Source organism: Sphingomonas sp. GW821-FHT04B01, from assembly GCF_059420425.1.
Window position 1 is genome coordinate 54,341 of the sequence record NZ_JBWKTR010000001.1, and the last position, 900,701, is coordinate 955,041.

The 900,701-nt window shown below is 68.5% G+C and carries 853 protein-coding genes, 10 tRNA genes, 1 pseudogene and 2 riboswitches (2 of these 866 running past the window's edge); of the genes and pseudogenes, 427 read left to right on the forward strand and 437 right to left on the reverse strand.

What is annotated here, in order from left to right; genetic code table 11:
- Positions 1–268, reverse strand: partial view of a metallopeptidase family protein gene (locus AC07UH_RS00300; protein WP_495179735.1) — the 5' portion only. Its footprint begins 143 nt before the window's first position; the window shows 268 of its 411 coding nt (coding positions 1–268); its start codon is at positions 266–268; the stop codon falls past the left edge of the window.
- Between the two features lie 49 nt (positions 269–317).
- On the opposite strand from AC07UH_RS00300, the gene AC07UH_RS00305 reads away from it, so the two are divergent.
- The gene (locus AC07UH_RS00305; RefSeq protein WP_038664984.1) at positions 318–611 is read left to right on the forward strand and encodes a 4a-hydroxytetrahydrobiopterin dehydratase; all 294 of its coding nucleotides are present in this window, start codon (positions 318–320) and stop codon (positions 609–611) included.
- Positions 612–710: 99 nt separating this feature from the next.
- Here the strand turns inward: AC07UH_RS00305 and AC07UH_RS00310 are convergent, their stop codons facing one another.
- A complete protein-coding gene (locus AC07UH_RS00310; protein WP_495179734.1) occupies positions 711–1,499 on the reverse strand; it encodes an SDR family oxidoreductase in 789 nt (262 codons plus the stop codon).
- Between the two features lie 61 nt (positions 1,500–1,560).
- Between AC07UH_RS00310 and AC07UH_RS00315 the strand changes: the two genes are divergently transcribed.
- Positions 1,561–2,325, forward strand: a complete 765-nt coding sequence (locus AC07UH_RS00315) for an ATP-binding cassette domain-containing protein (RefSeq protein WP_495179733.1) — start codon at positions 1,561–1,563, stop codon at positions 2,323–2,325.
- Positions 2,322–3,857: an ABC transporter permease/substrate-binding protein gene (locus AC07UH_RS00320; protein ID WP_495179732.1), complete on the forward strand. Its 1,536-nt coding sequence runs from the start codon at positions 2,322–2,324 to the stop codon at positions 3,855–3,857. The genes AC07UH_RS00315 and AC07UH_RS00320 overlap by 4 nt, the downstream gene beginning before the upstream one ends.
- Before the next feature lie 4 nt (positions 3,858–3,861).
- Here the strand turns inward: AC07UH_RS00320 and AC07UH_RS00325 are convergent, their stop codons facing one another.
- On the reverse strand, positions 3,862–6,495 hold the full coding sequence (locus tag AC07UH_RS00325) for a TonB-dependent receptor (protein WP_495179731.1): 2,634 nt from the start codon (positions 6,493–6,495) through the stop codon (positions 3,862–3,864).
- 81 nt (positions 6,496–6,576) lie between these two features.
- Positions 6,577–7,032: a MarR family winged helix-turn-helix transcriptional regulator gene (locus tag AC07UH_RS00330; protein ID WP_495179730.1), complete on the reverse strand. Its 456-nt coding sequence runs from the start codon at positions 7,030–7,032 to the stop codon at positions 6,577–6,579.
- Between the two features lie 80 nt (positions 7,033–7,112).
- On the opposite strand from AC07UH_RS00330, the gene hppD reads away from it, so the two are divergent.
- From hppD to AC07UH_RS00355, 5 genes are read left to right on the forward strand one after another with little or no spacing between them, the layout of a single operon-like run.
- Complete coding sequence (hppD, locus tag AC07UH_RS00335; protein WP_137899931.1) at positions 7,113–8,192, forward strand: 4-hydroxyphenylpyruvate dioxygenase; 1,080 nt, start codon at positions 7,113–7,115, stop codon at positions 8,190–8,192.
- Positions 8,193–8,234: 42 nt separating this feature from the next.
- The gene (hmgA, locus tag AC07UH_RS00340; RefSeq protein WP_495179729.1) at positions 8,235–9,551 is read left to right on the forward strand and encodes a homogentisate 1,2-dioxygenase; all 1,317 of its coding nucleotides are present in this window, start codon (positions 8,235–8,237) and stop codon (positions 9,549–9,551) included.
- Positions 9,548–10,177 (forward strand): maleylacetoacetate isomerase, encoded by a 630-nt coding sequence (gene maiA / locus AC07UH_RS00345; RefSeq protein WP_495179728.1) that lies wholly within the window; start codon positions 9,548–9,550, stop codon positions 10,175–10,177. Before hmgA ends, maiA begins: the two co-directional genes overlap by 4 nt.
- Positions 10,174–10,530, forward strand: coding sequence for a Rieske (2Fe-2S) protein (locus tag AC07UH_RS00350; RefSeq protein ID WP_495179727.1), 357 nt, complete (start codon positions 10,174–10,176; stop codon positions 10,528–10,530). Before maiA ends, AC07UH_RS00350 begins: the two co-directional genes overlap by 4 nt.
- Positions 10,531–10,588: 58 nt before the next feature.
- On the forward strand, positions 10,589–11,551 hold the full coding sequence (locus AC07UH_RS00355; protein WP_495179726.1) for an alpha/beta fold hydrolase: 963 nt from the start codon (positions 10,589–10,591) through the stop codon (positions 11,549–11,551).
- A gap of 398 nt (positions 11,552–11,949) precedes the next feature.
- Here AC07UH_RS00355 and AC07UH_RS00360 read toward each other — a convergent pair whose 3' ends face one another.
- Positions 11,950–12,471 (reverse strand): gamma carbonic anhydrase family protein, encoded by a 522-nt coding sequence (locus AC07UH_RS00360; RefSeq protein WP_495179725.1) that lies wholly within the window; start codon positions 12,469–12,471, stop codon positions 11,950–11,952.
- Positions 12,472–12,710: 239 nt separating this feature from the next.
- Between AC07UH_RS00360 and AC07UH_RS00365 the strand changes: the two genes are divergently transcribed.
- A complete protein-coding gene (locus AC07UH_RS00365) occupies positions 12,711–13,178 on the forward strand; it encodes a helix-turn-helix domain-containing protein (RefSeq protein ID WP_245640743.1) in 468 nt (155 codons plus the stop codon).
- Between the two features lie 219 nt (positions 13,179–13,397).
- On the opposite strand, the gene AC07UH_RS00370 is transcribed toward AC07UH_RS00365, so the two are convergent.
- The gene (locus AC07UH_RS00370) at positions 13,398–13,628 is read right to left on the reverse strand and encodes a hypothetical protein (protein ID WP_137899724.1); all 231 of its coding nucleotides are present in this window, start codon (positions 13,626–13,628) and stop codon (positions 13,398–13,400) included.
- Between the two features lie 116 nt (positions 13,629–13,744).
- Here AC07UH_RS00370 and rarD point away from each other — a divergent pair, with 116 nt between their 5' ends.
- A complete protein-coding gene (rarD, locus tag AC07UH_RS00375; RefSeq protein WP_495179724.1) occupies positions 13,745–14,632 on the forward strand; it encodes an EamA family transporter RarD in 888 nt (295 codons plus the stop codon).
- Here the strand turns inward: rarD and AC07UH_RS00380 are convergent.
- The 3 genes from AC07UH_RS00380 to AC07UH_RS00390 form a co-directional block, all read right to left on the reverse strand.
- Entirely contained in the window at positions 14,629–15,636 is a 1,008-nt protein-coding gene (locus AC07UH_RS00380) for a PfkB family carbohydrate kinase (RefSeq protein WP_495179723.1), read from the reverse strand. The two genes, rarD and AC07UH_RS00380, sit on opposite strands and share 4 nt — an antisense overlap.
- A gap of 10 nt (positions 15,637–15,646) precedes the next feature.
- A complete protein-coding gene (uxaC, locus tag AC07UH_RS00385; RefSeq protein ID WP_495179722.1) occupies positions 15,647–17,065 on the reverse strand; it encodes a glucuronate isomerase in 1,419 nt (472 codons plus the stop codon).
- A gap of 91 nt (positions 17,066–17,156) precedes the next feature.
- The gene (locus AC07UH_RS00390) at positions 17,157–18,206 is read right to left on the reverse strand and encodes a LacI family DNA-binding transcriptional regulator (RefSeq protein ID WP_495179721.1); all 1,050 of its coding nucleotides are present in this window, start codon (positions 18,204–18,206) and stop codon (positions 17,157–17,159) included.
- A 113-nt stretch (positions 18,207–18,319) separates the two neighbouring features.
- Here AC07UH_RS00390 and AC07UH_RS00395 point away from each other — a divergent pair, with 113 nt between their 5' ends.
- Positions 18,320–19,780 (forward strand): mannitol dehydrogenase family protein, encoded by a 1,461-nt coding sequence (locus AC07UH_RS00395; RefSeq protein ID WP_495179720.1) that lies wholly within the window; start codon positions 18,320–18,322, stop codon positions 19,778–19,780.
- A gap of 98 nt (positions 19,781–19,878) precedes the next feature.
- Positions 19,879–21,189, forward strand: a complete 1,311-nt coding sequence (locus tag AC07UH_RS00400; RefSeq protein WP_495179719.1) for a glycoside hydrolase family 130 protein — start codon at positions 19,879–19,881, stop codon at positions 21,187–21,189.
- A gap of 251 nt (positions 21,190–21,440) precedes the next feature.
- Here AC07UH_RS00400 and nudC read toward each other — a convergent pair whose 3' ends face one another.
- The 3 genes from nudC to AC07UH_RS00415 are packed head-to-tail and all read right to left on the reverse strand — an operon-like array spanning position 21,441 to position 24,681.
- Positions 21,441–22,310 carry an NAD(+) diphosphatase gene (gene nudC, locus AC07UH_RS00405; protein WP_495179718.1) on the reverse strand — a complete coding sequence of 290 codons (870 nt, stop codon included), beginning with the start codon at positions 22,308–22,310 and terminating at the stop codon, positions 21,441–21,443.
- Positions 22,307–23,632 (reverse strand): serine hydrolase domain-containing protein, encoded by a 1,326-nt coding sequence (locus AC07UH_RS00410; protein WP_495179717.1) that lies wholly within the window; start codon positions 23,630–23,632, stop codon positions 22,307–22,309. Before AC07UH_RS00410 ends, nudC begins: the two co-directional genes overlap by 4 nt.
- Complete coding sequence (locus tag AC07UH_RS00415; protein WP_495179716.1) at positions 23,629–24,681, reverse strand: A/G-specific adenine glycosylase; 1,053 nt, start codon at positions 24,679–24,681, stop codon at positions 23,629–23,631. Before AC07UH_RS00415 ends, AC07UH_RS00410 begins: the two co-directional genes overlap by 4 nt.
- A 14-nt stretch (positions 24,682–24,695) precedes the next feature.
- Here AC07UH_RS00415 and AC07UH_RS00420 point away from each other — a divergent pair, with 14 nt between their 5' ends.
- The 4 genes from AC07UH_RS00420 to AC07UH_RS00435 all read left to right on the forward strand — a co-directional run bounded on the left by AC07UH_RS00420 (position 24,696) and on the right by AC07UH_RS00435 (position 30,333).
- On the forward strand, positions 24,696–25,220 hold the full coding sequence (locus AC07UH_RS00420; RefSeq protein WP_038664925.1) for a DUF721 domain-containing protein: 525 nt from the start codon (positions 24,696–24,698) through the stop codon (positions 25,218–25,220).
- Positions 25,221–25,228: 8 nt separating this feature from the next.
- Entirely contained in the window at positions 25,229–25,894 is a 666-nt protein-coding gene (locus AC07UH_RS00425) for a DsbA family protein (protein ID WP_495179715.1), read from the forward strand.
- A gap of 27 nt (positions 25,895–25,921) precedes the next feature.
- Positions 25,922–26,650, forward strand: coding sequence for a thioredoxin domain-containing protein (locus tag AC07UH_RS00430; protein ID WP_495179714.1), 729 nt, complete (start codon positions 25,922–25,924; stop codon positions 26,648–26,650).
- A gap of 296 nt (positions 26,651–26,946) precedes the next feature.
- Positions 26,947–30,333: a chromosome segregation SMC family protein gene (locus AC07UH_RS00435; RefSeq protein ID WP_495179713.1), complete on the forward strand. Its 3,387-nt coding sequence runs from the start codon at positions 26,947–26,949 to the stop codon at positions 30,331–30,333.
- Positions 30,334–30,376: 43 nt separating this feature from the next.
- Here AC07UH_RS00435 and AC07UH_RS00440 read toward each other — a convergent pair whose 3' ends face one another.
- A complete protein-coding gene (locus tag AC07UH_RS00440) occupies positions 30,377–30,538 on the reverse strand; it encodes a hypothetical protein (RefSeq protein ID WP_156143851.1) in 162 nt (53 codons plus the stop codon).
- A gap of 130 nt (positions 30,539–30,668) precedes the next feature.
- Between AC07UH_RS00440 and AC07UH_RS00445 the strand changes: the two genes are divergently transcribed.
- The 3 genes from AC07UH_RS00445 (at position 30,669) to AC07UH_RS00455 (ending at position 33,870) form a co-directional block, all read left to right on the forward strand.
- A complete protein-coding gene (locus AC07UH_RS00445; RefSeq protein WP_038664909.1) occupies positions 30,669–31,916 on the forward strand; it encodes a putative DNA modification/repair radical SAM protein in 1,248 nt (415 codons plus the stop codon).
- Positions 31,917–31,980: 64 nt separating this feature from the next.
- Positions 31,981–32,466: a hemerythrin domain-containing protein gene (locus AC07UH_RS00450; RefSeq protein WP_495179712.1), complete on the forward strand. Its 486-nt coding sequence runs from the start codon at positions 31,981–31,983 to the stop codon at positions 32,464–32,466.
- A gap of 6 nt (positions 32,467–32,472) precedes the next feature.
- A complete protein-coding gene (locus AC07UH_RS00455) occupies positions 32,473–33,870 on the forward strand; it encodes a UdgX family uracil-DNA binding protein (RefSeq protein ID WP_495179711.1) in 1,398 nt (465 codons plus the stop codon).
- A 254-nt stretch (positions 33,871–34,124) separates the two neighbouring features.
- Here AC07UH_RS00455 and AC07UH_RS00460 read toward each other — a convergent pair whose 3' ends face one another.
- The gene (locus AC07UH_RS00460) at positions 34,125–34,919 is read right to left on the reverse strand and encodes an aldo/keto reductase (protein ID WP_495179710.1); all 795 of its coding nucleotides are present in this window, start codon (positions 34,917–34,919) and stop codon (positions 34,125–34,127) included.
- Positions 34,920–34,994: 75 nt separating this feature from the next.
- Here AC07UH_RS00460 and AC07UH_RS00465 point away from each other — a divergent pair, with 75 nt between their 5' ends.
- Complete coding sequence (locus tag AC07UH_RS00465; protein ID WP_495179709.1) at positions 34,995–35,627, forward strand: DedA family protein; 633 nt, start codon at positions 34,995–34,997, stop codon at positions 35,625–35,627.
- Here the strand turns inward: AC07UH_RS00465 and AC07UH_RS00470 are convergent.
- The 12 genes from AC07UH_RS00470 to AC07UH_RS00525 all read right to left on the reverse strand — a co-directional run bounded on the left by AC07UH_RS00470 (position 35,618) and on the right by AC07UH_RS00525 (position 44,571).
- Complete coding sequence (locus AC07UH_RS00470) at positions 35,618–37,021, reverse strand: hypothetical protein (protein WP_495179708.1); 1,404 nt, start codon at positions 37,019–37,021, stop codon at positions 35,618–35,620. The two genes, AC07UH_RS00465 and AC07UH_RS00470, sit on opposite strands and share 10 nt — an antisense overlap.
- 42 nt (positions 37,022–37,063) lie before the next feature.
- Complete coding sequence (locus AC07UH_RS00475; RefSeq protein ID WP_038664893.1) at positions 37,064–37,546, reverse strand: hypothetical protein; 483 nt, start codon at positions 37,544–37,546, stop codon at positions 37,064–37,066.
- Between the two features lie 11 nt (positions 37,547–37,557).
- Positions 37,558–38,118, reverse strand: coding sequence for a demethoxyubiquinone hydroxylase family protein (locus AC07UH_RS00480; RefSeq protein WP_038664890.1), 561 nt, complete (start codon positions 38,116–38,118; stop codon positions 37,558–37,560).
- A complete protein-coding gene (locus tag AC07UH_RS00485; RefSeq protein ID WP_137898153.1) occupies positions 38,115–38,597 on the reverse strand; it encodes a disulfide bond formation protein B in 483 nt (160 codons plus the stop codon). Before AC07UH_RS00485 ends, AC07UH_RS00480 begins: the two co-directional genes overlap by 4 nt.
- A 7-nt stretch (positions 38,598–38,604) precedes the next feature.
- A complete protein-coding gene (locus AC07UH_RS00490) occupies positions 38,605–39,969 on the reverse strand; it encodes a S41 family peptidase (RefSeq protein WP_495179707.1) in 1,365 nt (454 codons plus the stop codon).
- A gap of 99 nt (positions 39,970–40,068) precedes the next feature.
- Positions 40,069–41,286, reverse strand: coding sequence for a murein hydrolase activator EnvC family protein (locus tag AC07UH_RS00495; protein WP_495179706.1), 1,218 nt, complete (start codon positions 41,284–41,286; stop codon positions 40,069–40,071).
- The gene (locus tag AC07UH_RS00500) at positions 41,286–41,708 is read right to left on the reverse strand and encodes a 23S rRNA (pseudouridine(1915)-N(3))-methyltransferase RlmH (protein WP_495179812.1); all 423 of its coding nucleotides are present in this window, start codon (positions 41,706–41,708) and stop codon (positions 41,286–41,288) included. The genes AC07UH_RS00495 and AC07UH_RS00500 overlap by 1 nt, the downstream gene beginning before the upstream one ends.
- Position 41,709: 1 nt before the next feature.
- A complete protein-coding gene (gene rsfS, locus AC07UH_RS00505) occupies positions 41,710–42,135 on the reverse strand; it encodes a ribosome silencing factor (RefSeq protein ID WP_495189846.1) in 426 nt (141 codons plus the stop codon).
- Positions 42,125–42,745 (reverse strand): nicotinate-nucleotide adenylyltransferase, encoded by a 621-nt coding sequence (locus AC07UH_RS00510; RefSeq protein WP_038664877.1) that lies wholly within the window; start codon positions 42,743–42,745, stop codon positions 42,125–42,127. Before AC07UH_RS00510 ends, rsfS begins: the two co-directional genes overlap by 11 nt.
- Positions 42,742–43,026 (reverse strand): type II toxin-antitoxin system RelE/ParE family toxin, encoded by a 285-nt coding sequence (locus AC07UH_RS00515; RefSeq protein WP_495179705.1) that lies wholly within the window; start codon positions 43,024–43,026, stop codon positions 42,742–42,744. The genes AC07UH_RS00510 and AC07UH_RS00515 overlap by 4 nt, the downstream gene beginning before the upstream one ends.
- Positions 43,023–43,277: a hypothetical protein gene (locus AC07UH_RS00520; RefSeq protein ID WP_495179704.1), complete on the reverse strand. Its 255-nt coding sequence runs from the start codon at positions 43,275–43,277 to the stop codon at positions 43,023–43,025. The genes AC07UH_RS00515 and AC07UH_RS00520 overlap by 4 nt, the downstream gene beginning before the upstream one ends.
- A 31-nt stretch (positions 43,278–43,308) precedes the next feature.
- Positions 43,309–44,571: a glutamate-5-semialdehyde dehydrogenase gene (locus tag AC07UH_RS00525; protein WP_038664871.1), complete on the reverse strand. Its 1,263-nt coding sequence runs from the start codon at positions 44,569–44,571 to the stop codon at positions 43,309–43,311.
- 61 nt (positions 44,572–44,632) lie between these two features.
- Here AC07UH_RS00525 and AC07UH_RS00530 point away from each other — a divergent pair, with 61 nt between their 5' ends.
- Positions 44,633–45,706 (forward strand): DUF3667 domain-containing protein, encoded by a 1,074-nt coding sequence (locus AC07UH_RS00530; protein ID WP_495179703.1) that lies wholly within the window; start codon positions 44,633–44,635, stop codon positions 45,704–45,706.
- Positions 45,707–45,713: 7 nt separating this feature from the next.
- Here the strand turns inward: AC07UH_RS00530 and AC07UH_RS00535 are convergent, their stop codons facing one another.
- Positions 45,714–47,399: a class I adenylate-forming enzyme family protein gene (locus AC07UH_RS00535; protein WP_495179702.1), complete on the reverse strand. Its 1,686-nt coding sequence runs from the start codon at positions 47,397–47,399 to the stop codon at positions 45,714–45,716.
- A gap of 65 nt (positions 47,400–47,464) precedes the next feature.
- Here AC07UH_RS00535 and lgt point away from each other — a divergent pair, with 65 nt between their 5' ends.
- The 7 genes from lgt to AC07UH_RS00570 all read left to right on the forward strand — a co-directional run bounded on the left by lgt (position 47,465) and on the right by AC07UH_RS00570 (position 55,192).
- Positions 47,465–48,373, forward strand: a complete 909-nt coding sequence (gene lgt / locus AC07UH_RS00540; RefSeq protein ID WP_038664861.1) for a prolipoprotein diacylglyceryl transferase — start codon at positions 47,465–47,467, stop codon at positions 48,371–48,373.
- A gap of 246 nt (positions 48,374–48,619) precedes the next feature.
- Positions 48,620–49,606, forward strand: a complete 987-nt coding sequence (locus tag AC07UH_RS00545; protein WP_495179811.1) for a class I SAM-dependent methyltransferase — start codon at positions 48,620–48,622, stop codon at positions 49,604–49,606.
- Positions 49,603–50,112, forward strand: coding sequence for a GNAT family N-acetyltransferase (locus tag AC07UH_RS00550; protein WP_137898161.1), 510 nt, complete (start codon positions 49,603–49,605; stop codon positions 50,110–50,112). The genes AC07UH_RS00545 and AC07UH_RS00550 overlap by 4 nt, the downstream gene beginning before the upstream one ends.
- Positions 50,109–50,870, forward strand: a complete 762-nt coding sequence (gene pgeF, locus AC07UH_RS00555) for a peptidoglycan editing factor PgeF (RefSeq protein ID WP_495179701.1) — start codon at positions 50,109–50,111, stop codon at positions 50,868–50,870. Before AC07UH_RS00550 ends, pgeF begins: the two co-directional genes overlap by 4 nt.
- A 185-nt stretch (positions 50,871–51,055) precedes the next feature.
- Positions 51,056–52,381, forward strand: a complete 1,326-nt coding sequence (locus AC07UH_RS00560; RefSeq protein WP_038667588.1) for a cystathionine gamma-synthase family protein — start codon at positions 51,056–51,058, stop codon at positions 52,379–52,381.
- 343 nt (positions 52,382–52,724) lie between these two features.
- Positions 52,725–53,249 (forward strand): phosphoribosyltransferase, encoded by a 525-nt coding sequence (locus AC07UH_RS00565; RefSeq protein ID WP_495179700.1) that lies wholly within the window; start codon positions 52,725–52,727, stop codon positions 53,247–53,249.
- Positions 53,250–53,389: 140 nt separating this feature from the next.
- Positions 53,390–55,192: an aminopeptidase P family protein gene (locus tag AC07UH_RS00570; RefSeq protein ID WP_495179699.1), complete on the forward strand. Its 1,803-nt coding sequence runs from the start codon at positions 53,390–53,392 to the stop codon at positions 55,190–55,192.
- Positions 55,193–55,196: 4 nt separating this feature from the next.
- Here AC07UH_RS00570 and AC07UH_RS00575 read toward each other — a convergent pair whose 3' ends face one another.
- Entirely contained in the window at positions 55,197–55,340 is a 144-nt protein-coding gene (locus AC07UH_RS00575) for a hypothetical protein (RefSeq protein ID WP_169742554.1), read from the reverse strand.
- An 83-nt stretch (positions 55,341–55,423) separates the two neighbouring features.
- Between AC07UH_RS00575 and AC07UH_RS00580 the strand changes: the two genes are divergently transcribed.
- Positions 55,424–55,498, forward strand: a tRNA-Thr gene (locus tag AC07UH_RS00580).
- Here the strand turns inward: AC07UH_RS00580 and AC07UH_RS00585 are convergent.
- The 3 genes from AC07UH_RS00585 to AC07UH_RS00595 form a co-directional block, all read right to left on the reverse strand.
- Entirely contained in the window at positions 55,477–56,379 is a 903-nt protein-coding gene (locus AC07UH_RS00585; RefSeq protein ID WP_495179698.1) for a sigma-70 family RNA polymerase sigma factor, read from the reverse strand. The genes AC07UH_RS00580 and AC07UH_RS00585 overlap by 22 nt on opposite strands.
- Positions 56,372–56,824, reverse strand: coding sequence for a carboxymuconolactone decarboxylase family protein (locus AC07UH_RS00590; RefSeq protein ID WP_038664848.1), 453 nt, complete (start codon positions 56,822–56,824; stop codon positions 56,372–56,374). Before AC07UH_RS00590 ends, AC07UH_RS00585 begins: the two co-directional genes overlap by 8 nt.
- A 131-nt stretch (positions 56,825–56,955) precedes the next feature.
- The gene (locus AC07UH_RS00595) at positions 56,956–57,690 is read right to left on the reverse strand and encodes an SDR family NAD(P)-dependent oxidoreductase (RefSeq protein ID WP_038664844.1); all 735 of its coding nucleotides are present in this window, start codon (positions 57,688–57,690) and stop codon (positions 56,956–56,958) included.
- 83 nt (positions 57,691–57,773) lie between these two features.
- Here AC07UH_RS00595 and AC07UH_RS00600 point away from each other — a divergent pair, with 83 nt between their 5' ends.
- Both AC07UH_RS00600 and AC07UH_RS00605 read left to right on the forward strand, forming a co-directional pair.
- A complete protein-coding gene (locus AC07UH_RS00600; protein ID WP_038664841.1) occupies positions 57,774–58,148 on the forward strand; it encodes a winged helix-turn-helix transcriptional regulator in 375 nt (124 codons plus the stop codon).
- 96 nt (positions 58,149–58,244) lie between these two features.
- A pseudogene (locus AC07UH_RS00605) lies at positions 58,245–59,270 on the forward strand (glycoside hydrolase family 43 protein); the annotation flags it as partial.
- Positions 59,271–59,280: 10 nt separating this feature from the next.
- Here the strand turns inward: AC07UH_RS00605 and AC07UH_RS00610 are convergent.
- Together AC07UH_RS00610 and AC07UH_RS00615 are read right to left on the reverse strand one after the other, a co-directional pair.
- Positions 59,281–60,438: an acetyltransferase domain-containing protein gene (locus AC07UH_RS00610; protein ID WP_495179697.1), complete on the reverse strand. Its 1,158-nt coding sequence runs from the start codon at positions 60,436–60,438 to the stop codon at positions 59,281–59,283.
- A 621-nt stretch (positions 60,439–61,059) separates the two neighbouring features.
- A complete protein-coding gene (locus tag AC07UH_RS00615) occupies positions 61,060–61,866 on the reverse strand; it encodes a transglutaminase family protein (protein WP_495179696.1) in 807 nt (268 codons plus the stop codon).
- Positions 61,867–61,995: 129 nt separating this feature from the next.
- On the opposite strand from AC07UH_RS00615, the gene AC07UH_RS00620 reads away from it, so the two are divergent.
- Positions 61,996–63,384 (forward strand): glycoside hydrolase family 43 protein, encoded by a 1,389-nt coding sequence (locus AC07UH_RS00620; protein ID WP_495179695.1) that lies wholly within the window; start codon positions 61,996–61,998, stop codon positions 63,382–63,384.
- A 12-nt stretch (positions 63,385–63,396) separates the two neighbouring features.
- Here the strand turns inward: AC07UH_RS00620 and AC07UH_RS00625 are convergent, their stop codons facing one another.
- The 4 genes from AC07UH_RS00625 to AC07UH_RS00640 all read right to left on the reverse strand — a co-directional run bounded on the left by AC07UH_RS00625 (position 63,397) and on the right by AC07UH_RS00640 (position 67,608).
- Positions 63,397–63,786: a hypothetical protein gene (locus AC07UH_RS00625; protein ID WP_495179694.1), complete on the reverse strand. Its 390-nt coding sequence runs from the start codon at positions 63,784–63,786 to the stop codon at positions 63,397–63,399.
- Positions 63,787–63,790: 4 nt separating this feature from the next.
- Positions 63,791–64,321, reverse strand: a complete 531-nt coding sequence (locus AC07UH_RS00630) for a response regulator (RefSeq protein ID WP_137898218.1) — start codon at positions 64,319–64,321, stop codon at positions 63,791–63,793.
- A complete protein-coding gene (locus AC07UH_RS00635; protein ID WP_495179693.1) occupies positions 64,321–66,594 on the reverse strand; it encodes a PAS domain-containing sensor histidine kinase in 2,274 nt (757 codons plus the stop codon). Before AC07UH_RS00635 ends, AC07UH_RS00630 begins: the two co-directional genes overlap by 1 nt.
- Before the next feature lie 99 nt (positions 66,595–66,693).
- Positions 66,694–67,608 (reverse strand): LysR family transcriptional regulator, encoded by a 915-nt coding sequence (locus tag AC07UH_RS00640; RefSeq protein WP_495179692.1) that lies wholly within the window; start codon positions 67,606–67,608, stop codon positions 66,694–66,696.
- A gap of 90 nt (positions 67,609–67,698) precedes the next feature.
- On the opposite strand from AC07UH_RS00640, the gene AC07UH_RS00645 reads away from it, so the two are divergent.
- Positions 67,699–68,733, forward strand: coding sequence for an aldo/keto reductase (locus AC07UH_RS00645; RefSeq protein ID WP_495179810.1), 1,035 nt, complete (start codon positions 67,699–67,701; stop codon positions 68,731–68,733).
- Positions 68,734–68,747: 14 nt separating this feature from the next.
- Positions 68,748–69,908 carry an MFS transporter gene (locus tag AC07UH_RS00650; protein WP_495179691.1) on the forward strand — a complete coding sequence of 387 codons (1,161 nt, stop codon included), beginning with the start codon at positions 68,748–68,750 and terminating at the stop codon, positions 69,906–69,908.
- A gap of 55 nt (positions 69,909–69,963) precedes the next feature.
- Here AC07UH_RS00650 and AC07UH_RS00655 read toward each other — a convergent pair whose 3' ends face one another.
- Both AC07UH_RS00655 and AC07UH_RS00660 read right to left on the reverse strand, forming a co-directional pair.
- The gene (locus tag AC07UH_RS00655; protein ID WP_495179690.1) at positions 69,964–70,830 is read right to left on the reverse strand and encodes a tyrosine-protein phosphatase; all 867 of its coding nucleotides are present in this window, start codon (positions 70,828–70,830) and stop codon (positions 69,964–69,966) included.
- Complete coding sequence (locus AC07UH_RS00660; RefSeq protein ID WP_495179689.1) at positions 70,830–73,283, reverse strand: TonB-dependent receptor; 2,454 nt, start codon at positions 73,281–73,283, stop codon at positions 70,830–70,832. The genes AC07UH_RS00655 and AC07UH_RS00660 overlap by 1 nt, the downstream gene beginning before the upstream one ends.
- A gap of 379 nt (positions 73,284–73,662) precedes the next feature.
- Between AC07UH_RS00660 and AC07UH_RS00665 the strand changes: the two genes are divergently transcribed.
- The 6 genes from AC07UH_RS00665 (at position 73,663) to AC07UH_RS00690 (ending at position 77,739) form a co-directional block, all read left to right on the forward strand.
- On the forward strand, positions 73,663–74,031 hold the full coding sequence (locus AC07UH_RS00665; protein WP_495179688.1) for a CsbD family protein: 369 nt from the start codon (positions 73,663–73,665) through the stop codon (positions 74,029–74,031).
- A 16-nt stretch (positions 74,032–74,047) separates the two neighbouring features.
- Positions 74,048–75,577, forward strand: a complete 1,530-nt coding sequence (locus AC07UH_RS00670) for a PAS domain S-box protein (protein WP_495179687.1) — start codon at positions 74,048–74,050, stop codon at positions 75,575–75,577.
- Positions 75,574–75,738 carry a hypothetical protein gene (locus AC07UH_RS00675; RefSeq protein ID WP_495179686.1) on the forward strand — a complete coding sequence of 55 codons (165 nt, stop codon included), beginning with the start codon at positions 75,574–75,576 and terminating at the stop codon, positions 75,736–75,738. The genes AC07UH_RS00670 and AC07UH_RS00675 overlap by 4 nt, the downstream gene beginning before the upstream one ends.
- 24 nt (positions 75,739–75,762) lie before the next feature.
- Entirely contained in the window at positions 75,763–76,632 is an 870-nt protein-coding gene (locus tag AC07UH_RS00680; protein WP_495179685.1) for a hypothetical protein, read from the forward strand.
- Positions 76,633–76,855: 223 nt separating this feature from the next.
- Positions 76,856–77,098, forward strand: a complete 243-nt coding sequence (locus AC07UH_RS00685) for a hypothetical protein (RefSeq protein WP_038664807.1) — start codon at positions 76,856–76,858, stop codon at positions 77,096–77,098.
- Positions 77,095–77,739 (forward strand): hypothetical protein, encoded by a 645-nt coding sequence (locus AC07UH_RS00690; protein ID WP_038664805.1) that lies wholly within the window; start codon positions 77,095–77,097, stop codon positions 77,737–77,739. Before AC07UH_RS00685 ends, AC07UH_RS00690 begins: the two co-directional genes overlap by 4 nt.
- Here the strand turns inward: AC07UH_RS00690 and AC07UH_RS00695 are convergent.
- Positions 77,655–78,728, reverse strand: a complete 1,074-nt coding sequence (locus AC07UH_RS00695) for a PLP-dependent cysteine synthase family protein (RefSeq protein ID WP_495179684.1) — start codon at positions 78,726–78,728, stop codon at positions 77,655–77,657. The two genes, AC07UH_RS00690 and AC07UH_RS00695, sit on opposite strands and share 85 nt — an antisense overlap.
- A 318-nt stretch (positions 78,729–79,046) precedes the next feature.
- On the opposite strand from AC07UH_RS00695, the gene AC07UH_RS00700 reads away from it, so the two are divergent.
- Positions 79,047–80,315 carry a dicarboxylate/amino acid:cation symporter gene (locus AC07UH_RS00700; protein ID WP_495179683.1) on the forward strand — a complete coding sequence of 423 codons (1,269 nt, stop codon included), beginning with the start codon at positions 79,047–79,049 and terminating at the stop codon, positions 80,313–80,315.
- A gap of 18 nt (positions 80,316–80,333) precedes the next feature.
- Here AC07UH_RS00700 and AC07UH_RS00705 read toward each other — a convergent pair whose 3' ends face one another.
- Complete coding sequence (locus AC07UH_RS00705; protein WP_495179682.1) at positions 80,334–80,915, reverse strand: NADPH-dependent FMN reductase; 582 nt, start codon at positions 80,913–80,915, stop codon at positions 80,334–80,336.
- A gap of 112 nt (positions 80,916–81,027) precedes the next feature.
- Between AC07UH_RS00705 and AC07UH_RS00710 the strand changes: the two genes are divergently transcribed.
- The 5 genes from AC07UH_RS00710 (at position 81,028) to AC07UH_RS00730 (ending at position 87,012) form a co-directional block, all read left to right on the forward strand.
- Entirely contained in the window at positions 81,028–83,181 is a 2,154-nt protein-coding gene (locus AC07UH_RS00710; RefSeq protein WP_495179681.1) for a transglycosylase domain-containing protein, read from the forward strand.
- 626 nt (positions 83,182–83,807) lie between these two features.
- A complete protein-coding gene (locus AC07UH_RS00715; protein WP_495179680.1) occupies positions 83,808–84,470 on the forward strand; it encodes a cell wall hydrolase in 663 nt (220 codons plus the stop codon).
- Positions 84,471–84,529: 59 nt separating this feature from the next.
- On the forward strand, positions 84,530–84,820 hold the full coding sequence (locus AC07UH_RS00720; RefSeq protein ID WP_038664791.1) for a hypothetical protein: 291 nt from the start codon (positions 84,530–84,532) through the stop codon (positions 84,818–84,820).
- 276 nt (positions 84,821–85,096) lie between these two features.
- Positions 85,097–86,098, forward strand: coding sequence for a threonine aldolase family protein (locus AC07UH_RS00725; protein ID WP_495179679.1), 1,002 nt, complete (start codon positions 85,097–85,099; stop codon positions 86,096–86,098).
- Positions 86,095–87,012 (forward strand): DMT family transporter, encoded by a 918-nt coding sequence (locus AC07UH_RS00730; protein ID WP_495179678.1) that lies wholly within the window; start codon positions 86,095–86,097, stop codon positions 87,010–87,012. The genes AC07UH_RS00725 and AC07UH_RS00730 overlap by 4 nt, the downstream gene beginning before the upstream one ends.
- On the opposite strand, the gene AC07UH_RS00735 is transcribed toward AC07UH_RS00730, so the two are convergent.
- Together AC07UH_RS00735 and AC07UH_RS00740 are read right to left on the reverse strand one after the other, a co-directional pair.
- The gene (locus AC07UH_RS00735) at positions 86,922–87,740 is read right to left on the reverse strand and encodes a Rossmann-fold NAD(P)-binding domain-containing protein (RefSeq protein ID WP_495179677.1); all 819 of its coding nucleotides are present in this window, start codon (positions 87,738–87,740) and stop codon (positions 86,922–86,924) included. The genes AC07UH_RS00730 and AC07UH_RS00735 overlap by 91 nt on opposite strands.
- A gap of 74 nt (positions 87,741–87,814) precedes the next feature.
- On the reverse strand, positions 87,815–89,485 hold the full coding sequence (locus tag AC07UH_RS00740) for a M28 family peptidase (RefSeq protein WP_495179676.1): 1,671 nt from the start codon (positions 89,483–89,485) through the stop codon (positions 87,815–87,817).
- Between the two features lie 115 nt (positions 89,486–89,600).
- Between AC07UH_RS00740 and pepN the strand changes: the two genes are divergently transcribed.
- A complete protein-coding gene (gene pepN, locus AC07UH_RS00745) occupies positions 89,601–92,210 on the forward strand; it encodes an aminopeptidase N (RefSeq protein WP_495179675.1) in 2,610 nt (869 codons plus the stop codon).
- A 213-nt stretch (positions 92,211–92,423) separates the two neighbouring features.
- On the opposite strand, the gene AC07UH_RS00750 is transcribed toward pepN, so the two are convergent.
- Positions 92,424–92,939 (reverse strand): YciE/YciF ferroxidase family protein, encoded by a 516-nt coding sequence (locus AC07UH_RS00750; protein WP_038664778.1) that lies wholly within the window; start codon positions 92,937–92,939, stop codon positions 92,424–92,426.
- Positions 92,940–93,138: 199 nt separating this feature from the next.
- Between AC07UH_RS00750 and AC07UH_RS00755 the strand changes: the two genes are divergently transcribed.
- From AC07UH_RS00755 to AC07UH_RS00780, 6 genes are all read left to right on the forward strand, one after another.
- Positions 93,139–94,575 carry a S41 family peptidase gene (locus tag AC07UH_RS00755; protein WP_137898221.1) on the forward strand — a complete coding sequence of 479 codons (1,437 nt, stop codon included), beginning with the start codon at positions 93,139–93,141 and terminating at the stop codon, positions 94,573–94,575.
- A gap of 48 nt (positions 94,576–94,623) precedes the next feature.
- Complete coding sequence (locus AC07UH_RS00760) at positions 94,624–94,938, forward strand: alkylphosphonate utilization protein (RefSeq protein ID WP_495179674.1); 315 nt, start codon at positions 94,624–94,626, stop codon at positions 94,936–94,938.
- 1 nt (position 94,939) lies between these two features.
- Entirely contained in the window at positions 94,940–95,620 is a 681-nt protein-coding gene (gene ung, locus AC07UH_RS00765) for a uracil-DNA glycosylase (RefSeq protein ID WP_495179673.1), read from the forward strand.
- Positions 95,621–95,678: 58 nt separating this feature from the next.
- Complete coding sequence (locus AC07UH_RS00770) at positions 95,679–95,924, forward strand: type II toxin-antitoxin system Phd/YefM family antitoxin (protein WP_038664768.1); 246 nt, start codon at positions 95,679–95,681, stop codon at positions 95,922–95,924.
- The gene (locus AC07UH_RS00775; protein ID WP_038664765.1) at positions 95,921–96,187 is read left to right on the forward strand and encodes a Txe/YoeB family addiction module toxin; all 267 of its coding nucleotides are present in this window, start codon (positions 95,921–95,923) and stop codon (positions 96,185–96,187) included. The genes AC07UH_RS00770 and AC07UH_RS00775 overlap by 4 nt, the downstream gene beginning before the upstream one ends.
- 88 nt (positions 96,188–96,275) lie before the next feature.
- The gene (locus AC07UH_RS00780) at positions 96,276–96,557 is read left to right on the forward strand and encodes a DUF427 domain-containing protein (RefSeq protein WP_495179672.1); all 282 of its coding nucleotides are present in this window, start codon (positions 96,276–96,278) and stop codon (positions 96,555–96,557) included.
- Between the two features lie 3 nt (positions 96,558–96,560).
- On the opposite strand, the gene AC07UH_RS00785 is transcribed toward AC07UH_RS00780, so the two are convergent.
- From AC07UH_RS00785 to AC07UH_RS00810, 6 genes are all read right to left on the reverse strand, one after another.
- Positions 96,561–96,908 carry a hypothetical protein gene (locus AC07UH_RS00785; protein WP_495179671.1) on the reverse strand — a complete coding sequence of 116 codons (348 nt, stop codon included), beginning with the start codon at positions 96,906–96,908 and terminating at the stop codon, positions 96,561–96,563.
- A 105-nt stretch (positions 96,909–97,013) separates the two neighbouring features.
- Positions 97,014–98,861 carry a phosphomethylpyrimidine synthase ThiC gene (thiC, locus tag AC07UH_RS00790; protein WP_038664759.1) on the reverse strand — a complete coding sequence of 616 codons (1,848 nt, stop codon included), beginning with the start codon at positions 98,859–98,861 and terminating at the stop codon, positions 97,014–97,016.
- 38 nt (positions 98,862–98,899) lie between these two features.
- A riboswitch (TPP riboswitch) is annotated at positions 98,900–99,009 on the reverse strand.
- A gap of 303 nt (positions 99,010–99,312) precedes the next feature.
- On the reverse strand, positions 99,313–100,317 hold the full coding sequence (locus AC07UH_RS00795; protein WP_137898198.1) for a ferritin-like domain-containing protein: 1,005 nt from the start codon (positions 100,315–100,317) through the stop codon (positions 99,313–99,315).
- Between the two features lie 40 nt (positions 100,318–100,357).
- Positions 100,358–101,449, reverse strand: a complete 1,092-nt coding sequence (locus AC07UH_RS00800) for a ferritin-like domain-containing protein (protein WP_495179670.1) — start codon at positions 101,447–101,449, stop codon at positions 100,358–100,360.
- 226 nt (positions 101,450–101,675) lie between these two features.
- Positions 101,676–102,725: a ferritin-like domain-containing protein gene (locus AC07UH_RS00805; protein ID WP_038664750.1), complete on the reverse strand. Its 1,050-nt coding sequence runs from the start codon at positions 102,723–102,725 to the stop codon at positions 101,676–101,678.
- Between the two features lie 14 nt (positions 102,726–102,739).
- Positions 102,740–103,768, reverse strand: coding sequence for a ferritin-like domain-containing protein (locus AC07UH_RS00810; RefSeq protein WP_495179669.1), 1,029 nt, complete (start codon positions 103,766–103,768; stop codon positions 102,740–102,742).
- Between the two features lie 213 nt (positions 103,769–103,981).
- Here AC07UH_RS00810 and AC07UH_RS00815 point away from each other — a divergent pair, with 213 nt between their 5' ends.
- Complete coding sequence (locus AC07UH_RS00815; RefSeq protein WP_495179809.1) at positions 103,982–104,557, forward strand: sigma-70 family RNA polymerase sigma factor; 576 nt, start codon at positions 103,982–103,984, stop codon at positions 104,555–104,557.
- Positions 104,547–105,269 carry an anti-sigma factor gene (locus tag AC07UH_RS00820; protein ID WP_495179668.1) on the forward strand — a complete coding sequence of 241 codons (723 nt, stop codon included), beginning with the start codon at positions 104,547–104,549 and terminating at the stop codon, positions 105,267–105,269. Before AC07UH_RS00815 ends, AC07UH_RS00820 begins: the two co-directional genes overlap by 11 nt.
- A gap of 45 nt (positions 105,270–105,314) precedes the next feature.
- Here AC07UH_RS00820 and AC07UH_RS00825 read toward each other — a convergent pair whose 3' ends face one another.
- The 4 genes from AC07UH_RS00825 to AC07UH_RS00840 all read right to left on the reverse strand — a co-directional run bounded on the left by AC07UH_RS00825 (position 105,315) and on the right by AC07UH_RS00840 (position 108,231).
- Complete coding sequence (locus AC07UH_RS00825; protein ID WP_137898222.1) at positions 105,315–106,163, reverse strand: MipA/OmpV family protein; 849 nt, start codon at positions 106,161–106,163, stop codon at positions 105,315–105,317.
- An 87-nt stretch (positions 106,164–106,250) separates the two neighbouring features.
- Positions 106,251–106,637: a DUF2141 domain-containing protein gene (locus AC07UH_RS00830; protein WP_137898223.1), complete on the reverse strand. Its 387-nt coding sequence runs from the start codon at positions 106,635–106,637 to the stop codon at positions 106,251–106,253.
- Positions 106,606–107,430 carry a sterol desaturase family protein gene (locus AC07UH_RS00835; RefSeq protein ID WP_038664743.1) on the reverse strand — a complete coding sequence of 275 codons (825 nt, stop codon included), beginning with the start codon at positions 107,428–107,430 and terminating at the stop codon, positions 106,606–106,608. Before AC07UH_RS00835 ends, AC07UH_RS00830 begins: the two co-directional genes overlap by 32 nt.
- Positions 107,431–107,724: 294 nt before the next feature.
- Positions 107,725–108,231, reverse strand: a complete 507-nt coding sequence (locus AC07UH_RS00840; RefSeq protein WP_495179667.1) for a GNAT family N-acetyltransferase — start codon at positions 108,229–108,231, stop codon at positions 107,725–107,727.
- 74 nt (positions 108,232–108,305) lie between these two features.
- Between AC07UH_RS00840 and crtY the strand changes: the two genes are divergently transcribed.
- Together crtY and AC07UH_RS00850 are read left to right on the forward strand one after the other, a co-directional pair.
- The gene (gene crtY / locus AC07UH_RS00845; protein WP_495179666.1) at positions 108,306–109,472 is read left to right on the forward strand and encodes a lycopene beta-cyclase CrtY; all 1,167 of its coding nucleotides are present in this window, start codon (positions 108,306–108,308) and stop codon (positions 109,470–109,472) included.
- 25 nt (positions 109,473–109,497) lie between these two features.
- Positions 109,498–110,973, forward strand: coding sequence for a phytoene desaturase (locus AC07UH_RS00850; protein WP_495179665.1), 1,476 nt, complete (start codon positions 109,498–109,500; stop codon positions 110,971–110,973).
- A gap of 146 nt (positions 110,974–111,119) precedes the next feature.
- Here AC07UH_RS00850 and AC07UH_RS00855 read toward each other — a convergent pair whose 3' ends face one another.
- The 6 genes from AC07UH_RS00855 to ftsE are packed head-to-tail and all read right to left on the reverse strand — an operon-like array spanning position 111,120 to position 115,634.
- Positions 111,120–111,578 (reverse strand): acyl-CoA thioesterase, encoded by a 459-nt coding sequence (locus AC07UH_RS00855; protein ID WP_495179664.1) that lies wholly within the window; start codon positions 111,576–111,578, stop codon positions 111,120–111,122.
- Positions 111,578–112,786 (reverse strand): LL-diaminopimelate aminotransferase, encoded by a 1,209-nt coding sequence (locus AC07UH_RS00860; RefSeq protein ID WP_038664733.1) that lies wholly within the window; start codon positions 112,784–112,786, stop codon positions 111,578–111,580. Before AC07UH_RS00860 ends, AC07UH_RS00855 begins: the two co-directional genes overlap by 1 nt.
- A gap of 28 nt (positions 112,787–112,814) precedes the next feature.
- On the reverse strand, positions 112,815–113,528 hold the full coding sequence (locus AC07UH_RS00865; protein WP_495179663.1) for a lysophospholipid acyltransferase family protein: 714 nt from the start codon (positions 113,526–113,528) through the stop codon (positions 112,815–112,817).
- Entirely contained in the window at positions 113,525–114,061 is a 537-nt protein-coding gene (locus tag AC07UH_RS00870; RefSeq protein WP_495179662.1) for a YdcF family protein, read from the reverse strand. The genes AC07UH_RS00865 and AC07UH_RS00870 overlap by 4 nt, the downstream gene beginning before the upstream one ends.
- Positions 114,058–114,927, reverse strand: coding sequence for a cell division protein FtsX (locus tag AC07UH_RS00875; RefSeq protein WP_495179661.1), 870 nt, complete (start codon positions 114,925–114,927; stop codon positions 114,058–114,060). The genes AC07UH_RS00870 and AC07UH_RS00875 overlap by 4 nt, the downstream gene beginning before the upstream one ends.
- The gene (gene ftsE, locus AC07UH_RS00880) at positions 114,924–115,634 is read right to left on the reverse strand and encodes a cell division ATP-binding protein FtsE (RefSeq protein WP_495179660.1); all 711 of its coding nucleotides are present in this window, start codon (positions 115,632–115,634) and stop codon (positions 114,924–114,926) included. The genes AC07UH_RS00875 and ftsE overlap by 4 nt, the downstream gene beginning before the upstream one ends.
- 171 nt (positions 115,635–115,805) lie before the next feature.
- Between ftsE and AC07UH_RS00885 the strand changes: the two genes are divergently transcribed.
- On the forward strand, positions 115,806–116,561 hold the full coding sequence (locus AC07UH_RS00885; RefSeq protein ID WP_495179659.1) for an MJ0042-type zinc finger domain-containing protein: 756 nt from the start codon (positions 115,806–115,808) through the stop codon (positions 116,559–116,561).
- Here the strand turns inward: AC07UH_RS00885 and AC07UH_RS00890 are convergent.
- Positions 116,533–117,897 (reverse strand): MATE family efflux transporter, encoded by a 1,365-nt coding sequence (locus tag AC07UH_RS00890; RefSeq protein WP_495179658.1) that lies wholly within the window; start codon positions 117,895–117,897, stop codon positions 116,533–116,535. The two genes, AC07UH_RS00885 and AC07UH_RS00890, sit on opposite strands and share 29 nt — an antisense overlap.
- A gap of 130 nt (positions 117,898–118,027) precedes the next feature.
- Here AC07UH_RS00890 and AC07UH_RS00895 point away from each other — a divergent pair.
- The 3 genes from AC07UH_RS00895 (at position 118,028) to AC07UH_RS00905 (ending at position 119,512) form a co-directional block, all read left to right on the forward strand.
- A tRNA-Leu gene (locus AC07UH_RS00895) sits at positions 118,028–118,114 on the forward strand.
- Between the two features lie 110 nt (positions 118,115–118,224).
- A complete protein-coding gene (locus AC07UH_RS00900) occupies positions 118,225–119,112 on the forward strand; it encodes a DNA/RNA non-specific endonuclease (protein ID WP_495179657.1) in 888 nt (295 codons plus the stop codon).
- On the forward strand, positions 119,099–119,512 hold the full coding sequence (locus AC07UH_RS00905; protein WP_495179656.1) for a hypothetical protein: 414 nt from the start codon (positions 119,099–119,101) through the stop codon (positions 119,510–119,512). Before AC07UH_RS00900 ends, AC07UH_RS00905 begins: the two co-directional genes overlap by 14 nt.
- A 414-nt stretch (positions 119,513–119,926) precedes the next feature.
- On the opposite strand, the gene AC07UH_RS00910 is transcribed toward AC07UH_RS00905, so the two are convergent.
- A complete protein-coding gene (locus AC07UH_RS00910) occupies positions 119,927–120,400 on the reverse strand; it encodes a helix-turn-helix domain-containing protein (protein WP_038664716.1) in 474 nt (157 codons plus the stop codon).
- A gap of 208 nt (positions 120,401–120,608) precedes the next feature.
- Between AC07UH_RS00910 and AC07UH_RS00915 the strand changes: the two genes are divergently transcribed.
- The 5 genes from AC07UH_RS00915 to AC07UH_RS00935 all read left to right on the forward strand — a co-directional run bounded on the left by AC07UH_RS00915 (position 120,609) and on the right by AC07UH_RS00935 (position 126,341).
- On the forward strand, positions 120,609–121,673 hold the full coding sequence (locus tag AC07UH_RS00915; protein ID WP_495179655.1) for a type III polyketide synthase: 1,065 nt from the start codon (positions 120,609–120,611) through the stop codon (positions 121,671–121,673).
- Entirely contained in the window at positions 121,670–122,359 is a 690-nt protein-coding gene (locus tag AC07UH_RS00920) for a methyltransferase domain-containing protein (RefSeq protein ID WP_495179654.1), read from the forward strand. Before AC07UH_RS00915 ends, AC07UH_RS00920 begins: the two co-directional genes overlap by 4 nt.
- Positions 122,338–123,420, forward strand: a complete 1,083-nt coding sequence (locus AC07UH_RS00925; RefSeq protein WP_495179653.1) for an NAD(P)/FAD-dependent oxidoreductase — start codon at positions 122,338–122,340, stop codon at positions 123,418–123,420. The genes AC07UH_RS00920 and AC07UH_RS00925 overlap by 22 nt, the downstream gene beginning before the upstream one ends.
- A gap of 38 nt (positions 123,421–123,458) precedes the next feature.
- On the forward strand, positions 123,459–123,860 hold the full coding sequence (gene msrB, locus AC07UH_RS00930) for a peptide-methionine (R)-S-oxide reductase MsrB (protein WP_038664705.1): 402 nt from the start codon (positions 123,459–123,461) through the stop codon (positions 123,858–123,860).
- Between the two features lie 330 nt (positions 123,861–124,190).
- Positions 124,191–126,341, forward strand: coding sequence for a transglycosylase domain-containing protein (locus tag AC07UH_RS00935; RefSeq protein WP_495179652.1), 2,151 nt, complete (start codon positions 124,191–124,193; stop codon positions 126,339–126,341).
- On the opposite strand, the gene AC07UH_RS00940 is transcribed toward AC07UH_RS00935, so the two are convergent.
- Genes AC07UH_RS00940 through AC07UH_RS00950 form a run of 3 tightly spaced genes read right to left on the reverse strand, consistent with a single transcriptional unit; the run spans position 126,317 to position 127,994 of the window.
- Positions 126,317–126,991 (reverse strand): M48 family metallopeptidase, encoded by a 675-nt coding sequence (locus AC07UH_RS00940; RefSeq protein ID WP_495179651.1) that lies wholly within the window; start codon positions 126,989–126,991, stop codon positions 126,317–126,319. The two genes, AC07UH_RS00935 and AC07UH_RS00940, sit on opposite strands and share 25 nt — an antisense overlap.
- Positions 126,988–127,416: a YcgN family cysteine cluster protein gene (locus AC07UH_RS00945; RefSeq protein WP_038664698.1), complete on the reverse strand. Its 429-nt coding sequence runs from the start codon at positions 127,414–127,416 to the stop codon at positions 126,988–126,990. The genes AC07UH_RS00940 and AC07UH_RS00945 overlap by 4 nt, the downstream gene beginning before the upstream one ends.
- On the reverse strand, positions 127,413–127,994 hold the full coding sequence (locus AC07UH_RS00950) for an SCO family protein (RefSeq protein ID WP_495179650.1): 582 nt from the start codon (positions 127,992–127,994) through the stop codon (positions 127,413–127,415). The genes AC07UH_RS00945 and AC07UH_RS00950 overlap by 4 nt, the downstream gene beginning before the upstream one ends.
- A gap of 63 nt (positions 127,995–128,057) precedes the next feature.
- On the opposite strand from AC07UH_RS00950, the gene AC07UH_RS00955 reads away from it, so the two are divergent.
- Complete coding sequence (locus tag AC07UH_RS00955; protein WP_038664693.1) at positions 128,058–128,654, forward strand: ankyrin repeat domain-containing protein; 597 nt, start codon at positions 128,058–128,060, stop codon at positions 128,652–128,654.
- Between the two features lie 68 nt (positions 128,655–128,722).
- On the opposite strand, the gene AC07UH_RS00960 is transcribed toward AC07UH_RS00955, so the two are convergent.
- Positions 128,723–129,394 carry an HAD family hydrolase gene (locus AC07UH_RS00960; protein WP_495179649.1) on the reverse strand — a complete coding sequence of 224 codons (672 nt, stop codon included), beginning with the start codon at positions 129,392–129,394 and terminating at the stop codon, positions 128,723–128,725.
- Entirely contained in the window at positions 129,391–130,062 is a 672-nt protein-coding gene (locus tag AC07UH_RS00965; RefSeq protein WP_495179648.1) for a YggS family pyridoxal phosphate-dependent enzyme, read from the reverse strand. The genes AC07UH_RS00960 and AC07UH_RS00965 overlap by 4 nt, the downstream gene beginning before the upstream one ends.
- Positions 130,063–130,082: 20 nt before the next feature.
- On the opposite strand from AC07UH_RS00965, the gene AC07UH_RS00970 reads away from it, so the two are divergent.
- Complete coding sequence (locus tag AC07UH_RS00970; protein ID WP_495179647.1) at positions 130,083–130,601, forward strand: thiamine phosphate synthase; 519 nt, start codon at positions 130,083–130,085, stop codon at positions 130,599–130,601.
- Positions 130,602–130,651: 50 nt separating this feature from the next.
- On the opposite strand, the gene AC07UH_RS00975 is transcribed toward AC07UH_RS00970, so the two are convergent.
- The gene (locus AC07UH_RS00975; RefSeq protein WP_495189847.1) at positions 130,652–131,344 is read right to left on the reverse strand and encodes a hypothetical protein; all 693 of its coding nucleotides are present in this window, start codon (positions 131,342–131,344) and stop codon (positions 130,652–130,654) included.
- A 242-nt stretch (positions 131,345–131,586) separates the two neighbouring features.
- Between AC07UH_RS00975 and AC07UH_RS00980 the strand changes: the two genes are divergently transcribed.
- Genes AC07UH_RS00980 through holA form a run of 4 tightly spaced genes read left to right on the forward strand, consistent with a single transcriptional unit; the run spans position 131,587 to position 136,059 of the window.
- A complete protein-coding gene (locus AC07UH_RS00980; protein WP_322848239.1) occupies positions 131,587–132,030 on the forward strand; it encodes a DUF3576 domain-containing protein in 444 nt (147 codons plus the stop codon).
- Positions 132,031–132,038: 8 nt separating this feature from the next.
- Positions 132,039–134,540: a leucine--tRNA ligase gene (leuS, locus tag AC07UH_RS00985; protein ID WP_495179646.1), complete on the forward strand. Its 2,502-nt coding sequence runs from the start codon at positions 132,039–132,041 to the stop codon at positions 134,538–134,540.
- Entirely contained in the window at positions 134,537–135,043 is a 507-nt protein-coding gene (gene lptE, locus AC07UH_RS00990) for an LPS assembly lipoprotein LptE (RefSeq protein WP_495179645.1), read from the forward strand. The genes leuS and lptE overlap by 4 nt, the downstream gene beginning before the upstream one ends.
- Positions 135,040–136,059, forward strand: coding sequence for a DNA polymerase III subunit delta (gene holA / locus AC07UH_RS00995; protein ID WP_495179644.1), 1,020 nt, complete (start codon positions 135,040–135,042; stop codon positions 136,057–136,059). The genes lptE and holA overlap by 4 nt, the downstream gene beginning before the upstream one ends.
- A 13-nt stretch (positions 136,060–136,072) precedes the next feature.
- On the opposite strand, the gene AC07UH_RS01000 is transcribed toward holA, so the two are convergent.
- The 7 genes from AC07UH_RS01000 to AC07UH_RS01030 form a co-directional block, all read right to left on the reverse strand.
- Positions 136,073–136,816 carry a dienelactone hydrolase family protein gene (locus tag AC07UH_RS01000; protein WP_495179643.1) on the reverse strand — a complete coding sequence of 248 codons (744 nt, stop codon included), beginning with the start codon at positions 136,814–136,816 and terminating at the stop codon, positions 136,073–136,075.
- A complete protein-coding gene (locus AC07UH_RS01005; RefSeq protein WP_495179642.1) occupies positions 136,816–137,718 on the reverse strand; it encodes a ParB/RepB/Spo0J family partition protein in 903 nt (300 codons plus the stop codon). Before AC07UH_RS01005 ends, AC07UH_RS01000 begins: the two co-directional genes overlap by 1 nt.
- Positions 137,715–138,503: a ParA family protein gene (locus AC07UH_RS01010; protein WP_495179641.1), complete on the reverse strand. Its 789-nt coding sequence runs from the start codon at positions 138,501–138,503 to the stop codon at positions 137,715–137,717. The genes AC07UH_RS01005 and AC07UH_RS01010 overlap by 4 nt, the downstream gene beginning before the upstream one ends.
- On the reverse strand, positions 138,500–139,117 hold the full coding sequence (rsmG, locus tag AC07UH_RS01015) for a 16S rRNA (guanine(527)-N(7))-methyltransferase RsmG (RefSeq protein ID WP_495179640.1): 618 nt from the start codon (positions 139,115–139,117) through the stop codon (positions 138,500–138,502). Before rsmG ends, AC07UH_RS01010 begins: the two co-directional genes overlap by 4 nt.
- Complete coding sequence (gene mnmG / locus AC07UH_RS01020; RefSeq protein ID WP_495179639.1) at positions 139,114–140,949, reverse strand: tRNA uridine-5-carboxymethylaminomethyl(34) synthesis enzyme MnmG; 1,836 nt, start codon at positions 140,947–140,949, stop codon at positions 139,114–139,116. Before mnmG ends, rsmG begins: the two co-directional genes overlap by 4 nt.
- Before the next feature lie 163 nt (positions 140,950–141,112).
- Positions 141,113–142,384 (reverse strand): tRNA uridine-5-carboxymethylaminomethyl(34) synthesis GTPase MnmE, encoded by a 1,272-nt coding sequence (gene mnmE / locus AC07UH_RS01025; RefSeq protein ID WP_495179638.1) that lies wholly within the window; start codon positions 142,382–142,384, stop codon positions 141,113–141,115.
- Positions 142,381–142,623: a DUF6489 family protein gene (locus AC07UH_RS01030; protein ID WP_038664647.1), complete on the reverse strand. Its 243-nt coding sequence runs from the start codon at positions 142,621–142,623 to the stop codon at positions 142,381–142,383. The genes mnmE and AC07UH_RS01030 overlap by 4 nt, the downstream gene beginning before the upstream one ends.
- A gap of 72 nt (positions 142,624–142,695) precedes the next feature.
- Here AC07UH_RS01030 and AC07UH_RS01035 point away from each other — a divergent pair, with 72 nt between their 5' ends.
- Complete coding sequence (locus tag AC07UH_RS01035) at positions 142,696–143,418, forward strand: dienelactone hydrolase family protein (RefSeq protein ID WP_495179637.1); 723 nt, start codon at positions 142,696–142,698, stop codon at positions 143,416–143,418.
- A gap of 103 nt (positions 143,419–143,521) precedes the next feature.
- On the forward strand, positions 143,522–143,689 hold the full coding sequence (locus AC07UH_RS01040; RefSeq protein ID WP_137897647.1) for a YegP family protein: 168 nt from the start codon (positions 143,522–143,524) through the stop codon (positions 143,687–143,689).
- A gap of 37 nt (positions 143,690–143,726) precedes the next feature.
- Here AC07UH_RS01040 and AC07UH_RS01045 read toward each other — a convergent pair whose 3' ends face one another.
- From AC07UH_RS01045 to hemE, 4 genes are all read right to left on the reverse strand, one after another.
- Positions 143,727–144,428: a TerC family protein gene (locus AC07UH_RS01045; RefSeq protein WP_179944589.1), complete on the reverse strand. Its 702-nt coding sequence runs from the start codon at positions 144,426–144,428 to the stop codon at positions 143,727–143,729.
- Between the two features lie 147 nt (positions 144,429–144,575).
- Complete coding sequence (gene rho / locus AC07UH_RS01050) at positions 144,576–145,832, reverse strand: transcription termination factor Rho (RefSeq protein WP_038664639.1); 1,257 nt, start codon at positions 145,830–145,832, stop codon at positions 144,576–144,578.
- Between the two features lie 358 nt (positions 145,833–146,190).
- Complete coding sequence (locus tag AC07UH_RS01055) at positions 146,191–146,637, reverse strand: CopD family protein (protein WP_495179636.1); 447 nt, start codon at positions 146,635–146,637, stop codon at positions 146,191–146,193.
- The gene (hemE, locus tag AC07UH_RS01060; protein ID WP_495179635.1) at positions 146,637–147,656 is read right to left on the reverse strand and encodes a uroporphyrinogen decarboxylase; all 1,020 of its coding nucleotides are present in this window, start codon (positions 147,654–147,656) and stop codon (positions 146,637–146,639) included. Before hemE ends, AC07UH_RS01055 begins: the two co-directional genes overlap by 1 nt.
- Positions 147,657–147,969: 313 nt before the next feature.
- Between hemE and AC07UH_RS01065 the strand changes: the two genes are divergently transcribed.
- From AC07UH_RS01065 to AC07UH_RS01115, 11 genes are all read left to right on the forward strand, one after another.
- Positions 147,970–148,788 (forward strand): pyruvate, water dikinase regulatory protein, encoded by an 819-nt coding sequence (locus AC07UH_RS01065; protein WP_038664630.1) that lies wholly within the window; start codon positions 147,970–147,972, stop codon positions 148,786–148,788.
- Between the two features lie 340 nt (positions 148,789–149,128).
- The gene (locus AC07UH_RS01070; RefSeq protein WP_495179634.1) at positions 149,129–149,716 is read left to right on the forward strand and encodes a Maf family protein; all 588 of its coding nucleotides are present in this window, start codon (positions 149,129–149,131) and stop codon (positions 149,714–149,716) included.
- Positions 149,713–150,555, forward strand: coding sequence for a shikimate dehydrogenase (gene aroE / locus AC07UH_RS01075; RefSeq protein ID WP_495179633.1), 843 nt, complete (start codon positions 149,713–149,715; stop codon positions 150,553–150,555). Before AC07UH_RS01070 ends, aroE begins: the two co-directional genes overlap by 4 nt.
- Positions 150,552–151,142: a dephospho-CoA kinase gene (gene coaE, locus AC07UH_RS01080; RefSeq protein WP_495179632.1), complete on the forward strand. Its 591-nt coding sequence runs from the start codon at positions 150,552–150,554 to the stop codon at positions 151,140–151,142. The genes aroE and coaE overlap by 4 nt, the downstream gene beginning before the upstream one ends.
- Positions 151,143–151,152: 10 nt before the next feature.
- Positions 151,153–151,845, forward strand: a complete 693-nt coding sequence (gene dnaQ / locus AC07UH_RS01085) for a DNA polymerase III subunit epsilon (RefSeq protein WP_495179631.1) — start codon at positions 151,153–151,155, stop codon at positions 151,843–151,845.
- A 50-nt stretch (positions 151,846–151,895) separates the two neighbouring features.
- Positions 151,896–152,504 (forward strand): ribosome hibernation-promoting factor, HPF/YfiA family, encoded by a 609-nt coding sequence (gene hpf / locus AC07UH_RS01090; RefSeq protein WP_495179630.1) that lies wholly within the window; start codon positions 151,896–151,898, stop codon positions 152,502–152,504.
- Positions 152,505–152,568: 64 nt separating this feature from the next.
- Entirely contained in the window at positions 152,569–153,033 is a 465-nt protein-coding gene (locus AC07UH_RS01095) for a PTS sugar transporter subunit IIA (protein ID WP_495179629.1), read from the forward strand.
- Positions 153,023–153,478 carry a PaaI family thioesterase gene (locus AC07UH_RS01100; protein ID WP_495179628.1) on the forward strand — a complete coding sequence of 152 codons (456 nt, stop codon included), beginning with the start codon at positions 153,023–153,025 and terminating at the stop codon, positions 153,476–153,478. Before AC07UH_RS01095 ends, AC07UH_RS01100 begins: the two co-directional genes overlap by 11 nt.
- A complete protein-coding gene (locus AC07UH_RS01105; protein ID WP_495179627.1) occupies positions 153,475–153,801 on the forward strand; it encodes a DUF1491 family protein in 327 nt (108 codons plus the stop codon). Before AC07UH_RS01100 ends, AC07UH_RS01105 begins: the two co-directional genes overlap by 4 nt.
- Before the next feature lie 154 nt (positions 153,802–153,955).
- A complete protein-coding gene (locus AC07UH_RS01110) occupies positions 153,956–154,615 on the forward strand; it encodes a cell wall hydrolase (RefSeq protein WP_495179626.1) in 660 nt (219 codons plus the stop codon).
- Positions 154,616–154,665: 50 nt separating this feature from the next.
- A complete protein-coding gene (locus AC07UH_RS01115) occupies positions 154,666–155,157 on the forward strand; it encodes an MmcB family DNA repair protein (RefSeq protein ID WP_038664611.1) in 492 nt (163 codons plus the stop codon).
- Between the two features lie 15 nt (positions 155,158–155,172).
- Here AC07UH_RS01115 and ribA read toward each other — a convergent pair whose 3' ends face one another.
- The 4 genes from ribA to AC07UH_RS01135 all read right to left on the reverse strand — a co-directional run bounded on the left by ribA (position 155,173) and on the right by AC07UH_RS01135 (position 160,350).
- Positions 155,173–156,234: a GTP cyclohydrolase II gene (gene ribA / locus AC07UH_RS01120; RefSeq protein WP_495179625.1), complete on the reverse strand. Its 1,062-nt coding sequence runs from the start codon at positions 156,232–156,234 to the stop codon at positions 155,173–155,175.
- The gene (locus AC07UH_RS01125) at positions 156,231–157,022 is read right to left on the reverse strand and encodes an exodeoxyribonuclease III (RefSeq protein ID WP_495179624.1); all 792 of its coding nucleotides are present in this window, start codon (positions 157,020–157,022) and stop codon (positions 156,231–156,233) included. Before AC07UH_RS01125 ends, ribA begins: the two co-directional genes overlap by 4 nt.
- A 286-nt stretch (positions 157,023–157,308) precedes the next feature.
- A complete protein-coding gene (locus AC07UH_RS01130; RefSeq protein WP_495179623.1) occupies positions 157,309–157,914 on the reverse strand; it encodes a LolA family protein in 606 nt (201 codons plus the stop codon).
- A gap of 114 nt (positions 157,915–158,028) precedes the next feature.
- Complete coding sequence (locus tag AC07UH_RS01135) at positions 158,029–160,350, reverse strand: DNA translocase FtsK (RefSeq protein WP_495179622.1); 2,322 nt, start codon at positions 160,348–160,350, stop codon at positions 158,029–158,031.
- Positions 160,351–160,482: 132 nt separating this feature from the next.
- Between AC07UH_RS01135 and AC07UH_RS01140 the strand changes: the two genes are divergently transcribed.
- Together AC07UH_RS01140 and AC07UH_RS01145 are read left to right on the forward strand one after the other, a co-directional pair.
- Positions 160,483–161,697 carry a UbiH/UbiF/VisC/COQ6 family ubiquinone biosynthesis hydroxylase gene (locus AC07UH_RS01140; RefSeq protein ID WP_495179621.1) on the forward strand — a complete coding sequence of 405 codons (1,215 nt, stop codon included), beginning with the start codon at positions 160,483–160,485 and terminating at the stop codon, positions 161,695–161,697.
- Positions 161,694–162,218: an MAPEG family protein gene (locus tag AC07UH_RS01145; RefSeq protein WP_495179620.1), complete on the forward strand. Its 525-nt coding sequence runs from the start codon at positions 161,694–161,696 to the stop codon at positions 162,216–162,218. Before AC07UH_RS01140 ends, AC07UH_RS01145 begins: the two co-directional genes overlap by 4 nt.
- Before the next feature lie 10 nt (positions 162,219–162,228).
- Here the strand turns inward: AC07UH_RS01145 and AC07UH_RS01150 are convergent, their stop codons facing one another.
- Entirely contained in the window at positions 162,229–162,693 is a 465-nt protein-coding gene (locus AC07UH_RS01150; RefSeq protein ID WP_137897597.1) for a DUF4126 domain-containing protein, read from the reverse strand.
- Positions 162,694–162,816: 123 nt separating this feature from the next.
- The gene (locus AC07UH_RS01155; protein ID WP_137897598.1) at positions 162,817–163,242 is read right to left on the reverse strand and encodes an organic hydroperoxide resistance protein; all 426 of its coding nucleotides are present in this window, start codon (positions 163,240–163,242) and stop codon (positions 162,817–162,819) included.
- A 116-nt stretch (positions 163,243–163,358) separates the two neighbouring features.
- Here AC07UH_RS01155 and AC07UH_RS01160 point away from each other — a divergent pair, with 116 nt between their 5' ends.
- A complete protein-coding gene (locus AC07UH_RS01160; RefSeq protein WP_495179619.1) occupies positions 163,359–163,817 on the forward strand; it encodes a MarR family winged helix-turn-helix transcriptional regulator in 459 nt (152 codons plus the stop codon).
- Between the two features lie 10 nt (positions 163,818–163,827).
- Here the strand turns inward: AC07UH_RS01160 and AC07UH_RS01165 are convergent, their stop codons facing one another.
- A complete protein-coding gene (locus tag AC07UH_RS01165) occupies positions 163,828–164,058 on the reverse strand; it encodes a hypothetical protein (RefSeq protein ID WP_038664583.1) in 231 nt (76 codons plus the stop codon).
- A gap of 137 nt (positions 164,059–164,195) precedes the next feature.
- On the opposite strand from AC07UH_RS01165, the gene AC07UH_RS01170 reads away from it, so the two are divergent.
- Entirely contained in the window at positions 164,196–164,564 is a 369-nt protein-coding gene (locus AC07UH_RS01170; protein WP_495179618.1) for a DUF4440 domain-containing protein, read from the forward strand.
- A gap of 54 nt (positions 164,565–164,618) precedes the next feature.
- Here AC07UH_RS01170 and rpsU read toward each other — a convergent pair whose 3' ends face one another.
- Together rpsU and AC07UH_RS01180 are read right to left on the reverse strand one after the other, a co-directional pair.
- The gene (rpsU, locus tag AC07UH_RS01175) at positions 164,619–164,819 is read right to left on the reverse strand and encodes a 30S ribosomal protein S21 (protein WP_037535892.1); all 201 of its coding nucleotides are present in this window, start codon (positions 164,817–164,819) and stop codon (positions 164,619–164,621) included.
- Positions 164,820–164,853: 34 nt separating this feature from the next.
- Positions 164,854–165,759 carry an alpha/beta hydrolase gene (locus AC07UH_RS01180; protein WP_495179617.1) on the reverse strand — a complete coding sequence of 302 codons (906 nt, stop codon included), beginning with the start codon at positions 165,757–165,759 and terminating at the stop codon, positions 164,854–164,856.
- Between the two features lie 238 nt (positions 165,760–165,997).
- On the opposite strand from AC07UH_RS01180, the gene AC07UH_RS01185 reads away from it, so the two are divergent.
- Complete coding sequence (locus tag AC07UH_RS01185) at positions 165,998–169,252, forward strand: PAS domain S-box protein (protein ID WP_495179616.1); 3,255 nt, start codon at positions 165,998–166,000, stop codon at positions 169,250–169,252.
- Here AC07UH_RS01185 and AC07UH_RS01190 read toward each other — a convergent pair.
- Positions 169,249–170,109 carry an aldo/keto reductase family oxidoreductase gene (locus AC07UH_RS01190; protein ID WP_495179615.1) on the reverse strand — a complete coding sequence of 287 codons (861 nt, stop codon included), beginning with the start codon at positions 170,107–170,109 and terminating at the stop codon, positions 169,249–169,251. The genes AC07UH_RS01185 and AC07UH_RS01190 overlap by 4 nt on opposite strands.
- Positions 170,110–170,199: 90 nt before the next feature.
- Here AC07UH_RS01190 and AC07UH_RS01195 point away from each other — a divergent pair, with 90 nt between their 5' ends.
- Positions 170,200–171,093, forward strand: coding sequence for a LysR family transcriptional regulator (locus tag AC07UH_RS01195; RefSeq protein ID WP_495179614.1), 894 nt, complete (start codon positions 170,200–170,202; stop codon positions 171,091–171,093).
- A gap of 71 nt (positions 171,094–171,164) precedes the next feature.
- Here the strand turns inward: AC07UH_RS01195 and AC07UH_RS01200 are convergent, their stop codons facing one another.
- The 4 genes from AC07UH_RS01200 to AC07UH_RS01215 all read right to left on the reverse strand — a co-directional run bounded on the left by AC07UH_RS01200 (position 171,165) and on the right by AC07UH_RS01215 (position 177,466).
- Positions 171,165–171,674: a RidA family protein gene (locus AC07UH_RS01200; RefSeq protein WP_495179613.1), complete on the reverse strand. Its 510-nt coding sequence runs from the start codon at positions 171,672–171,674 to the stop codon at positions 171,165–171,167.
- Between the two features lie 18 nt (positions 171,675–171,692).
- Positions 171,693–174,272, reverse strand: coding sequence for a TonB-dependent receptor plug domain-containing protein (locus tag AC07UH_RS01205; RefSeq protein ID WP_495179612.1), 2,580 nt, complete (start codon positions 174,270–174,272; stop codon positions 171,693–171,695).
- Positions 174,273–174,638: 366 nt separating this feature from the next.
- Positions 174,639–176,225, reverse strand: coding sequence for a flavin monoamine oxidase family protein (locus AC07UH_RS01210; RefSeq protein ID WP_495179611.1), 1,587 nt, complete (start codon positions 176,223–176,225; stop codon positions 174,639–174,641).
- A gap of 422 nt (positions 176,226–176,647) precedes the next feature.
- Positions 176,648–177,466, reverse strand: a complete 819-nt coding sequence (locus tag AC07UH_RS01215) for an alpha/beta hydrolase (RefSeq protein ID WP_495179610.1) — start codon at positions 177,464–177,466, stop codon at positions 176,648–176,650.
- A 347-nt stretch (positions 177,467–177,813) separates the two neighbouring features.
- Here AC07UH_RS01215 and AC07UH_RS01220 point away from each other — a divergent pair, with 347 nt between their 5' ends.
- On the forward strand, positions 177,814–178,908 hold the full coding sequence (locus AC07UH_RS01220) for an SGNH/GDSL hydrolase family protein (RefSeq protein ID WP_495179609.1): 1,095 nt from the start codon (positions 177,814–177,816) through the stop codon (positions 178,906–178,908).
- Between the two features lie 240 nt (positions 178,909–179,148).
- Here AC07UH_RS01220 and AC07UH_RS01225 read toward each other — a convergent pair.
- A tRNA-Gly gene (locus AC07UH_RS01225) sits at positions 179,149–179,223 on the reverse strand.
- 153 nt (positions 179,224–179,376) lie between these two features.
- Between AC07UH_RS01225 and AC07UH_RS01230 the strand changes: the two genes are divergently transcribed.
- Genes AC07UH_RS01230 through AC07UH_RS01240 form a run of 3 tightly spaced genes read left to right on the forward strand, consistent with a single transcriptional unit; the run spans position 179,377 to position 184,964 of the window.
- Positions 179,377–180,150 carry a hypothetical protein gene (locus AC07UH_RS01230; RefSeq protein ID WP_495179608.1) on the forward strand — a complete coding sequence of 258 codons (774 nt, stop codon included), beginning with the start codon at positions 179,377–179,379 and terminating at the stop codon, positions 180,148–180,150.
- Positions 180,059–181,612, forward strand: a complete 1,554-nt coding sequence (locus tag AC07UH_RS01235) for a Y-family DNA polymerase (RefSeq protein WP_495179607.1) — start codon at positions 180,059–180,061, stop codon at positions 181,610–181,612. The genes AC07UH_RS01230 and AC07UH_RS01235 overlap by 92 nt, the downstream gene beginning before the upstream one ends.
- Before the next feature lie 22 nt (positions 181,613–181,634).
- Positions 181,635–184,964, forward strand: coding sequence for an error-prone DNA polymerase (locus AC07UH_RS01240; RefSeq protein WP_495179606.1), 3,330 nt, complete (start codon positions 181,635–181,637; stop codon positions 184,962–184,964).
- Positions 184,965–185,072: 108 nt separating this feature from the next.
- Here the strand turns inward: AC07UH_RS01240 and AC07UH_RS01245 are convergent, their stop codons facing one another.
- Both AC07UH_RS01245 and hisC read right to left on the reverse strand, forming a co-directional pair.
- Positions 185,073–185,978, reverse strand: a complete 906-nt coding sequence (locus AC07UH_RS01245) for a prephenate/arogenate dehydrogenase family protein (RefSeq protein ID WP_495179605.1) — start codon at positions 185,976–185,978, stop codon at positions 185,073–185,075.
- Positions 185,978–187,072, reverse strand: coding sequence for a histidinol-phosphate transaminase (hisC, locus tag AC07UH_RS01250; protein WP_495179604.1), 1,095 nt, complete (start codon positions 187,070–187,072; stop codon positions 185,978–185,980). Before hisC ends, AC07UH_RS01245 begins: the two co-directional genes overlap by 1 nt.
- 60 nt (positions 187,073–187,132) lie before the next feature.
- Between hisC and metX the strand changes: the two genes are divergently transcribed.
- The 3 genes from metX (at position 187,133) to AC07UH_RS01265 (ending at position 189,321) form a co-directional block, all read left to right on the forward strand.
- Positions 187,133–188,248 (forward strand): homoserine O-acetyltransferase MetX, encoded by a 1,116-nt coding sequence (metX, locus tag AC07UH_RS01255; RefSeq protein WP_495179603.1) that lies wholly within the window; start codon positions 187,133–187,135, stop codon positions 188,246–188,248.
- A complete protein-coding gene (gene metW, locus AC07UH_RS01260; protein WP_038664513.1) occupies positions 188,245–188,832 on the forward strand; it encodes a methionine biosynthesis protein MetW in 588 nt (195 codons plus the stop codon). The genes metX and metW overlap by 4 nt, the downstream gene beginning before the upstream one ends.
- An 87-nt stretch (positions 188,833–188,919) precedes the next feature.
- Complete coding sequence (locus AC07UH_RS01265; RefSeq protein WP_052075827.1) at positions 188,920–189,321, forward strand: response regulator; 402 nt, start codon at positions 188,920–188,922, stop codon at positions 189,319–189,321.
- Here the strand turns inward: AC07UH_RS01265 and AC07UH_RS01270 are convergent, their stop codons facing one another.
- The 6 genes from AC07UH_RS01270 to AC07UH_RS01295 all read right to left on the reverse strand — a co-directional run bounded on the left by AC07UH_RS01270 (position 189,322) and on the right by AC07UH_RS01295 (position 195,455).
- Positions 189,322–190,794, reverse strand: coding sequence for a sensor histidine kinase (locus AC07UH_RS01270; protein ID WP_495179808.1), 1,473 nt, complete (start codon positions 190,792–190,794; stop codon positions 189,322–189,324). It abuts the gene before it with no gap.
- Positions 190,795–190,910: 116 nt separating this feature from the next.
- On the reverse strand, positions 190,911–191,486 hold the full coding sequence (gene ssb / locus AC07UH_RS01275; RefSeq protein WP_495179602.1) for a single-stranded DNA-binding protein: 576 nt from the start codon (positions 191,484–191,486) through the stop codon (positions 190,911–190,913).
- An 18-nt stretch (positions 191,487–191,504) separates the two neighbouring features.
- On the reverse strand, positions 191,505–193,367 hold the full coding sequence (gene feoB / locus AC07UH_RS01280) for a ferrous iron transporter B (protein ID WP_495179601.1): 1,863 nt from the start codon (positions 193,365–193,367) through the stop codon (positions 191,505–191,507).
- 2 nt (positions 193,368–193,369) lie between these two features.
- The gene (locus AC07UH_RS01285; RefSeq protein WP_038664500.1) at positions 193,370–193,645 is read right to left on the reverse strand and encodes a FeoA family protein; all 276 of its coding nucleotides are present in this window, start codon (positions 193,643–193,645) and stop codon (positions 193,370–193,372) included.
- Positions 193,646–193,854: 209 nt separating this feature from the next.
- Positions 193,855–194,508, reverse strand: a complete 654-nt coding sequence (locus AC07UH_RS01290) for a COQ9 family protein (protein ID WP_495179600.1) — start codon at positions 194,506–194,508, stop codon at positions 193,855–193,857.
- On the reverse strand, positions 194,505–195,455 hold the full coding sequence (locus AC07UH_RS01295) for a DMT family transporter (protein WP_495179599.1): 951 nt from the start codon (positions 195,453–195,455) through the stop codon (positions 194,505–194,507). The genes AC07UH_RS01290 and AC07UH_RS01295 overlap by 4 nt, the downstream gene beginning before the upstream one ends.
- A 51-nt stretch (positions 195,456–195,506) precedes the next feature.
- Here AC07UH_RS01295 and AC07UH_RS01300 point away from each other — a divergent pair, with 51 nt between their 5' ends.
- Positions 195,507–196,580: an alkene reductase gene (locus tag AC07UH_RS01300; RefSeq protein ID WP_495179598.1), complete on the forward strand. Its 1,074-nt coding sequence runs from the start codon at positions 195,507–195,509 to the stop codon at positions 196,578–196,580.
- A gap of 153 nt (positions 196,581–196,733) precedes the next feature.
- Here AC07UH_RS01300 and AC07UH_RS01305 read toward each other — a convergent pair whose 3' ends face one another.
- The 4 genes from AC07UH_RS01305 to AC07UH_RS01320 form a co-directional block, all read right to left on the reverse strand.
- Positions 196,734–197,168, reverse strand: coding sequence for a hypothetical protein (locus AC07UH_RS01305; protein ID WP_495179597.1), 435 nt, complete (start codon positions 197,166–197,168; stop codon positions 196,734–196,736).
- A complete protein-coding gene (locus tag AC07UH_RS01310; protein ID WP_495179596.1) occupies positions 197,165–197,599 on the reverse strand; it encodes a protein tyrosine phosphatase family protein in 435 nt (144 codons plus the stop codon). The genes AC07UH_RS01305 and AC07UH_RS01310 overlap by 4 nt, the downstream gene beginning before the upstream one ends.
- A 90-nt stretch (positions 197,600–197,689) precedes the next feature.
- Entirely contained in the window at positions 197,690–199,462 is a 1,773-nt protein-coding gene (gene recQ / locus AC07UH_RS01315) for a DNA helicase RecQ (RefSeq protein ID WP_038664487.1), read from the reverse strand.
- Between the two features lie 49 nt (positions 199,463–199,511).
- Positions 199,512–201,356: an ABCB family ABC transporter ATP-binding protein/permease gene (locus AC07UH_RS01320; protein ID WP_495179595.1), complete on the reverse strand. Its 1,845-nt coding sequence runs from the start codon at positions 201,354–201,356 to the stop codon at positions 199,512–199,514.
- Positions 201,357–201,452: 96 nt separating this feature from the next.
- On the opposite strand from AC07UH_RS01320, the gene AC07UH_RS01325 reads away from it, so the two are divergent.
- Positions 201,453–201,683, forward strand: coding sequence for a hypothetical protein (locus AC07UH_RS01325; protein ID WP_495179594.1), 231 nt, complete (start codon positions 201,453–201,455; stop codon positions 201,681–201,683).
- Between the two features lie 115 nt (positions 201,684–201,798).
- Here the strand turns inward: AC07UH_RS01325 and AC07UH_RS01330 are convergent, their stop codons facing one another.
- The 3 genes from AC07UH_RS01330 to AC07UH_RS01340 are packed head-to-tail and all read right to left on the reverse strand — an operon-like array spanning position 201,799 to position 203,849.
- Entirely contained in the window at positions 201,799–202,749 is a 951-nt protein-coding gene (locus tag AC07UH_RS01330; protein WP_495179807.1) for a phytoene/squalene synthase family protein, read from the reverse strand.
- Positions 202,739–203,320 carry an LOG family protein gene (locus tag AC07UH_RS01335; protein WP_495179593.1) on the reverse strand — a complete coding sequence of 194 codons (582 nt, stop codon included), beginning with the start codon at positions 203,318–203,320 and terminating at the stop codon, positions 202,739–202,741. The genes AC07UH_RS01330 and AC07UH_RS01335 overlap by 11 nt, the downstream gene beginning before the upstream one ends.
- A gap of 43 nt (positions 203,321–203,363) precedes the next feature.
- Positions 203,364–203,849, reverse strand: coding sequence for a winged helix-turn-helix transcriptional regulator (locus tag AC07UH_RS01340; RefSeq protein ID WP_495179592.1), 486 nt, complete (start codon positions 203,847–203,849; stop codon positions 203,364–203,366).
- 153 nt (positions 203,850–204,002) lie between these two features.
- Between AC07UH_RS01340 and AC07UH_RS01345 the strand changes: the two genes are divergently transcribed.
- Positions 204,003–206,105 (forward strand): RelA/SpoT family protein, encoded by a 2,103-nt coding sequence (locus AC07UH_RS01345; RefSeq protein WP_038667481.1) that lies wholly within the window; start codon positions 204,003–204,005, stop codon positions 206,103–206,105.
- 34 nt (positions 206,106–206,139) lie between these two features.
- On the opposite strand, the gene AC07UH_RS01350 is transcribed toward AC07UH_RS01345, so the two are convergent.
- Together AC07UH_RS01350 and AC07UH_RS01355 are read right to left on the reverse strand one after the other, a co-directional pair.
- Positions 206,140–206,676, reverse strand: coding sequence for a hypothetical protein (locus AC07UH_RS01350; protein ID WP_495179591.1), 537 nt, complete (start codon positions 206,674–206,676; stop codon positions 206,140–206,142).
- Between the two features lie 23 nt (positions 206,677–206,699).
- The gene (locus tag AC07UH_RS01355) at positions 206,700–207,989 is read right to left on the reverse strand and encodes a pentapeptide repeat-containing protein (RefSeq protein WP_495179590.1); all 1,290 of its coding nucleotides are present in this window, start codon (positions 207,987–207,989) and stop codon (positions 206,700–206,702) included.
- A 381-nt stretch (positions 207,990–208,370) separates the two neighbouring features.
- Here AC07UH_RS01355 and AC07UH_RS01360 point away from each other — a divergent pair, with 381 nt between their 5' ends.
- Genes AC07UH_RS01360 through AC07UH_RS01370 form a run of 3 tightly spaced genes read left to right on the forward strand, consistent with a single transcriptional unit; the run spans position 208,371 to position 210,057 of the window.
- Positions 208,371–209,264, forward strand: coding sequence for a tetratricopeptide repeat protein (locus AC07UH_RS01360; protein ID WP_495179806.1), 894 nt, complete (start codon positions 208,371–208,373; stop codon positions 209,262–209,264).
- Positions 209,261–209,887: an LON peptidase substrate-binding domain-containing protein gene (locus AC07UH_RS01365; RefSeq protein ID WP_038664463.1), complete on the forward strand. Its 627-nt coding sequence runs from the start codon at positions 209,261–209,263 to the stop codon at positions 209,885–209,887. Before AC07UH_RS01360 ends, AC07UH_RS01365 begins: the two co-directional genes overlap by 4 nt.
- Positions 209,884–210,057, forward strand: coding sequence for a Trm112 family protein (locus AC07UH_RS01370; RefSeq protein WP_081974448.1), 174 nt, complete (start codon positions 209,884–209,886; stop codon positions 210,055–210,057). Before AC07UH_RS01365 ends, AC07UH_RS01370 begins: the two co-directional genes overlap by 4 nt.
- Positions 210,058–210,163: 106 nt before the next feature.
- Here AC07UH_RS01370 and AC07UH_RS01375 read toward each other — a convergent pair whose 3' ends face one another.
- From AC07UH_RS01375 to AC07UH_RS01405, 7 genes are all read right to left on the reverse strand, one after another.
- Positions 210,164–212,161, reverse strand: coding sequence for an ATP-binding protein (locus AC07UH_RS01375; protein WP_495179589.1), 1,998 nt, complete (start codon positions 212,159–212,161; stop codon positions 210,164–210,166).
- Positions 212,162–212,254: 93 nt separating this feature from the next.
- Entirely contained in the window at positions 212,255–213,244 is a 990-nt protein-coding gene (gene bioB / locus AC07UH_RS01380) for a biotin synthase BioB (protein WP_495179588.1), read from the reverse strand.
- Positions 213,241–215,472 carry a methylmalonyl-CoA mutase gene (scpA, locus tag AC07UH_RS01385; RefSeq protein WP_495179805.1) on the reverse strand — a complete coding sequence of 744 codons (2,232 nt, stop codon included), beginning with the start codon at positions 215,470–215,472 and terminating at the stop codon, positions 213,241–213,243. Before scpA ends, bioB begins: the two co-directional genes overlap by 4 nt.
- Positions 215,473–215,509: 37 nt before the next feature.
- The gene (gene mce / locus AC07UH_RS01390; protein ID WP_495179587.1) at positions 215,510–215,941 is read right to left on the reverse strand and encodes a methylmalonyl-CoA epimerase; all 432 of its coding nucleotides are present in this window, start codon (positions 215,939–215,941) and stop codon (positions 215,510–215,512) included.
- Positions 215,938–216,150: a hypothetical protein gene (locus tag AC07UH_RS01395; protein WP_038664452.1), complete on the reverse strand. Its 213-nt coding sequence runs from the start codon at positions 216,148–216,150 to the stop codon at positions 215,938–215,940. The genes mce and AC07UH_RS01395 overlap by 4 nt, the downstream gene beginning before the upstream one ends.
- A complete protein-coding gene (locus AC07UH_RS01400; protein WP_495179586.1) occupies positions 216,147–216,437 on the reverse strand; it encodes a hypothetical protein in 291 nt (96 codons plus the stop codon). The genes AC07UH_RS01395 and AC07UH_RS01400 overlap by 4 nt, the downstream gene beginning before the upstream one ends.
- A 44-nt stretch (positions 216,438–216,481) precedes the next feature.
- On the reverse strand, positions 216,482–218,008 hold the full coding sequence (locus AC07UH_RS01405; protein ID WP_038664446.1) for an acyl-CoA carboxylase subunit beta: 1,527 nt from the start codon (positions 218,006–218,008) through the stop codon (positions 216,482–216,484).
- Between the two features lie 95 nt (positions 218,009–218,103).
- On the opposite strand from AC07UH_RS01405, the gene AC07UH_RS01410 reads away from it, so the two are divergent.
- Positions 218,104–219,510 carry a helix-turn-helix domain-containing protein gene (locus tag AC07UH_RS01410; RefSeq protein ID WP_495179585.1) on the forward strand — a complete coding sequence of 469 codons (1,407 nt, stop codon included), beginning with the start codon at positions 218,104–218,106 and terminating at the stop codon, positions 219,508–219,510.
- A 165-nt stretch (positions 219,511–219,675) separates the two neighbouring features.
- Positions 219,676–220,929, forward strand: coding sequence for an NAD(P)/FAD-dependent oxidoreductase (locus tag AC07UH_RS01415; RefSeq protein ID WP_495179584.1), 1,254 nt, complete (start codon positions 219,676–219,678; stop codon positions 220,927–220,929).
- Here AC07UH_RS01415 and AC07UH_RS01420 read toward each other — a convergent pair.
- Positions 220,892–222,175, reverse strand: a complete 1,284-nt coding sequence (locus AC07UH_RS01420; RefSeq protein ID WP_495179583.1) for a glycosyltransferase — start codon at positions 222,173–222,175, stop codon at positions 220,892–220,894. The two genes, AC07UH_RS01415 and AC07UH_RS01420, sit on opposite strands and share 38 nt — an antisense overlap.
- 34 nt (positions 222,176–222,209) lie before the next feature.
- Between AC07UH_RS01420 and AC07UH_RS01425 the strand changes: the two genes are divergently transcribed.
- Positions 222,210–223,001, forward strand: coding sequence for a DUF72 domain-containing protein (locus tag AC07UH_RS01425; RefSeq protein WP_495179582.1), 792 nt, complete (start codon positions 222,210–222,212; stop codon positions 222,999–223,001).
- Between the two features lie 2 nt (positions 223,002–223,003).
- Here AC07UH_RS01425 and AC07UH_RS01430 read toward each other — a convergent pair whose 3' ends face one another.
- The 3 genes from AC07UH_RS01430 to hemC are packed head-to-tail and all read right to left on the reverse strand — an operon-like array spanning position 223,004 to position 225,563.
- The gene (locus AC07UH_RS01430; RefSeq protein ID WP_038664431.1) at positions 223,004–223,966 is read right to left on the reverse strand and encodes a hypothetical protein; all 963 of its coding nucleotides are present in this window, start codon (positions 223,964–223,966) and stop codon (positions 223,004–223,006) included.
- Positions 223,963–224,652 (reverse strand): uroporphyrinogen-III synthase, encoded by a 690-nt coding sequence (locus AC07UH_RS01435; protein WP_495179581.1) that lies wholly within the window; start codon positions 224,650–224,652, stop codon positions 223,963–223,965. The genes AC07UH_RS01430 and AC07UH_RS01435 overlap by 4 nt, the downstream gene beginning before the upstream one ends.
- On the reverse strand, positions 224,649–225,563 hold the full coding sequence (gene hemC, locus AC07UH_RS01440) for a hydroxymethylbilane synthase (protein WP_495179580.1): 915 nt from the start codon (positions 225,561–225,563) through the stop codon (positions 224,649–224,651). Before hemC ends, AC07UH_RS01435 begins: the two co-directional genes overlap by 4 nt.
- A 141-nt stretch (positions 225,564–225,704) precedes the next feature.
- Between hemC and tsaD the strand changes: the two genes are divergently transcribed.
- The 3 genes from tsaD to AC07UH_RS01455 all read left to right on the forward strand — a co-directional run bounded on the left by tsaD (position 225,705) and on the right by AC07UH_RS01455 (position 230,995).
- Positions 225,705–226,733 (forward strand): tRNA (adenosine(37)-N6)-threonylcarbamoyltransferase complex transferase subunit TsaD, encoded by a 1,029-nt coding sequence (gene tsaD, locus AC07UH_RS01445; protein WP_495179579.1) that lies wholly within the window; start codon positions 225,705–225,707, stop codon positions 226,731–226,733.
- A 29-nt stretch (positions 226,734–226,762) separates the two neighbouring features.
- Complete coding sequence (locus tag AC07UH_RS01450; protein WP_495179804.1) at positions 226,763–227,740, forward strand: NAD(P)H-dependent glycerol-3-phosphate dehydrogenase; 978 nt, start codon at positions 226,763–226,765, stop codon at positions 227,738–227,740.
- A gap of 171 nt (positions 227,741–227,911) precedes the next feature.
- The gene (locus AC07UH_RS01455) at positions 227,912–230,995 is read left to right on the forward strand and encodes a TonB-dependent receptor domain-containing protein (RefSeq protein WP_495179578.1); all 3,084 of its coding nucleotides are present in this window, start codon (positions 227,912–227,914) and stop codon (positions 230,993–230,995) included.
- A gap of 73 nt (positions 230,996–231,068) precedes the next feature.
- Here AC07UH_RS01455 and purD read toward each other — a convergent pair whose 3' ends face one another.
- Positions 231,069–232,328, reverse strand: a complete 1,260-nt coding sequence (gene purD / locus AC07UH_RS01460) for a phosphoribosylamine--glycine ligase (RefSeq protein ID WP_495179577.1) — start codon at positions 232,326–232,328, stop codon at positions 231,069–231,071.
- Here purD and xseA point away from each other — a divergent pair.
- From xseA to AC07UH_RS01480, 4 genes are all read left to right on the forward strand, one after another.
- The gene (gene xseA, locus AC07UH_RS01465) at positions 232,327–233,760 is read left to right on the forward strand and encodes an exodeoxyribonuclease VII large subunit (RefSeq protein WP_495179576.1); all 1,434 of its coding nucleotides are present in this window, start codon (positions 232,327–232,329) and stop codon (positions 233,758–233,760) included. The two genes, purD and xseA, sit on opposite strands and share 2 nt — an antisense overlap.
- 14 nt (positions 233,761–233,774) lie before the next feature.
- Positions 233,775–233,975, forward strand: coding sequence for a DUF2093 domain-containing protein (locus AC07UH_RS01470; RefSeq protein WP_038664415.1), 201 nt, complete (start codon positions 233,775–233,777; stop codon positions 233,973–233,975).
- Complete coding sequence (locus AC07UH_RS01475) at positions 233,972–234,811, forward strand: M23 family metallopeptidase (protein WP_495179575.1); 840 nt, start codon at positions 233,972–233,974, stop codon at positions 234,809–234,811. Before AC07UH_RS01470 ends, AC07UH_RS01475 begins: the two co-directional genes overlap by 4 nt.
- Before the next feature lie 282 nt (positions 234,812–235,093).
- A complete protein-coding gene (locus AC07UH_RS01480; protein WP_038664408.1) occupies positions 235,094–238,165 on the forward strand; it encodes a TonB-dependent receptor domain-containing protein in 3,072 nt (1,023 codons plus the stop codon).
- Positions 238,166–238,240: 75 nt separating this feature from the next.
- Here the strand turns inward: AC07UH_RS01480 and clpB are convergent, their stop codons facing one another.
- Positions 238,241–240,826, reverse strand: coding sequence for an ATP-dependent chaperone ClpB (gene clpB / locus AC07UH_RS01485; RefSeq protein ID WP_495179574.1), 2,586 nt, complete (start codon positions 240,824–240,826; stop codon positions 238,241–238,243).
- Positions 240,827–241,022: 196 nt separating this feature from the next.
- On the opposite strand from clpB, the gene AC07UH_RS01490 reads away from it, so the two are divergent.
- The 4 genes from AC07UH_RS01490 (at position 241,023) to AC07UH_RS01505 (ending at position 246,940) form a co-directional block, all read left to right on the forward strand.
- Positions 241,023–243,872, forward strand: coding sequence for a M16 family metallopeptidase (locus AC07UH_RS01490; RefSeq protein ID WP_495179573.1), 2,850 nt, complete (start codon positions 241,023–241,025; stop codon positions 243,870–243,872).
- A 10-nt stretch (positions 243,873–243,882) separates the two neighbouring features.
- Positions 243,883–244,182 carry a hypothetical protein gene (locus tag AC07UH_RS01495; protein ID WP_495179572.1) on the forward strand — a complete coding sequence of 100 codons (300 nt, stop codon included), beginning with the start codon at positions 243,883–243,885 and terminating at the stop codon, positions 244,180–244,182.
- Between the two features lie 78 nt (positions 244,183–244,260).
- Complete coding sequence (locus tag AC07UH_RS01500; protein ID WP_495179571.1) at positions 244,261–246,159, forward strand: CocE/NonD family hydrolase; 1,899 nt, start codon at positions 244,261–244,263, stop codon at positions 246,157–246,159.
- A gap of 10 nt (positions 246,160–246,169) precedes the next feature.
- Entirely contained in the window at positions 246,170–246,940 is a 771-nt protein-coding gene (locus AC07UH_RS01505; protein WP_495179570.1) for an energy transducer TonB, read from the forward strand.
- 6 nt (positions 246,941–246,946) lie between these two features.
- Here AC07UH_RS01505 and AC07UH_RS01510 read toward each other — a convergent pair whose 3' ends face one another.
- The 6 genes from AC07UH_RS01510 to AC07UH_RS01535 all read right to left on the reverse strand — a co-directional run bounded on the left by AC07UH_RS01510 (position 246,947) and on the right by AC07UH_RS01535 (position 251,936).
- A complete protein-coding gene (locus tag AC07UH_RS01510; protein ID WP_495179569.1) occupies positions 246,947–248,002 on the reverse strand; it encodes a 5-(carboxyamino)imidazole ribonucleotide synthase in 1,056 nt (351 codons plus the stop codon).
- The gene (purE, locus tag AC07UH_RS01515; RefSeq protein WP_495179568.1) at positions 248,002–248,478 is read right to left on the reverse strand and encodes a 5-(carboxyamino)imidazole ribonucleotide mutase; all 477 of its coding nucleotides are present in this window, start codon (positions 248,476–248,478) and stop codon (positions 248,002–248,004) included. Before purE ends, AC07UH_RS01510 begins: the two co-directional genes overlap by 1 nt.
- A 434-nt stretch (positions 248,479–248,912) precedes the next feature.
- Positions 248,913–249,599 carry a 2,3-diphosphoglycerate-dependent phosphoglycerate mutase gene (gene gpmA, locus AC07UH_RS01520; protein ID WP_038664381.1) on the reverse strand — a complete coding sequence of 229 codons (687 nt, stop codon included), beginning with the start codon at positions 249,597–249,599 and terminating at the stop codon, positions 248,913–248,915.
- A 12-nt stretch (positions 249,600–249,611) separates the two neighbouring features.
- Positions 249,612–250,076 carry a GNAT family N-acetyltransferase gene (locus tag AC07UH_RS01525; RefSeq protein ID WP_495179567.1) on the reverse strand — a complete coding sequence of 155 codons (465 nt, stop codon included), beginning with the start codon at positions 250,074–250,076 and terminating at the stop codon, positions 249,612–249,614.
- Positions 250,076–251,185 (reverse strand): M14 family metallopeptidase, encoded by a 1,110-nt coding sequence (locus AC07UH_RS01530; RefSeq protein ID WP_495179566.1) that lies wholly within the window; start codon positions 251,183–251,185, stop codon positions 250,076–250,078. Before AC07UH_RS01530 ends, AC07UH_RS01525 begins: the two co-directional genes overlap by 1 nt.
- Positions 251,186–251,324: 139 nt before the next feature.
- Positions 251,325–251,936: a DUF4136 domain-containing protein gene (locus tag AC07UH_RS01535; protein ID WP_137899266.1), complete on the reverse strand. Its 612-nt coding sequence runs from the start codon at positions 251,934–251,936 to the stop codon at positions 251,325–251,327.
- 137 nt (positions 251,937–252,073) lie between these two features.
- Between AC07UH_RS01535 and ykgO the strand changes: the two genes are divergently transcribed.
- From ykgO to AC07UH_RS01555, 4 genes are all read left to right on the forward strand, one after another.
- Positions 252,074–252,199, forward strand: coding sequence for a type B 50S ribosomal protein L36 (gene ykgO / locus AC07UH_RS01540; RefSeq protein WP_003046794.1), 126 nt, complete (start codon positions 252,074–252,076; stop codon positions 252,197–252,199).
- Positions 252,200–252,224: 25 nt separating this feature from the next.
- Positions 252,225–252,854, forward strand: a complete 630-nt coding sequence (locus AC07UH_RS01545; RefSeq protein WP_495179565.1) for an HAD family hydrolase — start codon at positions 252,225–252,227, stop codon at positions 252,852–252,854.
- Between the two features lie 233 nt (positions 252,855–253,087).
- Complete coding sequence (locus AC07UH_RS01550; RefSeq protein ID WP_038664365.1) at positions 253,088–254,419, forward strand: NupC/NupG family nucleoside CNT transporter; 1,332 nt, start codon at positions 253,088–253,090, stop codon at positions 254,417–254,419.
- Between the two features lie 10 nt (positions 254,420–254,429).
- Positions 254,430–255,788, forward strand: coding sequence for an amino acid permease (locus AC07UH_RS01555; protein ID WP_495179564.1), 1,359 nt, complete (start codon positions 254,430–254,432; stop codon positions 255,786–255,788).
- Positions 255,789–255,864: 76 nt separating this feature from the next.
- Here the strand turns inward: AC07UH_RS01555 and AC07UH_RS01560 are convergent, their stop codons facing one another.
- The 7 genes from AC07UH_RS01560 to gluQRS all read right to left on the reverse strand — a co-directional run bounded on the left by AC07UH_RS01560 (position 255,865) and on the right by gluQRS (position 261,179).
- Positions 255,865–256,011: a hypothetical protein gene (locus AC07UH_RS01560; protein WP_169742552.1), complete on the reverse strand. Its 147-nt coding sequence runs from the start codon at positions 256,009–256,011 to the stop codon at positions 255,865–255,867.
- Positions 256,008–256,877, reverse strand: a complete 870-nt coding sequence (locus tag AC07UH_RS01565; protein ID WP_495179563.1) for a 3-hydroxybutyryl-CoA dehydrogenase — start codon at positions 256,875–256,877, stop codon at positions 256,008–256,010. The genes AC07UH_RS01560 and AC07UH_RS01565 overlap by 4 nt, the downstream gene beginning before the upstream one ends.
- A gap of 56 nt (positions 256,878–256,933) precedes the next feature.
- Entirely contained in the window at positions 256,934–257,911 is a 978-nt protein-coding gene (egtD, locus tag AC07UH_RS01570; RefSeq protein ID WP_495179562.1) for an L-histidine N(alpha)-methyltransferase, read from the reverse strand.
- Positions 257,912–259,162, reverse strand: coding sequence for an ergothioneine biosynthesis protein EgtB (gene egtB / locus AC07UH_RS01575; RefSeq protein WP_495179561.1), 1,251 nt, complete (start codon positions 259,160–259,162; stop codon positions 257,912–257,914).
- 357 nt (positions 259,163–259,519) lie between these two features.
- Entirely contained in the window at positions 259,520–260,068 is a 549-nt protein-coding gene (locus AC07UH_RS01580) for a cob(I)yrinic acid a,c-diamide adenosyltransferase (RefSeq protein WP_495179560.1), read from the reverse strand.
- Positions 260,069–260,072: 4 nt separating this feature from the next.
- On the reverse strand, positions 260,073–260,303 hold the full coding sequence (locus AC07UH_RS01585) for a twin transmembrane helix small protein (RefSeq protein ID WP_038664354.1): 231 nt from the start codon (positions 260,301–260,303) through the stop codon (positions 260,073–260,075).
- Positions 260,304–260,306: 3 nt separating this feature from the next.
- Complete coding sequence (gene gluQRS / locus AC07UH_RS01590) at positions 260,307–261,179, reverse strand: tRNA glutamyl-Q(34) synthetase GluQRS (protein WP_495179559.1); 873 nt, start codon at positions 261,177–261,179, stop codon at positions 260,307–260,309.
- Between the two features lie 107 nt (positions 261,180–261,286).
- Between gluQRS and AC07UH_RS01595 the strand changes: the two genes are divergently transcribed.
- The 3 genes from AC07UH_RS01595 to ppc all read left to right on the forward strand — a co-directional run bounded on the left by AC07UH_RS01595 (position 261,287) and on the right by ppc (position 265,289).
- Positions 261,287–261,853: an HNH endonuclease gene (locus AC07UH_RS01595; RefSeq protein ID WP_038664347.1), complete on the forward strand. Its 567-nt coding sequence runs from the start codon at positions 261,287–261,289 to the stop codon at positions 261,851–261,853.
- 17 nt (positions 261,854–261,870) lie between these two features.
- Entirely contained in the window at positions 261,871–262,326 is a 456-nt protein-coding gene (locus tag AC07UH_RS01600) for an EF-hand domain-containing protein (protein ID WP_495179558.1), read from the forward strand.
- A gap of 278 nt (positions 262,327–262,604) precedes the next feature.
- Positions 262,605–265,289: a phosphoenolpyruvate carboxylase gene (gene ppc, locus AC07UH_RS01605; RefSeq protein ID WP_495179557.1), complete on the forward strand. Its 2,685-nt coding sequence runs from the start codon at positions 262,605–262,607 to the stop codon at positions 265,287–265,289.
- Here the strand turns inward: ppc and AC07UH_RS01610 are convergent.
- Positions 265,272–266,249 carry a phosphatase PAP2 family protein gene (locus tag AC07UH_RS01610; RefSeq protein WP_495179556.1) on the reverse strand — a complete coding sequence of 326 codons (978 nt, stop codon included), beginning with the start codon at positions 266,247–266,249 and terminating at the stop codon, positions 265,272–265,274. The genes ppc and AC07UH_RS01610 overlap by 18 nt on opposite strands.
- A gap of 332 nt (positions 266,250–266,581) precedes the next feature.
- Positions 266,582–267,883, reverse strand: coding sequence for a hemolysin family protein (locus tag AC07UH_RS01615; protein WP_038664338.1), 1,302 nt, complete (start codon positions 267,881–267,883; stop codon positions 266,582–266,584).
- Positions 267,884–268,034: 151 nt separating this feature from the next.
- Here AC07UH_RS01615 and AC07UH_RS01620 point away from each other — a divergent pair, with 151 nt between their 5' ends.
- Positions 268,035–268,706, forward strand: coding sequence for a YiaD family glycine zipper/OmpA-like lipoprotein (locus AC07UH_RS01620; protein WP_038664335.1), 672 nt, complete (start codon positions 268,035–268,037; stop codon positions 268,704–268,706).
- Positions 268,707–269,028: 322 nt separating this feature from the next.
- Here the strand turns inward: AC07UH_RS01620 and AC07UH_RS01625 are convergent, their stop codons facing one another.
- Both AC07UH_RS01625 and AC07UH_RS01630 read right to left on the reverse strand, forming a co-directional pair.
- Complete coding sequence (locus AC07UH_RS01625; RefSeq protein WP_137899272.1) at positions 269,029–269,457, reverse strand: nucleoside deaminase; 429 nt, start codon at positions 269,455–269,457, stop codon at positions 269,029–269,031.
- Between the two features lie 58 nt (positions 269,458–269,515).
- Positions 269,516–269,725, reverse strand: coding sequence for a hypothetical protein (locus AC07UH_RS01630; RefSeq protein WP_495179555.1), 210 nt, complete (start codon positions 269,723–269,725; stop codon positions 269,516–269,518).
- A gap of 155 nt (positions 269,726–269,880) precedes the next feature.
- Here AC07UH_RS01630 and rpmB point away from each other — a divergent pair, with 155 nt between their 5' ends.
- On the forward strand, positions 269,881–270,186 hold the full coding sequence (rpmB, locus tag AC07UH_RS01635) for a 50S ribosomal protein L28 (protein WP_038664329.1): 306 nt from the start codon (positions 269,881–269,883) through the stop codon (positions 270,184–270,186).
- Positions 270,187–270,263: 77 nt separating this feature from the next.
- On the opposite strand, the gene AC07UH_RS01640 is transcribed toward rpmB, so the two are convergent.
- Complete coding sequence (locus AC07UH_RS01640; RefSeq protein ID WP_495189849.1) at positions 270,264–271,334, reverse strand: esterase-like activity of phytase family protein; 1,071 nt, start codon at positions 271,332–271,334, stop codon at positions 270,264–270,266.
- 103 nt (positions 271,335–271,437) lie between these two features.
- On the opposite strand from AC07UH_RS01640, the gene AC07UH_RS01645 reads away from it, so the two are divergent.
- The gene (locus AC07UH_RS01645; RefSeq protein ID WP_495179553.1) at positions 271,438–271,833 is read left to right on the forward strand and encodes a glycine zipper 2TM domain-containing protein; all 396 of its coding nucleotides are present in this window, start codon (positions 271,438–271,440) and stop codon (positions 271,831–271,833) included.
- A 391-nt stretch (positions 271,834–272,224) separates the two neighbouring features.
- On the opposite strand, the gene phbB is transcribed toward AC07UH_RS01645, so the two are convergent.
- The 10 genes from phbB to murA form a co-directional block, all read right to left on the reverse strand.
- A complete protein-coding gene (gene phbB, locus AC07UH_RS01650) occupies positions 272,225–272,947 on the reverse strand; it encodes an acetoacetyl-CoA reductase (protein WP_137899255.1) in 723 nt (240 codons plus the stop codon).
- 71 nt (positions 272,948–273,018) lie between these two features.
- Positions 273,019–274,026: a ferrochelatase gene (gene hemH, locus AC07UH_RS01655; protein WP_495179552.1), complete on the reverse strand. Its 1,008-nt coding sequence runs from the start codon at positions 274,024–274,026 to the stop codon at positions 273,019–273,021.
- Position 274,027: 1 nt separating this feature from the next.
- A complete protein-coding gene (locus AC07UH_RS01660; protein ID WP_495179551.1) occupies positions 274,028–276,217 on the reverse strand; it encodes a xanthine dehydrogenase family protein molybdopterin-binding subunit in 2,190 nt (729 codons plus the stop codon).
- Between the two features lie 302 nt (positions 276,218–276,519).
- Complete coding sequence (locus tag AC07UH_RS01665; RefSeq protein ID WP_495179550.1) at positions 276,520–276,885, reverse strand: hypothetical protein; 366 nt, start codon at positions 276,883–276,885, stop codon at positions 276,520–276,522.
- A gap of 72 nt (positions 276,886–276,957) precedes the next feature.
- A complete protein-coding gene (gene ftsH / locus AC07UH_RS01670) occupies positions 276,958–278,931 on the reverse strand; it encodes an ATP-dependent zinc metalloprotease FtsH (RefSeq protein ID WP_137899252.1) in 1,974 nt (657 codons plus the stop codon).
- Positions 278,932–278,986: 55 nt separating this feature from the next.
- The gene (tilS, locus tag AC07UH_RS01675; RefSeq protein WP_495179549.1) at positions 278,987–280,018 is read right to left on the reverse strand and encodes a tRNA lysidine(34) synthetase TilS; all 1,032 of its coding nucleotides are present in this window, start codon (positions 280,016–280,018) and stop codon (positions 278,987–278,989) included.
- Positions 279,981–280,919 carry a tetratricopeptide repeat protein gene (locus tag AC07UH_RS01680; RefSeq protein ID WP_495179548.1) on the reverse strand — a complete coding sequence of 313 codons (939 nt, stop codon included), beginning with the start codon at positions 280,917–280,919 and terminating at the stop codon, positions 279,981–279,983. Before AC07UH_RS01680 ends, tilS begins: the two co-directional genes overlap by 38 nt.
- Positions 280,920–280,994: 75 nt before the next feature.
- Positions 280,995–281,951 carry a helix-turn-helix domain-containing protein gene (locus AC07UH_RS01685; protein WP_495179547.1) on the reverse strand — a complete coding sequence of 319 codons (957 nt, stop codon included), beginning with the start codon at positions 281,949–281,951 and terminating at the stop codon, positions 280,995–280,997.
- 98 nt (positions 281,952–282,049) lie between these two features.
- Positions 282,050–284,323: a phosphoenolpyruvate--protein phosphotransferase gene (gene ptsP / locus AC07UH_RS01690; protein ID WP_495179546.1), complete on the reverse strand. Its 2,274-nt coding sequence runs from the start codon at positions 284,321–284,323 to the stop codon at positions 282,050–282,052.
- Between the two features lie 455 nt (positions 284,324–284,778).
- Positions 284,779–286,062 carry a UDP-N-acetylglucosamine 1-carboxyvinyltransferase gene (murA, locus tag AC07UH_RS01695; RefSeq protein WP_495179545.1) on the reverse strand — a complete coding sequence of 428 codons (1,284 nt, stop codon included), beginning with the start codon at positions 286,060–286,062 and terminating at the stop codon, positions 284,779–284,781.
- A 160-nt stretch (positions 286,063–286,222) separates the two neighbouring features.
- Here murA and AC07UH_RS01700 point away from each other — a divergent pair, with 160 nt between their 5' ends.
- Entirely contained in the window at positions 286,223–286,969 is a 747-nt protein-coding gene (locus tag AC07UH_RS01700; protein ID WP_495179544.1) for a Crp/Fnr family transcriptional regulator, read from the forward strand.
- A gap of 24 nt (positions 286,970–286,993) precedes the next feature.
- On the opposite strand, the gene clpS is transcribed toward AC07UH_RS01700, so the two are convergent.
- From clpS to AC07UH_RS01715, 3 genes are all read right to left on the reverse strand, one after another.
- The gene (gene clpS, locus AC07UH_RS01705; RefSeq protein ID WP_038664297.1) at positions 286,994–287,317 is read right to left on the reverse strand and encodes an ATP-dependent Clp protease adapter ClpS; all 324 of its coding nucleotides are present in this window, start codon (positions 287,315–287,317) and stop codon (positions 286,994–286,996) included.
- A 129-nt stretch (positions 287,318–287,446) separates the two neighbouring features.
- Positions 287,447–288,115: a phasin family protein gene (locus tag AC07UH_RS01710; RefSeq protein WP_038664293.1), complete on the reverse strand. Its 669-nt coding sequence runs from the start codon at positions 288,113–288,115 to the stop codon at positions 287,447–287,449.
- Between the two features lie 90 nt (positions 288,116–288,205).
- Complete coding sequence (locus AC07UH_RS01715; protein ID WP_495179543.1) at positions 288,206–289,975, reverse strand: PHA/PHB synthase family protein; 1,770 nt, start codon at positions 289,973–289,975, stop codon at positions 288,206–288,208.
- Positions 289,976–290,093: 118 nt separating this feature from the next.
- On the opposite strand from AC07UH_RS01715, the gene AC07UH_RS01720 reads away from it, so the two are divergent.
- Positions 290,094–290,768: a queuosine precursor transporter gene (locus AC07UH_RS01720; RefSeq protein WP_137899488.1), complete on the forward strand. Its 675-nt coding sequence runs from the start codon at positions 290,094–290,096 to the stop codon at positions 290,766–290,768.
- A gap of 144 nt (positions 290,769–290,912) precedes the next feature.
- On the opposite strand, the gene AC07UH_RS01725 is transcribed toward AC07UH_RS01720, so the two are convergent.
- Both AC07UH_RS01725 and AC07UH_RS01730 read right to left on the reverse strand, forming a co-directional pair.
- Entirely contained in the window at positions 290,913–291,179 is a 267-nt protein-coding gene (locus tag AC07UH_RS01725; RefSeq protein ID WP_052075679.1) for a DUF2312 domain-containing protein, read from the reverse strand.
- A 104-nt stretch (positions 291,180–291,283) separates the two neighbouring features.
- Positions 291,284–291,673, reverse strand: coding sequence for a DUF1244 domain-containing protein (locus AC07UH_RS01730; protein WP_495179542.1), 390 nt, complete (start codon positions 291,671–291,673; stop codon positions 291,284–291,286).
- 75 nt (positions 291,674–291,748) lie between these two features.
- On the opposite strand from AC07UH_RS01730, the gene pyk reads away from it, so the two are divergent.
- Together pyk and AC07UH_RS01740 are read left to right on the forward strand one after the other, a co-directional pair.
- Positions 291,749–293,203 carry a pyruvate kinase gene (pyk, locus tag AC07UH_RS01735; RefSeq protein WP_038664282.1) on the forward strand — a complete coding sequence of 485 codons (1,455 nt, stop codon included), beginning with the start codon at positions 291,749–291,751 and terminating at the stop codon, positions 293,201–293,203.
- Positions 293,204–293,297: 94 nt separating this feature from the next.
- A complete protein-coding gene (locus AC07UH_RS01740) occupies positions 293,298–294,317 on the forward strand; it encodes a glycosyltransferase family 2 protein (protein ID WP_038664279.1) in 1,020 nt (339 codons plus the stop codon).
- A 12-nt stretch (positions 294,318–294,329) separates the two neighbouring features.
- On the opposite strand, the gene AC07UH_RS01745 is transcribed toward AC07UH_RS01740, so the two are convergent.
- Positions 294,330–295,058 carry a class I SAM-dependent methyltransferase gene (locus AC07UH_RS01745; protein ID WP_495179541.1) on the reverse strand — a complete coding sequence of 243 codons (729 nt, stop codon included), beginning with the start codon at positions 295,056–295,058 and terminating at the stop codon, positions 294,330–294,332.
- Positions 295,058–295,489 carry a GtrA family protein gene (locus tag AC07UH_RS01750; RefSeq protein ID WP_081974442.1) on the reverse strand — a complete coding sequence of 144 codons (432 nt, stop codon included), beginning with the start codon at positions 295,487–295,489 and terminating at the stop codon, positions 295,058–295,060. Before AC07UH_RS01750 ends, AC07UH_RS01745 begins: the two co-directional genes overlap by 1 nt.
- 59 nt (positions 295,490–295,548) lie before the next feature.
- On the opposite strand from AC07UH_RS01750, the gene AC07UH_RS01755 reads away from it, so the two are divergent.
- Positions 295,549–297,330, forward strand: a complete 1,782-nt coding sequence (locus AC07UH_RS01755) for an AcrB/AcrD/AcrF family protein (RefSeq protein ID WP_495179540.1) — start codon at positions 295,549–295,551, stop codon at positions 297,328–297,330.
- Between the two features lie 65 nt (positions 297,331–297,395).
- Here AC07UH_RS01755 and AC07UH_RS01760 read toward each other — a convergent pair whose 3' ends face one another.
- The 11 genes from AC07UH_RS01760 to AC07UH_RS01810 all read right to left on the reverse strand — a co-directional run bounded on the left by AC07UH_RS01760 (position 297,396) and on the right by AC07UH_RS01810 (position 304,346).
- Positions 297,396–298,016, reverse strand: coding sequence for a MarC family protein (locus tag AC07UH_RS01760; RefSeq protein WP_495179539.1), 621 nt, complete (start codon positions 298,014–298,016; stop codon positions 297,396–297,398).
- Entirely contained in the window at positions 298,013–298,879 is an 867-nt protein-coding gene (folD, locus tag AC07UH_RS01765; RefSeq protein ID WP_495179538.1) for a bifunctional methylenetetrahydrofolate dehydrogenase/methenyltetrahydrofolate cyclohydrolase FolD, read from the reverse strand. Before folD ends, AC07UH_RS01760 begins: the two co-directional genes overlap by 4 nt.
- Complete coding sequence (locus AC07UH_RS01770) at positions 298,876–299,178, reverse strand: DUF167 domain-containing protein (protein WP_495179537.1); 303 nt, start codon at positions 299,176–299,178, stop codon at positions 298,876–298,878. The genes folD and AC07UH_RS01770 overlap by 4 nt, the downstream gene beginning before the upstream one ends.
- A gap of 10 nt (positions 299,179–299,188) precedes the next feature.
- Complete coding sequence (locus tag AC07UH_RS01775) at positions 299,189–299,500, reverse strand: YggT family protein (RefSeq protein ID WP_038664261.1); 312 nt, start codon at positions 299,498–299,500, stop codon at positions 299,189–299,191.
- A gap of 328 nt (positions 299,501–299,828) precedes the next feature.
- Positions 299,829–300,854, reverse strand: coding sequence for a Holliday junction branch migration DNA helicase RuvB (gene ruvB / locus AC07UH_RS01780; protein WP_495179536.1), 1,026 nt, complete (start codon positions 300,852–300,854; stop codon positions 299,829–299,831).
- Positions 300,851–301,066 carry a type II toxin-antitoxin system HicA family toxin gene (locus AC07UH_RS01785; protein WP_038664256.1) on the reverse strand — a complete coding sequence of 72 codons (216 nt, stop codon included), beginning with the start codon at positions 301,064–301,066 and terminating at the stop codon, positions 300,851–300,853. The genes ruvB and AC07UH_RS01785 overlap by 4 nt, the downstream gene beginning before the upstream one ends.
- On the reverse strand, positions 301,059–301,265 hold the full coding sequence (locus tag AC07UH_RS01790) for a type II toxin-antitoxin system HicB family antitoxin (protein WP_495179535.1): 207 nt from the start codon (positions 301,263–301,265) through the stop codon (positions 301,059–301,061). The genes AC07UH_RS01785 and AC07UH_RS01790 overlap by 8 nt, the downstream gene beginning before the upstream one ends.
- A gap of 319 nt (positions 301,266–301,584) precedes the next feature.
- Positions 301,585–302,181: a Holliday junction branch migration protein RuvA gene (gene ruvA, locus AC07UH_RS01795; RefSeq protein ID WP_495179534.1), complete on the reverse strand. Its 597-nt coding sequence runs from the start codon at positions 302,179–302,181 to the stop codon at positions 301,585–301,587.
- The gene (ruvC, locus tag AC07UH_RS01800; RefSeq protein WP_038664248.1) at positions 302,178–302,684 is read right to left on the reverse strand and encodes a crossover junction endodeoxyribonuclease RuvC; all 507 of its coding nucleotides are present in this window, start codon (positions 302,682–302,684) and stop codon (positions 302,178–302,180) included. The genes ruvA and ruvC overlap by 4 nt, the downstream gene beginning before the upstream one ends.
- A 349-nt stretch (positions 302,685–303,033) precedes the next feature.
- Positions 303,034–303,777 (reverse strand): YebC/PmpR family DNA-binding transcriptional regulator, encoded by a 744-nt coding sequence (locus AC07UH_RS01805; protein WP_038664245.1) that lies wholly within the window; start codon positions 303,775–303,777, stop codon positions 303,034–303,036.
- 29 nt (positions 303,778–303,806) lie between these two features.
- Positions 303,807–304,346, reverse strand: a complete 540-nt coding sequence (locus tag AC07UH_RS01810; RefSeq protein ID WP_038664242.1) for a DUF1003 domain-containing protein — start codon at positions 304,344–304,346, stop codon at positions 303,807–303,809.
- Between the two features lie 114 nt (positions 304,347–304,460).
- Here AC07UH_RS01810 and AC07UH_RS01815 point away from each other — a divergent pair, with 114 nt between their 5' ends.
- Positions 304,461–305,930, forward strand: coding sequence for an ATP-binding protein (locus AC07UH_RS01815; protein ID WP_137899498.1), 1,470 nt, complete (start codon positions 304,461–304,463; stop codon positions 305,928–305,930).
- Positions 305,931–306,108: 178 nt separating this feature from the next.
- On the opposite strand, the gene AC07UH_RS01820 is transcribed toward AC07UH_RS01815, so the two are convergent.
- Positions 306,109–307,041 carry a DUF808 domain-containing protein gene (locus AC07UH_RS01820; protein WP_495179533.1) on the reverse strand — a complete coding sequence of 311 codons (933 nt, stop codon included), beginning with the start codon at positions 307,039–307,041 and terminating at the stop codon, positions 306,109–306,111.
- 148 nt (positions 307,042–307,189) lie between these two features.
- On the opposite strand from AC07UH_RS01820, the gene AC07UH_RS01825 reads away from it, so the two are divergent.
- From AC07UH_RS01825 to AC07UH_RS01835, 3 genes are read left to right on the forward strand one after another with little or no spacing between them, the layout of a single operon-like run.
- Complete coding sequence (locus AC07UH_RS01825) at positions 307,190–309,250, forward strand: S9 family peptidase (RefSeq protein WP_495179532.1); 2,061 nt, start codon at positions 307,190–307,192, stop codon at positions 309,248–309,250.
- Positions 309,247–309,816, forward strand: a complete 570-nt coding sequence (locus tag AC07UH_RS01830) for a DedA family protein (protein WP_495179803.1) — start codon at positions 309,247–309,249, stop codon at positions 309,814–309,816. Before AC07UH_RS01825 ends, AC07UH_RS01830 begins: the two co-directional genes overlap by 4 nt.
- A 10-nt stretch (positions 309,817–309,826) precedes the next feature.
- Entirely contained in the window at positions 309,827–310,225 is a 399-nt protein-coding gene (locus AC07UH_RS01835) for an acyl-CoA thioesterase (protein ID WP_495179531.1), read from the forward strand.
- Positions 310,226–310,231: 6 nt separating this feature from the next.
- On the opposite strand, the gene AC07UH_RS01840 is transcribed toward AC07UH_RS01835, so the two are convergent.
- The 3 genes from AC07UH_RS01840 to AC07UH_RS01850 form a co-directional block, all read right to left on the reverse strand.
- Positions 310,232–310,879, reverse strand: coding sequence for a helix-hairpin-helix domain-containing protein (locus AC07UH_RS01840; RefSeq protein WP_495179530.1), 648 nt, complete (start codon positions 310,877–310,879; stop codon positions 310,232–310,234).
- A gap of 70 nt (positions 310,880–310,949) precedes the next feature.
- Entirely contained in the window at positions 310,950–312,791 is a 1,842-nt protein-coding gene (locus tag AC07UH_RS01845) for an AsmA family protein (RefSeq protein ID WP_495179529.1), read from the reverse strand.
- Between the two features lie 93 nt (positions 312,792–312,884).
- The gene (locus AC07UH_RS01850; protein WP_495179528.1) at positions 312,885–313,046 is read right to left on the reverse strand and encodes a DUF1674 domain-containing protein; all 162 of its coding nucleotides are present in this window, start codon (positions 313,044–313,046) and stop codon (positions 312,885–312,887) included.
- 60 nt (positions 313,047–313,106) lie between these two features.
- On the opposite strand from AC07UH_RS01850, the gene AC07UH_RS01855 reads away from it, so the two are divergent.
- The 4 genes from AC07UH_RS01855 (at position 313,107) to purH (ending at position 318,993) form a co-directional block, all read left to right on the forward strand.
- On the forward strand, positions 313,107–314,396 hold the full coding sequence (locus tag AC07UH_RS01855; RefSeq protein ID WP_495179527.1) for an RsmB/NOP family class I SAM-dependent RNA methyltransferase: 1,290 nt from the start codon (positions 313,107–313,109) through the stop codon (positions 314,394–314,396).
- A 553-nt stretch (positions 314,397–314,949) separates the two neighbouring features.
- Complete coding sequence (gene rpe / locus AC07UH_RS01860) at positions 314,950–315,621, forward strand: ribulose-phosphate 3-epimerase (protein ID WP_495179526.1); 672 nt, start codon at positions 314,950–314,952, stop codon at positions 315,619–315,621.
- Positions 315,618–317,372, forward strand: a complete 1,755-nt coding sequence (locus tag AC07UH_RS01865) for a heparinase II/III family protein (RefSeq protein WP_495179525.1) — start codon at positions 315,618–315,620, stop codon at positions 317,370–317,372. Before rpe ends, AC07UH_RS01865 begins: the two co-directional genes overlap by 4 nt.
- 58 nt (positions 317,373–317,430) lie before the next feature.
- Positions 317,431–318,993: a bifunctional phosphoribosylaminoimidazolecarboxamide formyltransferase/IMP cyclohydrolase gene (purH, locus tag AC07UH_RS01870; RefSeq protein ID WP_495179524.1), complete on the forward strand. Its 1,563-nt coding sequence runs from the start codon at positions 317,431–317,433 to the stop codon at positions 318,991–318,993.
- A gap of 37 nt (positions 318,994–319,030) precedes the next feature.
- Here the strand turns inward: purH and AC07UH_RS01875 are convergent, their stop codons facing one another.
- The 3 genes from AC07UH_RS01875 to AC07UH_RS01885 form a co-directional block, all read right to left on the reverse strand.
- Positions 319,031–320,545 carry a lipopolysaccharide biosynthesis protein gene (locus AC07UH_RS01875; RefSeq protein ID WP_495179523.1) on the reverse strand — a complete coding sequence of 505 codons (1,515 nt, stop codon included), beginning with the start codon at positions 320,543–320,545 and terminating at the stop codon, positions 319,031–319,033.
- A gap of 133 nt (positions 320,546–320,678) precedes the next feature.
- Positions 320,679–323,435 carry a DNA polymerase I gene (gene polA, locus AC07UH_RS01880; RefSeq protein ID WP_495179522.1) on the reverse strand — a complete coding sequence of 919 codons (2,757 nt, stop codon included), beginning with the start codon at positions 323,433–323,435 and terminating at the stop codon, positions 320,679–320,681.
- A gap of 131 nt (positions 323,436–323,566) precedes the next feature.
- Entirely contained in the window at positions 323,567–324,646 is a 1,080-nt protein-coding gene (locus tag AC07UH_RS01885; protein ID WP_495179521.1) for a serine hydrolase, read from the reverse strand.
- Positions 324,647–324,855: 209 nt separating this feature from the next.
- On the opposite strand from AC07UH_RS01885, the gene AC07UH_RS01890 reads away from it, so the two are divergent.
- Positions 324,856–326,640, forward strand: coding sequence for a thiamine pyrophosphate-requiring protein (locus AC07UH_RS01890; RefSeq protein WP_495179520.1), 1,785 nt, complete (start codon positions 324,856–324,858; stop codon positions 326,638–326,640).
- Positions 326,641–326,658: 18 nt separating this feature from the next.
- Here the strand turns inward: AC07UH_RS01890 and nadB are convergent, their stop codons facing one another.
- Complete coding sequence (nadB, locus tag AC07UH_RS01895; RefSeq protein ID WP_495179519.1) at positions 326,659–328,251, reverse strand: L-aspartate oxidase; 1,593 nt, start codon at positions 328,249–328,251, stop codon at positions 326,659–326,661.
- Positions 328,248–329,171 (reverse strand): ABC transporter ATP-binding protein, encoded by a 924-nt coding sequence (locus tag AC07UH_RS01900; RefSeq protein WP_137898402.1) that lies wholly within the window; start codon positions 329,169–329,171, stop codon positions 328,248–328,250. Before AC07UH_RS01900 ends, nadB begins: the two co-directional genes overlap by 4 nt.
- Before the next feature lie 116 nt (positions 329,172–329,287).
- Between AC07UH_RS01900 and AC07UH_RS01905 the strand changes: the two genes are divergently transcribed.
- Together AC07UH_RS01905 and tldD are read left to right on the forward strand one after the other, a co-directional pair.
- On the forward strand, positions 329,288–329,521 hold the full coding sequence (locus AC07UH_RS01905; RefSeq protein WP_038664196.1) for a zinc-finger domain-containing protein: 234 nt from the start codon (positions 329,288–329,290) through the stop codon (positions 329,519–329,521).
- Positions 329,522–329,539: 18 nt separating this feature from the next.
- The gene (gene tldD, locus AC07UH_RS01910) at positions 329,540–330,967 is read left to right on the forward strand and encodes a metalloprotease TldD (RefSeq protein ID WP_495179518.1); all 1,428 of its coding nucleotides are present in this window, start codon (positions 329,540–329,542) and stop codon (positions 330,965–330,967) included.
- A 9-nt stretch (positions 330,968–330,976) separates the two neighbouring features.
- On the opposite strand, the gene AC07UH_RS01915 is transcribed toward tldD, so the two are convergent.
- The gene (locus AC07UH_RS01915; RefSeq protein WP_495179517.1) at positions 330,977–331,273 is read right to left on the reverse strand and encodes a CcdB family protein; all 297 of its coding nucleotides are present in this window, start codon (positions 331,271–331,273) and stop codon (positions 330,977–330,979) included.
- Positions 331,274–331,510, reverse strand: a complete 237-nt coding sequence (locus AC07UH_RS01920; protein WP_495179516.1) for a type II toxin-antitoxin system CcdA family antitoxin — start codon at positions 331,508–331,510, stop codon at positions 331,274–331,276.
- Between the two features lie 73 nt (positions 331,511–331,583).
- Between AC07UH_RS01920 and AC07UH_RS01925 the strand changes: the two genes are divergently transcribed.
- From AC07UH_RS01925 to AC07UH_RS01935, 3 genes are all read left to right on the forward strand, one after another.
- Entirely contained in the window at positions 331,584–331,790 is a 207-nt protein-coding gene (locus tag AC07UH_RS01925; RefSeq protein ID WP_495179515.1) for a putative signal transducing protein, read from the forward strand.
- A gap of 132 nt (positions 331,791–331,922) precedes the next feature.
- A complete protein-coding gene (locus tag AC07UH_RS01930; RefSeq protein WP_137898404.1) occupies positions 331,923–332,261 on the forward strand; it encodes a P-II family nitrogen regulator in 339 nt (112 codons plus the stop codon).
- A gap of 13 nt (positions 332,262–332,274) precedes the next feature.
- A complete protein-coding gene (locus AC07UH_RS01935; protein WP_495179514.1) occupies positions 332,275–333,636 on the forward strand; it encodes an ammonium transporter in 1,362 nt (453 codons plus the stop codon).
- A 362-nt stretch (positions 333,637–333,998) separates the two neighbouring features.
- On the opposite strand, the gene ribH is transcribed toward AC07UH_RS01935, so the two are convergent.
- The 7 genes from ribH to gltX form a co-directional block, all read right to left on the reverse strand.
- Positions 333,999–334,418: a 6,7-dimethyl-8-ribityllumazine synthase gene (gene ribH, locus AC07UH_RS01940; RefSeq protein WP_038664181.1), complete on the reverse strand. Its 420-nt coding sequence runs from the start codon at positions 334,416–334,418 to the stop codon at positions 333,999–334,001.
- A 1-nt stretch (position 334,419) separates the two neighbouring features.
- Entirely contained in the window at positions 334,420–335,559 is a 1,140-nt protein-coding gene (gene ribB, locus AC07UH_RS01945; protein ID WP_137898407.1) for a 3,4-dihydroxy-2-butanone-4-phosphate synthase, read from the reverse strand.
- Entirely contained in the window at positions 335,549–336,166 is a 618-nt protein-coding gene (locus AC07UH_RS01950) for a riboflavin synthase (protein ID WP_495179513.1), read from the reverse strand. Before AC07UH_RS01950 ends, ribB begins: the two co-directional genes overlap by 11 nt.
- The gene (ribD, locus tag AC07UH_RS01955) at positions 336,151–337,182 is read right to left on the reverse strand and encodes a bifunctional diaminohydroxyphosphoribosylaminopyrimidine deaminase/5-amino-6-(5-phosphoribosylamino)uracil reductase RibD (RefSeq protein ID WP_495179802.1); all 1,032 of its coding nucleotides are present in this window, start codon (positions 337,180–337,182) and stop codon (positions 336,151–336,153) included. Before ribD ends, AC07UH_RS01950 begins: the two co-directional genes overlap by 16 nt.
- Positions 337,183–337,205: 23 nt before the next feature.
- Positions 337,206–337,553: a hypothetical protein gene (locus AC07UH_RS01960; protein WP_038664169.1), complete on the reverse strand. Its 348-nt coding sequence runs from the start codon at positions 337,551–337,553 to the stop codon at positions 337,206–337,208.
- Positions 337,554–337,628: 75 nt separating this feature from the next.
- Positions 337,629–338,303: an energy transducer TonB gene (locus AC07UH_RS01965; RefSeq protein ID WP_495179512.1), complete on the reverse strand. Its 675-nt coding sequence runs from the start codon at positions 338,301–338,303 to the stop codon at positions 337,629–337,631.
- Between the two features lie 141 nt (positions 338,304–338,444).
- Complete coding sequence (gltX, locus tag AC07UH_RS01970; RefSeq protein ID WP_495179511.1) at positions 338,445–339,773, reverse strand: glutamate--tRNA ligase; 1,329 nt, start codon at positions 339,771–339,773, stop codon at positions 338,445–338,447.
- A 117-nt stretch (positions 339,774–339,890) separates the two neighbouring features.
- Between gltX and AC07UH_RS01975 the strand changes: the two genes are divergently transcribed.
- The gene (locus AC07UH_RS01975; protein WP_137898411.1) at positions 339,891–340,826 is read left to right on the forward strand and encodes a ribose-phosphate pyrophosphokinase; all 936 of its coding nucleotides are present in this window, start codon (positions 339,891–339,893) and stop codon (positions 340,824–340,826) included.
- A gap of 71 nt (positions 340,827–340,897) precedes the next feature.
- On the opposite strand, the gene AC07UH_RS01980 is transcribed toward AC07UH_RS01975, so the two are convergent.
- Both AC07UH_RS01980 and AC07UH_RS01985 read right to left on the reverse strand, forming a co-directional pair.
- Complete coding sequence (locus AC07UH_RS01980) at positions 340,898–341,233, reverse strand: PilZ domain-containing protein (RefSeq protein WP_038664156.1); 336 nt, start codon at positions 341,231–341,233, stop codon at positions 340,898–340,900.
- 24 nt (positions 341,234–341,257) lie between these two features.
- Entirely contained in the window at positions 341,258–341,776 is a 519-nt protein-coding gene (locus tag AC07UH_RS01985; protein WP_495179510.1) for a sterol desaturase family protein, read from the reverse strand.
- 131 nt (positions 341,777–341,907) lie between these two features.
- Here AC07UH_RS01985 and sucC point away from each other — a divergent pair, with 131 nt between their 5' ends.
- From sucC to AC07UH_RS02000, 3 genes are all read left to right on the forward strand, one after another.
- Positions 341,908–343,107: an ADP-forming succinate--CoA ligase subunit beta gene (gene sucC / locus AC07UH_RS01990; protein WP_137898414.1), complete on the forward strand. Its 1,200-nt coding sequence runs from the start codon at positions 341,908–341,910 to the stop codon at positions 343,105–343,107.
- 212 nt (positions 343,108–343,319) lie between these two features.
- Positions 343,320–344,066, forward strand: coding sequence for an electron transfer flavoprotein subunit beta/FixA family protein (locus AC07UH_RS01995; protein WP_495179509.1), 747 nt, complete (start codon positions 343,320–343,322; stop codon positions 344,064–344,066).
- On the forward strand, positions 344,063–344,992 hold the full coding sequence (locus AC07UH_RS02000; RefSeq protein ID WP_495179508.1) for an electron transfer flavoprotein subunit alpha/FixB family protein: 930 nt from the start codon (positions 344,063–344,065) through the stop codon (positions 344,990–344,992). The genes AC07UH_RS01995 and AC07UH_RS02000 overlap by 4 nt, the downstream gene beginning before the upstream one ends.
- A gap of 157 nt (positions 344,993–345,149) precedes the next feature.
- Here AC07UH_RS02000 and AC07UH_RS02005 read toward each other — a convergent pair whose 3' ends face one another.
- The 7 genes from AC07UH_RS02005 to AC07UH_RS02035 all read right to left on the reverse strand — a co-directional run bounded on the left by AC07UH_RS02005 (position 345,150) and on the right by AC07UH_RS02035 (position 351,848).
- Positions 345,150–345,386 (reverse strand): hypothetical protein, encoded by a 237-nt coding sequence (locus AC07UH_RS02005; RefSeq protein WP_038664143.1) that lies wholly within the window; start codon positions 345,384–345,386, stop codon positions 345,150–345,152.
- Positions 345,383–346,162 carry a gamma-glutamyl-gamma-aminobutyrate hydrolase family protein gene (locus AC07UH_RS02010; protein WP_495179507.1) on the reverse strand — a complete coding sequence of 260 codons (780 nt, stop codon included), beginning with the start codon at positions 346,160–346,162 and terminating at the stop codon, positions 345,383–345,385. Before AC07UH_RS02010 ends, AC07UH_RS02005 begins: the two co-directional genes overlap by 4 nt.
- Positions 346,162–347,130 carry a serine O-acetyltransferase EpsC gene (epsC, locus tag AC07UH_RS02015; protein WP_495179506.1) on the reverse strand — a complete coding sequence of 323 codons (969 nt, stop codon included), beginning with the start codon at positions 347,128–347,130 and terminating at the stop codon, positions 346,162–346,164. Before epsC (AC07UH_RS02015) ends, AC07UH_RS02010 begins: the two co-directional genes overlap by 1 nt.
- Before the next feature lie 133 nt (positions 347,131–347,263).
- Positions 347,264–348,493, reverse strand: a complete 1,230-nt coding sequence (locus AC07UH_RS02020) for an MFS transporter (protein ID WP_137898418.1) — start codon at positions 348,491–348,493, stop codon at positions 347,264–347,266.
- Positions 348,480–349,688 carry an MFS transporter gene (locus tag AC07UH_RS02025; protein ID WP_038664132.1) on the reverse strand — a complete coding sequence of 403 codons (1,209 nt, stop codon included), beginning with the start codon at positions 349,686–349,688 and terminating at the stop codon, positions 348,480–348,482. Before AC07UH_RS02025 ends, AC07UH_RS02020 begins: the two co-directional genes overlap by 14 nt.
- A 213-nt stretch (positions 349,689–349,901) precedes the next feature.
- Positions 349,902–351,482, reverse strand: coding sequence for a lysine--tRNA ligase (locus AC07UH_RS02030; protein WP_495179505.1), 1,581 nt, complete (start codon positions 351,480–351,482; stop codon positions 349,902–349,904).
- Between the two features lie 57 nt (positions 351,483–351,539).
- Complete coding sequence (locus tag AC07UH_RS02035) at positions 351,540–351,848, reverse strand: hypothetical protein (RefSeq protein ID WP_038664126.1); 309 nt, start codon at positions 351,846–351,848, stop codon at positions 351,540–351,542.
- A 96-nt stretch (positions 351,849–351,944) separates the two neighbouring features.
- Between AC07UH_RS02035 and AC07UH_RS02040 the strand changes: the two genes are divergently transcribed.
- The 3 genes from AC07UH_RS02040 to AC07UH_RS02050 all read left to right on the forward strand — a co-directional run bounded on the left by AC07UH_RS02040 (position 351,945) and on the right by AC07UH_RS02050 (position 356,699).
- Positions 351,945–354,674, forward strand: coding sequence for an ATP-dependent DNA helicase (locus AC07UH_RS02040; RefSeq protein ID WP_495179504.1), 2,730 nt, complete (start codon positions 351,945–351,947; stop codon positions 354,672–354,674).
- Complete coding sequence (locus AC07UH_RS02045) at positions 354,671–355,210, forward strand: SixA phosphatase family protein (RefSeq protein WP_495179503.1); 540 nt, start codon at positions 354,671–354,673, stop codon at positions 355,208–355,210. The genes AC07UH_RS02040 and AC07UH_RS02045 overlap by 4 nt, the downstream gene beginning before the upstream one ends.
- Before the next feature lie 415 nt (positions 355,211–355,625).
- Complete coding sequence (locus AC07UH_RS02050; protein ID WP_495179502.1) at positions 355,626–356,699, forward strand: AI-2E family transporter; 1,074 nt, start codon at positions 355,626–355,628, stop codon at positions 356,697–356,699.
- A 6-nt stretch (positions 356,700–356,705) separates the two neighbouring features.
- On the opposite strand, the gene AC07UH_RS02055 is transcribed toward AC07UH_RS02050, so the two are convergent.
- Both AC07UH_RS02055 and AC07UH_RS02060 read right to left on the reverse strand, forming a co-directional pair.
- Entirely contained in the window at positions 356,706–357,224 is a 519-nt protein-coding gene (locus AC07UH_RS02055) for a YceD family protein (RefSeq protein ID WP_495179501.1), read from the reverse strand.
- The gene (locus AC07UH_RS02060) at positions 357,221–357,727 is read right to left on the reverse strand and encodes a ubiquinol-cytochrome C chaperone family protein (RefSeq protein WP_495179500.1); all 507 of its coding nucleotides are present in this window, start codon (positions 357,725–357,727) and stop codon (positions 357,221–357,223) included. Before AC07UH_RS02060 ends, AC07UH_RS02055 begins: the two co-directional genes overlap by 4 nt.
- 123 nt (positions 357,728–357,850) lie before the next feature.
- On the opposite strand from AC07UH_RS02060, the gene AC07UH_RS02065 reads away from it, so the two are divergent.
- The 6 genes from AC07UH_RS02065 (at position 357,851) to AC07UH_RS02090 (ending at position 364,628) form a co-directional block, all read left to right on the forward strand.
- Positions 357,851–358,345 (forward strand): outer membrane protein assembly factor BamE, encoded by a 495-nt coding sequence (locus tag AC07UH_RS02065; protein ID WP_038667428.1) that lies wholly within the window; start codon positions 357,851–357,853, stop codon positions 358,343–358,345.
- Between the two features lie 396 nt (positions 358,346–358,741).
- Positions 358,742–360,103, forward strand: coding sequence for a glycosyl transferase family protein (locus AC07UH_RS02070; RefSeq protein WP_495179499.1), 1,362 nt, complete (start codon positions 358,742–358,744; stop codon positions 360,101–360,103).
- 251 nt (positions 360,104–360,354) lie between these two features.
- Complete coding sequence (locus AC07UH_RS02075; protein WP_495189850.1) at positions 360,355–361,155, forward strand: hypothetical protein; 801 nt, start codon at positions 360,355–360,357, stop codon at positions 361,153–361,155.
- Positions 361,156–361,195: 40 nt separating this feature from the next.
- Positions 361,196–362,110: a sulfite exporter TauE/SafE family protein gene (locus tag AC07UH_RS02080; RefSeq protein WP_038664111.1), complete on the forward strand. Its 915-nt coding sequence runs from the start codon at positions 361,196–361,198 to the stop codon at positions 362,108–362,110.
- On the forward strand, positions 362,107–362,877 hold the full coding sequence (locus AC07UH_RS02085; protein WP_179944540.1) for a TIGR02186 family protein: 771 nt from the start codon (positions 362,107–362,109) through the stop codon (positions 362,875–362,877). The genes AC07UH_RS02080 and AC07UH_RS02085 overlap by 4 nt, the downstream gene beginning before the upstream one ends.
- A gap of 68 nt (positions 362,878–362,945) precedes the next feature.
- A complete protein-coding gene (locus AC07UH_RS02090) occupies positions 362,946–364,628 on the forward strand; it encodes an ATP-binding protein (protein ID WP_495179497.1) in 1,683 nt (560 codons plus the stop codon).
- A 29-nt stretch (positions 364,629–364,657) separates the two neighbouring features.
- Here the strand turns inward: AC07UH_RS02090 and AC07UH_RS02095 are convergent, their stop codons facing one another.
- A complete protein-coding gene (locus AC07UH_RS02095) occupies positions 364,658–366,124 on the reverse strand; it encodes a M23 family metallopeptidase (RefSeq protein ID WP_495179496.1) in 1,467 nt (488 codons plus the stop codon).
- Positions 366,125–366,331: 207 nt separating this feature from the next.
- Between AC07UH_RS02095 and AC07UH_RS02100 the strand changes: the two genes are divergently transcribed.
- The 6 genes from AC07UH_RS02100 to AC07UH_RS02125 all read left to right on the forward strand — a co-directional run bounded on the left by AC07UH_RS02100 (position 366,332) and on the right by AC07UH_RS02125 (position 372,140).
- The gene (locus AC07UH_RS02100; RefSeq protein ID WP_495179495.1) at positions 366,332–368,812 is read left to right on the forward strand and encodes a helicase-related protein; all 2,481 of its coding nucleotides are present in this window, start codon (positions 366,332–366,334) and stop codon (positions 368,810–368,812) included.
- Positions 368,805–369,095, forward strand: a complete 291-nt coding sequence (locus tag AC07UH_RS02105) for an RNA-binding S4 domain-containing protein (RefSeq protein WP_038664100.1) — start codon at positions 368,805–368,807, stop codon at positions 369,093–369,095. Before AC07UH_RS02100 ends, AC07UH_RS02105 begins: the two co-directional genes overlap by 8 nt.
- Positions 369,096–369,191: 96 nt before the next feature.
- Entirely contained in the window at positions 369,192–369,533 is a 342-nt protein-coding gene (fdxA, locus tag AC07UH_RS02110) for a ferredoxin FdxA (RefSeq protein WP_038664097.1), read from the forward strand.
- Between the two features lie 216 nt (positions 369,534–369,749).
- Positions 369,750–370,283, forward strand: coding sequence for a CarD family transcriptional regulator (locus AC07UH_RS02115; protein WP_038664094.1), 534 nt, complete (start codon positions 369,750–369,752; stop codon positions 370,281–370,283).
- A gap of 385 nt (positions 370,284–370,668) precedes the next feature.
- The gene (locus AC07UH_RS02120; RefSeq protein WP_495179494.1) at positions 370,669–371,388 is read left to right on the forward strand and encodes a head GIN domain-containing protein; all 720 of its coding nucleotides are present in this window, start codon (positions 370,669–370,671) and stop codon (positions 371,386–371,388) included.
- Between the two features lie 56 nt (positions 371,389–371,444).
- Positions 371,445–372,140, forward strand: a complete 696-nt coding sequence (locus AC07UH_RS02125; protein WP_495179493.1) for a GIN domain-containing protein — start codon at positions 371,445–371,447, stop codon at positions 372,138–372,140.
- A gap of 28 nt (positions 372,141–372,168) precedes the next feature.
- Here the strand turns inward: AC07UH_RS02125 and AC07UH_RS02130 are convergent, their stop codons facing one another.
- Both AC07UH_RS02130 and mgtE read right to left on the reverse strand, forming a co-directional pair.
- On the reverse strand, positions 372,169–372,570 hold the full coding sequence (locus AC07UH_RS02130; protein WP_495179492.1) for a DUF1489 family protein: 402 nt from the start codon (positions 372,568–372,570) through the stop codon (positions 372,169–372,171).
- Positions 372,571–372,586: 16 nt separating this feature from the next.
- On the reverse strand, positions 372,587–373,990 hold the full coding sequence (gene mgtE / locus AC07UH_RS02135; RefSeq protein WP_038664086.1) for a magnesium transporter: 1,404 nt from the start codon (positions 373,988–373,990) through the stop codon (positions 372,587–372,589).
- A gap of 124 nt (positions 373,991–374,114) precedes the next feature.
- On the opposite strand from mgtE, the gene AC07UH_RS02140 reads away from it, so the two are divergent.
- Positions 374,115–374,570, forward strand: a complete 456-nt coding sequence (locus tag AC07UH_RS02140) for a peptidylprolyl isomerase (protein ID WP_038664083.1) — start codon at positions 374,115–374,117, stop codon at positions 374,568–374,570.
- Positions 374,571–374,689: 119 nt separating this feature from the next.
- Here the strand turns inward: AC07UH_RS02140 and AC07UH_RS02145 are convergent, their stop codons facing one another.
- Positions 374,690–375,577: a LysR substrate-binding domain-containing protein gene (locus AC07UH_RS02145; RefSeq protein WP_038664080.1), complete on the reverse strand. Its 888-nt coding sequence runs from the start codon at positions 375,575–375,577 to the stop codon at positions 374,690–374,692.
- A gap of 255 nt (positions 375,578–375,832) precedes the next feature.
- On the opposite strand from AC07UH_RS02145, the gene AC07UH_RS02150 reads away from it, so the two are divergent.
- Positions 375,833–378,124, forward strand: coding sequence for a CDC48 family AAA ATPase (locus AC07UH_RS02150; protein WP_038664079.1), 2,292 nt, complete (start codon positions 375,833–375,835; stop codon positions 378,122–378,124).
- Between the two features lie 99 nt (positions 378,125–378,223).
- Here AC07UH_RS02150 and AC07UH_RS02155 read toward each other — a convergent pair whose 3' ends face one another.
- Positions 378,224–379,462, reverse strand: a complete 1,239-nt coding sequence (locus AC07UH_RS02155) for an MFS transporter (RefSeq protein ID WP_137899721.1) — start codon at positions 379,460–379,462, stop codon at positions 378,224–378,226.
- Between the two features lie 64 nt (positions 379,463–379,526).
- Positions 379,527–379,850 carry an antibiotic biosynthesis monooxygenase family protein gene (locus AC07UH_RS02160; RefSeq protein WP_495179491.1) on the reverse strand — a complete coding sequence of 108 codons (324 nt, stop codon included), beginning with the start codon at positions 379,848–379,850 and terminating at the stop codon, positions 379,527–379,529.
- Between the two features lie 181 nt (positions 379,851–380,031).
- Here AC07UH_RS02160 and AC07UH_RS02165 point away from each other — a divergent pair, with 181 nt between their 5' ends.
- Together AC07UH_RS02165 and AC07UH_RS02170 are read left to right on the forward strand one after the other, a co-directional pair.
- Positions 380,032–380,643 carry a class I SAM-dependent methyltransferase gene (locus tag AC07UH_RS02165; protein ID WP_137899717.1) on the forward strand — a complete coding sequence of 204 codons (612 nt, stop codon included), beginning with the start codon at positions 380,032–380,034 and terminating at the stop codon, positions 380,641–380,643.
- An 89-nt stretch (positions 380,644–380,732) separates the two neighbouring features.
- On the forward strand, positions 380,733–381,218 hold the full coding sequence (locus AC07UH_RS02170; RefSeq protein ID WP_137899718.1) for a MarR family winged helix-turn-helix transcriptional regulator: 486 nt from the start codon (positions 380,733–380,735) through the stop codon (positions 381,216–381,218).
- 20 nt (positions 381,219–381,238) lie between these two features.
- Here the strand turns inward: AC07UH_RS02170 and AC07UH_RS02175 are convergent, their stop codons facing one another.
- A complete protein-coding gene (locus AC07UH_RS02175) occupies positions 381,239–382,408 on the reverse strand; it encodes a phospholipase D-like domain-containing protein (RefSeq protein ID WP_495179490.1) in 1,170 nt (389 codons plus the stop codon).
- A gap of 121 nt (positions 382,409–382,529) precedes the next feature.
- Between AC07UH_RS02175 and rpoZ the strand changes: the two genes are divergently transcribed.
- The gene (rpoZ, locus tag AC07UH_RS02180; RefSeq protein ID WP_038664062.1) at positions 382,530–382,874 is read left to right on the forward strand and encodes a DNA-directed RNA polymerase subunit omega; all 345 of its coding nucleotides are present in this window, start codon (positions 382,530–382,532) and stop codon (positions 382,872–382,874) included.
- Between the two features lie 331 nt (positions 382,875–383,205).
- Here rpoZ and AC07UH_RS02185 read toward each other — a convergent pair whose 3' ends face one another.
- Together AC07UH_RS02185 and AC07UH_RS02190 are read right to left on the reverse strand one after the other, a co-directional pair.
- Positions 383,206–383,877, reverse strand: a complete 672-nt coding sequence (locus AC07UH_RS02185) for an RlmE family RNA methyltransferase (protein WP_038664060.1) — start codon at positions 383,875–383,877, stop codon at positions 383,206–383,208.
- A 13-nt stretch (positions 383,878–383,890) separates the two neighbouring features.
- The gene (locus tag AC07UH_RS02190; RefSeq protein ID WP_495179489.1) at positions 383,891–384,913 is read right to left on the reverse strand and encodes a Ppx/GppA phosphatase family protein; all 1,023 of its coding nucleotides are present in this window, start codon (positions 384,911–384,913) and stop codon (positions 383,891–383,893) included.
- Between the two features lie 174 nt (positions 384,914–385,087).
- On the opposite strand from AC07UH_RS02190, the gene AC07UH_RS02195 reads away from it, so the two are divergent.
- The 3 genes from AC07UH_RS02195 (at position 385,088) to AC07UH_RS02205 (ending at position 386,586) form a co-directional block, all read left to right on the forward strand.
- A tRNA-Gln gene (locus AC07UH_RS02195) sits at positions 385,088–385,161 on the forward strand.
- 14 nt (positions 385,162–385,175) lie between these two features.
- Entirely contained in the window at positions 385,176–386,021 is an 846-nt protein-coding gene (locus tag AC07UH_RS02200) for a DUF429 domain-containing protein (protein WP_495179488.1), read from the forward strand.
- A gap of 7 nt (positions 386,022–386,028) precedes the next feature.
- Positions 386,029–386,586, forward strand: coding sequence for an isochorismatase family protein (locus tag AC07UH_RS02205; RefSeq protein WP_495179801.1), 558 nt, complete (start codon positions 386,029–386,031; stop codon positions 386,584–386,586).
- Positions 386,587–386,766: 180 nt separating this feature from the next.
- Here AC07UH_RS02205 and AC07UH_RS02210 read toward each other — a convergent pair whose 3' ends face one another.
- Positions 386,767–387,249, reverse strand: a complete 483-nt coding sequence (locus tag AC07UH_RS02210; protein WP_495179487.1) for a TlpA family protein disulfide reductase — start codon at positions 387,247–387,249, stop codon at positions 386,767–386,769.
- A 127-nt stretch (positions 387,250–387,376) separates the two neighbouring features.
- On the opposite strand from AC07UH_RS02210, the gene argH reads away from it, so the two are divergent.
- From argH to AC07UH_RS02235, 5 genes are read left to right on the forward strand one after another with little or no spacing between them, the layout of a single operon-like run.
- Positions 387,377–388,744 carry an argininosuccinate lyase gene (argH, locus tag AC07UH_RS02215; RefSeq protein WP_081974555.1) on the forward strand — a complete coding sequence of 456 codons (1,368 nt, stop codon included), beginning with the start codon at positions 387,377–387,379 and terminating at the stop codon, positions 388,742–388,744.
- The gene (locus tag AC07UH_RS02220) at positions 388,741–388,977 is read left to right on the forward strand and encodes a hypothetical protein (RefSeq protein ID WP_495179486.1); all 237 of its coding nucleotides are present in this window, start codon (positions 388,741–388,743) and stop codon (positions 388,975–388,977) included. Before argH ends, AC07UH_RS02220 begins: the two co-directional genes overlap by 4 nt.
- Positions 388,978–388,987: 10 nt before the next feature.
- Entirely contained in the window at positions 388,988–390,265 is a 1,278-nt protein-coding gene (gene lysA / locus AC07UH_RS02225) for a diaminopimelate decarboxylase (RefSeq protein WP_495179485.1), read from the forward strand.
- Complete coding sequence (locus AC07UH_RS02230; protein WP_495179800.1) at positions 390,262–391,023, forward strand: precorrin-2 dehydrogenase/sirohydrochlorin ferrochelatase family protein; 762 nt, start codon at positions 390,262–390,264, stop codon at positions 391,021–391,023. The genes lysA and AC07UH_RS02230 overlap by 4 nt, the downstream gene beginning before the upstream one ends.
- A complete protein-coding gene (locus tag AC07UH_RS02235) occupies positions 391,020–391,973 on the forward strand; it encodes a zinc transporter ZntB (RefSeq protein WP_495179484.1) in 954 nt (317 codons plus the stop codon). Before AC07UH_RS02230 ends, AC07UH_RS02235 begins: the two co-directional genes overlap by 4 nt.
- 107 nt (positions 391,974–392,080) lie before the next feature.
- Here the strand turns inward: AC07UH_RS02235 and fliS are convergent, their stop codons facing one another.
- The 18 genes from fliS to AC07UH_RS02325 are packed head-to-tail and all read right to left on the reverse strand — an operon-like array spanning position 392,081 to position 408,734.
- Positions 392,081–392,479, reverse strand: a complete 399-nt coding sequence (gene fliS / locus AC07UH_RS02240; RefSeq protein ID WP_038664041.1) for a flagellar export chaperone FliS — start codon at positions 392,477–392,479, stop codon at positions 392,081–392,083.
- On the reverse strand, positions 392,479–393,993 hold the full coding sequence (fliD, locus tag AC07UH_RS02245) for a flagellar filament capping protein FliD (protein ID WP_495179483.1): 1,515 nt from the start codon (positions 393,991–393,993) through the stop codon (positions 392,479–392,481). Before fliD ends, fliS begins: the two co-directional genes overlap by 1 nt.
- A 51-nt stretch (positions 393,994–394,044) precedes the next feature.
- Entirely contained in the window at positions 394,045–395,184 is a 1,140-nt protein-coding gene (flhB, locus tag AC07UH_RS02250) for a flagellar type III secretion system protein FlhB (RefSeq protein WP_137899287.1), read from the reverse strand.
- On the reverse strand, positions 395,184–395,954 hold the full coding sequence (fliR, locus tag AC07UH_RS02255; RefSeq protein ID WP_038664032.1) for a flagellar biosynthetic protein FliR: 771 nt from the start codon (positions 395,952–395,954) through the stop codon (positions 395,184–395,186). The genes flhB and fliR overlap by 1 nt, the downstream gene beginning before the upstream one ends.
- Before the next feature lie 4 nt (positions 395,955–395,958).
- Positions 395,959–396,228: a flagellar biosynthesis protein FliQ gene (gene fliQ, locus AC07UH_RS02260; RefSeq protein ID WP_038664029.1), complete on the reverse strand. Its 270-nt coding sequence runs from the start codon at positions 396,226–396,228 to the stop codon at positions 395,959–395,961.
- Between the two features lie 11 nt (positions 396,229–396,239).
- On the reverse strand, positions 396,240–397,124 hold the full coding sequence (gene fliP, locus AC07UH_RS02265; protein WP_137899285.1) for a flagellar type III secretion system pore protein FliP: 885 nt from the start codon (positions 397,122–397,124) through the stop codon (positions 396,240–396,242).
- A complete protein-coding gene (locus AC07UH_RS02270; RefSeq protein ID WP_038664023.1) occupies positions 397,121–397,375 on the reverse strand; it encodes a flagellar biosynthetic protein FliO in 255 nt (84 codons plus the stop codon). Before AC07UH_RS02270 ends, fliP begins: the two co-directional genes overlap by 4 nt.
- 10 nt (positions 397,376–397,385) lie before the next feature.
- Entirely contained in the window at positions 397,386–397,688 is a 303-nt protein-coding gene (gene fliN, locus AC07UH_RS02275) for a flagellar motor switch protein FliN (RefSeq protein ID WP_038664020.1), read from the reverse strand.
- Complete coding sequence (locus tag AC07UH_RS02280; protein ID WP_495179482.1) at positions 397,685–398,623, reverse strand: flagellar motor switch protein FliM; 939 nt, start codon at positions 398,621–398,623, stop codon at positions 397,685–397,687. Before AC07UH_RS02280 ends, fliN begins: the two co-directional genes overlap by 4 nt.
- Before the next feature lie 4 nt (positions 398,624–398,627).
- On the reverse strand, positions 398,628–399,245 hold the full coding sequence (locus AC07UH_RS02285) for a flagellar basal body-associated FliL family protein (RefSeq protein WP_495179481.1): 618 nt from the start codon (positions 399,243–399,245) through the stop codon (positions 398,628–398,630).
- A 20-nt stretch (positions 399,246–399,265) separates the two neighbouring features.
- On the reverse strand, positions 399,266–401,812 hold the full coding sequence (locus AC07UH_RS02290) for a flagellar hook-length control protein FliK (protein ID WP_495179480.1): 2,547 nt from the start codon (positions 401,810–401,812) through the stop codon (positions 399,266–399,268).
- Positions 401,813–401,847: 35 nt separating this feature from the next.
- Positions 401,848–402,279: a hypothetical protein gene (locus AC07UH_RS02295; RefSeq protein WP_137899281.1), complete on the reverse strand. Its 432-nt coding sequence runs from the start codon at positions 402,277–402,279 to the stop codon at positions 401,848–401,850.
- Positions 402,272–403,600, reverse strand: coding sequence for a FliI/YscN family ATPase (locus AC07UH_RS02300; RefSeq protein WP_038664005.1), 1,329 nt, complete (start codon positions 403,598–403,600; stop codon positions 402,272–402,274). Before AC07UH_RS02300 ends, AC07UH_RS02295 begins: the two co-directional genes overlap by 8 nt.
- A complete protein-coding gene (locus tag AC07UH_RS02305) occupies positions 403,594–404,355 on the reverse strand; it encodes a FliH/SctL family protein (RefSeq protein ID WP_038664002.1) in 762 nt (253 codons plus the stop codon). Before AC07UH_RS02305 ends, AC07UH_RS02300 begins: the two co-directional genes overlap by 7 nt.
- Positions 404,348–405,367 (reverse strand): flagellar motor switch protein FliG, encoded by a 1,020-nt coding sequence (gene fliG, locus AC07UH_RS02310; RefSeq protein WP_495179479.1) that lies wholly within the window; start codon positions 405,365–405,367, stop codon positions 404,348–404,350. Before fliG ends, AC07UH_RS02305 begins: the two co-directional genes overlap by 8 nt.
- Complete coding sequence (gene fliF / locus AC07UH_RS02315; protein ID WP_495179478.1) at positions 405,364–407,046, reverse strand: flagellar basal-body MS-ring/collar protein FliF; 1,683 nt, start codon at positions 407,044–407,046, stop codon at positions 405,364–405,366. Before fliF ends, fliG begins: the two co-directional genes overlap by 4 nt.
- 3 nt (positions 407,047–407,049) lie before the next feature.
- Positions 407,050–407,409: a flagellar hook-basal body complex protein FliE gene (fliE, locus tag AC07UH_RS02320; RefSeq protein ID WP_038663991.1), complete on the reverse strand. Its 360-nt coding sequence runs from the start codon at positions 407,407–407,409 to the stop codon at positions 407,050–407,052.
- On the reverse strand, positions 407,406–408,734 hold the full coding sequence (locus AC07UH_RS02325; RefSeq protein WP_495179477.1) for a sigma-54 interaction domain-containing protein: 1,329 nt from the start codon (positions 408,732–408,734) through the stop codon (positions 407,406–407,408). The genes fliE and AC07UH_RS02325 overlap by 4 nt, the downstream gene beginning before the upstream one ends.
- A gap of 270 nt (positions 408,735–409,004) precedes the next feature.
- On the opposite strand from AC07UH_RS02325, the gene AC07UH_RS02330 reads away from it, so the two are divergent.
- Positions 409,005–410,030 (forward strand): flagellin N-terminal helical domain-containing protein, encoded by a 1,026-nt coding sequence (locus AC07UH_RS02330; RefSeq protein ID WP_495179476.1) that lies wholly within the window; start codon positions 409,005–409,007, stop codon positions 410,028–410,030.
- Positions 410,031–410,167: 137 nt separating this feature from the next.
- Here AC07UH_RS02330 and AC07UH_RS02335 read toward each other — a convergent pair whose 3' ends face one another.
- Positions 410,168–411,091: an L-threonylcarbamoyladenylate synthase gene (locus AC07UH_RS02335; protein WP_495179475.1), complete on the reverse strand. Its 924-nt coding sequence runs from the start codon at positions 411,089–411,091 to the stop codon at positions 410,168–410,170.
- Between the two features lie 36 nt (positions 411,092–411,127).
- Here AC07UH_RS02335 and AC07UH_RS02340 point away from each other — a divergent pair, with 36 nt between their 5' ends.
- Together AC07UH_RS02340 and AC07UH_RS02345 are read left to right on the forward strand one after the other, a co-directional pair.
- Positions 411,128–412,846, forward strand: a complete 1,719-nt coding sequence (locus AC07UH_RS02340) for an acyl-CoA dehydrogenase family protein (protein WP_495179474.1) — start codon at positions 411,128–411,130, stop codon at positions 412,844–412,846.
- Positions 412,847–412,997: 151 nt separating this feature from the next.
- Positions 412,998–413,816: an arylamine N-acetyltransferase family protein gene (locus tag AC07UH_RS02345; RefSeq protein WP_495179473.1), complete on the forward strand. Its 819-nt coding sequence runs from the start codon at positions 412,998–413,000 to the stop codon at positions 413,814–413,816.
- 116 nt (positions 413,817–413,932) lie between these two features.
- Here AC07UH_RS02345 and AC07UH_RS02350 read toward each other — a convergent pair whose 3' ends face one another.
- The gene (locus AC07UH_RS02350) at positions 413,933–414,289 is read right to left on the reverse strand and encodes a GntR family transcriptional regulator (protein ID WP_038663973.1); all 357 of its coding nucleotides are present in this window, start codon (positions 414,287–414,289) and stop codon (positions 413,933–413,935) included.
- Between the two features lie 50 nt (positions 414,290–414,339).
- On the reverse strand, positions 414,340–414,918 hold the full coding sequence (locus AC07UH_RS02355; RefSeq protein WP_495179472.1) for a nitroreductase family protein: 579 nt from the start codon (positions 414,916–414,918) through the stop codon (positions 414,340–414,342).
- 117 nt (positions 414,919–415,035) lie between these two features.
- On the opposite strand from AC07UH_RS02355, the gene AC07UH_RS02360 reads away from it, so the two are divergent.
- Positions 415,036–416,628, forward strand: coding sequence for a peptide MFS transporter (locus AC07UH_RS02360; RefSeq protein ID WP_495179471.1), 1,593 nt, complete (start codon positions 415,036–415,038; stop codon positions 416,626–416,628).
- A gap of 127 nt (positions 416,629–416,755) precedes the next feature.
- Here AC07UH_RS02360 and AC07UH_RS02365 read toward each other — a convergent pair whose 3' ends face one another.
- Complete coding sequence (locus AC07UH_RS02365; RefSeq protein WP_495179470.1) at positions 416,756–417,976, reverse strand: dicarboxylate/amino acid:cation symporter; 1,221 nt, start codon at positions 417,974–417,976, stop codon at positions 416,756–416,758.
- A 59-nt stretch (positions 417,977–418,035) separates the two neighbouring features.
- On the opposite strand from AC07UH_RS02365, the gene glmM reads away from it, so the two are divergent.
- From glmM to AC07UH_RS02400, 7 genes are all read left to right on the forward strand, one after another.
- Positions 418,036–419,388, forward strand: a complete 1,353-nt coding sequence (gene glmM, locus AC07UH_RS02370) for a phosphoglucosamine mutase (RefSeq protein WP_038663962.1) — start codon at positions 418,036–418,038, stop codon at positions 419,386–419,388.
- Positions 419,388–419,612, forward strand: a complete 225-nt coding sequence (locus AC07UH_RS02375; RefSeq protein ID WP_495179469.1) for a DUF1272 domain-containing protein — start codon at positions 419,388–419,390, stop codon at positions 419,610–419,612. The genes glmM and AC07UH_RS02375 overlap by 1 nt, the downstream gene beginning before the upstream one ends.
- 611 nt (positions 419,613–420,223) lie before the next feature.
- Complete coding sequence (thiD, locus tag AC07UH_RS02380) at positions 420,224–421,024, forward strand: bifunctional hydroxymethylpyrimidine kinase/phosphomethylpyrimidine kinase (protein WP_495179799.1); 801 nt, start codon at positions 420,224–420,226, stop codon at positions 421,022–421,024.
- Positions 421,025–421,711, forward strand: a complete 687-nt coding sequence (gene rnhB, locus AC07UH_RS02385; protein ID WP_495179468.1) for a ribonuclease HII — start codon at positions 421,025–421,027, stop codon at positions 421,709–421,711.
- Positions 421,712–421,886: 175 nt separating this feature from the next.
- Positions 421,887–423,038 (forward strand): site-specific DNA-methyltransferase, encoded by a 1,152-nt coding sequence (locus tag AC07UH_RS02390; protein ID WP_038663953.1) that lies wholly within the window; start codon positions 421,887–421,889, stop codon positions 423,036–423,038.
- A gap of 299 nt (positions 423,039–423,337) precedes the next feature.
- A complete protein-coding gene (gene folP, locus AC07UH_RS02395) occupies positions 423,338–424,393 on the forward strand; it encodes a dihydropteroate synthase (protein ID WP_495179467.1) in 1,056 nt (351 codons plus the stop codon).
- 71 nt (positions 424,394–424,464) lie between these two features.
- Positions 424,465–425,349: a bestrophin family protein gene (locus tag AC07UH_RS02400; RefSeq protein ID WP_038663948.1), complete on the forward strand. Its 885-nt coding sequence runs from the start codon at positions 424,465–424,467 to the stop codon at positions 425,347–425,349.
- Here AC07UH_RS02400 and AC07UH_RS02405 read toward each other — a convergent pair whose 3' ends face one another.
- Both AC07UH_RS02405 and AC07UH_RS02410 read right to left on the reverse strand, forming a co-directional pair.
- Positions 425,350–426,090, reverse strand: coding sequence for an SDR family NAD(P)-dependent oxidoreductase (locus AC07UH_RS02405; protein ID WP_495179466.1), 741 nt, complete (start codon positions 426,088–426,090; stop codon positions 425,350–425,352).
- A gap of 36 nt (positions 426,091–426,126) precedes the next feature.
- On the reverse strand, positions 426,127–427,545 hold the full coding sequence (locus AC07UH_RS02410; RefSeq protein ID WP_038663941.1) for a sigma-54-dependent transcriptional regulator: 1,419 nt from the start codon (positions 427,543–427,545) through the stop codon (positions 426,127–426,129).
- A gap of 155 nt (positions 427,546–427,700) precedes the next feature.
- Here AC07UH_RS02410 and AC07UH_RS02415 point away from each other — a divergent pair, with 155 nt between their 5' ends.
- The 8 genes from AC07UH_RS02415 (at position 427,701) to AC07UH_RS02450 (ending at position 432,548) form a co-directional block, all read left to right on the forward strand.
- A complete protein-coding gene (locus AC07UH_RS02415) occupies positions 427,701–427,823 on the forward strand; it encodes an aa3-type cytochrome c oxidase subunit IV (protein ID WP_137898263.1) in 123 nt (40 codons plus the stop codon).
- Between the two features lie 11 nt (positions 427,824–427,834).
- Entirely contained in the window at positions 427,835–428,956 is a 1,122-nt protein-coding gene (locus tag AC07UH_RS02420) for an NAD(P) transhydrogenase subunit alpha (protein ID WP_495179465.1), read from the forward strand.
- Positions 428,957–428,985: 29 nt separating this feature from the next.
- On the forward strand, positions 428,986–429,204 hold the full coding sequence (locus AC07UH_RS02425) for a type II toxin-antitoxin system HicA family toxin (protein WP_495189851.1): 219 nt from the start codon (positions 428,986–428,988) through the stop codon (positions 429,202–429,204).
- On the forward strand, positions 429,201–429,416 hold the full coding sequence (locus AC07UH_RS02430) for a type II toxin-antitoxin system HicB family antitoxin (protein WP_038663933.1): 216 nt from the start codon (positions 429,201–429,203) through the stop codon (positions 429,414–429,416). The genes AC07UH_RS02425 and AC07UH_RS02430 overlap by 4 nt, the downstream gene beginning before the upstream one ends.
- A 12-nt stretch (positions 429,417–429,428) precedes the next feature.
- Positions 429,429–429,728, forward strand: coding sequence for an NAD(P) transhydrogenase subunit alpha part 2 (locus AC07UH_RS02435; protein WP_038667399.1), 300 nt, complete (start codon positions 429,429–429,431; stop codon positions 429,726–429,728).
- 45 nt (positions 429,729–429,773) lie between these two features.
- Entirely contained in the window at positions 429,774–431,285 is a 1,512-nt protein-coding gene (locus AC07UH_RS02440; protein ID WP_495179463.1) for an NAD(P)(+) transhydrogenase (Re/Si-specific) subunit beta, read from the forward strand.
- 193 nt (positions 431,286–431,478) lie between these two features.
- Positions 431,479–432,417 (forward strand): MarR family winged helix-turn-helix transcriptional regulator, encoded by a 939-nt coding sequence (locus AC07UH_RS02445; protein ID WP_495179462.1) that lies wholly within the window; start codon positions 431,479–431,481, stop codon positions 432,415–432,417.
- Positions 432,418–432,472: 55 nt separating this feature from the next.
- Positions 432,473–432,548: transfer RNA gene (locus AC07UH_RS02450), tRNA-Val, on the forward strand.
- On the opposite strand, the gene AC07UH_RS02455 is transcribed toward AC07UH_RS02450, so the two are convergent.
- Both AC07UH_RS02455 and AC07UH_RS02460 read right to left on the reverse strand, forming a co-directional pair.
- A complete protein-coding gene (locus AC07UH_RS02455; protein ID WP_495179461.1) occupies positions 432,549–433,277 on the reverse strand; it encodes a hypothetical protein in 729 nt (242 codons plus the stop codon). It lies immediately after the preceding tRNA gene.
- A gap of 4 nt (positions 433,278–433,281) precedes the next feature.
- Positions 433,282–434,490, reverse strand: a complete 1,209-nt coding sequence (locus tag AC07UH_RS02460) for a toxic anion resistance protein (RefSeq protein WP_495179460.1) — start codon at positions 434,488–434,490, stop codon at positions 433,282–433,284.
- A 197-nt stretch (positions 434,491–434,687) separates the two neighbouring features.
- Here AC07UH_RS02460 and typA point away from each other — a divergent pair, with 197 nt between their 5' ends.
- From typA to AC07UH_RS02475, 3 genes are all read left to right on the forward strand, one after another.
- Positions 434,688–436,532: a translational GTPase TypA gene (typA, locus tag AC07UH_RS02465; protein WP_038663919.1), complete on the forward strand. Its 1,845-nt coding sequence runs from the start codon at positions 434,688–434,690 to the stop codon at positions 436,530–436,532.
- A 79-nt stretch (positions 436,533–436,611) separates the two neighbouring features.
- Positions 436,612–437,130 (forward strand): DUF7002 family protein, encoded by a 519-nt coding sequence (locus AC07UH_RS02470; protein WP_495179459.1) that lies wholly within the window; start codon positions 436,612–436,614, stop codon positions 437,128–437,130.
- Positions 437,123–437,770: a DarT1-associated NADAR antitoxin family protein gene (locus tag AC07UH_RS02475; RefSeq protein ID WP_495179458.1), complete on the forward strand. Its 648-nt coding sequence runs from the start codon at positions 437,123–437,125 to the stop codon at positions 437,768–437,770. The genes AC07UH_RS02470 and AC07UH_RS02475 overlap by 8 nt, the downstream gene beginning before the upstream one ends.
- A 53-nt stretch (positions 437,771–437,823) precedes the next feature.
- On the opposite strand, the gene AC07UH_RS02480 is transcribed toward AC07UH_RS02475, so the two are convergent.
- From AC07UH_RS02480 to AC07UH_RS02500, 5 genes are all read right to left on the reverse strand, one after another.
- A complete protein-coding gene (locus tag AC07UH_RS02480; protein ID WP_495179798.1) occupies positions 437,824–440,130 on the reverse strand; it encodes a TonB-dependent receptor in 2,307 nt (768 codons plus the stop codon).
- Between the two features lie 219 nt (positions 440,131–440,349).
- On the reverse strand, positions 440,350–442,710 hold the full coding sequence (locus AC07UH_RS02485) for a glycoside hydrolase family 31 protein (protein WP_495179457.1): 2,361 nt from the start codon (positions 442,708–442,710) through the stop codon (positions 440,350–440,352).
- 114 nt (positions 442,711–442,824) lie between these two features.
- Complete coding sequence (locus tag AC07UH_RS02490; RefSeq protein WP_495179456.1) at positions 442,825–444,336, reverse strand: tryptophan halogenase family protein; 1,512 nt, start codon at positions 444,334–444,336, stop codon at positions 442,825–442,827.
- Complete coding sequence (locus tag AC07UH_RS02495) at positions 444,333–445,067, reverse strand: DUF6445 family protein (protein ID WP_495179455.1); 735 nt, start codon at positions 445,065–445,067, stop codon at positions 444,333–444,335. The genes AC07UH_RS02490 and AC07UH_RS02495 overlap by 4 nt, the downstream gene beginning before the upstream one ends.
- 5 nt (positions 445,068–445,072) lie before the next feature.
- The gene (locus tag AC07UH_RS02500; protein ID WP_495179454.1) at positions 445,073–445,618 is read right to left on the reverse strand and encodes a hypothetical protein; all 546 of its coding nucleotides are present in this window, start codon (positions 445,616–445,618) and stop codon (positions 445,073–445,075) included.
- A 215-nt stretch (positions 445,619–445,833) separates the two neighbouring features.
- Here AC07UH_RS02500 and AC07UH_RS02505 point away from each other — a divergent pair, with 215 nt between their 5' ends.
- The gene (locus tag AC07UH_RS02505) at positions 445,834–447,234 is read left to right on the forward strand and encodes a family 43 glycosylhydrolase (RefSeq protein ID WP_495189852.1); all 1,401 of its coding nucleotides are present in this window, start codon (positions 445,834–445,836) and stop codon (positions 447,232–447,234) included.
- A gap of 119 nt (positions 447,235–447,353) precedes the next feature.
- On the opposite strand, the gene AC07UH_RS02510 is transcribed toward AC07UH_RS02505, so the two are convergent.
- On the reverse strand, positions 447,354–450,143 hold the full coding sequence (locus AC07UH_RS02510) for a TonB-dependent receptor (protein ID WP_495179452.1): 2,790 nt from the start codon (positions 450,141–450,143) through the stop codon (positions 447,354–447,356).
- A 191-nt stretch (positions 450,144–450,334) separates the two neighbouring features.
- On the opposite strand from AC07UH_RS02510, the gene AC07UH_RS02515 reads away from it, so the two are divergent.
- The 4 genes from AC07UH_RS02515 (at position 450,335) to AC07UH_RS02530 (ending at position 455,085) form a co-directional block, all read left to right on the forward strand.
- Complete coding sequence (locus AC07UH_RS02515) at positions 450,335–451,012, forward strand: FadR/GntR family transcriptional regulator (protein ID WP_245640722.1); 678 nt, start codon at positions 450,335–450,337, stop codon at positions 451,010–451,012.
- Positions 451,013–451,083: 71 nt separating this feature from the next.
- Complete coding sequence (locus AC07UH_RS02520) at positions 451,084–452,703, forward strand: DUF5597 domain-containing protein (protein WP_495179451.1); 1,620 nt, start codon at positions 451,084–451,086, stop codon at positions 452,701–452,703.
- Complete coding sequence (locus AC07UH_RS02525) at positions 452,700–453,716, forward strand: glycoside hydrolase family 43 protein (RefSeq protein ID WP_495179450.1); 1,017 nt, start codon at positions 452,700–452,702, stop codon at positions 453,714–453,716. Before AC07UH_RS02520 ends, AC07UH_RS02525 begins: the two co-directional genes overlap by 4 nt.
- 4 nt (positions 453,717–453,720) lie before the next feature.
- Positions 453,721–455,085: a family 43 glycosylhydrolase gene (locus tag AC07UH_RS02530; protein ID WP_495179449.1), complete on the forward strand. Its 1,365-nt coding sequence runs from the start codon at positions 453,721–453,723 to the stop codon at positions 455,083–455,085.
- 61 nt (positions 455,086–455,146) lie between these two features.
- Here the strand turns inward: AC07UH_RS02530 and AC07UH_RS02535 are convergent, their stop codons facing one another.
- The 3 genes from AC07UH_RS02535 to AC07UH_RS02545 are packed head-to-tail and all read right to left on the reverse strand — an operon-like array spanning position 455,147 to position 459,667.
- Positions 455,147–455,695, reverse strand: coding sequence for a GNAT family N-acetyltransferase (locus AC07UH_RS02535; protein WP_495179448.1), 549 nt, complete (start codon positions 455,693–455,695; stop codon positions 455,147–455,149).
- A 1-nt stretch (position 455,696) separates the two neighbouring features.
- Complete coding sequence (locus AC07UH_RS02540; RefSeq protein ID WP_495179447.1) at positions 455,697–457,262, reverse strand: glycoside hydrolase family 30 protein; 1,566 nt, start codon at positions 457,260–457,262, stop codon at positions 455,697–455,699.
- Entirely contained in the window at positions 457,259–459,667 is a 2,409-nt protein-coding gene (locus AC07UH_RS02545; protein ID WP_495179446.1) for a beta-L-arabinofuranosidase domain-containing protein, read from the reverse strand. The genes AC07UH_RS02540 and AC07UH_RS02545 overlap by 4 nt, the downstream gene beginning before the upstream one ends.
- A 198-nt stretch (positions 459,668–459,865) precedes the next feature.
- Between AC07UH_RS02545 and AC07UH_RS02550 the strand changes: the two genes are divergently transcribed.
- Positions 459,866–463,093 carry a glycoside hydrolase family 2 TIM barrel-domain containing protein gene (locus AC07UH_RS02550; RefSeq protein WP_495179445.1) on the forward strand — a complete coding sequence of 1,076 codons (3,228 nt, stop codon included), beginning with the start codon at positions 459,866–459,868 and terminating at the stop codon, positions 463,091–463,093.
- Positions 463,094–463,390: 297 nt separating this feature from the next.
- Here AC07UH_RS02550 and AC07UH_RS02555 read toward each other — a convergent pair whose 3' ends face one another.
- The 4 genes from AC07UH_RS02555 to AC07UH_RS02570 form a co-directional block, all read right to left on the reverse strand.
- On the reverse strand, positions 463,391–465,808 hold the full coding sequence (locus tag AC07UH_RS02555) for a TonB-dependent receptor (RefSeq protein WP_495179444.1): 2,418 nt from the start codon (positions 465,806–465,808) through the stop codon (positions 463,391–463,393).
- 70 nt (positions 465,809–465,878) lie between these two features.
- Positions 465,879–467,456: an alkaline phosphatase D family protein gene (locus tag AC07UH_RS02560; protein WP_495179443.1), complete on the reverse strand. Its 1,578-nt coding sequence runs from the start codon at positions 467,454–467,456 to the stop codon at positions 465,879–465,881.
- A 77-nt stretch (positions 467,457–467,533) separates the two neighbouring features.
- Positions 467,534–468,274, reverse strand: a complete 741-nt coding sequence (locus tag AC07UH_RS02565) for a hypothetical protein (RefSeq protein WP_495179442.1) — start codon at positions 468,272–468,274, stop codon at positions 467,534–467,536.
- 37 nt (positions 468,275–468,311) lie between these two features.
- Positions 468,312–469,136, reverse strand: coding sequence for a glycoside hydrolase family 16 protein (locus AC07UH_RS02570; RefSeq protein ID WP_495179441.1), 825 nt, complete (start codon positions 469,134–469,136; stop codon positions 468,312–468,314).
- Between the two features lie 117 nt (positions 469,137–469,253).
- Here AC07UH_RS02570 and AC07UH_RS02575 point away from each other — a divergent pair, with 117 nt between their 5' ends.
- The 4 genes from AC07UH_RS02575 to AC07UH_RS02590 all read left to right on the forward strand — a co-directional run bounded on the left by AC07UH_RS02575 (position 469,254) and on the right by AC07UH_RS02590 (position 473,945).
- Positions 469,254–470,024 carry an AcvB/VirJ family lysyl-phosphatidylglycerol hydrolase gene (locus AC07UH_RS02575; RefSeq protein ID WP_495179440.1) on the forward strand — a complete coding sequence of 257 codons (771 nt, stop codon included), beginning with the start codon at positions 469,254–469,256 and terminating at the stop codon, positions 470,022–470,024.
- Positions 470,025–470,093: 69 nt separating this feature from the next.
- Positions 470,094–470,525 (forward strand): DUF2147 domain-containing protein, encoded by a 432-nt coding sequence (locus AC07UH_RS02580; protein ID WP_137898242.1) that lies wholly within the window; start codon positions 470,094–470,096, stop codon positions 470,523–470,525.
- On the forward strand, positions 470,492–473,080 hold the full coding sequence (gene mprF, locus AC07UH_RS02585) for a bifunctional lysylphosphatidylglycerol flippase/synthetase MprF (RefSeq protein ID WP_495179439.1): 2,589 nt from the start codon (positions 470,492–470,494) through the stop codon (positions 473,078–473,080). Before AC07UH_RS02580 ends, mprF begins: the two co-directional genes overlap by 34 nt.
- 22 nt (positions 473,081–473,102) lie before the next feature.
- Entirely contained in the window at positions 473,103–473,945 is an 843-nt protein-coding gene (locus tag AC07UH_RS02590; RefSeq protein WP_495179438.1) for an HpcH/HpaI aldolase/citrate lyase family protein, read from the forward strand.
- 16 nt (positions 473,946–473,961) lie between these two features.
- On the opposite strand, the gene AC07UH_RS02595 is transcribed toward AC07UH_RS02590, so the two are convergent.
- The 16 genes from AC07UH_RS02595 to AC07UH_RS02670 form a co-directional block, all read right to left on the reverse strand.
- Positions 473,962–476,124: a PAS domain-containing protein gene (locus AC07UH_RS02595; protein WP_495193937.1), complete on the reverse strand. Its 2,163-nt coding sequence runs from the start codon at positions 476,122–476,124 to the stop codon at positions 473,962–473,964.
- Between the two features lie 24 nt (positions 476,125–476,148).
- Positions 476,149–477,822, reverse strand: coding sequence for an efflux transporter outer membrane subunit (locus tag AC07UH_RS02600; RefSeq protein ID WP_495179436.1), 1,674 nt, complete (start codon positions 477,820–477,822; stop codon positions 476,149–476,151).
- A 2-nt stretch (positions 477,823–477,824) separates the two neighbouring features.
- Entirely contained in the window at positions 477,825–478,976 is a 1,152-nt protein-coding gene (locus AC07UH_RS02605) for an HlyD family secretion protein (RefSeq protein WP_495179435.1), read from the reverse strand.
- Positions 478,973–480,631, reverse strand: coding sequence for an efflux MFS transporter permease (locus AC07UH_RS02610; RefSeq protein WP_495179434.1), 1,659 nt, complete (start codon positions 480,629–480,631; stop codon positions 478,973–478,975). Before AC07UH_RS02610 ends, AC07UH_RS02605 begins: the two co-directional genes overlap by 4 nt.
- Before the next feature lie 180 nt (positions 480,632–480,811).
- Positions 480,812–481,819 (reverse strand): glycosyltransferase family 4 protein, encoded by a 1,008-nt coding sequence (locus AC07UH_RS02615; protein WP_495179433.1) that lies wholly within the window; start codon positions 481,817–481,819, stop codon positions 480,812–480,814.
- A gap of 9 nt (positions 481,820–481,828) precedes the next feature.
- A complete protein-coding gene (locus AC07UH_RS02620; protein ID WP_495179432.1) occupies positions 481,829–483,391 on the reverse strand; it encodes an alpha-amylase family glycosyl hydrolase in 1,563 nt (520 codons plus the stop codon).
- Entirely contained in the window at positions 483,388–484,500 is a 1,113-nt protein-coding gene (locus AC07UH_RS02625; protein ID WP_495179431.1) for a glycoside hydrolase family 130 protein, read from the reverse strand. The genes AC07UH_RS02620 and AC07UH_RS02625 overlap by 4 nt, the downstream gene beginning before the upstream one ends.
- A 199-nt stretch (positions 484,501–484,699) precedes the next feature.
- Positions 484,700–485,545 (reverse strand): TorF family putative porin, encoded by an 846-nt coding sequence (locus AC07UH_RS02630; RefSeq protein ID WP_495179430.1) that lies wholly within the window; start codon positions 485,543–485,545, stop codon positions 484,700–484,702.
- Positions 485,546–485,706: 161 nt separating this feature from the next.
- Entirely contained in the window at positions 485,707–487,224 is a 1,518-nt protein-coding gene (locus AC07UH_RS02635; RefSeq protein ID WP_038663865.1) for a SulP family inorganic anion transporter, read from the reverse strand.
- Positions 487,221–487,916 (reverse strand): carbonic anhydrase, encoded by a 696-nt coding sequence (locus AC07UH_RS02640; protein WP_038663861.1) that lies wholly within the window; start codon positions 487,914–487,916, stop codon positions 487,221–487,223. Before AC07UH_RS02640 ends, AC07UH_RS02635 begins: the two co-directional genes overlap by 4 nt.
- Before the next feature lie 155 nt (positions 487,917–488,071).
- Positions 488,072–489,382, reverse strand: coding sequence for an ATP-binding protein (locus AC07UH_RS02645; RefSeq protein WP_038663858.1), 1,311 nt, complete (start codon positions 489,380–489,382; stop codon positions 488,072–488,074).
- 145 nt (positions 489,383–489,527) lie between these two features.
- On the reverse strand, positions 489,528–490,238 hold the full coding sequence (locus AC07UH_RS02650; protein ID WP_038663855.1) for a response regulator: 711 nt from the start codon (positions 490,236–490,238) through the stop codon (positions 489,528–489,530).
- A gap of 51 nt (positions 490,239–490,289) precedes the next feature.
- Positions 490,290–491,837: a DHA2 family efflux MFS transporter permease subunit gene (locus tag AC07UH_RS02655; RefSeq protein WP_038663852.1), complete on the reverse strand. Its 1,548-nt coding sequence runs from the start codon at positions 491,835–491,837 to the stop codon at positions 490,290–490,292.
- Positions 491,838–491,911: 74 nt separating this feature from the next.
- Complete coding sequence (locus tag AC07UH_RS02660; RefSeq protein WP_495179429.1) at positions 491,912–493,078, reverse strand: HlyD family secretion protein; 1,167 nt, start codon at positions 493,076–493,078, stop codon at positions 491,912–491,914.
- Positions 493,075–494,475, reverse strand: a complete 1,401-nt coding sequence (locus tag AC07UH_RS02665) for an efflux transporter outer membrane subunit (RefSeq protein ID WP_495179797.1) — start codon at positions 494,473–494,475, stop codon at positions 493,075–493,077. Before AC07UH_RS02665 ends, AC07UH_RS02660 begins: the two co-directional genes overlap by 4 nt.
- Positions 494,476–494,477: 2 nt before the next feature.
- Positions 494,478–494,951 carry a MarR family winged helix-turn-helix transcriptional regulator gene (locus AC07UH_RS02670; RefSeq protein WP_495179428.1) on the reverse strand — a complete coding sequence of 158 codons (474 nt, stop codon included), beginning with the start codon at positions 494,949–494,951 and terminating at the stop codon, positions 494,478–494,480.
- Between the two features lie 173 nt (positions 494,952–495,124).
- Between AC07UH_RS02670 and AC07UH_RS02675 the strand changes: the two genes are divergently transcribed.
- Together AC07UH_RS02675 and AC07UH_RS02680 are read left to right on the forward strand one after the other, a co-directional pair.
- Positions 495,125–497,608: a DegT/DnrJ/EryC1/StrS family aminotransferase gene (locus AC07UH_RS02675; protein ID WP_495179427.1), complete on the forward strand. Its 2,484-nt coding sequence runs from the start codon at positions 495,125–495,127 to the stop codon at positions 497,606–497,608.
- On the forward strand, positions 497,605–498,666 hold the full coding sequence (locus AC07UH_RS02680) for a glycosyltransferase family 2 protein (protein WP_495179426.1): 1,062 nt from the start codon (positions 497,605–497,607) through the stop codon (positions 498,664–498,666). Before AC07UH_RS02675 ends, AC07UH_RS02680 begins: the two co-directional genes overlap by 4 nt.
- A gap of 290 nt (positions 498,667–498,956) precedes the next feature.
- Here AC07UH_RS02680 and mmsB read toward each other — a convergent pair whose 3' ends face one another.
- The 6 genes from mmsB to AC07UH_RS02710 form a co-directional block, all read right to left on the reverse strand.
- On the reverse strand, positions 498,957–499,829 hold the full coding sequence (gene mmsB, locus AC07UH_RS02685) for a 3-hydroxyisobutyrate dehydrogenase (protein ID WP_495179425.1): 873 nt from the start codon (positions 499,827–499,829) through the stop codon (positions 498,957–498,959).
- 9 nt (positions 499,830–499,838) lie between these two features.
- Positions 499,839–501,002, reverse strand: coding sequence for an acyl-CoA dehydrogenase family protein (locus tag AC07UH_RS02690; protein ID WP_495179424.1), 1,164 nt, complete (start codon positions 501,000–501,002; stop codon positions 499,839–499,841).
- 7 nt (positions 501,003–501,009) lie between these two features.
- A complete protein-coding gene (locus AC07UH_RS02695) occupies positions 501,010–501,504 on the reverse strand; it encodes a hypothetical protein (RefSeq protein ID WP_038663831.1) in 495 nt (164 codons plus the stop codon).
- A 5-nt stretch (positions 501,505–501,509) separates the two neighbouring features.
- Complete coding sequence (locus AC07UH_RS02700; protein WP_495179423.1) at positions 501,510–503,039, reverse strand: CoA-acylating methylmalonate-semialdehyde dehydrogenase; 1,530 nt, start codon at positions 503,037–503,039, stop codon at positions 501,510–501,512.
- Between the two features lie 111 nt (positions 503,040–503,150).
- Complete coding sequence (locus AC07UH_RS02705) at positions 503,151–503,576, reverse strand: type II toxin-antitoxin system VapC family toxin (RefSeq protein ID WP_495179422.1); 426 nt, start codon at positions 503,574–503,576, stop codon at positions 503,151–503,153.
- Positions 503,573–503,827 (reverse strand): FitA-like ribbon-helix-helix domain-containing protein, encoded by a 255-nt coding sequence (locus tag AC07UH_RS02710; RefSeq protein WP_495179421.1) that lies wholly within the window; start codon positions 503,825–503,827, stop codon positions 503,573–503,575. Before AC07UH_RS02710 ends, AC07UH_RS02705 begins: the two co-directional genes overlap by 4 nt.
- Before the next feature lie 296 nt (positions 503,828–504,123).
- Here AC07UH_RS02710 and AC07UH_RS02715 point away from each other — a divergent pair, with 296 nt between their 5' ends.
- A complete protein-coding gene (locus AC07UH_RS02715; RefSeq protein WP_495179420.1) occupies positions 504,124–506,247 on the forward strand; it encodes a TonB-dependent siderophore receptor in 2,124 nt (707 codons plus the stop codon).
- Positions 506,248–506,286: 39 nt separating this feature from the next.
- Here AC07UH_RS02715 and topA read toward each other — a convergent pair whose 3' ends face one another.
- The 3 genes from topA to plsY all read right to left on the reverse strand — a co-directional run bounded on the left by topA (position 506,287) and on the right by plsY (position 510,714).
- Positions 506,287–508,887, reverse strand: a complete 2,601-nt coding sequence (gene topA / locus AC07UH_RS02720; protein WP_495179419.1) for a type I DNA topoisomerase — start codon at positions 508,885–508,887, stop codon at positions 506,287–506,289.
- A gap of 119 nt (positions 508,888–509,006) precedes the next feature.
- Entirely contained in the window at positions 509,007–510,086 is a 1,080-nt protein-coding gene (gene dprA, locus AC07UH_RS02725; RefSeq protein WP_495179418.1) for a DNA-processing protein DprA, read from the reverse strand.
- Entirely contained in the window at positions 510,079–510,714 is a 636-nt protein-coding gene (gene plsY, locus AC07UH_RS02730; RefSeq protein WP_052075665.1) for a glycerol-3-phosphate 1-O-acyltransferase PlsY, read from the reverse strand. The genes dprA and plsY overlap by 8 nt, the downstream gene beginning before the upstream one ends.
- A gap of 116 nt (positions 510,715–510,830) precedes the next feature.
- Between plsY and murI the strand changes: the two genes are divergently transcribed.
- A complete protein-coding gene (gene murI, locus AC07UH_RS02735; RefSeq protein WP_495179417.1) occupies positions 510,831–511,625 on the forward strand; it encodes a glutamate racemase in 795 nt (264 codons plus the stop codon).
- A gap of 295 nt (positions 511,626–511,920) precedes the next feature.
- On the forward strand, positions 511,921–513,162 hold the full coding sequence (gene hemA / locus AC07UH_RS02740) for a 5-aminolevulinate synthase (RefSeq protein WP_038667350.1): 1,242 nt from the start codon (positions 511,921–511,923) through the stop codon (positions 513,160–513,162).
- 295 nt (positions 513,163–513,457) lie between these two features.
- On the opposite strand, the gene AC07UH_RS02745 is transcribed toward hemA, so the two are convergent.
- On the reverse strand, positions 513,458–513,934 hold the full coding sequence (locus AC07UH_RS02745; protein WP_495179416.1) for a DUF3429 domain-containing protein: 477 nt from the start codon (positions 513,932–513,934) through the stop codon (positions 513,458–513,460).
- Positions 513,935–514,098: 164 nt separating this feature from the next.
- Between AC07UH_RS02745 and rpiB the strand changes: the two genes are divergently transcribed.
- The 5 genes from rpiB to AC07UH_RS02770 are packed head-to-tail and all read left to right on the forward strand — an operon-like array spanning position 514,099 to position 517,257.
- Positions 514,099–514,533, forward strand: coding sequence for a ribose 5-phosphate isomerase B (gene rpiB / locus AC07UH_RS02750; protein ID WP_038663816.1), 435 nt, complete (start codon positions 514,099–514,101; stop codon positions 514,531–514,533).
- A 4-nt stretch (positions 514,534–514,537) separates the two neighbouring features.
- Positions 514,538–515,848 (forward strand): serine hydroxymethyltransferase, encoded by a 1,311-nt coding sequence (gene glyA / locus AC07UH_RS02755; RefSeq protein WP_495179415.1) that lies wholly within the window; start codon positions 514,538–514,540, stop codon positions 515,846–515,848.
- A 4-nt stretch (positions 515,849–515,852) separates the two neighbouring features.
- Entirely contained in the window at positions 515,853–516,026 is a 174-nt protein-coding gene (locus AC07UH_RS02760; RefSeq protein WP_166753199.1) for a small multi-drug export protein, read from the forward strand.
- An 8-nt stretch (positions 516,027–516,034) separates the two neighbouring features.
- Positions 516,035–516,511 carry a transcriptional regulator NrdR gene (nrdR, locus tag AC07UH_RS02765; RefSeq protein WP_038663810.1) on the forward strand — a complete coding sequence of 159 codons (477 nt, stop codon included), beginning with the start codon at positions 516,035–516,037 and terminating at the stop codon, positions 516,509–516,511.
- Positions 516,508–517,257: an RNA methyltransferase gene (locus tag AC07UH_RS02770; protein ID WP_495179414.1), complete on the forward strand. Its 750-nt coding sequence runs from the start codon at positions 516,508–516,510 to the stop codon at positions 517,255–517,257. The genes nrdR and AC07UH_RS02770 overlap by 4 nt, the downstream gene beginning before the upstream one ends.
- Here the strand turns inward: AC07UH_RS02770 and AC07UH_RS02775 are convergent.
- Positions 517,227–517,541: a chorismate mutase gene (locus AC07UH_RS02775; RefSeq protein WP_038663803.1), complete on the reverse strand. Its 315-nt coding sequence runs from the start codon at positions 517,539–517,541 to the stop codon at positions 517,227–517,229. The two genes, AC07UH_RS02770 and AC07UH_RS02775, sit on opposite strands and share 31 nt — an antisense overlap.
- Before the next feature lie 106 nt (positions 517,542–517,647).
- Between AC07UH_RS02775 and AC07UH_RS02780 the strand changes: the two genes are divergently transcribed.
- From AC07UH_RS02780 to aguB, 5 genes are all read left to right on the forward strand, one after another.
- Positions 517,648–517,914: a hypothetical protein gene (locus AC07UH_RS02780; protein ID WP_137897548.1), complete on the forward strand. Its 267-nt coding sequence runs from the start codon at positions 517,648–517,650 to the stop codon at positions 517,912–517,914.
- A gap of 168 nt (positions 517,915–518,082) precedes the next feature.
- Complete coding sequence (gene rpsD, locus AC07UH_RS02785; RefSeq protein WP_038663797.1) at positions 518,083–518,697, forward strand: 30S ribosomal protein S4; 615 nt, start codon at positions 518,083–518,085, stop codon at positions 518,695–518,697.
- A gap of 752 nt (positions 518,698–519,449) precedes the next feature.
- The gene (locus AC07UH_RS02790; RefSeq protein ID WP_495179413.1) at positions 519,450–521,090 is read left to right on the forward strand and encodes a M28 family metallopeptidase; all 1,641 of its coding nucleotides are present in this window, start codon (positions 519,450–519,452) and stop codon (positions 521,088–521,090) included.
- Positions 521,087–522,061 carry an agmatine deiminase family protein gene (locus tag AC07UH_RS02795; protein WP_495179412.1) on the forward strand — a complete coding sequence of 325 codons (975 nt, stop codon included), beginning with the start codon at positions 521,087–521,089 and terminating at the stop codon, positions 522,059–522,061. The genes AC07UH_RS02790 and AC07UH_RS02795 overlap by 4 nt, the downstream gene beginning before the upstream one ends.
- Before the next feature lie 73 nt (positions 522,062–522,134).
- Positions 522,135–522,995 carry an N-carbamoylputrescine amidase gene (gene aguB / locus AC07UH_RS02800; RefSeq protein ID WP_038663788.1) on the forward strand — a complete coding sequence of 287 codons (861 nt, stop codon included), beginning with the start codon at positions 522,135–522,137 and terminating at the stop codon, positions 522,993–522,995.
- Here aguB and AC07UH_RS02805 read toward each other — a convergent pair.
- Positions 522,983–523,681: a uracil-DNA glycosylase gene (locus tag AC07UH_RS02805; protein WP_052075663.1), complete on the reverse strand. Its 699-nt coding sequence runs from the start codon at positions 523,679–523,681 to the stop codon at positions 522,983–522,985. The genes aguB and AC07UH_RS02805 overlap by 13 nt on opposite strands.
- Positions 523,682–523,703: 22 nt before the next feature.
- On the opposite strand from AC07UH_RS02805, the gene folK reads away from it, so the two are divergent.
- Positions 523,704–524,180, forward strand: a complete 477-nt coding sequence (gene folK / locus AC07UH_RS02810) for a 2-amino-4-hydroxy-6-hydroxymethyldihydropteridine diphosphokinase (RefSeq protein WP_495179411.1) — start codon at positions 523,704–523,706, stop codon at positions 524,178–524,180.
- A 20-nt stretch (positions 524,181–524,200) separates the two neighbouring features.
- A tRNA-Lys gene (locus AC07UH_RS02815) sits at positions 524,201–524,276 on the forward strand.
- A gap of 26 nt (positions 524,277–524,302) precedes the next feature.
- On the opposite strand, the gene AC07UH_RS02820 is transcribed toward AC07UH_RS02815, so the two are convergent.
- From AC07UH_RS02820 to AC07UH_RS02845, 6 genes are all read right to left on the reverse strand, one after another.
- Positions 524,303–524,671, reverse strand: a complete 369-nt coding sequence (locus tag AC07UH_RS02820) for a VanZ family protein (protein WP_495179410.1) — start codon at positions 524,669–524,671, stop codon at positions 524,303–524,305.
- A 52-nt stretch (positions 524,672–524,723) separates the two neighbouring features.
- Positions 524,724–525,677, reverse strand: a complete 954-nt coding sequence (locus AC07UH_RS02825) for an alpha/beta hydrolase (RefSeq protein ID WP_495179409.1) — start codon at positions 525,675–525,677, stop codon at positions 524,724–524,726.
- A gap of 34 nt (positions 525,678–525,711) precedes the next feature.
- Entirely contained in the window at positions 525,712–526,599 is an 888-nt protein-coding gene (locus tag AC07UH_RS02830; RefSeq protein ID WP_495179408.1) for an alpha/beta hydrolase, read from the reverse strand.
- 100 nt (positions 526,600–526,699) lie between these two features.
- Positions 526,700–528,010: a xylose isomerase gene (gene xylA, locus AC07UH_RS02835; protein WP_495179796.1), complete on the reverse strand. Its 1,311-nt coding sequence runs from the start codon at positions 528,008–528,010 to the stop codon at positions 526,700–526,702.
- Positions 528,007–529,449, reverse strand: a complete 1,443-nt coding sequence (xylB, locus tag AC07UH_RS02840) for a xylulokinase (protein ID WP_495179407.1) — start codon at positions 529,447–529,449, stop codon at positions 528,007–528,009. Before xylB ends, xylA begins: the two co-directional genes overlap by 4 nt.
- An 8-nt stretch (positions 529,450–529,457) precedes the next feature.
- A complete protein-coding gene (locus AC07UH_RS02845) occupies positions 529,458–530,555 on the reverse strand; it encodes a glycoside hydrolase family 43 protein (RefSeq protein WP_495179406.1) in 1,098 nt (365 codons plus the stop codon).
- Positions 530,556–530,824: 269 nt separating this feature from the next.
- On the opposite strand from AC07UH_RS02845, the gene AC07UH_RS02850 reads away from it, so the two are divergent.
- Entirely contained in the window at positions 530,825–532,642 is a 1,818-nt protein-coding gene (locus AC07UH_RS02850; protein WP_425423971.1) for an IlvD/Edd family dehydratase, read from the forward strand.
- Positions 532,643–532,684: 42 nt separating this feature from the next.
- Positions 532,685–534,109 carry a sugar porter family MFS transporter gene (locus tag AC07UH_RS02855; protein ID WP_038663768.1) on the forward strand — a complete coding sequence of 475 codons (1,425 nt, stop codon included), beginning with the start codon at positions 532,685–532,687 and terminating at the stop codon, positions 534,107–534,109.
- A gap of 64 nt (positions 534,110–534,173) precedes the next feature.
- Here AC07UH_RS02855 and AC07UH_RS02860 read toward each other — a convergent pair whose 3' ends face one another.
- A complete protein-coding gene (locus tag AC07UH_RS02860; RefSeq protein ID WP_495179405.1) occupies positions 534,174–535,823 on the reverse strand; it encodes a glycoside hydrolase family 43 protein in 1,650 nt (549 codons plus the stop codon).
- Positions 535,824–536,079: 256 nt separating this feature from the next.
- On the opposite strand from AC07UH_RS02860, the gene AC07UH_RS02865 reads away from it, so the two are divergent.
- The 6 genes from AC07UH_RS02865 to AC07UH_RS02890 are packed head-to-tail and all read left to right on the forward strand — an operon-like array spanning position 536,080 to position 544,173.
- Positions 536,080–536,778: an acetylxylan esterase gene (locus AC07UH_RS02865; protein ID WP_495179404.1), complete on the forward strand. Its 699-nt coding sequence runs from the start codon at positions 536,080–536,082 to the stop codon at positions 536,776–536,778.
- Positions 536,779–536,792: 14 nt separating this feature from the next.
- Entirely contained in the window at positions 536,793–538,238 is a 1,446-nt protein-coding gene (locus AC07UH_RS02870; protein WP_495179403.1) for a family 43 glycosylhydrolase, read from the forward strand.
- A gap of 38 nt (positions 538,239–538,276) precedes the next feature.
- Positions 538,277–539,860, forward strand: coding sequence for an alpha-N-arabinofuranosidase (locus tag AC07UH_RS02875; RefSeq protein ID WP_495179402.1), 1,584 nt, complete (start codon positions 538,277–538,279; stop codon positions 539,858–539,860).
- A gap of 52 nt (positions 539,861–539,912) precedes the next feature.
- Complete coding sequence (locus AC07UH_RS02880) at positions 539,913–541,520, forward strand: GH39 family glycosyl hydrolase (protein ID WP_495193938.1); 1,608 nt, start codon at positions 539,913–539,915, stop codon at positions 541,518–541,520.
- A gap of 29 nt (positions 541,521–541,549) precedes the next feature.
- On the forward strand, positions 541,550–542,611 hold the full coding sequence (locus AC07UH_RS02885) for an alpha/beta hydrolase (RefSeq protein ID WP_495179400.1): 1,062 nt from the start codon (positions 541,550–541,552) through the stop codon (positions 542,609–542,611).
- Entirely contained in the window at positions 542,608–544,173 is a 1,566-nt protein-coding gene (locus AC07UH_RS02890) for a glycoside hydrolase family 43 protein (protein WP_495179399.1), read from the forward strand. Before AC07UH_RS02885 ends, AC07UH_RS02890 begins: the two co-directional genes overlap by 4 nt.
- A 300-nt stretch (positions 544,174–544,473) precedes the next feature.
- Here AC07UH_RS02890 and AC07UH_RS02895 read toward each other — a convergent pair whose 3' ends face one another.
- From AC07UH_RS02895 to AC07UH_RS02920, 6 genes are all read right to left on the reverse strand, one after another.
- Positions 544,474–545,241 carry a FadR/GntR family transcriptional regulator gene (locus tag AC07UH_RS02895; protein WP_052075657.1) on the reverse strand — a complete coding sequence of 256 codons (768 nt, stop codon included), beginning with the start codon at positions 545,239–545,241 and terminating at the stop codon, positions 544,474–544,476.
- An 81-nt stretch (positions 545,242–545,322) separates the two neighbouring features.
- Positions 545,323–547,215 carry an NPCBM/NEW2 domain-containing protein gene (locus AC07UH_RS02900; protein ID WP_495179398.1) on the reverse strand — a complete coding sequence of 631 codons (1,893 nt, stop codon included), beginning with the start codon at positions 547,213–547,215 and terminating at the stop codon, positions 545,323–545,325.
- A complete protein-coding gene (locus AC07UH_RS02905) occupies positions 547,212–549,878 on the reverse strand; it encodes a glycoside hydrolase family 3 C-terminal domain-containing protein (protein WP_495179397.1) in 2,667 nt (888 codons plus the stop codon). Before AC07UH_RS02905 ends, AC07UH_RS02900 begins: the two co-directional genes overlap by 4 nt.
- 31 nt (positions 549,879–549,909) lie before the next feature.
- Positions 549,910–551,853: a sialate O-acetylesterase gene (locus AC07UH_RS02910; protein ID WP_495179396.1), complete on the reverse strand. Its 1,944-nt coding sequence runs from the start codon at positions 551,851–551,853 to the stop codon at positions 549,910–549,912.
- Between the two features lie 17 nt (positions 551,854–551,870).
- A complete protein-coding gene (locus AC07UH_RS02915; protein WP_495179395.1) occupies positions 551,871–553,412 on the reverse strand; it encodes a tryptophan halogenase family protein in 1,542 nt (513 codons plus the stop codon).
- A gap of 64 nt (positions 553,413–553,476) precedes the next feature.
- On the reverse strand, positions 553,477–556,521 hold the full coding sequence (locus AC07UH_RS02920) for a TonB-dependent receptor (protein WP_495179394.1): 3,045 nt from the start codon (positions 556,519–556,521) through the stop codon (positions 553,477–553,479).
- Between the two features lie 235 nt (positions 556,522–556,756).
- Between AC07UH_RS02920 and AC07UH_RS02925 the strand changes: the two genes are divergently transcribed.
- Positions 556,757–557,443 carry a SapC family protein gene (locus AC07UH_RS02925; protein ID WP_495179393.1) on the forward strand — a complete coding sequence of 229 codons (687 nt, stop codon included), beginning with the start codon at positions 556,757–556,759 and terminating at the stop codon, positions 557,441–557,443.
- Entirely contained in the window at positions 557,440–558,435 is a 996-nt protein-coding gene (locus AC07UH_RS02930) for a cupin-like domain-containing protein (RefSeq protein ID WP_495179392.1), read from the forward strand. Before AC07UH_RS02925 ends, AC07UH_RS02930 begins: the two co-directional genes overlap by 4 nt.
- Positions 558,436–558,444: 9 nt before the next feature.
- Here the strand turns inward: AC07UH_RS02930 and AC07UH_RS02935 are convergent, their stop codons facing one another.
- Positions 558,445–561,138 (reverse strand): DUF5695 domain-containing protein, encoded by a 2,694-nt coding sequence (locus tag AC07UH_RS02935; protein WP_495179391.1) that lies wholly within the window; start codon positions 561,136–561,138, stop codon positions 558,445–558,447.
- A 148-nt stretch (positions 561,139–561,286) separates the two neighbouring features.
- On the opposite strand from AC07UH_RS02935, the gene AC07UH_RS02940 reads away from it, so the two are divergent.
- From AC07UH_RS02940 to AC07UH_RS02950, 3 genes are read left to right on the forward strand one after another with little or no spacing between them, the layout of a single operon-like run.
- A complete protein-coding gene (locus AC07UH_RS02940) occupies positions 561,287–563,644 on the forward strand; it encodes a beta-L-arabinofuranosidase domain-containing protein (RefSeq protein ID WP_495179390.1) in 2,358 nt (785 codons plus the stop codon).
- Complete coding sequence (locus tag AC07UH_RS02945; protein ID WP_495179389.1) at positions 563,641–564,666, forward strand: Ldh family oxidoreductase; 1,026 nt, start codon at positions 563,641–563,643, stop codon at positions 564,664–564,666. Before AC07UH_RS02940 ends, AC07UH_RS02945 begins: the two co-directional genes overlap by 4 nt.
- On the forward strand, positions 564,663–566,414 hold the full coding sequence (locus AC07UH_RS02950; RefSeq protein WP_495179388.1) for a DUF885 domain-containing protein: 1,752 nt from the start codon (positions 564,663–564,665) through the stop codon (positions 566,412–566,414). Before AC07UH_RS02945 ends, AC07UH_RS02950 begins: the two co-directional genes overlap by 4 nt.
- Positions 566,415–566,567: 153 nt before the next feature.
- Here the strand turns inward: AC07UH_RS02950 and AC07UH_RS02955 are convergent, their stop codons facing one another.
- Entirely contained in the window at positions 566,568–567,764 is a 1,197-nt protein-coding gene (locus tag AC07UH_RS02955) for a M24 family metallopeptidase (RefSeq protein WP_038663732.1), read from the reverse strand.
- Complete coding sequence (locus tag AC07UH_RS02960) at positions 567,761–568,993, reverse strand: NAD(P)/FAD-dependent oxidoreductase (RefSeq protein WP_495179387.1); 1,233 nt, start codon at positions 568,991–568,993, stop codon at positions 567,761–567,763. Before AC07UH_RS02960 ends, AC07UH_RS02955 begins: the two co-directional genes overlap by 4 nt.
- A gap of 70 nt (positions 568,994–569,063) precedes the next feature.
- Between AC07UH_RS02960 and AC07UH_RS02965 the strand changes: the two genes are divergently transcribed.
- From AC07UH_RS02965 to AC07UH_RS02985, 5 genes are all read left to right on the forward strand, one after another.
- A complete protein-coding gene (locus AC07UH_RS02965) occupies positions 569,064–569,963 on the forward strand; it encodes a dihydrodipicolinate synthase family protein (RefSeq protein ID WP_137897521.1) in 900 nt (299 codons plus the stop codon).
- Positions 569,964–569,974: 11 nt separating this feature from the next.
- Complete coding sequence (locus AC07UH_RS02970; RefSeq protein WP_495179386.1) at positions 569,975–570,973, forward strand: 4-hydroxyproline epimerase; 999 nt, start codon at positions 569,975–569,977, stop codon at positions 570,971–570,973.
- Positions 570,974–571,098: 125 nt separating this feature from the next.
- Positions 571,099–571,644 (forward strand): GntR family transcriptional regulator, encoded by a 546-nt coding sequence (locus AC07UH_RS02975; RefSeq protein ID WP_495179385.1) that lies wholly within the window; start codon positions 571,099–571,101, stop codon positions 571,642–571,644.
- A 32-nt stretch (positions 571,645–571,676) separates the two neighbouring features.
- Positions 571,677–573,080: an amino acid permease gene (locus AC07UH_RS02980; RefSeq protein ID WP_495179384.1), complete on the forward strand. Its 1,404-nt coding sequence runs from the start codon at positions 571,677–571,679 to the stop codon at positions 573,078–573,080.
- Between the two features lie 37 nt (positions 573,081–573,117).
- A complete protein-coding gene (locus AC07UH_RS02985) occupies positions 573,118–573,789 on the forward strand; it encodes a phosphatase PAP2 family protein (RefSeq protein ID WP_495179383.1) in 672 nt (223 codons plus the stop codon).
- 387 nt (positions 573,790–574,176) lie between these two features.
- Here the strand turns inward: AC07UH_RS02985 and galE are convergent, their stop codons facing one another.
- Positions 574,177–575,175, reverse strand: coding sequence for a UDP-glucose 4-epimerase GalE (gene galE / locus AC07UH_RS02990; RefSeq protein ID WP_137897517.1), 999 nt, complete (start codon positions 575,173–575,175; stop codon positions 574,177–574,179).
- 63 nt (positions 575,176–575,238) lie between these two features.
- Between galE and msrA the strand changes: the two genes are divergently transcribed.
- On the forward strand, positions 575,239–575,778 hold the full coding sequence (gene msrA / locus AC07UH_RS02995) for a peptide-methionine (S)-S-oxide reductase MsrA (RefSeq protein WP_038663719.1): 540 nt from the start codon (positions 575,239–575,241) through the stop codon (positions 575,776–575,778).
- Between the two features lie 137 nt (positions 575,779–575,915).
- On the opposite strand, the gene AC07UH_RS03000 is transcribed toward msrA, so the two are convergent.
- The 8 genes from AC07UH_RS03000 to AC07UH_RS03035 all read right to left on the reverse strand — a co-directional run bounded on the left by AC07UH_RS03000 (position 575,916) and on the right by AC07UH_RS03035 (position 582,102).
- Positions 575,916–576,710, reverse strand: coding sequence for a sigma-70 family RNA polymerase sigma factor (locus tag AC07UH_RS03000; RefSeq protein ID WP_495179382.1), 795 nt, complete (start codon positions 576,708–576,710; stop codon positions 575,916–575,918).
- Entirely contained in the window at positions 576,707–578,779 is a 2,073-nt protein-coding gene (gene flhA / locus AC07UH_RS03005; RefSeq protein WP_137897514.1) for a flagellar biosynthesis protein FlhA, read from the reverse strand. Before flhA ends, AC07UH_RS03000 begins: the two co-directional genes overlap by 4 nt.
- Before the next feature lies 1 nt (position 578,780).
- Positions 578,781–579,638, reverse strand: a complete 858-nt coding sequence (locus AC07UH_RS03010; RefSeq protein ID WP_038663710.1) for a flagellar protein FlgJ — start codon at positions 579,636–579,638, stop codon at positions 578,781–578,783.
- A gap of 90 nt (positions 579,639–579,728) precedes the next feature.
- Entirely contained in the window at positions 579,729–580,043 is a 315-nt protein-coding gene (locus tag AC07UH_RS03015; RefSeq protein ID WP_171009346.1) for a flagellar protein FlgN, read from the reverse strand.
- Positions 580,030–580,338: a flagellar biosynthesis anti-sigma factor FlgM gene (gene flgM, locus AC07UH_RS03020; protein WP_038667299.1), complete on the reverse strand. Its 309-nt coding sequence runs from the start codon at positions 580,336–580,338 to the stop codon at positions 580,030–580,032. The genes AC07UH_RS03015 and flgM overlap by 14 nt, the downstream gene beginning before the upstream one ends.
- Before the next feature lie 92 nt (positions 580,339–580,430).
- A complete protein-coding gene (locus AC07UH_RS03025; RefSeq protein WP_495179381.1) occupies positions 580,431–580,943 on the reverse strand; it encodes a flagella basal body P-ring formation protein FlgA in 513 nt (170 codons plus the stop codon).
- A complete protein-coding gene (locus tag AC07UH_RS03030) occupies positions 580,940–581,458 on the reverse strand; it encodes a flagellar motor protein MotB (protein ID WP_495179380.1) in 519 nt (172 codons plus the stop codon). The genes AC07UH_RS03025 and AC07UH_RS03030 overlap by 4 nt, the downstream gene beginning before the upstream one ends.
- The gene (locus AC07UH_RS03035) at positions 581,455–582,102 is read right to left on the reverse strand and encodes a motility protein A (protein WP_038663701.1); all 648 of its coding nucleotides are present in this window, start codon (positions 582,100–582,102) and stop codon (positions 581,455–581,457) included. The genes AC07UH_RS03030 and AC07UH_RS03035 overlap by 4 nt, the downstream gene beginning before the upstream one ends.
- A gap of 480 nt (positions 582,103–582,582) precedes the next feature.
- Between AC07UH_RS03035 and AC07UH_RS03040 the strand changes: the two genes are divergently transcribed.
- The 13 genes from AC07UH_RS03040 (at position 582,583) to AC07UH_RS03100 (ending at position 593,411) form a co-directional block, all read left to right on the forward strand.
- Entirely contained in the window at positions 582,583–582,927 is a 345-nt protein-coding gene (locus AC07UH_RS03040) for a flagellar basal body rod protein FlgB (protein WP_038663697.1), read from the forward strand.
- A 4-nt stretch (positions 582,928–582,931) separates the two neighbouring features.
- Positions 582,932–583,339, forward strand: a complete 408-nt coding sequence (gene flgC / locus AC07UH_RS03045) for a flagellar basal body rod protein FlgC (RefSeq protein ID WP_038663694.1) — start codon at positions 582,932–582,934, stop codon at positions 583,337–583,339.
- A gap of 2 nt (positions 583,340–583,341) precedes the next feature.
- Positions 583,342–584,070: a flagellar hook assembly protein FlgD gene (locus AC07UH_RS03050; protein ID WP_038663692.1), complete on the forward strand. Its 729-nt coding sequence runs from the start codon at positions 583,342–583,344 to the stop codon at positions 584,068–584,070.
- Between the two features lie 39 nt (positions 584,071–584,109).
- Positions 584,110–585,405, forward strand: a complete 1,296-nt coding sequence (locus AC07UH_RS03055) for a flagellar hook protein FlgE (RefSeq protein ID WP_038663689.1) — start codon at positions 584,110–584,112, stop codon at positions 585,403–585,405.
- A gap of 23 nt (positions 585,406–585,428) precedes the next feature.
- Positions 585,429–586,181 (forward strand): flagellar basal body rod protein FlgF, encoded by a 753-nt coding sequence (locus AC07UH_RS03060; protein WP_038663686.1) that lies wholly within the window; start codon positions 585,429–585,431, stop codon positions 586,179–586,181.
- A gap of 12 nt (positions 586,182–586,193) precedes the next feature.
- Complete coding sequence (gene flgG / locus AC07UH_RS03065; protein ID WP_495179379.1) at positions 586,194–586,982, forward strand: flagellar basal-body rod protein FlgG; 789 nt, start codon at positions 586,194–586,196, stop codon at positions 586,980–586,982.
- The gene (locus tag AC07UH_RS03070; protein ID WP_495179378.1) at positions 586,982–587,686 is read left to right on the forward strand and encodes a flagellar basal body L-ring protein FlgH; all 705 of its coding nucleotides are present in this window, start codon (positions 586,982–586,984) and stop codon (positions 587,684–587,686) included. Before flgG ends, AC07UH_RS03070 begins: the two co-directional genes overlap by 1 nt.
- Before the next feature lie 36 nt (positions 587,687–587,722).
- Positions 587,723–588,820 (forward strand): flagellar basal body P-ring protein FlgI, encoded by a 1,098-nt coding sequence (locus AC07UH_RS03075; RefSeq protein WP_081974435.1) that lies wholly within the window; start codon positions 587,723–587,725, stop codon positions 588,818–588,820.
- A complete protein-coding gene (locus tag AC07UH_RS03080) occupies positions 588,817–589,146 on the forward strand; it encodes a rod-binding protein (protein ID WP_038663675.1) in 330 nt (109 codons plus the stop codon). Before AC07UH_RS03075 ends, AC07UH_RS03080 begins: the two co-directional genes overlap by 4 nt.
- Positions 589,143–590,498 (forward strand): flagellar hook-associated protein FlgK, encoded by a 1,356-nt coding sequence (gene flgK / locus AC07UH_RS03085; protein ID WP_038663673.1) that lies wholly within the window; start codon positions 589,143–589,145, stop codon positions 590,496–590,498. The genes AC07UH_RS03080 and flgK overlap by 4 nt, the downstream gene beginning before the upstream one ends.
- An 8-nt stretch (positions 590,499–590,506) precedes the next feature.
- Positions 590,507–591,409, forward strand: coding sequence for a flagellar hook-associated protein FlgL (gene flgL, locus AC07UH_RS03090; RefSeq protein ID WP_137897510.1), 903 nt, complete (start codon positions 590,507–590,509; stop codon positions 591,407–591,409).
- Between the two features lie 229 nt (positions 591,410–591,638).
- Positions 591,639–592,502, forward strand: coding sequence for a flagellar motor stator protein MotA (gene motA / locus AC07UH_RS03095; protein ID WP_038663668.1), 864 nt, complete (start codon positions 591,639–591,641; stop codon positions 592,500–592,502).
- Between the two features lie 3 nt (positions 592,503–592,505).
- A complete protein-coding gene (locus AC07UH_RS03100; RefSeq protein ID WP_038663665.1) occupies positions 592,506–593,411 on the forward strand; it encodes a flagellar motor protein MotB in 906 nt (301 codons plus the stop codon).
- A gap of 68 nt (positions 593,412–593,479) precedes the next feature.
- Here the strand turns inward: AC07UH_RS03100 and AC07UH_RS03105 are convergent, their stop codons facing one another.
- Complete coding sequence (locus tag AC07UH_RS03105; protein WP_038663662.1) at positions 593,480–593,983, reverse strand: Ros/MucR family transcriptional regulator; 504 nt, start codon at positions 593,981–593,983, stop codon at positions 593,480–593,482.
- A 164-nt stretch (positions 593,984–594,147) separates the two neighbouring features.
- On the opposite strand from AC07UH_RS03105, the gene AC07UH_RS03110 reads away from it, so the two are divergent.
- Together AC07UH_RS03110 and AC07UH_RS03115 are read left to right on the forward strand one after the other, a co-directional pair.
- Positions 594,148–594,531, forward strand: a complete 384-nt coding sequence (locus tag AC07UH_RS03110) for a hypothetical protein (RefSeq protein WP_052075818.1) — start codon at positions 594,148–594,150, stop codon at positions 594,529–594,531.
- The gene (locus AC07UH_RS03115; RefSeq protein ID WP_495179377.1) at positions 594,528–595,676 is read left to right on the forward strand and encodes a glutathionylspermidine synthase family protein; all 1,149 of its coding nucleotides are present in this window, start codon (positions 594,528–594,530) and stop codon (positions 595,674–595,676) included. The genes AC07UH_RS03110 and AC07UH_RS03115 overlap by 4 nt, the downstream gene beginning before the upstream one ends.
- On the opposite strand, the gene AC07UH_RS03120 is transcribed toward AC07UH_RS03115, so the two are convergent.
- The 3 genes from AC07UH_RS03120 to AC07UH_RS03130 all read right to left on the reverse strand — a co-directional run bounded on the left by AC07UH_RS03120 (position 595,666) and on the right by AC07UH_RS03130 (position 598,669).
- Positions 595,666–596,832, reverse strand: a complete 1,167-nt coding sequence (locus AC07UH_RS03120) for an alpha-hydroxy-acid oxidizing protein (RefSeq protein WP_495179376.1) — start codon at positions 596,830–596,832, stop codon at positions 595,666–595,668. The genes AC07UH_RS03115 and AC07UH_RS03120 overlap by 11 nt on opposite strands.
- Before the next feature lie 161 nt (positions 596,833–596,993).
- Positions 596,994–597,788: a class II aldolase/adducin family protein gene (locus AC07UH_RS03125; RefSeq protein ID WP_495179375.1), complete on the reverse strand. Its 795-nt coding sequence runs from the start codon at positions 597,786–597,788 to the stop codon at positions 596,994–596,996.
- 167 nt (positions 597,789–597,955) lie between these two features.
- Complete coding sequence (locus AC07UH_RS03130; RefSeq protein ID WP_495179374.1) at positions 597,956–598,669, reverse strand: hypothetical protein; 714 nt, start codon at positions 598,667–598,669, stop codon at positions 597,956–597,958.
- Positions 598,670–598,803: 134 nt separating this feature from the next.
- Between AC07UH_RS03130 and AC07UH_RS03135 the strand changes: the two genes are divergently transcribed.
- Positions 598,804–599,076: a BrnT family toxin gene (locus AC07UH_RS03135; RefSeq protein ID WP_137897504.1), complete on the forward strand. Its 273-nt coding sequence runs from the start codon at positions 598,804–598,806 to the stop codon at positions 599,074–599,076.
- Positions 599,036–599,335, forward strand: a complete 300-nt coding sequence (locus AC07UH_RS03140) for a BrnA antitoxin family protein (protein WP_137897503.1) — start codon at positions 599,036–599,038, stop codon at positions 599,333–599,335. Before AC07UH_RS03135 ends, AC07UH_RS03140 begins: the two co-directional genes overlap by 41 nt.
- Here the strand turns inward: AC07UH_RS03140 and AC07UH_RS03145 are convergent.
- The 5 genes from AC07UH_RS03145 to uvrA all read right to left on the reverse strand — a co-directional run bounded on the left by AC07UH_RS03145 (position 599,332) and on the right by uvrA (position 604,244).
- Positions 599,332–599,610, reverse strand: a complete 279-nt coding sequence (locus AC07UH_RS03145) for a type II toxin-antitoxin system RelE/ParE family toxin (protein WP_137897502.1) — start codon at positions 599,608–599,610, stop codon at positions 599,332–599,334. The genes AC07UH_RS03140 and AC07UH_RS03145 overlap by 4 nt on opposite strands.
- Positions 599,607–599,783: a type II toxin-antitoxin system RelB family antitoxin gene (relB, locus tag AC07UH_RS03150; protein ID WP_137897501.1), complete on the reverse strand. Its 177-nt coding sequence runs from the start codon at positions 599,781–599,783 to the stop codon at positions 599,607–599,609. The genes AC07UH_RS03145 and relB overlap by 4 nt, the downstream gene beginning before the upstream one ends.
- 73 nt (positions 599,784–599,856) lie before the next feature.
- Positions 599,857–600,507 (reverse strand): hypothetical protein, encoded by a 651-nt coding sequence (locus AC07UH_RS03155; RefSeq protein WP_137897500.1) that lies wholly within the window; start codon positions 600,505–600,507, stop codon positions 599,857–599,859.
- A 39-nt stretch (positions 600,508–600,546) separates the two neighbouring features.
- Positions 600,547–601,167, reverse strand: coding sequence for a hypothetical protein (locus AC07UH_RS03160; RefSeq protein ID WP_495179373.1), 621 nt, complete (start codon positions 601,165–601,167; stop codon positions 600,547–600,549).
- Positions 601,168–601,337: 170 nt separating this feature from the next.
- Positions 601,338–604,244, reverse strand: coding sequence for an excinuclease ABC subunit UvrA (uvrA, locus tag AC07UH_RS03165; protein WP_495179372.1), 2,907 nt, complete (start codon positions 604,242–604,244; stop codon positions 601,338–601,340).
- Between the two features lie 134 nt (positions 604,245–604,378).
- Here uvrA and AC07UH_RS03170 point away from each other — a divergent pair, with 134 nt between their 5' ends.
- The gene (locus tag AC07UH_RS03170) at positions 604,379–604,750 is read left to right on the forward strand and encodes a hypothetical protein (protein ID WP_495179371.1); all 372 of its coding nucleotides are present in this window, start codon (positions 604,379–604,381) and stop codon (positions 604,748–604,750) included.
- Positions 604,751–605,139: 389 nt separating this feature from the next.
- On the opposite strand, the gene AC07UH_RS03175 is transcribed toward AC07UH_RS03170, so the two are convergent.
- On the reverse strand, positions 605,140–606,798 hold the full coding sequence (locus tag AC07UH_RS03175) for a methyl-accepting chemotaxis protein (protein ID WP_495179370.1): 1,659 nt from the start codon (positions 606,796–606,798) through the stop codon (positions 605,140–605,142).
- Positions 606,799–607,011: 213 nt separating this feature from the next.
- On the opposite strand from AC07UH_RS03175, the gene AC07UH_RS03180 reads away from it, so the two are divergent.
- The 5 genes from AC07UH_RS03180 to AC07UH_RS03200 all read left to right on the forward strand — a co-directional run bounded on the left by AC07UH_RS03180 (position 607,012) and on the right by AC07UH_RS03200 (position 614,190).
- Positions 607,012–608,877: a M61 family metallopeptidase gene (locus AC07UH_RS03180; RefSeq protein ID WP_495179369.1), complete on the forward strand. Its 1,866-nt coding sequence runs from the start codon at positions 607,012–607,014 to the stop codon at positions 608,875–608,877.
- Positions 608,878–609,382: 505 nt separating this feature from the next.
- The gene (locus tag AC07UH_RS03185) at positions 609,383–611,770 is read left to right on the forward strand and encodes a membrane-bound PQQ-dependent dehydrogenase, glucose/quinate/shikimate family (protein WP_495189854.1); all 2,388 of its coding nucleotides are present in this window, start codon (positions 609,383–609,385) and stop codon (positions 611,768–611,770) included.
- 134 nt (positions 611,771–611,904) lie between these two features.
- Positions 611,905–612,585 (forward strand): DUF1013 domain-containing protein, encoded by a 681-nt coding sequence (locus AC07UH_RS03190; protein ID WP_038663640.1) that lies wholly within the window; start codon positions 611,905–611,907, stop codon positions 612,583–612,585.
- A gap of 119 nt (positions 612,586–612,704) precedes the next feature.
- Positions 612,705–613,559 carry a dienelactone hydrolase family protein gene (locus tag AC07UH_RS03195; protein ID WP_495179367.1) on the forward strand — a complete coding sequence of 285 codons (855 nt, stop codon included), beginning with the start codon at positions 612,705–612,707 and terminating at the stop codon, positions 613,557–613,559.
- Between the two features lie 13 nt (positions 613,560–613,572).
- Positions 613,573–614,190: a glutathione S-transferase family protein gene (locus AC07UH_RS03200; protein ID WP_495179366.1), complete on the forward strand. Its 618-nt coding sequence runs from the start codon at positions 613,573–613,575 to the stop codon at positions 614,188–614,190.
- Positions 614,191–614,441: 251 nt separating this feature from the next.
- On the opposite strand, the gene AC07UH_RS03205 is transcribed toward AC07UH_RS03200, so the two are convergent.
- Together AC07UH_RS03205 and AC07UH_RS03210 are read right to left on the reverse strand one after the other, a co-directional pair.
- Positions 614,442–615,911, reverse strand: a complete 1,470-nt coding sequence (locus AC07UH_RS03205) for a DEAD/DEAH box helicase (RefSeq protein WP_495179365.1) — start codon at positions 615,909–615,911, stop codon at positions 614,442–614,444.
- Positions 615,912–616,401: 490 nt separating this feature from the next.
- A complete protein-coding gene (locus AC07UH_RS03210; protein WP_038663628.1) occupies positions 616,402–616,857 on the reverse strand; it encodes a hypothetical protein in 456 nt (151 codons plus the stop codon).
- 64 nt (positions 616,858–616,921) lie between these two features.
- Between AC07UH_RS03210 and AC07UH_RS03215 the strand changes: the two genes are divergently transcribed.
- From AC07UH_RS03215 to AC07UH_RS03225, 3 genes are all read left to right on the forward strand, one after another.
- A complete protein-coding gene (locus AC07UH_RS03215; RefSeq protein WP_495179364.1) occupies positions 616,922–618,355 on the forward strand; it encodes an FAD-binding oxidoreductase in 1,434 nt (477 codons plus the stop codon).
- Between the two features lie 55 nt (positions 618,356–618,410).
- A complete protein-coding gene (locus AC07UH_RS03220; protein WP_038663622.1) occupies positions 618,411–619,172 on the forward strand; it encodes a SapC family protein in 762 nt (253 codons plus the stop codon).
- Positions 619,173–619,311: 139 nt separating this feature from the next.
- Positions 619,312–619,863, forward strand: coding sequence for a cytochrome b (locus tag AC07UH_RS03225; protein ID WP_038663619.1), 552 nt, complete (start codon positions 619,312–619,314; stop codon positions 619,861–619,863).
- Between the two features lie 185 nt (positions 619,864–620,048).
- Here AC07UH_RS03225 and AC07UH_RS03230 read toward each other — a convergent pair whose 3' ends face one another.
- On the reverse strand, positions 620,049–620,903 hold the full coding sequence (locus tag AC07UH_RS03230) for an N-formylglutamate amidohydrolase (RefSeq protein ID WP_495179363.1): 855 nt from the start codon (positions 620,901–620,903) through the stop codon (positions 620,049–620,051).
- Between the two features lie 96 nt (positions 620,904–620,999).
- On the opposite strand from AC07UH_RS03230, the gene cpdR reads away from it, so the two are divergent.
- From cpdR to nhaA, 3 genes are all read left to right on the forward strand, one after another.
- The gene (cpdR, locus tag AC07UH_RS03235; protein ID WP_038667273.1) at positions 621,000–621,377 is read left to right on the forward strand and encodes a cell cycle two-component system response regulator CpdR; all 378 of its coding nucleotides are present in this window, start codon (positions 621,000–621,002) and stop codon (positions 621,375–621,377) included.
- Between the two features lie 45 nt (positions 621,378–621,422).
- Positions 621,423–621,497, forward strand: a tRNA-Val gene (locus AC07UH_RS03240).
- A 199-nt stretch (positions 621,498–621,696) separates the two neighbouring features.
- Entirely contained in the window at positions 621,697–622,860 is a 1,164-nt protein-coding gene (gene nhaA / locus AC07UH_RS03245) for a Na+/H+ antiporter NhaA (RefSeq protein ID WP_495179362.1), read from the forward strand.
- A gap of 17 nt (positions 622,861–622,877) precedes the next feature.
- Here the strand turns inward: nhaA and AC07UH_RS03250 are convergent, their stop codons facing one another.
- The gene (locus AC07UH_RS03250) at positions 622,878–623,084 is read right to left on the reverse strand and encodes a hypothetical protein (RefSeq protein ID WP_137897233.1); all 207 of its coding nucleotides are present in this window, start codon (positions 623,082–623,084) and stop codon (positions 622,878–622,880) included.
- A gap of 77 nt (positions 623,085–623,161) precedes the next feature.
- Entirely contained in the window at positions 623,162–625,318 is a 2,157-nt protein-coding gene (locus tag AC07UH_RS03255; RefSeq protein ID WP_495179361.1) for a TonB-dependent siderophore receptor, read from the reverse strand.
- A 239-nt stretch (positions 625,319–625,557) separates the two neighbouring features.
- Between AC07UH_RS03255 and AC07UH_RS03260 the strand changes: the two genes are divergently transcribed.
- From AC07UH_RS03260 to AC07UH_RS03285, 6 genes are all read left to right on the forward strand, one after another.
- Entirely contained in the window at positions 625,558–628,716 is a 3,159-nt protein-coding gene (locus tag AC07UH_RS03260) for a TonB-dependent receptor (RefSeq protein WP_495179360.1), read from the forward strand.
- 66 nt (positions 628,717–628,782) lie between these two features.
- A complete protein-coding gene (locus AC07UH_RS03265) occupies positions 628,783–630,363 on the forward strand; it encodes a GH39 family glycosyl hydrolase (protein ID WP_495179359.1) in 1,581 nt (526 codons plus the stop codon).
- Positions 630,364–630,476: 113 nt separating this feature from the next.
- Positions 630,477–632,639 carry a WD40/YVTN/BNR-like repeat-containing protein gene (locus AC07UH_RS03270; protein ID WP_495179358.1) on the forward strand — a complete coding sequence of 721 codons (2,163 nt, stop codon included), beginning with the start codon at positions 630,477–630,479 and terminating at the stop codon, positions 632,637–632,639.
- 61 nt (positions 632,640–632,700) lie between these two features.
- The gene (locus AC07UH_RS03275) at positions 632,701–633,501 is read left to right on the forward strand and encodes a glucose 1-dehydrogenase (protein ID WP_137897237.1); all 801 of its coding nucleotides are present in this window, start codon (positions 632,701–632,703) and stop codon (positions 633,499–633,501) included.
- Entirely contained in the window at positions 633,494–635,317 is a 1,824-nt protein-coding gene (locus tag AC07UH_RS03280; protein ID WP_495179357.1) for a glycoside hydrolase family 15 protein, read from the forward strand. The genes AC07UH_RS03275 and AC07UH_RS03280 overlap by 8 nt, the downstream gene beginning before the upstream one ends.
- Before the next feature lie 85 nt (positions 635,318–635,402).
- Positions 635,403–636,647, forward strand: a complete 1,245-nt coding sequence (locus AC07UH_RS03285) for a chymotrypsin family serine protease (RefSeq protein WP_495179356.1) — start codon at positions 635,403–635,405, stop codon at positions 636,645–636,647.
- Here the strand turns inward: AC07UH_RS03285 and AC07UH_RS03290 are convergent.
- Positions 636,637–636,795, reverse strand: coding sequence for a hypothetical protein (locus AC07UH_RS03290; RefSeq protein ID WP_171009311.1), 159 nt, complete (start codon positions 636,793–636,795; stop codon positions 636,637–636,639). The genes AC07UH_RS03285 and AC07UH_RS03290 overlap by 11 nt on opposite strands.
- Before the next feature lie 62 nt (positions 636,796–636,857).
- Here AC07UH_RS03290 and AC07UH_RS03295 point away from each other — a divergent pair, with 62 nt between their 5' ends.
- A complete protein-coding gene (locus AC07UH_RS03295) occupies positions 636,858–639,527 on the forward strand; it encodes a bifunctional [glutamine synthetase] adenylyltransferase/[glutamine synthetase]-adenylyl-L-tyrosine phosphorylase (protein WP_495179355.1) in 2,670 nt (889 codons plus the stop codon).
- Positions 639,520–639,975 carry a peroxiredoxin gene (locus tag AC07UH_RS03300; RefSeq protein ID WP_495179354.1) on the forward strand — a complete coding sequence of 152 codons (456 nt, stop codon included), beginning with the start codon at positions 639,520–639,522 and terminating at the stop codon, positions 639,973–639,975. The genes AC07UH_RS03295 and AC07UH_RS03300 overlap by 8 nt, the downstream gene beginning before the upstream one ends.
- 235 nt (positions 639,976–640,210) lie before the next feature.
- Here AC07UH_RS03300 and AC07UH_RS03305 read toward each other — a convergent pair whose 3' ends face one another.
- Entirely contained in the window at positions 640,211–640,696 is a 486-nt protein-coding gene (locus AC07UH_RS03305; RefSeq protein ID WP_495179353.1) for a hypothetical protein, read from the reverse strand.
- Positions 640,697–640,799: 103 nt separating this feature from the next.
- On the opposite strand from AC07UH_RS03305, the gene AC07UH_RS03310 reads away from it, so the two are divergent.
- From AC07UH_RS03310 to AC07UH_RS03330, 5 genes are all read left to right on the forward strand, one after another.
- The gene (locus AC07UH_RS03310; protein WP_495179352.1) at positions 640,800–642,080 is read left to right on the forward strand and encodes a multidrug effflux MFS transporter; all 1,281 of its coding nucleotides are present in this window, start codon (positions 640,800–640,802) and stop codon (positions 642,078–642,080) included.
- A 60-nt stretch (positions 642,081–642,140) separates the two neighbouring features.
- Positions 642,141–642,488 carry a hypothetical protein gene (locus AC07UH_RS03315; protein WP_038663589.1) on the forward strand — a complete coding sequence of 116 codons (348 nt, stop codon included), beginning with the start codon at positions 642,141–642,143 and terminating at the stop codon, positions 642,486–642,488.
- Between the two features lie 88 nt (positions 642,489–642,576).
- Positions 642,577–642,807 (forward strand): hypothetical protein, encoded by a 231-nt coding sequence (locus tag AC07UH_RS03320; protein ID WP_495179351.1) that lies wholly within the window; start codon positions 642,577–642,579, stop codon positions 642,805–642,807.
- Between the two features lie 255 nt (positions 642,808–643,062).
- Positions 643,063–643,716: an outer membrane protein gene (locus tag AC07UH_RS03325; protein WP_038663583.1), complete on the forward strand. Its 654-nt coding sequence runs from the start codon at positions 643,063–643,065 to the stop codon at positions 643,714–643,716.
- Between the two features lie 117 nt (positions 643,717–643,833).
- On the forward strand, positions 643,834–644,157 hold the full coding sequence (locus AC07UH_RS03330) for an HNH endonuclease family protein (RefSeq protein WP_495189855.1): 324 nt from the start codon (positions 643,834–643,836) through the stop codon (positions 644,155–644,157).
- A 296-nt stretch (positions 644,158–644,453) separates the two neighbouring features.
- Here AC07UH_RS03330 and AC07UH_RS03335 read toward each other — a convergent pair whose 3' ends face one another.
- From AC07UH_RS03335 to AC07UH_RS03350, 4 genes are all read right to left on the reverse strand, one after another.
- A complete protein-coding gene (locus AC07UH_RS03335) occupies positions 644,454–644,648 on the reverse strand; it encodes a hypothetical protein (protein WP_495179349.1) in 195 nt (64 codons plus the stop codon).
- Between the two features lie 129 nt (positions 644,649–644,777).
- Entirely contained in the window at positions 644,778–646,238 is a 1,461-nt protein-coding gene (locus AC07UH_RS03340; protein ID WP_495179348.1) for a DUF8370 family protein, read from the reverse strand.
- On the reverse strand, positions 646,235–647,293 hold the full coding sequence (locus AC07UH_RS03345) for a ribonucleotide-diphosphate reductase subunit beta (protein WP_038663577.1): 1,059 nt from the start codon (positions 647,291–647,293) through the stop codon (positions 646,235–646,237). The genes AC07UH_RS03340 and AC07UH_RS03345 overlap by 4 nt, the downstream gene beginning before the upstream one ends.
- A gap of 49 nt (positions 647,294–647,342) precedes the next feature.
- Positions 647,343–647,543, reverse strand: a complete 201-nt coding sequence (locus AC07UH_RS03350) for a hypothetical protein (RefSeq protein ID WP_038663575.1) — start codon at positions 647,541–647,543, stop codon at positions 647,343–647,345.
- Positions 647,544–647,629: 86 nt separating this feature from the next.
- Between AC07UH_RS03350 and AC07UH_RS03355 the strand changes: the two genes are divergently transcribed.
- Positions 647,630–647,881 carry a DUF2171 domain-containing protein gene (locus tag AC07UH_RS03355; RefSeq protein ID WP_037531986.1) on the forward strand — a complete coding sequence of 84 codons (252 nt, stop codon included), beginning with the start codon at positions 647,630–647,632 and terminating at the stop codon, positions 647,879–647,881.
- A 74-nt stretch (positions 647,882–647,955) separates the two neighbouring features.
- Here AC07UH_RS03355 and AC07UH_RS03360 read toward each other — a convergent pair whose 3' ends face one another.
- The 3 genes from AC07UH_RS03360 to AC07UH_RS03370 form a co-directional block, all read right to left on the reverse strand.
- Entirely contained in the window at positions 647,956–648,357 is a 402-nt protein-coding gene (locus AC07UH_RS03360; RefSeq protein ID WP_495189856.1) for an endonuclease domain-containing protein, read from the reverse strand.
- Between the two features lie 236 nt (positions 648,358–648,593).
- Complete coding sequence (locus AC07UH_RS03365) at positions 648,594–650,540, reverse strand: ribonucleoside-diphosphate reductase subunit alpha (RefSeq protein WP_038663568.1); 1,947 nt, start codon at positions 650,538–650,540, stop codon at positions 648,594–648,596.
- A 707-nt stretch (positions 650,541–651,247) separates the two neighbouring features.
- On the reverse strand, positions 651,248–653,899 hold the full coding sequence (locus AC07UH_RS03370) for an EAL domain-containing protein (protein ID WP_495179346.1): 2,652 nt from the start codon (positions 653,897–653,899) through the stop codon (positions 651,248–651,250).
- Positions 653,900–654,408: 509 nt separating this feature from the next.
- Here AC07UH_RS03370 and AC07UH_RS03375 point away from each other — a divergent pair.
- Together AC07UH_RS03375 and AC07UH_RS03380 are read left to right on the forward strand one after the other, a co-directional pair.
- Entirely contained in the window at positions 654,409–655,929 is a 1,521-nt protein-coding gene (locus AC07UH_RS03375) for a fumarate hydratase (RefSeq protein ID WP_495179345.1), read from the forward strand.
- 106 nt (positions 655,930–656,035) lie between these two features.
- Entirely contained in the window at positions 656,036–656,485 is a 450-nt protein-coding gene (locus tag AC07UH_RS03380; RefSeq protein ID WP_495179344.1) for a DUF2501 domain-containing protein, read from the forward strand.
- Here the strand turns inward: AC07UH_RS03380 and AC07UH_RS03385 are convergent.
- The 3 genes from AC07UH_RS03385 to AC07UH_RS03395 all read right to left on the reverse strand — a co-directional run bounded on the left by AC07UH_RS03385 (position 656,460) and on the right by AC07UH_RS03395 (position 658,637).
- Entirely contained in the window at positions 656,460–657,005 is a 546-nt protein-coding gene (locus AC07UH_RS03385; protein WP_495179343.1) for a GNAT family N-acetyltransferase, read from the reverse strand. The two genes, AC07UH_RS03380 and AC07UH_RS03385, sit on opposite strands and share 26 nt — an antisense overlap.
- Before the next feature lie 54 nt (positions 657,006–657,059).
- A complete protein-coding gene (locus AC07UH_RS03390) occupies positions 657,060–657,674 on the reverse strand; it encodes a hypothetical protein (protein ID WP_495179342.1) in 615 nt (204 codons plus the stop codon).
- Positions 657,675–658,112: 438 nt separating this feature from the next.
- On the reverse strand, positions 658,113–658,637 hold the full coding sequence (locus AC07UH_RS03395) for a hypothetical protein (RefSeq protein ID WP_495179341.1): 525 nt from the start codon (positions 658,635–658,637) through the stop codon (positions 658,113–658,115).
- A 101-nt stretch (positions 658,638–658,738) separates the two neighbouring features.
- Here AC07UH_RS03395 and AC07UH_RS03400 point away from each other — a divergent pair, with 101 nt between their 5' ends.
- Positions 658,739–659,119 (forward strand): PRC-barrel domain-containing protein, encoded by a 381-nt coding sequence (locus tag AC07UH_RS03400; RefSeq protein WP_038663553.1) that lies wholly within the window; start codon positions 658,739–658,741, stop codon positions 659,117–659,119.
- Here the strand turns inward: AC07UH_RS03400 and AC07UH_RS03405 are convergent.
- From AC07UH_RS03405 to uvrB, 3 genes are read right to left on the reverse strand one after another with little or no spacing between them, the layout of a single operon-like run.
- Entirely contained in the window at positions 659,116–659,436 is a 321-nt protein-coding gene (locus AC07UH_RS03405; RefSeq protein WP_495179340.1) for a HigA family addiction module antitoxin, read from the reverse strand. The genes AC07UH_RS03400 and AC07UH_RS03405 overlap by 4 nt on opposite strands.
- A complete protein-coding gene (locus AC07UH_RS03410) occupies positions 659,405–659,692 on the reverse strand; it encodes a type II toxin-antitoxin system RelE/ParE family toxin (protein WP_495179339.1) in 288 nt (95 codons plus the stop codon). Before AC07UH_RS03410 ends, AC07UH_RS03405 begins: the two co-directional genes overlap by 32 nt.
- 59 nt (positions 659,693–659,751) lie before the next feature.
- Positions 659,752–661,950: an excinuclease ABC subunit UvrB gene (uvrB, locus tag AC07UH_RS03415; protein WP_038663545.1), complete on the reverse strand. Its 2,199-nt coding sequence runs from the start codon at positions 661,948–661,950 to the stop codon at positions 659,752–659,754.
- A 136-nt stretch (positions 661,951–662,086) separates the two neighbouring features.
- On the opposite strand from uvrB, the gene AC07UH_RS03420 reads away from it, so the two are divergent.
- The gene (locus AC07UH_RS03420) at positions 662,087–662,908 is read left to right on the forward strand and encodes a ferredoxin--NADP reductase (protein WP_495179338.1); all 822 of its coding nucleotides are present in this window, start codon (positions 662,087–662,089) and stop codon (positions 662,906–662,908) included.
- A gap of 146 nt (positions 662,909–663,054) precedes the next feature.
- Here AC07UH_RS03420 and AC07UH_RS03425 read toward each other — a convergent pair whose 3' ends face one another.
- Positions 663,055–664,293: an MBL fold metallo-hydrolase gene (locus AC07UH_RS03425; RefSeq protein ID WP_495179337.1), complete on the reverse strand. Its 1,239-nt coding sequence runs from the start codon at positions 664,291–664,293 to the stop codon at positions 663,055–663,057.
- A 129-nt stretch (positions 664,294–664,422) separates the two neighbouring features.
- On the opposite strand from AC07UH_RS03425, the gene AC07UH_RS03430 reads away from it, so the two are divergent.
- Both AC07UH_RS03430 and argB read left to right on the forward strand, forming a co-directional pair.
- Positions 664,423–665,985, forward strand: coding sequence for an amidase (locus tag AC07UH_RS03430; protein ID WP_495179795.1), 1,563 nt, complete (start codon positions 664,423–664,425; stop codon positions 665,983–665,985).
- A gap of 166 nt (positions 665,986–666,151) precedes the next feature.
- Complete coding sequence (gene argB / locus AC07UH_RS03435; RefSeq protein ID WP_137899096.1) at positions 666,152–667,051, forward strand: acetylglutamate kinase; 900 nt, start codon at positions 666,152–666,154, stop codon at positions 667,049–667,051.
- Positions 667,052–667,067: 16 nt separating this feature from the next.
- Here the strand turns inward: argB and AC07UH_RS03440 are convergent, their stop codons facing one another.
- Positions 667,068–667,475 (reverse strand): DUF4345 domain-containing protein, encoded by a 408-nt coding sequence (locus AC07UH_RS03440; RefSeq protein WP_495179336.1) that lies wholly within the window; start codon positions 667,473–667,475, stop codon positions 667,068–667,070.
- On the reverse strand, positions 667,472–667,924 hold the full coding sequence (locus tag AC07UH_RS03445) for a DUF2721 domain-containing protein (protein ID WP_495179335.1): 453 nt from the start codon (positions 667,922–667,924) through the stop codon (positions 667,472–667,474). The genes AC07UH_RS03440 and AC07UH_RS03445 overlap by 4 nt, the downstream gene beginning before the upstream one ends.
- Before the next feature lie 95 nt (positions 667,925–668,019).
- Between AC07UH_RS03445 and AC07UH_RS03450 the strand changes: the two genes are divergently transcribed.
- The 3 genes from AC07UH_RS03450 to AC07UH_RS03460 all read left to right on the forward strand — a co-directional run bounded on the left by AC07UH_RS03450 (position 668,020) and on the right by AC07UH_RS03460 (position 670,033).
- Positions 668,020–669,108 carry a GNAT family N-acetyltransferase gene (locus AC07UH_RS03450; protein ID WP_495179334.1) on the forward strand — a complete coding sequence of 363 codons (1,089 nt, stop codon included), beginning with the start codon at positions 668,020–668,022 and terminating at the stop codon, positions 669,106–669,108.
- 36 nt (positions 669,109–669,144) lie between these two features.
- Entirely contained in the window at positions 669,145–669,690 is a 546-nt protein-coding gene (locus tag AC07UH_RS03455; protein WP_495179333.1) for a 3'-5' exonuclease, read from the forward strand.
- Between the two features lie 166 nt (positions 669,691–669,856).
- Positions 669,857–670,033, forward strand: coding sequence for a DUF4169 family protein (locus AC07UH_RS03460; protein ID WP_495179332.1), 177 nt, complete (start codon positions 669,857–669,859; stop codon positions 670,031–670,033).
- 6 nt (positions 670,034–670,039) lie between these two features.
- On the opposite strand, the gene AC07UH_RS03465 is transcribed toward AC07UH_RS03460, so the two are convergent.
- The 5 genes from AC07UH_RS03465 to cyoA are packed head-to-tail and all read right to left on the reverse strand — an operon-like array spanning position 670,040 to position 674,903.
- Positions 670,040–670,684 carry an SURF1 family protein gene (locus AC07UH_RS03465; protein WP_495179794.1) on the reverse strand — a complete coding sequence of 215 codons (645 nt, stop codon included), beginning with the start codon at positions 670,682–670,684 and terminating at the stop codon, positions 670,040–670,042.
- Between the two features lie 38 nt (positions 670,685–670,722).
- Positions 670,723–671,115, reverse strand: a complete 393-nt coding sequence (gene cyoD, locus AC07UH_RS03470; RefSeq protein ID WP_495179331.1) for a cytochrome o ubiquinol oxidase subunit IV — start codon at positions 671,113–671,115, stop codon at positions 670,723–670,725.
- Positions 671,112–671,741 carry a cytochrome o ubiquinol oxidase subunit III gene (gene cyoC, locus AC07UH_RS03475; RefSeq protein WP_038663515.1) on the reverse strand — a complete coding sequence of 210 codons (630 nt, stop codon included), beginning with the start codon at positions 671,739–671,741 and terminating at the stop codon, positions 671,112–671,114. The genes cyoD and cyoC overlap by 4 nt, the downstream gene beginning before the upstream one ends.
- A gap of 5 nt (positions 671,742–671,746) precedes the next feature.
- Positions 671,747–673,759: a cytochrome o ubiquinol oxidase subunit I gene (gene cyoB / locus AC07UH_RS03480; RefSeq protein WP_137899090.1), complete on the reverse strand. Its 2,013-nt coding sequence runs from the start codon at positions 673,757–673,759 to the stop codon at positions 671,747–671,749.
- 10 nt (positions 673,760–673,769) lie between these two features.
- Entirely contained in the window at positions 673,770–674,903 is a 1,134-nt protein-coding gene (cyoA, locus tag AC07UH_RS03485; protein ID WP_495179330.1) for a ubiquinol oxidase subunit II, read from the reverse strand.
- A gap of 216 nt (positions 674,904–675,119) precedes the next feature.
- Between cyoA and AC07UH_RS03490 the strand changes: the two genes are divergently transcribed.
- Positions 675,120–676,448: an MFS transporter gene (locus tag AC07UH_RS03490; RefSeq protein ID WP_495179329.1), complete on the forward strand. Its 1,329-nt coding sequence runs from the start codon at positions 675,120–675,122 to the stop codon at positions 676,446–676,448.
- A 195-nt stretch (positions 676,449–676,643) separates the two neighbouring features.
- On the opposite strand, the gene AC07UH_RS03495 is transcribed toward AC07UH_RS03490, so the two are convergent.
- Positions 676,644–677,384 (reverse strand): EF-hand domain-containing protein, encoded by a 741-nt coding sequence (locus AC07UH_RS03495; protein ID WP_495179328.1) that lies wholly within the window; start codon positions 677,382–677,384, stop codon positions 676,644–676,646.
- A gap of 125 nt (positions 677,385–677,509) precedes the next feature.
- Here AC07UH_RS03495 and AC07UH_RS03500 point away from each other — a divergent pair, with 125 nt between their 5' ends.
- Both AC07UH_RS03500 and AC07UH_RS03505 read left to right on the forward strand, forming a co-directional pair.
- Positions 677,510–678,241: a response regulator gene (locus AC07UH_RS03500; RefSeq protein WP_038667247.1), complete on the forward strand. Its 732-nt coding sequence runs from the start codon at positions 677,510–677,512 to the stop codon at positions 678,239–678,241.
- The gene (locus AC07UH_RS03505) at positions 678,238–679,584 is read left to right on the forward strand and encodes a sensor histidine kinase (protein ID WP_137899087.1); all 1,347 of its coding nucleotides are present in this window, start codon (positions 678,238–678,240) and stop codon (positions 679,582–679,584) included. The genes AC07UH_RS03500 and AC07UH_RS03505 overlap by 4 nt, the downstream gene beginning before the upstream one ends.
- A 25-nt stretch (positions 679,585–679,609) precedes the next feature.
- Here AC07UH_RS03505 and AC07UH_RS03510 read toward each other — a convergent pair whose 3' ends face one another.
- Positions 679,610–679,777, reverse strand: coding sequence for a hypothetical protein (locus AC07UH_RS03510; RefSeq protein ID WP_156143830.1), 168 nt, complete (start codon positions 679,775–679,777; stop codon positions 679,610–679,612).
- A gap of 208 nt (positions 679,778–679,985) precedes the next feature.
- The gene (locus AC07UH_RS03515; RefSeq protein ID WP_137899086.1) at positions 679,986–680,459 is read right to left on the reverse strand and encodes a GreA/GreB family elongation factor; all 474 of its coding nucleotides are present in this window, start codon (positions 680,457–680,459) and stop codon (positions 679,986–679,988) included.
- A gap of 99 nt (positions 680,460–680,558) precedes the next feature.
- Here AC07UH_RS03515 and AC07UH_RS03520 point away from each other — a divergent pair, with 99 nt between their 5' ends.
- Positions 680,559–680,726 (forward strand): hypothetical protein, encoded by a 168-nt coding sequence (locus AC07UH_RS03520; RefSeq protein ID WP_169742550.1) that lies wholly within the window; start codon positions 680,559–680,561, stop codon positions 680,724–680,726.
- Between the two features lie 7 nt (positions 680,727–680,733).
- On the opposite strand, the gene AC07UH_RS03525 is transcribed toward AC07UH_RS03520, so the two are convergent.
- Entirely contained in the window at positions 680,734–682,023 is a 1,290-nt protein-coding gene (locus AC07UH_RS03525; protein WP_495179327.1) for an MFS transporter, read from the reverse strand.
- A 353-nt stretch (positions 682,024–682,376) separates the two neighbouring features.
- Here AC07UH_RS03525 and pgsA point away from each other — a divergent pair, with 353 nt between their 5' ends.
- Genes pgsA through AC07UH_RS03540 form a run of 3 tightly spaced genes read left to right on the forward strand, consistent with a single transcriptional unit; the run spans position 682,377 to position 683,656 of the window.
- Positions 682,377–682,943, forward strand: coding sequence for a CDP-diacylglycerol--glycerol-3-phosphate 3-phosphatidyltransferase (gene pgsA, locus AC07UH_RS03530; RefSeq protein WP_038663498.1), 567 nt, complete (start codon positions 682,377–682,379; stop codon positions 682,941–682,943).
- A gap of 3 nt (positions 682,944–682,946) precedes the next feature.
- A complete protein-coding gene (gene moaD, locus AC07UH_RS03535) occupies positions 682,947–683,204 on the forward strand; it encodes a molybdopterin converting factor subunit 1 (protein ID WP_495179326.1) in 258 nt (85 codons plus the stop codon).
- A complete protein-coding gene (locus tag AC07UH_RS03540) occupies positions 683,201–683,656 on the forward strand; it encodes a molybdenum cofactor biosynthesis protein MoaE (protein ID WP_038663492.1) in 456 nt (151 codons plus the stop codon). The genes moaD and AC07UH_RS03540 overlap by 4 nt, the downstream gene beginning before the upstream one ends.
- Positions 683,657–683,776: 120 nt before the next feature.
- On the opposite strand, the gene AC07UH_RS03545 is transcribed toward AC07UH_RS03540, so the two are convergent.
- The 5 genes from AC07UH_RS03545 to AC07UH_RS03565 form a co-directional block, all read right to left on the reverse strand.
- Positions 683,777–684,388 (reverse strand): fasciclin domain-containing protein, encoded by a 612-nt coding sequence (locus AC07UH_RS03545; RefSeq protein ID WP_495179325.1) that lies wholly within the window; start codon positions 684,386–684,388, stop codon positions 683,777–683,779.
- Positions 684,389–684,403: 15 nt separating this feature from the next.
- Positions 684,404–685,306, reverse strand: coding sequence for a hydrogen peroxide-inducible genes activator (locus AC07UH_RS03550; protein WP_495179324.1), 903 nt, complete (start codon positions 685,304–685,306; stop codon positions 684,404–684,406).
- Positions 685,307–685,491: 185 nt separating this feature from the next.
- Positions 685,492–687,078, reverse strand: a complete 1,587-nt coding sequence (ahpF, locus tag AC07UH_RS03555) for an alkyl hydroperoxide reductase subunit F (protein WP_495179323.1) — start codon at positions 687,076–687,078, stop codon at positions 685,492–685,494.
- Positions 687,079–687,181: 103 nt separating this feature from the next.
- Positions 687,182–687,745: an alkyl hydroperoxide reductase subunit C gene (gene ahpC, locus AC07UH_RS03560; protein WP_038667238.1), complete on the reverse strand. Its 564-nt coding sequence runs from the start codon at positions 687,743–687,745 to the stop codon at positions 687,182–687,184.
- 152 nt (positions 687,746–687,897) lie between these two features.
- Entirely contained in the window at positions 687,898–688,671 is a 774-nt protein-coding gene (locus AC07UH_RS03565; protein WP_495179322.1) for a sulfite exporter TauE/SafE family protein, read from the reverse strand.
- 183 nt (positions 688,672–688,854) lie between these two features.
- Here AC07UH_RS03565 and epsC (AC07UH_RS03570) point away from each other — a divergent pair, with 183 nt between their 5' ends.
- The gene (gene epsC, locus AC07UH_RS03570) at positions 688,855–689,547 is read left to right on the forward strand and encodes a serine O-acetyltransferase EpsC (protein WP_495179321.1); all 693 of its coding nucleotides are present in this window, start codon (positions 688,855–688,857) and stop codon (positions 689,545–689,547) included.
- Positions 689,547–689,885 (forward strand): DUF2794 domain-containing protein, encoded by a 339-nt coding sequence (locus AC07UH_RS03575; RefSeq protein ID WP_038663478.1) that lies wholly within the window; start codon positions 689,547–689,549, stop codon positions 689,883–689,885. The genes epsC (AC07UH_RS03570) and AC07UH_RS03575 overlap by 1 nt, the downstream gene beginning before the upstream one ends.
- A gap of 90 nt (positions 689,886–689,975) precedes the next feature.
- On the opposite strand, the gene AC07UH_RS03580 is transcribed toward AC07UH_RS03575, so the two are convergent.
- From AC07UH_RS03580 to AC07UH_RS03620, 9 genes are all read right to left on the reverse strand, one after another.
- The gene (locus AC07UH_RS03580; RefSeq protein ID WP_495179320.1) at positions 689,976–690,878 is read right to left on the reverse strand and encodes an SDR family NAD(P)-dependent oxidoreductase; all 903 of its coding nucleotides are present in this window, start codon (positions 690,876–690,878) and stop codon (positions 689,976–689,978) included.
- 88 nt (positions 690,879–690,966) lie between these two features.
- Positions 690,967–691,395: a hypothetical protein gene (locus tag AC07UH_RS03585; protein ID WP_495179319.1), complete on the reverse strand. Its 429-nt coding sequence runs from the start codon at positions 691,393–691,395 to the stop codon at positions 690,967–690,969.
- Positions 691,396–691,744: 349 nt separating this feature from the next.
- A complete protein-coding gene (gene phoB, locus AC07UH_RS03590; RefSeq protein WP_038663469.1) occupies positions 691,745–692,437 on the reverse strand; it encodes a phosphate regulon transcriptional regulator PhoB in 693 nt (230 codons plus the stop codon).
- The gene (gene phoU, locus AC07UH_RS03595) at positions 692,437–693,147 is read right to left on the reverse strand and encodes a phosphate signaling complex protein PhoU (protein WP_038663466.1); all 711 of its coding nucleotides are present in this window, start codon (positions 693,145–693,147) and stop codon (positions 692,437–692,439) included. Before phoU ends, phoB begins: the two co-directional genes overlap by 1 nt.
- Positions 693,148–693,157: 10 nt before the next feature.
- Entirely contained in the window at positions 693,158–693,931 is a 774-nt protein-coding gene (pstB, locus tag AC07UH_RS03600; RefSeq protein ID WP_425424003.1) for a phosphate ABC transporter ATP-binding protein PstB, read from the reverse strand.
- The gene (gene pstA / locus AC07UH_RS03605; protein WP_495179318.1) at positions 693,913–695,169 is read right to left on the reverse strand and encodes a phosphate ABC transporter permease PstA; all 1,257 of its coding nucleotides are present in this window, start codon (positions 695,167–695,169) and stop codon (positions 693,913–693,915) included. The genes pstB and pstA overlap by 19 nt, the downstream gene beginning before the upstream one ends.
- A complete protein-coding gene (pstC, locus tag AC07UH_RS03610; protein ID WP_137898714.1) occupies positions 695,162–696,538 on the reverse strand; it encodes a phosphate ABC transporter permease subunit PstC in 1,377 nt (458 codons plus the stop codon). Before pstC ends, pstA begins: the two co-directional genes overlap by 8 nt.
- Positions 696,539–696,776: 238 nt before the next feature.
- Positions 696,777–697,844 (reverse strand): substrate-binding domain-containing protein, encoded by a 1,068-nt coding sequence (locus AC07UH_RS03615; protein ID WP_495189872.1) that lies wholly within the window; start codon positions 697,842–697,844, stop codon positions 696,777–696,779.
- A gap of 54 nt (positions 697,845–697,898) precedes the next feature.
- Entirely contained in the window at positions 697,899–699,125 is a 1,227-nt protein-coding gene (locus AC07UH_RS03620) for a sensor histidine kinase (RefSeq protein WP_038663453.1), read from the reverse strand.
- 505 nt (positions 699,126–699,630) lie between these two features.
- On the opposite strand from AC07UH_RS03620, the gene AC07UH_RS03625 reads away from it, so the two are divergent.
- Genes AC07UH_RS03625 through AC07UH_RS03640 form a run of 4 tightly spaced genes read left to right on the forward strand, consistent with a single transcriptional unit; the run spans position 699,631 to position 702,164 of the window.
- A complete protein-coding gene (locus tag AC07UH_RS03625; RefSeq protein ID WP_495179316.1) occupies positions 699,631–700,068 on the forward strand; it encodes a hypothetical protein in 438 nt (145 codons plus the stop codon).
- 4 nt (positions 700,069–700,072) lie between these two features.
- Positions 700,073–700,339 (forward strand): HPr-rel-A system PqqD family peptide chaperone, encoded by a 267-nt coding sequence (locus tag AC07UH_RS03630; RefSeq protein WP_038663447.1) that lies wholly within the window; start codon positions 700,073–700,075, stop codon positions 700,337–700,339.
- Positions 700,336–701,190: an HprK-related kinase A gene (locus AC07UH_RS03635; RefSeq protein WP_495179315.1), complete on the forward strand. Its 855-nt coding sequence runs from the start codon at positions 700,336–700,338 to the stop codon at positions 701,188–701,190. The genes AC07UH_RS03630 and AC07UH_RS03635 overlap by 4 nt, the downstream gene beginning before the upstream one ends.
- The gene (locus AC07UH_RS03640; protein WP_495179314.1) at positions 701,175–702,164 is read left to right on the forward strand and encodes a nucleotidyltransferase domain-containing protein; all 990 of its coding nucleotides are present in this window, start codon (positions 701,175–701,177) and stop codon (positions 702,162–702,164) included. Before AC07UH_RS03635 ends, AC07UH_RS03640 begins: the two co-directional genes overlap by 16 nt.
- 6 nt (positions 702,165–702,170) lie before the next feature.
- Here the strand turns inward: AC07UH_RS03640 and AC07UH_RS03645 are convergent, their stop codons facing one another.
- Positions 702,171–702,872 carry an HAD-IA family hydrolase gene (locus AC07UH_RS03645; RefSeq protein ID WP_495179313.1) on the reverse strand — a complete coding sequence of 234 codons (702 nt, stop codon included), beginning with the start codon at positions 702,870–702,872 and terminating at the stop codon, positions 702,171–702,173.
- Between the two features lie 61 nt (positions 702,873–702,933).
- Here AC07UH_RS03645 and glmU point away from each other — a divergent pair, with 61 nt between their 5' ends.
- The 12 genes from glmU to AC07UH_RS03705 all read left to right on the forward strand — a co-directional run bounded on the left by glmU (position 702,934) and on the right by AC07UH_RS03705 (position 716,643).
- Positions 702,934–704,286 carry a bifunctional UDP-N-acetylglucosamine diphosphorylase/glucosamine-1-phosphate N-acetyltransferase GlmU gene (gene glmU, locus AC07UH_RS03650; protein ID WP_495179312.1) on the forward strand — a complete coding sequence of 451 codons (1,353 nt, stop codon included), beginning with the start codon at positions 702,934–702,936 and terminating at the stop codon, positions 704,284–704,286.
- Positions 704,287–704,311: 25 nt separating this feature from the next.
- The gene (locus tag AC07UH_RS03655; RefSeq protein WP_495179311.1) at positions 704,312–704,662 is read left to right on the forward strand and encodes a ribbon-helix-helix domain-containing protein; all 351 of its coding nucleotides are present in this window, start codon (positions 704,312–704,314) and stop codon (positions 704,660–704,662) included.
- Positions 704,659–705,027 (forward strand): PIN domain-containing protein, encoded by a 369-nt coding sequence (locus AC07UH_RS03660; protein WP_322850168.1) that lies wholly within the window; start codon positions 704,659–704,661, stop codon positions 705,025–705,027. Before AC07UH_RS03655 ends, AC07UH_RS03660 begins: the two co-directional genes overlap by 4 nt.
- Before the next feature lie 15 nt (positions 705,028–705,042).
- Positions 705,043–706,866, forward strand: coding sequence for a glutamine--fructose-6-phosphate transaminase (isomerizing) (glmS, locus tag AC07UH_RS03665; RefSeq protein ID WP_038663427.1), 1,824 nt, complete (start codon positions 705,043–705,045; stop codon positions 706,864–706,866).
- A 50-nt stretch (positions 706,867–706,916) separates the two neighbouring features.
- Positions 706,917–707,183, forward strand: coding sequence for a BrnT family toxin (locus tag AC07UH_RS03670; RefSeq protein WP_495179310.1), 267 nt, complete (start codon positions 706,917–706,919; stop codon positions 707,181–707,183).
- Complete coding sequence (locus AC07UH_RS03675) at positions 707,167–707,502, forward strand: BrnA antitoxin family protein (protein ID WP_495179309.1); 336 nt, start codon at positions 707,167–707,169, stop codon at positions 707,500–707,502. The genes AC07UH_RS03670 and AC07UH_RS03675 overlap by 17 nt, the downstream gene beginning before the upstream one ends.
- 16 nt (positions 707,503–707,518) lie before the next feature.
- Positions 707,519–707,764 (forward strand): hypothetical protein, encoded by a 246-nt coding sequence (locus AC07UH_RS03680; RefSeq protein ID WP_495179308.1) that lies wholly within the window; start codon positions 707,519–707,521, stop codon positions 707,762–707,764.
- Positions 707,765–707,834: 70 nt separating this feature from the next.
- A complete protein-coding gene (locus tag AC07UH_RS03685; protein ID WP_495179307.1) occupies positions 707,835–708,749 on the forward strand; it encodes an ROK family protein in 915 nt (304 codons plus the stop codon).
- A gap of 48 nt (positions 708,750–708,797) precedes the next feature.
- A complete protein-coding gene (locus AC07UH_RS03690) occupies positions 708,798–710,708 on the forward strand; it encodes a putative bifunctional diguanylate cyclase/phosphodiesterase (protein ID WP_495179306.1) in 1,911 nt (636 codons plus the stop codon).
- Positions 710,708–712,585, forward strand: coding sequence for an ATP-binding protein (locus AC07UH_RS03695; RefSeq protein ID WP_495179305.1), 1,878 nt, complete (start codon positions 710,708–710,710; stop codon positions 712,583–712,585). The genes AC07UH_RS03690 and AC07UH_RS03695 overlap by 1 nt, the downstream gene beginning before the upstream one ends.
- A gap of 167 nt (positions 712,586–712,752) precedes the next feature.
- A complete protein-coding gene (locus tag AC07UH_RS03700) occupies positions 712,753–715,368 on the forward strand; it encodes a TonB-dependent receptor (protein WP_495179304.1) in 2,616 nt (871 codons plus the stop codon).
- A gap of 72 nt (positions 715,369–715,440) precedes the next feature.
- A complete protein-coding gene (locus AC07UH_RS03705; RefSeq protein ID WP_495179303.1) occupies positions 715,441–716,643 on the forward strand; it encodes a histidine-type phosphatase in 1,203 nt (400 codons plus the stop codon).
- Here the strand turns inward: AC07UH_RS03705 and AC07UH_RS03710 are convergent.
- Positions 716,640–716,957 (reverse strand): hypothetical protein, encoded by a 318-nt coding sequence (locus tag AC07UH_RS03710; protein WP_495179302.1) that lies wholly within the window; start codon positions 716,955–716,957, stop codon positions 716,640–716,642. The genes AC07UH_RS03705 and AC07UH_RS03710 overlap by 4 nt on opposite strands.
- A 60-nt stretch (positions 716,958–717,017) precedes the next feature.
- The gene (locus AC07UH_RS03715; RefSeq protein WP_495179301.1) at positions 717,018–718,982 is read right to left on the reverse strand and encodes a glycoside hydrolase family 84 protein; all 1,965 of its coding nucleotides are present in this window, start codon (positions 718,980–718,982) and stop codon (positions 717,018–717,020) included.
- A 138-nt stretch (positions 718,983–719,120) separates the two neighbouring features.
- Positions 719,121–719,230: riboswitch (SAM-I-IV-variant riboswitch) on the forward strand.
- Between the two features lie 50 nt (positions 719,231–719,280).
- On the opposite strand from AC07UH_RS03715, the gene AC07UH_RS03720 reads away from it, so the two are divergent.
- Positions 719,281–720,348, forward strand: a complete 1,068-nt coding sequence (locus tag AC07UH_RS03720; protein ID WP_249340641.1) for a threonine aldolase family protein — start codon at positions 719,281–719,283, stop codon at positions 720,346–720,348.
- A 64-nt stretch (positions 720,349–720,412) separates the two neighbouring features.
- Here AC07UH_RS03720 and nusG read toward each other — a convergent pair whose 3' ends face one another.
- The 4 genes from nusG to AC07UH_RS03740 all read right to left on the reverse strand — a co-directional run bounded on the left by nusG (position 720,413) and on the right by AC07UH_RS03740 (position 721,666).
- Positions 720,413–720,949, reverse strand: coding sequence for a transcription termination/antitermination protein NusG (gene nusG, locus AC07UH_RS03725; RefSeq protein WP_495179300.1), 537 nt, complete (start codon positions 720,947–720,949; stop codon positions 720,413–720,415).
- A 10-nt stretch (positions 720,950–720,959) separates the two neighbouring features.
- Complete coding sequence (secE, locus tag AC07UH_RS03730; RefSeq protein ID WP_017979500.1) at positions 720,960–721,157, reverse strand: preprotein translocase subunit SecE; 198 nt, start codon at positions 721,155–721,157, stop codon at positions 720,960–720,962.
- A gap of 191 nt (positions 721,158–721,348) precedes the next feature.
- The gene (locus AC07UH_RS03735; protein WP_495179299.1) at positions 721,349–721,492 is read right to left on the reverse strand and encodes an LPXTG cell wall anchor domain-containing protein; all 144 of its coding nucleotides are present in this window, start codon (positions 721,490–721,492) and stop codon (positions 721,349–721,351) included.
- A 98-nt stretch (positions 721,493–721,590) separates the two neighbouring features.
- Positions 721,591–721,666, reverse strand: a tRNA-Trp gene (locus tag AC07UH_RS03740).
- A gap of 130 nt (positions 721,667–721,796) precedes the next feature.
- Here AC07UH_RS03740 and AC07UH_RS03745 point away from each other — a divergent pair.
- From AC07UH_RS03745 to AC07UH_RS03890, 30 genes are all read left to right on the forward strand, one after another.
- Positions 721,797–722,816, forward strand: a complete 1,020-nt coding sequence (locus AC07UH_RS03745) for an alpha/beta fold hydrolase (protein WP_495179298.1) — start codon at positions 721,797–721,799, stop codon at positions 722,814–722,816.
- 218 nt (positions 722,817–723,034) lie between these two features.
- Positions 723,035–723,406 (forward strand): 30S ribosomal protein S12, encoded by a 372-nt coding sequence (rpsL, locus tag AC07UH_RS03750; RefSeq protein WP_010185487.1) that lies wholly within the window; start codon positions 723,035–723,037, stop codon positions 723,404–723,406.
- Positions 723,407–723,463: 57 nt separating this feature from the next.
- Positions 723,464–723,934, forward strand: coding sequence for a 30S ribosomal protein S7 (gene rpsG / locus AC07UH_RS03755; RefSeq protein ID WP_037534182.1), 471 nt, complete (start codon positions 723,464–723,466; stop codon positions 723,932–723,934).
- Positions 723,935–724,018: 84 nt separating this feature from the next.
- On the forward strand, positions 724,019–726,115 hold the full coding sequence (fusA, locus tag AC07UH_RS03760; RefSeq protein WP_495179297.1) for an elongation factor G: 2,097 nt from the start codon (positions 724,019–724,021) through the stop codon (positions 726,113–726,115).
- 179 nt (positions 726,116–726,294) lie between these two features.
- Positions 726,295–727,488 carry an elongation factor Tu gene (gene tuf, locus AC07UH_RS03765; protein ID WP_038663408.1) on the forward strand — a complete coding sequence of 398 codons (1,194 nt, stop codon included), beginning with the start codon at positions 726,295–726,297 and terminating at the stop codon, positions 727,486–727,488.
- Positions 727,489–727,759: 271 nt separating this feature from the next.
- Complete coding sequence (gene rpsJ, locus AC07UH_RS03770) at positions 727,760–728,068, forward strand: 30S ribosomal protein S10 (protein WP_007406109.1); 309 nt, start codon at positions 727,760–727,762, stop codon at positions 728,066–728,068.
- Positions 728,069–728,355: 287 nt separating this feature from the next.
- Positions 728,356–729,105 carry a 50S ribosomal protein L3 gene (gene rplC / locus AC07UH_RS03775; RefSeq protein WP_038663403.1) on the forward strand — a complete coding sequence of 250 codons (750 nt, stop codon included), beginning with the start codon at positions 728,356–728,358 and terminating at the stop codon, positions 729,103–729,105.
- Between the two features lie 2 nt (positions 729,106–729,107).
- Entirely contained in the window at positions 729,108–729,734 is a 627-nt protein-coding gene (gene rplD, locus AC07UH_RS03780) for a 50S ribosomal protein L4 (protein WP_038663400.1), read from the forward strand.
- Positions 729,727–730,038 (forward strand): 50S ribosomal protein L23, encoded by a 312-nt coding sequence (locus AC07UH_RS03785; protein ID WP_038663397.1) that lies wholly within the window; start codon positions 729,727–729,729, stop codon positions 730,036–730,038. The genes rplD and AC07UH_RS03785 overlap by 8 nt, the downstream gene beginning before the upstream one ends.
- Before the next feature lie 5 nt (positions 730,039–730,043).
- Positions 730,044–730,883, forward strand: coding sequence for a 50S ribosomal protein L2 (rplB, locus tag AC07UH_RS03790; RefSeq protein WP_037534170.1), 840 nt, complete (start codon positions 730,044–730,046; stop codon positions 730,881–730,883).
- Positions 730,884–730,885: 2 nt separating this feature from the next.
- On the forward strand, positions 730,886–731,161 hold the full coding sequence (gene rpsS, locus AC07UH_RS03795; RefSeq protein ID WP_017979490.1) for a 30S ribosomal protein S19: 276 nt from the start codon (positions 730,886–730,888) through the stop codon (positions 731,159–731,161).
- Positions 731,161–731,538, forward strand: coding sequence for a 50S ribosomal protein L22 (gene rplV, locus AC07UH_RS03800; RefSeq protein WP_038663392.1), 378 nt, complete (start codon positions 731,161–731,163; stop codon positions 731,536–731,538). The genes rpsS and rplV overlap by 1 nt, the downstream gene beginning before the upstream one ends.
- On the forward strand, positions 731,538–732,245 hold the full coding sequence (rpsC, locus tag AC07UH_RS03805; protein ID WP_495179296.1) for a 30S ribosomal protein S3: 708 nt from the start codon (positions 731,538–731,540) through the stop codon (positions 732,243–732,245). Before rplV ends, rpsC begins: the two co-directional genes overlap by 1 nt.
- Positions 732,246–732,258: 13 nt before the next feature.
- Positions 732,259–732,693 carry a 50S ribosomal protein L16 gene (gene rplP, locus AC07UH_RS03810; protein WP_037534163.1) on the forward strand — a complete coding sequence of 145 codons (435 nt, stop codon included), beginning with the start codon at positions 732,259–732,261 and terminating at the stop codon, positions 732,691–732,693.
- 2 nt (positions 732,694–732,695) lie between these two features.
- Entirely contained in the window at positions 732,696–732,899 is a 204-nt protein-coding gene (gene rpmC / locus AC07UH_RS03815; RefSeq protein ID WP_038663387.1) for a 50S ribosomal protein L29, read from the forward strand.
- Between the two features lie 10 nt (positions 732,900–732,909).
- Complete coding sequence (gene rpsQ / locus AC07UH_RS03820) at positions 732,910–733,182, forward strand: 30S ribosomal protein S17 (protein WP_037534161.1); 273 nt, start codon at positions 732,910–732,912, stop codon at positions 733,180–733,182.
- A 162-nt stretch (positions 733,183–733,344) separates the two neighbouring features.
- Positions 733,345–733,713 (forward strand): 50S ribosomal protein L14, encoded by a 369-nt coding sequence (gene rplN, locus AC07UH_RS03825; RefSeq protein ID WP_037534160.1) that lies wholly within the window; start codon positions 733,345–733,347, stop codon positions 733,711–733,713.
- Positions 733,713–734,030, forward strand: a complete 318-nt coding sequence (gene rplX / locus AC07UH_RS03830; RefSeq protein WP_038663384.1) for a 50S ribosomal protein L24 — start codon at positions 733,713–733,715, stop codon at positions 734,028–734,030. The genes rplN and rplX overlap by 1 nt, the downstream gene beginning before the upstream one ends.
- Positions 734,023–734,610 carry a 50S ribosomal protein L5 gene (gene rplE, locus AC07UH_RS03835; RefSeq protein WP_038663381.1) on the forward strand — a complete coding sequence of 196 codons (588 nt, stop codon included), beginning with the start codon at positions 734,023–734,025 and terminating at the stop codon, positions 734,608–734,610. The genes rplX and rplE overlap by 8 nt, the downstream gene beginning before the upstream one ends.
- A gap of 41 nt (positions 734,611–734,651) precedes the next feature.
- Entirely contained in the window at positions 734,652–734,957 is a 306-nt protein-coding gene (rpsN, locus tag AC07UH_RS03840; RefSeq protein ID WP_038663377.1) for a 30S ribosomal protein S14, read from the forward strand.
- A 9-nt stretch (positions 734,958–734,966) separates the two neighbouring features.
- Positions 734,967–735,362, forward strand: coding sequence for a 30S ribosomal protein S8 (rpsH, locus tag AC07UH_RS03845; protein WP_037534152.1), 396 nt, complete (start codon positions 734,967–734,969; stop codon positions 735,360–735,362).
- Positions 735,362–735,895 carry a 50S ribosomal protein L6 gene (rplF, locus tag AC07UH_RS03850; protein ID WP_038663374.1) on the forward strand — a complete coding sequence of 178 codons (534 nt, stop codon included), beginning with the start codon at positions 735,362–735,364 and terminating at the stop codon, positions 735,893–735,895. The genes rpsH and rplF overlap by 1 nt, the downstream gene beginning before the upstream one ends.
- Positions 735,895–736,251, forward strand: coding sequence for a 50S ribosomal protein L18 (rplR, locus tag AC07UH_RS03855; RefSeq protein WP_038663371.1), 357 nt, complete (start codon positions 735,895–735,897; stop codon positions 736,249–736,251). The genes rplF and rplR overlap by 1 nt, the downstream gene beginning before the upstream one ends.
- Position 736,252: 1 nt before the next feature.
- Complete coding sequence (gene rpsE, locus AC07UH_RS03860) at positions 736,253–737,032, forward strand: 30S ribosomal protein S5 (protein ID WP_038663369.1); 780 nt, start codon at positions 736,253–736,255, stop codon at positions 737,030–737,032.
- Between the two features lie 5 nt (positions 737,033–737,037).
- Positions 737,038–737,214 carry a 50S ribosomal protein L30 gene (gene rpmD / locus AC07UH_RS03865; RefSeq protein ID WP_038663366.1) on the forward strand — a complete coding sequence of 59 codons (177 nt, stop codon included), beginning with the start codon at positions 737,038–737,040 and terminating at the stop codon, positions 737,212–737,214.
- 195 nt (positions 737,215–737,409) lie between these two features.
- The gene (gene rplO, locus AC07UH_RS03870; protein WP_038663364.1) at positions 737,410–737,952 is read left to right on the forward strand and encodes a 50S ribosomal protein L15; all 543 of its coding nucleotides are present in this window, start codon (positions 737,410–737,412) and stop codon (positions 737,950–737,952) included.
- A 128-nt stretch (positions 737,953–738,080) separates the two neighbouring features.
- Positions 738,081–739,445: a preprotein translocase subunit SecY gene (secY, locus tag AC07UH_RS03875; RefSeq protein ID WP_038663362.1), complete on the forward strand. Its 1,365-nt coding sequence runs from the start codon at positions 738,081–738,083 to the stop codon at positions 739,443–739,445.
- Between the two features lie 37 nt (positions 739,446–739,482).
- A complete protein-coding gene (locus AC07UH_RS03880; protein ID WP_038663359.1) occupies positions 739,483–740,127 on the forward strand; it encodes an adenylate kinase in 645 nt (214 codons plus the stop codon).
- A 377-nt stretch (positions 740,128–740,504) separates the two neighbouring features.
- Entirely contained in the window at positions 740,505–741,200 is a 696-nt protein-coding gene (locus AC07UH_RS03885) for a winged helix-turn-helix domain-containing protein (protein WP_038663357.1), read from the forward strand.
- 40 nt (positions 741,201–741,240) lie between these two features.
- Positions 741,241–742,581 (forward strand): sensor histidine kinase, encoded by a 1,341-nt coding sequence (locus tag AC07UH_RS03890; RefSeq protein WP_495179295.1) that lies wholly within the window; start codon positions 741,241–741,243, stop codon positions 742,579–742,581.
- Positions 742,582–742,786: 205 nt separating this feature from the next.
- Here the strand turns inward: AC07UH_RS03890 and AC07UH_RS03895 are convergent, their stop codons facing one another.
- Positions 742,787–743,527 carry a queuosine precursor transporter gene (locus AC07UH_RS03895; RefSeq protein WP_495179294.1) on the reverse strand — a complete coding sequence of 247 codons (741 nt, stop codon included), beginning with the start codon at positions 743,525–743,527 and terminating at the stop codon, positions 742,787–742,789.
- Positions 743,528–743,587: 60 nt separating this feature from the next.
- On the opposite strand from AC07UH_RS03895, the gene AC07UH_RS03900 reads away from it, so the two are divergent.
- Positions 743,588–743,664: transfer RNA gene (locus tag AC07UH_RS03900), tRNA-Arg, on the forward strand.
- A gap of 267 nt (positions 743,665–743,931) precedes the next feature.
- Complete coding sequence (locus tag AC07UH_RS03905; RefSeq protein ID WP_495179793.1) at positions 743,932–746,406, forward strand: TonB-dependent receptor domain-containing protein; 2,475 nt, start codon at positions 743,932–743,934, stop codon at positions 746,404–746,406.
- 47 nt (positions 746,407–746,453) lie between these two features.
- Here AC07UH_RS03905 and guaA read toward each other — a convergent pair whose 3' ends face one another.
- The 9 genes from guaA to purC all read right to left on the reverse strand — a co-directional run bounded on the left by guaA (position 746,454) and on the right by purC (position 753,355).
- A complete protein-coding gene (gene guaA / locus AC07UH_RS03910; RefSeq protein ID WP_495179293.1) occupies positions 746,454–748,010 on the reverse strand; it encodes a glutamine-hydrolyzing GMP synthase in 1,557 nt (518 codons plus the stop codon).
- Positions 748,011–748,122: 112 nt separating this feature from the next.
- The gene (gene rplQ, locus AC07UH_RS03915; RefSeq protein ID WP_038663347.1) at positions 748,123–748,545 is read right to left on the reverse strand and encodes a 50S ribosomal protein L17; all 423 of its coding nucleotides are present in this window, start codon (positions 748,543–748,545) and stop codon (positions 748,123–748,125) included.
- A gap of 258 nt (positions 748,546–748,803) precedes the next feature.
- Positions 748,804–749,871: a DNA-directed RNA polymerase subunit alpha gene (locus tag AC07UH_RS03920; RefSeq protein WP_038663345.1), complete on the reverse strand. Its 1,068-nt coding sequence runs from the start codon at positions 749,869–749,871 to the stop codon at positions 748,804–748,806.
- Positions 749,872–749,954: 83 nt separating this feature from the next.
- On the reverse strand, positions 749,955–750,344 hold the full coding sequence (gene rpsK, locus AC07UH_RS03925; protein WP_037534130.1) for a 30S ribosomal protein S11: 390 nt from the start codon (positions 750,342–750,344) through the stop codon (positions 749,955–749,957).
- Between the two features lie 88 nt (positions 750,345–750,432).
- The gene (gene rpsM / locus AC07UH_RS03930; protein WP_038663341.1) at positions 750,433–750,801 is read right to left on the reverse strand and encodes a 30S ribosomal protein S13; all 369 of its coding nucleotides are present in this window, start codon (positions 750,799–750,801) and stop codon (positions 750,433–750,435) included.
- Between the two features lie 221 nt (positions 750,802–751,022).
- Positions 751,023–751,223, reverse strand: a complete 201-nt coding sequence (locus AC07UH_RS03935) for a hypothetical protein (RefSeq protein WP_038663336.1) — start codon at positions 751,221–751,223, stop codon at positions 751,023–751,025.
- Between the two features lie 450 nt (positions 751,224–751,673).
- On the reverse strand, positions 751,674–752,342 hold the full coding sequence (gene purQ, locus AC07UH_RS03940) for a phosphoribosylformylglycinamidine synthase subunit PurQ (RefSeq protein WP_038663335.1): 669 nt from the start codon (positions 752,340–752,342) through the stop codon (positions 751,674–751,676).
- 1 nt (position 752,343) lies between these two features.
- On the reverse strand, positions 752,344–752,574 hold the full coding sequence (gene purS, locus AC07UH_RS03945) for a phosphoribosylformylglycinamidine synthase subunit PurS (protein WP_038663334.1): 231 nt from the start codon (positions 752,572–752,574) through the stop codon (positions 752,344–752,346).
- A 1-nt stretch (position 752,575) separates the two neighbouring features.
- On the reverse strand, positions 752,576–753,355 hold the full coding sequence (gene purC, locus AC07UH_RS03950; protein WP_038663332.1) for a phosphoribosylaminoimidazolesuccinocarboxamide synthase: 780 nt from the start codon (positions 753,353–753,355) through the stop codon (positions 752,576–752,578).
- Between the two features lie 221 nt (positions 753,356–753,576).
- On the opposite strand from purC, the gene AC07UH_RS03955 reads away from it, so the two are divergent.
- Positions 753,577–754,254: a DUF2490 domain-containing protein gene (locus tag AC07UH_RS03955; RefSeq protein WP_495179292.1), complete on the forward strand. Its 678-nt coding sequence runs from the start codon at positions 753,577–753,579 to the stop codon at positions 754,252–754,254.
- A gap of 8 nt (positions 754,255–754,262) precedes the next feature.
- On the opposite strand, the gene kynU is transcribed toward AC07UH_RS03955, so the two are convergent.
- Together kynU and AC07UH_RS03965 are read right to left on the reverse strand one after the other, a co-directional pair.
- Entirely contained in the window at positions 754,263–755,477 is a 1,215-nt protein-coding gene (gene kynU, locus AC07UH_RS03960) for a kynureninase (protein ID WP_495179291.1), read from the reverse strand.
- The gene (locus AC07UH_RS03965) at positions 755,474–756,301 is read right to left on the reverse strand and encodes an alpha/beta hydrolase (RefSeq protein ID WP_495179290.1); all 828 of its coding nucleotides are present in this window, start codon (positions 756,299–756,301) and stop codon (positions 755,474–755,476) included. Before AC07UH_RS03965 ends, kynU begins: the two co-directional genes overlap by 4 nt.
- A 414-nt stretch (positions 756,302–756,715) precedes the next feature.
- Between AC07UH_RS03965 and AC07UH_RS03970 the strand changes: the two genes are divergently transcribed.
- From AC07UH_RS03970 to AC07UH_RS03980, 3 genes are all read left to right on the forward strand, one after another.
- Complete coding sequence (locus tag AC07UH_RS03970; RefSeq protein WP_495179289.1) at positions 756,716–757,888, forward strand: glycosyltransferase; 1,173 nt, start codon at positions 756,716–756,718, stop codon at positions 757,886–757,888.
- Between the two features lie 213 nt (positions 757,889–758,101).
- Positions 758,102–760,354, forward strand: a complete 2,253-nt coding sequence (parC, locus tag AC07UH_RS03975) for a DNA topoisomerase IV subunit A (protein ID WP_495179288.1) — start codon at positions 758,102–758,104, stop codon at positions 760,352–760,354.
- Between the two features lie 97 nt (positions 760,355–760,451).
- Positions 760,452–762,137, forward strand: coding sequence for a putative bifunctional diguanylate cyclase/phosphodiesterase (locus AC07UH_RS03980; RefSeq protein ID WP_495179287.1), 1,686 nt, complete (start codon positions 760,452–760,454; stop codon positions 762,135–762,137).
- Here the strand turns inward: AC07UH_RS03980 and AC07UH_RS03985 are convergent.
- From AC07UH_RS03985 to AC07UH_RS04000, 4 genes are read right to left on the reverse strand one after another with little or no spacing between them, the layout of a single operon-like run.
- A complete protein-coding gene (locus tag AC07UH_RS03985) occupies positions 762,062–763,276 on the reverse strand; it encodes a CCA tRNA nucleotidyltransferase (RefSeq protein ID WP_495179286.1) in 1,215 nt (404 codons plus the stop codon). The two genes, AC07UH_RS03980 and AC07UH_RS03985, sit on opposite strands and share 76 nt — an antisense overlap.
- Positions 763,270–763,863, reverse strand: coding sequence for a CoA pyrophosphatase (locus AC07UH_RS03990; RefSeq protein ID WP_495179285.1), 594 nt, complete (start codon positions 763,861–763,863; stop codon positions 763,270–763,272). The genes AC07UH_RS03985 and AC07UH_RS03990 overlap by 7 nt, the downstream gene beginning before the upstream one ends.
- Positions 763,860–764,426, reverse strand: coding sequence for a DUF1285 domain-containing protein (locus tag AC07UH_RS03995; protein ID WP_495179284.1), 567 nt, complete (start codon positions 764,424–764,426; stop codon positions 763,860–763,862). The genes AC07UH_RS03990 and AC07UH_RS03995 overlap by 4 nt, the downstream gene beginning before the upstream one ends.
- 40 nt (positions 764,427–764,466) lie before the next feature.
- A complete protein-coding gene (locus AC07UH_RS04000) occupies positions 764,467–764,988 on the reverse strand; it encodes a GNAT family N-acetyltransferase (RefSeq protein WP_495179283.1) in 522 nt (173 codons plus the stop codon).
- Between the two features lie 117 nt (positions 764,989–765,105).
- On the opposite strand from AC07UH_RS04000, the gene AC07UH_RS04005 reads away from it, so the two are divergent.
- Positions 765,106–765,477 carry a dihydroneopterin aldolase gene (locus AC07UH_RS04005; RefSeq protein WP_038663284.1) on the forward strand — a complete coding sequence of 124 codons (372 nt, stop codon included), beginning with the start codon at positions 765,106–765,108 and terminating at the stop codon, positions 765,475–765,477.
- 36 nt (positions 765,478–765,513) lie between these two features.
- On the opposite strand, the gene AC07UH_RS04010 is transcribed toward AC07UH_RS04005, so the two are convergent.
- Positions 765,514–766,386, reverse strand: coding sequence for a hypothetical protein (locus tag AC07UH_RS04010; RefSeq protein ID WP_495179282.1), 873 nt, complete (start codon positions 766,384–766,386; stop codon positions 765,514–765,516).
- Positions 766,387–766,603: 217 nt separating this feature from the next.
- On the opposite strand from AC07UH_RS04010, the gene AC07UH_RS04015 reads away from it, so the two are divergent.
- The 6 genes from AC07UH_RS04015 to AC07UH_RS04040 all read left to right on the forward strand — a co-directional run bounded on the left by AC07UH_RS04015 (position 766,604) and on the right by AC07UH_RS04040 (position 772,695).
- A complete protein-coding gene (locus AC07UH_RS04015; protein WP_038663279.1) occupies positions 766,604–767,278 on the forward strand; it encodes an energy transducer TonB in 675 nt (224 codons plus the stop codon).
- Between the two features lie 75 nt (positions 767,279–767,353).
- Entirely contained in the window at positions 767,354–768,148 is a 795-nt protein-coding gene (locus tag AC07UH_RS04020; protein WP_038663276.1) for a MotA/TolQ/ExbB proton channel family protein, read from the forward strand.
- A gap of 92 nt (positions 768,149–768,240) precedes the next feature.
- The gene (locus tag AC07UH_RS04025) at positions 768,241–768,720 is read left to right on the forward strand and encodes an ExbD/TolR family protein (protein ID WP_038663274.1); all 480 of its coding nucleotides are present in this window, start codon (positions 768,241–768,243) and stop codon (positions 768,718–768,720) included.
- A 30-nt stretch (positions 768,721–768,750) separates the two neighbouring features.
- The gene (locus tag AC07UH_RS04030; protein WP_038663270.1) at positions 768,751–769,179 is read left to right on the forward strand and encodes an ExbD/TolR family protein; all 429 of its coding nucleotides are present in this window, start codon (positions 768,751–768,753) and stop codon (positions 769,177–769,179) included.
- Between the two features lie 1,223 nt (positions 769,180–770,402).
- Positions 770,403–772,262 (forward strand): ABC transporter ATP-binding protein, encoded by a 1,860-nt coding sequence (locus AC07UH_RS04035; RefSeq protein ID WP_495179281.1) that lies wholly within the window; start codon positions 770,403–770,405, stop codon positions 772,260–772,262.
- An 88-nt stretch (positions 772,263–772,350) separates the two neighbouring features.
- Positions 772,351–772,695: a tetratricopeptide repeat protein gene (locus AC07UH_RS04040; protein ID WP_038663263.1), complete on the forward strand. Its 345-nt coding sequence runs from the start codon at positions 772,351–772,353 to the stop codon at positions 772,693–772,695.
- A gap of 252 nt (positions 772,696–772,947) precedes the next feature.
- Here the strand turns inward: AC07UH_RS04040 and dcd are convergent, their stop codons facing one another.
- Positions 772,948–773,502 carry a dCTP deaminase gene (gene dcd / locus AC07UH_RS04045; protein WP_137899137.1) on the reverse strand — a complete coding sequence of 185 codons (555 nt, stop codon included), beginning with the start codon at positions 773,500–773,502 and terminating at the stop codon, positions 772,948–772,950.
- 78 nt (positions 773,503–773,580) lie between these two features.
- On the opposite strand from dcd, the gene AC07UH_RS04050 reads away from it, so the two are divergent.
- From AC07UH_RS04050 to AC07UH_RS04075, 6 genes are all read left to right on the forward strand, one after another.
- Positions 773,581–774,042, forward strand: coding sequence for an NUDIX domain-containing protein (locus AC07UH_RS04050; protein ID WP_495179280.1), 462 nt, complete (start codon positions 773,581–773,583; stop codon positions 774,040–774,042).
- 59 nt (positions 774,043–774,101) lie between these two features.
- Entirely contained in the window at positions 774,102–774,401 is a 300-nt protein-coding gene (locus AC07UH_RS04055) for a putative quinol monooxygenase (protein ID WP_495179279.1), read from the forward strand.
- A gap of 52 nt (positions 774,402–774,453) precedes the next feature.
- Positions 774,454–776,103 carry an NAD(P)/FAD-dependent oxidoreductase gene (locus AC07UH_RS04060; RefSeq protein ID WP_495179278.1) on the forward strand — a complete coding sequence of 550 codons (1,650 nt, stop codon included), beginning with the start codon at positions 774,454–774,456 and terminating at the stop codon, positions 776,101–776,103.
- 295 nt (positions 776,104–776,398) lie between these two features.
- Complete coding sequence (locus AC07UH_RS04065) at positions 776,399–777,025, forward strand: TetR/AcrR family transcriptional regulator (protein WP_137899133.1); 627 nt, start codon at positions 776,399–776,401, stop codon at positions 777,023–777,025.
- Positions 777,026–777,030: 5 nt separating this feature from the next.
- Positions 777,031–778,791: a sensor histidine kinase gene (locus AC07UH_RS04070; protein ID WP_495179277.1), complete on the forward strand. Its 1,761-nt coding sequence runs from the start codon at positions 777,031–777,033 to the stop codon at positions 778,789–778,791.
- Complete coding sequence (locus AC07UH_RS04075) at positions 778,788–780,116, forward strand: sigma-54-dependent transcriptional regulator (protein WP_495179276.1); 1,329 nt, start codon at positions 778,788–778,790, stop codon at positions 780,114–780,116. Before AC07UH_RS04070 ends, AC07UH_RS04075 begins: the two co-directional genes overlap by 4 nt.
- 289 nt (positions 780,117–780,405) lie before the next feature.
- On the opposite strand, the gene AC07UH_RS04080 is transcribed toward AC07UH_RS04075, so the two are convergent.
- On the reverse strand, positions 780,406–781,113 hold the full coding sequence (locus AC07UH_RS04080; RefSeq protein WP_495179275.1) for a TetR/AcrR family transcriptional regulator: 708 nt from the start codon (positions 781,111–781,113) through the stop codon (positions 780,406–780,408).
- A gap of 27 nt (positions 781,114–781,140) precedes the next feature.
- Here AC07UH_RS04080 and AC07UH_RS04085 point away from each other — a divergent pair, with 27 nt between their 5' ends.
- The 3 genes from AC07UH_RS04085 to AC07UH_RS04095 are packed head-to-tail and all read left to right on the forward strand — an operon-like array spanning position 781,141 to position 787,134.
- A complete protein-coding gene (locus tag AC07UH_RS04085; RefSeq protein WP_495179274.1) occupies positions 781,141–782,328 on the forward strand; it encodes an efflux RND transporter periplasmic adaptor subunit in 1,188 nt (395 codons plus the stop codon).
- A 6-nt stretch (positions 782,329–782,334) separates the two neighbouring features.
- Positions 782,335–785,553, forward strand: a complete 3,219-nt coding sequence (locus AC07UH_RS04090; RefSeq protein ID WP_495179273.1) for an efflux RND transporter permease subunit — start codon at positions 782,335–782,337, stop codon at positions 785,551–785,553.
- A gap of 6 nt (positions 785,554–785,559) precedes the next feature.
- Entirely contained in the window at positions 785,560–787,134 is a 1,575-nt protein-coding gene (locus AC07UH_RS04095) for an efflux transporter outer membrane subunit (protein WP_495179272.1), read from the forward strand.
- A gap of 649 nt (positions 787,135–787,783) precedes the next feature.
- On the opposite strand, the gene AC07UH_RS04100 is transcribed toward AC07UH_RS04095, so the two are convergent.
- From AC07UH_RS04100 to AC07UH_RS04115, 4 genes are all read right to left on the reverse strand, one after another.
- Positions 787,784–788,809 (reverse strand): glycosyltransferase family 4 protein, encoded by a 1,026-nt coding sequence (locus AC07UH_RS04100; RefSeq protein WP_495179271.1) that lies wholly within the window; start codon positions 788,807–788,809, stop codon positions 787,784–787,786.
- Positions 788,809–789,684, reverse strand: a complete 876-nt coding sequence (locus tag AC07UH_RS04105) for a UDP-2,3-diacylglucosamine diphosphatase (protein WP_137899127.1) — start codon at positions 789,682–789,684, stop codon at positions 788,809–788,811. The genes AC07UH_RS04100 and AC07UH_RS04105 overlap by 1 nt, the downstream gene beginning before the upstream one ends.
- 145 nt (positions 789,685–789,829) lie before the next feature.
- A complete protein-coding gene (locus AC07UH_RS04110) occupies positions 789,830–791,476 on the reverse strand; it encodes an inorganic phosphate transporter (protein ID WP_137899126.1) in 1,647 nt (548 codons plus the stop codon).
- Between the two features lie 193 nt (positions 791,477–791,669).
- On the reverse strand, positions 791,670–792,644 hold the full coding sequence (locus AC07UH_RS04115) for a cation diffusion facilitator family transporter (protein WP_137899125.1): 975 nt from the start codon (positions 792,642–792,644) through the stop codon (positions 791,670–791,672).
- A 296-nt stretch (positions 792,645–792,940) separates the two neighbouring features.
- Here AC07UH_RS04115 and AC07UH_RS04120 point away from each other — a divergent pair, with 296 nt between their 5' ends.
- The 3 genes from AC07UH_RS04120 to AC07UH_RS04130 all read left to right on the forward strand — a co-directional run bounded on the left by AC07UH_RS04120 (position 792,941) and on the right by AC07UH_RS04130 (position 796,936).
- On the forward strand, positions 792,941–794,329 hold the full coding sequence (locus AC07UH_RS04120) for a helix-turn-helix domain-containing protein (protein WP_495179270.1): 1,389 nt from the start codon (positions 792,941–792,943) through the stop codon (positions 794,327–794,329).
- Positions 794,330–794,466: 137 nt separating this feature from the next.
- Complete coding sequence (locus tag AC07UH_RS04125; protein ID WP_495179269.1) at positions 794,467–796,059, forward strand: isocitrate lyase; 1,593 nt, start codon at positions 794,467–794,469, stop codon at positions 796,057–796,059.
- A gap of 490 nt (positions 796,060–796,549) precedes the next feature.
- Positions 796,550–796,936, forward strand: coding sequence for a DUF805 domain-containing protein (locus AC07UH_RS04130; protein WP_495179268.1), 387 nt, complete (start codon positions 796,550–796,552; stop codon positions 796,934–796,936).
- Positions 796,937–796,942: 6 nt separating this feature from the next.
- Here AC07UH_RS04130 and AC07UH_RS04135 read toward each other — a convergent pair whose 3' ends face one another.
- Genes AC07UH_RS04135 through AC07UH_RS04145 form a run of 3 tightly spaced genes read right to left on the reverse strand, consistent with a single transcriptional unit; the run spans position 796,943 to position 798,434 of the window.
- A complete protein-coding gene (locus tag AC07UH_RS04135) occupies positions 796,943–797,890 on the reverse strand; it encodes an aldo/keto reductase (protein ID WP_495179267.1) in 948 nt (315 codons plus the stop codon).
- Positions 797,887–798,096, reverse strand: coding sequence for a hypothetical protein (locus AC07UH_RS04140; protein WP_038663219.1), 210 nt, complete (start codon positions 798,094–798,096; stop codon positions 797,887–797,889). Before AC07UH_RS04140 ends, AC07UH_RS04135 begins: the two co-directional genes overlap by 4 nt.
- On the reverse strand, positions 798,096–798,434 hold the full coding sequence (locus AC07UH_RS04145) for a hypothetical protein (protein ID WP_038663217.1): 339 nt from the start codon (positions 798,432–798,434) through the stop codon (positions 798,096–798,098). The genes AC07UH_RS04140 and AC07UH_RS04145 overlap by 1 nt, the downstream gene beginning before the upstream one ends.
- 102 nt (positions 798,435–798,536) lie before the next feature.
- Here AC07UH_RS04145 and AC07UH_RS04150 point away from each other — a divergent pair, with 102 nt between their 5' ends.
- The 6 genes from AC07UH_RS04150 (at position 798,537) to AC07UH_RS04175 (ending at position 804,863) form a co-directional block, all read left to right on the forward strand.
- Complete coding sequence (locus AC07UH_RS04150; RefSeq protein WP_038663214.1) at positions 798,537–799,505, forward strand: ArsR/SmtB family transcription factor; 969 nt, start codon at positions 798,537–798,539, stop codon at positions 799,503–799,505.
- A complete protein-coding gene (gene metF / locus AC07UH_RS04155) occupies positions 799,502–800,443 on the forward strand; it encodes a methylenetetrahydrofolate reductase [NAD(P)H] (protein ID WP_495179266.1) in 942 nt (313 codons plus the stop codon). Before AC07UH_RS04150 ends, metF begins: the two co-directional genes overlap by 4 nt.
- 172 nt (positions 800,444–800,615) lie before the next feature.
- On the forward strand, positions 800,616–801,662 hold the full coding sequence (locus AC07UH_RS04160) for a homocysteine S-methyltransferase family protein (protein ID WP_038663207.1): 1,047 nt from the start codon (positions 800,616–800,618) through the stop codon (positions 801,660–801,662).
- A complete protein-coding gene (locus tag AC07UH_RS04165; RefSeq protein ID WP_495179265.1) occupies positions 801,659–801,889 on the forward strand; it encodes a hypothetical protein in 231 nt (76 codons plus the stop codon). The genes AC07UH_RS04160 and AC07UH_RS04165 overlap by 4 nt, the downstream gene beginning before the upstream one ends.
- Positions 801,886–804,558, forward strand: coding sequence for a methionine synthase (gene metH, locus AC07UH_RS04170; protein ID WP_495179264.1), 2,673 nt, complete (start codon positions 801,886–801,888; stop codon positions 804,556–804,558). The genes AC07UH_RS04165 and metH overlap by 4 nt, the downstream gene beginning before the upstream one ends.
- 119 nt (positions 804,559–804,677) lie before the next feature.
- The gene (locus AC07UH_RS04175) at positions 804,678–804,863 is read left to right on the forward strand and encodes a hypothetical protein (RefSeq protein ID WP_495179263.1); all 186 of its coding nucleotides are present in this window, start codon (positions 804,678–804,680) and stop codon (positions 804,861–804,863) included.
- Positions 804,864–805,006: 143 nt separating this feature from the next.
- Here AC07UH_RS04175 and AC07UH_RS04180 read toward each other — a convergent pair whose 3' ends face one another.
- Positions 805,007–806,215 carry a cation:proton antiporter gene (locus tag AC07UH_RS04180; protein WP_495179262.1) on the reverse strand — a complete coding sequence of 403 codons (1,209 nt, stop codon included), beginning with the start codon at positions 806,213–806,215 and terminating at the stop codon, positions 805,007–805,009.
- Between the two features lie 161 nt (positions 806,216–806,376).
- Between AC07UH_RS04180 and AC07UH_RS04185 the strand changes: the two genes are divergently transcribed.
- Positions 806,377–807,303, forward strand: coding sequence for a right-handed parallel beta-helix repeat-containing protein (locus AC07UH_RS04185; protein WP_495179261.1), 927 nt, complete (start codon positions 806,377–806,379; stop codon positions 807,301–807,303).
- 389 nt (positions 807,304–807,692) lie between these two features.
- Here the strand turns inward: AC07UH_RS04185 and AC07UH_RS04190 are convergent, their stop codons facing one another.
- The 4 genes from AC07UH_RS04190 to AC07UH_RS04205 form a co-directional block, all read right to left on the reverse strand.
- A complete protein-coding gene (locus AC07UH_RS04190; RefSeq protein WP_137899112.1) occupies positions 807,693–807,884 on the reverse strand; it encodes a hypothetical protein in 192 nt (63 codons plus the stop codon).
- 30 nt (positions 807,885–807,914) lie between these two features.
- Complete coding sequence (locus tag AC07UH_RS04195) at positions 807,915–808,967, reverse strand: sialidase family protein (protein WP_495179260.1); 1,053 nt, start codon at positions 808,965–808,967, stop codon at positions 807,915–807,917.
- Between the two features lie 246 nt (positions 808,968–809,213).
- On the reverse strand, positions 809,214–810,137 hold the full coding sequence (locus tag AC07UH_RS04200; RefSeq protein ID WP_495179259.1) for a ketopantoate reductase family protein: 924 nt from the start codon (positions 810,135–810,137) through the stop codon (positions 809,214–809,216).
- A gap of 60 nt (positions 810,138–810,197) precedes the next feature.
- Entirely contained in the window at positions 810,198–811,856 is a 1,659-nt protein-coding gene (locus AC07UH_RS04205) for an alkaline phosphatase family protein (RefSeq protein WP_495179258.1), read from the reverse strand.
- Between the two features lie 91 nt (positions 811,857–811,947).
- Here AC07UH_RS04205 and AC07UH_RS04210 point away from each other — a divergent pair, with 91 nt between their 5' ends.
- The 6 genes from AC07UH_RS04210 to AC07UH_RS04235 all read left to right on the forward strand — a co-directional run bounded on the left by AC07UH_RS04210 (position 811,948) and on the right by AC07UH_RS04235 (position 821,085).
- A complete protein-coding gene (locus tag AC07UH_RS04210) occupies positions 811,948–813,942 on the forward strand; it encodes a protein-disulfide reductase DsbD family protein (RefSeq protein WP_495179257.1) in 1,995 nt (664 codons plus the stop codon).
- A gap of 117 nt (positions 813,943–814,059) precedes the next feature.
- Positions 814,060–815,556, forward strand: a complete 1,497-nt coding sequence (locus AC07UH_RS04215) for a circularly permuted type 2 ATP-grasp protein (RefSeq protein WP_495179256.1) — start codon at positions 814,060–814,062, stop codon at positions 815,554–815,556.
- Between the two features lie 151 nt (positions 815,557–815,707).
- Positions 815,708–816,643, forward strand: a complete 936-nt coding sequence (locus tag AC07UH_RS04220; RefSeq protein ID WP_038667203.1) for an alpha-E domain-containing protein — start codon at positions 815,708–815,710, stop codon at positions 816,641–816,643.
- Positions 816,643–817,446 (forward strand): transglutaminase family protein, encoded by an 804-nt coding sequence (locus AC07UH_RS04225; protein WP_137899075.1) that lies wholly within the window; start codon positions 816,643–816,645, stop codon positions 817,444–817,446. The genes AC07UH_RS04220 and AC07UH_RS04225 overlap by 1 nt, the downstream gene beginning before the upstream one ends.
- A gap of 365 nt (positions 817,447–817,811) precedes the next feature.
- Positions 817,812–819,896: a catalase gene (locus AC07UH_RS04230; RefSeq protein WP_495179255.1), complete on the forward strand. Its 2,085-nt coding sequence runs from the start codon at positions 817,812–817,814 to the stop codon at positions 819,894–819,896.
- Between the two features lie 205 nt (positions 819,897–820,101).
- On the forward strand, positions 820,102–821,085 hold the full coding sequence (locus AC07UH_RS04235) for a cell wall hydrolase (protein ID WP_495179254.1): 984 nt from the start codon (positions 820,102–820,104) through the stop codon (positions 821,083–821,085).
- 9 nt (positions 821,086–821,094) lie between these two features.
- Here AC07UH_RS04235 and AC07UH_RS04240 read toward each other — a convergent pair whose 3' ends face one another.
- Positions 821,095–821,886: an arginyltransferase gene (locus tag AC07UH_RS04240; RefSeq protein ID WP_495179253.1), complete on the reverse strand. Its 792-nt coding sequence runs from the start codon at positions 821,884–821,886 to the stop codon at positions 821,095–821,097.
- Between the two features lie 221 nt (positions 821,887–822,107).
- On the opposite strand from AC07UH_RS04240, the gene AC07UH_RS04245 reads away from it, so the two are divergent.
- Positions 822,108–822,353 (forward strand): hypothetical protein, encoded by a 246-nt coding sequence (locus AC07UH_RS04245; protein ID WP_495179252.1) that lies wholly within the window; start codon positions 822,108–822,110, stop codon positions 822,351–822,353.
- 313 nt (positions 822,354–822,666) lie between these two features.
- On the opposite strand, the gene AC07UH_RS04250 is transcribed toward AC07UH_RS04245, so the two are convergent.
- Complete coding sequence (locus AC07UH_RS04250) at positions 822,667–823,905, reverse strand: threonine ammonia-lyase (RefSeq protein WP_495179251.1); 1,239 nt, start codon at positions 823,903–823,905, stop codon at positions 822,667–822,669.
- Between the two features lie 104 nt (positions 823,906–824,009).
- Here AC07UH_RS04250 and AC07UH_RS04255 point away from each other — a divergent pair, with 104 nt between their 5' ends.
- Positions 824,010–825,644, forward strand: coding sequence for an amidohydrolase (locus tag AC07UH_RS04255; protein WP_495179792.1), 1,635 nt, complete (start codon positions 824,010–824,012; stop codon positions 825,642–825,644).
- A gap of 15 nt (positions 825,645–825,659) precedes the next feature.
- Here AC07UH_RS04255 and AC07UH_RS04260 read toward each other — a convergent pair whose 3' ends face one another.
- The 3 genes from AC07UH_RS04260 to AC07UH_RS04270 form a co-directional block, all read right to left on the reverse strand.
- The gene (locus AC07UH_RS04260; RefSeq protein WP_495179250.1) at positions 825,660–825,830 is read right to left on the reverse strand and encodes a hypothetical protein; all 171 of its coding nucleotides are present in this window, start codon (positions 825,828–825,830) and stop codon (positions 825,660–825,662) included.
- Between the two features lie 215 nt (positions 825,831–826,045).
- Positions 826,046–826,741 carry a response regulator transcription factor CtrA gene (ctrA, locus tag AC07UH_RS04265; protein ID WP_038663154.1) on the reverse strand — a complete coding sequence of 232 codons (696 nt, stop codon included), beginning with the start codon at positions 826,739–826,741 and terminating at the stop codon, positions 826,046–826,048.
- Between the two features lie 129 nt (positions 826,742–826,870).
- Positions 826,871–827,971, reverse strand: a complete 1,101-nt coding sequence (locus AC07UH_RS04270; protein ID WP_137899070.1) for an AI-2E family transporter — start codon at positions 827,969–827,971, stop codon at positions 826,871–826,873.
- 243 nt (positions 827,972–828,214) lie between these two features.
- Between AC07UH_RS04270 and AC07UH_RS04275 the strand changes: the two genes are divergently transcribed.
- The gene (locus tag AC07UH_RS04275; protein WP_495179249.1) at positions 828,215–829,072 is read left to right on the forward strand and encodes a 2,4-didehydro-3-deoxy-L-rhamnonate hydrolase; all 858 of its coding nucleotides are present in this window, start codon (positions 828,215–828,217) and stop codon (positions 829,070–829,072) included.
- 220 nt (positions 829,073–829,292) lie between these two features.
- Here AC07UH_RS04275 and AC07UH_RS04280 read toward each other — a convergent pair whose 3' ends face one another.
- From AC07UH_RS04280 to AC07UH_RS04290, 3 genes are all read right to left on the reverse strand, one after another.
- A complete protein-coding gene (locus tag AC07UH_RS04280; RefSeq protein WP_495179248.1) occupies positions 829,293–829,466 on the reverse strand; it encodes a hypothetical protein in 174 nt (57 codons plus the stop codon).
- Positions 829,467–829,578: 112 nt separating this feature from the next.
- On the reverse strand, positions 829,579–830,562 hold the full coding sequence (locus AC07UH_RS04285; RefSeq protein ID WP_495179247.1) for a sensor histidine kinase: 984 nt from the start codon (positions 830,560–830,562) through the stop codon (positions 829,579–829,581).
- Positions 830,549–831,304 carry a Crp/Fnr family transcriptional regulator gene (locus tag AC07UH_RS04290; RefSeq protein ID WP_495179246.1) on the reverse strand — a complete coding sequence of 252 codons (756 nt, stop codon included), beginning with the start codon at positions 831,302–831,304 and terminating at the stop codon, positions 830,549–830,551. Before AC07UH_RS04290 ends, AC07UH_RS04285 begins: the two co-directional genes overlap by 14 nt.
- 97 nt (positions 831,305–831,401) lie before the next feature.
- On the opposite strand from AC07UH_RS04290, the gene AC07UH_RS04295 reads away from it, so the two are divergent.
- Positions 831,402–831,806 (forward strand): response regulator, encoded by a 405-nt coding sequence (locus AC07UH_RS04295; RefSeq protein ID WP_495179245.1) that lies wholly within the window; start codon positions 831,402–831,404, stop codon positions 831,804–831,806.
- Positions 831,807–832,208: 402 nt separating this feature from the next.
- On the opposite strand, the gene pnp is transcribed toward AC07UH_RS04295, so the two are convergent.
- The 8 genes from pnp to AC07UH_RS04335 form a co-directional block, all read right to left on the reverse strand.
- Positions 832,209–834,596, reverse strand: coding sequence for a polyribonucleotide nucleotidyltransferase (pnp, locus tag AC07UH_RS04300; RefSeq protein ID WP_495179244.1), 2,388 nt, complete (start codon positions 834,594–834,596; stop codon positions 832,209–832,211).
- 211 nt (positions 834,597–834,807) lie between these two features.
- The gene (gene rpsO / locus AC07UH_RS04305) at positions 834,808–835,077 is read right to left on the reverse strand and encodes a 30S ribosomal protein S15 (protein ID WP_038663138.1); all 270 of its coding nucleotides are present in this window, start codon (positions 835,075–835,077) and stop codon (positions 834,808–834,810) included.
- Positions 835,078–835,097: 20 nt separating this feature from the next.
- Positions 835,098–836,126 carry a tRNA pseudouridine(55) synthase TruB gene (truB, locus tag AC07UH_RS04310; RefSeq protein ID WP_495179243.1) on the reverse strand — a complete coding sequence of 343 codons (1,029 nt, stop codon included), beginning with the start codon at positions 836,124–836,126 and terminating at the stop codon, positions 835,098–835,100.
- 10 nt (positions 836,127–836,136) lie between these two features.
- Positions 836,137–836,826: a site-2 protease family protein gene (locus AC07UH_RS04315; RefSeq protein WP_495179242.1), complete on the reverse strand. Its 690-nt coding sequence runs from the start codon at positions 836,824–836,826 to the stop codon at positions 836,137–836,139.
- Positions 836,827–837,033: 207 nt separating this feature from the next.
- Positions 837,034–837,642, reverse strand: coding sequence for a thymidine kinase (locus tag AC07UH_RS04320; protein ID WP_495179241.1), 609 nt, complete (start codon positions 837,640–837,642; stop codon positions 837,034–837,036).
- 13 nt (positions 837,643–837,655) lie between these two features.
- Positions 837,656–838,042 (reverse strand): 30S ribosome-binding factor RbfA, encoded by a 387-nt coding sequence (rbfA, locus tag AC07UH_RS04325; RefSeq protein ID WP_495179240.1) that lies wholly within the window; start codon positions 838,040–838,042, stop codon positions 837,656–837,658.
- A 119-nt stretch (positions 838,043–838,161) separates the two neighbouring features.
- Complete coding sequence (gene infB / locus AC07UH_RS04330; RefSeq protein WP_495179239.1) at positions 838,162–841,011, reverse strand: translation initiation factor IF-2; 2,850 nt, start codon at positions 841,009–841,011, stop codon at positions 838,162–838,164.
- Positions 841,008–841,742, reverse strand: coding sequence for a DUF448 domain-containing protein (locus AC07UH_RS04335; protein WP_495179238.1), 735 nt, complete (start codon positions 841,740–841,742; stop codon positions 841,008–841,010). Before AC07UH_RS04335 ends, infB begins: the two co-directional genes overlap by 4 nt.
- A gap of 122 nt (positions 841,743–841,864) precedes the next feature.
- Between AC07UH_RS04335 and AC07UH_RS04340 the strand changes: the two genes are divergently transcribed.
- Positions 841,865–842,146 carry a GIY-YIG nuclease family protein gene (locus AC07UH_RS04340; protein WP_495179237.1) on the forward strand — a complete coding sequence of 94 codons (282 nt, stop codon included), beginning with the start codon at positions 841,865–841,867 and terminating at the stop codon, positions 842,144–842,146.
- A gap of 178 nt (positions 842,147–842,324) precedes the next feature.
- On the opposite strand, the gene AC07UH_RS04345 is transcribed toward AC07UH_RS04340, so the two are convergent.
- The 3 genes from AC07UH_RS04345 to rimP are packed head-to-tail and all read right to left on the reverse strand — an operon-like array spanning position 842,325 to position 844,793.
- Positions 842,325–842,564 (reverse strand): tautomerase family protein, encoded by a 240-nt coding sequence (locus tag AC07UH_RS04345; RefSeq protein WP_038663118.1) that lies wholly within the window; start codon positions 842,562–842,564, stop codon positions 842,325–842,327.
- Positions 842,564–844,204 carry a transcription termination factor NusA gene (nusA, locus tag AC07UH_RS04350; protein WP_495179236.1) on the reverse strand — a complete coding sequence of 547 codons (1,641 nt, stop codon included), beginning with the start codon at positions 844,202–844,204 and terminating at the stop codon, positions 842,564–842,566. The genes AC07UH_RS04345 and nusA overlap by 1 nt, the downstream gene beginning before the upstream one ends.
- Before the next feature lies 1 nt (position 844,205).
- Entirely contained in the window at positions 844,206–844,793 is a 588-nt protein-coding gene (gene rimP / locus AC07UH_RS04355) for a ribosome maturation protein RimP (protein ID WP_495179235.1), read from the reverse strand.
- Positions 844,794–844,956: 163 nt separating this feature from the next.
- Here rimP and AC07UH_RS04360 point away from each other — a divergent pair, with 163 nt between their 5' ends.
- Both AC07UH_RS04360 and AC07UH_RS04365 read left to right on the forward strand, forming a co-directional pair.
- A complete protein-coding gene (locus AC07UH_RS04360; RefSeq protein ID WP_495179234.1) occupies positions 844,957–846,084 on the forward strand; it encodes a PQQ-dependent sugar dehydrogenase in 1,128 nt (375 codons plus the stop codon).
- A gap of 342 nt (positions 846,085–846,426) precedes the next feature.
- Positions 846,427–847,245 carry a shikimate 5-dehydrogenase gene (locus tag AC07UH_RS04365; protein WP_495179233.1) on the forward strand — a complete coding sequence of 273 codons (819 nt, stop codon included), beginning with the start codon at positions 846,427–846,429 and terminating at the stop codon, positions 847,243–847,245.
- A gap of 6 nt (positions 847,246–847,251) precedes the next feature.
- On the opposite strand, the gene AC07UH_RS04370 is transcribed toward AC07UH_RS04365, so the two are convergent.
- Both AC07UH_RS04370 and AC07UH_RS04375 read right to left on the reverse strand, forming a co-directional pair.
- A complete protein-coding gene (locus AC07UH_RS04370) occupies positions 847,252–847,647 on the reverse strand; it encodes a PaaI family thioesterase (RefSeq protein ID WP_495179232.1) in 396 nt (131 codons plus the stop codon).
- The gene (locus AC07UH_RS04375; protein WP_052075633.1) at positions 847,644–848,069 is read right to left on the reverse strand and encodes a PaaI family thioesterase; all 426 of its coding nucleotides are present in this window, start codon (positions 848,067–848,069) and stop codon (positions 847,644–847,646) included. Before AC07UH_RS04375 ends, AC07UH_RS04370 begins: the two co-directional genes overlap by 4 nt.
- Positions 848,070–848,148: 79 nt before the next feature.
- On the opposite strand from AC07UH_RS04375, the gene AC07UH_RS04380 reads away from it, so the two are divergent.
- Entirely contained in the window at positions 848,149–848,928 is a 780-nt protein-coding gene (locus AC07UH_RS04380; RefSeq protein ID WP_495179231.1) for a crotonase/enoyl-CoA hydratase family protein, read from the forward strand.
- Positions 848,929–849,059: 131 nt separating this feature from the next.
- Here AC07UH_RS04380 and AC07UH_RS04385 read toward each other — a convergent pair whose 3' ends face one another.
- Both AC07UH_RS04385 and AC07UH_RS04390 read right to left on the reverse strand, forming a co-directional pair.
- Entirely contained in the window at positions 849,060–849,326 is a 267-nt protein-coding gene (locus AC07UH_RS04385) for a hypothetical protein (RefSeq protein WP_038663103.1), read from the reverse strand.
- A 207-nt stretch (positions 849,327–849,533) separates the two neighbouring features.
- Positions 849,534–850,910 carry a DEAD/DEAH box helicase gene (locus tag AC07UH_RS04390; protein ID WP_495179230.1) on the reverse strand — a complete coding sequence of 459 codons (1,377 nt, stop codon included), beginning with the start codon at positions 850,908–850,910 and terminating at the stop codon, positions 849,534–849,536.
- Positions 850,911–851,296: 386 nt separating this feature from the next.
- Between AC07UH_RS04390 and AC07UH_RS04395 the strand changes: the two genes are divergently transcribed.
- The 5 genes from AC07UH_RS04395 to AC07UH_RS04415 all read left to right on the forward strand — a co-directional run bounded on the left by AC07UH_RS04395 (position 851,297) and on the right by AC07UH_RS04415 (position 860,087).
- The gene (locus tag AC07UH_RS04395; protein ID WP_495179229.1) at positions 851,297–854,716 is read left to right on the forward strand and encodes an autotransporter domain-containing protein; all 3,420 of its coding nucleotides are present in this window, start codon (positions 851,297–851,299) and stop codon (positions 854,714–854,716) included.
- Positions 854,717–854,955: 239 nt separating this feature from the next.
- The gene (locus AC07UH_RS04400; RefSeq protein WP_495179228.1) at positions 854,956–855,957 is read left to right on the forward strand and encodes a fumarylacetoacetate hydrolase family protein; all 1,002 of its coding nucleotides are present in this window, start codon (positions 854,956–854,958) and stop codon (positions 855,955–855,957) included.
- A 278-nt stretch (positions 855,958–856,235) separates the two neighbouring features.
- Positions 856,236–857,543 (forward strand): thiamine pyrophosphate-dependent enzyme, encoded by a 1,308-nt coding sequence (locus AC07UH_RS04405; RefSeq protein ID WP_052075631.1) that lies wholly within the window; start codon positions 856,236–856,238, stop codon positions 857,541–857,543.
- 163 nt (positions 857,544–857,706) lie between these two features.
- Positions 857,707–858,714 carry a transketolase C-terminal domain-containing protein gene (locus AC07UH_RS04410; RefSeq protein ID WP_137899827.1) on the forward strand — a complete coding sequence of 336 codons (1,008 nt, stop codon included), beginning with the start codon at positions 857,707–857,709 and terminating at the stop codon, positions 858,712–858,714.
- A complete protein-coding gene (locus AC07UH_RS04415; protein ID WP_038663095.1) occupies positions 858,714–860,087 on the forward strand; it encodes a dihydrolipoamide acetyltransferase family protein in 1,374 nt (457 codons plus the stop codon). Before AC07UH_RS04410 ends, AC07UH_RS04415 begins: the two co-directional genes overlap by 1 nt.
- On the opposite strand, the gene AC07UH_RS04420 is transcribed toward AC07UH_RS04415, so the two are convergent.
- Entirely contained in the window at positions 860,070–860,483 is a 414-nt protein-coding gene (locus AC07UH_RS04420) for a hypothetical protein (RefSeq protein ID WP_137899824.1), read from the reverse strand. The two genes, AC07UH_RS04415 and AC07UH_RS04420, sit on opposite strands and share 18 nt — an antisense overlap.
- On the opposite strand from AC07UH_RS04420, the gene AC07UH_RS04425 reads away from it, so the two are divergent.
- Positions 860,475–860,957, forward strand: a complete 483-nt coding sequence (locus tag AC07UH_RS04425; protein ID WP_495179227.1) for a c-type cytochrome — start codon at positions 860,475–860,477, stop codon at positions 860,955–860,957. The genes AC07UH_RS04420 and AC07UH_RS04425 overlap by 9 nt on opposite strands.
- 218 nt (positions 860,958–861,175) lie before the next feature.
- Here AC07UH_RS04425 and gorA read toward each other — a convergent pair whose 3' ends face one another.
- From gorA to pgi, 5 genes are read right to left on the reverse strand one after another with little or no spacing between them, the layout of a single operon-like run.
- Positions 861,176–862,522 (reverse strand): glutathione-disulfide reductase, encoded by a 1,347-nt coding sequence (gene gorA, locus AC07UH_RS04430; RefSeq protein ID WP_495179226.1) that lies wholly within the window; start codon positions 862,520–862,522, stop codon positions 861,176–861,178.
- Positions 862,522–862,935, reverse strand: a complete 414-nt coding sequence (gene vapC / locus AC07UH_RS04435) for a type II toxin-antitoxin system VapC family toxin (RefSeq protein ID WP_495179225.1) — start codon at positions 862,933–862,935, stop codon at positions 862,522–862,524. The genes gorA and vapC overlap by 1 nt, the downstream gene beginning before the upstream one ends.
- On the reverse strand, positions 862,932–863,144 hold the full coding sequence (locus AC07UH_RS04440) for a type II toxin-antitoxin system VapB family antitoxin (protein ID WP_495179224.1): 213 nt from the start codon (positions 863,142–863,144) through the stop codon (positions 862,932–862,934). The genes vapC and AC07UH_RS04440 overlap by 4 nt, the downstream gene beginning before the upstream one ends.
- A gap of 54 nt (positions 863,145–863,198) precedes the next feature.
- Positions 863,199–863,585, reverse strand: a complete 387-nt coding sequence (locus AC07UH_RS04445; RefSeq protein ID WP_495179223.1) for a DUF4174 domain-containing protein — start codon at positions 863,583–863,585, stop codon at positions 863,199–863,201.
- Positions 863,586–863,620: 35 nt separating this feature from the next.
- Positions 863,621–865,111, reverse strand: a complete 1,491-nt coding sequence (gene pgi, locus AC07UH_RS04450) for a glucose-6-phosphate isomerase (protein ID WP_495179222.1) — start codon at positions 865,109–865,111, stop codon at positions 863,621–863,623.
- 123 nt (positions 865,112–865,234) lie between these two features.
- Here pgi and lepB point away from each other — a divergent pair, with 123 nt between their 5' ends.
- The 4 genes from lepB to era all read left to right on the forward strand — a co-directional run bounded on the left by lepB (position 865,235) and on the right by era (position 868,437).
- A complete protein-coding gene (gene lepB / locus AC07UH_RS04455; protein ID WP_495179221.1) occupies positions 865,235–866,074 on the forward strand; it encodes a signal peptidase I in 840 nt (279 codons plus the stop codon).
- On the forward strand, positions 866,071–866,739 hold the full coding sequence (gene rnc, locus AC07UH_RS04460; protein ID WP_137899826.1) for a ribonuclease III: 669 nt from the start codon (positions 866,071–866,073) through the stop codon (positions 866,737–866,739). The genes lepB and rnc overlap by 4 nt, the downstream gene beginning before the upstream one ends.
- Before the next feature lie 295 nt (positions 866,740–867,034).
- The gene (locus AC07UH_RS04465) at positions 867,035–867,541 is read left to right on the forward strand and encodes a GIY-YIG nuclease family protein (protein WP_495179220.1); all 507 of its coding nucleotides are present in this window, start codon (positions 867,035–867,037) and stop codon (positions 867,539–867,541) included.
- Positions 867,538–868,437, forward strand: coding sequence for a GTPase Era (gene era, locus AC07UH_RS04470; RefSeq protein WP_495179219.1), 900 nt, complete (start codon positions 867,538–867,540; stop codon positions 868,435–868,437). The genes AC07UH_RS04465 and era overlap by 4 nt, the downstream gene beginning before the upstream one ends.
- A 385-nt stretch (positions 868,438–868,822) precedes the next feature.
- On the opposite strand, the gene AC07UH_RS04475 is transcribed toward era, so the two are convergent.
- The gene (locus AC07UH_RS04475) at positions 868,823–869,527 is read right to left on the reverse strand and encodes an NAD-dependent deacylase (RefSeq protein ID WP_495179218.1); all 705 of its coding nucleotides are present in this window, start codon (positions 869,525–869,527) and stop codon (positions 868,823–868,825) included.
- Positions 869,528–869,728: 201 nt separating this feature from the next.
- On the opposite strand from AC07UH_RS04475, the gene dapB reads away from it, so the two are divergent.
- The 13 genes from dapB (at position 869,729) to AC07UH_RS04540 (ending at position 884,528) form a co-directional block, all read left to right on the forward strand.
- Entirely contained in the window at positions 869,729–870,457 is a 729-nt protein-coding gene (gene dapB / locus AC07UH_RS04480; RefSeq protein WP_495179217.1) for a 4-hydroxy-tetrahydrodipicolinate reductase, read from the forward strand.
- Positions 870,454–871,107, forward strand: coding sequence for an endonuclease III (gene nth, locus AC07UH_RS04485; protein WP_495179216.1), 654 nt, complete (start codon positions 870,454–870,456; stop codon positions 871,105–871,107). Before dapB ends, nth begins: the two co-directional genes overlap by 4 nt.
- A 45-nt stretch (positions 871,108–871,152) precedes the next feature.
- Positions 871,153–871,229 (forward strand) — tRNA-Arg (locus AC07UH_RS04490).
- A gap of 192 nt (positions 871,230–871,421) precedes the next feature.
- A complete protein-coding gene (locus AC07UH_RS04495) occupies positions 871,422–872,798 on the forward strand; it encodes an SWIM zinc finger family protein (RefSeq protein ID WP_495179215.1) in 1,377 nt (458 codons plus the stop codon).
- Positions 872,791–874,197 carry a DUF5691 domain-containing protein gene (locus AC07UH_RS04500; protein WP_495179214.1) on the forward strand — a complete coding sequence of 469 codons (1,407 nt, stop codon included), beginning with the start codon at positions 872,791–872,793 and terminating at the stop codon, positions 874,195–874,197. Before AC07UH_RS04495 ends, AC07UH_RS04500 begins: the two co-directional genes overlap by 8 nt.
- Positions 874,194–875,273, forward strand: coding sequence for an ATP-binding protein (locus tag AC07UH_RS04505; protein WP_495179213.1), 1,080 nt, complete (start codon positions 874,194–874,196; stop codon positions 875,271–875,273). The genes AC07UH_RS04500 and AC07UH_RS04505 overlap by 4 nt, the downstream gene beginning before the upstream one ends.
- A 4-nt stretch (positions 875,274–875,277) precedes the next feature.
- On the forward strand, positions 875,278–877,503 hold the full coding sequence (locus AC07UH_RS04510) for a DUF5682 family protein (protein ID WP_495179212.1): 2,226 nt from the start codon (positions 875,278–875,280) through the stop codon (positions 877,501–877,503).
- Positions 877,500–878,672 carry a VWA domain-containing protein gene (locus AC07UH_RS04515; RefSeq protein WP_495179211.1) on the forward strand — a complete coding sequence of 391 codons (1,173 nt, stop codon included), beginning with the start codon at positions 877,500–877,502 and terminating at the stop codon, positions 878,670–878,672. Before AC07UH_RS04510 ends, AC07UH_RS04515 begins: the two co-directional genes overlap by 4 nt.
- A 167-nt stretch (positions 878,673–878,839) precedes the next feature.
- Complete coding sequence (locus AC07UH_RS04520; RefSeq protein WP_495179210.1) at positions 878,840–879,622, forward strand: enoyl-CoA hydratase-related protein; 783 nt, start codon at positions 878,840–878,842, stop codon at positions 879,620–879,622.
- 93 nt (positions 879,623–879,715) lie between these two features.
- Positions 879,716–881,191 carry an efflux transporter outer membrane subunit gene (locus AC07UH_RS04525; RefSeq protein ID WP_495179209.1) on the forward strand — a complete coding sequence of 492 codons (1,476 nt, stop codon included), beginning with the start codon at positions 879,716–879,718 and terminating at the stop codon, positions 881,189–881,191.
- Positions 881,191–882,570 (forward strand): efflux RND transporter periplasmic adaptor subunit, encoded by a 1,380-nt coding sequence (locus tag AC07UH_RS04530; protein ID WP_137899446.1) that lies wholly within the window; start codon positions 881,191–881,193, stop codon positions 882,568–882,570. Before AC07UH_RS04525 ends, AC07UH_RS04530 begins: the two co-directional genes overlap by 1 nt.
- Positions 882,571–882,602: 32 nt before the next feature.
- Positions 882,603–883,322 (forward strand): ABC transporter ATP-binding protein, encoded by a 720-nt coding sequence (locus AC07UH_RS04535; protein ID WP_495179791.1) that lies wholly within the window; start codon positions 882,603–882,605, stop codon positions 883,320–883,322.
- Positions 883,323–884,528: an ABC transporter permease gene (locus tag AC07UH_RS04540; RefSeq protein ID WP_495179208.1), complete on the forward strand. Its 1,206-nt coding sequence runs from the start codon at positions 883,323–883,325 to the stop codon at positions 884,526–884,528.
- Positions 884,529–884,861: 333 nt separating this feature from the next.
- Here the strand turns inward: AC07UH_RS04540 and AC07UH_RS04545 are convergent, their stop codons facing one another.
- The 6 genes from AC07UH_RS04545 to AC07UH_RS04570 form a co-directional block, all read right to left on the reverse strand.
- Positions 884,862–885,485 carry a nucleotidyltransferase family protein gene (locus tag AC07UH_RS04545; RefSeq protein ID WP_137899444.1) on the reverse strand — a complete coding sequence of 208 codons (624 nt, stop codon included), beginning with the start codon at positions 885,483–885,485 and terminating at the stop codon, positions 884,862–884,864.
- Entirely contained in the window at positions 885,472–886,395 is a 924-nt protein-coding gene (locus AC07UH_RS04550; protein ID WP_495179207.1) for an XdhC family protein, read from the reverse strand. The genes AC07UH_RS04545 and AC07UH_RS04550 overlap by 14 nt, the downstream gene beginning before the upstream one ends.
- Positions 886,396–886,508: 113 nt before the next feature.
- Positions 886,509–888,701 carry a molybdopterin cofactor-binding domain-containing protein gene (locus AC07UH_RS04555; protein ID WP_495179206.1) on the reverse strand — a complete coding sequence of 731 codons (2,193 nt, stop codon included), beginning with the start codon at positions 888,699–888,701 and terminating at the stop codon, positions 886,509–886,511.
- Positions 888,702–888,813: 112 nt separating this feature from the next.
- The gene (locus tag AC07UH_RS04560; RefSeq protein WP_495179790.1) at positions 888,814–891,048 is read right to left on the reverse strand and encodes a xanthine dehydrogenase family protein molybdopterin-binding subunit; all 2,235 of its coding nucleotides are present in this window, start codon (positions 891,046–891,048) and stop codon (positions 888,814–888,816) included.
- Between the two features lie 2 nt (positions 891,049–891,050).
- Complete coding sequence (locus AC07UH_RS04565; RefSeq protein WP_495179205.1) at positions 891,051–892,031, reverse strand: FAD binding domain-containing protein; 981 nt, start codon at positions 892,029–892,031, stop codon at positions 891,051–891,053.
- Positions 892,028–892,567 (reverse strand): 2Fe-2S iron-sulfur cluster-binding protein, encoded by a 540-nt coding sequence (locus AC07UH_RS04570; protein WP_495179204.1) that lies wholly within the window; start codon positions 892,565–892,567, stop codon positions 892,028–892,030. Before AC07UH_RS04570 ends, AC07UH_RS04565 begins: the two co-directional genes overlap by 4 nt.
- Before the next feature lie 141 nt (positions 892,568–892,708).
- On the opposite strand from AC07UH_RS04570, the gene AC07UH_RS04575 reads away from it, so the two are divergent.
- Both AC07UH_RS04575 and AC07UH_RS04580 read left to right on the forward strand, forming a co-directional pair.
- On the forward strand, positions 892,709–893,701 hold the full coding sequence (locus AC07UH_RS04575) for a glycerophosphodiester phosphodiesterase (protein WP_495179203.1): 993 nt from the start codon (positions 892,709–892,711) through the stop codon (positions 893,699–893,701).
- A 1-nt stretch (position 893,702) separates the two neighbouring features.
- A complete protein-coding gene (locus tag AC07UH_RS04580; protein WP_038663026.1) occupies positions 893,703–893,981 on the forward strand; it encodes a hypothetical protein in 279 nt (92 codons plus the stop codon).
- Positions 893,982–894,307: 326 nt separating this feature from the next.
- On the opposite strand, the gene AC07UH_RS04585 is transcribed toward AC07UH_RS04580, so the two are convergent.
- Positions 894,308–895,096, reverse strand: coding sequence for an alpha/beta hydrolase (locus AC07UH_RS04585; protein ID WP_495179202.1), 789 nt, complete (start codon positions 895,094–895,096; stop codon positions 894,308–894,310).
- Complete coding sequence (locus AC07UH_RS04590) at positions 895,087–895,734, reverse strand: TIGR02117 family protein (protein ID WP_495179201.1); 648 nt, start codon at positions 895,732–895,734, stop codon at positions 895,087–895,089. The genes AC07UH_RS04585 and AC07UH_RS04590 overlap by 10 nt, the downstream gene beginning before the upstream one ends.
- A gap of 53 nt (positions 895,735–895,787) precedes the next feature.
- On the opposite strand from AC07UH_RS04590, the gene phhA reads away from it, so the two are divergent.
- Positions 895,788–896,660: a phenylalanine 4-monooxygenase gene (gene phhA / locus AC07UH_RS04595; protein ID WP_495179200.1), complete on the forward strand. Its 873-nt coding sequence runs from the start codon at positions 895,788–895,790 to the stop codon at positions 896,658–896,660.
- A gap of 66 nt (positions 896,661–896,726) precedes the next feature.
- Here phhA and AC07UH_RS04600 read toward each other — a convergent pair whose 3' ends face one another.
- The 4 genes from AC07UH_RS04600 to AC07UH_RS04615 all read right to left on the reverse strand — a co-directional run.
- On the reverse strand, positions 896,727–897,671 hold the full coding sequence (locus AC07UH_RS04600) for a 50S ribosomal protein L11 methyltransferase (protein WP_495179199.1): 945 nt from the start codon (positions 897,669–897,671) through the stop codon (positions 896,727–896,729).
- Entirely contained in the window at positions 897,661–898,356 is a 696-nt protein-coding gene (locus AC07UH_RS04605; protein ID WP_038663013.1) for an SDR family NAD(P)-dependent oxidoreductase, read from the reverse strand. The genes AC07UH_RS04600 and AC07UH_RS04605 overlap by 11 nt, the downstream gene beginning before the upstream one ends.
- A gap of 375 nt (positions 898,357–898,731) precedes the next feature.
- Complete coding sequence (locus AC07UH_RS04610) at positions 898,732–900,111, reverse strand: methyl-accepting chemotaxis protein (protein ID WP_052075628.1); 1,380 nt, start codon at positions 900,109–900,111, stop codon at positions 898,732–898,734.
- Position 900,112: 1 nt separating this feature from the next.
- Positions 900,113–900,701 carry the 3' portion of a methyl-accepting chemotaxis protein gene (locus tag AC07UH_RS04615; protein WP_137899517.1) on the reverse strand. 773 nt of this gene lie beyond the right edge of the window, so 589 of the gene's 1,362 nt are visible here — the last part of the coding sequence; the start codon falls outside the window, past its right edge; its stop codon occupies positions 900,113–900,115.

The following is a 900,701-nucleotide window of genomic DNA, read 5'->3' on the forward strand; positions in this document are numbered from 1 at the left end:
GGTACAGATGGATACGGTCGGGCAGCGTGCCCGATTCCATCGACGATTTCTCGCCCAACGGGCGGCCGTGATAGAGGCCGGTCAGGTCGAGCGGATGCTCGATTCCCAAAGCGGCGAGCGTCTCGGCGTCCGCCTCCTCCTCGACCAGCAGCACGACGTCGCCGAGGTGCGTGGCGAATGCCGCGGGCAGCCGCGCGATCGTGTCGCGGGCGATCCGCTCGATCGCATCGGCATCGGGTGCCGGTCCATTAGCATCTTGCCCGTTCATGCCTGTCGCCATACCGCGTCCCTTTCCCGTCCAGCAAGGAAGACCGCCGATGATCGAGGCCCTTAGCGAAGCCGAACGTGCCGATGCGCTCGATGGCCTGCCGGAATGGGATTATGACGAGGCGCGCGACGCGATCACCCGCAGCCTCGTCTTCGCCGATTTCGTCGAGGCGTTCGGCTTCATGACGCAGGTCGCGCTGATGGCGGAAAAGGCCAACCACCACCCGGAATGGCGCAACGTCTACAATCGCGTCGAAATCCTGCTGACCACGCACGATGCCGCCGGCCTGTCGGGCCGCGACATCGAGATGGCCGAGGCGATCGACGCGATCGTCGACGAATAGGCCGACACGCCCTGCCCGTTGGTGCTGAGCCCGTCGAAGCACCTTGAGACCCAGGCCCTTCGACAGGCTCAGGGCGAACGGAGGGATATTTCGCTCCGATCAGCGCAGCGACCGCCGCATCCGTTTGCGCAGCGCGCCGGGGAACCAGCGTGCGGCGAAGCGCAGCCGTTCGGCGGTCTTGCCGACATAGGTGTGCACCGCGTCGCCATGCACCGCCTTCCACGCCGCTTCCGCCACCGCGTCGACCGGGGTCAGTTCGAGCCCGGCACCGGTAACTGATTCGCGGATCGTCCGGTTGGTGCCGCCGGCGACGCCGTCGAGCAGCGGCGTCTCGATGAAGCTCGGCAACAGGCAGCGCACCTTGATCCCCTCGCGATGCCATTCGCCGTCCAGCGCCTCGCTCAGGCCGCGCACTGCGAACTTGGTCGCCGAATAGGTGGCGAGCCCCGACGAGCCGTAGATGCCCGACGCCGAGGAGGTGTTGAGCAGCACCGATCCCGGCGTGCGCGCCAGATAGGCATGGCCGACCCGCGCGCCGTTTACCACGCCGGTGAAGTTGATCGCGATCGTCCGGTCGATCTCCTCGAACCGCGCCTCGGCGAGCGGCCCGCCGGTGCCGATCCCGGCATTGTTGAACAGAACGTCGAGCCGCCCGCCGCTCGCCCGGGTGAAGGCGTCGAGGCTCGCGGTCCAGGCGTCGCGGTCGCGGACGTCCATGACATAGCGTTCGACCATGCCGCTGGCGATCAGCGCCGCGGTCTCGTCGAGCCCGGCGGTGTTGACGTCGGCGATGCCGACCCGCCAGCCGCGGCTCGCGAACAACCGCGCGACGGCGCGACCGATGCCCGATCCGCCGCCGGTGATGAAGATCGCGCGTACCTCGCTCATAAGCCTCTCCTGCCGTCCATTCATTGGACTTTGTAGCGGGCATCCCGCATCGTTCCGGACGATGCCAGCAGAATCGCTCCGTTTCGACGCCGTCAGCAAACGTTATGGCGAGACGCGGGCGGTCGACGGAGTCTCGCTGACGATCGCCGCGGGCAGCTTCGTCGCGCTGGTCGGCGCATCGGGATCGGGCAAGTCGACGCTGCTCCAGACGATCAACCGGTTGATCGAGCCGAGCGAGGGCCGCGTGCTGCTCGACGGCGAGGATGTCGCCGCCGGTCCCGCCCCGGCGCTGCGGCGGCGGATCGGATATGTCTTCCAGGGCATCGGCCTGTTCCCGCATATGACCGTCGCCGAAAATATCGGCATCGGCCCGCGCATTGCCGGCCTCCCCGCCACCGACGTCGACGCGCTGCTCGATCTCGTCGCGCTGCCCCGCGCCATCGCGGACCGGCTGCCCGAGGCGCTGTCGGGCGGCCAGCGCCAGCGCGTCGCCATCGCCCGCGCGCTCGCGCCCGGTGCCAAGCTGCTGCTGCTCGACGAGGCGTTCGGCGCGCTCGATCCGGTGACGCGCGACGCGCTCGGCAGCGAGATTCGCGCGCTGCACGACCGGCTAGGTCTCACCACGATCCTCGTCACGCACGACATGGCCGAGGCGCTGCTGCTCGCCGACCGCGTGCTGGTGATGCAGGCGGGGCGGATCGTCGCCGATGCGACGCCCGCCGACCTGCTCCATGGCGATGGCGGCGCAGCGGCGCAGGCGCTGGTCGCGGTGCCGCGCGATCAGGCCGAACGGCTGCGCGGGATCGCGCGGGAGCAAGCGGCATGAGCGCCTTCCTCGATGCGCTCGGCCGGGTGCCGCCACTGCTTGCGCAACATGTGCTGCTGTCGGCGGCGGCGCTGCTGCTCGGCATCGCGATCAGCCTGCCGCTCGCCATCATCGCCGCGCGCCGGCCGCGCACCGGCCGCGTCATCCTCGGCTTCGCCAGCCTCGTCCAGACCGTCCCCAGCCTCGCGCTGCTCGCGCTCTTCTATCCGCTGCTACTCTGGCTGTCGGCGCTGATCGGCGGCGGCATCCCGGCATTGGGCTTCCTGCCGTCGCTGATCGCGCTGACGCTCTATGCGCTGCTACCGATCATCCGCAACGGCGTCGCTGGGCTGACCGGAATCGATCCGGCCGTGCGACAGGCGGCCAAAGCGGTCGGCATGACGCCCGCGCAGACGCTGCGGCTGGTCGAGGCGCCTTTGGTCGCGCCGGTGCTGATCGCCGGCATCCGCACCGCCGCGGTGTGGACGATCGGCGCGGCGACGCTGTCGACCACCGTCGGCCAGCCGAGCCTTGGCGACATGATCTTCGCCGGCCTGCAGACGCAGAATTGGGCGCTGGTGCTTGCCGGCTGTTTCGCCGCGGCGGGACTGGCGCTTGCCGTCGACGCGCTGATCGGCCTGATCGAGCGCGGTATCGCGCATCGCCGCCGCGCCGTGTGGCTCGGCGCGACGCTCGTACTGGTGGCCGGCCTGCTCGCCGCGACCGCGCCGCTCTGGCAGCGCGGCGGCGACAAGGTGGTGACGGTCGGCGCGAAGAATTTTTCCGAACAATATATCCTCGCCCGGCTGATCGGCGACCGGCTGACCCGCGCCGGTTATACCGTCCGCTATCGCGACGGCCTCGGCTCGGCGGTGATCTATGGCGCGCTGACCAGCGGCGATATCGACGTCTATGTCGATTATGCCGGCACGCTGTGGACCGGTGCGATGCGGCGCAGCGACGTCCCCGACCCCAAGGCGATGGCCGCCGCGATCGGCCGCTGGACGCAGGCGAGCAGCGGTGTGCGGCTGGTCGGATCGCTCGGCTTCGAGAACGCCTATGCCTTCGCGATGCGCGGCGACGACGCACGGCGCCGCGGCATCGCCAGCCTGTCCGACCTCGTCGGTGCGGCGCCCGCCTTGCGCTTCGGCAGCGATCTCGAGTTCCTCGAACGTCCCGAATGGGCGGCGGTACGCCACGCCTATCCGCTGCGCTTCGCGGCGGCGACGCCCTATGCGCCGACCTTCATGTATCGCGCGCTGGCGAGCGGCGAGGCGGACGTGATCTCCGCTTTCTCGTCGGACGGGCGGATCGCGGCCGACCGGCTGACGGTGCTGACCGACCCGAAACACGCGATCCCGAGTTACGATGCCTTGCTGCTCGTCGCACCGGCACGCGCGGGGGACGCCGCCTTCACCGCCGCGCTGGCGCCGCTGGTCGGGCGTATCCCGGTCGCCGCGATGCGCGAGGCGAATTATCAGGTCGATCGCGACGCCGGCAAGCGCACCCCTGAGCAAGCGGCGGCGTGGCTGGCGCGGCGACTGGGGCTTTAGGTCCTCAGAAGAACAGTTTGCGGAGGCTCAGCCGCACCGTCCGGCCAAGCGGGTCGAGGTAATCGGACTGGTAGCTGATCGGCGTCACGCCCGCCGCATCGCGAACGGTCTGGCGGGTGTTGAGGATGTTGTCGACCGACAGCGTCACGCGCGCGCCGCGCACCCAGGGATGCGCCTTGACCAGCTTCAGTTGCTGGCCGAGGTCCGCGAACAGCCGCAGATTGGCGGTGGCAAGGCCGGAGAAGCGCAGCGTCTGCGGATTGGCCGACGTCCCGCCGTTGACGCGGGTGCCGGTGGCGTAATCGGCGGACAGGCGCACGCCGATGCCGTTGTTCGAATAGCCGGCCTGCGCCTCGAATTCGTGCCGCGGCTGGCCACCGCTCGATCCGGTCGCATCGCCGTTGAGCAGGTCGAGCAGCGGCCCGCCGTTCGCGACGGTGACGCGCTCGGTGAGATGCCACGTATGGTAAAGCGCGAACTGGATACGCCCGCCGCCCTGACCGCCGCGACCGCCGCCGAAGCCACGACCACCACCGCCACCGAAGCCGCGCCCGCCGCCGCCCGGCGGTGGACCATCGGCACCGGCCGGCGGCGGCGGGGGGGCGCCATCGGCACCCGGCGGTGGTGGCGGCGGCGCACCCTCCGCACCCGGTGACGGCGGACCGCCGTCGGCGCTGGCCCGCGCCCCGCCGAACCGCCCGCCCCCGCCGGGAAAGCGCATGCCGGCGAAGGGGTTGGGACCGGTACCCGCACGAAACGCTTCGAGCTCTTTCTGCACCTTCGACTTGATCGGCCTGGAGAAGTTGATCCCCCAGCGGAACTGCTCGCTCACCGCACGCGCGAAATTGATCGGGCGGGCGTCGAGCCGAGTGAGATCGCCCGCCGCGTCGCGGGTGAAGCGATCGGGAAATGCCGCCTCGATCGCCGCGGTCGGCGACGGGAAGGACTGGATCGGGTTGCGCGTGTCCTGCTTGGTGTACGTGCCGATCAGCGTCAGGTCCTTGTCGCTCCACGGCTTGAGCGTCACGCCGAGCCGGGTGACGCGGCGGCTGCTCGACCGCAGGTCGGGATTGCCGCCGCTGATCGTCGTCACCGTCACCGTCTGGCCGCTGACATAATCGAAGACGCGTGCGTTGGGCGTCTCCACCGTCGGGTTGCCGAGCTGCGTCGCGGTCGGCGCGACATCCTGCTGGTTGATCGATCCGATCACCCGCAGGCTGTCGATCGGTCCCCAGTTCACGCCATAACCATAAGCGGTCAGCGTGCCGAAATCGGAAAGCTGGTTGATCGCGGCATTGCCGTTGACCGACAGGTTGCCGAGCCAGCCGAGCACGGCGCGCGAGCGGCTGGCGATCGGCACGTCGATGTTGACGCGACCGTTGACCGCGTCGCGCGACACGCTGCCGCTGCTTATCCGCTCGCCGAAGGACGCGCTGGTGAAATCGCTGGTCTGCGCGCCGATCCGGATCGCGGTGGAGACGTCGCCCGCGGGCAGCGTGAACAGCGGACCGTTGGCGAGCGCTTCGAGGTCGCCGGTGTTCGACGTCGAACGCGCACGATTGTCGGGCGTGGTGACGCCGGTCTGCGTGTCGGTGCGGTTTTCCGCGCGGTCGTAGGCGCCGGTCACCGTCCAGAGCCAGCGCGGGCTCAGCCGGCCGTTGAGGCTGGTGCCGAGATGCGCGGTGATACCGTTGCTGCGCTGGGTCAGCGCGTCGCTGATCGGCTGGCCCGACGCGTCGAGCTGCCGCCCGAATTGGCCGACGGTCTGCGTCGCGGTCAGCTCGCCGTTTAAGGTGGCGCTGACGTCGCCGATCGGCCGCGCATAGGTGGCGTTGGTGCCGAAGCTGCGGCTGAACGGCTGGAGGGTGCGATACGGCCGCTGGTCGTAGCCGGGCGTCGCGCCTTCGGTCGTCGCGACGCTGATATCGCGTTCCGCTTCGGTCAGCGCCGAACTCTGCGTGTATTTGCTGTGGATGTTGAGCCGCGAGCCGTTGCGGATCGTCAGCAGGTCGAGGTCGCCCTGCGGACTGTTCGTGCCCCCCTCGGTCGGGGCCTTGTCGGCCAGTTCGACCGTGGTCGACCGGAAGCGGCGGCGCAGCACGAAATTCACCACCTTCTGGTCGGCGGTATAGCCGTATTTGAGCGCCACCTCCTCGGGCAGGATGTCGACGCGCAGGATCGCCTCGGTCGGGATGTCGCGGATTTCCTGGAAGCCCGAGATGCGCTTGCCGTCGAGCAGCACCACCGGCGCGCCGCCCGCGCCGCTGCGCGTCTGCGGCGCGAGCTCGGTGAGCAGGTCGGAGACGCTGCTGACGCCATAGCTGCGCACGTCGGCCGGGCTGAGCACCTGTTCGGCGGGAATGTCGCCGACCACCGAGCCGGGCGGCCGGCGGCCGGTGACGACGATGTCGCTATCCTCTTCTTCGGTCTCCGCCGCCGGCGTCGTCTGCGCGGCGGGCGTGGCCTCCGTTGCGGTCGGCGTGGTGGATTGCGCCGCCGGCGTGGCCGTCGCGGGGGCCTCCGCCGCGGTCGGCGCGGCCTGGGGCTGGGTTGGGGCGGCGGTCGGCGCAGGCGCCTGCTGCGCGGTCGCCAGCGCCGGCCAGCTCACCGCCATCATCATCACCACCGCGACACGCATACCGAATACCCTTTGAACACTCCGGCTGCTGCTAATCGGCAATTGTCGCATAATTGTGCCGGCGGGAGGATCGACCGTGGCTTATCTGCCGATATCCAGCGTCACGCTCTCGATCCGCCGCAGCATCGCGACGAATTGCGCGACCTCTTGCGGGTCGAAGACGTCGAAGATACGGCTTTCGAGGTCGAGCGCCTTGGGCGCCACCACGGCATAGAGGTCGCGGCCGGCATCGGTGAGTTCGAGCAGGTGCGAGCGCCGATCCTCCGGATTGTCGCGCCGCGCAAGCAGGCCGCGGCCGACCAATGCGATCGCGGCGCGGCTCACCGTCACCTTGTCCATCAGCGTCTTGGCGCCGATCGCCTGCTGGGTGATGCCGCCGGTCTCGGCGATGACCGCGACCAGCCGCCATTCGGGGATCGTCAGCCCGAACAGCGATTCATAGGCCCGTGCGATCGAGTCGCTGACCAGATTGGAGGTCACCGACAGTCGATAGGGAATGAAGTCGTCGAGGACGAGGCGGCGGACGGACGAGGCCATGCGGTTTCGTATCAGTTGACACCAGTTTGGCAATGCCGCAAAGATTTGGTAACAGACGATACCATTTCGGAGCTGCTGCCATGTCCGACCTTTCGGCCGACCAGATCGACGTCAACCCGATGGGGCTCGACGGCTTCGAATTCTGCGAATTCACTTCGCCCGATCCGGATGCGCTTGCCGCGCAGTTCGAGGCGCTGGGCTTCGTCGCCGCCGCGACGCACCCGACTAAGGCGTTGACCCGCTACAAGCAGGGCAGGATCAACCTGCTGCTCAACCGCGAACCGACCGGCCACGCCGCCGACTTCCGTGCAGCACACGGGCCGTCGGCGAGCGCGATGGCGTTCCGCGTCGCGGATGCGCAGGCCGCTTACGACGCGGCGATCGCGCGCGGTGCCAAGCCGGCGCCGGCCGGTGCGGCGCTGGAGGGTTTGCCCGCGCTGGAAGGGATCGGCGGGTCGCTGCTCTATCTCGTCGATCGCCATGGTGCGACGGGCAGCGTCTACGACGATTGGGATCAGGTTCCCGGCGCCGCCGAGGCGGAGGCGGCCAATTCCGTCGGACTCGACGTGCTCGACCACCTCACCCACAACGTCCGCCGCGGCCAGATGCGGACGTGGTCAGCCTTCTACGGCCAGATCTTCGGCTTCGAGGAGCAGAAGTATTTCGACATCAAGGGCAAGGCGACGGGTCTGTTCAGCCAGGCGATGATCGCGCCCGATCGCGCGATCCGCATCCCGCTCAACGAGAGCCAGGACGACAAGAGCCAGATCGAGGAATTCATCCGCGATTACAATGGCGAGGGCATCCAGCATCTCGCGCTGACCACCGACGATATCTACGCGACGGTCGAGAAGCTGCGCGCCCGCGGCGTCAAGCTGCAGGACACGATCGAGACCTATTACGAGCTGGTCGACAAGCGCGTGCCGAATCATGGCGAGGATCTGGAACGGCTGCGCGCCAACCGCATTCTGATCGACGGCAACGTCGGCGAGGAGGGATTGCTGTTGCAGATCTTCACCGAGACGATGGTCGGGCCGATCTTCTTCGAGATCATCCAGCGCAAGGGCAATGAGGGCTTCGGCAACGGCAATTTCCAGGCGCTGTACGAGTCGATCGAGCTGGACCAGATCCGTCGCGGGGTGATTACCGTCGACGCATGAGTTTGCGGACGGGGTGGTGGAGCAGGAGAGGACGCTAAAACAATGACAGTCCACCACCCCGGGAGCGAGGCCGACTTTATTCCCGGCTTCGGCAATCACGTTTCCACCGAAGCGGTCGCCGGCGCGCTGCCGATCGGTCGCAACGCGCCGCAGCGGCCCGCCTTCGGCCTGTATGCCGAGCAGCTCAGCGGCACCGCCTTCACCGCGCCGCGGCACGAGAACCGCCGTTCGTGGCTCTACCGGATGCGGCCGACCGCCGAGCATCCGCCTTACGTGCGCTATGAAAGCGCGCAGTGGTTCGCCCCCGGCACCACCAATGCGCCGCTCGCCCCCAACCGGCTGCGCTGGGACCCGTGCCCCGATGCACCGGCGGGCACCGACCTGATCGACGGCATGACGACGATGCTCGCCAACCGCGATCCCGCCGATCTCGAAGGCGTGGCGCTCCACGTCTATGCCGCCAATGCCGACATGACCGCGCGCGTCTTCACCGATGCCGACGGCGAGTTGCTGTTCGTGCCGCAGGAGGGGCGGCTCGAACTGTTGACCGAGCTTGGCCGGATGATGGTCGCGCCCGGCCAGATCGCGTTGATCCCGCGCGGCGTGCGCTTCCGCGCGCTGCTGCCCGACGGCAGCGCCAAAGGCTATGTCTGCGAGAATCACGGCAGCCTGTTCCGGCTGCCCGACCTCGGCCCGATCGGCGCCAACGGCCTCGGCAACCCGCGCGATTTCGAGACGCCGGTCGCCTGGTTCGAGGATCGCGACGAACCGACCGAGGTAATCCAGAAGTTCATGGGATCGCTGTGGACGACGACGCTCGATCACAGCCCGCTCGACGTGGTGGCGTGGCACGGCAATCTCGCGCCGTGGCGCTACGACCTCGCGCGGTTCAACACGATCAACACGGTGAGCTTCGACCATCCCGACCCCTCGATCTTCACGCTGCTGACCAGCCCGAGCGACGTGCCGGGCCGCGCCAATGCCGATTTCGTCATCTTCCCGCCGCGCTGGATGGTCGCCGAGGACACGTTCCGGCCGCCCTGGTTCCATCGCAACGTCATGTCCGAGGCGATGGGGCTGATCACCGGCGCCTATGACGCCAAGGCGCACGGCTTCGCGCCGGGCGGGATCAGCCTCCACAATCTGATGGCCGGCCACGGCCCCGATCTGGCGAGCTGGCAGGGCGCCTCCGCCGCCGAGCTCAAGCCGCACAAGATTGACGGCACGATGGCGTTCATGCTGGAAAGCTGCTGGCCCTACCGGCCGACCCGCCACGCGCTCGACCATGCCCAGCTCGATTACGACGCGGTGTGGGCGGACTTCCCCAAGGCGGTGCTGCCGCAAAGCCCGGCGGCGTGATCCTTCACGGCTATTGGCGCTCGGGCGCCGCCTATCGGGTGCGGATCGCGCTGGCGCTGAAGGGGCTGGCCTATGAGCAGGTCAACCACGACCTGCGCACCGGCGGACAGGCCGACCCGGCCTATGCCGCGCTCAACCCGCAGCGGCTGGTGCCGGCGCTGGAGGTCGACGGCCTCGTCCTGACGCAGAGCGTCGCGATCCTCGAATGGCTCGACGAGCGTTTCCCGTCGCCGCCGCTGCTGCCCGGCGATCCCGACGGCCGGGCGATCGTCCGCGCGATGGTGGCGACGCTCGCCACCGATGTCCACCCGCTCCACAATCTGCGCACGCTGAAGGCGCTGCGGCAGGATTTCGACGCGTCGGAACCGCAGGTCAACGCGTGGATGGCGCATTGGATGACCGATGGCTTCGCGGCGATCGAGGCGCTGATCGCGCGCCACGGCGGCGATTTCGCTTATGGCGACGCACCGACGCTCGCCGATTGCGTCACCGTGCCGGCGCTCTATTCGGCGGTCCGGTTCGGGGTGGATACCGGCCCCTACCCCCGCCTCGTCGCCACGGCCTCGCGGACCGCGGCGCGCGCCGAAGCCGCCCACCCCAGCCGCCAGCCCGACGCCGACGCGTGAGCGAACGCCTGTCCGCCACCCCCGCCGGCGTTGCGCTGGCGCCGCTCGCCGAGATCGCCGACGGCAAGGCGCGCAATTTCGTGCTCCAGATGCGCGCCGGGCGCTTCCACGGCTTCGTCGTCCGCCGCGGCGACGGCGTCGTCGGCTATGTCGACCGCTGCCCGCATGCCGGCGTGCCGCTGGCGCAGACGCTGGACGATTATCTGACCCCCGCCGGCGATCTGATCGCGTGCAGCTGGCACGGCGCGCTGTTCACGCTCGACGAGGGGCTGTGCGTGGGCGGTCCGTGCCTCGGCCAGCGGCTCGGCGCGTGGCCGGTCGCGGTGGTCGACGGTGTCGTCACGACCGCCTGACAAATCGCCCGCCGCTGCTACACTCCGCCGCTGGCGCGGGGGTTGAGGAGGCACGGAGATGATCGGCGGGACACGCTGGAGCCTGGCGGGTTTGATCGGGGCGTCCGCCCTCGGCGCGGGCGGGATCGGCCTGTCGCTCTATTCCGAGCGGGTGGCACGCGCGGCGGAGCGGCTGGTGCCGCAGGACGGCCGCCACCTTCAGGTCGAGGGCGCCCGGCTCCATTACGTCGACCGCGGCAGCGGGCCGGCGATCGTCATGGTCCACGGCCTCGGCGGGCAATTGCGCAACTTCAGCTACGGCATGCTCGCGCCGCTCGCCGCCGACCATCGCGTCATCCTCGTCGACCGGCCGGGTTCGGGCTATTCGGTCGCCGACGACGGGGGCGAGCCCGGCATCGCCGCGCAGGCGGCGATCCTCGGCCGGTTCATCGATCTACTCGGCATCGAGCGGCCGCTGGTCGTCGGCCATTCGCTGGGCGGTGCGCTGGCGCTGTCGCTCGCCATCCAGCGGCCCGAGCTGGTCCGCGGCCTCGCGCTGATCGCCCCGCTCACCCAGCCGCAGGACGACGTGCCCGAGGCGTTCAAGGGACTGGCGGCGATCCCGCCGGGGGTGCGCCGGCTGTTCGCGCAGACGATCGCGACGCCGCTCAGCCGGTTGACCGCCGAGCGCACGCTGGCGGCGGTGTTCGCGCCGGAGGCGCCGCCCGCCGACTTCGTCACCCGCGGCGGCGGCGCCTTGTCGCAGCGACCCGCCAATATCGCCGCCGCCGCCGCCGACCTCGCCGCCGCGGCGCAGGAGATCGAGGGGATTGTGGCGCACTATCCGTCGCTGACGGTACCGACCGCGATCCTGTTCGGCCGCGACGACGCGATCCTCGACCCGGTCCGCCATGGCGAGCGCACCGCGGCGATCATTCCGGGCGCGCGGATCGCGATCGTGCCGGGTGGCCATATGATCCCGATCACCGCGCCGGAGGCGACGGCCCGGTTCGTGCGCGAGGCCTCCGCCAATTGTGGCTGAATTGGGGCAACGTGGACAAGATGGACACCTGAACGGAAACGATCGTGGGTCATCGTTTCCGTTTTGGTGATGATGTGCGGGGCCGGGCTGAACGCCATCGTTCGTACTCCCGCCAAGGTGAGGCGCTTTGTCCGGTTCGCTCGGATGCTAATCCTTCCGTGTTCCTGCGGACGCAGGAACCCAGGGTCATGCCGAACAACGTCTGACGGCGTCCGGAACCCTGGGCTCCCGCCTTCGCGGGAGTACTGGAGGGGCTTGGGACGGTCGTGGGTTTGCAGGAGCCGGATGGGAAGCAGCCCCCCGGACGCACGCAGGCGACGCGACTCGGCGGTGAGAAAGAGCGGGCGAAGCCTAGCATGCGCCGTTTCGTGTAGGACAGCGCCGACGCCGCCGCGGCATCACACCGGGGTCAGTTCCGCGGCATAGCGGCGGGCGTTGGCGACATAAGTCGCGGCGGACAGGCGCAGGCCGGCGATCTCCGCCGCGGTCAGCGGGCGGACGAGGCGGGCGGGGGCGCCGACGATCAGCGATCCGTCGGGGAAGACCTTGCCCTCGGTGACCAGGGCGTTGGCACCGACGATCGAATCCGCGCCGATCGCCGCGCGGTTGAGCAAAGTCGCGCCCATGCCGATCAGGCTGCGGTCGCCGACGTTGGCGCCGTGAACGATGGCGTGGTGGCCGACGGTGACCTCGCGACCGATCGTCGTCGGTACGCCGGGGTCGGCATGGATCATCGCGCCGTCCTGGATATTGCTCTCGTCGCCGACGGTGATCGGGTCGTTGTCGCCGCGCAGCACCGCGCCGAACCACACCGAGGCGCGGGCGCCGAGCACGACCCGGCCGATCACCTGCGCGCCCGGCGCGACATAGGCTGCCTCGCCCAGCTGCGGTGCGACGTCACCCAATGCGTAACAGGCCATCGATCGCCTCCCCGCCGCGGTCGGTGCGACACGGCTTGTGCCCGATGCGATAATGGCACATCATCGCCCGCGTCCAGTCCAGCAAGGCCGTGACAGCGGCCTCTGGTAGCGTTAGCAGTACGAGTCGTACGGGACGGATCGCCAAGGGTGGCGGCCGCCGGGCCGGACAGCGACGTAGCGGCTTGATTTCGGAATTGCGCGGGTTATGCCCTGCTGCGTCTACGGGAGCGACGAACACGATGGGTGCCGGGTTACGCGACGATTTCACTTTTTCGGGTTCGGACGCCGCTAGCAAGACGTTCGCCGGCCTGCCGGTGCCGCCGGTGATCGACGGACAGGATCCCGAGGCCGCCGCGCTTGCGTCGCTGGCGTCGAGCATCGCCGCCGCGCGCCGCAAGCTCGGCACGCATCTGGAAGCCTCGCTGTTCGCCAATCCGGGGCTCGACATCATGCTGTTCCTGTTCGCCGAGGGGATCAACGGCGCGACGGTGACGACCAACGCCTGCTGCGCCGCCGCCGGCGTGCCGCGCACCACCGCGCTGCGCTGGATCAAGCTGTTGCAGGACCGCGGACTGGTCGACGGCAGCGACGACGTCAGCGACCGCCGCGTGACGATGCTGGCGCTGAGCCCGCAGGGTCGCACGACGATCCGCACCTGGCTCGGCGAGATCGCCGCGCTGCCGCTGCGCGGGATCGAACAGCGGTAACCAGCGCGTGTAGCTGTCTCCGCGGTGATATCGGAGCAGCACAGTGTTCCTGCGAACGCAGGAACCCAGGGCCAAGCAGAATAACGGCTGACGACGTGCGCGACTCCTGGGCTCCTGCGTTCGCAGGAGCACTGGTGGAGTGTCGCGGAACGTTCGCAGGAGCAGGGCGCCAGTTGGGGGACGCTCGCTCCGAATCACCGGGCGTTCGGGACCGCCCCCTTATCCCGCGATGACGATCGGGTAGCGGAGGCGGAGGTCGTCGGCGATGCGTTCGATCGTGTCGTTCTCGCCGGCCGCGCCGGTCGGCGTCACCGACCAGTTGCAATGCGGATGCGTCGCCGGGTCGTAGAGGCGGATCTCGCCGAGCACCAGGCGCCAGCGGCGACGGTTGCCGCCGGCCAGCTTCACCAGCGTCGAGAGGAAGAGGTCGTGGAGCATGGCGCTGGTCATGCCGCCCGCCCTAGCTTGCTGCGCCGGCGAGGAAAAGCGCCGGGGCAAGGCGCGGCAGCGCCACCACCAAGCACGGCTTTGTTGCGTTGCCGCAACGGGCGTCGCAGGGAGGGCATATGGCGCATTCCTCCGACGCGCGCGCGGGCCTGTTCTACGGCATCGGCGCCTATACCCTGTGGGGGCTGCTGCCCCTGTATCTGCATCTGTTGACCGCGGTGCCGCCGGCGCAGGTGCTGGCCAACCGCATCCTGTGGTCGCTGCTGCTGCTGCTCGCGATCGTCGCGGCGACGCGGCGGCTGCGGACGCTGGTCGCGGCGGCGCGCGGGCGGGTGCTGGCGATGCTGGTGGCGAGCGCGGCGCTGATCGGGATCAACTGGTTCGTCTATATCTGGTCGGTGACCAACGCGCATCTGGTGGAGGCGAGCCTCGGCTATTTCATCAACCCGCTGCTCAACGTCGCGCTCGGCATGCTGCTGCTCGGCGAGCGGCTCAACCGGTTGCAGGTGGCGGCAGTGGGCGTGGCGGCGCTGGGCGTCGCGATCTTCGCCGCGGGCGGCGGCGGGGCCTTGTGGGTGTCGCTGGTGCTGGCGCTGAGCTTCGGCTTCTACGGGCTGATCCGCAAGGTGGCGGCGATCGACGCGCTCGGCGGGCTGACGATGGAGACGCTGATCCTCGCGCCGTTCGCGCTGGTCGTACTGGTGCAGGCGAACCACAGCGGCACGGCGGCGTTCGGGCACGACCGGACGCTCGACCTGCTGCTGGTGCTCGCCGGGCCGGTGACCGCGGCGCCGCTGCTGCTGTTCGCCGCGGGCGCGCGGCGGCTGCGCTATACGACGGTCGGGCTGCTCCAGTTCATCGCGCCGACGTTGCAGTTCCTGCTGGCGGTGCTGGTCTATCGCGAGCCGGTCCGCGCGACGCAGCTCGCCACCTTCGCGCTGATCTGGCTCGGCTGCGGCCTCTATGCGTGGAGCAGCATCCGCGCGGCGCGGGCGCTGCCCGCCTAGCGGCGGACGTCGAGGCCGCCGGCGAGATAGGCGTCGATATCGGCCTGGCGGAACAGCGCGGCGTCGCCGGGCAGCGAATGTTTGAGCGCGGTGAGCGCGAGGCCGGTCGCCGCCGCGGCACCGATGTCGCCGCCACGGCGCAGCGCGTGCAGCACGCCGCTGGCGAAGGCGTCGCCGCCGCCGATCCGGTCGACGATGCCGGCCAGCGTCACCTCCCCGGTCTGGGCGTGGCCGTCGCGGGTGTCGACGCGCGCCGAGATGCGGTGGAGGTCGACGTTCTCGACATGGCGCGCGGTCGAGGCGATCGTCCGCAATTTGGGGAAAGCGGCGAAGGCGGCCTCGGCGGCGTCGCGGCGGCGATCCTCGCCGTCATGGCCCGCGAAGTCGCGGTCGAGCAGCAGCGCGATGTCGCGGTGGTTGCCGAAGAGGAGGTAGGCGTGCTCGACCAGTTGCGTCAGGATGGCGCGGGGATCGCCGTCCCAGCGCTCCCACAATTTGGCGCGGTAATTGCCGTCGAACGAGATCGGGATGCCGCGCGCGGCGGCGGCGCGGACGGCGGCGATCGCGCTCTCCGCCGGCACCGGGCCGAGCGCCGGGGTGATGCCGGAGAGGTGGAACCAGTCGACGCCGTCGAGCAGGGCGTCCCAGTTCCATGCCGACACCGGCGCCGCCGCGAAGCTGGAATAGGCGCGGTCGTAGATCACCTCGGTGGCGCGCAGGCCGGCGCCCGAGGTGACGAAATAAAGGCCCATCCGCTCGCCGGCGCGCGCGATCCGGCGGGTGTCGACGCCGTGGCCGCGCAGCGTCGCGATCGCCGAGCGGCCGAGGTCGTTGTCGGGGACGATGCTGGCGAGGGCGACGTCATGGTCGAGCCGGGCGAGCGCGGTGGCGACGTTCGCCTCGGCGCCGGCGACCCAGACGTCGAACTTCGGCGTCTGCAACAGCAATTCGCGGCCCGGGGGCGACAGGCGCAGCATGATCTCGCCGAATGCCAGGAATGTCATGCGCGCCTCCTCAGCGATCGATGCGATAGGCGCGGCGGACGAGGCCGCTGGTCAGCTCCTGCGCCAGCTCCGCCGCCTCCCACTCGGCGAGGCGATGCTCGGCGACGAGGCGGGCGAGGAAGCCGCAGTCGATCCGCCGCGCGACGTCGTGCCGCGCCGGGATCGACAGGAAGGCGCGGGTGTCGTCGTTGAAGCCGACGGTGTTGTAGAAGCCCGCGGTCTCGGTAGTCATCTCGCGGAAGCGGCGCATGCCTTCCGGACTGTCGTGGAACCACCAGGCGGGGCCGAGCTTGAGGCAGGGATAATGGCCGGCGAGCGGCGCCAGTTCGCGGGCGTAGACGCTCTCGTCGAGCGTGAAGAGGATGATCGATAGGTCGGTCGAGGTGCCGAACCGGTCGAGCAGCGGCTTGAGCGCATGGACGTAATCGGTGCGGCCGGGAATGTCGGCGCCCTTGTCGCGGCCGTGGCTGGCGAACAGGCCGGCATTGTGGTTGCGGACGCTGCCGGGATGGATCTGCATCACCATGCCGTCCTCGACGCTCATCCCCGCCATTTCGGTGAGCATCTGGGCGCGGAACAGCTCGGCATCGGCGGGGGTCCAGTCGCCGCCGGTGATGCGCGCGAACAGCGCCTCGCATTCCGCGGCGGAGAGGTTGGCGGTGGCGGCGGTGGGGTGGCCGTGGTCGGTGGCGGTGGCACCGGCGGCGCGGAAGTCGGCGCGGCGCTTGCGGTGCGCGGCGAGATAGCCCTGCCAGCTGTAGACGTCCTCGCCGGTCAGTTCGCCGAAGCGGCGCAGCGCACCGGCGAATTGCTCGTGCTCGACGTCGATGACGCCATCGGGGCGGTAGGTGGTGACGACGCGGCCGGTCCAGCCGCTCGCGCGAATGCGGTGGTGCGCATCGAGGCTGTCGTGTGCGCCCTCGGTGGTGGCGAGGAAGTCGATGCGGAACCGGTCGAACAGCGCGCGCGGGCGGAAGGCGTCGGTCGCCAGTCTCTCGGCGATCGCGTCGTAATAGAGATCGGCAGTGGCGGGCCCGAACGCGACGGTCATGCCGAACACGTCGGCGAAGACGTGGTCGAGCCACATCCGCGACGGCGTGCCGCGGAACAGATGGTAATGATCGGCGAGCAGCCGCCACGCGGCGCGGCGGTCGGCGGTCGCCGTGCCGTCGGCACGCGGGATCGCCAGCGCGTCGAGATCGATGCCCTGGCTGTAGAGCATGCGGAACAGATAATGGTCGGGGGCGAGCAGCAGCGTCGTCGCGTCGGTCCATGGCCGGTCGTCGGCGAACCAAATCGGGTCGGTATGGCCGTGCGGGCTGACGATCGGGAGATCGGCGATTTCCGCATAGAGCGTGCGCGCGATGCCGCGCGTCGTCGGGTCGGCGGGGAAGAGCCGGTCGGGGTGCAATTCCAGGCTGCGGGTCATGCGCTGTCCTCTCGCGTTGCGCGGGTGGTAACCGGTGTCAGGATGGGGTGCAACCGTGGTTCGGGTGAGGGCTCGGCCGTCCTCCCCTCCGTCAGCGCTGTGCGCTGCCACCTCCCCCTGGCGGGGGAGGAATGGCCGGCGGCGCGGCGACCGAGGCGCGGTGGATGAGTGTCGAGGGGAAATGCGCCGGCTGCTCGTCGTCCCCGGCGATCAGCTTGCGGGCGGCGGCGTGCGCCATTGCGGTGCTCGGCCAGCGGACCGTCGTCAGCGGCGGCCAGAGGTGGGCGGCGATCGGGGTGTCGTCGAAGCCGATGATCGACAGATCGTCGGGGATGACGAGGCCGCGGCGGCGCGCGGCGTGGAGGACGCCGGCGGCCATTTCGTCGTTGGCGGCGAAGATCGCGGTCGGGCGCGGGACCGCGTCGAGCAGGCGTTCGGCCGCCGCCAGCCCCGATTCGAACGTATAATGGCCCGCGGCGACGAGATCGTCGGGCAGATCGAGGCCCGCGGCGGCGAGCGCGGCGTCGAAGCCGGCGCGGCGTTCGTGCGCGGAGCGGAACCCCGCGGGGCCGCCGACGAAGCCGATGCGGCGGTGGCCGCGCGCGACCAGATGGGCGGCGGCCTCGTGCACCGCGGCGCGATCGTCGGAGGCGACCATCTGCGCGGGCGCGTCGAGCATCGCCGAGCCCATCCGCAGGTAGCGGCAGCCGATCGCCGCGCAGAGCCGCGCGACGCCGTCGTCCTCGCTGATCGGCGGCATCAACAGCACCCCGAACAGGCGCTGGCGTTCGAGGAAATGGCGCAGATCGTCGAGCATCGTCGGCGAGGCGCGATCGACCGGACGGACGACCAGTTCGAATTCGGTGCCGCGCAGCCCGGCGAGCAGGCCGTGCTGGACGTTCATCACCGTCTGCGCATTGGGATTGTCGTGGACGAGGCCGATCAGGAAGTTGCGGCGCAGCGCCAGCGCACGCGCCTGCGGATTTGGGATATAGCCGAGGTCGCCGATCACTTGCTCGACCCGCGCGCGGGTCTCGGCGTGGAGCAGCGGCGAGCGGTTGATGACGCGGCTCACCGTCTTCTTCGATACGCCGGCGATCCGGGCCACGTCGTTGATCGTCGGCTGGCCGGAGATGCGCATGACAGCGACGATAGCCGCCCGCCCGCGGCTCCGCCAGCGCGCCGATGACACCGGTAGACAACCACCGCGCGCAGCGGCAAGACACCGATCCGCACCACCGAGGGACGACGCTTGTGACCCGATTGACCCGCAACACGCTCGACCGGCTGCCCGCCGCCGTTTCCGGTCCGATCGGCCGGCCGCTGCGCGAGGTCGGCTCCGGGGTCGGTATCGTCCATTTCGGCCCCGGCGCCTTCCACCGCGCGCATCAGGCGGCCTATATCGACACAATACTGCAGCACGATCCGCGCTGGGGAATCGCGGCGGTGTCGATGCGCAGCCGCGGCACGGTCGAGGCGCTGGAGCAGCAGGACGGCCTGTACACGCTGGCGATCCGCGACGCCGAGCCGGCGATGCGGGTGATCGGCGCGCATCGCCGCTTCCTCGCCCCCGATGCGGCGACGCAGACGCATGCGCTGCTGGCCGATCCGGCGGTGACGCTGGTGACGACGACGGTGACCGAAAAGGGCTATTGCCTCGCCGGCGACGGCACGCTCGACCTCGGCCATGCCGATATCGTCCACGATCTCGCCGGCGCCGCGGTGCCGCGCAGCGTGATCGGCTGGATCGTCGCCGGGCTCGCCGCGCGGCGCGATGCGGGGCTGCGGCCGTTCGTGCCGATGCCGTGCGACAATCTCGCCAGCAACGGCGCCAAGCTGCATGCGGCGCTGGTCGCCTTCGCGCGGGTCGGCGATGCGGGCCTCGCCGACTGGATCGCGGGCGAGGTGCGGGTGCCGTCGACGATGGTCGATTCGATCACCCCCGCGTCGGACGAGGCGCTGTATGCGGCGGTCGCGACGGCGATCGGGCTGGAGGATCGCGCCGCCGTCCAGCGCGAGCGGTTCGCGCAATGGGTGATCGAGGATGTCGGTGTGCCGCTCGGCCCCGACCTCGCCGGCGCGGGCGCGACGCTGACCGGCGATGTCGCCGGTTACGAGAAAGCCAAGTTGCGCATCCTCAACGGCGCGCATTCGACGCTCGCCTATCTCGGGCTGCTGCGCGGCCATGCCAGCGTCGCCGAGGCGATGGCCGATGCCGCGCTCGCCGGCTTCGTCGATGCGATGATCCGGCGCGACATCGTGCCGATGCTGCCGGCGGTGGCGGGGCTCGACCTCGACGCCTATCGCCGCGCGGTGCTGGCGCGGTTCCGCAATCCGGCGATCGTCCACCGGCTCGACCAGATCGCCACCGACGGATCGCAGAAGCTGCCCTATCGCCTCGGCGACACGCTCGCCGCGCATCGCGCGGACGGACGGATGCCGGCGCATGTTGTCGCGGCGCTGGGCGGCTGGGTCGCCTTCCTGATCGCGCGTGCCGGAGCGGGGGTCGCCATCGCCGATCCCGCCAGCGCGCAGCTCGCCGCCGCGGCGCACGATGCCGATCCGGCGACGGTGGTGCGCCGCCTCGCCGAGGCGGGGCTCGGCCTGCCGCCGCAGGTCGCCGGCGATCCGCCGCTGCTCGCCGCGATCGCGGCGGCAGCGACCGCAGCGCATGCGCGGCGCTGGGACGCGCTGCTGACCGGCAATGATTCCTAACGCAAAGCCTTTAGTATGAATGGACCCGGGCTTCGGCTTCGCGCGTCTGATGCGCGAAGCCGGCAGCCGCCGGCGCAACTCCATCCGGAGGGTCCCCCTTGGCCGCTTCCTTCGTGCGTCATCTCGAACCGACGCTGCTCCCCGATCCCAAGCGCACCGTCATCCGCCCGTTCCTGCCCGAGGACCCCGATCCGTTCCGCGTCGAGGGGGCGCCGCGCGGCGACCGGATCGTCGAGCGGATGCTGGCGATGTCCGATGCGGAGATCGAGGAGCTGGTCGCGGTCGTCGTCGACGGGCTGGGATCGCGGCATCGCGAGATCCCCGGACTGTTGCTGCGCCGCTTCGACGAGGTCGCCGAGCCGCTGAAGCTCGATGCCGGACTGTCGGAATCGCGCAGGATGCTGGTCGGCGCCTATTTCAGCGCCGAATATTCGTTCGAGGCGGCGGCGCTGTTCAACCCGAGCATCGTGCCGCATCCCGACCAGAGCGGCTGCGCCGAGGGCGCGATCCGCTTCGTGCTGTCGCTGCGCGGCATCGGCGAGGGGCATCTGTCGTCGGTCACCTTCCGCACCGGCACCTGGGGTCCGGCGGACGACGACCTCGTCATCGACACGCCGAGCCGGCAGGGCGTGCCGCCGGTGATCGAGGAGCCGTCGATCGAACTGGTCCGCGAGATCGGCGCCAAGGCGCTCGTCCAGCTCAATTGCCGCGATGCGCGCGAGCCGTCGGAGACGGTGCTGTTCCCGGTCGTCGAGAGCCAGAACCGCGGCATCGAGGATCTGCGCCTCGCCCATTTCTGCGACGAGGACGGGCGCGAGACCTATATCGGCACCTATACCGCGGTCGGCGGCCAGGGCGCGCGGCAGGAGGTGTTGCAGACCGACGATTTCCGCCTGTTCCACATGCACCCCGTCGACGGCGCGGTGGCGAGCGGCAAGGGCATGGCGCTGTTCCCGCGCAAGATCGACGGCCAGTTCGCCGCGCTGTTCCGCCACGACAACGAGAATCTGTGGTTCGCCAAGAGCGACACGCCGCTCGCCTGGCCCGATCCGGTGCGGATCATGACGCCGGAATATCCGTGGGAGTTCATCCAGATCGGCAATTGCGGCTCGCCGATCGAGATCGAAGAGGGCTGGCTGGTGCTGACCCATGGCGTGGGCATGGTGCGCAGCTATTGCATCGGCGCCGCGCTGCTCGACCGCGACGATCCGACCAAGGTGCTGGGGCGGCTGCCCGAACCGCTGATCGCGCCGGACGGCGAGACGTGGGACGGCTATGTGCCCAACGTCGTCTATTCGTGCGGCGCGCTGGTGCGCGGGCGGACGCTGCTGCTGCCCTATGCGCTCGCCGACGACATGACGAGCTTCGCGATCGCCTCGCTCGACGAGCTGGTCGCGGCGATGCGGTGAGTCGCCGGCGCGCGGGGAACTTGCGCGCAGACGCGCGGGGAGCGCAGCCCCCTCACCACCGTTCGTGCTGAGCTTGTCGAAGCACGGCTGGCCCCGAGCGAAGGCGTCGCCCCGGGCACCGCCCTTCGACAGGCTCAGGGCTAACGGGTGAGAAGTGCACCGGGGGGGGCAGGCGTACCGCATCAACCCTCCCCTCTCTGCCTTCTCTACGCCTGTGCGCACCACCTCTTGTGCGCGTCTTCGGGTGAACCCTATTCCGCCCACACCGTCAGCAGCGTATGGGCGATCGCGTACGGCGGCGGCGGCAGGAACGGGCCGGGTTCGCCCGCCAGCACCGCGCGGACCATGTCGCGCGGGACCCACATCGCATCCTCCAGCTCGTTGGTGTCGAGCGTGATCGCATCGTCCTCCGCCTCGCCGATACAGGCGATCATCAGCGACGAGGGGAAGGGCCAGGGCTGGCTGGCGACGTAGCGGACGTTGCCGACGCGGACGCCGGCTTCCTCGTGGATCTCGCGGGCGACCGCCTCCTCGATCGATTCGGCGGGTTCGAGGAAACCGGCGAGCGCCGAATAGCGGCCCTCCGGCCAGCCCTTGCCGCGGCCGAGCAGGGCGCGGCCGTCATGTTCGGCGATCATGATGACGACGGGGTCGACGCGCGGGAAATGTTCGGTGCCGCAGGCGTCGCATTGCCGCCCCCAGCCGGCGCGGAACGGATGCGTGGTCGATCCGCAGCGCGCGCAAAAGCGGTGGCGGGCGTGCCAGTCGAGCAGGCTGCGCGCCGCGGCATAGGTCGCCGCCTCGCCGGGCTGCAACGCGGCGAGCACCGCCATCAACGCCGGCGAGCGCATCGCCGGCGCGGTCCCTTCGGTCCCCGCGGGCGGGACGACGACGACATGCGCGCGGCCGGCGCCGTCGAGACCGAGCAGGATCGTCTCCGCCCCCTCGGGCACCGCGGCGAGCGAGGTCCAGGCGAGCAGGCCGTCGGCGGTGACCTCCGGCATCAGCCCGTCGAGCGCGAGCACGCGGGCGTTGCCGTCGAGCTTGGCGGCGAGCGCGACGGGATCGTGGCGCAGCGCATCGGCACGGTCGAGCGTGCCGCCGGTGAAGCCGGGGGTCATCGGCGGAAGCGCGCCATGTCGGCGGCGAAGGCGGCGACCGCCTCCTGGCGCAGCGGCCAGCGATCGGCGGGGAAGTAATTGACCATGATCGTACCACGTACCTTCTTCACGGGATCGACGAAGGCGACCGTGCCCGCGGCACCGCCCCAGCCATAGGTGCCCTTCGACGGCATGCCGCCCGGCCCGTCGGCGAGATAGACCGAGCCGCCCGCGCCATAGCCCATCGGCGTCGCCCGCGCGGTGGCGCCACCGGTGGCGCCGCCGACCCCGCCGAAGGTCACGCCGGCGGGGAGCAGGTTGGACATGGCGAGCCGCACCGTCTCGGGCTTCATGATCCGCACGCCGTCGAGCGTGCCTTCGTCGGCGAGCATGTGGAGGAAACGATCATAGTCGCGCGCCGACATCACCAGCCCGGCGCCGCCATAGGGGAAGCTCGGCGGCTGGAGATAGACCGAGGTCGCGGCGGGATCGAGCGGCACCAGCGCATCGCCGGTGAAGGCGTAATTGGTCGCGAGCCGGCGCGCCTGCGACCGCGGTACGGTCCAGAAGCTCGACGTCATCCGCAGCGGCGCGAAGATGCGCGTGTCGACGAAGCGGTCGAACGGCATGCCGCCGGCGACCTCGATCACCCGGCCCATGACGTCGAGGCCGACCGAATAATTCCACGCCGTCCCCGGCTGCGCGATCAGCGGCGCCTGCGCGACCCGGTCGGCGAATGCGGCGAGCGTCGGCGCGCGGGTGCGGCGCATCGCCGGTTCGACGCTGGCGCTGACCTCGGCGGGGAGGATGCCGAGCCGTTCGTATTCCTTGAGCAGCGCGCCTTTGGCGATGATGTTGTAGGTGAGGCCCGAAGTGTGCGTCAGCAGCATGCGGATCGTGATCGGCCGTTCCGCGGGCACGCTGGCGAGGCTCGTCTCCGGGCTGGTCGCGACCCTCATCGTCGCGAAGGCGGGGATATATTTGGCGACGGGGTCGTCGAGGCCGATCTTGCCCTCCTCGATCAGGATCATCGCCGCCATCGCGGTGACCGGCTTGGTCATCGAATAGACGCGCCACAGGCTGTCCGGCGTCGCCGGCGCGGCCTCCGCCTCGGTCGACAGGCGGCCCGCCGAGACGAACCAGGTCGGCCGGTCGCCGATGCCGAACGCCGCGACGATGCCGGGCATCTTGCCGTCGCGGGCATAGCCGTCGAACAGCGCCTGCGTCTGCGGCAACGCGGCGGTCTGCGTCGTCGGGGCGGGCGGTTGCAGCGCCTGCCCGCCGATCGCCGCGGTGGCGGCGAGGGCGACGAGGGCCAGTCCGGCGATCATGTTGCGCTTCATCCGTCTCTCCTCAGCACCGCCGCCGCGGCCTTGGCGAACACCGTCGGCAGGCCGGCGCGGTCCAGTTCCGCGATCGGCCACCATTCGCCCGCCTGATGCGCGTCCGTCCGGGCGACGGCAAGCGCCAGTTGCAGGTCGAAATGGGTGAAGCCATGCGCCACCGTGACGTTGCGCATCTCCCAGTCGGCGGCGAGCGGCGCATCGGCGAGCTCCGGCGGCGCCTCGACCCAAGGCCCGGTCGGCAGCGCGCGCATCCCGCCGAGCAATCCCTTGTCCGGCCGGGTGACGAGCAGCACGCTGCTGTCGCGTTCGACCCAGAAGATCGTGCCGTAGCGTTGCGGCTTGGCCTTCTTCTTCGCCTTGACCGGCAGCGCCTCGGGCGCGCCCTCGCGCACGCCGAGACATTCCGGTTCGAGCGGGCAGAGCAGGCAGGATGGTGCCTTCGGCGTGCAGATGCCCGAGCCGAGGTCCATCATCGCCTGCGCGAAGTCGCCGGCGCGGTCGTCGGGGGTGATCCGGTCGGCGGCGGCGCGGATCGCGACGCGGGCGCCGGGCAAAGGCGTGCGGATTGCGAACAGCCGCGCGACGACGCGCTCGACATTGGCATCGACCACCACCGCGCGCTTGCCGAAGGCGATCGCCGCCACCGCCGCGGCGGTATAGGCGCCGAGTCCCGGCAGCGTGCGCAACACCGCCTCGTCCTGCGGGAAGACGCCGCCGTGATCGGCGACCACCGCCTTCGCCGCGGCGACCAGATTGCGCGCGCGGGCATAATAACCGAGCCCCGCCCAGGCGGCCATGACCTCGGCATCGTCGGCGGCGGCGAGGCTGGCGAAATCGGGCCAGCGCGCCACCCACGCCGCGAATCGCGGCCGCACCGCGGCGACCGTCGTCTGTTGCAGCATCACCTCCGACAGCCAGACGCGATAGGGATCGGGCGTTTCGCCGGGCAGCGCGCGCCATGGCAGCGCGCGACGATGGCGATCGTACCAGGCGAGCAGCGCCGGGGAAATCACCGCGGGGTCGGGATAAGAGCGAGTAGCGTCCACGACTTGGCTATGGCATGGGACCGCCGATGAGCAAGCGCGTCCGCGCCCCCGATGTCGAGCCCCCCCGCCAGAACCGCGCCCGCGCGGTCAGCGAATTGCTGCCCGCGATCCATGGCGCCGCCTTCAAGCGATTCGGCTTCGTGCAAAGCGCACTGGTGACACGCTGGCCGGAGATCGTCGGCACCCGCTGGGCCGCCGCCTCCGCACCCGAATCGCTGCGCTTCCCGCCGGGCAAGAAGGCCGAGGGCGTGCTGACGATCGTCGTGCGCGGTGCGCATGCGCCGATGATGCAGCATATCGCGCCCGAGATCGTCGAGCGGGTCAACCGCTTCTTCGGCTATGCCGCGGTGGCGCGGCTGACGATCCGCCAGGGCGAGGTCGCCAAGCCGATGCCGCGCAGCGCGCCGACGGCGCTCAAGCCCGCCCCCGCCGAGATCGGCGACGGGCTGAAGGCGATCGCCGATCCCGAATTGCGCGCGGTGCTCGAATCGCTCGCCGCCGGGGTCCACGCCACCCGCGGCATCCCCAAGATAGGATGAGCCCTGTCATGCCCCACCGCCTGCGCTTCGTTCCCGCCGTCGCCTTGCTGCTCGCCGCCGCGCCGGCGACCGAATGGAGCCAGGTCGCCCGGCCGACCGCCAAGGGCGCCTATGTCTTCGGCAACCCCGCCGCGCCGATCAAGCTGGTCGAATATGGCAGCTACACCTGTTCGCACTGCGCCGATTTCGCCAATGAGAGCGCGCCGGTGCTCAAGGGGCAGATGATCCGCTCGGGCAAGGTCAGCCTCGAATATCGCCATCTGATCCGCGATCCGGCCGATCTCGGCGCGGCGATCCTCGCGCGGTGCGCGGGGCCGCACGGCTTCGGCGCGGCGCATGCGATGATCTTCGCGACGCAGGCGACGTGGCTGCCCAAATTGGGCACGTACCAGCAGGCGCATCCTGACATCGACGCCAAGCCGCTGCTCGACCAGGCGCGCGCCTATATGGAGGCCGCCGGGCTGACCGCGGCGATGCGCGCGCGCGGGCTGACGCCGGCGAGGATCAACGCCTGTTTCGCCGACAAGGCCGAAGTGGCGCGGATCACCGCGATGACCGGCGATGCGCCGGTCGAGGTGCGCAGCACGCCGACCTTCTACCTCAACGGCGAACTCCAGCCGCCCGCCGGTTGGGACAAGCTCGAACCCGTCCTGCGCGCCAAGGGCGCGAAATAATTGGCCCGATATATGGAGCGTAACCCGATGAAAATGCTTGCGTCGCTTCTCGTCCTGCCGCTGGCGCTGGCCGGCTGCTCGAAGGAGGCGGGAACGCCGACCGCACCCGCCAGCCCCGCCGCCGCAGTCGCCGCGCCCGCCGGGCAGAGCTGGACCGAGACCGCGGCGCGCACCGCCGAGGGGACGATCGTCGGCAATCCCAATGCGCCGATCAAGCTGGTCGAATATGGCTCGCGCCTGTGCCCGACCTGCGGTGCGCTCGCGCGCGAAGGCTTCGCGCCGCTGCTCGACAAATATGTGAAGACCGGCAAGGTCAGCTTCGAATATCGCGAGTTCCTGGTCCACGGCGCGCCCGACCTGCCGCCGGCGCTGCTCGGCAATTGCACCGATCCGTCGACCTTCTTCCCGATCCTCGAGCAGATGTATCAGGCGCAGGAGGGCTTCAACACCAAGCTGCAGGCGATGCCGCAGCCGATGCAGCAGCAATTGCAGACCGCCAAGCCGGTCGACGCGATCCGCATCATGGCCGAGCAGATGGGGCTGGTCGACTTCGCCAAGCAACGCGGCATCCCCGAGGCCAAGGCGCGCGCCTGCCTCGCCGACATGACGCAGATCGACCGCTGGACCAAGCAGACGCAGGACAAGAGCGCCGACGGCACCGTCACCGGCACGCCGACACTGATCCTCAACGGCAAGAAGATCGACGCGCTGAGCTGGGGCCAGCTCGAGCCGTTGCTGAAGGCGGCGGGGGCTTAAATCTCGCGCGGCGGCGCGGAAAAGAAGAGTTTTCGCGCAGAGGCGCAGAGACGCAGAGGGGATGCTTGGTGGTCGGCCTTTGCGACCGCCACGCCCGTTTGCCCTGAGCTTGTCGAAGGGCTTGAGTCTCACCTGCCCTTCGACAGGCTCAGGGCGAACGGCGAGGGGGCTGCGAGGGGAGAGGGGCGGGCGTGCCCCCTCTGCGTCTCTGCGCCTCTGCGCGAACCCATCTTCTTCCCTTCGCGCCTTCGCGCGCCCCTCTTGCAACGCCGCGCCATAACCGGCACCCGGACAGCGTGCAGATCAAGCGGCTCCGCATCGCCGGGTTCAAGAGCTTCGTCGATCCGGCCGACCTCGCCATCGAGCGCGGGCTGACCGGAGTCGTCGGGCCGAACGGCTGCGGCAAATCCAATTTGCTCGAGGCGCTGCGCTGGACGATGGGCGAGAACAGCGCCAAATCGCTGCGCGGCGCGGGGATGGAGGACGTGATCTTCGCCGGCACCGCGACGCGGCCGCCGCGCGATTTCGCCGAGGTCGCGATCCTGCTCGACGGTGCCGACGGCGAGGAACGCGAGGTCGTCCGCCGCATCGAGCGCGGTGCGGGCAGCGCCTATCGCATCGACGGCCGCGACGTCCGTGCCAAGGACGTCGGTCTGCTGTTCGCCGATGCCGCGACCGGTGCGCACAGCCCCGCGCTGGTCAGCCAGAACCGGATCGGCGCGGTGATCGCCGCCAAGCCCGCCGAGCGCCGCGCGATGCTGGAGGAAGCGGCGGGGATCGCCGGGCTGCACGTCCGCCGCCGCGACGCCGAGCAGAAATTGCGCGCCACCGAGGCCAATCTGGTGCGGCTCGACGAACTGATCGCCGATCAGGACGCACGCGCCGCGGCGTTGCGCCGGCAGGCGCGCGCGGCGGAACGCTATCGCAATTTGTCCGAGCAGATCCGCATCGCCGAGGCGCGGACGATCTTCGCGCGCTGGCGCGAGGCGGTCGCGGCCGCGGAAGCGGCCAAGGCGGAGGCGGCAGCGGCCGAGGAGGCGGTCACCGCCGCCGCCGCCGCCGAACGGACCGTCGCCGCCGCGCAGCACGATGCCGCCGCCGCGGTCGTCGGCGCGCGTGCCGCGGCGCTCGCCGCGCGCGACCGGGCGAGCGAGGCGGGCCATGCGCTCGCCGCCCTGCACACCGAGCGGGAGGCGGCGGCGCGGCGGGTCGCCGAGCTGGCCGAGGCGCGCGCGCGGATCGCCGAGGATCGCGCGCGCGAGGGAACGCTCGCCGCCGATGCCGTGGCGGCGCTGGCGCGGCTCGCGGAGGAAGGCAAGGCGCTCGATCGCGCGATCGCCGCCGCTGCCGAAGAGGCGCCGATGCTCGCCGCGATGCTGGCCGACGCGGAGCGCGACGCGCGCGATGCCGAAGTCGCGCTGGCGCAGGGCATAGCGCGGCAGGCGAGCGAGGCGGCGGAGGCACGCGTGGCCGATGCCGCGCTCGCGGCGGCACGGTCGCGCGCGGATCGGGCGCAGCGCGACGCGGCGCAGGTCGCGCAGGCGATCGCCGCGCTCGGCGATGCCGCCCCCCTCGCCGCCGCGCGTGAGGAGGCCGCCGGCAAACGGCGGGATGCCGCACAGGCTGCCGACCGGGCGCGAACTGGGCTTGCCGAGGCCGAGGCGGCGGAACGCGCGGCGATCGCCGGACGCGACGGAGCGGAGACGACGCGCGCGGGCGCGCGCGCCGATCTCGCCGCGCTCGACAGCGAGGCGGCGGCGCTGACCAAGGCGACGCAGCGCAACGGGCGCGACCGGCTGCTCGACCATGTCGTCCCGGCAGCGGGCTTCGAGCGCGCGCTGGCGGCGGCGCTTGGCGACGATCTCGACGTCGGGCTCGACGCGTGGACGGGCGCGGCGGTGCGGCCGGAGGACCCGGCGGCGCCTGCCGGTTCCGAAGCGCTGGCGATGCGGGTCGAGGCACCGGCAGCGCTCGCGCGGCGGCTCGCGCAGACCTTCGTCGGCGCGGATACCGGTCAGGCGCTCGCGGTCGGGCAACGGCTGGTGACGCGCGACGGGCAGCTACGGCGCTGGGACGGGTTCGTCGCGAGCGGCAGCGGCGCGGCGGCGGCGGAACGGCTCGAACGGCTCAACCGGTTGAAGGCGCTGGCCGCCGCGCGGCCGGCCGCCGTCGCCGCGCTGGAGACGGCGGAGGCGGCGCGGGCGGCGGTCGATCGCGCGATCGCCGCGGCGCGGGCGACGGCACAGGCGACGCGGACGGAGCTGACGCAGGCGGAGACCACCGGCCGCGACGCCGAGCGCGCCGAGGACCGTGCCGCGAGTGCGCTCGAACGGCTCGCCGGCCAGCGTGCTGATCTTGACGCCCGCGCCGCACGGATCGCCGACGAACTGGCCGAGGCGGTCGCCGACCGCACGCGCGCGCAGGCGACGCGCGATGCGCTGCCGGATGGGCGGGAGAGTGAAGCGGCGGTCGCGGCGTTTGCCCGCACCGCCGACCAGCGGCGCGGCGCGGTGGCGCAGGCGCGCGAACGCCGTGCGACGCTCGACCGCGCGGTGCAGGCGAACCGCGAGCGGCTCGTCGCGGCGCAGGCGGACGGGCGGAGCTGGCGCGCGCGTGCCGGCGAGGCGGCCAAGCGGATCGCCGAGATGGACAAGCGCGATGCCACGCTCGCTGCCACCGCGGCCGAGGTGGCGGACCGGCCGGCGGCGCTCGACGCGGCGATCGATGCGCAGGAGGCGGACCATGGTGCCGCGCGCGCTGCCGCCGAAACCGCCGTCGCGGCCGAACGCGACGCCGAGACGGCGCTGCGCCGCGCCGAAGAGGCGCAACGTCGCGCGATCGAGACGCTCAGTCAGGCGCGCGAGGCGCGCGCCGGCACCGCGGCGCGGCTGGAGAATCATGCGCAGCGGCGGGTTGAGCTCGGCCGGCTGGCGGGCGAACGGTTCGAATGTCCGGCGCCGGTGTTGCCCGAACGGCTCGGCTTCGCGGTCGCCGAGGTGCGCGGCCCCGCCGAGGAAGCGGCGACGCACGACCGGCTCACCGCGGATCGCGAACGCATCGGGCCGGTCAACCTCGTCGCCGAGCGCGAACTCGCCGAGCTGGAAGGCGCGAGCCGGACCAATGCCGCCGAGCGCGACGAACTGGGGCAGGCGGTCAACCGGCTGCGCGGCTCGATCGGCACGCTCAACCGCGAGGGGCGGCAGCGGCTGCTCGCCGCCTTCGCGGCAATCGACGGGCATTTCCGGCGGCTGTTCAGCACCTTGTTCGACGGCGGCGCGGCGCATCTCGAACTGGTCGATTCGGACGATCCGCTCGAGGCGGGACTCGAGATCCTCGCGCAGCCGCCGGGCAAGCGACTGCAATCCTTGACGCTGTTGTCGGGGGGCGAACAGGCGCTGACCGCGGTGGCGCTGATCTTCGCTTTGTTCCTGACGAACCCTGCGCCGATCTGCGTGCTCGACGAGGTCGATGCGCCGCTCGACGACGCCAATATCGAGCGCTTCTGCGACCTGCTCGACCGCATGTCGCGCGAGACCGATACGCGCTATCTGATCGTCACGCACAATGCGGTGACGATGAGCCGGATGCACCGCCTGTTCGGCGTGACGATGGTCGAGCGCGGCGTCAGCCGGCTGGTGTCGGTCGACCTCGGCGGCGCGACGACGCTGCTGGCGGCGGAATAGCCGGCGTTCGTTCTACCCCGTTATTGGGGTTTGCGCGGCCCCATCACCCCCGCCGCCCGCGCAACAGGTCGGCGAGCACCCGGCCCGTGTAGAGCAGGCACATCTCCTGATGGACCGCGGCGGCGGCGGGATGATCCGCCTGGATCGCCCGGACGGCTTCGACGAACGAACGGTCGGACAGATAGGGCGTGTCGTTGCGGGTCATGGCGCGTTCCTCCTCCATCCCCCTGCCCGATCCTGTCTGCACGACGCGGATTGCGGCCGTGTTGCCGGCAATGAAAATCGTGTTTCCACCGCCCCTTGTTCCAAAGGGTCGCGGAACGTATATCGAACGGATGGCCCAGCTCGACACCCGTGAAAAGCTGGCGATCCTCGCCGATGCGGCGAAATACGATGCGTCCTGCGCCTCGTCCGGCACCGCCAAGCGCGACAGCCGCGACGGCAAGGGGCTGGGATCGACCGAAGGCATGGGCATCTGCCACGCTTATGCGCCCGACGGCCGCTGCATCAGCCTGCTCAAGATCCTGCTGACCAATAGCTGCATCTTCGACTGCCATTATTGCATCAACCGCAAGAGCAGCAACGTCCGCCGCGCGCGCTTCACCGCGCAGGAGGTCGTCAACCTCACCATCTCCTTCTACAAGCGCAATTACATCGAGGGGCTGTTCCTCTCCTCGGGCATCATCAAATCGTCCAACTATACGATGGAGCAGATGGTCGAGGTCGCGCGGTCGTTGCGCGAGGATCATCACTTCCGCGGCTATATCCACCTCAAGACGATCCCCGACGCCGACCCCGAACTGGTGCATCAGGCGGGGCTCTATGCCGATCGCGTCTCGATCAACGTCGAGCTGCCGACAGTCAGCGGGCTGAAGCGGCTCGCGCCCGAGAAGGATGGCGCGCGGATCGAGGGCGCGATGAAGGACGTCAAGACGTCGATCGCGGACAATGGCGATGCCCGCAAGAAGTACAAATCCGCACCGCGCTTTGCCCCCGCCGGCCAGTCGACGCAGATGATCGTCGGCGCCGATGCCGCGACCGACGGCGAGATCGTCACCCGCGCCTCGACGCTCTACGACCGGTTCGGCCTGCGCCGCGTTTATTACAGCGCGTTCAGCCCGATCCCCGATGCGAGCACGGTGCTGCCGCTGCAACGCCCGCCGCTGATGCGCGAGCATCGCCTGTATCAGTCCGACTGGCTGATGCGCTTCTACGATTACAGCCCGCACGAGGTGGTCGCCGCGGCGGACGATGCGACCGGCATGCTGCCGCTCGACATCGACCCCAAGCTCGCCTGGGCGCTCAAATTTCGCGAAAGTTTCCCGGTCGACGTCAACCGCGCGCCGCGCGAGATGCTGCTGCGCGTGCCGGGGCTGGGCGTGAAGGCGGTCGACCGGATCGTCGCCAGCCGGCGCTGGCGGCGGCTGCGGCTCGACGATGTCGCGCGGCTGACGGTGAGCGTCACGAAAGTGCGGCCGTTCATCGTCGCCGAGGACTGGCGGCCGGTACTGCTCACCGATCGTGCCGATCTCAAGCCGCTCGTCGCGCCCAGGCGCCAGCAGCTCGAACTGTTCGCGGCCTGAGAATGACTCACAGGTGAAACGCCCCGTGCCCTCGCCGGTTGGTTGCCGCGAAGGAGATACGATCATGGCGCTGGCGCAGATCTACGCGGACCTGAAACGCGATCACGACAAGCAACGCGATATGCTGAAGCAGCTCGCCGACCTGCAGGGCGCGAGCGACGAGCGGCAGCAGCTGTTCGAGGCGTTCCGCCTCGAAATCCAGAGCCATGCCGCCGCCGAGGAGGAATCGCTCTACGCGACGATGCTGCGCGATCCCGGGCTGCGCGACGACGCGCGCCATTCGGTGAGCGAGCATAAGGAGGTCGACGATCTGCTCGGCGAGATGGCCGACGAGGAGTTCGGTTCGGATGCGTGGAGCGAGAAATTCTTCCACATGCGCCGCCGCTACGAGCATCACATCACCGAGGAAGAGGAAGAGATGTTCCCCGCCGCCGCCGAGGAACTCGACGACAGCACCGAGGCGGAGCTCGCGACGATCTACGAGGAGCGCAAGCCCGAGGAGCTGGAGATCGCCAGGGACAATCCGCCCGGCGGCGACGAGCGGGACTGATCGCAGATGCGGCTGGCGACCCTCCCCGCGCCCGACGATTTTGACGCCTGGCGCGATACCGCGCGGGCGCTCGCGGCGGGGGACGTGCCGCCGGACGACGTGGTGTGGCAGGTCGGCGATACCCCCGCCGACCTGTTCGCCGCCGCCGCCGAGGAATCGGCTCCGCCGCCGCCGGTCGGGACGCTGTCGGTGCCGCGCGCGTTCATCGACCTCGCGCGCAGCGTGGTGATGGCGGCCGAGCCCGAGCGGTTCGCCTTGCTCTATACCGTGCTGCACCGGCTGCGCCGCGAACCCAAGCTGATGGAGGATCACGCCGATCCGCTCATCCGCAAGCTGGAGGTGATCGCCAAGAACGTCCGCCGCGACATCCACAAGATGCGCGCCTTCCTGCGCTTTCGCGAGGTCGCCGACGACGATGGCGCTAGCCGCTACGTCGCCTGGTTCGAGCCCGAACATCATATCGTCCGCGCCAACGCCGCCTTTTTCGTCAACCGCTTCGCCAGCATGCGCTGGTCGATCCTGACGCCCGAGGTGTCGCTGCACTGGGACGGCAAGGCGCTGTCGGAAGGGCCGGGCGCGAGCAAAGGCGACGCCCCCGACGGCGATCCCACCGAAGAGGTGTGGAAGACCTATTATGCCAGCATCTTCAACCCGGCACGCGTCAAGGTCGGCGCGATGCTCAAGGAGATGCCGCGCAAATATTGGAAGAACATGCCGGAGACGGCGCTGGTCGGGCAATTGATCGCCGGCGCGCAGGCACGGGAGAGCGGGATGATCACCCAGTCACGCGAGGCGCCGACGATCGGCGACAATGTGCAGGCGGCCTGGGCGGCGCTGCGCGACGAGGCCGCGGCGTGCACCCGCTGCCATCTCTACAAACATGCGACGCAGACGGTGTTCGGCGAGGGGCCGGTCGATGCGCAGATGATGTTCGTCGGCGAACAGCCGGGCGATCAGGAGGATCTCGCCGGTACGCCGTTCGTCGGCCCGGCGGGGCAGGTGTTCAACCGCGCGATCGCCGCGGCGGAGATCGACCGGTCGCGCGTCTACGTCACCAATGCGGTCAAGCATTTCAAGTTCGAACAGCGCGGCAAGCGCCGCATCCACGCCAAGCCCGATACCGGAGAGATCCAGGCGTGCCGCTGGTGGATCGAGCAGGAGCAGATGCTGGTCCGCCCGCAGGTGACGGTGGCACTCGGCGCGACCGCGGGACGGTCGCTGTTCGGGCGGGCGGTGACGATCGGGCGCGAGCGCGGGCAGGCGCTGCGGCTGCCGGAGGGTGGCGAGGCGTGGATCACCGTGCATCCGAGCTATCTCCTCCGCCTGCCCGACCCGGCGCAGAAGGAGGACGAATTCGCGCGGTTCGTCGAGGATCTGAAGAAGGCGAAGGCGGCGGCGGGGTAGTCCTCCCAGGCACGAGGCGGGCTATCGTATATGGACGCTCGTGCGAGCCGGTCGTCTTCCATGCTTGTTCCGTCACCCCGGACTTGTTCCGGGGTCCACCCTGCGGCGAGGAGAAAGGCTTGGCTCGATACCGTTCTCCTGCGGCCCCGTGGACCCCGGAACGAGTCCGGGGTGACGAATTTGATAATAGAACCGATCGAACCTCATCACCGCAATCATACGCGATAGCCCTGCCCCGCCGGGGAGGATTTGGGTCACATCTCGCGCGCGTCCTGGCCCATCCGTTCGCCGGTTTCGAGGGCGTCGATCGCCGCGATATCGTCCGCGTCCAGCGTCAGGTCGAGCGCGGCGAAATTGTCGGTCATGTGCTCGGCGTCCGCCGCCTTGGGGATCACCGACAGGCCGTGGGCGAGATGCCAGGCGATCACCACCTGCGCCGGCGAGCGGCCGTGCTTCTCTGCCACCCGCACGATCGCACTATCGCGCAGCAGGTCGCCGCCCTGCCCGAGCGGGCTCCACGCTTGCGTCACGATACCGTGCGCGTCGTGATAGGCGCGCTCCTCGCGGCGCTGGTGATAGGGATGCAGCTCGATCTGGTTGAGCACCGGCGTCACCCCGGTCGCATCGATGATCGCGTCGAGATGCTCGGGCAGGAAGTTGGACACGCCGATCGACCGCGTCTTGCCCGCATCGCGCAAGCCGACCAGCGCCTTCCACGCGTCGACATATTCCCCCTGCCCCGGCGCCGGCCAGTGGATCAGGTACAGATCGACCGCGTCGACCCCGAGCAAAGCGAGGCTTTCGTCGAGCGCCGCCTCGGGATCGCCCTGCCGGTCGTTCCACAATTTGGTGGTAAGGAACGCCGCGCTGCCGTGGACGCCCTCGCCGACGCCGCGCTCGTTGCCGTAGATCGCGGCGGTGTCGATCAGCCGATAGCCAAGATCGAGCGCGCGGCGCACCACCAGCGGCGCCTGCGGGTCGGGGAGCTTCCAGGTGCCGAGGCCGAGCCGCGGCATCGTGCGGCCGTCGTTGAAGGTGAGGTCATCCATAATGGCACGAGCGCATGGGGTCGCCGCCCGGTTCCCCCTTCCCTTGGCCGCCCCGATCCGCCAAGTCCCGGTCCCATGTTCGAAAAGATCCTGGGCGTTCTCGCCACCTTCACCATCTGGGTGATCTCCAGCGGCGGCTATGTCGGCATCGCGATCCTGATGGCGATCGAAAGCGCGTGCATCCCGCTCCCCTCCGAGATCATCATGCCGTTCGCCGGCTATCTCGTCTCGACCGGGCGGTTCGACCTGATCCTTGCCGCGACGGCGGGCGCGATCGGCTGCAACATCGGCTCGATCGTCGGCTATGAGGTCGGCAAGCGCGGCGGACGGCCGATGGCCGAGCGCTGGGGCCGCTACCTCCTGATCGGACCGGGCGAGCTCGACGCCGCCGACCGGTTCTTCGCGCGCTGGGGCAGTCTCGCGGTGCTGATCGGCCGGCTGCTGCCGGTGATCCGCAGCTTCATCGCCTTTCCCGCCGGCGTCGCGCGGATGCGGCTGGTGCCGTTCCACGTCTATACCTTCCTCGGCTCATGGCCGTGGTGCTTCGGCCTCGCCTGGGTCGGCATGAAGCTCGGCGACAAATGGAACAGCGACCCGCGCGTCAAGGCGGCCTTCCACCAGGCCGACCTGCTGATCGGCATCGTGCTGGTCGCGTTGGTCGCCTTCTACATCTGGCACCGGGTGCGCGGGCTCAAGCGTCACGGCTGAGCGCGACGCACCCGCCAGACCAGCCAGCCGAGCATCGGCAGCGCCAGCACCGCCCACACGCCAAAGCCCGCCCATGGCGTCCAGCCGAACCATTCGTTCGGCACGGTGCGCAGACCACCGCGCAGGAAGGCGGGGCGCACCCATTGCCAGATCGGGAAGGTGACGAGCGGCGGCGCGAAGATCTCGGCGGCGGCGATCATGGCGTTGATCGCAATCGACAGCGCCAGCAACAGACTCATCGCGATCCGCTCGCCGCGGCCGCCGGCGCGCATCCATTCCGCCGCCAGCCCGAGCGCGAGCGGCGCCACCGCCGGGATAAGGAAGCGCGGCCCGGTGGTATTGCCGCCGTCCCAATAGACGTAGGCGGCATTGACCAGCAGCACGATCAGCGCGCTCAGCGTGGCGGCGAGTGCCACCGGCCGCAGCGGCGGACGGCGCAGCCAGTACCATAGGCCGAGTGGCGCCAGCAGCAGCACCGGCGCGACCCAGATCAGCCCGAGCTGGAAGCTGAGCAGCACCGCGCGCATCGCATACAAGCGCGGCCAGCCGAGCCCGAACAGCCCCTGATGCATCCCCTCCCAGCCGACGACGCCGGAATAGCCGACGCGGAACGGCGTGCCGAAGGCGACGAAATTGTAGAGCGCGAGCGGCAGCAGCGCGACCACGCCCGCGGCGACCGCGACGCCGGCGAGGCGCAACCGGTCGGGCCGGTCGCGCAGCCGCCAGAGCGCCCAGCCGGCGATCGGCACCGCGGCGAGCACCGCCTGATGCTCCACCACCACCGCCCAGCCGAGCGCTGCGCCGGCGAGCGCCGCCGCGCCCGCGCCCTGCGCACCGGGGCGGCTGCCGCGCCAGATCGCCCAGAATGCGATGGCATAGCAATCGGCGACCACGGCATGGCCCAGCAATGTCGTCGACCAGCCCCAGACCGGCGTGCCCAATGCATAGCCCAGCGCGGCGAACAGCCCGGCCGCGACGCTGCCGGTCAGCCCGGCGGCGAGATCGAAGAGCAGCACGGCAGCGAGCGCAGTGAGCAGCGCCGGGCCGATCGCGGCGGCGATGCGGGTGCGCAGCCGGAGGTAGCGTTCGAATTCGGGGCCGGCGGGGGCGTTGCCGAATCGTGTCGCGCGCATCCCAGTCGCCGCGTCGGCGATCCACACCGCGGGGAGCGCCATCAGCGTCATGCCCGGCGCCTTGTCGAGATAGGCGTGACCGTCGAAGCTCGCCTTGTCGATCGTCAGGGGGGCGAATTCGTCGATCGTCGCATCGCCATCCTCGACCAAGCTGATCGCGGCGAACATCCGCGTCGCATTATTGGGGTTGAGCTCCCAAGAGCCGAACCAGGCGCAGCTGAACCAGACGAGCGCGAACAGCACGATGCGGAGATCACGCATGGGCGGCGTGATGCCGTCGTTACCGCTGCGACCGGCGGGTCATCACGGGACGCGCGCCTCTTCGGCCTTGCGTGCCTGATTCTCCTTGCGCGCGGCGCGGGCGTTCTGGAGGAAGCAGCCGGTCTGGCCGCTCGCGCCGACCGTCGAGCAGCTGCCCGTGCCGTTGACGCCGACGCCCGCGTCGAGCGTGCCCTGCGCGCGCGCCGCCCAGCTTTCGTTCTGCGGCGTCACCTGGAATTCGCGCAGCTCCTTGGGGACGCGATATTGCTCGCGCGCGCTGCGCCGTTCGCAGATCACGATCTCCTGCCCGTCGTTGTTGGTCGGGCAGCGTTCGTTGCCATAGAGAACGAGAACGCCGTTGACCGGTGCGCGCTTGGCGACCTCGCCCGGGGTGGCGATCACCACCGGCTTGGCGGCGGCGGGGCCGGCGGGGGTCGACGTCACCTGCGCCGCGCCGGGCGTCGCCTGCTGGGCCGGCGCCGCGGCGGCAGTCAGCAACAGGGCGGTGGCGATGATCCTACGCATGGGTCTTCCTCTCAAATCCGCTTCGCCGCGGCGATCACCGCCTGCGTGCCGAGCCGGATCAGCCCGCTCAGCACCGGATAGGCGATGGCATTCTCGGCGCCGGCGGCGAGCGCATGGTCGCGATGCTCCAGCTCTTCCGCCTGGAAGTCGCGGATCGCCTCGGTCAGCTCGGGCTCGCTCGCGCCGAGTTCGTCGAGCTGCTCCTGATAATGGGTGTCGATCACGGTTTCGACCGCCGCGGTGCAGGCCATCGCCGCATTGGGGCTGATCGCCGCGGTGATCGCGCCGAGCGCGAACCCCGCCTTGTCCCAGATCGGCTGGAGCAGCGTCGGGCGGACGCCGCGCTTGACGATCAGATCGTCGAAGAAAGCGCGGTGGCGTTCCTCCTGGCTCGCCATATGATGGATCGCGCGGCTCGCCGGATGGCGATCGCCGAACACCGCGAGCTGGCCCGCATAGATGCGGATCGCGCCAAATTCGCCGGCCTGATCAACGCGGATCATCGCCTCGGTCGGTTCGCGCCGGTCGCCGGGCTTCCACCGGCGGGCGGGCTGCGGGGTCTCTGCCGTCATCGCGCTTTCCTCATCAGCCACAAGATAAGACCGGCGCCGCCGAGCGAAAGGATCGCATTGAAGCCGGCGAGCGAAATCCCGCCGAGGCTCCATTGCGCGACGTCGCAGCGGATCACCGGCGCCCTCATCAGCGCCGCCAGCCGCGCGTCGGGTCCGAGGCCGCGCAGGTCGACCGTCTGGGTGCAGGCGGTGAAGCCGTTCCACCAATGATATTCGACCCCGGCATGCGCGACGCCGATCGCGCCCGACACCGCGATGAGCAGCGCGGCGACGATGACGAACGCCTTGGCGATGCTCCGCTGCGGCACGACGAAGGCGAGCAAAGCGAAGGGCAGCGCGGCATAATGCGGCCAGCGCTGCCAATGGCACATCTCGCACGGGTAGAGATGCCCGACGAGCTGCGAGCCCCATGCGCCGGCGAGCAGCGCCGCGGGCAGCAGCAGCGCGATCCAGCGGGCGAGGCGCTCGTTACGGGTCATTCCGACCTCACTTCGCCGGCGGGGCCGGCGTCGCCGCCGGGATCGGGCGGGGCTTGGTCGCGGCGGCGACCTGCGCCGGGCCGCCGAGCCGCGCCACGGTCTTCAGCGCATAATAGAGCTGGAAGTCGTCGATGCCCTGCTTCTTGAGCTGGTCGGCGGTCATCGCGAAGCGCGGATCGTCCTTGGTGTCCTCCTCGAGGATCTTGTTGTCCGCCTTGACCTCGTTGATCAGGTGGCGGCGCAAATCGGCCTCGCGGAACACCGGGCGCGACTTGAAATCGGGGTCGCTGATCTGCGGCACCTTGATGTCGGGCTCGATCCCGCCCTCCTGCACGCTGCGGCCCGACGGCGTATAATAGCGCGCGGTGGTGAGGCGCAGCGCGGTCTGCGGGCCGAGCGGCAGCAGCGTCTGCACCGAACCCTTGCCGAAGCTGCGCTCGCCCATCACCAGCGCGCGGTGATGGTCCTGCAACGCGCCGGCGACGATCTCCGAGGCGGAGGCAGTGCCGGGGTTGGTCAGCACGACGACCGGCAGGCCGTGCGCGTCGTCGCCGGGCTTGGCGAAATAGCGTTCGATGTCGCTCTTCTCGCGGCCGCGCTGCGAGACGATCTCGCCGTGATCGAGGAAGGCGTCGCTGACCGCGATCGCCTGCGTCAGCAGGCCGCCGCCATTGTCGCGCAGGTCGACGACATAGCCGAGCGGGCGGTGGCCGAGGCTCTTGTCGATCGCCATGATCGCGGCGCGGGTGTCGGCGCCGGTGCTTTCCGAGAAGGTGTTGATGTTGACGTAGCCGACGTCGCCGCGGACTTCCCATTTCACCGGCTTCTGGACGATCACCTCGCGGTTCATCGTCACCTCGACCGGCTTGGTCTGGCCGGGCCGCACCAGCGTCAGGCTGATCTTGGTGCCCGGCTTGCCGCGCATCAGCGCCACCGCCTCATCGAGCGTCTCGCCGTAGATCAGCTTGCCGTCGATATGGGTGATGTAATCGCCCGACTTGACGCCGGCGCGCTGCGCGGGCGCATCCTCCTGCGGTGCGACGACCTTGACCGCGCCGTCCTCCATCTGGACGGTGAGGCCGAGGCCGCCGTAATTGCCCTCAGTCTGGATGCGCAGATTGTCATAGTCGAGCGCGTCGACGTAGCTCGAATGCGGATCGAGGCTGGCGAGCATGCCCTGGATCGCGCCCTTGATGAGCTTCTGGTCGTCGACCTTGTCGACATAGTCCGACTTGATCCGGTTGAAGACGTCGAGGAACTGGTCGAATTCGCGATAGGTATCGGTGTCGACCGCGGCCATCGCCTGCGTCGCGAGCGGGATGAGGGACAGCGAGCCGAGGAGTGCAGTCGCGGTAAGTAGCGGACGGGCCATCGAACATCCTGAAGGCGGAGAGACTGGGCTCGTTTAGCCGCATTCTCGGGCCGGAGCAAAGCGCAGCGCGGCTGAATGCAGGCTGACTTTGCGGTTGGCTCAGCCGAGCAGCGCGGCAATGTCCATCGGTCGGCCGCGGCGGCGCAGCTCGACGGTGATCTGCGGCGCCTCACCGGCGGTGGCGCGGCCGAGCGGCACGCCCGCGGCGACGCGCTGGCCGGCCCGGACGCGGATCGTGCCGAGGCCGGTGACGAGGCTGGTCCAGCCGTCGCCATGATCGATGATGACGATGCCGCGATAGCCGCGGAAGGCGCGGGCATAACGGACGATGCCGCCGGCCGGCGCGACCACCGGCGCGTCGGCGGCGACGGCGAAGGTCAGGCCGCGCGCGCGGACGCCGGCGTCGGAAATCTCGTCGAGCCCGGTGACGAGCCGACCGCGCACCGGCAGCCGATAAACGCCGCGGACGGGTGCCGGCGCGATGCTGCCCGGGGCAAGCGGGCGCGGCAGCGGCCCCGGCAGCGCGGCGAGATCGGCGGCGCGGACGCGCGAGACATCGCCGGCGCCGAGCGAATCGACGAGATCGCGGGCGCGCTCGCCGAGCGCCAGCGCGCGGTCCGATTCGCTCATCGCGGTGCGGCCGAGCGTCTCGCTGCGCTGCCGGTGCGTCGCCTCGAGGCGGGCGAGCGCGGTGCGATCGGCTTCGAGCCGCACGCGCCCGTCGCGCAACGCCGTGGCGGCGAGCGCGGCGTCGGCCTGCAAGGCGCGGGTGCGCGCGATCGCCTGACGTACCGCGTCGGTACGCGCCCGGACCACGGGCAGCGCGCCGCCGAGCACCGCGCGGACGTGGACGAGATCGTCGACCGAGCCGGGCTGGGCGATCGCCACCAGCGCGGGGCGGCGGGCGAGCGCGGTCAGCGCGGCGAGCAGTCGCGCGACGGGTTGCTGCTGCGCGGCGAGGCGGCCCTGCTGGTCGGCGAGCAGCCGCGCGACGATCGCCTGCCGGGCACGAGCGGCGGCGAGGGTCGCTTCGGCGGCGGCGACGCGGGCGGTCAGCGCGGCCTCCTCGGCGCGTGCCTTGTCGGCGGCGTCGCGTTCGGCGGCGGCATCGCGGGCGAGATCGTCGGCGCGGCGTGCGGCGAGCGTGGCGTCGCGCCGGGCAGCGGCGAGGCGCTGGCGTTGGTCGGTGAGGGTCTGGCCCTGCGCGGGAAGCGCGAGCGCGAGCAGCGCGAGGCACCACAAAGCGATCCGCCTGCCCCCTTCCGGCGCTTTCGGCGCCCTCCCGTCGCGGCGGGATGACAGCGACGCGCCGGCCATCACCCCTCCCGGTGGTACGGATGCCCCGCGAGGATCGACGTCGCGCGGAACAATTGCTCCGCCAGCATCGCCCGCGCCAGCATATGCGGCCAGGTCGCACGCCCGAACGACAGCAACAGGTCCGCCTCGGCGCGCTCGGCATCGCCGAAGCCGTCCGCCGCGCCGATCAGGAAGCGCACCTCGCGCGTGCCGGTGTCGCGCCAGCGCTCCAGCCGGCGCGCGAAGTCGAGCGACCCCAGCACTTCGCCCTTTTCGTCGAGCAGCACGCGGACCGTCTGCGCCTCGAGCGCGGGCAGCTTGCCGCCGGTGTCGGGCAGCTCGGTGACGCGCGTTGGCCAGATGATCCGCTTGAGGTAGCGCGCGACCAGCTCGGCCTCGGGCGAACGTCCGATCCGTCCTCGCGCCACGACATGCAGAAGGATGTCAGGCCTCGGGCGTCGAAGCGGCGGGGGGAACGGGGAGCGGCTTCAGCGACGACGACACGGTATCGCCGAACTGCCACATCCGTTCCAGATTGTAGAAGGTGCGCACCTCGGGCCGGAACAGGTGGACGACGACGTCGTTCGCGTCGATCAGCACCCAGTCGGCGGTCTGCAGGCCTTCGATCCGTACGCTGCGCTTGAATTCGGCCTTGATCTTCTCGGCGAGCTTGTTCGCCATCGAGGCGACCTGACGCGTCGAACGGCCGCTGGCGATCACCATATGATCGGCGATCGTCGACTTGCCGGCGAGCGGGATGGTGATCACGTCCTCGGCCTGATCGTCTTCGAGAGACGCCATGATCAGCCGGTGCAGCGCGTCGACTTCGGCCGGGTCGGCCGGACGCACGGCTTGGGGGTTAGTCGCCAAGGGGACTCCTGGGTTGCTGGGCCGGGTGGCGCCGGTGCCAGTCGGGATCGGCCGCACGGGCCGCGGTAGCGGAGGTAGGGTCGGGGCGGAAGCGCAACAGCACGAGTGCCGGCAATCTCCACATCGTCCAATGCTTCGCGTGGCTTGCGGGCCGTTGGAAGCGTCGCAGCCAACCCATGGCGACGCTCGCCCGGGCAGCCCGCTCATACCCCGGACGCGCGATCACCGCAATCGGCATCGTACGCGCGATCTCGCGCCAGCCGCGCCAGCGATGGAATTGCGCCAGATTGTCCGCGCCCATCAGCCAGATGAACTGCCGACGCGGGTAGCGGCGCTGCAATTTGCGCAACGTGTCGAGCGTGTAGCGGGTGTGCAGCCGCGCCTCGATATCGGTCGCGCGGATCGGCGCGCGCCGCGCCTGCCGCTTCGCCGAGGCGAGCCGCATCGCGAGCGGCGCCATGTCGCCGACCCCGTCCTTCAGCGGATTGCCCGGCGACACCAGCCACCAGGCCTCGTCTAGATCGAGCGCGCGGATCGCGGCGAGCGTGATCGCGCGATGCCCGCGATGCGCGGGGTTGAACGACCCGCCGAGAATACCGGTGGGGGTCAAGGATCGGTGCGCCAGTTCTCATGGGCATGCCGCATTCTTACGATTTCGACGCCGCCGTCCGTCACTCGATAGATCAAAAGGTAATCCGTATGCTTGATCCGCCATTTGCGGGAAGGACCGCCAAGGACGCTGCCCGCATACGGATAGTCTGCGAGAAACCGCGCCGCGGCGATTGCCGCCTGACCGATGCGATAGGCATGACGCGGATCGATCGTCCTAAAGTAATCGTCCGCACGTGCCAGATCAGCCTTCGCACGGCGTGTCCAGGATGCCGCGCTCATTCGGCGGCGGCGGACCGGTATCGCGCCTCGAACCAGGCTTCCATTTCGTCTTGGCTGACGAGCTCGCCGCGATCCGCGGAGTCGATGCCCTCCTGCACGAACGCGGCAAGCTCGGTATCCATCCGCACTGCCGTGCCGATCACAACGCGCAGATAATCGTCGACGGACATATGCCGCCATGCCGCAGCGGCGTGCAACGCGGTTCGCAGCGACTCGTCCATATCAAGCGGGATGATCGACCGCGGGTCCATGATCACAAGCTATGCCCTGTGGGCGGTGAGATCAACCGCGCACCTGCCCCGTCCCCCGCCCGATCCATTTGTAGGTCGTCAGCCCCTCCAGCGCGACCGGCCCGCGGGCGTGGAGGCGGCCGGTGGCGATGCCGATCTCCGCGCCGAGGCCGAACTCGCCGCCGTCGGCGAATTGGGTCGAGGCGTTCCACAGCACGATCGCGCTGTCGACCTCGGCAAGGAAGCGTTCGGCGACCGCGGCATCCCCGGCGACGATCGCGTCGGTATGGTGCGAGCCGTGGCGGGCGATATGCGCCATCGCGCCCTCGACACCGTCGACCAGGGCAACCGAGGCGATCGCATCGAGATATTCGGTGTCCCAGTCCGCCGCATCCGCCGGTTTGACGATCTCGCCGATCGAGGCCTCGACCGGATCACCGCGCACCTCGCACCCCGCCTCCTGCAACGCCTCGACCAAGTCGACCGGCGCGGCGAAGTCCCGGTCGATCAGCAAAGTCTCCATCGCGCCGCAGATGCCGGTGCGGCGCATCTTGGCGTTGACGACGATCGTTCGCGCCATCGCCGGATCGGCGGAGCCGTCGACATAGACGTGGTTGATGCCGTCGAGATGCGCGAGCACCGGCACCCGCGCCTCCGCCTGGACGCGCGCGACGAGGCTCTTGCCGCCGCGCGGTACGACGAGGTCGATCGCGCCCTCCGCCGCCAGCATCGCGCCGACCGCGGCGCGATCGGTCACCGGCACCAGTTGCGCCGCATCCGCCGGCAGCCCCGCCGCGGCGAAGCCCGCCGCGAGCGCCGCATGGATCGCCCGGTTACTGTGCACCGCCTCCGATCCGCCGCGCAGGATCGCGGCATTGCCCGCCATCACGCACAGCGCCGCGGCGTCGGCGGTGACGTTGGGGCGCGATTCGTAGATGATACCGATCACCCCGATCGGCACCCGGACGCGGCTGAGTTGCAGGCCGTTAGGCCGCTCGCTGCGGTCGATCACCTGCCCGACCGGATCGGCGAGCCCCGCCACCGCCTCGACCCCCGCGGCCATGCCGGCGATCCGCCCCGCGTCGAGCTTCAGCCGGTCGAGCAGCGCCGCCGAAAGGCCGCGCGCCTCGCCCGCCGCCATGTCGCGCGCGTTGGCGGCGAGGATCGCCGTCTCCGCGGAACGCAGCGCCGCCGCGGCAGCGCGCAGCCCGGCGGCCTTGGCGGCGGTCGGCATCCCCGCCAGCGTGGCGGCGGCGATGCGGGCGCGCCGCCCCATCTCGGCGATCAATTCGGTCGGATTCTCTGCGTCGGCCATAAGGTTCGTTACCACGATCTCCCCTCTCGCGCCACGATCGCACTCTTGCTACGTCCATGCCATGTCGGGGGATATCACAGCAGCAGGCGACCTCATCACCGGGGCGCTCGGCGCACGGGCGGTCGAGCCCCATGCGGGCGAACACGCAAGCCATGGCCACGGCAGTGGCCTGTGCCTCAATTGCGGGACGCGGCTGATCGGCGCGCATTGCCATGCCTGCGGGCAGAGCGGCCACGTCCACCGCAGCGTCGGCGCGATCGGCCACGAGATCGCGCACGGCGTCTTCCACTTCGAAGGCAAGATCTGGCGGACGCTGCCGATGCTGCTGTGGCGGCCCGGCGACCTCACCCGCCGCTACGTCGCCGGCGAGCGTGCGCGCTTCGTCTCGCCGCTCGCGCTGTTCCTGTTCACCGTCTTCCTGATGTTCGCGACGATCAGCGCGCTCGGCGGCGACATCGCCGAGCTGGTCACGCCCGAGCGGATGAATAGCAACGTCGTCGGCCTGGCGCGCGGTGCCGAGAAGGCGCAGCAGGGGCTCGACAAAGCGGAGGCGCAGCGCGCGCAGCTGGTCGCCGCGGGCCAGCCGACGGAACAGGTCGACAAGGACATCGCCTCGCTACGCACCGCGATCGCCGCGCTCAAACGCGTCAACGGCGGTGAAACCGGCGACATCCCCTCCGCGATGACCAATGCGAAGACGGGATGGGGGAAACTCGACCATGGATTGCAGAAGGCAAGCAAGAACCCGGGTCTCGCGCTCTACAAGCTGCAATCAAGCGCCTACAAATATAGCTGGCTGCTGATCCCGATCTCGACGCCGTTCGTCGCCCTGCTCTTCCTGTGGCGGCGGCGCTTCGGGCTGTACGACCATGCGATCTTCGTCACCTACAGCCTCGCCTTCATGATGCTGATGGTGATCGCGCTGATGCTGCTCGGCGTGGCGGGGCTGGGCAGCGGCTGGATCGTGCTGGCGGTGTTCGCGCTGCCGCCGCTGCACATGTACCGCCAGCTGCGCGGCGCCTATACGCTGCGCAGGGTTTCGGCGCTGTGGCGGACCGCGGCGCTGCTCGTCTTCGCCTGGGCGGCGCTGCTGACCTTCGTCGCGCTGCTGCTGATGCACGGCCTGACCGACTAGCGGCCGCTCAGGCCGCGACCAGCGCCCGATACGTCTCGCGCAGCGCGACCTTGTCGATCTTCTCGGTCCCCAGCCGCGGCAGCGGCGCGTCGGCGATCCAGATGCGGGTCGGCACCTTGAAGGCGGCGATATGGTCGGACAGGAACGCCTGCAATTCGCCCTCGCTCAGCGTCTCGCCGTCGCGCGGCTGGACGACCGCGCCGGGCACCTCGTCGAAGCGCGCGTCGGGCAGGCCGAACACCGCCGCCTCGGCCACCGCGGGATGCGCGTAGAGTGCCGCCTCGACCTCCTGGCACGAGATATTCTCGCCGCCGCGGATGATGATGTCCTTCTTGCGGTCGACGATGAACAGATAGCCGTCCGCGTCGAGATAACCGATGTCGCCGGTGCGGAAATAGCCGTCGGCGGTCATGCAGGCCGCGGTCGCCTCGGGCCGGTTCCAATAGCCGAGGAAGTTGCAGATCGAGCGGATCGCAACCTCGCCGCGCGCACCCTGCGCCACCGGTGCGCCGGCATCGTCGAGGATGGCGAGATCGACCAGCGGCGGCGAGGCGCGGCCGGCGCTGTTCGGCTTGGCGAGATAGTTGGTCCGCCAGTTGCCGGTGCCGACCGCATTGGTCTCGGTCAGCCCGTAACCGATAAGCGGCGCGCCGCCGCCCATCTCGGCATCGATGCGGCGGACGTGCTCGACCGGGCGCGGCGCGCCGCCGGCGGCGAAGTCGGTGACGGTCGAGAGATCGTAATCGGCGCGATCGGGATGGGTCAGGATCTCGAAGCTCATCAGCGGCACCCCGACGAAATAGCTGATCCGCTCCTGCGCGATCAGCCGCATCGCCTCGCCCGCGTCCCATTTGGGCATCAGCACCAGCTTGCGGCCCATCGCGAAGCTCTGCAGCAGCACCGGCACCTCGGCGGTGACGTGGAACAGCGGCAGCGTCAGCAGCGTCGAGGGCTGTTCGGTCGGCGCGTTGCCGTCTTGCGCGGCGATGCCGAGCATGGTGAGCGCCTGCGCGAGATAGTTGAAGACGCCCTGGATCACGCTGCGATGGTCGCACAGCGCCCCCTTCGACTGGCCGGTCGAGCCCGAGGTGAACAGGATCGTCGCATGATCCTCCGCCCCGACGGCGGGCAGCGGCATGTCGGGCTGGCCGGCGGCGGTCACCGCGGCGAGCGCCTGCGCCAGCGGCAGCGTGTCGTCGATCGTGACCACCGGCGCGGGCACGCCGGCGAGCCGCCTCGCCCGCGGCGCGTCGGCGAAGACCAAGGCGCACTCCACCTCGCGAATCGCCGCCGCCAGTTCCTCGGCCTGCCACCAGCCGTTGAGCAGGGTCGCGACGCCGCCCGCCATCACCACGCCCATGTAGAGCACGATCCACGCCGGCGAGTTGCGCATCGCGATGCCGACGCGGTCGCCGCGCGCGATGCCGTGCGCGGCGACCAGCGCCTGGGCGACCCCGGTCGCGACCGCATACACTTGCGCGAAGGTCAGCCGCTCGTCACCCGAGACGAGGAAGGTCTTGTCCGCATGTTCCTGACAATAATGAGCAAAATAATAAGGGAGCGAGGGCGGCGCGGCGGCGATGACCGGATAGTCGCGGCCGTCGCGCTGCACCGTACCGAGCGGCAGCATGCCGCCGGGCGCGGTCAGCGCCGCCATGGTCGCGTCCATGCGCACGTCGAGCGTCGTCCTCATATCTCTCTCCGCTTGGTCTTGTGCCTTTGGCCCACTATGCAGACGCCAAACCCTGGGGGAAAGCCTTGATCCTGCCGTTGCTCGCCGCTGCCGCCCCCACCGCCGTCCCGGCGGGCGGCGGCCACATCCGTTTTGCCGATCTGGGGCTGCACCCGGACATCTTCTCGATCGGCTTCTTCACGCTGCGCTGGTACAGCCTCGCCTATATCGCCGGCATCCTCGTCGGCTGGTGGTATCTGCTCAAATTGCTCGCCCAGCCCGGCGCACCGATGGCGCGGCGCCATGCCGACGACCTCGTCTTCTACGCGACGCTCGGCATCATTCTCGGCGGGCGGATCGGCTATGTGCTGTTCTACGCGCCCGAGATGCTGCTCCACCCGATCCGCATCCTGCGATTGTGGGACGGCGGCATGAGCTTCCACGGCGGCGTGATCGGCACGTCGATCGGGATCATCCTGTTCGCGCGCAAGCACAAGCTCGACTGGCTGCGGGTCCACGATTACATCGCCTGCGTGGTGCCGTTCGGGCTGTTCTTCGGCCGGCTGGCCAATTTCGTGAACGGCGAATTGTGGGGCAAGCCCGCCGACGTGCCCTGGGCGATCGTGTTCGAGCGGACCGTGCCGTTCGACGTGCCCGAGCCGGCGCGCCACCCCAGCCAGCTCTACGAGGCGGGACTGGAGGGGATCGTGCTGTTCGCGATCCTGTGGTTCGCCTTCTGGCGGACCAAGGCGCGCTACCAGCCGGGCAAGCTCGTCGGGTTGTTCGTGCTCGGCTATGGCGTGGCGCGGTTCATCGTCGAATTCTTCCGCGAACCCGATGCGCAGTTCCGCGGTTCGTTTATCGAGGCGACCGGCATCCATATGGGCCAGTGGCTGTGCGTACCGATGATCGCCGGCGGCCTGTACCTCGTGCTGACTGCGCCGAAGCGCCGCACGCGGGTGGAGCCGATCGCGGGGACGCAAAGCGTGGCGTAAGGGGGGTATCTTCGGCCACCCCTCCCCCACACATCTGTCATCCCCGCGGAGGTGGGGATCCATAGACGCCGACGTAACGGCTCAAGCGGGATCCGCGCGTCTGGATCCCCGCCTTCGCGGGGATGACGAAGGAAGGCGGAGGGCGGCTAAACCCTTGCGCCGCCCACTCCACACCGTCATTTCGGGCGGGTGACCGAAGCCCCCCTCCCCGACCGTCTCGCGCGCGCGATCACCCTTGCCGGGCCGATGCCGGTGTCGCAGTTCATGGCCGCCGCCAACGCGCATTATTACGCGACGCGCGACCCGTTCGGCGCGCGCGGCGATTTCGTCACCGCGCCCGAGATCAGCCAGATGTTCGGCGAGCTGATCGGCCTGTGGTGCGCCGATCTGTGGGACCGCGCAGGCCGGCCGGCAGTCGCCTGGGTCGAGCTCGGTCCCGGCCGCGGTACGCTCGCCGCCGACGCGTCGCGCGCGATGGCCAAGGCGGGCCTCGTCCCCGCGGTGCATTTCGTCGAAACCAGCCCCGTCCTTCGCGCCGCGCAGGCCGAGCGCGTGCCGGGCGCGACGTGGCACGACGGCGTCGACTCCTTGCCCACCGACGTCGCGCTGCTCGTCGTCGCCAACGAATTCTTCGACGCCTTGCCGATCCGCCAACTCGTCCGCCGCGGGGAGGGCTGGCACGAACGGCTGGTCGCCTGTCAGGACACGTTGTTCCTGCCGATCGCGGGCAAGGCGGTACCGGTCGCGCTGCTCCCCGAACCCTTGCGCGACGCCCCCGCCGGATCGGTGCTGGAGATTTCGCCGGCGAGCGTCGCGGTGATGCAGGCGCTCGGCCGCCGCATCGCCGTACAAGGCGGCGCGCTGCTCGCAGTCGATTACGGCTACGAGGGGCCGGCGCTCGGCGAGACGTTGCAGGCGGTGCGCGGCCACGGCTTCGCCAATCCGTTCGAGACGCCGGGCGAGCTGGATCTCTCGGCGCATGTCGACTTCACCACGCTCGCCGCCGCGGCGCAGGCGGCGGGCGCGGTCGCCTGGGGGCCGGTGACGCAGCGCGACCTGCTCGGGCAGCTCGGCATCGACGGCCGTGCCACCGCGCTCGCCCGCCATGCGCCCGAGCGGACCGAGACGATCCTCGCCGACCGCGCGCGATTGATGGGAAACATGGGGATGCTGTTCAAGGCGCTGGCGGTGACGCACCACGATTGGCCCACTCCGGCGGCGTTCGGCGCATGACCGCGAGGCTGCGCAACCCGACGGTTGCCGATGCCGAGGCGATCGCCGCGCTGATGGCGGATTGCTTCACCGCAACCTTCGGTTCGCTCTACGACCCCGCCGATCTGGCGAGCTTCCTCGATGGGCTGACGGTGGAGCAATGGCGGGCGGAGCTGGCCGACCCCGCCTTCGCCTTCCTGCTCGCCGAGGACGACGGCGCGGCGGTGGGGTTCGCGAAGCTGGGGCCGCATTCGCTGCCGGTGACGCCCGCCGGCACGATGATCGAGCTGCGCCAATTGTACCTGCGCGGGTCGCAGCAGGGCAGCGGGCTGGCGGCGCGGATGATGGACTGGGTGATCGCCACCGCGCGGGCGCGCGGCGCGGGCGAGCTGTTCCTGTCGGTCTATGTCGACAACCATCGCGCGCGGCGCTTCTACGAACGCTATGGCTTCGAGGAGATCGGCATCTACACCTTCATGGTCGGCAATCATGCCGACGAGGACCATCTGATGCGGCTGGCGCTGTGAGCGTCGAGGTGATCCGGGCGCGCCGCCTCGGCGACGTGCCGCACGGCTTCCTCGGACGCCGCGGGGGCGTGTCGCAAGGTTTATTTGCAAGCTTGGACCTCGGACGGCGGTCTCAAGAGGTCGACGCGTGGATCGCGGAGAACCGCCGTCGGGTAATCGCTGCTGTGATGCCGGCAGGCAACCTCTGCACGCTATACCAGATACATTCCGCCGACGCTGCTGTGATCGCGGACGCGTATCCGCATGAATGTCGCCCCCACGCAGATGCTCTGGTCACCGACCGGCCGGGGCTGCTGCTGGGTATCCTCACCGCGGATTGCGCGCCGGTGCTGTTCGCCGATCGCGATGCGGGCGTCGTCGGTGCGGCGCATGCCGGCTGGAAGGGTGCGCTCGGCGGCGTCACCGATGCGACGCTCGCCGCGATGGAGACGCGCGGCGCGCGACGCGAGCGGATCGTCGCCGCGATCGGGCCGTGCATCGCGCGCGCCTCCTATGAGGTCGACGACGGCTTCCTGCGCACCTTCGTGGAAGCGGACGCGGCGAACGAGCGCTTCTTCGCCGATGGCCGCGCGGGCCATCACCAGTTCGATCTCGAAGCCTATGTCGCGCATCGCCTCGCCGCCGCGGGCGTGACGCGGATCGAGGCGCTCGGACTCGACACCTATGGCGACGAGGAGCGTTTCTACAGCTTCCGCCGCGCGACGCACCGCGGCGAAGCGGATTACGGGCGGCAGATCAGCGTGATCGGGGTAGCATAACGTCCCTTTGTCATCCCCGCGAAGGCGGGGATCCATACGCGCGGACCTCGCGGCCCATCGGGACGTCGGCGTCTATGGATCCCCGCCTTCGCGGGGATGACGAAGACGAGATAGCAATCGGCCAACCGCAAACTGGTGTCATCCGTTACGATCCCCGGCTATGCTTCCCCCACAAGGAGAAGACCATGCCCGACGAAGCAGAACTGACCGGCGCCGGCGGCACCCCGAGCCCTGCCGCCACCGACATCGGCGTCGAGAAGATCGGCGACCGCAAGCTGCGCCCCTCGACGATGATGATGGGCCACGGCTTCGACCCGGCGCTGTCGGAAGGCGCGCTGAAGCCGCCGATCTTCCTCACCTCGACCTTCGTCTTCCCCAATGCCGCCGCGGGCAAGCGCCATTTCGAGGGCGTCACCGGCAAGCGCCCGGGCGGCGCCGACGGCCTCGTCTATTCGCGCTTCAACGGCCCGAATCAGGAGATCCTCGAGGACCGGCTCGGCATCTGGGAAGAGGCCGAGGATGCGCTCGCCTTCTCCAGCGGCATGTCGGCGATCGCCACGCTGTTCCTCGCGATGACCAAGCCGGGCGACACGATCGTCCACTCCGGCCCGCTCTATGCGGCGACCGAGACGCTGATCGGTCGCATCCTCGGCAAGTTCGGGGTCAAGTGGCTCGACTTCCCCGCCGGCGCGACGCGCGAGGAGATCGACGCGGTGCTGACCGAAGCCAGGACCGGCCATGTCGCGCTGATCTATCTCGAAAGCCCAGCCAACCCGACCAACGCGCTGGTCGATATCGAGGCGGTGGCGGCAAGCCGCGACGCGATCTTCGCCGATGCTGACGAGAAGCCGCCGATCGCGATCGACAACACCTTTCTCGGGCCGTTGTGGCAGCAGCCGCTGCGCCACGGCGCCGATATCGTCGTCTACAGCCTCACCAAATATGCCGGCGGGCATAGCGATCTCGTCGCGGGCGGCGTGCTCGGCAGCAAGGCGCACATCAACACGATCCGCTCGATGCGCAACACGATCGGCACGATCTGCGATCCGCATACCGCGTGGATGCTGCTGCGCAGCCTCGAGACGCTGGAGCTGCGGATGAGCCGTGCCGGCGAGAATGCGGTCAAGGTCTGCGCCTTCCTGCGCGACCATCCCAAGGTGGAGCGCGTCGGCTATCTCGGCTTCCTGCCCGACACGCCGGGGATGGAGCGCCAGGCCGACATCTACCGCCGTCATTGCACCGGCGCGGGCTCAACCTTCTCGCTGATCGTCAAGGGCGGCGAGGCGGAGGCGTTCCGCTTCCTCGACGCACTGCGCATCGCCAAGCTCGCGGTATCGCTCGGCGGCACCGAGACGCTCGCCAGCCATCCGGCGGCGATGACGCATCTGTCGGTGCCCGAGGAGCGCAAGGCGGCGCTCGGCATCACCGACAATCTGGTCCGCATCTCGATCGGCGTCGAGGATGCCGACGATCTGATCGCCGACTTCGATCAGGCGCTGAACGCGATCTGATCGGGTCGCGCGGCGGCGCGGGGATGGGTTTTTTGCGCAGAGACGCGGAGGCGCAGAGGGGTTCCGCCCTTCTGCGCCGCAGGCGCTCCTCAAATAGGGCCGGGTCACGTGGCTCGCCTCGCACGCACCATCTCGGCGTCTTCGCGTCTCTGCGCGAAAATGAATCACGCGAAGGCGCGAAGGTGCGAAGGCGCGAAGAGGTCGCGTTACAGGCCGCCTCACCCGTCCCACGGACGCGGATAGCGGGCCGCGCCCGCGGCGGGCGGGACACCTTCGCGTCTTCGCGTCTTCGCGCGAACCACATTGCCTTGCCCCGATGCGGCAATGCCACGATTATAAGCGGATGCCCGCGCTTCCCACATTCACCCATATCGCGCACGACGATTTCGTTGCCGCGGTCCACACGCTCGCCGACGCGGTGCGCGACGACGGCTGGACGCCCGATTTCATCATCGGCATCGGCCGCGGCGGCCTCGCGCCGGCGGTCTATCTCAGCCACGCCACCGGCCTGCCGATGCTCTCGGTCGATTATTCCAGCCAGGTCGAGGATTTCGCCGAGGCGCCGCTGGTCCGCCTCGCCGAACGCACGCGCGCCGGCGAGAAACTGCTGTTCGTCGACGACATCAACGATTCGGGCCGGACGATCGGCCATATCCGCAAGACGCTGGCGCAGGCCGGCGCGACCGCGGCGGTGCTGCGCTTCGCGACGCTGATCGACAACGCCAGCTCAGCCGAGCGCGTCGATTACGCCGCGCGCACGATCGACCGGCGCGACACCAAGGACTGGTTCGTCTTCCCGTGGGAAGCGGTCGCGCCGCAACAATCGCTCGCCGACGATGCCGCCCAAGTCCCCGACCGGATCGCCTGAGCGGCGCTTTGCCGTACCGATCCGCCCTCCCCCGTTCGCCCTGAGCCTGTCGAAGGGCAGATGAGTCTCACCGTGCTTCGACAGGCTCAGCACGAACGGTAGTATCGGAGGGCCAGATGCCCCAACCTATGGACATTCCCATGACGCCCCACCACGCCCGCCTCGCCGCGCTCCGCGCCGAACTCGCCCGCACCGGGCTCGACGGCTTCGTCGTACCGCTCACCGACGAGCATATGAGCGAATATGTCGGCGCCTATGCGCAGCGGCTCGGCTGGCTGACAGGCTTCGGCGGGTCGGCGGGCAGCGCGGTGGTGCTCGCCGACCGCGCCGCGATCTTCACCGACGGCCGCTATACGTTGCAGGTGCGCGAACAGGTGTCGGGCGACGACTGGGCCTATGTGCCGGTGCCGCAGGAGAGCGTCACGGGCTGGCTCGCCGCCAACGTCGATGACGGCGCTCGCATCGGCTACGATCCGTGGCTGCACACCGGCGGCTGGGTGAAGGATACCGCCGCCGCGCTCGCCGATCGCGGCGCGACGCTCGTCCCGGTCGCGGCCAATCCAATCGACGCGGTGTGGCACGACCGCCCCGCCCCCTCGGCTGCGACGCTCGTGCCGCACGACGACGCTTATGCCGGCGAATCCTCCGCCGCCAAGCGCGCCGGCATCGCCGACTGGCTGGCCGACCAGCGCGCCGATGCCGTCGTGCTCACCGCGCTCGATTCGATCGCCTGGACGCTCAACGTCCGCGGCGGCGACGTCGCGCACACGCCGGTCGCTTTGTCCTATGCGATCGTTGGCAGCGACGGCACCACCGACCTGTTCGTCGCCCCCGAGAAGATCGACGACGCGGTGCGCCAGCATCTCGGCAACGCCGTCCGCCTGCACGACCGCAGCGCCTTCGCCGCGGCGCTCGGCGGCTATGGCGGCAAGCGCGTCGCTGCCGATCCCGAGCGCGCCGTCGCCGCGATCTTCGATGCGTTGGGCGCGGCGGGCGCCAGAGTGCTGCCGCTGCGCGACCCCGTCGTGCTCGCCAAGGCGCGCAAGAACCCCGTCGAGGTCGCCGGCCATCGCGCCGCGTCGCTGCGCGACGGCGCCGCGCTCACCCGCTTCCTGCGCTGGGTCGAGACCGAATGCCCCAGGGGCGGCGAGACCGAATTGTCCGCCGCCGCCCGCCTGCTCGCCTTCCGTGAGGAAACCGGGCTGCTGCTCGACACGTCGTTCGACACGATCTCGGCGACCGGCGCGCACGGCGCCAGCCCGCATTATCACGTCACCGAGGAATCGAACGCGCCGATCCGCCCCGGCGAGCTGTTCCTGATCGATTCGGGCGGGCAATATCGCGACGGCACCACCGACGTCACTCGCGTCATGCCGATCGGCGCGCCGACGCCCGAGATGCGCGATCGCTTCACCCGCGTGCTCAAGGGCCATATCGCCATCGCCACCGCGATCTTCCCCGACGGCACCAGCGGCGCACAGATCGACGGTTTCGCGCGCCGGCCGTTGTGGGAGGCGGGGCTCGACTTCGGCCATGGCACCGGCCACGGCATCGGCAGCTATCTCGCGGTCCACGAGGGACCGCAGCGGATCGCCGCGCCCAATTACCCCGGCGGCGCCTCGCTCGAACCGCTGCGTGCGGGCATGATGCTCTCGAACGAGCCGGGCTATTACAAGGCCGGCGAATACGGCATCCGCATCGAGAATCTGCTGCTCACCATCCCGGTGACGATCGCCGGCGGCGATCCCGATCGCGCGATGCTCGGCTTCGAGACGCTCACCTTCGCACCGATCGAGCGGACGCTGATCGATCCCGCGCTGCTCACCCGCGACGAGCGCGACTGGCTCGATGCCTATCATGCCGAGGTGCTCGCCCGCATCGGCCCGGAACTGGACGCGGACGACCGCGCCTGGCTTGCGGCGAAATGCGCGCCGCTCGGCTGAGCGGCTATTCGTCGGGCTGTGCAGGCTTTTCCGGAGCATCGGGGGCGGGCGCGGCTTGGGCCGCGGCACGCGCCTGCGCCTTGCGCCGGTGCAGGTTCGCCCGCAATTGCGCCGCCAGCCGCTGCGCCCGTTCGTCCTTGTCCGCCATGCGATCTGCCTAGCCGCGACGACAAGCGCTTGACAATGCGTCCCGGGTCGTCTCTAGGCGCACCTCGCCCGAACGGGTCGAGTGCTGCCGTAGCTCAGTGGTAGAGCGCATCCTTGGTAAGGCTGAGGTCGTGAGTTCAATCCTCACCGGCAGCACCATTTTCTCCTGATATTTTCGCCGGGTGGCGGACCAGCTCGGCGACATGGCGCAGCTTGTCGGGATTGCGGACGATGTAGATCGCGGTGATGCGCCCGTCGCGCACCGCCAGCGCCGTGGTCTGGAGCACGTCGCCGCGTTCGCGGCTGACATAGCCCGGCAGGCCATCGATCGATCCGACATGCAGCAGCTTGGCCGGCTCGCCGCGATATTTGCGGTGCAGGCCGGCGAACAGCCGCAGGACGCGGTCCATGCCGCGGATCGCATTGCGGAAGGCGAGGACGCGGCCGCCACCGTCGGCATGGATCACCACATCCTCGGCGAGCAATGCCGACAGCGCCGTCGCGTCGCCGTCGCGCGCCGCCGTGAAGAAGGCACCGGCGATCCGCGCCGCCTCGCTGCGCTCCACCGGATAGCGTTGCCGCGCCTCGCCGACGTGACGACGCGCCCGCGCCGCGAGTTGCCGCACCGCGGCCGGCGCACGGTCGAGCGCCGCCGCCACCTCGGGCAGCGCGACGTCGAACACGTCGTGGAGCAGGAAGGCGGCGCGCTCCAGCGGTGACAGGCGTTCGAGCGCCAGCATCAGCGTCAGCGTGAGATCGTCCGCCATCTCCTCCGCCCCGTCGACGGCGAGCAGGGGTTCGGGCAGCCACGCGCCGACATAGGTCTCGCGGCGTACCCGCGCCGATTTGAGATGATCGAGGCACAGGCGCGTGACGACCCGCGTCAGCCACGCCGCCGGCGACGCCACCGCATCCGCCCGCGCCCAGCGCAGCCAGGCGTCCTGCACCACGTCCTCCGCCTCGGCGAACGAACCGGTCATCCGATAGGCGAGGCGGAGCAGCCGTGGCCGCTCCGCCTCGAACGCCGCCGCGTCAGCCATCGTCCACCGGATGCGGCACGCGGAAGCCGACCTGTACGCGGTTCCAGATATTGATCGCCCCGATCGCCATCGTCAGCCAGACCTGCTCGCCGGGCGTGAATGCCGCCGCCAGCGCGTCATAGTCGACATCGGGCGCCTGCGTCTCGGGCAAGCGCGTCAACGCCTCCGCCCAGCCGAGCGCGGCGCGTTCGCGATCGGTGTAGAGCGTCGACTCCCGCCAGGCCGTCAGCATGTAGAGGCGCAATTCGGTTTCGCCGTGGCGGCGCAGATCGCCCGAATGCATGTGGAGGCAAAAGGCGCAGCCGTTGATCTGCGACACCCGGAATTTGACCAGTTCGAGCAGATTATGGTCGAGCCCGCTGTGCGTGAAACTCTGTTCCAGCGCGGCCATCGCCCTGACGGCTTCGGGGGCGAGCGCATGGGGGTTGCGGATACGTGGCGTCATCGTCGATCTCCCTCGGCGCAGGATCGCGCCCGGCGAGAAGACGAGACAGGCGCGGCAGGTGTGACATGCCGCCCGCCCATCGATCGCACGGCTGTCGCGGCCCGGACGCGGCGCCTCCGGGCCGCGTGCGGTCAGATCTGCGCCATGCCGCCGTCGACGAACAGCTCGCTGCCGGTCATGAAGCTGCTGTCGTCCGACGCCAGGAACGCCGCAGCACCCGCGGTCTCGGCGGGGTCGCCGAGCCGGCCGAGCGGGGTCGTCGCGCCCATCGCCTCGAACGCCTCCGTGCCGACGACCTCGAGCGCGAGGTCGGTGCGCGTCGGTCCCGGCGAGAGCACGTTGACGCGGATGCCGGTGCCGCGCAGGTCCTGCGCCCAGCTGCGGGCGAAATTACGCACCGCCGCCTTGGTGGCGCTGTAGACGCTGAACTGCGGCGTCCCCATCACCCCGGTGGTCGATCCGGTCAGGATGATCGACCCGCCGGCCCGCATCAGCGGCAGGCCCTTCTGCACGGTGAACAGCAGGCCCTTCACGTTGACGTCGAAAATCTGGTCGTAATGCTCCGGGGTGATGGCGCCGAGCGCGGCGAAGGCACCGGTGCCGGCATTGGCGAGCAGGATGTCGAGCTGGCCGCGCTCCGCCCGGACCGTGTCGTAGAGCGTGTCGAGATCGGCGAGGTCGTCGACCGACCCGCGCACCGCGCGCGCCTTGTCGCCGAGCGTCGCCAGTGCGGCATCGAGCGCCGCCTGCCGCCGCCCGAAGATATAGACGAACGCGCCTTCGTCGATGAACCGTTTGGCGGATGCCAGACCGATACCGCTGCCGCCACCGGTCACCACGGCCGTCCTGCCCTGCAATCTGTTCATAGCCTATCTCCATTCGAGGAGCGGCAGAGCTGGCGGCGCGCAAACCTATCGACAAGTATGCACCTTTTGGTAAGTACCGGATTATGGACGATATTGCTTCACCCCCGGTGTTTTCCTGCGGCCTCGACGCGACGCTGCGTATCATCGCCGGCAAGTGGAAGCCGCTGATCGTCTATTTCCTGTGCCAGTCGCCGAGCCGCTACGGCGAGTTGCGCCGCGCGGTTCGCGGGGTCAGCGACAAGATGCTGATCCAGCATCTCAAGGAGCTGGAGGCGGACGGCATCGTCGCTCGCCATGATCATCAGGAGGTGCCTCCGCGCGTCGATTATACGCTGACCCCGCTCGGCCACAGCCTGGCGGCGGCGCTGGCGCCCTTATGCGTCTGGGGTTCGGAGAATATGGCGGAGGTGGCGCGCGTCTTCGCCGAACGCGACGCCTGGACGCGCGCGGCGGAATGACCGGGTGCCCCGCCTTGACTTGGACGGAGCAGGTGCCGACGATCCGTCCGTAACGGACGTGGCCGTCAGGGCCGTCCGCCGTCAGGAGCGTCACCGATGACCGAACCGTCCCGCCGCCTGTTCCTCTCCGGTGCCGCACTGGCGGTCGCCGCGCCGGCGCTGGCGAAGACGGCGGCGGTGCCGATCGTCAACCCGCTCGTCCGCCAGCGTGCCGATGCGCAGGTCTTCCGGCACAGCGACGGCTGGTATTACATGACTGGCTCGGTACCCGAATACGACCGGCTGGTGCTGCGCCGGTCGCGCACGCTGGCGGGCCTGTCGACGGCGAGCGAAAAGGTGCTGTGGCGGCATCAGGCGAGCGGGGCGCTCTCCGGCTTCCTGTGGGCGCCCGAACTGCATCGGATCGGCGGGACGTGGATCATGTATTTCGCCGCCGGACCGAGCGGCGGCGGCGCCGACGTCTTCCATATCCGCACCTATGCGATCGTCTGCGACGGCGTCGATCCGATAACCGGCAGCTGGTCGGTGCTCGGCCAGCTCGAGACGCCGTGGGATACGTTCAATCTCGATTCGACCAGCTTCGTCCATCGCGGCACGCGCTATCTGGTATGGGCGCAGCAGGAGCCGGGGATCGCGACCAATTCCAACCTCTATTTGGCGCCGCTTGCCACGCCGCTGACGCTGGCGGCGAAGCCGGTGCGCCTGTCGGTGCCGGACCTCGACTGGGAAACGCGCGGCTACAAGGTCAATGAGGCACCGGCGGTGCTGGCGCGGCACGGGCGGCTGTTCATGACCTATTCGGCGAGCGCCACCGACGCGCGCTATTGCCTCGGCATGTTGACCGCCCGCGCCGACGCCGATCTGATGGACGCTAAGGCGTGGAGCAAGAGCCCGGTGCCGGTGATGACCTCGTCGCCCGAGCACAACGTCTACGGGCCGGGGCACAACAGCTTCACCGTCGACGAGCAGGGCCGCGACATGCTGGTGTTCCATGCGCGCGACTATGCGGCGATCAAGGGCGATCCCTTGTTCGACCCCAACCGCCACACCCGCATCCAGCCGATCACCTATCGCGGCGACGGCACGCCGGTGTTCGACCCGCCGGTGGCGAACGGGCCGCTGCGCTGAGCGGTCAAAGGTAGCGCAGCCACCAGGCGTCGCTCTCCCGCTTCGCCGCGGCGAAGCGGCGGCAGGCGAACCAGCAGGGCACGGCGACCGCGGCGGCGATCAACCACAGCCAGCCGACCGCGGGCACGCTGACCAGACCGTCCTTCCCGATCGCGGCCGCGACGACGCGGTTGCCGGCGTGGAGCAGGTAGAGGTGCAGCAGGTAGAAGAACAACGGCGCACCCCCGAAGACCGCCAAGATCGCGGCCGGCCGCCGCGGCAGCGCCTCCAGCCCGGCGAGCAGCCCCGCGCCGAGGCCGAGCGTGAGCAGCAGGAAGTCGGCCGACGGCGGATATTTGGTCAGATTGAGGAAGCCCAGCGCGGTGACGAGCGCGTCGTCGCCCGCCTGCCACGGCACCGGCTCGCCATAGCCGTTGACCAGCCGCAGCGCGACGAAGCCGGTCAGCATCGCCAGCCCCGTCGTCAGCAGGCGCCGCCGCCGCCACGCCGGCGCGACGTCGCGCGCGAACCACGGCCCGATCGCATAGCCGAGCGCGATCACCCCGATCCACGGCAGCACCGGATAGGAGGTTCGTGCCCGCCCGCCCCACGGCAGATCGATGAAGCCGCGATCGTGCAGGATCGCCCACAGGTCATGCCCCGGCTGGCCCGGCGCGATGGTGACCGGATCGAGCAGATTGTGGCCGAGCAGGATGACGAGGCCGACCGCGACCAGCGCCGCACGCGGCAGATGGACGAGCGCCGCGAGCGCGATCATCGACAGGCCGATCGCCCAGATCACCTGCAGGAAGACGGTCGCCGGGGTGACGTCGAAGGTCCAGGCGAAATTGACGACGGTCCATTCGAGCGCGACCAGGAACAGCCCGCGCTTGGCGAGGAAGGCGGATGCCGCCGCCCGGCCGCCGCGCGGTGCGGCATAGAGCCAGGCGGCAAGTCCGGTCAGCGCGACGAAGACCGGTGCGCACAGATGCGCGGCGAGCCGGGTCGCGACCAGCGCCGGCGCGGTCGTGCGCAGATCCATGGGATCGGCGACCTGCGCGTGCAGGAAGAAGAATTCGCGGCTGTGATCGACCAGCATCAGCAGGATCACCAGCCCACGCAGCGCGTCGATCGATCGGATGCGTGATGCGCGCGCCGGGGCATCGTCGGCGCGGCCTGACATGGGTCCGGACAGAATAAGGCTCCTTCCGGATCGCGCGATGTTACATCATCCCGGAAAACGCAAGCGTCGACTATGCCGCGGCGGACGAGGTCGCGAGGCCCCTTTCCCGTCTCAGGGCGGATCGACATCGATAGTTTCGTGAGTCCCCCCACTGGGGCGGGGCTATCAGATATGAAGGTTCATTTGAGCCCGCCGCCTTCCAACCCCATTCCGTCACCCCGGACTCGTTCCGGGGTCCACCAGGCCGCAAGAAAATGGTGCCTTCTCAGGCCGTTCCTCCCGCCGCAGGGTGGACCCCGGAACAAGTCCGGGGTGACGGATATGAAGAGCAAGCCGACTGAGCCTCGCCACCGCGGCCATAGGAGATAGCCCCCCCAGCAGGGCGGGGCTATCCTACATAAGCGTTTGAGGAATTAGCACGAGCTTCAAACTCCCTCCGTCACCCCGGCCTTGCGCCGGGGTCCCGCTTCTTCGGAACGGCGCGAAGAAGCGGGATGCCGGATCAGGTCCGGCATGATGGGGGATATGAGTACCGTCGCACCACCCCAATCGGTTATATTCAACTGCCGTGCCCCGCCAGAGGAAGGGCTTAACTCCAGAATTGAGAATGCCGACCCGGCTTCAGGCGGCCGCGGCCAGCGAGGAGAGCAGGCCGGAGATACGCGCGCGCAGACCCGGTTCGCGGGTGATCTCCAGCATCGCGGTGAGGCTGCGCCGCGCCGCCGCGACATCGCCGTCGACCAGTTCGAGCCGCGCCCGCTCCCACCAGCCATGGCCATAGGCGGGCGCCATCGCCGTCATCCGCTGGTAGAGCGTCAGCGCGCGCCGTCCGTGCCCCCCAGCCTCGGCACGCGTCGCCTGGTTGAGCAGCAGCCGCACCAGCACCGCGCGATTGGGCATCGCGGCGACGTGGCTGACCGCGGGGGTCTGCCCCGGCGTCATCGCCTGCACCATCGTCGCCAGTTCCTCGGCGCCGACCGGACGGCCGCCGCGGAACGGGTCGATCATCACCGGCGCGACGTCGTCGCCGATCAGCACCAGCACATGACCGGGCACGTCGAGGACATGCGCGGTCCAGCCGAGCCGCCGCGCCGCCGCCACGTAGAGGATCGACAGGCTGACCGGCAGGCCGCGGCGCCGCGCGATCACCCGGATGAGGTCGGCGTTGGCGGGATCGTCATAGGTCGCGGCATCGCCGACGAAGCCGAATTCGGCGCCGAACACCTGTGCGAGCCGCTCGGCCTGCGCGCGCGCACCGGTCGCGCCCGGCGCCACTTCGTCGAGCCGGTCGGCGATCGCGTCGATCAGCGCGCGGCCGGGTTCGTCGTCGCCCGCCTCGTGGTCGAGCAGGGCGAGCGCGAGCGCCGCCTGATCGAGGATGATGTCCTCGTCGTCGAGCAGGCCAAGGCGAATGAGATCATCTTCCATCCTGCCAAGATGGGCGCGCGGCGATGTTCCGCAACCGCGACCATCGGCCGGTTGCGACCCGGCCGCCTTGCGCTAAGCCGATACCACGACGAGCCGCGGCGAAGCGGCGCCAGCGAGAGGACCCGCGCCATGACGACGACCGCCGCCCTGCTCCGCATCATCGCCCCGCTCGCGCTGCTGGGCGCCGCCGCGCCCGATGCCGGCGTCGAACGGCCGATCGTGCAGACCCGCTTCACCGCCGATCCCGCGCCGCTGGTCCACGACGGCGTCGTCTATCTCTACACCAGCCATGACGAGGACGACGCCGACGGCTTCAAGATGCTCGACTGGCGACTCTACAGTTCCACCGACATGGCGAACTGGACCGACCGCGGCATCGTCGCCTCGCTCAAAACCTTTCCCTGGGCATCGCAGACCAACGACGCCTGGGCGCCGCAGGTGATCGCGCGCGGCGGCAAATTCTATCTCTATGCGCCGATCACCGTCGCCGGCTCACCGCGCAACGTCATCGCGGTGGCGGTCGCCGACACGCCGGCGGGGCCGTTCCGCGACGCGCTCGGCAAGCCGCTGATCGCACCCGGCGAAGGCTATTTCGATCCGACGGTGTGGATCGACCGCGACGGCCAGGCCTATCTCTACTGGGGCAACCCCGATTTGTGGTACGTCAAGCTCAACGAGGACATGGTGTCCTATAGCGGGCCGATCACCAAGCTGCCGCGGATCAGGGATTATCAGGAGGGGCCGTGGTTCTACGGGCGCAACGGCCGCTATTACATGGCGTTCGCCTCGACCTGCTGTTCCGAGGGGATCGGCTATGCGATGAGCGACCGGCCGACCGGCCCGTGGGTCTACAAGGGCGAGATCATGCGCCACGATGCGCGCTCGACCGGCAACCATCCCGGCATCATCGACTATAAGGGCGGCTCCTACGTTTTCGGCGTCCATTACGAACTGAACTTCGCGCTCACCCCGATCCATCACGAGCGGCGCTCGGTCGCGGTCGCCAAATTCACCTACAATCCGGACGGGACGATCCCGAACCTCGGCTGGTGGGACCGGACGCGCGCGCCACAGATCGGCACGCTCGATCCCTATGCGCGCGTCGAGGCGGAGACGATCGCCTGGACCGGGCGGATCAAGCGCCCGATCGATCGCGCTTATGACTGGGCGCCGGGCGTCACCACCGCGCAGGACGCGGCGCGCGTCTACGTCACCCGTGCGACGGATCGCAGCTACATCAAGGTCGCCGGGGTCGATTTTGGCATGCCGGGGGCGAAACGCTTCACCGCCGCGGTCGCCGGGGGCACGCCGGAGGCCCGGATCGAGCTGCATGCCGACGCCGTCGACGGTCCGCTGCTCGGCACGCTGCCGGTCGGGATGACCGGCGCGGCCGGACGATGGCAGCAGCGGACCACCGATGTCGCCGGCGCGCGCGGGGTCCACGATCTGTATCTGGTGTTCCGCGGCAGGAGCCCCGGCTCGCTGCTCGACATAGACTATTGGCGCTTCGCCCGCTGACCGCGACCGCGGTCACACGCCGAGCAGGTGCGCGGTCTGCAAGGTGGTATCGAGATAGGCTTCGAGCGCGGTGATCCCCGCCGGCGACAGGGTGAGCGGCGCGTCGGGATCGTCGCTGGTGTCGCCGACGACCAGCCCGGTGCGCGCCAGATGCTGCATCCAGCGCGCCATGGTCAGCGGCGTGCAGGCAAGCTCGGCGGTGATCGTCCGCCCGGTCAGCCGCCGCCCCTCGGCATCGGCGACGAACAAGACGAGCAGCACCTCCCACGGCCATTCGCCGAACAATTCGGCGGGCAGCAGATCGAGTCGCGACCGCCGGTTGACGAGGATCGCGCGCGCCGCCTCGCTCAGCCGGTCGCCATAGCCGGTCGTCGCCACGCCGTCCGCATCCCGCGCCGCCATCGACTCAGGCCTCCGATGCCACGTCGAGCGAATCGAGGGCGTCGAGCGCCTCGCACAATTTCGCCGCGAGCAACGTATGGCCGAGGTCGGAGGCGCGCTCGACGTGGTCGAGCAACTGGTAGCGCATCTGCCGCAACGCCGCCGGCCGGACGTCGGCGACCGGCGCGGGCCGCGCACCGCCGGCCAGCGCCGAGACGAGGCAGGCACCGTCGATCGGCTTCTCGCACCGGATCAGATGCGCATAGGCCGGCGGCACGTCGGCGCGATCGTTGCCGGTGGCGAAGACGCAGGGCGTGCCGCGCGCCAGCAGCAGATCGACGACCGGATAGACCTTCTGGTCGCCGAGATTGATGTCGAGCACCGCGCCGTCGATATCCCCTTCCAGCGCGAGCAGGTCCAGCGCCTGTGCGACCGAGGGAACCGGGCCGAGCACCACCGCGCCGGCGCGGCGCAGCTTCCGCTCCATCGCATCGGCGACCATATATTCGTCCTCGACGACCAGCACCCGGCGGTTTTGCAGCAGCGTCTCAGCCATCATCCAAACTCCCCACCCGCCCGATCCGACACCATCGCCACCGCGATGCGGCAGTGGACGCCATCATCGGTGAAGGCATAGCTCGTTTTCGCCCCCAATTGATAGGGCAAGGCGCGTTCGATCAACTGCCGGCCGTAGCCGCCCGATCGCGCCCTCGCGGTGACCGGCGGCAGCGTCACGCCGCTTTCGCGCCAGTCGACGTTCAGCCACAGGATCCCGTCGTCGGCGCGCTCGACGTCCCACAGCACGCTGAGCTTGCCGTCGCGTCCCTTCAGCGCGCCATATTTGACCGCGTTGGTGGCGAGTTCGTGCAGTGCCAATGCGAGGCTCTGCACCGCCCCCGACCGGAGCGGCACGTCGTGCGGACCGTCGAGGACCAGCGACCCGGCGACGCCTTCGCGATGGAAGGCGCCGAGCGCGGCCAGTTCCGAATCGAGCAGGTCGCCGAACGTCACCCGCTGGCCGGCGGCGGCGTGCGACAACAGGCTCTGCACCCGCGCGAGCGCATGCAGCCGGTCGTTGAAACGCTGTTCGAACGCCTCCAGCGAGCCCGCTCCCTCGAGCGTCTTCTCGGCGACCGACTGGACGATGGCGATGATGTTGCGGGTGCGATGCTGCAGCTCGGCGACCATCACCTCCTGCCGGTCCTGCGCCTGACGCAGCGCGTCGATGTCGTTGGAGGTGCCGAGCCATTCGACGATCCGCCCGCACCCGTCGCGGATCGGCAGCGCGCGGGTGCTGAACCAGCGGTACGCACCGTCCTGATGACGCAGGCGATGCTCGACGTCGAACCCGCCGCTGTCCTGCGCCAGCGCCCAGGCATCGGTGACCGCGGCGACGTCGTCGGGATGGACGAAGTCGAGCCAGCCGCTGCCATGGCCCTCGTGCTCCGGCCGCCCGGTGACCGCCGACCATTGCGGGCTCGCCCAGAACCAGTCGCCCGCCAGCCGCGCCCGCCACAACAATTGCGGCACGCCCTCGACCAGCACACGCATGCGGCGTTCGTTATCGAAGACCGCTTCTTCCAGATGCTTGCGGACGTCGATGTCGATGTTCATGCCGAGCCACTTCTGCACCGCGCCGGTCGCATCGCGCAGCGGGATCGCCCGCGCGTTCATCCAGCGATAGGCGCCGTCGCGCCCGCGCAGTCGATATTCGAGGTCGATCGGCTCGCACCGGCGCAGCGCCTCCAGCCAGACTTGCATCGTGGCGGCGCGATCGTCGGGATGCAGCACGTCGAGCCAGCCGAAGCCGCGATAGTCGGCGTAGCTCTGCCCGGTATAGGCGCGCCAGCTCGGACTGTCGGTGACGATCGCGCCGTCAGGCGGCGTTTCCCAGATCGTCGTCGCGATACCGTCGATCAATTGCTGCGCGCGCGCCTGCACCTCGCGGAACTCGGCGTCGCGCTGGCGGAAGCTGGCGGCGGTACGGGCGTGGTCGATCGCCACCCAGGCGCGTTCCGCTACGTCGTGCAGGACCGCCAGCTCGGCCGGCTGCCACGTCCGGGCGTGGTCGTCCTCGACGCCGAGCGTCGCGACCAGCCGGCCGCGGCGCATCACCGGCACGACGATCCGCGCACGCCCCCCGCCGCCATCGGGCGCGACGACCGTCCGGCCGGCGTGCAGCGCCGCCGCATCCCCGGGGTCGCGCCCGATGCCTTTCTCGTCGCTGGCGTCGGTCCAGCGGCAGCGGTCGACCGCCAGCCACGTCGCGACCATCGCGGTGACCCGGTCGCGGATGCCGGCGGCGTCGTCGATCGACTGGATCGCGTCGCTGAGGGTGAGCAGGAACGTCTGCCGCCGCTCGGCGTCGCGCAACGTTTCGGACGTCCGTTTGAGCGTGTCGATATCGCTGACCACGCTCGCCTGCCCGACGATCCGGCCCTCGGCATCGCGCAGCGGCGTCGTCGCCACCCGGACCCAGATGTCCTCGCCATCGTCGCTGGTGTACAGCAATTCCTGACCGGGAACGACGCTTTCGCCGCGCGCCGCGCGGGCACCGGGGAAATCCGTGGGGTCGAGCGGACGGCGATTCTTATCCCAGCCGCGCCAGCGCCAGAGCCGCTCCGGATCGTTGGACGGCATCGTCCCGGTCGGGCAGAACCGCTGATATTGCGCGTTGGAAACGAGGATCCGGCCCGCCGTGTCGAGCATCGCGACGCCGACGGGCACGCTATCGAGCGTGGCGGCCAAGCGGGCCTCGCTTTCGGCGAGCGCCGCCTCGGCGCGGGCGAGGCGCTGACGCAGATCGGCGATCGTTGCTGGGTCGTCCATCCGCCAACAACGCACGGATGGCGTTGCGATGCATCGATTGGCGTCAGATTTGGTATAATTAATTCATCGACTTAGCGCCAAACCACCCCGGAGCGGCGGTTACGCGGGCGAGGCGAGCCGCGCGGCGAGGAAGTCGACGAACACCCGTACCCGCGCGGGCAGATGCGCGCCGCCGACGAACACCGCGTGGATCAGCTCGACGTCACCGGGATTATACGCTTCCAGCAGCGGCACGAGGCGGCCATCGGCGATCTCGGCGGCGACGCTGAACCGGCCGACGCGGGTGACGCCGACGCCGGCGGTGGCGAGCTGCCCCAGCGTCTCGCCGTTGTTGGCGACGATGCCGCCTTCGACGCAGAGCGAGATATCCCGGCCATCGCGACGGAACGGCCAGGTCGGCTCGGCGCGGCGGAAGCTGAAGTTGAGGCAATTGTGCGCGTGCAGATCCTCCGGCACCGTCGGCGTGCCGTGGCGCGCGAGATAGTCGGGCGAGGCGACGATCACCCGGCCGCTCTCGCCCAGTTTGCGCGCGGTGAGCGCGCTGTCGGCGAGCGGGCCGAAGCGGATCGCGACATCCGCCTGCCCGCCCGCGACATCGATCAGCGTATCGGTCAGTGCGATATCGACGAGGATATGCGGATAGGCGGCCGCGAAATCGCCGAGCAGCGGCACGACGCACAGCCGGCCGTGGGCGAGCGCCGCGCTTACCCGCAACCGGCCACGCGGGCTGCCCTGATCGGCGATCTGCTGTTCGGCATCGTCGAGGTCGGCGAGGATGCGCCGGGCGGCGAGCAGATAGGCCTGCCCCTCCGCGGTTAGCGCGAGCCCGCGGGTGGAGCGCAGCAGCAACCGGACGCCGAGCCGCGCCTCGATCCGGTCGATCGCCCGCGCCACCGCCGACGGGGTCAGGTCCAAGCCCCTGGCGGCGGCGGAGAAACTGCCGCCGTCGATGACCGCGACGAAGAGGGCGAGCGAGCGTGCGCGATCGCCGTTGCCTGCTATCTTTGCTTCCATTGCACAGATCCTTCGCCTGATCGGGTGGTTCCGCCCTGACGATCCGCCCCGCATCTATGCACGCGACGCCGAACCGCGAAAGGGTTGATGATGGAATACCGGCAATTGGGTGGATCGGGATTGCGCGTGCCGGTGCTGGCGCTCGGCACCGGCACCTTCGGCGGCACGGGTCCGCTCTTCTCGGCCTGGGGCCAGACCGACACGGCCGAGGCGCGGCGGCTGATCGACATCTGCCTCGACGCCGGCGTCACCTTGTTCGACACCGCCGACGTCTATTCGGACGGTGCGTCGGAGGAGGTGCTCGGCGCGGCGATCGAGGGCCGTCGCGACGCGGTGCTGCTCTCGACCAAGACCGGCTTGCCAATGGGCGACGGGCCGCAGGACTGGGGCGTGTCGCGCGCGCGGCTGATCCGCGCGGTCGAGGCGTCGCTGCGGCGGCTCGGCACCGATCGCATCGATCTGCTCCAGCTCCACGCTTATGACGCCTCGACGCCGACCGAGGAGCTGATGGCGACGCTCGACGCGCTGATCGCGGCGGGCAAGGTGCGCTATGCCGGCGTCTCCAATTATCCGGGCTGGCAGCTGATGAAGGCGCAGGCAATCGCCGATCGCCACGGCTGGCCGCGGCTGGTCGCGCATCAGGTCTATTATTCGCTGATCGGCCGCGCCTATGAGGCCGATCTGATGCCGCTCGGCCGCGACCAGGGCGTCGGCGCGCTCGTCTGGAGCCCGCTCGGCTGGGGCCGCCTCACCGGCAGGATCGGCCGCGACCGCCCGATCCCCGCGGGCAGCCGCCTGCACGACACCGAGCACTTCGCGCCGCCGGTCGAGCCCGAGCATCTCTACCGCGTCGTCGACGCGCTGGAGGCGGTCGCCGCCGAGACCGGGCGCAGCGTGCCGCAGGTCGCGATCAACTGGCTGTTGCAGCGCCCGACCGTGTCCTCCGTCATCATCGGCGCGCGCAACGAGGCGCAGTTGCGCGACAATCTGGGTGCGGTCGGCTGGGCGCTGACCCCTGCGCAGATCGCCGCGCTCGATGCGGCGAGCGACGTGCTGCCGCCCTATCCGCACACCCCCTATCGCCAGCAGGAAGGATTCGCCCGCCTCAACCCGCCGCTCGTTTGACCGGGACACGATCCATGAAGCTTCACCCCTCTCTCCTTGCGCTCGCTTTGGGTGCATTCGGTATCGGCGTCACCGAATTCGCGCCGATGGGTATGCTGCCGATGATCGCGGACGATCTCGGCGTCACGATCCCCGCCGCGGGGTTGCTGGTCAGCGCCTATGCATTGGGCGTCTTGATCGGTGCGCCGCTGATGACACTGACCACCGGGCGGGTAAACCGGCGGACGCTGCTGATCGCGCTGATGGGCATCTTCACGCTCGGTAGCCTATTGTCGGCGCTCGCCAGCGGCTATTGGCTGCTCATGGTGGCGCGCGTCGTCACCTCGTTCAACCATGGCGCCTTTTTCGGCGTCGGCTCGGTCGTCGCGGCGAGCCTCGTTCCCCCCGAGCGCCGCGCCGGGGCGGTCGCAGCGATGTTCTCCGGCCTGACGATCGCGACGATCGGCGGTGTTCCGCTCGCCACTTGGGCGGGGGAGATGCTCGGCTGGCGCGCCGCCTTCGCGGGGATCGCCGGGGTCGGTGTCGTCGTGATGATCTCGCTGCGGCTCGCGCTCCCCTCGCTGCCTGCTCCGGCAGAGAACGACATGCGTGCCGAATTGCGCGTGCTGGCGCGCGGTCCGGTATTGCTGGCATTGGCGCTGACCACGATCGGCTTCAGCGGCGTCTTCACCGTCTTCACCTATATCGCGCCCATCCTCCACGACGTGACACACAGCTCGACCGGCTATGTCACCGCGATGCTGATGCTGTTCGGGATTGGCGCGACGATCGGCAATACGCTCGGCGGGCGGCTCGCCGATCACTCGGTGGAACGGGCACTGACGATCATGCTCGCGGTGCTGACGCTCACGCTCGTCGCCTTCGCCGGGCTGATGCACTGGCCGCTTCCCGCCGCCGTCGCGATCCTGATCTGGGGCGTGGCGAGCTTCGCGATCGTGCCGCCGTTGCAGATGCGCGTGATGCAGGCCGCCGCGGACGCGCCTAACCTTGCCTCGGCGATGAACATCGGGGCGTTCAACCTCGGCAATGCGATCGGCGCGGCGCTCGGCGGCGGCGTGATCGGCGCAGGGCTCGGCCTGCCCGCGGTGTCGCTCGCCGGCGCGGCGATGGCGGCTGCGGCGCTCGTGCTGCTGCTCGCCGCCCGCCGCCCGGCGCGCGCCGCCTGCCCCGTATAGGTGACGGGCAGCAACTGGCCTGCGTCTGCGGTTCCTTACGCCCTTGGCGCCCCGGTCAATCCAGATAGGCGGTGCGCAGCCGGGCGATATCCGCCGCCGACAATCCCATTTCGTCGCGCAACCAGCCGGTTGCGCTGTCGGGATGACGGTCGAGCACCGCCAGCGCCGCCTCGATATAGCGCCGGTCCGTCGCTGACAACGCCGCGGTGACGCCGGGCGGCAGATGCGCCCAGGGTGTGTCGGCCTGCGCCGGGCTGGCGAGGAGCTTGGCGGCATCGAGGTAGCGGTTGGTCAGCAGATAATCGTCGATCACCGTCGCGCGCGGCACGCCGAGCGCGGTGAGCAGCAAGGCGGCGGCGATGCCGGTACGATCCTTGCCCGCCGAGCAGTTGAACGCGAGCGGGGCATGGCCGGCGAGCAGCTCGGCGAACATCCGGCGATACTGACCGCGGAACTGGACGAGCATTTTGGGATAGCTCGCGGTCATCGCCGTTTGCGCGGCGGTGGCGGTCCAGTCCTTCATCGCACCGGCGGGCAGAAAGTCGCGGGTGTCGAGTAGATAGTCGTCGCTCAGCACCCGCGGCGCGCCCTGCGCGGGCCAATCGACCGGTTCGGCGGCACGCTCGCGCGTGTCGCGCAGGTCGCAGACGACGCGGAGGCCGCGCCGCTGCAATTCGGCATAATCGGCCGCGGTAAGCCCGTGCATCGAACCGGAGCGGTACAACAGCCCCCATTTGACGTGCCGGCCATCACCGGTGGCATAGCCGCCGAGATCGCGGAAGTTGCGTCCGCCCTGCAACGGCAGCAGCCGTTGGTGCGCGGACGCGGTTGCGGTCGCGATGGGCTGCGACCGGGCGACGACGGCGCTGCCCGGCAGCGAGGCGAGCAGCGCCAGCGCCACGGCGGAGGGGATGATGCGCATCAGAAGGTCACCTGCACCTGGCCGCCCAGCGTACGCGGCTCGTTGTAGAAGCCCTGCAGGCCGGTGGTGACGGACAAGGTCTTGTAGAAGACGTGCTGTTCGTCGAAAAGATTGCGTGCCCAGACCGACAGCGTCACCTTCGCGTCGCCCTGCCCCATCGCGATATCGGCGAGCGCCAGCGACGTGTTGACGATGAACGCGGCATCGCCCTTCGGCTGGTAGACGTTGCCCGGATTGTTCGCGCCGACATACACCGGGTCGTTGGAACTGGCGTAGAAGCCCGAATCGTAATTGCCGTCGATATGCGCACGCAGCGTCGCACCGGTCAGCGGCACCTCGAAATCGGCGGCGGCGCTGGCCGAGTCGCTCGGCGTGTAGGTCTGGTAGATCGGTACGGCGAGCGTGCTCAGATCGCCCTTGGCATTGGGATAGGGATTCACCGCCGGCGGGATGTGGACATAGGTATGCGCGTAGGAGCCGTGGAGCGTCACTCCGCGCACCGGCATCACCGTCAGCTCGGCCTCGACGCCGTGGATGCCGCCGGTGCCGGGCGCGTTGAGGGTCGAAATCGTCGTCCGCGTCGTCGCGCCGTTCTTGCCGTCGACATAGGGGCGCTGGAAGTCGATCTGGATGTCTTTGTACGTGCCGGCATAGGCCGCGATGTTGAAGCGGGCGTGGCGATCGAAGAATTCGGTCTTGGCGCCGACCTCGAACACCGAGACCGTTTCCGGATTGAACGCGTCATATTCCTGCGAGCGCGAATTGGCGCCGCCAGATTTATAGCCGGTGCTCCATTTGCCGTAGAGATGCACGTCGCGGGTGGCGTCGACGGCGAGATTGACCATCGGATCGACCCGCGACCAGCGCGCGTCGAGCGGCAGTTCGCGCGACACGCCGCGACGGTCGACCGGCAGCTTGCCGTTGACCGTCAGCAGCGTGCCCTGCTTGGCGTCGCGGCTCCAGCGCAGGCCACCGGTCAGGTGGAGGCGATCGTCGAGCGCGGCGGGCGTCCAGGTCGCCTGGCCGAAGGCGCCGACGCTGCTGGTCTTCACATAGCTGGCGCGGTCGATCCGCTGCGCGGTGTAATCGAGCGGCAGCGCCGCATAGTTCGCCACGTCGGTGCGGAAGTTGGGCGGCAGGATCGTATAGGCGGTGCAGGCCGCGGTGGTGCATTGGTTGGTGTAGAAGGCGCGGGCATTGTCCTCGACATGCTCCTGATAATAAAGCGCGCCGGCGACGAACTGCACCTCCGCCACGTCGCCGATCAGCTGCACCTCCTGGCTGAACTGGTTCTGGCGGAAATCGGCGAGACTGTAGCGCGCGAACGGCAGCGGGATGGTGTTGCCGGCGAAATCCTTGCTGACGAAAGTGGTGGTCGGCGCCGACAGGGAGTTGGCCGCCGAACCGTTGTCATATTGGGTCTGGGTCATCGCGCGATAGGCGGTGATCGACTTGACGGTGAGCGCGGACGCCGGGTGATAGGCGAGCGTCAGCTGGTTGCCGCGGACCTTGCCGACGCTGGGCTGCTGCGGAACGCCGACGTTGGCGTCGCGCGCGCGCTGCGGCTGCACGGTGCCGAGCGGCGCCTGCTTGTAGGTGCCGGGCGCGAGCAATTGCAGATAAAGCGGGGTCGAGGCGTCGTAGGAGGTGTCGAACGAATAATCGGCGCTGAAATCCGCGGTCGGCTTCCACAGCAATTCGTAATGCAGGCCACGCTTGTCATAGGCGTTGAAGCCGTCGGCACCGGTGAGCGGATTGCGCACCAGCGGGCCGCGGTGGCTGACGACCGCGTCGATCTTGACTGCGATATCCTGGATCGCGGGCAGGTCGAGATGCACTTCGCCCTTATAGGCGCCGTAATTGCCGATGCCGGCGATCGTGTTGAGATGGTATTCGCCGCTCGGCCGCTTGGTGACGATATTGACCGCGCCGCCTTCGGTGTTGCGGCCGAACAACGTGCCCTGCGGCCCCTTGAGCACCTCAATATTCTCGATGTCGAACAGCGCCGTGCCGAGCCCCTGCGCGCGGCCGAGATATACGCCGTCGATATAGACGCCGACGCCCTGGTCGCGTGCCGGCTGGTTGCTGTCGCTGAGCACGCCGACGCCGCGGATGTTGACGATCAGCGCCGAATTGCGTGAGTAGAAGGGCGCGACCTTGAGCGACGGGATCGACCCGTCGCCGAGATCGGCGAGCGACACGACATGGCGGTTGGCGAGATCGTCGCCGCTCAGCACGCTGATCGAGATCGGCGTCTTCTGCGCGCTCTGCGGCCGCTTCTCAGCGGTGACGACGATATCGGTGAGCTGGTCGGGCGCGTCCTCCGGGGTCTTTTCGGCGGTAACGACGCTCTTGGGATCGTCCGCGGCGAACGCCGGCGTCGCGATCAAGGTGGAGCAGACGGCGGTCGCGGCGAGCAGCCGCGCCGCAATGGCGGAAGTGGTGAATGACATGACGGAGCCCCCCGTTTCGTAACGAAACATGGCTGCGCGGTGCGATGCGTTCGTTTCGGATGCATGACAGATCGACCGCATTTATGTTGCGATGCGAAATATCTGCCGGGTGGCGCCACCTGCGCCGGCGTCGGTTGGCCGCCTGGATGCGGCCCGATCGGGGGTATAAGACGATCAGCAACCCCCCCACAAAGCTACCAGGAACCAACTGAGCTAACGTAGGTTTGTATGTCCAGAACGGTCGGACACCCGCGACCGTTCGCGAGACTTCCCCAACTCGCCCTGATCCGTTCGGCCGGTCCGATGCCCCTGGGCAGCGGATCGCGGTGGGCCGTCCGCCTTCCGCGCGGGTCGGGCATTGCTCTTCATGGAGACCGAGATGAACACGCACGAATGGCATGGCGGCGCCCGCTACGTCGGCGGCAAGGTCGAGACGGCCGTCGGCGATGCGGTCGACAGCCGCGACTGGCAGGTCGACGGGATCGTCGATCAGGTCGCCGGTGCGGCCGAGAACCTCTACGGCCGCGCCCAGTCGGTCGCCGAGGACGCGGTCGATGCCGCGCCGCATCTCGCCGCCAAGGGCCGCGACGCGGTGACCGACGCCGCCGATCGTGCCGCCGAGGCGGCGCGCCACGGCAAGCGGGTCGTCGCGCGCAGCCTGGACGAGCAGCCGGTGCTGTGGGCCGCCGTCGCCGCGGCCGCGGGCGGCTATGCGCTCGCCTGGCTGATCCACGGCCAGCGCGACTGATCGCCGGCGCGCGTCGATGTCCACGTCGCCCAAGAGCCTGCGCGAGACCAATGATCTGCGCCACCTGCGCCAGATCATCGCCGGTCTCGACGAAGGCGTGATTCTGATCGATCCCGACCAGAGCCTGCTCTGGGCGAACGATGCCGCGCTGGCGATGCACGGCGTCGAACGGCTCGATCAGCTCGGCGCGACGGTCGACGATTATCGCGCGCGTTTCCAGCTGCGCTATCGCATTAACCACCGGCTCGCGGCGGACGATTATCCGATCGAGCGGGTGGCGGCCGGCGATTCCTTCTCGGAAGTGGTGGTCGAGGTGACCGTCGCCGGCGAGGAAGACCCGCGCTGGGTGCATCAGGTGCGCAGCCTGGTGCTCAACGATGCCGACGAGGACGTGCCGACCTGCGTCGTGCTGATCGTCCAGGACGTCACCGCGCGCTACGAGGCGGAGGACCGGTTCGAACAGTCGTTCAACGCCAATCCGGCGCCGGCGGTGATCTGCCGCCTCGCCGACCTGCGCTTCGTCAAGGTCAACCAGGGCTTTCTGGAGATGACCGGGCAGGATCGCGACGCGGTGCTGGGGAAGACCGTTTACGACATCGACGTGCTGCACGGCGCCGACCAGCGCGATCTCGCCAAGCAGCGACTCGCCGAGGGACGGACGATCCCGCAGATGGAGGCCGAGCTGGTGCTGCCCGACGGCGGCACCAAATTGGTCATCGTCGCGGGGCAACCGATCGACTTCGACGAACGGCCCTGCATGCTGTTCACCTTCGCCGACCTCGAACCGCGGCGGCAGGCGGAATCGGCGCTGCGCCACAGCGAGGAGCGATTCACCCGCACCTTCCAGCTGGCGCCGGTGCCGATGGCGATCGGCGCGCGCGACGGCCATGTGCTGTGCGAGGTCAACGCCAGCTTCACCGCGCTGACCGGCTATGCCGCCGATGCGATCGTCGGCCGCTCGCTCGCCGACCTCGGTTTGTGGGCGGACGATACGGTGCGCGGCGACGTCGAGGCGGCGATCGCGGATGGCGGCGACCTGCGCAGCCACGAGGCGCGCATCGCGGTGCGCGACGGCGGCGCGGTCGACTGCGTCGTCTCGACCGAGACGATCACCATCGGCGACGCCAGCTGCCTGCTATGGGCGTTCCAGGACATCACCCAGCGCAAGGCGACCGAACTCGAACTGGTCGAGGCGATCGAGGCGGTGATGAAGGACACGAGCTGGTTCAGCCGCTCGATCATGGACAAGCTGGCGCGGCTGCGTGCGCCGCAGCCGGATGCCGACGGCCCCGGGCTCGATGCGCTCACCGCTCGCGAGCGCGAGGTGCTGGCGCTGATCTGCCGCGGGCTCGACGACAAGAGCATCGCGCGGGCGCTCGACGTCTCGGGCAACACCGTGCGCAACCATGTCGCGCGGATCTACGCCAAGATCGGCGTCAACCGCCGGACCGCGGCGGCCGCCTGGGCGCGCGCGCGCGGTTTCGACGACGGTGCGATCGCGCTGCGGTCGATCGCGCGCGGCACGGCGCAGCGAGGTGCCGCATGACCAACAAGATACCTGCCGATCCGGCGACGCGCGCGGCCAAGGGCGCCGCGCGGGAGACGATCGGCAAGTTGCTCGGCGACGACGCCGAGGTGCGCAAGGGGCGCGCAGAACGGAAAGCGGACGCGACCGGCCCGGCCGGCCGCCCATCCGACGACCGATAACGACAGACGACAACAGGAGTGACTATGGCGACGATAACGACGACCGGCATGACGCCGGCAGAAGAGAATGCGATCCTGCATGGGCCGAAGCGGCTGTCCTGGGGCGCGATCTTCGCCGGCGTGGCGATCCAGCTGGTGCTCGGCATCCTCGGCACCGGGATCGGGCTGACGATGGTCGATCCGGTCGAGGGGACGACGCCCGGCGCCGCCGGCTTCGGCATCGGTGCCGGCATCTATTGGCTGATCACCACGATCGTCGCGCTCGGTGCGGGCGGCTATGCCGCGGCGCGCGTCGGCGGCGCGACCGATCGCTTCGATGCGCTCGTCCACGGCATGGTGGTGTGGGGCGTGACGCTGATCCTGACGCTGTACCTGCTGACCTCGGCGGTCGGCGGGATCATCGGCGGCGCGTTCCGCACCGTCGGTGCGGTCGCCGGCGCCGCCGGTTCGAGCGTCGGTGCGGTCGCGCCGCGCGCCGCGGAGGTCGCCGGCGTCGACGAGGGCGACGTGCGTCAGGAGGCCGCCGCCTATCTGTCCGCCGCCCCCGCCGATCCGGCGCAGATGACGCCGGAACAGGCGCAGAAGGAAATCGCCAAGCAGCTGCCCGCGATGGCCCGTGGCGGCACCGGCGGCGCACAGGCCGAAGCCCGCGTCGTCGACATCGTCGCCGCGCAGCGCAAGATCAGCCGTCCCGAGGCGCAGGCCCAGGTGACGCGCGCCAAGGCGGACTTCGTAAAGACGAAGGACAAGGCCGTGGCGACCGCCAAGTCGGCGACCGACACCGCCGCCGGTGCCGCTGCCGGTACCTCGTTCATCATCGTGCTCGCGCTGCTGGTCGGCGCCGGTGCGGCCGGGTTCGGCGCGACGGCGGCCACCCGCCGCCGCCTGCGCTGAGTGTCTGCGGCAGGTCGGCGTTCTTCGACCTGCCGCTCCCCCTAATGGGGAAGACGCATCGCCGTCGCGGTCCGATCGGACCGCGACGGCGGCGTCACTTGCTTATCGCGCGGTTCGCGCCCATCTATGGTGTCCGTATAGTCGCATATCGACGTGACGCGCCGGTGCCGACCGCGCCGTTCGCCCTTCCCTGCCTCTCTTCCTACCGCTGACGAGGTGCCCGATGTCCAGCGACGCCACATTCTTCCGCAAGCAGGCCGATCAGGAGCGCAGCAACGCGTCCGAGGCCAATCTGGACAACGTCCGCGACCGCTGCGAGCGCGCCGCGCGTTCGTGGGAAGCGATGGCCGCGCGCGCCGAGCGGACCGAGGCGATGCGCGACCAGCGCGCCGCCGCTACCCGCGCCGCCAGCACCCTTGCCGCATCCGAGGATGCCGAGTCCGATCCGGTCCATAGCGAGGCGTGATCCACACTCGCGTCACGCCGCTGCGGGGGGCAGCGGCGGCGCACGACACCTTGACCCGCGGCGCGACCTTCCTCGCCGCGCTCGCCGAGCGTCCGGTGATCGCCGACGGCTGGCCGCAGGGCCCGCATGCGCGCACCCGCGCGCGCTTCGTCGCCAATTGCCTGCGCGAGCTCGACCGGTTCCTTCATGGCCTGCTCGATGAACTCGGTGCGTCGGCGGGCCATGTCGTGCGCGAGGAACAGCGCAATACCGCCAACAAATTGCGCGACTATGGCGTCCATCCGCTGGCTTCCGGTGCCGACCGGGCGCGGCTGCTCGCGCTCGGCCGTTCCAGCGCCTGCCTCATCCACTGCAACGGCGTCGTGCGCCGCCCCGACGTCGCTGGCGGCAGCATGATGACCGCCGGCTGGCGCGCCGACGTGGGCGACGAACTACGCCGTTACCCGCTGGGGACGCGGCTCGCGCCCGGTCGTACCGAGATCATCGACGTCTGCCGCTTCTACGACCGGCTCGGGCATCGGCTGATGCTCGCGCCGCCGGTGCTGCCGCCGCGTCGTCAGCCCGCGCCGAGGAAGCCGCGCATCGCCGCCGCCGCGTCGTTCCAGGCGACGCCGTGCGTCGCGCACCAGGCGTCGTCGTAATAGGTGCAGGCGTAACGGTCGCCGCCGTCGCAGAGCAGGGTGACGATGCTGCCCTGCTCGCCAGCCGCGGCCATCTCGGCGACAAGCTGCGCACAGGCGTGGAGATTGGTCCCGGTCGAGCCGCCGACCGATCGCCCGAGCGTTTCCGACAGCGCACGCATCGCGCCGAGGCTGGCGGCATCCTCGACCGCGATCATCCGGTCGATCACCGAGGGGATGAAGCTCGGCTCGAGCCGCGGCCGACCGATCCCCTCGACGCTCGACGCGCAGCCATCGGGTAGCGCGACGACGCCCGGATCGTCGAAATGGCGGTGGAACACCGAATGCACCGGATCGGCGACGCATAACCGGGTCGCATGGCGCTGATAGCGGATGAAGCGGCCGATGGTGGCCGAGGTGCCGCCGGTGCCGGCACCGCACACCACCCAGCGCGGCACCGGATATTCCTCCTCCGCCATCTGCGCAAAGATGCTCTCGGCGATATTGTTGTTGCCGCGCCAGTCGGTCGCGCGCTCGGCATAGGTGAACTGGTCCATATAATGGCCGCCGGTCTCCGCCGCGAGCCGCTGCGCGGCGGCATAGACGCTGCGCGGATCGTCGACCGCATGGATCTCACCGCCGTAGAAGCGGATCGCGTCGAGCTTGGGCGCGGCGGTCTGCGCCGGCACCACCGCGATGAAGCGCAGCCCGAGCATCCGCGCGAAATAGGCTTCCGAGACCGCGGTCGACCCCGACGACGCCTCGATCACCGTGGTGTGCGGCCCGATCCACGCGTTGCACAAAGCGTAGAGGAACAGCGAGCGCGCCAGCCGATGCTTGAGACTGCCCGTCGGATGCGAGCTTTCGTCCTTGAGATACAGCGTGATGCCGGGAAAGCGCGGCAGTTCGAGGCGGATCAGATGGGTATCCGCCGAGCGATTGTAATCCGCCTCGATCCGCCGCACCGCCTCGGTCAGCCAGCGCCGGTCGATGTCCATTCCATGGGTCATGCGCGGGGGCTTTATACAGGTGAGGCGGAAACGGACAGGGTGGCAACTCGGTGGCGCGCGCAATCGTGGGGCTCCCGCCCTTTCCTCCCCCTCCGTCAGCGCTGACGCGCTGCCACCTCCCCCTTGCGGGGGAGGAATAGGAAGTCCTCCCCCGCAAGGGGGAGGTGGCGCGCCGAAAGCGTCACGGAGGGGGAGGATGGGGCGGGAGCCATGAGGCGGACAAAACCGTACCCCACCTTTACCCACCTCCACCATTTCTATCGTCGCACCGGCACCCTTCACCCCCTACATCGCCGCGATGATCAGGACCTTCGCGCAATGACCCGCCCGCCCTTCGGCGTGCAGGTCTTCATCGGCATGGCGATCGGGCTCGCGCTCGGCTTCGTTGCGCGCAGCTATGCGCTGCCCGGTCTCGCCGAGGGGCTGAAGATCGTCGGCGACATCTTCGTGCAATTGCTCAAGGCATTGGTCGTGCCGCTCGTCTTCACCGCGATCGTCGCGTCGATCGCCGCGCTGCGCGACCTCAACAATGCCGCGCGGCTGGTCACCGGCACCTTCCTCTGGTTCGGGCTGTCGGCGCTGATCGCGGTGTCGATCGGCCTGACGCTCGGCACGTTGCTGCAACCCGGCGCGCATGCCGGGGTCAGCGCCGCCGCCGCGGTGCGCCCCGATACCGCAGGCTCGTGGCTCGACTTCCTGCGCGGGCTGGTGCCGGCCAATATCCTCGGCCTCGAAGCCTCGACCAGGCTCGCCGACGGCACTGCGAAGACCGGCCTGTCGTTCAACGTGCTCCAGCTCATCGTCGTCGCGATCGCGATCGGCGTCGCCGCGGTCCGCACCGGCGAGGCGGGCGCGCCGTTCCTCGCCTTCAACGCCTCGGCGCTGGCGATCTTCCGCCGCATCCTGCGCTGGGTCGTCCGCCTCACCCCGATCGGCACCGGCGCTTTGCTTGGCAGCGCGATCGTCCGCTACGGCTGGCAGTCGCTGTCGGCGCTCGGCACCTTCGCGATCGCCATCTATATCGGCCTCGGCCTCGTGCTGTTCGTCGTCTATCCGTTGCTGCTGCTCGCCAACGGCATGAGCCCGAAGCGCTTCTTCGCCACCGCCTGGCCGGCGATCCAATTGGGCTTCGTCTCGCGCTCGTCGATCGCGACGCTGCCCGTCACCGAACAGGTGGTCGAGCGGCTCGGCGTGTCGCGCAGCTATGCCGCCTTCGCGGTGCCGTTCGCGGCGACGACCAAGATGGACGGCTGCGCCGCCATCTATCCCGCGGTCGCGGCCCTGTTCGTCGCGCAATATTACAATATCCCGCTGCACGGCGTGGACTATCTGCTGATCGTCCTCGTCTCGGTGCTCGGCTCGGCGGCGACCGCGGGGCTGACCGGCGCGTTGGTGATGCTGACGCTCACCTTGTCGACGCTCGGCCTGCCACTGGAGGGCGCTGGGCTATTGCTCGCGATCGACCCGATCCTCGACATGGGCCGGACCGCGGTCAACGTCGCGGGGCAGGCGCTGATCCCGGCGATCGTCGCCAAGCGGCAGGGGCTGCTGGAGGAGACGGTGGCGGCCAAACCGGTCTTCGCCTGATCCCCGCCCCGCGGGGCGCTATGCGACCGCGAGCGGAGCGAAGCGCGCGACCTGCCGGCCGACGATGCCGAGCTGCTCGACCACCGCGGGGTCGCTCGCGCCGCCCTCGGCATCGAACTTGGTGATCTGCGTGTTGATCGCCGCGGCGAAGGGGGTCGGCCAGCCGCGCAGCGCGTGGACGATCGAGCGCAGCGCCGCGATCGTCGAGCCCGTCGCCTGCCAGCCATAGGCCGTCGCGATCAGCCCGACCGGCATGTCGGCGAGATAGGGGCGCGCGTCCTTCGCCGTCTCCTCGAGCAGGTCGAGCGCGTTCTTGACCACGCCCGAGATGCTGCCGTGATAGCCGGGGCTGGCGATGATCACCGCCGAGGCCTGGCGCACCGCGTCGACGAACGCCTCCTCGTCGGCGGTACGGCTGGTCGCGCGCGGGTCGTAGAGCGGCAGGCGGGCCATGTCGGCGCCGCCGAACATCCGCGTGCGGAAGCCCTCGCGCTCGGCGGCGTCGAGCGCGATGCGCAGCGCGCGCTCGGTCGACGAGATGCCGCCGATGGTGCCGCCGATGCCGACGACGAGAGGGGGAGAAGCGGGATCGACTGCCATGACGCCTGCGATAGCGCGGCTCGACGGACGGCGCCAGCCAAGGTAAACTTCGCTAACCTCACGCAGAGACGCGTGCCCTTGCCTCAGCTGTTTTAGGATTGTAATACACCTTATGGCTGACCGCTGGGACGAGCCGATGCGTCACGAACCCGTCGATACCAACCGCCGCAATACGATCGGCCGGCGTTACGAGCTGGACGACGAGACGCCGCGCGACCACCGCCTGGGCGGCCGCTTCGACGACTTCATCGACCGCGACGATCCGGCCGGCGGCGACCTGCCGCCGTCGCCGCGCAGCCCGCGCAACATCGGCCGCTGGATCGTGCGCGGCATCGGCGTGGGGATCATCCTGCTGGTGATCGCGATCGGCTGGCTCGCGGTCACCGCGCCGCTGAGCCGCTCGCTCAAGCCGCCGACGCCGCCGTCGATCACGCTGACCGCCGACGACGGCACGCCGATCGCCCGCCGCGGCGCGATCATCGGCGCGCCGGTCGACGCGGCCAAGCTGCCCGCGCACGTCACCAATGCGTTCCTGGCAATCGAGGATCGCCGCTTCCGCTCGCATTGGGGGATCGACCCGCGCGGCATCCTGCGCGCCTTCGTCCACAACGTCGGCTCGGGCGGGGTGCGCGAGGGCGGCAGCACGATCACGCAGCAGCTCGCCAAGAACGCCTTCCTCGATTCGGACCGTACCGCCGCACGCAAGATCCGCGAGGTGATGATCTCCTTCTGGCTCGAGGCATGGCTGAGCAAGGACGAGATCCTGTCGCGCTATCTGTCGAACGTCTATTTCGGCGACAACGTCTATGGCCTGCGCGCCGCGTCGAAACATTATTTCGGCCGCGAGCCCGAGAAGATGAACGTCGGCCAGGCGGCGATGCTCGCCGGGCTGGTCAAGGCGCCGTCGCGGCTGGCGCCGACCAGCAATCTGGAGGGCGCGCGCAAGCGCGAGATGCTGGTGGTGCGCGCGATGGCCGAGGCGGGCTTCATCACCAAGGCCGAGGCCGCCGAGGTCGAGCCGCAGCGCGTGCTGGCGAGCCGCCCGACGCAATTGCCGAGCGGCACCTATTTCGCCGACTGGGTGCTGCCCGACGCGCGCGACCAGGCGGGCGAGATCAAGACCGAGGCGACGGTGAAGACCACGCTCGACCGCCGGCTCCAGAATACCGCCGAGCGCGTCGTGCGGCAGGCGGGGCTGCGGCAGGCGCAGGTCGCGATCGTGGCGATGCGCCGCGACGGCCGCGTCGTCGCGATGGTCGGCGGCAAGGATTACGCCAAGAGCCCGTTCAACCGCGCCACCCAGGCACGCCGCCAGCCCGGCTCGACGTTCAAATTGTTCGTCTATCTCGCCGCGATGCGCGCCGGCATGACGCCGGACACGATGGCCGACGACAGCCGGGTCGAGATCGCCGGCTGGAAGCCGAAGAACGACGACAACCGCTATCTCGGGCCGATCACCTTGCGCCGCGCCTTCGCCCGGTCGAGCAACGTCGTCGCGGCGCGGCTGACGCAGGAGGTCGGCGTGCGCAACGTCATCAAGGCGGCGCGCGACCTCGGCATCTCGACGCCGATCCCCAACGAGGCGACGATCGGGCTCGGCACCGCGGAAGTGTCGCTGCTCGAACTGACCGCGGCCTATGCGGCGGTCGCCAACGGCAAATATCCGGTCCATCCGCGCGGGCTGGAGGACAGCGGCGCGAGCAAGAGCTGGTATCAGTCGCTGACCGGCGGGCCGCGCACGATGCCCGACGGGATCCGCGACCATATGCTCGACCTGCTCGGTTCGTCGCTGCGCGGGACGGGGCGCGCCGCGGTGCTGACGCTGCCCGCCTACGGCAAGACGGGGACGTCGCAGAACAGCCGCGATGCGTGGTTCATCGGCTTCGCCGGCGATCTGGTCGTCGGCGTCTGGGTCGGCAACGACGACAGTTCGCCCAATGCCGGGCTGCACGGCGGCGGCATCCCCGCGCAATTGTGGCGCCAGTTCATGGTCTCCGCGCTCAACATCGCACCGGTCGTCGCACCGGTGGTGGTCGAGGAGAATGCGATGGACCCCGAGGCGGTCGTCGGCCCCGAGGAGGCGCTCGACGATCCGATGGGCGATATCGCGGCGCCCGAGGGGACGATCGATGGTTTCGGCATGCAGATGAAGATGGGCCGCGACGGCAGCATCAGCATCGCGCCGGGCCGCGACCGCGCGCCGGTCCCGCCGGACGCGCCGCCGCCGCGCGATCGACGGGGCGGCGACGAAGGGGATGAGGAATAGGGCGGATCGGTATCCGGCCTCCTCTGGACGCGTAGCGATGAGGGATATGTTCGCGCCTTCTACGCGCATCGTCGCGATGCCGGATGTCGTTCCCGTCAGCGCCGGCCTATGCCCTTGCGAGGATCGGCATAGAAGATTTGTTCGCGCAGAGGCGCAGAGGCGCAGAGGCGCGGAGGCGCGGAGATGTATCGCGTGGGGCTGCGTGGTCCTGTCTTTGCAATCGCCTAAAGGAAAGGGCCGCGACCGCGGTGAGCGCAACATCTTCGCGTCTTCGCGTCTTCGCGCGATCCCGTTCTACTTCTTGGGATATCTGCGGGCGCTGGAGCAATCCAGTGTTCCCGCGAACGCGGGAACCCAGGGTCAAGCAGAGCAACGTCCGATCGCGTTCGGGACTCCTGGGCTCCCGCCTGCGCGGGAGCACTGGGGTCGAGGCGGGAACCCCTCTGCGCCTCTACGCCTCTGCGCCTCTGCGCCTCTGCGCGAACAAATCTTCTCTTCGCCCTCTCGGCAAGCCGTCCGATCCGGCCAGCGCCCGTGCGATGTCGCCGGAGTATGGGTGCGTGCGGCGCGGTTCCGGACCGCAGGCGGGCTGGCATCGGCCGCCGCCTCGGCTAGACGGTCGCGTCATGGCGCAGCGACGCACCTCTTCCCGGCCGCGCGGGCGGCGCAAGGCGCATGATCTCGCTTCCGAGCGGTGGTTGCTGCTGCTCGGCGTCGTCGCGGTGGTGATCGTGGTGGCGGGGTCGGTCGGGCCGTGGCGGTTCGCGCTGCCGCCGGCGGCGCAGGTCGCCAAACCGTTGACGATGGACGAGGCGCGCGCGTCGAACGCCGCGGTGCCGATCGAGACGAAGCGGCGGCTGCGCGCGCTGCCCTATCGCTTCCAGGGCGGCCCGGCGGCGCGCGAGCAGGCGGCGGAATGCCTCGCCACCGCCGCGCTCTACGAGGCCGGCGACGACCGCCGCGGGCAGCAGGCGGTGATCCAGGTGATCCTCAACCGGGTGCGCGCGCCGGGTTTTCCCAAGACGATCTGCGGCGTCGTCTATCAGGGATCGGACCGGACGACGGGCTGCCAATTCTCGTTCACCTGCGACGGATCGTTCGCCCGGCGGCCGGTGCATCTCGGCTGGGGCGCGGCACGGCGGGCGGCACGGCGGGCGCTCGGCGGCTATGTCTTCGCCGCGGTCGGGCGGGCGACGCATTACCATACCGACTGGATGGTGCCCTATTGGCGCGATACGCTGGTCAAGGTCGGGCGGGTACGCTCGCACCTGTTCTACGTGCGGCATTAGGGGCGAGCCTTTCGCCCGCCGATCTGGCAAGACCGCCCCCCGCAGCAAGGAAGCAGACGATGGCAAAACGATTCTGGGCGCAGATCATCGAGTTGGACGAAGAGGTCGAGGCGGCGAGCATCCCCGGCGTGACCGATCACGAAAGCGCCGCCGATGCGCTGGTCACCGATTTCGTCGGCGCGATGGGCGGCGAGATCACCAGCGGCGCGGTGCGCGTGTGGATCGAGGGCGGCGCGGCGAAGGTGTACGACTGGAGCGCGGAATTCGACATGCCCGAGGATGCCGATCTCGATGGCGACGAAGATATCGAGGTCGAGGGCGAGATCGTGCTGACCGAGCGGCTGGGGTGATTTTTTGGGGGCCGGCCCTCCCACTCCGTCACCCCGGACTGGTTCCGGGGTCCACTCCGCGGCGAGGAGAGCGGCTTGAGAAGACACCATTCTCTTGCGGCCCGGTGGACCCCGGAACGAGTCCGGGGTGACGAATCCGATGAGGAAGCTCATCGAGCCTCACCTCCGCAGTCCCTCTGCGATCGCGCTGCCTCCTCCGGTGAGACAGAATAGCGGCGGCCATTCGTCCGCCAACGCCGGTTGACGGTGCCCGCCGCGCGCCGCAAGGTTTTCGGCATGCGCTTCTTCTCAGACAATGCCGCGCCAGTGCATCCCAAGGTGATGGCCGCGCTGATGCAGGCCAATACGCTCGACACCGCGTATGACGGCGACGCGCGGTCGCAGGCGCTCGACGGGCGGCTGTCCGATCTGTTCGGCACCGGGGTGACCGCCTTGTGGGTGCCGACCGGGACCGCGGCGAACTGCCTCGCGCTCGCCGCCTTGTGTCCGCCGCACGGTGCGGTGGTGTGCCATCGCGACGCGCATATCCAGAACGACGAGGGCGGCGCGCCGGAATTCTACACCCATGGCGCCAAACTCTATCTCGCCGACGGCGAGGGCGCGAAGCTGACCCCCGGCACGATCGCCACGGTGATCGACGCGATCGCCAACGACGTGCATCGCGTCCAGCCGCATGCGATCTCGATCACCAACGCCACCGAATATGGCCGCGTCTACACGCCCGACGAGGTCGCCGCGATCGGGGCGCTGGCGCGGACGCGCGGGCTGGGGCTGCATATGGATGGCGCGCGCTTCGCCAATGCGGTGGCGACGCTGGGGTGTTCGCCCGCGGCGGTGACGTGGCAGGCGGGGGTCGACGCGCTGAGCTTCGGCTTCGTCAAGAACGGCGCGATGAGCGCCGAATTGCTCGTCTTCTTCAAGCCCGCGCTTGCCGGGGCGACGCTGTACCGGCGCAAGCGCGCCGGACTGCTGTTCTCCAAGGGCCGCTATCTCGCCGCGCAGGTGCTGGCGATGCTCGAGGACGATCTGTGGCTCGACAACGCCCGCGCCGCCAATGCGCGCGCGGCGGAGCTGGCGGCGGCGGCGGGGGCGCGGCTGGTCCACCCGGTCGAGGCGAACGAGGTCTTCCTGCAGGCGACGCCCGCAGAGGCGGCGGCATTGCGTGCGCAGGGTTTCGATTTCTATGACTGGGCGGCGGGCGAGATCCGGCTGGTGACGGCGTGGGACAGCCCGGCCGATCAGGTGGCGCGGCTCGCGGCGGCGATCGGGGAGTTGTGAGCGAGGCCGCCGCACCCCGGTCGACGCGGGCGGCGATCCTCGTCCCGTTCGCGCTGGTGACGCTGATCTGGGGATCGACCTGGCTGGTGATCCGCGACCAATTGGGCGTGGTGCCGCCGAGCTGGTCGGTGACCTATCGCTTCCTCGTCGCGGGTATCGCGATGACGATCGTCGCCCGGGTGAAGGGCGAGCGGTTCGCGCTCGACGGCCGCGGCTGGGCGTTCGCCGCGGCGGTCGGCGTGCTGCAATTCTGCCTCAACTTCAACTTCGTCTATCGCGCCGAACATCACATCACCTCGGGCCTCGTCGCGGTGGTGTTCGCGATCCTGCTGGTGCCGAACGCGCTGTTCGCTCGCATCCTGCTCGGCCAGCGGATGGGCGGGCAGCTGATCGCGGGATCGGCGGTGGCGATGGCGGGGATCGCCTTGCTGTTCCTGCACGAGGCGCGCAGCGGCCCGGCGGGGACCGCGGCGACGCTGGCCGGGATCGGCTTCACCGGGGTGGCGATCCTCGCCGCGTCGATGGCAAACGTGCTGCAGGCGACGCCGACCGCGAAACGCTATCCGATGATGGCGACGCTGGCGGTGTCGATGCTGATCGGGGCGGGCGTCGACGGGCTGGTCGCCTGGTGGCTGACCGGGCCGCCGGTGATCGAGACGCGCGCCGCTTACTGGGCGGGGATCGTCTATCTCGGGCTATTCGGCTCGGCAGTCGCCTTCCCGCTCTATTACCGGGTGCTGCGCGTGATCGGGCCGGCCAAGGCGGCCTATTCGAGCGTCATCGTGCCGGTGATCGCGATGCTGCTGTCGACGCTGTTCGAGGGCTATCGCTGGTCGCCGCTCGCCGCGGCGGGGGCGGCGCTGACCGGGGTCGGGCTGGTCATCGCGTTGAGGGCGCGCAGGCCGAACCGGTAATCGCGATAGGCGGGACGCCAGCCGAGGATGCGCTTCGCCTTGCCGTTGGCGACGCGGCGGTTCTCGGCATAGAAGCCGCGCGCCATCGGGCTCAGCGTCTCCAGCGCCACCACCGGCGGCGGCGGCAGGCCGAGCAGATGCGCGGCGAAGGCGACGACCTCGTCCTGCGAACAGGGCCGGTCGTCGGCGAGATTGTACGCGCCGGCGGGGGCGTCGCGCGCGGCGAGCACGCCGCCGACGATATCGTCGACATGGACGCGGCTGAACAGCTGATCGGGCAGGCCGATGCGATGCGCCTTGCCCGCGGCGACGCGGTCGAGCGGCGAGCGGCCGGGACCGTAGATGCCGGGCAGGCGGAAGACGCGCGCGCCGCGGGCCAGCCATGCGGCGTCGGCGGCGGCGCGGGCGGCGCGGCGGCCGGAGCCGGTCGGCGCGCTCTCGTCGACCCAGGCGCCACCGGCATCGCCATAGACGCCGGTCGAGGAGAGATAGAAGAGCCGGCGGCCGTCGAGCGCATCGCCGTAGCGGGCGAGCACCGGGTCGTCCTCGCCCTCCGGCGGCACCGAGGACAGGATGTGCGTCGCCGCCGCGATCGCCGGCCGCACCGCCGCCGCGTCGGCGAAGCGCAGACTGCCGTCGCGTCCGTCGCGCGTCGTGCCGAGCGTCGCGCCGGGCCAGGCGGCGGCGATGCGCGCGGCGGTGTAACCGAGGCCGAAGATCAGGAGCATGGCCTATCCTATCGTTCGGGCCGGGCCTGGCGAAGCCCCGTTTGCCGAAAGCCGTCCTTCGACCGGCCCGGACCCTACCGTGCCATCGGCCCCTTGTAGGTGGTGCCGAAATAATCGCCCTTGTTCCACACCGGCCGCGCGTCGCCGTCGGCGATCTCGCGGGCGATCGCGTAATTGGTCGCAACGAAGCGCACGCCCTGGTCCCACAGGATCGGCTGGGTCAGGTCGTCGCCGGGGCGGTGGTAGCGGTTGGCGAGGAAATCCTCGAACGGCGCCTTGCCCGCGCCCTTGATCCCCGGCCACAGGAAGACCGAGGGGATGCCCTTGCGGACGAAGTTGAAGTGGTCCGAACGCGTGAAGAAGCCCTGTTCGGGCATCGGATCGGGCGACAGGCCGACGCCGACCGCGCCCACCGCCCGCGCCACGATCGGGCCGAGCGTCGAGCGCTGCGCGCCGAAGGCGATCATGTCCTCGAACCGGTAGAGCAGCACCGGCATGTCGAGATTGACGTCGGCGACGATGTCGGCGAGCGGCACGGTCGGGTGATCGACGAAATAGCTCGACCCGATCAGCCCCTTCTCCTCGCCGGTCACCGCGAGGAACATCACGGTGCGGCGCGGCGGCTTGCCGCTGGCGGTGAAGCGTTTGGCTTCCTCGATCAGGCTGGCGATGCCGATCGCATTGTCGAGCGCACCGTTGTTGATCCGGTCGCCCTCCCCGCCCGCGCTGACGCCGATATGGTCGAGATGCGCGGAGAGGATCACCACCTCCTTCGCGAGCACCGGATCGGCGCCGGGCACGACGCCGACGACGTTGCTGCTCGCACCCGGGGTGAAGGCGGTGCGCGTCGTCGCCGACAGCGTGCCGGACAGCGACAGCGGCGTGTAAGCGGGTTTGTCCGCTTTCGCCTGCGCGACGATTTTGCTCCACGCAGCGCTGCCGAAGAGCTTCGTCGCGCCGGCCTGGCTCAGCGTGCCGAGCACCGGCGTGGTCGGTGCGGGGCTGGTGCCGGTGCCCGCCGGCGTCGCCCAGGTGGTGCGTGGATTGGCGTAGCCGCTCGCGGAGAACGGCCGCTGGCGCGCGGCGGGGCGCGGCGATTCGAGCATGACGATGCCGATGGCGCCATGCGCCGCGGCGATCTGCGCCTTGGTCGCGGCGGAGGCGAAATAGGCGCGTTCCTCGCCCGCGAACGTGCCCGGCGCGCCGGCGAAGATCGCGACGATCCGGCCGCGCGCGTCGATGCCGGCATAATCGTCGACGCCATATTGCGGCGCGACGATGCCGCGACCGGCGAAGACGACGGGCGCGGTCACCCGCGTCTCGGCACGCGCCGGATCGGCGGCGGGGATATAGTCCGTGCCGAAGACCAAAGGCTGCGCTTTGCCGCCGGATGCGGTCCACGCCATCGTCCCCTCGTCCGCCGCCTTGTAGACGACCAGCGGCACCGTCTGCAGATAGCCGCCCGCATCGCCGGCGGGACGCAGGCCGGCGGCATAGAATTGCGCGGCGACATATTGCGCGGCGATATCGAATTCGGGGCTGCCCGCCTCGCGCCCCTTCATCGCATCCGAGGCGAGGAACAGGACGTGCGCCTTCATCGCCGCCTGATCGGCGGGCAGCGCGCGGTTGAGCAGCGCATTGGCCTGCGCGGCGGCCGTGTTGGCCTGCGTGGCGGGCGTAGAGGTCTGCGCCGGTGCGGACGCGGCGAGGGTCAGCGCGGCGAGCGCGCCAAGAGTACGGATCATGCAGGGGTCCTGACGTGGGTGACGGGACAGCGTATCAGCGCCTCGGTCCAGCACAAGGCTGATCCCGGCCGGAGGAATAACTGGCAGCGGGCGTCGGCATTCTTATAAAGGGTGGATGCTCGACGCCCTCAACGCCATCGCCCAGCCCGCTCCCGCCGCGACCGGTGCGATCAGCCGCCACGATTATCGCCCGCCCGCCTGGCTGGTGCCGGAGACGCGGCTGGTGTTCGACCTCGATCCCGCCGCGACACGGGTCACCGCGACGCTGTCGGTGACGCGCAACGACGCCAGCGGCGATCCGTTGCGGCTCGACGGCGCCGGCCAGCGCCCGCTCGCGGTGCGCGTCGACGGCGTCGCTACCGACGATTGGCGGATCGAGGGCGAGCAGCTCGTCGTTCCGCTCGCCGGCGACGCGCACACGATCGAGACCGAGGTGGAGATCGCGCCCGAGCGCAACACGCAGCTGATGGGCCTCTATGCCAGCGGCGGCATCCTGTGCACGCAATGCGAGGCGGAGGGCTTCCGCCGCATCACCTATTTCCCCGACCGGCCCGACGTGCTGAGCCGCTATGCGGTACGGATGGTCGCCGATGCGGCGCGCTATCCGGTGCTGCTCGCCAATGGCGATCCGGTCGCGGCGGGGACGCTCGACGACGGCCGGCATTGGGCGGAATGGAACGACCCCTTCCCCAAGCCCTCCTATCTGTTCGCGCTGGTCGCCGGCGACCTCGCAGTCAATCGCGGCCAGTTCACCACGCAATCGGGCCGCAGCGTCGACCTCGGCATCTGGGTGCGCGCCGGCGACGTCGAGAAGACGCGGCACGCGCTCCACGCGCTCGAGCTGGCGATGGCGTGGGACGAGCGCGTCTACGGCCGCGAATACGACCTCGACGTGTTCAACATCGTCGCGGTCGACGATTTCAACTTCGGCGCGATGGAGAACAAGGGGCTGAACATCTTCAACAGCCGCTACATCCTCGCCGATCCCGACACCGCCACCGATTACGATTACGACGCGATCGCGGCGGTGGTGGCGCACGAATATTTCCACAATTGGTCGGGCAATCGCATCACCTGCCGCGACTGGTTCCAGCTCAGCCTCAAGGAAGGCTTCACCGTCTATCGCGACCAAGGCTTCTCCGCGGATCAGGGCTCGGCGGCGGTCAAGCGGATCGAGGACGTGCGCGGCCTGCGCGCCGCGCAATTCCCCGAGGATGCCGGCCCGCTCGCGCATCCGGTGCGCCCCGAGAGCTATATCGAGATCGGCAATTTCTACACGGCGACGATCTACAACAAGGGCGCCGAGCTGATCCGCATGATGGCGACGATCCTCGGCCCGCAGGCGTTCCGCGCCGCCACCGACCTCTATTTCACCCGCTTCGACGGCACCGCCGCGACCTGCGAGGATTTCGTCGCCTGCATGGAGGAGGCGAGCGGCCGCGATCTGACCCAGTTCCGCTTGTGGTACAGCCAGGCAGGTACGCCGCGCGTCGCCGCCAGCCTGTCGCATCAGGCGGGCGACGGCCGCGCGACCTTGCGCCTCGCGCAGCACGTGCCGGCGACGCCGGGCCAGCCCGACAAGCAGCCGATGGTGCTGCCGCTGCGCATCCGCGTGTTCGGGGCGGAGACCGGCCGCGCGCTCGGCGACGAGCAACTGGTGCTGCTCGACGAGGCGGCGAGCACGATCGTGTTCGACGGCATCACCGAACGGCCGGTGCTGTCGGTCAACCGCGGCTTCTCGGCACCGGTGATCATCGAGAGCGACCGGTCGGCGGCCGATCTCGCCTTCCTCAGCGCGCACGACGACGATCCCTTCGCGCGCTACGAGGCGATGCAGCAATTGATGCTCGACACGTTGGTGGCGACGACGATCGAGGGGCGGCCCGACAATGACGCGGTGATCACCGCGGTCGCCAACACGCTCGACGACCGCACGCTTGATCCCGCCTTCGTCGCGGAGGCGGTGCTGCTGCCGTCGGAGGGGTTCATCGGCGACCAGCTCGCGATGGTCGATCCCGAGGCGATCTTCCGCGCGCGCGAAGGGCTGCGCCGCGCGCTCGGGCTGCGCCTCGCCGACCGGTGGCGCGACGCCTACGAGCGCGCGCCGGACGGCCCCTATGTCTACAGCCCGGCGGCGAAGGGCCATCGCCGGCTGCGCAGCGTCGCGCTCGGCTATATCGCGGCGAGCGGCGCCGATGACGCCGCGACGATCGCCTTCCGCCAGTTCGAGCGTGCCGACAATATGACCGACCGGCAGGGTGCGCTCGGCACGCTCGCCAACGGCTATTCGGACGAGCGCGAGGCGGCGCTCGACATCTTCTACCATCGCTATGCCGGCAACTCGCTGGTGATCGACAAATGGTTCCAGACGCAGGCGCTGTCGTCGCGCGACGACACCGGGCGGCTGGTCGCCGACCTCGCCCGGCATCCCGATTTCACGCTCGCCAATCCCAATCGCGCCCGCGCGCTGGTCGGTGCGTTCGGGGCGAACCAGCGTGCGTTCAACGCGGCGGACGGTTCGGGCTATCGCTTCCTCGCCGACCAGCTCATCGCGCTCGACAAGCTCAATCCGCAAACCGCGGCGAAGCTGCTGCCGCCGCTGGCACGGTGGCGGCGTTTCGATTCGGATCGCGCGGCGCTGATGCGCGGCGCGCTGGAGCGGATCGTCGCGACGCCGGGCCTGTCGAAGGACGTGTTCGAACAGGCGTCGAAGAGCCTGGGGTAGAGCGATCGTCCCAACGTCCCGTCATTCCGAGTGCTGTTCAGCTGGAACAGAGCGGATCACGTACGCCGAAACGGCAAAGCCTCTGCGCAACATCTGATGCACCCCGGCGGAGGCCGGGGCCCAGTTGGGAAGGCCGTTGTAAGCATTACGACCCTTCGCCCAACTGGACCCCGGCTTTCGCCGGGGTACCCGCCTGCTGGATGAAGGGCCGCCTTACGCCTCGACCGCTTCGGCCCGCGCGTTGAGCTTGCTCGTCGCCAGTTGCGTGAGCTTCTCGTCGGTCGCCTTTTCCTCGTCGAGCGTCTGCTGGTACAGCGCGGCGCTCTCGGTGCGGCCGAGCTGCTTCGCCCAGGTGACCAGCGTGCCGTAGCGGCTGATCTCATAATGTTCGACCGCCTGCGCCGCGGCGGTCAGCGCGGCGTCGAGCACCGCCTTGTCGCTCACCTCGCCGGCGACCTCATTGGCTTCCTTGATGATGCCGTCGATCGCCGGGCAGGTCGCGCCCTTGGGCTGGCGGCCCTCGATCTCGAAGACGCGGCGCAGGCGCTCGATCTGCCCTTCGGTCTCGCGCAGATGCTGTTCGAAGCCCTGGCGCAATTGCACGTCGGTCGCCTTCTCGATCATCTTGGGCAGCGCCTTGGTGATCTGCTGCTCGGCGTAATAGATGTCCTCGAGCTGGTGGACGTAGAGATCCTCGAAGGTCGCGATGTCCTTGCTGAACAGGCCCATGGTCGTTCTCCGTCATGCTGTGGTGTCGGGGGGTGCAACGAGCCGGACGGCGGCACGGTTGCGTCGGCCGGCACTGATCCGGATCAATCCGCTTGCGGCTGCGATCGCGATTGCCGGCGCTCCGGCGCGGGCCTAGACTTGCGCGGATCGGGTGGGGAGACAATCGGTGACGATACGGCGTTCGGTGACACTGCTGGCGATGACCGCGATGCTGGCCGGCTGCGGCGGCGGCGGCGGGTCGTCCCTGACCGCCGGCAACGGCACCGGCAACGCCCCGACGACCGGCACGCCCGCGCCGACGCCCACCCCGACCGCGGTCGCCGGCTGCTCGCTGCGCGACCGGCAGGACTGGGTCGCGGCGCAGATGCGCGAATGGTATCTGTTCTACGACACCTTGCCCGCCAGCCTCGACCCGACGCCTTATGCCAGCGTCGATACCTATCTGGATGCGCTGACCGCGACCGCCCGGGCGCAGAACAAGGACCGCCACTTCACCTATCTCACCTCGATCAAGGAGGAGAATGCGTATTATTCCTCCGGATCGACCGCGGGCTTCGGCTGGCGCTTCGGGCTGACCGCCGACGGGCATCTCTACGTCACCGAGGCGTTCGAGGGCGCGCCGGGTCTCGCCGCGGGCGTCGACCGCGGTGCCGAGATCCTCGCGATCGGCACCAGCGCGAGCAACCTGCAGACGGTCGCCAGCCTGTTCCAGAGCGACGGCACCGGCGCCGCGCTCAACACCGCGCTCGGCCCCGATACGGCGGGGACGACGCGCTATTTCCAGGTCAAGGACGGCAGCGGCACGCGCACCGTCGCGGTGGCCAAGAGCGACTTCACGCTCGATCCGGTGTCGAGCCGCTATGGCGCGCAGATCATCACCGACGGCGGCCAGCGCTACGGCTATGTCAATCTGCGCACCTTCATCAGCACCGCCGATGCCGCGCTGCGCACCGCCTTCGCGCGGTTCAAGAGCGCGGGGGTCACCAACATCATCGTCGATATGCGCTACAATGGCGGCGGGCTGCTCTCGACCGCCGTATTGCTCACCAACCTGCTCGGCGCCAACCGCTCGACCGGCGACGTGATGAGCTATACCAGCTTCCGCCCCGAGAAGGCGTCGAACAACGAGACGACCTATTTCGCGCCGCAGACGGAGTCGGTCGCGGCGACCCGCATCGCGTTCATCGGCACGCGCGGCACCGCCTCGGCGAGCGAATATGTCATCAACGCCTATATCCCGTATCTCCACGCCAATGCCGGGCTGATCGGCACCAACACCTATGGCAAGCCGGTCGGCCAGATCCCGCTCGACAAGGCGGCGTGCGACGACCGGCTGCGCGTGATCGCCTTCGCGTTGCAGAATTCGGCGCGGCAGGGCGCCTATTACAACGGCCTCGCCGACACGGTCGAGGCGAGCTGCCGCGCGGCGGACGACATCGCCTATCCGATGGGCGATCCGCGCGAGGCGTCGACGCGCTCCGCGCTCGACTTCCTGCAGGGCAAGAGCTGCACCAGGCTGACCGCGGCGGCGGGGGCGGAGGCGCGGGCGCTGTCGGTGCCGATCGAGCGCGAGGCGCTGATGCCGACCAGCGGGCGCATCTCGACCGCACGGCGCGAGGTGCCGGGGCTGTTCTAACCCGCCCGCCAGGCTGTAAGGGCGTCGGCCTGGACAAGGGGGTTTGCGATGCAGAACGACGACGACAGCTTCGTGTACGACGAGGCGAGCGGCGAGTGGATCAGCGCGGCGGATGCCGCGGCGGCGGCGGGGGCGCCGGCCGACGGCGCGGTCGAGGTGCGCGATTCGGTGGGCAATCTGCTCGCCGACGGCGATCAGGTGACGCTGATCAAGGACCTCACCGTCAAGGGCGCGGGCCAGACGCTGAAGCGCGGCACGCTGATCAAGAGCATCCGGCTGACCGGCGACGCGCAGGAGATCGACTGCAAGTTCGACGGGATCAAGGGGCTGGTCCTGCGCGCCGAATTCGTCCGCAAACGCTAGGATGACGCCGCGGATCGATCCGAGCTGGGCGGCGCCGCTCGCCGAGGCGCTCGCCTGCCCCAGCCTGACGGCGCTCGACGCCTTCCTCGCCGCCGAGGCGACGGCGGGCAAGGCGATCTTCCCGCCGGCGGCGGACCGGTTCCGCGCCCTCGAACTGACGCCGCTCGACCGGGTGCGCGTCGTCATCCTCGGCCAGGATCCGTATCATGGGCCGGGGCAGGCGCATGGGCTGAGCTTCTCGGTACGGCCGGGGGTGCGGCCGCCGCCGAGCCTCGTCAACATCTACAAGGAAATGCACGCCGACCTCGGCATCGCACCGGCACGCCACGGCTTTCTCGAGGCGTGGGCGCGGCAGGGCGTGCTGCTGCTCAACACGGTGATGAGCGTCGAGAGCGGCCGCGCCGGATCGCACCGCAACCGCGGCTGGGAGCGATTCACCGATGCGGTGATCCGCACGGTCGCCGGCAAACCCAATCCGGTCGTCTTCCTGCTATGGGGCGCGCATGCCCAGCAGAAGGCGGGGTTCGTGACCCGGCCCGACCATCTGGTGCTGGCGGCGCCGCACCCTTCGCCATTGTCGGCGTACAAGGGCTGGTTCGGCAGCCGCCCGTTCAGCCAGGCCAACGCCTTTCTGGTCGCGCACGGCGCAGCGCCGATCGACTGGGCGCTGCCGGACGCCTGACGGGTAGCTCGACGTTGCCGGCGTTGACATTGGACAGATCGTTGTCCATCTTTGTGCCATGCAGGCCGTCAGCTATTCCGAAGCGCGCGAGAATCTGAAGTCGATGATCGACAAGGTCGTCGCCGATCGCGCGCCGCTCGCCATCACGCGCCAGCGCGGCGAAGGCGCGGTGCTGGTGTCGGCGAGCGAATGGGCGTCGATCGAGGAAACCCTCTACCTGCTGCGCTCGCCGAAGAATGCGGAGCGATTGCTCGAGGCGGTCCGCGGCTTCGAAGCGGGCGGCGAAGGCGTTCCGCTGCCGTGATCGTGGCGTTCTGGCCGACGGCGTGGGACGATTACCTTCATTGGCAGGCGCATGACGCCAAGCTCTTCGACAAAATCAACGCGCTGATCGAGGAATGCCGGCGCCATCCGTTCAAGGGGACGGGCAAGCCCGAGCCGCTCGGCGGCAATCTGTCGGGCTGGTGGTCGCGGCGGATCAGCCATGAGCATCGGCTGGTGTATCGCGTCGCCGGCAGCGGGGCGGAGCAGACGGTGCAAGTGGCGCAATGCCGCTATCATTATTGAGCCGGCCCCGTGCGGCGCGCGCATCACCGCCCGAGGCCGGGCGCATCCTTTCCCCCGCCGGTCGGTTGGTCCGGCAAGGAGACACGGCATGGCGGAAGCATATTGGAACGGCGTACGGATCGCGGCGAGCGACGACATCGTCACGGTCGAGGGCAATGCCTATTTCCCGCGCGCGGCGGTCGATCCGGCGGTGCTGGTCGATAGCGCGACGACGAGCGTGTGTCCGTGGAAAGGCACCGCACATTACCATACGCTGCGCGTCGACGGGGCCGAGAACCGCGATGCCGCCTGGTATTATCCCGAGCCCAAGGATGCCGCCAAGGAGATCACCGACCGGATCGCCTTCTGGAAGGGCGTCGAGGTGCGCTGACGCCTACCATACCGGGATCGTCACGCGGTTGGTGCCCGGATGGATGGTATAGGTGATGCTGGTCGGGACGATGCTGTCGCCGCGATAGGCGGGGCGGACGGTCATCGTCCGCCGTGTGTCGCCTTGCTGGGCGAGCAGCCGGAAGATCAGCGCCTCGATGCGGCGTGCGGCATCGGGCGGAACGAACAGCTCGTTGGCGCGATCGGGTGGGTCGCCGAAATCGCGCGGGAAGAGCCAGGTCTGCACGAGCTTGCCGCGCATCGCGAGCACGCGCGCTTTGGCGCGCGAGGTGACCGCGGCAAGGTCGATGGCGTCATTCGCAGCCTGCGTGAGGACGATCGGTACAATCATCTGGAGCCCCCCGGTCGCCAAGGGTAGGCGGTCGGCGGCGGCAGGCAAGACGCGACGGCCAAGTCGCTGACGGGCGTCGGGTTCCCGTCAGCGACTCGGCACCAATCACTCCGCCGCCGGCAGATATACCTCCCCGCCCTTCTCGCGGAACCGCTCGCTCATGTCGGCCATGCCCGCCTCGGCCTCTTCGGCGGCGACGAAAGTGGCGACCGGCGCATTCTGCTTGGCGGCGAATTCCCTAACCTCCTGCGTGATCTTCATCGAGCAGAATTTCGGGCCGCACATCGAGCAGAAATGCGCGGTCTTGGCGCCCTCGGCGGGCAAGGTCTGGTCGTGGAAGGACTCGGCGGTATCGGGGTCGAGCGACAGGTTGAACTGGTCGCGCCAGCGGAAGTCGAAGCGGGCGCGGCTCAGCGCATCGTCGCGCAGCTTGGCGGCGGGGTGGCCCTTGGCGAGATCGGCGGCGTGGGCGGCGAGCTTGTAGGTGACGACGCCGACCTTGACGTCGTCGCGGTCGGGCAGGCCGAGATGCTCCTTTGGGGTGACGTAGCAGAGCATCGCGCAGCCGAACCAGCCGATCATCGCCGCGCCGATGCCGCTGGTGATATGGTCGTAGCCCGGCGCGATATCGGTGGTGAGCGGCCCGAGCGTATAGAAAGGCGCCTCGCCGCAGACCTGGAGCTGCTTGGTCATATTCTCCTGGATCTTGTGCATCGGGACGTGGCCCGGGCCTTCGATCATCACCTGCACGTCCTGCGCCCAGGCGCGGTGGGTCAGCTCCCCGAGCGTGTAGAGCTCGCTGAACTGCGCCTCGTCATTGGCGTCGGCGATCGAGCCGGGGCGCAGCCCGTCGCCCAGCGAATAGGCGATGTCATAGGCCTTCATGATCTCGGTGATCTCGTCGAACCGTTCGTAGAGGAACGATTCCTTGTGATGCGCGAGGCACCATTTCGCCATGATGCTGCCGCCGCGGCTGACGATGCCGGTGACGCGCTTCGCCGTCATCGGGATGTAGGGCAGGCGGACGCCGGCGTGGATGGTGAAATAGTCGACGCCCTGTTCGGCCTGTTCGATCAGCGTGTCGCGGAAGATCTCCCAGGTCAGCTCCTCGGCGATGCCGCCGACCTTCTCCAGCGCCTGATAGATCGGCACGGTGCCGATCGGCACGGGGCTGTTGCGCAGGATCCATTCGCGCGTGTCGTGGATGTTGCGGCCGGTCGACAGGTCCATCACCGTGTCGGCACCCCAGCGGATCGACCAGACGAGCTTGTCGACCTCCGCCGCGACGTTGCTGGCGACCGCGGAATTGCCGATGTTGGCGTTGATCTTGACCAGGAAGTTGCGGCCGATCGCCATCGGTTCGGATTCGGGATGGTTGATGTTCGACGGGATGATCGCGCGGCCGCGCGCGACCTCGTCACGGACGAATTCGGGGGTGACGTAATCGGGGATCGACGCGCCGAAGCTCTCGCCGTCGCGGACATGGTCGCGCAGCATCGCGCGACCGAGATTCTCGCGCGTCGCGACATATTCCATTTCCGGGGTGACGATGCCGCGGCGGGCATAATGCATCTGGCTGACATTGGCACCGGCGCGCGCGCGCAGCGGGCGGCGGACGGCGTTGGGGAATTGCGGCACGCCGCCGGAGCGGTCGGGGCCGAGCTGGCCATTGTCTTCGGGACGCAGTTCGCGGCCATCGTAGCTTTCGACGTCGCCGCGGTTCTCGATCCATGCGCGACGCAGCTGCGGCAGGCCGGCCATGATATCGATACGCGCGGCCGGATCGGTATAGGGGCCGGAGGTGTCGTAGACGCGCAGCGGCGGCTCGCCCGAGGAGGGATCGAGATGGATTTCGCGCATCGCGACGCCCAGCGGGCCGACATGGATCTTCTTCGAGCCGCGGATCGGGCCGGTGGTGACGCCAATCTCGGTACGTGCGGGAATGTCGGCCATGAGTCTCTCTCCATGAACGGAGAGCGGACGCGGATTTTCGGATGAAACCGCTCCCTCCCTCCGCCGGTATCAACCGGATCAGGTTCAGCGGGTCGAAGACTGCGGCCTTCCTCTCAAGCGCTGCATCAGCGCTCCCCCGGGGATAATGACGATGGTGTACGCGGTTCGGCGGCAGGCGCCAAGGCAAATCCTCCCCCGCGACAGGGGGCTATGTCATATGACCATGCGAGTGGGTCCATCGCTTTCCAAGCGCACCTCCGTCACCCCGGACTGGTTCCGGGGTCCACTCTGCGGCGAGGAGAACGGCTTGAACAGGCACGATTCTCCTGCGGACCGGTGGACCCCGGAACGAGTCCGGGGTGACGAAGAGATTGTGGACGCGGCTCGAACCTCGTCCCCACAGCCATAGGCGATAGCCCTCCCGCCAAAGGGGAGGGAGGGCGTCGGAGCGTCAGCTGGCGGCGGAGGTGCGGATGTTGCCGTTGATGCCGTTGGGGAAGAAGCCGCCCGAGCCGACCGCGGTCTTGTTGAGATAGACGATGTTGAGCACCTGGCCGGTCGAGCGGCTGTAGGCGACGCCGTTGGTGTCGGTCGGCACGACGTTGGCGGTGGTGGTGTCGCCGATGCCCTGATCGATTTCGCTGCTGCCGTCGAGGCTGTCACGCGCGTCGGAGATCAGCCGCGCGTTGGTGAGGATCGACGAGGCGCCGGCGAGCGTCTCGGCGGGATCGACGCCCTTGCGGTAGAGCACCGAGCGGATCAGCCCGGCGTGATAGCCTTCGGTGGCGAGGATGCCGGCGGCAGCCTCGATGAACACCTTGTTGACGATCAGCGGCGAGGCGCCCTTATAGGCCGAGACGCCGACGTCCTCGAACAGATAGGCGCCGAGCAGGAAGTTGATGTCGCTGGCATAGGGATTGAAGACATCGCTCGCGCCGACCACGCCGGCGGCGCGCGCCGCGGCGGTGAAGGCGCCGGTGGCGTCGCCGCCGATGTTGATCGCCGGCATCGCCACCGCGAAGCTGCCGAGGATCGTGCGCAGGAAGGTGACGTGGGCGATCTCGTCATTGGCGATCTCGCGCGCATATTGCGCGACGATCGGGTCCTGGAAGTTCACCTGTGCGCCGCCGGTGACGGTGCCGAGCGTGCCGACGCCGCTCATGATGCCGGTCGACAGGCCCTGGCCGAAGGCCGCCCAGCTGTAGAAGCTCGCCTCGAGATATTCGAGGTTGAGCGCGAAGTTGAGCACGTCGGCATCGGTGCCGACGGTCGGCGTCGTCGCGGTCGGCGTCGGGCTGGGGCTGCTGCTGCTGTCGCCGTCGCCACCGCAGGCGGCGAGCAGCGACAGGGCCCCCGCCGAGGCGGCGGCGCCACCGGCGTAGCGCAGGAAGTTGCGGCGTTCGGCGCGGCGGTCGGCGATCGCGTCGAGGATCGTGTCGGTCGGAAGGTCGGTCATCGGGTCTATCCCCTGGAAGCTTTGAAAACGGACGGCGGGATCAGGAGGCGGTCGCCGCCTTGATGGTGCCGTTGAGGCCGGCGGGGAAGAAGCCGCCCGCGCTCGCCGCCGCGGCGTTGAGATAGACGATGTTGAGCACCTGATTGGGGGTGCGGCTGTAGACGATGCTGTTGGCGTCGGCCGGCACGATGTTGGACACCGGGAAGGTCGGCACCGGGGTGGGCGTCGCGGTCGGGGTCGGCGTGGGGGTCGGCGTCGGTGTCGCGGTGGCGGTCGCGGTGGGCGTCGGCGTCGGCACGGTCTGGCCCGGCGCGGCAGTGACGCCCGGCGTGATGCCCTGGTCGATGTCGGTGCCGCCGTCGAGGCTGTCGCGCGCGTCGGAGATCGCGCTGGCGCTGGTGATCAGTGCCGAGCCGGCGACCGAGCCGCGACGGAACAGCTCGCCGCGGATCGTCGCGGCATGATAGGCCTCGACCGCGAGGATACCGGCGGCGGCCTCGATATAGGTCTTGGTGAGCAGCGGCGCGGCGCCCTTGTAGGCGGTGACGCCGACGTCCTCGAACAGATAGGCGCCGAGCAGGAAATTCTCCTCGCTGCCATATTGGTTGAAGGTCTGGCCCGCGGCGATCAGCTTGGCGGCGACCGCGGCGGCGGAGAAGGCGCTGTTCGGGCCGACCGACAGGTCGAGCGCCGGCTGCGCGATCGCGCTGCTGCCCAGCGCGGTGCGCAGATAGGTGACGTGCGCGACCTCGTCGGCGGCGATCTCGCGCGCATAGCGGGCGAGGACCGGGTCGCTGAAGGTCACCGCGGCGCCGCCGCTGACGTTCGCCGCGCCCTGCGTGCCGGTGCCGGTGAGCAGATTGGCGGCGAGGCCGGCGCCACCGGTGGCGAAGGCGTAGAATTGCGCCTCGAGATATTCGAGGTTGAGCGCGAAATTGAGGATGTCCTGATCGGAATAGGTCGTCGTCTGCGCCTCGGCGGCGCCGGCGAGGCCCAGCGCCGACGCGCCCGCGGCGGTGACCGCCATCGCGCCCATCGCGGTGCGGAAGAAGTCGCGGCGTTCGGTGCGGCGCTGGACGCGGGCGTCGAGCGCCGCTGCGAGGGCGCTGTCGGTATCGGTTCGGGCGGTCATTACTCGGGTTCTCCCCACGCGCGGGCGGTCTTGCGGCGGCCCAGGATGGCCTTGCCGTTCCGCATCCGGCGGGAGGCGTCAAGCCCGGACGCGGCGGAAATCGGCGGCAGCGCGACGGAAGGGCGTGACCGCGCATAAAAAATCCTCCCCCGACGCGAAATCGAGGGAGGACCCTGTGCCGGCCGGCGTGGAAGGGAACGCCGGCCAACTCCTTGGAAGGTCGGGCTCAGCCGAGACCGACGGTGAAGGCCGGATTGGGATTGTTGGTGCCCGCCGGGAAGAAGCCGCCGCGGGTGCGGTTGGCGCCGGTCGCGTTGAGATAGGCGATGTTGTGCACCTGCTGGACGCTGCGGCTGTAGGCGATGCCGTTGCTGTCGGTCGGCACGATGTTCGACACGGCATTGGCCGCGCCGATGTTGGTGCCGGCGATGCCCTGGTCGTCGTCGCCGTTGGTGCCGCCGGTGGTGCCGTCGAGCAGATCGCGCGCGTCCGAGATCTTGGTGGTCGCGGTGATCAGATCGGCGTTGGTGACGCCGCGGGTGTAGAGGATCGTGCGGACGAGGCCGGCATGATAGGCCTCCGCCGCGAGGATGCCCGCCGCCGCTTCGAGATACATCGACGAGATGACCGGCGAGGCGCCCTTATAGGCGGTGACGCCGATATCCTCGAAGATATAGGCCCCAAGCAGGAAGTTGGTCGGGCTGGCATAGGGATCGAACAGGCCGTTCGAGGCGACGACGCCGGCGGCGCGCGCCGCCGCGGTGAACGCACCGGTCGCGGTCCCCGAGATGTCGATCGCCGGCTGGGCGACCGCGGCACTGCCGAGCGCGGCGCGCAGGAAGGTGACGTGGGCGATCTCATCCTGCGCGATCTCGCGCGCATATTGGCCGATCAGCGGGTCGGAGGTGAAATTGACCGCGCGCGGGAAGCCGTCGCCCGAGCCGGTGATGACCGACCCCTGCGTGCCCGTACCGGTGAGCAGCGACGCCGACAGGCCGGTGCCGAACGCGGCATAACTGTAGAATTGCGCCTCGAGATATTCGAGGTTGAGCGCGAAGTTGAGCACCGCGACGTCGGTGCTGACCGAGGTCGCAGTCGGCGTCGGCGTCGGAAACGGCACCGACATATTGTCGTCGTCGTCACCGCAGGCGGCGAGCAGCGACAGGCCGCCGACCGCGGCGACGCCGGTCGCGGCGGTCTTCATGAACGCGCGGCGGGCCTTGCGGCGCGCGGCGGTTGCCTCGACGATGGCGAGGACGGAGAGTTCCTTGGTCATATATCCACCCCTGCTCAGTTCGCGGCGCTGCTGCGCAGCCCGCTGTTCCCGTTGTTGATGCCGTTCGGGAAGAACCCGCCCGCGGTCACCGATCGGGGATTGAGATAGACGATGTTGAGCACCTGCGCCGGCGTCCGGCTGAACGCGAGGCCGTTGGGATCGAGCGGCACGATGTTCGAGGTCGTGCCCGCATTGGTGGTCGTCGCGGCGATGCCCTGGTCGAGATCGGTGCCGCCGTCGACCGAATCGCGCAGGTTGGAGATCGCCGTGGTCGCGGCGACGTTGTTCTGCGCGGTGGTGATCGTCGGGGTCGCGACGCCGCGCGCATAAAGCGCGGTGCGCACGATCGCGGCATGATAGGCCTCGACCGCGAGGATGCCGGCGGCCGCCTCGAGATAGGTCTTGTTGTTGAACAGCGCGCCCGCCGCGCCCTTGTAGGCGGTGACGCCGACGTCCTCGAAGATGAAGGCCGCCTGCAGGAAGCTGTCGTCGTTCGCATAGGGGTCGAAGCCGGTCAGGGCCGGGGTGGTGCTCGCGGCGGCGGCGGCGAAGGCACCGCCGGCGGCACCCGAGATGTCGATCTGCGGCTGGGCGGCGATCAGCGCGTCGCTGGTGCCGGTGCCGCGGATCGCGGCGCGCAGGAAGGTGACGTGCGCCACTTCGTCCGCGGCGATCTCGCGCGCATAAGCGGCGATCCCGCGGTCGCTGAACTGCACCTGGCGGGCCGAGCCGGTGCCGCTGCCGGTCACCACCGTGCCCTGCGTGCCGACGCCGCCGGTCAGCAGATTGGCGGGCAGGCCGGTGCCGAAGGCGGCATAGCTGTAGAATTGCGCTTCGAGATATTCGAGATTGAGCGCGAAGTTGAGCACGTCGACCTCGGTCACCGCGGTCTGCGCCGCCGCCTCGCCGGCAATCGACATCGCCGCCGCGCCGGCTGCGGTCACCGCCGCCATGCCCATCGCGTTCTTGAAGAATCCGCGCCGTTCCTCGCGTCGCCGCGCCCGGGCGTCGAACGCCTCGATGATCTGGTCCGTCTGGGTCATCGTCAGCAACCTCCCTCACCTTCATGCGGTCCTCCGTCATCGCCGCATGCTATCGACGGGCGACCGGTAGACCTGTGGCGAGCTACGTTGCCGGGTCGTGGAAAGATGCGCGGGGGCCGAAACAAAATGTCGGTTTTGCAAAATGATCCGACATGGTCGGAATGTTGGCCGCAGGATATTGCCGGGAGGCTTGCGTACGGTTAGCCCTTGGCCGTGCCTCCCGCCGCCCCCTCCAGCCCCCAGGCGGCCCGTACGATCCTGGTCGAGGCGCTGATCCGCACCGGCGAGGAGGATCGCGACGCCTTCCGCACCGTCTACCGTCTGACCTCGGCGAAGCTTTTCGGCATATGCCTGCGTATCTGCGAAGACAGGCAAGGCGCCGAGGACGTGCTGCACGACGTATATCTCACCATCTGGCACCGCGCGGGGGCCTATCAGCCGGGACGGGCGAGCCCGATCTCGTGGCTGGCGACGATCGCGCGCAACCGGGCGATCGACTGGCGCCGGCGCCACGGCCGGGCGCGCACCGCGCCGGTCGAGGCGGCCGACGCGATGCCCGATCCGGCGGCGGCGCAGGACGAGGCGCTGATCGCCGACGAGCAGCGCGCGCGATTGCACGACTGCCTGGAGACGATCGAGGTGCGCCAGCGCGGCGCGATCCGCAGCGCCTTCTTCGGCGGGCTGACCTATGCCGAGCTGGCGGCGGCGCAGGCGGTGCCGCTCGGCACGATGAAGAGCTGGGTACGGCGCGGGCTGCTCGCCCTGCGGGGGTGCCTCGATGGCGAGTGACGACCTCCCCGACATGACCGCCGCCGAACTGGCGCTGGGGCTGCTCGACGGCAGCGAGCGCGCCTCGGCGTTGCGCCGGCTGGCGAGCGAGCCGGGCTTCGCCGCCGAGGTGGAGCGCTGGCGCGACTGGCTGGGCGCGCTGTTCGCCGATTGGCCGGCGGTGGCCGCGCCCGATGCGGTGGCGGCGCGGGTCGAGGCGTCGCTCGATGGGCAGCGCGGCGTGCCGGCGGCGAACGACAATGCGGGGGGCGTCGCGCGCTGGCGCGGGCTGGCGGTGGCGGCGAGCATCGCTGCCTGCCTGTTGCTGGCGGTGACGACGCTGCTGATGCTGCGGCCGGCGCCCGCACCGATCCGCATCCCGGTGCGCGTGCCGGTGACCGCGCCGGCGCCTCTGCTCGCCGCGATCGTGCCGACCGGCAAGGGCGCGCCGATCGCCGCCGCCTACGATGCGGCGAGCGCGACGGTACGGATCGCCGGCGGTGTCGACGTACCGGCGGGGCATTCGGCGCAATTGTGGGCGATCCACGGCGCCGATGCGCCGCGTTCGCTGGGCGTGATCCCGGCGGGGCCGGCGCGGGTGGTCGTGCCGGCGGCGGTGCGCCCGGCGCTCGCGGCGGAGACGGTGCTGGCGATCTCAATCGAGCCGGCGGGCGGCTCGCCGACCGGGCTGCCGACCGGACCGGTGGTCGCGACGGGCAAGCTCAGCGGATAAGTCCTCCATCCGTCATGCCGGCACGACGGATGGAGGCATTCCGGCTCAGAACGTATAGGCGAGCCCGACCGCGCCGAGCCACTGGTTGCGCGAGCCGGCGATGCGGACCAGCGGGCTGTCGGCGAAGCCGTTGAGCATCCGGACGTAGGTGCCGCCGGCGACGATCTTGAAGCCCTTGAGCAGATTGCCGGTCAGCGAATAGGTGTAGAGACCGCCGAGCGAATAATTCTTCCAGCCGGCGCGGGCATTGTAGGTCGGCAGGCCGCTCGCCAGCGTCTGCGTCGGCGAGACCGAGAAATAGGTCGTCGCATAACCGCGGCCGGCACGCTCGGCCGAGGCGAAGATCGCCACCGCCATCTTCTCGCTCAGCGGAGTGATGTAATTGACGCTCGGCTGCCAGATGCCGCTGTCATGCGCATTGGCGACGTCGTGGCGATAGCTGACCGTCGCCGACAATTGGTCGTACGGGCTGGTGATCACCCCGGTCTTGCCGATGCCGACATAGCCGCCGAGCTCGATCGCGGTATCGACCTTGCCGAGCGCGCGGACGCGCGGATCGTCGATGCTCTTGAGGCTGCTGCGGTTGAAATTGACGACGCCGATCGGACCGGCCTGCAGGTCCCAGACGGGGCCGGGCTTGTCGCGGATCAGGTCGACGCTGATCCGGTTGCCGGCGAGGACGAAGCCATAGCCCTTGATCGAGCCGACCGCGCCCGGTGCGGCGGTGAAGCGATAGTCGTTCGAGCCTTCGTAATCGCTGAGATAGACGCCGGCGGCGCCGACGGTGATCGTATCGCGATTGAAGTCGAATTCGGTGGGCTGCACGGGCGCCGACGCCTCCTGCGCGGCGGCCGGGGTGACGAACACGGCAGCGGCGGCGAGCGCGAGCGGCATCAAGATCTTGGCGGACAAAGCTACGGCTCCAAACCTGTTACGACGCCGTAACGCGGCGGACGCCGGTTGCTATCCATTGCCGACCGATCAGAGGATGTAATGCATCCGTATCTGTTGCTGATTTGCATCACTGGTCACCGCGAAGCGTGCCGCGGCGAAGTGCGGCGCGCCGAAGCGGATCGGCGGGTTGCGCGAGAAGCCGAAGCCCTCGCGCGGAATGCCGGCGAAGGTGTCGAGCTTGGCGTTGCTGTTCTCGTCGTGGATCACCGCGACGGCATATTGGCCGTGCGGCAGCCCTTCGAAGCGCAGGCTGTGCGCATTGGCCGGCACCGAACGGGTGATCGCATCGGCATCGTCGACGCAGGCGGGGAAATTGTCGGGATCGGCGGTCAGGCAGACGCGCAGCAGCCCCTTGGCGGAGCGCATCTGGCTGACGGCGACGTCAAGCCGCGCGATCGGCGCCGCGCCGAGCACCAGCGCCGCCGCCGGCAGCAAGGCGGCGAGCGCCACCGGCCGGTTGCTGCGCCTGCGCCTTGGCACGCGCGTGGCTGCGCGCGAAATCGCCGACGCCGCGATCGGTGCCGCAAAGGCGGTCCCAGAACCGGAAGTAGAGCCCATAGTTACATCCATATTGCTCATGGTGCCGCTGATGATGGCTGGCGGTGATCAGCCAGCCGCCCAATGGCCCCCGCCACATGAACCGCGGGAAAACCTCCCAACCCATGTGATTGGTTACGCCCATAACCGTCATAGTCGCCAGCACGAAGCCCAGAGCGGCGACGTGGATCGGAATTGCCAGCACCAGTAACGGAATTGCCACAGCGCCGGTCAGCGCCTCGATCGGGTGGAAGGCCATCGCCGCCCAGGCGGTCGGCGGGCGGCTGGCGTGATGGACGGCATGCGCCGCCTTGAACACCGCCGGCCGGTGCATCCAGCGATGCGTCCAGTAGAACCAGGTGTCGTGGAGGACGAGGTAGAGCAGGATCGAGACCGGCCAATACCATAAGGGATAGGCGTGGACGTCGCGATAGACGCGCGTCCAGCCATGCGCCTGCCAGCCCCAGGCGAGCACGCCGGCGGGGATGCCGTAGATGGCGGCGGAGGCGAGGCTCCATGCGATCTCGCGCCGCATCTGCGCATCGAGCCCGCGGTAGAGGCCGGGATGACGCAACCGCGTCGCCGCGGCGAACGCGCCGGAGACGAGGAGATAGCGCACGCCGACGATCATCGTCATCGCCAGCGCGGACAGGGTGACGGCGAGCAGCATGCTACGGGACGTAGCGGATTTCCGGGGGCGGGGATATGGCGGATGCGACCGGCCGGCCTGATGCCGACGGCGCGGCGAGGATGCGACGAGCGTGGTCCGTCGCGGTGAGATACGCTGGGCCCGCCTTCTCCGAGTCGTCACCCCGGACTCGTTCCGGGGTCCACCGGGCCGCGCGCGAATGGCATCGCCTCCAGCCGTTCTCCTCGCCGCGGAGTGGACCCCGGAACGAGTCCGGGGTGACGGAGTGAGCTTGGCGGGAGCCGCGCCAGCATGAACGTCGATGAGGGTGAGGTGTCAGCGTTCGAGCACGTGTATCGTCCGGCCCTTGTAATCCGCGTCGCGCACCAGCCCATACCCCAGCCGCGCCGCCAGCCGCAGCGACGGCGCATTGCCCGGATCAATGATGCAGGTCGTCCGTGCGATGCCCTGCGCCTGCGTCCAGGCGAACACCGCCGCGAGCGCCTCGCCGGCGTAGCCGCGGCCGTGCGCCGCCGGGGCCAAGGCCCAACCCATTTCGGGCAGCGCCAGCGGCGGGTCGATCGCGCGGCGGGCCTCGATCAGGCCGACCTCGCCGACCAGGCCGCCGGCGCGGTCGCGGACCACCCAGCTGCCGTAATCGAACGCCTGCCACTGGCCGATCGACCGCAGCAGGCGGATCCACACCTCCTCGCGGCTGCGCGCGACGCCACCGATCCGTTCGAACACCGCGGGATGCGCCCACATCGCGGCGAGCGCGTCGAGATCGGCGGGGCGATGGACGGTGAGGATCAGGCGATCGGTGGTGAGCACGGGCGGCGTCATGCCGGCAGGCTAGCGCGGCGCGCGGCGACGTAAAAGCCGGTTCTCCCGCCCCGCGCTTTGCGGTAGGCGCAGACATGGGTTCGACCATCCCTTGCGACGTGGCGATCGTCGGCGGCGGCCTCGCCGGCGGCCTGATCGCGCTGGCGCTGCACGCGCGGCACCCCGGCCTCGACGTGCGGATCATCGAGGCGGCGCCGCATCTCGGCGGCGACCACGTCTGGTCGTTCTTCGGCAGCGACATCGCGCCGCAGGATCGCTGGCTGGTCGCGCCGCTGACGGTGCACGACTGGCAGGGCTATGACGTCGCCTTCCCGCACCTCGCGCGGCAGATCGACGCGACCTATCATTCGGTGACCAGCGAGCGATTGCATGCGGTGATCCGCGCGACGCTGCCGGCGCCGGCGGTGATGCTCGGGCGCAAGGTGCTCGCCGCCTCGGCGACCGCGGTGGTGCTCGCCGACGGCGACCGGATCGAAGCCGGCGGGGTGATCGACTGCCGCGGCCCCGGCGACCTGTCGGTGCTCGAACTCGGCTGGCAGAAGTTCGTCGGGCAGGAACTGCTGCTCCACGCGCCGCATAACACCACTGGGCCGCGGGTGATGGACGCGACGGTCGAGCAGATCGACGGCTATCGCTTCGTCTACTGCCTGCCCTTCGCCGCCGACCGCATGTTCGTCGAGGACACCTATTACAGCGACACGCCGCACGTCGACCGCGCCGCGCTGGGGCTGCGCATCGCCGCCTACGCCGCGGGCCGCGGCTGGCAGGTCGACAGCGTGCTGCGCACCGAGGCCGGCGTGCTGCCGATCACCCTGGGGGGCGATTTCGAGGCCTATTGGCGGTCGAGCGGCGCCAACGTCGCCAAGGCGGGAATGCGCGCCGGGCTGTTCCAGCCGACCACCGGCTATTCGCTGCCCGACGCGGTGCGGCTGGCGGTGCGGCTGGCCGAGCGGATCGATTTCTCTGGCAAGGCGCTCGCCGGTTTCACCCACGATTACGCCCGCGCGGCGTGGAAGCAGGGCGCTTTCTATCGGATGCTGAGCGCAATGATGTTCCGCGCCGGCGATCCGGCGGAACGTTGGCGCATCATCGAGCGCTTCTACCGTCTCGACCCGACGCTGATCACCCGTTTCTATGCGGGGCGATCCAGTCTCAAGGACAAGATACGGATTCTGACGGGCAAACCACCGGTGCCGGTGGGCAGCGCGATCAGGGTCCTGCGAACGACGGCATGGCGGTAACCCGCACAGAGGAATGGAAACGAACATGAAGTCGGCGATCGTCATCGGAGCGGGATTCGGCGGGCTGGCGCTCGCGATCCGCCTGCAATCGGCGGGAATAGCGACGATCATCGTCGAGTCGCGCGACAAACCGGGCGGCCGTGCCTATTATTGGGAGCGCGACGGCTTCACCTTCGACGCCGGTCCCACCGTCATCACCGATCCCGCCTGCCTGCAGGAATTGTGGGCGCTCACCGGCCGCGACATGGCCGAGGACGTGACGCTGGAGCCGGTGACGCCCTTCTATCGGCTTAACTGGGTCGACGGCACCAATTTCGATTACACCAACGACGAGGCGCTGCTCCAGCGCGAGATCGGCAAGCTCAACCCCGCCGACATCGCCGGCTATCACAAATTCCTCGAATATGCCGAGGGCGTCTATCGCGAGGGCTATGAGAAGCTCGGCCATGTCGCGTTCCTCGACTTCGCCTCGATGATCAAGGCGGCGCCGGCGCTCGCCAAATATCAGGCGTGGCGCTCGGTCTATTCGATCGTGTCGAAATACGTGCAGAACGAGAAGCTGCGCGAGGCGCTGAGCTTCCACACCCTGCTGGTCGGCGGCAATCCGATGACGACCAGCGCGATCTATGCGTTGATCCACAAATTGGAGCGCGACGGCGGCGTCTGGTTCGCGCGTGGCGGCACCAACCGGCTGATCGCCGGGCTGGTCGCGCATTTCCAGCGGATCGGCGGCACGCTGCGGCTGGGCGATCCCGTCGCCTCGATCGAGACGCTGGGCGACCGCGCCACCGGCGTCCGCTGCGCGAGCGGCTGGGAGGCGCAGGCCGATGCGGTCGCGGCGAACAGCGACATCATGCACACCTATCGCGACCTGCTCAGCGGATCGCACAGTGCGCAGCGCACCAAGGCGCGACTGGAGCGCAAGAGCTATTCGCCCTCGCTGTTCGTGGTGCATTTCGGCATCAAGGGGACGTGGCCGGGCATCCCGCACCATATGATCCTGTTCGGGCCGCGCTATAAGGAGCTGCTCGCCGACATCTACGATCACGGCGTGCTGGCGCAGGATTTCTCGCTGTACCTGCACCATCCCACCGTCACCGATCCGAGCCTCGCGCCGGAGGGGCATTCGACCTTCTACGCGCTGGCGCCGGTGCCGCACATGGGCAAGTTCCCGGTCGACTGGAACGAGGTCGGCCCGATCCTCGAAAAGCGCATCCTCGACGAGGTCGGGCGGCGACTGATCCCCGACATCCACGAGCGGATCGTCACCAAGTTCAGTTATGCGCCCAACGATTTCGCCACCGATCTGAAGGCGCATCTCGGCAGCGCGTTCAGCCTGGAACCGGTGCTGACGCAGAGCGCCTATTTCCGCGTCCACAACCGCGACGACCATATCCCCAATCTGTATTTCGTCGGCGCGGGCACGCATCCCGGCGCGGGGATCCCCGGCGTAGTCGGCAGCGCCAAGGCGACGGCGGCGCTGATGATGGCAGCGCGATAGGGCGGCGGCGGGGGCAAGATCCATCCGCCCTTCGACAGGCTCAGGGCTAACGGTTGGTGGGATGGGCGCTACCGTCCCCCTGCCCTCCGTTCGTGCTGAGCCTGTCGAAGCACCTGAGACTCGCTACCCCAGACTAACCCGCCGCCCTACAATTCCTCCAGAAACGCCCGCACCGCCTCCGGAATCGCGGCGGGCCGCCCCGTCGGCAGATGCACGTTGACCATCACCAGCGACACGGTCGCATGGAGGTCTCCGGTGGTGCCGTGCGCCAGATCCATCGCCATCGTAATGCTGGTGCCGCCGACCCGCGCGATGCGGACATGCGCGGCGACCGTATCGCCCCAGACGAACGGGCGGAGATAGTCGACCTCCGCCTTGCGGACGTGGAATTCGAGCTGCTCCCACATTGGCCCCAGCGCCGCGCCGATCCCGGTCCATGCCCAGAATTCGGTCGCGGCGACGTCGGCATATTCGAGATAACGCGAGTTGAAGACGACCTTCTGCCCGTCGATCTCGGCATAACGGACGCGGAAGCGCGTCGCGAAGGCGAACCCCTCGCGCGCGCCGCCGGTCGCCGCGCCATCGGCGGCATCGCGCAGCAGCATCAGCCCGCGGTCCGGCTCGGCGTGTTGACCCCCATCGATTGCAGATAGCGCTTCACGTTGCGCGCCGCCTGCCGCAGCCGTTGCTCGTTCTCGACCAGCGCGATGCGGACGAAACCCTCGCCATTCTCGCCATAACCGACGCCCGGCGCCACCGCGACCTGCGCATGGGTGAGCAATTGCTTGGAGAATTCGAGGCTGCCGAGATGCGCGACCGCCGGCGGCAGCGGCGCCCAGGCGAACATCGACGCGCGCGGCGCGGGAATGTCCCACCCCGCCCGGCCGAAGCTCTCGACCAGCACGTCGCGGCGCTTGTGATAGAGCTGGCGGTTCTTCTCGACGATATCCTGCGGGCCGTTGAGCGCGGCGCAGGCCGCCGCCTGGATCGGGGTGAAGGCGCCGTAATCGAGATACGACTTCACCCGCGTCATCGCCGCGATCAATTTGGCGTTGCCGACCGCGAAGCCGATCCGCCAGCCGGCCATGCTATAGGTCTTGGACAGCGAGGTGAATTCGACCGCGACGTCCTTCGCGCCCTTGACCTGCAGAATCGAGGGCGTCGGATTGCCGTCGTAATACAGTTCCGAATAGGCGAGGTCGGAGATGATCCAGACCTGATTCTCCTTCGCCCACGCGACCAGCCGTTCGTAGAAGGCGAGATCGACCGCCTCGGCGGTGGGGTTCGACGGATAGTTCACCACCAGCACCGACGGCCGCGGCACGGTGAACGCCATCGCGCGCTCGAGGCTCTCGAAATAGGCCTCGTCGGGGGTGGTCGGCACCGCGCGGATCGTCGCACCGGCGATGATGAAGCCGAAGGTGTGGATCGGATAGGAGGGATTGGGCGCGAGCACGACGTCGCCAGGCGCGGTGATCGCGGTGGCGAGGCTGGCCAGCCCCTCCTTCGACCCCATCGTCACCACCACCTCGGTCTCGGGATCGAGGTCGACGCCGAAGCGGCGGCCGTAATAATTGGCCTGGGCGCGGCGCAGACCGGGAATGCCCTTCGACTGCGAATAGCCGTGCGCATCGGGCTTGCGCGTCACCTCGATCAATTTGTCGAGCACGTGCGCGGGCGGCGGCAGATCGGGATTGCCCATGCCGAGGTCGATGATGTCCTCGCCCGCCGCGCGCGCCGCGGCCCGCATGCCGTTGACTTCGGCGATGACATAGGGCGGCAAACGCTTGATGCGGTAGAAATCGTCGGACATGGGTCACCTTGTAGTTGACCCGGCCACCCTACGCCGCGGGCGGCGCTTGCACCACTCGATATTCCTCGAGCGCATTGATCGCGGCATGGACGCGCGCCTCGATCGCGTCGCGCGGCAGGCCGGGCGGGATCGGCTCGCCGATCCGGATCGTCACCACGCCGGGGCGATTGGGGCCGTGCTTGGGCCAGGCCAGACCGCTATCGAGCGCGATCGGCACCACCGGCAGGCCGAGCGTGCGATAGAGGCCGGCGAAGCCCGATTGCAGCGGCGGCTGGTCGCCGGGGACGACGCGCGTGCCCTCCGGATAGATCAGGATCGAGCGCCCCTCCGCCTTGAGCGCCTTGGCGGCGCGCATCATCGAGCGCAGCGCGCCGGCCGAGGCTTCGCGATCGGCGATGATCCCGCCATAGCGCATCGCCGCCCAGCCCCAGAAGGGAATACGGCTGAGCTCGCGCTTGATGACCATCGCCGGGCCGCCGAGCAGCAATTGCAGCTCCAGCGTCTCGAACATCGCCTGATGCTTGGCGGCGAAGAAATAGGTGCCCTCGGGCCGCTGTCCCTCGACGCGGACGCGGACGCCCATGATGTACCGGTAGAGCAAGCGGTGCATCTGCGCCCAGACGTGCGCGTGGCGGATCACCGCGCGCCGGCCGAACAGCGCCGACACCGGCACGGTCACGACGATCGGGATCGACAACGCGAAGAAGAACGTCGTGAACAGGATCGTGCGCAACCGGTTCATGCCCCTACCCCCAGCCACAGCGCGACGCGCCGCAGGATCAGTTTGTTGTATTCGTTGACCAAGGTGCCGAGCCGCGGCGTGCTCGGCACGCCGTCGCCGAGCACCTGCACCCCCGGCCCCATCGCCGCGGCCAGCTCCATCCGCGCGCGCGGCACGTGCCAGTCGGAGGTGACGAGGCGGACGGTGCGATAGCCGTGCGTCTTGACCCAGGCGGCGGTTTCCTCGGCGTTCGAGCGGGTGTCGACCGCATCGGCGCCGAGATCGATGCAGCAGGAAAACAGCGTCACCGGCACCCTATATTCGCGCGCCAGGTCGATCGGCCGCACCCCCGGCGCGACGCCGGTGACGAGCATCCGCCGCGCCTGCCGCGCACGGAGCAGCGCGATGCCGCGATCGATCCGTCCCGCCCCGCCGGTCGGCACGACGATCGCATCGGTGGTATTGGGGGCGAGCGGCTCGGGCAGCATCAGCATGAATGCCGCGAAACCCAGGCACCAGGAGAGCGCCGCCAGACCGAACAGCCGGACGATCACAGCGACCGCCTCAGCGCGGCGACGACGGTGACCCGCGCCGCCAGCGTCGCCAGCACGACGAAGCCGAGCGGCAGCATCACGAGCAGCGCCCAGTCGCCCGCATCGAGCGTGATGCCGCCGAGCAGCTCCGATCCCAGCGCCGCCAGCCGCGTGCCGAGGAACAGCAGCACGGCGAGCGCCGCCGCGCCGCCGGCGACGCCGCCGAGCGCCGCGTCGAGCGCAATCCGCCGCTGGAACAGCCGCGCGACCTGCACGTCGGTCGAGCCGAGCATATGCATCACCTCGATCGTCGCGCGATGCGTCTCCAGGCCGGCGCGCGCGGCGAGCACCACCACCGCGCCGGTCGCGCCGAGCATCAGCAGCACCAGCGCGAAGGCGAGCCAAGTCAACGTGTCGAGAAAGCCGCCGACCGGCGACATCCAGCGCTGGTGACGGTCGACGCGGCTGGCGGCGCTGATCCGCCTGGCCGCGGCGATCACCGGCCCGGGTGTAGCGGCGGGGGCGAGATCGACGTCGATCATCGCCGGCACCGGCAAATCGGCATCGTCCCCGACGTCGCCGAGCCAGGGCGCGAGCGTGCGGGTCAGCTCGGCGCGATCGACCAGCGTCGCGCGACGCACCTGCGGCAGCGCGCGCAGCGCGGCGAGCGTATCCCGGGCAAGCGCATCGCGCGTCGCCGGGCTGCCCTCGACCACCTGCACGGTGAGCCGGCCGGCGAGCTGGCGTTCGAGCGCCTGCGCGGACTGGCGCGTGCCGAGCCCCAGCGCGGCGGCGAGCAGCGTGAGGAACAGCATGATCGCCATCACCCAGGTCATCGCACGCAGGCCGCCCGCCTCGTCGAGCACCCGCCGGTCCGCGCCGCTCATCCCTGCCCCCGCGGCGGCGGCGGGTAGCGCAGCATGCCGGTCGGATCGAGCAGCCGGCCCTTGTCGAGCCGCATCATCTGCGCGCCAGGCACGCGGCTGAGCAACTGATAGTCGTGCGTCGCGACGACCACGGTCGTGCCGAGCGTGTTGAGCGATTCGAACAGATGGATCAGCCGGTCGGCCATTTCGGGATCGACGTTGCCGGTCGGCTCGTCGGCGACCAGCACCTCGGGCCGGCCGATCACCGCGCGGGCGATGGCGACGCGCTGCTGCTCGCCGCCCGACAGCGTCGCGGGGCGTGCGTGCAGCCGGTCGCCGAGACCGACCCAGCCGAGCATCTCGCGCACCGGCTGTTCGATATCCTCCTCGGGCACGCCGGCGACGCGCAGCGGCAGCGCGATATTGTCCCACGCCGACAGATGCGGGACGAGGCGGAAATCCTGGAACACCACGCCGATACGGCGGCGGAATCCGGGCAGGCGGCTGCGCGGCATCGTCACCGCATCCTCGCCGAACAGGCGGATGACGCCGCGGCTCGGCCGCTGCGCGAGATAGAGCAATTTGAGCAGCGAGGTCTTGCCCGCGCCGCTGGCGCCGGTGAGGACATAGAAGGCGCCGCTGCCGAGCGTGAAGCTGATGTCGGACAGGGTTTCCTGCCCGGCGCCATAGCGCAGCCCAACATTTTCGAACTGCACGATATTTGCCATGCGCCTGGCCGCAACCGCTCCGTCTGAGGTATCCCGGGCCGTCCGCCGGCCGTCGCCGCAGCCTTCGCATGCGCGCGCCGCGGCTTCAAGCTTGCCACGCAGGCGGCTCACGTGCTTAGAATTATACGCAGTCCGGTCATCGTTCCGGCCCCCGACCGTAAAGCGTTGCGCATGATCCTCGAATGCCCCGAATGCAGCACCCGCTATCTGGTGCCCGACAGCGCGATCGGGGCCGAGGGGCGCACCGTGCGCTGCGCCAATTGCCGGCATAGCTGGTTCCAGGATCCGCCGCCGCCCGAGCCGGCGCCGCCGCCGCCCGCCGTCGACCCCGCACCTGTGTTCGACCCGGCGCAGCCGGTCGCCGCGGTCGAGCCCGAACGCCCCGCCTTCCTCGAACCCGCGGCGATTCCCCCGGTCCGGCCCGCGGCAGCAACCGAATCGGTGCTGCCCGCGCCCGATTACGATGCCTTCGCGCCGCGCCCGCCGTTCCGCCCGCGCCGCAACACGTCGAAGCGCTGGACGGTGATCGCGGTGCTCGCCGGGCTGCTGATGATCGCCGGCGTCGCCGCGATCGTCTTCCTCGGCGCACCGGGACTGCTCGCGCGCATCGGCCTGCCGATCGGCGCCCAGGAATCGCCGCTGCGGCTCAAGGACAATCCGATCGAACGGCGCGGGCTGGAGAATGGCTCGGAGCTGTTCGCGGTAAGCGGCCAGGTCAGCAATCCGTCGAGCGAGCGCCAGCGCGTCCCCGACATCCGCGCCGAACTGCGCGATGCGCAGGGCCGCATCGTCTACAGCTGGACGATCACGCCGCAGCAGCGCACGCTCAATCCCGGCGGCACGATCGACTTCAACTCGGCCAAGCTCGACGTGCCGGCGAATTCGAAGCGGCTCGAACTCAGCTTCGCCGGCGAAGCCGCGAACTGACCAATGCGAACCGGCCGCCGTGCAGCAGCGCGGCGGCGAGCATGCCGATCCCGGACGCCCAGACCAGCGACGACGCGCCGCCGTCGTGGTGGACCAGCCACCAGCCGATGCCACCGGTGACGACGAAATAGGCGAGGATGCTGTTGACCCCGGCGACGACCTGATCGCCGAGGCTGCGCAGCGCATAGACCAGCACGACCTGGATGCCGTCGAAGACGATGAACGGCGCCCAGAGCGGCAGCATCGCCGCGGCGATCCGATGCACCTCCATGGTGGCGGGGAACAGCGCGACCAGCGCCGGCGCCCCACCGGCGAGCAGCGTCGCGCCGAGGCCGAGCGCGAGCACCGACAGCCCGACCGCGATCAGCGTCCGCCGGACCGCCGCCACCGGGGCCCCCTCGCCGACCGCATTGCCGGCGCGCACCCCCGCCGCCGAGCCGAGCCCCAGCGCGACCGCGAAGGTGACGTTGTGCATCGCGAACACGATCTGGAAGGCATGCGCGGCGGCGTCGCCCAATTGCGTCGACAGCGCGATCAGGATCGAGAAGCCGGCCAGTTCGAGTCCCGAGGCGATCGCGGGCACCGTGCCGAACATCGCCAGCGCCCAGGCGCCGCGCGGCACCGCGCGCCAGGCAGCGGCGTCGAAGCGCAGCACGCCGCGCTCGCGTGCCCGCGGCAGGGTGAGCACGCTCGCCACCATGCCGATCGCGCCGAGCAGCGAGGCGATCGTCGTCGCCAGCGCCGCCCCGACCGCGCCCAGCGCCGGCAGGCCGAGATGCCCCGCCGACAGCGCCCAGGCGAGCAGCGCGTTGACCGGCAGCACCGCGAGGTTGACGACGGTGACGCGGCGCGGCCGGCTGACGCCTTCGAGGAAGAAGGCGGCGGCGACGTTCACCAGCTGGAACGGATAGGCGATGGCGAAGGCGCGGACGACGCGTGCGCTCTCGTCGATCCGGTCGGCGGCGACGCCGATCAGCGCGAGCAGCGGCTCGGCGGCGACGAGGAACAGCACGCCGATCGCCAGCCCGAGCAACAGGCCGAGCAGCAGCCCCTCGCGCAGCACCGCGCCGGTCCGCGGCAAGTCGCCGGCGCCGTCGGCGCGCGACGCCATCACCAGCACCCCAGACAGCCACGACAGGCCGGTGACGATGCCGACGAAGCCGAGCGCGCGGCTCGCGCCGAGCGCCGCCACCTCCTCGGTCGAGACGAGGCCGACGACCATCACGTCGGTGACCTGGAGCAAGGTCCAGTTGAGACTGGTCAGCACCACCGGCCAGGCGAGCGCGAGCAGCAGCCGCGTCTCGGCGCGGGTCGTGAGGGGGATCGGGCTGGCCATGGCGGGGGGCTACCGCGTCTGGATGACAGCGAAAAGCGCGGGATATGAAAAAGGGGCGTTGCGGAGCGGGAAAGCCTTTGCTAGGGGCCTGCGCCTGCCAGATGCCGGCTCAGCCCGGTGTTCTTCACGTGCGGCCGTGGCGGAATTGGTAGACGCGCAACGTTGAGGTCGTTGTGGGCGAAAGCCCGTGGAAGTTCGAGTCTTCTCGGCCGCACCACTCTTTGCAGACAGAGATATGGCCCGCGCCCCATGGGGTTGCGGGTTTTCTCTTGTCTTGTTGGAAAATGTTGCTGATCTGTTCTCGTCGCAATGGGACGGAGCGGCGATATGGATGTGTCGATCGAGGCGAAACGGCGGGCTTATGCGGTCTGGTTGCGGACCGGGCGATGGCCTGTGCCGCATGGTGCTGACGGCACCGAGCTGAAGTTCAACCCGTGGCACGATCCGAAGGACGGGCGGTTTACGTCAGCCGGTCCGGGCCAGCGTTCCGGCGGCTCGGCGCCCGGTAAGGCCGCCGACCGATCTGCGAAGGCTGATCGATATCGGCAGTATCAAAGATCCACGGTAGCACGCCCGGTACCGACACGACCAACCGCGTCAGGTGGATGGGGCGATGGCGGCTTCACCGGAGGCGGTGGCGGCCAGTTCGGAGGAGGCGGCGCGAGCGGCTATTGGGGGGATCCGGACCCTCGCCCCTCATCGCAAGCAGCGCCGACCGCCAAGCCCGCAGAGCAACCCCTCAAACGCAGTGTTGGCGCACTTGTAAATGGATCGCAGCACGTCCGATCGGTCGTCGCGAACGGCTACACTTTCATGATCGACGACAGACACGGGATGGTGACGGCAAAGGGCGACTTATCCCAGACCAATACGCCCGTCCGGTCTCGCAAGGCGCAAGCCGCTGCCGGCGGTGCGGATCGGCGACCGACCGATGACGGCGGTCACTATATCGCCGCGCGCTTCAACGGCCCTTCGGACGCGTTCAACCATTTCGCCCAAGACGCGAACTTCAATCGCGGCACATACCGCCGGCTCGAAGATCAGTGGGCTATAGCATTGCGCGCTCATAAGAAGGTCACGGTATCGATCGTTCCCCGTTATGAAAATTCATCCAAGCGACCCTATCAAATCGACGTGAGTTTTTCGGTCGACGGTCATAGACAAAGCCTGAAGTTTCCCAATGAGCGCGGAGACCATTCACATGGAAAATACTGATGCTATCGCAGCGATGCTGGACAGCATCGGCCATCTGATCGCAAAAGAAGCCGATGCAAAATTGGATCGCATTCTGCTCTACGCCCGTGTGGAGGAAGGCGCGTTAGCCCCGTCCCTATTCGAGGACCATGCGAATTTCATACAATATGTCAGCCCCTCACTTAGCAGGGATTATGACGTTCTTTTCGACTTATGGCGGCAGCAATCGGGCGTGCACTGGGGAGAGATCGAATACCTCCTGCACGGCGGCAGCTTCGACGTTCGCTTCGTCTATCCCTACGAGATCGATCCGGACGAGGATACATTCGTTCGCCGTGACCGGGTCGTGCAGCGCTATTTCGGAGACAAGCCGATCGTCTATCCGCCTTGGGATGACGAACTACCCAGCTTCGATCTGTAAGCAGGGCGATGATCGGAGGATCGATCGCTCCGAGCGATAAGCCAGAGGCCATCCAAACTGAAACTGGAAGGCAGAGCCGTGAATGGTGATGTAATCGCGTTGCAAGTTGCTCGGCTTGTAGCGAATTTGTTCCTATTTATCGAAGGATCGGACGAAGATGCCATCGAAAACGATACCGCCGTACATATTATAGAGCAGATTTCCGCCGATCTATAATCCCTAGACAAGTCATTTTTGAGAAAATTAATTACCGCCTTTGAAAACATATCACCCGAATACGACGATGGCGATGATAAGTTTGTAAGAGATATTCCAGTCGACCTATCGTTAGATCCCTCGCCACTTGATGATGATTAAAAACGTAAATAAATAATTCAGACGGTTATGCCAACGCGCAACACCAAAAGCCTGCCCTTACGCCGCGCCCATCCGCCGCAGATAGGCGGTGATCGCGGCATAGCCGGCGTCGCTCAGCGAGATTTCCATCCGCCGCCGGTCGACCGGGTCGATCACCCGGTCGATCAGCTTGAGCTTGTGGAGATGGTCGATCCAGCGCTGCGAGGTGGTCACCGGCGCGTGCGCGCTGCCGACCAAAGTCTTGACGTTCATCGTCCGGCGCTCCTCGTGCGCGACGAACAGCGCGAGCAGCATGTCCCAGGCGGGTTCGTGGAACAGTTCGGCGGGGAAATGGTCGAACCGCGCCTGGCGCTGCGCCAGCAATTGCTTGGCCAGTTCGCGCCCGTTGAGCGGGGTGACGACGGCCTGCGCCTCGCCGGTGCCGCCCGCCGCCCCGGCGAGACGATCGGCACGCGTCCCGAACTCCACCGCGATCGCGGAGAGTTGCGTCGTCAGGTCTTTGACCAGTCCGGCGATGGACTCATGTGGCACGTCGCATTCCCCAAGCGTCGTTTGTCGATCGTCTGCCTACCATTCAGACACAGAAAAAATACAACTATTTAGGGGACATGGCTAATATCGGGAGATCGACCCGAACGATGCGGCGACGCGATCGACGCACGCCGCCCTGCTGCATCCTTGTCGTTCCATCATGCGTTGCTGCTGTCCCGATCGTCGGACGCGGGTGTAAAGGAATTCGGTGGCCGCTTATCTGAATGCCGTCGGCACCGCCGTCCCGCCCCATGACGTCCACCATGCCTTCATCGACTGGGCCGGCGCACGGGTCGAGCCACGCGCACGGCCGCTGTTTGCCCGAATGGCGGCGCGCGCCGGCATCGCGCATCGCTGGTCGGTGCTGCCCGGCACGAACGGCGGCAGCGCCGTCGACGCCGGCGGCTTCTACGGTGCCGCGTCGCCCGGCACCGCGGCCCGGATGGCGCTCTATGCCGCGGAGGCACCGGCGCTGGCGCTCGCCGCGATCACCGCGCTGACCGGCGACGACGCTACCGCGCCGGCCGGCATCACCCATCTCGTCGTGGCGAGCTGCACCGGCTTCGTCGCGCCGGGGATCGACCAGATCATCGCCCGCCGGCTCGGCCTGGCGCCGTCGGTCGAGCGGCTGCTGATCGGCTTCATGGGCTGCTATGCGGCGGTCGTCGCGCTGCGCACCGCGCGTCATATCGTCCGCTCCGAACCGGCGGCACGCGTGCTGGTGGTGACGGTCGAGCTGTCGTCGCTGCATTTGCAGGAGGAAGATGCGATCGAGCCGCTGCTCGCGATGCTGCAGTTCGGCGACGGCGCCGCGGCGGGGATCGTCAGCGCCGAACCGACCGGGATCGAGCTCGGGCAGCCGTTCGCGGCGACGCTCGGCGACAGCGCGGAGCTGATCCGCTGGACGATCACCGATACCGGTTTCGCGATGCACCTCGACGGCGCGGTGCCGGGGCGGATCGGCGATGCGCTCGGCGATGCCGATTTCGTCGCGACGGTGACCGGCGACGCGGCGCCCGCCGGCCTGTTCTGGGCGGTTCATGCCGGTGGCCGCTCGATCCTCGACGCGGTTCAGACCGCGCTTGCCCTCCCCGCGACCGCACTGGCAGCGTCGCGCGGCGTGCTCGCCGATTACGGCAATATGTCGTCGGCGACGCTGATGTTCGTCCTCGCCCGGCTGCTCGCCGCGCCGCCGACGCAGCGCGAGGGCGTCGCGCTCGCCTTCGGGCCCGGGCTCGCCGCCGAGGGGCTGGCGCTGCGGGCGGCGCCATGAGCCTCGCCGTCCGCGCGCAGGCCGAGGAGCTGATGGACGCCGACGACCTGCCCGCGCCGGTCTATGCCGCAGTCGTCGCCGATCTCGCGCGGGTCAATACGGTGACGCTGGCGGCGCGGCCGACGCTCGCCTTTCTCGATCGCGCCTGCGCCGGCGCCAAGACGCTGAAAGTGCTCGATGTCGGTTTCGGCGACGGCGACATGCTGCGTCGCATCGCGCGCTGGGCGGACCAACGCGGCATCGCCGCCGAGCTGGTCGGCGTCGATCTCAATCCGCGCAGCGAGGCGGCGGCGCGCGCCCACACCCCCGCCGGGCTGCCGATCGCGTGGCGGACCGGCGATTACGCGGACTGTGCCGGCAAAGGCTGGGACGTGGTGATCTCCAGCCTCGTCGCGCATCATATGACGCAGGCGCAGCTCGTCGCCTTCCTGCGCTTCATGGAGGCCGAGGCGGCGCGCGGCTGGCTGGTCAACGATCTCCACCGCCATCGCTTCGCGCATGCCGGCTTCCCGCTGCTCGCGACGCTCGCCGGCTGGCATCCGATCGTGCGCCACGACGGCCGGCTGTCGATCGCGCGGTCGTACCGGCCGGACGAATGGCCACCGCTGCTCGCCGCGGCGGGTATCGCCGACGCGCGCGTGTTCCGCGCCTTCCCCTTCCGGTTATGCGTCGAACGGCGGCGCTGATCGTCGGCGGTGGGCCGGCGGGCGCGGCGGCGGCGATCCGTCTCGCCCGCGGCGGCATCCGCGCGCTGCTGGTCGAGCGGCAGGCGGCGGCGGATGCCTTGTGCGGCGGCTTCGTCAGCTGGCGGACGATCGACCGCATTGCCGCGCTCGGCGTCGATCCCGACACGCTCAACCGCGACCGGCTGACCCGCGTGACAATCGTCGCCGGCGGGTGCGAGCGCGAGGCGGCGCTGCCGCGCCCGGCGCTCGGCGTATCGCGGCGACGGCTCGACACCGTGCTGCGCGACACCGCGCGCGCGGCCGGCGCGGAGATCGAGACCGGCGTCACCGTCCGCAGCATCGACGGCCTCACTGCGCAACTCGCCGAGGGGCCGGACATCGCCGCCGACGCGCTGTTCCTCGCCAGCGGCAAGCATGACGTGCGCGGGCTGGCGCGGCCCGCCGCGGCGCGCGGGCGCGATCCGACGCTGGGCCTCCGCGTACGCCTCGCCGCCGATCCGGAGATGGCGCGCGCGCTCGCCGGCCGGATCGAGCTGCATCTGTTCGATCGCGGCTATGCCGGCATCGCCCTGCAGGAGGATGGCAGCGCCAACGTCTGCATGGCGGTCCACCGTTCGCGCCTCCAGGCGGCGGGCAGCCCCGCCGGTCTGCTCGACCAGCTCGGCCGCGAGTTGCCGCGGCTCGGCGAACGTCTGGCGCGACTTCCGCCGGGCGCGCCGGTCGATGCGATCGCCAACGTCCCTTATGGCTGGCGGCAGCAGGGCGGCAGCGCCGGCCTGTTCCGGCTCGGCGATCAGGCCGGCGTCATCCCCAGCCTCGCCGGCGAGGGCATGGGCATCGCGCTCGCCAGCGGCGTCGCCGCCGCCGAGGCCTATCTGCGCGGCGGACCCGACGCCGCCGCCGCGTGGCAGCGCGATTTCGTGGCCCGGCTGGCACGGCCGATGGCGGTCGCCGGGCTGGTCCGCCGCCTCGCCGAGGGTCGTTGGTCGGCCGGCGCGCTGCGCTGGCTGCCGCCGGGGTTGATTCAGGTCGTGGCGCTTGCGACCAGAATGACCCAATGATGGTTGACGCTGCTCCCCTCCGTCACGAGATTAACGCCATGGATCACCTGAATCTTTCGGAAGCCGAATGGCGCAAGCGCCTGACCCCGGCGCAATATCACGTGCTGCGCGAAGCGGGCACCGAACGCGCCTATGCGGGGGCGCTGACCGACAACAAGGCGGACGGCCTGTATCATTGCGCCGCCTGCCATCTCGACCTGTTCGACAGTGCCGACAAATACGACAGCGGCTCGGGCTGGCCGAGCTTCACCCAGCCGATCACGCCCGATCGCGTCGCCGACCATAGCGACACCAGCCACGGCATGACCCGCACCGAGACGCGCTGCGCCCGCTGCGACAGCCATTTGGGCCACGTCTTCCCCGACGGCCCGCCGCCGACCGGCCTGCGCTATTGCATGAATTCGATCGCGCTCGAATTCCGCGCCCGCAAGGCGGCTTAAGTTTAGATCCTCCCCCGCCAGCGGGAGGGCAATTGCATCTGGCTGGTTGGGCTGGTGCAACGGCATTCGCCTGTCCCGTCATGCCGGACCTGATCCGGCATCCCGCTTCTTCCCGCCGTCTGAAGAAGCGGGACCCCGGCGCAAGGCCGGGGTGACGGGGTGGGTTTGGGGCTCGGTCGAATACAAAGACGATGGTTCCGCCCGCCAGCGGGAGGATTTGCCGCATTCGGCTCCCGCCGCGTCCCCCCTCCCCGCGCCCCCATACCGGCGCGAAACATCGCCCCGCCCGCTTGTCGGCACCGCGGTCATCCGGTAATCGCGCAAGTCTTCATGGCCCGTGCGCGCACCCCCCGCTCCGCTCCTGCCCGCCGCTCGCCATGGCGCCGGCGGCTCGTCCTGTCCGCGCAGATCGCGGTGGCGCTCGTCGTACTGGCGTTCGGCGCGCTCGCCATCGCGGTCTATGTCGCGCGCTCGCAATTGCCGAGCTTCGAGGAGCTGAAATCCTCGCCCAACGGCCAGATGATCCGCGTCCATGCCGCCGACGGCAGCGTCATCGTCTCGATGGGGCCGAGCTACGGCGAATGGCTGTCCTATGACAGTATCCCGCGGGTGATGCGCGAGGCGACCGTCGCGGTCGAGGATCGCCGCTTCTACAGCCACCCCGGCGTTGATCCGCTCGGCATCGCACGGTCAGTGCTGATCCGCTACGAGCGCGGGCGCTGGATCCAGGGCGGCTCGACCATCACCCAGCAGCTCGCGCGCAACGTCTTCCTCAACAACCAGAAGAAGTTCGGCCGCAAGTTCCGTGAGTGGATCCTGGCGCTCGCGCTCGAACGCAAGTTCAGCAAGGACCAGGTGCTCGAACTGTATCTCAACAAGGTCTATTACGGCGGCGGCGCCTATGGCATCGACGCCGCGTCGCGCAAATTCTTCGGCCATGGCGCCAACACGCTCAACCTCGCCGAGGCGGCGGTGATCGCCGGGCTGGTCAAGGCACCGTCCAATTACTCGCCGACCGCCGATGCGCAGGCTGCGGTCGGCCGTGCCGGCGTCGTGCTCGACGCGATGGTCCGCCACGGTTCGATCACCCGCGAACAGGCGAGCGAAGCCGATCCGCAGGCGCTGCGCCTCGCCCCCGAACCCCGGCAGAACAGCGCGCGCTATTTCACCGACTGGGCGCTGCCGCAGCTCGACACGCTGATCGACGAGACGCAGGCGCCGCTCGACGTGTGGACGACGCTGGATCTCGGCATGCAGCGCGATGCCGATGCCGCGGTCCGCGCCAACGCGCCCGACGGTGCGCAGGGTGCCTTGGTCAGCCTCGACCGCGACGGCGCGGTGAAGGCGATGGTCGGCGGCAAGGATTACGTCTCGTCGATCTACAATCGCGCGACGCAGGCGCAGCGCCAGCCGGGATCGGCGTTCAAATTGTTCGTCTATCTCGCCGCGCTGGAAGCGGGTCACAAGCCCGAGGACTCGATCGTCGACGAACCCGTCACGATCAACGGCTGGAGCCCGCGCAACGATTCGCGTCGCAACTCCGGGCCGGTGACGTTGCGCACCGCCTTCGCCTTCTCGCTCAACACCGTCGCGGCGAAACTGGGTCAGGAGGTCGGCTTCACCACGATCGCCGACATGGCGCGCCGCTTCGGCATCACCACGCCGATCAACACGCATCCGGCGATGGTGCTCGGCACCTCCGACGTGCGGCTGATCGACATGACCCGCGCCTTCGCCAGCGTCGCCGCCAAGGGCGTCGCGGTGACGCCTTATGGCATCACCCGCGTCACCGCCAACGGCCAGACGATCTACACGCACGAGGTCGACCGCAGCCACGTGCTGGTCGCGCCCTATGTCGCGGCGGAGATGACCGACCTGTTGCAGACCGCGGTCAACACCGGCACCGGCCGCGCCGCGCAGATCGGTCGCCCGGTCGCGGGCAAGACCGGCACGACCACCTCGCTCAAGGACGGCTGGTTCCTCGGCTTCTCCAGCGGACTCACCACCGGCGTCTGGATGGGCCGCGACGATGCGCGGCCGATCGCCGGCCTGCACGGCGGCACCGCGCCGGCACGCGCCTTCGCCGCCTTCATGAAGCCGGCCACCGCCAATCGGCCGATCGAGCAGTTCGAGACGCAGGTGACGCTGCCCGAATGGCAGCTCGAACCCGACGAGGAGACCTATTTCGGCCAGCCCGACAATGGCGGGGCGATGGTCGACGAGGATGGCAATCCGGTCGCGCAGGCGCCGCGCGACGAGCAGCAGCAGGACGAGCAGAGCATCCGTCCGCAGGACAGCGCGCCGCAGCAGCTCGACGATCTCATCGACCGCGTCACCGGCCGCGATGCGCCGCAGCCGCGCGACGACCGCCGCGACCCCGCCGCACCGGTGCGCCAGCCGCTACGCGACGATCGCCGTGACGGGGCCCCAGCGAACCGCCAGCCGCCCCGCCCGCTTCAGGACGACCGCCCGACCCAGTGAAGCGCCGCGCCATGGTCGCGCAGCCACGCCCGCGCCGGGGTCGGGTCCTCGCCGTACAGGCGCGCGACGAGCGCGTGGAACACCGGCGCATGGTTCATATGGACGCGATGCGCGACCTCATGCGCCACCGTCGCGCGGCGCACCCAGCCGGGCGCGAGGATCAGCCGCCAGCTGTAGCGGATCGCACCATCGTGCGCGCAGCTGCCCCAGCGGCCGCGGGCATCGCCGATCGCGACGCGCGCGACGGTAACGCCCGCCTTCGCGGCATAGTCCGCGGTTTCGCGGGTGAGCAGGTCGAGCGCCTGCCGCTTGAGCCACGTCTCCACCCGCCGCGGCAGCGTGTCGAGCGGGCCGGAGAGCGACAGGGTGTCGCCGTCCACCTCGACGCGGCGGCGGCTGCCCGGTTGCCAGCCGATCGTCAGCACTTGGTCGGCGACGGTCAGCGCCATGCCGGGCACGAATGGGCGCGGCTGCGGCAAACGCGCGCGCTGCTGCGCGATCCATTCGGTCTTGCCCTGCGCCCAGGCGAGCGCCGGCTTCAACGCCGCGCGCTTGGGCACCACCAGCCGGGCCCGCCCGCTCGCCGGATCGAGCGACAGGCGGATACGCCGCGCGGTCGGGTGCCGCACGACCTCGAACGGCTCGCTCACAATTCGCGTTCGACGATATGGTTCTCCATATCGCCGACATCGTCCTCGCTCACCGTCCAGCCGCGCACCGAAATGCCGGCGGCATGCACCGATTCGCGATCTCCGCTGATGAGATAATGCCAGTCGCGCAGCGGCTCGCCCGCCGCGCGCAGCCGATAGGCGCAGGTCGACGGCAGCCAGTCGATGCCGCGGACGTTGCCCGCGGTCAGCCGCACGCATTCGGGGACATAGGCGTGGCGGTGCTTATAGTCCGAACAGAAGCCGCTGCGCCGGTCGAGCAGGCGGCAGGCAACGTTGGTCGGGACGATCTCGCCCGTCTCCTCGTCCTCCAGCTTGTGGATGCAGCATTTGCCGCAGCCGTCGCACAAGGCTTCCCATTGGCCGCGGTCGAGCTGCTCGATCGGCAGCTCCCAGAATTTGCTCATTTCGCCCAGCGCTTGATCTCGGCGGCCACGGCATGCGGCCCCTGCTCGGTCGGCAGCAGCGCAAGCGGCTTGCCGTCCGGGTCCATCAGATAGGTGGTGCGGCTGTGGTTCACCAGATAGCCGCCACCCGGCTGGGTTTCGCCCTCGCCGGCATAGACGCCATAGGCCTTCGAGACCGCCGCGATCTGCGCCGGCGTGCCGGTCAGCCCGACCATGCGCGGATGGAAGGCGGCGGTGAAGCTCTTGAGGACCTTGGGCGTGTCGCGCTCGGGATCGACGGTGACGAAGACCGGCACAATGCGGCGGGCGAGATCGGCGTCGCTGCCGTCGAGCTCCGCCACCGCCTTGCCGATCGCCGCCGCGTCGGTCGGGCAGACGTCGGGACAGAAGGTGTAGCCGAAATACATGATCCGGTATTTGCCCGCGAAATCGCGGTCGCTGACGGCCCGCCCGTCCTGGTCCACCAGCGTGAACGGGCCGCCGATCTTGGCGCCCGCCAGCGGCGGCGCCTCCTGCGGCGCGGCATGACAGGCGACCAGGGCGACGGCGGCGAGCGGGGCGAGGCGCAGAATGTTCATGACCACGCCAGCTCTGATCTGTTACCGGCAGGGCTGCAAGCTTTCGTCGTCAGGGACCCCGCCATGAACCGTTCGCGCCTTCTTCTCGCGCTCGCGCTCTCCACCATCGCCGTGCCGGCTGCGGCGCAGCAACAATCGGAGAGCTACAAATTCCTCTCCGCGATCGAGAAGGAGGACGGCAAAGAGGTCACGACGATGATCGAGACGCCGGGCAGCACGATCATCAACACCAAGGCGGTGACCACCGGCAAGGGCGCGCTGCACATCCTCGTCGGCCATTCCGGCAGTCTCTACATGCAATATCTGCTGCAGCATAAGGCGGACCCCAACATCCGCGACGCCAAGGGCAATACGCCGCTGGTCCTCGCGGCGCAGGCGGGGCGCGAGGATCTGGTCGATCTGCTGCTGACCTACAATGCCAACATCAATCTCGCCAACAGCTCGGGCCAGACGCCGCTGATCGTCGCGGTCAACGCGCGCAACGAGCCGATCGCGCGCAAGCTGCTCGCCAAGGGCGCCGATCCCGACCAGACCGACAATCTCGCCGGCATGTCGGCGCGCGCCTATGCGCTGCGCGACTCGCGCAACCCGACGATGATCGCGCTGTTCAAGGATGCGCCCAAGAAGGCACGCGCGCAGGTGGCCGGGCCGAAATTCTGATCGCTCCGGCAGGTTCGGTCGCGGGCGGCGATCTCACCGCCCGTGCCGGGCCGGTCGAAGCACCGCGCTCAGCCTTGCAGCCCCAGCAACCGCGCCACCTCGCCGAAGTCGGACGCCACCGCATCCACGCCGAGCGCGCGCAGCCGCGCGTCATGGCCGATGCCGCAATGCGTCCCCGCGCACAAACCGACGACATAGCCGCCCGACGCCACCGCACCGGTCGCGCCGACCGGCGAATCCTCGAGGATCGCGCAATCGGCGATGTCGACGCCGATCGCCCTCGCGCCATACCAATAGAGATCGGGCGCCGGCTTGCCCTTCGTGACATGCTCGCGGCCGCTGTAGATATGGTCGCCGAACGCGTCCGACAGGCCGATATGGTCGAGGTGACGGCGGATCCACGCGGTCGGGCTCGACGACACCACCGCGCGCGGCAGGTCGGCGGGCAGCGACCGGACGAACGCCACCGCCCCGGCGACCGCGTCGATCCCCTCGGCCATCGCGCGCGCATCCTCCGCCTGCCGCGCGGCAGTGAAGCTGTCGGGCAGCGGGCCGCCGATCCAGCCCTCGACCGCGGTGCGGAAGTCGGCGCCGGCCAGCCCCATGAAATTGGCCATCGATTGTTCCGGCGTGGTCGGATGCCCCGCCGCGCTCAGCCATTCGGCGATCTGGCGGTTACCGGCATATTCGCTCTCGATCAGCACCCCGTCGAAGTCGAACAACAAGCCCTTGAACGTCATGCCTTGTCTCCCCGTGCGCCGAACAAGGCGCTGCCCACCCGCACGTGGGTGGCGCCGAGCGTCACCGCGGTCTCGTAATCCGACGACATGCCCATGCTGAGCCCTTCGAGTCCCGCCTCGCGCGCAAGTCTGGCGAGCAACGCGAAATAGGGCGCCGGCTCGAGCTCCGCGGGGGGGATGCACATCAACCCGGCCACCGGCAACCCGGCGGCGCGCGCCTGATCGAGCAGCGCCGGCAGATCGGCGATCGCACAACCGCCCTTCTGCTCCTCTGCGCCGATATTGACCTGCAGGAAGCAATCGGGCCGCCGCCCGGCCTTCGCCATCGCCTTGCCGAGCGCCTCGACCAGCGACGGCCGGTCGACCGCATGAATCGCATCGAACAGCGCCACCGCCTCGTCCGCCTTGTTCGACTGGAGCTGGCCGATCAGGTGCAGCGCGACGCCGGGATACGCATCGCGCAGCGCGGGCCATTTGGCGGCGGCCTCCTGCACCCGATTCTCGCCGAACACGCGCTGGCCCGCGTCGAGCAGCGGCCGGATCGTCTCGGCGTCATGCGTCTTGGAAACGGCGATCAGCGTGACGGCGGCGGGTTCGCGGCCGGCGAGACGCGCGGCGTGCGCGATGCCGGCGGTGACGTGGTCGAGCGGGCTGGTGGCGGCGGTCATGAGCGCCCTATAGCGGCGCGGTGGCCAATCTGAACCGCAATATCGATCCCCGCCGCCACGCCTGGCTGATGACCGACCCGCGCATCGACGACGCGCTGTTCGCGACGCTGCGCGCGCTGCCGCCGGGCGCCGGCGTGGTGTTTCGCCATTACGGCCTGTCGCGAGGCGAACGGCACCGGCTGTTCCTGCGGGTACGGCGGCTGGCGCAGGCGCGTGGTCTGCGGATCAGCGCCGGTGGTGGGCTACCGGGTGCGCCGGCGCATGGCGGACCCTGTGCCGCGACCCATCCGGTCCACGATCGGCGACAGGCGGTCGCGGCGCGCCGCGCGGGGGCGACGTGGCTGTTCGTCTCGCCGGTCCATGGAACGCGGTCGCATCCGGGCGCAGCGCCGCTCGGCGTGCGCCGCGCCGTGGCAATGGCGCAGGGCGGCAGCGGCCGGAACGTCGCTTTGGGTGGAATGACGGCGGCGCGCTGGCTCAGACTGCGGCATTACGGATTCGACGGCTGGGCGGCGATCGACGGGCTGACGGCCCGCTGATCGCCCGCGCAAATCACGATCGGACCAGCCCGGCCCGATCATGCATCAGGTCAGAAGCGGAACGCCGTCCCGACGTAGACCGACTGGCTGTCGCGCCGATCGTCGTCGAGCCGCGCCAGCCGCTCGCGATCCGAGCGGTAGCGCATGCCGGCGGTCACATCGAGATTGCGCGTCAGCGAATAGGAGCTGCTGACGTCGACCGAATAGCTCGGCAGTTCCTGCGTCAGCTTGGGCGTATTCTCCAGCGGCCGGTCGGCTACGGCGACCAGACGGCTGCTCGCGCGACCCGCACGATAGCTGACCGCGACGTCGGTCGATTCGCGGCTGCCCGGGATCGGCCCCAGATCGATGCGGTTGACCGCACCCGACACCGCAAACCGCTTCCAGCCCACCGACACGCCGAGGTTATAGGCGATCGGCTGGATGCCCACCGTCGGTGCGGCCACGGCGCTGCTGCGACCGGCGTCGGCGAAGGCGGTGCGCGTCGAGCGGGCACGGACCGCGACGGTCACCGCGCGCTTGTCCTGCTGCGCCTCGGCGGGCGTGAAGCGGAAATCGGCCTCGTCGAGGCCTCCGCGCGCGATCGCCGCGGCGAGCCGCGGATCGGCGGCGGCGGGCGTGAACGAGCCGGCGAAGCGCGACACCATTGGCCGCTTGGCGGGGGCGGGGCGTTCGCTGGCGCCGAAAGCGGGCGCGACCATGATAGCGGTAACGCAGAGCGTCGCCGTCATCACTACAGTCACTGCACGCCCCATGGCACGCTTGGCAAACACTAGCAGTCCCCTCGACTCCCGCTGCAACGCGCCTAACACGATTCAGGCCCACACCAATATGGAACCTTGATCGTCCGATGCATCATTTCCCCCGACTGTTGCATTAGTCCCACAGATCGCGGTCCCATCGCGGTCACGACGCGTCGCTTGCGGGTCCCCCCCTGCATCTATAGAGCGAAAAGCGCCCTTTTTATCGCAGGACAGTTACGCCCATGATCCGCTCGTTGCGCACCGCCCTCATGGTCGCCGCCATTGCGCTGCCGCTCGCCGCTTGCGGCGGCCGCGGTGGCAACGCCGTCGCCAAGACCGACCTCGCCGCGTCGAAGGTGACGACGATCGGCGTCAACGCCTATCTGTGGCGCGCGAGCCTCGACACGCTGTCGTTCATGCCGCTGGTCCAGACCGATTCCAACGGCGGCGTCATCGTCACCGACTGGTACGTCAACCCGCAGGTGCCGACCGAGCGGATGAAGGTGACCGTCTCGATCCTCGACCAGGATCTGCGCGCCGATGCGGTCCGCGTCGCGGCGCTGCGCGAGGTCAACCGCAGCGGCCAGTGGGTTTCCGCCCCCGTCGCCGCCGCGACCACGCAGAAGCTGGAAGACGTCATCCTCACCCGGGCCCGCGATCTGCGCCGCGCGTCCATCGCGGGCTAATCCAGACCATGGTTACGCGTTTCAACGCGCTGCAAGCGGACTCGACCTGGCAGAAGGTCTGGGACGACCGCCAGACCTTTGCCGCCCGCGACGATAGCGGCAAGCCGCAGAGCTACGTGCTCGAGATGTTCCCCTATCCGTCGGGGCGCATCCACATGGGCCACGTGCGCAACTACACGATGGGCGACGTGCTCGCGCGCTTCCGCCGCATGCGCGGCTACGAAGTGCTCCATCCGATGGGCTGGGATGCGTTCGGCATGCCCGCCGAAAATGCGGCGATGGAAAAGCAGGTCCATCCCGGCAGCTGGACGCGCGAGAATATCGCGACGATGAAGGCGCAGCTGAAGCGGCTCGGCTTCGCGCTCGACTGGAGCCGCGAACTCGCCACCTGCGAACCCGATTATTACGGCCACGAACAGGCGCTGTTCCTCGACATGTTCGCCGCCGGGCTGGTCTATCGCAAGGAATCGGCGGTCAATTGGGACCCGGTCGACATGACCGTGCTCGCCAACGAACAGGTGATCGACGGGCGCGGCTGGCGTTCGGGCGCGCTGGTCGAGAAGCGCAAGCTCAACCAGTGGTTCCTCAAGATCACCGACTTCGCCGACGAGCTGATCGAGGGGCTCGGCAAGCTCGAACACTGGCCCGACAAGGTCAAGCTGATGCAGGAGAACTGGATCGGCAAGAGCCAGGGGCTGACCTTCGGCTTCGCGGTGTCGGACGGCGGCACGGTCGAGGTCTTCTCGACCCGCCCCGACACGATCTTCGGCGCGAGCTTCGTCGCGGTCGCCGCGGATCACCCGATCGCGCAATCGATCGCCGAGCGGCCCGAGGTCGCGGCATTCATCGAGCGCTGCAAGCAGGGCGGCACCACCGCCGCCGAGCTGGAAACGCAGGAGAAGCTCGGCTTCGACACCGGCCTCACTGCCGCGCATCCGTTCGACGCAACCCGCCGGTTGCCGATCTACATCGCCAATTTCGTGCTGATGGATTACGGCACCGGCGCGGTGATGGGCGTCCCCGCGCACGACCAGCGCGATCTCGACTTCGCGCGCAAATACGGCATCCCCGTGCAGCGCGTCGTCTCCGACGGCGACCAGACCGATCCCGTCTTCACCGGTGACGAGGCCTATACCGGCCCCGGCGCTCTGGTGAACTCGCACTTCCTCGATGGCATGGACGTCGAGGATGCCAAGCGCGAGGTGATCCGCCGCGCCGAGGCGGGCGGCTGGGGCAAGGGCTCGACCGTCTATCGCCTGCGCGACTGGGGCGTCAGCCGTCAGCGCTATTGGGGCACGCCGATCCCGATCATTCATTGCGAGGCATGCGGCGTGCAGCCGGTCCCCAAGGACCAGCTTCCCGTCGTGCTGCCCGAGGACGTGTCCTTCGCCGTCCCCGGCAACCCGCTCGATCGCCACCCGACGTGGAAGCACGTCGATTGCCCGGCATGCGGCAAGCCGGCGGTGCGCGAGACCGACACGCTCGATACCTTCGCGGATTCGTCGTGGTATTTCATCCGCTTCGCCAGCCAGCCCAAGGACCGGCCGTTCGATCGTGCGGTCGCAGAGAGCTGGCTGCCGGTCGGCCAGTATATCGGCGGGGTCGAGCATGCGATCCTCCACCTGCTCTACGCGCGCTTCTGGACGCGCGCGCTCAAGCATATGGGGCAGCTCGATATCGCCGAGCCGTTCACCGGCCTGTTCACGCAGGGCATGGTGACGCACGAGACGTACAAATCGGCGGACAACCGCTGGCTCTCTCCCGATGACGTCCGCGACGGGCTCGAGGTCGCCACCGGCCAGCCCGTCACCGTCGGCCGCGTCGAGAAGATGTCGAAGTCGAAGAAGAACACCGTCGATCCCGAGCCGATCGTCGATCGTTACGGTGCAGATGCGACGCGCTGGTTCATGCTGTCCGATTCGCCGCCCGAGCGCGACCTGCCGTGGAGCGAATCGGGGATCGAGGGCGCGTGGCGCTTCATCCAGCGGTTGTGGCGGCTGTTCGACGGCGACGACGGCGCGGCCCCCGGCGAGGGCGGCGACGTCGCGCTCGACCGCAAGCTGCACCAGACGATCCTCGGCATCGAACAGGATATCGAGGCGCTCGCGTTCAACAAGGCGGTCGCCAAGCTGTACGAACTCTGCACCGCGATCGAACGCGCGGAGCCGAGCCCGTCGCGCAACAATGCGATCTACACGCTGATGCTGCTGGTTGCGCCGATGGTGCCGCATGTCGCCGAGGAAGCCTGGGCCGCCAAGGGCTTCGATGGCCTGATCGCCGACGCCGCCTGGCCGGAGGTCGATCCCAAATTGCTCGTCGAGGACGAAGTGACGATCGCGGTGCAGGTCAACGGCAAGCTCCGCGACACGCTGACGTTGCCCAAGGACATGGCGCGCGAGGATATCGAGGCCGCCGCGCTCGCCGCCGACAAGATCGCGCGCCTGCTCGACGGCAAGCCCCCCAGGAAGGTGATCGTCGTGCCCGGACGCCTCGTGAACATCGTCGCATGACCAAGGCTCCGATCAGGAGCGTCCTGCTCCTCGCGCCGCTCGCGCTGCTCGTGTCGGGTTGCGGCCTGCGCCCGCTCTACAGCGGCGGGTCGGGCGGCGCCGTCGCCGGCACGCTCGCGCATATCGAGGTGACGCCGATCGACGGCAAATCGGGCTGGCTGATGAGCAACGCGCTGCGCGACCGGCTCGCCGCCGGCGGCACGCCGCAATATCGGCTCGACGTGCGGCTCGACGACAAGATCGCCGGCTTCGGCGTCCGCCGCGACGACAGCGTCACCCGCGAACGCCGCACCTTGCGCGCGCGCTTCCAGCTGGTGAACCTCGCCGACGGCAGCGTGCTGCTCGACGACACCGCCGGTTCGGACGCGGGCATCGACGTCGTCCAGTCCGAATATGCGACGATCGCGGCGGAGAATACCGCGCTCGAACGGCTCGCCGGCATCGTCGCCGACCAGATCGTCGCGCGCGTCGCCGTCTACGCGCGCAGCCGCCCGGCACGATGAAAGCCAATGCGCGCGACATAAGGTCCGCGCTCGAACACCCCTCGCCCGATATCCGCCTGTATCTGCTGCACGGGCCGGACGGCTCGGCGACCGCCGAACTCGCCGCCTTGCTCGCCAAGGCGATGGGGCCGGAGGCGGAACGCGTCGATCTCGACGGTGCGACGCTCCGCTCCGACCCGGCGCGCCTGTCGGACGAGGCGGCGTCGATGTCGCTGTTCGGCGGTGCGCGGCATATCCGCGTCTCACCGGCGGGCGAGGAATGCCTCGACGCATTCACCGCGCTGCTCGCGGCGGATCATGCCGGCAACCCGGTGGTTGCGCTTGCACCTACGGTCAAGTCGACCGCCAAGATCGTCAAACTGGCGATCGACTCCCGCCGCGCGATGGCCTTCGCCGCTTATGAACCGAGCGCCGCCGATCTCGAACGGCTCGCGGCGGCGATGGCGCGCGACCAGGGCCTGCGCCCGACCAACAGTGCGGCGACACGGCTCGCGGCGACCTGCGGCGGCGATCGCGCGGTGCTGTCACGCGAGATCGAGAAAGTGGCGCTGTTCCTCGACGCCGCCCCCGATCGCCCGCACGACCTCGACGATGCCGCGCTCGACGCGATCGGTGCCGATCTCGGCGAGGCGGAGATGACGCAGGTGGTCGAGGCGGTCGTCACCGGCCATACCGCCGCGCTCGGCGCCGAACTCGGCCGGTTGGGCGAGGCGGGCACCTCCCCCATCCCCTGGCTGCGCCTGCTTGCCCGGCGGCTGATGACGCTCGCCGAGATGAAGGCGGAGATCGATGCCGGCGCGACGCAGGACACCGTCTTCAAACGCCACCGCATCTTCTTCAAGGAGGAAGCCGCCACCGCACAGGCGCTGCGCCGCTGGACGCCGGCGATGCTCGCCACCGCGCTCACCCGCGTCCGCCATGCCGAACGCGCGATCATGGCGAGCGGCAATGCCGGCAGCGTGCTGGCGGATCACGCGCTGACCGAGTTGACGCGGGGCGTCGAACGCCGGGGTTAGCTCCCGCCAGATCCTAGCGCAGCACCCGCCCGAACAGCGCCAAGGCCCAGCCCGTCGCCGCGACGAACAACGCCGGATCGTAGCGCGGCCCCTCGTCGCGCAGGAAGGCATGCTGTCCGTTGACCTCATGCCATTCGTAGCTCGCGCCGACCGCCTCGAGCCGCGCCCGGATCGTCTCGCGCCCGGCGAAGGGCACATGCGGGTCCTGCCGCCCGAATACGAACAGCGTCTCGGCGCGCAACTCCGCCACCCGCGCGAGGCTGTCGTCCGACCGCCCCTCGCCCAACAGACCCGAATGGATATCGGTCGGATAGAAAAACGCCGCCGCGCTCACCCGCGGGTCGAGCGCCGCGCGATAGGCGAGATGCCCGCCGAGACACACGCCGACCGTCCCCAGCCGCCCCGAACAGGCCGGATGCCCGGCCAACGCATCCAGCACCAACACCGCATCGGCATCGAAGGCCGCGACCGGCTTGGTAACCTTGAGATCGTTGCCGCGCGCGGTGCCCTCGGCATCGTAGCGCAGCACCGTCCCCGGTGCCTCATACTCGTGATAAACCTCGGGCACCGCGACGACATAGCCATGGCCGGCGAAGAACGCCGCCAGCCGCCGGATCGGGTCGGTGACCTGATAGATCTCCGAATAGAGCACCAGCCCGGGGAACCGCCCCTCCCCCGCCGGCCGGAACCAATGCACCCGCATCGTCCCACCCGCCGCGGTCGGCAGATCGTCCTGTTCGTCGCTGCGCAGGATCATCAGATCGAATCCCCGGTCAGCCGCTGGCAGACCATGTCGAGCTGATCGAGCGTCGAATAGGTCAGCGTGATCGTCCCGCCCTTCTCGCTATGCGCGATGCGGACGTGCAGCCCGAGCAGATCGGACAATTGCCGTTCCAGCGCCGCGATGTCCGCGTCCGGTGCGGGTGCCGGCGAACGGTCGCGAATGCCCCCTGCCCGCTCCGGCTTGGCGCCCTTGGCGAGCTTTTCGGTCTCGCGCACCGACAGCCCGCGCGCCACCACCTGTTCGGCGAGCATCTCGACGTCGCGCGACCCGAGCAACGCGCGCGCATGCCCCATCGACAACGAGGCATCGGTCACCCGATCCTGCACCGCCTCGGGTAATTCCAACAATCTCAATAGGTTAGCGACGTGGCTGCGCGACTTGTGGACGATCTTGGCGAGCGCCTCCTGCGTATGGCCATATTCGCCGGCAAGCCGCTGATAGGCCTGCGCCTCTTCGATCGCATTGAGATCCTGGCGCTGGATGTTCTCGATCAGCGCGATCTCGAGCGTCTGCGCATCGTCGAAGTCGCGAACGACGACGGGCACCTCGTGCAGCCGCGCACGCTGCGCCGCCCGCCAGCGCCGCTCGCCCGCGACGATCTGATAATCGTGGCCATGCGGCCGCACGACGATCGGCTGGATCAGCCCGCGCGACGCGATCGATGCCGCCAGTTCGTCGAGCAGCGCATCGTCAAAATGGCGCCGCGGCTGGCCTGGATGCGGGGTCAGCGCGCTGACCGGCAACATGCGCACGCCCGACGGGACCTTGCCCTCGGCACCGGGGCTAACCGGGGCCTCGCTCGCCATCTCGCCGAGCAGCGCGCTCAGGCCACGGCCGAGCCCTGCGGGCCGGCTGCGCTTCGCCGCATCGCTCATGCCGCCGCCGCGGTTGCGGGAGGCTTCGGCAGACGCGCGATCAGCTCGCGCGCGAGATCGATATAGGCCTGCGACCCCGAACAGCGATAATCGTAGATCAGCGCCGGCAGCCCGTGGCTCGGCGCCTCCGACAGGCGGACGTTGCGCGGAATCACCGTATCGAACACCACCTGCCCCAGCACCGCGCGCACGTCGGCCGACACCTGCTCGGTCAGCCGGTTGCGGCGATCGTACATCGTCAGCGCGACGCCGAGGATCGCCAAACCGGGATTGAACCGCTCGCGGATGCGCTCGACGGTGGTCAACAATTGCGACAGCCCCTCCAGCGCGAAGAACTCGCATTGCAGCGGCACCAGCAATTTGTCCGCGGCGACCATCGCGTTGATCGTCAGCAGCCCCAGCGACGGCGGACAATCGATCAGCACGATGTCCCAGCGGTCCTTCGTCTGCGCGAGCGCGCGGTCGAGACGATGCGTCCGGTGTTCGAACTCGACCAGCTCGATCTCCGCGCCCGACAGATCCTGCGTCGCCGGCACCAGATCGAGCCGCGGCACCTTGGTGGTGATCACCGTGTCGCCGATCTCGGCCTCGCCGATCAGCACGTGATAGCTCGAGCGGCCACGCTGCGCTTGGCTGATCCCGAGCCCGGTCGAAGCATTGCCCTGCGGATCGAGGTCGATCAGCAATACGGTCTTGCCCGTCGCCGACAGAGCGGTGGCGAGGTTGATCGCACTGGTGGTCTTGCCCACGCCGCCCTTCTGGTTGGCCACCGCAATACAGGTCATCGCGCGCGTCCTTGGTTGCGATCCACGATCAGGATCGAGGATTGAGGATCGGTCAAACTATGTTCCACGTGAAACACTTTGGTTCGGTCACGCTGTAGGCGGGCCAATTCTTCGGCCTCGATCCGTCCGCGGGGGAGGATCCAGCGTGTTGCTGGTGTGGCGCAATGCTCCGACGCTTGCAAAAGCTTTTCGACCGACGCGACCGCGCGTGCCGAGATTATCGCGAACCGCCCTTCGATCCCCTCGACCTTGGCTGCCGAAACGGTGGCATGATGCAGCCCAAGCCGTTCGACGCACGCTTGCAGGAACGATGCCCGCTTCTTGCGCGGTTCGACCATCGTCACCGGATCGTCGCGCAGGATCGCGACGACCATACCGGGGAATCCACCGCCCGTCCCGATATCGAGCCAGGCCCCGGTGGACTGTTTCACGTGGAACAATAGCTGCGCCGAATCCACCCCGTGCCTTGCCCAGATGGACGCGACGCTCGCCGGCGAGATCAAATTCTGGAGTTCGTTCTCCTCGCGAACGAGGTCGAGAAAGGCCGCCACCTGTGCGGTCTTCGTCTCGCCGAACCGGTCGACGAACCACGTCCGTGCGTCATCCTCGATCATGCCGCCCGCCGCTGTGCATAGAGATAGATCGCCGACAGCGCTGCGGGCGTGACGCCGCGCACCCGCGCCGCCGCGCCGAGCGACGCCGGACGCGCCTTGCCGAGCCGGTCGATCATCTCGTTCGACAGTCCGGGGATCGCCGCATAATCCAGCTCCGCCGCGAGGGGCACCGCCTCGTCGCGTCGCATCCGCGCGACCTCCTCCGCCTGTCGCTCGATATAGGGGGCATAGCGCGCATCCTCGACGACCTCGTCGACGATCGCCGCCGGTGCCATCTGCCGCACCCCCGGCGCGACGCGGTCGAGATCGAGCTCGCCCATCCGCAGCCATTCGTACAGGCTGCGACGGCTGCCATCCTGCGCGACATGGACGCCCGCCGCCGCAATCCCCGCGGCGGTGACCGTCTGCGTCAGCGCGTCACGCACCGCCGCTTTTGCCTCCCCCCGGCGACGCTGCTGCGCCAGTCGCTCGTCACCGAGGCACCCGAGCATCTCGGCAATCGGACCAAGCCGCGTCTCGGCATTGTCGGCGCGCAACGACAGCCGGTATTCCGCGCGCGCGGTCAGCATCCGATACGGCTCGGTGACGCCTTGCAGGACAAGGTCGTCGATCATGACGCCGGTATAGCTCGACGCGCGGTCGAGCACGCACGGCGCCAGATCGCACGCCGTGGCCGCAGCATTGAGGCCGGCGACGAGCCCCTGCCCCGCCGCCTCCTCATAGCCCGTCGTGCCATTGAGCTGGCCCGCGCAATAGACGCCGGGGATCGCCGCCAGCGCCAGCGTTGCATCGAGCGCCCGCGGGTCGAGGTAGTCATATTCCACCGCATAGCCCGGCATGGTGATCCGCGCCCGCTCCAGTCCGGCGATGCTGCGGATCATCGCGGCCTGCACGTCGGTCGGCAGCGAGGTCGACAGGCCGTTGGGATAGACGGTGGCATCGTCCAGCCCCTCGGGTTCGAGGAACACCTGATGCCCGTCACGATCGCCGAAGCGATGCACCTTGTCCTCGATCGAGGGACAGTAGCGCGGCCCCTGCCCTTCGATCGCACCGCCGAACAGCGGCGACCGGTCGAGCCCGCCACGGATCAGGTCATGCGTCGCCGCGGTCGTCCGCGTCACCGCGCAGGCGATCTGCGGCAGCAGCCGGCGTTCGGTCATCGGCGACATCGTCCAGGGCTGGACGTCCGACCGCTGTTCCTCGAGCTGCGCCCAATCGATCGTCCGCCCGTCGAGCCGCGGCGGCGTCCCGGTCTTCAACCGGCTGAGCGGCAGCGCCAGCGCGCGCAATTGCTCGGCGAGCTTGCGCGCCGGCCGCTCGCCGATCCGGCCACCCTCGTGACGCTCGTCGCCACGGAACATGCGCCCGCCAAGGAACGTACCCGTGGCCAGTACCACCGTCCTGCCACCGATGCGGCTGCCGTCACCCAGCACGACACCATCGACGCGCGCGCCATTGAGACTAAGCGCCTCGACATCCCCCTCGGCGATCGTCAGCATCGGCAGCCCGGCAAGCATCCGCCGGATCGCCGCAGCATAGCGCCGGCGGTCGGCCTGCACCCGCGGCCCCTGCACCGCCGCGCCCTTGCTGCGATTGAGCATCCGATAATGGATCGCCGCGGCATCGGCGGCCCGCCCGATCAGCCCGTCGAAGGCATCGACCTCGCGGACGATATGCCCCTTGCCGAGGCCGCCAATCGCGGGATTGCACGACATCGCGCCGATCTGTCCGCGGTCATGACTGAGAAGAAGGGTCCGGGCGCCCCGCCGCGCGGCAGCCGCGGCGGCTTCGGTTCCGGCGTGGCCACCGCCAACGACGATCACGTCATACATGCCGTTCGCCTATGCGAGCAGAGACCGGAGGTCAAAAGTGTTCCACGTGGAACACGACATTTGGGCGCCAATTCTATGTTCCACGTGGAACATTCACCCACGAATGTCCCTCTTCGGCACCCGCCCTAACCCCGCTATCGATCGCGACGTTCCACGTGGAACATCATTTACCAATGCAGAAGCGCCCGAATAACGTGTCGAGCATCACCTCCGTCGCGTCGATCCCGAGTATCCCGCCAAGCGCCCGTATCGCCAGCCGCAGCTGCTCCGCGACGATCAAGGCATCCGCCTCGTCCCGCTCGATCGCCGCCAGCGCCGCCGCACAGGCCACCCGCTCGCTCTCCCGGAACGCGACCGCATCGCCCCGCGGCATCAACGCCTCCGCCCGTGCCGCGATCATCTCCCAGAGCCGCTCGACGCTCGCCACATCGGACTGCGCCACGGCAACGTCCGCTTCGACGATCGCCCCCCGCCCCGGCGCATCGCTCCGCGCCTGCACCCAGATCGCGTCCGGGCGCGGAGGCGCATCATCGCCAAGCCACAGCAACAGGTCAGCGCGCACGATCGCTCCTGCCGCGCGCTCCACCCCGATCCGCTCGATAGGATCGTCGCTCTCGGTCAGCCCCGCGGTATCGGTCAGCCCATAGACGAGGCCGGCCCGCGTCACCGTCGCCTCGATCCGGTCGCGCGTCGTCCCCGCGATTGCCGAGACGATCGCGACCTCGCGCTGACTGAGCAGATTGATCAGCGTCGACTTGCCGCTGTTCGGCGGTCCGGCGAGCACGACATGTACGCCATCGCGCAGACGCTCGACCGGCGGCACCGCCAGCACGCCGCGCAGATCCGCCGCAAGATTCGCCAGCCCTTCGCGCACCGTACCCATCTGATCGGTACCGACATCGTCCTCATCGGCGAAGTCGAGCTGCGCCTCGGTCACTGCGGCGAACATCGCCAACCGGTCGAGCCAGCCGCGCACCCGCTGGCTGACCATCCCTTCCGCCGCGGCGAGCGCCGCGACCCGCTGCCGCTCGGTATCCGCCGACAGCAGGTCGGCGAGGCCCGCCGCCTCCGCCAGATCGATCCGCCCGTTGGTCAGCGCCCGCCGGGTAAACTCACCGGCCAGCGCCGGCCGCAATCCGGGCTGCATCCCGAGCACGCGCAACACCGCCGCGATCACCGCCCGCCCGCCGTGACAATGCAGTTCGGCGAGGTCCTCGCCCGTCGCGCTCGCCGGCCCGGGAAACGCCAGCACCAATGCGCGGTCGAGCAGCGCACCCTCCGCATCGCGCAACGCACGCACGCGCGCAGTCCGCGCCGGTGGCACGCTGCCCGCGATCCGCGCCACTGCAGCGAACGCCTGCGCCCCGCTGACCCGGATCACGCCGATCCCCGCGGGCGCCGCACCGCTCGACAGCGCGAAGATCGTGTCGCTCAATTGCCCGTCTTCCCCCCGCCGGTCGCCTGGTCGAACATCTGCCGCCACATCGCCAGACCGGCATCGCCCATCGGCGCCCAGTTCTTCATCATCGTCTCGAGCAGCTCGGGCCGCACCTGTCCGTTCATCGCTTCGAGCAAAGACGCGACATAGCGGTCGTGCAGCGGCGTCAGATCGGGCAGTCCCATCGCCCGCCGCGCCTCCTCCGGGGTCAGATCCACGTTCACCGTCAGCTTCATACGCGTCGCCCCTTGAGCAGCCTTCAGCCCCGCTGCATAGCTCAGCGCGCTCTTACGCGCGAGAGGACCCCCATGACCAAGACCATCCAGATCGAGACACGCGACGACCGCGGCCGCTTCGACGTCTACGTCGCCGAACCCGTCGGTACGCCACGCGCGGCGATCGTCGTCATCCAGGAGATTTTCGGCGTCAACGCCGGCATTCGCGCCAAGGCGGACGCCTTCGCCGCCGACGGCTATCTCGCCCTCGCCCCCGACCTGTTCTGGCAGATCGCGCCGGGCATCCAGCTCGATCCCGACGTCCCCGCCGAGATGCAGCAGGCGCTCGAGCTGATGGGCCAATTCGATCAGGACGCCGGCGTCCGCGACATCGAGGCGACGATCCGCACCGCGCGGACGATGCTCAACGACGCCCAGACGGGCACCGGGCTCGCCGCCAAGGTTGGCGCGGTCGGCTATTGCCTCGGCGGCCGCCTCGCCTTCATGACCGCCGCCCGCACCGACGTCGATGCCTCGGTCGGCTATTACGGCGTCGGCATCGACGGGCTGCTCGGCGAGAAACATGCCATCGCCAATCCCGTCCTCCTCCACGTGCCGCAGGAGGATCATTTCGTCGACAAGGACGCGCAGGCCCGCATGCACGCCGGCCTCGACGACCACCCCAAGGTGACGCTCCACGATTACCCCGACGAGGACCACGGCTTCGCCGCGCAATTCGGCAAGCGCCGCTCCGAGGACGCCGCCCGCCTCGCCGACGAACGCACCGCCGCCTTCTTCGCGGAGCATCTCGGCTAAGCCCGCACGATAGCGCCGAATTGGATACGAAAGCCGCTGCGAAACATTGATCTTACTTCTTATTCTCTCCTGGCGGTCGATGAGCCGCCAGGAGAGGAAAAGCATGTATTTCGAAAAGTATCAGCAGGGCGCGCAATGGCGTTGGCGGTTGAAGGCCGCCAATCATGAGATCATCGCATCCGGCGAAGGCTACGTCTACGAATCGGGCTGCGACAACGCGATCAATCTTGTGAAGGGTACGAACGCGACGACGCCGGTCTACCGACGCTAGAACGAAAAAGGGGGGCTCGACGGCCCCCCTTTCTGCATCAGAACAAGGTCAGCACCCCGACCTGCGGGTCGACGACCCCTTCGTAGATCATCTTGCCCGCGACGTAGAGGATCACCAGCAGCCCGACATAGGCGATCCAGCGATAGCGCTCGATGTACTTGGCGATCAGGTTCGCCGCGATGCCCATCATCGCCACCGACAGCAGCAGGCCGATGATCAGGATGCCGGGATGCTCGCGCGCCGCACCGGCGACCGCCAGCACGTTGTCGAGGCTCATCGAGACATCGGCGACCGCCACCGCCCAGGCCGCCGCGGCGAAGCTCTTGGCAGGCTTCAGCCCCGACGTCTCGTCGCCGTCGACCTCGGGCGAGCCGGCGTTGCCGTGCTCGCGCAATTCGCGCCACATCTTCCACGCCACCCAGAGCAGCAGGATGCCGCCCGCGAAGATCAGCCCGATCACGCCGAGCAGCCAGCTCACCGCCAGCGCGAAGACGATGCGCAGCACCAGCGCCGCCATGATCCCGATCAGGATCACCTTCTTGCGCTGGTCGACCGGCAGGCCCGCGGCGAGCGCACCGACGACGATCGCATTGTCGCCGGCGAGCACCACGTCGATCATCAGCACCTGGATGAAGGCGGCGAGCGCGGCGGGGGAGCCGATATTGGAAAAATCGTTGAGGATATGCTGCCAGATCTCGGCCGGAGACCCCGGCCCGCTGGCGGCGGCGGCGCTCAGCATGGCGATGATGGACACGTTTCAAACTCCCGGTTGATCATAGGTCCATAACGCAGCGACGCGCGAAAGCCATGCTTCCGCGCGTCGCGCTATCGTGATGGCCCCCGCGCGCCGGCCGATGGATCGACCGGCACGGGGCGAACGCACGGGTTACTGGTTCATGCTGTCGAAGAAATCCTCGTTGGTCTTCGAATTCTTCATCTTGTCGAGCAGGAATTCCATCGCGTCGATCGTCCCCATCTGCATGAGGATGCGGCGCAGCACCCATTGTTTCGACAGCTTGTCCTTGTCGACCAGCAGCTCTTCCTTGCGGGTGCCCGACTTGCCGACATCGAGCGCCGGGAAGACGCGCTTGTCCGCAACCTTGCGGTCGAGCACGATCTCGGAATTGCCGGTGCCCTTGAACTCCTCGAAGATCACCTCGTCCATGCGGCTGCCGGTGTCGATCAGCGCAGTGGCGATGATCGAGAGCGAGCCGCCCTCCTCGATGTTGCGCGCCGCGCCGAAGAAGCGCTTGGGCCGCTGCAAGGCGTTGGCGTCGACGCCGCCGGTCAGCACCTTGCCCGACGACGGCACGACGGTGTTGTAGGCGCGGCCAAGGCGGGTGATGCTGTCGAGCAGGATCACGACGTCCTTCTTGTGCTCGACGAGGCGCTTGGCCTTTTCGATCACCATCTCGGCGACCTGAACGTGGCGCTGCGCCGGCTCGTCGAAAGTCGACGACACCACTTCGCCCTTCACGCTGCGCTGCATGTCGGTGACCTCTTCGGGCCGCTCGTCGATCAGCAGCACGATCAGGAACACCTCGGGGTGATTGTCCGAGATCGCGCGCGCGATGTTCTGGAGCATCACCGTCTTGCCGACGCGCGGCGGCGCGACGATCAGCGTGCGCTGGCCCTTGCCCTGCGGCGAGACGATGTCGATGACGCGCGCCGACTTGTCCTTCTGCGTCGGATCGGCCGGGTCGAGCGTCAGCTTCGATTCCGGATAGAGCGGCGTGAGGTTGTCGAAATTGACGCGATGGCGGACCGCCTCGGGATCGTCGAAATTGACGCTGGTCAGCTTGGTCAGCGCGAAATAGCGCTCGCCGTCCTTGGGGGCGCGGATCTCGCCCTCGACGGTGTCGCCGGTGCGCAGGCCGTGCTTGCGAACCTGGTTGGGCGAGACGTAGATGTCGTCCGGCCCGGCGAGGTAATTGGCCTCTGGGCTGCGCAGGAAGCCGAAGCCGTCCTGCAGGACCTCGATCGTGCCGAGGCCCATGATCTGGTCGCCATTCTCGGCCTGCACCTTCAGGATCGCGAACAGCAGATCCTGCTTGCGCAGCGTCGAGGCGCCCTCGACCCCCAGCTCTTCGGCCATGCTGACCAGCTCGGCGGGGGTCTTTTTCTTCAAGTCTCTAAGATGCATGGAATAATCCGAATGCGTAAGCGGGGGAGTGGCTCAAATCGGCGAAGGACTCGCAGCGACGATAGCCAGGGAGGAACGCGGAACCACCAAATGGCAGCTCTACGCGTGTTCAGGAGGTAAGAGCGTGGAGGGGGTTCGTCAAGCGGATTGCCAATCGCCGGACCATTCAACCCCTCATCGACGGGCCCCCGGTTGGGCCAGCCCACCCTTCGTCATCCCGGCGAAAGCCGGGACCCATGGTCAAGATGTCGGTAATGATGCGCGCAATCGCAAGTTCATCGCGTCCGTGGCTCCCGACTTTCGTCGGGATGACGAAGGGCGAGGCATTCGACGGCGCCACGCGTCACATCCACCGTGATCAAAAAGGCTTTACGAACACCAGTACGACGATCACCGCACCGGCCAGCGCCGGCACCTCGTTGATCATCCGCAACCGCCGGCCATCGAGCTTCATCACGCCCCGCGCCAGCGTCTTGGCATAGCCCACCGCCCAGCCGTGATAGCCCGACAGCACCAGCACGAAGAGCAATTTGGCGTGCAGCCACCCCTCGCCCCAATGCTGGCCGACGGTCGCAAGCGTCAGCCCGAGCACCCACACCACGATCATCGCCGGGGTCAGGATGATCGCGCGCAGCTTGCTCTCCCGCTCGACCCACAAGGCCGCCTCCTCGGTCCGCCCGGCGACCAGCGCCTCCTGATGATAGACCAGATAGCGCGGCAGCATGAACAGCCCCGCCATCCAGAAGATGACGAAGATCACATGCGCCGCGACGATCCACAGATAGGCGCCTGACAACAACTCCATCACGATCCCCTCACCCGTGCGACCAGATGCTCGACATGCGCGATCGGCGTGAACTGGCCGATGCCGTGCCCCAGGTTGAAGACGTGCGGCCGGTCGCGGAACGCCGCGAGCACCCGGTCGATCCCGTCGTCCAGCGCCGCCCCCCCGGCGAGCAGCGCCAGCGGATCGAGATTGCCCTGCACCGGCAGCCCCGCGGGCAGCATTGCATCCGCCCATAGCGGATCGACCGTCTCGTCGAGCCCGATCGCATCGACGCCGGTCTCGCGGGCATAGGCCGGCAGCTTGCCGCCCGCGCCCTTGGGAAAGCCGATGATGCACGCCTCCGGACAGCGCGCGCGCAGGCCGGCGACGATCGCCGCATTGGGCGCGATCACCCAGCGCTCGAACTGCGCCGGCGACAGCGACCCCGCCCAGCTGTCGAACAGCTGCACCGCCTCGACGCCCGCCGCGATCTGCCGCGCCAGATAGTCGATCGTCATCGTCACGATCGCAGCGATGATCGCATCGAACGCCGCCGGGTCGGCATAAGCGAAACCGCGCGTCTCGCCCTGGTCCTTCGATCCGGCGCCCGCGACCATATAGGTCGCCACCGTCCACGGTGACCCCGCAAAGCCCAGAAACGTCGTCTCGGGCGGCAAGGCGGCGGCCACCCGCTCGCACGTACCGTAGACCGGCTCGAGCCGCTCAGGCACCCGTTGCAGCGCCGCCAGCGCATGATCGACGAGCGGTGGCGTCAGCCGCGGTCCCTCGCCCGGCCCGAAGGTCAGATCCTGGCCCAGCGCCCAGGGCACCATCAGGATGTCGGAGAACAGGATGGCGCCATCGAAGCCGAAGCGCCGGATCGGTTGCACCGTCACTTCCGCCGCCGCCTCGGGATCGGTGGCGAGCGCCAGGAAGCCGCCCTTCTCCGCCCGCAGCGCGCGATACTCGGGAAGGTAGCGCCCCGCCTGACGCATGAGCCACATCGGCGGCACTGACGGTTTCGCACCCTTGAGGACGGCAAGGAGCGGCTTGTTCACAGGATCGGACAGGGCCTTCTTCCTATCTAAGAAGAATCTAGAAAAGATTGTTGCAGTGGTTGGCACGTGGAACGCGGGATAAAGCGTTTCGTCCCGTAATCACCCACAGGTTGACCGGCAAGGATCGGGGATTCACCGGGGATTCGGGGCAGGCCGTCAACACGATCCACAGCCTGTGGATAAAACCATGCCCTGTGTGCGCAATTGTGGATGGAATGCGGGTTGTCCACCGCCGCCGGGTCGCTTGGCGGGGGTGCCGACTTGCCCTATCCCTTATGCCCATGTTGTCCACAGGTCTGCCCCGGAGCGCGCGATGATGCGCCTCCACCTCCACCTCCTCTCGGACTCGACCGGCGAGACGCTGGAGAACATCGCCAAGGCGGCGCTCGCCCAATATGACGACGTCGAGACGGTCCGCCATTTCTGGCCGATGGTGCGGACCGAGGCGCACCTCGAACGCATCCTCCAGGAGATCGCGCAGAATCCGGGGCTGGTGGTCTTCACGCTGGTCAACGTCGCGACGCGCCGCATCCTCGAACAGCGCTGCCTCGCGCTTGGCCTGCCCGCGGTGGCGCCGCTCGATCCGGTCAACGACGCCTTGTCCGGTCTGCTCGGCCAGCAGGCCAAGGCGCGCCCCGGTCGCCAGCACGTGCTCGACGCCGCCTATTTCGCGCGCGTCGACGCGATCCAGTGGACGATCGCGCACGACGACGGCATCGCCTCGGAGGATTGGGAGGAAGCGGAGATCGTCCTCGCCGGCGTCTCGCGCTCGTCGAAGACGCCGACCTCGATCTATCTCGCCAATCGCGGCTGGAAGACCGCGAACATCCCGGTGGTGGTCGAGAGCCCGCCGCCGCGCATCCTGTTCACGCTGAAGAATCCGCTCGTCGTCGGCCTCACCACCAGCGCCGACCGGCTGATCCAGATCCGCCGCAACCGCCTGCTCTCGCTCAACCAGATGCCCGACACCCCCTATGTCGAGGAGGAAGCGGTGACGCGCGAGATCGCTTATGCGCGCCGCATGTTCGCCGACAACGGCTGGCCGGTGATCGACGTCACCCGCCGCTCGATCGAGGAAACCGCCGCCGCCATCATCGCGCTGGCCAACGACCGCAAGGCGACGCGGACGTGACAGCGACGCGTACGGCCCCCGCCCCTCCTCCGTCACCCCGGCCTTGCGCCGGGGTCCCGCTTCTTCGGACGGCGGGAAGAAGCGGGATGCCGGATCAAGTCCGGCATGACGGGAATGTCAATTCTGTCGCAACACGCCAAATGGTCATCTGCGAAAGCACCCGCCTCCGCAGGGATGACATCTGGGTCGTGAAGACCCCCCTCTCCGTCATCCCGGCGAAAGCCGGGACCCATGGACACGGGCGGCCGGCGTGGCGCGCCACCACCAGCCACACCATGGATCCCGGCCTGCGCCGGGATGACGAAGCGGGAACAAACACCGCAATGACGAAAGCCCCCGCATGATCCTCCTCGCCTCGCAAAGCGCCTCCCGCCGCGCGATGCTCACCGCCGCCGGCGTGCCGTTCGAGGCGACCGCCGCCGGCGTCGACGAGGATGCCGCCAAGGCCGCCCTCACCGGCAGCAAGCCGCGCGACCTCGCCGACGCGCTCGCCGAACTGAAGGCAGTCAAGGTCAGCCTCCGCCATCCCGGCCGGCTCGTGCTTGGCAGCGACAGCGTCGTCGCGCTCGCCGACGGCAGCCTGCTCGACAAGCCCGAAAGCCGCGACCAGGCCGCCGATCACCTGACCCGCATGTCGGGCGCGCGCCACGATCTCTGGAGCGCCGCGGTGATCGCCGAGAACGGCCGCCCGGTCTGGCGCCACGTCGAGGCGGCGAGGATGCACGTCCGCCCGCTCTCCCCCGGCTTCATCCGATCGTATCTCGACATGGAATGGCCGGCGATCGCCGGCTGCGTCGGCTGCTACCGGATCGAAGGCCCCGGCGCGCAGCTGTTCAGCCGGATCGAGGGCAGCCAGTTCACCGTGCTCGGCCTGCCGCTGCTCAACGTCCTCGACTATCTCCGGACCCGCGAAGTGATCCCCGCATGACCCGTTCCTATTCCCCCGCCGGCGAAGGCCGACCCTATGCAGAAGTGATCGGCGACCCCATCGCCCAGTCGAAATCGCCGATCATCCATCGCTTCTGGCTCGATCAGCTCGGCCTCGACGCGGACTATCGCAAGACGCTGGTGACGGCGGAGGACCTGCCCGCCTTCTTCGCCGCACGCCGCGACGATCCGGACTGGCGTGGCTGCAACGTCACCATGCCGCACAAGCTCGCCGCGCTCGACCATGTCGACGATCGCGGCGACGTGCGCGGCGGCATCGGCGCGATCAACACCGTCTTCCGCGCCGAGGATGGCGTCGCGGTCGGTACCAACACCGACGCCGGCGGCTTCTACGCACCGCTGGCCGGCTTCGATTTCACCGGCCGCGCGGTGACGGTGATCGGCGCCGGTGGCGCGGCGCGCGCGATCCTGTTCGCGCTCGCCCGGATGGCGGTCGGCCCGGTCACGCTGCTCAATCGTAACGTATTGAAAGCAGGCGTTTTGTTATCGGCCTTCGGGCTCAAGGGCCAGGCGCTGCCGCTGTCGGCCCCTTTGCCCCCGGACACCGGCCTGCTGGTCAACGCCAGCACGCTCGGCATGACCGGCCAGCCCCCGCTCGACCTCGATCTGCGTGAACTTGGTGAAGATAGCGTCGTCTACGACATCGTCTATTCGCCGCTCGAGACGCCCCTCCTCGCCGCCGCCCGCGCCCGCGGACTGGAGACGGTCGACGGACTGGAGATGCTGATCGGCCAGGCCGCCCTCGCCTTCGAACTGTTCTTCGGCGCCGAACCGCCGCGCGATCGCGACGACGACCTGCGCGAAGCACTGCTGGCGTGACGATATTGGGCCTCACCGGCTCGATCGGCATGGGCAAGTCGACGGTGGCGGCGATGTTCGCGGCCGAGGGCGTCCCCGTCTTCGACGCCGATGCCGCGGTCCATCGCCTGCAAGGCCCCGGCGGCCGGCTCGTCGCGGCGATCGCGGCGGCCTTTCCCGGCACCACCGGTGCGAACGGGGTCGACCGCCCTGCCCTCGCCGCCGCGGTCCTCGGTGACGATGCCGCGATGAAGCGGCTGGAGGCGATCGTCCATCCCGCCGTCGCCGGCGAGCGCGCCGCCTTCCTCGCCGCCCACGCCGATGCGCCGCTCGTCGTCTTCGACGTGCCGCTGCTCTTCGAGACGGGCGGCGACCGCCACGTCGACGCCGTCGCGGTCGTCTCCGCCGCGCCCGAGGTCCAGCGCGCGCGGACGCTCGCCCGCCCCGGCATGACCGCGGCCAAGTTCGACGCGATCCTCGCCCGCCAGCTCCCCGACGCCGACAAGCGCGCCCGCGCCAGCTATGTGATCGCCACCGACGTCCCGCTTGAGCGGACGCGTGCGGCGGTTCGCCACGTCATCGCTTGCATGGCGCCGCCGGCAGGCTGATAAAGGTGGGATGCGCGAGATCGTCTTCGACACCGAAACCACCGGCCTGAGCTTCGCCGGTGGTGACCGGCTGGTGGAGATCGGCTGCGTCGAGATGGTCAACCGCGTCGAGACCGGCCGCACCTTCCACGCTTATTACCACCCCGAACGCAACATGCCCGCCGAAGCGCAGGCGGTGCACGGCATCTCCGAAGCCTTCCTCAGCGACAAGCCGAAGTTCGCGGAAGGCGTGGACGACCTCATCGAATTCCTCGGCGACGCGCCGCTGGTCGCGCATAACGCCGGCTTCGACTTCTCCTTCCTCAACGGCGAGCTCCAGCGCTGCGGCCGGCCGATCGTCCACGTCAAGCGGATGGTCGACACGCTGCAGATCGCGCGCAGCCGCCATCCCGGCGCCAAGCATACGCTCGACGCTTTGTGTTCGCGCTTCGGCGTAGACCGCTCGCACCGCGTCCTCCACGGCGCGCTGCTCGACGCGCAACTGCTTGCGCAGGTCTATGTCGAACTGCTCGGCGGTCGCCAGATCGGGCTCGGCCTGGTCAGCGACCTGCCCATCGCCACCACGACGCAGGTCGCGGTACGCCGCCCCGTCACCGTCCGTCCGCCGCGCGTCTTCCGCCCGTCGGACGCGGAACTTGCAGCGCACGCAGCATTTGTTTCGAAGTTACAGGATCCGCTTTGGGGGGTCGGGGCGTTGGAATGACGTCAACCGGGTGAAGGCCAACAGGCCAGCCCACAATGATGGAGAATATAATGGATATCCGGATTTCTGGTCATCAGGTCGCGACCGGCGACGCGCTCAAGGATCACGTGAGCGACCGACTCCAGGGTATCGCCAGCAAGCATTTCGAACGTGCCATCTCCGCCGAGGTGACGTTCGGCAAGGGGCCGCACGACGTCGGCTTTAAATGCGATATCGTCGTCCACGTCATGAAGGGCCTGGTGCTCAAGGGTAGCCACCAGGCGCAGGAGGCGCATCCCGCGTTCGACGGGGCGGCCGCCAAGATCGAGACGCAGTTGCGCCGCTACATGCGCCGCCTCAAGGACCGTCACGCCGGCGAGGCTGCGGCGATCCAGGAGGACATGGGCTATGACAATGCCGGTTACACCCTGTTCCAGGAATCGGCCCCGAGCGAGGAGGATGTCGGCGACGCACCGCTGATCATCGCCGAGACGCGCGTCGACGTGCCCGATGCCAGCGTGTCCGATGCGGTGATGATGCTCGATCTGCGCAACACCGCGGCGCTGCTGTTCCGCAATGCGGGTACCGGCTCGTACAACATGGTCTATCGCCGCGGCGACGGCACGATCGGTTGGGTCGAGCCGCAGCGCGAGCAGGCGGTCCAGTCCGCCGCACGCTGACCTTCCCCCGCCCCGCCGGTTCCGATAGAGGCCCGGCGGGGCCTTTCGTTTATTCGAGTAACGCATGCACGACTTCAGCGATCTGCTGCGCCCCGAGGCGGTCTATAAGGGCGTGGCCGTCGCGCACAAGAAGGCGCTGTTCACCCAGCTCTGCACCGCCGCGGACGCGCTCGGTCTCGACGGCCGACTGGCCGCCGAGCGGCTGGCGGCACGCGAGAAGCTCGGCTCGACCGGCTTCGGTGGCGGCGTTGCCATTCCCCACGCCCGCCTGCCCGATCTGTCCGGCGTCACCGGCGTCTTCATGCGGCTCGCCCAGCCGATCGAGTTCGACGCGGTCGACGACCTGCCGGTCGATCTCGTCTTCATGCTGGTCTCGCCGGTCGACGCGGGGGCGGAGCATCTCAAGGCGCTCGCCCGCGTCTCGCGGCGGCTGCGCGACCGCACCTTCCTCGCCAAATTGCGCGGCGCGGGATCGCGCGATGCGCTTTATGCCCTGTTCACCGCCGACGCCGCGCGCGATGCCGCCTGACGCCGGCGCGCTGGCGCATTATCGCGCGCTCGAATCGCTCTATGCCGCGGCGCCGATCAACCGCTTGTTCGAATCCCGCCTGGAGATCGTCGAGGCGGGCGTCGCACGTATTCACTTCCGGCTGACCGAGGCGCATTATCACGCCGCCGGCGCGGTCCATGGCACCAGCTATTTCAAGATGCTCGACGACGCCGCTTTCTATGCGGCGAACAGCCTCGTCACCGATCGCTTCCTGCTCACCACCGCGTTCAACCTGCTGCTGACCCGGCCGCTGAAGGCCGGGCCGGTCGTCGCCGAGGGCCGCTGGATCAGCGGCAAGCGCCGCGTCTACGTCGCCGACGCGCGGCTGATCGACGCCGAGGGCGAGGAGGTCGCGCGCGGCACCGGCACCTTCATGCGCTCGCAGATCGCGCTGTCCGGCCTGCCCGGCTATCGCAGCGCATGACCGGCCGGCTGCCGACGCATCTGATCGTCGGCGCGCTGCTGAGGCGGGTCAACGACGCCGGCGGCATCGCGATGGTGCGTGCCAAGGGCGAGGCTCAGGGCGGCGCGATCCTGCTGCTGATCGAGGATCGCCACGGCCCGACGCGTGTGCTCGAACGCCGGATCGACTTCGACGGGCAAGTCACTCTGACCGATTCGGACCAGACCGAGGATGCCGAGGCCTATTGGCGGCGGCGGCGCCAATCCGATCCGGATTTGTGGGTAATCGAACTGGACATCCCGGAAGCCGAACGGTTCGCCGCTGAAACGATCGCGTCGAATTGACTCATGACAGCGGTGTGACGAAGGCCACGCGCACAGTGAATGCGCGTTGTGCTGTGCCTGGGTGCGATCCGGGTCGGTGACGCAGTCGGGGGGATGCCCGGACGATCGGCCTGGCCGATCGGGTCCGTGGTCCAACCGCATATCGAATACGTAGATGACGATCATGCAGCGCGCCGCGGCCATCGCGGCGATGACTTTCTCTCTGGCGGGCCTCATCAGCCACAGCTCGCCCGTCAAGGCCTCGGACATCGATCGGACGTCGATTCCCGCGCCGGCCTCGACCATTCAGATCATCAACACGGTCAGCCCCGTGTCGGTTCCCGTTCCCGCCGCCAGCGCCACGCCGCAGGCCGCCGCGATGGTCGAGCCGATCCCCACGGAGCAGCAGGCCGAAGACGACCGTTTCAACACCCTCGCCGAAGCCGTCGCTGCGCAGGACGCCGACCGGGTCGACGCGACGCAGCGCTGCCTCGCGGGCGCGATCTATTTCGAATCGAAGGGCGAGCCGCTTGCCGGCCAGCTCGCCGTAGCCAACGTGATCATCAACCGCTCGAAGTCGGGCCGTTTCCCGACCGACGTCTGCTCGGTGGTCAAGCAGCGCGGCCAGTTCAGCTTCGTGCGCGGCGGTGAGATCCCGTCGATCGACGAAGGCCGCGCCGCCTATCGCACCGCGCTCGCCGTCGCCAAGATCGCACTCGCCGCGGCTTGGGAAAGCCCCGCCCCCAAGGCGCTGTTCTTTAACACGCCCAACCGCCGCCCCGCCGGCAACGTCACCAAGATCGCGATGATCGGCAACCACGTCTTCTATCGCTGATCGATCCGGGCAGGCTTGTCCTGTTCGCATAATGTTCCTAAGCGGGGGTCATGTTGGACATGGCCCCCGCTTCGTGTTTGGACGGCGGCGATCCCGCGATCTGTGCTGCGGATGTCGCCCGCGGCGTAACGCGGATGCTGCTGCGCCACGATATCACCACCATCGCCGAGGTCCCGCTTGAGGGCGGCCGTCGCGCCGACCTGATGGCGATCGACGCACGCGGCCAGCTGATCGTCGTCGAGATCAAGGTGTCGCGCGCCGACCTGCTCGGCGACGGCAAGTGGCCGGACTATCTCGCGCATTGCGACCGTTATTATTGGGCGGTGCCGGCAGGGTTCGACACCGCGCCGCTCGACGGCGCAGCGTTCCTGCCCGAACGCACCGGGGTGATCGTCGCCGATCGCTATGACGCCGCGATCATCCGCGAGGCGCATACGGTGCCGCTTCCTGCACATGTGCGCAAACGCGGCACCCTGGCCTTCGCGCGCCGCGCGGCGCGCCGACTGACCGGACTCGTCGATCCCGAGGCGTTCAGCGCGTAGCGCAGGGGGCGAGGCTTACAATTGGTGCCCGGTCCGATCGCGCTTGGTCGCGAGATAGCGCGCGTTATGCGGATTGGGCGGCAGCTGGTGCGGCACCCGCTCCACCACGCGTACCCCGGCCGCTTCCAGTCCCGCCACTTTCGCCGGGTTGTTGGTCATCAACCGCACCGCCCGCTGCCCGAGCAGGTCCAGCATCCGTGCCGCCACGCCGAAATCGCGCGCGTCGACCGCAAAGCCCAGCCGCACGTTGGCGTCGACGGTGTCGAATCCCTGATCCTGCAGGGCATAGGCGCGCAGCTTGTTGACCAGCCCGATCCCGCGCCCCTCCTGCCGCAGATAGAGCAGGATGCCCCAGCCATTCGCCGCAATCGCGGCGATCGCAGCGCGCAATTGCGGGCCGCAATCGCATTTGAGGCTGCCGAGCACGTCGCCGGTCAGGCATTCGCTGTGCAACCGCACCAGCGGCGGATTGCCATCGGGCTGGCCGATCAGCAGCGCGACATGCTCGTCGCTCGAATCGGGCGCGCGGAAGGCGACGATCTCGGCATCCTCGGCACCGTCGACCGGCAGGCGCGCGCGTGTGGCGAGGCGCAGCGCGCGCGCGTCCTGATGCGCGTCGATCGCCGCGGGGGCGATCGTGACTTCGGGACCGCTGCCGTCGATGAAGAAGGCGGGGAGCAGCCCGGCGATCCGCGCCAGCCGGATCGCGGCGAGGCTCGCGGCGGGCCGCGTCACTGCCGCGGTGCGGAACGGCCCCTTGAGCGGCGTCGCCAGATCGAATTGCGGATCGGCGAGCGCCACCGCGGTGCTGAAGTCGAGCCACGGCGCCGCCTCGATCACAACCGGCGTATCGGGATCGGCGGCAGCGAGCTGATTGGTCAGCTTCAGTGTCGCCGCGCGACCGTCCGAGATCAGCAGCGGACCGACCCCGCCCGTCATGAAGGTCTCCCGTCCGCACGGATCGGCGGTCTCGACCGCGAGCAGGGGCAGGGGGGGCTCGCCGGGGGCATGGATCGCGATCGGCCAGCCGCGGCGCAGCGCGTCGATCGCCCGCGCGACGTCGCGTGCGCCGCTCAAAAGGCGAACTCGGTCATGATCGGCACATGGTCCGACGGCGTCAGCCAGCTGCGGCAATCCTCGAACACCGTATGAGCGCGCGCCGCCTTGGCCGCGTCGCCGCTCGCCCACATATGATCCAGCCGCCGGCCGCGATCGTTCTTGGTGAAATCGGGCGAGCGATAGCTCCACCAGGTATGCAGCCGCGCCGGGGCAGGGTGGAAGTGGCGGCCGAGATCGACCCAGTCGTTCGACGCCTGCAACCGGTCGAGCGCCGCGACCTCGATCGGCGTGTGGCTGACCGTCTTGAGCAGCGCCTTGTGGCTCCACACGTCGCTCGGCAACGGCGCGATGTTGAAGTCGCCGGTGAGGATCGTCGGGCCATCCAGGCGTGCCGACCAATCGGTCATCCGCTCGAGAAAGTCGAGCTTCTGCCCGAACTTGGGGTTCACATCGCGATCGGGCACGTCGCCGCCGGCGGGAACGTAGACGTTCTCCAGCCGCACGCCGTTAGGCAGGCGGACGCCGACGTGGCGCGCCTCGCGATTGGCCTGCCAGTCGAAGCGGTCGTCCTCGGCAATCGGCACCCGGCTGAGGATCGCGACGCCATGGTGCATGCGCTGGCCATGGATGACGATATGGTCGTAGCCGAGGCTGCGGAACATCTCGAACGGGAAGTCCTCGTCGACCACCTTGGTTTCCTGCAGGCACAGGATATCGGGCTCCGCCTCGCGCAGGAACTGCTCGACGATGGCGATCCGGAAGCGGACGGAATTGATATTCCAGGAGACGATCTTCACCGCCGCCATGTAGCGAGCGCCAGCGGGTATCGCCAGAGCGACGACATCCTAACGGATCGGCGTGCCGCACCATCCCATCAAGCCGGCAAGGACCGCCGATAGGGGCCGGAAACGGAAAGGCCCCCGCTCCGGGGGCATGGAGCGAGGGCCGACCTGGCGTTCGTCACGCAGGCGGGAAGTGGGTCTAGTCATCCGGGCAACAGGGGGAAAAATCCCGGACGCCCCACATCCGCGAGGAGGCTTCTACCCGCGCGAACCTGTCGCGGCGATGAATGGCGCCGGGACTTCCCGTTCATTATCGGGTATTTGCCCTCCGCGGGTCGACCCATTTGAACGTTCCGTCGCTAACCGCCCCGCCGAAGCGCTGATTGGCGAGGCGAATCGTCGTGCGGTTGTTCTGGCTGTCGAGCTGCACCCAGCCCTGCAACGCCAGCCCCGCCGGCGCCGCGGCGTCGCGCGCGAAGATCATCGTGATCCGGCCGATCTCGGGATGTTTGGGATCGTTCGCCTCGACCGAGACGACGCGATCGTTGCCGGTCTGCACCACCCGGGCATAGCGGGTGATGTCGCGGCCGGGATCGAGCAGGACCCCCAGCGGCGAGTTCTTGATCGGCCAGCGCTGCACCTGGCGGACGGAATAGTCGATGAAGGTCAGCGCGCCGCCCTCCGCGACGATCAGGATCGGCACGCCCTTCTCATATTGGAAGCGCAGCTTGCCGGGCTTCTTGAGCGTGAAGGTGCCGGTCAGCACCTTGCCGTTGCGGTCGGTCTGGGTGAAGTCCGCCGTCATCGTCGTGATCGACAGGAGGTGGCGCTGTACCGCGGCGAGGTCGCCGGTCGCCTGGGCTGGCAGCGCGGCGGGAGCCACGATCGCGGCGATTGCTAGAGCGTATCGGATCATGCGGGTCCTGTGGTCCTGTGGCATTGAACGACCGCTTAACCGCGCAAGGGGCGGGGAGGGTCCGTCCCCCACCCTTCGACCGGCTCAGGACGAAGGGTCGGGGAAACCGTTCGCTCAGATCGCGTGCCCTTCGGTATCGCGCAGCACCTCGCGACGGCCGACGTGGTCGGGGCGGCTGACGATGCCGTCCTTCTCCATCTTCTCGATCAGTCGTGCCGCCGAATTGTAGCCGATGCGCAACTGGCGTTGCAGCCAGCTCGTCGACGCCTTCTGCGATTCGCACACCAGCTGGATCGCTGCGCGATATTGCTGGTCCTCGGCCGAATCCTCGCCTTCCGGCGATCCTTCCAGCGTGAAGCCGTCCTCGGGCTCCTCGGTGACCGAGGTGATATAGTCGGGCTGGCCTTGGCTGCGCCAGTGATCGGCGATGGCGCGCACCTCGTCGTCGCTGACGAACGGGCCGTGGACGCGGACGATGCCCTTGCCGCCGGGCATATAGAGCATATCGCCCTTGCCGAGCAGCTGTTCGGCGCCCTGTTCGCCGAGGATGGTGCGCGAATCGATCTTGCTGGTGACGTGGAAGCTGATCCGCGTCGGCAGGTTCGCCTTGATGACGCCGGTGATGACGTCGACCGACGGCCGCTGCGTCGCCATGATGAGGTGGATGCCCGCCGCGCGCGCCTTCTGCGCGAGCCGCTGGATCAGGAATTCCACCTCCTTGCCTGCGGTCATCATCAGATCGGCGAGCTCGTCGACGATGACGACGATCTGCGGCAGCGGTTCGTAATCGAGCTGCTCTTCCTCATAGACCGGCTGGCCGGTCTCGGGATGATAGCCGGTCTGCACGCGGCGGCCGAGCCGCTGGCCCTTCGCCTTGGCGGCGCGGACCTTGTCGTTGAAGCCGGCGAGGCTGCGCACGCCGACCGACGACATCTGGCGATAGCGGTCCTCCATCGTCTCGACCGCCCATTTGAGCGCGCGCACCGCCTTGGCCGGATCGGTGACGACCGGCGACAACAGATGCGGAATGTCGTCGTACATGCTCAATTCGAGCATTTTGGGGTCGATCATGATCATCCGGCACTGTTCCGGCGTCAGCCGGTAGAGCAGCGACAGGATCATGCAGTTGAGCCCGACCGACTTGCCCGAGCCGGTGGTACCCGCGACCAGCAGATGCGGCATCGGCGCGAGGTCGGCGATCACCGGATCGCCGGCGATGTTCTTGCCGAGGATGATCGGCAATTGCGCGGCCTGATCCTCGAACGTCTGGCTGCCGACCAGTTCGTGCAGCGACACCGATTCGCGCTTCTGGTTGGGCAGTTCGATGCCGATGACGTTGCGCCCCGGGATCACCGCGACGCGCGCCGATACCGCCGACATGTTGCGCGCGATATCGTCGGCGAGCGCGATGACGCGGCTCGCCTTGATGCCGGGGGCGGGTTCCAGCTCGTACATCGTCACGACCGGGCCGGGGCGCACTTCGTTGATGACGCCGTGCACCTTGAAATCGTCGAGCACGTTCTCGAGCAGCCGCGCATTGCGTTCCAGCGCCGCCTTGTCGATCTGCCCCTTGGGCGCCGGCGGCGCGGGGGTGAGCAGGTCGAGCTGCGGCAACGTATAGGTATGACCGAGGTCGAGGCTCTGCTGGCGCGGCTTGGGCTTGGCGGCCGACGGCGCCACCGCGCGGTCGGCGATGACCGGCGCGGGGCGGGTATCGGGTTCGGCGACGGCGCGTGGCTCGATCACCTTGCGCGCGAGCTGCAGCGGCTCTTCGTCTTCCTCGTCGTCGCTATCGTCATAGGCGTCGAGCAGATCCTCGCCATCGGCGGCAGCGCGCGTCCGGCGCAGGCGGAAGCGGCGCTCGCCGAGGTCGATCTCGAGGCTCTTCGCCCAGATGACGATGCCGGCGACGCCGGCGATCAGGCCGACGCCGCGCGCGATCCAGCGTTCGGCGCCGGGCTGGCCGAGGAAGCCCAGCCCCCATTGGACGAGATGCGCGACCGACAGGCCGATCACGCCGCCCCAGCCTGCGGGCAGCGCCAGCACCGACGAATCGGACACGAAGGCGAGCGCGGCGGCCATCAGCGCGACGCCGATCGCCGCGTTGCGCAGCATCGCCAGCCAGCGACCCGGCGGCTGGTCGCGCCACAGCCGCATCGCGACGATCGGCGCGATCGGCAGGAGCAGCGCCACCGCCGGCCCGAACAGCGTCAGCGCGAGATCGGCGAACCACGCCCCCGGCGGTCCCGCGAGGTTGAGGATCGGCCCGCCCGAGGCGGTGTTGAGCGACGCGTCGCTGGCATGATAGCTGGTCAGCGCCAGCACCATCAGCGCGGTGACGAGGAACAGCGCGATCGCGGTGATCAAGGCACCGCCGCGTACCGCCCCTGCCTTCACCGTCTCACGCAACAGCCCTGGCTGCGCACGGCTCGCCATCCCCGATCCCTTCAATGTGCGAAATGCCCGGGAATCATCGGGCCGCGCGCGCGTTACGTCAAGGCGGTTGGCTGCGACGGATCGACGCATGCCACCGTTGGCACCTGCGCGCGGCAGGCGTAGGGAGACGATATGGACACGGACGTCATCATCCTGGGCGGTGGCCTGGTCGGCGCGACGCTCGCGCTCGCGCTCGACGCGCATGGGCTGACCAGCATCGTCATCGATCCCGCCGATCCGGCGGTGATGCTCGCGCCGGGCTTCGACGGGCGCGCCTCCGCAATCGCCAGCGCGAGCGGGCGGATGCTCGATGCGATCGGCATCGGCGCGGTGCTCGCCGGCCATGGCTGCGCGATCCGCCACATCCGGGTCAGCGACGGGCTGAAGCCGGGCAAGCTCGATTTCCGTCCGGACGCGGGCGACGGCGCGCTCGGTACGATGTACGAGAACAAGCGGTTACGGACCGCCTTGTTCGAGGCGGCGAGCGCGGCGAAGCATGTCGATCTCCGCATGCAGACGCGCGCTGTCGACGTCGTGCGCGGACCCGCGCGCGTCACCGCGACGCTCGATTCGGGGGCGACGGTCACCGCGCCGCTGCTGATCGCCGCGGAGGGGCGCAACTCGCCGACGCGCGAGGCGGCCGGGATCGCCGTCGCGCGCTGGCAGTACGATCACGCCGCGATCGTCGGCGCCTTCCACCACGAATATCCGCACGAGGATATCGCCTACGAGATCTTCTACCCCTCGGGGCCGTTCGCGCTGCTGCCGCTGCCCGACGACGAGATCGGCCATCGCTCGGCGATCGTCTGGTCGGTGAAGGGCGAGGACGGTCCGGCGATGATGAAGCTCGGCGACCGCGCCTTCCTCGCCGAGGCGAGCAAGCGGATGGGCGGCTTCCTCGGCGAACTGACCGCGCCGAGCCCGCGCGCGAGCTATCCGCTCGGCTTCCACCATGCCGCGCGGGTCACCGCCGAACGGCTGGTGCTGGTCGGCGACGCGGCGCACGGCATCCATCCGATCGCGGGGCAGGGGCTCAATCTCGGCCTGCGCGACGTCGCGACGCTCGCCGAGGTGCTCGTCGAGGGCAAGCGGCTCGGCCTCGATCTCGGCGACCCTGCCTTGCTCGAGCGCTATCAGCGCTGGCGCGGGCTCGATACGTTCATGGTCGCTGCCGCCACCGACACGCTGACCCGCCTGTTCGGCATCCCCGGCAAGACCGCCAGCGCGGTCCGCCGCTTCGGCATCGGTGCGGTCGACAAGGTGCCGCCGCTCAAGAACCGCTTCATGGCCGAGGCGCGGGGCGAAACCGGCACTTTGCCCAAATTGCTGCAGGGATTGCTGGTGTGAGCGAGCCGGTGCCCGCCCCGCGCTTGCGCAAGGCGCAGACCGGCGTGGCGCGCGGGATCGGCATAGGCCTGGGGCTGACGATCGCCGCGGCGATCCTCGGCTATAGCCGCAGCGCGGCGGCGATCCTCGAAAGCCGGCTGACCACGCTCGGCATCGCCGCCTTGGTGCTCGGCCTGTGGATGGCGGCGGCGATCGGTGACGTGGCGCGGCGGCGCTTCGTTTCCGACGGGGCGATCGATGGCCGCAACGGCGCGGATCCACAGGTCGATGCCGCCAACGCGATTCTGCGCAACACCGCCGAACAGGTGCTGCTCGCCCTCGTCGCTTATGGCGCGCTGACCTTGCTGAGCGATCATGCGCGGGTGCCGGTGGCGCTGTTCGCCGCCTGCTTCACCGCCGGACGGCTGTTGTTCTGGACCGGCTATCGCGATGGCGCCGAGGCGCGCGCGCTGGGCTTCGCGCTCACCTTCTATCCCAGCGTCGCCGCGCTGCTGATGGCAGCCCTCGCTACGGTGCAGTAAACGCCGCCGGTCAGGCCTTGCCGGACACCAATTTGGGATTGGCGATCGCCAGACCGGCGCCGAAGACGATCGCATCCTCGACGAAGCCGGTCGCGGTCTGCCCGTAGCGCGCCATTGCCGCACAGCGCAGTCGCCAGCCGAAATAGGATGCGGCGAGCGCGCTGCCGACCGCGACCGCGGCGCCGAGCACCTTCTTGTCGCGCGGCGCCAGCGCGGCGCCGGCATAAGCGGCCGTGACGCTGCGCACGGCGAGACCGATCGGCACGATCCGGTCGGGAGCGGTCTTCATCTTGTCACCCGCCATCTCCGCCGCGGCGAAGGCCGCGGTGCCAGCGGCGATCACCGGGTTGCGCAACAAGGTCTGCAACGGCAGCGTCGCCGGAATCTCCTCCCGGCGGGTAGCGGTGGCGATCACCGCCAGCGGGGTGATGCCGCGCTGGCCGGCGACCAAGCCGATGAGAAACGAGCGGATCATGCAATGCTCTCCGAAACGGGTTCGCAGGCTACAATCCGTACGATCGCATCCGTATCCCGATTGGGCTGACGCGCGGCGGCGATTGTGCCCTCCCCACCCTGGCGGGGAGGGCATGGGCGCCGATCAGACCAGCGTCAGGCCGACGTCGAGGTTGCCGCGGGTGGCGTTGGAATAGGGGCAGATCTGGTGCGCGGTGTCGACCAGCGTCTGGGCCTGCTCGCGCTCGACGCCTGGCAGCGACACCTGCAGATCCGCAGTGATGCCGAAGCCGCCCTCGGAGCGCGGGCCGATGCCGACCTTGGCGGTGACCGTGACGTCGTCGGGGACCTTGACCTTGAGCTCGCGGCCCGCCGCCTTCAGCGCGCCGATGAAACAGGCCGAATAGCCCGCGGCGAACAATTGTTCGGGATTGCTGCCGTCGCCGCCGGCGCCGCCAAGTTCCTTGGGCGTCGCGAGCTGGACGTCGATCCTGCCGTCGTCCGAGCGGGCATGACCGTCGCGACCGCCCGTGGCGGTGGCGGTGGTGCTGTATTTGACGTCGACCGACATGATCAATCTCCTGTTTTGTTATCGCGATAACTATCTAGGATGGGCGCACCCTATCGTCCAGAACTATTTGTCGCGATAATCATTTTCGTGCTACGCTGCTGGTTAGGAGAGTGACGATGTCCGGCCCGCTGCCGCTCGATGAACAATTGTGCTTCTCGCTGTACGCCGCGACGATCGCGATTAACCGCGCCTACAAGCCGGTGCTCGATCGCCTCGGCATCACCTATCCGCAATTCCTGGTGCTCCAGGTGGTGAGCGGCGCCGAGGACGGCGTGCCGGTCGGCACGATCGCCGAACGGCTCGCGCTCGAACCCAGCACGATCACGCCGCTGGCGAAGCGGATGGAGGCGGCGGGGCTGGTTACGCGACTGCGCAATCCCGCCGACGAGCGTCAGGTTCGGGTGCGCCTGACCGCCGAAGGCCGCGAGCGTTGGCGAGAGACCGGCTGCCTCGCGCCGATGATCGTCGAACGCACCGGAATCAGCCGGGAGCGGCTCGCGGCGCTCAACGCGGAGGTGACCGCGCTGCGCCGGGCGCTGGCGCGCGATCCGGCGGCGGAACCGGCCGCCGCCTGACCGGCGAGCGTCAGCCTTTGCGCTCGGCGCGGGCACCGACGATCATGCGCTGGGCGATCGTGCGCACCGCATCGTCGTCCTTGCTGCCGTCACCGGCGGGATCGCCGAGATGATCGAGGCTATGCTCCATATAGTCGAGCAGCCCGGGATGGCGCGCCTCGACATATTCCATCAGCTTGAACAGCAGATGCTCGGTGGCGATCTCGCGCTGGCGGGTACGAATGGCGATGTCGTCGGTCATGATGCCTCCTGTGATAGAGGCGCCAACGCACCATGGCGCGGTTGGTGACGCGGCCGGGGCAGGCATTTGCGTCGGGCGCGGCGGGAACATTCGGGGTCGCGCCCCGCTTCCTCCCTGACCTCATGGGAGAGAATGCGATGGACGACAGCCGTTTGTGGAGCTTCGAGCAGAGCCTGTGGACCGAAGGTCCCGACAATTACCGCGAGAAGGTCGACCCCGAGGTCGTCATGGTGCTGCCGCGGCCGCCATTCGTGCTGCGCGGCAGCGAGGCGATCGATGCGGTCGCCGATACGCCGGTATGGAACGAGGCGGAACTCAGCGAGCGTCGGGTCTCACGGCCGCAGGAGGGCCTGATCGTCATCGGCTATCACGTCCACGCGCAGCGCGACGGCGAAGCCTATGAGGCGCATTGCACCTCGACGATCCGCCGACTCGAGCACGAGGTGTGGCGGGTCGTCCAGCATCAGCAGAGTCCGGTTATCGCCAAGGCGGTCGCGAACGGCTGACGCACCACCGCCGTCCGGCTTGGGCCGGACGGCGGTGGCATCATCCGACGGGGATCAGCGGTCGCGTTCGGCGCGCTTGCGATCGGCCTTGCGCGCACGACTCACCGCGGCGGCATGCTCGCGGGCGCGCTTTTCCGACGGCTTCTCGTAATGCCGGCGGAGCTTCATCTCGCGGTAGACACCCTCCCGCTGGAGCTTCTTCTTCAGGGCGCGGAGGGCTTGATCGACATTATTGTCGCGAACGATGATCTGCATGGAAGGTCTTTGCTTTCGGTGGGCACCAATGCGCCTAATTGAAGTTCTTGCGCGCCAGCGTCAACCGCGGATCGTGGCAGAATCGGCAATTCCGACCCACGAAAGCGGCTTTTGCGGCGGTTTTGCCCTTCAACTGCCAGTCGAGCCAGTTGGTTGCGACGATCGCGCCGACTCCGCCATGCGGTTGCATATAGGTTCCGCCATGGCCGACGGGGATGTTGACCAGCGCCGCGGGGACGCGATCGATTCGCCGGAAATCGTCGGTGCCGTTCGCGGCGGCGATGTCGGTCGGGCCGCCGAGTACGTAAAGCACGGGGCCGTGCAGCCCGGCGAGCAACGCCTTGTCCGAGACGATCCCGGCGATCGGATTGGCGCCATCGGGGAAGAAGCCGCTGTTCATGATGATCGCGGTCCTGACGCGCGGATCCTGCGCGGTCGCCAGCGCCTGCAGTCCGCCGCAGCTCCAGCCCGACGCCGCCACCTGATCGACCGCGATATGGCCGCGCAGCGGACTGCCGGTGCGGCCGTTCTCCCGCTGCGCCCAGTCGATTGCGTCGGCGAGCAGCCGCGTCGGCGTCGCCACCGCCAGCCGGGCTGCGGGCGTGGTGGTCGATGGGGCGGCGGATGCGGTGGCGGGTGGCGGCGCCGGCGTCGCACCGGGGATGCGGCCAGCGGCGATGACCAGATAGCCGTGCGAGGCGATCTCCAGCAGATGATTGCGCGAACTCGTCCCGTCGGCGCTGCACCCGCCGTTCCCCCAGACGTAGATGCCGAGCCGCTCGCCCTTCAGCCGCGTCAGATCGGCCGGGCGATAGACGACATGGTCGGGCAGGTCGGCCCGCTCCTCGAACAAGGCGGGATAGCGTCCGGTACCCCGTTCGGGTGGCTGGGCGGCGACGGCACCGCTTGCCAGCAGCGCGACGGCGAGAAGAAAGCGCATGATCGATACCGAAGGTTGGAGCGGAGGCGGAGGGCAGGGTGCCCCGCCCGCTCGACCTTGACCAGCGGAAATGCGCCTGGCGACGAGGGTAAGATGCTGAGACCATTGGCGCTTTATCCACTGCCGACGGCTGGGCCGGCGAGGCGCCGCGGCCATTGCCGGTTTCGGGCCATTTCGGTACAGATCGATGGCGGTCGTCGACCGCGCGCCCCCGCATATGGCTGGATCATCGACCGATATGGACGCCATCAACGAGCGGGAGACGCGGAGGCTGGCAGCGCTGGCGCGCTATGCGGTGATGGACACGCCGCGCGAGGCGTCGTTCGACGAACTCGCCGCGCTGACCGCCCGGTTGTGCGATGCGCCGATCGCGGTGATCAACCTGATCGCCGCCGACCGCCAGTTCTTCAAGGCCGAGGTCGGTCTCGGCGTGCGCGCGACGCCGCTGGAAAGTTCGTTCTGCGCCAGGGCGCTGCTGGAGGACGATCTGCTCGTCGTGCCGGATCTCACCCGCGACGCCCGCTTCGACTGCAACCCGCTGGTGGTCGGCGAACCGCATATCCGTGCCTATGCCGGTGCGCTGCTCAAGACCGAGGACGGGCTGGCGATCGGCACCCTGTGCGTGCTCGACCATCGCGTCCGCCCGTTCACCGATCTTCAGCAGGAGACGTTGCGCGTCCTCTCCCAGCAGGTGATGGCGCAGCTTGATCTGCGCCGCGCGGTCGAGGCGCGCGATCGCCGCTACGACCAGTTGCGCGCCAGCGAGGAGCGGCTGCGGCTGATCCTCGACAGCGCCCGCGATTATGCGATCGTCACCACCGACACCGATCGCCGCATCACCGGCTGGTCCGCCGGCGCGGAGGCATCGTTCGAATGGACCGAGCAGCAGGCGATCGGCCGGCCGATCGACGATCTGTTCCTGCCCGAGGATCGCCGCGCCGGTATCCCCGCGCGCAAATGCGCCACCGCCGCTGCGGAGGGCTGCGCGCCCGACGTGCGCTGGCACCTGCGCGCCGACGGCACGCGCGTATTCATGACCGGTTCGACGCATCCGATCATCGAGCGCGACGGCGGCCACAGCGGCTTCCTCAAGATCGCGCGCGACGAGACGCGCGCGCGCACCCAGGCGGAGGAACTGGCGCGCACCCGCAGCGAGCTGGTCGACAGCGAGGCGCGCTTCCGCAACATGGCCGATCATGCGCCGGTGATGATGTGGGTCACCGATCACGACGGCCATTGCACCTATCTCAACCGCCGCTGGTACGATTTCACCGGCCAGACCCCCGCCGAGGCGCAGGGCGCCGGCTGGCTCGACGTCACCCACCCCGACGATCGGGCGGAGGCGGCGCGTATCTTCCGTGCGGCGCATGCGGCACGCGTGCCGTTCCGCCTCGACTATCGGCTGCGCCATGCCGACGGCAGCTATCATTGGGCGATCGACGCCGCCTCGCCGCGGTTCGGGCCGGATGGCGTCTTTCTCGGCTATATCGGCTCGGTGATCGACATCCACGATCGGCGCGAGGCGGAGCGGCGGCTCGCCGACAGCGAGGCGCGCTATCGCACGCTGTTCGAATCGATCGAATCGGGCTTCTGCGTCGTCGAGGTCGCACCGGGCACCGCCGACACCCCGACCGACTATCGCGTCGTCGAAGCCAATCCCGCTTTCTACCGCCAGACCGGTTTCACCGAGGCGATCCACGGCCGCTGGCTGCGCGAATCGATGCCCGACCTCGAGGAGCATTGGTATGAGATCTACGGCGGCGTCGCCGTCAGTGGTGAACCGATCCGGTTCGAACAGGGGTCGGAGGCGCTCGGCCGCTGGTTCGACATCGCGGCCTTCCGCGTCGGCGCGCCCGCCGATCGCCGCGTCGCCGTGCTGTTCAACGACATCTCCGCCCGTCGCGCCGCCGAGGAGGCGTTGCAGCGGCTCAACGAACGGCTGGGCGACGAGGTCACCGAACGCACCGCCGAGCGCGACCGGATGTGGGAGACGTCGCCCGACCTGATGCTGGTGATGGATGCCGCCGGGGTGATCCGCCGCGCCAATCCGGCGTGGACGCGGATGCTCGGTTATGCCGCCGACGAGCTGGTCGGCCACCACGTCAGCGACTTCATCGTCGCCGAGGATCATGACGAGACGATCGGCGCCTATCGCCGTGCCGCCGCGGGCGGCAAGGCGGATGTCGAGAACCGCTATCGCCACAAGGACGGCTCGATCCGCTGGATCGCCTGGGTGGCGGCGCCGGCAGGCGACATGACCTACGCCTCCGGCCGCAACGTCACCGCCGAAAAGGCGCAGGCGGCGGCGCTGGCACAGGCCGAGGAGCAGTTGCGTCAGGCGCAGAAGATGGAGGCGGTCGGGCAGCTCACCGGCGGGATCGCGCATGATTTCAACAATCTGCTGACCGGGGTGATCGGCTCGCTCGACCTGTTGCAGCGGCGCCTCGCGCGCGGCGAGACCGACAAGGTCGAACGTTATGCCACCGCCGCGATCACCTCCGCCAATCGCGCCGCGGCGCTGACCCATCGGCTGCTCGCTTTCTCCCGCCGCCAGCCGCTCGACCCCAAGGCGGTCGACGCCAACCGGCTGGTCGCCGGCATGGAGGAACTCCTCCGCCGCACGATCGGCGAGAGCATCGCGCTCGAGATGGTCGGCGCGGTCGGGCTGTGGCGGACGCGCTGTGATCCGCACCAGCTCGAAAGCGCGATCCTCAACCTCGCGATCAACGCGCGCGACGCGATGCCTGACGGCGGCACGCTGACCATCGAGACGTGCAACGCGCAGCTCGATGCCGCCTATGTCGCGCAGCAGCGCGAGGTCGGCGCGGGCGACTATGTCTGCGTCTGCGTCACCGACACCGGCGCCGGCATGGCGCCCGAGACGATCGCGCGCGCCTTCGAACCCTTTTTCACCACCAAGCCGATCGGCCAGGGCACCGGTTTGGGGCTGTCGATGATCTACGGTTTCGCCCGCCAGTCGGAGGGCCATGTCCGCATCTATTCCGAGCTCGGCCGCGGCACCGCGATCAAAGTGTATCTGCCGCGCCACCATGGTGAGGCGGACGCCCCCGACGCGATCCTCGCTGTGCCGGATGACGCGCATCGCGGCGCGGGCGAAACGGTGCTGGTCGTCGAGGACGAGACGGCGGTGCGCGACCTCGTCGTCGAGGTGCTGCGCGACCTCGGCTATCGCGCGGTCGAGGCGGCGGACGGCCCTGCCGGGCTGAAGCTGCTCCAGTCCGGCATGCGCGTCGACCTGCTCGTCACCGACATCGGCCTGCCCGGCCTCAACGGCCGCCAGGTCGCCGATGCCGCACGCCAGCAGCGCCCCGAGCTGAAGGTGCTGTTCATGACCGGCTATGCCGAGAATGCGACGATCGCCAACGGCTTCCTCGAACCCGGCATGCAGATGATCACCAAGCCCTTCGCGATCGACGCGCTCACCACCCGCATCCGCGGGATGATCGAGGGGACGCCGATCGCCGGCGATTAGGCGGGTCGGCCGATCGCATCGAGCGTGGCGATCGCCGCCTCGGGCAGGACGAGCACCGCCGCCGCCAGATTTTCGTGCAGATGCGCGCGCGACGACGTGCCGGGGATCAGCAGGATGTTGGGCGAGCGCTGCAACAGCCAGGCGAGCGCGACCTGCATCGGTGTCGCCGACAGCTCGGTCGCCACTGCCGACAAGGCCGCGGACTGGAGCGGGCTGAAGCCGCCGAGCGGGAAGAACGGCACGTAAGCGATGCCCGCCGCCGCCAGCATATCGATCACCGCATCGTCGTCGCGGTGGGCGAGGTTATACTGGTTCTGCACGCAGACGATCTCGGCGATGCCGCGCGCCTCCGCAATCTGGGCCGGCGTGACGTTGCTGATCCCAATCTGCCGCACCAGCCCCTGCCGCTGGAGATCGGCGACGACGGCGAGCGGCGCGGCGAGCGAGCCTTCCGCCGGGCCATGCGCATCGAACATCAGCCGCAGGTTGACGACGTCGAGCGTCTCGCGTCCGAGGTTGCGCAGATTGTCCTCGACCGCCGCGACCAGTTCGTCGCGGGCGAAGGCCGGCAGCCACGATCCGTCCGCCCCGCGCCGCGCGCCGATCTTGGTGACGATCACCAGATCCTGCGGATAGGGCGACAGCGCCTCGCGGATGAGCTGGTTGGTGACGTGCGGGCCGTAGAAGTCGCTGGTATCGATATGGTCGACGCCCGCCGCCACCGCGGCGCGCAGCACCGCGAGCGCCTCGTCACGATCACGCGGCGGTCCAAAGACGCCGGGGCCGGCGAGCTGCATCGCGCCATAGCCGAGCCGCTTCACGTTGCGCTGGCCGAGGGGATAGGTCTGGTCGGTCATGTGCGTCTCCTTGTTCTGCTGCGAGTTAAGCGTTGCGGATCACGGCGATAAGCCGGCATGATCGGGACGGGCTGTGCGGAAAACCGAACGATGATGGCTGATCTCGCCGACCTCAACGCGTTCCTCGCCGTCGCGCGCGCACGCGGGTTTCGCGATGCGGCACGCGCAACGGGATCCAGCGCATCGACGCTGAGCGAGGCGGTGCGGCGGCTCGAGGCGCGGCTTGGCGTTCGCCTGTTCCACCGTACGACGCGAAGCGTCACGCCGACCGAGGCCGGGTCGCGGCTGATCGAACGGCTGACGCCGGCGCTGGGCGAGGTCGCGGCGGCGCTCGACATGGTCCATCTGCTCCGCGACCGTCCCGCCGGTACGCTGCGGCTCAACGTGCCGGTCAGTGCGGCGCGGCTGGTGCTGCCCGCGATCCTGCCCGGCTTCCTCGCAACCTACCCCGACATCCACGTCGAGATCGTCGCCGAGGACGGCTTCGTCGACATGGTCGCCTCGGGCTGCGACGCCGGCATCCGCTACGACGAGCGGCTCGAACAGGATATGATCGCGGTGCCGATCGGCCCGCGCATCCAGCGGTTCGCGACCGCCGCCGCCCCCGCCTATCTCGACGCCCGCGGCCGGCCGATGCATCCGCGCGACCTGCTCGGCCATGCCTGTCTGCGCGGCCGCTTCAGCAGCGGTGCGACGACCAGCCCGTGGGAGTTCGAGCGCGCCGGCGACATCGTCCGGATCGAGCCGCAGGGACCGCTGATCGCCAGCGTCGGCGGCGCGACCGACCTCATCGTCGATATGGCGGCGGCGGGGAGCGGTGTCGTCCACCTGTTCGAAGACTGGCTGCGCCCGCACCTCGACCGGGGCACGCTCGTCCCCGTGCTGGAGGAATGGTGGCAGCCCTTCTCCGGCCCCTTCCTTTATTATTCCGGTCGCCGCCTCGTCCCGCCGCCGCTGCGCGCGTTCCTCGACTTCATCCGCTAGGCAAACGAACCCGCAAAAAGCGGCCCGAGGGATGGCTTCGTCGTGTCACGCACCGGCATGTGCGGCAGTGTTCACTTCGCCGCCGTTGCTTCTATTTCGACGAGATAGGCCGGCCCTGCCAAGGCCGCGACCTGGATCGTCGAGCGCGCGACGGTGGTCGGGTTCTCCGCGGTCCCGAAATATTGCTTGAAGCCATCGTTCATGCCGGCGAAATCCATTTTGCCACCCAATTTGGGATCGCCGGCGACGAAGACGGTGAGTTTGACGATGTCGCGCATCGCAAAGCCATGTTCGGCCAAAATCGCCTTGATCTTGCCGAGTACGCTCAGCGTCTGCGTCCTGGTGTCACCGAAGTCGGCGATGCTGAGTTGGGCGGGCGGCACCTTCTTCGTGGGGTCGAGCGGTGCGGCCAACTGGCCGCTGAGGTACAGCGTGGTCGCGCCGGGCTTCACCGTCACCGATTGCAGGATCAGCCCCGCCGGCGTGCTGGCGTGTTTGACGACGGTCTGCGCCGCCGCCGGCGTGGTCAGGAGGGCGGCCGCGGCGAACGCGGCCCCCATGATGCGCGTCTTCAAAGCCATTCTCCCATTATCCTCGTGTCAGAACGATACGTTGAGGCGTGCGTAATAATAGCCGCCGTTGATGCCGTAGGGGCTGAAGGTCAGCGGTGCGTCGAGGACGTTGCCGCCGTTCACCAGCGTCGCATTGGTGGTGCCGGGGACCAGCGGCACGGTCGGCGGCCGCTTGTTGAAGACGTTGTTGGCACCCAGCGCCAGGCCCAGATCGGGCGTGATGTCGTAGTTCAATTCGATATCGCCGATGAACGCGGTGCCGATCGTCTGTTCGTAATAGGTGCCGCCATCGGGGGTCAGCTTGGCCGAGCTTTTGCCATAGACCGTGCCGCGCAGCGTCGCCGAAAACTTGTCGATCGAGTAGAGGACCGAGCTGATCACCTTCACCTTGGGCGACGCGGTTTCGATGTTGCTCTGCGCGCCAGCGTCGAACAGCGGAATAGCCGTGCCGGTGGCGGGATTGGTCAGCGCGGCGGGGGCGGCGATCAACTTGGTGAGCTTCGTCTCGTTGTAATTGCCCGAGATCGTCCAGTTCGCCTTGCCGTAATCCCCGAAATCGGTGGCGTAGCTCACCACCAGATCGACGCCGCGGGTGCGGGTGTTGGCGCCGTTGGTGAAGATGTTGATGCCGGTCTGGCTGACGGTCGGATCGAGCACGTTGCCGTTGGCGATGATCGCCTGGGTCACGATCGGGAAGTTAACCGCACCGCCGCTGCCGTAGATCGAACCGGTACCCAGGATGCGGTCGCGGATCTTCACCTGATAGGCGTCGAGCGTGATGGTCAGCCGGTCGACGGGACGGATGACCGTGCCGAGCGAGTAATTGGTCGATTTCTCCGGCTTGAGGTTCTGGAAGCCGATCAGCTTGGCCGCCGCCGAATTGGCGGGCAGTTGCACGAAGGCGGCGGTCGGCGAGACGTTGGTCGCCGAATAATAGGATTCGGCGAGCGTGGGTGCGCGGAACCCCGTCGAGAAGGTGCCGCGGAGCGCAAAAGCCGGCGAAAAGTCGTAGCGGCCGGTGCCCTTGTAGATGAACTTGCTGCCGAAATCGGAATAATGTTCGTAGCGGCCGGCGACGTCGAGCTTGAGGCCGTCGATCGGATTGGCTGCGATATCGACATAGCCCGCAGCGGATTCACGTCCGTTGACGCCGGCGTCCGACGGGCGGAAGCCCGGATAGGATTGACCGCCCTCCTTGTAGATCGACGCCGGATCGCCCGAGCCGATCTGGTAGACGTTCTTGCGATATTCCCCGCCGAAGGCGAGGTTGATCGGGGTGGCGAGGCCGGCGTCGATCTCGTGCGTGATGTCGGCGTTGACGGTGAATTCGGTCGATTTGAAGAAGCCGTCGTAGAAGCTGGTCGGCGTGAAGCCGGTGTCGGCATAGAGCGAGGCATTGGCGGAATCGACGGTGTAGATCGCGTTCTTGTCCTGGCCGAAGGTCGTCGACAGATCATAATGGAAGCCGTCCACCATGCCGCGGATGCCGCCGGTGAACGCCATATCGTCCTCGCGGATCTTCTCGCGCGGGCTGAAGCCGTTGACCGGCGTGTCGCCCTCGGGGTCGAAATAGGTCGTCACTCCGGCGACGGTGCGCGACACGCGGGTCGGCACGCGCACGTTCTCATAGGCGCTGGCGATCCGCTTCGAATAGGTGCCGAAGCTGTAGATCTCGCCGCCGCCGAAATCATAGGCGGTGTTGTATTGCAGGTTGGTCAGCCGCGATTGGGCGTCGCCGTTGATGCGGTTGACATAGGGGAAGCGGTCCATCCCCGGGTAGAGCTGCTGCTGGATCGCGCTCAGCGACGGGCTGGAGGTGCTGGTGAGCAGGTTGCCGTTGCGATCGGTGACGCGGCGATCGAGACCGCCGATCTGGGTGAAGTCGTGGAAGCGATGGAAGGCGGTGATGTTGAGGTAGCCGGAGTCGCCGATCTTGGTGGCGACGTGCAAGGTGCCGGCATAGGTCTCGCCGCCGACGTCGTAGTTCTTGCCGGCGGTGACATAACCGTCGCCCCCTTCCTTGTCGTCCTTGAGGATGATGTTGATGACGCCGGCGATCGCGTCCGAGCCATATTGCGCGGCGGCACCATCCTCCAGCACCTCGATCCGCTTGATCGATGACGGGCTGATCAGGTCGAGGTCGGCGGTCGCGGCGCCCTGATACGGGCCGCCGAGCACGGCGAGGTTCGACGTACCGTGTCGACGCTTGCCGTTGACCAGCACCAACGTGTGGTTGGGGCTGAGCCCGCGCAGCCGTGCCGACAGCGTGAGATTGGCTGTGTCGCCGCCGAACGCCTGCGCGGTGAACGACGGCACCAACTGGGTGAGCACCTGGTTGAGGTTGGGCTGGCCGACATGGCTCAGCGCGTCGGCATCGAGCACCTTGATCGGCGCGGCGCTTTCCGCGGCGGTGATGCCGCCGGTGCGCGTGCCGGTGACGATGATGTCGCTATTGTCCTGCTGCGGTTCGCCGTCGGCAAGCGGCGACGGCGTTGGTTCGACCGGCGTTGCGATCGGGGTCAGCGTTTGACCGTTCGCCGCCGTCGCGTGAGCGATGAAGAGCATCGCCGCGATCGCGGCACGTGACGTTCCGATATAGAAACTCATGGTCAGCCCCCAAATGTTTTCAGGTCAGCCTCGCCATCCTCATCCCGACAATCTTTGATCTGGGCACGCGTTACCCCGCTCCCGGAACCGTTGTTCCGGGATGTTTAGCGGTCGATTTGCTAACTCGTTCAGTTTTTACATTTATCTGGTGTTTGCAACAGATTCGTCATGTTCGATTAATTCTGTAGTTCAACAGGACGAATGTGATGCATTTTCACAACAAAGCTTTTGTCGTGAGAGTGGGGAACGCCGAGGCTATGCCGCGGATCGGCATCTACCTGGCGGTTGAGCGGTGATCGTGTCCACCTTCGACGGGTTCGCCGGCACAATGGAGCGCCGCGAAGGTCGGCGCCGGCGCGACGACCGTCATGCCGCGCGCCGACCGGCTGGGGTGACCAGCGCCTCCGCGGTCACGCGGCGGGCAAGCGCAAGCACCTGCGCCCGCGCCGACTGGATGCCGCCCTCCTGCCAGCCCGGCGTCTGGCTGAGCGCAGCGCTGGCGAAATAGACCCGCCCCTCCGGTGCCTGCAGCAGGCGGAATGCGGCGGTGTCGATATGGCCTTCCTGTCGGCCGTTGGCGCTGCCCGCATTCCAATCCGGCCACGGCCCGAGACTATAGGGAATCTTGTGCCAATTGACCGCGAGGCCGTTGACCAGATCGGCGCCATGCCCGGGATGGAGCTTGTCGATGACGCCGCGGGAGAAGGCGATCTGTTCGGCGATCGGCCGCTTCTGGAACTCCGCTGCGGTCGGCCCGGAGGAATAGCAGCCGAGCAGCATGCCGCGTTCGCTGTGCAGCCCGGCGGACGGATACCAGATCAGCGTCGTCGGCCCGCCGACGAACGAGATGCCGCCGTAGATTTGCTCGCGCTCCCAGAAACGCGGACTTTCGAACGCGACCTTGTTCGAATAATCATATTGGACGTTTGCGATCGTCGTCTTGAGCTTGGTCGAGAAGTTGGTGTCGATCTTGGCGAGCACCGGGAAGGGGATGGTGCAGATCAGATAATCCGCCACGACCGTTTCGACCGCGCCGCTCGCGGTGTCGCGATAGACCACCTCGACATCGCCGCTGCGCTGGCGGATGCGCGTGACCTCGGCGCCGCGCAACGCCGGACGCCGCAGCGCATTGTCCATCGCCGCATGGATCCGGTCCATGCCGCCGACCGGCTCGAACATCGTCGCCTGCATGTAGAGATTGTCTTCGAACAGGGTCATCGGCAGCCGCTGATTGGCCAGCAGCTGGTCGAGCGGCATCGCCGTCGACGGCGAGGCGAAGGTAACGCCCGCGCCCGGCGCCGAGCCGAAGCCGGAGCGTTCGGTGCCCGCGAATGACCCATCCTCGCCGAGGTCGCCATAGGCCTTGATGAACGGCAGCAGCTTCTCGCGGTCGACCGCGGTCAGTTCGGTGTCGAGCGACCCCTTGCGGATCGCCTTCGCGAGCAGTTCGGCGATCCGTCCGCGCATATCGTTGATCGCGGTCCGCATGCGGATCTTGGATCCGTCGTCCGCCATGACATAGGCGGAGCGGCTGGAATTGACCTCGACTTCGAGCGGCACGCCGAACTTCTTGGCGTAGCCGAGCAGTCCCTGGTGAAAACTGGGGATGCGTGCCGGACCTGCGTTGAAATAGACGCCGTCCGAGAATTTGGCGGTTTGCGTCTCCTCGCCGTTCATCTCGATTTTGTCGCCGTCGCGCACCGTCCACGCCCGTCCGCCGACCCGTTTGCGTGCTTCGAGCAACGTGACGAGGAAACCGGCCTGTTCGAGTTCGTAGGCGGAGGTCAGGCCGGCGATGCCGGCGCCCAGCACCACGACGTGCCGCCCGCGTCCCAGCGTCGGTACGAGGCCGCTCATGTCCTGTGCCTGCGCGGTGCCGGCGAGCCCCAATGCCTGCATCGCGCCGAACGTCGCGCCCAATCCCCCGGCCATACCCAGCCGGGTCAGAACCATTCTGCGTGTTACCATGAAGAGCGTCCCCCTGGTCGCAGCATGCTGCGAACCCCGCCCCGTCGGCGGCAGACACCCCAGACATCCCGCTCCAATGCTCGCAACGCTTGTGCGCGTTCACGACGATACGCGAAACAATCAGGTTATTAGCTACCGGTGCTGTGTACGATTCGGAGTAAACCAAAGATTCTCTTGCGCTGCAACAAGTTTGTCACTCGTGTGTCACGAAACCGTCGTCGGTGGGATCGTGCTCGCTGGGGGGAGGGCGGCACGGCGCGGGCGGCGGCTCTTACGCGGAATGATGCGGGCCTTTCGGGCGGAATTTCGCGCACGCAGAGAGCGGTCAGTCGACCCGTCCGGAAAGACCAAGGGAATACGTCATTGCTTTCCGGCGCGGATTGCCGCCAAGAATGCCTTACGAACGATCAGTGGCCTGCGTTCAGCCACCCCTCGTCGCTCAGCCAGTCGGCGAGGCGATCGGGCCAATGCTGTATCGAGATACGATCGTTGTGCACGGCGACGTTGAAACCATGATCCGTACTGGCGAACATGTGGAGTTCGGCAGACACGCCGGCCTCGCGAAGCTGGGTGTAGAGCGTGAGCGCCGGCGGCGCGCAGCAGCGATCAAGGGTGCCGGCAGCGATGAAGGCGGGTGGCGCACCTATTGCGGATCGTGCCGGTATACCGAGCGGCCCGGGATAGATCAGAATCTGGAAATCGGGCCGGTCGCTCTGGCGGTCGATCGCATCGGCCGGTGTCGGCGCGCTTGGCTGAGGATTGTCGGCGAGCAGTGACACCAGTTCCCCGCCGGCGGAAAAGCCCATGATGCCAATCCTGTGCGGGTCGACACCATAATCTTTGGCGTGGGCGCGGACCCATCGGATCGCGCGCCTGGCATCCGCAACGGCATCGCCCTCGATCGTATAGGTGGAGCCGGCTTCGCGCGCGAGCCGGTATTTGAGGACGAAGGTCGTGATACCGTAGCGGTTCAGCGCCCGGGCTGGAACCATGCCCTCGTTCTGGAAGACGAGCATCCGATGACCGCCACCGGGCACGACGATGATGGCGGCGTCGTTGGCGCGCCGGGCATCGGGGCGGGAGACGGTCAGCGACGGGAGGTGGACGTTATGGACATAGGCTCCGGCTTCCAGTTGCTCGTGTTCGGCGGCACGTCGCTCCGAACCCGGCGCGGCCTTGGGCCATATCGGAATGGCGGCGGTGTCTGCATCCGTCGCGGCGCTCACCGGACACGCCAGCGCGAGGAAGAGCACAAGAAGGTGGCGCGGGCATGGCACTGGGCAGGGTCCTCTTGGTGAACGTCTCACGCGCCCGAAAGACGGGAAGCCGCTCTGGACGGGCACATCGGGCCGACACTGATCCCGCCGACCCCAAGTAGCCATTGCGACCTTGGTCTCGACTGAAACGGGGACGGGATCACCGCATGTTCGACAGACGGTTTTCCGGTTCGGCAGCGCACGAACGATGTCTGGCGATCGAACCGCCTATCGCATGGGGGCGTTCTGGCGCGGGCCGGAAGCCGTGATAGGCAGCGGCGACACGTCGGGAGAGTAAAGTGAGGAAGCACAGGCTGGTGACCGGGATCGCGACGGCGCTGACGATGGCGATAGCGCCCGTCGGATTTGCTGCGGCGCGTCAGGTCGAGCGTGTCGAGGTGCTCCCGGCGCATCTGTCGATCTTGCCGGTACAGGTTCATGGACGCGTCGAGCGGAAGGGCGACGAATTCGTCCGGCAGTGGCCGGGCAGCTATTTCGAGACTGTCTTCGAAGGGGCGGCAGCATTCTTCAAGATCGGTCCGGGCGAAGTCGGGCTGCACGTCCTCGTCGACGGGCGGATGATCGATACGCTTGTGAGGCCGGCGCCGGGTTTGTATCGTATCGACGGACTTCCTCGCGGCCGGCATGTATTGCGGATCGAGGTCGCTTCGGAAAGCCAGGCCGGCCCGACGGCATTGGGACCGTTCTACGCTGCCCGGCGCCCGGTGGCGACATCGCCGCGGCGCCGCGCCCGCCAGATCGAATTCATCGGCGACTCCCATACGGTCGGCTACGGGGTGACGTCAGCCACGCGCGAATGCACGCAGGATGACGTCTGGAGGACCACCGACACGTCGCGCGGCTTCGGTGCGCTCCTGGCACACCGCTACGGCGCGGACTACGAGATCAACGCGATCTCCGGGCGGGGCGTCGTCCGCAATTACAACGGCTTTGCGGCGGATACGCTGCCCGACGCCTATCCCTATACGGTGTTCGATCGCCGATCGCGCGCTGCCGAGCCCGAATGGCACCCGCAAGTGATCGTCGTTGCGCTGGGTACCAACGACTTCACCACGCCGCTTCATACCGGCGAGACATGGGCCACGCGCGCGACGCTTCATGCGGATTACGAGGCGAGATACGTGAGCTTTGTGCAGTCGCTTCGCGCGCGAAATCCGAAGGCGCTGATCGTGCTGTGGGCGACGGACCTCGCCGACGGCGAGATCGAGACGGAAGTCGCGAAGGTCGTCCATCTATTGCGCTCGTCCGGCGAGCAGCGGCTCGCCTACGTCCCTGTGAATGGCCTGTCCTTCACCGGTTGCAACTCGCACCCGTCGTTGGCGGATCAGAAGATCATCGCTGAACGGATCGCCGGGGCGATCGATACGCAGATAGGCGCGTGGGGCGGCTGACGCGGCGCGTAGCGCTGCGATGCCGGTCACGACCATGATCGAAGCTTGAATCCCGGCTTCTGACGCTCCGTCAGGACGGCAGCGGTTGTCGCACACGGCAGCTATCATGCCGGACCGTTCCAGCAGCCCAGAATGGCCAGCACACGCCGTACAAGACTGTAGTTAAAGAGGAGAGCGCACGCGACCGGATGGTCAGATCACCGCGCAACAGGTGACTGCACGACGGTGCAGCGAAGAAACTGGAGCGGGCGAAGGGATTCGAACCCTCGACCCCAACCTTGGCAAGGTTGTGCTCTACCCCTGAGCTACGCCCGCTCTGGCGCCTTGAAACGGCTGCTCTTGCGAGCCACCGTTTGGGTGAGGCGCGCCACTAGCAGCGCTTTTCCGGGGCTGCAACAGCAATCGTACAAAATCAGCAACACGATTTCGGCTTGGCGACTCAGCCATTAGAACATTACAAGAACATATATGAGCGACTCGGCCGCCCTGATCGCCCGTTTGCGGCGCCTTGCCGCCGGTGACGGCGCTGCGCAAGGTGCCGCGGCGCCGGTCGACGCCTGGCTGGCGCACGGGCTGACGGGTGCGCAACTGCATGAAATCTATGCGGTCGAGGAGGGCGATGGGCCGAGCGGCGCGGGCTTCGGTATCGCCGTCGCGCTGGCGGCGCGGGCCGTGCCGCTGCTGTGGCTGCGTACCGAGGCATGCGAGCGGACGCAGGGGCGGCTGCATGCCAGCGGGCTGATCGAACTCGGCCTGTCCGCCGAATCGCTGGTGATGGGAATCGTCGCGGACGAGGCGGCGTTGCTGCGCGCTGCGGCGGATGCGGCGCGCTGTCCAGGACTGGGGACGGTACTGGTCGAAAGCGTCGGCCGCGCGCCGGGCTTCGATCTCACCGCGACGCGGCGGTTGATGCTCGCCGCCGAATCGTCGGGCGTCACCGTCCTGTCGCTGCGTATCGGCGCCGCGCCGACCGCGAGTGCGGCGGCGACGCGCTGGGGCGTGGCGGCGGTGCCGTCGACCGCGCTCGACCAGGGCACGGGCGCGGGCGCGCCGGGCTTCGCCGCCTTCGATGTGGAATGTCTGCGCCGGCGCGGCGGCCCCGCGGGGCAGCGCTGGCGCGTGGAGTGGGATCGTGATGCCAAGAGTTTCCGTGGAGCGTCGCTATCTGGCGCTGGTCTTTCCGTGGCTCCCGGTCGAGCGGCTGCGCGCCACCCGGCCGCACCTGTTCGCCGGACGGGGTGAGACGCCGGTCGCCTTCGTCGAGACCGTCGGCAATACCGTGCGGCTGACCGCGACCGATCTTGCCGCGGCGCGGATCGGGCTGGAGCCGGGGCTGACCCTCGCGGATGCGCGGGCGCGGGTGCCCGAGCTCGAGGTGTTCCCCGCCGATCCGCACGCCGATATGGACTGGCTGGAACGGCTGGCGGACGGCTGCACGCGTTACAGCCCGACGGTGGCGCTGATGCCGCCCGACGCGCTGGTGATCGACATCGCCGGCTGCGCGCATGCCTTCGACGGCGAGCGTGCGCTGGCGGCGGATGCCGAGGCGCGGATGGCGCGGCGTGGCATCCTCGCCCGCCATGCCTTCGGCGACACGCCCGAGATCGCGCGGGCGCTCGCCCGTTATGCCGGCGCGCCGGCGCCCGACGAGACCCGCGCGGTCAAACGGCTGCCGGTGGCGGCGCTGGAGCTGGACACGGATGCGACGGTGGCGCTGACCCGGGCCGGGCTCAAGACGGTCGGCGACGTGATGGCGCGGCCGCTGGCGGGGATCGCCGCACGCTTCGGCGAGGAGGCGGCGACCGCGGTGCGTCGGCTGGCGGGCGATCACAAGGTGCCGGTCAAGCCGCGGGTGCGCGTCGCACCGGTCGCGGTCGAACGCTGCTTCGCCGAGCCGATCGCGCGTACCGAATATGCTCTGGAGGTGCTCGAGGATCTCGCCGCGGACGCCGCCGCGACGCTGGCGGAGCGGCAGCAGGGCGGCCGGCGCTGGGAGGCGCGGCTGTTCCGTGCCGACGGTCATATCCAGTCGCTGCGCGTCGAAACCGGGCAGCCGACGCGCGACGTGGCCTTGCTGATGCGGCTGTTCGCCGAGCGGATCGACAGTCTCGCCGATCCGCTCGATCCGGGGTTCGGTTACGACTTGGTGCGGCTCGACGTCGCGCTCGCCGAGCGGCTTGACGCGGCGCAATTGCGGCTGGAGGGCGGTGCCAGCGCGCGCGAGACCGGCGCCGGGGCGGGGCAGGTCGCACAGCTCGTCGACCAGCTCTCGACCCGGCTCGGCCGCGGCCGGGTGCGGCGCTTCGGATCGCGCGACAGCCATATCCCCGAACAGGCCGAATTGATGCTGCCCGCCACCGCGGACGCGCCGGCGAGCGCGTGGCCGGCGACGGAGGACGGCGAACCACCGCTGCGTCCAATCTATCTGTTCGACCCGCCGCAGTTGATCGAGAGCGTGATGGCCGAGGTGCCGGACGGTCCGCCGCATCGCTTCCGCTGGCGGCGGCGGGTGCATGAGGTGGCGCGGTCGGAAGGGCCGGAGCGGATCGCCGGCGAATGGTGGCGCCGCCACGACGCCGCGATTCCGACGCGCGATTACTATCGCGTCGAGGATCGCCGCGGCCGCCGCTTCTGGATCTTCCGCCACGGCCTGCACGACGAACAGGCGCATCCGCGCTGGTATCTGCACGGGCTGTTCGCGTGAGCGTGGCGGACGGCGATCGCCGATGACCGCGTTCGCCGAACTCGTCGCGGCGACCAATTTTTCGTTCCTCGAGGGCGCGAGCCATGGCGAGGATATGATCGCGCAGGCGGTGGCGCTGGGCCATGCCGGCATCGGCATCGCCGACCGCAACACCGTCGCCGGGGTGGTGCGGGCGCACAAGGCGCTGCGGCTGATTCGCGCACGGGCGATCGAGGGCGGCTTTGCCGATATCGACTTCAAGCTGGTAGTCGGCGCGCGGCTGGTGTTCGCTGACGGTACGCCCGATATCGTCGCTTATCCGACGACGCGGCACGGCTGGGGGCGGCTGACGCGCCTGCTGACGACGGGCAATTTGCGTGCGGTGAAGGGCGATTGCATCCTCGGCTTCGGCGACCTGCTGCGGCATCTCGACGACCTGCTGCTGATCGTGCTTCCCGCATCGAGCGCCCGTCCGCACGAGGCGCGCGACGGGGCGATGCTGCCGCCGCCACGCAGCGATGCGGGTCTCGGGGAGACGATCCGACGCCTCGCCGGCGCCGCGCCGGATCGGGTCTGGTTGGGCGTGACGATGCCGCGCGCCGGGCGCGACCGTCGCCGGTTGGCGCAGCATGCCCGGCTCGCGCAGGCGATGGGCGTGCCGCTGCTCGCCACCGGCGACGCGCTGTACGCCGAACCGGCCGATCGACCGCTGCACGACGTGCTCACCTGCATCCGCCTCGGCACGACGATCCGCGCGGCCGGGCGCCGGCTCGCCGCCAACGGCGAACGCCATCTGAAATCGGGCGAGGAAATGGCGCGGCTGTTCGCCGATCTGCCGCAGGCGGTCGCGGAGAGCGCGCGCATCCTCGACCGCATCGCCTTCACGCTGACCGATCTCGCCTATGAATATCCGCACGAGCCGGTGCCGGCGGGCTGGGCGCCGCAAGCGTGGCTGGAGCACATCACGTATGCCGCGGCCCGCAAGCGCTTTCCCGAGGGGATACCGGCGCGTCTGCAAAAGCTGCTCGACGAGGAACTGCCGCTGATCGCCGAGCGCCAATATGCTTTCTATTTCCTCACTGTGCACGACATCGTCCGCTTCGCGCGCGAGGAATGCGATCCGCCGATCCTCTGCCAGGGGCGCGGATCGGCGGCGAATTCCGCAGTCTGCTGGCTGCTCGGCGTCACCTCGGTCGATCCGATGCGCTACGACCTGCTCTTCTCGCGCTTCGTCTCCGCGGAGCGCGACGAGCCGCCCGATATCGACATCGACTTCGAGCACGAGCGGCGCGAGGAGGTGATGCAATATATCTATCGCCGTTATGGCCGGCATCGCGCGGCGATCGCCGCGACCGTCATCCATTACCGCCCGCGCAGCGCGGTGCGCGAGGCGGGCAAGGTGCTGGGGCTCAGCGAGGACGTGACGCAGCGGCTGACCAGCACCGTCTGGGGCAGCTTCGCCGACCGGTTCGAATCCAAACACCTCGGCGAGACCGGATTTACCGTCGACAATCCCGAGATCGCGCGGCTGCGCGACACGGTCGACCGGCTTATCAAATTCCCCCGCCATCTCTCGCAGCACGTCGGCGGCTACGTGCTGACGCAGGGGCGATTGGACGAGACGGTGCCGATCCATCACGGCGCGATGGCGGACCGGACCTTCATCGAATGGGACAAGGACGATATCGACGAACTGAAGATCATGAAGGTCGACATCCTCGCGCTCGGCATGCTGACCTGCATCCGCAAGGCGTTCGACCTGATGCGCGACAACGGGCTGGAGAGCCACGATCTCGACAGCATTCCGCCGGACGATCCGCCGGTCTACGACATGCTGTGCAAGGGCGACAGCATCGGCGTGTTCCAGGTCGAGAGCCGCGCGCAGATCAACATGCTGCCGCGGCTGCGCCCGCGCAAATTATACGATCTGGTGGTGCAGGTGGCGATCGTCCGGCCGGGGCCGATCGAGGGCGATATGGTCCATCCCTATCTGCGTCGCCGGGCGGGCAAGGAGATCCCCGAATTTCCCGCGCCGCATCCGCCGCACGATCCCGACGAGCTGCGCAATCTGCTCCGCGAGACCTATGGCGTGCCGCTATTCCAGGAACAGGCGATGAAACTCGCGATCGTCGCGGCCGAATTCACGCCGGGCGAGGCGAACCAGCTGCGTCGCGCGATGGCGACGTTCCGCAACGTCGGCGGCATGGAGGATTTCCAGACCAAACTGGTCGAGGGGATGGTCCGGCGCGGGTACGAACGCGACTTCGCGATGCGCTGCTACAAGCAGATCGAGGGCTTCGGCAGCTACGGCTTCCCCGAAAGCCATGCGCTGTCGTTCGCGCGGCTGGTCTATGTCTCGTCGTGGATCAAATGCTTCCACCCGGCGGTGTTCGGCTGTGCGATCCTCAATTCGCAACCGATGGGTTTCTATGCGCCGGCGCAATTGGTGCAGGATGCGCGCGCGCATGACGTCGTCGTACGGCCGATCGACATTAACGCGAGCGGCTGGGACAATACGCTCGAACCGCTCGACGATGGCGGGCTCGCGATCCGGCTCGGCTTTCGCCAGATCGACGGCTTTCGCGAGGCGTGGGCGGCGGATCTGGTCGCGGCGCGCGCGGCGGGGGCATTTGCCGATGTCGAGGCGGTGGCGGCGCGCGCCGGACTGCCCAAGCGCGGGCTCGACCTGCTCGCCGATGCCGATGCCTTCGGTTCGATCGCGCTCGGCCGGCGCGATGCCTTGTGGGAGGTGCGACGCACCCCGCCCAAGCAGCTCGCACTGTTCGCCGCGGCCGACGCGCCCGAACTCGGCCGCGAGGTCGATGCGCAGCTCCCCGCGATGCCGGCGAGCGAGGAGGTCGCGGCGGATTACCAGACGACGCGGCTGTCGCTGAAGGACCATCCGATGCGCTTCCTGCGGCCGCTGTTCGCCGCCGAGGGGATCGTCTCCAGCGCGCAGGCGGGGCGGCTGAAGGACGGGCGGCGGGCGCGGATCGCCGGTGTCGTGCTGGTCCGCCAGCGGCCGGGCAAGGGCAATGCGATCTTCGTGACGATCGAGGACGAGACCGGCGTCACCAACGCGCTGATGTGGGCGCGCGATTTCGAGGCGAACCGGCGCGCGGTGATGGCGGCGCGGCTGCTGGTGCTGGAAGGCGTGATCCAGCGCAGCGAGGAAGGCGTGATCCACCTGATGACGGTCAAGGCCTATGATCGCAGCGTGGAGCTGCGGCGGCTGTCCTCGGACTACAACGCCGAGACGCCGCTGCTGCCGGTCGACGAGGTGATCCGTCCCAAGCCCATCAGCAGCCGCGACCCGCGTGGCCAGCATCCGCGCGATGTGCGCATCATGCCCCCGTCACGCGATTTCCATTGAGGGGGCGGGGCCATCGGTCCCCTCGGTCGCCCTGAGCCTGTCGAAGGGCAGTGGGTCTCACCTGCCCTTCGACAGGCTCAGGGCGAACGGTAGGGAAACGGGATGATCTTAATGACTCCGCCCGAAATCCGGCTTGGCGTCGTCCTGGCCCTGTTCGATGATCGAGCGGCGGATCGCGCGGGTGCGCGTGAACAGGTCGAACAACTGGTCGCCGTCGCCCCAGCGGATCGCGCGCTGCAGCATCGTCACGTCCTCGGTCAGCCGCTGGAGGATCTCCAGCACCGCCTCGCGATTGTTGAGGAAGACGTCGCGCCACATCACCGGATCGGACGCGGCGATGCGGGTGAAGTCGCGGAAGCCGCCCGCCGAGAATTTGATCACCTCGCTCTGCGTCACCTCTTCGAGATCGCTGGCGGTGCCGACGATCGAATAAGCGATGAGATGCGGTACATGGCTGGTCACCGCGAGCACGAGATCGTGGTGGCGCGGCGTCATGATCTCGACCTGCGCGCCGAGCGCCTCCCAGAAGACGCGCAGCCGCGCGACCGGCGCCGCGGCCGTGCCTTCCTCGGGGGTCAGGATGCACCAGCGGCCGCGGAACAGCGTCGCGAAGCCCGCCTCTGGGCCGCTATGCTCGGTGCCGGCGACGGGATGGCCGGGGACGATCGTCGCGTCGGGCAGCACCGCGCGCAGCGCCGCGAGGACGCTCGCCTTCGACCCGCCGACGTCGCTGACGATCGCCTCGGCGGGCAGATCGTCGGCGAACTCCGCCGCCACCGCGCCCATCGCGCCGACCGGCACGCACAGCATGACGAGATCGGCATCGATCACCGCCGCGCCCGCGCTGTCGGCGATATCGTCGGCGAGCTCGATCCGCGTCGCGATCACGCGCACCTCGGGATCGGCGTCGTAACCGGTGATCCGCACCGTCGGCATCGCCTGCCGCACCGCGCGCGCGACCGACGAGCCGATCAGCCCGAGCCCGACGATCGTGACGCGCGCGAACGGCAGCATCAGCCGGCCCGCTCGGTCTCGGCGCGCAGCACCGCGACGACGTCGCGCATCTCCGCCTCGGTGCCGATCGTGATCCGCAACGCCTGCGGCAGGCCCTGGCCGGGCAGCCAGCGCGTCGCATAGCCCGCCGCCATCAGCGCCTTGTACGCGTCCTCGGCGGTCAGCAGCCCCTCGAACAGCACCAGCACGAAATTGGCCTTGCTGGGCACCGCGCGCAGGCCGGGCAGCGCATCGACCTGTTCGCTGAACCAGCCGCGCCATTCGCGATTGTGGCTGCGGCTGCGCTCGACGAAGCCGGCATCGCCCAGCGCCGCGATCGCCGCCGCCTGCGCGCCGATGCTGAACGCGAAAGGCGCGCGGATGCGGTGCATCGCGTTGATGATCTCGGGCGAGGCATAGCCCCAGCCGACCCGCTCCGAGGCGAGACCGAAGATCTTCGAGAAGGTGCGCGTCACCAGCACGTTGGACGCGGTCCGCGCCAGCTCCAGCCCGCCGTCGTCGTCCTCGGGGTCGAGATATTCGGTATAGGCCTGATCGAGCACCAGCAGCACCGATTCCGGCAGGCCGGCGTGCAGCCGCGCGATCTCGTCCTTCGTGCTGTAGGTGCCGGTCGGGTTGTTGGGATTGGCGACGAACACGATCTTGGTCTTGTCGGTCACCGCGGCGAGGATCGCGTCGACGTCGGTCGCATAGTCGCGGTCGGGCACCACGACCGGGGTCGCGCCGACCCGCCGCGTCGCGATCTCGTAGACCGCGAAGCCGTAGCGGACGTGGATGATCTCGTCGCCCGGCCCGGCGAAGGTGCCGGCGGCGAGGTGGAGCACCTCGTCCGAGCCGGTGCCGTAGATCAGCCGCTCCGCCTCGACGCCGTAATGCGCGGCGAGCGCCGCGCGCAGGTCGATCGCGGCGGCGTCCGGATAGCGCTCGAGATGGTCGGCGGCGTCGCGATAGGCGGCGCGGGCCGGCTCGGGCGTGCCGAACGGATTCTCGTTCGACGACAGTTTGACGACCTTGCGGCCATCCTCGCTGGTGGCGCGGCCGGGGACATAGGGCGCGATGCCCAGGATCCAGGATTTGGGGGCGGGTGCGGTCATGCGACGGCCTTAGCGGGCGCGTGCTTGCGTTGACAAGAAGAGCGCCGTAGCGACCCGGTGATGACCGGGGACGACCGTTTCGGATGCAACCGCCATGTCACGCTGCCGGGGCCGCTGCGCCTCGACGGTGGCGTGCTGCTGTCGCCGGTCGAGATCGCCTACGAGACCTATGGCAGCCTCGTGGCCGACGGCGGCAATGCGATCCTCGTCTGCCATGCGCTGACCGGCGACCAGCACGTTGCCTCGACACATCCGCGTACCGGCAAGCCGGGCTGGTGGACGCGGATGATCGGGCCGGGCAAGCCGATCGATCCGGCGCGCGACTTCGTCATCTGCGCCAATGTCCTCGGCAGTTGCATGGGGTCGTCCGGCCCGGCGAGCGTCAATCCGGCGACCGGGCGGCCGTGGGGGATGGCCTTCCCCGTCATCACGATCCGCGACATGGTGCGTGCGCAGGCGATGCTGCTCGATCATCTCGGCGTCGGCCGGCTGAAGGCGATCGTCGGCGGCTCGATGGGCGGCATGCAGGCGCTGAGCTGGACCGCGACCTTCCCCGAGCGGATCGACGCGGCGGTCATCATCGCCTCGACCGCGCGCCACACCGCGCAGAACATCGCCTTCCACGAGGTCGGGCGGCAGGCGATCATGGCCGATCCCAATTGGCAAAGCGGCGATTATTACGGCGGCGAACCGCCCGCGGCGGGACTCGCGGTGGCGCGGATGGCGGCGCACATCACCTATCTGTCCGAGGCGGGGCTGACCGAGAAATTCGGCCGCCGGCTGCAGGCGCGCGAGGCGAAGAGCTTCGGCTTCGACGCCGATTTCCAGGTGGAGAGCTATTTGCGCCACCAGGGCCTGAGCTTCGTCGACCGGTTCGACGCCAACAGCTATCTCTACATCACCCGCGCAATGGACTATTTCGATCTCGCCGAGGAACATGGCGGGCTGCTCGCCAACGCCTTCCGCGCCAGCCGCGCGCGCTTCTGCCTCGTCAGTTTCGACACCGACTGGCTCTATCCGACCAGCGAATCGCGCAGCATCGTGCAGGCGCTCAACGCCGCCGGCGCGCCGGTCAGCTTCGTCGAACTGTCGAGCCCCTATGGCCACGACGCCTTCCTGCTCGACGCGCCCGAGATGAACCGCGTCGTCGACGGTTTCCTGCGGGGCGGACGATGACGCTCCGGCCCGACCTCGCGGTGATCGCCGATCATGTCGCGCCCGGCAGCCGCGTGCTCGACATCGGTTGCGGCGACGGCGCGCTGATGGCGGCGTTGCGCGACGATCGCGGCTGCGACGCGCGTGGACTGGAGATCGACGCGGGCAACGTCGCGGCGGCGGTGGCGCGCGGCCTGTCGGTGATCCAGGGCGATGCCGATGTCGATCTCGCCGGCTATCCCGACCAGAGCTTCGATTATGCGATCCTCAGCCAGACGTTGCAGACCGCGCGCGCGCCCGACGTGGTGCTCGACCATCTGCTGCGCATCGGCCGGCGGGCGTTCGTCAGTTTCCCCAATTTCGCGCAATGGCGGGTGCGGCTCTCGCTGCTTTGGGGCGGGCGGATGCCCGTGACGCACCAATTGCCCGAACAATGGTATGACACGCCCAATATCCATCACGTCACGATCGATGATTTCCGGGCGTTCCTGAAGGCGCGGCAGGTCGTCGTCGAGGGCGCCTGGTTTCTGTCCGGCGATCGGCAGCGCAGCTCGGCGGCGGCCAATCTGCTCGCCCAGCACGCCGTTTTCCTGCTGCGGCGCTGAGCGAATAATGTTCGATTCCGACATGAATGTGGTAAAGAGCGGAACTATTTGCCCAAACGCTGGTTCGCCATCGTCAAGCCGGGACATATGATGACCAAGACCGCTCTGATTGTCGAAGACGAGATTTTCGTGGCCCTCGATCTGGAGCGGATCCTGATGGACGCCGGCTATACCGTCGCGGCGATCGCCGCGGACAGCGCCAGCGCGATCGAGGCGGCACCCGGTTGCGGCTTCGCCTTCGTCGACGTCAACCTGCGCGATGGCCCGACGGGGCCCGGCATCGCCGAGCGGATGGCGCGCGATTACGGCGTCAAGGTCGTGTTCGTCACCGCCAATCCCGCGCAGATCGACCGCGGCATGGACTGCGCGCTCGGCTACATCCGCAAGCCGTTCAGCGAGGCCGCGATCCTCGCCGCTGCCGCGTTCGCCACCGATGGCGAGAAGCCGGCCAATGACGATATAGTCATGCTCGGCTCGAATATCGCCTGATCAGCCCCGCCGAAACGCGGCCAGCGGTACGGTGATCGTCATCGCCAATCCTTCCGGGCGCCAGTCGCGCGTCACCGTGCCGCCGAGCTGACGCACCGCCGACAATTCGATCAACTGGCTGCCGAAGCCTTGTGGTCCGTCGGGCGCGATCACCGGCGGTCCACCACGTTCGGTCCAGTATAGCGTCGCCTGATCGTCGCCACGCACGACGGTGACGGCGATCGTGCCGGAGTCGGTCGACAGCGCGCCATATTTGGTCGCGTTGGTGGCAAGCTCGTGGAACAGCAGCGCCAGCGGTGTCGCCGACCGGTCGTCGATCGCGATCTCGTCGCCGGTGACGATGATGGGCGGGTGGTCGCCGCGCTGATAGGGTTCGAACAATTCGCCGAGCAGGCCGTGCAGACTGTCCTGCTGCACTGCCGGGCGCGATTGCGGGCTGTGCGGCCGGACGAAATCGTGCGCACGGCCGAGCGCGGTGATCCGTTGCCGCAGGTCGGCGGCGATCGGGGCGAAGCCCGGCTGGCTGCGCGCCGCGAACGAGATCAGCCCCGAGATGACCGAGAAGATGTTCTTGATCCGGTGCGACAGTTCCTGGCTGATCACCTCACGCTCGTGCAGCGCCAGTTTCTGTTCGTGGATGTCCGTACAGGTGCCGAACCAGCGCGTGATCCGGCCGTCGGCGTCGCGGATCGGCAGCGCGCGACCGAGCACCCAGCGATAGGTGCCGTCGAAATGGCGCAGGCGATATTCGATCTGATAGGGTTCGCCGGTCGCCAGCGAATGGCCCCACACCTCCCAGGCGCGCGCCTGATCCTCGGGGTGGAACACGTCGTTCCAGCCCTCGCCGTCGGTCGATCCCAGCGGCGTGCCGGTGAATTCGTACCAGCGCGCGTTGTAATAATCGTGATAGCCGTCGGGGAGCGTCGACCAGACCATCTGCGGCATCGTATCGGCGAGCGTGCGGAACCGATCCTCGCTGTCGTTCAATTGACGGCGGGTCGCCCGGTCGGTCGCCCGCCACGCCGCCGCGTCACGGCTGTCGCGCAGTCGCGCCATGACATTGTCGGCGAGCGTCGCCAGACCCTGCATCTGCAGCTTGGTCAGCCCCTGACGGGGAACGGTGTCGATGACGCACAGCGAGCCGAGCGCGATGCCGTCGTCGGACACCAGCGGTGCACCGGCGTAGAAGCGCAGGTGCAGATCGCCGGTGACCAAAGCATTGTCGATGAAGCGCGGATCCTGCGTCGCGTCGGGGATCACCATGATCCGGTCCTCCAGCATCGCATGCTGGCAGAACGACATCTCGCGAGGCGTTTCCGATACGTCGAGGCCGGTTCGCGACAGGAAGGTCTGCTGCGTCTCCTCGACCAGGCTGACCAGTGCGATCGGCGTGCCGCACAAGGCGGCGGCGAAGTCGGTGATCTTCTTCAGCGATGCGCTGTCGCGCAGCGATTCGAGATCATAGGCCTGCATCGCCGCCGTGCGCGTCGCCTCGTCGACGCGCCAGCCGGGGGCGACGGGCGCGCGCGCCGGTGCGACCGGCGGCACGCCGCAATGTAACGACAGGCCCGCAGGTGCGCCGGGATCGCTCAGAACGGCACGTCGTCGTCGAGATCGTCGGCGAAGCCTCCACCCTGGCCGAAGCTGCCGCCACCGCGATTGCCGCCGCCCGCAGGCGCACTGCCGCCGCGACCGCCGCCATAGCCGCCGCCCGACGAGCCGCCGCCGAAATCGTCGCCGCCGCCGGCCCAGTCGTCACCGCCGCCGGCGCCGCCGCGACCACCACCGCCGCCGCCGCCACCCTGGCCGCCGCCGGGACCGTCGAGCATCGTCAGCACGCTGTTGAAGCCCTGCAGCACGATCTCGGTCGAATATTTGTCGTTACCCTGCTGATCCTGCCATTTGCGGGTCTGCAGCGCGCCCTCGATATACACTTTCGACCCCTTGCGCAGGAAGCGCTCGGCGACGTTGGCGAGGCCTTCGTTGAAGATCGCGACCGAATGCCATTCGGTCTTTTCCTTGCGCTCGCCGCTGTTCTTGTCCTTCCAGGATTCGGAGGTGGCGATACGCAGGTTGACCACCTTGCCGCCGTTCTGGAAGCTGCGGCTTTCGGGGTCGCGCCCCAGGTTGCCGACGAGAATGACCTTGTTGACGCTACCCGCCATGAAATGCCCCGAAAATGCCTAGAGGCCGGCGAACATCGCCAGCCAGTATGTGATCCCGGCCATGATGTAGGCGGCGGCGAACAAATAGCCAACCATGAACAGCGGCCATTTCCAGCCGTTGGTCTCCCGTCGGGTCACCGCGATCGTCGAGATGCATTGCGGCGCGAAGACGAACCACATCAGGAAGGCGAGAGCGGTCGGCAGCGTCCAGCGGCCGCGGATCTGGTCGGTGATGCGGTCGGTGCCGCCGCCGTCCTTGTCGTCGATCGCGTAGACGGTGCCGATCGCCGACACCGCGACCTCGCGCGCCGCCATCGCCGGCAGCAGCGCCAGCGCGATGTCGCGGTTGAAGCCGATCGGCTTGACGACATATTCGATGCCATGGCCGATCCGGCCGCCGATCGAATAGTCGACCGGGCTGACGCCGCTGCCCTCGGGCGGCTTGGGGAAGCTGAGCAGCAGCCACAATATGACGGTGGTCGCGGCGATGATCGTGCCGGCGCGCTTGAGGAAGATCACCGCGCGCTGCCAGAGCCCGAGGACCACGTCGCGCAGCAGCGGCACCTGATATTTCGGCATCTCCATCATGAAGCCCGACGAGGCGCCCTTGGTCACCGTCCGGCGCAGCGCCAGCGCGGCGAAATAGGCGCCGGCGATACCGGTCACGAGCAGGCCGAACATCACGACGCCCTGCAACCGGATGAACGGCGCGAGCTGCGTATTGGGAATCATCGCGCCGATGATCAGCGTGTAGACCGGCCAGCGCGCGCTGCACGTCATCAGCGGCGCGATCAGGATGGTGGTCAGCCGGTCCTTCTCGTCCTCGATCACCCGCGTCGCCATGATGCCGGGGACGGCGCAGGCGAAGCTCGACAGCAGCGGGATGAACGCCCGCCCCGACAGGCCGACCGTGGCCATCAGCCGGTCCATCAGGAACGCCGCGCGCACCATATAGCCCGACGATTCGAGGATCAGGATGAACAGGAACAGGATCAGGATCTGGGGCAGGAAGACGATCACCGCGCCGACGCCGGCGATCAGCCCGTCGGTGAGCAGCGAGCGGACGAAGCCGTCGGGCATCGTGCTTTTGATCGCGTCCTGCAAGGCGGCGAAGCCCGCGTCGATCGCATCGGCGGGGACCGCGGCCCAGGTGAACACCGCCTGGAACATCACGAACAGGATGGTGACGAGCAGCAGCGGCCCGACGATCGGATGCAGCGCGACCGTGTCGAGCATATGCGCCCAGCGCCGGCCCGCGGTTTCCGAGATAGTGGCCGCGGTGGCGATGCGACGGGCGCGGCGTTGCAGCTGGACGATGTCGTCCTGCGTTCCCGCCGAGACGTCGGGCGCACGCGGTTTGGCCCCGCCGCCGACGAGATCGGCGACCGCACCGCGCAGCGCGTCGATGCCGCGCCGGCGCACCGCGACGGTCGGGATCACCGGCACGCCGAGTTCGCGCTCGAGCACCGCGGCGTCGAGCGTCAGCCCGTCGCGCTCGGCGAGATCGACCATGTTGAGCGCCACCACCACGGGCAGGCCGAGCGCGATGAGCTGAAGCGTGAAGCGCAGATGGTTGTCGAGATTGGCGGCGTCGACCACCACGACCAGCGCGTCGGGCAGCCGTTCGAGGCTGCTCGCGCCGGTGACGACGTCGCGGGTGACGCGCTCGTCGGGGCTGGACGGTTCGAGGCTATAGGCGCCGGGCAGGTCGATCAGCTCGACCGGGCGGCCGTCGTCGAGCACCAGCCGGCCCGAATGGCGCTCCACCGTGACGCCGGGATAATTGCCGACCTTCTGCCGCGCGCCGGTCAGCGCGTTGAACAGCGCGCTTTTGCCGGCATTCGGATTGCCGACCAGCGCAACCAGCGGGGCTGCATGCACGATTATTCGGCGGTGGCGGGAGCCACATGCACTGCGCCGGCAACGGCGCGGCGCAACGCGACGGTCATCCGGCCGATCCGGCAGGCGATCGGGCCGCTACCGAGCGACGCGCGATGCAGCACCTCGACCGCGACGCCCTCGTCGAAGCCGAGTTCGCGCAACCGCCGCGCCTCGGGCACCGCGAGGCGGGTCCAGTCGATCGCCGCCACGGTCGCACGCTGGCGACGCGGGAGCGACACGAGGTCGAGAGCAGGAACGACGGTACGCGACATATCCATGATGCGACTGATTATCATTTACCCACGGGGGAGTAAAGCGGTGCGAATGGGAAATGTCGATCGGGGCGGAGGCCGGTCCTGCCGGTCCCAGATCGCCCTTCCGGCAAGTGCGCCGCGTTTCTCATCTGCCCCGTCTCGCGCAAAAATCGATCGAACCTCATGGCGCCTTTATAGACAGTGTCACCCGCAAAATGGGCGGGAGAGTGGATTCACACCGCCGGATAGCGCAGCCGGCCGACGAACCGCGACAGGCTCGGCCGATGCTCGTAGCGTTTGGTGAAGGCCGCCTTGGTCTTCTCGAAGCGCATGATCCCGTCGATCCGCCGCGCCAGGAAGGCGCGCGTCTCGGCGTACCCTTCGCTGTCGTCGTCGAGGAAGACGGTCATCGTCGCGGCATAGACGCCGAGCAGGATCGTCCGCTTGGTATAGTGATTGTAGTCGGTCGCGGTGTCGCCCGCCATCCGCCACATCAGGTCGACGCTGCGCCAGCCGAGCCGCGCGGCGCGCGCGACGTTCTGCGGCAGCGCAAGGATCGCGCGCGCGCGGCGCAGCGATTCGCGGTCCGGTGCGACGATGGCCAGTCGCGCCTCGACAAGTGCGGTGATCCGCGCGCGGATCTTCATCGTCGCCAGCGTCTCGGGCGGCAGCGTCGCCGCCATCCGGCGGTCGATCGCGGCGAACCAGGCGTCGATCATCTCGATCGCGCCGCCCGAAAAGGCGAGCCGCGCGACGTCGCGGTCGATTTCGGCGCCATCGGCCGCCATGTCGCGCGCGGCGTCGCCCCAGCCGTCGAACGCGGCATTGGCGGCGATGCCTTCCGCGAGCGTCTCGCGGATCTCGTCGAGCGTCAGGTCCTGCGTCATGCTTCCATCTCCTGCACGGCTGCCTCCTGCGCCTGCCGGCGCGACGGTGCAACCTCGGCGCGGCGCACCAGCACCAACGCCAGCGCGACCAACGCGACGCCGACCCAATCCGGTCCCCGCAATCGCTCGCCATATTCGACCCAGCCGATCGCACCCGCCACCACCGGCTGGATCAGCAGCCCGATGCCGATCACCAGCGGCGACAGGCGGCCGAGCGCGAAGATCATGCAGCCCTGGCCGATCACCTGGCTGACCAAGGCGAGGCCGACGAGCGGCGACCAATGCTGTGGCATCACGGTCTTGCGCAGCAGCAGCGCGAAGGCGAGCATCGGCAGCGCGGTCGCCGCACTGGCCAGCGCCAGTGCCGGCAGCGGCCGCATCGCCAGCCGGACCCGCGCCATCAGCACGATATAGAGCGTATAGAGAATGCCGGCGAGGATGCAGAGCAGGTCGCCGGCAAGGTTGCGCGAATCGAGCTGGTAGGAGCGCCCCATCAGCAGCCCCGCGCCGATCGCGGCGAGCAGCAGCGCGATCCCCTGCGTCCGCGTCGGCCACGCCCTCGCGACGAGGAAGCCGTACAGCGGGTAGATCAGGATCGCCGAATTGCCGAACAGCGTCGCATTGGCCATCGTCGTGCGGACGATGCCGAGATGCCAGCTGGCGAGATCGGCGGCGAAGGCGACGCCGCCGATCGCCAGCATCACCCACAGGCCGGCGCCCAGCCGAGCCGGCCGGCCGCCGCTCGCCAGCGCGAGCCCGGCGAGAAAGGGGATGGCGAGCGCGATCCGCCAGAAGCCGGCGGCGACCGGGCCGACGTCGGCGAGCCGGACGAACCACGGCCCGAAGGCGAGCGCGACATTGGCGACGACCAGCGCGACGAATGCGGCGCCCGGCGCCTGCCAGGTTGCCGCCGCGACAGTTTTTCTTCTGGGCCTCGCCTGATGCATGCCGCCCTGTAGCGCCCTATCTCCCGTCCGTCAGGCCATTTGGGAGCATCTATGCCGAGCCTTTTCGAGTCCATTCAGCTGGGCGATATTCACGCCGCCAACCGCGTCCTCATGGCGCCGCTCACCCGCGGCCGGTCGACCGACGATCACGTGCCGACCGACATCATGGTCGATTATTACCGTCAGCGCGCCGGCGCCGGCCTCATCATCACCGAAGGCACCGGCGTCAGCCGTCAGGGGCTGGGCTGGCCGAACGCGCCGGGCCTCTGGACCGACGCGCAGGTCGAGGCATGGAAGCCGGTAACCGCCGCGGTGCACGAGGCCGGCGGCAAGATCGTCGCGCAGATCTGGCATATGGGCCGGCTCGCCCGTCCCGACGTGATCGGCATGACGCCGCTGTCGTCCTCGGCGACGCGCGCGCCCTATCACAAGCCCGAAAACCCCTATGCCGAGGCGCAGGCGGCGACGCTCGACGATATCCGCCGGGCGCAGGACGAATATGCCGATGCCGCGACCAATGCGCTGCGCGCCGGCTTCGACGGCGTCCAGATCCATGGCGCGAATGGCTATCTGATCGACCAGTTCCTGCGCGACAACACCAATTTGCGCGACGACGATTACGGCGGCAGCCCGGAAAACCGCATCCGCTTCATGCGTGAGGTGGTCGAGCGGGTCATCGATGCGATCGGCGCCGGCCGCACCTCGATCCGCCTGTCGCCGAACGGCGAGACGCAGGGCGCCGACGACAGCGATCCCGCCAGCGTCTTCGTCCCCGCCGCGGCGGCGCTCGACGCGCTCGGCATCGGCTTCCTCGAGCTGCGCGAACAGGCGCCCGACGGCACCTTCGGCAGCACCGACGTGCCCAAGCTCAGCCCGCAGATCCGCGAGGTGTTCAAGCGGCCGCTGATCCTCAACCAGGATTATACGCCGGAGGACGCGCAGGCCGATCTCGACTCGGGTCTGGCGGACGGCATCGCCTTCGGCCGCAAGTTCATCGCCAACCCCGATCTCGTCGAACGCCTGCGTCAGGGTGCACCGCTCGCCAAGGACGATCAGGCGACCTGGTATTCGAAGGGGCCGGAAGGCTACATCGATTACCCGGCGCTCGAGACCGAGGCGGCGTAACCCAATTCCTCCCCCGCAAGGGGGAGGTGGCACGCCGAAGGCGTGACGGAGGGGGAGGAAAGGGTGGGAGTCCTTGACAGAGCTCCACCCTGTCCTCCCCCTCCACCAGCTTCGCTGGTTCCCCTCCCCCTGGCGGGGGAGGACCTAAAAAGTCTACCGCCCCAGATGCGGCACGAGCCGTTTGAGATCGGCCGGCGCTAGCCGCCGCACGTCGAGCGCATCCACGCCCGCGACCAGCACCGCGCCCAGTTTCCGTTCGCCGGTGTCGATCAGGATGCCCTCCGCGGTCGAGCGCAGCGCTCCCCATGGCACCTCGCGTACCGCGATCCGGGCGCCGTCGCGCGTCATCACCGCGACGCGCCCGCCGCGATCGACCGCCAGCGCGCCGCCGCCATCGGCGCCGACCACCGCACCCTGCGTGTCGAAGCCCGACAGCGCGCGCTCGGCCGCCTCCGCCGCTTCCTCGGGGCTGGCGATCCGCGGCTTGCGGCGACCGCGCAAGGCCAGCACGACGCCGAGCGTCACCGCTATCGCGACCAAGGCCGCGCCGACCGCGATCCACATCTCCCGATCGGTCACGTCCGTCACGCGCCGCCGGCGAGCGCGTCCAGCGTCGGCTTCATACCGGCAAGATCGTAGCCCGCGCCGCGCGCCTGCGCGACGAGCAGCTCGGGATCGCGCCCCGCCTTGGCCGCGGCGAGCGCCCAGAGGTTGCAGCTCCGCGTCCCCGACCGGCAATAAGCGAGCACCGGCCCGTCCGCTGTGGTCAGCGCCGCCGCCATCGCGTCGATCTGCGGGTGCGAGAAGCCGGCATGCGTCACGGGGATCGCGCTATAGGCGAGCCCCGCCGCCTCCGCCGCGGCGCGGATCGTGTCGCCGCTCGGCTGGCCGCTGTCCTCGTCGTCGGGGCGGTTGTTGACGATCGCGACGAAACCCGCCGCCTTGATCGCCGCGATATCCTCGGGGGCGATCTGCGGAGCGACGCTGATCCGGTCGTTGATGCTGCGAATGTCGGCCATCCGGTCCCATTACGCGATCGGTCGAGATACGTCAGCTATTTTGGTCGCGTTTCCACGGCTTTTGTACCGGGTTTCTTAACCGACGGCAGATCAGCCGTGCGACCGGATCACGTCGAGGAAGGCGTCGCCATAGGCCTCCAGCTTGCGCGCGCCGATGCCCGACAGATGCATCAGCTCGGCGCGGCTGCCCGGCCGCTGCGCCGCCATCTCGCGCAGCACCGAATCGTGGAAGATCACATAGGGCGGCACGCCCGCCTCCTTGGCGAGATCGCGGCGGCAGGTACGCAGCGCCTCGAACAGCGGATTGTCCGCCGGATTGGCCGCGACGCCGGCATCGCGCTTGCGGCCGCCGCGCGCGCGCTTGGGCGGCACCACCAGCATCACCTGCTGCCCTTCCTTGAGGATCGGCCGCGCGCCGGGACCGAATTCCAGCCCGCCATGCGCATTGGTGCGCAGCGCGTCGCGCAGCAGCAGCGCGCGCGCCACCGGCTTGATCAGCGCCGCTTCCTCGCCGTCGACGATGCCCCAGACCGACAGCGATTCATGCCCGCGATCGACGCTGCGCTCGGTCGACTGGCCGAGCAGCACCTGCTCGACATAGCCGACGCCGAACATCTGCCCGGTGCGGAACACCGCGGACAGGAACTTCATCGCGGTCTGCGTCGCGTCGACCGCATCGGGCGACCCGAGGCAATTGTCGCAATTGCCGCAATCCTCCTGCCGGTCCTCGCCGAAATGCTTGAGCAGGATGCGGCGGCGGCAGCCCGCGGTCTCGACCAGCGCGCCGAGCGCCGCCAGCCGGGTGCGCTCGCCCGCCTGCCGCTCGGGCTCGACCTCGCCGATCCGCTGGCGGGCGCGGGCGAAATCTTCGGCGCCCCAGAACAGATGCGCCACCGCCGGATCGCCGTCGCGGCCGGCGCGACCGGTCTCCTGATAATAGGCCTCGATCGACTTGGGCAGGCCGGCATGCGCGACGAAGCGGACGTCGGGCTTGTCGATCCCCATGCCGAAGGCGACCGTCGCGCAGATCACCATGTCCTCCGACGCGACGAAATCCGCTTGGTTCTTCTGGCGGATATGCGCGTCGAGCCCGGCATGATAGGCGCGCGTCGGCCGCCCGGTGCGGCCCAAGGCCTCGGCGAGCTTCTCGGTCGCGGCGCGGGTCTGCGCATAGACGATGCCGGGGCCGGGGGTGGCGGCGATGACGTCGGCGATCTGCTTGGTGGTGTTCGCCTTGGGGGTGATCGCATAGCGGATATTGGGCCGGTCGAACCCCGAGACGATCAGCCCGTCCGCCGGAATGCCGAGCTGTTGCAGGATGTCGCTGCGGGTATGCGCATCGGCGGTGGCGGTCAGCGCCAGCCGCGGCACCTCCGGAAACGCATCCATCAGCGGCGCGAGCAGCCGGTAATCGGGGCGGAAGTCGTGGCCCCATTCGCTGACGCAATGCGCCTCGTCGATCGCGAACAGGCTGAGCTTCGCGCTTGCCAGCAGTTCGCGGAAATGGCCGGTCGAGGCGCGCTCGGGCGCGATATAGAGCAAATCGAGCTCGCCGGCGCGGAAGCGCGCGATCGACTCGGCGCGATTCTGGTCGGCGCTGGTCAGCGTCGCGGCGCGGATCCCCACCGCCTCGGCGGCGCGGAGCTGGTCGTGCATCAGCGCGATCAGCGGCGAGACGACGACGCACGTCCCCTCCATCATCACCGACGGCAATTGGTAGCAGAGCGACTTGCCCGCACCAGTCGGCATCACGCCGAGCGTCCGCTGCCCCGCCAGCACGCGGGTGACGACATCCTCCTGCACGCCACGGAACGCAGGAAAGCCGAAGACGCGCGACAGGGTGGGCAGGGGATCGGGGATCATCACCGCGCCATGTAGGCGCGGGGGCCGCCAGCGTCGACCCGCGCCCGCCTCATTCCGCCGCGAGCGCGCCCTCGCTGGCGCCCGGCACGTCCTCGTCCTGCTCCTGCGCCTGACGCGCCCACATTTCGGCATAGACGCCGCCCAGCCGCAGCAGTTCGGCATGCGTGCCGCGCTCGGCGACATGGCCGCCGTCGAGCACGACGATCTGGTCGGCGTGGATCACCGTCGACAGGCGGTGCGCGATGACGATCGTCGTGCGGCCGCGCTCGATCGCTTCCAGCGTGTCGAGGATCTCCGCCTCGGTGCGGCTGTCGAGCGCGCTCGTCGCCTCGTCGAGGATCAGGATCGGCGGGTTCTTGAGCAAGGTGCGCGCGATCGCGACGCGCTGCTTCTCGCCGCCCGAGAGCTTGAGCCCGCGTTCGCCGACGCGCGCGTCATAGCCTTCGGGCTGGCGTTCGATGAAGCCGGCGATCGCCGCGCCCGCCGCTGCCGCCTCGACCTCGGCGCGGCCCGCGCCCTCGCGGCCATAGGCGATATTGTAGCCGATCGTATCGTTGAACAGCACGGTGTCCTGCGGCACGATGCCGATCGCGGCGCGCAGACTCGCCTGCTGGACGTCGCGGATATCCTGGCCGTCGATCGTGATCCGGCCCTCGGCAACGTCGTAGAAACGGTACATCAGCCGCGCCAGCGTCGACTTGCCCGCGCCCGACGGCCCGACCACCGCCAGCGTGGTCCCCGCCGGCACGTCGAGGTCGAGCCCCTTCAGGATCTCGCGACCGGGGTCGTAGCCGAAGCGCACGCCCTCGAAGCGGACATGGCCCTTGGCGATGGCCAGCGGTTTCGCACCGGGGGCGTCGACCACCTCGGCGGGCGTGTCGATCAGCGCGAACATGCTCGCCATGTCGATCACCCCCTGACGGATCGTGCGATAGACCATGCCGAGCAGGTCGAGCGGCCGGAACAGCTGCGACAGCAAGGTCGAGACGAACACGACGTCGCCCGCCGAGAAGCTGCCGCGGCTCCAGCCCCAGGCGACATAGGCCATGCCGGCGCCGAGCATCAGATTGGTGATCAGCGCCTGCCCGACGTTGAGCCAGGCGAGGCTGTTCTCCGACTTGGTCGCCGCCGCCGCATAGGCCGAGATCGCCGAATCATAGCGCCGTGCCTCGCGTTCCTCGGCGCCGAAATATTTGACCGTCTCGAAGTTGAGCAGCGAGTCGACCGCATGCGCGACCGCACCGGTGTCGAGGTCGTTCATTTGCGCACGCAGCGCGTTGCGCCAGTCGGTCACCTTCTGCGTGAACAGGATGTAGATGACCACCATCGCCACCGTCGCGGCGACCAGCGGCCAGCCGAAGCTGTGCCAGAAGATGCCGAGCACCAACGTCAGTTCGAGCACCGTCGGCGCGATGTTGAACAGCAGGAAATAGAGCATCGTGTCGATGCTCTTGGTGCCGCGCTCGACCACCTTGGTGACCGCGCCGGTGCGCCGTTCGAGGTGGAAGCGCAGCGACAGGCCGTGGAGATGGCGAAAGACGTTCGCCGCCAGCCGCCGCGTCGCATCCTGCCCGACGCGCTCGAACACCGCGTTGCGCAGATTGTCGAACAGCGTCGTCGCGAAGCGCGAGGCGGCATAGCCGACGACCAGCAGGATCACGATCGTCGCGACGCCGCGGTCGCCGATCGCCATCCGGTCGACCGCATATTTGAGCGTATAGGCGGCACCGAACACCTGGACGATCTTGCTCATCACGACGAGCGTCATCGCCCCGACGATCCGCGCCTTCAGCCCCGCCTGACCCGCGGGCCAGAGATAGGGCAGGAAGCGGCGCAGCGTCGGCAACAGGGGCTGATCGGCGCGGGTGTGGCTGGTCGGATCGACGGGAGGCATTGCGCCTCATGTAAGTGCTCGGCCCTCCACGCGAAAGCGACCGGGCGGAACATAATGCGCCCGCCACGGATTTTACCCCGTGGAAGCGAGGCGATCATGGAACCGTTGTTCTACGTCATGGCGATCATGGGCTGCGCGGACGGCAACGTCCAGTGCACCGAGGCGCGGATCGTGCCGACGCATTATAGCTCGATGGCGCAATGCCGTGCGGCGCTGCCCGACCAGCTCGCACGCAACACCGACGTCCCCTATCCGATGATCGGCGCGGCGTGCCGGACACAAGGCGCGCAGGTGGCGAAGGCCGAAAGCAAGACGAAGCGGTCGTAACGCTCATCTGGGTAATGCCGGGACTCGAAACCCCGTTTGCCCTGAGCCTGTCGAAGGGCGTGAGACTCCCGGTGCTTCGACAAGCTCAGCACGAACGGCTGGTTTTGGTCTCACGTTATCGGATCGGCCGCCGCCACAATCCCGGATCGCGCGGCATGTTGACCAGCGTCGTCCGCCCCCGCGCTTCCACCGCCGCACGTGCGATGAAGCGCAGTTTCTCCCCCTTGGACGTCGTCACCCGCGCGTCCCACGCATGCTCGCCACGCACCGCGACCTTGCGGCCGATCGCGCCATAGATCTGCGCCGCTGCCAGCACCGCCCAGGCCGAACGGAACGACTGCGCCCGCGTCCCCATCCGCGCGCTCGCCTCGAACTGCGCGGCGCGGTCGGTCAGCCGCCGCGCGAGGATCGCCAACGCCGGCCGATGCTCGGCCGCCATCACGGCACCGGGCGGAATGCCCATCTCGTCGAGCCAGTCGGTTGGCAGATAACAGCGCCCCGCCTGCGCATCCTCGTCGAGATCGCGCGCGATATTGGCAAGCTGGAACGCCAGCCCGAGGTCGCAGGCGCGGTCGAGCACCGCCTCGTCGTCGGGTGCCACCCCCATAATGATCGCCATCATGCAGCCGACGACACCGGCGACATGATAGCAATAGGTCAGCAGGTCATCCTCGGTCTTCGGCCGCCACCCCGCGCCGTCGAGCCGGAATCCCTCGATCAGGTCGTGCGCGAACCGCGCCGGCAGCCGCGTCTCGGCGGCGACGATGCGCAGCGCGTCAAACGCCGGCACACCGATCACTTGCCCGGCCAGCGCCGCGTCGGTCAGCGCCGCCATCGCCGCGACGCGCTCGGGTGCGTCCTCGACCACCGACATGGTGTGGCCGTGATCCTGCCCGTCGGCGATATCGTCGCAGGCGCGGCACCAGGCGTAGAGCAGCCACGTGCGCTCGCGCGTCGCGCGGTCGAACAACAGGCTCGCCGCGGCGAAGCTCTTCGAGCCGCGCGCGATCGATTCGTGCGCGGTGGCGACGATCGCGTCGCGCGTCGGACCGGCGCTAGAGGTCAGATGTCTTCATCCGCACGATCGGCTGCGTCGGCACGTGCGCGGCCATCTTGGTCAGCAGGCCGTCGAGCGTGTCGTCGACGATCAGCAGGTCGCGATGCTGCGGCCGCAGGAAGCCGACGTCCGCCGATTTCTCCCAGAAAGCGATCAGGTGATCGTAATAGCCCGCGACGTTGAGTAGCCCGACCGGATCGGCGTGATAGCCGAGCTGCGCCCAGCTCAGCGCCTCCCACAATTCGTCCATCGTGCCGGTGCCGCCGGGGATGGTGACGAAACCGTCGGCGAGATCGGTGAACGCCGCCTTGCGCGCATGCATGCCGGCGACGACGTGCAGCTCGGTGAGGCCGCGATGCGCGACCTCGGCATCGACCAAAGCCTGCGGGATCACGCCGATCACCTCGCCGCCCGCCGCCAGCGCGCCATCGGCGACCGCGCCCATCAGCCCGAGCCGGCCGCCGCCATAGACGATTCCGATGCCGCGCTCGGCGAGCGTCCGGCCGATCGCGCGCGCGGAGTCGATGTAGACGGGGTCGGCCGGCGTGGCCGAGCCGCAATAGATAGCGAGGCGTTTCATACGCCTGCCGCTACGCCAGCACGCGGGCGGGAACAAGCCGTCGTCATTCCGCCGCCGCCGCCCGCACGTCTTCGGGCAACGCCCAGATCAGATCGCCCTGGCCGAGCACCCGGCCGTCCTCCGCATGGACCGCCACCGGCGCGATCGGCCGCCGGTCGCGCGTGTCGACGAGCACCGGAAAGGCGGGCTCGCCGAGCTCCCACCGCTCGCCCCATTGCCGCAGCGCGACCATCGTCGGCAGCAGCGCATGGCCCTTTTCGGTCAGCGTATAGCGGATCTTGCGGCGGTCCTTGGGCAGCGGCTCGCGCTGCAGGATGCCGTGATCGACCAGCCGCGCAAGCCGGTTCGACAGGATGTTGCGGGCGATGCCGAGCTCCGCCTGGAACGCCTCGAAATGATGCAGGCCGTTGAACGCGGCGCGCAGGATCAGGAACGACCAGCGTTCCCCCATCGCCTCCAGCGCCGCGGGCAGGCTGCATCCGCGCAGCATCTCGCGCAATTTGGGCGGCTGAGCCGGTGTCGCCATCATGATCCTCTCCCAGACCGGCTATCTAGCCGATATCGGCGCGGATCGCGACGCCGGCGTGTGCGTCGTCCGCGCATGCCGTCACCCTGTCGAATTCCTCCGCAAGGTCGCAACAATATGTTGCAAAGCGGTACGACCCTACCCCATGTGGTGCGCGTGCTACGGCAATATGAACTGGTCGACCGCGTGCTCGACTATGACCCGGAGGCGGACGAGGCGCTGCTCAATCGCGCCTATGTCTTTTCGATGCAGGCGCATGGCTCGCAGAAGCGGGCGAGCGGCGATCCCTATTTCAGCCATCCGATCGAGGTGGCGGGCATCCTCACCGACCTGAGGCTCGACGACGAGACGATCGCCACCGCGATCCTCCACGACACGATCGAGGATACCGTCGCGACGCCCGAGGAGATCACCCGGCTGTTCGGCGGCAACGTCGCGCGGCTGGTCGACGGCGTCACCAAATTGAGCAAGATCGAGGCGCAGACCGAGAACGAGCGCGCCGCCGAGAATCTGCGCAAGTTCCTGCTCGCCATGTCGGACGACATTCGCGTGCTGCTGGTCAAGCTCGCCGACCGGCTGCACAACATGCGCACGCTCCATCACATCGCCAAGCCCGAGAAGCGGCGGCGGATCGCGAAGGAGACGATGGACATCTACGCGCCGCTCGCCGAGCGGATCGGGATGTACGAGTTCATGAAGGAGATGCAGACGCTCGCCTTCGAACAGCTCGAGCCGGAAGCCTATGAGTCGATCAGCAAGCGGCTGGAGCAGCTCAAGACCGGCGGCGGCGACCGGATCGCCAAGATCGCCTCGGGCCTGAAACTGCTGCTGGGCCGCGCCGGCGTCGAGGCCGAGGTGACCGGGCGCGAGAAACACCCCTATTCGATCTGGCGCAAGATGAGCGAGCGCCACATCAGCTTCGAGCAATTGTCCGACGTGATGGCGTTCCGCGCTATCGTGCCGACGGTCGAGGATTGCTACCGCACGCTCGGCATCATCCACCGTCGCTGGCCGATGGTGCCGGGGCGGTTCAAGGATTATATCTCGACGCCCAAGCGCAACGGCTATCGCTCGCTGCACACCAGCGTGATCCATGCCGACAATGCGCGCATCGAGATCCAGATCCGCACCGCCGACATGCATGCCGAGGCCGAATTCGGCCTCGCCGCGCATTGGGCGTATAAGGAAAAGAAGGTCCGTGCCGACAGCCAGCATAGCTGGATCGCCGACCTCGTCGAGATCCTCGACACCGCGGGCAGCCCCGAGGAGCTGCTCGAACATACCCGCATGGCGATGTATCAGGATCGCATCTTCGCCTTCACCCCGAAGGGCGAGCTGATCCAGCTGCCCAAGGGCGCGACGCCGATCGATTTTGCCTATGCGGTCCATACCGATCTCGGCGACCAGGCGGTCGGCGCCAAGATCAACGGCCGCGTCGTGCCGCTGTCGACGGTGATCGAGAATGGCGATCAGGTGCAGGTGCTGCGCTCCAAGGGGCAGGTGCCGCAGCCCGGCTGGCTCAATTTCGCGATCACCGGCAAGGCGCTGGCCGGCATCCGCCGCCATCTGCGCAACCGCGAGCGCGACGAGCTGATCGCACTGGGCCGCAAGCTGTACGACGATATCGTCCGCCGCCTGCCCGCGCAGCTCGGCGGCGATGCGCTCGACCATGCGCTTTCGCGGCTCAACCTCGGCGACGAGGCGGCGCTGATGACCGCGATCGCGCGGCGGACGATCTCCGACCATGCGGTGATGGAGGCGCTGATGCCGGGCTCGGCGGGCGCCGACGTCGGATTGCTGGCGCCGCAATCGACCGCGATCTCGATCAAGGGCCTAACCCCGGGGGTCGCCTTCGACCTCGCCGAATGCTGCCATCCGGTGCCGGGCGACCGGATCGTCGGGCTGCGCCGCCCCGATGCGGGGATCGAGGTCCATGCGATCGACTGTCCGGTGCTCGCCGAACTCGCCGAGCGCGGGACGGACGAGACCGACTGGGTCGACGTCGACTGGGGCGACAAGAGTGACGGCGCGGTGGCGCGGATCGCGGTGCAGGTGAAGAACGAGCCCGGCGCGCTCGGCATCGTCTCGACGATCATCGGCGCGCATCGGGCGAACATCATCGCGCTGCGGCTCGATACGCGCGATTCAATGTTCCACACCAACGTCATCGACGTCGAGGTCCACGACATCCACCAATTGATGCGGCTGATCGCGGCGCTACGCGCGGCGGATGCGGTCAATTCGGTCGAGCGGGTGTAGGGTGGCACGTGGTCGGCGTGCCACCCGGATGAGGCTAATGCGAACGGACATCCTCGGTCATATCGAACGTTACCTTGAAAGCCGCAATATCGAAGTCGTTGATGTTGATTTTGCATTGGGGAAGGCGATTTTTATCGCTTCCTCCTGGAGATTGAGCCGAGCCCGAAAGTTGCTCGGTATCCGTCTTGAAAGCATACCAAAAATAGCAAGTGCCGGTTGAACCGTCTGGCCTTGTGAAAGTAGCATCAAACGATAATTCTGTATATCGTTCTCCGATATCCAGATCACCCATCCGATGGAAGCTAGGCTTCGTATTACCTGATGCTACAGTTCCTCCAATCCGATCGGTAATTGTCCCGTTGCTGTTCGCAGTGCCATAACGGCCGGTCCAGTGGACGTTAGAGAAAGTTACATCGAAAGGAGTATGATTATAAAACGTCCCTGAGATTGTCGTATCGGAGAGTTGCCAGATGCCGTTCACATAGCGACCCTTGCTGCTGGCCATCGTTGGCGTGCATGTCGCGGCCAGCGCAACGGAAGCCCATAATGTCATCTTTCTTGACAGCTTCATATAATTTCTCCTCGTTGACGAACTTACCTCCCCATTTCCGCAAGTCTTCTCTTGTATTGTGGCCAGATATTGCGAAATAGCATCGCTACGTCGTACTTTTCGGTTTCGATATGGATGACATAACCGATATTGTTCGTTACGGCCGCGCCCTGAAAGCCTCCGGAATCTATCAGAGATTTTGTCATCTGCATGTTGGAAAAATAGGCATCGGTGAATTTTGCGCCGCGGAAGTTGGTACCAGTAACCAACTCTCCAGTATCGATCGACGATGCTTTTCCATACAGTCCTTCGCTAGTGGGGCCATAACTGAGGAAATTTGCACCGGAAAAATCGTATCCGGAGAAATCCATGCCGCTCATATTGCAATCTACGAACGACGATTTCCTGAGGCTTTTATCTTTCGTCGATAGATCCGCATTCCGGATGTCCATACGGTCGAACCAGAGCTTAGTGTCACTATCGTGGAATGTTGCGCCATCCACGTTGCAAACGCCAAAGCGAGCACCTCCGCCGTTAATATGACTGAAGTCGGCGTTTGATGCGTCTACACCGCCGATGTCCAAGCCGGCTTTTATCCCTTCGAAGTTCGCGCGCTTAAGACTACCTTTCGTAAATGTGATCAATCCAACCCTGGCACTGCTGCTGGCTTGGGCAAAGGACGCGTCGTCCGCGGTGAACTGATCGATGAACATCTCATGGGTGAAGTTCGTCCCGGAAAAGTCCGCCTTCGTCAGATTGACGCCCTTGATAATGTAGCATTTCTCGAAGGTTTGAACGTCAGTCGGCGGGAGCTGGAAGTTCGCACCGAACGTCGCGCCGGTGAACTTCGCTTCGGTGAAATTGCCGTTATCGAGATCGGTCTCGTCGAGGCTCGCCTTGGTGAAGCTGGCGCCGGTGGCGGTAACGCCGTGGAGATTGGTGTGGCTGAACGTGGCGCCGTCGAATTTCGCGCCGGTCAGCGTCGCGCCACTGAGATCGATGCCCGACAGGTTCTTGCCGGTGAAATCTGCCCCGGTGAGATCGGCGCCGCGCAGATCGAGCTTGGTCAGATCGGCCGTGCGCAGATCCTGACCGTGCAGATCGAGCTTCGGCGGGGGCGGCGGCGCCTTTGCAGGAGCCGGACTGGTTCTGTCCTTGCCCTGTTCGGTCAGCACCACGGTTGCGGCGTCGCTCGAGAGGCGCTTGATCCCCGGCGTACCGGGTTTGACATCGGCCACCGGGGTCCTGGTCGTATCGGTCGGGGAAGTGCTGTTCGGCTTCGAAGCCTCGCCGGATTGCACCGGCGTCGTCGTTGCACTGTTGCTGATGATCATCGTCTGATCCCTTCACGCATCGCATCACGTATCATTATAGACGACGGATAAGATGCCGACCGCGCCCGGAGAAGGACTCCATTGCAAACGACCCGAAGACTGGGATTCTTTTTCTATTGCCGGCACGGACAATAGTGTCGGCCTCCACCGGATTCTGCGATGAAATCAGGTTTTTGCGAATGTAACAAATGGAAGAGGGCTTTCATCTGCGCGACCGCAAGCAAACCCGTCCAGCCGATGGCGTCCGGCGGCGCGGCGGTCGCACGGGTGTAACCGCGGGCGCGTTCGGGTAGAGGTCGCTTAACACCTTGGCGCGGGCGCGCCGCTGCCCCACATGGGCGGCTACCGAATACGAAGGAGCATGACTTGGCCACGCTAGGAATGGCGCCCGCGGAAAAGCAGGCGATCGAGGATTTCCGCCGCGACGTCGTCGAACCGTCGATGACCTCCCTCGTCATCATCGATTTCTGGGCGGAATGGTGCGGGCCGTGCAAGGCGCTGGGGCCGACGCTGGAGAAGGTCGCCGCCGCCTATGTTGACAAGGGCGTGGTGCTCGCCAAGATCGATACCGACAAGAACCAGTTCATCGCCGCGCAATTCCAGATCAAGTCGATCCCGACCGTCTATGCGATGTTCCAGGGCCAGCTCGTCGCCGATCTGACCAGCGCGCGCACCGAATCGGCATTGCGCGTGATCCTCGACCAGTTGCTCAAGCAATTGCCGATTGCCGCGCCGGGCGACGAGGCCGCCGCCGAGATCGAACCGCTGATCGCGATGGGCGAGGAGGTGCTGGCGAGCGGCGATGCCGAGCGTGCCGTGTCGATCTTCGATCAACTGGTCGAGATGGCGCCGGACAATCCCGCCGTGCTGTCGGGCCGCATCCGCGCGCTCGTCGCGGCGGGGCTGACCGACGAGGCGCAGGCGGCGATCGACGCGCTGCCCGCCGACGTCAGGGACGCCGGCATCGATCGCGCCAAGGCGGCGCTCGCGCTGGCGCAGAGCGCGCCGCCGGTCGAGGATTTCGCCGGCCTCGCCGCCGAGGTCGCGGCCAACCCCGACGATCACGAACGCCGCTTCGCGCTCGCCAACGCCCAGATGGCGGCGGGCGACCGCGACGCCGCCGCGGACAATCTGCTCCATATCGTCGCCGCCGACCGTGGCTGGAACGAGGGGGCCGCCCGCCAGCAATTGCTCAAGCTGTTCGAGGTCGTCGGTCTGGAGGACCCCTGGGTCTCGGCGCAGCGCCGCCGCCTGTCCGCGATCCTGTTCGGATGACCTCGCCGACCGTCCTCGGGCGCCTGTCGATCTTCCCGCTGCCGGGGGCGTTGCTGTTCCCCGGGATGCACCTGCCGCTGCACATCTTCGAACCGCGCTATCGCGCGATGATCGGCGACGCGATGGTGCGCGACCAGCGGATCGGCATGATCCAGCCGATGCACGGCACCGGCGGCCACGACGCGCTGTACGACATTGGCTGCGTCGGCAAGATCGCCGAGGTCGAGGCGCTCGACGACGGCCGCTACAATCTGGTGCTGGAGGGCGTCGCGCTGTTCCGCGTGCTGCGCGAGCTCGACGTGACGACGCCGTTCCGTCAGGTCGAGGCGGAGCTGCTGCCCGCGGTCGAGGACGACACGCTCTCGCTGGGACGGCGGTCGTCGCTCGAGCTGGAATCGCGCCGCTTCGCCGACGCGCAGGGCTATAGCGTCGATTGGGAGGCGGTCGGCCGGCTCGACGACGAGAGCCTGGTCAACGGCATCGCGCAGATCGCGCCGTTCGATACCGCCGCCAAACAGGCACTGCTCGAAGCGCCCGACATCGAGACGCGCGCCGAGCTGATCATCCAGCTGATGCAATTCTTCGGCCGCCACGACGGCGAGGATCGGGTGACGCTGCAATGACCGCGTCGATCGATCCCTGGCTGCTCGAACGTTTGGTCTGCCCGGTGACCCGCCAGCCGCTGCGCTACGACGCGGCCGCGCAGGAACTGGTGTCGGAGGCGGCGGGGCTCGCCTATCCGATCCGCGACGGCGTGCCGGTGATGCTGGAAGAGGAAGCGCGGCGGATCTGATCCGGAGACGGTCCAAATCCCTCCCCGTTCGTCCCGAGCCTGTCGAAGGGCTGCGCGAACCGGCACCCCGTGCTTCGACAGGCTCGGCACGAACGCTATGCCGGGCTCACTCCATCTCCAGGATCACCTGATCGACCGCGAGGCTGTCGCCGGTCGCGGCGGACACGCTCTTCACCCGGCCCGATTTCTCGGCGCGCAGGATGTTCTCCATCTTCATCGCCTCGACCACCGCGAGCGGTTGCCCCGCCTCGACCGCGTCGCCGGCACCGACGTCGAGCCGGACGAGCAGCCCCGGCATCGGCGCGATCAGGAAGCGCGACAGGTCGGGCGGCACCTTCTCGATCAGATGCCGGGCAAAGGGCGCGGCATGCGCGGGCAATACCCGCGCGACATGGCTGGCGCCGCGCGTCGTCAGGCGGAAGCCGCTGCGCACCGGCGCGATGCGGACAGTGAGATGCACGTCCTCGCCGATCTCCGCCTCGACCATCCGGTCGCCCGGCGTATATTCGAGCGCGATGTCGAGCGGTTCGCCGTCGACGCCGATGCCGTCGGTCGAGACCGTGACGTCATGGTCCGTGCCGTCGATCCGCACCGTCCAGGCCGCGGGCGGCGGCAGGCGGCGGCCGAGCTGGCCGTCGATCCGCCGCGCGCGATCCGCCTGCGCGGTCGCGGCGAAGGCGGCGACCGCGGCGAGCGTGCGGGTGAGCTCGCCGTCGGCGGGGGCGCCGTGGAAGCCGTCGGGATATTCCTCGGCGATGAAGCCGGTGGTGATCGCGCCCGAGCGGAAGCGCGGATGCTGCATCAGCGCCGAGAGGAAATCGATGTTGGTCCCCGGCCCCTCGATCTCGAACGCGTCGAGCGCGGCGATCTGCGCATCGATAGCCGCCTCGCGCGTCGGCGCCCAGGTGATCAGCTTGGCGATCATCGGATCGTAGAACATGCTGACCTCGCCGCCCTCGACGACGCCATCGTCGACGCGGATGCGTGCGTCCTGCTCCTCGCCGGGCTGGGGCGGATTGTAGCGCACCAGCCGCCCGATGCTCGGCAGGAAGCCGCGATAGGGGTCCTCGGCATAGACGCGATTCTCGATCGACCAGCCGGTGATGCCGACCTCATCCTGCGTGATGGTCAGCGGCTCGCCGGCGGCGACGCGGATCATCTGTTCGACGAGGTCGAGCCCGGTGATCTCCTCGGTCACCGGATGCTCGACCTGCAGCCGGGTGTTCATCTCGAGGAAGTAGAAGCCCTGGCCGGTGGTGTCCGCGCCCGAGACGATCAGCTCGACCGTACCGGCGCTGTAATAGCCGACCGCGCGGGCGAGCGCGACCGCCTGTTCGCCCATCGCCTTGCGCATCGCCGGCGTGACGAAGGGCGAGGGCGCCTCCTCGACCACCTTCTGGTGGCGGCGCTGGATCGAGCATTCGCGCTCGTTGAGGTAGAGGATAGTGCCGTGCTGGTCGCCAAGCACCTGAATCTCGATGTGGCGCGGCGATTCGATGAACTTCTCGATGAAGACGCGATCGTCGCCGAAGCTCGCCAGCCCTTCGCGCTTGGTCGCCTCGAAGCCTTCGCGCACGTCCTGCTCGCTATACGCCAGCCGCATGCCCTTGCCGCCGCCGCCGGCCGAGGCCTTCATCATCACCGGATAGCCGATGTCGGCGGCGATCCGCACCGCCTCGTCGGTATCGGCGATCTCGCCGAGGAAGCCGGGGACGACATTGACCCCCGCCGCCTTGGCGAGCTTCTTCGATTCGATCTTGTCGCCCATCGCCGCGATCGCATTGGGCGGCGGCCCGACGAAGGCGATCCCCGCCTCGGCACAGGCGCGCGCGAAACTCTCGCGTTCAGAGAGGAAGCCATAGCCGGGATGGATGCAATCGGCGCCGGTCTCGCGCGCGGCGAGCAGGATCAGCTCGGCCTTGAGATAGCTTTCGGCGGCGGGTGCCGGCCCCAGCCGCACCGCCTCGTCCGCCATCAGCACATGGGGACTGCGCGCATCGGCATCCGAATAGACCGCGACGGTGGCGATCCCCATCCGCTTGGCGGTGCGCATGACGCGGCAGGCAATCTCGCCGCGATTGGCGACCAGGATTTTCTTGAACATCCTCAACTCTCCTCCCGCTTGGCAGCCGGCCGGGGGCCGGTCCGCCTGCGGGTTTGATGGTTTTCGGGGGGAGGGCAGACCCTCCCCCGCGGGCTATTCGGCCGCCACCCGCATCGGCTCGGCGCTTTCCATCGGCGTCAGGCCGAGCTTGGCGAACAACGCCGCGTCAACGCTGTCGCCGGCGTTGCCGGTGGTGAGCAATTTGTCGCCGGTGAAGATCGAATTGGCGCCGGCCATGAAGCACAGTGCCTGCGTCGACTCCGACATCGATTCGCGACCGGCGGACAGGCGCACCATCGACAGCGGCATCGTGATCCGCGCCACCGCGACGGTGCGGACGAACTCGATCTCGTCGATCCGGGCCATCGGCGTGTCCGCCAGCATGTCGCCGAGCGGCGTGCCCTTGACCGGCACCAGCGCATTGACCGGCACGCTTTCGGGATGACGCGGCAGGGTGGCGAGCGCGTGGACGAAGCCGACGCGATCACCCCGCGTCTCGCCCATGCCGACGATGCCGCCGCAGCAGACGTTGATCCCTGCCTGCCGCACGTTCTCGAGCGTGTCGAGCCGGTCCTGGAAGGTGCGCGTCGTGATGACGTTGCCGTAATTTTCGGGCGAGGTGTCGATATTGTGGTTGTAATAGTCGAGCCCGGCGGCGGCGAGCTGCTGCGCCTGTTCCGGCTCGAGCATGCCGAGCGTCATGCACGTCTCCATCCCCATAGCGCGCACGCCCTCGACCATCGCGACGATCGCCGGCATGTCGCGCGGCTTGGGATTGCGCCACGCCGCGCCCATGCAGAAGCGCTGCGACCCGGCCGCCTTGGCGGCCGCCGCATCGGCGAGCACCGCGTCGACCTGCATCAGCTTCGCCGCCTTCAGCCCGCTGTCCGACGAGGCGGATTGCGAGCAATAGCCGCAATCCTCCGGGCAGCCGCCGGTCTTGATCGACAGGAGCGTGCAAAGCTGCACCTCCGACGGCGCGTGATGCGTGCGGTGGACGGTCTGCGCCTGATACATCAGTTCGTCGAACGGCAGGTCGAACAGCGCGGCGATCTCGGCGCGGGTCCAGTCGGTACGGGTCATTCTGCGGAATCCTGTGGCGGCATATTGTGACCGAGCAGCCGTAGCACATCCTCGGCGGCGGTGATGAGATTGGTGCCGGGGCCGAAGATCGCCTGCACGCCGGCATCGCGTAAGCCCTGATAATCCTGCGCCGGAATGACGCCGCCGGCGATCACCTTGATATCGGCGCGGCCGGCCTCGCGCAGATGGCTGATCAACTCGGGGATCAGCGTCTTGTGGCCGGCGGCGAGGCTGGAGGCGCCGACGACGTCGACGTCCTTCTCCACCGCGAGCGTCGCGGCTTCCTTGGGCGTCTGGAACAGCGGCCCGGGCACGATGTCGAAGCCGAGATCGCCGAACATGCTGCTGACCAGATTGGCACCGCGATCGTGGCCGTCCTGCCCCATCTTGGCGACGAGCATCCGCGGTTTGCGCCCCAGCCGCCGTTCGGTGGCGGCGACGCCGTCCTCGAGCCGCAGCCAGCGCGCATCGTCGGCATAGGCGCCGCCGTAGATGCCCTTGACCGGGGTCGGCTGCGTGCCGAAGCGGCCGAACACGTCCTCCATCGCGCTGCTGATCTCGCCGAGCGTCGCGCGGGCGCGGGCGCAATCCACCGCTCGTGCGAGCAGATTGCTCTGTTCCCAGTCCCGTTCGGGCTGAGCCTGTCGAAGCCCCTGCGCCTGCCCTTCGACAGGCTCAGGGCGAACGGCCGGCGGCATACGTGCCGCCTCGCGCAGCGCGTCGAGTGCCGCGCGGCATGCCGCCTCGTCGCGGCTCGCCTTGACGCGTTCGATGCGGCGGATCTGTGCCTCGCGTACCGCGACATTGTCGACGTCGAGGATGTCGATCGGGTCCTCGCCATCCTTGCGGTATTTGTTGACGCCGACGATCACGTCCTCGCCGCGGTCGACGCGTGCGGCGCGCGCGGCGGAGGCTTCCTCGATCATCGCCTTGGGCCAGCCGGCGGCGACCGCCTTGGCCATGCCGCCCTCGGCCTGCACCCGCTCGATGATCTCCCATGCGCCGTCGACGAGGCTCTGGGTCAGGCTTTCGACATAATAGCTGCCGCCGAGCGGATCGACGACCTTGGTCATCCCCGTCTCTTCCTGGATGACGATCTGCGTGTTGCGCGCGATCCGCGCGGAGAAATCGGTGGGCAGCGCGATCGCCTCGTCGAGCGCGTTGGTGTGCAACGACTGGGTGCCGCCGAGCATCGCCGCCATCGCCTCGATCGTCGTGCGCATGACGTTGTTGTACGGGTCCTGCTCGGTCAGCGACACGCCGCTCGTCTGGCAATGCGTGCGCAGCATCTTGCTGCGCTCGTCCTGCGCGCCGAGCTGCGTCATCGCGCGATGCCACAGCACGCGCGCGGCGCGCAGCTTGGCGATCTCCATGAAGAAATTCATGCCGATCGCAAAAAAGAAGCTCAATCGCCCGGCGAACCTGTCGATGTCGAGGCCCGATGCCACGCCGTATTTCACATATTCCATGCCGTCGGCGATGGTGAAGGCGAGCTCGTGGAGCTGCGTCGCCCCCGCCTCCTGCATGTGATAGCCGCTGATCGAGATGCTGTTGAACTTGGGCATCTCGCGGCTGGTATAGCCGAAGATGTCGCTGATGATCCGCATGCTCGGTTCGGGCGGGTAGATATAGGTGTTGCGGACCATGAACTCCTTGAGGATGTCGTTCTGGATGGTCCCGTCGAGCAATTTGCGGTCGACGCCCTGTTCTTCGCCGGCGACGATGAAGAAGGCAAGGATCGGGATCACCGCGCCGTTCATCGTCATGCTGACGCTCATCTGGTCGAGCGGGATGCCGTCGAACAGGATCTTCATGTCCTCGAGGGTGTCGATCGCGACGCCCGCCTTGCCGACGTCGCCGGTGACGCGCGGATGGTCGCTATCATAGCCGCGATGCGTCGCGAGATCGAAGGCGACCGACAGCCCCTTCTGCCCGGCGGCGAGATTGCGGCGGTAGAAAGCGTTCGATTCCTCGGCGGTCGAGAAGCCGGCATATTGGCGGATGGTCCACGGCCGGCCGGCGTACATCGACGCGCGCACGCCGCGGGTGAAGGGCGCGAAGCCGGGCAGGCCCGGATCGACCGGCGCATCGGCGGCGGTGTAGAGCGGCTTGACGGCGATGCCCTCGGGCGTCTGCCAGACGAGGTCCTTGCCCTTCACCTCCTTCGCGGCGGCGGCCTGCCAGTCGGCGAGGCCCGGCTGCGGCGTTGGTTCGGGTGCGGCGGGCAGAGCGGAGGTGGCGCCGCTGTCCTCGCCGGTGTTGACCTCAATGTCCGGCAAGCGGCGTCTCCATCAGTTCGACCAGCACGCCGCCCATGTCCTTCGGATGGACGAAGACGATCGGCGTGCCGTGCGCGCCGATCCGCGGTTCGCCGAGCACGCGCGCGCCCTTTGCGGTGAGGACGGCGATCGCGGCGTGGATGTCGGCGACCTCGAAACACAGGTGATGCTGGCCGCCGGCAGGATTGCTGCGCAGGAAGCCGGCGATCGGCGAACTCTCGTCATAGGGCTCGATCAGCTCGATCTGCGTATTGGGCGTGTCGATGAAGCACACTTTCACCCCCTGCGCGGCCAGATCGAACGGCTCGCCGATCGCGGTCGCGCCGAGCAGGGTGCGATACGTCTCGACTGACCGCGCGATCGATGGCGTCGCGACGCCAATATGGTTGAGGCGGCCCAACGGCGCGTGGTCGGTCATTCCTCGATCCGCCGCTGCCGCGTCGCCATCGCGGCGCCCTCGATCACGCCTTCCAGTCGGCTGACGCGCTCGCGCAACGTGGCATGCGCTTCAGCCAGCGCCGCGAGTCGCCCGCTCTGGCTGGTGACCATATCCTTGAGCTGGCGTACGTCCTCTTGCAGCAGGAGGACGTTGCGAAGCGCCTTCATCGTATCGCCGATGAAACTCATGGCCTCGGTCCTTCGCCGGCGAGAACCGCATCGACCACGGCGTTCGCATGGTCGATGCTGGAGATCGCGTCCTTGATGTCGGCGCGCATCCGGGGAACGGCCATGTTTACCTCACGCACCAGCGCCGCCAGCTGCTGTTCGTCTTCATCCACCGCGGCTTGCGCGATATAGATCGCCGACGCCTCGCGCACGACATGGCCGACGGACTTGCCGTTGCTGGCCGCGAACGCATCGAGCGCCGCCTTGTGATCGGGGGTGGTGAGAAAGGTCACGCGTTCGGTCTGCATGAGTCGTCTCCTTCACATATGCTTATAATGTTCAGGAGATGGCCTCACAACGGGATGTTGTCGTGCTTCTTCCACGGGTTCTCCAGCGCCTTGCCCTTCAGCTTGCGCAGGCCCAGCGCGATGCGGCGGCGGGTGGAATGCGGCTGGATCACCTCGTCGATGAAGCCCTTGCTCGCCGCGACGAAGGGGTTGGCGAAGCGCGCCTCGTACTCGGCGGTGCGCTCGGCGATCTCCTCGGGAGTGCGGCCGCGGAAGATGATCTCGACCGCACCCTTCGCGCCCATCACCGCGATCTCGGCGGTCGGCCAGGCGTAATTGAGGTCGCCGCGCAGATGCTTCGACGCCATCACGTCGTATGCGCCGCCATAGGCTTTCCGCGTGATGACGGTGATCTTCGGCACGGTCGCCTCGGCATAAGCGAACAGCAATTTGGCGCCGTGCTTGATGATGCCGTTATGCTCCTGCGCGGTGCCCGGCAGGAAGCCGGGTACGTCGACGAAGGTGACGATCGGGATATCGAACGCGTCGCAGAAGCGGACGAAGCGCGCCGCCTTCTTCGAGCTGTTGATGTCGAGCACGCCGGCGAGCACCATCGGCTGGTTGGCGACGAAGCCGACCGTGCGCCCCTCGATCCGGCCGAAACCGGTGATGATATTGGCGGCATGCGCCGGCTGCGTCTCGAAGAAGTCGCCCTCGTCGACGACTTTGCGGATCAGCTCGTGCATGTCGTAGGGCTGATTGGCCGAGGCCGGCACCAAAGTGTCGAGGCTCGGCTCCAGCCGGTCCCAGGCATCGGCGGTCGGGCGTTCGGGAACGCTCTCGCGGTTCGACGCGGGCAGGAAGTCGATGAAGTCGCGCGCGGCGAGCAGCGCCTCGATATCGTTCTCGAAGGCGTTGTCGGCGACCGAGGTCTTGGTGGTATGCGTCACCGCGCCGCCCAACGCCTCCTGCGTCACCACCTCATTGGTCACCGTCTTGACCACGTCGGGGCCGGTGACGAACATATAGCTCGAATCCTTCACCATGAAGATGAAGTCGGTCATCGCCGGCGAATAGACCGCGCCGCCCGCGCACGGGCCCATGATGAGGCTGAGCTGCGGCACCACGCCGCTGGCGAGCACGTTGCGCTGGAACACCTCGGCATAGCCGCCGAGGCTGGCGACACCCTCCTGGATGCGCGCGCCGCCCGAATCGTTGAGGCCGATCACCGGCGCGCCGACCTTGAGCGCGGTGTCCATCACCTTACAGATCTTCTGCGCGTGGCGTTCGGACAGCGAGCCGCCGAAGACGGTGAAATCCTGGCTGAAGACATAGACGAGCCGGCCGTTGATCGTCCCCGATCCGGTGACGACGCCGTCGCCGGGGATCACCTGGTCCGCCATGCCGAAGTCGACGCAATTGTGCTCGACGTACATGTCGATCTCTTCGAACGATCCTTCGTCGAGCAGGATCTCCAGCCGTTCGCGGGCGGTGAGCTTGCCCTTGGCATGTTGCGCGGCGACCCGCTTTTCGCCGCCGCCCGCTCTGGCGGCGGATCGGCGGCGGTCGAGTTCGGTCTGCGTCGATGACATACTCTCTCCTGCCTCTTCTTCCCCGATCCTAGCCTGCCGCCGCAACTGTGGTTTTGCAAAATTGCAACGGACCTGTTTGCAAACTATGGGGGCACATGGTCCAGCAACCGCCCCGTGCACGCATCTTCGCCGGCGATCAGGTGCGCGCGCTGCGGGCGCGGCTGTCGCTCAGCCAGACCGCGCTCAGCCGGCGGATCGGCATCTCGACCAGCTATCTGTCGCAGATCGAAAGCGGCGACCGGCCGATCACCGGCAGCGTGCTGGGTGCTCTGGCGCGGGCCTTTCCGCTCGACTGGGTCGAGATCGCGCCCGAGGACGACAGTGCCGCTCTGGTCGGCGCGATCGAGGCCGGGACCGATCCGTCAGTTCCGGCTTCCTTGCTCGACGAAGCGGACGTGCTGCGCGGCCTCAAGCAGCAGCCGCTGGTGGCGCGGCGGATGATCGCGCTGCACGCCGCGCTGCGCCGTTCGCAGGAACAGTTGCGCGTGCTCGACGACCGCGTCGACGCACAGGGGAGCCAGCCGCATCTGCTGCCGTGGGAGGAGGTGCGCGACTGGTTCCAGGGGATGGGCAATTACATCGACCCGCTCGATCGCTTCGCCGAGGGGCTGGCGGACGATCTGCCGCCGGGGCGGGCGCTGGTCGACCGGTTGCAGGCAGCACACGACGTGCGGGTGATCGACGACGGCATCGCCGCGCCGATGCGCGCCTATGACGCCGCGGCGGGGACGCTGACGATCGACGGCGCGCAGCCGATCGAGACGCGGCATTTCCAGCTCGCGCACCAGCTCATCCGGCTCGAGGCGACGGCGCTGATCGAGGGGATCGTCGCCGACGCGCCGCTGCGCTCGGAGGCGGCGCGCGACCTGCTGCGCGTCGGCCTCGCCAATTACGGCGCGGGCGCGCTGCTGATGCCCTATGCGCGCTTCCGCGCCGAGGCGCGGGCGCGACGCCACGACGTCGATGCACTGCGCCAGCGTTTCGGGGTGAGCTTCGAACAGGTCTGCCACCGCCTGTCGACCCTGCAGCGGCCCGGGCTGCCCGGCGTGCCGTTCTTCTTCTGCCGCATCGACATGGCGGGCAACATCACCAAGCGCCATTCGGCGACGCGGCTGCAATTCGCGCAATATGGCGGCGCCTGCCCGCTGTGGGTGGCGCATGAGGCGGTGGCGATCTCCGACCGCATCCTCGTCCAGGTCGCCGAGATGCCCGACGGCGCGCGCTACGTGTCGATGGCCAAGGGGCTGGTCAAGGCGACGTCGAGCTATCGCCGCGTCGCCCGCCGCTATGCGGTGGTGCTCGGCTGCGAGGTCGAACATGCCGGCGCGTTCATCTATGGCGACGGCCTCGACCTCGCCGGCGCGGACAGCGCGACGCCGATCGGCCCGTCCTGCCGCATCTGTCCGCGCCGCGATTGCGACCAGCGCGCCTTCCCGCCGGCGGGACGCGAGTTGCTCGTCGACCCGGACCGGCGTTCGATCGTGCCATATGGCTTCGACTGAGCGGCGCACCCACTCACACCGTTCGCCCCGAACCTGTCGAACGGCTGCTTGCCGCAAACGTAGCGTTTGAGGAGCGGCGGGCTTCGACGGGCCCAACCCGAACGGAGGGCAAGCGGGCTTTCGCCGCCACCGGGACTAAGGCAGGAGAGGGCAATGCGGGAGGATATGAGCGTGCAGTCCCATTACGACGTCGTCATCGTCGGTGCCGGCCATGGCGGCGCGCAGGCGGCGATCGCGCTGCGCACCGCCAAATTCGCCGGCAGCATCGCGATGATCGGCGACGAGCCCGAACCGCCCTATGAACGCCCGCCGCTGTCGAAGGATTATCTGTCCGGCGATAAGCCGTTCGAGCGCATCCTGATCCGCCCCCCCGCCTTCTGGGGCGAGCGCGACGTCGTGATGCGGCTCGGCCGCCGCGTCGTGCGCGTCGATCCGCAGGCGCACACCGTCACCACCGGGGACGGCGCGACGATCGGTTACGGCCAGCTCATCTGGGCGACCGGCGGCAGCCCTCGGCGGCTGAGCTGCTCGGGTCACGATCTCGCCGGCGTCCATGGCGTGCGCACCCGCGCCGATGTCGACCGGATGATCGCCGAGCTGGCCGGCGTCAACCGCGTCGCGGTGATCGGCGGCGGCTATATCGGACTGGAGGCGGCGGCGGTGCTCGCGAAGTTCGGCAAGCAGGTCACGGTGTTGGAAGCGCTGCCCCGCGTCCTCGCACGCGTCGCCGGCGAACCCTTGTCGCGCTTCTACGAGGCGGAGCATCGCGCGCATGGCGTCGACGTGCGGCTCGGCGTCACCGTCGCCTGTATCGCGGAGGCGGATGGCCGGGCGTGCGGCGTCACGCTCGCCGACGGCGAGACGGTGCCGGCGGAGATGGTGATCGTCGGCATCGGCATCGTCCCAGCCGTCGAGCCGTTGCTCGACGCGGGGGCGGCGGGCGGCAACGGCGTCGACGTCGATGCACAGTGCCGCACCAGTCTGGCGGACGTGTTCGCGATCGGCGATTGCGCGACGCACGCCAACGCCTTCGCCGACGGCGCGCGTATCCGGCTCGAATCGGTGCAGAATGCCAACGACCAGGCGACGGTGGTCGCCAAAACGATCGCCGGCACGCCGGTCGACTATCATGCGGTGCCATGGTTCTGGTCGAACCAATACGATTTGCGGCTGCAGACGGTGGGGCTGTCGACGGGTTATGACGCTATCGTCGTGCGTGGCGACATGGCCAGCCGCAGCGCCTCGCTGATCTACCTGCGCGAGGGCCGGGTGATCGCGCTCGACTGCGTCAACGCGACGCGCGATTACGTTCAAGGCCGCGCGCTGGTTCTCGCCGGCGCGGCCATCGACCCCGCGCAGCTGGCGGATACGGCCGTACCGCTCAAGGAGATGATCGCCATCGCAACGCCGCCGCAATGATCCGATCGGCGGCCGTTTCGGTCGGCCGTTCGGCACGGAGCTGCGTAGCGATGGCGGCGGCGCGGGCAGCGATTGTGCGATCGTCGAGCAACGCGCGTAGCGCCCCGCTGGCTGCGTCGCCATGGAACGCCGCCGGGCGTAGCGACCGGCCGATACCGAGCCGGGCGATCCGAGCGCCATTGTCGAATTGATCGCCGAAGAAGGGCAGGACCAGTTGCGCCGCGCCGGCGTGCATCGCCTGGCCGGTCGTGCCGATCCCGCCGTGATGGACGACCGCCGCCGCACGGCCGAAGAGCTGCGAATGCGGCGCATAGCCGAGCCGCAGCAGATCGCCGTCCACCGAGGGCGTATCCGCCGTGCCGGTCAGCAGCACCGCGCGCATCTCCAGTGCCCGGGCGGCCGCGGCGGCGGCGTCGTAGAAGCGCCCCGGCGCATGGACGACGAACGATCCCAACGTGAAGACGATCGGCGCCGGTCCGCGATCGAGAAACGCCGCGAGGACGGGATCGAGCGCAGTTTCGCCGCGATCGTAGATTGGAAAGCCGATCGCTTCGCAGCCCGGCGGCGCATCCGGCTGTACCGGTGCGAGCAGCGGCGAATAGCAGCATAACGTCGCGCATTGCGTAGGCATCGGATCGAACACCGGTGCCAATTTGCCTGCCGCGAGGCCATGCGCCTGCCGCACGGACGCGACCGCGCCGCCATAACGCGCGCGCACCGTGGCACGGACCGTTCCAAGCAGTGCGCGATTCCATCCTCGCCCCAGCCGTCCGCGGGGCCGATCGATCATCAGCGCGCCGTCCGGAGTGAGCGGCGGGTCCCAAGCGGAGAACAGCGCCATCGGCTGAAGGTTGATCGTGACCAGCGGCAGCCCGCGTTTTTCGGCGACGATCCCGGCGGCCGGCGCGAACAGCGAGCCGACGATGACATCGGCGCCGCCTGCCAGCGCGTCGAGCGCGGTGGTGCTGTCGGCGAGCGAGGGCAGGATCACGGTTTCGAGCACGAAGCGGCGCTGCGTGATGGCACGCCGCGTCGCGGTTGCCGTATCGATGCCGAGCCGTGCGCAGATCGCCGCGAAGCTCGGCAGGATCGGCTCGGCGGCGAGCCCCGCCGCGCGGACCTTGTCGATATGATCGGCCGGCACCGCCAGCACCACGTCGACCCCGCGCGCCGCCAGCGCCCGCCCGATCGCGATAAAAGGATGGAGATCGCCGAGCGACCCGATCGTCACCAAGATCGCCTTCATCGTCACGGCTCTGCCGCAGTGATATGATGGCATCATGACAATCCGAATCGGTATCGGCGGCTGGACCTACGAGCCGTGGCGCGGGACCTTCTATCCCGCCAAATGGCCGCAGAAACGCGAACTGGACTATGCCGCCTCGCAGGTCACCGCGATCGAGATCAACGGCACCTATTATTCGAGCTTCAAGCCGGCGAGTTTCGCCAATTGGGCCGCCGCCGCGCCCGACGGCTTCGTCTTCGCGGTGAAGGCGTCGCGCTATTGCACCAACCGCAAGGTGCTCGCCGAGGCTGGCGAATCGGTCGAGCGCTTCGTCGGGCAGGGGATCGTCGAGCTCGGTGACAAGCTCGGACCGATCCTGTGGCAGTTCATGGCGACCAAAAGGTTCGACTCCGACGACATGGGTGCCTTCCTCAAATTGCTGCCCGACAGCCACGCTGGGGTGCCGCTGCGCCATGCGGTACAGGTGCGGCACGAGAGCTTCGCCGACCCGGCCTTCGTCGCGATGGCGCGAGCGGCGAACGTCGCGATCGTCTATGCCGATTCGGCGGACTATCCGGCGATCGCTGACGTCACCGCCGACTTCGTCTATGCGCGGCTTGAAGCGGCCGAGGAGCAGAACCCGGCGGGCTATACCGATGCCGCACTCGACGATTGGGCACGGGCGGCGCGGACGTGGCAGGCGGGTGGCCGGCCGGAGGGGTTGCCCTATGTGGTCGCCGACGCCCCGGCCAAGGCGCAGCGCGACACGTTCGTGTTCTTCATCAACGGCGCCAAGATCCGCGCGCCGCAGGGTGCAATGGCGCTGATCGAGCGGGTTTCGGCGTAAGCCTACATCCCGACCGAGGTCGTCGCTTCCTCGTTCGACAGCGTGTCGGGCATCGCGGGCAGTTCCGCCGCGGGGGCCGGGGCGGCGGCGGCGACGGTGGGCTTGCTCGCCTGGCCCATGATCGCCGCGCCCTCGATCTGGTCGAGCGCATGCCGCGCGGTGACGTAGCGGTCGGCCGCCTGCATCCAATTGCCCGCATCGCGCGCGCCGGGCAGCCGCGCGACCTCGGCGCGCGCCGCCTCGACCTGTCCGCCCTCGAGCAGGCGGCGGGCCCGCGCCAGCCGGTCGGCGGGGCGCGGCGACGGCGTGCCCGCCTTGCGCAGCACCACCAGCCCGCCGAGCTCGCGCCGCAGGCTCGCCCACCAGCCGTCGCTGCTCACCGTGGCGATCTCGGGCGCGATCGCGTCGAGGCCCTGGCGCAGATCCTCCAGCGTCACCGGTTGATGCGACGCCTCGATCACCGCCGCCACCGCGCGCGGCTGGACGGTGCCGAAGCGGGTGCGCAACTGCTCCTCCAGATAGCCGAGGCCGACGCCGCGATCCAGCGCGCGGCGGGCGGCGAAGGCGACCAGCAGCCCCTCGGCGCGGCCCGCCTGCGCGCCCGCGACCACGGCATCGCTCGCCACCGCTGCGGTGCGCGCCTCCAGCGCGGTCAATTGCCCCGCCAGCGTCGCCTCGCGCGAGGCGAGCGCGGCCGGCTCGAGCGCCGCGTTGGTCGTCTGGCCGTTGGCGTTGAGCGGTTGCGCCGGGTTGAAATTGGCCGGATCGGGTTGCGTGCGTTTCGCCGCGAGCGCACGCTCGGCGGCGGAGGTCGTGCTCAGCCAGCCGACCTGTTTCATGAGATAGCCGGTGAGCAGCGCCCCGGCGACGAAGGCGAGGGCGATGATCGCCAGGAACACCCCGGTCCGCGGCCCGCGCACGGGCGTTGCCGCGGGCCTGGGATCGATCGGCGTATAGTCGGTCATGGCCTCTTATCCCCGCCCCCCGCCGCACGGTCAATCGTCCGTGCAAGCGCGAGCGCACACAAGGCGGCGTCGGTCGGCATCGCCGCGGCGCGGGCGAACGCCCAGCCGTCGCCCGCCGCGGCGAGGACGGCGGGGCTCAGCGCTGCGACGCCCGTCGCGTGCCGGCCGGTGATCAGCGCCGCGACGCGGTGCGCGGCGCGGACCGAATGGAGCAGCACGATCCGCCCCGTCGCCGCCGCGGCGAACGCCGCCGCGTCGACGTCCAGCTCGGCGCTGGCATAGACGATCGCGGTCGGGTGGCCGCTGTCGACATGCTCGCGCCCCGCCAGATGCAGCGGCCGCGCCAGTCCCGCCGCCGCCGCCGCCGTCAGCGCGTCGGCGACGCCGCCGTCGCCGACGACCGCGACGCGCAAGCCGGCGTCGCGTGCCACCGCCGCGCTTTCCGCTCCGACCGCGATCACCGGCAACCCGGCGAGCCGCGCCAGTCCGGCGCCCGCGAGGCGCACCGCATTGGCGCTGGTCACCAGCAAGGCGTCGAACGCCGCCGGATCGGGCGGCGTCCATGCGATCGGCGCGGCGGCGAACAGCGGCCGGCCGAGCACCGCGCCGCCGCCGGCACGCAGCTGCGCCGTGGTGCGCGCATTGCCGGGCTCGGGCCGCACCACCAGCAGGCCGGAAAGGCTCACGGCTGGAACAGCCGCCGCACCAACTCGGGCGCCCGCGCCAGCAGGTCGGCGGCGAGTTCCGCGGCGACGAGGCTGCCGTCGGTGCCCTCGCCGCTGCCCTCGACGAAGGCGCTGCCGTCCTCGGCGATCAGCTCGGCGCGCAGCGTCAGCATCTCGCCCGACAAAGCGGCAAGCGCGGCGACCGGCGAATGGCAGTCGGCGCCGAGCCCGGCGAGCAAGGCGCGCTCCGCCAGCACGCAGGCGCTGGTCGCGGCATCGTCGATCGCCGCGACGATCCGCGCCGCACCGGCGTCGGCGCTGCGCACCTCGATTCCGACCGCGCCCTGCGCCGGCGCGGGCAGCATCGTGTCGGTCGGGATCGCCCGGCCGACGCCGTCGCGCCCGAGCCGGTCGAGCCCCGCCGCGGCGAGCAGCGTCGCGTCCGCCTCGCCGGCCGCCAGCTTGGCGAGGCGTGTGTCGACGTTGCCGCGGAACATCACGACCGTCAGGTCCGGGCGGAGCCGCAGCAATTGCGCGCGCCGCCGCGGCGAGCTGGTGCCGACCACCGCGCCCGCGGCCAGATCGGCGACGCTGTCCGCACCGATCAACCGGTCGCGCACGTCGGCGCGCGGCAGCATCGCGGCGATGGCGATCGCCGGCGGGCGGATCGTCTCGACGTCCTTCATCGAATGGACCGCCGCGTCGATCTCGTCGTCGAGCAAGGCGCGGTCGAGCTCCTTGGTCCACAGGGCCTTGCCGCCGATCTCGGCGAGGGGTCGGTCCTGCACGCGGTCTCCGGTGGTGCGGATGACGACCAGCGCGACCTCGTCCACGGTCCAGCCATGCGCGGCGCACAAGGCGTCGCGCACCATCCCCGCCTGCGTCAGCGCGAGCGGCGATCCCCGCGTTCCCAGCCTGAATTTGATCGCCACCCGTCTGCTCCCGTTATCCGGCCTCACCCATCGCCGCCGTGGGCGTCTCCCGTTGGGAAGGGTGAGGACGGCAATTCCCGCCGCCATGGCCGAAATCCCCACCCTTCGACAACCTCCGGCAACGCGCGTAAAGACTTGGCCATGTCTCCCCGGATCATCCTCGGCCTCGAATCTTCCTGCGACGAGACCGCCGCCGCGCTCGTCACCAGCGACCGGCAGGTGCTCAGCCACCGTCTGCTCGGCCAGGAAGCGGCGCATGCGCCGTTCGGCGGCGTCGTCCCCGAGATCGCCGCGCGCGCGCATGTCGAGGCCTTGGAACCGCTCGTCCGCGCCGCGCTCGCCGACGCCGGACTGCGGCTCGACCAGGTCGATGCGATCGCCGCCACCGCCGGCCCCGGGCTGATCGGCGGCGTCATGGTCGGGCTCGTCACCGGCAAGGCGCTCGCGCATGCCGCGGGCAAGCCGCTGATCGCGGTCAACCATCTCGAAGGCCATGCGCTCAGCCCGCGGCTGTCCGATCCCGATCTCGCTTTCCCCTATCTGCTGCTGCTCGTCTCGGGCGGCCATTGCCAGTTGCTGCTGGTCGAGGGCGTCGCGCGCTATCGCCGCCTCGCCACGACGATCGACGACGCCGCGGGCGAGGCGTTCGACAAGACCGCCAAATTGCTCGGCCTCGGCTTCCCCGGCGGGCCGATGGTCGAGAAGGCGGCGGCGCTCGGCCGCCCGATCGTGCCGCTGCCGCGCCCGCTGAAAGGCTCGGCTGAACCGCATTTCTCCTTCGCCGGGCTCAAGAGCGCGGTCGCCCGCGCGGTGGGCCAGCATGCGCCCGAGGATATCGCCGCGTCGTTCCAGGCGGCGGTGGTCGATTGCCTGATCGATCGCACCCGCCGCGGCATCGCCGGGATCGAGGCGACCGCGCTGGTCGTCGCCGGCGGCGTCGCCGCGAACACGGCGGTGCGCGGCGCGCTGCAGGCGCTCGCCACCGCTAATGGCCTGCGCTTCGTCGCACCGCCCTTGTGGCTGTGCACCGACAATGCCGCGATGATCGCCTGGGCGGGGGCCGAGCGGTTCGCCGCCGGGCTCACCGATCCGCTCGACACGCCGGCGCGCGCGCGCTGGCCGCTCGATCCGGATGCGGAGGCGGTGCGCGGCGCCGGGGTAAAGGCATGAACCGGATCCATCAGGGGGAGGTCGAGGCAATGAAGATCGGCGTCATCGGCGGCGGCGCCTGGGGGACGGCGCTCGCGCAGGTCGCCGCGCATCGCGGCGAGCCCGTCACGCTCTGGGCGCGTGAGCCCGAGGTGGTCGAGGGGATCAATGCGGGCCACGAAAACCGTCTGTTCCTTGCCGGCGTGCCGCTGTCGCCGTCGATCCGCGCCACCGCCGATGTCGGCGATCTCGCCGCCTGCGACGCCCTGCTTGTCGTCGCGCCGGCGCAGCACGTCCGCGGCGTGCTGTCGCAGATCGCGGTCGGCACGCGCCCGCTGGTGCTGTGCGCGAAGGGGATCGAGGCGGGCACCCGGCTGCTCGTCGGCGAGGTCGCGCGGCAGGTCCATCCACAGGCGCCCGTCGCCGTCCTGTCCGGCCCGACCTTCGCGCACGAGGTGGCCGCCGGCCTGCCCACCGCGGTGACGCTGGCGGCGGCGGACGAGGCGCTCGGGCGGGCGCTGTCCGAACGCCTCGCCGCGCCTCAGTTCCGCCCCTATGCCAGCCGTGACGTCGTCGGTGCGGAGATCGGCGGCGCGGTCAAGAACGTGCTCGCCATCGCCTGCGGCGTGGTCGATGGCGCCGGGCTCGGCCAGAACGCCCGTGCCGCGCTGATCGCACGCGGCTTCGCCGAGATGACGCGCTTCGGCCTCGCCCGGGGCGCGCGCGCCGAGACGCTCGCCGGCCTGTCGGGGCTCGGCGACCTCGTCCTCACCTGTTCCTCGACCAGCAGTCGCAATTTCTCGCTCGGCGTCGGCCTGGGTCAGGGCAGGGCCGCCGCCGACCTGCTCGCCGACCGCCGCACCGTCGCCGAGGGCGCCTTCACCGCCCCGGTGCTGCGCGAGGCGGCGGCGGCGGCGGGCGTCGACATGCCGGTCACCGCCGCGGTCTGCCGCCTGCTGGAGGGCGCGCCGGTGGACGACGTCATCGGCGCGCTGCTCGCGCGGCCGTTGCGGCAAGAAGGGCAGTGATCTGACGGAAGATGGTGCGGTGCCGCAACACTGCATCTAAAAACGGATCGATCCGGTAGGATCGTTGCGTAAAAGGTTATTGTTTGGTATTGACAGACATTGATCCCTAATGGACCTTCCTTGCATTCCGGCCAACGAAATAGCGTGACCGGGACGATAGGGGGATTTCCAATGAGGTTGAAAACGACCGCGTCGCTGCTTGCCTTGGCGAGCAGCATGGGTGCGATCGCGCTGCCGGCGGCAGCACAAACGGTCGCGCAGAGCGATGATACCACCGTGAGCCAAAGTGACACCGATACCGTCGCCGAATCGGCGGACGATCGCGCCGCGTTGATCTCGGGCAAGGTCGCCCGGCCTGCCGGCAACGGCAATGAGATCATCGTCACCGGAACCCGGATCAATCGCCCGAACACCTTCTCGGCCGCGCCGATCACCTCGGTCACCGTGCAGGACATTCAGGCGCAAGCCCCCCTCAACGTCGAGGAGGTGCTCAATCGCCTGCCGCAGATCGCGCCGGATTCGCAGCAGAATTACACCGATTCGGACGGTCGCCAGCGACTGAAGCTGCGCAGTCTCGGCTTCGAGCGCACCTTGGTGCTGATCGACGGCAAGCGGCTGGGGACGCAGAACGGGCAAGACACCAACATCATCCCCGCCTCGCTGCTCCAGCGCGTCGACATCCTGTCGGGCGGTGCCTCGTCGGTCTATGGCTCCGACGCAGTGTCGGGCGTCATCAACTTCATCCTGCGCAAGGATTTCTCCGGCCTGCGCATCGATACCAACTACAATTTCTACAATCACCTCAATCGCGACACGATCGTCACGCCCTATGCACAGGCCGCGGGCTTCAACACGCCGCGGGGCTACAGCAACGACGGCGGTCGCGGCGACATCACCGTCACGCTCGGCAAGGCGATGCTCGACGAGCGGCTGAAGGTGTCGACCTTCTTCAATTATCGTCATGCCGATCAGGTGCCGTACAGCGCGCGTTCGTCGTCGCCCTGCCAGCTGACGCAGACCGGCCTCGACGGTCCGCTGTCCTGCTCGCCGCTCTCGACCTATTCGCCGAGCGGCTATGTCTCGCCGCGCAGCGGCACGAACAGCGGTACCGCCTATGTCAACGATCCGCTGGGTAGCCGAACCTTCGTCCCCTACGGCCCGGGTCGCGGCAACGCCGCCAACCCCTATGACGACTATTCGTATCAGCGCGCGGGCGAACGCTATACGGTCGGCACCTTCGCCAGCTTCGAGATCGCGCCGGAGGCCGAACTCTACGGCACGATGATCGCCTTTCGGGACACGTCGCAACAGACCTCGCCGTTGCGTGTCTATTCCTACACTGTGTTCGGCGACACGCCCTATCAGGTGAATTGCAACAATCCGTTCCTGTCGACCAGCCAGGCGCAGGCGCTGTGCGGCAACGCTGCCGGCACCGCTGCCACGGTGCCGCTCGACGTCCGTTACCGGTTCGACGGTCAAGTGCAGGGGACGACCTATCTCAACAACGGCCTGCGGGCGACCGGCGGCATTCGCGGCAAGGTCGGCGATGCGTGGAGCTATGACATCGGCGGTGTTTATGCCCGCAACTACCAGAACACCGCGTTTTCGGTCTATTCCGATCCCGACCGGGTCAACCGCTCGCTCAACGTCGTCAACGTCAGCGGTACCCCGACCTGCGCGTCGGTGGTGTCCGGCGTCGATCGCGCCTGCGTGCCCTTCGACGCCTTCCGCGCCAGCTCGGGCAGCCCCGCGCTGACCAACTATCTGTTCTCGGGCGGCAGCGACGGCGCGACCTTCAACGTCGGCACGTTGTACGACATCGTCGCGAGCGCGACCGGCGATCTCACCAAATACGGCCTCAAGACGCCTTGGGCCGACGAAGGCCTCGCGGTGTCGTTCGCCACCGAATTCCGTCAGGACAAATTGGTCAGCGGCGCCAACCAGACCTACGTCAGCCAATATGGCAGCAACGATGCCAACCTGAAGCAATACGTCTGGGAATCGAATGTCGAGGCGCAGTTGCCGCTCGTCGAGAAGCGCCGGTTCTTCGACCTGTTGCAGGTCAACGGTGGCGCACGCGTGTCGAAGTACAGCAGCAACCCCGACAAGTTCGTCACCTGGAAGATCGAGGGCCTCTACGCGCCGATCCCGGACATCATGTTCCGTAGCTCGTTCAACAAGGCGCAGCGGGCCCCGACGGTGGTCGAGGTGCGGCAGGCGACCAACACCTCCTATGACACCACGGTCGTGACCGACTTCTGCGCGCCGGAAACCCGCCAGCTGCCGGGCGGCGGCACGACGACGCAGCCGCTCGGATCGCGCGAGGCCTGTCGCGCGAGCGGCCTGCCCGATGCGCTCTATGGCAGCCCGACGCTGATCTGCGCGACGCAATGCACCGTCAAATATGGCGGCTTCACCGCCGATCCGGAAACCGCCTACACGTTGACGTACGGGCTGGTGGTCAAGCCGCGCTTCCTCAAGGGGCTGGTGTTCTCGGCCGATTACTATCGCATCCGGATCAACAACTCGCTGGGGTTCAATGGCCCCGATTATTACGCGCAAGGGTGCGTCGCCTCGAATGGCGATCCGTTCTTCTGCTCGGGCATCGTCCGCAATCCTGGTACCGGAACGCTGTTCAGTGCGGCGGCGAACAACCCGACGACGGGCTTCTTCCGCGCCGGCACGACCAATTACTACCGGTCCCTCTCGGAAGGCTATGACTTCCAGGGCCAGTATACGCTGGAACTCGGCGGCGCCGGGCGGCTCGACTGGGGCTTCAACGGTTCGCTGACGACGAAGGCGGGCGGACAGGATTCACCGGTCCGTGCGGCCTATAATTGCGCCGGCTATTTCTCGAACGGCATCTCCTGCGGGCAGTTGATTCCGAAATGGTCGCATGGCCTGCGCACTACCTGGACGACCGCAGACAGTGTCTTCAACGTGTCGTTCAACTGGCGCTACATCAGCGCGCTGACCACCGCCAACAACTCCGGGCAGGATGTAATCGGCGGAACAGACCAGCGGTTCCAGACCACTTTCGCGCGCATCGCACCGCAAAGCTTCTTCGATCTGTCGATGAACTTCAACGTTGCCAAGCGTTTCGCCCTGCGCTTGATCGCGAACAACCTGCTCGATCGGACGGCGCCGATCATTCCCAACTCGTACACGGTAGGGTTGTCGCGCAACAACACGCTGCCGCAGCGCTATGACGCGCTCGGCCGCCAGATCGCGATCGGCACCACGATCACCTTCTGATCGTCTGTTGCGAACGAAAAAAAGGCCCGCCGGAGCGATCCGGCGGGCCTTTCCGGCTCTCCGCACCGAGCGATTAGCGCGCCAGTTCGCGCCAGCCGATGTCGCGACGACAGAAGCCGTCCGAAAAGTCGATCGCATCGACCCCGCGATAGGCCGCATCGCGTGCCGCGCGGATGTCCGCCCCCATCGCGGTCACCGCGAGCACCCGGCCGCCGGACGCCACTAATGTGTCGCCCTCCAATCGCGTCCCCGCCTGGAAGACGGTCGCACCGGTCGCCTCCGCCGCGTTGATCCCATGGATCGCGCCGCCTGCCTTGGGCGTCCCCGGATAGCCCGCCGCCGCCAGCACCACCGTCATCGCCGCCGCGTCGGCGAAGCGCGCCGCGGGCAGGTCACCGAGCCGCCCCTCCGCCACCGCCAGCATCGTCGCGACCAGATCGCCCTCGAACCTTGGCATCAGCACCTGGCATTCGGGGTCGCCGAACCGCGCATTATATTCGATCAGCTTGGGGCCGGTCGCGGTCAGCATCAGCCCGGCGTAGAGCACGCCGCTGAACGGCGTCCCCTCCTCGGCGAGCGCCTTCACCGTCGGCGCGACGATCTCGTCGAGCGCACGCCGTTCCAGCTCGGGGGTGAGCACCGGCGCCGGGCTGTACGCGCCCATGCCGCCGGTGTTGGGACCGGTATCGCCCTCGCCGACGCGCTTGTGGTCCTGCGCGCTGCCGAACGGCAGCAGCGCGACGCCGTCGGTGAGCACGAACAGACTCGCCTCCTCCCCGTCGAGGAATTCCTCCAGCACCACCGGCGCATCGCCGTCCGCGAACATCGCGTCGAACGCTGCGGCTGCCTCGGCCTCGCTGGTCGCGATCACCACGCCCTTGCCCGCGGCGAGTCCGTCCGCCTTGATCACGACCGGATAGGAGAAGGTGCTCGCCAGCGCCGCTTCCGCCTCGGTGCGCGTGCCGACCCGGACATAACCCGCGGTCGGAATGTCGGCGCGCCGGCACAGATCCTTGGTGAAGCCCTTCGATCCCTCGAGCTGCGCCGCCGCCTTGCCCGGCCCGAACACCGGCACGCCCGCCGCGCGCAGCGTGTCGGCGAGACCGTCGACCAGCGGCGCTTCCGGCCCGATGACGACGAGGCCAACGTCATGGCCGGCCACGAAATCCACCACCGCGGCATGATCGGTCGCATCCAGCGCGACGCACGTCGCATGGGCGGCGACGCCGGGGTTGCCAGGCGCGGCATAGAGCGTATCGAGGAGGGCCGATTGCGCCAGTTTCCAAGCGAGTGCGTGCTCGCGGCCACCTGAGCCCAACAGCAGGACGTTCATGCCAGAGTTCCTATCCGATACCGACGACGCCCGGCTGCTAGCCGAGGAGCGGCCCGGCGACAACGCGCTCGCCATGTCGGTCGGCGAACTCAGCTTCAAGCTCAAGCGGATGGTCGAGGGCGAATTCGGCCACGTCCGCATCCGCGGCGAGATCTCGGGCTATAAGCGCGCGACCTCGGGCCACGTCTATCTCGCGCTCAAGGACGATGCCGCGGTGATCGACGGCGTGATGTGGAAGGGGCAGGCCAATGCGCTCGCCTTCGCCGCGCAGGACGGCATCGAGGTGATCGCCACCGGCAAGCTCACCACCTATCCCGGCCGCTCCAAATATCAGATCGTCATCGAGCGGATGGAGCTCGCCGGCGCCGGCGCGCTGATGGCGCTGTTCGAGAAGCTCAAGGCGAAGCTGGCGGGCGAGGGATTGTTCGACGGCGCGCGCAAGGTGCGGCTGCCCTATCTGCCGCGGACGATCGGCGTCGTCACCTCGCCGACCGGCGCGGTGATCCGCGACATCCTCCACCGACTCGAGGATCGCTGTCCGACCCACGTGCTCGTCTGGCCGGTCAAGGTGCAGGGGCAGGGGGCGGCCGAGGAGGTCGCCGCCGCGCTGCGCGGCTTCGACGCGATGCCCGCGGACGGCCCGGTGCCGCGGCCCGACCTCGTCATCGTCGCGCGCGGCGGCGGTTCGATCGAGGATCTGTGGGCGTTCAACGAGGAGGTCGTGGTCCGCGCCGTCGCCGGCTGTACCATCCCGATCATCTCCGCGGTCGGCCACGAGACCGATACGACGCTGTGCGACTTCGCCGCCGACCTGCGCGCGCCGACGCCCACCGCGGCAGCCGAGCTGGCGGTGCCGGTGCTCGCCGACCTGCGCCATACGATCCAGAGCCATGGCCTGCGCACGCAGCGTTGCGCCAATCGCTATGTCGAGCGCGGCCGCGAGCGGCTGACCGGGCTCGCCCGGCTGCTGCCCAAGCGCGACGCGCTGCTCGGGCCGCAGCGCCAGCGTGCCGACGATGCCGGCCAGCGGCTCGACCGCGGGCTCGAACGGCGGGTGACGCTGGCGCGCGGCCAGCTCGACCGGTCGAGCGGCGCGCTGCGTCCGGCGGTGCTGCAGCAACAGGTCGACCGCAACCGCGACCGGCTGGCGGCGACGTGGCGGCTGGTCCAGTCGCTCAACCCCGATGCGGTGCTCGACCGCGGCTATGCGCGGGTCACCGCACGCTGCGAGGGCGAGGGCGGGGGCGGGGGCGGCGCGACGCTGGCGTCCGCCGCGGCAGTGCGCGAGGCAGGGGCGGTGACGCTGCGCTTCCGCGACGGCAGCGTCAATGCCGTCGTCGACGACGGCACGGTCCAGCCCGCCGCCGAGCGCAAGGTTGAGCGCAAACCCGCCAGGGCCTATCCCAAGCCCGACCAGCCGACCTTGCTCTGACAGGATCTCAAGACATGCTCGTTTCCAACTCGGATCGCCCGGCGCGGCTTCACTATATGGCCAACGGCTTCCGGGTGCTGACCCCCGGCGACCACGTCGTCTGTGCGGTGAGCGGCGCCCGCATCCCGATCGAGCTGCTGCGTTATTGGAGCGTCGCGCGGCAGGAGGCCTTCGCCAGCGCGCATCTCGCCAGCGAGGCGCTCAGCCCGCGATGAGGCTGCCGGCCGCGCTGGCACCGCTCGTCTGCCTGGCCGCGGCGGCGTCGCCCCAGGCGCCCGCCCCGGTCGCTGCCCCGGCGTTCCGCTGGACCGGAACGCCGACGCAGGGCGGGCTGATCGCCGGCACCGTCCCCACGGGAAGCGTGACGGTGACCCTCGACGGCCAGCCGATCGCGGTCGAGGCGGGCCGCTTCATCGCCGGCTTCGATCGCGACGCCGGATCGCAGGCCGTGCTCGTCGCGACGCTCGACGACGGCCGCCGGATCACCCAGCCACTCGCAGTGGCGCCGCGGGCCTGGCGGATCGAGCGGCTCGACACGCTGCCCAAATTCCCTGCCCCCGATCCGGTCATGGCGCAGCTGCGCCCCGCCGAGCTCGCCCGGATCGCCGCGGCGCGTGCCGAGGTCACCGACGCGACCGGCTGGCGCCAGACGTTCCGCTGGCCCGCGATCGGCCGCATCTCGGGGCTGTTCGGTGCGCAACGCATCTATCGCGGCGAACCCGGCAGCTACCATTCGGGCATCGACATCGCCCGCCCCACCGGCACCCCCGTCGTCGCGCCCGCGGACGGCGTCGTCATCCTCGCCGCGGACCATCCTTTCACGCTTGAAGGCAATTTGCTGATGATCGACCACGGCCATGGTCTCAACAGCGCCTTTCTCCATCTGTCGCGGATCGATGTGCGCGTCGGCGACCACGTCCGCCAGGGCGATCCGATCGGTGCGGTCGGCGCGACCGGCCGGGCGACCGGACCGCATCTCCACTGGAGCCTGCGCTGGCGCGACGCGCGGCTCGACCCGTTGCTGGTGGCTGGGGCAATGCCGGGGGCGTGAAGGGCGCTGCCCGTCAAAACGACAGATCGCGTCGTCCTGCTGCAATTGCGAGCAGGGATCCTATCACGACAGCCGAACAACGACAATAATTGTGTCATTTAGGCTACACTGTGCGGCAAACGTTGCCGGTTTTTGAAACGCAGGTTTACAGCAAAAATTTCCGCCCGCATTTCAGCGGTATGTCTCTTGAGGGCCGCTCCAGCGGTCGAGGGGGGCTTGGCAAACACCCGGGCCGATACCGCCATAGCGGGTCGACACGTTTGGGTCAGGCAAGGGAAACACATGTTCACGATCCACCGTTCCACGCGCAAGGCGGCGCTGCTCGCAGCCGTTACGCCGTTCGCGATGCTTTATGCGGGCGCCGTCTCGGCGCAGACCGCGCCGGAAGGCGCGTCCACCGACGCCGCTTCGATCGCACAGCAGACGCAGGGTACCGAGGCGGCAGACGATCAGGCCGGCAATGACATCGTCGTAACCGGTTCGATCATCCGCGGGACCGACGCCGGTCCGTCGCCGGTCAGCACGATCACCACCGAGAATCTCGATGCCCGCGGCATCAACACGGTGCAGGCCGGTATCCAGGCGCTGTCGTCCAACAACGGTCCGGCGCTGACCAACTCCTTCACTGCGAACGGTGCCTTCGCATCGGGCGCATCGTCGGTATCGCTGCGCGGTCTGTCGACCAACTCGACGCTGGTCCTGTTCGACGGCCTGCGCGCCGCTTACTATCCGCTGTCGGACGACGGCTCGCGCAACTTCGTCGATCTCAACACGATCCCCGACGACATCGTCGAGCGCGTCGACGTGCTGCGCGACGGCGCATCGTCGAGCTACGGCGCGGACGCGATCGCCGGCGTGGTCAACATCATCACCAAGCGTTCGTTCCAGGGCGTCACCGGTCGCGTCGAAGCCGGTATCGCGGAACGTGGCTACAACGCCAACCAGCGCCTGTCGCTGACCGCCGGCACCGGCGATCTCGACGAAAAGGGCTACAACGCTTACGTCAGCGGCTTCTACTATCGCGCCGAAGGCGTGCAGTCCAAGTCGCTGCCGGCACCGTTCAACAGCAGCGACGAACGCGGCCTGTGCGGCGATCGCACCGGTACGCGCGTCTGCGGCCCGAACAACGTCGCCAATGGCCTCGACGCCAACGGCTCGTTCACCAACGGGTTCGCGATCGGCACGGGCAATTTCTACGTCCGTCCGGCCAACGCCACCAACACGACCGCGCTCGGCCGCTACCAGCTGCTGAACCCGACGGCCGGTTGCCGCGTCGGCACCCCCTACAATCCGACCGCCGCCGAACTGGCGCTGCCGATCAACGCGACGGCTCCGGGTACGGTCTGCCAGGTCGATACGCAGAACCTCTATGGCAACGTGACGCCCGATCAGGAGCGTTTCGGTGGTTCGGCACGCTTCACCGCGAAGGTCGGCGATACGTCGGAAGCCTATTTCCAGGTTAACTTCCAGCAGTCGACCGCCAGCTACACCGGCGTGCCGGCGACGATCCGCGCGAATGCGCCGGCGGGTATCCTGTTCCCGCAATATTCGACCTCGCAGAACGCCACCGCGGCGATCGATCCGCGCTCGGCGATCCTCGCCCTGCCGGTCTACATCTGCGCACGCGGCACGGCGACGTGCAACGCGACCAATGGGACGCTCAACCCGAACAATCCGTTCGCGGCATCGGGCCAGGTCGCCCGCCTCGTCGGCACCCTTGCCAACGAGCGTGAGTTCAACGAAACCCGCAGCCGCGTCTATCGCGCCGCCATGGGCATCAACGGGACCATCTTCGGCGACGTCGATTACCGGGCCGATGCGACCGCGATGCACACCGACCTGCGTCGTCGTACCGACGGCTATGTCTACATCCAGCATCTGCTCGATGTCATCGCCGACGGCAGCTACAATTTCGTCAATCCCGAGCTGAACAGCCAGGCGACGCTCGACTATCTGACGCCGCAGAACATCACCAACAGCAGCTCGGACCTCTACCAGGCGCAGTTCACCCTCGGTAAGGCGCTGTTCGCGCTGCCCGGCGGCGATCTTCGCGTCGCGGTCGGCGGATCGGTCTTCTACGAGGCGGTCGACGCCCCCAGCGGCAACCCCGACACCAACGGCCCGACGCAGCGCTATTTCCGCCAGAACGCCTTCGGCACCAGCGGCAACCGTACCGTCACCTCGGCCTTCGGCGAAATCAACGCTCCGATCCTCGATCAGCTGACCCTGAACGCCTCGGGCCGCTATGACCATTATTCGACCGGTCAGAGCAACTTCTCGCCGAAGTTCGGCGCGATCTTCACCCCGATCCAGCAGGTCACCGTCCGCGGCACCTATTCGCGCGGGTTCCGCATCCCCTCGTTCGGCGAGGCCAACGCCCTGCCGACGACCGGCTATGTGACGCAGCAGCTTTCGAGCATTCCGGCCGCGTTCCTCAGCCAGTACAGCACCAATCCGGGTGCCGGCCAGATCTGTACGGCGAACACCCCGAACAACTGCTCGGGCTACATCACCGCCTATTCGATCGGCCAGACCACGCTGGCGTCGCCGGACCTGAAGCCGGAGAAGTCGCGCAGCTTCACCGCCGGCATCAAGTTCGAACCGATCCGCAGCCTGTCGCTGACGGTCGATTACTATAACATCAAGAAGACCGGCGCGATCACCACGCCGGATCTCTCGCCGGCGATCGCCGCTTACTATGCGGGTCAGGCCATCCCGACCGGCTTCGAAGTGATCCCGGACGCGGTCGACGTGAACAACCCGACCGCACGGCCGAAGATCGCCTTCGTCCGTTCGCAGCTGATCAACGCGCAGACGATCAAGTCCGAGGGCATCGACTTCGGCGCCAACGGCTTCGTCGACTTCGGCGGGGTGAAGTGGACGACCAACCTGAACGCCAGCCTCATCCTGGAGCTGAGCACGACGGTCGACGGCGTGCGCCAGACCTATGTCGACACGCTCGGCAACTTCAACCTGACCGCGGGTTCGGGGACGTTCGAGTGGAAGGGCAACTGGTCCAACACGTTCGACTTCGGCGACCTCGCGCTGACCGGTACCGTCAACTATACGTCGGGCTACGACCTGTCGGCGATGGATCAGGGCGACGCGTATAAGGATTGCGGTCAGGCACCTGCCTATTCGGGTTGCCGCGTGAAGAGCTACATCACGGCCGACGCGAATGCGACGTTCAAGGTCAACGACAAGTTCTCGTTCTACGTGAACGCGTTGAACATCTTCAACCGTCTGCCTCCGATCGATCCGGTCACCTATGGCGCCTATCTGTACAATGCGGTGCAGGGCGGCGAGGGCATTTTCGGCCGGTCCTACCGCGCCGGCGCGAAGTTCAACTTCTAAAGCGCTTCGCCTTCCGAACGAAGAAGGGCGGGTCTCACGACCCGCCCTTTTTTGTGTCCGGTCCGGAAGGTCGGCCTATGCCTGTCCCACCGTCAGTACCAGTTTGCCGTCGCCCTCGTCGACATGCACCGTGGCGCCGTCCTTCACCTCGCCGCGCAGGATCAGGTCGGCGAGCGGATCCTGCAGATAGCGCTGTACCGCGCGTTTCAGCGGCCGGGCGCCGTAGACGGGATCGTAGCCCACCCGGCCCAGCCAGTTGCGGGCAGCATCGGTCAGGTCGAGCGTCACTTTGCGGTCGGCGAGCAATTTGCCGACGCGCGCCACCTGGATGTCGACGATCGGCGCCATGTGGCTCTGGCCCAGCCGGTGGAACAGGATGATCTCGTCCAGCCGGTTGAGGAATTCGGGCCGGAAATGGGCGCGGACGACCTCCATCACCTGCGGCTCGACCGTCTCGACCACCTGCCCCTCCTCGACCGCGGCGAGATATTGCGAGCCGAGGTTGGACGTCAGGATGATCAGCGTGTTGCTGAAATCCACCGTCCGCCCCTGGCCATCGGTCAGCCGGCCGTCGTCGAGCACCTGCAGCAGCACGTTGAACACGTCGCCGTGCGCCTTCTCGACCTCGTCGAACAGCACGACCTGATAGGGCCGGCGCCGTACCGCCTCGGTGAGCACGCCGCCCTCCTCATAGCCGACATAGCCCGGCGGTGCGCCGATCAGGCGTGCGACCGCATGTTTCTCCATGAACTCGCTCATGTCGATGCGCACCATCGCGGACGGGTCGTCGAACAGGAATTCGGCGAGCGCCTTGGTCAGCTCGGTCTTGCCGACGCCGGTCGGGCCGAGGAACAGGAACGAGCCCAACGGCCGGTTCGGATCCTGCAGCCCCGCGCGCGCGCGCCGCACCGCGGTGGAGACGGCGCGCACCGCCTGCGCTTGGCCGATGACGCGCTGGCCGATCACCTCCTCCATGCGCAGCAATTTGTCGCGCTCGCCCTGCAGCATCCGCTCCATCGGGATACCGGTCCAGCGGCTGACGACGCCGGCGATGTCGTCCGCGGTCACCTCCTCGCGCAGCATCGCGCCCTGCGTCGCGCCCTGCGCCTCGGCGAGCTGCTTCTCCAGCGTCGGGATGCGGCCATAGGCGAGCTCGCCCGCCTTGGTCAGGTCGCCCGCTCGCTGCGCCTGTTCCAGTTCGAGCCGGGTGGCGTCGAGCTGTTCCTTGAGCTTGGCCTCGCGGCCGATCTTGTTCTTCTCGGCCTGCCAGCGCTGCGTCAGCGCGGCGGATTGCTCCTCGAGATTGACCAGCTCCTCCTCCAGCGCGGCGAACCGGTCGCGGGAGGCCTCGTCGGTCTCGCGGCGCAGCCCCTCGCGCTCGATCTTGAGGCGCAGGATGCGACGGTCGAGCGTCTCGATCTCCTCGGGCTTGCTCTCCACCTCCATGCGGATGCGGGACGCGGCCTCGTCCATCAGGTCGATCGCCTTGTCGGGCAGGAAACGGTCGGTGATGTAGCGGTTCGACAGGGTCGCCGCGGCGACCAGCGCGCCGTCGGTGATCCGCACGCCGTGATGCAGCTCGTACTTCTCCTTGAGGCCGCGCAGGATGCTGATCGTGTCCTCGACCGTCGGCTCGCCGACGAACACCGGCTGGAAGCGGCGCTGCAACGCCGGATCCTTCTCGACGTATTTGCGATATTCGTCGAGCGTGGTCGCGCCGACGCAATGCAGCTCGCCGCGCGCGAGCGCGGGTTTCAGCAGATTGCCCGCGTCCATCGCGCCCTCGGATTTGCCGGCGCCGATCAGCTGGTGCATCTCGTCGATGAACAGGACGATCTGCCCCTCGGCCTGCTTCACCTCGTCGATGACGCCCTTCAGCCGCTCCTCGAATTCGCCGCGATATTTGGCGCCGGCGATCAGCGCGCCCATGTCGAGCGCCATCAGCGTCTTGTCCTTGAGGCCGTCGGGCACGTCGCCGTTGGCGATGCGCAGCGCCAGACCCTCGACGATCGCGGTCTTGCCGACGCCGGGTTCGCCGATCAGCACCGGATTGTTCTTGGTGCGGCGGGCGAGCACCTGGATCGTGCGGCGGATCTCCTCGTCGCGGCCGATCACCGGGTCGAGCTTGCCGTCGCGCGCCGCCTGGGTGAGATCGCGGGCGAACTTCTTGAGCGCGTCGTAGCGATCCTCGGCGCTGGCGGTGTCGGCGGTTCGACCGCCGCGCAGCGCGTTGATCGCGCCGTTGAGCGCCTCGGCGGTCACGCCGGCGCTCGCCAGTGCGCGACCGGCGGCGGTGGTGGTCGCCAGCGCGAGTGCGAGCAACAGCCGCTCGACCGTGACGAAGCTGTCGCCCGCCTTTTGGGCGACCTGCTCGGCCTGATCGAGGACGCGGACGATATCGTTGTCGAGTCCCGGCGTCTGCTGTGCGCCCGATCCCGAGACGGCGGGAATTTTCGCGAGTGCGGCGTCGGTCTCGGCGACCGCGCGCTTCGCGTCGCCGCCAGCCGCCTGGATCAGCCCGGCGGCCATGCCCTGCTCGTCCTCGAGCAGCGCCTTCAACAGATGGTCCGGCGCGATCCGCTGATGGTTCATGCGGATCGCAACGGTCTGCGCCGATTGGAGGAATCCCTTGGCGCGGTCGGTAAATCGTTCGAGGTTCATAAAATCCCCTTGCCTGTATGGCCCGGATGTAGTGTTGCCATTGTGCAACACAAGGGTATCCGATCGAGACTGCGATGATGGCGTCGCCGCCGCGACGCATTTTCAAAAAAGCCGCCGCGGTCGCTTGCCAGTGTTCGCCCCCCGGTTATGCTCGACCAGTTCATAGGTTCAGGACGAAGCGGGGGACTCTATTCTCATGACGAAGCTATTCGCACTTGCCGGCGTCGCATCGATCGCGCTGGTCGCGCCGCTGCACGCACAGACCACGCCCGCTCCCGCCCCGGCGAAGGCCGCGCCGGTCGCCGCGCTCGTCAAGGCGGTCGACATTCCCTATCAGCAATTCACGCTGAAGAACGGCCTGCGCGTCGTCGTCCATACCGATCGCAAGGCGCCGGTCGTCGCGGTCAGCGTCTGGTATGACGTCGGCTCGAAGCACGAGCCGCAGGGCTCGACGGGCTTTGCACATCTGTTCGAGCATCTGATGTTCAACGGGTCGGAGAATGCACCGGGCGACTTCTTCGCACCGCTGAAGCAGGTCGGGGCGACCGACTTCAACGGCACCACCTATTTCGACCGGACCAATTATTTCGAGACGGTGCCGACCGCGGCGCTGGAGCGCGCGCTGTTCCTCGAATCCGACCGGATGGGCTATCTGCTCGGCGCGATCACGCAGGGCGTGCTCGACGAGCAGCGCGGCGTCGTTCAGAACGAGAAGCGGCAGGGCGACAACCGCCCCTATGGCCTGATGGGCTATGCGGTCACCGAGGGGCTGTTCCCGGCGACGCACCCGTACGGTCATGACACGATCGGATCGATGGCCGATCTCGACGCCGCCAGCCTCGACACCGTCAAGAACTGGTTCCGCGGCCATTACGGCCCGAACAATGCGGTGCTGGTGCTCGCCGGCGACGTCGACGTCGCCAGCGCGCGACCGCTGGTCGAGAAATATTTCGGTGCGATCAAGGCCGGCCCCAAGAGCGTGCTGCCCGCCGCGCCGGTCATCACCTTGCCCGCCGCCAAGACGGTGACGCTGAAGGATCGTGTCGCCGCGACGATGATCAGCCGCAACTGGACGGTGCCGGGGCTCAACGACAAGGACGCCGCACCGCTCGAGGTCGCGGCCGGCGTGCTCGGCGGCATGGCCTCGTCGCGCCTGACCAACGAGCTGATCCGCAAGGAGAAGCTGTTCACGCAAATTTCGGCGGACAATAGCGCCTTCGCGCAGGTCGGCACGTTCGCGATCGAGGGGCTGGTGCGTCCGGGCGTCGATCCGGCGCTTGCGGCGCAGCGGCTCGATGCGGTCGTCGCCGACTTCCTGCGCACCGGCCCGACGCAGGACGAGGTGTCGCGCTTCGTTACCACCCGCGTCGCCGGCCGCGTCCGCGGACTCGAGGCCGTCGGCGGCTTCGGCGGCAAGGCGGTCGCGCTCGCCGAGGGCGCGCTCTATTCGAACGATCCCGGCTTCTACAAGAAGCAGCTCGCCGACCTCGCCGCGCAGACCCCGGCAAGCGTCAAGGCGGCGGCGGACAAATGGCTCGGCCGTCCGGTGCTCGCCGTGAATGTGGTTCCCGGCGCGCGCGACGCTTATGCCGAGGCGAAAGTGCCGCCCAAGGTCGATGTCGTCGCTGCACCGGAACAGCCGGCGAAAGGGACGCGTGGCGCGATCCCCGCGGTCGGTGCGGTCACCGGCCTGTCCTTCCCCAAGGTCGAGCGCAGCCGCCTGTCGAACGGTATCGAGCTGGTCTATGCGCAGCGCAATGCGGTGCCGGTGACGCAGGCGGTGCTGAGCTTCGATGCCGGCTATGCCGCCGATGTACCGGGCAAGCTCGGCACGCAGCTCGTCGCGCTCAACATGCTCGACGAAGGCACCGAACATTACGACGTCAACGCGCTCGCCGAGGCACGCGAGCGGCTCGGCATGCAATTGTCGTCGGGGGCGGGCAACGATCGCAGCACGCTGTCGATGGGCGTGCCGAGCGCCAACCTCGGCCCGGCGCTCGACCTGTTCGCCGAGGTCGCGCGGCGGCCGGCCTATGGCGACACCGACGTCGCCCGCTTCAAGGCGCAGCAGGTCGCGCAAATCCAGCAGGAGCTGACCAACCCCGGAGCGCTCGCGCAGCGCATGTCGACGCGCATCCTCGCGGCGGGTACGCCCTATGCGAAGGCGCAGGGCAGCGGCGATCCGGTCGCGGTGGCGGCACTGACGCCGGCCGACCTGCGCAGTTACCAGCAGGCGTGGCTGCGGCCCGAGAAGGCGAAGCTGTTCGTCGTCTCCGACCGGCCGCTCGCCGAGGTGCAGGCGGCGCTGGAGGCGCGGTTCGGCGACTGGAAGGGGACGGGCACGGCCGGCACCAAGACGTTCGCCGGCACGCCGTCGCCGCTCAAGCCGGGCATCGTCCTCGTCGATCGCCCCGACAGCCCGCAGTCGATCATCGTCGGCGGTCAGCGCACCGGCCTGAAGGGCACCGACGACCTGCTCGTCCTCAACACGGTCAACGATGCGCTCGGCGGCAGTTTCCTCAGCCGGCTCAACATGGACCTGCGCGAGGAGAAGCATTGGTCCTATGGTGCCGGCGGCCGCTTCCAGCCGTCGGAATTCGCCGCGCCCTATCTGTTGCAGGCGGGGGTGCAGGCGGACAAGACCGGCCCGGCGCTCGCCTCGGCGCGCGACGACGTCGCGCAGTTCGTCACCACCAAACCGATGACGGAAACCGAGTTCGACCTCGCGATCAAGGGCGCGACGCTGCAATTGCCCGGCCAGTTCGAAACCTCGCAGGCGGTGCTGGGGGCGATGCAGGCGAACGACCTGTTCAAGCGGCCCGACGATTATTACGCGACGGTCGCCACCCGCTATCGCGCGATGACGCTGCCGCAGCTGCGCAGCGCGGTGGCGCAGACGATCGATCCGGCCAGGCTGACCTGGATCGTCGTCGGCGATGCTTCCAAGGTAAAGCCGCAGCTTGACAGCCTCGGCCTGCCGGTCGAGGTCGTCCCGGCAAGCGCAGTCGCCGGCGCCCCGGCCGGTGCTGTGACCGCAGCGAAATGAGGAGAGCGTGATGGCCGAGGTTGATGGCAGCTGGGATTGCATCGTGAAGTCGCCGCTTGGCGATCAGAATTTGACGCTCGTCGTGCAGAGCGAGGGCGATGCCTTCACCGGCACCGCCTCGGGTGCGATGGGCTCGGGCGACGTCGCCGGCACGGTGTCGGGCAATACGATCAGCTGGAAGCTCCAGATGACCGTACCGATGCCGATGACGCTCGATTGCGAGGCGACCGCCGAGGGCGATACGCTGACCGGTACGGTCGGTGCCGGCGCCTTCGGCAGCTTCCCGCTGTCGGGCAAGCGTAGCGCTTGATTCGCCGGCAATAATCGGGACACATTGCGGCCCGCCTCCCTCCGGAGGCGGGCCGTTTCGTTTTGGGGTTACCGCCGCATGATCCGATCGCTTCTCGCCGCCTGCGCTCTGGGCGCGCTCGCCACCGCCGCCGCCGCCGGTGCGCAGAGTTACGACGAGCGCCCCGCCAAACTGGCGCCGCGGGACACCAATTACGAATACGTCCGCAAGGCGGTCGAGATTCCGATGCGCGACGGGGTCAAGCTCCACACCGTGATCGTCATCCGCAAGGGGACGAAGGACGCCGGTATACTGCTGACCCGCACGCCCTATGACGCCGACGACCAGACGAAGGCGGACAGCGGTACCTTCGCCGGCATCCTGTCGCATGGCGACGGGCCGTGGGACCTCATCGCGGCGGACGGCTATATCCGCGTCATCCAGGACGTGCGCGGCATGCACGGCAGCCAAGGCATCACGCTGATGAACCCGACGCCCGCCGGATCGCCCAACAATCCAACCAAGACCGACGATTCGACCGACACCTACGACACGATCGCCTGGCTGGTGAAGAACGTGCCGGAGAGCAACGGCCGCGTCGGGATCAGCGGGATCAGCTACGACGGCTTCCTGCCGCTGATGGCGCTGATCAACCCGCATCCGGCACTCAAGGTGTCGGTGCCGATGAACCCGATGGTCGACGGCTGGCGCGGCGACGACTGGTTCCACAACGGCGCCTTCCGCCAGATCGGCCTGCCCTACATGCTCGGCCAGCAGGGGACGCGCGACGCCAGCACGCCGTGGATCACCGACACCGCCGACGATTACGATTACTGGCTGCGCAACGTCTCGGCGGGTGCGGTGGCGAAGGCGCAGGGCGTCGATCGGGCGTCGGGATTCTATCGCAAGGTCGCCGCGCATCCCGCCTATGACGGCTATTGGTCGAGTGCCGCGATGGACAAGATCCTCGCCGCGCAGCCGTTGAAGGTGCCGACGATGCTCGTCGCGGGGCTGTGGGATCAGGAGGACATCTACGGCGCGCCCGCGGTCTATCGCGCGCTGGAGCCCAAGGACACCAAGAACGACATGGTCTTCCTGACGCTAGGCCCGTGGTATCACGGGCAGGAGGTCGGCGACGGCAGCGCGCTCGGCGCGATCAAATGGGATCAGGACACCGCGAAATGGTGGCGCTGGCACGTGCTGCGGCCGTTCCTCGCGCATTATCTCAAGAGCGACCAGCCGGCGATGGACGTCGCCCCGGTCACCGCCTTCCAGTCGGGCGCCAACGAATGGCAGCGGTTGCAGGCGTGGACGCCGCCGACGCCGACGCCACTCTATCTCAAGCCCGGCGGGGCCTTGGGCTTCGCCGCGACGGGGGGTGCGGCGCAAACCGCGGATTACGTTTCCGACCCGGCGCATCCGGTGTCCTATCGCGTCCGCCCGACGCGGCCGATCTATGCCGAGGGATCGACGTGGAAGAATTGGCTGGTCGACGACCAGCGGGCCGTTTCGGGGCGGCCCGACGTCGTCACCTTCACCAGCGACGTGCTCACCGCGCCGGTGACGATCGCGGGCACGCCGGAGGTGCATCTGACCGCCTCGACCAGCGGCACCGACAGCGACTGGGTGGTCAAGCTGGTCGACGTCTATCCCGAGGTGATGCCCAAGCAGGCGGAGATGGGCGGCTATCAGCTCGCCGTCGCGATGGACATCTTCCGCGGCCGCTATCGCGAGGATCTGGCGGTCGCCAAGCCGCTCGTCGCCAATGCGCCGCTGAAATACCAGTTCGCGCTGCCCGAGACCAACCACGTCTTCCTGCCCGGCCACCGTATCATGGTGCAGGTCCAGTCGAGCTGGTTCCCGCTCTACGACCGCAATCCGCAGACCTTCGTGCCGAACATCTTCTTCGCGCAGCCGAAGGACTATGTGACGGCGACGCAGAAGATCACCGTCGCCGGGCCGGATGCGAGCTATATCGCGTTGCCCGTCGTGAAATGACGGTGCCGCGGTGAGACACCGCCATGCCCCCGATCGTCCGGCGCTCGCGCTGGCGCTCGGCGTGCATGGCGCGTTGCTGCTGCTGCTCCTGCTGGCGCGGCCGCCGGTGCCGGCACCGCCGCCATCGACACCGGCACTGACGCTGTTCGACGTGGCGCCACCGCCGCCGCCGCCACCGCCACCGCCCGAACTGCCGCCGCCGCCGAAACGGCCACCTCCGCCCGTACCGGCACCGTCAGGCGCCGCGCCGCCGACGGCCTCGCGACCGCCGCCGCCGCCACCGATCGACACGACGCCGCAACCGCTCGCGCCACCGCCGCCGCCGAGCGCGGTGATACCGTCACCCTTCGGTGCGGATCAGGACGTGGCGCAGCTCGTCGGGCCGCCGTCGGTCGGGGCGGGCCTGGGGACGGGAACCGGTCGCGGTGCAGGCAATGGCGCGGGCGATGGCGGCGGCGGCAAGGTCCGTTATGCGCGGGCGAGCTGGATCTACCGGCCAACGGACGCCGAACTGCGGCGCTTCTGGCCGCCCGATGCGGTCCGCGACCGCGTTTCGGGGCATGCCTTGCTCGCCTGTCGGGTGCCGCGCTCGGGCCGGCCCGAACGGTGCTGGGTGGTATCGGATACGCCCACCGGCATCGGCTTCGGCGCCGCCGCGGTGCAGATGGCGCCGCTGTTCCGGATCAGGCCGGTGCTGCGCAACGGCAAGGTGCTGCCGGTGCCGGTGATCGTGCCGGTCGCCTTCGACATCGCGAAGCCGCCATCGGCGAAGACGCGCTGATCCGGTTCAGCGCTGGACGCGGGTGATGTGGCCCATCTTGCGGCCGGGCCGCGCCGCGCCCTTGCCATAGAGGTGGAGGTGCGCGCCGGGCTCGGTCAGCGCCGGCTGCCACGCATCGTCGCCGATGAGATTCTCGAGCGCCACCGCACTCCCCGTCAGCGCGGTGCTGCCGAGCGGCAGGCCGCAGATCGCGCGGATATGGTTCTCGAACTGCGAGGTCTCGGCGCCCTCGATCGTCCAATGGCCCGAATTGTGGACGCGCGGCGCCATTTCATTGAACACCGGGCCGTCGGCGGTGGCGAAGAATTCGCAGGCGAGCACGCCGACATAATCGAGCTCGGCGGCGATGCGGCAGGCGAGCGCGGTCGCCTCTTCGGCCTGGTCGAGGATCGGCTGCGGCGCCGGCACGCGCGACGTGCGCAGGATAGCATCGACATGGACGTTCTGCGGCGGGTCGTAGCGGACGGTGGCGCCGTCCTGACCGCGCGCGATCAGGATCGAGAATTCGTGGCTGAAGTCGACGAACGCCTCGAGCACCGCGGGGCCGCCGATCGCCTCCCATGCCGCATCGGCGTCGGCGGGGCCGTGGAGGCGCATCTGGCCCTTGCCGTCATAGCCGAAGCGCGCGGTCTTGAGCACCGCGGGGGTGCCGACATGGTCGAGCGCGGCGATCAGCGTCTCGCGGCTGTCGACCGCGGCCCAGCGCGCCGGGCGGCCGCCGACGCGCTCGACGAAGCGCTTCTCGGCGATCCGCTCCTGCGCGGCGGCGAGCGCGCGCGGATGCGGATGGACCGGCACGCGTTCGGCGAGCCACTCGACCGGGCCGAGCGCGATATTCTCGAACTCGTAGGTGACGACGTCGCAGGCGGCGGCGAAGTCGGCGAGGACGATGCGATTGTGGTAATCGGCGCGGGTCAGGCTCGCCGCGGTCTGCGCCGCGACGCTGTCCGCCTCGGGGGCGAGCACGTGCGTGCGATAGCCGAGCTGCGCTGCGGCGATGGCGAGCATCCGGCCCAGTTGCCCGCCGCCGAGGATGCCGATCGTGCTGCCGGGAGCGAGCATCAGGCGGGCTCGTCGGCGACCGCGTCGGTCTGCCGCCGGCGCCAGGCTTGCAGGCGTTCGGAGAGCGCGGCGTCGTGCGTCGCGAGGATCGCCGCGGCGAGCAGCCCGGCGTTGGTCGCGCCGGCCTTGCCGATCGCCAGCGTGCCGACCGGGATACCGGCAGGCATCTGGACGATCGAGAGCAGGCTGTCCTGCCCCGACAGCGCCTTGCTCTGGACCGGCACGCCGAGCACCGGCAGGTGCGTCATCGCCGCGGCCATGCCGGGCAGATGCGCGGCGCCGCCGGCACCGGCGATGACGACCTTGAGGCCGCGGTCCGCCGCGGTCTTGGCGTAATCGTAGAGCCGGTCGGGGGTGCGATGCGCGGAGACGACCTTCGTCTCATGCGCGACGCCCAGTTCGGCGAGCACGTTTGCCGCGTGCCGCATCGTGTCCCAATCGGACGTCGAACCCATGATGATGCCGACCAATGTCATAGACGGCGGTTAGCGGCAGAGCGGAGGGAGGGCAACGGCTTGCACCGGCAGGCGCGCACCCGTGTTGGACGACATGGACAAGATGGACACCTTAAAGGAAACGATCCGGGTCTATCGTTTCCGTTTTGGTGGTGATCGGGGGTCACGATGAGACAGAGCGCGGCGGGTTTAGCGCGTGGGACCGGTGTAGGACAGGGGCGAAAATCTGGTGCCACCTTCGTCATCCCTGCGGAGCCGAAACCTCTCTAGAGTTCGCTCGGTCACTTGGGCTTTCCAGTGTTCCTGCGAAAGCAGGAACCCAGGGTCAAGCAAAGCAACAGCTTATCGAGTTCGAGACTCCTGGGCTCCTGCGTTCGCAGGAGCACTGGTGGACGTTCGCAAGGACCCTGTTCCCGCGAAACGACGAAGGAAGAGGGGAGGGCGTGGCGCCCGCCTTACCGTTCGCTGAGATAATAACGGTCGGTGGCGTTGAGCGCGTCGTCGAGTTCGTAGACGATCGGCTGCGCGGTCGGGATTTCCAGACCGGTGATCTCGTCGTCGGGGATGTTCGACAGATGCTTGACCAGCGCGCGCAGCGAATTGCCGTGCGCCGAGATCAGCACGCGCTGGCCGTCGCGCAGTGCCGGCACGATCCGCTCCTCGTAATAAGGCAGGACGCGGGCGATCGTGTCCTTGAGGCTCTCGGTCGCCGGGATGGCGATGCCGGCATAGCGGCGATCGGCCGACAGGTCATAGTCGCTGCCGGCCTCCATCGGCGGCGGCGGCACGTCGAAGCTGCGGCGCCAGATCTTGACCTGCGCCTCGCCGTGCTTGGCCGACGTCTCCGCCTTGTCGAGCCCGGTGAGGCCGCCGTAATGGCGCTCGTTGAGCCGCCAGTCCTTCTCGGTCGGCAGCCACAGCCGGCCCATCGCCTCGAGCGCCAGGTTGAGCGTCTTGATCGCGCGCGTCTGCAGCGAGGTGAAGGTCATGTCGAAGTCGAGGCCCTTGGCGGCCATCATCTCGCCGGCGGCGCGCGCCTCGGCGGCGCCCTTCTCGGTGACGTCGACGTCCCACCAGCCGGTGAAGCGGTTTTCGAGGTTCCAGCTGGACTGGCCATGGCGGATCAGGACGAGGCGCGGCATCGGAAGCTCCCTTTAGGATCGAGGACGAAGGTCGAGGGCGAAGAACTGGTTGTGCGGGCTCGGCCGATAGTCGGCGAACGGCCCGGTGTCGATGAAGCCGGCGCTGCGATACAAAGCGACCGCGGGCGCGTGCAGGGCGGCGGTGCCGGTTTCGAGGCTGAGCCGGTCGTAGCCGCGATCGCGGGCGACCGCGACGACGTGGTCGAGCAGCGCCCGGCCGACGCCGGTGCCGCGCGCGGCCGGGGCGGCGCGCATCGACTTGACCTCGCCATGGCGCGGATCGAGCTGCTTGAGCGCGACGAAGCCGACCAGCGCGTCGTCGCGCCACGCGGTCCAGAAGGTCACGCCCGGCGCCGACAGGCCGCCGGCATCGAGCGCGAAGGCGAAATCCGCCATCTGCCCGCGCAACTCCGTGAGGTGATGCGCGAGCAGATCGGCGACATAAGGCGCGGCGGGATCGTCCTGCCTGATCTCCATCAGATTTCGTCGATCATCCCGGCGAGCACTTCGAGGCACGACACGCCGAGTGCGCGCGAGCGTTCGGGCGACCAGCCGAATTCGGCGTCGGGATTGGGATCGTGATCCTTGAACGGCATCTCCAGCGTCACCGACACCGCGCCGAAGCGCTGCGCCAATTGGTTGGTCGACATCGAGAGATTGGCGTTGCCCGCGCTCGATTTCTCATAGCCCTTCTCGGTCTGGAAATCGGGGGTGTGCTCGGCGAGGCGCTGGCCGAAGGCGTAGAATTTGGCGCCATGCGCCTCGGTCCAGTCGGGGATGCCCTCGAAGCCGGCGATGAAATTCGCCGGGATCGCTTCGTCGCCATGGACGTCGATCGCGAAGGCGACGCCGGTCGCGTCCATCGCATCGCGGACGCAGAGCACTTCGGGGCTGCGCTCGGGCGTCGGCGCGTGCCATTCGCGGTTGAGGTTCACCCCCGCCGCATTGGTGCGCAGATGGCCGCGGCGGGTGCCGTCGGGATTCATATTGGGGACGACATGGACGGTCGCCTTGGCGAGCAGCGGCGCGGCGGCGGGGCTGGTCAGCCAGTCGAGCGCGCCCTCCATCCAATATTCGGTCATCGATTCGCCGGGATGCTGGCGGGCGTAGAGCCACACCGGCTTGGGACCGTCGCCGATACGGAAATAGTCGATGCTCTGGCCGTCGAGCGAGGTGCCGAGCTCGCGGTGCGTCACCCCCGGCCGCGCGGCGATGCGCGCGACGAGATCGTGGTGCATCTCCATCGTATAAGGCGCGAAATAGGCGAACCAGGCGAGTTCGCCCTCGACCGCGTAATCGAACGACAGCACGCCCTTGTCATATGTGGTGTCGATCATCCGCCACGCCTGCCGGTCGGTGCTGACGCGCGTCCGGTAGCCGGGCCAGCCGAACGGATAGGCGGACTGGCCGGCGTTGACGATGCGGAAGCTCAGCCGCCGGCCGTGCGCGCCGGCGACGCGGAAATAGAACCATTGGAAGAAGTCGGACTCGTGGTCCTTGACGATCTCGAGGTCGACGCGGTCGCCCTCGATGGCGATGACGCGGATGTTGCCGCCGTCGAAGGCGGCGTTGATGCTGAGGGTCATGAGGCGTGCCTGATTGGTAGAGGATGCTTGGCGAAGGGGATGACCTCACCCTCACCCTTCCGGCGCTGCGCGCCTCCCTCCCTCTCCCGCCGGGAGAGGGAAAGACGCCGCAGGCGGCGCAGGGTGAGGGCGAGGGCGGTCACCTCACCGTGATGGTGCGGCCCGAATCGCCCGGAAAGCCGGTGAACAGCGCGCGGGCGAGCTTGCCGGCCTGCTGGTCGGCGCCCTTGATGTCGCTGATCCCCTGCGCCTTGCCTTCCCAGATCGGCGACTGGTCGGCGCGGCGCTTGATCGTCACCGCGAGCTCGGCGACGAGCAATTCGGTCGGACGGCTCCTGCCGATCGGGAAGCCGATGCCGCCGCCTAGACCGACGCCGCCGCCGCCGCGGCGGCCACCACCGCCGCTGAACCCGCCGCCGCCGATTCCGATGCTGACCGGCGACTGGCGCGGCGGGCCCTCGCGGCTGGTGCGGGTGAAGGCGACGGTGGCGACATAGTCGGGGGTCGCGCCCTGCGCCGGCAAGGTATAGCCGACCTTGAGCAATTCGGCCTCGACCGCGGCGGCATAGGTCTTGAACTCGAGGCTGGCGGGGGCGCCGCCCGAGAGCGGCTCGACCGCGATCGTGCCGCGCGCGATCGGCGCGCCGAGATGGTAGCGGATCACCTCCGTCGGCGGGAGCGGCGACGTGGTCGCGCAGCCTGCAAGTGCCGCGGCGGCGACGCCGAGGGCCAGGAACGGACGGATGCTCATCACGGGGATACCTTTGCGATACGTTGCGTCTGGGAAACGCTCTAACGCGTGTGGCGTTGCTTGACTATTACGGCCTCCGCCCTTAGGCGCTCGCGCTTTCACCGACACCGTCAATTTCGAAAAGAAGCGAATCGATCATGAAGATCCGCAATAGCCTGAAGTCGCTCAAGGACCGTCATCGCGACAATCGCGTGATCCGTCGCCGCGGCCGCACCTACGTCATCAACAAGACCAACCGTCGCTTCAAGGCGCGCCAGGGCTAACCCTTTGGGTATGCCCGCGGCCGACATGTCGCTCACGGCCCCGACGGCCGTGATCTTCGATGTCGGCCGGGTCCTGTACGACTGGGATCCGCGGATCCTCTACCGGCGCCTGATCGACGACGATCGGGCGCTCGATGCGTTCCTGCGCGACGTCGTCACGCACGAATGGCATTTCCAGCACGATGCCGGACGCGACTTCGCCGAGACCTCGGCGGAGCTTGCCGCGCTGTATCCGGAGCATGCGGCGCTGATCGGACTCTGGGGACCGCGGTTCCTGGAGAGTATCGGGGCGCCGATTGCCGGCATGGCGGCGCTGGTCGACGAGCTGGAGGCGGCGGAGGTGCCGCTGTTCGCGATCACCAATTTCAGCCACGAATTCTGGCCGCCGTTCCGCGCGCGCGAGGCGGCGATGTTCGATCGCTTCCGCGACATCGTCGTGTCGGGGGTGGAGAAGATGGTGAAGCCCGATCCGGCGATCTACCGGCTGGCGCTCGACCGGTTCGGGCTGGCGGCGGCGCGGACGGTGTTCATCGACGACAATGCGGCGAACATCGACGGCGCGCGCAGCGTCGGGCTGATCGGGTTGCACTTCACCGACGAGCCGACGCTGCGGCGCGAGCTGGTGGCGCTGGGGTTGCTGGCTCAGCCGGTTTAGGGACCCGACCTTCCAATTCCATGTCATCCCCGCGCAGGCGGGGATCCATACACGCCGACGGTGCGGCGCAAGCGGGACCCGCGCGTCTGGATCCCCGCCTTCGCGGGGATGACGGATGTGGAAGGGAGGGGGCGTCCCCCCGCCCATTCGCCGCTAGTCTCCTGATAAACGCCGTGTATGGTGCGGCCGCGCTGCCGGGGGGCCGCGTCGTTCACTTCCCCGCGGGATGAATCATGCATCGTATCCTGATCGGCGTCGCCGGCATCCTCGTCATTCTCGGCATCGCCGTGCTGCTCTCCGCCGATCGCCGCGCGATCCGGCTGCGCGTCGTCGGCGCGGCCTTCGCGTTGCAGGCGCTGATCGCCACCGTCGTCCTCTATTGGGGGCCGGGGCGGCAAGCGCTCGCCGGCGCCTCGGCCGGGGTCGCCGCGCTGCTCGGCTATTCGCAGAAGGGGACCGAATTCCTGTTCGGCAAGCTCGCCGCGCCCGAGATTGGCGGCCAGAGCTTCGCGATCGCGGCGCTGCCGGTCATCATCTTCTTCGCCAGCCTCGTCTCGATCCTCTATTATCTCGGCGTGATGCAGGTGGTGGTGCGCTGGGTCGGCGGCGCGATCGAGACCGTCATCGGCACCTCGAAGGTCGAATCGCTCTGCGCGGCGGCGAACATCTTCGTCGGCCAGTCGGAATCGCCGCTGGTGATCCGCCCCTATCTCGCCGGCCTTACCCCGCCGCAGGTCTTCACCGTGATGACCAGCGGCATGGCGGGCGTCGCCGGCACGATCCTCGCGGCCTATGCCTCGATGGGCATCCGCATCGAATATCTGCTCGCGGCGAGCTTCATGGCGGCGCCGGGCGGCATCTTGATGGCGAAGATCATCATGCCCGATCGCCGCGTCACTCCCGAAGGCGAATTGCCGCTCGGCGACCTGCCCGACGAAAATCGCGACATCCGCCTCGCCGAGGCGCGGATCAGCGGCGCCGGCCCCGCCGCCTTGCTGCCCGAGGGCGTGCCGGGCGAGCCTTTGCCCGACGCGACGCATGACGAGGAAAAGCCCGCCAACCTCATCATGGCCGCCGCACAGGGAGCACAGACCGGCGTGCGGCTGGCGGTGGCGGTCGGCGCGATGGTGCTGGCGTTCGTCGCCTTGGTGGCGCTTGCCAACGGGTTGCTCGGCGGGCTGGGCAATATGGTCGGGCTGCCGGGGCTGAGCTTCCAGGCGCTGCTCGGCTATGTCTTCCAGCCGGTGATGTTCCTGCTCAACGTGCCGTGGAACGAGGCGGGGATCGCCGGCGGCCTGTTCGGCGAGAAGATCGTGCTCAACGAATTCGTCGCCTATATCGATCTCGGCACGCAGACGAGCCTGTCGCCGCGCACCGTCGCGGTGGTGACGTTCGCCTTGTGCGGTTTCGCCAATTTCTCGTCGATCGCGATCCAGATGGCGGTGACCGGCAGCCTCGCCCCCAACCAGCGGCCGACGATCGCGCGGCTGGGCCTGCGCGCGCTGGCGGCGGGCAGCCTCGCCAATCTGATGAGCGCGGCGCTCGCCGGGCTGTTGATCGGGTGAGCTGCACGCGATGACCGGCCTGCGCCGCACGCTCGGGCCGGGCCAGCTTGCCATGATCGCGATCGGTGGCGCGGTCGGCACCGGGCTGTTCCTCGGCAGCGGCCTCGCGATCGGGCTGGCCGGGCCGGCGGTGCTGGTGAGCTATGCGATCGGCGGGCTGGTGACGCTGGCGCTGATGGGCTGCCTTGCCGAGATGACGGTCGCCGATCCGGCGACGGGGTCGTTCGGGCTGTTCGCCGAACGCTATCTCGGGCGGTTCGCGGGCTTCCTCGTCCGCTATGCCTATGCCGCGGCGGTGATCCTCGCGATCGGCACCGAGGTGACCGCGGTGGCGATCTACATGCGCTACTGGGCGCCCGGCGTGCCGGGCCTGTGGTGGATCGCCGGTTTCTCGCTGGCGCTGCTCGGCGTCAACCTCGCCAGCGTGCGGCTGTTCGGCGCGGTCGAATATGTCTTCTCGGCGATCAAGATCGCCGCGATCTTGATCTTCATCGCGGTCGGATCGTGGGTGATCGCCGCGCATGGCATCGGCTTTTCCCATTATACCGACGCCGGCGGCTTTGCGCCGCACGGGCTGGGCGGGATCTGGACCGCGGTGATCGTCGCGATCTTCAGCTATATCAGCATCGAGATGATCGCGGTCGCGGCGGGTGAGGCGCGCGATCCCGAACGGGCGATCGTCCGCGCTTTCCGCTCGACGATGCTGCGGCTGGCGCTCTTCTATCTCGGCAGCCTCGCGGTGATGCTGGCGATCGTGCCGTGGACGCAGGCGGGGACGGCGACGAGCCCGTTCGTCACGGTGATGCAGGCGAGCGGCGTCCCCTATGCCGCGGGGGTGCTCAACGCGGTGGTGCTGATCGCGGCGCTGTCGGCGATGAACAGCCAGCTCTATGCGGCGTCGCGGATGCTGTTCAGCCTTGCCGAGAGCGGCCTCGCGCCGCGCGCGCTGGCGCGGGTTGACCGGCGCGGCGTGCCGGCGGCGGCGCTGCTCGTCTCGGGCGGGGGGATCGCGGTGGCGGGTGGCGTCTATGCGTGGCGGCCGGAGGCGGCGTTCGGGGTGATGATCGCGGTGTCGATCTTCGGCGCGCTGTTCACCTGGGGGATGATCTTCGTGACGCATCTCGCCTTCCGGCGGCGGCACGGAGCGCCGGCGGCGTTCCGGCTGTGGGGGCATCCGTGGACGAGCCTCGCCGGGGCAGGGGCGATCGTGGCGATCCTGCTGACGACGCCGTTCACCGCGCCGTTCGCGCTGACATTGGTGTATGGCGTGCCGTTTCTGGTGGTGCTGGCGGGCGTGTATGCGATTTGGTTTCGCGCCCATCCCCCAACGATCGTCATCCCCGCGGAGGCGGGGATCCATAGACGCTGACGGTGCGGCTCAAGCGCGGACCCGCGCGTCTGGATCCCCGCCTGCGCGGGGATGACATAATGAGGATGACGATAAGTTATTCGTCCGTCCGCATCTTGACCTTGTTGGGCAGGTCCTTGCCCTTGGTGCGGCGCGAGGGGAGCTGCACCGGGTTCTTCTTCTTCCATTCCTTGTAGGTCATTGGCCCGTCGGGCGTGTCGACCATCATATCGTCGAGGCTCATCGTGTCGGCTCCGGAGTGGCGCCGCTGTAATCGTAGAAGCCGCGGCCGGTCTTGCGGCCGTACCAGCCGGCCTCGACGTATTTCACCAGCAGCGGGGCAGGGCGGAACTTGGGGTCGCCGGTGCCCTCGAACAACACCCGGGTGATCTCCAGACAGGTGTCGAGGCCGATGAAATCGGCGAGCGTCAGTGGCCCCATCGGGTGGTTGAGCCCCAATTGGCAAGCAAGGTCGATGTCGCGGATCGTCGCGACGCCCTCGCCGAGCGCGAACACCGCCTCGTTGATCATCGGCATCAGCACGCGGTTGACGATGAAGCCCGGCGCGTCGTTGGCGCGGACCACCGCCTTGCCGAGCCGGTCGGCATAGGCCTCGATCACGCCGACGGTCGCGTCGGAGGTGGCGAGGCCGCGGATCACCTCGATCAGGCCCATCACCGGCACCGGATTGAAGAAATGCACGCCGATGAAGCGCTGCGGATCGGGCGAACTCTGCGCCAGCCGGGTGATCGGGATCGACGAGGTGTTGGAGGCGAGGATCGCGTCGGGTCCGAGCACCTTGCCGACCTGGCCGAAGATCGCGCGCTTGATCTCCTCGCGCTCGGTCGCCGCCTCGATGACGAGGCCGCACCCGGCCATCGCCTCGACATTGGCGACGGGTTCGATGCGGGCGAGCGTCGCGTCGCGGGTCGCGGCGTCGATCTTCTCCTTGTCGACCGCGCGGGCGAGCAATTTGGCGATCCCCGCCTTGCCTGCCTCGGCGCGCTCGACCGAGACGTCGCTCAAGAATACGCGATAGCCCGCCGCCGCCGATACCTGTGCGATGCCCGCGCCCATCTGGCCCGAACCGATGACTCCGACTGACTCCACGTCCATCTCCTATGCTTTTGACGCGCCATAGCCGCTTTCGACGCGTCTGCCAGCCGTCAGGGGGCGGGGCGCTCCGCCTGCGCCTCGGCGAGGAACAGGCCGAACAGGCCGTCGGGATCGGTCCATTCGCGGATCGGCGTCCAGCCGCCCGAGCGGAGCAGGATGCGCGCATCGCGCGAGCCGTATTTGTGGCTGTTCTCGGTGTGGATACTCTCTCCCGCCGCCATCGCGAAGGGCTGGCCGTCGACGGTGAATGCGACGTCGCGGGTGGCGACGAGGTGCATCTCGATGCGCGCGCGATCGTCGTTCCAGCGCGCTTCGTGCGCGAAGGATTCGACCGGAATCGTGCCGGAAAGCTCACGATTGATGCGGTCGAGCACATTGCGGTTGAACGCCGCGGTGACGCCGCCGGCATCGTCATAGGCGGCGACCAGCGTCGCCTCGTCCTTGATCCGGTCCATGCCGATCAGCAGCATCGCGCCCTCGCCCAATGAGGCGCGCATCGTGCGGAGCAGGTCGACCGCCATCAGCGGGATCATGTTGCCGATCGTCGAGCCCGGGAAGAAACCGAGCTTGGGCGTATCGGCAATCGTCGCCGGCAGGGTGAGCGGGCGCATGAAATCCGCCTCGAACGGCAGCACGAGCAGACCGGGGAAGGCTTCCGACAGCGCGCGCGACGAGTCGCGCAGGAAGTCGCCCGAAATGTCGATCGGGACGTAGGCGGAGGGTTCGGTGCAGCGGAGCAGCAGCGGCGTCTTGACCGACGAGCCCGAGCCGAATTCGACCACCGCGCGGCCGCGCCCGGCGACGTCCGCGACTTCCGGACAGATCGTCTCGAGGATCGCGGTCTCGGTGCGGGTCGGATAATATTCGGGGACGTTGGTGATGTCCTCGAACAATTCGGAGCCGCGGCGGTCGTAGAACCAGCGCGCGGGGATGGCGCGGGGCCGGCGTTCCAGCCCGGCGAGCACGTCGGCGCGGAACTGCGGATCGGCGAGCGTCTGCTCGCCGTCCTCGACTTCGGGCTTCAACATTCAGAGGTCCTTGGCGAGCCGCACGCCGGTGAACTGCCAGCGCTGATGCGGGTAGAAGAAGTTGCGGTAGCTGGCGCGGGCATGGCCGCGCGGCGTCGCGCAACTGCCGCCGCGCAGCACGAACTGGCCGCTCATGAACTTGCCGTTATACTCGCCGACCGCTCCTTCGATCGTGCGGAAGCCGGGATAGGGACGATAGGCGCTACCGGTCCATTCCCAGACGTCGCCGAAGAAGGCGGGGCCGGACGCGGGGCGCGGCTCGACCGGGCCGGCGGCATCCATCTGGTTGCCGCCGCGTGCGTCCTGCGCCTGCGCCGCGGCCTCCCATTCGAATTCGGTGGGCAGGCGCGCGCCCGCCCAGCTCGCATAGGCGTCCGCCTCGTAGAGGCTGACGTGCGTCACCGGCGCGGCGGGGTCGATCGCGCGGCGGCCGTCGAGGCCGAAGCGCGTCCATTTGCCGTCGCGCTCCTCCCAATAGAGCGGCGCGACGATTCCCTCGGTCTTCACCCAGGCCCAGCCGTCGGCGAGCCAATGCGCGGGGTCGCGATAGCCGCCGTCGGCGATGAACGCCGCCCATTCGCCGTTGGTGACGGTGCGGTCGGCGAGCGCATGCGGGGCGAGCAAGGCGTCGTGGCGCGGCCCCTCGCAATCGAAGGCGAAACCGTCGCCGTCATGGCCGATGCGGACGATGCCGCCGGCATGGTCGATCCAGCGCACCGGCCCGGGCATCGCCACCGGCACCTTGGGCGCGGCGGGCCAGATCGCCGGTTCAAGCGGATTCTCGCCGAACAGATGCAGGATGTCGGTGACGAGCAGCTCCTGATGCTGCTCCTCGTGATGGCAGCCGAGCGCGACGAGCTCGCGTGCCGCTTCGGGCAGGTCGGGGAGCACGGCGACGAGCGCTGCGTCGACATAGGCGCGATAGGCGCGGACCTCGTCGAGCGTCGGGCGGGTGATCATGCCGCGGCGGTCGCGCGCGTGGCGGCGCCCTTCCGCCTCGTAATAGCTGTTGAACAGGAACGGGAAGCGTTCGTCGTGCAGGCGATAGCCGGAGACGTGGTCGCGCAGCACGAAGGTCTCGAAGAACCACGTCGTATGCGCGAGATGCCATTTGGTCGGCGACGCGTCCGGCATCGACTGGACGGTGGCGTCGGCGTCGGACAGCGGCGCGGCGAGCGCCAGCGTCAGTGCGCGGACGGCGGAAAAGCGCTCGGCGAGCGGCGTTAGCGGCTGAGGTGCGATCTTCAACATGGCTGGCCTCCCCCGCGCGTCTTAACGCAAGTCAGGACAGCGCGCGAAACGGCAAAGGGTTGCAGCCGGGATGGACGTTTCGCGCGATGCGGTGCAATTTCGATGGGTTCGAGGCTGTTTTACACTCGGTCCGGTTGGACGGATGCGCTCCGCTGAACAGAAGAATGGTTCGCGCGAAGACGCGAAGACGCAAAGGTGTCGCGCTTGCCGCAGTCGCGGCCCATCACATCAAACCATTGCGATGACAGGGCCACGCTCGCCCCAGGCGCAACACCTTCGCGTCTTCGCGTCTTCGCGCGAACAAAGAATCCGGGTGGACGGAGGGGCGGGGTGCATGTCCCGCGAGGCCGGAGGACGCTAGCGGCTCGCGCCCGGCCGCCAGAGGATGTCGCCGGCGCCCGCGCCGTTGACCACGCGGGAGGCGACGAACAGCCAGTCGGACAGGCGGTTGAGATAGGCCAGCGCCGGCGGGTTGAGCCCGTCGACCGCCACCGCGCTGCGCTCGGCGCGGCGGACGATCGCGCGGGCGAGATGCAGCGACGCCGCACCGGCATCGCCGCCGGGCAGGATGAAGCTGGTCAGCGGCGCGAGATCGGCGTTCATCGCGTCGATCTCCGCCTCGAGCCGCGTGACCTGCGCGGAGACGATGCGGAGCGCGCCGTCGATCCCCCCGGGCGTGGCGATATCGGCGCCGAGGTCGAACAGGTCGTTCTGAATGGTCAGCAGCGCCGCGGCGGGCGCCCGCTCGCCGAGCGCGGCGATCGCCACGCCGATCGCGCTATTGGCCTCGTCGACGTCGCCGATCGCCGCCATGCGCGGATCGGCCTTCGACACGCGCGAGCCGTCGACGAGCCCTGTCGTGCCGGCGTCGCCCGCGCGCGTGTAGATGCGGTTGAGCTTGACCAAGGGCTCAGGTGCGTCCGGCGAGGAACAGGATCAGCACGACGATCAGGATCGCGATCGCCTGAAAGAAGATGCGCATCTGCATCATCTTGTTCGATTTGAGCGAGGCGGCGGACGGCCCCTGGCCGTCGCGGACCTGCGCGTGCGATTCCTGGAGGAAGGCGATGACGCCCCGGACCAATGCGACCACCGTCGCCAGCATCGCCGCGATCAGCAGGAGGACGAGAAAGGTGTTCATGCGCTATAGGTAAGCGCTTGCGACGGCAAAGCCAATGGGAAGCCGGCCGGCGCGCAGGGCGGCGGCCAGCGCCTCACCATCCTCGCCCGCGGCGCGCAGATCGGCGAGCGCGGGGGCGCCGTTGCGCTTGGCGAGGCGGGTGCCGTCGGGGCCGAGCAGCAGCGGATGATGGCGATAGCGCGGCGTCGGCAGGCCGAGCAGCGCCTGCAACAAGCGGTGGATGTCGGTGGCGCGCATCAGGTCGCGGCCGCGCACCACGTCGGTGATCCCCTGCGCGGCGTCGTCGATCGTCACCGCGAGGTGATAGCTGGCGGGGGCGTCCTTGCGGGCGAGGACGACATCGCCGAACGCCGCCGGGTCGGCGTGCTGCGGCCCGGCAAGCGCGTCGCTCCAGTCGAGCGGGCCGGCGAGCGCCGCGGCGCGGTCCGTCACCAGCCGCCACGCATGCGGTGCGCCCGCGGCGATCCGCGCCGCCGCCTCGCCCGCGGGCAGATGGCGGCAGGTGCCGGGATAGACGAGCCCGTCCGGCCCGTGATGCGGTGCCGAGGCGCTCGCCGCGATATCGGCGCGGGTGCAGAAACACGGGTAGAGCAGGCCATTGTCGCGCAGCCCGGCCAGCGCCGCGTCATAGGTGGCGAGCCGCGTCGACTGGCGCAGCACCGGCCCGTCCCACGTCAGGCCGAGCCACGCCAGATCCTCTGCGATCCCGGCGACGAAGCCCTCGCGGCTGCGCGTGCCGTCGATATCCTCGATGCGCAGCAGGAAACCGCCACCTGCCGCACGCGCATGATCGTGCGCCTGCAGCGCCGCAAAGGCATGGCCGAGATGCAGTCGTCCGGTCGGGCTCGGCGCGAAGCGGGTGACGACGCGGCTCACGCGCGCGTCCCGCCGCAGAAGGCTTGACCGGCATCGATGCGGCGTGCTGTCATACCAGCGTCACTCTCGTGGGCGACATGGCCCGCGGGTAATCCGTGGGAGGAGCCGTGTTTCATCCCGATCTGATCCGTCACCCCGACAATTGTCCGGCGCTGGTGCTCAACGCCGATTACACGCCACTGTCCTATTATCCCTTGAGCGTCTGGCCGTGGCAGACCGCGATCAAGGCGGTGTTCCTCGATCGCGTCGACATCGTCGCGCATTACGAACGCTCGGTGCGCAGCCCGACGGCGGAGATCAAGCTGCCCTCGGTGATCGCGCTCAAACAATATGTGCGTCCTTCGGCGTTTCCGGCGTTCACCCGCTTCAACCTGTTCCTGCGCGACCGTTTCGCCTGCCAATATTGCGGCGTCGGGCGCGACCTGACCTTCGACCATGTCGTGCCGCGCGCGCAAGGCGGGCGGACGACGTGGGAGAATGTCGTCACCGCCTGCGCGCCGTGCAACCTCAAGAAGGGCGGGCGGACGCCGAAACAGGCGCATATGCCGCTGTACGTCGAGCCGATCCGGCCGACCAACTGGCATCTGCAGGAACATGGCCGCGCCTTTCCGCCCAACTATCTCCACGACACGTGGCACGACTGGCTCTACTGGGACGTTGAGCTGGAAGCGTAACGATACGGAGACCGGGTTTGCGGACGGGGATCATCATCGCGGCGGCGGCGCTTGTCGCGGCGGGTACGTTGGCCGGATGCGGCCCGCGCGAGGACAAGGTGGCGGAGGCGGACGCGAACGCCGCGGGCTTCGTGCCACCGGCGGTGACCAGCCGCGTCGATTTCACCAGCACGATGGAGCGCCGCTTCCGCACGCTCGACCGCAATGCCGACGATCGGCTCGACAAGACCGAACTGCCCCGCCAGAACAGCCGCCTGATGAGCCTCGACCGCAACGCCGACGGCGTCATCAGCCTGATCGAGTGGGACGAGGGCACGCTCAAGCGCTTCGACCAGATGGATCTCAACCACGACGGCACCGTCACCTCGGAAGAGGAAAAGGAATGGCGCGCGGCGCGCGATGCAGGCCGCGAGCCCGCGACGCGGCCGACACCGCCGGTGCCGGGCGATCCGCTGGGCAATAGCACGCGGTAAGCCTTTGTCCGTGGGGACCTGACGCGGGGCGGCATTCTGAAGATTTTGTTCGCGCGAAGAGGCGAAGGTGTTCCGGCTGGGGCGGGCGTGGCCCTGTGATTGCAATGGCTTGATGTGACGGGCCGCGACCGCGGCAAGCGCGACACCTTCGCGTCTTCGCGTCTTCGCGCGAACCATTCTTCTTTCTGAAGAATCGAATCGGGAGCACGCCGCGATTTCCCGCGTCTCCAACGCCATGACCGGTTGACCCGACTCCCGCCGCAGCGCAGCATCGGGCCATGGCCACGCTCGACCCCGCTTCGCTTCCGCCGATCGCCAACAATCCCGACGTCCGCTTCCTCGGCGCGCAGCTCGGCGACGTCATCCGCGCTTATGGCGGCGAGGCGCTGTTCGAGGCGACCGAGGCGATCCGCCGCGCCTCGGTCGAGCGGCATCGCGGCACCGGCAGCAGCGACAGCGTCCACCAGCAGCTCCAGAACCTCGGCCTCGACGAGACGCTCGATTTCGTCCGCGGCTTCATGCTGTTCTCGATGCTCGCCAATCTCGCCGAGGACCGGCAGGGGATCGCCGCCGAACAGGGCACCGACGTCGCCGCCGCGCTCGCCAAGCTGGCAGGCGAGGGGATCGGCCGCGACCAGGTGCAGCAATTGCTCGCCCATGCGCTGATCGTCCCGGTGCTCACCGCGCATCCCACCGAGGTGCGGCGCAAGAGCATGATCGACCATCGCAACCGCATCGCGCAATTGATGGCGCTCAAGGACATGGGCCGCGACGAGACGCCCGACGGCGACCGCGTCGACGATGCGATCACCCGCCAGATCGCCTTGCTGTGGCAGACGCGCGTGCTGCGCCGCGAGCGGCTCTACGTCACCGACGAGGTCGAGACGGCGCTGTCCTACATGCGCGACGTGTTCCTGCCGGCGCTGCCCGCGCTCTACCAGCGCTGGGACCGCGCATTCGGGGAGCGGGTGCCGAGCTTCGTCAGGCCGGGGAGCTGGATCGGCGGCGACCGCGACGGCAATCCCTTCGTCACCGCCGATTCGCTGCGGACCGCTCTGGGCCGCGCCTGCGAGGCGGTGCTCGGCTTCTATCTGGAGGGGGTGCATGCCCTCGGCGCCGAACTGTCGATCTCGACCGAGCACGTCCCCGTCGATGCCGCGGTCGAGGCGCTGGCCGAGGCGAGCGGCGATACCGCGCAAAGCCGCGCGGACGAACCGTATCGCCGTGCGCTGTCCGGCATCTACGCACGGCTCGCCGCGACGCATCAGGCGCTGACCGGCAAGCCGGCGCCCCGCCCCGGCCATCTCCACGGCGAACCCTATCCCGACCCGCAGGCGTTCCGCGCCGATCTCGTCGCGATCGCGCACGGCCTGTCGACAGCCGGAGCGCTCAAGACCGGCGGCGCGCTCGGCCGGCTCATCCGCGCGGTCGAGACGTTCGGCTTCCATCTCGCGACGCTCGACCTGCGCCAGAACAGCGCGGTGCACGAACGCGTCGTCGCCGAATTGCTCAAGACCGCCGGCGTCGAAGCGGACTATCTCGCGCTCGACGAAGCGGCGCGGGTCGCGTTGCTGCGCCGCGAACTCGCCAATGCGCGGCCGCTCGCCAGCCGCTTCATGACCTATTCGGAGGAGACGACGTCCGAACTGGCGATCGTCCAGGCCGCCGCCGAGGCGCATGCGAAATACGGTCCGGCGTGCATCACCAATTACATCGTCTCGATGGCGCAGTCGGTGTCCGACCTGCTCGAGATCAACCTGCTGCTCAAGGAGGTCGGCCTCTACCGGCCCGGCGACGCACCGACCGCGGCGGTGATGGCGGTGCCGCTGTTCGAGACGGTCGGCGATCTGGAGGCGGCGCCGGGGATCATGACCGACTGGTTCGCGCTGCCCGAGATCGCCGCAATCGCAGCGAAGCGCGGCCATCAGGAAGTGATGATCGGCTATTCGGATAGCAACAAGGACGGCGGCTATCTCACCTCGACCTGGCAATTGTCCAAGGCGTCGACCGCGCTGAAGCCGGTGTTCGAGGCGGCGGGGGTCGGCATGCAGCTGTTCCACGGCCGCGGCGGTGCGGTCGGGCGCGGCGGCGGCTCGGCGTTCGCGGCGATCCGCGCGCAACCGTCGGGGACGGTGCAGGGGCGTATCCGCATCACCGAACAGGGCGAGGTGATCGCCGCCAAATACGGCACCCGCGACAGCGCGATGACCAATCTGGAGGCGATCGCCGCGGCGACCTTGCTCGCCAGCCTCGAACCCGAGCGCTTGTCCAATGCGGAGAACGACGATTTCTGCGCGGCGATGGACGCGCTGTCGGACACCGCCTTCCACGCCTATCGCGACCTCGTCTACGGCACTGAAGGCTTCCGCACCTTCTTCCGCCAGATGACGCCGATCGGCGAGATCGCCGGGCTCAAGATCGGCAGCCGCCCGGCGAGCCGCAAGAAGAGCGACGCGATCGAGGATCTGCGCGCCATCCCCTGGGTGTTCAGCTGGGCGCAGGCGCGCGTGATGCTGCCGGGCTGGTATGGCGTCGGGCAGGCGATCGCCGGCTTCGCGGACAAGGGGCTGCTCAGGGAGATGGCGCAGGGCTGGCCGCTGTTCGCCTCGACGCTCGCCAATATGGAGATGGTGCTGGCCAAATCGGACATCGCCATCGCCGGCCATTATGCCGAGCTGGTCGAGGACGAGGCGCTGCGCAGCGGCATCTTCGGCCGCATCCGCGATGCCTGGCACCAGACGCACGACGGCTTGCTCGAGGTGACCGGGCAGACGCGGTTGCTTGAGAAGCATCCGGCGCTCGATGCGTCGATCCGGCTGCGGCTGCCCTATATCGAGCCGCTCAACCTGCTCCAGATCGAGCTGATGAAGCGCCACCGCGCCGGCGAGGACGATCCGCGCATCGGCGAGGGCATCCTGCTGTCGATCAACGCGGTCGCGACGGCGCTACGCAACAGCGGCTAGGCGGCGCGCGAGCAGCAGGTCGACGATTTCCATCGCCAGCATCGCGACGGCGGCGCCGATGATCATGTCGATGAGGTAATGCGTCCCCTCGACCGGGGTGGCGAGCAGCATCGCCGCGACCAGCCACGTCAGCCAGCGGCGCAGCGGCGGCGTCCGCCAGATCGTGCGCAGGTAGAGCGTGCCGGCGGCGGCGTGGAAACTCGGCGCCGAGACGAGCCCGCGCAGCGCGCCGAGATCGACGGCGTGGATGGTATGCGCACGCAGCGCCGGGATGAGGTTCGACTGCCAGGTCTCGCTGACCGGCATATAGGGCACCGCGCCGCGCCACAGATAGGAGAGCGGCCCGATCGCCGGCATCAGCGTGAACAGCGCCAGCGTCAGCACCGCGGCCAGCCAGAAGCCGGCGAGGAAGCGATGCGCCTCGCGCCGCTGGCCGGTCCGGGCGAACCAGCCGAGCAGGATCGCGGGGGTGAGATAGATGCTTTCGTAACAGGCGATGCCGAGGATCTGCAGCGGGCGATGATCGGCCACCGTCCGGTACCAGGCGAGCCAGTCGAAGCCGAGCGCGGTGTCGATCCGTTGCAGCGTCTGATCAGCATAGCCGTGGGTCAGCGCGGCGAGCGGATAGCTCGCCACCGCGCCGGTCAGCGCGATCAGCGTGAACACCGCATAATAGCCCGCCCCGTCGCGCAGCGCCGCGGCATGACGCCAGCCGCGCGGTAGGACATGGCTGCGCAGCGCGGCGACGCAGACCGCGGCGAGCACGAACGGCAGGTTGCTGCGGCTCCACACTGCGACGCTGAGCTCGGCGCGGTGGAGCAGCCAGGCGGTGGCGATCAGGCCGGCGAGCAACGCGGCGACGATCGTCGGACGCGAGAAGCCGGGCGTGTCGGCGGCGGCGCGGTTGGCGATATTCGGAGAGAAGGCGGGACGGGCCGCGTGGACGCGCTGCGATAGCATTCAACTGCCTTGGTCGTTCGGACGATGCTCGTCGTCCCGATTAGCTGAAGTGGCGATGAATTGAATGCGTCCTTTGCATGTCGGTCGCGGTGAGCGGGTGGATTCGTGCGAAGAGGCTGCGGTGCGGGGAAACTTTCCTCGGGGTGTCGCAGGATTGATCCACGCGAAGCCGCGAGGGGCGCGCGTGGCTCGCTCGGTCCCTACTCCCATCGTCATCCCGGCGAAGGCCGGGACCCATGGTCGCGATGCGCGTCAAGGTCGCGTGCTCACCTGTCCACCAGCGCATCCATGGGTCCCGACTTTCGTCGGGATGACGAAAGGCAGGCCCGCCGTCAGGCCTCGCTGACGAGCAACTTGTCGATCCGCCGGCCGTCGAGGTCGACCACCTCGAACCGCCAGCCCTGTTCCTCGAAGCTCTCGCCCTCGCCGGGCAGGTGGCGGAAGGCGGCGAGCGCGAGCCCCGCGACGGTGGCATAATCGCGATCCTCGGGCAGATCGATGCCAAGCCGTTCGGCGAGCGCATCCGCCGCCATCGTGCCCGCAACGAGCAGCGAGCCGTCGTCGCGTACGACGACCGAGGGCGCATCGTCGGGATCGGCGTCGCTGGCGAATTCGCCGGCGATCGCCGCGAGCAGGTCGGCGGGGGTGACGATCCCCTCGAAATGCCCGTATTCGTCGTGGATCAGCGCCATCGGCACCTCGGCCTGACGCAGCGCGATCAGCGCGTCCATCGCATCGATCCGGTCGATCACCACCGGCGCCTTGCGCATCAGCTTGCGCAGGTCGAGCGCCTGCCCGCGGAACAGCGCCGCGGCGATGTCGCGCGCCTGGACGACGCCGATCACCGCATCGACCGAGCCGTCGGCGACCGGCAGGCGCGTGTGCGGCGTCGCCAGCAGCGTGTCGCGGATCCCCTCCGGCCCGAGGTTGCAGTCGAGCCAGTCGACCTCGGTGCGCGGCGTCATCACCTCGCGCACCGGCCGGTCGGCGAGGCGGACGACGCCCGAGATGATCGTGCGCTCATGCTCCTCGATCACGCCCGACTTGGAGGCTTCGGCGACGATCAGGTGCAGCTCCTCGGCCGTCACCTGATCCTCCGATTCGCGATTGAGGCCGAGGACGCGGAAGACCAGCGCACTCGACGAATCGAGCAGCCAGACGAGCGGCGCGCAGACCACCGCGATATAGCGCATCGGCAGCGCGACCAGCGACGCCACCGTCTCGGGCTTGCGCAGCGCGAATTGCTTGGGGACAAGCTCGCCGATGATCAGCGAGGCGTAGGTGGTCAGGCCGATGACCAATGCGAAGCCCGCGGTCTGGGCGGTTTCCGCCGACAGGCCGAGCGCCTGCAGCCGCGCCGCGGTCGGCCCGCCGAGGCTGGAGCCCGAATAGGCACCCGCGAGGATGCCGATCAGCGTGATGCCGATCTGCACCGAGGACAGGAACTTGCCGGGATCGGCGGCGAGCTTGAGCGCGGCGGCGGGCCCCTTGCGCCCCGAGCGCGCCATCGCCTCCAGCCGCGCCTTGCGCGACGAGACGATCGCCAGCTCGCTCATCGCGAACACGCCGTTGAGCGCGACCAATGCGAGGATGATCACGACGTCGATCCAGGGGAAGGGCGGAAGCGGTGCCATCGGCGGACGTGTCTTTGCCGCACAACGCGCGCGGCGACAACTGTCTGTATCGCGATGACGTGATTATGCGTGTCAGCCGCGGTTCAGATCGCTAGCGGAACAAGCCATAACGGACCCGAGTTTAGCCGGGAACGAACGTGAAAGGGTTGTCATGAAGTCGAAGTTCCTCGCCGCCGCGGCGCTCGCCGCGCTGGTCACCACCAGCGCCTGCACCACCGATCCCGAGACCGGCGAGCGCCGCATCTCGAAGACCGCGATCGGCGGCATCGGCGGCGCGCTGGGCGGCTATCTGCTTGGCGACCTCGTCGGCGGGCGGCGCGACCGGACCGAGAAGATCCTCGGCGCAGGGATCGGCGGCCTCGCCGGTGCCGGGATCGGCGCGTATATGGACAAGCAGGAGCGCGACCTGCGCGCCCGCACCGCCGGCACCGACGTGCAGGTGACGCGCGAGGGCGACAATCTGGTGCTCAACATCCCGTCGGGGATCACCTTCGCCTACAACAGCGCCGACGTGCAGCCGCAGTTCCGCCGCACGCTCGATCAGGTCGCCGAGACGCTCGCGCAATACAACCAGACCTATATCGACGTGTACGGCCATACCGATTCGACCGGTTCGGATTCCTATAACCAGACGCTGTCGGAACGGCGCGCGACCTCGGTGGCGGATTATCTCGCGAGCCGCGGCGTGCAGCCGGCGCGAATCGGCACGCGCGGCTTCGGCGAGACGCAGCCGATCGCGTCGAACGACACCGATGCCGGGCGGGCGGCGAATCGCCGCGTCGAGGTGAAGATCGTGCCGATCTCGCAGAACGACCTGCGCTGATCCGGAGTGCTGCTTCGGTCCGGGCCGGGGCGGCGCTTTGATTAGCGCGAGATCGCGAAGAAGGTTCTCGTGCGGAGGCGCGGAGGCGCGGAGGCGCGGGGGGGTCGCGTTCATGGCGGGCGGGCACCCGCCCGGACCGTCATCCCGACGAAAGTCGGGACCCATGGATACGATGGTGGCGATGGTGCGCAAGACCTCGGCAGCACCGTGACCATGGGTCCCGGCGTTCGCCGGGATGACGAGATCGGGTGGGTATCCTCGACTTACTTTCTCAGCCCCTCCGCGCCTCCGCGCGAACCAACTTCCCCCCGCCGTCGCGCCCCTATCGCCGCGATCGGAAGAACGTCCGCAGCAGGTCGGCCGCCTCGCCCTCGCCGATCCCGCCATAGACCTCCGGCCGGTGATGCAGCGTCGGCTGGGCGAACAGCAGCGGCCCATGCTCCACCGCCCCCCCCTTGGGGTCGCTCGCGCCATAATAGAGCCGCGCGATCCGGGCATGTGCGATCGCGCCGGCGCACATCGCGCAAGGCTCCAGCGTCACCCAGAGTTCGGCGTCCTCCAGCCGGTCGCGGCCGAGTGCGGCGGCGGCGGCGCGGATGACGCGCATCTCGGCATGGGCAGTGGGGTCGCACAGGGCGCGCGGCGCATTGGCGGCAACCGCGACGATCTCGCCGCGCCAGACCAGCGCGGCGCCAACCGGCACCTCGCCGGCCAGCGCCGCCTCCGCCGCGGCGTCGAGCGCGCGGCGCATCGGGATCGGCAGCGGGAACATCGCCGCGCCCTGCCGGTCCCGGTCGACCGGGTAAAGCCTATTGCGCGTTGGCGGGCTTTTCGACGTTGACCGTGGGAACGGCGACCGTCTTGTTCTCGGTGCCGACGCTGACGCGGGCGACGTCCGCCTTGAACTGCGGCGCCTGGACGACGGCAGGATGCGTCTGATCGATGCTGACCAGGCCGAACTGCATCGCCGTGACCACGACCAGCGCGACGATCCCGAGCAGTACCAGCAACGTGCGCATGCAATTTCCCCTACCGACGACCTTTACGATGGCGTAACAACGCCGGTGCGGCGACTCCGTTGCATCGCCGCCGGTGGACGGCACTGGTTGACGAGGGAGCCGATTGCCGCTAGTGGCGCCGACTTTCCGGGCAACCGAATTCAGGATCAAAAACCATGTCGCGCATTTGCGAGCTGACCGGCAAGGGCCGGCAGGTGGGCAACAACGTTTCCCACGCCAACAACAAGACCAAGCGTACGTTCCTGCCCAACCTGCAGAACGTCACGCTGATCTCCGATTCGCTCGAAAAGGGCGTCCGCCTGCGCGTTTCGACGCACGGCCTGCGCTCGGTCGAGCATAACGGCGGCCTCGACAATTGGCTGGTCAAGACCAGCGAGGACAAGCTCTCGCTGCGTTGCCGCCGCCTGAAGCGCGAGATCGTCAAGAAGCTCGCGACGACGTCGACGGCGGAAGCCGCCTAAGCGTTTCGCGTCGCGATTGCCGTGGTTCGAAACCCGCCGCTCCCCGGGAGCGGCGGGTTTTCGCCGTTGCGTGCGGCTCAGCGCTCCAGCCGGAATTTGAGCAGCAGGGTGCGTTGCAGCACCGACTGATTGTCGTCCGAGACCAGCCAGACGATCGTGCGGCCCCGTTCCACCGTCGTCGCGACGCCTTCGAAATTGTCGTGGATCAATGGCGCGTCGAGCGTCGCCAGCAGCCTGCCGCGCACCACCGCCCCCGGCCGGATCGCCGCGGCGGGCACCAGCGACAATCGGTTGCTGAACCGATAGGGCAGGCGGAAGGCGCGATCGAGCACCAGCAGATCGCCGTTGGGCAAGGCCGTCGCGTCGGCGGGATCGAAGCGGCCGTAGCCGAGATAGGCGAAGCGATGCGGCCGGGTGACGATCGGATCGCCCGGAAAGATCAGCGCGTCGCGGCTGGCGAGCCGTGCCGCCTCGGGGCCGTGCCAGCGCGAGCGGGGGACGTGCCGCATTTCGCTGATCGTGACGAATCGCCCGTCGGGCATACGGGCGAGGGATTCGGGGCCGCCGTTGTCGGGCCAGCCCGCCATCTCCCGCGGCGCGCGCTGCGCCTGTGCCCGCGCGAAGCCGGGCGAATAGCGCCAGATCGCGTTCGCGCGTTCGAAACCGACCCAGATCGCCCCCGTCTTCGGATCGCGCGCCATCGATTCGCTGTCGCGGTCGCGCTTCTCCCAGCCGATGCCGGGGCCGCCGGGCAGGTTGCGGAAGCGCAAGGCGCGCGGCGCCCAGTCGGCACCCATCGTGAAGGCGACGGCGTTGCCGCCGTCGCTCAGCAGCGTGAAGCGGTCGCCGTCGGCCTGCGGCACCACGCTCAGCGACGAATAGCCACCGAAGGCGGGATCGAGGCTGCGCAGCGCGACCCCGCCGAGATAGGTGAGCGAGCCCAGCCGCCGGCGCTGCGGATCGTGCGGGTCGAGCGCGACCGGCGTGGCGATCAGCTGCGGCCGGTCGCCGAGCAGCGCCAGCCGCTCCTCCCCGGTCCAGCCGGGGACGATCAGCAGGACGGCGAGGACGACGAACAGGACGCGCATCGCGCCTCCATAAGCGGCGGGCGCGGCGGCGATAGCCTGAACGCACGATAACGGAGGCATTCAGGGTCCGCTCAACGCGAATCGGGCAAATGATGTGCATCGACGACGGAAAGGTCCCCCACCGGGCCGCCGCCGAGTTGGACAGATTTTCGGGAGAAGACCCATGATGAAGACCCTGAGCCTCGCCGGCGCCGCCCTCGCGATGACCGCCGCCGCCCTCGTTCCCGCGACCCCCGCCGCCGCGCAGCGCGGCTATTACGGCGGCTACGACCGTGGCTACGAGCAGCGCGGCTACGACCGCGGCTATGACCGCGGCTATCGTGACGACCGCGTCTATCGCGGCGGTCGCGGCTATTACGGCGATCGCGGCTATCGCGGCGGCCAGCGCTGCAACAGCGGCACCACCGGCACGATCGTCGGCGCGATCGCCGGCGGCCTGCTCGGCCGCACGATCGACACCCGCGGCGACCGTGCGCTCGGCACGGTGCTCGGCGCCGGTGCGGGCGCGCTCGCCGGCCGCGCGGTCGAACGCTCGGATCGCCCCGGTTACTGCCGCTAAGCGGCAGTGCTTGCCCTCGCGTAGCGTTTCGAGGGGTGGAGCCCGGTTGCCGTATGGCGACCGGGCTTCGTGTCGTTTGGGGATGGCGAGGGCGAGGCTTGGGGCCGTCCCGGGTTATTCGGTCACGCGCGACGTGCCCCGGCCCTTGTCAAACCCTGCATGTGTTCCCGCGGAGGCGGGAACCCAGGGCCAAGCAAAGCAACATCTGATGGCGTACGCGACTCCTGGGCTCCCGCTTTCGCGGGAGCACGGGCGTGGTTACGCCATGGGGCCAATCAGGACGCCGGCAAAGCCGTCGTCGGACGGGTTCGGCCTTGGCCGACCCGCCGGCCGTGACGCACGATGCGCTGCGCGCACCGGCGCCTAGCCGCCGGCTATGCGCCTTCGCGCGTCAATACATATGCTGGCCGCCGTTGATGCTCAGCGTCGATCCGGTCACGAAGCCGGCTTCGTCCGAGCACAGGAAGGCCACGCCGCGCGCGATCTCGCTTGCCTGGCCGAGGCGGCCGACCGGGATCTTGGCGACGATCTTCTCCAGCACGTCGCCGGGGACCGCGGCGACCATGTCGGTGTCGATATAGCCCGGCGCGATCGCATTGACCGTCACGCCGACGCGCGCGCCTTCCTGCGCCAGCGCCTTGGTGAAGCCGTGGATGCCCGATTTCGCCGCGGCGTAATTGACCTGGCCATATTGGCCGGCCTGGCCGTTGATCGAGCCGATGTTGACGATCCGCCCCCATTTGCGTTCGCGCATGCCGGGGAACACCGCTTTCGCCATGTTGAAACAGCCGCCGAGATTGGTGTCGATCACCTCTTTCCACGCATCGTAGGTCAGCTTCAGGATCGTGCCGTCGCGAGTGATGCCGGCATTGTTGACGACGATGTCGACCGGGCCGAGCTCGGCGGCGACCTGCGCGCAGCCCTGCTGGCAGGCGTCAAAGTCGGCGACGTCCCATTTGAACGCGCGGATGCCGGTCCGCTCGGTGAAGGCGCGGGCGCGTTCGTCGTTGCCGGCGTAATTGGCGGCGACGGTGACGCCCGCTTCCTGCAAGGCGAGGCTGATCGCCTCGCCGATGCCACGCGTACCACCCGTGACGATCGCTACCCTGGCCATCCGTACCTCTCCTTATGCTTAACCCGAGGCTAGGCAGAGGCCGCCGAACTGGCAATGGCCGTAGCGTAATTTTACGTTTCGGCGATCCAGCCGGCGAGCTCGCGCGCGATCAGCGTGCGCAGCATCGCCATTCCCGGCGCGCCGTCGTTGAGACAGGGCAGATAGGCGAAATCGGTGCCGCCCGCGGTCATGAAGCTCTCGCGGCCGCGGATCGCCAGTTCCTCCAGCGTCTCCAGGCAGTCGGCGGAGAAGCCCGGCGCGATCACCGCGACCTTGCGGACGCCCTTGGCGGGCAGCGCCTCGAGCGTCTCGTCGGTCGCCGGGCCGAGCCATTTGGCCGGGCCGAATCGCGACTGGAAAGCGACGACCAGCTCGCGCCCCATCGCCTCGCCGAGCAGCCGCGCGGTCTTCTGGCAGTGGCAATGATAGGGGTCGCCGAGCTGGAGCGTCCGCTTCGGCATGCCGTGGAAGCTGGCGATCACCGCATCGGGGACGAAATCGAGCGTCGCGATCTGCATCTCGACCTGCGTCCTGAGCGCGGCGATATAGGCAGGATCGTCGTGATAGGGCGGCAAGGTGCGGATCGCCGGCTGCCAGCGCATGCCGGCGAGCGCGGCGAACGCCTTGTCGTTGGCGGTCGCGGTCGTCGCGGCGCAATATTGCGGATAGAGCGGTGCGATCAGGATGCGCTCGCAGCCCGCGTCCTTGAGCGCGGTCAGCCGGTCGGCGATCGCCGGATTGCCGTAGCGCATCGCATAATCGACCATGACGCCCTCGCCGAACGCGCCCTGCAAGGCCTGCGATTGCCGGCGGGTGATCGCGGCGAGCGGCGAGCCCTCCTCGCTCCACACCAGGCCATAGGCGTGCGCCGACTTCTTCGGGCGGGTGTTGAGGATGATGCCGCGCAGGATCGGCTGCCACGCGATCGCCGGGATCTCGACGACGCGCTTGTCGGAGAGGAATTCGCCGAGATAGCGTTTGACCGATTTGGCGTCGGGGCCGTCGGGGGTGCCGAGGTTGGTCAGCAGCACGCCGATCTTGCGGGTGGGGATCGGCGGATGGTCGGCGGGGATCAACATCTTACCGCCTTAGCGGCAGGTGACGCAGGCGGATACCGGTTGCGGCATGCAGTGCGTTGGCGATCGCCGGCGCGACCGCGGGGACGCCGAGTTCGCCGACCCCGCCGGGCGGCTCGTCCGAACGGACGATCTCGACGACGATGTCGGGCGTGTCGGCGAGCCGCGGCAGTGCGAGGCCGGCGAGCCCGCGCACGTCGCTGCGCCCCGCGGTGATCCCCGTCGTGGCGCCGAGCGCATGCGCGAGGCCGAAGATCAGCCCGCCCTCGATCTGTTGCAGCACCAAATCGGGGTTGATCGTCCGCCCGCAATCGACCGCGGCGACGAGTCGGGCGACGCGCGGGCGGCCGTTCGCCAGCTCCGCCTCGGCGAGCACCGCAATATGGCTGCCGCGAAAGCTGTGGCAGGCGATGCCCTGGCCCGATCCCGCCGCGCCGCCCGACCAGCCACCCAGCGCCGCCACCGTGGTGAGGCAGCGCGCCAGCCGCGCGTCGCCGCCGAGCATGCCGATCCGGTAGGAGAGCGGCTCGGTGCCGGCGACCTGCGCGAGTTCGTCGACGAACGCTTCGGTGAAGAAGGCGGTATAGCCGTGCGCACCGCCGCGCAGATGACCGGTGGGGACGCCGATCTCCGCGGGGTGATGGTCGAACCGCAGCGCCGGGATGCGGTACGGTGGCTGCGCGCCGGCGACCGCATAGGGATCGCCCGTGCTGAGCGCCCAGCCGGCGCCGGGCAGCAACCGGCGGGCGAGCGCATGGCCGGTGGCGGGCGCGGCGATCGCGGCGTGCCACGCCGCGATCGCGCCGTTGCTCGACAGGCGGGCGCGCAGCCGGGCGTGCGCGGGCGGGCGGAAACGGTCGTGCGCATTGTCCTCGCCGCGCGACCAGACGAGGCTGACCGGGCGCTTGAGCCGCATCGCGAGCAGCGCCGCCTGTTCGGCGACCAACGGGTCGAGCGTCGCGCCGAAGCCGCCGCCGGCGAGCGTCGGATGGAGGACGACCGCGCTTTCGCTGATCCCTGCGACCTTTGCCGCGGCGGCGCGGGCGGCGGCGGGCGCCGCGGTCGGCAGCCATAGTTCGAGCCGACCGTCGCGCCACGCGGCGGTGGCGCTGGTCGTCTCCAGCGCGGCGTGGACGCCGAGGCCGGCGGTATAGTCCGCGGTGACGACGCCGGCACCGTCGAGCAACGTGCCGAGGTCGCCGACCGCTGCGATGCGCTGGCCCGGCTTGGCGAGCGCGGCGTCGAGCGTGCGGGCGATGCCGGCGCTGTCCGGAAGCGCCGCGTTGCTGGCGAAGCGCGGCGCGAGCGCGTCGAGCGCGCGTTGCGCGGCCCAGCCGGTGGTGGCGATCGCGGCGACCCAAAGCGGCGTCTCGACCACCGTCAGCACGCCGCGGATGCGATCGGCGGCGGCGCGGTCGACGCCGATCAGCCGCGCGTCGCCGATCGGCCCCTGACGGATCGCGGCATGGACCATGTCGGGCAGGCGGATGTCGCCGGCAAAGCCGGCGGAGCCGTCGACCTTGGCGGGGACGTCGAGCCGCGGCAGCGAACGGCCGACGAGCTTGCCCGCGCCCTGCACGCCGATCGGCAACGGGTCGGGGAGGGTCTCGGCGGCCGCGGCGGCGGCGAGGTCGGCGAAGCGGAGGCGCTGCGCGCCGTGCGTGATGAAGCCGGCATCGGCCGCGCAATCGGTCCAGGCGACGTCCCAGCGCCGCGCCGCCGCCTTGCACAGCAACGCGCGGGCGGCGGCACCGGCGGTGCGGCAATCGTCCTCGAACATCCGCACCGAGGTCGATCCGCCGGTGACGATCAGCGCGCCGCGGCGGGCGACGGTCATCTCGACCGATGCGGGTATGTGGACGAGCGTGCCTTCGAACAGATCGTCGAGCGCGAGCGGGTTGGCGTAGAGCGGGTTGATCGGCGCCGCCTCCACCCCGACGGTGCGCCAGTCGGCGCCGAGCTCGTCGGCGACGATCTGGGGGAGGGCGGTATAGACGCCTTGCCCGTGTTCGAGCTGCGGCACCGCGACGGTGACATGGCCGTCGGCACCGATCTTGAGCCAGGCGCCGAAGCCGGTCTCGCCAGGGATGGTGGCGAGATTGGGCGCGTAGCGGCGCGGCCATATGCCCCAGGCGACGACCAGCCCGACGCCGGCACCACCGCCGATCAGGAACGTGCGACGGGTGGGGCTCATCTTGCGGCTGTATCGGGGCTTGCCGGGCGTGGGAAGGTCGGCGGGCGATCTGCGTCGGTACATCCGGGCTTAGAGGAAGGCCGCGCGACGTCGCGGGTTCCCCGAGCAACGCCTCACCCCACCGTCATCCCGACGAAAGTCGGGACCCATGGTTTCGGGGCCGCCGGGGGGAGCGCGCATCATCGCCGCCCGCGTGTCCATGGGTCCCGACTTTCGTCGGGATGACGATAGAAGGGGCGGCATGACGATGGGAATGACCGCCCCCACGGCACATCACCGCGCGCGAGCCTCATTCCGCATCCTCAGCACGGATAGGTCTTCGCCAGCACCCGCGCATATCCCTCCTTGAGCGGCAGCTTCTTCTCCGCCGGCGACAGCGCGTCGAGGCCGCCGAGCATCTGCAGGATGCCGATCTTGGCGCCTTCGGGCATGCAGGCGATCGGTTTCTTGCCGGCGGCGACGCGCGCGGCGCTGTCGGCGCGGAGCTGGCGGGTGGCGGTATCGGCCTCCGCCTTGAGCACCTGATAATCGGGGTTGGTCAGTGCGGTGAAGGGGTTCTCGCGCAGCGGCGCGGCGCGGGTGAGGAAGGTGCCGACGCTCATCGCGGCGCTGGCCGGCGCCGCGGCGACAAGGGAAACGGCAAGGGCGATCAAGGCTTTACGCGACATCGGCGGCACTCCGAATGGGAATGCCGCCGATTAGCGCGAACAAACTGACGGCGGGCTGAACCGCCGCGGGGGTTACGCCCCCGCCGGCGCCGGATTGCCGAACGGGCCGCCGGGGCGGCGCGTCTTGGGGATCGAGGTGCCGGCCCGCGGCACGCTCGGCTTGGGACCCGAGTCGATGCGACCAATCTCCTCGCCGGCGATCAGCTTCTTGATCTCGTCGCCCGACAGCGTCTCATATTCGAGCAGCGCACCGGCGAGCAGATGGAGCTGGTCGACATGCTCGGTCAGCAACTGCTTGGCGCGGGCGAGGCCGCCCTCGACGATGCCCTTGATCTCGTCGTCGATCAGCTGCGCGGTCGCATTCGACATGCGGACCGGCTGCGACGACGAATAGCCGAGGAACGATTCGCCCTCGGGCTGGGCATATTCGACCGGGCCGACCTTGTCCGACATGCCCCATTTGGTGACCATGTCGCGCGCCAGACCGGTGGCGTACTGGATGTCACCGCTCGCGCCCGACGAGACCTTGTCGTAGCCGAAGATGATCTCCTCGGCGACGCGGCCGCCCATCGACACCGCGAGGTTGGCGTACATCTTGTCGCGATGATAGCTGTAGCTGTCGCGCTCGGGCAGGCGCATCACCATGCCCAGCGCACGGCCGCGCGGGATGATCGTCGCCTTGTGGATCGGGTCGCTCGCCTGTTCGTGGATCGAGACGATCGCATGGCCCGCCTCGTGATAGGCGGTCATGCGCTTCTCGTCCTCGGTCATCACCATCGACCGCCGCTCGGCGCCCATCATGACCTTGTCCTTGGCCTCCTCGAACTCGGCCATCGCGACGAGCCGCTTGCCCTTGCGCGCGCCCATCAGTGCCGCCTCGTTGACGAGATTGGCGAGATCGGCACCCGAGAAGCCCGGCGTGCCGCGCGCGATCACCCGCGCGTCGACGTCGGGCGCCAGCGGCACCTTCTTCATATGGACCTCGAGGATCTTGATCCGGCCCTCGATATCCGGGCGCGGCACGACGACCTGACGATCGAAGCGACCGGGACGCAGCAATGCGGGATCGAGCACGTCGGGACGGTTGGTCGCCGCGACGATGATGATCCCCTCATTCGCCTCGAACCCGTCCATCTCGACGAGCAACTGGTTGAGCGTCTGCTCGCGCTCGTCGTTGCCGTTTCCGAGGCCGGCGCCGCGATGGCGGCCGACCGCGTCGATCTCGTCGATGAAGACGATGCACGGCGCGCTCTTCTTGGCCTGTTCGAACATGTCGCGGACGCGGCTGGCGCCGACGCCGACGAACATCTCGACGAAGTCCGAGCCCGAGATGGTGAAGAACGGCACGCCCGCCTCACCCGCGATCGCGCGGGCGAGCAGCGTCTTGCCGGTGCCGGGCGATCCGACCAGCAGCGCGCCCTTCGGGATCTTGCCGCCGAGCCGCGCGAACTTGGTCGGGTCCTTGAGGAAGTCGACGATCTCGGTCAGCTCGGCGCGCGCCTCGTCGATGCCGGCGACGTCGTCGAAGGTGACCTTGCCTTCCTTCTGCGTCAGCATGCGCGCGCGGCTCTTGCCGAAGCCCATCGCGCCGCCGCCGGTGTTCTTCTGCATCTGCTTGATGACGAAGAAGGCGATGCCGAGGAACAGCAGGAACGGCAGCGACTGGTAGAGCAGCAGCATCCACATCGACGTGCCCTCGTCGGGCTTGGCGGCGATGGTGACGTTCTTCTGGCGCAGATGCGGGACCAGCGTCGGGTCCTGGATCGGATAGGTGCGGAACGTCTCGCCGCTCGAATAGGTGCCGGTGATGACGTCGCGGCTGATCGCGACATCCTTCACGGTACCTTCGTCGACCTGGTCGAGGAATTTTGAATAGGCGACGGTGTTGCGCGCGCCGGCCGTATTCGGTCCGTTGAACATCGTGACGAACAGCGCGAGCGCGAGCAGGATGCCGACCCAGATGAGCAGGCTCTTCATCCAGGGGTTGCCGCCGTTGCCGCCGTTGCCGCCATCGCCGTTCTGGGGCTGCTTGTCGTTATCGTTCATGGGGAACCTTTCGCAGCACAAGATAGGCGTGTGGAGGTTAATGGCAATGGAACGCTCAGCCTGATTCGGCCGATCCGGAAGAACGACGCGCCGGGGCGGGACGGAAACGCCAGCTGTCGCCGTGCGGCGACACCAGCACGCCCGCCTGCGTCGCCCGCCGGCCGGCGGCGAGCGCGTCGAGCAGCGCCTCGATATTCGCCGAGTCGCTCCACTTCGGCGCGGGCAGCGCGGCGGCCGCGACGACCTGCCCGATCGCGCGGCGGGCGAGGCGGCGGACGAGTTCGCGGGGCAGGCCGGCCATGTCGATGCGCACGCCGGCGCCATCGGCGGCCGCGCGGCTCGACCACAGCCATTCGACGATCGCGCGCACGTCGCCATCCGCCTCGGCGAGCGCGGCGGCGGCGCGGGCGAGCTGCGGCGGCCCGAGCCATTCGTTGGCGTCGAGCAGGCGGCGGAAGCGGGTGCGGTCGTGCGCGGGATCGGCGTTGGAGGGATCGTCGACGAACGGCGCCTCGGCGCGCCGCACGATCGCGCGCAGCTCGGCCCGGCGCCATTCGAGCAGCGGCCGGATGACGGTGGCGCCCTCGATCGTCGCGCGCGGCCGCACCCCGGCGAGCCCGGCGATGCCCGATCCGCGCGCGGCGCGCATCAGGAAGGTCTCGGCCTGATCGTCGGCATGGTGCGCGGTGGCGATCGTCTCGGCACCGATGGCGCGGGCGTGGTCGGCGAGCAGGCGATAGCGGACCTGCCGCGCCGCCGCCTGGATACTCGCGCCGGTGATCGGTTCGTCGGGGATCAGCGTCGCATGCGGCACGTGGAGCAACGCGCAATGGTTCGCCACCATCGCCGCCTCCCCGGCCGCCGCCTCGCGCAGCCGGTGGTCGACGGTGGCGACGCGGATACGGCCGGGGAAGGTTGCCGCGGCGAGCGTCAGCATCGCCATCGAATCGGGTCCCCCCGACACGGCGAGCAGGATCACCCCGCGCGGCTCGACCCCGAGCGCGCGGTTCAGGTCGTGATGGAACCGCTCCGCCGCGACGGCGAACGGGTCACTTGCACTTGGCGGCGGTACGGCCCTTCTGGACATCGGCCTTCATGCTCGGAGAAATCTTGGTGCCGTAGACGTCGGTCAGTTCGCCATAGACCTTGCATGCGTCGGCCGGCTTGTTGAGCTTCATCAGCGCCTGGGCGAGATAATAGAGGCTGTCGGGGGCGCGTTCGCCGTCAGGCATCTTCTTGTAATTGTCGTAGAAGGCCATCGAGGCGAGGCTCGGCTTGCCCTCGTCGAGATAGGCGCGGCCGAGCAGATTCTGCGCCCAGCTCGCGCGGCGATGCTTGGGATAGTCGGCGACGACCTTCTTCAGCTGCACCTCGGCCTGCGGATATTGCTTCGCCGCCCACAGGCGATAGCCGTAGAGATATTCGTCCTCGGGCGTGTCGCCGGTGCTCGGCTTGTCGACCTTGGCGCCGGCCACCGCGGCGGCGGAGGGGGCGGTGTCGCCGGCGGCGGCGACCGACACCGGCGTGTTGCTCCTGGCCGGCGTGGCGGCGGGGCGCGCACTGTCGTCGCCACCACCGAGCGGTGCCGAGCCGGGCGCGGCGGCGAGCGCCGGGGTGGTCGCCAGAGCCTTCAGCTGCGCGTCGTTGCTGCGCTTATAGGCGTCGAACTGATCCTGCAGCTGGCGCAGCTTGAACCCGGTCTGCTCGATCTGGTCGGTCATCGACGCCATCTGCTGTTCCAGCGCGGTGACGCGGCCGGTGAGGTCGGCGACCGCGCTGGTTGCCGGCGTGCCGCCCGCCTGCTGCGGCGCGTCCGGGCGGGTGATCTCCGGCTGGAGATACTGGCCGGCGCCGCCCGGGAACACCTTGCGCTGCACCGCGCGCATCTCGCTCTCGAGCTTGCCGACGCGGCCTTCGACGTTGCTCTGCGCCGCGGCGCCGACCGGTATCAGCGAGGTGGCGGCAAGCGCCCAGATGATCGTACGCATAATCTTGGCACCCCCCGGCGCGGCTTGGGTCAATTCCATGCCGCCATAGCTGCATCCGGCCACCTGTCGCCAGCCTTAAGGTGCGAAAGAATTGCCTGTCGCCGCCGGCTCTTGCGGGACGATGCGGTCGGCGCCGGCGGTGTCGACGGCGCTGCTGCGCCGGTTGCCGCCGTCGCGCCGCGCACCGCCGCTGCGGGTCGGGCGCGGCGCCGCCGTCGGCGTCCCGGCGGGCTGGGCGGCGGGCTGGCCGGCGAGGCGCAGCGCCACCGCCGAGCCGCTGACCGCGACATCCTTGATCGGGCGCGATCCGTCGCCGAGCGGCGGGATCGCCGAACCGTTGAGCGTGACCGCCAATTTGTCGGGACGGCCGACGTTGATCATCGGATCCTTGGCGGCAGCGGGCACCTCGAACCGGTCGCCCGGCTTCATCGTACCCTGGAACAGCACCTTGTCGTCGGCGTCGTAGACGCGCAGCCACACCGTATCGGTCGCGGTCAGCACCACCTGCCCGCCGGTCGGGATCGCCGGCGACGGCGCCGCGGTCGGCTTGGGCGCGACCGCCTGCGTGGCGACGTCGTCGTTCGCCGCCGTGGTGGTGGCCTGCGGCTGGAACAGGCTGCTGCCATACCAGAGCGCGACGAGGATCAAGACCGCGAGCGCGACGCCGGCGCCGATCACCGCGACGCCGCGCGAGGGCACCCGCGCCGGGTCGGCGGTGACGTAGGGGACGTATTCGGGCTGGCGCGGCCCGAGCCGGTCGAGCTCGCGGCGCACGTCCTGCGCGATCGAGACCTCGTCGGCATCGACGGCGCGCGCATAGGCCTTGGAGAAGCCCATCGCATAGGTCGGCGAGGGCAGCAGCGCATAGTCGCCGGTCTCCAACGCCTCCAGATGTCGTTGCGGCACGCGCGTCCGCGCCGCGACTTCGGCCAGGCTCAGCCCCCTGATCTCCCGCGCTTGGCGCAGCCGTTCACCCGGGCGAGCCTGGGCAACGGGGGTCGGGTTCGGCTGGCCGGGATCGACCTCGTCCATTCGTGTCTCCAAGGGAGGGCTGCGGATCGCTGACGTTCATGACATTCCCCGATGCCTTGCTGCAAGTCAACGCGGGGTGGCCGCGGTTCGGCAGCCTTTCAGGCCAGATCGACGCCGTGCTGCGCCGCCCATTCGGTCAGCGCGCCGCGCATGTCGCGCGGCGGCCGCGCGATCAGCTCGGCGACGAAGCGCTGGACCGCGCCATGATCGAGGCTGCGCACCATCGCCTTGATCGGCCCGATCGCCGCCGGGGTGATCGACAGCCGATCGATTCCCAATCCGATCAACGCCATGGCCTCGACCGGCCGCCCGCCCATCTCGCCGCAGACGCCGAGGTCGACGCCCGCGTCGCGGCACGGCCCGATCACCCGCGACAGGAAGCGCAGGATCGACGGGCTCAGCCAGTCGTAGCGTTCGGCGAGCCGCGGATTGGCGCGATCGGCCGCGAATAAAAATTGCGTGAGGTCGTTGGTGCCGACCGACAGGAAGTCGATGTCGGGCAGCAGCAGGTCGAGCTGCTCGGCGAGCGCGGGCACTTCGAGCATCGCGCCATAGCGGATCGCCAGCGGCGGCCGCCGCCCGCGCGCGTCGAGCCAGACGCGCTGCGCCTCGAACAAGGCCTTCGCCTCGGCGAATTCCCACGCCTCCGACACCATCGGGAACATGACGTTGAGCGTGCGCCCTGCCGCCGCCTCGATCAGCGCGCGCGCCTGCACCTTCATCAGGCCGTCGCGGTCGAGCGCGAGCCGCAGCGCGCGCCAGCCCATCGCCGGATTCTCCTCGTCGGCATCTTCCTTGTTGAGATAGGGCAATGCCTTGTCGCCGCCGATGTCGACGGTGCGGAAGATCACCGGACGCGTCCCCGCCGCGTCGAGCACCTCGCGATAGAGCCGCTGCTGGCGCTCGCGCTGCGGCAGCGTCGCCGAGACGAGGAACTGGAATTCGGTGCGGAACAGGCCGATGCCGTCGGCACCGGTCACGTCGAGCGCGGCGACATCGTCGCGCAGTCCGGCGTTGACCATCAGCGTGACGCGGTGGCCGTCCTTGGTCACCGGCGGCACGTCGCGCAGCGCGGCGAAGGCGGCTTTGCGTTTCTGGCGCATCGCGAGCTTGGCTTCGAACGCCTCCTCCATCGCCGCCGACGGGCGGACGAAGACGTTGCCGGCAACCGAATCGAGCAGCATCAGATCGCCCTCGGCGATCAGTCGGCGGACGTCGCGGACGCGCCCTAGCACCGGCACGCCCATCGCGCGCGCGACGATCGTGACATGTGCGGTGAGCGACCCTTCTTCCAGGATCACCCCCTTCAGCCGCCGCTTGTCATATTCGAGCAATTCGGCGGGGCCGAGGTTGCGCGCGATCAGGATCGTGTCCTGGCGCAGCCCCATCTGCGCCGCCGTGCCCATCTTGCCCGAGACGATGCGCAGCAGCCGGTTGGCCAGATCCTCGAGATCGTGCATCCGGTCGGCGAGCAGCGGATCGTCGATCTGGCGCATGCGCTGGCGGGTGCGCTGCTGGACGCGCTCGATCGCGGCCTCGGCGGTGAGCCCCGAATCGATCGCCTCGTTGATCCGCCGCGCCCAGCCCTCGTCGTAGGCGAACATCTTGTAGGTCTGGAGGACCTCCTCATGCTCGCCACCGACGCCGAATTCCGCCTCGCGCGTCATCCGGTCGATCTGTTCGCGCATCTTGTCGAAGGCGGCATAGACGCGGTGGCGCTCGGCGTCGGTGTCCTCGGCGACGGTATGTTCGACGACGATGCGCGGCTGATGGAAGACGGCGTGGCCAGAGGCCATGCCCTCGACCAGCTTCTGCCCGGGCAGGCGCACCGCCGCGGTCGATTGCGGCCGGTCGCTGCCGGCGGTCGCGCTGTCGATCAGCCCGGCGTTGGCGATCAGTTCCGACAGCACCATCGCGACGGTCTGCAACGCCTCGATCTCGACGTCCTGATATTTGCGCTGCTCGCTATGCTGGACGGCGAGCACGCCGACCGCGCGCTCGCGGCGGATGATCGGCACGCCGGCAAAGCTGTGATAGCGTTCCTCGCCGGTCTCGGGCTTGTAGGCGAAATCGGGGTGGCTCGCCGCTTCGTCGAGGTTGAGCACCTCGACATCCTCGGCGATCGAGCCGACCAGCCCCTCGCCGAGCGCCAGCTTGGTGACATGGACCGCCGCCTGGTCGAGCCCGCGCGTCGCGAACAGTTCGAGCACGCCCTCGCGCAGCAGATAGATCGAGCAGACCTCACTATCCATCGCCTCGGCGATGATGCCGACGACGGCGTTGAGCTTGGCCTGCGCCGGGTTGCGACCCGCCATCACGTCGTGAAGGCGGGTCAGGATCTCACGGGCGGATGCGGCGGCCGAGCTGGGCATGACAGCAGGGCTAACAGATGCCGGGGCAGGGTGCCATGCACCATTCGTCGGGGGTGGGGGGTAGGGAAGATCAAATTCCTCCCCCGCCAGGGCAGGGCAATTCCATATGAAGATTTGTGCGGGGCCGCCGTCATCAAAACCCACCTCGTCACCCCGGACTTGTTCCGGGGTCCACCCTGCGGCGAGGAGAAAGGCTTGAGGGGACACCGTTCACCTGCGGCACCGTGGACCCCGGAACGAGTCCGAGGTGACGAATCTGGTGAGGAAACCGCTCGAGTCTCATCACCGCAGCCATATGCGATAGCCCTGCCTGCCAGGGGGAGGTGGCGCGCCGAAGGCGTGAAGGAGGCGTGACGGAGGGGGAGGATACGGCGGACTTGGTCGTTTGCGGCGACGCCCCCTCCACCAGCTTCGCTGGTCCCCCTCCCCCGCTAAAGCGAGGGAGGATTTGGCGCTCACCCGTCGCTGGCGCGTTCGATGTCGGCACCGACCGCGGAGAGCTTCTCCTCCAGCCGCTCGTAGCCGCGGTCGAGGTGGTAGACGCGCGCGACCGAGGTCTCGCCCTCCGCCGCCAGCCCGGCGAGGATCAGGCTCATCGACGCGCGCAGGTCGGTCGCCATCACCGGCGCGCCGACCAGCCGGTCGACGCCCTTGACCACCGCGGTACGGCCGTGGACCTGGATGTCGGCACCCATCCGCGCCAGCTCGGGCACGTGCATGTAGCGATTCTCGAAGATCGTCTCGGTCAGCACGCTGGCGCCCGACGCCTTGCACAGCATCGCCATGAACTGCGCCTGCATGTCGGTGGCGAAGCCCGGATAGGGCGCGGTCGACAATGTGATCGGGCCGAGCGGCGCATTCGCCTCGACCGACACGCCGTCGCGCGTCTCGGTCACCGTCACGCCCGCCTCGCGCAGCGCGTCGATCGTCGCCTGCATGTCGGCGGCATTGGCGCCGAGCAGGTCGAGCGAGCCGCCGGTGATCGCCGCGGCGCAGGCATAGCTGCCCGCCTCGATCCGGTCGGGCATCACCGCATAGGTCGCGCCGTGGAGCCGGTCGACACCCTCGATCTCCAGCGTCTCGGTGCCGATCCCCTCGATCCGCGCGCCCATCGCGACGAGGCAGTTGCACAGGTCGACGATCTCGGGCTCGCGCGCCGCATTTTCGATCACGCTGCTGCCCTTGGCCAGCACCGCCGCCATCACGACATTCTCGGTCGCGCCGACCGACACCACCGGGAAGCGATAGCGCCCGCCGGTCAGTCGCCCGCCCGGCGCGGTCGCCTTGACATAGCCCGCCGCCATTTCGAGCTCGGCGCCGATCGCCTCCAGCGCCTTGAGGTGCAGGTCGATCGGGCGATTGCCGATCGCGCAGCCGCCGGGCAGCGACACCGTCGCCTCGCCGGCGCGCGCCAGTACCGGGCCGAGCACCAGGATCGACGCGCGCATCTTGCGGACGATGTCGTAGGGCGCCTCGGTCGAGGTGAGCTTGCCGGCGCGGATCGTCATCACCCGGCCGAAATCCTCCGGCCGCGTCCCCTCGATCCGAGTCGAGGCGCCCAATTGGTTGAGCAGATGCCCGAAACCATCGACGTCGGCGAGCCGCGGCAAATTGCGCAGCGTCAGCGGTTCGTCGGTGAGCAAGGCGCAGGGCATCAGCGTCAGCGCGGCGTTCTTGGCGCCCGAGATGCGCAGGCGGCCCGACAGGCGATTGCCGCCACGGATGAGGATACGGTCCATCCCCGTCGTCTAACGCGCCGCCGCGCCCGCGCAAGACGCGAATGCGGCGATGGACGATCGCACCCGCATAACCAACTTTAACCCGGCTTGTTGATTGATTTTAATGCACCGACTTGGGTTGCTGCTACCCAGAATCGATTAATTGGGGGATTTCAACAGCGTGACGACCAGTTGCCTCGCCGAGCGCCTCGGCGAACTGATCGACCTGTCGAACAATGAGAAGGCGGCCCTCGACAGCCTCGAACAGCGCGAACGGACACTGCGCCGCGGCGCGGTGCTGCTGCGCGAACACGACAAATCCCCGGAGCTGTTCGTGGTCAAACGCGGCACGATGATGAGCTATGTCATCCTGCCCGACGGCAGCCGCCAGATCCTGCGGTTCCTGTTCCGCGGCGACCTGGTGGCGATGGCGGGGCTGGTCTATCGCAACTCGCCCGAAACGGTGATCGCACTCACCGAATGCGCCGTCGCGCCGGTCGAGCGGGCGGCGATCGGCACGCTCAGCGCCGATCATCCCCGACTCGCCGCGCTGCTGATCGCGGTCGACCAGATCGAGCGCGTCGCGCTCACCGACCGGCTCGCCGGGCTCGGTCGCACCTCGGCCAAGGCGCGCGTTGCGGCGCTGCTGATCGACATCCGCAACCGGCTGCGCATCGTCGACGGCACCGCCGGCAACACCTTCCAGCTCGGGCTGACGCAGGAGGAGATCGGCGATGCCACCGGGCTCACCGCGGTGCACGTCAACCGCATGCTGCGCCAGTTGCAGGACGACGGGATGATCGCACGCGACGGCGGCCGGATGACCTTCGTCGACGAAACCATGTTGGTGCGGACCGCGCATCACACCGCGCGCGACACCGCACGCGCGGCGGGTCTCGACTTCAGCTGGCTGCCGGGCGCGCGATAACGGCGACGGCGGCCCGTCGGGCGTTTACGCCTTCTCCAGCGTACATTGCAGCGGATGCTGGTTCTGGCGGGCGAAGTCCATGACCTGCCCGACCTTGGTCTCGGCGACTTCGTAGGAGAACACGCCGCAGACGCCGACGCCCTTCTGATGGACGTGCAGCATGACCCGCGTCGCCTCCTCCATGTTCATCCGGAAGAAGCGTTGCAGGCACAGGACGACGAATTCCATCGGCGTATAGTCGTCGTTGAGCATCAGAACGCGGTACGGCGTCGGCTGTTTTGTCCGCGTCCGGGTCTTGGTGGCGAGGCCGGTGCCCTCATCCGTTCCATCGTCGCGGCGTTCGGCCATCGTGATCGCTTCAACTGTCATGGTGATCGCCGAAATATGGCACGCCGGGCGCGCGGAGCAAGGGCTTGGAACAGGAAAAGGGCGACCGCATCGCTGCGGCCGCCCCTTTAATCCGGGTCGAACGGGCGCTTACGCCGCGACCTTGAGCTTCTCGGCGGCGAGCGCGACGCGGTTCGACAGCGGCTGCACGACTTCGCCGGCGAGCTTCAGCACCGCTTCGGCATTGTGCGAGCTGTGCTGGACGAGCGCGTCGAACGACGAGCGGACGTAATCCGAATGCAGCTTGAAGAATTCGGTCGGCGACTTGACCGAGGTCAGCGTCTTGGCGACCGTGGCGGCCTCCTCGAACGACTTCTTGGCATAAGCGGCGGCATCCTGGCCGAGCGTCTCGAGGCCGCGCGCGGCGATCTTCGACGATTCGACAAGCGCCTCGATATTGCCCTTGCCGAACTCGCTGGCCTCCTGAAGCAGCTTCTGGCTCTTGTCGACGGCACCCTTGGCGCGGTCGGTCGCATCGGTGAAGGCGGTCTGGGTCGTGGCGGTGACGTTCTCGATCGTTTCCATGGGAACTTCCTTTGCTGCGGGTGGGACAATCGGCGCGACCGCGACCGGGACGGCGGCGGGCACGACGGGAAGCGATGCAGTCGCCGGCTCGGGCGCACGCACCGCAGCCGGCTTCCTGCCGGTCGGCTTGATCTTGGAACGCTGGGACGGGGCGGCGGCGCTATCGGCGCCACGCGCGGCGCCGGCGCCACGGCGGGCGGGCGTGATCGGCGACTTCGGGACGGTATCGTCCATCGATCCTACTCCAGCTATTATGCTGCAACGCACAATAGTCGGTATCGCCCTCACTTTCAACTAAATTTGTTGCGGTGCAGCATGATAGCGTTACCGCGCGCGGACATAGTCTCCGGGTGCCTCGCCGAGCGCGGTCAGCGCCCCCGTGCCGGGCAGCCGCGCGCCCGCCGCGGCGACGGTATCGCCGTCGATCGCGCGCAGCCAGGCGAGCCAGTCCGGCCACCAGCTTCCCTTCGTCTCGGTCGCGCCGGCGACGAATTCGGCGAGGCTCTCCACACCCGATTCGTTGGTCCAATATTGGTATTTGCCCGCCGCCGGCGGGTTCACCACGCCCGCGATATGCCCCGATCCGGCGAGCACGAAGCGCAGCGGCCCGCGCAGCAGATGGGTGATTCGCCAGACGCTGTCGGCCGGCGCGATATGATCCTCGCGCCCCGCCTGGACATAGGCCGGCGTCGTCACCCGGCGAAGATCGAGCGCCTCGCCCGCCACCGACATCGCGCCGGGCTGGACGAGCAGATTGTCGCGATACAGATCGGTCAGGTACGACAGATGCCATTTCGCCGGCAGGTTGGTGGTGTCGCCGTTCCAGTGGAGCAAATCGAACGGCGTATAGTCGGACCCCAACAGATAATTGTTGGTGACGTAGTTCCAGATCAGGTCGCGCCCGCGCAGCAGGTTGAACGTCGCGGCCATGTAGCGCCCGTCGAGGAAGCCCTGCGGCGACAAGGTGCCGATCAGCGCCAGTTGCTCGTCGGTGACGAAATGCTGCAATTCGCCGGCCTGCGCGAAATCGACCTGCGCGGTGAAGAAGGTCGCGCTGGCGACCTTGTCCGCCTCGTCGCGCGCGGCGAGCAGGGCCAGCGTCGCCGCCAGCGTCGTGCCGGCGACGCAATAGCCGATCGTATGCACCGCCGGCACGTCGAGCGCGGCGCGGATCGTGTCGACCGCGTCGACCTGCGCGGTGACGTAATCGTCCCACACCACGTCCTTCATCGACGCGTCCGCCGACTTCCACGACACCATGAAGACGGTGACGCCCTGTTCCACCGCCCAGCGGATGAAGCTCTTTTCGGGGGTCAGATCGAGGATGTAGAAGCGGTTGATCCACGGCGGGAAGATCACCAGCGGCGTCGTCATGACGCGGTCGGTGGTCGGCGTATACTGGATCAGCTCGTACAGCGGCGTGCGCTTGACCACCTTGCCCGGCGTCGTCGCCAGGTTGCGGCCGACCTCGAACGCGCCCTCGGACGTATGGGTGAGCTGGCCCTTCTGGATGTCGGCGAGCATGTTCCTGAGCCCGTCGAGCAGGTTCTGCCCCTTGGTCGCGATCGTCTTCTCGACCACCTCGGGGTTGGTCAGCGGGAAGTTGGACGGGCTCATCGCCTCGACCAGCCCGCGCGCGGCGAAGCGCAACTGCTCCTTCTGCCGCTCGGGCACGCCGTCGAGCGCGTCGACGCCGCGCAGCATATGGTCGGCGATCAGATTGTAGCTGCGGCGGATCCAGTCGAACCAGGGATCGTCGCGCCACGCCGCCGCCTTGAAGCGCTTGTCGCGCGCGTCGCCGTCCGATTGCGGCGGCGGCGGCACTTGCGCGGCGGGATCGACGAAGCGCTGCCACAGCGCCAGATTGTCGCGCCAATAATCCTGCGTTTGGCGGACCAGCGTGGGATTGACGAGCGGGGAGGGCGCCGCGTCGGGCAGCGCGCCGCCCGCCGTCATCAGGCCCAGGCCCTGCTCCATCATCATCTGCTGCGCGCGGCCCATCACCCAGGTCCAGTGCTGGAGTTCGGCGAGATCGGGCGCGCCGGGGGCGGCATCCTGTGCGTGGGCGGTCTGGTCGTCGTGCGGATCGGCCATGGCATCCTCTTCTCCGCGGGCGACGTTACCCGTCGCGCGCCTGCGTGGGAATGGCTATCCGCACCGGCCGCCCCGCGCGCGGTTTGCAGGCCGGGCGAAAGCCGCTAGCGTCGCGGCGATGGACACTCCGGTTCGCGCTATCCCGCGCTCGCTCTTCGCTTTCTCGATCTTCTACGGCGGCATGGTCTGCATCGCCGGCGTGCTCGGCAACAAACAGGTCGCGCTCGGCCCGCTGTCGGCGCTGGGGCCGCTCGTCGGGCTCGGCCCGCTCGCGGTGGAGGCGGGCATCTTCGCCTTCCTGCTGCTCGTCGTCGTGTCGAGCGCGATCGCCGAACTGCACGGCGGCGACACCGCGACGCGGCTGGTGCGGATCGGCTTCGCGCCGCTGATCGTGTCGATCCTGCTGTCGGTGGTGGTGCTGTCGGTGCCCGCCGCCGCGGACATGGACCCGGCGCGGCGCGACGCCTTCACGCTGATGATGGGCGGCACCCCGCGCATCTGGCTCGGCGGCATCGTCGCCTACGGCATCTCGCAGACGCTCAACGTGACGATCTTCGCCGCGCTGAAAGGGCGCGAGGGGAGCGGGCTGCTCTGGCTGCGCGCCGGCATCGCCAGCGTGCTCAGCCAGATCGTCGACACCTTGCTGTTCGTGACGATCGCCTTCGCCGGCGTCTTCCCGATCGGCGAGTTGCTGCTCGGCCAGATGATCGCCAAGGTGCTGCTCTCGGCGATCATCGTGCCGCCGCTGATCTATCTGTTCGTCGGATTGGGCCGGCGGCTCGACCGGGGGTGACGCCGGAAGCGTCGAGGCGGTGACCTCGCCGCCCGAAACCACGCCAGTGCTCCTGCGAAAGCAGGAGCCCAGAAGTCCGGAACGCCGTGAACCGTTGCGCCGCTTGACCCTGGGTTCCTGCGTCCGCAGGAACACTGCACGCGATCAGATCATGCCGAGCGCCTGCATGTACACTTCGAGGATCGCCTCCTCCTCCTGATATTCTTCCTTCTTCTTCTTGCGGATCGAGAGGATCTTGCGGATCGCCTTGGGGTCGTAGCCGCGGCCCTTGGCCTCGGCCATCACGTCCTTGATGTCGTCCGCGATACCCTTCTTCTCTTCCTCGAGCCGCTCGGCGCGCTCGATCAGGAGGCGCAGCTCGTCCGCCGCGACCTGGCCGCCGCCCATGCCGTCTTGCCGTTCTTCCGCCATTGTCCCACCCCGCCGCAGGCGCCCTGCGGCCCTCATATGATTCGCTGAAAGGATACCGGTCACGACCGGTAGGGGCGGGCGTCTAGGCGCTTAGCCCGCCGGGCTCAACCCCGGCCGGGCTCGGTCATCGCGGGCGGATCGCTCGCCGGGAAACTCTCGTCGAGCGCCTCGTCCAGCGCATCCTCCTGCGCGGCGTCGCGGCCCTCGTTGCGCTTGAGGCTTTCCTCCATGCGGGCGAGCTGTTCGGGCGTCGCCTCGCTCTGATAGCGCGCCTTCCACTCGGCTTGCGGCATGCCGTAGATCGTCTCGCGCGCCTCGGCCTTGGTCAGGTCGCCCGCCTCCTCGATCCAGTCGGACAGGCAGTTGCGGCAGAATCCCGACAGGCCCATCAGGTCGACGTTCTGCGCATCGGTGCGATGGCGCAGGTGGCGGACGAGGCGGCGGAACGCCGCCGCGGCGACGGCGTCGGGCAGCGCGGCGAGTTTGTCGGTCATGAAAACCTTTCGGAAGTTGATCGGTCCTAGATAGGGGCTAGAGGGGAGCGCGGCCATTCCCCAGGAGCCCTTTCTATGACGACTGCCATTGCGCCCCGCGCGCGAAAGGTTCGCGTGCTGGCGACATTAGGTCCGGCAAGCAACACCCCCGAGATGATCGCGACGCTGTTCCAGGCGGGCGCGGACGCCTTCCGCGTCAACATGAGCCACGGCGACCAGCAGTCCAAGGTCGCGGTGATCCAGGCGATCCGCGCGCTCGAACAGGAATTCAACCGCCCGACGACGATCCTCGCCGATCTGCAGGGCCCGAAGCTGCGCGTCGGCAAGTTCGAGGGCGGGCGCACCGTGCTCGAACACGGCAGCACCTTCGTGCTCGACCGCGATCCGACGCCGGGCGACGCCACCCGCGTCGAGCTGCCGCACAAGGAGATCTTCGCCGCGATCGAACCGGGCGCGCGCCTGTTGCTCGACGACGGCAAGCTGGTCTTGCGCGTCACCGACCATGACGCCGACCGGATCGAGACATTGGTCGAGGTCGGCGGCGCGCTGTCCAACAACAAGGGGCTCAACGTCCCCGACGTCGTGCTGCCGATGGCGGCGCTGACCGAGAAGGACCGCAGCGACCTCGCCTTTGCGGTCGAACAGGGCGTCGACTGGATCGCGCTCTCCTTCGTGCAGCGGCCCGAGGATCTCGCCGAGGCGCGCAAGCTGATCGGCGGCAAGGCGGCCCTGCTCGCCAAGATCGAGAAGCCCGCGGCGATCGACCGACTCGAAGAGATCGTCGAGATGTGCGACGGCGTGATGGTCGCGCGTGGCGATCTCGGCGTCGAGCTGCCGCCGCAGACCGTACCGCCGCTGCAGAAGCGCATCGTCGAGACCTCGCGCCGGCTCGGCCGCCCGGTCGTCGTCGCGACGCAGATGCTCGAATCGATGATCCAGAGCCCGTCGCCGACCCGCGCCGAAGTGTCCGACGTCGCCACCGCGATCTACGACGGCGCCGACGCGATCATGCTGTCGGCGGAAAGCGCCGCGGGCGCGTGGCCGGTCGAATCGGTCGCGATGATGAACTCGATCGGCGTCTCGGTCGAAAGCGACCCGATGCACGGCGACCGCGTCCATTTCACCGTGACGCGCCCCGACCCGACCACCGCCGACGCTCTGTCGGAAGCCGCCAAGCAGATCGCCAAGACCACCTCGGCGACCGCGATCATCTGCTTCACCACCTCGGGCTCGACCGCGCGCCGCATCGCCCGCGAGCGGCCCTCGGTGCCGATCCTCGTGCTCACCCCGAGCAAGGAGACCGCGCGCCGGCTCGGCCTGCTGTGGGGGACGCATGCGGTGCACACCCGCGACGTCGAATCGTTCGAGGACATGGTCGGCAAGGCGAAGCGCATGGCGCTGCGCACCGGCATCGCGCAGGCGGGCGACCGCGTGATCGTGATGGCGGGCGTGCCGTTCCGCACGCCGGGGTCGACCAACGTGCTCCACGTCGTCCGCATCATCGGCGACGAGCTCAAGGACTATAGCTGAGCATCGCGTCGTAGGCGCCGCCCGGCGCCTACGACCATGCGCCGCCACGTTACGTATGGATGACGGGCGTGTGAGCCGCTAAGGACGGGGCGTCATGTACCGTCCCGCCCTGTCCGTCGTCATCCCGTGCTACAACGAGGCCGCATGCCTGGACCTGCTGCATGCGCGGGTCGCGGCGGCGGCCCGCGCCGCGGTCGGCGACGATCACGAGATCGTCCTCATCAACGACGGCAGCCGCGACGACAGCTGGGCGGTGATGCAGCGGCTCAGCGAACAGGACCCGCGGCTGGTCGCGATCAACCTGTCGCGCAACCACGGCCACCAACTGGCGCTGACCGCCGGGCTCGATCTGTGTTCGGGCGAACAGATCCTCATCATCGACGCCGATCTCCAGGACCCGCCCGAACTGCTCACCGACATGCGCGCGACGATGAGCGCTGAGGGCGCGGACGTCGTCTATGCGGTCCGCCGCAAGCGCGAGGGCGAGACGATCTTCAAGAAGGCGACCGCCGCCGCTTTCTACCGCGTGCTCGACCGCGTCACCGACACGCCGATCCCGCTCGACACCGGCGATTTCCGGCTGATGAGCCGCCGCGCGCTCGACGCCTTGCTGTCGCTGCCCGAACAGGCGCGCTTCATCCGCGGCATGGTGGCATGGGTCGGCTTCCGTCAGGTACCGTTTCCCTACGACCGTGCCGAGCGCCATGCCGGCGAGACCAATTATCCGCTCGGCAAGATGGTACGGCTCGCCTTCGACGCGGTCACCGGTTTCTCGACCGCGCCGCTGCGCTTCGCCAGCCACGCCTCGGTGATCCTCGCCGGCGCGTCGCTGCTGCTGCTCTTCTACATCCTGTGGGGCTTTTTCGAAGGCTCGCCGGTACAGGGCTGGACCTCGACGATGCTCGTCGTCACCGTGCTGTCGGCGGCACAGATGTTCGTCCTCGGCATGATCGGCGAATATCTCGGCCGGCTCTATATCGAATCAAAGCGGCGGCCGCTCTATCTGGTCGCCGACATCGCCGGCCCGGTAAAGGGCCGCTCGACGCTCGGCTTCAACGCCGCCGAACCCTCGCCCGAGTTCGAATTGGCGGACGAACGACGGGCGGCCGAATAGCCGCCGTCCGGGTCAGTTCGGCTCCGCCAGCGTCACGATCGACACGCCCGGCGTCAGCGGCACGCGGCCGACCGCGTGACGTTCGAGCCGGAAGATCTTCTCGAACAAAGCGTTGAGCGGCTTGGCGGGGGGCGAATCGTCGCTGTCGTCGCGGCCCGTCAGCCGCCCGGCGATCCGCGCCGCCGCGGCGAGCGGGAACAGCAGCGAATTGAAATAGGTGAGCTTGCGCGGCGCCAGCCCCGCCGCCGCGATCGCCTTGACCAGCGACGCCTTGGAATAGCGCCGGTGGTGGTGATTCACGACGTCGTGCGCGCTCCACAGCCATTGGTGCGCCGGCACCGCGATCAGGATCTTGCCGCCCGGCCTGAGCAGGCTCGCCATCCCCTTCAGCGCCGCGACATCGTCCTCGATATGCTCGACCACGTCGAGCACCGCGACGAGATCGTACGACCCGCGCGCGACGCCGGGCAGGTCGGGCAGCGGCGCGTCGCCGACCGGGCGGCCGAGCCGCTCGCTGGCGATTGCGCGCGCGGCGGGATCGATCTCGATCGCATCGACCTCGCCGAAGCTCGCCAGCATCGGCAGATTGTGGCCGGTGCCGCAGCCGATCTCGAGGATGCGCGCGTCCTTGGGCAGGGCGCCGTAACGGGTCAGATAGTCGCTGAGGATGTCGCGGCGCGCGCGATACCACCAATGGGTAGAATCATGCGCGGCCATACGGTCGTAGACGATGCGATCCATTAAGCGAACACCAGCCAGCGATTGAGGATGAAGGTGACGATCGTCGCCAGCGCCACCGCGGGCAGCAGCGGTGCCCAGGCGGGCAGGCCGAAATGCGCGGTGCCGATCCAGGTGACGATCGCGTTGAGCGCCATGCCCGTCGCCTGCACGCCGACGAACTGCGCCTGCTGCCAGCCGCCACGACGGCGCGTGCCATGGCCCTTGAAGCTCCAGCGGCTGTGCAGGAAGAAGCCCGCGGTGACCGCGACGGCGAAGGCGAACGGCACGGCGTAGACGGCGTGTTCGCGCGGGAAGACCCAGGCGGTCAGCGGCAGATAGACCGCCGAATAGATCAGCGTCGAGATACCGCCGGCGATACCGAAGCGGATCATCTGCCCCAGCATGCCGCTGTCGCGTATCGCCGCAAGTCGTGCCGGTGCTTCCCTCGCCATCCGCTCCGCCCTAAAGCCATTGCTCCGGGAACGAAACGGCCAAAACGAAAGTCGCTCAGTTGAACATAGCTCCCCGCGGTCGGCTGGACGACGCGCTCGCCCGGCACTGGATCGCGCTCACCCTCGTCACCTGGCTCGGGGTGATGGTCTGGTACGTCTGGAACGACTGGAACCTGATCCGCTGGCTGTCGCTCGGCGACACCGACGACAACATGCGGCTGATGCAGGTGCGCGCCTGGCTCGCCGGGCAGGATTGGTACGATCTGCGCAACTACCGGCTCAATCCGCCGGTCGGCTTCGACATCCACTGGAGCCGCATCGTCGATCTGCCGATCGCCGGGCTGATCCTTTTCTTCCGCCTGTTCACCAGCAATTTCTGGGCGGAGCGGCTGGCGTGCGGGATCGCGCCGCTGCTGCCGCTCTCGATCGCGATGCTCGGCGTCGCGGCGACGGTGCGGCGGCTGATCGATCCGCGCGCGTGGCCGCTGGCGTTGCTGTTCCTGCTCGGCACCTCGGCGACGATGCTGATGTTTCTGCCCGAGCGGATCGACCATCACGGCTGGCAGCTCGCGATGCTCAGCCTCACCGTCGCCGGCCTGTGCGATGCCAAAGGCGCGCGCGGCGGGCTGATGGTCGGGCTGGCGAGCGCGGTCAGCCTCGCGATCGGGCTCGAGATGCTGCCCTATTGCGCGATGGCGGGCGCGATCCTCGCGCTGCGCTGGGTGTGGGACCGCGGCGAGGCGCGGCGGTTGCAGGCCTATGCGCTCAGCCTCGGCGGCGGCAGCGCGATCGGCTTCGCGGCGTTCGCCTCGACCGCGAATTACGCGATGCGCTGCGACGCGCTGACCCCGGTGTGGCTCAGCGTCACCGTCGCGGCGGGGGCTTTGCTGTTCCTGCTGGCGTGGCTCAACCCGACGTCGCGGGGCTTGCGCATCGGCCTCGCGGTGGCGGCGGGGGCGGGAATCGCGGCGGGGTTCGTCCATTTCTTCCCGCAATGCCTCGGCCGGCCCGAGGGCGTCTCGCCCGAATTGCAGAAGAACTGGCTGAACAACGTCCGCGAGGCGAAGCCGATCTACAAACATCCGTTCCGCCTCGGCTTTCCGATCGCGGCGCTGCCGATCGTCGGCGTCGTCGGCGTGATCCTCGGCACGTGGCGGGCGCGGCGCTCGCCGGCGCTGATCGGCTGGAGCGCGGTGGCATTGTTCGTCACCTTCGCCTGCCTGATGCTGCTGTGGCAGGTGCGCGCCGGGCCGGCGGCGCAGCTGCTCGCGGTGCCGGGCGCGACCTTGCTCGGCTGGATCGTGCTGCCGTGGCTGCTCGAGCATCGCTCGTGGCCGGTGCGGATCGGCGGTACGGTGGCGGCCTTCCTCATCGTCTCGGGCCTGTTCGCCGGGCTGATCATCAAATATCTGCCGGTCGACGTCCCCAATGCCTATACCAAGCGGGTCAACCGTTCGACCGGGAGCTGCGTGCGCTATACGGTGCTGAAGGCGCTCGACCGCTATCCGGCGCAGACGATCTTCACCTTCGTCGACCTCGGGCCGCGGCTGATCACGGTGACGCATCACGACGCGATCGCGGGGCCGTATCACCGCAACGGCGATGCGATCCTCGACGTCCAGCATGCCTTTGGTGGAAGCGCGGATCAGGCGCACGCGATCATCAGGCGCCACGGCGCGACGATGCTGATGCTCTGCCCGAACCATTCGGAATCGACCAATTATCGCGCGCGCAATCCGGGCGGCTTCTACGACCAGCTCGCGCATGGCGAGGTGCCGGCATGGCTGACGCCACTGCCGCTGCCCGCCAATTCGCCGCTGCGGTTGTTCAAGGTGGATTGAGCCGGGAGGGCGCCCTGTCCTCCCCATCCGGCGCGCCGGAGGGGGGGAAAGGGGGACGCTCGCCGCTACCGCAAACTCACCTGCAACCCGTCCATCACGAACTGCACCGCCAGCGCCGCGAGCAGCACGCCGAGCAGCCGCGTGATCACCGCCTCGATCCGCGCGCCGAGCAGCCGCATCAGCGGCCCCGCCGCGAGCAGCGCCACCAGCGTCAGCAGCAGGATCACCCCCATCGCCGCGAGCACGACCAAGGTCGCCTCGACGCCGTTGGTGCGCGCGACGAGCAGCATCACCGAGGCGATCGAGCCCGGCCCGGCGATCATCGGCATCGCCATCGGGAAGATCGACACGTCGTCCGCCTCGGGATCGTGCGCCACCTTGGCGGCACGGTCCTCGCGGCGCTGCGTGCGCTTCTCGAACACCATTTCGAGCGCGATCAGGAACAGCATGATGCCGCCGGCGATGCGGAAGCTCGCCAGGCTGATGCCCAGCCCCTTGAGCAGCGCCTCGCCCGCCAGCGCGAAGACGAGCAGGATCACCGTCGCGACGCCGACCGCGCGGATCGCCATCGCGCGCCGCTGCACCGGCGAGGCGCCCGCCGACAGGCCGGCGTAGATCGGCGCGCAGCCGAGCGGATCGATGATGACGAAGAAGGTGATCAGCGTCGAGACGAACAGCTCGATCACAGGGCAGCCTCGACACCATCGCGGCGGCACGCCGAGACATAGGTGTTGCGGATCAGGCAGGCGATCGTCATCGGCCCGACGCCGCCCGGCACCGGCGTGATCGCGCCCGCCACCGCGCTGGCCGTGGCGAAGTCGACGTCGCCGACCAGCCCGTCGTCGGTGCGGTTGATGCCGACGTCGATCACGCTCGCGCCCGGCTTGATCCAGTCGCCCTGGATGAAGCGCGGGATACCGACCGCGGCGACGACGATATCCGCCCTGCGCAGATGCGCGGCGACGTCGCGCGTGCGGCTGTGGACGATCGTGACGGTGCAGCTCTGCTGGAGCAGCAATTGCGCCATCGGCTTGCCGACGATGTTCGACCGGCCGACCACCACCGCCTCTATCCCCGACAGATTGGGGTGGATGTCCTTCAGCAGCATCAGGCAGCCGAGCGGCGTGCACGGCACGAAGCCTTCCGCGCCGATCGCGAGCCGGCCGGCGTTGACCGGGTGGAAGCCGTCGACGTCCTTGTCGGGATCGATCGCGAGCAGCACCGCCTCCGCATCGATATGCGCGGGCAGCGGCAATTGGACGAGGATGCCGTCGACCGCGGGATCGGCGTTGAGCTGCGCGACCAGCGCGAGCAACGTCGCGGCATCGGTGTCGGCGGGCAGGCGATGCTCGAAGCTCGCCATGCCGGCGTCGCGCGTCGCCTTGCCCTTGTTGCGGACATAGACCGCCGAGGCGGGGTCCTCGCCGACCAGGACGACGGCGAGGCCGGGGGCGCGGCCGGTGGCCTCGCGGAAGGTGGCGACATGGGCGGCGACGCGGGTGCGCAGGGCAAGGGCATGGGCCTTGCCGTCGATGATCGTGGCGGTCATGCCGCGGTCTCATAAAGCGCGGCGGCGATTTTCGCCAGCGCGGCGGCGTCGCCGGCGACATGCAAGCGCTTCAATCGCGCGGTATCGCCGCCGACCAGCGTGACGGCGCGTTTCGGAACGCCGAAGGTCTTGGCGACCAGCGCGATCAGCGCGGCATTGGCCTTGCCGTCGACCGGCGCGGCGGCGAGCCGCGCGGCGAGATGCTCTTCGGTGCCGGCGGCGATCGCATCGCGCCCGCCGCGCGGCGTCACCCGGATCGCGACGAGCAGACCGTCGTCGCGGATCGTCCACGCCGGCATCGGCGGCGGATCAGACCGCGCCGTTGACCAGCAGGCTGGTCGCGATGTTCGGCAGGATGACGCTGTCGAGGATGCGGATGATGATCAGCACCACCAACGGCGCGAGGTCGATGCCGCTGATGTTGGGCAGGATCCGGCGCAGCGGCCGGTAGAGCGGCTCGGTCAGCCGATCGAGGCCGTAATGCAGCTGGCTGACGAAATTGTTCGAGGTGTTGATGACGTTGAACACGATCAGCAGCGACAGCACGAACTGGATCATGATGATCCACCACAGCACGTTCAGCAGCACCTGGATGATCTGGATGAGGGTAAGCGCGATCACGCGAGGCTCCGGGATAAGAATGTGGCGGTCGATCTAGCCTGTCCGGGGCGCGGCGAACAGCGTTTGTAGGGGGGAACGCTCTCCAGACCGCAGGGCTGTGGAACATGCGCGTTCATTTGGCCTCGCGCCATCCACGCTTACTCCGTCACCCCGGACTCGTTCCGGGGTCCACTCTGCGGCGAGGAGAAAGGCTGGAGGCTCAGGCCGACGACATGCGGCCCGGTGGACCCCGGAACGAGTCCGGGGTGACGGGATTTCCGAAGGGTTCGCCGCGATCCTCATGAGCCATCTCCACGCGCCAGCCTGCCCCGGGGCCGACACCGGATCATCAGGGAACGTCGAACAGGCCGTCCTGCGATCCCGCGGGCGGGTTGAGGCCGAGATGCTTCCAGCCGCCTGCGTTGAGCACCCGCCCGCGCGCGGTGCGCGCGACGAGGCCGAGCTGGATCAGATAGGGCTCGATCACCTCCTCGATCGTGTCGCGCGGCTCGCTGAGACCGGCGGCGAGCGTCTCGACGCCCACCGGTCCGCCGCGATAGATGTCGGCGATCATGTGCAGGTAGCGCCGGTCCATCGCGTCTAGCCCGAGCGAATCGACCTCGAGCCGGTTGAGCGCGCGGTCGGCGGCGGCGCGGTCGACGGTCGGCGTGCCGGCGACATTGGCGAAGTCGCGTACCCGGCGCAGCAGCCGCCCGGCGATGCGCGGCGTGCCGCGCGCGCGCCGCGCGATCTCGCTCGCGCCATCGGGGGCGATGCCGAGGTCGAGCAGCCCGGCGGCGCGGGTGACGACGCGGGTCAGTTCCTCGACCGTGTAGAATTGCAGCCTGACCGGAATGCCGAACCGGTCGCGCAGCGGCGTCGTCAGCAGGCCCTGCCGCGTCGTCGCGCCGACCAGCGTGAACTTGGGCAGGTCGATGCGGACGCTACGCGCCGACGGCCCCTCGCCGATCATCAGGTCGAGCGCGCGATCCTCCATCGCCGGATACAGCACCTCTTCCACCGCGGGTTGCAGCCGGTGGATCTCGTCGATGAACAGCACGTCGCCGTCCTCGAGATTGGTGAGCAAGGCGGCGAGATCACCCGACTTGGCGATCACTGGGCCGGAGGTGGCGCGGAAGCCAACGCCCATCTCTCGCGCGATGATCTGCGCCAGCGTCGTCTTGCCTAGCCCCGGCGGTCCGAAGAACAGCACGTGATCGAGCGCATCGCCGCGCCCGCGCGCCGCCTCGATGAACACGCGCAGGTTTTCACGCGCCGCCTGCTGCCCGACGAATTCGTCGAGACTGCGCGGGCGAAGCGCCGCATCGACATCCTCGGGACGGCGGCTGGCGGAGAGGAGACGGTCGTCGGTCAATGTGCTGCCAACAATTCGTCGATCGTCACGCCGGCCTGACGGAGCAGGCCTGCCAGCGTGCCGGTCTTCACCGCCTTGTGGAGGGGAACGACGCAGCCGACATCGCCGCGACGCAGGACGACATGACTGCCTCGCTGCCTCACCTGTTCGAAACCCAGTCGTTCCAGCATCCGGATGATCTCCGCACCCGACAAGATCGGCAGCTTAGGCATGCACCGCGACATCGAAGGTGGTGACAAATGGCGCTGCACGCGTCGCCATCGGGAATTCCTCGAGATACAGTTCGACGGCCTCCCGCAGATTGGCGAGCGCCTCGTCGAGCGTCTCGCCCTGCGTGGCGGTGCCGGTTTCGGGGTTAAAGGCGGTAAAGCCCCCCTCGTCGGCATGGCTCAGAATTGCGGTCACGTGCATGCAAGCCTCCTCGGGAATATTTCGTTGCTAGCTCGCCCCTGCATGCCGCGCCAGCGTGACCACCTGGCCGCCCCGCCTTGCTCGACGACACCGGTCCGGATCGTCGATCGGCTCGCCACCGATCGGACGGGGGCTGTCGATCGATGACAGCTGAAGCCGCTTCCTTCGTCGATCGACGCCTTCACCCGTACCGCGTCGGCATCATGGCCGACCCGGCAGATATCGATTCATCGCGTGGTCTTCGTCGGCAAGGAGACGTGAAGCTGCGCCATGTTCCCGATATAGTCCCGTTTCGCCGGAGCGTCCAGCAATGCGGCGACTACTTCGCCGCCTTGCGCAGCGCCAGCCGCACCAAAGCGTCGAGCGTCGCGCCCGTTCCAAGGTCCTCCTCCGCCGCGCCGACCGCGCTCGCCGCCTCGGCGGGGCGGAAGCCGAGGTTGAGCAGCGCCGACACCGCGTCCGCCGCCGCGCCGACCGGCATCACCTGCGCCGCCGCCGCCGGGCCGAGCGCGACCGTACCCACCTTGTCCTTCAATTCGCGCACGATCCGCTCGGCGAGCTTCGGCCCGACGCCATTGGCGCGCGCCACCATCGCCTTGTCCTGCGCCGACACGGCGCGCGCGAGCTCCGCCGTGTCGAGCGCCGACAGGATCGCCAGCGCGACGCGCGAGCCCACGCCCTGCACCCCCGTGAGCAGCCGGAACCAGTCGCGCTCCTCGGCGCGTGCGAAGCCGACGAGGCGGATCGAATCCTCGCTGACCAGCATCTCGGTATGCAGCATCGCCGCCTCGCCGACCGGGCCGATCGCCGCCAGCGTCCGCGCCGAGGCGCCAATGAGGTAGCCGACGCCGCCGACGTCGATCACCGCATGATCGATCCCGGTCGATTCGAGCCGGCCTTTGAGATGCGCGATCATGCCGTCACCCTTGCCCGCCGCGCCATGCCCTGCGCCGAGGCGAGATGGTGCGCATGCGTGATCGCCACCGCCAGCGCGTCCGCCGCATCGGGGCCGGCGAGCTTGGCGCCGGGCAGCAGCACCGCCATCATCGCCTGGATCTGCCGTTTCTCGGCGCCGCCGGTGCCGACCACCGCCTTCTTGACGGTCGAGGGATGATATTCGCCGATATGCAGCCCGTTGCCCGCCGCGGCGAGCAGCACGACGCCGCGCGCCTGCCCCAGCTTGAGCGTCGACTGCGCATTGGTGTTGCCGAGCACCTCCTCGACCGCGGCGCCGTCGGGGCGCTCGGTGAGGATCACATCGATCAGCGCCGCATGCAGGTTCGACAGACGCCGCGGCAGCGGCATCGACGGATCGGTGCGGATCTGCCCATTGGCAATATGGCTCAGCCGGTTGCCATCGGCATGGATGACGCCCCAGCCGGTCGTGCCGAGCCCGGGATCGAGGCCGAGAATGATCATGATGCCGCCACGCAATAAGGATTTTGCGCGCAGAGGCGCAGAGAGAGCGTCAGGAGCGCGGCAGCATGTCCGCTCAGCCATAGGCGAGACGCCCGTGCAGAACGCACCATCCTCTGCGCCTCTGCGCGCAAAACCTCTTCGCGGCTTCGCGGCTTCGCGTGAACCAAAGCCGTTCTACCCGGATCGCCGGGGACCAGATTCGCGCGAAGACGCGAAGACGCGAAGAGGTCGCGTCCGTGGCCGATATGGCGTGTCGGCGCCGGCCGATGTCGCGGCCCGCCGGCGCGGGACGGCGCAGCCGCGGGCGCGACCCTCCGCGCCTCCGCGCCTCCGCGTGAACCCGGCAAGGTCAGCCCAGCTTCTCCATCACCTCGTCGGAGACTTCGTAATTGCCCCAGACGGTCTGCACGTCGTCGTCGTCGTCGAGCGTGTCGATCAGCTTGAACAGCGTCGCCGCATCGCCCTCGTCGACCGCCACCATCGTCTGCGGCCGCCACGCGAGCTTGGCACCCTCGGGCTCGCCGAGCACCGGCTCCAGCGCCTTGGCGACCTCGTGTAGGTCGCCGACCGCGGTCCAGATCTCATGGCCGTCCTCGGACGAGGAAACGTCCTCGGCCCCCGCCTCGAGTGCCGCCTCGAACACCTTCTCGGCATCGCCGGCGCTTGCCGGATAGTTGATCAGGCCGACGCGGTCGAAGGCATGGCTCACCGAGCCGCTCGCGCCGAGGTTGCCGCCGTTCTTGGCGACCGCGGTGCGCACGTTGGTCGCGGTGCGGTTGCGATTGTCGGTCAGCGCCTCGATGATCAGCGACACGCCGCCCGGCCCGAAGCCCTCGTAGCGGATCTCCTCGTAGCTCTCGGTATCGCTGCGGCTCGCCTTGTCGATCGAGCGCTGGATATTGTCCTTGGGCATCGACTGCGCCTTGGCGGCGTTGACCGCGGCGCGCAGCCGCGGGTTCATGTCGGGGTCGGGCATCCCCATTTTCGCCGCCACGGTGATTTCGCGGCTGAGCTTGGAGAACATGCCCGAGCGCTTCTTATCCTGCGCGCCCTTGCGGTGCATGATGTTCTTGAACTTGGAATGGCCTGCCATGACTGCCTCTAGCGAATAATCCTGTGCCTTTAGGCGGTGGGTACGCTTTTCGCCAGAGCGTCGATCTTCGCCTCCAGCGCCGCGAGCCGGTCGAGCACGATACCGTCGAGCTTCTCGTGCAGCCGCAATATGTCGAGCTCCGCGCGCAAATTGGTCTCGTAATCGAGGCTGGCGGCGAGCCGGTCCTTCGCCGCCTGGCGGTTCTGGCTCATCATGATCACCGGCGCCTGGATCGCGGCGAGCGTCGACAGCATCAGGTTGAGGAAGATGTAGGGATAGGGATCGAACGCCATGCCGAAATGCGCGAGCACGTCGGTGTTGAGCAGCATCCAGCCGAGCAGCACGACGGTGAAGGCGATGATGAACCCCCACGATCCGCCCACCGCCGCGACGCGGTCGGCGAGCCGGTCGCCGAGGCTCGAGCGCGCATCCGCCTCGTCGGCGGCGTCGCGGCTGACGATCGTGCCGGAATCGATCGAATCGAGGACGCGCCGCTCCTCGGGATCGAGCGCATGCGCGGGTTTGCGCAGCAGGCGCTGGGCGAGATCGGCAAGGGGGAGCTGTGCCATCGGGAGCGTCCTTGGTCGGGGCGGGCGGCGGTGGCGTACCGGACGCGTCGCCGGGCGGCAACCGGACGCAAACCGCTTGCCCCCGCCCCCCCGGATACGCCAAACGCGCAACCAATGACCGTCAGCGTAGACATGGGCAGCGACGACCGCGGCGCGCCCGTGACCATGGACCTCGAAGAACTGCTCGCCACCCGTCTGCTCGTCCAGGGCAATTCGGGCTCGGGCAAGTCGCATCTGCTGCGCCGCCTGCTCGAAGGCTCGGCGGGGCAGGTGCAGCAGGTGGTGATCGATCCCGAGGGCGATTTCGTCACGCTCGCCGGGCCGTACGGCCATGTCGTGATCGAGGCGGCGGATTATTCGGTGCCCGAGATCGCGCGCATCGCCACCCGGCTGCGCGAGCATCGCGCCAGCGTCGTGCTCAGCCTCGAGGGGCTGGAGGCGGAAGGGCAGATGCGCTGCGCCGCCGCCTTCCTGTCGGCCTTGTTCGATGCGCCGCGCGAACATTGGTATCCGGCGCTGGTCGTCGTCGACGAGGCGCAATTGTTCGCGCCGGTGACGGGCGGCGAGGTCGCCGAGGAAGTGCGTCGCGCGTCGCTGTCGGCGATGACCAATCTGATGTGCCGCGGCCGCAAGCGCGGCCTCGCCGGAGTGATCGCGACGCAGCGGCTCGCCAAGCTCGCCAAGAACGTCGCGGCGGAGGCGAGCAACTTCCTGATGGGGCGCACCTTCCTCGACATCGACATGGCGCGCGCCGCCGATCTGCTCGGCATGGAACGGCGCCAGGCCGACGTGATCCGCGATCTCGCGCGCGGCACCTTCCTCGCGCTTGGGCCGGCGGTGTCGCGGCGCCCGATCACGGTAAAGATCGGCCAGGTCGCCACCTCGGCGCGCAGCGGCAGCCCCAAGCTGACCCCGCTGCCGAGCGCGCCGGCGGAGAACCTCCAGCAACTGATCTTCGCGCCGCCACCCGATGCGGCGCCGCAACTGCCGATGGCGTTCGATTCGCGCCCGCGGCGGGTGCCGGCGGACGAACTGCTCGACACGATCGAGCGGCCGGCGTCGCAGCAGACGACATTGGCGCCGCTCCCCGACAAGTCGGACGAGGAGGTCGAGGGCATCTATGCGGGCGTGCTGGAGGCGATCGTCGCCGATCGTGATTCGGCGCTGCGCCCGCCCTCGGTGCTGTTCCAGGATTTCCAGGTGCGCTGCCGCATGGCGGGCCTCGCCAAGCCGCCGCTCGACCTGCCCGGCTTCACCCGCCGGCTGTCGGCGGCGCGCGCGGGGATTTTCGACGTCACCGACCCGCAATGGGCCGAGGCGATGGAGCTCGCCTATTCGCTGCCCGACGACATGATCGGCGCCTTCCTGCTGGTCGCCCGCGCCGCGAAGGGCGGCGAGCCGTGTCCGTCGGATACGGCGCTGGCCGAGACCTATGGCACGAGCTCGCTGGGGCGGGTGCGGCGGCTGATCGGCTATATCGAGAGTCGCGAACTGTTCGTCGCGCGGGTCGACCTGTCGGGCAAACGCTCGATCACGATCCCGAGATTGGGCTGGACCACCGCGGCGAGCGAGGCGACCTCCTGAATCGGAATGACGTATCCCAATTCATTCCGTCACCCCGGACTTGTTCCGGGGTCCACTCTGCGGCGAGGGGATCGGCTTGAGCCTCGATCCATGCCCTTGTGGGCCGGTGGACCCCGGAACGAGTCCGGGGTGACGGGACGTTTTTGGCAGGCAGTCGGGCCCTGATAAGGCGCGCCCCTCAATGCCCCTTGCGCGGCACGAGATGCAGCAGCCCGACGATCGCGCCGCCGACGATCAGCCCGACGATCCCCGATCCCACCGCGGTCACCACCCAGTTCACCACCCCCGGCAACACGCCGACCGCATGCGCCGCGCCCTCGGCAGCGGCGTGGAGCGCATGCGGCAACCCGGTCACGCCGAACGCTTCTAGCCCGTGGACGATGATCCCGCCGCCGACCCAGACCATCGCCGCGGTGCCGATCAGCGACAGCGCCTTCAGCACCACCGGCATCGCCGCGACCAGCCCGCGCCCGAACGCCTGCGATCCCGCGCCGGGCTTCTGCGCGAGGTGCAGGCCGATATCGTCCATCTTCACGATCAGCGCGACGACGCCATAGACGCCGACGGTGATCGCGATCCCCACCAGCGCCAGCGCGATACCCTGATTGACCAGCGTCTGCCCGTTCAGCTCGCCCAGCGCGATCGCCATGATCTCGCCCGACAGGATCAGGTCGGTGCGGATCGCGCCCGACACCTGCCGGTCCTCCAGCGCCTTGGGATCGGTCTCGACCGCGGCATCGTCGCCATGGCCGTGGCCGGTCAGCGCGCCGACGATCTTCTCCGCCGCCTCGAAGCACAGATAGGCGCCGCCGAGCATCAGGATCGGCGTGATCGCCCAGGGCGCCAGCGCGCTCAGCACCAGCGCCGCGGGCAGCAGGAACAGCAATTTGTTCTTGAGCGACCCCAGCGCGATCTTGCCGATGATCGGCAGTTCGCGCGCCGGGCTCAGTCCGACGACATAGGTCGGCGTCACCGCGGTATCGTCGATGACGACGCCCGCCGCCTTCGCCCCCGCCTTGCCCGCCGCGCCGGCGACGTCGTCGAGGCTGGCGGCGGCGAGCTTCGCCATCGCCGCGATATCGTCGAGCAGCGCAACCAATCCGCCGGCCATGTCCCATGTCCCCCAATCGTCCGGGGAGCAGCCATGGCGGCGCGGCCGGAACGGTTCAATGGTCGAGGTGTTTCCGCTTTGTTGCTCGACCGTCCGATTGCATGGGGAAGGGCATGACGGCCCCCGATCGCGCAGCTAAGGCATAGGAATGACCGATATCACGCCGCCCGTCGCCGACCGGCGCCCGCACCGCTTTACCACGCACGGCATCACCCTCGAGGATCCCTATGCCTGGCTTAAGGACCCGAACTATCCCGAGGTCACCGACCCCGACGTGCTCGCCTATCTCGCGGCGGAAAACGCCTATTTCGAAAGCGTGATGGCGCCGCACCAGCCGCTGGTCGACCGATTGTACGAAGAGATGAAGGCGCGCATCAAGGAGGACGAATCCTCGGTGCCGCAGAAGGACGGCGACTGGCTCTACTGGACCGCCTACGAGACCGGCGGCCAATATCGCAAATGGTGGCGCAAGCCCGTCGCCGGCGGCCCCGACGAGTTGCTGCTCGACGAACCCACGCTCGCCGAGGGCAAGGAGTATTTCCGGCTCGGTGCCTTTGCGGTCAGCAACGACGGCCGCCATCTCGCCTACGCCATCGACGACAGCGGCGCCGAACGGTTCGAGGTGCGCGTCAAGGATCTCGCCACCGGCGAGCATCTGCCCGAGGTGATCCCCGGCATGCTCTCCGACATCGTCTGGACCAGCGACGATGCCGGCTTCCTCTACGGCCTCGCCAACGAGCAATGGCGCACCGACAACGCCCGCTTCCACCGGCTCGGCACGCCGGTGAGCGACGACGTCGAGTTGTTCCGCGAGGCGGACGAGGGCTATCGCGTCGCCGTTGCCGAGACGAGCGATCGCCAGTGGCTGGTGATCGGCACCGGCGACCATGTCACCAGCGAAGTGCGGCTGCTCCCGGCGCACGATCCGCTGGCGACGCCGATCCTCGTCGCCCCCCGCAAGGAGGGGCGCGAATATGACGTCGACGCGCATGACGGCACGCTGTTCATCCACACCAACGACACCGACCCGATGTGGCGGCTGTGCACCGCCAGCATCGACGCGCCCGGCGAGTGGCACGAGCTGATCCCCGCCGACGCGCATTTCTACATGACCGGCGTCGAATGCTATCGCGACTTCTTCGTCGTCGAGGGGCGACTGGACGGGCTCGATCAGATCGCGATCCACCGCTACGACGCGCCGACCGAACCGCAGCGCATCGCCTTTCCCGAAGCCAGCTATGCCGCCGGCCTCGGCGACAATCCCGAATATGCCGTCGACACATTGCGGCTCGGCTATGAATCGATGGTCACGCCCGGCACCGTCTACGATTACGATGTCGCCACCGGCGCGCTCGAAGTGCTGAAGGTACAGGAGATCCCGGCCGGCTATGACGCCGCGGGCTATCGCACCGAACGGCTCAGGATCGCCGCACGCGACGGCACCGAAATCCCGGTGTCGATCGTCTATCCCGCGGGGTTCGAGCGCGACGGGTCGCAGCCATTGTTCCTCTATGCCTATGGCGCCTACGGCTATGCGATCCCGCCCGGCTTCTCGACCGGGCGGCTGTCGCTGCTCGACCGCGGCTTCGCTTATGCGATCGCGCATATCCGCGGCGGCGACGACCTCGGCCAGCAATGGTATCACGACGGCAAGCTCGACAAGCGCACCAACACGTTCAACGATTTCGTCGACGTGGCGAAGGGGCTGATCGACGCGGGCTGGACCAAAGCCGGCCGCATCGCCACCACCGGCCGCTCGGCGGGCGGCGAGCTGATGGGCGCGATCGTCAATTCCGATCCCGAACTGTGGGGCGCGGTGATCGCCGACGTGCCGTTCGTCGACGTGCTCAACACGATGCTCGACGCCGATCTGCCGCTCACCCCGGGCGAATGGCCCGAATGGGGCAATCCGATCGAGGATAAGGCGGCGTTCGAGCTGATCCGCAGCTACAGCCCGTACGACAATGTCGTCGCGCAAGGATATCCGCCGATGTTCATCTCGGGCGGGCTCAACGATCCGCGCGTGACCTATTGGGAGCCGGCGAAATGGGCGGCGAAGCTGCGCGCCACCAAGACCGACGATAACGTCCTGCTGCTCAAGACCAATATGGGCGCAGGCCATGGCGGCAAGTCGGGCCGGTTCGAATCGCTGCGCGAAGCCGCCGAGGAGCACGCCTTCGTCCTCTGGCAGCTCGGGATCGACCGCTGAGCATCGAGACGCTCATCGCCCAATATGGGCTCGCCGCGGTGTTCCTCGGCGCAGGGATCGAGGGCGAGACGATGGTGCTCGCCGGCGGCCTCTTCGCGCATGAGGGGTTGCTGTCGCTGCCCGGCGCGATGATCGCCGCGGCGACCGGCTCGTTTGTCGCCGATCAGGCGTTCTTCGCGGCGGGCCGGCGTTTCCGCGACCATCGCTGGGTGCAGCGCGCCCAGTCGAAGCCCGCCTTCGCCAAGGCGCTCGACACGCTCGAACGCTATCCGATCGGCTTCATCTTCCTCTTCCGCTTCCTCTACGGACTGCGCACGGTCAGCCCGATCGCGATCGGCACCACCCACGTGCCGACGCGCACCTTCCTGTGGATCAACGCGATCGCCGCGGCGGTCTGGGGCGTGCTGTTCACCAGTCTCGGCTATGTCTTCGGCACCGGCATCGCCGAATTGCTCGGCCGCTATCGTCCGCACGGCCGGCAATGGCTGTGGGTGGCGCTGGCGGCGGTGGTGCTCGGCACGCTGTTCGCCACCTTCCGCTGGTGGCGTCGGCGGCGGCAGCGGTGAGGGGGCAGCGATGAGCGGCCGGTTCACCCTGTCGATCACCGCCGCGGCGCACGACATCGACGAGCTCGGCCACGTCAACAATGCGGTGTGGGTCCGCTGGATCCAGGACATCGCCGTCGCGCATTGGGAGGCGGTCGCGTCGGCGGCCGACCGTGCCGCTTTGGTCTGGGTCGTGACCCGCCACGCGATCGACTATCGCGGCAACGTCGCCGCCGGCGAGACGGTGACGGGGGAAACCTGGGTCCCCGAACCGCCCAAGAGCGCGCGCTTTGACCGCCACGTCCGCTTCATCGGCGCCGACGGCAAGGTGAAGGTGGAGGCGGTCACCACCTGGGCGCTGCTCGACCGCGCGACGGGCCGGCTGCTGCGGGTGCGGCCCGACCTCGCCGCGCCGTTCCTCGACCGCTGACCGGGGTCAGAGCCGGCCGAACACCGCCTCGAACCCCGCGCGGTCGCCGGCGGCGAGGAAGCGCGCCTGTTCGATCCAGCGATCGCGCGTGATCCGCCCGGCGAACGGCCCGAGCTGCGCATCGAGCCGCAGCGCCTCGTCGTCGCTCAGCGCCGCGACCTGGCCGACCGTGGTGATGCCCAGCTCGGCCAGCCGCGCGGTGAGCTTCGGCCCGAGTCCCTTCAACGTCCCCACCGGCGCATCGGCCGGCGACTCGCCCGCCGGGGCGGGGGCGGGGGCGGGGGAGGGGGCCGACACCGCCTCGACCGCCGGCGCGGCGTCGAGCGGCGCGGCGGCGGCGATCGGTTCGTCGGCGAGTGGATCGCGCACCGGTTCGATCGCCGGCTCGGCGGGGGCCGCATCCTCTGCACGCCGCGCCGGCGGCGGGGCCGGCACCGGCGTCGGTTCGGCGGGAGCGGCGGCGATCACGTCCTCGTTGCGGCTTTCGATATCGCGTTCGGCGGTCTTGCGCCGCGCCTTCAGCCGCGCCCCCCAGACGATCGCGGCGATCACCAGCAGCGCGAAGATCGCCAAAACGGCGAGATGCGCGATGGTGAAGGCGTCGGTGCTGTCGGGCAGGAGGCTGGCGCCGGTGGCGGAGGCGGTGTCGTTCATGCCGCCGACCCTAACCGCGCCGCTACGGCACGGCGAGCGGAAACGTCAGGGGAGTCGCAGCGTCGCCCCCTTATCGCAGCGCCCGCGCCACCAGCCCGCCGCAATCGGCATCCACCGCACTCGGCCCCTGGCGGCCGGTGATCGCGCGGCCGATCGCCTTGAAGATGTTGCCGGCCGACTTCACCTCCGCCGGCACGGTCAGCCGGGGATCGCTGAGGCTGCCGGTCACGAACGCCGATCCGGGCAGCCGCAGCAGACTGTGCCCCTTGGGCGCGCCGGTCAGCCGCAGGTCGATCCGCTCGTCGGGGAAGCGCACCGTCCCGGCGCCGTGCAGCTGGCTCGCGCTGGTGTCGACGACCAGCGGCGCCGCGCTGCCGCGCCCGCCGCGCACCGGCAGCGCCAGCACCAGGCAGCGCAGCCGCGCGCTATCGCCGCCGCCGGCGAGCAGTGCCCGCCCCGCGTCGAACCCCAGCGCCGCCGCATAGCGCGCGGGCAGGCTGCCGTCGCGGATCGTCAGGCCGATCTTGCCGTCGGACCGCCCGACCGCCGCGCGGATCGTGTCGCCACGCCCGCGCAGCCGCGCCAGCGCCTCGACCCGCCCGGTGAACGCGCCCGCGGCGCCGTCGAACGCCTCGACCCGCGTGCCGACCAGCCGCAGGTCGACCGCCAGCATCGGCGTCTTCGCCCCGCCGCGCTGGTCGACCGTCACGCTGCCCCGCGCCGTCCCGCCGGCGAGCCGCACGGTCAGCGGCGCGACCCGCAGCCGCTGGTGGTCGAGCGCGAGCACGCCGTCGATCCCCGTCACCGACGTGCCGCCGCCATGGCTGAACACGCGTGCGACGTGCACCGCGATCCGCCCGTCGGTCCGGTCGATGTTGGCGAGGTTGATCCGCGTGTTCGGCACCAGCCGCGGCCCGATCGCGCGCTCCAGCGCGGCACCCTTGGCGAGTCCCTCGTCCGACGACAGATCGTCGAAGTCGAACCGGCGCGCCGTCACCGCGCCGTCCAGCCTGGTGCGCCCGTCCTGCTTGTCGACGGTGACATGGCCGGCGATGTCGGACCGGCCGATCGTGCCCTTGAGGTCGGTGACGATCCACCGCGGTGCCGCATGGCGGACGTGCGCGGTCAGCGCCACCGGCTGCGTCCCGAACAGCCCCGCCTCGATCACCGCGTCGATCAGGCGCAGGTCGGCGGCGCGCGCCGCGACGTCGAGCGTCATCGCATCGGTATCGAGCGGCCGGTCGGTCGTGCCGGTCGCGCGCATGTGCAGCGCGGTGCCGTCGATCGTCGCGGTGAACGCCCACGGCCCCGCCACCGGCTGCGCGACCGAGGCGCCGGTGAGCGCGATCCGCACCGGCGTGCCGCGGATCGTCCCGCTGCCCTTGGCGCGCAGCCCCTTCACGTCCGACGCGAAGGCGACGCGCACGCTGCGCTGCCGTTTGTCGTCGCGATAGGCGATGATGCTGTCGCTTACGGTCAGCCCTTTGAGATCGTTGGACGATCCGCCGCGCTCCGGATCGCCCGGCCGCGACCAGTTGGTGCGCCCGTCGGCGGCGCGCACCAGAGCGAGCTGCAATCCGTCGACGACGATGTCGCGCGGCTTGAACGTGCCGGTGAGCAGCGGCCACACTGGAAAACTGACCCGCGCCTCGCGCAGCCGCAGGAAGTCGCCGCCGCCCGCCCAGTCCGCCTGCGCGATCCGCACCCCGCGCACCGCGATCGTCGGCGTGAAGCCGAACCCGTCGGTCCGCGCCATCGCCGCGATCGTCACCGGCCGCCCGAAGCGCTTGCTCAGCCGGTCGGCGACGACGCCCTTGAGCATCCCGAACGGAAAGGCCGCGATGACGAGGAGGGCCATCAGCGGTATCGCCCCGACGATGACCAGCAGGAGGACGCGCCTGTCGGGCCTCAAAACCCCGGCCTCACACCCATCGTTCGGCCCGAGCCTGACGCCACGCTAACATGCATCATGGACGCGCATCAGGCCGATATGGTTCCGTTATGGTCAGAAGTCGATCGCGATACCCTTCAGCTCCCAATCGCCATAGCGCGTCGGATCAAGGCCAAGCGGGTCGGGCTGCGCCGACGTTTTCGCCTCCGGCTGCGGCACCGGCGGATTCTGGCTCAGATAAGCGGGCGGCTTCACATGCTCGGGACGTTGGCCCATTGCGTCTCTCCGGTCTAAGGGGTGGATTCCACATGGTCCCCACCGTCAGGTAAGACAAGTTTGCCCCGTCCTTCCAATACCGATTCCGATGCGCTCGGCACCCCCTCCCGCCGCGCCGCGCTGCGCCTGCTCGATGCGGTCCTGCGCCGCGGCGAGCCGCTCGAACAGGCGCTCGTCGCCGCGACGCGCCACGTCTACGGCCCCGATCGCGGCCTCGCGCATGCCATCGCCGCCGAGGTGCTGCGCCGGCTGCCCGATCTCGACGCGCTGATCGATTCGGTCACCGAACGGCCGCTGCCCGACGATGCCAAGGCGCGGATGGCGCTGCGCATCGCGCTGGTTCAGGCGCTCGTCCTCGGCACGCCGCATCATGCCGCGATCGCCACCGTGCTGCCGCTGGTCGACGGCGGTCCGCGCAAGCTCGTCCATGGCGTGTTCGGCGCGATCGTCCGCTCGGGCGTGCTGCTTCCCGAAATCCCGGCGCTGCCGCCGCTCGCCGAGGCGCGCTGGGAGGGCGAATGGGGCGCCGCGATGATCGACGGCGCGGCGCTGGCGATCGCCGCGCCGCCGCCGCTCGACGTCACGCTCGCCGATCCCGCCGAGACCGACCATTGGGTCGCCGAACTCGGCGGCACCAGCCTGCTGCCTGGCCATGTCCGGATCGCGGACGCCGGCTCGGTCACCGATCTGCCCGGCTTCGCCGAGGGGCGCTGGTGGGTGCAGGACGTCGCCGCCTCGCTGCCCGCGCGACTGCTCGCCGACGCCGCGCACGGCAGCGCGATCGACCTGTGCGCCGCGCCGGGCGGCAAGACGCTCCAGCTCGCCGCCGCCGGCTTCACCGTGGCGGCGGTCGACGTCTCCAATGCGCGCATCAAGCGGCTGCGCGAGAACCTGTTCCGCACGCGGCTGAAGGCGGAGGTGATCGCCGCCGACGTGCTCAAATGGGCGCCGGTCGAGCCGGCCGATGCGCTGCTGATCGACGCGCCGTGCAGCGCCACCGGCATCTTCCGCCGCCACCCCGACGTGCTGCACCGCGTCCACCCGCCGATCATCGAGGAGATGGCGGCGCTGCAGGCGCGTCTGTTCGCCCGCGCCGCCGACTGGGTGAAGCCCGGCGGCACGCTCGTCTTCGCGACGTGCAGCCTCGAACGGCAGGAAGGCGAGGACCAGCTCGCCCGCTTCCTGTCGGCACGCCCGGACTATGCGATCGACGCGCCGGACGCGGCGCTGCTCCCGGCGGGCATCCCCGTCCACCCCGACGGCTACGTCCGCACGCTGCCGAACATGCTGACCGGCGCAGGCGGCTGCGACGGCTTCTTCATCGCAAGGCTGAAACGCCAGAACGGATAAATTCCTCCCCCGCCAGGGGGAGGGGGACCGCCACGCGCCAGCGTGGTGGTGGAGGGGGAGGACAGGGTGGGAGCTATATAAGTGCACTCTCACCCTGTCCTCCCCCTCCGTCAGCGCTTCGCGCTGCCACCTCCCCCTGGCGGGGGAGGACTTGGTCAGCCGCTTCCAGTGTCTGCACGGGGGATCCCGCGTAAGAACCGTCAACGCCGGCGGATCACCCGGAAAACGCGTCACCCGGACTTGTCCGAGCCCCCTTCGAACCTGCCCCAGTGCTCCTGCGAAGGCAGGAGCCCAGGAGTCCCGCACGCCATAAGACGTTGTTCTGCGTGACCCTGGGCTCCTGCTTTCGCAGGAGCACCGTGCGCCTCCACCGCCGATGCGGACTCTCGCCACGTTTCGACTTTTCCGAAGGCCCACCCTGCGGCGGGGAAAGGCCGCCGACCGCGCCTTCCCCTCGCAGCGCGGCAGACCCGGAGCACGACCGCCGCAGATTTGGTTAACCCCGCCCCCAAGCGCATTGTAATAGAAGGACAGGCGGTTAGAGAGAAAGGCCATGCAACCGGTCCGTATCGCCCCCTCCATCCTCTCCGCCGACTTCGCCAAACTCGGCGAGGAGGTCCGCGCGATCGATGCCGCGGGTGCCGACTGGATCCATATCGACGTGATGGACGGTCATTTCGTCCCCAACATCACGATCGGCCCGGCGGTGGTGAAGGCGCTGCGGCCGCATACGGCCAAGCCGTTCGACGTCCATCTGATGATCTCGCCGGTGGACCTTTATCTCGACGCCTTCGCCGAAGCCGGCGCCGACGGCATCACCGTCCACCCCGAGGCCGGCCCGCACATCCACCGCACGATCCAGCACATCAAGGGGCTCGGCAAGCGCGCCGGCGTCGTGCTCAACCCCGGCACCCCTGCCAAGATGCTCGATTACCTCATCGACATGGTCGATCTGGTGCTGGTGATGAGCGTCAACCCCGGTTTCGGCGGCCAGAGCTTCATCGACAGCCAGCTCAGGAAGATCGCCGCGATCCGCAAGATGATCGACCAGACCGGCCGGGCGATCGACCTGGAGGTCGACGGCGGCGTCGATCCGGTCCACGCCGCACGCTGCGTCGCCGCCGGCGCCGACGCGCTGGTCGCCGGCACCGCCGCCTTCCGCGGCGGCCCGTCCTGTTATGCCGCCAACATCGCCGCGCTGCGCGGCACCCCGGCGGCGGGATGAACGACCTGTCGCCGCCGACCGACGCCCCCCTCACCGAATCGCCGCCCGACGGGATCGAGGAGGGCAAGCGCCTGATGCGCGTCGGCGGCGAGCGCGGGCTCAGCCTCGCCGAGCGCCTCTCGGAACGGCTGCACAAACTGACGTGGCGCACGCCGATCCACAACATGCGCCTCAAGGGTCGCTACCCGCTCAAGCTGATCGCCGTCCCCGACGACCCCGTCATCGGTGACGTCCGCCGCGGTCAGGCGATGCTGCGCGGCGATCTCAGCTTCCGCGGCGAGACGCATCCGATCGACACGCTCGCCTTCAAGCGTGGCGAATGGGGCAAGCCGTTCGCCGAGTACGTCCACAGCTTCGCGTGGCTGCGCGATTTGTCGACGGTGGCGACGCGCGCGCAGGGCGCGCCGATCGCCGAGGCGCTGATGGCACGCTGGCTCGGCGATTATGCCGAGCGCGTCGATCCGCTCGCCTGGCGTCCCGACCTGTGGGGCCGGCGGCTGCTGTTCTGGACCGCGCATGCGCCGCTGATCCTGTCGTCGACCGATCTCGTCTATCGCTCCAGCGTGCTCAACACGCTGGCGCGCGGTGCCCGCCACCTTGATCGCGGCGCCGACAAGGCACCGCCGGGCGCGCCGCGGATCGCGGCCTGGTGCGGCGTCGTCGCGGCGGGACTGCTGATCCCCGGCGGCGATCCGCGGCGCAGCTTCGGCGAGGCGGGGCTCGCCCGCGCGCTCGCCGGCGGGCTCAGCGAGGATGGCGGTTCGGTGTCGCGCAGCCCGGTGATGCTGCTCGACACGATCATGCTGCTCGCCATGCTGCGCGAGACCTATGCGGCACGGCGCGAGGAGATGCCCGCCGTGGCGCAGACCGCGCTGACCCGTGCCGTGCCGGCGCTGCTCGGCGTCACCCATGGCGACGGCATGCTGTCGAGCTGGCAGGGCGGCGGCCCGGCGATGCCCGATGCGCTCGCCGCGGTGATCGCCGCGAGCGGCGTGCGTACCCGGCCGCTGCGCCAGGCGCGCGACTGGGGCTATCAGCGGCTCGCCGCGGGCGGCGCGGTGCTGATCGTCGATGCCGCGCCGCCGCCGATCGCCAAATTGGTCGAGGGCGGCTGCGCCTCGACGCTCGCCTTCGAATTCTCCGATGGCGAGACCCGGCTGATCGTCAATTGCGGTGGCGCGCGCGCCGCGGTGCCGCAACTGCCGGCCGCTTATGCCGAGGGGCTGCGCACCACCGCGGCGCATTCGACGCTGGTGGTGGGCGATTCCAATTCGACCGCGATCCTCGCCGACGGCACGCTCGGCCGCGGCGTCGCCGAGGTCGAATTGTCGCGGCAGGAATCGGACGTCGCCAGTCGGATCGAGGCGAGCCACGACGGCTATGTCCGTCGCTGGGGCTTCGTCCACCGCCGCCAGCTGATGCTGACCGGCGACGGCAAGGAATTGCGCGGCGAGGATGCGCTGCTGCCGCAGGGCCGGCGCCGCAAGCTCGGCGTCGTGCCGTTCGCGGTGCGCTTCCATCTCGGCGCGCAGGTCGAAGCGTCGCCGACCGCCGATGGTCTGGCGGCGCTGCTCCGCCTGCCCGGCGGCGCGCTCTGGCAGTTCCGCTGCCGTGGCGGCACGCTGACGATCGAGGATTCGCTGTGGATCGACGGCGAGGGCCACCCGGTCGCCACGCAACAGCTCGTCGTCAGCGGCGAGGCGCCGGCGGGCGGCGCCAACGTGAGCTGGGCATTGAAACGCGCGATCTGACCTGTTCGGACGCATGTTCCGCCGCTAGGGGGACGCGCGACTGCCGCAAAGGAAGACCATGTCCACCATCTCCATCAAGCGCGCCCTGCTGTCGGTCTCCGACAAGACCGGCATTGTCGAGCTTTCTCAAGCACTTGCCGCAAAGGGCGTCGAGCTGGTCTCGACCGGCGGTACCGCCAGGGCGCTGCGCGACGCCGGCCTCGCTGTGCGCGACGTTAGTGAAGTTACCGGCTTTCCAGAGATGATGGACGGCCGCGTCAAGACGCTCCACCCGATGGTCCACGGCGGCCTGCTCGCGGTCCGCGACGACCCCGAGCACGCCGCGGCGATGGCCGACCATGCGATCGGCGCGATCGACCTGGTGGTGGTGAACCTCTACCCGTTCGAGGCAACCGTCGCGCGTGGCGCCGACCGCGACACGGTCATCGAGAACATCGACATCGGCGGCCCCTCGATGGTCCGCTCCGCCGCCAAGAACCACGCCTATGTCGCGATCGTCACCGACCCCGCCGATTATGCCATCGTCGCGGCCGGCGAGACGACGCTCGACCAGCGCCGCCTGTTCGCCGCCAAGGCCTTCGCCGCCACCGCCAGCTATGACGGCGCGATCGCGCGCTGGTTCGGCACCGTCGACCAGGCCGAGCCCTTCCCCGCGGTACTGCCGGTGACGATGACCCGCGCCGCCTCGCTGCGCTACGGCGAGAACCCGCACCAGTCCGCCGCTTTCTACGCCAGCAACGACGGCGTCCGCGGCATCGGCCAGGCACGCCAGGTGCAGGGCAAGGAATTGAGCTACAACAACCTCAACGACGCCGACGCCGCGCTCGAGCTGGTCGCCGAGTTCCGCGACGCCGCGCCGACCTGCGTCGTCGTCAAGCACGCCAACCCCTGCGGCGTCGCCACTGCCTCCAGCCTCGAAGCGGCCTATGCCGAGGCCTTCGCCTGCGACACCGTCTCGGCGTTCGGCGGCATCATCGCGGTCAACCGCCCACTCGACGCGGCGACGGCGAAGGCGATCACCGGCATCTTCACGGAGGTGGTCGTCGCCCCCGACGCCGACGAGGAGGCGCTGGCGCTGTTCGCCGCCAAGAAGAACCTGCGGCTGCTGCTCACCGGCGAGCTGCCCGATCCGGCGCGCGCCGGCCTGTTCGCCAAGTCGATCGCCGGCGGCTGGCTGGTGCAGGGCCGCGACAATGGTACGCCGGGCGAGCTGAAGGTCGTCACCAAGCGCGCTCCCACCGAGCAGGAGCTGGCCGACTGCCGCTTCGCCTGGACCGTCGCCAAGCACGTCAAGTCGAACGCGATCGTCTATGCCAAGGACGGCGCGACCGCCGGCGTCGGCGCGGGCCAGATGAACCGTCTGGAGTCGGCGCGCATCGCCGCGTGGAAGGCGAAGGACGCCGCCGACAAGGCTGGCTGGGCGACACCGCGGACGATCGGCTCGGCGGTCGCGTCGGACGCCTTTTTCCCCTTCGCCGACGGCCTGCTCGCCGCGGTCGAGGCGGGGGCGACCGCGGTGATCCAGCCGGGCGGCTCGATCCGCGACGAGGAAGTGATCGCCGCCGCCGACGCCGCGGGCCTCGCGATGGTCTTCACCGGCATGCGCCACTTCCGCCACTAAAGCCTATAGCCCTCCCTTGCGGGGGAGGGCTCCAAGTCTACCGGACGGGCGATCCCACGTTCGGCAAGGTGGCCTCCTCGGCATTGGGCATCTTGCCGAACAACGCCCGGTCGGCCGGGCCGAACGCCCATTTCCACAGCACGAACAGATAGGTCGCCGCAATCGCCGGTTCGCCGCCGGCGAGTTCGAGCCATTCGAACCGCGGCGGCAGCGCGGTGAACAAGCCACCGACCAGCGTCGCCGCGATCACAGCCCACAGCAGCGGCCAGCGCCACGGCGACACCGGCGCGGCGAGGATACGACCGAGCAGCGTCGCCTTCACCACCGACGTCAGTGCCACGCTGACCATCAGCGCCACCGCCGGCCCCGCCGCCTGCCACGTCGTCGGCCAGCCGAGCCGGCGCATCGCGACGATCAGCGCGAAGCTCAGCGCGATCTGCACCGCCAGCATCACCACCGAGATGATGAGGTTGCGGTGCCGCGCGGTATAGACCAGCGCCGATTCGCACACCGCGCCGGTCGAGGCGAGCACCTCCGCCGTCAGCAGGAAGCCGAGCGCGGCGCTGCCCGCGACGAATTGCGGCCCGACCACGCCCATCACCGCGCCGGCCGGAATCGACCCCATCAGCGCAAGCCCCGCCTGCGCCGCCATGATCCAGAAGGCGACCTGCCGCACCTGATGCGCGATCGCGGCGCGATCGTTGACCGCGAGGCTCTTGGTGATGACGGGGCCGAGGATCGGATCGAAGCTAGTCTTGAGCTTCTGCGGCAGGCTCGCAACCTGCTGCGCCATATAATAGATGCCGACGATCTTCGGCTCGAACATCACGCCGAGGATGAAGCGGTCGACGTTGCGGCTGCCCCATTCCAGCGCATCGGCGCCGGCGAGCGGCGCGTTGGCGCGGGCGAGTGCGAACAACTGCCCGGGATGCGGCGACCAGCCGCGCGGCAGGCCGTAGCTGCGCAGGAACGGCACGAAGCTGGCGATCAGCGCTGCGGTCATCGACGCGACATAGGACAGGACCAGCCCGTCCTTGATCGTGAAGAAGGAGAAGACCCAGGCGGCGATCGAGATCGTCCACGGTTCGACCACGGCGCGCGCGGTCACCGCCGCCTTGACGTCGTGGCGATAGGCAAGCGCCGACAGGCTGACGTCCGACCAGGCCACCGCGACGATGATGCACGGCAGGAAGCGGTCGAGCCCGGTCACCTGCGTATTGGCGTACATCACCTGCGGGAAGGCGATCAGCACCGCACTCGCCGCGATCGATAGGATGAAGGCGAGCGCCAGCGCATCCCAGACGACGCAGACATGCGGCTGATCGGACGACGACAGCGCCTGCGCGAGACCGCGCTTGAGGCCCAGTGTGGCGACCAATGCGGCGAGTTCGACCACGACGACGGCGAGTGCGAAGCGGCCGACCAGATCCGGGCCATAGAGGCGGCCGGCGATGAACAGGAACGGGATGCGCGCGGCGAGGCGCAGCACGAAGCCGGCGATATTGGTGCGCCCGCCCTTGGCGAGCGCGTCGATGTCCTTCGATTCGGTCACGGGTTGACGATCGTGAGCGTCTCGCACCCACCCTCACCCTTTCGGCGCTGCGCGCCTCCCTCCCTCTCCCGCCGGGAGAGGGAAAAGCCGCCGAAGGCGGCGAAAGGTGAGGGCGAACGCGCAACGTCAGCGATCAATGCGCCGCTCCCCAGCTCGCGCCCGTCCCGATCTCGATCCCGAGCGGCACCGACAGCGTCACCGCCGGCTGCGCCGCCTCGGCCATCACCCGCTCAATCACCGGCTTGGCCGCGTCGACGTCGCCCTCGGGCAGTTCGAACACCAGTTCGTCGTGCACCTGCAACAGCATCTGGACGTCGGGCAGCCCCGCCGCGAGCAACGCCGGCTCCATCCGCACCATCGCACGCTTGATGATATCGGCGCTGGTGCCCTGGATCGGCGCGTTGATCGCGGCGCGCTCGGCGCCCTGCCGTTCGTGCTGCACCTTGCTGCGGATGCGCGGGAAGTGCGTCTTGCGGCCGAACAGGGTGGTGGTGAAGCCGCGCTCGCGCACGCTCTGCGTCGTCTCGGCGATATACGTGTTGATGCCGGGGAAGCGCTCGAAATAGCGGTCGATCATCGCCTGCGCCTCCTCGGCGCTGACGTCGAGCCGCCCGGCGAGCCCCCAGCGGCTGATGCCGTAGAGGATCGCGAAGTTGATCGTCTTGGCGCGGCCGCGGGTGTCGCGGTTGACCTCGCCGAACAGCTCCATTGCGGTCAGGCTGTGGATGTCGTCGCCATTGGCGAAGGCGTCGCGCAGCGCCGGCACGTCGGCCATATGCGCCGCCAGCCGCAGCTCGATCTGCGAATAATCGGCGGCGAGGATGACGTTGCCCGGCTCGGCGACGAAGGCGTCGCGGATCTGCCGCCCCACCTCGGTACGGATCGGGATGTTCTGCAGATTGGGCTCGGTCGACGACAGGCGCCCGGTTTGCGCCCCGGTCAGCGAGTAACTGGTGTGGACGCGGCCGGTGCGCGGGTTGATCTGCGCCTGCAACGCATCGGTATAGGTGTTCTTGAGCTTGGTGAGCTGTCGCCAGTCGAGCACGCGCGCGGCGATCTCGGCGCCGGGCGAATCCTTGTCGGCGGCGATCCGCTCGAGCTCGGTGACGTCGGTGGAATAGACGCCGGACTTGCCCTTGCGGCCGCCCTTGATGCCCATCCGCTCGAACAGCACGTCGCCCAATTGCTTGGGGCTGCCGATCGTGAACGGCGCGCCGGCAAGACCGTGGATCACCGTCTCCAGCCCGGCGATCTGGCCGCTGAACTCGGCGGACAGGCCCGACAGGCGCTCGCGATCGACCTTGATCCCGCGCATCTCCATCCGCGCGATCACCGGCACCAGCGGCCGGTCGACCATCTCATAGACGCGCGTCGCTTCCTCGGCGGGCAGCCGCGCCTTGAAGCGCTTCCACAGCCGATAGGTGACGTCGGCATCCTCGGCGGCGTAGCGCGTCGCCGCCTTGAGATCGACCTCGTGGAAGCCGCGCTGCGTCTTGCCGGTGCCGACCACGTCCTTGAACGCGATGCAGCTATGCGACAGGTGCGTCGCCGCCAGCTCGTCCATGCCGTGGCCGTGCAGCCCGGCGTCGAGGTCGAAGCTCATCACGATCGTATCGTCGTGCGGCGCGATGGCGATGCCGTGCAGCCCGAGCACGATCATGTCGAACTTGAGATTGTGCCCGATCTTGAGCACCGACGCGTCCTCGCAGAGGACCTTCAGCCGGGCGAGCGCCGCGTCGCGCTCGATCTGCGGCGGCGTCTCGCCGAACAGGTCGCTGCCGCCGTGGCCGAGCGGGATGTAACACGCCTTGTTGGCGCCGAGCGCGAGGCTGACGCCGACCAGATCGGCGCCGGTCGCATCGGTGCCGGTCGTCTCGGTATCGATCGCCACCCAGCCCTGGTGCTGCGCCTGCACGATCCAGCGGTCGAGCGTCTCGACATCGATCACGGTTTCATAGGCGTCATGCTCGCACGGCGGGTCCGCCTCATACGGCACGGATGCGGGCGCGGGGACGGGATCGTCGGCGACCTGGCCGAGCTTGGCGAGCAGGGTGCGGAAGCCGTGATGTTCAAGGAAGGCGCGCAACGGCGCGTCGGGAATGCCTTTAAGCTCCAGCTCCTCGAGCGGTTCGGGCAGTGCGACGTCGCAGCGCAGCGAGACGAGCTCGCGACTCAGCCGCGCCATGCCGGCGTGCTCGATCAGATTGTCGCGCAGCTTGCCCTTCTTCATCCCCTCCGCGGCGGCGAGGACCGATTCAAGATCGCCATGTTCGAGGATCAGCTTGGCGGCGGTCTTCGGGCCGACGCCGGGAACGCCGGGTACGTTGTCGACGCTGTCGCCCATCAGCGCGAGCACGTCGCCCAATTGCGTCGGCGCGATGCCGAAGAACTTCTCGGCGACATGCTCAGCGCCGAGCCGCCGGTTGTTCATCGTGTCGTAGAGGTCGAGGCCGGGCTCGATGAGCTGCATCAGGTCCTTGTCGGAACTGACGATCGTCACCGACCAGCCCTGTGCCAGCGCCGCCTTGGCGTAGCAGGCGATGATGTCGTCGGCCTCCAGCCCCTCGGTCTCGATACACGGCAGCGAGAAGGCGCGGGTGGCGTCGCGGATCATCGGGAACTGCGGGACCAGATCCTCGGGCGGCGGCGGCCGGTGCGCTTTATATTGATCGTACAGATCGTTGCGGAAGGTCTTCGACGATTTGTCGAGGATCACCGCCATATGCGTCGGCCCCTCCGCCGCGTGCAGCTCGTCGGCGAGCTTCCACAGCATCGCGGTATAGCCATAGACGGCACCGACCGGCTCGCCGTGCTTGTTGGTGAGCGGCGGCAGGCGATGATAGGCGCGGAAGATATAGCCCGAGCCGTCGACGAGATAGAGATGGGGCATCGTGGCTGCGTTTACCCGATCGGCCGGGCGGCACCAACCTCTGCTTGGAATGGACGCCGGGTTTGGCGGAGTGTGGCTTTGGGGTAACAGGGCCTTAATCATCCCGACGTTCGCCGGGATGACGATAGGGGTCAGGCTCCCGTCGCCCCGCCCCCCGCATAATTCGCCACCGCCGCCGCGACCGACTGGATCAGCTGCTGCCGTTCGCGGATCGGCCGTCGCGAATCGCCGATCATCACCGCGATCGCATAGCGGCGTCCGTCCGGCGCGGTGAGCAGGCCGACGTCGTTGAAGCCGGCATTGCGGCCGCCGAGATCCTGCCCGGTGCCGGTCTTGTGCGCGATCTGCCAGCCGGCGGGCAAAGCGGCGCGCAGCCGGGCGCGGCCGGTGACCGAGGCGCCCATCGTATCGAGCAGGATGCGCGTCGAGGTCTCGGTGAACAGCTCGCCACGCGCCAGCCGCGACAGCGCGTCGGCGATCGCGAGTGGTGCCGCGCCGTCCGGCGGATCGTTGACATAAGCGTCGAGCGCCGCGGTGCGCGCCTCCGGCGACAGGCGCGAACGTGCCGCCTCGAAGCCGCCGCCGACCGCCATCGACTGGTTCCACGTCAGCCCCGCGGTCCTCGACTGGAGCAGGCGCTCGCCGGGGCCGAAGCGGATGTCGCCCAATTGTTTGCGCTCGATCATCGCACGCACCGCGGCGGGACCGCCGACATAGGTGAGCAAGCGGTCGTTGGCGGTATTGTCGCTGTGCGTCAGCGCACGGGTGAGCAGTTCGCCGACGGTGGTGTGATAGCCGTCGCCCTTGACCAGCATCGCGATCGGCTGGTGGAACAGCGTCAAATCCTCGGGCCGGACGACGACGGGATCGTCGAGCCGCGCCTTGCCCTGGTCGCGCAGGTCCATCAGCGTCATCGCAACCCACAATTTGCTTACCGACTGCTGCGGCAGGCGCGTCCGCGCCCCCGGCGAGGTCACCGTCCAGCCCGCGTCGACGGCGCGGATCGCGATGCCGAACTTGCCGTCGAAATTGCGCGCGAGCGCGTCGATCGCGCTGGTCAGCTGTGCCGGTGCCACCCGGCGCGGCGGCGGTGCGGCGGCGGGGATCGGAATCGACACCGCGAGCGCCGGCGTCTCGGCGGGGGCGGGGCCGCTGCCGATCGGCCGCGAGGTCGAGCCGCAGCCGGCGAGGGCGGCGCAACTGGCGATCATCAGGATCGATCGGGCCGGACGGCCATACGCTATCATACGGGAATAGGGGCCTCAGCTGGCAAGGCGACAATCCTTATCGGAGGAACGGGGCGGAGGAACCGGCGATCGGGTCGGCTGCGACGAACCGCGGCACCGGTACGGCGAAACGCGGGGCACCATTGCCGCGGCCCGTCCGTTACTGCCGCAATCGGGCAATCAGGACGACCGCCATGGCACAGATGACCAGCGACTTTTTCGTGGACCGGCTGAAAGCCTGGGGCGTGACCCGCATCTACGGCTATTCGGGCGACGGCATCAACGGCGTTCTCGGCGCGCTGCAACGCGCGGAGAAGGCGGGCGAGGGCATCGAGTTCATCCAGGTCCGCCACGAGGAAATGGCTGCGTTCATGGCGAGCGCGCATGCCAAGTTCACCGGCGAGCTTGGCGTTTGCCTGTCCACCGGCGGCCCCGGCGCGACGCATCTGCTCACTGGCCTGTACGACGCCAAGCTCGATCATGCGCCGGTGCTGGCGATCGCCGGCCAGGCCGAGACGACGGTGCGCGGCGCGAGCTACCAGCAGGAGCTCAACCTCGACCGCATCTTCGCCGACGTCGCCGATTACGTGCAGGAGGCGACCGCGCCGGCGCAGGTCCGCCACGTCACCGACCGCTCGATCCGCATCGCGGTGGCGGGCAATGGCGTCGGCGTGATCGTGCTGCCCAAGGACGTGCAGGACGAACCCTATGAGGACCCCAAGGTCAAGCACGGCTTCACCCGTTCGGGAGTCGGCTACAGCCGGCCGCTGATCGTGCCGCAGCCGCGCGACCTCGCCCGCGCCGCGGAGGTGCTCAATGCCGGCGAGAAGGTCGCGATCCTGATCGGTGCCGGCGCGCGCGACGGTGCCGAGGCGGTGGTGCGTGTCGCCGACCTGCTCGGCGCGGGTGTCGCCAAGGCGCTGCTCGGCAAGGACGTGCTGTCCGACGAACTGCCCTTCGTCACCGGCGCGATCGGCCTTCTCGGCACCAAGCCGTCATGGGACATGATGCAGGGCGCCGACACGCTGCTGATGATCGGCACCGGCTTTCCCTGGGCGGAGTTCCTGCCGCCCGACGGCAAGGTCCGCGCGGTGCAGATCGACGTCGACGCCGGCATGCTCGGGCTGCGCTATCCGACCGAGGTCAATCTGCACGGCGGCGCGCGCGAGACGCTGGAGGCGCTGATCCCGCTGCTCCACGCCAAGCCCGACCGTAGCTGGCGCGAGACGATCGAGGCGGGCGTCGTCGACTGGTGGCAGACGCTGGAAGCGCGTGCGATGGCCGAGGCCAAACCGGTCAACCCGCAGCGCGTGGTGTGGGAGATGTCACCGCAGCTGCCCGCGAATGCGATCGTCACCTCGGACAGCGGATCGTGCTGCAACTGGTATGCGCGCGACTTCAAGCTGAAGCAGGGACAGCGTGCGTCGCTGTCCGGCGGGCTCGCGTCGATGGGTGCGGCGGTGCCCTATGCAATCGCGGCGAAGTTCGCGCATCCCGAGCGGCCGGTGGTGGCGCTGGTCGGCGACGGGGCGATGCAGATGAACAATCTCGCCGAGATGATCACCGTCCAGAAATATTGGCAGCGCTGGGCCGATCCGCGTTTCATCGTCTGCGTGTTCAACAACGAGGACCTCAACGAGGTCACGTGGGAGCAGCGCGTGATGGAGGGCAATCCGCGCTTCCCGACGACGCAGGACCTGCCCGACGTGCCCTATGCGCGCTTCGCCGAGCTGATCGGGCTGAAGGGCATCTTCGTCGAGCGACCCGAGGATCTGGCGGGGGCCTGGGCGGCGGCGCTGGCCTCCGACCGGCCGGTGATCCTCGAGGTGAAGACCGATCCCGAGGTCGCGCCGCTGCCGCCGCATCTGACGTTGGCGCAGGCCAAGGCATTCATGTCGTCGATGGCCAAGGGCGACCGCGGCGCCGGCCGGGTGATCGCCGAGACGGCACGGCAATTGTTCAAGGAGGTGACCGGCTGAGGGCGGCGATCGCTTCCCTTACGGGACCAGCACCGTATCGACCGCCTCCGGCAGCGTCTCGGGATAGTCGAGCGTATAATGCAGTCCGCGGCTCTCGTGCCGGTGCAGCGCCGAGCGGACGATCAGCGCGGCGGTCTGCAACAGGTTGCGCAGCTCGATCAGATCTGGGGTGACGCGGAAATGGCCGTAATAATCCGCCACCTCCTCGGTCAGCATCTGGATGCGGTGCTGCGCGCGTTCGAGCCGCTTGGTGGTGCGGACGATGCCGACGTAATTCCACATGAAGCGGCGGATCTCGGTCCAGTTCTGCTTGATCACCACCTCCTCGTCCGAATCGGCGACGCGGCTCTCGTCCCATGGGCGGATCACCGGCACCGGCGGCAGCCCGTCCCAATGCGCGGCGATATGGTCGGCGCAGGCCTCGCCGAACACGAAACATTCGAGCAGGCTGTTCGAGGCGAGCCGGTTGGCGCCGTGCAGCCCGCTCTCGGTGCACTCGCCCGCGGCATAGAGGCCGGGCAGATCGGTGCGGCCGTCGCGGTCGATGACGATGCCGCCGCAGGTGTAATGCTGCGCCGGCACCACCGGGATCGGCTGCGTCGTCATGTCGATGCCGAGGCCGCGTAACTTCTCATAGATGTTGGGAAAATGGCCGCGGACGAAATCGGCGGGCTGGTGGCTGATGTCGAGATGGACGTAATCGAGGCCGTAGCGCTTGATCTCGGCGTCGATCGCGCGCGCGACCACGTCGCGCGGCGCCAGCTCCATCCGCTCGGCATCATAGTAGGACATGAAGCGCTTGCCGGTGGTCGGGTTAATCAGCCGCCCGCCCTCGCCGCGCACCGCCTCGGTGATCAGGAAGTTCTTGGCCTCAAGATGGTAGAGGCAGGTCGGGTGGAATTGCATCATCTCCATATTGGAGACGCGCGCACCCGCCCGCCATGCCATCGCGATGCCGTCGCCGGTCGCGCCGCGCGGCGCGGTGGAGAAGAGATAGGTGCGCCCCGCGCCACCGGTGGCGAGCACCGTCGCCTTTGCGGTGTAGAGCGTGACGCGGCCGGTGCCGCGATCCACCGCATAGACGCCCCAGACGTTGCCGGCGCCCGAATAGCGCTGCTCGTGGCGGCTGGTGGCGAGGTCGATCGCGACCTGATCGGGAACGAGCGTGATATTGGGATGCGCCTCGGCGGCGCGTTGCAGCGCCTCCTGCACCGCCCAGCCAGTCGCGTCCGCGACATGGACGATGCGGCGATGGCTGTGGCCGCCCTCGCGGGTGAGATGGAGCGTATTTCCTTCGGTGGCGAAGGGGACGCCGAGCTGCGTCAGTCGCTCGATCGCGGCGGGGGCGCCCTCGACGACGAATTCGACAATATCGCGGTCGTTGAGGCCGGCCCCGGCGACCATCGTATCCTCGACGTGATTGTCGAACGTATCGCCGGGTTCGAGCACCGCGGCGATCCCGCCCTGCGCCCAGGCGGTCGACCCTTCGTTGAGCGCGCCCTTGGCGAGCACAGTGACCCTGAACCGTTCCGCGAGATTGAGCGCCGCGGTGAGCCCCGCGGCGCCCGAGCCGACGATGAGGACGTCGCTGTTGCGGGTCGCTTCGGTCACGCGTTGCTGGCGCGCGTCAGGCTGAGGAACACGTCCTCCAGATCGGGCTCCTTGGTCGAGACGTCGACGATGCCGAAGCCGTCGTGCTGGACCGCGGCGAGCACCTCGCCGGCGTTGACCCGGTCCTTGGCATAGGTGATCTCCAGCGTCCGCGCGCCCTTCAGCACGATCTTGCCGAAACAGGCGTTGACCGGCAGCGTCGCGACGTCGCGGTCGACGGTGACCGCCACCACCTTTTCCTGCGCCTTGCCGACCAGCTCCCGGGTCGGTTCGTTGGCGATCAGCCGGCCGTGATTGATGATCGCGATCCGGTCGCACAATTCCTCGGCCTCCTCGAGGTAGTGCGTGGTCAGCACCACGGTGACGCCGGCGTCGTTCAACTGGCGGACATAGGCCCAGAGCTGCTGGCGCAATTCGATGTCGACGCCCGCGGTCGGCTCGTCGAGCACCAGCACCGGCGGCGAATGGACCATCGCCTTGGCGACCATCAGCCGCCGCTTCATGCCGCCCGACAAGGTGCGGGCATAAGCCTTCGCCTTGTCCTCCAGATGCACCGCGCGCAGCAATTCCATGCTGCGCCGCTGGCCCTTGGGGACGCCGTACAGGCCCGCCTGGATCTCCAGCGTCTCGATCGGCGTGAAGAAGGGGTCGAACAGGATCTCCTGATTGACGATGCCGATCGACGCCTTGGCGTTGCGCGGCTGCGCGTCGATGTCGAAGCCCCAGATCTCGGCGCTGCCCTCGGTCTTGTTGACCAGCCCCGCGAGGATGTTGATCAGCGTCGACTTGCCCGCGCCATTGGGGCCGAGCAGGCCGAAGATCTGCCCCCGCGGCACATCGAAACTGACCCCGTCGAGCGCGCGCTTGCCGCCCTGATAGGTCTTGCAGAGGTTCTGGATGCGGATCGCGGCCTCGGTCATGCAGGCGGAATACGCGGATCGTGATGGGGTGCAACCCATTCCTCCCCGCCGCGGCGGTCCCCCTCCCCGCGTCGGGAGGATTGAAGCGGCTCGCGCGTCTTGCTATCCGCCTCCGCATGATCCCGCCGCCCGAAACCATCCGCGTCTCGCAACGCCGTGTCGCCTGTGACGGCGCTACCGATATTCCGGGTGGCGCCGCGCTCGGCCATCCGCGCGTCTTCCTGCAGATCGACGACGAGGGCTATGTCGATTGCGGCTATTGCGATCGGCGCTTCGTGCTGATCGGCGGACCCGCCGACGGCGCCGACCAGTCGAAATTGCCCGATCATCCGGATGGCGCCAGCGTTTAACGCCCCTATATCGGGGGCATGACTGTAGCCGCCGATCCCCGCTCGTTCCTCTACCGCGACACTCTGTCGCCTGACGCCGCGCTCCGCCTGACCGCGGATGCGCTCGGCCGGGCCGATGATGGCGAGCTGTTCCTGCAATATCGCAAGGCCGAGGCGTTCGGCTTCGACGACGGCCGGCTGAAGACGGCAAGCTACGACACCAACGCCGGTTTCGGCCTGCGCGCGGTGTCGGGCGAAATGACCGCCTTCGCGCACGCCAACGAACTGTCGGAGGCAGCGATCCGCCGCGCCGGCGAGACGATGGCGCTGATCGATCCGACGACGAGCGCCAAGGCGCCGCCGCCGCAGGGCAACAACCGCCACCTCTATACCGACGCCGATCCGCTGGACCTGGTGCCGTTCGCCGACAAGGTGAACCTGTGCCAGACGATCGACGCCGCGGCGCGGGCGCGCGATCCGCGCGTCGCGCAGGTCTCGGTCGGCCTGTCCGGCACGTGGAGCGTGGTCGAGATCGTCCGCCCCGACGGCTTCGTCGCCACCGACGTGCGACCGCTCGTGCGGCTCAACATCCAGATCGTCGTCGAACAGAACGGCCGCCGCGAGACCGGCACGTTCGGCATCGGCGGGCGCTATCTCTACGATCGATTGTTCGACGCGACGGTGTGGAACCGCGGCATCGATGAGGCGCTGGCGCATGCGCTCGTCAATCTCGACTCGGTGGCGGCGCCGGCGGGCGAGATGACCGTGCTGCTCGGGCCGGGCTGGCCGGGGATCGTGTTGCACGAGGCGATCGGCCATGGCCTTGAAGGCGACTTCAATCGCAAGGGCACCAGCGCCTTCTCGGGGCGGATCGGCGAGCGCGTCGCAGCGCCGGGCGTCACCGTGGTCGACGACGGCTCGCTTCCCGACCGACGCGGCTCGCTGTCGATCGACGACGAGGGCACGCCGACGTCGGAGACGGTGCTGATCGAGGACGGCATCCTCAAGGGCTATATGCAGGACCGGCTCAACGCGCGGCTGATGGGTGTCGCGCCGACCGGCAACGGCCGCCGCGAGAGCTTCGCGCATGCGCCGATGCCGCGGATGACCAACACTTTCATGAAGGGCGGCACCGACGATCCCGCCGAGCTGCTGAGCCGGGTGAAGCGCGGCATCTTCGCCAAGAGCTTCGGCGGCGGACAGGTCGATATCGTCTCGGGCAAGTTCGTGTTTTCCTGCACCGAGGCGTATCTGATTGAGAACGGCCGGATCGGCGCGCCGATCAAGGGCGCGACGCTGATCGGCGACGGCCCGACGGTGCTGACCAAGGTTGCCGGGATCGGCAACGACTTCGCGCTCGACGAAGGGATCGGCGTCTGCGGCAAGGGCGGGCAGAGCGTGCCGGCCGGCGTCGGTCAGCCGACGCTGCTCGTCGACGGGCTGACGGTGGGCGGGACCGCGACCTGACCGTCCGTTTCAATAGCCGCTGAGTACCATATCGAGAGCGCCTTTGATGACATAGTCGTGCTCGCCGAGCGATGCTTTCACCCGCCCGAGCGAACGGGATGGTACGGCGGACACCAGTTGTGGCGCGAGCAATAGTCTTTGGCCGTCGATCTGGAACATCGGATGCATACGCGAGCGCCCGACGGGTAATTCATCCTCCGGGAGGAGTGGCGCGACAAGGGTCGTTGGATAGCCAGACAGCAGATCCGATTGAAGGTTGATGACCATCGTTCCGTCCGGGAGGATATGGACGTCAAACTGCGCCATTCACCAGCAGCGATATCTCTCGAGCGGCAGACCGTTCTTTTCTATCCAGCGGTTCCACCCATCGATGGCTTCGCGATTCCCCTCTTTCCACCGACGATCGAGCTCGCGCTTCAGAGCATCGCGCATGACTTCGAGATCGGCGTCGTGAGCGACGTCGAAGCGCTTTGCCTCGGCACGGACCTCCGATTCGGTCATCTGGCGCGTGCTTTTCGACGGCAGGTCGAGTGTGCTTGCCATGGCCGAATGATATGTCTGATGGTGATGCGGGTCAACGCTCGCCCGCGCTGATGCGAACGATGCAAGGAAGCCGATGAGCCTCGTCGAACTGGGTCGCTACGAACGCAACCTCGCCAATATCATCGTCGGGCGGCTCGACTCCGAGGGGATCGATGCGATCGCCTTCGACGGCGGGGCGAGCATCGCCGACGGCAGCTATCTGCTGATCCCGGTACGGGTGATGGTCGATGACGAAGATGTCGATGCCGCCAAAGCGATCGTCGATGCTGCCCAATTTTAAGGCAGTCTCTCGCATCTGCACAATTATCTAACGGGCAAACCCCACGACGCGTCACAAAGCGCGCCTATATCTCCCTTTCAGCGATTGGCACGATGATTGCGACGTGCCCCTCGGACAATCGAGGGGGCAGGGATGAAGCTGGTCATTGCGATCATCAAGCCGTTCAAGCTCGACGAGGTGAGGGAAGCGCTCACCACGTTGGGGGTGGCGGGAATGACGGTTACCGAGGTCAAGGGGTTCGGCCGTCAGAAGGGCCAGACCGAAATCTACCGCGGCGCCGAATACAGCACCAACATGGTGCCCAAGATCAAGATCGAGGTGGTCTGTCCGGGCGATCTCGCCGACCGCGTCGTCGAGGCGGTGCAGGCGTCGGCGAACACCGGCGCGATCGGCGACGGCAAGATCTTCGTGCTCGATGTCGGTCAGGCGGTGCGCATCCGCACCGGCGAAACCGACGATTCGGCGCTCTGAGGGGGGTAACAGGATGAAGCACGGATTGAAGATCGCCGGCACCGCGGGGCTTGCCGCCCTCGCGTTCGCCGCGCTGCCCGCCTGGGCGCAGGACGCCGCCTTGCAGGCGCCCGCCGCCGCCGCACCGGCCGCGACGGTGAACAAGGGCGACACCGCCTGGATGATGACCTCGACGGTTCTCGTCATGATGATGATCCTGCCCGGCCTCGCGCTGTTCTACGGCGGTCTGACCCGCTCCAAGAACATGCTGTCGACGATGACGCAGATCGGCGCGGTCGCCTGCCTCGCGATGCTGCTGTGGGTGATGTACGGCTACAGCCTCGCCTTCGGCCCCGACGTCACCGGCGGCCTGTCGAACGTGATCGGCAGCCTTGACAAGGCGTTCCTCAAGGGCGTCACCGCCTCGTCGCAGGCGGCGACCTTCACCGCCGGCGTCGAGATCCCCGAATATGTCTTCATCTGCTTCCAGATGACTTTCGCGGCGATCACCGTCGCGCTGGTGCTGGGATCGGTGGTCGAGCGGATGAAGTTCAGTGCGGTGATGGTGTTCGCCGCGGTGTGGCTGACGATCGTCTATTTCCCGATCGCGCACATGGTCTGGGCCTCGTCGGGCGTGTTCTTCAAGGCGGGCGCGCTGGATTTTGCCGGCGGCACCGTCGTCCACATCAACGCCGGCGTCTCGGCGCTGGTCGCCTCGATCATGCTCGGCAAGCGGATGGGCTATCCCACCACGCCGATGCCGCCGCATTCGCTGACGTTGACCGGGGTCGGCACCGGCCTGCTTTGGGTCGGCTGGTTCGGCTTCAACGCCGGTTCGGCGCTGGAGGCCAATGGTTCGGCGGGGCTGGCGATGCTCAACACGTTCGTCGCCACCGCTTCGGGCGGGCTGTTCTGGATGCTGGTCGAGCGGGCGCGCGGTCACAAGGGGTCGGCGCTGGGCTTCTGTTCGGGCATCATCGCCGGACTGGTCGCCGTCACGCCGGCGGCGGGCAATTCGGGGCCGTTCGGCGCGATATTGCTCGGTGCCGTCGCCTCGGTGGTCTGCTTCTTCGCGGTCTCGGTGCTCAAGCCCAAGCTCGGCTATGACGACGCGCTCGACGCCTTCGGCGTGCACGGCGTCGGCGGCATGATCGGCGCAATCGGCACCGGCATCGTCTATGCGCCGTCGCTCGGCGGGCCGGGTGCGGCGGATTATGCGATGGGCGCCAAGCTGCTCGTCCAGATCGAGGCGGTGGTCACCACCGTCGTCTGGGCATCGATCGGCACCGTCATCGCGATCCTCGTCGCCAAGGCGATCACAGGCCTGCGTGTCGCTCCCGAAGTCGAGCAGGAAGGCCTCGACCTCGGCGAGCACGGCGAGCGCGCCTATAATTGATCCTATCGGGGGCGGGGGCACGAGACCTCCGCCCCCCACGATGTTCCTCCTGCGGACGACCTTGACCCGGTACGGCGACGTACCGGGTCTTTTTTGGTTCGCGCGAAGACGCGAAGACGCGAAGGGGGTGTGGGTGGCGCAGGCGTCAGCCTGCTCTTCGCATGACGGCGGATCGGGGCATGGCGTCGCCACGAAGGAGACACCTTTGCGTCTTCGCGCCTTCGCGTGAGTCGATGTTCGCGCGAAGGCTCAAAATATCGGGGCGGGGTGAGCGGTGCGGAATTTTGCTGGGGCCGTGGCCGCCGCAGCGGGCGAAACCCCTCTGCGTCCCCGCGTCTCTGCGCGCCAAAACCCTTACGCGATTACGCCAGCCGCTCGCGCAGCGCGAGCATCGCCAGCGCCGCCTGTGCCGCGCCGGCACCCTTGTCGAGCTGGGCGGGGTCGGCGCGGGCGATCGCCTGCGCCTCATTTTCGGTGGTCAGGATGCCGTTGCCGATCGCAAGCCCATCGAGCGTCAGCGCCATGATGCCGCGCGCGCTTTCGTTCGAGACGATCTCGAAATGATAGGTCTCGCCGCGGATCACGACGCCCAGCGCGACGAACGCGTCATACCGGTCGGTATCCGCCGCCAGCGCGATAGCACCGGGCACTTCGAGCGCGCCCGGCACGGTCACCGTCTCGTGGCTATGGCCCGCCGCCTCGATCGCCGCGCGGGCGCCGGCGAGCAGCATGTCGTTGAGATGGTCGTAGAAGCGCGCTTCGACGATGAGGATATGCGCCATGTCAGTCGTCCGTCTCGATTGCCCGTTCGCCGACGATCGACAGGCCATAGCCGTCGAGCCCGACCAACGTGTGGTGGGTGTTGGTGAGCAGCACCATTTCCTCGACGCCGAGCTCGGTCAGGATCATCGCGCCGACGCCATAGTCGCGCAATTCCTCCATGTCGGCCGCCGGCAGCGTCCCGGCCTTGGCCTGGAGCGCGACGGTGAACTGGTCGGCGCGCGGACGGTTGATGACGACGATCACGCCGGCGCCCTCCTCCGCGATGATCTCCATCGACCGGCGCAGCAGCCCCTCGCGCGCGCCATTCTCGCCGAAGATGTCGGCGAAGGGCGACAGCGCGTGCATCCGCACCAGGGTCGGCTTCGCCGGATCGACCTTACCCTTGACCAGCGCGATCTGCTCGGTGCCGGTCGCCTTGTTCCAGAAGGTGAGCGCGGTCCATTCGCCGCCCCATTCGCTGGTGAAACGCGCCTCGGCGCGCTTCTCGACGAGATGGTCGTAGCGGCGGCGATAGGCGATAAGGTCGCGGATCGTGCCGATCTTGAGGTTGTGGAATTGCGCGAAGGTGACGAGGTCGTCGAGCCGGGCCATCGTCCCGTCCTCGTTCATGATCTCGCAGATCACGCCCGAGGGGTTGAGCCCGGCGAGCCGCGACACGTCGACCGCCGCCTCGGTATGGCCGGTGCGCACCAGCACGCCGCCGTCGCGCGCGACCAGCGGGAAGACGTGGCCGGGGGTGACGATCTCGTCGCGCGCCTTCGACGAATCGATCGCCACCGCGATGGTGCGCGCCCGGTCGGCGGCGGAGATGCCGGTGGTGACGCCGTCGCGCGCCTCGATCGAGGTGGTGAAGGCGGTTTCGTAGCGCGTGCCGTTGTTGCGGCTCATCAGCGTCAGGCCGAGCTCGTCGACACGCTTCTTGGTCAGCGCGAGGCAGATCAGGCCGCGGCCGTGCTTGGCCATGAAGTTGATCTTCTCGGGCGTCGCCATCTGCGCGGGGACGACGAGATCGCCCTCGTTCTCGCGATCCTCGTCGTCGACGAGGATGAACATCCGGCCGTTGCGCGCCTCGTCGATGATCTCCTCGGGCGAGGACAGGAAGGCGTGACGCAGACGCCCCAGCTCGGGTTTAGCGGCCACGATAATGCTCCATGCGTTGCAGATAGCGGGCGAGCACGTCGATCTCGATATTGACCGCCTGCCCCTCGGCGAGGCCGCCGAGCGTGGTGACCGCCTGCGTATGGGGGATGAGGTTGACCCAGAAGCGGGTCGTCGCGCCGTCGTCCTCGACGCCGTTGACGGTCAGCGAGACGCCGTCGATCGTGATCGAGCCCTTGGGGGCGATGAACGGCGCGAGCGCCGCCGGGACGGCGAAGCCGATGCGATGCGATTCGCCGTCCGGCGTCACGTCGAGCACCTCAGCGATGCCGTCGACATGGCCGGTGACGATATGACCCCCAAGCTCGTCGCCAAGCTTCATCGCGCGTTCGAGATTGAGGCGGCGGCCTATCGTCCACTGGTCCCGCGCAGTGCGTGCGATCGTCTCGCCCGACGCCTGCACGTCGAACCAGCCGCGATCCCCCTCGTGCCCCTTGTCGATGACGGTCAGGCAGACGCCCGAACAGGCGATCGACGCGCCGAGGTCGATCGTGTCGGGATCATAAGCGGTGGCGATGCGGACGCGCGTGTCGCCGCGGACCTCGACCGTTTCGATGGTGCCGATATCGCTGACTATGCCGGTGAACATGGGGTGCGCTCGTAGACCTCGAGACGGCCGGTGCCAAGGTCGCGCGCATCGTGCAACCGCCAGCGACCATGGGTGGTGCCAAGATCGGCTATGCCGAGGGTGCCGACCGCCGCCTTGCCCGCGCCGATCAGGATCGGCGCGCGGTAGAGCAGCAGGCGGTCGACCAGATCCGCGCGCAGGAAGGCGGCGGCGGTCGCCGCGCCGCCCTCGACGAGGATATGGTCGGCGGGGAGGGGGGCGATGGCGGCGGGCGAGTCGATCCAGACCGTCTCGCGCTCACCCTCACCCTTCGGCGCTGCGCGCCTTTTCCCTCTCCCATCGGGAGAGGGAGGGAGCGCCGCAGGCGCGGAAGGGTGAGGGCGAGACGACAGGATGACCCGCAACGGGCTGCGCTCTTCCAGCCCCGGCAGCCGCACGTCGAGGCTCGGCACGTCCGTTTCCCACGTGCCGCGCCCGACGAGGATCGCCTCGTGTCGGCTGCGTTCGAGATGCGCGTGGGCGCGCGCCTCGGCGCCAGTGATCCAGCGGCTGCTGCCGTCGGGCAATGCGATGCGGCCGTCGAGCGAGGTGGCGAGCTTGAGCGTCACGAACGGCCGGGCGAGGCGCCGGCGTGTCAGAAAGCCGGCCATGCTGCGCGCGGCGTCCTCGGCGCGTACTCCGGTCGTGACGGCGATCCCCGCGTCGTGCAGCCGCGCGATGCCCGCGCCGTTGGTGCGCGGATCGGGATCGCCGAGCGCCACGACCACCCGCGCAATGCCCGCAGCGACGAGCAGATCGGCGCAGGCGGGACCACGCGGCGAGACATGCGCACAGGGTTCGAGCGTCACATAGGCGGTAGCGCCACGCGCAGCCGCGCCAGCGGCGGTGAGCGCCTTCGCTTCGGCATGCGGCCGGCCGCCGGGCTGCGTCCAGCCCCGGCCAACGACGCGATCGTCCGCGACGAGGATGCAGCCGACGTTGGGATTGGGCGCGGTACGGCCGCGCGTCCGTTCGGCGAGCGCGAGCGCCGCGCCCATCCAGCGCGCGTCGTCGCCGCTACTTACAGCCCCCACTTGGACATCGCGTCGTCGACCGTCTTGAACTGGCTGCGCAATTTCTCCTCGCGCGCCTTTTGCGCGGCGATGCGCTGGTCCTGCTCGACCTTGTCGATCTCCTGCTGCGCCTTGATCTGCGCATCGGTGCGATTGGCGGCGTAATTCTTGAAGTAGATGATGTTGGGCTGATACGGTTCGGGCGGGATGTCGTTGCGCATGAAGGCGTAGACGAAGAAGCCGGTCACCGCCATCGCCGCCACCAGAAAGCCGAGATCGCGCGGCTCGCGCTGCGACAGGAAGAAACGCAGGTCGCGAAAGGCGTGGAGCGGCGAGAAGCGGCGGAAGAACTGCATGGCGGCAAGATAGGTGACGGGGGGCGGCGAGGCCAGCCCCCCGGGGGGACGCGACGGGTGGGGCAACCGCGCGCCTCAGTCCGCATCCTCCATGCGGAAGGTCAGCGTCATCGTCCGCCACGCCTCGACCGGCACGCTGCCGCGGGTGGCGGGTTTGAAGCGCCAGGCGCGGGTGGCGCGCTCCATCGTCGCTTGCCAGAAGGCGTCGCTGGTCGCGCTGAGCCGCTCGATCTGCTTCACCCGGCCGTCGGTGCCGATCAGCACGCGCACCGTGACGCGGCCGTCGCGGTTGGCGCGGCGCTCGACGGCGGGATAGACCGGCTGGAAGGCGTCGGCATAGCGCGGGTCGATCTGCGGCCCTACCAGCGGCGGCAATGGCGGGGCGGCCGGCTCGGCGGCGGCCGGGCCGGGGTCGGTGCCGATCGTCGGACCGGCGGGCGGGGTCGGGTCGACGGCGCTGGTGGTGAAGTCCGAGGTCGACGGGATTGCGATCGGCGGGATCGGCGCGATGATCTGCTCGGTCGGGCGATTGGCGACCCGCTCCTGCGGCCGGGGCTGCGGCACCGGCCGTTCGGGCGGCGGCGGGTCGAGCGGGATGTTGCGGGTTTCGAGCACATGCTCGGGAGCGCCGGTGAGAATCTTCGGGCCGGTGAACATCAGCGCGGCGACCAGCGCGGCGTTGATCGCGATCGCGGCGGTGAGGCCGCCGGGGTTGAAACGGGTCGGCTGGGCGTAGCGGTCGGCGTACATCGTCCGTCTCCTTGAAGGGTGCGACTCGATCGATTCTCCTGCAGTACATGGATGGTACGTTGTATCGTTACGGCGTCAAGTGTCGGTGCACGGCGCGCAGAGCGTCATCCTGCCCGATGGGGTGGGCGCCCGGACGGCGGGCTAGGCGGACAGCCGCGCCAGTGCGCGGTCGCGCCCGATCAGCGGCAGCAGCGCCGCCATGTCCGGGCCGTGATCGCGGCCAGTCAGCGCCTGCCGCAACGGCAGGAACAGTGACTTGCCCTTGCGGCCGGTCGTGTCCTTGAGCGCGGCGGTGAGCGCGTGCCACGGGTCGCCCGCCCAGTCGATCGCCTCCGCGGCGGCGGCGGCCAGCGCCAGATAGGCCCGCGTCTCGTCGTCGAACGCGGGGGCGGCGATCGGCCCCTCGATCACCTGCCACCAGTCCGCCGCCTCGGCGACGCGGGTCAGATTGGGGCGTACCGCATCCCATTCCGCCGCGCCCATGCCAACGGGCAGGCGATCGGCGACCGCATCGAACGGCAATTGGTGGACGATGCGCGCATTGACCTGCGCCAGTTCCGCTTCGTCGAACCGCGCCGGCGCCCGGCCGAAGCGCGCGAAGTCGAACGCGGCGATCAGCGGCGCGGGATCGGCGAGCGGCTCGACCGGATCGCTGGTGCCGATCCGCGCGAGCAGGGCGATCACCGCCTGCGGCTCGATCCCCGCCTCGCGGAAATGATCGACGCCGAGCGAGCCCAGCCGCTTCGACAATTTGCCCTCCGCGCCGGTCAGCAGCGCCTCGTGCGCGAAGCGGGGCGGCGCCACCCCCATCGCGTCGAACATCTGCAATTGCAGCGCGGTGTTGGAGACATGGTCCTCGCCGCGGACAACGTGCGTGATGCCGAGATCGGCGTCGTCGATCGCCGAGGGCAGCATATACAGCCACGAGCCGTCTGCGCGGCGGATCACCGGATCGCTCATCGTCTTCGGATCGAAGCTCTGCGACCCGCGGATCAGATCGTCCCAGGCGATCGGCGCGTCATGGTCGAGCTTGAAGCGCCAGTGCGGGCGGATGCCCTCCGCCTCCAGCCTCGCACGCTCGGCATCGCCCAGCGCCAGCGCGGCGCGGTCGTAGACCGGCGGCAGGCCGCGGCCGAGCAGGATCTTGCGCTTGAGGTCGAGCTCCTGCGCGGTCTCATAGGCGGGGTAGATCCGCCCCGCCGCGACCAGCGCGTCGAACCGCTGCTGGTAGAGCGCGAATCGCTCCGACTGGCGCACCTCTGTGTCGGGGGTGAGGCCGAGCCAGCCGAGATCGGCGCGGATCGCCGCGACGAATCGCTCTTCCGACCGTTCGGCATCGGTATCGTCGATGCGCAGCACGAAACGCCCGCCCTGACCCCGCGCGAACATCCAATTGTGCAGCGCCGCCCGGATGTTGCCGACGTGCAGCATGCCGGTGGGCGAGGGAGCGAAGCGGGTGGTGACGGTCATCGCTGCGGCCTAGTCAGTCGGCCGCGCGGCGACAAGCATGTGGCCTTCGCGTCTCGATGCTTTCGATTTTGTGACGGTGGCTCTAAGGCGCGGGGCGATACGGGCGGGAGCTGACCAATGAAATTGATGACCGGCAATTCGAACCTTCCGCTCGCGCGGGCGGTGGCGGCCTATCTCGAGATCCCGCTGACCGATGCATTGGTCCGCCGCTTCGCCGACGAGGAGATCTTCGTCGAGATCCAGGAGAACGTACGCGGCGAGGACGTCTTCGTGCTCCAGTCGACCGGCTTCCCGGCCAACGACAACCTCATGGAAATGCTCATCATGATCGACGCGCTCAAGCGCGCGTCGGCGCGGCGGATCACCGCGGTGATCCCCTATATGGGCTATGCCCGGCAGGATCGGAAGCCGGGCCCGCGCACGCCGATCTCGGCCAAGCTGGTCGCCAATCTGATTACCGTCGCCGGGGCCGACCGCGTGCTGTCGGTCGACCTGCATGCCGGTCAGATCCAGGGCTTTTTCGATATTCCGACCGACAATCTCTATGCCGCGCCGGTGATGAGCGCGGACATCAACGCGCGCTTCAAGGGCAAGAACCTGATGGTCGTCTCGCCCGACGTCGGCGGCGTGGTGCGCGCGCGCCAGCTCGCCAAGCGACTCGACAATGCGCCGCTGGCGATCGTCGACAAGCGGCGCGAACGCGCCGGCGAATCGGAGGTGATGAACATCATCGGCGACGTCGAGGGGCGCTTCTGCATCCTGATCGACGATATCGTCGACTCGGCCGGGACGCTGTGTAACGCTGCGGCGGCGCTGCGCGAGGCGGGGGCGGAGGATGTCGTCGCCTATGTCACGCACGGCGTGCTGTCGGGCGGCGCGGTGGCGCGGGTCGAGGGCTCGGCGCTGCGCGAGCTGGTGATCACCGATTCGATCGGCAATCACGAATCGATCGGCAAGGCGGCCAAGATCCGCCACCTGCCGATCGCGCCGCTGCTCGGCGAGGCGATCAAGCGAATCGCCGACGAGACCAGCGTGTCGTCGCTGTTCGATTGACGGCCGCCGCGCGGTTTCGTTTGTGAAAAGGCAGCACGGGGTAAGCGACAGCCCCCGTCGCTGCGTGCCGCTCAGCGTTGCGAGAGCGCGACGATATGGTCGAACACCGCCGGATGCAGCGGCTTGGCGAAGGCGCAGCCGTATTTGAACTTGTCGCGCCACGCGACCACCGCCTCCAGCCCCGCAAGACCCGGCAGCGTCAGCCACACGACCGTTCCCGGCCACAAGGTGAAGCTCGTCTCGGCGCGGAAGCCCGAGAGCGACAGATCGGTCACCTCGATCTCGAATCGCGTCTGGCCGCGGTCGCGCAGATGCGCCCGCATCTTGACCGACTTGCGCAACGCCTGGCGGGCTTCCTCACCCGGTTCGACCGGGTCGTAGGGTGGCGTGAAGGTCGGCTGTTCCATGGCCGCGACACTGGCAGCGATTGGTTACTTTTCTGCCAACGTCTGCTCCGCGGCCGGTGCGCGCACCCCCTGCCGGCCGCGTCGTTTGAGTTCGGCCTTGAGGTCTTCGGGTCGCGGCGCGACGAGGAAGCCGAAGCTGACGTTGCCCTTGCGCGTCTCGACGACGTGATGCAGCCGATGCGCCTGGACGATGCGCCGCATGTACGCCGATTTCGGGAGATAGCGCGTTGGGATCCGCTGGTGAACGATGATGTCGTGAAAACCGAAGTAGATCGCGCCGTAGGCGGCGATCCCCGCGCCGATCCAGACGAATCCCGGCCACCAGCCCCATTGCAGCCCGCCGAGCAGCAGAACGAACGACGGCACCGCGAAGATCGCGGCATAGAGGTCGTTGAGCTCCCATACGCCTGTCCGCTTGCGGTGATGGCTCGCGTGCAGGAACCAGCCCGGGCCGTGCATCACCCAGCGGTGCGCGGCATAAGCGAACGCCTCCATGCCGATCACGGTGACGAGGAAGAGGGGGATGCCGTGGAGCCAGGGCATAAGCGTTCCGTCTAATGCGATGCGATTGCAATAACGATCGAGCGTGGTTGTCGATCCGGGGTGGATTCGGCGCGCCGCCTGTGCAAAAGGCCGCACCAATCTCCTCTTCATAGCATAACGCGAGGCAGGCCATGAACATCCACGAATATCAAGCCAAGGAACTGCTCGCCAAGTTCGGCGTCCCCGTTCCCGCCGGTTTCGCCGCGCTCAGCGTCGAAGAGGCCGTCGCAGCCACCGAGAAGCTTCCCGGACCGCTCTACGTCGTCAAGGCGCAGATCCACGCCGGCGGCCGCGGCAAGGGCAAGTTCAAGGAACTCGGCCCGGACGCCAAGGGCGGCGTCCGCCTCGCCAAGACCGCCGAGGAGGTCCGCGCCGCGGCGACCGACATGCTCGGCAACACGCTGGTGACGATCCAGACCGGCGACGCCGGCAAGCAGGTCAACCGCCTGTACGTGACCGACGGCGTCGACATCGCCAAGGAATTCTACCTCGCGCTGCTCGTCAACCGCGCAACCGGCCGCGTCTCGATGGTCGCCTCGACCGAGGGTGGCATGGACATCGAAACCGTCGCCCACGACACGCCCGAGAAGATCCACAGCATCGACATCGACGCCGCGACCGGCTTCATGCCGCACCACGGCCGCGCCGTCGCCGCCGCGCTCGAGCTGACCGGCGACCTCGCCAAGCAGGCCGCCAACGTCGCGTCAAAGCTGTACGACGCCTTCCTCGGCACCGACGCCGAGCAGATCGAGATCAACCCGCTCGCCGTCACCGATGATGGCAAGCTGATGGTCCTCGACGCCAAGGTCGGCTTCGACGGCAACGCGATGTTCCGTCACAAGGACCTGATGGAACTGCGCGACACCACCGAAGAGGATGCGATGGAGCTGGAGGCGTCGAAGTACGACCTCGCCTACATCAAGCTCGACGGCGATATCGGCTGCATGGTCAACGGCGCCGGCCTCGCGATGGCGACGATGGACATCATCAAGCTCAACGGCATGTTCCCGGCCAACTTCCTCGACGTCGGCGGCGGCGCCAACAAGGAGAAGGTAACCGCGGCGTTCAAGATCATCCTCGCCGATCCGGCGGTGAAGGGCATCTTGGTCAACATCTTCGGCGGCATCATGAAGTGCGACATCATCGCCGAGGGCATCGTCGCCGCGGCGAAGGAAGTAAATCTGTCGGTGCCGCTCGTCGTCCGCCTCGAAGGCACCAACGTGCAGGCCGGCAAGGACATCCTCGCCAATTCGGGCCTCGCGATCGTGCCGGCGAACGACCTGGGCGATGCCGCCAAGAAGATCGTCGCCGAGGTGCAGAAGGCGGCGTGATCCGTCGCGCTTCCCCGCGCGGGGAAGAAGATGCGTAAAAATCTTCGGGCCCGGGCATCATGTCCGGGCCCGATTCGTTTGGCACAGGAAGACTGCCGCTACGGCAAGCGGCATTTCCCGTACCGGACTTGCGAAAGCCGCGGAAAATAGCCATCTCACCCGCCGATGCGACGCCGGAAACGGGTGTCGAGGGCGCAATCGGAAGGAAGCTGATGAAGGTGCTGGTGCCGGTCAAGCGTGTGCTTGACTACAACGTGAAGCCCCGCGTGAAGGCGGACGGGACGGGCGTCGATCTGGCGAACGTCAAGATGAGCATGAACCCGTTCGACGAGATCGCGGTCGAGGAAGCCATCCGTTTGAAGGAAAAAGGCGTCACCGAGATCGTCGTCGTCTCGATCGGCGAGCCCAAGGCGCAGGAGACGCTGCGCACCGCGCTGGCGATGGGCGCCGACCGCGCGATCCTCGTCACCAGCGATACCAAGGTCGAGCCGCTCGGCGTTGCCAAGATCCTCGCCAAGATCGTCGAGGAGGAGCAGCCGCAGCTGGTCATCCTCGGCAAGCAGGCGATCGACGACGACAACAACCAGACCGGCCAGATGCTCGCCGGCCTGCTCGGCTGGGGCCAGGGCACGTTCGCGTCGAAGGTCGAGCTGGGCGACGGCAATGTCACGGTGACGCGCGAGGTCGACGGCGGGCTCGAGACCGATTCGTTCCTGCTGCCGGCGATCGTCACCACCGACCTGCGCCTCAACGAGCCGCGCTATGCGTCGCTGCCCAACATCATGAAGGCCAAGTCGAAGCCGCTCGCGCAGAAGACCGCCGCCGATTACGGCGTCGACGTCACGCCGCGGCTGACGACGCTCAAGGTCGTCGAACCGGGCAAGCGCCAGGCGGGCGTCAAGGTCGCCGATGTCGACGAACTCGTCACCAAGCTGCATGCGATGGGGATTGCCAAGTGAAGACGCTCGTCTGGGTCGAACACGACGGCAGCGCCGTCAAGGATGCCACGCTCGCCGCGGTGACCGCCGCGTCGCAGCTCGGCGAGGTCCATCTGCTGGTCGCCGGCCAAGGCGTCGACAGCGTCGCGCAGGCGGCGGCGAAGATTGCCGGCGTCGGCAAAGTGCACGTCGCCGACGACGTCGCCTACGCGCATGCGCTGGCCGAGAATATCGCGCCGCTCGTCGTCGAGCTGATGGGGCATCACGACGCCTTCGTCGCGCCGTCGACCACCACCGGCAAGAACGTCGCGCCGCGCGTCGCCGCGCTGCTCGACGTGATGCAGATCAGCGACATCCTGTCGGTCGAGAGCGAAGACACGTTCACGCGGCCGATCTACGCCGGCAATGCGATCGCGACGGTCCAGTCGTCGGACGCCAAGAAGGTGATCACCGTTCGCGGCACCGCCTTCGAAAAGGCGGCGACCGAGGGCGGATCGGGCGAGATCGAGGCGGTGGCGTCGCAGGGCGACACCGGCGTGTCGCGCTTCGTCAACGCCGAGATCGCGCAGAACGCGCGGCCCGAGCTGACCAGCGCCAAGATCATCGTCTCGGGTGGCCGGGCGCTGCAGAATGGCGAGAACTTCCATTCGATCATCGAGCCGCTCGCCGACAAGCTCGGCGCCGGCGTCGGTGCGAGCCGCGCCGCGGTTGATGCGGGCTATGTCCCCAACGACTATCAGGTCGGCCAGACCGGCAAGATCGTCGCCCCGGAAGTCTATATCGCGGTCGGCATTTCGGGCGCGATCCAGCATCTCGCGGGGATGAAGGATTCGAAGGTCATCGTCGCGATCAACAAGGACGAGGATGCGCCGATCTTCCAGGTCGCGGACATCGGCCTGGTCGGCGACCTGTTCAAGGTCGTGCCGGAGCTGACCGAGAAGCTGTGAGGCCAAGGCGGCGGGCAGCGAAGCCTGCTCGCCGCTGCGATGCGCCCGCCCGTGACACGGAGCGGCGTCGCACGCAAAAAAGCGGCCCGACACCAGCAATGTCGAGCCGCAGTCTACGCCTAGGGAGCTGACCTGGCGTGTTCGTCGAACCGAAAGCTTAGAGTGCGTTGCCCGCGGCCGGCGCGAGCGCGTTGTCGGCGGCCGCGTCATTGGCGAGCGTGATGTCGTTACCGGTGGCGAAGTCGCCGCTGTTGCTCAAGCCGGCGTCGCCTTCCTCGTTGAGGGTCAGCGTGTCGGTGGCGGCGGCATTGTTGCCGGCGTCGGTCTTGGGGCCGCAGGCGGCGAGGCTCAGGGCAGCGAGCGCAAGCGCCGGAGCCAGGATCGTGATCTTCATTCAGTCCTCCGTGTTGAAACTGGGTCGGTGCCGCCGCGCAGGCCGGCGCCGATCAGGGAAAAGAAGGCGCGGCTCGCAGGCGAGTTCGCCGTATCCCATTCGGGATGCCATTGGACGCCGAGCACGTCGGCCCCGCACGGCCGCGCCGACACGGCTTCGATCAGCCCGTCGTCCGCCGCGATCGCCTCCACCGTCAGGCCGCTGCCGAGACGGTCGATGCCTTGCTGGTGGACCGAATTGACCCGCACCCGCTGCACGCCGGTGGCGTCGGCCAACCGGCCGCGCGCGCACAGTTCGACGTCGTGGCCGTGGTGGAACAGCGAATCGTAATCGCCCGACCAGGCGCCGCGATGATGGCGGCCGGCGTCGGCGGCGGCGCACAGGCTGCCGCCGAACAGGACGTTGATCTCCTGCAGGCCGCGGCAGATGCCGAACACCGGCTTGCCCGCCTCGATCATCCCGCCGGCGAGCGCCAGCGCGACCTCGTCGCGATCCTCATCGACGATCTGGTCGTCGGGCAGCGGCCGCGCGCCATAGCGCCACGGCGCGACATGCGAGCGCGATCCGGTCAGCAGCAGCCCGTCGAGCACCGCGGTGAGCGTCGCGACATCGGTGGCGTCGGGCAGGGCGGGGACGAGCAGCACCGTCGCACCGGCGAGGCGGGTGAGCGGCGCGACGAAGCGGCTGGCGACGGCCTGCACCGGGCGCTCCGCCATCTCGTTGCAGCAGAGCACGCCGATGACCGGGCGTCGTTCGGGATCGGCACGGCGCCCCATCACACCACCGCCGCGACGAGCGTGTCGCGCAACGCATGGCCGGCGGAGGGCGCGAGCAACTTCGCTTCGGGCTGCACCACCACGCCGCCGGGCGGCACGTCGTCGAGCAGCCAGACGTTGCCGCCGATCGTCGCGCCCGCGCCGATCGTCACCCGGCCGAGGATCGTCGCCCCCGCATAGATGACGACGTCGTCGCCGACGATCGGATGGCGGGCATAACGTTCGCGCGGACCGCGCCGCGCGGCGCCGAGCGGACTGCGCGCACCGAGCGTGACATGCTGGTAGAGGCGCACGCCGGTGCCGACGATCGCGGTTTCGCCGATGACGACGCCGGTGCCGTGATCGATGAAGAAGCGTTCGCCGATCCGCGCGCCCGGATGGATGTCGATCCCGGTGCGTTCGTTGGCGAGTTCGGAGATCAGCCGCGCGACGATCGGCGCGCCGAGGTCGTACAATTGATGCGCGATGCGATGGTGCAGGCTGGCGATCGCGCCGGGATAGCAGACGAGGATCTCGTCGGTGCTGCCCGCGGCGGGGTCGCCGAGGAAGGCAGCCTCGACATCGCTGTCGATCAGCCGGCGGATGTCGCCGAGCGTGTCGGCGAACAGGCGGACGATCGTCGCGGCCTGGTCGGGATCGAAGGCGGTGCGCGCCTCCGCCTGCCAATAGCCGAGCTCATGGCCGATCTCGCGCTCCAGCTCGGTGAAGGCGCTGCCGAGCTTGGCGGCGACGAACCGGTCCTCGTCCGCCGGTGCGATCTGCTGCAGGCCGAGACGGCGGGGATAGAGCGCCTCGGCGAGGAGCAGGACGATTCGCTCGATCGCGCCGCGCGAGGGGAAGGCGGCGGCGGCGCGGGCCGGGGTCTGCCGCGTGCGCCAATCGGCGCGGGCGGCGCGCAACGCATCGACCGCCTCGCCGAGCGTGGCGCCGGGGGTGCGCGACGGCAGCGGGGCGGCAGCGGCCGTCACCGGCGCACCCTGCGCGGTCGATCGGCGGAATACAGCGTCGTCATCGTCCGATACCTCCAGCGTGGAAGATATCCCATCGGCTTAGTGGGAATAGGAAGAAAAGCTATCCCGTCGCCAAGAACGACTCATCGGTTCACGGCTCGACCGCGGCAGGCTGGCTTATTTCGGGGTCGGGCAGCGGCGGGATGCGCGCGAGCACGACGCCGAGCAGCAGCGCGAGGCCGCCGAGCGCGAGGCAGAAGAGCGCGACGCCCGGCCAGCCGGCGTGCGTCCAGGCGAAGCCGCCGGCCGAGCCGAGCACGCTCGACCCCAGATAATAAAAGAACAGGTAGAAAGCGGCGCCCTGGCCGCGATTGGCCCGCGCGCGGCGGCCGACCCAGGCGCTCGCGATCGAATGCGCGCCGAAGAAGCCGATCGTGACCAAAGCAATGCCGAGGATGATGAGGACCAGTGCGCGTGCCTCGGTCGCGGCGACGCCGGCGATCAGCAGCACGATCGGCAGCCAGAAGACGCGCCGCCGCCCGACGGTGCCGGCGAACGATCCGAACAGCGCCGAACTCGCCGACCCGAGGATATAGAGGAGGAAGACGCCGCCGACCGCCGCCTGGCTGAGCCCGTAGGGCGGGGCGAGCAGGCGGAAGCCGGCGTAATTGTAGATGGTGACGAAGACGCCCATCAGCAGGAACGCCTCGGCATAGAGCAGCGGCAATGCCCGGTCGCGGAACAGCGCCGCAGCGCCGGCGAGCGGACTGCCGCCGGCGCCGGCGACGAAGCCGCGCGACGGCGGCGCGAGGCGGCGGAACGCCTCGGCCATGACGAGGCCGGCGAGGCCGACGCTGCCCAGCGCCCAGCGCCAGTCGGCGACATCGGCGACGAGGCTGGCGACGAGGCGCCCGCCCATGCCGCCGATCGCGCTGCCGCCGATGTAGAGGCCCATCGCCGCACCGACCGAGGCGACGTCGACCTCTTCGGCGACATAGGCCATCGCCACCGCAGGCACGCCGGCGAGCGCGACGCCGGTGAGCAGCCGCAGCGCGAGCAACGTCGTCCAGCCCGGCACCAGCGCGGCGGCGAGGGTCAGCGCGCCGGCGGCGAACATCGCGGCGACCATCAACGGCCGCCGCCCGACGCGATCGGAGAGGATGCCGGCGAACAGGATGCCGATCGCCAGCGGCCCGGTGGCGAGCGACACCGCCAGCGACGCCGCTTCGGCGCTGAGGTGATAATCGGCGGCGAACAGCGGCAGCAGCGGCTGCACCGAATAGAGCAGCGAGAAGGTCGAGAAGCCGGCGAACAGCATGGCGAGGGTCAGCCGCCGGTAGGCGGGCGTCCCCTTCGCCAGCCGCGGGTCACTGGCGGGCATGACGCCGCCCGATCGCGAACGCCGGCAGGCCGCGCTCGACGATCAGCGCGATTCCCCAGATCGCCAGGCCGCCGAGCGCCAGCCCGCACCCGACGATGCCGGTCGAGGTCCAGCCGAAGCCGGCGGCGATGGCGAGGCCGCCAAGCCATGGTCCGATCGCATTGGCGGTGTTGAACGCCGAATGGTTGAGCGCCGCGGCGAGCGACTGGGCATCGCCGGCGACGTCCATCAGCCGCGTCTGCAGGACCGCGCCGAGCGCGCCGCCGAGGCCGATCGCGAAGACGTCGAGCGTCATCGTCCAGACGTTGCCGGCGGCGAGCGGGTAGAGCAACAGCGCCGCCGCCGACCAGAGCAGCAGCACGCCCGCGGTCGGCATCAGCGCGCGGTCGGCGAAGCGCGGCACGACGAGGTTGCCGAGCGTCATGCCGGTGCCGAACACCGCGAGCATCAGCGGCACGCTGCGGGGCGTGAGGCCGGTGACCTCGACCAATGTCGCGGCGAGATAGGTGTAGACCGCGAACATGCCGCCGAAGCCGATCGCGCCGATGCCGAGCGTCAGCCACACCTGCGGGCGGCGCAGCGCGGTGAGTTCGTGCAAGGGGCTCGCATCGCGATCGGGCGCGTCGACCGGCGCGAGCAACGCGACGAGGCCGGCGGTGGTGAGCGCGAGCAGCGCGACGAGCCCGAACACCCAGCGCCAGCTGGCGATCTGGCCGAGCAACGTGGCGAAGGGCACGCCGACGATGGTCGCGACGGTGAGGCCGAGCATCACCCGTCCGACCGCCTGCGTTCGCCGGTCGGCGGGCACCAGCGACGCGGCGACGAGCGAGGCGATGCCGAAATAGGCGCCGTGCGGCAGGCCGGCGAGGAAGCGGAAGACGAGCATCCAGCCATAGCTCGGCGCGAGGGCGGACAGGCAATTGCCGATGGCGAACAAGGCCATCAGGCCGATCAGCAAGGTGCGCCGCGACATCTTCGCCGAGAGCACCGCGATCGTCGGCGCGCCGACGACGACGCCGAGCGCATAGGCGCTGATGACATGGCCGACGGTCGGCGCATCGATGCCGAGCCCACGCGCGAGATCGGGTTCGAGGCTCATCGCCGCGAATTCGGTCGTACCGATCGCGAAGCCGCCGACGGCGAGCGCGAGATGGACGAGGCCCGGATGGGCCTCGGCGGTTTGGCGTAGGGTCATGTGGATCTTCTAGCCGCCGTTGCTGCGTTGCAGCAATTCAACGGCCGACGGGCGGGGGTGGTTCCGCCGCAAAGTCCTCCCTCGCGCAGCGGGGGAGGGGGACCATTCGCGTAAGCGAATGGTGGAGGGGGCGTTTCCTCATACGGCAAGCTCACCGTATCCTCCCCCTCCGTCAGGCCTTCGGCCTGCCACCTCCCCCTAGCGGGGGAAGAATTAAGAGGCCTTCGCCAGTGCCTCGGCGATCAGCGTGCGGCTGTTGGCGATGCCGTACAGCGCGATGAAGCTGCCCATCCTCGGGCCCTGCTCGGACCCCAGCAGCGTCTCGTAGAGCGCCTTGAACCAGTCGCGCAGCGTGTCGAAGCCGGCGGTCTTGCCGATCTCGTAGACGACGTTCTGGATATCCTCCGCGCTCGCCTCGGCGGGCAAGGCGGCGAGATCGGCGTCGAGCCGGCGTAGCGCTGCGACCTCGACGCCTTCCGGCGCACGGCGCTTGAGCGTCGGCGCGACGAAATCGCGGGCATAGGCCAGCGCATAGCCGATCAGCCGGTCGAGTTCGGGGTCGCGCTCCGGCGTCGCGTCGGGGACGTAGTTGCGCAGATAGCCCCAGACCTGCTCCTTGCTCGCCTCGCCCATCACGCCGACGAGGTTGAGCAGCAGGCCGAAGGTGACCGGCAGCGTCGCGGTCGGCACCTTGCCGTCGTGGATATGATGCACCGGATTGCCGAGCCGCTGCGCGATCTCCTGCGTCGGATAATTGCCGCGGAACTGCCAATAATCGTCGACCGCGCGCGGGATGATGCCGAAATGCAGCGCCTTGGCCTTCTTGGGCTCGCGATAGGCGAAGAAGGCGAGGCTTTCCTCGGGGCCATAGGTCAGCCACTGGTCGAGGCTGAGGCCATTGCCCTTCGACTTGGAGATCTTCTCGCCCTTTTCGTCGAGGAACATCTCGTAGTTGAAGCCCTCGGGCGGACGGCCGCCGAGCACCCGCGCGATCTTCGAACTCTGCGTCACCGAATCGATCAGGTCCTTGCCCGCCATCTCGTAATCGACGCCGAGCGCGACCCAGCGCATCGCCCAGTCGACCTTCCATTGCAGCTTCGCAAGACCGCCAAGCGCCGACTGGACGACGCGTTCGCCGCTCTCGTCGGTGAAGGCGATCGTGCCGGCTTGCGGGTCGACCACCTCGACCGGCACCTGCAGCACGATGCCCGTGGTCGGGCTGACCGGCAGCACCGGCGAATAGGTCTCGCGGCGCTCGGCGCGCAGCGTCGGCAGCATGACGTCGAGGATGCCCCGATAGTGGCGCAGCACGCCCTTGATGGCATCGTCGAACCGGCCGCCCTCGTAATAGTCGGTCGACGAGGCGAAGTCGTAATCGAAGCCGAAGCGGTCGAGGAACTGGCGCAGCATCGCATTGTTGTGCGCGGCGAAACTGTCGAACTTGCCGAACGGATCGGGGATGCGCGTCAGCGGCTTGCCGAGATGTTCGCGCAGCATGTCCCCGTTGGGGACGTTGTCGGGCACCTTGCGCAGGCCGTCCATATCGTCGCTGAACGCGATCAGCCGCGTCGGCTGGTCGGAGAGCGCGTGGAAGGCGTTGCGCACCATCGTCGTGCGCAACACTTCGTTGAACGTGCCGATATGCGGCAGGCCCGAGGGGCCATAGCCGGTCTCGAACAGGATCGGACTGCCATCCGCCTTGCCGTCGGGATAGCGCTTGAGGAGCTTGCGCGCCTCCTCATAGGGCCAGGCCTTGGAGTCGAGGGCGGCGGATCGCAGGTCGATATCGGTCATGGTGCGCGCGGGACTAAGCACCCCGCGCGCTCACGGCAACTCTCTTGACAGCGAGACTTAGCGGCAGCGGTCCTTCGCGGTGATCGTACGGTCGATCGCGCGGCCGGCGAAGGCGCCACCGACGGCGCCGCCGACGGTGCCGAGCGCACCATGACCGAGCACCGAATTGCCGAGCAAGGCGCCGCCGACGCCGCCCGCGACGAGGCCGGTGGTGCCGCTCGAATGGCGGCAGCGCTTGACGTGACGATAGCCGCGCTCGTGCGAATTGCGGTAATGATGGCGTGCCTCGGCCTTGCTGACCGGCAGCGCGATGCTGGCGGGGAGGGCGAGCGAGACGGCGCCGAGCGCGAACAGCAGAGTACGCATGAAGACTGATCCTTATCAGGCGGATGACCCGTGCCGAACGTGCGATGCGCCGCCGAGTTGCACCGCCGTCCGGTTGCCATTCTGTTCCGGCGGGCTATGGCGGCACGGGTGATCCCCTATCCCGCCCTTCACGCCAGCCATGGCGGCATCTGGATCGCCACCGCGGAGGGAACGCGGCCGATCGGGCGCGGCGAGGCGATCCGCATCGCCGCCGACACGCCGGTGATCCTGCTCAACGCGCCGCTCGTCGGGCAAAGGCTCGGCTATCCCGAATTGTCGGGGCTCGACCTGCTCGAACTGTTCGCCTTCCTCTATCCGGCTCGGTTCGCGGTGCCGACGCCGAGGGGGCTGGCGCGCGCGGTCGATCTGTCGCCGCCCGACACCGACGAGGGCGTCGCCGCCTTCCTGCGCGAGGCGGCGGCGGCGTTGCTCGCAGTGACGCAAGGCGGCTGGCCCGAGCGCGAGGGCGCGTGGACCGCGGCACAGTCGCTGACCCGGCTGCGCTGGCCATGGGGACCCGCGCTCGCCCCGCTGCTCGCCAAGCCGCAGGTCAACGAGCGCTGGCTGTTCGCGACCCTGCCCGAATGGGAGGAACAGGCGCCGCGGCCAGCACCGCTGACCGTCGCGATCCCCCCCGCCGACGCCGAGGCGCGGCTCGCCGACCTCACCGGTCATGGCGCCGAGGAGCGGCTCGGCCAGCGCGCCTTCGCCGCGGCGGCGACCGATGCCTTCGCCCCGCGCGCGATGCGCGACGCGCCCAATCTGGTGCTCGCCGAGGCGGGGACGGGGATCGGCAAGACCTTGGGCTATCTCGCGCCGGCTTCGCTGTGGGCGGAGCGGGCCGGCGGCGCGGTGTGGATCAGCACCTATACCAAGGCGCTGCAACGGCAATTGTCGAAGGAGACCGAGCGGCTGTTCCCCGACCCGGCATTGCGCCGGCAGAAGGTGGTGACGCGCAAGGGCCGCGAGAACTATCTGTGCCTGCTCAATCTGGAGGATGCGTTGCAGGGCGGCTTCGCCGGCCGCGCCGCGATCCTCGCGCAACTGGTGGCGCGCTGGGCGGCGTATAGCGCCGACGGCGACATGGTCGGCGGCGACCTGCCCGGCTGGCTGCCGACGCTGTTCCGGCGCAACGGCCCGACCGCGCTGACCGACCGGCGCGGCGAATGCGTCTATGCCGGCTGCCCGCATTACCGCAAATGCTTCATCGAGCGCGCCGCGCGCGCCTCGGCGGAAGCGGACGTGGTGATCGCCAATCACGCGCTGGTGATGGTCAATGCGGCGCGCGGCCGCGAGACGACGACGCGGCCGACGCGCTACGTCTTCGACGAGGGTCATCATCTGTTCGAGGCGGCGGATTCGATGTTCGCCACCGCGCTGACCGGGCAGGAGACGATCGAGCTGCGGCGCTGGATCCTCGGGCCGGAGAGTGGCGGGCGCGGCCGGCGGCGCGGGCTTCAGGCGCGCCTGTCCGACGTCGCCAGCTACGACGAACAGGGCGGCATCGCGATCCAGGACGCGATCGAGGCGTCGCGGCATCTCGCCAGCGACGGCTGGCTGGGGCGGATCAACGAAGGCGCGCCGTTCGGGCCGATCGAGCATCTGCTCGCCGCGGTGCGCGGCCTGACCTATGCGCGCGCCGAACAGCCGGGCGACGCCGGGTACGGCCTGGAAACCGAGCTGGCCGAGCCGACCCCCGAGCTGATCGAGGCGGCGGCACCCGCCGCGGCGGCGCTCGATGCGCTGGTGCGGCCGCTGGTGACGCTGGGGCGGCGGCTGGAGGCGGTGCTCGCCGAGGCGCCCGACTGGATGGATGCGCCGGCGCGCGCGCGCGTCGAGGGGGCGATCGCCTCGATCGGCTGGCGTGCCGAGACGGTGGCGGCGTGGCTGTCGCTGCTCGCGCGCGTCGGCGGCCCGGTCGATCCGGCGCATGTCGACTGGCTCGCGGTCGACCGGGTCGAGGGGCGCGAATATGATATCGGCCTGCACCGCCACTGGCTCGACCCGACGCGGCCGTTCGCCGAGATCGTGCTGAAGCCGGCACATGGCGCGCTCGTCACCTCGGCGACGCTCACCGGCGGCGGCGACTGGGAAACCGCGGAGGCGCGCGTCGGGGCGCCGCATCTCGCCCGCGCCGCCTCACGGTTCGAGGCGAAGAGCCCGTTCGACTATCCCGCCAATGCCGAGGTGCTGATCGTCACCGACGTCAAGCGTGGCGACCTGCCCGCGCTCGCCAACGCCTATGCGCGGCTGATCGTCGCCGCGGGCGGGGGCACGCTCGGTCTGTTCACCGCGATCCGGCGGCTGCGCGGCGTGCATGGCCGCATCGCCGACCGGCTGGCGCGCGAGGGGCTGCCGCTGCACGCGCAGCACGTCGATCCGATCGATACCGGCACGCTCGTCGATATCTTCCGCGACGACCCGCACGCCTCGCTGCTCGGCACCGATGCGCTGCGCGACGGCGTCGACGTGCCGGGATCGTCGCTGCGGCTGGTGGTGATGGAGGGCGTGCCCTGGCCCAAGCCGAGCGTGCTGCACGCCGCGAGGCGGCTGGCGGGGGGCGGGTCGGCCTATGACGATCGCATCGTGCGGGCGCGGCTGGCGCAGGCGTTCGGGCGGCTGATCCGCCGCGCCGACGATCGCGGCGCGTTCGTGATGCTGTCGTCGGCGATGCCGTCGCGGCTGTTGTCGGCGTTTCCGCCCGGCGTCGGCATCGCGCGGGTGACGCTCGACGAGGCGGTGGCGCGGGTGCAGGCGCGGCTTTCCTTACCGACTCACATCGGGCATGAGGCGGCTCCCGCGATGCACCACGGAGACGCCGGTTGAAGACGCTGACGCTGCTGCGCCACGCCAAGTCCGGCTGGGACGATCCGGTGAGCCGCGATTTCGACCGCCCGCTCAACGCCAAGGGCAGGCGCGCCGCCGAGACGGTGGGGCGCAAGATGCGCAGCCTCGACCTCGCCTTCGATCACGTCGTCGCCTCGCCGGCGGTGCGCGTCGGCGAGACGCTCGATGCGGTGGTGGCGGGCTATGGCCGCGACCTGGCGCCTGCGTGGGAGCGGCGTATCTATCTCGCCTCGGCGGCGACGCTGCTCGACGTCGTCCACGACCTGCCGGCGGAGGCGGAGCGGGTGCTGCTCGTCGGGCACAATCCGGGGCTTGAGGATCTGGTGCTGATGCTGGTGCCGGCGGCGCCGGACGGGCTGCGGGCGCTGGTCGAGGAAAAATATCCGACCGCGACGCTGGCGGAGATGACCTTCGATATCGCCGACTGGTCGGCGGTGGCGGAGGGCGGCGGCGATCTGCGCCGGTTCGTACGGCCGCGCGACCTCGATCCGAGCCTCGGGCCCGACGAGCGCTGATTTCACGCGAAGGCGCGAAGGCGCGAAGAAGACCGGTTCACGCGGAGGCGCGGAGGCGCGGAGAGAAGAAGGGTTTTGCGCGCAGAGGCGCAGAGGCGCAGAGGCGCCGAGAAGCGTGCCCGTTGCGCCGAAGGCGCTTCATCTTTCCGGCGCAGATCGGCATCGCGACGGAATCGCGCTCGTCCCTCTGCGCCTTTGCGCGCCGATCTGGTCAGGACCACGCTCGTGGTACGCGGTGACCGTCCGACAGGCGCAACCTCTCCGCGCCTCCGCGCCTCTGCGCGAACCAAATCTTCCTTCTTCTTCGTGCCTTCGCGCCTTTGGGTGATTCACCGCAGGACCGAGACGGACCCGAAACGGTCCTGACGGGTTCTTGCCCCGATCCGCACGGGGACGGACGACGAAGGGGAATGACGTGATCGATAGACGACGGCTCGAATCGGGCGGGCTGATCCTGTTCCTGGCGCTGATCACCGGCGGGCTGTTGCTCGTCGTGTCGTCGTTCGTCGCGGCGCTGCTGTGGAGTTTGCTCGCGGCGATCCTGTTCCAGTCGCTGTTCCACTGGCTGCTCGCCAAGATGCCGGGGCGGCGCAACTGGGCGGCGGCGGCGACGTTGCTGATCATCCTCGTCGCGGTCATCATCCCGGCGCTGGCGATCACCGGCATGGTCGTCGACCAGTCGGCCGGCGTCTATGCCAAGGTGCAGAGCGGTCAGATCGATTTCGCGCGCTATTTCGAACAGGTGCACGACGCGCTGCCGCAATGGGTGCAGCATCCGCTCGACCGCGCCGGGCTCGGCAGCTTCGACACCGCGCAGGCGCGGATCGCGCAGGGCCTGCGCAGCAGCTTCCAGTCGATCGCGTCGCAGGCGTTGTCGATCGGGCGCAATGCCGCGGCGTTCCTGCTCGCCTTCGGCGTCGGGCTGTACGTCACCTTCTTCCTGCTGCGCGACGGCGACCGGCTCGGCCCGGTGATCCGCGACGCGCTGCCGCTGGAACGGCCGGTCGCCGACCGGCTGATCGACAAGTTCGTCGCCGTCGTCCGCGCGACGATCAAGGGGTCGGTCGTCGTTGCCCTCGTGCAGGGTGCGCTGGGCGCGGTGACCTTCTGGATCGTCGGGGTGCCGGCGGCGCTGCTCTGGGGTCTGCTGATGGCGCTGGCGGCGCTGCTGCCCGCGATCGGGCCGGCCCTGGTGTGGGTGCCGGTCGCGATCTACCTGCTCGCCACCGACGCTGTGTTGCAGGGCGTCGTGGTGATCGTCTCGGGCGTCGCGGTGATCGGGCTCGCCGACAATATCCTGCGGCCGGTCCTCGTCGGGCGCGATACCGGCATCCCCGACTGGCTGGTGCTGGTGACGACGCTCGGCGGGATCGAGGTGGCGGGGATCAGCGGCATCGTCGTCGGCCCGCTGGTCGCGGCGCTGTTCATCACCGGCTGGCAGATCCTCACCGAGCAGCGCCATGGCGGGCGCGGCGGCGAGGCTGCGTAGGGGGCGCTACCCCTTGCCCAGCAGCGACTTGAGGTCCTGCAACGGGCTGTACGGGCGATGATCATCCTCGCTGATCACGCCGGCCTCGCGCAGCACCGTCTCGGCATCCGGACTGCGCGGAAAGGGATCGAGCGCCAGCGCCATCGTCTCCGCCGCCGCCTCGCCGAGGTCGACCGCGCCGCCCTCGATCTCGACCGTGTCGAGCGCGCCGGCGTCGAGCTCGACCTCCTCCTGCTCGTCGAGCGCCTCGACGAACAGCAGCGCGACCGGTTCGTCGATCGTCGCGTCGAGCGGCACGTCGGTGACCGAGCACGCCTGGACCACCGCGCCGGTGACGCGGCCGCGCACGACGATCCCCGCCGCCTCGCGCTTGATCCGGAGCGTGGCGTCGAGCCGTTCGACCGACAGCACGCCGAAGCGCACCGCCAGCGCGGCGCGTTCGGCCTCGGTCGCGGCGATGCGTATCTCGCGTTCGCCCGCGCCGATCGCATCGAGTCGTTCCAGGCGGCTGAATTCGGGGGTCATGGCAGGTCTCCGGCAACGAGGCGGTCGAGCGGGACGGTGGCGAGCGCGTCGTGCAGCGCGATCAGGTCGGCGGCGACTGCGGCCAGTGCCTGCGGCGCCGGAGCCACGCCGCGATAGAGATTGCGGACCAGCGCCGGACCGAGATCGCCGCTCGCCAGCCCGTCGCGATAGGCGCCGATCCGGCCGCCGAGCATGCTCATCATCTTGCCAATATGCTTGCCGACGACGATGTCGCCGATGCCCATCTGGCGCAATTGCCCGTCCATATCGTCGACGAACCGCTCGGTGAGATGCGCGGACAGCGCCGCCGCGGCGGGTTCGCGCTCCAGCCGCAGCAGCACCATCGCCAGCACCGCGGCGATCATGTCGAAGCGGCCGTCGACCGTGTCGGGTACGCCGCCGGCCAGATACCAATGTTCGGCGCGTCCGCGCGTTACCACCGCATTGTACAGCGGCAACGCCTCTTCGCGGCGTTCGCCAAACAATCGTCCCCACCAACCCACGGCATATCCTCACCATTCGCGCCAACATGGCCCCGGCGCTTGAAGCCCGCCCGTGCTTCGCATATCGAGGCGATCGGCGGGCGATGCAATCGACATGGCGTGGCGCTGCCGCTGGAGATAGTGATGAGCGTATCCTTTGCCCGTATCGGCCTCGGGCTGACCCTCGGGTTGACCGTCGCCATGGGCGCCTGCGCGCCGCTGCGGTCGCATCAGGGCTATATCATCGATGCCGATCTGGTGAATTCGGTGCAGCCGGGTGTCGACAACCGCCAGTCGGTGGCGAGCACGCTCGGCCAGCCGACGATCGCCAGCCAGTTCGGCACGCGCGATTGGTATTATGTCGCGCGCGACAGCCGCAACCTCAACTTCCAGAAGCCGAAGGCGAAGGACCAGATCGCGCTCAAGATCAGCTTCGATCCCAACGGCACGGTCAAGTCGGTGACGCGCACCGGCGTCGAGCAGATCGCCAGCATCGATCCATATGGCAAGACGACGCCGACGCTGGGTCGCAAGCGCGGCTTCTTCGAGGATCTGTTCGGCAACATCGGCACGGTCGGTGCGGCGGGTGCGGGTGGCGGCGCGGGCCGCGGCACCGGCGGCGGTCGCGACACGCCGTAACCTGCCCAGCACGTTGGCCGCGCCGCCTGCTACGCATCGGCGCGACCGTGCCGTGCTTGGACCGGCACTGATCCCGAAAGGGGAAAAGGGATCAGTGGCGAGTAACGCGCCGACCACGGAATGGTTCGCACCGTTACGGCGGGCGGGCGCGATTTATGTGCGCGGCGGCAGGCGCGGCAGGACTGGTCCGGCCCCGCTCGCGTGACCCATATTCCCCGCCCCGTCATGCATCCTGTTGATAGTTCGAGATAAGCATGCCGCCGTATTGCGATCTGCATGCGGGGTTGGCCGTGCGGCCTCAATAATCCTAATGGCTTGACGAATTCTCCTTGCTCAAAAGCATCCGTTGCGGATGTTGTCGCCTAGAAATGCGGGGCGGGGGTCTTGGATTTTCTGATGGTCGTCCTGGACGGCGCCGTGCGCGAGTCGATGCTGTTCGCGGCGACCTGGTTCCTGATCGGCGGGGTCGACGATCTCGGTGTCGACCTCTGCTTTTTCGTCGATCGGCTGCGGCACTGGCAGGCACCGCACCGGTGGGTGAGCGATCTGCCCGGGCGGGCGGTGCCCGCATCGTTCGCGATATTCGTCCCGGCCTGGCGCGAGGAGGCGGTGATCGGGGCGATGCTGGCGGCGACGACGGCGCGGTTCGGTGATTCCGGCTATCGCGTGTACGTCGGGGTCTATCCCAATGATCCCGCGACGATCGAGGCGGCGCAAGGAATTGCCGAACGTGATCCACGCATCCGTGTGATCGTCGGTCCGCGCGATGGTCCGACGACCAAAGCGGATTGCCTCAATATCTTATGGGCTGCGCTGGAACGGGACGATGCCGCGGCGGAGCGGCGAACCGAGGCGATCGTCATCCACGATGCCGAGGACGTGGTTCATCCGGCCGAATTGCGGGTCTTCGCCGCGCTGTTGCAGAGCTATGCGGTGGTGCAGGTGCCGGTATTGCCGCTGATCCGATCGGGATCGTTGGTTTCGGGCCATTATGCCGACGAATTCGCCTACGCGCATGGCATGCAGCAGCCCGTGCGCGCAATGTTGGGTGCGCCATTGCCGCTGGCGGGAACCGGGTGCGCGATCCGCACCGACGTCCTCGGCGAGATCGCCGTCGAGCGGGGCGGCGCGCCGTTCGATGCGTCCTGCCTCACCGAGGATTACGAACTCGGCCTCCACGTCGCCGGCCGCGGCGGCGGCGTCTGCTTCGCGCGGATATGGGACCCGTGCGATCGCAGCCTCGTCGCCGTGCGGGCCTATTTCCCCGAGACCTTTCAAACCGCGATCCGGCAAAAGGCGCGGTGGATGACCGGCATCGCCCTTGCCGGCTGGGACCGGATCGGCTGGGGCCTGCCGGGGGCGTTCGCCGACCATTGGATGCGGATGCGTGACCGGCGCGCGCTGATCTCGGTGGTCGTGCTCGGCGTCGCTTATGGCGCGATACTGTTGTGGGTGGCGGTAGCGACGGCGCATTGGCTGAGCGGCGTTCCCGATACCGGGCAGCATATCGCCGGCTGGTTGTGCTGGACGACGACGCTGCTGCTCGGTTGGCGCGTGGCGGTGCGGATCGTGTGCACGACAAGCGCTTACGGCTGGCGCGAGGGCTGCTGGTCGGTGCCGCGGGTCCTCGTCGCCAATCTGATAGCCTTGCTCGCCACCCCTCTGGCGCTGCGCCGCTACGCGCTGTTCCTGCGCGGAGACTCGCCGGTATGGGACAAGACGGTCCACGCCTTTCCCGACATCGATGCGCTGGGATGAAGGTCAGCCGACCGTTCCGGTTCCTGCTGCTGTGGCTCGGGTTCTGGGCGGGGATGCGGGTGACGGACGTGTGGCGCCGGGGGGTCGCGGAGCGATCGGAAATGGCGGTGGACGTCGGTCGCGAACGGCGCGTGGGGAGCCCTTCCCGCAAGAGGCGAAGACTATCGGGTGCCGCCGGAGCGTCTGTGGCTGCTTCGGAGCAGGCGGCGTCGCAATCCCATTCGCGTGCCGGCGTGCACCCGAAGCCGGACATGGCGGCCGGCGTCATGCGGGCACGTCAGGAGGTGCAGGGGCCATACCCGCCGGACGAGATGACGCTGGTGCCGACACCGTTCCCCGCCATCGCGCCGCCCTCCGTCACGCAGGATCGCAACGCCGTCATACCCGTGGCAAGGCTGGAGATGGTCGCCCTGCCGCCGCCGATCCGCAATCGGCTGGCCGGCAGCGGTTGGCTGATCGTCCGCGCCGGCGGCGGTGAGGCGCACGTGCCGGCAAGCCAGCTCGGCGGATCACAGGCAGGATTGCGGCTGACCTATCCTCTCGATGGCGCGCAGCGCGTCGCGGTGTCCGCGCGGGTGTCGACGCCGCTCGCGGGGCCGGGCAGGGAGATCGCGCTGGGGATCGACTGGCAGCCGACGCATGCGCCGATCCATGTCCTCGCCGAACAGCGCTTCTCGATCGATGGCGCTGCGAGCGGGCCGATGGTGGGGCTGGTCGGAGGGTTCGGGCCGATGCCGGTCCGACGCGATCTGATGGTGGAAGGCTATGGCCAGACCGGCGTGGTCGCGCGGCGCGACGTCGGTTTCTTCGCTGACGGCGCGATTCGTGCCGCGCATCCGTTGGGCGCGATCCGCGGCATGGCGATCGAGGTCGGCGCCGGACTCTGGGGCGGCGTTCAGCCCGGCGCGGAACGGTTCGATATCGGGCCGGCGGTCGGGCTCGACCTGCCCTGCAAACCGCGGATGCGCGTCGCCATCGACTGGCGGCAGCGCGTCGCCGGCCGGTCGCGGCCGGGTTCGGGGCCGGCTTTGTCGCTCGGCAGTGGGTGGTGACGGCTGGTCGGCAGCCGCCAGCCGCGTATAAAGCCGCCCCGTGGACGTCTATCTTCCCATCGCCAATCTGTCGGTCAACGCGCTGGTCATCGTGCTGCTTGGCGGCGGCGTCGGGCTGTTGTCGGGGATGTTCGGGGTCGGCGGCGGCTTTCTTACCACGCCGCTGCTGATCATCTACGGCATTCCGCCGACCGTTGCCGCCGCCTCCTCGGCGAGCCAGGTCACCGGCGCGAGCGTCTCGGGGGTGATCGCGCATTTCGGCCGCAACGGCGTCGACACCAAGATGGGCGGGGTGCTCGTCGCGGGCGGCATCGTCGGCAGCTTCGCCGGCGCGTGGATCTTCCGCCTGCTACAGGCGAGCGGACAGATCGATACCGTGATCGGCATCGTCTATGTCGTCATGCTCGGCTCGATCGGCACGTTGATGGCGCGCGAATCGATCGGTGCGATCGGTGTCGCGCGGGGCCGGCGGCCGATGAAACCGCGCAAGCGCCGCCATCATCCGCTCGTCGCCGCGCTGCCGCTGCGCACGCGCTTCTACGCCTCGGGCCTCTATATCTCGCCGCTGGCGCCGCTGCTGCTCGGCTTCGGGACGGGAATCCTCACCATCCTGCTCGGCATCGGCGGCGGCTTCATCCTGGTGCCGGCGATGATCTATCTGCTCGGCATGGCGACCAGCGTCGTCGTCGGCACCTCGCTGTTCCAGACCCTGTTCGTCACCGCGGTGGCGACGATGGTGCACGCGCTGACGACCAAGGCGGTCGACATCGTGCTCGCCGGGCTGCTGCTGATCGGGTCGGTGATCGGCGCGCAGCTCGGCGCGCGGTTCGCGACCAAGGTGAAGCCCGAATATCTCCGCCTCGCGCTGGCGATCATGGTGCTGCTCGTCGGCCTGCGCATCCTGCTCGGCCTCGTCTGGCGGCCGGAGGAGATCTTCACGGTCGAGCTGACGTGAGGCGCTGGCTGCCGTTCGCCGCGCTGCTGCTGTCGGCGCAGGCACCCGCCCCGGCCGACAAGCCGGTGCTCGTCCCTGACGTGTCGCAGCGCGACATCGAGATCGCCTACAGCTTCACCGGCGCCGAATTGCTGCTGTTCGGTGCCATCCTCTACCCCGGCGGCCGCCTGCCGCGGGGCGAGGCGCCGACCGACATCGTCGTCGTCGTGAAAGGACCGACCCAGCCGGTGCTGGTGCGCGAGAAGAAGAAGGTCGCCGGCATCTGGGTCAATGCCGAGCATCAGCGCTACAGTTCGGTGCCGAGCTTCTATGCGCTCGCCTCGTCGCGGCCGATCGAGCGCATCGTCGACGAGCGCACCCGTGCGATCTACGAACTCGGGCTCGACAGCCTGCAATTGTCGCCCGGATCGAATAGCGCGATCACGGTCGAACAGGGATTCCAGCGCGGGCTGGTCGATCTCAAGCGGCGCGCCGGCCTGTATCTGGAGGCACCGCACGCGGTCGAGATCAGCGAGGGCGTGCTGTATCGCGCCCGGCTGACCATCCCGGCGCGCGTGCCGGTCGGGCGGTTCACCGCCGAGACCTTCCTGATCCGCGACGGCCGCGTGCTCGCCGCCGCGGTGCGCGAGATCGACATCCGCAAATCGGGGTTCGAGCGCTTCGTCGCGCGCGCTGCCGAGCGCCGCTCGATCCTCTACGGGCTGGCGGCGGTGGTGCTGTCGGTCGGTCTCGGGCTTGCCGCCGGGTGGATCGCGCGACGGATATAGCATGCGATGACGGTATCTTAACGGCTCCCGGCTAGCGCTCGGCGGACGATGGACAGGATGCTGCCGCAATGACCGAGATGCCCGGCCCGAGCGTATTCGCGGGTGCGACGCCCCTTTCGGCCGCCGCCGCGGTCGGCCACGGCGCCGGGCCGGCGGCGATCGGCTGCGTCCTGGCGGTCGCCGGCGGCGGCAGCCGCGTGCTGTTCGATCGCAACGCGCTCGAACTCGTCGCGCAGGATGCCGATCCGGTGGTCGCTACTGCCGGGCAGGTCGGCGGCCAGATCAAGATGCGCGTCGGCGGCGCGTGGCTGATCGCCAACATCCGCAGCCTGGTGCTGGACGGCGCCGGCAACGACTGGGTCGCGGCCGACATCGACTTCCTCGGCGAGGGCGACGAGGAGCGGCTGACCGGCAAGCTCTACCATTTCCGCCGCGGCGTGACGCGCTATCCGATCCCCGGCTGCGACGTGTTCGCGATCACCACGCGCGACCTCGAACAGATCTATTCCGCCGCCGACCAGCCGCACATCAAGATCGGCACCGTCTATCCGACCCGCGACGTGCGCGCCTCGCTCTATGTGGACGCGATGCTCGGCAAGCATTTCGCGCTGGTCGGGTCGACCGGCACCGGCAAGTCGACCGCCGCGGCGCTGATCCTCCACCGCATCTGCGAACTGGCGCCGCAGGGCCATGTCGTGATGATCGATCCGCATGGCGAATATGCCGCGGCGTTCCGCACCAATGGCGCGATCTACGACGTCAACAATCTCGCCATGCCCTATTGGCTGATGAACCTCGAAGAGCATTGCGAGGTGTTCGTCACCGCCTCCGCCGCGGATCGCCAGACCGACAGCGACATCCTCGCCCGATGCCTGCTGATGGCGCGCGCCAAGAACCGGCTGGGGCAGGAGATCGCCAAGCTGACCGTCGACGCGCCGATCCCCTATCTGCTCAGCGACCTCACCAACATCATCAGCGCCGAGATGGGCAAGATGGATCGCGCCGGCGACACCTCGCCCTATCTGCGGCTCAAGAGCCGGATCGACGAGATCAAGGCCGACCCACGCTACAGTTTCATGTTCTCGGGGATGCTGGTCGCCGATACGATGGCCGACTTCCTCGCGCGCATCTTCCGCATGCCCGGCGGCGGCAAGCCGATCTCGATCATCGACGTGTCGGGCGTGCCGTCGGAGATCACCTCGGTGGTGGTCGCGGTGCTCAGCCGGATGACGTTCGACTTCGCGATCTGGTCGCGCAACGAGCCGCAGCGGCCGATCCTGCTCGTCTGCGAAGAGGCGCATCGCTACATTCCGAGCAGCGCGCGCGACGAGGGACGCAACGCTTCGGTCGGGCGCATCCTTGGCCGGATCGCCAAGGAGGGGCGCAAATATGGCGTCAGCCTGGGGCTGATCACGCAGCGGCCGTCCGACCTGGAGGAGGGCGTGCTGTCGCAATGCGGCACGATCATCGCGATGCGGCTCAACAACGAGCGCGACCAGGCGTTCGTCCGCGCGGCGATGCCCGAGGGCGCGCGCGGGTTCCTCGATTCGATCCCCGCGCTGCGCAACCGCGAATCGATCATCTGCGGCGAGGGCGTCGCGGTGCCGATCCGGGTGAGCTTCGACGCACTCGAGGAGGGCAAGCGGCCGGCATCGGGCGATCCGCTGTTCTCGGCGCTGTGGCGCGACGCGGGCGGCGAGGATGCGATCATCCAGCGCACCGTCCTGCGCTGGCGCGCGCAGGGGCGCTAATCCAAATTCCTCCCCCGCAAGGGGAGGACTTAAGAGGTATGCCCCGGTTTCACCGCCAGCAGTCCCGCCACCCGCGCCTTGAAGCGGCGCAGGCTCTCGCCGGACAGCGTCTGGACGCTCGCGAACGAGATCGAGCGCGGGTTGATCGTCTGGCCGTTGCGCCAGACCTCCCAATGGAGATGCGGCCCGGTCGACAGGCCGGTCGAGCCGACATAGCCGATTACCTGTCCCTGGCGGACGTGCTCGCCGCGCGCCACCGCGATCCGGCTCATGTGGCCATAGCCGCTGGCGAGGCCGCCGCCGTGGACGAGCTTGACGAAATTGCCGTAGCCGCCCGACCGGCCCGCACCCTGGACGACGCCATCCAGCGCGGCGAGGATCGGCGCTCCATAAGGCGCGCCGATGTCGAGCCCCTTGTGCATCTTGAGATAGCCGAGCAGCGGATGCATGCGATAGCCGAACGACGAGGTGATCCGGCCTGCCACCGGCATGCCCATGAAGCCGCGGCGTTCGCTCTGGCCGTGCGCGTCGAACCATGACGGCTTGCCGTCGTCGTCCCAGCGCACCAGTTGCACCTTGCGGCGGCCCTGATCGATGCCCGCATAGAGCAATTCGCCCAGCCGCACCTCGCCGGTGGCGGCACGCTGCTGTTCGACGATCAGGTCGAAGCCGTCGGCGGCGGTGACGTCGCGGCCGATCGACAGGCGGGTGGCGAGCGCCTTGATATAGCTCTCGACGACACGCGCCGGCGCACCGGCGGCCCGCGCCGAGCGATAGAGGCTGGACCCGACGAGCCCCTGGATGCGCAGCGGCGTGCTGTCGACCGCGATCGGCTTGCGGGTCATGGCGAGGCCGCCGACGCCGCGATCGAGGCTGAGCGCGAGATCGAAACGCGCGCGCAACGCCAGTTTGTCGAGCGGGCGCGCCACCGTCTTCGCCGGGCGGCGCCCGAGGGTCAGCGCGATGCGCGTGCCCGGCGCGATGTCGCCGAGCGTCACCGCCTGCGCGACCAGCCCGACGGCGGCGCGCGCGTCGTTGCGGCCGACGCCGGCGCGCATCAGCACATGGTCGAAATCGTCGCCTTCGCCGAGCGTCGCGTTGAGCTCGACGATCGGGCGTTCGGGGGCTTCTGCGAGCGGCGCGACGAGGTCGTTCGCCGCCATGCGGTGGCCGGTGTCCCCGCCCCAGGCGAGCGGCGCGATCGCCAGCGCGCGGCTTTCCTCGAGCGGGGTGCCGGCGAGCGGCGCGGGGGTGGCGCCGATCAGCGGCGTGATACCGGGAGCGAGCGCCCAGACCGCGCCGATCAGCGTACCGAAGGTGGCGAGGCCGCGCCACCAGTCACCGCTGCCGATCTGCGCGCCGAGGTCGGGCGTCCAGTCGCGCCCGCGCAGCCGCTCGATCGGCCCGAGCCGGCGCGGTACGGCGAGCGCGCGGCCGAACGGCCGGGCGGCGGTGCCGCCGGCGAGATCGAAACCCTGATCGGTGCGCAAGAACACGCGGGAAGGCGCCTCATCGTGGAATTGGTCGCCGATCGTCCCCCGGCGTCGGGTCGCAGCACTGTGGGGGGCAAAGTCTAAAGTCAAATTAACCGGGGGGGGGTGCGGTGCGGTGGACGGGTTCGCCGGTGCGGTAGGGGGGAATTGGGGTCGCCCCGCTTGCTTTGCCTCATTGCGCGATCGGTCGCGACACCCGATGTTGCCCCCATGAAAGCGGCGGTCACCGCGGTCCTCGGGCCGACCAACACGGGCAAGACCCATCTCGCCGTCGAGCGGATGTGCGCGCATTCGAGCGGGATCATGGGCTTTCCGCTCCGCCTGCTGGCGCGCGAGGTCTATGACCGCGTCGTCAAGCTGAAGGGCGTCGACAGCGTCGCGCTCGTCACCGGCGAGGAGAAGATCGTCCCGCCCAATGCGCGCTGGCATCTGTGCACGGTCGAATCGATGCCCGAGCATGACGCCGCCTTCGTCGCGCTCGACGAGGCGCAGCTCGGCACCGATGCCGAACGCGGCCACGTCTTCACCGACCGGCTGTTGCGCCGGCGCGGGCGCGAGGAAACGATGATCCTCGGGTCCGAGGCGCTGCGGCCGATGGTGCGTGCACTGGTGCCCGATGCCGAGATCATCGTCCGGCCGCGTTTCTCGAAGCTGACCTATGCGGGCGCCAAGAAGATCAGCCGGCTGCCCAAGCGCTCGGCGATCGTCGCATTCAGCGCCGAGGAGGTCTATGCGGTCGCCGAGATGCTGCGCCGCTTGCGCGGCGGTGCCGCGGTGGTGATGGGCGCGCTGTCGCCGCGCACGCGCAACGCGCAGGTCGCGATGTTCCAGGCGGGCGAGGTCGATTATCTCGTCGCCACCGATGCGATCGGCATGGGGCTCAACATGGACGTCGCGCACGTCGCCTTCGCCGGCCTCAGCAAGTTCGACGGTCGTCGCAGCCGCCGGCTGACGGTGGCGGAGATGGCGCAGATCGCCGGCCGCGCCGGCCGCCACCAGCGCGACGGCACCTTCGGCGGCGTCACGGAAGAGGGGCCGGGCGCGTTCCTGCCCGAGGAGGTGTTCGCGATCGAGGAGCATCGCTTCCCGCGCATCGAACAGCTCTACTGGCGCAACGGCGAGCCCGATTACGCCAGCGTCGACGCGCTGATCGCCAGCCTCGAACGGCGGCCCGAGCCGGGCGTGCTGCTCGCCGCGCCGCAGTCTACCGATCTCGCCGTGCTCAAGCGCATGGCGGACGAGACGTGGGTGCGCGATCGTGCGCGGCATCCGGCGATGGTCAAACGGTTGTGGGCGGCGTGCGGCCTGCCCGATTTCCGCAAGCTCGGCCTCGACCCGCATACGCGCTTCGTCAGCCGCATCTTCGGCTATCTCAGCGAAGGCCGCGGCGTCGTGCCGAACCAGTGGTTCGCCGACGAGGTGACACGGCTCGACACGATCGCCGGCGACGTCGAGACGATCGCCGGGCGGATCGCCGCGATCCGCAGCTGGGCCTATATCGCGCAGCGCCCCGACTGGCTCGCCGACCCCGCCGCGGGCGCCGAACGGACCAAGACGATCGAGGAGCGATTGTCCGACGGGCTCCACGCCAGCCTGACGCAGCGGTTCGTCGACAAGCGGACGACCGCGCTGATCCGCCAGATCGGTGCCGACGCCTCGCTGCTGCCGGTGGTGATCGGGCCGGAGGGCGAGGTGCTGGTCGAGGATCATCCGATCGGACGGCTCGACGGCTTCCGCTTCACCGTCGACCCCGCCGCGCGCGCGACGGATCGCCGGCTGCTGCTCGCCGCGGCGGAGAAGCATCTCAGTGGCGAGCGGCGGCGGCGTGGCGAGGCGCTTGTCGCGGCGGAGGACGCGGCCTTCACCCTGGTCGACGACGCGATCGTGTGGAACGGCCATGCGGTCGCGCTGCTGACGCCAGGGCCGTCGCTGGCACGGCCGCTGCTCAAGCTCGATCGCGATCTTGACTGTCTCGCGAGGTCGCAGCGCGAGGCGGTGGCGGCGCGGGTCAACGGCTGGTTCGCGGCGATACTCGGCCGGCATCTGCCGGCGCTGGTCGCGCTCGCCGAGGCGGCGCGCGATCCGCAGGCGACGCCGGCGCTGCGCGTCGTCGCGGGCGAGCTCGAGGCGGCGGGCGGGCTGATACCGCGGCTCGCGCTGCATGAATCGCTGGATGCGCTGAGCCAGGACGAGCGCAAGCGGCTGCGTCGGATCGGCATCACGATCGGCGCGCTCGATCTTTTCGACCCGCGCCTGCTCAAGCCCGGCGCGGCGCGCTGGCGGCAGGCGCTGCTCGGCGTGCGCGGCAAAGGCCATGTGCTGCCGCGCGAGGGGGCGACGGTGTTGCCGCGCGGCGTGCCCGGCGCGCAGCTCGCCACCGGCTACCGCCCGCTCGCCGCGCAGGCGGTGCGCGTCGACCTCGTCGAGCGGATCGCGCGCGCTGCGCACGACGCGCGGCAGGGGCGCAAGCCGTTCGCGCCCGATCCCGCGCTCGCGACCTCGATGGGGATCACCGCGCCGACGCTGGAGCGGCTGATGGCGGAACTGGGGTTCCGCACCGTACGCGGCGAGGCGGAAGCGCCGCCCGCCTGGGTGTGGCGCGGTCGCCGGCCGCCGCAGCGCGCCGAGCGGCCCGCACCGTCGCCGACGGGGGCTTTCGCCGCGCTGGCGGCATGGAGCGGCCATGGCTGACACTATGCGGATCGACATGTTCCTGTGGTTCGTGCGGCTCGCCAAGACGCGCAGCCTCGCGCAGGACCTCGCCTGCGACGGCCGCCTGCGCATCGACGGGCGGCGGATCGAGCGCAGCGCGGCGCCGGTCCGCGTCGGCAATATCCTCACCTTTGCACTGCACGACCGGGTGCGCGTGTTGCGCGTCGAAGCCTTGCCGACGCGACGCGGACCGGCGCCCGAGGCGCAAAGCTGCTATCAGGAACTGGCTGCAAACGTGTCGCAACCGAACGGCTTCGATTGACGCGGGGGGGAACGCGGCATAGCAGCCTCGCGTTCATACCCGGCTTTTCCCGAGCCGACGCACTCTAGCCGGCGCACAGGGCCGCAAGGAACCAGAATGACCTACGTCGTCACCGATGCCTGCATCCGCTGCAAGTATATGGACTGCGTCGAGGTGTGTCCGGTCGACTGCTTCTACGAGGGCGAGAACATGCTCGTCATCAATCCCAGCGAGTGTATCGACTGCGGCGTGTGCGAGCCCGAATGCCCGGCCGAGGCGATCCTGCCCGACACCGAGAGCGGGCTGGAGCAATGGCTGGAGCTCAACACGACCTTCTCGGCGCAATGGCCCAACGTCACGCGCAAGCTCGACCAGACGCCGCCCGACGCCGATGCGATGAAGGGCGTCGAGAACAAATATGAGCAATTCTTCTCGCCGGAGCCGGGCGCGGGCGACTGAGCGACCCGAATCGGGTTCGATCGTGCAGGGTAAGTCAGTCCAACTGGCTTATCCACGCTGGTAATTTTGTTGCGACTGTGTTAAAAGTGTCCACGACGGGCATGATGAGTCCTGCCCGTCAGGAGACACTCGTACCAACCATCCTCGCCGTCCGGACCCGCGGGTATCCCGCCCCGGACGATCCTCGCGACGGATGCGATCCAGAAAGGCCCGTTCATGGCTGCCAAGGCATTGTCCTTCGATGTCGGTGATTACGTTGTTTATCCGAAGCATGGCGTCGGCCGTGTGATCGAGCTGCAGAAGCAGGAGATCGCCGGTACCAGCCTCGAGCTGTACGTGCTGCGCTTCGAGAAAGAGCGGATGACGCTCCGCGTCCCCACCAACAAGGCCGAATCGGTCGGTATGCGCAAGCTCTCGTCGGACAAGACGATGCGCGAGGCGATGGAAACGCTCAAGGGCAAGCCCAAGGTGAAGCGCACCATGTGGTCGCGCCGCGCGCAGGAATATGAGGCGAAGATCAATTCGGGCGACCTCGCGTCGATCGCCGAAGTGGTCCGCGATCTGTTCCGCGCCGACGACCAGCCCGAGCAGAGCTATTCGGAGCGGCAGATCTTCGAGGCGGCGTGCAGCCGACTCGCCCGCGAACTGGCCGCGATGGAAGAGGTCGACGAGCCCAAGGCACAGGAGAAGATTCTCGACATCCTCCGCGCCGCGGCCGCGATCTACAACAAGGAGAAGGTGCCGGCGTAAGCTGCGCATCGTTCCGGTGAAGCAAGAGGGCGGTCCCGCGGGGCCGCCCTTTTTCTTTGGGGGCGGGCGTTGCGCTACGGCCGCGCGAGGGCAGGGAGGCAGGCTATCGCATACGGCCATTCACGTCAGTCGTTCGCTTTCAAAGCCCACCCCGTCACCCCGGACTGGTTCCGGGGTCCACTCCGTGGCTAGGAGAAACGCTTGAGTTGATACCGTACCCCTTGCGGTCCGGTGGACCCCGGAACGAGTCCGGGGTGACGGATATAATGAGGAAACCGATCGAGCCTCCCACCCCATCGATATGCAATCGCGTTGCATGAATGAGGACTGCTTGCCCTCACCCTCCTTGTGTATTATTGAAGCAATACACAAGGAGGGTTGAAGGATGCAGGCGGTTGCATTTGTCATGGTCGGCGCGATGCTCGCCGGCTGCTCGATGGGGCAGGACGACGGCCCCGGCGTCACGCCGACCGGCAGCGGCACCACCCGCAGCTACGCCGTCACGGATTTCTCCAAGATCGATCTGACCGGCAGCGACGAGGTCGAGGTGCACGCCGGCAAGGCATTCTCGGTCCGCGCCGAAGGCAAGCCCGAGGATCTCGACACGCTGCGCATCGCCAGGGACGACGAGACGCTGGCGATCGGGCGCAAGCGGTCGTTCCGCTGGGGGCACGGCGGCAAGGTCACTGTCTATGTGACGCTGCCGCGCCTGACGGAGGCGAGCATCGCCGGATCGGGGACGATGGCGGTCGACCGCGTGTCGGGCGACGCGTTCAAGGCGGACGTGCGGGGATCGGGCGATCTGAACATCGCCGCGCTCATGACCGACCGCGCCGAGGTCTCGATCGCCGGGACCGGGAACGTCCGCGCCGGTGGCGCGGTCAAGGATCTGGCGGTCGAGGTCGCGGGCACCGGTAGTCTCGATGCCGCCGGGCTGCGCGTCGAGCGTGCCGACGTCTCGGTCACCGGCACCGGCGACGTGCGGGCTGCGGTATCCGGAATCGCGAAGGTGCAGGTCGCCGGGACGGGCGACGTCGATCTCGGCGCGGCGGCGCGCTGCACCGTGTCGAATACGGGCACCGGCTCGGTGCGCTGCGGGCGCTAACGTCGTTCGGCCGTAAGTCCTTGCCGCACCGGCAAAGCGGTGCGACGCTCGGCGCGATGATCCGTCTGCTCGCCCTGCTGCTGCTCCTGCCCTCGGCGGCGATGGCCGAAGAGCGCCGCGTCGCGCTCGGCAGCTTCGAGCGGGTGCGGATCAATGGTGCGTTCGAGGTGACGATCACCACCGGATCGCCCGGCGCCACGGTGATCGGCGATCGCGGCGTGATCGGTGACATCGACCTGCGCGCCGAGGGCACGACGCTGACCGTGCGTCAGACCAGCACCGGCCGCTGGGGCGAGCAGCGGCAGGCGACCGCGAGGGCGCCGGTCCGTATCCTGCTCGCGACGCCGCGGCTGAGCGGGATCACGGTGAACGGCGGCAGCAAGGTGACGGTGGCGCGGCTGGTCGGGTCGCGCGTCGACCTCTCCGCCGCCGGCACCGGCACGATCGAGGTCGCCGCGGTGCAGGCGGACCAGCTCATCGTGCAGCTCGCCGGCGACGGCAGGATCGGCCTCGCCGGCCGCGCCACCGCGATGCGGCTGGTCGCCAGCGGCGCGGGCACGATCGACGCGGCGGGGCTGGAGGCGAACGACCTCGACCTGCATCTCGACGGCCCGGGCACGGTGCGCGCACGCGCGCGCTACACCGCGCTGGTGGCGAGCAGCGGGCTGGGGGCGGTGACGGTGGCGGGGCGCCCGAAATGCCGGGTCATCGCCGCCGCCGGCGCACCGGTGACGTGCGGCGCGGGGGAATAGGGACGGCGGGTGTGGCCGCGCGCGTCGTTCAGATCAGCGCCAGTTCTGCCAGCCGGCCGACCAGCGCCGGCGGCATCGCCGCGAGCCCGTCGGTTTCGCCGCCGAGATCGGGCGGCGCATCCGCCGCTTCGAGATAGCGCCAGCCCTGATGCGCGCGTTTCGGGCGCGCCTGGACCAGCACCAGCGCCGGGTCGATGTGGATCGCGACGCGGCCGCCCTCCGCCTCGCCGAAACCGAGGATCGCCGAGCGCGCGACCAGCTGGTGCTTCAGGATCCAGAAGAGCGAGCCCTGGCCCGCGACCTCCTCGTGCCGCTTGGGCAAATAGCGGGTGGTGAGGAACACCGGTCCGTCGGCGGCGCGCAGGGTAAGACGTTCGGCGAGATGCTCGACACTGGTCGCGCCGAAGGCCACTTTCGTCAGGTGCAACATGGACGTGCGATGTGGGTCAGGCGTGCAGTCCCCACAAGGTCGCCAGACCCAGGAACGAGAAGAAGCCCATCGTATCGGTCAGCGTCGTCACGAACACCGCCGAGGACACCGCGGGATCGATGTTCATCCGGTCGAGCGTCACCGGCACCAGGACGCCGCCGAGCCCCGCGGTGATGTTGTTGGTGAACATCGCCGCGGCGATGACCAGCGCGAGGTCGGTGCGCCCGAAGACGATGAACGTGCCGAGCCCGATCAGCACGCCGAGCGCCAGGCCGTTGGCGGCGGCGATGCGCAATTCGCGGAACACCATCCAGCGCGTGTTCGAATCGGTGAGCTGGTTGGTGGCGATCGCGCGGACGACGACGGCGAGCGTCTGCGTGCCGGCATTGCCGCCCATCCCCGAGACGATCGGCATCAGGATGGCGAGCGTCGCGAAACCGGCGATCGTGCTTTCGAACAGGCCGACCACCGACGAGGCGATCATCGCGGTGCCGAGATTGACCACCAGCCACATCAGCCGCGTCCGTACGGTCAGCCGGATCGGCTCGTTGATGTCGCCGTCGCCCGCGCCGGACAGCAGCAGCGTGTCCTCGCCTGCCTCTTCCTGGATGATGTGGACGATGTCGTCGACGGTGATCATGCCGACGAGGCGATTGGCCGAATCGACCACCGCGGCACTGATCAGCGCATATTTCTGGAAGCGGAGCGCGACCTCTTCCTGATCCATGTCGACCGGAATCAGCGTCTGCTCGCGCTTCATCACGTCGGCGATGGCGATATTGCCCGGCGTACGCAGGATCCACGACAATTGGCAGGTGCCGACCGGGTGATGGCCGGCGTCGACGACGAAGATCTCCCAGAAGTCGGTGGTCAGTTCCTCGTGGCCGCGCAGGAATTCGATCGCGTCGCCGACCGTCCAGTGATCGGGCACCGCGATCAGCTCGCGCTGCATCAGGCGGCCGGCGGATTCCTCGGGGTAGGACAGCGCCTCCTCGATCGCGGCGCGATCGTCGGGGTCGAGCGCACGCAGCACCGCGCGCTGGTCCGCCTCTTCCATGTCCTCGATGATCGCAACGGCGTCGTCGGTATCGAGTTCGGAGGCGAGGTCGGCGACCTCGGTCGGCGTCAGCGCGTCGATCAAATCCTCGCGGACGTAATCGTTCATCTCCGCGAAGACGTCGGCGTCGAGCAGGTCCTTCAGCGCCTTGGCGAGCGGCCCGCGATCCTCGTGCGGGGTCAGCTCGAACAGATCGGCGATGTCGGCGGGATGGAGCGGCTCGACCAAGGCGCGCGCCGCCTCGTCGTCGCCGTCGGCGACCGCGTCGCGCACCGCATCGACGAATTCGGGACGCAACCGGTCGTCCTCGTCCAGCTCGTCCTGTTCGGGGGCGGGGGCCTCGGGAAGTTCGGTCTCGCTCATCGCTGCCTCCTCCCGGCGTTGTCCGCTCGCGCTCTACCGCGCTGCGGCACGATTGGCCACCCTCGCGGATTTGCCCTTCGGCGTCAGCGATACTACCTGCACGTCAACCATAAGAGGACGAACCATGGCCGATACGTACAATACCCTGACGCTGACGCTCGCGGACGGCGACGTCACGATCAAGCTGCGCCCCGATCTCGCGCCCAATCACGTCGCGCGCATCGCCGAGCTGGCCAATGAAGGCTTCTACGACGGCGTCGTCTTCCACCGCGTCATCCCCGGCTTCATGGCGCAGGGCGGCGACCCCACCGGCACCGGCACCAGCGGATCGGACAAGCCGAACCTCAAGCAGGAATTCAGCAAGGAGCCGCACGTGCGCGGCGTCTGCTCGATGGCGCGGACCAGCGATCCCAATTCGGCGAACAGCCAGTTCTTCATCGTCTTCGACGACGCGCGCTTCCTCGACAGCCAATACACCGTCTGGGGCGAGGTCACCGACGGCATGGAGCTGATCGACGCGCTCCCCAAGGGCGAGCCGCCGCGCGAGCCGGGCAAGATCGTCAAGGCCCGCGCCGAATAAGCCGCCTCCCCCTCCCCGCCACGGGGAGGGGGACCGCGCCACGGGCGTGCCGTTCGTGGAAGCCCCCTTCCGTCAACGCTGACGCGCTGCCACCTCCCCGTGCCGGGGAGGAACGGGGTTCACACCTCGCCCAGCGTCTGGATCAGCCAGTCGTGGAACATGCGGACCGGACGCTGGTGCAGCGCGCGCGGGCGGCAGACGAACCAGTAACTGTACGGGCTCTCCACGACGATATCGAAGAGCCGCACCAGCCGCGGATCGCGGGCCTCCTGGAAGTGGCTCTCGTGCATGAAGGCGACGCCGAGTCCCTGCGCCGCCGCCTCGAGCATCAGCGCACCCGAATCGAAATAGTCGATCGCCAGCGGTTCGATGCCGGGATCGACCTTCGCCGCGTCGCGCCAGGCGGTGAAATTGTCGGGCATCTCGCGGTGGATCAGCGCGGTGAGGCGGGAGAGCTGCTCGGGCCGCGTCACCGGGTCCGGCCCGTCGAGCAGCGTCCTGGCGCCGATCACATAGACCGAATTGCGATCGAGCCGCTTGGCATAGAGCGTCGGCTCAATCTCGCGCGACAGCGCGATCACCGCGTCGAGCCCCTCGCCGAGCCGTGCGACGCCATGGCCGGCGGTATCGATGTCGAGATGCAGTTCCGGATGCGCCGCACGCAATTCACCCAGCCGCGGAAACAGCCGTTGCGACGCGAACAAGGGCAGGATGCCGAGCCGCAGCCGCAACACCTCGACCGTCCCGGTCATCGCCTCGACCGCGTCGGACAGGCTGTCGAGCACCGGCGCGATCTGGCCGAGCAGCCGTTCGCCATCCGCGTTGAGCACCATCGCCTGATGCCGGCGTTCGAACAACGGCCTGTCGATAAAGCGTTCCAGCGACTGGACGCGGCGGCTGAGCGCCGGTGCCGACAGCGCCAGTTCGGTGGCGGCGGCCTTGACCGAACCCAGTCGCGCGACCTGGACGAATGCCTCGATCGCGCCAAGCGGCGGCAGTCTGCGCATGACGATCCTCTCCTTGCATCCGTTCCTGACCGATCACGCCGACGAATGCAACTTCTGCAATCGTAACGTATCTTTTCGCAGTTGCAACATAAAGCTGCGGACGACAAAAGGGACGGGCCTTTCAGGCATCCTCTCCTAAAACTTTCACGGGCCGGCCCTTCGGGGCTGGCCCTTTTTTTGGTTCGGCGCGCGGTGGCGCAGGCGGAACCGTCTCCCTATCTCGCACGCTCGAAACGGTTTCGAGGATCAACGTGCATGGCCGATAGCGATACCACCACCCGCAAGATCCAGGTGGCGAACAGCCGTCCGGAAGATTCCGGCCGCGGCCTGGCGCATCTGCCGCGCAGCCTGATGGCGGCGCTGGGGGTGGGCGAGGGCGACGTCATCGAGATCGTCGGCAAGCAATCGACCCCCGCGCGAGCGGTCGGGCCCTATACCGAGGACGAAGGCATCGAGGTGCTGCGCATCGACGGTCTGCAGCGCGCCAATGCCGGCGTCGGCGCGGGCGATTTCGTCGAGGTGCGCAAGGTCGAATCCAAGCCGGCGACGCGCGTCGTCTTCGCACCGGCGCAGGCGAACCTGCGCCTGCAAGGCCAGCCGCAGGCGCTCAAGCGCACCTTCTTCGGCCGGCCGTTGTGCCAGGGCGACGTCGTCGCGACCGCGGGGCACCAGCGCGTCGGCAACATGCCGCCGGGCATCCAGCAGTTCATGAACGCGCCCGCTTATGCCTTGCAGGAAATCCGCCTCGCGGTCGTCTCGGCAAGCCCCAAGGGCGTCGTCCATATCGACGAGAATACCGAGATCGAGCTGCGCCCCGAATATGAGGAGCCGACGCAGCGCCGCGCCGACGTCACCTATGACGATATCGGCGGCATGGCGACGACGATCGACCAATTGCGCGAGATGGTCGAACTGCCGCTGCGCTACCCCGAATTGTTCGAGCGGCTGGGGGTAGAGCCGCCCAAGGGGCTGCTGCTCTACGGCCCGCCGGGAACGGGCAAGACGCGGCTGGCGCGCGCGGTCGCCAATGAATCGGACGCGAGCTTCTTCCTGATCAACGGGCCGGAGATCATGGGCTCCGCTTATGGCGAGTCCGAAGGCAGGCTCCGCGAGATCTTCGAGGAGGCGGCCAAGTCGGCGCCGTCGATCGTCTTCATCGACGAGATCGATTCGATCGCCCCCAAGCGCGGCAACGTGCAGGGCGAGGCGGAGAAGCGCGTCGTCGCGCAGCTGCTGACGCTGATGGACGGGCTCGAATCGCGTGCCAATCTCGTCGTCATCGCCGCGACCAATCGGCCCGAGGCGATCGACGAGGCGCTGCGCCGGCCGGGCCGCTTCGACCGCGAGATCGTCGTCGGCGTGCCCGACGAGCGTGGACGGCGCGAGATCCTCGGTATCCATACGCGCGGCATGCCATTGGGCGACAAGGTCGATCTCGCCGAGCTGGCACGTACCACCTACGGCTTCGTCGGCGCCGATCTCGCCGCGCTGACCCGCGAGGCGGCGATCGAGGCGGTGCGGCGGATCATGCCGAAGCTCAATCTCGAGGAGCGCACCGTGCCGCCCGAGGTGCTCGATACGCTGTCGGTGACGCGCGAGGATTTCCTCGGCGCGCTGAAGCGCGTCCAGCCGTCGGCGATGCGCGAGGTGATGGTCGAGGCGCCGCGCGTGCGCTGGGAGGATGTCGGCGGGCTCGATGCCGCGCAGACGCGGCTCAAGGAAGGCGTCGAACTGCCGCTCAAGGACCCGGACGCGTTCCGGCGACTGGGTATCCGGCCGGCCAAGGGCTTCCTGCTCTATGGTCCTCCCGGCACCGGCAAGACCTTGCTCGCCAAGGCGGTCGCGCGCGAGGCGGAGGCGAATTTCATCGCCACCAAATCCTCCGATCTGCTGTCGAAATGGTATGGCGAGAGCGAGCAGCAGATCAGCCGGCTGTTCCAGCGCGCGCGTCAGGTCGCGCCGTGCGTGATCTTCATCGACGAACTAGACAGCCTCGTGCCGGCACGGGGCTCGGGGGCGGGCGAGCCGCAGGTCACCGAGCGCGTGGTCAACACGATCCTCGCCGAGATGGACGGGCTGGAGGAGCTGCAGTCGGTCGTCGTGATCGGGGCGACCAACCGGCCCAATCTGATCGATCCGGCGCTGCTGCGGCCGGGGCGATTCGACGAACTGGTGTACGTCGGTGTTCCCAATACCGAGGGGCGGCGGCGCATCCTGTCGATCCAGACGCAGAAGATGCCGCTCGCCGGCGACGTCGATCTCGATCGGGTGGCGAAGCGGACGGATCGCTTCACCGGTGCCGATCTGGAGGACGTGGTGCGCCGCGCCGGCCTGATCGCGCTGCGCCGGTCGTTGCAGTCGACCGAGGTGACGATGGCCGATTTCGAGGAGGCTCTGACCGAATCGCGGGCGAGCGTCACCCCCGAGATGGAGAAGGATTACGAGCAGATCGCCTCGCGCCTCAAACAGGATGCGGCGGCGATCCAGCCATTGGGCTTCATCTCGCCCGGCCAGTTGCAGAGCCGCGGCGGCAAGGCGGATTATTGACCTCTTTCCGTTCGCGCTGAGCCTGTCGAAACGCCGCTCTCCCCAAGCGTCATGCCGGCGGAGAGATGGGCTTCGACAGGCTCAGCCCGAACGGATCGGCTAGCCCCGCTCCCTCAGGCTCGCCCATGCGTAGCCGAACAGCAGCAGCAGCGCGGCCGCCGCCGTCAGATACGGCAGCGATCGCGCGATTTCGTACAGCCCGACGCCGATCGACGGACCGAGCACGAAGCTGGCGCCGTTGACGCTGGTCACCTTGCCCGCCACCGAACCCTGCGCCGCCGGGCCGACCGCGAGGCTCGATCCGGCGGTGAATCCCGGGCGGGTGAAGCCGAAGCCGAGATTGGCGAGCGCATAGGCCGTGGCGATGCCGTACAGCGACGTCGCCACCCCGGTCAGCGCGACGCCCGCCGCCGCCAGTATCAGGCCGGTCAGCACCAGCCGGCGCGGGCTGAGCCCGAGCAGCGGGATCACGCCCCATTGCACCAGCAGCGCCGCGCCTGCGCCCATCATCAGCACGATTCCGGTCGGCTCGAGCGCCTGGGCGGGCGGGATCGCCAGCCGGTCGATCACCAGGAAGCCGATCGCCTGGCTGGTCATCGCCTGCGCATGCCCCATCACCAGTCCGGCGATCATCCAGCCGCGCACGCGGCGGTCGAGATAGCCGACGCGCTCGGCGTGCGGTGCGGTGGCGGCGGCGACGCTCGCGCCGGTCGGTGCGCCGCCGATCGAGGGATAGGCGGACGACGCACCATGTTCGCGATGCCCCGCACGCCGGTCGTCGGGGAGCAGCACCCGTACCGCGATCCACACGCCGACGCCGAACAGCGCGAAGACGAAGGCGGGGCCGGCGAGCCCGATCTCGACCCCGCCGATCGTGCCGAGCAACAGATAGGGCGCGATCGCCGGGCCGAGGATGGTGCCGAGCCCGAACGCGCTCGCCAGCAGCGTCAGCGCGCGGGTGCGATCCTGCCGGCTCGTCTCGCCGGCGACCAGCGCCTGTACCGCCGGCGGCGCGGCCGAGCCGAACGTGCCGTAGATCAGCCGGCCGCCGATGAAGCAGCCGAACGCCGCGGTGCCGCCGATCCAGCCGTTGATCCCCGCCGCCAGGAACAGCCCGCACAGGCCGAGCGACACCGCGAAACCACCGACGCCGAGCAGGATCAGCGCGCGATGGCCATGTCGGTCGGACCGGTTCGCCCAGAACGGCGCGGCGATCACCCACAGCAAGGCCGAGACCGAGAACGCCGCGGCCACCGCGCGATCGGCGACGCCGAGCGAGCGGCCGAGCGCCGGCAGGATCGACTGCAAGGCGGTATTGCCCGCCGCGATCGTCAGCATGACGAGGAAGAGCAATGCGAAATGCGGATCGATCGCGCGCGGGTCCGCCCTCACCTCTGTACCCTCACGGACGCGTCCAGGCATAGGCGCGCGTCGTCGTCGTCACCGTGACGCGATACCAATCGTACCAGCATGCGCGACCGCGTTCGCGGATCGTCACATGCTCGGGATGGTCGCGCCACGCCTGCGCGCTCACGGTATCCGCCCAATAGCTGATCGTGATGCCGACCCCGTCGCCGTCGCGGACGCTGTCGACGCCGCGATAGCCGGGCTGCGCCGCCGCCAGCGCGTCCATCGCCGCGGCGGCGGCGTCGTAGCCCGCCGCATCCTCGCCATTGCGCCGCGATACGAAGATCACCGCGACCTCGCCTTCATCCTCCCGCTGCATCGCCGCTCATCCCCCGTGCCGCCCCCTTCCTACGCCTCCGTTCGGGCGGGGCAAGCGGGCACCGCTGCGATGAACCGCGTGGCCAAACGCAACCGTGTGTCTTGAAACGCGTTCGGAAAACGTGGCACGGGGTGTCACCCGCGTGTCGACGCGGGCCGATCACGAGAACGACAGGAACACGATGCCCAGTCCGACCACCGCCGCCCGGCGCAATTCCCGTCCTGCCGGCGTGCCGAGTCCGGTCGCGATGTTCTTCCAGGGGTTCCTCAAGCATCCGGTGATGGTCGGTTCGATCATCCCGTCGTCGGACAAATTGATCCGCAAGATGCTCGGCCCGGTCGATTGGAGCGCGTGCAAGCTGTTCGTCGAATACGGGCCCGGCGTCGGCACCTTCTGCCGCCCGATCCTCGAGCGGATGGCGCCGGACGCGACGCTGATCGCGATCGACACCAATGCCGACTTCATCCGCTATCTCGATCATACCATCACCGACTCGCGCTTCGTCGCGGTCGAGGGATCGGCGGCGGACGTCGAGCAGATCGTCCGCGACCACGGGCACGACCATGCCGATTACGTGCTGTCCGGCCTGCCCTTCTCGACGCTGCCCGCCGGCGTCGGCCCGGCGATCGGCGCCGCGACGCACCGCGTGATCCGCCCCGGCGGCGCTTTTCTCGTCTATCAATTCTCGCCGAAGGTGAAGGATTTCCTCACCCCGCATTTCGAGCGGATCGATCACGACATGGAATGGTGGAACGTTCCGCCCGCCCAGCTCTATTGGGCATGGAAGGATTGATCGCGAAAGGCGACGATCGCGAAATTTAGCAACGTTTCCGGATGTGAATCCGCTTCCCTTTTATCCAGGGTTAAGTTAGCCCGTCCGTTATGGACGCACCCAAGCTCTCGTCTGCCTTGTTCCTGCACGATTCGGCGATCCGCCGCGGCATGGAATTGATGATCTTCGCCCAGTCGCGGTTCGTCCGCAGCGCAGACGACAAGCTCGCCGAGATCGGCCTGGGACGGGCGCATCATCGCGCGATGTATTTTATCGGCCGCAAGCCCGACATCACCGTCGGCGAACTGCTCAATCTGCTCGGGGTCACCAAGCAATCGCTTGGCCGGGTGATGAAGGATCTGGTCGATCGCACCCTCGTCCAGATGCGCCATGGCGATCACGACCGCCGCCATCGGCTGCTGCGGCTGACCGACGCCGGCGAGGCGCTCGAACAGGCGCTGTACGAGGAACAGCGCGAGAAGATGGCGCGGGCCTATTCGCACGCCGGCCAGGAGGCGGTGGCGGGCTATTGGTCGGTGCTTGAGGCGCTGATCCCCGAGGCTTCGCGCGTCCATGTCGACGCACTGGGACGCTGAGGGGCGGGATAGCCCTCGCCTTATTCGTCGATGCCGAAATTGAGCCCGCGCGACACGCCGGGATCGACCACCGCGATCATCAGATAGGCGAAGAACTGGCGGATGCGCTGCACCGGGCCGGTATGCGCCTTGTACCATGCCTTGGTGATCGGCTGCGACCGCGCGATCTCGCCCTCGACATAGCTGCGCACATGATCGGCGAAGGCGCGATCCTCGACGCGGAACATCAGCTCCATGTTGATGAACAGGCTGCGCATATCGAAATTGGCCGAGCCGACGTGGACGGCATCGTCGATCACGTACAATTTGGTGTGCAGCTTGGTCGGCTGATATTCGAAGACCTGCACGCCCTTGCGCAGCAGGCCGGCATAGGTGAAGCGCGCCGCGGCGATCGTCGCGGCATTGTCGGATTTGGCGGCGGTGACGATCCGCACCTTCGCCTTGCGCCGCCCCGCCTTGTCGAGCCGGCGCAAGATGGTGGGCGAGGGAGTGAAATAGGCGGCGATGATGTCGATCCGCCTGCCGCGGCGCAGGTCGTCGCGCACCGCCCGCGCCCAGGGCGACAGCCGCCGCGTCGGGCCGCCGATCAGCCACCGCGTCAGCCCGCGCGTCTCGCTCCACCGCGACAGCGCCTTGTTGAGGTGGCGCACCTTGCCCTTGGGCGCGCGCACCCAATCGTGCAGCGCGTCGAAATAGCCGGCGAGCCGCCCCGCCGCCGGCCCCTCGACCAGCAGGCCGAGGTCGCGCCACGCTTCCTCGGCGGGGGTGCCGAAATAATCGTCCTCGACGTTGAAGCCGCCGATGATGATCCGCTGGGCGTCGCCGCCCGCGTCGGCGAGCGCGAGCTTCTGGTGGTTGCGCAGCAGATAGCGGCGGCCGAAGCGCGGCGAGAAGCGGCACACCGAAACGCCCGCCGCGCGCAGCGGCGCATAGAAGGCGTCGTCGGTCTCGCTGCCGAAGCCGTCGACGATCAGTGCGGTGGCGACGCCGCGATCCGCCGCCGCGATCAGCGCGGCATTGACGCGCCGGCCGGTCTCGTCGTCGGCGTAGATATAATAGAGGATGCGCAGATCGGTCTTCGCGCCGTCGATCAGCGCGAGCAAGGCGTCGAGCCGCCGCGGCCCGGTGTCGAGCAGCGTCAGCCGGTTGCCGTCGACGGTGAACGTCGGTTGGGGGGCGGGGGCGGCCATCGCCCGTCTGTGGCGATTGCGCCGCCGCCGCACAAGCGCGCCCGCGCATTTCTTGACTTTGCGGGCACAGGCGCCTAGTCCCCCGCCTTCACTGCATCGGTATTTGCGAAGGAAAGCGTCCATGGCGCGCGTCACTGTCGAGGATTGCGTCGACAAGATCCCCAACCGCTTCGATCTGGTCCTGTTCGCCGCACAGCGTGCGCGACAGATTTCGGGCGGCGCAGAACTGCTGCTCGATCGCGATCGCGACAAGAATCCGGTCGTCGCGCTGCGCGAGATCGCCGACGAGCTGGTCCGTCCGGACAATCTGGAAGAGGCGGTGATCAACAGCCTGCAGCGCGTCCAGATCGACGACGACGACGAGGTCGATGCGGTCGGCTCGCTGTCGGCCTCGGCCGAGGCGCTCCGCCTGACCGCCGCCGCGCCGCCGCGGAACCAGAATCTGGGTGCCGATTACGACGGGTGAGCGATCGGTCGGCGGATTGGCCTGGCTAATCCGCGCCTCGGACCGATCCTCTGCCAGCGGGCGCTAGCCCGACTAACGACGCGGCTTTGCCGCGTCGTTTGCGTTTGGGGGATGCCTGCCTCCCTTGTCATCCCCGCGCAGGCGGGGATCCATAAACGCTGACGCTCGTGACAAGAGCCGCGACATCCGCGCGTATGGATCCCCGCCTGCGCGGGGATAACGAGGGTGGGGTCAGGGACGACGTCTCGGCCCCCGCCGCGCAAAGCCGCGTCGTCAGTCGTCGCGTGCCGCGACGCTGGCCGGGGCAGGTCCGCGACGCGGACTAGCTGCGCTACTCCGCTGACCTGCCCTTGAACCCCTGCGCCACGACGAACCATTCCACCGAGCCCTTGCGGCTCGACGGCGGCTTGGCGTGCTTCACCGTTGCGAAATTGCGCTTCATCTCGGCGACGAGCTGCTGGTCGGCGCCGCCGGCGAACACTTTCGACACGAACGTGCCGCCCTTCTCGAGCACCTCGACCGCGAACGCCAGGGCGGTCTCGACCAGCGCCATGGTGCGCAGCGCATCGGTCTGCGGATGGCCGACGGTGTTCGCCGCCATGTCCGACAGCACCAGATCGGGCGCGCCGCCCAGCGCCTCGATCAATTTGCCCGGCGCGGCATCGTCCATGAAGTCCATCTCGAAGATCGTCACGCCGTCGATCGGATCGACCGGCAGCAGGTCGATGCCGACCACCGCCGCCTTGGGCAGGCGCCGCTTGATGACCTGGCTCCAGCCCCCCGGCGCGATGCCGAGATCGACGACGCGCTTCGAGCCGCGGATGATGCCGAACCGCTCGTCGAGCTCGATCAGCTTGTACGCGGCGCGGCTGCGATAGCCCTCCGCGCGCGCGCGCTTGACGTAGGGATCGTTGAGCTGGCGTTCGAGCCAGCGCGTCGATTGCGCGGTGCGGCCGCGCGCCGTCTTGACCCGCGTGCGCAGGCCGCCACCATCACGGCTCACGCGATATTCCTCTTCACGGTCGGGGACTCCCCATCAGGCGTCGCAAAATGCCCTCGCGGATGCCGCGATCGGCGATACCCAGCCGTTCGGCGGGCCAGAGGTCGAGGATCGTCTCGAGGATCGCGCAGCCGGCGACGACCAGATCGGCACGCTCCGAGCCGATGCAGGCGAGCTGCGCGCGCTCGCGCACCGATTTGCGCGCGAGGTCGGCACTGATCCGCCGCATCGCATCGGCGGGCACGATCAGCCCGTCGACCTGCGCGCGGTCATAATGGCTGAGCCCGAGATGGACGCTGCCCAACGTCGTCACCGTGCCGCTGGTGCCGAGCAGGCGTGGCCGCGCCACGTCCATGGGCAGGCGCGCGGCGAAACCGGCGAAGCTCTCCGCGACAATGTCGCGCATCCGCGCATAGGCCGCCAGCCGGCCACTCTCGCCCTCGCCGCCGCCGGCATGTTCGGTCAGCGACACCACGCCCCAGGGCGCCGAATGCCAGTCGAGCACGCGCGGCATCGCGCCAGGTTTGGTGTCGATCAGCACCAGCTCGGTCGAGCCGCCGCCGATGTCGAAGATCAGCGCGGGGTCGTCGCCCGGCTCGATCAGCGCATGGCAGCCGAGTACGGCGAGACGGGCCTCCTCCTCGGCGGAGATGATGTCGAGATGGATGCCGGTCTCGGCATAGGCGCGGGCGATGAAGTCGGTGCCATTGGCGGCGCGGCGGCACGCTTCCGTCGCCACCGAGCGGGCGAGCGTGACGTTGCGGCGCTTCAATTTGTCGGCGCAGACGCGCAGCGCCGCGATGGTGCGCTCGATCGCGGTGTCGCTGAGCCGCCCGGTCGCGGCAAGGCCTTCGCCGAGTCGCACAATGCGCGAAAAGGCATCGACCACCGCGAAGCCGTCGCCCTGCGGGCGCGCGATCAGCAGCCGGCAATTGTTGGTGCCGAGGTCCAGCGCGGCGAACGCCTGCGCATCGGACCAGCGGCCGCGTGGCGGCCGGCTCGGCGCCGGACGGGCAGGGGGCTCCTGCCGGTACGGCATTCGGGCGGATCGATCCCCCATAGCCGTGGTGACTTTCTGTTTTCTACTGCCGTCGCGGGACGATACCCGCTCGGTGCTTGCCCCCTAGGTAGCGCGGACGGGGGCTTGCGACAAGCGGAGGCGTTTGCCCCGTTGACAGCCCTGCACCTGCCCCCTAAATGCGCCGCCTGCGATTGCCCGATCCTCTAATGGTAAGAGAGCGGACTCTGACTCCGTCAATCAAGGTTCGAGTCCTTGTCGGGCATCCAGTTTTCATCGCCGCATGCGCGATATCCCACCCCCTCTGAACGCTGACGTCGTGCTCGGCATCGACGCCGCCTGGACCACGACGCGGCCGAGCGGGGTCGCGCTTGCCGTGCGGCAGGCGGGGCGATGGACGCTGCGCGCGGTGGCGCCGTCCTATGACCATTTTCTCGCGCTCGCCGAAGTCACGCCGCTGACGACGCGGCCTGCGGGGTCGTTGCCGGATGCGGCGGCATTGCTCACGGCGGCGGCGCGGATCGCGGGGAAGGCCGTGGCGCTGGTCGCGATCGACATGCCGCTGGCGCATGCGCCGATCGTCGCACGGCGGCCGTCGGACAATGCGATCGCCCGTGCGTTCGGGGCGTGGCATTGCGCGACGCATTCGCCGAGCGCCGACCGGCCGGGGGCGCTCAGCGACACGCTGCGCGCCGGCTTCGCCGCGGTGGGCTATCCGTTGCGCACAGGTGACGCGAGCGCGGGCGGCCTGATCGAGGTCTATCCGCATCCGGCGCTGGTGCGGCTTGCGGGCGGCACGCGGCGGCTGCCGTACAAGGCGGGCAACAGCGCAAAATACTGGCCCGGTGAGCCGCTCGCGATGCGACGCGGGCGGCTGCATGCCGAGTGGCGGCGGATCGCCGCGTTGCTCGCGACGCGCTTCGACGGGCTGGCCGATCAGCTGCCGCCGCTCGCTGATCACCCCGCCGGCTTCGCGGCCAAGGCGCATGAGGATATGCTCGATGCGATCGTCTGCGCCTGGGTCGGCGTCACCGCGCTGGACGGGGAGGCGGACGCGTTCGGCGACGACGACTCGGCGATCTGGGTACCGCGGGCGCTGTCGGGAACCGGGGTGGATGCGGCCGGTTGAAGCCGGCATGCCGACGTTCGATCCCCGCTCCACCGCCCTCATCCTCATCGACTTGCAGGACGGCATCGTTGCCGGCGACAAGGGGCCGCACGGCGCGGCGGCGGTCGTCGCCGCCGGCAAGACGCTTGCCGACCGCTTCCGGGCGCAGGGCGCGCCCGTGGTGCTCGTCCACGTCGGCTTCACTGCCGGCGCTATGCCGAGCCTGAACGTCGATCAGCCGCGCCTGCCCGCCGAGGGGACGCCACCGGCGTTCAGCGTGCTGGTCGAGGGGCTGCGGCAGGACGGCGATATCGTCGTGCTCAAGCATCATTGGGGAGCGTTCACCGGCACCGACCTCGACCTGCACCTGCGTCGCCGCGGCGTGGAGACGGTGGTGATCGCCGGGATCGCGACCAATTTCGGCGTCGAATCGACCGCGCGGACGGCGTGGGAATTGTCCTATGACGTGGTGATCGTCGAGGATGCGTGCACCTCGCGCTCCAGCGACCTGCACGACTTCGCGATCCGCCACATCCTGCCGCAGATCGCGCGGGTGGTCAGTGTGGAGACGGTGACGTTGGGGTGAGGGACTTAAACGATCCCGTTTGCCGAAGGTAGCAACCTCGCCCGACCCGTCACCCCGGACTCGTTCCGGGGTCCACCGATCCGCAGATGTGCGGTTCCGCCTCAAGCCTCACTCCTCGCCGCAGGATGGACCCCGGAACGAGTCCGGGGTGACGGAAAGGGTGGGATGACGGCCTGGACCTCACCCCGCTTCGGCGATCAGCTTCGCCGCCGCGGTGCCGTTCCAGTCGTTGCCGCCGTTCCAGCGCCAGACTTCCTTGCCGGCCGAATCGAACAGGATCGTCGTCGGCAGATTCGCGCTCCAGCCGGTCGACAGCGCCATCTTGTCGTCGAGATAGGGCGTCAGCGTCGGCGCGCCATGCGCCTTCAGGAAGGCTGGCACCTTCGCCGCGGCGCCGGTGTCCTGGCTGATCGCGGCGACGCGGATCTTGCCGCTTTTCGCCAGCGCCTCGAGCGTCGGCAGCTCGGCGACGCACGGCCCGCACCATGTCGCCCAAAGGTTTACGAGCACCGGCTTGCCCTTGAACGCCGCCAGCGTCGTCGGCCTGCCGGCAGCGTCCTTGAACGCGGTAGCGGGCGCGGCCTCGCCCTTGTGGCTGCGATCGACCCCGATCTGCGCGGTCGCGGCGGCGCCCGTCGCCTCGTCGGGCGAGGCGCCGGTCACGTTTGCTTGCGCGTTCGCTTGCTCGGGGGGCGGGCTTTGCCTATCGCAGCCCGCGGCGGTGAGCGCCAGGAGACAGACGATCGCGACGCGCGCGGAAGAGGCCAAGAGCATGAGCGGTTCCAATTCGATGTGGGGCGGCAGGTTCGCCGAGGGCCCGGCGGCGGTGATGCGTGAGATTAACGCATCGATCCCGTTCGACAAGCGGATGTGGCGACAGGATATCGCCGGATCGAAGGCGCATGTCGCGATGCTCGCGCAACAGGGCATCGTCTCGGCCGCGGATGCCGCGACGATCGACGCCGGTCTCGACGTCGTCGCCGCCGATTATGCGGCGAACGGCGTGCCGGAGGATCTGGCGCTCGAAGACATCCATATGCTGACCGAGGCGAAGCTGGCGGAAGGCATCGGCCCGGTCGCCGGCCGGCTGCACACCGCGCGTTCGCGCAACGACCAGGTCGCGACCGATTTCCGTCTGTGGGTGCGCGATGCGATCGACCAGGTGCTCGCCGCGCTCGACGCGCTGACGCAGGCGCTGCTGACCCGCGCCGAGGAGCATGCGGACGCCGTGATGCCCGGCTTCACCCATCTGCAATCGGCGCAGCCGGTGACGCTCGGCCATCATCTGATGGCCTATGTCGAGATGGTCGCGCGCGACGTGTCGCGCTTCCGCGACGCGCGGGCGCGGATGAACCTGTGTCCCCTGGGCTCGGCGGCGCTGGCGGGAACGAGCTTCCCGCTCGACCGGCAGATGACCGCCGCGGCCTTGGGCTTTGACGGGCCGACGCGCAACAGCCTCGATGCGGTCAGCGACCGCGACTTCGCGATCGACTATCTGACCGCGGCGACGCAGACCGCGCTGCACCTGTCGCGGCTCGCCGAGGAATTCGTGCTGTGGGCGTCGCAGCCGTTCGGCTTCGTCGCTTTGTCCGATCAGTGGTCGACCGGCAGCTCGATCATGCCGCAGAAGCGCAATCCCGACGCCGCCGAGCTGGTGCGCGGCCATGCCGGGCGCATCCTCGGCTGCCAGACCGCGCTGATGGTGACGATGAAGGGCCTGCCGCTCGCCTATTCCAAGGACATGCAGGACGATAAGCCGCCGGTGTTCGAGGCGCACGACCTGCTCGGCCTGTCGATCGCGGCGATGACCGGGATGATCGAGAGCGCCACCTTCCGCACCGACCGGATGCGCGGGCTCGCCGAGAGCGGCTTCGCCACCGCGACCGATTTCGCGGACTGGCTGGTGCGCGAGGCGGGGTTGCCGTTCCGCGAGGCGCATCACGTCACCGGCCGCGCGGTGAAGCGCGCCGAGGAACTGGGCGTGCGGCTCGACGAACTGCCCTATGCCGAATTCGTGGGCATCGACGCGCGGGTCAACGAGAGCCTGTACGACGTGCTGTCGGTCGATGCCTCGGTCGCCAGCCGGACCAGCTTCGGCGGCACCGCGCCCGCCAACGTGCGCGCCGCGATCGCGGCTGCGCGGGAGAGCCTGTCATGACGCGCCTGATCCCTCTCGCACTGGTGCTGGCGCTCGCCGGCTGCGGTGCCGCCAAACAATTGCAGCCGGCCCCGGGCGCGTCGTTGCCGCCCGCACCATATGGCGCCAAGGCGACGCCGACCCCGGCGCAATTGCTCACCCCGACGGCGCAGCAGCGGCCGCAGCGCAGCGACGAATTGCTCAGCAATTCCGAACAGCGGCGCAGCGACGATTTCGACCTGCCCCCCAATTGATTCAGGCCCGATGAACCATTTCGATTACCGCGACGGCATCCTCCATTGCGAGGACGTGCCGTTGACCCGCATCGCCGACGAGGTCGGCACGCCGGTCTACGTCTATTCCACCGCGACCTTCCGCCGCCATGCGCAGGTGTTCCGCGACGGGCTGAAGGACCTCGGCCGCGTTCATCTCGCTTATGCGATCAAGGCCAATCCCAATGTCGCGGTGCTGCGCGTCCTCGCCGAGGAAGGCTATGGCGCCGACGTCGTCTCGGGCGGCGAGATGGCGCGTGCGCTGGCGGCGGGCATTCCGGCGGCGGACATCGTCTTTTCGGGCGTCGGCAAGACCCGCGCCGAACTGTCGCGCGGGCTCGACGAGGGCATCGGCCAGTTCAACCTCGAGCTGGAGGAAGAGGGCGCCGTCCTCGCGCAGATCGCCCACGCCAAGGGCAGGCGCGCGCCCGCAGTGCTCCGCGTCAATCCCGACGTCGACGCCGGCACGCACGCCAAGATTTCGACCGGGCGCGCCGAGAACAAGTTCGGCGTGCCGATCGATCAGGCGCCGGCGATGTTCGACCGGCTCGCGCCGCTGGACGGCCTCGAGCTGCGCGGCGTCGCCTGCCACATCGGCAGCCAGCTCGCCGATCTCTCGCGGCTGGAGGAGGCGTATCGCCGGATCGGGCAGCTCGTCGCCGACCTGCGCGCCGCCGGCCACACGATCACGCGCGTCGATCTCGGCGGCGGGCTGGGCGTGCCCTACAAGGCGGGCGACGTGCTGCCGAGCCCGGCCGATTACGGCGCGATGGTCGCGCGCGTCACCGAAGGCTGGGACGTCGAACTGATGTTCGAGCCCGGCCGCGTCATTGCCGGCAATGCGGGCGTGCTGCTGACCGAGGTGATCTGGGTCAAGCCGGGCGTCACCAACCCCTATGTCATCGTCGATGCGGCGATGAACGACCTCGCCCGTCCGGCGCTCTACGACGCCTGGCACGATTTCGACGCGGTCGCGCCGAGCGGCGAGCGGATGACCGCGAATATCGCCGGCCCGGTCTGCGAGAGCGGCGACACCTTCGCGATGGGTCGCGATATCGACGCGGTGAAGAGCGGCGACCTCGCCGTGTTTCGCACAGCCGGCGCCTATGGCGCGACGATGGCCTCGACCTACAACAGCCGTGCGCTGGTGCCCGAAGTGCTGGTCGACGGCAACCGGTTCGCGGTGGTCGCCGACCGTATCGCCGCGGAGACGATCCTCGCCGCCGAGCGCGTGCCCGAATGGCTGACGCCGGGGCGCGCGGCGCGGTGACGCTGCACAGCCTGCCGCTGTTCGTGCGGCTGGCGGGCCGCCCGGTCATCCTGCTCGGCAGCGGCGAGCCCGCCGACGCCAAGCGCCGGCTGCTCGAACGCGCCGGTGCGGTGATCGTCGGCGAGGAGGCCGCGGCGGCGCTGGCCATCGTCGCGATCGAGGACGAGGACGCGGCGCTGGCGGCGGTGACGCGGCTCAAGGCGCGCGGGCTGCTGGTCAATGCGGTCGACCGGCCGGAGCATTGCGACTTCACCACGCCGGCGATCGTCGATCGTGCGCCGGTGCTGGTCGCGATCGGCACCGGCGGCGTGTCGGCAGGGCTGGCGGCGGCGCTGCGCCAGCGGCTCGAGGCGCTGTTGCCCGCCGGCCTCGGCGTACTGGCGGAGCGGCTGCAGGCGGCACGGCCGGCATTGCGCCGGCGCTATCCCGACGGCGGCGAGCGGCGCCGGGCGCTGGGCGCGGCGATGGCGGCGGGTGGCGCGCTCGATCCGCTGGCCGGGGATGGCGACGTCGCGCGCTGGCTCGACGCCGACCAGCCACGGCCGACCGGACACGTCCGTATCGTGCTGACCTCCGCCGATCCCGACGACCTGACTCTGCGGCAGGCACGCGCGCTCGCCAATGCCGATCGCGTGCTCCACCATCCCGGCGTGCCGGCGGCGATCCTCGACCGCGCGCGCGCCGATGCGGCACGGCAGCCGTGGATGCCCGGAGTCGCGGCGTCGGACGGCCTGACCGTCGAACTGGCGATGGCATGAGCGGGTTCGGCTATCGCATCACCGACGGCAAGGTCGAGCGGGTGGCGGTCACGGCGGCGCTGTCCTGCACCGCCGATTTCGTCTGGGTACATCTGACCAGCAACGAGGCGGAGGCGCAGGCGTGGCTGCGCGATCAGGCGGGGCTCGACGATTACGTCGTCGATGCGCTTACCGCGAGCGAGACGCGACCGCGCTGCGAGGCGTTCGCCAATGGCGCCCTGCTCAACCTGCGCGGCCGCTCGACCGAGGAGGTCACCTCCGGCGACGCGCTCGCCTCGGTCCGGATCTGGGCGATCAAGGGCCGGGTGTATTCGGTGACGCGGCGCGCGCTGATCGGCATCGCCGAGGTCGAGAAGGAGGTCGAGGCCGGCGAGATCGTCGATCCCGGCGACTTCATCGCCGCGGTGTCGACCGCGATCACCAGCGATCTCGACCCGCATGTCGCCGATCTCGGCGACGAACTCGACGATTGCGAGGAGCGGCTCGACGCCAACCGCGTCTTCGACCTGCGCCGCACCGTCACCCGCGTCCGCGTCGCCGCGATCGGCTATCGCCGCTTCCTCAGCCCCCAGCGTGCCGCGCTGGAGAAGCTGGCGACGCTGCCCGGCGCATGGCTGGCGGAGGACGATCGCCGCCATCTCGCCGCCGCGGCGGATCGCGCTGCGCGCATGGCCGAGGAACTCGAAGCGATCCGCGAACGCGCCTCGCTGATGCACGAGGCGCTTACCGACCTCAGGAGCGAACAGATCGACGGCCGCTCGCTGGTCATCTCGATCATCGCGATGATCTTCCTGCCGCTGACCTTCATCACCGGCGTCTACGGCATGAACGTCGCCGATCTGCCCTATGCGCAAAAGCCCTGGGCGTTCGACGCGATCATGGGCCTGTGCGCGGCGATCGCGGTGCTGGTGCTCGGCTATTTCACGCGCAAGCACTGGTTCCAGAAGTAACCGCAAGACCCCATCGCTGTAGGATGGTTTGGTGCCGTGTTCCTGCGGAAGCAGCGTGGGTCCAACGGACCGCTGCTATGCAGGAGCGATCCCGGGGGCGTGGAAGCCTAAGCCGCGCGGGCGATGCGCCAGGCTTCGGCGATCTCGCTGAGGCTGCTCGCCGCCTCGCGGAACGGGGTGGGGTCGTAGCCGACCGAGGCGTGGATCACCGTCTGGCGGATGCCGGCGTACAGCCGCGCCAGCGTGGTCGACACCTCGCCGCCGCGCTCGAAATCGAGGCCCGATTCGAGCGCGAACAGGATCGCGGTCGCGCGGGTCACGCGCTCGCTCTTGGTGCGCAGCTGGTCGTGCTCGACCGCCCAGGCCGCGGCACGCAGCGCCGAGACGAGTTCCTCGTAGAGCAACTGGACGAGGCCGGCGCCATGCGCCTCGGCGGTGCGGCCGACGACGTCGATCTGGCGATAGGTGGCATAGGGGTCGCCCCGAAGTGCGGTTGCGTAGGCCATCAGTTGCTCTTGTTCCACGCGGCGATCTGGTTGGTCATGAAGGTCTGCGTCGCCTTGTAGGCGGCGACCTTGCTGTTCATCGTCGAGAATTGCTGGGTCAGCCGCGTCGACATCGCGTCCGACTGGGTCGTGATCTTGGCCTGCGCATCGGTCAGCTCGGTCTGCGCCTTGGTGTAGCGCGACATCGACGCACCAAGCCCGGTGATGCTGCTCGACGCGGCGAGCGAGATGCCGCTGATCGTGCTCGACAGGCCGAGCGCATTGCCAGACGTAGTCGCGAACATCGCCTCGACCTCGTCGGGATAAGCGGCGAGCACCTTGTTGAGCGTCGCGGTGTTGACGCTGAGCGTGCCGTCGCGATTGGTCGCGACGCCGAGTTGCGCCAGCGTCGTCGGCGCACCGCTGGCGCCGGTGGAGACCAGCGACTTGGTGGTGAGCGTCTGCAACGACCGCAGCAGCGTCTTGGCGGCGGTATCCGACTTGAGGTCGCCGGTGCCAGTATCGGTCAGGCTCTTGGCGCTCGCATAGACCTGATTGTAGGTGTCGACCAGATCGCTGACCGCCTGCGTCAGCGCGCTGGTCGGCCGGCTGCTGGTCAGCGACACCGGACCGCTGGTCACTGCGTTCAGTTGCAGCTTCACGCCCGTGACCAGATCGGTGATCGTGTTGCTGCTGCGCTGGACCGAGACGCCGTCGACGGTCAGCTGCGCATTGGCGGCGGTGCCGGTGAGCGTCGTCTTGGTCGCGCCGGTACCGTAACCAACGTTGAAGTCGGCGAGCTTGCTGCTCGAATCATCGGCCTGCAACGTGAAGGCCTGCGTCGCGCCGGTGGTTCCCTTGAGCGACAGCACCGCCTTGCCGTCCTGGTCGGTGATGACGCTGGCGGTGACGCCGGCCTTGGCGGCGTTGATCGCGCTGGCGATGCCGTCGAGGCTGCCGTCGGTGACGTTGATCGACACCGACGAGCCGGCATTGGCGGTGAAGCCGGTCATCGACGTGCCGTCGCTGCTATAGGTGGCGGTGCCGAGCTTGAGCGTCAGCGTGCCGGTGGCGATCGTCGCGGTCCGGTCGGCGACCGCGGTCGAGCGCGACCCCTGCGCCGCGGCGAGCGCGGTCACGGTGACGCTGGAGGACAGATTGCCGGTTTTGGTGCCGCTGATCGCCGAGACGCCGAGCGCGGTCGGGTTCGAACTGACCGGCTGCGTCTGCAACGTGCCGCCGCCGCTCAGCGAGCCGAGCGCAGTCGAGAAATTGGCGATCGTGCTCTTGAGCGTGCTCGCCGCGGAAATCTGGGCGGTGAGCGTGGTGTTCTTGGCGGTGATCGCGGCATTCTTGGCGGCGAATTGCGCCTGCACCAGCGCCGTCACCAGCGAGGCGGTGTCGATGCCCGAGCCGGTGCTGAGCGAGGTCAGAACCTGCTGCGCGGTGTTGCGGGTGACGCCGGCGCTGCTGGTCGCGGTCGTCGACGTGGCCGTCGGTGTGGGCGTGCTCGTCGTGGCAGTGGTCGTGGTCATCGTCGAACTCCGCGCGCTTCATTCCTCTAAACGGCCGTGGGGCGGCACAATTTAGGGCGTTTTCCCGGTAATCTTGATGCCGTGCTCGTCGAACCGTGCGCCCTCGGGCACGTCGATCGGCGGCTGGACGACGCCGCCCGCCGCGGCGTTGACGTTGAAGACGAAGGCGAGGACGGTGGCGATCGCCACGTACAGATCGTCGCGCACCTCCTGGCCCTCGCGGCTGGTGTAATAGACCGCACGGGCGAGCATCGGATATTCAAGCACCGGCACGCGCATCTCGCCCGCCGCCTCGCGGATCGCCAGCGCGGTGGCGCCGCGGCCCTTGGCGACGACCACCGGCACCTGGTCCTGACCGCGATCGTAGCGCAGCGCGACGGCGAAATGCGTCGGGTTGGTGAGCACGACATGCGCCTCCGCCACCGCCTTGCGGACGCCGCCGGTCGCCATCGCGCGCTGCATCGCGCGCTGATGGCCCTTGGCCTCGGGCGAGCCCTCGGTTTCCTTGTGCTCGTCGCGCACTTCCTGTTTGGTCATGCGCAGCTTGCTGAGCAACTGCATGATCTGCACCGGCACGTCGAACAGCGCGATCGCGAACAGCCCCGCCGCCATCGCGATCATGATGCCGATGAAGGTGCCGCCCAGCTCGGTGATCGCGTCGCCCAGGCTCGACGAGGTGAGGCCCAGCGTCGCGCGGCTCGACTTCCACAGCATATAGCCGCCGATCACGCCGAGCAGCACGACCTTGAGCAGCGACTTGCCGAGTTCGATCCACCCCTGTGGCCCAAGGATGCGCTTGAGGCCGGATGCGGGGTTGATGCGATTGCCCTTGAAGGCGATCAGCTTGTTGTTCCAGGTCAGCGAGCCGAGGCCCGCCGAGCTGACGATCGTCGCGATCACGCTGACCGCGAAAAGGGTGATGAGCGAGGGCAGCAGCTTGAGCCCCGCTTCCTGCAACGGCCGCCACGGCGAGAAATCCTCGACGTCGGCGCGGTCGAACTGGAAGCTCGCCGCCATCACCGCCTTGCACGCCGCGAGCAGCGAGGGGCCGGCGAAGATCAGCCAGGCGACGCCGGCCATCACCACCAGCGCGGTGGCGAAGTCCTTCGACTTGAGGATATTGCCGTCTTCCGCCGCCTTCTGCTTGCGCTTGGGCGTCGGGGCTTCCGTCTTGTCGCCGCCCTCCGACATCAGCCGGTCACCAGCGCCTGCGTCGCGGCGAGGCCCTCGCGGACGATGACGAGCATATAGTCGCCCATCGCCGGAAAGGCGACGGCGAGCGCGATCACGCCGACCGCGAGGCTGGCGGGCATGCCGACCGAGAAGAGGTTGAGCGCGGGCGCGGCGCGGCTGACCATGCCGACGATGATGTTGAGGCAGAGCAGCAGGAAGCCGACTGGCAGCGCCAGCAGCAGGCCGGCGAGGAACGCATAGCCGCCGAAGAAGGCGATCTGCTTGAGCCGATCGGGCGCGATCCAGGTGCCGGGCGGCATCGTCTCGTAGCTTTTCACCAGCAGTTCGACGAGCACGAGATGGCCGTCGACCGACAGGAACAGCAGGGTCAGCATCACGCTGAAGAACTGGCCGAGCGCGGGCGTGGACCGGCCGTTCTGCGGATCGATCGACGAGGCGAAGCCGATCCCCATCGAGCCGCCGATGATCTCCGACGCGATCATCGGCGCGGCGAAGGCGATCTGGAGGATAAAGCCGATCGCCGAGCCGACCAGCGCCTCGGCGAAGATCGCGAGGAAGGTCGCGACCGCGAAGATCTGCGCGGGCGGCACGATCGGGTGGACGTTGAGCACGAAGATGCCGATCGCGCCGGACAGGCCGACGCGCACCGGCAGGGGGATCGCCACCGCGCCGAACACCGGCGCGACGATGAACGCCGCGCCGATCCGCACCATGACGAAGATCAGCGCCCAGAGCTTGGGCTCGATCGCGAGGCCGAAGCCGAGCATGGGTCTACTTCACCAGATCCGGGATGCGCTCGAACATGCCGACGGTGAAATCGGTGAGCAGGCCGAGGATCAGGCTGCCGAAGATCATGATCGAGAAGGCGACGACGACGAGCTTGGGGACGAAGCTCAGCGTCTGTTCGTTGATCGACGTCGCCGCCTGGATCATGCCGAGGATCAGACCGGCGAGCAGCGCCGGGATCAGGATCGGCGCGCTGGCGAGCGCCAGCACCCACATCGTCTGGTTGGCGACGGTGAGGAAATAATCTGCGTCCATCGCTGTGCTCCTCAGGTCGCGAACGAATTTGCGAGGCTGCCCATGGTCAGCGCCCAGCCGTCGACGAGGACGAACAGCAGCAGCTTGAACGGCAGCGAGATGATCGTCGGCGACAGCATCGCCATGCCGAGCGCCATCAGCACCGTCGCGACGACGAGGTCGATGACGATGAACGGCAGGAACATCAGGAAGCCGATCTGGAAAGCGGTCTTCAGCTCCGAGGTGACGAACGCGGGCAGCAGCACGGCGAAGGGAATGTCGGTGGGCGCGGCATAGGGGCCGGACTTCGCCATGTCGGCGAACATCGTCACATCCTTGATCCGCGTCTGCTTGACCATGAAGGCGTGGAGCGGCGCGCCGGCGCGTTCGATCATCTGCGTGCCGGCGAGCTGGCCGGCGGCATAGGGCTGGATCGCCTGCGTGTTCATCTGGCTGATCGTCGGCGCCATGATGAACAGCGAGAGGAACAGGGCGAGGCCGATCAGCACCTGATTGGGCGGCGTCTGTTGCAGCCCGAGCGCCTGGCGCAGCACCGCGAGCACGATGACGATGCGGGTGAAGCTGGTCATCATCAGCAATATGCCGGGCAGGATCGTCAGCAGGCCCATGATGATGAGGACCTGGAGCGACAGCGACAGCGGCGCCGACTGCGTACCGCCCGAGGCGGCGCCCGAACTCAATTGCCCCAGCGCGCGGTCGACCGCGTCGCCGACGCCGGGTGCCGGCGCTGCGGGCGCGCCTTGCGCGAAGGCGGGCATCGCGATCAGCAGCGCGAGTGCGATCGCGAGGATCGCCCACAGCCATTTGTGCGCACGGTCGCGGCCACCACGGCGCGACGGGCGTGCGGGCCGGATCAGCGCGGGGCCATGGCCGTTGCGGGTGACGGTGATGCTCACTGGTCCACCTTGTCGATCAGCGTGACGCCGCCGCGACCGACCGAGACGAGCAGCCGCTTGCCTTCGAAATCGAGCACCGCGAGCCGCAGGCCCGGCGAGATCATCATCGTTTCCTTGATCGCGATCAGCCGGTTGGGCGCCTTGCCCGGCATCCGCGTCTCGAGCTTGCGCCAGGCGTAGAGACAGCCGATCATCAGGCCGCAGACGAGCGGCAGCAGGATGACGAGCTTGAGGATATAGGACCAGAGCATGGGTCTGCCTTCAGCCGCGCGAGGGAGCGGATTTGTCGGGGGTGACCAGCTCGGTCATCCGCACGCCGAAGCGGTCGCCGACGGTGACGACCTCGCCGCGGCCGATCAGCGTGCCGTTGACGAAGACGTCGAGCAGTTCGTTGGCCTGGCGATCGAGCTCGATCACGCTCGATTCGCCGAGTGCGAGTAATTCGCGCAGCGTGAGCTGGGTGGAGCCGATCTCCACGGTCAGCTTGACGTCGACGTCCTGGAGCAGCCGGAAGTTGGCGGCCACCCCCGCATCGAGCGGGAAGCCGCCGGTCATATCGTTCATGCGTCAGGTCCTTCGTCGTCGAATCGGGCAATGGAGGTAAGGCGGACGGCGGCATGGCCGTTCGAGGTGCCGACGGTGCCCTTGCCGAGGCAGTCGCTGCCGACCATCACCGGCACTTCCGGGCCGAAGCTGATCGGGATCACGTCGCCCGGCTTGAGGTTCATCAGCATCGACAGCGGCACCACCGGCTCGGCGAGCACCGAGCGGATCGGGAAGCGGACGTTCATCGCGGCGCGGGTCAGCGACGTGCGCCAGGCGGGGTCCGCCTCCTGCTTGTCGAGCACCTTGCCGGTCAGCGTCGGCGCATGCGGCTTGAGCGCGGTCACCGGGTAGAGCAGGTCGATGAAGACGGGCTTGTCGTCGCCCGCGGCGAGGCCGAAGCGGGTGACGATCATCGCATCATCGCTATCGGTGGCGAGCATCGCCGCGTTGATCTCCACGCGCGTCGGGGTGAAGTCCATCCGCGCCAGCGGCTCCCAGGCGGAGCGCAGCGGGCCGGCGATCGCGGCGCCGATCTTGCCGACGATCGCCTCGGCGGCGGGCGAGAATTCGGTCGGCACCACCGCGGGGGCGGCGCCGGTGCCGCCGAAGAACAGGTCGAGCATCTCCAGCACGAACACGCCGTCGAGCACGCACAGGCCGGTCGCGCCCTGCGGCGACATGATCAGCGGCAGCCACGCGGTCAGCCCGTCGGCCCGCTCCGTGCGATAGTCGCCGAAACGCTGGACGACGAGCGGCTCGGCCCAGGCGCGTACCTCGCGCCGCAGCAACGGCTCGAACACGCCGCGCAACGCCCGCGCGAGCCGCGCGGACAGATGCTGCAGCGTATGCAGGTCGCCGAACGGATTGAGCTTGGTCTCGCCGAGCCGAGCCGCATGCGCGGCGGGGCGGCGTTCCCTTGCCCGTCGTTCGGAGGTTTCTGCGGCATTAACCATGGGCTCACTGAACAACGAAATTGGTAAAGTAGACGTTACTGATGCCGCCGAATCCTTCTTTTTGTTCGAGAGTCGCGTTGATCGCCTTGGCGATCCGCTGCTGCATCTGCAGCTTGCCGGCGGAGCTGAACACCTGCTCCTCGGGCGTGTCGCCGAGTGTGAGCAGCACCGCCGAGCGGACGGCGATGTCGTTGGTCTTCAGATTCTCGATGACCGTATCGTCATAGGGGGTCGAGACGGCGATGCCGACCTGGATGACGTGCACCGAATCCTGCAGGTTGGAGGTGAATTGCGGGTCCATCGCGTAATAATTGGAGGCATATTTGTCGCCGTCGCCGCCCGACGGCGTGTGCTTGCCGCCGCTCGACGCCGCTTCGCCGCCGCCATGGCCCTCGCCACCTTCGCCGCCCGCGGCGGGGCGCTTCTGTTCGGACTTGGGGATCAGCTTGGGGCCGTGCTCCTCGGGCGCCGCGGCATGGCCGCCGCCGATCAGGCCGCTGCTCGCCGCATAGACGCCGGCGCCGACGCCGCCGCCGACCAGCACGATCAGCGCGGCCACCATGATCAGAATCTTCTTCATCCCGCCCTTCTTCTTGGGGGCGTCTTCGGGTTTGTCGCTCATCGTCTCGGATCCTCAGGAGGTCAGGCGACGCGGCCGTCGGCGGCGGCGTCGGTGTGGGGGGAGGGCGCCCGCGCCGGCGAGGCCGGCTGGCGCGCGGAGGTCTGGTTCTGGCGCGGCTGCTGCTGCTGGCCGGTCTGCGCCTGATTGGCTTGCGGCTGACCGCTCGCGCTCTGGCCGGCGGACTGGCCGGTGGACTGGCCTTGGGACGACTGGCTTTGGGACGCCTGGCCCTGCGGCTGACCCGTGTTCGTCTGGCTGGCCGGCGCCGCCTCGACCACGGTCTGGCCGATGCGCAGGCCGCGTTCCTCGGCGATCGCGGCAAGGCGTGGCTGCGCATCCTCGATCAGCGTCCGCGTCGTCGCGTCGGCGGCGGCGAAGCGGACGTGGATCGCGTCGCCGACCGTCTTCACTGCGATGTCGATCACGCCGAGCGCATCGGGGACGAGGCGGATGCGCGTGTCGGTGGCATTGGCCGCATCGCGCAGCGTCTCGATATGGTCGATCATCGCCGCCGGCCAGCCGTTCTGGCGCAGGTCGAGCGTCGGCTGCGAATCGACGACGGCATTGCCACCGACGACCGGCGTGAGCGCGGGTGCCGCGGTCGGCGCCAGCTCGACCGGCTCGGCGGCGCGGCGCTCGTCGGCACCGGCGGCGGCGTGGATCGCGGCGCCGAACACCTGCGAGGCCGGCGCGGTCGTGCCCGCGGGCGGTTGCGGCAGCGCCGCCGCCTGCGGGCGCAGCGCGACCGTCTGACGGACCGTGCCGCCGACCTCCCGCACGAACGCGCGCGGCTGGGGTGCCGGGGTGGCAGGCGCGGGACCGGCTATCACGGGCGCGCCGGCGACCGCGACCGGCGCTGCCGCTGCGATGACGGGGGGCGCGACCGCGGTTGGTATTGCGGTGGGCGCGGTCGGGGTCGCGGGCACCGGCGCAGCGACCGTCGGTTGCGTGGCGGGGGTGACCGGGGTGGCATCTGCCGGCGTGGCCGCCGCGAGGGTGGAGGGCGGCGGGACGTTGGCGGTGGCGGCGGTCGATGCGATCGGTGAGGAGAGCGGCGCGGTGACGGTCGTGACCGGCGCGGTCGCGACCGCAGCACGATCGACGGTCATGATCGGCGGGGCCGGGTCCAAGGCCCTTTGCGGGACCGGTGTCGTCGTCTGACGTTGTGCGGGCCGCGCCCGCGTCGTCGCCGGGCTGACGGTCGCGCCGCCACCCGGCTGCGACCGCGCGATCTGCACCGGCGCTGCGACCGGCGCCATCGCCCCGGTCACTGTCGCCGCGGATGCAGGAGGCTGAGCGGTGTCTGCAACGCGCTGTGTCAAGACCGGCGGGGCATCGTCCGAGTGCTTTGCCGGCGACGGTGACGCTGTGGCTTGATCGATCACCGGACTCGGCGCGGAGGGCGTCGGTGCCGCTGCCGGCGCTGCCGGTACGGGCGAGCCCATCAGTGCCGTGACAGGGACGGACGCTTCCGTCTGTGGGGTCGGTGCGGCGTCGCGTGCGGCGACCTGCGGCATCGCCGATGGAGTCATGGGGGCAGTCGCCGTCGTTTTGGTGGCCAGCGCGACGCGGCGGGCCGGCTGCGGCTGTTCCGCGATGACCGGCGTCGGCGGCGGTGTGGGTGCCGGTGCGGCCTGGGCGATCACCACGGCGTCCGGTCGCGGCAAGGCCGGTGTGTCGACTGCCACCGGGACGACGGCCTCGTCACCCTGATTGCTGGCGGATACGGGGGCCTCGTCCGGTTCGGGCAGAGTCGGCATGACCGGTTCGGCGAGACGCGGTGCGGCGGTGCGTGTGCCCCGCGCCGGCGCTTCGGCCCTGCCGACGCTGCGCTTCGTGGGAGCGTCGGGCGTAACGACGTCGGCATCCGCACCCGGCACCGCTTGTGGAGCGTCGCCGGCTTGCGGTGCGACCGATGTCATCACCGGGACGGTCGTGACCACCGGTGCACTATCGGGTGCCGGTGCGGCAGCCGTCATCGCGGCGGCCGGTGTCGGCTGACGTTCAACCGTCTTGGCGGCTGGACGCGTGGCCGTATCGGGCTGCCGCGCCGGGATATCCGGGGTCGCCGGCGCCGCCGGCGAGTCGACCGGTGCGGTTGCGATCGGCAGCGGATCGGCCGGCGCGACGGCCGCATCGGGTACGGTCGCCGCGAGCACCATCACCGATGCGCCGTTGTTCGCCACCGGCCGGACGGGCCGCGGCGTGGGCATCGCCACCTCGGCCCCCGGCACCGCGGCGAGCGCCGGCGGCACGTCGAGCGGCGCGGGCACGGGAATGTCGACCGCCGCCAGCCACGCGAGCGCCGGATCGACCCGCGCTGGCACGGCCTCGGTCGGCAGCGGCATGCCGGGAGCGGCAAAGCCTTGCCGGCCGGTCTCGATCGGCGCCACCGGTCCGGTCATCGGTACCGGGGCGGCCGCCGGCATGGCGGGCAGGGCCGCTGCATCCGCCTCTCCGCCCACCGCCAGCATCGACAGCGCGAACATCTCGCCGCCGGCCGGCGACGCGCCCTTGCCCGGCAGGCCGGGGGCGATCGTGGCGACGGCAGTGGCGGGAGTGATCATCGGGGCAATCTCGTCGAGAGGGTGTCCCGCTGCGATCAGCAAGGATCGTGCCGTTTTGCCTTCAGCGGCGAAACGGGCGGCGTTTCCTCCAGCGCACGCATTTCGGCGACCGCGGCGGCGCGGCGTGCCCGCTCGAGCAGCTTCTCGATCGCGCTCTGGTCGCGCTTGGCGGACCGGGTCGCCTCGGTGGCGCGGTTGACGAACGCTTCGGCGGACTGGAGCCGCGCCTGTGCCGCCGCCGACGATTGGTGCAGCCGGTCGCGGAAATGCGCCTGTGCACCCATCGCCGCGGCGCTGGCGCGCGTGTCCGGCGTCGGCGACACCGCATCGGCGAGCGCCTGGATGCGGCGGGCGAGATGCTCCTCGCTGGCGAACTTCTCGTGCGCGCGCACCTCGTCGGCGCGGGTCAAGCCGAGCTGGAGCGTGCGCACGCGATGGATGCGCGCGAGTTTCCTGGCGTCAGGCACCGAACACGCCGGTCAGCTCGCCGATCGCATCGCCCAGCGAGACGATCTCGTCCGACCCCTGTTTGATATATTCCATCACCGCCGGATGCGCGGCGATCGCCGCGTCGATCGCCGGATCGGCGCCGGGGCGATAGGCACCCATCAGCACCAGGTCGCGATTCTCCTCGTAGGTCGCGAGATGGCGGCGCAGCACGCGTGCGGCATGGATGTGATCGGCATGCGCGATGTCGGTCATCACGCGGCTGACCGAGGGGCCGATGTCGATCGCCGGATAGACGCCGCGCTCGGCGAGATGGCGGTTGAGCACGATATGGCCGTCGAGGATCGAGCGCGCCGAATCGACGACCGGATCGTTGCCGTCGTCGCCGTCGGCGAGCACGGTGTAGATCGCGGTGATCGAGCCGCCGGTGCGCACGTCGGTGCCGGCGCGTTCGATGAGGTTGGGCAGCATCGCGATCGCCGACGGCGGATAGCCGCGCGCGGAGGCGGGCTCGCCCAGCGCCAGCCCGATCTCGCGGCCGGCGTGGGCGACGCGGGTGAGGCTGTCCATGATGAGCAGCACCTTCTTGCCTTCGTTGCGGAAGGCTTCGGCGATTGCGGTTGCGCGCAGCGCGCCGCGGATGCGCAGCACCGGCGAATGGTTCGCGGGCACCGCGACGACGACCGAGCGCTGGCGCGCGGCACCGGCGACCTTGGTCTCGAGGAAGTCGGCGACCTCGCGGCTGCGCTCGCCGATCAGGCCGATGACGATCACGTCCGCCTGCGCGGCGCGGACCATCATGCCGAGCAGCACCGACTTGCCGACGCCCGAGCCGGCCATGATGCCGACGCGCTGGCCCTGGCCGATCGTCAGCAGCCCGTTGATCGCGCGCACGCCGACGTCCATCGGTTCGAGCACGCGGCCGCGGTCGAGCGGCGATTGCAGCTTGCCGGCGAGCGGCCATTTGCCCGCGCCGCGGATCGGGCCGAGCCCGTCGATCGGCCGTCCCGCGCCGTCGACGACCCGGCCGAGCATCGCCGCGCCGACCTCCGCCTCGCCGGGTGCGCCGATCGGGCGCACCGGCGCGCGTGGCAGCAGGGCGGCGGGGCCGCCGAGGTTCATCAACAGCGTCCGGCCGTTGCGGAAGCCGATCACCTCCGCCTCGACCTTGGCGTCACCATGGCCGCCGATCTCGCAGATCGTGCCGACGGGGAGCGACAGGCCGACCGCCTCCATCAGCAACCCGTCGTAGGACGAGAGCCGCCCCGACACCTTGGGCGTCGGGCGGAAGTCGGCGGCGGCGAGCGTTTCGAGGTAATCGGCGGTGAAGCGGTTCAACACCCGCGCTCCTCCAGCGTCGGCACGGGCACGCGGTCGATCGCCTCGGCGAGCTGGCCGAGCCACAATTCGGGGCCGTCCTCGACCAGCGTCGAGGCGCTTTCGAGCACGAAGCTGCCGCGCGTCAGCGAGGCGTCGCCGGCGGCGAAGATCGTCTTGGGCAGCGATCCCTCGACCAGCGGCAGGTCGTCGGGATGGAGCCGCAGCAGCGCGGATTCGCCGGCCTCCGCCAGCAGCTCCGCCGCCGCCTCGATCCGGGCGTTGAGCACCGCGGGCGCGACGCCGCATTCGCCGACCAGCTTGTTGACCAGCAGCAGCACCGTCTGGCGCAATTGCCCGGCGATATGGTCGCGGTCGAGCTGGTGGCCGTTGGCGAGCGCCGCGGCGAGCTGGGTGAGCAGCGCGCGGTCGCGGTCGCCGGAGGCGCGCGCCGCGGCGGCGGCCGCGGCCAGTCCTTCGGCATAGCCGGCGGCGTGCGCGGTCTCGACCGGGTCGATGAAGCCGCTCGGCTCCGCCTCGGTATCGAGCGGGTCCCAGCCGCGCGTCGGCTTGTCGCCGCCGGGGTCGGCGGGGCTGAAGTGGCGCGGGCCGCTGCGCGGTTCGGGCGCCGGCGCGGCGGCGGCAGCGCCGCCCATCGTGCGTTCCAGCGTCGCCCACATCTCGCGCGGCGAAAAGCCGGCGGGGGGCGCGAAGGCGGCCTGCAACAGATGCGCGGCGGTGTCGTGGCGTGCGGCGAAACCCGCGACGAAGTCAGACATAATCGTCGTCGCCTGCGCCCATCATGATCGTGCCGTCCTTGGCGAGGTTGCGGGCGATGCCGATCATCGCCTTCTGCGCCTCCAGCACCTCGGCGAGCTTCATCGGCCCGCGTGCCTCCATCTCGTCGCGGATGCCGTCGGCGGCACGCGCCGACATGCAGCCGAGGAAGCGGTTGCGCGCCGTCTCGTCGACACCCTTGAGCGCGCGCGACAGGATGTCGCCGTCGACGTTGCGGATGAGCGTGCCGAGATTCTTGTCGTCCATGTCGAGCAGATTGTCGAAGACGAACATCGCCTCCTCGATAGCCTTGGCGACGTCCTTGTCGATCTTGAACAATTTCGGCAGCACCCGCTGTTCGGTCGCCTTGCGCGCGCCCTGCAGGATCTTCGCCGCCTCGCGCGTGCCGCCCAGCGACAGGCCGCTCGCCGAGCCGCCGCCGCTGCCGCCGCGCCGGTTGGCGAGCACCGTCTTCAGCGTGTCGATCGCATCGGCGTTGATCGGTCCCAGCCGTGCGATACGGTGGAGGATATCGGGCTGCACCGCGTCGGGCAGCAGTTCGAGCACCTGGCCACCGACCGCGGGATCGAGGTTGGCGATCATCACCGCGGCGATCTGCGGATGCTCCTTCTCGATCATCTGCGCGATCTCGCTGGCGTCGAGCCAGTCGAGCAATTCGAGTTCGCACGCCGCCTCGGGCGGGGTGATGCGGGCGAGGACGCTCTCCGCCTTCTCGGCGCCGAGCGCGCGGTTCATTACCGCCTCGATCCGCGGGCGCGGTTCGAAGGTGACGCCGGTGCGCTCGCGCGCCTTGCCGACGAAATCGTCGAGCACGTCCTCCATCTCCTGTTCGGAGACGTCGGCGACCGCGAACATCGCCGAGCCGAGCTGGCGCACCTCCTCGGGATCGAGCTTCTGGAGGATGGCCGCGGCCTCGTCCTCGCCGACCAGCATCATCAGCACTGCGGCGCGTTCGACGCCGGTATAGGTGCGGGCGGGGGCAACGGCGCTCACTTGGCGTCGGCCTTGATCATGTCGCGGATCGCCAGCGCGGCACGCGCCGGATTGTCGCGGGTGAAGCCGCGGACTGCGCCGATCCGGTCGTCGACCGTCTGCGACGCCTCGAGCCGGTCGAGGCTGACCGCCTCGTGCACGGTGATGCCGTCGGTCTCGCCGCCGCCTGCCGGCGCACCGCCCGGACCGGCGAGCGCCGGCGTCGCATCCTCGCGCTTCTTCATCAGGCCCTTGGCCAGCGGACGCACGCCGAGCAGCAGGACGAGCAGCGCGATCAGGATCGCGGTGCCGTTGCGGGCGAGCACCGGCAGCCAGGCATTGTCGTACCAGGCCGGGCCATCGGCATCGGCGGAGGTTTCGGCGAACTTGCGGCTGATCACCGTCACCTGGTCCTGGCGTGCCTGGTCGAAGCCGACCGCGCTCTTCACCAGATCGGTGATCTGGCCGATCTCCATCGCGGTGCGCCGCGTCTTGTCGGGATCGCGCAGCAGCACCGCGACCGACAGCCGCTTGACCGAACCGGGGGCCTGACGCGTCACCGACACTTCCTTGCCGAGGTCGTAGGCGCGCTGGAAGCTGTCGCTCTGCTTGTTGGGATTGGGGGCGGGGCCACCGGCGACCGGCGTCGGCGCCGCGGCGGGTGCACCGCTCGCACCATTGGCGGGCTGCGGCGTCTGCAACTGGCTGGCGGGCGGCGGCGTGTTGGACAGCGCACCGGGGATGCCGCCGGGCGTCGCCGGACCATTCGCCTGATTGCCGACCCAATTGCCCGTCTCGGCGCGCAGCGTGCCGGCCTTGTCGTAGGTTTCGCGGGTCGCCTGCGTCTGGTCGAGGTTGATGTCGGCCTGCACCTCGGCGGTGAAATTGCCCGCGCCCACCAGCGGCGTGAGCAACTGGACGAGCTGCTGACGCACCTTGTCCTCGGTCTTGCGCTGCATCTCCAGCCGCGCGTCATTGTCGCCGTCGACGCCGCCGGCGCCGGGCTTGGACAGCAAGGCGCCCATCTGGTCGACGATCGTGACGCTTTCGGGCTTCATCCCCGGCACCGACGAGGCGACGAGGTTGACGATTGACTGGACCTGCGCCTGGCTGAGCGCCCGTCCGCCCTGCAATTTGACGACGACCGATGCCGATGGCGCGGCATTGTCGCGCACGAACACCGACGCTTCGGGCATTGCGAGATGGACGCGCGCCTCGGCGACCGCATCGATATCCTCGATCGAACGGGCGAGTTCGGTCTCGCGCGCCTGGCGCAGCCGTTCGCCCTCGACCGCACGACTGACGCCCATCGGCAATTGATCGAGGATCGCGTACCCGCCCGGCGCCTGCTTGGGCAGGCCCTGGCCGGCGAGCAGCATCCGCGCCTTGCTGAACTGGTCCTCGTTGACGGTCAGTGCGCCGGTGCCTTCGTCGATCTTGCTAGCGATATTGGCCTGCGTCAGCGCGCTGGTCACCGCTTGCTTGTCGGCATCGGTTAGGCCGGTGAACAGCGTCTTCTGCGTCGGCGTCGCGAACGTCATCCAGGCGAGCGCGGCGGCGCCGATCAGCGCGACAAGCATCGCCATCGGCAGGCTGCGCCGCACCGCGGGCTGGGCGAGCACGCCCTTGATCTGCAAGAGCGGGTTGGCGAACTTCTCGGGCAGCGCCGAGGGCGAGGCGGGGGCGAGGGCAGTGCTCATCGATTACACCGGCATGCTCATGATGTCCTTGTAAGCGGACAGCAATTTGTTGCGGACTTGCAGCGTCGCCTCGAACCCGACCGAGGCCTGCTGGCGGGCCAGCATGACCTTGGCGATGTCGACCGTCTCACCGCGTTCGTAGCTTTCGGACAGCGCCGAGGCCTTGTTCTGGCCGGCGTTGACGTCCTTCAGCGCGTCCTGCAGCGTGTCGGCGAAGCTGGTCGGCTTCGTCGCACCCGCGGGGGCGGCGCCGTCGGTCGCGCTGGCGCGGCTCAGCGCCTGGTTGCGTTCGAGGATCTGCGCGCGCAGCTGCATCACGCGGTCGACGCTCATCGCGCCGCCGACTCCGGCCACGCCGCTCATGCCGACGCCGCCATGCTGAGCGGACGGGCCAGGTCGTTACCCTGTTCGCGTGCCTTGGCGAGGCGATAGCGCAGCGTGCGTTCGGAGATGCCGAGCCGGCGCGCGGTCTCGATCCGGCTGCCGCCGCACGCCGCCAGCGTCTCGCGGATCGCCTGGAATTCGCTCATCTGCACGACGTTGCCCAAGGTGGCGGGCTCGCTCGCGGCGGCTGCTGCCGGCGCGGCGGCGGGCGCCTGCGGGAACAGCTGCGTGACCGGGGCGGGTTCGCGGTGGAAGGTGAAGCTGACCGGACGGTCGAACACGATGTGGCTGGCGTCGATCGTGTCGCCGCCGGCGAACAGCAGCGCGCGCTGGATCACGTTCTCCAGTTCGCGGACGTTGCCCGGCCAGTCGTGGGCGACCAGCGTCTCGACCGCCTCGGCGGTCGGCCACGGCACGACCGCGCGGGTGCCGGCATGGCGCAGGATCATCGTCGCGGCGAGCGCCGGAATGTCCTGCGGACGCTCGGCGAGCGGCTTGGTCGACAGCGGGAAGACCGACAGGCGGTAATAGAGATCGGCGCGGAAGCGACCGGCGGCGACTTCGCCCTGCAGGTCGCGGTTGGCGCAGGCGATGACACGGACGTCGATCGCCTGCGGCACCGAGGCGCCGATCGGCACCACCTCGCGCTCCTGCAGCACGCGCAGCAGCTTGGCCTGCAGTTGCAGCGGCATCTCGGCGATCTCGTCGAGCAGAATGGTGCCACCGTCGGCGGCGCGGAAGAAGCCTTCGCCGCCCGACGAGGCGCCGGTGAACGCGCCCTTCTGGTGACCGAACAGCAGCGCCTCCAGCATCGTCTCGGGCAAAGCGGCGCAATTGATCGCGATGAACGGGCCGTTGCGGCGCGGCGACTGGTTGTGGATCGCGCGGGCGAGCACTTCCTTGCCGGTGCCGGTCGGGCCGTTGATCAGCACGGTGATGTCCGCCTGCGCGACGCGCTCGGCGAGCGCCAGCAGCGCGAGGCTTTCGGGATCGGCGGCGGTCGGCATCTCGGCACCGGCGACGAGCGCGCGGGCGAAGCCGTTGCCGACCGCGGCATCCGCCGGCCCGAAGGCGATGCGTGCCGGATTGCCGTTGCGCGACGGCAGCACGTGGCGGCCTTCGCTGCCGATGATGACCGAGCGTGCCGGCGCCGGCGGCGCCTCGCCCTCGGCGATCAGGAACAGATCGGCCGCACCGGGCTGCCCGGTCTCGTACGAACCGAGACCGAAGCCCTGCGCACGCAGGCTGGAGACGAGCGGATAGTGACGCTGCAACACCGCAGCGGAAGAGAAAATCGAACGCATTGCTATCCCCCAAGGACGAGCTCTCCAATGCGGGTTCCAGAGTAAATGCCGGATTAAAATTTGTTCCTGACCGGCAAAATTTTTCCGGGCGCGACGCGCGCGTGCCGCTCGCGCGTCTACGCGCGCGTGTACGCATGCGAGGGCGGAGCAAAATCGCGGCGGCCGAATTTTTCCCCTAAATCCCCGTCGGGACTGGCCGTTCTCTCATTTGGCGGCTCGGCCCTCCGCTCTGGGGGCGGCGGGGAGCGCCGCAGCTTTTGGAGACATCTCATGACCGTCATCGGTACCAACATCGCGTCGCTGCGTTCCGCGAACGCCAACACCACCGCCAATGCCCAGCTGTCGAGCGCCATGGAGCGCCTGTCGACCGGCAAGCGGATCAACTCGGCCAAGGACGACGCGGCCGGCCTCGCCATCTCGACCTCGATGGGTGCGCAGGTTCGCGGCATGAACCAGGCGATCCGCAACTCGAACGACGGCATTGCCCTGGCGCAGACCGCCGACGGCGCGCTCGGCGAAGTCACCAACATCCTGCAGCGGATGCGCGAACTGGCCGTCCAGTCGGCGTCGGGCACCTATCAGGCCGACGACCGCTCGAACATGAAGACCGAAGTCGCCGAACTGCAGAAGCAGCTGACCAACATCGCCGGCACGAAGTTCAACGGCGTCAGCCTGTTCGACTCGGCGAACGACAAGACCGTGACGATCCAGGCCGGTGCGGGCTCGACCGATCAGGTCGACCTGAAGATCAGCAAGCTCGACATGGCGTCGGTGAGCGGTGTGGCGGGTGCCACGGTCGCTGCCGGTCTGGCAACCGTCGCCGCCGGTCCGCTGGTCGGCACCAGCCGCGTCATCACCGCCGAAGACGTCGCTTACGGCGGCAAGACGGGTGGCGGCGCCACCGCGCTGACCTCGACCGACATCGGCACGTCGAAGACGCTCGCCGCCGGCGACAAATATTACACCCCGGCGACCACCGGCGACAACACCGGCGGTATCGACATCAGCTCGGCGGCGGGCGCCAAGACCGCGATCGACACGATCGACGCCGTGCAGAAGTCGGTCAACACGACCCGCGCCTCGATCGGTGCCGGCCAGAGCCGTCTGACCTCGGTGGTCAACAACCTGACCACCAACGTCACCAATCTCACTTCGGCGAAGAGCCAGATCGAGGACGCCGACTTCTCGGCCGAAACGACTGCCCTCGCCAAGGCGCAGATCCTCAGCCAGGCGTCGACCGCGATGCTCTCGCAGGCCAACCAGAGCCAGCAGGGCGTGCTGAAGCTGCTCCAGTAAGCCGCTTACCGGCGCTGGCGCCAGCCCCCAAGGGCATCAGCGCCGACCAAGCTCGCCCCCCAAGGACGAGCGAAGCCAGAACCCCGGTGGTCCGCCACCGGGGTTTTCGGCCGTGTTGGGCCCCTCTATCCGTCTTCCTACCGGTGCGCCGCGCGGCCCAGCCGATCGTTGATCGCCTCGCCCAGCCCGTCCAGCGGCACCGGTGCCACGGCGATGCCGGTGCGATCGCTGGCATCGGCGCGATGCAGCGCGTCGAAGAGCCGCGCCGCCGCTTCGCGCAGGTCGCCGGACGCCGACAGCGTGTCGTCCCCCGCTATCGCGCCGAACCCGATCAGCCACTCGCCCGGCTGCGCCGCAGCCGCATCCAGCCGCAGCGGTTTGCGCGGCGCATAATGGGTCGCGAGCTGCCCCGGCGCGGTGATCGCAGACTCCTTTATATAGGGGGTCGTCGCGAACGGCAGGTCGGCGGCGGTGATCGGCCCCGGCCGCAGGACCGTCCGACCGGCGATAATCGTCGATTCGAGCCCCGCCTCGGTCGCGCCGTCGTCGAGGATCAGCGGCACCTGCGTACCCAGACTGGCCGCGACATGGCTCGCACGCGTCGGACTGATGCCGTTGCTCGCATTGGCGGACGGCGCGGCGAGCGGTCGGCCCGCCGCGGCGATCAGCCCCTGCATCGCGCGATGCCGCGGCACCCGGATCGCCACCGTCGTCAGGCCGGCGGTGACCAGCGACGCGATCGGCGCGCCGTCGCGCAGCGGCAGCACCAGCGTCAGCGGCCCCGGCCAGAACAACGTCGCCAGCATTCGCGCATCGTCATCGAACATCGCAAGCCGTTCGGCGGCGGCGAGATCGGCAACATGGACGATCAGCGGATTGAAGCTCGGCCGCCCCTTGGCGGCATAGATGCCCGCGACCGCATCGGCGTTGCCGGCATCGGCGGCGAGGCCATAGACCGTCTCGGTCGGCACCGCGACGCATTCGCCGCGGGTGATTCGCGCGGCGGCCTCGGCGAGCGCAGCCATGCCGTAGGGTAAGATGCGCGGGTTTGGATCGGCCATCCGTCCGGCCTATATCGTGCGCAATCCCAGGAGAGAATGATGTCCTTTACCGCAGCCGTGGCCGACCAGCGTTTCGTACTCGAGCATGTCGTCCGCATCGGCGAACTCGCCGCGACCGAGCGTTTCGCCGCCGCCAGCCCGGACGTGGTCGACGCGGTGCTCGAAGGCGTCGGTCAGTTTGCGAGCGGCGAATGGGCGCCGCTCAATCGCGAGGGCGACACGGTCGGCGCGAAATGGTCGCCCGACGGCGTCCACATGCCGGCGAGTTTCATCAAGGCATATAAGGAGTATGTCGAGGGTGGCTGGGGCACGATCGGCGTGCCCGAGGATTTCGGCGGCCAGGGCCTGCCCTTCGCGATCCAGACCGCGGTGCTCGACACGCTCGGCTCGGCCAATATGGGCTTCGCACTCTGCCCGACGCTGACCGTCGGCGCGATCGAGGCGCTGATCCACCACGGCAGCCCCGAGCAACAGGCGCTGTATCTGCCCCACCTCGCCACCGGCGACTGGACCGGCACGATGAACCTCACCGAGCCGCAGGCGGGCAGCGACGTCGGCGCGCTCCGCGCCACGGCGAAACCGCTCGGCGACGGCAAATGGTCGATCAAGGGCACCAAGATCTACATCTCGTTCGGCGACCACGACATGGCGGACAATATCGTCCACCTCGTCCTCGCCCGCACTCCCGATGCGCCCGCCGGCACGCGCGGTATCAGCCTGTTCCTCGTGCCGAAGTTCCGGTTGAACGACGAGGGCACGCCGGGCGATTTCAACGACGTCCGCGTCGTCTCGATCGAGCACAAGATGGGGCTGCACGCCTCGCCGACCTGCGTGCTGAGCTTCGGCGATCATGACGATTGCGTCGGCGAGCTGATCGGCGCCGAACATGCCGGGATGCGCGCGATGTTCACGATGATGAACAACGCGCGGCTCAACGTCGGCCTGCAGGGCGTGCAGATCGCCGAGGGTGCGACGCAGAAGGCGGTCGGCTATGCGCTCGAACGCGTCCAGTCGGCGCGTGCGGGTTCGCCGAACAAGGAGGCGGTGCGGATCGTCGACCATCCCGACGTCCGCCGCATGCTGTTGCGGATGAAGGCGCAGACGCAGGCGGCGCGCGCGCTCGTCTATTATGCCGCGGGGCAGGTCGATCGCGCCGGGCTCGGCGACGGTGCGGCGAAGAACCGGCTCGAAGTGGTGACGCCGCTTGCCAAGGCACACGGCACCGATATCGGCAACGAGGTCGCCTCGCTCGGCATCCAGGTCCACGGCGGCATGGGCTATGTCGAGGAGACCGGCGCCGCGCAATATTTCCGCGATGCGCGCATCACGCCGATCTACGAAGGCACCAACGGCATTCAGGCCGCCGATCTCGTCGGCCGCAAGCTGGCGCTCGACAATGGCGGCGCCTTCGCCGCGCTCGTCCGCGACATGCGCGCCGAGGCCGAGCATCCCGAACTGGTCGCGCTGATCGACGCGGTCGACGCGATCGCCCGCCGCCTCGCTACCGCGGACGCCGACGACAAGCTCGCCGCCAGCTATCCGTTCCTGACGATGACGTCGGTCGCGGTCTGCGGCTGGCTGATGGAACGCGAAGGTCGCCATGCGACGGGCGACGAGGAGTTCGCGATCGTCAAGCGCGCGTCGGTGCGCTTCTACCTCGACCAGATCGTCCCCGAGGCCCACGGCCTCAAGGCCGCGGCGACGGCGAGCGCCGAGGTGCTCTACGTCGTATCGGCCGAGGCGTTCGCCGCCTGACCTGAAGTCCTCCCCGGCAGGGGGAGGGGAACTGCCCGGCGCAGCCGGGTTTCCCCGGACGCTATACCATGAGGAAGCCCCCCTCCGTCGCCGCTGCGCGGCGCCACCTCCCCGTGCCGGGGAGGATTAGGATTGCTTCCAAGGACCTATCATGTTCGACCTCAACGCCTATCTCGCCCGCATCGGTCTGCCCGCCCGTGTCACGCCCGACGCCGAGGGGCTCGGCCGGCTCCAGCGCGAGCATCGCCTGTCGATCCCGTTCGAGAATCTCGACGTCCGCCTCGGCCGCGGTATCGCGATCGACAGCGATGCGGTCTTCGCCAAGCTCGTGACGGCCAAGCGCGGCGGGTATTGTTTCGAGCAGAACCGCCTGTTCATGGACGCGCTGACCGCGCTGGGCTTCGCCGTCCGGCCGCTGCTCGCGCGCGTCTGGCTCGGCGTCACCGACGCGCCGCCGCTCACCCATACGCTCAGTCTGGTGACGATCGACGGACGCGCGTGGATCGCCGACGCCGGCTTCGGCGGCAGCTATGCGCCGGTGATGGCGCTCGCCGACGGCTGGGAAGCGGAGGCGCTCGACGGCGCCTGGTTCCGTCTCGACCGCCATGCCGAGCACGGCTGGATGCTCAGCCGCCGCGGCGATCCCGGCTCGACCGATGGCCGTGGCACCGGCGAGGGCTGGCAGCCGCAATATAGTTTCCACGAGACCGCGGTGTTCGACGCCGACCTCGCTCTGTCCAACCATTGGGCGTCGACCGCGCCGCAGAGCCGCTTCACCCAGCTCACCATCGCCAGCATCGTCCTGCCGCACGGCCTCGCCGGTCTTACCGACCGCCGCTATCACCGCCGCGCCGGCGACAATAGCAGCGTCGCGGAGATCACCGACCCGCGCGTCTATCGCATGCGCATGTCGCTGATGTTCGGCATCGACCTGACCACCGAAGAAGTGGAGAGTTTGGGGCTGTTCTGAAGAAGAGTGGATTCGCGCGAAGACGCGAAGACGCGGAGTTGTCTCGCCAGCCGCGCGTACGGTATATCACCACGCAGCTCGGAATATCGCGTCAGCCTGCGGCGCAAACTCGCTTTTTACGCCTGCTCGCGCTCCAGCAGGTCGGCGGCATCCAGTCCGAGCAGGTCGATATAGCCCCGAATCCGCGGCCATTGCGTCTCGACGAACGCCGCCCGCTCCGCCGCGCGCAATTTCTCCGAGGCACCCGGCAGCACGAACATGCCGACGCCGCGGCGGACCTCGACGTAGCCGTCGTCCTGGAAGCTCTGATAGGCCTTGGCGACGGTCAGCGGATTGGCGCCATGTTCGGCGGCGAAGGCGCGTACCGAGGGAAGCTGGTCGCCGGCGCGATAGTCACCGCGCAGGATGCCCGCCGCGATGGTGCCGCGTAACCGGATGTAGACCGGGCTGTCCTCGTTGCTGAACGCTGTCATGCTGACTTAATACACCAACGGCGGAAAAGGTCCATAACAACCTGGCCGGACTATCCCATGTTGGGCCAGTGCGAGACGATCCGTGCCGGCTCCGGGCGGGGCCGTTCGTCGAGCGGCCGGCTCGGGGTGCCGATGAACACGAAACCGGCGATCCGCTCGGGCGCCGTCCCCAGGCCGTCGCGCACCGCGTCCGAAAAGGTCGGCCATCCCGTCAACCAGCCCGCCGCGAAGCCCAGCGCATGCGCCGCGTGGAGCAGGTTCATCGTTGCCGCGCCGGCGGACAATTCCTGCTCCCACAACGGGATCGGACTTGCCGTCACCGGCGACGACAGCACCACGACCAGGGTCGGCGCCTGCCGCGCGAACTGGTCGAGCGCGTCGAGGTCGCCGCGCGGCGCCTGCGGCCGCTCGGCGCGATAGGCGTCGGCGAGCAGCCGCGACAGTGCGTCGCGATCGTCGATGATGACGAAGCGCCACGGCGCGAGCTTGCCGTGATCGGGGGTGCGGGCGGCGATGGCGAGCATCTGGTCGAGCTGGGCGGCGTCGGGGCCGGGGGCGACGAGGTCGCGCGGCTTGCCCGAGCGGCGGGTGGCGAGCAGCGAAAGCGGCGTGCTGGTGTCGTTGAACATGATGCCGCCTCATAGCGGGTGGCGGCGATGTTTACAGCAGGGGATCAGCCGTTAGGTTGCCGCGATCCGCCGCCCGGTCGGGCCGGCGCCATGAATGTGTTGGAGTTTGCAGACCTTATGGCCATCGCATCAGCGAGCGGGGGCGGCGTACCGGCCCACGCGCGCACCTTCCTCGGACACCCGCTCGGGCTGTTCCTGCTGTTCTTCGCGGAGATGTGGGAGCGGTTCTCTTATTATGGCATGCGGGCGATCCTGGTCTTCTATTTGACCAAGCATTTCCTGTTCGGCGAACAGCCCGCCTTCGCGGTCTACGGCGCGTACACCGCGCTGATCTACGTCACGCCGATCATCGGCGGCTATATCGCCGACCGCTATCTCGGACCGCGCAAGGCGGTGCTGGCGGGGGGCGTGTTCATCACCGTCGGCCATCTGATGATCGCCGCGGTCGAGGGGCCGGTCGGCATGCAGGGCAGTGCGCTCAACGGCTTCTATCTCGCGCTCGCCTTCATCATCGTCGGCACCGGCTTCCTCAAGGCCAATATCTCGGTGCTGGTCGGCAAGCTCTATCCGCGCGACGACACCCGTCGCGACGGCGCCTTCTCGATCTTCTACATGGGGATCAACACCGGCGCGTTCATCGGCCCGCTGCTGGTCGGCTATCTCGGCGAGCGGATGGGCTGGTCCTACGGCTTCGGCGCCGCCGGGATCGGCATGGCGCTCGGCCTGATCGTCTTCGTGCTGTTCCGCCGCGAATTGTACGACGTCGGCGAACCGCCGGTCGCCGGCGCGTTGCAGACCCGCACCCCCATCGGCCTGTCGATCGAATGGGCGATCTACGCCGGTGCGCTCGTTGCGGTCGCCTTGTCGTGGTGGCTGGTCCGCAACCAGGGCGCGGTCGGCATCGTGCTGATCGCCGGATCGGTGTTCACCGTCGGCTATATCCTGCTCACCTCGTTCCGCGCGCTGCCGAAGGTCGAGCGCCACCGGATCTTCGCCGCGCTCTTCCTAGTCGCGCTGTCGCCTTTGTTCTGGGCGCTGTTCGAACAGGCAGGCTCGTCGCTCAACCTCTATACCGACCAGTCGGTCGACCGGACGGTACTGGGCTGGGAAATGCCGGCGTCGTGGTTCCAGTCGGTCAATTCCTTCTTCATCATCACGCTCGCGCCCTTGTTCGGCCTGTTGTGGACCGCGATGGGCAAGCGCGGCATCGAACCCTCGGCGCCGTTCAAGTTCGGCATCGGTCTCGTGCTGGTCGGGGCGGGCTTCTTCGCGCTGATCCTCGGTGCGCCGGCGAGCGGCCTCACCCCGGCGATCTTCGTCATCCTGCTCTACATGCTGCATTCGATGGGCGAATTGTGCTTCTCGCCGATCGGCCTGTCGTCGATGACGCGGCTGTCGGTGGCGAGCATGACCGGGCTGATGATGGGGACCTGGTTTCTCGCCACCGCAGCGGGCAATTTCATCGCCGGACTGATCGCGCAGGCGACCGGCGGCGAGGGGGCCGGTCCGGCGCAGGTGCTGGAGGTCTACGGACGGATCGGCTGGTTCTCGATGGGTGTCGGCGTCGTCGTGCTGGTGCTCGCGCCGTTCGTGACGAAGCTGATGCATCTCGACACGATCGGCGACGAGGCGCACGCGCTGGCAGGCGAAGCGGCGATCGGCGAACCCGCCGCGGCCGGCGTGAACACGCGCGACGAGCGGCGCCCCTGATCCTCCCCGGCACGGGGAGGGGGACCGCCGCGTAGCGGTGGTGGAGGGGACTCTTCACGCAGCATACCGCCTGTGGAAGCCCCCCTCCACCAGCTGCGCTGGTCCCCCTCCCCGCCAGCGGGGAGGATCAGTCGCGCTTCCCCACCACCCCGGTCACCGCGACGTCCATCGTCACGTTGCCGACCGTGCGGAACAGGTCCGGCACCGTCTCCACCGCGACGAGCAGCCCCAGCGCCTCGATCGGCACGCCCATCGCGAACGCCACCGGCGCGACGCTGGCGAAGAAGCTCACCGTTCCCGGCAGCGACACGGATCCCATGGTGGTGATCGCCGCGGTGGCGATTCCCGCGGCGAGCTGCCCCGGACCGATCGGCACGCCGAGCCAATGCGCGACGTACAGCGCCACGGCTAGGTTCATCGCCGGACTCGTCGCGCGGAAGATCGCGACCGCCACCGGCAGCACGATCCCCGCCGTCGCCGGGGCGACGCTGATCTCGGCCGACCCCTTGAGCATCGCCGGCAGCGAGGCGAGCGAGCTTTGCGTGCTGATCGCCACCGCCTGCGCGGGCGCGACCGCGCGCGCGAAGCGGCGCAGCGGCACGCCGCCGGCGAAGCGCGCCACCGGATAGGCGGCGAGCAATACGATCAGCCCGATCGCCGACACCATGACGATATAGTGGATCAGCGCGCCGAACGCCGCCGCGCCGGTCCGCGCGCCGACGCCATAAGCGAGCGCGAAGATGCCGATCGGCGCCAGTTTCAACACCCAGCCGATGATGACCAGCATTGCGTCGGTGATCGCCTGGAACAGGTCGGTCAGCCGCTGCCGCGCCGCATCCTCCAGCCGGGTGATCGCGAAGGCGAAGGCGAGCGTGAACACGGTGAGCGGCAGGAAGGCGTCGCTCGATGCCGCCGCGACGACGTTGGTCGGTACGATCGTGGCGAAGAAATCGGCGAGCGTCGGCACCTTGCCGAGCGGCGCGGTCGCGGTCAGCGCGCTGCGCAGCGCGACCGACCACGCCTCGGGCAGCGGCCACAGATCGAGCAGCACCGGCATCACCATCGCCGACATCAGCGTCGTGCACCACAGGACGACGACGAACAGCACCACCGCGCGTCCGGCGATCCGCCCCGCCCGGGCCGCCTCGGCGGTGGCGGCGATGCCGGTCACCAGCAGCCCGACGATCAACGGCACGATCACCATCTGCAGGCCGTGCAGCCACGCCTCGCCGACCGGCTGGGTGACGCTGGTGACGCGCAGCGCCCAATCCTTGTCGAACGCCACCGCGGCGATACCGAGCGCGATGCCGGCGACGAGCGCCAGCAGGATACGGGTGGCTTGCGACATCGGGTTCCTTGGCGCATCGGGGGATCGAGCAAGCGGCATAGCGGAACGGATCGCACGCAATGGCAAGGAAATATTTCGGTACCGACGGCATCAGGGGCGCGACCAACGCCGGCGCGATGACCGCCAGCATGGCGATGAAGGTCGGCATGGCGGCCGGCACCTATTTCCAGCGCGGCGATCACAAGCATCGCGTGCTGATCGGCAAGGACACGCGCCTGTCGGGCTATATGCTCGAATCCGCGCTCGTCGCCGGCTTCACCAGCGTCGGCATGGACGTCATCATGGTCGGGCCGCTGCCGACCCCGGCGGTGGCGATGCTCACCCAGTCGATGCGTGCCGATATCGGCGTGATGATCTCCGCGAGCCACAATCCCTTCGCCGACAACGGCATCAAATTGTTCGGCCCCGACGGCTACAAATTGTCCGACGAGGCCGAAGAGACGATCGAGCAATTGATCGACAGCGCCAAGGAGGGCGACGTCGCGCTGTCGCCGTCGGCGCAGATCGGTCGCGCGCGCCGCATCGACGACGCGCAGGGCCGCTATATCCACTTCGCCAAATCGACCTTTCCGAGCGACCTGCGGCTCGACGGGCTGCGCATCGTGATCGATTGCGCCAACGGCGCCGCCTACAAGGTCGCACCGCTGGCGCTATGGGAGCTGGGCGCGGACGTGGTCTCGATCGGCATCACGCCGAACGGCACCAACATCAACGACGGCGTCGGCTCGACCGCGCCGCAGACGCTGTCGGAGACGGTGGTCGCGGCGGGCGCCGACATCGGCATCGCGCTCGACGGCGACGCCGACCGGCTGATCGTCGTCGACGAGACCGGCCGGGTGATCGACGGCGACCAGCTGATGGCGACGATCGCCGCGGGCTGGGCACGCGCCGGGCGGCTGGCGGGCGGCGGGCTGGTCGCGACGGTGATGTCCAACCTCGGCCTCGAACGCCATCTCAAGGCGCAGGGACTGGGGCTCGTCCGCACCAAGGTCGGCGACCGCTACGTGCTCGAGAAGATGCGCAGCTCGGGCTATAACGTCGGCGGCGAACAGTCCGGCCATATCATCCTGTCGGATTACGGCACCACCGGCGACGGCCTCGTCGCCGCGCTGCAGGTGCTCGCCGAGTTGAAGCGCGCCGGTGCGCCGGCGAGCGAGGTGCTCCACCGGTTCGCGCCACTGCCGCAACTGCTCAAGAACGTCCGTTTCGCGGGGGGCAAGCCGCTCGACGATGCGTCGGTCCAGTCGGTGATCGCCGCCGCCGAGGCGGAGCTTGCCGGCACCGGCCGCCTCGTCATCCGTCCGTCGGGGACCGAACCGGTGATCCGCGTGATGGCGGAGGGCGACGATGCGCGCCAGGTCGAGACCGTAGTCGACCGGATCTGCGACGCGGTGCGGCAGGCGGCGGCCTGATGCTGGCGATGCGTCCCGATTGCGAGCGCTGCGGCGCCGACCTGCCGGCGGATGCGCCGGGGGCGTTCATCTGCTCGCTGGAAAGCACCTATTGCAGCGAATGCGCCGATGAACTCGATGAACGCTGTCCCGATTGCGGCGGCGAACTGCTCGACCGGCCGACGCGGATCGGCAAGGTGCTGAAGGCGCACCCCGCCGTCGCGGAGCGGCGCTTCCAGAGCTGAGACGGGTTTTTCGCGCGAAGACGCGAAGACGCGAAGATGGTGCGCGCGCGGCAGCGTCACCTGCTGCCGCGGCGGCTGTTCCTGTGGCGGGCAGGGCTATCGCATATGGCTGCGGTGATGAGGGCTCGATCGGTTTCCTTACTAATTACGTCACCCCGGACTCGTTCCGGGGTCCACCGGGCTGCGAGAGAACGGTGTCGAATCAAGCCCTTCTCCTCGCCGCAGGGTGGGCCCCGGAACAAGTCCGGGGTGACGGGGTGGGCTTGGAAGACGACGGGCTCGCACGAGTGTCAATATGCGATTGCCCTGCTGCGGCTGGGGGGAAGAGCTGTCGCAAAGCCGCACGCAATACCTTCGCGCCTTCGCGTCTTCGCGTGAATCAATAGCCTTTCGTATTCTCTGCTCGAGCTGTCGCGTTCGAGTCCCATTGTGCTTCGACAGGCTCAGCACGAACGGTCGGGAAGGAGAAAGCCCTGCCTACCGGGGGCCAATTATCCGCGCCTCCGCGCGAACCACGTTCTTCTATTCTCCACCCCCCGACCTGTGGCATGGGCGGCCGCCATGGCGCCTACGATCAGCCAACCCACGACCATCGCCATGTCCTGCGAGCGATGCCGCCGTGCCGGCACTTTTGGGACCGGGCGGTGATCCCGCGCGTGCTCATCGTCGCCGGATCCGATTCCGGCGGCGGCGCCGGGATCCAGGCGGACATCAAGACGGTCACGATGCTGGGCGGTCATGCGATGACGGCGATCACCGCGATCACCGCGCAGAATACGCTCGGCGTACAGGCGGTCCATGCCATCCCGGTCGACATCGTCGTCGCGCAGATGCGCAGCGTGGTCGAGGATATCGGCGTCGACGCGGTCAAGATCGGGATGATCGGTTCGGCGGAGACCGCACATGCGGTCGCCGACCTGCTCGATCAGCTCGACGTGCCGATCGTCTTCGATCCCGTGATGGTCTCGACCAGCGGGTCGGTGCTCGCCGATGCCGCCACCATGGCGGCGTTCGAACGGTTGATGGGCGTCGCCTCGGTGGTGACCCCCAATATTCCGGAGATGGCGGCGCTCGGCGGGGAAGCGGCGGTGCTCGCGCACGGGTGCCATGTCGTCGCCAAGGGCGGGCACGGCGAGGAGGCCGAGATCACCGATCGCCTGCTGTCGCCGCAGGGCGAGCTTCGCCGCCTGATCGGCAAACGCTTCGACACGGTCGATACGCACGGCACCGGCTGTACGCTGGCCAGTGCGCTCGCCACCGGGCTCGCCAGCGGCCTCGGCATCGAGGCGGCGTTCGAACAGGCGGTGCGCTTCGTCCGTATCGCGATCGTCAACGCGCCGGGTCTGGGCGGCGGCCATGGCCCGATCGGTCACACGCTCGGCGTCGTCCCCTTCGACGAACTGGAGGGCTGAATGCCCGGATGGAAGCATGAGAAGACCTGCCTGCCTCCCGTCGCCGGGGTGGACGAGGCGGGACGCGGGCCGCTCGCCGGGCCGGTGGTCGCCGCCGCGGTGGTGCTGCCCGCAAAGGGCACGCCGCGCGGCATCGACGATTCGAAGAAGGTTTGCGCCGCCGAGCGCGAGCGGTTGTATGGCCTCATCACCACGCGCGGCGTCTACGGCGTCGGCATCGTCGAGCCCGCGGAGATCGACACGCTCAACATCTATTGGGCGACGATGAAGGCGATGACGCTCGCGGTCGATGCATTGGTCGCCCGGCTCGGCTGCGATCCCGGCCATGTGCTGGTCGACGGCAACCGCCTGCCGCGCTGGACCTATCCGGCGACCGCGATCGTCTCGGGCGATGCGCACAGCGTGTCGATCGCCGCCGCCTCGATCGTCGCCAAGCATATGCGCGACGGCATCATGCTGGAGCATGCCGCGGTCCACCCGCAATATAACTGGCATTCGAACAAGGGTTACGGCTGCAAGCACCATCTCGCCGCGCTGCGCGACCATGGGCCGACGCCGCTGCATCGCCGCAGCTTCGCGCCGGTCGCCGCCGCCTACGCCCGAATCACGGGCGACGACGCGTCGGCCGCTATCCAGCTCGACCTGCAGGCCATGGACGGCAAAAATTTGCAGCAAAGCGCGCGCTGAGTCTTTTGAGTCACAGACCCCAGCACTTGGGGTCGGTGGCGGCCGCGCTTCCCAACATCTGGGTCGAGAGCGTAGCGGCCCGCCGCGGCGACCGAACGGCGGGACCCGACGTTAACCAATCATCCCTTGACGGGAGTCCGCAGTTTCGCGCGAATAGGGCGGCAAGGGGGACGTAATGGCGGTTATCGAGAAGGTCAGGCAGTCGCGCGTCGCGGCGCGCGCAGCGGCGCCGGCGACGGCGCGACCGGCCGCGCCCCTGCCGCTGGACAGCATCATCCGCGGCGATTGCATCGCGGCGATGCGTGCGCTGCCCGACAAATCGGTCGACATGGTCTTCGCCGACCCGCCCTACAATCTACAGCTCGGCGGCGAGCTGTTCCGCCCCGACGGCACGCACGTCGATGCGGTCACCGACGATTGGGACAAGTTCGACACCTTCGCCGCTTATGACGCTTTCACCCGCGCCTGGCTGGCGGAGGCGCACCGCATCCTCAAGGACGACGGCACGATCTGGGTAATCGGCAGCTATCACAACATCTTCCGCGTCGGCGCCGCGGTGCAGGATCTCGGCTATTGGATCCTCAACGACATCGTCTGGCGGAAAGCCAATCCGATGCCCAACTTTCGCGGCACCCGCTTCACCAACGCGCATGAGACGCTGATCTGGGCGGCGAAGGGCGAGGGCGCCAAATACACGTTCAACTATCGCTCGATGAAGACGCTCAACGACGAATTGCAGATGCGCTCGGATTGGGAATTCCCGATCTGCGGCGGCGGTGAGCGGTTGAAGAAGGGCGGCGTCAAGGTTCATCCGACGCAGAAGCCCGAGGCGCTGCTGTACCGTATCCTGCTCGCCTGCACCAAGCCGGGCGACGTGGTGGTCGATCCCTTCTTCGGCACCGGCACCACCGGTGCGGTGGCGAAGCGGCTGGGGCGCCGCTGGATCGGCATCGAGCGTGAGGGCGATTATATCGCCGCGGCCGAGGAGCGGATCGCCGCGGCGCTGCCGCTCGACGAATCGGCGCTGGCGACGATGCAGAGCCCGCGCCAGCAGCCCAAGGTCGCGTTCGGCGTGCTGGTCGAAAACGGCTATCTGACGCCCGGCGCGGTGCTGACCGATTCGAAGCGCCGTTTCCGCGTGACGGTGCGCGCCGACGGCAGCCTGTTGTCCGATTGCGGCGCGGCGGGATCGATCCACAAATTGGGCGCGGCGCTGCAAGGCGCGCCGGCGTGCAACGGCTGGACCTTCTGGCACCATGACGGCGAGGGCAAGCTGAAGCCGATCGACACGTTGCGCCAGACGTATCTGCTGGCGACGCAGCCGTAAGGCAATCCTCCCGTTCCGGCAGGGCTATCACATATGGCTGCGGTGATGAGGCTTTGATCGGCTTCCTTACCACTTTCGTCACCCCGGACTTGTTCCGGGGTCCACCGGGCCGCGAGAGAACGGTGTCGAATTAGGCTTTTCTCCTCGCCGCAGGGTGGACCCCGGAACAAGTCCGGGGTGACGGGGTGGTCTTGGAAGACGACAGGCTCGTACGAGCGTCCATATGCGATTGCCTTGCCCGTTCCGGGGAGGAATGCGCGGCGCTTGCCTTGTCGGCGGCGCCGTCGGATGGACCGGCGATGAGTCTCCACCTTCGCCCCGTCCAGTTCGTCGACACCCCCGTCACCCAGCCGGACGGCGCGGTCGCGCGTCTCGCCGGCGGCCTGCAATGGTTCGCAGCCTACGAGGTCATCGAAGCAGGCCGCCGCCGCACCATCCCCATCGCCGACGTCGCCACCCTCGGCGAGAGCGCCGTCCGCCTCCACGCCGCGATCACCGCGCCGCGCCCGCCGCTCCAACTCGGCGAGCGCGTGCTGCGGCTAGACCAACCACTCGTCGCGGGCATCCTCAACGTCACGCCGGACAGTTTCTCCGACGGCGGCCGGCACAGCGACGACCCCGCCGCCGCGGCCGCGGCCGGCGTCGACATGGCCGCCGCCGGCGCGGCGCTGATCGACCTCGGCGGCGAATCGACCCGCCCCGGTGCGGCGCAGGTCTGGGAGGGTGACGAGATCGCCCGCGTCGTGCCCGTCGTCGAGCGGCTCGCACGCAGCGGCACCCCCGTCTCGATCGACACCCGCAAGGCCGCGGTCATGGACGCCGCGCTCGCCGCCGGCGCGCATATCGTCAACGACGTCTCCGCCTTGCTGTGGGACGACCGCGCGCTCGACGTGGTGGTGCGGGCGCGATGCCCGGTGGTGCTGATGCACTCGCCCGATCCGAAGGAGGGCGGTCACGCGCGTACCGGCTATCGCGACGTGCTGACCGACGTGTTCGACTGGCTTGACGCGCGCATCGCCGCGGTCGTCGCGGCGGGGATCGAGCGATCGCGGATCATCGTCGATCCCGGCATCGGCTTCGGCAAGACGCTTGCCGAGAATCTCGCGCTGATCAACGGTCTGGCGATCTTCCACGGTCTCGGCTGCCCGATCATGCTCGGCGCCAGCCGCAAACGGATGATCGGTGCGCTCGACAACGAAGCCCCGGTCGACGCGCGGCTCGGCGGCAGTCTCACGCTGGCGTTGAAGGGTGCGGAGGCGGGGGTGCAATTGCTCCGCGTCCACGATGTCGCGGCGACCGTCCAGGCGCTGCGGATCTGGCGCGGCCTGCGCGACCGGGCGCTGGTGGGTGGCTGAATTGTGATTTTGCGTTGCAGCAGATCGATTGTTGATGCGTTCGGACCGTTCCGATCCCATCTGGACACGCTATGATCGTTGCAACCACTCCCCGCTTCACCCGCGTCGTCGCCGAAGTCTGGAAGCCGCTGGTGATCCTGTTCATCTGGGATGTCATCGTCACCGTCAGTTACTATGCGCTCGAATTCAAGGCGCCCTCCCTGCCGCTGACGCTGTTCGGTACGGTGCTCGCGCTGCTGATCGGCTTCCGCGACAATTCCGCCTATCAGCGCTGGTGGGAAGGGCGCGTGCTGTGGGGGGCGATGATCAACGCCTCGCGCAGTCTGAGCCGCGAGGCGCGCAATTTCCTGCCGGTCGACGAGGCGCACGACCTGCGCCGCACGATCGTCATCCGCCAGATCGCCTACGTGAATGCGCTGCGCTGCCAGTTGCGCCGCCAGCCGGTCGACGAACAGGTGCTCAAATTCCTGTCGCGCGGTGAGGCGGAGCCGGCGCTGACCCGCAGCAACATCGCCAACGGCCTGCTCGACGGCACCGGCCGCCGCATCGACGATGCCCGCCGCCGCGGCTGGATCGACACCATCCAGCAGACGCGGATGGAATCGACGATGGTCGACATCGCCAATGCGCAGGGCGGGATGGAGCGGATCAAGAACACGCCGCTGCCCAATCAATATCGTTTCTTCCCGACGCTGTTCACCCACATTTTCTGCATCCTGCTGCCGATCGGGCTGGTCGAGACCTTGGGCTATGCGACGCCGCTCGGCTCGACGCTGGCCGGGCTGATGTTCCTTGCGGTGCTGCAGATCGGCGACGATCTGGTCGATCCCTTCGCCAATACCGTCCACGACGTGCCGCTGACCGCGATGTGCCGGACGATCGAAATCGATCTGCTCCAGTCGATCGGCGATCCCGCCCCCGAACCGACCAAGCCGGTCAAGGGCGTCCTGTGGTGATCACAACGTATAGCCGCCGTCGCTGACCAGGCAGGCGCCGGTGATCAGCGCCGCGGCGTCGGAGAGGAGGAAGCCGATCTGCGCGGCGATCTCCTCGGGTTTCGCATAGCGGCCGAGCGGCGTCGCCAGCGCGGCGAGTTCCGCGAAGGCGGCATCGCGGCCGATCGCGGCGACGCGCTCGGCGAACATCGGGATCGCATCCCATACCGGCGTCTCGACCCCGGCGGGTGCGATCGCGTTGACGCGGATGCGGTTCGCGGCGCCCTCCTTGGCGGCGACCTTGACGAGATGGATCAGCGCCGCCTTGGACGCGCCATAAGCGGCGACGCCGGCCTCCGCCTTGATCCCCGCCGCCGATGCGGTGGCGACGATCGCGCCGCCGCCGGTCATCGCGCGCATCGCGGCGCGCAGCGTCAGGAACGCACCGTCGAGATTGACGCCGAGGATGCGCCGCCATTCGGCGAAGGACAGATCGGCGATCGGCCCAGCGCCGGCCACCCCCGCATTGACCACCGCACCGTCGATCCCGGCGAGATCGGCGGTCGCTTCGTCCCAGAAATGCTCGTCGGCGACGTCGCCTGCCAGTGCCCTGATCGGACACGGCAAAGCGACCCGCGCCAATGCCGCGGCATCGACATCGACCAGCACCAGCCGTTCCGCTCCCGCCGCGGCGAGATGCTGCGCGGTGGCGAGGCCGATGCCCGATGCGGCGCCGGTGACGAGGATGTGGCGACAGGGCATCGGCCGATGCTAGCGCCGCGCCGCCGCCGGGGGAAGTCAGGCGGCGTTGTCGATGCCGAGTTCGCCGAGCTTGCGGTAGAGCGTCGAGCGGCCGATGCCGAGGCGGCGGGCGACCTCGGTCATCCGGCCGCGATAATGGCCGATGGCGAGGCGGATCACGTCGGCCTCGATATCCTCGAGCGGGCGCAGATTGCCGTCCGGCCGGAACAGCGTGATGCCCCCGGCCGAAGCGCTCGCCGAGCCGATCGTGCCGACGCGGCGGTCGCCGAGCGCGGCGATCTGCGGGAAGTCGGCGCGGGTCAGTGCCGCGCCCTCGCAGAGCACCGCGGCGCGGAACAAGGCGTTCTGCAACTGGCGGACGTTGCCCGGCCAGTCGTATTGCACCAGCAGCGCCAGCGCGTCGTCGGTGATGCCGAGCGGCCGCAACCCCGGCTGCTGCGCGATCCGCGCGAGCAGATGGCGGGCGAGCGCCGGCACGTCGCCGAGCCGCTCGCGCAGCGGCGGGATCGCCACCTGGACGACGTTGAGCCGGTAATAGAGGTCTTCGCGGAACCGCCCCGCCTCGACCTCCTCGAGCAGTTTCTTGTTGGTCGCGGCGATGACGCGCACGTCGACCTCGCGGGCGTGGCGCGCGCCGATCGGCTGGATTTCGCCCGATTGCAGCACGCGCAGCAATTTGACCTGCGTCTCCAGCGGCATCTCGCCGATCTCGTCGAGCAGGATGGTGCCGCCGTCGGCATCGACGAACTTGCCGATCTTGCGCTCGAACGCGCCGGTGAAGGCGCCTTTCTCATGCCCGAACAGCTCCGATTCGACGAGATTGGCGGGGATCGCGCCGCAATTGACGGTCACGATCGGTTTCTTCGCGCGCGGCGAGGCGGCATGTATCGCATCGGCGACCACCTCCTTGCCGACGCCGCTTTCGCCCTCGACCAGCACCGGCACCCGCGCGCGTGCCGCCTTGGCGGCGATCGCCAGCGCGGCGCGGAAATCAGGCGACGACCCGACGATCTCGTCGAACGCGAGCAGCGCCGGGATTTTCTCGGTCAACGGACGCAGCTCGCCGGCGGCGGTGCCCGCCACCGCCGCCTCGAGCGCGGCGAGCAGGCGTTCGGGGGCGAGCGGCTTGACCAGGAAATCGGTCGCGCCGGCGCGCATCGCCGCGACCGCGTGCATCACCGATCCGTTGGCGGTGAGCATCAGGATCGGCAGCGCCGGCCGCCGCTCGCGCAATTCGGCGATCAGCGGCGCGGCATCGGCGTCGGGCGCCCAATGATCGAGCAGGATCGCATCGAGCTGCATCCCGTCCTGCGTGCCGAGCTGCGCCAGCGCCATCTCGCCGTCGGCGGCGAAGATCGAGCGCCAGCCGGCGCGGGCGGCGAGCGCCGACACCAATCGGCGCTGCGCGGGCTCGTCGTCGATCAGCAGAAGCAGGCGCTGTCCGTTGCGCGTCATGGTATTTTCCTGTCCCGGTTCGGGGCACCTGATACAAGCCACCGGTAAAGGCCGACTTAAGCCCGCCGGCCACCGCCCGCCTTGACGGCCGCGGCGCTTTGCGGGCAGGTATTGCCACAAGGGCGCAGACGCCACGAGCAGACGAGGGTTGGACGATGGCCGGCAATGGTGACCTGAAGGCGCATGAATCGACCTATGTCAGCGTCACGAAGATGCTGTTCTGGGGCGCGATCGCCTGCGCGGTGATCGTCGCGCTGGTGATCTGGGCGATCGCATAGGCACCGATGGCATGAAGATCGCCGTCCTCAGGGAACATGCAGACGGCGAGCGGCGGGTCGCGGCGACGCCGGAGACCGCCAGGAAGTTCGTCGCGCTGGGTGCCGCCGTCGCGATCGAGGCCGGCGCGGGGATCGCCGCCAGCTACGCCGACCGGGCCTATGCGGAGGCCGGAGCCACCGTCGCCGATCGCGCCGCGACGCTGGCCGATGCCGACATCATCCTCGGCGTGCAGGGCCCCGATCCGGCCGGCCTCGCGGGGGCGGCGCAGGGGGCGTGGATCGTCGCCGGCCTCAATCCGTTCGCCGATCGCGCGCGGATCGGCGCCTATGCCGCCGCCGGCTACGAGGCGCTGGCGATGGAGTTCATGCCGCGCATCACCCGCGCGCAGTCGATGGACATCCTGTCGTCGCAGTCCAACCTCGCCGGCTACAAGGCGGTGCTCGACGCCGCGTCGGAATATGGCCGCGCCTTTCCGATGATGATGACCGCGGCGGGGACGGTCAGCGCCGCCAAGGCGTTCGTGATGGGGGTCGGCGTCGCCGGCCTGCAGGCGATCGCCACCGCGCGGCGGCTCGGCGCGCAGGTTTCCGCCACCGACGTGCGCGCCGCGACGCGCGAGCAGATCCAGTCGCTCGGCGCCAAGCCGATCTTCGTCGAGGCCGTCGCCGGTATCGAGGGCGAGGGCACCGGCGGCTATGCCGGCGAGATGAGCGAGGAGTATAAGGCCGCGCAGGCCGAGCTCGTCTCCGGCCATATCGCCAAACAGGATATTGTGATCACGACGGCGCTGATCCCCGGCCGCCCCGCACCGCGGCTGATCAGCGACGCGCAGGTCGCGTCGATGAAGCCGGGCAGCGTGATCGTCGACCTCGCGGTCGAGCAGGGCGGCAACGTCGAGGGCGCGGTGGCGGGCGAGATCGTCGAACGTCATGGCGTCCGCATCATCGGCCACCGCAACATGGCCTCGCGCCTGCCCGCCGACGCCTCGGCATTGTTCAGCCGCAACCTCTACAATTTCCTGTCGACCTTCTGGGACAAGGACGCCGGCCGCCCGGTGCTCGACGCCGAGATCGGCGACGCGGTGCGGCTGACCCGCGACGGGCAAATCGTCAACCCGCGGTTGCTCGCCTAGACGTGAGGGCGGAGGCGCTCCTCGAAAAGATGCGGGAGGCGCCGCGCGACTGGCGCATCGCGGACATCGAAACGTTATGTCGTGGCTTCGGTATCGCTTGTACGCCGCCCCGTCAGGGGTCACACTATAAGGTGAAGCATCAATCGGTCGCGCAGATCCTGACCATCCCTGCGCATCGTCCGATCAAACCCGTGTATATCCGCGAACTCGTGAAGTTCGTGGACGCGGTTCGGGAGCAGGCTGAATGAACCCGCAGGATTACGAAGTCGACATCGTGCCCCTCCGTGACGACGACGGTGGCGGTTACGCCGCGGTCGTGCCGGAGCTACCGGGCTGCCGCTCGGACGGCGATACGCCGGAAGAAGCGCTGGCCAACGCCTATGATGCCGTACGCTGCTGGATGGAAGCGGCCGAGGAGATGGGGCGTGCGGTGCCATCGCCCCGCCGCATCGCCGCCTGAAGGAGTGGGATGATGGACTTCGTAGCGATCCTGTCGATCTTCGTGATGGCGTGTTTCGTCGGCTATTACGTCGTCTGGTCGGTGACGCCGGCGCTGCACACGCCGCTGATGGCGGTGACCAACGCCATTTCCAGCGTCATCATCGTCGGCGCGCTGATCGCCGGCGCGGCGGCGGGGAGCAGCGCGTCGAAATGGCTGGGGCTGCTCGGCGTCGTGCTCGCCAGCATCAATATCTTCGGCGGCTTTGCGGTGACGCAGCGGATGCTGGCGATGTACAAGAAGAAGGAGCGGCCGGCGGCGGCCAAGCCGTGATGCGCCACGCCGACGGCCGTCGTCTTTCGAAAACCCGGGGGTAGGATGGAACACGCAACCGCAGGCAGTTCGTTCGCGGCGCTCGCCTATCTGATCGCGGGGGTGTGCTTCATCCTCGCGCTGCGCGGCCTGTCGTCGCCGACGTCGAGCCAGCGCGGCAACCGCTTCGGCATGATCGGCATGACGATCGCCGTGGTGACGACGCTGATCACGCACGTGCCCGTCGACCGGCTGCTGATCAGCGGCTCGACCGCCGCCTACGACTATAGCGCGATGATCGCGCGGATCGATTATCTCACCGTGGTCGAACTGCTTGCTGCAATCGGCATCGGCGCCGCGATCGGCCTCGTCACCGCGCGGCGGATCGCGATGACCGCGATGCCGCAGCTCGTCGCCGCCTTCCACAGCCTGGTCGGGCTCGCCGCGGTGCTGGTCGCTGCCGCCGCTTTCCTCAACCCGATCGCCTTCGGCATCGCCGACATGGTGATCCCGATGCTCGGCCAGCCGTTCGCAGCGATCCACCCGGTCAGCCGGATCGAAATGGGGCTCGGCGTCGCGATCGGCGCGATCACCTTCTCGGGCTCGGTGATCGCCTTCCTCAAGCTCAACGGCAATATGGGCGGCAAGCCGATCCTGCTGCCCGGCCGCCACGTCCTCAACCTCGGAATGCTCGCCGCGATCCTGCTGCTGATCGTCGCCTTCACCCAGGACCAGAGCCCGTGGATCTTCTGGACGATCACGATCCTCAGCTTCGCGATCGGCTTCCTGCTGATCATTCCGATTGGCGGGGCGGACATGCCCGTGGTGGTGTCGATGCTCAACAGCTACTCGGGCTGGGCCGCAGCGGCGATGGGCTTCACGCTCCACAACAGCGCGATGATCATCACCGGCGCGCTGGTCGGCTCGTCGGGCGCGATCCTCAGCTACATCATGTGCCGGGCGATGAACCGCAGCTTCGTCTCGGTCATCGCCGGCGGCTTCGGCGCGGAGAGCGGCGGCGGGAGCGGCGACGGTGCCAAGGTCGATCGCCCGTGGAAGCGCGGCAGCGCCGAGGACGCCGCCTTCCTGATGAGCCAGGCCGAACAGGTCATCATCGTTCCCGGTTATGGCATGGCGGTGGCGCAGGCACAGCATGCGCTGCGCGAAATGGCCGACAAGTTGAAGGCGCACGGCGTCCGCGTCAAATATGCCATCCATCCCGTCGCCGGCAGAATGCCGGGCCATATGAACGTGTTGCTCGCCGAAGCCAACGTGCCGTACGACGAGGTCTTCGAGCTTGAAGACATCAATTCCGAGTTTTCGCAGACCGACGTCGCCTTCGTCATCGGTGCCAACGACGTCACCAATCCCGCCGCCAAGACCGACAAGAGCTCGCCGATCTACGGCATGCCGGTCCTCGACGTCGAGAAGGCGAAGACGGTGCTGTTCATCAAGCGGTCGATGGGCGGCGTCGGCTATGCCGGTGTCGATAACGATGTGTTTTACATGGACAATACGATGATGCTCCTCGCCGATGCGAAGAAAATGGTCGAAGAGATCGTCAAATCGCTCGACTGATCATGGTGCATCCGATTCGGAGGTGATAACCTTCTAAACATGCTTACCGCAGCAGTGATGATGCCGGAACGGAGATGAATGCGGGCGAACCGTTCGCGGTGCCGCTTATTCTGCGTCTATGGGGATCACAACGCTGGCTGACGCCAAAACGGAGAGACGCCCGGCGCGTCCTTATGGCGATCGCGGCCACCCCATGCTGCTGATCGCCGATGCCGCCGCGGCTGCGCCGTTCCATGCCGCGATCGACGCCGTCGGCGCACGCCTGCTCCAGCGCATCGGCTGGGCGGAGGTCGCAGGACTGCTGCCGCGGCTCGGCGGCCGGCCGGTGTTCGCGGTCGAGGCACGCGACGTGGCGGCGGCGACGCTTGATGCGGTCCTCCCGCTCCTCGCCGATCATCTCGCCGCGGAGGAGGGGCGGGCGGTGCTCGCGCTCGCCACGGCGCAGATCGATCTCGTCGCGCGGCATCTGCTCGGCGAGCGCATCGAACTGCTCTGCGACCCCAGTCCGGCGCAGCGTGTCGTGGCGCTGGCCGAGGCGTGCCGGCGGATGCCGCCGACGCTGCAGGAGGGGCTGTCCGATACGGTGCGCAGCGACCGCGAGCCGTTCCTCCACGCCGGCCGCGAGAGCGACGAGGAGCGGTTGCGGCGGCTGACCGACGGCATGGCGCGCATCTCGCGCTTCGCCGCCGACTTCGTGCACAATCAGCCGGTGACGGGCGCGTCCGAACTCGGCGACCGCCGCACGCGCTTCGACGGCGAGCCGGCGATCGGCCACGCCGTGCGGCCGCAGGACGTGCGCCGCGTCATCCATCGCCGGCAGTTGCGCAGCAAGTTCTTCGGCCAGTTCGGCGGCGAGGCGCTGTTCGAGGACCCGGCCTGGGATATGCTGCTCGACCTGTTCGCCGCCGAGCTGGAGGGCGTGCAGGTCAGCGTGTCGAGCCTGTGCATCGCCGCCGGCGTTGCGCCGACGACCGCGCTGCGCTGGATCGCCAAGATGACCGAGATGGAGTTGTTCATCCGCCACCCCGATCCGGCCGACCGCCGCCGCGCCTTCATGACGCTGTCGCCGCGCGCTAGCGAGGCGATGCAGGCCTATATGATCGCGCTGCGCAAGATCGAGGCGGCGGGGTGACTGCACCCCCTTGCGGATCGCCGCGCGCTTTGGCAGGGCAGGCGAACCCGAGAGGGGGCGATTAGCTCAGTTGGTAGAGCGTCTCGTTTACACCGAGAATGTCGGCGGTTCGAGCCCGTCATCGCCCACCATCACCGCTCGCCGGCCTCGTCGCGGTATTTGATCTCCAGAAAGCGCCCGCGTGTCGACAGGCTGTCGAGGTCCGACTGTGCCAGCCGCGCGGTCATGTCGGCGATCTCCTGTTCGATCAGCCGCAGCCCCGCGACCAGCTCGGCGTCCGGCGTGCGACCGTTGCGCTCGACCCGGCGCAGCGGTTCGGGAACGCGCGCGTAGTCGTTGACGAAGGCGGGGAGCTGCTCGCCGATCAGGCGGCGGACCTCATAGGCTTCCTCCTCGCGGCCATCGAGCCGGCCGAGCTGTGGCGACAGCGTCTCGAGCCGCACGCCGATCTGGTCGATCAGCCCCCGCGCCGGAGCGGGCAGGGCGGGGCGCTGCGCCTCGAGCCAGCGTTCGGTCTTGGCGGGAAGCGCCTTGATGTCGACCTCGCGCAGCACCTTCTCGCTCGGCGCGCGGGCGATCGGAGCGAGCGCGATGCCGATCGTCACCGCCGCCATCAGCAGCATGACCGCCAGAAAGCCGAAGATGCCCAACGGGATGAACATGCCCGCGACGCCGGCGGCAAGGAGGATCAGCGCATCGACCACGCAGATGATCGCCAGCCGCGTGCCGACGCTGGTCGCCTTGCGCTTGAGCCGCTTGCCGTGCGCACGATAGGTCGCGCCCGCCTGTCCGCGATAATCCTCGCTGATCCGTGCCATCGCGGCGCGGGCGCGTTCGATCTGCTGGTCGACCTCGGTCATCCGCTCACACCGATTCGAGACGGTAGGAATCGCTCGCGCCCGGTCCCTTGAGCGCGGCCTGGTTGGCGCCCTCGGCGCGGGCGATATAGCCCTTCGACTTCTCCACCTCGCTGCCCAGCGCCGTGACGGTGGTCTTCATCGAATCGAGCGCCTTCAGTTTGAACGAATCGATCGCGTCCATCGTGTCGTAGATGTTCTGGAAGGCGCGCTGCAGCGTCTCCAGCGGGATCGTCGAGGCGGCGGCCTGTTCGTGGATCGCCGCGGTGTTCGAGCGCAGCAATTTGCCGGTCGAATCGATGATGTTGGCGGTCGTCGTGTTGAGCTGTGTGATCGATTCGAGCACCAGTTTCTGGTTGGTCAGCGCCTGCGCCACGGTGACCGCGGTGCGCAGCGCCGAGACGGTGGTGGTCGAGGCGCGGTCGACGCCTTTCACCAGCTCGACGTTGTTCTTCTTGACCAGATCGAGCGCGAGATAGCCCTGCACCGTTACCGCCATCTGGGTGAGCAGGTCCTGCGTGCGCTGGCGGGTGTAGAAGAGCGCGGTCTCGCGGATCGCCTTGGCCTTGGCGGGATCGGTGTGGTCGAGCTCGTTGGCCTTGTCCTCGAGCTTCGCGTCCATCGCCTTGCTGAGGTGGATCATCTGTTCGAGCCGCCCCATCGCGCTCCACAGATTGGCGCGCTCGGTATCGATCGCGGCATTGTCCATCAGCAGCTCGTCCTTGCCCGCGGCGAGGTTCTTGAGGATCGAGCTGATATGCGTCTGTGACGATTGGTAGCTGTCGAAATAGTCGCGCATCTTCGACCCGAAGGGGATGATGCCGAAGATCTTCTTGGGGCCGGACAGCGCGCCCTTGCGACCCGGATCGAGGTCCTCGATCACCCGGCGCAGTTGCGCGAGGTCGGCGCCGACGCCGGTGTCCTTGTCCATCGCGCGGATCGGCCGGTCGAGGAAGCGGTTCGACTGGCCGGCGGCCTCGCGGATTTCCTTGGCGCCCATCGCGGTGATCGCGTCGACGCGTTTGCCGAATTCGGGACTGTTGACGTCCTCGGCGACCAGATCGGCGACGAAGGCGTCGACGCGCGCGTCGAGCTGCGTCTTCTTGGCGTCGTCGATCGGCACCAGCCCGGCGGCACGCTCGGCGCTGACGGTCGGCACCGGCTCGGGCGGGGTCAGCACCAGATCGCGTTCGGGCGTGTCCAGATTCGTCGCCATTCCATTCGTCTCCCAAGCCGTTGCCCGCAAAATGGTCGCGTTCGGGCGCGACGGCAAGTGTGTTGGCGCTGTAATACGCGAACGCGTCGCCTTCAATGCCGGCGCCGCGCGGCGCTGGGAAACGGCTCCCCTTCCCGCGACGCAACATTTCCGCTATGGGGGCGCGCACTCCAAGCTCCATCTATTCAGGAATTCCCATGAGCCTCCGCAACGTGGCGATCATCGCGCACGTCGATCACGGCAAGACGACGCTGGTCGATCAGCTCTTCCGCCAGTCCGGCACCTTCCGCGACAACCAGCGCGTCGAAGAGCGCGCCATGGATTCGAACGACCTAGAAAAGGAGCGCGGGATCACGATTCTCGCCAAGCCGACCTCGGTCGACTGGGCGCCTCCGGGCGGCGGCGAGAGCATCCGCATCAACATCGTCGACACGCCCGGCCACGCCGATTTCGGCGGCGAGGTGGAGCGGATCCTCAGCATGGTCGACGGCGTCGTCCTGCTGGTCGATTCGTCGGAGGGCGCGATGCCGCAGACCAAGTTCGTCACCGGCAAGGCGCTGGCGCTCGGCCTCAAGCCGATCGTCGTCGTCAACAAGGTCGACCGTCCCGACGCGCGCATCCAGGAAGTGCTCGACGAGGTGTTCGACCTGTTCGTGTCGCTCGACGCCAATGACGAGCAGCTCGACTTCCCGGTGCTCTACGCCTCGGGCCGCAACGGCTATGCCTCGACCGACATGGACGCGCGCGAAGGCACGCTGATCCCGATGTTCGAGACGATCGTCAACCACGTGCCCGCGCCGAAGGTCGAAGTCGAGGACGTGCCGTTCACCTTCCTCGTCACTTTGCTCGATCGCGACAATTTTCTCGGCCGCATCCTCACCGGCCGCGTCAATTCGGGTACGGTGCGCACCAACCAGGCGATCCACGCGCTCGATAACGACGGCAAGATCGTCGAGACCGGCCGTGCGTCGAAGATCATGTCGTTCCGCGGTCTCGACCGCGTGCCGGTCGACGAAGCCAAGGCGGGCGATATCATCAGCCTCGCCGGCCTGACCGTCGCGACCGTCGCCAACACGATCGCCGACATCACCGTCACCGAGCCGCTGCACGCGCAGCCGATCGATCCGCCGACGCTGTCGATGCGCTTCGCGGTGAACGATTCGCCGATGGCGGGCCGCGAGGGCACCAAGGTAACGAGCCGCATGATCCGCGACCGTCTGTTCCGCGAGGCCGAATCGAACGTCGCCGTGAAGGTGACCGAGGCCGCCGACCGCGACAGCTTCGAAGTCGCCGGCCGCGGCGAGCTCCAGCTCGGCGTGCTGATCGAGACGATGCGCCGCGAGGGCTTCGAGCTCGGCATCAGCCGCCCGCGCGTGCTGTTCGGCGAGGACGAGAACGGCAAGAAAACCGAGCCGTATGAAACCGTCATCATCGACGTCGACGAGGAGCATTCGGGCACCGTCGTCGAGAAGATGAACCTGCGGAAGGCCGAGCTGACCGACATGCGTCCGTCGACCGGCGGCAAGACGCGCATCACCTTCTCGGCACCGTCGCGCGGCATGATCGGCTATCACGGCGAGTTCCTGTCGGACACGCGCGGCACCGGCATCATGAACCGGCTGTTCGAGAAGTACGGCCCGCACAAGGGCACGATCGAAGGCCGCAAGAACGGCGTGCTGATCTCCAACGGCGCCGGCGAGGCGCAGGGCTATGCGCTCGGCCCGCTCGAGGACCGCGGCGTGCTGTTCGTCGGCCACGGCGAGGCGCTGTATGAAGGCATGATCATCGGCGAGAACGCCAAGACGGACGACCTCGAGGTTAATCCGATGAAGGCGAAGCAGCTGACCAACTTCCGCGCGAGTGGCGGCAAGGACGATGCGATCCGCCTCACCCCGCCGAAGAAGATGACGCTGGAGCAGGCGATCGCCTATATCGACGACGACGAGATGGTCGAGGTGACGCCGAAGACGATCCGTCTGCGCAAGCGCTACCTCGATCCGAACGAGCGCAAGCGCGCAAGCCGGTCGAAGCAGGCGGCGTAAGCACCGTAACGGTTGCGATTGACCAACCGTTTCTTCTGTATCCATCCTAGCTCTGTTCTTTTACAACGGAGTGGGATGGATGCAGAAAATCAAGTCTTACTTGGCCTCGAGAACGCTGTTTCACTTCACCGATCAGCGGAATATTCCGAGCATCGCGCAGCACGGGCTGCTCTCCGTCCGACAACTCGCGGATTGCGCGATCCATCCCGAAGCACCCGGCGGCAACCAGTGGAGCCACGACGCCGACAAGCGGATCGGAATGGATCGCTACGTCCATCTATGCTTCTTCGATCAGCATCCAATGGAATATCGGGCGCGGGAGGCCGGTCGCATCGCGGCGGCGACGTTCCTCCGCGTCTTACCCGCCGTACTGGACATTCCCGGCGTGATGTTTGCCGATGATGTCGCCAACAAGGCCGGTGTGATCATTCGCCCTTTGGCCGAGATCGACGCCCATCTGGACCTCGACGTGATCTATACGCGACTGGACTGGAAGGATCCGGCGGTGCGGGAGCGCTTGCAACAGGCCAGGAAATACGAAATCCTCGTACCCGATCACGTGCCCGTAGCTTTGTTGAGGAAACCGCAAGGTGGCTGAACGTCCCGTCTTCGTGCCAGTGATTGAAGGGCCTCGAATCGTCGCCGAGGTGCCGGTCGCCTTTCCATGGCATGCAGGTATGGCTGCAAGCCAGAAGCGCAAGAATGTCGTCGAACTGCACCATGCCGCATCAATGAAGGGATTGAAGCGGTTGTTGGAGATTTCAACCAAATCGGAGCGCACGATCGGCCAACGGTTGAGCGCCTTTCATCAACGGATAGCGCTGGACAGCGGGACATTCAGTCTGGAATCGGTCTATCAGGGCAGCAAGGTTTTCGAAGTAGGCGGACCGTTCATCGATCTATTCGATAAACCGGCCAAAGATGCCAAACAGGATCCGCGCTTGCGTGAATCAGGTCACCTCGTTGCATTCGAACTTGAGGGGCGCCGGTATCCCTTATTGCCTGCGACAGCTTTCTATGACTGGCTGTATCTTCGCTGCATCTATCCGGAGCGAGATTGGCTTCGTCGTTTGGAACAGTTGGATGGCTTTACCGATATCGAATTCAATCCGAACAAATCGGTAAACTGTCAGGCGCGATCCTGTGCGATATTCGTATCGCTTCAGCAGAGAGGGTGTCTGGAACAGGCCAGCACTTCGTTCGAGGCCTTTGTCGATGCTCAGGCAGCATCGCTGTGACGGAACGCGGCGACCTCTGACGAGGCCGCCGGCACCATGGACCGAAAGTCGGCTCAGCGGAACTTGCCGCTGACCGAGACGCCGATGATCCGCGGTTCGTTGAACACCGCAGCCATGTAGTTTTCGATGACGCCCTTCAGGTTCTTCTCGTTGGTGATGTTGCGGGCGAAGGCGGCGATTTCGTAATTGTCGTCCGGCGTGGTGTAGCCGATCTTCAGGCCGCCTTCGAAATTGCCCGTCGCGTAGAATTCGCGCGTCTTGTAGAGCACGAAATTGGTGTAGCCCTGGATGTTCCAGTCGGTCGCGATGAACAGCTTGCCGTCATTGGCGAGCGGCAGGTCGTACCGCGCGGTGGCGTCGAGGTTCCAGCGCGGCGCGTTGGGCAGCGGGTTGCCGTCGATTTGCGCGAAGACGTTGCTGCCCACGCGGATCGTCGGATCCTGTACGGTGCAGACCACCACGCCGTTGAGGATGCAGACCTGCGCATAGACGCGCTTGTCGCGGATCTTCGACGCCAGCGCGCTCGCGCCGAGCGTGAAGGTGAGGTTCGGCACCGGGCGGAACTGCGTGTCGATCTCGACGCCATAGGCACGCGCCTCGTCGGCGTTGAAGAGCACGCCGTTGCCGTTGACGTCATTGCCGTTCAGCTGGATGTCGTTGACCGTATAGGTGAACAGCGACGAGTTGATGCGCAGCCGGCCGTCGAGGAAGACGCCCTTCGACCCGATTTCATAGGAGGTGATCGTCTCGCTGTTCGCGGTCGAGAAGGGCGAGTTGAACACCGCCGAACGGCCCTGGATCGTCGGGCCGCGGAAGCCGCGCGCGACGCGGGCATATACGCTGTTGCGCGGATCGAGCTGATACAGCGCCGAAACGTCCCAGCTCGGCTCCTTGCCCTCGAGCCGCACCGCGGTGGGGGCGGTCGCCGGGAACAGGCTGGCGGTGCCGGTCGCGTTCAGCACCGGCTTGACCAGCGTCGTGCGCTTGACGTCCTCGGTATAGCGGCCGCCGGCGGTGATCGTGAAGTCGGGCGTCACCTTGAAGCTCGCCTGACCGAACGCCGCCCAGCTGGTGTTGATGTCGCGCAGGCGCACCCAGTTGTTCGGGTTGCGGGCCGCGGTGTTCAGGAAAAAGCTGCGCTGGTAGAATTCGGTCGTGTCGTTCTGGCGGAAGTAGAAGCCGCCGACCTGCCAGGTGAAACGCCGGTCGGATTGCGAGGCGAGGCGGACCTCCTGCGTATATTGGCCGAGCGCGCGGATATTGCCTTGGCTCTGGCCGAAGCCGTTCGCCACGCCGTTGACCGGGAAGTTCGCCGCCGCGCCGCCGTCGGTGTCGCCGCGGCTGTAGCCCGAGGTGGTTTCATAGGCGCTGATCGAGGTCAGCGTGACCGGGCCGAAGTCATAGGCCGCGTTCACCGAGCCGCCGTAGGTGTCGTAATCCTGCGGGTTGTTGTCGCCCTCGTCGAGCGCGATGCTGCTCCGCGGCTCGGCCGAGACCGAGTTCGACCCCTTGCGGAGCGCGGCGCGGTGGAAGATCGTCGAGGTGCCGTGATAGCCGCGGGCGTGGCCCGAGACGTTGACCGAGAAGGCCTCGGTCGGGGTGAGCAGCACCTGCAGGCGCACGTCGCGCTCGTCGAAGCCGCCCATCGCATCCTTCTGCGGGGTGCGGGTGCCGTCGGCGCTGACCCCGGCGAAGCGGTTGTCGACCCAGTCGTTGCGATGCTGGATCAGGCCCGACAGGCGCACCGCGACCTTGTCCTGGATGATCGGGCCGCCGACGCCGGCGTCATAGGTGAAGGTGCCGAGGCTGCCCGCCGACGCCGACATGCGGCCCTGCCACGTCTGGCTGGGGCGGATCGTGTCGAACTTGATGATGCCGGCGGTGGTGTTGCGGCCGAACAGCGAACCCTGCGGCCCGCGCAGCACCTCGACCTGATTGACGTCGTAAACCGGGTTCGACTTCAGCACGACATGTTCGAGGACGACGTCGTCCTGGATGATCGACACCGGCTGGCTGGCGCCGAGATAGAAATCGATGTTGCCGAGGCCGCGGATGTAGAAGCGCGGGAAGATGCGCCCCGTCGTCGTCTCGATATACAGGCCGGGAACGCGGCCGGAGAGCGACAGGATGTCCTCGCCGCCCGCCTGGAAGGTGCGCAGGTCGCTGCCGCCGACGACGGCGACCGACAGCGGCACGCGCTGCAGGTTTTCCGAACGGCGCTCGGCGGTGACGACGATGTCGCCGAGATCGCCGCTGGCGTCCTGCGTCGCGGTCGTATCGGTCGCGGCGGCGTCGGTCGCCGGCGTCGCGGTCTGGGCGAGCGCGGGCGCGGCGAAGCCGGCGGCACCGAGCAGCAACATGGTCTTGAGCAAACGCGTGGTCACGAAGGTCCCCCTGATGGTTACGGGGAGCCGCCGCCGGGCGGGACGCCAGGATATTCCCTTGGCGCAACCTGCCGGCGATGATGGCGACCGCCCCCCGGCGGATCTTCGCGCTAGTCGGCGATTGTGTCGGCTTCGTGAAATTATGTGTCTGAAAAGACACACCTTCCCCGTTTTCGACGGAGAAGGTGTGGCGGCTTATTTGCCCTGCACGACGCGGACCAGTCCGGCGGCGTCCTGCCCGGTCGGCAGGCGGCCCGACGCGGCGAGCTTGCCCGTCGCCTGGCTCCAGCGCAGCGTCGCCGTCCGGCCGCCGGTCTTGCGATTGGCGTTGGTGACGCCGTCGTCGTCGTAAAGCGTGAAGCTCGCGTCGCGGCCGGGATAGACGCGGATGCTCTCCAGCGGCTGCGCGGTCGCGGTGCTCGGCACCTGCACCCCCATCGGCACGATCGATCCGGCGCGGACGAACAGCGGGATCTTGTCGATTGGTGCCGCCGCGTCGATCGTCTGGCCGCCGGTATAGCGCCGCTCGGTCCAGTAATCGTACCAGTCGGCGCCGGCGGGCAGATAGACCTTGCGGCTGGTCACGCCCTGATCGGTGACCGGCGCGACGAGGAAGGCCGGGCCGAACATATATTGGTCGCCGATCGTCGCCACCGCGGGATCGTTGGGGAAGTCCATGAACAGCGCGCGCATGAACGGCGCCCCGGTCTGCGCGGTCTGATGCCCCAGTGCGTAGAGATAGGGAATCAGCGCATAGCGCAGCCGCAGGAAGCCGGCGAGCACTGGCTCGGCGGCGGTGCCATACTCCCATAGCGCGGTGCCGGCACGCTGGCCGTGGATGCGCAGCGTCGGCGTGAAGCTGTTATAGGCGAACCAGCGCGTGAACAGCTCGGGGTAATCGGCATAGCTCGGCGGCATCGCGGTCGCGCCGGCGGGGTCGAGCAAGGGCGCGCGCTCGGCCTTGGGGCCGGCGGGGTTCTGCCAGCCGCCGGTGTCGCTGCTCCAATAGGCCATGCCGGTGGCGGTGAAGCCGAGCCCGGCGGGCACCTGCCGGCGCAGCGCTTCCCAGGTCGATTGCACGTCCGACGACCAGAAGAGGGCGCCGTTGCGCTGCGTACCGAGATAGGCGGCGCGCGACAGGATCAGGTTGCGCATGTCTGGCCGGTCCTTCGCCGAGCCTTCCGCGACGCTGCTGGTGTGCACCAGCGGATAGAGATTGTGGTAGCGGTCGCCCGAGCCGATCGAGAATTGGTGGCCGTCCGGGACGAGATCGGGCTCGGTCTCGTCGAGCCAGAACCAGTCGAAGCCCTGGCTGGCGATATTGTCGCGGATCTTGGTCCAGAACCATTGCCGCGCGTCGGGATTGGTCGAATCGAGCAACGCGCCGGCGCGGTCGGCGCGGATCGGCAGGCCGTCGACGACGCTGCCGTCCTTGTCGTGGAGCAGCCAGCCCTTGGCGCCGAGGAAATCGTAATAGCGCGACTCCCGCTCGAAGCGCGGCCAGACGCTGATGATCGAATGCATCCCCAAATTGTGGAGCGTATCGTTCATCCCCTTTGGATCGGGGAAGAAGGTCCGGTCGATGTCGAGCTGGCCCATCCGCGACCAATAGAACCAGTCGAGCACCATCACGTCGAGCGGCAGGTTGCGCTGGCGATAGCCCTGCGCGACGTCGAGCAATTCCTTCTGCGTCTCGTAGCGCGCCTTGGACTGGATCAGGCCGAACGCCGCCTTGGGCGGCAGCGGGGTGGCGCCGGTCAGCTTCGCATAGCCGGCATAAAGCTGGTCGGTGGTGTCGCCGGTGATGACGAAGAAGGACACGCGTTCGCCGACGTTCGACTGCCAGTGAGTGGCGTTGTGCAGGCCGGGCGAGACCGTCGTCGCCGAGGCATTGTCCCAGACGATTCCGTAGCCCTTGTTGGTGACCATGAACGGCACGCAGACGCTCTCGCCGGCGGGCGCATCGTAATTGTGGCGGCAGTCGATCGTGCGGCCCTTGAGGTCGAGCACGCCCTCCTGATTCTGGCCGAGGCCGTAATAATGTTCGCCCGGCTGCACTGCGAAGCTGGCGCCGACGCGGAAGGTCTTCTCGTCGTTGACGGTGTGCGGCGCCATTTCCCAGCCGGTCATGTCGAGCAGGGTGCGGCCGTCGGCACCGCGCACCGAGATCGCCACCGGCGGCAGCGACGACGCGAAATAGCGTTGCATCTGCGTCGGCGCCTTGGGCCAGGGCTGCGCGGCAACGGTCAGGGTCAGCGCCGGCGAGGCGAAGACGTCGCCGCTCGCGTCGGTGCGGTGGCTCCAGCCGGCGGCATCGGGCCTGGCGTTGGGGCCTTCGCCCGGCGGGGCGACGGCGAGCGCCTTGTCGAGCGCGATCGTCACCCGGACGATGTTGGGAGCATAGGGTTCGATCGCGACGATGCCACCGTTGCGGTCGACGATCGCCAGCGGATCGGCCGCGGCAGGCAGTGCGGCGAGCGATGCGATCGCCGTCCCCGCGGCCAGCAGATGGCGCAGAAGGCCTGACTTGCGGATGGCGCGCGTTGGCTGAGTCATCGAATCTCTCCCCCCGGACCAATCACTTGCCCGTTCCGTCTTTTACTTATGAGGGGATCGTTCACCCGTGCAAGCGGCAACCGTGGCTAGCGCGACCTTCGTCGCGCTATGCGGCTAGCGCGGCGCGCGACAGTGCCGCGCGATGAACTCCTGATGCGGCGGCATATGGGCGGCGGCGGCCGCGGTGACCTTGCCGATCCGGTCGAGCGCCGCACGCGCATCGGCGAGCGGCAAGGCGGCGCCGAGCGGATCGTACCCCGATGCGGTCAGCCCCTGGCCGTCCATCACCGCCAGCCAGCTCGTCTTGGTGAACAATTCGTCGGTCTCGCGGAACACGCGGCCGGTGCGGCGATAGATGGCGATCCGCTCCGCCAGCGTGTCCGGGATCGGCATCTCGGCGAGCCGTCGCCAGTAAGCGGTGTCGCGGCGGCCGGTGGCGTGGAAGTGGAGGATGACGAAGTCGCGGATGCTGTCGAACTCGGTCGCCATCAGCCGGTTGTAGCGGCGGATGTCGGCAGGCTCGAACGCGCGCGTCGGCAGCATCTCGAGCAGGCGCGCGATGCCCGACTGGATCAGATGGATGCTGGTCGACTCCAGCGGCTCGAGAAAGCCGCCGGACAGGCCGAGCGCGACGCAATTGCGCACCCAGAGCGCCGATCGCCGCCCCGCGCGGAAGCGCAACGTGCGTGGCTCGGCCAGCGCCTCGCCTTCGAGATTGGCGAGCAGGGTCGCGGTCGCCTCGTCCTCCGAAATATGGTCGGCGGCGAAGACATAGCCGTTGCCGACGCGATGCTGCAGCGGGATGCGCCATTGCCAGCCGGCGGTGCGGGCGGTGGCGCGGGTATAGGGCGGTGGCGGCCCGGTGACCGCGCTCGGCACCGCGACCGCGCGATCATTGGGGAGCCACGCCGACCAATCCTCGAACCCCGCGCCGAGCGTGTCGCCGAGCAGCAGCGACCGGAATCCCGAACAGTCGACGAACAGGTCCGCCTCGACCCGTCCGCCGTCGGCGAGCGTCACCGCCTTGATGAAGCCGTTTGCACCGCGCAGCACGACGTCGACGACGCGCCCCTCGCGGCGGACGACGCCGGCGGCCTCGGCGCGACCACGCAGGAAGCGGGCATATAGCGCGGCATCGAAGTGGAAGGCATAGCCGATATGCGCCAATGGCGTGTTGCCGGGCTGCGGCCGCATGAATTTGCCCGCCGCGGCGGCGGCCGCGCAGATCGAATAATCGGACAACGGACCTGCCGCGCCCTCGCCGTGCAGCCGTCGCCACAGCGCCTCGAACGGCACCGCGCCGAGATCGATGCCGTAGACGCCGAACGGGTGGAAATAGCGCTGGCCGAGCGCGCGCCAGTCGACGAATTCGATGCCGAGCTTGAACGTGCCGCCGGTCGCGCGGACGAAATCGTCCTCGTCGATGCCGAGCAAGGCGTTGAACGCCTGGATCGGCGGAATCGTCGCCTCGCCGACACCGACGGTGCCGATCTCCTCCGATTCGACCAGCGTGATCGCCGGACCGTGCGGCCCGAGCACGCGCGCGAGCGCCGCCGCCGCCATCCAGCCCGCGGTGCCGCCGCCGATGATCGCGATGCGGCGGATCGCGCCGTCTTGCCCGCTCATGCGCTCGCCCGGCATTGGAGGAACAGATTGCCGGTCAGCCGTCCGCGCCGCGGATCGGCGGCGGCGTCCGGCAGATGCGCGATCAGCCCCGAATGGAGCAGTGCCGCGCGATAGAGCACGAGCCGGTCGCAGCGTGCCGCGACCGCCCCGATCCGCTCAAAGCGCGCGTCGGACTCCGTCCGATAGCCGGGCGGCGGTGGATCGGCGCGTTCGCGGTCGAGCGCGGCGTGATAGGCCGGCAGGCGTTCGGCATCGATCGTCTCGAACCCGGTGGCGCGATGGCGGAAGAAGCCGGTGCCGTCGCCATTGTCCGGCGACAGGAAATGCACGGTCGCGAATTGCAGCCGGTCGGCGGTGTCGACGTGCGGGACGCGCTGGTCGGGGCTCAAGGCATCCGTCGGCGTGGTGACCAGCGAGAAATTGCCGCGGGCGCGAGCCGGCACGACCGGGCCGGTGCCGAAATGCGCGGCGATCAGCGGCAGCACGAAGTGCACCATCGCATCGAGATAGCCGACCGGTGCCGGACCGAGCAGCCCGGGATAGCCGCTGCCTGCGCGCGCCGCGTCGGTGAATTGCGCGCGCGCGGCGATCTCGACCAGCGCCGCCGGGTCGCCGCTGGCGCCGTCGATCACCACCACCGGCTCCCGCTCCTCGCCGACGCGCAGGATCTCGATCGCGCCGGGAGCGGCGAACCAGGGCGTGGCGGCGGCGTGCGGCGCGGCGGTCGACATCGGTGTCAGAACTCGTTGTTGATATAGAAGACGAAGCCGCGGCTGCCGTCGCCGGCATCGGCGACGAGTACCGGCCCCGGCGTATAGCCGCGGGCGAGCAGATCATGCTCGAATTGCTTGTCGCGAAAGGCGGTCACCATCGTCGCCTCCGTCTGCCCCGCCGGCAGCGGCCCCGCAACCTCGCAAGCGGTCCGCACGCAGCTGACGTGGACGGGCGCGGCGGCGGCGAAGACCGGCAGGCGCGCGACTGCGGCGGTCATCGCCGCCTCCACCGGCGCGGCGGCGGCGGCTGGCGGCGGCTGCGTCGTCATCACCGCCGCCATCATCCGCACGTCGCCGCCGCGACGATCGTGCGTGGCGAGCGTCTCGACCAGTTTGCGCTCGGGCCGCTCCCGCACCGGCGCGGGCGGGGCGCTCGGCGTGGCAGTGGGGCGGACGACGGTGACCGGCGCGCTGACCACCGCGACCGCCGCGGGGGGCGATGCGGGCGGACGGGGCCGGTGATGCACGGCATAGCCGCCGGCGAGCGCCAGCGCTGCGGTGGTGGACACGGCGGCCCAGCCTTTCCTCTGCATAATCCTCTCCCCAGGCATGATCGTCCTGCCTGTTGTCCGACATGATAGAGGAAGGTCCGGCGCTGTAGAGAAGGCGAAACCGACGGAAATGCGATGGTAGCGCTAGCGTTGGCGCCTCCGTCTATTCTCAATATGACATCCATATGTCATACATAACTGCCGACGGAGATCGGCTGATGAGGAGAGGAATGATGTTCAGGAAAACTTTGGCGCTGGGCGCCGCGATGGTGGCGCTGGCGCTGCCCGGCGTCGCCTGGGCGAGCGCGCAGACCGTCAACAACGGCTCGCAGTTCGTCACCACGACGGGCGGGCAGATCGACGCGCACGGCGGCGGCGTCATCAAGGTCGGCAGCTATTATTATTTCCTCGGCGAGAACCGGAACCCGGATTATTCCTTCCGTGCGGTGTCGATGTACCGGTCGACCGATCTCAAGACCTGGGAATTCCGCAACGACGTGCTGAAATCCTCGTCGGCGAGCGAGCTGAACGGCGCCAACATCGAACGGCCCAAGATCCTCTACAATGCCGCGACCCGCAAATACGTGCTGTGGGCGCATTGGGAGAATGGCAAGGACTATGGCGAGGCGCGCGTCGCGGTGGCGACGTCGGACACGGTCGACGGCAATTACACCTATCTCGGCAGCTTCCGGCCACTCGACTATGATTCGCGCGACATGACGGTGTATCAGGACAGCGACGGCACCGGCTATCTGATCTCGTCGTCGAACGTGAACTACGACCTCAACGTCTACAAATTGAGCGCGGACTATACCAAGGTCGATTCGCTGCTCACCGTCATCAAGGGCTATCACCGCGAAGCGCCGGCGCTGGTCAAGCGCAACGGCGTCTACTTCCTGATCACCTCGGGCGCCACCGGCTGGAACCCCAATCGCGCCGCCTATTTCACCGCGACCAGTCTCGCCGGGCCGTGGACCGGGCCGACCTATTTCGGTCACGACACCACCTATAATTCGCAATCGACCTATATTCTGCCGGTGCAGGGATCGAGCGGTACGTCCTATCTCTACATGGGCGATCGCTGGGGGCCGGCGATCGGCCAGATCGTCAACGATTCGACCTATGTGTGGCTGCCGCTGACCTTCCCGACGAACACCTCGCTCGATTTCACCGGCACCGCGTCGCAGATCACGATCGACGCGGCGGCGGGCACGATCGCGCTCGGCTCGCCCAACACGCAATTGGTCAAGATGCAGGTCGCGCACAGCGGCCAGTGCGCCAACATCAGCAACGATTCGCCTTACTATAACGGCACGGCGATCCAATGGACCTGCACCAACACCAGCAACGAACTGGTCGAGCGCCGCCCGATCGGCAATTACACGCAATATGTCGTGCAGCGCAGCGGGCTGTGCCTCGCCCAGGCGGACGACAACGGCAGCGGCGGCGCGGTGGTGCAGACCTCCTGCTCGATCGGCGACAAGTCGCAATGGACGTATAACGGCACGACGATCGTCAACCGCGCCTCGGGCTCCTGCCTCGACGTCAACGAAGCCTCGACCGACACGGGCACCAAGCTGATCGTCTGGCCGTGCAACGGCGGCGGCAACCAGCGCTGGACGATGATCAACTAAACGACAGGCGAACGGACCGGCCGCGGCCCCCCGGCCGCAGCCGGTTTTTTTCGTGCCTGTGCGTCGGGCACAAAAAAGCCGGCGCGATCCGAAGACCGCGCCGGCAGTGGGGAAGCCGTTTAGTAGGTGGCGCGCAGCGACAGGCCGAAGCGGCGGTCGTTGAGCTGATATTGCAGCGGCTGCGCGGCGGTGCCGATGTAGGTGACGTTCATCCGGTTGGTGAGGTTCACCGCATCCGCCGACACCGCGACATGATCGGTGACGTTGACGCTGATCGACGCATCCAGCGACGCATAGGGCTTGGCATATTGCGGAATGCCGTTGGCGCCCGCGCCGGTCGTCTGATCGAGGTAGCTCGACCGCCAATTGTAGGCGAGGCGGGCGGTCAACGGTCCCTTTTCGTACAGGCCGATCAGATTGTAATTGTGCTTCGACAGCTTCTCCAGCGGCACCTGCGTCGGGATATTCGATCCCGCCGTCGCGAACGGATTGCTGACGTTCGAGTCGACATAGGTGTAATTGGCCTGGATACCGAACCCGCTGAGCAGGCCGGGCAGGAAGTCGAAGAACTGCTGATAGCCGATCTCGGCGCCCTTCACCGTGCCATTGCCGGAATTGAGCACGGTGTTCACGTCATAGGCGCGACCCTGGAAGTTCTGGACCACGACGCCGCTGGCGAGGAAGCCGTCGACCTTCTTGTAGAACAGGCCCGCGGTCAGCGACCCGGTCGGGGCGAAATACCATTCCGCGGTTAGATCGTAATTGTCCGACTCGATCGGGTTGAGCCGCGGATTGCCCGAATTGGCGCTCGGTCGACCGGTGATCGGGCTCACCTGATTGGGGTTGTTGAGCGTCAGGTTGGTCGACAATTGGTCGAAATTCGGCCGCGCGAGACCCTTCGAATAGGCGAAGCGCATCTGGATCTCGTCGGTGAACCGTGCCCGCACGTTGAAGCTCGGCAGCGCCCGGGTGTAGCTCTTGTCGATCGAGAGCGGCGAAATCGTGCCGTCCGAGTTGAAGAGCGTGCCGGACGAGACGACCTTGGTCTTCACCAGCCGGACGCCGGCGCCGCCATCGAAGCGGACGCCGCCAGCTTCGAAGGCGTAATCGGCGATGCCCCAGGCGGTGTAGGTCTTCTCGTTCTGCGAATTGAGATCGCCGGGCGTGAACGCGTCCTTCGTCTTCGCGCCGAAGATCGCATAGAGCGCCTTGGTCTGCGCCCACACGCCATTGGCCTGTGGGAAGGCGGGGTACAGCAGGCCGCCGGTGACGCTGTTGCCGTCGAAGAAGTTCTTCGAGGGGCCGGGCATCGCCAGCTGCGGGTTGCGGCTGAGCGGGATGAACGGCGTTCCCGCCGGTGCCGAGCAGCTGCCGTCGGGGCCGGTCTGATACAGGCAGACGCCGTTCCAGGTGCCGCGCAGATCGATCGAATTGTCCGAATAGCGGGCGCCGCCGCGCAGCTTCTTCAGGAAGCCGCCCTCGAGATCATATTCCAGATCGTAGGACAAAGCGAGCTGATCGGCGTCGTTGCGCTGGAGCGAATCGGCGATGAACGTCGTCGCATATTTGCTCGGATCGGTCAGCAGCGCCTTGTTGCGCACGTCCCAGCGTGGCCGGCTGCCGCGCAGATCGAAATCGACGATCTCCTGATTGGGTGCGTTCGCCTCGGTCTGCCCCGCAGCGGTGAACAGCGACAGGACGTTGCCGTTGCGATCGGCGTTGTAATAGCTCTTGAGATATTGCGCGTCGAAGTGGATCTTCGCGCGGTCGGTCGGGCTCCAGTCGGCGCCCAGCGTGAAGTTCTGGCTCTGGCTCCACAATTCCTGGTCGAAGCGGCCGGTCTCGAACAATTGGTTCTGCAGCGCGCCCGACGTGGCATAGCCCTCGTCGTTGAAGGTGAAGGTGGCGCTGGGCAGCGGCCGCGACTGCGTCCCGCCGTTGACCGAATAATAATAGGCGCCGCGACGGTTGAACCAATATTTGGTATATTGATACTGGCCGGTCAGCAGCAGATTGTCGGTCGCCTGCCACTGGAGGGCGCTCGCGATGCCGAGCCGGCGACGGTCGCCGAGATCGTCATACACCTGGAAGCCGAGCGGCGCCTTGGCATTGGCCGGCGCGCCCGTGATCGAACCCGCCGGGATCGGCTGTTGCTGGTTGGCGAGGATGCCGTCCTGCCGATATTGGCTCTTCGAATAGACCGCATTCACCAGGAAGCCGATCTCGCCGATGCCGGTGTCGAAGCGGTTGCTGTACAGGCCCGACACCGAATATCCCGGCTTGTCGACGCGGTCGTAGTAATTGCCGCGCGCGGTCAGGCTGACGACCTGCTTCTCCGAATCGAACGGCCGGCGGGTGCGCAGGTTGACCGCGCCGCCGACGCCACCTTCGATGATGTTGGCGGGTGCGTTCTTGTAGACGTCGACGCCCGACAGCAGTTCCGGCGGAATGGCTTCGAGGTCGAAGGCGCGACCGCCGGAGGCCGAATAGACCGCACGGCCATCGAGGAAGTTCTGGACCTGGGTGAGGCCGCGCACGGTGATCGCGGGGGAGGTACGGTGATCGAAGTCGGTCGCGCCTTCGCCGTAACGGCGCTGGATCTGCACGCCGGTGACGCGCTGCAGCGCCTCGGTCGTGTTCACGTCGGGCAGCTTGCCGATGTCCTGCGCGCTGATCGAATCGACGATCTGGTCGGAATTGCGCTTGATCGCCTGCGCCGACCGCAGGCTGGCGCGGACGCCGGTGACGATGATGTCCTGATCGTTCGTCGGATCGCTCGCCGCCTGATCGCTGGTCTGCGACACGGTGCCGGTTGCTTGTGCGGCCGGTATCGTCGTCTGTGCATGCGCCGCGCCGGCCAGTGCGACGAACGATGCGCCCGCGAACAGACGCACGTAAGTGCCCTTCATGGTCCCTCTCCCCAATAATACCGACATGAGTGCCGTGTAATGTCCTACATATAACGAGTCGGATTATGCCGGACAAATGAAATTTGCAGGTGGATCGGTTGCGGCCTATCGATGGGACGGCGATCCCTCGCCATGCCCTTGGGAAGGTTCATAAAAAATTGGCGAAACGCGAACGGATCAGGCCAGCGCACGTGACGATCGCGCGGACGCTCGGCGTCGCGATTGTCACCGGCGACTATACGCCGGGCGAGACGATTCCCGGCGAGTTCGATCTTGCCGACCGGTTCGGCGTGGCGCGCAACGTCATCCGCGAGGCGCTGCGTATGCTGACCGCCAAGGGCTTGATCGAAAGCCGCCGCAAGACGGGAACGCGGGTGCGCGAACGGGTCGACTGGAACCTGCTCGATACCGAGATGCTCGGCTGGATGTTCGAGGGCGAACCGCCGGTCGGCTTCGTCAAAAGCCTGTTCGAACTGCGGCTGATCGTCGAACCGGCCGCCGCCGCGCTCGCCGCGACGCATCGCACCGCCCGGCAATTGTCGCGACTCGGCCATGCGCTCGAACTGATGACGCATCACGGTCTGGAGAGCGTCGCGGGTCAGGCGGCGGACGAGCAATTCCACGCGGTGCTGCTCGAGGCGACCGCCAACGAACTGCTCGGCAGCCTGTCGAGCAGCATCTCGTCGGCGGTGCGCTGGACGACGTTCTTCAAATATCGCGTCGTCGCCGATTACATCGATTCGATCCCGCAGCATCAGGCCTTGTTCGAGACGATCGCGCGCGCCGACCCGGCGGCGGCGCATGCCGCGGCGACCGCACTGATCGAACAGGCGCAGCGCGATACCGAACAGGCGATGCGGATCGCTTGATCCAAGTTGCATCTTGACCGTCTCCGCAGCGGGAGTCATGTCCTACATATAAAATAGGGCAGGAGCGGACGATGGAGCGACGGTCGGTGACGCGATGTGCCGGGGCGCTTGGCATCGGCCGTGCCGCTGCCGCGCTGCTGCTCGCCTGCGGCGTCGTGGTGGCGCCGCTGGCGGCGCAGGACAGCCGTTTCGTCGCCACCGACGCGGGCAAGCCGTCGCTGCGCGTCGATGGACAACCCTTCCTGCTGCTCGGTATCCAGCTCAACAATTCCAGCGGCTTCCCCGCCGAACTGCGCCGCCTCGCGCCCGCGATCCGGCGCAGCCATGCCAATACGGTGATGGCGCCAATCGGCTGGGAATCGGTCGAGCCGGTGGAGGGGCGGTTCGACTGGACGGTGGTCGACGGGCTGATCGCCGAGGCACGCGCGCAGCAGGTGCGGCTGGTGCTGCTGTGGTTCGGGACGTGGAAGAACGCCAACATGAGCTACACGCCCGCCTGGGTGAAGCGGGACACCGCGCGCTTCCCGCGGGTCGTCGACGCGCTTGGCAAGCCGATCGAGGTGCTGTCGCCGATCGCCGCCGCCAGCCGCGACGCCGATGCGCGCGCCTTCGCCGCGTTGATGGCGCATCTGAAAGCCGTCGACGGGCGGCAGAAGACCGTCGTCATGGTGCAGGTGGAGAATGAGGCGGGGACGCTCGGCGCCGATCGCGATCATGCGCCCGCTGCCGAGGCGCTGTTCCGCGCCGCGGTGCCCGCCGACATGCCGGGCGCGAAACCCGGCGACTGGACCGCCAATTACACCGAGCGCGCGCCCGAGGCATTCATGGCCTATCACACCGCGCGCTATATCGGCGCGGTCGCGGCGGCGGGGAAGCGCGCCTATGATCTGCCGCTCTACGTCAACGTCTGGCCGCGCGAGCAGCCGGGTCTGTTGCGGCCGGGGGACAGTTCGCCCTCGGGCGGCGCGGTGTCGTGGCTGCTGCCGCAATGGCGCGCGCTGGCACCCGCGATCGACGTCGTCGGCGTCGATAATTACGACACCAATGTTGCGCCTTATACCGATATCGCGCGCGCCTATGACGTGCCCGGCAATCCCCTGTTCGTGCCGGAGACGGGCGGCAGCATGGCGCATGCCCGCCACGCCTTCTGGACGCTGGCGCAGCCGCATGCGGTCGGCATCGGCAAATTCGGCATCGGCGCGGACTTCGGCCTTAAGGACGGGCAGGCGGCGGAGGAGCCGATCGCGCTCGACTATCGTCTGCTGCGCGAGGCGGCGCCGTTCCTGCTGCCGCTGCGCGATGCGGGGCAGGTGCGCGTCGCGGTCGAGGAAGATGGTATGGCGAACGTGCCGCTCGTCTTCGGCGACGTGGATCTCGTCGCGCGCTTCGGCGAGGTGCGAGACGGCTATGGCGGGCCGCGCGGGCAGGGCAACAAGGACCTGTCGGGGCGGGTGATCGTCGCGCGCGCCGCGCCCGATCGCTTCCTGCTCACCGGGGCGAGTGCCAACCTCAAGTTCGCGCCGAGGCTCGGCGCGGCGGGCGGCATCCAGCTCGTCACGGTCGAGGAGGGGCATTTCGAGGGCGGCCGCTGGGTGCGCGAGCGCCTGCTCAACGGCGACGAGACCGCGTTCGGGCTGATCCTGCCGCCGGAGGGGAAGACGCTGATGGTTACCGTGCAGGAGAATCGATGATGTGGCGCGCCGCTTTCGCACTGATGCTCGCGCTGCCGATCGCGGCCGCGCCGGCGCCGACCCCCGCACCGCTGACGATGCCGGCGATGCCGCTGCACGATCCGTGGATCGTCGCCGATGCCGCGACGCGCACCTATTGGCTATTCACCACCAATCAGGCGGAGATGACCGGCGACAAGCGGCTCGGCATCATGGCCTATACCAGCCGCGACCTGAAGCATTGGACGCGCCCGACCGTCGTCTTCACGCTGCCGGACGGGACCTGGGCGAACGACGGCGCCTGGGCGCCCGAGGTGCATCGCTGGCGCGGTCGCTGGTATCTGTTCACGACCTTCCACAACGAAACCGCCAGGCTCGCCAAGCCGGGAACGCATCGCCGCGGCACCGTGCTGGCGGTGGCGGACCGGCTCGGCGGGCCGTTCACGCTGTTGCGCGACGGCGCCCCGATTGCCCCGAAGGAGCTGATGACGCTCGACGGCACGCTCCACGTCGATCGCGCCGGCAAGCCGTGGCTGGTCTATGCGCACGAATGGGTGCAGGCGCGCGACGGCACGATCGAGGCGCTGCCGCTCGATGCGACGCTCAAGGCGGCGGGCGCGCCCCGCTTGCTGTTCCGCGCCTCGGAGGCGCCCTGGGCGTCGGGCCGGCCACAGAAGGAGGGCGACAAGATCTACGTCACCGACGGGCCGGAGCTGTTCCGCACCCGCACCGGCCGGCTGTTGATGCTCTGGTCGAGCTATGACGATCGCGGTTCCTACGTGCAGGGCGTGGCGCGCTCGCGCAGCGGCGAGCTCGCCGGCCCGTGGGAGCAATTGCCGCCGCTGGTCCGCGCCGACAGCGGCCACGGCATGATCTTCCGCCGCTTCGACGGCGGGCTGATGATGGTGCTGCACCGCCCGTTCCACAATGCGCGCGGCAAATTGTACGAGATGCGCGACACCGGCGACAGCGTCGCGGTGGTGCGCGAGGCGAGCGAGCTCGACGGCGAGACTCACCCCACCCATGGAGGCTGACGCGATGACGATCCGAACCCTAGTCGCCCGCGCGCTGCTGCCCGCCGCGGCGCTGCTGGTCAGTGCGGCGGATGCGCCGGCACGCTGGGACGCGACGGGTGCGGGCAATCCGCTGCTGCCGGGCTATTTCGCCGATCCGTCGATCGTCCGCGACGGCGGCCGCTGGTACGTCTTCGCGACGATCGATCCGTGGGGCGGCGATACGCTCGGGCTCTGGACCTCGGACAATGGCCGCGACTGGAGCTTCTCGCAGCCGAACTGGCCGACCAAACAGGCGGCGACCAGCCCGACCTCGGGCGATTCCAAGGTCTGGGCGCCGTCGGTGGTCAAGGCGGCGAACGGCCGCTGGTATATGTACGTCTCGGTCGGCAGCGAGATCTGGGTCGGCAGCGCGGCTTCGCCGGCAGGACCATGGGCCGACGCCAATGGCGGCAGGCCGCTGGTCGCGCGCGACTTCGCGCCCGCCTATCATATGATCGACGCCGAGGCGTTCATCGATAGCGACGGGCAGGCCTATCTCTATTGGGGGTCGGGGCTCAACTGGACCAACGGCCATTGCTTCGTCGTCAAACTGAAGCCCGACATGGTGACGTTCGACGGCGTTCCGCGCGACGTCACCCCCGCGAACTATTTCGAGGGGCCGTTCATGGTGAAGGCGGGGAAACGCTACGCGCTGACCTATAGCGACGGCAACACGACCAAGGACACGTACAAGGTCCGCTATGCGATCGGCGACACGCCGTTCGGCCCGTTCAGGGAGGCCGCCGACAGCCCGATCCTGACCACCGATGCCAGCCGCGACATCATCAGCCCCGGCCATCACGCGGTGTTCCGCAGCGGCGGTCAGGCCTATATCCTCTATCATCGTCAGGCCTTGCCGTGGCCGCGCGACGGCGAGGAGGTGTTGCGCCAGATCGCGGTCGATCCGCTGCGCATCGGCACCGACGGCACGCTGGCGCGGGTGGCGCCGTCGCATGGCGGCGCGGTGAAGGGCTTCGCGCCGGCGCGGGCGCGGGGCTTGCGCTGGCAGGCGTCGGGGAGCGGCGAGGGGGCCTATGGCGCGGCGCGTGCGGCGGACGACAATTACGCGACCTTGTGGCGAGGTGGCGGTGAGGGGGCGGCGACGCTGGTGGCCGATCTCGGCGCGGTACGCGCGGTGACGGGCAGCCGGCTGCGGCCGGAATATGCGACGCGGACCTATACGGTCGGCATCGAGGCTTCGGACGACGGCCGTAGTTGGCGTCCGGTGGTGCCGGCGGCGGCACGCTCGGGCTCGCCGATCGCGCTGCCGCATGCGCTGCGCACGCGCTACCTGCGGCTGACGACGGGCAGCGGCAAGGACGGCTATTGGGAGTGGTCGATCAACTGACGTCTTGCGGTCGCACGTGTCTTTTGGGCGGGCGAGTCGGACCGCGCCGGTTCGGGAACGGTCAAAGCGGTTTCTGCATCCGGATCAATGGGATCGCTATACCGTTCGCCACAGCCTCGACGGTTTCCACCGGCTGATAGCCGTTCACCGCATAGAGACGCTCTCCGCTCAACGTGGCCATCAATTCGACGCTGGTGAAACCATGCGAAGCAGCGGCGTCCTCGCATCCCTTCAGGATAAGCCGGCCTACACCCTGCCGGACGAAATCGGGATCAGTGTACATCGCCCTGATCCTTGCGGGATGCTGCGCCGGATCGAGAAGCTCGGGCGCGCGCAATGCGCTGCTATGATCGCCCCCGTAGAGAGTCGCCCGCTTGCTCCAACCGCCGCAACCCATGATGACCCCGTCGCGCTCGGCGATCAGGTAGGTGCCGTCCTCGATCAGCTGCGTGTCCAATCCCATGATCGCGTGACTGGCTGCGACCTGTTCCGGGGACAGCAAGCCGGTTTGAAGCGCATCGATCGCCCGTTCCATGAGCGCCTTGAGTGCCGGGATATCCTGCCCGGTGGCCCATCGTGTCCGGGGAGCGTCGTCGGTCAAAGCGGTCATGTCACATCCAAACTGGTCGCCCGCTTGGCAGTCTAGCTTTGCGCGTTGCGCCTGTCAGCCGGGACCGCGACCCGTCCGCGCCACCACTATCACCCGGCTTGACACGCCACTGCTTCCCCCGCCCGCGCGTCAGCACCAAAGTCACCACCGACTGCGCCGGCGCAGTCACCCCCGCGACGCAGCGCGCATCGTGCGTCGCATCGGTCAGCACCGCCTGCGCGCGCCAGCCCTGCGGCGCCACCAGCGTCCGAGGCGTCACCCCGCCGTTGACATGGACCAGCACCAGCGTCGCGCCATCCGGCGACAACGCTGCCGCGGTGTCGAGATCGTCGACCGGCACCAGTCGATAGCCGGGGCGGATATAGCGGCTGAACTGCGCCATCGCCCAATATTTGCGGGTGACGTGGATCGCGTGCGGCCCCGCCGCCGGCGCCGCCAGATCGGCCTTGATCAGCCCCCAGTTCGAGGTCGGCTTGCCGTTGCCGCCCGAGAGGTTCTCCACCGCCTGCCAGAATACCCAGGCCGCCGGCTCGAGCCTCTTGAGATCGGCGACGACGTGGTCGGCGAAGGCGAGCGCCGAGGGCATGCCGTCGAAATTCTCCCGATCGCCGTCGAGCGGCGTGTCGTTCTCGCTCATCCACAGCCGGATGCCCGCCGCGCGGGCGGCATCGCGCGCACCCGTCTGGTACAAGGTGCCGTAGCTGTGGACGTTGAGCTGGCCGACCCGCGCCAGCGTCGCCGGTGGATAGGCCGCGACATCGGTGAGGAACAGCCGGGAGTTGGTCTCGTCCGGCGCCGAGACGACCGTCGCCAGCCCGCGCGCCTTGAGCGCCGCGTCGCTGGCGTCGATCATCGCCGCCTGCCGCGCCGGGCTCCAGTGCGCGCCCTCCTGTGTGTTGGCGGCATACCAGTAATCGGTGTTGGGCTCGTTGACCGGCGACAGCGTGCGGAAGGTGATGTGATGCCGCCGCTGCAATTCCTCGACGCTGCGCGCGAGATAGGCGGCAAACGCGCCTTCCTGACCGGGGCGCAGATTGTCGTCGGTCCGCTTCTCCGCGCCCGAAACCTTTCCCGAGACGGTCATGAACCACGGCGGCGAATTCGAGAAGGCCTCGAAGATCGCGCCCGGCACGCGCGCGTGGATCGCATCGAGCCACCAGCGCTGGTTGGCATCCTGCGACCAGTCCCACATCCGCGGATCGTCGGCGCGCCAGTCCTGCGCCTGCGTGCCGGGCGGCAGCCGCCAGAAGCCCGGCACCGCCGCGCCGGTGCGCAGATAGGGTTTGGTGTCCGCGGCATCGCCGCCGCCGATATTGTAGCGCGCGATCGTCCAGCCGAGCCCCCGCCCGGTATAGAACAAATCGGCGAGCCGCGTCCGCTCCGCCTCCGGCCAGCCGCCGGTGACGTTGGCGAACCAGGCGAGCGCGGTCCCCCAGCCCTCGAACACCGTCGACGGCCGGTCGACGGCGGCGCGCAGCACGACGGTCACCGGCCGCGTCACCGACGGCGCCGGTGCCGCCGCGGTGCCGAGCAGCAGCGCGGCGAGCAGCGCGCCGATCCGCTTCACGCCACCGACCCCGGCGCCGCGGTCGGTGCCGACAGCATCCGCACCTCGTAGATATCGACCTCGCCGCGCTTGCCGGTGAAGACGACCTTCGCCGCCGCCTTGCCCTGTTCGCCGGCGCTGCGCAGCGGATAGTCGATCGCGACGAAGCCCTCCTGCGGCTTGGCCTCGCGCGCATCGGTGGCGAGCGGCGTGCCGTCGACGCTGATCGCCAGTTCGCGATTGCCGACGTCGCCGCCCCAATAGACGACGCGCAGCACCGCCGGCCCCGGGCGGCGTTGCAGCGTCAGCGCGATCGTCTCGCCGGCGCGCAGCTTGCGTGCCGACCGGCCGTGGAGCTGCACCGTCTCGGGCTTGCTGGCGGTGAAGGCGTGGTCGCGCTCGGGCTGCATCTCGCCGAGATAGGCGACGTCGGCGGTGCGCCGCGCGAGCGCCTGCCGTTCCTGCTGCGCGCGCAGATAATCGGGCTTGGCCGCCGCCCAGGCCGCGGCGGTGAAGGTCGGAAAATACACCGCGGTGCGGCGGTCATATTGCGCGTAGAACGGGCTGAGCTGGAGTGGTTCGCCCAGCGCCGAGCGCGCGGCGAAGCGGTGCGGGCCTTGTGCGCTGCGCAGCGCGGCGGTCGCCGGGCCGTCGACGGTGAGCGCCGGGCCGAGTCCGTCGAACGCCTCCGCCGCGGCGCCCATGTCGGCGGCGAGCACCAGCGGGCCATGGGTGAAGGCGATCATATTGGGATCGTCCGGTGTCGGCTCGGCCTGCAAGTGCATCGGCAGCGTCACGCGGATCCGGTCGCCCGCCTGCCAGCGCCGGTCGATGACGGCATAGCCGTCGCGCATCGTCGCCGGCGCCGGCTTGCCGTTGAGTTCGACGGTCGCACCCTGCGCCCAGCCGGGGATGCGCAGCGCGATCGGCTGCACCGCGCGGCCGGCACGGCGGACGGTGAGCGTCGCCTCGCCCTCGGTCGGCATGCGCGTGTCGAGGTCGAGCGCCAGCCCTTGCCAGTCGAGGCTGCTCGGGATGTAGAGATTGACGTAGAGCGTCCCCGCCTTGCCCGCGTCATGCCAGTAGATCGAATCCGCGTGCTTGGCGTGGCTCTCCATCCCCGAGCCGACGCAGCACCAGAAGCTCTCCTCCGCGGTCGAGTAGCTGCGCCGCGCGCCCGCCGACAGCGGCATGAAATAGACGAACTGGCCGGTATCGGGCCGCTGGTGCGCGAGGATATGGTTGAGCTGGACGCGTTCGTAAAAGTCGAACCATTGCGCCTTCGGCTCCCAGGCATAGAGGTGCCGGGTGAGTTTCAGCATATTGTAGCTGTTGCACGCCTCGCACGTCGCCTCGGTGATCCGCTTCGACAATTGGTCGGGCTGGCCGAAATGCTCGCGCTCCGAATTGCCGCCGATGACGTAGCTGTGGTGATGGGTGACGCGGTCGTGGAAGAAGCGCGCGGCGCTGGCGTGCGCGGGATCGCCGGTCAGCTCGTACAGGCGGGCGAGGCCGATCAGCTTGGGGATCTGCGTATTGGCGTGCAGTCCGGCGAGCTGGTCGCGGCCGGCGGTGAGTGGGTCGAGCACCGCCTTGTGGCGGATCTTCTGCGCCATGCGCAGCCAGCGCGGATCGCCGGTCAGCGCATAGGTCTCCGCATAGGTTTCGTTGAGCCCGCCATGTTCGGCGCGCAGCACCTGTTGCATCTGCGCCTCGCTCAACGGTTCGAGCACGCCCGCCAGATAGCCGGCGAGCGCGACCGCGATTGGCAGCGCGCGCGGGTTGCCGGCGAGCGTATGCGCGTCGAGCAGCCCGGCATGGACCTTGTGCCAGGTATAGAGCGGCACCCAGCCGCCGTTGAGATCGAAGCCGCCGGTGCGGATGTCGCCGCGGCGCACCTCCTCGAACACGACCTTGCCGTCGATCGTCTTGCCGTCGCGCTCCACCGTGGTGCCGCCGCAATAGCCGTCGCCATGCGCCGCCTGGATGCGCGCCATCTCGGCAAGCGCATGGTCGAGCGTCGCGGCGACCTCCCGGTCACCGGTATTGGCGACGACCAGCGCACAGGCGGACAGCCAGTGGCCGAGCGAATGGCCGGCGATTCCCTGCGCCTCCCAGCCGGCATAGACCGGCTTGGGCGCGGGTAGCTTCGCCGACACGTAGAAATTGTGCAGCAGCCGCTCGGGATCGAGCGACAGCAGATAGCGGCGGTTGGCGGCGAAGGCGTCGGCGAAATGCGACGGCCTGAGCCGGACGTGGCGCATCGGCACCGGCTCGACCCTGGTCGCCTTGTCGGCGGGCAACGCCGCGGCGAACGCCGGTCCGGCGAAGACCAGCGCGCTCGCGCCGCCGAGCAAGGTACGGCGGGTGACGCCCGGGGATGCGCAGCCATGCTGCGGCCTGTCTGCTTCTGCCGATCCCGTCATCGTTCCTCCCAAGCGCATCGCTGCCGCCGTCCTTGTCCGGTCTTTGATTTGTCAGACTAGAGATGGTGATTTTGCGCGTCAACGCGGCTGCACCCGAAGCGCCCGGCAGGACGGCCTGCCACCGTATACGTGGGCCTTGCGCCGCCCGAATAAGCCGATATGTCTGACAACAAGAAGACAAATACAGGGAGCGGAAACATGCGACACGCGTGGCTGTGGGCGGGAATCATCGGCAGTGTCGTGGCGAGCGCCGCGCTGGCACAGGACGGCGCGCCGCAGGTGCAGCCGGTACAGGTCGACCCGTCCCGCCCCGATTGGGAGAATCCCGCGGTGTTCGCCCGCGGCAAGCTGCCCGCCAGCGCCACCGGCTTCCCGTTCGAGAGCCGGGCGAAGGCGCTCGCCGGCGACGAGGCGGCGTCCGCGCGCCATGTCTCGCTCGACGGCACCTGGAGCTTCGCTTTCTCCCCCGATGCCGACCGGCTGCCGGCCGGGTTCGAGCGGCCCGACTATGACGTGTCGACGTGGAAGCAGATCAAGGTGCCCGCCGACTGGCAGACGCAGGGCTTCGACCAGCCGCGCTACAACAACATCACTTATCCCTTCCCCGCCAACCGGCCGCTGATCCCGCATGCCACCAATCCAGTCGGCTCCTATCGCCGCGACGTCACCGTCCCGGCGAACTGGAGCGGGCAGGACGTCATCCTCCATATCGGTGCGGCAGGCTCGGCCTATTACGTCTGGGTCAACGGCGAGAAGGTCGGCTATTCCGAGGACAGCAAGCTGCCGAGCGCGTTCGACGTGACCAAATGGGTCAAGCCGGGCAGGAATACCGTCGCGATCCAGATCTTCCGCTGGTCGGACGGCAGCTATCTGGAGGATCAGGATTTCTGGCGCGTGTCGGGGATCGAGCGCTCGGTCTATCTGATGGCGGCGCCCAAGGTGCGGGTGCGCGACGTCTTCGTCCATGCCGGGCTCGACGCGGCCTATCGTGACGGCCGGCTCGCGGTCGACGTCGCGGTGACGCCGGGCAGCGCGGCGAGCGTGCGGCTGGTGCTGCTCGACGGCGCGCGGCAGGTGCTCACCCGGACGCAGCCCGTCGCGGCCGCCGCGGCGGAGCGCAAGCTGACGCTGACCGCGGACGTGCCGGCGGTGAAGCCATGGACGGCGGAGACGCCCGATCTCTACACGCTCGTCACCGAACTGGTCGACGCGCGCGGCACGGTGCTGCAATCGACCGCCCGCGCGATCGGCTTCCGCACCGTCGCGATTCGCAACGGGCAGGTCACCGTCAACGGCAAGCCGATCACGATCCGCGGCGTCAACCGCCACGAGCACGATCCCGAGACCTTCCACGTCGTCAGCCGCGCCTCGATGGAGCGCGATATCCAGCTGATGAAGCGCAACAACGTCAATGCGATCCGCACCTCGCATTATCCCAACGACCCGTATCTCTACGATCTCGCCGACCGCTACGGCCTGTACGTCATGGACGAGGCGAATATCGAGAGCCACGCGTATATGGATTACGCCAATCGCGTTCCCGACGAGCGGTCGAAATATCAGATCGGCTTCGATCCGGCGTGGAAGGACGCGCATGTCAGCCGCGTCGCCAATATGGTCGAACGCGACAAGAACCATGCCTCCGTGATCTTCTGGTCGCTCGGCAACGAGGCGGGGATCGGCCCCAATTTCCGTGCCGCCGCCGAGGCGGCGCGGGCGCGCGATCCGGGCCGGCTCATCTCCTATCTCGGCTGGGGGACGTTCGGCGGCATCCACGATCACCGCCCCAATGACTTCGCCGACATCTATGCGCCGATGTACGACCCGGCAGTGCGGATGGCCGATTACGCCGCCAACTGGAATTTCAAACAGCCGATGATCCAGTGCGAATATGCGCATATGATGGGCAATTCGGGCGGTAACCTGAAGGAATATTGGGACACGATCTACGCCCATCCCGACAAGTTGCAGGGTGGCTTCGCCTGGGACTGGGTCGACCAGTCGATGTACCGCTACTCCAAGGACGGGCGGCGCTATTGGGGTGACGGCGGCGAATATGGCCCCAATCCGGGCGGCGATATCGAGTTCGGTGACGGCCTGTTGCAATCGGACCGCACGCCCAATCCGCAATTGTTCGAGCTGCGCAAGGTCTATGCGCCGGTGCAGTTCGATGGCTTCGACCCCGCGAGCGGGCGCGTCACCGTGCGCAACCGCCACGACTTCCGCGACCTGTCGGGCTTCGATTTCGACTGGGAGCTGGCCGAGAACGGCGTCGTCGTCGCGCAGGGGGCGCTACCGTCGCCGACTGTCGGGCCGCGTGCCGCCGGTTCGCTGACGCTGCCGGTGGCGAGCTGGAATCGCAAGCCAGGTGCCGAATATTTCGTGACGGTGCGGGTCCGCGCCAAGGCCAATGCGATCCCGGCGGTGGCGGGCGGCACGACGCTCGGCTTCGAGCAATTCGCGCTCGGCGGCGCCGCGTCGCTCGGCACGCCGCCGCTTGCGGGCAAGGTCGACCTGCGCCAGTCGGGCGGTACGATCGCGCTGGCGGCGGGCAAGGCCAGCCTCGAGATCGATCGCGCGACCGGGCTCGTGCGCCGCTACGCCGCCGACGGGCGCGAGCTTGCATCGGGCGGCGCGCCGCACTTCTGGCGGGCGGTCACCGACAACGATCTCGGCATCGGCACCGCCGAACAGCTCAAGGTCTGGAAGACGATGAGCGACACGCGCCGCGTCACCGCGGTGCGTCAGGCGAAGACCGACGCGGGCGCGAGCGTCACCGTCGACTATGCGCTCGGCGATGGCGATGCGACCTTCACCACCGTCTATACGATGGCGGGTGACGGTACGGTCGAGGTGCAGGGCGCGCTGACCCCGGTGAAGACCAAATTGCCCTCGCCGTTCCGCGTCGGGCTCGCCTTCGCGCTGCCGACCGATATCACGACGGTCGAATGGTACGGCCGCGGGCCGCATGAAAGCTATGTCGACCGCAAGACCTCGGCGCCGATCGGCCTGTGGCGCGGCGCGATCGCCGAGCAGAACCACGATTACATCCGCCCGCAGGAAACCGGCAACAAGGTCGACGTGCGCTGGATGGAGCTGTCCGGGGCGGGGCGCGGGCTGCGCGTGCAGGGCGCGACGCCGCTGATGATGAACGCGCTCGCCTTTCCTTATGCCGATCTCGACCGGCATGAACCGGGCACGTGGAAGTCGACCGACGTCGTGCCGCACGGCCAGGTGACCTTGCTGGTCGACGCGGCGCAATGGGGGGTCGGCGGCGACACGCAATGGAGCGAGTTCGGCAAGCCGCTGCCGCACTATCGCGTGCCGGTGGCGCCGACCCGCGTCGCCTTCCGCCTCGCGCCCTTCACCGGCGAGGGGACGACCCCGGACAAGGCGCGCCCGGCGACCGCGACGGGCAACGACTGACGCGGCGGGGGGTGCGGCTTGCGAGGGCGCCGTACCCTTGCGGCCCGGTGCAGCCCGGAATGAGTCGAAACCTCTGCGAAAGTCCCATCGCCTAAATCAACGCAGTGCTCCTGCGAACGCAGGAGCCCAGAGCCAAGCAAAGAAACGTCTTATGGCGTTCGGGACTCCTGGGCTCCTGCTTTCGCAGGAGCACTGGCGACTTTCGCAGAGGTCTCTAACGAATTGGGACTGACGAATCCGATGAGAAGCCGTGTGCGCCTCGCGGCCGCAACCTTATTCGATCGCTGGCCCGCCCCGTCAGAAGCGCACGCGCACCGTGCCGCCATAGGTGCGCGGATTGCCGGGATAGCCCTGAACGATGCCGGTCGACTTCGTATAGCCGAGCAGGTTGATGAAATAGGCCTTGTCGAACAGATTCTCGACCCAGAGCTGCATCTCGAGCCGCTCGTTGTCGAGCAGCACGCCGACGCGCGCGCTGGCCAGCGCATAGGCGGGAATTTCCGCCGAGGGATCGAGCGTGATCGTGGTATTCTGCTTCGAGCGCCAGTTGACGTCGATCAGCCCATAGGCCTTGGTCGTGGCGTCGAGCCGCTGCGTATAGTCGACGGTGAGATCGCTGGTCCATGCCGGCGCCCACGCCACCTGCCGCCCGGTCAGGTCGCAGGTCACCCGGTCGGTCACCTGCCCCGGACAGACCGAATTGGGGAAGGAGGAATAGGTCGCCTTGTCATAGGCGATGAACCCCTTGGTATGCAGGCCCGGCACCAGCCACGTCTCATTCTCCAGCTCGATGCCGCGCGAGGTTAGCGAGCCGACGTTGGCGAGGAATTTGAGCGCGGTATTGCCGACGCCGACCGACTGGTTCGCCTGATAGTTGCGCACCTTGGTATGGAAGGCGGTGAGGTTGAACAGGATGCGGTGGTCGAGGAAGGTCGACTTGATCCCCGCCTCGAAATTGTCGGCGGTCTCGCCCTTCACCGTCTGGCCTGTACCGCGCGGCAGGTCGGGACCGGCGTTGAACGGCAACAGGTTGAAGCCGGCCGATTTGTTGCCGCGCGCATATTTGCCGTAGACGAACACGTCGGGCGTCACGCGGTAATTGGCGCCGATCTCGCCCGATAGCGCGCTGTCCTTCAGGCTGATGTCGACATGGCCGAGCTGCGCATTGGCACCCGCGGCGGACAGGACGGCGATCTGCGCGGCGTTCAGCGCGCCGGGATTGGACGCGACGACACCGTCGTACAATTGGCTGCGCCGCTCCCACGTCTGGCGCAGGCCGGCATCGATCGCCAGCCGGCGCGATGCCTCGGGATGCCAGGTGACGTTGCCGAACACCGCGTCGGTATCGGTGTGGAAGATCGCCTGGCTGCGGATGCCGAAGCCGGCGACGCGCGCGGCATAGGCGCCCTGCGCCCAGTTGCGCCCGCCGACCGTGGGGAAGGCGCTGGCCGAGGGATTGGCCGCCCAGATATTGTACTGGCGGCCGAAGCGGACCCGCGAATCGACCTGCAGCCGCTGGCGGCTGAGGAAGCCGCCGAAGGTCGCCTCGATCGGCCGGTCGCGCGGCGTCGCCCAGCGCAGCTCCTGCGACACCTGCTTCTCGACATTGCACGAGCCATAGTCGCTGATCGCGTCGAGCTGCGTGTAATCATTGTCGTTGTTGGTGAAGCAGCTCCAGCGTTGCCAGCCGGTGATCGACGTGAAGGTGCCGAGATCGGCGGGCGACCAGTCGATCTGGCCGCTCGCGCTGTCGAGGCTGGTGCGGGCATCGAGCCGGCCGTCGATATTGACGTAGCGGTCGCGCGCGTTGCTGGTCAGCAGCGGATAGCCCGCCGCCGCCATCCGCGCCTGCAACGCCGCCGGATTGTAGACCGACAGGATCACCGGCGAGATCGTCGGGAAGAACTGGCGCGCGTGCGTGCCGATCAGCCGGATGGCGAGATCGTCGGTCGGCGTCGCGAGCAACTGGCCGCGCACGCCGACGCCCTGGCGCGCATTCTGATATTGGTTGTTGAAGAGGTTCTTATAGGTGCCGTCGCGGTTGCTGTAGAAGCTCGACAAGCGGATCGCGAGCTTGTCGGCGATCAACGGGCCGGTGACGCTGCCCTTCACCTCGGTAAAGCCGAAATTGCCGGTGCTCGCCTCGGCGGTGCCGCCGGGCGTGAAGCTGGGTTTCAGCGTGTTGATCAGCACCGCGCCGGCGGTGGTGTTCTTGCCGAACAACGTTCCCTGCGGCCCGCGCAGCACCTCGACGTCGGCAAGGTCGTTGAAATCGTTCGATACCATGCCTTGGCGGCCGGTGTAGACGCCGTCGACGAACACGCCGACCGACCCGTCGATGCCATCGGTGTTGAAGCCGTTGTTGCCGATGCCGCGGATGCCGAGGTTGAGCTGCTTCGGATTGGTCAGATAGACCGAGAAGGCGGGCAGCTTGAACTGGAAATTGGTGAAATTGGTGAGGTTCTGCCGCGTCAGCGTGGCGGCGCCGATGACGGTGATCGGGATCGGCACGCGCTGCGCATTCTCGCTGGTCTTGCGTGCGACGACGGTGATCTCGCGATCCTCGCCCTCCTCCACCGCGGCGGCGTCGGGGGTGCCGGGATTGTCGGCCGTCGCGGTCTGCGCGAGCGCCGGCACGGCGGCCAACAGCGCCGAGCTCGCCAGCCAGGCAAGCGTCATCCGGCGACGAAGCGTCGCCTTGCGTTCGATCGTCATTGCTCAACCCCCGTGATCTTATCCGGCCGGGCTAGCCACGATCCGTTACGTCGCTGTTACAATCCCGACATCAACTGCGCTGGTCGCGGATGCCGGGGCGCCCGGGTTCGAGCGCGAAGCGGACGAGGTCGCGGATGCCCGATTGCGGATCGCGCGCGTCGTCCAGCCCGCGGAAGGTGACGCGACCCTCCTTCGCGGTCAGGTCGACGAGGCCATAGCCGCGCACCTCGTTTTCGGCGAAGACGAGACCGTTCGCCGCCGCCTGCTGCTTGAAGCTGGCGTCGTGGAACAGCGAGGTGATCGATCCGCCGACGAACTCCGCCGCGATCGGCGCCGCATTGGGCTGCGCGGGATCGTGGACGTCGGCGGCGGCGAAGGCGTGGATGTCGCCGCCGAGCGCCACCGGGTTCGACGTGCGCGCCTCGACCCAGCGGCGGTAGATGCGGTCGCGCGCGGCGGGATAGCCAGACCAATTGTCCGCCGAATATTGCACGCCGCGCTCGGGATGGTCGGCGTCGATGCGGCCCTGCTGGTGCATCAACGTCTGCTGCGCGAGCAGATTCCATTGCGCGCGGCTGTCGCCCAGCGCCTGCATCAGCCAGGCTTCCTGCGCGTCGCCGAGCATCGTGCGGTCGGCGGCATAGAGATCGGGGCAGGGCTCGATCAGCGTGCGGTAGCGGGCGTGTGCCGCGACCAGCCCCGGCGGCTGGCAGGCGCGGGCGCCGCGATACTGGCGATCGTCGACGATCTGGAATTGCGCCAGCCGGCCCCAGTCGAGCGTGTGGTAGATGCGCATCGCCGGCCCCAGCGGCGGCGCGGCGCGGACCGGCTGATGCTCGTACCACGCCTGATAGGCGGCGGCGCGGCGCAGGAGGAAGGCGGCGGGGTCGCTGTTGTTCTGGTCGAGCGCATTGGCGTAATCGTTGGCGACCTCGTGATCGTCCCAGGTCAGCACCCACGGCGCGGCGTGATGCGCCGCCTGCAGCAGCGGATCGCTCTTGTAGGTGGCGTAGCGGACGCGATAGCCGGCGAGATCCCTGGGCTCCGGATTCTGGTGCAGGCGCACCGCATCCTTGGCGGTCGGCGCGCCCTCGTAGATGTAGTCGCCGAGGAACAGCACGAAATCCGGGTCGTCGGCGACCAGATGACGATAGGCGGCGTAGAAGCCCGATTCGTATTTCTGGCACGATCCGTAGGCGAGCCGGAGCCGCTCGACCGGCGCCCCCGCCGCCGGTGCGGTGCGCGTCCGCCCGACCGGGCTCGTCTCGCCGCCGGCGAGGAAGCGGTAGAAATAGCGGCTGGCCGGGCGCAGCCCGCGCACGTCGACGTGGACGCTATGCCCCCAGCGCGGCTCGGCGCGCGCCTCCCCCGTGCGCACGATCCGCGTGAAGCCTTCGTCGGTCGCGACCTGCCAGCGCACCGGCACCGCGAGCGGCGGCATGCCGCCCGCCGCATCGAGCGGCTGCGGCGCCAGCCGCGTCCACAGGATCACCGAATCGGGCAAGGGATCGCCCGAGGCGACGCCGAGCGTGAACACTCCGGCGGGCAGCCGCTCCGCCCCGCGCGCCGCCACCGTCAGCAGCGCGGCGGAGCCGCCGATCAGCGCGCGCCGGCTCAGCACCGGCGCGGTCTTGCTCGTCTCAACCATGGATAAGGTCCCGCATCGCCGCGCTATCGTCCCGCGTTGCGCGGCGATGATGACAGCGTGATGACGCCCGGCGCGGCTCAGCCCGGCTTGAGCTGCGCCGAATCGATGTGCCAGCGCAACTGGCCGGGGCTGGCGCCGTCGACGTCGTTGACGCGGCGCACAACATAGCGGCCGCGGAAGTGCTGGTGACGGCCGTCGTCGAGCGTCGCGTCGACGGTGACCGGTACCGGCTGGTAGAGCGATCCCGCCCCGGCGTCGCCCGGCGGCAGCGTGCCGATCGTCACCCGCGTCGTGCGGGTATGCGCGAAGCCGCCCGCGAAAGCGGCGTAGGTCTGGCCGGGGCGGCCGTCGTCGCCCCATTGCTGCCAGGCGGTGCCATAGTCGCCCGCGTTGAGCGCGTCGTAATAACGCTGCACCACCGCCGCGGCGGCGGCGGCGCTCTTGGGCGGCGGCGTACAGCCCGGCATCGGCGCGCCCTTGCCGTCGAACAGCGCGCAACTGCGCGCGATCTCGTCGTCGATCAGCGCGCAGCTGTTGACGGCGTTGCACGGCGGATGCGTCGCCGGCGAGACGTCGCGGCAGATCGCGACGCGGCGGGCGGCCGCGGCGACGCCGATCTCGGCGGCGCAGGACAGCGGGCGGGTACGGCGCGGCGTCGTCGCGGCGACCGGCGCGGCGGCGGCCGGTCGCGACGCAGGGGCGGTCGTCGTGGTCGCGCCGTCGCCCGCGGCCCGTTCGGTCCGGCCATCGGCGCTGCCGCAGCCGGCGAGCAGCAGCGGCGCGCACCACGATGCCGCCGCGATCCATGTCTGTTTCATCGGGTAACTGCCTCCATCACCGTCGTTCTAGCCGCTATCACCGCGCCCAGAAACGCACATAGTCCACCGCCATCCGCTGCGGCAGCGCGGCATCGTCCACGCCCTTCACGCCGCCCCAGTCGCCGCCGATCGCGAGGTTGAGGATCAGCTGATACGGCCGGGTGAACGGCCATGCCGCCGCACCGCCGGGGCGATCGTTGGCGACGCGCATATAGGCGCGGCCGTCGACGCCGATCAGGATCGCATCGCGCCGCCAGTCGAGCTGGTAGCGATGATAAGCGGTGCAGGCGGTCGGCACGGTCACCTGCGCGCCGCGCTGCGTGCCCTTGACGTGATTGTACGCCGCGCTGTGCACCGTCGCATGGACGACGTTCGGGTCCCAGCCGACCATCTCCATCACGTCGATCTCGCCCGCCGCCGGCCACCGCCCCGACGACGGCAGCAGCCAGATCGCCGGCCACGTCCCCCGGCCGCAGGGCAGGCGTGCGCGAATTTCGTAGAATCCATAGCCGAAGGCGCGGCGGCTGACGAGCTTGGCCGAGGTATAGGCCTGGCCGCCGCTGTCGGGTGCGGTCGCCCGCTCGGCGCGCGCCTCGATCACCAGCGCGCCGTCGCGGATGCGGGCGTTGGCGGGGCCGTAATATTGCTTCTCGTGGTTGAACCAGCCCGTCTTGTTCTGGGCCATGTCGAACCGCCACAGGGTCAGATCGATGCGCGGACCGTCGAACTCGTCGGCGACGTCGGGTGCGCGCGCGGGGGCGGCGATCGGCCGGTCGACGCGCTGGTCGGTCGCGCCGAGCGTCGCCGGCGGGGCGATGGCCGCCTGCGCGGCGAGCAACATAGGCAGCAGGATCGGCGACATGGCAGCACCCTCGATATCCAGATTTTCATCAGCCTATCAGTCTCTTGCTGCGTCGGGTGACGAAAAGTTCATGATCGCGCCATCGCCGGGACAGCGGAACGCGTGCAGGACGGCGGGATGGCATCGCAACGCTCCCGATCGCTGCGGTGGCGGCTCGCCTGGATCGCCGGTATCGCCGGCGGCGTGCTCGCGCTCCTCGCCGGGATCGCCGCCAGCGCCGGCTTCTTCGACCGCGATGCCGCGCATCTGTTCGGCCCACAGGGGATCGCGCGGCCGATCGGCGTGCTCTACGTGTCGGGCGACATGGGGCTGCGCTACGGCCCCAATCCGCATACCGTACGCGCTTTGGCCGGGCAGGGGTTCCCGGTCGTCGCCCTGAGTTCGCCGGCCCTGTTCGGCCTGCGCCGGACGCGGGCGGAGGTCGACCGGATCGTCGCCGACGGCGTACGCGCCGCGCTGGCGCGGACAGGCGCGGCGCGACTGATGCTGATCGGCCAATCCTATGGCGCCGACGTCCTGCAGACCGGGCTCGCCGATCTGCCGGTGGCGCTGCGCAGCCACGTCGCCGGCGTGGTGCTGGTGGTGCCCGGCGAGACCGTGTTCTTCCGCGCCGACCCGTCCGGCCTCGTCTATCGCGGCACCCCCGACAGCGAGAGCCGCGCGACGCTCGCCCAGCTCGGCTGGACGCACCTCACCTGCATCTACGGCGCGGCGGAGGTCGACAGCGCCTGCCCGGACCTTTTGGCAGGGCGCCGGGCGGGGCGGGCTGGGCAGGCGACGGTGGTGGCGATGCCCGGCGGCCATTTCCTCAACGACGACCGCGCCGGCCTGTTCGCGCACATCCTCGCGGCGATCCGCCACGCCGCGCCCGACGCATTCGCGCGTTGATTCGCGATGGTGCTGCGGTTCCGGGGTGTGCGTGCCGTCTATGATCGTATGATGGTGGGGGATACGATCATGACGATGGCACGAATCACGACGGTCCTGGCGGGGATGCTGGCGGTCGCGGCGGGGGCGTCGGCGGCGCAGGCCAATTTGCGTCCGGGGGCGCCGGCGGTGATCGGCCGCTGGGCCAATCCACGCGGCACGCTGGCGGTGCAGACCGGGCGTTGCGCCGACGGCGCGCTGTGCGGCCAGATCGTCTGGGCCAGCCCGCAGGCACGCGCCGAGGCGCGCGGCGCCGGCCTGCCCGACCTCGTCGGCACGCAATTGCTGCGCGGCTATCGCCGCAACAAATCGGGCGCCTGGGAGGGCAAGGTGTTCGTGCCCGACATGGGCCGCACCTTCTCCTCGCGCATCCACCAGAGCTCGCCCGCAACTCTGACCATCACCGGCTGCGTCGTCGGCACCTTCCTGTGCAAGTCGCAGACCTGGCACCGGGTGGCGTGACGACCGGCCGTCTGGATGCGGTGATGGCGCTCGCGCAGCATCACCGCCGCAGCCTGACGGTCGCCGCGGTGCTGCTCGTCGCGGGCATCGGCTTCGCCGCCTTGCGGCTGGTACTGCGCGAGGTGCATCTCAGCGACGTGCGCAAGGCGCTGGCTGCGATCCCCGACGTGCGGATCGCCGCCAGCCTCGCGCTCACCACCGCCAGCTATCTGCTGCTCACCGGTCTCGACTGGGTGGCGCTGCGCGCGATCGGCCGCCCGCTGCCGTGGCGGGTCGCCGCGGCGGGATCGTTCACCTCCTATACGCTCAGCCACAATCTCGGCCTGTCGCTGATCACCGGCGGCTCGGCGCGGCTACGCCTCTATGGCGCCGCGGGACTCGCGTTCGGCGAGATCGCGCAGGTCGCCGGCATCTGCGCGATCGCCTTCTGGGCGGGCGTCGCCGGGGCGGCGGGGATCGGGCTGATCATCGGCGACGGCATCGTCCTCGGTCCGGTGACGCTGTCGCCGGTCGCTGCGCAGGGACTGGGCGTCCTGTTGCTCGCCTTGCTCGCGGTGCTGCCGGTGCTGCGGCTGCGCGGTGCGACGACGCTCGGTCCGGCGCGGTTCGGCATCGCGCTGCCCAGTCTGCGCCAGATGGGCGCGCTTGCCGGCCTGTCGCTCGCCGATCTCACCATGGCCTCGGCCGCGCTCTTCGTGCTGGTCCCGGGTACCGCGCCCGGCGCCTTTCCCGGCTTCGTCGTCGCTTATGCCGTCGCCGTGGTCGTCGCGCTGCTGCTCCACGTCCCCGGCGGCCTGGGGGTGTTCGAGACGGTGGTGCTGGCGACCGTGCCCGGCGACCGCCCGACGCTGTTCGCCGCGCTGCTGCTCTACCGGCTGATCTATTATCTGCTGCCGCTGCTCGTCGCCGCGATCGGCATCGCCGCCAGCGAGGGCTGGCGGCTGCGCCATCCGATCCGCCGCGGCCTCTCCTATGTCGATCGCGCCGGGCAGTTGCTGGCGCCGAGCGCGGTCACCGTGCTGGTCTTCGTCGCCGGCTTCGTGCTGCTCGTCTCGGGTGCGCTGCCGGGGGTGAAGGGGCGGCTGACCGAGCTGACCGATCTGGTGCCGCTGCCGTTCATCGAGGGGTCGCACATGGCGGGCAGCCTGATCGGCACCGCGATGCTGCTCGTCGCGCCGGCGCTCACCGCGCGGCTGCGTTCGGGCTGGGCGGCGGCGCGCATCCTGCTCGTCGGTGGCGCGATCTTCTCGCTGCTCAAGGGCCTCGATTATGAGGAGGCATCGCTCCAGCTGGTCGTCGCCGGGGTGCTGCAATATTGCAAGGCGAGCTTCTATCGCGAGGGCGGCATCCTCACCGACCGGCCGCGCTGGCCTTGGCTGGTCGCCGCCGCCGCGGCGCTGGGGCTCAGCATCTGGGCGGGCTTCTTCGCCTACAAGCGCACGCCGTACAGCGACGAATTGTGGTGGCGGTTCGCGCTCGACGCCAATGCGCCGCGCTTCCTGCGCGCCAGTTTCGCCGCGGGCGTGCTGCTCACCGCGGTATCGGCGTGGCAATTGCTCACCGCCAGCCGGACGCGGACGATGCCCGACGCCCTGCCGCCCGAGCCGGTGCTGGCGGCGGCGCTGGCGCATTGCCCGCGCACCGACGCCGCGCTCGCCTTCACCGGCGACAAGAGCTTCATCGTCTCCGCCGCCGGCGACGCCTTCCTGATGTACCGCGTGCAGGGGCGCAGCTGGGTGGTGATGGGCGACCCGGTCGGCCCGGCGGCGGCGTGGAGCGAACTGGTCTGGAGCATCCGCCGCGCCTGCGACGCGCGCGCCGGGCGATTGTGCTTCTATCAGGCGAGCGAGCGGATGCTGCCGCTGTTCGTCGAACTGGGGTTGCAGGCGATCAAATATGGCGAGGAGGCGCATGTCGTGCTCGCCGACTTCACCACCGCCGGTCCGCGCGGCAAGCCGTTGCGCCACGCGGTGCGGCGGACCGAGGCGGCGGGCGGGGTGTTCTCAGTCGAACCGGCGAGCGCGGTGCCGGGGCTGATGGCCGAGTTGGGCGAAGTCTCCGCGGCTTGGCTCGCCGCCAAGGCGGGGCGCGAGAAACGGTTCAGCCTCGGGGCGTTCGATGCCGCCTATCTGACGCGCTTTCCGATCGCGCTGGTGCGGGTCGAGGGGCGGATCGTCGCCTTCGCCAACATCTGGGTCTCGGGCGACGGCGACGAAGCGTCGGTCGACCTGATGCGCCACCATCCCGACGCGCCTTATGGCACGATGGAGATGATGCTGGTGCGGCTGATCGAATGGGCGCGGAGCGAGGGATATGACCGCTTCAACCTCGGCATGGCGCCGCTGTCGGGCATGCCGAGCGGACGGCTGGCGCCGGTATGGGCGCGGCTCGGCCATGCATTGTTCGCCAATGGCGAGCGGCTCTACGGCTTCGCCGGGCTGCGCGCGTTCAAGGCCAAGTTCGGCCCCGTCTGGGTGTCGCGCTACGTCGCCACGCCCACCGGAGCGGCGATGCCGCGCGCGCTGATCGACCTCGCGCGGCTGGTGAGCGCCTGATCGCCGGGTTAGGGTGGGCGCCATGAGCGACCACCATCCCGCCAGCCGCCATCGCAGCGTGCTGTTCATGCCGGCCTCCAATCCCCGCGCGATCGCCAAGGCGCAGGGGCTCGCCTGCGACGCGGTGATCCTCGACCTCGAGGATGCGGTGGCGCCCGAGGCGAAGGCGGACGCGCGGGCGGCGGCGGTCGCGGCGGCGGCAGGGTTCGGGGCGCGGCCGTGCGCCGTGCGGATCAACGCGCTCGACACGCCTTGGGGGCAGGACGATGCCGCCGCGGTGCGCGGCGTCGCGGCGGTGGTCGTGCCCAAGGTGGCGAGCGCCGCCGACCTGGTCGCGGTGCGGGCCGCGCTCGGCGCCGACGGGCCGCCGATCTGGGCGATGATCGAGACGTGCGGCGCGATCCTGCGCCTGCCCGAGATCGCGGCGACGGCGGCAACGACGGGCACCGCGCTGCTGATCGCCGGCACCAACGATCTCGCCAAGGAGATGCGCTGCCGCCCCGACGCCGACCGCACGCCGCTGCTGCCGGCGCTGACGCAGCTGGTGATCGCGGCGCGCGCGGCGGGGCTGGTCGCGCTCGACGGCGTCTGCAACGCGATCGGCGACCCCGACCGGCTCGCCGCCGAATGCGCGCAGGGCGCGATGCTCGGCTTCGACGGCAAGACGCTGATCCACCCCGCCCAGATCGACGCCGCCAACGCCGCCTTCGGCCCCAGCGCCGAGCAACTGGCCTGGGCGCGGGCCGTCGTCACCGCCTTCGCCGCGCCCGACGCAGCGGGCCGTGGCGCGATCCGGCTCGACGGCGCAATGGTCGAACGCCTTCACCTCGCCGAGGCGGAGCGGATCTTGGCGCTGGCGGGGTGATCCGCCCCGCGACGGCCTACCCCTCCAGCATCGCGCGGATGCGGTCGGCGATGGCGTCCATCGTGAAGGGCTTGGTGACCAGTGCCATGTTCGGGGCGAGCGGCCCGTTGCCGATCACCGCATTCTCGGCATAGCCGGTGATGAACAGCACTTTCAGCGCCGGCAACTGGACCAGCGCGGCGTCGGCGACCTGACGGCCGTTCATCTGCCCGGGCAGACCGACGTCGGTGACGAGCAGATCGACCTGCGCACCGGTACCCAGCAGCCGCAGCGCGGCGGCGCCATCGCCCGCCTCCAGCACGTTATGGCCCATTTCTTCGAGGATCTCGACGATCAGCATGCGGATCGTCGGTTCGTCGTCGACGACCAGAACGGTGTGGCGGCCTTCGCCGGGAACCGGGATCGTCGCGGGGGCGGGATCGCCATCCTGCTCGGCATCGCCATAGTGACGCGGCAGATAGATGCACATCGTCGTGCCCTGGTCGAGCTCCGAATAGATGCGCACCTGCCCGCCGGACTGGCGCGCGAATCCGTAGATCATCGACAGGCCGAGGCCGGTGCCTTCGCCCATCGGCTTGGTGGTGTAGAAGGGGTCGAAGGCGCGCGACTGGACCTCGGGCGTCATGCCGGTGCCGGTGTCGGTGACGCACAAGGAGAGATATTGGCCGGGTTCCAGATCACGCTCTTTGGCGGCGCGTTCGTCGAGCCAGCGGTTGGCGGTCTCGATCGTGATGCGGCCGCCGTCGGGCATTGCGTCGCGCGCGTTGATGCACAGATTGAGCAGCGCATTTTCGAGCTGGTTGGGATCGACCATCGCCGGCCACAATCCGCCGGCGCCGACCACCTCGATCATCACGCCCGGGCCGACGGTGCGCTGGATCAGGTCGCGCAGCCCGTCGATCAGCCGGTTGACGTCGGTCGGCTTGGGGTCGAGCGTCTGACGCCGCGAAAAGGCGAGCAGCCGGTGGGTCAGCGCCGCCGCCCGCCGCGCCGCGCCCTGCGCGGCATTGGCGTAGCGGTCGATCTCGTCGACGCGGCCCTGACGGATGCGGACCTGCATCATCTCGATCGCGCCCGAGATGCCGGTAAGCATATTGTTGAAATCGTGCGCCAACCCGCCGGTGAGCTGGCCGACCGCCTCCATTTTCTGCGCCTGGCGCAGATGCGCCTCGGCGGTCATCAGCTCGCGGGTGCGCGCCTCGACCTGCTGTTCGAGCGAGGCGGTGAGCGCGGCGAGTTCATGCTCGACGCGGCGGCGCTCGACCGCGTCGCGCGTCCGTTCGGCGACGTCGCGGACGAAGGCGACCTCCTCGGGCAGCCAGCGGCGCGGCTGTGCGTTGTTGAGGTAGAGCAGCGCGACGAAGCCGCCCTGTTCGGTCACCGGCATGTTGATGAACGACAGCGCGGCGAGGCTCTTCAACCCCTCGGCGGTGGCGGCGGTGCGCGGATCTTCGTAGACGTCGTCGATCGCCACCGTCTCGCCGCGCTTGAGGTCCTCGATATACGAGCCATAATCGCGGAAATGCAGGATGCCGGGCAGCGGCGCGATGCCGCCTGCGCACCACGCGCGTTCGGTGACGATCGTCTCCGCGGCGCGGTCGATCGTGCCATAGCCGCAGCGGCTGACGTCGAACAGACGGCCGAGGATCTCGGCGGCGGCATAAGCGAGGTCGGCGGGGTCGCCAGGATCGCGCAGCCGGTCGTTGAGCTTGACCAGCGCCTTGAGACGCAGCTCGGCGGACTTGCGCGCGTCGATGTCGAAGCTGATGCCGGGAAAGCGCAGCGGCCGCCCGTCGTCATCATAGGTGACGCGGCCGCGTGCGGCGACCCAGCGCGCGCGGCCGTCGGGCTGTTGCAGGCGGTAGTCGCTCTCGAACGGATCGCCGCTGGCGAGTGCCGCGGTGATCTCCGCCTGCACCCGTGGCCGATCGTCGGGGTGCATCGCGGTGAAGAACCGTTCCAGTCGCGCGCCGGCCTGAGCCTCGTCGGGATCGACACCGTAGAGGCGTGCGAACTCGGGGTCGGCGGTGACGCGGTCGGCGACCACGTCCCAATCCCAACTGCCGACGCTGATCTGGCCGGCGGTCTTCAAATCGTCGTCGGCCATCGGCGGCGAAGGGCTCGTAAGTGTAACATGGGTTGCGAGAACGCGTTGCGACCGGTAGCGATCCGACACCATGACATATTGCGATGCAGGGGCATGTCAGCGTTGCGTCGCGGCCACATCGTCGCGCGACCAGCCGCCGCCCATCGCCTGATACAGCGCGACATAAGCGGTGATCCGGTCGGCGCGCGCCTGCACCAGCGCCAGCTCGGCGGTAAGCAGGCCGCGCTGCGCGTCGAGCTGTTCGATGTACGAGGTATAGCCGGCGCGGTAACGGTTGCTGGCGTTGCGCAGCGCGGCGGCGAGCGCATCGACCTGCAATCCGAGCGCCACCGCCTGTTCTCCCGACCGCTGCACCCCGGCGAGCGCATTGTCGACCTCCTGGAAGGCGACCAGCGCGGTACGCCGATAGGCGAAGGCGGCCTGATCGCGGCGCGCGGTGGCGACGTCGCTTTGCGCGCGCAGCCGGCCGCCGTCGAAGATCGGCGAGAGGATGCTGGCGCCGACCGAGAAGACGCCGATCGGATTGGCGAGCGCGGTCGACAATACCACCCCCGCCGAGCCGGTGAGCGCAAGATTGGGCAGCATCGCCGCGCGCGCACTGTCGAGCGTGCGGTCGGCGGCGACCAGCGTCTGCTCGGCCTGGAACAGGTCGGGGCGGCGGCGCAACAGGTCTGCGGGCAGGCCGTCGGGGATCGCGGGGGCGAGCAGCCGGTCGAGCGGCAGGCCGCGCGGGATCGGACCGGGATTGGTGCCGAGCAGCAGGCTGAGCGCATTCTCCTGCCGGCTGATCGCGAGTTGCGCGGCGGGGACGAGCTGTTGCGTCGCGCGATATTCGGCCTCGGCCTGCCGCAGTTCGAGGTTGGAGGTATAGCCCGCCTCGGCCCGGCGGCGGGCGATGCGCAGCGCCTCGGTGCGCGCGGCGAGCGTCTGTTGCGCGACGGCGAGGCGCAGGTCGAGCGCGCGCAGCGTGACGTAATTGCTTGCGACGCCGCTGGCGATGGCGAGGCGGACGGTGTCACGCGCGCCCTCACTGGCGAGAAGCTGCGCCTGCGCGGCGCGGCTCGCCTGTCGCAGGCGGCCGAACAGGTCGAGGTCGTAGCTGGCGGTGACTGCGGGCTGCGCGCCGATCGCGTCGCTGGGGGTGCCGAACGGGCTGACCGTCTGGCCGGTGGTGCTCGGCAGGTTGCCGCCGAACGTCGGTGTCTGCTGCGCGCGGGCGAGCCGCGCGGCGGCGCGCGCCTCGTCGATCCGCGACGCGGCGGCGGCGAGGTCGGCGTTGTTCGCGAGTGCCTGACCGACGAGCCGGGTGAGGACGGGATCGCCGAACGCGCTCCACCAGTCGGCGCGGATCGGCTCGCCATTGCCGAACGCGGTGCGCCATGCGGGCGGCGGGACGACGGCGCTGGCGGCGGGGGTTTGCGGGCGAGGGCCGATGCAGGCGGCCAGCGTGAGGCAGAGCAGGGTGGAGCACGCGAAGACGCGAAGACGCGAAGGGGGTGCGCTTGCGGCGGTCGTGGTCCTTTTATCGATACGGATGATCGAATGTGCTGCGGGTTCCAGCAGCGTAACATCTTCGCGTCTTCGCGTCTTCGCTCGATCATCGGCGCTTTCGGAAAGAGGCCGGATATTAACTCGCGCAGAGGCGCAGAGGCGCGGAGATGCTGCGCTTACGGCCGTCTCCAGAGTTTCGCCAGGGGCCGTCGGTTTGAGGGGCGGCTGCGCCGCCGCGCATGGGCCCTCTCTGCGTCTCTGCGTCTCTGCGCGAACCATCCTCAGTTCACCACCGGGCCGCTGGAGGTGTCGACGCGCGCCTGTACCGACATGCCGGGGCGCAGCCGTGCCGCGAGCTGCTGGCCGGGATCGATGCGGATGCGCACCGCGATGCGCTGCGGCACCTTGGTGAAATTGCCGGTCGCATTGTCCGCCTTGAGCACCGCGAACTCCGATCCCGCCGCGGGCGAGATGCGCTCGATATGGCCGGTCAGCCGCGCATTGGCGAGGCCGTCGACGGTGAAGCTCGCCGGCTGGCCGACGGTCATCCGCGCGGTCTGCGCCTCCTTGAAATTGGCGATCACCCAGGTTTCGGGCGGCACGAGGAACATCAATTGCGACCCGGCGGTGACATACTGGCCGACGCGGACGCCGACCTCGCTCAGCCGGCCCCGTTCGGGGGCGCGGATGACGGTATTGGCGAGATCGATCTGGGCGAGGCGCAGCGCCGCCTCGGCGCCGGAGACGCCCGCCTGCTGGCCGCCGCGGCCGACCTGGACGGTACGGATGTCCTGTCGCGCGATCTCGCGCGCGGCGCGGGCCTGCTGCACCGCCGCCTGCGCCTGGCGCAATGCGGCGAGCGTCTGGTCGCGTTCGCGCAACGACACCGAACCGTCGGTGACGAGATCGTTGACGCGGTTCATGTCCGCCTGCGCGCGCATCAATTGCGCCTCGGCATTGGCGACCGCGGCGGTCTGCGCGGCGAGGCTGGCGGTGCGGCTGCGCTCGGTCTGGCGGGCGTTGGCGAGCGTCGCCGCCTGCGCGTCGACCTGCGCCTGCGCCTGATCGACGCGCTGGCGGTAGATGCGGTCGTCGATCTGGACCAGCGGCTGGCCGGGCTGCACGTCCATGAAGTCGCGGACGAACACCTGCGTTACATAGCCCGACACCTGCGGCGCGATCACCGTGGTGCGGCCGCGGACATAGGCATTGTCGGTCGACTGATCGGCATTGGCGAAGGGCGGCAGCCGCCAAGCCGCGAGCACCGCGAGCACGCCGCCGACCATCAGCACGAGGATGACGATCAGCGCGGTGCGGCTCGGCGGCTGCGGCCGCCAGCCCGAGCCGGCGGGGACGGCGGACGGCGGCGCAACCTCGGCCTGCGCCTCTTCGGTCGCGGGGATGGGATCGACGGGGCTGCGGCTATCGGTCATGCGGAACTCTGGCTGAGCGCGGCACGGCGTTCGCGGCGCGTCCGGCGGATCATGAGGAACAGGAGATAACAGAAGGTGAGCGCGGCGAGCACCGCGATCAGCCGGAAAACATCGTCGAACGCCAGCACGTTGGCTTCGCGCGTCGTCGTCTGCGACAGGATCGCGCCGCCCTCGGCACTGCGCAGCGCGGGATCGCCGACGACGCGCGACACCGCCGCGCCGCCTGCCTGCAGCCGCTGCGCGACGATCGGGTCGGTCGGGTCGATCGCCTGCACCAGCGCGGCGCTGTTCGCCTTCTCGCGGATCTGCTGATAGCTGCCGAGCAAAGCGGTGCCGGCGAGCCCGCCGATCGAATTGATCATCCCGAACAGCGCGATGAAACTGATGATATGGCCCGATCCCTGCTGCAGCGCGCGGGTCATGCCGAACAGGAGCGCCGGCCCCAGGAAATAGGTCGCGGCGAAGGCGATCAGCCCCTGGCTGGCGTACATCTGCGGCGCGCGGGTGAGGTTGGTCGCATGACTGTCGGCGAAGGCGGCGATCGCGACGAGGCCGATCGCCAGCATGATCGGGTGCGCCGGTCGGCTGACGTCCAGCGTCACTGCGCTCAGCACCACCCCGGCGACCGAGGCGAGGAAGATGATCGTGAAGAAGGGCACGAGCTGGTCGTTGTTCTGACCGAGCACGGTGAGCAGCCCGACCGAGGCATAGGTCTGTTCGGACAGGACGATGCGCGCCATGATCGTGACGATCGTGAAGCGGACGATATCGGCGCTGCCCAGCCAGCGCGTGTTGAGCAGCGGATTGACGCGGTGATGCTCGATCGCGAGCGCGGCGGCGAGCATCGAGATCGCCGCGATCAGCGCCCAGCCCAGCCACGGCGCGTTGGTCCACCAGACGTAGCGGCCTTGGCCGAGCACCGCGGCGAACAGCGCCATCGCGCCCGCGAACAGCACGAAGGTGACGAAATCGAGCCGCTCGAACGCCTTCGACCGCGTGGTCGGCGGCAGCCGCAGCCAGGCGACCGCGGCGAGGCTGAGCAAGGCGAGGCCGAGCTCGAACAGATAGAGCGTGCGCCATTGCGACATGGCGAGCAGGTCGGGCGAGAACAGGCGCGCCAGCGGCGTCGCGCATTGCGGGATGCCGATACCGACCACCACCGCCTTCAGCCGCCATTTGGTCGGCAGCGCCTGCATCATGTAATAAAGGCACAGGCTGGACACCGCGGCGCCGGCCATGCCGCTCGCGGCGCGGACGAGGATCGCGGTGTCGAAGCCGCGCACGAACAGATGCGCGAAGGTCAGCGCGGCATAGACGCTGAGGAAGATCATCGCGAACGGCCTGAGCCCGAATTGCGCGCGGAACTTGATCAGCAGCAGGTTGATGCTGACGTTGGTCATCACATAGACCGTCGGCAGCCAGGCGATTTCGGCGGGGTCGAGCCCCAGCGCGCCCTGCAGCGTATAGGTGTTGGCCGAGATCAGCGCGTTGCCGAAGCCGCCGGTCAGGCCGAGCAGCACCGAGATGATGCCATAGGCGATGCGGTGGCGGGTGCGATGCTCGACCGTGCCGGGCGAGCCGGGGAGGACGGGAACCTCGTGCGGCGCGAAGGTCCAGTCTTCCTCGGACAGGAAGCGGCGCAGGCGGGCGATCATGACCCACCTATACGCGCGATCGGGGCGGGCGGTTCAACCGGAGCAAATGCGCAGGGGCGGGCGCTTTCACGGAGTGCCTTCCTCACCCACACCGTCGCCCCGGAACGGATCCGGGGTGACGGGATGTTCGTGGCGATGGGCTGCGCCATGCGGGACGGCGACAAGCAATCGGCGGGTCGTTCAGCCACCCAGAATGTCGCGGTAGAGCGCGATATAGGCGTCGGCCATCCGCTGGACGGTGAAGCGCGCCGCCACCGCGGCGCGGCAGGCGGCGCGGTCGATCTCGGGCAGGCGCGCAACCGCGGCGATCGCCTCGTCGACGCTGTCGACCAGAAATCCGGTGACGCCGTCGTCGATCAGCTCGGGCATCGAGCCGCGGTTGATCGCGATCACCGGCGTGCCGCAGGCCATCGCCTCGATCACCGACAGGCCGAAGGGCTCGTCGAAATTGATGAGGTGGAGCAGCGCCGCCGCCTTGCCGAGCGCCGCGGTGCGGTCGTCGCCGCCGACCGCGCCGGGGTGGCGAATATGCGCACCGAGATGCGGGACCACCGACCGCTCGTAATAGCCCTCATCCTGCACGATGCCGTACATGGCGAGGTCGCGGCCCGTCGCCTGCGCGACCGTGATCGCCTCGGCGGCGCCCTTGTCGGGGTGCATGCGGCCGAAGAACAGCAGGTCGTTGCTACCCCCGGCGTCGAAGGGAAAATCGTCGAGGACGATGCCGTGGTGGATCGTCGCGGCATAGCGGAGCTGCGGCGACCGGTCGGCGTCGCTGATCGCGACATAGTGCACGCGGTCCTGATAGGGCTGGTACATCGGCAGGATACGGTCCGACGAAAAGCCGTGGATCGTCGTGACCATCGGCGTCGCCACCAGATGCGAAAAGGCGTGGGCGGGAAAGTCGGCCTGGTTGTGGATCAGGTCGAACTCGCCGGCGCGGTCGAACAGATGCGCGAGATGGCGGAATTCCCACACCTTGGCGTCGATGCGCGGGTCTTCCGAATAGGGCGCCGGCACCACTGCGCTAAGAGTTCCGGCGGTCAGGCTGTCCTGCGTCGCGAACAGCGTGACGTCGACGCCGCGCGCGACGAGCGCTTCGGTAAGCAGGCTGGTGACCAATTCCCACGGGCCGTAGTGGCGCGGCGGGGTGCGCCACGAAATGGGGGCGAGCATCGCGATCTTCATGACGCCGGCTTAGCGGGTTACGCGCAGGATGATAGCTTCGTCGGGGCGCAGCAGGCCGGGCTCGCCGCGCCCCGGCAGGGTGCCGAGCAGAACGTCGCCGGCCGGCAGTGTCACCGGCTGCGGCGTCGCGCCGAGGTTGAGCGCGACGACGATCCGCTCGTCGCCGTGGCGGCGTTCGTAGGCGAGCACGTCGCCGGCCGCCTCGATCAGCGCGAAGTCGCCGATCGCGAGCGCCTCATGCTTGCGGCGCAGGTTGAGCAGGTCGCGGTGCAGCGCCAGCATAGATTGCGCATCGCCGCTCTGCGCCGCGACGTTACGCGTCGGCCAGTCCGGGTTGAGCGGCAGCCACGGCTCGGCGGTCGAGAAGCCGGCATAAGCGCTGGCGTTCCACGGCATCGGCGTGCGCACCGGATCGCGGCCGAGACCGAGGCCGGGTTCGCGCAGCTCGCGCGGGTCCTGCACGCGGGCCGCGGGGATGGCGACGTCGGCGAGGCCGAGCTCGTCGCCGTAATAGAGCGTCGGCGTACCGCGCAGCGTCAGCAGCAGCACCGCCGCGACGCGCGCCTGCGCGGCCTTGACGCGGCTGGCGATGCGCGGGCGATCGTGGTTGCCGAGCACCCAGTTCGGCCAGCCCCCCGCCGGCAACGCCGCTTCATATTCGGCGATCAGCCCGGCGAGATGACGCGCGTCCCAGCGCGCGTCGATGAGCTGGAAATTGAAGGGCAGATGCACTTCGGGTGCGTCGAGCCCGTAATAGTGCATCAGCCGCTCGACCGGCAGATAGATCTCGCCGATCAGCACGCGGTCGCCGGGATAGGAGTCCGCGATGCTGCGCATCTCGGCGGCGATGGCATGGACCTCGGGCTGGTCGGTCGAATGGAGCTGGAGCACCGCGTGCATCTCGCCCATCCCGGCGCGATAGTCGGGGTTGGCGGGATTGTTGGGAAAGTCCGCGTGTTTTACCATGTGCCAGAGCACGTCGATGCGGAAGCCATCGACGCCGCGGTCGAACCAGAAGCGCAACGCGTCCATCATCGCACGGCGCAGATCGGGGTTGCGCCAGTTGAGGTCGGCCTGTTCCTTGAGGAAGGCGTGGTAGTAATATTGGCCGGTGGCGGCGTCATATTCCCACGCCGAGCCGCCGAAATCGCTGATCCAATTGTTGGGCGGGCCGCCGTCGGGGGCGGGATCGCGCCAGATGTACCAGTCGCGCTTGGGATTGTCGCGCGACGACCGGCTCTCCTGGAACCAGGGATGGTCGGTCGAACTGTGGTTGGGGACGAAGTCGAGCAGGAGCTTCAGCCCGCGCGCATGCGCGGCGGCGAGCAGGCTGTCGAAATCGGCAAGCGTGCCGAAGCGCGGGTCGATCCCGCAATAATCGGCGACGTCATAGCCAAAGTCGCGCATCGGCGAGGGGAAGATCGGCGAGATCCACACCGCATCGACGCCGAGCGCGACGAGATGGTCGAGCCGCGCCTCGATCCCCTTGAGGTCGCCGACGCCGTCGCCGTCGCTGTCCTGGAACGAGCGCGGGTAGATCTGGTAGATCGTCCCCGTCCGCCACCACGTCATGCGAACATCCCCTTGGACAGCCGGGTCATGCGGCAGGCGAGATCGGCCTCGCCGCTGGCAATCAGATAATCGTCGCCGGTATCGACCAAGCCGGTCGAGAACACCACCGGGGTCGGCAGGTACATCTGATGCGCGATCGGGGCGGTGAGCGCCGGGTTCGCCTCGAGCAGCGGCGTGTCGTCCTCGACGCGCAGGATGCGCGCGGGATCGTCGCGATCGAGCAGCGCCCAGAAGCTGCGATAGATGCCGACGCTCTCGCGCGCCTCGACGCCGTGATAGATCATCAGCCAGCCGTCGCGGGTGAGCACCGGCTGGGTGCCGCCGCCGATCTTCATCGCGGATCGCGAGCCCTTGCGCGCGCGCAAGCCGGGGGCGTCGAGCGGTTTCCAGTGCAGCGTATCGGGACTCTGCGCGAAATTGATCGACGGGCCGCCGACCCAGGGGCTGTTGGGCGGATAGGCGAAATAGACCTCGCCGAGCGGGCGGGTCAGTGCCATGAATCGGTCGCCGACCCGCCCCTCGAACAGGATCATGTCCTTGTTCTGGTGGTCGAGGACGATCCCCTCCAGCCGATAGTGCAGCCCGTCGCGCGAGGTGTGGAGCGTGGTGCAATGCCGCTCGGCCCCGACCGAACAGGTGGTCATGTACCAGATATCGCCGATGCGGGTGATCCGCGCGTCCTCGACCCCGTAGCATTGGTAGCCGGCGGCGGGTTCGATCGCCGCGTCGTAATGGATCGCGACGATCCGCTCGCCCGCGGGATCGAGCTCGACGGGGAGGAGCCACGACAGCGAGGTGAGCGCGAGGATGCGATGGCGGCTGCCCTTGAGCTCGAACTGGCGCGGATCGGTCATGTCGACCTGTTCCAGTGGCCAGGCGTCGAGGACGTAGCCTGCGGGGGTCCAGCGGATCGCATGGACGTGGCCGTCGCGGACCGGCTCCGACAGCGCCTCGGCGATGCGAACCATCAGCAGCAGGTTGCCGTTGGGCAGCCGCGTGAAGCCCGGGTTGAACGCGCCGAGCACATAGGTCGGCTCGGCGATCCCGCGGCGCAGCGGCGAGCGGGTGAGATCGACATGGTCGGGGGTGAAGATCAGCGCATCGTGCATGATGGCGTTAGCGCGGGGATGGGGGAGTGGTTCCATCGCCAAATTCCTCCCCCGCCAGGGGGAGGTGGCACGCCCGCAGGGCGTGACGGAAGGGGAGGACAGGGTGGAGCAACTTTATAGTGCGCCGTATCCTCCCCCTCCACCACCACGCTAGCGCGTGGCGGTCCCCCTCCCTGGCGGGGGAGGATTTCGCGGTTCGTCAGAACGCCGCGGTTACCGCGAACACGACCTGGCTCGCCGCGATGCTGCTGCCGTTCTTGGTCGAGGAGAAGTTCGGCTGGAGATAGGCCGCCTGCCGCTTGGTGATGTCGGTATCCACATAGGCGACGCCGAGCGTCAGCGGCGTGCCCTTGATCGCGTAATCGGCGCCGAGCAGCCAGTCCCAATATTCGCCGGTCGGCGCCGCCGAGGTGCCGTTGGGGCCGAGGCCCGAATTGCCCTTCGAATAGCCGATATGCGCTTTGGCGGTCAGCGGCGTGGTCGGGATCGCGCTGGCGAAGTCGCCCCACAGATAGAGGTTGTCGTTCTTCTTGCCGGGATTGTCGTAGATGCCGGTCTGCGCCGAGGCACCGCTGTTGTACCATTTGCCAAGCGCCTGCTGCTTGGGTGCATAGGCCACGCCGGCGAGCAGGTTGACCGGGCCGATCGTGCCCGACAATTTCGCATAGGGTTCGGCGAAGTCGGTCTTCGACGCGCCGCCCGGATACATGTACCAGGTCAGGCCGACGTCGATCGCGCCGCCGCCGACCGCATGCTTGTAGCCGCCGATCAGGTCGAGCTCCATGTTCGAGCCGCCGAACGTGCCCCAGCCGGCGAGATTCGACGCCCAGATGCCGCCGTAGAGGCCGCTTTCATGCGCGACGGTGATGCCGCCCTGGACCGCCATTTCCTTGTCGGTTTGCGAGACGCCGCGCAGCCGATAGTCGGAGACGAGCGCGACGCTGCCGGTGACGGTGACCGGCTTGGGCGGTGCGGTCTCCTGCGCGACGGCGGGGAGGGCGGTGACGGCGGCGAGCGTCGCGGCCGCGAGCAGAGTATATTTCATGGGACCCCTTTCGACTGGATGGGTCCCTCCTGCGTCCGGGCCGCCGGCGCGCTCGCTCCGCGGTGGCGGACGGGCACCAGTCTTTCCCTGACGCCCATTCGCTACCGCAGCATTATGGCCAAAAAGCTTCTTTTATGTAACGAAACATTGCTGGGCGGGGTTCAGTGGGCGAGTGCGGCAGTCTTGCCACGTGCGCCGAGCAGCTCGACGACGTCGCCCGCGGCGCGGCGGCGCTGGAACCAGTCCTTGATCAGCTCGGCGCAGGTATGATCGACGGTCGACAGTCCGGTGACGTCGAGCCGCACCGGCATGCCGGCAGGTGCACGCTCCAGCGTGTCCGACAGTTTCGGCAGCGACACGAAGGTCGCCGCACCCGACAGGTTGATCGCATGCGCGCCGCCCTGCGGCCCTTCCGACACCTTGAGGCCGAGCCGCTTGAGATGCGGCACCAGTTCGAGCATCGAGAGGCCTATGCCGACCAGCACGCCGGTCAGCAGATCCTCGACCACGACGGTGACCAACGTCGCCAGCCAGATGAGCGCCGGCAGCGGGCCGTAATGCGAGAGGAGGTGGCGGGCATGGGCGAGGCTGACCAGCCGCCAGCCGGTGATGACGAGGATCGCGCCGAGCGCCGCCATCGGGATCTCGCGCAGCACCCAGGGCAGCAGCGCGACGAAGCCGAGGATCCAGATGCCGTGGAAGATCGTCGACATACGCGTGGTCGCGCCGGCCTGGACGTTCGCCGAGGAGCGGACGATGACGCCGGTCATCGGCAGCGCGCCGGCGAGGCCGCAGAGCAGGTTGCCGATGCCCTGCGCGCGCAGTTCCTTGTTGTAGTTGGTGCGCACGCCGTCGTGCATGCGATCGACCGCGGCGGCGGACAGCAACGTCTCGGCGCTGGCGATGAAGGCGATGGCGAGTGCGGCGGCGAGGATCGACGGATCGGCCCATTTGGCGACCATGCCGACGCCGGGGAAGCTGACTGCGCCGGCGATCGATTCGGGGACGTTGACCCGTGCGACGTCGAGGTCAAAGCCGAGCGCGACGAACGTGCCGGTGAGCACGCCGACCAGCGCGCCGGGAACGAGGCGCAGCGAGGCGGGGCGGAATTTCTCCCAGCACAGCATCGCCGCGATGGTCAGCATGCCGACGGCGAACGCGATCTCGGTCGCTTCGATATTGCTCGGCGACAGGCCGAACAGCCGGCCGGGTGCGGCAGCGAGGTTCTGGAGGCCGCTGGGCAGCGGCTTGGCGTCGAACAGCACGTGGAACTGGCCGACGACGATCAGCACGCCGATCCCGGCGAGCATGCCGTGGACGACCGCCGGCGAGATGGCGCGGAACCAGCCGCCGAGGCGGGCGATGCCGGCGACGACCTGGATCAGACCGGCAAGGACGAGGATCGGGCCGAGCGCGGACAGGCCCTGATCGCGGACCAGCTCGAACACGACGACGGCGAGGCCGGCCGCGGGGCCGCTGACCTGCAATGGCGATCCGGCGAGCGCACCGACGACGATGCCGCCGATGATGCCGGTGATGAGGCCCTTTTCCGCCGGCACGCCGGAGGCGACCGCGATTCCCATGCACAACGGCATGGCGACGAGGAAGACGACGATCGAGGCGGTGAGGTCACGCGTGATGACCGGGCCGCTCGGCAGCAGGGCGCGGAGGTTGCTCATTCCGCGGCCGCCAGGAATTCGACGTCGGAGGCCTGGCGCGGCGCGGCGGGCTGGGCAACGGGGAAATCGCCGCCTTCGTCGAGCGGTCGGAAGCGGCCGGTGATGCCGTCGAGCGCCAGCACGGTGCCGTCGTGAATGTCGATGAACCAGCCGTGCAGCGCGATCTTGCCCTGTGCGATGCCCGCGGCGACCGAGGGGTGGGTGCGCAGATGCGCGAGCTGCGCGACGACATTTTCGAGGCTGAGCGCGCGGATGCGCTCGGCATCGGTGAGGTCGGGATAGGTCTGGTCGACGATCTGGCGCGCGGCGGCGCCATGTTTCAGCCAGTTGGCGACGGTTGGAATCGCGGCGAGCGCGGCGGGATCGCCGGCAAGGCCTTTCATCGCGCCGCAATCGGAATGGCCACAGACGATGATGTCGTGGACGCCGAGCACCGCGACCGCATATTCGACCGTGGCGGAGACGCCGCCGGTCTGCAGCGCGAACGGCGGAACGATGTTGCCGGCGTTGCGGCAGACGAACAGGTCGCCCGGCTGCGCCTGCATGATATGTTCCGGCACGATCCGTGAATCGGCACAGGAGATCATCAGCGCCTTGGGGCTCTGCCCCTGCGCCAGCGTCGAATAGAGCGCATGCTGGCCGTGGAAGACCGTCTTGCCGAAACTCACGACGCGTCCGAGCAGCTCGTTCACGGGGCTATCCTCCCGGTCGCGGCGGAAGCCGGACCATCGGAAACAGTACCGAAACGAATTTGCCGGGGCGCGGCGCGCGTGTTTTAAAGTGTTGCCGGGGAACACTTTCGCAAACCTTCATCCCGGCTCACGTCAGGATGATGAAACGGTTGGGATCACCGCGGCAGGAAGATCGCGGCGTGCAGGCCGCCTTCGGGGCGGTTCGCGAGCGTCAGCACGCCGCCCTCCGCCTCGACGATGCGGCCGACGATCGGCAGGCCGAGACCGAAACCGACCGTGTCGCGCGGTCGCGACGTATCGAGCCGGACGAAGGGTTCGAGCACGCGGCGCAGCTGGTCTTCCGGAATGCCGGCGCCGTCGTCCTCGACGATCATCGTCACGCCGGCGGGTTCGCTTTCCAGCCGCAGTACGACGTTGCCGGCATAATGGAGCGCATTCTCGATCAGATTGCCCAGCGCGCGTTTCAGCGCGACCGGACGGACGGTGACCTCGCAATGCGACGGTCCGTCGTAGACGCCGGGCAGGCCGCGGTCCTCGACATCGTCGATCAGCGTCGCGCAGAGCACCGCGACGTCGGTCAGCACCGGGGCCTCGGGATCGCTGCCGCCTCCAAGGAAGGCGAGCAGCGAATTCACCATCGCCTCCATCTCGCCGATATCGCGCTGGATCGCCGCGCGGGTCGTCTCGTCCTCCACCGCGTCGGCGCGCAGTTTCAGCCGGTGCAGCGGCGTGCGCAGATCGTGGCCGACCGCGGCGAGCGCCTGTGTGCGGTCGACGATCAGCCGCTGGATGCGCGCCGCCATCCGGTTGAACGCGGCGACGACGCGGCGCACCTCGCCCGGCCCCGCCTCGGGGATCGGATCGTGTTCGGCGTCGCCGAGCGTGTCGGCGGCGATCGCGAGCTGGCGCATCGGCCTGAGCGCGCGGCGGATCAGCAGTCCGCCGATCACCATCAGCGCCAGCGCCGGGATCAGCGCGAGCAGGATGCGCTCGGTAGCGAGTTCGAGATTGTGCAGCGGCTCGAGTGTGCGGAAATAGAGCCAGCTATTGTCGGGCAGCCGCAGCCCGCCGGTGACCACCGAGCTGCGCCCCGGCGAGGTGAGCTTCAGCCGCAGGTCGCTGGCGGCGAGCGACGGTTCCCATTCGATCACCTGATGGCGCATGCCGTCGAGCGCCGGTGCGATCGGCGGCGGCGGCGGCAGGTTGCGCTGCCAATGAAGCGCGTAGCGTTCGGTTGTGAGGTCCTCCGCCATCGCGTCGCGGCGCTCGGGCGGCTGCTCGGCGACGAGGCGGCGCGCGATGACGAGATGTTCCGCCAGGCGGCGTGCCTCGTCGTCGCGCACCGCAAACTGGCTGGCACGCTCGTAGAGGATCGTGCTGACGCCGAATTCGATCACCATCGTCAGCAGCAGGATCGCGACGATCTGGCCGATCAGGCCGATCGAGGGGCGGACGAAGCGTCTCATCGGCGAGGCGCCCTGTCCCTCTTCCCCGTTCGTGCTGAGCCTGTCGAAGCACGGGGATCCGCAGGCGATGACGGGGTTTGGGGCGACCAGCCCTTCGACAGGCTCAGGGCGAACGGGGAGAGATGGGAGATGGCGGCGCCAGCCGTCACCGGCGCGTCACCTCGGTGTTGAGCATATAGCCGACGCCGCGCACGGTGATGATCGGCGCGTCCTTGCCGGCGCTCGACAATTTGCGGCGCAGGCGGCTGATCAGCACGTCGATGCTGCGGTCCGAACTGTCGCCCAGCCGGGTGCGCGACAGCTCGATCAGCCGTTCGCGCGCGATGACGCGGCCGGCATGTTCGGCGAGGCTGACGAGCAGGTCGAATTCCGCACCGGTCAGGTCGACCACCGCGCCGGTCGGCGAGGTCAGCTCGCGCCGCGGCAAGGTCACCTGCCAGCCGTCGAAGGTCAACACGCCCTCCTCGCGCTCGCCGGGGCGGCGTTCGAGCTGGCCGCGGCGCAGCACTGCGCGGATGCGCGCGATCAGCTCGCGGCTGCCGAACGGCTTGGCGATATAATCGTCGGCGCCGAGTTCGAGCCCGACGACGCGGTCGGTCTCGCTGCCCTTGGCGCTGATGAAGATGATCGGGACCTCGCTCTTCTGGCGCAGCGCGCGGCACAGGTCGATGCCGCTGGTGCCGGGGAGCATGATGTCGAGCAGGATCAGGTCGACCGGCCCGGCCTCCAGCGCGAGCCACATCTCGGGCGCGGCGGAGGCGGGACGGACGAGATAACCGTTTTCCTGCAAGGCTCTGGTGGTCAGGGTGCGGAGGGCGGGATCGTCCTCGACCAGGAGGATGGTGGGGGCGGTCATGGCCCGAGAGGTAGGCAAGGCGGCCGGGGCGGTCAACCGCGCCCCGGCCGATCAGTCCGCCGCGACCGGCCCGTGGCCGCCCTTGGGACGCCGCGTGAACCAGACGATCACCACCATCGCCGCGCACAGCCACGCCGAGACGCGGAACAGGTCGGTCGAGGCGAGCAGATACGCCTGCCCCACCATCTGCCGCGTGATCGCGGCCGCCGCCTGCGTCGAGGTAGCGCCGAGTTTCTGGATGCCCTCGCTCGCCATCTGGTAGGGCATGCCCTGCCCGATCGCCTCGGCGAGGCGGCTCTGGTGGATCGCCTCGCGCCGGTCCCAGGCGGTGGTGATGATCGACGCGGCGAACGATCCCGCGACGATCCGGGCGAAGTTCGAGATGCCGGTCGCCGAGGGGATGCGCGGTGGCGCGATGCCGTCGAGCAGGATCGTCACCATCGCGAGGAAGAAGATGCTCATCGCGATCCCCTGCACCAGCAGCGGCGCCATGAAGTCGAACACCGTCGCGCCGGTGACGAGGTTGGAGCGCATCCAGTATGAGACGGCGAAGGCGAGGAAGGAGATCGTCGCGAGGATGCGCGCGTCGACCTTGCCCGACAGGCGGGCGGCGAGCGGCGAGATGAGCACCGCCACGACGCCGCTCGGCGCCGCGATCAGCCCCGCCCAAGTCGCGGTATAGCCGAGCTGCGTCTGCAACCAGAGCGGCAGGATCAGCGTGTTGGCGAAGAACACCGCATAGCCGAGGCAGAAGGCGAGCGTGCCGATCGCAAAATTGCGGTTGGCGAACAGCGACAGGTCGACCGCGGGATTGGCGTCGGTCAGTTCCCAGATGATCCACGCGACGAAGCCCACCGCCGCCACGACGGCGAGCACGCAGATCGCCGGGTCGTTGAACCAGTCGGCATTCTTGCCGAGATCGAGCATGATCTGCAGCGAGCCGACCCAGACGACGAGCAGCAGCAGCCCGACGGTGTCGATCGGCAGCTTGCGCGTCGGCGTCTCGCGGCTCTTCAATCCGTTCCAGCAGATCAGCGTCGTGAAGATGCCGAAGGGGATGTTGATCAGGAAGATCCAGCTCCAATGGTAATTGTCGCTGATATAGCCGCCGAGGATCGGCCCCATCACCGGCCCGACCAGCGTCGTCATCGACCACACGCCGAGCGCGGTGGAGCGCTTGTCGGGCGGGAAGATCGAGATGAGCAGCGCCTGGCTGCCCGGCATCATCGGCCCCGAACAGGCGCCTTGCAGGATGCGGAAGACGATCAGCGAGGGCAGGTCCCAGGCGATCCCGCACAGGAAGGAGGCGACGGTGAACGCCGCCACCGCGGTGCAGAAGGTGCGCACGACGCCGAACCGGCCCATCAGCCAGCCGGTCAGCGGCACCGCGACGCCGTTGGCGACCGCGAAGGCGGTGATCACCCAGGTCGAATTGTCGGACGAGACGCCGAGATTGCCCGCGATCGTCGGCAGTGACACGTTGGCGATCGTGCTGTCGAGCACCATCATGAACGTGCCGAGCGCGAGCGCGAAGGCGATCAGCGCGCGCTGGCCGCCGACGAGCGGGGCGGGGCCTTGGGCTTGGGTGGGGGCGGCCATCAGCGTATCTTCCGGGATATCGGTTCGCCCTCACCCTCCGCCGCAGGCGGCGAGGGGTGAGGACGACGCGGGCGTCAACGATTGGCGGCGATGATCTGGCGGATGCGCGCCTCGACCGCGGGGTCGCGGCCATCGCCGCCGCCGCCGGCATAGGCCTGCGCCGCGGGCTTGCCGAGCAGCGCGCCCGAGCGGTTGGCGGTGTCCACCGTCGTGTTGACCGACAGGCCGACGCGCAGCGGATGCTGGGTCAGCTCGCGCGGGTCGAGGCCGATGCGCACCGGCACGCGCTGGACGATCTTGATCCAGTTGCCGCTGGCGTTCTGCGGCGGCAGCAGCGCGAAGGCGTTGCCCGAACCGGCACCGACGCCGATGACATGGCCGTGGAAGACCACGTCGTCGCCGTACATGTCGGCGGTCACTGTCGCCGGCTGGCCGATGCGCAGGTCCTTGAGCTGCGTCTCGCGGAAATTGGCGTCGACCCACACCTTGGCGAGCGGCACCACCGCCATCAGCGGCGTGCCGGCGGCGACCTGCTGGCCGATCTGCACGGTGCGCTGCGCGACGACGCCGTCGATCGGCGCGACGATATGCATGTGGCTGCGCGTGATCGCGGCGCGGCGATAGGCGGCGGCGGCGGCGAGCACCGCCGGGTTGGTGGTGGTGTCGGTGCCCTGGACCGTCGAGCGCGACTGCGCCTGCTGGCTGCGCGCGAGGTTGAGGTTGGCACGCGCGACCTTCACCGCGTCGGCGGCATGCGCGAGTTCCTCGCCCGAGATCGCGCCCTGCGCCGCGGCGCCCTGCCGGCGCGCGTAATCGGCGGTGGCGGCGGAGAGCTGCGCCTGCGCCTGAACGACGGCGGCGCCGCTCTCGCTGACCTTGCTGATGTCGGCGCGGGTCGAGCGGACGGCGCGGGCGAGTTCCGCCTCGGCAGAGGCGAGCGCGACGTCGGCGGTGGCGGGATCGAGGTCGAGCAGCGGCGCGCCGGCCTTCACCGTCTGCGTATTGTCGGCATGGATCGCGGTGATCTGGCCGGGATCGCGCGCGGTGATCGCGACGACGTCGCCGGCGACATAGGCGTCGTCGGTCTCCTGTTCGGGCTTGGCGAGCAGGAAGTGGAAGACCGCCCAGACGATCAGCGCGATCACGACGATCACGGCGAGGATCAGGAAGCCGCGGCGACGCGTGCGCGGCTTGCCGCCGGCGCTCGCGGGTTGGGGCGTTGGGGCTTGCGTGTCGGTCATCGGCGGGGTTCCTGGGAGGAGGAGAAGCCGCCGCCGAGCGCCAGCACCAGCGCGACGCGCTGGCGGGCCGCATCGGCGACGAGATTGGCTTGCGTCAGTTCCGCATCGAGCAGGCGGACGTCGTTGTCGACGAGGTCGAGCTTGCTATCGAGCCCGCTCGAGACGCGGATCGCGTTGAGGCGGTTGGTCTCGCCGAAGCCGCGGACGACCTCTGCGGTGCGGGCGCGCTGTTCGCCGAGATTGGCGACGAGCGCGATCGCGTCCGCCGCGTCGCGCACCGCGCCGATGACGCGGTCGTTATAGTCGGCGGTGGCGAGATCGAGCGCCGCGGTCGCGCCGGCGAGGTCGGCCTTCAACCGGCCGTTGTCGAACAAGGGCAGGTGGATCGCAGGCCCGGCGCCGGCGGTGCCGGCATCGAGGCTGACCAGATTGCCGAGCCCGATCGCCTGGAAACCGGCGAGCGCGGTGAGGTTGACGTTGGGATAGAAAGCGCGGCGGGCGACCTGGCGGCCGGCGGCGGCGGCCTCGATCCGCGCCTGCGCCGCAGCGATGTCCGGGCGGCGGGCGAGCAGGTCGGCGGGGACCTGCGCGGGCAGCGGCAGCGCCGCGTCGAGGCGCAGCGTCGCCGGGCGGATCGCCGCGGCATAATCGGGGCCGCGCCCGGCGAGCGCGGCGAGCGCGTTGGTCGCGAGCGCGCGGGCGCCGTCGGCACGGACCAACGCGGTCTGCGCCTGCGCCAGCAGCGTCTGCGCCGCGGTCGCCTGCAGATTGCTGGCGAGCCGGTTGCGGATGCGGATGTTGACGAGGCGCAGCGAGTCCTGCCGCGTCGCGATCGTGCGGCGGGCGATCGTCGCCTCCGCCTCGGCGCGGGCGAGGTCGATATAGGTCTGCGCGACCGAGCCGGCGATCGCGAGGCGCGCGGCGGCGAGATCGAGCGCGGCGGCGCGCGCCGAGGCGCGGGCGCCGGTGATCGCCGCCTTCTGCCGCCCGAACAAATCGAGGTTCCAGGTGAGATTGGCCTGCGCCTGACCGACGAAGCGGACCGAGCCGCCATAGGGCGGCGGGATGATGTAGCGGCCGGACAGGCGCTGGAGCTGCTCGTTGGCGTCGAGCGTCACGTCGGGGCCGGTGTCGGCGCGGCGGCTGGAGAGCACCGCCTGCGCCTGGGCGATGCGGGCGAGCGCGGCGTCGAGCGTCGGATTGCCCGCGGTCGCATCGGCGACGAGCCGGTCGAGCTGCGGGTCGCCGAAGCCGGTCCACCAATCGTCGGCGATCGCCGGGGTCGCGGCGCCGGTGAGGCCGAGCGTCGGGGGCGCGACGGGCGCGACCGCGGGGGGGCTGGCCGGGATGGCGCAGGCGCCGAGCAGCAGCAGCGCGGCGGGGGATAAATTCGCTATCTTCACGCAAAGACGCCTTCGTCGGGGGTCTGTTGGACGGTGTCGCGGAGCCGCTGGAGGAGGCGGATCAGGTCCAAAATATCCCTTTCCTCCCAATCACTTAGCCAGTGGTTCCAGACGCGGATGACGGCATCGCGGACGGTGCCGGCGATGTGTTCGCCGGCGGGCGTCAGGGTGAGCCGGACGACGCGGCGATCCTCGCCGCCGTCGCGGTCGCGCATCACCCAGCCGCGCTCCTCCAGCGTGTCGACCAGCCGGGTGGTGGCACCCTTGTCGTGACAGAGGTCGCGCGCGATCTCGGCGCAGGTCGACGCGCGGTTGAAGTGGAGGGCGGCGAGCGCGCTCCACTGCGTCTTGGTGATGCCGGCGGCGACGAAGATCGGTTCGAGCACGGCCGCGCCGAGCTGCTCCGACCGGCGCAGGAGATAGCCGATCGAGTTTCCCGGAGTGAAGTTCGACTCGGAATAATAGTCCATGTCGTTGCCATGGCAATGGTTGCTTCGGCAGTCAATGGAATGTTGCGAAGCGTTTCTCCGAACGATATTCCATCGTCGGTCGCGACTGCGCCCTGCGTAGAGAATGACGCGCGCTAACCGGTTCTTAGGGGGGGTGGGGTACCTCCGCGGTTCGATTGTCAGGACGGCATCTCATGGAATTTCCGTTGATCGCGCCGCGGCCGCCGCGGCTGAGCGAGCTTACCGAAGGCCTGCGCCGCATCGAGGCGTCGGGCGTGTTCAGCAACAACGGGCCGGAGGTGCGCGCGTTCGAGGCGGAGGCGACCGAGCGGCTGTTCGGCGGCACCGGCGCCTGCCTCGCGGTCGGCAATGCCACGCTGGGGCTGATCGTCGCGTTGCGGCAGGCCGCGGGGATGCAGCTGCGACCGGGGACGCTGGCGCTGATGCCGGCGCTGACCTTCGCGGCGACCGCGCAGGCGGCGCTCTGGGCGGGACTGACGCCGCTGATCTGCGACATCGAGGCCGACGGCTGGACCGCCGATCCGCGGCAGGAGGAGGCGCTGCTCGCGCGGTACGGCGCGCGGATCGGCGTCATCGTGCCCTATGCGACGTTCGGCACCGCGATCGACCTCGACCGCTATGCCTGGCTCGCCGACCGTCACGGCGTCGGCGTGGTAATCGATGCGGCGGCGTCGCTCGGCACGCGCGACGGCGACGGGCGCGGGTTCGGCAGCGGCGCGCCGTTCACGCTCGTCTATTCGATGCACGCCACCAAGACCTTCTCGGTCGCGGAGGGCGGGCTGATCCACAGCGGCGACGTCGCCCGGATCGACCAGTTGCGCGGCATGATCAATTTCGGTTTCGAACGCGGGCGCAGCGCGACGCTGCCCGGCATCAACGCCAAATTGCCCGAGGTGATCGCGCTGATGGCGCGCGCCAAGCTCGCCGAGATCGATGCGGTGTGCGACCATCGCGCCGCGATCGACGCCGCCTATCGCGCCGCGCTGCCCGGCTTCGCGATGCAGCGGCCGTCGGGGCGGCGGCAGGCGACGCAGTTCATGCCGGTGCTGCTGCCGCCCGAGCTGGCGGGACAGCGCGACGCGATCGTCGCGGCGCTCGCCGCGGACGGCGTCGGCGTCGGCCAGTATTTCAGCCCGCACCTCGGCGAACAGCCGCTGTTCCGCGACACCGCGCTGATCGAGCCGACGCCGGTCGCCGACGCGATCGGCGGCCGCATGCTGAGCCTGCCGATCACCGATGCGATGACCCCCGCCGACGCGCCGGTGATCGCCGCGCGGCTGGCGGGCGCGGTCGCGCGGGTGACCGCGGCCGGCGCGACGCGGCGGATGGGGACGGCGATGCAGGATCTGACGACGGTGGTGATCGGCGGCGGCCCCGCCGGCACCGCGATGCTGACCTCGGCGAGCAAACAGGGCAAATTGGCGCCGCTGGTCGAGGCGGGGTTCGCGATCGTCGAGCAGAGGGCGCGGATGGGCGCCGGCGAGCTCGGCGCCTATGCGATCCGCTCGGACACCACCGCCGAGACCTTCCTGTCGGCGGTGAAGAACAATCCGCATCCCGAACTCGCCGAGCTGGAGCATCACCCCGCCGGGCAATTGATGGGCCGCTACGTCGCCGAACTCGGCGCGCCATTGGTCGATACCGCGCCGCTGCTGTCGGCGACCGCGGACCGGCTGCGCGACATCGTCTTGCGGCACGGCGGCGCGGTGCTGACCGGCCATGCGGCGCAGCGCGTGCAGCGCACTGCCGATGGCCGCTGGCAGACGACGGTCAGCGACGGTGCGGGCGTCACGCGCGTGCTGGTGTCGCGCAACGTCGTGGTCGCGACCGGCGGGGTGCAGACCGACGACCAGGTCGCCGCCAAGCGCGTCGCCGGCGTCGCGCTCGGCGCGCTGGCGGGCGAGCGGCTGATCCGCTCCGATACGGTGCTGCGGCTCGGCGGGGTCGAGCAGGTGCACGAGCGGCTGCGCGGCATCCCGTCGCCGCGGGTCGCGATCATCGGCGCCTCGACCAGCGCGATCGCCGCGGCGGTGCTGCTGCTCAAGAGCCAGCCGGGCTTCGCCTTCGGGGCGGGGGCGGTGACGCTGCTGCATCGCCAGCCGCTCAAGCCCTTCTATCCCAACGTCGCCGCGGCGCATGCCGACGGCTTCCACGATTTCGACGACAACGACATCTGCCCGGTCAGCGGCTTCGTGCTGCGGCTCGCCGGGCTGCGGCTCGAATCGCGCGAACTGGTGCTGCGCATGCTGTCGCTCGGCGGGCGCACGCCCGATCCGCGCGTCGCCTCGCACCGTATCGCCGGCGACGAGGATGCGGCGGCGCGGGCGATCATCGCGGAGGCGGATCTGGTGATCGGCGCGCTCGGCTACCGGCCGCGCGCGGTGCCGCTGCTCGGCGTCGACGGCGCGCCGCTGGCGCTGGCGCATCATGCCGGCCGGCCGATGGTCGATCGCCATTGCCGCATCCTCGACGCACAGGACCGGCCGGTGCCGGGCGCCTATGGCATCGGCCTGTCGGCGGGCTTCGTGCCGTGGGGCCGGCTGGGCGGCGAGGCGAGCTTCCGTGGCCAGGCCAACGGCCTGTGGCTGTGGCAGAACGACGTCGGCCAGATGATTGTCGACCAGCTGCTCGACCGGGAGGCGCAAGAGGCGGCATGACCACGCCGGTCGTCTCGGTCGTCATCCCCGGCTATAACGGCGAGGCGTTCATCGGCGCGACGCTGGAGTCGCTCGCCGCGCAGACGCTGGCGGCGTGGGAGGCGATCGTCGTCGACGATCGCTCGAGCGACGGCACCCGCGAATTGGTACGCGGCTGGCCCGACCCGCGCGTGCGGCTGATCGAGAATGAGGTCAACGGCGGGCCGGTGCGCACGCGCAACCGCGGCGTCGCCGCGGCGCGCGGGCGGTTCATCGCCGGGCTCGACCAGGATGACCTCTGTTTGCCCGAGCGGCTGGCGCGGCAGGTCGCCTATCTCGACGCGCATCCCGACGTGGTGCTTGTCGGCACGCAGGCGGAGCAGTTGCGCGACGGCAAGGTCTCGGCGATGCACTATGCGCCGCATACCACGCCCGAGCTGATCGCGTGGCTGAGCTGGATCGAGAATCCGCTGGTCTGGTCGACGGTGATGGTGCGTGCCGAGGTGGCGCGGACGCTCGATCCGTTCACCCGGCCCGAGATACTCTATGCCGAGGATTTCGACCTGTATCACCGCGTCGGCGCATTCGGACGGATCGCGCGGATCGACGTGCCGCTGCTGCGCTATCGCCAGCATGCCGGCGGCGCCTCGAAACGGTTCACCGACACGATGCGCGATTCGGCGATGCGGGTGCTGGCCGAGCGGCATGCGGGGGTGCTCGGCGTCGAGGAGGCGGCGGCGATGGCGCGGCTGCTGGTGCTGCACAATATGGGCGGCGTGCCGGTGCCCGACCGCGCGACGCTGCAGCGGCTGGGCGCGGGAATCGCGACGTTGCAGGCGGCGTTCCTCGCGCAGGAGCGGCCCGATGCGGAGAGCCGCAAGCTGATCCGCTGGGAGACGGCGCGGCGCTGGGCGCGGATCGGGCGGGCGGGGCTGCGCTCGGGCGCGGTGCGGCTGCGCGACGTGCTGGCGGCGCGGCCGGCGCACCTCGGGCTGGGCTATGCGGGCGGCGAGACGTTGCTGTGGTCCGCCGCGGTGGGCGCGGTGCGCCGCGGGCGGCGTGGGCGGGGCGAGGATTGAGGTTTGGGGGGTAGCCCCCTTCGTCATCCCGGCGCAGGCCGGGACCCATGGTTACGGTGCGGCCAGTGGTGCGTGCTGCCATCCACCGCGCGCGTCCATGGGTCCCGGCTTTCGCCGGGATGACGATAAGGGCGGGGGTGCGCGCCTCTCCACCGTCATCCCCGCGGAGGCGGGGATCCAGACGCGCGGGTCTTCGCTTGAGCCGCGGGGTCAGCGTATATGGATCCCCGCCTCCGCGGGGATGACAATGAGAGCGGAGTGATTGGAAGGGGACGCCGCCCCTCCGCGCATCACAGCGTCCGGATGATCCCCGAGAAATCCGTTCCGCCGTTCCCGGCGGCGACGAACGCCTCGTACAAGGCGGTCGCATGCGCGCCGAGTGGCGTCGCCGCGCCCGCACCTTCGGCCGCCTGCATCGCCAGCCGCAGGTCCTTGAGCATCAGCGCCGCAGCGAACCCGCCCTGGTAATCGTGGTCGGCGGGCGTCTCCGGCCCGACGCCGGGGAGGGGGCAATAGCTCGTCATCGACCAGCTCTGGCCCGAACTGACCGACGAGATGTCGTAGAAGGTCTGCGCGTCGAGCCCCAGCCGTTCGGCGAGCCGGAACGCCTCGCAGGTCGCGATCATCGTCGCGCCGAGCAGCATGTTGTTGGCCATCTTGGCGGCCTGGCCGGCGCCGCTCGCGCCGGCGTGGATCACCGCCTTGCCCATGTCGGCGAGGAACGGGCGCGCGCGCTCGAACGCATCGTCGGGACCGCCGACCATGAAGGTGAGCGTGCCGGCATTGGCGGCGCCGATCCCGCCCGACACCGGTGCGTCGACCGCGGCGAGGCCCTTGGCCGCCGCGGTCCCGGCGACGCGGCGCGCGGTGGCGACGTCGATCGTCGAACAGTCGATCAGGATCGCGGACGGCTCGGCGTGGCCGAACACCGCATCGGCATAGACGCTTTCGACATGCGCGCCGGCGGGCAGCATGGTGACGATCGCCTCGGCACCCGCGACCGCCTCGGCAGCGCCGGCGACGGGCAGGCAGCCGGCCGCCTGCGCCTTGTCGAGCGCCGCGGCGCTGAGGTCGAAGGCGCGGACGTCATGGCCGTGCTTCGCGAGGTTGGCGGCCATGCCGCCGCCCATGTTGCCGAGGCCGATGAAGGCGACGCGTGCCATGTCTCTCTCCTATTGCCGGATCAGGTCGCGGCCGACGATCATCCGCATCACCTGGTTGGTGCCTTCGAGGATCGAATGGACGCGCAGGTCGCGCCAGAAGCGCTCGATCGGATAGTCCATCAGATAGCCGTAGCCGCCGTGCAATTGCAGCGCGCGGTCGACGACGCTGCTGCCGGTATCGGTGGCGAGCCGCTTGGCCATCGCCGCGAAGCGCGTCTTGTCGGGGGCGTTGGCGGTCACCTTCGCCGCCGCCATGTAGAGCAGCGCACGCGCCGCCTCCAGCTCGGTCGCCATGTCGGCGAGGGTGAATTGGGTGTTCTGGAAGTCGGCGATCGCCGTGCCGAACTGCTTGCGGTCCTTGGTATAGCGGATCGCCTCGTCGAGGCAGCGCTGCGCGCCGCCGAGGCTGCACGCGCCGATGTTGAGGCGGCCGCCGTCGAGCCCCATCATCGCGATGCGGAAGCCCTCGCCCTCGGCGCCGACCAGATTCGCCACCGGCACGCGGACGTTGTCGAACGTCACCTGCCGCGTCGGCTGCGAATGCCAGCCGAGCTTGCGCTCGTTGGCGCCGAACGACACGCCGGCCATGTCCTTCTCGATCACCAGCGCCGAAATGCCCTTGGGCCCCTCCTCGCCGGTGCGGACCATCGTCACATAGACCTCGTTCTCGCCGGCGCCGGAGATGAACTGTTTCGAGCCGGTGACGACATAATGATCGCCGTCGCGGACCGCCTTGGTCTTCAGCGCGGCGGCGTCGCTGCCCGAGCCGGGTTCGGTGAGGCAATAGCTGCCGAGCCGGTCCATCGTGACGAGGCTGGGGAGATATTTGTCCTTCACCGCCTGCGACCCGAAGCGGTCGATCATCCAGCTCGCCATATTGTGGATCGAGACGAACGCGCTGGTCGACGGGCAGCCATAGGCCATCGCCTCCATGATCAGCGCCGCCTCGAGCCGGCCGAGCGCGATGCCGCCGCTCTCCTCCGACACGTAGATCGCGGCGAAGCCGAGTTCGGCCGCCGCCTTGATCGTGTCGCGCGGGAAGATGTGCTTCTCGTCCCATTCCGCCGCATGCGGCGTGATCCGGTCGGCGGTGAAACGGCGCGCGAGCTCCTGGATCTCGCGCTGGTCGTCCGTGAGATCAAATTGGGGGGTCAGGTCGAACTGGTTTTCCATGATATCCTCAGGCCGGGCAGCGGCTGTAGCGGAACGAGCCGGCGCGATTGGCGTCGCCTTTGGCCTCGCGCACCAGCGTCTTGCCGTCGTCGAGCAGGGTGAGCGTGGTCGGTTCGGACCAGGTCATGCCCTCGCCGCTCATCGGCAGGTCGAAGGCGATCTGGTCCGGGCGGGTCTGGCGGATCGTGGCTGCGGTGCCGCGCGATTCGAAGAAGGACAGGCGGTTGCCGGCGATGGTCAGCGTGCCCTTGTCGGCACCGCTCGCCGGGTCGCAATCGCCCGACACCATGCCCCAATGGCCCTGGAAGCCGCCGGGGATCGCGGCGATCGGCGAGGGGCTGACCGCGGGGATCGGCACGACGCTGTTCTGCGGATCGACGGTGAGGTCGTTTGGCGTCGGCTCGACCGCGGCGCTGCCGCCCGACGATTCGTTGTTGGCCGATTCGCCGCCCGAACAGGCGGCGAGACCGAGCGCGGCGGCGAGGAGGATCGTGCTGCGCATGCCGGTCAGCCCATCGTCGGGATGACGAAGGCATCCTGGATGCGGCTCGGCCCGCCATCCTCGCTGCCGCCGGGGAGCGCCGAGCCGTCGGGCCAGCGCTGCGTCACCGTCTTGACCTTGGTCCAGAATTTGACGCCTTCCATGCCGTGCTGGTTGGTGTCGCCGAACGCGCTGCGCTTCCAGCCGCCGAAGCTGTGATAGGCGACCGGCACCGGGATCGGCACGTTGATCCCGACCATCCCGACATTGACCCGCGCCGCGAACTCGCGCGCGGCATGGCCGTTGCGGGTGAAGATCGCGACGCCGTTGCCGTACTGATGCTCGCTCGGCAGCCGCACCGCGGTCTCGAAATCGGGCGCGCGGACGATCTGGAGGACGGGACCGAAGATCTCTTCCTTATACGCCGACATGTCGGGCGTGACGTGGTCGAACAAGGTCGGGCCGACGAAGAAGCCCTTCTCATGCCCCTGCAGCGTGAAGCCGCGGCCGTCGACGACCAGTTCGGCGCCCTCGTCGACGCCGGTCTGGATCCAGTTCTCGACGCGCTGCTTGTGCGCGGCGTTGACCACCGGGCCGTAATGCGCCTGCGCATCGGTCGACACGCCGACGCGCAGCGCGGCGATCGCCGGGATCAGTTTCTCGCGCAGCGCGTCCGCGGTCTTGTCGCCGACCGGCACCACCACTGGGAGCGCCATGCAGCGCTCGCCCGCCGAGCCGAAGGCCGCGCCCGACAGATCGGCGACGACCTGGTCGAGGTCGGCGTCGGGCATGACGATGCCGTGGTTCTTGGCGCCGCCCATCGCCTGCACCCGCTTGCCCGCCTCGACACCGCGGCGGTAGACGTAATGCGCGATGTCGCTCGACCCGACGAAGCTGACCGCGCTGATCGCGGGGTGATCGAGGATCGCGTCGACCATCGCCTTGTCGCCATGGACGACCTGCAGGATGCCCTCGGGCGCGCCCGCCTCCCGCATCAGTTCGGCCAGCCGCACCGGCACCGACGGATCGCGCTCGGAGGGCTTGAGCAGGAAGGCGTTGCCGGTGGCGATGGCGACGCCGAACATCCACATCGGGATCATCGCCGGGAAGTTGAACGGGGTGATCCCCGCGCCGATGCCGAGCGGCTGGCGCATCGAATAGACGTCGATGCCGGGGCCTGCCCCTTGCGTATATTCGCCCTTGAGGATGTGCGGGATGCCGCAGCAGAATTCGATCACCTCGAGCCCGCGCTGGATGTCGCCCTTCGAATCGGCGATCACCTTGCCGTGTTCGGAGGAGAGCAGATGCGCGAGCGCGTCCATGTTCGCCTCGACCAGTTCCTTGAAGCGGAACATGACGCGGGCGCGGCGCTGCGGATTGGTGGCGGCCCAGCCGGGCTGCGCGGCCTGCGCCGCCGCGACGGCACGGTCGAGATCGGCCGCGGTGCCGAGCGGCACGCGCGCCTGGATCTCGCCGCTGTTGGGATCGAACACGTCGCCGTAGCGCGTGGCATCACCGCCGGCCGATCCGACGATGAGATGATCGATGGTACGCATCCTCGCTCCTTCGTGCCGCTTTGGTCGGCTTTGGAGCTTCCGTCGCAGGGTCGGAGGCGCGGTGCAAGAGGGGGCGGGCAATTGGTGGGGAAGGCTGACGTTTTTGTGGGGTCAGGGGGTCGCCTGCCACGGATCGATGACCGCCAGTCCCGCGGCCACGAAAGGACCCGTATCGCGGCTGGCGACGACGAGGCCATGGGTCGCGGCGATCGCGGCGATATAGCCGTCCGCCAGCCCGATCGGCGTACCGCCGCGGCGGGCGGCAGCCATGCGGTCTGCATAGGCGCGGGACGCATCGAGGTCGAAGGCGAGCACGCGGCCGGCGAACAGCGGCAGCACCTCGTGTTCGAGCCGGTGACCGAGCGTGTCGCGTCGCTTGCCCGGCGGCATGGCGGCGATGCCGAAGCGCAGTTCGGCGAAGGTCACCGCCGACAGATAGACCGTTTCGATCGCCTGCGCGTCGAGCCATGCCGACACGCGCGGGTCGGGGGCGGGCTTCCACGGTTCGGAGACGACGTTGGTATCGAGCAGGATCATTCGAAGCGCAGCGGCTCGACCGGCGTCGTCTCGCGCAGACGGGCGAAACGCTCGGCCTCGGCCTCGGTCAGGTCCGCGTCGCGGCCGATCGCGGCGAGCAGGGTGCCGAGCCGGACGCGGGCCGGTGGATGTACCGCGGTTTCGAGGATGGCGCGCATTTCTGCCTCGGTGCTGCGGCCGTGCTGCGCGGCGCGCGCCTTCAACGCGCGATGCGTTGCGTCGGAGAGGTTGCGGATCGTGACGGCGGGCATGACGGCGTCTCCTGAGGTGATGGCATTATCGGGGCATTGCCATCGGGACTCAAGATGCGGGACGTGGGTATGGACGGCAATTCGGCCCTGCATCGCGACGGCGCGCGAGCAAGTGACGGCAGGCAAAGACATTTTTTAGACGGTAACGCTAGTATAACCTAATGTTTAGATCGGCTCATAAAAAGTAATGGCATAGGTCATGTGCGCAATATGTAGGCGGGTTAAATCCTAGTCAACTGGTGTATGTAGCCGTGATAATTGCAAAATGGGTATTTGTACTTTCTGTTTCGATTGCAATGGCTTCGCCGGCCGGCGCGGAGCAGGTCGAGAGAAAGACACCCGATCGCAAATCGAAGGTGGGGGCAAATGCGGAGGCCAAGGCATCCCGCACCGCGGCGGCGACGAGCGAGGACAATGCCGCGTCACAGACCATCGTCGTTACCGGGACGGCACATCACGATGCGGTGACGGGGGGAGCCTTGGGCGTGCGGTCCGACCTCGATACGCCGTTCTCCGCACGCGTGGTGAGTGCGGATGAGATCGAGGAACGTCAGGTCCGATCGCTGGCACGGGTATTCAGCCAGGATGCGTCGGTCGTCGCCAACGGCGACACCTATACGTTCAACAGCTATTCGCAGACGGTCCGCGGCATCCCGCTCGACGACCTTTACGGCTACCGGATCAACGGCGATCCGTTTTACATGACGACGGTGGAACTGCCCCTCGAATCGTTCCAGGCGGTGCAGTTGCTGAAGGGCGCCTCCGGCTTCCTCTATGGCTTCAACGCGCCGGGAGGGCTGGTCAACTATCAGACGAAGCGACCCACGCCGGACGCTTTCGTCGCCGCCGATCTGGGATATTCGTCGAACACGGTCTTCCTGCAGCATATCGACACCGGCGGCCCCATCGCCGCAGGCCTCGGCTATCGTCTCAACCTGACGCACGAACAGGGCGGCACCTACAGCGGGTCGCACGTCCTGCGCTATTCGGGGTCGCTCGGCCTCGATGCGCATCTCACCGATACGCTGCTGTGGACCGGCGACCTGATCTATCAGGATCGCCGCATCAAGGGTGGAACGCAGGATTTCTTCATCGACGATCCCGTCGCTTACGGCGCGAACGCCTTGCCGCGACCGATCAGCGGCACCACCAATCTCGCCGCCTATCCCGATCTGTTCTTCAACAGCCACGTCTTCTACGGCGCCACCGGCCTGCACTGGACGGCCGACCCGCATTGGACGGTCAAGGCCGACTATAGCAACAGCCTGGACTGGCGGACCTACAAGGCGGAATGGATGCCGCTGATCAACCGCGATGGCGACTATGGGGTGAAACTGAACACCAATCCCCGGTCATGGTCGCGCTACAATCAGGCACAGGTCACGCTCGACGGATATTTCACCACCGGACCGCTGGCCCATCAACTGACGCTCGGCGCGACGTGGCAGGACCTCAAGCGTTATCTGCCGCGAGATCGGCTGAACACGGTCATCGGGTCGCAGAACCTGTATCGACCGGTAACGCCGGTGAACTATCCCAGCGCATTCACCGATGCGATCTACCGCAGCTATCATTCGATACAGGAAGGCGCGTTTGCCAGCGACACGATCGGCCTCGGCGACGTGTCGGTAATCGGCGGCCTGCGGGTCACGCGCTACGTCGAGCATCAATACAGCAAATCGGGCGTCGCCAAGACCTATGCCAAGACGCCGGTGACGCCCGTCGCCGCGATCCTGTACCATCCCTTGCAGGGCGCCACCGTCTACGTCAGCTACGTTCAGGCGCTCGAAAGCGGGATAACGGTCCCCGATAGCTTCGCGAATGCCCGCGAGACGCTGCCACCGGTGATGTCCGACCAGATCGAGGTCGGCGCCAAGGTCGAACGACCGACGTGGTTCCTTTCGACGGCATTGTACCGCATCGATCGGGGCGCCCAATATGCCAATGCCGCCAACGTCTACGTGTCCGACGGCACGCAACGCTATCAGGGCGTCGAGGCCAATGGACGCGTCGGGCTACCGCTCGATCTGTTCGTCGCCAACAGCGTCGCGATCGAGGAGGCAACCTATCTGAAGTCGGAACGGGATCTGCAAGGGCGACAGGTCGAGGGCGTTCCGCGATTCAAGGACACCGTGCAGGTCACCGAGCGGCCAACCGGTCTGCCCGGTTTCAGCGCCACCGCCGAACTATCCTATACCGCCAGATTGTGGGGCAATGCGGTCAACAGTTTCCGCGTTCCCTCGACGACGTTGATCAATCTGCGGGCCGGTTATGACATCGGCTCCGCCGCCCATGCCGTGACGCTTCGGGCCGAGGTCGACAACGTCGCGAACCTCCACCACTGGGGCTATCTCGGGTCGGGCTATGTTTTCGTGGGTGAGCCCCGGACGGTCAGGTTGAACGCCAGCGTCAAGCTCTAGGCGTGACGGGATCGGGGCAGTCCCCCGATCCCCCGTGCTTCACTCCGCCGCGGCTTTCTTCGCCGCGGGCTTCTTCGCCGGCGCCTTCTTGGCCGCCGCGGGCTTCGCCGTCGTCTTCGTCCCCGCCGCCTTGGCCGCGGGCTTCTTCGCCGCGGCCTTCTTGGCGGGCGCCTTCTTCTTCTTCGCCGGTGCCGCCGCGGCGCGATCGTCGATCAGCTGCGCCGCCTCTTCCAGCGTCAGCGCCTCGGGGGTGATCGACTTGGGCAGGGTCGCGTTGGTCTCGCCGTCGGTGACATAGGGGCCGTAGCGCCCCTCCATCAGCTTGATCTCCGCCTCGGTGCGCGGGTGCTTGCCGAGCTCCTTGAGCGGCGCCCGCGCGGCGCCGCGCGCCGGACGGCCGCCGCCCGCCGCCGCCTCGGCGAGCTTGACCACCGCGGCGTTCATCCCCGTCTCGAACACGTCGGCGGTCGATTGCAGCCGCGCATATTTGCCGCTGTGCGCCAGATACGGCCCGTAGCGGCCGATCGACGCGGTGATCGGCTCGCCCGTCTCCGGGTGGTTGCCGATCGTGCGCGGCAGGCTGAGCAACTTGAGCGCCCATTCGAGGTCGAGCTCGCCGGGCAGGTCCTTGGGGATCGAGGCGCGCCTGGCCTCCTTGCCCTCGCCGAGCTGGATATAGGGGCCGAACCGCCCCGACTTGCGCTCGACCTCGAGCCCCGTCGCCGGGTCCTTGCCGAGCCCCTCGGGGCCGCTGTCGCCCTCCTCGCCGCCGGGCTGCGCGAAGCGGCGGGTGTATTTGCACTCGGGATAATTGGAGCAGGCAATGAACGCGCCGAACTTGCCGCCGCGCAGCGCCAGCTTGCCCTCCTCGCATTTGGGGCAGAGCCGCGGGTCCGATCCGTCCGCCTTGTCGGGGAACAGATAGGGCGCGAGGAAGACGTCGAGCTCGGCGGTGATCGCGCTGGGCTGCTGCTCCATCACCTCGTTGGTGCGCGGCTTGAAGTCGCGCCAGAAGGCTTCGAGCACCGCCTGCCATTGCGCGCGGCCGCCCGAGACGTCGTCGAGCTCCTCTTCCAGCTCGGCGGTATAGTCGAAGCCGACGTATTTCTCGAAGAAGCGCTCGAGGAAGGCGGTGACGAGACGGCCGCTCTCCTCGGCGAAGAAGCGGTTCTTCTCGACGCGCACATAGGCGCGGTCCTTCAGCGTCTTGATGATCGAGGCATAGGTCGACGGGCGGCCGATGCCGAGTTCCTCCATCCGCTTGACGAGGCTAGCTTCCGAGAAGCGCGGCGGCGGCTGGGTGAAATGCTGTTCGGCGTCGACGGCCTTCTTCGCCGGCGCGTCGCCCTCGCGCAGGCGGGGCAGGCGGCGCGCCTCCTCGTCCTGCGTGTCGTCCGACCCCTCTTCGTAGAGCGCGAGGAAGCCGGGGAAGAGCACGACCTGGCCGGTCGCGCGCAGCACGTTGCGGCCGGTGCCGTCCGCCATCTCGACGGTGGTCCGCTCCATGCGGGCCGAGGCCATCTGGCTGGCGAGCGCGCGCTTCCAGATCAGCTCGTACAGGCGGTTGTGGTCGCCCGAGCCGGCGCGGTCCCTGGTGAAGTCGGTCGGGCGGATCGCCTCGTGCGCTTCCTGCGCGTTCTTTGCCTTGGTCTGATACTGACGCGGCGAATCGGGCACGTAGCTCGCGTCATAGCGGTTGGCGATGGCGAGGCGCGCGGCGGAGATGGCGCTGCCGTCCATCTGCACGCCGTCGGTGCGCATATAGGTGATCGCGCCGTCCTCGTAGAGACCCTGCGCGATCCGCATCGTATGATCGGCGGAGAAGCCGAGCTTGCGCGCCGCCTCCTGCTGGAGCGTCGAGGTGGTGAAGGGCGGCGGCGGGTTGCGCGTCGCCGGCTTGGTCTCGACGGTCTGGACCGAGAAGCGGCCCTCCTCGACCGCGGTCTTGGCCTTGAGCGCGTCGCCCTCGGTGCCGATCGACAGGCGGTCGAGCTTCCTGCCGTCCCATTGCACGAGGCGCGCGACGAAGGGCGTGCCGTCCTGCTCCATCTGCGCGGTGACCGACCAATATTCCTGTGCCTTGAACGCCTCGATCTCGCGCTCGCGGCCGACGATCAGGCGCAGTGCGACCGACTGGACGCGGCCCGCCGACTTGGCGCCGGGCAGCTTGCGCCACAGCACCGGCGACAGCGTGAAGCCGACGAGATAGTCCAATGCGCGGCGGGCGCGATAGGCGTCGATCAGGTCGGTATCGAGCTCGCGCGGCGCCTTCATCGCGGCGAGGATCGCCGGCTTGGTGATCGCGTTGAAGGTGACGCGCTGGACGTCCTTGGGCAGCGCCTTGCGGCCGCGCAGCACCTCCTGCACGTGCCAGCTGATCGCCTCGCCCTCGCGATCGGGGTCGGTGGCGAGGATCAGGCGGTCGGCGGTCTTCGAGAGATCAGCGATCGCTTTGAGCTGCTTGGACTTGTCCGCGTAATTCTCCCATTCCATCGCGAAATTCTCGTCCGGGTTCACCGAGCCGTCGCGCGCCGGCAGATCGCGGACGTGACCGTAGGAGGCGAGGACGCGGAAATCCGAGCCGAGATACTTTTCGATGGTTTTCGCCTTGGCGGGCGATTCGACGATGACGAGCTGCATGGCGGTTCAATAGCGTCCTTACGTGTACGCGCGAGGGTGGCGAGCGGTCGGGGCTTGCGTCAAGTCGGGGGCGTGGGACGAAACGTCAACGGGTGGGGAGGCGGGGGCCGCCGCCGGGGTCAGGCGATGAGGCTGACCCGGCCGCCGGCATGCCGCTCCAGCCGGCCGGCGAGTTCGAGTTCGAGCAGCACCGTCTGGACGATCGCCGGGGCGAGGCCGCTCTGGCGGAGCAGTTCGTCGACCGGGACGGGCGCCGGGCCGAGCAAGGCGGTGATGCGGGTGCGGTCGGCGTCGCTCGCATCCGCCGGGGGCGGGGCGGCGTAAGGCGACGCGGGCGCGCGGACGGCGCGGGGATCGATCGGGCGGAGCTGTTCGAGGACGTCGGCGGCGGTCTGGATCAAGGTCGCACCGTCGCGGATCAACTGGTTGCAGCCCTGCGCACGCGGGTCGAGCGGACTGCCGGGGACCGCCATGACCTCGCGGCCCATCTCGCCCGCCAGCCGCGCGGTGATCAGCGAGCCCGAGCGCGGTGCCGCCTCGACCACCACCGTGCCGAGCGCGAGGCCGGCGATGATCCGGTTGCGCGACGGGAAATGGCGGGCGAGCGGCTGGGTGCCGGGCGGCTGTTCGGCGATCAGCAACGCGTCGCTCGCCACCTGCTCCTGCAACGCGGCGTTTTCGGGCGGGAAGGCCACGTCGATGCCGCTGGCGATGACGCCGATCGTGCGCGGCAGCGCGCCGACGTGCGCGGCGGTGTCGATGCCGCGGGCGAGGCCGGAGACGATCGTCGCGCCCTCCGCGGCGAGGTCGTGCGCGAGGCTGCGCGCGAAGCGGCACGCCGCGGCGGAGGCGTTGCGCGCGCCGACGATCGCCACCGTCGTTCGACTTGCCAGCGGGAGGTCGCCGCGCAGGATCAGCGCGGGCGGGGCGGTGTCGATCTGGGCGAGCAGCGGCGGATAGTCGGGATCGTCGAGGAACAGATAGCGCGCGCCGAGCCGCGCCGTCGCCGCCATCTCGCGCTCGACCGCGGCGCGCTCGGCGATGCGCGGCGGGGCGCCGCCGCCGCGGCGGGCGAGCGTCGGCAGCATGTCGAGCGCCGCCTCGGCGGTGCCGAAGCGGGCGAGCAACTGGCGCCAGGTGACCGGGCCGATCCCGGTGGTACGAAGGAGACGGAGGCGCGCGACATCGCGCTCAGCCATCGCGGAGCGCATTCGTGTCCTCGCCGTCGCGCGCGCCGCCGATGCGCGGCTCGGTCCCGGCGAGCAGCCGCTCGATATTGTCGCGATGCTTCCACAGCACGATCGCGGCGAGCGCGAGCAGCAGCATGACGAGATCGAACCGCCCGAACAGCGCGCCGCTGACCGGTGCGCTGACCGCCGCGGCCATGCCGGCGACCGAGGAGATGCGCAGGCCCGCGAGCAGGCCGAGCCAGACGGCCGCATAGACGAGGCCCATCGGCCAGTGCAGCGCGAGGACGATGCCCATCAGCGTCGCGACGCCCTTGCCGCCCTTGAAGCGCAGCCAGATCGGGTAGCAATGGCCGACGAACGCCGCCGCCGCGGCGATCATGCCGTCGCCGGGGAACAGCCATTCCGCCAGCCACACCGCCGCCGCGCCCTTGGCGAGATCGAGCAGCAAGGTCGCCGCCGCCAGCCCCTTGCGGCCGGTCCGCAGGACGTTGGTGGCGCCGATATTGCCCGAGCCGATGCTGCGCAGGTCGCCCGCGCCCGCCAGCCGGGTGAGGATGACGCCGAACGGGATCGATCCCAGCACATAGCCGAGCAGCAGCGCGCACGCCGGCGCGATCCAGAGTATGTGCGTATCCAAAGCTGCCCCGTCCTCCCCGGCGGATCATAGCGGGTCCGGGGCGGTTTCGCCAATGGGCGCTTCCTGATCTCGATCAAGGTTGGCGCGTCGCGCGGCGGCGGCTTATGGACGCGGCGATGGATGATGCGCCGATCCTGTTCTTCGATTCGGGTGTCGGCGGCCTGTCGGTGGTCGCACCGACGCGCGTGCTGCTGCCGCGCGCACCGATCGTCTACGCCGCCGATTCCGCCGGATTTCCCTATGGGATCAAGAGCGAGGCGGAGATTGCGGCGCGGGTGCCGGCGCTGCTCGGGCGGCTGGTGGAGCGGTACCGGCCGCGGCTGGTGGTGATCGCCTGCAACACCGCCTCGACGATCGCGCTGCCGGTGGTGCGCGCGGCGCTCGACGTGCCGGTGGTCGGCACGGTGCCGGCGATCAAGCCCGCCGCGGCGCTGAGCCGCAGCCGGGTGATCGGCGTGCTCGGCACCGAGGCGACGGTGCGCCAGGCCTATGTCGACGATCTGGCGGCGCGGTTCGCTGGGGATTGCACGGTGCTGCGGCACGGCTCGGCGGAGCTGGTGCGGCTGGCGGAGGCGAAACTGGCGGGGGCGACGGCCGATCCGGCGCGCTATCGCGCGGTGCTCGGCGGGCTGTTCGATCAGCCAGAGGGGGCGCGGATCGACGTGATCGTCAATGCCTGCACGCATTTCCCGCTGGTCGCGGCGGAACTGGCGGCGGCGGCGCCGGCCGGGCTGCACTTCGTCGATGGCGGCCCGGGGATCGCGCGGCGGATCGCCTTCCTGACTGAGGGGCAGGGCTGGCCGGCGGACGAGTCGGTGCATCGCGCGGTGTTCACGCGGCTGGGCGACGCGGAGCGGGCGCTGGCGCCGGCGCTGGCGGATTATGGAATCGGGACGATCGAGGGGCTTTGAGCCGTACCGGCCGGCGGGTTGGGCGTCGGCTCTTTTGTCCCACCGTTAGCCCTGAGCCTGTCGAAGGGCGGTGCCATGTACGGAACGACCGCCTGTGGCACGGGCGCTTCGACAGGCTCAGCGCGAACGGTGGAGCGTGGGGCGGGCGTTCCTTCCGCCAGCATCCATCCCTGTGCCGGTCGACGGGTCGTGCCGCGCTGGCCCCGCGAGGGTGGGACAAAATGTCCAGCCTGACGATCACGCTGAGCGCTTTTATCCACTGGCAAGCCCGTCGCCGCATCGGTACATGGTGCCCATGAGCAGCGACGGTACCGACGTACGCGTGGATTATTCGCGCGTCTTCACCCAGGCGATCGATCGCCTGCACAGCGAGGGCCGGTATCGGGTCTTCATCGACATCCTCCGCAACAAGGGCGCCTTCCCCAACGCGCGCTGCTTCGCCGGCCATAACGGGCCGAAGCCGATCACCGTCTGGTGCTCGAACGACTATCTCGCGATGGGCCAGCACCCGAAGGTGATCGCGGCGATGGAAGAGGCGCTGCACGACGTCGGCGCCGGTTCGGGCGGCACGCGCAACATCGGCGGCAACACCCATTATCACGTCGATCTCGAGCACGAGCTCGCCGACCTGCACGGCAAGGAAGGCGCGCTGCTGTTCACCAGCGGCTATGTCTCGAACGAGGCGACGCTGTCGACGCTCGCCAAGATTTTGCCGGGCTGCGTGATCTTCTCGGACGAGCTCAACCATGCGTCGATGATCGCCGGCATCCGCAATGCCGGCTGCGAGAAGCGCATCTTCCGCCACAACGATCTCGCGCATCTCGAGGAACTGCTCGCCGCCGAGGACCCGACGGTGCCGAAGCTGATCGCGTTCGAGAGCGTCTATTCGATGGAGGCCGACGTCGCGCCGATCGCGGCGATCTGCGACCTCGCCGACAAATACAATGCGCTGACCTATCTCGACGAGGTCCATGCGGTCGGCATGTACGGCGCACGCGGCGGCGGCATTTCGGAAGCCGAGGGCGTCGCCGACCGGCTGACGATCATCGAGGGCACGCTCGGCAAGGCGTTCGGCGTGATGGGCGGCTATATCGCCGCCGACCAGACGATCATCGACGTGATCCGCAGCTATGCGCCGGGGTTCATCTTCACCACCTCGCTGTCGCCGGTGCTGGTCGCGGGCGTGCTCGCCAGCGTCCGCCACCTCAAGGCGTCGAGCGTCGAGCGCGAGGGCCAGCAGGCGTCGGCGACGCTGCTCAAGACGATGCTGAGCGAGGCGGGGCTGCCGGTGATGCTCGGCAGCACGCATATCGTGCCGATCCTCGTCGGCGATCCGGTCAAGGCGAAGCGGATCAGCGATATCCTGCTCGCCGAATATGGCGTCTACGTGCAGCCGATCAATTATCCGACCGTGCCGCGCGGCACCGAGCGGCTGCGCTTCACGCCCGGCCCGAGCCATACGCCCGAGATGATGCGCGAGCTGACTGACGCGCTGGTCGAGATCTGGAGCCGGCTCGCCTTGCGCAAGGCGGCCTGACGCGGCGTCCGGGCGCAGTTGCGGTGGGTCGGCTTTTCTGCCTGTCGGTAGGGTTCAGGACCATCACCTATCGCGGCGGCAGCTAGGTTCGATCGGTTTCCTCATGAGGCCCGTCACCCCGGACTCGTTCCGGGGTCCACTCCGCGGCGAGGGGAACGGCTAGAGAAGAGGGCATTCCCTTGCGGCCCGGTGGACCCCGGAACAAGTCCGGGGTGACGGGGTGGGTTGGGAAAGCGTCCGGCCCATGCGACGGAGCCCGGCGAAGTCGGGCAACGGCGTGGAGCCGCCCGCGCGGTCAGCTGGCCGACAGGCCGCAGATGATCCCGCAGAGGATCGTCAGCCCGCCGAGCCCGACCGACAGCGGCACGCGCAGCGCCATCCAGCCGGTGGGGGCGTGGGCGGACTCGACCAGGCGTCGGTCGATCAGCAGGGTGGTGATCACCGCCGAGCCCATCAGCACCAGCGCGAGGCCCAGCGGCAGCACATGGGCGATCGACAGCAGGATCAGCAGCGCGCCGAACAGCGACGGCAGCACCGCCAGCGTCGCGATCCGGCCCTGATCGCGGCCGCTGCGCATCGCAAACCCCCACCAGATGCCGCCGAGGAAGCTGAGGATCAGCGCCGCATAGGCGAAGGCGAACATCGGCCCGACATCGCTTTCGGCGGAAAAGAAACAGGTGGCGACCGCGGCGATCTGCGGGAACAGCCCGGCATAGCCGAGGATCAGCGGCGATTCGCCGACGCTGCCGCGGTCGGAGACGGGATCAGCCATGCCGGCGAGCGCGGGAGCGAGGAACTTGCGGCATATTCTTATCCTGCATTGCGTGGTTGGCTTAGCGCGCGAGCGACGCGCTACGTTCCGCAACAGGTGTGGCATTTGCCGGTGTCCCCCGCTAAGGCGCCCTGACCGCCCATCATCGTCACGGGACGTCACCCTTGCGCATCGCCTTCGCCTCCGATCACGCCGCCGTCGCGCTGAAGGCGCTGCTGGTCGATCATGCCGGCACGCTCGGCCATGCGGCGATCGATCTCGGGCCGGACAGCGATGCGCGCGTCGATTACCCCGATTACGGCTACAAGCTGGCCCGCGCCGTCGCGGCGGGCGAGGCCGATTTCGGCGTCGCTTTGTGCGGATCGGGGATCGGCATCTCGATCGCGGTCAACCGCGAGCCGGCCTGCCGCTGCGCACTCGTCTCCGAACCGCTGTCGGCGGCGCTGGCGCGCCAGCACAACGACGCCAACGTCCTCGCGATGGGCGCGCGGCTGATCGGTCCCGATCTCGCCAAGGCCTGTCTCGAAGCCTTCCTCGCTGCCCCGTTCGAGGGTGGCCGTCACCAGAACCGCGTCGACAAATTGTCGCGAAAGGACTGATCCCATGAGCACCCAGCCCACCGATTTCAGCGATATCCGCCACACCGGCTTCTTCAGCCAAGCGCTCGCCGACGCCGATCCGGCGGTGTTCGCCGGCATCGCGCACGAACTGGAGCGCGAGCAGACGCAGATCGAGCTGATCGCGTCGGAGAATATCGTCTCCAAGGCGGTGCTCGAGGCGCAGGGCTCGGTCTTCACCAACAAATATGCCGAGGGCTATCCGGGCAAGCGCTATTATCAGGGCTGCGCGCCGTCGGACGAGGTCGAGAGCCTCGCGATCGAGCGGGCCAAGCAGATCTTCGGTTGCAGCTTCGTCAACGTCCAGCCGCATTCGGGCGCGCAGGCGAATGGCGCGGTGATGCTGGCACTGGTCAAGCCGGGCGAGACGATCCTCGGCATGAGCCTCGACGCCGGCGGCCATCTCACCCATGGCGCGCGTGCGGCGATGAGCGGCAAGTGGTTCAACGCGGTGCAGTACGGCGTCGATCCGGTGACGCATCTGATCGATTACGATCAGGTCGAGCGCCTCGCCGTCGAGCATCAGCCGAAGCTCATCATCGCCGGCGGCAGCGCCTATCCGCGCACGATCGACTTCGCGCGCTTCCGCGAGATCGCCGACAAGGTCGGCGCGTACTTCATGGTCGACATGGCGCATTTCGCCGGCATCGTCGCCGCCGGCCTGCATCCGACACCGTTCGGCCATGCGCACGTCGTCACCACGACGACGCACAAGACGCTGCGCGGTCCGCGCGGCGGCATGATCATGACCGACGACGAGGCGCTGGCCAAGAAGATCAATTCGGCGGTGTTCCCGGGGCTGCAGGGCGGGCCGCTGATGCACGTCATCGCCGCCAAGGCGGTCGCGTTCGGGGAGGCGCTGCAGCCGGGCTACAAGAGCTATATCGCCGCGGTGGTCGAGAACGCCAAGGTGCTCGCCGCGACGCTCAAGGAGCGCGGCTCGGACGTCGTCTCGGGCGGCACCGACACGCATCTCGCACTGATCGACCTCACCCCGCTCGGCATCACCGGCAAGGACGCCGACGAGGCGCTGGAGCGTGCCGGCATCACCTGCAACAAGAACGGCATTCCCAACGATCCGCTCCCGCCGGTCAAGACCAGCGGCATCCGCGTCGGCTCGCCCGCCGGCACGACGCGCGGCTTCGGCCCCGCCGAATTCCGCGAGATCGGCAACATGGTCGCCGACGTGCTCGACGGTTTGGCTAAGAAGGGCGAACATGGGGACCCCGAGGTCGAGGCGAACGTTCGGCAGCGTGTACGCACGCTGTGCGCACGCTTCCCCATCTACGAAGGATAACACCATGTCGAAGATCGAAGAGGTCCAGGCGACCGTCAAGAACACCCCCGGCCTCGGCAAGAAGATGGCCAAATATGGCGCGATCGGCGCGGTCGTGGCGATCCCGATCCCGTTCGTCGGGCCGGTGCTCGGTGCGCTGGTCGGCGCGGGCGTCGCTTATGCCAAGCGCAAGGATTGATCGCCTGAATGCGTTGCCCGTTCTGCGGCCATGAAGACAGCCAGGTGAAGGACAGCCGCCCCACGGAAGACGGGGCGGCGATCCGGCGCCGGCGCCAGTGCGAGGGCTGCGCGGCGCGCTTCACCACCTTCGAGCGGATCCAGCTGCGCGACCTGTGGGTGATCAAGAGCACCGGCAGCGGCGGGGTGCGGCGCGAGCCGTTCGACCGCGAGAAACTGCTGCGCTCGGTCTCGATCGCGACCCGCAAGCGGCCGATCGAGCCGGTGCGGATCGAGAAACTGGTCAGCGGCATCCAGCGCCAGCTCGAGACGCAGGGCGAGAGCGAGGTATCGTCGAAGCGGATCGGCGAGATGGTGATGGACGGGCTCAAGGGGCTCGATTCGGTCGCCTATATCCGTTTCGCCAGCGTCTATCGCGATTTCAGCGAGGCGCGCGACTTCGAGGAATTCGCCGGCACGGTCGAGCAGGCGGGGCGCGCCGAATGAAGCCGGTCATCGTCCTCGTTCGCCCGCAATTGGGCGAGAATATCGGCAAGGCGGCGCGCGCCATGCTCAATTTCGGGCTCACCGACATGCGGCTGGTCAGCCCGCGCGACGGCTGGCCCAACCCGCAGGCGGGGCCGGCGGCGAGCGGCGCCGACAGCGTGCTCGCCGATGCGCAGGTGTTCGACAGCGTCGCCGAGGCGGTGGCGGATTGCGCGCACGTCTATGCGACGACGGTGCGCAAGCGCGGCATCACCAAGCCGGTGGTGACGCCCGAGGTCGCGGCGCGCGACATCCACGCCGCGCCGGAGCGGTCGGCGATCCTGTTCGGCCCGGAGCGATCGGGGCTGGAGACCGACGACGTCGCGCTGGCGCGGACGATCGTCACCGTGCCGATCAACCCCGACTTCGGCAGTCTCAACCTGGCGCAGGCGGTGATCCTCGTCGCCTATGAATGGTCGAAGGGCGAGGCGCTGGCGCAACCGTCGATCAACCCGATCGAGCCGCCCGCACCGCATGAGGAACTGGAGGGAATGATCCTCCAGCTCGACGACATGCTGGAGCGCGCCAATTTCTTCTTCCCGCCCGAACGCGTGTTCCAGACGCGGCGGACGCTGCGCACGCTGCTGACCAAGCCGGGCTGGTCGTCGCAGGAGGTGCGGACGGTGCGCGGCGTGCTGTCGGCGCTGGACGGCGCCAAGGAACGCCGGGTCGAGGCTCAGCGCCGGTCGAACGACGCCAGTTCGTAGGCGATCGACGCCTCGACGAGCTGCTCCCACAGATCGGCGATGACCGCGCCGGGCAGGCCGAGCGATTCCGCCTCGGCGCGGGCATTGGCGATGACCTGTGCCTTGCGGGCCTCGTCGCGGACGTGGCCGCGCTCCGGCTTGATGCGCGCCGCGGCGTCCATATAGGCGAAACGGCGGGCGAGCAGCGCGACCAGCTCGCGATCGAGCGCGTCGACGCCGGCGCGCACCTCGATCATCGTCGTGCAATCGGGGCCGGCCAGTGCCGGGGCAGGGGGCGTGGTCATCGCGCTTCCTTATCGCCGCCGCCACGGATGTCGAGTTCGTGGCGTCGCCATCTTCCCTTGCCGGACGGATCGTGTCACCTTTGCTGCCGTATCAGGGAGGGTCGCCATGTTCGCTTTCGCCATTGCCGCGATGATTCTGTCCGCCGGCGCGCAGGATGCCGCGCCAGCGACGACGCCGTCGCCCGCGCCTACGGTGAAGGCCAAGCGGATCTGTCGTCGCGAAGCACCGATCGGATCGATCATGCCGCACCAGACCTGTTTCACCCGTGGTGAATGGGCCGTCATCGACGCGCGCAACGGCGACAATTGGGACACGGCGCGGCGGGCCAATGCCGCGCGCAACATGACGATCCCGCAGGCGCTGCGTCCTTGACAGGATAAGCGCCAGCATCTAGGCGGCCGCCTTCGCAACAGCCCCCGCACCCCGGTGAAGCGGACGGCCTGCCCCCGCAAGGGATCAGCAGAGCGATACCGGGATCAACCCCGCCGCATGGCTTGCCATGGGGCGGGATCACGTCGTTTCAGTTGCCAAGGAAATATCATGTCGAAGCGCCATAGCGCCAAGCACAAGCTCGACCGTCGTCTCGGCGAGAACATCTGGGGCCGGCCGAAGAGCCCGGTCAACAAGCGCGAATACGGCCCGGGCCAGCACGGCCAGCGCCGCAAGGGCAAGGTGTCGGACTTCGGCATCCAGCTGCGCGCCAAGCAGAAGCTCAAGGGCTATTACGGCGACGTCACCGAGAAGCAGTTCAAGGCCTGCTATACGGAAGCGGCCCGCATGAAGGGCGACACCAGCCAGAACCTGATCGGCCTGCTCGAGCAGCGTCTCGACATGATCGTCTATCGCGCCAAGTTCGCGCCGACGATCTTCGCCGCGCGCCAGATCGTCAGCCACGGCCACATCCGCGTCAACGGCGTGAAGTGCAACATCGCGTCGCGCCGCTGCTTCGTCGGCGACGAGATCACCCTGGGCAGCAAGGCCAAGGAAATGGCGCTGGTGCTCGAGGCGCAGAACCTCGCCGAGCGTGAGATCCCCGATTACGTCGCGCCGGACGGCAACGCCAAGATCACCTTCGTCCGCGTGCCGACGCTCGACGAGGTGCCTTACCCGGTGAAGATGGAACCGAACCTGGTCGTCGAGTTCTACTCGCGCTGATTTCGGGTCTTCCGGTTTCGGATTTGGAAGGGGCGGTCCTTGCGGGCCGCCCTTTTTGATTCACGCGAAGACGCGAAGACGCGACGGTGTTCCGCTTGGGGGTGGAGGCATCGATCACCGCGGGTGTGGCCCTCGTTCTTTCTCTTCGCGTTATCGCGTGGATCGATTTTGCGCGCAGAGGCGCAGAGACGCGGAGGTGATCCGCGGGAGGCCTCGTCGCCTGCTTTTCGCGTCGGAGGAGAAGCGCCTTCGGCGCCGCTGGCGGAACACCTCTGCGTCTCTGCGTCTCTGCGCGCAAAACCTTCTCCGTCCCGTGACCCGGATCGTGGACAAGCACGCGACCAGCGGCAGAAGACCGGCCTGCTGCCATTTTTAGATTTGGAAGGGGCGGTCCATGCGGGCCGCTCTTTTTGGTTCACGCGAAGGCGCGAAGACGCGAAGGTGTTCCGCTTGGGGGTGGACGCATCAATCACCGCGGGTGTGGCCCTCGTTCTTTCTCTTCGCGTCTTCGCGTCTTCGCGTGAATCGATTTTGCGCGCAGAGGCGCAGAGACGCGGAGGTGTTCCGCGGGAGGCTTCGTTGCCTGCTTTTCGCCTCTGGAAGAGAAGCGCCTTCGGCGCGGCTGGCGGCACACCTCCGCGTCTCTGCGCCTCTGCGCGCGAAACCTTCTCCGTCCCGCGGCCCGGACCGTGGACAAGCCCGCGCCCCGGCGGCAAAAGACCGGCCACGCTGCCATCCATGCGGAGTAATCGATGCGTCGTTTCGTTCTTGCGGCCCTGCTTGCCACGCCCGGCATGGCGCTCGCCCAATCCGCGCCGCCGATCTCGGTCGAGACGATGAAGGCCGTCACCAGGACGCTGTCGTCGGACGCCTTCGAAGGCCGCGCGCCGGGTAGCGCCGGCGAGGAGAAGACGCTCGCCTATCTCGAACAGCAATTCGCCAAGGCGGGCCTGAAGCCGGGCAACAAGGGCAGCTGGTTGCAGGACGTGCCGCTGGTCGAGATCACCGCGCAGAACGTCACGCCGCTGACCATCACCGGCGGCAAGACCCCGCTTGCCCTCGCTTACGGCAAGGACATGGTGGTCGGCACCTATCGCGTCACGCCGCATATCGACGTCAAGGACAGCGACATCGTCTTCGCGGGTTACGGCATCGTCGCGCCCGAAAAGGGCTGGAACGATTACGCCGGGCTCGACGTGAAGGGGAAGACGGTGATCGTCCTGATCAACGATCCCGACTGGCAGACGCCGGGGCTGACCGGCCCGTTCAACGGCCGCGCGATGACCTATTACGGCCGCTGGACGTACAAATATGAGGAAGCGGCACGGCAGGGCGCGGCGGCGGTGATCATCGTCCACCAGACCGAGCCTGCGGCCTATGGCTGGAACGTCGTCCAGTCGAGCAACACCGGCGCGGCGCATGTCGCCGATGCCGCCAACGGCCATATGGACGACACCGCCGCGCACGGCTGGATGCAGCTCGACAAGGCGCGTGCGCTGTTCGCCAGCGCGGGCAAGGACTTCGATAGCCTCGCCGCCGCCGCGAAGGTCAAGGGCTTCAAGCCGATGCCGCTCGGGCTGAAGGCGTCGGTGCGCTTCGACAACCAGATCAAGAAGCAGATTTCGCACAATGTCGTCGGCATCCTGCCCGGCCGCGAGGCGCCGGACGAATATGTCCTGCTGTCGGCGCATTGGGATCATCTCGGCCGCTGCACCCCGGTCAACGGCGACGACATCTGCAACGGCGCGGTCGACAATGCCGACGGCACCGCGGCGCTGGTCGCGCTCGCCGAGGCCAATGCCAAGGCCGGGCCGGCGCGCCGCTCGATGGTGTTCTTCGCGCTGACCGCCGAGGAATCGGGGCTGCTCGGCTCGGCTTATTATGGCGAGAACCCGGTCTATCCGCTCGCGAAGACGGTCGGCGGCGCCAATATGGACGCGCTCGCCATGTACGGCCCCGCGAAGGACGTGATCGTGATCGGGCCGGGCAAGTCGCAGCTCGACGGCTATCTCACCGCCGCGCTCAAGCGGCAGGGCCGCACCGCGACGCCCGAGCCGACGCCGGAGAAGGGCTTCTATTATCGCTCGGACCATTTCAGCCTCGCCAAGCACGGCGTGCCGATGGTCTATTTCGAGACCGGCCAGAATCTAGTGAAGGGCGGGCTCGCCGCGGGTCAGGCGGCGGCAAAGGACTATGAAGAGAATCGCTATCACGCGCCCTCCGACGAATATGATCCCAATTGGGATTGGAGCGGCGTGCAGCAGGACGTCGGCCTCTATTATATGATCGCGCGCGATCTCGCCGACGGTCGCGACTGGCCCAATTGGACGCCGGGCGACGAATTCCGTGCGATCCGCGACAAGAGCCGTGCCAGCCTGGGAGCCGCGAAGTGACCGTCGTTCCGCCGCCCGCCGAATGGGCACCGCATGACGCCGTATGGATCGGCTTTCCGAGCCATCCCGAATTGTGGGAGGAGGATCTCGATCCGGCCCGCGCCGAAGTCGCCGCCTTCGCCCGTGCGGTGCATGCCGAGGGGCGCGGCGAGACGGTGATCCTCGTCGCCGCCGATGCCGAGGCGGGCGCGGCGGCACGGACGATGGCGCCGTTCGCCGAGGTGGTGGTCGAGCCGTTCGGCGACATCTGGCTGCGCGATACGGGTCCGATCCTGCTCGGTAATGGCGAGGCCTGCGACTTCGGCTTCAACGGCTGGGGCGGCAAATACGATCTGCCCGGCGACGATACGATCGGCCTGCGCCTCGCCAAGCAGCGCGGTCGCCGCGTCGGTTACTGCAATTGGGTGCTCGAGGGCGGCGCGATCGACGGCGACGGCACCGGGGTCGTCGTGACGACCGAGCAATGTCTGCTCAACCCCAACCGCAACCCGACGCTCGACAAGGCGCAGATCGAGGCGCGGCTGCGCGACGACCTCGGGCTGACCAAGGTGGTGTGGCTGGGCGACGGGCTGCTCAACGACCATACCGACGGCCATGTCGACAATCTCGCGCGCTTCGTCGGCGAGGGCAAGCTGGCGCTGCCGGAAGCGGCGGAGAACGACCCCAATTGGCAGGTCTACCAGCATGCGTTACGCGACGCGCGCGCGGCGGGGCTGGAGGTGGTGACGATCCCGTCGCCGGGCCGCGTGCTGCGCGACGAGGAGGTCGTGCCGGCGAGCTATATGAACTTCTACATCGGCAATGCCGCGGTGGTCGTGCCGCTGTACGGTGCGGAGAATGACGAGGCCGCGGTGCGTGCGGTTCAGGCGCTGTTCCCGGATCGCGAGGCGGTGGGGCTGCGCGCCGACCATATCCTGACCGGCGGCGGCAGCTTCCACTGCATCAGCCAGCAGATCCCGGCGGGGATCTGACTTCGACAGGGGGCGGGTCTCCGAACCGCACGCAAGGGGTGACGACTCACCTCCCGCCCCTTATGTGGCGCGCATGACCCAGATCACCGTCGCCGCGCTGCAGCTCGCCTTCTCCGACGATATCGATGCGAACATCGCCAACGTCTCGCGCCTCGTGCGCGAGGCGGCGGGGCAGGGCGCGCAGGTGATCCTGCCGCCCGAATTGTTCGAGGGCGAATATTTCTGCCGCGTCGAGGACGAAGGGCTGTTCGCCAATGCCGCGCCGGTGCGCGAGCACAAGGCGGTGCTGGCGATGCAGGCGCTCGCCGAGGCGCTCAAGGTGACGATCCCGACCAGCTTCTTCGAGGCGGACGGGCCGCATTATTACAACAGCCTCGCGATGATCGGCCCCGACGGCGAGGTGCAGGGCGTCTATCGCAAGAGCCACATCCCCGACGGCCCCGGCTACGAGGAGAAATTCTACTTCCGCCCCGGCAATACCGGCTTCAAGGTCTGGCCGGCGCCGCCGGCCGCGCCGGGCTGGACGCTCGGCGTCGGCGTCTGCTGGGACCAATGGTATCCCGAGACCGCGCGCGCGCTGATGCTGATGGGCGCGCAGGTGCTGTTCTACCCGACCGCGATCGGCAGCGAGCCGCATGACACCAGCCTCGACACCGCACGGCTGTGGCGGCGCGCGATGGTCGGCCATGCCGTGTCCAACGTCGTGCCGGTCATCGCTGCCAACCGGATCGGCACGGAGCACGGCCAGCATTTCTACGGCACCAGCTTCATCGTCGACGAGCGCGGCGACGTGCTCGCCGAACTGGGTCGCGACGAGGAAGGCGTGATCGTGGCGACGCTCGACCTCGAACGGGTCAAGCGCCACCGCGCCGCCTTCGGCTTCTTCCGCGATCGCCGGCCCGAATTGTACGGGCGGCTCGTTCAGGACGTTTGACGGAGCGCCACCGCGCGGGCGAACACCGATTCGAACATCGCTTCGTCGATCCGGCCGGTGTTCTGGTTGTAGCGCGAGGGGTGATAGCTATCGAGCAGGATGCGACCGTCAGGCATGCGATGCTCGGCGCCGTGCGCGAAATTGGCCTTGGGCAGGCGTCCGCCCATCACCTTGACCGCCGACTGATGCGCGATCTGACCGAGCGCGACGACGATGCGCACGTTGGGCAGCGCCGCGATCTCGCCGTCGAGGAACGGGCGGCAGGTGCGGATCTCCTCCGGCGTCGGCTTGTTGGCGGGCGGCAGGCATTTGACCGCATTGACGACGATCGCGCCGGTCAGCGCCAGATCGTCGGTGACGCGATTGGCGAAGGTGCCGGTGGCGAGGCCGAGCTTGCCGAGCGTCGCAAACAGCAACGCGCCCGAATGGTCGCCGGTGAACGCCCGCCCGGTGCGGTTGGCGCCGTGCAGCCCCGGCGCGAGGCCGACGATCGCCAGCCATGCCTCGGGATCGCCGAAGGCGGGGACGGGGGCGTTCCACCAGGTCGGGTTGTCCAGCCGCAGCGCTTCCCGCGCGGCGACGAGCCGCGGGCAGCGCGGGCAGTCGTGCGGCGGCTCGACCGCGGCGAGCGGATCGGGGACGGGCAGGTCGGTGGCGATGTCGGGCGCGAGCGTATCGAAGGTCATCGCTTTCGCCTAAAGCCCCGGGATGGCGACGGCAATCTATGCGATCGGGATCGGATCGAACCGGCGCGGGCGACACGGCGGCCCCGCCGACGAGGTGCGCGCGGCGATCGCGGCGATCGGCGGGCTGGTCGCGGCGTCGCCGGTGATCGGCTCGGCGCCGCTCGGGCCGTCGATCCGCCGCTTCGCCAATGCCGCGATCCTGATCGGCAGCGACGAGACCCCGCCGGTGCTGCTTGCGCGGCTCAAGGGGATCGAGGCGGCGTTCGGCCGGCGGCGCGGGCGGCGCTGGGGCGCGCGGGTGATCGACCTCGATATCCTGCTGTGGTCGGGCGGCAGCTGGCGCGATTCCCGGCTGACCGTGCCGCATGCGGCGCTATCCGCGCGCGGCTTCGTGCTGGGGCCGCTCGCGCGGATCGCGCCGGGCTGGCGCGTGCCGCCGCAGGCGCGAAGTGTTCGACAATTGGCACATGCAGTTGACCGACCGCGTCCCCGCCCCTAGGTGCCCCGGATCGATGGCGGGGGTCCGTAGCTCAGTCGGTAGAGCAAGCGACTTTTAATCGAGAGGTCCCGGGTTCGAGCCCCGGCGGACCCACCATCGATAGTGCCGGCGGCGGCGTGTGCTCACAGCCGGCGCGGGCGGCCGGTCCGCGCGGCAGCCACTACCAGCACGACGCCGACGATGATCGCGGTGTCGGCGACCCAATCCATGATGTCGCAGTCGCGGTGCAGCGCCGGGATCGACTGGACCAGCTCGATCATCGCGCCGAGAAAGCTCAGCCGTTCGGCGATGCGGACCAGCGGCGCGTGCGGCCAGGCGGCGCAGGCGAGCACGGCGAGCGCGCCGAACGCGGCCATGTGCTGCCATTTGTCCATGACCTCGACGGTGATCGGCGGGCGCGGCGACAGCGCCATGACCAAGGCGAAGAGGAGAGCAGCCCAGAACAGCAACCGTGCGATCGGCGCGACGCGCGCCTGCGAGAAACCAACCATGATGCGCGCCCTACGTCCGCCGGCGGCGCGCGTCCACCGGCGGGCGGGCGGATCAGCCGCGACGCTTCAGCAGGCCATGCATGTCGAGCCAGCGGCTGAATTCCTCGAACCAGCCGGTGCTGGTCGTCGGTTTCGGGTACATGCCGAAGCCATGGCCGCCCTGTTCGAACAGGTGGAATTCGACCGGGCGCTTGGCAGTGCGCCAGCTGTCGATCAGGCCGAAGCCGTTATTGGCGAAGAACGGATCGTCGGCGGCGAGCGCGACGAACATCGGCGGCGCGTCGGCGGGCACGGTGACCGCCGTCAGCGGGCCATAGATGTTGCCGATGAAGGCTGGCCTGGCATCGCCGCCGGTCAGCGTCGTCGCCATCGTCAGCATCGCGCCGGCGGAGAAGCCGATCATGCCGATCCGGTCGGCGTCGACGTGCCATTCGGCGGCGCGCTTGCGGACCAATGCGAAGGCGGCGCGGGCGTCGGCGATCTGCGGGGCGAGGCCGGCGGCCATCGCGTCGGCGCGCGGCCGCGGCGGGCGGGCGCCGGGCGCGAAGATCTCGGCCATCGACCGTTCGAAGCCGGGCATGTCGGCGGGCGTCGGGTTGAGCCGGTATTTGAGCACGAAGGCGGCGACGCCCTTGGCGGCAAGCGCGCGGGCGACGTCCCAGCCCTCATTCTCCATCGACAGCGTGCGGAAGCCGCCGCCCGGCGCGACGATGACCGCCGCACCGGTCGCCCTGGCGGGATCGGGCAGGAAGGGGGTCAGCGTCGCGACGGTGACGTTGCGGGTGAAGACGCTGCCATATTGGCTGTGCCAGGCCTCCGGTGCGGTCGCGCCGGGCAGCTTGCCGGTATCGAGCGTGATCGCGCCCGGCTGTGCCGGGGTGGGGATCGGCACCATCTTGTCGTTCTGCGCCTGAACGGGCGCGGCCAGCGTGGCGGCGGCGAGGATGCCGGCTCCGATCGGCCGCAGCAGATGGGCGATCGCGGCGGCGTGGATACGGTGTCTCATGTTCGCTCTCCCTGATGATCGGTGTCGCTATGGGTCATTTGCCGCCGGCGTGTGGTCGCGGCGACAGCCAGCCGCTGTCCGCCAGCCAGTCGTCGAGCCGGTCGGGCCAGTGCAGGATCGAGATCCGGTTCGATTCGTCGAGGTTGAAGGCGTGATCGCTGTCGGCGTACATATGCAGTTCCGCCGACACGCCCGCCTTGCGCAATTGCTCGTAGAGCGCGACCGAGGGCGGCGCGCAGCAGGCGTCGCGGCTGCCCGCGACGATGAAGGCGGGCGGCGCGCCGGCGATCGCCTTGGCGGGGATGCCGCGCGGCCCGGGGAAGACGAGCACCTGGAAATCGGGACGCGCGGGCAGGCGGTCGATCGCATCCACCGCGGGGCGGCCGGCGGGTTCGGGATTGTCGGCAATCTGCGACACCAGTTCGCCACCGGCGGAAAAGCCCATCGCGCCGACGCGGGCGGGGTCGATGCCGTAATCGGCGGCATGTGCGCGCACCCAGCGCATCGCACGGCGCGCATCGTCGGCGGCGTCGCCCTCGACCGAATATTTCGAGCCGGGCTCGTTCGCGAGCCGGTATTTGAGGACGAAGGCGGTGATGCCCATGCGGTTGAGCGCGGTGGCGACCTTGGTGCCCTCGTTGGTCCAGACGAGCAATTTGTGACCGCCGCCGGGCATGATGACGATCGCGGCGCCGTTGCGGTGCGCGGGATCGGCCGGGAAGGCGATCAGCGAGGGGTCGTGGATGTTGCGCACCCAGTAATCGCGGGCGACCTCGGCCTCCTGCCGGCGCGCGCGCGATCCGGGCGCGCCGTCGGGCCACAGCTTGATCGCGGTGTAACTGGGCGGTTGTTGCGGGGCCGGATCCTGCGCGGGCAACGGTGCCGCCGCCAGCAGGACCGCCAAGGCAAAGGCTCGGCGCATCATCACTCTCCCAATGTGTCCGGTCGCCGTGTTCGACGTTCCGGGGTCCCGGCCAGGCCGGGGAGGCGTCCGGCCCCGTGCGGGGCCGGACACGCGCGGCTTAGAGGAAACGGTTGATGAGATTCTCGAGCCGCTCCTGGCCGCCCGAGCGCGGCTGCGGATCGATGTTCTGCGCGACCGCGAGATCGGCGATGCCGGCGAGGTCGAGGTCGGCGATCTTGCCGCCGAACTCGCCCGTCCAGCCCGCGTAACGCTCGGTCTTGGCGGCGTCGAGACGACCGTCCTCGATCAGCGCGGCGGCGTTGAGCAGGCCCTTGGCAACGACGTCGATGCCGCCGACATGGCCGTGGAACAGGTCGATCGCGTCGATCGACTGGCGGCGCACCTTGGCGTCGAAGTTGAAGCCGCCGGTGGTGAAGCCGCCTGCGCGCAGGATCTCGACCATCGCCAGCGTCAGTTCCTCGACCGAATTGGGAAATTGGTCGGTGTCCCAGCCGTTCTGCGGATCGCCGCGGTTGGCGTCGATCGAGCCGAAGATGCCGAGCGCCCCGGCGGTGGCGATCTCATGCTCGAAGGTGTGGCCCGACAGCGTGGCGTGGTTCGCCTCGATGTTGACGCGCACCTCGTTCTCGAGGCCGTAGCGCTTGAGGAAGCCGTACACCGTCGCGGTGTCGAAGTCATACTGGTGCTTGGTCGGCTCGTGCGGCTTCGGTTCGATCAGGATCGTGCCGGTGAAGCCGATCTTGTGCTTGTGCTCGACGACGAGGCTGAGGAAGCGGCCGAAATTGTCGAGCTCGCGCTTCATGTCGGTGTTGAGCAGCGTCTCATAGCCCTCGCGACCGCCCCAGAGGACGTAGTTCTGGCCGCCGAGGCGATGCGTCGCTTCGAGCGCGTCGCGGACCTGCATCGCACCAAAGGCATAGACTTCGGGATCAGGGTTGGTCGCGCCGCCGGCGGCGAAGCGCGGGTGGCTGAACAGATTGGCGGTGCCCCACAGCAGCTTGCGGCCCGACGATGCCTGCAGCTTCTCGAGGTGGTCGACGGCTTCCGCGAAATAGCGGCGATGCTCGGTGACGTTGGCGGCATCGGCCATCACGTCGACGTCGTGGAAGCAATAGAAGGGCACGTCGAGCTTCTGGAAGAAGTCGAACGCGACCTCACGCTTCTCGGCCGCGGCGGCGCTGTCGTTGGCGCCACGGTGCCACGGGCGGTTGAAGGTGCCGCCGCCGAACACGTCGGAGCCGGGCCAGCAGAAGGTGTGCCAGAAGCAGGCGGCGAAGCGCAGATGCTCTTCCATCGTCTTGCCGAGCACGACGCGATTCTTGTCGTAGAACCGGTAGGCGAGTTCGTTGTCGCTATCCGGTCCTTCGTAGCGAATCTGCGGGATGTCGGCGAAAAAGTCAGCCATCAGAGGGTCCTTATGCGGGGATAGGCATCGCGGAAGGCGGCGCCCTTGGGAGCGAGGCGCTCGACGAGCGCCGGATCGGGGGTGATCACATGGGACACGGGGGGTGCCTGGCAGACGTCGGCGGGGCTGCCGCCGTCGACCGCGAGCTGGGCAAGGCGCGCGGCGCCAAGCGCCGGGCCGACCTCGCCGCCTTGCAGGTAGACGAGCTCGACGTCCATCGTCGCGGCGAGCGTTTCGCCCCAATAGCGCGAGCGCGCGCCGCCGCCGATCACCGAGAGGCGCTCGATCGTCGTGCCGGCGTCGCGCAGCACGCGGATGCCGTCGGCGAGCGCGAAGCCGACGCCCTCCAGCACCGCCTGCGCCAGCCGGTCGGGACCGGTGTCGTTGTCGAGCCGGAGGAAGGCGCCGCGGACCTGCGCGTCATTATGGGGGGTGCGTTCGCCGGAGAGATAGGGGAGGAACAGCTCCGGCCCGGCACCCGGTCCGGCGCGCTCGGCGCGCGCGAACAGGTCCGCGGCGCCCGCCGCGCCGGTGATCCTGGCGACCCAGTCGATGCACGAGGCGGCGGACAGGTGAACCGCCATCTGGTGCCACATATCGGGCAGGCAGTGGCAGAAGGCATGGACCGCACCCGCGACATTGGGGCGGAAACGGTCGGTGGCGACGAAGATCACGCCCGAGGTGCCGAGCGACAGCAACGCATCGCCGTCGCGCACCGCGCCGACGCCCGCCGCACCGGCGGCATTGTCGCCGCCGCCGCCGGCGACCGGCACGCTGCCCATGCCCCACAGTTCGGCAACGTCGGGACGCAGGCGGCCCGCAGCGGCGCTGCCCTCGACCAGCCCGGGCATTTGCGCTTCGGTGAGGCCGGTGGCGGCGAGCAACGTGTCGCTCCAGCGCCGCCCGGCCACGTCGAGCCACAACGTTCCCGCCGAGTCGGACATATCGGAGAGCTTCTCGCCGGTCATCTGCAGCCGGACATAGTCCTTGGGCAGCAGCACGGTGGCGATCTGCGCGAACACCTCCGGCTCGTGATGGCGGACCCATTGCAGCTTGGGCGCGGTGAAGCCGGGCATCGCGAGATTGCCGGCGATGTCGTGCAACTCGGGCACCGCCGCTTCCAGCTCGACGCATTCGGCGTGCGAACGGCCGTCGTTCCACAGGATCGCCGGGCGCAGCGGCCGGTCGTCGGCGCCGAGCAGCGTCGCGCCGTGCATTTGGCCGGCAAGGCCGATGCCGCGTACCGCGCGGCGCACCTCGGGATCGATCGCCTGCACCGCCGCGGTCGTCGCCTGCCACCAGGCTTCGGGGTCCTGTTCCGACCAGAGCGGCTGCGGCCGCTGCACGGTCAGCGCGGCGGTGCCCTGTCCGACGACGCTGCCGTGGGTGTCGAGGACGACCGCCTTGACCCCGGATGTGCCGATATCGATGCCGAGAAACATGCCGCCGCTCAGTTCTTGAAGGGGTCGAGCTGCACGATCGTGCCGTCCGGATTGAAGGTCAGTTCGGCGACCTTGGCCGAGCGCAGGTAGTTCTTATTCGACAATTGCGTGTCGTGATAGAACAGCCACCACTTGCCCTTGAACTCGACGATCGAGTGATGCGACGTCCAGCCCTGCACCGGCGACAGGATATGGCCGGTATAGCGGAACGGGCCGTAGGGCGTCGTGCCGACCGCGTAATTGAGGAAATGGGTATCGCCAGTCGAATAGGTGAAATAATATTTGCCGCCGCGCTTGAACACCCACGACGCCTCGAAGAAGCGGCGGTCATGGTCGCCGCCGAGCACCGGCTTGCCCGCCTCGTCGGTGATGACGACATCGCGCGGCTGCTCGGCGAACTGCTTCATGTCGGCCGACAGGCGCGCCATCTTGGGCGACAAAGCGGGCTTGTCGTCCTGCTTCATGTCGGTGTCGCCGGCGTTCGGATCGAAACGGCCGGTGGTCCAGCGCTGGAGCTGGCCGCCCCAGATGCCGCCGAAATACATGTAGCTCTGGCCGTCGGTGTCGGTGAACACCGCGGGATCGATCGAGAAGCTGCCCTTGATCGGTGCCGGCTCGGCCTTGAACGGGCCGGTCGGCGACTTCGACGTGGCGACGCCGATGCGGAACACGCCCTGTTTGTCGCGCGCCGGCATGTAGAGATAATAGGTGCCGTTCTTATAGGCGGCGTCGGGCGCCCAGGTCTGCTTGGAGGCCCAGGGGATATCCTTCACGTCGATCGCCACCGGATGCACCGTCACCGGGCCGCCGATGCGATCCATGCTGAGCACGCGATAGTCGTGCATCGCATATTGCGTGCCAAGATCGTCGTCGGGGATGCCGGCGTCGACGTCGTGGCTCGGGTAGACGTAAAGCTTGCCGTTGAAGACGTGCGCCGAAGGGTCGGCGAAATAGAGGTTCTTGACGAGCGGCTGGCTGAGATAGCGCTTGCCCTCGGGGCTGCGCGGCTCGGCGGCGGGCGCGGGCTTGGCGACCTGCGCGAGCGCGAGCGTGGCGGTGGCGCCGAGCGTGGCGGCGGTCAGGCAGAGGGCGAGACGAAGCCTCATGGCCGATGATCCTTCCTAGTGACGGCCTTCTGACGAGGCCTGGAGCGATGCCGCGAATGCGGGATAGCGCTACCATATGAGGCCGCTCGCGAATTCGCAAGCCGTTCCGCCGCGTTAGAGCCCGGCTGTAGGTTCGGATTTCGCACGGCGAACGGATCGGGATCGTGCCGATTCGGGATCGATGGCGGGGTCGGACTCGCCCGCGCGCCCGATCCGTCCGTTTGAAGCCTTGACGTGCCGCCTTGGCCTGATAGCGATACCAACAAGGTATGAGCCGGGTCCGGCATCGTCCAAGTGGAGAGTCCAGCGTGTCACGCCAACCGGTTCGTCCCTTCCGTTCGCGCGACTGGTTCGCCGACCCGGCCCGTGCCGACATGACCGCGCTCTATCTCGAACGCTTCATGAATTACGGTCTGACCCCGGCGGAGCTGCGCTCGGGGCGGCCGATCATCGGCATCGCGCAGACCGGCAGCGACCTGTCCCCGTGCAACCGCATCCATCTCGATCTGGCGCGCCGGGTGCGCGACGGCATCCGCGACGCAGGGGGCATCCCGCTCGAATTCCCGGTCCATCCGATCTTCGAGAATTGCCGCCGGCCGACCGCGGCGCTCGACCGCAATCTCGCCTATCTCGGGCTGGTCGAGACGCTGTACGGCTATCCGATCGACGCGGTGGTGCTGACCACCGGCTGCGACAAGACGACGCCGTCGGGGATCATGGCCGCCGCCACCGTCGACATTCCGGCGATCGTACTGTCGGGCGGACCGATGCTCGACGGCTGGCATGAGGGCGAGCTGGTCGGTTCGGGCACCGTCATCTGGCGCTCGCGCCGCAAGCTCGCCGCGGGCGAGATCGACGAGGAGGAATTCCTCCAGCGTGCCACCGACAGCGCGCCCTCGGCGGGCCATTGCAACACGATGGGCACCGCCTCGACGATGAACGCGGTGGCCGAGGCGCTCGGCCTGTCGCTGCCCGGCTGCGCGGCGATCCCTGCGCCCTATCGCGAGCGCGGCCAGTTCGCCTATGAAACCGGCCGCCGCATCGTCGATATGGCCTATGAGGACCTGCGTCCGTCGCGCATCCTGACCCGCGAGAGCTTCCTCAACGCCGTGCGCGTCGTCACCGCGATCGGCGGCTCGTCGAACGCGCAGCCGCATATCCAGGCGATGGCGGCGCATGCCGGCATCGAGGTGCGGCCGAGCGACTGGATGGACTATGGCTATGATCTGCCGCTGCTGGTCGACGTACAGCCCGCCGGGCGTTTCCTCGGCGAGCGCTTCCATCGGGCCGGCGGCGTGCCGGCGGTGATGAACGAGCTGCTCGGCGCCGGCAAGCTGGACGGCGACTGCCTGACCGTCACCGGGCGCAGCATCGCGGAGAATCTCGCCGGCCGCGGCGCCACCGATCGCGAGGTCATCCGCCCGTTCGACCAGCCGCTGAAGGAGCAGGCCGGGTTCCTCGTCCTCACCGGCAATCTGTTCGATTTCGCGATCATGAAGACGAGCGTGATCTCGCCGGCGTTCCGCGAGCGCTACCTCAACGTACCGGGACGCGAGAACGTGTTCGAGGCGCGTGCGGTGGTGTTCGAGGGATCGGACGATTACCACCATCGCATCAACGATCCCGCGCTGGGCATCGACGAGGGCTCGATGCTGGTGATCCGCGGCGCCGGCCCGATCGGCTGGCCGGGATCGGCGGAGGTGGTCAACATGCAGCCGCCCGATCATCTGATCCAGCGCGGCATCCTGACGCTGCCGACGCTGGGCGACGGCCGCCAGTCGGGCACGTCGGACAGCCCGTCGATCCTCAACGCCAGCCCGGAAAGCGCGGTCGGCGGCGGCCTGTCGTGGTTGCAGACCGGCGACGTGATCCGCATCGATCTCGCCGCGGGCCGCTGCGACGCACTGGTCGAGGAGGCCGAGATCACGCGCCGGCGCGGCGGGACGCCGCCGCCCATTGCCGAGAGCCACACGCCGTGGGAAGAGCTGTACCGGGAAAAGACCGGCCAGCTCGGCGAAGGCGGCGTCCTCGACTTCGCGTTGAAATATCGGGGTATCGCTGCACGTACGCCGCGGCATAACCACTAGGCACAACCCATTTCGCCGGCGGTGACCGGCACAGGAGAGACGATGACGGACAGCGTAAGGGGAGCAGGGGGGACTGCCACGAACCACGGCTTCATCGCCGCGATCGTCGCGGTGGCGACGATCGGCGGCTTCATGTTCGGCTATGATTCGGGCGTGATCAACGGCACCCAGAAGGGGCTGGAGGCGGCGTTCGCGCTCGGCCGGCTCGGCATCGGCGTCAACGTCGGCGCGATCCTCGTCGGTTCGGCGATCGGTGCGTTCGGCGCCGGCCGGATGGCCGATGCGATCGGCCGCCGCAACGTCATGATGCTCGCGGCATTGCTGTTCCTGGTCAGCGCCCTGCTCGCCGGCGCGGCGAGCGGCTCCGAGATCTTCATCTTCGCGCGTATCATCGGCGGCCTCGGCGTCGGCGCGGCGAGCGTCATCTCGCCGGTCTACATCTCTGAAGTCACCCCCGCCTCGATCCGCGGCCGGCTGACCAGCGTGCAGCAGGTGATGATCATCACCGGCCTGACGGGCGCTTTCGTCGCCAATTTCGTGCTCGCCCGCTATGCCGGCGGCTCGACCGCGCCGTTCTGGCTCGGCTATCCTGCCTGGCGCTGGATGTTCTGGCTGCAGGCGATCCCCGCCGCCATCTATCTCGTCGCGCTGTTCGTCATTCCGGAAAGCCCGCGCTTCCTGATGGCCAAGGGCCGCGAAGACGACGCGCACAAGGTGCTCGTCCGCCTGTTCGGCGTGGCCGAAGCCGACCGCAAGGTCGTCGAGATCCGCAACTCGCTCGCCGCCGACCACCACAAGCCCAAATTGTCCGACCTGCGCGACAAGACCACCGGCAAGATCCGCCCGATCCTGTGGGCCGGTATCGGCCTCGCCATCTTCCAACAGCTCGTCGGCATCAACGTCGTCTTCTATTACGGTGCGGTGCTGTGGGAAGCGGTCGGCTTCACCGAGGACAATGCGCTGCAGATCAACATCCTGTCGGGTGTGCTGTCGATCGCGGCGTGCCTGTTCACGATCGCGACCGTCGACAGGATCGGCCGCAAGCCGCTGCTGCTCGTCGGTTCGGCCGGCATGGCGGTGACGCTGGCGGTGGTCGCCTGGGCGTTCTCGACCGCGGTCACCGACGCGGCGGGCGCCGTCTCGCTGCCGGGGCATAACGGCATGATCGCGCTGATCGCCGCCAACCTCTACGTCATCTTCTTCAACGCGAGCTGGGGTCCGGTGATGTGGGTGATGCTCGGCGAGATGTTCCCGAACCAGATCCGCGGCTCGGGCCTCGCCGTGTCGGGCTTCGCGCAGTGGATCGCCAATGCGGCGATCTCGGTGAGCTTCCCGGCGCTGGCGGTGTCGCCGGGGTTGGCGGTGACCTATTTCGGCTACGCCTTCTTCGCCGCGGCGTCGTTCTTCTTCGTGCGCAAGATGGTCAACGAGACCGCGGGCCGCGAGCTGGAGGACATGGCGGGCTGATCCGCCGGACCATCCTATCGGTCACGACGAAGGGGCGGTCCTGCGGGACCGCCCCTTTTTTGTGTCAGCGCCGCCAGGCGTAGGGACCGACGATCGTGCCGACGAAGCCGCCCGCCGCCTCGGTGCTGAGGAAGCGTGCGTCGACGTCGGCGGCGAGCGTGCGGCGGGCGGCGCCGGCCTGATAGTCGAACGCCATCGTGCCGCCCTTGGCGCGGATGGTGAGCGTCACCGGACCGGTCGTGGCGAGCGGCGCCGACGCGACCAGCCGTTCGGTGCCCTGGTCGGTGGTGTAGAGCGCGACCATCGGTTTGCCGGCGAGGCGGGTGATGCCGAAGAACAGGAAGTTCTTGTCGCTCTGCATCGCGGCGAGGCCGGCGCGCTCGCCGTCGCTGTCGGGGGTGAAGCGCACCGTCGTGCTCATCGTCGCGACGTGATGCTGCTGGCGCCGCGCGACGAAGGCGGGAACGCCGTTCAGGTCGCCCATCGGCGCGCCGCGGTCGAGCACGAGTTCGTGGCGGTCGATCCGGTAGACGGGCTGTCTCGGGGTGCGCACGCCGATCCACTGCATCGCCAGTGTCGGTCCGGCGAACGTGTCGGTGTAGGCAAAGTCGCCGCTGGTCGGCAGCGCCGGCGGACGTTGTTGCGGCAGCCTGGGTGCGGGCGCGGTGAAGGGGATCGCCTCGCCGTGCGGCAGGATCATCGGCCAGCCCTGCGCCCAGGTCACCGGCAGCAGGAACGTCTCGCGGCCGATGTTGTAGTAATTGCCGGCATAGGGGCGGACGGCGAGGAAGGTCGCCCACCAGTCGCCGTTCTGCGTCTGCACCAGTTCGGCATGGCCCGCCGAGGTGATCGGGTTGGGGCGGGCCGGATCGAGATCGCGCTGGGTCAGGATCGGATTGCCGGCGAACGGCGCATACGGCCCGCGCAAGTCGCGCGAGCGGAAGACGACCTGCGAATGGTTGACGCTGGTGCCGCCCTCGGCGGCGGTGAGATAGTAATAGTCGTCCTTCCGGAGGATATGCGGCCCCTCGATCCAGACCGGCTTTTTCGTGATGTCGACGCCGCCGTTGACCAATTGCGTGCTCTCGCCGACCATCTTGCCGGCGCGCCAGTCATATTCCTGCACCCAGATGGCGCGATGGCCTTCGTAGCGCGGCGGTTCGGCGGGGGCGCGGTTGTTGACGATATAGGCGCGGTCGCCTTCCCAATAGATCGACGGATCGATCCCCTCGAACGGCAGCCAGATCGGATCGGACCATGGCCCCGCCGGGTTCCTGGCGGTGATGACGAAATTGCCTCTGCACGAGACGCAGGTGTTGACGATGTAGAAGGTGCCGGCGTGATAGGAGATATCCGGCGCGAACACCGCCTCCGAGGTGCGGCGGCCGGTGAAGTCGAGCTGGCCGGGGCGGTCGATGGCATTGCCGATCTGCGTCCAGTGGACGAGGTCCTTCGAGTGGAAGACCGGCAGGCCGGGGAAATGCGCGAAGGACGAATTGACCAGATAATAATCGTCGCCGACCCGCGTCACCGATGGGTCGGGGTAATAGCCAGACAGGATCGGGTTACGATACGCGCCCGGCGCGGGCATGGCCTTCTCCTCCGACTGCCCCTGATAGGCGAAGCGGCTGAAGCGCGGGGCCTCGCTCGCCATCGCCGCCGAACCGCCGGTCAAGGCCAGCGCCAGGATCATGGCACGTCCCGCCATCCTCATCTCTCCCATATCGGCCACCGCTGGATGCGACGGCTCCTGGCGCAACCATAGCGCTACCAGGTCGTCGTGCCAGCCAGAGCGACGAAATCGGCAGAACATTACTCCGATAAATCCACCCGGCGCCGATAGACAAGGTAGCGTTACCAGTTTACCTTCCGGAACAGCGCAAAGAGGAGATGCGGCGCGATCCCGACGGCAGGCCGACGCGGATCGCAGACCGACTCCCGTGGCGCGAGGGAGAGCGATGATGACCGGGATGCGGATACGACATCTGGCGCTTGGCGCGACGCTGCTGGCGACGCTTGCCGGCGCGACGCCGGGCATGGCGGGTCAACAGGCCACCCCCGCCACCGGCATCTCGCCCTATTTTCAGCCCGCCGGCACCGCGCCGAGCACGCCCGACGCCGATGGCTTCCTGCGCCGCTGGCTGCTGCTCGAACCGATCGTCAAGCCGAACCGCACCAATACGGTGTTCACCGCCAGCTATGTGCGCGAGGCGCTGGGAACCAGCTATTTTCCCGGCCAGTTCACCGCGACCCCGCGCGACGGCGCGATCGTCAAGGCCGCCGAGCCGCTGCGCTGGCATGCGCTCGACTCCAACAGTTTCGACACCAAGCTGTTCAACCTGGCGCAGGGGCTCGGCAAGCCGACCTATGGCGTGATCTTCCAGGCCTATACCGTGATCGATGTGCCGCGCGAGATGCGCGACGTGCGGATGGCGGTCGGCTCCAATGCGGCGTCGATCTGGTGGCTCAACGGCAAGGAGGCGGTCGGGCTGTTCAACGATCGCCGCATGGTGATGGACGACGTGCTGTCGGACCGGCTGACGCTGCGCAAGGGCCGCAACGTCATCCGCGGCGCGGTGATCAACGGTCCCGGCCTCAGCGATTTCTGCGTCCGCTTCCTCGATGCGGAGGGCAAGCCGATCACCGCTTTGTCCACCGTGCTGCGCTGATCCGGGAGACCGCCATGATCCGCCCTATCCTCGCCGCGCTCGGCCTCTCGCTCGGCCTCGCCGCCGCCCCCGCCGCCGCGCAATTGCAGGGCGAGCCGTTCATCCACGACCCCTCCACGGTCACTTACTCCGACGGACGCTGGTATACGTTCGGCACGCGGCAGGGCGGGCTTGTCTCCGACGACGGCTGGACGTGGCGCAGCGGCCCGGTGCGGCCCGGCGGCGGCGTCGCGCCCGACGTCATCAAGATCGGCGAGCGTTACTATATGGCCTATGCGGTCGGCGGCGGCGGCATGTCCGGCGGCCACGCCAGCCAGGTCAAGATCATGTGGACGCTGTCGCTCGACCCCAAGTCGCCGCGCTTCGGCTATCACGACGTCGGCGTCGTCGCGTCGAGCGACGGGGTGGAGACGGCTGATGCGATCGATCCCGCCTTCCTGCTCGCCGACGGGCGGCTGTGGCTGACCTACGGCACCTATTTCGGGCCGATCCGCATCGTCGAACTCGATCCCAGGACCGGGCTGCGCGTCGCCGGCAACCAGCCGGTCGATGTCGCGATCGACATGGAAGCGACCGCGATGATGTATCGCGACGGCTGGTATTACCTGCTCGGCACGCACGGCACCTGCTGCGACGGGCCGAATTCCACCTATCACATCCGCGTCGGCCGGGCGCGCAGCCCGCTGGGGCCGTATCTCGACCATATGGGCACGCCGCTGCTCAAGGGCGGCGGCAAGCTGGTAGTGAGTGCGCGTGGCCGCGACATTGGCCCCGGTCACTTCGGGCTGATCGAGCTGCCCGGCGGCGTTGAGAAATTCTCGATGCATTACGAGGCGGACATGGACCGCAGCGGGCGCAGCGTGCTGGGCATCGCGCCGCTGCTGTGGCGCGACGGCTGGCCGGTGGCGGGCGAGAACGTCGCGCCGGGCACCTATGAGATCGCGTCCGAGCGCAGCGGTTATGCGCTGGGACTGGCGACCGACTTCGTCCGCATCCCGTTCGACGCGCGCGCGAGTTTCAGGGCCAAGGCGGACGATCCCGTCGCACCGCTGCCCGACCAGACGCTGGCGCAGGATGGCCCGGGCTGGCCGCAGGGCCGGGTGCGCGTCGACCTCGCCGATTACATGGTGCGGCCGCACCAATTGTGGACGATCGCGCCGGTGGCGGGCGCCGGCGGGTCGTTCGGCGCGCCATATTACAAATTGATCATCGCCGGGACGACCCGTGCGCTGGCGGCGACCGCGGCGGGCGAGGTGGAGGCGGTGCCCGCCTTCACCGGTGCGACCGAGCAATTGTGGCGCGTCGATCAGCTCACCGACGGCACCTACCGCATCATGCCCAAGGCGGTGCCGGGCGGCCGCACCGGGCTGGCGCTGGTCGCCGTCGGCGCGAGTACGCCGACGCTCGCCGCCTTCGATCCTGCCAGCCCGGCGGGGCGCTGGACGTTCCGCACGCCCTGACCCCCGCCGCCGCTGCCGCCACTACGAGAGGAAGACCGATGATCCCGTTCCGACCCCGCGCCGCCCGCGCGCTGCTGCCGCTGCTGCTCGCCGGGCTCTCGCTGCCGGCGACGGCGCCCGCGCAGGAGCGTAGCACAGAGTCGGTCAGCGCCACGCTGCGCGCCGACACGCCGGGGCCGCAGGTGCATCGCGACGTCTTCGGCCAGTTCGCCGAGCATCTCGGCCACGGTATCTATGGCGGGATCTGGGTCGGCCCCAAATCGCGCATCCCCAATGACGCCGGCTATCGCCGCGACGTGCTCGCCGCGCTGAAGGCGATCAACGTGCCGATGGTGCGCTGGCCGGGCGGGTGTTTCGCCGACGAATATCATTGGCGCGACGGCATCGGCCCGGCGAAGGACCGGCCGGGCAAGGTCAACACCAACTGGGGCGGGGTGAACGAGGACAACAGCTTCGGCACGCACGAATATTTCGGGCTGATGGAGCGGCTGGGCGCGAGCACCTACGTCGGCGCCAACATCGGCAGCGCGCCGCCCGCCGAAACCGCGCAATGGGTGGAATATATGACTGCGGCGAAGGGCAGCAGCGTCCTCGCCAAGGAGCGCGCCAAGAACGGCCATGCCGAGCCGTGGAAGGTGAACTATCTCGGCATCGGCAACGAATTGTGGGGCTGCGGCGGCAATATGCGCGCCGATTACGCCGCCGACGAGACCAATCGCTACGCGCAATTCGCCAAGTCGGCGAATGGCCCGATGCTCAAGATCGCCAGCGGCCCGAGCGATTCGAACTACGAATGGACCGAGGCGATGATGCGCATCGCCGGCAAGAACATCGACGGGCTGGCGCTGCATTATTACACGCGGCCGCGCGACAAGGACTGGAAGGACAAGGGGCCGGCGATCGGCTTTTCCGAGCATGAATGGGCGACGACGATGCAGCATACGCTGCAGATGGAAGAGTTCCTGACCAAGCACGCCGCGATCATGGACAAATACGACCCCGCCAAGCGCGTGATGCTGGCGGTGGACGAATGGGGCACGTGGTACGATCCGACGCCGGGCAGCAATCCCGGCTTTCTCGAACAGCAGAATTCGATCCGCGACGCGGTGGTCGCCGGGCTCAACCTCAACATCTTCGTCGCGCATGCCGACCGGGTGCGGATGGCGGCGATCGCGCAGATGGTGAACGTGTTGCAGGCGATGCTGCTCACCGACGGGCCGCGGATGGTGAAGACGCCGACCTATTGGGTGTTCGACCTCTACAAGCCGTGGCAGGGGGCGACGGCGCTGCCGATCACGCTGACCTCGCCCTGGTATCACAAGGACGAGGTGGCGGTGCCCGCGGTCAACGCCTCGGCGGTGCGCGACGCCGCGGGGCAGGTGCACGTCGCGCTGGTCAATCTCGATCCGAACCGCGCGCTGCCGGTGTCGGTCGCGCTGACCGGGGTGCAGGCGGGGCAGGCGAGCGGCCGGATCGTCACCGGCGCGGCGATGGATACGCACAACAGCTTCGATGCGCCCGATACCGTGACGCCGCAGCCGTTCACCTCGGCGCAGGTCGCGGGCGGTACGTTGACGCTGACACTGCCGGCCAAGTCCGTCGTCGTGCTCGACCTGCGCTGAGCCGGTGCGCGGCGGTCCCTCCTCCTGGTGCCGGTCGGCGGCTGCGGCAGCGGTGCTCGCGCTGCTGACCGCGGCAGCGCCGTCGCCGCGTGCGGTGCACGTCAGCGTCGATGCGGCGCGCGTCACCGCGCCGCTGCCGCCGATCTGGCGGTTCTTCGGCGCCGACGAGCCCAATTATGCGACGACGGCGGAGGGCAGGCGGCTGCTCGTCGAGCTCGGGCGGCTGCGGCCGAGCGAGATCTATTTCCGCGCGCACAACCTGCTGACCAGCGGCGACGGCACCGCCGACTTCAAATGGGGCAGCACCAACGTCTACACCGAGCGCGACGGCAAGCCGGTGTACGACTGGCGGATCGTCGACGGCATCATCGACAGCTATCGCGCCGCCGGCATCCATCCCTATCTCGAGATCGGCTTCATGCCCGAGGCGCTGAGCGCGGCGCCGCCGGGCACGCCCTATCGCCTGCCCTGGGCGCCGGGCGTCGATGCCAAGGGCAGCGCCGGCTGGACCTATCCGCCGCGCGACGAGAAACGCTGGGCCGACCTCGTCTATCGATGGACGCTCCACAATGTCGCGCGCTACGGTCGCGCCGAGGTGGAGCGCTGGTATTTCCAGACGTGGAACGAGCCCAATCTGAGCTTCTACTGGAGCGCCAGCCCGGAGGCCTTCTACCGGCTGCACGACGTCACCGTCGATGCGATCCGCCGCGCGCTGCCGACCGCGCGGGTCGGCGGTCCCGATCTCGCCGGTGCGGGCGGCACGTTCATGCAGGGCTTCCTGCGCCACGTCACCACCGGCACCAACCACGCGACGGGCGGAACGGGTACGCCGACCGACTTCCTGTCCTTCCACGCCAAGGGCCAGCCGGCGGTGGTCGACGGCCATGTCCGCATGGGAATCGCCAACCAGCTGCGCACCGCCGACGAGGCGTTCGCCGCCTTCGCCGCGGTGCCGCAGCTCGCCGGCAAGCCGGTGGTGATCGGCGAGAACGATCCGGAGGGCTGCGCCGCCTGTCCGGGGCCGGCCAACGCCTATCGCAACGGCCCGCTCTACGCGAGCTACACCGCGGCGAGCTACGCGCGGCTGTGGGAACTGGCGCAGCGGCGCGGCACGCGGCTGGAGGGCGCGCTCGCCTGGTCCTATACGTTCGTCGGCCAGCCGTGGTTCGTCGGCTATCGCCAGCTCGCCACCAACGGCGTCGATCTCGCGGTGCTCAACGTCTTCCGGCTGTTCGCGAAACTGGGGGCGGAGCGGCTCGCGGCGCGAAGCGACGGACAGGTGCCGCTCGACACGATGCTGCGCGACGGGGTGCGCGGCGCGCCGGATGTCGGCGTGCTTGCGACGCGGACCGCGCCGGGGCGCGTCGCGCTGCTGCTGTGGCATTATCACGACGACGACGTGGCCGGCCCCGACGCCCGCGTGACGCTCGACGTCGCGCATGTCGTGCCGGCGGCGGCGGGGCGGATGTGGCGCGTCGATGCGCGCCACGCCAACGCGTTCGACGCATGGCAGGCGATGGGTTCGCCGGCGCGACCGACGCCCGCGCAGGTCGCGACGCTGAAGCGCGCCGCGCGACTGACGCCGGAAGCGCTGCGCCTGACCGGCGGCCGGCTGACGCTGACCGTGCCGCGGCAGGGCGTGGTGCTCGTCGAACTATGATCTTCGTTTTCAGCAGAGGATTGACCGCGATGACTTCCTTTCGTGTCGGCGCGCTTGCCATCGCACTGGCGCTCACCGTCGGCGGCGCATCGGCGCAGGTGACGACGCCTGCGCCCGCGCCGGTGCCGGGCGCCAAGCCGGTGACGATCGAGCGGATCACCGTCCATGCCCCGAGCATCGAGGGCAATCTGGAAGGCGAGAGCCCCGATCGCGCGGTGCTGGTCGTATTGCCGCCGAGCTATCGCAGCAGCCCGACGCGGCGCTATCCGGTGATCTATGCGCTCCACGGCTATTCGATCGGTGCCGAGCAATGGATCGGCGAGATCCACGTGCCGCAGACGGTGGAGGGCGCCTTCGCCAAGGGCACGCGCGAGATGATCGTCGTGCTGCCCGACAGCAAGACGGTGCACAACGGCTCCTTCTATTCGAGCTCGGTGACGGTCGGCGACTTCGAGACGTTCATCGCGAAGGACCTCGTCGCCTATATCGATGGCCATTATCGCACGATCGCCGACCGGCGCAGCCGCGGGCTCGCGGGCCACTCGATGGGCGGCTACGGCACCGCGCGGATCGGGATGAAACATCCCGAAACGTTCGGCGCGCTGTACATGATGAGCCCGTGCTGCCTGTCGACCCGCGCGCTCGGTACGCCCGATGCCGCCAACGAGGCGGCGCTGCGCAGCCTGCGCTCGCCCGCCGACAGCGCCAGATTGTCCTGGGGCCTGCGCGCGCAGCTCGCCACCGCGGCGGCCTGGTCGCCCAATCCCAAGGCGCCGCCGCTGTTCCTCGACCTGCCGATCAAGGACGGCGTGCCGCAGCCCGACGTGCTGGCGCGCTGGTCGGCGAATGCGCCGCTCGCGATGCTCGACCAATATGCCGGCAATCTCCGGCGCTATGCCGCGATCGGCATCGACGTCGGCGACCGCGACGGGCTGAAGGACGACGCCGAGAAGCTTCACACCGGGCTCGACCGCTATGGCATCGCCAACAGCTTCGAAATCTATCCGGGCGACCATACCAGCGGCGTCGCCGGCCGGGTGCAGGACAAGATGCTCCCCTTCTTCTCGCGCGCTCTGGTGTTCGGCCGATGAGGCGCGGCTGGGGATTCGCGGCGGCGGCGCTGCTGGCCACGACCGCGTCGGCGCAGGTATGGCGGTCTGACCAGGGGGACGGTACGTTCCGTAACCCCGTGCTCTACGCCGATTATCCCGATCCCGACGTCATCCGCGTCGGCCGCGATTATTATATGGCGAGCACCACCTTCGCCAACGTGCCGGGGATCACGATCCTGCACAGCCGCGACCTGATCAACTGGACGATCGTCTCGCATCTCGTCGACCGGCTGGAGGGGTTGCCGCAATACGACCTCGAGGGCGGCAACGCCTATCGCAAGGGGCTGTACGCCTCCAGCCTGCGCTATCACGCCGGCACCTATTATCTCGCCAACACGCCGGTCGGGCAGAAGACGCGCATCTGGTACGCGAAGGACGTGCGCGGGCCGTGGCGCTATCACGAGCTGGAGCGCGAGGCGTTCGATCCCGGCCTGTTCATCGAGCCGGACGGCCGCGCCTATCTCGCCACCGCGAGCACCGCCGACGGCACGATCACGCTGCTGACGCTGGATGCGCAACTCGCCCATGTCACGAACGCTAGGCGCATCCATTACATCAAGGGCGCGGAAGGATCGAAGATCATCCATCGCGGCGACTATTATTATCTGTTCAACGCGCTGCCGCCGCGGCTGGCGCTGAGCGTGTCGCGGTCGCGCAGCCTGTTCGGGCCGTGGGAGACGCGCGACCAGATCGACGACAAGAGCGGCGGCCATCAGGGCGCGCTGGTCGACCTGCCCGATGGCCGCTGGTTCGGTTTCGTGATGGAGGACAGCGGCGCGATCGGGCGGATGACCAACATGAGCCCGGTGTTCTGGCAGGACGACTGGCCGGTCTGGGGCACGCCCGCCGCACCCGGCCGCGTGCCGCGCCGCGCCGCCAAGCCGATCCCCGGCGCGCGCTTCGCCGAGCCGGCGACCTCCGACGATTTCACCGCCGCGCGGCTCGGGCTGCAATGGCAGTGGAACCACAATCCCGATCCCGCGCGCTGGTCGCTGACGCAGCGGCCGGGCTGGCTGCGGCTGCGCCCGACGGTGGCGACGCGCTTCTGGTCGGGGCGCAACACGCTGACCCAGAAGGGGCAGGGACCGGCGAGCCGCGGCGAGGTGAAGCTCGACATCGGTCATCTGGCGCCCGGCGACCGCTGCGGCTTCGGCACGCTCGGCCAGTATAGCGCCAATCTGACCGTGACCCGCGGGGCGGACGGCACGGCGGCGGTCACGGCGGAGGTGACGGAGGACAAGGTCGGTGGCGCCGTAACCACGACGCTGGCGACGGCGCCGCTGCCGCGCGGCGATGCGCTGTGGCTGCGTACCGACATGGACTTCACCACCGACCGCAGCCGGTTCGCCTACAGTCTCGACGGGCGGCGCTGGATGCCGCTCGGCGGTGACGCGCCGCTCGCCTTCGCTTGGCGTACGGGGACCTTCCAGGGCGAGCAGTTCGCGCTGTTCTGCTATGCCGACAAAGCGAGCGCGGGGTGGATCGACGTCGATCGCTTCACACTGTCGCCGCTGGCGCCCGCGGGGACGGTGCGGCCGTAACGCTCGTGCCTCGAGCGTGGACGAGATCCCGATGGCTCGCCCTGAGCCTGTCGAGGGGCAGGTGAGTCTCACGGTGCTTCGACAGGCTCAGCACCAACGGGTTTGGGTATACGTTGGGGGCCGTTGCGCTCACGGGAGCGCTAGATCGATCAGCACCTACAACTGGCCAACAACGAAGGCTCGATCCACCCCTATTGTTCGCCCTGAGCCTGTCGAAGGGCAGGTGGGTCTTACGGTGCTTCGACAGGCTCAGCACCGACGGGGCGGATAGACCGGGCGTATCAGACGCGTGAGGCGCGTTCAGACCGGCGTTTCGGCGGGCATCGCGCTGCGCGTGTCGCTAAGCGCGAGGTCGACGAGCACCTGCATCGCGGCGGTAGCGGCGGCGGCGTCGCGCGCGGCGATCGCGTCGTAGACGCGGGCGTGGTCGGGGATCGGATCGCGCGGCAGTGCGCGGGTGCGCTGCTTGAACTGTGTCGTCCAGGCGACCGCGGCGCCGATCGACGCGCCGAGCACCACCATCGCGTCGTTGCCCGTGGCATGCAGCAGCGCGTCGTGGAAATCGCGGTCGGCGGCGCGGCCCTCCGCGGTGGCGAGCGTGTGGCGGCGCATGCCCTTCAGCGCCTCGCCCATCCGCGTCAGATCGGCACGGGTGCGGCGCTCCGCGGCGAGTGCGGCGGCGGCGGGCTCGATCACCAGCCGCAGCTCGAACAGGCTGCGGATCAGCCGCGGGTCGGGCTCGCCGGCGAAGGCCCAGGCGAGCACGTCGGGGTCGAGCAGGTTCCAGCGTTCGCGCGGCAGCACGTGCGTGCCGGTTTTCGGCCGGCTCTCGACCAGTCCCTTGGCGGTGAGCACCTGCACCGCCTCGCGATAGGCGCCGCGCGAGACGTCGAGCGCCTCGGCGGCGGCGACCTCGCCGGTCAGCACGTCACCGGGGCGATATTCTCCCGACAGGATGGCGATGCCGAGCTTGTTGGCGACCGCGCCGCGCAGTCGTCGCCCCGGCTTGCGGGTGCTCGATGCCGGGGCCGGCAAGGCGGTGATGCTGCTGTCGTCGTTGGTCGCCACTGTTCAGACAAGGCCCGGATCAAAGGGATAAGTCAATAAGCGACCTTGGTCGGGGGCGGCCGGGGTCGGGGTCGGCCGGCATCACCGGGTCAATGCAGCATCGCCCCAGGCTGCCGGCTGCACCCGTCCGTCGCCGGCCCGCGCGACGAGCTCGACGATCGCGACGCCGCCGACGTTCGCCTGCAACGGCGCCGGCGGCGTGCCGAACGCCATCGGCGGCGACTTGGCGAGCAGCCGGCCATCCCCCCACACTTCAAAGGTGATCGTGCCGGCCTGACGCTCGCCGGAATCGTTGACGCCGACCTGCGCGGCGAAGCGCTTGAACCCCTGGTTGCGCACTTCGAGGCGGGAATTGCCGAGCACGCCGATGCCGGTGTCGAAGTCCTTGCCGGCGACGCGCATCAGCTTGCCATATGGCGCGCGATCCGCCTCGGCGCCGCCCCAGCCGCCATATTGCGGGTGATCGCCGGGGCCGCGCGTGCCGGTCCACGGCGTGATCGAATGGTGGATGGTGGGATCGGGCTGCGGCGTCACCACACCGTCGGCGGCGGGGTTCACCCGGCCGGTCTGTTCGGAGAGGTAGAGGCCGTTCGCCAGCCGGCGCGTGCCGCTGGCGCGGAACACGCGCGTCTCGTGCGGCGCAAGGGTCAGCGCCAGCTCGCCGCGGAAGCGACTGTCCTGCTTGCTCCACAGGTCGCGCAGCCGCACGTCGGCGGTCGGCAGCAGCTTGAGATGGTCGGCGGTCAGCACCGCCTTGGCAGGCAGCGCGGACCGGTTGAAGATCGCGACGCCCTTGCTGCCGTCGGCGAGCGTCTTGGCGAAGATCTGCACCTCGTCGGAATCATAGGCGAGCACCGCTTGGTTGCCCGCCGGGTCCTGATTGAGAGCGACGAGATCGGCGTTGCCGAAGATCGCGAGCTGTTCGGGGGTGAGCTTGCGCAGGTCGTAGCCGATGAACAGCGGGGCGTTGACCATCGCCCACAAGGCGAAGTGCGACCGCGCCTCGACGGTGTGGGCATTGTCGAAATCGCCGGTGCCGACGTACAGCATGTCGGGGTCGTTCCACGATCCGGGATGCGCGTAGAGCGGACGGTGCGTGACCGTGTCGAAGTTGGTGAGCATGCGCGACCACACCGGCTGGATGTCGTCGCTGGTGCGCGAGCTGTTGCCGACGTCCTTGCCCCAGGCGCGCACGTCGCCCGCGCCCCACAGGCAGAGCGAGAAGACATAGTCCCGGTCGCCGGCATAGCTGCGGATCGCGGTGCCGACCTGTTCGTAGAGACGGCGCACCCCGGCGACGTCCGAGCCGCCGAGCGACTGCATGTCGACCAGCGGCGGCAGCGCCCGGTACAGGCCCGAACGCACGCGCGGCGCGTCGGCGGGCAGACCGCGGATGCCGCAGGCGTCGACCTTGATGAAGTCGAAATTCCAGTCGCGGAAATAGAGCTTCATGTCCTGGTCGACATGGCCGTACAGACCGACCTCGCGCTCGGCGACCGTCCCCTCGGGCTGGTTCTTGAAGTCGGGCGTGTAGATCTGGCCGCAGCTGTTGCGGCCGATGTCGGAATAGATGCCCGCCTTGAACCCCATCGCGTGCAATTTGTCGGTGAACGGGCGGAAGCTGGGATCGGCGCCGGTCGCGGCGGAGGGGAAATGATCGGTGCGGATCAGCATCCGCCCGTCGGGCTGGCGCCGCTTCAGCCACCAGCCGTCGTCGATGTTGACGTAGCGATAGCCGAGCTCGGCGAGCCCGGTGTCGCGCAGCGCCTGCGCCGAGGCGAGCACCTTTTCCTCGTCGACGTCGCTGTTGAACGCGTTCCACGAATTCCAGCCCATCGGCGGGGTCGGCGCATGGCCGGCCGCATTGGCGCTCCACCGGCCGGTCGCGGCGAGCGGATCGCGGTCGGCCGCCTGGGCGCCGGTGGCGAGCGCGAGCAGCGACAGGCCGGCGAGGATGGTCGGGCGGGCGATCATTTGGGCAACTCCTGTGACTGGCGCGCGGTGAAGGTGGCGGTGCTGCCGGGGGCGGTGCCGGGCTGGCCGCCGCCGACGGTGACGCGATAGCGGCCCGCGGCGACCGACCGCGTGCCGTCGGGCGCGACCGAACTGAGGTCGCGCGGCGACAGGTCGAAGGTGACGGTGCGCGCCTCGCCGGGGCGCAGCGCGACGCGCTGGAAGCCGCGCAGCGCGACGCGCGGCATGCCGGGACGGTCCGGGAAGGTCAGATAAAGCTGCGCCACGTCCTCGCCCGGCCGGTCCCCCGTATTGGTCAGCCGCGTGGTGACGCGCAGCCCCGCCTCTGCCCCGCCGCGCGCCGGCGTGACGGTGAGCGGGCCGTAGGCGAAACGGGTATAACTGAGGCCGTGGCCGAACGGATAGACCGGCGTGCCGGTGAAATAGCGATAGGTGCGCCCCGTCATCGCATAATCGCCGAACGGCGGCAGGTCGGCGATGCTGCGATAGAAGGTCAGCGGCAGGCGGCCCGACGGATTGGTGCGGCCGGTGAGGATGTTGGCGGCGGCGAGGCCACCGGTCTCGCCGGGATACCAGGCTTCGAGCACCGCGGCGGCATTGGCCTTGGCCCAGGCGAGGTTGATCGGGCTGCCGTTCATCGCGACGAGGACGATCGGCTTGCCGGTGGCGCGCGCCTGATCGAGCATCGCCAGCTGGTCGGCGGGGAGGTCGAGCGTCGTCTTGTCGCCGCCGGCGAAGCCGGGGACGGTGACGCCGGTCTCCTCCGCCTCGAGGTCGGAGGTGAGGCCGACGACCGCGACCAGCACGTCGGCATCGGCGGCGGCGCGCTTGAGCGCGGCGGCGGGGGCATCGGAGACGCGCTTCCAGACGAGGTCGATGCCGCTGCCCTCGGCCTTGATCGCATAGCGGCGGCCGGCGACGAGCTTGACCGTGGTCATGCCGGCAAGGTCGTTCCAGCGCGCCTTGCGCCGGTCGGAGACGATGCGCCCGTCCAGTTCCAGCGTGCCGCCCGCACCCGACAGGCCGACGCGATAGCTGCCGGTCTCGGCGGGGACGAGAAAGCCGGTCCAGACCGTGCGGTGCACGTCGGCGACGCGGGCGAGATCGAGGTTGCGGTCGCCGACATCAGGTTCGTTCCGCGTCGCCACCGGCTCGGTCTGGTATGTGACTGCGGCGACGGTCTTTTCGCGCGTGCCGGGCGCATAGAAGGCAGGCAGCGGCGTCGCCGGGTTGTAATAGCGCGCGAGCAGGCCGGGCTTGCCGTCGGGCGTCTGCAACACGGCGGTCGGGATACGGTCGCCGTCGGTCATCGATTCGCCGAACGGCACCAGCGTCACCTGGCTCGCCCCCAGCGTGGCGCGCAGGCCGTCGAGCACTGAGACCGGCGGCCCCGACAGGCCCGAGGAGTAATTGCCGCGCAGCACACGCGTCGCATCCCCGAGCGGGCCGATCACCGCGACCTTCGTTCCGGCGCGCAACGGCAGCGCGCCATCGTTCTTGAGCAGCACCATCGAGCGTTCCGCCGCAGCGAGCGCCAGCGCGCGATGTGCCGGGGCGGCGATCGCGCTGACCGGCACCGCGGCGGGCGCACCGGCGAGGCCGGGCAGGTCGCCGTTGCGATAGCGCGCGGCGAACAGGCGGACGAGCGTGCGGTCGATGTCGCCTTCGGTGATCAGGTTGCGGCGCAGCGCCTCGCGATAGCGGTCCTCGAGGCCGGCGGTGTCGCCGAGGGTCGCATTGTTGCACTCGCTGTCGACGCCGGCGCGCATCGCTGCGGCGACTGCGGTGGCACCGTCTGGGGCGTATTTGTGATTGTCGGCGATGTCCTTCACCGCGTCGCAGTCGGAAACGACATAGCCGGTGAAGCCCCAGGCGCCGCGCAGATGCTCCCTGAGCAGCAGGTCGCTGGCACAGGCGGGCTGCCCGTCGATGCGATTGTAGGCGCACATCACCGATCCCGCGCGCCCCTCGACGATCGCGGCACGGAAGGCAGGGAGATAGGTGTCCTCCAGATCGTGCGCCGAGACGAACACGTTCGCTTCGTGGCGGGTGCCTTCGGGGCCGCTGTGGACGGCGAAATGCTTCGGCGTGGCGATCACCTGCGGCCGGTCGGGGTTCGGCCCCTGCATGCCACGGACGAAGGCGACGCCCATCGTCGCGGTGAGGAACGGGTCCTCGCCGTAGGTCTCCTGCCCGCGGCCCCAGCGCGGATCGCGGAAAATGTTGATGTTGGGCGACCAGGTGTCGAGGCCGGTGCCGATATGGCCGACGCGCCCGGTCTGGCGGGCGAGCGTGTGCAGCGCGCGCACTTCGGTGCCGATCGCACCGGCGACGTCATGGACGAGCGGGGCATCGAAGGTGGCGGCAAGGCCGATCGGCTCGGGGAAGTTGGTGGTGTTGCGTGCGCCGAGCGCGCCGTGCAGCGATTCCGTCCACCAATTGTAGGCCGGGACGTTCAGCCGCGGGATCGCCGGTGCGACGTTGAGCAATTGCGGCAGTTTCTCCTCGATCGTCATCCGCGCGACGAGTGTCGACGCCATGCGGAGGGCCGGATCGGTCTCCGTCTGCCGCTGCGGTGCGGCGGGTTCGCGCGCGAGCACCGGGGTGAGCGCGAGCGCGAGGCCCGCCGTGGCCAGGCCTGCGGCCCGCATCGTGATCGCCATCGTCATCTCCCCTTGCGGCGTTGCGTGTCGCTTATCGTGCCACCGGCACTTCGAACGTGCCGACCGGCAGCTGCGCGTCGTCGGCGAGGTTGATCGCGGGCGAGTCCGCCCAGGCGTAGCGGACCCGCGTCACCGGTTTGCCGTCACCCGGCAACGTGACAATGGTGCCGGCGACGCTGCCGCTGGCGTAGCGGCAGGTGCCGGGCGCCGCGTCGCACAGTTCGAAGCCAATCGCGCGATCCGAGCCGCGCGCGTGGAGCGCGCCGGTGACGCCGTCGAAGCGCAACGTCACGCCGCCACCCGCCGCGCCGCTCGCACCGGCGATGGCCGGGCCGGAGGGCGCGATGCGCTCGCCATAGACTGTGGCGCGCATCACGCGCGCGAGCCGCTGGCCGACCTCGTGCTTCTCGCCGGGATGGATGTCGAGCACGTCGCCGATGTCCATCGCCACCGCGATCCCCGCGCGCGGATCGGCGGCGGCGACGCGGCGCTGTGCATCGCGGACGAGGCCCCAGCCGCTGTCCGACGGTGCGGTTGCCGGCGTGCCGTAGGAGGAGAGCTGGACGACGCCGAACGCCGCCTGCGGGCTGGCGAAACGGCTGCGCCAGTCGGCGATCAGCGCGGCGAGGCGGCGGTCGTAACCGGGGATGCCGGTATCGGATTCGCCCTGATACCAGGCGATGCCGGCGAGCCGCATCGTGCCGAGCGGCGCGATCATCGCATTGTAGAGCGTGCCGGCGCCGTTGATGTCGTCCCACGGCACGCGCGGCGCGGCACCGGCGAGCCGCTTGGCGACGGCATAGCGCCAGTCGCTGCCGAGCGGCTGGCTGCTGCCGTCGGCGAAGGTGATGCGCATCGTCTCCGCCGGTCCGAGCATGCCGCCATAGGCATAGACGTCGTCGTCATTGACCGTGATGACGTTGCGCCCCGCCTTCAGCGTGCCGGCGGGCAGCGCATAGACGCGCGATTGCGAGGCGAGGCTGCTGCCGCCGACGCCGACGCCGTTGACCCAAGTACGATCGGCGTCGTCGACCATGCCGAGCACCAGCGTCGCGGGACCGCGCGCCTGCTCCGCCGTCACCTCGATCGTGCGCTGATACCAGATCATGCCGTTGTAATCGGCGAGTTCGGGCACGCCCCACGTCTCGAACGCGGTCATCGCCGGCACTGGCTTCCAGTCGAGCGCGGCATCGGCCTGCCACGGCTCCTTGCCGCGCGCGTCTCCGGCACCGGCACGCCACCAATCCTCCCAGATCGTCGAGGCGCGGCGGTTGGCGGCGGCGGGGTCGCGGGCGTAGAGCGCGAGCAGGTCGGCGGCGTCGCCCATGTCGGACGCGCGCAGCGCCGGCGCGCTCATCCACGCGCTGATCCGCGAGCCGCCCCAGCTCGAATGTACCGCGCCGATCGGCACCTTGGCGGTGCGGCGCAGCGCCTGCACCATATAGAAGCAGGCCGCCGAGAAGCTCTGCGCGGTGGTGCCGTCGGCGGCGACCCAGCGTGGCGCCTGATCGAAGCGGGCGAGCGGCGCGGGGGCGGCGACCTTGGCAATCGTCAGCAGCCGCAACTGGTCGTCGAGCGGCGGGTGCGCGTCGGGGATCAGCTTCTGCGCGTCGGTGACCGCCAGCTCCATGTTGCTCTGGCCCGAGCAGAGATAGACGTCGCCGACGAGGATGTCGCGGAGCACCGCCGCGCCGCTCGCCGCGGCGATGGTCAAATCGTAGGGGCCGCCGGCGGGTAGCGCCGGCAGGCGCGCCGCGAACCGGCCGTCGCGCCCCGCCTTTGCAGTGACGGTGTGGCCGGCGAGCGTGATCATCACCGTCTCGCCCGCCGCGGCATCGCCGGCGAGGTCGATCGGCTGGTCGCGCTGGATCACCGCATGATCGGACAGGACGCCGTCGAGCCGTGGTGCGGCCACCGCCGGGCTGGCGCAGGCGAGCGCGACGAGGGCGCAGGAGGCGAGAGCGATCGTCCGCATGGGCTGGGCTTTCCGGGTCAAATGGGTTGCAGACCGTGGCGGACGATCCGTTCGATCAGGTCGCGATGGCGTGGCAGGCTGGCGACCATCCGCTGCGTCTGTACCGCATTCTCGCGCCGGGCGCGGCGCGCGAGTTCGGCGTCCGCCTCGATCGTGCCCGGCAACACGGCGCTGCGCGCACCCATGCCGTAGAGGACATATTGGTAGCTGGCGGAGGGGAAGACCTCCTCGGCGCGGTCGAATTCGTCGTGCAGCCAGGGCGATTGATGCTGCCACAGCTCCATCAGCCCGCGCAGGCGATCGGGGATCGTCTCGGGCCGGACGTTGTCGCGCCAGAAGTCGGTGTCGGTCCGCTGCGTCAGCGCATAATGCAGCTTGAGGAAATCGATGATCCGGCCCCAGCGATACTGGGTCGTGTCGTTGAAGCGGCGCGCGACGACGTCCATCACCTCGCGGCAGGGTGGCAATTGCTCGGCGATCATCTTCGCCGACAGTTCGATCAGCACGATCGCCGAGGCTTCGAGCGGTTCGAGGAAGCCCGCCGCCAGCCCGACCGCGACGCAATTGCGCTCCCAGAAGCGCGTCCGATGGCCGGCGCGGATCGAGAGCTTGCGTACCGGCAGCGCGTCGCCGGCCGGGCCGATATAGGCGCGCAGCTCGCGTTCGGCGGCGTCGACATCGATATGGCTGCTCGAGAAGACATGGCCGACGCCGCGCCGCGTCGGCAGGCCGATGTCCCAGATCCAGCCCGCCGATTGCGCGGTCGAGAGGGTGTGGCTGGCGATTGGATCGTCGGGCTGCGCATAGGGCACCTGGATCGCCAGCGCGGTGTCGCAGAACAAGCTGTCGGCGCAGCTGCGGAACGGCACACCCATCGCCTTGCCGATCAGCAATGCGGCGAAACCGGTACAGTCGACGAACAGGTCGCCCTCGACCGCGATGCCCTGTTCGGTATCGAGGCCGACGATGTCGCCGCCCTCGTCCTTGCGCACGTCGGTGACGTCGGCGCGGACGTGGCGGACGCCGAGCGTCTCGCAGCAGTGGCGCTGCAGGAAGTGCGAGAATTTGCCGGCGTCGAGGTGATAGGCGTAATTCGCCTGCCCCTCATATTCGGGCGTCGCCATCGTCTTGGGAGCGAGCCCCTCGTCGCAGATGCGGCCCTGCGGCGTGACCGTGTCGCAGAAGCTGCCGTCGCCGTCGCCCGCCAGCCAGTGCGGCGCGAGGTTCACGCTGCCGAATTGCTGCGGCAGCATCAGCGGGTGGTAATAGCCGTCGTCGACCGCGCCGGTCGTCCAGCGGTTGAAGCGTGCGCCCTGTTTGAACGAGGCGTCGCACTGGCGAAAGAATTCGGTTTCGGAGACGCCCATGCGCTTGAGCGTGCTGCGCAAAGTCGGCCAGGTGCCTTCGCCGACGCCGATGATCGGCACGTTGGGCGATTCGACTAGCGTGACGGTGAAGCCGTGCGGGCGCTGGCCCTGATGGCGTGCGGCGATCACCCCCGCGGTCAGCCACCCTGCGGTGCCGCCGCCGACGATGACGATGTTCCTGATCTGGTGCATGGCTTTGCGTGTTCGCAAAAATGGCGGAGCGCAACCGGGGTCGCGCTCCGCCAGGGGGAGAGGATCAGAAGCGGTAGCGGGCGCCGACCGTGTAGCGGCGACCGTAATCGAACACGTCGAGCAGCTGGTTGGAATAGCGGCCGTGCGTGCTCTGCTGGTTGTTGTTGACGTTGAGTGCCTCACCGAAGACGCTGAAGTTCTTGGTGATGTCGTAGCTCGTCGTCAGATCGATCTGGAAGCTCTGGTTGACGAAGGTCGGCTCCGATCCGAACGAGCCGGTGTTCTGGTTCTGGCCGAACTGAAGCAGATACTTGTCGCGCCAGTTGAGCGCGGTACGGAACTGGAAACCGTTCTTGTCGTAGAAACCGACGAAATTCGCGGAATTGGCAAGGCCGGTGACCGCGAAGCCGGTCTGGGTGATGTTCTTGTCGTCATACGGCCGGTTGGTGTTGACGAAGGTGGCGTTGGCCTGGAAGCCGAAGCCGGTGTCGCCGAACACCTGCTGCAGCGCCAGCTCGACGCCGCGCACGGTGGCGTCGGGGCCGTTGACCTGCTGCGACACGGCGAAGCTCGCCGCGGTGCCCGTGGTCGGATCGACCAGCCCGTTGATCCCCTGACGCGTCACGCCGCCGACGATGAAGTTGCTGACGTTCTTGAGGAAGAAGTTGACCGCCAGATAGGAGTTGCGGCGGTAGTACCATTCCATGCCGAGGTCGAAATTGTCGGCCAGATAGGGCTTCAGGTTCGGGTTGCCGCCGCTCGCCGACAGGGCGCCGATCCGTTGGCCGTTGCCGACGTTGAGCACCGGGTTGAGCAGGCTGAGCGACGGACGGGTCAGCGTGCGCGACGCATCGACGCGCAGGATCAGATTGTTGGTCAGCTCCAGCTTCGCATCGAGGCTCGGCAGCAGGTAGGAATAGGAGCTGGTGTTGGTGACGCCCTGCACCGGGGTGTAGGTCGGGATGCTGAGCAGCGTCGGATCGGCGGTGCTGGTGACCAGCGACGTCGGCAGGCGGCCCTGGCCGGTGGCGACGAGGTTGGTGACTTCGTTGCGCACGCCGGCGTTGAACGTGAACGGCAGGCTGCCGATCTCGGTCTTGAAGTTGACGCTGAAGTACAGCGACCACGTCCGCTCGCGCACCTTGAGCACGCTGCCCGGATCGACCGCCTCGTCGAACGTGCCGGTGAAGCCGGTGACGTTGCCGTAGTTGAAGCCGGGGACGTTCTGCGCCGACGGATTGCCGAGGCTGGTCAGATAGTTCTGATAGGCGACCGGGCTGAACACGAACACCGACGGCGGCAGGCTGCCCTTGAAGCCCGGGATGAAGTTGTTGAGGCTGACCGAGCCCTGGTACAGGCTGGCCGGCAGCGGCGAGATGCCCGAGGTGCCGCGCGACGGCCCACCATAGCCGGCATAGGCCTGCCAGAAGTTGTTGGTGAACGTGCTCTGGTTGCGGAAGTCGAACGTGTCCTGATAGAATTGGCCACCGGCCTTGATCGTCAGATCGTCCTGCTTCCAGGTGGCGTTGCCCCGGAACTGGACCAGCTCGTCGGTATTGTGCTGCGTCTGGTTGACGGTGACGTGGCTGCCGATCAGCGACGTATCGGCCCAGCCCGCCGCATTGCCCGCCGGCCCGTAGTTGCTGATCGTCGGGAAGGCGTCCTTGCTGTTGCCGCCGACGGTGAAGCGCAGGTTGTTGCTGAGCGCATTGCCGTAGCCAATGTCGCCGTTACGGCTGCCGATCACGTCGCCCGGGTTGAGCCAGCTCTTCGCATAAGCGACGTCGCCTTCCAGCGTCAGGTTGCTCGTCGCGTCATATTTGACGTTGAGGCCGGTCTGGTTGGTCTGCAGGATCTGCTTGTTGAGCGCCGAGGTGAAGTCGGTCGGCGTGCCGGTCTGGGTGAAATCGGTCGCGGTGCCGTTCTTGTCGAGCGTGACGTTGCGCAGGTCGCCCTGGTTGAACCAGACGCCGAACGCGTAATTCTCCTGGGTGATCGTCTGACGCGAGAAATTGTTGTCGATCGTCAGCATCAGGTCGTCGGACGGATGATATTGCAGCGCGATGCGCGCATCGACGCGCTCGTCCTCGACGCGCTGCTGCTCGGCGCCATATTGCTGCGGGAACCAGCCCGGCAGGTTCTGGCGGTTGGCCGGATTGGCATAAGCGGCCGAAGCGGTGTTGCTGGTCGGCGTGCAGGTGCCGGTGCTGCCCGCGAGCTGGCAGGGGGCGAAATTGCCGCCCGGCCAACCCGACACATAGACGCGATTGGTATCGGTATCACGCTTGGTGTAGATCACGTCGGCGAGCACGCCGAAGGTCTCGTCGGCGTTGGTGCTGCTGACCAGCAGGCCGCCGGTCGGCACGATCTTGCCCGACCGGTCCTGAATCGAGCCCGAGCCGGTCGCGGCGACGCGGAAGCCGGGGTGGTCGAACGGATTGGGGAAGGCGATGTTGACGGTCGCGCCGATCGAGCTCGACGCCAGCGACACGTCCGGCGTCTTGAGGACGCTGAGCTGGCCGATGAAGTCGACGCCGACGGTGCTGAAGTCGATCTGGCGGCCGCCGGTCGCGGTCGAGATGCGGCGGCCGTCGTACAGCGTGGTGTTGAAATCGCCGCCGAAGCCGCGGACGGTGATGCCGGTCGGCTCGCCGCGCGAGCCGGAACGCTGGATCGACACGCCGGGCAGGCGCTGGAGCGAGGCGGCGACGTTCGAATCCGGGAATTTGCCGATATCCTCGGCGGAGATCACGTCGACGACGCCCGACGAGGTGCGCTTGAGGTCGAGGTTGCGCTGGAGCGAACCGCGCAGACCGACGACGACGATGTCGTCACCCGTGCCCTGCGCGCTGTTGCCCTGCGACACGTCCTGCGCAGTCGCCGCATCCTGCGGCTGGCCGGCTTCGGCAGCGCTGGTCGTGTTGGCAGTCGCCGGCACGGCGGGCTGCGGCGCGGCGGGCTGGCTGGTCGTGCTATTCTGCAGGTTGCCCTGATCCTGGGCGAGCGCCGGCGCGGCCCAGGCGAAGGTCGCCAGGCTGGTCGCGCAGGCGAGAACATGGATTCGGCGGAAACTGCGAGCTCCGGTACGCGCACGCATGGTCGTAGGCATTTTTGACATCCCCTCTTTTTACGTCGCGCTACCCCTTCTTGCGGGGGTGCGAGCGACTGCTCGGTTTCTCTGCCGATTCGGGTGCAAAGCACGCCGTCACGACATGAACGGTAGCGCTCACAATATCGCATCGACATGCTTTTGCAAGCATTTGTAAGAGTGATGCGGACGCTTTGCATCGCCCGTCCGCTGTGCGATCTCTAGCGCTAACAATCGCAACGAAACGGAGGGGTGGATGCCGGACTGGCAGATGTTAAACGGCGCGGATCATGCCGCGCTGCGCCTGTCGCGCAGTGCCGACGGCACCCGCCATTTCGCGCAGATCGTCGCCGACGAATTCCTCCCGGCGATGCTCCATTATCCGATCCTGTTCACCAAACATCCCGAAACGGGGGCTTTCTATGCCGGTGTCGTCATGGGGCTGGAGCCGGGGCGCAACCTGATGACGGTCGACGGCCGATTGCCCGATTACCGGCCCGCCGATCTGGAACGGCAGGGCTTCTTCATCGCCGAGGGGCAGGTGGTGATCGATCGCGAGCATGCGGTCTTCGCGACCGGCGAGGGGCAGCCGCTGTTCGAGCCGACCGGCGAGGCCGCGCCCGCGCTCAAGCGCGTGCAGCAGGCGCTGCACGTGCTCGACCAGGGCATCGCCGCCACCGATGCGATCATCCGCCGCTTCCTCGACCACCGCCTGATCGAGCCGATCGACGTGTCGATGCAGTTCGACGACGGTCGCCAGCTGCGGCTCGATGGCCTCTATACGATCAGCCTCGACGCGCTGCACGCGCTGCCCGATGCGGCGGCGCTGGCGCTGTTCCGCAGCGGCGACCTGCAACTCGCTTATGCGCAGACCGGTTCGGTGCGGCATCTGCGCACGCTCGGCCGCATCCATAACGACCGGCTCGCGACGGCGGCGCTATGATCGACGCCGCGCCGCCGGCGTCATTGGCCGATCCCGAGGCGTTCCGCCGCGACGTGATGGTCGCCGGCAGACCCGTCGTCGCGCGCGGCGCGGCGCGGCACTGGCCGATGCTGGCGGGCGGACGCGACACCGTGGTCGAGGCGCTGCTCGCCTTCGACGCCGGGCGCACGGCGGAGATGTTCGTGGGGCCGCCGGCGATCGGCGCGCGCTATCATTACGACGAGGCGCTTGCCGGGTTCAACTTCACGCGCACCACTCTGCCGTTCCGCGAGGCGCTGGCGCGCGTCCTCGACACCGCGGGCCAGCCGGACAGCCCGAGCCTCTACATGGGCTCGCTGACCTCCGAAAATTGCTTCCCTGGTATCGAGACGGTGGTGCGGTTGCCGTTCGTGCCGGCGACGGCGCGGCCGCGGATCTGGATCGGCCATGCCTCGACCGTCGCCTGCCATTACGACACGATGGACAATGTCGCCTGCGTCGCGGCGGGGCGGCGGCTATTCACCCTGTTCCCGCCCGAGGCGATCGCCGACCTCTATGTCGGGCCGATCGACCATACGATGGCGGGACAACCGGTCGGGCTGGCGGTCGGCAGCGCGCCGGGCGACGCAAGGTTTCCGCGCTTCGATCGCATCCGCGACCGCGCGCTGGTGGTGGAGCTGGAACCGGGCGACGCGCTCTACGTGCCCAAACTCTGGTGGCATCAAGTCGAGGCGATCGGCGAGGTCAACGTGCTGGTCAATTTCTGGTGGGACGGCTTCGCCGACGGTCCCGACCAGCCTTATACCGCGATGATGCTGGCGCTGATCGCGATCGCCGAGCGGCCGGCGGCGGAGCGTGCCGCCTGGCGGGCGTGGTTCGAGCATTATGTCTTCCGCCCCGAAGGCCATCCGCTCGCCTTCCTGCCGCCGGCCAGGCACGGCATCCTCGACGGCCAGCCCGAAAGCCGCGGTCGCATCCGCGCGCTGGTGATGCGGCTGCTGCGCGGCGGCTGAGCCGCGCCGTCAGCCGATGGGGCGGAGCGTCACCTCGGTCGGGCCGGTGCCGAGCGGCAGCGTGACGCCGCCGCGCTCCGCGGTGCCGGTCGCCGGTGCATAGTCGCGGCCGCGCGGCGTCGTACGGGTGACGAACAGCCGCGCCCGTGGCGTGTGCGCGTCGGCGGGGTCGAGCGTCAGGACGATCGTGCCGTTCGAAGGTGTGTAGCGGGCCGCGGCGATCCGTCCTGCTTCGAGCGTGATCCACTGGCCGGCGGGCGCGACGAACAAGCGCGTGCGCGCGCCGTCGCGCGGCCGGATCGTCACGTCGCCGCGCTCACGCGTCACCGCGCCGCCGAAGCCGAGCCAGCCGAAGGTCGGATCGTCCACCAGATAGGTCGAGACCGCATAGGCGTGCGCGAAATAGCCCATGCCGTAATCGCCGCTATACGGATCCCAGCGCATCCGGTCGGGCCAGGCGTGAAAGGCGGCAGAGGCGAAGCCGTCGCTGTCGATATTGGTGATCCCGCCCATCAGCCCGCCGTAGGCGACGCGCAACAGGTGCAGGTCGGCGGGGTCGCGACGGAACGAATCGAACAGCGGCAAGGCGTTGTTGGTCGATCCGTAATGATGGATCTGGCGTTCGATGCGCGGATATTTGCCGCCGTACAGGAAGTCCCAATAGCGGCGCGCATTGCCGTTATAGCCCCAGCTCGGCACCGCGGGATCATAGCCCAGGATCACCTCGCGCGTCTGCACCGCCTGGCGGTCGTGACCGAAGTGGCGCAGCCAATCGTAGACTTCGGGCTGGCCGGTCGAATCCCACGCCATCTCGCTGCCGAAGGGATAGCGCAGCCCCGCCCAATGATCGGCGCGGCGGCGCATCAGCGCCTCGATCGTGTCCGCCTCGGCGGTCATCCCCTCGCGGCGCAGATCGGCGAGGATGTCGAGGAAGACGTTGCCCTCCATCTGGCCGAATTGCGTGTAATGCGGCGCGTCGCGCATCATCGCGACGATCGTCCGCTGCGCCCAGCCGAGATACCAGCGCCAATCGTGGCGCGTCACCAGCCCGTCATGGTTGCGCGCCAGCCGGTAGAGCACCCAATGGCCGATCGCGACATGCGGATAATTGTACGAGCGGCCGAGGTCGCCGGCCTGTCTGGCGCTCCACGCGGTCCAGCTCTTCCATTGCGCGGGGTCGCGGTAGAGCGTCGGGAATCGCGCCGGATCGTAATAGAACAGGCTCTTGCGCACGCCGCCGGCATGCGGCCCGTCGGCGACCTGCAGCCGGCCGACCACGGTTTCGTCGACCAGCCGTTCCAGCTTGGCGACCTCGCCGGGCGCGGGATTGTCGAGCTGCTTCATCATCGCCGCGACCCAGCTCCCCGCGCCGCCCTCGTCGCTCATCCCGGCGATCCACACGCGCGGCTCGACGTCGACGATGCGCTGCGCCTCATGGTCGTAGGTGAGGATCGCCGGCGTCCGGCCGAACGGATCGTCCTTGCCCTCATACCATTGCCGCGTCGTGGCGAACCGGCCGAGCACCGCCATCGTCGCATCGAGCGGGAGGGTGACGTAATAGCTCACCGTCTGCCGCTGGCCGTCGGCATAACGCAGCGTCAGCCGCGCCGGGCCGAAGCCGTGGCTGGTCACCGCCAGCCGCGTCCAGCCGTGGACCGTGCCGTCGCGCCGCACCGACAGCGCGCCCGCCGGGCTGCTGTCGATCGCGGCGATCGCGGCGGGGGCGCGGACGAACAGCGTCGCGGGCTGATCGGTCGGCACGACATAGCCGGGAATGCCGATCGCGACCGGGCGCCGCTGTGCGATCAGCGTTGGCTCGATCGCGCGGATCGACGGCGCGGTGACGAGCCGCAGGCCGATCTCGATACTGGCGCCGGGCGCGATGGTGCGGCTGGTGGGCACGTTCCACTGTTCGCCGGCGCCGCGCCATTCGCGTTCGGCGAAGCCGCGCGAATGGACCAGCCAGTCGTAGAAGCCCTCGAACGTCTGCTTGCGCGGCGTCTTCTCGGTGAAGACGCTGCCGGCGGGCGCATCCGTGGCATCGGCGAGCGGCGCATAGGCCTCGAACGGCGTATCGCGGCCGGGCAGGACGAGCAGCGCCGGTCCCTTGCCGCTGAGCCGCGTCACCTGAAGATAGCCGGCGTCGCGGCCGATATAGGGATCGGCGAAGCTCGCCTGCGCGTGCGCCTGGTCGAGATCGCGGCCGGTAATGATGTTGTCGAACGCCATCGGCAGGCCGAGGCCGCCGATCTCGACCGGCGCGTTCGAACGGTTGGTCAGGCGGAAGCGCAGCCCGAGCGCGCCGCCCGCCGCGACCCAGCGCCGCTCGACGGCGAGCGGGATGCCATCGCCCATGGTCGCGGTGATGTCCGCCGCGGCGATCGTGCCGCGCGCCGCCGGCAAGGGCCGGATCGGCCGGCGGCGGTGCGCCGAGCCGAAGTCGCGCCACGGCCCGTTGCCGCTGCGCAGGCGGATGTCGATGTCGCCGACGTGATTGTAGCCGTCCCCCGCCCGCTCCACCTCGCGCGCGGTCGGCACGAAGCTGAACCCCGGCTCCCCCGCCGGCGACAGGCGGGCCAGCGTCTGCGTATCGGCGCGCAACGTCCCGCGCAGCGCGCCCACCGCGAACGGCGTGACCGGCATCGCCGGCGCCGCGCCGACGAGGAGAAGCGCGGCGAGCGCGGGCAGGCGGGGGAGCGTCATGCGGGCCTTTGCAATCGGTCGCCGCCGGCATCCCGGCAACGGGAGCACGATCGATACGCAGGAATATATCCGTATACAATATCCGCCGAAGCGATTGACAGGCGTTGCAATGGCATGATCGTATACCGCGGATAACGGGGGATGAGCGATGGTATCGCGGCGGGAGGTGATGGTGGGGGCGGCGGCGGTGACGCTTGCCGGGCGCGCGGCGGCGGCGACCGGCGGTGCGGGGCCGGCGCGGCCGCTGCCGCTGACCGCGGTGCGGCTACGGCCGTCGGACCAGGCGACGGCGGTGGCGGTCAACCGGCGCTATCTGCTGCGGCTCGAGCCCGACCGGCTGCTGCACAACGTCCGGCTCTATGCCGGACTGCCGCCGAAGGCCGCGATCTACGGCGGATGGGAGAGCGACACGATCGCCGGCCATACGCTCGGCCATTATCTCAGCGCTTTGGTGCTCGCCTGGCAGCAGAGCGGCGATACGGAGTTGCGCCGGCGCGCGGACTATATCGTCGACGAGATCGCCGCGGCGCAGGCGAAGCGCGGCACCGGCTATGTCGGCGCGCTCGGGCGCAAGACCAAGGAGGGCGCGATCGTCGACGGCGAGGCGATCTTCCCGGAGATCGCGCGGGGCGAGATCACGTCGGGCGGGTTCGATCTCAACGGCTCGTGGTCGCCGCTCTATACCGTCCACAAATGGCTCGCCGGGCTGCTCGACGTGCATCGGGCGTGGGGCAATGCGCAGGCTCTGGCGGTGGCGGAGGGGCTGGCGGGGTATATCGCGCGCGTCTTCGCCGCACTGACCCCGGCGCAGGTGCAGACGGTGCTCGGTTGCGAATATGGCGGTCTCAACGAAAGCTATGCCGAACTCTATGCGCGGACCGGCGCGACGGAGTGGCTGCGGATGGCGCGGCTGATCCATGACGACAAGGTGCTCGATCCGCTCGCGCGCGGCGAGGATCGGCTCGCCAATCTCCACGCCAATACGCAGGTGCCCAAGCTGATCGGCCTCGCCCGGCTGCACGAGGTGAGCGGCGGCGATCCCGCCGCGGCCCGCGCCGCGCGTACCTTCTGGGAGGCGGTGGTCGGGCATCACAGCTATGTCATCGGCGGCAATGCCGACCGCGAATATTTCACCGCGCCCGACACGATCGCCGAGCATATTACCGAACAGACCTGCGAGCATTGCAACACCTACAATATGCTGAAGCTCACCCGGCAGCTGTGGGCGTGGCAGCCGGACGGCGCGCTGTTCGACTATTACGAGCGCGCGCAACTCAACCACGTGATGGCGCAGCAGGACCCGGCGACCGGCGGCTTCACCTATATGACGCCGCTGATGAGCGGCGCGACGCGCGACTTCTCGACCACCGCCGACGACGCCTTCTGGTGCTGCGTCGGTTCGGGGATAGAGAGCCATGCCAAACATGGCGATTCGATCTTCTGGGAAGGCGCGGATGGGACCTTCTACGTCAATCTCTACACCCCCGCCGATGCCGACTGGGCGACGCGCGGCGCGCAGGTGACGCTCGACACGCGTTATCCGTTCGAGCCTGAGGCGACGCTGACCTTCACCCGGCTGCGCCGTGGCAGTTTCCCGGTCGCGCTGCGCGTACCGGGCTGGGCAAGCGGGACGGCACAGGTCACGGTCAACGGCACGCCGGTGACGCCGGTGCTGGCGCGCGGCTATGCGACGGTGACGCGGGCATGGCGCGCGGGCGACCGGATCGCGATCACGCTGCCGCTCGCGCTGCGGCTGGAGCCGGCACCGGGCGACGCGCGCACCGTCGCGGTGCTGCGCGGACCGCTGGTGCTCGCCGCCGATCTCGGCGCGGCGGAAACGCCATGGGAGCAGGCCGATCCGGCCTTGGTCGGCGGCGACCTGCTCGCCGGCTTCACGGCCGGCGATCCCGCCGCCGCGCGTTACGCGACGCACGGCGTGCTGCGGCCCGGGGATCGCGACTTCGTGCCCTTCTATTGCCAGTATCGCCGGCGTAGCGCCGTCTATTTCCGGCGCTTCGACGCAGCCGAATGGACGCGCGAGGAGGCGGCCTACACCGCCGAACAGGCACGCCTGCGCGACGTGGCGGCGCGCTCGGTCGACGTCATGCACCTCGGCGAGATGCAGCCCGAGCGCGATCATGGCCTGACCAGCGCCACCTCCTATCCCGTGACCTATCGCGGGCGCACCGGCCGCGATGCGCGATCGGGCGGCTGGTTCGAATGCACGATGGCAGTCAGGCCGGGGCCGCTGCTGTTGCAGGCGAGCTATTGGGGCGGCGAGCGGCCGCGCGACTTCGACCTGCTGATCGACAACGTCCGGATCGCGACGCAGCATCTCGGCAACGATGCCCCGGGGCGCTTCGTCGACGTCGCCTATCCGCTGCCCGAGGCGCTGACCCGCGGCAAGCGCACGGTGCGCGTCCGTGTCGTGCCGCATGACGGCAGCACCGCCGGGCCGGTGTTCGGCCTGCGCATCTATACCGCCAAACCGGGAGAGACCGTATGACCGATCACGCCGGCGTCCCGATGACGCTCGCCGCGCTGCGTGCGCTCGCCCGCGCCAAGCTGCGCGCGGTGGGCCTCGCCGAGGATCATGCCGAGGCGGTGGCGGAAACGATGGTCGCCGGCGAGCGCGACGGCTGCGCCAGCCACGGCATCTACCGGCTGCTCGTCGCCGCGGCGAGCGTCAAGGCGGGCGTGGTGGTGCCCGATGCGGTGCCGGTGGTCAGCCGGCCGGGCAAGGCGCTGGTCCGCGTCGACGGTGGCGGCGGCTTCGCGCAGCTCGCCTTCGCGCGCGGTCTGCCGGTGCTGGTCGCGGCGGCGCGCGAACACGGCATCGCCGCGCTGGCGCTCAACCATGTCGTCCATTTCGCCGCTTTGTGGCCGGAGGTGGAGGCGCTGGCGCGCGAGGGGCTGGTCGCGCTCGCCTGCACGCCGTCGCATGCCTGGGTCGCGCCGGCGGGCGGCACGCGGCCGGTGTTCGGCACCAACCCGATCGCCTTCGGCTGGCCGCGGCCGGCGGGCGATCCGTTCGTCTTCGACTTCGCGACCAGCGCGGTGGCGCGCGGCGAGATCGAGCTGCATCGCCGCGCCGGCCTGCCGGTGCCGGAGGAATGGGGCTATGATGCTGCAGGCGCGCCGACCACCGACGCCAAGGCAGTGCTCGACGGGGCGATGCGCACCTTTGGCGGCCACAAGGGGTCGGCGCTCGCCGCGATGGTCGAGCTGCTCGCCGGGCCGCTGATCGGCGACCTCACCAGCCGCGAATCGCTGGCGCTCGACGACGGCCGCGGTGGATCGCCGGTCGGCGGCGAGCTGATCGTCGCGATCGACCCTGCCGGCTTCCTGGGCGAGGCGACCGCCGCGCATCTCGCGCGTGCCGAGGCGATGTTCGCGGCGATCGAGGCGCAGGGCGCGCGGCTGCCCTCGGCACGGCGCTATGCGGCGCGCGCGCACAGCCTGTCGGACGGGGTGGTGGTGCCGGCGGCGCTGCACGCCGAGATCATGGCGATCGGAGCGGCGGCATGAGCGGCGCGGTGATCGCCGCGCTCGCGCTGCTCGCGACCCCGGTCGCGGCGGCGCCCCAGACCGGCGGTGCGGACGCGCGGTTGCGGGCGCTCTACACCGCCGAATACGCCTGGCGGAAGCAGCAGATGCCGCCGAGCGAGGACGACGACAAGAACAGCGCGCGCAGCCTGCCCGACGTCGGTCCGGCGGCGCAGGCAGCGAAACTCGCGCGCTGGACGCAGACCGCGACGGCGCTCGCCGCGATCCGTCCCGCCGCGCTGTCGTCGGCGGCGCGGGTCGATTACGGCGTCTATGCCGCGCAGATCCGCGCCTTGCTCGCCGAACAGCGGTTCCGCGATTACGAGATGCCGCTGACCTCGGATTCGAGCTTCTGGAGCGATCTCGCCGATCAGGCGCGCGAGCCCTTCTCGCGCGCCGAGGATTATGGCCGCTATCTGACGCTGCTGCGCGCCGTTCCGCGCTATTTCGACCAGAATATCGCCAATATGCGGGCCGGGCTGGCACGCGGCTTCACCCCGCCGAAGGTGACGCTCACCGGTCGCGACATCGGCGTCGCGCAGGTGGTGGAGGCAGGGGCCGGGGAAAGCGCGCCTTTCTATGCGCCGTTCCGTACGATGCCGGCGACCATGCCCGCCGCGACGCAGGCGAAGCTGCGCGCCGAGGCGCTGGCGGCGTTGCGCGACGCGGTGGTGCCCGCGTATCGCCGGCTGCTCGCCTTCCTGCGCGACGACTATATTCCCGGGGCACGCACCTCGCTCGCGGCCTATGACCTGCCCGACGGGCGTGCTTATTATCAGTCGAAGGTCGCCGAATATACGACGCGCGACCAGACGCCGGCGCAGGTCCATGCGATCGGCCTCGCCGAGGTCGCGCGCATTCAGGCACGGATGCAGCAGGTGATGGCGACGGTCGGGTTCAAGGGCGACCTGCCCGCGTTCCTAGCGATGCTGCGACGCGATCCGCGTTTCTACGCCAAGACGCCGCAGGACCTGCTCGACCGTGCCGCCTGGATCGCCAAGAGCTTCGACGGCAAGGCGGCGCGCTATTTCGGGCGGCTGCCGCGCGCGCGCTTCGCGATCAAGCCGGTGCCCGCCGATCTCGCGCCTTTCTATACCAGCGGTCGCGGTGGGCCGGGGGTGTATCTGGTCAACACCTACGATCTGCCGTCGCGCGCGCTCTATGCGCTGCCGGCGCTGACGCTGCACGAGAGCGCGCCGGGCCACGCCTTCCAGATGCCGCTGGCGGCGGAGAACCACGACCTCCCCGCCTTCCGCCGCGAGACCTATCTGTCGGTCTATGGCGAGGGCTGGGCGCTGTATTGCGAGGCGCTCGGCGAGGAAATGGGGATGTATGAGACGCCCTACGACCTGTTCGGCATGCTGAGCTACCAATCCTGGCGCGCGTCGCGGCTGGTGGTCGACACGGGTATTCACGCGATGGGCTGGAGCCGCGAGCGCGCGCAAGGCTATCTGCGCGACCACACCGCGCTCGCCGATCACGAGATCGAGACCGAGGTCGATCGCTACATCGCCTGGCCGGGACAGGCGCTGAGCTATTATACCGGCGAGCTGGCGATCCTGGCGGCGCGGCGCCGGGCCGAAGCCGCGCTCGGCCCGCGCTTCGACATCCGCGCCTTCCACGACACCGTGCTCGTGCTGGGATCGGTGCCGATGCCCGAACTCGACCGGCGGATCGACGCCTTCATCGCCGACGGCGGCAAGGGGCCGTATCCAGAGGAGGGGCGCTAAGGGCATCCGGCGTCCGGTTGCTTCGACAGGCTCAGCACCAACGGTGATCGGGCGCCCCCCCCGGGTGCCGCAAGCGATGCCGCCGCCTCTGGTCTCCCGTGCTTCGACGGGCTCAGCACGAACGGTTGGTGGGCGTGCCCCCGTTACGAGCCGTCAGGGCGTTAGACTCTCCGGATCGAACGGGCGGTCGATCGACGGTTGCGGTTCGGTGAACCAGGCGGCGCCGTCCTCGGTGACGTGGAAATGGTCTTCCAGCCGGATGCCGTAGCGCTCGGGAACGACGATCATCGGCTCGTTGGAAAAGCACATGCCCGGTGCCAGCGGCGTCGTGTCGCCGCGGACGAGATAGGCGGGCTCGTGGATCGACAGGCCGATGCCGTGGCCGGTGCGGTGCGGCAGGCCGGGCAGGCGATAGTCGGGGCCGAGCCCGGCACGCTCCAGCACTGCGCGCGCCGCCGCGTCGACCGCCTCGCAGGGCACGCCGGGCCGCACCGCGGCGAAGGCGGCGGCCTGCGCCTCCTTCTCCAGCGCCCAGGTCGCGCGGATGTCGTCGTCGACGCGGCCGAAGGCGTAGGTGCGGGTGATGTCCGACTGGTAACCGTGGATCGCGCAGCCGGTGTCGACCAGCACGAGCTGGTCGTCGGCGAGCGCCTGATCGCCGGGCAGGCCGTGCGGGAAGGCGGTCGCGGTCCCGAACTGCACCGCGCAGAACGTATAGCCCGGCGCACCCAAGGCGCGATGCGCGTCGTCGATGAAGCGTTTCACCTCGCTCGCGCGGATGCCGGGGGCGAGGATGCGCGCGGTGCGGCGGTGAACCTCCAGCGTCATCGCCTTGGCCTGTGCCATCAGCGCGAGCTCGGCGGGCGATTTGATCATGCGCAGCCCGTCGATGATGCCGGCGCCGTCGGTCACCGTCAGCGTCGCGCCGAGCCGCCGCGCGACCGCGAACGGCAGCAGCGGGTCTAGCGCCAGCGTCGCGCCGGCGGGCAGCGCGTCGACGACCAAGGCGACCGGATCCGCGTCCTCCTCCCACAAGCGGATATCGGCGGCGATCTCCAGCTCGGCGACCAGAGAGCCGCGCTCGAACGCCGGGCAGATCACGATCGGCTCGCCCGCGACCGGCAGCAGCAGCGCGACCAGCCGCTCGGTCGGCGACCAGCCGACGCCGGTGAAATAGCGCAGCGACGCGCCCGCGGTGACGAGCAAGGCGGCGGCGCCGCTCGCCGCGGTCGCGGCGCGGGCGCGGGCGAGGCGGTCGCTGCGCTCGCCGGCGCCGATCACCGGCGCCGGGTCGCTCCAGGGGGCAAGGATGGCGAGTTGCGCCGCTGCGGTCGATCCGCCGATGGTCATCGTGTTGCTCCGAAACGGTTCAGGGAAAAGGGGGCGAGGTCGATCGGCGCGGGCTGGTCCGCAACGAGCGCGGCGACGATCTCGCCCGTCGTCGCCGCGAGCGTCAGACCGAGATGCTGGTGGCCGAAGGCGTAGAGCAGATTGGGCGCGCGGGTCGAACGGCCGATTGCGGGAAGATAGTCGGGCAGGGTCGGTCGCGCACCCATCCAGCGCGTGAACGGCGGCCGCATCGCCAGTCCGAGCGCCTGCACCTGCGCCTCCAGCCGCTGCCATTTGCGCGGGTCGGGCGGTGCGGCGGCATTGCCGAATTCGACGAAGCCCGACGCCTGCACGTGACCGGCATAGCGGGTGACGATCATCGAGCGGTCCTCGAACACCAGCGGCGGGCAGTCGGCGGGCCAGGCGTCGGCGGCGGCGCGGATGTGATAGCCGCGCTCGGCGATCAGCGGCGCCACGTGGCCGGCGGCGGCGACCAGCGGCGCGCTGCCGATGCCGGCGGCGACCACCACCAGATCGGCGGCATGGCCCGCGACTGCGGCGCGGCCGTCGCGGACGGTGAGCGTCGCGGCGGCGCGGACGATGCGGCCGCCGGCGGCGATCAGCGCCGCCTCCAGCGCGGCGGCGAGCGCGGCGAGATCGGCGACCTGGCCGCTGCCGGAAAAACGGATCGCACCGGCGACCGGCACTGCCGCCACCGCGGCGATCCGGGCGCGATCGTCCGGCCCCGCATCGGCGATCGTCGCGACGCCGGTGTCGGCCGCGTGCCACGCCGCGGCGCCGCGCGCGGCGCTGTGCTGGTCGTTCCAGACGACGAGATGGCCGTCCTCGCGGAGCAAGGCAGGCGCGTCGATTGCCGCGACCAGCCGCCGCCATGCGGGCATTGCGGTGGCGAGCAGGCCACCCAGCGCGGCGCTGCCGTGACGGAAGCGCGACGGCCGGCTCGCGGCGAGATAGCGCGGCAGGAAGCGCAGCCAGTCGCGCGCCATCGCCGGCGGCAGATCGAGCGCGCCACCCGCGGCGAAGCGGCGCCGCCACGCGCTCGCCACCGACGCCGGCGAGGCGAGCGGCGCGACCTGCTCGACCGCGATATGGCCAGCGTTGTTCCACGACGGCGCCTGCCGGTCGGCATCGCGATCGATCACGGTGACGGCATGGCCGGCGCGGGCGAGCGTCACCGCCGCCGACAGCCCCACCACACCCCCGCCGAGAATCGCGACCTGCCGTTGCATCATCTTGTCCTTGCCGCGCTTCTATGACTTGGTATACGATATTCCACAGACGATAGAGGACGCAAGCAGCATGACGATCGGGTGGAGGGGCGTTTTCCCCGCGGTGACGACCCAGGTACGCGAGGATCTTTCCATCGATCTCCCTGATACGCAACGCGTCGTCGACGATCTGGTGCGCGACGGCGTCACCGGCGTGATCGCGCTGGGCACGGTCGGCGAGAACAATTCGCTCGACTTCGACGAGAAGGTGACGACGCTGACCGCGATCGTCGAGGCGGTGGCGGGCCGCGTGCCGGTCGTCACCGGCGTGTCGGAATACGACACGCGTCGCGCGGTGCGCTATGCGCAGGCGGCGGAGAAGGCCGGGGCGGACGGGCTGATGCTGCTGCCGCCGATGGTCTATGTGCCCAAGCCGCACGAGCTGGTGAACCATTTCCGCGGCGTCGCCGAGCAGACCGGCCTGCCGATCATGCTCTACAACAACCCGCCCGCCTATCGCACCGTGATCGATCAGGAGGTGCTGACCGCGCTGGTCGAGGTGAAGAACATCGTCGCGGTCAAGGAATCGGCCCCCGACACGCGCCGCTTCACCGACTTCCGCAACGCCTTCGGCGATCGCTACGTGCTGTTCGCCGGGCTCGACGACGTCGCGCTCGAAGGGCTTTTCCTCGGTGCGCAGGGCTGGGTGTCGGGTCTGACCAACGCCTTCCCCAGGGAATCGGTCGAGCTGGTGCGCGCGTTTGAGCGCGGCGATCACGCCAAGGCGATGGAAATCTATCGCTGGTTCATGCCCTTGCTCCACCTCGACGCCGAGCATGACCTCGTCCAGTCGATCAAGCTCGCCGAGCAGGTGATGGGCCGCGGGTCGGAGCGGGTGCTGCCGCCGCGCTACGTGCTGGAAGGCGCGCGCCGCGCCGAGGTGATCGCGATGGTCGAGAAGGCGGCGGCGACGCGGCCGGCGCTCGGCTGAGCCGCGGAGCGATGCGCCACACCTTCTTCTGCATCGACGGTCATACCGCCGGCAATCCGGTTCGCCTCGTCGCCGGCGGGGCGCCGCTGCTGAAGGGGGCGTCCATGTCGGAGCGGCGTCAGGACTTCCTGGCGCGCTTCGACTGGATCCGCACCGGCCTGTGCTTCGAGCCGCGCGGCCACGATATGATGTCGGGCGGCTTCCTCTATCCGCCGACCACGGCGGACGCGGATATCGGCATCCTGTTCATCGAGACGAGCGGCTGCCTGCCGATGTGCGGGCACGGCACGATCGGCATCGTTACCTTCGGGCTGGAGCACGGGCTGATCCAGCCGGCGACGCCGGGGCGGCTGCGCGTCGAGGTGCCCGCGGGAGTGATCGACATCGCCTATGAGACGGCGGGCGACAAGGTGACCGCGGTGCGGATCACCAACGTCCCCTCCTATGTCGCCGCGACGGGGATCGCGATCGATGTCGAGGGGATCGGGCCGCTGTCGGTCGACGTCGCTTATGGCGGCAATTATTATGCGATCGTCGAGCCGCAGGGCGGCTATACCGGGCTCGACGATCTCGGCGCCGACCGGATCATCGCGCTCAGCCGCAGCGTCCGCGCGGCGGTGCGCGCCAAGTTCGAGCCGGTCCATCCACTCGATCCGACGATCCGCGGCGTCAGCCACGTGCTCTGGGCCGACCAGCCGAGGGGCGAGGGGGCGGACGGTCGCAACGCGGTATTCTACGGCGACAAGGCGATCGACCGGTCGCCGTGCGGCACCGGCACCTCGGCGCGGCTCGCGCATCTCGCCGCCAAAGGCGTGCTCGCGGTCGGCGACCGGTTCGTTCACGAGAGCTATATCGGCAGCCGCTTCGTCGGTCGCGTCGAGGCGACGACGACGCTCGGCGACACGCCGGCGATCGTGCCGTCGATCGAGGGTTCGGCGATCGCCACCGGTTTCAACACGATCTGGATCGACCGCGCCGACACCTTCTGGGAGGGATTCCAGGTCACGTGAGCGCGCGGCATTTTGGCGCCATGTGGTGAGCATCGTGATCCGCACCCTCTCCGAACGCGTATTCGAGATCGTCCGCGAACGGATCGTCACCGGCCAGCTGGCGACCGACACGCCGCTGCGGCAGGATGCTCGCCGCCGAACTGGGGGTGAGCAAGATCCCGCTGCGCGAGGCGTTGGGGCGGCTGCAACAGGAAGGGCTGCTGACCAGCCAGGCCAATCGCGGCTATATGGTGCGCGGGCTGTCCACCGATCAGGCGGAAGAGATCTATGCGCTACGCCTCGCGATCGAGCCCGCCGCCGCCGCTCATGCCGCCGCCTGCGCCGATCCGCCGGCGCGCGACGCCGCGGTGCAGGCGTTCGAGCGGCTCGACCGTGCCGCGGGCAGCAACCTCGCCGCGGTGGCGATCAGCAATCGCGAATTCCACGTCGCGCTGGTCCGCCCGGGCGGGCGGCTGCTGACCACGCAGCTCATCGAGCGGTTGTCGATCCTCGCCGAACGCTATGTCGTCGCGCATCTCGCCCCCGCCGGGCGCGAGACGCGCGCGCATCAGGAGCATCGCGCGCTGCTCGACGCCTTTCTCGCCCGCGACGGCGCGGCGCTGGAGACGTTGCTCGCCGGCCATATCGGCGCGACGCTCGCCGACCTGCGGGAGCAGTTCGCCGCCCGCTGACGGCATCATCATCACAACGGGGGGACACGATCATGTTGGGGCCGCGCAAATCGCTCGACGCCGTCTTGCGCCACGATGCCGGACAGGCGCTCGCCAAGACGCTGTCGTGGCCGCATCTGATCGCGCTGGGGGTGGGCGCGATCGTCGGCACCGGCATCTATACGCTGACCGGGGTGGGCGCCGAGCGCGCCGGACCGGCGGTGATCCTCGCCTTCGCGATCGCCGGCGCGGTCTGCGCCTGCGCCGCGCTCGCTTATGCCGAGCTGGCGACGATGATCCCGGCGGCGGGCAGCGCCTATACGTTCAGCTATGCCGCGCTCGGCGAGACGGTCGCCTGGGTGGTCGGCTGGAGCCTGATCCTCGAATATTCGCTCGCCTGTTCGACCGTCGCGGTCGGCTGGGCGGGCTATCTGGTCGGCTGGATCGAATCGGCGGGGGTGCACCTGCCGGCGCTGCTGCTCGCCGGGCCGCATGGCGGCGGGCTGATCAACCTGCCCGCGGTGCTCGTTACGCTCGGCGTGATGGGGCTGCTGCTGCTCGGCACGCGCGAAAGCGCGACGCTCAACATCGTCCTCGTCGTCGTCAAGCTGACCGCGCTGGCGATCTTCGTCGGCTTCGCGCTGCCGGCGTTCGACGCGGACAACCTCCATCCGTTCATGCCCTATGGCTTCGGCTCGGTGGAGAGCGGCGGGACCAAGCGCGGCGTGATGGCGGCGGCGGCGATCGTCTTCTTCGCCTTCTACGGCTTCGATGCGGTCGCCACCTCGGCGGAGGAGGCGAAGAACCCCGGTCGCGACCTGACCATCGGCATCGTCGGGTCGATGCTCGCATGCACGCTGATCTATATGGCGGTCGCGGTCGCCGCGGTCGGCGCGCTGCCGTTCACGCAGCTCGCGCATTCCGCCGAACCGCTCGCGCTGGTGCTGCGCTCGCTCGGTCGGCCGTTCGCGGGCCATCTGATCGCGCTCGCCGCGGTGATCGCGCTGCCCTCGGTGATCCTCGTCATGATGTACGGGCAGAGCCGCATCTTCTTCACCATGGCGCGCGACGGGCTCCTCCCGCGCAGCCTCGCGACGTTGAGCCCGCGCACCGGCGCGCCGGTGCGGATCACATTGCTGACCGGCGTGTCGATCGCGCTGGTCGCGGGGGTCTTCCGGCTCGACGAGATCGCCGAACTCGCCAATGCCGGGACGTTGCTCGCGTTCATCGCGGTGGCGGCGTGCATGATGGTACTGCGCCGAACCGCCCCGGAGGCGAAGCGGCTGTTCCGCTGTCCGGCGCCGTTCCTGGTCGGCACGCTCGCGGTGCTCGGCTGCCTCTATCTGCTGTGGAGCCTGCCGCAGGCGACGCTGCTGCGCTTCCTCGGCTGGAACGCGATCGGGCTGGTCGTCTATCTCGCCTACGGCCGTCGCCACGGGCTCGCCGCGCGGCGCTGACGGCACCGGCGGCGGTGTCGGGCGTTCGGACCGGTCGATGACCGAACCAACCTCCGTCGGCGCGCGGCGCCTGCCGCCGCTGCTCGCCGGGATCGCGCTGATCGCGGTCGGGCTCATGATCCTGCTGGTCGGCGCCTTCGCGACGAGCCGCTATCCCTTCGCCTTCGACCGCGCGATCATCGTCGGCGCGCGGGCATGGGGCGGGCCGGCGTGGCTGCCCAAGGTGGCGAGCGACATCACCGCGCTCGGCGGCGGGGTGGTGCTGACCGTGATCGTGGTGATCGTCGCCGGCTTCCTGCTGATCCAGCGGCTCTGGCTGACCGCGCTGGCGACGGTGCTCGCCAGCCTGACCGGTGGCTGGGTGGTCGATGCGGTCAAGGGCGTGGTGCTGCGCGCGCGGCCCGACCTCGTGCCGCATCTGGTCGACGCGAGCGGCTACAGCTTCCCGAGTGGCCATGCGACGTCGAGCGCCGTGGTCTATCTGACGCTCGCCTCGCTCGCCGGACAGGTGACCCCGGATCGGGCGGCGCGACGCTATCTGCTCGTGGTCGCGGTTCTGCTGGTCGGTGCGATCGGGTGCAGCCGCGTCTATCTTGGCGTCCATTGGCCGAGCGACGTCATCGCCGGCTGGAGCTTCGGCACGCTCTGGGCGCTGGGCTGGTGGACCGCCACCGCGCGGGCGCGGGCGGCGATCGGCGGTGAGCGCTAAGCGGGATCGACATTTGCCGTCTTCACGAATTCCTCCCCCGCCAGGGGGAGGTGGCGCGGCGAAGCCGTGACGGAGGGGGAGGACACGGAACAGAGGTGTCGCGTACCTCCCCCTCCGTCAGGCCTTCGGCCTGCCACCTCCCCCTGGCGGGGGAGGAATTGCTATAGTCACGAGCTGACTGTCGATCCGTTCTACATTGTGGCCGAATTGGGGCAACGTGGACAAGTTGGACACCTTAAAGGAAACGATCCAGCCCTATCGTTTCCATTTCTGCACCAATGAGAAAGAGCGCGACTTGGCGCTGCGTCGATAGCAAGTCCGTGTCGTGTAGGACAGCGGCCGGCATTTCCCCCGTCATATCAAGGCGAAATGCCGACCCCCGACCAATCAGCCGCGTTCGGCGAGCTTGCGCTCCCAGGCGAGCGCATCCTTGACGATCGTTTCGAGATCGTCGCGCTGCGGGCGCCACGGCAAAGCGGCGAGGATCGCGCCATTGTCGGCGACGAGCGCGGCGGGATCGCCGGCGCGGCGGCCCTCGTAGCGGCGCTGGATCGTCAGGTTGGTGACGCGATCGACCGCGTCGAGCACCTCGTTGACCGAGAAGCCGCGGTTGTAGCCGGCATTGAGCGTATGGCTCTTGGCGGGCTCGGCGATCAGCAGTTCGAGCGCCGAGACGTGCGCCGCAGCGAGGTCGCTGACATGGATATAGTCGCGCACGCCGGTGCCGTCGGGCGTGTCGAAGTCGGTGCCGAACACCGACACCGCCTCGCGCTTGCCGGTCGCCGCTTCCACGGCGATCTTGATGAGATGCGTCGCGCCGACCGTCGACTGGCCGGAGCGGCCCTGCGGATCGGCGCCGGCGACGTTGAAATAGCGCAGCGCGCAATAATTGATCGGATGCGCCGCGGCGACGTCGCGCAGCATCGCCTCGGTCATCAGCTTCGACATGCCGTACGGGTTGATCGGCACGGTCGGGTCGTTCTCCTGCACCGGCACCTTGATCGGGGTGCCGTAGGTCGCCGCGGTCGAGGAGAAGATGAAGTGCGGCACGCCCTCGACCACCGCGCTCTCCAGCAGCGCGCGCGTCGCGGCGGTGTTGTTGCGATAATATTTGAGCGGGTCGCTGACCGATTCGGGCACGACCACCGACCCGGCGAAATGCATGATGGCGCGGACGTGATGGTCGCGGATCGTCGCGCGGACGGCGGCGTCGTCCTCGATATTGGCCTGCACCAGCGTAGCGCGCGGATCGACCGCCCAGTCGAAGCCGGTGACGAGATTGTCGACGACGACGACGTCATAGCCCGCGTCGAGCAATGCGAGCACCGCATGGCTGCCGATATAGCCGGCGCCGCCGGTCACCATCACCTTACCCTGGAACGCCATCGTCTGATCTCCCGTCTTTCGCGCGCCCTACCGCGTTCCTACATCGGCGCAAAGGAGACTATTATGACCGATTATGTGACGCTGGCCGGCGGCTGCTTCTGGTGCACCGAGGCGGTGTTCAAGGATGTGATCGGAGTCGAGAGCGTCGAGAGCGGCTATATCGGCGGTTCGGTCCCCGATCCGACCTACAAGCAGGTCTGCGGCGGCGACACCGGCCATGCCGAGGCGATCCGCATCGGCTTCGATCCCGAGCAATTGCAGCTCGGCGACCTGCTCGACATCTTCTTCGCGACGCACGATCCGACGCAGCTCAACCGCCAGGGCAACGACGTCGGCACGCAATATCGTTCGGCGATGTTCCCGGCCGACGAGGCGCAGGAGGCCGAGATGCGGGCGGCGATCGAGCGGGCGCAGGCGGACTCGGCCAAGCCGATCGTCACCACGATCGAGCCGATGGCGACCTGGTATCCCGCCGAGGGCTACCATCAGGATTATTGGGAAACCTCGGGCCGTTCGAACCCGTATTGCATGGCGGTGATCCCGCCGAAGCTGCAGAAGCTGCGCAAGAGTTTCGCGGCGCGGTCCAAGGCGGTGACGGCGTAATCATTCCTCCCCGGTACGGGGAGGTGGCGCCGCGTAGCGGCGACGGAGGGGGGGCTTCCATGCGCGATGCGCCTGCGGTGCCCCCCTCCACCACCACGCTAGCACGTGGCGGTCCCCCTCCCCGTGCCGGGGAGGACTTAGACCTTTCGGGCCAGGGCCTTCTTCAATTTCGCATGTGCGGCGGCCTTGATCTGGCAGACGCGCGCCGCGCCGACGCCGATCACCTGGCCGATCTCCTCGAGGTTGAGTTCCTCGACGTAGAAGAGCTGGACCACCAGTGCCTCGCGTTCCGGCAAGGCGGTGATCGCGGCGATCAGCGTGTCGCGCAGGTCGCTTTCGGCGAGTTGCTCGAAGGCGTCGGGCGTGTCGTCGGCGAACCACGGCAGATCGTCGGCATAGACCTCGTCCATCGATTCGAACCGGACCGCATCGGCGGTCTCGTAATCGGCGCGCAGTTTCTCCACCGTCACTCCCAGTTCCTTCGCCAGCGCCGCCTCGTCGGGGGCGCGGCCGGTGCTTGCCGTCAGCGTTGCCACCGCGGCATGATATTGCCGCCGCCGCCGCATCGCGCCGCGCGTCGTCGTCGCCTGCCGCCGCAATTCGTCGATCATCGCGCCGCGCAGCCGGGTCTGCAGATAGGCGCGGAATTGCGCGCCCTGTTCGGCGGCCTGGCCGATCGCCTCGACCAAGGCGACGAGGCCGATCTGAACGAGATCCTCGACCTCGACGATCGAGCTCATCGAGCCGTGGACGTGCCACGCGATGCGGCGGACCAGCGGCAGATATTGCCGGATCATCGCCTCCTGATCGCCGCCCGGCCGGGTGACGCGCGAATAGGTGAGCGGTCCTTGCGGCACCAGCGTGGCGGGCGCGGGCGTGGCGGGCGCGGGCGTGGCGGGGGCGAACACCTGTTTCATCGGCTCCATGCTCATGCCGCCAGCGCCTGATGCTGCTGGCCGATCACCGCGACGACCTCGACCGCCTTTTCTTCCGGCACCTCGAAGAAGGAGAGCACCGGCGTGTCGGGCAGCACCGTCTTCACCAGCTTGCGGATCGCGAGGCGGATCGCCGGCTGGACGACGAGCGCGAACGGCTTGGCCTCGGCGATCAGCGGCTGCGCCGCCTCCTGCAAGGCATCGACGATGCGGCGGCCGAGATCGGGCTCGATGACGTGGCGGCGCGACTGGTCGGCGCGGGCGGCCTGGCCGAGCAGCCCTTCGAGCTGGCCGTCGAGCGTCATCACGCGCAGCGGCTCGCGCACGCCGCACAATTTCTGGATGATCAGCGGGCCGAGTTCGGGCCGGATCAGTTCGACGATTTCCTCGGCGTCGGCGCTGCGCGTGGCGGCGACCGCGATCGCCTGGGCGATGCGACGGAATTCCTTCAACGGAATGTTCTCCGCAAGCAGGCCCTTGAGGACCTGGGTGAGGGTGGTGAGCGGCAGTGGATTGGGGGTGAGCGAGGCGACCAGCTGCGCCGCGCGCTCCTTGAGCCCGTCGAGCAGCGACTGGACCTCGTCCGGGCCGAGCAGGTCGGTGGCGTTGGCGCCGAGCAGATGGTTGAGATGCGTCGCCATGACGGTGCCGGCATCGACGACGAGGAAGCCCGCGCCGGTCGCCGCATCGGCGTCGCCCGACGGGATCCACGTCGCGTCGAGGCCGAAGGTCGGATCCTTCGCCTTCTTGCCGCTGAGCGAGCCATAGGCCTGGCCGGTGTCGAGCGCGAGCATCTCGTCGGGCGACACCTGATCCTCGCCGAGCACGACGCCGTTGATCAGGATGCGATAGGTGTAGGGCGCGAGGTTGATGTCGTCGCGGACGCGGCATTGCGGCACGACGAAACCGAGTTCGCGCGAGAGCTGGCGGCGGACGCCGGTGATCCGGCCCATCAGCGGCGCACCGCGGCGCGGATCGACCAGCGGCACCAGGCCATAGCCGATGTCGAAATTGACCTGCATGCCGTCGGTGACCTCGTCCCAGCCGATCTTCGACGGGTCGGCGGGCTCCTCGGCGACCGCGGGGGTCGCCTCGACGAGCGGGCGGCGCTCGATCTGGCGCAGCTTCCATGCCGCGAAGCCTGCGATCCCCGCAGCCGTGAGGATGACGAGGTGCGGCATGCCGGGCAGCAGGCCGAGCAGGCCGAGGATCACCGCAACCGGGGTCCAGGTGCGCGGGGACCCGAACTGGCCGCCGATCTGGCCGGCGAGATCCTTGTCCGACGACACGCGGGTGACGATCGCGGCGGCGGCGATCGAGAGCATCAGCGACGGCAGCTGGGCGACGAGCGCGTCGCCGATCGCGAGCAAAATATAGCTTTTCGCCGCGGCGGCGATGGTCATGCCGTGGCTGACCGGGCCGAGGATCAGCCCGCCCACCACGTTGGCGGCGAGGATCAGCATCGCGGCGACCGCGTCGCCCTTCACGAACTTCGACGAACCGTCCATCGAGCCGTAGAAATCGGCCTCGGTCGCCACTTCGACGCGGCGCTTCTTGGCGTCGTCGGGGGTGATGAGGCCGGCGTTGAGATCGGCGTCGATCGCCATCTGCTTGCCGGGCAGCGCGTCGAGGGTGAAGCGTGCCGAGACTTCCGACACGCGGCCGGCGCCCTTGGTGACGACGATCAGGTTGATGATCATCAGGATCGCGAAGACGAAGATGCCGACGACATAGTCGCCGCCGATCAGGAAGGTGCCGAACGCCTCGATGACGTGGCCCGCCGCGCTCTCGCCCTCGTGGCCGTGGACCAGCACGATGCGGGTCGAGGCGACGTTGAGGCCGAGGCGGAACAGGGTGGCGAACAGCAGCACCGTCGGGAAGGACGAGAAGTCGAGCGGCTTCTGCGCGTTGAGCGACACCATCAGCACCGCGAGGCTGATCGCGATATTGGCGACGAAGAAGATGTCGAGCAGGAAGGCCGGGATCGGCACGACCATCACGACGACGAGCAGCAGGATGGCGAGCGGCAGCGCCGCGCCGCGGCCGGACGCAAGGAGCTTGTTCACCTCAGCGGCCCCCCATGCTGGCGAGCATCATATAGGCGAGCCTTGCGTTGTTCGGCGACGGGCGCAGCAGCGCGTTCGCCGAGGTCGGGTTGGTGTTGAGCCGGCCCCCCATCTGGCCCATCGCGCGCGACGCCCAGGCGAGCGCATCCTCGGCGCTTTCATTGCCGCCGGTGACGACGGTCGATCCGTCCATGTCGAGCGCCTGCGCGGCGAAGGCGAGATTGGCCTTGCGCGTTTCGGTCGTGCTGTCGCTCGCCGCGCCGAGCTTGTCGGCGAACCTCTGGTAGATCGCTTCGAGCGAGCGCGGCTGGCCGTTGCCGGCGTAGAAGATCGAGCGATTGGCGCCGGCGGCCTGCGGGAACAGCGACGCCGCCGAGGCGCCCGGATTGTTCTGCATCGCCGAGAGGAATTTCTTGGCACCGCCGAGGCCGAGGAAATGCGCCATATAGAGGTCGGTGCCGTTGGCGGAGCGGCCGAGCGTCCCCTCGAGCACGTCCTTGTTGTCGGAGGCATGTTCGGCCGCCATCAGCGAGGCGGCGGTGGGGTCGTTGCGCAGCGCGAGGATCGCCGAGCGGGTGGCGGGATCGCCGACGGTGAAATGGCCATGCGACTGGCCGATGCTGTCGGCGGCCCAGGCCATGCCGTGCTCCGCGCCATGTTTCTTGACGACCGCCAGCCAGCTCTGCTCGACGAACTGGTACAGGCCCGACGCCGACGAGGTGCCGGCGCGCGCATTGGCGTTGAGACCGCTTTCGATCTTGGCCTGACCGAGCAGATAGTCGAAGTCCACGCCCGTCTTGCTGCTCGCAAGCGCGATCGCGGACTGCACCCGGCCGGAGGTAATCGGATTGACGGTCATTGCGAAGAAAGCACACCCCAGTTGTTGCAGGGGTGATCAGCAAGGACCGTGCCAGTTCTGCCCGGATGCCCCCGTGAAGGGGCGATCGGGTCACGCGTAGGCCGACACCATCGTCGGGCGGAAGCCGTGGCCGGCATCGCCGGTCAGAAGTTGCAGGCGGCGGCGAACATTTGCCGCCATCAGATTGACGTAGATCCGGCAGGTCTCGTTCAGCCGGTTCGCCTCTTCGGCGAGCGCGCGCAGGTCGTCGCCGGCCGGGCCGGTGCCGAGCGCGGCGACCTGTTCGATGCCGGCGAGCTTTTCCTGCGTCGCCCGCTCGAGCGCGGTGACGTTGTTGGTCTTGAGCGCCTCGATCTCGGCATGCAGCGAGTCGATCACCTTGATGAGGGCATCACGCCGCGTCATGGCCATCCCAGTTCAGCCGGAGTGCGAGGAGCCGGTCGGCGATCGTCGCCGGCAGGATCGGGAACGAGCCGTTCTGGATCGCCTTCTTGATCTCGTCGACGCGGTCGCTGTCGATCGGCGGTTCGGCCGCCAGCGTTCTGGCGAGATTGGTCAATTGCGTCGCGGTGTTCGCCGCGGGGGCCTGTTGCGCCGCCTGTTGCAATGCGGGCTGCACCGCCGGCGCAGCCGCTGGGGCGGCGACGCGCGAAACGCTTCCACTTCCGTTCAGCGGCGTTGAGCCGATCGAGTCCACCATGTCCGCACCTATCTGTGTTGCCTGACATGAGGATAAACGGCCGACTGCACCCTGACTTTAGCAAAAAAGATTCGGCGGTCACGCGCGCCGGCTCATTCACCCCAGCCGGGCAGGGTGGCGCGGCCGCTTTCCAGCGCGATCGCCTGCACCGGACCCTTGGCATCGTCGACCTTCACCATGAAGCGGCCGCCCGGCGCGGCGTCGCCCATCGCGACGCCCTCGCGGCTGATCGAGAAGCCGTTCGACCCCGCCTCGATCACCACCGGGTCGCCGCGACGGATCACCGGTTCGGCCTTGGCGGCGACGGTCATCGGGCGGGCGGCACCGGCCGGTGCCACAGCGGCGGCAGGGCGGATCACCGGGACGAAGATACGCCAGTCCGGCCCCGAACAGGAGACGACGACGGCGTCGTGCGCCTCGGTCCGCCACGCCAGCGCGACGGTGGAACAGGGCGCGAGCCGCAGCCGGCTGTCGATCGCGGTCCGCGCGCCGCCCTCGGCGCCGATCGGGCGGCTGGTGAAGGCGGACACGGCGCGGTCGAGCCCGCCGATGTCCTGGAAGGCGACCGCGCCACCGGCGGCGAGAAGCAGGGGAAGGAAGATCATGGCTGATGGTCCGTGCTGGATTGTTCGCCGACGAAGGCGATCGTGACGATCGCGGCGCGGCGACCGGGATGGGGACTGGTGGTGACGGTGATCCGCGGGCCGACCGGGGCGAGCGCCGCGGCGAGGCTGCGCGCGCGATCGGCCGCGAGCAAGGTGGCGCTGCCGGTGGCGCGATCGACGTCGGCGGCGCTGCCGTCGGTCGATCCGGTCACGGTCAGCGCGACGCGCGGATCGCGCACCGCCTCGCGCGCCCAGGCGATCACCGTGGCAGGACTGTCCGGCAAGGTCGCGCTGCCGGGTGCGAAGTCGAGCAGGCCGGCGGCCATCACCGGCAGCGCCGCGGGCGCCGGCGCGCCGCCGAAGCTCTGGCGCAGCGCATCGGTGATCGCGCGCGGCTTTTCGCTCGCCTGGATCAGCACGAAGAAGCCGACCAGCAGCAATGCGAGGTCGGCGAGCGTCACCAGCCACAGCGGCTTGGCCGGCGGCGAGGGCGGGTAGAAGGCGTCGCCGGTCATGCGACGCTCTGCAGGGGATGGCGGGGCGTCTCGCGCAGCGCGAGCGCGAGCAGCGGCGCCTCGATCCGCGCGCGCTCGAACGCCTCGATCCGGCCGGCGGCGCGCAGGCGATGGCAGATCGGGGTGAGCACCAGATTGGCGAGCAGCGCACCGTAGAGCGTCGCGAGCAGTGCGATCGCCATCGCCCCGCCGATCGCCTTGGGGTCGGTCATGCTGGCGAACATGCTGGCGAGGCCGATCAGCGTGCCGACCATCCCCATCGCCGGCGCCGCCTCGGCGGCGGACGACCAGACTTCGGCGATCGCGACATGCCGCGCGATGCGCGCCTGGCGATGATAGCGCAGCAGCGCCTCGACCTCGCGCGGATTGCCGCCGTCGACGATCGCGGCGATCGCGGCGGCGACATCGGGGTCGGCGATCACCGAGCGATCGAGCGCGACGACACCGTGGCGCTTGGCGATCCGCGCCTGCGCGGCGACCTGGTCGAGCAGCGCATCGGCACGGAACGGCCGCCGCGCGAGCACGCGCAACGCCGACACCGCGCCGAGCGCGTCACGCAACGGCGCGCGCAACACCGCGGCAAGGACCGTCCCGCCGCCGACGATGGCGAGCGCGACGGGATCGAAGAGCTGGGCGATCAACATGCGCGTGCCGATGCAAGGGGCGGGCCAGTTTCTGGAGGGGCGGGTTGCCACCGATCGTTTTTCGGGGCGGCGGCGGTCCTTCTCCACTCGTCATCCCGGCGAAAGCCGGGACCCATGGCTGCGATCGGTTCATGGCGCGCGCCAACACCAGCGAACCGCGTCCATGGGTCCCGGCTTTCGCCGGGATGACGGGGGGGGGGGCGAAGGCTGACGACAAGGAGATGGGGTGGGGCAAACGGGTGCGATCCCCATGTGCCCGCGTCGAAAATGGTAAACCCCCGCAACACCATCCGCGCCGTCATCCGGCAGCCTTTGCCGCTCCCCGGCAATCCCCGGCAAGCGTTTGCCGGCCGCCTTGCCGTTCCCTCGTGGTCGCCTTGCCGTAGCTGAAAAAATCGCCTGCCACCGGTCGGAATCGAAAACTGGCACGGCGGTTGCTTAGGTCCGGGCAGCGCAATGGTGCGCCGGAGATTTGGGCCGATGGCCGCAGAGAGTTTGTTCGGAGTCCATGGTGCCGCCCTCGAAGTGCGCGGCCAGCGCATGGGCGTCCTGGCGTCGAACATCGCCAACGCCTCGACCCCCGGCTTCAAGGCTAAGGACATCGACTTCAAGTCGGCGCTCGCGTCGATGGAGCAGGACGGCAACGGCAGTCTCGACGCCGCGACCAAATATCGCGTGCCGCTGCAGACCTCGATGGACGGCAACACGGTCGAGCTCAACGAGGAGCAGACCGCCTTCGCCGAGAATGCCGTCCAGTATCAGACGACCCTGTCGTTCCTGAACGGGCGCATCGGCCAGATCACCCGCGCACTGAAGGGGGAATAAGCCGATGGCCGATCCGATGAACGTCTTCCAGGTCGCCGGTCGGGCGATGAGCGCGCAGCTCATCCGCATGAACACGACCGCGTCCAACCTCGCCAACGTCGGCGGCACGACGGGGTCGGCGGAGACCGCGTACAAGACGATGAAGCCGGTGTTCCGCACCAGCTTCGACGCCGCCAGCGGCCTCGCCACCGTCGACGTCGAGAAGATCGTCACCGCCGGGGAATCGCCGACCAAGGTCTACGATCCGAACAACCCGCTCGCGGACAAGGACGGCAATATCTACCAGGCCGCCGTCGACGAAAGCCGCGAGCTCGTCGACATGATGGAGACCGCGCGCTCCTACCAGAACAACGTCGAGGTGATGAACACTGCCAAGCAGCTCACCATCGATACCCTCAAGCTGGGACGCTAATCATGGTGACCACCGCCTCGACCACCCAGTCGACCTTCGATGCGACGCTCGACAAGCTCGGCATCAAGCGTTCGACGGCGAATACCGCGACGACCACCGCGACCGGCGCCTCGGCGACCCCGGGCACGACCAAGACGACGCTGGACCAGAACGACTTCCTGAAGCTGCTCACCACGCAGCTCAAGAACCAGGACCCGCTCAGCCCGATGGACAATACGCAGATGGTCGCCCAGATGGCGCAATTCTCGTCCGTCGCCGGCATCAGCGAGATGAACAAGACGCTCAGCGGCGTCGCCACCAAGCTCGGCTCGACCACCGCGTCGGATGCGATGAGCTATGTCGGCAAGACGGTGCTGACCGCCGGCTCGACGGCCTATCCGCGCGCCAGCGGCAGCCTCGACGGTGCGGTCGAGCTCGACGGCGATGCGACGCAGGTCAACGTCTCGATCTCCGACGCCAACGGCGGCACTTTGCGCAACCTGCAGCTCGGCGCGCAGAAGCAGGGCACCGCGACCTTCGACTGGGATGGCAAGGACGGCGCCGGCAACAGCGTCGGTTCGGGCCCCTTCACGATCACCGCCTTCGCCACTGCCGGCGACAAGACGGTCACCAGCCGCACGCTCGTCTGGGCGCCGGTCGAATCGGTGTCGCTGCCGTCCAGCGGCGCCCCCAAGCTCAAGGTCCTCGGGGTCGGCGACGTCGATCCCTCGGACGTCCGTTCCGCCACCTGATTCTCATCCGCCGACCTACCGCTTCCAAGGAGTAACCCGATGTCCTTCTACACCTCGCTTTCCGGCCTCCAGGCGTCGCAGACCGACATGGCGACGATCAGCCACAATCTCGCCAACGTCTCGACCACCGGCTTCAAGAAGAGCCGCACCGAATTCGCCGACATCATCGCGTCGAGCACCTCGACCGATCCGCGCAAGATGGTCGGTTCGGGCGTCGTGGTGAAGGGCAACACGCAGCAGTTCAAGGAGGGCAACCTCACCACCACGTCGAACGCGCTCGACCTGGCGATGGTCGGCGAGGGCTTCTTCACGATGCGTTCGACCGGCACCAGCGATTCGACCACCTACACCCGCAACGGTGCCTTCTCGGTCGATTCGAACAACAACGTCGTCGACGCGCAGGGCAGCTACCTGATGGTCTATCCGGTCGACAGCGACGGCAACGTCACCGCCACCGGTGAGAAGGGCCTGACCACGCTGCAGATCCAGCAGACCAGCGGCACCCCCAAGGGGACCAGCAAGGTCGCCACAGCGGTGCAGATGTCGTCAACCTCGACCGTCAAGGGCGGCGGTGCCGGCTACAAGTTCGATCGTACCGATACGACGAGCTACAACAATTCGGTCGCCACGCGCATCTACGACGCGAACGGCAATCCGATGACGATGACCAGCTATTACGTCCGCACCGCTGCCGGCACCGCCGGGCCGCCGGCGACCACCGGTAGCTGGGACGTCTATACCTTCATCGGCGACCAGGCGATGACCACCGGCACCGGTGCGGCCAAGTCGGACAAGGTCACGCTGACCTTCGACGACAAGGGCGCGCTCGCCACCGGCACGACGATGCCGCTCAACTTCAACACCTTCACGCCGACCTCGGGCGCCGCGGCGCAGACCGTGTCGCTCGACCTGACCAACTCGACGCAGCTGTCCTCGGCGTTCGCGGTCAACGCCAAGACGCAGGACGGCATCGCGGTCGGCCAGCTCGCCGGCGTGACGGTGACCGACGCCGGCCTGATCCAGGCGAGCTTCTCGAACGGCGACATCAAGCCGCTCGGCAAGGTCGCGCTCGCCAAATTCTCGACGCCGACCGGCCTGCGCCAGATCGGCAACAGCTATTGGGCGGCGACCGGCGTGTCGGGTGCGGCGACTTTGGGCTCGGCGAGCGCCGACGGCTTCGGCTCGCTGATGAGCGGCACGATCGAGGGATCGAACGTCGACATCACCGAGGAGCTGGTCAATCTGATCGCGGCGCAGCGCAACTTCCAGGCGAACTCGAAGGCGCTCGATACCGCCAACCAGGTCTCGCAGACCATCATCCAGATCCGCAACTAAGCGACGCGGCGCGGAGGCCTTAAATGGACAAATTGGTCTATACGGCGGCGACGGGGCTGCGTGCGCACATGCAGGCGCAGGCGGCGATCGCCAACAATATGGCGAATGCGTCCACCACCGGCTTCCGCGCCGATCGCGTCGTCTTCGACCGGATCGAACTGAAGGGCGGCGGCGCGCAGCTCGAGGCGCGCATGCCGACCAGCGAAGAGGTGACCGACGCCGATCGCGCGCCCGGCGCGATCCAGGCGACCGGCCGCGCGCTCGACGTCGCGATCAGCGGCAACAGCGACTGGCTGGCGGTGCAGGCGGGCGACGGCAGCGAGGCCTATACCCGCCGCGGCGATCTCGAGATCGCGCCCTCGGGCGTCCTCCAGACCGGCGACGGCTTCATCGTCCAGGGGCAGGCGGGGCCGATCACCGTGCCGCCGCACGACAGCCTGACGATCGCCGCCGACGGCACGATCAGCATCGTGCCGCAGGGCGGCGACGCGAAGAACCCGCAGGTGCTCGACCGGCTCAAGCTGGTCGACACCAAGGGAACGGCGACGCTGAAGGGGCTCGACAACCTGCTCCGCGTCAAGGGCGGCGGCACTCTGCCCGCCAATCTCGACGCCAAGGTGCAGGGCGGCGCGCTCGAAGGCTCCAACGTCAACATGACGCAGGCGCTGGTCGACATGATCGAGAACCAGCGCAGTTACGAGGTTCAGGCCAACCTCATGAAGTCGGCCAAGGATATGGACGAGAGCAGCACCTCCGTGATGCGCCTCCCGAGTTAAGGAACAGACACGATGTCCTCCTCCGCCATGCACATCGCGCGTACCGGGCTCGACACCCAGGATACGCGCATGCGGGTCATCTCGAACAACCTCGCCAACGTCAACACGACGGGGTTCAAGAAGGATCGCGCCGCCTTCGAGACGCTCGCCTATCAGACGATCACCGCGCCCGGCGCGGCGTCGACCGCCGAGACCAAATATGCGACCGGCCTCAACCTCGGCACCGGCGTGCGCGTGCAGGGCACCGCGCGGATCGATACGCAGGGCTCGCTGACGCAGACCGGCAACAGCTTCGACATGGCGCTCGACGGCGACGGCTATTTCCAGGTCCAGCTGCCCGGCGGCAACCTCGGCTACACGCGCGCCGGCAATTTCAACCGGTCGCCCGAGGGCCTGCTGGTCACCTCGGAAGGCTATCAGGTGATGCCCGGCATCACCGTGCCGGCCAATGCCACCTCGGTCTCGATCGGCACCGACGGCACCGTCACCGCACAGGTGCCGGGCCAGAACGAGGGCACCAACATCGGCCAGATCCAGGTCGCGAGCTTCCCCAACGCCACGGGGCTGCAATCGACCGGCGACAATTACCTCAAGGAGACCGCCTCGTCGGGCGCCGCCAACCTCGGCATCGCCGGCCAGGACGGGCGCGGCAACATCCGCCAGGGCAGCCTCGAAGCCTCGAACGTCAACGTCGTCGAGGAACTCGTCGACATGATCGAGACGCAGCGCGCCTATGAGGTCAATTCGAAGATGATCTCGTCGTCCGACGAAATGCTCAAATATGTGAACCAGAACCTGTGATGCCCGCCGCACCGCAACATCGCCGTCCGGCCGCCTTCGCCGCCGCGGGGCTGCTCGCGCTCGCCGCGTTCGCACCCGGCACGGCCGATGCCAGCATCCTCGGCAAGAAGAAGCCGGCGGAGGATTTCACTGTCGTCCGTGCGCCCGTCGCGCCGGCGCCGGCACCGGCCAACGGGTCGATCTTCCAGGCGAGCGATGGTTATGCCGCGCTGTACGAGGGCTGGCGCGCGCGCCGGGTCGGCGATCCGCTGACGATCATCCTCGTCGAGCGCACCGCCGCATCGAAGTCCTCGGGTTCCAAGCTCGATTCGAAGGGGTCGGGCAGCATCACGCCGCCGACGACCGGACCGCTCAAGCTGTTCAATTCGACCGACGTCACCGCCAGCGGCAGCCGCGGTTTCGACGGGCAGGGGCAGGCCGATCAGGCGAACTCGCTGTCGGGCGAGGTCTCGGTGACCGTTGCCGAAGTCTATCCCAACGGCACGATGCTGGTGCAGGGGCAGAAGCGCGTCACCCTCAACCGCGGCGACGAATTCCTCCAGATCAAGGGCATCGTCCGCACCGCCGATATCGGCGCCGACAATCGCATCCTGTCGACCCGCGTCGCCGACGCGCAGATCGCCTATACCGGCAAGGGCGACGTCGCCCGTGCCGGCCGGCAGGGCTGGCTCAGCCGCTTCTTCTCCGTCGTCAGCCCGTTTTGAGCGCCCGTTAACCCTATGACGCGCAGAGTGTCCGCCATGATCCGTTTTCTTCTCGCCTCGCTGATCGCCACGCTCGCGTTCGCCGCGCCCGCCTCGGCGGACCGGATCAAGGACCTCGGCGGCTTCCAGGGCATCCGCTCGAACCAGCTCACCGGTTACGGCGTGGTGGTCGGCCTGCCCGGCACCGGCGACGACAATCTCGAATATACCGTCCAGTCGCTGAAGGCGGTTGCGTCGCGCTTCGGCCTGCAACTGCCGCCGGGTGCCAATCCGGGGATGAAGAACGCCGCGGTGGTGATGATCACCGCCGAACTGCCGCCCTTCGCCAAGCCGGGGCAGCGGCTCGACATCACCGTCGCGTCGATGGGCAAGGCCAAGTCGCTGCGCGGCGGCAGTCTCGTGCTGACCCCGCTGCTCGGTGCCGACAACCAGATCTACGCGATGGCGCAGGGCAATCTCGCGGTCGGCGGCCTCGGCGCGGAAGGTGCCGACGGTTCGAAGATCGTCGTCAACGTCCCCTCGACGGGGCGTATCCCCGAAGGCGCCACGGTCGAGCGCGCGGTCGCCACCGGGTTCGACTCCTCGCCGATGCTGACCTTCAACCTCGCGCGGTCCGACTTCACCACCGCGCAGAACGTCGCGCAGGCGATCAACGCCAAGTTCGGCTTCGGCACCGCGCAGGCGATCGACGGCGTCTCGGTCGCGGTCCGTGCGCCGCAGGGTGCCGACGTGCGCGCGACGCTGATGTCGACGATCGAGAACCTCGATGCGACCTCCGCCGAGCCGTCCGCAAAAGTAATTGTAAATGCGCGCACCGGAACGGTCGTTATCAATTCTGCGGTCAGGGTGGGGCCTGCCGCGGTGACGCACGGCAAGCTGACCGTGCGCATCGACGAGAACCAGCGGATCAGCCAGCCGGCGCCGTTCAGCCAGGGTCAGACCGCGTTGGAGAAGAAGTCCAACGTGTCGATCGAAGAGGAGAAGAAGCCGATGTTCCTCATCAACCCCGGCCCGAAGCTCGCGGACATCGTCAAGGCGGTGAACGCCATCGGTGCCTCGCCCGCCGATCTCGTCGCGATCCTCGAAGCGCTGAAGGAGGCCGGCAGCCTCAAGGCGGAGCTGATCGTGCTATGACGACGCTCGGCACCACCCCGATTGCGGCCACCGGCGGCATCTCGACCGATACGTCGCGGCTTAAGTCCGCCGACAACCTCAAGAAGGCGGGCGAGAAGTTCGAGGCGGTGTTCACCGGCATGATGCTCAAGAGCATGCGCCAGGCGAAGCTCGCCGATCCGTTGTTCGATTCGAAGGCGATCGACACGTTCAGCGAGATGCAGGACGCGCGCGTCGCCCAGTCGATGGCGGAGACGACGCCGCTCGGCATCGGCAAGGCGATGACCGCCTTTCTCGCCAAGTCGCAATCCGATCTTAATGCTTCTGTTGCAGATCCGCCGAAATGAGCGACTTGCTGTCGATCGGCGCCTCGGGCGTCCGCGCCTATCAGAGCGCCTTGGCCACGGTCGGCGAGAATATCGCCAACGTGAACTCGCCCGGCTATACCCGCCGCACGGTGAACGTCGCCGAGGTCGCGGGCGGCAGCGGTTCGACCAATCCTTATGGTGCCGGCAACGGCGTCGTCATGACCGGGATCAACCGGTCGTCCAACGTCTACGCCAGTGCCGCGCTGCGCGCCTCGACCAGCGATCTCGCCCGCACCACGGGTGGCGCGGACTGGCTCGACCGCATCCAGGGCGCGCTGACCGGCAATGCGCTGACCTCGCGCGTCACGTCCTTCTTCGCGTCGGCGCAGAGCCTCGCCGCCGAACCCAATTCGACCGCGCTGCGCACCGGCATGATGAGCGCCGCCGCCTCCGCCGGCATCGCCTTCACCGCGACCGGCAAGGCCTTCGATCAGGTCGATGCCGATATCGACAGCGCCGGCAACCAGGCGGCGCAGACGCTCACGTCGCTGGGCGACTCGCTCGCCAAGATTAACGAGAGCATCAGCCGTGCCCAGCTCGGCAGCACCGCCGCCGCGCAGCTGATGGACCAGCGCGACAACATCCTCTCGCAGATGAGCGGCATCGCCGACATCACCAGCCGGACCGACGCGATCGGTCGCGCCACGGTCAGCTTCGCCGGCTCGACCGGCCCCGCCTTCGTGCAGGGCGTCAACAGCGGCATGATTTCCTACGATCGCGACAGCAACGGCAAGATCGCCTTCTCAGTCACCGTCGGTGCGGTCAAGAACCAGATCGGCGCGACCGGCGGCTCGATCGCCGGGATCGTCGACGGTGCCGAGCGCGTCGCCGCGATCCGCCAGGAGCTGGACGCGGTCGCCAAGAGCTTCGTCGGTGCGGTCAACGACAATCAGGCGGCGGGACTCGACCAGACCGGCGCGCAGGGCGTCGCGATGTTCACCACCGGCGCGAAACCGACCGACGTCAGCATCTCGGCGACCTTCACGGGCAGCCAGATCGCCGCGGGCAAGATCGCCGCTGCACAGGGCGGCGGCGTGCGCGACTCGTCCAACCTCACCGCGCTGGAGGCGACCCGGGTCAGCAAGGGCTTCGAGACCTCGCTGACCGCGCTCGTCACCGACAACGCCACCGCCTACAAGCAGAAGAACACGATCGCCGACGCACAGGCGGCGATCCGCGATGGCGCGACGACGGCGCTGTCGACTGCGACGGGCGTCAACCTCGATGCCGAAGCGGTCGATCTGATGCGCTTCCAGCAGGCCTATGCCGCGTCGGGCCGCGTGATCCAGGTCGCGCGCGAGACGATGCAGACCATCCTCGATATCCGCTAGGGCCCGCCATGCAGATCTCCACCAGCCTCTTCTACGCCAATGCTTCGAGCCGTTTCTCGAAGATGAGCGAGCGTGCGTCGGAACTGCAGACGCAGATCTCGACCGGCAAGAAGATCCTGAAGCCGTCGGACGATCCCGCCGCCGCGCAGCAGCTCGCCGAATTCGACCGCAAGGATGCCGATGCCGCGGTCTACGGCACCAACATCACGCTCGCCGGCTCGCTGCTCGATCAGGCGGATGGCGTGCTCAGCCAGATCAGCACGCAGCTCACCCGCGCGACCGAACTGGCGACGCAGGCGGCGAACGGCACGCAGACCGATGCGACGCGCAAGATCATCGCGACCGAGCTCAATTCGATCGTCGGGTCGCTCGTCGGCCTCGCCAACACCAAGAACGTCCGCGGCCAGCCGTTGTTCGGCTCGGCATCGGGCGGGCTGGCGGTGGTCGACAACAAGGACGGCACCTTCACCTTCCCGCCCGACGTGCAGGTGTCGGAAGTGCCGATCGCCGACGGCCAGAGCGTGCAGGCGACCGAAAGCGCCAAGCGCATCTTCTCGCTCGCCGGCGGCAGCGACAACACGCTGGCGATGCTGAGCAAGCTCGCCACCACGCTCAACGCGGGCGGCGACGTCTCGGCGACGGTGAGCAGCGCGCTCGACCAGATCGGCCAGGCGGTCAACCAGGTCGCCGACGTCTCGGCCTCGGTCGGTGCGCGCGGGGCGCGCGTCGACCTGCAACAGCAGTTGCTGGTCACCGCCAATACCGATCGCACCGAATTGCGCGGCAAGCTTGAACAGGTCGACATGACCGACGCGGTCGTGCAGCTCCAGCAGATGATGACCGCGCTGTCGGCCTCGCAGGCCAGCTTCAGCAAGCTGTCGAGCCTCTCGCTGTTCGACTACATCAAATAGGCGGCATCTCCGACCTTCGCCACCACCGGTGCCGCGATCCGTGGCGTCGGTGCGGCGCGTTGGCGCGCTCTGGAACAGGGCTTCCGGCGGTCGCCGGAAGCAGGCGCGCCCGTTGCGCGATCCGCGCCACCAAACAAACTCACTCGGCCGGTAACCACTTATCTAGGAAGTGCGGTTAATCCGGTCGTATCGGATTGCCGGCTGGCCGGCGCAACGGGGGTTTCCCACAGTGTTTCCTGCCATCGGTCTCGTCGTTCTTCTCGCCATGGTGTTCGGCGGCTTCGCCATCACCGGCGGCGCGCTCGGGCCGGTCATGGAGGCAATCCCGCACGAGATGCTGATCATCGGCGGCGCCGCGGCCGGCGCGCTGATCATCGGCAATTCCGGCACTGAGCTGAAGGCGGTGGGCAGCGGCCTCGCCAAGGTGTTCAAGGGCCCCAAATACAAGAAGCAGGATTATCTCGACGTCATCTTTCTCGTCAGCAAGCTGATGAAGATGCTGCGCATGGACGGTCCGATCGCGCTCGAGCCGCATGTCGAGGACCCCAAGTCGTCGGCGGTGTTCAGCGAATATCCGCGCCTGCTCGCCGACCATACGCTGGTCAATTTGATCGCGGATACGCTGCGCCTCGTCGTCGTCTCGTCGGGGACGCTCGACGTCCATGCGGTCGAGGAGGTGATGGACCATTCGATCAAGACGCATCACCACGAGGTCGAGGGGCCGCATACGACGCTCAACAGCCTCGCCGATTCGCTGCCCGCGCTCGGCATCGTCGCCGCGGTGCTCGGCATCGTGAAGACGATGGGTTCGATCGACAAACCGCCGTCGGTGCTCGGCGGGATGATCGGTTCGGCGCTGGTCGGCACGTTCATGGGCGTGCTGCTCGCCTATGGCATCGTCTCGCCGCTCGCCGGGCGGCTCAAGCAGGTACTCGACGCGGATGCCGCGATCTACATGGTGGTCAAGCAGATCATCATCGCCTCGCTGCACGGCCATCCGCAGCCGCTGGTGATCGAGGCGGCACGGTCCGGAATCGCGCACAAGAACCAGCCCGGCTTCGCCGAGGTCTTCGACGGCCTGCGGGGCAAATAAGCGATGGCCCGCGCCGCGCCGCACGGCAACAACCAGCCGCCCAAGATCATCATCGTCAAGAAGATCATCGATGGTGGCCATGCCGGCCATCACGGTGGCGCGTGGAAGGTCGCCTATGCCGACTTCGTGACTGCGATGATGGCCTTCTTCCTGCTGCTCTGGCTGCTCGGCGCGACGACCGAGAAGCAGCGCAAGGGTATCGCCGACTATTTCGCGCCGACCCTGCTCGACAAGAAGATGACCGGCCTCGGCGGCAACGGCGTGCTCGGCGGGGAATCGATCCTCAGCAACAACAAGCTCGGGCCGCGTGCGGCGTCGGCGCCGATCGCCTCGATCGGCATCCCGATGAGCATGTCGGGCGGGCAGAAAAGCGGCACGGGCGACAAGGGGTCGCTGCGCAACCCGGCCGCGATGCAATTGGACAAGCAGGCGTTCCAGGCGATCAAGACCCAGCTCGAAAAGCAGATCAAGGCCTCGCCGCGGCTCTCGAAGATGGCCGACCATATCCGCTTCGTGCCGACGCAGGACGGGCTGCGCATCGATCTGGTCGACAATGCCGATTATTCGATGTTCGCGCTCGGCACGACCGCGCTCGATGCCAAGGCGTCCGAGCTGATCGGCATGATCGCCGGGACGATCGCGGGAACGCCCAACACGATCATGATCCGCGGCCATACCGACAGCGTGCCCTATGGCGATCCGCGCGCGATGAACAATTGGATGCTCTCGTCCGGCCGGGCCGAGGCGACGCGACGGCGGCTGGCACTCGGCGGCATCCCCGAGACGCGGTTCGAGCGGATCGAGGGCGTCGCCGATCGCGAGCCGATCATCACCAGCGATCCCGGCGACCCGCGCAATCGCCGCGTCGCGATCACCCTGCTCTATCGCCAGGGTACGTTCGGGCAGTAACCGGACGGCGGGGCGAAACGGCGCGCGACCGATCGGGTCGTCGCGCGCCGCTCGCCTGCCCGTCGGCGTCAGGCCTCGACGGCGTCCGCGGACTTGCGGCCGCGCCGCGCCGCTGCGGCGCCCTCGGCGCCCCCTTCGGCCTTGCGCGCACCGGGCTTGCGGCCGAGGCCGATCTTCTTCGCCATGGCGCGGCGGCTCTCCGAATAATTCTCCGCGACCATCGGATAATCGGCCTTTAGGCCATAACGTTCGCGATATTCCGCCGGCGTCATGCCGTGCGTCGCGAGATGACGACGCAAGGTCTTGTAGGGCTTGCCGTCGATCATCGAGATGATGTGATCCTTCGACGCCAGCGACTTCCGCGCCGAGACCGCGGCGGTATATTCAGTCGCGGGCTGCGCTTCCGGTGCCGCACCGCTGGCGCCAAGCAGTGCGGAGACGGTGTCGTGCATCTTTCCGAGAAAGGCCGGAACCTCATCGGCGGAAGTACGGGTGTTGGGGTTGCCGAGCCAAGCAATCGTCAATTCGGTTGCTAGTTCAACGGCGTTCAGATCGGTGGATTCGTCAGTCATAGTTTGCTCCTTTGACCAATGGCAGCCGTACGCCGGGGAAACCAACCGTCAAGCGGATGATCCGCAGTGCTGTGCTTTTTTGGATCGTAAAAAAGACGCTCACCCTATTCGATTTCCTGCGTCATACTCCAGCAACAGCCAAGATCGGCCGACCGGAGGACATGTTGAGGCACGAGCTGAAGTTCACGACGGCGCTGGCGGCCGCGTTGCTGGCGGCAGGCTGCGGCAAGTCGCGCGACGATGCCGACGGCTGGGTCGCGCAGGGCGATACCGCGGTGTGCACCGATCGCAGCGGCAACCGCGTCGCCGACAGCCAGTGCGCGCGCCAGAGCCATGCCGGCGGAGTCAGCCCGTTCCTGTGGTACTTCCTCGCGCGCAACGCGATGATCCCGCCTTATGGCGAGCGCGTCGGCGGCGGCTCGTATGCGCGGGCGCCGGGTCGGGCGTATCGCTTCGCGCCCGCGGCGACGCAGGTAACGCGCGCCGGGGCGATCAGTCGCGGCGGCTTCGGCGCGTCGGCGCGCAGTTTCGGGAGCGGTCGCTCGTGATCCGCACCACGCTGACGCCGCGGCCCGACTGGCAGGCGAAGGTCGAGGCGGAGGGGCTGATCTGGCATACCGCCGACGGCCGCCCCTATTGGGACGAATCGGTCTGCTATCATTTCGCCGCGGCGCAGATCGCCGAGATCGAGGCGGCGACCGCCGAACTCTACCGCCTGTTCCTCGCCGCCGGCGAGGCGATCGTCGGCGACCGCGGGCTGCTCGACCGGTTCGGCATCCCGCGCGCCTTCCACCGGCCGATCCGCGACGCGTGGGAGGCGGAGCCGCCGGCGCTCAACTTCGGACGGTTCGACCTCGGCTACGACGGCGCGTCGCCGCCGAAACTGTTCGAGTTCAATTGCGATACGCCGACCTCGTTGCTGGAGGCGGCGGTGATCCAGTGGAGCTGGAAGGAAGACTGTTTCCCCGCCGCCGACCAGTTCAACGGCCTGCACGAGGCATTGGTGGCGAAGTGGCGCGACCTTGCCGACCATCTGCCGGGCCGCGTCCATTTCGCGCATGCCGCCGACGAGGTGGGCGAGGATGGCGTCACCATCGCCTATCTGCGCGACACCGCGGCGGCGGCCGGGTTCGAGACGGTGGCGATGGCGGTCGAGACGATCGGCTGGGACCACGAACGCCGCCGCTTCGTCGACGACGCGGCAGAACCGATCGATGCCATGTTCAAACTCTATCCGTGGGAATGGCTCGCCAACGAGGCGTTCGCCGACATGCTGGTCGAGGATCTGGCGGCGGGCGGCACGACGTGGATCGAGCCGGTGTGGAAGATGATCTGGAGCAACAAGGGCGTGCTCGCGGTGCTGTGGGCGCTGTTCCCCGATCATCCCAATCTGCTGCCGGCCGGCTTCGACATTCCCGACGGCGATGCGGTCGCCAAGCCGTTGCTGTCGCGCGAGGGCGCCAACGTCTCGATCCGCCGCGGCGGGCGGATCGTCGCCGAGGCGGCGGGGGACTATGGCGACGAAGGCTATGTCTATCAGGCGATCTATCGCCTGCCCGAACCGGCGCCGGGCTGTTTCCCGGTGATCGGCAGCTGGGTGGTCGACGGCGAACCCGTCGGGATGGGCATCCGCGAGGACGGGCTGATCACCGGCAACACTGCGCGCTTCGTGCCGCATATCGTCACGCGGTGAGCCGCCGCGCGCCCGCCTTGCGCACCGCGGCGATCGTCGGCCAGCCGTTGACCGCCATCAGCAGGTCGGCCTCGGCGAGGATGCAGCGCAGCACGTGCGCGCAGCCCGCCGCGCCGTCGAGCGCGAGACCGTAGCTATAGGGACGGCCGATGCCGACCGCGGTCGCGCCGAGCGCCAGCGCCTTGACCACGTCGGTGCCCGAGCGGATGCCCGAATCGAACAGCACCGGCGTCGCCCCCGCCGCGGCGACGACGTCGGGGAGCAGGTCGATCGTGGCAATGCCGCCGTTCGCCTGCCGCCCGCCGTGGTTCGAGCAATAGATCGCGTCGGCACCGGCATCGATCGCGCGGCGCGCGTCGTCGGGGTGGCAGATGCCCTTGAGGATCAGCGGCAGCTTGGTCAGTGCGCGCAGCCACGGCATGTCGTCCCAGGTGAGGACCTTGCCGAACACGCCCATCCACTGGCGGATCGCGGCGGCGGGGTCCTGCTCCGGCGGCACGGCGAGCATCGCGCGGAACACCGGGTCGCTGAAGTAATTGGCGAGCACGGCGCCGCGCAATTGCGGGAAATTGCCGGTGTTGAGATCGCGCGGGCGCCAGCCGGTGACCCAGGTGTCGAGCGTCACGACGATGGCCTTGTAGCCCGCGCCTTCCGCGCGCGCGACGAGGCTGGCGGCGAGGTCGCGATCCTTGGGCGTGTAGAGCTGGAACAGCGCGGGGGTGGCGCCGCTCGCCGCCGCGACCGCCTCGAGCGGGTCGTTGGACAGGGTCGAGGCGACCAGCGGCACGCCCGTCTCCGCGGCGGCGCGCGCGGCGGCAAGGTCGCCGTGGCCGTCGGGTGTGCACAGGCCGGTGACGCCGATCGGCGCCATGAACACCGGACTCGGCAACGTGAGGCCGCACAGCCGCACCGACAGGTCACGCGTCGCGCCATCGACCATCATCCGCGGCGTCATGCCCCAGTGGCGGAACGCCTCGGCATTGGTGCGCTGGGTATGTTCGTCGCCGCAGCCGCCCTGGACATAGTCGCGCACCGACGGCGGCAGCGCGGCGAGCGCGCGGGCCTCCAGCGTGGCGAAATCGACCGGCACTTTCGGCACCACCCCGGCGAGGCCGGCGCCGTAGATCGCATTCTGATAGTCGCCGTAATGGGGCATGGCCTCGCCTCGATGATGCGCCTCGGCGCAGAAGGGGATTCACGCGAAGACGCGAAGACGCGAAGGTGTTGCGGGGGCGGCGATGTCCCGCCTTCATCACGAGGCGAGAGGCTGCGCCGCTCGGGACCTCTTCGCGTCTTCGCGCCTTCGCGCGATCATCGTCACTCCCGATAGGAGGGGTCGCGCCGGTCGAGCTTGCGGAGCAGCGCGGGCCAGGCGAGGCCGCGGGCGAGCATCGCCATGCCGGGGCCGGTCGATTGCTGCTCGACCTTCTCGGCGACGCCTTGATTGGGATTGTTGAGCCCCGCGCGGCCGGCGCTGAGCATCAGGATCTGCGCCTCGCAGGCGCGTTCGAGGAAATACATGCGCAGGAACGCCTCGGCGACGCTCGCGCCAACGGTGAGCGTGCCGTGGTTGCGCAGGATCATCGTGTGCCGCGCCCCCAGATCGGCGACCAGCCGTTCGCGCTCGTCGAGCTCGGTCGCGATGCCTTCGAAGTCGTGATAGGCGACGTCGTGGCCGGCGATCATCGCGGTCTGCGTGTGCGGCAGCAGCCCCTCGGCCATCGCCGACACCGCCTGCCCGTGCGGCGTGTGGAGATGAAGCACCGCCGCCGCATCCTCGCGACCCGCGTGGATCGCCGAATGGATGACGAAGCCGGCGCGATTGACCGGCGCCGGGCTGTCCGAGACGGTGTTGCCGTCGATGTCGATCTTGACCAGCGACGAGGCGGTGATCTCCTCGAACATCATATTGTACGGGTTGATGAGGAAGTGATGCTCCGGCCCCGGCACGCGCGCCGAGAGGTGGGTGAAGATCAGATCGTCCCAGCCGTAGAGCGCGACCAGCCGATAGGCGGCGGCGAGATCGACGCGCAGCGCCCATTCCTCTGCGCTGACCGTGTCGCGGAGGCTGGGTGGGGCGGGGGGCGCGGGCTCGCGCAGACTGGTGGCCATGGCTGTCCTCTCGTGTCGTGGCGACTCTTGTCGTTCCGCGGCAGGATGACAGGAAACGCTGCGCCGACAAGCCTCCGGCGCCATGTCCCCCGCCGCCGAATTGCGGCGAAAATGCGGCAACGTGGACAAGATGGACACCTTGATGGAAACGATCCCGGCCGATCGTTTCAATAATCGTCATCCTCCTCCTGCTCCGCCGCCTCGGCCGCCGCCTTGTCCGCGGCGAGCCGCTGCGCCGCCGGATGCGGCTGGACCACGTCGATGAGGTCGAGCAGCCGCGGGAACATCGCCGCGAGTTCGTGCGGCGCGAGCCTGGGATGCGCCGGCTCCGGCTTGTGCGACAGCAGGAAGGTGAGCAGCCGGTCGTTGTGGACAATGCGCGTGCCGACCTGTTCGCCGCGATACCAGATCGCGACCTCCTGCCCCTCCAGCGCGCGTTCCATCGCGATGTCGAGCAGGCGCTTGCGCCCCATCTGGATCGCCACGTCCCAGGCGAGCGCGAAGACGCTGTGCGTCGCGCGCTGGCGCATCGCATAGGCGCTGTTGCGGGGGACGCCGACCGCCTTGCAGGCGTGGCTGACGCAGCCGGTGTCGGCGAGCGCGCCGATGAAGGCACGTTGCGTGTCGGCGCTCCAGCCGTCGACCCGCTGGCGGCGCAGGTGGAGCAGGGGTTCGAAGAAATCGTCCTCGCGCACGCGATTGCCGTCGGCGTCGAGCTTCTGCCCGGTGACCGCGGCGATCGCGGCGGGGACATCCTCGCCGGCGTTGATCGCGTCGACCCCCGCCATGATCGCGCGGTCGCTCAGCGCGCGCAGCTCCGCGTCGCGGATGCGCTGACGTTCGCAACGTGCCTTGCTCCAGGGTTTGAACGGCTTGGCCATAGTCCCTCCGATTCGGTCCAGGGGACCGACGATCTATGCCAAGCGCGGGGGTGTAGGACAGGGGTTGGGTGCGCCTATAATGCATGGGTGATGCGTTGACGCGGTGATTTACGTAGCTACATAAAGGAGCGGATGTGGAGATCAGCTTCGATCCCGGGAAGCGTGCGTCGACACTGGTCGACCGCGGGCTCGACTTTGCCGACGCCGCCCGGGTGTTCGACGGGCCGGTGTTCGAATTCGAGGACCAGCGGTTCGATTATCCGGAGGCGCGCTGGTCGACGATCGGGCTGTTGGACGAGCGGATGGTCGTGGTGATCTGGACCGAGACCGAAGGCGGCCGTCGCGTCATATCAATGAGGAAGGCCAATGAGCGAGAACACGCCAAATTCCGCCGGAAGCTTGCTTGATCCGGCCGACGACGCGCCGGAGTGGACGGAGGAAATGTTCGAGATCGCCGAACTGCGGATCGGCGGCGAGGTCGTTCGCCCGGCGACGGGGTATCTCGGCCCGAACGGCGTCGTGCGCGGCCGTCCGCCGCTCCGGGACCATGCCAAGCAGCAGGTGACGTTGCGGCTCGACCCCGATGTGGTCGAGCGGTTTCGTGCCGATGGGCCGGGGTGGCAGGGGCGGATGAATGCGGCGCTGCGGAGGTCGGTGGGGCTCTAGGGATAGTGCTGCCGGGCGTGGAGCACGGCGAGCACTTCGATCGCATGGATCGAGACGCGATAGACGAGAATGTAATTGGGGTGGACGATCGCCTCTCGCGTGCCGGCGATGCGGCCGGGGCGGTGGATGTAGGGGTGATCGGGCAGGCGGTCGGCGGCGTGCTGGAGCGCTAGGCCGATCCGTGTCGCCGCCGCGGGATTGCGATCGGCGATGTAGCTGGTGATCTCGTACAGGTCGGCGCGCGCATCCGGATCCCAGATGACGGAAAGCGTCACTTGACCTTGGCGCGCTCGATGATCTCCCACATGCCCGCCATCACCTGATCGTGCGGGATTTTAGGCGCCGTGGACGCCATCGCCTTCTCGACCTTGGCGCGGAACCATACGTCATAGGCGGCGGCCTCTTCGGTGGTCGTGAATTCCGACTCGATGGGGGAGAGGTCGGTCATGATGCCGTTTTACTCCATTGCTCTCCAAGGCGGAAGAACGGAAAGCCCTTCATCGAAGCGGCGGGCCGACCGATCAGAACGGTGCGGGTATATGTCGCGTTACCCGAACCCGGCTGGGTTCCGCCAAGTCGAAACGGACTTCGGTGACGATCCCACCCGGTGTTCCTAGCCAGATGAGAACATCGTTTGCGTCCCGCGATATTGCCCATGGCGTCAGAGTGTTCAGCACGCGGAGGATGGTCCGGTCATTCCGGCAAAGACCGGATGACGTTTCATCGGAACATTGAAACCGGAGGTTGCGTGCGCCCAAGCGTATCTGCTCCAGCGCCGTCAAACTACGAAACCCTTGCGCTTGATCGATACCGGGATTGAGATGCGCATAGGATGCGGTTCGACAACCGTGCGGCCTCGGCATTCCTATCTCGGTTGAGCTGTGGCTACGAGCGAGCGTGGCGGTATTGATATCCGCACTGGGTGGCGCGCTAAAACTCACGGCCCAACGTTTTCTAATACATCCTCGCTCGGTCGCGACGGGCTGTTCCACGAGCTCTGCCTCAACCACGCCCGGAGCGATCAACCCGCCGACCGGAGCAATGACGGAGTCGATCCGGCCGTGTGTTTGCCCTTGCAGCACGAGATCGCCAGCGATCGAAGGAGCAAGACGTTTGAATTCTGCAAACGTCGGGGTGGCCGCAACCTGAGCCACTAATGCCATAATGATCATAGGGTGTTCCGCTTGTTTCGATTTCTTTCTCGGGTCGGATCACGGCATCTGTTTAACAGGCGATACCAATATCTTCGTGCCGGTATCGTCGGGCGTGAAGGTCAGCGTTATGTGGGTGGGGCGGGCGCAAACTGCGAGCAGCCAGCTTTCCTGCCAAGCCTTGTGAGATTTTCCGACCGGTCCCAGATATTTGCTGTCTTGCACAGTGATCTGTTCGCAATTGGGGGCGGCAGCTTTCACTGCCGTTGCCATCATCCCGACCGCATCGCTTTGCAATATCACGTCGGCATGGGTTTCTCCCGGAACTCCGACGATACTGGTTATCTTCTCGTCGGACTGGGCTCGGAAAAAGAAGTTGATCGTCGTATCGTTACCGCACCCGCTTACCGGGAAGCTTTGCTCCCAAAGTCCGGACGTCGGATATCCATCCGGCGCGAACGATACCGGCTCGATCATCGTCACCGTAGAGCCCTTCGATATCAACGACGGGCACCTTTGGAAAACAGGCGCCGGCAATTGCGAAAACAGGCGTGCGATATTTGCTTGATAATCGGATGAGACGACCAGTGCCTGCAGGGCAGGTGGCGGTGGCGGTTCGGACGACGCGGTGGCGGAGGTTGCGATCGAAAGAGCGGCGAACACAGAGGCTGCGAATGTCATGGCAGCACCTTCCCATCGCTTTTTGACGTGGAAGTGACATCGAGACGGCCCTGGAACCTTACTCTGCGATTACGTAATCCAACACCTGTCGTTGCCCGTTGATCTAACGAAGAAATCCGCAAAATTCGTCGATGGCGCATCGCCGCAAAAATTTTGGGGAAATGCGGGCGTTACTCCGCCGCCACCGCCTCCCCGCCGCGCGCCTTCAACAACGGCGCGAGATATTTCCCCGTGAAGCTCCGCGGTTCCTTGGCGACCACTTCGGGCGTGCCGACCGCGACGATCTCGCCGCCCTTGACGCCGCCTTCGGGACCCAGATCGACCACCCAGTCGGCGGTCTTGATGACGTCGAGATTGTGCTCGATCACCACCACCGTATTGCCCTGCTCGACGAGCGCGTGAAGCACTTCGAGCAATTTGCGGACGTCCTCGAAATGCAGGCCGGTGGTCGGCTCGTCGAGGATGTACAAAGTGTTGCCGGTCGCGCGGCGGGCGAGTTCCTTGGCGAGCTTGACGCGCTGCGCCTCGCCGCCCGACAGCGTCGTCGCCTGCTGGCCGACCTTGACGTAGCCGAGGCCGACCTCGACCAGCATCTCCATCTTGTCGCGGATCGGCGGCACCGCCTTGAAGAATTCCGCGGCATCCTCGACCGTCATGTCGAGCACGTCGGCGATGCTCTTGCCCTTGAACTTCACCTCCAGCGTCTCGCGATTGTAGCGCGCGCCGTGGCAGACGTCGCAGGTGACGTAGACGTCGGGGAGGAAGTGCATCTCGATCTTGAGCACGCCGTCGCCCTGGCACGCCTCGCAGCGGCCGCCCTTGACGTTGAAGCTGAACCGGCCGGGCTTGTAGCCGCGCGCCTGACTTTCGGGCAGGCCGGCGAACCAGTCGCGGATCTGCGTGAAGCTGCCCGTATAGGTCGCCGGGTTCGAACGCGGGGTGCGGCCGATCGGCGACTGGTCGATGTCGATCACCTTGTCGAGATGCTGGAGGCCGCTGACCTTGTCGTGCTTGCCGGCGAGGATGCGCGCGCCGTTGAGCGCGCGCGCCGCAGCAGCATAGAGCGTGTCGATCGTGAAGCTCGACTTGCCCGATCCCGACACGCCGGTGATGCAGGTGAAGGTGCCGAGCGGGATGCTCGCGGTGACGCCGGTGAGGTTGTTGGCGCGCGCATTGTGGACGGTGAGCTGCTTGCCGTTGCCCTTGCGGCGCTTCGCCGGCACCGGGACCTGGCGGGTGCCGTTGAGATAGTCGGCGGTGATGCTCGTCTTGCTCTTGAGGATTTGCTTGAGCGTGCCCTGCGCGACGATCTGGCCGCCGTGGACGCCGGCGCCCGGCCCCATGTCGATGACGTAATCGGCGGTGCGGATCGCATCCTCGTCATGTTCGACCACCAGCACGGTGTTGCCGAGGTCGCGCAGGCGCCTGAGCGTCGCGAGCAGCATGTCGTTGTCGCGCTGGTGCAGCCCGATCGAGGGTTCGTCGAGCACGTAGAGCACGCCCGACAGGCCGCTGCCGATCTGACTGGCGAGGCGGATGCGCTGGCTCTCGCCGCCCGACAGCGTGCCGCTGGTGCGATCGAGGTTGAGATAGTCGAGGCCGACGTTGTTGAGGAAGCCCAATCGCTCGACGATCTCCTTCAGGATGCGCTCGGCGATCGCGCGCTGCTGGTCGCCGAGATGGTTGGGCAGGTCGGTGAAGAAGGCGAGCGCGTCCACCACCGAGAGATGCGTGGCATAGGCGATGTCGCGCATCGCGATCTTGACCGCCAGCGCCTCGGGCTTGAGGCGCGCGCCGTGGCAGACCTCGCACGGGCGCGAGCTCTGGTATTTGGACAGTTCCTCGCGCATCCACGCGCTCTCGGTCTGGAGCAGGCGGCGGTTGAGGTTGCCGACGACGCCCTCGAACGGCTTCTTGACGTCATACGCCTTCTTGCCGTCGACGAAGGTCAGCGTGACCGGCTTGCCCTTGCTGCCGTGCAGGATGAGCGCGTGGATCGCCTCTGGCAGGTCGGCCCAGGGCGTGTCGAGGCTGAAGTCGAATTCGCGCGCGAGGCTGCCGAGGACCTGCATATAATAGGGGCTGGGCGGGTTGGACTTGGCCCATGGGACGACGGCGCCCTTCTTGATGCTGAGCCCGTGGTTGGGGACGACGAGATCCTCGTCGAACAGCAGTTTCTCGCCGAGCCCGTCGCAGGCCGGGCAGGCGCCCTGCGGCGCGTTGAACGAGAACAATCGCGGCTCGATCTCGGCAATGGTGAAGCCGCTGATCGGGCAAGCGAATTTCTCGGAGAAGACGATGCGGCCGGGAGGCGCGTTGTCGCCGAGCACTTCCGACTTGGGCGTGTGCGGCTCGACGGGGTCGGCGGGATCGACATAGGCGAGGCCGTCGGCGAGTTTGAGCGCGGTCTCGAAACTCTCGGCGAGGCGCGTCGCGGCATCGCCGCGCACGACGAGCCGGTCGACGACGATCTCGATGTCGTGCTTGAATTTCTTGTCGAGCGCGGGCGCCTCGTCGATCTCGTGGATCTCGCCGTCGATGCGGACGCGGGTGAAGCCCGCCTTCTGCCATTCGGCGAGCTCCTTGCGATATTCGCCCTTGCGGCCGCGCACGACCGGGGCAAGCAGATAGAGGCGCGTCCCCTCGGGCAGCGCGAGGACGCGGTCGACCATCTGGCTGACGGTCTGCGCGGCGATCGGTTCGCCGGTCGCGGGGCTGTAGGGAATGCCGACGCGCGCCCAGAGCAGGCGCATGTAATCGTAGATCTCGGTGACGGTCGCCACCGTCGAGCGCGGGTTGCGGCTGGTCGTCTTCTGCTCGATCGAGATCGCCGGCGACAGGCCCTCGATATGATCGACGTCGGGCTTCTGCATCAGCTCGAGGAACTGGCGGGCGTAGGCGGAGAGCGATTCGACGTAGCGGCGCTGGCCCTCGGCATAGATGGTGTCGAAGGCGAGGGACGACTTGCCCGAGCCGGACAGGCCGGTGATCACCGTCAGCGTATCGCGGGGGATGTCGACGTCGACGTCCTTGAGGTTGTGCTCGCGCGCGCCGCGGACGGTGATTTTGGTCAGCATGTGGCGGGTTCTACTTCTGTTCTGTGTCTGGGGCTAGTCCGGGAAGTAGGAACGCGCGGGAGGCTTCGCCAGCACCACGTTGAAACGCGCGGCGCGTGTCTTATCTCGGCGACACACAGACAGAGAGGCCGCGCATGGGCAAGAAGACGAAGAAGGCGAAGCTCCCCAAGGAGGTGCTCGGCATCCGCCTGCCCAAGGAGCTGCGCGAGGCGGGCGGGGCGTTGCTGGAGAAAGCGAACAGCCCGCAGGGGCGCGAGATGCTCGCGGCGGGGCTGACGATGGCCGCCGCGGCGGCGACCGCGGCGGTGGCGAAGGGCCGGACGAAGCGCGAGGCGGCGGGGGAGCGGCCGGTGCCGCCGGTGCCGGGGGCGGCACCCGAGCCGCCGCGTCCACCCGAACCGCCGCAGGGCACGCAGACGCAACCCGATCCGCAGGCGATCGCCGATGCGGTGGGCAAGGCGGCGGAGGCGCTGCTCGGCCGGTTGTTCGGGGGGAAGAAGGCCTAGGCCGGATCGGCATGCGGTGGTGTCGCGGCCCTGACCCCTCCGGGTGCATCACCGCGGTTTTGTCGGGGGCCTTTGCCAAAAGAACGCCGTAAGACGTTGTTTTGCTTGGCTCTTGGCTCCTGCGTTCGCAGGAGCACTGTGCTGATGTGGATTGTCTTAGAGTCTAGACCTGTTCCGGCGTCCGCCGGGCCGTGCGGCATGGTGTCCCGTCCAGCCTTATCCCTCGCCGCAGGGTGGACCCCGGAACAAGTCCGGGGTGACGGGGTGGGCTTGGCAGACGGTGGGCTCGTGCGAACGCCCCTGTGCGATCGCTTTGGGGTGACGGAAGAGCGAAGCTTCGGCGCTCATCATCGGCCGGGATACGGAATGTCGATCTGGCCCCGCAGGGATCAGGACAGCCTTTGCTTGATCGGGACGATCGTCTGTGGCGTCAGGTCGACCGGGCGTTGCCGCCATGCCCGACGCGGCTGGCGGTCGCGCTCGGGCAGGAGGTCGTTGGCGGCCTCCCATTCGGTGAAGCGGAATTGCTCGATCTGGTCGGTCATCGCATGCGTCTCGTCGACCAGCTTGCGGGCGGCGGCGGTCTCTTCTTCGGCGACCGCGGCGTTCTGCTGCGTGACATTGTCGAGTTCGGCCACCGCGGCGGTGATCTGCTGCAAGGCGAGGGACTGATGTTCGACGTTCTCGGCGATGTTGGTGGTCAGCAGTGCCATCTTGCCGACGCGCTCGATCACCCGGCCGAGGGCGATCTCGACGTCGCCGACCGAGCGGACGCCGAGCCCGATCTGCTCGGCCGAGCGGCCGATCCGTCGCTTGACGTCCATCGCGGCCTCGGCCGACCGTCCGGCAAGCGCGCGCACCTCCTGCGCGACGACCGCGAAGCCCTTGCCGGCTTCGCCGGCGCGTGCCGCCTCGACCCCGGCGTTGAGCGCCAGCAGGTTGGTCTGAAAGGCGATGCGGTCGATGACGACGAGGATTTCACCGATCTCGTTGGAGAATTGTTCGAGCCGGTTGATCGCGGCGACCGCGTCCTTGAGCATGTCGCCCGACTTTTCGGCGTCGACATGCGCTTCCGAAACCGCCTGGCGCACCTGCACGGCGTTGCCGGCGGAGTCGGTCAGCGCGCCGCTGAGCTGCTGGAGCGCGCTGGCGGTTTCCTCGAGGCTCGTCGCCTGCCGTTCGGTACGTTGGGACAGGTCGTTCGACGACTGCATCAATTCCTGCGCGCCGGACGCGATATCGGTGGCGCTGAGGCGGACCGAGGCCAGTGCCGTCCCCAAAGCGTCGGCGGCGTGGTTGAAATCGCTCTTAAGCTTGCCGAACTCGCCGGCGAGGGCGCCTTCGACCCGTACGGTGAGATCGCCGCCGGCGAGCTTGTGCAGCGCGCCGCCGATGCTGCGGACGATGAGGCGGGCCTGCTCGCGACGGATCATCTCGGTCAGCGCCCCGACCGCGACCGCGAGCAGGCTGAGAAAGGTCACGGCGGCCAAGAGCGTCCGGTTCGCAGCGCGTTGCGCGACTGCGGCCTTGTGGCGCAGCGCGGCGACCTCTGCGGTCATCGCATCGATCTGGGCGTCGGCGACCTTCGAAGCGGCCCGTTCGGCGGGGCGGACGACTTCGCGCAGATGGCGCAACGCATCGGACCGGTTGCCGGCGTTCGCTTCGGCGGCGACCTCGCCCAGTGCGGCGACGACGGTGTGCGACAGGTGGAAATAATCCTCGGGCAGGACGTGGCGCGCCTTGGTGTCCTCGAGGTCGCGCAACATCTGGCGCATCTGCTGCGAGCGTGTGTCGAACTTCCGGACGATGATCCCCCGTTCCTCGGGATCGGTTTCGGTGATGAGGTTGAGCGCGTCGCGCTGCAGCGAGCGACTAACCGAACGGACCTCGGTCACGGCCAGCACCCGCTCCTGCGCTTCCAGTGCGGCGACGTTCGCCGCCTCCAGCGCACGGTCCTCGCGGTACGTCACGCCCGCCAGCAGCCACAGTAACAGGATCGCGCCGACCAGGGGCGCGATGACGCGGACGTTGAAGCGGCGGAGCGGCAAGAGTCTATCCCTCTGATGGCGGAAAAGAGCAGCCGCCCCACCAATTATAGAGGCGCGGGATCGCGCCTTTATACTTCGGGAGCAAATATCGGACCGGGCGATTCACGCGTGCTGCCGAGCGGCAATGGACCGGACCGGAGCGGCATGGTTATAGGTGCGGCATGACGTCGCGGCGGTAGCGGCAAGGGGACGATGATGAGAGCAACGGCACGAGTGACGGCGGTTTTGGCGATTGCCGCGGCAACGCTCGCGGCCGCCGCCGCGCAGGCGCAGACGGCGGCGCAGGCGGTCGTCGCGCAGCAGGCGCAGGATCCGGGCGCGCGCGCCGGCACGGCGTATGACGTCGCCTTCCCCAATGCGGTGCATCACGAGGCGCAGATCACCGCGACCTTCGCGCGGGTGCCGGCGGGGCCGCTGCGCGTGCGGATGGCACGCTCGTCGCCGGGACGCTATGCGATCCACGAATTCGCCAAGAACGTCTATGCGGTGTCGGCGAAGGACGGCAAAGGGCGCCCGCTGCGACTGATCCGCAGCGATCCCTATGGCTGGACGGTCGCCGGACACGACGGCACCGTCGTCGTCACCTACACCCTGTTCGGCGACTGGGGCGACGGCACCTATGCGCAGATCGACACGACGCATGCGCACCTCAACATGCCCGCCACCTTCCTGTGGGCGGAGGGCTATGACGCGCAGCCGATCCGCGTGCGCTTCACGCCGTTCGACCCCAAATGGCGGATCGCGACGCAGCTTCCCGCCGCCAGGGGCGCGAACAGCTTCTGGGCGCCGAACCTGCAATATTTCATGGATAGCCCGACCGAGATCAGCGACTTCGCCATGCGCGAATGGCCGGTCACCGATGCGCTGGGCAAGAGCTATGTCGTGCGGCTCGCGGTGCATCACGCCGGCAGCGATGCCGATCTCGATACCTATACCGCCAAGGTGAAGCGGGTGATCGCGCAGCATTATGCGCTGTTCGGACAGGCGCCGCGCTACGATTACGGCACCTATACGTTCATCGCCGACTATCTGCCGCAGATCACCGGCGACGGCATGGAGCATCGCAACTCGACGATCATCACCGACAAGCGCGGGCTCGCCGAGGCGAAGTTCGCGCAGCTCAACACGTTGAGCCATGAGTTCGTGCATAGCTGGAACGTCGAGCGGCTGCGGCCGGCCGAACTGGAACCGTTCGACTTCACCCGCGCCAATCCGACGCCGTCCTTGTGGTTCGCGGAAGGCTTCACGCAATATTACGGGCCGCTGCTGATCCGCCGCGCCGGCGAGATGAGCGTCGACGATTTCCTGCGCGGGCTGGGCGGTACGCTGAGCGGCGTCGTGAACAGCCCGGCGCGGCGCTACGGCGGGCCGGAGGAGATGAGCCTGCGCGCGCCCTTCGTCGATGCCGCCAAGGCAATCGACCAGGTCAATCCGAACATCTTCGTGTCCTATTATCCTTATGGCGCGGTGGTGGCGCTGGCGCTCGATCTGCAATTGCGGCAGCGCTATCCGGGGCTGTCGCTCGATGCCTATATGCGCCATCTGTGGACGACGCGCGGCGATACCGAGCTGAAATATACGCCTGCCGATCTCGAGCGGGGACTGGCCGAGCTGACGCGCGATCCCGCCTTCGCCAAGGCGTTCTTCGACGGGTCCGTGCATGCGAGCGGACTGCCCGATTATGCGCCGCTGCTGCGGCAGGCGGGGCTGGTGGTCCGGCCCGTCGACGCGACGCGCGGCTGGGCGGGAATGAGCCTCGTCGATGGCGAGGGCGGCGTAAGCGTCGGCGACGCGCCGCGGCCGGATGCGCCGGCCTATGCCGGTGGGCTGGAGCGGGGCGACGTGCTGCTCAGTCTCGACGGCGCGCCGGTGCGCGATGCCGCAGCGGCGCAGGCGGTGCTGGCGGCGCACAGGCCGGGCGACCGCGTCGCGGTGCGCTTCCGCCAGCGCGGGGTGGAGCGCGATGCGGTGCTGCGACTGGCTGCCGATCCGTCGTTCGAGGTGGTGCGCGGCGAGACCGCTGGCGTGGCGGTGACGCCGGCGCAACTCGCGTTCCGCGAAGGCTGGCTGGGCAAATAGGGGTCACGCAGCGCGGAGGCGCGGAGAGAAGAAGGGGTTTGCGCGCAGAGGCGCAGAGAGCGCAGAGAGCACAGAGAGGTGTCGCTTTCGTCGCCGAAGGCGCATCCTTACAACCGATGTGGGCGATGGGCGTTCGACCGTGCGCCTCTGCGTCCTCTGCGCCTCTGCGCGCCAATATGTTCACGCGAAGGCGCGAAGGCGCGAAGGCGCGAAGAGTGGGCAGGGCCGTGCTCGTGGGGAGGGATGCGCGTGTCTCGGGTGGCATCCCAACGCCTCCGCATGATCCCGTCTTCTTCGCGCCTTCGCGCCTTCGCGTGAACCATTCTCTTTTCGCTGTCGGTGGCCGTTCGACCCGGCATTCGCTGGCGAAAACGACGCTAGCGCCCCTCCTTTCCGCGTCCGCCGCGCCGCAGCCCGGACATGCGAACCGCATTGCAAAATCGTTATTGTAACGGAACATTGCTGCGGCGCGGCGGTAGTGTCAGGAACGAACCGGAGTTGCCGCATGTCCCAGTCCCGCCATCCCGCCCGGTGGCCCCATATCCTTGCCGTGATCATCGGCACGTTCGGGGTGCTCAATCTGGTCGGCGGCGGGTGGCTGATCCTGCTCGGCGGCAGTCTGTTCTATGCGGTCGCGGGACTGGCGATGCTGGCGACGGCGGTATTGCTGTGGCGGCGGCATGCGGCGGCGCTGCACGTGTTCGCCGCATTGGTGATCGGGACGGTGGTCTGGGCGTGGGCGGAGATCGGCGCGGACTGGTGGCCGCTGGTGCCGCGCGGCGACCTGATCTTCATCTTCGGCGCGTTGCTCGCGCTGCCGTGGACGGTGAAGCGGCTGGTGCCGCGCACCGGCTGGCTGCGCGCGGCGGGGCCGCTGGCGGTGGCGCTCGGTGCGGCGGCGGTGTTCGGCGCGGTGGCGCTGACCCGCGACGTGCATAACCTCGACGGCACGCTGCCCGGGCCGCGCAACGCGCTCGCCGCCAATCTGCACGGCGTGCCGGACGACGACTGGCAGGCCTATGCACGGAGCTGGTACGGCGACAAATTCTCGCCGCTGACGCAGCTCACGCCGGCGAACGTCGGCAAGCTCGAGGTCGCGTGGCAGTTGCAGACCGGCGACCGCAAGCGCGCGGGCGATCCCGGCGAGACGACGTACGAGATGACGCCGATCAAGGTCGGCGATACCGTCTATCTATGCACGCCGCACAATTGGGTGATCGCGGTCGACGCCGAGACGGGCAAGGAGCGCTGGCGCTTCGATCCGAAGATCGCGACGTCTGCGAAGAACATGCAGCATCTCACCTGCCGTGGCGTGTCCTATTGGGATGCCGCGCGCGCCGGCGCGAGTGTCGGCGACTGTCCGCAGCGGATCTTCCTCGCCACCAACGACAGCCGGCTGATCGCGCTCGATCCGCGGACGGGGGCCTTGTGCCGCAGCTTCGGGCAAGGCGGCACGGTCAGCCTGCTGCCGGGCCAGCCGCATTACAACCAGGGCTGGTATCAGGTGACCTCGGCGCCGCTCGTCGCGCGCGGGCTGGTGATCACCGGCGGCGCGGTGTTCGACAATATCGCCACCAAAGTGCCCTCGGGCGTGATCCGCGGCTATGACGCGGCGTCGGGCAGGCTCGTCTGGAATTTCGATCCGGGCAACCCGAACGACACCGCGCCGCTCGGCGCGGGCAGGCAATACACGCCGTCGTCGCCCAATAGCTGGAGCACGCCCGCCGCCGACGAGGCGCTGGGACTCGTCTATCTGCCGATGGGGATGGGTGCGGTCGACCAATGGGGCGGGCATCGCCCGGCGACAACCGAGCGGTTCGCGACCTCGGTACTGGCGCTCGACATCGCTACCGGCAAACCGCGCTGGGTCTATCAGACGGTGCACCATGACCTGTGGGACATGGACGTGCCGGCGCAGCCCGCGCTGGTCGACCTGAACCTGCCCGGGAGTGGGCGGGTGCCGGCGCTGGTCCAGTCGACCAAGACGGGCAATCTGTTCGTGCTCGACCGGCGGACCGGCCGGCCGATCTTCCCCGCCCCCGAGACGCCGGTGCCGGCGGGCGCCGCGTCCGGCGATCATACCTCGCCGACGCAGCCGCTGTCCGCGATCTCGCTGATGCCCGCGCCGGCGCGCGAGAAGGATATGTGGGGGGCGACGATGATCGACCAATTGTGGTGCCGCATCCGCTTCAGGTCGCTCGACTATAAGGGCGCGTTCACGCCGCCGTCGCTGCGCGGGTCGCTGGTGTTCCCGGGCAATTTCGGGGTGATGGACTGGGGCGGCATCTCGATCGACCCGGTGCGGCAGGTGATCTTCGCGCATCCCAATTACGTCGCCTTCGTCGACCGGCTGGTGCCCCGCGCCGACGATACCGACGGCCCGAACGAGCGCGGTCCGGCGGGCGGATCGGATCGCCGCGGGTCGCAGGAGGCGGGCTACAATCCCAATACCGGCGCGCCGTTCGCGGTCGACATGAACCCGTTCCTGTCCTTCGCCGGCCTGCCGTGCCAGCAGCCGCCCTGGGGCTATGTCGCCGGGATCGACCTGACCACGGGCAAGAAGGTGTGGGAGCACAAGAACGGCACGATCCGTGACGAGACGATCTTGCCGCTGACGTTCAAGCTCGGCGTGCCGTCGCTCGGCGGGCCGATCACCACCGCGGGCGGCGTCGCGTTCATGGCGGCGGCGATCGACGATTACGTCCGCGGCTATGACACGCGCACCGGCAAGGTGCTGTGGCGCGCACGGCTGCCGGCGGGCGGGCAGGCGACGCCGATGACCTATCGCTCGACGGCGAGCGGGCGGCAGTTCGTCGTCGTCGTCGCGGGCGGGCATGGCTCGCTCGGCACCAGGCTCGGCGATCATGTCATCGCCTACGCCTTGCCCAAATGATCGTCGGAGGGCGACCCGAACACTCGGGTTGCCCTTCGTAGCGGCGCGGGGTACACAGGGGGTTATGGCGTGGCCGCTCCGGTAAGGGGCGGCCCTATTTGTTTCCGACCCAAAAGATCCGACGGAGTTCACCCGTGGCCCAGCCCCTTATGCCCCATGCGACCGCGTCCTGGATGGTCGACAATACGTCGCTGTCCTTCGACCAGATCGCCGATTTCTGCGGCCTCCACATCCTCGAGGTGCAGGCGATCGCCGACGATACCGCCGCCTCGAAGCTGACCGGGCGCGATCCGGTCCGCGCGCACGAGCTGACGCAGGACGAGATCGACAAGGGCCAGGCCGATCCCGCCTATCGCCTCAAGATGATCAAGGGTCCCGAGCAGGTCCGCCGCACCAAGGGCCCGCGCTACACGCCGGTGTCGAAGCGGCAGGACAAGCCCGACGGCATAGCCTGGATCATCCGCAACCATCCCGAGATCACCGACGGCGCGATCAGCAACCTGATCGGCACCACCCGCACGACGATCGCCGCGATCCGCGACCGCAGCCACTGGAACATCGGCAACATCACGCCGAAGGACCCGGTGACGCTGGGCCTGACGACGCAGCGCGAGCTCGACGCGGCGGTGGCCAAGGCGTCGAAGGCGTCGGGCAACGAGGCCGCGCCGACCGACACGCGGCTGGAGGGCGATCGCGAGGCGCTGATCGCCAGCCTGCGCGCCGAGCGCGACGCGGCGGCGCGCGGCGTCGACGTGGCGGATCAGGACCCGGCCTCGGCCGCGGCGGCGCTGTTCCAGGATCCGTTCAAGCGCTGATGTCGGGGTAAGCTTCTCTTCCTCCGTTTGCCCTTCGACAGGCTCAGGGCGAACGGACAGGAGACTGGTACCTTGTCCCGCGCTGCGCTAGCCTCTCCCAAAGCATTGGGAGAGCAGGCATGTGCGACGAACTTACCGTCGAGGACGACGCCCGGCTGACGCGGCGGCAGCTCGGGCTTGCGGCGGGGGCGGTGGGCGCGGCGCTGGTGCTGCCGGCGCCTGCGGACGCCAAGCCGATCGCCGGGCGCGACGTCGTCATCACCACGCCCGACGGGCAGTGCGACGCCTATTTCACCGCGCCGAGCGCGGGCAAGCATCCCGCGGTGCTGATGTGGCCCGACATCATGGGGCTGCGGCCGGCGTTCCGTAAGATGGCCGACCGGCTCGCGCAGACGGGCTATGCGGTGCTGGTCGTCAACCAATTCTACCGCTCGGCCAAGTCGCCGATCATCGCCGCCGGCGAATCGTTCGACCAGCCCGCGGTGCGGGACCGGATCATGCCGTGGCGTGCCGCGCTCACCGCGACGGCGACGACCAGCGATGCCAAGGTCTTCCTCGCCTTCCTCGACCTGCAGAAGGAGGTCGACACCAAGCGCGGCATCGGCAGCGCAGGCTATTGCATGGGCGGACCGATGGTGCTGCGCACCGCCGCGGCGCGGCCGGCGCGGGTGCATGCCGGCGCGTCCTTCCACGGCGCGGGGCTGGTCAGCGATGCGCCGGACAGTCCGCACAAGCTCGTGCCGCAGCTCACGGGTGGCTATCTCATCGCGATCGCCAGCAACGACGATGCGCGCAGCCCCAATGACAAGGTGGCGCTGCGCGAGGCCTTCGCCGCGGCGAAGCGGCCGGCGGAGATCGAGGTCTATGCCGATGCGATGCACGGCTGGTGCGTGATCGACAGCAAGGTCTACAACCCGCCGCAGGCCGAACGCGCCTGGGCGCGGATGCTCGACCTGTTCGCCAAGAATTTGTGACGGGAGCCGCGTGATGGCCGAACTGACCTTCTACACCAACCCGCGCTCGCGCGGACGGATCGCACGCTGGATGCTCGAGGAGGCGGGGGTCGACTATGATACCGTCGTGCTCGATTATGCCTCGACGATGAAGCAGGAGCCCTATCTGTCGGTCAATCCGATGGCGAAGGTGCCGGCGATCGTCCATCGCGGCAAGACGGTGACCGAATGCGCGGCGATCTGCGCCTATTGCGCCGAGGCGTTCCCGGCGGCGGGGCTTAGCCCACGCGACGACGAGCGCGCGGATTATTACCGCTGGCTGTTCTTCGCGGCGGGGCCGATCGAGGCGGCGGTGACCAACCGCTCGCTAGGCGTGGTGCCGAGCGAGGCGCAGCAGCGGATGGTCGGCTATGGCGATTACGACCGCGTCGTCGACGTGCTCGAGCAGGCGGTGGACGCGCATCCGTTCATCGCCGGCGACCGGTTCACCGCGGCGGACGTCTATGTCGGATCGCAGGTGATGTTCGGGCAGCAATTCGGGTCGATGCCGAAGCGCGCGGCGTTCGAGGCGTATGTCGCGCGGCTGACGGCGCGCGAGGGGTTCCGGCGGGCGGCGGCGCTGGACGATGCGGCGATCGCGGCGGCGGCTTGAGGGGCGCAGAGACGCACCTTCAATAGCCGAGGACATTCCATTCCTCCCCCGCCAGGGGGGGGGGGCGCGCCCGAAGGGCGTGACGGAGGGGGAGGATACGGCGAACGTGGTCGTATGCGGAAACGCCCCCTCCACCACCCGCTGACGCGGGCGGTCCCCAGCGCAAGGTCGATCATGCCCCCGGCATGATCTTGGATTGCCGGGGGCAATCCAACCTTGCGCTCCCGCTAAAGCGAGGGAGGAATTTGGAGCTATCCCCCGATCACGGCCTTGAGGAATTCCGGGATCGGGCCGTTCCAGCCGTCGTCGGGGCCGTCGTCGCGCTCGTCGCGGCGTGGGCGGCGGTTGCCATCGGGGCGGATGTCGCGGCGCGGCGGCGGCGCGAATTCCGGCTCGGGGCGGCGCTCCTGACGGGGCTGGCGACGCGGTTCCTCGACGGCGGCGGGCGCCTCGACCACTTCGGGTGCAGCCTCCGCCACCGGCGCGCGCGCGGGGCGGTCGCGGCGGCTCTCACCGCGTGTGGTGCGGTCGCGGCGGCCGCGGCGCGGTTCCTCGCTCGCGGCGGTAGCGGCAGCGGCGGGCGTCTCCGCCTCGGCAGCGGCGCCGAGGTCGAGCCGGTCGATCTTCTGGCCGGTCAGCTTCTCGATATTCTGGATGTTCTCGGCATCCTCGCTGGTGATCAGCGTATAGGCGATGCCGGTCGCGCCGCCGCGGCCGGTGCGGCCGATGCGGTGGACGTAGTCGTCCGGATGCCACGGCGCGTCGAAGTTGAAGACGTGGCTGACGCCCTTGATGTCGAGCCCGCGCGCGGCGACGTCGGAGGCGACGAGGATGTTGATCTTGCCGTCCTTGAACAGGTCGAGCTCGGCGATCCGCTGCGCCTGTTCCATGTCGCCATGGATCTCGCCCGCCTTGAAGCCGTGCTTCTTGAGGCTCTTGTTGAGCTCGCGCACCGTCGTCTTGCGGTTGCAGAAGATGATCGCGTTGCGCACCTCGTCCTGCCCCAGCAACTGGCGCAGCGCCTCGCGCTTCTTCATCGCATTGCCGGAGACGGGGACGAGGAACTGCTTGATGTTGAGGTTGGTCGACGCGGGGCGCGACACCTCGATCATCTTCGGATTGTCGAGGAACTTGTCGGCGAGCTTCTTGATCGGCGGCGGCATCGTCGCCGAGAAGAGCAACGTCTGGCGCTGTTTGGGCAGCTTGGTGCAGATTTCCTCGATATCGGGGATGAAGCCCATGTCGAGCATCCGGTCCGCCTCGTCGATGACTAGCATCGAACAGCCGGTGAGCAGGATGTTGCCGCGGCCGAACAGGTCCATCAGGCGGCCCGGCGTCGCGATCAGCACGTCGACGCCCTTTTCGAGCGCCTTGATCTGGTCGCCCATCGATACGCCGCCGATGAGGAGCGCCATCGACAGCTTGGTGCCGGCGCCGTATTTCTCGAAATTCTCGGCGACCTGCGCGGCGAGTTCGCGCGTCGGCTCGAGGATCAGCGAGCGTGGCATGCGCGCGCGGCTGCGGCCGTGCGACAGGATGTCGATCATCGGCAGCACGAAGGCGGCGGTCTTGCCCGTCCCCGTCTGCGCGATGCCGATCAGGTCGCGCATCATCAGCACCGACGGGATCGCCGACGCCTGGATCGGCGTCGGCTCGGTATAGCCGGCGTCGGTGACCGCCTTGAGCAGTTCGTCGGAAAGGCCGAGGTCGGCGAAGCTCATGCCAAAAGGCTCATGCAAAGGTCCGGATAAGTCACGGTCACGCGCGCGTGCGATACCGTTGCGGCTGGCGCTTGCGGATTCGGGCGCAAAAGTCAAGAATTGGTGCGCCAAGTCCTCCCCCGCCAGGGGGGGGGCAGGGCCATTGCATATGGGCGCGGTGGCGAGGCTCGGCCGGCTTCCTCTTCATGTCCGTCACCCCGGACTCGTTCCGGGGTCCACTGGGCCGCAAGGGAATGGCACCGGCTCAAGCCGTTCTCCTCGCCGCAGGGTGGACCCCGGAACGGGTCCGGGGTGACGGGGTGGAATTGGAAGACGGTGGGCTCAAATGAACGTTCATATGCGATAGCCCCACCCGGCGGGGGACCGCTCGGCGCAAGCCTAGTGGTGGGGGGGAGGTTAGAGCGGGAGCTTCGTTACCGGGCTCCCGCTCTAACCTCCCCCTCCGTCACGGCTTTGCCGTGCCACCTCCCCCTGGCGGGGGAGGACTTTGCTACTTCGCCGGGACCAATGTCTTGAACGTCGCGATGCCGCAGCTCGCGCCGGAGCGCATGCGGATCACGTCGCGGCCGGCGCAGACCTGGCCGTCGGCGGCGGGGCGCAGGTAGAAGCCGCCGTAATAATCGAGCGGGCCGCAATCCTTGTCGAGCCGCGCGCGCAGCCGCTTGCCGCCGTTCATCACCAGATCGACCGCGCCGGGGGTCTGGATCAGCGCGCCGCCGAGATCGGCGGCGGCGACGCATTTCGGCCCCTTCTTCTCCTTGTAGCGCACCGGCGCGGGAATGGCGGCGCGCGCCGCGCCCATCCGCGGCAGGCGGATGATGACGCGCTCGTGGATCGTCATCTGCGCGAGCAGCGTGCCGTCGCGCTGGCCCGCGCCGCCGCCGAGCGCGGCGGCGGCGGGCGCCGCGACGGCGATCAGCAGGATGGGAAATGCGGGATGCAGCATGTCAGACCCCGCCCCTTAGTCCGGATCGTTGAACAGGCGATGAACTTGGCCTAGCGGACGCGGCATGACACCCGCGCAGACCGCCATGCTCGACGCGCTCGTTCCCGTATTGGGACGCAAGGGGATCGTCACCGATCCCGCCGCGATCGCGCCGTGGCTGGTCGACTGGCGGCGGCGCTTCCACGGCGCGGCGCCGGCGATCCTCGCGCCTGCCTCGACCGCCGAGGTCGCCGCCGTCGTCGCCGCCGCCGCGCGGCATCGCGTGCCGCTGGTGCCGCAGGGCGGCAACAGCTCGATGGTCGGCGGGGCGACGCCGCCCGCCGACGGCTCGGCGCTGATCCTGTCGTTGCGGCGGATGAATGCGATCCGCCGCGTCGATGCCGCGGCGGGGCTGGCGGTGGCGGAGGCGGGGGTGATCCTGTCCGACCTGCACGACGCGGCGCTCGCCGTCGACCGGCGCTTTCCGCTGACGCTCGGCGCCAAGGGCAATGCGACGATCGGCGGGCTCGTCTCGACCAACGCCGGCGGCACGCAGGTGCTGCGCTTCGGATCGATGCGCGGGCTGGTCGCCGGCGTCGAGGTGGTGCTCGCCGACGGCAGCGTGCACGACGGGCTGGCGCCGCTCAAGAAGGACAATCGCGGTTACGACCTGACGCAATTGCTGGTCGGCGCGGAGGGGACGCTGGGCGTGGTCACCGCGGCGACGCTGCGACTGGTGCCGGTGCCGGCGGTGCGCGCGACCGCCTGGGCGGCGGTGCGCGATCCGCAGGCGGCGCTGACGCTGCTGCGCCGTTTCCAGGCGGCGACCGAGGCGCTGGAGAGTTTCGAGATCCTGCCGCGTGAATCGCTCGCCGCGGTGCTCGCTTATGTGCCGAGCCTGCGCGCGCCGGTGGCGGCGGAGGCGGCTTGGCATCTGCTGATCGAACATACCGATCCGGCCGGCGACGCGCTGATGGAGCGGCTGCTCGGCGAGGCGCTCGCGGACAGGCTGATCGCCGATGCGACGCTGGCGGCGACCGCGACGCAGGCGGCGGACTTCTGGCGGATCCGCGAATCGATCTCCGATTCCGAGCGGGCGCTCGGCCCGGCGTCGCAGCACGATCTGTCGGTGCCGATCGACGCGATGCCGCGCTTCATGATCGAGGCGGCGGCGGCGTGCGAGGCGCGCTTCCCCGGGACGCATGCGAGCGGCTTCGGCCATCTCGGCGACGGCAACGTCCATTTCCACGTGCGCGCGGCGTCGGGGACCGATCCCGCGCTCTGGTATGGCGAGCAAGTGCCGGTGGTGACGCGCTTCGTCGACGATCTGGTGATCGCGGCGGGGGGCTCGATCGCCGCCGAGCACGGCATCGGCCAGATGAAGCTGGCCGAGCTGGAACGGCTGTCGTCGCCGGCGCGGCTGACGGCGCTGCGCGCGGTCAAGGCGGCGATGGACCCGCTCGGCATCCTCAACCCGGGCAAGCTCGTGGCGCTTGCACCCTCGGCTGCGGCCCAATAGAGCAGCGGCCAGCGAGCGGCTGCGCCGCAAACTATCCACCACGGAGAGAGTTCCCATGGCCAGTGCGCCGCTTCCTTTGTTCTACAACGGCCTCGAGCCGCTCTCGAGCGAGACGCATGCCGATTGGCGTGTCCGCCAGCAGGACAGCGCGCCGTTCCTCGTCGGCCAGCATGCGATTCCGATCACCACCGACGAATTCCCGCTGGTGCAGCGTCACATGCCGATCGTCTTCTCGGTCGGCGACGACGCCATCCCGCTCGCGCTGATGGGCCTCAACGAAGGCGTCAACGTCTTCATGGGCGACGACGGCAAGCTGACCGAGACCAATTTCTACGTTCCGGCCTATGTCCGCCGCTATCCCTATATGCTCGCGCGGCTGCGTCCCGACGCCGAGGAGCTGTCGCTGTGCTTCGACCCGACCTCGGAGGCGCTCGGCGCCTATGACGACGGCGAGCCTCTGTTCGAGAACGGTCAGCCGAGCCAGGTGACCAAGGCGATCCTCGACTTCGCCGAGCAGTTCGAACAGGCCGGCGCCCGCACCCAGGCGTTCATGAACGAGCTGCGCGAGCAGGAATTGCTGATGGACGGCGAGGTCACCATCCAGATCGACGAGAACCAGCAGCCGTTCGTCTATCGCGGCTTCCAGATGATCAACGAAGAGAAGCTCGCCGGGCTGCGTGGCGACCAGCTGCGCAAGATGTCGCAATCGGGCATGCTGCCGCTGCTCTACGCGCATCTCTTCTCGCTGTCGTTGATGCGCGAGATCTTCGCCCGCCAGGCGCAGCAGAACAAGGTGCCGCAGCCGCAGTTCGGCTGATCCTTCCTTCCATACCGATCGCACGGGCGGGGGTCGCATGACGCGAGTCCCGCCCGTGTCGTATCCGGGCCATCGCCATGGCTTGACCCGTCGTGCGCGCCGGTCGAGTGTTCCCGCCGCTAGCAAGGGGTTGGACTCTATGACGAACCGGATCGACGGCGAACGCTATTCGCGGGTGGCGATCGCCTTCCACTGGACGATTGCGGTGCTGGTCGTCGCCAATCTGATCATCGGCATCGGCCATGACGGCATCCCGGCGCTGCGCGCGCTGATGGGGGCGCACAAGGCGATCGGCATCACCGTGCTGGTCCTGACCGCCGGCCGCGTCGCGTGGCGGCTGACGCATCGTCCACCGGCGCTGCCCGCGGGGACGCCGGCGTGGGAGAAGGGCGTCGCGCACGCCACGCATTGGACGCTGTACCTGCTGATGGTTGCGATGCCGCTGACCGGCTGGATGATGGTCTCCGGTCCCGGCCCCGGGCCGCAGCGGCCGCTGAGCTGGTTCGGAGTGTTCGACGTGCCGCTGCTGCCGGTCGGCAGCCGCGCCGCCGATCTGGGCCATGACGCGCACGGGCTGCTCGGCTGGCTGATGCTCGCGCTGGTCGTGCTGCACGTCGCCGCGGCGCTGCGCCACCATCTGCTGCTGCGCGATTCGGTCCTCGTCCGGATCGCGCCCGTGCTGGGCAAGTAAAAGAACCGGACAGAAAAAAAGAACGGCTGGCGGGCCGGGGGTTGAACCAATCGGGCGCTCGACTATTTTATGAAAGTACGGCGCTCGTGTCCCCCCTTTCGCGGGCCCGTATGACACACTTTCAGTGTGTCTCCTCCCTGAACCTTGGCCACTCCGTGCTTCATGCACGGGGTGGTTTTTTTATGTCACTCCGCCGCCAGCGCGATCCCGTCGCCGGTGAGCGCCTCGTCCGCCGCCGCGGCGATCATCCGCTGGAGCAGTGCGATGACCGCGGGCAGGCCGGCACCGGGGCGATCGAGCGCGGCATCGAGATAGAGCGTGCGGTCGAACTCGATCTGGATGGCGTGGATGCCGCGGGCCGGGGCGGCGTGGCGTTCGAGGATATGGCCGCCCGCATATGGCGTGTTGAGCGCGGTGCGCACGCCGGCCTGCGCCGCCGCCGCCTCCAGCCGCGCGACGAAGCGGTGTGCCGCGGCATGGCCGAAGCGGTCGCCGAGCACGATGCGGGCATGATCGCCGAGCGGCGGCATCGAATGCACGTCGAGCAGCACCGCGACGCCGAACCGCGCCTGCGCCGCGGCGAGCGCGGCGGCGAGCGCGGCATGATAGGGGCGATAATCCTGTTCGATCCGTGCGGCGACCTCGTTTCCGCTGAACCGCCGCCGCCACAGATCGCCCGCCGCCCCGGCGCGGCGCGGCACCAGGCCCAGGCCGCTGCGCACCTTGGCGGAGGGCGCCGGCTGGCCGTGCGGGCGGACGCCCTCGTCGACGCGCGGGTCGCGCTCGCTTTCGCCGCGGTTGAGGTCGATCCAGGCGCGTGCGCGGCGCTGGACCAGCATCGTCTCCCGCGTCCGCGCACCCTGCGCGACCGCGTCGACGAAGCGATCCTCGAGGATGGTCAGCGCGGTCGCCGGCAGCCGCAGCGCGCCGAGCAGCGCCGCCGGATAGTCGCGACCGGCATGCGGCACGGACAGGACCACCGGGCTGAGCGGCGCACCGTCGCGGTCCAACCCGCCGATCGTATCGAACGATGCGTCCATCTATGGCACGTCCTACCGCGTTCCCGCGTTCGGCGCGCTGGAAATCTTCACAACTGCGGATCATAGGACGGCGCGCGAATGGAGACCGACAAGGCGATGATCCGAATCCTGCTGGCCGAAGACGATCAAGTCATGCGCGAATATCTCACCCGCGCGCTGGAGCGCGCCGGCTATGCGGTTGCGGCGGTGGACCGCGGCACGGCGGCGATCCCGTTGCTGGAGAGCGAATCGTTCGACCTGCTGCTGACCGATATCGTCATGCCCGAGATGGACGGAATCGAACTCGCCCGCCGCGCCGCCGAACTGGTGCCGGGGCTGCGCGTGATGTTCATCACCGGCTTCGCCGCGGTGACGCTGAAGGCGGGGCGCGAGATGCCCAATGCGCGCGTGCTGTCCAAGCCGTTCCACCTGCGCGACCTCGTCGCCGAGGTCGATCGCGTTTTCGAGACGGGAAGTGCCACCGGATTGAATTGACCGCTTGCCAGGCCGGAAAAGCCCGGCTAATGGCGCACCTCCGGCGGGCGTGTAGCTCAGTGGTAGAGCACTGTGTTGACATCGCAGGGGTCGCAAGTTCAATCCTTGCCACGCCCACCATCCTGATTTGGCTCTATCCGGCAGCATTCCTCCACCCCAGAGGGATCGGATAGAGCCACTTCGGCCTCCCGGTGCCGCGGCATCGGAATTTCCACCTCATCATCGTCACATTCGGTTTGGTGCCGGCGGCGCGCCGGGCAAGAAGCGGGCAGGGTTTCGCGTCGGGCGGGCCTGCCGACCGTATCCGGACGATGATCGCATGACTCACAGCAACCGCGCGCGGACCAGCGCGATCCGGGCCTTCCTCGCCGCGCAATCCTCCGCCGGGCTGGTGCTGATGGCGGCGGCGGTCATGGCGCTGGGCATCGCCAATTCGCCGCTCGGGCCGGGCTATGCCACGCTGCTGCATGCCGGCATCGGCCCGCTGTCGCTCGGCCATTGGATCAACGACGGGGTGATGACCGTCTTTTTCCTGCTCGTCGGGCTGGAGATCAAGCGCGAGATGGTCGACGGGCAATTGTCGACCTGGCCGCGCCGCATGCTGCCCGGGGTCGCCGCGGCGGGCGGGATGATCGTGCCCGCCTTGCTGTTCCTCGCGGTCAATCGCGGACCGACCGCGTCGGGCTGGGCGATCCCGGCGGCGACCGACATCGCCTTCGCCCTGGGCGTCATCGCGCTGCTCGGCGCGCGCGTGCCGGCGTCGCTGCGCGTGTTCCTGGCGGCGCTGGCGATCCTCGACGATCTCGGCGCGGTGCTGATCATCGCGATCTTCTATACCGCCGGCCTGTCGTGGCCCGACCTCGCCGGCGCGGCGGTGGCGGTCGCGGTGCTGATCGGCTGCAACCGCTGCGGGGTGCAGCGGCTGTCGGTCTATCTGGCGATCGGCGTGATTGTCTGGCTGTTCGTGCTGCGCTCTGGCGTGCATGCGACGCTGGCGGGGGTGGTGCTGGCGCTGACCATCCCGATGCGGCGCACCCGGGGACGGTCCGACGCGGACGATCCCAGCCCGCTGCACCGGCTCGAACATGCGCTGCAACGGCCGGTGGCGTTTCTGGTGGTGCCGGTATTCGCGCTGGCCAATGCCGCGGTGCCGCTGCTCGACCTGCCCGCGGGGGCGCTGGCGGCGCCGGTGACGCTCGGGGTGATGGGCGGGCTGGTGATCGGCAAGGTCGCCGGCGTGTTCGGCTGCGCGATGCTGGCGATCCGGCTCGGTCTCGCCGACATGCCCGCGCATGCCGGGCGGCGTCAGCTCTTCGGCGTCGCCTTGCTGTGCGGGATCGGCTTTACGATGAGTATCTTCATCACGCTGCTTGCCTTTCCCGATGCGCCGCTGCTGCAGACAGAAGCGAAGCTCGGCGTGCTGCTCGGTTCGCTGCTGTCGGGGATCGCGGGCTATACCGTGCTGCGGGTAGCGCGGCGCTGAGGCGCCGCGCCAGACGGTCAGTCGCGGGCGATGCCGCGGCCGGCGACCTTCTCATAGCCGGACAGTTCGTCGCCGATCGCCACCTTGGCGGCGAGATCGTCGGCGCGTGCCTGGTCCTTGGCCGCACGCTTGGGATCGTTGGGGTCGCCGTCGGGATCGGCGGCACCGACATTGGGGCTGTCGGGGATGTAGAGAACGGGCTTGTCGTGATTGTCATCGGGCAATGGACATCTCCTTTGGCTCTGCCGGGGAAAACGTCCGGGGGCGCAGGCGGTGCCATCGTCCGCCTGCGCCCCGTCGCTCAATAGCGTAGGCTGATCGTGCCGAGGATCGCGCGCGGTGCGGCGTAGCGGCTCTGGTCGAAGGTCAGCGCGGTGAGATATTTGGCGTTGGTGACGTTCTGCAGATTGGCGCTGATCGCGACATTCTCGGTGAGCGCGTAGCGGCCGAACAGATCGACCGTCGCGACGTTGCTTTGGGTGATGCGGATCGGCTGGCCGGTGGTCGACGACACCGTGCCGGGCTCGAAATAGAAGCGCCCCTGATATTGCACCGACGCGCCGAGCTTGAGCGCCTTCAGGCCCTGCGGCGTGTAGGACAGGTTGAGGCGGCCGGTGTTGCGCGGCACGAAGGTGCGGACCGGTTCGTCATTCTCGCCGCGCACGCGCATCACGGTGAAGCCGCCGGTCACCTGCACGCCCGCGGCGGGCTGGCCGCCGACCTCGACCTCTATGCCCTGCGACTTGGCGTCGACGCCGCGATAGATGGTGCGGCCGAGCGCGGTGTCGAAGCCGGCGGCCTCTGCGGTGTTGTTCTGGCGCGCCTGGAAGACCGCGGCGCTGGCGTTGAAGCGGCCACCGAACCACGCGCCCTTCAGCCCCGCCTCGAGATTGTCGCCGGTGATCGGTGCGAGCAGCCGGTTCTGCGCATCGAACTCGGTCTGCGGATTGAAGATCGTCGCATAGCTCGCATAGGCGCTGATCGTTGGCGTCAGGTCGTAGGTCGCGCCGACGAACGGCAGGAAGCGCCGGTCATCGAAATTGGTGGGCACCAAATAGGATACGCCCTGGCTGGTGGCATGCGTGTAATTGCCACCGAGCATCACCTTGAACGGATCGGCGAGGTTGAGGCGGACGAGGCCATAGACCGTCTCGCGCTGCGTATGCTGGTCGAGGCTGAGGTCGTAGGGCGTGGGGAAGGTCGTCTTCGGGAAATTGCCGTCGAAGAAGGTGTCGAGCGGCAGGAACAAGCCGACCTGGCTGTAATCATAACTCGAATATTGCCGATAGCGTTCGGCGCCGCGCATCACCCCGACCATGACGTCGTGCTGCCGGCCGCCGACCGATACCGGGCCACCGATATAGGCGTCGAGCGTCAGATTGCGCGCCTCGCCCTTGAAGGCGCCGGGATAGCTCTGGATACCCTTGACCTCGGCGGGGTTGCTCCGGTCGATGCCGCCCGGCGCACCGCGGACCGGATTGCCATAGACGTAGAAGAGCGTGTCGTTCTCGCTGGTCGCCTTCCGCAGCACCGACAGCTTGCCGGTCCAGCCGTTGCCGAAATCGTGGGTGAGGTCGCCGAAGATCTGGCGATCGATGACGTTCCAGCCCGACCAGCGTGGCGCATAATTGGCGGAGCGCGCGAAATCGATGCGCGAGCCATCGGTGTAATAGAGCGGGATCGCGCCCCACATCGCGCCGCGGCTCTGATGGTCCTGATGGCCGTAACCGGCGCTGATCACGGTGTTGGCGCCGAGATCGGCCTCGACGATGCCATAGCCGGTCCAGCGGCGCAGGCTGTAACGGTCGATATAGCTGTCGGTGTCGAGCAGCGCGCCGACCGCACGCGCGCGGATGCTGCCGTCGGCGGTGAGCGGGACGCTGACGTCGCCGTCGATCCGCTTGCTGTCGAACGAGCCATATTGCGCGCTCGCCGAGACCTTGAGCTCATGATACGGGCGCTTGCGGATGAAGTTGATCACCGCCGAAGGGTTGCCGGTCGGCGAAAGCAGCCCCGGCGCGCCGCGCACCACCTCGACCCGGTCGTACATCGCGGTGTCGATCGACCCGGTCTGGATGCCGAACGAAAAGGGCTGGCCGATCCCGTCGATCTGGAAGGTCTGGATGTCGAAGCCGCGCGCCGAATAATAGACGCGGTCAGTCTCGCCGGCGAAGACGTTGACGCCCGGGACGGTCGCGAGCAACGCGTTGACGTCGTTGAGCTGGAAATCCTCGATCTGCGCGCGGGTGACGACGCTGACCGATTGCGGCGTCTCGCGCTGGCTTAGCGGCAGGCGGGTCGCGGTACGCTGGGCCTTGACGCCGTAATCGTCGCTGCCTTCGCTGCGCTGGCCGGTGACGATGATGTCGTCGCTGCTGCGCTGCGGATCGGCAGCGCCCGTATCGCTCACCGGTGCCGCTACCACGCTTGCCGCCATCAACGCGATGAACGCCGTCATTCTCTACTCCCTGATCGTTGCCAGCCTCTTAGCGGCCAGCGCTGCTGTTGCAAGTGAATAGCAATAGCCGGGTCGGGCGAATGAAAGGTGTTACATCATAGTCACATAACGGGCCCATTTCGTGACGGTTCTAAGTCTGACATTGCCGCTAAGATCGAAATCCACTAATGAAAATGCTAGCGCTACCATAAAGCGTGAGATTCAGTTTTGCGCCGGGTGGGGCGCCGGAGAGGATGGGGATGAACAGGATCGTGACCACGGACGCCAAGCGTCCGGCTTTCAACGCTGCGCTGCGCGCGGGTGTCTCGAGCTTTGCGCTCGGCATGATTGCGCTCGCATCGCCGGCGTTCGCCGAAGGGCTGGCGCAGGCGGATACGAGTGCGATCCCACAGGCGACGGGCCAGGCGGCGACCACCGCGGGCGACCTCACCAGCACCGCAGCCACCGCCGATCAGGTGCCCGCGGACCAGCCGTCGGGCGACGAGATCGTCGTCACCGGCCGTCGCGCCGCATTGCAGGCCGCCGACGAGCGCAAGCGCCGCAGCGAGACGATCATCGACTCGGTCGTCGCCGACGAGGCCGGTAAATTGCCAGACAATAGCATCACGGAAGTGTTGCAGCGCGTCTCCGGCGTATCGATCGTGCGCTTCGCGGCGCTTGGCGATCCCGATCACTTCTCGGTCCAGGGGTCTGGCGTGCAGGTGCGCGGCCTGACCGGCGTTGCCTCGCGCCTCAACGGCCGCGAGATCTTCAGTGCCAACAACGGCCGCGCGATCCTGTGGAGCGACGTCACGCCCGAGCTGATGGCCGCGGTCGACGTCTACAAGGCGTCCACGGCCGATCTGATCGAGGGCGGCACCGGCGGGCAGATCGACCTGCGCACCAAGATGCCGTTCGACTTCAACGGCAAGTTCCACATGGCCGCGACCGGCGAACTCGGCATGGGCGACATGGCGCAGAAGGCCGATCCGGTCGCCTCGGTGCTCGCGACCAAGACGTTCGACACGCCGATCGGCAAGATCGGCGTGCTCGCCGACGTGGCGTACAGCCAGTTCAGCTCGCTGTCGCAGTTCATCCGCACCGAGCCGTATTTCAAGACGAACATCAGCGGCAAGGACTATTACGTTCCCGGCGGTTTCACCTACGGCGACGAGGCGTTCCAGTATCGCCGCTACGGCATCTACGGCGCGGTGCAGTGGGCGCCGACCGACGATCTGACGTTCAGCGGCACCTTCTTCCAGTCGCGCTACAAGAGCCAGTCGAGCGACTACGGCGCGCAGGTCAGCTCGCAGACGCTGGCGGTCGATCCCGCGAGCAGCAGCTTCGACAGCAACGGCGTACTGACCAAGACCAGCTCGCTATTCAACCGCGACAATAATACGTTCCTCCCCAGCGCCAGCAACATCACCAGTTCTGGCAACAAGGGCTTCGTCGACAGCAACACGCGCACCCGCGACTATTCGCTGGCGTTCAACTACGCCCCGATCGACAGCCACCTGTCGCTGAAGGGCGCGTTGCAGCGCGTCGACTCGCGTCAGATCTACGACCGGCTCGACATCTTCCGCGACGTCAGCTTCGGCACCGGTTTCGGCATGGACCTGACCGGCGACCTGCCGCAGATCACCACGACCGCCGCCGCGCAGGCGGGCTTCGCCAATCCGGCAAGCTATTTCTGGTCGGCGTCGATGCCGCATAACGAGCGCAACAAGGGCCGGCTCGACTCGGCCAATCTCGACGCCGAATATTCGTTCGACGACAGCTTCCTGAAGGCGATCAAGGTCGGCGCGCGCGCGGCGGAGCGGACCGAGCGCGACCTCGGCAACGGGTATAACTGGGCCGCCTTGGGCCGCGGCTGGAACGGCGATCCGCAGCTGACCTATGCCAATGCCGCACCGGGCGACACGACCTATCACGCGTTCAAGGACTTCTTCCGCGGCGAGACGGTGTTGCCGGGCAATCTGATGTTCGCGAGCGAGGATCTGGCCAAGCGCTACGTCGCGAACCGCACCGGGTTGGTGGCATCGCCGCCGACCAACTTCTGCGGCCCGGCCACCATCGATGACGACAACAATCCGGCGACGCCCAATGTAAGCAATCCGCAATGGAGCAACTGTTCGTCGTCGGGCGCACTGCCTGCCGGCAGCGGTTATGGCGGTGCGTCGGGCATCCGTCCGGTCGGCTTCGTGCTGCCGGGCGACCAGGTCGACAACAAGACGATCACCAAGGCGGCCTATGCGCTGGCGCGCTTCGGCCGGCCGGAGGGCGGCATCTCGGGCAACGTCGGCGTCCGCGTCGTCAATATCCAGAACGAGGGTAGCGGCTACATCCAGCAGAACGCCAACACGTTCATCCGCAACGGCCAGACGCAGACGCTGGGGCAGACGTTCCTTGCCCGTGGCGGCAAGGCGGAATTCACCCGCTGGCTGCCGTCGATCAACGTCGACTATGCGCCGAACGAGAAGATCAAGATCCGCGGCGGTTACAATATCACCATGGATCTGCCGACGTTCAACGCGCTGCGTGCGTCGGGCAGCATCGGCGTCGCGACGACGAGCAATCCCGGCAACGTCAACGGCGGCAGCAGCCTGCCGAACATCTTCACCAACTTCACCGCGGATACGGGCAATCCGTTGCTGAAGCCGACGATGTCGAACAACTTCGACATTTCGCTCGAATATTATGCGCGGCCGGGCACCGCCTTCCACCTCGCGCCGTTCTACAAGCGACTGACCGATCTGCCGATCTATTCGCTGACCCAGCGGCAGGTGACCGTGGTCTTCACCGACGGTACCAGCGAGAACGTCAATGCGGCGGCGACCGACTACATCAACGCCACCAAGGCGGCGACGGTGAAGGGCGTCGAGGTCGGCGGGCGTGCGTTCCTCGACATGCTGCCGGGCGTGCTGTCGGGTCTCGGCTTCGAGGCGAACTATACGTTCATCGACAGCAAGAACCCGGGCGATCTGTATCGCGACATCAACGGCGTCACCCGCAACGATGCGCCGCTGATCGGCCTGTCGAAGCACAATGCCAACGTGACGCTGCTCTACGAGAAGCAGGCGGTGTCGTTCCGCGTCGCTTATTCGTGGCGCTCGCGCTACCTGCAGACGACCAACAGCAATGGTACCAACCCGACCTACACTTATTTCGCCACGCCGGGGCCGACCGGGCAGGCGATCCAGATCGCGCTGCCGGTCTATGGCGATGCCTATGGCACGGTCGACGGCGGGGCGCGGTTCAAGGTCACCGACAATTTCTCCTTCGGTGTCCAGTTCACCAACATCCTCGGCGCGACGCAGCGCACGCTGATGGGCGGCTATCCGGGCGGCAAGCTGTACGGCCGCAGCTGGTTCCAGAGCGATCGCCGCATCTCGACCGGGATCAGCCTCGCTTTCTAGTGACCCAGCGCCCCGCTCGCCGACCGGCGGGCGGGGCGTCTGCCATCTCCGATCCGAAGGACCGCCATGACTCCGCTCCCGTTCCGTTTCGGCGCCGGTGCGCTGCTCTGTCTGGCCGCGGCAGCGTCCGCGGCGCCTGCGTCCGAGCCGGTACGGGTGATCGACGTCGATGTCGCGCGTGCGGCCGCGCCGATCGATCGCGCCTTCGACCTGTCGGTGGGATCGGACTTCGCGGGCACGCTGATCCGGCCGGACAGCCTCGCGCAGCTCGATACCGCGGTGCGCGAACTGGGCTTCCGCTATGTGCGCTTCCACGACGTGTTCACCGATGCGCTCGGCACGGTGAAGGTGCGCGACGGCAAGGTCGTCTATGACTGGACGAAGATCGACCAGCTCTACGACGCCTTGCTCGCGCGCAAGATCAAGCCGTTCGTCGAACTGGGCTTCACGCCGGACGCGCTCAAGACCTCGAACCAGACGATCTTCTACTGGAAGGGCAATACCTCGCATCCGCAGGCCGAGGGCTGGGCCAGGCTGATCGACGCCTATGTCCGCCACCTGCGCCAGCGTTACGGCGCCGAGGAGGTGCGCAGCTGGTATTTCGAGGTGTGGAACGAGCCCAATCTCGCCGGCTTCTGGGAGAAGGGCGACAAGGCGGCCTATCTCAGCCTGTACGAATCAAGCGCGCGGACGATCAAAGCGATCGACCCGGCTCTGCGCGTCGGCGGGCCGGCAACCGCGGGGGCGGCGTGGGTGCCCGAGCTGCTCGACTATGCCGCGGCGCGCAAGGTGCCGATCGATTTCGTGTCGACGCATACCTATGGTGTCGACGGCGGCTTCCTCGACGAGCGCGGCGAGGACGACAATCGGCTGTCGACCAATCCCGATGCGATCGTCGGCGACGTCCGCCGCGTCCGCGCGGAGATCGCAGCGTCGAAGTTTCCCGGCCTGCCGCTGTTCTTCACCGAATGGAGCGCGAGCTACAATCCGCGCGATCCAGTGCACGATTCCTATGTCAGCGCGCCCTATATCCTGACCAAATTGCTGGCCACGCGCGGGATCGCGCAGGGGATGAGCTATTGGACCTATAGCGACCTGTTCGAGGAAGCCGGGCCGCCGCCGACGCCGTTCCACGGCGGCTTCGGGTTGATGAACCGCGAGGGCATCCGCAAGCCGGCGTGGTTCGCATATAAATATCTCCACGCGCTGCGTGGGCCGGAGATCGCGCTCGCCGACGCGCAGGCGCTGGCGACGAGCGAGGGCGGGCGGACCAACGTCCTGATGTGGAACTGGCAGCAGCCCAAGCAGACGCTGAGCAACCGCCCGTTCTTCACCAGATTGCTGCCCGCGACGCCGGCGGCGGCGGCGGACTTGCGGCTGACGCATCTCGCGCCGGGGCGCTATCGGGTGACGGTGCGCCGGACCGGCTATCAGAAGAACGACGCGCATTCGCGCTATCTGGCGATGGGCTCGCCCAAGACGCTGACGCCGGCGCAGATCGCCGAATTGCAGGCGCTGACCACCGACACGCCGGAGATCGCACGCGTCGTTCAGGTCGGTCGTGACGGCGGCTATACGCTGCGGCTGCCGATGCGCAGCAACGACGTGGTGCTGGCGACGCTGGAACCGGTGGTGTCGAGGAATTGAGCGGGTTGCGCCAATCCGCTCCGTTCGTGCCGAGCGTGTCGAAGCACGGTGAGACTCAGGCCCTTCGACAGGCTCAGGGCAAACGGCGGGGGTCTTGGCGAACGCTGCTCGTGATGCTGGCGGTGCTCGCCACGCCCGCGGCATCACCCGCGCAACAGGCGGTGCCGTATCGCTGGACCAACGTCACCGTCGGGGCGGGGGGTTATGCGCCCAATATCGTGTTCAGCCTGGTCGAGCGCGGCCTGACCTATCTGCGCACCGACATGGGGGGCGGCTATCGCTGGGACGCGGCGGCGGCGCGCTGGGTGCCGCTGCAGGATGGCAATGCCGTTTCCAGCTATATGGGGATCGAGAGCATCGCGGCCGATCCCGTCGACGCGGACGTCGTCTATATGGCGGCGGGGATGAATGCCGGCGCCCCCGCGGCGATCCTGCGCTCGGGCGACCGCGGGCGGACGTGGCGGGTGGTGCCGGTGCCGTTCGCCATGGGCGGCAACGAGCCGGGGCGGGGCCTCGGCGAGCGGCTGGCGGTCGATCCCAACGATCATCGCCGGCTGTTCTTCGGATCGCGCCACGACGGCCTGTGGCAGAGCCACGATGCGGGGCAGAGCTGGACGCCGGTCGCGGGCTTTCCGCACAAGGGGCTCGGCCGGCCCGAGCGCCGCACCAGCCACGGCGGCGTATCCTTCGTCGCGATCGACCCGACCAGCGGCAAGGCGGGCGCGTCGCAGCGTATCTGGGCGGGGATCGCCGATCCGGGCGGGCCGGCGCTGTATCGTTCCGACGATGGCGGCGTGCATTGGACCGCGGTGGCGGGACCGGCGCTGTTCGCGGCCAAGGGCGTGGTCGATGCTCGGGGCGTGCTGTGGGTCGGCTTCGCCAGCGGCATCGGTCCGAGCGACGTCAAGACCGGCGCGGTCTGGCGCTACGACGCGCAGGGCCGTGGTCGCGACGTCACGCCGCCAGCGTGGCGTGCGGCAGGGGCCGAGGGCGGGTTTCTCGGCGTCGCGGTGGCGCGGTCGGCGCCGGGCACCGTCGCGGTGTCGACGATCGATCGCTATCGCGCCGGCGATTCGCTGTGGCTGAGCCGCGACGACGGCCTGCATTGGGACGATGTCGGCGCGCGCAGCCGCCGCGACGTGTCGGCGACGCCGTTCCTGCTGCACGAGGGCAAGGGCGCCGATTTCGGCCATTGGATCTCGGGCCTGGCGATCGACCCGTTCGATGCCGGCCATATCGCCTATACCACCGGCGCGACCGTCTATGCGGCGCAGCGCCTGCCGACGCGCGGCACGGTGGATTGGGCGCCGTGGGTGCGCGGGATCGAACAGACCGCGGTGATCACGATGATCTCGCCGACCGGCGGTGCGCCGGTCGTGTCGGGGTTCGGCGATCTCGCCGGCTTCGTCCACGACGATCTCGACCGTTCGCCGCAGCCGACCTTCGCCAACCCGTATCTCTCCAACACCAACATGCTCGATTACGCCGGCAAGGCACCGACCGTGATCGTGCGCAGCGGCAGCCTGTATCTCGACCGTCCCCGCGACGCGAGCCTCGCCCGGTCGGAGGATGGCGGCCGCAACTGGACGCCGCTGCGCCTGCCGCCGCAGGGCAGCCCGCCGGCGCGCGACGATCTCAACGGCGAGACGCCGATCACCGTCTCCGCGGACGGCGCGACGATGGTCGTCGCCGCACGCGTGCCGCAGGTGACGCGCGATCGCGGCCGGACGTGGTCGCCGGTGCGCGGGCTGCCGCCGCGGACGCGGGCGGTGTCCGACAAGCTCGATCCGGCGGTCTTCTACGCGGTCGACGCGACGGGTGGCCGGTTGCTGGTGTCGCGCGACGCCGGCGCGAGCTTCGCGCCGGTGGCGGGGCGCGGCCTGCCGCGCGACCTCACCACGGCGCAGGCGCGCAACCGTGAATCGCAAAGCGCGCTCGTCGCCGCGCCCGACGCGGCGGGGCGGCTGTGGTTGCAGGTCGGCACCGCGCTGTTCCGCAGCGAGGACGCCGGCGAGTCGTTCGTTCCGGCGAGCGGCGGGCTGGCGATCGAGCTGTACGGGCTAGGCAAGGATGCGGTGTTCGCGATCGGCAGCCGCGATGACGTGCGCGGCATCTGGCGGTCCACCGACCGCGGTGCGTCATGGCGGCGGATTGACGACGCGACGCATCGTTGGGGCGGGCGCTATCGCGTGGTCGCCGGCGATCCGCGCCGTGCCGGCCGCGTCTATGTCGGGACCGACGGACGCGGGCTGTTCTACGGCGATCCGATCGACTGACACGCATCCCCTGACGCGTTCGACCGTTCAGGTGCGACGTGAAGTCATTGGAGATGCGTCCTTGTCCGTCCTTGCAGGTCATACTGCCATCGTTACCGGCGCCAGCTCCGGAATCGGCCATGCCGTCGCGGCGGGGCTCGCCGACGCCGGCGCCGCGGTCGTCGTCAACTATCGCTCCGACGAGGAGAGCGCCGAAGCGCTGGCGCAGCGGATCACCGGGGCCGGCGGCAAGGCGATCGCGGTGCAGGCCGACGTATCGCAGGAGCCGGACGTCACCCGCCTGTTCGATGCCGCGGTGGCGGCGTTCGGGCGGGTCGACGTGCTCGTCTCCAATTCGGGCGTGCAGAAGGACGCACCGGTCGCCGACCTGACGCTCGCCGACTGGAACACCGTCATCGACATCAACCTGACCGGCCAGTTCCTCTGCGCGCGCGAGGCGGTCCGGCGCTTCCGTGCCCAGCCGCGGGACGGTCGGCCCGCGCGCAGCGCCGGCACGATCATCGCGATGAGCTCGGTGCACGAGCTGATCCCCTGGGCCGGCCACGTCAATTACGCCGCGGCGAAGGGCGGGGTGCGGATGCTGACGCGCACGCTGGCGCAGGAGGTCGCGGCCGACGGCATCCGCGTCAATGCGATCGCGCCCGGCGCGATCCGCACGCCGATCAACAAAGAGGCGTGGGAGACGGAGGCGGCGCTGACCAAATTGCTGAAGCTGATCCCCTATGGCCGGATCGGCGAGCCCGAGGACGTCGCGCGCGCGGCGGTGTGGCTCGCCTCCGACGCGGCGGATTACGTCACCGGCACCACCGTCTTCGTCGATGGCGGCATGTCGCTCTATCCCGAATTCCGCGACAATGGATGACGCGCGGGTCGGGCCACACCGGCGCATCGGCGATCACGGCATCATCGGCGACATGGAGACCGCGGCCCTGGTCGCCGCGGACGGGACGATCGACTATCTGTGCTGGCCGTCGCTCGACAGCCCCAGCGTCTTCGCCGAACTGCTCGATGCCGAGCGTGGCGGCGCCTTCGAGATCCGGCCGGCGCTCGACGCCGCCCGGGTGATACAGATCTACGTGCCCGATACCAACGTGCTGACGACGCGCTGGATGGCGACGAGCGGCAGCGTCGAGATCGTCGACCTGATGCCGCATCCGGACGCGCGCGTGCATCCCGAGCATCGCGCGCGCTGCCTGATCCGCCGCGTCACGGTGACGCGCGGCACGGTCGCCTTCGCGGCGCGCTGCCGGCCGCGGTTCGACTATGCGCGCGAGATGCCGCAGGTGGCGGCGGCGGACGGCGGCGTGTGCTTCGTCGGACGGGACCTGACGCTGCGCCTGCATGCCTCGGTGCCGCTGACCTGCGGCGACGGCACGGCGGACGCCGCTTTCGCCCTCGGCGAGGGCGAAAGCGCGTGGTTCGTGTTCGGCGAGGAGGCTCTGGAGCGTCCCGACGATGCGACCGTCGCCGCCGAGATCGCCGCGACGACGGCCGCCTGGCGCGGCTGGCTGTCGCGCACGAGCTATCGCGGCCGCTGGCGCGAGGAGATGATGCGCTCGGCGCTGGCGCTCAAGCTGCTCACCTCGAACCGCCACGGTTCGATCGCGGCGGCGGCGACCTTCTCACTGCCTGAGGCGGTGGGGGCGGGGCGCAACTGGGATTATCGCGCGACCTGGATCCGCGACGCCTCGTTCACCGTCTACGCCTTCATGCGACTGGGCTTCATCGACGAGGCCGAGCATTTCCGCCGCTGGGCAGGCGAGCGGGTGATGGCCGCCGACCGCCAGCATCCGATCCGCATCATGTATGCGATCGACGGGTCGGAAGCGGCGGACGAGGAGGAGCTGCCGCATCTCGCCGGCTATGCCGACAGTCGCCCGGTGCGGATCGGCAACGGCGCCCACGCGCAGAGCCAGCTCGACATCTTCGGCGAGCTGATGGACAGCGTCTATCTCTCGAACAAATACGGCGCGGCGATCGATCACGCCGGCTGGCAGCACGTTCGCGGCGTCATCGACTATGTCATCGCCAATTGGGACCAGCCCGATGCCGGCATCTGGGAGATGCGCTCGGCACCGCGTCACTTCCTCCATTCGCGGCTGATGTGCTGGGTGGCGCTCGACCGCGCGATCCGGCTCGCCAAGAAGCGCTCGCTGCCCGCGCAGCTGGTCGCGTGGAGCGAGGCGCGCGACGCCATCGTCGAGGATATCTGGAGCAATTTCCGCCATCCCGACCATGGCTATTTCGTTCAGGATCGCGGCGGCACCGAACTCGACGCCGCGTTGCTGATGATGCCGCTGGTCCGCTTCGTCTCCTCGACCGATCCGGTGTGGCTCAAGACGCTCGACGCGATCGGTACGCATCTGCGCGACGACGGCCTCGTCTACCGCTACCGCAACGCCGACGGCCTGGAGGGGACGGAAGGCGCCTTCACCACCTGCACCTTCTGGTACGCCGAATGCCTCGCGCGCGCCGGCCGGCTCGACGAGGCGCAGATGATCCTCGCCAAGGGCATCGCCTACGCCAACCCGCTCGGCCTGTTCTCGGAAGAACTCGACCTGCGCGGCGAGCCGATCGGCAACTTCCCGCAGGCGCTCACCCACCTCGCCTTCATCAGCGCCGCCTATTTCACCGACCGTCGCCTCGATCCGAGCTACCGGCCGAACTGGCAGCCGTGAGGTTTTGCGTCCTCTGCGCCTGATCGTTCATCGACGCGCCAGTTTGTCGCCCTACAAGGATGGTGTGGGGCGATATCGGCGGGTCTTGCTGTGGGCGTGGATGCTGGGGGCGGGCGGTCCGGCGGCGGCGCAGGCGCTCGTCACGCCGCCGCCGGTCGTCGCCGCCGCGGCGGTGCAGTCGCCCGAGGCGGCGCGGGCGCAGGATGCGGCGGCGGTGGCCGAGCGGCTCGGCGTGACGGTCGAGGAGGCGATCCGCCACCTTCGCCTGCAGGAGGCGAGCGTGCCGGTCACCGATGCGATCGCCGATCGTTTCGCCGATCGGTTGACGGGAATCGCGGTCGAGCATCGCCCCGGCTTCGGGATCGTCGTGACGCTGACCGGCGACGCGCCCGTCGCCGAACAGATCGTCGATCTCGACGGCACGCCGGTGCGCGTGACCTTCCGTACCGGCGCGGTGGCCAGCCATACCGGGCTGGTGCAGGCGATCACCGCCTATCAGGCGACGATCCGCGCCAGCCTGATCGCGCCGCCGGGGCTCGGCATCGACCAGCGCAGTGGCGAGCTGGTCGCGGTCGTCTCGGGCCGCGACGTGGCGCGCGAGGGCGCGGCGCCGCTCGCCGAGCGGCTCGCGGCGCTGACGCATGTGCCGGTGCGGCTGCGCGTCGTCGATCAGCCGGCGCTCGACATGGGGGGCATCCAAGGCGGCGCGCGCGTCGTCGGCCAAGTGCCGGGCGATACGCATCGCTATCTGTGCACGGCCGGTTTCGTCGTCACCGATGGCTTGCGTACCGGGCTCGCCACCGCGGCGCATTGCCCGGACGAACTCAGCGGACGCGATGCCGACGGGCACGAGCAAGCGCTGCCGTTCGTCGGGCAATGGGGCTGGGGGCATCAGGACGTGCAGATCAACAGCAGCGCCGCGCCGCTGGCGCCGCTGTTCTTCGCCGATACCGCCAAGACGATCAGCCGGCCGGTCACCGGCGCGCGCGGGCGGGCGGGGATGCGCGCGGGCGACATCGTCTGCCATCGCGGCGAGCGGACCGGATACAGCTGCTCGCAGGTCGAGCTGACCGACTTCGCGCCTGCCGGCGACCTGTGCGGCGGCGCCTGCCTGCCGACCTGGACGACGGTGGCGGGGCCGGTTTGCAAGAGCGGCGACAGCGGCAGCCCGGTGTTCCTCGGCGATACCGCCTATGGCATCCTCAAGGGCGGCAGCTATCGGCCGGATGGCAGCTGCGCCTTCTATTTCTATATGTCGACGGATTATCTGCCGACGGGCTGGCGTCTCTTGATGGTCGGACCGAGCGTCCCGCCCGCGATCAGTGGGTGACGCGCTCCAGGCGTTCGAGCAACGCGCGCATGTCGTCGGGCATCGGCGTTTCGCCGAACACGCCGCGCAGCGCATGGCCGAGCGGGTCCGCCGGCCGCGGGAGGCGGACGACGTAATCGCCGCTGCGGTCCTTTCGCGATGTATGCATGGCGGTGTTCATGACGGTCAGAACGATCGTTCGACGGAAACGTTGCGACACCCGTAAAGGATATGCCGATGCCAGCCGTCACCGTTGCAATCGACCGCGCACGCGCGCATGCGCCCTTCCTGTCGCTGTTGCTCGATCGCGAGCCGGCGCTGGCGGCACGGCTCGCCGCGGGGCGGTTCGACCTGGACTATACGACGGCGACGCCCGACATGCCGGTCGCGCGGCAATTGCGGCTCGACCGGCGGGCGCTGGCGCTGACCGTCGCGATCGGCGACCTCGCCGAGGTGATGGACCTTACCGCGGTGACGCGGGCGCTGAGCGACTTCGCCGACCGCGCGCTCGACCGCGCGATCCGCGCGGCGATCGAGGAGCGGACCCCCGGTGCCGAGCCCCGCGGCTTCGCGGTGATCGCGCTTGGCAAGCAGGGCAGCCGCGAGCTCAATTATTCGTCGGACATCGATCCGATCCTGATCTTCGATCCGCGCACGCTGCCGCACCGGGCGCGCGAGGAGCCGGAAGAGGCGGCGGTGCGGATCGCCAAGCGCGTCGTCGAATTGCTCCAGGCGCGCGACGGCGACGGCTATGTGCTGCGCGTCGACCTGCGGCTGCGGCCCTCGCCCGAGGCGACGCCGATCGCGCTGCCGGTCGACGGGGCGATCGGCTATTACGAATCGCAGGCGCTGACCTGGGAGCGGGCGGCGTTCATCCGGTCGCGCGCGGCGGCGGGCGATCTCGAACTCGGCCGGTACTTTCTCGATGCGATCCGGCCGTTCGTCTGGCGGCGCGGGCTCGATTTCGGCGCGATCGGCGAGATCCGCGACCTGTCGCGGCGCATCCGCGATCATTATGCGAGCGGGCAGGCGTTCGGCCCCGGCTACGACCTCAAGCGCGGGCGCGGCGGCATCCGCGAGGCGGAGTTCTTCGCGCAGATCCACCAGCTCATCCACGGTGGCCGCGACCCGGCGTTGCGCACGCCGGCGACGCGCGACGCGCTCGCCCGGCTCGCCGAGGCGGGGTGGATCGGCGCGGACCAAGCCGCAGCGCTGACCGGCTCCTATAGCTTGCTGCGGACGATCGAGCATCGCGTCCAGATGATCGACGATCGCCAGACGCACACGCTGCCGACCGGCGAGGCACTCGATCGGGTGGCGCGGTTGCACGGACTGGCCGACGGGGTCGCGCTGATCGACCTGCTACGCGGCCCGGTGGAGCAGGCGGGGCGCATCTACGACGCGCTCGACGATGGGCGCGAAACCGGCTTTCCGCACGACCCGCAGGCGCTTGCCGAGCGGCTGCACGAGGCGGGCTTCCCCGATGGCGAGGCGGCGGCGGCGCGGATCGCCGGCTGGCGCGCCGGGCGCTATCCGGCATTGCGCAGCCCGGCGGCGCGCGCGGCGCTGGAAGCGGTGCTGCCGGTGCTGATGCCCGCGCTCGCCGGCGCCCCCGACCCGGCGGCGGCGCTGCTGCGGCTCGACGTGTTGCTCGAGCGGCTGGCGAGCGCGATCAACATCCTGCGGTTGCTCGAAGCGCGGCCCGGCCTGGCGAGCCTGCTCGCGACGATCCTCAGTCACGCCGCGCCGCTCGCCGAGGCGCTGTCGACGCGACCCGAGCTGATCGACTGGCTGATCGATCCCGGCGCGTTCGAGCCGCTCGGCGAGGTGGCGACGCTCGCCGCCGAGATGACGCGCGGCGAGGGGCGGGACTATCAGGCGCTGCTCGACCATGTCCGGCGTATCGTCGGCGAGAAACGCTTCGCGCTGGGGTCGCAGGTGGTGGCGGGGGCGGCCGATCCGCTCGATGCGGCGACGGGCTATGCGCGGCTCGCCGAGGCGGCGATCGCGGTGCTCGCCGAGGCGACCGTCGCCGAATTCGCGCAGGCGCATGGCCGGGTGCCGGGCAGCGAATTGCTGATCCTCGCCTTCGGCCGGCTCGGTGGCGGCGCGCTGACGCATGCCAGCGACCTCGACCTCGTCTATCTGTTCACCGGAGATTTCAGCGCGGAGTCGGATGGCGCGAAGCCGCTCGGCGCGACGCTCTACTACAACCGGCTGGCACAGCGGGTGACCGCGGCGCTGTCGGTGCCGACCGCGGCGGGGCCGCTCTATCCGGTCGACACGCGGCTGCGGCCGTCGGGGACGCAGGGGCCGCTGGTGGTTTCGCTCGACTCGTTCGCGCGCTACCAGCGCGAGGAGGCGTGGACCTGGGAGCATATGGCGCTGACCCGCGCGCGGCCGGTGTTCGGATCGGCGGCGGGGCGGGCGGCGGCGGCGGCCGTGGTCGCCGGGGTGCTCGCTGGCGCGCGACCGGCGCGCGACCTTGCCGGCGAGGCGGTGGCGATGCGCGCCGAGATGGCGCGGCACAAGCCGCCGACCGGGCCGCTCGACGCCAAGCTGCTGCCGGGCGGGCTGGTCGATCTGGAATTCACCGTCCATTTGACGCAACTGCGGCATCGCACCGGGCTCGACCCGCATCTCGGGTCGGCGATCGAGGCTTTGGTGGCCGCGGGGCTGTTGCCGGCGGGGCTGGCGGCGGCGAACGATTTGCTGACCCGCCTGCTCGTCGTGCTGCGGCTCGTGGCGCCCGACGCCGCCACGCCGCCGCCGGCGACGCGCGAGCTGATCGCGCGGGCGCTGCGGTTGGCGGATTGGGCGGCGGTGCTTGCCGCCTTCGATGCGACGCGGCAGGAGGTCGCGGCCGCATGGACGGGTACGACAGGAGATGCAGATGGATGACGGCGCGACGATCCCAGCGGTGACGGTGATTGCCCCTGACGGCTCGCCGATCCGGCTGGCCGAACTGCCGCTGCCGGCGGTGATCTATTTCTATCCCAAGGACGATACGTCGGGGTGCACGCGGGAGGCGCAGGACTTTTCGGCGCTGTCGGCGGACTTCGACGCGGCCGGCGTGAGCGTGCTCGGGATCAGCAAGGACCCGCCCGCCAAGCACTGCAAGTTCATCGCCAAATACGACCTCACCGTCGGTCTGGCGAGCGACGAGGACGGCAGCGCCTGCGACGCGTTCGGCGTGTGGGGCGAGAAGCAGATGTATGGCAAGACCTATATGGGGATCGAGCGGGCTACCTTCCTGTTCGGTGCTGACGGCCGGCTGGCGCAGGCGTGGCGCAAGGTGAAGGTGCCGGGCCATGCCGCGGCGGTACTGGCGGCTGCGCGGGGGGCGTAGCCCGGGCCGGCACGCTGTCGGAACACGATCGTCACCGAGACCTCTGCGAAAGTCACCGTGTGCTCCTGCGAAAGCAGGAGCCCAGGAGTCCCGAACGCCATGAGGCGTTGCTTTGCTTGGCTCTGGGCTCCTGCTTTCGCAGGAGCACTGCGTTGATTTATCGGTGGTGGTGGCTTTTGCAGAGGGCTCGACCTGTTTAACGCTCCCGATCGCTGTGCGAGGGTAGATTGAAGCGTCAGCTTCCAACCGTGATCGTGCCCTTCGCCTTCCCGCGGTCGTCGGCTAGGTCGAGGCGGAAGGGCTGGTGGTCGTCGGTGGTGCCGGTGAGGCCGGCGCCGGTCTGCCTGAGCGTGAAGCCGGCCTTGCCGAGCCGGTCCTGGAACCAGCCGCGGACCTGATCGGCGGGGGCGGGGCTGGTGAAGCGGACGCGCAGGCTGCCCGCCTCGTCCTTGCCGGCGACGTCGAGCTTGTCGATCGTCGAGCCGGGATAGAGGTGGACGCCGTTGAGGTCGAAATTGTCGGCGTCGAGCTGGATCCTGGGCAGCTTGATCTGGCCCGAGAAGCCGGGGACGGCGATCTTCACCTGACCCGATTTGGCGTCGACCGCGCCGAGGACGTTGCCGCCGTCGGCGTTGATCGACACCGACGTGCCCTCGCCCGAACGGTCGCAGGCGGTGAGCGGCATCGCGAGCAGGGCGGTACAAAGCAGCAGGCGGGTCATGGCAGCCCTCGTGTGTTGATCGGGCAATACACGTAGGGCGTCGCGCCGCGGCGATCAAGCAGGGTTCCGATGGCCGCCGCTTGCGGGTAGGGGAGGCGGCATCGTGACCCGTTCCATCCCCACTTCCGCGCCGGCGCTCGACGGCGCTGCCCCTGCTCCTGCCCCTCATGTCGCCGGCGAGCCGGCGGGCGCGCCGATCGGCTTCGTCGAGTTCGTCGCCCTCGTCGCGGCGCTGATGTCGCTCGCCGCGCTCGGCATCGATTCGATGCTGCCCGCGCTGCCGGCGATCGGGCGGTCGCTGGGCATCGCCACCGAGAACCAGCGCCAGTTCATCGTCACCGCCTTCGTGCTCGGCTTCGGCATCGCGCAGCTCGCGCATGGGCCGCTCGCCGACCGGTTCGGGCGGCGGACGGTGCTGCTGTGGGCGATCGGCGGCTATGTCATCGCCAACATCGCCTGCGCCGTGTCGGCGAGCTTCGTGCTGCTGCTCGCCGCGCGCGTGTTCGGCGGGGCGATGGTCGCCGCGACCCGCGTCGCCACCGTCGCGATGGTCCGCGACTGCTACCACGGCCGGCCGATGGCGCGGGTGATGTCGATCGCCTTCATGGTGTTCATGATCGTCCCCGTGCTCGCCCCCGCCTTCGGCCAGACGGTGCTGCTGTTCGCCAATTGGCGCGGCATCTTCTGGGTCGTCGCCGGGCTGAGCCTGGTGATCTGGACGTGGTTCTTCGTGCGCATGCCCGAGACGCTCCACGCCGATGCGCAGCAGCCGCTGTCGGTGCGGCGCGTCGCCGGCGGCTGGAAGCAGACGCTGAGCGATCGCTGGTCGCTCGGCTATACGCTCGCCTCGACCTCGCTGATGGGCGCGCTCTACGGCTATCTCAATTCCGTCCAGCAGATCATGTTCGATACGTTCAAGCACCCACAGCTGCTCGCGGTGATGTTCGCCGTCACCGCGGCGCTGATGGCGGGCGCCAATCTGACCAACGCGCGGCTGGTGATGCGGCTCGGCACGCGGCTGATCAGCCACAGCGCGGTGATCGGGCTGGTCGTGCTGAGCACGATCCACCTCGCCGTCGCGCTCGCCGGCTATGAGACTTTGGTCGGCTTCGTCATCCTCCAGGCGCTGACGATGGGCTGTTTCGGGCTCGCCACCTCCAATTTCTCGTCGATGGCGATGGAAAATATGGGCGGGATCGCCGGCACCGCCTCCAGCGTCCAGGGCTTCACCAGCGTCACCTTCGGCGCGGTGATCGGCGTGGTAATCGGCCAAGCGTTCGACGGCAGCACCGCGCCGCTCGCCGCCGGCTTCCTGATCTGCGGCGTCGTCGCGCTGGGCGTCGTGGCGGTCACCGAACGCGGCCGGTTGTTCCGCGCCGCCTGACGGCCGCGGAACCGCCGCCGCCTCCCCGCCGTTCGCACCGGGTAACACGAGGAGGTTTCGATGGGTGGACATCAGGTCACGGGCCATGGCTCGGGCGACGACGGCTATGACGAAGAGGGCTATGACGAGAGCCAGCGCGCCGAGATCCTGGAGGCGACGCGCAACGGCCCCAGCGACGGGCTGGTGCTGACCGACCTCAACCCCGACCTCGGCGACGACGACGAGGAAGACGAGCCGATCGACGAGCTCGACATGGATTCGGAAGAGGTCGGCGAGAGCGATCCGACCGTCGACATGGACGAGGCGGATATCGACGAGGACGACGCCCAAGACGATTTCGATGCCGGCACGACGTCGGACGAGGACGACGATCTGGACGACGCCGACGCCGTGGCGCTGCGCCCCTGATCCGGGTCGGCATCGTTCGCCTGGCCCGTGCCGGGGAACGATGCCGACGGGGCGGCGTTTGCGCTGCCCCTGTGTAATCGGACCCGTTATGCGTATCCTGCTGCTGCCCCTGCTGGGGGCGATGAGTTTGGCCGCCTGCTCGCGCCCGGCGAGCCAATCGACGGACGCCGCCGTCAACGTCGAAGCGGCGGCATCGCGGGCGCAATCCGACATCGCCAATTACGCCGCCGGCAGCGGCCATCGCGCCGTGCGGACCGCGGCACGGCCGTCGCCGATGCCGAGCGCGTCGCTGCGCAAGCTGGCCCCGCGCGCGCCCTGATCGCGCCCGCCTTCGCACCGGCGATATGATCGGCGCGAGCCGTCGTCGACCTCGCGCAGACCCGGACGCACCGATTGCCGTGGGTTCGTTCATCCGGGTGACAGGAAGTGTGGCGCGAAAGCCACAGCGGCGGACGTTCCGGGCAAAAGTGCCGTCGCGGTGCAACAAAGGTCCAAAATCGCAGTTTGGACGGACCTGGGTTGCACGACGCTGCGGTGTCGTCGCCCGAGTTGAGGCAACACAAGGTACATTCATATGCGTAAGCTCGCCCTCGCGGCCGCCGTTGCGGCAGCGTCCTTCGCCGTCCCCGCCTTCGCGCAGGACATGTCGACCACCGGCACGACCGACACCACCGTCGCCACCGACGCGCAGGTCGACACCGCGCCCAAGGCTCCGGACGGCACGCGCGCTTTCGGCATCGAGCCGTATGTCGCCGTGATGGGCGGCTGGGAGCAGTTCGACCGCCAGGCCGTCGCCGGCATCCCCGCGCAGCCCAAGGGCTATAACCTCGACGGCGCGCTGGTCGAAGGCATCGTCGGCTTCAACGTGCCGCTCGGCCCGGTGTTCGTCGGCGCCGAGGGTGCGGTCGCCAAGGGCGTGTCGGGTGACATCGACTGGCAGTATGGCGCCTATGGCCGCTTCGGCTTCCGCGCCGGCGACAGCGGCCTGTTCTACGGCAAGGTCGGCTACCGCTGGAACAACTTCGACAAGTTCGCTCCGGGCGTCGCCGGCGACCTGAACCGCGACTATCACGCGACCGTCTATGGCATCGGCGCCGAAGTCGGCCCGAAGGACATCGGCCTCGGCGGCCTGACCGGCAATTCGGGTCTGCGCCTGCGTATGGAGGTTTCGACCTTCGACGACGCGCACAGCTTCCGCCCGATGGCGGGTGTGGTCGCACACTTCTAATCGTTCGTCAGAACGGTTCGAACGGGGCGGGTCTGCTACGGCAGGCCCGCCCTTTTTCGTTGTGGCGCCGGTGGTTGCCGCTCGGCCGCTGCCTATATCGGCAGCATGGTCGGACGAGTGAAGCGCAGGGCGGGGCTGGCGGAGGCCGAGGCACGCGCCGCGCGCGAGGCGCCGCCGCCACCCTGCCCGATCTGTGGGCGGGCGCTGGGCGTGAAGGTGGAATGGCATCACCTCGTCCCCAAATCCGAAGGCGGGCGCGTCACCGCCGCGGTCCATCCGATCTGTCACCGCACCGTCCATGCGCTGATCCCCAATGCCGAGCTGGCGCGGACCTATGCCGATCCGGCGGCGCTTGCCGCGCATCCGGGGATCGCGCGCTTCGTCGCCTGGGTGGCCGACAAGCCCGCCGACTTCCACGCGCCGACCCGCCGCAGCCGCTGAGGCTGTTGGACGGCATATCGTGTCCGGTCAGGCGGTTGGACGCCGAACGTGGACAAGATGGACACCTTAATGGAAACGATCGCCTTCCATCGTTTCGACTTCTGAACCCATTGCAAAGAGCGTCGCGTCGCCCGTCGTTGACGAGCGGCGAGGACGGGAGCCTAGCCGGCGGCGATGCGTGTAGGACAGCGCGGATCGGCGCTGCGGGCGGATCGCCATGCGTTCAATGGCTTGGCGGCGTTACGGACGGAGGCCGGGGGATCGCGATCCTATTGTGGCGCGGCGGCGCGCGCGACTCACTCGCCGATGAGGTTGGCGACGGTGGCGAGGTCGGCGGCATTGGCGACGTCTCCCGACGCATCGGTGATCGCAGCATTGCCGTCGGCGCTGTTCGATGCCGAGCCGGCATAATCGACCGCCGCCCAGACGATCCCCCCGGCCCAGAGCAGCGCCGCCCAGCGGCTGCGGAAGATACGCGGGGTGGGGAGCACAACAGCTCCCTAGCGGCGACGCCTTGACGCCGTGTTGCGCAACAGGGTTAAGAGCGGCGCGCAGGCTTGACGTTGGTCAGCGAGCTGGGATTTTGCGTGGAACGAGACAATGGTGGTTAAGGCGCGAGACTATGCTTTACTAGCTGAAGCGCGGATTTTTGCGTTGATTAGGATAAGTTCTGGAGCCGAACCTAGAGCGGCGATTTGTGTTAAACGGGCAGCTTCGACTTGCTGAAATCTTTTGCCCATTCCACCTACGTCTAAAACAATATATTTGCTTGCAGCGGCTTTCTCGGCGGAATTGTATATTTGGATTTGCTTTGTATAGCCCTGTAGCATTTTCGGATTCTTTGATAGTTTTAGTTCGACTAAAACTCGATCGTTGGCGCCGGTCGAAAATTTGAAGTCGACCGGCCCGCGCCCGGTATCTGCTTCGGGGGTAATATCAAGATTATTAGCTTCGCAATATGACAGAGCGGTCATATAGAACAAGCGTTGTGCCGCCTTTTCGACGCGTGGCTGGCCATTTTCCGTATGGAACTCGCGCCATAGGTCTCTATTTTCAACTAAGTGTCGAAATTGAGATACGATCTTGTCAACAATATCTATCGTTGAAGCAGCGTTATTGACTAACGGCTTCTGGATAGGAAAAGGGTGTTGCGTGACAAGCCGGTCAGCAAACGTTCTCCAGACAAACTCACCTAGTCTATCATTGACAAAATCATATGGCTTTCCATCCATGCCATGAATCATGTCCAGCAGGTCGCCAAATGCCTCTTTGCCAGAAATTGCCCACTGTCTAAGATGTGATTTGCTTTCTAAAGTCTTTCTAGACCACAAGCTGGATACGGTAGAATTTAAGCTGTCTCGAAAGCGTTTGTTATCTTCGCTGACAGTTTGAATGCCCGCCCAATCTAATGCTACGGGAAGTTCCCGCAAAACGTCAAGGGGCATAAGAATAACCGGAATGCGGCGGTTTTTAAACAAGGGGTTAACAGCAAAATGGCCTTCATATCGAAGGCCATTTTTTAGCATAATGCTGAAGTGTTCTGTTGGAACATTAATAGCACTATATATTCGTAAATTGAATTTTGCGATTTCTCCAAAGCATACGTTGGTGAACATGTCACCAATCATGTCTGGCCCAAAATCCTCTTCAAATAAACCAACCGCCATGAACAAGTCGGGATCATCAATGCCCATCTGTGCGACCTGAAGGCCAGTTACGGCTAGCCTTCCTGTCATTTTTGGTCCGGAACCCGATCCCGAAATGGAGCCTGAGCCGTAGCCTAAACATGTGCCTTGTATTTCAGGAAATGAAAGTCTTTGAAACGCCGCCTTCCAAGCGGCGTGGTCTTTGTTGCCGTTGCTATGCAGGAGGAGGCGTCTAACCTGTTCGAAATAATTATCGAATGTCGTTCGCGCTTCCTGCATCTCAGAATGAACGCTGGCATCAAGCAAAATCGGATCAGGAAACAATTTTGTGTCAATGTTGAGCGTTGGGTCAAAGACGCCGGCGGCTGCTAACACTGACGGGCTAACGCCGAAGTGCTTACTGAAAAGATGAGGCTTGATACCGCTTTGTTTCACTCCGCCGCAACCCCAGCCTGCGAGAACATGTCGCCGCTGGCCTCGCCCGCATCCTCGTTCGCCGGGCGGCCGATCTTGGCCTTCTGGCGCTTGTCGAACGAATCCCAGACGTCGTTCCACTGGCCCTTGGTCGCGGCCTTCGAATATTCGGTCGCGCGCTGTTCGAAGAAATTGGCGTGCTCGACGCCGTTCAGCATCGGCGCCAGCCACGGCAGCGGGTGTTCGTCGATCATGTAGATCGGCTTGAGGCCGAGCTGCCCCATCCGCCAGTCGGCGATGTAGCGGATGTACTTCTTGATCTCCTTAGGCGTCATGCCGTTGACCGGGCCCATCTCGAACGCGAGGTCGATGAAATTGTCCTCGAGCCGGATCGTCGTCTGGCAGACGTCGGCGATATCGTCCTTCACTGCCTTGGTCAGGCACTGGCGCTCGTGGCAGAAGGTGTGGAACATCTTGATGATGCCCTCGCAATGCAGGCTCTCGTCGCGGATCGACCAGGTGACGATCTGGCCCATGCCCTTCATCTTGTTGAAGCGCGGGAAGTTCATCAGCATCGCGAAGCTGGCGAAGAGCTGCACGCCCTCGGTGAAGCCGCCGAACATGGCGAGCGTGCGGGCGATGTCCTCGTCGTTCTCGACGCCGAAATTCTGCATGTAGTCATGCTTTTCCTTCATCTCGGCATATTCGAGGAAGGCGCCATATTCGCTCTCGGGCATGCCGATCGTGTCGAGCAGATGGCTGTAGGCGGCGATATGCACCGTCTCCATGTTGCTGAACGCGGTCAGCATCATCTTGACCTCGGTCGGCTTGAACACGCGGCCGTATTTCTCGTGGTAGCAATCCTGCACCTCGACGTCGGCCTGGGTGAAGAAGCGGAAGATCTGGGTGAGCAGGTTGCGCTCGTGGTCGGTCAGCTTCTGCGCCCAGTCGCGGCAATCCTCGCCCAGCGGCACCTCTTCGGGGAGCCAGTGGAGCTGCTGCTGACGCTTCCAGAATTCGAACGCCCAGGGGTATTCGAACGGCTTGTACTGCTTGCGGGCTTCGAGGAGGGACATGGGGACTACTCCGTGGGATCTTCGTAAATAGGATATCGGGCGAAAGAGGTTAGGGCTGGCCGCTCCATTGCCACATCGCATGCGCCGAAAAGGCGAGGACGATGGCGAGGGAGACGGCCATGATGCCGGCCATGCGGTAGACGTAGACGCGCGCCGGCCCCTGCGGGCGGCGCAGCTCGAACAGCATCCACGCGCCGCCGAGGCCGAACACCGCGGCGACCGCGAACATGACGAGGCTCTGCAGCGGCATCAGGGCGCGGCTCGGGCAGGGACGCGCGATGCATCCAATTGCGGGGCGGGTCGTTGGACCGCCGAACCCCTTGCAGGAGCTTTGTCATGCACGATCACAGCAACATCAAAGAGCATATGACCGTCATCGGCGCCGACGGCGTCCACGTCGGCACCGTCGACCACGTCGAGGGCGAGCGCATCAAGCTCACCAAGAACGATTCGCCGAGCACCGAGGACGGGCAGGGCGGCAAGCATCATTACCTGCCCGCCGGCCTCGTCGCCGAGATCGAGGGCGATACGGTGCGGCTGTCGGCCACCGCCGCCAATGCGGTGGACATGTTCGAAGAGGCGGAGTGATCCGCTAACGCCTCTCCCCTTGTGGGGGAGGTGCTCCGCGGCCGCGGGCCGTGGGAGGGTGAGGGGGCCGTCCATCATGGGCGGCCCTTTTGCTTGTCGGCGACGATCGCCGCGATCGTCTGCACGACGCCGTCGCGGGCTTCCATCACATCGGCATTGGTGAAGCGGATCACGTGGTAGCCTTCGGTCTGGAGGAAGCGGGTGCGGGTGGCGTCGCGCTTGATCTTGGTGGCGTGGTCGTCGCCGTCGACTTCGACGATCAGGTGCAGGGCGTGAGCGGTGAAGTCGGCGTGATAGGGGCCGAAGGGGACCTGACGGCGGAAGCGCAGGGTCGGGAAGGCTTCGCGCAGGGCTTGCCATAACCGCAACTCCGGTTCGCCCATCTCCTTGCGGAGCTTCCGCGATCGGGTGACGGTGAGGGCGGGGAGCTGTTGGCGTTTGGTCAGGCCGTGCGCATTCCCCCTCACCCTTCCCACGGCCTGCGGCCGCGGGCCCCTTCCCTCTCCCACAAGGGGAGAGGGAGCTTGAGCCTCTGTTCCCTCTCCCCTTGTGGGAGCGTCGGGTAGACAGCGCCCCGCGCTGTCTAGGCCATGCTGGGAGCATGGCCGACCCGACGCTGGAGGGAGCGCCGAAGGCGCGGAAGGGTGAGGGGGAAGCGTCATCTTTGGTCCATGTCCGCCGTCAAGCTCGTGACGAGCGCCGCCCCGCTACCTCACTGGCACGCCAGACATTCGTCATAGTCGGTCGTCTCGCCGATCTCGAACTTGGGCGCGGCGATCGTATTGTCCGCCTCGACCCCGCCCGATCCGGCGAACCCGGCGCGCTGCACCGACTTGGAGCGCAAGTAATAGAGCGACTTTATGCCGAGCTCCCACGCCCGGAAGTGGAGCATCAGCAGGTCCCACTTCTCGACGTCGGCGGGGATGAACAGGTTCAGCGACTGCGCTTGGTCGATATAGGGCGTGCGGTCCCCGGCGAGTTCGAGCAGCCAGCGCTGGTCGATCTCGAAGCTGGTCTTGTAGCAGTCCTTCTCCTCCACCGAGAGGAAGTCGAGATGCTGGACCGACCCGCCGTGCTCGAGGATCGAGTTCCACACCGCATCGCTGTTCTTCGACTTCTCGTTGAGCAGCTTTTCGAGATAGGGGTTCTTGACCGAGAAGCTGCCCGACAGCGTCTTGTGCGTGTAGATGTTGGCCGGGATCGGCTCGATGCACGCGCTGGTGCCGCCGCAGATGATGCTGATCGACGCGGTCGGCGCGATCGCCATCTTGCAGCTGAACCGCTCCATCGCGCCGGTGTCGGCGGCGTCGGGGCAGGGGCCGCGCTCGATCGCGAGCTGCATCGAGGCTTCGTCCGCCTGGCCCTTGATGTGCTTGAACATCCGCAGGTTCCACGACTTGGCCATCGCCCCCTCGAACGGCAGGCCGCGCGCCTGGAGGAAGGAATGGAAGCCCATCACGCCGAGCCCGACCGAGCGTTCGCGGCCCGCGCTATAGGCGGCGCGCTCCATGCCCGGCTCGTGGCGGTCGATATAATCCTGCAGGACGTTGTCGAGGAAGCGCATCACGTCCTCGATGAAGCCCTTCTCGTCCTTCCACTGGTCCCATGTCTCGAGGTTGAGGCTCGACAGGCAGCAGACCGCGGTGCGGTCGTTGCCGAGATGGTCGACGCCGGTCGGCAGCGTGATCTCGCTGCACAGGTTCGAAGTCGACACCTTGAGGCCCAGCTCGCGATGATGCTTGGGCATGTTGGAATTCACGTGGTCGGCGAAGACGATATAGGGCTCGCCGGTCTGCAGGCGGGTCTCGACCAGCTTCTGGAACAGCGAGCGCGCATCCACCGTCTGGCGGATCGTCTGATCCTTGGGGCTGCGCAGATGCCATTCCTCGCCGTTGCGCACCGCCTCCATGAAGGCATCGGTGAGCAGCACGCCATGGTGCAGGTTGAGCGCCTTGCGGTTGAAATCGCCCGAGGGTTTGCGGATCTCGAGGAATTCCTCGATCTCCGGATGGCTGATGTCGAGATAGCAGGCGGCCGAGCCGCGGCGCAGCGAACCCTGCGAGATCGCGAGCGTCAGGCTGTCCATCACGCGGACGAAGGGGATGATGCCGCTGGTCTTGCCGTTGAGGCCGACCGGCTCGCCGATGCCGCGGACGTTGCCCCAATAGGTGCCGATGCCGCCGCCGCGCGAGGCGAGCCAGACGTTCTCGTTCCAGGTGTCGACGATGCCGTTGAGGCTGTCGGGGACCGAATTGAGATAGCAGCTGATCGGCAGGCCGCGCCCGGTGCCGCCGTTGGACAGCACCGGCGTCGCCGGCATGAACCACAGCTTCGAGATATAATCGTACAGGCGCTGCGCGTGCGCGGCATCGTCGGCATAGGCCGAGGCGACGCGGACGAAGAGGTCCTGATAGCTCTCGCCCGGCAGCAGATAGCGGTCGTTCAGCGTCTCCTTGCCGAAGTCGGTGAGCAGCGCGTCGCGGCTATGGTCGACCTCGACCGGATAGGGGCGGGCGCGGACCGCCTTGCTGCCGGTGCCGACCGCCTCGGTTGCGGGGGAGGCGGTGGTGGCGCGTGCCGCATCGGTGGTGGCTTCGCCGGCCGGTGCTTCGATCGTGTCGCTGGTCATTGCTTCACCCTGCGTGTCCCTGAAATCCATCGAAACCGATCCTTCGTTCTCTAAGTGTTCGAATCGGCGGTGCATTCTCATGCTACCACCAAGGCGGCCCGAGGAAGAGAACAAAATGAGCACATCGCGACTACGCGGCTTGCCCGGTGCCGATGCCCGATATGGGGATCGACGGTGTTCTCTACCAGCAATTGGGTCCGCCCCCGAACTCAACCCCCACAAGTTGTGGCAAACCGACGCGGCAGGCAAGGGGGTAATGCGGCGGAGCGAGGCCGGTTCCGCCCCGCCGGTGCACCCCGGCAGCGGACGATGCCGCACGACGCGCGGACTTCCGCGGGTTACGGAAAGCGCAAGGGAACGATGCGGGAACGAAAATTTTTAGTCGCGGCGAATCCGGACATGAATCACGCGCCTAGCGGGTAGGACGGGACTAGGGTGGGACCGACATTCCGTCAAAATCCTCCCCCGCCGGGGCAGGGCTATCGCATATGAAGATTTCTGTAAGTCCGTCGTGTGCCAAACCCACCCCGTCACCCCGGACTTGTTCCGGGGTCCACCCCGCGGCGAGGAGAAAGGCTTGGTTCTGTACCGTCCTCTTGCGGCCCGGTGGACCCCGGAACGAGTCCGGGGTGACGAATCTCGTGAGGAAACCAATCGAGCCTTATCAGCTAGCCATATGAGATAGCCCTGCCCGCCAGGGGGAGGAGTTACGTTACGACGATGAAGGTCGATCGGGACTAGGTCGCGCGGCGGGCGACGCGGCCGGGCTGTGCCTGCTGGAGCCGGTCGAGGTTGAAATTCTCGGCGAAATGCAGCCCCGCCTTGCCGTCCTGCGCCCAGGCGACGCGGGCGGCGAACATCTGGTCCTCGACCAGCTCGATCAGCACGTCGAGCCCGACCGCTTCGTCGTCGATCGCGACGCCGTCGATCATCGCGCCGCTCGCGGAGATGTTGCGGATGCGCACGTCGCCCTGCGTGCGGCCGATCGCGAGCCGCGCCGAGCGCAGCATCTTGGTGCGCGGCGTGCGGCTGACCTTGTGGCCGACCGGCGCGGCCTGCACCGCGCCGCCGAGCTGCACGATCACCTCCGCATCGGCGATGCCGGCGCCGTAGACGAAGCCTTGGATATGGCTGCAGCCCAGGGTGCGGACGAGCTCGATCTCGTCCTGGATCTCGACGCCTTCGGCAGTCGTCTCCATGGCGAGCGTATCGGCGAGCGTGACGATGGCGCGGATGATCGCCGCATTGCGGTTGCCCGGCTGCGCGGCGCCGCGGACGAAGCTCTGGTCGATCTTGATCTTGTCGAACGGCGCGGTGCGCAGATAGCCGAGGCTGGAATAGCCGGTGCCGAAATCGTCGAGCGCGAGGCGGACGCCGAGCGCCTTCAGCGACCGGAACATCGCATCGGTCGCGCCGGATTCGTCGAGGAACACGCCCTCGGTGATCTCCAGCTCGAGCCGCGACGCGGGCAGGCCGCTGCGCGCCAGCGCCGAGGTGACGATCGCGGGGAAGGCGGGGTTGGCGAACTGGATCGGCGAGACGTTGACCGCGACGCGCACCGCGCGCGGCCAGCGCGCGGCGGCGTCGCAAGCGGTGCGCAGCACCCATTCGCCGAGCGCCTCGATCAGCCCGCATTCCTCCGCCACCGGGATGAAGTCTGCGGGCGAGATGCGGCCGCGCACCGGATGCTGCCAGCGCAGCAGCGCCTCATAGCCGGTGATTTCCTCGGTCGCGGTCGAGACCACGGGTTGATAATGGAGGTGGAAGCCGCCTTCCGCCAGCGCGGCGCGCATGTCGTCCTCCAGCGCCTTGCGGCTCTTCGCGCCCGACAGCATCTCCTCGGAGAAGAAGCGGTGGACGCCGCGGCCGTCGGCCTTGGCGGCATAGAGCGCGAGATCGGCGTTGCGGACCAGCTCCTCGGCATTGTCGCCGTGCTGGGGGGCGATGGCGATGCCGATCGAACAGCCGATCGTCACCGTCGCGCCGGCGATGAAATAGGGCTGCGACAGCGCGGCGATCAGCTCCCGGGCGAGCGTCGTCAACGTATCGCGATGGTCGATCGCGGGCAGCAGCACCTTGAATTCGTCGCCGCCCAGCCGGCCGACCAGCCCGACCGCGCCGACGACGCGTTCGAGCCGCTGCGCGACCTGCTTGAGCAAGGCATCGCCGGCCTGATGGCCGAGCGTGTCGTTGACCGCCTTGAACCGGTCGAGGTCCATCAGGAACAGCGAGGCGGGGCGCAGCACGCCGCCCTGCGGTTGCAGCGTCTTTTCGAGGCTCTGGCGCATGCGCTGGCGGTTGGCGAGGCCGGTGAGGCCGTCGAACAGCGCGAGGCGGGTGATCTCGGCATCGGACTTGCGCTTCTCGGTGAGGTCGCTGCCCGAGCCGATGAAGCCCTGGAAGCGGCCGAGATCGTCGATCACCGGCCGGCCCGAGATCGACCACCAGCGGTCGGGCTCGGTGCCGTCGGTGCTGCCGGTCGCGCAGACGGTATAATCGGCGAACGAGGTGCGCGACGAGATGTGGAAGGCGAGGGTGCGTTCGGTGCCCGGCGAGGCACTGTCCATCCGGAACACGTCGGTGAGCAGGCAGCCGCCGGGATCGCGATAGGGCGGGGCGAGCGCCGCGGCGACCTTGGCGGAGAGATAGGTGATGCGGCCCTGGCGGTCGGCCTCCCAGAACCAGCCGGTGCCATGGCCTTCGAATTCGGCGATCATCTTGACCGCGAGGCTGCCCTCGCGCGCGGCGGAGACGCGGCGCTGCACCGCGAGGCCGTCGAGCCGGGCGAGCCGCGCGGTGGCGACGCCGAGGCAGACGAGGAAGGCGAGCGCGACCAGTGCCGGCAGCACGCTGTCGGACAGGAGCGCGAGCATCAGCACCAGCCCGGCGCCGAAGCCGAGCGTCGCGGCGCGGACCGGGTGGAGGGCGATGCTGGTCATGCCGATCGCGCCGGCGAGGCCGACGAAGCAGCCGAGCTGGACCGGGCTGATCGGCAGCCGCGTCGACGCCCAGAGCAGCCAGAGCAGGGCGGCGGCGGCGACGGTGGCGCTCGCCACCAGACCGCGGGTGCGGACGTGCGGCGGCCAGCCGCGCGGCCGCGACGCCGCGAGCAGCGCATAGGCGGCGAGCGAGGGCAGCAGCAGCGCGACGATGGCGACGACGATGCCGACCGGCGCGCCGTTGGTGGCGACGTCGCCCAGCGCCGCGCCGATCAGCACCGCGCTGGCGATTCCCTGCGCGGCGAGCGCGAACGGCCAGATCGTCCGGACGTGCGCGAGATGGCCGGCGTGCATCTGCGCCTCATGGTCGCTCTGCTCGCCGCCGAGACCGAGCAGGCGCAGCACCGGGACGGCGGGGATCTGATCGGGCGTGGGGGAGGGCAGGGGCATGACGCGCAAAATAACGTGTGATGGTTGAGAAAGCTTTGCGATCACGGGGGTTTTTGGGTCGCGGTGCTGGTGTTCGTCACCTTCGGGGAGAGGCGTGGGCGCGCGGTTTTTTTTGGGGTACGTCAGGCATCGGCAGTGCTCCCGCGCAGGCGGGAGCCCAGGGTCACGTACGCCACGAGACGTTGTTTTGCTTGGCTCTGGATTCCCGCCTTTGCGGGAACACTGAGGGGGGCGACATCGCGGGGTCTCGCGGACCTCCCGCCTCCGCTGGGGTACGTCAGGCATGTGCAGTGCTCCCGCGCAGGCGGGAGCCCAGGGTCGTGTACGCCACGAGACGTCGTTTTGCTTGGCTCTGGGTTCCCGCCTTCGCGGGAACACTGGCGGGGGGCGACATGGCGGGGTTTCGCAGAACGCTCGGCAAGTGCCGGGGACGACACCGGCTCCGGTCCGAAACGTGCCTTGGCGGCCATCCTTCCGGGCTTTAAGGCGGGCGCGAAGGAGCCCGCCCCGTGACCACGACCATCCGCGCCACCGACCTGATCGACAGCGTCGCCGATGCGCTGCAATTCATCAGTTACTATCATCCGATGGATTACATCCGCGCGCTCGGCGAGGCCTATCAGGCCGAGCGGAGCCCGGCGGCGAAGGACGCGATCGCGCAGATCCTGACCAACAGCCGAATGTGCGCCGAGGGGCATCGGCCGATCTGCCAGGACACCGGCATCGTCACCGTCTTCGTCAAATGGGGGCAGGATTGCCGGCTCGACAGCGACCTGTCGTTGCAGGAGGTGATCGACGAGGGCGTGCGGCGGGCGTACTTGCACCCGGAGAACAAGCTGCGCGCCTCGATCCTCGCCGATCCGGCGTTCACCCGGCGCAACACGCGCGACAACACGCCTTCGGTGCTCCACGTCGAGATGGTGCCGGGGTCGCGCGTGTCGGTCGACGTCGCGGCCAAGGGTGGCGGGTCGGAGAACAAGTCGAAGTTCAAGATGATGAACCCGAGCGACAGCATCGTCGACTGGGTGCTGGAGATGATCCCGCAGATGGGCGCGGGCTGGTGCCCGCCGGGGATGCTGGGCATCGGCATCGGCGGCACCGCCGAAAAGGCGATGCTGCTCGCCAAGCAATCGCTGATGGGTGCGATCGACATGGGGCAGCTCAAGGCGCGCGGGCCGAAGAACGATATCGAGGCGCTGCGCATCGAGCTGATGGACAAGGTCAATGCGCTCGGCATCGGTGCGCAGGGGCTGGGCGGGCTGTCGACGATCCTCGACGTCAAGATCCTCGACTGGCCGACGCATGCCGCGTCCAAGCCGGTGGCGATGATCCCCAATTGCGCCGCGACGCGCCACGCGCATTTCACGCTCGACGGCAGCGGCCCGTCCTATCTCGAGGCGCCGAAGCTCAGTGACTGGCCGCAGGTCGACTGGCAGCCGGACAGCGCCGCGATCCGCGTCGATCTCGACACGCTGACGCCCGAGGTGGTGGCGCAGTGGAAGCATGGCGACCGGCTGCTGCTCAACGGCAAGATGCTGACCGGGCGCGACGCCGCGCACAAGCGGATCGCCGACATGCTGGCCAAGGGCGAGCCGCTGCCGGTCGATTTCCGCGGGCGCGTGATCTATTATGTCGGGCCGGTCGATCCGGTCGGCGAGGAGGTCGTCGGGCCGGCGGGGCCGACGACGGCGACGCGGATGGACAAGTTCACTCGCATGATGCTCGACCAGGGGCTGCTCGCGATGGTCGGCAAGGCCGAGCGCGGCCCGGCGGCGACCGAGGCGATCGCCGAGGCGAAGAGCGCCTATCTGATGGCGGTCGGCGGTGCGGCGTATCTCGTCGCGCGGGCGATCAAGGGGTCGAAGGTGGTCGGCTTCGAGGATCTCGGCATGGAGGCGATCTACGAATTCGAGGTCAGCGACTTCCCGGTCACCGTCGCGGTCGACAGCGCGGGGCAGAACGTCCATCAGCTCGCGCCTCTGGTGTGGCGCGAGAAGATCGCACGCGAGGGGCTGCTGACGCCGGCCTGAGCGGAGGCGTCAGCAGCGGGACGGGCCGAGCCAGTGCCGCGGGCGGCGGTGGAACGGCGTCGGCGGCGGGTGGTTGGTTGGCCATCATGACGATGGGAGCCCTGCCATGAAGACGATCCTTGCCGCCGTGCTGATCCTCGCGCCGACGCTGGCGAGCGCGCAGACCGCCGATCCGGCACCGCAGACCGGCGCCGCCACCGGTACGTCGCAGGCCGGCGGTTGGCTGGGGCAGGCGCAGAGCCTGCTCGGCGGCGGCGGCGGGGCCGGGGCGCTGCCGCGGATCGGGTCGATCGGCGCGGGCAATGCCGCCGGGCTGCTCGGCTATTGCGTCAAGAACCGGTTGCTCGGCACCGGTGGCGGCGCGTCGGGCGCGGCGGGTGTGCTCGGACGGCTGACCGGACAGAAGGACGTGCAGAGCCAGCCGGGCTATGCGGCGGGCCAGGCGGGGCAGGTACAGGCGCCGGGCGGGCAGGCGCTGTCGCTCGACGGGCTGCGCGGGCAGGTGAAGAACCAGGTGTGCAATCTGGTGCTCAACCGGGCAAAGGCGTTCCTTTGACCCGGCTGCGGCCGCCGGTGGTCGTCGGCGACTGCGGGATCGCGAGCTGGAAGAACTTGCGGTCCACCATCATCACCGGGAAATTCACCGGCAGGCCCATACGCGATATCTCCCGAAAGCCGTTCTTCTTGTAGAAACGGTGCGCGCTGTGGAAATCCCGCGCGGTACCGAGAAAGACGTTCTGCATCCCGTTTTGCCGGGCATGCTGTACCAGCGCATCGAGCAGCCCGACGGCGACGCCAAGCTCGCGACCGCGGGCATGCGCGGCGACGAACAACTTGCGCAGCGCGCCGTTGCGTTTGGCGATGTCCTTGAGGCCGATCGTGCCGACGATCTCGTCGTCGCGCTCCGCCACCCAGAACCCGCCCGCGCCGGTCTGATAGTAAGTGTCGATCGCCAGCAGGTCCGGCTGATCGTCCGCGGTGATGGGCATCCCGAACTCGACCTGCTGGATCGGCAGGATCAGCGCCGGGATCCTGTCCCTGTCCGGCGCGGCATAGGGGCGGATGATCGTAGCCATGATCCCGTTATAGAGCCGTGCGCGCCGATGCGGTCGATCGGTGCGCGAACGGCGTTATCGGCGGCGGAAGAAGATCAGGAAGCTCGGCCGGTCGCGCACCGAGCTGAACGAGGACGCGGCCTGGTCGAGCCCCAAAGCTCGGGCGCGATCCGATAGCTGCCGGCCTTGCAGGCCGCTCATCACTCCGCGGTCCGCGTCGGGCGGCAGGCCCGGCGGATAGGTGCCGGAGACTTCGCAGACCGTCGTCGCGCAGCGGACGGTGAGGGGGTCGCTGCCGATGTTCGGGATATCGGCGAAGGCGCGGCGCAATTCGGTTTCCCGGCGTCCTGCCCAGCCCGCATCGCGTGCTTCGGCCCGAAACCGGGCGTGCAACTCCCGCGGGTCGCTGTCCAGCGGCGGGAGGTTGGCGGCGATCGGGTCATCTTGCGGTGACGATGAGGCGGCGGCGATCGGCTGCGGCGTGGGCGAAGCCGGCGGGGCGGTCGGTGCCGTCGTCGCGGACGGCGGCATCGGGCTGGCGGGGATCACGCGGACGGGCGTCGTGTCCGGCGGGGAGGGCACGACCGGATGGCGGCTATCGATCCGCCAGCCGAGCAGCGCAATCAGCGCGACGGCGAGCGCGACGATTCCAATGCGAACTCCAGGCGACATCCCGTCCCTCCCGATCATCTGTCCGGAAGGAACCTATCTTCGGACGCCGGCGAGTCAAAGCGGAAGTGCGGCCACGGCACGCTGGGCCAATGCGCCCTGCCCCAGATGTGAGAAGAGGGTGCCGTGCGCCTCCCGGCAGCCCGACACCCTCCAAACATGGTCAGCGGCCGGAGAGCTCCAGCCCGGGAAACCATGGGACCTCGTTCATCCTCGTCGTGCCGTTGATTGGGGGAGGATACCCCCCGACACGATTCAAACGGACGTCAGAAGCCGGTCCCCCGAACGAACCGAACCGAACTCACTGCTGAACCATGAGACATCGGATCACCTCCTTTCGCTTGTTGATAGCCATGTGACCGGACCCGGCCACAGCTGCAATGTGCACATGCGCCGCGGTGGAAACAAGTCTTGTAATGCAGGGGATTTTACGCGACGATTCCGACCCTCGCCGCCGCGTCAGCCGCGGCAGTCCTCGGTCACCCGCTCGATCTCCGCCCAGGCCGGCACGACCAGCGTCGGAGCGCCCGGCCGCTCGATCACGAAACGGCCGCGACTGAACCCCATCGCATCGAGCAGGCCGTCATTGGCCGCCAGCGTCGCGGCGAGCGACGGCGGATTGCCGCCGTTCGGCTGGACCGGGAGCGCGCGTGCGATGCTGGTGGTGCGTATGGTAAGGGTGGTCGCGGTGCTGCCGTCGACCGACAGGATGATCTGGCGCCGGTCGCGGTCGCAGCGCAGCGCAAGGCGTGCGGGGCCGCCGGCGGGGGCGAAGCGCGCGATGCTGCCGCGCGTGTCGCGCTGCCAGGTCCAGTCGCCCGGGGTCAGCGGCCAGTCGCGCCAGTCGGCACCGCGCGGCGCGGCGGTGACCGGCGGCGCGGGCAGCGCCACCACCGGCTTGGGCGCAGGGGCGGGCGGTGCCACCGGCTGGGGCACGCAGGCGCTCGCGGCGAGCAGCAGGGCGGTGGCGGAAAGGATGCGCATCGGGCGGCTTATGCGGGAAGGGCGGCGATGCCTCAAGCGGCGTGCGCGTGGAACCGGCGCGGGCAACGGGCGGTTCACCCGTCAACAACCAGGAGCATCCGATGTCGACCGACAGCCAGTCTACCACCGCTACGCAATTGCTCGTCCAGGCGAACGTCGCCCACACGCTGAAGGTGGAGAGCCGCGACGGCGATCAGGTCGGGTCGGTCTATGCGCTGATGGTGCACAAGGGCACGGGCCGATCGACGCATGCGGTGCTCAGCCTCGGCGGCTTCCTCGGCATGGGCAAGAGCTTCTATCCGCTGCCTTTCGAGCTGCTCCAGTTCGATCCGGTGCGCGATCTCTACGTCGTGACGATCGACCGCCGCCTGCTCGAGGGCGGGCCGAGCTGGTCGAACAACGCGCCGGTGTTCGACCAGGCCTATGCCGATCGCGTCGCGAGCTATTACGGGGTGAGCGCGGCGAACCTGACGACGGGCTAAGCGGCGCGGGGGACGATGCGGTCGAGCGCCTGGCCCTCCCTGCGCTCGACTTCCTCAAGATCGTAACTGTTCTGCAAACGCAGGAAAAACCCGTTCGACATGCCGAAGTACCGGGTCAGTCGCGCGTCGATCGAGGCGTCGATGGGGCGGCGGCCTGCAACGATCGCAGCCAATAGCGCACGATCGATCCCGGCTCCTGCGGACACCTCCTCGAGCGGGATCTCTGATCCAATCAGGAAATCCTCGCGCAGGATGTCGCCCGGATGGACGTTGTCCAGCCGGCCTTCATCCGCGATGGTAGTCCTCGATCCGGACATCGTCCGCGCCTCCGTTGGACCAGCGGAAGGTAAGCCGCCACTGGCCGTTTATCCGGACACTATATCGGGGAGGCGCATGGCCTTTCAACTGTTCGAGTCGGTTGCCGGGCGGCTGGCGCATATCGTCCAGACGATCCGCAGCGTCGAGTTGCCGCAGCTTGCGCCGGGCCGGGTCATGGATGTCGGGCGGCAACCGCCGGACTCGGCTGCCGCGAAAGATCGCCTGCGTCTCGGCGTCGGCGAAGCTGCGGATCATGAGGCCAACCTCCCGATCCGCAGTGCTGCCCCGACAATGTTACCGCCGTCGGACGGCGCTTACCGCCCGCCGCGGCGGCCGCCCATCCGCATCTTCTGTTCCTTGCCGTAGCGCGTCTTGCGGGTGCCGGGTTTGCCCTCGTTCGAGCGGCCCATGATCGGCGCCTTCTGCTCGTCGACGGGCAGGCCGAGTTCCTCGTTCTCCAGCTGGCGGATCTCGTCGCGCAGCCGGCCGGCTTCCTCGAATTCGAGGTCGCTCGCCGCCTTGCGCATCCGCTTTTCGAGATCCTCGATATAGGCGCGCAGATTGTGGCCGACCATGTGCGGCCGGTCCTCGTCGATCGGGATCGTGACCTGATCGCCCTGCGACACATGCGCGATGATGTCGCCGATGTTGCGCTTGATCGTCGTCGGCGTGATGCCGTGTTCGCGGTTATATTCCTCCTGCTTCTCGCGGCGGCGCGCGGTCTCGTTCATCGCCCGCTCCATCGAGCCGGTGATGCGGTCGGCATAGAGGATGACGCGGCCGTCGACGTTGCGCGCGGCGCGACCGATCGTCTGGATCAGCGACGTCTCGGAGCGCAGGAAGCCTTCCTTGTCGGCGTCGAGGATCGCGACCAGCCCGCATTCGGGGATGTCCAATCCCTCGCGCAACAGGTTGATGCCGATCAGCACGTCGTAGACGCCGAGGCGCAGGTCGCGGATCAGTTCGATACGCTCCAGCGTCTCGACGTCGCTATGCATGTAGCGGACCTTGATCCCCGCCTCATGCATATATTCGGTCAAATCCTCGGACATGCGCTTGGTCAGCGTCGTCACCAGCGTGCGATAGCCGGCGGCGGTGGTCTTGTGGCATTCCTGGATCAGGTCCTGCACCTGTTCCTCGACCGGCTTGATCTCGACGGGCGGATCGATGAGGCCGGTGGGGCGGATGACCTGTTCGGCGAAGACGCCGCCGGTCTGCTCCATCTCCCAATTGCCTGGCGTCGCCGAGACGCTGACCGTCTGCGGACGCATCGCGTCCCATTCATTGAAGCGCAGCGGCCGGTTGTCGATGCACGACGGCAGGCGGAAGCCATATTCGGCGAGCGTGATCTTGCGGCGGTGATCGCCGCGCGCCATCGCGCCGATCTGCGGCACCGTCTGGTGGCTCTCGTCGACGAACAGGACGGCGTTTTCCGGCAGATATTCGAACAAGGTGGGCGGCGGCTCGCCGGGCAGGCGGCCGGTGAGGAAGCGGCTGTAATTCTCGATGCCTGCGCAGCTACCGGTGGCGGCGATCATCTCGAGGTCGAAATTGGTGCGCTGCTCCAGCCGCTGCGCCTCGAGCAACTTGCCCTCGGCGACCAGTTCCTTGAGCCGTTCGGCGAGTTCGTGCTTGATCGCGTCGCCCGCCTGTTTGAGCGTCGGGCCGGGCGTGACGTAATGGCTGTTGGCGTAGACGCGCACGCTGTTGAGGCTCGCCACCTTCTTGCCGGTGAGCGGATCGAATTCGGTGATCTCCTCGATATCGTCGCCGAAGAAGGAGATGCGCCAGGCGCTGTCCTCGTAATGCGACGGGAAGATCTCGAGCGTGTCGCCCTTCACGCGGAAATTGCCGCGCGCGAAGGCGGCGTCGTTGCGCTTGTATTGCAGCGCGACGAGCTTGCGGACGATCTCGCGCTGGTCGACGGTCGCGCCCTTCTTGAGGTCGAAGATCATCGCCGAATAGGTTTCGACCGAGCCGATACCGTAGAGGCACGATACCGAGGCGACGATGATGCAATCGTCGCGTTCGAGCAGCGAGCGCGTCGCCGAATGGCGCATCCGGTCGATCGACTCGTTGGTCGACGATTCCTTCTCGATATAGGTGTCCGAGCGCGGCACATAGGCCTCGGGCTGATAGTAATCGTAGTAACTGACGAAATATTCGACGGCATTTTCGGGGAAGAAGCTCTTGAACTCGCCGTAGAGCTGCGCCGCGAGGATCTTGTTGGGGGCGAGGATCAACGCGGGGCGCTGCAATTCCTCGATCACCTTGGCCATGGTGAAGGTCTTGCCCGAGCCGGTGACGCCGAGCAGCACCTGATCCTTCTCGCCGGCGCGCGCGGTCGCGGTCAGCTCGGCGATCGCGGTCGGCTGGTCGCCGCTCGGGCTATATTCGCTGACCAGCTTGAACGGGCGGCCGCCCTCGACCTTGTCGGGACGTGCGGGGCGATGCGGAACGAAGCTTTCGCCGGTTTCCGGCTCGGCGAGGCTGGTGCGGATCTGGATGGCCATATCGGGGACGGATATGGGGTAGCCGCTAGGGCTCGGCAATGACCGGCAGGGGCATGGCCAAGCTTTGCTTTGGTTGACCCGGCGGCGCGGGGTTCATAATGCGATCCCTTCGCAAACAACCCGAAGCCCGTCGCGCATGACCGATCTCCGTTCCCCCAAGACCCTGCCCGAGACCAAGGCGTTCGCGAACGTCAAGGTATTGTGGGTGCGCCACTGGAACGACCGGCTGTTCAGCTTCGCGGTCGAGCGGCCGGCGAGCTTCCGCTTCCGCTCGGGCGAGTTCGTGATGATCGGCCTGCCCGGCGACGGCGAGGGGGCGAAGCCGATCATGCGCGCCTATTCGATCGCCAGCCCGCATTATGCCGAGGAACTGGAATTCCTGTCGATCAAGGTCGAGGACGGGCCGCTGACCTCGAAGCTCCAGCTGATCGAGCCGGGCGACGAAGTGTATATGGGCAAGAAGCCGACCGGTACGCTCGTCACCGATGCGCTGGTCGGCGGCAAGCGGCTGTTCTTCTTCTCGACCGGCACCGGTCTCGCGCCGTTCCTCAGCCTCGCGCGCGATCCGGACGTCTACAGCATGTTCGATCAGGTGATCCTCGTCCATTCGGTGCGGCAGGTCAGCGATCTCGCCTATCACGACGAATTGCAGGCGCGGCTCGCCGAGGATCCTTTGGTGTCGGACGAGGCGGCGACGCAATTCCACTATGTCCCGACGGTGACGCGCGAGCCGTTCCGCACCACGGGGCGGATCGGCGACCTGATCGAGAGCGCCGCGCTGTTCGGCGATCCGGTGCAGGGCGCAAAACGCCTCGACCCCGAGACCGACCGGATCATGCTGTGCGGGTCGATGGCGATGATCCGCGAGACTGCGGCGATGCTCGACGGGCTGGGGTTCGAGGAAGGCTCGAACGCCAAGGCCGGGACGTATGTGATCGAGCGCGCGTTCGTGGATTGATGCCAGTTCCCTTCTAGGTTTGGTACGCGAGCAAAATGGAAACCTGTCATCCCCGCGCAGGCGGGGATCCATAACCTCGGACGTCTGGCAAGAGCCGCGGCATCAGCGTGTATGGATCCCCGCCTGCGCGGGGATGACAATTATGGTCAGGGCAGCGCCTTCACCTCCGGCGTGTCGAGGCAGCGCATCATCTCGGGCGGGGTCATCGGTTTGCCCGCTGCCGGCTTCGCATAGGGCGCGATCTCGAACGGCACGCCGAGCCGTTCCGCGGTGAAGCCGCTGCCGCCGGTGCAGCGCATCGCCGCGGCGAGCATCTTGGGCGGGGTGTCATAGCCTTCGTAGGACAGGCGGAACGTCCCCCAGTGGATCGCCAGCGACCGCGCCGCGCCGAGGCGCTGGTGGATCAGCGCCGCCTCGGCGGGGCCGACATGGCTGCCCGAGGACATCTGCCCCGGCTGGAAGCGGAAGGCGCCGATCGGGATCATCGCGAAGCGGATCGGGCCATAGGCCGCCGCCTCGGCTGGCCACAAACCGTCGCCGAAGCCGGTGTCGCCCGCGAAGAACAGATTGCCGCCGCTCGGCAGGCGGACGACGAAGCTCGACCAGAGCGCGCGGTTGCGGTCGGTGAACCAGCGGCTGCCCCAATGATGGTTGCGCGTCACGAACACCTGCGCGCGGTCGCCGGGGCACCAGCTGTCGGGATCGCAGCGGATGTCGCGGCTGGTGTCTTTCAACCCGGCGGCGGTCAGCGTCGCGCTACCGCCCCAGTCGAGCCCGAGCGCCTTCGCGCCGGTCTGGCCGACGACGCTGTCGTTGCCGAGGCTGGTGACGATCGCCGGTGCGTCGCGCCGCCACAGGCGTTGCAGCGTCGCCTTGTCGAGATGGTCGTAGTGATTGTGGCTGAGCAGGACGAGGTCGATCCTGGGCAAATCCCCGAACCGCACGCCGGGTGTGGCGACGCGCGCGGGGCCGAAGCCGAGCGGCCCGGCGCGCTCGGCATAGACCGGGTCGGTGAGAATGTTGAGGCCCTGCGTCTGGATCAGCACGGTGGCGTGGCCGATCCACGTCACCACCATCCGCTCGCCGTCGACGCGCGCCGCGGGTTTCGATGGCGCGACCGGGACCTGCGTTGGCCAGACCGGGCGGCCGTCGCGGCCGGTGAGCTGGCGCCACAGGAAGCCGCCGCGGCTGCCGCCGCCGGGCAGGCCCTGCGTGTCGCGATCGTTGTCGGGATTGAAGAAGCGCGCGCCGTCGTAGTGATCGGTTGCCGGGCCTTCGTAATAGAGCCGATCGAGGAAGCGCGGCACGATCGTCACCGCGAGGCCGGTGACGACGATCAGCAGCACCAGGATCGCGGCGGCAATTCTCGTTATGCGCGCTGTCATCGTCCTGATCCCGATCAATATGGCGGAGGGGTGGAGGTGGAACGGCGGATATCCCTACGGCGGAACGCTTGCGCGTCGCCGCTACGGCCCTAGCATCGCTCGAAAAGCACAGGGGGTTCCATGCGTCGGATGTTTCTTGCCGTTCTGCTCGCCGCGTCGGCCTCGACCGCGATCGCGAAAACGCCGCGGGTCGAGGAGGTGTCGCTCGAACAGGTGCAGGCGCTGATGACCGCGGGCAAGGCGTCGAGCGTCGAGGTGACGCGCGCCTATCTCGACCGGATCGCGGCGATGGATCGCAAGGGGCCGACGCTGCGCAGCGTGATCGCGGTCAACCCGGACGCGCTGGCGCAGGCGAAGGCGCTCGACGCCGAGCGCAAAGCGGGGCGCATCCGCGGGCCGCTGCACGGCGTGCCGGTGCTCATCAAGGACAATATCGAGACCGCCGACCCGATGGCGACGACCGCGGGCAGCCTGGCGCTCAGGGACAATGTCACGCGCCGCGACGCACCGGTGGTGGCGGCGCTACGCGCGGCGGGCGCGGTGATCCTCGGCAAGACGAACCTCAGCGAATGGGCCAATATTCGTTCCAGCCATGCGATGAGCGGGTGGAGCGCGGTCGGCGGGCTGGTGCGCAACCCCTATGCGCTCGACCGGACCGCGTGCGGCTCGTCGTCGGGATCGGGCGCGGCGGTGGCGGCGAGCTTCGCGGCGGCGGCGGTGGGGACGGAGACCGACGGGTCGGTGGTCTGTCCGTCCTCGATCAACGGGCTGGTCGGGCTGAAGCCGTCGATCGGGCTGGTCAGCCGCACGCATGTCGTGCCGATCAGCCATTCGCAGGACACGCCGGGGCCGATGGCACGCAGCGTGCGCGATGCCGCGATCCTGTTCTCGGCGATGGTCGCGGCCGATCCCGCCGATCCGGCGACCGCCGGCGCGGTGACGCGCGATTATGCCGCCGGCCTGTCGGTGAGCGCGCTGTCGGGGGTGCGCGTCGCCGTGGTGCGGCCGGAGGGACTGTCGATCGAGGTGACGGCGACATTCGATGCCGCACTCGCGGTGCTCAAGGCGGCGGGCGCGGTGCTGGTGCCGGTCGATCCGCCCAAGCTCGACGGCGTCGGCGACGCCGAATTCACCGTGCTCAAGACCGAGCTGAAGGCCGATCTCGACGCCTATCTGGCGACCACCCCGCCGGCGGTGACGGCGCGCACGCTCGACCAGCTCATCGCCTTCAATCGCGCGCATGCCGCCGAGGAGATGCCGTTCTTCCAGCAGGAGACGTTCGAGGCGGCGGCGCAGACCAAGGGGCTGGGCGATCCGGCGTACAAGGCGGCGCGGGCGAAATCGCTCAGGCTGGCGAGCGAGGCGATCGACGGCATGCTGCGCCGCGCGGGCGCGACATTGCTGGTCGAGCCGACCTATGCGCAGGCGTGGCTGAGCGATCCGCTGTACGGCGATCAATATGGCGGGCCGTCGTCGTCGGAACTGCCGGCGATCGCGGGCTATCCCAACCTCACCGTGCCGATGGGGCTCGCCAAGGGGTTGCCGGTCGGACTGTCGTTTATCGCCACCAAGGGCGGCGAGGCGACGGTGCTCGGCGCGGGCTATGCCTATGAACAGCGGGCCAAGGCGCGGGTGGCGCCGCTTTATGTGCCGCAGGCGGACGTCGGCGAGGGGCTGGACGGGCGGCGGTAGGATCATCGGAGGGTAAACCAATACGATCCGTTCGCCCTGAGCTTGTCGAAGGGCCTGACTCTCACTTGTGCTTCGACAGGCTCAGCACGAACGGTCCGGGGGGAGACACGCATCGGCGGTCGACAGAGGCTTTGAAGCCGGGCGATCCGCGGCTAAAGGCGCGCGCATGACCGACTCCATCGCCACCGCCGCGCTGCTCGCCAAGGCCGAGACGCTAACCGACGCGCTGCCCTATCTGCAGCGCTATGCGGGCAAGACCTTCGTGGTCAAATACGGCGGCCATGCGATGGGCGATCCCGAACTGGCGCGGGACTTTGCCGAGGATGTCGTGCTGCTCAAGGCGGTCGGCATCAACCCGGTCGTCGTCCATGGCGGCGGGCCGCAGATCGGCGCGATGCTCAAGCGGCTCGGCGTCGAATCGCGATTCGTCGACGGGCTGCGCGTCACCGATGCCGAGACGGCGCGGATCGCGGAGATGGTGCTCGCCGGATCGATCAACAAGGAAATCGTCGCCTGGATCGGCCAGGCCGGCGGCCGCGCGGTCGGCATTTCGGGCAAGGACGCCAATCTGGTCACCGCGAAGAAGGTCGGGCGCGAGACGCCGGACACGTTGCAGGGGATCGAGCGTCACGTCGACCTCGGCTTCGTCGGCGAGCCGGTGGCGGTCGACCGGACGATCATCGATACGCTGTCGGCGAGCGGCATCATCCCGGTGATCGCGCCGATCGCGATGGGCGCAGACGGCCAGACCTACAATATCAACGCCGATACGATGGCGGGGGCGATCGCCGGCGCGCTCGGCGCGGCGCGCTTCTTCCTGCTTACCGACGTGGCGGGCGTGCTCGACAAGCAGAAAACGCTGCTGACCGATCTCGATCCGGCGCGGATCGCCGCGCTCAAGGCGGACGGCACGATCTCGGGCGGGATGATCCCCAAGGTCGAGACCTGCGTCGCCGCGGTCGAGGCCGGCGTCGACGCGGCGGTGATCCTCGACGGCCGCGTGCCGCATGCGATGCTGCTCGAGATCTTCACGTCGGAAGGCGCGGGGACGCTCGTCCACGCCTGAGTCCCGACCGGGCGGCTCAGTGCGCCGCCCGCCAGCGTCGCGCGAACGCCGCCTGCCAGAGCATCAGCAGCGGCACCGCGCCCAATTCCATCGCGAAGCCGAACAGATGGCCGGGCGACGGCGCGCCGACCGCGACCAGCGACACGACGCGCGACAGGCCGCCCGCGACGACGAGCGCGCCGAGCAGGCGGAAACGCGGCCCGGTCGCCTCGATCCGCGGCACGCAGCTGGCGAAGGCGATGCCGACGCCGAGGAAGATGCCCGAGATATAGCGGAAATGGCTGTCGAGATCGGTCGGGATCACCGGCGGATGGCCGAGGAAGCCGGGACCGTGCAGCACGCTCTGCCCGCCGACCGACAGCGGTACGAAACAGGCGAGCGCCACCACCGCCTGCAATAGGCGCCGTTCGATGGCGGGGCTCACAGCAGCAGGTCCTTGCGGACGTGGATCGCGCGCAGCGACACGCGCACTTCCCACATAAAGGCGGTGAGGCAGCAGATCAGCAGCGCCACCGCGACGATGAAGGCGAGCGCGATCCACGTGCCGATGTGGAATTTGGCGATATTGGCGATGAACAGCAGCGCGATGACGACGCAGGCCATCACCGCGCTCGACACCGCGAGGAACAGCGCGGCGTTGATGATCGACATGCGCTCGTCGAGCAGCTTCAATTCCCAGATGTCGCGGACACGATCGGCGCCGGTTTCCAGACCGAGCACGCGCTCTTCGAGGATACGGGCGCGGTCGATGACGCGGGCGAGCCGCCCGGCGAGGACGTTGAGGATCTGGCCGATCGCCGCCAGCATGAACACCGGCGCGAGCGACAGCTGGATCGTCTGCGCGATCGTCGAAACCTGGAAGAACACTGGCATGGCCCCATCATAGGGCGCGCCACGCGAGGCGAAAGGGTGCACGGCTCGCCGCAATCTGCACCGATTGGTAAGGCGTGGCGGTTAGATGCGCCGGGGTGACCGAAGCGATGCTCCTTGCCGAATTCCAGCGGCTGCCGCCGGTGGCGCGCGCCACGATCGGCGATGGGCTGTCCGCGGCACTCGACGACGTCGCCGCGCGCGCCGCGGCGAGCCACGGTTTCCTGCGCTACGGCTGGTTCGCCGCGGCGCTGGGCGCTTATGGCGGGCGGGCGCGGACGCTGCTGGTCGAGGAGGACGGCGTGCCGACCTGCGCGCTGCCGTTCGTCGGCGTCGGGCCGCGCTGGGCAAGATTGGCGGCGGTGCCGGGCAGCTATTGGCCGTTCCGCAGCTTTCCGCTCGCCGCCGGGGCAAGCGAGGCGACGCTGCGCGCGGCGCTGGCGACGCTGGCGGGCGCGGTCAACGGCTTGCGGATCGGCCCGGTCTATGACGGCGATGCGGCGGCGGCACCGCTGATCGCGGCGGCGCGGGCGGGCGGCTGGGCGGTGCTCGACCGGTTCGTCGCCGACAGCTGGCTGCTCGACATGGCGGCGTTGCAGACGGAGGGATGGCCGCGCGGCTCGACGCTGCGCAAGAACCGCTTCCATGAGAAGCATCTCGCCAGCCACGGCGTGACGGACTGGCGCTTCGTCAGCGGCGCGGACTGGCCGGCGGCGTTCGACGCACTCGCGCAGATCGAGGCGGTAAGCTGGATCGCGGCGCGCACCGATGGCTCCGACGCGAAGTTCACCACCACCGGCCACGGTGCCTTCTGGCGCGCGGCCTCGGTGGATCCGGTGATCGCCGGCATGTTGCGCGCGGCGTTGCTGACGATCGACGGCACGCCCGCAGCTTTCTCGTTCGACATCGATGCGGGCGACCTCAAATACGCGATCGCGAACAGCTACGACCCCGCTTATGCCAAACATTCGCCGGGCAAGTTGCTCTATTACCGCAATCTGGTCGAGGCGTTGGGCCGCGGCGTCACCCGCGTCGATTGGGGTGCGGGCGACAGCGGCTACAAGCAGGTGATCGGTGCCGACAAGGGGCCGGCGATCCGCGACTGGCTGCTGCTGCGGCCGGGGCTGCCGGCGCTGGTCGGGGGATTGGCGCGCGGCGCGTGGCGGCGATCGGGGCAGGGCGGCTAGACGCACCCCTTCGGCCTGCTTAGGCGTTGGCGGAACATGCTCGTATTCCTCGATTTCGAAGCCTCGTCGCTCGCCAAGCTGAGCTATCCGATCGAGGTCGCCTGGGTGTTCGAAGACGGGCGCGAGGAAAGCCATCTGATCCGGCCGGCGGCGCAATGGACCGACTGGGACGCGGCGGCCGAGGCGATCCACCACATCCCGCGCGCGCGGCTGGAGGCAGAAGGGACGCCGCACGACGTCGTCGCGCGGCGGATGATCGAGACGCTGACCGGGCACGACCTGTTCGCGAGCGCGCCGTCGTGGGACGGCAAATGGCTGAGCGCGCTGCTGCGTGCGGCGAAGCTGCCGCGCCACGCGCTGCGGTTGCGCGATACCGAGGACGCGCAGCGCGATACGGCGACGGCGATCCTGCGCGACGTCGTGCCGGCGGAGCTGCTCGGGCGTGCGGTGGCGGAGGTGGTGACGCTCGCCGAGGTGCGCGACCGCGACGTGCCGGCGCATCGCGCGCTGGCGGATGCGCGCGACGAATGGGAGCGCTGGTGCGTGGTGAAGCGCGCGGCGGAAGCGCGGGCGGCCGAGTAAGTCCTCCCCCGCAAGGGGGAGGGGGACCGTTCGGCGCCAGCCGAATGGTGGAGGGGGAGGTAAGGGTGGGAGCTTCATTACAAAGCTCCCACCCTTACCTCCCCCTCCGTCACGGCTTCGCCGTGCCACCTCCCCCTGGCGGGGGAGGACTGATATGAGGCTCCCCATGGCCGAGATCATCAACCTGCGTCTGGCGCGCAAGGCGCGCGATCGTGCTGCCGCGGCGCGGACCGCCGAAGCCAATCGCGCCAAATTCGGTCGCACGAAAGCCGAGCGTGCCGCCGAGGCCGCCGAGCGCGACCGCGCGGAGCGGATCGTCGACGGCGCAAAGCTGGACGACTGACGCGGGTCAGCGCGGGCGGCGGACCCGCCATGCCATCAGCGCGACCAGTGCCGCCAGCCCGAACCAGGTCAGCGCATAGACCAGATGACTGTTGTGGAAGCGAACGACGGTGAGGCCGCCACGCGGCCAGCCGCTCTTCGGTTCGCTGGCATCGATGAAATAGGGGGCCACCCGGCCGAGGTGCTTGGCCGCGGCGATATCGGCGACGTCGCGCGAATACCAGCGGTCGGCGGCGGGGTCGTTGCTGCGCAGGAAGCCGCCGCCCGGCTCGGTGAGGCGGAGCAGGCCGCGCACCGTCTGCGGCGCGGGGGAGGGGGCGACGCGCCCGCGCTGCTCGCCGGGGACGAAACCGCGGTTGATCAGCAGCGCGAAACCACGGTCGGTGTCGAAGGGGGTGAGTACCCAGAAGCCGCCGCCGAGTTCGGTCACGGCCTGCACATAGGTGTCGGCACCGGTGCGGTAGTGGCCGGTCGCGACGACCGGTCGATAGGCGTCGCCGGTGCCTAGACCGGGCCAGTCCGCCGGCTCGGGCGCCGGAACCGGCGGGCTGGCGAGCTGGCGCTCGGTATGCGCGATCAGCGAGAGCTTCCACGTCCGCCGTTCGAGCTGCCAGATGCCGAGGCCGATCAGCAGCGCGATGACGACCAGCATGACGCCGGTCGCCCATCCCCGGCGGGACGCGGTGCTGCTCACATCGCGCCCGCGTCCATGTTGGGCATCATGTTCGTGTTCATATGATACATGACCCAGAGCGAGCCGGCGAGACAGATCGTCAGGACGATGATCGTGAAGATCAGCGCCATCAGCGTCCAGCCATTCTCCGACTTGGAGTTCATGTGCAAGAAATAGATCATGTGGACGACGATCTGCACCAGCGCGAACACCATGACGATACCCGCGGTGATCCGCGCGTCGGCGATGACGCCGCTCATCACCAGCCCGAACGGAATGGCGGTGAGGATCACCGACAGGATGAAGCCGATCAGATAATCCTTGCGGCTGCCGTGCGCGCCTTCGGACGAATGACCGTGGCCGTGCGCGTTATCGTGCGCGTCGTGACCGTGATGCGTGTCCGCGCTCATCGCAGCACTCCCAGCAAATAGACGAAGGTGAAGACGCCGATCCAGATCACGTCGAGGAAGTGCCAGAACAGCGACAGGCATTGCAGGCGACGCTGGTTGGCGGCGATCAGCCCCTTGCGGCCGACCTGCACCATCAGCGTCACCAGCCAGATGATGCCGAAGGTGACGTGCAGCCCGTGCGTGCCGACGAGCGTGAAGAAGGACGACAGGAAGGCGCTGCGCTGCGGCCCGGCGCCTTCGTGGATCAGCGTCGAGAATTCGTAGAGCTCGATGCAGAGGAAGGCGAGGCCGAACAGGCCGGTGATCGCCAGCCAGCCCTGCACGGCGCGGACCTTGCCGTCGTTCATCGCCAGCATGGCGAAGCCGTAGGTGATCGACGACAGCAGCAGCATCGAGGTGTTGAGCGCCACCAGCGGCAGCTCGAAGATCTCGTGCGGCTGCGGGCCGCCGGCATAGCTGCCGCCATAGACGCCATAGGCCGCGAACAGCATGGCGAAGATCAGGCAGTCGCTCATCAGGTACAGCCAGAAGCCCAGCATCGTGCTGCCGCCGGCGTCGTGATGATGTTCGTCGGTCTCGTAGAAGACCGGGGCCTGTGTGCCCGGGGGAATGGTTGCTTCGCTCATGGTCCTCAGGCCCCCGCGACCGCTGCGTGCGTGGTCAGCTGCCGGGTATGATCGTCCTCGGCGGCGGTGACTTCGGCGGCGGTGATGTAGAAATCGCGGTCATAGTTGAAGGTGTGGCCGATCGCGACCGCCAGCAATCCGACGAACGCCAGCGCGGCGAGCCACCAGATGTACCAGATCATCGCCAGGCCGACGACCATCGACAGGCCGGCCAGGATGATGCCGGCGCCGGTGTTGCGCGGCATGTGGATGTCGCGGAAGCCGGTGATCGGCCGTTCGGCGCCGTTCGACTTCATGTCGTACCAAGCGTCGAGATCGCGGACGACGGGCGTGAAGGCGAAATTGTACGCCGGCGGCGGCGACGAGGTCGCCCATTCGAGGCTGCGGCCGTTCCACGGATCACCGGTGAAGTCGCGCAGCGCCTCGCGGTTGCGGAAGCTGACGTAGAACTGGATCAGGAAGGCGGCGATGCCGACCGCGATCATTGCGGCGCCGATCGCGGCGATGATGAACCAGATCTGCAGCGACGGGTCCTCGAAGTGGCGCAGGCGACGCGTCACGCCCATCAGGCCGAGTACGTAGAGCGGCATGAACGCGACATAGAAGCCGATGACCCAGAACCAGAAGCTGATCGTGCCCCACTTCTTGTCGAGCTTGAAGCCGAACGCCTTCGGGAACCAATAGTTGATTCCGGCGAACATACCGAACAGCACGCCGCCGATGATCACGTTGTGGAAGTGCGCGATCAGGAACAGCGAATTGTGCAGCACGAAATCGGCGGGCGGTACTGCAAGCAATACGCCGGTCATGCCGCCGATGACGAAGGTGATCATGAACGCGATCGTCCACATCATCGGCAGTTCGAAGCGGATCCGGCCCTTGTACATCGTGAACAGCCAGTTGAAGATCTTGGCCCCGGTCGGGATCGAGATGATCATCGTGGTGATGCCGAAGAACGAATTGACGCTCGCGCCCGACCCCATGGTGAAGAAGTGGTGCAGCCAGACGAGATAGGCGAGGATGGTGATGACCAGCAGCGCGTAGACCATCGAGGTATAGCCGAAGAGCCGCTTGCCGCAGAAGGTCGAGGTGACCTCGCTGAACACGCCGAACGCCGGCAGGATCAGGATGTAGACCTCCGGGTGGCCCCAGATCCAGATCATGTTGACGTACATCATGGGATTGCCGCCCATGGTGTTGGTGAAGAAATGCGTGCCGACGTAGCGATCGAGGCTGAGCATCGCGAGCACCGCGGTCAGGACCGGGAAAGCGGCGACGATCAGCACGTTGGTGGCGAGCGCCGACCAGGTGAAGATCGGCATCTTCATCAGGCTCATGCCCGGCGCGCGCATCTTGACGATCGTCGCGAGCAGGTTGACGCCCGACAGCAAGGTCCCGACGCCGGCGATCTGCAGCGACCAGATGTAATAGTCGACACCGACATCAGGCGAGTAATCGAGCCCCGACAGCGGCGCCATCGCCAGCCAGCCGGTGCGGGCGAACTCGCCGACGAACAGGCTGGCCATGACGATCGCGGCACCCGCGGCGGTCATCCAGAAGCTGAAATTGTTGAGGAACGGGAAGGAGACGTCACGCGCGCCGATCTGGAGCGGGACGACATAGTTCATCAACCCGGTGACGAAGGGCATCGCCACGAAGAAGATCATGATGACGCCGTGCGCGGTGAACACCTGGTCGTAATGGTGCGCGGGCAGGAAGCCCTCGTTGGGGCCGAACGCCATCGCCTGCTGCGCGCGCATCATGATCGCGTCGGAGAAGCCACGCAGCAGCATGACGATACCGAGGATCATGTACATGATCCCGATCTTCTTGTGGTCGACCGAGGTGAACCATTCCTTCCACAGATAGCCCCAGACCTTGAAATAGGTCAGTGCGGCGATCAGCGCGGCGCCACCCATCGCGACGACCGCGAAGGTGCCGATCAGGATCGGTTCGTGGATCGGGAAACTCTCGAGCGTCAGGCGCCCGAAAATCGTCTTGAGCAAGGCATCGGACATCAGGTCGGTCCTACGAACGGGCGGCGGCGGTGAGGCCGGTCAGCATGGCGGGCAGCGGGGCGGCGGAGGTCATCGAGCGATTGTCTTCGTTGCCGGGTTTGTTGCTGCCGGGCGGGGCGGGACGGGGGGCGTTACGGTGCGGGCTGCTGCCCTTCTCCTCGGGCTCCTTCTGCAAGGCGCCCTTCGATTCGCTGCCACGCATATGGCCGCTGTCGTTGACCGGGCTGCCGTGCCCGCTGTCGCGATGCGGGTCCCTGGCGCCGTCCTTCATCATCGTCGCCTGCATGCAGGTCTCGCCCGGCTTGGTGCACATGCCGAGGATGCGGTCGAACAATTGCGGCTGGAAGGCGGCGTAGCGGATCGCCGGCACCTTCTCGCTCGGCTTTTCGAGCTGGACATAGGTCGCCATGTCGAGCTTCGCCGGCGCGCTGCGCGCCTCCGAGGCCCATTTGGCGAAGCCGGCGTCGTCGACGCTGTCGACGGTGAAGTGCATGTCGGAGAAGCCGGCACCGCTATAGTTGGCGGACAGGCCCTCGAACCGGCCCGGCTTGTTGAGCACGGCGTGCAGCCGCGTCTCCATGCCCGGCATCGAATAGATCATGCCGGCCATCGCGGGGACGTAGAAGGTGTTCATCACCGACGACGAGGTGATGCGGAAGCGGACCTGGCGGTTCATCGGCAGGACCAGCTCGTTGACCGTCGCCACGCCCTGTTCGGGGTAGATGAACAGCCACTTCCAGTCGAGCGACACCACCTGGATCTCCAGCGGCTTGTCGGTCTTGGCCAGCACCTTGCCAGGCTCAAGTCGCGCCAGCGGGCGATAGGGATCGAGCGCGTGGGTGCTGATCCAGGTCAGCGCGCCGAGCGCGATGACGATCATCAGCGGCGCCGACCAGATGATCAGCTCCAGCCCGGTCGAATGGTCCCAATGCGGCTCGTAATCCGCCTCTTCGTTCGTATGGCGGTATTTCCACGCGAACAGGATGGTCAGCGCGATCACCGGCACGATGATCAGCAGCATCAGGCCGGTCGACCACAGGATCAGATTGGCCTGCTGCCGCGCGACATCGCCGGACGGGTTCATCACCACCCAGTCGCACCCGCCCAGCAGGGCAGGCGCAAGGAGTGCGACGGCAGTGCGCATGGCGCGTGCACGACGGGGCGGGAGGGGGGAGAACGGGAAGGTTCGCATCGTCAGGTCCGGTACGCCTGTGTGCTGCACCGCAAAATAGGACATTTTGTCCTATCCCCGTGCGCCGCCGGCTGCGGTAAGGGGTCATGTTGGCGCTGCGTCCGAAACCGGGTGCGGCGCGTTGATGACCGACGGCCCCCGGGCTGCGAGACGACAGGACTGCGATACATGTCAGTGGCTTCCGCCCATTCCGGATCGCTCGAACGCGATGCACGTGCCGTCAACACGCAGGGGGACCATGAGGTCCACCCGGGCGAGATCGCGATCGGCGTCATCATCGGGCGCACGTCGGAATTCTTCGACTTCTTCTGCTATGCGATCGCCTCGGTCATCGTCTTTCCGGCGCTGGTCTTCCCGTACGTCGACCGGCTGACCGGCACGCTCTATTCGTTCGCGCTGTTCCCGCTGGCGTTCATCGCCCGCCCGATCGGCACGCAGATCTTCATGTGGGTCGATCGCGAACACGGCCGCGGCACCAAGCTGACGATCGCGCTGTTCCTGCTCGGCACCTCGACCGTGTCGCTCGCCTTCCTGCCCGGCTATGCCGAGGTCGGCGTGTGGTCGGCGATCCTGCTCGCCGCCTTCCGCATCGGCCAGGGTCTCGCGCTTGGCGGTGCCTGGGACGGTCTCGCCTCGCTGCTCGCGCTCAACGCGCCGCCGGAGAAGCGCGGCTGGTATGCGATGGTGCCGCAGCTCGGCGCGCCGCTCGGGCTGATCGTGGCGAGCGCCTTGTTCGCCTTCCTGCTCGCCAACATGGAGGGCGTCGACTTCCTGTCGTGGGGCTGGCGCTATCCGTTCTTCGTCGCCTTCGCGCTCAACGTGGTGGCGCTGTTCGCGCGGCTGCGCATCGTCGTGACGCCGGAATACAGCCGGCTGTTCGAGACGCGCGAGCTGACCCCGTCGCGCGTCACCGCGACGGTCAAGGCGCAGTGGCGCAACATCGTCATCGGCGCCTTCGCGCCGCTCGCCAGTTTCGCGCTGTTCCATATGGTGACGGTGTTCCCGCTGTCGTGGATCGCGCTCTACACCAACGAGGATATCGCGCGCTTCCTGGGGATCGAGATCATCGGCGCCTTCTTCGGGCTCGGCGCGGTGGTGATTTCGGGCCTGCTCGCCGACCGGATCGGGCGGCGTTCGGTGCTCGGCTATACCGCGGCGGCGATCGCGGTGTTCAGCGGCTTCGCGCCGCAGCTGCTCGCCGGGGGCGATGCGGGCGAGCTGGCGTTCATGATCGGCGGCTTCGTGCTGCTCGGCCTGTCGTTCGGCCAGTCGTCGGGCGCGGTGACCAACAATTTCCCCAAGCGGGCGCGCTATACCGGTGCGGCGCTGACGTCGGACCTCGCGTGGCTGTTCGGCGCGGGCTTCGCGCCGCTCGCCGCGCTGGTGCTGGCGAGCCAGTTCGGGCTGCTGGCGGCGGGCGGGTACCTGCTGTCGGGCGCGTTCGCGACGCTGGTGGCGCTGGGGCTCAACAAGGAGCTGGCGCGGCGGCTGGATTGATCCGCCGGCGGGGGTGACCTCCGGCGCCTTTCTCCAGCGGCGTAGGGGCCCGCTACCTCAATTCCTCCCCCGCCAGGGGGAGGTGGCAGGCCAAAGGCCTGACAGAGGGGGAGGATACGGGGAGCCCTCCGTATGCGGAAACGCCCCCTCCACCAGCTTCGCTGGTCCCCCTCCCCCGCTAAAGCGAGGGAGGAATTAGTCCCGGCCGAGGCCGGTCATGTCGCCGCCGGGGCCGGTGCCTGCGCCGCCGAAGCCACCGCCGGCGCCGCCCATGCCGCCACCGCGGCGGCCGCCGCCGCCGTGATGGCCGCCACCACCGCCGCCACGCCCGCCGCCGCGGCTCATCGCCGCGGCGCGGCCGGTGACGTGGGGCAGTTCGTCCCAGCTCAATTTGCCGTCGTGGTTCTTGTCGAGCGAGGCGAAGCGCTTGTCGGCGGCGTCGGCGAATTCGCGGGCGTCGACGCCGCGGTTGAAGTTGCGGTCCGCGGCGGTGACCGGCTCGGGGAGCTGGAAATAGCTGAAGCGCGCCGCGCCGAGCTTGCCGGCGTCATAGGCAGGCGCCTTGCCGCCGCCGTCCGAATCGGAACTGCTCGCGATCACCCCCGGCCCGCCGCTGCCCGAACGCACCTCCGGCGCGATCGTGCTTTCGTAATAATCGATGTCGTCGGGGTCGATCTCGCCGTCGTGCTTGCGGTCGAGCGTCGCGAAGAAGCGACTGGCGTCGGCCTGGAACTCGACGCGGGTGATCGCGCCGTCCTTGTTGGCGTCGGCCGCGTCGAACCACGCGCGTTCGGGATCGGGTGCGGCATCGTCGCCGTGGAACGGCTGGCCCATCGGACTGATGAAGGTGCGGCGGTTGCCGTGGGCGGGCGGCTGTTGGGCGGCGACCGGCACGGCGGTGCAGGCGAGCAGGGCGATGACGATGGTGCGATTCATGGCGGGTCCCCGGGTGAACGACACTGTGAACCAGCCCAATGTTGCAGTTGGATGTCCACGACCGGCGCAACCCGATATCATGCGGTTATCCGGCGGAAACAATTCGGCGCCAAGAGAGGGCGATGATGAGCCAACAGCATAATGCAGGGGCATCGGGGGACGAACCGGCGGCGATCCTGGTGGTCGACGACGATCGCGAGATCCGTACCCTGCTGACTCAGAGCCTCGGCGCGCGCGGCTATCGCGTGCAGGCTGCCGCCAACACCCGCGAGATGGACGCGGTGCTGGAGCGCGACCGGATCGACGCGGTGCTGCTCGACGTGATGATGCCGGGCGAGGACGGCATCTCCGCCTGCCGCCGCATCACCCGCGACGGGGGGCCGGCGGTCATCATGCTGAGCGCTCTGGGCGAGGAACGCGACCGCATCGTCGGGCTGGAGATCGGTGCGAGCCATTATCTCACCAAGCCGTGCAGCGCGCGCGAGGTGATCGCCACCGTCCGCGCCGCGCTGCGCAGCCGGCAGCAGGCCGAGCCCGCCGACCGGTCGCGGCTGAGCTTCGACGGCTGGACGATGGACCTGATGGCGCATGAATTGTTCGACACGCAGGGCGTGCTGGTCGGCCTGACCGACGGCGAGTTCGCGCTGCTGCGGGTCTTCGCCGAGCGGCCGCGGCGGGTGCTGTCGCGCGAATTGCTGCTCGAGGCGGCGCGCGGTCCCAACAGCGAAGCGTTCGATCGCGCGATCGACGTGCAGATCAGCCGGCTGCGGCGCAAGCTGCGCAGCGGCGGCGACGACATCATCCGTACCATCCGCAACGAAGGCTATCTGTTCGTGCCGGCGGTGGCGCGGACATGAGCTGGCGGCCGGCGTCCCGACTGGGGATCGGCTGGGTCGCCAAGTCGCTGTTCTGGCGCGTCTTCCTCGTGATGCTGCTGAGCGTCGCGACGGTGCAGGCGCTCAACGTCGCGCTGGTCGTGTTCATCACCCCGCCGACGCCGCGCATCTTCTCGGTGCCGCAGGTCGCCACCGCGCTGCGCACCGGCCGCGACGCGACCGGCGAGGTGCTGGTGACGCGCGAGGCGAGCAACCCCGCGCCCTACGACGCGCGCGGTGCGCGGATCCGGCGGCTGATGGCGGCGCAGCTCGAACTGCCGCTCGACCTCGTCCACGTCCATTTCGGCGGGCCGCCGCCGATCGTCTTCGGGCCGATGCCACGGCGCGAGGGCTATCCCGAACGGGCGCGCTCGCCCGATGCGCGCAACCAGATCCTGTTCGGGCGCTTCACCGTCTCGGTGCATCAGCCCGACGGCAGCTGGCGGATCGCGCGGGCGGCACGCACCGGCTTCGAGAGCTGGCGGTGGCGGGCGTTCCTGTGGCTGCTGGCGGCGCTGGTCGCGATCGCGCCCTTCGCCTGGCTGCTGGCGCGGCGGCTGACCAAGCCGATCGCCGCCTTCGGCGCGGCGGCGGAGCGGCTCGGCCGCGATCCGCGCGCGGCGCCGTTGCCGCTCGGCGGGCCGGCGGAGATCGCCGACGCGGCGGCGGCGTTCAACCGCATGCAGGCGCGGCTCAACCGCTATGTCGAGGATCGCACGATGATGATCGCGGCGATCGCGCACGACCTGCGCACGCCGCTGATGCGTCTCGGCCTGCGGCTGGAACGCGCGCCCGAGCCGCTGCGCAGCGCCAGCGAGGCGGACATCCGCGACATGCAGGCGATGATCCAGGCGGCGCTCGGCTTCTTCCGCGACGGCAACCAGATCGGCGAGCGGCGCCGGCTCGACCTGCGCTCGCTGGTCGAGAGCGTCACCGACGAACTGGAGGATCGCGGCGAGCCGGTGACGCTCCACGACGGCGAGCCGCTGGTGATCGAGGGCGATGCGGCGGGGCTGAAGTCGCTGATCGCCAACCTCGTCGGCAATGCGCTCAAATATGGCGGCGATGCCGAGGTGATGCTGGGCCGGATCGACGGCCATGCGCTGATCGAGGTGCGCGATCATGGTCCCGGCATCGCGCCCGAGGATCTGCATCGCCTGTTCGAGCCCTTCTTCCGCGGCGAGCGGTCGCGCAACCGCGATACCGGCGGGATCGGGCTGGGGCTGAGCAGCGTGCGCGGCGTCGCGCGCGCGCACGGCGGCGACGCGACGATCGCCAACCATCCCGACGGCGGCGCGATCGCGCGGGTGACGTTGCCGGTGTAGGGGCAGGTCTCTTCCGCCCGCGCCGTCAGCCCAATTGGTCGGCGATGATCCAGCGGCGGCTGATCGCGGTGCGCATCAACTGCATGCCGCAGCAGACGCAGCGCGCGCGACGGACGCCGCCGATTTCGCTCTGTTTGCGGCCGGGCCGGTGGCGGGTCGCAAGGCAGGTGGCGATCATCGGCGATGCCGGCATGGGCTGGGCTCCTTCGCCGGGTGTCATCATGCCGGCGCATTGCCTGCTGATGTCTCGACCGGCCCAAAGCGGAAATATCGCGGCAATATGGCGTAGCTAGCGATGCGCGCGTCGGTGGCGTTCTCTCCCACACTCGACCCATCGACGTCCGGGCGCTCCCCGGTGCCCGACGGTCGCGCTACGGGATCCCCCCGGTCCCGTAGCCCGGCTAGTCCTCCCGCGGATCGATCGGTTCCACCGCGAGCACCTCGATCGCCGCGTCGCGACCGTTGAAGGCGAGCACGTCGTCGGGCTCGGCGCCGATCAGCGCATGCGCCAGCGGGGCGCCATAAGCGAGCCGGTCGGCAGGCGGGTCGGCCTCGTCGTCGCCGACGATCGCGATCGTCCGGGTCTTGCCCGCGAGGCGGATCGTCACCCGCGTGCCGAAGCCGGCGCTGCCGTCCGCCGGCGCGGCGGTGGGCACCGCGGTGGTGCGGCGCGTCTGCCAATAGCGCAGATCCCGGCGCAGCGCGTCGACCGCCGGCGCATCGGCGGCGGCGATCGCCGCCTCCAGCGTGGCGATCCGCTCCTCGATCAGCCGCTTGCCCGCGGCGGTGACGAGATTGGGTGCACTCGGGATGGGCAGCTCGAACTTGGGCTCCAGATGCTCCTCGTCGCTCTCGCGGCGGAAGGCGACACTCATGACGCGGTCCTCATCGTTAACGTCCCATCCGTGGACAGGTCAGGTTTAACCACCTTTCGCGCTGGTCGATATCGTAAACGAGGCGTTAACATCCTCATCATGACCAGACGCCTCGTCCTCACCAATGAATCGGCCCGTCACCCGTTCCGGCGGACGCTGCCGCCGCCGGTGCTGCCCGACGTGAGGAAAAGCGACGACGCGGACTGGAAGCTGTTCCTGCTCAGCTTCGCCGCCTTCTTCACCTGCTTCTATACGTTCCTGTTCTAGCGCCGACTCAGTCGCAGGCGCGATGCAGCCGCTGCGCGATCCAGGCCGAGATCAGGCACATCGCGGCGACGAGGAACAGCATGTCGACCGGCTGGACGCCGGCGATGTTGATGCCGATCGCGGCGATCGACCCCAAGGTCATCGCGCCAGAATTGACGACGTTGTTCGCCGCGACGGTACGCGCGGTCTGGTCCTTTTCCACCGTGGTGGTGAGGAAGGCGTATAGCGGCACGACGAACATGCCGCCGGTGGTGGCGATCGCCAGCAGGCTCAGCATGATCGGGATGGCGCGCGGCTGGGCGACGAATTGCGTCCAGTCGTAATATTGGCCCGGCGCCGCCGGGATCCAGGTGCGGCACAGGACCGAGAAGACGACGACGAAGCCGCCCATCGCGATCACCGACAGCGGCGAGTAGCGCGCGCTGATCCGCCCCTTCAGCATCGTATTGATGACCACCGAGCCGATCGCGACGCCGACCGAGAAGACCGCGATCGCGCCGCTCGCCACCATCTTGTCGGCGGTGAGCACGTTCTTCACCAGCGGCGGGAAGATGATGATGAGCACCGCGCCGATCGTCCAGAAGAAGCTGATCGCGCAGATCGCGAGGAACAGCCGCGGGATATGCATCGTCGTGCGGATCAGCCGCCACGAGGCGGTGAACGGATTGTAGTTGAGCTTGAGCCGCGGCCCCTCGCGCGGCGCCGGCGGAATCTGGCGCGCGGCGAACCAGCCGATCGCCGCAACGACGAGGACGAGGATCGCCGCGCCCTCGATCGGGACGTAGCCGGCGACGATCGTGCCGAGCAGGATCGCGAGATAGGTCCCCGCCTCGACGAGCCCGGTGCCGCCGAGCACGTCGTGCGCTTTGAGATGCTGCGGCAGGATCGCGTATTTGATCGGCCCGAAGAAGGTCGAATGGACGCCGAGGAACAGCACCGCGCCGAGCATCAGCGCAACGCCGAGCGTCGGCAGGCCGGCGCGCGCGACCATCAGCCCGGCGGCGCCGAGCAGCATGATGCCGATCTCGGCGGTCTTGACGATGCGGATGATCCGCGCCTTGTCGTGGCTGTCCGCCAATTGTCCGGCGAGCGCCGAGAACAGGAAGAAGGGCAGGATCGCGATACCCGTCGCCAGCGCGTTGAAGTTCGTCTCCATGTGCGGATCGTTGAAGATCGCATAGGTCGCGAACAGCACCATCGACGTCTTGAACAGATTGTCGTTGAAGGCGCCGAGGAACTGGGTGGTGAAGAGGGGCAGGAAGCGGCGCTGCTTCAGCAACCCCATGGCATTCAGCATGCGAGTAACGGCCTTTGATCGTGGCGGTATTGTGACCGGCATAGCCGTTTGCGCAGGGCGCGCCAACGGGGAAGGTGCGGGCGGCATCGCCCCTCCCTCGCCGGCGCCGCTACATGTGACCGGTCGGGGTGTAGCAACGGCACCTGTATTTTCCGTCATGCCGGACTTGATCCGGCATCCCGCTTTTCCGCACCGTCCGAAGAAGCGGGACCCCGGCGCAGGGTCGGGGTGACGGCGTGGGGGTGGGACACGACCGGGTCACACCGCCGCGCCAATGCGATAGCCTCGCCTCGCTTGCAGGGAGAGGAAGCTTGGGGTTCCGCCCGCTCCCCCGGCGGAGTAGGAAGACGGCGATGCTGACCTTGCCCAACCTCCTGACGCTGTCGCGGATCGTCGCGGTGCCGTTGCTTGTCGCCTTCTTGTGGTGGCCGCGGTGGGAGGCGGGGTTCGGGATCGCCTTCGCGCTCTACTGCCTGATGGGGATCACCGACTATTTCGACGGCTATCTCGCCCGCGCGCAGGGGGCGGTGTCGAAGCTCGGCGTGTTCCTCGATCCGATCGCCGACAAGATCATGGTCGCCGCGGTGATCCTGATGCTCGTCGGCACGCGGCACGACGACAGCGCGCTGATCACCGGCGTCCACCTGATCGCCGCACTGATCATCCTGCTGCGCGAGATCGCGGTGTCGGGGCTGCGCGAATTCCTCGCCGGCCTGCAGGTGTCGCTGCCGGTGTCGAAGCTCGCCAAATGGAAGACGACGCTGCAGCTCGTCGCGTTCGGCGCGCTGATCCTCGCCGGGGCGCTGCCGGCGCAGGCGTGGATCAAGGTGACCGGGCTCGGCTGCCTGTGGGCGGCGGCGGCGCTGACGCTGGTGACGGGCTGGGATTATCTGCGCGTCGGCCTGAAGCATATGGACTGAGCGATGCGACTCGAGATGCTCTATTTCGCCTGGGTGCGCGAGCGCATGGGCCGGTCGCAGGAAGTGGTCGAGGCGCCCGCCGCGGTGACGACGGTGGCGGCGCTGGTCGACTGGCTGGCGGCGCGCGACGAGGTCAGCGCCGAGGCGCTGGCCGATCGCGGGCGGCTGCGTGCGGCGGTGGATCAGGCGTTCGTGACGATGGACGCGACGATCCTCGGCGCGCGCGAGGTGGCGCTGTTCCCGCCGGTGACGGGCGGATGATCCGCATCGTCGTCACGCCCGAGGCGATCGATATCGCCGCGGAGATGGCGCTCGCCGAGGCGGCGGCCGGGACCGGCGCGGTCGCGACCTTCACCGGGCTGGTGCGCGCCGACGCGGACGAAGCGGGGGGCGTGGGAACGCTGGAGCTGGAACATTATCCCGGCGCCACCGAGGCGGCGCTGTTCCGGGTCGCCGCCGGGGCGGTGGAACGCTGGGCGCTGGGCGGGGCGACGATCGTGCATCGCGTCGGGCCGATGACGCCGGGGACGCGGATCGTCTTCGTCGCGGCCTCGTCGGCGCATCGCGCCGCGGCGCTGGAGGCGTGCGCCTATCTGATCGACCGGCTCAAGACCGATGCGCCGTTCTGGAAGCGCGAGACGCGTGGGGGGGAGTCGCGCTGGGTCGAGGCACGGGAGACGGATGCGGAGGCGGCGAAGCGGTGGGAGGGGTAGGGCTATCCTACTTGCTCACGTCCCATCTTTGCGGTTTGCCCTGAGCCTGTCGAAGGGCAGTGAGTCTCAAGGTGCTTCGACAAGCTCAGCACCAACGGGGTTGGTAGGGGCGCTGGTCCCTTATTGCGGCAAATTCGGCACCAGCACGCCGTTGACGACATGGATCACGCCGTTCGCCTGCGCGACGTCGGCCGCCTCGACGTAGCTGCGGTTCCCGGTCACGCTAGTCAGGGTGATGACGTCGCCGGTCAGCGTCGCGGTGATCGGCTGGCCGCCGAGCGTCGTCAGCACCGTGCGGCCGCCGCCGGCCCGGATGCGCTGGGTGAGCTGTTCGGTGGTCATCGTCCCCGGCACGATATGATAGCGGAGCAACGCGACCAGCGCCGCGCGATTCTCGGGGGCGAGCAGGTCGCCGGCGATCCCCGGCGCGAGCCGGGTGAACGCCGTGTCGGTCGGCGCGAACAGCGTATAGGGGCCGTTGCCGGCGAGCAACGCGTCGAGTTCGGCGGTATGCAACTCGGCCGCCAGCGTGTTCAGCCCTGGCGTCGCGGCGATCGAGGTGGCGATCATCGCGTCGGACTCGATATGCGACGGGTCGACCGCCACCGGTGCGGCGGCGACCGGCGGCGGCGGCGCGCTGACCGGTGCGGTCGCGGGCGGCACGCAGCCGGCGAGGCCGGCGGCGAGAAGCAGCGCGGCGATGCGCCGCACGTGGGTCTGGGATCGGATCACATCGGCTCCTGTGGATTACCGCGCTTCGGCGAGCGCCTCGGCGAGCAACTGGAAGTCCTTTTCGCGCGGCGAGGCGCGGCGCCAGACCAGCGCGATGCGCCGCACCGCATTGTCGGCGTCGAGCGGCCGCGCGACGATATCGGTATGGTCGAGGATGCCCGCCTTCAGCGCCATCTCGGGCAGCATCGTCATGCCGAGGCCATTGTCGACCATCTGCACGATCGTGTGCAGCGAGGTGCCCAGCATCGTCGCCTCGGCGCGCAATTCGGGGCGGTTGCACGCCGAGAGCGCATGATCCTTGAGGCAATGGCCGTCCTCGAGGAGGAGCAGCCGCGTCTCGTCGATCAGCGACGCCGGGATCATCGGCGGGTCGCTCGGCATGTCCTGCGGCTGATAGGCGACGAACAGGCGGTCGTCGAACAGCGGATGCGAGGCGACGTCGCCGCAGGCGAAGGGCAAAGCGAGCAGCACGCAATCGGTGCGGCCGTTGTGCAGCCCCTCGCAGGCGGCGCCCGAGGGCTCCTCGCGCAGGAACAGCTTGAGATCGGGATAGTCGCGGCGCAGCCGCGGCAGGATATGCGGCAGCATGAACGGCGCGATCGTCGGGATGACGCTCATCCGCATCTCGCCCGACAGCGGCCGGCCGGCGGCGCGGGCGATATCGCCCAGCTCCTCCGCCTCGCGCAGCACGCGGCGTGCCTTGTCGGCGATCCGGTCGCCCAGCGGCGTGAAGCGGACGACGCGGCGAGTGCGCTCGACCAGCGTCACGCCGATCAGCGTCTCGAGCTCGCGCAGGCCGGCAGAGAGGGTGGACTGGGTGACGAAACAGGCGTCGGCGGCACGGCCGAAATGGCCCGCGTCCTTCAGCGCAACGAGATATTGCAGCTGCTTCAGCGTCGGGAGGTAGGTCGCTGCCATGGGGTCGGCAGATAGGGGGCGCGAGAGGAGGGCGCTACCCCCTAAGTCCTCCCCGGCACGGGGAGGGGGACCGTTCGAGAAGCGAATGGTGGAGGGGGGCTTCCGCGACCGTGACGCGTGTGGAAGCCCCCCTCCGTCACGGCTGCGCCGTGCCACCTCCCCGTTCCGGGGAGGAATTTGGCGAGTTATTCCGCCGCTTCTTCCCAGTCGTGCGTTTCTTCCGCGGGGAGGCGGATGAGATGGTCGAACGCCGCCAGCGCGGCGGTCGAGCCGGCGCCCATCGCGATCACGATCTGCTTGAACGGCACCGTGGTCGCGTCGCCCGCGGCGAAGATGCCCGGCCGCGAGGTGTGGCCGCGGTCGTCGACCTCGATCTCGCCACGCGGGGACAGCGCGATCGATCCCGCCAGCCATTCGGTGTTCGGCACCAGTCCGATCTGCACGAAGATCCCCTCCAGCTCGACGCGGTGCATCGTGCCGTGGGTGCGATCGCGATAGGAGAGCGCGGTTACCTTGTCGCCGTCGCCATGCACTTCGGTGGTCAGCGCCGAGGTGATGATCGTGACGTTGGTCAGGCTGGCGAGCTTGCGCTGGAGCACCGCATCGGCGCGCAGGTCGGTGTCGTACTCGATCAGCGTGACGTGCGCGACCAGCCCGGCAAGGTCGATCGCCGCCTCGACGCCCGAATTGCCGCCGCCGATCACCGCGACGCGCTTGCCCTTGAACAGCGGACCGTCGCAATGCGGGCAATAAGCGACGCCCTTGTTCTTATAGGCGTCCTCGCCCGGCACGTTCATCTGCCGCCAGCGCGCGCCGGTCGACAGGATGACGGTGCGCGCCTTGAGCGATGCGCCATTTTCCAGCACCAGTTCGTGCAGGCCGCCCTCGGGCGCCGGGATCAGCTCCTCGGCGCGCTGCAGGTTCATGATGTCGACGTCATATTCGCGGACGTGGCGTTCGAGATCGGCGACCAGCTTCGGCCCCTCGGTATGCGGCACCGAGACGAGATTCTCGATCGCCATCGTGTCGGCGACCTGACCGCCGAACCGCTCGGCGAGGATGCCGGTGCGGATGCCTTTGCGCGCGGTGTAGATCGCCGCCGCCGCGCCGGCGGGGCCGCCGCCGACGACGAGCACGTCGAACGCATCCTTGGCGGCGATCGACGCCGCGGCCCGCGCCGAGGCGCCGGTGTCGAGCTTGGCGACGATCTGCTCCAGCTCCATCCGGCCCTGACCGAACACCTCGCCGTTGAGGAAGACCGTCGGCACCGCCATCACCTTGCGGCTGGCGACCTCGTCCTGGAACAGCGCGCCGTCGATTGCGGTATGCGTCACGCGCGGGTTGAGCACCGCCATCAGGTTGAGTGCCTGCACCACGTCGGGGCAATTGGCGCAGGACAGCGAGAAATAGGTCTCGAACCGATAGTCGCCGTCGAGGCTGCGCACCTGATCGAGCAGGTCCTGCGCCGCCTTCGACGGATGACCGCCGACCTGGAGCAGCGCCAGCACCAGCGAGGTGAATTCATGCCCCATCGGCAGGCCGGCGAAGCGCACGCCGATATCGGTACAGGTGCGGCGGATGAGGAAGCTGGGGCGGCGCGCATCGTCGCCGGTCGCGGTGGTGATCTTGTCGGAGAGCGCGGCGATCTCGTCGATCAACTCGCGCATCTGCTGCGACTTGGCGTCGTCGCCCAGGCTGGCGACCAGTTCGATGGGCTCGCGGATGTTGACCAGATAGGCCTTCAGCTGCTGCGTCAGATTGGCGTCGAGCATGGGGGCACTCCGAAAAATTGGCGTCTTCAAAAACAAGCGGCCCGGGGCGGAGGGAACCACCCCGGGCCGCGATCACCTGCCACGGGGAGAGGCAGGGATTCGCTTAGATCTTGCCGACGAGGTCGAGGCTGGGGGCGAGCGTTTCCTCACCCTCTTCCCACTTCGCCGGGCAGACTTCGCCCGGGTGCGCAGCGATATACTGCGCGGCCTTGATCTTGCGGAGCAGCTCGGCGGCGTTGCGGCCGACGCCTTCCGAGGTCACTTCGATCAGCTGGATGACGCCCTCGGGATCGACCACGAAGGTGCCGCGATCGGCGAGGCCCTGGCCTTCACGCAGGATCTCGAAATTGGTGCTGATGCTGTGGTTCTGATCGCCCAGCATGAAATAGTTGATCTTGCCGATCGCCGGCGAGCTGTCGTGCCACGCCTTGTGGCTGAAGTGCGTATCGGTCGACACGCTGTACACCTCGACGCCCATCTTCTGCAGCGTCGGATAGACGTCGGCGAGGTCCTCCAGCTCGGTCGGGCAGACGAAGGTGAAATCGGCCGGGTAGAAGAAGAAGACCGCCCACTTGCCGAGCACGTCGCTGTCGCTGACGCTGACGAACTTGCCTTCCTTATAGGCCTGGGTGGTGAACGGCTTCAGTTTGCTGCCGATGAGGGCCATGTCGGGTCTCCGGTTGAATGTCGTGGACCGGATATAGGTGCTCATGCCGCAGTGCAAAATCAATCTGTTCGCATCCTGTGATCGAATGGGGCGATCACAGGGCGAAACCCCCGCGTTTGGGCGGATTTAACCGTACTGCGCCTGCGGCAGATTTATTTCGCGAGTGCGGCGTAGATCGACCAGGCGCTGGTCAGCGTCAGCAGCACGCCGACCATCGCCATCAGCCCGCGAGTCGGCACGCGCTTGGCGAGAATGCCGCCGAGCGGCGCGGCGACGAGTCCGCCGATCAGGATGCCGAGCGTGTGCAGCGTGAACGCCGACCAGCCGAGCGCGATGAAGAAGGTGATCGAGGCAGTCGCGGTCAGGAAAAATTCGGCGGTGTTGACCGTGCCGATCGTATGCCGCGGGGTCGCACCCTGGATCAGCAGGTTGGAGGTGACGACCGGCCCCCAGCCGCCGCCGCCCGCGGCGTCGAGGAAGCCGCCGACGAGGCCGAGCGGCGCGATCACCTTGGGCGTGCGCGGCTCGATCCGGCCCTTCACCGCGCGGAACAGCAGATAGAGGCCGATGCAGGCGAGATAGGCCATCACGAACGGCTTGGCGACCGAGGCATCGACGTTGCTGAGCAGGGTCGCGCCGAGCGCCGCGCCGATCACGCCGGGGATGACCAGCCGGCGGAACAGCTTCCAGTCGACGTTGCGATGCGCGATGTGGCTGATCCCGGAGGCGGCGGTGGTGAAGGTTTCGACCGCATGGACGCTGGCGGAGGCGACCGCGGGCGGCACGCCCATCACCGTCACCAGCAGCGTCGAGTTGATCACGCCGAATGCCATGCCGAGCGCGCCGTCGACCACCTGGGCGGCGAAGCCGATCGCGACGAACGGCAGCACCTGGGTCCAGTCGATGGCGGTAAGGAAATCAGGCATCGGCAATCGTCTCTCCGCGAGAATGTCGGGTTCGAAACCACCCGCTATCGCTCTCATCGTGCACGGCCGCGTCAAATCCTACAACAAAGCTGGGCTTTGTCGCACCCAAGCGCCGCGGGCCGGGCATGGCAATTTGCCCGGCGAGTGGCTACATTCGCGTATCTGCTCGGGAGACGTTGGCGCATGTTCGGACGCTTGGCCGCCTATCTGGATTCGATCAAGGCGCGCGATCCGGCTCCGCATTCGCGCGCCGAGATCCTTCTCTATCCCGGCGTCTGGGCGGTCGGGCTGCATCGTATCGCGCACGCCTTGTACCGGCGGCGGCTGTTCTTCCTCGCCCGGCTGGTCAATCACATCGCCCGCGCCTGGACCGCGATCGATATCCATCCGGGCGCGAGCATCGGCCGCAACTTCTTCATCGATCACGGTTTCGTCGTCATCGGCGAGACCGCGGAGATCGGCGACGACGTCACCATCTACCAATGCGTGACGCTGGGCGGGACCAGTCCCGACAATGGCGTCGCCGGCAAGCGCCACCCGACCCTGGCCGATGGCGTGATCATCGGGTCGGGGGCGCAGGTGCTCGGCCCGATCCTCGTCGGCCCGCGCGCGCGTGTCGGCGCCAATGCGGTGGTGACGCGCGACGTGCCCGAAGGCGCGGTGATGGTCGGCATTCCCGCGCGCGCGACGATGGTCGAGGGCGGCGCGGCGGCGACGCCGGCGCGGTTCGTCCCTTATGGCACACCGTGCAGCGAGATGTTCGATCCGGCGACGCAGAAAATGGAGATCATGCGCTGCGAGCTGGAATCGATGCGCAAGCGGCTCGATGCGCTGCTGGGGGAACAAATGCCCGAAGCGGAGCGTGATCGCGCCTGATGGGTATCGTCACGCCGTTTCCGCACGCCGGCAAGCCGTCGCAAGTCGGCTTCGAACGCCTCGAACTCAACCGCATCCTCGATCTCTACGGCCGGATGGTCGCGGCGGGCCATTGGAAGGATTATGCGCTGGAGCTCGGCAAGGACGCCGCGGTCTTCGCCGCCTTCCGCCGTGCCGCCGAGCGCCCCGAATTCCGCATCGAGAAACGCCCGGCCCTGCGCGGCAAGCAGGGCATGTGGGCGCTGATCGGCGAACAGGGCGTGGTGCTCAAGCGCGGCCACGAACTGGGGCCGGTGCTGGCGCCCGTCGAGCGCCGGCTGATGAAGCTGGTGGAATAACGCCCGGTGCCCTGCCGCGTCAGGCGGTCAGGGCGAACTGACATCCAGTTCTATTTTTCCAAGACGCTGGATGTCGGCCCCGCCTAGCTCTCATCCGCCCTGCAGCAGGGCGCCGATCGTCATCGCCTGTTCGGCACCGGTCTTGGGTACGGTCTCGCCAGTGCGATCTGTGATCGCGGTCCAGTGCGCGGCGACGCCTTCGGGGGACAGATCGTCTCCGGTGAGCAGCGCGCCGCGGGTCAGCGTCACATACGAGGCCTGGAACGCGCCCGCGCCGGCGCCGAGGATGACGTTGGTCGGCGCATCCTCGCTGACCAGATAGAGCGCGCCCGGCGCGACCTTTTCGGGGGCGAAGGCTTGAAAGGCGGCGGCGGGGAACAGGTCTTCGGTCATCCGCGTGCCGGCGGTGGGCGCGAGCGTGTTGACGCGGATGTCGTGCTTCGCGCCCTCGATGGCCAGCGTCCTGGTCAGACCGGCGAGGCCGAGCTTCGCCGCGCCGTAATTCGCCTGGCCGAAATTGCCGAACAAGCCGCTCGACGACGAGGTCATCAGCACGCGGCCGTACGTCTGCTCGCGGAACGTCTCCCAGCACGCCTTCGTGGCGAAGGCGGAGCCGAGCAGATGGACGCGGACGACGAATTCGAAATCCGCCGGCTCCATCTTGGCGAAGGTCTTGTCGCGCAGCACGCCGGCGTTGTTGATGAGGATATGGACGCCGCCCCAGGCGGCCTTCGCCTGTGCCACCATATCGGCCATCTGTTCGTATTCGGCGACGTTGCCGCCGTTGGACATCGCCTCGCCGCCGGCGGCGCGAATCTCGTCCACCACCGCGAGCGCGGCGTCGCTATGACCGGTGCCGTCCCGCGCCCCGCCGAGGTCGTTGACCACCACGCGCGCGCCGCGCCGGGCGAGTTCGAGCGCATAGTGACGACCGAGGCCGCCGCCGGCGCCGGTGACGATGGCCACGCGGCCGTCGAAGCGGATGGGGGACATGAAAAAGGCGCTCCTCGCAATGATGGAGCGCCTTTCCCTAAACGTTAAGTGGCATCTGGCAACCGGTCATGCCGGCTGCGGCACCGGCTTACTTCTTGCCGCCGCGCTGGATGCACTGATCGTACTGGCCCTTCTTGCAGACCGGATATTTGGCGAGCGGCGCGGGTGCCGGGAAAGCCTGATCGGGGCTCGGCGCGGGGCGGAACACTGGCGGCAGGCTGGCACCGGGCGAACCACCGCTGATCGCCGAGCCGCTCGGGGCATAGCCGCCGGCCGGGGTCGCGCCGCCGGTCGAGGCGGGTGCGGGCATGCTCGCCTGCGGGGTGGGCGCGGGCGCGGCAGCGGGATCGGCGGGCGCCGGCGCGGCCGCAGGGTCGGCGGGGGCCGCGGCCGGATCGGCCGGGGCGGCGGCGGGATCAGCCGGCGTGGTCGTCTGGGCGTCGGTCGGCGCCGGGGTGGTCTGCGCCAGGACGGGGGCAGCAATCAGGGCCGTGGCGGCCAGCAGAATGAGCTTCATCGCGGGATCTCCTATCGAATCTCATGCGTCATTTAGTGTCAACGCCTGCGCCCAACGTCCCAATGCGGACTTTTCTCCATCGTTTCGCGTCCGATTCTATTTCGGGCAACGGGGGCTATGGAGGAGAAGATCGCTCGCGCAGGCGAGTCACTTTCCCGGCGTGCTTCGTCACCCCGGACTTGTTCCGGGGTCCACCGTGCCGCGGGCGCGCGCTCCCATCCCAGCCGACCTCCTCGCCGCAGAGTGGACCCCGGAACGAGTCCGGGGTGACGAATCGGTGAGGAAGCCGATCGAGCCTAACCGACCGCTACGGCATTTAGTCTTAAGTCCCGACGCCGCTCCCGCCGCTTCAGGTGCCCGAATCGAGCGAATAGCCTGCCGATCGGACGGTGCGGATCAGGTCCGGGCGGTTGCCGATGTTGATCGCCTTGCGCAGCCGGCGGATATGTACGTCGACGGTGCGGCTCTCGATGTCGCTGTCGTGACCCCAGACCGCGTCGAGCAGCCGCTCGCGGCTGAACACCCAGCCGGGATGCTCTAGGAAATGCTTGAGCAGCCGGAATTCGGTCGGTCCCAACGGCACGACCTCGCCCGAGCGGCGCACCTTGTGGCCGACCGTGTCCATCTCGATGTCGTCATAGGTCAGCGCCTCGCCGGCGAGCGCCGGGCGGACGCGGCGCAGCACAGCGCTCACTCGCGCGACCAGCTCGCGCGGCGAGAAGGGCTTGGTGACATAATCGTCGGCGCCGGTCTCGAGCCCGCGGATGCGGTCCTCCTCCTCGCCGCGCGCCGTCAGCATGATGATCGGCACGTTCTGCGTCTCGGTCATCCGACGCAGGCGGCGGCAGACCTCGATGCCGCTCAATCCCTCGACCATCCAGTCGAGCAGGACGATGTCGGGCGCCTTCTCCTTGGCGAGCAGCAGCGCCTCCTCGCCGTCCGGGGTGTGCGCGACGTCGAAATCCTCGCGCTTGAAATGATAGATCAGCAGTTCGGCGAGGGCGGCATCGTCCTCGACCAGCAGCATGGAGGCGCGGGCCATCAGCGTATGTCCTTGTCCGGGCCGCCGCGGTCGCGGTCAGCCATCTGGGTGCCGGTTGCGGCGAAATAGACCATTTCGGCGACGTTGGTCGCGTGGTCGCCGATCCTCTCCAGGTTCTTGGCGACGAACAGCAGGTGCGCGACCTGGCTGATCGTGCGCGGATTCTCGACCATGTAGGTGACGAGGGTGCGGAAGATGCTGTCGTAGAAATCGTCGAGCGCGGCATCGCTCTCGACGACGCGCCGCGCCGCCTCGGGGTCGCGCGCGGCGAAGGCGTCGAGCGCCTGGCGGACCATGTCGCTCGCCATCCGCGCCATCGACGGCAGCAGCGAGATCGGCTCGATCCGGTGATCGCTGCCGTCATTAGCATTGGCGATCATCGGCACGCGTTTGGCGATGTTCTTGGCATAATCGCCGATCCGTTCGACCACCGCGGCGATCTTGAGCGCGGCGACGACCTCGCGCAGGTCGACCGCCATCGGCGCGCGCAGCGCGATGATCCGCACCGCGAGCCGTTCGACCTCCGCCTCGATCGCGTCGATCGCCTTGTCGTCGGCGCGCACCCGCGCAGCGAGCGCGGGGTCGGGGCGGGCGAGCGCCTGCATCGCCTGCGCGATCGCATCCTCGGCGAGGCCGCCCATCTGCGAGATCATCCCCCGCAACTGGCCGATGTCGGCGTCGAACGCCTTGACGGTATGGTCCAATGGCATGTCCGTCCCCTCAGCCGTAGCGGCCGGTGATGTAATCGCGGGTGCGTTCTTCCCGCGGGTTGGTGAAGATGTCGCTGGTCGCGCCGAATTCGACGAGCTGGCCAAGGTGGAAGAAGGCGGTCTGCTGCGAGACGCGCGCCGCCTGCTGCATGTTGTGCGTGACGATCACGATCGCATAGCGGCCCTTCAATTCGTGGATCAGCTCCTCGATCTTGGCGGTGGCGATCGGGTCGAGCGCGCTGCACGGTTCGTCCATCAGGATCACTTCGGGATCGACCGCGATCGCGCGGGCGATGCACAGGCGCTGCTGCTGGCCGCCCGACAGCGCGGTGCCGCTGTCCGACAGGCGATCCTTGACCTCGTCCCACAGACCGGCGCGGCGCAGCGACTGCTCGACCAATGCGTCGAGATCGGCGCGCGCGGTGGCAAGGCCGTGGATGCGCGGCCCGTAGGCGACGTTCTCGTAGATCGACTTGGGGAAGGGGTTGGGCTTCTGGAACACCATGCCGACGCGCGCGCGCAACTGCACGACGTCCATGCCGCTGGCGTAGATGTCCTCGCCGTCGAGCAGGATCTCGCCGCTGACCCGCGCCGCGGCGACGGTGTCGTTCATCCGGTTGAGCGTGCGCAGGAAGGTCGACTTGCCGCAGCCCGAGGGACCGATGAAGGCGAGGACGTTGTCCTGGTCGACGTCGATCGAGACATGGTCGATCGCCTGTTTGGCGCCATAGAAGACGCTGACATCACGGGCGGAAATCTTCGGGGTCACCAGCGGGTCTCGAATCGGTTGCGGAGGTAGATGGCGAGCCCGTTCATCGCGAGCAGCACGACGAGCAGCACGATGATCGCCGCCGAGGTCTTCTCGACGAAGCCGCGGTCGATATCGTCGGACCACAGGAAAATCTGCACCGGCAGCACGGTGGCGGGATCGGTAAGCCGCGACGGCGGCGCGGCGATGAACGCGCGCATGCCGATCATCAGCAACGGCGCGGTCTCGCCGAGCGCGCGCGCCATGCCGATGATCGTGCCGGTGAGGATGCCGGGCAGCGCGAGGGGGAGGACATGGTCGAACACCACCTGCACCGGCGAGGCGCCGACCGCGAGCGCGGCGTCGCGGATCGACGGCGGCACCGCCTTGATCGCGTTGCGGCCGGTGATGACGATCACCGGCATCGTCATCAGCGCCAGCGTCAGTCCGCCGACCAGCGGCGCCGAGCGCGGCAGGTGGAAGGTGCCGAGGAACACCGCGAGGCCGAGCAGGCCGAAGATGATCGACGGCACCGCGGCGAGATTGTTGATCGACACCTCGATCAGGTCGGTCCAGCGGTTCCGCGGCGCATATTCCTCGAGATACAGCGCGGCGAGCACGCCGATCGGGAAGGCGAGCGCGATCGTCACCGCCATCGTCAGCAGCGAGCCCTTGAGCGCGCCCCAGATGCCGACGCGGGTCGGGTCGGTCGAATCGGCGGCGGTAAGGAAGCCGGCGCTCCAGCCCATCGTCAGGACACCGCGCGCCTTCAGCTTCGCCACGATCGCCTCGGCGGCGGGGGTGCCGTCGTGCTTGGCGGCGACGTCGATCGCGCTCGCCACCGGCACCGCGATCGTGGTGCGGCGGCGCAGCAGCGCCGGATCGGCCTCGATCGCGTCGCGCACCACCAGCCAGGCGCCGTCGGAGATCAGATCGGCGCCGCCCGGTCCGAACGCCCGCGTCGCGGCGCGGTCGACCGCGCCCTCCAGCCCGGCGCCGGCGAGCGCGAGATCGGCGCCGCGGCCGCGCACCTGCTGCGGCGTCACCGCCAGTTTGGCCGCGGCGAGATCGATCGGCAGCGCGACGCGCGTCTGGCGGAAGCCGCTCAGCCCTTCCGACACCATGCTGACGAGCAGGAAGGCGAGGAACCCCGCCGACAGCCACACGGCGGCGAGCCCCATCAGCCGGAAGCGCCGCTCGGCGACATAGCGCCGCCGCGTGCGCCGCTGCACCGACGCCGCCTTCCAGTCGGTGGGCAGGCGCGACTTATTCATAGGCTTCTCGATAGCGTTTGACGACGGTCAGCGCGACGATGTTGAGCCCCAGCGTGATGACGAACAGGGTGAGGCCGAGCGCGAAGGCGGCGAGCGTCTTGGCGCTGTCGAACTCCGCCTCGCCGGTGAGTAGGTCGACGATCTGCTTGGTGACGGTCGTCGTGCTGGCGAAGGGATTGGCGGTGAGCGTCGCGACGCCGCTCGCCGCCATGACGACGATCATCGTCTCGCCGATCGCCCGGGAGACCGCGAGCAGGATGCCGCCGACCACGCCGGGCAGCGCGGCGGGCAGGATCACGCGGCGGATCGTCTCGGACTGGGTCGCGCCCATCGCGAGGCTGCCGTCGCGCATCGACGCGGGGACGGCGGCGATCGAATCGTCCGCCATCGACGAGACGAAGGGAATGATCATGATCCCCATCACCGCGCCCGCCGCCAGCGCGCTTTCCGACGAGGCGTTGGCGACGCCGAGCGCGACGCCCAGTTCGCGCACCGCCGGCGCGACGGTGAGCGCGGCGAAATAGCCATAGACGACGGTCGGCACGCCGGCGAGCATCTCGAGCACCGGCTTCAGCCAGGCGCGCGTGCGGGCATGCGCATATTGGGTGAGGTAGATCGCGCTCATCAGCCCGAACGGGATGGCGACCGCCATCGCGATCACCGCGCCGATGAAGAAGGTGCCCCAGAACAGCGGCACCGCGCCGAGACTGGCGCCGGGATCGCGCGCGTCGATCACCTGCGGGCTCCAGTGCGTGCCGAACAGGAACTCGCCGATCGGCACGATGCGGAAGAAGCGCGCCGATTCGTAGAGCAACGACGCGACGATGCCGATCGTGGTGAGGATCGCGATCAGCGACGCGGCGAGCAGCAGCAGCATGACGACGCGCTCGACCTGGGTGCGCGCCGCGAAATCGGGGCGCACCCGCGTGAAGGCGAGGCCGCCGCCGGCGAAGGCGAGCAGCAGCGCGATCGCGGTGGCGATCCAGTCATAGCGGTGCTGCGCGGCGGCATAGGCGGGGGCGAGCTTTGCCGACAGGTCGTGGAAGGCGCCGTAGCTGCGCCCGGCGCCGAGCTCGCGCGCTTCCGACAGGATCGATGCGCGCTCGAAGCCGGGCGGCGGCAGCGCCGCGGCGGCGGGGGTGGCGAGCACCGCGTCGGTGACCAGCGCGGGTGCGGTCAGGCTCCACGTCGCGAGGAAGACGAGCGGCGGCACGAGCGCGCAGATGCCGACGAAATAGCCGTAATGGACGGGCAAGGCGGTGAAGCGCGCGCGCCCCGGCGTACGGAACGTCGCCGCGCGCATCCGCGCGGCGAGCCAGCCGATCAGCGCGAGCCCGAACACGACGATGGCGACGGCAAGCGCGCTCATGCCGCGAACCCCGCCATATCCATCCCGTCACCCCGGACGTGATCGAAACCTCTCCAAAACTCCCCCAGTGCTCCTGCGAAAGCAGGAGTCCAGGAGTCCCAAGCGTCAGGCGTTGTTTTGCTTGGCCCTGGGCTCCTGCTTTCGCAGGAGCACTGCGCTTGCACGGCGCTCCTTGCCGCGGCGTGGACCGCGGAACGGGTCCGGGGTGACGGCGTCGGTGGGAAAAGCGTGACGCGCATCACGACGGCAGATCCGCGGGATCGAGCGGCGTCTCGTGCGCGACGACCGCCGCCGCCCTCGCGCGCACCGCCGGGGGCGCGGCGATCAGGCCGCGGCGGACGAGCGGCCCCTCCGGTCCCCAGGCACGGGTATAGCTTTGCAGGAACGCCTTGAGCCCCGGGATCGCCTTGAGGTGCGCGATCTTGACGTAGAGGTACAAGGGCCGCGACCCGGGATAGGCGCCGGCGGCGATCGTCGCATAGCTCGGTTTGACCCCGTCGATCGCGACGCCGTCCACCGTGCCGGCATTCTGTTCGAGATAGCTGTAGCCGAACACGCCGATCGCGTCGGGATTGGCCGACAGTTTCTGGACGATCAGATTGTCGTTCTCGCCGGCATCGACATAGACCCCATCCTCGCGCACCCGCGTGCACAGCATCTTGTGCGCCTCCGGATCGGTGCGGGCGAGCGTGCGGGCGCGCGGATCGATCGCCTCGCAGCCGCGGGTCAAAATCAGCTCGGCGAGCGCGTCGCGGGTGCCGCTGGTCGCGGGCGGGCCATAGACCTGGATCGGCGTCGCCGGCAGCGCCGGATTGACGTCGCGCCACAGCCGCGCGGCGTTGCGCACGCCGCCCGGCGTCGCGGCAAGCGCACGATAGAGATCGGCGGGGGTCAGCCTCATGCCCGGCCCGTTCCCCGCGGGTCGGCGCGCCTCGGCGAAGGCGATGCCGTCGATGCCGATCTGCACCTCCATGATCGGCCCGACGCCGTTCGCCTGGCAGCCGGCATATTCGCTGCGCTTCATCCGCCGCGAGGCGTCCTCGATGTCGGGATGCGCCGCGCCGAGACCGGCGCAGAACAGCCGCATCCCCGCGCCGGTGCCGGTCGATTCGATCACCGGCGCCTTGGCGTCGGGCTGGTTGGCGACGAAGGTCTCGGCGACGAGCGTCGTGAAGGGATAGACGGTCGACGATCCCACCGCGGTGATCTGATCGCGCGCACCGCCGCCGCCGCCGTTCGCCTGATCCTGGCAGCCGGCGAGGCAGAGCGCCCACGTCAGCAGCAGGCCAGGAGTTCGAACGCGCATCATGTCCCCGCGAGCGACTCGACGCCGCCACGCCCCGCCTGTGTGACGGTTACGTTACCCTTTGATGACACCGGCTTCGGCCAGTGCATCCGCCGGCGGCAAGGCGACGGTGACGCTGGTGCCGACGCCGACCCGGCTGACGATGTCGAGCCGGCCACGATGCCGCTCGACGATATGCTTGACGATCGCGAGGCCCAGCCCGGTGCCGCCGACGCTGCGGCTGCGGCCGGGGTCGACGCGATAGAAACGCTCGGTCAGCCGCGGGATATGCTGCGGCGCGATGCCCTCGCCCTCGTCGGTGACGGTGAAGCGCAGCAGGTTCGACGGGTCGAGCCCCAGCGCCACCGTCACCGGCGTGCCCGCCCGGCCGTATTTCATCGCATTGCCGATCAGATTGTGCAGCAGTTGCGACAATTGCGCCTCGTCGCCGACCACTTCGGGCAGGTCGGGGTCGATGGTCACGGCGACGTCCTGCGCGCGCGGACTGTGCGCGGCGGCGATCTCGGCGGCGACGTCCTCGAGCAACTCGCTCAGCGACAGCCGCTCGCCGGGCAGCCGGTATTTCTCCGCCTCGATCCGGGAGAGCGAGATCAGATCCTCGACCAGCCGCTGCATTCGCCGCGCCTCGGCGAACATCACGTCGAGGAAGCGGCGTCGCAACCCCGGGTCCTCGCCCGCCTCCTCGTTGAGCGTCTCGATGAAGCCGAGGATCGAGGCGAGCGGCGTGCGCAATTCGTGGCTGGCGTTGGCGACGAAGTCGACGCGCATCTTCTCGGCGGCATAATTGCCCGACTGATCGATCAGATGGACGATGCGCGCGCCGTCCGCGGTTTCGCCGGTGCGCATCTCCCAGCGCTGGTCGGGGCTGCCAAGACCGACCAGCTCGACCGGACGGCCGGGCAGCGGCGCGCTGGAACTCAGCCGGTCGGCGGCGGCGGGGTGGCGGATCGCGACGCGGACGTCCTCGCCGACGATATGGCGGCCGAGCAAGGCGCGCGCAGTAGTGTTGGCACAGGTGACGACGCCGCCACGGACCAGCAGCACCGGCTCGGCGATGACGTCGAGCACCTCGCCGAGCAGCACGTTGGCGTCCGGCCCGGCATGGCGCGCCGCGGCGATACCCTGGTCGCCGCGCCCCATCGCCGCCAGCGATGCCGCCACCGCGCCAACGAAGGCGATCGCGGCGCCGTCCGGCCGCCCGTCGACGAGGAACACGCCCGCGCCGGTGCCGAAGGCGATTCCCAGCGCGCCGCTGAGCCGGTGGACGAATCGGGAAGCCATGACGCGTGGCTAGCCGAGCTTGGCCGCGGCGGGGAGGGGGGATGTCGCTACAAGCTTCGGGATCGGGTCGCGACGCTCCCGCCCCCTCCACCACTCGGCCGACGCGGAGTCGTCCCCGCCAGGCAGGGCAATCACATATGGCTGCGGTTCATGAGGATCGATCGGTTTCCTCATCAGCTCCGTCACCCCGGACTTGTTCCGGGGTCCACCACGCCGCAAGGGAACGGCAGGAGGCTCAAGCCTTGCTCCCCGCCGCAGAGTGGACCCCGGAACACGTCCGGGGTGACGGGGTGGATTTGGAATACGAAGGAACCAGATTTGCGCCCGTCTGCCATATCCCCCGCCAAGGGGAGGTGGCGCGGCGAAACCGTGATGGACGGGAGCCCGGCGACTTCATCGACGCCGACCGTCACACCGAAATTTCCCCTCCGTCCCACCACCGCACATTTCCTGCGCTTGCCAGTGGTTAGCGAATGTGAAAGGCAGTGGCGGTAGCAGGGGTGCCATGAGTGACGAGACGCCGGTCGACGGCTACAATCCAGCGCAGGCGGGACCGGCGGAGCCGGACGATGCCGCCGTCGCCAGCCGGCGCCGCGTGCTGATGCTCGGCGCGGTGACCGCCGGCGCGGTGGTGTCGATCCGGCCGGCGCTGGCGCAGACCGCGGGTTCGGTGATGACCTGCGAGATCCCGGTGCCCGATCTGGGGCGGGCGGGCCGTTTCATCGATCCGGCCGGCAACGTCGTCGCCCCCGGTACCAAGGGCGCATTTCCCCCCACCTCGCGCCCGTTCAAGGGCGAAGAGGTCAAGCGCGCGCTCGCCGGCGTGCAACTGCCCGGCACGACCTACGAGAGCAACCGCGCCTATGTGAGCTATATCCGCAGGCTGCAGCGCGGGCAGGGGGGCTTCACCTGCTTCGCCTCGTTGCAGATGCCGCGCGGCTGACGCCTTGCGCTATCGCGCCCCGGCCGACGCGGCGCTGCTGACCGCCGAACTTGACGCCTTCACCGCCGTCTTCCATCGCCCGTCCGGGATCACCCATCTGCTGGTCAGCCCCGCGCCCGAGATCCTCGCGCTGCTCGCCGACACGACGCTCGACCTCGAGACGCTGCTGGTCCGCCTCGGCGAGCGCTACGACCTCGGCGACGCCAGCCGCGACGCGCTCGCGGCCCGGCTCGACGAACTGGTCGCGGCGGGGCTGGTCGAGGCGCTATGAGACACGTCTTCACCGTGCGGATCGGTCCGATCGGCTTTCGCGTCGGCAGCGACTGGCGCGCGCCCATCGACGCCTTGCGCGAACTCTACCGTTATTATCCCTCGCCCAATCTGCCCGATTTCACCGTGCGGCTGGAGGCGACGCATTGGTGGCGGCGCTGGCTGCGGCCGTCGATCCGCATCGCCGGCGACTATATGCTGCCCGAGGCGGCGCCGCTGCCGCTCGCGCAGGGGCTGCTCGCCGCCGAAATGGCGATGAACCTGCAACTGGCGCTGGGCGGGCGCCGCTATCTGCTGCTTCATGCCGCCTGCGTCGAGCGCGACGGGCAGGCGCTGCTGCTCACCGGCGAATCGGGGGCGGGCAAGTCGACGCTGGCGACCTTGCTGGCGGCGCACGGCTGGCGGTTCATGAGCGACGAATTCGCGCTGATCGATCCCGAGACCGGGCTCGTCCACCCGTTTCCCCGCCTCATCAGCCTCAAGAATGCGGCGATCGCCGCCGCCATCGCCGCGCGGCCCGACGCCAAGCTCGGCCCCCTGCTCACCGGCACGCCCAAGGGCGACATTCGCCATATGGTGCCCGACGCGCTCGCGGTCGGCGCGATGGACGAGCCCGCCGCGCCCGCGATGCTGCTCTACCCGCGCCACGGCTTCGCGGCGGCGACGCGCGGCGTGCTGCCGTCCGAATCCTTCGTCCGGCTGACCCAGGCGTCGACCAATTACGTCGCGCTCGGCGAGGCGGGATTCGATGCATTGACCCGATTGGTGCGCACGACGCCGGCGCATGCGATCGACTATCCCGATGGCGCAGCGGCGATCGCGCAGGTGGAGGCGTTGTGGCGGACGCTCTGATCCTCGCGCGCGCGCTCGCCGACCCGCAGTCGCTGGCGCTCGACACCGACTGGATCGGCCTCGTCACGACGGCGCGCGCGGAGCAATTGCTCGGCACGCTCGCCTATCGGCTCGATGGCCTGCCGCTGCCCGAGGATGTCGCGCTGCTGCTCGCCGATGCCCGCGCCGCCGCCGAAAACGGCCGCCGCGCTGCCTTGTGGGAGGCGGAGATGGCGCGGCGCGCGCTCGCGCCGCTGGGCTGTGCGGTCGTGCTGCTCAAGGGGACGGCGTTCGTCGCCGCCGGGCTGCTCGCCGGGCGCGGCCGCTCGATCGGCGACCTCGACATCCTCGTGCCGCGCGGGTCGCTCGACGCGGTCGAGGCGGCGCTGCTCGCGGCGGGGTGGGAATGGGTCAAGCCCGATCCCTATGACGACGCTTATTACCGCCGCTGGATGCACGAGCTGCCGCCGTTGATCCATCGCGACCGCGACCGGATGATCGACGTGCACCATACCATCCTGCCGCTCACCGCGCGGATCACGCCCGATGCGGCGGCGCTGCTGGCGCAGGCGCAGCCGCTCGGCACCGGCCTTGCCGTGCTGTCGCCCGACGACATGCTGGTCCATGCCGCCGCGCATCTGTTCGCCGACGGCGACCTTGCGGGGGGGCTGCGCAACCTGTGGGACATCCACTGCCTGATCGACGATCATGGCAGCGAGGGCGCACGCGCACGGGCGGCGGAGCACGGCCTGTCGCGCGAGGTGGCGAGGGCGCTACGGCTCACGCACCGGTTGTTCGCGACGCCGGTCGACCCGGCCTATCGCACGCTGGCGCGGGGCGATGCGCTCTACCTGCGCCGGCTGCTGGCGCGCGACGATTGGGGGCGGCCGATCCGCCCGGCGACGCGGCTCGCCTTCTACGTCCGCTCGCACTGGCTGCGCATGCCGCCGGCGATGCTCGCGCGGCACCTCTGGGCGAAGTGGCGGCGGAACTGAATCGCCTTACCGCGCCAGCCGCTCCAGCGTCGGGATCAATTCGTCATAGCCATCGATCACCGCATCCGCGCCGAGCTCGGCCACCGGCTGCATCAGGAAGCCGAACGAACAGGCGATCGTCGGCAGGCCCGCCGCCTTGCCCGCCTCGATGTCGAAGATCGAATCGCCGACGAACGCCGCTGTGCCGCCGCCGCAGCGCGCCAGCATCTCGTAGATCGGCTTCGGGCTGGGCTTGGCGTTGCCCGGTCCCATCGTGTCGCCGCCGATGATGCACGCGAAGCGGCCGGTGAGATCGAGCGCGCCGAGCAGCTTGCGGGCCAGCCCCTCCAGCTTGTTGGTCACCACCGCCAGCCGTGCGCCCTGCGCGGCGAGCGTATCGAGCGCGTCGAGCACCCCGGGATAGGGCTGCGTCAAATCGGCGATATGCGCTTCGTAATGATCGAGCAGGAGCCGATGCAGCACGTCGAGCGTCGCCTCGTCGCAGCCGCCGGTCGCCGCCATCCCCTGCGCGAGCATGCGGCGCGCGCCGCCGCCGATCATCGGCTTGACCTGCGCGACGCCGAGCGGCGCCCGCCCGACCGAGGCGAGCGCATGGTTCACCGCCGCGGCGAGATCGCCGCTGGTGTCGAGCAGCGTCCCGTCGAGGTCGAAGCCGACGATGTCGAACGGAGCGTCGGGCGACGGGCGGGGTGGTGAATTCGACGTCATATCCGTGCGCCGGTGGCGCGTCGGTATGGAATTGGCAAGCCTTCCGTGGCAGTCGGACGGCATGACCACATCTCTCGCCGTCATCATCCTCGCCGCGGGCAAGGGCACGCGGATGAAGTCCGATCTGCACAAGGTGCTGCATCCCATCGCCGGGCGGCCGATGCTGCTCCACCTGATCGACAGCCTCAACCGCGCCGGCGCGACGCGCCGCGTCGTCGTGGTCGGCGCGTCGGGCGAGCAGGTCGAATCGGCGGTGGCGGCGACCGGGGTCGAGATCGCGTGGCAGCGCGAGCAGCTCGGCACCGCGCATGCCGCCCTGCAGGCCAAGGCCGCGCTCGCCGGTTTCGACGGCATCGCGATCGTCTGTTTCGGCGACACGCCGCTGCTCGGCAGCGACACCGTCGCCCGGCTCGCGGCGCGGCTCGAGGCGCCCGATGCGCCGACCGTCGCGGTGCTCGGCTTCCGCCCCGCCGATGCGCGTGCCTATGGCCGGATCATCGCGGCGAGCGACGGCACGATCCGCAAGATGGTGGAATATAAGGACGCCAGCCCCGCCGAGCGCGCGGTCGAATTGTGCAATTCGGGCGTCACCGCGGTGCGCACGCGCGACCTGTGGCGGCTGCTCGAATCGGTCGGCAACGACAATGCGGCGGGCGAATATTACCTTCCCGACGTGGTGACGCTGGCGATCGCCGGCGGCGGCCGCGCGGTGTGTATCGAGACGGGCGAGTACGAGGTCGCCGGCATCAACAGCCGCGGCGAGCTGGCGGCGGTCGAGGCGGGCTGGCAGACGGCGCGGCGCGCGCAGGCGATGGCCGACGGCGCGACGCTGATCGCGCCCGAGACGGTCTGGTTCAGTCATGATACCGTCGTCGGCCGCGACGTGGTGATCGAGCCCAATGTCGTCTTCGGCCCCGGCGTCACGATCGCCGACGGCGTCGTCATTCACGCGTTCAGCCATATCGAGGGCGCGACGATCGGCGCGAAGGCGGAGGTGGGGCCGTACGCCCGGCTGCGTCCCGGCGCGACGCTCGGCGTCAAATCGAAGGTCGGCAATTTCGTCGAGATCAAGAAGGCGGTGCTCGGCGAGGGCGCCAAGGTCAATCATCTCTCCTATATCGGCGATGCCGAGGTCGGCGCGGCGGCGAACATCGGCGCGGGCACGATCACCTGCAATTACGACGGCTTCTTCAAATACAGGACGCAGATCGGCGCGGGTGCGTTCATCGGCTCCAACTCGGCGCTGGTCGCGCCGGTGTCGGTCGGCGACGGCGCGATCGTCGCCGCGGGATCGGTGCTGACGCAGGACGTCGAGGCCGGCGCGCTGGCGCTGGTCCGCCCGCCGCAGGTCGCCAAGCCCGGCTGGGCGACGCGCTTCCGCGAGCGGATGGCGGCGCGTAAGGCTGGACAGTGATATCGGCGTGTGATATCATTTGGGCATGACGCGCATCCTCGCCGATCTGCCCGACGACGACGTCAAATGGCTCGACGCGCGTGCCGCCGAGCAGGGCAAGTCGCGCGCCTCGCTGCTGCGCGAGGCGGTCGCCAACTATCGCGCCGAAACGCCGCCGTCGAAAGACATGAGCTGGCTCGACGATGCCTTCGGCCTTTGGAAGGACCGGACCGACATCGGCGATGCGGTCGAATGGCAGCGCCGCGAGCGGGCGTCGTGGACGCGCCCGTGGGATGACGATTACGAGGACGTGAAAGCCGAGTTTCCGGACCTGTTCGATGCGGAGGACGATCGTCAGCGCCAGATCTATCTGGATATGAAAAACGGTCGTTTGTGATCGCGCGCTCGTTCGACAGCAATATCCTGATCGACGCGTTGAACGGACATGAGCCGGCGCATGCCGAGATCGCATCCGCAACCTATCTCCACATCAGCCGCGTGACGTGGATCGAGGTGCTGTCCAAGGTTGAGGAAGATCAGTTGCCGGTGGTGCATCGCTTTCTCAACCGGTTCGAGATCGACGAACTCGATCTCGTCATCGCGCAACGCGCTGCCGCGCTCCGCCGGGAGCGGCGGCGACTGAAGCTTGCCGACGCGGTCATCCTCGCCTCGGCGCAGGAACACGGCCGCATCCTCGTCACCCGTAACATCAAGGATTTCCCGGCGACCATGCCGGGGATCCGTGTTCCCTACCTCCTCTGAAGGCAGACCCCGATCATGTGTGGAATCGTTGGAATCGTCGGCGCGGAAGACGTCGCGGATCGCCTGCTCGACGGGCTCAAGCGGCTCGAATATCGCGGCTATGACTCGGCCGGCATCGCCACCGATCATGACGGCGGGATCGAGCGCCGGCGCGCCTCGGGCAAGCTCGTCAACCTCGCGCGCGAGCTCGCCGCGCATCCGCTGCCCGGCACCACCGGCATCGCGCACACCCGCTGGGCGACGCATGGCGGGCCGACCACCAACAACGCGCACCCGCATGCGACCGAGGAGGTCGCGGTCGTCCACAACGGCATCATCGAGAATTTCAAGCCGCTCCGCGACGAACTGATCGCGCGCGGCCGCGTGTTCACCAGCGAGACGGATACCGAGGTCGTCGCGCACCTCATCAGCGAGAAGGTCGAGGCGGGGATCGATCCGGTCGGCGCGGTGCGCGAGGTGCTGCCGCGCCTGCACGGCGCCTTCGCGCTCGCCATCCTGTTCCGCAAGCATCCCGAATTGCTGATCGGCGCGCGGCTCGGCTCGCCGCTCGTCGTCGGTCATGGCGACGGCGAGACCTACCTCGGCTCCGACGCGCTCGCGCTCGCGCCGCTGACGCAGCGCATCGCCTATCTCGACGAGGGCGACTGGGTCGTCTGCACCGCGGACGGCGCACAGGTTTACGACCGCGACAATCATCCGGTCGAGCGTGCGATCACCATTTCCGGCGTCACCGGCGAGCTGATCAGCAAGGGCAATCACCGCCACTATATGCTGAAGGAGATCTACGAGCAGCCGATCGTCGTCGCCCAGACGCTGCGCTCGTACCTGCAGCGGATGGAGGAACGCGTCACGCTGCCGATCCCTGAATTCGACCTGTCGAGCATCAAGCGCGTCACCATCGTCGCCTGCGGCACCAGTTTCTACGCCGGCATGGTCGCCAAATATTGGTTCGAGCAATTCGCGCGCGTTCCCGTCGACCTCGATGTCGCGTCCGAATTCCGCTACCGCGCGCCGGTGATGGAGCCGGGCGGGCTCGCGCTGTTCATCAGCCAGTCGGGCGAGACCGCCGATACGCTCGCCGCGCTGCGCCACGCGCGCTCCGAGGCGCAGACGATCGCGGTCGTCGTCAACGTGCCGACCAGTTCCATGGCGCGCGAGGCCGACTTGCTGCTCCCGACGCATGCCGGGCCGGAGATCGGCGTCGCCAGCACCAAGGCGTTCACCTGCCAGCTCGCGGTGCTCGCCGCGCTCGCTGCGAATCTTGCCCGCGCCAAGGGCAAGCTCAAGCCCGGCGAGGAGCGCGACATCGTCCGCCATCTCGCAGAGGCGCCTGCCGCGCTCAACGGCGCGCTCGCCTATGACGAGGCGATCCAGGCGATGGCGGGCGTCGTCGCCGGCGCGCGCGACGTCCTCTATCTCGGCCGTGGCACCGATTATCCGCTGGCGCTGGAGGGGGCGCTCAAGCTCAAGGAGATCAGCTACATTCACGCCGAAGGCTATGCCGCCGGCGAGATGAAGCACGGCCCGATCGCGCTGATCGACGAGAACGTCCCCGTCATCGTCATCGCCCCCTCCGGCCCGCTGTTCGACAAGACGGTGAGCAACATGCAGGAGGTGCAGGCGCGCGGCGGCAAGGTCGTCCTGATCAGCGACTACGACGGTATCCAGGCAGCGGGCGAGAATTGCGTCGCGACGATCACCATGCCGAAGGTGCATCCGCTGATCGCCCCGCTCGTCTATGCGGTGCCGGTGCAGCTGCTCGCCTATCACGTCGCGGTGGCGAAGGGGACCGACGTCGACCAGCCGCGCAACCTCGCCAAATCGGTGACGGTGGAGTGATGAACCCGACGCTCGGTTCATCCATCAGGTAATTGTATATACATCAATCGATGAAGATCGTCTATGATCCCGTCAAGGATGCCGCGAACAAGGTGAAGCACGGGCTGTCGCTGGCGGATTTCAGGGGTTTCGATGACGAAGCGATCAGTCTCGTGGATGATCGATACGATTATGGAGAAACGCGCTTTCGCTCGCTTGGTATGATCGATGGTCGACTCCACGTCATCGTCTTCACGCTGACCGGAGGCGTCATGCGTCTCATCAGCTTCCGTCGCGCCCATGCCAAGGAAGGTCGCCAGTATGAACGCCGTCGCTAAGCCGCCAGCCGATTATGATGACAACCCCGAATGGACGGAGGAGGACTTTGCCCTCGCCCGCCCGGTTGACGAGGTTTTTCCTGCCGACATCGTCGCGGCGCTGGTCCGCAATCGCAGCGGACGGCCCGTCGGATCGACCAAGGAACAGATTTCGCTGCGGCTCGACAAGGATCTGCTCGAGCATCTGCGGTCGGCCGGCCCTGGTTGGCAGTCGCGTATGAATCAGATGCTGCGTCAGGCGACCATGCCCGACCATAGTCTGGTCGCTGCGTCACGGGCGCAAGGCGATGGCGCGAGACTGGGCACGCTTCCAGCCTGACACGGGAAGGATCGTTATGGCGATGGACAAGGAAGAACAGGCGTTGTTGCTGTTCACCAATCGGTTGCTGCTCGACTGGATCAGTATCGCGATCGATACCGGCGCGGTGACGAGGGATCGGGCCGAACGGTTGATCGACTTCTCGGCAGGGCAAGTCGTGCAGGGTGCGCCATGGCTGGCGGAGGAGACCCGGGCGTTCGCCGCGTTGACCAAAGCTCGCCTGCCGGGTGATCCGGGGGCTCAATCGGATCGCGAGGTTTGACTGCCATCCAGCTCGTTCTCGCCTAACCGGATATTCTCGGCTAACGCCCGCGTCCTAAGGAGAAACGATCGTGGTCAGCGTCCCCCCTCTGGTAGCCGGTGTCGAATTGGGTGGGACCAAGATCGTCTGCCTGCTGGCGCGCGGGCCCGATGCGATCGAGGATCGCGTCCAATTGCCGACCACCCGGCCCGAAGAGACGCTGGCGGGGATCGAGCATGTCCTCGACGGCTGGGGCAAGTTCGACGCGCTCGGCATCGCCAGCTTCGGGCCGATCTCGATCGACCGGCATGCCGCCGACTACGGCCATGTCACCTCGACCCCCAAGCCGCATTGGGCAGGCACCGACGTCGCCAAGCGGCTCGCCGCGCGCTACGAGGTGCCGACCGGTTTCCATACCGATGTCGTCGGCGCCGCGCTGGCCGAGGCGCGCTGGGGCGCCGCCGAGGGGCTGCGCGATGTCGCCTATGTGACGGTCGGCACCGGCATCGGCGTCGGTCTGATCGCCGGCGGCGTGCCGGTCGACGGCCTCACCCACAGCGAATTGGGCCATATCCGCCCCGACCGGCTGACCGGCGACGACTGGATCGGCATCTGCCCGTTCCATGGCGGGTGTCTGGAGGGGCTCGCCGCCGGCCCCGCGATCGGCGCGCGTGCCGGCAAGAAGGGCGAGGACATCGCCGCCGACGATCCCGTCTGGGAACCGGTCGCCCATGTCCTCGCCCAGCTCTGCCACACGCTGGTGCTCACCGGCGTGCCGCGACGGATCGTCATGGGCGGCGGCGTGATGGTCGGCAACGACCATCTCTTCCCGCGCATCCGCGCCGCGATGGTCAAGAGCCTCGCCGGCTATATCGCTCTGCCAGAAATCGCCGAGCCTTCGTTCGTCGTCCCGCCGGCGCTCGGCGGCAATGCGGGGCCGCTCGGCGCGATCGTGATCGGCGGTCAGGCACTCGAACAGCAATTGAAGTCGTTCACGGCGTTTTAACCGTATTTGCTTACCTCTCCGCCAATGAGGAGAGGGAAGCTCGTGTCGATGACTGCCGCTGCATCCGAACGCCTGTCACCCCGGCGCCTGCTCGTCGTCGACGACGAGCCGGCGATGCACGACAGTTACGTCCGCAGCTTCGTCCGCCAGCGCGGGGCGGAAGAGGATGCGCTCGGCGTGATGGCGGTGGATCTGTTCGGTGCCGATGCCGCGCGCGATCCCGACGAGGCCGAGCCGTTCGAGCTTACCCTCTGCCATCAGGGGCATGAGGCGGTCGCCGCGGTCGAGGCGGCGCAGGCCGCCGGGACGCCATATGCCGTCGCCTTCATCGACATCCGCATGCCCCCCGGCATCGACGGGCGCGAGACCGCGCGCCGCATCCGCGCGATCGATCCCGAGATCAACCTGTGCATCGTTACCGGCTTTTCGGACTTCTCGCCGATCGAAATCAGCAAGGTCGCCGGTCCCGTCGACAAGATCTTCTACATCGCCAAACCCTTCGAGGTCGCCGAGATCATCCAGACCGCGACCGCGCTGGCCCGCCGCTGGGAGGTGGACCGCGAACTCGCCGCGGCGCGCGTGCAACTCGCGCAGCAGATCGTCCAGCTCGAGGAACAGGCCGCCGAACTCGCCGCCAACGAGAGCCGCGCGCTGCACATGGCGACGCACGATTCGCTCACCGATGCACCCAACCGGCTCGCCTTCCTGCGCGCGCTCGGCGATCGCGCCCGCCGCCCCGGCCTGTTCGCGACCGCGATGTTCGATCTCGACCGGTTCAAGATCGTCAACGACACGCTCGGCCATCTCGCCGGCGACGCGCTGATCCGCGACGTCTATGCCATCCTCCAGGCGCATGCGCCCGCAGGCGCGGTCGTCGCGCGGCTCGGCGGCGACGAATTCGGCGTGCTGTTCGACGCCGCCGGCGAGGACGCCGCGGTGATGGCGTGCGACCGCATCGTCGCCGCCTGCGCGGGCACGCATCAGGTGTTCGGCAATTCGGTGCAGAGCGGCGCCTCCGCCGGGGTCGTCGTCGTCGAGGGCAGCGGCTGCGACCCGATCGACGCGCTGCGCCGCGCCGACCTCGCGCTCAACGACGCCAAGCGCGCCGGCCGCAGCGTCACCCGCCTGTTCGACGAGAGCATGGACGAGGGCATCCGGTTCCGCCGCCGTGTGGAACAGGGGCTCGCCGCCGCGATCGGTCGCGGCGAACTCAGCCTCGTCTATCAGCCGATCGTCGGCCGCGGCGACCTTGAGGTGATCGGCTTCGAGGCGCTGGTACGCTGGAACACCGAGGAATATGGGCCGATCAGCCCGGCGATCTTCATCCCGATCGCCGAGGAATCGAACGTCATCCACGATCTCGGCGACTGGATTCTCGACGAGGCGCTGAAGACGGTGCAGCGCTTCCCCGGCCAATATGTCTCGGTTAATTTCTCGCCGCGCCAGTTCCGCCGCCACAATTTCGTCGGCCATGTCATGGAGAGCGTCCAGCGGGCCGGCGTGCTGCCCGGCCGCGTCCAGATCGAGATCACCGAAACCGCGATCTTCGACGATGCCGAGCGCGCCGCCGAGACGCTCTATCGCCTCCGCCAGATGGGCTTCCGCATCGCGCTCGACGATTTCGGCACCGGCTATTCCTCGCTCTACAACATCCGCAAATTCGCGCTCGATAGCCTCAAGATCGATCGCAGCTTCATCGACGGCATGGGGCGCGAGCGCGAGAGCGCGGCGATCGTCCATTCGATCATCCATCTCGGCCGGGCGCTGGGGCTGGAGGTGATCGCCGAGGGCGTCGAGACGCCGGCACAGGTGCAGGCGCTGCGTCTCGCCGGCACCAGCCACCTGCAGGGCTTCTTCTTCTCGCCGCCGGTCGCCGCCGACCATGCGATCGCGCTTGCCGAGCGGCGGGTGATCGGCGGTACGCCAGGCGACCGGGCGGATACCGGAACCAACGGCTGATGCGCCTTCCCGCGCTCGCGGCGTGGTCCTGGCGCGCGCGACCGGGGCGGGCGATGTCGCTCGGCGCCAAATTGGTGCTCATCCTCACCTTGGTCGGCGTCATCGGTGCGCTCGGCATCACCGTGCTGCTCGCCGGGATCATCACGCCGAGCTTCGACGCTTTGGAGGCCAAGGCCGTACAGGGGCACGTCGACCGAACCCGTGCGGCGCTCGCCGATTATGCCGCCAAGGTCGAAACCGCGGTCCGGGACTATGGCGATTGGACGCAGGGCTACGATTATATGGCGACGCCGCCGCCGGCGTCGCCCGCGGCCGCCGCATTCGAGCGCGACGGCGTCTCGCGACGTGCGCTGCGCGATCTCGGGGTGCAGGGCATCGCCTATGTCTCGGCTGACGGCGGCGTCCGCGTCGCGCGCTGGCGCGATGCGTCCTCGGGGGCGACGCACCGCGCGCTGCAGGCGGCGTTGGCGCAGGTCGCCGCCGATGCGGATCTCGCCCGCATCCTCGGCAAAGGCGCGTCGGCGCATTTCTACGCGCGCGTCGGCCCCGACATCGCCGCGATCGGCGTCGCGCGGGTGCGCCGGTCCGACGGCAGCGGCGATCCGCGTGGCTATGTGCTGATGGCGCGCGTGCTGACCGCGCGCCAGCTCTCCGATTTGTTGCGGCTCGACGCCCGGATCGGTCCCGCCGCGGATGCCAGCGGCCATGTCGCATCGGCCCGCGGGCGGATGACGATCGCCGTGCCGATCCGCGCGCCCGACGGTCGCGCGATCGCCACCGCGCGCTTCGACGTCACCCGCGACGCGACCCTGCTCGGCCGGCGCATGCTGCTATTGGCGGTCGCCGGTTCGACCTTGCTGCTGCTGATCGTGCTTCTCGTGCTGCGCCGGGTGATCGCCCGGCTGGTGCTGGCGCCGTTGCAGCGCGTCGAGCGCCACATGCAGCGCGTCCGCGCCTCCGGAACGATCGCCTTGTTCGAGGGCGATCGCCGCCGCGACGAATTCGGCTCGCTCGGCCGCAGTCTCAACGCGATGCTCGCGCAGCTCAAGGACCTGCGCGAGCAGATCGAGGTGCAGAGCTTCGCGCTCGGTCGCAGCGAGAGCGCGGTCGCGGTGATGCACAACGTCCGCAACGCGCTCACCCCGATCAGCACCATCCTGACCCAGGGCATCGCCCAGCCGCCGCCGATCGATCGCGCCACCGTCGAGCGCGCGCTCGCCGAGCTCGCGCTCGAGACGCTTCCGCCCGAGCGCCGCGTGCGGCTCGCGACCTTCGTCACCGCTGCCTTCGCGGCCGAGGTCGCCGGGCGCGAGACGATGCGCGGCGAGCTGCGCGTCGGTCGTGAGGCGATGGCCCACGTGCTCGAGATCATCGGCCAGCAGCAGCAGCAGGCGCACGATCGCCCGCATCTCGAACGCTGCGACCTCAGCGACATCGTCGCGCGCAACGCCGCGATCGCGCGCTATGCCGATGCCGCCTCGATCGCGTTCAGTTTCCCCGCCGGCTCGTATTACGTGCGCGCGAATCGCGTCATCCTCAGCCAGGTGATCGGCAATCTGCTCGGCAATGCCGCCGAGGCGGTCGCCGCCACCGGCAGCGACAGCGGCAGCATCGGCGTGTCGATCCACCAGTCGGGCGACGTGGTGACCGTCCACATCCGCGACGACGGCGAAGGCTTCGACGCCGCCACCGGTGCGACCGTATTCCAGCGCGGCTTCTCGACCCGCGAACACAAATCCGGTGGCCTCGGCCTGCACTGGTGCGCCAATTCGATGACCGCGATGGGCGGCACGCTGCGGCTGGAGAGCGAGGGCCGGGGCATGGGCGCGGTCGCTATCCTGACGCTCCGCACCGCGACGGCGGATGGCGCGGCATGAGCCCAAGGTTCCCTGTCTGAATTCCAAGACGGATCGCGGGTGTTCGGACACGTGCTGTTGCAGACCGGCAACGTAACAGAACGGTTATGCAAATGCCGCCATTCTGTCATTCGGCCAACCTAGCCCGCCCGCTTGGGCGCTCCCGGGAGCGCGTGGGGGATGTGGTGATGAAGACTGTTGCACTGATGGCGGGCGTGTCCGCGCTCGGCCTGTTCGCGGTGCCGGCGGCGGCGCAGAGCAGCGATGCGGCGCACGACACCGCGACCGCGCAGGAAGCGGCGCAGGCCGACGTGCAGACCGATGCCGATATCGTCGTCGTCGGCACCGCGCAGGGCGAGAAGAAGGCGATCGAGACCAAGCGCCGCGCCGACAATTTCGTCGAAGCGCTCTACGCCAACGATGTCGGCAAACTGCCCGACCAGAACGTCGCCGAGGCGGTGCGCCGCCTGCCCGGACTGTCGGTCGCCAACGATCAGGGCGAGGGCCGCTATGTCATCATCCGCGGCATCAACCCCAATCTCGTCAACGTCGTGCTCAACGGCCTGACGTTGCCGGCGCCCGAGCCCGACGGCCGTCAGGTCAAGCTCGACGACATCCCCTCGGCGCTGATCAACTCGATCGTCGTCACCAAGTCGCTGACTGCGGATCAGGACGCCAATGCGATCGGTGGTGAGGTCAACATCCGCACGCTGACCGCGTTCGACCGCAACAAGCCGCTCTTCGCCGATGCGCGCATCCAATATGGCGCCTATCACCTCAACGGCGGCCATCCATGGGAGGGCGACGCGCAGGTCGGCGGCCTGTTCGGCCCGGACGGCCAGTTCGGCGCGGTGCTGTCGGTCAATTATTCGAAGCGGCCGATCGAATCGGAGAATTTTCAGGGCTCGACGAGCTGGCGAGTGCCGGCATCGTCGACCGGCGCCAACCAGAGCTACGTTCTGCCGGACCAGCTCGGCCTGCGCGATTACAATCTGACCCGCACCCGCAAGGGCGTCGTCCTCAATCTCGACTGGCGGCCGAGCGACGCGGTCAAGCTGTTCCTGCGCGGCACGCTGTCGCGGTTCGACGACAACGAAACGCGCGACCAGTTCATCATCGACAACCAGTCCGCCTTCACCAATCAGACCGCGACCACCGGCACCTTCCGCGGTCGCGGCAGCGTCCGCGTCCGCCGCCGGCAGGAGACGGACAACACCAAGTCGGTGCAGGGCGGCGGCAGCTTCGCCTTCGGTGGCGACGCGACGCTCGATCTCGCCGGCGGCTGGACCCGCGCGCAGAAGCGCGACCCGCTGCGCTCGGAATATAATTTCCGCACAGGCGGCAGCGCGTTGACCGTCAATTACGACGTGTCTGACACGCCCTATGTCTTCACGCCGACGGTACAACCCAACGCCAACCAAAGCGCCTATGGCTTCAACAGCGTCAATTATGAAACCCGCAACGCGGTGGAAACCTTGTGGCAGGGGCGCGCCGACCTCATTGTGCCGCTAAGCCTCGGCAGCGACAGCAGCATTAAAATCGGTGCGAAATACCTCGACCGCCACAAGACCAATGCGCGCGATGTGCTCAATTACGGTCTCGCGACCGGCCGCAGCTTCACGCTCGCCAACGTCTCCTATCTCGGCGACACTAGCTTCTACGACGGTGCCTATCCCTTTCCGGTGCGGGTCGGCTACGATCGCGCGCAGGCGTTCCTCGCCGCCAATCCCGGCACGATCGCGGTCAACGTCGGGTCGAGCCGCACCAACAGCCTCGCCAACGATTATGACGTGCGCGAGAGCATCGCGGCGGGCTATGCGATGGCGACGCTCCATCTCGGCACGCTGACGCTGGTGCCCGGCGTCCGCGTCGAGAACACCCGCGACCGGACCAAGGGCAAGCTGATCACCGCCGCCTCGGCGCTCGACGCCGATTACAACGCCTTCGGCCGCAAGAGCTACACCGACGTCTTTCCGGGCCTCAACGCCAAATGGGAGGTGGCGAACGGCCTGATCGTCCGCGGTGCCGCGACCACCGCGATCGGCCGCCCGAACTACCCCGACCTGTCGCCCTATGTCGCGGTCGACACGACCACCTCGCCGACGACGGTCACGCTCGGCAATCCCGACCTCAAGCCCTACAAGGCGGTCAATCTCGACGGCGCGGTCGAATATTATTTGCCGGGGCAGGGGCTTCTGTCGGTCGGCTATTTCTACAAACATATCGACGACCCGATCTACACGGGCACGCGGATCAGCCAGTCGGGCAGCTATGCCGGCCAAGCGTTGACCGGCGTCAACGTCGTCCAGCCGCTCAATCTCGACAAGGCCGAGGTGCAGGGGATCGAGGCGAACGCGCAGGTCCGCTTCACCTTCCTGCCCGGCGCGCTCGACGGCTTCGGCTTCGCGGTCAATTACGCGCATATCACCGGTCATGGCAGCGGCACCGTTCCCGGCCAGCCGCCGCGCACCGGCGACCTGCCGTTGTTCCTCCAGTCGCGCGACGTCGGCACCGCACAAATCTTCTACGAGAAATACGGCGTCGCGATCCGCGCCGCTTATTCCTATCGCTCGCCCTACCTCGATACGATCGGCACCAGTGCGGCGACCGACCAATATACCGACAGCAACGGCCAGCTCGACGTCAACCTCAGCTATGAAGTGACGCCGCAGCTCACTTTCTTCGGTCAGGCGCTCAACCTCACCGATGCGGCGTGGCGTCGCTATATCGGATCGAAGCCGCAATTGATCGAGCGCGAACGCTATGGCTACAGCTTCCGCTGGGGCGCCCAGCTGCACTTCTAGGCGACGAGGGAAGGTGCTGCGACAGTGCAGTACCCGACGGGTGGCGATCGCCGCCTCAGGAGAGGACAAGACATGAAACGCCTGCTCATCGCCACGCTGATCGCCGGTGTGGCCACTCCCGTCGCGGCACGCGAGCCTGCCGCTCCGGCGGGCCTCACGCTCGACCGCGTCGTGCTGCTGATGCGCCACGGCGTCCGCCCGCCGACCAAGTCGCCGCCGCTGCCCGCGGGCAGTGCGCGCGACGCATGGCCGCAATGGCCGGTCGCACCCGGCTATCTCACGCCGCACGGCCGCGCCGCGCTGGTCCAAATCACCCGCTACGACCGCACCACCTGGACCGCCGCCGGCCTGCTGCCGCGCCGGGGCTGCGCGCGCCTCCGCATCGTCGCCGACAGCGATCAACGGACGATCGAGACCGCACGCACCTATGCCGCCGATCTGGCTCCCGGTTGTCCGTCGGCGCCCGAGCACAAGCCACAGGACGTCGCCGACCCGCTGTTCTCACCGATCGACGAAGGCGCAGTGCCCTTCGATGCGGAGGAGGCGCGGGCCGCGGTGCTCGCCGCCGCCGGTCCCGCCGGCATCGCCGCCGAGGAACGCCGCCTCGCCCCGCTCCTGACGCGGCTCGACGTCATCCTCTGCGGCAAGCCCACGCCCGGGTGCGGCATCGCCGCCACGCCGACCGGCCTCGCCCCCGCACGACCCGGCAAGCGCCCCAAGCTTACCGGTGCGCTCGATCGCGCCTCGACCGCGGCACAAATTCTCCTGCTCGAATATGCCGACGGCAAACCGATGACCGACGTCGGCTGGGGCCGCGCAACGCCGGCCGACATCGGCCGACTGTCCGAGCTGCACAGCGCCGAATTCCGGCTGCTCGCGCGTCCGCGCTACGTCGCCAAGGCCAATCTCGCGCTGCTCGCGCCGCTGATCGCCGAGTCGCTCGGCGACGACGGGGCCGCGGCGGTGACGATGATCTCCGGCCACGACACCAATATCGCCAGCCTCGGCGGGCTGCTCGCCCTGCATTGGCGCGTCCCGGGCCTCGCCGCCGACGATCCGTCGCCGGGCGGCGCGATCATCTTCGAACGGCTGCGCGATGCCGCCGGGGACCGATACGTGCGCGCACTCTTCCGATCGCAGACGCTCGATCAGATCCGCAGCGCCGCACCGCTTGCGGCGCCCTATGTCGCGGTGCTGCCGATTCCCGACTGCAAGGCGCGTGGCGTCGCCGGCCTGTGCACGCTCGCTGAGTTCCGCGCGGCGTTGCTGCGCTAGCGCCCGGACGCCCTGTCGCCCGGCTTTCGCAGCGTTGCCAGGAAGCGCGGCAGCAGACCGGTCGCGCGCAGCGCCGGCAGATAGGCGGCCGACTCGCAGGACGCGCGACTGCGGTCGATATGGTCGCAGCGCGCGATGCCGCCGTCCGCCGATCGCGGCAAGGCGCGGTCGAGTCGCCGCCGCTCGCCGGCGGGCAGCGAATCGCGGAAATCGTCGAGCCGCTGCAACCGCTCGCCCGCGGGCAATGCAGTGAACCGCGCGGGCACCGCCGGCAGCGCCGACCCCGCAAGCAACAGGGACCATAGCACAGCCATGTCAGCCTCCGTGTTCGCTCCCGGACCGTTACGATAGCACGATCCGGGGCGGCGAACAGGTCAGTCGGCGGCAGCGTTCGCCGGCCGCGTCGCGATCAGCGTCGGCGCCTCCGCGACGAACCGGTCGAGCACGCCGTCGGCGATCTTGATCGGGCCGTCGAACCGGGTCGCGCCGGGGATCGACGGGATCGCCGCCGCCTCGGCCGCCAGCCGCTTGGCGTCGGCGAAATAGCGCATTGCGGCGCCGCTGCCGCGATTCGCCGCGTCGAGCCCCGCGGCGGTCAGCTGCAACGCGCGGCCCCAGCGCTGCAAGGCGTCGAGCCACGGCCGCGCCTGCGCGGCGAAGGCGGGATCGACCGTGCCCGAGCGGATGATGTCCGACGCCCCCGCCAGTGCATCGGCGCGCTGCGCGAGTTGGGCGATCGCCGCCTGCCGCGCCGCCGCGTCGCCCTCGGCCAGCGTCTCGCGCACGTCGTCGAGCAGCGCCTTGAGCTGCGGCGCCTGCGGCTGCCACGGCTGGCTGCCGAAGGTCGGCGCCATATGCTGCGTGTCGAAGAACAGCAGCAGCGCCGCGGTGGCCTGTGCGTCGCCGCCGGCCAGTTCACGCGCCGCGGCATGCCAGGTCAGCGTCGGGTCGTAATCCCGGTCGTTCCACGAGAAGGCGGCGACGCCGGTCACCGCGACGCGACTCGGCGCCTCCTGGTTCATCGGGTTGGACAGGATGCCGGTCAGCTCGCCCGACAGTCCCGCCTCGCGCCGGTCATAGGGCGCGAGCAGCAGCCGGCCGGTGGTCTGGGCGTAATCGTTGACCGGATAATTGTCCCACAGCAGCGTCTTGCGGCCGAACGCCTTGGTCGCCGCCTTGGCATCGGGGATCGAGATCGCGGGCGGCACCACGTCGGTGCCGGTCCATTGCACGACGATGCGGGGATCGAGGTGCTGGCGCAGCGCCGCCTTGTACGGCGTTTCCTTGGCGTCGTAATATTCGGTCGGCACCATGATCAGCGGCCGCGCCTTGGGGTCCTTTGCGGTCAGGTCCTTCTGCACCGTGTTGAGCAATTGCGACTGGGCGACGCCCGCCGCCTGCGCGCCGGACGGCCCGAAGGCGGCGGTGTCGCGTTCGCAATTCCACTTGGTATATTCGATGTCGTCGAGCGCGACGTAGAAACTGTCGATGCCGATCGCGCGCAATGCGTCGAACTTGCGCTCCAGCGCCCTGGCGTCGGCGGGATCGGAGAAGCAGACGGTGGGGCCGGGCGAGATCGCATAGACGAAGTCGACGTGGTTGCGCCGCGCCGTCGCCGCCAGCGTACCGAGCTCGTTCAGCGTCGCGGCGGGATAGGGCTCACGCCAGCGCGCTCGCGCGAACGGATCGTCCTTGGGGCTGTAGACATAGGTGTTCGCCTTGACGCTGGCGAGGAAGGCGAGATGCTTGGTGCGGTCCGCCATCGTCCACGGCGCGCCGTAGAAGCCCTCGATCGTGCCGCGGATCGGCATCGCCGGATGATCCCGGATCACCAGCGCGGGTAGCGTCTGCCGCCGCGCGAGCTGGCGGAAGGTCTGGGCGGCGTGGAACAGGCCGTCGGCGTCCTGGCCGGCGAGCGCAATCAGGCTGCCCTTATTGCGGGCGAGACTGGCGATCGTGTAGCCTTCGGCATGGCCGTCGAGCGTCGTGCCGCTGCGCGCGAGCGCGTCGCGGATCACGCCGGCGTCGCCGGTGCCGAGCACGACATAGGTCCGGTCGAGCGTCTTCGGCACCGCACGCGCACTGGCGATCGTCGTCACCCCGGCGGCGGTCAGGATGCCGCGGACCAGCGTGACCGTCTCGCCCTGCGTCCCGGGTGCGACCACCAGCACCACCGAATCACCGAGCGCCACCGCGCCGTCGCCGAGCGTGATCGACGCGGGCGCGGGGAAGATCGCCGGCAGCGTCGCCGGTTCGGCCGCGCCCGCCGCAGCGGCGAACCCCGCCAGCGTGGCCGCCAATGCCGCATATACGCCGATTCCGCCCTTGCGCCGCGTCATCCTGAGCCTCCGGTATCCAATTGGTATTACGCAGGCTTAGGCAGATGTCGCACCCGCGGCAAGCCGGACGCCGCACCGGCCACGTCGAGACACGCTTCGTCACCCTCTTGATCGTATACGTCATGGCCGCTAAGGGGGCGGCAGCATCAAGAGTCGGGACGACGCCCGACACCAACCTGCTCCCGAGCAAGGTGGTGCCTCCATGCAGATGGAGGGATGTGGCCGTACCGGCAACCAACGGGATCACGCCACACGTCGCTTCGTCTCTGGTGCATCGAACCGGAACAAGGACAGCGACGTGACCGACGCCCAGCAATTCGCCAGCGACAATTATGCCGGAATCTGCCCCGAGGCGTGGCAGGCGATGGACCGTGCGAATCGCGGCTCGGCCAGCGCCTACGGCGACGACGACTGGACGCAGCGCGCCTCCGACGCCTTCCGCGACCTGTTCGAGACCGAATGCGAGGTGTTCTTCGCCTTCAACGGCACCGCCGCCAATTCGCTCGCGCTCGCCTCGCTCTGCCAATCCTATCACAGCGTGATCTGCTCGGCGCAGGCGCATGTCGAGACCGACGAATGCGGCGCGCCCGAATTCTTCTCGAACGGCTCGAAACTGCTCGTCGCGCCGACCGAGAGCGGCAAGCTTGATCCGCAGGCGATCCGCAAGCTCGCCACCGGTCGCGCCGATATCCATTTCCCCAAGCCGCGCGTCGTGACGATCACCCAGCCGACCGAGACGGGGCAGGTCTATACCGTTGCCGAGGTGCAGGCGCTGTCGGCGGTGTGCCGCGAGCTCGGTTTGCGGCTGCACATGGACGGCGCCCGCTTCGCGCATGCCTGCGCGACCTTGGGATGCAGCCCGGCGGACATCACCTGGCGCGCCGGCGTCGACGTATTGTGTTTCGGCGGCACCAAGAACGGCATGGCGGTCGGCGAGGCGGTGCTGTTCTTCGATCCCGCGCTTGCGCAGGATTTCGACTATCGCTGCAAACAGGCGGGGCAGCTCGCCTCGAAGATGCGCTTCCTGTCGGCGCCCTGGGTCGGCCTGCTGGAAAGCGGCGCCTGGCTGAGCAATGCCGAACACGGCAACGCCTGCGCCGACCGGCTCGCGGCGGCGGTTGCCGATTTGCCCGGCGTCGACCTGATGTTCCCGGTCGAGGCGAATGCCGTTTTCCTCACCGCGCCCGACACGGTGCTCGACGGCCTGCGCGAGCGCGGGTGGCGCTTCTATACCTTCATCGGCGGCGGCGCGCGCTTCATGTTCGCCTGGGATGCCGATCCGGCGCGCGTCGACGCCCTGATCGCCGACCTGCGCGCCGTCGCGGGGGATGCGGGCGCGGACGCCTTCGCCTGCGCTGCTGCCTGAGCCGGATACGACAAGGGCCGGAGCGTCGCCGCTCCGGCCCTTCGTACCGCGACACTGGTCGCGATTACTTCGAGCGTTCGACCTGTTCGAAGTCGAGCTCGACCGGGGTGGCGCGGCCGAAGATCGACACCGACACCTTGACCTTCGACTTGTCGAAATCGAGTTCCTCGACGATGCCGTTGAAGCTCGCGAACGGCCCTTCGAGCACTTTGACCGCATCGCCGATCTCGTAATCGACCTTGATCTTGGTCTTCGGCGCCGCGGCGGCCTCTTCCTTGCTGTTGAGCATCCGCGCGGCCTCGGCCTCGCTGATCGCCTGCGGCTTGCCCATGCTGCCGAGGAAGCCGGTCACCTTGGGCGTGTTCTTGACGAGGTGGTAGACGTCGTCGTTCATGTTGAGCTTGGCGAGGACGTAGCCGGGCATGAACTTGCGCTCGACCGCGATCTTCTTGCCGCGGCGGGCCTCGGTCACCGTCTCGGTCGGCACCTCGATCTGCTCGACGAGCTGCTCGAGCCCGAGCCGCGTCGCCTCGGCCATGATCGCGTCGCGGACCTTGCCCTCGAAGCCCGAATAGGCGTGAATGATGTACCAGCGCGCCATTGGAAAACCCTTACTTCGCGAGCTTGAGCAGCGCCTGGACGACCGCGTTGAAGAACGTGTCGACGCCCAGGAAGAACAGCGCGAGGATCGTGGTCATGATGACCACCATGACGCCCGTCATGATCGTCTCGCGCCGGGTCGGCCAGACGACCTTCTTGGTCTCGGCCTGCACCTGACGGATGAATTCAATGGGGGTCGTCTTCGCCACTGTTTTTTCTCAAAACCCGCTGGAATCACGAAAATCCGTGTCGCTGAAGACATAAGGCCGCTGCCGCTTCCCTCATGTGGGGAACCGGCGTGGCCCGTCCTCAGCTGTCGGATGGCCTGCGCAGATAGCCGCGCGGGCCGGTAAAGGCAAGTCCGCCGGGAGGCGCCGCGCCGGCGCGCCCGCGGCGCAACTCAATGACCGTAGGTCTTGATCCCGCGCCGGCGCAGCTTCTCGCGCTTGCGCTTGCGCAAATATACGATCAGCGTCGGTATGCCGATCAGCACCAACACGCCGATAATGGCATAAACCAGCGTAAATCGAGTAGCCTCATCCATGCCCGCTTTATAGCAGGCCGAATGTCGGCGTCACCGCCAATATGACAAAAAATTCATTGCGTTCGGTCAAGGTCCGGCCGGCGCGTCGCGGGCGGGACTGGCAGGAGTGCACGGACTCGAACCGTGGGCCCTCGGTTTTGGAGACCGATGCTCTACCAACTGAGCTACACTCCTGCAGCGCCGCGGCCTCTACCGCCTTGCGAAAAAAAGGGCAAGACGGTCCTGTGCGATCGTCATCGCACGGGTGACGGGCGGTAGCGTTCTCATTATGGGGCAGTAACGAAACAGGCACGGGAGACGACGGTTGGCGAAGATCATGGCGACGGGTGCGGCACTGGCGCTCGCATGTCTGCCTGCGGTCGGAATCGCCGCCGATCCGGTCGCGGTGCCCGAGCTCGGCCCCAATCTCGAACGCTTCACGTATCCCTGGCCGGTGCAGACGATGACCTTCGACATCGTCGGCCAGCCCGCGACGATGGCCTTCATGGACATCGCCCCGGCACGGCCGAACGGCCGCAGCGTGGTGCTGCTGCACGGCAAGAATTTCTGCGGCGCGACGTGGGAAAGCAGCGCGCGGGCGCTCGCCAATGCCGGCTATCGCGTCCTCGTTCCCGACCAAATCGGCTTCTGCAAATCGGCGAAGCCGCGCGCCGCCCAATATAGTTTCGAGATGCTGGCGTCCTTCACCCGCCGGCTGATGGAGGCGCGCGGCATCGGCCGTGCGGCGATCGTCGGTCATTCCTTCGGCGGCATGCTCGCGATGCGCTTCGTCATCCTGTACCCGGAGGCGGTCGAGCGGCTGGTGCTGGTCAATCCGCTCGGCCTCAAGGACCGGTCGGAGGAGGGGCTGCCGTACGTCGACGTCGACACGCTGTGGGCGGGCGAGCGCAAGGCGAGCTATGCGTCGATCAAGGCCTATCAGCAGCAGAATTACTATCACGGCACCTGGAAGCCGGCCTACGATCGCTGGGTGTGGATGCTGGCGGGCATGTATCAGGGGGCGGGGCGCGACGCGGTGGCGCTCGCCCAGGCCAAGACCAGCGAGATGATCAAGACGCAGCCGGTCGCGCACGAGCTGTACCGTCTGAAGCCGCCGACGACGCTGCTCATCGGCACGCTCGACCGGACCGCCTTCGGCCGGGCGCAGACGCCGCCCAACCTGCGCCAGTTCCTCGAGGCGATCCCGATCGTCGCCAAGAAAGCGGTGACGCAGATGCCCAATGCGACGCTCGTCCCGCTCGACGGGCTCGGCCATTCGCCGCAGGTCGAGGATCCGGCGCGATTCGAGAAGGTGTTGCTGGCGACGCTCGCCGCGCGGCGCTAGGCGGCCCGCTCGGGGGACGGGCGCCCCGTTGACCCGCGGCGCGACTCTGCGTATAGGCCCGCCCCGTCCGTCGGAGCGATCCGTCGGACATGCTTGAACATTGCTGGATGCAAAGTTGTGGGGCCGGGGTGGTGCATGCGCCGCCATCCGTCCCTTTTTGTATTCCGAAGTGCTGTGAAGGCTCCAGCAAAGTAACCCACATACGAGGTGAAGGCTTCATGCCGACGATCAACCAGCTGGTCCGCAAGGGCCGCGACCCGCAGAAGGCCAAGTCGAAGGTCCCTGCGATGGAGCAGAACCCGCAGAAGCGCGGCGTCTGCACCCGCGTCTACACGACGACCCCGAAGAAGCCGAACTCGGCGCTGCGCAAGGTGGCCAAGGTCCGCCTGACCAACAGCCGCGAAGTCATCAGCTACATTCCGGGCGAAGGCCACAACCTTCAGGAGCACTCGGTGGTCCTGATCCGCGGCGGCCGTGTGCGCGATCTTCCCGGCGTCCGCTACCACGTCCTGCGCGGCGTGCTCGATACGCAGGGCGTCAAGGATCGCCGTCAGTCCCGCTCCAAGTACGGCGCCAAGCGTCCGAAGTAAGCCGGATGTCCCCTCTGCGGGATCATCCACCAGGCTGAAGTTAGAAAGGTTTTTGAAATGGCACGTCGTCGTCGTCCCGAAAAGCGGGTCATCCTGCCTGACCCCAAGTTCGGGGATGAGGTTCTCTCGAAGTTCATGAATTCGGTCATGCTCGACGGCAAGAAGTCCGTCGCGGAACTGATCGTCTACGGTGCGCTCGAAACCGTCGAAAGCCGCGCGAAGCGCGAGCCGATCGGCGTGTTCCATGACGCGCTCAACAACATCAAGCCGGGCATCGAGGTGCGTTCGCGCCGCGTCGGCGGCGCGACCTATCAGGTCCCCGTTGAGGTCCGTCCGGAGCGCGCCCAGGCGCTGGCCATCCGCTGGCTGATCGCCGCCGCCCGTGCGCGCAGCGAGAACACCATGTCGGCGCGCCTGTCGGGCGAGCTGATGGATGCCGCCAACAACCGCGGCAACGCGGTGAAGAAGCGCGAAGACACGCACCGTATGGCCGAAGCCAACCGCGCCTTCAGCCACTACCGCTGGTAAGGCTTGGAAGCCTCGACCTTCTAACCTATATCGTGGGGAGCCGGCGGAAGCTGCGCTCCCCACATCTCTAAGGAAACCACGATCATGGCCCGCAGCCATCCGCTCGATCGCTATCGCAACATCGGCATCATGGCGCACATCGACGCCGGCAAGACGACCACGACCGAGCGCATCCTCTATTACACCGGCAAGTCCTACAAGATCGGCGAAGTGCACGAAGGCACCGCGACGATGGACTGGATGGAGCAGGAGCAGGAGCGCGGGATCACGATCACGTCCGCCGCGACCACGTGCTTCTGGTCGGCTGACGAGGGCAAGGGTGCGGAACACCGCATCAACATCATCGACACCCCGGGCCACGTCGACTTCACGATCGAGGTCGAGCGTTCGCTGCGCGTGCTCGACGGTGCGGTCGCCTGCTTCGACGGCGTCGCCGGCGTCGAGCCGCAGTCCGAGACCGTGTGGCGTCAGGCCGACAAGTACGGCGTGCCGCGCATGTGCTTCGTCAACAAGCTCGACCGCACCGGTGCCGATTTCTACTTCTGTGTCGATTCGATCATCGAGCGTCTCGGCGCGCGTCCGGCCGTCCTGTACCTGCCGATCGGCATGGAAGGCGGCTTCAAGGGCCTCGTCGACCTCGTGAACAACCGCGCGATCATCTGGCTCGAAGAGAGCCTCGGCGCGAAGTTCGAATATCAGGACATCCCTGAGGACATGGCGGACAAGGCCGCCAAGTACCGCAGCGAGCTGATCGAGATGGCGGTCGAGCAGGACGATGCGCTGATGGAGGCGTATCTCGAGGGCAACGAGCCGTCGGTCGCCGACCTCAAGATGCTGATCCGCAAGGGCACGCTCGGCATGGCATTCGTGCCGGTCGTCTGCGGCTCGGCGTTCAAGAACAAGGGCGTGCAGCCGCTGCTCGACGCGGTCGTCGACTATCTGCCGTCGCCGCTCGACGTTCCGGCGATCAAGGGCGTGAAGCTCGACGGCGAGACGCCGGACGAGCGTCCGTCGGACGACACCGCGCCGTTCTCGGCGCTGGCGTTCAAGATCATGAACGATCCGTTCGTCGGCACGCTGACCTTCGCGCGCATCTATTCGGGCAAGCTCGAGGCGGCGTCGCAGGTGACCAACTCGGTCAAGGACAAGAAGGAAAAGGTCGGCCGCATGCTGCTCATGCATGCGAACGACCGCGAGGACATCCAGGTGGCCTATGCCGGCGACATCGTCGCGCTGGCGGGTCTCAAGGATACCACGACCGGTGACACGCTCTGCGCGATCAACGCCCCGATCATCCTCGAGCGGATGGAATTCCCCGAGCCCGTGATCGAGCTGTCGGTGGAGCCGAAGACCAAGGCCGACCAGGAGAAGATGGGCGTCGCGCTCAATCGTCTCGCGCGCGAGGACCCGTCGTTCCGTGTCTCGTCGGACGCCGAATCGGGCCAGACGATCATCAAGGGGATGGGCGAGCTCCACCTCGAGATCCTCGTCGACCGCATGAAGCGCGAGTTCAAGGTCGAGGCCAACGTCGGCGCTCCGCAGGTGGCCTATCGCGAATATCTCGCGAAGAAGGTCGACATCGACTACACCCACAAGAAGCAGTCGGGTGGTTCGGGTCAGTTCGGTCGCGTCAAGCTGACGGTCGTCCCCGGCGAGCGTGGCTCGGGCTTCCAGTTCTTCGACGAGGTCAAGGGCGGCAACATCCCGAAGGAGTATATCCCCTCCGTTGAGAAGGGCATGCGCGAGACCGCCGAGACGGGTTCGCTGATCGGCTTCCCGATCATCGACTTCGAGGTCCATCTGTACGACGGCGCCTACCATGACGTCGACTCGTCGGCGCTGGCGTTCGAAATCTGCGCGCGCGGCGCGATGCGCGAAGCGGCCCAGAAGGCCGGCATCAAGCTGCTCGAGCCGATCATGAAGGTCGAGGTCGTCACCCCCGAGGATTATCTCGGCGACGTCATCGGCGACATGAACAGCCGTCGTGGCCAGATTCAGGGCACCGACAGCCGCGGCAACGCGCAGACGGTCGAGGCGATGGTGCCGCTGGCCAACATGTTCGGCTACGTGAACCAGCTCCGCTCGTTCACTCAGGGCCGCGCGCAGTACAGCATGCAGTTCTCGCACTACGACGAGGTCCCGACTAACGTCGCCGACGAGATCAAGGCGAAGATGGCCTAAGGCGCACGGGGCCAGGGTGACCTGGCCCCGGGATGCCGAGAGGCCTGCCACCCGCGCCTGATGCCGGCAATCGCCGGACTTAGGCTGCGGGCAGGGGCTGGCGTTACCAATCATCTACCGCTAAAGGGCCGCGTTCGCGTGGCCCCGGCGGCACCGAATTCGAATCAGAAGGTAGGAAAATGGCTAAGGCAAAATTCGAGCGGAACAAGCCGCATCTCAACATCGGTACCATCGGCCACGTCGACCATGGCAAGACGTCGCTGACCGCCGCGATCACCAAGGTGCTGGCAGAGACGACCGGCGGCACCGCCGTCGACTTCGCGAACATCGACAAGGCGCCGGAAGAGCGCGAGCGCGGCATCACCATCTCGACCGCGCACGTCGAGTATGAGACGCCGAACCGCCACTATGCGCACGTCGATTGCCCGGGCCACGCCGACTATGTGAAGAACATGATCACCGGCGCCGCGCAGATGGACGGCGCGATCCTGGTCGTGTCGGCCACCGACGGCCCGATGCCGCAGACCCGCGAGCACATCCTGCTCGCCCGTCAGGTCGGCGTGCCGGCGATGGTCGTGTTCATGAACAAGGTCGATCTGGTCGACGACGAGGAAATCCTCGAGCTGGTCGAGCTGGAAATCCGCGAGCTGCTCAGCTCGTACGAATTCCCGGGCGACGATATCCCCATCATCAAGGGTTCGGCGACCTGCGCGCTGTCGGGTTCGAACGACACGTTCGGCAAGGACGCCGTGCTCGAGCTGATGAAGCAGGTCGACGAGTACATCCCGCAGCCGGAGCGTCCGCTCGACAAGCCGTTCATGATGCCGATCGAGGACGTGTTCTCGATCTCGGGTCGCGGTACGGTCGTCACGGGCCGCGTCGAGACCGGCATCGTCAAGGTCGGTGAGGAAGTCGAGATCGTCGGTATCCACCCGACCGTCCGCAAGACCACCGTCACCGGTGTCGAGATGTTCCGCAAGCTGCTCGACCAGGGCCAGGCGGGCGACAACGTCGGTGCGCTGATCCGCGGTGTTGCGCGCGACGAAGTCGAGCGTGGCCAGGTGCTCTGCAAGCCCGGCTCGATCAAGCCGCACACCGACTTCCAGTCGGAAGTGTACGTGCTGTCGAAGGAAGAGGGTGGCCGTCACACGCCGTTCTTCGCCAACTATCGTCCGCAGTTCTACTTCCGCACGACGGACGTGACCGGCACCGTCGAGCTGCCCGAGGGCACCGAGATGGTCATGCCCGGCGACAACATTTCGCTCGGCATCAAGCTGATCGCGCCGATCGCTATGGACGTCGGCCAGCGCTTCACCATCCGTGAGGGCGGTCGTACCGTCGGCGCGGGCGTCGTGAGCGAAATCGCCAAGTAAGATCCGGACCGGCGTCACGGCGCCGGCCCGATCGAAAAACAGCGGCCCGGCACTCCCAAAAAGGAGTGTCGGGCTGTTGCTATTTAATGAGGGCTCCTTTAAGGGCGCTCCTCCAAGTTTTACTGAGTTACGGCTCTTTCTCGTCGTCGCGCTGCATCCGTCATAACGGGCAGCCGATCTCATCCCGCCGGTCCAGCACCAGCGGCACGAGTCCTCCGCCAACCGGCGGTGGAGACGGCCGGGGTCGTGCTCCTTCGCATCGGTAGGGATCATGGACAGCAATATCCGCATTCGCCTCAAGGCGTTCGATCATCGTGTGCTCGACCAGGCGACCGGCGACATCGCCGACACCGCGCGCCGCACCGGCGCGCTCATCCGCGGCCCGATTCCGCTGCCGACCCGCATCGAGAAGTTCACCGTCAACCGCGGTCCGCACATCGACAAGAAGTCGCGCGAGCAGTTCGAGGTCCGCACCTACAAGCGCATGCTCGACATCGTACAGCCGACCCCGCAGACCGTGGACGCGCTCATGAAGCTCGACCTCGCCGCAGGCGTTGACGTCGAGATCAAGCTGGCGTAATGGCCCGCATCCCGCGGTCGACGTGAGTCCCGCGGGTTTGCTGTTTTCCGCTTAGGCGAAGCAGCGGTTCGGGACCTTCGCCACGGCGGAGTACCTGACAGACACGAGATACCGCCGGCCGCTTCGGTTGCCGGGCCAGCGTCTCCCGTCATGTTCCCGGCAACGGGGGCGACCAGCCCGGGACGGGGCGACGTACATACAATCGGGCTGGATGGCACCTTTTGCGAGGTGCCGCACGCACGTACGGGAATGGTCCCGGGCGTGCCTCTGTAATGGAGTAATGGATCATGCGCACTGGCGTGATCGCGAAGAAAATGGGTATGACCCGCCTGTTCCAGGATGATGGCCGCCACGTGCCGGTCACCGTCCTGCAGCTCGAAGGCCTCCAGGTCATTGCCCGTCGCGAACAAGATCGTGATGGCTACACTGCCGTTCAGCTCGGTGCTGGCGTCGCAAAAGCCAAGAATGTCGCCAAGCCGCAGCGCGGCCACTTCGGCAAGGCCGAGGTCGAGCCCAAGGCGGTCGTCGCCGAATTCCGCGTCAGCGAGGACAATCTCCTCGACGTCGGTGCGGAAATCTCGGCCGAGCATTTCGTCGCCGGTCAGCTGGTCGATATCCAGGGTCGTACCCAGGGTAAGGGCTTCGCCGGCGGCATGAAGCGCTGGAACTTCAAGGGTCTGCGCGCGACGCACGGCGTTTCGGTCTCGCACCGTTCGCTCGGTTCGACCGGTCAGCGCCAGGATCCGGGCAAGGTCTTCAAGAACAAGAAGATGGCCGGCCACATGGGCGACCGCAACCGCACGCAGCAGAACCTCGAGATCGTCGGTACCGACGCCGAGCGCGGCCTCATCTTCGTCAAGGGCTCGGTGCCCGGTTCGAAGGGCGGCTGGCTGTTCGTGAAGGACGCGGTCAAGGTCAAGGCGCATGCCGAGGCTCCCTATCCCGCCAGCCTGAAGCAGGCTGCCAACAGCAACACCGCAGCCGACACGCCCGCAGAGACGAGCGCGCCGGAAGCTACCGACGGCCAGGAGGGCTGAACGTGAAGGTCAAGGTTCAATCCTTCGCCGGCACCGCTGCGGCGGACGTCGAGCTCAACGACGAGGTCTTCGGCCTCGATCCGCGCGCCGACATCCTGCACCGCGTGGTCACCTGGCAGCTCGAGAAGCGTCGCGAGACGGCTCGTGGCACCCGCGAGCGTGCGGACGTCGCGCGCACCGGCAAGAAGTTCGGTCGCCAGAAGGGCGGCGGTACCGCCCGTCACGGCGATCGCCGCGCTCCCGTCTTCATCGGCGGTGGTAAGGCTCACGGCGCCCGCGTCCGTGACTTCAACCCCGGTCTGAACAAGAAGATTCGCGCCCTCGGTCTGAAGATGGCCCTCTCGAGCCATGCCAAGGCCGGCTCGCTGATCGTCATGGACAGCATCGCGGTCGAGAACAACAAGACCAAGACGCTGGTCGGCGATCTCGCCAAGCTCGGCTTCGGCAAGTCGGCGCTGGTCATCGACGGCGACGCTGTCGAGACGAGCTTCGCGCTCGCCGCGGGCAACCTGCACGGCATCAACGTGCTGCCGTCCGCCGGTGCCAACGTCTATGACATCCTGAAGGCTGACACGCTGGTGCTGACCCGCGCGGCGGTCGAGAAGCTGGAGGCTCGCTTCAATGGCTAAGCAGCAGAAGGCCGTCGACAACCGTCACTATGACGTGATCGTCGCGCCGCACATCACCGAAAAGGCGACCTTGCTCTCCGAGCATAACGCCGTCGTGTTCAAGGTCGCGAACGACGCGACCAAGCCCGAGATCAAGGCTGCCGTCGAGGCTCTCTTCGACGTCACCGTGACCGGCGTGAACACGATCGTCCAGAAGGGCAAGACCAAGAAGTGGAAGGGCGCTCCTTACCAGCGCTCGGACATGAAGAAGGCCATTGTCACCCTGAAGGACGGCCAGTCCATCGACGTGACGACGGGGATCTAAGGGTCATGGCACTCAAGCATTACAACCCGACGAGCCCGGCCCGCCGCGGCCTGATCCTCGTCGACAAATCCGCGCTCTACAAGGGCAAGCCGGTCAAGGCGCTTACCGAAGGCAAGCGCAAGACCGGTGGTCGCAACAACAAGGGTCATGTGACGTCGCGCGGCATCGCCGGCGGTCACAAGCAGAAGTATCGCTACGTCGACTTCAAGCGTCGCAAGTGGGACGTCGAAGGCACGGTCGAGCGACTGGAATATGACCCCAACCGCACCGCGTTCATCGCGCTGGTGAAGTATGCCGACGAAGAGCTGGCCTACATCATCGCGCCGCAGCGGCTGGCGCCGGGCGACAAGGTCCTCGCGGCCAAGAAGACCGACACCAAGCCGGGCAACGCCATGGAGCTGGGCCAGGTGCCCGTCGGCACCATCGTCCACAACGTGGAGATGAAGCCGGGCAAGGGTGGTCAGATCGCCCGTTCGGCCGGCACCTACGTGCAGGTCGTCGGTCGTGACCGCGGCATGGTCATCGTCCGCCTCAACTCGGGCGAGCAGCGCTACATCCGTGGCGAGTGCATGGCGACGGTCGGTGCGGTGTCGAACCCGGACAACCAGAACCAGAACCTCGGCAAGGCCGGGCGTTCGCGCTGGATGGGCAAGCGTCCGCTGACCCGCGGCGTCGCCAAGAACCCGGTCGACCATCCGCACGGCGGTGGCGAAGGCCGGACCTCGGGCGGCCGTCATCCGGTTACGCCTTGGGGCAAGCCGACCAAGGGTGCTCGCACCCGTCACAATAAGTCGACCGACAAGATGATCATCCGGTCGCGTCATTCGACTAAGAGGAAGGGCTAACCATGGCTCGTTCAGTCTGGAAGGGCCCGTTCGTCGAACTGAGCCTTCTGAAGAAGGCGGAAACCGCGCAGGATGCCGGTGGCCGCGCGCCGATCAAGACCTGGTCGCGTCGTTCCACCATCCTGCCGTCGTTCGTCGGCCTCACGTTCAACGTCTACAACGGTCGCAAGTTCGTGCCGGTGTCGGTCAATGAAGACATGGTCGGCATGAAGCTGGGTGAGTTCGCGCCGACGCGCTACTTCCCGGGTCACGCCGCTGACAAGAAGGGCAAGCGCTGATGAGCAAGCCTGTATCCCCCCGCAAGGTCGGCGAGAAGGAAGCGCTTGCCGTCGCGACGCAGATCCGTGGTTCGGCGCAGAAGCTGAACCTCGTTGCGGCGCTGATCCGCAACAAGCCGGTCGGCGATGCGATGAGCATCCTTCAGTTCTCGACCAAGGCGATGGCGATCGACGCGCGCAAGGTGCTGGCCTCGGCCATCGCCAACGCCGAGAACAACCACAACCTCGACGTCGACGCGCTCGTCGTCGCCGAGGCCTCGGTCGGCAAGTCGATCACCATGAAGCGCTTCGCGACCCGCGGCCGTGGCAAGTCCACCCGCATCCTGAAGCCGTTCAGCCGTCTGCGCATCGTCGTGCGCGAGCAGGAAGAAGCATAATGGGTCACAAGAGCAACCCCATCGGCATGCGGCTCCAGATCAACCGGACCTGGGACAGCCGCTGGTTCGCCGAAGGCCATGATTATGGCCAGCTGCTGCTGGAGGATCTGAAGATCCGCGCCTTCATCATGAAGACGCTGCCGCAGGCCGCCATCTCCAAGGTCGTCATCGAGCGTCCGGCCAAGCTGTGCCGCATCTCGATCTTCTCTGCCCGTCCCGGTGTGATCATCGGCAAGAAGGGCTCGGACATCGAGAAGCTGCGCAAGACGATCGGCGCGATGACCAAGTCCGACGTGTCGCTGAACATCGTTGAGATCCGCAAGCCGGAGATCGACGCCAAGCTCGTCGCACAGGGTATCGCCGACCAGCTCGAGCGTCGTATCGCCTTCCGCCGCGCCATGAAGCGTGCGGTGCAGTCGGCGATGCGCCTGGGTGCCGACGGCATCCGCGTCGCTTGCGGCGGCCGTCTCGGCGGCGCCGAGATCGCGCGTTCGGAGAGCTATCGCGAAGGTCGGGTTCCGCTGCACACGCTGCGCGCGAACATCGATTATGCCGAGGCCCAGGCCCACACGTCCTACGGCGTGTGCGGCGTGAAGGTCTGGGTCTTCAAGGGCGAGATCCTCGGCCATGACCCGATGGCGCAGGACCGGCTGATGATGGAGGCTCAGACCTCCGGCGTCCGCCCGGCCCGCGACGACCGTCGTTAAGGACTGACACGACATGTTGCAGCCAAAGCGCACCAAATTCCGCAAGGCCTTCAAGGGCCGCATCCATGGCGACGCCAAGGGTGGCACCAGCCTCAACTTCGGGTCGTACGGCCTGAAGGCGATGGAGCCGGACCGGATCACCGCACGCCAGATCGAGGCGGCCCGCCGCGCGATCACGCGTCACATCAAGCGCCAGGGGCGTTTGTGGATCCGTATCTTCCCGGACGTGCCCGTCTCGTCGAAGCCGGCCGAAGTCCGTATGGGCTCGGGCAAGGGTTCGCCCGAGTTCTGGGCCGCCCGCGTCAAGCCGGGCCGGATCCTGTTCGAGCTCGACGGCGTCGAAGGCAAGATCGCCGCTGAGGCGTTCGAGCGCGCCGCGATGAAGCTCCCGATCAAAGTCAAGGTCGTCGCCCGCCTGGGTGACACCAGCCACCTCGGAGGCGAGTGATAATGGCCAAGTCCGATTTTCTTAGCCAGAGCGACGATCAGCTGTCCGAGAGCCTCGGCCAGCTGAAGCGCGAGCAGTTCAACCTCCGCTTCCAGGCGGCGACGAACCAGCTCGAGAAGCCGAGCCGCGTCAAGGAAGTCCGTCGCGACATCGCGCGGATCAAGACCCTCCAGGCGCAGCGCACCAGCGCCGCGGCTGCCAAGTAAGGAACATCAGATGCCGAAGCGCGTGCTGACCGGACTGATCGTGTCCGACAAGGGCGACAAGACGGTGGTCGTGAACGTGGAGCGCAAGGTCAAGCACCCGCTCTACGGCAAGATCATCCGTCGCTCGAAGAAGTACCACGCCCATGACGAGGCGAACGAGTACAAGCAGGGTGAAACCGTGCGGATCGAAGAGACCGCACCGATCTCCAAGCTGAAGACCTGGAAGGTCGTCGATCGGGTCAACACCCATGCGACGCCCGAGCGGGTCGACGTCGACGCATAACTCACCGCCGGCTTCGGCCGGCGGATGAACAGGGCAGGGCTTGCGTCCTGCCAGCGGAGTGGGTACAGGGCCGCTCCCCCGGTGCAGTCCGCTGCGCCGGGGTCGTTATTTTAGGCGGGGTTGGGTCGGTATCCACCCCATAGACGAGAAGGAAATGGATCGATGATCCAGATGCAATCCAATCTCGACGTCGCTGACAACAGTGGCGCGAAGCGGGTGCAGTGCATCAAGGTGCTGGGCGGCTCGAAGCGTCGTACCGCCACCGTCGGCGACATCATCGTCGTCAGCATCAAGGAAGCACAGCCCCGCGGCAAGGTGAAGAAGGGTGACGTGCATCGCGCCGTCATCGTCCGCACCGCCAAGGACATCCACCGTGCCGATGGCTCGACCATCCGCTTCGACGGCAACGCCGCCGTCCTGGTCAACAAGAACGAGGAGCCGATCGGCACCCGTATCTTCGGCCCGGTCGTGCGCGAGCTGCGTGGCAAGAAGCACATGAAGATCATCTCTCTCGCTCCCGAGGTGCTGTAATGGCCGCCGCGAAGATCAAGAAGGGTGACCAGGTCATCGTCCTGTCCGGCAAGGACAAGGGCAAGACCGGCACCGTGACCCTGGCGATGCCGAAGGACGGCAAGGTCGTCGTCGGCGGCGTCAACGTCGCGACGCGTCACCGCAAGCCGACCCAGGCGAACCCGCAGGGCGGTCTCGAGAAGATCGAGGCGCCGTTGCACATCTCGAAGGTCGCGCACGTGACCGCCGACGGCAAGCCCACCCGCGTCCGCTTCGAGACGCAGGACGGCAAGAAGGTCCGCGTGGCCGTGAAGACGGGGGACAAGATCGATGGCTGATGCAGCCTACAAGCCCCGCATGAAGGGCATCTACGAGGACACGATCGTCAAGGCGATGGTCGAGAAGTTCGGCTATAAGAACGTCAACGAGATCCCCCGGATCGAGAAGATCGTCCTCAACATGGGCGTCGGCGAGGCCACCCAGGACAAGAAGCGCGTCGACCAGGCCGCTTCCGAAATGGAGCTGATCGCCGGCCAGAAGCCCGTGATCACCAAGGCGAAGAAGTCGATCGCGCAGTTCAAGCTGCGTGAGGGCATGCCGATCGGCGTGAAGGTCACCCTTCGCCGCGAGCGCATGTACGAATTCCTCGACCGTTTCATCACGATCGCTCTTCCCCGCGTCCGCGATTTCCGCGGCCTCAACCCGAAGAGCTTCGACGGCCGTGGCAATTACGCCTGCGGCATCAAGGAGCAGATCGTGTTCCCCGAGATCAACTATGACCGCATCGACAAGGTGCGCGGCATGGACGTGATCGTCACCACCACGGCGAAGACCGACGACGAGGCGCGCGAGCTGCTCCGTCTCTTCGGTTTCCCGTTCCCTCAGCCCGAGGCTGAGCAGCAGAAGCAGGCTGCGTGAGCAGCCTCGCTTTCCTGAAGTAAGGAAGAGAGCTTAAGTCCATGGCGAAACTGAGTTCGATCAACAAGAATGAGCGTCGCAAGAAGCTTGTGAAGCAATATGCTCCCAAGCTGGCGAAGCTGAAGGCGATGGCGAATGACCAGAGCCTCGACGAGAGCGAGCGTCTGATCGCTCGCCTCAAGATGGCGGAACTGCCGCGCAACGCGAACCCGACCCGCATCCGCAACCGGTGCGAGATCACGGGCCGCCCGCGCGCTTATTACCGCAAGTTCCGTCTCGCACGCGTGATGCTCCGTGATCTGGCCAATAAGGGCATGATCCCCGGTCTCACCAAGTCGAGCTGGTAAGGATTCATCATGGCAGTGACCGATCCCCTGGGTGATTTGCTCACCCGTATCCGCAACGGCCAGCGCGCGAAGAAGGACTCCGTCCTCTCGCCGGCGTCGAAGCTGCGCATCCGCGTGCTCGACGTGCTGCAGCGCGAAGGCTATATCCGTGGCTATAGCGACGAGCAGATGGGCCCCGCAGCGGGCGTCCGCATCGAGCTGAAGTATTTCGAGGGCCAGCCGGCGATCAAGCATGTCGCCCGCGTCTCGAAGCCCGGCCGCCGCGTCTATTCTGGCTCGCAGGAACTTCCCCGCGTCCGCAACGGCCTCGGCATCACCATCGTTTCGACGCCTCGTGGCGTTCTGTCCGACGCGGAAGCGCGCGAGCAGAATGTCGGCGGCGAAGTGCTCGCGGAGGTCTTCTGATGAGCCGCATTGGTAAGAAGCCGATCGCTTTGCCGGCCGGCGTGACCCCGACGATCAACGACGGCATCATCAGCGTGAAGGGCCCCAAGGGCACCCTCACCATGCCGCTCCGCGACGAGATCAGCTACACGCTCGAGGACGGCGGCATCCAGGTGCAGCCGGCCAACGACACCAAGCGCGCGCGCGCGTTCTGGGGCATGCAGCGGACGATGGTGCAGAACCTGGTCACCGGTGTGACCGACGGCTTCACCAAGAAGCTGCTGATCACCGGCGTCGGCTACCGTGCCGCCGCGCAGGGTCGTAACCTCAAGCTGCAGCTCGGCTACAGCCACGACGTCAACATCGACGTGCCGGAAGGCATCGAGGTCAAGACGCCGGACGCGACGACCGTCGAGATCAGCGGTTCCGACAAGCAGAAGGTCGGCCAGCTGGCCGCCGAGATCCGTCAGTGGCGCAAGCCCGAGCCGTACAAGGGCAAGGGCATCAAGTACGACGGCGAGTTCATCTTCCGCAAGGAAGGGAAGAAGAAGTAATGACCAAGGGTCTCTCTCTTTTCGCGAAGCGCCGTCGGCGCAACCGTACCGCGCTGAAGGCACGTTCGGGCACCCGCCCGCGGCTGTCGATCCATCGCTCGGGCAAGCACATGTATGCCCAGGTGATCGACGACGTCGCCGGCAAGACCGTCGCTTCGGCCTCGACACTGGAGAAGGACGTGCGCGACACGTCCGGCGCCAACATCGCGGCAGCGACCGCCGTCGGCACCCGCGTGGCGGAGGCGGCGAAGGCCGCCGGCGTGACGCAGGTCGTGTTCGATCGTGGCGGCTTCCTGTTCCACGGCCGCGTCAAGGCGCTGGCTGAGGCGGCGCGTGCCGCCGGATTGGAGTTCTAATATGGCTGACGAGAACAACGTGCAGCCCGCAGCGGCTGAAGGCGCTCCCCAGGAGGCCAATTCGGCGCCGCAGGGCGGCCAGCAGGGCGGCTTCGGCGGTCCCGGTGGTGGTCGTGGCGGTCCGCCGCGCGGTGGTCGTGGTGGCGGCGGCGGTGGCCGTGGTCCCGGCGGTCCCGGTGGCAATCGCGGTGGTCGTGACGGCGGTCGCGGTCGCGACAACCGTGGCGGTCGTCCCGGCCAGGATGACGGCGGCGAAGAGCTGATCGAGAAGCTGGTCCATATCAACCGCGTCTCGAAGACGGTGAAGGGCGGCAAGCGCTTCGGTTTCGCCGCACTGGTCGTCGTCGGTGACGGCAAGGGCCGCGTCGGCTTCGGTCACGGCAAGGCGCGCGAAGTGCCGGAAGCCATCTCCAAGGCCACTGCGGCCGCGAAGAAGGCGATGGTTCGCGTTCCGCTGAAGGACGGCCGCACGCTGCATCACGACGGCAACGGTCACTTCGGTGCCGGTCGCGTAACGCTCCGTTCGGCGCCGCAGGGCACCGGCATCATCGCGGGTGGCCCGATGCGCGCCATCTTCGAGAGCCTCGGCGTTGCCGACGTGGTGACCAAGTCGGTCGGCACGTCCAACCCCTACAACATGATCCGCGCCACGTTCGAGGCACTGGGTGAGCAGACTTCGCCGAAGTCGGTCGCGCAGCGTCGTGGCAAGAAGATCGCCGACCTGCTCGGCCGCGGTGGTTCGCAGACCGCCGAGGCGGACGCAGCGGCCGTCGTGGAGTAACTGACATGGCGACGATCAAGATCAAGCAGACCGGTTCGCCGATCCGCCGCACCAAGGATCAGCGCGCGACGCTGATCGGCCTCGGCCTCAACAAGATGCACAAGGTCTCGGAGCTGGAAGACAGCCCCGAGGTCCGCGGGATGATCCGCAAGGTTGCACATATGATCGAGGTACAGGGCTGACATCAACGTGCCGTCACCCCGGCCGAAGAGCCGGGGTCCCGCTTCTTCCCTCGGTGGAGGCAGCGGGACCCCGGACCTGGTCCGGGGTGACGGAAGTGTTGGCGTTCCCGACCTAGTGACAAATACGGGGAAGGGGGCTAAGCGGCCCCCTTCCTTTTTCCATCAGCGCGACAAAAGCGAAAGCGAGTGCATATCATGAAGCTCAACGAACTCCGCGACAACCAGGGTGCCCGCAAGTCCAAGATCCGCGTCGGACGCGGCATCGGCTCGGGCAAGGGCAAGACCGGCGGCCGCGGCCAGAAGGGTCAGAAGAGCCGCGAGGGCGTCAGCATCGCCGGCTTCGAGGGCGGCCAGATGCCGCTCCACATGCGTCTGCCCAAGCGCGGCTTCAACAACATCTTCGCCAAGGATTATGCCGAGGTGAACACCGGCGCGATCCAGAAGGCGATCGACGCGGGCAAGCTGTCGACCGACGGCACGATCGACCAGGCGGCGCTGAAGGCGGCCGGCCTCGTCCGTGGCGGCAAGGACGGCGTCCGTCTGCTCGCCAAGGGTGAGCTGACCACCAAGCTCGCCTTCCACGTCGCCGGTGCTTCGGCGGGTGCGCGCGCGCAGGTCGAGAAGACCGGCGGTTCGCTCGACATCCCGACGATCGTCCCCGCCGCCGAGAAGGCCGCCGCCAAGAAGGGCGTGCAGTACAAGGCGCGTCAGGAAAAGAAGGCGTCGTTCAAGGCGTAATCTTTCGTGTCCCCGCCGCGCGCGGGGACACAAAGCGCCGGACCGATTAGACAAGGCGCACCCAGCGCCTATATGAGCGGCGGGGCGGTTCAAACGCATCCCGCCGTTTTTGTTTCCAGGATACACGCATGGCATCCGCAGCCGATCAGATGGCGCAAAGCATCAGCCTCGCGAAGTTCGCGCAGGCGACCGACCTCAAGAAGCGGTTGTGGTTCACGATCGGCGCGCTGATCGTCTTCCGGCTGCTGAGCTACGTGCCGCTGCCGGGCATCGACCCGACCGCTTTGGGCCTGCTCAGCCAGCGCACCACGGGCGGTGTGCTCGACTTCTTCAACACCTTCTCGGGCGGCTCGCTCAGCCGCATGTCGCTGATCGCGCTCGGCGTGATGCCCTATATCACCGCCTCGATCGTCGTGCAGCTGTCGACCTCGCTGTCGCCGCAGCTCGCCGCGATCAAGAAAGAAGGCGAATCGGGCCGCAAGAAGCTCAACCAATATACCCGCTACGGCACCGTCGCGCTGACCGCGATCCAGGGCTATTTCATCGCCGTTGGGCTCGAGGCACTGAGCGCGAGCAACGGCCTCGCTGCGGTGATCGAGCCGGGCATGACCTTCCGCGTCGCCGCGGTGGTCTCGCTGATCGGCGGCACGATGTTCCTGATGTGGCTCGGTGAGCAGATCACCAGCCGCGGCATCGGCAACGGCGTCAGCCTCATCATCATGGCCGGCATCGTCGCGCATCTGCCGACCACGCTCGTCAACCTGCTCGAGGGTGGCCGGTCGGGTTCGATCGACGCGGTGCGGCTGATCGGCATCATCATCGCGGTCGTCGCGCTGATCCTGTTCATCTGCTTCATGGAGCGCGCGCAGCGCCGCATCCTGATCCAATATCCCAAGCGCCAGACGCAGCGCGGCATGCAGGCCGATCGCAGCCATCTGCCGCTCAAGATCAATACCGCGGGCGTGATCCCGCCGATCTTCGCCTCGTCGCTGCTGCTGATGCCGCTGACGATCAGCCAGTTCGCGGGCCAGCGCGTCGCCGGCCAGTCGAAATGGGGCGATTTCATCATCACCCTCAACCAGTATCTGGCGCACGGCCAGCCGGTGTACATGGCGCTCTACGCCGCCGGCATCATCTTCTTCTCGTTCTTCTACACCGCCGTCGTCTTCAATCCCGAAGAGACCGCGGACAACCTCAAGCGCTATGGCGGGTTCATCCCCGGCATCCGCCCGGGCAAGAACACCGAAAATTACTTCGATTACGTGCTGACCCGCATCACCGTAATCGGCGCGGCCTATCTGACGATCATCTGCCTGTTGCCCGAATATCTGGTGTCGGCGCTGTCGATCCCTTTCTATCTCGGCGGCACCAGCCTGCTGATCGTCGTCAACGTGACGATGGACACGGTGACGCAGATCCAGAGCCATCTGCTCGCGCATCAATATGGCGATCTCATCAAGAAGGCGAAGCTGAAGGGCGGGCGTCTCCGCTAACGTCGGCAAGTCCACGAGCCAAACAGGGAGAGCTCGCGTGAACATCATCCTTCTCGGACCGCCAGGAGCGGGCAAGGGCACCCAGGCGCAGCGGCTGATGGCCACGCGCGGGATGCAGCAACTGTCGACCGGCGACATGCTGCGCGCCGCGGTCAAGGCGGGCACGCCCGTCGGCCAGCAGGCGAAGGCGGTGATGGAGGCGGGCGAGCTCGTCTCGGACGCGATCGTCTCGGCGCTGATCGGCGAGCGGCTCGACCAGGGCGTCGGGGGCGGGGCGATCTTCGACGGCTATCCGCGCACCGCCGCGCAGGCCGTCGCGCTCGACGAATTGCTCGAGGCGCGCGGCCTGACGCTCGACCATGTCATCGAGCTGGAGGTCGACGAGGCCGCGCTGATCGAGCGCGTCGAGGGCCGCTACACTTGCGCCAATTGCGGCGAGGGCTATCACGACCGCTTCAAGCGCCCGAAGGTCGAGGGCGTCTGCGACGTCTGCGGCTCGACCGCGTTCAAGCGCCGCCCCGACGACAATGCCGAGACGGTGCAGACGCGCATGGCCGAATATCGCGCCAAGACCGCGCCGATCCTGCCGATCTATCAGGCGCGCGGCCTGGTCGAGCGCGTCAACGGCATGGCCGACATCGATCACGTCTCGCAGGCGATCGCGGCGATCCTCGACGGGTAAGGGGGGGGCGATGGCCTCGCCTTTCCCTTCTGCCCCTCTCTGTCATCCCCGCGAAGGCGGGGATCCATAACCTTCGACGTCCGCGATTCATCGTGAGGTCCGCGCGTATGGATCCCCGCCTGCGCGGGGATGACGAATGTAGCGTGGCGCCGACATTTCTCGATTCCGACATAACCCGTTACAATCATGACGTTTTTGTCATCTGACGGTCACCGCATCGCTACCACCGCTCCGCTAGACCGTAACCCACGGTCGCAGCGTCGATCGGCAGGTTTGTCGAGATCGGTACCCGTCACTCCCGGGGGTGCCGTAGGGGCCGGCGGAAGGGATGCTTTCCGCCGGCCTTTCCTGTAGTGAGGAAGCGTGAGCAAGACACCGTGAGCCGAAAGATCCTGATCGTCGAGGATGACAGCTCGACCGCCGCCTATCTCGCCAAGGGCCTGTCCGAGGGCGGCTATTCCGTCGAATCGGCGCGCGACGGCCGCGACGGCCTGTTCCTCGCCAGCGAGGGCATCTTCGACCTTATCATCGCCGATCGCATGCTGCCCGGCCTCGACGGCCTTTCGATGGTCAGCGCGATCCGCGCGGCGGGCATCGCGACGCCGGTGCTCGTCCTCTCCGCGCTCGCCGCGGTCGACGATCGCGTCGACGGGCTCAAGGCCGGCGCCGACGATTATCTCTGCAAGCCCTTCTCCTTCGCCGAACTGTCCGCGCGGATTGAGGCGTTGGTCCGCCGCAGCGACCGCGTCGCCACCGAGCCGACCAAGACCAAGCTCGCGGTCGGCGATCTCGAGATCGACCTGCTTGCCCGGCATGTCACCCGCGCCGGCCGCAACATCCCGCTCGGCGCGCGCGAATTCAACCTGCTTGAATTCCTCGCCCGCCATGCCGGACAGGTCGTCACGCGGACGATGATGCTCGAGAAGATCTGGAACTATCACTTCGATCCGGGCTCGAACGTCGTCGACGTCCATATCGGCCGTCTGCGTCGCAAGCTCGAGGACGGCTTCGCCTCGCCGATCCTTCACACGGTGCGGGGCGCCGGCTACCGGCTTGCCGCCGATCCCGTCTGATCCGGATTCGCATTTGATGGTCGGTCGGTTAGGACGGGCCATGCGCCTGTCCGTCACCGCCCGCATCGCCCTGTTGTCGATCGCGCTCGCGCTGATCTCCAACCTCGTGCTCGTCGGCTTCGTCTGGAAGCAGACCGACGCCGCGGTGGTCGGCACCGTCCGGCGCGAGACGATCGAACAGTCGGACGCGATGCGCGCTATCTACCGCGCCGACGGGCTCGCCGCGGTAATCGAGGCGATCGAACACGCCCGCGTCGCCGGCGACACCGCCCTGCTGCTCGCGGTGCTCGACCGCAACGGCAATCGCGTTGCCGGCTACGCCCCCGCGCATGTCGGCATCCCGCTCGTCCCCAGCCAGTTCCGCATCGCCGACTTCGACACCAGCGAGGCGACCAACGACATCGGCTATACGCTGCGCCCGATCGGCGATCACTGGCTGCTGACCGGGCGCCGCCTCGATCTGGTCGAGGCGGAGCGCAATGCGATCGAGGGCGCGCTCGCGGTCGCGGTGCTGCTCTCGCTGATCCTTGGCGTCGGTGCCGGACTGGTGCTCGCGCGCTACGTCGGTCTGCGCCTCAACCGCATCGCGGCGGTGATCGAGGCGGCGGGGGAGGGTGATCTTTCGCGCCGCGTGCCGGTCGCACCGGCGCGGCGCGACGCGTTCGACCGACTCGGCCATCAGCTCAATCTGATGCTCGGCAAGCTCGAACGGCTGATGGTCGAATTGCGCGTCGTCACCGACAGTATGGCGCATGACCTGCGCTCGCCGCTCACCCGGCTGCGCACCAAGACCGAGCAGGCGGTGCTGATCGCCGACCCCGCGGCGCGCGAGGCGGCACTTGGCGGGCTGCTGGTCGAGACCGACCTCGTCATGCGCATGCTGACGATGGTGATCGAGATCAGCCGCTCCGAATCGGTGTCGCGCGACCGGTTCATCCTCGTCGAACCCGCCGAACTGGTCGAGGAGATCGCCGAACTCTACGAGCCGGTGGCGGAAGAGGCGGGGCTCGACTTCACCGTCGCGATCGACGCCTCCGCGCCGGCGATGCCACTGCACCGCGAATTGCTCAGCCAGGCGATCACCAATCTCATCGACAATGCGCTCAAACATGCCGCGAGCGGGGGCGTGCTGACGCTGCTCCTCGTCTGCCACGCGCAGGAGATCGCGATCCAAGTCGAGGATCGCGGCACCGGCATCGCCGAAGCCGACCGCGCACAGGCGCTCAAGCGCTTCGGCCGGCTCGACGCGGCACGCACGACTCCGGGCGCGGGCCTCGGCATGGCGCTGATCGAGGCGGTCGCGCGACTCCACAACGGCCGGTTCGAACTGGCGGACAACGTGCCGGGTCTCATCGCGCGTATCGTGCTGCCGGTCCATTGATGCGGCATCCGCGCGTCTCGCACGGCCTGGACTGACGGCCGGGCTGAGCGAGCCTCTGCCGCGCTGTCCTACATGCGCCCCGCCTGCTATTCCCGCCGCCGGCTCTTTCGCATCGTCGATCCATCACCTCCAAAACGGAAACGATAGGAGCGGATCGTTTCCATTAAGGTGTCCATCTTGTCCATGTCGTCCAACACCGGTCCGATCACACCCCCGTCCGGAACGGCGTGAAGTCGGTCGCCCGGTCGAAGACGTCGACGCCCTCGGCGCGCTTCAGCGCCGCCACGACGACATAGGTGACGGGCGTCAGGATCACCTCCCACGCCACCTTGAGCGCCCATTGCGTCAGCATCACCTTGACCACCAGCGCCGGCGTGAACCCCGCCGCGCCGAGGAAGGCGAGTGGATAGAAGATCAGGCTGTCCACGCCCTCGCCGAGCACCGTCGAACCGATCGTCCGCATCCACAGATGCCTGCCCGCGGTACGCACCTTCATCCGCGCCATGACGTAGGAATTGACGAACTCACCCGCCCAGAAGGCGCAGACGCTCGCCAGCACGATCCGCGGCACCTGGCCGAAGATCGTCGCATAGGCGGCCTGATTGCCCCAGCTCGGCGCCGGCGGCAGCGCGACCACCACCCAGCTCATGAACGCCATGAAAACCACCGCGGCGGTACCCGCCCAGATCACCCGCCGCGCCCGCGCATAGCCATAGACTTCGGTCAGCACGTCGCCGATCACGTAACTGACCGGAAAGAACAGGATGCCCGCGCCGAACGGCCATGGCCCGATGCCGGGCAGCACGATCTGCGCCACCTTGCCTGCGCCGATCACATTGGACAGCAACAGGATCGCGACGAACGCCGCCATGACGAAGTCGTAATAGCGGAACGCCTGCCCGCGCATCGCCGCGGCATCGATCGCCCGTTCGCCCCGCTCGCCCATGGCGGCGCATTATATGGCGGTTCCCGTCCCGCGCAAACCGCGCTAATCGGTCTGCCGCGCGCGCCCGTAGCTCAGATGGATAGAGCACGAGCCTTCTAAGCTTGTGGCCGCTGGTTCGAATCCAGCCGGGCGCGCCAGATCCTGGTCCCAGGCTGACGTCACCATGGTCCTGCCGTCATCACGGTCGCGCCTCCAAAGCATTGATCCAAATAACACTTTTGGGTTTGCCGCTGCCGGCTGATGATAAGGCTATGTCGTTACCGCGGCTCGGTTATGACGATCTCCTTACAAACGATTGTGATTTTTGCGCTGATAGCGCTGCCATTTGAAAACATCCCCTAGAATGGCTCCGTATGCTTCCCATATGGAGACCCCCCGTGCTTCTTGCCCGACTAAGCTTGACGATGATTACCCTCGCCAATGTCCTGCCGCAGGCGGTCAGCGCACAGGACATGCCGGCCGAGGCGGAGCAGAAGGCGGGCGATCCGGCGCGGACGCCGGCGAAGAACACCGACATCATCGTCACCGCGGTCGCACGCGGCCGCGACCGGCTCGACAGCGCGATCTCGACCAGCTCGCTGCGCGAGACCGAAATCCTCAAGATCGCGCCGCGCTCGACCGCCGAGATTTTCCGCAACATCCCCGGCATCCGCTCGGAAAGCTCGGGCGGCGACGGCAATGCCAATATCTCGATCCGCGGCCTGCCGATCGCGACTGGCGGCGCCAAGTTCCTGCAATTGCAGGAAGACGGCCTGCCCATCCTCGAATTCGGCGACATCACCTTCGGCAATGCCGACATCTTCCTGCGCGCCGACCTCAATCTCGCCTCGGTCGAGGCGATCCGCGGCGGCTCCGCCTCGACCTTCTCGTCCAACTCGCCGGGCGGCGTCGTCAATTTGATCTCCAAGACCGGCGAAGTCGCCGGCGGTGCGATCCAGGCGAGCACCGGGCTCGACTATGACGAGCATCGCGTCGACTTCACCTACGGCGGCAAGGTCGCCGAAGGTACACGCTTCCAGGTCGGCGGCTTCTACCATCAGGGCGAGGGGCCGCGCCACGTCGGCTATGACGGCACCAAGGGCGGCCAGATCAAGGTCAACGTCACCCGAGCGTTCACCGGCGGCTACGTCCGCCTCTACGGCAAGCTGCTCGACGACCGCTCGGCGGCCTATCTCCCCAACCCGGTGCGCGTCACCGGTAGCGACGGCCACCCGCATTACGAGGACATCCCGAGCTTCTCGATTGCGCACGATGCGCTGCTCTCGCGCTACGTCACCAGCAACGTCACGCTCGACGGGCACAACAATCCGGTGGTCGACGACCTGGGCGACGGCCAGCATCCGGTGGTCAAGGCGATCGGCGTCGAGACGCAGGTCGATCTGTCGGGCTGGATGCTGACCGAACGCTTCCGCTATGCGGACATCTCCGGACGATTCATCTCGAACTTCCCGGCCACGGTGGACGGAGCGGCGGCGACCGCGACCGCGACCGACCTCGGCGGCAGAGGCGCGACGCTGCGTTACGCCACCGGCCCGGCCGCCGGTCAGGCGATCGCCGATCCGTCCGCGATCAACGGCAACGGCCTGCTCGCCCGCATCGTCGTGTTCGACGTCAAGCTCAACAGCCTTAACAACGTCACCAATGATCTGCGCGTCAGCCGCGTCGACCGCGTCGGCAAGGGCGACCTGACCACCACCGCCGGCTTCTACGCGTCGCGCCAGACGGTCGACACCGACTGGCTGTGGACCTCGACGCTGATGGACGTGCGGGGCGACGGGCGCGCGGCCCTGGTCGACGTGTTCGACGGCCGCGGCCGTGCCGTCACGCAGAACGGCTATTACGGCTTCGGCGCGTCATGGTTCGGCGGCTGCTGCCGGCGCAGCTATCGCGTCGATTATGCAGTCAACGCGCCATTCGGCTCGCTCAACTACAAGATCGGCCGCGTCGCGCTCGGCGCCAGCGTCCGCTACGATTACGGCAGCGCGCGCGGGTCGATCTACGGCGCCGACCTCGGCGGCAACCGGATTGGCACGACCGTCTTCGATATCGACGGCGACGATCGCCTCTCCGCCGCCGAGCGACGGGTGGCGGTGATCCCGCTGACCAGCCCGGCGCCGGTCGATTACACCTGGCATTATCTGTCCTATTCGGCGGGCATCAACCTCCGCGTGTCCGAGCCCTTCGCGGTCTTCGCCCGCTACAGCCGCGGCGCGCGCGCCAACGCCGACCGTCTGCTGTTCGGGCCGCAGGTGAGCCCCGTCGACGGATCGCTGACCAACCGCGACGCCGCCATCGACTATGTCCGTCAGGCCGAGGCCGGGCTGAAATATCGCCATGACGGCCTCACCGCCAATCTGACCGGCTTCTGGGCCGGCACCGAGGAGCAGAACTTCGAGGCGACGCGCCAGACCTTCATCGACCGCAAATACCGCGCCTACGGCCTCGAATTCGACGGCGGCTATGGCTACGGGCCGTTCGACCTCACGGTCGGCGCGACCTATACCGATGCCAAGGTCACCGAGGATGCGCTCAGCCCGCAGAGCGTCGGCCGCACGCCGCGGCGGCAGGCGGCTCTGATCTTCCAGGCGACGCCGCAGGTCACCGTCGACCGGTTCAGCGTCGGCGTCAATGTCGTCGGCACGACCAGCAGCTATGCGCAGGACGTCGGCGACCTGCGGCTGCCCGGCTTCACCCAGGTCAACGGCTTCGCGCAATGGCGCTGGACCGACCGGCTGCTGCTCTCGCTGAACGCCAACAATCTGTTCGACGTGCGCGGCTTCACCGAGGCGGAGGACGGATCGATCCCCGCCAACGGCATCGTCCGCGCGCGCTCGATCAACGGCCGCACCACCTCGCTGTCGCTGCGGGTGACCCTCTGAATGCGAACGGCGCGGGCATCGCTGCCCGCACCGTTACTGGCGCCCGGTCATTCCCATTCGATCGTGCCGGGCGGCTTCGACGTATAGTCGTAGACCACGCGGTTGACGCCCTTGACCTCGTTGACGATGCGGGTGGCAACGCGCGGCAGGAAGTCGCTGGGGAAGTCGAACACCTCGGCGGTCATGCCGTCGGTCGAGGTCACCGCCCGCAGGGCGAGCACATGGTCATAGGTGCGGCCGTCACCCATCACCCCGACCGTCCGCACCGGCAGCAACACCGCAAACGCCTGCCAGATCGCATCGTACAGGCCGGCGTTGCGGATCTCCTCGAGATAGACCGCATCCGCCTTGCGCAGTATGTCGCAGCGCTCGCGCGTCACCTCGCCCGGGATGCGGATCGCGAGGCCGGGTCCGGGGAAGGGGTGGCGACCTACGAAGACGTCGGGCAGGCCGAGTTCGCGGCCGAGTGCGCGCACCTCGTCCTTGAACAATTCCCGCAGCGGCTCGACGAGCTTCATGTTCATCCGCTCGGGCAGGCCGCCGACATTGTGGTGGCTCTTGATCGTCACCGAGGGGCCGCCGGTGAAGCTGACGCTCTCGATCACGTCGGGGTAGAGCGTCCCCTGCGCGAGGAATTCGGCCCCGCCGATCTTCTTCGCCTCCGCCTCGAACACGTCGATGAAGGTCTTGCCGATGAACTTGCGCTTCGCCTCGGGGTCGGTGACGCCGGCGAGGCCGTCCATGAACAGGTCCTGCGCCTCCACATGGACGAGCGGGATGTTGTAATGGCCGCTGAACAGGCTGACGACCTGTTCGGCCTCGCCGGCGCGCAGGATGCCGCCATCGACGAACACGCAGGTGAGCTGATCGCCGATCGCCTCATGGATCAGCAGCGCGGCGACCGACGAATCGACCCCGCCCGACAGGCCGCAGATCACCTTGCCGCTGCCGACCTGAGCGCGGATCTCGGCGATCTTCGCCTCGCGGAACTCGGCCATCGTCCAGTCGCCGGCGAGGCCGCAGACGTGGCGGGCGAAATTGGCGATCAGCCTGCCGCCATCCGGCGTGTGGACGACCTCGGGGTGGAACTGGACACCATAGAAGCGGCGCGACTCGTCGGCGACGATCGCATAGGGTGCGCCTTCCGAGGTCGCGACGGGGCTGAAGCCGGGCGGGATCGCATCGACCTTGTCGCCGTGGCTCATCCAGACCTGGTGGCGCTCGCCTTCGGCCCAGAGGCCGTCGAACAGCGCGCAATCGGCCTTCACCTCGACATAGGCCTTGCCGAACTCGCCGCCGTCGCCCGAGACGATGACGTTGCCACCGAGCTGCGCGCTCATCAGCTGCTGTCCGTAGCAGATGCCGAGGATCGGAATGCCCGCCTCGAAGAAGGCTTGCGGCGCGCGCGGGCTGTTCTCGGCAGTGACGGAGGCGGGGCCGCCCGACAGGATAATGCCGGCGGGCTTGAGCCGCTCGAACGCGGCCTCGGCGGACTGGAAGGGGGCGACCTCGCTATAGACGCCCGCTTCGCGGACGCGACGGGCAATGAGCTGGGTCACCTGGCTGCCGAAGTCGACGATCAGGATGGTGTCGGTGTGCTGCATGGCGGGCGTGTAGCGATGCGACGCCGATAACGAAAGAGGCCGCGCCATTGCTGACGCGGCCTCCAGAGCTTTTCCGTCATTCCGGGACCTGCCCGGGATGAAGGGGCGGGGCTTATGCCGCTTCGTCGAAATCCTCGTCCGACTGGACCGGACCCGAATCCTGGCCCTTGGCTGAGACGTCACGGTCGACGAACTCGATGATCGCCATCGGCGAGGCGTCCGAGGCGCGGATGCCGGCCTTGATGATGCGGGTGTAGCCGCCGTTGCGATCGGCGTAGCGCGAGGCGAGGACGTCGAACAGCTTCACGAGCTGCGCGTCGTCGAGCAGGCGCGCATGGGCGAGACGACGGTTCGACAGGCCGCCCTTCTTGGCCAGCGTGATCAGCTTCTCGACGTAGGGACGCAGTTCCTTCGCCTTGGCGACGGTGGTGGTGATCTGCTCATGCTTGATGAGCGCGGCCGACATGTTGCGGAACAGCGCAATACGATGGGCCGAGGTACGCTGCAGCTTACGGCCGCCGACGCGATGACGCATGGTAACTTCCTTCGTTCGTTATGGGGCCGTTTTACGGAGATCCCCAGACCAGGCGGTTCGTAACGGGCCACCGCCATTCGGGCCCCGGTAAGTTCATAAAGGTCACGCAAAGAGACGTGTCCTTGGGGGGGCGGGTGGCGGTGCGGCGAAGCCGCACCGATCACGTCGAACGGGTCAGGGTTGCGGCTTCGCCGCTTCCCTGCCCGTCGGCCGAGTTGATCGCCGAGGCGCGGATTAGCTTGCGCTAATCCGCTGCGATCAACCCATAATTTCCTGCTCGAGCTTCTTCGCCATCTCTTCGATGTTCTCGGGCGGCCAGCCCGGGATTTCCATGCCGAGGCGCAGGCCCATGGACGAGAGGACTTCCTTGATCTCGTTCAACGACTTGCGGCCGAAGTTCGGGGTCCGGAGCATCTCGGCCTCGGTCTTGCCGACGAGGTCACCGATGTAGATGATGTTGTCGTTCTTGAGGCAGTTGGCCGAACGCACCGACAGTTCGAGCTCGTCGACCTTCTTGAGGAGGTAACGATTGATCTGCTGCGTATCGCCGGCCGCGTCGCCGCCAGCCGCCGGAGCGGCCGCCTGGCCGATCGGCGCGGACGAACGGGTGATCGCCGAATCGTCGAAGTGGACGAACAGCGCCAGCTGGTCCTGCAGGATACGACCGGCATAGGCCACCGCGTCCTCGGGCGTCACGGTGCCGTCGGTCTCGATCGTCAGCGTCAGCTTGTCGTAATCGAGGTCCTGACCGACGCGGGTCGGGTCGACCTTGTACGACACCTGACGTACCGGCGAATAGAGCGCGTCGACCGGGATCAGGCCGATCGGCGCATCGGCCGGACGGTTGGCGGTCGCGGGAACGTAGCCCTTACCGATGTCGGCGGTCAGCTCCATGTTGAGCGTCGCGCCTTCGTCGAGGTGGCACAGCACCAGCTCGGGGTTCATCACCTCGATGTCGCCCGACACGGCGATGTCGCCGGCCTTGACTTCGCCGGGGCCGGTCGCCGAGAGCTGGAGGCGCTTCGGCCCCTCGCCCTGCATGCGGATCGCGATCTGCTTGACGTTCAGAACGATGTCGGTGACGTCCTCGCGGACGCCCGCCAGGCTGGAGAATTCGTGCAGCACGTTCTCGATCTTGATCGAGGTCACGGCCGCGCCCTGCAGCGAGGAGAGCAGCACGCGACGCAGCGCGTTGCCGAGCGTCAGGCCGAAGCCACGCTCCAGCGGCTCGGCCACGAAGGTCGCCTTCCGCTTGCCGTCGCCGCCCTTTTTCTCAAGGCCGTTGGGCTTCTTCAGTTCCTGCCAGTTCTTTGCATTGACAGACACAGGTGTCCCCTAATTTGGGCCGGAACGGGGGCAGCTCCAGCCGGGAGAAAAACGCGCTGACTCGTCAGCCGGCGCGTGGAAGATCAGACGCGGCGACGCTTCGACGGACGCACACCGTTGTGCGGGATCGAGGTGACGTCGCGGATCGAGGTGATCTGGAACCCGACCGCCTGCAGCGCGCGAAGCGCCGACTCGCGGCCCGAACCCGGACCCTTGACTTCGACTTCGAGGGTGCGGACGCCGTGCTCGGCGGCCTTCTTGCCGGCGTCTTCCGCGGCCACCTGAGCGGCATACGGGGTCGACTTGCGGCTGCCCTTGAAGCCCATCGCACCGGCCGACGACCACGAGATGGCATTGCCCTGCGCGTCGGTGATGGTGATCATGGTGTTGTTGAAGCTGGCGTTCACATGGGCGACGCCGGCGGTGATGTTCTTGCGTTCGCGACGGCGAATACGCTGCGGTTCACGTGCCATTGGTTGAGATTCCTGACCCTAATTCGGAAATCGCCGGGCAATCGGCATCGAGCCTGCCTCCGGCGGAGTAATTCGTCCCCCGGACGAATTACTTCTTCTTGCCTGCGATCGGCTTCGCCTTGCCCTTGCGGGTGCGCGCATTGGTGTGCGTGCGCTGGCCGCGGACCGGCAGGCCCTTGCGGTGGCGCAGGCCACGATAGCAGGCGAGATCCATCAGGCGCTTGATGTTCATCGCCGTCTCACGACGCAGATCGCCCTCGACCGTGTGGTCGGCGTCGATCGTCTCGCGGATCTGCAGCACTTCCTGATCGGTCAGGTCCTGCACGCGACGCTCCGGCGCGATGTTCAGCTTGGCGATGATTTCCTTGGACTTGGTCAGGCCAATGCCGTGGATGTAGGTCAGCGCGATCACCACGCGCTTGTTGGTCGGGATATTGACACCCGCGATACGTGCCATGAAATGTTTCTCCTAGCTCCACGGGGAACGGCATGGCCGCACGCCCCCATCTCGTCGCATCCTCCGACCCAACACCGCCTTCCGAGACCTTGCATCTACGCAAAGCGCGACGAACGCAAACGAGCGTCGCCGGAAGCCGGTATTTCGGAGAGGAGTGCAGGTAGGCGGGCGCAAACGCCGTGTCAAGCGACTGGTTCCCGGCCGCTTCGCCCGATCCTTGCTTACATCAGCGGGAAGGGGGCCTTGGCCGTCAAAGCCATGATCAGCAGCATGATCGACAGACCCGCGGACAGGCCGCACAGCAGATAGCCGACATATTGCAGCATCGGCGGATTGGGCCGCGCGAGCCTGGCGTTGCGGGTCGCGCCCTGCAACACGAAGCTCATCAGCATGCCGTAGGTAAAGACGATCGCCCCAAGCATAATGCTCCTTCTTGCCGTATCCGGCGCAAAGCCCCCGCGGCACCGCCGCCCGTCGAACGCAGCCCCCCGGCTGCGTCTTGCGCCGTCACCCTATCGGCCCGGGGCTGACAAGTGGTTAACCGTCGGCCGAGCTGGAAATGCGACGAGTGCCGCTTGCGGGCTTCGGCGCGTGGCGGGGGCGGGGGCAACGCCCGCCCCGCGTTCACGGCAGGGCTATCGCCTATGGCGGCGGGGACGAGGATCGAGCCGCTTCTACATTGTCCCCGTCACCCCGGACTGGTTCCGGGGTCCACCGGGCCGCAGGGGCACGGCTGGAGGCACCACCGACGCTCCCCGCCGCGGAGTGGACCCCGGAACCAGTCCGGGGTGACGGGGGTGGGCTTGGGAAGCGATGGACACCCACGCGAACGTTCAAATGCGATAGGCCCCGCTTTTACAGGCGTGCGCGGCTTACGCCCCGATCGTCTCCAGCACGCCTTCGAAGAGGCGGCGGCCGTCGGTGCCGCCGTGCGCGGTTTCGATCTTGCGCTCGGGGTGGGGCATCATGCCGAGCACATTGCCGGCGGCGTTGAGGACGCCGGCGATGTCGCGCGCCGAACCATTGACCGATTCGCCATAACGGAAGGCGACGCGGCCTTCGCCCTCGAGCCGGTCGAGCGTGTCCGAGTCGGCGAAGTAATTGCCGTCGTGGTGGGCGACGGGGACGCGGATCGTCTCGTTCGCGTCATAGCGGCTGGTGAAGGCCGATTGCGCATTGGCGACGGTCAGCGCGACGTCGCGGCAGACGAAGTCGAGACCGGCGTTGCGCATCAGCGCGCCGGGCAGCAGCCCCGCCTCGGTCAGCACCTGGAAGCCGTTGCACACGCCGAGCACGGGCAGGCCGCGGCCCGCCTGCTCGACGATCGCGCGCATGATCGGCGAGCGCGCCGCGATCGCGCCCGAGCGCAGGTAATCGCCGTAGGAGAAGCCGCCCGGCACCGCGACGAGGCCGACGCCGTCGGGCAGCTCGCTGTCGCCGTGCCAGACCATCGCCGGCTTGCTGCCGGTCACCCGTTCCAGCGCCACCGCAAGGTCGCGGTCGCAGTTCGAGCCCGGAAAGACGACGACCGCGGTTTTCATGTCAGACGCGCTCCACGCGGAAATTCTCGATCACCGTATTGGCGAGCAACTGGCGGCACATGCCGTCGATCGACTCGTCGGTCGTCGAATCAGCGACCTCGAGTTCGAACATCTTGCCGGCGCGGACGTCCTCGACGCCTTCGAAGCCGAGGCTGCCGAGCGCGTGGTGGATGGCGCGGCCCTGCGGGTCGAGCACGCCGGGCTTCAACGTCACGAAGATACGCAGCTTCATCTTATTTACCCCGGCGTTTGCGATGGCTGTCGAGGTCGAGCACCGCGCCGTCCTCGCCCTCGGGCATCAGGCCGAGGCGACGCGCCACCTCCTGATAGGCCTCCGCCTCGCCGCCGAGATCGCGGCGGAAGCGGTCCTTGTCCATCTTCTCGTTGGTGTCCATGTCCCACAGGCGGCAGCCGTCGGGGCTGATCTCATCGGCGAGGATGATCCGGCCGAAGTCATTGTCCCAGATGCGGCCGAATTCGAGCTTGAAGTCGACCAGCCGGATGCCGACGCCGGCGAACAGGCCGCTGAGGAAGTCGTTCACGCGGATCGCGAGGTCGGCGATGTCGTGCATCTCCTCCTGGCTCGCCCAGCCGAAGGCGGCGATATGCTCGTCGGTGATCATTGGATCGCCGAGCGCGTCGTCCTTGTAATAATATTCGATGATCGTGCGCGGGAGCTTGACGCCCTCCTCGATCCCCAGCCGCTTCGACAGCGAGCCGGCGGCGACGTTGCGCACGACGACCTCGATCGGCACGATCTCGACCTGGCGGATGAGCTGTTCGCGCATGTTGAGCCGGCGGATGAAATGCGTCGGCACACCGATCGCGTCGAGCATCGTGAAGATATGCTCGGAGATGCGGTTGTTGAGCACGCCCTTGCCGTTGATCGTGCCCTTCTTCTGGGCGTTGAACGCGGTGGCGTCGTCCTTGAAATACTGGATCAGCGTGCCGGGCTCGGGGCCCTCGTACAGGATCTTGGCCTTGCCTTCGTAGATCTGGCGGCGCCGAGCCATGCGCGTGTCCCCTGAAATAGAGCAGCCCCGGCGGCGCGAGGTTCGCGAGCCGGGGCCGGAATGGTCGCGCCTATAGGGGAAGGGGGGCGGGGGTGCAATCACGAGCGATGCCGGCGAAAACGATACCGAAACGGGCGCATGACATCGGCTGGGATGCACGGTAACGCGCGAACGTGATTTACATTCACCGGTCTCGCGGCACAGGCCGCTCTCTGTCCGCCGTGGCGGTCGGTGCGGCACTGACCGCCTTGTCGGCCCTTCCGGCGTATGCGCAGCAGCAGGATGCGCAGCTGTGGACGCAGATCAACACCAACGTGCCGCTGACCGACGGGGTGCGCGTCACGCTGGAGCAGATCGCGCGGTTCAGCGACCGGCAGGACGGATTGTACCAGACCGAATTCGGCGCGCTGCTCGGGATCAGGGCGGCGAAGGGGGTCGAACTCGGCGTCGGCTATCGCAAGGTGGGGGCGCATAACGGCAATACCGGCGCCGACGAGGATCGTATCCGCCAGCAGGTGGTGGGGACGTTCGGCGGCTTCACCACGCGCTTCCGCGTCGACGAGCGGTTCAATCCGCGCGGGTCGGAGATCGGGTTCCGGGTGCGGCCGCTGCTGCGCTACAACCAGCGGCTGGGGACGGGCAGATGGGCGCTGTTCGTCAGCCACGAGAGCTTCCTGCTGCCCAACAGCACGCGCTGGGGGCAGCGCAGCGGTTATGAGCGGATGCGTAACATCGTCGGCGTCGTCGTGCCGATCGGCAAGCTGATGACGGCGGACGTCGGCTATCTCAACCAGTTCCGCCCCGGGCGCGGCGATGCGCGCGCGCAGATGGATCATGCGCTCAACCTGCAGTTGACGATCAATTTGCAGGGGGAGGTGTTTCCGCATCTCAACGATTGAGCGGCCGGTCAGGTTACGGCGTTGCGTTCGGCATAAGCGGGGTCGCGCCATGCCTCGGTGGCGATGACGTCGCGGAGGTGTTCGCCGGCGCGCCACACGTCCTCGTGGCTGAGGTAGAGCGGGGTCAGGCCGAGGCGCAGCACGTCGGGGGCGCGGAAGTCGCCGATGACGCCGCGGGCGATCAGTGCCTGCGTCACCTCATAGGCGTGGTCGTGGCGGAAGCTGATGTGGCTGCCGCGCCGCGCCGGGTCGGTCGGGCTGACGCAGGGGAGGCCGGCGGCGGCGCCCGCCTCGGCGAGGATGGTGAAGAGCGCGGCGCTCTTGGCGGCGATCTGCGTCAGGTCGATGTCGCGCCAGAGGTCGAGCGCGGCCTCGAGGCTCGCCATCGCGAGGATCGACGGGGTGCCGACCAGCCAGCGCTTCATGCCCGCGGCGGGGCGATAGGCGTCGGTGAAGGCGAAGGGCTCGGCATGGCCCATCCAGCCGCTCACTGGATTGGCGAGCAAATCGTGCAGGCGGCGCGCGACGTAGAGGAAGGCGGGCGCGCCGGGGCCGCCGTTGAGATATTTGTAGGTGCAGCCGACCGCCATGTCGGCACCGGCGGCGGTGACGTCGATCGGCACCGCGCCGACGCTGTGGCTGAAGTCCCAGAGGATCAGCGCGCCGGCGGCGTGCGCGCGGGCGGTCCAGTCGGCGAGGTCGAAGCGTTCGGCGGTCTTGTAATGGACGTGGGTGAGCAGCAGCACCGCGGTGTCGTCGTCGAGCGCGGTGGCGAGGTCGGCGCGCGCGACGACCTTCAGCGTCGCGCCCGCCACGCAGGCGACCGCGCCCTCGGCGATGTGGAGGTCGGTGGGGAAATTGCCCGCCTCGCTGACGATCGTGCGGCGCGCGGGATGGTGGCGGAGCGCGGCGACCAGCGCCTTGAACAGATGCGTCGAGGTGGTGTCGCCGACGATCACCTCGTCCGCGGCGGCGCCGATCAGCGGCGCGATCTTCGCGCCGAGGCGCTGGGGGGCGTCGATCCAGCCTTCGTTCCAGCTGCGGATCAGCCGCTCGCCCCATTGCCGCTGGACGGTGTCGGCGAGCGCGGGGGTGACGGCGCGCGGCAGCACGCCGAGCGAATTGCCGTCGAGATAGATGAGACCCTCGGGCAGCGCGAAACGATCGCGGAAGCGCGCGAGCGGGTCGGCGCGGTCGAGGGCGCGGGCGTCTTCGCGGGTCATGCGGCGTCTCGGGCAAGAGCGGAGCGGAGGAGGGCGCGGGCGTGCGTCCAGGCGGGGGTGCCGGGGGCGATCAGTTCGACGTGACCGGTATCGGCGATGGTGTGGAGGTGGACCGTGTCGCCGGCGGCGCGGGCGCGGGCGACATAGTCCTCGGCGAGGCGATAGGGGACGATGCGATCCTCGCGGCCGTTGACGAGGTCCTGCACCGCGCCGAGCGGGAGGAGCGGTGGGACCGAAGTGTCGGCATAGGGCGCGGCGCGGCTTTGGTCGGTGAGCTGTGCGATCACCTCGGTGCCGCAACCATTGTCGGGGCTGGCGGCGACCGCGGCGAGATCAGGCAGGGCGCCGAGGGCGACGACGTGATCGAGGCGCAGCGGATCGGGATCGTGGAGCGGGCTGTCGGGGGCGATGCGGTGACGCGCGGCGAGCCACAAGGCGAGATGGCCGCCCGCCGAATGACCGAGCGCGACGCGGCGGGCGAGGTCGAGCCCATGCGCGGCGGCATCGCTGCGCAGCCGGTCGGCGGCGGCGGCGACGTCGCGGAAGGTGCCGGGATAGCCGCCCCCGGCGCGGTCGACGCCGCGATAGTCGATGTTCCATAATGCGATGCCGTGGTCGCGCAGATCGGCGGCGACCCAGTCCATCAGCCGGCGGTCGGCGATGCCGGTCTGCCAGCAGCCGCCGTGGACGATCAGCACCACCGGATGCGGCCCGGCACCGGCGGGACGCCAGAGGTCGATCACCTGCAGCGGGTCGGGTCCGTAGGCGATCGTCGCATCGGGCGTGCCGCGCGGGCGGCTGGTGAGGTCGGGCCAGGTCAGCATGCGGGGGTAACGCTAGCGGACGGCGGATGGGCGCGCGATCCCCGGTGTTCGCAAGAGAAGGGTTGTCGTGGCGTTTGCAAAGCGCACTCCCGGTTCGTCACCCCGGACTCGTTCCGGGGTCCACGGGGCCGCAGGAGCACGGTGTCGAATCAAGCCTTCCTCCTCGCCGCAGGGTGGACCCCGGAACAAGTCCGGGGTGACGGGATGGGCGTGGAAGACGACAGGCTCGCACGAGCGTCCATATGCGATTGCCCTGCGGCGTGACGGGGGATGGGGAGCCGTCATCACGGGTCCCGCCGCCGCCGCATCCGCCGCGCCGGATGTGTGCGGAACTGGGGCAGAGGCGATCGCGCGCAGCATGGCCAGATCGGCCGCAGACGGTTACGGCAATGGTTCGTAACGGTCGGGGCGCGCATGAAGATCCTGGTGCTGTCCAGCCTGTATCCCAATGCCGCGCAGCCGCGGCACGGCATCTTCATCGAGCATCGCGTCGCGCATCTCGCCCGACCCGGCGACGAGATCCGCGTCGTCGCGCCGGTGCCGTGGTTCCCCAGCGCGCATCCGCTGTTCGGCCGCTACGCGGATTTCGGCCGCGCGCCGCAGGCCGCGACACGGCGCGGGCTGGCGATCAGCCATCCGCGCTATCCCGTGCTGCCCAAGATCGGCATGGCGGCGGCGCCGTGGCTGATGGCGGCGGCGCTGTATCCGCATATCGCCAAGCTGCGGCGGACGTTCGATTTCGACGCGATCGACAGTTATTATCTCTATCCGGACGGCGTGGCGGCGGGGCTGCTCGCGGGGATGTTCGGGCGACCGTTCCTGATGAGCGCGCTCGGCACCGACGTCAGCCTGATCCCGCAACATCGTGCCGAACGGCGGATGATCCTCGCCGCAATCGCCCGCGCCGCGGCGGTGACGACGGTGTGCGGCGCGCTGCGTGACGAATTGCTCGCGCTCGGCGCGGCGGCGGACAAGGTGCGGGTGGTGGAGCATGGCGTCGACCTCGCGCTGTTCCGGCCGCCGGCCGACCGCGAGGCGCTGCGCCGGTCGCTCGGGCTGGACGGGCCGGCGGTGCTGTCGGTCGGGCATCTGATCGATCGCAAGGGGCATGATCTGGTGATCCGCGCGGTCGCGGCGCTGCCGGGGGTGACGCTGATGATCGCCGGCGACGGGCCGCGCGAGGCGGCGCTGCGCGCGCTGGCGGCACAGCTGGGCGTGGCGGAACGGGTGCGCTTCCTCGGCCATGTCGACCAGGCGCGGCTGCCCGATCTCTACGGCGCGGCGGACGTGGCGGTGAACGGCGCGGATCGCGAGGGGATCGCCAACGTGCTGCTCGAGGCGCTGGCCTGCGGGACGCCGCTGGTCGCGACGCCGATATGGGGATCGCCCGAGGTGGTGCGGGTGCCCGAGGCGGGGCTGCTGAGCGCGAACCGGTCGGCCGGCGCGATCGGCGCGGCGATCGCGCGGCTGCTCGCGGCGCTGCCGGAGCGCGCGGCGACGCGGCGCTATGCGGAACGCTACGACTGGCGCGAGACGGGGCGGCTGCATCGGGCGCTGCTCGCGGATGCGGTATCCGCGCGAGAATAGAGGCTTGGCACGAGGCGGCCGTGTCCGTCATGCCGGACCTGATCCGGCATCCCGCTTCCTCGACGGCGGCGGAAGCGGGACCCCGGCTCGAGGCCGGGGTGACGGAAGGTACGCGCGCGGTGCAAGCGGGTGCGACACCTGCCCGTAGCGCCCGCGTCAGCTCTTCACCCCCGCCCGTTGCCGTTTAGACCCCCACGGACTAGTGTTCCCGATATGGCCACCGACTTTCAGGAACCTCCGATCGGCATCCTCGATGCGCCGTTCGATACCGCCTTGTCCGACCGCTATCTGGTCTATGCGCTGTCGACGATCACCGCGCGGTCGCTGCCCGATGTGCGCGACGGGCTGAAGCCCGTCCACCGGCGGCTGTTGTGGGCGATGCGGCTGCTCAAACTCGATCCGAGCCAGGGCTATAAGAAATGCGCGCGCGTCGTCGGCGACGTCATCGGCAAATATCATCCGCACGGCGACCAGTCGGTCTATGACGCGATGGTCCGGCTCGCACAGACCTTCTCGCTGCGCTATCCTTTGGTCGACGGGCAGGGCAATTTCGGCAATATCGACGGCGATAACGCCGCCGCCTATCGCTATACCGAGGCGCGGCTGACGCAGGTCGCAATCGACCTGATGGACGGGCTCGACGAGGATGCCGTCGCCTATCGCCCGACCTACAATGGCGAGGATCAGGAGCCGGAGCTGTTCCCCGGCCTGTTCCCCAATCTGCTCGCCAATGGCGCGAGCGGTATCGCGGTCGGCATGGCGACGAGCATCCCGCCGCACAATGCCGCCGAATTGCTCGATGCGGCGATCATGCTGGTCGACAAGCCCGACGCGCCCGACACGGCGGTGCTCGACTTCGTCAAGGGGCCGGACTTTCCGACCGGCGGGCTGGTGGTCGATCCGGCGGCGGTGATCGCGGAAAGCTATGCGACGGGCCGCGGCAGTTTCCGCGTCCGCGCGCGCTGGGACATCGAGCGCGAGAAGGGCGGCGGCTGGCAATTGGTGGTCAGCGAGATCCCGTACGGCGTGCAGAAGGGCAAATTGATCGAGCAGATCGCCGGGCTCATCAACGACCGCAAATTCCCGATCCTCGCCGACGTGCGCGACGAATCGGACGCCGAGGTGCGGATCGTGCTCGAACCGCGCAGCCGCACCGTCGATCCGCAGGTGCTGATGGACGGCCTGTTCCGCTTCTCCGATCTGGAGACGCGGATCAGCCTCAACCTCAACGTGCTCGACAAGGATCGCACGCCGCGGGTGATGTCGCTCGGCGGCGCGCTCAAGGCGTGGGTCGAGCATCAGTTCGTCGTGCTCGAACGGCGCACGCGCCACCGGCTGGGCAAGATCGCCGACCGGATCGAGCTGCTCGACGGCTATCTGATCGCCTATCTCAACCTCGACCGGGTGATCGAGATCATCCGTACCGAGGACGAGCCCAAGGCGGTGATGATGGAGGAATTCCGCCTGACCGACCGGCAGGCGGAGGCGATCCTCAACATGCGGCTGCGCAGCCTGCGCCGGCTGGAGGAGTTCGAGATCCGCGGCGAGCGCGACAAGCTCGACAAGGAACAGGCCGAGCTGGAGGGGCTGCTCGCCGACCCCGCCAAGCAGAAGCGGCGGATGAAGCGCGACATGAAGAAGGTGCGCGACCGCTACGGGCCGGAGACCGCGCTCGGTGCGCGGCGCACGACCATAGAGGAGGCGGCGCCGACCCGCGACATCCCGCTGGAGGCGATGATCGAGCGCGAGCCGATCACCGTGATCCTGTCGCAGCGCGGCTGGATCCGCGCGATGAAGGGGCATTCCGATCTCGCCTCGGCGGAGACGCTCAAGTTCAAGGAGGGCGACGGGCCCGCCTTCGCCTTCCATGCGCAGACGACGGACAAGTTGCTGCTCGCGGCGGAGAACGGACGGTTCTTCACGCTGGCGGCGGACAAGCTGCCCGGCGGGCGCGGCTTCGGCGAGCCGGTGCGCGCGATGATCGACCTCGACGGATCGATCGGCGTCGTCGCCTTCCTCAACGCGCGCGCGCAAGCGCAATTGCTGATCGCCGCCACCGACGGCCGCGGTTTCCGCGTGCCCGTCGCCGAGGTGATCGCCGAGACGCGCAAGGGCAAGACGGTGATGACGCCGCGGCCGGGGGCGAAGCTGCTCGTCGTCCGCCCGGTCGCGGCCGAGGCCGATTACGTCGCGGCGATCGGCGACAATCGCAAATTACTCGTCTTCCCGATCGCCGAGCTGCCGGTGATGACGCGCGGCACCGGCGTGCAGCTGCAACGTTTCCGCGAGGGCCATTTGTCCGATGCGACCACCTTCGTCTTCGCCGAGGGGCTGAGCTGGCCGATGGGCGGCGGCTCGGGCCGCACCCGCACCGAGACCGACCTGTCGCTGTGGCGCACCGCACGCGGCGCCGCCGGCCGCACCCCGCCGACCGGCTTCCCGCGCGACAATCGGTTTGGGGGGTAGGAACCCGATTTCACCCGCGAACGATACGTGCTGATATACATCAATATGAACGTATACTTTCAGGGCGCTTTAACGAACGGCGTCTAAAACAGGGGATATGGCCACCGCTTCGCCTGACCTGTCGTCCATCACGCTCGCCGCGCGGGAGCTGTTCGAGCGCGATCTCGAGCTGATCCCGATCCCGACGGTGCAGGTCGTGCGCGAGGGCGACGGGTTCGAATTCCTCGCGGTCAATCGCGCCTATCGGCTCGCCGGGCTGGGCGTGATCGCCGACCGGTCGCCGATGCTGGCGATGCTCGGCAGCCGCATCGACGCCTTCCTGCGGACCTCCGACGTGCGGATCGATTTCGACTGGTCGATCGGCCAGGTGATCGATTCGCGTTATTATCGCGTCACCATCGCGCGGCCGACGCCGATGCTGCGCGACCGCTGCCAGATCGCGTTCATCGACCTGACCGCGCAGATCCACACCGAACGCTCGCTGCGTCGCGAGATGACCACCGACAGCCTGACCGGCCTGCCCAATCGGGAAGGCTTCAGCGACATGATCGAGGCGGTGCAGGCGGAGCGCAGCTGCCATGCGGTGCTGGTCATCGACATCGATCGCTTCGGGCGGCTCAACGCCTGTCTCGGCGGCCTTGCCGGTGACGAATTGCTGATCACCGTCGCGCGCCGGATCAAGGGCGTGCTGCGCGCGCGCGATTCGCTCGCGCGGATCGGCGGCGACGAATTCGGCATTCTGATGGCGGTCGACGACGATCCCGCCGAGGCCAACCGGCTCGCCGAGCGCATCCGCTGCGCGCTGTCGGCACCGTTCCGGCTGAGCGATTACGAGATCGGCGTCGAATGTTCGATCGGCATCGCTTACGGCAATGACGCGATCGACGATGTCGAGGAACTGATCCGCAACGCGCAATTCGCGGTCAAGCGCGCCAAGACCGGGCGCCAAGTCGAAAGCTATCAGACGCAGGCGTTCACGCTGGCGCGCGAGCAATTCGCGATGGAGACGGCGCTGCGCCGCGCGATCGACGACCGGCAGCTGCGCCTCGCCTTCCAGCCGATCTGCGATCTGGCGACGGGTGCGGTGGTGTCGTTCGAGGCGCTGGCGCGCTGGCGCGACCCGCAGGGCGTCGAGCATATGCCGAGCGACTTCATCCCGGTCGCCGAGGAATCGGGGCTGATCGTGCCGCTCGGCCGCTGGGCGATGGACGAGGCGGCGCGGACGCTGCGCTGGTGGGACAAGGAATGCGGCGGCAATTGCGGGATGCGCGTCGCGGTCAATCTGTCGGCGATCCAGATGCAGCGCGACGACATCACCCCGGTGGTCGAGGCCGCGCTGATCCGCCACGATCTCGCCGGCGAACGGTTCGTGCTGGAGCTGACCGAAAGCGCGATCGTCACCGACCCGGATCGGATCGCCGGGATCATGCACGGGCTGAAGGCGCTCGGCACGACGCTGGCGATGGACGATTTCGGTACCGGCTATTCCAACCTCGCCTATCTGCAGAAGCTGCCGATCGACATCCTCAAGATCGACCGCAGCTTCGTGTCGGGCATGCTCGCCGACCGCGACAAGATCGCGATCGTGCGCGCGGTGCTCAGCCTCGCGCAGGCGCTCGGCATGCGGACGACGGCGGAGGGGATCGAGAGCAACGAACTGGCGCAAACACTGGCGGCGCTGGGCTGCACCTATGGCCAGGGCTATCTCTACGCGCGGCCGCTCGAAGCCTCGGACGCATTGGCGATGGTCGTCGCGGCACGGACCGCTTCGTCGGCGAGCTGAACCACGCGGGCTTCGTCGGGGAAATCCTCGGCGAGCCATTGCGTCTCGATCCGGCGCAGCACCGCCGCCACCTCCGGTCCCTTGCGCAGGCCGCGCACCACCAAAGCGCCGCCACCGATCGGCAGCGCCGGCGGCGTCCAGTCGCGGATCGGCGCGACATCCTCGCCCGCGAGCAGCAGCCGGTCGATCGCGCCCGTCGTGCCGACGCGATAGGCGAGCGCGCGCGGGCCTTCGTCGCCCGGGCCCTGTCGCGCGGCGACCAGGCGCTTGCGATCCATGTTCGACAGTTTGAGGCGCGCGCCGACGCTTTCCGCCGCCTCGCGCGGGAGCAAGGCGGCGAGCCTGCGGATCGCGTCGGGGGCGACACCGGCGGCGGCCTCGCGTTCGGCGAGTTTTGCGAACGGCGTCGCGTCGGTGATCTCGGGCAGCACCGCGCGGAAGATGCCGCGGTCGATCATCAGCGCGATCACCGGCACCGCATGGCGCGCGACGAGCAGTTTGAGCAGCTCGGCGGCGATCCGTTCGCGCGACAGCGCCATCAGGTCGTTGGCGCGGGCGGTACAGGCGTCGAGCCCCTCGGCGTCGATGGCGTTCTGGTCGGCGGCGCCGAAGCGCGCGTGGAAGCGGAAGAAGCGCAGGATGCGCAGATGATCCTCGGCGATGCGACGATAGGCGTCGCCGATGAAGCGGACGCGGCCGGCGTCGAGATCGGCGAGGCCGCCGAAATAGTCGATCACGTCGCCGCTCGCCGGATCGGCATAGAGCGCGTTCATCGTGAAGTCGCGGCGCGCGGCATCGTCCTGCCAGACGTCGGTGAAGGCGACGACGGCATGGCGGCCGTCGGTCGAGACGTCATGCCGCAGCGTCGTCACCTCGATCGGGCCGTCGGGCAGGATCGCGGTGATCGTGCCGTGCGCGAGGCCCGTCGGCACCGCACGGATGGCCGCCGCCTTAAGCCGCGCGAGCACGTCCTCGGGCAGCAGGCGGGTGGCGAGGTCGATATCGGCGGGATCGAGCCCGAGCAACGTGTCGCGGACGACGCCGCCGACCAGCCGCGTCTGCTCCGGTCCGCCGAGCACGTCGACCAGCGGGCTGAAGCCGTCGCGCGCGGCGATCCGGTCGAGCGGCAGCGTCACCATGCCAGCCGCCGCGACAGGTTGACGATCATCGCCGCGGTCGCGCCCCAGATGCGGCGGTCCTGCCAGCGGATCTCGTAATAATGGCGCGTGCGGCCGCGCCATTCGGCGCTCGCGGCGATCTGGTTGGCGGGATCGAGCAGGAAGTCGAGCGGCACCTCGAACACGCTGGCGACCTCGGCCTCGCTGGCGACGAACGGCAGGTCGGCGGGGACGGCGGCGAGCACCGGCGTGACGGTATAGCCGGTGACGGTGCGGTAGCGATCGACCGCGCCGATCACCTGCACCTGCGAGGGGGGCAAAGCGATCTCCTCCTCCGCCTCGCGCAGCGCGGCGGCGACGGCATCCTCGCCGGGATCGAGTCGGCCGCCGGGAAAGGCGATCTGGCCGGCGTGGTGGCGCAACGTGTCGGTGCGCTGCGTGAGCAGCACGCCGGGGCGGGCGCGATCGGTTACCGCGACCAGCACCGCGGCGGGCGTCAGATCGGCCTCGTCGCGGCCTTCCAGGTCGCGGTCGTCGCCGGTCAGCAGGACGGGATCGGTGCGGTTGCCGTCCTGCCATGCGCGCACCAGCCGTTCGGCAAGGCTCATGCGGCGGGTTCCAGCGCGAAGAAGGCGCCGTCGCTCCACACGCCGGGGCGCGCGGCATCGTCGGCGAGCGCGCGTTCGGCGAGCTCGTAATAGACCGGCCGCGCGACCTGCGCCTCGAGCCCGCCGCGGACGTGGAGATAGGGGCGGGGGCCGTCCGCGCCCTCGGTGAAGCGCAGCGGATGATCGGGGCCGGCGGTGACGAGATCGCCGGTGTTGAGCCGGAAGGCGAGGCGGGCGTCGGCGCCGTCGCCCTCCGCCTTCATCTCGACCGCGACGAAGGGCGCATCCTCGACCGCGATATCGAGCTTCTCGACCGGGGTGACGAGGACGTAGCGGCCATCGGGCTCGCGACGCAGGATCGTCGAGAACAGCCGCACCATCGCCGGCCGGCCGATCGGCGACCCCTGATGATACCAGGTGCCGTCGCGCGCGATGCGCATCTCGCTGTCGCCGCAATGCGACGGGTTCCATTGCTCGACCGGCGGCAGCCGCCGCTGTTCGATTAGCGTGGCGATCTCGGCGAGGCTGAGACCGGCGAGATCGGGAAGCTCCTCCATCGGCATCGCCGCGAGGTAGGCGCTCCGGGTGCCGGCGTAAAGGCGGTCAGGCCCTCGCCGATATCGCCGGCATCGCCGGGCCGAGCAGGCCGGCGGTCGCCGGCACCCGGTCGCCGCGCGACAGCAGGCGGTGGCGCTCGACCGGGCCGGGCAGGCGCCAGTCGGCGGTGCGGCTGGCGTCGAAGCCGAAGAAGCGACCGTAATATTCGGGATCGCCGATCAGCATCAGCCGGTCGTCCAGCCCCTTGGCCCGCGCGGCGTCGAGCGCGCGGCGCATCAACTGGCGGCCGATGCCGTCGCGCTGGCGGCCGGGCTCGACCGCGACGGGGCCGATCATCACCAGCGGATGCGCCGCGCCATCGTCGCCGTCGAGCAGCACCGGCCAGCATTGGATCGAGCCGATCAGCGCGCCGTCCTCGACCGCGGCGAGGCTCAGCGCGGCGATGGGGGCGACCGTGCCGCGCACCTTATAGGCGGTGCGGCCGTGGCGGTCGGGGCCGAACGCGCGGTCGAGCAACGCCTCGACGGCGGCACCTGCGACAGTGGCGAGCGGCACGAAAGCGATCACGGGCGGGGGTCCTTTTCGTCCGGAACGGACGGGCGCGGCGCATGCGGCGGCGCGGGCCGGAACGCAAGCGGCAATGCGATTGGCGCATCGCGGTGCGGCTTGCTAGAGGCGGGCGCCATGCAAGACAGTCTTCAGCTGGAGGTCCACGACCTCGAGGTCCAGGTGCTCACCGGTATCTATTCGGAGGAGACGCACCTGCCGCAGCCGCTCCGGATCGACCTGACCGTCGACCTCGCCTGCCCGGACCATTTCGCGCCGGACACGCCGCTGTCGGCGTCGAAGAACTATCTCGACCTCAAACATGCCGCGACCGGCGCGCTGCCCGAGGGGCTGCACTTCACGCTGATCGAGGCGGTGGCGGACCATATCTGCGAGACGCTGTTCCTCACCGATCCGCGCGTGCTGCGGGTCAAGGTCAAGATCGTCAAGCTCGCCATCGCCGAGGCGGGCGAGTCGATCGGGATCACGCTGGTCCGCAACCGCCGCTGACCGGCGGAGCGCCGGGCGGCGTGGAGCCTCCGGCGGTTACGGACGGATCGTCCGCGTCCGTCGGCAGACGCCGAGCTGTTGCCGGACATAGCCATAATCCTCGCGGGCCAGCGTCGCGTCGGAGGCGGCCAGCGACGCGATGCTCTGCTCGGGCAGGTCGGCCGGCAGCGCGCAGGCGAGGCGGTACCAGAGCAACGTGTCGCGCGCCGGCGGTGCCGCGGCCTCGTCGACGATCTCGGACAGCGCCACCGCCCAGCGCGGCTGCTCACCGGGGCGGCGCAGCACGGTCAGCGACACCGGCGCGCCATTGGCGGTGGTCAGGAAGACCTGCGTCTCGCCCTCGCCCGGCAAGGCGCCGGGGACATGGAAGACGTTACCGATACCAGTGATGACTGGCGGCGCGTCGGCGGCGACCAGCGCGGTCGCGATCGCCCTGACCCGTGCGTCGTCCGCGGGCGTCCAGACAATCTGCGCGTCCGGCGCGGCCAATTGTATCTGATCGGGACGCCCGGCGACCGGACGGCCGAACAGCAGCACCCTCATTTTCTTCAATTTCGGCAAACGCCCGGACGAATCGGGAGCAATATCCAACAGATAGCCGATTCGCGGCGGCAGTCCGCCGGCGCCGCGGACCAGCGCGCCGAGATCCGCCTCGACATAAAATCGTGTGAATCCCGGCGCTACGCCGACGGCATCGGCGCCCTTCAGGCGCGCCGCCGAGCGGATCGTCGCGTCGGCAATCACCGGGGAGGCGATCACCAGATCGGTCAGGTCGGCATAACTGATACCGCTCCCAGCATCGCGCGAAACCGCGGGAATCGGGGCGCTTTGGCCTGGAAAAGCGGCGGCGGCAGGCGATGCGACGAACGCGACGGCGGCGAGCAGGGTCGGGCGAAATACGGGTATCATGCCGAAATCGCTAGCCGAATGCACCTGAACGATACAGAAATAAAAGTGTCGCTAAACGATTGTACGTTTGTTGCGTCCGACAAAGCGTTTGCGCGGCGGGGAACGGGGCGATAGGGTTTGCGGACTGCCACACACGGCACCAGCCGGGGCAGGGGCCTACGCGCGCTCTTCCCCCGGGCGCTGCGAGGACCGAGAGATTAGGGAGTGTCGTTGCTGAATGGCCTATGCTGACCAGAAGATGTCCGGTGGCAGGGTGGTCGCGATCGTCATCGTCGTGCTCATCCATGCGGCGCTGGGCTACGCCTTCGTCACCGGGCTCGCGTACCAATACGTGAAAAAGGCCCAAGAAAAACTTAACACGTTCGACGTGGAGGAGCCGCCTCCCCCGCCGCCGGACGAGCCGCCGCCCCCGCCGCCCGATACGCCGATGACGCCGCCCCCCGTGGTGTCGCCGCCGCCGATCGTGCAGAATCCGAATCCGCCGCCCGTGGTGATCCAGACGGTCTCGACGCCGCCGCCCGCCGTCAATCTGACGCCGATCGCTGCGCCGCCTGCACCGCCGGCTCCGCCTGCGCCGCCGGCCGTCTCGACGGTCAGCAAGGCAGCGGGGGCCAAGGGCAACCCCGCGGACTGGATCACGAACGACGACTACCCGCCGAGCTCGCTGCGCAACAACGAGGAAGGCACCAGCGTGATCGCCTGGACGATCAATACGCAGGGGCGCGTCGAAAACTGCCACACCACCCAGTCGAGCGGTTCGACCGCGCTGGACCGGGCGGCATGCGCCGCGATCACCCGGCGGGGACGCTACTCCCCGGCGACCGACGTGGCCGGCAACCCGCTCTCGACCACCCAGTCGCGGCGCGTGGTCTGGAAGATCCCGAAGGAATGATGCGGTCTCCGCCCGCCGCGACGGCGGGCGGATCCTCCCCGAACTTCTACACCGTTTGATAAGGACGAAATCCCAATGCTCACCACCATTCTCGCGGCCGGCGGCACCGCGGCAGCCGAAAACCAGTTCGGCCTCCAGGCCGCTCTGAAGGAAGGCGGCCTCATCTCGCAGTCGGTGTTCACGATCCTCGTGATCATGTCGATCGTCTCCTTCTACATCCTGTTCTCGAAGCTGTTCGAGCAGCAGAAGATCATCAACCAGGCGAAGCGCGTCCGCCAGGGCTTCTGGAGCTCGCCGAACCTGCGCGAAGGTGCCGCCAAGCTCGAGAAGAACTCGGCGTACAAGCAGCTCGTCGACGACGGCTTGCAGGCGCAGGACCAGCACGCCAAGCTGACCGATCCGGTCGAGGCGCACGACTGGCTGCACGGTTCGCTCGCCCGTTCGGAAGCGGCGATCAACTCGAAGTTGGGCGGCGGTCTCGCCTTCCTCGCGACGGTCGGCGCGACCGCACCGTTCATCGGTCTGTTCGGTACCGTGGTCGGCATCTACCGCGCGCTGATCAAGATCGGCGCGTCGGGCGATCCCTCGATCGACAAGGTCGCCGGTCCGGTCGGTGAGGCGCTCATCATGACCGCGCTCGGCCTCGTCGTCGCGGTTCCCGCCGTGCTCGCCTACAACTGGCTGCAGCGCCGCAACAAGTCGATCGCGGAAGACCTGTCGGCCTTCTCGAACGACGTGCTGGGCTTCCTCGCCTCGAACGGTGCGGTCAAGCCGACGATCGCCGGTGCGCCGGTTTCGAAGGCGCCGGTGAAGCCGGCCGCGGCGACCACGACCGCCGGCCAGACCGGTGGCGTGCAGACCCGCCCGTAACGATAAGGCTGCGGGGCCGTCTCCGGGCGGCCCCGCGACCGGCCGGCGACGTTCGGTCGCCGGCTAGATTGAATGGATAGGATAGCTCGCACATGGCGATGAGCGCTGGCGGAGGAGGAGGTTCCTCCGAAAAACCCTTGTCGGACATCAACACCACGCCCCTCGTGGACGTGATGCTGGTGCTTCTGATCATCTTCCTGATCGCCGTTCCGGTGGCGATCCAGACGGTCAAGGGCATCGTCCTGCCCAAGGTCCGTTTCGATCCGACGACGACCAAGCCCGAGAACGTCCTGCTGTCGGTGACGACCAAGCCGGACGGCAGCTGCCTGGTCTATTGGGGCACGTCGCCGATCACCAGCAAGGACCTGCTGACCCGCGCGGTCGACAAGCTGAAGCTGGAGATCGATCGTCAGGGTGGCGCAGGCAACCCCGATCTCGAACTGCCGGAAGTCCATATCCGCGGTGACGTCAACACCCCGTACAAGTGCATCGGCGGCACGGTCTACACGATGCAGCAGGCCGGCTTCGCCAAGGTCGGCTTCATCTCGCAGCCGCCGCCCGCGGGTGGCTAATCCGCCCCGCCCGACCCAGGAGTATCTGACATGGCAATGAGTGGTGGCTCGGAAGATGGCGAGCCGATGATGGAAATGAACACGACGCCGTTGATCGACGTCATGCTCGTGCTCCTCATCATGTTCATCATCACGCTTCCCATCCCGACGCATGCGGTCAAGGTCGATCTGCCGGTCAATGACCCGCGGAACGTCAAGCCGCCGGTCGACCCGCAGAAGAACAAGATCATCATCGATGCCGCGGGCACGGTGTCTTGGAACGGCGTTCCCGTCGACGAGGTGACGCTGCGCACCTATCTGGACGCCGCTGCGGCGATCAATCCGGAACCGGAGCTGCACTTCCAGCCCGATCCGGCGGCGAAGTACGACAAGGTCGACCAGACGCTGGCGGTGATCAAGCGCTCGGCGGTGACCAAGCTCGGTTTCATCGGCAACGAACAGTATCGCAACGACTTCTGATCGCGATCGGATGACGGATGACAAGGGCGGTTCCGCAAGGAGCCGCCCTTTTTGCGTTCGGGGGTGGGGGCGGATGGGGAGCCGCGGGCGTTCAGGATGTGCGCGGCGCTGTGGCGAAGGGCGACAGGCTGCACGTCGGAACGAACAACGAGAGGCGTGCGTGCGCAAGGCAGCAGCCGGTGACGGAACGGGATTTGCAGAAGAAGAGAGAATGAGTCGCGCGGAGGCGCGGAGGACGCAGAGCTGTTGCGTTCGCTTTAGCCGCGGCCCGTTACCTTGCGACGATGAAGTAATAGGTGAGGCTTGGCCGGGCGAGACACCTCCGCGCCTCCGCGCCTCTGCGTGAACACGGCCTTCTTTGCCTCGTGGTCGACGATACGTCCGACGACGTTGTGCCCGATTAGCGGACTATCTTCCGGATAGTCGCGGTTCGACCATAACCAACTGCCAGCGGCATCTCGATCGTGAGCGCGGTTGTTGGCTTGCGGCTCATGTCTGGCCGATCGACATTCCGCCATGGCGTTCGCGCGCGAGGGCAGGGCTATCGCATATGATTATGGTGACGAGGCTCGATCGCTTTCCTTACCGGTTTCGTCACCCCGGACCCGTTCCGGGATCCGCCGGGCTGCAAGGGAACGGTGTCGGATCGAGCCTTTCTCCTCGCCGCGGGGTGGACCCCGGAACGAGTCCGGGGTGACGGGGTGGGTTTGGGACGACTTTTCAACGTCACTCCGTCAGCCCCGCCTTGCGACGGGGTCCCGCTTCTTCAGGCGGTCCGAAGAAGCGGGATGCCGGATCAAGTCCGGCATGACGGGGATATGAGTACCGTCGCAATACCCTGATCATTCGTGTGTATAGCCCTGCCTAGTCCCGATCGACATTCATCGTCGTAGCGTACGTCCTTGACCTGACAGGGAGGATTTTGCCTGAATGTCGATCGACCCTAGGTCGACACGCTCGGCCTCGATCCGGTTAGACCGCTTCCAGCCTAGCGATTTTCAAGCAGGCGGACGGCGCTGATTTGGGCGTTGAAAGGACAACCGCGCAGACCTCACCATCGACAATCGCCGTGAGAAGCAGGCCACCAGTGCCGGACGGCGACCGAGCCACAGCGTCCGCTCCCCGTCCGGCACCTGTCCGGCCATTCCATCCCCTTGCCTCAACCGGGTTGCCAAGATCGTTGCTGCGGCGCAACATCGGGACATATCCGGGAGACCTCTGCCGTGCCTTATCTCCGCAGCCCGTTCCGGTTCCTGCTCCACTATATCCGCGTCCGCCCCTGGACCTTCCTGCTGCTCGGCCTGCTCGTCGCGGGGTCGTCGGTCAGTTCGATCGGGGTGCAATATGCGTTGAAGCTGCTGATCGACGCGATGACCGGCTCGGATCGCATCCGTGCCGCGGTCTATACCTTTCTCGGCGCCTTCCTCGCGCTGGTGGTGCTGGAGAGCGCGTTGCAGCGCGCCGCGGCGCTGACGCTCGGTCATGCCACGGTGGTGTCGGGGGTCGATATCCGGCTCGACATGGTCGATTATCTCACCGGGCATCAGATGCCCTTCTTCCAGAACCAGCGCGCCGGCTCGCTCGGCCATCGCGTGTCGGGGCTGGCGGGGATCTTCGGCGCGATCGTCCACCGCCTGCTGCAGGAGGTGACGCCGCCGCTGATCGCCTTCGTCGGGGCGATGATCATCTTCGTCAGCATCGATCCGGGCATGGCGCTGGTGCTCGGCGTGGTGTTCGTGATCGTCACCGTCGTTCTGGTGGTGCTCGGGCTGCAGGGGCACGTCCACCACAAGGCGTTCGCCGAACATGCCGGCACCGTCGGCGGCGAGCTGGTCGACCTGATCGGCAACATCTGGGTGGTGAAGGCCTTCGCCGCGCACCGGCGCGAATTGTCGCGATTGCAGGGCTTCCTCGACGATGAGGCGAGCGCGCAACGCCGCGGCTGGTTCTTCGTCGAACAGATGCGCGGGCTACACGACCTCGCGCTCGCGATCCTCGTCGGGGGCACGCTGATCTGGGCGATCGGGCGCTGGTCGGCGCATGCGATCTCGACCGGCGACGTCGTCGTGATCAGCACGATGACCTTCCGCATCCTGCACGGCTCGCGCGATCTCGCCATGGCGCTGATCGATACCAGCCAGCAGTTCAGCTATCTGCGCGAGACGCTCGACATAATCGGCGTGCCGCAGACGCTGAGCGACGCCGATCAGGCCAGCCGGCTGCGCGTCGGCGAGGGGCGGGTCGAGCTGTCGCACGTCACCTTCGGCTACGATCCGTCGCATCCGGTGCTGCACGATCTGTCGCTGGTCATCCCGGCGGGGCAGAAGGTCGGCATCGTCGGACCGTCGGGTGCGGGCAAATCGTCGCTGCTCCAACTCATCCAGCGCTTCCACGATCCGCAGGGCGGCCATGTCGCGATCGACGGCCAAGATATCCGCGAGGTGACGCAGGAAAGCCTGCGCGACGCGCTCGCGGTGGTGCCGCAGGAGGTGATGCTGTTCCACCGCTCGGTGATGGAGAATATCCGCTTCGCCAAACCGGACGCGAGCGACGAGGAGGTCTATCGCGCGGCGCAGACCGCCGGTTGCGACGATTTCATCCGCCGCCTGCCGCACGGCTATGACAGTATCGTCGGCGAGCGCGGCACCAATTTGTCGGGCGGGCAGCGGCAGCGGATCGGCATCGCCCGCGCCTTCCTCAAGAATGCGCGCGTCGTGCTGCTCGACGAGGCGACCTCGGCACTCGACTCCGAGTCGGAGCTCGAGGTGCAGAACGGGCTCGAGGCGCTGATCGAGAATCGCACGGTGATCGCGGTCGCGCACCGGCTGTCGACGATCGCCGGCTTTGATCGCGTCGTCGTGCTGGTCGACGGCCGCGTCGTCGAGGACGGGCCGCCGCAGCATCTGCTCCGCCAGAAGGGCGGCGCGTTCCGGCAATTGTGGGTGATGCAGGTCGAGGGACTCGATCGCAGCACCGGCATCTCCGCCGCCGGCGAGCGGCTGCGCCACCTTTCCGACAAGAGCCGCGAGCATCTCGGGCGGATGGTGCGCAACGCCTGGCAGGGGGTGACCGAAAGGACCTGATCGGCCGCTTGCATCCATGTCTCTGAAGTGACACAACAGTGTCACAAAAGTGAAACCTGCCGTTCAGGCGGGAGAAGGAGACGATGCAATGCGTATGATTGTCGCGACGCTGCTGGCGGGTGCATGCCTGACGACGCCAGCACTGGCCACGGACCGGACGGGCTATCAGGCGATCGCCGCGGGCGATTTCACCGCGGCGGCGAAACGGATCGAGGCGGAGCGGCGGATTTTTCCGGATCGCCCCGAGTTGATGCTCAATCTGGCGGTCGCCTATGCGCGGATCGGCCGCGCCGCGGATGCGCGCACGCTGTATGACGACGTGCTGCAGCGCCCGGCGGTGGCGATGGACATGCCCGATGGCGCGGTGGTGTCGTCGCACGATATCGCGACGCGCGGCCTGTCACGGTTGCAGACGCGGATCGCGACGCGCTGAGCGCAGGGGGTGCGTTCGGTTTATTCCGAATGCACCGTCACCTGAGCGAGTCGGGACTTTTGCGAAGATCTACTCGGCCACTCGGTTAGGTACAGTTTTCCTGCGAAAGCAGGAACCCAGGGCCAAGCAGAATAACAGCTAATGGCGTTCCGGACTCCTGGGCTCCTGCGTTCGCAGGAGCACGGGTGGGCTTCCGCAGAGGTTTGATCCGAGCCCGGGGTGTCGGAGTGGATGAGACGTCGTCCCGCCCCCTCAGAGCCGCGGCAGGGTGACCCCGCGCTGCCCCATATATTTGCCCGCACGGTCGGCGTAGCTCACCTCGCACGGCTCGTTGCCGCGCAGGAACAGGAACTGGCACGCGCCCTCATTGGCGTAGATCTTAGCGGGCAGCGGCGTGGTGTTGGAGAATTCCAGCGTGACATGCCCCTCCCAGCCGGGCTCGAGCGGCGTCACGTTGACGATGATCCCGCAGCGCGCATAGGTCGACTTGCCGAGGCAGATCACCAGCACGTCGCGCGGCACGCGGAAATATTCCACCGTCCGCGCCAGCGCGAAGCTGTTCGGCGGGATGATGCACACGTCGGTCTTGCGGTCGACGAAGCTGTTCGAGGCGAAGTCCTTCGGATCGACGATGACGCTGTCGATATTGGTGAACACCTTGAATTCGTCGGCAACGCGGGCGTCATAGCCGTAGCTCGACAGGCCATAACTGATGCAGCCGTCGCGCCGCTGCGATTCGACGAACGGTTCGATCATCGCATCGGCAAGCGCGCGCTCGCGAATCCAGCGGTCGGACATGACGGTCATGATGGTCCCCTTCGTCGCGCCCTTTTGCCGGTTCCGGGCGAGGTGGCAAGCGTCGGCGCAGTCGCCTAGACTGTCGCGATGCGTCCGCTGATCGATCTCGCCCACCGCCTGCGCCGCCGGACGATGGCGCTGGTCGGCTGGCGGACGCGGGGCGTCAAGGTGATGGCATTCGACCCCGACGGTCGGCTGTTGCTGGTCCGGCATCGGTACGGCCGGTCGGATCTGTGGATGCTGCCCGGCGGCGGCATCGCGCGGCGCGAGACGCCCGCCGCCGCGGCGGTGCGCGAGCTGGCGGAGGAAACCGCGTGTCGGCTCGCCGCCGTGACCGAAGCGGGGCGCTACGAGGCGCGTACGGAGGGGCGGCGTGACACCGTCTTCCTGTTCCGCGGCACGACCGGCGATGCGCCGGTGGCGGATGCGGTCGAACTGGCCGAGGCGCGCTTCTTCGCGCTCGACGCGCTGCCCGCGGGCGTGTCGCCGGCGACGGCGCGGCGGATCGCCGAACATCGTGGCGTCGCGGCACCGGATGGCCGCTGGTAGGCTTGCCGCGTCGGGGGAACGCGCCCACGGTCGCCGTCCGCAACACAGGGATATCCGTTATGACACTCAAGGTGGTCGCATTCGTCTCGGTGAAGCCCGGACAGGAAGAGGCATTCGTCGCCGCGGCGAAGACCTGTGTCGCCGCGTCGCGCGCCGAGCCGGGGACGCTCCAGTACGAGCTGTGGCGCGAGACCGAGGGCGCGCGGCGCTTCGTCTTCAACGAGCTGTACGCCGATCAGGCCGCGGTGGCGGCGCATATGCAATCGGCGCATTTCAAGGCGTTCGGGCTGGCGGCGCGCGATCTGGCCGCGGCGCGCCCGGAGATCATCGTCACCGAGGCGGTGGACGTGGCAGGGTAGGGGCCGGCCCGACCCCGCTGGCCGCATCGCCCGCGATCCGCTATCACGCGTCATGCTCCGCATCACCGAATTGAAGCTGCCCCTCAACCATCCCGAGGAGGCGCTGGCGGCCGCGATCCGCAACCGGCTGCGGATCACGCCGCGCGATCTCGTCCGCTATACCGTGGCGCGGCGCGCGCATGACGCGCGCGACAAGATGGACATCCATTTCGTCTATTCGGTCGACGTCACCGTCAAGAACGAGGCGCCGCTGCTCGCCCGGTTCAAGCGTGACCGCCACGTCAACCCGACGCCGGACACCGGCTATCGCTTCGTGACGAAGGCGCCCGCCGGCTATGCCGGGCCGCGGCCGGTGGTGGTCGGCGCGGGGCCGTGCGGGTTGTTCGCCGGGCTGATCCTCGCGCAGATGGGGTTCCGGCCGATCATCCTCGATCGCGGCAAGGTGGTGCGCGAGCGGACCAAGGACACCTGGGGCCTGTGGCGGCGCAGCGAGCTCAACCCCGAGTCGAACGTCCAGTTCGGCGAGGGCGGCGCCGGCACCTTCTCCGACGGCAAATTGTGGAGCCAGATCAAGGACCCGCGCCATCTCGGCCGCAAGGTGCTGACCGAGTTCGTGAAGGCCGGCGCGCCGCCCGAGATCCTCACCGAGGCGCATCCGCATATCGGCACCTTCCGCCTCGTCACGATGGTCGAAAGCATGCGCGCGACCGTCGAGGCGCTGGGCGGCGAATATCGCTTCCAGCATCGCGTCGATGATCTGGAGATCGCTACCGATGCCGCGGGCAACCGCCGCGTCACCGGATTGCGGTTGCAGACCGGCGAGCGGCTGGAGGCCGAAGGGCCGGTGGTGCTGGCGCTCGGCCATAGCGCACGCGACACCTTCCACATGCTGCACGAGCGCGGCGTGTTCCTCGAAGCCAAGCCGTTCTCGATCGGGGTGCGGATCGAGCATCCGCAAAGCTGGATCGACGAGGCGCGGTTCGGCCCGTGCGCGGGCCATCCCGATCTCGGCGCGGCGGCCTACAGCCTGTCGCACCATTGCAGGAACGGGCGCACGGTCTACAGTTTCTGCATGTGTCCGGGCGGGACGGTGGTCGCCGCCACCTCCGAGCCGGGGCGCGTCGCGACCAACGGCATGAGCCAATATTCGCGCAACGAGCGCAACGCCAATTCGGGGATCGTCGTCGGCATCGATCCCGCGCGCGACTATCCCGGCGATCCGCTCGCGGGCATCGCCTTGCAGCGGCATTGGGAGACGCGCGCGTTCGAGGTCGGTGGCGGCGGCTATATGGCGCCGGCGCAGCGGCTGGGCGATTTCCTCGCCGGGCGGCCGTCGACGCGGCTGGGCAATGTCATCCCGTCGTACCGGCCGGGGGTGCACCTCACCGATCTCGCCGATTGCCTGCCCGATTTCGCGGTGACGGCGATGCGCGAGGCGCTGGTGGCGTTCGGGCAGCAGATTCCGGGCTACGACCATCCCGATGCGGTGATGACCGGGGTCGAGACGCGTACCTCGTCGCCGGTGCGGATCACGCGATGCGACGATTTCCAGAGCGTCAACACCGCCGGCCTGTATCCGGCCGGCGAGGGGGCGGGCTATGCCGGCGGCATCCTGTCGGCAGCGGTCGACGGCATCAAGATCGCCGAGGCGGTGGCGCGCGATCTGATGGGGATGCGGCCGGCGCTGGCCGACGCGGCTTAGGTTTCGCACGAGGTGCGCGCGTAGGTGTGCGGAGGCGCGCTTACATCCGGTATGCGACTGCCCCACCTTGCCCGTCACCCCGGACTTGTTCCGGGGTCCACCGGGCCGCAAAGGCATGGCAAGAGGCTCTGGCCGTTCTCCCCGCCGCAAGGTGGACCCCGGAACAAGTCCGGGGTGACGAATTCCTGGGGGTGACGTTTTCGCGCGAAGTCGTTCAAAAGCGGGCAAAAGGTTTCAGTCCGCAACTGCCTTGTTTGTGCCATCGGCGAGTTCTATACTAAGCGATATGGAAAGCATGACCCTCTCGCACGCCGATCCGGCACCGCTGCCCCTCAAGGGGCGGCCGCGCGAGTTCTGCACCGATGCCGCGCTCGCCGCGGCGCTGCGCGTGTTCTGGAGCAAGGGCTATGAAGGTGCCTCGCTCGCCGATCTGACCGACGCGATGGGGATCACCCGGCCTAGCCTCTATGCCGCGTTCGGCAACAAGGAGGCGCTGTTCCACAAGGCGCTCGACCTCTACGAGGCGGAGAAGCTCGCTTATACCCGCCAGGCGCTCGAACAGCCGACCGCGCGCGGCGTCGCCGAATGCTTCATGCGCGGCGCCCTCGCGATGCAGACCAGCCAGTGCGGCGATCCCAAGGGCTGTCTCGGCGTGATCAGCGCGATGCCGTGCGGGGCGGAGGCCGATTCGATCAAGGCGGACGTGATCGCGCGGCGCGCCTCGTCGCAGGCGGCGCTCGTCGAACGGTTCGAGCGGGCCAAGGCGGAGGGCGATCTGCCCGCGCACGTCGATGTCACCGGGCTGACCTGCTATCTCTACGCGCTGCTGCAGGGGCTGGCGGTGCAGGCCGGATCGGGCGCGAGCCGCGCCGATCTCGAGCGGCTGGTCGAGACCAGTCTGGCGATCTGGCCGACCCGTTAGGCCGCGTGCCGCGGCGGCTGACGTGGCTGCTGCTGGTGGCCGGGCTGGTCGCGCTGGTCGTCGCGGCCGGTGCGCGCTGGGCGGAGGGCGCGGCGCGCACCGCCGCCGACCGCGAGGCGACGACGCTGGCACGGACCCACGCCGGGCTGCTCGCCAGCGAATTGCAGAAATTCCGGCTGCTGCCGCTGGTGCTCGCCGAATATCCCGACGTCCCGCGGGCGCTCGCCGGCGGTGACGCGGCGGCGGTGCACGGCCTCGACGAGACGCTGGAGCTGCTCGCCGCGCGCACCGATGCCGCGGCGCTCTACGCCATCGACGCGCGCGGTCGCGCGGTGGCGGCGAGCAACTGGCGCTTGCCGACCAGCTTCGTTGGACAGGATTACACCTTCCGCCGCTATTTCGCCGAAGCAATGGCGCGCGGCGCCTCCGAATTGTTCGCGCTCGGTACGGTGAGCGGGCGGCCGGGCCTGTATCTGGCGCGGCGGATCGATCGCGAGGGCAGAGCGCTCGGCGTGATCGTCGTCAAGGTCGAGTTCGACCGGTTGGAACGCGAATGGGCGCAATCGGCCGGTGCGACGATCCTCACCGACGCGCGTGGGCTGATCCTCGTCACCAGCGTGCCCGGCTGGCGATTCCACCCGACCCGGCCGGTCGATGCCGCGACGCGGGCGGCGCTGCGGCGGTCGCGCCAGTTCGGCGAGTCGCCGCCGGCGACGCTCGCCTTCGTCGCCAACGATCGCGATATCCGCGTGCGACAGGATGGCCGGATGGTGCGCTATCGCATCGCCGCGGTGGCGGCGCCGCTCGCCGGCAGCCGGGTGTTGCATTTGACGCCGCTGCGGCCGTCGCTCGCCGCGGCACGCGCGCAGGCGGCGCTGTGGGGACTAGCGCTCCTCCTGCTGGTCGGGATCGCCGGCGGCATCGGCCTGCGCGCCGCCAACCGGCGCCGGTCGCAGGCGCGGGCGCGCGAATCGCTCGAACGCGAAGTGGTGCGGCGTACCGCCGAACTGCGCGAGGCCAATGCGCGGTTGATCGTCGAATCGCAGGAACGCGGCGAGGCGGACCGCCGCTTCCGCGCCGCGCGCGAGGAACTGGCGCAGGCCAATCGGCTCGGCTCGCTCGGCCAGATCACCGCCGGCGTCGCGCATGAGATCAACCAGCCGCTAGCCGCGATCCGCACCTTCGCGGAGAATGGCGCGATCCTGCTCGATCGGGGCGGCGCCGATCGCGCGCGCGAGAACCTCGGCCGGATCGTCGACCTGACCGACCGGATCGCGACGATCACCGGCGAATTGCGCGCCTTCGCCCGCCGCCGCACGCCGTCGCGCGGCGCACCGACGCTGGGCGCGGCGATCGAGGGGACGATGCTGCTGATCGGCGAGCGCGCGCGTGGCGTCGTGGTCGACGCGGTCGCCGACGATCTGCGCGCACGCCGCGTCGTCGCCGACCGCATCCGGCTGGAGCAGATTCTGGTCAACGTGATCGGCAATGCGCTCGACGCCGTGGCAGGGCGCGACTCGCGCCGCGTGACGATCGACGCCGTGCTGGAGGAGGATCAGGTGATCGTCCGCATCGCCGACACCGGACCCGGCATCGACCCGAGCCTTGACGAGACGCTGTTCACCCCCTTCGCCTCCGCCAAGCCCGAGGGGCTGGGGCTCGGCCTCGCCATCGCCCGCGATATCGCGCGCGAATTCGGAGGCGAGCTGGCGCTGGCGCCGGACGGCCCCGGCGCGACCTTCCTGCTGACGCTGCGGCTGGCATGAGCGAGCAGAGCGTCCTGTTCGTCGAGGATGACGAGGCGCTGCGCTTCGCGACGGTGCAGGCGCTGGAGCTGGCCGGCCTGTCGGTGCGCGCCTTCGCCGGGGCGGAGGCGGCGCTCGCCGCGCTGCCCGCCGATTTCGACGGGGTCATCGTCTCCGATATCCGCATGCCGCGGATCGACGGGCTGCAATTGCTCGCCCGCGTCCGCGCGCTCGACAAGGACCTGCCGGTGATCCTCGTCACCGGCCACGGCGACGTGCCGATGGCGGTGGCGGCGCTGCGCGACGGCGCGTTCGACTTCCTGACCAAGCCGTTCGCGACCGATCATCTCGTCGCCGCGATCGCGCGGGCGCTGGAGCGGCGTGCGCTGGTGATCGAGAACCGCCGGCTGCGCGCCGCGCTCGCGGCGGGCGAGACGGACAGTCCATTGATCGGCGAGAGTGCGGCGATGGTGCGGTTGCGCGGCGCGATCGAGCGGCTGGCGACGGCGGATCTCGACGTGCTGGTCGAGGGCGAGACGGGGACGGGCAAGGAGCTGGCGGCGTTGCTGCTGCACCGGCTCGGGCCGCGCCGGGCGCGGCCGTTCGTCGCGGTCGACTGCACGACGCTGAGCGAAGACGGCGGCGCGGTCGATCTGTTCGGTCATGCCGCCGACAGCGTCGCGCATACGCGGCTGTCGCGCGTCGGCGCCGTCGTCGCATCGAGCGGCGGCACGTTGTTGCTCGATGCGGTCGACGATCTGTCGCCGGCGATCCAGGCAGCGCTGCTGCGCGTCATCGAGGAGCGCGAGGTGCAGCCGATCGGCGCCGAGCGCGCCGAGGCGGTCAATCTGCGAGTCGTCGCGACGAGCCGCGGCGATCTCGCGGCGGCGGTGGCGGCGGGGCGGTTCCGCGGCGACCTGTACCATCGGCTGGCGATCACGCGGCTGCACCTGCCGCCATTGCGCGAGCGCGAGCACGACCGGATGCTGCTGTTCGCCGCCTTCGTCGATCAGGCACGCGAGGCGCTGGCGCGGCCGGATCATGCGATCGGGGAGGCCGAGCGGCATCACGTGCTGGCGCATGGCTGGCCGGGCAATGTGCGCGAACTGCGAAATTACGCCTTCGCCTGCGTCCTGGCCGCGGACGACGCCCCCGGCGACGACCGGCAGGACCTGCCGAGCCGGGTCGCCGAATTCGAGACGCGGGTGATCGTCGACGCGTTGCGCGCCAGCGCCGGCAACGTCGTCAAGGCGGTCGAGCTGCTCGGCATCCCGCGCAAGACGCTCTATTACAAGCTCGGCCGCTACGGCATCGACCCCGATGCGTTCCGCCGGCAGGGCACTTAGGCACGAGCGACTTTTAGGATGTTGGGAAGACTCCTCCCCCTGGCGGGCCGGGCTATCGGATATGGTTGCGGTGATGAGGTTCGATCGGTTTCCTCATCGAATTCGTCACCCCGGACTCGTTCCGGGGTCCACCGGGCCACAGGGGAACGGTGTCGAATCAAGCCTTTCTCCTCGCCGCAGGGTGGACCCCGGAACAAGTCCGGGGTGACGGGGTAAGCTTGGAAGACGACCGGCTCGCGCGAGCATCCGTATGCGATAGCGCTCCGGCGGGGGGAGGACTTGCCTCGGCCTAGGCCGCCATCGCCGAGGCCGCGCGGCGCAGCGAGTCGATGTCGCGGTCGATCGTTGCGGTCAGCGCCGCGACCAGCGTCGAATCGTCCTCGCCGGAGCGCATCATGCCGTGGTGCAGCATGCCAAGCGACATGATGAGAATGACGTCGGTTACCGCGGACCGTCGCTCGGCGAGCGCCGCGCCCGGCGCCAGCATCTCGAGGGCATTGAGCATCAGTTCGCGCACGTCGCGATGCGTCGCGTTGAACACCGCCGCGATGCGGGTGTTGCGCGCCGCCTCGGCGAGGATTTCGGCGAACAGCCGCGGATCGCCGTCGTCCTCGCCCGGCGTCACCAGTTGATGGATCCAGTCGCGCACGGCGTGCGCATCCCCGTCCTGGATGGCGCGGCGGAGCGAATCGGCCGCGAGGAACGACCGGCAGTCCGAATTGACGATCGCGGCGACGATATCCTCCTTGGCGGAGAAATCGCGGTACAACTGGCCCACCGCGACGCCCGATTCGCGCGCGATCTGGGCGATGCCAGTGCCATGGAAGCCGTTTTCGATGAACAGCTTGCGAGCCGCCTCAATGACCCGATACCGACGCATTTCCGCATTGTTTCGTTGTGCACCGCAACAAATATTCGAGTCGATCATTCCATCCTCGTCGGCATGCCTTGACGCCTGTTCATCACTGGTTGTAGCAGGGCGTGAGTGATCGATCACTCACATTCTTACTAGCGGACAATTTGCATGGCGAATATGCGACACGGGGTGGCGGTGCTTGCGTTGGCACTGGCATTGGCGGCGTGCGGCGGCGGCAACGAGCAGCAGCAGCAGGCGCCGCAAGGCCCGCCGCAGGTTGGTTACTTCGTGGTACGTGAACAGCCGGTGACGCTGACCACGGAACTGCCGGGGCGGACCACGGCCTATGAGACGTCAGACGTGCGTCCGCAGGTCAACGGCCTGATCCTCAAGCGTCTGTTCACCGAAGGCGACATGGTGCGCGCCGGACAGCCGCTCTACAGCATCGACCCGGCGCCCTATGAGGCGCAGGTCGCCAGCGCGCGCGCCGCGCTGGCCCGTGCCCGGGCGAACATCGCGTCGACCGCGGCGCTGGCCCGCCGCTATGGCGAACTGGTCAAGATCAACGCGATCGCCCGCCAGGAATATGAGAATTCGCAGACCAGCGCGCAGCAGGCGCAGGCCGACGTCGCCGCGCAGCAGGCCGCGCTGCGTACCGCGCAGATCGATCTGGGTCGCACGACCATCCGCGCGCCGATCTCCGGCCGGATCGGCCGCTCGCTGTCCACCACCGGTGCGCTCGTCTCCGCGTCGCAGACGCAGGCGCTGGCGACGATCCAGCGGCTCGACCCGATTTACGTCGACATCCAGCAGTCGAGCGCCGGCCTGCTCAAGCTGCGCCAGCAGGTGATGAACGGGCAGGTGACGCGCGACGGCAACGCCCGCGTCAAGCTGACGCTCGAGGACGGCACCGAATATGGCGCGCAGGGGACGCTGCGCTTCGCCGACGTCACCGTCGATCCGACGACGGGGTCGCAGACGATCCGCGCGCTCTTTCCCAATCCGCAGGGCCTGTTGCTGCCCGGCATGTTCGTCCGCGCCTCGCTGGTCGAGGGGACGCAGGCCAAGGCGCTGCTGGTGCCGCAGCGTGCGGTCAGCCGCGACGAAAAGGGGCAGGCGACCACCATGGTCATCGGCAACGACGGCAAGGTGCAGCCGCGCACGCTCCAGACCAGCCGCACGATCGGCGACAATTGGCTCGTCACCGGCGGCATCAAGCCGGGCGACAAGGTCATCGTCGAGGGCGGCATGATGCTGCGTCCCGGCATGGCCGTCCAGGGCAAGCCCTGGGATCCCAATGCCAAACCGGCCGCCGCACCCCAGGGTGCCGGCGCGCCCGCAGCTCAGGCGAAGTAACCGCTCATGGCCCGCTATTTCATCGACCGGCCGATCTTCGCCTGGGTGATCGCGATCATCCTGATGCTCGCCGGCGTCATCGCGATCCGCTCGCTGCCGATCGCGCAGTTCCCGGCGATCGCGCCGCCCGCGGTGTCGATCACCGCCACCTATCCGGGTGCCGACGCGACCACGCTCGAAAATACGACGACGCAGATCATCGAGCAGCAGATGAAGGGGATCGACAACCTTCGCTATTTCTCCTCCTCGTCGTCCTCGGCCGGCACTGTCACCGTCACGCTGACCTTCGAACAGGGCACCGATCCCGACATCGCGCAGGTCCAGGTCCAGAATAAATTGCAGGCGGCGACGCCGCTGTTGCCGCAGGAGGTGCAGCGTCAGGGGCTGATCGTCGCCAAGGCGACGCAGAACTTCCTGATGTTCGTCGGCCTCTATTCCGAGAACGGCACGCACAACGATTCGGACCTGTCGGACTATATCGCGTCCAAGCTGCAGGACCCGCTCGCCCGTGTGAACGGCGTCGGCGATACGCAGGTGTTCGGCTCGCAATATGCGATGCGGATCTGGGTCGATCCGATCAAGCTCAACAATTACGCGCTGACGATGACCGACGTGACGTCGGCGATCACCGCGCAGAACGCGCAGGTGTCTGCAGGCCAGATCGGCGCGCAGCCGGCCCCCAAGGAGCAGATGCTCAACGCCACCGTCTCGGTGGAATCGCGCCTGACCTCGCCCGAGCAATTCGCTGCGATCCGGCTGAAGAGCAACACCGACGGTTCGGTGGTGCGGCTCGGCGACGTTGCGCGCGTCGCGATCGGTGCCGAGAATTACGGCTTCTCGTCGCAGTGGAACGGCAAGCCCGCCTCGGGCATCGGCATCAAGCTGGCGCCGGGCGCCAACGCGCTCGACACGGTCGAGGCGGTGAAGACGCGCGTCAACGCCATCGCCAAGCAGTTCCCGCCCGACGTCAAGGTCATCTACCCCTATGACACGTCGCCGTTCGTGCGGCTGTCGGTGGAGCAGGTCGTCCACACGCTGATCGAGGCGGTGATCCTCGTCTTCCTCGTGATGTTCCTGTTCCTGCAGAACTTCCGTGCGACGCTGATCCCGACGATCGCGGTGCCGGTGGTGCTGCTCGGCACGTTCGCGATCCTCAGCGCGGCGGGCTTCTCGATCAACACGCTGACGCTGTTCGGCATGGTGCTCGCCATCGGCCTATTGGTCGACGACGCGATCGTCGTCGTCGAGAACGTCGAACGCCTGATCCAGACCGAGGGGCTGAGCCCCAAGGAGGCGGCGCGCAAGTCGATGGACGAGATCACCGGCGCGCTGGTCGGCATCGCGCTGGTGCTGTCGGCGGTGTTCCTGCCGATGGCGTTCTTCGGCGGCTCGACCGGCGTCATCTATCGCCAGTTCTCGATCACGATCGTCTCGGCGATGGTGCTGTCGGTGACGGTCGCGCTGATCCTCACCCCGGCGCTGTGCGCGACGATCCTCAAGCCGCACGATCCGAGCCGGACCGAGGGCAACGGGCCGCTCGCGCGCTTCTTCCGCTGGTTCAACGACAAGTTCGAGCGCGGCCAGAACCGGTACGAGAAGGGTGTGCGCAGCACCGCGCGCAGCTGGAAGCGGTCGATGCTGGTCTATCTGCTGATCGTCGTCGGCATGGCGGTGCTGTTCGTCCGCCTGCCCAACGGCTTCCTGCCCGAAGAGGATCAGGGGATCATGATCGCGCTGGTGCAGGGGCCTCCGGGCGCCACCACCGCGCGGACGCAGAAGGGCCTCGACACGATCAAGGACCATTTCCTCAAGAACGAGGGCGGCAACGTCCAGGGCGTGTTCACCGTCAACGGCTTCAGCTTCGCCGGCCAGGGCCAGAACAGCGGCATCGCCTTCATCCCGTTGCAGGAATGGTCGCATCGTGAAGGTGCCGCCAACAAGGCGCAGGCAATCGCGGGACGGGCGATGGGGGCCTTCTCGCAGTTCAAGGACGCACTGATCTTCGCGGTGATCCCGCCTGCGGTGCAGGAACTGGGCAATGCCAGCGGCTTCGACCTGCAATTGGTCGACGAGGCGGGCATCGGTCACGAAAAATTGCTCGCGGCGCGCAATATGCTGCTCGGCATGGCGTCGCAGGACAAGTCGCTGACCGGCGTGCGTCCCAACGCACTCGACGACGCGCCGCAGCTCAAGATCGAGGTCGATCAGGACAAGGCGCGCGCGCTCGGGCTCGACCTCACCACGGTCAACAATACGATCTCGACCGCCTGGGGTGGCGCCTATGTCAACGACTTCATCGATCGCGGCCGCGTCAAGCGCGTCTATATCCAGGCGGACACGGCCTATCGTCTGAAGCCCGAGGATCTCGGCAACTTCTACGTGCGCAGCGAGACCGGCACGATGGCGCCGTTCACCGCCTTCTCGACGATCGCCTGGGCGCAGGCCCCGGCGCAGCTCACCCGCTATAACGGCCTGCCGTCGATGGAAATCCTCGGCCAGCCGGCACCGGGCGTGTCGTCGGGCGCGGCGATGAAGGCGATCGAGGCGATGCACGCCAAGCTGCCGCCCGGTACCGGGCTCGAATGGACCGGGCTCAGCTATGAGGAGCGCCTGTCCGGCGGTCAGGCACCGGCCCTGTATGGCCTGTCGCTGCTGATCGTCTTCCTCTGCCTCGCCGCGCTGTACGAAAGCTGGTCGGTGCCGATCTCGGTCATGCTGGTGGTGCCCCTGGGGATCATCGGTGCGTTGCTCGCCGCGACGCTGACCGGGCTCAACAGCGACATCTATCTGCAGGTCGGCCTGATCACGACGATCGGCGTCTCGGCGAAGAATGCGATCCTGATCGTCGAATTCGCGGAAGAGCGGATCAACGAGGGGATGAAACCCTTCGACGCCGCGGTGGAGGCGGCCAAATTGCGCCTCCGCCCGATCCTGATGACGTCGCTGGCGTTCATCTTCGGCGTGCTGCCGCTGGCGATCTCGACCGGCGCCGGCGCGGGCGGGCAGAATGCCATCGGCCGCGCGGTGGTCGGCGGCATGCTGTCGGCGACGATCCTCGCGATCTTCTTCGTGCCGATGTTCTTCGTCGTCGTGCTCCGCCTGTTCGGCCACGACGAGCACGGCAAGCGCGGTGCGAAGGACGCGGGGCATGACGATCGTCCCGACGACGAGCGTCCGCATGATGACGGCGCGCACGGGCCGACGCCCGCGCCGCAGGGAGCCTGAGTGGTGATGACGAGCAAGATCCTCCTCGGCCTGCTGGGCGCGACCGCGCTCGCCGGCTGCAACCTCGCGCCGAAATACGTCCGGCCGGTGGGCGAAGTGCCGGCGGCGCTGCCGCAGGGCGGCGTCTATGCGGCGGCGGCGACAGACGCGCCCGACGTCACCAAGATCGGCTGGCGCGACTTCTTCACCGACGAACGGCTGCGCAACACGATCGCGCTGGGGCTGGAGAACAACCGCGACCTGCGCGTCGCGGCGGCCAACGTGCTCCAGGCGCGGGCGCAATATCGCATCCAGCGCGCCGATCTGGTGCCGCAGACGACGCTGTCGGCGTCGGGCACCTACACCAACAATATCCAGGGTGCGGCGAGCACGCTGGGTGGCGCGGCAAGCGGGGGCACGGGTACCGGCGGCACGGGCACGGGCGGCACCGGTACCGGGGGCACCGGCACCGGCGGCACCGGATCGAATGCCGGTGGGGGCACCGCGGGCACCGTGGGCTCGAGTTCGTCGAACTTCGAATTCTACTCGGTCAACGCCGGCTTCTCGGCGTTCGAGCTCGACCTATTCGGCCGGGTGCGCAATCTCAACCGCGCTGCGCTCGAGCAATATTTCGCCACCGAGGAGGCACAGCGCTCGACGCGGATCAGCCTGATCGCCGAGATCGCCACCGCCTGGCTGACGTTGGCGTCGGACCAGGACCAGCTCGCCATCTCGCAGCGCTCGCTGGCCTCGTTCGCGCAATCGCTCGAACTGACCCGCGCGCAATTCCGCATCGGCGTGGCATCGGAGCTCGAGGCGCGGCAGGCGGAAACCACCTATCAGGGTGCGCGCAACGATATCGCCGTGCTCAAGACGCGGGTGGCGCAGGACAAGAATGCGCTCGATCTGCTCGTCGGCGCGCCGGTGGCCGCGCCGTTGCTGCCGCAGGGCCTCGGCAATGGCGATGCCGCGTTGCAGGTGCTGCCGGCGGGTCTCGCCTCCGACGTGCTGCTGCGCCGGCCGGACGTGTTGCAGGCGGAGCATCAGCTCATCGCGCAGAACGCCAATATCGGTGCGGCGCGCGCCGCGCTGTTCCCGCGCATCTCGCTGACCGCGACGCTGGGGACGATCAGCACCGCGCTCAGCGGTCTGTTTGCGGGCGGCAGCTTCACCTACACCGGTGCGCCCTCGGTCTCGCTGCCGCTGTTCGACGGCGGCCGTCTGCGCGGCAACGTCGACCTCGCCCGCGCGCAGCAGCAGTCGGCGGTGTCGACCTACGAGAAGACGGTACAGACCGCGTTCCGCGAAGTCGCCGATGCGCTGGCGCAGCGTGGCACGATCGACGAGCAGGTCGCCGCACAGACCGCGCGCGTCGAGGCGGCGAACGTCGCGCTGCGGATCTCGGATGCGCGCTACCGGGCCGGGGTTGAATCGTTCCTGACCACGCTCGACTCGCAACGCACCGCTTATGCCGCGCAGCAGCAGCTGGTGACGACGCGGCTGAACCGCGGCAGCAATCTGGTGGAAGTGTATCGGTCGCTCGGCGGCGGGCTGGACGTCGACGATCCGCAGGTGCGTCCTGCTCCGCCAACGGCCAGGTGAACGGGGCGTCCGGGTGATGGGTCATCGTCCGGACGTCTTCCTGTTGACGGTGTGATTCGCGCGAAGACGCGAAGGAAGAAGAAGGGTTTTGCGCGCAGAGGCGCAGAGGCGCAGAGAGGGTGTCGCCGCGGCAGCGGCTGTTTCCTCCCCATGGATATGAGGGGCGCTCCGCGCCGGCCGAGACATCTCTGCGCCTCTGCGCCTCTGCGCGAACAACAAATTTTGCCGCGCAGAGCAACTGGTGACGACGCGGCTGAACCGCGGCATCAATCTGGTGGAAGTGCATCGGTCGCTCGGCGGCGGGCTGGACGTGGACGATCCGCAGGTGCGTCCCGCTTCGACAACGGCCAGGTGAACGGGGTGTCCGGGCGATGGGTCATCGTCCGGACGTCTTCCTGTTGACGGTGTGATTCGCGCGAAGACGCGAAGGAAGGAGAAGGGTTTTGCGCGCAGAGGCGCAGAGGCGCGGAGAGGGTGTCGCCGCGGCAGCGGCTGTTTCCTTCCCATGGATACAAGGGGCGCTTCGCGCCGGTCGAGACATCTTTGCGTCTCTGCACCTCTGCGCGAACAACGATTCTCCTTCTTCCTTCGCGCCTTTGCGTCTTCGCGTGAACCCGACCTTCGCTGTCACCGGTACGGCGATCCGTGGTTATGCGGCGCACGCCTCCGCCACCCGGATCGGCGCGAGGCTGTCGAGGAACTGGCGTGCGCTCGCTTCCCAGGTGAAGTGCGCTGCATAATCCACGCAGGCGCCCGGGTTTCGCGTCAGCGCCGCGGCGATCGCCGTTTCCAGATCATCGTCGATCGCGCCGACGTCGGCGCACAGCACATCCACCGGTCCCGGCGCCGGCAGCGCCGCGACGGGGGTGCCGCAGGCGAGCGCCTCGATCATCACCAGCCCGAACGTGTCGGTCCGGCTCGGGAAGACCAGAACGTCGGCGCTGCGATAGGCGGCGGCGAGCGCCTCGCCGAACCGCGGACCGAGGAAGTACGCGGCGGGATAGCGCGCGGCGAGCGTCGCCCGCGCCGGTCCGTCGCCGACCACCACTTTTGTGCCCGCCACCCGCGTGTCGAGGAACGCCTCGATATTCTTCTCCACCGCGACCCGGCCGACGTAGAGCTGGATCGGTCCCGGCAGGGCCATGATCGCCGGATCGGTCGCGCCTTCGGTCGAGAAGACGGCGAGATCGACGCCGCGTCCCCACCGCCGCAACCGGCTGAGGCCGTGCGCGCGCAACGCGGCATCGACCGACGGCGTCGAGGTCAGGATCGCGTCGGCGGGAGCGTGGAACCAGCGGATGTAGCGCCAGATCCATTCCGCGCTGACACCGGTCCGCGCCGCGACGTAATCGGGGAATTGCGTGTGATAGGCGGTGGTGAAGCGCAGCCCCTTGGCGAGGCACCAGCGCCGCGCCGCGACGCCCAGGGGTCCTTCGGTGGCGATATGGATCGCATCGGCGTCGAAGGCGCGGATCAGCCGGCCGATGCTGCGCCCGCCGGCGAGCGCCAGGCGGATTTCGGGATAGCTCGGGCAGGGCAGGCTGGCGAACCGCTCGGGCGAGACGACGAGCAGTTCATGCCCCTGCGCCTCGACTTCGCGTTTGATCGCGCTGAGCGTGCGGACGACGCCATTGACCTGCGGTTGCCACGCGTCGGTGACCAGCGCGACCCGCATCAGGCGGCGATCGTCCCGGCGCGGCTCGCGGCGCGCTCCGTCGCGACCCGTGCAGCGATCTCGTCGCCCCACAGCAGCAATTCCATCCGGCCATCGAAATGTTCGACCAGCGCGGTGCAGCCTTCGACCCAATCGCCGTCGTTGTAATAAGCGATATCGCCGATCTGGCGGATCTCGGCGGTATGGATATGGCCGCAGACGACCCCGTCGACGCCGCGCGACCCCGCCGCATGCGCCACCACCTCCTCGAAGCGCGAGATGAAGGCGACCGCATTCTTGACCTTGGCCTTGGCATGCTTCGACAGCGACCAATAGGGCATGCCGAGCCGCCGCCGCGCCGCATTGACCCAGCGGTTGAGGACCATGAGTGCGGTATAGGCGCTGTCGCCGACCAGGGAGAGCCAGCGGTGGGCGAGCGTGATCGCATCGAATTCGTCGCCGTGCAGCACCAGCAGGCGGCGGCCGTCGGCGGTGATGTGGATCGCCTTGCGGCGGATCTTGACGCCGCCGAAGTCCATGCCGGCGAACTGGCGGAACACCTCGTCGTGGTTGCCGGGAATGTAGGTGACGCGGGTGCCGCGCTTGGCGCGCTTCATCAGCCGCCAGACGACGTCGTTATGCGCCGCGGGCCAGTAGAATTTCTTCTTGAGCCGCCAGCCGTCGATCATGTCGCCGACCAGATACAGCTGCTCGCTGTCGACATGGTCGAGGAAGTCGATCAGCATGTCGGCGTTGCAGCCGCGCGTGCCGAGATGGACGTCGGAGATCCAGATGGTGCGAAACCGGCGCCGGGCGATGTCCGACCGCTCGGCGACGATCGGCCGCTGCGGCAGAAAGGCAAGAACGTCGGCGCTGCTCACATCTTTGGTGGTCATGATCGGCCCCCCGGGGCCCGCTGCCCCCGATGCCGACATGCCAGAGGGATGTGACGCTGCGATCACGGCAGCGTGACGATCGTGTTGCGATATCCGAAACGGACCAAATACGCCGGGCGCGCCGCGTCGGGCTCGCGCCCGTGGCTCAGGCCGCCATCGTCGTCCGCAGCACGGTGAGCAGCGCCCAATAGAGTCCGCCGGCGAGCAGCATCGCCGCGGGCAGCGTCATCACCCAGGCGAGCGCCATGTTGCGGATCGTCCGCCATTGCAGCCCGGCGCCGTTCGCCACCGAGGCGCCGGCGACACCCGAGGACAGGATATGCGTCGTCGAGACCGGCAGATGACCGAAGCGGTCGGCGAGCAGGATGGTCGCCGCGGTGACCAGCTCCGCCGACATGCCCATGCCGTAAGTGAGGTGGGTCTTGCCGATCCGTTCGCCGACGGTGACGACGATCCGCCGCCAGCCGACCATCGTGCCCAGCCCCAGCGCGATCGCGACGGTGACCTTGACCCAGAAGGGGATGAAGCGCGTGCCCTTTTCGAGCGCGCCGCCGTAGCTCTTGATCCCTTCGATATCCTGCGCGGTGAAGCGGGCCTGCGCGCCCTCGTCGGCGACCACCATCTTGCTGGCGTCGAGCACCAGATACATGTCGCCGCGCAGATTGGGCGTCGCCGCCGCGGGCACCTTGTCGAGCGAGCCGTAGCTGGCCAGCCGGTCGCCGACGTCGCGCGACAGCGACGACAGCGCGCCATAGACCGCGGGCGTATCGATGTTGCGGGTGGCGAGACCCTGCGTCACCGTCGCGCGCGCGACGTCGATCGAGCGCGGCTCCGGTCCCGGCTGGCGGGCGAAGATCGCCTCGGCCGAGCGTGCCTGCGCGACGAAGGCGGGCATCTCGCTCTGCGGCACGGTGCGGTTGAGCGCATAGGCGGTGGGGGCGCAGCCGATCAGGATCAGCATGATGAGCCCCATGCCCTTCTGCCCGTCGTTGCTGCCGTGCGCGAAGCTGACCGCGGTGCAGGTGAGGATGAGCGTCGCGCGGATGCCGCGCGGCGGCGGCGCGTCGGTCCGTGGCGCGCTGTAGAGCTTGGGATCGCGCATGAACCGCTTCATCACCAGCAGCAGCACCAGCGCGCCGATGAAACCGACGAGCGGGCTGAACAGCAGGCCGGTCAGCACCTTCTGCGCCTGGCTCCAGTCGACCCCGGAGGTGCCGCCGAGCCCGCGCGACAGCAATTGGTTGGCGAGGCCGACGCCGAGGATCGAACCGATCAGCGCGTGGCTCGACGAATTGGGCAGGCCGACATACCAGGTGGCGAGGTTCCACAGCACCGCGGCGAGCAGCAGCGCGAAGATCATCGCGAACCCGCCGGCCGAGCCGATGTGGAGGATCAGTTCGATCGGCAGCAACGTGACGATCGAATAGGCGACCGCACCCGACGACAGCAGTACGCCGAGGAAGTTGAAGAACCCCGACCAGATCACTGCGAGCGGCGCCGGCATGGCGTGCGTGTAGATCACCGTCGCCACCGCATTGGCGGTATCGTGGAAGCCGTTGACGAATTCGAACCCGAGCGCGATCAGCAGCGCCAGCGCAAGGAACAGGAAGACACCGGTCGCCAGCGTCTCGCCGACCTCGGCGGTATCGGAGATGACGCTGCCCCCCGCATAGCCCAGCGCGCCGATCAGGACGGCGAGGAAGATCCACCGCCCCGCCGGATGCAGATGCGCGTCGAGGCGCGGACCGTGCGAGGAGGTGGGTGTCGACGCGGCGGAAACCGTTGTAGCCATAATGGCGCGGTGCACCGCGGATGTGACGAGTTCGTGACAAAATGACGCTGGGAATGCCCGACGGTGCCGCCGTCGGGCGACGGGACCGGCCCGCCGATTCCGTTATAATCCCGTCGCAGCCAGTTTAGCCGATGGATTCGCGGGGAAAAGTCACCGATGACTCCGGCCCGGCGCCGGCGCGGCCGATTTTCCGTCAGGTCGCGGCTGGCGTCGTATCGGCCTGTATCGTCGTCAACGTCGCGGCATTCTCGCGTTTTTCGGGGCGGATGTAGATCGAGGACAGGGTCGGGACCGCCTCGCGCAATCGGTCCTCCATCTCCTCGATGATCGTCTCGCCATCGCCCATCGTGACGGTATCGACGAAATCGGCGCTGACCGCGACGAAGATCGCATCCGGCGCGGTGTGGATCGTGCGGACGTGGTTGACGGCGCTCACCGCCGGATGCGCGGCGACGATGCCGCGCACCGTCTCGACCACCTGCGGGTTGGCACGCTCGCCGATCAGCAACCCCTTCGCCTCGCGTGCCAGCAGCATCGCGACCAGCCCGAGGATCAGGCCGATCAGGATCGAGGCGACGCCGTCGATGCGCGGATCGGCGAAGGCATGGCTCGCCCAGACGCCGATGCCGGCGATGACCAGCCCGGCGAGCGCCGCCGAATCCTCGAACAGGACGATGAATCCGGCCGGATCCTTGCTCTGCCGGATCGCACGCCACCAGCCGCTGTCGCCCTTCGCCTTGGCGAACTCGCGCATCGCGATGAACCACGACGCGCCTTCCATCGCGAAGGCGATCGCCAGCACGATATAATTGACCAGGGGATCGCGCAGCGGCTCGGGTTCGAGGATGTGCAGATAACCCTCGTAGACCGACACGCCCGCGCCGACCGCGAAGATCAGGATCGCGACGACGAATGCCCAGAAATACAGTTCGCGGCCATAGCCGAAGGGGTGGATGGCGTCGGGCTGCCGCTTGGCGCGATGCTGGCCGTAGAGCAGCAGGATCTGGTTGCCGCTGTCGACGCAGCTATGCACGCCCTCGGTCAGCATCGACGAGGAACCGGTAATCCCCGCCGCGACGAACTTGGCCACCCCGATGCCGAGATTCGCCGCGAGCGCGCCGTACAGGACGATATTCTCGCGGATCCGCGCGGTCAGCCCCTGAGTCATGCCTGTTCCCTGTCGTCGGTCTGATTGTCGCAGGGGTTACGCGCGAACCGGTGGTGTGGCTCCCGCGGCGGAGGCGGAACGGGAATGGCCGCCGGCGTACGAGACGCCGACGGCCACCTTTCCTCCCCAGGAAACTCTTGGGAAATCCGTTAGCTACAGTCGCGGAGCGGGGGCAGTGGGGCGATGCGTCCGGGCAGGGTCGTCTTGTCCACCGCGCGGACATACGTTCCGGTCAGGATGTAAGGAATTGACAAGGTCTTGCCCATACCCGATCTTCGAGCGGGCAAGGAGTAGGGATGGCGGAACGTAAATTGTTTGCCGGCCACGCGGTGCGCCGGCTGCGCCGGCAGGCGGGGTTGACGCAGGCGGCGATGGCCGAGGTGCTGGCGATTTCTTCGAGCTATCTCAACCTCGTCGAGCGCAATCAACGGCCCTTGTCGGCGACCCTGCTGGTCAAGCTCGCCGAATCCTACGATTTCGATCCGCGCGCGCTGACCGCGGGCGAGCCGGGCGGCGGCGATGCGGCAATGCGGCGGCGGCTGGCGGACCCGATGTTCGCGGACCTCGAAATCGATCGTAACGAAGTCGGCGAATGGCTCGCCGGCGCGCCGGGTGGTGCGGAGGCGTTCGCCCGCGCCTATGACCGGCTCGGCGCGGGCGGGGGCAGCGGCGTGTCGGACGGCGTCGATCCGGTCGCCGAGGTGCGCCGCGAGATCGAACGCTGGCGCGGCCATTTCGCCGATCTCGACAGCGCGGCGGAGGCGCTCGCCGACGAATTGCGGCTCGGCGCGGGCGACCTGTACGGCGCGATCGCCGAGCGGCTGCGCGTCAAGCATCAGCTTACCATCCGTATCCTGCCGATGGACGTGATGCCCGACCTGTTGCGCCGGCTGGACCTGCACGCGCGCCAGTTGCAGTTGAGCGAGGTGCTTGATCCGGCGTCGCGGACCTTCGCCGCCGCCTATCAGCTCGCGCAGATCGAGGCGCGCGCCGAGATCGATGCGCTCGCCAAGGGCGCCGATTTCGCCGACCGGTCGGGTGAGCGGCTGTTCCGCCGCCATCTCGCCAGCTATTTCGCCGCGGCGGTGATGATGCCCTATGCGCGCTTCCTGCGGGCGTGCGAATCGACCGGCTACGACCTCGAACTGTTGCAGCGCCGGTTCGGGGCGGGGTTCGAGCAGGTGGCGCACCGGCTCACCACGCTGCATCGCGTCGGTGCGCGCGGCCTGCCCTTCTTCCTGATCCGCATCGATCGCGCGGGCCAATGTTCCAAGCGCTTTTCGGGGGCGAGCGCGTCGCCGCTCGCCGAGGCGGAGGGGCGATGCCCGTTGTGGCGGCTTCACCACGCCTTCGACCGGCCGGGCAGTCTCGCGGTGCAGCTCGTCGACCTGGAGGATGGCGCGCGCTGGCTGACGATCGCGCGCACCGTCACGCCGCAGCGTCGCCGCTATGGCGGCGTGCTCGCCGAATTCGCGGTCGGCATCGGCGTCGCGGCGGAGCTGGGCGGCGCGCTCGCGGTGGCGCGCGGGGTCGATCTCAAGGGCGATGCGACGCCGATCGGCCTCGGCTGTCGCGCCTGTCATCGTACCGATTGCCCGCAGCGCTCGGCACCGCCCGCCGGGCGGGCGCTGCTCATCAACGAGCGCGATCGCGGCGTCTCCGGCTTCACCTTCGCCGGCGACTGAATGTAAAAGAGCATACAGCCAAACAACGGAATGTCATGAATTGTGACAAGATAACTCGCTTTCACGTTGATATCCGGCGTTCGAGGGTGTCAATTTAGGTACATATCCTCGCATTCGGACCCAAGCGAGGATGTGACATGACCTACCAGCAGCAGATCGGCGGCGCGCGCGACCTCATCGGCGGACAGGCGACCTGGGGCGGGATCGACGCGGAATCGGTCGCGCGCATGCGTCTCCAGAACCGCTTCCGCACCGGACTCGACATCGCGCGCTACACCGCCGCGATCATGCGCCGCGACATGGCCGCCTATGATGCCGATCCGTCCGCCTACACCCAGTCGCTCGGCTGCTGGCATGGCTTCATCGGCCAGCAGAAGATGATCAGCATCAAGAAGCATTTCGGCACCACCGACCGGCGCTATCTCTACCTGTCGGGCTGGATGGTCGCGGCGCTGCGCAGCGACTTCGGCCCGCTGCCCGACCAGTCGATGCACGAGAAGACCAGCGTCCCCGCGCTGATCGAAGAGCTCTACACCTTCCTGCGGCAGGCCGATGCGCGCGAACTCGGCCTGTTGTTCCGCGATCTCGATCACGCCCGCGCCGCCGGCAACGACATCGAGGCGCAGCGGCTGACGCAGGCGATCGACAACCACCAGACGCATGTCGTGCCGATCATCGCCGATATCGACGCGGGCTTCGGCAATGCCGAGGCGACCTATCTGCTGGCCAAGAAGATGATCGAGGCGGGGGCCTGCGCGCTCCAGATCGAGAATCAGGTCAGCGACGAGAAGCAATGCGGTCATCAGGACGGCAAGGTCACCGTGCCGCACGAGGACTTCCTCGCGAAGGTGCGCGCCTGCCGCTACGCCTTCCTCGAGCTCGGCGTCGACGACGGCATCATCGTCACCCGTACCGATTCGCTCGGCGCCGGCCTGACCAAGCAGATCGCCTATTCGAAGGCGCCCGGCGATCTCGGCGACCGATATAACGGCTTCCTCGACTGCGACGAGATCGACGTGGCCGAGGTCGGCAACGGCGACGTCGTCATCAGTCGCGACGGCAAGCTGCTGCGGCCGAAGCGGTTGCCGTCCAACCTGTTCCAGTTCCGCGAGGGGACGGGGGCGGACCGCTGCGTGCTCGATTGCATCACCAGCCTGCAGAATGGCGCCGACCTGTTGTGGATCGAGACCGAGAAGCCGCATATCGAGCAGATCGCGTCGATGGTCGACCGCATCCGGGAGGTCGTTCCCGACGCCAAGCTCGTCTACAACAACAGCCCCAGCTTCAACTGGACGCTCAATTTCCGCCAGCAGGTCTATGACGCCTGGGTCGAGGCGGGGCGCGACGTGTCCGCCTATGACCGCGCGCGGCTGATGTCGGTCGACTATGACGCGACCGAGCTGGGCGCCGAGGCGGACGACCGCATCCGCACCTTCCAGAAGGATGCAGCGGCGCGGGCGGGCATCTTCCATCACCTCATCACGCTGCCGACCTATCACACCGCGGCGCTGTCGACCGATAATCTCGCACGCGAGTATTTCGGGGAGGCGGGGATGCTCGGCTACGTCAAGGGCGTGCAGCGCAAGGAGATCCGCGAAGGCATCGCGTGCGTGAAGCACCAGAACATGTCGGGCTCCGACATCGGCGACGATCACAAGGAGTATTTCGCCGGCGAGGCGGCGCTCAAGGCGGGCGGCGCGCACAATACGATGAACCAGTTCGCCGCATGAGGATGGGGCGGGGTGGGGAATCGATCTATCCGCCCCCGTCACCCCGGACTAGTTCCGGGGTGACGGGGGCGGGAGTGTCGTTCTCGCTTTGTTGGCGATCGGCATAAGTAGCGAAATGATGATTCGCGCGAAGACGCGAAGACGCGAAGGTGTTGCGGTCGCCGCGGTCGTGGTCCGTCATACCAAGCGATTATGATGACAGGGCCACGCTCGCCCGGAGCGCGACACCTTTGCGTCTTCGCGTCTTCGCGCGATCAAAATCTTTTCTAAAGTACGTCCATCAGCGTCGGATCAGGCACGCTCTGCGTCCCCCTGCCATATTTGGCCCGGCGGCACGTTTCATCGCGTTGGCTGTCTATGATGACATCATGGTCCACCGCGCCGTTTGCCCTGATGTCTCGGAGCGCGCCGCGAGTGGGCACGGTCATCGGCCGGCCGATCCAGCCCGCGGGCTGGTGCGCCCGACCGGTCCAAGGAACGGGATCGCCCGATGCTGCCCAAATACGTGACGCGGCCCTTCCGCCTCTATACGGACTTCCACGGTCGATCCACCCGGCGCGAGTTCCTGTGCTTCAGCGTGATCCTGTGGATGGCGCTGTTTGCCGCCTTCTGTCTCGGCGACGCGCTGGACAAGCCGGCCAGCCATGACTGGGCGGTGGCCCTCTGCGGCATCGTCGTGCTCGCGCTGATCGTTCCCGGCTTGGCCGTGAAAGTGCGACGGCTGCATGACATGGACCTGTCGGGATGGTGGGTGGTCGCTTCGGGCGTGCCGTACCTCGGCTTTCTCGTCGACTTGTTCTTCGTGTTCAAGGCGGGGGATGCCACCGACAATCGCTTCGGGGCGAACCCACGACTCGCCGCCGGCGCGACGGCCTGACCTCTCCTAGGCGCCGGCGTTGGTCAGGCGTTCGAGCTGATACTTGCTGAGTTCCAGCTCCATCGCCGGAAGCAGGTCTTCCAACTGCGCCACCTTGGTCGCGCTCGCGATCGGTGCGGTGACGCCCGGCTGCGCGATCAGCCACGCCAGCGCGATCTGTGCGTGGCTCGCGCCGGTCTCCTCCGCGACGCCGTCCATCGCGGTCAGCACGTCGGCGCCCTTGCCGTCGAGCAATTCGGTCATGCGGCCGCCGCGAACGCTTTGGCCGAGGTCGTCCTTGCTGCGGTACTTGCCGGTGAGGAAGCCCGAGGCGAGGCCGTAATAGGGCAGCACGCCGATGTTCTCGGTGACGCAATAGTCCTGCAGCTCGCCTTCGAACTTGTGGCGGCTGACGAGGTTATATTCGGGCTGGAGCACGTGATAGCGCGGCAGGTCGTGCGCCTTGGCGGCGTCGATCGCCGATTTCAGCCGCGCGGCGTGGAAGTTGGAGGCGCCGATGACGCGGACCTTGCCCGCGTCGATCAGCCGGCCGAATGCCTCAAGCACCGCCTCCTGCGGCACGCCGTCGTCGTCCTGATGCGCGTAATAGAGGTCGATCCGGTCGGTGCCGAGCCGCTTGAGCGACGCCTCGGCGGCGGCGGCGATACGGGCGGGGGCGAGCTTCTCGCCGCCTTCGCCGGGGAGCATGCCGACCTTGGTGGCGAGCAGCACCGAATCGCGCTTGCCGCTGGCCTTCAGCCATTCGCCGATCATCGTCTCGGACTCGCCGCCCCGATGGCCGTCGACCCAGGCCGAATAGACGTCGGCGGTGTCGATCATCGTGCCGCCGCCGGCGACGAAGGCGTCGAGCACGGCGAAGCTCGCCGCACGGTCGGCCGTCCAGCCGAAGACGTTGCCGCCGAGGACGAGCGGGGCGATGCGGAGGTCGGTCGAGCCTAAGCGGCGCAGGGTCATGGCTGGGCGTCCGTGTCGTTGGAGGTGACGGCGTCGAGGTCGATGCTGTTGGCGTCGAGCATCGCGGCGGCGTCGTTGAGCTGGGCGGCTTCGTCGGCGCTGACCGTGCCGGGATCGTCGCCGCCGCCGCGCGAACAGGCGAGCAGCGCCAAGGGGAGGACGGCCGCCGCCAGCAGGCGCGACCGGCGATCGTCCCCCCGCGGCATCAGTTCTTGAGCGAGCGGCCGGCGCGCTCGAGCGCGTTGCCGGTGGCGTCGGCGGCGCGGTCGGCGCCGTTGCTGATCGCATCGCCAGCGCGGTCGAGGCGGTCGTCGGCATGGGCGGCGGCGTTGTCGAGATGGTCGCCGGCATTGTCGATGTGGCGCTCGGCCGAGCCGAAGGCGCGGTCGGTGGCGGCGTCGACGTCGCTGACGGCGTTGCGCGTCGTCGCTTCGGTGTCCGCGGCGATCGCGTTGGCGGCGTCGGCGGTCTCGTTCTGGGCGTTCTGGCTGCACGCGGCGAGGCCCACGGCCAACGGGGCGGCGAGGATCAGCAGGCGCTTCATCGATAATCTCCCGGTAAGTTCACTAACCTCGCGCAAACGCGGGTCGGCCGGTTCGGGTCCGCGTTGACCGCATATAAAGATATCTTTATATGTTGATGCGACATGACCCTCGCGCTCGATATCTTCCGTGCCTTAGCCGATGCCACGCGGCTGCGCATCTTCTCGCTGCTGCGCACGATGGAGCTGTCGGTGGGTGAGCTGGCGCAGGTGCTCGGCCAGAGCCAGCCGCGCGTCAGCCGCCATGTGAAGATCCTGTGCGACGCCGGCCTCGCCGAGCGGCGCAAGGAGGGGAGCTGGGTGTTCGTCGCGCTCGGCCGGGCGGCGGCGACGGGTCCGGTCGCGGTCGCGATCGACCAGTGGCACAAGACCGAGCCCGATCATTGGGCGGTCGCCGACGCCGCGCGGCTCGCCGCGGTGCGCGCCGATCGCGCGGCGAGCGCGGCGCAATGGTTCGAGGGCCATGCCGACGAATGGGATGCGATCCGCTCGCTCCATATCGCCGAGAGCGAGGTCGAGGCGGCGATGGCGCAGGTGCTGGGCGACGGACCACTCGGCAGCCTGATCGACATCGGCACCGGCACCGGGCGGATGCTCGAACTGTTCGGCGACCAGGCGGACAGCGCGCTCGGTATCGACCGGTCGTCGGAGATGCTGCGGCTCGCCCGCGCCAAGCTGCACGACCGCGCCAATACCGAACTGCGCCAGGCGGACCTCTATGCGCTGCCGATGGCGGACGGCGCGGCGGATGTCGCGATCCTGCACCACGTGCTGCATTTCGCGCAGCAGCCCGGTGCGGCGATCGCCGAGGCGGCGCGCGTGCTGGGGCAGGGCGGGCGGTTGCTGATCGTCGACTTCGCGCCGCACGATCGCGAGGATCTGCGCACGCGCGACGCGCATACCCGGCTGGGCTTCGCGGACGACCAGATCGCGGGCTGGTTCGGCAATGCCGGGCTCGCGCTCGCGCGGACCGAGACGCTCAAGGGCGGCGAATTGACGGTGACATTGTGGCTCGGACGCAAATCGGGCGCGAGCCTGCGTGAAGTACCTTTGAAAAAGGTTGGGGTGGCATGACGATTTCGGTGAACCAGCTCGAAGAGGCGCAGATCGCGCTCAAGGCGCCGCTCTATGCGGACGTCGCGGGGGATATCGACGTTTCGTTCGAATTCTTCCCGCCCAAGAACGAGAAGATGGAAGAGCAGCTCTGGGATGCGGTGCGGACGCTCGAGCCGCTCGCGCCGAGCTTCGTGTCGGTAACCTATGGCGCGGGCGGCTCGACGCGCGAACGGACGCACGCCACGGTGGCGCGGATCCAGCGCGAGACGTCACTGGCGGCGGCGGCGCATCTGACCTGCGTCGAGGCGACCAAGGCGGAGATCGATCAGGTCGCCGAGGAATATTGGGCGGCGGGCGTGCGGCATATCGTCGCGCTGCGCGGCGATCCGCCCGCGGCGGGGGCGAAGTTCGCCAGCCATCCGGGCGGGTATGAGAATGCGGCGGCGCTGGTCGCCGGGCTCAAGCGACTGCATCCGTTCGAGATTTCGGTGGCGGCCTATCCCGAATGCCATCCCGATTCGCCCGACATGTCGGCGGACATCGACAATCTGAAGCGCAAGTTTGACGCGGGTGCGACGCGTGCGATCACGCAATTCTTCCACGAGCCCGAGACCTTCTTCCGCTATCGCGATCAGGTCGCCGCGGCGGGGATCGACGCCGAGATCGTGCCGGGGATCATGCCGGTGACCAATTTCGCCAGCGTCGTGCGGATGAGCAAGATGTGCGGCACCGAGGTGCCGGCGTGGATGGCGCGGCTGTTCGACGGGCTGGAGGATCATCCGGCGTCGCGGCAACTGATCGCGGCGACGCTGGCGGCGGAGCTGAGCCGCAAGCTCTATGCGGGCGGGGTGAAGTCGCTGCATTTCTACACGCTCAACCGGGCCGAGCTGGCGTTCGCGATCTGCCACCTGCTGGGGGTGCGGTCGAAGCCGGTGGCGAGCGTCGCGGCGGCGTGAACAATTCCTCCCCCGCAAGGGGGAGGTGGCGCCGCGAAGCGGTGACGGAGGGGGAGGACAGGGTGGCGCTTCATTGGAAGCATATCGTGTCCTCCCCCACCACCACTCGGCTGACGCCGAGCGGTCCCCCTCCCCCTTGCGGGGGAGGACTTAAGTTGAGATCGGACGTAGCATGACCACACGCGACACATTCCTTGCCGAGGCCGCCAAGCGCATCCTGATCACCGACGGCGCGTTCGGCACCGAGATCCAGAACTGGAAGCTGTCCGAGGCGGATTATGCCGGCACGCTCGGCCTGAGCCATGACCAGAAGGGCAACAACGACATCCTCGCGCTGACCAAGCCGGAGGTGCCCGAGTCGATCCACCGCGCCTATTTCGAGGCGGGGGCGGATATCGCCGAGACCAACACCTTCTCCGCCAACAAGATCAGTCAGGCCGATTACGGCGCCGAGCATCTGGTCCGCGAGATCAACGTCGAGAGCGCGAGGATGGCGCGGCGCGTCGCCGACGAGTTCCAGGCGAAGGACGGGCGTCCGCGCTTCGTCGCCGGGGCGATCGGGCCGACCAACAAGACGCTGTCGCTGTCGCCCGACGTCAACGATCCCGGCTATCGCGAGATCGACTTCGACTATCTCAAGGACGTGTATCGCGAGCAGATCGACGCCTTGGTCGAGGGCGGTGCCGACTTCGTCCTGATCGAGACGGTGTTCGACACGCTCAACGCCAAGGCGGGGATCATGGCGGCGCTGGAGGCGGGGGACGCATTGGGGCGCGACCTGCCGATCATGATGTCGATGACGCTGACCGATCTGTCGGGGCGCAACCTGTCGGGCCATACCGTCGAGGCGTTCTGGCATGCGGTGCGCCATGCCAAGCCGCTGACGATCGGGCTCAACTGCTCGTTCGGTGCGGAGCAGTTGCGACCGCATGTGAAGACGCTGAGCGAGATCTGCGACACGCTGATCATGATCTACCCCAATGCCGGCCTGCCCAACGAACTCGGCGCCTATGACGAGGCGCCGGCGACCACCGCGGGGCTGGTCGGCGAATGGGCGCAGGCGGGGCAGGTCAACGTGCTCGGCGGCTGCTGCGGTTCGACCCCGGCGCATATCAAGGCGATCGCCGAGATGGCGCGCGGGGTGACGCCGCGGCCGGTGCCGGTCGCACCGGTGCGGACGCGGCTGGCCGGACTCGAGCCGTTCACGATGGCGGCATGACTCCCTTCGACATCATCGCGCGGCTCAACGCCGCACGTATCCACCACACGATCACCAGCATCAGGGACGATGCGCTTCTGATCGATGCGGCGGTGCCGGGCGAACGGTGGGAGATCGAGGTGTTCGAAGACGGCCACGTCGAAGTCGAACGCTACCGATCCGATGGCGAGATCGCGGACGAAGCCGCCCTCACCGATTTGCTTGCTCGTTTCTCGGATAATCCATGACCATTTCCTCCGCCCAGTTCGTCAATATCGGCGAGCGCACCAACGTCACCGGCTCGGCGCGCTTCAAGAAGCTGGTGATGGCCGGCGATTACCCCGCTGCGGTCGCGGTGGCGCTGCAACAGGTCGAGGCGGGCGCGCAGGTGCTCGACGTCAACATGGACGAGGGCCTGCTCGACGCGCACGAGGCGATGACGACCTTCCTCAAGCTGATCCAGGCCGAGCCCGATATCGCGCGCATCCCGGTGATGGTCGATTCGTCCAAGTGGGACGTGATCGAGGCGGGGCTGAAATGCGTGTCCGGCAAGCCGATCGTCAATTCGATCAGCATGAAGGAAGGCGAGGAGGCGTTCCTGCACTATGCGCGCAAGTGCATGGCCTATGGCGCGGCCGTCGTCGTCATGGCGTTCGACGAGGTCGGGCAGGCGGACACCAAGGAGCGCAAGGTCGAGATCTGTTCGCGCGCCTATGAGCTGCTGATCGGCATCGGCTTTCCGCCCGAGGACATCATCTTCGATCCCAACGTCTTCGCAGTTGCGACGGGGATCGAGGAGCATAACAATTACGGCGTCGACTTCATCGAGGCGTGCCGCGAGATCAAGGCGAGGCTCCCGCACGTCCATATCTCGGGCGGCCTGTCGAACCTGTCGTTCAGCTTTCGCGGCAACGAGCCGGTGCGCCGCGCGATGCATTCGGTGTTCCTCTATCATGCCATTCCCGCGGGGATGGACATGGCGATCGTCAACGCCGGCCAGCTCGACGTCTATGACACGATCGATCCCGAGCTGCGGACGGCGTGCGAGGACGTCATCCTCAACCGCGATCCCGAGGCGGGCGACCGGCTCGTCGCGCTCGCGGAGAAATATCGCGGCACCGATGCGGTGGCGGAGAAAGCGGCGGCGGAATGGCGCTCGCTTCCCGTCACCAAGCGGCTGGAATATGCGCTGGTCAAGGGCATCGACGCGCATGTCGTCGACGATACCGAGGAATGCCGCCAGCAATTCGCACGGCCGATCGAGGTGATCGAGGGGCCGCTGATGGACGGAATGAACGTCGTCGGCGACCTGTTCGGATCGGGCAAGATGTTCCTGCCGCAGGTGGTGAAGAGCGCGCGTGTGATGAAGAAGGCGGTGGCGCATCTGCTGCCGTTCATCGAGGCGGCCAAGGAGCCCGGCGCCAAGGGCAAGGGCAAGATCGTCATGGCGACGGTGAAGGGCGACGTCCACGATATCGGCAAGAACATCGTCGGCGTCGTGCTCCAGTGCAACGGCTTCGACGTGGTCGATCTCGGCGTGATGGTGCCGTGGACCAAGATCATCGAGGCGGCGAACGAGAATGACGCCGATATGATCGGCCTGTCGGGGCTCATCACCCCGAGCCTCGACGAGATGGTGACCGTCGCCGAGGAGATGAAGCGCGCCGGCATGACGATGCCGCTGCTGATCGGCGGCGCGACGACGTCGAAGGTGCATACCGCGCTGCGCATCTCGCCCGCCTATGACGGGCCGATCGTCCATGTGCTCGACGCGAGCCGCGCGGTCGGCGTCGCGACGACGCTCGTCTCCGACACGCAGCGCGACGCCTATGTCGCTGGCGTCGCCGAGGATTACGAGAAGGTGCGGCTGGCGCGCGCCAACAAGGGGCAGAACGACCTGCTGCCGCTCGCCGAGGCGCGCAAGCGCGGCTTCGTCGCCGATATGGCGCTCAAGGCACCGCCGGTCGCCAAGCCTGGCATCCATGTGTTCGACGATTGGGACCTTGCCGACCTGCGCCAGTATATCGACTGGACGCCGTTCTTCCGCGCCTGGGAACTCGCCGGCAATTTCCCAGCGATCCTCACCGACGAGGTGGTCGGCACCAGCGCGACCGGCCTGTACGAGGACGCGCAGGCGATGCTCGATACGATCATCGCCGAGAAATGGCTGACCGCGCGCGGCGTCGCCGGGCTCTGGGCGTGCCATCGCCACGACGACGACGTCTGGGTTTATACCGAGCATCGCGACTCGCATCGCAGCCCCGATGGCGCGAGCATTCCCGAAGGCTTCCACATCCCCAATCTCGACCGCACGCGGGAGGCGAGCGTGCGGTTGCCGTTCCTGCGCCAGCAGATCGCCAAGCGCGAGGGGCGGGCGAATATGTGCCTCGCCGATTTCATCGATCCGGCGGGCGACTGGATGGGCGGCTTCGCGGTCGGCATCCACGGCATCGACGCGCATATCGCGCGGTTCAAGGCCGACAACGACGATTACAACGACATCCTGCTGAAGGCGCTGGCGGATCGCCTCGCGGAGGCGTTCGCCGAGGCGCTGCACGCGCACGTCCGCCGCGACCTGTGGGGCTATGCGCCCGACGAGCAGCTCACCAACGAGGCGCTGGTGCGTGAGCAATATCGCGGTATCCGGCCGGCGCCGGGCTATCCCGCCTGTCCCGAGCATAGCCTCAAGCGGATGCTGTTCGACATGCTCGATGTCGAGGGCAATGCCGGGCTGGAGCTGACCGAGAGCTTCGCGATGCTGCCGACCGCGGCGGTCAGCGGCTTCTATTTCGGCCATGCGCAGGCGGAATATTTCGGCGTGGCGCGGATCGGCGAGGATCAGGTGGCCGATTATGCCGCACGGCGCGGGGTGGACGTCAAACAGGCGGAACGCTGGCTGCGGCCGAACCTCGATTGAGTCTCGCCCGGCGCCTTTGGGGCGCCGGGCGGCGAGGACTCACTTGGCGCGGATCGTGACGCCGTGCGCCGGCCCACGCCGCGACCGTTTCGCACATAGTCTCCGGCAGCGACTTGTCCTTGGCGATCAACGGGCTGGTGCTACGCGGCATGCAGATCCTGGCGGCCGGGTCGGCGATGACGCGCGCGGGAACGATGACGACGGGCGGCTTCTTCGCGGCGAGCGCCGAGCTGGCAGCGCCGGTCACGATGGCACACAGAGCGGCGGTACGGAGGATGGCGGACATGATGGCCCCTTGCGGATGATGTCGCACCAAGCGGCGACGTCACACAGAGTGCATTAGTCGTGCCATACACCGTGGAACTGGATTCGTTGGATTTTTCGGAGGGGCGATTGGTGGCCGGCGCCACGGATCGGCGTGAGGCGCCGTTCCGTGGCGGCTTGCCGGTCAGAATCCGCGTTTCCTCAACGCCGGGTCGCGCCGGAGCAGCGGTGCGACGACCGGGATCGTCAGCATCGTGCTCGCCACCGCCATCAGCAGCAGCGCGGTGAACGTCTCGTTGGTGATGATCTTCTTGTCCAACAGGATGTTGACAAAGATGATCATGATCAGCGCCTTGGTCTGAAGCAGCCAGCCGATCGCCTTGGCGTCGCCCTTCGGCCATTTGAGGATGCGGCCGGCGAGGTGGATGCCGGCGAGCTTGCCGCCGACCGAGGCGGCGAGCAGCAGCGCGGCGACGGCGAACACCGCCGCGCCCCCCACGCCCCATTGCGTCTTGAGACCCGTCGACAGGAAATAGACCGGCATCACCGCGAGCAGGATGGTCTGGCGGAAGCGGTCCATCCGCGCCTCGCCGAACCAGCGCGCATCGAGCACCGCACCCGCCAGAAAGGCGCCGACCATGAAGTGCAGCCCGGCCCAGTCCGCCGCGAAGCCGCACAAAGCGAGCCAGATCAGCCCGACGTACCAGCGGTCGTTCTCGCCGAGCGCGCGCAGCAGCTTGCGGATCGCCCAGGTGGCGATGGCGAAGCCGACGAGGAAGCCGCCCTGCCGCCCGACCCGCTCCCAGTCGAGCAGGATCAGCGCGAGCACGCCCCAGATCGCGATATCGTCGAGGCTGGCGTAGCGCAGCACGCGCTGGCCGAGCGGTTCGCGCAGGATGTCGAGCTTCTCCATCAGCAGCACGAGGATCGGCAAGGCGGTGACCGCGCAGGCCATGCCGATGCCGAGCACGACCTGCCAGTCGGCTCCGTCGGCGCCGCGCCAGCCGGGATAGCGGAGCATGATCAGCGCCGCGACGCTGCCCGCGACCAGCGGCACGCCGAGCGCGAGGCCGGCGGTGACCCCGGTCTCGCGGCGGCGGCGCCACGCCTCGCCGAGGTCGAGCTCGAGCCCCGCCACCCAGACGAACAGCATCACCGACCACCAGGCGATGCCGTTGAGCGCGCTCATCGTCGGCGCGGTGAAGACGAAGGCATAATAATCGGGGAAGATCGCGCCGAGCACGCCCGGCCCGAGCAGGATGCCGCCGATGATCTGCACGACGACCAGCGGCGCCCAATAATCGGTGCGCCCGACCCGCCAGACCAGCCACGGCAAGGTGAAGATGATGAGGATCGCGAGGAGGAAGACCTCCGTCGGTGACATGGCGTGCATTCTGCCCTCCCGTGGCGACCCCCCGGTCGCCTTATCGTTACGGCGGCGATAGCCGATCCGTAGTTGGGACCGCAATCATTCTGACGTCGCGGGTCATTCCGGGACAGGCGGGCGTGCGGATCGCAGCGGCGGCGGCGCGCTTCAGGCGATAGGATGCGGCGATGACCCGCATGATCCTCGCGCTCGCGCTGCTCGCCGCCCCGGCCTCCGCCCAATCGGGCAAGCCGTTCACCATCGCCGAGACCGGGCAGGGCTTCGACGATCTGCAGGCGGCGGTATCGTCGGTGCGGATGGGGACCGCGACGATCCGCATCGCCCCCGGCGTCTACCGGCAATGCGCGGTGCAGCAGGGCGGCCGCATCACCTTCCAGGCGGTGACGCCGGGCACCGCGATCTTCGAGAAGGAGGCGTGCGAGGACAAAGCGGCGCTGGTGCTGCGCGGGCAGGGATCGGTGGTCGATGGGCTGGTGTTCCGCGGCTATCGCGTGTCCGACGGCAATGGCGCGGGCATCCGCACCGAGATGGGCGACCTGACCGTCACCAATGCGATGTTCCTCGACAGCCAGGAGGGCATTCTGGGCGGCGAGCCGACCGGCCAAAGGATCACGATCGACCGCTCGACCTTCGCGGGGCTCGGCCAGTGCGACGAGGCGGTCAATTGCTCGCATGCCATCTATCTCGCCAATCGCGGGCAGGTGACGATCACGCGCTCGCGCTTCGAGCGCGGCACCGGCGGCCATTACGTCAAGCTGCGCGTGCCCAACGTCGTCATCACCGACAACAGCTTCGACGACACCGCCGGCGCCAAGACCAATTACATGATCGATTTGCCGGAAGGCGCGCGCGGCCTGATCGCGCGCAATGGCTTCGTCCAGGGGCGCGGCAAGGAGAACAGCAGCGGGCTGATCGTGGTGGCGGCGGAGGCGAAGACCTATCCGTCGGCGGGGCTGCGCATCGAGGACAATGACGCACGGCTCGCGCCGGGCGCGCCGGACAATCCGGCGTTCGTCGCCGACCTCAGCCACGAGCGGCTGGCGGTGGGCGCGAACCGGCTGGGGCCGGGCATACGGATGTTCGAGACGCGGTGAGCGTCGGGGGGATTGGCGGCTAGACGGATTTCTCCTCCTGGCGGGGAAGGGCAATCGCATATGGCTGCGGTGATGAGGCTCGATCGGTTTCCTTATCGGATTCGTCACCCCGGACTCGTTCCGGGGTCCACCGGGCCGCGAGGGAACGGTGTCGAATCAAGCCTTTCTCCTCGCCGCAGAGTGGACCCCGGAACAAGTCCGGGGTGACGGGGCAAGCTTGGACGACGACAGGCTCGCACGAGCATGACCATCTGGAGTGCGGCGACGGCATTGTATCGCCGTCATGCCGGACTTGATCCGGCATCCCGCTTCTTGTTCGCGACGTCCGAAGAAGCGGGACCCCGGCGCAAGGCCGGGGTGACGGGGCGGGTTTGGGAAGTCGCCCGACCCTAGCGGTCGCGGCGCGCGGCGCGGACGATCACGGCGGACGACAGCAGGATCGACGACACCAGCGCGCCGACCGACAGCAAGCCGCCCGGCGTCATCGTCAGCTCCGCGCGCAGCCGGCTGCGCTTGCCGATGCGGAGCGCGATCGCGGCGCGCTGGATGGCGGGGCGTGCGGGAAGGGCGGGGGTTTCCATGCCGGTCCAACGATCGACCGGCGGCGGCGTTCAATCGCTACGGGGCAGCCGTCGCGGATCGATCACGACATGGCGGATGCGGGTGCGGTTCCAGGTGTAGCTGACATGGACCAGCCCGTCTCGGGTCTGGATGACCGCGGGATAGGCATAGCCGTCGGGGCGCGGCTTGCTCTCCAGCGTCAGCACGTGATGCCAGCGGATGCCGTCGCCGGACAGCGCGACGTCGAGCGGGTAGCGCGGGCCGTCGCCGGGCCGGTCGGGCCAATGCGCGCTGTGATTGTAGACGATCAACTGCCGGCCGTCGGCGAGCGTCACCGCATCGGTGCCGGCGTTGGGATTGGGCAGGTCGATCGCGGCGAGCGGCGACCAGCTGCGGCCGTCGTCGCGCGACCAGCTCATCGCCAGCGCGCCCTGTCGCGTCCGCGCGACGAGTTCGAGGCGGTGATCGGGGAAAGCCAGCACGCTCGGCTGGATCGCCTCGATTCCCATCGGCGAGGGGATGGCGGGCTCGACCTGCCACGTCCGGCCGGCATCGGTGGAGCGCTCCATGCGGATGAACCAGCGATTGTGTTCGGGCGTGCCCTCCTCGCGGCTCGACGGGGCGAGCCATGCGCCGCCGGGCGTCACCGCCGGCTTGTTCTTGATCGGGCCGAGCACGCCGTCGGGAAGGCGGCGCGGCGCGCTCCAATGCCGCCCGCCGTCGCCGGAGGTGATCACCATCCCCCACCATTCGCGCGGGTTGGGGCCGACCTTGTAGAACAGGTGGAGCGGTTGCCCTGCGGGCTGGAACAGCACCGGGTTCCAGGTCGGGAAGCGCGTGCCGTCGGCGGTGCGGCCGTCGGCGACGCTCACGGGTCTGTGCCAGCCGGACCGGTCGTGGCGGGCGAACCAGATGGTGACGTCGGGCCGGCTCTCGCCGCTGCCGCCGAACCAGGCGGCGGCGATCGCGCCGTCGGGCAGTTCGACCAAGGTCGAGGCATGCGCCTGTGGATAGGGCGGGGCGGGGTCGATGAACTCGCTGCGCAGGATCGGGGTGGCGAGGGCGGTGGCGGCGAGGAGCGGCGCGGCGAGGGCGAGGAGCATGGCGGGTTTTTACCCCGTTCGGGCGTTGGGGCCATGGTTTGTTAGTCGAGGGTAGGTGTGTGTCGGTCGTCGGTCGGGTTGGAACTGGTCGGGGTTGGGTGGGATTCACCCGCCCTTCGACAGGCTCAGGGCGAACGGTTGGGGGTGGGAGGCGTTTGCGATATCCGGTCGCCGCTTCCGCGAGACGTTCGCCGAGGGTAACGCAACGTCCGGTGTTCCCGCGCGATCGGCACCCTCTCCGCCGGCCTACGCTCCCGCGGCGCGGCGAGACGCGTCGTATATCTGCATATTGGCCAGACTGACCCGCAGCAGCGGCGCAGAAAGACCGCCGGATCGGGCGCGTGCGAGCATGTCGCCGAGAATGTGTTCGTGCTCGGTCCGTCCATTGCCCGCCATGTCGCGGAACATCGATGCGGTGCCCGCCGACGCGCGATCGGTCAGCGTCGCACGCATCTGGGTCACGGCGGCCGCTCGCGGCGGATAGCCTTGAGCGGTAGCGGTCGCGACACATTCCTCCAGCATCTCGCGCATCAGCGCCTCGCCTTCCTCTGCCTTGAGGATCGCGCCGACGGCCGCCCGCATCAGCGTCGTCATCCCGGCATAAGTGGTGAGGAAGGTGAACTTCTCCCACATATCCTGCATGATGACGTCGCTGAGCACGGGCGCGAAACCGCCACGTTGCAAGGTGTCGTACAACGCGGCCGTCGCCGCCGCCTGACGTTCCGTTCGCGTGCCGAGCACGAACCGTTGCAGCGTATCGAGATGGATGAGTTCGCCGCTATCGGTCAGATGGACGCCGATGTGGCACAGGCCTCCGAGAACCCGGTCCTCGCCGAATTGCGCGTCGAGCCGATCGAGATGACGCAACCCGTTGAGCAGGGGCAGGATCAGCGTCGATGGCCCAACGGCGGGAGCGATCGCCGTGATCGCGCCGTCCAGATCATAGGCCTTGCAGCCGAGCAGAACCGCGTCGAACGGCGTATCCACCATGGTCAGCGTGGTGACGGGCGTGCGCACGTTCCCGACGGGGCTGGTGATGACGAGCCCGTCGCGGGCGAGCCGCTCGGCGCGCGCGGGCCGGACGAGGAAGCGGACATCGACCCCGGCGGCGGCCAGCCGGCCGCCGAAATAACCGCCGACCCCACCCGCTCCCAGGACGAGCAACCGCATAACCCTCCTATCTGCCCCGTGCCGGATTGGCCCGGCGAGCTGGCGTGGGAGACGCGCGCCTCACCGCGCGCACGTATCTGCGGCGCCGGGGTCGAGGTCGAGGCAGCGGCCGTCGAGGCCCTTGACCGGCAGGCCGATCGTCGCCGCCAGCGTCGGGGCGATGTCGACCGTCTCCACCGACAGCGGCTGTTCGAAGCCGGGCATGGTCTTGCGCCAGAAGAGGATCGGCACGCGGCGGTCATAGTCCCACGGCGAACCGTGCGTCTCGACATAGCCGGGTCCGGGCGATTCGATCGTCGTGATGCGCGGCTTGAGCAGGACGAGCAGGTCGCCCGAGACGCCCGGGTCGAACGAGGCGCGGGCGCGTTCGAGCAGCGTCCATGTCTCGGGCGGGGTCGTCGCGAACGGCTGGGCGGCGATCTGCGCCCTGGTGAAGGCGGCGGCGACCTGCGGCTGGGCGGCAAAGCGCTTCTGCGCCTCGGCGAGCACGCGTGCGCGGTTGGCGGGCGACAGGCCCTTGGCGAGATAGACGTCGCCCTCGGCACCGACCAGCACCGGCCCCTTGAGGCCGAGCGCCGCCGATACCGCGGCGTCGACCGTCTTGATCGACGCGTCGGCGGAGACGTGCTGCTCCATCGGCATCGCATGCTGCTGCTGCCGCTCGGTCATGTCGTGCGCGCCGTGGTCGGCGGTCAGCACCACTTCGTAATCGAGGTTCCAGCTGTCGAGCGCGGCGAAGAAGCCGGCCAGCGTCTGGTCGAGCTGGTCCATCTGGATGCACATCTCGGTGCCCTGGGTGCCGAGCGAATGGCCGATATAGTCGGTCGCCGAGGCGCCGATGTCGATGATGTCGGTGGTCTGGCCCTGGCCCAGCTTCATGTCCTGGATCAGCCCGGCGGCGATCGCGAAGACCGCGGCGTCGCTGGCGGGCGAGGCGCGGAACGCCTTGAGGTCGCCCGCGGCGCGTTCGAACCGGCCCTGGCCGTAGACGGTGCCGGCGACGGTGATCGGCCGGTTCAGCGGCTGACAGAAAGCGGGCAGCGGCAGCGCCTCCTGCGGCCGGGCGATCAGCGCGGCGACCGCGTCGCGGCCGCGCTGCACCGCGCGCGGCACGGCGCGGCCGGCATAGCTGCTGTAGGTCTTGCCGTCCCACCACCACAATTCGTCGACCTTGTGGCCGCCCATCATCACCGCGGCGCGATCCTTGCCCGCGACCGAGACGACGCGGGTGGCGGGGCGCGCCGCCTTCATCATCTCGCCGAGCGTCGGCACCTTGAGATGCCTGTCGCTGTCGACGTAAGTGTTGTGGTCGGTGCCGGGGACGGTCTCGTCCTCGGTACAATAGACGGTCTTGTCGGGCCGGGCGATCGACTGGTCGATCCAGTTGTTGGCGACGATGCCGGTATGTGCGGGACGCATGCCGGTGAGGATCGTCGAATGGCCCGGGCAGGTCTCGGTCGCGGCATGGCTCTGATAGCCCGAGGGGAAGACCGCGCCGGTCAGCAGCCGCGCGAAGCCGCCGGTGAAATGGCTGCGATATTGCTGGAACAGATCGGCGGAAAACTGGTCGACCGAGATTGCGACGATCAGCCGCGGCGGCGTGGTCGGTGCCGGTGCCGGGGTGGCCGCGGGCGCGGCCGGCGCGGGCGCCTGTTGGGCGGCGGCGGGGGCCGCGGCTGCGGCGGAGGCGAGCAGGGCGGCGGCGATCAGCGCTTTCATCGGGAACACTCGTTTTACGGGGCCGGCATCGCTATGGCGATGGGCGATGGATCGGGCAACTAGGGTCGGGCGGCACGCCGCCGATGGAGCGATGCGCGCACTGTGTTGCGCGCTGATGACGTTGGCCTTGATGTGGGCGGGCGCGGCGCATGCCGATCTCGCGCCGGCGGACGGGCCGAAGCATCTCGCCATGCGGCTGGTCGCGGAAAGCGATACGCCGCGCGCCGGTGCGCCGGTGACATTGGCGATCGACACGCGGCCGGCGCCGGGCTGGCACGGCTATTGGCGCAATCCGGGCGATGCCGGCTTCGCGCCGTCCTTCGCCTGGACCCTGCCCAAAAGCGCGGCGGTCGACGGCGCGCCGCAATGGCCGGTGCCGACGACGCTGCTGATCGCTGGGCTGATGAACTATGTCTACGAGGCGCCTTATGCGCCCTTGGTAACGCTGCGCGTGCCGGCGGGGCTGGCGAAGGGCACGCCGCTGCCGGTGCGGCTGGCGATCAACTATCTCGTCTGCACCAATGCGATCTGCGTGCCCGAGCAGCAGGATCTCAGCCTCGACCTGACGATCGGTGACGGCGCGGCGGCGCATGGCGCGGACTTCGACCGCTGGCGCAGCGCGATCCCCAAGCCGCTCGACGCGGCGGGGACGTATCAGGTCAAGGACGGCAAGCTCGTCATCGCGGTGCCGCTGCCGGCGGCGGCGAAGGTGGAGAACCCCGCCTTCTTCCCGTTCGGGCCGGATATGGTCAAATATGCCGCACCGCAGACGGTGACGCGCGACGGCGACCGGCTGCTGATCGCCACCGAAGGCGCGCCCAAGGGGCGGATCGCCGGCGTGCTGCGCATCGGGCCGGACCTTGGGCTGAGCATCCACGCCGATGTGGGGACGGTGGCGCAGGCGAGCGATCGCAGCGGCTGGGCGGCGGCGCTGCTCGCCTTCGCCGGCGCGGTGCTCGGCGGGCTGATCCTCAACGTCATGCCCTGCGTCTTCCCGATCCTCAGCCTCAAGGCGCTGCACCTCGCCCGCGGCGGCGAGGACGAGCGCGCGGCGCGGATCGATGCCTTGGGCTATATGCTGGGCGCTGTGCTGATGTGCGTCGCGCTCGGCGGGCTGATCCTCGCCTTGCGCGCCGGCGGGTCGGTGGTCGGCTGGGCGTTTCAGTTGCAGGACCCGCGGATCGTCGTGCTGCTGATCGCGCTGACCTTTGCGATCACGCTCAACCTCGCCGGGCGGTTCGAGGTGCCGGTGCCGCAATTCGCGTCGCATGGCGGCGCGGCGGGGTCGGTGGCGACGGGGGCGCTGGCGGCGTTCGTGGCGACGCCGTGTTCGGGGCCGTTCATGGGCGCGGCGCTCGGTGCGGCGCTGGTGCTGCCGTGGCCGGCGGCGCTGGCGGTGTTCGCGGGGCTGGGGCTGGGGCTGGCGCTGCCGTTCCTCGCGATCGGCTTCGTGCCGGCGCTGCGGCGGCGGCTGCCGCGGCCGGGGCTGTGGATGGAGCGGTTCCGGCGCGTGCTCGCGGTGCCGATGGCGCTGACCGTGCTGGCATTGCTGTGGCTGGCGTGGCGGCAGGCGGGGGCGACCGGCTTGGCGATCGGGATCGCGACGATGGTCGTCACTGGCGTGGTGCTGAGCCTTGGCGGGCGGCGGCAGAAGCGGGGCGAGGGCTTCGGCTGGGCGCTGGCGCTGGCGGCGCTGGTGGTGCCGGCGGGGCTGGCGGCGGCGCTGACCGGTGGCGCGGCCAAGCCCGCGGCGGTCGGCGGCGACGCGTTCAGCGAGTCGCGGCTGGCGGCGCTGCGCAAGGAGGGGCGGCCGGTGTTCGCCTATTTCACCGCCGACTGGTGCCTGTCGTGCAAGGTCAACGAGGCGTCGTCGATCGACACCGCAGCGACGCGCGCGGCCTTCGCGAAGAACAAGGTCGCGGTGCTGGTGGGCGACTGGACCGATGGCGATCCCGCCTTGGGACGGTTCATCCAGTCGCACAACCGCGCCGGTGTGCCGCTGTACCTCTATTACGCGCCGGGCGCCGCCGAACCGCGCGTCCTGCCGCAGGTGCTGACCCCGGGAATGCTGGCGGGGCTGAAATAAGTCCTCCCCCAAACGGGGGCGGAATTTAGACGGTTAACGTCTTGCCAACCCTCTTGTGCGGCGCAGCGTTTCCCCGCAGCATGGAACTTGCATCACGTGGAGGGCTTTGACGTTCCGATGGGGAAACGACCGGCGTTCGACGAGATCATGGGGATGGACGGCGATACGCCGCCGCGCCCGGCATTGGCCGCCCTAGGGCGCTGGCTGGAGGAGACGCCCGACGACGAACTGCGCCGGCGACAGGAGGCGGCGGAGACGACCTTCCGCCAGCTCGGCATCACCTTCGCGGTCTATGGCGACACCGATACGCGCGAACGGATCATCCCGTTCGACATCGTGCCGCGCGTCTTCCTCGCCGACGAATGGTCGCGGCTATCCGAAGGGCTGGTGCAGCGGGTCGAGGCGATCAACGCCTTCCTCGACGACATCTATGGCGAGCGCCGCATCCTCAAGGAAGGCGTGCTGCCCGAGGACCTGATCCTCGGCAATCCGCAATTCCGCCCCGAGATCGCCGGCATGCGACCGCCGCACGGCATCTGGGCGCATATCTGCGGCATCGATCTGGTGCGCACCGGCCCGGACGAATTCTACGTGCTGGAGGACAATGCGCGCACGCCCTCCGGGGTGAGCTATATGCTCGAGAACCGCGAGGCGATGGTGCGCCTGTGCCCCGAGCTGTTCCGCGAATATCGCGTCGAACCGGTCGACAGCTATCCCGACCGGCTGCTCGAGACGATGAAGTCGGTGGCGCCGCGCGGCGGATCGTCGGGGCCGGTCTGCGTGGTGCTGACGCCGGGCCATTATAATTCGGCCTATTACGAACACAGCTTCCTCGCCGATTCGATGGGGATCGAGCTGGTCGAGGCGGCGGATCTGGTCGTCGACGACGATATCGTGTGGATGCGGACGATCGCCGGGCGGGTGCGCGTCGACGTCATCTATCGCCGCGTCGACGACGATTATCTCGATCCTTTGGTGTTCCGCGCCGATTCGATGCTCGGCGTGCCGGGGCTGATCGCCGCTTATGCCGCGGGCAACGTCGCGATCATCAACGCGCCCGGCAACGGCATCGCCGACGACAAGGCGATCTATAGCTATATGCCGGAGATCGTGCGTTTCTATTCGGGAGGCGAGGCCAAGCTGCCCAACGTCGAGACGTGGCGCTGCCGCGAGCCGCAGGCGCTGCGCTACGTGCTCGATCATCTCGACGAGGTCGTCGTCAAGCTGGTCGACGGTTCGGGCGGCTATGGCATGCTGGTCGGGCCGACCGCGTCGCGCGCCGAGATCGAGGCGTTCCGCGCCGCGCTGATCGCCGAGCCGCACCGCTATATCGCGCAGCCGACGCTGGCGCTGTCGACGGTGCCGACGCTGGCCGACAGCGGCCTCAGCCCGCGCCACGTCGACTTCCGCCCGTTCGTGCTGAGCGGATCGAAGGGCGTGCAGGTGGTGCCCGGCGGGCTGACGCGGGTGGCGCTCAAGGAAGGCTCGCTGGTGGTCAATTCGAGCCAGGGCGGCGGCACCAAGGACAGTTTCGTGCTGATGGCCGACAGTCCGTTCCAGCGGCAGACGCAGACGATGGGCGGGATGACGCAGGCGCAGGGGTTCGGGGCATGAATGCGGGAAAATTTCTCCCCGGCACGGGGAGGGGGACCGCGACGCGCAGCGGCGTGGTGGAGGGGGGCTTCCTCATACGATCGCGCTTGTGGAGCCCCCCCTCCACCAGCTTCGCTGGTCCCCCTCCCCGTGCCGGGGAGGAATGGGTATGATGCTCTCGCGGACGGCGTCGTCGCTCTACTGGCTCGGCCGCTATATCGAGCGCGCCGATTTCTTCGCGCGGCTGATCGAGGCGACCGTGCGGCTCGACGTCATGTCGTCGCGCCCGGCAGGCGAGGTGGCCTGGTCGTCGGCGCTCGCGGTCACCGATACCGAGGCCGATTTCGCGGCGCATGGCGGCGAACTGACGCAAAGCGACGTGGTGCGGTTCCTGACGCTCGACACCAGCCATGGCGGCTCGGTGATCCGCTGCCTCGATCGCGCGCGCAACAATGCCAAGGCGGTGCGCACCGCGCTGAGCCGCGAGGCGTGGACCGCGATCAACCGCGCGTGGCTGGTGTTCGAGAACCGCCACCGGATCGGCGAGACGCAGGCCACGCTGAGCCTCGTCGAGGCGGTGAAGAACGAGACGCGCGGCTTCGAGGGCGCGGTGCACCAGATGCTGCGCAACCAGTCGCACTGGTTCATCCGGCTGGGACAGGCGGTCGAGCGCGCCGACAACAGCGCGCGGCTGCTCGACGTCAAATACCATATCCTGCTGCCCGAGGGCGAGACGGTCGGCGGCGTCGTCGATCGCGACCAGTGGACGACGATCCTCCAGACCGTGTCGGCGGTCACCGCCTATCGCTGGCTCTATTCGGACGGGCTGACGCCGGCCAACGTCATCGACCTGCTGATCGCCAGCCGCGAGCTGCCGCGCAGCCTCGTCGCCTCGTCCGAGATCACCGTCGACATCCTCGGCCTGCTCGCCGAACGCACCGGCAGCCATGGCGAGGCGGACCGGATGGCGCGGATGCGCGCGGCGCGACTCGGCCGCACCCGCTCCGGCGAGGTGATCGCCAGCGGCCTGCACCAATATCTGCAGGCCTTCATCCGCGAGAACGGCCAGTTGCACGAGGCGATCGGCCGCCAGTTCCGGTTCGTCTGATGCGCCTGTCGATCGATCACCGCACCGTCTATCGCTTCAGCGAGCCGCAGAGCCGGCTGGTCCAGATGCTGCGCATGACGCCGGAGAACAGCCACGACCAGACGGTGGCGCGCTGGCGGATCGACGTCGATTGCGACGCCAGGATGCGGCGCGGGCGCGACGGCTTCGGCAATGCGGTCACGATGCTGTATGCCGAAGGGCCGATCGCCGATATCGAGATTGCGGTGCGTGGCGAGGTGCTGACCAGCCATTCCGACGGCGTCGTGCGCGGCGTCAACGAGGTGCTGCCGCCGGCGGTGTTCCTGCGCGCGACCGAGGCGACGCCGCGCGATCCGGATATCGCGGCGTTCGCCGCCGAGGTGACCGGCGCGGCGGACGGCGCGGTGGGCAAGCTGCACGCGCTCAACCGCGCGGTGAACGCCCGCTTCGCGGTCGATCGCACCCGGCCCGAGCCGGGATTGAGCGCCGCGGCGGCGTTCGCGCGGCCGGCGGCGACGTCGCGCGACCTGGCGCAGATCTTCACCGTGGCGGCGCGATCGCTCGGCCTGCCGGCACGCTACGTGTCGGGGTATAGCGTGGTCGAGGGTTCGCTGCGGCCGACGCCGCACGGCTGGGCGGAGGCGCATGTCGACGGGCTCGGCTGGGTCGGCTTCGATCCGTTCACCGGCCGGTCGCCGCAGGAAGAGAGCGTGCGCGTCGCGGCGGCGCTCGACGCCTCCGGCGCGGCGCCGGTGGCGGGATCGCGGCTCGGCGAGGGCGAGGAGGAACTCGACGTCGCGGTGACGGTGTCGGCGGCGCAATAGCGGCCTGTTCCATTTCGCAATTCTTCGCTCGCGATAGCGGGGCTGTCGCATCTGCACGCTTGTGCGTGCCTGTCGTCTTCCAAGCTTACCCCGTCACCCCGGACTTGTTCCGGGGTCCACCGGGCCACAAGAGCAGGGTGTCGAACCAAGCCTTCCTCCTCGCCGCGGGGTGGACCCCGGAACGAGTCCGGGGTGACGGGGTGGATTTGGAACACGAGCGACTTACACCCGCGTCCCTATGCGATGGCCCTGCGCTGACGGGGAGGAATTGCGGCCGGCTCCTGCGAAAGTTTCCGGCGCGAAGGCACTGACGCAGGCCAGCTTCGTTGAGAGCGGGAACCATCCCTTCGATGCGAGACACCCCCATGACCGATACGCTCCTGAACCCCGGCAACGGCGGCGAGACGCATCAGACCACCGATGCGGACCATCCGGTGCTGACCACCAATCACGGCACGCCGGTCAGCGACAACCAGAACCAGCTCAAGGCCGGGGCACGCGGTCCCGTCCTGCTCGAGGACGAGGTCTATCGCGAGAAGATCAACCATTTCGATCACGAGCGTATCCCCGAGCGGATCGTCCACGCCCGCGGCTCGGCGGCGCACGGCTATTTCGAATGCACCGAGAGCCTCGCCGACATCACCGTCGCCGACATGTTCCAGAAGAAGGGCCAGCGCACCGAGGTGTTCACCCGCTTCTCGACCGTCGCGGGCGGCGCCGGGTCGGTCGACACGCCGCGCGACGTGCGCGGCTTCGCGGTCAAATTCTACACGCGCGAAGGCAATTGGGACCTCGTCGGCAACAACATCCCGGTGTTCTTCATCCAGGATGCGATCAAATTCCCCGACCTGATCCACGCCGCCAAGATGGAGGCCGACCGCGGCTATCCGCAGGCGGCGACCGCACATGATACTTTCTGGGACTTCATCAGCCTGATGCCCGAATCGACCCATATGATCATGTGGGCGATGTCGGACCGCACGCTGCCGCGCACCTTCGCCAATATGGAGGGGTTCGGCGTCCACACCTTCCGCTTCATCAACAAGGAGGGGAAGAGCACCTTCGTCAAGTTCCACTGGAAACCGAAGGCGGGCCTCGCCTCGACGATCTGGGACGAGACGGTCAAGGTGGCGGGCGCCGATCCGGACTTCCAGCGTCGCAACCTGTTCGAGAGCATCGATCGCGGCGACTTCCCGACGTGGGAATTGGGCCTGCAGCTGTTCGACGAGGAGTTCGCCAACAGCCAGCCCTATGACGTGCTCGACGCGACCAAGATCATCCCCGAGGAAGTGCTGCCGGTGAAGATCGTCGGCCGGATGGTGCTCGATCGCTATCCCGACAATTTCTTCGCCGAGACCGAACAGGCGGCGTTCGTGCCGAGCCATGTCGTCCCCGGCATCGGTTTCTCCAACGATCCGCTGCTCCAGGGGCGGCTGTTCTCCTATACCGACACGCAATTGTCGCGTCTGGGCTCGGTCAATTTCCACCAGCTGCCGATCAATTCGGCCAAGGGCCGTGCGGCGGCGGCGGGCTGCCCGTTCCTGAACCAGCAGCGCGACGGTCACATGCAGATGGCGGTGCCCAAGGGCCGCGCCAATTACGAGCCCAACAGCCTCGCCAAGGTCGGCGAGGAAGCCGGCGCGCGCGAGGATCCGGACAAGGGCTACAAGACCTTCCCGTCGGAGGAAGAGGGGCAGAAGCTGCGCATCCGCCCGGAGAGCTTCGCCGATCACTATAGCCAGGCGCGGCTGTTCTTCCGCTCGATGGACCCGGCGGAACAGGCGCATATCGCCTCGGCATTGGTGTTCGAACTGTCGAAGGTCGGGCTGGAGCATATCCGTACTGCGATGATGGCCAATCTGCGCAACGTCGACGAGGATCTCGCCGCGCGCGTCGCCGACGGGCTGGCGATGGACCTGCCGCCCGCGTCGCCGACCGCGGCACCGGTGCTCGACATGGAGCCGTCGCCGGCGCTGCGGATCATCCGCGGGCCGCTCGAGCGCCATACGCTGGAGGGCCGTTCGGTCGGTATCCTCATCGCCGACGGCAGCGATGCCGGGGCGCTCGCCTCGCTCAAGGATGCGGTGAAGGAAGCCGGCGGCCGCGCGGTGCTGGTCGCGCCCAAGGTCGGCAAGGTGCCGCTGTCGGACGGTTCGTCGGTGGCGGCGGATTCGCAGCTGTTCGGTCAACCTTCGGCGACGCTCGACGCCTGCGCGGTCATCCTGTCGGAGGCGGCGACCGCCAAGCTCGTCAAGGAAGCCGCGGCGGTACAATGGGTGATGGATGCGTTCGGCCATCTCAAGGCGATCGGCTTCAACGCCGAGGCCAAGCCGCTGCTCGACAAGGCCGGCGTCGAGGCGGACGAGGGCGTGACCGATCTCGGCGGCTTCGTCGAGGCGGCGAAGCAGCGCTATTGGGATCGCGAATCGAAGGTGCGTACGCTGGCGTGATGTCGGTCCTTCGGGCTCCTCTTTCCCCGTCATGCCGGACTTGATCCGGCATCCCGCTTCTTCACGGTCCAAGGAAGCGGGACCCCGGCTCAGGGCCGGGGTGACGGGGTGACGGGGTGACGGGGTGGATTCGGGTATGTCCCGGTTAACCCGATCATAAGTCGGGGCGTTTATCGCCGGTCGCGTGAGACGCTGGCGGACTTCAATGATCGAACGGGGCTTTCTGGGGCTGGCATTGCTGGTCACCTCGTCGTGCGCGCCGCACCGCGAGGCGGCGACCGCCGGCGCACAGGCGCAGCCGGTGGCAAACCCGCAGCAATTGCTCCACGCTTTGGCGCTCGATACGCCGGGGCTCGCGGGATTGCCCGCGACGCTGCGCGCCTCCGTCGCCGACGATGCGGCGCCGGCGTTCGTGCAGGCCGCGCCCGCCTTCCTCGCGCAGGCGCAGAGCCAGGACGATGCGGCACGCGCCGCCGACTGCCTGACCGCCGCGGTCTATTATGAAGCGCGCTCGGAGCCGCTCGCCGGCCAGCGCGCGGTGGCGCAGGTGGTGCTCAACCGGGTGCGCGACCGCGCCTTCCCGCACAGCGTCTGCGGCGTGGTGTTCCAGGGATCGCAGCGACGCACCGGCTGCCAATTCTCCTTCACCTGCGACGGATCGATGGCCTATCGCCGCGACCCCGCCGCCTGGCAGCGCGCACGCGCGGTGGCCGAGGCGGCGCTGGCGGGCAGCGTCTATGCGCCGATCGGGGCCGCGACCTTCTATCACACCAATGCGATCCTGCCGTGGTGGGCGTCGAGCCTCGCGCGGATCGGCGCGGTCGGCGCGCATATCTTCTATCGCTGGCGCGGGGCGATGGAGGGGGCGTTGAGCTTCCGCGCCGCTTATGCCGGCGTCGAGCCGCTGCCGTTGCAACCCGATGTCGCCGATGCGGCGGCGCAGACCGCGGCGCTGTATCGCGACAGCGGCGCGGATGGCGGCGTCACCGTGCACCGCGGTCAGGTGGCGGCGATCGTCCGCCCCGATGCGCCCGCCGCCACCGCCCCCGCCCCCGCAGCGATTGCGAACGCGGTCGCCGCGCCGCGGATCACCGTCGCCGCGGGGGTGCGCGTCCATCTCGGCAGCGTCGCGCCGCAGCGCTTCGTCACCGCCGGCGCGACGGTCGGCGAAGAGACCGACCCGGGCTGATCCGCCCGGTCAGGCGGGGGCGAGCGCCGGCTCGCGCGCCGGCGCGGCGACGGCATCCTCCTCGGTGAGCAGCCGCCAGCCGTTCGGTCCGAGCACTTCGAGCGGGCGATAGCGCGTCTTGTACGCCATGCGCGCCGAGCCCTTCACCCAATAGCCGAGATAGACGAACGGCAGCCCGGCATCGCGGGCGCGGGCGATGTGATCCATGATGATGACGTTGCCGAGTCCCGGACGCGCCTCCGCCCCCTCCTCGTCGGCGGCGAAGAAGCTGTAGATCATCGACAATCCGTCCGCCTGCCGATCGGTGAGGCAGGCGCCGACCAGTTCGCCGCGCGACCCGTCGGTGGTGCGGGTGCGATATTCGACGATCATCGAATTGACCGGCGAATGCTCGATCATGTCGGCGTAATCGTCCTCGTCCATCCCGGCCATGCCGCCGCCGGGATGGCGCGCGGCGAGATAGCGGCGCAGCAACTGGAATTGCTCGTCGGTCGCCCACGGACGGCAGACGGCGATTTCGAGATCGCCGTTCCGGCGCAGCAGCTTGCGCTGGCTGGCGTTGGGCGCGAATTCCTGCGTGACGATGCGCACCGAGACGCAGGCGGTGCAGCCCGCGCACGACGGACGATAGGCGACGCCCTGCGACCGGCGGAAACCGATCCGGCTGAGCGCGTCGTTGAGCTCGCCGGCATGAGGCCCGCTCAATTCGGTAAAGACCTTGCGCTCCTGACGCCCCGGCAGGTAAGGGCAGGGGGCGGGGGTCGTGACGAAAAAGCGCGGAAAACGGAAAGGCGCAGTCACCGCCGGCAATCCCCTGGAACGTGCCACGCGCGATGCGGTGCCGTCGATCTATGAATGCACCGCGGCGCGCTGCAAAGTGGCATTCGGATCAAAAAAGGTTAATTTTCGGCTAAGTGTGTTGCCGCAACCATAGTCGGCTCCAAAACGGGACGATGTTGCGCTGCAGGAACAAAGTTGGTAACCGGTCGTTCCCGGTATCCATTCCGCTTGGAGTTTTGTTTATGTCGAAGACTTTCGCTGGTTCGCTCGCCGCCTTGGCGATGATTGCCGCTCCGGTCGCTGCTAGCGCCGCGCCTGCCAACCCCGCCGCGTCGCTGTCGGTCGCCAAGTCGGTCCGCGCCAGCGCGCCGTCGTCGAAGAAGAGCGAGCTGGCCGGTGGCGGTCTCCTCGCCGCGCTCATCGTTGCCGGCGTTGTCGCGATCGGCGTCGTCGCCGTCGTGCAGGACGGCGATTCCGACAGCAACTAAGCTGACGGTTCGACCTGACGAAACGGGGGCTGCGCCACGGCGCGGCCCCCGTTTTCGTGTGGGCGGTCGATTCGCGGACCGCCAGGGGAGGGCTGGCGCATTTGGCGACGGCGATGAGGTTCGATCGGCTTCACATCAGGGTCGTCACCCCGGACTTGTTCCGGGGTCCACCCGGCCGCGGGGGAACGATGTCGGCTCAAGCCTTTCCCCTCGCCGCAGAGTGGACCCCGGAACAAGTCCGGGGTGACGGGGTGGGTTTGGCAGACGGCGGGCTTGCTCAAATCTTCTGATGCGACAGCCCTTCCGAACGGCGCTACGCCTGTTCCACCATGCTCGTCTCATAGCCGCCGTCGCGCAGCGCGGCGATCAGGCGGTTGAGGTGGTCGCGGTCGCGCGCCTCGCATTCGATCTCGGTGAACAGGCCCTTGGCCGGCAGCGAGGTGAAGATGCGCTGGTGATAGACTTCGATGATGTTGACGCGCTGCGCGTCGAAGATGCGCGCGACATTGTAGAGCGCGCCCGGCTGGTCCTGCATCCGCACGCGCAACCGCGCCAGCCGCCCCGACCGCGCGAGGTCGCGCAGCAGCACGTTGGCGAGCAGCCGCGTGTCGATATTGCCGCCGCACAGGATGATGCCGACGGTGCGGCCCTTGAACCGCTCGGGATAGGCCATCAGCGCGGCGAGGCCGGCGGCGCCGGCGCCCTCGACGACGGTCTTCTCGATCTGGAGCAGCAGGCTGACCGCCTCCTCGAGATTGCGCTCGCCGACCAGCACGATGTCGTCGACCAGTTCGGCGACCATCCGCGCGGTGATGCCGCCCGGCTCCTTGACCGCGATGCCCTCGGCGAGCGTGTCGCCGGCGCAGGGCAGATCGGTGCCGTTGATCCGGTTGTACATCGACGGGAACAGTTCGGCCTGCACGCCGACCACCTCGATCGCATGATCCGCGGCGCGTGCGACGATCGACGTGCCCGAAATCAGGCCGCCGCCGCCGATCGGGATCAGCAGCGTGTCGAGCCCCGGCACGTCCTCCAGCATCTCGACCGCCGCGGTACCCTGGCCGGCGATGACGCGCGGATCGTCGAACGGGTGGACGAAGGTGAAGTCGCGCTGCGCCTCGAGCACGCGGGCATGGGCGTAGGCGGCGTCGAACGTCTCGCCCTCCAGCACGACATTGGCCTTGTGGCCCTCGGTCTGCATCACCTTCACCGTCGGCGTGGTACGCGGCATGACGATCGTCGCGGGGATGCCGAGCCGGTTGGCGTGATAGGCGAGGCCCTGCGCATGATTGCCCGCCGAGGCGGCGATGACGCCCTTGGCGCGCGCCTCCGGCGACAATTGCAGCAAGGTGTTGAGCGCACCGCGTTCCTTATAGGCGGCGGTGAACTGGAGGTTCTCGAACTTGAGATAGACCTTCGCGCCGGTCATCTCGCTCAGCGTCTTGCTGATCAGCGTCGGCGTGCGGACGATCGCGTCGCGGATGCGGGCATGGGCGGCGCGGACGTCATCGATGCTGACGGGCAAAGCGGTTGCGGCGGGGTTCGAGGCCATATCGGTCCCGCTAGACCATCTGGTGCGGCGGGGGAACACCGCTTATGCGGGACGGCATGGCACAATGGGTTATCAGCGGGCGCACCGGCGGCGTGCTCAAGGCGATGTTGCTGGCGACGGCATGGATGCTGCCCGCGGCGGCGGGGGCGGACGGGATCGTCGACAACGTCAACGGGCTGACGCTGAACAAGGACGGCAAGGTCGTCCGCTTCCAGGCGTTGCTGGTGACGCCCGACGGGCATGTCGCCAAATTGCTCGGCGCCAAGGACAAGCGTCCCGACAAGCTCGACTGGCGGGTCGACTTCAAGGGCAAGACGTTGCTGCCCGGGATGATCGACGCGCACGGTCATGTCATGGAACTGGGCTTTCGCGCGCTCGAACTCGATCTGTCCGAGACCAAGAGCCTCGCCGAGGCGCAGGCGAAGATCGCCGAATACGCCCGCGCCAATCCCGACAAGGCGTGGATCATCGGCGGCGGCTGGAATCAGGAGGCCTGGGGTCTCGGCCGCTTCCCCACCGCCGCGGAGCTCGACGCGGCGGTCGGCGACCGGCCGGTGTGGCTCGCGCGCGCCGACGGTCATGCGAGCTGGGGCAATAGCGCCGCATTGAAGGCGGCGGGGGTGACCGCCAAGAGCGTCTCGCCCACCGGCGGGCGGATCGAGAAGGGGGCAGGGGGCCAGCCCGCCGGCGTGTTCGTCGACGCCGCGCAGAGCCTCGTCGCCAAGGTGGTGCCGCAGCCGCTCGGCAAGGATCGCAACGCCGCCTTCGTCAAGGCGCAGACCATCCTGCTCAGTTATGGCGTCACCGCCACCGCCGACATGGGGACGAGCATCGAGGACTGGCTGACCTATCGCCGTATCGGCGATCTCGGCGGGCTGCGCGTGCGCATCATGAGCTACGGCATGGGCGTCGACACGACGGTGCAGATCGGCGGCACCGGGCCGACGCCGTGGCTGTATGCCGACAAGCTCAAGCTGGTCGGGGTGAAGCTCTATGCCGACGGCGCTTTGGGGTCGCGGGGCGCGTGGCTGAAGGCACCCTATGCCGATGCGCCGGGCCAGTCGGGTGCGGGCTTCATGACCGACACGGTGCTGCGCAACCTGATGAGCCGCGCGGCGATGGACGGCTATCAGGTCGCGGTCCACGCGATCGGCGACCGCGCCAATGCCGAGGTGCTCGATGCGATCGACGAGATGGCGCAGACCTATAAGGGCGACCGGCGCTGGCGTGTCGAGCATGCGCAGATCGTCGATCCCGTCGACCTGCCGCGTTTCGGCAAATATGGCACGATCGCCTCGATGCAGCCGACGCACGAGACCGGCGACCGGGTGATGGCGGAGGCGCGGCTGGGGCCACAGCGGCTGACCGGCGCCTATGCCTGGGCGTCGATGCTCAGGAACGGATCGAAGCTGGCGTTCGGTTCGGACTATCCGGTCGAGCGGCCCGATCCCTGGGCGGGCTGGGCGGCGTCGTTCACCCGGCAGGGCGCCGACGGCCAGCCGTTCGGCGGCTGGCGCCCGGAGGAAGCGGTGACGCGCGAACAGGGCTGGTGGGGTTTTACCGGCGGCGCGGCCTATGCCGGCTTCGCCGAGGATCGCATCGGCCGGCTCGCGCCGGGGATGCAGGCGGACTTCATCATCGTCGACCGCGATCCGTTGCTCGCCTCGCCCACCGACCTGCGCGCCACGAAGGTGCAGGAGACGTGGGTGGGCGGCTACAAGGTGTGGGAGCGGAAGTAACCGCTCCCGGGACGGTCAGAGGTCGGCACCGCCGGCGTCGATCATCTCGAGCGCATGCGCGAGGTGGACCGCGGCGATCTGCGCCGAGAAGGACTGCAATCCATCGAGCAGCTCGAGCGCGTCGAGGATCATATATTTGGCGCTCAGCGCCGCTTGATTGGTCGCGGTATCGATTGCGGTCGGCATGGGCCTGATCCTCCCCCTGTTGGTAAGTCCTTTTTATTATACGATTCTCTAAAGGGATATTAACGTTTGGGAAGCCAGGCTTCCTGATTTCGATCAGGTTTCAGGCCCGAAATGGCCGTGCCGATGCGCGCCTCCGATCCTCGCGACGCAACAAAAAAGCTGCGACATCGGTGATGCCGCAGCTCTTGTTCGCCGGACGTGGCGCAAATGTCAGATCAGGCGACTGCGCCAATTTCTTCTGGTTCGCGAAGCACATAGCCGCGACCCCAGACCGTCTCGATATAATTTTCGCCTTCGCAGGCGAGGCTGAGTTTCTTGCGCAGCTTGCAGATGAAGACGTCGATGATCTTCAGCTCGGGCTCGTCCATGCCGCCGTAGAGATGGTTAAGGAACATCTCCTTGGTCAGCGTCGTGCCCTTGCGCAGCGAGAGCAGCTCGAGCATCGCATATTCCTTGCCGGTCAGATGGACGCGGCTGCCGTCGACCTCGACCGTCTTGGCATCGAGATTGACCGCGAGCTTGCCGGTGCGGATGACCGACTGGCTGTGCCCCTTCGAGCGGCGGACGACGGCGTGGATACGCGCGATCAGCTCTTCACGGTGGAACGGCTTGGTGACGTAATCGTCGGCGCCGAAGCCGAAGCTGCGCACCTTCGAATCCATCTCGTTGATCCCCGACAGGATCAGCACCGGGGTCGCGACGCGGGCGACGCGCAGCTTCTTGAGCACGTCATAGCCGTGCATGTCCGGCAGATTGAGATCGAGCAGGATGATGTCGTAATCGTACAGCTTGCCGAGATCGAGGCCCTCTTCGCCCAGATCGGTGGTGTAGACGTTGAAGCCTTCGGTCCCGAGCATCAGCTCGATCGCCTTGGCGGTGGTCGGCTCGTCCTCGATCAACAGCACTCGCATCGCGTCGTCCCCTGCTGGCCATACCCTGAGCACCCCTGCTGCACGGCTCGACCCGATTCATTAACCAAAGAACATCTGAAGGCAAAAGGTTAATTAGGGTTTAATCCAGCGGCTGCCGGACCACATGGGTTAATCTTTTTTCACATCCTCGTCGGGGTCCGTCGGCGTAAGGTCTGGACCCAGCAAGGTTTGATGGCGGCTGCGCGGAATATCCTCGCCCAGAACCTCGCGCAGGTAGAGGCTGCGCACGAGCGTAAAGATGACCACGAGCAGCGCGGCGGAGAAGAACAGGCCGAAGATGCCGAAGATCACGCCGATGCCGATGATCGCGAAGACGGTGATCGCCGGCGGGATCGAGATGACGCGCGCCTGTACATAAGGGGTGATGAAGTTGGTCTGGATCAGCCGCACGAGCGCATAAGTGACGAGCGTGCCGATCAGCGGCCCGGTCCCCTGCGTCGCGGCGAGGCCCAGCGCCGGGATCATCGCCGCGGTCGGGCCGATATAGGGGATGAACTCCGACAGGCCGGCGAGCAGGCCGAGCGCCGCGGCGGAGGGCACGCCCGAAATCCACAGCCCGACGCCGACCAGCACGCCCATGCTGGTCATCAGGATCAGCGACGAGCGCAGCCACAGCCGCAACGTCGAGCCGACGTCGAACAGCGCATCCTCGATCGCCGGCCGCTTGCCGCGCGGGATCAGGAACAGGAAGCCGCGCTGGTAGATGCCGGGATCGGCGGCGAAGAAGGCGGCGCCGACGAGCAGCAGCAGGCTGTTGAGCAACAGTTCGCCGCCGCCCTGGACGAGCCCGCTGACGTCCTGCGCGGCCTGCGAGCCGGCATAGGCCTGTTGCACCGCGTCGACGATCTTGGCGCCGACCGGACTGCGCGACGCCCAGGCGGCGAGCTGGTCGAGCAGGCCGGGCAATTGCGTGACGAGCACGTTGACCTGTTCGCGGAACTGCACGCCGAACAGCCAGACGAGGAAGGCGACGATGCCGAAGGCGGTGGCGATGCCGAGGCCGAGCGACGCCTTCTCGGGCACGCGCAGGTGATCGCGATAGAGATCGGCGATCGCGTGGATCGCGATCGCGCCGAGCATCGAGCCGAAGGCGAGGATGAGCAGATTGCCCGCCTTGAACAAAGCCGCGGCGACCGCGGCGATGACGAGGATGTAGAGGATGCGGCGGATGAAGCGGGCGTCGTCCGCATCGGGGGCGAGACGGTTCACGCGCGCGCCCGGCCGGGAGATCGTACGCAGGCGGCGGTGGTCACGGACGTCTCTCCCGGCGCTGCGATTCGGCGCGCCGCAGGTGTAACGTATAATCGGCGAAACGGGTGCAGGACCTTCGTCGTCGCGGTCCTGCCTGCGTCGGTGGGGTTTCGCCGGCGCGGCGGCGGTTGTACGGAGCGGCGCAACATCGTGGCGTCCTTGCGTTTTCCGACGCCCTTCCTCTTACCGAAAGAGCTCCTCATGAAACTCTGCCGCTTCGGCCAGCCCGGCCAGGAACAGCCCGGCCTCGTCGACGATGCCGGTCGCATCCGCGACCTGTCGGGCGTGGTCGCCGACATCACCGTCGATGCGATCCCCGCGGTGCGCGCCGCGGACGTCGCGGCGCTGCCGGTGGTCGACGGGACGCCGCGCTACGGCGTGCCGGTCAAGGGCATCGGCAAGATCGTCGCGGTCGGTCTCAACTATCGCGATCATGCGATCGAATCGAACCTGCCGATCCCGACCGAGCCGATGATGTTCATGAAGGCGCTGTCCAGCCTGTCCGGCCCGAACGACGACGTCATGTTGCCCAAGGATTCGACGCACAGCGACTGGGAGGTCGAGCTGGGCGTGATCATCGGCAAGACCTGCCGCTACGTGTCCGAGGATGCGGCGCTCGACCATGTCGCCGGCTATGTGCTTGCCAACGACGTGTCTGAGCGGTTCAACCAGAAGCAGCGCGGCACGCAATGGTCGAAGGGCAAGGGCCACGACACCTTCTGCCCGGTCGGCCCGTGGCTGGTCACGCCCGACGAGATCGGCGACGTGCAGGCGCTCGCCATGCACCTCGACGTCAACGGCGCGCGGATGCAGACCGGCAATACCAGCACGATGATCTTCGATCTCAAGCAGCTGATCAGCTACGTCAGCGAATATGTCACCTTGCTGCCGGGCGACCTGCTGATCACCGGCACCCCGCCGGGCGTCGGCGAGGGCAAGAAGCCGCAATCGATCTACCTCAAGGCGGGCGACGTGATGGAGCTGGCGATCGACCGGCTCGGCACGCAGCGCCAGCAGGTCGTCGCGTGGCGCCATCCCGGCGACGCGGCACGCACCTGAACCGGCAAACGCCACATCGCTGGTGGCGCAACACAGTGCTCCTGCGAAAGCAGGAGCACTGTGCCAAGCAGAACACCGTCTCATGGTGCTCGGGACACCTGGACTCCTGCTTTCGCAGGAGCACCGGGGGCAGCTTTGCACGGGTCTCCGACCGATCCGGCGTGACGGGAATGGGAACACCGCACACCCGCCCGGACGGTCTCGTGCGACTATTCTGCGGTCACACGGGATCGGAACGGGTGTTGCCCTCGCCGGCGTCGGCGATCAGTTGCGCATAGCAGCGCGCGAGTTCGAGATGGACGCGGCGCCCGTCGGTATCGCGCGCGCGCTCGGCGAGCTGTCGTTCCTGACGTTCGCGGCGGACATAGAATTCGATATCGGCTGACATCTGCATGGCGCGCCTCCCGTTCGAAATCATTCCCCGCCGCTCTGGGTCTGCGCGGCAGGCAATTCATCTATAACGGTTTTTTCTCAATTTCGAATTCAATTGGATCAACCCGGCGACGCTATCCCACGCCGTCGAGCGGCAGCGCGATCGCGCATCGCATGCCGCGATCGGCGAAATCGAGCGTCACCGTTGCGTCGACCTCGTAACGCAGGCTGCGGGTGAGCAGTTCGAGCCCGAAGCCCTCGCCGACCGGCGCCATGACGCCGCCGGCGGGCAGATCCTCGTGCCACTGGATGTGGAGGTGGCGCCCGCCTTCGTCGTCGTCGCCGTCCGCGATCGACCAGCGGATGTCGAGGCGGCCGTCGTCGCGGCGCAGCGCGCCGTGCTGGACGGCATTGTCGGTCAGTTCGTGGAAGGCGATGCCGAGCTGATCGGCGAGCCGCGGCGGCAGCCGCACCTCGGGGCCGCCATAGCCGACGCGGCCGCCGACCTGATGCGCGAGCAGCGCGTCGGCAAGCAGCCCCTCCAGGTCGACACCCTGGTCGCCGGCGCGCATGATATGGCTCTGCGTCCGCGCGAAGGCGGCGAGACGGCCATCGAAATGGTTGCGATAGTCCTCCACCGTATCGCTATTCTCCGCGGTGCGCCGCGCGATCGAGCGGATGATCGCCATCGCGTTGCGGATGCGGTGGTGGAGCGCGGCGCGCAGCCGGCCTTCGCCGGCGAGTCGCTGGTGCAGGTCGGAAATGTCGATCGCGCTGCCGCGCCAATCGTCGGTGCCGTTGCCGGCGGGCATGCCCTGCACGCGCAGCCAGCGATAGTCGCCCGTCGCGACCGCGCGCACGCGCAGATCGGCGCTGAACAGCCTGGTCGTGCGCGCGCGATACCAGCCGGCGGTGAGCGCGGCATGATCGTCCGGATGAAGGCAGGCGAGCCAGCCGCTTCCGGCGCGCTCCGCCGCGCTTTGCCCGGTCAGCGACGACCAGGCGGCGGCGAAGGCGAGGCTGCCCCCCTCGGCGGCGGCGTGCCAGTCGATCGGGCCGCAGGCGGCGGGTGGGTCGGCAGCGGTGGCGACGATGGCGGGAGGATTACCCGTTGGCATCCAGATGCCGTCCTTCGTGATCGAGGTGGAGATAGGCCGGATTGAACATCGCGACATCGCACAGCCCGTCAAGATCGAGTGCCTCGAACTCGCGCCCCTTCCAGCGGATCAGGTTGCGCGAGCGCAGCTCCTGCACCATCCGGTTGACGTGGACCGGCGTCATCCCCGTCGCTTCGGCCAGGTCGGTCTGGGTCAGCGGGATCTCGCAGCGCGCGCCGTCGACCATGCCGACGACGCGCAGGCGAAAGATCAGCTCGCAAAAGAGGTGCGACAGCCGTTCCAGCGCATCGCGCTGACCCAGATTCACCGTCCATTCGCGCTGGATCGCCGCGCCGGTCAGCGCGTCCCACCACAAGGCCTGATTGACGCGCGGGCCGAGCGCCGCCAGCGCCTCGATCTGGTCGCGCGGGATCTCGACGTAGCGCACGGGGGTCAGCGCGCCGACCGAATGATCCATTTCGCGCAGGATATAGCCGTGCACGTCGCAGAGGTCGCCGGGCAGGTGGAAGGCGATGATCTGTCGCCGCCCGTCCTCCAGCGTCTTGTAGCGGAACGCCCAGCCATCGACGATTAGATTGACGCCGCGCGGACGATCGCCCTCGCGGATCAGGTCGCGGCGCTGGCGTACCGCGAGCGGCGGTCCCGCGCACGCCGTCTCGATCGCCGCGCGTTCGTCGTCGGCGAACACGACATAGTGCTGCAGCCGGGTGAGCAGGCGATTGGCGATTGGCGCAGGTGACATGGGGAAACTTGACAGCATTTGTCGCTTCTGCTCGCTTACCCATGTTAAAGCCGCCGGCGACTGATTCATTATCCCTTGTTTTACAGGGAGTAGCTCAATGACATCAGCAGCAGCATCACCGCTGGCCGGGCGATCCATCCTCATCGTCGAGGACGAATATCTGATCGCGGACGATCTGGCGCGCGATTTGCGCGCGGTCGGCGCGCAGGTGGTCGGCCCGGTCGCCTCGCTGCCGCAGGCGATGCGGCTGCTCGCCGAGGCCGAACCGCCCGACGTCGCGATCCTCGACATCAATCTGCGCGAGACGTTGGTCTATCCGCTGATCGACCATTTGCTCGCGGCCGAGGTACGCGTGCTGATTACCAGCGGCTATGACGCGGCGATCATCCCGGATTGCTATCGCACGCTGCCACGCTGCGACAAGCCGGTGTCGACCGGCCATCTCCGCGCCGCGGCGGAGCAAGTGTGGACCGGCGCCACGGTGTCGCCGCCGACGCCCTGACGGCGCATCCCGGACGGGGTTGCCGCCGAAATTCCTCCCCAGCTAGGGCAGGGCTATCGCATATGGCTGCGCTGATGAGGCTCGATCGGTTTCCTTATCGGATTCGTCACCCCGGACTCGTTCCGGGGTCCACCAGGCCGCAAGAGAACGGTGTCGAATCAAGCCTTTCTCCTCGCCGCAGGGTGGACCCCGGAACAAGTCCGGGGTGACGGGTTGGGCGTAGAAGACGACAGGCTCGCACGAGCGTCAATATGCGATTGGCCTGCCCTAGCGAGGGAGAATTTAATCGCTTGGCAATCGGCCCGGACGAATCCTTGGGGGCCCGCATGTCGCCGCATCCCTTCACGAAAAAGGGGTCCGGCATCGCTGCCGAACCCCTCTTGCTCACGTCGATCCGCAGGATCAGTCGCGCGTCTCGGTCAGGAAGGCCGGCGCGAACTCGGGCGCGGGGCCGTCGTCGTTGCCGCCGCCGTTGCGCGGGCCGCGATCGCCGCCCTCGCCGCGGGGACCACGGTCGCCACCGTCGCGACGCGGACCACGGCCACCGCCGTCACGTCCGCCGCCGTCGCGACGCGGGCCGCGGTCGCCACGGCCACCGCCGTCACGATCGCCGCCGCCGCTGCGCGGGCCGCGCGGACCACGGTCGCCGCCTTCGCGGGGCTCACGTGCCGGACGCGTGTCCTCCAGCTCGGCGCCGGTTTCCTGGTCGACGACGCGCATCGACAGGCGGACCTTGCCGCGCGGATCGATCTCAAGGACCTTGACCTTGACGGCCTGGCCTTCCGAGAGGACGTCCGAGACCTTTTCGACGCGCTCGTTCTTGATCTCCGAGACGTGGACGAGACCGTCCTTGCCGCCCATGAAGTTCACAAAGGCGCCGAAATCGACGAGGTTGACGACCTTGCCGTCATAGACCTTGCCGACTTCCGCTTCCTCGACGAGGCCCTTGATCCACTTGATCGCGGCGTCGATCTGCGCCGGATCGGACGAGGAAACCTTGATGACGCCCTCGTCGTCGATGTCGACCTTGGCGCCGGTCTGCGCGACGATCTCGCGGATCACCTTGCCGCCGGTGCCGATGACTTCGCGGATCTTCGACTTGTCGATCGAGAAGGTCTCGATGCGCGGCGCGTGCGCCGACAGCTCCGAGCGGGTCTCGCCCAGCGCCTTGGCCATTTCGCCGAGGATGTGCGCGCGGCCCTCATGCGCCTGTGCCAGCGCGACCTTCATGATCTCTTCGGTGATGCCGGCGATCTTGATGTCCATCTGCAGCGAGGTGATGCCCTCGCTGGTGCCGGCCACCTTGAAGTCCATGTCGCCGAGGTGATCCTCGTCGCCGAGGATGTCCGACAGGACGGCGAAGTCCTTGCCTTCGAGGATCAGGCCCATCGCGATGCCCGACACCGGGCGCTTCAGCGGCACGCCGGCATCCATCATCGACAGCGAACCGCCGCACACCGTCGCCATCGACGACGAGCCGTTGCTCTCCGTGATGTCGCTGGTGACGCGGATCGTGTAGGGGAATTCCTCCTTGGTCGGCAGCACCGGACGCAGCGCGCGCCACGCCAGCTTGCCGTGACCGACTTCACGACGACCCGGCGCACCGAAGCGGCCGACTTCACCGACCGAATAGGGCGGGAAGTTATAGTGGAGCATGAAATTCTGGTACGACAGGCCGCCGAGGCCGTCGATCATCTGCTCCGCGTCGCGGGTGCCGAGCGTGGTGGTCGCGATCGTCTGCGTCTCGCCACGCGTGAACAGCGCCGAACCGTGCGCGCGCGGCAGGAAGTGGACTTCCGCCTCGATCGGACGGACCGTCTTGGTGTCGCGGCCGTCGATGCGGCGGCCGGTCTTGAGGATCGCGGTGCGGACGATGTCCGCCTCCAGCTTCTTCACCAGCTTGAGGCTGGCGAGATAGGCCTGGGGATCGCTGTCCTTGAGGTCGGCCATGCCTTCACGTGCTTTCGCACGGGCTTCGTTGATCGCGGTCTGGCGCGCCTGCTTGTCGGTCAGCTTGTACGCCGCCTCGAGGTCCTTGCCGATCAGCTTCTTGAGCTTGGCCTTCACGCCGGCGCTGTCGTCCTGGACCTTGAGTTCCCAGGGCTCCTTGGCGGCCTGTTCGGCGAGCTTGATGATCGCGTCGATGACGTCCTGCGACGCGCGGTGCGCGAACATCACGGCGCCGAGCATGACGTCTTCCGACAGCTCGTTGGCTTCGGACTCGACCATCATCACCGCGTCGTGCGTCGCCGCGACCATCAGGTCGAGGTCGCCGGTGGCGACTTCGGCATCCGACGGGTTGAGCTGATACTCGCCGTCCTTGTAGCCGACGCGCGCCGCGCCGATCGGACCCATGAAGGGCACGCCCGACAGCGTCATCGCGGCCGAGGCGGCGATCATCGCCAGCAGATCGGGCTCATTCTCGCCGTCATAGCTGAGCACCTGCGCGATGCAGTTGATCTCGTTGTAGAAGCCCTCGGGGAACAGAGGGCGGATCGGACGATCGATCAGGCGGCTGACCAGCGTCTCACGCTCGGTGGCGCCGCGCTCGCGCTTGAAGAAGCCGCCGGGGATGCGGCCGCTGGCGGAGAACTTCTCCTGATAATGGACGGTCAGCGGGAAGAAATCCTGGCCTTCCTTCACCGACTTCGCCGCGGTGACGGCGCAGAGCACGACCGTCTCGCCGAGCGTCGCGATCACCGCGCCGTCGGCCTGGCGGGCGACCTTGCCCGTTTCGAGGGTCAGCGTCTGGCCGCCCCACTCGATCGATACCTTCTTGGCATTGAACATGTATTTTCCTTCACTCCCCGAGCCAGATGCTGCGGGGGGCCTGTCTCGCGGGCTAGCCGGCCCGCGTCGGTATGGAGCGTCTTGTCGCTCCCGTGGATCGGGGCCGAATTGCCCGTCTCCGCTACCCGGCTCATGCCGGTATTCGTGAATTCGTGATGTCCGCCTGTAGCACGGACATATGAAAAGGGCGACCCGAAGGCCGCCCTCATCGTTACTTGCGAAGGCCGAGCTTCGCGATCAGGTCGAGGTACCGCTGACCGTCGGTCTTGCGGAGATAGTCGAGCAGCGAGCGCCGCTTGTTGACCATCATCAGCAGCCCGCGGCGCGAATGGTTGTCCTTCTTGTGACCCTTGAAATGCTCGGTCAGGTTCTTGATGCGCTCCGAGAGGATCGCGACCTGGACTTCCGGCGAACCGGTGTCGCCTTCCTGGCGAGCATGTTCCTTGACGACTTCGGCCTTGCGCTCTGCGGTAATGGTCATGTGTCAGTCCTCGACATCGTTCAAAGGTTGAAGCCACGGACGACGCGGGCCTCTGCGGCCTCGACCTCTATCAGCGCGACCGGGATATCCCCGTCACACGCGAAATATTGGCCATCGTCCCTGGCGATCCCGCTCAGAACGCGCCCCTGGCGGAGCGCCCCTGCCTGTTCGGGCGTGAGGGATAGAGCCGGGATGTCGTCCAGCCCCGCCCTCAATGGCAGGATTACCTGTTCAAGGCTGCGCGCCATACCGGCTTCGGCCAATTTGTCCAGCGATATCGCGGGGGCGAGGTCGAACGGCCCCGCCTTGGTGCGGCGGAGCATCGTGACGTGACCGACCGTGCCGAGCGCCAGTGCGACGTCGCGCGCGAGGGAGCGGATATAGGTGCCCTTGGAGACGTGCGCGGTAAGGGTGATCTCCCCCAATTCCTCCCTCGCGTCAGCGGGGGAGGGGGACCGCCCGGCGCAGCCGGGTGGTGGAGGGGGCGTTTCCGCAAACGCGGAGGTCGCCGTATCCTCCCCCTCCGTCAGGCCTTCGGCCTGCCACCTCCCCCTTGCGGGGGAGGAATAGATGGTTTGCGGGGAGGAATATAGCGCGTGGATCGTCACCTGCCGCCCGGCCAGCACCACCTCTTCCCCGGCCCGCGCCAAGTCATACGCCCGCGCGCCATCGACCTTGAGCGCCGAATAGGCCGGCGGCACCTGCGTGATCGGCCCGGTGAAGCGCGGCAGCACCGCCGCGACCTGCGCCGCGGTCGGCCGCACGTCGGAGGTCGCGATCACCACCCCCTCCGCATCGAGCGTATCGGTCTGCTCGCCGAAGCGGATCGTGAAATCGTAGACCTTGTCGCTGTCGAGCATCCGCCCGGCGAGCTTGGTCGCCTCGCCCACCGCGACCGGCAGCACCCCGGTCGCCAGCGGATCGAGCGTGCCGCCATGGCCGACCTTGAACTTGCCGTAGCCGCCCTGCCGCAGCGCGCGCTTGACCGCGGAGACGACCTGCGTGCTGCCCAGCCCCAAGGGCTTGTCGATGATGATCCAACCGTGCATCGCGCCGCCGTTAGGCGATTGCGGTCGCCAAGGCCAGGAACCAGCCGATCACCGCTTGCGCCGGCGGCCCGACGATGCGCCCGACCAGATCGGCGCCGGGGAAGACCATCGGCAGCACGACGAGCACGAGGATCAGCAGCAGGAAGCCGAACCGCCCGATCTTGGCATATTGCGCGGCGAGCGGCCGTGGCAGCAGCCCCTCGACGACGTGGCCGCCATCGAAGGGCGGCATCGGCAACAGGTTGAAGATCGCGAGGAAGACGTTGACCAGCAGGAAGTTGACGAGATTGGCGAGCACGAAAGCGGCCATACCGACCGGCGCGGTGCCGCCCGCGGTCGCGCCGATGAAACCGATCGCGATCGCGGTCAGCGTCGCCAGCGCGAGGTTCATCCCCGGCCCGGCGAGCGCCACCGCGACCATCCCCCAGCGCGGGTTGCGCAGCCGCTGCGCGATCACCGGCACCGGCTTGGCCCAGCCGAACACCGGCGCGCCGGCGATGGCGAGGCCGAGCGGCAGGATCAATGTACCGACCGGATCGACGTGGCGGATCGGATTGAAGCTCAGCCGACGCTGTTCCTGCGCGGTCGGATCACCGAGCCATTTCGCCATCCAGCCATGCGCGACCTCGTGGAAGACGATCGCGATCACCAGCGGGATGATCCAGACGGCGGTGCGATAGACGATGTTCTCGGGGTTCATGCGCGCGATATGGCGTGGGGCAGGGCGGTCCGCCAGAGTGCAGCGGTTCTCCTCCCCCGCCGTCCGTGCTGAGTCTCAATGCCCTTCGACAGGCTCAGGGCAAACGGGGAGGGGTGGGCGCCTCGCTGAGATGCGGGGGCATAGCACCACATGCCGCGGTTCGCCTTCCCCACCGTTCGTGCTGAGCCTGTCGAAGCGCGGTGAGACTCAATGCTCGTCGACAGGCTCCGGGCAAACGGGAGGGGCGAGCGCTTCGCCGAAATGCCGGCGGCACAGCGCGACATAAAGGTCGTTGCCGCCGATCTCGGTCTGCGCGCCCTCGGCGATCGCACGACCTTGCGCATCGACGCGCAGGTTCATGATGGCCTTGCGCCCGCACACGCACACCGATTTGATCTCGATCAGCGCATCCGCGATCGCGAGCAGCCGCGCCGACCCCTCGAACAATCGCCCCTGGAAATCGGTGCGCAGTCCATAGGCAAGCACCGGCACGTTGAGCACGTCGCAGATCCGCGCCAATTGCGCGACCTGCCCGGCGGAGAGGAATTGCGCCTCGTCGACCAGCACGCAGGCGAGCGGCTCGCGCGCCTGCCGCTCGGCGACGCAGGCGGCGAGGTCGGTGGCCACATCGAACGGCGTCGCCGGCGCCTCGAGCCCGATCCGGCTGGTGATCGTCCCCGCCGCGAAGCGATCGTCCACCGCAGCGGTGAACAGCATCGTATTCATGCCCCGCTCGCGATAGTTGAAGTCGGCCTGCAACAGCGTCGTCGACTTGCCCGCATTCATCGATGCGTAGTAGAAATAGAGCTTGGCCACCGACTAAGCCCCGTCAATCCTCGCCCAGATCGCGCGCCACCTCGGGCTTGCGGAGCAGCGCGTCGATGTGGCTGCCCTCGTCGAAGCTCTCGTCGCTCAGGAACTTGAGCTTGGCGGCATATTTGGTCTGGACGCGATGCGCGACCTCGCGCTGCAGATAGGCGGTGTTGGTGCGCAGCGCCTTGAGCACCTGTTCCTCGTCCTTGCCGAGCAGCGGCTTCACGAACACCGTCGCGTGGCGCAGGTCGGAGGACATGCGGACCTCGGTGATCGAGACCATGTGCTTGGCCAGCGTCTCGTCGTGGACGTCGCCGCGCTGGAGGATCTCCGACAGCACGTGGCGGACCTGTTCGCCGATGCGCAGCGCGCGGACCGATTTATCCTGGGGATCTTTGTTCATGACGCCTTTTACCCCCCTCCCGGCGGGAGAGGGAGGGTGAGGGCAGGAGGCATGCCGCCTTCACCCGTCCGCCGCCTGCGGCAGCGCCCTCCCTCTCCCGGATGGGAGAGGGACATGGTTTAGAGGGTGCGTTCGCGCATCTCGACTTCGAACGTCTCGAGGAAGTCGCCGGGCTTGATGTCGACGAAATTCTGCGTGAACGTCACACCGCATTCCAGACCGGCGCGCACTTCGGCGACATCGTCCTTGAAGCGGCGCAGCGACGCGATCTCACCCTGATAGATGATGACGTCGTTGCGCGTGATGCGCGCCTTGAGCGCCTTGCGGATGACGCCGTCGACCACGAGCAGGCCGGCCGCCTTGCCGTGCTTGCCCGCCGAGAAGACGTCGCGGATCTCCGCCCGGCCGACCACGGTCTCGAACGCTTCCGGCCCGAGCTCGCCCGCCATGCCGGCGCGGATCTCGTCGATCAGGTCGTAGATGACGTCATAGTACTTCAACGCCACCTTCTGCCGGTCGGCGATCTCGCGGGCCTTGGCATTGGCGCGGACGTTGAAGCCGATGATCGGAGCGCCCGAGGCCCCGGCCAGCGTCACGTCGCTCTCGGTGATGCCACCGACGCCCGAGTGCAGCACCCGCGCCTTGATGAGATCGGTCGAGATCTTGTTGATCGACGCGACGATCGCCTCGACCGTCCCCTGGGTGTCGGCCTTGACCACCAGCGGATATTCGATCGCGGCATTGGCCTTGAGCGCCGAGAACATGCTCTCGAGGCTCGCCGGCGCCGTCGTGGTGCGCTTCTGCGTCAGCACGCTCTGGCGATATTCGGCGACCTCGCGGGCACGTGCCTCGCTCTCGACGACCTGCAACGGATCGCCCGCCGAGGGAACGCCGGTCATGCCGAGCACCTCGACCGGCATCGCCGGGCCGGCTTCCTTCACCTGACGGCCCTTGTCGTCGATCAGCGCACGGACCTTGCCGCTCTCCGCGCCGATGACGAAGACGTCGCCGACCTTCAGCGTGCCGCGGTTGACGAGGATCGTCGCCACGGGGCCACGGCCCTTGTCGAGCTTCGCCTCGATCACCGTACCCTCGGCGGCGCGATCCGGATTGGCGCGCAGTTCGAGCAGTTCGGCCTGGAGCTGGATCTTCTCGATCAGCGTGTCGAGCCCGGTCTTCTTGAGCGCGGAGACCTCGACGTCCTGGACGTCGCCGCCCATTTCCTCGACCACCACCTCATGCTCGAGCAGACGCTCGCGCACGCGCTGGGCATTCGCCTCATATTTGTCGATCTTGTTGATCGCCACGATCATCGGCACGCCGGCCGCCTTGGTGTGGTTGATCGCCTCGATCGTCTGCGGCATCAGCCCGTCGTCGGCCGCGACCACCAGCACCACGATGTCGGTGACGTCGGCGCCGCGGGCACGCATCTGCGTGAACGCCTCGTGGCCCGGCGTATCGAGGAACGTGACCTTCGACTTGTCCTTCAGCGTGACCTGATAGGCGCCGATATGCTGCGTGATGCCGCCTGCCTCGCCGCGCACCACGTCGGTGCCGCGCAGCGCGTCGAGCAGGCTCGTCTTGCCGTGGTCGACGTGACCCATGATCGTCACCACCGGCGGACGCGGCTTGAGCGACTCGGTCGAATCCTCGCCGGTGTCGAGCGCCAGGTCGATGTCGCTGTCGCTGACGCGGACGATGTTGTGGCCGAATTCGGTCACCAGCAGCTCGGCGGTGTCCTGATCGATCGTCTGCGTCATCGTGACGGGCATGCCCATCTTGAACAACGTCTTGACCAGATCTGCGCCCTTTTCCGCCATACGGTTGGCGAGTTCCTGGACGGTGATCGCCTCGGGAACCTGGACGTCGCGGATCTGCTTGGCCTGCTGTTCGCGCGGGCCGCCGAAGTGACGCTTTTCCTTTTCACGCGCACGCTTGAGCGCGGCGAGGCTGCGCGAGCGCGCACCATCGTCGCCGAGCGCACGGTTGACGGTCAGCTTGCCGCCGCGACGCTCGTCGCCCTTGCGGTCGCGCTGCGTCGGCCGGCTCGGCGGTGCGTTGCGCGGCGTCGCCTGACCCGAAGGCAGGTTGCGCGACGCAGCGCCGCCGGCGCCACCGGCAGTGCCCGTCGCGGTCGTCGCGGCAGCAGCCGGCGCGGCCGCAGGGGCCGGTGCAGGCTTGGGCTGCGGCTTGGGAATTTCCGGGCGGGCGACCGGCGAGAACCGACGCGGTGCGGGCAGCGACGGATCGCGGCCGAAACCGACGATCGGTGCGGGCGCCGGGGCCGGCGCGGGGGCCGGTGCCGGAGCGGGCGCAGCGGCCTCGACCGGCGCAGGTGCAGGGGCCGGAGTGGGCGCCGGCGCCGGCGTCGGTGCGGCGACAGGCGCGGGCGCCTCGACCGGTGCCGGCGGCACGACGCGCTCGACCGGGCGAAAGCCACGGCCGGCGGGGGTCGGTACGACGGGTGCGGCGACCTGCGGTGCAGCCGGAACGGGTGCCGGTGCGGCGACCGGTTCCGGCGTCGGCTCGGGAGCGGGCGTCGGTGCCGGAGCGGCAGCGGCGGCGGCCTTTTCGGCGGCGCGGGCGCGCTCGTCCTCGGCAGCCTGCGCACGCGCGGCTTCCTCGCGACGGCGCGCGTCCTCCAGCGCGTGCATGCGCTGGTCCTCGGCCTCGCGCAGCATGCGCGCCTGACGCTCCTGCGGCGTCTCATTCGACGGCGCCGGGCGTGGAGCAGGGGCGGGGGCGGGCGCCGGAGCAGGCGCGGCGACGGGCGCCTCGACCTGCGGTTCGGGCGCGGCCTGCGCCTCGCCCGGACGGCCGAGAACGCGCCGCTTCTTCGTCTCCACGATCACCGTATTGGACCGGCCGTGGCTGAAGCTTTGCTTCACCTGGCCGGTCTCGACCGTGCGCTTCAGCCCCAAAGGCGCGCGCATGCCAAGTTTCGGCTTATCGTTGTCGGTGTCGCTCACTCAAATTCCTCGTTCACGTCTACGGCCGGTCGCAGCCCGTCGGATACATCCCCCGGAAATACAGGGGGAAGTCCGGGCGCCGATGCGCCTTGCGAGGCCGTTTCGCAAGGCACGGGAGGGGTTTCAGGTCCGATAAAATGCAGCCAGCGGTCGAGCGCATCGCTCACCCGCGCGGCGGCAGCGCGGTCGGTCAGGCCGATGTGTACCACATTCTCGCGGCCCAGCGCCAACGACAATATGGGGCGGGGCATCGGCAAAACCAAGCCCCTCAGCGTCGATCCCTCGCGGTCCGAGCCGATCCGCCACGCCTGGTCGAGCTTGCGGTTGCCGTCGGTGCCGGCATCCGCCGCATGATAGAGCGCATGGAGCTGCCCCGCGCGCGCCGCCGCCTCGATCTTCTCCGAGCCGGTCAGCAGCGTGCCCGAGCGCGATTCGAGCCCGAGCCGGTCGAGCGCGTTGCGTTCGAGTGCGGCGGCGATCCGTGCGGGCAGATCGTCGGGGATGACCAGCTCGGCGCCCTTGAAGGCACGCGCGAGCGCGCCGCGCAGCTTCTTCTTGGCGATCGCCTCTTCGAGGTCGGCGCGGGTGACGCCGATCCACGCCCCGCGGCCGGGCGCCTTGGCGCGTACGTCGGGCAGCACCTGCCCGTCGGGCGCGATCGCCAGCCGAATGAGATTGTCGCGTTCGTCGCGATCCTGCGTCAGGATGCACTTGCGGACGGGATCGCTCATGCGCCGCCTCCCGCGGTGGCGTTCGAGACGGTAGCCACACCCACCCCGTCACCCCGGACTTGTTCCGGGGACCACCGGGCGGCAAGCTCATCGCCATGAGGGACCGGCAACCCTGCGTCTACATGCTGGCCAGCGGCTTCAACGGCACGCTTTATACCGGCGTGACGTCGAACCTCGTCGGTCGCATCATGCAACACCGAGACGGCACGTACGAAGGCTTTACCAGTCGCTACGGCATCGTGCGGTTGGTGTGGTTCGAGACCGCCGCAACCATGGCCGACGCGATCGCCAGCGAGAAACGCATCAAGGCGTGGCGGCGCGACTGGAAGAAGAACCTGATCGAGCGCGACAATCCGGACTGGGACGATCTGGCGGTCGCCCTCGGGCTGCCGCCGCTGGACTGATCCCGGCCGTTCTCCCCGCCGCGGGGTGGACCCCGGAACAAGTCCGGGGTGACGGATATGGTGGGGCGAGGACAGTGCTGCACACGAACCGGTGCGAGAAAGACGCACAGGCGCACGCGTCCCCGCGGTCACCCGCGAATCGCGTCGCCCGTCGCGAACCTGCTGGAGCCCTAGCGCCTCATTGTGAGGGAACCGCATGCGCGTCCTCCCTCGATGGCGCGGCAGGGGCGGCGTCGCGGTCGGCGATCAGCTGGCCGCCAGCGCCGTAATTCTCCGTCGAAACCTCCTCGATCACGACCTGCACCGCGGCCGGGTTCTTGCCCAGCCGCGTGACCAGCGAGGTCGTCACGTCGGCGACGATCCCCGCTTTCTGCTCGCGGGTCGCGCTGCCCGCCAGTCGGATCGAGACGAACGGCATCAGCCTTCCTCCGCCTCGCTCTTCGCGTCCTCGCCCGCTTCGGCCGTCTCGGTCGCGGCCGGAGCCTCGTCCTCGGCGAACCAATGCTGGCGCGCGGCCATGATGATCTCATTGCCCTGTTCGTCGCTCAGGCCATATTCGGCGAGGATGCCGCCCTTCGGCTCGGGGCGCTTGGGCGCGTCCTCGTTGCGGCGGCGCGGTTCGACGCGCTTCTTCTCGACCAATTCGTCGGTGGCGAGATCGGCGAGATCGTCGAGCGTCTTGATCCCCGCCTTGCCGAGCGTGACCAGCATCGCTTCGGTCAGATACGGCATGTCGATCAGCGCGTCCTCGACGCCGAGCGCGGCGCGCTCCTCGCGATTGGCGGCCTCGCGACGGTCGAGCGCTTCCTGCGCGCGGCTCTGCAGCTCCTGGCCGAGGTCCTCGTCGAAGCCCTCGATGCCGGCGATCTCGTCGAGCTCGACATAGGCGACCTCTTCCAGCGCGCCGAAGCCCTCGGCCACCAGCAGCTGCGCCAGCGTCTCGTCGACGTCCAGTTCGTTCTGGAACATCTCGGTCCGCTCGGTGAACTCCTTCTGGCGCTTCTCGCTGGCATCCTGCTCGGTGAGGATGTCGATCGCCTTGCCGGTCAGCTGGCTGGCGAGGCGGACGTTCTGGCCGCGGCGGCCGATCGCGAGGCTGAGCTGGTCGTCGGGGACGACGACCTCGATCCGCTCCTCTTCCTCGTCGATCACAACGCGGCTCACCGAAGCGGGCTGCAACGCGTTGACGACGAAGGTGGCGATATCGGGCGACCAGGGGATGATGTCGATCTTCTCGCCCTGCATCTCCTGCACCACCGCCTGGACGCGGCTGCCCTTCATGCCGACGCAGGCGCCGACCGGATCGATGCTGCTGTCGCGGCTGATGACGCCGATCTTGGCGCGGCTGCCCGGGTCGCGTGCGGCGGCCTGGATGGTGATGATGCCGTCGTAGATCTCGGGCACTTCCTGCGCGAACAGCTTCTTCATGAAATCGGGGTGTGCGCGGCTGAGGAAGATCTGCGGCCCGCGATTCTCGCGACGGACGTTGAGGATCAGCGAGCGGATACGGTCGTTGACGCGCACCACTTCGCGCGGGATCTGCTGGTCGCGGCGGATGACGCCCTCGGCACGGCCGAGGTCGACGACGACATGGCCGAACTCGACGCGCTTGACGACGCCGGTGATGATCTCGCCCTGGCGATCCTTGAACTCTTCATACTGGCGCTCGCGCTCGGCGTCGCGGACCTTCTGGAAGATGATCTGCTTCGAGGCCTGCGCCTGGATGCGGCCGAATTCGATCGGCGGCAGCGGATCGACGATATAGTCGCCGACGACCGCGCCCTTCTGGAGCTTCTGCGCCTGCGTGACGTCGACCTGCTTGAAATAATCGTCGACCGCCTCGACCACCTCGACGACGCGCCACAGGCGCAGGTCGCCCGTGTTCGGGTCGAGCTTGGCGCGGATGTCGTTCTCGATGCCGTAGCGGGTCTTGGCGGCGCGCTGGATCGCTTCCTCGAGCGCCTCGATGACGATGCTCTTGTCGATCATCTTCTCGGTGGCGACCGAGTTGGCGATCGCGATCAGTTCCGCGCGGTTGGCGGTGGCGACGGTGGCCATCTTACTTCTGTCCTTCGCTAAGGGCATGATTGTCGTTGGAGTCGGTGTCGTCGGACACCTCTTCGAATTCGTCGGCGCCGTCGCTCGACAGCGGAGCCGTAGCCGCGAGCAGACGGTCGGTGATCGTCAGCTTGGCGTCGTGGATCTGGTCGAGCGCGACCGTCATCGGCTGATAGCCGCGCACGTCGATCGCCACCTTGTCGCCGTCGATGCCGACGAGGTCGCCGGTCAGGATCTTGCGATTGTCGATCTTGTCGATCAGCGTGATCTTCGCCTCGTGACCCGCCCAATTGGTATAATCCTGCGGCCGGGTGAGCGGCCGGTCGATGCCGGGCGACGACACTTCGAGGCGATAGGCGTCTTCGATCGGGTCCTTGCCCTCGGCTTCCAGCGCATCGAGCACGTCCGAGATGCGGCGCGACAGATCGGCGCAATCGTCGATCGTCAGCTGGCCGGTCTCGGGGCGCTCGGCCATCACCTGCAACGTGGGGTCGGACTTGCTGCCGAACATCTTCACGCGCACGAGGTCGAAACCCAGCGCGCGGGCTTCCGGTTCGATCAATTGCGTGAGGTGGGCGATGTCCGCCATGCAGGCTCCAGATATGCGTGTCCGCCGCCGCGGAGGGGGTCCCCCGCAGCCTCTTTCACCTGACGATGTAAGAGAAGGCAGGCGTCATATACGCTTACCGCCGCATGGAAACAAGCATCCTCGTCGACCATCGTGCGTATAAGACGGCAACCGGGAGAATATCATGCGTCTTGCTCTATTTGCTGCCTTACCGATCGCCCTCATCGCCTGTTCGGGGAACGCCCCCGCCACCAAGGGGAGCCCGCAGGCGGGCGAGACGCCGCCTTCGGCCAAGCCGTTCCGCGAGACGATCGTCGCCGATTTCGTCTCGCCCTGGGCGCTCGCCTTCCTGCCCGACGACCGGATCGTGGTGACCGAGAAGGCGGGGCAGATGATCCTGCTGTCGCCCGACGGCAAACGCCGCCAGACGATCGCGACGCTTCCCGTCGACACGGCGGGGCAGGGCGGGCTGATGGACGTCGTTCCCGCCCCCGATTTCGCGACCAGCAAGCGGATCTATTTCAGCTATTCGACCAAGGGCGTGGTGCTGGCGCGCGGCCGGCTGCGCGACGACGGCCGCGGCGGCGACCGGCTCGGCGAGATCGAGGCGCTGTTCCAGGCGCGGCCGTTCGTCGAGGGCGACGGCCATTATTCGGGGCGCATCGCCTTTTCGCCCGACGGCCAGTCGCTGTTCTTCACCAATGGCGAGCGGCAGAAGTTCACGCCGGCGCAGGACCCGCAGGCGACGCTCGGCAAGGTGCTGCGGCTGACGCTCGACGGCAAGCCGGCGCCGGGCAATCCGCTCGCCGCCAAGGGCTTCGCGCCCGAGGTGTGGAGCTATGGCCACCGCAATTTGCTCGGGCTCGCCTTCGACGGCGAGGGGCGTTTGTGGGAGCAGGAGATGGGGCCGAAGGGCGGCGACGAGGTCAACCTCATCATGCCCGGCCGCAATTATGGCTGGCCGAACGCGTCGAACGGCAGCCATTACGACGGTCGCGACATTCCCGATCACGCGCCGGGCGACGGCTACGAACCGCCCAAGGTGTGGTGGAATCCGGTGATCTCACCGGGCGGGCTGATGATCTATTCGGGCAAGATGTTCCCGCAATGGCAGGGCGATGCCTTCATCGGCGGCCTGTCGTCGCAGTCGTTGGTCCGCGTCGACCTCGACGGGCAGAATGCGAGGAAGGGCGATCAATGGCCGATGGGCGCGCGCATCCGCGACGTCGATCAGGGGCCGGACGGCGCGATCTGGCTGATCGAGGACGGCGGCAAGTCGCAGGGGCGGTTGATCCGGCTGACGGCGAAATAGCCTCATTCCTCCCCGGCACGGGGAGGTGGCCGCGCGTAGCGCGGACGGAGGGGGGCTTCCCCAATCGGTTGCGCTGGTGGAAAGCCCCCTCCACCATGCCGCTGCGCGGCACGATCCCCCTCCCACTGCGGGCAGGGCAATCGCATTCAGATTCGGAGTGCTGCGACGGCATTTATATTCCCGTCATGCCGGACTTGATCCGGCATCCCGCTTGCCTCGCCGAAGAAGCGGGACCCCGGCGCAAGGCCGGGGTGACGGAGTGGCTTTGAGACTCGCCCGGGTCATACAGATGGCCATATGCGATAGCCTTCCCCCTGCGGGGCAGGATTTTGAGGAACGACCATGACCAAACCCCTGATCGGCCGTGATACGCGGCTGTGCATGTCGCTGTCGGCGCGGCCGAGCAATTTCGGGACGCGCTTCCACAACCGGCTCTACGAGCTGCTCGGGCTCGACTATGTCTACAAGGCGTTCACCACCACCGATCTGCCCGCGGCGATCGGCGGCATCCGCGCGCTCGGCATCCGCGGCTGCGCGATCTCGATGCCGTTCAAGGAGGCGGTGATCCCGCTGCTCGACGGGCTCGAAGGCTCGGCGGCGGCGATCGACAGCGTCAACACGATCGTCAACGACGATGGCCGGCTGACCGGCCACAACACCGATTATTCGGCGGTGCGCACGCTGGTCGAACAGGCCGGCGTGGCGGCGGGCACGACCGCGATGCTGCGCGGCTCGGGCGGCATGGGCAAGGCAGTGGCGACCGCGCTGCGCGACGCCGGCCTGACCCGCGGCACGATCGTCGCGCGCAACGCGCGGTCCGGTCGCGCGCTGGCCGATTCGGTCGGCTGGGAGTGGGCGGCGGAGGTGGACGGTCGCACCGCCGGCCTGATCGCCAACGTCACGCCGCTCGGCATGGAAGGGCCGGACGCGGACGCGCTGGCGTTCGACCGCGAGACGATCGCCGCGGCGGAGCTGGTGCTCGACGCGGTGGCGCTGCCACCCGATACGCCGCTGCTCCGCGCCGCACGCGACGCCGGCAAGCCGGTGATCACCGGCGCCGCGATCGGCACGCTACAGGCGCTGGAGCAATTCGTGCTCTATACCGGCGTCACGCCGACGCCCGAGCAGGTCGCCGAGGCGGAGCGGGTGGCGCGATCCTGAAGCTTATCAATCCCGCACGATCAGATAGTTCATCCGCGCGCTGGCGATCGGTTTGGCACGGTCGTCCTGCCACGCCACCGCCTCGACGTTGGCGATGCGCGTGCCGAGCCGCGTCACGATCCCCTCGGCGTGCGTCGGCTTGTCGCGGCCGCCGCGCATGAAGTCGACGGTGACGTTGACCGGCTTGATCCGGCCGCCGCCTTCCTCGGCGAGCGCATGCCGCAGCGAGACGATCGCCGCCACTTCGAGCAGCCCCGCGATCGCGCCGCCGTGCAGGAAGCCGGGGCGTCCGAGCACCGCATCGCGGAACGGCAGCAGCAGCGTCGGCGCCGCGCCGTCGCGCGAGGTCAGCGAGATGCCGAGCAGCTCGGCATAAGGCGGCAGGCCGGACGGCGGCGTCATGCGTTGGCATCCATCAGCATGAATGTGCCCGCGACATGCGCGAGCGGATCGTCGGGGGTATCGTCATAGGCGATGCCGCGCACGAAGGCGATCGAGCGGGTCAGGCGCAGGCATTCGCCGCGGCCGATCACCGTCCGCCCCGGCACCGCCGGCCGCAGATAGTCGACGCGCAGGTCGAGCGTCGCCTGGGGAGCGAATTTGTCGCGTTCCACCCACACCGCGATGCTCGTCGCCATGTCCATCAGCGCGATGATCGGCCCCGAGGCGAGCACGCCGCTGTCGGGATCGCCGACCAGCGCGTCGGTATAGGGCAAGGCCAGCTCGACCCAGCCGTCGCCACGGCCATGGTAGACGATGCCCAGCGCCCCGGCATGGCCGCCGAACCGGTGCGCCATGAAGGCGTCGATGTTGAAGCCGCTCATGGCTTTGTCTCTACACGCCATCGGCGGTAGCGCAACGCACGGGGTGGCGGTAGCGTGGCGGGCCACGGGAGAGAGAGCCATGAACGACCGCGTCACCCTCAGCGTCACCGACGGGATCGCCGACGTCCGGCTCGCGCGGGCGGACAAGATGAATGCGATCGACCCGGCGATGTTCACCGCGATCGGCGCGACGATCGACGCGCTCGCCGGGCGGCGCGACGTGCGTTGCGTCGTCCTGTCGGGCGAGGGCAGGGGCTTTTGCGCCGGCCTCGACATGGCGAGCATGGCGCAGGGCGGCTCGGGCATGTCGACGACACGCAATGCGCAGGGCGCGATCCCGCCGCAGCACGTCACCTGGGGCTGGCGGCAATTGCCGATGCCGGTGATCGCCGCGGTGCACGGCGTCGCCTTCGGCGGCGGTTTCCAGATCATGTCGGGGGCCGATATCCGCATCGCCGCGCCGGATACGCGCTTCGCGATCCGCGAGACGCATTGGGGACTGGTGCCCGATATGGCCGGCTTTCCGATCTGGCGCGGGCTGGTGCGCGACGACGTGCTGCGCGAGCTCGTCTATACCGCGCGCGAGTTCGATGCGGCGGAGGCGCTGGCGCATGGCTTCGTGACGCGGCTGGCGGCGGATCCGCTCGCCGAGGCGCTGGCGCTGGCGCGGACGATCGCGGCGCGCAGTCCGCACGCGATCCGCGGCGCGAAGCGGCTGCTCAACATGGCGCATGACGCCGACCCGCGCGACATGCTGGTCGCCGAGACCGAAGAGCAGATGAAGGTGATCGGCAAGCCGAACATGATGGAGGCGGTCGCCGCCAATATGGCGAAACGCGCAGCCGTGTTCGAGGATTGATCGCGGCCGTCCCGCCCTCGCCCTCACCCTGCGGCGCTACGCGCCTTTTCCCTCTCCCGCCGGGAGAGGGAAGAGCCGGCGCAGCCGACGATAGGGTGAGGGCGGGGGCGGAACGTTCGCTAACGTCCCGCTTAGAGGACCACGGTCTCCGGCTTCGACTCCTCGATCGCGGCGAGCACCATCCGCTCCCACACCGCCGGATCGCCAGCCGCCGCCATCTTGCGGTCCGGCTCACGCAGCGTTCGCAGCACCGCGCGCGCATCCGCCAGATAGTCGCGCCACGCCAGATCGACCTGTTCGCCAGCGCTCTCGGCGTCGCCGCCGGCGTTGGCGCTGATCCGTTGCCCGGCGAGCACGCGGGCGATCCGTTCGGGCAGCGGGGTGGTCGATACGTCCATGGCATCATCTCCTCTGCTGGAAGAATGCCTCATATCGCAGCGGGTTGCCATGGATACGCAACGGCCCCGCAGGATCGCTCCCGCGGGGCCGGTGGATATCAGCGAACTCCGATACCGTTCGCCCTGAGCCCGTCGAAGGGCAGATGGGTCTCATCCGGGCTTCGACAAGCTCAGCACGAACGGGGGAAGGGAGATCGATCGCGCGCCTTAACGCGCCGCGCCCGAGCCCTGACCGCGACCACCGCCGCCACCCGAACGGCCGCCGCGACCGCCGCCGCCGCCGCCGCTACGCTGGCCCCCACGGCTGGCGTTGGCATAGTTGCGCGTCGCGGTCGGCGCATGCGTGGCGCGCGGACGTGCCGGCTGGCGCTGGCCGCGCGGCAGGTCGGCGCGCGGCGCCGGATCGGCACCGATCGCCTTGACGCGGGTCGCCTTGATCTCGTTCGACAGGCCGGTGAAATTGTCCGGCAGCGGCCGCACCGCGACCTTCTGGCGGGTCAGCTTCTCGATGTCCTTGAGGTACGGACGCTCGTCATCGGCGCAGAAAGCGACGGCGATGCCGCTCGCGCCGGCGCGCGCGGTACGGCCGATGCGGTGGACGTACTGTTCCGCCACGTTGGGCAGTTCGAAGTTGATGACGTGGCTGACGCCCGAGACGTCGATGCCGCGCGCCGCGATATCGGTCGCGACCAGCACCTTGGTCTTGCCGTCCTTGAACTCGCCGAGCGCGCGCTCGCGCTGGCCCTGGCTCTTGTTGCCGTGGATCGCGTTCGCCGCGATGCCGTTGCCGGCGAGCAGCTTCACGACGCGGTCGGCCCCGTGCTTGGTACGGGTGAAGACGAGCGCGCGGTTGATCGTCGGGTCCTGCAGCACGATCGTCAGCAGCGCCTGCTTCTCCGCCTGGTTGACGAAGGTGACATACTGGTCGACGCGCTCCGCGGTGGTCGAGGCGGGGACGACCGACACCGTCTTCGGCTCGTGCAGGAACTGGTTGGCGAGCTCGCGGATCGCCACCGGCATCGTCGCCGAGAAGAACAGCGTCTGGCGCTTGCGCGGGATCATCCGCACGATCTTCTTGAGCGCGTGGATGAAGCCGAGGTCCATCATCTGGTCGGCTTCGTCGAGGACGAGGATCTCGATCATCGACAGGTTGCACATGCCCTGCTCGACGAGGTCGATCAGCCGGCCCGGCGTCGCGACGAGGATGTCGACGCCGCGGCTGAGGTCCTGGCGGTTCTTGTTGATGCTGGTGCCGCCGAACACGGTCGCGACCGACAGCTTGCTGAACTGGCCGTAACCGCGCGCATTGTCGGCGATCTGGCTGGCGAGTTCGCGCGTCGGGGCGAGGACGAGCATGCGGCAATGCGTCGGCAGCACGCGCTTCTGGTTCTCGGTGAGGCGCTGGATCGACGGCAGCACGAACGCGGCGGTCTTGCCGGTGCCGGTCTGCGCGATGCCGAGCAGGTCGCCGCCTTCGAGCAGGATCGGGATCGACTGCGCCTGGATCGGGGTCGGGGTGGTATAGCCTTTGGCTTCGAGCGCGCGGACGAGCGGCTCGGCGAGGCCGAGGGTTGCGAATGACATGGAAACGTAGCCTTCAAAACGGGGCCTGACCCGCGCGCCGGATTCCATCATGGAAACGGCTCGCAGGGGGCGGGGGAAACTGACACCCCGCGTGAATAGGGAAGCCCTGAGCGTATCGACCGAGGCGGAGCCGGGGGTGGCAGAGCCAACCCGTTCACGCTGCATGACGCCTCGATTGACCGCCATGTGCGCTGCATCGCGGCAAAAGTCAAGTCGGAGGCGAAACGGGCATCGGTGTGGCTCGCGATCAACACTTTCACCATTTCCGCTTCTATAATGGAAGGTTGACCTTCCTGCCGCCTTGACTTGCCCCCGGCCCCCAATAGGCTCCCCGACATTCGTGACCGTGAGAAGATCGGCCGAATAACAGGGGATTAGAATAGATAATGGCTAATACAGCATTGCGTGGCGCAGCCCGTCGCGTCCTTCTCGCCTCGTCGGCGCTGATCGCGCTGCCGGGCGCCGCCCAGGCCCAGGCCGCGACTTCGGATCTGTCGATGAGCCTCAAGGGCATCCTGCCGATCGCCGAGATGCAGGGCGGGTCGGCGACGACGACGCCGCCGCAGGCCGATCCCAGCGTCGTCATCTCCAATCCCGGCACGCCGAGCACGATCCTCGACCAGGGCGTCAATGGCGTCGGCCAGATGATCATCGACCAGAAGAACGGCTTCGTCGGCCTGTGCACCGGCACGCTGATCAATCCGCGCACCGTCGTGTTCGCGGCGCATTGCGTCAACGAAAGCCCGACCGGGACCGCGATGAACCCGTGGAACTACGGCAAGGGCGCCGGGCAGCTGCCGATCGGCTTCGGCTTCGAGGCGGACACGATTGCCGGCCAGCGCGCCTGGTTCCGCAGCAACTACAGCACCAGCACCGCCAACCATTTCTACAACGTCAATCAGGTCGTCTACAACGCGCAGTCGCTGAACCTCGGCCTCGCCAACAACTTCCTGCAGGCCGATGTCGCGCTGGCGACCTTCGACACGCCGGCGGCCGACGTGCCGACCTGGACGATGCTCTTCTCGCCGCTGCCCGCGCCTGCGTCGATCAGCGACACGACCGGCACCGGCTATCACGTCACGGTGACCGGCTACGGCACCAACGGCACCGGCCTGACCGGCGCCAGCGGCGCGATCGATTACCGCCGCCGCGTCGCGGAGAATTACGTCGGCCTGCTCGGCTCGATCGACGATTTCTATTTCGGCCTGTTCGGCGGCAGCGCCGGCCTGCCCGCCAATCTGTACCAGACCGACTTCGACGATCCGACCCGCCGCTATCCCGGCGATTACAACCTGTTCAAGGACGAGGCGCTGCCCCGCGAGGGGACGACCGGCCCCGGCGATTCGGGCGGTCCGCTGATCCTCGACCGGACGTTCAACAAGGCGACGATCATCGGCGTGCTGTCGGGCAGCTACACGTTCGGCGGCCAGATCCGCGGCGGCTACGGCACCACCGCTTTCTACCAGCCGCTGTATCTCTATTGGGACTATATCCTCGCCAACAATCCGTATCGCTACGCCAATACGGTCGCCGGGGACGGCAAGTGGAGCGATGCCAGCCACTGGGTGACGGCGCTCGACCCCTCCTATCAGGTGATCGTCAACGGCCAGCTCGCCAATGGCGTGCCGACCACGCCCGGCCTCGGCATCACCCCCGATACGGAGAACAAATTCGGTCAGGTCTGCGATCAGGAGCCGGCGTTCAACTACGACCAATGCTATGACGTGAAGACCAAGATCACCTATGTCGATGGTCAGCCGGTCGCCGCCGCGCAGCCGGGCGTACAGGCCGGCACCGCGAGCAGCGGCAACGATCAGGCGACGGTGCGCAAGATCGATGCCGACGCCACCGCTGCCGTCGGCGGCGATGCGGTCGCTGCGGCGCTGCCGGCGGCGACGCTCGCCAACGGCCTGCCCGGTGCGACCAACTTCGTGCCGAACAACATCGATCCCGATGCGGCGACGCGGCGCAGCGCGCGTTATTATGACGTGACGCTGAGTGCGGCGGGCACGACGACGCTCGACACCGCAGTGACGATCGACCGGTTCAGCGTCGCCGGCACCAATGCCAAGCTGGCGATCACCTCGGCGGGATCGCTGACCAGCCTGATGGCGGTCAACCAATATACCGGCGCGGTGCAGGTCGACGGCACGCTGTCGACGCGCGGCGATTACTTCCTGATGAGCGGCCTGCTCACCGGCAGCGGCCGGATCAACACGCCGTTCCTCACCAGCGCCACCGGCATCATCGCGCCGGGCACGATGGGGACGATCGGCACGCTGACCGTCGGTGGCAACCTGATCCTCGCTTCGGGCAGCACGTTGCTGGTCGACGTCGGCCCCAACGGCACGTCGGACCGCGTCGCGGTGGTGCGCAACGGCACGACCGACGGCGTCGCCAGCATCGGCGGCCGCGTCGGCTTCGCGCCGGTCGCCGGGCACATGATCCGCTACAACGATCTCTACACGATCGTCACCGCGGCGGGCGGGGTCGTCGGCACCTTCCAGTCGCCCTCGGCCCTGTCGGCGATCCTGACCCCGCAATTCGTCTATTCGGCGAATGCGGTGCAGGCGCGGATCGTCGCCGGCAGCTATGCCAGCGTCGTCGCCGCGACGCCGATTCAGACCGCCTTCGCCGGACTGCTCGATCGCAACCGCGCGAGCAACTACACTGCGCTGTCGGGTCTGTACGGCATCCTCGATCTTCAGGATGCGGGGACGATCCGTGCGACGCTGGAAGGGCTCGCACCGCGCACCACGCCGCTCAAATACGGCATGGGGACGGTCGCGACCGAGAATATGTCGCGCTTCTACCGCCAGCATCTCGCCGGGATCGACGCCAGCCAGCCGCTGTCGGGGACGCTGACGATGACCGGCCAGCCGCTGCAATTCGCCGCGCTGATGGCGAGCGACCTGCCGATGACGCAGGCGACCGCGAGCGACACCACCTCGACCACGGTGCGCGAGGGCGTGCTGCCCGAGAACGTCAACGTGTTCATCGCCGGCGGGTACGTCGACGGCGACAGCCGCAGCCTGCGCGATGCCAATCCATTCGGCGGCCGTGACAATTTCGACGGCTTCTACGTGGTCAGCGGCATCGAGGCGAAGGTCAGCGACACCGGCGTGCTCGGCTTCGGCTTCGGCTATACCAAGCTCGACGGCACCACCGGCGGCGTCGGCCAGTCGGCACGCGGCGAGCTGTTCCAGGGCACGCTGTTCGGCAAGCTGCAGGCGCCGGGCGGGCAGGTGCTCGACGCGCAGGTCAGCGGCGGCGTGTTCCAGGCGTATACGCGGCGTACCGTGGCGATCGCCACGGTCGCCTCGACGCTGCGCAGCCGCGACGATGCGCTGGCGGTGTCGGCGGAGGTCGGGCTCGGCCAGATGTTCGACTTCGGCGGCCTGCAGGTCGGGCCGCGGATCGCGGCGCGGGTCAATCACATCGGCTTCACGCCGACGGTGGAGACCGGTGGCGACGGCGCGCTGCGCTTCGACCGCTACAATCTCGACAGCGCGCAGGGTCGCGCCGGGCTGCAACTGGCCGGCGGCGACGTGATCAAGCCGTTCGCCTCGGCCTATTACGTCCACGACTTCAAGGACCAGCCGGGCGTCTTCACCGCCAATTTCATCGGCGGTACCGCACCGGCGGGCTTCCGCCTGTCGAGCCAGGACCAGAATTGGGCCGAGCTGGCGGCGGGCCTGTCCTATGCCACCGACCGGATCGAGCTGTCGGTCAGCGCCGACACCACCGTCGCGCGCAAGGACGTGCGCAACCAGGCCTATCGCGGCGCGATCAAGTTCAAGTTCTGATCGGTCGTCGCACGTAAAACCGGGGCCGCTCTCCCGTAGGGGAGGGCGGCCCTTGTCGTTTGTCCCATTCGTCATCTCCATAATTCGTCATCCCGGCGAAAGCCGGGATGACGAAGCAAGGGGTGGGGGAATGACGGACGGGTGGAGAGGAGCCTCCCGTATCCCCCGATACTTTTCCGTCGCAACCCGGCACGCCAGCCGATACACCGTCGGGCCAACGACATGAGAGGATGCGCCGGATGAAACTCGCCAGTCTGAAGCAGGGCCGTGACGGCAGGCTCGTCGTCGTCTCCACCGATCTCGCCTGGTGCGCCGATGCGACGCACATCGCGCCGACCTTGCAGGCGGCGCTCGACGCGTGGGACCGGCTGCTGCCCGATCTCCAGAACCTCGCCACCGACCTCGACCACGAGGTGATCCCGCGCGAGCGCTTCCACGAACATGACGCCGCCTCGCCGCTGCCGCGGGCGTATCAATGGGCGGACGGCTCGGCCTATGTGAACCATGTCGCGCTCGTCCGGCAGGCGCGCGGCGCCGAGATGCCCGAGACCTTCTGGCACGATCCCCTGATGTATCAGGGCGGCTCGGACGGTTTCCTGGCCCCGCGCGATGCGATCCCGCTCGCCGACGAGGCGTGGGGCTGCGATCTCGAGGCCGAGGTGGTGGTCGTCACCGGCGACGTGCCGCTCGGCGCGAGCCGCGACGAGGCGCTCGCCGGCATCCGGCTGGTCGGGCTGACCAACGACGTCAGCCTGCGCAATCTGATCCCCGGCGAGCTCGCCAAGGGCTTCGGCTTCTTCCAGTCCAAGCCGGCGAGCGCCTTCTCGCCGGTGTTCGTCACCCCGGAGGCGCTTGGCGACTGGTGGCGGGACGGCAAGCTGCACCGCAAGCTCCACGTCGATCTCAACGGCCAGCCGTTCGGCCGCGCCGATGCGGGCGAGGACATGACCTTCGACTTCGGAACGCTGGTCGCGCATGCGGCGAAGACGCGCCGGCTGGGGGCGGGGACGATCGTCGGTTCGGGCACCGTCTCGAACCGCGGCCCCGATGGCGGTCCGGGCCAGACGATCGCGGCGGGCGGCGTCGGCTATTCCTGCCTCGCCGAGCTGCGCACCGTCGAGACGATCGCCACCGGCAAGGCGACGACGCCGTTCCTGCGCAAGGGCGACACCGTGCGCATCTGGGCGGAGGACGACAAGCACCACCCGATCTTCGGCGTGATCGAACAGACGGTGGGATGAGCCAATCCTCCCCGGCACGGGGAGGGGGACCGCCCGCGCAGCGGGTGGTGGAGGGGGCGGGCCGCAGGCGTGGCGCCTGTGGATGCCCCCCTCCGTCAGCGCTTCGCGCTGCCACCTCCCCGTGCCGGGGAGGAATGGGTCTGCCCGGCACACGATCCGTTTCGACCGGTACAGCGGAATCGCTCCGCCCACCGAAAAGCCGCTTGAAATTTAATTACAGCCGCGCAACACGATCCAACAACAGCGCTGGCGACCCTCGTCGGACGTGAAGGAGAGAGATGGTGGCCAGCGAGCATCCTCGCGCCAATGCGCAGCCGCCCCGGAACCTGCCCGGGCTGACGCTGCACGTGCCGGAGCCCAAGTTCCGGCCCGGCGATGCGGTCGACTTCGTCGGCGTCGACGTGCCGCCCGCCGGTGCCGCGCGGCGCCCGGATACCGCCGCCTCGGCGCACGATTTCACCGATCTCGCTTATACCTTGGTCCGCGTCCTCGACGAGGACGGCCGCGCCGTCGGCCCGTGGGACCCCAAGCTCTCGCCCGACATGCTGCGGCGGATGCTGCGCAACATGGCGCTGCTGCGCGCCTTCGACGAGCGGATGTTCCGCGCGCAGCGGCAGGGCAAGACCAGCTTCTACATGAAGGCGACGGGCGAGGAGGCGGTGGCGATCGCCGCCGCGCAGGCGCTCGATTTCGAGGACATGTGCTTCCCGTCCTATCGCCAGCAGGGGCTGCTCATCGCGCGCGGCTATCCGCTGGTCGAGATGATGAACCAGATCTACTCGAACCGCGGCGACAAGCTCCAGGGCAAGCAGCTACCGATCATGTATTCGGCGCGCGACCACGGCTTCTTCTCGATCTCGGGCAATCTCACAACGCAATATCCGCAGGCGGTCGGCTGGGCGATGGCCTCGGCCGCCAAGGGCGATACGCGCATCGCCGCGGCGTGGTGCGGCGAGGGCTCGACCGCGGAAGGCGACTTCCACTCCGCCTGCACCTTCGCCGCGGTCTATCGCGCGCCGGTGATCTTCAACGTCGTCAACAACCAATGGGCGATCAGCAGCTTCTCGGGCTTCGCCGGGGCCGAGGCGACGACCTTCGCGGCGCGCGCGATCGGCTATGGCATCGCCGGGCTGCGCGTCGACGGCAATGACGCGCTCGCGGTCTACGCCGCGACCCTGTGGGCGGCGGAGCGCGCGCGCACCAACGCCGGGCCGACGCTGATCGAGCATTTCACCTATCGCGCCGAGGGCCATTCGACCTCCGACGACCCGACGCAATATCGCAGCGCCGGCGAACCGACCGCCTGGCCGCTCGGCGACCCGATCGCGCGGCTGAAGCAGCACCTCATCGTCATCGGCGAATGGGACGAGGAGCGCCACGCCGCGCAGGACCGCGAGCTCGCCGAATACGTCAAGGCCGAGCAGAAGGAAGCCGAGAAGAACGGCATCCTCGGCCACGGCCTACACCAACCGCTTGATACGCTGTTCGACGGCGTGTTCGAGGAGATGCCGTGGCATTTGCGCGAACAGCAGGCGCAGATGATGGCCGAGGAAGAGGCGAGCGGCCGGCCATGGGCGCGCAAGTGATGGCCACGCACGCCGTCACCCCGGGCGTGACCCGGGGTCCCGCTGTTTCTTTCCTGCCGCGCACGATAGCGCGACCCCGGGTCGAGCCCGGGGTGACGAGGATTGTGGAATGACCGACATCACCACCCAGCCAGACCCCGCCGCCGACACCGGCACCGCCCGCATGAACATGATCCAGGCGATCAATAGCGCGCTCGACATCTGCATGGCGCGCGATCCCGACGTGCTGGTGATGGGCGAGGACGTCGGCTATTTCGGCGGCGTGTTCCGTGCCACCGCGGGCCTGCAGGCGAAATACGGCAAGACCCGCGTCTTCGACACGCCGATCACCGAAACCGGCATCATCGGCGTTGCGATCGGCATGGGCGCCTATGGCCTGCGCCCGGTCCCCGAGATCCAGTTCGCCGATTACATCTACCCCGCGCTCGACCAGCTCGTCTCCGAAGCGGCGCGGCTGCGCTATCGCTCGGCGGGCGAGTTCATCAGCCCGATGACGGTGCGCTCGCCGTTCGGCGGCGGCATCTTCGGCGGCCAGACGCATTCGCAGTCGCCCGAGGGCATCTTCACCCACGTCTCCGGCATCAAGACGGTGATTCCCGCGACGCCCTATGACGCCAAGGGCCTGCTGATCTCGGCGATCGAGGACAATGACCCCGTCCTCTTCTTCGAGCCCAAGCGCATCTACAACGGCCCCTTCAACGGCTATTGGGACAAGCCGTCGGAAAACTGGTCGAAGCACCCCGCCGGTGAGGTGCCGACCGGTTATTACAAGGTGCCGCTCGGCAAGGCCGCGGTGGTGCGCGAGGGCGAGGCGCTGACCATCCTGTGCTACGGCACGATGGTCCACGTCTGCGCGGCGGTGATCGCCGAACACAATATCGATGCCGAGATCGTCGACCTGCGCACGCTCGTGCCGCTCGACATCGAGACGATCGAGGCGTCGGTGAAGAAGACCGGCCGCTGCATGATCGTCCATGAGGCGACGCGCACCAGCGGCTTCGGCGCCGAACTGTCGGCGTTGGTGCAGGAGCGCTGCTTCTACCATCTCGAAGCGCCGATCGAGCGCGTCACCGGCTATGACACGCCGTATCCGCACAGCCTCGAATGGGCGTATTTCCCGGGGCCGGTGCGCATCGGCCAGGCCCTCAAGAAGATCATGAAGGACGCATAATGGCCCGCTTCACCTTCAAGCTGCCGGACATCGGCGAGGGCATCGCCGAGGCCGAGATCGTCGCCTGGCACGTCGCCGTCGGCGACCGGGTCGAGGAAGACCAGAATATCGCCGACATGATGACCGACAAGGCGACCGTCGAGATGGAATCGCCGGTGTCGGGCGTCGTCGTCGAACTGGCCGGCGAGGTCGGCGACCAGGTCGCGATCGGCGCGGCGCTGGTGGTGATCGAGACCGAGGATGCGGGCGAGAGCGCGGGAGGGGGCGAGGCGATCGCCGCACCGCCGAGTGCCGAGCAGGCCGAGGTCGCCGAACAATATGAGGCGGAAAACCCGGGCGTCGAGGAAATCCTCCCCGGCACGGGGAGGGGGACCGCCGGCGAAGCCGGTGGTGGAGGGGGCGCTCCACAAGCGACCCCGCCCGTAAGGCAAGACGCGAGCGCGTCGTCCGTGGCAGCCCCCCTCCACCATCCTTCGGATGGTCCCCCTCCCCGTGCCGGGGAGGAGCCTAAGGCCCTCGCTTCCCCCGCCGTCCGCGCCCGCGCGCGCGACCTCGGCATCGACCTCGCACAGGTGAAGACCGACGCCGACCGCGTCCGCCACGCCGATCTCGACGCCTTCCTGCGCTACAACGCCGGCCAGGGCTATCAAGCCCCCGGCGCATCCCGCGCCCGCGCCGACGAGCAGATCCGCGTCATCGGCATGCGCCGCCGTATCGCCGAGAACATGGCCGCGTCGAAGCGCAACATCCCGCACTTCACCTATGTCGACGAGATCGATGTCACCGCGCTGGAGGCGATGCGCGCCGATCTCAACGATCATCGCGGCGCACGCCCCAAGCTGACGCTGCTGCCGTTGCTGATCGTCGCGATCTGCCGCACGCTGCCGCAATTCCCGATGCTCAACGCGCGCTACGACGACGAGGCGGGCGTGGTCACGCGCTCGGGCCGCGTCCATCTCGGCATGGCGGCGCAGACCGACGCAGGGCTTACCGTGCCGGTGATCCGCGACGCGCAGGACAGGAACGTCTGGCAACTCGCCACCGAGATCGCGCGCCTCGCCGAGGCGGCGCGCGCCAACAAGCTGAAGCCGGAAGAACTCGGCAACGGCACGATCACCGTCACCTCGCTGGGGCCGCTCGGCGGCATCGCGACGACGCCGGTCATCAACCGCCCGGAAGTGGCGATCATCGGTCCGAACAAGATCGTCGAACGCCCGGTCTTCACCGGTCGCGGCGACGAGATCCGCCGCGCCAAGCTGATGAATCTGTCGATCAGCTGCGATCATCGCGTCGTCGACGGCTGGGATGCGGCGAGCTACGTCCAGGCGCTCAAGACGCAGCTCGAAACGCCGGTCTTATTGTTCGCGGACTGACCGATCGGCGAGGCGGGGACCGGCATGCCGCCGTGCCTCCGCCTGCGCCAGCCGCTGTTCGATGCGGCGAAGCATCGCGCAATAGCTCCGCCGCTCGTCCGGGCTGAGCGCCGCGCCACGCTGGACGTACTGGTCCACCCCGTTCCATATTCGCGTCAGGTCGTCGCGCATGAACGCCGCCGGCCCCGGCGCGACCAGCCCGGCGCGCCGCTGCCGGTCGAGCCGCTCGCCGAGCAGCGTTAGCCGGCGCGCGAAATAAGCTTGCTGTTGCACCGCGCGGCTCGCCATCAGGCGGCGCTCCGCGGCATAAGCGGAGCTCGACGTCGCGGGCGGGACCGGCAGTCCGGCCACGGCGATGGCGCCCGACAGCGCGAGGACGAACATCTTATGGGTCATATTGCGTCCGTAACGGACAAAGGTAAAGAAGCCCCCAAACGCGCGGCGCCGCTTATTCTCTGGCTGGCCACGGTCGCGATGCTCGCCGCCTGTTCGAACGACGATCGCGCCGCCCGCCGCGCCGCCGCCGGTCCGTCACCCGATCGGGCCGCGCTGCTGCGCGTCGCCAGCGTCGCCGCCGGCGAGCGTCAATTCGCGCGCTGCGCCGCCTGCCACGCCATCCGCCGCGACGCGCCCGATCGCAACGGCCCGACGCTGTTCGGCGTCGTCGGCGCGCCGGTCGCCGGGGTCAGCCCGCGTTTCGGCTATACCGCCGCGCTGCAACGCGTCGGCGGCCGCTGGACGCCCGAACGGCTGGACGTCTGGCTGGCCGACCCCCGCGCCTTCGCCCCCGGCACCTCGATGGGCTTTCCCGGACTCGCCGACCCGCTCGACCGTGCCGACGTGATCGCCTACCTTCAGGCGCAGCGATAGCATCGCTGCGCCGATCGGGCGGCCCAGAACCAATCGACATTCATCGCCGTCTACCGTCACCCCGGACTTGATCCGGGGTCCCGCTGCCTCGACCGGTGCGGATCAGGAAGAAGCGGGACCCGGGTCGAGCCCGGGGTGACAAAAAAAGGGACGCGCCGACGCCCGTCGTCGTCCGGAAACGCCGCATTCTCGAATGTTTCTAGGCACCCAGCCGGCCCTCATTTCATCAGCACCAGTTCCTCGGCCATCGTCGGATGGAGTGCGACCGTTTCGTCGAACTGCGCCTTGGTCAGCCCCGCCTTCACCGCGATCGCGGCCGCCTGCAGGATTTCCGGCACGTCCGGCCCGATCATGTGCAGTCCGACGATCCGCCCGGTCTCGCCGTCGCACACCATCTTGTAGAGCGCGCGCTCGTTGCGGCCGGCGAGCACGTTCTTCATCGGCCGGAAGTCCGACGAATAGACGCGGATCGAGCCGAGCTTCTGCTTCGCCTCGCTCTCGGTCATGCCGACGCCGGCCATCGGCGGATGGCTGAACACCGCCGCGGGGATGTTGGAATAATCGACCGTCGTCGGCTTGTCGCCGTAGAAGGTATCGGCGAACGCTTGCCCCTCGCGGATCGCCACCGGGGTCAGCTGGACGCGGTTGGTGACGTCGCCGACCGCGAAGATGCTGTCGATGCTCGACCGGTTCTGCTCGTCGACGACGATCGCGCCTTTTTCGAGCTTCACCCCGATCTCTTCGAGGCCGAGCCCCTCGGTGTTGGGCACGCGGCCGGTGGCGAACATCACCATGTCGACCGTCACCGGGTCATGGTTCGACATACGGACGGTCAGGCACCCGTCCTCGCCCTTCTCGATGCCTTCGAAATTGGCGTCGAACTTGAACTCCAGCCCCTTCATCATGCTGATCTGGAGCAGCCGGTCGCGGATCGACAGGTCGTAACCGCGCAGGATGTCCTGCGTCCGGTTCATGATCGTGACGTGCGCGCCGAGCTGGTGGAAGATGCCGGCGAATTCGTTGGCGATATAGCCCGCGCCGGCGATCAGGATGCGCTTGGGGATCGCATCGAGGTGGAACGCCTCGTTGCTGGTGATGCCGAGCTCGGCGCCGGGGCAGTCGGGCACCGCCGGATGCGCGCCGACCGCGACGAGGATGCGCCCGGCGGTCTTCTCGGTCCCGTCGGCGAGGCGGACGCTGTGCGGTCCGGTGACGACCGCGCGCTGGTGGATGATCTCGACGCCATGCGTCTCCAGCGTCTGCGTATAGGCGCCGTTGATCCGGTCGACCTCTTCGAGCACGTTGTCGCGCAGCGTCTGCCAGTCGAACGCGCACTGATCCGGCACCTGCCAGCCGAAGCGCTTGGCGTCCTTCAGATCCTCGGCGAAATGCGCGCCGTAGATCAGCAGCTTCTTGGGCACGCAGCCGCGGATGACGCAGGTGCCGCCGACGCGATATTCCTCGGCGACCGCCACTTTCGCGCCATGCGCCGCGGCGACGCGGCTCGCGCGCGTGCCGCCGGACCCTGCGCCGATGACGAACAGGTCATAATCATAGTCGGACATCAATTCACTCCGGGAGCGTCGAGCGCCGACCGAAGGCCGAGATGCTGGACGAAAGGGTCGAAATCGCGATCGCCGTACAACAGCGGAAGGCGGTCAAGGATGCAGCGGGTGGCGATCAGCGTGTCGATCGTCTTGCGGATCGTGATGCCGAGACCGCGGAGATGGCGATAGTGGCGGGCGGCTGCAACGGCGACATGGTGGTCGCTGATCGTCAGTCGATCGAAGCGAGCGAAGAATCGCATCGCCTCATCCGCCCGCGCTTCGCTTCGTGCGCCTTGCAGCACTTCCATAAGGACGAGGTCGCCGATGCTTAAGGGATCGCCTCTATCGAGACATCCCGTCAATGCGCGGGTCTGGATCGTATCCCGATCGCGCAGCAGGTCGATCCATACGCTGGAATCGACGACGATCATCCCCATTCGCGTACCGGATCGTCAATACGCATCGCCTCAAGATCACCGTCCCAGCCGAGTCCGCGCAACCCCTCAAGGGCTTCGCGTTGGCGCTCGAGCTTGACGTAACGGTTTAGAACGAAGTGAACCACATCACGCTTGGTCTTCAGGCCACTCAACTGGGCGGCTTCCGCCATCAAGGCGTCGTCGATCTCGATATTGGTCCGCATGTGTATGGCTCCGCAGAACCGTACACATAGAGGGCGCGCCCTCGCTCCGCAACGCTAGCGCTCCCCGGCGCGCCGCATCGGCATCGCGTCGATCGTCTCCGCCAGCACCTCGGCCGCAATCGGCTTAACCGAGCGCAGTTTCTCGCCGCCGTCCTTGCCGATCAGAATCGCCACGAAGCGGTCCGCCGGCAGCCGATAGCGTTTGCGCAACCCCGCCGCGCCGTCGTCCGCGCCGCTCACCCGATCGCCGACGATCGTCACCACCGCCAGATCGCGCTCGCGTGCCGCGGCATCCCAGCCGGCGAGCGCCCGCCGCTGTCCCGCCAGTCCCGCGTCATCCGCGCCCGGCGACGACAGCAGCAACACCCGCCGCTCCCAGCGCATTTCGGGGACGGTGGCGGGAACGGGCGCGAGCGCCGCGGCGAGCAGGAGCGGGATCATCGCGCCTCAACGCACGACGATCCCGAATGCTTCGATCACTCCAGCCCGGCGCGCCGGATCAGATCCTCGGTCGAGGGATCGAATGACTGGCCGCCCTGGTCGGCGGCCTTGGCCATCTCCTTGCCCAGCTCGACGCCGAACTGGTCGAACGAATTGATGCCGAGCAGCACCCCGTTCACGAACACGCGATGCTCGTAGAAGGCGATCAGCGCCCCGAGCGTGCGCGGATCGAGCACGTCGAGCAGCAAGGTCGACGACGGCCGGTCGCCGCTGTACGAGCGCGCCGGATCCTCGACCTGCTTGCCCTTCATCAGCGCCGCCCCTTGCGCGAAGGCGTTGACCAGCAACTGGCGATGATGGTCCTCGGCGAGCGTGTCGCCCGGCTCGATCACCGCGATGAACTCGACCGGCACCAGATGCGTGCCCTGGTGCAACAACTGGAACACCGCATGCTGCGCATCGGTGCCGACCCCGCCCCAGGTGATCGCCGCGGTCGGCCGACCGACCGGCGTCCCGTCGGTCTTCACGCCCTTGCCGTTCGATTCCATCTCGAGCTGCTGGAGATAGCTCGGCAGCAGCCGCAGCCGTTCGTCATAGGCGAAGGGCGCGCGCGTCTCGGCGTGGCGCACCTGCGTGTAATAGAGGTCGGCAAAGGCGGCGAGCACCGGTGCATTCTCGTGCAGCGCGGTCAGCCGGAAGTGGCGATCCATTTCCGCCGCGCCTTCGAGCAGTTCCTCGAATGCCCCCCAGCCGAGCGCGATCGCCGCCGGAAAGCCGATCGACGACCAGAGCGAATAGCGCCCGCCGACGCCCTCGCCGAACGGCAGGATGCGCGTCTCGTCGACGCCCCATTCCATCGCCTTGTCGGGCGCCGCGGTCAGCGCGATCACCTTGCCATAGGGGTCCTCGACGCCATGCTCGGTCATCCATTGCAGCGCCGATTCGGCGTTGAGCATCGTTTCCTTGGTGGTGAAGGTCTTCGATGCGATGACCAGCAGGGTCGCCGCCGGATCGAAATCCTTGATCGCATCCTCCAGCGCGACGCCGTCGACGTTGGAGACGATCGCGACGTCGTAGCGCGCATCCTCGCGCCCCAGCGCATCGACCAGCAGATGTGGCCCGAGCGCCGACCCGCCGATGCCGATATGCAGCACGTGGCGGATGTCGCCGAGCGCGCCGCCCTCGATCGCGTCGATCAGCGAGCGCATCCGCTCGTGCAGCTTGCGCGCCAGCGCGACGCTCTCCGCATCGCCCTCGCCGCGCTCGACGGCATGGAGCACCGGCCGGTCCTCGGTGACGTTGACGTGCTCGCCGCCGAACATCGCGTCGCGCTTGCCGGCGAGGTCCTGCGCCTGCGCGAGCGCGGCGAACGCCTCGACCGCCTGCGTCGTCAGATGCGTCTTCGACCAGTCGAAATGGATTCCGGCCACGTCGAGGCTGAATTTGGACAGCCGCTCGCCGTCCTGATCGAACAGCTCGACCAGCTTGGGGGAGGGGAGGGCTTCGATCGCAGACCAGTCGCTCATGTCTTTTCGTCCTTCGGGGAAGGGAGTTCGTGTCAGTCCCGTATCGATCCTGCGCGGGCGGGCAAGCCCTGTCGGTCGGAACGACTACTCAGGACGCTCGGGGGACGCTAAGGCTCCCTCGCTATGGATCAGACACCGACGCCGGCCCCCGCGGCCACCACCACCACCGTCAAGCCGCCGCGCTCGGAGCTGAACGAGACGCTGCGCTTCCTCGTCAAGCTGGCGATCGCGGTGCTGATCCTCAGGAGCTTCCTGTTCGCGCCCTTCTCGATTCCCTCGGAATCGATGCTGCCGCGGCTGCTGATCGGCGACTATCTGTTCGTCACCAAATGGAATTACGGCTATTCGCGCTGGTCGTTGCCGGGCGGCGTGCCGTTGATCCCGGGGCGGATCCTCGGCCGCGATCCGACGCGCGGCGACGTCGTCGTCTTCCGCTCGCCCGAGCCCGACGATCATGACGTCATCAAGCGCGTCATCGGCCTGCCGGGCGACACGATCCAGGTCCGGCGCGGTCAGGTGATCCTCAACGGCAAGCCGATCCCCAAGCAGCGCGTCGCCGACTTCGTGCTCCCGCTCACGCCGAACTTCGACGCGCAGAAATGCGGTTCGCAGTTTCAGGACGTCGATGCCGCCGGCGTGCCGATCTGCCGCTACCCGCGCTTCCGCGAGACGCTGCCCAACGGCAAGAGCTACATGGTGCTCGATCAGGCCGACATTCCGCAGGCGGACGATACCGGCCTCTACACCGTGCCCGCCGGCGACGTCTTCCTGATGGGCGACAATCGCGACGACAGCGCCGACAGCCGTTTCCCGGCGCCGATCGGCATGGGCTACATCCCGATGGAGCGGATCGAGGGCAAGGCGGTGGTCACCTTCTTCTCGACCGACGGCAATGCCTCGTGGATCAACCCGGTCAGCTGGTTCACCGCGGCGCGCTGGCAGCGGATCGGAGAGGGCTTCTGAGCATCGCGCTGCCCGAATGGCTGACCGAGACCTTCGGCCGCCGCCCTGCCGACATCGCGCCCTATCAACGCGCGCTGACCCACGGCAGCCAGGCGGCGGAGAATTACGAGCGGCTCGAATTCCTCGGCGACCGCGTCCTCGGCCTCGTCATGGCGGAATGGCTGTGGGAGCTCTTCCCCAAGGAGCCCGAGGGACAATTGTCGAAGCGGCTCAACGCGCTGGTCACTGGCACGGTGTGCGCCGACGTGGCGCGCGAGCTCGGCGTGCGCGCGCATCTGCGTCTCGGCAAACAGGCGCGCGACGACGGTGCCTATGAGAGCGACAATATCCTCGGCGACGTGATGGAGGCGCTGATCGGCGCCTGGTATCGCGAGGCCGGGCTCGACGCCGCGCGCGCCTTCGTCCGCAAGGCCTGGGGCAATCGCGTCCAGCACGGCGACAAGGCACCGCAGCATCCCAAATCGGCATTGCAGGAATGGGCGGCGGCGGCCGGCCGGCGCACCCCGGAATATGTCGTCGTCGACCGCTCCGGCCCGCACCATGCGCCGCGCTTCACCGTACAGGTGAAGATCGGCAGCTTCGCGGACGCGACCGCGACCGGCGCGAACAAGCAGATTGCGGAGACGGCTGCGGCGAAGGCGCTGCTGGAGAAGCTGCAGGGGTGAGGCACGTCACGCTCCGCCCCCCGTTCGCCCTGAGCCTGTCGAAGGGCACCTCTCCCCGGGGGCGGGGCAGGGCTATCGCATATGGCTGCGCTGATGAGGCTCGATCGGTTTCCTTGTCAATTTCGTCACCCCGGACTCGTTCCGGGGTCCACCGGGCCGCGAGAGAATGGTGGTGGATCAAGCCTTTCTCCTCGCCGCAGGGTGGACCCCGGAACAAGTCCGGGGTGACGGGGTGGGCGTGGCAGACGACCGGCTCGCACGAGCGTCCATCTACGATTGCCCTGGGGAGTGGGTAATGGCGTTCTGGCCCTATATCCTCCTCTGCAACGACGGCAGCTATTACACCGGCCACACCGACAACCTCGACCTGCGCATCGGCCAGCACCAGACCGGTGCGTACGAGGGCTATACGTCGGAACGCCGCCCGGTGACCCTCGTCTGGTCGCAGGATTTCCCCTCGCGTCTCGAAGCACTCGAAGCCGAACGCCGGATCAAGGGCTGGAGCCGCGCCAAGAAGGAAGCACTGATCCGCGCCGATTGGGAGACGCTCAGCCAACTCGCGCGCAACCGCCAGGCGGAACCCAGCCCTTCGACAGGCTCAGGGCAAACGGGCGAGGGGGATGGCCCAGCTATGAACACCGTTCGCGCTGAGCCTATCGAAGCGCACCCATCCCCAAACGCATCGCTTGCGAATTCATCCCCCATCAGGCCCGAGCCCGTCGAAGCCCGCCCCACCACCACCGCACCATCAGCGGCGCAACCGCCCGCCTTCCAAACCCCCGTACCGGACCAGAACCCATGACCCAGACCCAACATTGCGGCCTCGTCGCCGTGGTCGGCGCGCCCAATGCGGGCAAGTCGACGCTCGTCAATGCGCTCGTCGGCCAGAAAGTGGCGATCGTCAGCCCCAAGGCGCAGACGACGCGCACCAAGCTGCTCGGCGTCGCGATTCAGGACGAGGCGCAGATCCTGCTCGTCGACACCCCGGGCATCTTCGAGCCGCAGCGCCGGCTCGACCGCGCGATGGTCGCCGCCGCCTGGACCGGCACCGAGGGCGCCGACCTGATCGCGCTCGTCGTCGACGGCAAGGGCGGCATCGGCGGCAAGGTCGAACGGATCGCCGAGGCGCTGAAGGACCGGCCCGAGCCCAAGATCCTGATCCTCAACAAGGTCGACATCGCCGACAAGCCCCGGCTGCTGCTCCACGCGGAAAAGCTCAACGCGCTGATGTCCTTCGCCGATACGTGGTTCGTCTCGGCGCAGACCGGCGACGGCCTGCCCGAGCTGAAGTCGGCGCTCGCCAGGGCGATGCCGGAAGGTCCGTGGCATTATCCCGAGGATCAGGTCTCCGACGCTACCGAACGCGCGCTCGCCAGCGAAGTGACGCGCGAACAGCTCTATCTCCAGCTCCACGCCGAACTGCCCTATGCCAGCACGGTCGAGACGGAGAAATACAGCGAGCGCGAGGACGGCTCGGTCGAAATCCATCAGCAGATCCTTGTCGAGCGCCCGACGCAACGCGCGATCATCCTCGGCAAGGGCGGCAGCCGCATCAAGGAAATCGGCGCCCGCGCCCGCACCGAACTAGCGAGCATTCTCGGATCGCCGGTCCACCTCTACCTCCACGTCAAGGTCAAGCCCGGCTGGGACGAGGACCGCGACGTCTACCGCGACATCGGCCTCGACTGGATCGAGTAACCGGAAATCCTCCCCCGCCAGGGGGAGGGGGACCGCCCGGCGTAAGCCGGGTGGTGGAGGGGGAGGACAGGGCGGGAGCTTGGTGACAATACTCCCGCCCTATCCTCCCCCTCCGTCAGCGCTGCGCGCTGCCACCTCCCCCTTGCGGGGGAGGACTATCGCATATGGTTGTGGCGATGAGGTTCGATCGGTTTCCTCATCTAAATCGTCACCCCGGACTCGTTCCGGGGTCCACCGGGCCGCAGGGGAACGGTGTCGAATCAAGCCTTTCTCCTCGCCGCAGGGTGGACCCCGGCGCAAGGCTGGGGTGACGGAGTGGCTTTAGGAGGTCGTCCGAACCACACAGACGGCCAATTGCGATAGCCCTGCCCGTGCGGGGGACGACTTACGCGACCTCCAGAACCTTCCGCACCCAGTCCGGCACCAGCACCCCCGCCGGCCCCAGCCGCGTCTCGGCGAAGAAGCCGCTCCCCGCCGACCGCTCGAGATTGAGCTCCAGCGTCTCCGCGCCATAAGCGTCGGCGAGCTGCACGAACCCCGCCGCCGGATACACCGCGCCCGACGTCCCGATCGACACGAACAGATCGGTCCGCGCCAGCGCCGCCTCAATCCGCTCCATCTGATAGGGCATCTCGCCGAAGAAGACGATGTCGGGGCGCAGCGCCGCCGCCCCGCACGCATCGCACCGTGTTCCCGGCGGCAGCGCATCATGCCACCCCCGCCGCACGCCGCAATGCGCGCACAGGGCCGAGGTCAGCTCGCCATGCATGTGCAGCAACCGCCGCGCCCCGGCGCGCTCGTGCAGGTCGTCGACATTCTGCGTCACGATCAGCAGATCGCCCGGCCATGCCGCATCCAGCTCGGCGAGCGCATCATGCGCGGCATTGGGCTCGACCCCGGCGAGCGCCGCCCGCCGGAGATCGTAGAAGCGATGTACCAGCACCGGATCGGCGGCGAGCGCTTCGGGCGTGCACACATCCTCGACGCGATGCCCCTCCCACAGCCCGCCCGGCCCGCGGAAGGTGGCGATCCCCGATTCGGCGGACACGCCCGCCCCGGTCAGCACGACGATGTTGCGGATGTCGGTCATTCCGTTCCAGATAGGCGCATCGCCCGATCCTGCAACGCGTCCGGCAGCAGAGGCGGTCATGTCCGACAGGTCCGCGGTAAAATGTAGATTTAACAACAGCTTGCGCGATAAGCTGTCCTACAGCCTGGCCTTGTGCCAAAAGGCCGGCATGACCCTCGCCCCCTCCGCTATGCGTGACCTTCGTGAAGTTAGGAGCCTCGCATGACCGCGATCGGCATCTATGGCAGCAGCGGCCGCATGGGCCGCGCGATCACCGAGCAGATCGATGCGGCGGGCGCGACGCTTGCCGGCGGCGTCGATGCCGGCGGCGATCCGGCGGTGCTTGCGCGGGTGTCGGACGTGCTGGTCGACTTCTCGACCGCCTCGGCGATCGAAGCGCATCTTGCCGCGGCGCGCGCCGCGCGCACGCCGCTGGTCATCGGCACCACCGGGCTTAGCCAGGCGCAGCATGCCGCGATCGACGCCGCCGCGACCGAGATCGCGGTGCTCCAGACCGGCAACACCTCGCTCGGCGTCACCCTGCTCGCACAAATGGTCCGCGAGGCGGCGGCGCGGCTCGGCACCGACTGGGATATCGAGATCGTCGAGAGCCACCACCGTCACAAGGTCGACGCCCCCTCGGGCACGGCGATCCTGCTCGGCGAGGCGGCGGCGGCGGGGCGGGGGACGACGCTGTCCGAATTGCGCGTCGATGGCCGCGCCGGCCTCACCGGCGCGCGCACCGAGGGGACGATCGGCCTGTCGAGCCTGCGGGGCGGCTCGATCATCGGCGATCACACCGTGCTGTTCGCCAGCGAGGGCGAGCGGATCGAGCTGTCGCACCTCGCGCAGGACCGTTCGATCTTCGCCAAGGGTGCGGTGCGCGCGGCGCTGTGGCTCGCCGGCCGGCCCGCTGGCCGCTACCGTATGGGCGACGTGCTCGGCCTGTGAAGAAGGCGGACGTCTTCGAATTCTACCGCCGGCTGGCGGAGGCGAACCCGCATCCCGAGACCGAGCTCGAATCGGGCAATGCCTATCAATTGCTCGTCGCAGTGGTGCTGTCGGCGCAGGCGACCGATGCCGGCGTCAACAAGGCGACGCGCGCATTGTTCGCCGAGGTGAAGACCCCCGAACAGATGGTCGCGCTAGGCCTCGACGCGCTGAAACAACATATCCGCACGATCGGCCTGTTCAACACCAAGGCGAAGAACGTCATCGCCTTGTCGGAGGCGCTGGTCGCCGACCATGACAGCGCGGTGCCGAACGACCGCGACGCACTCGAACGCCTGCCCGGCGTCGGCCGCAAGACCGCCAATGTGGTGATGAACGTCGCCTTCGGTGCCGAGACCTTCGCGGTCGACACGCATATCTTCCGCGTGGGCAACCGCACCGGCCTCGCCCGCGGCAAGACGCCGCTCGCGGTCGAGCTGAAGCTGGACAAGGCGACGCCGCAGCCGTTCCGGCTGCACGCGCATCACTGGCTGATCCTGCATGGGCGTTATATCTGCAAGGCGCGGCGGCCCGAATGCTGGCGCTGCATCGTCGCCGACCTGTGCGCGTTCAAGCCGAAGACGCCGCCGCCCAAGGCGCTCGCCGCATAAAGCCTCTGGCGCCGCCGCCGCGGCTTTGCTAGGCGCCGTCTTCAGGCACCCGTAGCTCAGCTGGATAGAGCGCTGCCCTCCGAAGGCAGAGGCCACTGGTTCGAATCCAGTCGGGTGCACCATCCCCAATCAGCGTTGTTTTCCCCGCTCGGTTCGCGAGTCGGGATCTTCCGAATAGCATCCGCTATCTTCGGTCCGACGTATCCTCGCCCGTGCTGCAATCTATGATGCAGCCGCGCGCGGTCAGGAATGCGGTTTGAGGTGTCACGATCGCTCTCTATCATGGATCCGGAGCCAAACGGGGCGAGGGCGGCGTGGCGATCGACTTGAGGACGGTGGAACAGCTTGCCGCCGACCAGGCCTCGCTCAAGGCTGCGGCGGGTCTCGCGAAGCCCGCACGATGGTCCGGCATCGGCACGAGTCACGACGCGGCGCTGATCTGGGGCGAATGTGCCGGGTCCGGCGCCAATCCCTATCGGGTGATGGCCGACCTGCGCGACCTGGCGAGCAAATGCACCTGCCCCTCGCGCAAATTCCCGTGCAAACACGCTCTTGCATTGTTCTGGCTGCATGCAGAAGCGCTTCTTGCCTTCCCCGCTGCCGAGACGCCGGCGTGGGTGACCGAATGGCTGGGGCGTCGACGTTCGACCGCGGCGCCAAGGCCCGTAATGCCGGTGGCGGACAAGAACCTGCACGCTGCCCGGATCGCCGAGCCCGACGCGGTTCCCGACGCCAGGACCGCGGCGCGACGCGCGGCGGCCGGTGCCAAGCGTGCGGAAGAGACCGGGCGGGCGATCCGCGACGCGTTGGACGCGCTCGAGCAATGGGTAGGCGACCAGCTTCGCCTCGGCCTTGCCGGTTTCGTCGACGACGTGACGGTGCGCTGTCGCCGCATCGGCGCGCGACTGGTCGACGGCAAGGCAGCCGCATTGGCCGGTCACGTGGACGACTTGCCCGCTCGATTGCTCGCGCTGCCGGCCGGCGACCGGGTGCGCGGCGCCGTGGTGGAACTGGCGCGGCTGGTGCTGCTCGCACGGGCCTTTCGCGCCGATCCCCGCGACCCGGAGCTGCGGCGCGCCGTCGCGTCGGCCGAGAGCCGCGAGACCCTGCTCGCCGATCCGGCCGTGCTGCGGGTCACCGCCGCCTGGGACGTGCTTGCGGAGCGGGTCCGTACCCGCCGCGACGGGCTGGTCTCGCAGGCGACCTGGCTGCTCAACCTGACCGAAGGTCCCCGTTTTGCGATGCTGCTCGATTTCTTTCCGGCCAGCGCCGGACAGCGCGCGACGGTGTTCACCCCGGGCGAACAGTTCGTCGGCGAGCTGCTGTTCTTTCCCGCGCGCGTCCCGCTGCGCGCCATGCTGATCCAGCGCGAGGCGGCGCTGGTCGATGGTCCGCCGCTCGACTGGCCGCCGGCGGATACGCCGTTGCAGGAAGCATTGGCCGCGCCGTTGCTCGCCGAGCCATGGGCCGCGGAGCGACCGATCCTGCTTCCGCCGGGACGGATCGGCTACGATCGTGCCGGCACGTCATGGTGGCTACCGCGCGAAGGCACCGCGCGGCTGCCACTGGCGGGCGGTGCGGAAGGGTTGATCGCCGGCACCGAGCTGACGCGCAGCGCGGCGCTCTGGTCGGGCAGCCGGCTGGAGATGCTCGCGGCGCGGACGCCCTGGGGGCGTATCGGCCATGGCTGAAACCCTGCTCGACGCGCTCGGCCCGGTGCTGACGCGCTGGACCATCGGTGGCAGTGCGATACCGGCCGCCCCCGCCGCCTGGCGCGATGCGCTGGGGGATGACATCGGAGAAGCCGAATTGCGGCTGCTGGCGTTGTCCGGGCAATTGCTCGGAGCGCTGACGGTCGCCGAGCCCGCGGGCGAGGTGCGGCCACGCGGCGACATCCCGTCCCTTGCCTGGCCGCCGCTTCCGGAGCCGTTGCGGCCACGTGTGCGGCGGCTGCTCCAGGCGCTGCGCGAGCCGTCGATGCGCCGCCACCTGCTCGTCTTTCTCGACGGTCGGGGCTGGACGCTTCATCCGAGCGATTGGATGCCGGGACCGGGCGAGGACGTGCCCGAGGTCTATGCGCCATGGCAGGATTGGGCCGACGCCTCGCAACCGCGATCGGACAGGCCGGAGGTTCTTGATGCCGGGAGCTGGGACAGCTTCGGTCCGGCCATGCGTCATGCCGCTATCGCTGCGTTGCGCCGGCAGGATCCCGCCCGGGTGGCCGGGCTGCTCGCGGAGAAGATCGGCGGCGAGGCGCCCGGTCATCGCCTGCGGTTCGCCGAGGCGATGGCGACGGGTCTGTCCGACGCCGATCGACCGTTGCTCGAACGCCTGACCAGCGACCGTGCGCCGCGCGTGAAGGCAGTGGCGGCCGCGCTGCTGGCGCGGCTGGGTCATGGCGATGCCGCCGATGCGGATGCGACCGAACTAGCAGAGTTTTTCTCCCTTCAAACGTGGGGCCTGTTGCGCCGTACCCGCGCGATCGTACCGCGGGCCTTGAAAATCGCGGCGCAACGGGATCGCCGCGCGGCGCTTTTTCAGACGGTGTCCTTCGATGCCTTCGCGCGGGCGCTCGGCCTGTCCCCGACCGATCTTGCCGAGGCCTGGCCGTGGGGGAGCGACGTGCACGTGGATATGCTATGCGCGGCCATGGCGGCACGCTCGGCGACCGATGCGATCATCGCCGCGATCATGGCGGCGCTGACGGCGGCAGCCGCGATCGATCTGACCATTTTGATGCAGTTCTTGCCGCGCCTGACCGCGGCGCAATGTCGGCAGATCGCGATCTATCTGCTGCGCGCGAAGGGGGCCGGCTTTGCGATGGCGCTGATCGTCGCGGGTGGCGCTGGCGGGATCGACGAGGCGATCGCCACTCCCGCGGGCGAGGCGCTGCTCGCCGCCCTCGTATCGGACGATGCCGCGCACGCCGATCAGGCAATCGAACTCCAGGCATTGGGCCTGCTCGCCTCGCGCGCAGCGGCGGCGCAGGCGCTCGAACGACTGGCGGCGACAGGGCTGATCGCCTCCGATCCGCGGCTCGACATGCTGCGGCTCAATGCCGCGCTCGAAGACAGGAGACCAACCGAATGAGCGAGATGCTGCGCCTGCCCGCCGAAGCGATCTATGCCGGTGAACTCGCCGCGCTGGCCGCCGGTGATGCCGATCGGCGCCCGTCCGGCTGGGCGCTCTCGCCGAAGGTGGTGGTCACCTATCTTATGGGTGGTACCGCTGCCGACGGCACACCGGTCACACCCAAATACGTCGGTGACCGGCGGCTGATCGAGACGGCCGTGGCGACGCTCGCCACCGATCGTGCGCTGCTGCTGCTTGGGGTGCCGGGCACGGCCAAATCCTGGGTGTCCGAGCATCTCGCCGCCGCTGTCGCGGGCGATTCGACGATGGTGATCCAGTGTACGGCCGGGACCGATGAAAACCAGGTCCGCTACGGCTGGAATTATGCGCAGCTGCTCGCGCACGGGCCAAGTCGCGAGGCGTTGGTGGCCACTCCGATGATGCGCGCCATGGAGGCGGGCAAGCTCTGCCGGCTGGAGGAATTGACCCGCATGGGATCCGACGTGCAGGACACGTTGATCACCGTGCTCTCCGAGAAGATGATGCCGATCCCGGAGCTGAACAGCGCGGTATATGCCCGTCGCGGGTTCAACATCATCGCCACGGCCAACAACCGCGACAAGGGCGTCAACGAACTCAGCTCGGCGCTCAAGCGGCGGTTCAACGTGGTGGTGTTGCCGTTGCCCGACAGTGCCGAGGAGGAAGTGGCGATCATCGTCAAGCGGGTCGGCGAGATGGCGCAGAGCCTCGACCTGCCGGCGCCCAGGAATGTCGCCGAGGAAGTGGCGCGGGTGGTCGCGATCTTCCGCGAGCTGCGTGCCGGGTCGACCGAGGACGGCAAGGTCGCGCTCAAGTCGCCCTCGGGCGGGTTGTCCACCGCCGAGGCGATCGGCGTGATGGTCGGCGGGATCAGCCAGGCGACCTTCTTCAACGACGGTCGGCTCACGCCCGGGACGTTGGCGGCCACCATGATCGGCGCGGTGGTGAAGGATCCCGTGCAGGACAAAGCGGTGCTGGGCGAATATCTCGAGACCGTGCTCAAGAAACGCCGCGGGTTCGAAGACTATTATGCCTCGCTGTCCGAGCTGATCTGACGCGATGGTGGCGGCAGTCTCGCTGTTCGGCATCCGCCATCACGGTCCCGGTTCGGCGCGGCGGCTGGTGGAGGCGCTCGACGCGCTCCAGCCCGGCACGGTGTTGATCGAGGGGCCCGCCGATGCATCGCATCTGCTGCCGATGCTCGCCGACCCGGCGATGGTGACGCCCGTCGCGTTGCTGACCTATGCCGAGGATGACCCCGCCGACGCCCGCTTCTTTCCCTTCGCCGACTATTCGCCCGAATATCAGGCGGCGCGCTGGGCGGTTGCGCATGACGCCGCGCTCCGCTTCATCGACCTGCCGGCCAGCGACCGGCCGGGCGGTTCGGAAGGCGGCGCAGAGACGGATGCAGCCGAGGCCGAGGCCAACGATCCGGTCGGCCGCGATCCGATCGGCCAGCTCGCAGCGGCCGCAGGCTATGCCGACGGCGAATCCTGGTGGGCCGACGTCATCGAGGAAAATCCCGGCTCGACGCCGGTCTTCGCCGCGGTAGCCGATGCGATGACCGCGCTCCGCGGCGAGGCCGGGACCCTCTCCGCCTATGAGGCCGCGCGCGAAGCCCATATGCGTCTCGAGATCGCCCGGGCCGCCAGGGAAAGCGACCTCCCGATCGCGGTGGTGTGTGGCGCCTGGCACGTCCCTGCGTTGGCGGCCAAGACCAACCTCACCGCCGATCGCGCATTGCTGAAGGCGCGATCCAGGACGAAGGCGAGGGCGACATGGGCGCCCTGGACCGCGCCTCGTCTTGCCCGGGCGAGCGGCTATGGTGCCGGCGTGGTCGCGCCCGGCTGGTGCGCGCATTTGTGGGCCACGCGTCATGCCGGTCACCGCGACGCGATATGGCTTGCGCGGATCGCACGGGAGTTGCGCGCGCGCGGCCATGCCGTCTCGACCGCCGCGGTGATCGAAGCGCAGCGGCTGGGGCATGCGCTCGCCGCCCTGCGCGCTCGCCCGCATCCCGGTTCCGAGGAACTGCGCGAAGCCGCGATCGCCTGTCTGTGCAATGGCGAACATGCGCTCTGGGACGATATCTCCGCCGAATTGCTGATCGGTTCCGCGGTCGGGTCGATCCCCGCAGCCACGCCGCTTGCCCCGCTGATCGAGGATCTGCAGCGTCAGCAAAAGGCCACGCGACTGAAGCCCGAGGCGCTGGAACGCGCCCTGACCCTCGACCTGCGCAGCGACAGCGGGCTGGCGCGTTCCACGTTGCTCCACCGGCTCAACGTGCTCGACGTGCCCTGGGGGCGCCTCGCCGATGCCGGCCGCAGCCGCGGGACGTTCCGCGAGAACTGGATCCTGGCCTGGCAGCCCGAATTTGCCGTGCGACTGATCGAGAATCTCGTCCATGGATCGACGATCGCCGCCGCCGCCGCCGCGCGGCTCGGCGAGGCGATGCAAGCGCAGCCCGATCTCCCCAAACTGGCCACCCTCGTGCGCGATGCGATGGTCGCGGATCTGGCCGGCGCCACCGACGCGGGCATCACGCTCCTCGAACGGCGGGCCGCCTTGACCAGCGACGGGCAGGCGCTGCTCGCGGCGCTGCCGCCGATGGCCGACGTCCTCCGCTATGGCGAGGCAAGATGCGGAACGGCCGGGCATCTCGCCGGACTGATGCCGCGGATCGCGGTGCAGGCGGCGTTCGCCTTTCCCTATGCGGCGCGCAATCTGGATGCCGATGCGGCGGCGACCCTGCGCGATGCAATCGTTGCGGCGGATGGCGCGATCCAGCTGGCGCAGCTTGCGTCCGATATCGTCGCCACCTGGCACGCGTCGTTGCGGCGGTTGTGCGACGACGGGCAGACAACGCGGCTGATCGCGGGCGTCGCTGCCCGTCTGCTCTACGAAGCGGAGGTGCTCGGTGCCGACGAAGCCGCCGGGCTGCTCGCCCGGATGCTGTCGCCGGCATTGCCTGTCGCCGACGCCGCTGGCTTTTTCGAAGGCTTTCTTGAGGGCGCGGGGCAGCGGCTTCTGCACGATATGGCGTTGCGCGAGGCGGTCGATGGCTGGCTCGTCGGGTTGGACGAGAATACGTTCGTGGCCAACCTGCCGCTGTTCCGGCGGGTGTTCGCCGCGCTCGACCGTAACGAACGCCGCCGGCTCATAGACGTGGTGCTGGGCCGGTCCGGCATGGGCGGGCGCGGCTATCGGCTGCTGCCGGGCGCCGCGGCGATGTGGCCGGCACATGAGACGCGTGTCATCGCTTTGATGACGGGAGCGTCGCAATGAGCGAGGACGAACGTCGCCGCCGCTGGATGCTGGCTTTGGGTGTCGAGGACGGCGGGGACGGGGCGTCGCCGCTGTCCGAAAGCGATCGCCGCTTATCCCACGCATTGTCTGCGCTCTATGGTGATGGCGAGGACGGCAGGAAGGGCCGGGGCGGGCTCGGTGGGTCGGCGCCGCGTGTCGCCAAATGGCTCGGCGACATCCGCCAATTCTTCCCCACGCCGGTTGTTCAGGTGATCCAGAAGGATGCGTTCGAACGCAAGGGGCTGCGCCAGATGTTGCTCGAACCCGAGTTTCTGGCGACCGTCGAGGCCGATGTTGGGCTTGTCGCCGATCTGGTCGCGCTGCGCGGGGTGATGCCGGACAGGACCAGGGAGACCGCACGGGCGGTGATCGCGAAGGTCGTCGCGGAACTCATGACGCTGCTGGAGACGCGCACGGCGAACGCGATCCGTGGCGCACTCGACCGCTCGCGCAGGACCAACCGGCCGCGTTTCGCCGATATTGACTGGCCGCGCACGATCCACGCCAATCTCGCAACCTATCAGCCCATGCATCGGACGGTGGTGCCGGAGCGACTGATCGGTTTCGTGCGCCGGCAGCGGCGCATCGTCGATCTGGACGAGGTCATCCTGTGCGTCGACCAGTCGGGCTCGATGGCGACGTCGGTGGTCTACGCCTCGATCTTCGCCGCGGTGATGGCGTCGCTGCCGGTCGTCGCCACGAGGCTCGTCTGCTTCGACACGGCGATCGTCGACCTGACCGAGGAACTGGCGGATCCGGTCGAGGTGCTGTTCGGCGTCCAACTCGGCGGGGGCACCGACATCAACCGTGCCGTCGCATATTGCGAGGATCGCATCGAGCGGCCGGCAAAGGCGCATCTCGTATTGATCACCGACCTGTACGAGGGCGGCGATGCCGATGCGCTGGTCGATCGGCTCGCGCGGCTGACGATATCGGGGGTCAACGTCATCGTGCTCCTCGCACTGACCGACAGTGGCCGCCCCTCCTATGACCCTGCTCTTGCGGCGCAGGTGGCGGCGCTGGGCATTCCCGTGTTCGCCTGTACGCCGGACCAGTTTCCCGAACTGATGGCCACTGCCCTTCGTCGTGAGGACGTCCATGGCTGGGCAGCCGACCGCGATATCAAACTGGTGCGTTCGGATGCGTGATGGCCGCCGCTTCCAAATGACGCTTCGTCTCGCATCTGAGCGCCGGGGCCGGGCTGTTCCGGCCGCACCGGCCGACGCATTGCCACGCTCGCCGATGCCGGGTAGCGGTCGCGGTTAACGAGGCCGGTGCCGGGAAGATCGGTATGACGGCAGGAGAGGGGCGCAACATGACCTACCAGCATATCCTGGCCGAGTCGCACGGTGACGTCCGCGTCCTGACCCTCAATCGTCCCGACCGCCTCAACGCCGCACCACCGGCGCTGTTCGACGAATTGCGCGACGCGCTCGGCGACCTCGACGGCGCGCGCGCGGTGCTGATCGCCGGGGCGGGGCAGGCGTTCTGCTCGGGCGCCGACGTCGCGGGCGGTGCGCTGGGCGGCGACAATCCCGGCGAGGCGACCCATGCGGCGCTCACCGACCATTACAATCCGACGATCGCGGCGCTCTTCGACCTCGCGGTGCCCGTGGTCAGCGCGGTGCGCGGCCCCGCCGCGGGGATCGGGTGCAGCCTCGCGCTCGCCGCCGATTTCTGCGTCGCGAGCGACACCGCCTATTTCCTCCAGGCCTTCGTCAACATCGGCCTCATTCCCGATGGCGGCGCGACCTGGATGCTGCCGCGGCTGATCGGCCGCGCCCGCGCCACCGAGATGATGCTGCTCGGCGAGCGCGTCCCCGCCGCGAAGGCGCTCGACTGGGGAATGATTCACAAGGTCGTCGCCGACGACGCGCTCGACGCCGAGGCGCTGGCGCTGGCGACGCGGCTCGCGGCGGGGCCGACGCGTGCGATCGGGCTGATGCGGCGTGCGCTCGGGCGGGCGCTGGAAAGCGATTATGCCAGCGCGCTCGCTGCCGAGGCGGATGCGCAGCGGCAGGCGCGCGGCTCGGAGGATTCGCATGAGGGCGGCATCGCCTTCCTCGAGAAGCGCAAGCCGATCTTCACCGGCCGGTAGGGCGCGCGCATGTGTCCGCGCGGACATTCCGGCGACACACATTGCGACACAAAAAGGCTGGACGCCGCAGTGTGTTGGCCACACGATACGGCGATGGCCCGTGTTCCCGTCCTGTTGCTCGTGACCGCCGCGCTGGCCGGCTGTACCGTCGGCCCCGATTATCACCCGAAGAGCGCCGCGGATCTCGGCGTGCCCGATGCCTATTCGGTGCCGGCGCAGCAGACCGCCGAGGACCTTACCCGCTGGTGGTCGAACTTCGACGATCCGGTGCTCGGCCAGCTCGTCGACCAGGCACGGCTCGCCAATACCGATGTCGCGCAGGCGATCGCACGGCTGCGGCAGGCGCGCGAATCGCTGGTGCAGAGCCGCGCCTCGCTGCTGCCGACGCTGTCCGGTTCGGCGGGCTATCAGCGTAACGAAAATTTGCGCGGCGGCGGCCGTTCGTTCACCTTGCCCGACGGCACCGTGGTCGACACCGGCGGCGGCGGCACCAACAGCTTCTCCGCCGGCCTGTCGGCGAGCTATCAGCTCGGCCTGTTCGGCGAGGTGCGCCGCACCGTCGAGGCGACGCGCGCACAATATGAGGCGAGCGGCTTCGACTATGCGACGACGCTGCTCACCGTCGAGAGCGAGGTGGCGACCAATTACGTGCTCGCCCGCGCCTATCAGGCGCAGCTCGCCAATGCCCGCGCCAGCCTCGCCATCCAGGACGACAATCTGGAGATCGCGGGGTTTCGCGTCCAGGCCGGGCTGGTCTCGTCTGTCGACGTCGAGCAGGCGCGCAGCCAGCGCGCGCAGACCGCCGCGACGGTGCCGCAGATCGAGCAGCAATATGCCGCCGCGGTCGCGCGGCTCGGCGTGCTGACCGGGCAGGCACCGGGTGCGCTGCGCAGCGCACTGGCGGCGGCGAGGCCGATCCCGCGCGGCCCCGCGACGGTCGGCGTCGGCATCCCCGCCGATGCACTGCGCCGCCGGCCCGACGTGCGCGCGGCGGAACGCTCGCTGGCGTCGGCAACCGCGCAGATCGGCGTCGCCAAGGCGCAGCTCTATCCGGCGCTGGCAATCAGCGGCAATATCAACACCAATGCGACCGGCATCGGCAGCCTCGGCGATGCAATCACCGGCAGCCTGTTCGCCGGGCTGACGCAGGCGATCTTCAACGGCGGCCGGCTGCGCAGCCAGGTCCGCTCGAACGAGGCGGCGGCCGACGCCGCGCTCGCCGCCTATCGCGGCACGGTGCTGACCGCGCTCGAGGATATCGAGAATGCGATCGTCGCACTCGATGCCGCGCGCCAGCGCGAGACGCAGTTCCGCATCGCCTATGACGCCGCCAATGCCTCGGCGATCCTCGCGCGCAGCCAGTATCGCAGCGGCCTCACCGATTTCACGACGCTCAACCAGCAGGAGGCGGCGCTGCTCTCCGCGCAGAACGGCCTGACGTCGGCGCGGTCCGATCAGGCGACCGCGCTGGTCTCGCTCTACAACGCGCTCGGCGGCGGCTGGGACGCGAGCGTCGTCCCGCAGGCGCCCGAGCGCGCATCCCGAACTCCCGTGTCAGAGACCCGCTGATGGCCGAACCGATCGACGACTTTCTCGGCGTAAAGCCGGTGCCGGCATGGCGGCGTTACATCAAATGGGTGTTCGTCGCGATCGGCGTTGTGCTGCTCGCGCTGCTGCTCAAGAGCTGCTTCGGGCCGAAGGCGGAAGCGGGCTATGCGACGCAGGCGGCCGAACGCGGCAACCTCACCGTCACCGTCTCGGCGACGGGCAAACTCGCGCCAACCAATCAGGTGACGGTCGGGTCGCAGCTTTCCGGGCTGGTCACCAAGGTGGTGGTCGACGTCAACGATCGCGTCAGCGCCGGCCAGCCGCTCGCGCTGATCGATCCGCAACAGATCGACGACCAGATCCGCCAGCAGCAGGCGCAGATCGCCGCCAACCAGGCGCAGGTCAATCAGGCGCAGGCGACCGTCGCCGAAAGCCGCGCGCAGCTCGCCCGGCTGGAGGAGGTCTACAAGCTCTCCAACGGCCGGGTGCCGTCGGGGACCGAGCTCCAGACCGGCCGCGCCGATTACCAGCGCAGCGTCGCCGCATTGAAGGTGGCGCAGGCGAACGTCGCCGCGGCGCAAGCGGCGCTGGCGCAGAACCAGACGCAGCGGGCGCGCGCAATCATCCGCTCGCCGGTCAACGGCGTCGTGCTCGCGCGCCAGATCGATCCGGGCGCGACCGTCGCCGCCTCGTTCAACACGCCGACGCTGTTCGTCATCGCCGAGGACCTCAGCAAGATGAAGCTCGAGGTCGCGATCGACGAGGCCGACGTCGGCGAGGTCAAGGTCGGGCAGAAGGCCAATTTCACCGTCGACGCCTTTCCCGGCCGTACCTTTCCGGCGACGATCACGCGCGTCGATCTCGGCTCGAACCTGACCGTCAGCTCGGCGAGTTCGACCTCGACGACGACCAGCACGACGTCGACGACCGGGCAGGTGGTGAGCTATGCCGCCGATCTGACCGTCGCCAATCCGTCGTTGCAATTGCGACCGGGGATGACCGCGACCGCCGATATCGTCACGTCGGACAAGCAGAACGTGCTGCTGATTCCCAATGCGGCGCTGCGCTTCAAGCCCGCCGCGGCGGGTGCGGGCGGATCGAGCGGCGGTATCGCCGGCTCGCTGACCTTCCGCCCGCGCCGCGACCGGCCCGAACGGACCGCGACGCTCGGCCGCGGGGCGTCGCAGACGATCTACGTCAAGGACGCCGAGGGCAAGCCGCAGCCCGTGCAGGTGACCACTGGCGACACCAACGGCACGATGACCGAGGTGCTGAGTGGCAATCTCAAGCCGGGTCAGCAGGTCATCACCGGTCAGTTGTCGAGCGGCAACGACGGCGCGGGTGCGGGCAAGCGCAGCGGCGGCGGCCAGCGCCGGCAGGGTGGCGCGGGTGGCCAGTAACGCCCGCCCGACGGGCGCGGAGCGGGGAGGGCATCATGCCTGATCCGATCATCACGATGCGCGACGTCACCAAGGTCTATGGCACCGGGGCGACGCAATTCCAGGCGTTGAAGGGCGTCGACCTCGATATCCAGGCGGGCGATTTCGTCGCTGTCATGGGGCCGTCGGGGTCGGGCAAGTCGACGACGATGAACATCCTCGGCTGTCTCGACGTGCCGTCGGCGGGCACCTTCCTGTTCCGCGGCCATCCCGTCCAGACGCTCGACCGCGACCAGCGGGCGTTGCTCCGCCGCCGCTATCTCGGCTTCGTCTTTCAGGGGTTCAACCTGCTCAGCCGGACCAGCGCGCTCGAGAATGTCGAGCTGCCGTTGCTCTATCGCGGCGAGGACAAGAAGACGCGCCGCGACCTCGGCATGGCGGCGCTCGAAAAGGTCGGGCTCGATCGCTGGTGGGACCATACGCCCGCCGAACTGTCGGGCGGCCAGCAGCAGCGCGTCGCGATCGCACGCGCGATCGTCACCCAGCCCGACGTGCTGCTCGCCGACGAGCCGACCGGCAATCTCGACAGCGAACGCTCGGTGGAGATCATGGAATTGCTCACCGACCTCAACCGGACGAGCAACATCACCGTGCTGATGGTGACGCACGAACCCGATATGGCCGCGTTCGCGCGGACGGTGATCCACTTCAAGGACGGCCTCGTCGAGAAGATCGAGGCGCAGCACCGGCAGGGCGCGGCGGTGGAGGCCTAGATGCTCGGCACCACGCTAATCCTCGCGCTGCGATCGATCCGGCGGCATCTGCTGCGCTCGTTCCTGACCATCCTCGGCATCGTCATCGGCGTCGGCGCGGTCGTGACGATGGTGACGCTCGGCAAGGCGACCACCGCCGCGGTGCAGCAGCAGATTTCCGCGCTCGGCAGCAACATCCTCCAGATCCGTCCCGGCCAGGGCTTCGGCCGCGGCGGCGGCGGCCCGCAGCCGCCCAATTTCAAGCCCGAGGACGTCGAGGCGATCGCCAACCAGATCGCCGGCGTCACCGCGGTCGCGCCGCAGGCGAGCGCCTCGGCCACCGCGATCTACGAGGGCGCGAACTGGTCGACGACGATCAACGGCACCACCAGCGCCTTCCTCACCGTCCAGCCGTGGCCTTTGGTGTCGGGCCGCTACTGGACGCCGGCCGAGCAGGAGGCGGGCAAGGCGGTGTGTCTGATCGGCAATACCGTGCGCCAGAACCTGTTCCGCGGCGGCGACCCGATCGGCGCGCGCATCCGCCTCGGCAACGTGAGCTGCGACGTGATCGGTGCGCTCAGCACGCGCGGGCAGGGCGGGTTCGGCGATCAGGACGATGTCGTCGTCATGCCGATCAAGACGGTGCAGCGCCGCTTCACCGGCAACCGCGACGTGCGGCTGATGCTGGTCGGCGTCGACACCGATTACCAGACGAGCACCGTCCAGAGCGCGATCACCGACCTGCTGCGCGAGCGGCGGCATATTACCGGGGCGCGCGACGACGATTTCAACATCTTCGACACCAAGCAGATTTCCGATACGCTGACCGGCACGACGACGCTGCTCACCCGCATCGTCGCGGCGGTGGCGGCGATCAGCCTGGTCGTCGGCGGCATTGGCATCATGAACATCATGCTGGTGTCGGTGACGGAGCGGACGCGCGAGATCGGCATCCGTCTGGCGATCGGCGCGGTCGCGCGCGAGGTGCTGCTCCAGTTCCTTGTCGAGGCGGTGGCCTTGTCGTGCCTCGGCGGGATCATCGGGCTGGTGATCGCGCAGGGGGTGATCCTCGCGCTGGTGCCGCTGATGCAGGTGCCGTGGACGTTCGATCCGCAGATCAACATCATCGCCTTCGCCATCTCGGCGGTGATCGGTGTGGTGTTCGGCTATTTTCCGGCGCGACGCGCGGCGGCGCTCAATCCGATCGATGCGCTGCGGCATGAATGACTTAGGCGCCGAACATGGACAAGATGGACACCTGAATGGAAACGATCGTCTCCTATCGTTTCCGTTTTTGCACCGATGAGAAAGAGCGCGGATTCGGCGTCTAGCAAGGCGGCGGGGGTGTAGGACAGACCCCGACCGGGGCGATGTTCCGTCGGATGGCGAACGTGTCTGGTTGCCGCCCGATGCGGTGGGCGGTGACCTCCGACCCCTTTTCGTCATCCCCGCGAAGGCGGGGATCCATAGACGCTGACGCGGCGCAGGAGCCGCCCGGCCTGCGCGTATGGATCCCCGCCTGCGCGGGGATGACATAGGGGGGATGACGACGGGGCGGCGTCAGCCGACCGACTGACGGCCACGCCGGGTATAGGCTTCCGGTGCGCCGACCAGTTCGCGCAGGCGCTCCAGTTCCTCGGGCGTGTCGACGTCGATCAGCTCGGCGGGCGTCGTCACGACGTGCTTGCCCGCGCGCACCATCTCGCGCGCGCCGGCATCGCCCTCCAGCGCGACGAGCGCATCGAACCGGCCCGCGCCGAACACCGCGGGCGGCTTGGGCGCGCGGCCGTCGCTGGACGCGACGATGGCATTCTCGTCGTCGGCGGCGTCGAGCAACTGATAGATGTGCGTCGCCGTCACCCGCGGCATGTCGGCGAGCGCCACCACCACCGCCTTGACGCCGCGCGCGCGCGCGCAGTCGACGCCGAGCGCCAGCGACCGGCTGAGCCCCTGATCGGGGTCGTCGTTGCGCACGATCGTGAAGCCGTGCGCGGCATAATCGCATTCGGCGCGGCCGACGACGGCGACGCGCTCGCGGAACGGCATGTCCTCGAGTGCCACCGCGACGTGCAGCCCGAGCGGGCGGCCGAGGAACGGCGCGTCGAGCTTGCTGCCGATATCGCCCATCCGTTTCGACCGCCCCGCGGCGAGCAGCACCAGGACGCAATCCTCAGCCGCGATCATGGAATGCCCCCACCATCGCCGCCGCGATCGACAGCGCGATCTCGGATGGGCCGATCGCGCCGATATCGATGCCGACCGGTGCATCGATCCGGTCGATCTGCTCCGCGCTCAGGCCGGCGGCGGCGAGCCGTTCGCGCCGCGCCGCATGGCTGCGCCGGCTGCCGAGCGCGCCCACATATGGCGCGTTGGTCACGAGCGCGGCGATCAGCGCGGGATCGTCGATCTTGATGTCGTGGCTGAGCGTCACGACCGCGGTGGCGGGGCCGGGTTTCAGCGCCTCGATCGCCTCGTCGGGCCATCGGTCGTCGAGCGTCACGCCGGGAAAGCGCTCCTCGGTGAGGAAGCGCGCGCGCGGGTCGATCACCGTCGTGGCGATGCCGAGTGTGCGCGCCAGTTCGGCGAGCGCCTGCGCGATCTGCACCGCGCCGACGATCAGCAGCCGCCGCGCCGGATCGTAGCGATTGGCGAAGACCTCGCCGGTTTCCAGCGGCTTGAGGTCGCTGTGGCCGGTGGCGAGGTCGGTGGTGACGGTGAGCGCCTCGCCGCGGTCGCGCGCTTCGGCGATGCGGTCGAACAATTCGGGGTCGAAGCCCGTCGCCGACACCGGCTGCACCATCACCGCGATCTCGCCGCCGCAGGGCAGCCCGACCTCCCATGCCGCATCGTCGGCGACGCCGTAGCGCTTGAGCTGGAAGGGCGCGCCGGCGATTACCTCGGCGGCGGTCTGGAGGATGTCGCTCTCGACGCAGCCGCCGGAGACCGATCCCTCGAAGCGGCCGTCGGCGTGGACGAGCATATGGCTGCCGCGCGGGCGCGGCGCGCTGCCCCAGGTGGAGACCACCGTCGCGAGGGCGAGCGGTTCGCCCTGCCAGTGGCGGGCGGCGGTGAGGACGGAATCGTTTTCGGCCATGTTGGTCTTCCTTGGCACCCGCCGGGCATCACACCCGTTCGTGCTGAGCTTGTCGAAGTACGGTGAGTCTCGATGCCCTTCGACAAGCTCAGGGCGAACGGAGGAGGGTGGTGTTAGAGATCCGGCAATCCTGCCAGCAATTTGTCGAGCGTTACCGGGAAGTCGCGCACCCTGACCCCGCAGGCGTCGTGGATCGCATTGGCCACCGCCGCGCCCGCGCCGGAGATGCCGAGTTCGCCGACCCCCTTGGCGCCGACCGGGTTGGCGCTGTCGTCGATCTCCTCGACGAAATGCACTTCGATCTGCGGCACGTCGGCGTTCACCGCGACATGATATTCGCCGAAGTCGGGATTGACGAAATGGCCGTTGCGCGTGTCGACCACCGCCTCTTCGCCGAGCGCGTAGGACAGGCCCCAGACCATGCCGCCGATGAGCTGGTTCGCCGCGGTCTTGGCGTTGAGCACGCGGCCGACGTCGAACACGCCGAGCATCCGCCGTACGCGGACCTCGCCGGTGATCGCGTTGACCGCGACCTCGACGAAATGCGCGCCGTGGCTCGCCTGGCTGGTCGCCTGCGTCTCGGCGCCGGGGCCGGTCTTGCCGGTGGCGACGATCGGTTCGCCGTGGAGCAGGTCGGTGAGCGCGACGCTGCGCCCGCCCGCGACGACGCAGCCGTCGTGCAGCGTCAGTTCCTCGGGGGATGCGTTCATGCGCAGCGCGAGTGCGGCGATGATGTCCTCGCAGGCGAGCACCACCGCAGAACAGGCGCTGCCCGCGCCGAACGAGCCGCCCGAGCCGGCGCTGGCGGGGAAATCGGTGTCGCCGATCCGCACCTCGACCGCGGGTACCGGCAGACCGAGCATCTCGCCCGCGGTCTGCGCCAGGATCGTATAGGTGCCGGTGCCGATATCGGTCATGTCGCAGGCGACCGTCGCGCGACCATCGGCGCCGAGCGTCACCCGCGCCTCCGCCTTGACGGTGAAATTCCCGCGCAGCGCCGCCGCCATGCCGTGGCCGATCAGCCAGTCGCCCTCGCGCCGCTTGCGCCGCTCCGCCCAGCCGAAGCGGCGCGCGCCCTCGTCGTAGCAATCGAGCATCCGCCGCGTCGAGAAGCGCTTGCCGCTGACCGGATCGGCCTCGGGCTCGTTGCGGCGGCGCAGCTCGACCGGATCGAGGCCGAGCCGTTCGGCGAGTTCGTCCATCGCGCATTCGACCGCGAAGGTGCCGATCGCCTCGCCCGGTGCGCGCACCGCGCCGGTCGCGGGAAGGTCGACGCGGACGAGATCGGTGCGGAAGCGCCGCGCCTCGCCGGCATAGAGCGGCAGCGAGCCGAACGGGATCGGTTCGAGGAAGCTGGCATCGTCGTTCTGCGATGCGACGCCTTCGTGCGCGAAGGCGGTGATGCGGCCGTCCTCGGCGGCGCCGATGCGCACGCGCTGCGTTGTCGCCGAACGGTGATGGACGAGATAGGCGGTCTGCGCGCGCGGCAGCGCGATCTTGACCGGCCGGCCGACCGTTTCGGCGGCGATCGCGGCGAGGATCACCTCCGGCCCGACGCCGGTCTTGCCGCCGAAGCCGCCGCCGACATAGGGGGCGAGCACGCGCACGTCGTCCTTTGCGAGGCCGAGCGCCTTGGCGATCGTGCCGCGGGCGCCGCCGATCACCTGATTGCTGGTGCGCACCAGCAGCTTGCCGTTTTCCCACGCGACGGTGCTGGCATGCGGTTCGAGCGCGGCGGGGAAATGCACCGGCGTCGAATAGCTGCGGTCGATCACCACCGGCGCGGCGGCGAGCGCGGCGTCGAGATCGCCGATGTCGACCGGTTTCAGGAAACCGATATCGTGGTCGCGCTGCACAGGCTGCGCTTCGCGGTCGAAGCGGCCTTCACCGGCTTCGGCGTGGACGACGAGTAGCGCGGCGGCGTCGCGCGCGATCGTCTGGTCTTCGGCGACGACGATCGCGACGGGCTGGCCGTAATGGAAGATTTGGTCGGTGCCGCTGTGCGCTATGCCTTGCGAATTGCTGCCACCGGTGACCATCCGCGGGTCGCCGTGGATGACCGCAAGCACGCCGGGCAAGGCCTCGGCGGCAGCGGAGTCGACGCCGGTGATGCGGCCGCTGCCGACCGGCGCGCCGACGATCGCGGCATAGGCGGTGCCGACGTCCGCGCCCTCATAGGCGTAGGTGGCGGTGCCGCTGACCTTCGCCGGCCCTTCGATCCGCGGGACGGACGCGCCGAGCAGTCCCTGCCGCGCCTGCGCCAGCCCGGCGGGCCGGTAGGCGCGATCCATCGTCATCTCGTTCATCGCGTCGATCCTCTCCCCCGGACGGGGTGGGGGTGATGTAGGATGCGGGGCAGGCAGGGTGAAGGGCGGGATTACGCGTCACCCCGGCCTCGAGCCGGGGTGACGGGATGCCTTACACCGCCGGCAGGCCCTCCAGCAGCTTGTCGAGCGTCAGCGGAAAGTCGCGGACGCGCACGCCGGTGGCGTTGTAGATCGCATTGCCGATTGCGCCCGCCGCGCCGCAGATGCCGACCTCGCCGAGGCCCTTGGCGTGCAGCGGATTGGCCTCGATGTCGCGTTCGTACAGGAACTCGACCTCGAGCTGCGGCACGTCGGCATTCACCGGCAGGTGATATTCGCCGAGATCGCGGTTGACGATCTTGCCGTTGCGGGGATCGTGGACCAGCTCCTCGGTCAGCGCGCAGCCGATGCCGAAGGTCATGCCGCCGAGGCATTGCGAGCGCGCCGTCTTCTCGTTGAGGATACGCCCCGCCGCGAACACGCCGAGCATGCGCTTCACCCGCACCTCGCCGGTGACGACGTTGACCGCGACCTCGGCGAAATGCGCGCCATAGCTCGCCTGGTTGAACGTCTTCTCCTGCTTGCCGGGCGAGATTTCGCCGGTCGCCTCCATGCCTTCGCCGACCAGTTCGGCGAGCGGCACGCTGCGGTTGTCGGCGATCACGCGGCCGTCCTTCAGAGTCATCGCGCCTTCGTCGACGCCCATCGCCTTGGCGATCTGGCCGCGCAGCGCCTCGCAGGCGAGATAGACCGACGAGCCCGACGAGCTCGCGCCCCACGATCCGCCCGAGCCGGCGCCCGGCGGCGCATCGGTGTCGCCGAGATGGACGATGACATCCTCCAGCGGCAGGCCGAGGATCTCGGCGGCGATCTGGCCGAGGATCGTATAGGTGCCGGTGCCGATATCGGTCATGTCGGTTTCGACATGCGCCTTGCCCTGGCCGTCGATCGAGACCTTTGCCGCCGACTTGAGCAACTGGTTCGACCGTGCCGCCGAGGCGACGCCGATGCCGTACAGCCAGTCGCCGCGCCGGTCGGTGCCGGCGGGCTTGCGCCGCGACCAGCCGAACGATTCGGCGCCGCGCTCCAGACAGGGGATCAACGCGCGCGACGAGTAGGGGATCTTCTTTTCCGGGTCCTGCTCGGGCTCGTTGCGGCGGCGCAGTTCGATGGGGTCGATCCCCATCTTCTCCGCCAGTTCGTCCATCGCGCCTTCCAGCGCGATCAGGCCGACCGCCTCGCCGGGTGCGCGCATCGATCCCGCCAGCATCCAGTCGAGCCGGACGATGTCGTGCGTGATCAGCCGGTTCTCGCCGTCGTAGAGGAAGTGCGTCGAGACGCCGGCGGGCTCGAAATAATCCTCGCCGGGCAGGTTCGACACGAGCGTTTCGTGGCCGATCGCGGTCAGCTTGCCCTCGGCGGTCGCGCCGAGGCGCATCCGCTGTTCGGTGTTCGAGCGGCGCACGGTCGCGTCGAACACCTGCTGGCGCGCCATCACCGCCTTGACCGGACGGTTGAGCCGCTTGGCGGCGATCGCCGCGGCGACGCTCTCGGGCGCGATGCCGAGCTTCGAGCCGAAGCCGCCGCCGACATAAGCGGCGACGATCCGCACCTTGTCCGCCGAGACGCCGAGCGCCTTGGCGAGCTGCTGCTTGTCCGACGAGGGCATCTGGTACGAGCCGTACAGCGTCAGCGCGCCGTCTTCCCACACCGCGAGGCTGGCGTGGGGCTCCATCGCCGCCGAATTCTGGCTCGGCGTCGTATAGGTAACGTCGACCGCGAACGCGGCCTCGCCCATCGCCTTGTCGACGTCGCCCTGTTTGTGATGCGGCGGGATCTGCTGCGCGCTCGGCTTTTCCGCCTCTTCGCGATGCGCGAGGAAGCTGTAGCGGCCTTCGGCGGGGGCATAGTCGACCGTGATGCGCAGCGCGGCGTCGCGCGCGATCTCGTAGCTTTCGGCGACGACGATGGCGATGATCTCGCCGTGATAGGCGACGTCCTCGACGCCCTGCGTCGGTGCGCTCGTCTCGCCGCCCTGCTGCGGGTTGCGGATGAAGCTCGCATAATCGGTGATGACGTCGATCACGCCGGGCATCGCCTTGGCGCCATCGGCGTCGAGGTGCCTGATCTTGCCCGCGCCGACCGTGGCGCGCACGAGATAGCCGTAGGCGACGTTGTCGAGCGCATATTCCGCCGCATAGGTCGCCTTGCCCGACACCTTCTTCGGGCCGTCGACACGGTCGAGCGGCTTGCCGATCACGTCCTGCACGCCGCGATCGAGCAGGCTGTCCGGATGTGCCTTGTTCATCGTGAGCGAATTGGTGTCGCCCTTGCCGAAACCGAACATACTCATTCTCCCGTCAGGTCGCGCAGCGTGGCGATCAGGACCCGGCGCGTCAGCGGGATCTTGAAGTCGTTCGAGCCATAGCCCTTGGCATCGGCGAGCAGGATGTCCGCGGCTTCGTTGAACAGCGAGTCGGACGGCGCCTTGCCGACCAGCGCGGCCTCCACCGCCGGATTGCGCCACGGCATCGGGCCGAGGCCGCCGAAGGCGAGCGCCGCCGAGGCGATCCTGCCGTCCTCGACGCTCACCACACCCGCCACCGAGACGAGCGCGAAGGCATAGGAGGCGCGGTCACGCACCTTGCGATAGGTCTGCTTGCCCTTCGGCGGGGCGGGCAGTTCGACATGGGTGATGAGTTCGCCGGGCTCCAGCACCGTCTCGATGTTCGGCGTATCGCCGGGCAGGCGGTAGAAATCGTGGATCGAGATCCGCCGCTTGTCGCCGTCCGCCTTGAGCGTGATGATCGTCGCGTCGAGCGCGCGCATCGCCACCGGCATGTCGCCGGGATGCGTTGCGATACAATGGTCCGACGTGCCGAGCACCGCGAGCACACGGTTGAACCCGCCGACCGCCGAACAGCCGGTGCCGGGCTCGCGCTTGTTGCACGCGGTCGCGGTGTCGTAGAAATAATAGCAGCGCGTCCGCTGGAGCAGGTTGCCGCCGGTCGTCGCCTTGTTGCGCAACTGGCCCGAAGCACCGGCGAGCAGCGCGCGGCTGAGCACCTCATACTTTTCGATGACGCGCGGATCGGCGGCGAGGTCGGCGTTCGGCACCAGCGCGCCGATCGTCAGCCCGCCATCCTCGCGCTCCTCGATCTCGCCGAGCGGCAGCCGGCTGATATCGACCAGCTTCTCGGGCGTCTCGACCTGCAATTTCATCAGGTCGAGCAGATTGGTGCCGCCGGCGATGAACTTGGCGCCGGAGACGTGTGCGTCGCGCACCGCGGTCTCGGCGTCGTCGGCCTTGGCGTAGGTGAAGGTCTTCATGCGCCTGCCTCCACTTTCTGGCGAAGGGCGATATCGACCGTGCCGTCGGCTTCGGCGACCTCGCGGATCGCATCGACGATATTGGGATAGGCGGCGCAGCGGCAGATGTTGCCGCTCATCCGCTCGGAAATCTCATCGTCGTTGAAGCGCGGCGCATCGAGATCGCCGGTGACGTGGCTCGGCCAGCCCTTGCGGACCTCGTCGAGCATGCCGACCGCCGAGCAGATCTGCCCCGGCGTGCAATAGCCGCACTGATAGCCGTCGTGGCGGACGAACGCCGATTGCAGCGGATGCAGGTCCTCGGGCGTGCCGAGCCCCTCGATCGTGGTGATCTCGTCGTCCTGATGCATCACCGCGAGGCTCAGGCAGGAATTGATGCGACGGCCGTTGACCAGCATCGTGCAGGCGCCGCACTGGCCGTGGTCGCAGCCCTTCTTGCTACCGGTCAGGCCGAGATGTTCGCGGCACAGATCGAGCAGCGAGGTGCGGATATCCGGTTCGGCCTCGAACGACTGGCCGTTGATGGTGAAATGCATGCGCTGCCTCGCAGGGTCGGGGAGTCATATCCGTGAAGGATTGAGGCCCTAACGCGCTTACCCATGATGGTTTCCGGTTTGCGAATCGCTCTCACTGCTGCGCTGCTGGCGTCGGCTCCCGCGAACGGGCAGGATCGGCCGATGCCAAAGCCCTTCCCGACTCCGATCGTCATCGCGCATCGCGGCGCGAGCGGATCGCGTCCCGAACATACGCTTGCCGCCTATGAGCTGGCGATCGATCAGGGCGCGGATTTCATCGAGCCCGATCTGGTGCCGACGAAGGACGACGTGCTCGTCGCGCGCCACGAGAATGCGATCGCCGAGACGACCGACGTCGCGTCGCATCCCGAATTCGCCGATCGCCGTACGACCAAGACGATCGACGGCCAGACGATCACCGGCTGGTTCGTCGAGGATTTCACGCTCGCCGAACTCAAGACGCTGCGCGCACGCGAACGGCTGCCCCAATTGCGCGCCGGCAATGCCGCCTATGACGGCCGGTTCGAGATTCCGACGCTCGCCGAGATCATCGACCTCGCCAAGCGGCGGACGCGGGAGACGGGGCGGACGATCGGCATCTATCCCGAGACCAAGCATCCGACCTATTTCGCGCATATCGGCCATCCGACCGACGACCGGCTGGTGGCGGAACTGCGCAAGGCGGGGTGGGACCGCGCGGACGCGCCGGTGTTCATCCAGTCGTTCGAGGTGAAGAACCTCCAGCATCTCCACGGCATCACCAAGGTGCGGCTGATCCAGCTCATGGCGGGCGAGGGCGGCCCGGCCGATGGCGCGGTGCCGAGCTATGCGGCGATGCTGACCCCGGCGGGGCTGCGGCAGGTCGCGACCTATGCTTATGGTCTGGGGCCGGACAAGGCGCAATTGTGGCAGGGCGACGCGCCGACGTCGCTGGTGGCCGACGCGCATGCGGCGGGGCTCAAGGTGCATCCGTGGAGCTATCGCGCTGAAAACGTCTTCCTGCCGGCTCGCTTCCGCCACGGCGACGATCCCGCGACGCACGGCGATGTCGCGGGGGAAATCCGCCGCGCGCTCGGCCTTGGTATCGACGGATTCTTCACGGATTATCCGCTAATCGGCGTCGAAACCCGCCGTGCGGCCAAGGATCATCCGTAACATGCGTATCGCGTTCGTCGTTCTTCTCCCCCTGACGCTGGCGACCGGCGGCTGCGTCAGCACCGCGGCGTCGATCGTCAAGGCGCCGTTCCAGGTCGCCGGCAAGGCGGTCGACTGGACCACCACCAGCCAGGACGAGGCCGACCGCAACTATGGCCGCAAGATGCGCAAGCAGGAGGCCAAGGAGGGCCGCGAGCGTAAGAAGGCGGCCGAGCAATGCCGCAAGCATCCCGACGATCAGGATGCCTGCCGCTATTCGGGGTATCGCGCGGGATATTGAGGGGGGGGCGGCGTCGTCCCCTTCCTTACTGTCATCCCCGCGGAGGCGGGGATCCATAAACGCTGGCGCCGGTGAGTCTCACGAAGGTCCGCGCGTCTGGATCCCCGCCTGCGCGGGGATGACAGTAGGGGGTGTGTCCATCCCGCCATCGCGGACGGATTAGAAGCGCCGTCCTGCCCCAACTTCGTCATCCCGGCGAACGCCGGGACCCATGGTCGCGGATCGTCAGCGTCAGCGCGACCCCCTCAGCCGCCCGTATCCATGGGTCCCGACTTTCGTCGGGACGACAAAGGGGGGCTCGCACCGCACTCGCGACGGCGAACCCGTCACCTATCCTGCACCACCGCGTCCTTCGCCAGCGCGCCGGCGATCGCGAGCAGCACCTCGGGGTGGATGTGCACCCCCAGATGGCCGCTGCTCACCTCGACCGCTTCGGCGCTGGGGTCGTGGCAGATGAAGCCGTTGACGAAGCCGTCGCTGCGGCTCCAGATCGCGGTGCAGGGGACGGGCAGCGGCGCGGCGATCGCCTGGCTGCGCGCGATCACCGCGGGATCGTCGACGCGCTCGCCGGTCGCCCATTCGAACGCGCGCCAGACGTTGGTCGCGCGGCCGCCGCCGGCATAAGGCGAACTCACCGTGATGACCTTGGCGACCAGATCGGGGCGGCGATGCGCGACCAGCCGCGCCATGATCCCGCCGAGGCTGACCCCGACCAAGGTCACCGGCCCCGCCTCCGCGCACAACGCCTCGACCCGCGCGATCAGCCGCTCCGCCTCGATCCCGACGCTCTTGACGCCGAGGTTGCGGCCGAGGCCCCAGCCCTCGGCGCGATAGCCGAGTCGGGTCAGGAAATCGCGCAGCACGACGCTCGACCCGTCGGCGTCGAACAGGCCGGGCAGCACCATCACCGCGCCGCCGCGCCCCGCCGGCACCGCCGCCAGCGCCGCGGTGTAGCGCCAGCGCGTCGCCAGCATCCAGGCGACGCGCGGTACCTCGCTCGCCGCCAGCGCCTTGGGCGGCGGCGGCGGCGCGAGAAAGTCGGCACCGAAGCGCGCATGCGCGGGCGGCTCGGCACGCCAGCGCGCGAACCCCGCCTGCAACCGGTCTAGAACCATGCCGTCACCGTCACCGGAAACGGCGTCCACCGCCCGATCCGTACGCCTGCCTGCCGCAAGGCGTCGCCCGTCCAGGCGTTGCATGTCCGTAATGCGCTGTAGCGGCCGCGCGCGGCGTAGAAGACGTCATTGGCGTCATAGCCGCGATAGCGCGTCCGTTCGGGCGCGAGGCTGGCGCGGATGTAGGCGGCGAGTCGCTGGTATTCGGCCGGGCGCAGCAACACGCTGCGCACCGCGGCGCCGACGCGCGGCGCCGGGACGTGCTCGACGTGCATCAACGTCGCGTCGCTGCCGCGCGCCGCGGCGAGCACGGTGCCGAGCCGGACGTCCGCCCAGGTCGCCGTTTCGAGAAAGAAAGTGCGTTCGCCCCAGCCGATTGCAAGATGATCATAACCTCCATAACGCGGATCGCGCAGGTCCGCTCCGGGCGCGATCCCGCGCCAATCCACCCCCGCCGCCACCTTCGGGACCACCAGCCCGACGTGCACGCCGTTCGATTCGACATAGATGCGCACGCCATCCGCCGGCGGCCGCCACCCGGCATTGGCGGGCAAGGCCCCGCCGATCAGCCCCGCGACGCCATAGCCGAACACGAGCCCGAGCAACAGCACGGCCACCCGTCCCGGCCAGCGCAACATCCTTGCCAAGACACGATGTCGTATCATTCGAAACCTTATGCTAGTCTGACCATATGGCAGATGAATCACACGTGACCGAAACGCCCCCGGCCGAGGCCGCCGCCGACTGGACGATCGCCCAGAACTGGCAGCATTACACCGCCGAGGAGCATGCGACCTGGGACACCTTGTTCGCGCGCCAGTCGCAATTGCTTCCCGGTCGCGCGTCCGACGCCTATCTGCGTGGGCTCGACGTGCTCAAACTGTCGAAGCCGGGCATACCCGATTTCGCCGAATTGTCCGAACGGCTGATGAAGCTGACCGGCTGGCAGGTCGTCGCGGTGCCGGGGCTGGTCCCCGACGACGTCTTCTTCGACCATATGGCCAACCGCCGCTTCGTCGCGGGCAATTTCATCCGTCGCCCCGACCAGCTCGACTATCTGCAGGAGCCCGACGTCTTCCACGACGTCTTCGGCCACGTGCCGATGCTCGCTGATCCGGTGTTCGCCGATTATCTGGAGGCCTATGGCCGCGGCGGGCAGCGTGCGCTGGGGCTCGATGCGCTGAAATATCTCGGGCGGCTCTATTGGTACACGGTCGAGTTCGGCTTGATCCAGGAGGGCGACGATCTGCGGATCTACGGATCGGGCATCGTGTCGAGCTTCGCCGAAAGCCGCTTCGCGCTCGACGATCCGAGCCCCAACCGCATCGCCTTCGACATCGCGCGGGTGATGCGCACCGAATATCGGATCGATGATTTCCAGCAGAATTATTTCGTCATCCCGAGCTTCGAGGAATTGCTGCGCGTCACGGTCGAGACCGATTTCGCGCCCTTGTACGAGGAGCTGAAAGCGCAGGACGATATCCCGGTCGCGGCGATCGTCGCCGGCGACCGCGTGCTGACGCAAGGCACGCAGCATTATGCGCGGAGCAAGGCGCGGGGGTAAGCAATCCCGAGACCGTCGTCATCCCCGCGAACGGCGGGGATGACGCGGGAGGGGGCAGTGGCGGCGCTACAGATCCAGCGCCCAGCCGTCGCGGCCGTTGGGATCGAACGGCGCGGTCGGGACGTAGCGGTCGGCGCCGGCGCGCAGACGCAGCACCGTCCAGTCGCCGCGCCGGTCGATCGCCTCCAGCGTGCAGCCGCATGCCGCATAGGCCGCGACCACGGTCTCGCGCTGCGTCTCGAGCAATCCGGCCAGCACGATGACCGCATCGGGCGCGGCGATCGCCGCCAGTTCGGGCGCCATCGACACCAGGGGACCGGCGAGGATGTTGGCGATCACCAGATCATAAGGCGCGACCGCATCGATATCCGGATGGCGCGCGCCGTCGGCGACGAACAAGGCGACACCCTCGACATCGTTCCGATCGGCATTCTCGCGCGTCACGTCGATCGCCACCGGATCGATATCGGTCGCCACCACCGTCGCCCCGGGCCACAGATCGACCGCCGCGAAGGCGAGCAGCCCGGTCCCCGTTCCGACGTCGATCACCTTGGCGAAGTCGCGCCCGGCCTCCGCCAGCGTGTCGAGCATCGCGAGGCAGCCGCTCGTCGTGCCGTGATGGCCGGTCCCGAACGCCTGTCCCGCCTCGATCAGGAAGGCGCGGCCGCCGGCGGGCGGCGTCACCGGATGCGCGCTGGTGTGGACGACGAACCGCCCCTCGCGGATCGGCTCCAGCCCGGCCTGGCTCATCGCCACCCAATCCTGATCGGACAGTCTCTCGACCACCGGATCATGTCCGCTCGCGCTCGGCACCAACGCGTGCAGCGTCGCGAGCATCGCCGCATCGGGCTCCTGCTCCAGATAGGCGTCGAGCCGCCAGCGTTCGACATCGTCCTCGACCTCCTCGGTGGTCATCAGCACCGCTTCGATCGCCAGATCGGAGGCGCTGTCGATCGCCTCCGCCTCGGCGCGGGTGCAGGGCAGGCTGACCTTCCACGATTCAGCGGACATAGCTCGCCCCGTTCACGTCGAGCACCGCGCCGGTCATCGACGCGGGCGCCTCCAGCGCGCAGAAGCGCGCCACCGCCGCGACCTCCTGCGGATCGGCGACCCTGCCGAGCGGAATGTCGGCGAGCAATTTGTCGCCGCCGCGGCTGGCGAGATAGTCGTCCGCCATCCCGGTCATCGTGAAGCCGGGGCAGATCGCGAAGGCGAGGATGCCCTCCTTCGCATAGCCGCGCGCGATCGTCTTGGTCATCGCGACCATGCCCGCCTTGGCGGCGGCATAATGCCAGTGCGCCGGGCTGTCGCCGCGATAGGCAGCGCGGCTGGCGATGTTGACGATCCGGCCGCCGGTACCGGCCTGCTGCCAGTGGCGCACGGCGAGCCGGCACAATTCGGCGGCGGCGGTCAGGTTGATGCGCAGCGTCCGCTCCCAGTCGGCGACCCACGCGTCGTCGTCGCGATCGAGCGGGTTCGCCTCGAACACGCCGGCGTTGTTGACGAGCACGTCGATCGTCCCGCCGCTCTGCGCCAGCGCCGCGTCCCACAGCGCGCGCGGCGCGGCGGGATCGGCGAAGTCGGCGGCGATGCCGCTGCGCGTGCCGTGTCCGATCACCTGCACGCCGGTCGCGGTGAGGGTGTCGAGGATCGCCGCGCCGATGCCGCGGCTCGATCCGGTCAGAAGGATAGCCATGCCGCGGCTTTAGGCGGCGGGGCAGGGGGCGGCAACCGGGGGGTGTGCTGCTATGGGGCTGCCGGCCTGTCCTCCCCTCCGGTCACGCCTCCGGCGCTCCTTGGCGGGCAGGGCTATCGCACATGAAGATGTGTGTGGGTCCGCCGTTTTCCAAACCCACCCCGTCACCCCGGACTCGTTCCGGGGTCCACCCTGCGGCGAGGAGAGAGGCTTGATCCGACACCGTTCTCTCGCGGCCCGGTGGACCCCGGAACAAGTCCGGGGTGACGAATTTGATGAGGAAGCCGATCGAAACTCATTGCCGTAGCCATATGCGATTCCCCTGCCCTGGCGGGGGAGGACAGGGCGGGAGCGGCGTTACGTAGCCCCCCGCCGTCACCCCACGCTGGCCGAGAAGCTGTCCGCCGATTGCTGCAATTGTCCGAGCCGGTCGCCGACTTCGCCGAAGCCTTCGCCGAGCGAGTCGATCTCGCCGGCGACGGATTGCGTGTCGGTGCGGATCGCGGCGATCGTGCTCGACATCGAATCGGCGGCGAGCGCGGTCTCGTCGACCGCGGCGGTGATCGCGGTGACGGTGTGCGCCTGTGCCGCCATCGCGTCGCGGATGCGGTCGGCGGATTCCTGCACCTCGGAGACGGTCGCCTTGATCGAGGCGTTGGTCGCCACCGTCGTGCGCGTGGCATGCTGGATCGCGGCGATCTTGGCGGCGATGTCGTCGGTGGCGCGTGCGGTCTGGTTGGCGAGGCTCTTCACCTCCTGCGCCACCACCGCGAAGCCGCGGCCGGCGTCGCCGGCGCGCGCCGCCTCGATCGTCGCGTTGAGCGCGAGCAGATTGGTCTGCCCGGCGATCGCGCGGATCAGGCCGAGGATCGATTCGATCGATTGCGCATGGTCGCTAAGCAGGCCGCTCGCCCGCACCGCCTCGCCGGCATGTTCGCTGGCGCGCAGCGCGATGCCGGCGGCCGAATCGACCTCAATGCGGGCGTCCTCGATCGCGCGGATCAGCCCGGCGGCGGTCTGTGCCGCCTCGCGCATCGCCACCGCCGATTCCTCCGCGGCGGCGGCGACCTCGCTCGCCTTGCCGAGCACCTCGCGCGTCGAGGCGGAGGCGGCGCTGGCCTGTACGCGGATGCGTGCGCCCAGCGTCGCGGCGCCCTCGATCGAGGTGGCGATGCTCTCGCGGAACGCGGCCGAGCGCGTCTGGCGCTCCTGCCGCGCCGCCTCGGCGCGCAGCGTCGCGAGTCGGCCGGTCATCAGATCCGATTCGACCAGCGCGATGCGCTGCACCGCGTCGCACAGGCGCAGCAGCCGCTTGGTGTCGCCCTCGCAATGCCGCTCGATCGTCTGCACGGTGAAACTGTGCGACTGGGCCAGCGCCGCCTGCAGGCTGGGAAGCGGGATGCCCGATTGTTCCGACCGTTCGGCATGGGTGATGGCGATCTCGCCCCATGTCTCGTCGAACGGCGCATTGTATTTGAGGAAGGCATAATGCGCGCTCTCGCGCACCCGCCGGTCGAGCCGTTCGGGGGTGAACAGCGGCCGCAATGGCTGCGCGGCGGGCAGCGACAGATAATGGTCCCAGAAGCGGCTGGAAATCTCGCGATAATCCTCGGGCCGCAGCAGCGCCGAGATCTGGCGGCAGGATGCGGCGAGCGTCCCGTCCCAGTCATATTCGCCGAGATGCTCGACGATGCTGCGCCGCGCCTGCAGCGTCTCGCCCGTGATCTGATGCCGGCGGATCGGAGCGGAGACCATCTCAGGCGGCGACCTTGGCGACGAACTCGCCGGCGCTGGTCTTGAGCGAATTGAGCTGGCCGTCGAGCCGGTCGAAGCCGCGGCCGACGTCGTCGATCTCCGCCGCCACCGTCTCGGTATCGGTACGGATCGCGGCGATCGTGCTCGACATCGAATCGGCGGCGAGCGCGGTCTCGTCGACCGCGGCGGTGATCGCGGTGACGGTCTGCGCCTGCGCCTCCATCGCATAGCGGATGCGGTCGGCACTCTCCTGCACCTCGGCGACGGTCGTCTTGATGCTGGCGTTGGTGTCGACCGTCGAGCGCGTCGCCGACTGGATCGAGGCGATCTTGGCGGCGATATCGTCGGTGGCGCGCGCGGTCTGGTTGGCGAGGCTCTTCACCTCCTGCGCCACCACCGCGAAGCCGCGGCCGGCGTCGCCGGCGCGCGCCGCCTCGATCGTCGCATTGAGCGCGAGCAGATTGGTCTGGCCGGCGATGTCGCGGATCAGGCTGAGGATCGATTCGATCGACTTGGCGTGATCGCTCAGCGTCTCCGACATGCCGACCGCATTGGTCGCCTGTACGCTGGCGCGGCTGGCGATCTCGGCG

Bases quoted from the DNA above. Each gene is read 5' to 3' on its own strand.
- epsC (WP_495179321.1), top strand. From the start codon at position 688,855: ATGTTCGGACGCTTGGCCGCCTATCTGGATTCGATCAAGGCGCGCGAT.
- rplC (WP_038663403.1), top strand. From the start codon at position 728,356: ATGCGCACTGGCGTGATCGCGAAGAAAATGGGTATGACCCGCCTGTTC.
- uvrB (WP_038663545.1), bottom strand. From the start codon at position 661,950: ATGGCCATCCAGATCCGCACCAGCCTCGCCGAGCCGGAAACCGGCGAA.
- pyk (WP_038664282.1), top strand. From the start codon at position 291,749: ATGACGACTGCCATTGCGCCCCGCGCGCGAAAGGTTCGCGTGCTGGCG.
- AC07UH_RS03345 (WP_038663577.1), bottom strand. From the start codon at position 647,293: ATGTCCCTCCTCGAAGCCCGCAAGCAGTACAAGCCGTTCGAATACCCC.
- AC07UH_RS03510 (WP_156143830.1), bottom strand. From the start codon at position 679,777: ATGCCGGCATCGCCGATGATCGCCACCTGCCTTGCGACCCGCCACCGG.
- hisC (WP_495179604.1), bottom strand. From the start codon at position 187,072: ATGACCGCACCCGCCCCCAAATCCTGGATCCTGGGCATCGCGCCCTAT.
- AC07UH_RS01660 (WP_495179551.1), bottom strand. From the start codon at position 276,217: ATGAGCCCCACCCGTCGCACGTTCCTGATCGGCGGTGGTGCCGGCGTC.
- AC07UH_RS03365 (WP_038663568.1), bottom strand. From the start codon at position 650,540: ATGGATTTCAGGGACACGCAGGGTGAAGCAATGACCAGCGACACGATC.
- vapC (WP_495179225.1), bottom strand. From the start codon at position 862,935: ATGATCGTCGTCGATTCCAGCGTATGGATCGACCTGCTGCGCGATCGG.
- AC07UH_RS01000 (WP_495179643.1), bottom strand. From the start codon at position 136,816: ATGATCCTGCGCAGCGACGAACAGGACGATCTGCCGACCGCGGCGGGT.
- metF (WP_495179266.1), top strand. From the start codon at position 799,502: ATGACGATTTCGGTGAACCAGCTCGAAGAGGCGCAGATCGCGCTCAAG.
- AC07UH_RS04020 (WP_038663276.1), top strand. From the start codon at position 767,354: ATGCTCACCACCATTCTCGCGGCCGGCGGCACCGCGGCAGCCGAAAAC.
- AC07UH_RS01475 (WP_495179575.1), top strand. From the start codon at position 233,972: ATGAGGCTGCCGGCCGCGCTGGCACCGCTCGTCTGCCTGGCCGCGGCG.
- gorA (WP_495179226.1), bottom strand. From the start codon at position 862,522: ATGTCCGACTATGATTATGACCTGTTCGTCATCGGCGCAGGGTCCGGC.
- AC07UH_RS00795 (WP_137898198.1), bottom strand. From the start codon at position 100,317: ATGACCGACCTTCCGACCGACACGATCCTCGACGCGATCGCCGACCGC.
- AC07UH_RS00420 (WP_038664925.1), top strand. From the start codon at position 24,696: ATGGGACCGCCGATGAGCAAGCGCGTCCGCGCCCCCGATGTCGAGCCC.
- AC07UH_RS01730 (WP_495179542.1), bottom strand. From the start codon at position 291,673: ATGACCGACAAACTCGCCGCGCTGCCCGACGCCGTCGCCGCGGCGGCG.
- AC07UH_RS02860 (WP_495179405.1), bottom strand. From the start codon at position 535,823: ATGAGGATGGCGGGACGTGCCATGATCCTGGCGCTGGCCTTGACCGGC.
- AC07UH_RS01610 (WP_495179556.1), bottom strand. From the start codon at position 266,249: ATGCTATCGCAGCGCGTCCACGCGGCCCGTCCCGCCTTCTCTCCGAAT.
- AC07UH_RS03965 (WP_495179290.1), bottom strand. From the start codon at position 756,301: ATGCTGACCTGGCCCGACCTCACCAGCCGCCCGCGCGGCACGCCCGAT.
- metW (WP_038664513.1), top strand. From the start codon at position 188,245: ATGACGCTCCGGCCCGACCTCGCGGTGATCGCCGATCATGTCGCGCCC.
- AC07UH_RS01720 (WP_137899488.1), top strand. From the start codon at position 290,094: ATGGACACTCCGGTTCGCGCTATCCCGCGCTCGCTCTTCGCTTTCTCG.
- dnaQ (WP_495179631.1), top strand. From the start codon at position 151,153: ATGCGCGAGATCGTCTTCGACACCGAAACCACCGGCCTGAGCTTCGCC.
- AC07UH_RS00445 (WP_038664909.1), top strand. From the start codon at position 30,669: ATGGCCCAGCTCGACACCCGTGAAAAGCTGGCGATCCTCGCCGATGCG.
- AC07UH_RS02030 (WP_495179505.1), bottom strand. From the start codon at position 351,482: ATGACCGATATCGACCTGCGATCCGCCGCCCTCGACTCCAAGGCCTGG.
- leuS (WP_495179646.1), top strand. From the start codon at position 132,039: ATGGTTACGCGTTTCAACGCGCTGCAAGCGGACTCGACCTGGCAGAAG.
- AC07UH_RS01495 (WP_495179572.1), top strand. From the start codon at position 243,883: ATGGCCGAGGTTGATGGCAGCTGGGATTGCATCGTGAAGTCGCCGCTT.
- AC07UH_RS01045 (WP_179944589.1), bottom strand. From the start codon at position 144,428: ATGCTGAGCGCCGCCGCCGCCAGCGGGCCGGGGTCTCCGGCCGAGATC.
- AC07UH_RS02410 (WP_038663941.1), bottom strand. From the start codon at position 427,545: ATGACGCGCAACGGACAGCGCCTGCTTCTGCTGATCGACGACGAGCCC.
- flgL (WP_137897510.1), top strand. From the start codon at position 590,507: ATGCAGATCTCCACCAGCCTCTTCTACGCCAATGCTTCGAGCCGTTTC.
- AC07UH_RS03645 (WP_495179313.1), bottom strand. From the start codon at position 702,872: ATGACGTCGAATTCACCACCCCGCCCGTCGCCCGACGCTCCGTTCGAC.
- rpsJ (WP_007406109.1), top strand. From the start codon at position 727,760: ATGGACAGCAATATCCGCATTCGCCTCAAGGCGTTCGATCATCGTGTG.
- AC07UH_RS00615 (WP_495179696.1), bottom strand. From the start codon at position 61,866: ATGGAAGATGATCTCATTCGCCTTGGCCTGCTCGACGACGAGGACATC.
- AC07UH_RS02960 (WP_495179387.1), bottom strand. From the start codon at position 568,993: ATGCAACGGCAGGTCGCGATTCTCGGCGGGGGTGTGGTGGGGCTGTCG.
- AC07UH_RS04185 (WP_495179261.1), top strand. From the start codon at position 806,377: ATGACCCGCATGATCCTCGCGCTCGCGCTGCTCGCCGCCCCGGCCTCC.
- AC07UH_RS04040 (WP_038663263.1), top strand. From the start codon at position 772,351: ATGCGTATGATTGTCGCGACGCTGCTGGCGGGTGCATGCCTGACGACG.
- AC07UH_RS00935 (WP_495179652.1), top strand. From the start codon at position 124,191: ATGGCCCGTGCGCGCACCCCCCGCTCCGCTCCTGCCCGCCGCTCGCCA.
- AC07UH_RS03260 (WP_495179360.1), top strand. From the start codon at position 625,558: ATGAACAGGATCGTGACCACGGACGCCAAGCGTCCGGCTTTCAACGCT.
- AC07UH_RS01665 (WP_495179550.1), bottom strand. From the start codon at position 276,885: ATGTCGCGTAAAGCCTTGATCGCCCTTGCCGTTTCCCTTGTCGCCGCG.
- AC07UH_RS01530 (WP_495179566.1), bottom strand. From the start codon at position 251,185: ATGACCCTCAGCATCAACGCCGCCTTCGACGGCGGCAACATCCGCGTC.
- pstA (WP_495179318.1), bottom strand. From the start codon at position 695,169: ATGAATAAGTCGCGCCTGCCCACCGACTGGAAGGCGGCGTCGGTGCAG.
- rpsC (WP_495179296.1), top strand. From the start codon at position 731,538: ATGGGTCACAAGAGCAACCCCATCGGCATGCGGCTCCAGATCAACCGG.
- AC07UH_RS03505 (WP_137899087.1), top strand. From the start codon at position 678,238: ATGAGCTGGCGGCCGGCGTCCCGACTGGGGATCGGCTGGGTCGCCAAG.
- msrB (WP_038664705.1), top strand. From the start codon at position 123,459: ATGGATCACCTGAATCTTTCGGAAGCCGAATGGCGCAAGCGCCTGACC.
- topA (WP_495179419.1), bottom strand. From the start codon at position 508,887: ATGCAGCTCGTCATCGTCGAATCGCCCGCCAAGGCGAAAACCATCGAA.
- AC07UH_RS00495 (WP_495179706.1), bottom strand. From the start codon at position 41,286: ATGGCCGGCGCGTCGCTGTCATCCCGCCGCGACGGGAGGGCGCCGAAA.
- AC07UH_RS03405 (WP_495179340.1), bottom strand. From the start codon at position 659,436: ATGTCCGGATCGAGGACTACCATCGCGGATGAAGGCCGGCTGGACAAC.
- AC07UH_RS03055 (WP_038663689.1), top strand. From the start codon at position 584,110: ATGTCCTTCTACACCTCGCTTTCCGGCCTCCAGGCGTCGCAGACCGAC.
- AC07UH_RS01310 (WP_495179596.1), bottom strand. From the start codon at position 197,599: ATGGCCGACATTCGCAGCATCAACGACCGGATCAGCGTCGCTCCGCAG.
- AC07UH_RS02055 (WP_495179501.1), bottom strand. From the start codon at position 357,224: ATGACCCCCGAATTCAGCCGCCTGGAACGACTCGATGCGATCGGCGCG.
- AC07UH_RS02850 (WP_425423971.1), top strand. From the start codon at position 530,825: ATGAGCCGGGTCCGGCATCGTCCAAGTGGAGAGTCCAGCGTGTCACGC.
- AC07UH_RS03615 (WP_495189872.1), bottom strand. From the start codon at position 697,844: ATGCGCGTTCGAACTCCTGGCCTGCTGCTGACGTGGGCGCTCTGCCTC.
- AC07UH_RS02915 (WP_495179395.1), bottom strand. From the start codon at position 553,412: ATGCACCAGATCAGGAACATCGTCATCGTCGGCGGCGGCACCGCAGGG.
- AC07UH_RS01150 (WP_137897597.1), bottom strand. From the start codon at position 162,693: ATGATCCGCTCGTTTCTCATCGGCTTGGTCGCCGGCCAGCGCGGCATC.
- AC07UH_RS02220 (WP_495179486.1), top strand. From the start codon at position 388,741: ATGACGCGCCTGATCCCTCTCGCACTGGTGCTGGCGCTCGCCGGCTGC.
- AC07UH_RS02745 (WP_495179416.1), bottom strand. From the start codon at position 513,934: ATGGCTGATCCCGTCTCCGACCGCGGCAGCGTCGGCGAATCGCCGCTG.
- AC07UH_RS02690 (WP_495179424.1), bottom strand. From the start codon at position 501,002: ATGGAAAACCAGTTCGACCTGACCCCCCAATTTGATCTCACGGACGAC.
- AC07UH_RS01745 (WP_495179541.1), bottom strand. From the start codon at position 295,058: ATGGATCGCATCGTCTACGACCGTATGGCCGCGCATGATTCTACCCAT.
- AC07UH_RS02555 (WP_495179444.1), bottom strand. From the start codon at position 465,808: ATGACGATCGAACGCAAGGCGACGCTTCGTCGCCGGATGACGCTTGCC.
- AC07UH_RS04570 (WP_495179204.1), bottom strand. From the start codon at position 892,567: ATGCATTTCACCATCAACGGCCAGTCGTTCGAGGCCGAACCGGATATC.
- AC07UH_RS03225 (WP_038663619.1), top strand. From the start codon at position 619,312: ATGACGAACCGGATCGACGGCGAACGCTATTCGCGGGTGGCGATCGCC.
- AC07UH_RS04085 (WP_495179274.1), top strand. From the start codon at position 781,141: ATGGCGAATATGCGACACGGGGTGGCGGTGCTTGCGTTGGCACTGGCA.
- AC07UH_RS02550 (WP_495179445.1), top strand. From the start codon at position 459,866: ATGCGACACGCGTGGCTGTGGGCGGGAATCATCGGCAGTGTCGTGGCG.
- AC07UH_RS02560 (WP_495179443.1), bottom strand. From the start codon at position 467,456: ATGGTTGAGACGAGCAAGACCGCGCCGGTGCTGAGCCGGCGCGCGCTG.
- pstC (WP_137898714.1), bottom strand. From the start codon at position 696,538: ATGAGCGCGCTTGCCGTCGCCATCGTCGTGTTCGGGCTCGCGCTGATC.
- ribH (WP_038664181.1), bottom strand. From the start codon at position 334,418: ATGGCGCATATCCTCATCGTCGAAGCGCGCTTCTACGACCATCTCAAC.
- AC07UH_RS03400 (WP_038663553.1), top strand. From the start codon at position 658,739: ATGTCGACCGACAGCCAGTCTACCACCGCTACGCAATTGCTCGTCCAG.
- AC07UH_RS02340 (WP_495179474.1), top strand. From the start codon at position 411,128: ATGATGTCCTTTACCGCAGCCGTGGCCGACCAGCGTTTCGTACTCGAG.
- AC07UH_RS02325 (WP_495179477.1), bottom strand. From the start codon at position 408,734: ATGCGTTCGATTTTCTCTTCCGCTGCGGTGTTGCAGCGTCACTATCCG.
- AC07UH_RS02870 (WP_495179403.1), top strand. From the start codon at position 536,793: ATGATCCGCCCTATCCTCGCCGCGCTCGGCCTCTCGCTCGGCCTCGCC.
- AC07UH_RS00425 (WP_495179715.1), top strand. From the start codon at position 25,229: ATGCCCCACCGCCTGCGCTTCGTTCCCGCCGTCGCCTTGCTGCTCGCC.
- AC07UH_RS02490 (WP_495179456.1), bottom strand. From the start codon at position 444,336: ATGAGCGGGCAAGACGGCGCGATCCGCCGCATCGCGATCATCGGCGGC.
- AC07UH_RS02150 (WP_038664079.1), top strand. From the start codon at position 375,833: ATGGCCGATAGCGATACCACCACCCGCAAGATCCAGGTGGCGAACAGC.
- fliR (WP_038664032.1), bottom strand. From the start codon at position 395,954: ATGCTCGGCTTCGGCCTCGCGATCGAGCCCAAGCTCTGGGCGCTGATC.
- nusG (WP_495179300.1), bottom strand. From the start codon at position 720,949: ATGGCGCGCTGGTACATCATTCACGCCTATTCGGGCTTCGAGGGCAAG.
- rpmD (WP_038663366.1), top strand. From the start codon at position 737,038: ATGGCGACGATCAAGATCAAGCAGACCGGTTCGCCGATCCGCCGCACC.
- AC07UH_RS02010 (WP_495179507.1), bottom strand. From the start codon at position 346,162: ATGGGGCGCCGTGCCGATCCCGAACGACGCCCGGTCATCGGCGTGCTC.
- AC07UH_RS00370 (WP_137899724.1), bottom strand. From the start codon at position 13,628: ATGACCAGCGCCATGCTCCACGACCTCTTCCTCTCGACGCTGGTGAAG.
- msrA (WP_038663719.1), top strand. From the start codon at position 575,239: ATGACCGATTATGTGACGCTGGCCGGCGGCTGCTTCTGGTGCACCGAG.
- dprA (WP_495179418.1), bottom strand. From the start codon at position 510,086: ATGGCTGAGCGCGATGTCGCGCGCCTCCGTCTCCTTCGTACCACCGGG.
- rplR (WP_038663371.1), top strand. From the start codon at position 735,895: ATGACCAAGGGTCTCTCTCTTTTCGCGAAGCGCCGTCGGCGCAACCGT.
- AC07UH_RS01985 (WP_495179510.1), bottom strand. From the start codon at position 341,776: ATGCCCTGGCTCCACGGCATCCCCCTCTTCCTCGTCACCGTGATCGGC.
- AC07UH_RS01885 (WP_495179521.1), bottom strand. From the start codon at position 324,646: ATGATCGCCAGTTGCGCCGCCCTCGCCGGCTGCGGCTCGACCTCGCGG.
- tsaD (WP_495179579.1), top strand. From the start codon at position 225,705: ATGTCTCCCCGGATCATCCTCGGCCTCGAATCTTCCTGCGACGAGACC.
- rplV (WP_038663392.1), top strand. From the start codon at position 731,161: ATGAGCAAGCCTGTATCCCCCCGCAAGGTCGGCGAGAAGGAAGCGCTT.
- AC07UH_RS00920 (WP_495179654.1), top strand. From the start codon at position 121,670: ATGAGCCTCGCCGTCCGCGCGCAGGCCGAGGAGCTGATGGACGCCGAC.
- rplO (WP_038663364.1), top strand. From the start codon at position 737,410: ATGAAGCTCAACGAACTCCGCGACAACCAGGGTGCCCGCAAGTCCAAG.
- rplQ (WP_038663347.1), bottom strand. From the start codon at position 748,545: ATGCGTCATCGCGTCGGCGGCCGTAAGCTGCAGCGTACCTCGGCCCAT.
- glmM (WP_038663962.1), top strand. From the start codon at position 418,036: ATGGCAAGGAAATATTTCGGTACCGACGGCATCAGGGGCGCGACCAAC.
- phoU (WP_038663466.1), bottom strand. From the start codon at position 693,147: ATGCCATTGGACCATACCGTCAAGGCGTTCGACGCCGACATCGGCCAG.
- purS (WP_038663334.1), bottom strand. From the start codon at position 752,574: ATGAAGCTGCGTATCTTCGTGACGTTGAAGCCCGGCGTGCTCGACCCG.
- rpmC (WP_038663387.1), top strand. From the start codon at position 732,696: ATGGCCAAGTCCGATTTTCTTAGCCAGAGCGACGATCAGCTGTCCGAG.
- AC07UH_RS04410 (WP_137899827.1), top strand. From the start codon at position 857,707: ATGAACATGATCCAGGCGATCAATAGCGCGCTCGACATCTGCATGGCG.
- AC07UH_RS04550 (WP_495179207.1), bottom strand. From the start codon at position 886,395: ATGGCCGAAAACGATTCCGTCCTCACCGCCGCCCGCCACTGGCAGGGC.
- AC07UH_RS00595 (WP_038664844.1), bottom strand. From the start codon at position 57,690: ATGAACAGATTGCAGGGCAGGACGGCCGTGGTGACCGGTGGCGGCAGC.
- AC07UH_RS03455 (WP_495179333.1), top strand. From the start codon at position 669,145: ATGCTCGTATTCCTCGATTTCGAAGCCTCGTCGCTCGCCAAGCTGAGC.
- flgM (WP_038667299.1), bottom strand. From the start codon at position 580,338: ATGGTGGACTCGATCGGCTCAACGCCGCTGAACGGAAGTGGAAGCGTT.
- AC07UH_RS01710 (WP_038664293.1), bottom strand. From the start codon at position 288,115: ATGGACGATACCGTCCCGAAGTCGCCGATCACGCCCGCCCGCCGTGGC.
- AC07UH_RS04530 (WP_137899446.1), top strand. From the start codon at position 881,191: ATGGCCGAACCGATCGACGACTTTCTCGGCGTAAAGCCGGTGCCGGCA.
- AC07UH_RS04135 (WP_495179267.1), bottom strand. From the start codon at position 797,890: ATGACCCTGCGCCGCTTAGGCTCGACCGACCTCCGCATCGCCCCGCTC.
- AC07UH_RS02355 (WP_495179472.1), bottom strand. From the start codon at position 414,918: ATGTTCAACGACACCAGCACGCCGCTTTCGCTGCTCGCCACCCGCCGC.
- AC07UH_RS00665 (WP_495179688.1), top strand. From the start codon at position 73,663: ATGAACACGCACGAATGGCATGGCGGCGCCCGCTACGTCGGCGGCAAG.
- AC07UH_RS01785 (WP_038664256.1), bottom strand. From the start codon at position 301,066: ATGCCTAAGCTGCCGATCTTGTCGGGTGCGGAGATCATCCGGATGCTG.
- AC07UH_RS02455 (WP_495179461.1), bottom strand. From the start codon at position 433,277: ATGACCGAGGTCGACCAGCAGATCGAACGCGCCCGCGCCGCGATGGCA.
- cyoB (WP_137899090.1), bottom strand. From the start codon at position 673,759: ATGTCCGATGCCTTGCTCAAGACGATTTTCGGGCGCCTGACGCTCGAG.
- rplF (WP_038663374.1), top strand. From the start codon at position 735,362: ATGAGCCGCATTGGTAAGAAGCCGATCGCTTTGCCGGCCGGCGTGACC.
- AC07UH_RS00680 (WP_495179685.1), top strand. From the start codon at position 75,763: ATGGCGACGATAACGACGACCGGCATGACGCCGGCAGAAGAGAATGCG.
- rplB (WP_037534170.1), top strand. From the start codon at position 730,044: ATGGCACTCAAGCATTACAACCCGACGAGCCCGGCCCGCCGCGGCCTG.
- AC07UH_RS03680 (WP_495179308.1), top strand. From the start codon at position 707,519: ATGGCGATGGACAAGGAAGAACAGGCGTTGTTGCTGTTCACCAATCGG.
- AC07UH_RS04475 (WP_495179218.1), bottom strand. From the start codon at position 869,527: ATGACCGACATCCGCAACATCGTCGTGCTGACCGGGGCGGGCGTGTCC.
- AC07UH_RS00800 (WP_495179670.1), bottom strand. From the start codon at position 101,449: ATGACCGCCCGAACCGATACCGACAGCGCCCTCGCAGCGGCGCTCGAC.
- AC07UH_RS02535 (WP_495179448.1), bottom strand. From the start codon at position 455,695: ATGACCGCTTTGACCGACGACGCTCCCCGGACACGATGGGCCACCGGG.
- AC07UH_RS04255 (WP_495179792.1), top strand. From the start codon at position 824,010: ATGTTGCTGGCGACGGCATGGATGCTGCCCGCGGCGGCGGGGGCGGAC.
- AC07UH_RS03445 (WP_495179335.1), bottom strand. From the start codon at position 667,924: ATGCCAGTGTTCTTCCAGGTTTCGACGATCGCGCAGACGATCCAGCTG.
- AC07UH_RS03205 (WP_495179365.1), bottom strand. From the start codon at position 615,911: ATGAGCTTCGCCGACCTCGGCCTTTCCGACGAACTGCTCAAGGCGGTC.
- AC07UH_RS03565 (WP_495179322.1), bottom strand. From the start codon at position 688,671: ATGCCTGATTTCCTTACCGCCATCGACTGGACCCAGGTGCTGCCGTTC.
- AC07UH_RS01835 (WP_495179531.1), top strand. From the start codon at position 309,827: ATGAGCGGCCGGTTCACCCTGTCGATCACCGCCGCGGCGCACGACATC.
- AC07UH_RS00600 (WP_038664841.1), top strand. From the start codon at position 57,774: ATGGACGATATTGCTTCACCCCCGGTGTTTTCCTGCGGCCTCGACGCG.
- AC07UH_RS02545 (WP_495179446.1), bottom strand. From the start codon at position 459,667: ATGACGGGATCGGCAGAAGCAGACAGGCCGCAGCATGGCTGCGCATCC.
- rpsU (WP_037535892.1), bottom strand. From the start codon at position 164,819: ATGCAGATCATCGTTCGCGACAATAATGTCGATCAAGCCCTCCGCGCC.
- egtD (WP_495179562.1), bottom strand. From the start codon at position 257,911: ATGTTGAAGCCCGAAGTCGAGGACGGCGAGCAGACGCTCGCCGATCCG.
- AC07UH_RS02950 (WP_495179388.1), top strand. From the start codon at position 564,663: ATGAGCGGCGCGGTGATCGCCGCGCTCGCGCTGCTCGCGACCCCGGTC.
- phbB (WP_137899255.1), bottom strand. From the start codon at position 272,947: ATGGCCAGGGTAGCGATCGTCACGGGTGGTACGCGTGGCATCGGCGAG.
- AC07UH_RS03970 (WP_495179289.1), top strand. From the start codon at position 756,716: ATGAAGATCCTGGTGCTGTCCAGCCTGTATCCCAATGCCGCGCAGCCG.
- AC07UH_RS04250 (WP_495179251.1), bottom strand. From the start codon at position 823,905: ATGGCCTCGAACCCCGCCGCAACCGCTTTGCCCGTCAGCATCGATGAC.
- AC07UH_RS01065 (WP_038664630.1), top strand. From the start codon at position 147,970: ATGATGCGCCTCCACCTCCACCTCCTCTCGGACTCGACCGGCGAGACG.
- AC07UH_RS01815 (WP_137899498.1), top strand. From the start codon at position 304,461: ATGACCGTCAGCGTAGACATGGGCAGCGACGACCGCGGCGCGCCCGTG.
- AC07UH_RS04575 (WP_495179203.1), top strand. From the start codon at position 892,709: ATGCCAAAGCCCTTCCCGACTCCGATCGTCATCGCGCATCGCGGCGCG.
- AC07UH_RS04225 (WP_137899075.1), top strand. From the start codon at position 816,643: ATGCGCCTGTCGATCGATCACCGCACCGTCTATCGCTTCAGCGAGCCG.
- AC07UH_RS03140 (WP_137897503.1), top strand. From the start codon at position 599,036: ATGAGCGAGAACACGCCAAATTCCGCCGGAAGCTTGCTTGATCCGGCC.
- AC07UH_RS03500 (WP_038667247.1), top strand. From the start codon at position 677,510: ATGAGCCAACAGCATAATGCAGGGGCATCGGGGGACGAACCGGCGGCG.
- AC07UH_RS03425 (WP_495179337.1), bottom strand. From the start codon at position 664,293: ATGACAGCGCGCATAACGAGAATTGCCGCCGCGATCCTGGTGCTGCTG.
- AC07UH_RS02635 (WP_038663865.1), bottom strand. From the start codon at position 487,224: ATGAGCAACCTCCGCGCCCTGCTGCCGAGCGGCCCGGTCATCACGCGT.
- AC07UH_RS02590 (WP_495179438.1), top strand. From the start codon at position 473,103: ATGAGCGACCACCATCCCGCCAGCCGCCATCGCAGCGTGCTGTTCATG.
- AC07UH_RS02905 (WP_495179397.1), bottom strand. From the start codon at position 549,878: ATGGCGATCACGATGCGGGCCGCAGGCCTGGCCACGGCGGGCCTCGCG.
- fliF (WP_495179478.1), bottom strand. From the start codon at position 407,046: ATGAGCACTGCCCTCGCCCCCGCCTCGCCCTCGGCGCTGCCCGAGAAG.
- AC07UH_RS00965 (WP_495179648.1), bottom strand. From the start codon at position 130,062: ATGACCGCCGCCACCAGCCCGCTCGACCACGTCACCGCCGGCATCGCG.
- AC07UH_RS01140 (WP_495179621.1), top strand. From the start codon at position 160,483: ATGGACACGGACGTCATCATCCTGGGCGGTGGCCTGGTCGGCGCGACG.
- AC07UH_RS04465 (WP_495179220.1), top strand. From the start codon at position 867,035: ATGGCGTTCTGGCCCTATATCCTCCTCTGCAACGACGGCAGCTATTAC.
- AC07UH_RS01480 (WP_038664408.1), top strand. From the start codon at position 235,094: ATGTTCACGATCCACCGTTCCACGCGCAAGGCGGCGCTGCTCGCAGCC.
- flgK (WP_038663673.1), top strand. From the start codon at position 589,143: ATGAGCGACTTGCTGTCGATCGGCGCCTCGGGCGTCCGCGCCTATCAG.
- AC07UH_RS03515 (WP_137899086.1), bottom strand. From the start codon at position 680,459: ATGAGTGTCGCCTTCCGCCGCGAGAGCGACGAGGAGCATCTGGAGCCC.
- AC07UH_RS02940 (WP_495179390.1), top strand. From the start codon at position 561,287: ATGGTATCGCGGCGGGAGGTGATGGTGGGGGCGGCGGCGGTGACGCTT.
- AC07UH_RS00685 (WP_038664807.1), top strand. From the start codon at position 76,856: ATGTCCAGCGACGCCACATTCTTCCGCAAGCAGGCCGATCAGGAGCGC.
- hpf (WP_495179630.1), top strand. From the start codon at position 151,896: ATGGATATCCGGATTTCTGGTCATCAGGTCGCGACCGGCGACGCGCTC.
- rpsO (WP_038663138.1), bottom strand. From the start codon at position 835,077: ATGACCATTACCGCAGAGCGCAAGGCCGAAGTCGTCAAGGAACATGCT.
- rpsS (WP_017979490.1), top strand. From the start codon at position 730,886: ATGGCTCGTTCAGTCTGGAAGGGCCCGTTCGTCGAACTGAGCCTTCTG.
- AC07UH_RS03995 (WP_495179284.1), bottom strand. From the start codon at position 764,426: ATGCCGATGGAGGAGCTTCCCGATCTCGCCGGTCTCAGCCTCGCCGAG.
- AC07UH_RS02980 (WP_495179384.1), top strand. From the start codon at position 571,677: ATGTTGGGGCCGCGCAAATCGCTCGACGCCGTCTTGCGCCACGATGCC.
- AC07UH_RS04195 (WP_495179260.1), bottom strand. From the start codon at position 808,967: ATGCTCCTCGCCCTCGCCGCGCCGCTCCTCGCCGCCACCGCCCTCGCC.
- AC07UH_RS04210 (WP_495179257.1), top strand. From the start codon at position 811,948: ATGCGCGCACTGTGTTGCGCGCTGATGACGTTGGCCTTGATGTGGGCG.
- AC07UH_RS01430 (WP_038664431.1), bottom strand. From the start codon at position 223,966: ATGACCGACTATACGCCGATCGATCCCAGGCCCGCGGCAACGCCCGTG.
- AC07UH_RS02970 (WP_495179386.1), top strand. From the start codon at position 569,975: ATGCGCCACACCTTCTTCTGCATCGACGGTCATACCGCCGGCAATCCG.
- rpsQ (WP_037534161.1), top strand. From the start codon at position 732,910: ATGCCGAAGCGCGTGCTGACCGGACTGATCGTGTCCGACAAGGGCGAC.
- AC07UH_RS01950 (WP_495179513.1), bottom strand. From the start codon at position 336,166: ATGTTCACCGGCATAGTCAGCGATATCGGCACCATCGAAACGGTCGAG.
- AC07UH_RS00640 (WP_495179692.1), bottom strand. From the start codon at position 67,608: ATGGAAGCAAAGATAGCAGGCAACGGCGATCGCGCACGCTCGCTCGCC.
- AC07UH_RS00650 (WP_495179691.1), top strand. From the start codon at position 68,748: ATGAAGCTTCACCCCTCTCTCCTTGCGCTCGCTTTGGGTGCATTCGGT.
- AC07UH_RS00480 (WP_038664890.1), bottom strand. From the start codon at position 38,118: ATGACGGCAGAGACCCCGCAGCCCGCCCGCCGGTGGAAGCCCGGCGAC.
- AC07UH_RS02290 (WP_495179480.1), bottom strand. From the start codon at position 401,812: ATGATCACTCCCGCCACTGCCGTCGCCACGATCGCCCCCGGCCTGCCG.
- AC07UH_RS00565 (WP_495179700.1), top strand. From the start codon at position 52,725: ATGCCCGCGCTTCCCACATTCACCCATATCGCGCACGACGATTTCGTT.
- AC07UH_RS00955 (WP_038664693.1), top strand. From the start codon at position 128,058: ATGAACCGTTCGCGCCTTCTTCTCGCGCTCGCGCTCTCCACCATCGCC.
- AC07UH_RS01450 (WP_495179804.1), top strand. From the start codon at position 226,763: ATGAAGATCGGCGTCATCGGCGGCGGCGCCTGGGGGACGGCGCTCGCG.
- AC07UH_RS02200 (WP_495179488.1), top strand. From the start codon at position 385,176: ATGCGCGATATCCCACCCCCTCTGAACGCTGACGTCGTGCTCGGCATC.
- AC07UH_RS04610 (WP_052075628.1), bottom strand. From the start codon at position 900,111: ATGGTCTCCGCTCCGATCCGCCGGCATCAGATCACGGGCGAGACGCTG.
- AC07UH_RS03465 (WP_495179794.1), bottom strand. From the start codon at position 670,684: ATGCTGGTCGTCATCGCGCTGCTGATCGGCCTCGGCATCTGGCAGCTC.
- AC07UH_RS01230 (WP_495179608.1), top strand. From the start codon at position 179,377: ATGAGCGACTCGGCCGCCCTGATCGCCCGTTTGCGGCGCCTTGCCGCC.
- AC07UH_RS01640 (WP_495189849.1), bottom strand. From the start codon at position 271,334: ATGCCTCCGTTATCGTGCGTTCAGGCTATCGCCGCCGCGCCCGCCGCT.
- AC07UH_RS04560 (WP_495179790.1), bottom strand. From the start codon at position 891,048: ATGTTCGGTTTCGGCAAGGGCGACACCAATTCGCTCACGATGAACAAG.
- purC (WP_038663332.1), bottom strand. From the start codon at position 753,355: ATGGCTCGGCGCCGCCAGATCTACGAAGGCAAGGCCAAGATCCTGTAC.
- AC07UH_RS01770 (WP_495179537.1), bottom strand. From the start codon at position 299,178: ATGCCGGCGTGGACGATCCGCGACGACGGTCTGCTCGTCGCGATCCGG.
- AC07UH_RS01190 (WP_495179615.1), bottom strand. From the start codon at position 170,109: ATGACCGACCAGACCTATCCCCTCGGCCAGCGCAACGTGAAGCGGCTC.
- AC07UH_RS02510 (WP_495179452.1), bottom strand. From the start codon at position 450,143: ATGAAGGGCACTTACGTGCGTCTGTTCGCGGGCGCATCGTTCGTCGCA.
- AC07UH_RS02175 (WP_495179490.1), bottom strand. From the start codon at position 382,408: ATGGCCGCCCCCGCCCCCCAACCGACGTTCACCGTCGACGGCAACCGG.
- sucC (WP_137898414.1), top strand. From the start codon at position 341,908: ATGAACATCCACGAATATCAAGCCAAGGAACTGCTCGCCAAGTTCGGC.
- AC07UH_RS02705 (WP_495179422.1), bottom strand. From the start codon at position 503,576: ATGATCCTGCTCGATACCAACGTCGTCTCCGAACCGTGGAAGCCCGCC.
- AC07UH_RS04025 (WP_038663274.1), top strand. From the start codon at position 768,241: ATGGCGATGAGCGCTGGCGGAGGAGGAGGTTCCTCCGAAAAACCCTTG.
- AC07UH_RS01395 (WP_038664452.1), bottom strand. From the start codon at position 216,150: ATGAGTTTCATCGGCGATACGATGAAGGCGCTTCGCAACGTCCTCCTG.
- AC07UH_RS02930 (WP_495179392.1), top strand. From the start codon at position 557,440: ATGATCGACGCCGCGCCGCCGGCGTCATTGGCCGATCCCGAGGCGTTC.
- rpsD (WP_038663797.1), top strand. From the start codon at position 518,083: ATGTCGAAGCGCCATAGCGCCAAGCACAAGCTCGACCGTCGTCTCGGC.
- AC07UH_RS04375 (WP_052075633.1), bottom strand. From the start codon at position 848,069: ATGAGCGGCTTCAACATCGACGCCTTCATGGCGCACCGGTTCGGCGGC.
- AC07UH_RS04205 (WP_495179258.1), bottom strand. From the start codon at position 811,856: ATGAAAGCGCTGATCGCCGCCGCCCTGCTCGCCTCCGCCGCAGCCGCG.
- rpe (WP_495179526.1), top strand. From the start codon at position 314,950: ATGCAACCGGTCCGTATCGCCCCCTCCATCCTCTCCGCCGACTTCGCC.
- AC07UH_RS00825 (WP_137898222.1), bottom strand. From the start codon at position 106,163: ATGCCGCTCGCGCTCGCCGCCGCTGCCGTGTTCGTCACCCCGGCCGCC.
- AC07UH_RS01325 (WP_495179594.1), top strand. From the start codon at position 201,453: ATGGAACCGTTGTTCTACGTCATGGCGATCATGGGCTGCGCGGACGGC.
- AC07UH_RS02120 (WP_495179494.1), top strand. From the start codon at position 370,669: ATGCAGGCGGTTGCATTTGTCATGGTCGGCGCGATGCTCGCCGGCTGC.
- AC07UH_RS02655 (WP_038663852.1), bottom strand. From the start codon at position 491,837: ATGGCCGCCCCCACCCAAGCCCAAGGCCCCGCCCCGCTCGTCGGCGGC.
- AC07UH_RS04015 (WP_038663279.1), top strand. From the start codon at position 766,604: ATGGCCTATGCTGACCAGAAGATGTCCGGTGGCAGGGTGGTCGCGATC.
- AC07UH_RS03125 (WP_495179375.1), bottom strand. From the start codon at position 597,788: ATGGCCACCAGTCTGCGCGAGCCCGCGCCCCCCGCCCCACCCAGCCTC.
- AC07UH_RS03290 (WP_171009311.1), bottom strand. From the start codon at position 636,795: ATGCATACATCGCGAAAGGACCGCAGCGGCGATTACGTCGTCCGCCTC.
- AC07UH_RS02780 (WP_137897548.1), top strand. From the start codon at position 517,648: ATGTTCGCTTTCGCCATTGCCGCGATGATTCTGTCCGCCGGCGCGCAG.
- AC07UH_RS00515 (WP_495179705.1), bottom strand. From the start codon at position 43,026: ATGAGCGCGGCATCCTGGACACGCCGTGCGAAGGCTGATCTGGCACGT.
- AC07UH_RS00315 (WP_495179733.1), top strand. From the start codon at position 1,561: ATGCCAGCAGAATCGCTCCGTTTCGACGCCGTCAGCAAACGTTATGGC.
- AC07UH_RS02530 (WP_495179449.1), top strand. From the start codon at position 453,721: ATGACGATCCGAACCCTAGTCGCCCGCGCGCTGCTGCCCGCCGCGGCG.
- AC07UH_RS04395 (WP_495179229.1), top strand. From the start codon at position 851,297: ATGGCTAATACAGCATTGCGTGGCGCAGCCCGTCGCGTCCTTCTCGCC.
- AC07UH_RS02125 (WP_495179493.1), top strand. From the start codon at position 371,445: ATGATCCGTCTGCTCGCCCTGCTGCTGCTCCTGCCCTCGGCGGCGATG.
- AC07UH_RS02430 (WP_038663933.1), top strand. From the start codon at position 429,201: ATGAACCCGCAGGATTACGAAGTCGACATCGTGCCCCTCCGTGACGAC.
- AC07UH_RS02935 (WP_495179391.1), bottom strand. From the start codon at position 561,138: ATGACGCTCCCCCGCCTGCCCGCGCTCGCCGCGCTTCTCCTCGTCGGC.
- rarD (WP_495179724.1), top strand. From the start codon at position 13,745: ATGGCGCATTCCTCCGACGCGCGCGCGGGCCTGTTCTACGGCATCGGC.
- pnp (WP_495179244.1), bottom strand. From the start codon at position 834,596: ATGTTCAATGCCAAGAAGGTATCGATCGAGTGGGGCGGCCAGACGCTG.
- AC07UH_RS02495 (WP_495179455.1), bottom strand. From the start codon at position 445,067: ATGTCGACCGCCGCGCCGCACGCCGCCGCCACGCCCTGGTTCGCCGCT.
- AC07UH_RS03105 (WP_038663662.1), bottom strand. From the start codon at position 593,983: ATGACTGACGAATCCACCGATCTGAACGCCGTTGAACTAGCAACCGAA.
- AC07UH_RS02650 (WP_038663855.1), bottom strand. From the start codon at position 490,238: ATGACCGCCCCCACCATCCTCCTGGTCGAGGACGATCCCGCCCTCCGC.
- tuf (WP_038663408.1), top strand. From the start codon at position 726,295: ATGGCTAAGGCAAAATTCGAGCGGAACAAGCCGCATCTCAACATCGGT.
- AC07UH_RS02520 (WP_495179451.1), top strand. From the start codon at position 451,084: ATGGAGCGACGGTCGGTGACGCGATGTGCCGGGGCGCTTGGCATCGGC.
- AC07UH_RS00475 (WP_038664893.1), bottom strand. From the start codon at position 37,546: ATGCGTAGGATCATCGCCACCGCCCTGTTGCTGACTGCCGCCGCGGCG.
- AC07UH_RS01290 (WP_495179600.1), bottom strand. From the start codon at position 194,508: ATGACGCAGGACCTGACGCTCGACGAGATCCGCGAGACGCTCGCGGAA.
- AC07UH_RS01965 (WP_495179512.1), bottom strand. From the start codon at position 338,303: ATGTACGCCGACCGCTACGCCCAGCCGACCCGTTTCAACCCCGGCGGC.
- AC07UH_RS03295 (WP_495179355.1), top strand. From the start codon at position 636,858: ATGCCGATGCCAGCCGTCACCGTTGCAATCGACCGCGCACGCGCGCAT.
- AC07UH_RS02630 (WP_495179430.1), bottom strand. From the start codon at position 485,545: ATGAAATATACTCTGCTCGCGGCCGCGACGCTCGCCGCCGTCACCGCC.
- AC07UH_RS02485 (WP_495179457.1), bottom strand. From the start codon at position 442,710: ATGACTCAGCCAACGCGCGCCATCCGCAAGTCAGGCCTTCTGCGCCAT.
- AC07UH_RS04130 (WP_495179268.1), top strand. From the start codon at position 796,550: ATGCTGCCCAAATACGTGACGCGGCCCTTCCGCCTCTATACGGACTTC.
- AC07UH_RS01900 (WP_137898402.1), bottom strand. From the start codon at position 329,171: ATGACCGAGGCCGCGATCCGCATCCAGAACCTCTGCAAGACCTATCAG.
- AC07UH_RS03315 (WP_038663589.1), top strand. From the start codon at position 642,141: ATGGGTGGACATCAGGTCACGGGCCATGGCTCGGGCGACGACGGCTAT.
- AC07UH_RS02440 (WP_495179463.1), top strand. From the start codon at position 429,774: ATGGAACACGCAACCGCAGGCAGTTCGTTCGCGGCGCTCGCCTATCTG.
- AC07UH_RS03210 (WP_038663628.1), bottom strand. From the start codon at position 616,857: ATGCTGCATCCCGCATTTCCCATCCTGCTGATCGCCGTCGCGGCGCCC.
- AC07UH_RS01180 (WP_495179617.1), bottom strand. From the start codon at position 165,759: ATGCGCTTTCTTCTCGCCGTCGCGCTGCTGGCAAGCGGTGCCGTCGCC.
- AC07UH_RS02350 (WP_038663973.1), bottom strand. From the start codon at position 414,289: ATGACAGCGTTCAGCAACGAGGACAGCCCGGTCTACATCCGGTTACGC.
- cyoD (WP_495179331.1), bottom strand. From the start codon at position 671,115: ATGAGCGCGGACACGCATCACGGTCACGACGCGCACGATAACGCGCAC.
- ung (WP_495179673.1), top strand. From the start codon at position 94,940: ATGACGCCGCGGATCGATCCGAGCTGGGCGGCGCCGCTCGCCGAGGCG.
- purE (WP_495179568.1), bottom strand. From the start codon at position 248,478: ATGACATTGGTCGGCATCATCATGGGTTCGACGTCCGATTGGGACACG.
- metH (WP_495179264.1), top strand. From the start codon at position 801,886: ATGACCATTTCCTCCGCCCAGTTCGTCAATATCGGCGAGCGCACCAAC.
- AC07UH_RS04415 (WP_038663095.1), top strand. From the start codon at position 858,714: ATGGCCCGCTTCACCTTCAAGCTGCCGGACATCGGCGAGGGCATCGCC.
- AC07UH_RS01125 (WP_495179624.1), bottom strand. From the start codon at position 157,022: ATGGCGGCGGTGAAGATCGTCTCCTGGAATATCAATTCCGTCCGCTTC.
- AC07UH_RS01300 (WP_495179598.1), top strand. From the start codon at position 195,507: ATGCCGAGCCTTTTCGAGTCCATTCAGCTGGGCGATATTCACGCCGCC.
- AC07UH_RS00850 (WP_495179665.1), top strand. From the start codon at position 109,498: ATGAAGTCGGCGATCGTCATCGGAGCGGGATTCGGCGGGCTGGCGCTC.
- AC07UH_RS04555 (WP_495179206.1), bottom strand. From the start codon at position 888,701: ATGAACGAGATGACGATGGATCGCGCCTACCGGCCCGCCGGGCTGGCG.
- AC07UH_RS03080 (WP_038663675.1), top strand. From the start codon at position 588,817: ATGACGACGCTCGGCACCACCCCGATTGCGGCCACCGGCGGCATCTCG.
- AC07UH_RS02775 (WP_038663803.1), bottom strand. From the start codon at position 517,541: ATGACCACGCCCCCTGCCCCGGCACTGGCCGGCCCCGATTGCACGACG.
- AC07UH_RS00490 (WP_495179707.1), bottom strand. From the start codon at position 39,969: ATGGCCCGTCCGCTACTTACCGCGACTGCACTCCTCGGCTCGCTGTCC.
- AC07UH_RS03390 (WP_495179342.1), bottom strand. From the start codon at position 657,674: ATGATCGGGAGGGACGGGATGTCGCCTGGAGTTCGCATTGGAATCGTC.
- AC07UH_RS00660 (WP_495179689.1), bottom strand. From the start codon at position 73,283: ATGTCATTCACCACTTCCGCCATTGCGGCGCGGCTGCTCGCCGCGACC.
- AC07UH_RS04565 (WP_495179205.1), bottom strand. From the start codon at position 892,031: ATGAAGACCTTCACCTACGCCAAGGCCGACGACGCCGAGACCGCGGTG.
- fliS (WP_038664041.1), bottom strand. From the start codon at position 392,479: ATGGCCTACGCAACCGCACTTCGGGGCGACCCCTATGCCACCTATCGC.
- AC07UH_RS04095 (WP_495179272.1), top strand. From the start codon at position 785,560: ATGACGAGCAAGATCCTCCTCGGCCTGCTGGGCGCGACCGCGCTCGCC.
- AC07UH_RS04500 (WP_495179214.1), top strand. From the start codon at position 872,791: ATGGCTGAAACCCTGCTCGACGCGCTCGGCCCGGTGCTGACGCGCTGG.
- AC07UH_RS01905 (WP_038664196.1), top strand. From the start codon at position 329,288: ATGATCCCGCCGCCCGAAACCATCCGCGTCTCGCAACGCCGTGTCGCC.
- fdxA (WP_038664097.1), top strand. From the start codon at position 369,192: ATGACCTACGTCGTCACCGATGCCTGCATCCGCTGCAAGTATATGGAC.
- nhaA (WP_495179362.1), top strand. From the start codon at position 621,697: ATGACTCACAGCAACCGCGCGCGGACCAGCGCGATCCGGGCCTTCCTC.
- AC07UH_RS02875 (WP_495179402.1), top strand. From the start codon at position 538,277: ATGATCCCGTTCCGACCCCGCGCCGCCCGCGCGCTGCTGCCGCTGCTG.
- AC07UH_RS03385 (WP_495179343.1), bottom strand. From the start codon at position 657,005: ATGGCTACGATCATCCGCCCCTATGCCGCGCCGGACAGGGACAGGATC.
- AC07UH_RS02470 (WP_495179459.1), top strand. From the start codon at position 436,612: ATGCAGAAAATCAAGTCTTACTTGGCCTCGAGAACGCTGTTTCACTTC.
- AC07UH_RS00820 (WP_495179668.1), top strand. From the start codon at position 104,547: ATGGCGAGTGACGACCTCCCCGACATGACCGCCGCCGAACTGGCGCTG.
- AC07UH_RS02160 (WP_495179491.1), bottom strand. From the start codon at position 379,850: ATGCAGCGGGAGGATGAAGGCGAGGTCGCGGTGATCTTCGTATCGCGG.
- AC07UH_RS02600 (WP_495179436.1), bottom strand. From the start codon at position 477,822: ATGGTTCGCGCAGAGACGCAGAGACGCAGAGAGGGCCCATGCGCGGCG.
- rplE (WP_038663381.1), top strand. From the start codon at position 734,023: ATGGCTGATGCAGCCTACAAGCCCCGCATGAAGGGCATCTACGAGGAC.
- AC07UH_RS00710 (WP_495179681.1), top strand. From the start codon at position 81,028: ATGGCTGACCGCTGGGACGAGCCGATGCGTCACGAACCCGTCGATACC.
- thiC (WP_038664759.1), bottom strand. From the start codon at position 98,861: ATGGCCGACATTCCCGCACGTACCGAGATTGGCGTCACCACCGGCCCG.
- mgtE (WP_038664086.1), bottom strand. From the start codon at position 373,990: ATGAGCGAGACCGAACTTCCCGAGGCCCCCGCCCCCGAACAGGACGAG.
- AC07UH_RS03280 (WP_495179357.1), top strand. From the start codon at position 633,494: ATGGATGACGCGCGGGTCGGGCCACACCGGCGCATCGGCGATCACGGC.
- AC07UH_RS03675 (WP_495179309.1), top strand. From the start codon at position 707,167: ATGAACGCCGTCGCTAAGCCGCCAGCCGATTATGATGACAACCCCGAA.
- AC07UH_RS03025 (WP_495179381.1), bottom strand. From the start codon at position 580,943: ATGATCTTCCTTCCCCTGCTTCTCGCCGCCGGTGGCGCGGTCGCCTTC.
- glyA (WP_495179415.1), top strand. From the start codon at position 514,538: ATGAGCACCCAGCCCACCGATTTCAGCGATATCCGCCACACCGGCTTC.
- AC07UH_RS01615 (WP_038664338.1), bottom strand. From the start codon at position 267,883: ATGGCACCGCTTCCGCCCTTCCCCTGGATCGACGTCGTGATCATCCTC.
- AC07UH_RS01210 (WP_495179611.1), bottom strand. From the start codon at position 176,225: ATGGTTCTGACCCGGCTGGGTATGGCCGGGGGATTGGGCGCGACGTTC.
- AC07UH_RS03185 (WP_495189854.1), top strand. From the start codon at position 609,383: ATGTCCCAGTCCCGCCATCCCGCCCGGTGGCCCCATATCCTTGCCGTG.
- AC07UH_RS00960 (WP_495179649.1), bottom strand. From the start codon at position 129,394: ATGACGTTCAAGGGCTTGTTGTTCGACTTCGACGGGGTGCTGATCGAG.
- AC07UH_RS01525 (WP_495179567.1), bottom strand. From the start codon at position 250,076: ATGGAGATCAGGCAGGACGATCCCGCCGCGCCTTATGTCGCCGATCTG.
- AC07UH_RS04385 (WP_038663103.1), bottom strand. From the start codon at position 849,326: ATGGACGTATCGACCACCCCGCTGCCCGAACGGATCGCCCGCGTGCTC.
- AC07UH_RS04145 (WP_038663217.1), bottom strand. From the start codon at position 798,434: ATGAAGCGCCTGCTGATCCTCGCCGCCCCGTTGGCCGTGGGCCTCGCC.
- AC07UH_RS02480 (WP_495179798.1), bottom strand. From the start codon at position 440,130: ATGTTGCTGCTCGGTGCCGCCGGCTTCGCCGCGCCCGCGCTCGCCCAG.
- AC07UH_RS00760 (WP_495179674.1), top strand. From the start codon at position 94,624: ATGCAGAACGACGACGACAGCTTCGTGTACGACGAGGCGAGCGGCGAG.
- AC07UH_RS02625 (WP_495179431.1), bottom strand. From the start codon at position 484,500: ATGCACGATGCGCTGATCTTCACCCCCGACCATGTCGATCTCACCCGC.
- AC07UH_RS03700 (WP_495179304.1), top strand. From the start codon at position 712,753: ATGAAGACTGTTGCACTGATGGCGGGCGTGTCCGCGCTCGGCCTGTTC.
- AC07UH_RS04580 (WP_038663026.1), top strand. From the start codon at position 893,703: ATGCGTATCGCGTTCGTCGTTCTTCTCCCCCTGACGCTGGCGACCGGC.
- AC07UH_RS04115 (WP_137899125.1), bottom strand. From the start codon at position 792,644: ATGACTCAGGGGCTGACCGCGCGGATCCGCGAGAATATCGTCCTGTAC.
- AC07UH_RS00530 (WP_495179703.1), top strand. From the start codon at position 44,633: ATGTCGGGGGATATCACAGCAGCAGGCGACCTCATCACCGGGGCGCTC.
- AC07UH_RS02025 (WP_038664132.1), bottom strand. From the start codon at position 349,688: ATGACCCTACGCCAAACCGCCGAGGCCCATCCGGGCCTCGTCCATCTC.
- recQ (WP_038664487.1), bottom strand. From the start codon at position 199,462: ATGATCCCCGATCCCCTGCCCACCCTGTCGCGCGTCTTCGGCTTTCCT.
- AC07UH_RS00885 (WP_495179659.1), top strand. From the start codon at position 115,806: ATGATCCTCGAATGCCCCGAATGCAGCACCCGCTATCTGGTGCCCGAC.
- AC07UH_RS01850 (WP_495179528.1), bottom strand. From the start codon at position 313,046: ATGGGCCAACGTCCCGAGCATGTGAAGCCGCCCGCTTATCTGAGCCAG.
- AC07UH_RS03350 (WP_038663575.1), bottom strand. From the start codon at position 647,543: ATGCCGCTGCAGAGCCTCGTCATGTTCGCGGTCGCCGCGGTGTTCGGC.
- AC07UH_RS01455 (WP_495179578.1), top strand. From the start codon at position 227,912: ATGAGGTTGAAAACGACCGCGTCGCTGCTTGCCTTGGCGAGCAGCATG.
- AC07UH_RS03195 (WP_495179367.1), top strand. From the start codon at position 612,705: ATGTGCGACGAACTTACCGTCGAGGACGACGCCCGGCTGACGCGGCGG.
- AC07UH_RS03520 (WP_169742550.1), top strand. From the start codon at position 680,559: ATGACCAGACGCCTCGTCCTCACCAATGAATCGGCCCGTCACCCGTTC.
- AC07UH_RS03620 (WP_038663453.1), bottom strand. From the start codon at position 699,125: ATGGCTTCCCGATTCGTCCACCGGCTCAGCGGCGCGCTGGGAATCGCC.
- bioB (WP_495179588.1), bottom strand. From the start codon at position 213,244: ATGACCCGTACCGACTGGACCCGCGCCGAGATCGCCGCGCTGTTCGAC.
- rpsL (WP_010185487.1), top strand. From the start codon at position 723,035: ATGCCGACGATCAACCAGCTGGTCCGCAAGGGCCGCGACCCGCAGAAG.
- AC07UH_RS02040 (WP_495179504.1), top strand. From the start codon at position 351,945: ATGGCGGCACGGGTGATCCCCTATCCCGCCCTTCACGCCAGCCATGGC.
- folD (WP_495179538.1), bottom strand. From the start codon at position 298,879: ATGACCGCCACGATCATCGACGGCAAGGCCCATGCCCTTGCCCTGCGC.
- AC07UH_RS01350 (WP_495179591.1), bottom strand. From the start codon at position 206,676: ATGAAGCTGTCAAGAAAGATGACATTATGGGCTTCCGTTGCGCTGGCC.
- AC07UH_RS03075 (WP_081974435.1), top strand. From the start codon at position 587,723: ATGATCCGTTTTCTTCTCGCCTCGCTGATCGCCACGCTCGCGTTCGCC.
- AC07UH_RS02890 (WP_495179399.1), top strand. From the start codon at position 542,608: ATGAGGCGCGGCTGGGGATTCGCGGCGGCGGCGCTGCTGGCCACGACC.
- AC07UH_RS01115 (WP_038664611.1), top strand. From the start codon at position 154,666: ATGTTGGACATGGCCCCCGCTTCGTGTTTGGACGGCGGCGATCCCGCG.
- AC07UH_RS00860 (WP_038664733.1), bottom strand. From the start codon at position 112,786: ATGTCCGACGATTTCTACCGCATCAAGCGTTTGCCGCCCTATGTCATC.
- AC07UH_RS01040 (WP_137897647.1), top strand. From the start codon at position 143,522: ATGTATTTCGAAAAGTATCAGCAGGGCGCGCAATGGCGTTGGCGGTTG.
- fusA (WP_495179297.1), top strand. From the start codon at position 724,019: ATGGCCCGCAGCCATCCGCTCGATCGCTATCGCAACATCGGCATCATG.
- AC07UH_RS00455 (WP_495179711.1), top strand. From the start codon at position 32,473: ATGCGGCTGGCGACCCTCCCCGCGCCCGACGATTTTGACGCCTGGCGC.
- AC07UH_RS02975 (WP_495179385.1), top strand. From the start codon at position 571,099: ATGCTCGCCGCCGAACTGGGGGTGAGCAAGATCCCGCTGCGCGAGGCG.
- AC07UH_RS01975 (WP_137898411.1), top strand. From the start codon at position 339,891: ATGAAATTGATGACCGGCAATTCGAACCTTCCGCTCGCGCGGGCGGTG.
- AC07UH_RS03160 (WP_495179373.1), bottom strand. From the start codon at position 601,167: ATGACATTCGCAGCCTCTGTGTTCGCCGCTCTTTCGATCGCAACCTCC.
- AC07UH_RS00550 (WP_137898161.1), top strand. From the start codon at position 49,603: ATGACCGCGAGGCTGCGCAACCCGACGGTTGCCGATGCCGAGGCGATC.
- AC07UH_RS02710 (WP_495179421.1), bottom strand. From the start codon at position 503,827: ATGCCCGCCGTCACGATCCGCAACCTCTCCGACGCAACGCATCGCGCG.
- AC07UH_RS04050 (WP_495179280.1), top strand. From the start codon at position 773,581: ATGCGTCCGCTGATCGATCTCGCCCACCGCCTGCGCCGCCGGACGATG.
- AC07UH_RS02235 (WP_495179484.1), top strand. From the start codon at position 391,020: ATGAGCGGGTTCGGCTATCGCATCACCGACGGCAAGGTCGAGCGGGTG.
- AC07UH_RS00585 (WP_495179698.1), bottom strand. From the start codon at position 56,379: ATGGCTGACGCGGCGGCGTTCGAGGCGGAGCGGCCACGGCTGCTCCGC.
- rplN (WP_037534160.1), top strand. From the start codon at position 733,345: ATGATCCAGATGCAATCCAATCTCGACGTCGCTGACAACAGTGGCGCG.
- AC07UH_RS01935 (WP_495179514.1), top strand. From the start codon at position 332,275: ATGAAGCACGGATTGAAGATCGCCGGCACCGCGGGGCTTGCCGCCCTC.
- AC07UH_RS03895 (WP_495179294.1), bottom strand. From the start codon at position 743,527: ATGGGCGAGCGGGGCGAACGGGCGATCGATGCCGCGGCGATGCGCGGG.
- flgC (WP_038663694.1), top strand. From the start codon at position 582,932: ATGGCCGATCCGATGAACGTCTTCCAGGTCGCCGGTCGGGCGATGAGC.
- AC07UH_RS03785 (WP_038663397.1), top strand. From the start codon at position 729,727: ATGGCTAAGCAGCAGAAGGCCGTCGACAACCGTCACTATGACGTGATC.
- AC07UH_RS02790 (WP_495179413.1), top strand. From the start codon at position 519,450: ATGCGTCGTTTCGTTCTTGCGGCCCTGCTTGCCACGCCCGGCATGGCG.
- AC07UH_RS02680 (WP_495179426.1), top strand. From the start codon at position 497,605: ATGACCACGCCGGTCGTCTCGGTCGTCATCCCCGGCTATAACGGCGAG.
- AC07UH_RS04215 (WP_495179256.1), top strand. From the start codon at position 814,060: ATGGGGAAACGACCGGCGTTCGACGAGATCATGGGGATGGACGGCGAT.
- AC07UH_RS04275 (WP_495179249.1), top strand. From the start codon at position 828,215: ATGAAACTCTGCCGCTTCGGCCAGCCCGGCCAGGAACAGCCCGGCCTC.
- mnmG (WP_495179639.1), bottom strand. From the start codon at position 140,949: ATGTATGACGTGATCGTCGTTGGCGGTGGCCACGCCGGAACCGAAGCC.
- clpS (WP_038664297.1), bottom strand. From the start codon at position 287,317: ATGGCCGAACGCCGCGACGATGGAACGGATGAGGGCACCGGCCTCGCC.
- AC07UH_RS02345 (WP_495179473.1), top strand. From the start codon at position 412,998: ATGTTCGACCTCAACGCCTATCTCGCCCGCATCGGTCTGCCCGCCCGT.
- AC07UH_RS03430 (WP_495179795.1), top strand. From the start codon at position 664,423: ATGTTTCTTGCCGTTCTGCTCGCCGCGTCGGCCTCGACCGCGATCGCG.
- argH (WP_081974555.1), top strand. From the start codon at position 387,377: ATGTGGGGCGGCAGGTTCGCCGAGGGCCCGGCGGCGGTGATGCGTGAG.
- AC07UH_RS00440 (WP_156143851.1), bottom strand. From the start codon at position 30,538: ATGACCCGCAACGACACGCCCTATCTGTCCGACCGTTCGTTCGTCGAA.
- AC07UH_RS04390 (WP_495179230.1), bottom strand. From the start codon at position 850,910: ATGTCATTCGCAACCCTCGGCCTCGCCGAGCCGCTCGTCCGCGCGCTC.
- AC07UH_RS02965 (WP_137897521.1), top strand. From the start codon at position 569,064: ATGACGATCGGGTGGAGGGGCGTTTTCCCCGCGGTGACGACCCAGGTA.
- AC07UH_RS01370 (WP_081974448.1), top strand. From the start codon at position 209,884: ATGACCGCGTCGATCGATCCCTGGCTGCTCGAACGTTTGGTCTGCCCG.
- AC07UH_RS01810 (WP_038664242.1), bottom strand. From the start codon at position 304,346: ATGGCACAGCTCCCCCTTGCCGATCTCGCCCAGCGCCTGCTGCGCAAA.
- AC07UH_RS01095 (WP_495179629.1), top strand. From the start codon at position 152,569: ATGCACGACTTCAGCGATCTGCTGCGCCCCGAGGCGGTCTATAAGGGC.
- rnhB (WP_495179468.1), top strand. From the start codon at position 421,025: ATGCCCGGATGGAAGCATGAGAAGACCTGCCTGCCTCCCGTCGCCGGG.
- AC07UH_RS03705 (WP_495179303.1), top strand. From the start codon at position 715,441: ATGAAACGCCTGCTCATCGCCACGCTGATCGCCGGTGTGGCCACTCCC.
- AC07UH_RS00590 (WP_038664848.1), bottom strand. From the start codon at position 56,824: ATGACGCCACGTATCCGCAACCCCCATGCGCTCGCCCCCGAAGCCGTC.
- AC07UH_RS02715 (WP_495179420.1), top strand. From the start codon at position 504,124: ATGGCTTCGCCGGCCGGCGCGGAGCAGGTCGAGAGAAAGACACCCGAT.
- AC07UH_RS04160 (WP_038663207.1), top strand. From the start codon at position 800,616: ATGACCACACGCGACACATTCCTTGCCGAGGCCGCCAAGCGCATCCTG.
- purD (WP_495179577.1), bottom strand. From the start codon at position 232,328: ATGAACGTCCTGCTGTTGGGCTCAGGTGGCCGCGAGCACGCACTCGCT.
- AC07UH_RS02925 (WP_495179393.1), top strand. From the start codon at position 556,757: ATGCCGGACTGGCAGATGTTAAACGGCGCGGATCATGCCGCGCTGCGC.
- AC07UH_RS03355 (WP_037531986.1), top strand. From the start codon at position 647,630: ATGCACGATCACAGCAACATCAAAGAGCATATGACCGTCATCGGCGCC.
- AC07UH_RS02645 (WP_038663858.1), bottom strand. From the start codon at position 489,382: ATGAGACGCTTCGTCCGCCCCTCGATCGGCCTGATCGGCCAGATCGTC.
- cyoA (WP_495179330.1), bottom strand. From the start codon at position 674,903: ATGCGCACTGCCGTCGCACTCCTTGCGCCTGCCCTGCTGGGCGGGTGC.
- AC07UH_RS03715 (WP_495179301.1), bottom strand. From the start codon at position 718,982: ATGACGCGGCGCAAGGGCGGAATCGGCGTATATGCGGCATTGGCGGCC.
- AC07UH_RS02075 (WP_495189850.1), top strand. From the start codon at position 360,355: ATGGCGGCCGGCGTCATGCGGGCACGTCAGGAGGTGCAGGGGCCATAC.
- AC07UH_RS03410 (WP_495179339.1), bottom strand. From the start codon at position 659,692: ATGATCCGCAGCTTCGCCGACGCCGAGACGCAGGCGATCTTTCGCGGC.
- AC07UH_RS01200 (WP_495179613.1), bottom strand. From the start codon at position 171,674: ATGGCTTTGAAGACGCGCATCATGGGGGCCGCGTTCGCCGCGGCCGCC.
- AC07UH_RS02005 (WP_038664143.1), bottom strand. From the start codon at position 345,386: ATGAAGATCACGATCCTGGCTCCGGCGCTTGCGCTCGCTGCCCTGAGC.
- AC07UH_RS01680 (WP_495179548.1), bottom strand. From the start codon at position 280,919: ATGCGTACGATCATCTGGGCGCTTGCCGCCACCTCGCTGATACCGGTC.
- AC07UH_RS04515 (WP_495179211.1), top strand. From the start codon at position 877,500: ATGAGCGAGGACGAACGTCGCCGCCGCTGGATGCTGGCTTTGGGTGTC.
- AC07UH_RS02270 (WP_038664023.1), bottom strand. From the start codon at position 397,375: ATGCTCTGGTCCTATATCCTCAAGCTCGTCATCCTGCTGCCGCTCGTC.
- AC07UH_RS02525 (WP_495179450.1), top strand. From the start codon at position 452,700: ATGATGTGGCGCGCCGCTTTCGCACTGATGCTCGCGCTGCCGATCGCG.
- AC07UH_RS03230 (WP_495179363.1), bottom strand. From the start codon at position 620,903: ATGGACGCATCGTTCGATACGATCGGCGGGTTGGACCGCGACGGTGCG.
- AC07UH_RS02845 (WP_495179406.1), bottom strand. From the start codon at position 530,555: ATGAGGCTTCGTCTCGCCCTCTGCCTGACCGCCGCCACGCTCGGCGCC.
- AC07UH_RS01410 (WP_495179585.1), top strand. From the start codon at position 218,104: ATGGTCCAGCAACCGCCCCGTGCACGCATCTTCGCCGGCGATCAGGTG.
- AC07UH_RS01645 (WP_495179553.1), top strand. From the start codon at position 271,438: ATGATGAAGACCCTGAGCCTCGCCGGCGCCGCCCTCGCGATGACCGCC.
- AC07UH_RS00720 (WP_038664791.1), top strand. From the start codon at position 84,530: ATGGCAAAACGATTCTGGGCGCAGATCATCGAGTTGGACGAAGAGGTC.
- AC07UH_RS01890 (WP_495179520.1), top strand. From the start codon at position 324,856: ATGGCACAGATGACCAGCGACTTTTTCGTGGACCGGCTGAAAGCCTGG.
- AC07UH_RS04585 (WP_495179202.1), bottom strand. From the start codon at position 895,096: ATGGTTCTAGACCGGTTGCAGGCGGGGTTCGCGCGCTGGCGTGCCGAG.
- AC07UH_RS00695 (WP_495179684.1), bottom strand. From the start codon at position 78,728: ATGACCCATGGAATGGACATCGACCGGCGCTGGCTGACCGAGGCGGTG.
- polA (WP_495179522.1), bottom strand. From the start codon at position 323,435: ATGCCCCATCTCTATCTCGTCGACGGCTCGGGCTATATCTTCCGCGCC.
- lptE (WP_495179645.1), top strand. From the start codon at position 134,537: ATGACCAAGGCTCCGATCAGGAGCGTCCTGCTCCTCGCGCCGCTCGCG.
- AC07UH_RS03420 (WP_495179338.1), top strand. From the start codon at position 662,087: ATGACCGATCTCCGTTCCCCCAAGACCCTGCCCGAGACCAAGGCGTTC.
- AC07UH_RS00310 (WP_495179734.1), bottom strand. From the start codon at position 1,499: ATGAGCGAGGTACGCGCGATCTTCATCACCGGCGGCGGATCGGGCATC.
- AC07UH_RS00950 (WP_495179650.1), bottom strand. From the start codon at position 127,994: ATGAACATTCTGCGCCTCGCCCCGCTCGCCGCCGTCGCCCTGGTCGCC.
- AC07UH_RS00655 (WP_495179690.1), bottom strand. From the start codon at position 70,830: ATGCGCATCATCCCCTCCGCCGTGGCGCTGGCGCTGCTCGCCTCGCTG.
- AC07UH_RS01560 (WP_169742552.1), bottom strand. From the start codon at position 256,011: ATGAGCCTCGACGATATGATGGTCGACACGCCCGACGGGCCAATGACC.
- AC07UH_RS00635 (WP_495179693.1), bottom strand. From the start codon at position 66,594: ATGGACGACCCAGCAACGATCGCCGATCTGCGTCAGCGCCTCGCCCGC.
- AC07UH_RS03300 (WP_495179354.1), top strand. From the start codon at position 639,520: ATGGATGACGGCGCGACGATCCCAGCGGTGACGGTGATTGCCCCTGAC.
- AC07UH_RS00670 (WP_495179687.1), top strand. From the start codon at position 74,048: ATGTCCACGTCGCCCAAGAGCCTGCGCGAGACCAATGATCTGCGCCAC.
- AC07UH_RS01930 (WP_137898404.1), top strand. From the start codon at position 331,923: ATGAAGCTGGTCATTGCGATCATCAAGCCGTTCAAGCTCGACGAGGTG.
- AC07UH_RS03550 (WP_495179324.1), bottom strand. From the start codon at position 685,306: ATGGCAGCGACCTACCTCCCGACGCTGAAGCAGCTGCAATATCTCGTT.
- AC07UH_RS01010 (WP_495179641.1), bottom strand. From the start codon at position 138,503: ATGACCTGTATTGCGGTGGCCAACCAGAAGGGCGGCGTGGGCAAGACC.
- AC07UH_RS02830 (WP_495179408.1), bottom strand. From the start codon at position 526,599: ATGCGCCGAGCCTTTGCCTTGGCGGTCCTGCTGGCGGCGGCACCGTTG.
- AC07UH_RS04440 (WP_495179224.1), bottom strand. From the start codon at position 863,144: ATGCGGACCAATATCGAGATCGACGACGCCTTGATGGCGGAAGCCGCC.
- AC07UH_RS02035 (WP_038664126.1), bottom strand. From the start codon at position 351,848: ATGCGTACTCTGCTGTTCGCGCTCGGCGCCGTCTCGCTCGCCCTCCCC.
- AC07UH_RS01270 (WP_495179808.1), bottom strand. From the start codon at position 190,794: ATGCAGGCCTATGATCTCGAATCGCTGCGCGACAGCGCATCGCTGAAG.
- AC07UH_RS00785 (WP_495179671.1), bottom strand. From the start codon at position 96,908: ATGATTGTACCGATCGTCCTCACGCAGGCTGCGAATGACGCCATCGAC.
- AC07UH_RS00430 (WP_495179714.1), top strand. From the start codon at position 25,922: ATGAAAATGCTTGCGTCGCTTCTCGTCCTGCCGCTGGCGCTGGCCGGC.
- kynU (WP_495179291.1), bottom strand. From the start codon at position 755,477: ATGACCCGCGAAGACGCCCGCGCCCTCGACCGCGCCGACCCGCTCGCG.
- AC07UH_RS01545 (WP_495179565.1), top strand. From the start codon at position 252,225: ATGTCGCTCACGGCCCCGACGGCCGTGATCTTCGATGTCGGCCGGGTC.
- AC07UH_RS03580 (WP_495179320.1), bottom strand. From the start codon at position 690,878: ATGTCCCCCATCCGCTTCGACGGCCGCGTGGCCATCGTCACCGGCGCC.
- AC07UH_RS00450 (WP_495179712.1), top strand. From the start codon at position 31,981: ATGGCGCTGGCGCAGATCTACGCGGACCTGAAACGCGATCACGACAAG.
- AC07UH_RS02090 (WP_495179497.1), top strand. From the start codon at position 362,946: ATGACCGAGATGCCCGGCCCGAGCGTATTCGCGGGTGCGACGCCCCTT.
- parC (WP_495179288.1), top strand. From the start codon at position 758,102: ATGGCCACCGACTTTCAGGAACCTCCGATCGGCATCCTCGATGCGCCG.
- AC07UH_RS01510 (WP_495179569.1), bottom strand. From the start codon at position 248,002: ATGCTCGCTCCCGGCAGCACGATCGGCATCCTCGGCGGCGGGCAACTG.
- AC07UH_RS01790 (WP_495179535.1), bottom strand. From the start codon at position 301,265: ATGCACGTGACCGCAATTCTGAGCCATGCCGACGAGGGGGGCTTTACC.
- AC07UH_RS03980 (WP_495179287.1), top strand. From the start codon at position 760,452: ATGGCCACCGCTTCGCCTGACCTGTCGTCCATCACGCTCGCCGCGCGG.
- AC07UH_RS00620 (WP_495179695.1), top strand. From the start codon at position 61,996: ATGACGACGACCGCCGCCCTGCTCCGCATCATCGCCCCGCTCGCGCTG.
- AC07UH_RS04285 (WP_495179247.1), bottom strand. From the start codon at position 830,562: ATGCCAACGGGTAATCCTCCCGCCATCGTCGCCACCGCTGCCGACCCA.
- AC07UH_RS03670 (WP_495179310.1), top strand. From the start codon at position 706,917: ATGAAGATCGTCTATGATCCCGTCAAGGATGCCGCGAACAAGGTGAAG.
- relB (WP_137897501.1), bottom strand. From the start codon at position 599,783: ATGACCGACCTCTCCCCCATCGAGTCGGAATTCACGACCACCGAAGAG.
- AC07UH_RS02460 (WP_495179460.1), bottom strand. From the start codon at position 434,490: ATGGCGACGAATCTGGACACGCCCGAACGCGATCTGGTGCTGACCCCG.
- AC07UH_RS01535 (WP_137899266.1), bottom strand. From the start codon at position 251,936: ATGAGCATCCGTCCGTTCCTGGCCCTCGGCGTCGCCGCCGCGGCACTT.
- ykgO (WP_003046794.1), top strand. From the start codon at position 252,074: ATGAAGATCCGCAATAGCCTGAAGTCGCTCAAGGACCGTCATCGCGAC.
- AC07UH_RS04100 (WP_495179271.1), bottom strand. From the start codon at position 788,809: ATGCGGGTCGCGCTGGTCACCGACGCGTGGCAACCGCAGGTCAATGGC.
- nrdR (WP_038663810.1), top strand. From the start codon at position 516,035: ATGCGTTGCCCGTTCTGCGGCCATGAAGACAGCCAGGTGAAGGACAGC.
- AC07UH_RS03170 (WP_495179371.1), top strand. From the start codon at position 604,379: ATGGGCAAGAAGACGAAGAAGGCGAAGCTCCCCAAGGAGGTGCTCGGC.
- xseA (WP_495179576.1), top strand. From the start codon at position 232,327: ATGCCAGAGTTCCTATCCGATACCGACGACGCCCGGCTGCTAGCCGAG.
- AC07UH_RS03890 (WP_495179295.1), top strand. From the start codon at position 741,241: ATGCGCCTGTCCGTCACCGCCCGCATCGCCCTGTTGTCGATCGCGCTC.
- AC07UH_RS00410 (WP_495179717.1), bottom strand. From the start codon at position 23,632: ATGAAGCGCAACATGATCGCCGGACTGGCCCTCGTCGCCCTCGCCGCC.
- AC07UH_RS02605 (WP_495179435.1), bottom strand. From the start codon at position 478,976: ATGACCGATAGCCGCAGCCCCGTCGATCCCATCCCCGCGACCGAAGAG.
- purQ (WP_038663335.1), bottom strand. From the start codon at position 752,342: ATGAAAACCGCGGTCGTCGTCTTTCCGGGCTCGAACTGCGACCGCGAC.
- rho (WP_038664639.1), bottom strand. From the start codon at position 145,832: ATGCATCTTAGAGACTTGAAGAAAAAGACCCCCGCCGAGCTGGTCAGC.
- AC07UH_RS01030 (WP_038664647.1), bottom strand. From the start codon at position 142,623: ATGAAGCTGACGGTGAACGTGGATCTGACCCCGGAGGAGGCGCGGCGG.
- AC07UH_RS00840 (WP_495179667.1), bottom strand. From the start codon at position 108,231: ATGACGCCGCCCGTGCTCACCACCGATCGCCTGATCCTCACCGTCCAT.
- AC07UH_RS03120 (WP_495179376.1), bottom strand. From the start codon at position 596,832: ATGCCCCATTACGGCGACTATCAGAATGCGATCTACGGCGCCGGCCTC.
- fliN (WP_038664020.1), bottom strand. From the start codon at position 397,688: ATGAACGATATGACCGGCGGCTTCCCGCTCGATGCGGGGGTGGCCGCC.
- AC07UH_RS04105 (WP_137899127.1), bottom strand. From the start codon at position 789,684: ATGACCACCAAAGATGTGAGCAGCGCCGACGTTCTTGCCTTTCTGCCG.
- AC07UH_RS00645 (WP_495179810.1), top strand. From the start codon at position 67,699: ATGGAATACCGGCAATTGGGTGGATCGGGATTGCGCGTGCCGGTGCTG.
- AC07UH_RS04315 (WP_495179242.1), bottom strand. From the start codon at position 836,826: ATGAACCCCGAGAACATCGTCTATCGCACCGCCGTCTGGATCATCCCG.
- AC07UH_RS04335 (WP_495179238.1), bottom strand. From the start codon at position 841,742: ATGAGCGATCCCGTCCGCAAGTGCATCCTGACGCAGGATCGCGACGAA.
- AC07UH_RS03395 (WP_495179341.1), bottom strand. From the start codon at position 658,637: ATGCGCATCCTTTCCGCCACCGCCCTGCTGCTCGCCGCGAGCGCCTGC.
- AC07UH_RS00570 (WP_495179699.1), top strand. From the start codon at position 53,390: ATGACGCCCCACCACGCCCGCCTCGCCGCGCTCCGCGCCGAACTCGCC.
- AC07UH_RS01320 (WP_495179595.1), bottom strand. From the start codon at position 201,356: ATGCCTCCCGTCGATCCGACCAGCCACACCCGCGCCGATCAGCCCCTG.
- ftsE (WP_495179660.1), bottom strand. From the start codon at position 115,634: ATGGCAAATATCGTGCAGTTCGAAAATGTTGGGCTGCGCTATGGCGCC.
- purH (WP_495179524.1), top strand. From the start codon at position 317,431: ATGTCCACCATCTCCATCAAGCGCGCCCTGCTGTCGGTCTCCGACAAG.
- rpsE (WP_038663369.1), top strand. From the start codon at position 736,253: ATGGCTGACGAGAACAACGTGCAGCCCGCAGCGGCTGAAGGCGCTCCC.
- ctrA (WP_038663154.1), bottom strand. From the start codon at position 826,741: ATGCGAGTGCTGTTGATCGAGGACGAGCCGACCACCGCCAAGGCGATC.
- AC07UH_RS00535 (WP_495179702.1), bottom strand. From the start codon at position 47,399: ATGAGGACGACGCTCGACGTGCGCATGGACGCGACCATGGCGGCGCTG.
- AC07UH_RS01625 (WP_137899272.1), bottom strand. From the start codon at position 269,457: ATGCGCCGCGCGCTCGACGCCGCGGCGGAGGCGGCGCTGGCCGGCGAG.
- AC07UH_RS00875 (WP_495179661.1), bottom strand. From the start codon at position 114,927: ATGAGCGGCGCGGACCGGCGGGTGCTCGACGAGGCGGGCGGCCTGCGT.
- rplX (WP_038663384.1), top strand. From the start codon at position 733,713: ATGGCCGCCGCGAAGATCAAGAAGGGTGACCAGGTCATCGTCCTGTCC.
- AC07UH_RS02575 (WP_495179440.1), top strand. From the start codon at position 469,254: ATGGCATCGCAACGCTCCCGATCGCTGCGGTGGCGGCTCGCCTGGATC.
- AC07UH_RS02390 (WP_038663953.1), top strand. From the start codon at position 421,887: ATGGCGGTTATCGAGAAGGTCAGGCAGTCGCGCGTCGCGGCGCGCGCA.
- AC07UH_RS03380 (WP_495179344.1), top strand. From the start codon at position 656,036: ATGAAGACGATCCTTGCCGCCGTGCTGATCCTCGCGCCGACGCTGGCG.
- AC07UH_RS00305 (WP_038664984.1), top strand. From the start codon at position 318: ATGATCGAGGCCCTTAGCGAAGCCGAACGTGCCGATGCGCTCGATGGC.
- AC07UH_RS01620 (WP_038664335.1), top strand. From the start codon at position 268,035: ATGAAGTCGAAGTTCCTCGCCGCCGCGGCGCTCGCCGCGCTGGTCACC.
- ssb (WP_495179602.1), bottom strand. From the start codon at position 191,486: ATGGCGGGTAGCGTCAACAAGGTCATTCTCGTCGGCAACCTGGGGCGC.
- AC07UH_RS02820 (WP_495179410.1), bottom strand. From the start codon at position 524,671: ATGGTTGGTTTCTCGCAGGCGCGCGTCGCGCCGATCGCACGGTTGCTG.
- uvrA (WP_495179372.1), bottom strand. From the start codon at position 604,244: ATGCTGACCAAAATCACCGTCCGCGGCGCGCGCGAGCACAACCTCAAG.
- AC07UH_RS04380 (WP_495179231.1), top strand. From the start codon at position 848,149: ATGAACGACCGCGTCACCCTCAGCGTCACCGACGGGATCGCCGACGTC.
- AC07UH_RS02375 (WP_495179469.1), top strand. From the start codon at position 419,388: ATGCTGGCGATGCGTCCCGATTGCGAGCGCTGCGGCGCCGACCTGCCG.
- AC07UH_RS03320 (WP_495179351.1), top strand. From the start codon at position 642,577: ATGCGTATCCTGCTGCTGCCCCTGCTGGGGGCGATGAGTTTGGCCGCC.
- AC07UH_RS00545 (WP_495179811.1), top strand. From the start codon at position 48,620: ATGCCGGTGTCGCAGTTCATGGCCGCCGCCAACGCGCATTATTACGCG.
- AC07UH_RS01425 (WP_495179582.1), top strand. From the start codon at position 222,210: ATGACAATCCGAATCGGTATCGGCGGCTGGACCTACGAGCCGTGGCGC.
- rpmB (WP_038664329.1), top strand. From the start codon at position 269,881: ATGTCGCGCATTTGCGAGCTGACCGGCAAGGGCCGGCAGGTGGGCAAC.
- AC07UH_RS00725 (WP_495179679.1), top strand. From the start codon at position 85,097: ATGCGCTTCTTCTCAGACAATGCCGCGCCAGTGCATCCCAAGGTGATG.
- AC07UH_RS02825 (WP_495179409.1), bottom strand. From the start codon at position 525,677: ATGAGACACCGTATCCACGCCGCCGCGATCGCCCATCTGCTGCGGCCG.
- AC07UH_RS02675 (WP_495179427.1), top strand. From the start codon at position 495,125: ATGGAATTTCCGTTGATCGCGCCGCGGCCGCCGCGGCTGAGCGAGCTT.
- AC07UH_RS02100 (WP_495179495.1), top strand. From the start codon at position 366,332: ATGAAAGCGGCGGTCACCGCGGTCCTCGGGCCGACCAACACGGGCAAG.
- AC07UH_RS01585 (WP_038664354.1), bottom strand. From the start codon at position 260,303: ATGAACACCTTTCTCGTCCTCCTGCTGATCGCGGCGATGCTGGCGACG.
- AC07UH_RS02365 (WP_495179470.1), bottom strand. From the start codon at position 417,976: ATGTCGCAAGCCACCCGTATCCTGCTGGCGCTCGTCGCCGGCATCGCG.
- AC07UH_RS04420 (WP_137899824.1), bottom strand. From the start codon at position 860,483: ATGACCCATAAGATGTTCGTCCTCGCGCTGTCGGGCGCCATCGCCGTG.
- AC07UH_RS03635 (WP_495179315.1), top strand. From the start codon at position 700,336: ATGAGACACGTCTTCACCGTGCGGATCGGTCCGATCGGCTTTCGCGTC.
- AC07UH_RS00700 (WP_495179683.1), top strand. From the start codon at position 79,047: ATGACCCGCCCGCCCTTCGGCGTGCAGGTCTTCATCGGCATGGCGATC.
- AC07UH_RS00980 (WP_322848239.1), top strand. From the start codon at position 131,587: ATGATCCGCTCGTTGCGCACCGCCCTCATGGTCGCCGCCATTGCGCTG.
- glmS (WP_038663427.1), top strand. From the start codon at position 705,043: ATGTGTGGAATCGTTGGAATCGTCGGCGCGGAAGACGTCGCGGATCGC.
- AC07UH_RS03710 (WP_495179302.1), bottom strand. From the start codon at position 716,957: ATGGCTGTGCTATGGTCCCTGTTGCTTGCGGGGTCGGCGCTGCCGGCG.
- AC07UH_RS01005 (WP_495179642.1), bottom strand. From the start codon at position 137,718: ATGAGCGATGCGGCGAAGCGCAGCCGGCCCGCAGGGCTCGGCCGTGGC.
- moaD (WP_495179326.1), top strand. From the start codon at position 682,947: ATGCGACTCGAGATGCTCTATTTCGCCTGGGTGCGCGAGCGCATGGGC.
- AC07UH_RS03060 (WP_038663686.1), top strand. From the start codon at position 585,429: ATGGACAAATTGGTCTATACGGCGGCGACGGGGCTGCGTGCGCACATG.
- hemA (WP_038667350.1), top strand. From the start codon at position 511,921: ATGAGCAGCGACGGTACCGACGTACGCGTGGATTATTCGCGCGTCTTC.
- AC07UH_RS01805 (WP_038664245.1), bottom strand. From the start codon at position 303,777: ATGGCAGGCCATTCCAAGTTCAAGAACATCATGCACCGCAAGGGCGCG.
- mmsB (WP_495179425.1), bottom strand. From the start codon at position 499,829: ATGGCACGCGTCGCCTTCATCGGCCTCGGCAACATGGGCGGCGGCATG.
- AC07UH_RS02580 (WP_137898242.1), top strand. From the start codon at position 470,094: ATGACGATGGCACGAATCACGACGGTCCTGGCGGGGATGCTGGCGGTC.
- AC07UH_RS03215 (WP_495179364.1), top strand. From the start codon at position 616,922: ATGACACCCGCGCAGACCGCCATGCTCGACGCGCTCGTTCCCGTATTG.
- cyoC (WP_038663515.1), bottom strand. From the start codon at position 671,741: ATGAGCGAAGCAACCATTCCCCCGGGCACACAGGCCCCGGTCTTCTAC.
- AC07UH_RS03370 (WP_495179346.1), bottom strand. From the start codon at position 653,899: ATGCCCCTGCCCTCCCCCACGCCCGATCAGATCCCCGCCGTCCCGGTG.
- rimP (WP_495179235.1), bottom strand. From the start codon at position 844,793: ATGGCGGACATCGCCCACCTCACGCAATTGATCGAACCGGAAGCCCGC.
- rpsK (WP_037534130.1), bottom strand. From the start codon at position 750,344: ATGGCACGTGAACCGCAGCGTATTCGCCGTCGCGAACGCAAGAACATC.
- AC07UH_RS04010 (WP_495179282.1), bottom strand. From the start codon at position 766,386: ATGATACCCGTATTTCGCCCGACCCTGCTCGCCGCCGTCGCGTTCGTC.
- AC07UH_RS00575 (WP_169742554.1), bottom strand. From the start codon at position 55,340: ATGGCGGACAAGGACGAACGGGCGCAGCGGCTGGCGGCGCAATTGCGG.
- ftsH (WP_137899252.1), bottom strand. From the start codon at position 278,931: ATGAACGATAACGACAAGCAGCCCCAGAACGGCGATGGCGGCAACGGC.
- AC07UH_RS04525 (WP_495179209.1), top strand. From the start codon at position 879,716: ATGGCCCGTGTTCCCGTCCTGTTGCTCGTGACCGCCGCGCTGGCCGGC.
- murI (WP_495179417.1), top strand. From the start codon at position 510,831: ATGGATGATGCGCCGATCCTGTTCTTCGATTCGGGTGTCGGCGGCCTG.
- AC07UH_RS00740 (WP_495179676.1), bottom strand. From the start codon at position 89,485: ATGATCCGTACTCTTGGCGCGCTCGCCGCGCTGACCCTCGCCGCGTCC.
- AC07UH_RS03155 (WP_137897500.1), bottom strand. From the start codon at position 600,507: ATGATCATTATGGCATTAGTGGCTCAGGTTGCGGCCACCCCGACGTTT.
- AC07UH_RS02420 (WP_495179465.1), top strand. From the start codon at position 427,835: ATGAAGATCGCCGTCCTCAGGGAACATGCAGACGGCGAGCGGCGGGTC.
- AC07UH_RS03270 (WP_495179358.1), top strand. From the start codon at position 630,477: ATGCTGGCGGTGCTCGCCACGCCCGCGGCATCACCCGCGCAACAGGCG.
- AC07UH_RS03575 (WP_038663478.1), top strand. From the start codon at position 689,547: ATGGGTATCGTCACGCCGTTTCCGCACGCCGGCAAGCCGTCGCAAGTC.
- AC07UH_RS03030 (WP_495179380.1), bottom strand. From the start codon at position 581,458: ATGACCGGCGACGCCTTCTACCCGCCCTCGCCGCCGGCCAAGCCGCTG.
- phoB (WP_038663469.1), bottom strand. From the start codon at position 692,437: ATGGCCCGCGCCTCCATGCTGCTGGTCGAGGACGATGCCGCCCTCGCC.
- AC07UH_RS02945 (WP_495179389.1), top strand. From the start codon at position 563,641: ATGACCGATCACGCCGGCGTCCCGATGACGCTCGCCGCGCTGCGTGCG.
- AC07UH_RS00865 (WP_495179663.1), bottom strand. From the start codon at position 113,528: ATGAACCGGTTGCGCACGATCCTGTTCACGACGTTCTTCTTCGCGTTG.
- AC07UH_RS01285 (WP_038664500.1), bottom strand. From the start codon at position 193,645: ATGGATATGTCGCGTACCGTCGTTCCTGCTCTCGACCTCGTGTCGCTC.
- rsmG (WP_495179640.1), bottom strand. From the start codon at position 139,117: ATGATCGAGGATGACGCACGGACGTGGTTCGTCGACCGGTTCGGCGAG.
- AC07UH_RS01550 (WP_038664365.1), top strand. From the start codon at position 253,088: ATGCATCGTATCCTGATCGGCGTCGCCGGCATCCTCGTCATTCTCGGC.
- AC07UH_RS01170 (WP_495179618.1), top strand. From the start codon at position 164,196: ATGGACGACAGCCGTTTGTGGAGCTTCGAGCAGAGCCTGTGGACCGAA.
- AC07UH_RS04545 (WP_137899444.1), bottom strand. From the start codon at position 885,485: ATGATCGCGGCTGAGGATTGCGTCCTGGTGCTGCTCGCCGCGGGGCGG.
- galE (WP_137897517.1), bottom strand. From the start codon at position 575,175: ATGGCGTTCCAGGGTAAGGTGATGGTGACCGGCGGCGCCGGCTATATC.
- AC07UH_RS04125 (WP_495179269.1), top strand. From the start codon at position 794,467: ATGACCTACCAGCAGCAGATCGGCGGCGCGCGCGACCTCATCGGCGGA.
- AC07UH_RS02115 (WP_038664094.1), top strand. From the start codon at position 369,750: ATGGCTGCCAAGGCATTGTCCTTCGATGTCGGTGATTACGTTGTTTAT.
- AC07UH_RS03990 (WP_495179285.1), bottom strand. From the start codon at position 763,863: ATGAGCCTTGCCGAACGGCTGGTGCGCGCATGGCAGGACGGCAACCGC.
- AC07UH_RS02610 (WP_495179434.1), bottom strand. From the start codon at position 480,631: ATGATCGCCCGCCTGCGCCGCTTCCTGTCCGAGGAAGACTGGACCTTC.
- gltX (WP_495179511.1), bottom strand. From the start codon at position 339,773: ATGACCGTCACCACCCGCTTCGCTCCCTCGCCCACCGGCATGCTGCAC.
- AC07UH_RS04600 (WP_495179199.1), bottom strand. From the start codon at position 897,671: ATGTCCGCTGAATCGTGGAAGGTCAGCCTGCCCTGCACCCGCGCCGAG.
- AC07UH_RS00380 (WP_495179723.1), bottom strand. From the start codon at position 15,636: ATGACATTCCTGGCATTCGGCGAGATCATGCTGCGCCTGTCGCCCCCG.
- AC07UH_RS03690 (WP_495179306.1), top strand. From the start codon at position 708,798: ATGACTGCCGCTGCATCCGAACGCCTGTCACCCCGGCGCCTGCTCGTC.
- AC07UH_RS01750 (WP_081974442.1), bottom strand. From the start codon at position 295,489: ATGGCGAGGGAAGCACCGGCACGACTTGCGGCGATACGCGACAGCGGC.
- AC07UH_RS01405 (WP_038664446.1), bottom strand. From the start codon at position 218,008: ATGTCATCGACGCAGACCGAACTCGACCGCCGCCGATCCGCCGCCAGA.
- AC07UH_RS01185 (WP_495179616.1), top strand. From the start codon at position 165,998: ATGGACGCCATCAACGAGCGGGAGACGCGGAGGCTGGCAGCGCTGGCG.
- AC07UH_RS02660 (WP_495179429.1), bottom strand. From the start codon at position 493,078: ATGACCGACACGCAAGCCCCAACGCCCCAACCCGCGAGCGCCGGCGGC.
- AC07UH_RS04245 (WP_495179252.1), top strand. From the start codon at position 822,108: ATGTCGAAGACTTTCGCTGGTTCGCTCGCCGCCTTGGCGATGATTGCC.
- flhB (WP_137899287.1), bottom strand. From the start codon at position 395,184: ATGTCGGAGGGCGGCGACAAGACGGAAGCCCCGACGCCCAAGCGCAAG.
- AC07UH_RS01195 (WP_495179614.1), top strand. From the start codon at position 170,200: ATGATGGCTGATCTCGCCGACCTCAACGCGTTCCTCGCCGTCGCGCGC.
- AC07UH_RS04090 (WP_495179273.1), top strand. From the start codon at position 782,335: ATGGCCCGCTATTTCATCGACCGGCCGATCTTCGCCTGGGTGATCGCG.
- AC07UH_RS02425 (WP_495189851.1), top strand. From the start codon at position 428,986: ATGCGGGAGGCGCCGCGCGACTGGCGCATCGCGGACATCGAAACGTTA.
- rplP (WP_037534163.1), top strand. From the start codon at position 732,259: ATGTTGCAGCCAAAGCGCACCAAATTCCGCAAGGCCTTCAAGGGCCGC.
- AC07UH_RS01160 (WP_495179619.1), top strand. From the start codon at position 163,359: ATGTCCGGCCCGCTGCCGCTCGATGAACAATTGTGCTTCTCGCTGTAC.
- ahpF (WP_495179323.1), bottom strand. From the start codon at position 687,078: ATGCTCGACGCCAATCTGACGCAGCAGCTGAAGGCCTATCTGGTCAAC.
- AC07UH_RS02190 (WP_495179489.1), bottom strand. From the start codon at position 384,913: ATGCCGTACCGGCAGGAGCCCCCTGCCCGTCCGGCGCCGAGCCGGCCG.
- guaA (WP_495179293.1), bottom strand. From the start codon at position 748,010: ATGCAGCACACCGACACCATCCTGATCGTCGACTTCGGCAGCCAGGTG.
- ahpC (WP_038667238.1), bottom strand. From the start codon at position 687,745: ATGGCCCTCATCGGCAGCAAACTGAAGCCGTTCACCACCCAGGCCTAT.
- AC07UH_RS01415 (WP_495179584.1), top strand. From the start codon at position 219,676: ATGAGCGTGCAGTCCCATTACGACGTCGTCATCGTCGGTGCCGGCCAT.
- nudC (WP_495179718.1), bottom strand. From the start codon at position 22,310: ATGACCCCCGGCTTCACCGGCGGCACGCTCGACCGTGCCGATGCGCTG.
- AC07UH_RS02070 (WP_495179499.1), top strand. From the start codon at position 358,742: ATGGTCGTCCTGGACGGCGCCGTGCGCGAGTCGATGCTGTTCGCGGCG.
- AC07UH_RS01925 (WP_495179515.1), top strand. From the start codon at position 331,584: ATGAGCCTCGTCGAACTGGGTCGCTACGAACGCAACCTCGCCAATATC.
- AC07UH_RS04110 (WP_137899126.1), bottom strand. From the start codon at position 791,476: ATGGCTACAACGGTTTCCGCCGCGTCGACACCCACCTCCTCGCACGGT.
- AC07UH_RS00465 (WP_495179709.1), top strand. From the start codon at position 34,995: ATGTTCGAAAAGATCCTGGGCGTTCTCGCCACCTTCACCATCTGGGTG.
- clpB (WP_495179574.1), bottom strand. From the start codon at position 240,826: ATGAACCTCGAACGATTTACCGACCGCGCCAAGGGATTCCTCCAATCG.
- AC07UH_RS04520 (WP_495179210.1), top strand. From the start codon at position 878,840: ATGACCTACCAGCATATCCTGGCCGAGTCGCACGGTGACGTCCGCGTC.
- folK (WP_495179411.1), top strand. From the start codon at position 523,704: ATGGCGACGGCAATCTATGCGATCGGGATCGGATCGAACCGGCGCGGG.
- AC07UH_RS01240 (WP_495179606.1), top strand. From the start codon at position 181,635: ATGACCGCGTTCGCCGAACTCGTCGCGGCGACCAATTTTTCGTTCCTC.
- mce (WP_495179587.1), bottom strand. From the start codon at position 215,941: ATGACCGACCACGCGCCGTTGGGCCGCCTCAACCATATTGGCGTCGCG.
- AC07UH_RS03460 (WP_495179332.1), top strand. From the start codon at position 669,857: ATGGCCGAGATCATCAACCTGCGTCTGGCGCGCAAGGCGCGCGATCGT.
- AC07UH_RS01630 (WP_495179555.1), bottom strand. From the start codon at position 269,725: ATGCGCACGTTGCTGGTACTGCTCGGGATCGTCGCGCTGGTCGTGGTC.
- AC07UH_RS02140 (WP_038664083.1), top strand. From the start codon at position 374,115: ATGGCCGATACGTACAATACCCTGACGCTGACGCTCGCGGACGGCGAC.
- AC07UH_RS01360 (WP_495179806.1), top strand. From the start codon at position 208,371: ATGGCGCCCGCGGAAAAGCAGGCGATCGAGGATTTCCGCCGCGACGTC.
- AC07UH_RS01715 (WP_495179543.1), bottom strand. From the start codon at position 289,975: ATGGCCGATCCGCACGACGACCAGACCGCCCACGCACAGGATGCCGCC.
- AC07UH_RS03655 (WP_495179311.1), top strand. From the start codon at position 704,312: ATGACGCGCATCCTCGCCGATCTGCCCGACGACGACGTCAAATGGCTC.
- AC07UH_RS04060 (WP_495179278.1), top strand. From the start codon at position 774,454: ATGCTCCGCATCACCGAATTGAAGCTGCCCCTCAACCATCCCGAGGAG.
- AC07UH_RS02900 (WP_495179398.1), bottom strand. From the start codon at position 547,215: ATGATCGCCCGCCCGACCATCCTCGCCGGCCTGTCGCTGCTCGCGCTC.
- AC07UH_RS04510 (WP_495179212.1), top strand. From the start codon at position 875,278: ATGGTGGCGGCAGTCTCGCTGTTCGGCATCCGCCATCACGGTCCCGGT.
- AC07UH_RS01365 (WP_038664463.1), top strand. From the start codon at position 209,261: ATGACCTCGCCGACCGTCCTCGGGCGCCTGTCGATCTTCCCGCTGCCG.
- AC07UH_RS01555 (WP_495179564.1), top strand. From the start codon at position 254,430: ATGACCGGCCTGCGCCGCACGCTCGGGCCGGGCCAGCTTGCCATGATC.
- AC07UH_RS02805 (WP_052075663.1), bottom strand. From the start codon at position 523,681: ATGACCTTCGATACGCTCGCGCCCGACATCGCCACCGACCTGCCCGTC.
- AC07UH_RS01840 (WP_495179530.1), bottom strand. From the start codon at position 310,879: ATGAACGACACCGCCTCCGCCACCGGCGCCAGCCTCCTGCCCGACAGC.
- AC07UH_RS01070 (WP_495179634.1), top strand. From the start codon at position 149,129: ATGATCCTCCTCGCCTCGCAAAGCGCCTCCCGCCGCGCGATGCTCACC.
- AC07UH_RS01470 (WP_038664415.1), top strand. From the start codon at position 233,775: ATGCTCGTTTCCAACTCGGATCGCCCGGCGCGGCTTCACTATATGGCC.
- AC07UH_RS01245 (WP_495179605.1), bottom strand. From the start codon at position 185,978: ATGCTGCCGTTCGCGCGCGTCACGATCGTCGGGCTCGGGCTGATCGGC.
- ruvA (WP_495179534.1), bottom strand. From the start codon at position 302,181: ATGATCGCGCATCTCAAAGGCCGGCTCGAATCGACCGGGATCGATCAT.
- AC07UH_RS04260 (WP_495179250.1), bottom strand. From the start codon at position 825,830: ATGCCGACCGCAATCGATACCGCGACCAATCAAGCGGCGCTGAGCGCC.
- AC07UH_RS02415 (WP_137898263.1), top strand. From the start codon at position 427,701: ATGGCCGGCAATGGTGACCTGAAGGCGCATGAATCGACCTATGTCAGC.
- AC07UH_RS00460 (WP_495179710.1), bottom strand. From the start codon at position 34,919: ATGGATGACCTCACCTTCAACGACGGCCGCACGATGCCGCGGCTCGGC.
- AC07UH_RS02615 (WP_495179433.1), bottom strand. From the start codon at position 481,819: ATGAAGATCGCGATGCTCGCCCCCATTTCGTGGCGCACCCCGCCGCGC.
- crtY (WP_495179666.1), top strand. From the start codon at position 108,306: ATGGGTTCGACCATCCCTTGCGACGTGGCGATCGTCGGCGGCGGCCTC.
- AC07UH_RS04165 (WP_495179265.1), top strand. From the start codon at position 801,659: ATGACTCCCTTCGACATCATCGCGCGGCTCAACGCCGCACGTATCCAC.
- AC07UH_RS00625 (WP_495179694.1), bottom strand. From the start codon at position 63,786: ATGGCGGCGCGGGATGCGGACGGCGTGGCGACGACCGGCTATGGCGAC.
- AC07UH_RS00925 (WP_495179653.1), top strand. From the start codon at position 122,338: ATGCGTCGAACGGCGGCGCTGATCGTCGGCGGTGGGCCGGCGGGCGCG.
- AC07UH_RS01915 (WP_495179517.1), bottom strand. From the start codon at position 331,273: ATGGCGCAGTTTGACGTCCATATCCTCCCGGACGGAACGATGGTCATC.
- AC07UH_RS03130 (WP_495179374.1), bottom strand. From the start codon at position 598,669: ATGGCCAAGCCGTTCAAACCCTGGAGCAAGGCACGTTGCGAACGTCAG.
- aroE (WP_495179633.1), top strand. From the start codon at position 149,713: ATGACCCGTTCCTATTCCCCCGCCGGCGAAGGCCGACCCTATGCAGAA.
- folP (WP_495179467.1), top strand. From the start codon at position 423,338: ATGAGTCTCCACCTTCGCCCCGTCCAGTTCGTCGACACCCCCGTCACC.
- AC07UH_RS04370 (WP_495179232.1), bottom strand. From the start codon at position 847,647: ATGACGCCGCCGTCCGGCCTGCCGCCTTATGCCGAGCTGCTCGGCATC.
- AC07UH_RS00755 (WP_137898221.1), top strand. From the start codon at position 93,139: ATGACCGCGATGCTGGCCGGCTGCGGCGGCGGCGGCGGGTCGTCCCTG.
- AC07UH_RS02620 (WP_495179432.1), bottom strand. From the start codon at position 483,391: ATGACGTGGTGGCGGACGGGGACGATCTACCAGATCTACCCGCGCTCG.
- pepN (WP_495179675.1), top strand. From the start codon at position 89,601: ATGCTCGACGCCCTCAACGCCATCGCCCAGCCCGCTCCCGCCGCGACC.
- flgG (WP_495179379.1), top strand. From the start codon at position 586,194: ATGTCCTCCTCCGCCATGCACATCGCGCGTACCGGGCTCGACACCCAG.
- gpmA (WP_038664381.1), bottom strand. From the start codon at position 249,599: ATGCCGCGCCTCGTCCTGATCCGCCATGGCCAGTCCAGCTGGAACCTC.
- AC07UH_RS02405 (WP_495179466.1), bottom strand. From the start codon at position 426,090: ATGCCCTGTCGCCACATCCTCGTCACCGGCGCCGCATCGGGCATCGGC.
- AC07UH_RS00610 (WP_495179697.1), bottom strand. From the start codon at position 60,438: ATGTCAGGCCGCGCCGACGATGCCCCGGCGCGCGCATCACGCATCCGA.
- fliQ (WP_038664029.1), bottom strand. From the start codon at position 396,228: ATGGACGCAGATTATTTCCTCACCGTCGCCAACCAGACGATGTGGGTG.
- AC07UH_RS02445 (WP_495179462.1), top strand. From the start codon at position 431,479: ATGCTGCTGATCGCCGATGCCGCCGCGGCTGCGCCGTTCCATGCCGCG.
- AC07UH_RS01400 (WP_495179586.1), bottom strand. From the start codon at position 216,437: ATGCAGACCGAACGCGTGACCTTTCTCACCACCCCCGATCACAAGGCG.
- rpsG (WP_037534182.1), top strand. From the start codon at position 723,464: ATGGCACGTCGTCGTCGTCCCGAAAAGCGGGTCATCCTGCCTGACCCC.
- secY (WP_038663362.1), top strand. From the start codon at position 738,081: ATGGCATCCGCAGCCGATCAGATGGCGCAAAGCATCAGCCTCGCGAAG.
- lepB (WP_495179221.1), top strand. From the start codon at position 865,235: ATGGATCAGACACCGACGCCGGCCCCCGCGGCCACCACCACCACCGTC.
- AC07UH_RS01105 (WP_495179627.1), top strand. From the start codon at position 153,475: ATGACCGGCCGGCTGCCGACGCATCTGATCGTCGGCGCGCTGCTGAGG.
- aguB (WP_038663788.1), top strand. From the start codon at position 522,135: ATGACCCAGATCACCGTCGCCGCGCTGCAGCTCGCCTTCTCCGACGAT.
- rpoZ (WP_038664062.1), top strand. From the start codon at position 382,530: ATGGCGCGCGTCACTGTCGAGGATTGCGTCGACAAGATCCCCAACCGC.
- AC07UH_RS04365 (WP_495179233.1), top strand. From the start codon at position 846,427: ATGACCAAACCCCTGATCGGCCGTGATACGCGGCTGTGCATGTCGCTG.
- AC07UH_RS01420 (WP_495179583.1), bottom strand. From the start codon at position 222,175: ATGAAGGCGATCTTGGTGACGATCGGGTCGCTCGGCGATCTCCATCCT.
- AC07UH_RS04150 (WP_038663214.1), top strand. From the start codon at position 798,537: ATGACCCTCGCGCTCGATATCTTCCGTGCCTTAGCCGATGCCACGCGG.
- AC07UH_RS00735 (WP_495179677.1), bottom strand. From the start codon at position 87,740: ATGCTCCTGATCTTCGGCCTCGGTTACACCGCCGCGCGCATCGCCGCC.
- AC07UH_RS03015 (WP_171009346.1), bottom strand. From the start codon at position 580,043: ATGACGCGGCGTGATGCCCTCATCAAGGTGATCGACTCGCTGCATGCC.
- AC07UH_RS02145 (WP_038664080.1), bottom strand. From the start codon at position 375,577: ATGCGCAGACTGCCGCCGCTTGGCGCGATCGAGGCATTCGTCCAGGTC.
- AC07UH_RS04345 (WP_038663118.1), bottom strand. From the start codon at position 842,564: ATGCCGTTCGTCTCGATCCGACTGGCGGGCAGCGCGACCCGCGAGCAG.
- AC07UH_RS01035 (WP_495179637.1), top strand. From the start codon at position 142,696: ATGACCAAGACCATCCAGATCGAGACACGCGACGACCGCGGCCGCTTC.
- AC07UH_RS03040 (WP_038663697.1), top strand. From the start codon at position 582,583: ATGGCCGCAGAGAGTTTGTTCGGAGTCCATGGTGCCGCCCTCGAAGTG.
- AC07UH_RS01155 (WP_137897598.1), bottom strand. From the start codon at position 163,242: ATGTCGGTCGACGTCAAATACAGCACCACCGCCACCGCCACGGGCGGT.
- AC07UH_RS04180 (WP_495179262.1), bottom strand. From the start codon at position 806,215: ATGCACGCCATGTCACCGACGGAGGTCTTCCTCCTCGCGATCCTCATC.
- AC07UH_RS01355 (WP_495179590.1), bottom strand. From the start codon at position 207,989: ATGATCATCAGCAACAGTGCAACGACGACGCCGGTGCAATCCGGCGAG.
- AC07UH_RS00900 (WP_495179657.1), top strand. From the start codon at position 118,225: ATGGATGTGTCGATCGAGGCGAAACGGCGGGCTTATGCGGTCTGGTTG.
- rpsM (WP_038663341.1), bottom strand. From the start codon at position 750,801: ATGGCACGTATCGCGGGTGTCAATATCCCGACCAACAAGCGCGTGGTG.
- AC07UH_RS01920 (WP_495179516.1), bottom strand. From the start codon at position 331,510: ATGGCAAGCACACTCGACCTGCCGTCGAAAAGCACGCGCCAGATGACC.
- ribD (WP_495179802.1), bottom strand. From the start codon at position 337,182: ATGGGCGCGGCGCTCGCGCTCGCCGAACGGACGCGCGGCCGTACCGCG.
- AC07UH_RS02335 (WP_495179475.1), bottom strand. From the start codon at position 411,091: ATGGCCGATCCAAACCCGCGCATCTTACCCTACGGCATGGCTGCGCTC.
- AC07UH_RS00630 (WP_137898218.1), bottom strand. From the start codon at position 64,321: ATGGCTGAGACGCTGCTGCAAAACCGCCGGGTGCTGGTCGTCGAGGAC.
- AC07UH_RS01205 (WP_495179612.1), bottom strand. From the start codon at position 174,272: ATGAGTTTCTATATCGGAACGTCACGTGCCGCGATCGCGGCGATGCTC.
- AC07UH_RS01740 (WP_038664279.1), top strand. From the start codon at position 293,298: ATGTACCGTCCCGCCCTGTCCGTCGTCATCCCGTGCTACAACGAGGCC.
- AC07UH_RS02285 (WP_495179481.1), bottom strand. From the start codon at position 399,245: ATGAGCGACAAACCCGAAGACGCCCCCAAGAAGAAGGGCGGGATGAAG.
- ptsP (WP_495179546.1), bottom strand. From the start codon at position 284,323: ATGCCCAGCTCGGCCGCCGCATCCGCCCGTGAGATCCTGACCCGCCTT.
- AC07UH_RS01685 (WP_495179547.1), bottom strand. From the start codon at position 281,951: ATGGACGAGGTCGATCCCGGCCAGCCGAACCCGACCCCCGTTGCCCAG.
- AC07UH_RS02955 (WP_038663732.1), bottom strand. From the start codon at position 567,764: ATGACCATCGGCGGATCGACCGCAGCGGCGCAACTCGCCATCCTTGCC.
- AC07UH_RS04540 (WP_495179208.1), top strand. From the start codon at position 883,323: ATGCTCGGCACCACGCTAATCCTCGCGCTGCGATCGATCCGGCGGCAT.
- AC07UH_RS00560 (WP_038667588.1), top strand. From the start codon at position 51,056: ATGCCCGACGAAGCAGAACTGACCGGCGCCGGCGGCACCCCGAGCCCT.
- AC07UH_RS00675 (WP_495179686.1), top strand. From the start codon at position 75,574: ATGACCAACAAGATACCTGCCGATCCGGCGACGCGCGCGGCCAAGGGC.
- AC07UH_RS04230 (WP_495179255.1), top strand. From the start codon at position 817,812: ATGACCGATACGCTCCTGAACCCCGGCAACGGCGGCGAGACGCATCAG.
- ruvC (WP_038664248.1), bottom strand. From the start codon at position 302,684: ATGATCATTCTCGGCCTCGATCCCGGGCTCGGCACGACCGGCTGGGGC.
- AC07UH_RS02570 (WP_495179441.1), bottom strand. From the start codon at position 469,136: ATGTCGCCGATCCTGCTGCCTATGTTGCTCGCCGCGCAGGCGGCCATC.
- AC07UH_RS00355 (WP_495179726.1), top strand. From the start codon at position 10,589: ATGATCGGCGGGACACGCTGGAGCCTGGCGGGTTTGATCGGGGCGTCC.
- AC07UH_RS04445 (WP_495179223.1), bottom strand. From the start codon at position 863,585: ATGATCCCGCTCCTGCTCGCCGCGGCGCTCGCGCCCGTTCCCGCCACC.
- AC07UH_RS01500 (WP_495179571.1), top strand. From the start codon at position 244,261: ATGATCCGATCGCTTCTCGCCGCCTGCGCTCTGGGCGCGCTCGCCACC.
- AC07UH_RS02065 (WP_038667428.1), top strand. From the start codon at position 357,851: ATGAGCGTATCCTTTGCCCGTATCGGCCTCGGGCTGACCCTCGGGTTG.
- AC07UH_RS00810 (WP_495179669.1), bottom strand. From the start codon at position 103,768: ATGACCCAGACGGACCAGATCATCGAGGCGTTCGACGCCCGGGCGCGG.
- AC07UH_RS00390 (WP_495179721.1), bottom strand. From the start codon at position 18,206: ATGCGCATCTCCGGCCAGCCGACGATCAACGACGTGGCCCGGATCGCC.
- AC07UH_RS01135 (WP_495179622.1), bottom strand. From the start codon at position 160,350: ATGGCGAGCCGTGCGCAGCCAGGGCTGTTGCGTGAGACGGTGAAGGCA.
- AC07UH_RS02170 (WP_137899718.1), top strand. From the start codon at position 380,733: ATGGACGCACCCAAGCTCTCGTCTGCCTTGTTCCTGCACGATTCGGCG.
- AC07UH_RS00485 (WP_137898153.1), bottom strand. From the start codon at position 38,597: ATGACCCGTAACGAGCGCCTCGCCCGCTGGATCGCGCTGCTGCTGCCC.
- AC07UH_RS01165 (WP_038664583.1), bottom strand. From the start codon at position 164,058: ATGACCGACGACATCGCCATTCGTACCCGCCAGCGCGAGATCGCCACC.
- AC07UH_RS00835 (WP_038664743.1), bottom strand. From the start codon at position 107,430: ATGCTGCTCGCCGTCACCCTGTCCGCGCTGGCGATGACGATGATCGTC.
- AC07UH_RS04590 (WP_495179201.1), bottom strand. From the start codon at position 895,734: ATGTTGCGCTGGCCGGGACGGGTGGCCGTGCTGTTGCTCGGGCTCGTG.
- AC07UH_RS02400 (WP_038663948.1), top strand. From the start codon at position 424,465: ATGATCGTTGCAACCACTCCCCGCTTCACCCGCGTCGTCGCCGAAGTC.
- AC07UH_RS02105 (WP_038664100.1), top strand. From the start codon at position 368,805: ATGGCTGACACTATGCGGATCGACATGTTCCTGTGGTTCGTGCGGCTC.
- AC07UH_RS04400 (WP_495179228.1), top strand. From the start codon at position 854,956: ATGAAACTCGCCAGTCTGAAGCAGGGCCGTGACGGCAGGCTCGTCGTC.
- AC07UH_RS04055 (WP_495179279.1), top strand. From the start codon at position 774,102: ATGACACTCAAGGTGGTCGCATTCGTCTCGGTGAAGCCCGGACAGGAA.
- typA (WP_038663919.1), top strand. From the start codon at position 434,688: ATGAGCCTCCGCAACGTGGCGATCATCGCGCACGTCGATCACGGCAAG.
- dapB (WP_495179217.1), top strand. From the start codon at position 869,729: ATGACCGCGATCGGCATCTATGGCAGCAGCGGCCGCATGGGCCGCGCG.
- AC07UH_RS01865 (WP_495179525.1), top strand. From the start codon at position 315,618: ATGAACGACCTGTCGCCGCCGACCGACGCCCCCCTCACCGAATCGCCG.
- AC07UH_RS03525 (WP_495179327.1), bottom strand. From the start codon at position 682,023: ATGCTGAATGCCATGGGGTTGCTGAAGCAGCGCCGCTTCCTGCCCCTC.
- AC07UH_RS04140 (WP_038663219.1), bottom strand. From the start codon at position 798,096: ATGCCGCGGGGGGACGATCGCCGGTCGCGCCTGCTGGCGGCGGCCGTC.
- rpsN (WP_038663377.1), top strand. From the start codon at position 734,652: ATGGCGAAACTGAGTTCGATCAACAAGAATGAGCGTCGCAAGAAGCTT.
- AC07UH_RS03735 (WP_495179299.1), bottom strand. From the start codon at position 721,492: ATGGATGAGGCTACTCGATTTACGCTGGTTTATGCCATTATCGGCGTG.
- AC07UH_RS04360 (WP_495179234.1), top strand. From the start codon at position 844,957: ATGCGTCTTGCTCTATTTGCTGCCTTACCGATCGCCCTCATCGCCTGT.
- AC07UH_RS04340 (WP_495179237.1), top strand. From the start codon at position 841,865: ATGCTGGCCAGCGGCTTCAACGGCACGCTTTATACCGGCGTGACGTCG.
- ppc (WP_495179557.1), top strand. From the start codon at position 262,605: ATGGCCACGCTCGACCCCGCTTCGCTTCCGCCGATCGCCAACAATCCC.
- egtB (WP_495179561.1), bottom strand. From the start codon at position 259,162: ATGTTGAAGATCGCACCTCAGCCGCTAACGCCGCTCGCCGAGCGCTTT.
- AC07UH_RS00520 (WP_495179704.1), bottom strand. From the start codon at position 43,277: ATGGACCCGCGGTCGATCATCCCGCTTGATATGGACGAGTCGCTGCGA.
- AC07UH_RS02770 (WP_495179414.1), top strand. From the start codon at position 516,508: ATGAAGCCGGTCATCGTCCTCGTTCGCCCGCAATTGGGCGAGAATATC.
- AC07UH_RS02305 (WP_038664002.1), bottom strand. From the start codon at position 404,355: ATGTCTGACTTCGTCGCGGGTTTCGCCGCACGCCACGACACCGCCGCG.
- AC07UH_RS03050 (WP_038663692.1), top strand. From the start codon at position 583,342: ATGGTGACCACCGCCTCGACCACCCAGTCGACCTTCGATGCGACGCTC.
- AC07UH_RS00705 (WP_495179682.1), bottom strand. From the start codon at position 80,915: ATGGCAGTCGATCCCGCTTCTCCCCCTCTCGTCGTCGGCATCGGCGGC.
- AC07UH_RS03305 (WP_495179353.1), bottom strand. From the start codon at position 640,696: ATGACCCGCCTGCTGCTTTGTACCGCCCTGCTCGCGATGCCGCTCACC.
- AC07UH_RS03490 (WP_495179329.1), top strand. From the start codon at position 675,120: ATGTCAGTGGCTTCCGCCCATTCCGGATCGCTCGAACGCGATGCACGT.
- phhA (WP_495179200.1), top strand. From the start codon at position 895,788: ATGGCAGATGAATCACACGTGACCGAAACGCCCCCGGCCGAGGCCGCC.
- thiD (WP_495179799.1), top strand. From the start codon at position 420,224: ATGCCGCCGTGCCGGCACTTTTGGGACCGGGCGGTGATCCCGCGCGTG.
- AC07UH_RS04280 (WP_495179248.1), bottom strand. From the start codon at position 829,466: ATGCAGATGTCAGCCGATATCGAATTCTATGTCCGCCGCGAACGTCAG.
- AC07UH_RS04425 (WP_495179227.1), top strand. From the start codon at position 860,475: ATGGGTCATATTGCGTCCGTAACGGACAAAGGTAAAGAAGCCCCCAAA.
- AC07UH_RS00320 (WP_495179732.1), top strand. From the start codon at position 2,322: ATGAGCGCCTTCCTCGATGCGCTCGGCCGGGTGCCGCCACTGCTTGCG.
- uxaC (WP_495179722.1), bottom strand. From the start codon at position 17,065: ATGACCCGCAGCCTGGAATTGCACCCCGACCGGCTCTTCCCCGCCGAC.
- AC07UH_RS04005 (WP_038663284.1), top strand. From the start codon at position 765,106: ATGCAAGACAGTCTTCAGCTGGAGGTCCACGACCTCGAGGTCCAGGTG.
- rbfA (WP_495179240.1), bottom strand. From the start codon at position 838,042: ATGAACAAAGATCCCCAGGATAAATCGGTCCGCGCGCTGCGCATCGGC.
- AC07UH_RS03000 (WP_495179382.1), bottom strand. From the start codon at position 576,710: ATGAGCATGGAGCCGATGAAACAGGTGTTCGCCCCCGCCACGCCCGCG.
- AC07UH_RS03035 (WP_038663701.1), bottom strand. From the start codon at position 582,102: ATGTTGATCGCCCAGCTCTTCGATCCCGTCGCGCTCGCCATCGTCGGC.
- AC07UH_RS02280 (WP_495179482.1), bottom strand. From the start codon at position 398,623: ATGGTTAATGCCGCAGAAACCTCCGAACGACGGGCAAGGGAACGCCGC.
- truB (WP_495179243.1), bottom strand. From the start codon at position 836,126: ATGCACGGTTGGATCATCATCGACAAGCCCTTGGGGCTGGGCAGCACG.
- AC07UH_RS02760 (WP_166753199.1), top strand. From the start codon at position 515,853: ATGTCGAAGATCGAAGAGGTCCAGGCGACCGTCAAGAACACCCCCGGC.
- AC07UH_RS01335 (WP_495179593.1), bottom strand. From the start codon at position 203,320: ATGAAACGCCTCGCTATCTATTGCGGCTCGGCCACGCCGGCCGACCCC.
- AC07UH_RS02360 (WP_495179471.1), top strand. From the start codon at position 415,036: ATGGCCATCGCATCAGCGAGCGGGGGCGGCGTACCGGCCCACGCGCGC.
- AC07UH_RS04120 (WP_495179270.1), top strand. From the start codon at position 792,941: ATGGCGGAACGTAAATTGTTTGCCGGCCACGCGGTGCGCCGGCTGCGC.
- AC07UH_RS02985 (WP_495179383.1), top strand. From the start codon at position 573,118: ATGACCGAACCAACCTCCGTCGGCGCGCGGCGCCTGCCGCCGCTGCTC.
- AC07UH_RS02885 (WP_495179400.1), top strand. From the start codon at position 541,550: ATGACTTCCTTTCGTGTCGGCGCGCTTGCCATCGCACTGGCGCTCACC.
- AC07UH_RS02920 (WP_495179394.1), bottom strand. From the start codon at position 556,521: ATGCCTACGACCATGCGTGCGCGTACCGGAGCTCGCAGTTTCCGCCGA.
- AC07UH_RS03585 (WP_495179319.1), bottom strand. From the start codon at position 691,395: ATGAAGCTCATTCTGCTGGCCGCCACGGCCCTGATTGCTGCCCCCGTC.
- AC07UH_RS04220 (WP_038667203.1), top strand. From the start codon at position 815,708: ATGCTCTCGCGGACGGCGTCGTCGCTCTACTGGCTCGGCCGCTATATC.
- AC07UH_RS02165 (WP_137899717.1), top strand. From the start codon at position 380,032: ATGCCCAGTCCGACCACCGCCGCCCGGCGCAATTCCCGTCCTGCCGGC.
- AC07UH_RS01100 (WP_495179628.1), top strand. From the start codon at position 153,023: ATGCCGCCTGACGCCGGCGCGCTGGCGCATTATCGCGCGCTCGAATCG.
- tilS (WP_495179549.1), bottom strand. From the start codon at position 280,018: ATGTCCAGAAGGGCCGTACCGCCGCCAAGTGCAAGTGACCCGTTCGCC.
- cpdR (WP_038667273.1), top strand. From the start codon at position 621,000: ATGATCCGAATCCTGCTGGCCGAAGACGATCAAGTCATGCGCGAATAT.
- AC07UH_RS00945 (WP_038664698.1), bottom strand. From the start codon at position 127,416: ATGAGCAAATTCTGGGAGCTGCCGATCGAGCAGCTCGACCGCGGCCAA.
- pgi (WP_495179222.1), bottom strand. From the start codon at position 865,111: ATGAGCGACTGGTCTGCGATCGAAGCCCTCCCCTCCCCCAAGCTGGTC.
- fliE (WP_038663991.1), bottom strand. From the start codon at position 407,409: ATGAGCGGCGTGGCCGGAGTCGGCGGCGCGATGAGCGTCGACCGCGTG.
- AC07UH_RS01130 (WP_495179623.1), bottom strand. From the start codon at position 157,914: ATGATCCGATACGCTCTAGCAATCGCCGCGATCGTGGCTCCCGCCGCG.
- AC07UH_RS03495 (WP_495179328.1), bottom strand. From the start codon at position 677,384: ATGAATCGCACCATCGTCATCGCCCTGCTCGCCTGCACCGCCGTGCCG.
- AC07UH_RS01375 (WP_495179589.1), bottom strand. From the start codon at position 212,161: ATGTTCAAGAAAATCCTGGTCGCCAATCGCGGCGAGATTGCCTGCCGC.
- pgsA (WP_038663498.1), top strand. From the start codon at position 682,377: ATGCTGACCTTGCCCAACCTCCTGACGCTGTCGCGGATCGTCGCGGTG.
- AC07UH_RS03325 (WP_038663583.1), top strand. From the start codon at position 643,063: ATGCGTAAGCTCGCCCTCGCGGCCGCCGTTGCGGCAGCGTCCTTCGCC.
- AC07UH_RS03200 (WP_495179366.1), top strand. From the start codon at position 613,573: ATGGCCGAACTGACCTTCTACACCAACCCGCGCTCGCGCGGACGGATC.
- AC07UH_RS02155 (WP_137899721.1), bottom strand. From the start codon at position 379,462: ATGCTGACGATCGCGGCGGGCAATACCGCCTTGCAGTCGATCCTGCCG.
- AC07UH_RS01820 (WP_495179533.1), bottom strand. From the start codon at position 307,041: ATGGCCGGCGGATTGGTTGCGCTGCTCGACGATATCGCGGCGATGGCG.
- AC07UH_RS02435 (WP_038667399.1), top strand. From the start codon at position 429,429: ATGGACTTCGTAGCGATCCTGTCGATCTTCGTGATGGCGTGTTTCGTC.
- murA (WP_495179545.1), bottom strand. From the start codon at position 286,062: ATGGACCGTATCCTCATCCGTGGCGGCAATCGCCTGTCGGGCCGCCTG.
- AC07UH_RS04190 (WP_137899112.1), bottom strand. From the start codon at position 807,884: ATGGAAACCCCCGCCCTTCCCGCACGCCCCGCCATCCAGCGCGCCGCG.
- AC07UH_RS01055 (WP_495179636.1), bottom strand. From the start codon at position 146,637: ATGGAGTTGTTGTCAGGCGCCTATCTGTGGATCGTCGCGGCGCATGTG.
- AC07UH_RS01110 (WP_495179626.1), top strand. From the start codon at position 153,956: ATGACGATCATGCAGCGCGCCGCGGCCATCGCGGCGATGACTTTCTCT.
- AC07UH_RS03265 (WP_495179359.1), top strand. From the start codon at position 628,783: ATGACTCCGCTCCCGTTCCGTTTCGGCGCCGGTGCGCTGCTCTGTCTG.
- AC07UH_RS00805 (WP_038664750.1), bottom strand. From the start codon at position 102,725: ATGACCAAGGAACTCTCCGTCCTCGCCATCGTCGAGGCAACCGCCGCG.
- AC07UH_RS04065 (WP_137899133.1), top strand. From the start codon at position 776,399: ATGACCCTCTCGCACGCCGATCCGGCACCGCTGCCCCTCAAGGGGCGG.
- nusA (WP_495179236.1), bottom strand. From the start codon at position 844,204: ATGGCCACCGTCGCCACCGCCAACCGCGCGGAACTGATCGCGATCGCC.
- AC07UH_RS00365 (WP_245640743.1), top strand. From the start codon at position 12,711: ATGGGTGCCGGGTTACGCGACGATTTCACTTTTTCGGGTTCGGACGCC.
- AC07UH_RS02865 (WP_495179404.1), top strand. From the start codon at position 536,080: ATGCGGATACGACATCTGGCGCTTGGCGCGACGCTGCTGGCGACGCTT.
- AC07UH_RS03070 (WP_495179378.1), top strand. From the start codon at position 586,982: ATGCCCGCCGCACCGCAACATCGCCGTCCGGCCGCCTTCGCCGCCGCG.
- AC07UH_RS01825 (WP_495179532.1), top strand. From the start codon at position 307,190: ATGACCGATATCACGCCGCCCGTCGCCGACCGGCGCCCGCACCGCTTT.
- AC07UH_RS00715 (WP_495179680.1), top strand. From the start codon at position 83,808: ATGGCGCAGCGACGCACCTCTTCCCGGCCGCGCGGGCGGCGCAAGGCG.
- AC07UH_RS01265 (WP_052075827.1), top strand. From the start codon at position 188,920: ATGATGACCAAGACCGCTCTGATTGTCGAAGACGAGATTTTCGTGGCC.
- AC07UH_RS02505 (WP_495189852.1), top strand. From the start codon at position 445,834: ATGTTCAGGAAAACTTTGGCGCTGGGCGCCGCGATGGTGGCGCTGGCG.
- AC07UH_RS00360 (WP_495179725.1), bottom strand. From the start codon at position 12,471: ATGGCCTGTTACGCATTGGGTGACGTCGCACCGCAGCTGGGCGAGGCA.
- rpsH (WP_037534152.1), top strand. From the start codon at position 734,967: ATGGCAGTGACCGATCCCCTGGGTGATTTGCTCACCCGTATCCGCAAC.
- AC07UH_RS03905 (WP_495179793.1), top strand. From the start codon at position 743,932: ATGATTACCCTCGCCAATGTCCTGCCGCAGGCGGTCAGCGCACAGGAC.
- AC07UH_RS01490 (WP_495179573.1), top strand. From the start codon at position 241,023: ATGACGAAGCTATTCGCACTTGCCGGCGTCGCATCGATCGCGCTGGTC.
- AC07UH_RS02565 (WP_495179442.1), bottom strand. From the start codon at position 468,274: ATGAAACAGACATGGATCGCGGCGGCATCGTGGTGCGCGCCGCTGCTG.
- AC07UH_RS01295 (WP_495179599.1), bottom strand. From the start codon at position 195,455: ATGCATCAGGCGAGGCCCAGAAGAAAAACTGTCGCGGCGGCAACCTGG.
- AC07UH_RS00750 (WP_038664778.1), bottom strand. From the start codon at position 92,939: ATGGGCCTGTTCAGCAAGGACATCGCGACCTTCGAGGATCTCTACGTC.
- lysA (WP_495179485.1), top strand. From the start codon at position 388,988: ATGAACCATTTCGATTACCGCGACGGCATCCTCCATTGCGAGGACGTG.
- fliD (WP_495179483.1), bottom strand. From the start codon at position 393,993: ATGACCACGACCACTGCCACGACGAGCACGCCCACACCGACGGCCACG.
- AC07UH_RS04200 (WP_495179259.1), bottom strand. From the start codon at position 810,137: ATGCGGTTGCTCGTCCTGGGAGCGGGTGGGGTCGGCGGTTATTTCGGC.
- xylB (WP_495179407.1), bottom strand. From the start codon at position 529,449: ATGTTTCTCGGCATCGATATCGGCACATCCGGGGTCAAGGCGGTCGTC.
- AC07UH_RS03100 (WP_038663665.1), top strand. From the start codon at position 592,506: ATGGCCCGCGCCGCGCCGCACGGCAACAACCAGCCGCCCAAGATCATC.
- era (WP_495179219.1), top strand. From the start codon at position 867,538: ATGACCCAGACCCAACATTGCGGCCTCGTCGCCGTGGTCGGCGCGCCC.
- AC07UH_RS00890 (WP_495179658.1), bottom strand. From the start codon at position 117,897: ATGGCCAGCCCGATCCCCCTCACGACCCGCGCCGAGACGCGGCTGCTG.
- holA (WP_495179644.1), top strand. From the start codon at position 135,040: ATGAAAGCCAATGCGCGCGACATAAGGTCCGCGCTCGAACACCCCTCG.
- AC07UH_RS03255 (WP_495179361.1), bottom strand. From the start codon at position 625,318: ATGACGGCGTTCATCGCGTTGATGGCGGCAAGCGTGGTAGCGGCACCG.
- AC07UH_RS00470 (WP_495179708.1), bottom strand. From the start codon at position 37,021: ATGCGTGATCTCCGCATCGTGCTGTTCGCGCTCGTCTGGTTCAGCTGC.
- AC07UH_RS03985 (WP_495179286.1), bottom strand. From the start codon at position 763,276: ATGGTGACGCTGCCGCTCGACCGGATCGCCGCGCGCGACGGCTTCAGC.
- AC07UH_RS02855 (WP_038663768.1), top strand. From the start codon at position 532,685: ATGACGGACAGCGTAAGGGGAGCAGGGGGGACTGCCACGAACCACGGC.
- hmgA (WP_495179729.1), top strand. From the start codon at position 8,235: ATGACAGTCCACCACCCCGGGAGCGAGGCCGACTTTATTCCCGGCTTC.
- AC07UH_RS00855 (WP_495179664.1), bottom strand. From the start codon at position 111,578: ATGCTGCTGCGCGATGCCGCCGATGGCGCGGCGACCGGCGGCGCGCGC.
- AC07UH_RS04605 (WP_038663013.1), bottom strand. From the start codon at position 898,356: ATGGCTATCCTTCTGACCGGATCGAGCCGCGGCATCGGCGCGGCGATC.
- AC07UH_RS02670 (WP_495179428.1), bottom strand. From the start codon at position 494,951: ATGGACTATTATTCCGAGTCGAACTTCACTCCGGGAAACTCGATCGGC.
- AC07UH_RS00905 (WP_495179656.1), top strand. From the start codon at position 119,099: ATGGAAAATACTGATGCTATCGCAGCGATGCTGGACAGCATCGGCCAT.
- AC07UH_RS02910 (WP_495179396.1), bottom strand. From the start codon at position 551,853: ATGCGGACGATCGCTCTCGCCTCCTGCGCCCTCGTCGCGCTCGCCTGC.
- AC07UH_RS03220 (WP_038663622.1), top strand. From the start codon at position 618,411: ATGGCCAGTGCGCCGCTTCCTTTGTTCTACAACGGCCTCGAGCCGCTC.
- AC07UH_RS04295 (WP_495179245.1), top strand. From the start codon at position 831,402: ATGACATCAGCAGCAGCATCACCGCTGGCCGGGCGATCCATCCTCATC.
- AC07UH_RS01995 (WP_495179509.1), top strand. From the start codon at position 343,320: ATGAAGGTGCTGGTGCCGGTCAAGCGTGTGCTTGACTACAACGTGAAG.
- AC07UH_RS04505 (WP_495179213.1), top strand. From the start codon at position 874,194: ATGAGCGAGATGCTGCGCCTGCCCGCCGAAGCGATCTATGCCGGTGAA.
- AC07UH_RS02695 (WP_038663831.1), bottom strand. From the start codon at position 501,504: ATGCGCAGCACGATCCTCCTCGCCGCCGCGCTCGGTCTCGCCGCCTGT.
- tldD (WP_495179518.1), top strand. From the start codon at position 329,540: ATGACTGTAGCCGCCGATCCCCGCTCGTTCCTCTACCGCGACACTCTG.
- AC07UH_RS04075 (WP_495179276.1), top strand. From the start codon at position 778,788: ATGAGCGAGCAGAGCGTCCTGTTCGTCGAGGATGACGAGGCGCTGCGC.
- glmU (WP_495179312.1), top strand. From the start codon at position 702,934: ATGACCACATCTCTCGCCGTCATCATCCTCGCCGCGGGCAAGGGCACG.
- AC07UH_RS04030 (WP_038663270.1), top strand. From the start codon at position 768,751: ATGGCAATGAGTGGTGGCTCGGAAGATGGCGAGCCGATGATGGAAATG.
- AC07UH_RS04290 (WP_495179246.1), bottom strand. From the start codon at position 831,304: ATGTCACCTGCGCCAATCGCCAATCGCCTGCTCACCCGGCTGCAGCAC.
- dcd (WP_137899137.1), bottom strand. From the start codon at position 773,502: ATGACCGTCATGTCCGACCGCTGGATTCGCGAGCGCGCGCTTGCCGAT.
- hemH (WP_495179552.1), bottom strand. From the start codon at position 274,026: ATGTTGATCCCCGCCGACCATCCGCCGATCCCCACCCGCAAGATCGGC.
- AC07UH_RS01960 (WP_038664169.1), bottom strand. From the start codon at position 337,553: ATGCAGTTCTTCCGCCGCTTCTCGCCGCTCCACGCCTTTCGCGACCTG.
- AC07UH_RS04405 (WP_052075631.1), top strand. From the start codon at position 856,236: ATGGTGGCCAGCGAGCATCCTCGCGCCAATGCGCAGCCGCCCCGGAAC.
- AC07UH_RS01725 (WP_052075679.1), bottom strand. From the start codon at position 291,179: ATGGCGGAAGAACGGCAAGACGGCATGGGCGGCGGCCAGGTCGCGGCG.
- AC07UH_RS00325 (WP_495179731.1), bottom strand. From the start codon at position 6,495: ATGCGTGTCGCGGTGGTGATGATGATGGCGGTGAGCTGGCCGGCGCTG.
- AC07UH_RS02020 (WP_137898418.1), bottom strand. From the start codon at position 348,493: ATGCCCGCCAGTGACCCGCGGCTGGCGAAGGGGACGCCCGCCTACCGG.
- AC07UH_RS02130 (WP_495179492.1), bottom strand. From the start codon at position 372,570: ATGTTGCACCTGACGAAAGTGGCCTTCGGCGCGACCAGTGTCGAGCAT.
- AC07UH_RS01340 (WP_495179592.1), bottom strand. From the start codon at position 203,849: ATGATGGCGACACCGGCTCAGCCGCCCAAATTGCGCGAGATGCTGCGC.
- AC07UH_RS03625 (WP_495179316.1), top strand. From the start codon at position 699,631: ATGAGTGACGAGACGCCGGTCGACGGCTACAATCCAGCGCAGGCGGGA.
- AC07UH_RS00770 (WP_038664768.1), top strand. From the start codon at position 95,679: ATGCAGGCCGTCAGCTATTCCGAAGCGCGCGAGAATCTGAAGTCGATG.
- AC07UH_RS02330 (WP_495179476.1), top strand. From the start codon at position 409,005: ATGACCGTCATCGGTACCAACATCGCGTCGCTGCGTTCCGCGAACGCC.
- AC07UH_RS02700 (WP_495179423.1), bottom strand. From the start codon at position 503,039: ATGCGTACCATCGATCATCTCATCGTCGGATCGGCCGGCGGTGATGCC.
- AC07UH_RS03935 (WP_038663336.1), bottom strand. From the start codon at position 751,223: ATGCTTGGGGCGATCGTCTTTACCTACGGCATGCTGATGAGCTTCGTG.
- AC07UH_RS03010 (WP_038663710.1), bottom strand. From the start codon at position 579,638: ATGACCGTCAATCCGATTACCTCCGGCCGGGTGCAGTCCGCGATCGCG.
- hppD (WP_137899931.1), top strand. From the start codon at position 7,113: ATGTCCGACCTTTCGGCCGACCAGATCGACGTCAACCCGATGGGGCTC.
- metX (WP_495179603.1), top strand. From the start codon at position 187,133: ATGACCGGGGACGACCGTTTCGGATGCAACCGCCATGTCACGCTGCCG.
- AC07UH_RS00330 (WP_495179730.1), bottom strand. From the start codon at position 7,032: ATGGCCTCGTCCGTCCGCCGCCTCGTCCTCGACGACTTCATTCCCTAT.
- AC07UH_RS03695 (WP_495179305.1), top strand. From the start codon at position 710,708: ATGCGCCTTCCCGCGCTCGCGGCGTGGTCCTGGCGCGCGCGACCGGGG.
- AC07UH_RS00525 (WP_038664871.1), bottom strand. From the start codon at position 44,571: ATGGCCGACGCAGAGAATCCGACCGAATTGATCGCCGAGATGGGGCGG.
- AC07UH_RS02595 (WP_495193937.1), bottom strand. From the start codon at position 476,124: ATGGTGTCGGATCGCTACCGGTCGCAACGCGTTCTCGCAACCCATGTT.
- AC07UH_RS00780 (WP_495179672.1), top strand. From the start codon at position 96,276: ATGGCGGAAGCATATTGGAACGGCGTACGGATCGCGGCGAGCGACGAC.
- argB (WP_137899096.1), top strand. From the start codon at position 666,152: ATGACCGACTCCATCGCCACCGCCGCGCTGCTCGCCAAGGCCGAGACG.
- AC07UH_RS04235 (WP_495179254.1), top strand. From the start codon at position 820,102: ATGATCGAACGGGGCTTTCTGGGGCTGGCATTGCTGGTCACCTCGTCG.
- AC07UH_RS03540 (WP_038663492.1), top strand. From the start codon at position 683,201: ATGATCCGCATCGTCGTCACGCCCGAGGCGATCGATATCGCCGCGGAG.
- AC07UH_RS02205 (WP_495179801.1), top strand. From the start codon at position 386,029: ATGCCGACGTTCGATCCCCGCTCCACCGCCCTCATCCTCATCGACTTG.
- AC07UH_RS01980 (WP_038664156.1), bottom strand. From the start codon at position 341,233: ATGGAACAGCCGACCTTCACGCCACCCTACGACCCGGTCGAACCGGGT.